Source organism: Marivita sp. NO-S04 (assembly GCF_059070475.1).
Genome location: NZ_CM180980.1, coordinates 1,995,380 through 2,893,198 on the forward strand (window position 1 = coordinate 1,995,380; position 897,819 = coordinate 2,893,198).

Annotated in this window: 878 protein-coding genes, 6 tRNA genes, 1 other RNA gene, 8 pseudogenes and 5 riboswitches (1 of these 898 running past the window's edge); of the genes and pseudogenes, 376 read left to right on the forward strand and 517 right to left on the reverse strand. The window is 59.9% G+C overall.

The window, feature by feature from the left end; translation table 11 throughout:
* Positions 1-25: 25 nt before the first annotated feature.
* Positions 26-295 (reverse strand): DksA/TraR family C4-type zinc finger protein, encoded by a 270-nt coding sequence (locus ACK3EW_RS10360; protein ID WP_439119591.1) that lies wholly within the window; start codon positions 293-295, stop codon positions 26-28.
* 121 nt (positions 296-416) lie between these two features.
* On the opposite strand from ACK3EW_RS10360, the gene ACK3EW_RS10365 reads away from it, so the two are divergent.
* Both ACK3EW_RS10365 and ACK3EW_RS10370 read left to right on the forward strand, forming a co-directional pair.
* Positions 417-1,037, forward strand: a complete 621-nt coding sequence (locus tag ACK3EW_RS10365) for a class I SAM-dependent DNA methyltransferase (protein ID WP_493809499.1) — start codon at positions 417-419, stop codon at positions 1,035-1,037.
* Positions 1,038-1,088: 51 nt separating this feature from the next.
* Positions 1,089-1,607: a glutathione peroxidase gene (locus tag ACK3EW_RS10370; RefSeq protein WP_493809500.1), complete on the forward strand. Its 519-nt coding sequence runs from the start codon at positions 1,089-1,091 to the stop codon at positions 1,605-1,607.
* On the opposite strand, the gene ACK3EW_RS10375 is transcribed toward ACK3EW_RS10370, so the two are convergent.
* The 4 genes from ACK3EW_RS10375 to ACK3EW_RS10390 all read right to left on the reverse strand — a co-directional run bounded on the left by ACK3EW_RS10375 (position 1,608) and on the right by ACK3EW_RS10390 (position 5,368).
* Positions 1,608-1,844, reverse strand: coding sequence for an HP1242/YdcH family protein (locus ACK3EW_RS10375; RefSeq protein WP_085632015.1), 237 nt, complete (start codon positions 1,842-1,844; stop codon positions 1,608-1,610). It lies immediately after the preceding gene.
* 81 nt (positions 1,845-1,925) lie between these two features.
* A complete protein-coding gene (locus tag ACK3EW_RS10380) occupies positions 1,926-2,663 on the reverse strand; it encodes a thermonuclease family protein (RefSeq protein ID WP_493809501.1) in 738 nt (245 codons plus the stop codon).
* 58 nt (positions 2,664-2,721) lie between these two features.
* Complete coding sequence (betC, locus tag ACK3EW_RS10385) at positions 2,722-4,230, reverse strand: choline-sulfatase (protein ID WP_493809720.1); 1,509 nt, start codon at positions 4,228-4,230, stop codon at positions 2,722-2,724.
* 190 nt (positions 4,231-4,420) lie between these two features.
* On the reverse strand, positions 4,421-5,368 hold the full coding sequence (locus ACK3EW_RS10390) for an MBL fold metallo-hydrolase (protein WP_493809502.1): 948 nt from the start codon (positions 5,366-5,368) through the stop codon (positions 4,421-4,423).
* Between the two features lie 126 nt (positions 5,369-5,494).
* Between ACK3EW_RS10390 and ACK3EW_RS10395 the strand changes: the two genes are divergently transcribed.
* The 3 genes from ACK3EW_RS10395 to kynU are packed head-to-tail and all read left to right on the forward strand — an operon-like array spanning position 5,495 to position 8,293.
* Entirely contained in the window at positions 5,495-6,250 is a 756-nt protein-coding gene (locus ACK3EW_RS10395; protein WP_493809503.1) for an SDR family NAD(P)-dependent oxidoreductase, read from the forward strand.
* Complete coding sequence (gene kynA / locus ACK3EW_RS10400; protein ID WP_493809504.1) at positions 6,247-7,080, forward strand: tryptophan 2,3-dioxygenase; 834 nt, start codon at positions 6,247-6,249, stop codon at positions 7,078-7,080. The genes ACK3EW_RS10395 and kynA overlap by 4 nt, the downstream gene beginning before the upstream one ends.
* A gap of 19 nt (positions 7,081-7,099) precedes the next feature.
* Positions 7,100-8,293: a kynureninase gene (gene kynU / locus ACK3EW_RS10405; protein ID WP_493809505.1), complete on the forward strand. Its 1,194-nt coding sequence runs from the start codon at positions 7,100-7,102 to the stop codon at positions 8,291-8,293.
* A 27-nt stretch (positions 8,294-8,320) separates the two neighbouring features.
* Here kynU and ACK3EW_RS10410 read toward each other — a convergent pair whose 3' ends face one another.
* The 13 genes from ACK3EW_RS10410 to iscR form a co-directional block, all read right to left on the reverse strand.
* Positions 8,321-9,103 (reverse strand): gamma-glutamyl-gamma-aminobutyrate hydrolase family protein, encoded by a 783-nt coding sequence (locus tag ACK3EW_RS10410; protein ID WP_493809506.1) that lies wholly within the window; start codon positions 9,101-9,103, stop codon positions 8,321-8,323.
* 12 nt (positions 9,104-9,115) lie between these two features.
* Complete coding sequence (locus ACK3EW_RS10415; protein WP_439119599.1) at positions 9,116-9,544, reverse strand: GlcG/HbpS family heme-binding protein; 429 nt, start codon at positions 9,542-9,544, stop codon at positions 9,116-9,118.
* A 14-nt stretch (positions 9,545-9,558) separates the two neighbouring features.
* The gene (locus ACK3EW_RS10420; RefSeq protein ID WP_493809507.1) at positions 9,559-10,779 is read right to left on the reverse strand and encodes a cysteine desulfurase; all 1,221 of its coding nucleotides are present in this window, start codon (positions 10,777-10,779) and stop codon (positions 9,559-9,561) included.
* Positions 10,772-11,362, reverse strand: a complete 591-nt coding sequence (locus ACK3EW_RS10425) for a YIP1 family protein (RefSeq protein ID WP_439119601.1) — start codon at positions 11,360-11,362, stop codon at positions 10,772-10,774. The genes ACK3EW_RS10420 and ACK3EW_RS10425 overlap by 8 nt, the downstream gene beginning before the upstream one ends.
* Positions 11,359-11,847, reverse strand: a complete 489-nt coding sequence (locus ACK3EW_RS10430; protein ID WP_439119602.1) for a YIP1 family protein — start codon at positions 11,845-11,847, stop codon at positions 11,359-11,361. The genes ACK3EW_RS10425 and ACK3EW_RS10430 overlap by 4 nt, the downstream gene beginning before the upstream one ends.
* 6 nt (positions 11,848-11,853) lie before the next feature.
* Positions 11,854-13,131, reverse strand: a complete 1,278-nt coding sequence (locus ACK3EW_RS10435; protein WP_493809508.1) for a SufB/SufD family protein — start codon at positions 13,129-13,131, stop codon at positions 11,854-11,856.
* Complete coding sequence (gene sufC, locus ACK3EW_RS10440; RefSeq protein WP_493809509.1) at positions 13,131-13,886, reverse strand: Fe-S cluster assembly ATPase SufC; 756 nt, start codon at positions 13,884-13,886, stop codon at positions 13,131-13,133. Before sufC ends, ACK3EW_RS10435 begins: the two co-directional genes overlap by 1 nt.
* A 42-nt stretch (positions 13,887-13,928) precedes the next feature.
* The gene (locus ACK3EW_RS10445) at positions 13,929-14,795 is read right to left on the reverse strand and encodes an FkbM family methyltransferase (RefSeq protein ID WP_493809510.1); all 867 of its coding nucleotides are present in this window, start codon (positions 14,793-14,795) and stop codon (positions 13,929-13,931) included.
* Between the two features lie 9 nt (positions 14,796-14,804).
* Positions 14,805-15,125: a heavy metal-binding domain-containing protein gene (locus tag ACK3EW_RS10450; RefSeq protein WP_085632003.1), complete on the reverse strand. Its 321-nt coding sequence runs from the start codon at positions 15,123-15,125 to the stop codon at positions 14,805-14,807.
* A complete protein-coding gene (locus ACK3EW_RS10455) occupies positions 15,122-15,301 on the reverse strand; it encodes a hypothetical protein (RefSeq protein ID WP_439119607.1) in 180 nt (59 codons plus the stop codon). The genes ACK3EW_RS10450 and ACK3EW_RS10455 overlap by 4 nt, the downstream gene beginning before the upstream one ends.
* A gap of 45 nt (positions 15,302-15,346) precedes the next feature.
* Positions 15,347-16,870 (reverse strand): Fe-S cluster assembly protein SufB, encoded by a 1,524-nt coding sequence (gene sufB, locus ACK3EW_RS10460; RefSeq protein ID WP_493809511.1) that lies wholly within the window; start codon positions 16,868-16,870, stop codon positions 15,347-15,349.
* A gap of 25 nt (positions 16,871-16,895) precedes the next feature.
* Entirely contained in the window at positions 16,896-17,939 is a 1,044-nt protein-coding gene (locus tag ACK3EW_RS10465; RefSeq protein ID WP_493809512.1) for a cysteine desulfurase family protein, read from the reverse strand.
* Positions 17,940-18,049: 110 nt separating this feature from the next.
* Positions 18,050-18,508: a Fe-S cluster assembly transcriptional regulator IscR gene (iscR, locus tag ACK3EW_RS10470; protein WP_439119609.1), complete on the reverse strand. Its 459-nt coding sequence runs from the start codon at positions 18,506-18,508 to the stop codon at positions 18,050-18,052.
* A gap of 174 nt (positions 18,509-18,682) precedes the next feature.
* Between iscR and ACK3EW_RS10475 the strand changes: the two genes are divergently transcribed.
* From ACK3EW_RS10475 to ACK3EW_RS10490, 4 genes are read left to right on the forward strand one after another with little or no spacing between them, the layout of a single operon-like run.
* Positions 18,683-19,336, forward strand: coding sequence for an alpha/beta hydrolase (locus tag ACK3EW_RS10475; protein ID WP_439119610.1), 654 nt, complete (start codon positions 18,683-18,685; stop codon positions 19,334-19,336).
* 12 nt (positions 19,337-19,348) lie between these two features.
* Positions 19,349-19,585, forward strand: coding sequence for a hypothetical protein (locus ACK3EW_RS10480; protein ID WP_493809513.1), 237 nt, complete (start codon positions 19,349-19,351; stop codon positions 19,583-19,585).
* A 32-nt stretch (positions 19,586-19,617) separates the two neighbouring features.
* Positions 19,618-20,196 (forward strand): HD domain-containing protein, encoded by a 579-nt coding sequence (locus tag ACK3EW_RS10485; RefSeq protein ID WP_493809514.1) that lies wholly within the window; start codon positions 19,618-19,620, stop codon positions 20,194-20,196.
* 48 nt (positions 20,197-20,244) lie between these two features.
* A complete protein-coding gene (locus ACK3EW_RS10490; RefSeq protein ID WP_493809515.1) occupies positions 20,245-20,988 on the forward strand; it encodes an SDR family NAD(P)-dependent oxidoreductase in 744 nt (247 codons plus the stop codon).
* A gap of 73 nt (positions 20,989-21,061) precedes the next feature.
* Here ACK3EW_RS10490 and lpdA read toward each other — a convergent pair whose 3' ends face one another.
* The 3 genes from lpdA to ACK3EW_RS10505 form a co-directional block, all read right to left on the reverse strand.
* Positions 21,062-22,453 carry a dihydrolipoyl dehydrogenase gene (gene lpdA / locus ACK3EW_RS10495; protein WP_493809516.1) on the reverse strand — a complete coding sequence of 464 codons (1,392 nt, stop codon included), beginning with the start codon at positions 22,451-22,453 and terminating at the stop codon, positions 21,062-21,064.
* Between the two features lie 166 nt (positions 22,454-22,619).
* Positions 22,620-23,078 carry a DNA polymerase III subunit chi gene (locus ACK3EW_RS10500; protein ID WP_493809517.1) on the reverse strand — a complete coding sequence of 153 codons (459 nt, stop codon included), beginning with the start codon at positions 23,076-23,078 and terminating at the stop codon, positions 22,620-22,622.
* A 4-nt stretch (positions 23,079-23,082) separates the two neighbouring features.
* Positions 23,083-24,558 (reverse strand): leucyl aminopeptidase, encoded by a 1,476-nt coding sequence (locus ACK3EW_RS10505; protein WP_493809518.1) that lies wholly within the window; start codon positions 24,556-24,558, stop codon positions 23,083-23,085.
* 131 nt (positions 24,559-24,689) lie between these two features.
* On the opposite strand from ACK3EW_RS10505, the gene lptF reads away from it, so the two are divergent.
* The 6 genes from lptF to rsmA all read left to right on the forward strand — a co-directional run bounded on the left by lptF (position 24,690) and on the right by rsmA (position 32,168).
* The gene (gene lptF, locus ACK3EW_RS10510; protein WP_493809519.1) at positions 24,690-25,823 is read left to right on the forward strand and encodes an LPS export ABC transporter permease LptF; all 1,134 of its coding nucleotides are present in this window, start codon (positions 24,690-24,692) and stop codon (positions 25,821-25,823) included.
* On the forward strand, positions 25,820-26,914 hold the full coding sequence (gene lptG, locus ACK3EW_RS10515) for an LPS export ABC transporter permease LptG (RefSeq protein ID WP_085631980.1): 1,095 nt from the start codon (positions 25,820-25,822) through the stop codon (positions 26,912-26,914). The genes lptF and lptG overlap by 4 nt, the downstream gene beginning before the upstream one ends.
* Positions 26,911-29,067: an LPS-assembly protein LptD gene (locus ACK3EW_RS10520; RefSeq protein ID WP_493809520.1), complete on the forward strand. Its 2,157-nt coding sequence runs from the start codon at positions 26,911-26,913 to the stop codon at positions 29,065-29,067. Before lptG ends, ACK3EW_RS10520 begins: the two co-directional genes overlap by 4 nt.
* Positions 29,055-30,284 (forward strand): peptidylprolyl isomerase, encoded by a 1,230-nt coding sequence (locus ACK3EW_RS10525; RefSeq protein ID WP_493809521.1) that lies wholly within the window; start codon positions 29,055-29,057, stop codon positions 30,282-30,284. Before ACK3EW_RS10520 ends, ACK3EW_RS10525 begins: the two co-directional genes overlap by 13 nt.
* On the forward strand, positions 30,281-31,249 hold the full coding sequence (gene pdxA, locus ACK3EW_RS10530; protein ID WP_493809522.1) for a 4-hydroxythreonine-4-phosphate dehydrogenase PdxA: 969 nt from the start codon (positions 30,281-30,283) through the stop codon (positions 31,247-31,249). The genes ACK3EW_RS10525 and pdxA overlap by 4 nt, the downstream gene beginning before the upstream one ends.
* Before the next feature lie 82 nt (positions 31,250-31,331).
* Complete coding sequence (gene rsmA / locus ACK3EW_RS10535) at positions 31,332-32,168, forward strand: 16S rRNA (adenine(1518)-N(6)/adenine(1519)-N(6))-dimethyltransferase RsmA (protein ID WP_493809523.1); 837 nt, start codon at positions 31,332-31,334, stop codon at positions 32,166-32,168.
* Between the two features lie 44 nt (positions 32,169-32,212).
* Here rsmA and ACK3EW_RS10540 read toward each other — a convergent pair whose 3' ends face one another.
* The 6 genes from ACK3EW_RS10540 to ACK3EW_RS10565 form a co-directional block, all read right to left on the reverse strand.
* The gene (locus ACK3EW_RS10540) at positions 32,213-32,779 is read right to left on the reverse strand and encodes a DUF4167 domain-containing protein (protein WP_493809524.1); all 567 of its coding nucleotides are present in this window, start codon (positions 32,777-32,779) and stop codon (positions 32,213-32,215) included.
* Positions 32,780-32,985: 206 nt separating this feature from the next.
* Complete coding sequence (gene prmC / locus ACK3EW_RS10545) at positions 32,986-33,834, reverse strand: peptide chain release factor N(5)-glutamine methyltransferase (protein ID WP_493809525.1); 849 nt, start codon at positions 33,832-33,834, stop codon at positions 32,986-32,988.
* Positions 33,831-34,880 carry a peptide chain release factor 1 gene (gene prfA / locus ACK3EW_RS10550; RefSeq protein WP_493809526.1) on the reverse strand — a complete coding sequence of 350 codons (1,050 nt, stop codon included), beginning with the start codon at positions 34,878-34,880 and terminating at the stop codon, positions 33,831-33,833. Before prfA ends, prmC begins: the two co-directional genes overlap by 4 nt.
* Before the next feature lie 37 nt (positions 34,881-34,917).
* Positions 34,918-35,316, reverse strand: coding sequence for a DUF1499 domain-containing protein (locus ACK3EW_RS10555; protein ID WP_493809721.1), 399 nt, complete (start codon positions 35,314-35,316; stop codon positions 34,918-34,920).
* A 63-nt stretch (positions 35,317-35,379) separates the two neighbouring features.
* Positions 35,380-36,342: an agmatinase gene (speB, locus tag ACK3EW_RS10560; protein ID WP_493809527.1), complete on the reverse strand. Its 963-nt coding sequence runs from the start codon at positions 36,340-36,342 to the stop codon at positions 35,380-35,382.
* A 3-nt stretch (positions 36,343-36,345) separates the two neighbouring features.
* Positions 36,346-37,506 (reverse strand): M20 aminoacylase family protein, encoded by a 1,161-nt coding sequence (locus ACK3EW_RS10565; protein ID WP_493809528.1) that lies wholly within the window; start codon positions 37,504-37,506, stop codon positions 36,346-36,348.
* 63 nt (positions 37,507-37,569) lie between these two features.
* Here ACK3EW_RS10565 and mazG point away from each other — a divergent pair, with 63 nt between their 5' ends.
* Both mazG and ACK3EW_RS10575 read left to right on the forward strand, forming a co-directional pair.
* Positions 37,570-38,400 (forward strand): nucleoside triphosphate pyrophosphohydrolase, encoded by an 831-nt coding sequence (mazG, locus tag ACK3EW_RS10570; protein WP_493809529.1) that lies wholly within the window; start codon positions 37,570-37,572, stop codon positions 38,398-38,400.
* 134 nt (positions 38,401-38,534) lie between these two features.
* Positions 38,535-40,067: a DUF1963 domain-containing protein gene (locus tag ACK3EW_RS10575; protein WP_493809530.1), complete on the forward strand. Its 1,533-nt coding sequence runs from the start codon at positions 38,535-38,537 to the stop codon at positions 40,065-40,067.
* Positions 40,068-40,171: 104 nt separating this feature from the next.
* On the opposite strand, the gene ACK3EW_RS10580 is transcribed toward ACK3EW_RS10575, so the two are convergent.
* The 3 genes from ACK3EW_RS10580 to fabD all read right to left on the reverse strand — a co-directional run bounded on the left by ACK3EW_RS10580 (position 40,172) and on the right by fabD (position 42,433).
* Entirely contained in the window at positions 40,172-40,405 is a 234-nt protein-coding gene (locus ACK3EW_RS10580) for an acyl carrier protein (protein WP_085631956.1), read from the reverse strand.
* Between the two features lie 269 nt (positions 40,406-40,674).
* Positions 40,675-41,412, reverse strand: coding sequence for a 3-oxoacyl-ACP reductase FabG (gene fabG / locus ACK3EW_RS10585; RefSeq protein ID WP_493809531.1), 738 nt, complete (start codon positions 41,410-41,412; stop codon positions 40,675-40,677).
* A gap of 85 nt (positions 41,413-41,497) precedes the next feature.
* Complete coding sequence (fabD, locus tag ACK3EW_RS10590) at positions 41,498-42,433, reverse strand: ACP S-malonyltransferase (RefSeq protein ID WP_493809532.1); 936 nt, start codon at positions 42,431-42,433, stop codon at positions 41,498-41,500.
* 148 nt (positions 42,434-42,581) lie between these two features.
* Between fabD and ACK3EW_RS10595 the strand changes: the two genes are divergently transcribed.
* Positions 42,582-43,799 (forward strand): cytochrome b/b6 domain-containing protein, encoded by a 1,218-nt coding sequence (locus ACK3EW_RS10595; RefSeq protein ID WP_493809533.1) that lies wholly within the window; start codon positions 42,582-42,584, stop codon positions 43,797-43,799.
* A gap of 75 nt (positions 43,800-43,874) precedes the next feature.
* Here ACK3EW_RS10595 and ACK3EW_RS10600 read toward each other — a convergent pair whose 3' ends face one another.
* Together ACK3EW_RS10600 and ACK3EW_RS10605 are read right to left on the reverse strand one after the other, a co-directional pair.
* Entirely contained in the window at positions 43,875-44,459 is a 585-nt protein-coding gene (locus ACK3EW_RS10600) for a YceI family protein (RefSeq protein ID WP_493809534.1), read from the reverse strand.
* A gap of 102 nt (positions 44,460-44,561) precedes the next feature.
* Positions 44,562-44,765 carry a hypothetical protein gene (locus ACK3EW_RS10605; protein WP_439121458.1) on the reverse strand — a complete coding sequence of 68 codons (204 nt, stop codon included), beginning with the start codon at positions 44,763-44,765 and terminating at the stop codon, positions 44,562-44,564.
* 296 nt (positions 44,766-45,061) lie between these two features.
* Between ACK3EW_RS10605 and rpsF the strand changes: the two genes are divergently transcribed.
* The 3 genes from rpsF to rplI are packed head-to-tail and all read left to right on the forward strand — an operon-like array spanning position 45,062 to position 46,349.
* Positions 45,062-45,463: a 30S ribosomal protein S6 gene (rpsF, locus tag ACK3EW_RS10610; protein WP_493809535.1), complete on the forward strand. Its 402-nt coding sequence runs from the start codon at positions 45,062-45,064 to the stop codon at positions 45,461-45,463.
* A 25-nt stretch (positions 45,464-45,488) separates the two neighbouring features.
* The gene (gene rpsR, locus ACK3EW_RS10615; protein WP_026756163.1) at positions 45,489-45,716 is read left to right on the forward strand and encodes a 30S ribosomal protein S18; all 228 of its coding nucleotides are present in this window, start codon (positions 45,489-45,491) and stop codon (positions 45,714-45,716) included.
* A 12-nt stretch (positions 45,717-45,728) separates the two neighbouring features.
* A complete protein-coding gene (gene rplI, locus ACK3EW_RS10620; RefSeq protein ID WP_439120724.1) occupies positions 45,729-46,349 on the forward strand; it encodes a 50S ribosomal protein L9 in 621 nt (206 codons plus the stop codon).
* Positions 46,350-46,476: 127 nt separating this feature from the next.
* On the opposite strand, the gene ACK3EW_RS10625 is transcribed toward rplI, so the two are convergent.
* On the reverse strand, positions 46,477-48,777 hold the full coding sequence (locus ACK3EW_RS10625; RefSeq protein WP_439120723.1) for an Orn/Lys/Arg family decarboxylase: 2,301 nt from the start codon (positions 48,775-48,777) through the stop codon (positions 46,477-46,479).
* Between the two features lie 360 nt (positions 48,778-49,137).
* Between ACK3EW_RS10625 and ACK3EW_RS10630 the strand changes: the two genes are divergently transcribed.
* Complete coding sequence (locus tag ACK3EW_RS10630) at positions 49,138-50,325, forward strand: mandelate racemase/muconate lactonizing enzyme family protein (protein WP_493809536.1); 1,188 nt, start codon at positions 49,138-49,140, stop codon at positions 50,323-50,325.
* A 113-nt stretch (positions 50,326-50,438) separates the two neighbouring features.
* Positions 50,439-52,394, forward strand: coding sequence for a bifunctional 2',3'-cyclic-nucleotide 2'-phosphodiesterase/3'-nucleotidase (locus ACK3EW_RS10635; protein WP_493809537.1), 1,956 nt, complete (start codon positions 50,439-50,441; stop codon positions 52,392-52,394).
* A gap of 163 nt (positions 52,395-52,557) precedes the next feature.
* Here ACK3EW_RS10635 and tig read toward each other — a convergent pair whose 3' ends face one another.
* Positions 52,558-53,889, reverse strand: a complete 1,332-nt coding sequence (gene tig / locus ACK3EW_RS10640) for a trigger factor (protein ID WP_439120725.1) — start codon at positions 53,887-53,889, stop codon at positions 52,558-52,560.
* Between the two features lie 300 nt (positions 53,890-54,189).
* On the opposite strand from tig, the gene ACK3EW_RS10645 reads away from it, so the two are divergent.
* A complete protein-coding gene (locus tag ACK3EW_RS10645; protein WP_493809538.1) occupies positions 54,190-55,278 on the forward strand; it encodes a hypothetical protein in 1,089 nt (362 codons plus the stop codon).
* A 58-nt stretch (positions 55,279-55,336) separates the two neighbouring features.
* On the opposite strand, the gene ACK3EW_RS10650 is transcribed toward ACK3EW_RS10645, so the two are convergent.
* The 3 genes from ACK3EW_RS10650 to ACK3EW_RS10660 form a co-directional block, all read right to left on the reverse strand.
* Positions 55,337-56,329, reverse strand: a complete 993-nt coding sequence (locus tag ACK3EW_RS10650) for a methyltransferase domain-containing protein (RefSeq protein WP_493809539.1) — start codon at positions 56,327-56,329, stop codon at positions 55,337-55,339.
* Between the two features lie 146 nt (positions 56,330-56,475).
* Positions 56,476-56,559, reverse strand: a tRNA-Leu gene (locus tag ACK3EW_RS10655).
* A gap of 92 nt (positions 56,560-56,651) precedes the next feature.
* Positions 56,652-58,292, reverse strand: coding sequence for an NAD(P)H-hydrate dehydratase (locus ACK3EW_RS10660; protein ID WP_493809540.1), 1,641 nt, complete (start codon positions 58,290-58,292; stop codon positions 56,652-56,654).
* 169 nt (positions 58,293-58,461) lie between these two features.
* Here ACK3EW_RS10660 and ACK3EW_RS10665 point away from each other — a divergent pair, with 169 nt between their 5' ends.
* The 5 genes from ACK3EW_RS10665 to ACK3EW_RS10685 all read left to right on the forward strand — a co-directional run bounded on the left by ACK3EW_RS10665 (position 58,462) and on the right by ACK3EW_RS10685 (position 62,822).
* Positions 58,462-58,800, forward strand: a complete 339-nt coding sequence (locus tag ACK3EW_RS10665) for a P-II family nitrogen regulator (protein WP_085631929.1) — start codon at positions 58,462-58,464, stop codon at positions 58,798-58,800.
* A gap of 55 nt (positions 58,801-58,855) precedes the next feature.
* Positions 58,856-60,262, forward strand: a complete 1,407-nt coding sequence (gene glnA / locus ACK3EW_RS10670; protein ID WP_439120717.1) for a type I glutamate--ammonia ligase — start codon at positions 58,856-58,858, stop codon at positions 60,260-60,262.
* Positions 60,263-60,465: 203 nt separating this feature from the next.
* Positions 60,466-60,978 (forward strand): hypothetical protein, encoded by a 513-nt coding sequence (locus ACK3EW_RS10675; protein ID WP_493809541.1) that lies wholly within the window; start codon positions 60,466-60,468, stop codon positions 60,976-60,978.
* Between the two features lie 157 nt (positions 60,979-61,135).
* Positions 61,136-61,897: a hypothetical protein gene (locus ACK3EW_RS10680; RefSeq protein ID WP_493809542.1), complete on the forward strand. Its 762-nt coding sequence runs from the start codon at positions 61,136-61,138 to the stop codon at positions 61,895-61,897.
* A 109-nt stretch (positions 61,898-62,006) separates the two neighbouring features.
* Positions 62,007-62,822, forward strand: a complete 816-nt coding sequence (locus ACK3EW_RS10685; RefSeq protein ID WP_493809543.1) for a lytic murein transglycosylase — start codon at positions 62,007-62,009, stop codon at positions 62,820-62,822.
* On the opposite strand, the gene ACK3EW_RS10690 is transcribed toward ACK3EW_RS10685, so the two are convergent.
* Positions 62,795-63,565 carry a heme-dependent oxidative N-demethylase family protein gene (locus ACK3EW_RS10690; RefSeq protein WP_493809544.1) on the reverse strand — a complete coding sequence of 257 codons (771 nt, stop codon included), beginning with the start codon at positions 63,563-63,565 and terminating at the stop codon, positions 62,795-62,797. The two genes, ACK3EW_RS10685 and ACK3EW_RS10690, sit on opposite strands and share 28 nt — an antisense overlap.
* 162 nt (positions 63,566-63,727) lie before the next feature.
* Between ACK3EW_RS10690 and dddP the strand changes: the two genes are divergently transcribed.
* Positions 63,728-65,074: a dimethylsulfonioproprionate lyase DddP gene (gene dddP / locus ACK3EW_RS10695; RefSeq protein ID WP_493809545.1), complete on the forward strand. Its 1,347-nt coding sequence runs from the start codon at positions 63,728-63,730 to the stop codon at positions 65,072-65,074.
* Here the strand turns inward: dddP and ACK3EW_RS10700 are convergent.
* Positions 65,071-65,919 (reverse strand): endonuclease/exonuclease/phosphatase family protein, encoded by an 849-nt coding sequence (locus ACK3EW_RS10700; RefSeq protein WP_493809546.1) that lies wholly within the window; start codon positions 65,917-65,919, stop codon positions 65,071-65,073. The genes dddP and ACK3EW_RS10700 overlap by 4 nt on opposite strands.
* Before the next feature lie 132 nt (positions 65,920-66,051).
* On the opposite strand from ACK3EW_RS10700, the gene ACK3EW_RS10705 reads away from it, so the two are divergent.
* The 3 genes from ACK3EW_RS10705 to ACK3EW_RS10715 all read left to right on the forward strand — a co-directional run bounded on the left by ACK3EW_RS10705 (position 66,052) and on the right by ACK3EW_RS10715 (position 68,731).
* The gene (locus ACK3EW_RS10705) at positions 66,052-67,260 is read left to right on the forward strand and encodes a bifunctional alpha/beta hydrolase/OsmC family protein (protein ID WP_493809547.1); all 1,209 of its coding nucleotides are present in this window, start codon (positions 66,052-66,054) and stop codon (positions 67,258-67,260) included.
* A gap of 146 nt (positions 67,261-67,406) precedes the next feature.
* Positions 67,407-68,423 carry a betaine--homocysteine S-methyltransferase gene (bmt, locus tag ACK3EW_RS10710; RefSeq protein ID WP_493809548.1) on the forward strand — a complete coding sequence of 339 codons (1,017 nt, stop codon included), beginning with the start codon at positions 67,407-67,409 and terminating at the stop codon, positions 68,421-68,423.
* A gap of 50 nt (positions 68,424-68,473) precedes the next feature.
* The gene (locus ACK3EW_RS10715; RefSeq protein ID WP_493809549.1) at positions 68,474-68,731 is read left to right on the forward strand and encodes an N-(5'-phosphoribosyl)anthranilate isomerase; all 258 of its coding nucleotides are present in this window, start codon (positions 68,474-68,476) and stop codon (positions 68,729-68,731) included.
* A 127-nt stretch (positions 68,732-68,858) separates the two neighbouring features.
* Here the strand turns inward: ACK3EW_RS10715 and ACK3EW_RS10720 are convergent.
* Positions 68,859-69,944 (reverse strand): annotated as a pseudogene (locus ACK3EW_RS10720) (PA0069 family radical SAM protein).
* A 183-nt stretch (positions 69,945-70,127) separates the two neighbouring features.
* On the opposite strand from ACK3EW_RS10720, the gene ACK3EW_RS10725 reads away from it, so the two are divergent.
* The 3 genes from ACK3EW_RS10725 to ACK3EW_RS10735 all read left to right on the forward strand — a co-directional run bounded on the left by ACK3EW_RS10725 (position 70,128) and on the right by ACK3EW_RS10735 (position 71,723).
* Positions 70,128-70,829, forward strand: a complete 702-nt coding sequence (locus ACK3EW_RS10725) for a corrinoid protein (RefSeq protein WP_085632112.1) — start codon at positions 70,128-70,130, stop codon at positions 70,827-70,829.
* A 95-nt stretch (positions 70,830-70,924) separates the two neighbouring features.
* Positions 70,925-71,098, forward strand: coding sequence for a hypothetical protein (locus ACK3EW_RS10730; protein WP_171046092.1), 174 nt, complete (start codon positions 70,925-70,927; stop codon positions 71,096-71,098).
* Positions 71,082-71,723, forward strand: a complete 642-nt coding sequence (locus ACK3EW_RS10735; RefSeq protein ID WP_493809550.1) for a DUF1638 domain-containing protein — start codon at positions 71,082-71,084, stop codon at positions 71,721-71,723. Before ACK3EW_RS10730 ends, ACK3EW_RS10735 begins: the two co-directional genes overlap by 17 nt.
* Positions 71,724-71,783: 60 nt before the next feature.
* Here ACK3EW_RS10735 and ACK3EW_RS10740 read toward each other — a convergent pair whose 3' ends face one another.
* A complete protein-coding gene (locus tag ACK3EW_RS10740; RefSeq protein ID WP_493809551.1) occupies positions 71,784-73,511 on the reverse strand; it encodes a divergent polysaccharide deacetylase family protein in 1,728 nt (575 codons plus the stop codon).
* A 152-nt stretch (positions 73,512-73,663) separates the two neighbouring features.
* Between ACK3EW_RS10740 and ACK3EW_RS10745 the strand changes: the two genes are divergently transcribed.
* The 7 genes from ACK3EW_RS10745 (at position 73,664) to lexA (ending at position 79,254) form a co-directional block, all read left to right on the forward strand.
* The gene (locus ACK3EW_RS10745; protein WP_085632120.1) at positions 73,664-74,245 is read left to right on the forward strand and encodes an anthranilate synthase component II; all 582 of its coding nucleotides are present in this window, start codon (positions 73,664-73,666) and stop codon (positions 74,243-74,245) included.
* The gene (gene trpD / locus ACK3EW_RS10750; RefSeq protein ID WP_493809552.1) at positions 74,242-75,258 is read left to right on the forward strand and encodes an anthranilate phosphoribosyltransferase; all 1,017 of its coding nucleotides are present in this window, start codon (positions 74,242-74,244) and stop codon (positions 75,256-75,258) included. The genes ACK3EW_RS10745 and trpD overlap by 4 nt, the downstream gene beginning before the upstream one ends.
* 124 nt (positions 75,259-75,382) lie before the next feature.
* A complete protein-coding gene (locus tag ACK3EW_RS10755) occupies positions 75,383-76,030 on the forward strand; it encodes a uracil-DNA glycosylase (RefSeq protein WP_493809553.1) in 648 nt (215 codons plus the stop codon).
* On the forward strand, positions 76,027-76,830 hold the full coding sequence (gene trpC, locus ACK3EW_RS10760) for an indole-3-glycerol phosphate synthase TrpC (protein ID WP_493809554.1): 804 nt from the start codon (positions 76,027-76,029) through the stop codon (positions 76,828-76,830). The genes ACK3EW_RS10755 and trpC overlap by 4 nt, the downstream gene beginning before the upstream one ends.
* Positions 76,827-77,303, forward strand: a complete 477-nt coding sequence (gene moaC / locus ACK3EW_RS10765; protein WP_493809555.1) for a cyclic pyranopterin monophosphate synthase MoaC — start codon at positions 76,827-76,829, stop codon at positions 77,301-77,303. Before trpC ends, moaC begins: the two co-directional genes overlap by 4 nt.
* Positions 77,300-78,469 (forward strand): molybdopterin molybdotransferase MoeA, encoded by a 1,170-nt coding sequence (locus tag ACK3EW_RS10770; RefSeq protein WP_493809556.1) that lies wholly within the window; start codon positions 77,300-77,302, stop codon positions 78,467-78,469. The genes moaC and ACK3EW_RS10770 overlap by 4 nt, the downstream gene beginning before the upstream one ends.
* An 86-nt stretch (positions 78,470-78,555) precedes the next feature.
* A complete protein-coding gene (gene lexA, locus ACK3EW_RS10775) occupies positions 78,556-79,254 on the forward strand; it encodes a transcriptional repressor LexA (RefSeq protein ID WP_493809557.1) in 699 nt (232 codons plus the stop codon).
* On the opposite strand, the gene ACK3EW_RS10780 is transcribed toward lexA, so the two are convergent.
* Positions 79,248-81,278: a ComEC/Rec2 family competence protein gene (locus tag ACK3EW_RS10780; RefSeq protein WP_493809558.1), complete on the reverse strand. Its 2,031-nt coding sequence runs from the start codon at positions 81,276-81,278 to the stop codon at positions 79,248-79,250. The genes lexA and ACK3EW_RS10780 overlap by 7 nt on opposite strands.
* A 78-nt stretch (positions 81,279-81,356) precedes the next feature.
* On the opposite strand from ACK3EW_RS10780, the gene gltX reads away from it, so the two are divergent.
* From gltX to ACK3EW_RS10795, 3 genes are all read left to right on the forward strand, one after another.
* On the forward strand, positions 81,357-82,769 hold the full coding sequence (gene gltX, locus ACK3EW_RS10785; RefSeq protein ID WP_493809559.1) for a glutamate--tRNA ligase: 1,413 nt from the start codon (positions 81,357-81,359) through the stop codon (positions 82,767-82,769).
* 84 nt (positions 82,770-82,853) lie between these two features.
* Positions 82,854-84,149 (forward strand): citrate synthase, encoded by a 1,296-nt coding sequence (gene gltA, locus ACK3EW_RS10790; protein ID WP_493809560.1) that lies wholly within the window; start codon positions 82,854-82,856, stop codon positions 84,147-84,149.
* Between the two features lie 38 nt (positions 84,150-84,187).
* Positions 84,188-84,697, forward strand: a complete 510-nt coding sequence (locus ACK3EW_RS10795) for a GNAT family N-acetyltransferase (protein WP_493809561.1) — start codon at positions 84,188-84,190, stop codon at positions 84,695-84,697.
* 35 nt (positions 84,698-84,732) lie between these two features.
* On the opposite strand, the gene ACK3EW_RS10800 is transcribed toward ACK3EW_RS10795, so the two are convergent.
* The 5 genes from ACK3EW_RS10800 to ACK3EW_RS10820 form a co-directional block, all read right to left on the reverse strand.
* Positions 84,733-85,509: an enoyl-CoA hydratase-related protein gene (locus ACK3EW_RS10800; RefSeq protein ID WP_493809562.1), complete on the reverse strand. Its 777-nt coding sequence runs from the start codon at positions 85,507-85,509 to the stop codon at positions 84,733-84,735.
* A 73-nt stretch (positions 85,510-85,582) separates the two neighbouring features.
* Positions 85,583-86,074 carry a cytochrome c-type biogenesis protein gene (locus ACK3EW_RS10805; RefSeq protein ID WP_493809563.1) on the reverse strand — a complete coding sequence of 164 codons (492 nt, stop codon included), beginning with the start codon at positions 86,072-86,074 and terminating at the stop codon, positions 85,583-85,585.
* Positions 86,071-88,038 (reverse strand): heme lyase CcmF/NrfE family subunit, encoded by a 1,968-nt coding sequence (locus tag ACK3EW_RS10810; RefSeq protein ID WP_439119996.1) that lies wholly within the window; start codon positions 88,036-88,038, stop codon positions 86,071-86,073. Before ACK3EW_RS10810 ends, ACK3EW_RS10805 begins: the two co-directional genes overlap by 4 nt.
* A 124-nt stretch (positions 88,039-88,162) precedes the next feature.
* Positions 88,163-88,687, reverse strand: a complete 525-nt coding sequence (locus tag ACK3EW_RS10815; RefSeq protein ID WP_493809564.1) for a holin family protein — start codon at positions 88,685-88,687, stop codon at positions 88,163-88,165.
* A complete protein-coding gene (locus tag ACK3EW_RS10820; RefSeq protein WP_493809565.1) occupies positions 88,678-89,301 on the reverse strand; it encodes a holin-associated N-acetylmuramidase in 624 nt (207 codons plus the stop codon). Before ACK3EW_RS10820 ends, ACK3EW_RS10815 begins: the two co-directional genes overlap by 10 nt.
* A gap of 88 nt (positions 89,302-89,389) precedes the next feature.
* Here ACK3EW_RS10820 and ACK3EW_RS10825 point away from each other — a divergent pair, with 88 nt between their 5' ends.
* Both ACK3EW_RS10825 and ACK3EW_RS10830 read left to right on the forward strand, forming a co-directional pair.
* Entirely contained in the window at positions 89,390-89,839 is a 450-nt protein-coding gene (locus ACK3EW_RS10825) for a cupin domain-containing protein (RefSeq protein WP_493809566.1), read from the forward strand.
* A 12-nt stretch (positions 89,840-89,851) separates the two neighbouring features.
* Positions 89,852-90,346, forward strand: coding sequence for an acyl-CoA thioesterase (locus ACK3EW_RS10830; RefSeq protein ID WP_493809567.1), 495 nt, complete (start codon positions 89,852-89,854; stop codon positions 90,344-90,346).
* Between the two features lie 76 nt (positions 90,347-90,422).
* On the opposite strand, the gene pgi is transcribed toward ACK3EW_RS10830, so the two are convergent.
* From pgi to zwf, 3 genes are read right to left on the reverse strand one after another with little or no spacing between them, the layout of a single operon-like run.
* Entirely contained in the window at positions 90,423-92,006 is a 1,584-nt protein-coding gene (gene pgi / locus ACK3EW_RS10835) for a glucose-6-phosphate isomerase (RefSeq protein ID WP_493809568.1), read from the reverse strand.
* Positions 92,007-92,011: 5 nt separating this feature from the next.
* The gene (gene pgl, locus ACK3EW_RS10840) at positions 92,012-92,689 is read right to left on the reverse strand and encodes a 6-phosphogluconolactonase (protein WP_493809569.1); all 678 of its coding nucleotides are present in this window, start codon (positions 92,687-92,689) and stop codon (positions 92,012-92,014) included.
* Positions 92,686-94,140 (reverse strand): glucose-6-phosphate dehydrogenase, encoded by a 1,455-nt coding sequence (gene zwf, locus ACK3EW_RS10845; RefSeq protein WP_493809570.1) that lies wholly within the window; start codon positions 94,138-94,140, stop codon positions 92,686-92,688. The genes pgl and zwf overlap by 4 nt, the downstream gene beginning before the upstream one ends.
* Positions 94,141-94,355: 215 nt before the next feature.
* Between zwf and ACK3EW_RS10850 the strand changes: the two genes are divergently transcribed.
* The 3 genes from ACK3EW_RS10850 to ACK3EW_RS10860 are packed head-to-tail and all read left to right on the forward strand — an operon-like array spanning position 94,356 to position 97,205.
* The gene (locus tag ACK3EW_RS10850; RefSeq protein ID WP_493809571.1) at positions 94,356-95,297 is read left to right on the forward strand and encodes a nucleoside hydrolase; all 942 of its coding nucleotides are present in this window, start codon (positions 94,356-94,358) and stop codon (positions 95,295-95,297) included.
* The gene (locus ACK3EW_RS10855; protein WP_493809572.1) at positions 95,294-95,740 is read left to right on the forward strand and encodes a GNAT family N-acetyltransferase; all 447 of its coding nucleotides are present in this window, start codon (positions 95,294-95,296) and stop codon (positions 95,738-95,740) included. Before ACK3EW_RS10850 ends, ACK3EW_RS10855 begins: the two co-directional genes overlap by 4 nt.
* Before the next feature lie 46 nt (positions 95,741-95,786).
* On the forward strand, positions 95,787-97,205 hold the full coding sequence (locus ACK3EW_RS10860) for a protein adenylyltransferase SelO (RefSeq protein WP_493809722.1): 1,419 nt from the start codon (positions 95,787-95,789) through the stop codon (positions 97,203-97,205).
* On the opposite strand, the gene ACK3EW_RS10865 is transcribed toward ACK3EW_RS10860, so the two are convergent.
* Positions 97,181-98,173, reverse strand: coding sequence for a DMT family transporter (locus ACK3EW_RS10865; protein WP_493809573.1), 993 nt, complete (start codon positions 98,171-98,173; stop codon positions 97,181-97,183). The two genes, ACK3EW_RS10860 and ACK3EW_RS10865, sit on opposite strands and share 25 nt — an antisense overlap.
* Positions 98,174-98,252: 79 nt before the next feature.
* On the opposite strand from ACK3EW_RS10865, the gene ACK3EW_RS10870 reads away from it, so the two are divergent.
* The 5 genes from ACK3EW_RS10870 (at position 98,253) to eno (ending at position 102,691) form a co-directional block, all read left to right on the forward strand.
* Entirely contained in the window at positions 98,253-99,038 is a 786-nt protein-coding gene (locus tag ACK3EW_RS10870) for a DUF533 domain-containing protein (RefSeq protein WP_493809574.1), read from the forward strand.
* A gap of 15 nt (positions 99,039-99,053) precedes the next feature.
* Positions 99,054-99,899, forward strand: coding sequence for a DMT family transporter (locus tag ACK3EW_RS10875; RefSeq protein ID WP_493809575.1), 846 nt, complete (start codon positions 99,054-99,056; stop codon positions 99,897-99,899).
* Positions 99,900-99,975: 76 nt separating this feature from the next.
* The gene (locus tag ACK3EW_RS10880) at positions 99,976-100,386 is read left to right on the forward strand and encodes a Fur family transcriptional regulator (RefSeq protein ID WP_493809576.1); all 411 of its coding nucleotides are present in this window, start codon (positions 99,976-99,978) and stop codon (positions 100,384-100,386) included.
* Between the two features lie 55 nt (positions 100,387-100,441).
* Positions 100,442-101,335 carry a DMT family transporter gene (locus ACK3EW_RS10885; protein ID WP_493809577.1) on the forward strand — a complete coding sequence of 298 codons (894 nt, stop codon included), beginning with the start codon at positions 100,442-100,444 and terminating at the stop codon, positions 101,333-101,335.
* 78 nt (positions 101,336-101,413) lie between these two features.
* Positions 101,414-102,691, forward strand: a complete 1,278-nt coding sequence (eno, locus tag ACK3EW_RS10890; protein ID WP_493809578.1) for a phosphopyruvate hydratase — start codon at positions 101,414-101,416, stop codon at positions 102,689-102,691.
* Between the two features lie 94 nt (positions 102,692-102,785).
* On the opposite strand, the gene ccmE is transcribed toward eno, so the two are convergent.
* The 5 genes from ccmE to ACK3EW_RS10915 all read right to left on the reverse strand — a co-directional run bounded on the left by ccmE (position 102,786) and on the right by ACK3EW_RS10915 (position 109,712).
* Positions 102,786-103,235 (reverse strand): cytochrome c maturation protein CcmE, encoded by a 450-nt coding sequence (gene ccmE / locus ACK3EW_RS10895; protein WP_439120014.1) that lies wholly within the window; start codon positions 103,233-103,235, stop codon positions 102,786-102,788.
* Positions 103,236-103,395: 160 nt separating this feature from the next.
* Positions 103,396-104,424, reverse strand: coding sequence for an N-acetyl-gamma-glutamyl-phosphate reductase (argC, locus tag ACK3EW_RS10900; RefSeq protein ID WP_493809579.1), 1,029 nt, complete (start codon positions 104,422-104,424; stop codon positions 103,396-103,398).
* A gap of 49 nt (positions 104,425-104,473) precedes the next feature.
* Positions 104,474-105,286 carry a glutamate racemase gene (gene murI, locus ACK3EW_RS10905; RefSeq protein WP_493809580.1) on the reverse strand — a complete coding sequence of 271 codons (813 nt, stop codon included), beginning with the start codon at positions 105,284-105,286 and terminating at the stop codon, positions 104,474-104,476.
* A gap of 31 nt (positions 105,287-105,317) precedes the next feature.
* A complete protein-coding gene (locus tag ACK3EW_RS10910) occupies positions 105,318-106,130 on the reverse strand; it encodes a lysophospholipid acyltransferase family protein (RefSeq protein ID WP_493809723.1) in 813 nt (270 codons plus the stop codon).
* A 159-nt stretch (positions 106,131-106,289) separates the two neighbouring features.
* Positions 106,290-109,712 carry an indolepyruvate ferredoxin oxidoreductase family protein gene (locus ACK3EW_RS10915; RefSeq protein ID WP_493809581.1) on the reverse strand — a complete coding sequence of 1,141 codons (3,423 nt, stop codon included), beginning with the start codon at positions 109,710-109,712 and terminating at the stop codon, positions 106,290-106,292.
* Between the two features lie 165 nt (positions 109,713-109,877).
* Here ACK3EW_RS10915 and ACK3EW_RS10920 point away from each other — a divergent pair, with 165 nt between their 5' ends.
* The 4 genes from ACK3EW_RS10920 (at position 109,878) to ACK3EW_RS10935 (ending at position 114,296) form a co-directional block, all read left to right on the forward strand.
* Positions 109,878-110,798 (forward strand): LysR family transcriptional regulator, encoded by a 921-nt coding sequence (locus ACK3EW_RS10920; protein ID WP_493809582.1) that lies wholly within the window; start codon positions 109,878-109,880, stop codon positions 110,796-110,798.
* A 193-nt stretch (positions 110,799-110,991) separates the two neighbouring features.
* Positions 110,992-111,561, forward strand: coding sequence for a DUF6151 family protein (locus ACK3EW_RS10925; RefSeq protein WP_493809583.1), 570 nt, complete (start codon positions 110,992-110,994; stop codon positions 111,559-111,561).
* Between the two features lie 134 nt (positions 111,562-111,695).
* A complete protein-coding gene (gene purL, locus ACK3EW_RS10930) occupies positions 111,696-113,855 on the forward strand; it encodes a phosphoribosylformylglycinamidine synthase subunit PurL (protein ID WP_493809584.1) in 2,160 nt (719 codons plus the stop codon).
* A 24-nt stretch (positions 113,856-113,879) separates the two neighbouring features.
* The gene (locus ACK3EW_RS10935; RefSeq protein WP_493809585.1) at positions 113,880-114,296 is read left to right on the forward strand and encodes a VOC family protein; all 417 of its coding nucleotides are present in this window, start codon (positions 113,880-113,882) and stop codon (positions 114,294-114,296) included.
* Between the two features lie 55 nt (positions 114,297-114,351).
* On the opposite strand, the gene ACK3EW_RS10940 is transcribed toward ACK3EW_RS10935, so the two are convergent.
* Together ACK3EW_RS10940 and ACK3EW_RS10945 are read right to left on the reverse strand one after the other, a co-directional pair.
* On the reverse strand, positions 114,352-115,602 hold the full coding sequence (locus tag ACK3EW_RS10940) for a vWA domain-containing protein (RefSeq protein ID WP_493809586.1): 1,251 nt from the start codon (positions 115,600-115,602) through the stop codon (positions 114,352-114,354).
* Between the two features lie 62 nt (positions 115,603-115,664).
* Entirely contained in the window at positions 115,665-116,573 is a 909-nt protein-coding gene (locus ACK3EW_RS10945) for an AAA family ATPase (protein WP_493809587.1), read from the reverse strand.
* Positions 116,574-116,725: 152 nt separating this feature from the next.
* Here ACK3EW_RS10945 and ACK3EW_RS10950 point away from each other — a divergent pair, with 152 nt between their 5' ends.
* The 9 genes from ACK3EW_RS10950 (at position 116,726) to ACK3EW_RS10990 (ending at position 124,883) form a co-directional block, all read left to right on the forward strand.
* A complete protein-coding gene (locus tag ACK3EW_RS10950; protein WP_493809588.1) occupies positions 116,726-117,781 on the forward strand; it encodes a glycosyltransferase family 2 protein in 1,056 nt (351 codons plus the stop codon).
* A 101-nt stretch (positions 117,782-117,882) separates the two neighbouring features.
* Positions 117,883-118,830 carry a phosphoadenosine phosphosulfate reductase gene (locus ACK3EW_RS10955; RefSeq protein WP_493809589.1) on the forward strand — a complete coding sequence of 316 codons (948 nt, stop codon included), beginning with the start codon at positions 117,883-117,885 and terminating at the stop codon, positions 118,828-118,830.
* Positions 118,831-118,876: 46 nt separating this feature from the next.
* Positions 118,877-119,917 carry a dihydroorotase gene (gene pyrC, locus ACK3EW_RS10960; protein WP_493809590.1) on the forward strand — a complete coding sequence of 347 codons (1,041 nt, stop codon included), beginning with the start codon at positions 118,877-118,879 and terminating at the stop codon, positions 119,915-119,917.
* Between the two features lie 309 nt (positions 119,918-120,226).
* A complete protein-coding gene (locus ACK3EW_RS10965; protein WP_493809591.1) occupies positions 120,227-120,631 on the forward strand; it encodes a DUF6647 family protein in 405 nt (134 codons plus the stop codon).
* Positions 120,632-121,020: 389 nt separating this feature from the next.
* Positions 121,021-121,179 carry a light-harvesting antenna LH1, beta subunit gene (gene pufB / locus ACK3EW_RS10970; RefSeq protein ID WP_085632201.1) on the forward strand — a complete coding sequence of 53 codons (159 nt, stop codon included), beginning with the start codon at positions 121,021-121,023 and terminating at the stop codon, positions 121,177-121,179.
* Between the two features lie 12 nt (positions 121,180-121,191).
* Complete coding sequence (locus tag ACK3EW_RS10975; RefSeq protein WP_085632203.1) at positions 121,192-121,512, forward strand: light-harvesting protein; 321 nt, start codon at positions 121,192-121,194, stop codon at positions 121,510-121,512.
* Positions 121,513-121,621: 109 nt separating this feature from the next.
* Positions 121,622-123,064, forward strand: a complete 1,443-nt coding sequence (locus ACK3EW_RS10980; RefSeq protein ID WP_493809592.1) for a PucC family protein — start codon at positions 121,622-121,624, stop codon at positions 123,062-123,064.
* Positions 123,061-124,098 (forward strand): PucR family transcriptional regulator, encoded by a 1,038-nt coding sequence (locus ACK3EW_RS10985; protein WP_493809593.1) that lies wholly within the window; start codon positions 123,061-123,063, stop codon positions 124,096-124,098. The genes ACK3EW_RS10980 and ACK3EW_RS10985 overlap by 4 nt, the downstream gene beginning before the upstream one ends.
* Before the next feature lie 110 nt (positions 124,099-124,208).
* Complete coding sequence (locus ACK3EW_RS10990) at positions 124,209-124,883, forward strand: orotate phosphoribosyltransferase (protein ID WP_493809594.1); 675 nt, start codon at positions 124,209-124,211, stop codon at positions 124,881-124,883.
* Here the strand turns inward: ACK3EW_RS10990 and ACK3EW_RS10995 are convergent.
* Positions 124,846-125,565 carry a vWA domain-containing protein gene (locus ACK3EW_RS10995; RefSeq protein ID WP_493809595.1) on the reverse strand — a complete coding sequence of 240 codons (720 nt, stop codon included), beginning with the start codon at positions 125,563-125,565 and terminating at the stop codon, positions 124,846-124,848. The genes ACK3EW_RS10990 and ACK3EW_RS10995 overlap by 38 nt on opposite strands.
* Positions 125,566-125,832: 267 nt before the next feature.
* Between ACK3EW_RS10995 and ACK3EW_RS11000 the strand changes: the two genes are divergently transcribed.
* From ACK3EW_RS11000 to ACK3EW_RS11040, 9 genes are all read left to right on the forward strand, one after another.
* On the forward strand, positions 125,833-127,323 hold the full coding sequence (locus ACK3EW_RS11000; RefSeq protein WP_439119965.1) for a replicative DNA helicase: 1,491 nt from the start codon (positions 125,833-125,835) through the stop codon (positions 127,321-127,323).
* A 115-nt stretch (positions 127,324-127,438) separates the two neighbouring features.
* Entirely contained in the window at positions 127,439-128,476 is a 1,038-nt protein-coding gene (alr, locus tag ACK3EW_RS11005; protein WP_493809596.1) for an alanine racemase, read from the forward strand.
* A 13-nt stretch (positions 128,477-128,489) separates the two neighbouring features.
* Positions 128,490-128,876, forward strand: a complete 387-nt coding sequence (locus ACK3EW_RS11010) for a hypothetical protein (protein WP_493809597.1) — start codon at positions 128,490-128,492, stop codon at positions 128,874-128,876.
* 3 nt (positions 128,877-128,879) lie between these two features.
* Positions 128,880-129,320, forward strand: coding sequence for a paraquat-inducible protein A (locus tag ACK3EW_RS11015; protein ID WP_493809598.1), 441 nt, complete (start codon positions 128,880-128,882; stop codon positions 129,318-129,320).
* Between the two features lie 152 nt (positions 129,321-129,472).
* Positions 129,473-130,318: a DNA repair protein gene (locus ACK3EW_RS11020; RefSeq protein WP_493809599.1), complete on the forward strand. Its 846-nt coding sequence runs from the start codon at positions 129,473-129,475 to the stop codon at positions 130,316-130,318.
* A 57-nt stretch (positions 130,319-130,375) separates the two neighbouring features.
* Positions 130,376-131,743 (forward strand): DNA repair protein RadA, encoded by a 1,368-nt coding sequence (gene radA / locus ACK3EW_RS11025; protein ID WP_085632221.1) that lies wholly within the window; start codon positions 130,376-130,378, stop codon positions 131,741-131,743.
* A 32-nt stretch (positions 131,744-131,775) separates the two neighbouring features.
* Positions 131,776-132,348, forward strand: a complete 573-nt coding sequence (locus ACK3EW_RS11030) for a CvpA family protein (protein WP_493809600.1) — start codon at positions 131,776-131,778, stop codon at positions 132,346-132,348.
* 120 nt (positions 132,349-132,468) lie between these two features.
* Positions 132,469-133,926, forward strand: a complete 1,458-nt coding sequence (gene purF / locus ACK3EW_RS11035) for an amidophosphoribosyltransferase (RefSeq protein ID WP_085632225.1) — start codon at positions 132,469-132,471, stop codon at positions 133,924-133,926.
* Between the two features lie 96 nt (positions 133,927-134,022).
* Positions 134,023-134,289 carry an amidophosphoribosyltransferase gene (locus ACK3EW_RS11040; RefSeq protein WP_493809601.1) on the forward strand — a complete coding sequence of 89 codons (267 nt, stop codon included), beginning with the start codon at positions 134,023-134,025 and terminating at the stop codon, positions 134,287-134,289.
* 133 nt (positions 134,290-134,422) lie between these two features.
* Here ACK3EW_RS11040 and ACK3EW_RS11045 read toward each other — a convergent pair whose 3' ends face one another.
* A complete protein-coding gene (locus tag ACK3EW_RS11045; RefSeq protein ID WP_493809602.1) occupies positions 134,423-134,980 on the reverse strand; it encodes a biotin transporter BioY in 558 nt (185 codons plus the stop codon).
* 111 nt (positions 134,981-135,091) lie between these two features.
* On the opposite strand from ACK3EW_RS11045, the gene ACK3EW_RS11050 reads away from it, so the two are divergent.
* The 4 genes from ACK3EW_RS11050 (at position 135,092) to ACK3EW_RS11065 (ending at position 138,556) form a co-directional block, all read left to right on the forward strand.
* Entirely contained in the window at positions 135,092-135,748 is a 657-nt protein-coding gene (locus ACK3EW_RS11050) for an SDR family oxidoreductase (protein ID WP_493809603.1), read from the forward strand.
* 129 nt (positions 135,749-135,877) lie between these two features.
* On the forward strand, positions 135,878-136,663 hold the full coding sequence (gene surE, locus ACK3EW_RS11055) for a 5'/3'-nucleotidase SurE (RefSeq protein WP_493809604.1): 786 nt from the start codon (positions 135,878-135,880) through the stop codon (positions 136,661-136,663).
* Positions 136,663-137,304, forward strand: coding sequence for a protein-L-isoaspartate(D-aspartate) O-methyltransferase (locus tag ACK3EW_RS11060; RefSeq protein WP_493809605.1), 642 nt, complete (start codon positions 136,663-136,665; stop codon positions 137,302-137,304). The genes surE and ACK3EW_RS11060 overlap by 1 nt, the downstream gene beginning before the upstream one ends.
* A 58-nt stretch (positions 137,305-137,362) precedes the next feature.
* The gene (locus ACK3EW_RS11065; protein WP_493809606.1) at positions 137,363-138,556 is read left to right on the forward strand and encodes a LysM peptidoglycan-binding domain-containing protein; all 1,194 of its coding nucleotides are present in this window, start codon (positions 137,363-137,365) and stop codon (positions 138,554-138,556) included.
* Positions 138,557-138,622: 66 nt separating this feature from the next.
* Here the strand turns inward: ACK3EW_RS11065 and ACK3EW_RS11070 are convergent, their stop codons facing one another.
* The 3 genes from ACK3EW_RS11070 to ACK3EW_RS11080 are packed head-to-tail and all read right to left on the reverse strand — an operon-like array spanning position 138,623 to position 141,042.
* Positions 138,623-139,159 (reverse strand): RSP_2648 family PIN domain-containing protein, encoded by a 537-nt coding sequence (locus tag ACK3EW_RS11070; protein WP_493809607.1) that lies wholly within the window; start codon positions 139,157-139,159, stop codon positions 138,623-138,625.
* Positions 139,156-140,352 carry an RSP_2647 family RNA methyltransferase gene (locus tag ACK3EW_RS11075; protein WP_493809608.1) on the reverse strand — a complete coding sequence of 399 codons (1,197 nt, stop codon included), beginning with the start codon at positions 140,350-140,352 and terminating at the stop codon, positions 139,156-139,158. Before ACK3EW_RS11075 ends, ACK3EW_RS11070 begins: the two co-directional genes overlap by 4 nt.
* 51 nt (positions 140,353-140,403) lie before the next feature.
* The gene (locus ACK3EW_RS11080; protein ID WP_493809609.1) at positions 140,404-141,042 is read right to left on the reverse strand and encodes a DUF6778 family protein; all 639 of its coding nucleotides are present in this window, start codon (positions 141,040-141,042) and stop codon (positions 140,404-140,406) included.
* 204 nt (positions 141,043-141,246) lie between these two features.
* Between ACK3EW_RS11080 and edd the strand changes: the two genes are divergently transcribed.
* A complete protein-coding gene (gene edd, locus ACK3EW_RS11085; RefSeq protein WP_493809610.1) occupies positions 141,247-143,058 on the forward strand; it encodes a phosphogluconate dehydratase in 1,812 nt (603 codons plus the stop codon).
* Between the two features lie 42 nt (positions 143,059-143,100).
* The gene (gene eda, locus ACK3EW_RS11090; RefSeq protein ID WP_493809611.1) at positions 143,101-143,745 is read left to right on the forward strand and encodes a bifunctional 4-hydroxy-2-oxoglutarate aldolase/2-dehydro-3-deoxy-phosphogluconate aldolase; all 645 of its coding nucleotides are present in this window, start codon (positions 143,101-143,103) and stop codon (positions 143,743-143,745) included.
* Positions 143,746-143,818: 73 nt separating this feature from the next.
* Here eda and ACK3EW_RS11095 read toward each other — a convergent pair whose 3' ends face one another.
* Entirely contained in the window at positions 143,819-144,403 is a 585-nt protein-coding gene (locus ACK3EW_RS11095) for an HNH endonuclease (protein ID WP_085632239.1), read from the reverse strand.
* Positions 144,404-144,570: 167 nt separating this feature from the next.
* A complete protein-coding gene (locus ACK3EW_RS11100) occupies positions 144,571-146,082 on the reverse strand; it encodes a LysM peptidoglycan-binding domain-containing protein (RefSeq protein WP_493809612.1) in 1,512 nt (503 codons plus the stop codon).
* Between the two features lie 112 nt (positions 146,083-146,194).
* Between ACK3EW_RS11100 and ACK3EW_RS11105 the strand changes: the two genes are divergently transcribed.
* A complete protein-coding gene (locus ACK3EW_RS11105; RefSeq protein WP_493809613.1) occupies positions 146,195-146,746 on the forward strand; it encodes an LOG family protein in 552 nt (183 codons plus the stop codon).
* On the opposite strand, the gene rarD is transcribed toward ACK3EW_RS11105, so the two are convergent.
* The 7 genes from rarD to ACK3EW_RS11140 all read right to left on the reverse strand — a co-directional run bounded on the left by rarD (position 146,653) and on the right by ACK3EW_RS11140 (position 154,362).
* Positions 146,653-147,603: an EamA family transporter RarD gene (rarD, locus tag ACK3EW_RS11110; protein WP_493809614.1), complete on the reverse strand. Its 951-nt coding sequence runs from the start codon at positions 147,601-147,603 to the stop codon at positions 146,653-146,655. The genes ACK3EW_RS11105 and rarD overlap by 94 nt on opposite strands.
* 74 nt (positions 147,604-147,677) lie before the next feature.
* On the reverse strand, positions 147,678-148,325 hold the full coding sequence (locus tag ACK3EW_RS11115; protein ID WP_493809615.1) for a glutathione S-transferase family protein: 648 nt from the start codon (positions 148,323-148,325) through the stop codon (positions 147,678-147,680).
* A 69-nt stretch (positions 148,326-148,394) separates the two neighbouring features.
* Positions 148,395-149,003, reverse strand: a complete 609-nt coding sequence (locus ACK3EW_RS11120; protein WP_085632247.1) for a superoxide dismutase — start codon at positions 149,001-149,003, stop codon at positions 148,395-148,397.
* A gap of 122 nt (positions 149,004-149,125) precedes the next feature.
* A complete protein-coding gene (locus ACK3EW_RS11125) occupies positions 149,126-149,698 on the reverse strand; it encodes a sarcosine oxidase subunit gamma (protein ID WP_493809616.1) in 573 nt (190 codons plus the stop codon).
* The gene (locus ACK3EW_RS11130; RefSeq protein ID WP_493809617.1) at positions 149,691-152,708 is read right to left on the reverse strand and encodes a sarcosine oxidase subunit alpha family protein; all 3,018 of its coding nucleotides are present in this window, start codon (positions 152,706-152,708) and stop codon (positions 149,691-149,693) included. The genes ACK3EW_RS11125 and ACK3EW_RS11130 overlap by 8 nt, the downstream gene beginning before the upstream one ends.
* A gap of 68 nt (positions 152,709-152,776) precedes the next feature.
* Positions 152,777-153,106 carry a sarcosine oxidase subunit delta gene (locus ACK3EW_RS11135; protein WP_493809618.1) on the reverse strand — a complete coding sequence of 110 codons (330 nt, stop codon included), beginning with the start codon at positions 153,104-153,106 and terminating at the stop codon, positions 152,777-152,779.
* 11 nt (positions 153,107-153,117) lie between these two features.
* Entirely contained in the window at positions 153,118-154,362 is a 1,245-nt protein-coding gene (locus tag ACK3EW_RS11140) for a sarcosine oxidase subunit beta family protein (protein WP_493809619.1), read from the reverse strand.
* Positions 154,363-154,547: 185 nt separating this feature from the next.
* On the opposite strand from ACK3EW_RS11140, the gene ccmI reads away from it, so the two are divergent.
* Genes ccmI through ACK3EW_RS11155 form a run of 3 tightly spaced genes read left to right on the forward strand, consistent with a single transcriptional unit; the run spans position 154,548 to position 156,503 of the window.
* Complete coding sequence (gene ccmI, locus ACK3EW_RS11145; protein ID WP_493809620.1) at positions 154,548-155,777, forward strand: c-type cytochrome biogenesis protein CcmI; 1,230 nt, start codon at positions 154,548-154,550, stop codon at positions 155,775-155,777.
* A 49-nt stretch (positions 155,778-155,826) separates the two neighbouring features.
* Entirely contained in the window at positions 155,827-156,258 is a 432-nt protein-coding gene (gene ruvX / locus ACK3EW_RS11150) for a Holliday junction resolvase RuvX (RefSeq protein WP_439120867.1), read from the forward strand.
* Between the two features lie 14 nt (positions 156,259-156,272).
* Complete coding sequence (locus tag ACK3EW_RS11155; protein ID WP_439120856.1) at positions 156,273-156,503, forward strand: DUF1289 domain-containing protein; 231 nt, start codon at positions 156,273-156,275, stop codon at positions 156,501-156,503.
* Positions 156,504-156,585: 82 nt separating this feature from the next.
* On the opposite strand, the gene ACK3EW_RS11160 is transcribed toward ACK3EW_RS11155, so the two are convergent.
* The 7 genes from ACK3EW_RS11160 to ACK3EW_RS11190 all read right to left on the reverse strand — a co-directional run bounded on the left by ACK3EW_RS11160 (position 156,586) and on the right by ACK3EW_RS11190 (position 163,509).
* Positions 156,586-156,816: a hypothetical protein gene (locus tag ACK3EW_RS11160; protein ID WP_439120855.1), complete on the reverse strand. Its 231-nt coding sequence runs from the start codon at positions 156,814-156,816 to the stop codon at positions 156,586-156,588.
* A 362-nt stretch (positions 156,817-157,178) separates the two neighbouring features.
* Complete coding sequence (locus ACK3EW_RS11165) at positions 157,179-158,261, reverse strand: calcium-binding protein (RefSeq protein ID WP_493809621.1); 1,083 nt, start codon at positions 158,259-158,261, stop codon at positions 157,179-157,181.
* A 203-nt stretch (positions 158,262-158,464) separates the two neighbouring features.
* A complete protein-coding gene (locus ACK3EW_RS11170; RefSeq protein ID WP_493809622.1) occupies positions 158,465-159,241 on the reverse strand; it encodes a hypothetical protein in 777 nt (258 codons plus the stop codon).
* A 3-nt stretch (positions 159,242-159,244) separates the two neighbouring features.
* Positions 159,245-160,255 (reverse strand): tRNA dihydrouridine(20/20a) synthase DusA, encoded by a 1,011-nt coding sequence (gene dusA, locus ACK3EW_RS11175; protein ID WP_493809623.1) that lies wholly within the window; start codon positions 160,253-160,255, stop codon positions 159,245-159,247.
* A gap of 700 nt (positions 160,256-160,955) precedes the next feature.
* A complete protein-coding gene (locus tag ACK3EW_RS11180; RefSeq protein WP_493809624.1) occupies positions 160,956-161,765 on the reverse strand; it encodes an inositol monophosphatase family protein in 810 nt (269 codons plus the stop codon).
* The gene (locus tag ACK3EW_RS11185) at positions 161,756-162,793 is read right to left on the reverse strand and encodes a sugar phosphate isomerase/epimerase family protein (protein WP_493809625.1); all 1,038 of its coding nucleotides are present in this window, start codon (positions 162,791-162,793) and stop codon (positions 161,756-161,758) included. The genes ACK3EW_RS11180 and ACK3EW_RS11185 overlap by 10 nt, the downstream gene beginning before the upstream one ends.
* Positions 162,790-163,509: a GntR family transcriptional regulator gene (locus tag ACK3EW_RS11190; protein WP_493809626.1), complete on the reverse strand. Its 720-nt coding sequence runs from the start codon at positions 163,507-163,509 to the stop codon at positions 162,790-162,792. The genes ACK3EW_RS11185 and ACK3EW_RS11190 overlap by 4 nt, the downstream gene beginning before the upstream one ends.
* A gap of 176 nt (positions 163,510-163,685) precedes the next feature.
* Here ACK3EW_RS11190 and ACK3EW_RS11195 point away from each other — a divergent pair, with 176 nt between their 5' ends.
* The 6 genes from ACK3EW_RS11195 to ACK3EW_RS11220 all read left to right on the forward strand — a co-directional run bounded on the left by ACK3EW_RS11195 (position 163,686) and on the right by ACK3EW_RS11220 (position 170,035).
* Positions 163,686-165,227 carry an ABC transporter substrate-binding protein gene (locus ACK3EW_RS11195; RefSeq protein WP_493809627.1) on the forward strand — a complete coding sequence of 514 codons (1,542 nt, stop codon included), beginning with the start codon at positions 163,686-163,688 and terminating at the stop codon, positions 165,225-165,227.
* A 63-nt stretch (positions 165,228-165,290) separates the two neighbouring features.
* Positions 165,291-166,280: an ABC transporter ATP-binding protein gene (locus tag ACK3EW_RS11200; RefSeq protein WP_493809628.1), complete on the forward strand. Its 990-nt coding sequence runs from the start codon at positions 165,291-165,293 to the stop codon at positions 166,278-166,280.
* Positions 166,277-167,293 carry an ABC transporter ATP-binding protein gene (locus ACK3EW_RS11205; protein ID WP_493809629.1) on the forward strand — a complete coding sequence of 339 codons (1,017 nt, stop codon included), beginning with the start codon at positions 166,277-166,279 and terminating at the stop codon, positions 167,291-167,293. The genes ACK3EW_RS11200 and ACK3EW_RS11205 overlap by 4 nt, the downstream gene beginning before the upstream one ends.
* Positions 167,290-168,222, forward strand: a complete 933-nt coding sequence (locus ACK3EW_RS11210; RefSeq protein WP_493809630.1) for an ABC transporter permease — start codon at positions 167,290-167,292, stop codon at positions 168,220-168,222. Before ACK3EW_RS11205 ends, ACK3EW_RS11210 begins: the two co-directional genes overlap by 4 nt.
* A gap of 3 nt (positions 168,223-168,225) precedes the next feature.
* Positions 168,226-169,083 carry an ABC transporter permease gene (locus tag ACK3EW_RS11215; protein WP_493809631.1) on the forward strand — a complete coding sequence of 286 codons (858 nt, stop codon included), beginning with the start codon at positions 168,226-168,228 and terminating at the stop codon, positions 169,081-169,083.
* A gap of 28 nt (positions 169,084-169,111) precedes the next feature.
* The gene (locus tag ACK3EW_RS11220; RefSeq protein ID WP_493809632.1) at positions 169,112-170,035 is read left to right on the forward strand and encodes a PHP domain-containing protein; all 924 of its coding nucleotides are present in this window, start codon (positions 169,112-169,114) and stop codon (positions 170,033-170,035) included.
* A gap of 49 nt (positions 170,036-170,084) precedes the next feature.
* Here the strand turns inward: ACK3EW_RS11220 and betA (ACK3EW_RS11225) are convergent, their stop codons facing one another.
* The 8 genes from betA (ACK3EW_RS11225) to speB (ACK3EW_RS11260) are packed head-to-tail and all read right to left on the reverse strand — an operon-like array spanning position 170,085 to position 177,762.
* Positions 170,085-171,770: a choline dehydrogenase gene (gene betA, locus ACK3EW_RS11225; protein ID WP_493809633.1), complete on the reverse strand. Its 1,686-nt coding sequence runs from the start codon at positions 171,768-171,770 to the stop codon at positions 170,085-170,087.
* Positions 171,771-171,773: 3 nt separating this feature from the next.
* Entirely contained in the window at positions 171,774-172,556 is a 783-nt protein-coding gene (locus ACK3EW_RS11230) for an ABC transporter ATP-binding protein (protein WP_493809634.1), read from the reverse strand.
* Between the two features lie 11 nt (positions 172,557-172,567).
* On the reverse strand, positions 172,568-173,377 hold the full coding sequence (locus ACK3EW_RS11235; RefSeq protein WP_493809635.1) for an ABC transporter permease: 810 nt from the start codon (positions 173,375-173,377) through the stop codon (positions 172,568-172,570).
* 18 nt (positions 173,378-173,395) lie between these two features.
* Positions 173,396-174,370 (reverse strand): ABC transporter substrate-binding protein, encoded by a 975-nt coding sequence (locus ACK3EW_RS11240; RefSeq protein ID WP_493809636.1) that lies wholly within the window; start codon positions 174,368-174,370, stop codon positions 173,396-173,398.
* Between the two features lie 25 nt (positions 174,371-174,395).
* Positions 174,396-175,286 carry a polysaccharide deacetylase family protein gene (locus ACK3EW_RS11245; protein WP_493809637.1) on the reverse strand — a complete coding sequence of 297 codons (891 nt, stop codon included), beginning with the start codon at positions 175,284-175,286 and terminating at the stop codon, positions 174,396-174,398.
* Positions 175,283-176,020, reverse strand: coding sequence for an SDR family NAD(P)-dependent oxidoreductase (locus ACK3EW_RS11250; protein ID WP_493809638.1), 738 nt, complete (start codon positions 176,018-176,020; stop codon positions 175,283-175,285). Before ACK3EW_RS11250 ends, ACK3EW_RS11245 begins: the two co-directional genes overlap by 4 nt.
* On the reverse strand, positions 176,017-176,790 hold the full coding sequence (locus tag ACK3EW_RS11255; protein ID WP_493809639.1) for an SDR family NAD(P)-dependent oxidoreductase: 774 nt from the start codon (positions 176,788-176,790) through the stop codon (positions 176,017-176,019). Before ACK3EW_RS11255 ends, ACK3EW_RS11250 begins: the two co-directional genes overlap by 4 nt.
* 3 nt (positions 176,791-176,793) lie before the next feature.
* Positions 176,794-177,762, reverse strand: coding sequence for an agmatinase (speB, locus tag ACK3EW_RS11260; protein WP_493809640.1), 969 nt, complete (start codon positions 177,760-177,762; stop codon positions 176,794-176,796).
* Between the two features lie 90 nt (positions 177,763-177,852).
* Between speB (ACK3EW_RS11260) and ACK3EW_RS11265 the strand changes: the two genes are divergently transcribed.
* The 3 genes and pseudogenes from ACK3EW_RS11265 to ACK3EW_RS11275 form a co-directional block, all read left to right on the forward strand.
* Positions 177,853-178,782, forward strand: a complete 930-nt coding sequence (locus ACK3EW_RS11265) for a LysR family transcriptional regulator (RefSeq protein ID WP_493809641.1) — start codon at positions 177,853-177,855, stop codon at positions 178,780-178,782.
* A 112-nt stretch (positions 178,783-178,894) separates the two neighbouring features.
* Positions 178,895-179,080, forward strand: a pseudogene (locus tag ACK3EW_RS11270) (integrase core domain-containing protein); the annotation flags it as partial.
* A gap of 85 nt (positions 179,081-179,165) precedes the next feature.
* Positions 179,166-179,846: pseudogene (locus tag ACK3EW_RS11275) on the forward strand (IS5 family transposase); the annotation flags it as partial.
* Positions 179,847-179,880: 34 nt separating this feature from the next.
* On the opposite strand, the gene ACK3EW_RS11280 reads toward ACK3EW_RS11275, so the two are convergent.
* Positions 179,881-181,128, reverse strand: coding sequence for an IS256 family transposase (locus ACK3EW_RS11280; RefSeq protein ID WP_493807118.1), 1,248 nt, complete (start codon positions 181,126-181,128; stop codon positions 179,881-179,883).
* Between the two features lie 105 nt (positions 181,129-181,233).
* Here ACK3EW_RS11280 and ACK3EW_RS11285 point away from each other — a divergent pair.
* Positions 181,234-181,491: pseudogene (locus ACK3EW_RS11285) on the forward strand (IS5/IS1182 family transposase); the annotation flags it as partial.
* Between the two features lie 345 nt (positions 181,492-181,836).
* On the opposite strand, the pseudogene ACK3EW_RS11290 reads toward ACK3EW_RS11285, so the two are convergent.
* The 5 genes and pseudogenes from ACK3EW_RS11290 to ACK3EW_RS11310 all read right to left on the reverse strand — a co-directional run.
* Positions 181,837-182,025: pseudogene (locus ACK3EW_RS11290) on the reverse strand (integrase core domain-containing protein); the annotation flags it as partial.
* Between the two features lie 23 nt (positions 182,026-182,048).
* On the reverse strand, positions 182,049-183,686 hold the full coding sequence (tnpC, locus tag ACK3EW_RS11295; RefSeq protein WP_493806894.1) for an IS66 family transposase: 1,638 nt from the start codon (positions 183,684-183,686) through the stop codon (positions 182,049-182,051).
* 62 nt (positions 183,687-183,748) lie between these two features.
* Positions 183,749-184,096: an IS66 family insertion sequence element accessory protein TnpB gene (tnpB, locus tag ACK3EW_RS11300; RefSeq protein WP_037967155.1), complete on the reverse strand. Its 348-nt coding sequence runs from the start codon at positions 184,094-184,096 to the stop codon at positions 183,749-183,751.
* Positions 184,093-184,473, reverse strand: coding sequence for an IS66-like element accessory protein TnpA (gene tnpA, locus ACK3EW_RS11305; protein ID WP_493806895.1), 381 nt, complete (start codon positions 184,471-184,473; stop codon positions 184,093-184,095). Before tnpA (ACK3EW_RS11305) ends, tnpB (ACK3EW_RS11300) begins: the two co-directional genes overlap by 4 nt.
* Positions 184,474-184,573: 100 nt before the next feature.
* Positions 184,574-185,558 (reverse strand): annotated as a pseudogene (locus tag ACK3EW_RS11310) (IS3 family transposase); the annotation flags it as partial.
* Positions 185,559-185,641: 83 nt separating this feature from the next.
* On the opposite strand from ACK3EW_RS11310, the gene ACK3EW_RS11315 reads away from it, so the two are divergent.
* From ACK3EW_RS11315 to ACK3EW_RS11330, 4 genes are all read left to right on the forward strand, one after another.
* Positions 185,642-186,049, forward strand: a complete 408-nt coding sequence (locus ACK3EW_RS11315) for a hypothetical protein (RefSeq protein WP_493809642.1) — start codon at positions 185,642-185,644, stop codon at positions 186,047-186,049.
* Between the two features lie 72 nt (positions 186,050-186,121).
* Positions 186,122-186,484 (forward strand): restriction endonuclease, encoded by a 363-nt coding sequence (locus tag ACK3EW_RS11320; protein WP_493809643.1) that lies wholly within the window; start codon positions 186,122-186,124, stop codon positions 186,482-186,484.
* Position 186,485: 1 nt separating this feature from the next.
* The gene (locus tag ACK3EW_RS11325; RefSeq protein ID WP_493809644.1) at positions 186,486-187,307 is read left to right on the forward strand and encodes a hypothetical protein; all 822 of its coding nucleotides are present in this window, start codon (positions 186,486-186,488) and stop codon (positions 187,305-187,307) included.
* A 159-nt stretch (positions 187,308-187,466) separates the two neighbouring features.
* On the forward strand, positions 187,467-187,949 hold the full coding sequence (locus tag ACK3EW_RS11330) for a hypothetical protein (RefSeq protein WP_493809645.1): 483 nt from the start codon (positions 187,467-187,469) through the stop codon (positions 187,947-187,949).
* Positions 187,950-188,065: 116 nt separating this feature from the next.
* Here the strand turns inward: ACK3EW_RS11330 and ACK3EW_RS11335 are convergent.
* From ACK3EW_RS11335 to ACK3EW_RS11350, 4 genes are all read right to left on the reverse strand, one after another.
* A tRNA-Arg gene (locus ACK3EW_RS11335) sits at positions 188,066-188,142 on the reverse strand.
* A 136-nt stretch (positions 188,143-188,278) separates the two neighbouring features.
* Positions 188,279-190,429, reverse strand: a complete 2,151-nt coding sequence (locus tag ACK3EW_RS11340; RefSeq protein WP_493809646.1) for a malate synthase G — start codon at positions 190,427-190,429, stop codon at positions 188,279-188,281.
* A 147-nt stretch (positions 190,430-190,576) separates the two neighbouring features.
* Positions 190,577-190,726, reverse strand: a complete 150-nt coding sequence (locus ACK3EW_RS11345; RefSeq protein ID WP_493809647.1) for a DUF2256 domain-containing protein — start codon at positions 190,724-190,726, stop codon at positions 190,577-190,579.
* Positions 190,726-192,243: an FAD-binding domain-containing protein gene (locus tag ACK3EW_RS11350; protein ID WP_493809648.1), complete on the reverse strand. Its 1,518-nt coding sequence runs from the start codon at positions 192,241-192,243 to the stop codon at positions 190,726-190,728. The genes ACK3EW_RS11345 and ACK3EW_RS11350 overlap by 1 nt, the downstream gene beginning before the upstream one ends.
* Before the next feature lie 122 nt (positions 192,244-192,365).
* Here ACK3EW_RS11350 and pepN point away from each other — a divergent pair, with 122 nt between their 5' ends.
* Together pepN and ACK3EW_RS11360 are read left to right on the forward strand one after the other, a co-directional pair.
* The gene (pepN, locus tag ACK3EW_RS11355; RefSeq protein WP_493809649.1) at positions 192,366-194,915 is read left to right on the forward strand and encodes an aminopeptidase N; all 2,550 of its coding nucleotides are present in this window, start codon (positions 192,366-192,368) and stop codon (positions 194,913-194,915) included.
* A 217-nt stretch (positions 194,916-195,132) separates the two neighbouring features.
* Positions 195,133-195,993, forward strand: a complete 861-nt coding sequence (locus ACK3EW_RS11360; RefSeq protein ID WP_493809650.1) for a 1-acyl-sn-glycerol-3-phosphate acyltransferase — start codon at positions 195,133-195,135, stop codon at positions 195,991-195,993.
* Here ACK3EW_RS11360 and ACK3EW_RS11365 read toward each other — a convergent pair.
* The gene (locus ACK3EW_RS11365) at positions 195,990-196,709 is read right to left on the reverse strand and encodes a transglycosylase SLT domain-containing protein (protein WP_493809724.1); all 720 of its coding nucleotides are present in this window, start codon (positions 196,707-196,709) and stop codon (positions 195,990-195,992) included. The genes ACK3EW_RS11360 and ACK3EW_RS11365 overlap by 4 nt on opposite strands.
* Positions 196,710-196,949: 240 nt before the next feature.
* On the opposite strand from ACK3EW_RS11365, the gene ACK3EW_RS11370 reads away from it, so the two are divergent.
* Both ACK3EW_RS11370 and gatB read left to right on the forward strand, forming a co-directional pair.
* Positions 196,950-198,152, forward strand: coding sequence for a hypothetical protein (locus tag ACK3EW_RS11370; protein WP_493809651.1), 1,203 nt, complete (start codon positions 196,950-196,952; stop codon positions 198,150-198,152).
* Positions 198,153-198,235: 83 nt separating this feature from the next.
* Entirely contained in the window at positions 198,236-199,750 is a 1,515-nt protein-coding gene (gene gatB, locus ACK3EW_RS11375; protein WP_493809652.1) for an Asp-tRNA(Asn)/Glu-tRNA(Gln) amidotransferase subunit GatB, read from the forward strand.
* Between the two features lie 157 nt (positions 199,751-199,907).
* On the opposite strand, the gene ACK3EW_RS11380 is transcribed toward gatB, so the two are convergent.
* On the reverse strand, positions 199,908-200,087 hold the full coding sequence (locus ACK3EW_RS11380; protein WP_493809653.1) for a hypothetical protein: 180 nt from the start codon (positions 200,085-200,087) through the stop codon (positions 199,908-199,910).
* Positions 200,088-200,267: 180 nt separating this feature from the next.
* Between ACK3EW_RS11380 and ACK3EW_RS11385 the strand changes: the two genes are divergently transcribed.
* Together ACK3EW_RS11385 and ACK3EW_RS11390 are read left to right on the forward strand one after the other, a co-directional pair.
* Positions 200,268-201,665, forward strand: coding sequence for a tetratricopeptide repeat protein (locus tag ACK3EW_RS11385; protein ID WP_493809654.1), 1,398 nt, complete (start codon positions 200,268-200,270; stop codon positions 201,663-201,665).
* Between the two features lie 213 nt (positions 201,666-201,878).
* The gene (locus ACK3EW_RS11390; RefSeq protein ID WP_493809655.1) at positions 201,879-202,280 is read left to right on the forward strand and encodes a DUF4177 domain-containing protein; all 402 of its coding nucleotides are present in this window, start codon (positions 201,879-201,881) and stop codon (positions 202,278-202,280) included.
* Between the two features lie 23 nt (positions 202,281-202,303).
* Here ACK3EW_RS11390 and ACK3EW_RS11395 read toward each other — a convergent pair whose 3' ends face one another.
* Positions 202,304-202,561 carry a BolA family protein gene (locus ACK3EW_RS11395; RefSeq protein WP_493809656.1) on the reverse strand — a complete coding sequence of 86 codons (258 nt, stop codon included), beginning with the start codon at positions 202,559-202,561 and terminating at the stop codon, positions 202,304-202,306.
* Positions 202,562-202,635: 74 nt separating this feature from the next.
* On the opposite strand from ACK3EW_RS11395, the gene ACK3EW_RS11400 reads away from it, so the two are divergent.
* Positions 202,636-203,268, forward strand: a complete 633-nt coding sequence (locus ACK3EW_RS11400) for a J domain-containing protein (protein WP_085629357.1) — start codon at positions 202,636-202,638, stop codon at positions 203,266-203,268.
* 210 nt (positions 203,269-203,478) lie between these two features.
* Here the strand turns inward: ACK3EW_RS11400 and ACK3EW_RS11405 are convergent, their stop codons facing one another.
* Positions 203,479-204,603, reverse strand: coding sequence for an aminotransferase class V-fold PLP-dependent enzyme (locus ACK3EW_RS11405; RefSeq protein WP_493809657.1), 1,125 nt, complete (start codon positions 204,601-204,603; stop codon positions 203,479-203,481).
* 259 nt (positions 204,604-204,862) lie between these two features.
* Here ACK3EW_RS11405 and ACK3EW_RS11410 point away from each other — a divergent pair, with 259 nt between their 5' ends.
* Positions 204,863-205,963: a Hint domain-containing protein gene (locus ACK3EW_RS11410; RefSeq protein ID WP_493809658.1), complete on the forward strand. Its 1,101-nt coding sequence runs from the start codon at positions 204,863-204,865 to the stop codon at positions 205,961-205,963.
* Positions 205,964-205,968: 5 nt separating this feature from the next.
* Here ACK3EW_RS11410 and ACK3EW_RS11415 read toward each other — a convergent pair whose 3' ends face one another.
* A complete protein-coding gene (locus ACK3EW_RS11415) occupies positions 205,969-206,427 on the reverse strand; it encodes an Lrp/AsnC family transcriptional regulator (RefSeq protein ID WP_493809659.1) in 459 nt (152 codons plus the stop codon).
* Complete coding sequence (locus ACK3EW_RS11420) at positions 206,424-206,879, reverse strand: Lrp/AsnC family transcriptional regulator (protein WP_493809660.1); 456 nt, start codon at positions 206,877-206,879, stop codon at positions 206,424-206,426. The genes ACK3EW_RS11415 and ACK3EW_RS11420 overlap by 4 nt, the downstream gene beginning before the upstream one ends.
* A gap of 132 nt (positions 206,880-207,011) precedes the next feature.
* Here ACK3EW_RS11420 and ilvC point away from each other — a divergent pair, with 132 nt between their 5' ends.
* Positions 207,012-208,034 (forward strand): ketol-acid reductoisomerase, encoded by a 1,023-nt coding sequence (ilvC, locus tag ACK3EW_RS11425; RefSeq protein ID WP_493809661.1) that lies wholly within the window; start codon positions 207,012-207,014, stop codon positions 208,032-208,034.
* Between the two features lie 144 nt (positions 208,035-208,178).
* Here ilvC and ACK3EW_RS11430 read toward each other — a convergent pair whose 3' ends face one another.
* Positions 208,179-208,334, reverse strand: a complete 156-nt coding sequence (locus tag ACK3EW_RS11430) for a hypothetical protein (protein WP_493809662.1) — start codon at positions 208,332-208,334, stop codon at positions 208,179-208,181.
* 71 nt (positions 208,335-208,405) lie between these two features.
* Here ACK3EW_RS11430 and ACK3EW_RS11435 point away from each other — a divergent pair, with 71 nt between their 5' ends.
* Complete coding sequence (locus ACK3EW_RS11435; RefSeq protein ID WP_493809663.1) at positions 208,406-209,335, forward strand: DMT family transporter; 930 nt, start codon at positions 208,406-208,408, stop codon at positions 209,333-209,335.
* On the opposite strand, the gene ACK3EW_RS11440 is transcribed toward ACK3EW_RS11435, so the two are convergent.
* On the reverse strand, positions 209,319-211,040 hold the full coding sequence (locus ACK3EW_RS11440; protein ID WP_493809664.1) for a trypsin-like peptidase domain-containing protein: 1,722 nt from the start codon (positions 211,038-211,040) through the stop codon (positions 209,319-209,321). The two genes, ACK3EW_RS11435 and ACK3EW_RS11440, sit on opposite strands and share 17 nt — an antisense overlap.
* Positions 211,041-211,193: 153 nt before the next feature.
* Here ACK3EW_RS11440 and ACK3EW_RS11445 point away from each other — a divergent pair, with 153 nt between their 5' ends.
* From ACK3EW_RS11445 to glmM, 9 genes are all read left to right on the forward strand, one after another.
* The gene (locus ACK3EW_RS11445; RefSeq protein WP_493809665.1) at positions 211,194-212,123 is read left to right on the forward strand and encodes a glycine--tRNA ligase subunit alpha; all 930 of its coding nucleotides are present in this window, start codon (positions 211,194-211,196) and stop codon (positions 212,121-212,123) included.
* Positions 212,123-212,824, forward strand: coding sequence for an FkbM family methyltransferase (locus ACK3EW_RS11450; protein WP_493809666.1), 702 nt, complete (start codon positions 212,123-212,125; stop codon positions 212,822-212,824). The genes ACK3EW_RS11445 and ACK3EW_RS11450 overlap by 1 nt, the downstream gene beginning before the upstream one ends.
* Before the next feature lie 3 nt (positions 212,825-212,827).
* Positions 212,828-213,355, forward strand: a complete 528-nt coding sequence (locus tag ACK3EW_RS11455) for a DUF6446 family protein (protein WP_493809667.1) — start codon at positions 212,828-212,830, stop codon at positions 213,353-213,355.
* The gene (gene glyS, locus ACK3EW_RS11460) at positions 213,355-215,808 is read left to right on the forward strand and encodes a glycine--tRNA ligase subunit beta (protein WP_493809668.1); all 2,454 of its coding nucleotides are present in this window, start codon (positions 213,355-213,357) and stop codon (positions 215,806-215,808) included. The genes ACK3EW_RS11455 and glyS overlap by 1 nt, the downstream gene beginning before the upstream one ends.
* A 44-nt stretch (positions 215,809-215,852) precedes the next feature.
* Complete coding sequence (locus ACK3EW_RS11465) at positions 215,853-218,432, forward strand: putative PEP-binding protein (protein WP_493809669.1); 2,580 nt, start codon at positions 215,853-215,855, stop codon at positions 218,430-218,432.
* 209 nt (positions 218,433-218,641) lie between these two features.
* On the forward strand, positions 218,642-219,250 hold the full coding sequence (locus ACK3EW_RS11470) for a cell wall hydrolase (RefSeq protein WP_139834094.1): 609 nt from the start codon (positions 218,642-218,644) through the stop codon (positions 219,248-219,250).
* Between the two features lie 118 nt (positions 219,251-219,368).
* On the forward strand, positions 219,369-220,295 hold the full coding sequence (locus ACK3EW_RS11475) for a dihydroneopterin aldolase (RefSeq protein ID WP_493809670.1): 927 nt from the start codon (positions 219,369-219,371) through the stop codon (positions 220,293-220,295).
* A 39-nt stretch (positions 220,296-220,334) separates the two neighbouring features.
* Complete coding sequence (gene folP / locus ACK3EW_RS11480; protein ID WP_493809671.1) at positions 220,335-221,354, forward strand: dihydropteroate synthase; 1,020 nt, start codon at positions 220,335-220,337, stop codon at positions 221,352-221,354.
* Positions 221,344-222,687: a phosphoglucosamine mutase gene (gene glmM / locus ACK3EW_RS11485; protein ID WP_493809672.1), complete on the forward strand. Its 1,344-nt coding sequence runs from the start codon at positions 221,344-221,346 to the stop codon at positions 222,685-222,687. The genes folP and glmM overlap by 11 nt, the downstream gene beginning before the upstream one ends.
* 146 nt (positions 222,688-222,833) lie before the next feature.
* Here the strand turns inward: glmM and proS are convergent, their stop codons facing one another.
* Positions 222,834-224,177 carry a proline--tRNA ligase gene (gene proS, locus ACK3EW_RS11490; RefSeq protein ID WP_493809673.1) on the reverse strand — a complete coding sequence of 448 codons (1,344 nt, stop codon included), beginning with the start codon at positions 224,175-224,177 and terminating at the stop codon, positions 222,834-222,836.
* Positions 224,178-224,317: 140 nt separating this feature from the next.
* On the opposite strand from proS, the gene ACK3EW_RS11495 reads away from it, so the two are divergent.
* The 6 genes from ACK3EW_RS11495 to ACK3EW_RS11520 all read left to right on the forward strand — a co-directional run bounded on the left by ACK3EW_RS11495 (position 224,318) and on the right by ACK3EW_RS11520 (position 232,665).
* The gene (locus tag ACK3EW_RS11495; protein ID WP_493809674.1) at positions 224,318-225,934 is read left to right on the forward strand and encodes a pentapeptide repeat-containing protein; all 1,617 of its coding nucleotides are present in this window, start codon (positions 224,318-224,320) and stop codon (positions 225,932-225,934) included.
* 143 nt (positions 225,935-226,077) lie between these two features.
* Positions 226,078-227,577, forward strand: coding sequence for a sensor histidine kinase (locus ACK3EW_RS11500; protein ID WP_493809675.1), 1,500 nt, complete (start codon positions 226,078-226,080; stop codon positions 227,575-227,577).
* Positions 227,574-228,521 carry an ADP-ribosylglycohydrolase family protein gene (locus ACK3EW_RS11505; protein WP_493809676.1) on the forward strand — a complete coding sequence of 316 codons (948 nt, stop codon included), beginning with the start codon at positions 227,574-227,576 and terminating at the stop codon, positions 228,519-228,521. Before ACK3EW_RS11500 ends, ACK3EW_RS11505 begins: the two co-directional genes overlap by 4 nt.
* Before the next feature lie 138 nt (positions 228,522-228,659).
* Positions 228,660-229,727 (forward strand): AI-2E family transporter, encoded by a 1,068-nt coding sequence (locus ACK3EW_RS11510; protein ID WP_439118841.1) that lies wholly within the window; start codon positions 228,660-228,662, stop codon positions 229,725-229,727.
* Complete coding sequence (locus ACK3EW_RS11515) at positions 229,728-230,423, forward strand: AAA family ATPase (RefSeq protein ID WP_493809677.1); 696 nt, start codon at positions 229,728-229,730, stop codon at positions 230,421-230,423.
* Between the two features lie 67 nt (positions 230,424-230,490).
* Positions 230,491-232,665 (forward strand): RNA degradosome polyphosphate kinase, encoded by a 2,175-nt coding sequence (locus ACK3EW_RS11520; RefSeq protein ID WP_493809678.1) that lies wholly within the window; start codon positions 230,491-230,493, stop codon positions 232,663-232,665.
* A gap of 50 nt (positions 232,666-232,715) precedes the next feature.
* Here ACK3EW_RS11520 and ACK3EW_RS11525 read toward each other — a convergent pair whose 3' ends face one another.
* Complete coding sequence (locus tag ACK3EW_RS11525; RefSeq protein ID WP_493809679.1) at positions 232,716-233,633, reverse strand: ketopantoate reductase family protein; 918 nt, start codon at positions 233,631-233,633, stop codon at positions 232,716-232,718.
* Between the two features lie 164 nt (positions 233,634-233,797).
* On the opposite strand from ACK3EW_RS11525, the gene ACK3EW_RS11530 reads away from it, so the two are divergent.
* Positions 233,798-235,345 (forward strand): Ppx/GppA family phosphatase, encoded by a 1,548-nt coding sequence (locus ACK3EW_RS11530; protein WP_493809680.1) that lies wholly within the window; start codon positions 233,798-233,800, stop codon positions 235,343-235,345.
* 70 nt (positions 235,346-235,415) lie between these two features.
* Here the strand turns inward: ACK3EW_RS11530 and ACK3EW_RS11535 are convergent, their stop codons facing one another.
* Positions 235,416-236,714, reverse strand: coding sequence for a DUF3422 family protein (locus ACK3EW_RS11535; protein ID WP_439118836.1), 1,299 nt, complete (start codon positions 236,712-236,714; stop codon positions 235,416-235,418).
* A gap of 287 nt (positions 236,715-237,001) precedes the next feature.
* Here ACK3EW_RS11535 and ACK3EW_RS11540 point away from each other — a divergent pair, with 287 nt between their 5' ends.
* Positions 237,002-237,538 carry a flavodoxin domain-containing protein gene (locus tag ACK3EW_RS11540; RefSeq protein WP_493806335.1) on the forward strand — a complete coding sequence of 179 codons (537 nt, stop codon included), beginning with the start codon at positions 237,002-237,004 and terminating at the stop codon, positions 237,536-237,538.
* A 54-nt stretch (positions 237,539-237,592) separates the two neighbouring features.
* Here the strand turns inward: ACK3EW_RS11540 and ACK3EW_RS11545 are convergent, their stop codons facing one another.
* From ACK3EW_RS11545 to purD, 7 genes are all read right to left on the reverse strand, one after another.
* Complete coding sequence (locus tag ACK3EW_RS11545) at positions 237,593-239,089, reverse strand: NAD(P)(+) transhydrogenase (Re/Si-specific) subunit beta (protein ID WP_493806336.1); 1,497 nt, start codon at positions 239,087-239,089, stop codon at positions 237,593-237,595.
* Positions 239,090-239,102: 13 nt separating this feature from the next.
* Positions 239,103-240,674 (reverse strand): Re/Si-specific NAD(P)(+) transhydrogenase subunit alpha, encoded by a 1,572-nt coding sequence (locus ACK3EW_RS11550; protein ID WP_439118833.1) that lies wholly within the window; start codon positions 240,672-240,674, stop codon positions 239,103-239,105.
* 137 nt (positions 240,675-240,811) lie between these two features.
* Positions 240,812-241,261 (reverse strand): methyltransferase family protein, encoded by a 450-nt coding sequence (locus ACK3EW_RS11555; RefSeq protein ID WP_493809725.1) that lies wholly within the window; start codon positions 241,259-241,261, stop codon positions 240,812-240,814.
* 85 nt (positions 241,262-241,346) lie between these two features.
* Positions 241,347-241,544: a hypothetical protein gene (locus ACK3EW_RS11560; RefSeq protein WP_085629322.1), complete on the reverse strand. Its 198-nt coding sequence runs from the start codon at positions 241,542-241,544 to the stop codon at positions 241,347-241,349.
* A 145-nt stretch (positions 241,545-241,689) separates the two neighbouring features.
* On the reverse strand, positions 241,690-242,550 hold the full coding sequence (locus tag ACK3EW_RS11565) for a DMT family transporter (RefSeq protein ID WP_493809726.1): 861 nt from the start codon (positions 242,548-242,550) through the stop codon (positions 241,690-241,692).
* Between the two features lie 143 nt (positions 242,551-242,693).
* Positions 242,694-243,287, reverse strand: coding sequence for a LysE/ArgO family amino acid transporter (locus tag ACK3EW_RS11570; RefSeq protein ID WP_493806337.1), 594 nt, complete (start codon positions 243,285-243,287; stop codon positions 242,694-242,696).
* A complete protein-coding gene (gene purD, locus ACK3EW_RS11575; protein WP_493806338.1) occupies positions 243,288-244,550 on the reverse strand; it encodes a phosphoribosylamine--glycine ligase in 1,263 nt (420 codons plus the stop codon). It abuts the gene before it with no gap.
* 73 nt (positions 244,551-244,623) lie between these two features.
* On the opposite strand from purD, the gene xseA reads away from it, so the two are divergent.
* The 4 genes from xseA (at position 244,624) to ACK3EW_RS11595 (ending at position 249,891) form a co-directional block, all read left to right on the forward strand.
* On the forward strand, positions 244,624-246,174 hold the full coding sequence (gene xseA, locus ACK3EW_RS11580; protein ID WP_493806339.1) for an exodeoxyribonuclease VII large subunit: 1,551 nt from the start codon (positions 244,624-244,626) through the stop codon (positions 246,172-246,174).
* A gap of 159 nt (positions 246,175-246,333) precedes the next feature.
* Positions 246,334-247,146 carry a TIGR00282 family metallophosphoesterase gene (locus tag ACK3EW_RS11585; RefSeq protein ID WP_085629317.1) on the forward strand — a complete coding sequence of 271 codons (813 nt, stop codon included), beginning with the start codon at positions 246,334-246,336 and terminating at the stop codon, positions 247,144-247,146.
* 10 nt (positions 247,147-247,156) lie between these two features.
* Positions 247,157-248,080 (forward strand): DMT family transporter, encoded by a 924-nt coding sequence (locus ACK3EW_RS11590; protein WP_493806340.1) that lies wholly within the window; start codon positions 247,157-247,159, stop codon positions 248,078-248,080.
* 68 nt (positions 248,081-248,148) lie between these two features.
* Entirely contained in the window at positions 248,149-249,891 is a 1,743-nt protein-coding gene (locus ACK3EW_RS11595; RefSeq protein ID WP_493809727.1) for an SLC13 family permease, read from the forward strand.
* Between the two features lie 46 nt (positions 249,892-249,937).
* On the opposite strand, the gene ACK3EW_RS11600 is transcribed toward ACK3EW_RS11595, so the two are convergent.
* The gene (locus tag ACK3EW_RS11600; protein WP_493806341.1) at positions 249,938-250,675 is read right to left on the reverse strand and encodes a glutamine amidotransferase; all 738 of its coding nucleotides are present in this window, start codon (positions 250,673-250,675) and stop codon (positions 249,938-249,940) included.
* A 123-nt stretch (positions 250,676-250,798) separates the two neighbouring features.
* Here ACK3EW_RS11600 and ACK3EW_RS11605 point away from each other — a divergent pair, with 123 nt between their 5' ends.
* Entirely contained in the window at positions 250,799-251,548 is a 750-nt protein-coding gene (locus ACK3EW_RS11605; RefSeq protein ID WP_439118826.1) for a YebC/PmpR family DNA-binding transcriptional regulator, read from the forward strand.
* Positions 251,549-251,623: 75 nt separating this feature from the next.
* On the opposite strand, the gene ACK3EW_RS11610 is transcribed toward ACK3EW_RS11605, so the two are convergent.
* Positions 251,624-252,379: an FG-GAP repeat domain-containing protein gene (locus ACK3EW_RS11610; RefSeq protein ID WP_493806342.1), complete on the reverse strand. Its 756-nt coding sequence runs from the start codon at positions 252,377-252,379 to the stop codon at positions 251,624-251,626.
* Between the two features lie 10 nt (positions 252,380-252,389).
* Complete coding sequence (locus tag ACK3EW_RS11615) at positions 252,390-252,713, reverse strand: 2Fe-2S iron-sulfur cluster-binding protein (protein WP_085629312.1); 324 nt, start codon at positions 252,711-252,713, stop codon at positions 252,390-252,392.
* A gap of 161 nt (positions 252,714-252,874) precedes the next feature.
* Between ACK3EW_RS11615 and ACK3EW_RS11620 the strand changes: the two genes are divergently transcribed.
* Entirely contained in the window at positions 252,875-253,822 is a 948-nt protein-coding gene (locus ACK3EW_RS11620) for a serine hydrolase domain-containing protein (protein ID WP_493806343.1), read from the forward strand.
* Here the strand turns inward: ACK3EW_RS11620 and ACK3EW_RS11625 are convergent.
* Complete coding sequence (locus ACK3EW_RS11625) at positions 253,807-254,850, reverse strand: helix-turn-helix transcriptional regulator (RefSeq protein ID WP_493806344.1); 1,044 nt, start codon at positions 254,848-254,850, stop codon at positions 253,807-253,809. The genes ACK3EW_RS11620 and ACK3EW_RS11625 overlap by 16 nt on opposite strands.
* Before the next feature lie 131 nt (positions 254,851-254,981).
* Between ACK3EW_RS11625 and ACK3EW_RS11630 the strand changes: the two genes are divergently transcribed.
* On the forward strand, positions 254,982-255,992 hold the full coding sequence (locus tag ACK3EW_RS11630; RefSeq protein WP_493806345.1) for an alpha/beta hydrolase family protein: 1,011 nt from the start codon (positions 254,982-254,984) through the stop codon (positions 255,990-255,992).
* An 86-nt stretch (positions 255,993-256,078) separates the two neighbouring features.
* A complete protein-coding gene (locus ACK3EW_RS11635; protein WP_493806346.1) occupies positions 256,079-257,599 on the forward strand; it encodes a winged helix-turn-helix domain-containing tetratricopeptide repeat protein in 1,521 nt (506 codons plus the stop codon).
* On the opposite strand, the gene ACK3EW_RS11640 is transcribed toward ACK3EW_RS11635, so the two are convergent.
* Positions 257,596-257,796 carry a hypothetical protein gene (locus ACK3EW_RS11640; protein ID WP_493806347.1) on the reverse strand — a complete coding sequence of 67 codons (201 nt, stop codon included), beginning with the start codon at positions 257,794-257,796 and terminating at the stop codon, positions 257,596-257,598. The genes ACK3EW_RS11635 and ACK3EW_RS11640 overlap by 4 nt on opposite strands.
* 153 nt (positions 257,797-257,949) lie before the next feature.
* Here ACK3EW_RS11640 and ACK3EW_RS11645 point away from each other — a divergent pair, with 153 nt between their 5' ends.
* The 3 genes from ACK3EW_RS11645 to prpE all read left to right on the forward strand — a co-directional run bounded on the left by ACK3EW_RS11645 (position 257,950) and on the right by prpE (position 261,040).
* Positions 257,950-258,357, forward strand: a complete 408-nt coding sequence (locus ACK3EW_RS11645; RefSeq protein WP_493806348.1) for an OB-fold nucleic acid binding domain-containing protein — start codon at positions 257,950-257,952, stop codon at positions 258,355-258,357.
* Positions 258,358-258,399: 42 nt separating this feature from the next.
* A complete protein-coding gene (locus ACK3EW_RS11650) occupies positions 258,400-258,915 on the forward strand; it encodes a peptidoglycan-binding domain-containing protein (protein ID WP_439118818.1) in 516 nt (171 codons plus the stop codon).
* Positions 258,916-259,147: 232 nt separating this feature from the next.
* Positions 259,148-261,040 (forward strand): propionate-CoA ligase PrpE, encoded by a 1,893-nt coding sequence (gene prpE / locus ACK3EW_RS11655; RefSeq protein ID WP_493806349.1) that lies wholly within the window; start codon positions 259,148-259,150, stop codon positions 261,038-261,040.
* Between the two features lie 104 nt (positions 261,041-261,144).
* On the opposite strand, the gene ACK3EW_RS11660 is transcribed toward prpE, so the two are convergent.
* From ACK3EW_RS11660 to gorA, 5 genes are all read right to left on the reverse strand, one after another.
* Positions 261,145-262,539 (reverse strand): Do family serine endopeptidase, encoded by a 1,395-nt coding sequence (locus tag ACK3EW_RS11660; RefSeq protein ID WP_493809728.1) that lies wholly within the window; start codon positions 262,537-262,539, stop codon positions 261,145-261,147.
* Positions 262,540-262,765: 226 nt separating this feature from the next.
* Positions 262,766-262,957 carry a DUF2065 domain-containing protein gene (locus tag ACK3EW_RS11665; protein ID WP_085629304.1) on the reverse strand — a complete coding sequence of 64 codons (192 nt, stop codon included), beginning with the start codon at positions 262,955-262,957 and terminating at the stop codon, positions 262,766-262,768.
* Positions 262,954-263,988, reverse strand: coding sequence for a protease modulator HflC (gene hflC, locus ACK3EW_RS11670; protein ID WP_439118816.1), 1,035 nt, complete (start codon positions 263,986-263,988; stop codon positions 262,954-262,956). Before hflC ends, ACK3EW_RS11665 begins: the two co-directional genes overlap by 4 nt.
* Entirely contained in the window at positions 263,988-265,163 is a 1,176-nt protein-coding gene (gene hflK / locus ACK3EW_RS11675) for an FtsH protease activity modulator HflK (protein ID WP_493806350.1), read from the reverse strand. The genes hflC and hflK overlap by 1 nt, the downstream gene beginning before the upstream one ends.
* 71 nt (positions 265,164-265,234) lie before the next feature.
* The gene (gorA, locus tag ACK3EW_RS11680; RefSeq protein WP_493806351.1) at positions 265,235-266,674 is read right to left on the reverse strand and encodes a glutathione-disulfide reductase; all 1,440 of its coding nucleotides are present in this window, start codon (positions 266,672-266,674) and stop codon (positions 265,235-265,237) included.
* Between the two features lie 139 nt (positions 266,675-266,813).
* Here gorA and ACK3EW_RS11685 point away from each other — a divergent pair, with 139 nt between their 5' ends.
* A complete protein-coding gene (locus ACK3EW_RS11685) occupies positions 266,814-268,097 on the forward strand; it encodes a tetratricopeptide repeat protein (RefSeq protein ID WP_493806352.1) in 1,284 nt (427 codons plus the stop codon).
* Between the two features lie 17 nt (positions 268,098-268,114).
* On the opposite strand, the gene rpiA is transcribed toward ACK3EW_RS11685, so the two are convergent.
* Entirely contained in the window at positions 268,115-268,897 is a 783-nt protein-coding gene (gene rpiA, locus ACK3EW_RS11690) for a ribose-5-phosphate isomerase RpiA (protein WP_493806353.1), read from the reverse strand.
* Positions 268,898-269,027: 130 nt separating this feature from the next.
* A complete protein-coding gene (locus tag ACK3EW_RS11695; RefSeq protein ID WP_493806354.1) occupies positions 269,028-269,204 on the reverse strand; it encodes a hypothetical protein in 177 nt (58 codons plus the stop codon).
* A gap of 157 nt (positions 269,205-269,361) precedes the next feature.
* Between ACK3EW_RS11695 and ACK3EW_RS11700 the strand changes: the two genes are divergently transcribed.
* From ACK3EW_RS11700 to ACK3EW_RS11710, 3 genes are all read left to right on the forward strand, one after another.
* On the forward strand, positions 269,362-270,057 hold the full coding sequence (locus ACK3EW_RS11700; RefSeq protein WP_493806355.1) for a glutathione S-transferase family protein: 696 nt from the start codon (positions 269,362-269,364) through the stop codon (positions 270,055-270,057).
* 2 nt (positions 270,058-270,059) lie between these two features.
* On the forward strand, positions 270,060-271,433 hold the full coding sequence (locus tag ACK3EW_RS11705; protein WP_493806356.1) for an L-serine ammonia-lyase: 1,374 nt from the start codon (positions 270,060-270,062) through the stop codon (positions 271,431-271,433).
* Positions 271,434-271,532: 99 nt separating this feature from the next.
* A complete protein-coding gene (locus tag ACK3EW_RS11710) occupies positions 271,533-272,477 on the forward strand; it encodes a DMT family transporter (RefSeq protein WP_493806357.1) in 945 nt (314 codons plus the stop codon).
* Here ACK3EW_RS11710 and ACK3EW_RS11715 read toward each other — a convergent pair.
* Positions 272,401-273,084 carry a thiamine diphosphokinase gene (locus ACK3EW_RS11715; protein WP_493806358.1) on the reverse strand — a complete coding sequence of 228 codons (684 nt, stop codon included), beginning with the start codon at positions 273,082-273,084 and terminating at the stop codon, positions 272,401-272,403. The two genes, ACK3EW_RS11710 and ACK3EW_RS11715, sit on opposite strands and share 77 nt — an antisense overlap.
* Before the next feature lie 139 nt (positions 273,085-273,223).
* Here ACK3EW_RS11715 and ACK3EW_RS11720 point away from each other — a divergent pair, with 139 nt between their 5' ends.
* Positions 273,224-275,632: a hypothetical protein gene (locus ACK3EW_RS11720; protein ID WP_493806359.1), complete on the forward strand. Its 2,409-nt coding sequence runs from the start codon at positions 273,224-273,226 to the stop codon at positions 275,630-275,632.
* Between the two features lie 72 nt (positions 275,633-275,704).
* Here the strand turns inward: ACK3EW_RS11720 and ACK3EW_RS11725 are convergent, their stop codons facing one another.
* Positions 275,705-275,926: a DUF2842 domain-containing protein gene (locus ACK3EW_RS11725; RefSeq protein WP_439118805.1), complete on the reverse strand. Its 222-nt coding sequence runs from the start codon at positions 275,924-275,926 to the stop codon at positions 275,705-275,707.
* A gap of 16 nt (positions 275,927-275,942) precedes the next feature.
* Positions 275,943-277,238, reverse strand: coding sequence for an adenylosuccinate synthase (locus tag ACK3EW_RS11730; protein ID WP_085629292.1), 1,296 nt, complete (start codon positions 277,236-277,238; stop codon positions 275,943-275,945).
* A 235-nt stretch (positions 277,239-277,473) separates the two neighbouring features.
* Between ACK3EW_RS11730 and ACK3EW_RS11735 the strand changes: the two genes are divergently transcribed.
* The 5 genes from ACK3EW_RS11735 (at position 277,474) to cutA (ending at position 281,356) form a co-directional block, all read left to right on the forward strand.
* Positions 277,474-277,869 (forward strand): DUF6524 family protein, encoded by a 396-nt coding sequence (locus ACK3EW_RS11735; RefSeq protein WP_085629446.1) that lies wholly within the window; start codon positions 277,474-277,476, stop codon positions 277,867-277,869.
* A gap of 141 nt (positions 277,870-278,010) precedes the next feature.
* A complete protein-coding gene (gene secG, locus ACK3EW_RS11740; protein WP_439118804.1) occupies positions 278,011-278,382 on the forward strand; it encodes a preprotein translocase subunit SecG in 372 nt (123 codons plus the stop codon).
* A 225-nt stretch (positions 278,383-278,607) separates the two neighbouring features.
* A complete protein-coding gene (gene pyrG, locus ACK3EW_RS11745) occupies positions 278,608-280,251 on the forward strand; it encodes a CTP synthase (RefSeq protein ID WP_493806360.1) in 1,644 nt (547 codons plus the stop codon).
* Positions 280,252-280,254: 3 nt separating this feature from the next.
* The gene (locus ACK3EW_RS11750; RefSeq protein ID WP_493806361.1) at positions 280,255-280,968 is read left to right on the forward strand and encodes a hypothetical protein; all 714 of its coding nucleotides are present in this window, start codon (positions 280,255-280,257) and stop codon (positions 280,966-280,968) included.
* Positions 280,969-281,200: 232 nt separating this feature from the next.
* Entirely contained in the window at positions 281,201-281,356 is a 156-nt protein-coding gene (gene cutA / locus ACK3EW_RS11755) for a divalent cation tolerance protein CutA (RefSeq protein WP_493806362.1), read from the forward strand.
* 6 nt (positions 281,357-281,362) lie between these two features.
* Here cutA and ACK3EW_RS11760 read toward each other — a convergent pair whose 3' ends face one another.
* Positions 281,363-282,403 (reverse strand): glycosyltransferase family 2 protein, encoded by a 1,041-nt coding sequence (locus ACK3EW_RS11760; protein WP_493806363.1) that lies wholly within the window; start codon positions 282,401-282,403, stop codon positions 281,363-281,365.
* Between the two features lie 121 nt (positions 282,404-282,524).
* On the opposite strand from ACK3EW_RS11760, the gene ACK3EW_RS11765 reads away from it, so the two are divergent.
* The 13 genes from ACK3EW_RS11765 to ACK3EW_RS11825 all read left to right on the forward strand — a co-directional run bounded on the left by ACK3EW_RS11765 (position 282,525) and on the right by ACK3EW_RS11825 (position 294,901).
* Complete coding sequence (locus tag ACK3EW_RS11765; protein WP_439118798.1) at positions 282,525-283,292, forward strand: 23S rRNA (adenine(2030)-N(6))-methyltransferase RlmJ; 768 nt, start codon at positions 282,525-282,527, stop codon at positions 283,290-283,292.
* Positions 283,293-283,318: 26 nt separating this feature from the next.
* The gene (locus ACK3EW_RS11770; RefSeq protein WP_493806364.1) at positions 283,319-283,960 is read left to right on the forward strand and encodes a hypothetical protein; all 642 of its coding nucleotides are present in this window, start codon (positions 283,319-283,321) and stop codon (positions 283,958-283,960) included.
* 50 nt (positions 283,961-284,010) lie between these two features.
* Positions 284,011-284,448 carry a tellurite resistance TerB family protein gene (locus tag ACK3EW_RS11775; protein ID WP_493806365.1) on the forward strand — a complete coding sequence of 146 codons (438 nt, stop codon included), beginning with the start codon at positions 284,011-284,013 and terminating at the stop codon, positions 284,446-284,448.
* On the forward strand, positions 284,445-285,185 hold the full coding sequence (locus tag ACK3EW_RS11780; protein WP_493806366.1) for a phosphate/phosphite/phosphonate ABC transporter substrate-binding protein: 741 nt from the start codon (positions 284,445-284,447) through the stop codon (positions 285,183-285,185). Before ACK3EW_RS11775 ends, ACK3EW_RS11780 begins: the two co-directional genes overlap by 4 nt.
* Before the next feature lie 112 nt (positions 285,186-285,297).
* Positions 285,298-286,071 (forward strand): ABC transporter ATP-binding protein, encoded by a 774-nt coding sequence (locus ACK3EW_RS11785; protein ID WP_085629282.1) that lies wholly within the window; start codon positions 285,298-285,300, stop codon positions 286,069-286,071.
* A 26-nt stretch (positions 286,072-286,097) separates the two neighbouring features.
* Entirely contained in the window at positions 286,098-286,823 is a 726-nt protein-coding gene (locus tag ACK3EW_RS11790) for a transporter substrate-binding domain-containing protein (RefSeq protein ID WP_493806367.1), read from the forward strand.
* A gap of 180 nt (positions 286,824-287,003) precedes the next feature.
* Complete coding sequence (locus tag ACK3EW_RS11795) at positions 287,004-287,885, forward strand: ABC transporter permease (protein ID WP_493806368.1); 882 nt, start codon at positions 287,004-287,006, stop codon at positions 287,883-287,885.
* Positions 287,882-288,688 (forward strand): ABC transporter permease, encoded by an 807-nt coding sequence (locus ACK3EW_RS11800; protein ID WP_439118791.1) that lies wholly within the window; start codon positions 287,882-287,884, stop codon positions 288,686-288,688. Before ACK3EW_RS11795 ends, ACK3EW_RS11800 begins: the two co-directional genes overlap by 4 nt.
* Before the next feature lie 83 nt (positions 288,689-288,771).
* Positions 288,772-290,106, forward strand: coding sequence for a glutamine synthetase family protein (locus tag ACK3EW_RS11805; RefSeq protein ID WP_085629444.1), 1,335 nt, complete (start codon positions 288,772-288,774; stop codon positions 290,104-290,106).
* A gap of 63 nt (positions 290,107-290,169) precedes the next feature.
* The gene (locus tag ACK3EW_RS11810) at positions 290,170-290,853 is read left to right on the forward strand and encodes a type 1 glutamine amidotransferase (protein ID WP_493806369.1); all 684 of its coding nucleotides are present in this window, start codon (positions 290,170-290,172) and stop codon (positions 290,851-290,853) included.
* On the forward strand, positions 290,850-292,214 hold the full coding sequence (locus ACK3EW_RS11815; RefSeq protein ID WP_439118789.1) for a glutamine synthetase family protein: 1,365 nt from the start codon (positions 290,850-290,852) through the stop codon (positions 292,212-292,214). The genes ACK3EW_RS11810 and ACK3EW_RS11815 overlap by 4 nt, the downstream gene beginning before the upstream one ends.
* A 103-nt stretch (positions 292,215-292,317) precedes the next feature.
* Complete coding sequence (locus ACK3EW_RS11820; protein WP_493806370.1) at positions 292,318-293,622, forward strand: NAD(P)/FAD-dependent oxidoreductase; 1,305 nt, start codon at positions 292,318-292,320, stop codon at positions 293,620-293,622.
* A gap of 88 nt (positions 293,623-293,710) precedes the next feature.
* Positions 293,711-294,901 carry a DegT/DnrJ/EryC1/StrS family aminotransferase gene (locus ACK3EW_RS11825; protein WP_493806371.1) on the forward strand — a complete coding sequence of 397 codons (1,191 nt, stop codon included), beginning with the start codon at positions 293,711-293,713 and terminating at the stop codon, positions 294,899-294,901.
* Here the strand turns inward: ACK3EW_RS11825 and phaR are convergent, their stop codons facing one another.
* From phaR to ACK3EW_RS11840, 3 genes are all read right to left on the reverse strand, one after another.
* On the reverse strand, positions 294,902-295,486 hold the full coding sequence (gene phaR, locus ACK3EW_RS11830) for a polyhydroxyalkanoate synthesis repressor PhaR (protein WP_493806372.1): 585 nt from the start codon (positions 295,484-295,486) through the stop codon (positions 294,902-294,904).
* A 166-nt stretch (positions 295,487-295,652) separates the two neighbouring features.
* Positions 295,653-296,102, reverse strand: coding sequence for a phasin family protein (locus ACK3EW_RS11835; protein ID WP_439118802.1), 450 nt, complete (start codon positions 296,100-296,102; stop codon positions 295,653-295,655).
* Between the two features lie 137 nt (positions 296,103-296,239).
* Positions 296,240-298,033 carry a PHA/PHB synthase family protein gene (locus ACK3EW_RS11840; protein ID WP_493806373.1) on the reverse strand — a complete coding sequence of 598 codons (1,794 nt, stop codon included), beginning with the start codon at positions 298,031-298,033 and terminating at the stop codon, positions 296,240-296,242.
* Positions 298,034-298,143: 110 nt separating this feature from the next.
* Here ACK3EW_RS11840 and phaZ point away from each other — a divergent pair, with 110 nt between their 5' ends.
* The gene (phaZ, locus tag ACK3EW_RS11845; protein WP_493806374.1) at positions 298,144-299,424 is read left to right on the forward strand and encodes a polyhydroxyalkanoate depolymerase; all 1,281 of its coding nucleotides are present in this window, start codon (positions 298,144-298,146) and stop codon (positions 299,422-299,424) included.
* Between the two features lie 60 nt (positions 299,425-299,484).
* Here the strand turns inward: phaZ and ACK3EW_RS11850 are convergent, their stop codons facing one another.
* From ACK3EW_RS11850 to ACK3EW_RS11860, 3 genes are all read right to left on the reverse strand, one after another.
* Positions 299,485-300,453, reverse strand: coding sequence for a Gfo/Idh/MocA family protein (locus ACK3EW_RS11850; protein WP_493806375.1), 969 nt, complete (start codon positions 300,451-300,453; stop codon positions 299,485-299,487).
* Between the two features lie 91 nt (positions 300,454-300,544).
* Positions 300,545-301,441 carry an RNA polymerase sigma factor RpoH gene (rpoH, locus tag ACK3EW_RS11855; RefSeq protein ID WP_085629270.1) on the reverse strand — a complete coding sequence of 299 codons (897 nt, stop codon included), beginning with the start codon at positions 301,439-301,441 and terminating at the stop codon, positions 300,545-300,547.
* 153 nt (positions 301,442-301,594) lie between these two features.
* Positions 301,595-302,620 carry an RluA family pseudouridine synthase gene (locus tag ACK3EW_RS11860; RefSeq protein ID WP_493806376.1) on the reverse strand — a complete coding sequence of 342 codons (1,026 nt, stop codon included), beginning with the start codon at positions 302,618-302,620 and terminating at the stop codon, positions 301,595-301,597.
* Here ACK3EW_RS11860 and ACK3EW_RS11865 point away from each other — a divergent pair.
* The gene (locus tag ACK3EW_RS11865) at positions 302,619-302,924 is read left to right on the forward strand and encodes a DUF6476 family protein (protein ID WP_493806377.1); all 306 of its coding nucleotides are present in this window, start codon (positions 302,619-302,621) and stop codon (positions 302,922-302,924) included. The genes ACK3EW_RS11860 and ACK3EW_RS11865 overlap by 2 nt on opposite strands.
* 3 nt (positions 302,925-302,927) lie before the next feature.
* Here ACK3EW_RS11865 and ACK3EW_RS11870 read toward each other — a convergent pair.
* Together ACK3EW_RS11870 and ACK3EW_RS11875 are read right to left on the reverse strand one after the other, a co-directional pair.
* Positions 302,928-303,004 (reverse strand) — tRNA-His (locus ACK3EW_RS11870).
* 52 nt (positions 303,005-303,056) lie between these two features.
* Positions 303,057-303,542, reverse strand: coding sequence for a GNAT family N-acetyltransferase (locus ACK3EW_RS11875; protein ID WP_493806378.1), 486 nt, complete (start codon positions 303,540-303,542; stop codon positions 303,057-303,059).
* 89 nt (positions 303,543-303,631) lie between these two features.
* On the opposite strand from ACK3EW_RS11875, the gene ACK3EW_RS11880 reads away from it, so the two are divergent.
* Positions 303,632-303,829 carry a DUF6324 family protein gene (locus ACK3EW_RS11880; protein WP_493806379.1) on the forward strand — a complete coding sequence of 66 codons (198 nt, stop codon included), beginning with the start codon at positions 303,632-303,634 and terminating at the stop codon, positions 303,827-303,829.
* Positions 303,830-303,844: 15 nt separating this feature from the next.
* On the opposite strand, the gene ACK3EW_RS11885 is transcribed toward ACK3EW_RS11880, so the two are convergent.
* The 7 genes from ACK3EW_RS11885 to rlmB all read right to left on the reverse strand — a co-directional run bounded on the left by ACK3EW_RS11885 (position 303,845) and on the right by rlmB (position 308,520).
* Entirely contained in the window at positions 303,845-304,324 is a 480-nt protein-coding gene (locus ACK3EW_RS11885; protein WP_439118801.1) for an MmcB family DNA repair protein, read from the reverse strand.
* Between the two features lie 265 nt (positions 304,325-304,589).
* A complete protein-coding gene (locus tag ACK3EW_RS11890) occupies positions 304,590-304,922 on the reverse strand; it encodes a hypothetical protein (protein ID WP_493806380.1) in 333 nt (110 codons plus the stop codon).
* Between the two features lie 77 nt (positions 304,923-304,999).
* Positions 305,000-305,488: a transcription antitermination factor NusB gene (gene nusB / locus ACK3EW_RS11895; RefSeq protein ID WP_493806381.1), complete on the reverse strand. Its 489-nt coding sequence runs from the start codon at positions 305,486-305,488 to the stop codon at positions 305,000-305,002.
* A complete protein-coding gene (locus ACK3EW_RS11900; protein ID WP_493806382.1) occupies positions 305,485-306,036 on the reverse strand; it encodes a 6,7-dimethyl-8-ribityllumazine synthase in 552 nt (183 codons plus the stop codon). Before ACK3EW_RS11900 ends, nusB begins: the two co-directional genes overlap by 4 nt.
* Positions 306,036-307,163 carry a 3,4-dihydroxy-2-butanone-4-phosphate synthase gene (gene ribB, locus ACK3EW_RS11905; protein ID WP_409645136.1) on the reverse strand — a complete coding sequence of 376 codons (1,128 nt, stop codon included), beginning with the start codon at positions 307,161-307,163 and terminating at the stop codon, positions 306,036-306,038. The genes ACK3EW_RS11900 and ribB overlap by 1 nt, the downstream gene beginning before the upstream one ends.
* Before the next feature lie 201 nt (positions 307,164-307,364).
* Positions 307,365-307,691, reverse strand: a complete 327-nt coding sequence (locus ACK3EW_RS11910; RefSeq protein WP_085629260.1) for a hypothetical protein — start codon at positions 307,689-307,691, stop codon at positions 307,365-307,367.
* Positions 307,692-307,740: 49 nt separating this feature from the next.
* Positions 307,741-308,520, reverse strand: coding sequence for a 23S rRNA (guanosine(2251)-2'-O)-methyltransferase RlmB (gene rlmB, locus ACK3EW_RS11915; protein ID WP_439118775.1), 780 nt, complete (start codon positions 308,518-308,520; stop codon positions 307,741-307,743).
* A gap of 120 nt (positions 308,521-308,640) precedes the next feature.
* Between rlmB and ACK3EW_RS11920 the strand changes: the two genes are divergently transcribed.
* Both ACK3EW_RS11920 and ACK3EW_RS11925 read left to right on the forward strand, forming a co-directional pair.
* Positions 308,641-308,724 (forward strand) — tRNA-Tyr (locus tag ACK3EW_RS11920).
* Between the two features lie 44 nt (positions 308,725-308,768).
* Positions 308,769-310,079, forward strand: coding sequence for a glycerate kinase type-2 family protein (locus ACK3EW_RS11925; RefSeq protein WP_493806383.1), 1,311 nt, complete (start codon positions 308,769-308,771; stop codon positions 310,077-310,079).
* Here the strand turns inward: ACK3EW_RS11925 and ACK3EW_RS11930 are convergent.
* The 20 genes from ACK3EW_RS11930 to mraZ all read right to left on the reverse strand — a co-directional run bounded on the left by ACK3EW_RS11930 (position 310,055) and on the right by mraZ (position 326,771).
* Positions 310,055-310,837 (reverse strand): LamB/YcsF family protein, encoded by a 783-nt coding sequence (locus ACK3EW_RS11930; protein WP_493806384.1) that lies wholly within the window; start codon positions 310,835-310,837, stop codon positions 310,055-310,057. The two genes, ACK3EW_RS11925 and ACK3EW_RS11930, sit on opposite strands and share 25 nt — an antisense overlap.
* A 3-nt stretch (positions 310,838-310,840) precedes the next feature.
* The gene (locus ACK3EW_RS11935) at positions 310,841-311,863 is read right to left on the reverse strand and encodes a 5-oxoprolinase subunit C family protein (protein WP_493806385.1); all 1,023 of its coding nucleotides are present in this window, start codon (positions 311,861-311,863) and stop codon (positions 310,841-310,843) included.
* Positions 311,860-312,606: a 5-oxoprolinase subunit B family protein gene (locus ACK3EW_RS11940; protein ID WP_493806386.1), complete on the reverse strand. Its 747-nt coding sequence runs from the start codon at positions 312,604-312,606 to the stop codon at positions 311,860-311,862. Before ACK3EW_RS11940 ends, ACK3EW_RS11935 begins: the two co-directional genes overlap by 4 nt.
* Before the next feature lie 38 nt (positions 312,607-312,644).
* Complete coding sequence (locus tag ACK3EW_RS11945; protein WP_439118770.1) at positions 312,645-312,836, reverse strand: DNA gyrase inhibitor YacG; 192 nt, start codon at positions 312,834-312,836, stop codon at positions 312,645-312,647.
* A complete protein-coding gene (locus tag ACK3EW_RS11950; protein ID WP_493806387.1) occupies positions 312,833-313,855 on the reverse strand; it encodes a ribonuclease E/G in 1,023 nt (340 codons plus the stop codon). The genes ACK3EW_RS11945 and ACK3EW_RS11950 overlap by 4 nt, the downstream gene beginning before the upstream one ends.
* Positions 313,852-314,430: a Maf family protein gene (locus ACK3EW_RS11955; RefSeq protein ID WP_493806388.1), complete on the reverse strand. Its 579-nt coding sequence runs from the start codon at positions 314,428-314,430 to the stop codon at positions 313,852-313,854. The genes ACK3EW_RS11950 and ACK3EW_RS11955 overlap by 4 nt, the downstream gene beginning before the upstream one ends.
* Positions 314,431-314,437: 7 nt before the next feature.
* Complete coding sequence (gene infA, locus ACK3EW_RS11960; protein WP_005978431.1) at positions 314,438-314,656, reverse strand: translation initiation factor IF-1; 219 nt, start codon at positions 314,654-314,656, stop codon at positions 314,438-314,440.
* An 80-nt stretch (positions 314,657-314,736) separates the two neighbouring features.
* Positions 314,737-315,621: a carbon-nitrogen hydrolase family protein gene (locus tag ACK3EW_RS11965; RefSeq protein WP_493806389.1), complete on the reverse strand. Its 885-nt coding sequence runs from the start codon at positions 315,619-315,621 to the stop codon at positions 314,737-314,739.
* Positions 315,618-316,214 (reverse strand): GNAT family N-acetyltransferase, encoded by a 597-nt coding sequence (locus ACK3EW_RS11970; RefSeq protein WP_493806390.1) that lies wholly within the window; start codon positions 316,212-316,214, stop codon positions 315,618-315,620. The genes ACK3EW_RS11965 and ACK3EW_RS11970 overlap by 4 nt, the downstream gene beginning before the upstream one ends.
* Positions 316,214-316,609 carry a ketosteroid isomerase-related protein gene (locus ACK3EW_RS11975; RefSeq protein ID WP_439118765.1) on the reverse strand — a complete coding sequence of 132 codons (396 nt, stop codon included), beginning with the start codon at positions 316,607-316,609 and terminating at the stop codon, positions 316,214-316,216. Before ACK3EW_RS11975 ends, ACK3EW_RS11970 begins: the two co-directional genes overlap by 1 nt.
* Positions 316,606-317,055 carry an arsenate-mycothiol transferase ArsC gene (locus ACK3EW_RS11980; RefSeq protein ID WP_085629249.1) on the reverse strand — a complete coding sequence of 150 codons (450 nt, stop codon included), beginning with the start codon at positions 317,053-317,055 and terminating at the stop codon, positions 316,606-316,608. The genes ACK3EW_RS11975 and ACK3EW_RS11980 overlap by 4 nt, the downstream gene beginning before the upstream one ends.
* A gap of 3 nt (positions 317,056-317,058) precedes the next feature.
* Positions 317,059-317,538 carry a UPF0262 family protein gene (locus ACK3EW_RS11985; RefSeq protein WP_493806391.1) on the reverse strand — a complete coding sequence of 160 codons (480 nt, stop codon included), beginning with the start codon at positions 317,536-317,538 and terminating at the stop codon, positions 317,059-317,061.
* 68 nt (positions 317,539-317,606) lie between these two features.
* Complete coding sequence (locus ACK3EW_RS11990; RefSeq protein WP_493806392.1) at positions 317,607-318,827, reverse strand: Coenzyme F420 hydrogenase/dehydrogenase, beta subunit C-terminal domain; 1,221 nt, start codon at positions 318,825-318,827, stop codon at positions 317,607-317,609.
* 241 nt (positions 318,828-319,068) lie between these two features.
* Positions 319,069-320,151: a phospho-N-acetylmuramoyl-pentapeptide-transferase gene (mraY, locus tag ACK3EW_RS11995; RefSeq protein ID WP_439118763.1), complete on the reverse strand. Its 1,083-nt coding sequence runs from the start codon at positions 320,149-320,151 to the stop codon at positions 319,069-319,071.
* 6 nt (positions 320,152-320,157) lie between these two features.
* Positions 320,158-321,600: a UDP-N-acetylmuramoyl-tripeptide--D-alanyl-D-alanine ligase gene (locus ACK3EW_RS12000; RefSeq protein ID WP_493806393.1), complete on the reverse strand. Its 1,443-nt coding sequence runs from the start codon at positions 321,598-321,600 to the stop codon at positions 320,158-320,160.
* Positions 321,597-323,081, reverse strand: a complete 1,485-nt coding sequence (locus ACK3EW_RS12005; protein ID WP_493806394.1) for a UDP-N-acetylmuramoyl-L-alanyl-D-glutamate--2,6-diaminopimelate ligase — start codon at positions 323,079-323,081, stop codon at positions 321,597-321,599. Before ACK3EW_RS12005 ends, ACK3EW_RS12000 begins: the two co-directional genes overlap by 4 nt.
* Positions 323,082-323,125: 44 nt before the next feature.
* Positions 323,126-324,913 (reverse strand): peptidoglycan D,D-transpeptidase FtsI family protein, encoded by a 1,788-nt coding sequence (locus ACK3EW_RS12010; RefSeq protein ID WP_493806395.1) that lies wholly within the window; start codon positions 324,911-324,913, stop codon positions 323,126-323,128.
* Positions 324,910-325,263: a cell division protein FtsL gene (gene ftsL, locus ACK3EW_RS12015; protein ID WP_439118760.1), complete on the reverse strand. Its 354-nt coding sequence runs from the start codon at positions 325,261-325,263 to the stop codon at positions 324,910-324,912. The genes ACK3EW_RS12010 and ftsL overlap by 4 nt, the downstream gene beginning before the upstream one ends.
* On the reverse strand, positions 325,263-326,255 hold the full coding sequence (rsmH, locus tag ACK3EW_RS12020; protein WP_493806396.1) for a 16S rRNA (cytosine(1402)-N(4))-methyltransferase RsmH: 993 nt from the start codon (positions 326,253-326,255) through the stop codon (positions 325,263-325,265). The genes ftsL and rsmH overlap by 1 nt, the downstream gene beginning before the upstream one ends.
* A gap of 6 nt (positions 326,256-326,261) precedes the next feature.
* Positions 326,262-326,771 (reverse strand): division/cell wall cluster transcriptional repressor MraZ, encoded by a 510-nt coding sequence (gene mraZ, locus ACK3EW_RS12025; RefSeq protein WP_439118758.1) that lies wholly within the window; start codon positions 326,769-326,771, stop codon positions 326,262-326,264.
* 700 nt (positions 326,772-327,471) lie between these two features.
* Positions 327,472-327,653: riboswitch (cobalamin riboswitch) on the forward strand.
* A 107-nt stretch (positions 327,654-327,760) separates the two neighbouring features.
* On the opposite strand from mraZ, the gene ACK3EW_RS12030 reads away from it, so the two are divergent.
* From ACK3EW_RS12030 to ACK3EW_RS12055, 6 genes are read left to right on the forward strand one after another with little or no spacing between them, the layout of a single operon-like run.
* On the forward strand, positions 327,761-328,741 hold the full coding sequence (locus tag ACK3EW_RS12030; protein ID WP_493806397.1) for a FecCD family ABC transporter permease: 981 nt from the start codon (positions 327,761-327,763) through the stop codon (positions 328,739-328,741).
* Entirely contained in the window at positions 328,738-329,496 is a 759-nt protein-coding gene (locus ACK3EW_RS12035; protein ID WP_493806398.1) for an ABC transporter ATP-binding protein, read from the forward strand. The genes ACK3EW_RS12030 and ACK3EW_RS12035 overlap by 4 nt, the downstream gene beginning before the upstream one ends.
* Positions 329,493-330,110, forward strand: a complete 618-nt coding sequence (locus tag ACK3EW_RS12040) for a MotA/TolQ/ExbB proton channel family protein (protein ID WP_493806399.1) — start codon at positions 329,493-329,495, stop codon at positions 330,108-330,110. The genes ACK3EW_RS12035 and ACK3EW_RS12040 overlap by 4 nt, the downstream gene beginning before the upstream one ends.
* 1 nt (position 330,111) lies before the next feature.
* The gene (locus tag ACK3EW_RS12045; RefSeq protein WP_493806400.1) at positions 330,112-330,486 is read left to right on the forward strand and encodes an ExbD/TolR family protein; all 375 of its coding nucleotides are present in this window, start codon (positions 330,112-330,114) and stop codon (positions 330,484-330,486) included.
* Positions 330,483-330,872, forward strand: coding sequence for an ExbD/TolR family protein (locus tag ACK3EW_RS12050; RefSeq protein ID WP_493806401.1), 390 nt, complete (start codon positions 330,483-330,485; stop codon positions 330,870-330,872). The genes ACK3EW_RS12045 and ACK3EW_RS12050 overlap by 4 nt, the downstream gene beginning before the upstream one ends.
* Entirely contained in the window at positions 330,872-331,840 is a 969-nt protein-coding gene (locus ACK3EW_RS12055; RefSeq protein WP_493806402.1) for an energy transducer TonB, read from the forward strand. The genes ACK3EW_RS12050 and ACK3EW_RS12055 overlap by 1 nt, the downstream gene beginning before the upstream one ends.
* 46 nt (positions 331,841-331,886) lie before the next feature.
* Here ACK3EW_RS12055 and ACK3EW_RS12060 read toward each other — a convergent pair whose 3' ends face one another.
* Complete coding sequence (locus ACK3EW_RS12060; RefSeq protein WP_493806403.1) at positions 331,887-332,954, reverse strand: Mrp/NBP35 family ATP-binding protein; 1,068 nt, start codon at positions 332,952-332,954, stop codon at positions 331,887-331,889.
* A 226-nt stretch (positions 332,955-333,180) separates the two neighbouring features.
* Here ACK3EW_RS12060 and ACK3EW_RS12065 point away from each other — a divergent pair, with 226 nt between their 5' ends.
* The 3 genes from ACK3EW_RS12065 (at position 333,181) to ACK3EW_RS12075 (ending at position 337,840) form a co-directional block, all read left to right on the forward strand.
* Positions 333,181-333,399, forward strand: coding sequence for a DUF1127 domain-containing protein (locus ACK3EW_RS12065; protein ID WP_439118750.1), 219 nt, complete (start codon positions 333,181-333,183; stop codon positions 333,397-333,399).
* Between the two features lie 526 nt (positions 333,400-333,925).
* Positions 333,926-334,540 (forward strand): dimethylsulfonioproprionate lyase family protein, encoded by a 615-nt coding sequence (locus tag ACK3EW_RS12070; protein WP_493806404.1) that lies wholly within the window; start codon positions 333,926-333,928, stop codon positions 334,538-334,540.
* Positions 334,541-334,750: 210 nt separating this feature from the next.
* The gene (locus ACK3EW_RS12075; protein ID WP_493806405.1) at positions 334,751-337,840 is read left to right on the forward strand and encodes a valine--tRNA ligase; all 3,090 of its coding nucleotides are present in this window, start codon (positions 334,751-334,753) and stop codon (positions 337,838-337,840) included.
* A gap of 443 nt (positions 337,841-338,283) precedes the next feature.
* Here ACK3EW_RS12075 and ACK3EW_RS12080 read toward each other — a convergent pair whose 3' ends face one another.
* The 6 genes from ACK3EW_RS12080 to ACK3EW_RS12105 all read right to left on the reverse strand — a co-directional run bounded on the left by ACK3EW_RS12080 (position 338,284) and on the right by ACK3EW_RS12105 (position 347,044).
* Positions 338,284-339,879, reverse strand: a complete 1,596-nt coding sequence (locus tag ACK3EW_RS12080) for a 5-guanidino-2-oxopentanoate decarboxylase (protein ID WP_493806406.1) — start codon at positions 339,877-339,879, stop codon at positions 338,284-338,286.
* Positions 339,879-341,327 (reverse strand): TrkH family potassium uptake protein, encoded by a 1,449-nt coding sequence (locus ACK3EW_RS12085; RefSeq protein ID WP_493806407.1) that lies wholly within the window; start codon positions 341,325-341,327, stop codon positions 339,879-339,881. The genes ACK3EW_RS12080 and ACK3EW_RS12085 overlap by 1 nt, the downstream gene beginning before the upstream one ends.
* 33 nt (positions 341,328-341,360) lie before the next feature.
* Positions 341,361-341,618 (reverse strand): hypothetical protein, encoded by a 258-nt coding sequence (locus ACK3EW_RS12090; protein ID WP_439118747.1) that lies wholly within the window; start codon positions 341,616-341,618, stop codon positions 341,361-341,363.
* A 264-nt stretch (positions 341,619-341,882) separates the two neighbouring features.
* Complete coding sequence (gene folE2, locus ACK3EW_RS12095; protein ID WP_493806408.1) at positions 341,883-342,980, reverse strand: GTP cyclohydrolase FolE2; 1,098 nt, start codon at positions 342,978-342,980, stop codon at positions 341,883-341,885.
* A gap of 131 nt (positions 342,981-343,111) precedes the next feature.
* Entirely contained in the window at positions 343,112-344,290 is a 1,179-nt protein-coding gene (metZ, locus tag ACK3EW_RS12100; protein ID WP_493806409.1) for an O-succinylhomoserine sulfhydrylase, read from the reverse strand.
* A gap of 56 nt (positions 344,291-344,346) precedes the next feature.
* A riboswitch (SAM riboswitch) is annotated at positions 344,347-344,423 on the reverse strand.
* A gap of 176 nt (positions 344,424-344,599) precedes the next feature.
* On the reverse strand, positions 344,600-347,044 hold the full coding sequence (locus ACK3EW_RS12105; RefSeq protein WP_493806410.1) for an ATP-dependent helicase: 2,445 nt from the start codon (positions 347,042-347,044) through the stop codon (positions 344,600-344,602).
* A 152-nt stretch (positions 347,045-347,196) separates the two neighbouring features.
* Here ACK3EW_RS12105 and ACK3EW_RS12110 point away from each other — a divergent pair, with 152 nt between their 5' ends.
* The 3 genes from ACK3EW_RS12110 (at position 347,197) to ACK3EW_RS12120 (ending at position 352,714) form a co-directional block, all read left to right on the forward strand.
* Positions 347,197-348,345 (forward strand): alpha-hydroxy acid oxidase, encoded by a 1,149-nt coding sequence (locus ACK3EW_RS12110; RefSeq protein ID WP_493806411.1) that lies wholly within the window; start codon positions 347,197-347,199, stop codon positions 348,343-348,345.
* Between the two features lie 80 nt (positions 348,346-348,425).
* Positions 348,426-351,869, forward strand: coding sequence for a pyruvate carboxylase (locus ACK3EW_RS12115; RefSeq protein ID WP_493806412.1), 3,444 nt, complete (start codon positions 348,426-348,428; stop codon positions 351,867-351,869).
* A gap of 392 nt (positions 351,870-352,261) precedes the next feature.
* Complete coding sequence (locus ACK3EW_RS12120; protein ID WP_493806413.1) at positions 352,262-352,714, forward strand: BLUF domain-containing protein; 453 nt, start codon at positions 352,262-352,264, stop codon at positions 352,712-352,714.
* A gap of 238 nt (positions 352,715-352,952) precedes the next feature.
* Here ACK3EW_RS12120 and ACK3EW_RS12125 read toward each other — a convergent pair whose 3' ends face one another.
* Positions 352,953-353,420: a hypothetical protein gene (locus ACK3EW_RS12125; RefSeq protein ID WP_493806414.1), complete on the reverse strand. Its 468-nt coding sequence runs from the start codon at positions 353,418-353,420 to the stop codon at positions 352,953-352,955.
* A gap of 66 nt (positions 353,421-353,486) precedes the next feature.
* Here ACK3EW_RS12125 and ACK3EW_RS12130 point away from each other — a divergent pair, with 66 nt between their 5' ends.
* Positions 353,487-354,419, forward strand: coding sequence for an IS5 family transposase (locus ACK3EW_RS12130; RefSeq protein ID WP_493806415.1), 933 nt, complete (start codon positions 353,487-353,489; stop codon positions 354,417-354,419).
* Positions 354,420-354,848: 429 nt separating this feature from the next.
* Here ACK3EW_RS12130 and ACK3EW_RS12135 read toward each other — a convergent pair whose 3' ends face one another.
* The 26 genes from ACK3EW_RS12135 to ACK3EW_RS12260 all read right to left on the reverse strand — a co-directional run bounded on the left by ACK3EW_RS12135 (position 354,849) and on the right by ACK3EW_RS12260 (position 376,974).
* Positions 354,849-354,971, reverse strand: coding sequence for a hypothetical protein (locus ACK3EW_RS12135; RefSeq protein WP_493806416.1), 123 nt, complete (start codon positions 354,969-354,971; stop codon positions 354,849-354,851).
* 130 nt (positions 354,972-355,101) lie between these two features.
* Positions 355,102-355,584: a hypothetical protein gene (locus ACK3EW_RS12140; RefSeq protein WP_493806417.1), complete on the reverse strand. Its 483-nt coding sequence runs from the start codon at positions 355,582-355,584 to the stop codon at positions 355,102-355,104.
* Entirely contained in the window at positions 355,581-356,135 is a 555-nt protein-coding gene (locus tag ACK3EW_RS12145; RefSeq protein ID WP_493806418.1) for a hypothetical protein, read from the reverse strand. The genes ACK3EW_RS12140 and ACK3EW_RS12145 overlap by 4 nt, the downstream gene beginning before the upstream one ends.
* Positions 356,116-356,745 (reverse strand): DapH/DapD/GlmU-related protein, encoded by a 630-nt coding sequence (locus tag ACK3EW_RS12150; protein WP_493806419.1) that lies wholly within the window; start codon positions 356,743-356,745, stop codon positions 356,116-356,118. The genes ACK3EW_RS12145 and ACK3EW_RS12150 overlap by 20 nt, the downstream gene beginning before the upstream one ends.
* Before the next feature lie 229 nt (positions 356,746-356,974).
* Positions 356,975-357,832: a phosphonate ABC transporter, permease protein PhnE gene (gene phnE, locus ACK3EW_RS12155; RefSeq protein ID WP_493806420.1), complete on the reverse strand. Its 858-nt coding sequence runs from the start codon at positions 357,830-357,832 to the stop codon at positions 356,975-356,977.
* A complete protein-coding gene (gene phnE / locus ACK3EW_RS12160) occupies positions 357,829-358,776 on the reverse strand; it encodes a phosphonate ABC transporter, permease protein PhnE (protein ID WP_493806421.1) in 948 nt (315 codons plus the stop codon). Before phnE (ACK3EW_RS12160) ends, phnE (ACK3EW_RS12155) begins: the two co-directional genes overlap by 4 nt.
* 122 nt (positions 358,777-358,898) lie before the next feature.
* Positions 358,899-359,819: a phosphate/phosphite/phosphonate ABC transporter substrate-binding protein gene (gene phnD, locus ACK3EW_RS12165; RefSeq protein ID WP_493806422.1), complete on the reverse strand. Its 921-nt coding sequence runs from the start codon at positions 359,817-359,819 to the stop codon at positions 358,899-358,901.
* Positions 359,820-359,855: 36 nt separating this feature from the next.
* A complete protein-coding gene (gene phnC / locus ACK3EW_RS12170; protein WP_493809729.1) occupies positions 359,856-360,656 on the reverse strand; it encodes a phosphonate ABC transporter ATP-binding protein in 801 nt (266 codons plus the stop codon).
* A gap of 101 nt (positions 360,657-360,757) precedes the next feature.
* On the reverse strand, positions 360,758-361,933 hold the full coding sequence (locus tag ACK3EW_RS12175) for an alpha-D-ribose 1-methylphosphonate 5-triphosphate diphosphatase (protein WP_493806423.1): 1,176 nt from the start codon (positions 361,931-361,933) through the stop codon (positions 360,758-360,760).
* Entirely contained in the window at positions 361,920-362,639 is a 720-nt protein-coding gene (locus ACK3EW_RS12180) for a phosphonate C-P lyase system protein PhnL (protein WP_493806424.1), read from the reverse strand. The genes ACK3EW_RS12175 and ACK3EW_RS12180 overlap by 14 nt, the downstream gene beginning before the upstream one ends.
* The gene (locus ACK3EW_RS12185) at positions 362,636-363,433 is read right to left on the reverse strand and encodes an ATP-binding cassette domain-containing protein (protein ID WP_493806425.1); all 798 of its coding nucleotides are present in this window, start codon (positions 363,431-363,433) and stop codon (positions 362,636-362,638) included. The genes ACK3EW_RS12180 and ACK3EW_RS12185 overlap by 4 nt, the downstream gene beginning before the upstream one ends.
* Positions 363,430-364,344, reverse strand: a complete 915-nt coding sequence (locus tag ACK3EW_RS12190) for an alpha-D-ribose 1-methylphosphonate 5-phosphate C-P-lyase PhnJ (protein WP_493806426.1) — start codon at positions 364,342-364,344, stop codon at positions 363,430-363,432. The genes ACK3EW_RS12185 and ACK3EW_RS12190 overlap by 4 nt, the downstream gene beginning before the upstream one ends.
* Positions 364,341-365,405: a carbon-phosphorus lyase complex subunit PhnI gene (locus ACK3EW_RS12195; protein WP_493806427.1), complete on the reverse strand. Its 1,065-nt coding sequence runs from the start codon at positions 365,403-365,405 to the stop codon at positions 364,341-364,343. The genes ACK3EW_RS12190 and ACK3EW_RS12195 overlap by 4 nt, the downstream gene beginning before the upstream one ends.
* A gap of 8 nt (positions 365,406-365,413) precedes the next feature.
* Positions 365,414-365,938 carry a phosphonate C-P lyase system protein PhnH gene (gene phnH, locus ACK3EW_RS12200; protein ID WP_493806428.1) on the reverse strand — a complete coding sequence of 175 codons (525 nt, stop codon included), beginning with the start codon at positions 365,936-365,938 and terminating at the stop codon, positions 365,414-365,416.
* Positions 365,938-366,381, reverse strand: coding sequence for a phosphonate C-P lyase system protein PhnG (locus ACK3EW_RS12205; protein WP_493806429.1), 444 nt, complete (start codon positions 366,379-366,381; stop codon positions 365,938-365,940). The genes phnH and ACK3EW_RS12205 overlap by 1 nt, the downstream gene beginning before the upstream one ends.
* On the reverse strand, positions 366,378-367,103 hold the full coding sequence (gene phnF, locus ACK3EW_RS12210; RefSeq protein ID WP_493806430.1) for a phosphonate metabolism transcriptional regulator PhnF: 726 nt from the start codon (positions 367,101-367,103) through the stop codon (positions 366,378-366,380). Before phnF ends, ACK3EW_RS12205 begins: the two co-directional genes overlap by 4 nt.
* 441 nt (positions 367,104-367,544) lie before the next feature.
* Entirely contained in the window at positions 367,545-368,543 is a 999-nt protein-coding gene (gene ugpC, locus ACK3EW_RS12215) for a sn-glycerol-3-phosphate ABC transporter ATP-binding protein UgpC (protein WP_493806431.1), read from the reverse strand.
* A 4-nt stretch (positions 368,544-368,547) separates the two neighbouring features.
* Positions 368,548-369,384, reverse strand: a complete 837-nt coding sequence (gene ugpE / locus ACK3EW_RS12220) for a sn-glycerol-3-phosphate ABC transporter permease UgpE (protein ID WP_493809730.1) — start codon at positions 369,382-369,384, stop codon at positions 368,548-368,550.
* A 17-nt stretch (positions 369,385-369,401) separates the two neighbouring features.
* Positions 369,402-370,283 carry a sn-glycerol-3-phosphate ABC transporter permease UgpA gene (gene ugpA, locus ACK3EW_RS12225; RefSeq protein WP_493806432.1) on the reverse strand — a complete coding sequence of 294 codons (882 nt, stop codon included), beginning with the start codon at positions 370,281-370,283 and terminating at the stop codon, positions 369,402-369,404.
* Between the two features lie 54 nt (positions 370,284-370,337).
* Positions 370,338-371,639 (reverse strand): sn-glycerol-3-phosphate ABC transporter substrate-binding protein UgpB, encoded by a 1,302-nt coding sequence (ugpB, locus tag ACK3EW_RS12230; protein WP_493806433.1) that lies wholly within the window; start codon positions 371,637-371,639, stop codon positions 370,338-370,340.
* 100 nt (positions 371,640-371,739) lie between these two features.
* The gene (locus ACK3EW_RS12235; protein ID WP_238939642.1) at positions 371,740-372,636 is read right to left on the reverse strand and encodes an HAD-IIA family hydrolase; all 897 of its coding nucleotides are present in this window, start codon (positions 372,634-372,636) and stop codon (positions 371,740-371,742) included.
* A 5-nt stretch (positions 372,637-372,641) separates the two neighbouring features.
* The gene (gene phnE / locus ACK3EW_RS12240; RefSeq protein ID WP_493806434.1) at positions 372,642-373,457 is read right to left on the reverse strand and encodes a phosphonate ABC transporter, permease protein PhnE; all 816 of its coding nucleotides are present in this window, start codon (positions 373,455-373,457) and stop codon (positions 372,642-372,644) included.
* On the reverse strand, positions 373,457-374,272 hold the full coding sequence (gene phnE, locus ACK3EW_RS12245; protein WP_493806435.1) for a phosphonate ABC transporter, permease protein PhnE: 816 nt from the start codon (positions 374,270-374,272) through the stop codon (positions 373,457-373,459). Before phnE (ACK3EW_RS12245) ends, phnE (ACK3EW_RS12240) begins: the two co-directional genes overlap by 1 nt.
* On the reverse strand, positions 374,269-375,063 hold the full coding sequence (phnC, locus tag ACK3EW_RS12250) for a phosphonate ABC transporter ATP-binding protein (protein ID WP_493806436.1): 795 nt from the start codon (positions 375,061-375,063) through the stop codon (positions 374,269-374,271). Before phnC (ACK3EW_RS12250) ends, phnE (ACK3EW_RS12245) begins: the two co-directional genes overlap by 4 nt.
* A gap of 66 nt (positions 375,064-375,129) precedes the next feature.
* Positions 375,130-376,104 (reverse strand): phosphate/phosphite/phosphonate ABC transporter substrate-binding protein, encoded by a 975-nt coding sequence (phnD, locus tag ACK3EW_RS12255; protein ID WP_493806437.1) that lies wholly within the window; start codon positions 376,102-376,104, stop codon positions 375,130-375,132.
* Positions 376,105-376,158: 54 nt separating this feature from the next.
* The gene (locus ACK3EW_RS12260; protein ID WP_493806438.1) at positions 376,159-376,974 is read right to left on the reverse strand and encodes a DeoR/GlpR family DNA-binding transcription regulator; all 816 of its coding nucleotides are present in this window, start codon (positions 376,972-376,974) and stop codon (positions 376,159-376,161) included.
* Between the two features lie 168 nt (positions 376,975-377,142).
* Here ACK3EW_RS12260 and ACK3EW_RS12265 point away from each other — a divergent pair, with 168 nt between their 5' ends.
* From ACK3EW_RS12265 to ACK3EW_RS12290, 6 genes are read left to right on the forward strand one after another with little or no spacing between them, the layout of a single operon-like run.
* Entirely contained in the window at positions 377,143-378,804 is a 1,662-nt protein-coding gene (locus tag ACK3EW_RS12265) for a Na/Pi cotransporter family protein (RefSeq protein WP_493806439.1), read from the forward strand.
* Complete coding sequence (locus ACK3EW_RS12270; protein WP_493806440.1) at positions 378,801-379,274, forward strand: NUDIX hydrolase; 474 nt, start codon at positions 378,801-378,803, stop codon at positions 379,272-379,274. The genes ACK3EW_RS12265 and ACK3EW_RS12270 overlap by 4 nt, the downstream gene beginning before the upstream one ends.
* A gap of 60 nt (positions 379,275-379,334) precedes the next feature.
* The gene (locus ACK3EW_RS12275) at positions 379,335-380,360 is read left to right on the forward strand and encodes an ABC transporter substrate-binding protein (RefSeq protein WP_493806441.1); all 1,026 of its coding nucleotides are present in this window, start codon (positions 379,335-379,337) and stop codon (positions 380,358-380,360) included.
* A complete protein-coding gene (locus tag ACK3EW_RS12280; RefSeq protein ID WP_493806442.1) occupies positions 380,361-382,592 on the forward strand; it encodes an ABC transporter permease in 2,232 nt (743 codons plus the stop codon).
* Positions 382,589-383,650, forward strand: a complete 1,062-nt coding sequence (locus ACK3EW_RS12285) for an ABC transporter ATP-binding protein (RefSeq protein WP_493806443.1) — start codon at positions 382,589-382,591, stop codon at positions 383,648-383,650. Before ACK3EW_RS12280 ends, ACK3EW_RS12285 begins: the two co-directional genes overlap by 4 nt.
* On the forward strand, positions 383,651-384,217 hold the full coding sequence (locus ACK3EW_RS12290; RefSeq protein ID WP_493806444.1) for a histidine phosphatase family protein: 567 nt from the start codon (positions 383,651-383,653) through the stop codon (positions 384,215-384,217).
* Positions 384,218-384,226: 9 nt separating this feature from the next.
* On the opposite strand, the gene ACK3EW_RS12295 is transcribed toward ACK3EW_RS12290, so the two are convergent.
* The 17 genes from ACK3EW_RS12295 to ACK3EW_RS12375 all read right to left on the reverse strand — a co-directional run bounded on the left by ACK3EW_RS12295 (position 384,227) and on the right by ACK3EW_RS12375 (position 400,635).
* Complete coding sequence (locus tag ACK3EW_RS12295; protein ID WP_493806445.1) at positions 384,227-385,018, reverse strand: inositol monophosphatase family protein; 792 nt, start codon at positions 385,016-385,018, stop codon at positions 384,227-384,229.
* Positions 385,019-385,115: 97 nt separating this feature from the next.
* Positions 385,116-386,510, reverse strand: coding sequence for an FAD/NAD(P)-dependent oxidoreductase (locus ACK3EW_RS12300; protein ID WP_493806446.1), 1,395 nt, complete (start codon positions 386,508-386,510; stop codon positions 385,116-385,118).
* Positions 386,497-386,805 (reverse strand): (2Fe-2S)-binding protein, encoded by a 309-nt coding sequence (locus ACK3EW_RS12305; RefSeq protein WP_493806447.1) that lies wholly within the window; start codon positions 386,803-386,805, stop codon positions 386,497-386,499. Before ACK3EW_RS12305 ends, ACK3EW_RS12300 begins: the two co-directional genes overlap by 14 nt.
* The gene (locus tag ACK3EW_RS12310) at positions 386,780-387,880 is read right to left on the reverse strand and encodes an NAD(P)/FAD-dependent oxidoreductase (protein ID WP_493806448.1); all 1,101 of its coding nucleotides are present in this window, start codon (positions 387,878-387,880) and stop codon (positions 386,780-386,782) included. Before ACK3EW_RS12310 ends, ACK3EW_RS12305 begins: the two co-directional genes overlap by 26 nt.
* Positions 387,881-387,932: 52 nt before the next feature.
* Positions 387,933-388,283, reverse strand: a complete 351-nt coding sequence (locus tag ACK3EW_RS12315; protein WP_493806449.1) for a hypothetical protein — start codon at positions 388,281-388,283, stop codon at positions 387,933-387,935.
* A 323-nt stretch (positions 388,284-388,606) separates the two neighbouring features.
* Positions 388,607-389,014 (reverse strand): SMU1112c/YaeR family gloxylase I-like metalloprotein, encoded by a 408-nt coding sequence (gloA2, locus tag ACK3EW_RS12320; RefSeq protein ID WP_493806450.1) that lies wholly within the window; start codon positions 389,012-389,014, stop codon positions 388,607-388,609.
* A gap of 41 nt (positions 389,015-389,055) precedes the next feature.
* A complete protein-coding gene (locus ACK3EW_RS12325; RefSeq protein WP_493806451.1) occupies positions 389,056-389,589 on the reverse strand; it encodes a peroxiredoxin in 534 nt (177 codons plus the stop codon).
* Positions 389,590-389,725: 136 nt separating this feature from the next.
* Positions 389,726-390,763 (reverse strand): extracellular solute-binding protein, encoded by a 1,038-nt coding sequence (locus tag ACK3EW_RS12330; protein WP_493806452.1) that lies wholly within the window; start codon positions 390,761-390,763, stop codon positions 389,726-389,728.
* A gap of 53 nt (positions 390,764-390,816) precedes the next feature.
* Complete coding sequence (locus ACK3EW_RS12335; protein ID WP_493806453.1) at positions 390,817-391,845, reverse strand: histone deacetylase family protein; 1,029 nt, start codon at positions 391,843-391,845, stop codon at positions 390,817-390,819.
* A complete protein-coding gene (locus tag ACK3EW_RS12340; protein WP_439119445.1) occupies positions 391,845-392,657 on the reverse strand; it encodes an ABC transporter permease in 813 nt (270 codons plus the stop codon). Before ACK3EW_RS12340 ends, ACK3EW_RS12335 begins: the two co-directional genes overlap by 1 nt.
* Positions 392,657-393,577 (reverse strand): ABC transporter permease, encoded by a 921-nt coding sequence (locus ACK3EW_RS12345; protein WP_493806454.1) that lies wholly within the window; start codon positions 393,575-393,577, stop codon positions 392,657-392,659. Before ACK3EW_RS12345 ends, ACK3EW_RS12340 begins: the two co-directional genes overlap by 1 nt.
* Positions 393,577-394,668, reverse strand: coding sequence for an ABC transporter ATP-binding protein (locus ACK3EW_RS12350; protein WP_493806455.1), 1,092 nt, complete (start codon positions 394,666-394,668; stop codon positions 393,577-393,579). The genes ACK3EW_RS12345 and ACK3EW_RS12350 overlap by 1 nt, the downstream gene beginning before the upstream one ends.
* Before the next feature lie 342 nt (positions 394,669-395,010).
* The gene (locus ACK3EW_RS12355) at positions 395,011-396,351 is read right to left on the reverse strand and encodes a pyridoxal phosphate-dependent decarboxylase family protein (protein WP_493806456.1); all 1,341 of its coding nucleotides are present in this window, start codon (positions 396,349-396,351) and stop codon (positions 395,011-395,013) included.
* On the reverse strand, positions 396,348-398,426 hold the full coding sequence (locus tag ACK3EW_RS12360; protein ID WP_493806457.1) for an oxidoreductase: 2,079 nt from the start codon (positions 398,424-398,426) through the stop codon (positions 396,348-396,350). The genes ACK3EW_RS12355 and ACK3EW_RS12360 overlap by 4 nt, the downstream gene beginning before the upstream one ends.
* A 92-nt stretch (positions 398,427-398,518) precedes the next feature.
* Entirely contained in the window at positions 398,519-399,454 is a 936-nt protein-coding gene (locus ACK3EW_RS12365) for a LysR substrate-binding domain-containing protein (protein WP_085628724.1), read from the reverse strand.
* Positions 399,455-399,535: 81 nt separating this feature from the next.
* Positions 399,536-400,210 (reverse strand): DUF1028 domain-containing protein, encoded by a 675-nt coding sequence (locus ACK3EW_RS12370; RefSeq protein ID WP_493806458.1) that lies wholly within the window; start codon positions 400,208-400,210, stop codon positions 399,536-399,538.
* Positions 400,207-400,635, reverse strand: a complete 429-nt coding sequence (locus ACK3EW_RS12375; protein WP_085628628.1) for a RidA family protein — start codon at positions 400,633-400,635, stop codon at positions 400,207-400,209. The genes ACK3EW_RS12370 and ACK3EW_RS12375 overlap by 4 nt, the downstream gene beginning before the upstream one ends.
* Before the next feature lie 194 nt (positions 400,636-400,829).
* Here ACK3EW_RS12375 and ACK3EW_RS12380 point away from each other — a divergent pair, with 194 nt between their 5' ends.
* Entirely contained in the window at positions 400,830-402,092 is a 1,263-nt protein-coding gene (locus ACK3EW_RS12380; RefSeq protein WP_493806459.1) for a flavin-containing monooxygenase, read from the forward strand.
* Positions 402,093-402,097: 5 nt separating this feature from the next.
* Here the strand turns inward: ACK3EW_RS12380 and ACK3EW_RS12385 are convergent, their stop codons facing one another.
* Positions 402,098-404,029 (reverse strand): 3-hydroxyacyl-CoA dehydrogenase NAD-binding domain-containing protein, encoded by a 1,932-nt coding sequence (locus ACK3EW_RS12385; RefSeq protein ID WP_493806460.1) that lies wholly within the window; start codon positions 404,027-404,029, stop codon positions 402,098-402,100.
* A 206-nt stretch (positions 404,030-404,235) separates the two neighbouring features.
* Here ACK3EW_RS12385 and ACK3EW_RS12390 point away from each other — a divergent pair, with 206 nt between their 5' ends.
* From ACK3EW_RS12390 to ACK3EW_RS12425, 8 genes are read left to right on the forward strand one after another with little or no spacing between them, the layout of a single operon-like run.
* Entirely contained in the window at positions 404,236-406,530 is a 2,295-nt protein-coding gene (locus tag ACK3EW_RS12390) for a bifunctional salicylyl-CoA 5-hydroxylase/oxidoreductase (protein WP_493806461.1), read from the forward strand.
* Positions 406,527-407,246: an SDR family NAD(P)-dependent oxidoreductase gene (locus ACK3EW_RS12395; RefSeq protein ID WP_493806462.1), complete on the forward strand. Its 720-nt coding sequence runs from the start codon at positions 406,527-406,529 to the stop codon at positions 407,244-407,246. Before ACK3EW_RS12390 ends, ACK3EW_RS12395 begins: the two co-directional genes overlap by 4 nt.
* Positions 407,243-407,719, forward strand: coding sequence for a MarR family winged helix-turn-helix transcriptional regulator (locus ACK3EW_RS12400; RefSeq protein ID WP_493806463.1), 477 nt, complete (start codon positions 407,243-407,245; stop codon positions 407,717-407,719). The genes ACK3EW_RS12395 and ACK3EW_RS12400 overlap by 4 nt, the downstream gene beginning before the upstream one ends.
* On the forward strand, positions 407,706-408,509 hold the full coding sequence (locus ACK3EW_RS12405) for an enoyl-CoA hydratase family protein (protein ID WP_493806464.1): 804 nt from the start codon (positions 407,706-407,708) through the stop codon (positions 408,507-408,509). Before ACK3EW_RS12400 ends, ACK3EW_RS12405 begins: the two co-directional genes overlap by 14 nt.
* Entirely contained in the window at positions 408,509-409,660 is a 1,152-nt protein-coding gene (locus ACK3EW_RS12410) for an acyl-CoA dehydrogenase family protein (RefSeq protein WP_493806465.1), read from the forward strand. The genes ACK3EW_RS12405 and ACK3EW_RS12410 overlap by 1 nt, the downstream gene beginning before the upstream one ends.
* Positions 409,660-411,276 (forward strand): AMP-binding protein, encoded by a 1,617-nt coding sequence (locus tag ACK3EW_RS12415; protein ID WP_493806466.1) that lies wholly within the window; start codon positions 409,660-409,662, stop codon positions 411,274-411,276. The genes ACK3EW_RS12410 and ACK3EW_RS12415 overlap by 1 nt, the downstream gene beginning before the upstream one ends.
* Complete coding sequence (locus ACK3EW_RS12420; protein ID WP_439119429.1) at positions 411,273-411,692, forward strand: acyl-CoA thioesterase; 420 nt, start codon at positions 411,273-411,275, stop codon at positions 411,690-411,692. The genes ACK3EW_RS12415 and ACK3EW_RS12420 overlap by 4 nt, the downstream gene beginning before the upstream one ends.
* Entirely contained in the window at positions 411,682-412,077 is a 396-nt protein-coding gene (locus ACK3EW_RS12425; RefSeq protein ID WP_439119428.1) for a RidA family protein, read from the forward strand. Before ACK3EW_RS12420 ends, ACK3EW_RS12425 begins: the two co-directional genes overlap by 11 nt.
* Positions 412,078-412,083: 6 nt before the next feature.
* On the opposite strand, the gene fahA is transcribed toward ACK3EW_RS12425, so the two are convergent.
* From fahA to ACK3EW_RS12450, 5 genes are read right to left on the reverse strand one after another with little or no spacing between them, the layout of a single operon-like run.
* On the reverse strand, positions 412,084-413,334 hold the full coding sequence (fahA, locus tag ACK3EW_RS12430) for a fumarylacetoacetase (protein ID WP_493806467.1): 1,251 nt from the start codon (positions 413,332-413,334) through the stop codon (positions 412,084-412,086).
* A gap of 3 nt (positions 413,335-413,337) precedes the next feature.
* A complete protein-coding gene (gene hmgA, locus ACK3EW_RS12435; RefSeq protein WP_493806468.1) occupies positions 413,338-414,687 on the reverse strand; it encodes a homogentisate 1,2-dioxygenase in 1,350 nt (449 codons plus the stop codon).
* The gene (locus tag ACK3EW_RS12440) at positions 414,684-414,881 is read right to left on the reverse strand and encodes a DUF2783 domain-containing protein (protein WP_493806469.1); all 198 of its coding nucleotides are present in this window, start codon (positions 414,879-414,881) and stop codon (positions 414,684-414,686) included. The genes hmgA and ACK3EW_RS12440 overlap by 4 nt, the downstream gene beginning before the upstream one ends.
* A gap of 4 nt (positions 414,882-414,885) precedes the next feature.
* A complete protein-coding gene (locus tag ACK3EW_RS12445) occupies positions 414,886-416,499 on the reverse strand; it encodes an FAD-dependent oxidoreductase (RefSeq protein ID WP_493806470.1) in 1,614 nt (537 codons plus the stop codon).
* Between the two features lie 28 nt (positions 416,500-416,527).
* Positions 416,528-417,472 carry an MBL fold metallo-hydrolase gene (locus tag ACK3EW_RS12450; protein ID WP_493806471.1) on the reverse strand — a complete coding sequence of 315 codons (945 nt, stop codon included), beginning with the start codon at positions 417,470-417,472 and terminating at the stop codon, positions 416,528-416,530.
* Between the two features lie 115 nt (positions 417,473-417,587).
* Between ACK3EW_RS12450 and ACK3EW_RS12455 the strand changes: the two genes are divergently transcribed.
* Positions 417,588-418,097, forward strand: coding sequence for a MarR family winged helix-turn-helix transcriptional regulator (locus ACK3EW_RS12455; protein ID WP_493806472.1), 510 nt, complete (start codon positions 417,588-417,590; stop codon positions 418,095-418,097).
* On the opposite strand, the gene ACK3EW_RS12460 is transcribed toward ACK3EW_RS12455, so the two are convergent.
* The 14 genes from ACK3EW_RS12460 to mtnK form a co-directional block, all read right to left on the reverse strand.
* Entirely contained in the window at positions 418,094-418,288 is a 195-nt protein-coding gene (locus tag ACK3EW_RS12460; protein ID WP_439119421.1) for a hypothetical protein, read from the reverse strand. The genes ACK3EW_RS12455 and ACK3EW_RS12460 overlap by 4 nt on opposite strands.
* Complete coding sequence (locus tag ACK3EW_RS12465; protein WP_439119420.1) at positions 418,285-418,713, reverse strand: hypothetical protein; 429 nt, start codon at positions 418,711-418,713, stop codon at positions 418,285-418,287. The genes ACK3EW_RS12460 and ACK3EW_RS12465 overlap by 4 nt, the downstream gene beginning before the upstream one ends.
* Positions 418,703-419,947, reverse strand: coding sequence for an agmatinase family protein (locus ACK3EW_RS12470; protein ID WP_493806473.1), 1,245 nt, complete (start codon positions 419,945-419,947; stop codon positions 418,703-418,705). The genes ACK3EW_RS12465 and ACK3EW_RS12470 overlap by 11 nt, the downstream gene beginning before the upstream one ends.
* Positions 419,928-420,695 carry an ATP-binding cassette domain-containing protein gene (locus ACK3EW_RS12475; protein WP_493806474.1) on the reverse strand — a complete coding sequence of 256 codons (768 nt, stop codon included), beginning with the start codon at positions 420,693-420,695 and terminating at the stop codon, positions 419,928-419,930. Before ACK3EW_RS12475 ends, ACK3EW_RS12470 begins: the two co-directional genes overlap by 20 nt.
* The gene (locus tag ACK3EW_RS12480) at positions 420,692-421,504 is read right to left on the reverse strand and encodes an ABC transporter permease (RefSeq protein WP_439119417.1); all 813 of its coding nucleotides are present in this window, start codon (positions 421,502-421,504) and stop codon (positions 420,692-420,694) included. The genes ACK3EW_RS12475 and ACK3EW_RS12480 overlap by 4 nt, the downstream gene beginning before the upstream one ends.
* A 39-nt stretch (positions 421,505-421,543) precedes the next feature.
* Positions 421,544-422,590, reverse strand: a complete 1,047-nt coding sequence (locus ACK3EW_RS12485; protein ID WP_493806475.1) for a putative urea ABC transporter substrate-binding protein — start codon at positions 422,588-422,590, stop codon at positions 421,544-421,546.
* 79 nt (positions 422,591-422,669) lie between these two features.
* Positions 422,670-422,774, reverse strand: a riboswitch (guanidine-I (ykkC/yxkD leader).
* A gap of 200 nt (positions 422,775-422,974) precedes the next feature.
* Positions 422,975-423,589 carry a response regulator gene (locus tag ACK3EW_RS12490; protein WP_493806476.1) on the reverse strand — a complete coding sequence of 205 codons (615 nt, stop codon included), beginning with the start codon at positions 423,587-423,589 and terminating at the stop codon, positions 422,975-422,977.
* A 3-nt stretch (positions 423,590-423,592) separates the two neighbouring features.
* Entirely contained in the window at positions 423,593-427,408 is a 3,816-nt protein-coding gene (locus ACK3EW_RS12495; RefSeq protein ID WP_493806477.1) for a hybrid sensor histidine kinase/response regulator, read from the reverse strand.
* Between the two features lie 9 nt (positions 427,409-427,417).
* Positions 427,418-427,555, reverse strand: a complete 138-nt coding sequence (locus ACK3EW_RS12500) for a hypothetical protein (RefSeq protein ID WP_493806478.1) — start codon at positions 427,553-427,555, stop codon at positions 427,418-427,420.
* A 148-nt stretch (positions 427,556-427,703) separates the two neighbouring features.
* Positions 427,704-428,894 (reverse strand): FIST signal transduction protein, encoded by a 1,191-nt coding sequence (locus ACK3EW_RS12505; RefSeq protein ID WP_493806479.1) that lies wholly within the window; start codon positions 428,892-428,894, stop codon positions 427,704-427,706.
* A 225-nt stretch (positions 428,895-429,119) separates the two neighbouring features.
* Positions 429,120-429,800 (reverse strand): class II aldolase/adducin family protein, encoded by a 681-nt coding sequence (locus ACK3EW_RS12510; protein ID WP_493806480.1) that lies wholly within the window; start codon positions 429,798-429,800, stop codon positions 429,120-429,122.
* Entirely contained in the window at positions 429,797-430,804 is a 1,008-nt protein-coding gene (locus ACK3EW_RS12515; RefSeq protein ID WP_493806481.1) for a sugar-binding transcriptional regulator, read from the reverse strand. The genes ACK3EW_RS12510 and ACK3EW_RS12515 overlap by 4 nt, the downstream gene beginning before the upstream one ends.
* 9 nt (positions 430,805-430,813) lie before the next feature.
* The gene (gene mtnA, locus ACK3EW_RS12520; protein WP_493806482.1) at positions 430,814-431,917 is read right to left on the reverse strand and encodes an S-methyl-5-thioribose-1-phosphate isomerase; all 1,104 of its coding nucleotides are present in this window, start codon (positions 431,915-431,917) and stop codon (positions 430,814-430,816) included.
* A complete protein-coding gene (mtnK, locus tag ACK3EW_RS12525; RefSeq protein ID WP_493806483.1) occupies positions 431,914-433,173 on the reverse strand; it encodes an S-methyl-5-thioribose kinase in 1,260 nt (419 codons plus the stop codon). Before mtnK ends, mtnA begins: the two co-directional genes overlap by 4 nt.
* A 128-nt stretch (positions 433,174-433,301) precedes the next feature.
* Here mtnK and ACK3EW_RS12530 point away from each other — a divergent pair, with 128 nt between their 5' ends.
* From ACK3EW_RS12530 to ACK3EW_RS12545, 4 genes are all read left to right on the forward strand, one after another.
* Positions 433,302-434,819 carry a sugar ABC transporter ATP-binding protein gene (locus ACK3EW_RS12530; protein WP_493806484.1) on the forward strand — a complete coding sequence of 506 codons (1,518 nt, stop codon included), beginning with the start codon at positions 433,302-433,304 and terminating at the stop codon, positions 434,817-434,819.
* Positions 434,816-435,826 carry an ABC transporter permease gene (locus ACK3EW_RS12535; protein ID WP_439119407.1) on the forward strand — a complete coding sequence of 337 codons (1,011 nt, stop codon included), beginning with the start codon at positions 434,816-434,818 and terminating at the stop codon, positions 435,824-435,826. The genes ACK3EW_RS12530 and ACK3EW_RS12535 overlap by 4 nt, the downstream gene beginning before the upstream one ends.
* Positions 435,827-435,852: 26 nt before the next feature.
* On the forward strand, positions 435,853-436,893 hold the full coding sequence (locus ACK3EW_RS12540) for a substrate-binding domain-containing protein (protein ID WP_493806485.1): 1,041 nt from the start codon (positions 435,853-435,855) through the stop codon (positions 436,891-436,893).
* Positions 436,894-436,959: 66 nt separating this feature from the next.
* Positions 436,960-437,403, forward strand: a complete 444-nt coding sequence (locus tag ACK3EW_RS12545) for an RbsD/FucU family protein (protein WP_493806486.1) — start codon at positions 436,960-436,962, stop codon at positions 437,401-437,403.
* A 61-nt stretch (positions 437,404-437,464) separates the two neighbouring features.
* Here the strand turns inward: ACK3EW_RS12545 and ACK3EW_RS12550 are convergent, their stop codons facing one another.
* The 14 genes from ACK3EW_RS12550 to uxaC all read right to left on the reverse strand — a co-directional run bounded on the left by ACK3EW_RS12550 (position 437,465) and on the right by uxaC (position 454,634).
* Positions 437,465-439,735 (reverse strand): TRAP transporter permease, encoded by a 2,271-nt coding sequence (locus ACK3EW_RS12550; protein ID WP_493806487.1) that lies wholly within the window; start codon positions 439,733-439,735, stop codon positions 437,465-437,467.
* 146 nt (positions 439,736-439,881) lie between these two features.
* The gene (locus ACK3EW_RS12555) at positions 439,882-440,871 is read right to left on the reverse strand and encodes a TAXI family TRAP transporter solute-binding subunit (protein WP_493806488.1); all 990 of its coding nucleotides are present in this window, start codon (positions 440,869-440,871) and stop codon (positions 439,882-439,884) included.
* A 227-nt stretch (positions 440,872-441,098) separates the two neighbouring features.
* Positions 441,099-442,442, reverse strand: a complete 1,344-nt coding sequence (locus ACK3EW_RS12560) for a sigma-54-dependent transcriptional regulator (RefSeq protein ID WP_493806489.1) — start codon at positions 442,440-442,442, stop codon at positions 441,099-441,101.
* A complete protein-coding gene (locus tag ACK3EW_RS12565; protein WP_493806490.1) occupies positions 442,439-444,307 on the reverse strand; it encodes a sensor histidine kinase in 1,869 nt (622 codons plus the stop codon). The genes ACK3EW_RS12560 and ACK3EW_RS12565 overlap by 4 nt, the downstream gene beginning before the upstream one ends.
* Positions 444,308-444,383: 76 nt before the next feature.
* Entirely contained in the window at positions 444,384-445,907 is a 1,524-nt protein-coding gene (locus ACK3EW_RS12570; RefSeq protein ID WP_493806491.1) for a UxaA family hydrolase, read from the reverse strand.
* Positions 445,900-447,072 carry a mannonate dehydratase gene (gene uxuA, locus ACK3EW_RS12575; RefSeq protein WP_493806492.1) on the reverse strand — a complete coding sequence of 391 codons (1,173 nt, stop codon included), beginning with the start codon at positions 447,070-447,072 and terminating at the stop codon, positions 445,900-445,902. Before uxuA ends, ACK3EW_RS12570 begins: the two co-directional genes overlap by 8 nt.
* Positions 447,069-448,481 carry a mannitol dehydrogenase family protein gene (locus ACK3EW_RS12580; RefSeq protein ID WP_493806493.1) on the reverse strand — a complete coding sequence of 471 codons (1,413 nt, stop codon included), beginning with the start codon at positions 448,479-448,481 and terminating at the stop codon, positions 447,069-447,071. Before ACK3EW_RS12580 ends, uxuA begins: the two co-directional genes overlap by 4 nt.
* Positions 448,471-449,211 carry a 2-dehydro-3-deoxy-D-gluconate 5-dehydrogenase KduD gene (kduD, locus tag ACK3EW_RS12585; protein WP_493806494.1) on the reverse strand — a complete coding sequence of 247 codons (741 nt, stop codon included), beginning with the start codon at positions 449,209-449,211 and terminating at the stop codon, positions 448,471-448,473. The genes ACK3EW_RS12580 and kduD overlap by 11 nt, the downstream gene beginning before the upstream one ends.
* Positions 449,208-450,032: a 5-dehydro-4-deoxy-D-glucuronate isomerase gene (gene kduI / locus ACK3EW_RS12590; protein ID WP_493806495.1), complete on the reverse strand. Its 825-nt coding sequence runs from the start codon at positions 450,030-450,032 to the stop codon at positions 449,208-449,210. Before kduI ends, kduD begins: the two co-directional genes overlap by 4 nt.
* 18 nt (positions 450,033-450,050) lie before the next feature.
* Positions 450,051-450,356 (reverse strand): cupin domain-containing protein, encoded by a 306-nt coding sequence (locus ACK3EW_RS12595; protein ID WP_493806496.1) that lies wholly within the window; start codon positions 450,354-450,356, stop codon positions 450,051-450,053.
* 8 nt (positions 450,357-450,364) lie between these two features.
* A complete protein-coding gene (locus ACK3EW_RS12600) occupies positions 450,365-451,645 on the reverse strand; it encodes a TRAP transporter large permease (RefSeq protein WP_439119194.1) in 1,281 nt (426 codons plus the stop codon).
* Positions 451,645-452,154 (reverse strand): TRAP transporter small permease, encoded by a 510-nt coding sequence (locus ACK3EW_RS12605; protein ID WP_439119204.1) that lies wholly within the window; start codon positions 452,152-452,154, stop codon positions 451,645-451,647. The genes ACK3EW_RS12600 and ACK3EW_RS12605 overlap by 1 nt, the downstream gene beginning before the upstream one ends.
* 69 nt (positions 452,155-452,223) lie before the next feature.
* Positions 452,224-453,204 (reverse strand): TRAP transporter substrate-binding protein, encoded by a 981-nt coding sequence (locus tag ACK3EW_RS12610; protein ID WP_493806497.1) that lies wholly within the window; start codon positions 453,202-453,204, stop codon positions 452,224-452,226.
* Between the two features lie 23 nt (positions 453,205-453,227).
* Positions 453,228-454,634, reverse strand: coding sequence for a glucuronate isomerase (uxaC, locus tag ACK3EW_RS12615; protein WP_493806498.1), 1,407 nt, complete (start codon positions 454,632-454,634; stop codon positions 453,228-453,230).
* 165 nt (positions 454,635-454,799) lie between these two features.
* Here uxaC and ACK3EW_RS12620 point away from each other — a divergent pair, with 165 nt between their 5' ends.
* The 23 genes from ACK3EW_RS12620 (at position 454,800) to ACK3EW_RS12730 (ending at position 477,463) form a co-directional block, all read left to right on the forward strand.
* Positions 454,800-455,525: a GntR family transcriptional regulator gene (locus ACK3EW_RS12620; protein WP_493806499.1), complete on the forward strand. Its 726-nt coding sequence runs from the start codon at positions 454,800-454,802 to the stop codon at positions 455,523-455,525.
* Positions 455,522-456,433, forward strand: coding sequence for a sugar kinase (locus ACK3EW_RS12625; protein WP_493806500.1), 912 nt, complete (start codon positions 455,522-455,524; stop codon positions 456,431-456,433). Before ACK3EW_RS12620 ends, ACK3EW_RS12625 begins: the two co-directional genes overlap by 4 nt.
* Positions 456,434-456,508: 75 nt before the next feature.
* Positions 456,509-457,354 (forward strand): MurR/RpiR family transcriptional regulator, encoded by an 846-nt coding sequence (locus tag ACK3EW_RS12630; protein ID WP_493806501.1) that lies wholly within the window; start codon positions 456,509-456,511, stop codon positions 457,352-457,354.
* Positions 457,355-457,546: 192 nt separating this feature from the next.
* Complete coding sequence (locus tag ACK3EW_RS12635; RefSeq protein WP_085628720.1) at positions 457,547-458,518, forward strand: TRAP transporter substrate-binding protein; 972 nt, start codon at positions 457,547-457,549, stop codon at positions 458,516-458,518.
* A gap of 23 nt (positions 458,519-458,541) precedes the next feature.
* Positions 458,542-459,051: a TRAP transporter small permease gene (locus tag ACK3EW_RS12640; protein ID WP_493806502.1), complete on the forward strand. Its 510-nt coding sequence runs from the start codon at positions 458,542-458,544 to the stop codon at positions 459,049-459,051.
* On the forward strand, positions 459,048-460,337 hold the full coding sequence (locus tag ACK3EW_RS12645) for a TRAP transporter large permease (RefSeq protein ID WP_238939651.1): 1,290 nt from the start codon (positions 459,048-459,050) through the stop codon (positions 460,335-460,337). Before ACK3EW_RS12640 ends, ACK3EW_RS12645 begins: the two co-directional genes overlap by 4 nt.
* Entirely contained in the window at positions 460,337-461,023 is a 687-nt protein-coding gene (locus ACK3EW_RS12650) for an aspartate/glutamate racemase family protein (protein WP_493806503.1), read from the forward strand. Before ACK3EW_RS12645 ends, ACK3EW_RS12650 begins: the two co-directional genes overlap by 1 nt.
* Positions 461,020-462,561 carry an amidohydrolase family protein gene (locus tag ACK3EW_RS12655; protein ID WP_493806504.1) on the forward strand — a complete coding sequence of 514 codons (1,542 nt, stop codon included), beginning with the start codon at positions 461,020-461,022 and terminating at the stop codon, positions 462,559-462,561. Before ACK3EW_RS12650 ends, ACK3EW_RS12655 begins: the two co-directional genes overlap by 4 nt.
* A gap of 100 nt (positions 462,562-462,661) precedes the next feature.
* Positions 462,662-463,339, forward strand: a complete 678-nt coding sequence (locus ACK3EW_RS12660) for a GntR family transcriptional regulator (RefSeq protein ID WP_493806505.1) — start codon at positions 462,662-462,664, stop codon at positions 463,337-463,339.
* Between the two features lie 156 nt (positions 463,340-463,495).
* Positions 463,496-464,551 (forward strand): extracellular solute-binding protein, encoded by a 1,056-nt coding sequence (locus tag ACK3EW_RS12665; protein ID WP_493806506.1) that lies wholly within the window; start codon positions 463,496-463,498, stop codon positions 464,549-464,551.
* Positions 464,552-464,554: 3 nt separating this feature from the next.
* A complete protein-coding gene (locus ACK3EW_RS12670) occupies positions 464,555-465,640 on the forward strand; it encodes an ABC transporter ATP-binding protein (RefSeq protein ID WP_493806507.1) in 1,086 nt (361 codons plus the stop codon).
* Entirely contained in the window at positions 465,640-466,467 is an 828-nt protein-coding gene (locus ACK3EW_RS12675) for an ABC transporter permease (protein WP_439119181.1), read from the forward strand. Before ACK3EW_RS12670 ends, ACK3EW_RS12675 begins: the two co-directional genes overlap by 1 nt.
* Entirely contained in the window at positions 466,464-467,264 is an 801-nt protein-coding gene (locus tag ACK3EW_RS12680; protein ID WP_085628574.1) for an ABC transporter permease, read from the forward strand. Before ACK3EW_RS12675 ends, ACK3EW_RS12680 begins: the two co-directional genes overlap by 4 nt.
* On the forward strand, positions 467,261-468,142 hold the full coding sequence (locus ACK3EW_RS12685; RefSeq protein WP_493806508.1) for a polysaccharide deacetylase family protein: 882 nt from the start codon (positions 467,261-467,263) through the stop codon (positions 468,140-468,142). Before ACK3EW_RS12680 ends, ACK3EW_RS12685 begins: the two co-directional genes overlap by 4 nt.
* On the forward strand, positions 468,139-469,473 hold the full coding sequence (locus ACK3EW_RS12690) for an amidase (protein WP_493806509.1): 1,335 nt from the start codon (positions 468,139-468,141) through the stop codon (positions 469,471-469,473). Before ACK3EW_RS12685 ends, ACK3EW_RS12690 begins: the two co-directional genes overlap by 4 nt.
* Positions 469,473-470,216 carry an aspartate/glutamate racemase family protein gene (locus ACK3EW_RS12695; protein ID WP_493806510.1) on the forward strand — a complete coding sequence of 248 codons (744 nt, stop codon included), beginning with the start codon at positions 469,473-469,475 and terminating at the stop codon, positions 470,214-470,216. The genes ACK3EW_RS12690 and ACK3EW_RS12695 overlap by 1 nt, the downstream gene beginning before the upstream one ends.
* Positions 470,213-471,610 carry a dihydropyrimidinase gene (hydA, locus tag ACK3EW_RS12700; protein ID WP_493806511.1) on the forward strand — a complete coding sequence of 466 codons (1,398 nt, stop codon included), beginning with the start codon at positions 470,213-470,215 and terminating at the stop codon, positions 471,608-471,610. The genes ACK3EW_RS12695 and hydA overlap by 4 nt, the downstream gene beginning before the upstream one ends.
* 36 nt (positions 471,611-471,646) lie before the next feature.
* A complete protein-coding gene (locus tag ACK3EW_RS12705; protein ID WP_493806512.1) occupies positions 471,647-472,378 on the forward strand; it encodes a maleate cis-trans isomerase family protein in 732 nt (243 codons plus the stop codon).
* Positions 472,371-473,297 (forward strand): polysaccharide deacetylase family protein, encoded by a 927-nt coding sequence (locus ACK3EW_RS12710; protein ID WP_493806513.1) that lies wholly within the window; start codon positions 472,371-472,373, stop codon positions 473,295-473,297. The genes ACK3EW_RS12705 and ACK3EW_RS12710 overlap by 8 nt, the downstream gene beginning before the upstream one ends.
* On the forward strand, positions 473,294-474,328 hold the full coding sequence (locus ACK3EW_RS12715; protein WP_493806514.1) for a TRAP transporter substrate-binding protein: 1,035 nt from the start codon (positions 473,294-473,296) through the stop codon (positions 474,326-474,328). The genes ACK3EW_RS12710 and ACK3EW_RS12715 overlap by 4 nt, the downstream gene beginning before the upstream one ends.
* Before the next feature lie 62 nt (positions 474,329-474,390).
* Positions 474,391-474,915 carry a TRAP transporter small permease subunit gene (locus ACK3EW_RS12720; protein WP_085628566.1) on the forward strand — a complete coding sequence of 175 codons (525 nt, stop codon included), beginning with the start codon at positions 474,391-474,393 and terminating at the stop codon, positions 474,913-474,915.
* Positions 474,912-476,213: a TRAP transporter large permease gene (locus ACK3EW_RS12725; RefSeq protein ID WP_493806515.1), complete on the forward strand. Its 1,302-nt coding sequence runs from the start codon at positions 474,912-474,914 to the stop codon at positions 476,211-476,213. The genes ACK3EW_RS12720 and ACK3EW_RS12725 overlap by 4 nt, the downstream gene beginning before the upstream one ends.
* Complete coding sequence (locus ACK3EW_RS12730) at positions 476,201-477,463, forward strand: hydantoinase/carbamoylase family amidase (RefSeq protein ID WP_493806516.1); 1,263 nt, start codon at positions 476,201-476,203, stop codon at positions 477,461-477,463. Before ACK3EW_RS12725 ends, ACK3EW_RS12730 begins: the two co-directional genes overlap by 13 nt.
* Positions 477,464-477,478: 15 nt before the next feature.
* Here the strand turns inward: ACK3EW_RS12730 and iolB are convergent, their stop codons facing one another.
* The 11 genes from iolB to ACK3EW_RS12785 all read right to left on the reverse strand — a co-directional run bounded on the left by iolB (position 477,479) and on the right by ACK3EW_RS12785 (position 490,394).
* Positions 477,479-478,285, reverse strand: a complete 807-nt coding sequence (gene iolB / locus ACK3EW_RS12735; RefSeq protein WP_493806517.1) for a 5-deoxy-glucuronate isomerase — start codon at positions 478,283-478,285, stop codon at positions 477,479-477,481.
* A 65-nt stretch (positions 478,286-478,350) separates the two neighbouring features.
* Complete coding sequence (locus tag ACK3EW_RS12740; RefSeq protein ID WP_493806518.1) at positions 478,351-479,550, reverse strand: phytanoyl-CoA dioxygenase family protein; 1,200 nt, start codon at positions 479,548-479,550, stop codon at positions 478,351-478,353.
* Between the two features lie 39 nt (positions 479,551-479,589).
* Positions 479,590-480,495 carry a myo-inosose-2 dehydratase gene (iolE, locus tag ACK3EW_RS12745; RefSeq protein ID WP_493806519.1) on the reverse strand — a complete coding sequence of 302 codons (906 nt, stop codon included), beginning with the start codon at positions 480,493-480,495 and terminating at the stop codon, positions 479,590-479,592.
* Complete coding sequence (iolD, locus tag ACK3EW_RS12750; RefSeq protein WP_493806520.1) at positions 480,495-482,324, reverse strand: 3D-(3,5/4)-trihydroxycyclohexane-1,2-dione acylhydrolase (decyclizing); 1,830 nt, start codon at positions 482,322-482,324, stop codon at positions 480,495-480,497. Before iolD ends, iolE begins: the two co-directional genes overlap by 1 nt.
* The gene (locus ACK3EW_RS12755; protein ID WP_493806521.1) at positions 482,321-484,234 is read right to left on the reverse strand and encodes a bifunctional 5-dehydro-2-deoxygluconokinase/5-dehydro-2-deoxyphosphogluconate aldolase; all 1,914 of its coding nucleotides are present in this window, start codon (positions 484,232-484,234) and stop codon (positions 482,321-482,323) included. Before ACK3EW_RS12755 ends, iolD begins: the two co-directional genes overlap by 4 nt.
* A 3-nt stretch (positions 484,235-484,237) precedes the next feature.
* On the reverse strand, positions 484,238-485,242 hold the full coding sequence (iolG, locus tag ACK3EW_RS12760; protein WP_493806522.1) for an inositol 2-dehydrogenase: 1,005 nt from the start codon (positions 485,240-485,242) through the stop codon (positions 484,238-484,240).
* Between the two features lie 165 nt (positions 485,243-485,407).
* Positions 485,408-486,187 (reverse strand): ATP-binding cassette domain-containing protein, encoded by a 780-nt coding sequence (locus tag ACK3EW_RS12765; RefSeq protein ID WP_493806523.1) that lies wholly within the window; start codon positions 486,185-486,187, stop codon positions 485,408-485,410.
* A 12-nt stretch (positions 486,188-486,199) separates the two neighbouring features.
* A complete protein-coding gene (locus ACK3EW_RS12770) occupies positions 486,200-487,282 on the reverse strand; it encodes an ABC transporter permease (RefSeq protein WP_439119163.1) in 1,083 nt (360 codons plus the stop codon).
* Positions 487,283-487,383: 101 nt separating this feature from the next.
* A complete protein-coding gene (locus ACK3EW_RS12775; RefSeq protein WP_493806524.1) occupies positions 487,384-488,328 on the reverse strand; it encodes a sugar ABC transporter substrate-binding protein in 945 nt (314 codons plus the stop codon).
* 77 nt (positions 488,329-488,405) lie between these two features.
* Positions 488,406-489,221 (reverse strand): TIM barrel protein, encoded by an 816-nt coding sequence (locus ACK3EW_RS12780; protein WP_493806525.1) that lies wholly within the window; start codon positions 489,219-489,221, stop codon positions 488,406-488,408.
* A gap of 144 nt (positions 489,222-489,365) precedes the next feature.
* Positions 489,366-490,394, reverse strand: coding sequence for a LacI family DNA-binding transcriptional regulator (locus tag ACK3EW_RS12785; protein ID WP_493806526.1), 1,029 nt, complete (start codon positions 490,392-490,394; stop codon positions 489,366-489,368).
* A 149-nt stretch (positions 490,395-490,543) separates the two neighbouring features.
* On the opposite strand from ACK3EW_RS12785, the gene ACK3EW_RS12790 reads away from it, so the two are divergent.
* Complete coding sequence (locus ACK3EW_RS12790; RefSeq protein WP_493806527.1) at positions 490,544-491,542, forward strand: LacI family DNA-binding transcriptional regulator; 999 nt, start codon at positions 490,544-490,546, stop codon at positions 491,540-491,542.
* A 14-nt stretch (positions 491,543-491,556) separates the two neighbouring features.
* On the opposite strand, the gene ACK3EW_RS12795 is transcribed toward ACK3EW_RS12790, so the two are convergent.
* Genes ACK3EW_RS12795 through ACK3EW_RS12805 form a run of 3 tightly spaced genes read right to left on the reverse strand, consistent with a single transcriptional unit; the run spans position 491,557 to position 494,765 of the window.
* Positions 491,557-492,717 carry a Gfo/Idh/MocA family protein gene (locus tag ACK3EW_RS12795; protein WP_493806528.1) on the reverse strand — a complete coding sequence of 387 codons (1,161 nt, stop codon included), beginning with the start codon at positions 492,715-492,717 and terminating at the stop codon, positions 491,557-491,559.
* Positions 492,718-492,759: 42 nt separating this feature from the next.
* The gene (locus ACK3EW_RS12800; protein WP_493806529.1) at positions 492,760-493,650 is read right to left on the reverse strand and encodes a TIM barrel protein; all 891 of its coding nucleotides are present in this window, start codon (positions 493,648-493,650) and stop codon (positions 492,760-492,762) included.
* Positions 493,647-494,765: a Gfo/Idh/MocA family protein gene (locus tag ACK3EW_RS12805; protein WP_493806530.1), complete on the reverse strand. Its 1,119-nt coding sequence runs from the start codon at positions 494,763-494,765 to the stop codon at positions 493,647-493,649. Before ACK3EW_RS12805 ends, ACK3EW_RS12800 begins: the two co-directional genes overlap by 4 nt.
* An 82-nt stretch (positions 494,766-494,847) precedes the next feature.
* On the opposite strand from ACK3EW_RS12805, the gene iolC reads away from it, so the two are divergent.
* From iolC to ACK3EW_RS12825, 4 genes are all read left to right on the forward strand, one after another.
* On the forward strand, positions 494,848-495,825 hold the full coding sequence (iolC, locus tag ACK3EW_RS12810; RefSeq protein WP_493806531.1) for a 5-dehydro-2-deoxygluconokinase: 978 nt from the start codon (positions 494,848-494,850) through the stop codon (positions 495,823-495,825).
* A gap of 11 nt (positions 495,826-495,836) precedes the next feature.
* On the forward strand, positions 495,837-496,676 hold the full coding sequence (locus ACK3EW_RS12815) for a 5-deoxy-glucuronate isomerase (protein ID WP_493806532.1): 840 nt from the start codon (positions 495,837-495,839) through the stop codon (positions 496,674-496,676).
* Complete coding sequence (locus ACK3EW_RS12820) at positions 496,673-497,497, forward strand: class II fructose-bisphosphate aldolase (RefSeq protein WP_493806533.1); 825 nt, start codon at positions 496,673-496,675, stop codon at positions 497,495-497,497. The genes ACK3EW_RS12815 and ACK3EW_RS12820 overlap by 4 nt, the downstream gene beginning before the upstream one ends.
* A gap of 205 nt (positions 497,498-497,702) precedes the next feature.
* Complete coding sequence (locus ACK3EW_RS12825; RefSeq protein WP_493806534.1) at positions 497,703-498,119, forward strand: VOC family protein; 417 nt, start codon at positions 497,703-497,705, stop codon at positions 498,117-498,119.
* 18 nt (positions 498,120-498,137) lie between these two features.
* On the opposite strand, the gene ACK3EW_RS12830 is transcribed toward ACK3EW_RS12825, so the two are convergent.
* The 3 genes from ACK3EW_RS12830 to ACK3EW_RS12840 are packed head-to-tail and all read right to left on the reverse strand — an operon-like array spanning position 498,138 to position 500,366.
* A complete protein-coding gene (locus ACK3EW_RS12830) occupies positions 498,138-498,947 on the reverse strand; it encodes a 3-methyl-2-oxobutanoate hydroxymethyltransferase (RefSeq protein ID WP_493806535.1) in 810 nt (269 codons plus the stop codon).
* Complete coding sequence (locus ACK3EW_RS12835) at positions 498,944-499,252, reverse strand: MocE family 2Fe-2S type ferredoxin (protein ID WP_439119150.1); 309 nt, start codon at positions 499,250-499,252, stop codon at positions 498,944-498,946. The genes ACK3EW_RS12830 and ACK3EW_RS12835 overlap by 4 nt, the downstream gene beginning before the upstream one ends.
* 34 nt (positions 499,253-499,286) lie before the next feature.
* Complete coding sequence (locus ACK3EW_RS12840; protein ID WP_493806536.1) at positions 499,287-500,366, reverse strand: fatty acid desaturase family protein; 1,080 nt, start codon at positions 500,364-500,366, stop codon at positions 499,287-499,289.
* Positions 500,367-500,495: 129 nt separating this feature from the next.
* On the opposite strand from ACK3EW_RS12840, the gene ACK3EW_RS12845 reads away from it, so the two are divergent.
* From ACK3EW_RS12845 to ACK3EW_RS12855, 3 genes are all read left to right on the forward strand, one after another.
* Complete coding sequence (locus ACK3EW_RS12845) at positions 500,496-501,527, forward strand: LacI family DNA-binding transcriptional regulator (protein WP_493806537.1); 1,032 nt, start codon at positions 500,496-500,498, stop codon at positions 501,525-501,527.
* Positions 501,528-501,787: 260 nt separating this feature from the next.
* Positions 501,788-505,981 carry a choice-of-anchor L domain-containing protein gene (locus tag ACK3EW_RS12850; RefSeq protein ID WP_493806538.1) on the forward strand — a complete coding sequence of 1,398 codons (4,194 nt, stop codon included), beginning with the start codon at positions 501,788-501,790 and terminating at the stop codon, positions 505,979-505,981.
* Positions 505,982-506,270: 289 nt separating this feature from the next.
* Complete coding sequence (locus tag ACK3EW_RS12855) at positions 506,271-513,131, forward strand: hypothetical protein (protein ID WP_493806539.1); 6,861 nt, start codon at positions 506,271-506,273, stop codon at positions 513,129-513,131.
* Between the two features lie 41 nt (positions 513,132-513,172).
* On the opposite strand, the gene istB (ACK3EW_RS12860) is transcribed toward ACK3EW_RS12855, so the two are convergent.
* Both istB (ACK3EW_RS12860) and istA (ACK3EW_RS12865) read right to left on the reverse strand, forming a co-directional pair.
* Positions 513,173-513,940, reverse strand: coding sequence for an IS21-like element helper ATPase IstB (istB, locus tag ACK3EW_RS12860; RefSeq protein WP_493806540.1), 768 nt, complete (start codon positions 513,938-513,940; stop codon positions 513,173-513,175).
* Positions 513,937-515,433 carry an IS21 family transposase gene (istA, locus tag ACK3EW_RS12865; RefSeq protein ID WP_493809682.1) on the reverse strand — a complete coding sequence of 499 codons (1,497 nt, stop codon included), beginning with the start codon at positions 515,431-515,433 and terminating at the stop codon, positions 513,937-513,939. The genes istB (ACK3EW_RS12860) and istA (ACK3EW_RS12865) overlap by 4 nt, the downstream gene beginning before the upstream one ends.
* A 97-nt stretch (positions 515,434-515,530) precedes the next feature.
* Between istA (ACK3EW_RS12865) and ACK3EW_RS12870 the strand changes: the two are divergent.
* Both ACK3EW_RS12870 and ACK3EW_RS12875 read left to right on the forward strand, forming a co-directional pair.
* Positions 515,531-515,710: pseudogene (locus ACK3EW_RS12870) on the forward strand (calcium-binding protein); the annotation flags it as partial.
* Between the two features lie 195 nt (positions 515,711-515,905).
* A complete protein-coding gene (locus ACK3EW_RS12875) occupies positions 515,906-517,864 on the forward strand; it encodes a Hint domain-containing protein (RefSeq protein WP_493806541.1) in 1,959 nt (652 codons plus the stop codon).
* Here the strand turns inward: ACK3EW_RS12875 and nagA are convergent.
* The 3 genes from nagA to ACK3EW_RS12890 all read right to left on the reverse strand — a co-directional run bounded on the left by nagA (position 517,839) and on the right by ACK3EW_RS12890 (position 522,003).
* On the reverse strand, positions 517,839-518,978 hold the full coding sequence (gene nagA / locus ACK3EW_RS12880) for an N-acetylglucosamine-6-phosphate deacetylase (RefSeq protein ID WP_493806542.1): 1,140 nt from the start codon (positions 518,976-518,978) through the stop codon (positions 517,839-517,841). The two genes, ACK3EW_RS12875 and nagA, sit on opposite strands and share 26 nt — an antisense overlap.
* Positions 518,978-520,009, reverse strand: a complete 1,032-nt coding sequence (locus tag ACK3EW_RS12885; RefSeq protein WP_493806543.1) for an SIS domain-containing protein — start codon at positions 520,007-520,009, stop codon at positions 518,978-518,980. Before ACK3EW_RS12885 ends, nagA begins: the two co-directional genes overlap by 1 nt.
* A 128-nt stretch (positions 520,010-520,137) precedes the next feature.
* Positions 520,138-522,003, reverse strand: coding sequence for a sigma 54-interacting transcriptional regulator (locus ACK3EW_RS12890; protein ID WP_493806544.1), 1,866 nt, complete (start codon positions 522,001-522,003; stop codon positions 520,138-520,140).
* A 216-nt stretch (positions 522,004-522,219) separates the two neighbouring features.
* Here ACK3EW_RS12890 and ACK3EW_RS12895 point away from each other — a divergent pair, with 216 nt between their 5' ends.
* The 5 genes from ACK3EW_RS12895 to cynS are packed head-to-tail and all read left to right on the forward strand — an operon-like array spanning position 522,220 to position 526,369.
* Positions 522,220-523,614 (forward strand): CmpA/NrtA family ABC transporter substrate-binding protein, encoded by a 1,395-nt coding sequence (locus ACK3EW_RS12895; RefSeq protein WP_493806545.1) that lies wholly within the window; start codon positions 522,220-522,222, stop codon positions 523,612-523,614.
* A gap of 3 nt (positions 523,615-523,617) precedes the next feature.
* Positions 523,618-524,454 carry a nitrate ABC transporter permease gene (gene ntrB, locus ACK3EW_RS12900; protein ID WP_171046082.1) on the forward strand — a complete coding sequence of 279 codons (837 nt, stop codon included), beginning with the start codon at positions 523,618-523,620 and terminating at the stop codon, positions 524,452-524,454.
* Between the two features lie 11 nt (positions 524,455-524,465).
* Positions 524,466-525,368, forward strand: coding sequence for an ABC transporter ATP-binding protein (locus ACK3EW_RS12905; protein WP_439119731.1), 903 nt, complete (start codon positions 524,466-524,468; stop codon positions 525,366-525,368).
* Between the two features lie 13 nt (positions 525,369-525,381).
* Positions 525,382-525,861: a nuclear transport factor 2 family protein gene (locus tag ACK3EW_RS12910; protein WP_493806546.1), complete on the forward strand. Its 480-nt coding sequence runs from the start codon at positions 525,382-525,384 to the stop codon at positions 525,859-525,861.
* 37 nt (positions 525,862-525,898) lie between these two features.
* Positions 525,899-526,369 (forward strand): cyanase, encoded by a 471-nt coding sequence (gene cynS, locus ACK3EW_RS12915; protein WP_238939779.1) that lies wholly within the window; start codon positions 525,899-525,901, stop codon positions 526,367-526,369.
* A gap of 48 nt (positions 526,370-526,417) precedes the next feature.
* Here the strand turns inward: cynS and ACK3EW_RS12920 are convergent, their stop codons facing one another.
* The 7 genes from ACK3EW_RS12920 to ACK3EW_RS12950 form a co-directional block, all read right to left on the reverse strand.
* Positions 526,418-527,131 carry a ThuA domain-containing protein gene (locus ACK3EW_RS12920; protein WP_493806547.1) on the reverse strand — a complete coding sequence of 238 codons (714 nt, stop codon included), beginning with the start codon at positions 527,129-527,131 and terminating at the stop codon, positions 526,418-526,420.
* Positions 527,128-527,997: an NAD(P)-dependent oxidoreductase gene (locus tag ACK3EW_RS12925; protein WP_493806548.1), complete on the reverse strand. Its 870-nt coding sequence runs from the start codon at positions 527,995-527,997 to the stop codon at positions 527,128-527,130. The genes ACK3EW_RS12920 and ACK3EW_RS12925 overlap by 4 nt, the downstream gene beginning before the upstream one ends.
* Position 527,998: 1 nt before the next feature.
* A complete protein-coding gene (locus ACK3EW_RS12930; protein ID WP_493806549.1) occupies positions 527,999-529,510 on the reverse strand; it encodes a sugar ABC transporter ATP-binding protein in 1,512 nt (503 codons plus the stop codon).
* A complete protein-coding gene (locus ACK3EW_RS12935) occupies positions 529,507-530,499 on the reverse strand; it encodes an ABC transporter permease (RefSeq protein ID WP_493806550.1) in 993 nt (330 codons plus the stop codon). The genes ACK3EW_RS12930 and ACK3EW_RS12935 overlap by 4 nt, the downstream gene beginning before the upstream one ends.
* Before the next feature lie 11 nt (positions 530,500-530,510).
* A complete protein-coding gene (locus ACK3EW_RS12940) occupies positions 530,511-531,485 on the reverse strand; it encodes an ABC transporter permease (protein WP_493806551.1) in 975 nt (324 codons plus the stop codon).
* 33 nt (positions 531,486-531,518) lie between these two features.
* A complete protein-coding gene (locus ACK3EW_RS12945; RefSeq protein ID WP_439119724.1) occupies positions 531,519-532,316 on the reverse strand; it encodes an SDR family oxidoreductase in 798 nt (265 codons plus the stop codon).
* Positions 532,317-532,395: 79 nt separating this feature from the next.
* Positions 532,396-533,355, reverse strand: coding sequence for a sugar ABC transporter substrate-binding protein (locus tag ACK3EW_RS12950; RefSeq protein WP_493806552.1), 960 nt, complete (start codon positions 533,353-533,355; stop codon positions 532,396-532,398).
* 256 nt (positions 533,356-533,611) lie between these two features.
* Here ACK3EW_RS12950 and ACK3EW_RS12955 point away from each other — a divergent pair, with 256 nt between their 5' ends.
* From ACK3EW_RS12955 to ACK3EW_RS12990, 8 genes are all read left to right on the forward strand, one after another.
* Positions 533,612-535,390 (forward strand): extracellular solute-binding protein, encoded by a 1,779-nt coding sequence (locus ACK3EW_RS12955; RefSeq protein WP_493809731.1) that lies wholly within the window; start codon positions 533,612-533,614, stop codon positions 535,388-535,390.
* Positions 535,391-535,400: 10 nt separating this feature from the next.
* Positions 535,401-536,210 carry an SDR family NAD(P)-dependent oxidoreductase gene (locus ACK3EW_RS12960; RefSeq protein WP_085628526.1) on the forward strand — a complete coding sequence of 270 codons (810 nt, stop codon included), beginning with the start codon at positions 535,401-535,403 and terminating at the stop codon, positions 536,208-536,210.
* 65 nt (positions 536,211-536,275) lie between these two features.
* Positions 536,276-537,574, forward strand: coding sequence for a M24 family metallopeptidase (locus ACK3EW_RS12965; RefSeq protein ID WP_085628525.1), 1,299 nt, complete (start codon positions 536,276-536,278; stop codon positions 537,572-537,574).
* 90 nt (positions 537,575-537,664) lie between these two features.
* Positions 537,665-538,642: a thiamine pyrophosphate-dependent dehydrogenase E1 component subunit alpha gene (locus tag ACK3EW_RS12970; protein WP_439119719.1), complete on the forward strand. Its 978-nt coding sequence runs from the start codon at positions 537,665-537,667 to the stop codon at positions 538,640-538,642.
* 12 nt (positions 538,643-538,654) lie between these two features.
* Positions 538,655-539,650: an alpha-ketoacid dehydrogenase subunit beta gene (locus tag ACK3EW_RS12975; RefSeq protein WP_493806553.1), complete on the forward strand. Its 996-nt coding sequence runs from the start codon at positions 538,655-538,657 to the stop codon at positions 539,648-539,650.
* Complete coding sequence (locus tag ACK3EW_RS12980) at positions 539,640-540,938, forward strand: biotin/lipoyl-containing protein (RefSeq protein WP_493806554.1); 1,299 nt, start codon at positions 539,640-539,642, stop codon at positions 540,936-540,938. The genes ACK3EW_RS12975 and ACK3EW_RS12980 overlap by 11 nt, the downstream gene beginning before the upstream one ends.
* Positions 540,939-540,955: 17 nt before the next feature.
* Entirely contained in the window at positions 540,956-542,380 is a 1,425-nt protein-coding gene (locus tag ACK3EW_RS12985) for an NAD-dependent succinate-semialdehyde dehydrogenase (protein ID WP_493806555.1), read from the forward strand.
* 10 nt (positions 542,381-542,390) lie between these two features.
* Complete coding sequence (locus ACK3EW_RS12990) at positions 542,391-543,272, forward strand: 2-oxo acid dehydrogenase subunit E2 (protein ID WP_493806556.1); 882 nt, start codon at positions 542,391-542,393, stop codon at positions 543,270-543,272.
* 19 nt (positions 543,273-543,291) lie between these two features.
* Here the strand turns inward: ACK3EW_RS12990 and pcaF are convergent, their stop codons facing one another.
* From pcaF to pcaD, 7 genes are all read right to left on the reverse strand, one after another.
* Entirely contained in the window at positions 543,292-544,494 is a 1,203-nt protein-coding gene (pcaF, locus tag ACK3EW_RS12995; protein WP_493806557.1) for a 3-oxoadipyl-CoA thiolase, read from the reverse strand.
* A gap of 66 nt (positions 544,495-544,560) precedes the next feature.
* Positions 544,561-545,838 carry a flavin-dependent oxidoreductase gene (locus tag ACK3EW_RS13000; protein WP_493806558.1) on the reverse strand — a complete coding sequence of 426 codons (1,278 nt, stop codon included), beginning with the start codon at positions 545,836-545,838 and terminating at the stop codon, positions 544,561-544,563.
* 45 nt (positions 545,839-545,883) lie between these two features.
* The gene (locus ACK3EW_RS13005; RefSeq protein WP_493806559.1) at positions 545,884-546,945 is read right to left on the reverse strand and encodes a 3-carboxy-cis,cis-muconate cycloisomerase; all 1,062 of its coding nucleotides are present in this window, start codon (positions 546,943-546,945) and stop codon (positions 545,884-545,886) included.
* Complete coding sequence (gene pcaG / locus ACK3EW_RS13010) at positions 546,945-547,544, reverse strand: protocatechuate 3,4-dioxygenase subunit alpha (RefSeq protein WP_493806560.1); 600 nt, start codon at positions 547,542-547,544, stop codon at positions 546,945-546,947. The genes ACK3EW_RS13005 and pcaG overlap by 1 nt, the downstream gene beginning before the upstream one ends.
* 3 nt (positions 547,545-547,547) lie before the next feature.
* A complete protein-coding gene (gene pcaH / locus ACK3EW_RS13015) occupies positions 547,548-548,276 on the reverse strand; it encodes a protocatechuate 3,4-dioxygenase subunit beta (protein ID WP_439119710.1) in 729 nt (242 codons plus the stop codon).
* Complete coding sequence (gene pcaC / locus ACK3EW_RS13020) at positions 548,269-548,652, reverse strand: 4-carboxymuconolactone decarboxylase (protein ID WP_493806561.1); 384 nt, start codon at positions 548,650-548,652, stop codon at positions 548,269-548,271. Before pcaC ends, pcaH begins: the two co-directional genes overlap by 8 nt.
* The gene (pcaD, locus tag ACK3EW_RS13025) at positions 548,645-549,433 is read right to left on the reverse strand and encodes a 3-oxoadipate enol-lactonase (RefSeq protein ID WP_493806562.1); all 789 of its coding nucleotides are present in this window, start codon (positions 549,431-549,433) and stop codon (positions 548,645-548,647) included. Before pcaD ends, pcaC begins: the two co-directional genes overlap by 8 nt.
* 90 nt (positions 549,434-549,523) lie before the next feature.
* On the opposite strand from pcaD, the gene pcaQ reads away from it, so the two are divergent.
* The gene (gene pcaQ, locus ACK3EW_RS13030; protein WP_493806563.1) at positions 549,524-550,456 is read left to right on the forward strand and encodes a pca operon transcription factor PcaQ; all 933 of its coding nucleotides are present in this window, start codon (positions 549,524-549,526) and stop codon (positions 550,454-550,456) included.
* Here the strand turns inward: pcaQ and pobA are convergent.
* Positions 550,453-551,622, reverse strand: coding sequence for a 4-hydroxybenzoate 3-monooxygenase (pobA, locus tag ACK3EW_RS13035; protein WP_493806564.1), 1,170 nt, complete (start codon positions 551,620-551,622; stop codon positions 550,453-550,455). The two genes, pcaQ and pobA, sit on opposite strands and share 4 nt — an antisense overlap.
* A gap of 92 nt (positions 551,623-551,714) precedes the next feature.
* Between pobA and ACK3EW_RS13040 the strand changes: the two genes are divergently transcribed.
* Positions 551,715-552,566: an AraC family transcriptional regulator gene (locus tag ACK3EW_RS13040; protein WP_493806565.1), complete on the forward strand. Its 852-nt coding sequence runs from the start codon at positions 551,715-551,717 to the stop codon at positions 552,564-552,566.
* Here the strand turns inward: ACK3EW_RS13040 and ACK3EW_RS13045 are convergent.
* Both ACK3EW_RS13045 and ACK3EW_RS13050 read right to left on the reverse strand, forming a co-directional pair.
* On the reverse strand, positions 552,556-554,085 hold the full coding sequence (locus tag ACK3EW_RS13045; RefSeq protein ID WP_493806566.1) for an acyl-CoA dehydrogenase family protein: 1,530 nt from the start codon (positions 554,083-554,085) through the stop codon (positions 552,556-552,558). The genes ACK3EW_RS13040 and ACK3EW_RS13045 overlap by 11 nt on opposite strands.
* A gap of 3 nt (positions 554,086-554,088) precedes the next feature.
* Positions 554,089-554,985: an amidohydrolase family protein gene (locus tag ACK3EW_RS13050; RefSeq protein ID WP_085628510.1), complete on the reverse strand. Its 897-nt coding sequence runs from the start codon at positions 554,983-554,985 to the stop codon at positions 554,089-554,091.
* A gap of 101 nt (positions 554,986-555,086) precedes the next feature.
* Here ACK3EW_RS13050 and ACK3EW_RS13055 point away from each other — a divergent pair, with 101 nt between their 5' ends.
* The 5 genes from ACK3EW_RS13055 (at position 555,087) to ACK3EW_RS13075 (ending at position 560,767) form a co-directional block, all read left to right on the forward strand.
* On the forward strand, positions 555,087-555,875 hold the full coding sequence (locus tag ACK3EW_RS13055; protein WP_493806567.1) for a crotonase/enoyl-CoA hydratase family protein: 789 nt from the start codon (positions 555,087-555,089) through the stop codon (positions 555,873-555,875).
* A 173-nt stretch (positions 555,876-556,048) separates the two neighbouring features.
* Positions 556,049-557,086, forward strand: a complete 1,038-nt coding sequence (locus ACK3EW_RS13060) for a TRAP transporter substrate-binding protein (RefSeq protein ID WP_493806568.1) — start codon at positions 556,049-556,051, stop codon at positions 557,084-557,086.
* Between the two features lie 64 nt (positions 557,087-557,150).
* Positions 557,151-557,663 (forward strand): TRAP transporter small permease, encoded by a 513-nt coding sequence (locus ACK3EW_RS13065; RefSeq protein WP_493806569.1) that lies wholly within the window; start codon positions 557,151-557,153, stop codon positions 557,661-557,663.
* Between the two features lie 12 nt (positions 557,664-557,675).
* Entirely contained in the window at positions 557,676-559,004 is a 1,329-nt protein-coding gene (locus ACK3EW_RS13070) for a TRAP transporter large permease (protein WP_493806570.1), read from the forward strand.
* A 104-nt stretch (positions 559,005-559,108) separates the two neighbouring features.
* On the forward strand, positions 559,109-560,767 hold the full coding sequence (locus ACK3EW_RS13075; RefSeq protein WP_493806571.1) for a sulfatase-like hydrolase/transferase: 1,659 nt from the start codon (positions 559,109-559,111) through the stop codon (positions 560,765-560,767).
* A 3-nt stretch (positions 560,768-560,770) separates the two neighbouring features.
* Here the strand turns inward: ACK3EW_RS13075 and ACK3EW_RS13080 are convergent, their stop codons facing one another.
* Together ACK3EW_RS13080 and ACK3EW_RS13085 are read right to left on the reverse strand one after the other, a co-directional pair.
* Positions 560,771-561,538 carry an SDR family NAD(P)-dependent oxidoreductase gene (locus ACK3EW_RS13080; protein ID WP_493806572.1) on the reverse strand — a complete coding sequence of 256 codons (768 nt, stop codon included), beginning with the start codon at positions 561,536-561,538 and terminating at the stop codon, positions 560,771-560,773.
* A 2-nt stretch (positions 561,539-561,540) separates the two neighbouring features.
* Positions 561,541-562,017: a MarR family winged helix-turn-helix transcriptional regulator gene (locus tag ACK3EW_RS13085; protein WP_493806573.1), complete on the reverse strand. Its 477-nt coding sequence runs from the start codon at positions 562,015-562,017 to the stop codon at positions 561,541-561,543.
* 78 nt (positions 562,018-562,095) lie between these two features.
* On the opposite strand from ACK3EW_RS13085, the gene ACK3EW_RS13090 reads away from it, so the two are divergent.
* Entirely contained in the window at positions 562,096-562,560 is a 465-nt protein-coding gene (locus tag ACK3EW_RS13090) for a DUF3237 domain-containing protein (RefSeq protein WP_493806574.1), read from the forward strand.
* On the opposite strand, the gene ACK3EW_RS13095 is transcribed toward ACK3EW_RS13090, so the two are convergent.
* Genes ACK3EW_RS13095 through ACK3EW_RS13115 form a run of 5 tightly spaced genes read right to left on the reverse strand, consistent with a single transcriptional unit; the run spans position 562,557 to position 567,781 of the window.
* Positions 562,557-563,486, reverse strand: coding sequence for an aminotransferase class IV (locus tag ACK3EW_RS13095; RefSeq protein WP_493806575.1), 930 nt, complete (start codon positions 563,484-563,486; stop codon positions 562,557-562,559). The two genes, ACK3EW_RS13090 and ACK3EW_RS13095, sit on opposite strands and share 4 nt — an antisense overlap.
* Positions 563,483-564,625 (reverse strand): iron-containing alcohol dehydrogenase, encoded by a 1,143-nt coding sequence (locus ACK3EW_RS13100; RefSeq protein ID WP_493806576.1) that lies wholly within the window; start codon positions 564,623-564,625, stop codon positions 563,483-563,485. The genes ACK3EW_RS13095 and ACK3EW_RS13100 overlap by 4 nt, the downstream gene beginning before the upstream one ends.
* 50 nt (positions 564,626-564,675) lie before the next feature.
* Positions 564,676-565,941, reverse strand: a complete 1,266-nt coding sequence (arsJ, locus tag ACK3EW_RS13105) for an organoarsenical effux MFS transporter ArsJ (protein ID WP_493806577.1) — start codon at positions 565,939-565,941, stop codon at positions 564,676-564,678.
* Complete coding sequence (locus ACK3EW_RS13110; protein ID WP_493806578.1) at positions 565,938-566,936, reverse strand: ArsJ-associated glyceraldehyde-3-phosphate dehydrogenase; 999 nt, start codon at positions 566,934-566,936, stop codon at positions 565,938-565,940. Before ACK3EW_RS13110 ends, arsJ begins: the two co-directional genes overlap by 4 nt.
* Complete coding sequence (locus tag ACK3EW_RS13115; RefSeq protein ID WP_493806579.1) at positions 566,933-567,781, reverse strand: arsenate reductase/protein-tyrosine-phosphatase family protein; 849 nt, start codon at positions 567,779-567,781, stop codon at positions 566,933-566,935. The genes ACK3EW_RS13110 and ACK3EW_RS13115 overlap by 4 nt, the downstream gene beginning before the upstream one ends.
* 138 nt (positions 567,782-567,919) lie before the next feature.
* Between ACK3EW_RS13115 and aroA the strand changes: the two genes are divergently transcribed.
* Positions 567,920-569,182: a 3-phosphoshikimate 1-carboxyvinyltransferase gene (gene aroA / locus ACK3EW_RS13120; protein ID WP_493806580.1), complete on the forward strand. Its 1,263-nt coding sequence runs from the start codon at positions 567,920-567,922 to the stop codon at positions 569,180-569,182.
* A 6-nt stretch (positions 569,183-569,188) separates the two neighbouring features.
* Here the strand turns inward: aroA and ACK3EW_RS13125 are convergent, their stop codons facing one another.
* Both ACK3EW_RS13125 and ACK3EW_RS13130 read right to left on the reverse strand, forming a co-directional pair.
* Positions 569,189-571,588, reverse strand: a complete 2,400-nt coding sequence (locus ACK3EW_RS13125; protein ID WP_493806581.1) for a YbcC family protein — start codon at positions 571,586-571,588, stop codon at positions 569,189-569,191.
* Positions 571,589-571,611: 23 nt separating this feature from the next.
* Positions 571,612-573,165 carry a proton-conducting transporter transmembrane domain-containing protein gene (locus ACK3EW_RS13130; RefSeq protein ID WP_493806582.1) on the reverse strand — a complete coding sequence of 518 codons (1,554 nt, stop codon included), beginning with the start codon at positions 573,163-573,165 and terminating at the stop codon, positions 571,612-571,614.
* A 105-nt stretch (positions 573,166-573,270) separates the two neighbouring features.
* On the opposite strand from ACK3EW_RS13130, the gene ACK3EW_RS13135 reads away from it, so the two are divergent.
* Positions 573,271-574,146, forward strand: a complete 876-nt coding sequence (locus ACK3EW_RS13135) for a LysR family transcriptional regulator (RefSeq protein ID WP_493806583.1) — start codon at positions 573,271-573,273, stop codon at positions 574,144-574,146.
* On the opposite strand, the gene ade is transcribed toward ACK3EW_RS13135, so the two are convergent.
* Positions 574,143-575,846, reverse strand: coding sequence for an adenine deaminase (gene ade / locus ACK3EW_RS13140; protein WP_493806584.1), 1,704 nt, complete (start codon positions 575,844-575,846; stop codon positions 574,143-574,145). The genes ACK3EW_RS13135 and ade overlap by 4 nt on opposite strands.
* A 472-nt stretch (positions 575,847-576,318) precedes the next feature.
* On the opposite strand from ade, the gene acs (ACK3EW_RS13145) reads away from it, so the two are divergent.
* The 7 genes from acs (ACK3EW_RS13145) to ACK3EW_RS13175 all read left to right on the forward strand — a co-directional run bounded on the left by acs (ACK3EW_RS13145) (position 576,319) and on the right by ACK3EW_RS13175 (position 585,024).
* Positions 576,319-578,292: an acetate--CoA ligase gene (acs, locus tag ACK3EW_RS13145; protein ID WP_493806585.1), complete on the forward strand. Its 1,974-nt coding sequence runs from the start codon at positions 576,319-576,321 to the stop codon at positions 578,290-578,292.
* A gap of 5 nt (positions 578,293-578,297) precedes the next feature.
* Positions 578,298-578,984, forward strand: a complete 687-nt coding sequence (locus tag ACK3EW_RS13150; RefSeq protein WP_493806586.1) for an adenylate kinase — start codon at positions 578,298-578,300, stop codon at positions 578,982-578,984.
* Positions 578,985-579,078: 94 nt separating this feature from the next.
* Positions 579,079-579,366, forward strand: coding sequence for a DUF4212 domain-containing protein (locus ACK3EW_RS13155; RefSeq protein ID WP_085629175.1), 288 nt, complete (start codon positions 579,079-579,081; stop codon positions 579,364-579,366).
* Between the two features lie 5 nt (positions 579,367-579,371).
* Positions 579,372-581,153 carry a sodium:solute symporter family protein gene (locus ACK3EW_RS13160; protein ID WP_493806587.1) on the forward strand — a complete coding sequence of 594 codons (1,782 nt, stop codon included), beginning with the start codon at positions 579,372-579,374 and terminating at the stop codon, positions 581,151-581,153.
* Positions 581,154-581,252: 99 nt separating this feature from the next.
* Positions 581,253-583,076 carry a DUF294 nucleotidyltransferase-like domain-containing protein gene (locus ACK3EW_RS13165; protein WP_493806588.1) on the forward strand — a complete coding sequence of 608 codons (1,824 nt, stop codon included), beginning with the start codon at positions 581,253-581,255 and terminating at the stop codon, positions 583,074-583,076.
* Between the two features lie 25 nt (positions 583,077-583,101).
* Positions 583,102-583,602, forward strand: a complete 501-nt coding sequence (locus ACK3EW_RS13170; RefSeq protein WP_439119768.1) for a hypothetical protein — start codon at positions 583,102-583,104, stop codon at positions 583,600-583,602.
* A gap of 3 nt (positions 583,603-583,605) precedes the next feature.
* Positions 583,606-585,024, forward strand: coding sequence for a 3'-5' exonuclease (locus tag ACK3EW_RS13175; RefSeq protein WP_493806589.1), 1,419 nt, complete (start codon positions 583,606-583,608; stop codon positions 585,022-585,024).
* On the opposite strand, the gene ACK3EW_RS13180 is transcribed toward ACK3EW_RS13175, so the two are convergent.
* The 3 genes from ACK3EW_RS13180 to ACK3EW_RS13190 form a co-directional block, all read right to left on the reverse strand.
* Complete coding sequence (locus ACK3EW_RS13180) at positions 585,017-586,507, reverse strand: tripartite tricarboxylate transporter permease (RefSeq protein WP_085629170.1); 1,491 nt, start codon at positions 586,505-586,507, stop codon at positions 585,017-585,019. The two genes, ACK3EW_RS13175 and ACK3EW_RS13180, sit on opposite strands and share 8 nt — an antisense overlap.
* Positions 586,504-587,001 carry a tripartite tricarboxylate transporter TctB family protein gene (locus ACK3EW_RS13185; protein ID WP_493806590.1) on the reverse strand — a complete coding sequence of 166 codons (498 nt, stop codon included), beginning with the start codon at positions 586,999-587,001 and terminating at the stop codon, positions 586,504-586,506. Before ACK3EW_RS13185 ends, ACK3EW_RS13180 begins: the two co-directional genes overlap by 4 nt.
* 81 nt (positions 587,002-587,082) lie before the next feature.
* Complete coding sequence (locus ACK3EW_RS13190; RefSeq protein ID WP_085629168.1) at positions 587,083-588,060, reverse strand: Bug family tripartite tricarboxylate transporter substrate binding protein; 978 nt, start codon at positions 588,058-588,060, stop codon at positions 587,083-587,085.
* Positions 588,061-588,186: 126 nt separating this feature from the next.
* Between ACK3EW_RS13190 and ACK3EW_RS13195 the strand changes: the two genes are divergently transcribed.
* From ACK3EW_RS13195 to ACK3EW_RS13205, 3 genes are read left to right on the forward strand one after another with little or no spacing between them, the layout of a single operon-like run.
* Positions 588,187-589,098 carry a LysR family transcriptional regulator gene (locus ACK3EW_RS13195; RefSeq protein ID WP_493806591.1) on the forward strand — a complete coding sequence of 304 codons (912 nt, stop codon included), beginning with the start codon at positions 588,187-588,189 and terminating at the stop codon, positions 589,096-589,098.
* Entirely contained in the window at positions 589,095-589,838 is a 744-nt protein-coding gene (locus tag ACK3EW_RS13200; RefSeq protein ID WP_493806592.1) for a sulfite exporter TauE/SafE family protein, read from the forward strand. Before ACK3EW_RS13195 ends, ACK3EW_RS13200 begins: the two co-directional genes overlap by 4 nt.
* Positions 589,839-589,864: 26 nt before the next feature.
* On the forward strand, positions 589,865-590,482 hold the full coding sequence (locus tag ACK3EW_RS13205; RefSeq protein ID WP_493806593.1) for a glutathione S-transferase family protein: 618 nt from the start codon (positions 589,865-589,867) through the stop codon (positions 590,480-590,482).
* A gap of 1 nt (position 590,483) precedes the next feature.
* On the opposite strand, the gene ACK3EW_RS13210 is transcribed toward ACK3EW_RS13205, so the two are convergent.
* The 17 genes from ACK3EW_RS13210 to ACK3EW_RS13290 all read right to left on the reverse strand — a co-directional run bounded on the left by ACK3EW_RS13210 (position 590,484) and on the right by ACK3EW_RS13290 (position 608,606).
* Complete coding sequence (locus tag ACK3EW_RS13210) at positions 590,484-592,049, reverse strand: thiamine pyrophosphate-binding protein (RefSeq protein WP_493806594.1); 1,566 nt, start codon at positions 592,047-592,049, stop codon at positions 590,484-590,486.
* Positions 592,046-593,152: a molybdopterin-dependent oxidoreductase gene (locus ACK3EW_RS13215; protein WP_493806595.1), complete on the reverse strand. Its 1,107-nt coding sequence runs from the start codon at positions 593,150-593,152 to the stop codon at positions 592,046-592,048. Before ACK3EW_RS13215 ends, ACK3EW_RS13210 begins: the two co-directional genes overlap by 4 nt.
* Positions 593,149-593,814: a fumarate hydratase C-terminal domain-containing protein gene (locus tag ACK3EW_RS13220; protein ID WP_493806596.1), complete on the reverse strand. Its 666-nt coding sequence runs from the start codon at positions 593,812-593,814 to the stop codon at positions 593,149-593,151. Before ACK3EW_RS13220 ends, ACK3EW_RS13215 begins: the two co-directional genes overlap by 4 nt.
* Positions 593,811-594,959: a CaiB/BaiF CoA transferase family protein gene (locus ACK3EW_RS13225; RefSeq protein WP_493806597.1), complete on the reverse strand. Its 1,149-nt coding sequence runs from the start codon at positions 594,957-594,959 to the stop codon at positions 593,811-593,813. The genes ACK3EW_RS13220 and ACK3EW_RS13225 overlap by 4 nt, the downstream gene beginning before the upstream one ends.
* Positions 594,956-595,912, reverse strand: a complete 957-nt coding sequence (locus ACK3EW_RS13230) for a fumarate hydratase (RefSeq protein WP_493806598.1) — start codon at positions 595,910-595,912, stop codon at positions 594,956-594,958. The genes ACK3EW_RS13225 and ACK3EW_RS13230 overlap by 4 nt, the downstream gene beginning before the upstream one ends.
* Before the next feature lie 154 nt (positions 595,913-596,066).
* Positions 596,067-597,830, reverse strand: a complete 1,764-nt coding sequence (locus tag ACK3EW_RS13235; RefSeq protein WP_493806599.1) for an L-aspartate oxidase — start codon at positions 597,828-597,830, stop codon at positions 596,067-596,069.
* A 1-nt stretch (position 597,831) separates the two neighbouring features.
* A complete protein-coding gene (gene sdhC / locus ACK3EW_RS13240; protein ID WP_439119756.1) occupies positions 597,832-598,170 on the reverse strand; it encodes a succinate dehydrogenase, cytochrome b556 subunit in 339 nt (112 codons plus the stop codon).
* Positions 598,167-598,496: a succinate dehydrogenase gene (locus ACK3EW_RS13245; protein WP_493806600.1), complete on the reverse strand. Its 330-nt coding sequence runs from the start codon at positions 598,494-598,496 to the stop codon at positions 598,167-598,169. Before ACK3EW_RS13245 ends, sdhC begins: the two co-directional genes overlap by 4 nt.
* Positions 598,493-599,203, reverse strand: a complete 711-nt coding sequence (locus tag ACK3EW_RS13250) for a succinate dehydrogenase/fumarate reductase iron-sulfur subunit (RefSeq protein ID WP_493809732.1) — start codon at positions 599,201-599,203, stop codon at positions 598,493-598,495. Before ACK3EW_RS13250 ends, ACK3EW_RS13245 begins: the two co-directional genes overlap by 4 nt.
* Before the next feature lie 174 nt (positions 599,204-599,377).
* Positions 599,378-601,624, reverse strand: coding sequence for a xanthine dehydrogenase family protein molybdopterin-binding subunit (locus ACK3EW_RS13255; RefSeq protein WP_493806601.1), 2,247 nt, complete (start codon positions 601,622-601,624; stop codon positions 599,378-599,380).
* Positions 601,625-601,626: 2 nt separating this feature from the next.
* Positions 601,627-602,088, reverse strand: coding sequence for a (2Fe-2S)-binding protein (locus ACK3EW_RS13260; protein WP_439119753.1), 462 nt, complete (start codon positions 602,086-602,088; stop codon positions 601,627-601,629).
* A 204-nt stretch (positions 602,089-602,292) separates the two neighbouring features.
* Positions 602,293-603,561 carry a DEAD/DEAH box helicase gene (locus ACK3EW_RS13265; protein ID WP_493806602.1) on the reverse strand — a complete coding sequence of 423 codons (1,269 nt, stop codon included), beginning with the start codon at positions 603,559-603,561 and terminating at the stop codon, positions 602,293-602,295.
* Between the two features lie 248 nt (positions 603,562-603,809).
* Positions 603,810-604,202, reverse strand: coding sequence for a DUF4149 domain-containing protein (locus ACK3EW_RS13270; RefSeq protein ID WP_493806603.1), 393 nt, complete (start codon positions 604,200-604,202; stop codon positions 603,810-603,812).
* 1 nt (position 604,203) lies between these two features.
* Positions 604,204-604,926 carry a bifunctional 2-polyprenyl-6-hydroxyphenol methylase/3-demethylubiquinol 3-O-methyltransferase UbiG gene (gene ubiG / locus ACK3EW_RS13275; RefSeq protein ID WP_493806604.1) on the reverse strand — a complete coding sequence of 241 codons (723 nt, stop codon included), beginning with the start codon at positions 604,924-604,926 and terminating at the stop codon, positions 604,204-604,206.
* Positions 604,898-605,737, reverse strand: coding sequence for an isoprenylcysteine carboxylmethyltransferase family protein (locus ACK3EW_RS13280; RefSeq protein ID WP_493806605.1), 840 nt, complete (start codon positions 605,735-605,737; stop codon positions 604,898-604,900). The genes ubiG and ACK3EW_RS13280 overlap by 29 nt, the downstream gene beginning before the upstream one ends.
* Positions 605,734-606,657, reverse strand: a complete 924-nt coding sequence (locus ACK3EW_RS13285) for an NAD(P)/FAD-dependent oxidoreductase (protein ID WP_493806606.1) — start codon at positions 606,655-606,657, stop codon at positions 605,734-605,736. Before ACK3EW_RS13285 ends, ACK3EW_RS13280 begins: the two co-directional genes overlap by 4 nt.
* A gap of 98 nt (positions 606,658-606,755) precedes the next feature.
* Positions 606,756-608,606 (reverse strand): DUF4214 domain-containing protein, encoded by a 1,851-nt coding sequence (locus tag ACK3EW_RS13290; protein WP_493806607.1) that lies wholly within the window; start codon positions 608,604-608,606, stop codon positions 606,756-606,758.
* 236 nt (positions 608,607-608,842) lie between these two features.
* On the opposite strand from ACK3EW_RS13290, the gene ACK3EW_RS13295 reads away from it, so the two are divergent.
* Positions 608,843-610,012, forward strand: coding sequence for a cation:proton antiporter (locus ACK3EW_RS13295; protein ID WP_493806608.1), 1,170 nt, complete (start codon positions 608,843-608,845; stop codon positions 610,010-610,012).
* 19 nt (positions 610,013-610,031) lie between these two features.
* Here the strand turns inward: ACK3EW_RS13295 and ACK3EW_RS13300 are convergent, their stop codons facing one another.
* Positions 610,032-611,132, reverse strand: coding sequence for a cytochrome c3 family protein (locus ACK3EW_RS13300; protein WP_493806609.1), 1,101 nt, complete (start codon positions 611,130-611,132; stop codon positions 610,032-610,034).
* A 197-nt stretch (positions 611,133-611,329) separates the two neighbouring features.
* Between ACK3EW_RS13300 and ACK3EW_RS13305 the strand changes: the two genes are divergently transcribed.
* Genes ACK3EW_RS13305 through ACK3EW_RS13350 form a run of 10 tightly spaced genes read left to right on the forward strand, consistent with a single transcriptional unit; the run spans position 611,330 to position 618,210 of the window.
* A complete protein-coding gene (locus tag ACK3EW_RS13305; protein WP_493806610.1) occupies positions 611,330-612,598 on the forward strand; it encodes a Na(+)-translocating NADH-quinone reductase subunit A in 1,269 nt (422 codons plus the stop codon).
* Positions 612,595-613,377, forward strand: a complete 783-nt coding sequence (locus ACK3EW_RS13310; protein ID WP_493806611.1) for an RnfABCDGE type electron transport complex subunit D — start codon at positions 612,595-612,597, stop codon at positions 613,375-613,377. The genes ACK3EW_RS13305 and ACK3EW_RS13310 overlap by 4 nt, the downstream gene beginning before the upstream one ends.
* A complete protein-coding gene (locus ACK3EW_RS13315; protein ID WP_493806612.1) occupies positions 613,364-614,158 on the forward strand; it encodes an FMN-binding protein in 795 nt (264 codons plus the stop codon). The genes ACK3EW_RS13310 and ACK3EW_RS13315 overlap by 14 nt, the downstream gene beginning before the upstream one ends.
* A gap of 1 nt (position 614,159) precedes the next feature.
* The gene (locus tag ACK3EW_RS13320; protein WP_493806613.1) at positions 614,160-614,825 is read left to right on the forward strand and encodes an NADH:ubiquinone reductase (Na(+)-transporting) subunit D; all 666 of its coding nucleotides are present in this window, start codon (positions 614,160-614,162) and stop codon (positions 614,823-614,825) included.
* On the forward strand, positions 614,822-615,436 hold the full coding sequence (gene nqrE, locus ACK3EW_RS13325) for an NADH:ubiquinone reductase (Na(+)-transporting) subunit E (RefSeq protein ID WP_493806614.1): 615 nt from the start codon (positions 614,822-614,824) through the stop codon (positions 615,434-615,436). The genes ACK3EW_RS13320 and nqrE overlap by 4 nt, the downstream gene beginning before the upstream one ends.
* Positions 615,433-615,879, forward strand: coding sequence for a 2Fe-2S iron-sulfur cluster-binding protein (locus ACK3EW_RS13330; RefSeq protein ID WP_493806615.1), 447 nt, complete (start codon positions 615,433-615,435; stop codon positions 615,877-615,879). Before nqrE ends, ACK3EW_RS13330 begins: the two co-directional genes overlap by 4 nt.
* A gap of 54 nt (positions 615,880-615,933) precedes the next feature.
* On the forward strand, positions 615,934-616,656 hold the full coding sequence (locus ACK3EW_RS13335; RefSeq protein ID WP_493806616.1) for an NADH:ubiquinone reductase (Na(+)-transporting) subunit F: 723 nt from the start codon (positions 615,934-615,936) through the stop codon (positions 616,654-616,656).
* Between the two features lie 3 nt (positions 616,657-616,659).
* Entirely contained in the window at positions 616,660-617,628 is a 969-nt protein-coding gene (locus ACK3EW_RS13340) for an FAD:protein FMN transferase (protein WP_493806617.1), read from the forward strand.
* 13 nt (positions 617,629-617,641) lie between these two features.
* Positions 617,642-617,821, forward strand: coding sequence for a hypothetical protein (locus ACK3EW_RS13345; RefSeq protein ID WP_493806618.1), 180 nt, complete (start codon positions 617,642-617,644; stop codon positions 617,819-617,821).
* Complete coding sequence (locus ACK3EW_RS13350) at positions 617,818-618,210, forward strand: CBS domain-containing protein (RefSeq protein ID WP_493806619.1); 393 nt, start codon at positions 617,818-617,820, stop codon at positions 618,208-618,210. The genes ACK3EW_RS13345 and ACK3EW_RS13350 overlap by 4 nt, the downstream gene beginning before the upstream one ends.
* Positions 618,211-618,469: 259 nt before the next feature.
* On the opposite strand, the gene ACK3EW_RS13355 is transcribed toward ACK3EW_RS13350, so the two are convergent.
* Positions 618,470-619,834 (reverse strand): tripartite tricarboxylate transporter permease, encoded by a 1,365-nt coding sequence (locus ACK3EW_RS13355; RefSeq protein ID WP_493806620.1) that lies wholly within the window; start codon positions 619,832-619,834, stop codon positions 618,470-618,472.
* 93 nt (positions 619,835-619,927) lie between these two features.
* Here ACK3EW_RS13355 and istA (ACK3EW_RS13360) point away from each other — a divergent pair, with 93 nt between their 5' ends.
* The 7 genes from istA (ACK3EW_RS13360) to ACK3EW_RS13390 all read left to right on the forward strand — a co-directional run bounded on the left by istA (ACK3EW_RS13360) (position 619,928) and on the right by ACK3EW_RS13390 (position 625,545).
* The gene (gene istA, locus ACK3EW_RS13360; protein ID WP_493809682.1) at positions 619,928-621,424 is read left to right on the forward strand and encodes an IS21 family transposase; all 1,497 of its coding nucleotides are present in this window, start codon (positions 619,928-619,930) and stop codon (positions 621,422-621,424) included.
* Complete coding sequence (gene istB, locus ACK3EW_RS13365; protein WP_493806540.1) at positions 621,421-622,188, forward strand: IS21-like element helper ATPase IstB; 768 nt, start codon at positions 621,421-621,423, stop codon at positions 622,186-622,188. Before istA (ACK3EW_RS13360) ends, istB (ACK3EW_RS13365) begins: the two co-directional genes overlap by 4 nt.
* A gap of 286 nt (positions 622,189-622,474) precedes the next feature.
* Complete coding sequence (locus ACK3EW_RS13370) at positions 622,475-622,759, forward strand: hypothetical protein (RefSeq protein WP_493806621.1); 285 nt, start codon at positions 622,475-622,477, stop codon at positions 622,757-622,759.
* Between the two features lie 53 nt (positions 622,760-622,812).
* Positions 622,813-623,217 carry an IS66-like element accessory protein TnpA gene (gene tnpA, locus ACK3EW_RS13375; RefSeq protein ID WP_301070753.1) on the forward strand — a complete coding sequence of 135 codons (405 nt, stop codon included), beginning with the start codon at positions 622,813-622,815 and terminating at the stop codon, positions 623,215-623,217.
* A complete protein-coding gene (gene tnpB / locus ACK3EW_RS13380) occupies positions 623,214-623,567 on the forward strand; it encodes an IS66 family insertion sequence element accessory protein TnpB (RefSeq protein ID WP_301070749.1) in 354 nt (117 codons plus the stop codon). Before tnpA (ACK3EW_RS13375) ends, tnpB (ACK3EW_RS13380) begins: the two co-directional genes overlap by 4 nt.
* 55 nt (positions 623,568-623,622) lie before the next feature.
* A complete protein-coding gene (gene tnpC / locus ACK3EW_RS13385; RefSeq protein WP_301070747.1) occupies positions 623,623-625,191 on the forward strand; it encodes an IS66 family transposase in 1,569 nt (522 codons plus the stop codon).
* A gap of 30 nt (positions 625,192-625,221) precedes the next feature.
* Complete coding sequence (locus ACK3EW_RS13390; RefSeq protein ID WP_493806622.1) at positions 625,222-625,545, forward strand: winged helix-turn-helix domain-containing protein; 324 nt, start codon at positions 625,222-625,224, stop codon at positions 625,543-625,545.
* Positions 625,546-625,577: 32 nt separating this feature from the next.
* On the opposite strand, the gene ACK3EW_RS13395 is transcribed toward ACK3EW_RS13390, so the two are convergent.
* From ACK3EW_RS13395 to ACK3EW_RS13425, 7 genes are all read right to left on the reverse strand, one after another.
* Entirely contained in the window at positions 625,578-628,604 is a 3,027-nt protein-coding gene (locus ACK3EW_RS13395; RefSeq protein ID WP_493806623.1) for an efflux RND transporter permease subunit, read from the reverse strand.
* A gap of 10 nt (positions 628,605-628,614) precedes the next feature.
* On the reverse strand, positions 628,615-629,646 hold the full coding sequence (locus ACK3EW_RS13400) for an efflux RND transporter periplasmic adaptor subunit (RefSeq protein ID WP_493806624.1): 1,032 nt from the start codon (positions 629,644-629,646) through the stop codon (positions 628,615-628,617).
* A 160-nt stretch (positions 629,647-629,806) separates the two neighbouring features.
* Positions 629,807-631,303: a TRAP transporter large permease gene (locus tag ACK3EW_RS13405; protein ID WP_493806625.1), complete on the reverse strand. Its 1,497-nt coding sequence runs from the start codon at positions 631,301-631,303 to the stop codon at positions 629,807-629,809.
* Positions 631,300-631,884, reverse strand: coding sequence for a TRAP transporter small permease (locus ACK3EW_RS13410; RefSeq protein ID WP_493806626.1), 585 nt, complete (start codon positions 631,882-631,884; stop codon positions 631,300-631,302). Before ACK3EW_RS13410 ends, ACK3EW_RS13405 begins: the two co-directional genes overlap by 4 nt.
* A 63-nt stretch (positions 631,885-631,947) precedes the next feature.
* Positions 631,948-632,982 (reverse strand): TRAP transporter substrate-binding protein, encoded by a 1,035-nt coding sequence (locus ACK3EW_RS13415; protein ID WP_493806627.1) that lies wholly within the window; start codon positions 632,980-632,982, stop codon positions 631,948-631,950.
* Between the two features lie 65 nt (positions 632,983-633,047).
* Positions 633,048-633,779 carry an SDR family oxidoreductase gene (locus ACK3EW_RS13420; protein WP_493806628.1) on the reverse strand — a complete coding sequence of 244 codons (732 nt, stop codon included), beginning with the start codon at positions 633,777-633,779 and terminating at the stop codon, positions 633,048-633,050.
* A gap of 82 nt (positions 633,780-633,861) precedes the next feature.
* Positions 633,862-635,643, reverse strand: a complete 1,782-nt coding sequence (locus ACK3EW_RS13425; protein ID WP_493806629.1) for an IlvD/Edd family dehydratase — start codon at positions 635,641-635,643, stop codon at positions 633,862-633,864.
* Between the two features lie 90 nt (positions 635,644-635,733).
* Between ACK3EW_RS13425 and ACK3EW_RS13430 the strand changes: the two genes are divergently transcribed.
* Positions 635,734-636,075, forward strand: coding sequence for a RidA family protein (locus ACK3EW_RS13430; RefSeq protein ID WP_493806630.1), 342 nt, complete (start codon positions 635,734-635,736; stop codon positions 636,073-636,075).
* On the opposite strand, the gene ACK3EW_RS13435 is transcribed toward ACK3EW_RS13430, so the two are convergent.
* From ACK3EW_RS13435 to ACK3EW_RS13460, 6 genes are all read right to left on the reverse strand, one after another.
* Positions 636,066-637,046 (reverse strand): 2-dehydropantoate 2-reductase, encoded by a 981-nt coding sequence (locus tag ACK3EW_RS13435; RefSeq protein ID WP_493806631.1) that lies wholly within the window; start codon positions 637,044-637,046, stop codon positions 636,066-636,068. The two genes, ACK3EW_RS13430 and ACK3EW_RS13435, sit on opposite strands and share 10 nt — an antisense overlap.
* A 117-nt stretch (positions 637,047-637,163) precedes the next feature.
* A complete protein-coding gene (locus ACK3EW_RS13440) occupies positions 637,164-638,693 on the reverse strand; it encodes an acyl--CoA ligase (protein WP_493806632.1) in 1,530 nt (509 codons plus the stop codon).
* A 165-nt stretch (positions 638,694-638,858) separates the two neighbouring features.
* Positions 638,859-640,370 (reverse strand): tripartite tricarboxylate transporter permease, encoded by a 1,512-nt coding sequence (locus tag ACK3EW_RS13445; RefSeq protein ID WP_439120288.1) that lies wholly within the window; start codon positions 640,368-640,370, stop codon positions 638,859-638,861.
* A 24-nt stretch (positions 640,371-640,394) separates the two neighbouring features.
* Positions 640,395-640,898 (reverse strand): tripartite tricarboxylate transporter TctB family protein, encoded by a 504-nt coding sequence (locus ACK3EW_RS13450; protein WP_439120289.1) that lies wholly within the window; start codon positions 640,896-640,898, stop codon positions 640,395-640,397.
* A gap of 26 nt (positions 640,899-640,924) precedes the next feature.
* Complete coding sequence (locus ACK3EW_RS13455) at positions 640,925-641,896, reverse strand: Bug family tripartite tricarboxylate transporter substrate binding protein (protein WP_439120290.1); 972 nt, start codon at positions 641,894-641,896, stop codon at positions 640,925-640,927.
* Between the two features lie 115 nt (positions 641,897-642,011).
* A complete protein-coding gene (locus ACK3EW_RS13460; RefSeq protein ID WP_493806633.1) occupies positions 642,012-642,863 on the reverse strand; it encodes a universal stress protein in 852 nt (283 codons plus the stop codon).
* Between the two features lie 462 nt (positions 642,864-643,325).
* Between ACK3EW_RS13460 and selD the strand changes: the two genes are divergently transcribed.
* Complete coding sequence (selD, locus tag ACK3EW_RS13465; protein ID WP_493806634.1) at positions 643,326-645,494, forward strand: selenide, water dikinase SelD; 2,169 nt, start codon at positions 643,326-643,328, stop codon at positions 645,492-645,494.
* Here the strand turns inward: selD and mnmH are convergent.
* The 8 genes from mnmH to betI all read right to left on the reverse strand — a co-directional run bounded on the left by mnmH (position 645,476) and on the right by betI (position 654,961).
* Positions 645,476-646,531 (reverse strand): tRNA 2-selenouridine(34) synthase MnmH, encoded by a 1,056-nt coding sequence (gene mnmH / locus ACK3EW_RS13470; RefSeq protein WP_493806635.1) that lies wholly within the window; start codon positions 646,529-646,531, stop codon positions 645,476-645,478. The two genes, selD and mnmH, sit on opposite strands and share 19 nt — an antisense overlap.
* A gap of 5 nt (positions 646,532-646,536) precedes the next feature.
* The gene (locus ACK3EW_RS13475) at positions 646,537-647,109 is read right to left on the reverse strand and encodes a PqiC family protein (RefSeq protein ID WP_493806636.1); all 573 of its coding nucleotides are present in this window, start codon (positions 647,107-647,109) and stop codon (positions 646,537-646,539) included.
* A gap of 15 nt (positions 647,110-647,124) precedes the next feature.
* Positions 647,125-649,578: a PqiB family protein gene (locus tag ACK3EW_RS13480; protein WP_493806637.1), complete on the reverse strand. Its 2,454-nt coding sequence runs from the start codon at positions 649,576-649,578 to the stop codon at positions 647,125-647,127.
* Complete coding sequence (locus ACK3EW_RS13485) at positions 649,575-650,207, reverse strand: paraquat-inducible protein A (RefSeq protein WP_493806638.1); 633 nt, start codon at positions 650,205-650,207, stop codon at positions 649,575-649,577. Before ACK3EW_RS13485 ends, ACK3EW_RS13480 begins: the two co-directional genes overlap by 4 nt.
* Positions 650,174-650,797, reverse strand: a complete 624-nt coding sequence (locus tag ACK3EW_RS13490) for a paraquat-inducible protein A (protein ID WP_439120296.1) — start codon at positions 650,795-650,797, stop codon at positions 650,174-650,176. The genes ACK3EW_RS13485 and ACK3EW_RS13490 overlap by 34 nt, the downstream gene beginning before the upstream one ends.
* Before the next feature lie 460 nt (positions 650,798-651,257).
* Positions 651,258-652,916: a choline dehydrogenase gene (betA, locus tag ACK3EW_RS13495; RefSeq protein ID WP_493806639.1), complete on the reverse strand. Its 1,659-nt coding sequence runs from the start codon at positions 652,914-652,916 to the stop codon at positions 651,258-651,260.
* A 9-nt stretch (positions 652,917-652,925) separates the two neighbouring features.
* Entirely contained in the window at positions 652,926-654,383 is a 1,458-nt protein-coding gene (gene betB / locus ACK3EW_RS13500; RefSeq protein ID WP_493806640.1) for a betaine-aldehyde dehydrogenase, read from the reverse strand.
* Positions 654,380-654,961: a choline-binding transcriptional repressor BetI gene (gene betI / locus ACK3EW_RS13505; RefSeq protein WP_439120301.1), complete on the reverse strand. Its 582-nt coding sequence runs from the start codon at positions 654,959-654,961 to the stop codon at positions 654,380-654,382. The genes betB and betI overlap by 4 nt, the downstream gene beginning before the upstream one ends.
* 122 nt (positions 654,962-655,083) lie before the next feature.
* Here betI and choX point away from each other — a divergent pair, with 122 nt between their 5' ends.
* The 7 genes from choX (at position 655,084) to ACK3EW_RS13540 (ending at position 660,214) form a co-directional block, all read left to right on the forward strand.
* On the forward strand, positions 655,084-655,998 hold the full coding sequence (gene choX / locus ACK3EW_RS13510) for a choline ABC transporter substrate-binding protein (RefSeq protein WP_493809733.1): 915 nt from the start codon (positions 655,084-655,086) through the stop codon (positions 655,996-655,998).
* Positions 655,999-656,052: 54 nt separating this feature from the next.
* Positions 656,053-656,889 (forward strand): choline ABC transporter permease subunit, encoded by an 837-nt coding sequence (choW, locus tag ACK3EW_RS13515; RefSeq protein WP_085631171.1) that lies wholly within the window; start codon positions 656,053-656,055, stop codon positions 656,887-656,889.
* The gene (gene choV / locus ACK3EW_RS13520) at positions 656,886-657,938 is read left to right on the forward strand and encodes a choline ABC transporter ATP-binding protein (protein WP_493806641.1); all 1,053 of its coding nucleotides are present in this window, start codon (positions 656,886-656,888) and stop codon (positions 657,936-657,938) included. The genes choW and choV overlap by 4 nt, the downstream gene beginning before the upstream one ends.
* Positions 657,939-658,045: 107 nt before the next feature.
* Positions 658,046-658,909 (forward strand): MBL fold metallo-hydrolase, encoded by an 864-nt coding sequence (locus ACK3EW_RS13525; RefSeq protein ID WP_085631167.1) that lies wholly within the window; start codon positions 658,046-658,048, stop codon positions 658,907-658,909.
* Between the two features lie 4 nt (positions 658,910-658,913).
* On the forward strand, positions 658,914-659,339 hold the full coding sequence (locus ACK3EW_RS13530) for a YeeE/YedE family protein (RefSeq protein WP_085631165.1): 426 nt from the start codon (positions 658,914-658,916) through the stop codon (positions 659,337-659,339).
* The gene (locus tag ACK3EW_RS13535) at positions 659,339-659,773 is read left to right on the forward strand and encodes a DUF6691 family protein (RefSeq protein ID WP_085631163.1); all 435 of its coding nucleotides are present in this window, start codon (positions 659,339-659,341) and stop codon (positions 659,771-659,773) included. The genes ACK3EW_RS13530 and ACK3EW_RS13535 overlap by 1 nt, the downstream gene beginning before the upstream one ends.
* A gap of 9 nt (positions 659,774-659,782) precedes the next feature.
* Positions 659,783-660,214, forward strand: a complete 432-nt coding sequence (locus ACK3EW_RS13540; RefSeq protein WP_493806642.1) for a protein tyrosine phosphatase family protein — start codon at positions 659,783-659,785, stop codon at positions 660,212-660,214.
* Here ACK3EW_RS13540 and ACK3EW_RS13545 read toward each other — a convergent pair.
* The 5 genes from ACK3EW_RS13545 to ACK3EW_RS13565 form a co-directional block, all read right to left on the reverse strand.
* Complete coding sequence (locus ACK3EW_RS13545) at positions 660,211-661,254, reverse strand: FliM/FliN family flagellar motor C-terminal domain-containing protein (RefSeq protein ID WP_493806643.1); 1,044 nt, start codon at positions 661,252-661,254, stop codon at positions 660,211-660,213. The two genes, ACK3EW_RS13540 and ACK3EW_RS13545, sit on opposite strands and share 4 nt — an antisense overlap.
* Positions 661,255-661,338: 84 nt before the next feature.
* Positions 661,339-664,026, reverse strand: a complete 2,688-nt coding sequence (locus tag ACK3EW_RS13550) for an ATP-binding protein (RefSeq protein WP_493806644.1) — start codon at positions 664,024-664,026, stop codon at positions 661,339-661,341.
* Positions 664,023-664,229 (reverse strand): hypothetical protein, encoded by a 207-nt coding sequence (locus ACK3EW_RS13555; RefSeq protein ID WP_439121130.1) that lies wholly within the window; start codon positions 664,227-664,229, stop codon positions 664,023-664,025. The genes ACK3EW_RS13550 and ACK3EW_RS13555 overlap by 4 nt, the downstream gene beginning before the upstream one ends.
* 71 nt (positions 664,230-664,300) lie before the next feature.
* Entirely contained in the window at positions 664,301-664,669 is a 369-nt protein-coding gene (locus ACK3EW_RS13560; protein ID WP_085631153.1) for a response regulator transcription factor, read from the reverse strand.
* A gap of 93 nt (positions 664,670-664,762) precedes the next feature.
* Complete coding sequence (locus tag ACK3EW_RS13565; protein ID WP_493806645.1) at positions 664,763-666,079, reverse strand: helix-turn-helix domain-containing protein; 1,317 nt, start codon at positions 666,077-666,079, stop codon at positions 664,763-664,765.
* A gap of 219 nt (positions 666,080-666,298) precedes the next feature.
* On the opposite strand from ACK3EW_RS13565, the gene ACK3EW_RS13570 reads away from it, so the two are divergent.
* From ACK3EW_RS13570 to aat, 10 genes are all read left to right on the forward strand, one after another.
* Positions 666,299-667,645 carry a substrate-binding protein gene (locus ACK3EW_RS13570; protein ID WP_493806646.1) on the forward strand — a complete coding sequence of 449 codons (1,347 nt, stop codon included), beginning with the start codon at positions 666,299-666,301 and terminating at the stop codon, positions 667,643-667,645.
* A 108-nt stretch (positions 667,646-667,753) separates the two neighbouring features.
* Positions 667,754-668,785 (forward strand): branched-chain amino acid ABC transporter permease, encoded by a 1,032-nt coding sequence (locus ACK3EW_RS13575; RefSeq protein WP_439121126.1) that lies wholly within the window; start codon positions 667,754-667,756, stop codon positions 668,783-668,785.
* A 3-nt stretch (positions 668,786-668,788) separates the two neighbouring features.
* Positions 668,789-669,988, forward strand: coding sequence for a branched-chain amino acid ABC transporter permease (locus tag ACK3EW_RS13580; protein ID WP_493806647.1), 1,200 nt, complete (start codon positions 668,789-668,791; stop codon positions 669,986-669,988).
* Positions 669,989-670,000: 12 nt separating this feature from the next.
* Entirely contained in the window at positions 670,001-670,756 is a 756-nt protein-coding gene (locus ACK3EW_RS13585; RefSeq protein WP_085631145.1) for an ABC transporter ATP-binding protein, read from the forward strand.
* A gap of 51 nt (positions 670,757-670,807) precedes the next feature.
* On the forward strand, positions 670,808-671,563 hold the full coding sequence (locus ACK3EW_RS13590; protein ID WP_439121124.1) for an ABC transporter ATP-binding protein: 756 nt from the start codon (positions 670,808-670,810) through the stop codon (positions 671,561-671,563).
* Positions 671,564-671,647: 84 nt separating this feature from the next.
* Positions 671,648-673,597: an acetate--CoA ligase gene (acs, locus tag ACK3EW_RS13595; protein ID WP_493806648.1), complete on the forward strand. Its 1,950-nt coding sequence runs from the start codon at positions 671,648-671,650 to the stop codon at positions 673,595-673,597.
* A 151-nt stretch (positions 673,598-673,748) separates the two neighbouring features.
* Positions 673,749-674,000: a hypothetical protein gene (locus ACK3EW_RS13600; protein ID WP_493806649.1), complete on the forward strand. Its 252-nt coding sequence runs from the start codon at positions 673,749-673,751 to the stop codon at positions 673,998-674,000.
* A 186-nt stretch (positions 674,001-674,186) separates the two neighbouring features.
* Positions 674,187-674,663, forward strand: a complete 477-nt coding sequence (gene accB / locus ACK3EW_RS13605; protein WP_439120487.1) for an acetyl-CoA carboxylase biotin carboxyl carrier protein — start codon at positions 674,187-674,189, stop codon at positions 674,661-674,663.
* 12 nt (positions 674,664-674,675) lie between these two features.
* Entirely contained in the window at positions 674,676-676,028 is a 1,353-nt protein-coding gene (gene accC, locus ACK3EW_RS13610) for an acetyl-CoA carboxylase biotin carboxylase subunit (protein WP_493806650.1), read from the forward strand.
* Between the two features lie 46 nt (positions 676,029-676,074).
* Entirely contained in the window at positions 676,075-676,710 is a 636-nt protein-coding gene (aat, locus tag ACK3EW_RS13615) for a leucyl/phenylalanyl-tRNA--protein transferase (protein WP_493806651.1), read from the forward strand.
* On the opposite strand, the gene ACK3EW_RS13620 is transcribed toward aat, so the two are convergent.
* The 5 genes from ACK3EW_RS13620 to ACK3EW_RS13640 all read right to left on the reverse strand — a co-directional run bounded on the left by ACK3EW_RS13620 (position 676,674) and on the right by ACK3EW_RS13640 (position 680,001).
* Entirely contained in the window at positions 676,674-677,036 is a 363-nt protein-coding gene (locus ACK3EW_RS13620; RefSeq protein ID WP_085628941.1) for a DUF2155 domain-containing protein, read from the reverse strand. The two genes, aat and ACK3EW_RS13620, sit on opposite strands and share 37 nt — an antisense overlap.
* Before the next feature lie 35 nt (positions 677,037-677,071).
* The gene (locus tag ACK3EW_RS13625) at positions 677,072-677,455 is read right to left on the reverse strand and encodes an NADH:ubiquinone oxidoreductase subunit NDUFA12 (protein WP_085628940.1); all 384 of its coding nucleotides are present in this window, start codon (positions 677,453-677,455) and stop codon (positions 677,072-677,074) included.
* A gap of 65 nt (positions 677,456-677,520) precedes the next feature.
* On the reverse strand, positions 677,521-677,889 hold the full coding sequence (locus tag ACK3EW_RS13630; RefSeq protein WP_493806652.1) for a RidA family protein: 369 nt from the start codon (positions 677,887-677,889) through the stop codon (positions 677,521-677,523).
* A 66-nt stretch (positions 677,890-677,955) separates the two neighbouring features.
* Positions 677,956-679,221, reverse strand: a complete 1,266-nt coding sequence (gene clpX, locus ACK3EW_RS13635) for an ATP-dependent Clp protease ATP-binding subunit ClpX (RefSeq protein ID WP_439120490.1) — start codon at positions 679,219-679,221, stop codon at positions 677,956-677,958.
* Between the two features lie 150 nt (positions 679,222-679,371).
* The gene (locus tag ACK3EW_RS13640; RefSeq protein WP_085628938.1) at positions 679,372-680,001 is read right to left on the reverse strand and encodes an ATP-dependent Clp protease proteolytic subunit; all 630 of its coding nucleotides are present in this window, start codon (positions 679,999-680,001) and stop codon (positions 679,372-679,374) included.
* 146 nt (positions 680,002-680,147) lie between these two features.
* Here ACK3EW_RS13640 and ACK3EW_RS13645 point away from each other — a divergent pair, with 146 nt between their 5' ends.
* Complete coding sequence (locus ACK3EW_RS13645; protein WP_493806653.1) at positions 680,148-681,353, forward strand: FAD-binding domain-containing protein; 1,206 nt, start codon at positions 680,148-680,150, stop codon at positions 681,351-681,353.
* Between the two features lie 140 nt (positions 681,354-681,493).
* Here the strand turns inward: ACK3EW_RS13645 and ACK3EW_RS13650 are convergent, their stop codons facing one another.
* The 11 genes from ACK3EW_RS13650 to ACK3EW_RS13700 all read right to left on the reverse strand — a co-directional run bounded on the left by ACK3EW_RS13650 (position 681,494) and on the right by ACK3EW_RS13700 (position 691,800).
* On the reverse strand, positions 681,494-682,759 hold the full coding sequence (locus ACK3EW_RS13650) for an FCSD flavin-binding domain-containing protein (RefSeq protein WP_493806654.1): 1,266 nt from the start codon (positions 682,757-682,759) through the stop codon (positions 681,494-681,496).
* Between the two features lie 54 nt (positions 682,760-682,813).
* Complete coding sequence (locus tag ACK3EW_RS13655) at positions 682,814-683,497, reverse strand: c-type cytochrome (RefSeq protein WP_439120509.1); 684 nt, start codon at positions 683,495-683,497, stop codon at positions 682,814-682,816.
* 386 nt (positions 683,498-683,883) lie between these two features.
* Positions 683,884-685,065: a c-type cytochrome gene (locus ACK3EW_RS13660; RefSeq protein WP_493806655.1), complete on the reverse strand. Its 1,182-nt coding sequence runs from the start codon at positions 685,063-685,065 to the stop codon at positions 683,884-683,886.
* Positions 685,049-686,323 (reverse strand): sulfite dehydrogenase, encoded by a 1,275-nt coding sequence (gene soxC / locus ACK3EW_RS13665; RefSeq protein ID WP_493806656.1) that lies wholly within the window; start codon positions 686,321-686,323, stop codon positions 685,049-685,051. The genes ACK3EW_RS13660 and soxC overlap by 17 nt, the downstream gene beginning before the upstream one ends.
* 20 nt (positions 686,324-686,343) lie before the next feature.
* Positions 686,344-688,041 carry a thiosulfohydrolase SoxB gene (soxB, locus tag ACK3EW_RS13670; RefSeq protein ID WP_493806657.1) on the reverse strand — a complete coding sequence of 566 codons (1,698 nt, stop codon included), beginning with the start codon at positions 688,039-688,041 and terminating at the stop codon, positions 686,344-686,346.
* A gap of 93 nt (positions 688,042-688,134) precedes the next feature.
* The gene (gene soxA, locus ACK3EW_RS13675) at positions 688,135-688,986 is read right to left on the reverse strand and encodes a sulfur oxidation c-type cytochrome SoxA (RefSeq protein WP_439120496.1); all 852 of its coding nucleotides are present in this window, start codon (positions 688,984-688,986) and stop codon (positions 688,135-688,137) included.
* Positions 688,987-689,045: 59 nt separating this feature from the next.
* Entirely contained in the window at positions 689,046-689,372 is a 327-nt protein-coding gene (soxZ, locus tag ACK3EW_RS13680; protein ID WP_439120497.1) for a thiosulfate oxidation carrier complex protein SoxZ, read from the reverse strand.
* Between the two features lie 31 nt (positions 689,373-689,403).
* A complete protein-coding gene (gene soxY, locus ACK3EW_RS13685) occupies positions 689,404-689,820 on the reverse strand; it encodes a thiosulfate oxidation carrier protein SoxY (RefSeq protein WP_085628929.1) in 417 nt (138 codons plus the stop codon).
* Between the two features lie 29 nt (positions 689,821-689,849).
* Positions 689,850-690,329: a sulfur oxidation c-type cytochrome SoxX gene (gene soxX, locus ACK3EW_RS13690; protein WP_439120498.1), complete on the reverse strand. Its 480-nt coding sequence runs from the start codon at positions 690,327-690,329 to the stop codon at positions 689,850-689,852.
* Between the two features lie 128 nt (positions 690,330-690,457).
* Positions 690,458-691,036 carry a thioredoxin family protein gene (locus ACK3EW_RS13695; protein WP_085628927.1) on the reverse strand — a complete coding sequence of 193 codons (579 nt, stop codon included), beginning with the start codon at positions 691,034-691,036 and terminating at the stop codon, positions 690,458-690,460.
* Between the two features lie 26 nt (positions 691,037-691,062).
* Entirely contained in the window at positions 691,063-691,800 is a 738-nt protein-coding gene (locus ACK3EW_RS13700; protein ID WP_493806658.1) for a cytochrome c biogenesis CcdA family protein, read from the reverse strand.
* 69 nt (positions 691,801-691,869) lie between these two features.
* On the opposite strand from ACK3EW_RS13700, the gene ACK3EW_RS13705 reads away from it, so the two are divergent.
* The 4 genes from ACK3EW_RS13705 to ACK3EW_RS13720 all read left to right on the forward strand — a co-directional run bounded on the left by ACK3EW_RS13705 (position 691,870) and on the right by ACK3EW_RS13720 (position 694,470).
* Positions 691,870-692,274 carry a thioredoxin fold domain-containing protein gene (locus tag ACK3EW_RS13705; protein WP_439120501.1) on the forward strand — a complete coding sequence of 135 codons (405 nt, stop codon included), beginning with the start codon at positions 691,870-691,872 and terminating at the stop codon, positions 692,272-692,274.
* A 9-nt stretch (positions 692,275-692,283) separates the two neighbouring features.
* Positions 692,284-692,619, forward strand: a complete 336-nt coding sequence (locus ACK3EW_RS13710) for an ArsR/SmtB family transcription factor (RefSeq protein WP_085628924.1) — start codon at positions 692,284-692,286, stop codon at positions 692,617-692,619.
* An 81-nt stretch (positions 692,620-692,700) separates the two neighbouring features.
* Positions 692,701-693,762 carry a YeeE/YedE family protein gene (locus tag ACK3EW_RS13715; protein ID WP_493806659.1) on the forward strand — a complete coding sequence of 354 codons (1,062 nt, stop codon included), beginning with the start codon at positions 692,701-692,703 and terminating at the stop codon, positions 693,760-693,762.
* 153 nt (positions 693,763-693,915) lie between these two features.
* Positions 693,916-694,470, forward strand: coding sequence for a hypothetical protein (locus ACK3EW_RS13720; protein ID WP_493806660.1), 555 nt, complete (start codon positions 693,916-693,918; stop codon positions 694,468-694,470).
* 105 nt (positions 694,471-694,575) lie between these two features.
* On the opposite strand, the gene istB (ACK3EW_RS13725) is transcribed toward ACK3EW_RS13720, so the two are convergent.
* Positions 694,576-695,340, reverse strand: a complete 765-nt coding sequence (gene istB / locus ACK3EW_RS13725) for an IS21-like element helper ATPase IstB (RefSeq protein WP_493806661.1) — start codon at positions 695,338-695,340, stop codon at positions 694,576-694,578.
* Positions 695,337-696,827 (reverse strand): IS21 family transposase, encoded by a 1,491-nt coding sequence (istA, locus tag ACK3EW_RS13730; protein WP_493806662.1) that lies wholly within the window; start codon positions 696,825-696,827, stop codon positions 695,337-695,339. The genes istB (ACK3EW_RS13725) and istA (ACK3EW_RS13730) overlap by 4 nt, the downstream gene beginning before the upstream one ends.
* 111 nt (positions 696,828-696,938) lie before the next feature.
* Between istA (ACK3EW_RS13730) and ACK3EW_RS13735 the strand changes: the two are divergent.
* Positions 696,939-697,526 (forward strand): annotated as a pseudogene (locus ACK3EW_RS13735) (Hint domain-containing protein); the annotation flags it as partial.
* A gap of 20 nt (positions 697,527-697,546) precedes the next feature.
* On the opposite strand, the gene ACK3EW_RS13740 reads toward ACK3EW_RS13735, so the two are convergent.
* On the reverse strand, positions 697,547-698,068 hold the full coding sequence (locus ACK3EW_RS13740) for an SH3 domain-containing protein (RefSeq protein WP_493806663.1): 522 nt from the start codon (positions 698,066-698,068) through the stop codon (positions 697,547-697,549).
* Between the two features lie 118 nt (positions 698,069-698,186).
* Between ACK3EW_RS13740 and ACK3EW_RS13745 the strand changes: the two genes are divergently transcribed.
* The 4 genes from ACK3EW_RS13745 to speB (ACK3EW_RS13760) are packed head-to-tail and all read left to right on the forward strand — an operon-like array spanning position 698,187 to position 701,301.
* Positions 698,187-699,173 (forward strand): 2-hydroxyacid dehydrogenase, encoded by a 987-nt coding sequence (locus tag ACK3EW_RS13745; RefSeq protein ID WP_085628921.1) that lies wholly within the window; start codon positions 698,187-698,189, stop codon positions 699,171-699,173.
* A 51-nt stretch (positions 699,174-699,224) separates the two neighbouring features.
* Positions 699,225-699,905, forward strand: coding sequence for a ligase-associated DNA damage response endonuclease PdeM (gene pdeM, locus ACK3EW_RS13750; protein WP_493806664.1), 681 nt, complete (start codon positions 699,225-699,227; stop codon positions 699,903-699,905).
* A 26-nt stretch (positions 699,906-699,931) separates the two neighbouring features.
* Complete coding sequence (locus tag ACK3EW_RS13755) at positions 699,932-700,345, forward strand: PaaI family thioesterase (RefSeq protein WP_493806665.1); 414 nt, start codon at positions 699,932-699,934, stop codon at positions 700,343-700,345.
* A gap of 11 nt (positions 700,346-700,356) precedes the next feature.
* Positions 700,357-701,301, forward strand: a complete 945-nt coding sequence (speB, locus tag ACK3EW_RS13760; RefSeq protein WP_493806666.1) for an agmatinase — start codon at positions 700,357-700,359, stop codon at positions 701,299-701,301.
* Positions 701,302-701,329: 28 nt separating this feature from the next.
* Here the strand turns inward: speB (ACK3EW_RS13760) and folD are convergent, their stop codons facing one another.
* From folD to ruvC, 16 genes are all read right to left on the reverse strand, one after another.
* On the reverse strand, positions 701,330-702,229 hold the full coding sequence (gene folD / locus ACK3EW_RS13765) for a bifunctional methylenetetrahydrofolate dehydrogenase/methenyltetrahydrofolate cyclohydrolase FolD (RefSeq protein ID WP_493806667.1): 900 nt from the start codon (positions 702,227-702,229) through the stop codon (positions 701,330-701,332).
* Between the two features lie 132 nt (positions 702,230-702,361).
* A complete protein-coding gene (locus ACK3EW_RS13770; protein ID WP_493806668.1) occupies positions 702,362-704,038 on the reverse strand; it encodes a formate--tetrahydrofolate ligase in 1,677 nt (558 codons plus the stop codon).
* A 136-nt stretch (positions 704,039-704,174) separates the two neighbouring features.
* Positions 704,175-704,783, reverse strand: coding sequence for an MOSC domain-containing protein (locus ACK3EW_RS13775; RefSeq protein ID WP_493806669.1), 609 nt, complete (start codon positions 704,781-704,783; stop codon positions 704,175-704,177).
* Positions 704,784-704,917: 134 nt separating this feature from the next.
* Positions 704,918-706,837, reverse strand: coding sequence for an ATP-dependent zinc metalloprotease FtsH (ftsH, locus tag ACK3EW_RS13780; protein ID WP_439119398.1), 1,920 nt, complete (start codon positions 706,835-706,837; stop codon positions 704,918-704,920).
* A gap of 78 nt (positions 706,838-706,915) precedes the next feature.
* Complete coding sequence (tilS, locus tag ACK3EW_RS13785) at positions 706,916-708,265, reverse strand: tRNA lysidine(34) synthetase TilS (protein WP_493806670.1); 1,350 nt, start codon at positions 708,263-708,265, stop codon at positions 706,916-706,918.
* Positions 708,262-709,083, reverse strand: coding sequence for a tetratricopeptide repeat protein (locus ACK3EW_RS13790; RefSeq protein ID WP_493806671.1), 822 nt, complete (start codon positions 709,081-709,083; stop codon positions 708,262-708,264). Before ACK3EW_RS13790 ends, tilS begins: the two co-directional genes overlap by 4 nt.
* Positions 709,084-709,094: 11 nt before the next feature.
* Positions 709,095-709,613 (reverse strand): peptidoglycan-associated lipoprotein Pal, encoded by a 519-nt coding sequence (gene pal / locus ACK3EW_RS13795; RefSeq protein ID WP_493806672.1) that lies wholly within the window; start codon positions 709,611-709,613, stop codon positions 709,095-709,097.
* Between the two features lie 135 nt (positions 709,614-709,748).
* The gene (gene tolB / locus ACK3EW_RS13800) at positions 709,749-711,074 is read right to left on the reverse strand and encodes a Tol-Pal system beta propeller repeat protein TolB (RefSeq protein ID WP_493806673.1); all 1,326 of its coding nucleotides are present in this window, start codon (positions 711,072-711,074) and stop codon (positions 709,749-709,751) included.
* Entirely contained in the window at positions 711,071-712,210 is a 1,140-nt protein-coding gene (locus ACK3EW_RS13805) for a cell envelope biogenesis protein TolA (RefSeq protein WP_493806674.1), read from the reverse strand. Before ACK3EW_RS13805 ends, tolB begins: the two co-directional genes overlap by 4 nt.
* Positions 712,211-712,218: 8 nt before the next feature.
* The gene (gene tolR, locus ACK3EW_RS13810; protein ID WP_085628909.1) at positions 712,219-712,689 is read right to left on the reverse strand and encodes a protein TolR; all 471 of its coding nucleotides are present in this window, start codon (positions 712,687-712,689) and stop codon (positions 712,219-712,221) included.
* A gap of 3 nt (positions 712,690-712,692) precedes the next feature.
* Positions 712,693-713,388, reverse strand: a complete 696-nt coding sequence (gene tolQ / locus ACK3EW_RS13815; protein WP_085628908.1) for a protein TolQ — start codon at positions 713,386-713,388, stop codon at positions 712,693-712,695.
* 117 nt (positions 713,389-713,505) lie between these two features.
* Entirely contained in the window at positions 713,506-713,895 is a 390-nt protein-coding gene (gene ybgC / locus ACK3EW_RS13820; protein ID WP_439119391.1) for a tol-pal system-associated acyl-CoA thioesterase, read from the reverse strand.
* Positions 713,895-714,533, reverse strand: a complete 639-nt coding sequence (locus ACK3EW_RS13825; protein ID WP_439119403.1) for a hypothetical protein — start codon at positions 714,531-714,533, stop codon at positions 713,895-713,897. The genes ybgC and ACK3EW_RS13825 overlap by 1 nt, the downstream gene beginning before the upstream one ends.
* Before the next feature lie 80 nt (positions 714,534-714,613).
* Positions 714,614-715,642 carry a Holliday junction branch migration DNA helicase RuvB gene (ruvB, locus tag ACK3EW_RS13830; protein ID WP_493806675.1) on the reverse strand — a complete coding sequence of 343 codons (1,029 nt, stop codon included), beginning with the start codon at positions 715,640-715,642 and terminating at the stop codon, positions 714,614-714,616.
* 53 nt (positions 715,643-715,695) lie between these two features.
* Positions 715,696-716,364, reverse strand: coding sequence for a Holliday junction branch migration protein RuvA (gene ruvA / locus ACK3EW_RS13835; protein WP_493806676.1), 669 nt, complete (start codon positions 716,362-716,364; stop codon positions 715,696-715,698).
* On the reverse strand, positions 716,361-716,849 hold the full coding sequence (gene ruvC, locus ACK3EW_RS13840; RefSeq protein WP_085628904.1) for a crossover junction endodeoxyribonuclease RuvC: 489 nt from the start codon (positions 716,847-716,849) through the stop codon (positions 716,361-716,363). Before ruvC ends, ruvA begins: the two co-directional genes overlap by 4 nt.
* A 314-nt stretch (positions 716,850-717,163) precedes the next feature.
* Between ruvC and ACK3EW_RS13845 the strand changes: the two genes are divergently transcribed.
* Positions 717,164-717,355, forward strand: coding sequence for a DUF1127 domain-containing protein (locus tag ACK3EW_RS13845; RefSeq protein ID WP_085628903.1), 192 nt, complete (start codon positions 717,164-717,166; stop codon positions 717,353-717,355).
* An 86-nt stretch (positions 717,356-717,441) separates the two neighbouring features.
* Here ACK3EW_RS13845 and ACK3EW_RS13850 read toward each other — a convergent pair whose 3' ends face one another.
* Together ACK3EW_RS13850 and ACK3EW_RS13855 are read right to left on the reverse strand one after the other, a co-directional pair.
* Complete coding sequence (locus tag ACK3EW_RS13850; RefSeq protein ID WP_439119389.1) at positions 717,442-717,789, reverse strand: hypothetical protein; 348 nt, start codon at positions 717,787-717,789, stop codon at positions 717,442-717,444.
* A 133-nt stretch (positions 717,790-717,922) separates the two neighbouring features.
* Positions 717,923-718,798: a 50S ribosomal protein L11 methyltransferase gene (locus ACK3EW_RS13855; protein WP_493806677.1), complete on the reverse strand. Its 876-nt coding sequence runs from the start codon at positions 718,796-718,798 to the stop codon at positions 717,923-717,925.
* Between the two features lie 148 nt (positions 718,799-718,946).
* Between ACK3EW_RS13855 and ACK3EW_RS13860 the strand changes: the two genes are divergently transcribed.
* A complete protein-coding gene (locus ACK3EW_RS13860) occupies positions 718,947-719,324 on the forward strand; it encodes a hypothetical protein (protein ID WP_493806678.1) in 378 nt (125 codons plus the stop codon).
* Positions 719,325-719,327: 3 nt separating this feature from the next.
* On the opposite strand, the gene ACK3EW_RS13865 is transcribed toward ACK3EW_RS13860, so the two are convergent.
* The gene (locus ACK3EW_RS13865; protein ID WP_439119386.1) at positions 719,328-720,560 is read right to left on the reverse strand and encodes an MFS transporter; all 1,233 of its coding nucleotides are present in this window, start codon (positions 720,558-720,560) and stop codon (positions 719,328-719,330) included.
* 236 nt (positions 720,561-720,796) lie between these two features.
* On the opposite strand from ACK3EW_RS13865, the gene ACK3EW_RS13870 reads away from it, so the two are divergent.
* Positions 720,797-721,858, forward strand: a complete 1,062-nt coding sequence (locus ACK3EW_RS13870; protein ID WP_493806679.1) for a YeeE/YedE family protein — start codon at positions 720,797-720,799, stop codon at positions 721,856-721,858.
* A 184-nt stretch (positions 721,859-722,042) separates the two neighbouring features.
* Positions 722,043-722,372, forward strand: coding sequence for a 5-aminolevulinate synthase (locus ACK3EW_RS13875; protein WP_493806680.1), 330 nt, complete (start codon positions 722,043-722,045; stop codon positions 722,370-722,372).
* A 52-nt stretch (positions 722,373-722,424) separates the two neighbouring features.
* Here ACK3EW_RS13875 and ACK3EW_RS13880 read toward each other — a convergent pair whose 3' ends face one another.
* Positions 722,425-723,186, reverse strand: coding sequence for an ABC transporter permease (locus ACK3EW_RS13880; protein WP_493806681.1), 762 nt, complete (start codon positions 723,184-723,186; stop codon positions 722,425-722,427).
* On the reverse strand, positions 723,183-724,115 hold the full coding sequence (locus ACK3EW_RS13885) for an ABC transporter ATP-binding protein (protein WP_493806682.1): 933 nt from the start codon (positions 724,113-724,115) through the stop codon (positions 723,183-723,185). Before ACK3EW_RS13885 ends, ACK3EW_RS13880 begins: the two co-directional genes overlap by 4 nt.
* Before the next feature lie 149 nt (positions 724,116-724,264).
* Between ACK3EW_RS13885 and ACK3EW_RS13890 the strand changes: the two genes are divergently transcribed.
* Entirely contained in the window at positions 724,265-725,245 is a 981-nt protein-coding gene (locus tag ACK3EW_RS13890) for a DMT family transporter (RefSeq protein WP_493806683.1), read from the forward strand.
* Positions 725,246-725,293: 48 nt separating this feature from the next.
* Here the strand turns inward: ACK3EW_RS13890 and hemE are convergent, their stop codons facing one another.
* Complete coding sequence (gene hemE / locus ACK3EW_RS13895; RefSeq protein WP_085628894.1) at positions 725,294-726,328, reverse strand: uroporphyrinogen decarboxylase; 1,035 nt, start codon at positions 726,326-726,328, stop codon at positions 725,294-725,296.
* Positions 726,329-726,429: 101 nt separating this feature from the next.
* Between hemE and hemC the strand changes: the two genes are divergently transcribed.
* Positions 726,430-727,392 carry a hydroxymethylbilane synthase gene (gene hemC, locus ACK3EW_RS13900; protein WP_493806684.1) on the forward strand — a complete coding sequence of 321 codons (963 nt, stop codon included), beginning with the start codon at positions 726,430-726,432 and terminating at the stop codon, positions 727,390-727,392.
* A 12-nt stretch (positions 727,393-727,404) separates the two neighbouring features.
* On the opposite strand, the gene ACK3EW_RS13905 is transcribed toward hemC, so the two are convergent.
* The 3 genes from ACK3EW_RS13905 to nudC are packed head-to-tail and all read right to left on the reverse strand — an operon-like array spanning position 727,405 to position 729,685.
* Positions 727,405-728,211, reverse strand: coding sequence for a DUF4198 domain-containing protein (locus tag ACK3EW_RS13905; RefSeq protein WP_493806685.1), 807 nt, complete (start codon positions 728,209-728,211; stop codon positions 727,405-727,407).
* Positions 728,208-728,675, reverse strand: coding sequence for an SRPBCC family protein (locus ACK3EW_RS13910; RefSeq protein ID WP_493806686.1), 468 nt, complete (start codon positions 728,673-728,675; stop codon positions 728,208-728,210). The genes ACK3EW_RS13905 and ACK3EW_RS13910 overlap by 4 nt, the downstream gene beginning before the upstream one ends.
* A gap of 41 nt (positions 728,676-728,716) precedes the next feature.
* Positions 728,717-729,685 (reverse strand): NAD(+) diphosphatase, encoded by a 969-nt coding sequence (gene nudC / locus ACK3EW_RS13915; protein WP_493806687.1) that lies wholly within the window; start codon positions 729,683-729,685, stop codon positions 728,717-728,719.
* A gap of 125 nt (positions 729,686-729,810) precedes the next feature.
* Here nudC and ffs point away from each other — a divergent pair.
* Positions 729,811-729,909: signal recognition particle sRNA small type (gene ffs, locus ACK3EW_RS13920), an RNA gene on the forward strand.
* 183 nt (positions 729,910-730,092) lie between these two features.
* Positions 730,093-731,100: an LLM class flavin-dependent oxidoreductase gene (locus ACK3EW_RS13925; RefSeq protein WP_493806688.1), complete on the forward strand. Its 1,008-nt coding sequence runs from the start codon at positions 730,093-730,095 to the stop codon at positions 731,098-731,100.
* Positions 731,101-731,145: 45 nt separating this feature from the next.
* Here the strand turns inward: ACK3EW_RS13925 and ACK3EW_RS13930 are convergent, their stop codons facing one another.
* Positions 731,146-731,943 (reverse strand): carbohydrate ABC transporter permease, encoded by a 798-nt coding sequence (locus ACK3EW_RS13930; protein ID WP_493806689.1) that lies wholly within the window; start codon positions 731,941-731,943, stop codon positions 731,146-731,148.
* Complete coding sequence (locus tag ACK3EW_RS13935) at positions 731,940-732,800, reverse strand: carbohydrate ABC transporter permease (protein WP_493806690.1); 861 nt, start codon at positions 732,798-732,800, stop codon at positions 731,940-731,942. The genes ACK3EW_RS13930 and ACK3EW_RS13935 overlap by 4 nt, the downstream gene beginning before the upstream one ends.
* Before the next feature lie 294 nt (positions 732,801-733,094).
* On the opposite strand from ACK3EW_RS13935, the gene ACK3EW_RS13940 reads away from it, so the two are divergent.
* Positions 733,095-735,605, forward strand: a complete 2,511-nt coding sequence (locus ACK3EW_RS13940; RefSeq protein ID WP_493806691.1) for a cation:proton antiporter — start codon at positions 733,095-733,097, stop codon at positions 735,603-735,605.
* Positions 735,606-735,634: 29 nt separating this feature from the next.
* On the opposite strand, the gene ACK3EW_RS13945 is transcribed toward ACK3EW_RS13940, so the two are convergent.
* The 3 genes from ACK3EW_RS13945 to ACK3EW_RS13955 form a co-directional block, all read right to left on the reverse strand.
* Complete coding sequence (locus tag ACK3EW_RS13945; protein WP_439119372.1) at positions 735,635-736,144, reverse strand: protein-tyrosine phosphatase family protein; 510 nt, start codon at positions 736,142-736,144, stop codon at positions 735,635-735,637.
* Between the two features lies 1 nt (position 736,145).
* Entirely contained in the window at positions 736,146-736,979 is an 834-nt protein-coding gene (gene ypfJ / locus ACK3EW_RS13950; RefSeq protein ID WP_493806692.1) for a KPN_02809 family neutral zinc metallopeptidase, read from the reverse strand.
* A 63-nt stretch (positions 736,980-737,042) separates the two neighbouring features.
* A complete protein-coding gene (locus ACK3EW_RS13955) occupies positions 737,043-737,834 on the reverse strand; it encodes an inositol monophosphatase family protein (protein ID WP_439119401.1) in 792 nt (263 codons plus the stop codon).
* A gap of 179 nt (positions 737,835-738,013) precedes the next feature.
* On the opposite strand from ACK3EW_RS13955, the gene ACK3EW_RS13960 reads away from it, so the two are divergent.
* Positions 738,014-738,460 carry a YHS domain-containing (seleno)protein gene (locus ACK3EW_RS13960; protein ID WP_493806693.1) on the forward strand — a complete coding sequence of 149 codons (447 nt, stop codon included), beginning with the start codon at positions 738,014-738,016 and terminating at the stop codon, positions 738,458-738,460.
* Positions 738,461-738,496: 36 nt separating this feature from the next.
* Here ACK3EW_RS13960 and ACK3EW_RS13965 read toward each other — a convergent pair whose 3' ends face one another.
* On the reverse strand, positions 738,497-739,516 hold the full coding sequence (locus ACK3EW_RS13965) for an SIR2 family protein (protein WP_493806694.1): 1,020 nt from the start codon (positions 739,514-739,516) through the stop codon (positions 738,497-738,499).
* A 7-nt stretch (positions 739,517-739,523) separates the two neighbouring features.
* Positions 739,524-740,429: an FAD-dependent thymidylate synthase gene (gene thyX / locus ACK3EW_RS13970; RefSeq protein ID WP_493806695.1), complete on the reverse strand. Its 906-nt coding sequence runs from the start codon at positions 740,427-740,429 to the stop codon at positions 739,524-739,526.
* Positions 740,430-740,643: 214 nt separating this feature from the next.
* Here thyX and ACK3EW_RS13975 point away from each other — a divergent pair, with 214 nt between their 5' ends.
* The 4 genes from ACK3EW_RS13975 (at position 740,644) to ACK3EW_RS13990 (ending at position 744,366) form a co-directional block, all read left to right on the forward strand.
* The gene (locus ACK3EW_RS13975) at positions 740,644-741,786 is read left to right on the forward strand and encodes a hypothetical protein (RefSeq protein WP_493806696.1); all 1,143 of its coding nucleotides are present in this window, start codon (positions 740,644-740,646) and stop codon (positions 741,784-741,786) included.
* Positions 741,786-743,150 (forward strand): hypothetical protein, encoded by a 1,365-nt coding sequence (locus ACK3EW_RS13980; protein WP_493806697.1) that lies wholly within the window; start codon positions 741,786-741,788, stop codon positions 743,148-743,150. Before ACK3EW_RS13975 ends, ACK3EW_RS13980 begins: the two co-directional genes overlap by 1 nt.
* 69 nt (positions 743,151-743,219) lie before the next feature.
* The gene (locus tag ACK3EW_RS13985; protein WP_085628877.1) at positions 743,220-743,648 is read left to right on the forward strand and encodes a VOC family protein; all 429 of its coding nucleotides are present in this window, start codon (positions 743,220-743,222) and stop codon (positions 743,646-743,648) included.
* Between the two features lie 4 nt (positions 743,649-743,652).
* The gene (locus ACK3EW_RS13990) at positions 743,653-744,366 is read left to right on the forward strand and encodes a DUF1194 domain-containing protein (RefSeq protein WP_493806698.1); all 714 of its coding nucleotides are present in this window, start codon (positions 743,653-743,655) and stop codon (positions 744,364-744,366) included.
* Here ACK3EW_RS13990 and ACK3EW_RS13995 read toward each other — a convergent pair.
* The 3 genes from ACK3EW_RS13995 to ACK3EW_RS14005 all read right to left on the reverse strand — a co-directional run bounded on the left by ACK3EW_RS13995 (position 744,363) and on the right by ACK3EW_RS14005 (position 745,591).
* Positions 744,363-744,860, reverse strand: a complete 498-nt coding sequence (locus ACK3EW_RS13995) for a MarR family winged helix-turn-helix transcriptional regulator (RefSeq protein WP_085628875.1) — start codon at positions 744,858-744,860, stop codon at positions 744,363-744,365. The two genes, ACK3EW_RS13990 and ACK3EW_RS13995, sit on opposite strands and share 4 nt — an antisense overlap.
* 81 nt (positions 744,861-744,941) lie before the next feature.
* Positions 744,942-745,202, reverse strand: coding sequence for a succinate dehydrogenase assembly factor 2 (locus ACK3EW_RS14000; protein WP_439119365.1), 261 nt, complete (start codon positions 745,200-745,202; stop codon positions 744,942-744,944).
* Positions 745,199-745,591, reverse strand: coding sequence for a helix-turn-helix domain-containing protein (locus tag ACK3EW_RS14005; protein ID WP_493806699.1), 393 nt, complete (start codon positions 745,589-745,591; stop codon positions 745,199-745,201). The genes ACK3EW_RS14000 and ACK3EW_RS14005 overlap by 4 nt, the downstream gene beginning before the upstream one ends.
* 85 nt (positions 745,592-745,676) lie before the next feature.
* On the opposite strand from ACK3EW_RS14005, the gene ACK3EW_RS14010 reads away from it, so the two are divergent.
* From ACK3EW_RS14010 to parE, 3 genes are all read left to right on the forward strand, one after another.
* Positions 745,677-746,879, forward strand: a complete 1,203-nt coding sequence (locus ACK3EW_RS14010; RefSeq protein ID WP_493806700.1) for a pyridoxal phosphate-dependent aminotransferase — start codon at positions 745,677-745,679, stop codon at positions 746,877-746,879.
* A gap of 110 nt (positions 746,880-746,989) precedes the next feature.
* Positions 746,990-747,403, forward strand: a complete 414-nt coding sequence (locus ACK3EW_RS14015; protein WP_085628871.1) for a hypothetical protein — start codon at positions 746,990-746,992, stop codon at positions 747,401-747,403.
* Between the two features lie 65 nt (positions 747,404-747,468).
* Positions 747,469-749,427 carry a DNA topoisomerase IV subunit B gene (gene parE / locus ACK3EW_RS14020; protein ID WP_493806701.1) on the forward strand — a complete coding sequence of 653 codons (1,959 nt, stop codon included), beginning with the start codon at positions 747,469-747,471 and terminating at the stop codon, positions 749,425-749,427.
* 135 nt (positions 749,428-749,562) lie between these two features.
* Here the strand turns inward: parE and rplQ are convergent, their stop codons facing one another.
* The 20 genes from rplQ to rpmC form a co-directional block, all read right to left on the reverse strand.
* Positions 749,563-749,985, reverse strand: coding sequence for a 50S ribosomal protein L17 (gene rplQ / locus ACK3EW_RS14025; protein ID WP_493806702.1), 423 nt, complete (start codon positions 749,983-749,985; stop codon positions 749,563-749,565).
* Between the two features lie 121 nt (positions 749,986-750,106).
* Entirely contained in the window at positions 750,107-751,123 is a 1,017-nt protein-coding gene (locus ACK3EW_RS14030) for a DNA-directed RNA polymerase subunit alpha (protein ID WP_085628868.1), read from the reverse strand.
* 115 nt (positions 751,124-751,238) lie between these two features.
* Positions 751,239-751,631, reverse strand: coding sequence for a 30S ribosomal protein S11 (gene rpsK / locus ACK3EW_RS14035; protein ID WP_072780049.1), 393 nt, complete (start codon positions 751,629-751,631; stop codon positions 751,239-751,241).
* A 15-nt stretch (positions 751,632-751,646) separates the two neighbouring features.
* Complete coding sequence (rpsM, locus tag ACK3EW_RS14040; protein WP_085628867.1) at positions 751,647-752,015, reverse strand: 30S ribosomal protein S13; 369 nt, start codon at positions 752,013-752,015, stop codon at positions 751,647-751,649.
* 241 nt (positions 752,016-752,256) lie between these two features.
* Positions 752,257-752,901: an adenylate kinase gene (locus ACK3EW_RS14045; RefSeq protein ID WP_493806703.1), complete on the reverse strand. Its 645-nt coding sequence runs from the start codon at positions 752,899-752,901 to the stop codon at positions 752,257-752,259.
* A complete protein-coding gene (gene secY / locus ACK3EW_RS14050) occupies positions 752,898-754,262 on the reverse strand; it encodes a preprotein translocase subunit SecY (protein WP_085628970.1) in 1,365 nt (454 codons plus the stop codon). Before secY ends, ACK3EW_RS14045 begins: the two co-directional genes overlap by 4 nt.
* Positions 754,263-754,366: 104 nt before the next feature.
* A complete protein-coding gene (rplO, locus tag ACK3EW_RS14055; protein WP_493806704.1) occupies positions 754,367-754,840 on the reverse strand; it encodes a 50S ribosomal protein L15 in 474 nt (157 codons plus the stop codon).
* A 172-nt stretch (positions 754,841-755,012) separates the two neighbouring features.
* Positions 755,013-755,636, reverse strand: coding sequence for a hypothetical protein (locus ACK3EW_RS14060; RefSeq protein WP_493806705.1), 624 nt, complete (start codon positions 755,634-755,636; stop codon positions 755,013-755,015).
* Positions 755,637-755,759 (reverse strand): hypothetical protein, encoded by a 123-nt coding sequence (locus ACK3EW_RS14065; RefSeq protein ID WP_493806706.1) that lies wholly within the window; start codon positions 755,757-755,759, stop codon positions 755,637-755,639.
* A gap of 216 nt (positions 755,760-755,975) precedes the next feature.
* Positions 755,976-756,164 (reverse strand): 50S ribosomal protein L30, encoded by a 189-nt coding sequence (gene rpmD / locus ACK3EW_RS14070; protein WP_085628863.1) that lies wholly within the window; start codon positions 756,162-756,164, stop codon positions 755,976-755,978.
* Between the two features lie 5 nt (positions 756,165-756,169).
* Complete coding sequence (gene rpsE / locus ACK3EW_RS14075; RefSeq protein ID WP_085628862.1) at positions 756,170-756,754, reverse strand: 30S ribosomal protein S5; 585 nt, start codon at positions 756,752-756,754, stop codon at positions 756,170-756,172.
* 168 nt (positions 756,755-756,922) lie between these two features.
* Complete coding sequence (gene rplR / locus ACK3EW_RS14080; protein WP_085628861.1) at positions 756,923-757,276, reverse strand: 50S ribosomal protein L18; 354 nt, start codon at positions 757,274-757,276, stop codon at positions 756,923-756,925.
* A gap of 12 nt (positions 757,277-757,288) precedes the next feature.
* Complete coding sequence (gene rplF, locus ACK3EW_RS14085) at positions 757,289-757,822, reverse strand: 50S ribosomal protein L6 (protein WP_493806707.1); 534 nt, start codon at positions 757,820-757,822, stop codon at positions 757,289-757,291.
* Positions 757,823-757,834: 12 nt separating this feature from the next.
* Complete coding sequence (gene rpsH, locus ACK3EW_RS14090) at positions 757,835-758,227, reverse strand: 30S ribosomal protein S8 (protein WP_085628859.1); 393 nt, start codon at positions 758,225-758,227, stop codon at positions 757,835-757,837.
* 12 nt (positions 758,228-758,239) lie between these two features.
* A complete protein-coding gene (rpsN, locus tag ACK3EW_RS14095) occupies positions 758,240-758,545 on the reverse strand; it encodes a 30S ribosomal protein S14 (RefSeq protein WP_085628858.1) in 306 nt (101 codons plus the stop codon).
* A gap of 13 nt (positions 758,546-758,558) precedes the next feature.
* Complete coding sequence (gene rplE / locus ACK3EW_RS14100; protein ID WP_085628857.1) at positions 758,559-759,119, reverse strand: 50S ribosomal protein L5; 561 nt, start codon at positions 759,117-759,119, stop codon at positions 758,559-758,561.
* Complete coding sequence (rplX, locus tag ACK3EW_RS14105) at positions 759,112-759,423, reverse strand: 50S ribosomal protein L24 (protein WP_085628856.1); 312 nt, start codon at positions 759,421-759,423, stop codon at positions 759,112-759,114. The genes rplE and rplX overlap by 8 nt, the downstream gene beginning before the upstream one ends.
* Entirely contained in the window at positions 759,423-759,791 is a 369-nt protein-coding gene (gene rplN / locus ACK3EW_RS14110) for a 50S ribosomal protein L14 (RefSeq protein WP_007427594.1), read from the reverse strand. Before rplN ends, rplX begins: the two co-directional genes overlap by 1 nt.
* 77 nt (positions 759,792-759,868) lie before the next feature.
* Positions 759,869-760,099: a 30S ribosomal protein S17 gene (rpsQ, locus tag ACK3EW_RS14115; protein WP_085628855.1), complete on the reverse strand. Its 231-nt coding sequence runs from the start codon at positions 760,097-760,099 to the stop codon at positions 759,869-759,871.
* A gap of 15 nt (positions 760,100-760,114) precedes the next feature.
* On the reverse strand, positions 760,115-760,321 hold the full coding sequence (gene rpmC / locus ACK3EW_RS14120; RefSeq protein ID WP_085628854.1) for a 50S ribosomal protein L29: 207 nt from the start codon (positions 760,319-760,321) through the stop codon (positions 760,115-760,117).
* Between the two features lie 183 nt (positions 760,322-760,504).
* On the opposite strand from rpmC, the gene ACK3EW_RS14125 reads away from it, so the two are divergent.
* Positions 760,505-761,125, forward strand: coding sequence for a 2OG-Fe(II) oxygenase family protein (locus ACK3EW_RS14125; protein WP_493806708.1), 621 nt, complete (start codon positions 760,505-760,507; stop codon positions 761,123-761,125).
* Positions 761,126-761,312: 187 nt separating this feature from the next.
* On the opposite strand, the gene rplP is transcribed toward ACK3EW_RS14125, so the two are convergent.
* The 14 genes from rplP to rpsL form a co-directional block, all read right to left on the reverse strand.
* A complete protein-coding gene (gene rplP / locus ACK3EW_RS14130) occupies positions 761,313-761,726 on the reverse strand; it encodes a 50S ribosomal protein L16 (RefSeq protein ID WP_085628853.1) in 414 nt (137 codons plus the stop codon).
* Positions 761,727-761,728: 2 nt separating this feature from the next.
* The gene (rpsC, locus tag ACK3EW_RS14135; protein ID WP_493806709.1) at positions 761,729-762,442 is read right to left on the reverse strand and encodes a 30S ribosomal protein S3; all 714 of its coding nucleotides are present in this window, start codon (positions 762,440-762,442) and stop codon (positions 761,729-761,731) included.
* Positions 762,442-762,822, reverse strand: coding sequence for a 50S ribosomal protein L22 (gene rplV / locus ACK3EW_RS14140; RefSeq protein WP_085628851.1), 381 nt, complete (start codon positions 762,820-762,822; stop codon positions 762,442-762,444). Before rplV ends, rpsC begins: the two co-directional genes overlap by 1 nt.
* A gap of 3 nt (positions 762,823-762,825) precedes the next feature.
* The gene (rpsS, locus tag ACK3EW_RS14145) at positions 762,826-763,104 is read right to left on the reverse strand and encodes a 30S ribosomal protein S19 (protein ID WP_085628850.1); all 279 of its coding nucleotides are present in this window, start codon (positions 763,102-763,104) and stop codon (positions 762,826-762,828) included.
* A gap of 3 nt (positions 763,105-763,107) precedes the next feature.
* A complete protein-coding gene (rplB, locus tag ACK3EW_RS14150) occupies positions 763,108-763,950 on the reverse strand; it encodes a 50S ribosomal protein L2 (protein WP_085628849.1) in 843 nt (280 codons plus the stop codon).
* Between the two features lie 196 nt (positions 763,951-764,146).
* A complete protein-coding gene (locus ACK3EW_RS14155; RefSeq protein ID WP_493806710.1) occupies positions 764,147-765,358 on the reverse strand; it encodes a lipase family protein in 1,212 nt (403 codons plus the stop codon).
* A 184-nt stretch (positions 765,359-765,542) separates the two neighbouring features.
* Positions 765,543-765,839 carry a 50S ribosomal protein L23 gene (locus ACK3EW_RS14160; protein ID WP_493806711.1) on the reverse strand — a complete coding sequence of 99 codons (297 nt, stop codon included), beginning with the start codon at positions 765,837-765,839 and terminating at the stop codon, positions 765,543-765,545.
* Complete coding sequence (rplD, locus tag ACK3EW_RS14165; RefSeq protein ID WP_493806712.1) at positions 765,836-766,453, reverse strand: 50S ribosomal protein L4; 618 nt, start codon at positions 766,451-766,453, stop codon at positions 765,836-765,838. The genes ACK3EW_RS14160 and rplD overlap by 4 nt, the downstream gene beginning before the upstream one ends.
* A complete protein-coding gene (gene rplC, locus ACK3EW_RS14170) occupies positions 766,450-767,292 on the reverse strand; it encodes a 50S ribosomal protein L3 (RefSeq protein WP_493806713.1) in 843 nt (280 codons plus the stop codon). The genes rplD and rplC overlap by 4 nt, the downstream gene beginning before the upstream one ends.
* A gap of 12 nt (positions 767,293-767,304) precedes the next feature.
* Positions 767,305-767,613, reverse strand: coding sequence for a 30S ribosomal protein S10 (gene rpsJ, locus ACK3EW_RS14175; protein WP_085628845.1), 309 nt, complete (start codon positions 767,611-767,613; stop codon positions 767,305-767,307).
* A gap of 119 nt (positions 767,614-767,732) precedes the next feature.
* A complete protein-coding gene (tuf, locus tag ACK3EW_RS14180) occupies positions 767,733-768,908 on the reverse strand; it encodes an elongation factor Tu (RefSeq protein ID WP_493806714.1) in 1,176 nt (391 codons plus the stop codon).
* 88 nt (positions 768,909-768,996) lie between these two features.
* Positions 768,997-771,114, reverse strand: a complete 2,118-nt coding sequence (gene fusA, locus ACK3EW_RS14185) for an elongation factor G (RefSeq protein ID WP_439121548.1) — start codon at positions 771,112-771,114, stop codon at positions 768,997-768,999.
* A 15-nt stretch (positions 771,115-771,129) separates the two neighbouring features.
* Positions 771,130-771,600, reverse strand: coding sequence for a 30S ribosomal protein S7 (gene rpsG / locus ACK3EW_RS14190; RefSeq protein ID WP_085628843.1), 471 nt, complete (start codon positions 771,598-771,600; stop codon positions 771,130-771,132).
* Between the two features lie 12 nt (positions 771,601-771,612).
* On the reverse strand, positions 771,613-771,984 hold the full coding sequence (gene rpsL, locus ACK3EW_RS14195) for a 30S ribosomal protein S12 (RefSeq protein WP_054000841.1): 372 nt from the start codon (positions 771,982-771,984) through the stop codon (positions 771,613-771,615).
* A gap of 372 nt (positions 771,985-772,356) precedes the next feature.
* On the opposite strand from rpsL, the gene ACK3EW_RS14200 reads away from it, so the two are divergent.
* Entirely contained in the window at positions 772,357-773,196 is an 840-nt protein-coding gene (locus ACK3EW_RS14200) for a putative rhamnosyl transferase (protein ID WP_493806715.1), read from the forward strand.
* Here the strand turns inward: ACK3EW_RS14200 and ACK3EW_RS14205 are convergent.
* Entirely contained in the window at positions 773,129-774,034 is a 906-nt protein-coding gene (locus tag ACK3EW_RS14205; RefSeq protein ID WP_493806716.1) for a DMT family transporter, read from the reverse strand. The genes ACK3EW_RS14200 and ACK3EW_RS14205 overlap by 68 nt on opposite strands.
* Positions 774,035-774,211: 177 nt before the next feature.
* Between ACK3EW_RS14205 and ACK3EW_RS14210 the strand changes: the two genes are divergently transcribed.
* Positions 774,212-775,549, forward strand: a complete 1,338-nt coding sequence (locus ACK3EW_RS14210; protein ID WP_493809734.1) for an MATE family efflux transporter — start codon at positions 774,212-774,214, stop codon at positions 775,547-775,549.
* Positions 775,550-775,585: 36 nt separating this feature from the next.
* On the opposite strand, the gene ACK3EW_RS14215 is transcribed toward ACK3EW_RS14210, so the two are convergent.
* From ACK3EW_RS14215 to secE, 10 genes are all read right to left on the reverse strand, one after another.
* A complete protein-coding gene (locus ACK3EW_RS14215) occupies positions 775,586-776,794 on the reverse strand; it encodes a PQQ-dependent sugar dehydrogenase (protein ID WP_493809735.1) in 1,209 nt (402 codons plus the stop codon).
* Positions 776,795-776,936: 142 nt separating this feature from the next.
* A complete protein-coding gene (gene rpoC, locus ACK3EW_RS14220; protein ID WP_493806717.1) occupies positions 776,937-781,184 on the reverse strand; it encodes a DNA-directed RNA polymerase subunit beta' in 4,248 nt (1,415 codons plus the stop codon).
* A gap of 110 nt (positions 781,185-781,294) precedes the next feature.
* Complete coding sequence (rpoB, locus tag ACK3EW_RS14225; protein WP_493806718.1) at positions 781,295-785,431, reverse strand: DNA-directed RNA polymerase subunit beta; 4,137 nt, start codon at positions 785,429-785,431, stop codon at positions 781,295-781,297.
* 282 nt (positions 785,432-785,713) lie between these two features.
* Entirely contained in the window at positions 785,714-786,097 is a 384-nt protein-coding gene (gene rplL / locus ACK3EW_RS14230; protein WP_085628838.1) for a 50S ribosomal protein L7/L12, read from the reverse strand.
* Between the two features lie 66 nt (positions 786,098-786,163).
* Positions 786,164-786,676, reverse strand: coding sequence for a 50S ribosomal protein L10 (gene rplJ, locus ACK3EW_RS14235; protein WP_493806719.1), 513 nt, complete (start codon positions 786,674-786,676; stop codon positions 786,164-786,166).
* Positions 786,677-787,079: 403 nt separating this feature from the next.
* Complete coding sequence (locus ACK3EW_RS14240) at positions 787,080-787,523, reverse strand: hypothetical protein (protein ID WP_493806720.1); 444 nt, start codon at positions 787,521-787,523, stop codon at positions 787,080-787,082.
* A 159-nt stretch (positions 787,524-787,682) separates the two neighbouring features.
* The gene (gene rplA / locus ACK3EW_RS14245; RefSeq protein ID WP_439120334.1) at positions 787,683-788,381 is read right to left on the reverse strand and encodes a 50S ribosomal protein L1; all 699 of its coding nucleotides are present in this window, start codon (positions 788,379-788,381) and stop codon (positions 787,683-787,685) included.
* 1 nt (position 788,382) lies between these two features.
* Positions 788,383-788,832, reverse strand: a complete 450-nt coding sequence (rplK, locus tag ACK3EW_RS14250; protein WP_085628834.1) for a 50S ribosomal protein L11 — start codon at positions 788,830-788,832, stop codon at positions 788,383-788,385.
* A gap of 131 nt (positions 788,833-788,963) precedes the next feature.
* The gene (gene nusG, locus ACK3EW_RS14255) at positions 788,964-789,494 is read right to left on the reverse strand and encodes a transcription termination/antitermination protein NusG (protein WP_085628966.1); all 531 of its coding nucleotides are present in this window, start codon (positions 789,492-789,494) and stop codon (positions 788,964-788,966) included.
* 180 nt (positions 789,495-789,674) lie between these two features.
* A complete protein-coding gene (gene secE / locus ACK3EW_RS14260; RefSeq protein ID WP_085628833.1) occupies positions 789,675-789,872 on the reverse strand; it encodes a preprotein translocase subunit SecE in 198 nt (65 codons plus the stop codon).
* 293 nt (positions 789,873-790,165) lie between these two features.
* On the opposite strand from secE, the gene ACK3EW_RS14265 reads away from it, so the two are divergent.
* Entirely contained in the window at positions 790,166-790,750 is a 585-nt protein-coding gene (locus ACK3EW_RS14265) for a hypothetical protein (protein WP_493806721.1), read from the forward strand.
* 117 nt (positions 790,751-790,867) lie between these two features.
* Here the strand turns inward: ACK3EW_RS14265 and ACK3EW_RS14270 are convergent.
* Together ACK3EW_RS14270 and ACK3EW_RS14275 are read right to left on the reverse strand one after the other, a co-directional pair.
* Positions 790,868-790,943: transfer RNA gene (locus ACK3EW_RS14270), tRNA-Trp, on the reverse strand.
* Positions 790,944-790,981: 38 nt separating this feature from the next.
* Positions 790,982-791,416: a hypothetical protein gene (locus tag ACK3EW_RS14275; protein WP_493806722.1), complete on the reverse strand. Its 435-nt coding sequence runs from the start codon at positions 791,414-791,416 to the stop codon at positions 790,982-790,984.
* Between the two features lie 267 nt (positions 791,417-791,683).
* On the opposite strand from ACK3EW_RS14275, the gene ACK3EW_RS14280 reads away from it, so the two are divergent.
* From ACK3EW_RS14280 to ACK3EW_RS14295, 4 genes are read left to right on the forward strand one after another with little or no spacing between them, the layout of a single operon-like run.
* On the forward strand, positions 791,684-791,890 hold the full coding sequence (locus ACK3EW_RS14280) for a hypothetical protein (protein WP_085627624.1): 207 nt from the start codon (positions 791,684-791,686) through the stop codon (positions 791,888-791,890).
* A gap of 30 nt (positions 791,891-791,920) precedes the next feature.
* On the forward strand, positions 791,921-792,127 hold the full coding sequence (locus ACK3EW_RS14285) for a hypothetical protein (protein WP_493806723.1): 207 nt from the start codon (positions 791,921-791,923) through the stop codon (positions 792,125-792,127).
* Positions 792,128-792,157: 30 nt separating this feature from the next.
* On the forward strand, positions 792,158-792,364 hold the full coding sequence (locus ACK3EW_RS14290; protein ID WP_493806724.1) for a hypothetical protein: 207 nt from the start codon (positions 792,158-792,160) through the stop codon (positions 792,362-792,364).
* A 30-nt stretch (positions 792,365-792,394) separates the two neighbouring features.
* A complete protein-coding gene (locus ACK3EW_RS14295) occupies positions 792,395-792,601 on the forward strand; it encodes a hypothetical protein (RefSeq protein ID WP_493806725.1) in 207 nt (68 codons plus the stop codon).
* A 110-nt stretch (positions 792,602-792,711) separates the two neighbouring features.
* Here ACK3EW_RS14295 and ACK3EW_RS14300 read toward each other — a convergent pair whose 3' ends face one another.
* The 3 genes from ACK3EW_RS14300 to ACK3EW_RS14310 all read right to left on the reverse strand — a co-directional run bounded on the left by ACK3EW_RS14300 (position 792,712) and on the right by ACK3EW_RS14310 (position 795,459).
* The gene (locus tag ACK3EW_RS14300) at positions 792,712-793,365 is read right to left on the reverse strand and encodes a CatB-related O-acetyltransferase (RefSeq protein ID WP_493806726.1); all 654 of its coding nucleotides are present in this window, start codon (positions 793,363-793,365) and stop codon (positions 792,712-792,714) included.
* A 160-nt stretch (positions 793,366-793,525) separates the two neighbouring features.
* Complete coding sequence (tuf, locus tag ACK3EW_RS14305; RefSeq protein ID WP_493806714.1) at positions 793,526-794,701, reverse strand: elongation factor Tu; 1,176 nt, start codon at positions 794,699-794,701, stop codon at positions 793,526-793,528.
* A gap of 140 nt (positions 794,702-794,841) precedes the next feature.
* A complete protein-coding gene (locus ACK3EW_RS14310) occupies positions 794,842-795,459 on the reverse strand; it encodes a hypothetical protein (protein WP_493806727.1) in 618 nt (205 codons plus the stop codon).
* A gap of 105 nt (positions 795,460-795,564) precedes the next feature.
* On the opposite strand from ACK3EW_RS14310, the gene ACK3EW_RS14315 reads away from it, so the two are divergent.
* Positions 795,565-796,947 (forward strand): cytochrome P450, encoded by a 1,383-nt coding sequence (locus ACK3EW_RS14315; protein ID WP_493806728.1) that lies wholly within the window; start codon positions 795,565-795,567, stop codon positions 796,945-796,947.
* Here the strand turns inward: ACK3EW_RS14315 and ACK3EW_RS14320 are convergent.
* The 3 genes from ACK3EW_RS14320 to ACK3EW_RS14330 are packed head-to-tail and all read right to left on the reverse strand — an operon-like array spanning position 796,944 to position 799,958.
* Complete coding sequence (locus ACK3EW_RS14320) at positions 796,944-798,143, reverse strand: NAD(P)/FAD-dependent oxidoreductase (RefSeq protein ID WP_493806729.1); 1,200 nt, start codon at positions 798,141-798,143, stop codon at positions 796,944-796,946. The genes ACK3EW_RS14315 and ACK3EW_RS14320 overlap by 4 nt on opposite strands.
* Before the next feature lie 3 nt (positions 798,144-798,146).
* Entirely contained in the window at positions 798,147-799,010 is an 864-nt protein-coding gene (locus ACK3EW_RS14325) for a D-amino-acid transaminase (RefSeq protein ID WP_439121073.1), read from the reverse strand.
* Between the two features lie 57 nt (positions 799,011-799,067).
* Positions 799,068-799,958 (reverse strand): homocysteine S-methyltransferase family protein, encoded by an 891-nt coding sequence (locus tag ACK3EW_RS14330; RefSeq protein ID WP_493806730.1) that lies wholly within the window; start codon positions 799,956-799,958, stop codon positions 799,068-799,070.
* A 190-nt stretch (positions 799,959-800,148) separates the two neighbouring features.
* Between ACK3EW_RS14330 and ACK3EW_RS14335 the strand changes: the two genes are divergently transcribed.
* Positions 800,149-801,156 carry a DUF5671 domain-containing protein gene (locus tag ACK3EW_RS14335; RefSeq protein WP_493806731.1) on the forward strand — a complete coding sequence of 336 codons (1,008 nt, stop codon included), beginning with the start codon at positions 800,149-800,151 and terminating at the stop codon, positions 801,154-801,156.
* 3 nt (positions 801,157-801,159) lie between these two features.
* Here ACK3EW_RS14335 and dgcA read toward each other — a convergent pair whose 3' ends face one another.
* Both dgcA and dgcN read right to left on the reverse strand, forming a co-directional pair.
* Entirely contained in the window at positions 801,160-802,122 is a 963-nt protein-coding gene (dgcA, locus tag ACK3EW_RS14340) for an N-acetyl-D-Glu racemase DgcA (protein WP_493806732.1), read from the reverse strand.
* Positions 802,123-802,195: 73 nt separating this feature from the next.
* Positions 802,196-803,197: an N-acetyltransferase DgcN gene (gene dgcN / locus ACK3EW_RS14345; RefSeq protein WP_493806733.1), complete on the reverse strand. Its 1,002-nt coding sequence runs from the start codon at positions 803,195-803,197 to the stop codon at positions 802,196-802,198.
* A 259-nt stretch (positions 803,198-803,456) separates the two neighbouring features.
* Between dgcN and ACK3EW_RS14350 the strand changes: the two genes are divergently transcribed.
* Positions 803,457-804,416, forward strand: a complete 960-nt coding sequence (locus ACK3EW_RS14350; RefSeq protein ID WP_493806734.1) for an L-malyl-CoA/beta-methylmalyl-CoA lyase — start codon at positions 803,457-803,459, stop codon at positions 804,414-804,416.
* A gap of 57 nt (positions 804,417-804,473) precedes the next feature.
* Here the strand turns inward: ACK3EW_RS14350 and ACK3EW_RS14355 are convergent, their stop codons facing one another.
* The 3 genes from ACK3EW_RS14355 to ACK3EW_RS14365 form a co-directional block, all read right to left on the reverse strand.
* Positions 804,474-804,968, reverse strand: coding sequence for a transglycosylase SLT domain-containing protein (locus tag ACK3EW_RS14355; protein ID WP_493806735.1), 495 nt, complete (start codon positions 804,966-804,968; stop codon positions 804,474-804,476).
* Between the two features lie 66 nt (positions 804,969-805,034).
* Positions 805,035-805,202 carry a hypothetical protein gene (locus ACK3EW_RS14360; protein WP_493806736.1) on the reverse strand — a complete coding sequence of 56 codons (168 nt, stop codon included), beginning with the start codon at positions 805,200-805,202 and terminating at the stop codon, positions 805,035-805,037.
* A gap of 108 nt (positions 805,203-805,310) precedes the next feature.
* Positions 805,311-805,763 (reverse strand): Lrp/AsnC family transcriptional regulator, encoded by a 453-nt coding sequence (locus ACK3EW_RS14365; RefSeq protein ID WP_439121065.1) that lies wholly within the window; start codon positions 805,761-805,763, stop codon positions 805,311-805,313.
* A gap of 73 nt (positions 805,764-805,836) precedes the next feature.
* Here ACK3EW_RS14365 and ACK3EW_RS14370 point away from each other — a divergent pair, with 73 nt between their 5' ends.
* From ACK3EW_RS14370 to dtd, 3 genes are all read left to right on the forward strand, one after another.
* The gene (locus tag ACK3EW_RS14370) at positions 805,837-806,433 is read left to right on the forward strand and encodes a LysE family translocator (RefSeq protein WP_439121064.1); all 597 of its coding nucleotides are present in this window, start codon (positions 805,837-805,839) and stop codon (positions 806,431-806,433) included.
* A gap of 76 nt (positions 806,434-806,509) precedes the next feature.
* Complete coding sequence (locus tag ACK3EW_RS14375; protein WP_085628816.1) at positions 806,510-807,472, forward strand: acetyl-CoA carboxylase carboxyltransferase subunit alpha; 963 nt, start codon at positions 806,510-806,512, stop codon at positions 807,470-807,472.
* Positions 807,473-807,916: a D-aminoacyl-tRNA deacylase gene (dtd, locus tag ACK3EW_RS14380; protein WP_493806737.1), complete on the forward strand. Its 444-nt coding sequence runs from the start codon at positions 807,473-807,475 to the stop codon at positions 807,914-807,916.
* Positions 807,917-808,269: 353 nt separating this feature from the next.
* Here dtd and ACK3EW_RS14385 read toward each other — a convergent pair whose 3' ends face one another.
* The 7 genes from ACK3EW_RS14385 to ACK3EW_RS14415 all read right to left on the reverse strand — a co-directional run bounded on the left by ACK3EW_RS14385 (position 808,270) and on the right by ACK3EW_RS14415 (position 818,247).
* Positions 808,270-809,451: a beta-barrel domain-containing protein gene (locus ACK3EW_RS14385; protein WP_493806738.1), complete on the reverse strand. Its 1,182-nt coding sequence runs from the start codon at positions 809,449-809,451 to the stop codon at positions 808,270-808,272.
* Between the two features lie 3 nt (positions 809,452-809,454).
* Positions 809,455-811,614 carry a type I secretion system permease/ATPase gene (locus tag ACK3EW_RS14390; protein WP_493809736.1) on the reverse strand — a complete coding sequence of 720 codons (2,160 nt, stop codon included), beginning with the start codon at positions 811,612-811,614 and terminating at the stop codon, positions 809,455-809,457.
* Between the two features lie 56 nt (positions 811,615-811,670).
* Positions 811,671-813,002: a TolC family protein gene (locus tag ACK3EW_RS14395; protein ID WP_493806739.1), complete on the reverse strand. Its 1,332-nt coding sequence runs from the start codon at positions 813,000-813,002 to the stop codon at positions 811,671-811,673.
* A gap of 82 nt (positions 813,003-813,084) precedes the next feature.
* A complete protein-coding gene (locus tag ACK3EW_RS14400; RefSeq protein ID WP_493806740.1) occupies positions 813,085-813,351 on the reverse strand; it encodes a hypothetical protein in 267 nt (88 codons plus the stop codon).
* On the reverse strand, positions 813,308-816,259 hold the full coding sequence (locus ACK3EW_RS14405; RefSeq protein ID WP_493806741.1) for an Ig-like domain-containing protein: 2,952 nt from the start codon (positions 816,257-816,259) through the stop codon (positions 813,308-813,310). The genes ACK3EW_RS14400 and ACK3EW_RS14405 overlap by 44 nt, the downstream gene beginning before the upstream one ends.
* Positions 816,260-816,444: 185 nt before the next feature.
* Positions 816,445-817,536 carry a Gfo/Idh/MocA family protein gene (locus ACK3EW_RS14410; protein ID WP_493806742.1) on the reverse strand — a complete coding sequence of 364 codons (1,092 nt, stop codon included), beginning with the start codon at positions 817,534-817,536 and terminating at the stop codon, positions 816,445-816,447.
* Between the two features lie 9 nt (positions 817,537-817,545).
* The gene (locus tag ACK3EW_RS14415) at positions 817,546-818,247 is read right to left on the reverse strand and encodes a GntR family transcriptional regulator (RefSeq protein ID WP_493806743.1); all 702 of its coding nucleotides are present in this window, start codon (positions 818,245-818,247) and stop codon (positions 817,546-817,548) included.
* A gap of 85 nt (positions 818,248-818,332) precedes the next feature.
* Between ACK3EW_RS14415 and ACK3EW_RS14420 the strand changes: the two genes are divergently transcribed.
* The 6 genes from ACK3EW_RS14420 (at position 818,333) to ACK3EW_RS14445 (ending at position 823,950) form a co-directional block, all read left to right on the forward strand.
* Positions 818,333-819,487, forward strand: a complete 1,155-nt coding sequence (locus tag ACK3EW_RS14420) for an LLM class flavin-dependent oxidoreductase (protein ID WP_493806744.1) — start codon at positions 818,333-818,335, stop codon at positions 819,485-819,487.
* A complete protein-coding gene (locus tag ACK3EW_RS14425) occupies positions 819,487-820,374 on the forward strand; it encodes an aldo/keto reductase (RefSeq protein ID WP_493806745.1) in 888 nt (295 codons plus the stop codon). Before ACK3EW_RS14420 ends, ACK3EW_RS14425 begins: the two co-directional genes overlap by 1 nt.
* Positions 820,375-820,382: 8 nt before the next feature.
* Complete coding sequence (locus tag ACK3EW_RS14430; RefSeq protein WP_493806746.1) at positions 820,383-820,889, forward strand: flavin reductase family protein; 507 nt, start codon at positions 820,383-820,385, stop codon at positions 820,887-820,889.
* 70 nt (positions 820,890-820,959) lie between these two features.
* A complete protein-coding gene (locus ACK3EW_RS14435; RefSeq protein ID WP_085628807.1) occupies positions 820,960-821,538 on the forward strand; it encodes a TRAP transporter small permease in 579 nt (192 codons plus the stop codon).
* Between the two features lie 4 nt (positions 821,539-821,542).
* Positions 821,543-822,832 carry a TRAP transporter large permease gene (locus ACK3EW_RS14440; RefSeq protein WP_439119257.1) on the forward strand — a complete coding sequence of 430 codons (1,290 nt, stop codon included), beginning with the start codon at positions 821,543-821,545 and terminating at the stop codon, positions 822,830-822,832.
* A 59-nt stretch (positions 822,833-822,891) separates the two neighbouring features.
* On the forward strand, positions 822,892-823,950 hold the full coding sequence (locus ACK3EW_RS14445; protein ID WP_493806747.1) for a TRAP transporter substrate-binding protein: 1,059 nt from the start codon (positions 822,892-822,894) through the stop codon (positions 823,948-823,950).
* A 405-nt stretch (positions 823,951-824,355) separates the two neighbouring features.
* Here ACK3EW_RS14445 and ACK3EW_RS14450 read toward each other — a convergent pair whose 3' ends face one another.
* Both ACK3EW_RS14450 and ACK3EW_RS14455 read right to left on the reverse strand, forming a co-directional pair.
* Positions 824,356-825,609 carry a hypothetical protein gene (locus ACK3EW_RS14450; RefSeq protein WP_493806748.1) on the reverse strand — a complete coding sequence of 418 codons (1,254 nt, stop codon included), beginning with the start codon at positions 825,607-825,609 and terminating at the stop codon, positions 824,356-824,358.
* 163 nt (positions 825,610-825,772) lie between these two features.
* On the reverse strand, positions 825,773-826,249 hold the full coding sequence (locus tag ACK3EW_RS14455; protein ID WP_493806749.1) for a tetratricopeptide repeat protein: 477 nt from the start codon (positions 826,247-826,249) through the stop codon (positions 825,773-825,775).
* Between the two features lie 39 nt (positions 826,250-826,288).
* Between ACK3EW_RS14455 and ACK3EW_RS14460 the strand changes: the two genes are divergently transcribed.
* A complete protein-coding gene (locus tag ACK3EW_RS14460) occupies positions 826,289-827,542 on the forward strand; it encodes a cytochrome-c peroxidase (protein WP_493806750.1) in 1,254 nt (417 codons plus the stop codon).
* Between the two features lie 54 nt (positions 827,543-827,596).
* Here ACK3EW_RS14460 and ACK3EW_RS14465 read toward each other — a convergent pair whose 3' ends face one another.
* The 12 genes from ACK3EW_RS14465 to ACK3EW_RS14520 all read right to left on the reverse strand — a co-directional run bounded on the left by ACK3EW_RS14465 (position 827,597) and on the right by ACK3EW_RS14520 (position 835,404).
* Positions 827,597-828,055, reverse strand: a complete 459-nt coding sequence (locus tag ACK3EW_RS14465; protein WP_439119262.1) for an NUDIX hydrolase — start codon at positions 828,053-828,055, stop codon at positions 827,597-827,599.
* A gap of 98 nt (positions 828,056-828,153) precedes the next feature.
* The gene (ureG, locus tag ACK3EW_RS14470) at positions 828,154-828,765 is read right to left on the reverse strand and encodes an urease accessory protein UreG (RefSeq protein ID WP_493806751.1); all 612 of its coding nucleotides are present in this window, start codon (positions 828,763-828,765) and stop codon (positions 828,154-828,156) included.
* Entirely contained in the window at positions 828,762-829,412 is a 651-nt protein-coding gene (locus ACK3EW_RS14475; protein ID WP_493806752.1) for an urease accessory protein UreF, read from the reverse strand. Before ACK3EW_RS14475 ends, ureG begins: the two co-directional genes overlap by 4 nt.
* The gene (locus ACK3EW_RS14480) at positions 829,384-829,824 is read right to left on the reverse strand and encodes an urease accessory protein UreE (RefSeq protein ID WP_493806753.1); all 441 of its coding nucleotides are present in this window, start codon (positions 829,822-829,824) and stop codon (positions 829,384-829,386) included. Before ACK3EW_RS14480 ends, ACK3EW_RS14475 begins: the two co-directional genes overlap by 29 nt.
* A 93-nt stretch (positions 829,825-829,917) precedes the next feature.
* Positions 829,918-831,678 (reverse strand): urease subunit alpha, encoded by a 1,761-nt coding sequence (gene ureC / locus ACK3EW_RS14485; RefSeq protein WP_439119266.1) that lies wholly within the window; start codon positions 831,676-831,678, stop codon positions 829,918-829,920.
* 1 nt (position 831,679) lies between these two features.
* A complete protein-coding gene (locus ACK3EW_RS14490; protein WP_292266954.1) occupies positions 831,680-831,994 on the reverse strand; it encodes an antifreeze protein in 315 nt (104 codons plus the stop codon).
* Entirely contained in the window at positions 831,994-832,299 is a 306-nt protein-coding gene (locus tag ACK3EW_RS14495) for an urease subunit beta (protein WP_085628797.1), read from the reverse strand. The genes ACK3EW_RS14490 and ACK3EW_RS14495 overlap by 1 nt, the downstream gene beginning before the upstream one ends.
* Positions 832,296-832,475, reverse strand: a complete 180-nt coding sequence (locus ACK3EW_RS14500; RefSeq protein WP_493806754.1) for a hypothetical protein — start codon at positions 832,473-832,475, stop codon at positions 832,296-832,298. Before ACK3EW_RS14500 ends, ACK3EW_RS14495 begins: the two co-directional genes overlap by 4 nt.
* 41 nt (positions 832,476-832,516) lie before the next feature.
* Complete coding sequence (locus ACK3EW_RS14505; RefSeq protein ID WP_188483957.1) at positions 832,517-832,819, reverse strand: urease subunit gamma; 303 nt, start codon at positions 832,817-832,819, stop codon at positions 832,517-832,519.
* A gap of 3 nt (positions 832,820-832,822) precedes the next feature.
* Entirely contained in the window at positions 832,823-833,647 is an 825-nt protein-coding gene (locus ACK3EW_RS14510) for an urease accessory protein UreD (RefSeq protein WP_493806755.1), read from the reverse strand.
* Between the two features lie 172 nt (positions 833,648-833,819).
* Entirely contained in the window at positions 833,820-834,233 is a 414-nt protein-coding gene (locus ACK3EW_RS14515) for a hypothetical protein (RefSeq protein ID WP_493806756.1), read from the reverse strand.
* Positions 834,234-834,273: 40 nt separating this feature from the next.
* The gene (locus ACK3EW_RS14520; RefSeq protein WP_493806757.1) at positions 834,274-835,404 is read right to left on the reverse strand and encodes a lytic murein transglycosylase; all 1,131 of its coding nucleotides are present in this window, start codon (positions 835,402-835,404) and stop codon (positions 834,274-834,276) included.
* Positions 835,405-835,607: 203 nt separating this feature from the next.
* Between ACK3EW_RS14520 and ACK3EW_RS14525 the strand changes: the two genes are divergently transcribed.
* The 3 genes from ACK3EW_RS14525 (at position 835,608) to ACK3EW_RS14535 (ending at position 838,343) form a co-directional block, all read left to right on the forward strand.
* Positions 835,608-836,591: a fatty acid desaturase gene (locus ACK3EW_RS14525; RefSeq protein WP_493806758.1), complete on the forward strand. Its 984-nt coding sequence runs from the start codon at positions 835,608-835,610 to the stop codon at positions 836,589-836,591.
* The gene (locus ACK3EW_RS14530; protein ID WP_493806759.1) at positions 836,588-837,430 is read left to right on the forward strand and encodes a sugar phosphate isomerase/epimerase family protein; all 843 of its coding nucleotides are present in this window, start codon (positions 836,588-836,590) and stop codon (positions 837,428-837,430) included. Before ACK3EW_RS14525 ends, ACK3EW_RS14530 begins: the two co-directional genes overlap by 4 nt.
* Positions 837,431-837,506: 76 nt before the next feature.
* The gene (locus ACK3EW_RS14535) at positions 837,507-838,343 is read left to right on the forward strand and encodes a 3-oxoadipate:acetyl-CoA acetyltransferase (protein ID WP_493806760.1); all 837 of its coding nucleotides are present in this window, start codon (positions 837,507-837,509) and stop codon (positions 838,341-838,343) included.
* Between the two features lie 255 nt (positions 838,344-838,598).
* On the opposite strand, the gene rpsA is transcribed toward ACK3EW_RS14535, so the two are convergent.
* From rpsA to miaB, 12 genes are all read right to left on the reverse strand, one after another.
* Positions 838,599-840,284, reverse strand: coding sequence for a 30S ribosomal protein S1 (rpsA, locus tag ACK3EW_RS14540; RefSeq protein WP_171046111.1), 1,686 nt, complete (start codon positions 840,282-840,284; stop codon positions 838,599-838,601).
* Positions 840,285-840,553: 269 nt separating this feature from the next.
* On the reverse strand, positions 840,554-841,168 hold the full coding sequence (gene cmk, locus ACK3EW_RS14545; protein ID WP_493806761.1) for a (d)CMP kinase: 615 nt from the start codon (positions 841,166-841,168) through the stop codon (positions 840,554-840,556).
* A complete protein-coding gene (trmB, locus tag ACK3EW_RS14550) occupies positions 841,168-841,884 on the reverse strand; it encodes a tRNA (guanine(46)-N(7))-methyltransferase TrmB (protein WP_493806762.1) in 717 nt (238 codons plus the stop codon). Before trmB ends, cmk begins: the two co-directional genes overlap by 1 nt.
* Before the next feature lie 60 nt (positions 841,885-841,944).
* Positions 841,945-842,484, reverse strand: coding sequence for a histidine phosphatase family protein (locus ACK3EW_RS14555; RefSeq protein WP_493806763.1), 540 nt, complete (start codon positions 842,482-842,484; stop codon positions 841,945-841,947).
* Between the two features lie 95 nt (positions 842,485-842,579).
* On the reverse strand, positions 842,580-843,761 hold the full coding sequence (metK, locus tag ACK3EW_RS14560; RefSeq protein WP_493806764.1) for a methionine adenosyltransferase: 1,182 nt from the start codon (positions 843,759-843,761) through the stop codon (positions 842,580-842,582).
* A 3-nt stretch (positions 843,762-843,764) separates the two neighbouring features.
* Positions 843,765-843,812, reverse strand: a riboswitch (SAM-SAH riboswitch).
* Positions 843,813-843,824: 12 nt separating this feature from the next.
* Entirely contained in the window at positions 843,825-845,312 is a 1,488-nt protein-coding gene (lnt, locus tag ACK3EW_RS14565) for an apolipoprotein N-acyltransferase (RefSeq protein WP_493806765.1), read from the reverse strand.
* Positions 845,313-845,315: 3 nt separating this feature from the next.
* The gene (locus tag ACK3EW_RS14570) at positions 845,316-846,083 is read right to left on the reverse strand and encodes a hemolysin family protein (protein ID WP_493809737.1); all 768 of its coding nucleotides are present in this window, start codon (positions 846,081-846,083) and stop codon (positions 845,316-845,318) included.
* A gap of 209 nt (positions 846,084-846,292) precedes the next feature.
* Complete coding sequence (gene ybeY / locus ACK3EW_RS14575) at positions 846,293-846,802, reverse strand: rRNA maturation RNase YbeY (RefSeq protein ID WP_493806766.1); 510 nt, start codon at positions 846,800-846,802, stop codon at positions 846,293-846,295.
* Positions 846,803-846,861: 59 nt separating this feature from the next.
* Positions 846,862-847,839 (reverse strand): PhoH family protein, encoded by a 978-nt coding sequence (locus ACK3EW_RS14580; RefSeq protein WP_493806767.1) that lies wholly within the window; start codon positions 847,837-847,839, stop codon positions 846,862-846,864.
* Between the two features lie 75 nt (positions 847,840-847,914).
* Entirely contained in the window at positions 847,915-848,211 is a 297-nt protein-coding gene (locus ACK3EW_RS14585) for a hypothetical protein (RefSeq protein ID WP_493806768.1), read from the reverse strand.
* Between the two features lie 11 nt (positions 848,212-848,222).
* Positions 848,223-848,753 carry an OmpA family protein gene (locus tag ACK3EW_RS14590; RefSeq protein ID WP_493806769.1) on the reverse strand — a complete coding sequence of 177 codons (531 nt, stop codon included), beginning with the start codon at positions 848,751-848,753 and terminating at the stop codon, positions 848,223-848,225.
* 130 nt (positions 848,754-848,883) lie between these two features.
* Positions 848,884-850,206: a tRNA (N6-isopentenyl adenosine(37)-C2)-methylthiotransferase MiaB gene (gene miaB / locus ACK3EW_RS14595; protein WP_493809738.1), complete on the reverse strand. Its 1,323-nt coding sequence runs from the start codon at positions 850,204-850,206 to the stop codon at positions 848,884-848,886.
* Positions 850,207-850,319: 113 nt separating this feature from the next.
* Between miaB and ACK3EW_RS14600 the strand changes: the two genes are divergently transcribed.
* Positions 850,320-851,186 carry a hypothetical protein gene (locus tag ACK3EW_RS14600; RefSeq protein WP_493806770.1) on the forward strand — a complete coding sequence of 289 codons (867 nt, stop codon included), beginning with the start codon at positions 850,320-850,322 and terminating at the stop codon, positions 851,184-851,186.
* Between the two features lie 6 nt (positions 851,187-851,192).
* Here the strand turns inward: ACK3EW_RS14600 and ACK3EW_RS14605 are convergent, their stop codons facing one another.
* From ACK3EW_RS14605 to ACK3EW_RS14620, 4 genes are all read right to left on the reverse strand, one after another.
* Positions 851,193-852,203 carry a PAS domain-containing protein gene (locus tag ACK3EW_RS14605; protein WP_493806771.1) on the reverse strand — a complete coding sequence of 337 codons (1,011 nt, stop codon included), beginning with the start codon at positions 852,201-852,203 and terminating at the stop codon, positions 851,193-851,195.
* A gap of 131 nt (positions 852,204-852,334) precedes the next feature.
* Entirely contained in the window at positions 852,335-853,009 is a 675-nt protein-coding gene (locus tag ACK3EW_RS14610) for a flavodoxin reductase (protein WP_493806772.1), read from the reverse strand.
* 58 nt (positions 853,010-853,067) lie between these two features.
* A complete protein-coding gene (locus tag ACK3EW_RS14615) occupies positions 853,068-853,859 on the reverse strand; it encodes an enoyl-ACP reductase FabI (RefSeq protein WP_493806773.1) in 792 nt (263 codons plus the stop codon).
* A 2-nt stretch (positions 853,860-853,861) separates the two neighbouring features.
* A complete protein-coding gene (locus ACK3EW_RS14620; protein ID WP_493806774.1) occupies positions 853,862-855,091 on the reverse strand; it encodes a beta-ketoacyl synthase N-terminal-like domain-containing protein in 1,230 nt (409 codons plus the stop codon).
* 273 nt (positions 855,092-855,364) lie between these two features.
* Between ACK3EW_RS14620 and ACK3EW_RS14625 the strand changes: the two genes are divergently transcribed.
* Positions 855,365-856,027: a dimethylsulfonioproprionate lyase family protein gene (locus ACK3EW_RS14625; RefSeq protein WP_493806775.1), complete on the forward strand. Its 663-nt coding sequence runs from the start codon at positions 855,365-855,367 to the stop codon at positions 856,025-856,027.
* A 10-nt stretch (positions 856,028-856,037) separates the two neighbouring features.
* On the opposite strand, the gene fabA is transcribed toward ACK3EW_RS14625, so the two are convergent.
* The gene (gene fabA, locus ACK3EW_RS14630) at positions 856,038-856,547 is read right to left on the reverse strand and encodes a bifunctional 3-hydroxydecanoyl-ACP dehydratase/trans-2-decenoyl-ACP isomerase (protein WP_493806776.1); all 510 of its coding nucleotides are present in this window, start codon (positions 856,545-856,547) and stop codon (positions 856,038-856,040) included.
* Between the two features lie 173 nt (positions 856,548-856,720).
* Here fabA and irrA point away from each other — a divergent pair, with 173 nt between their 5' ends.
* The 3 genes from irrA to ACK3EW_RS14645 all read left to right on the forward strand — a co-directional run bounded on the left by irrA (position 856,721) and on the right by ACK3EW_RS14645 (position 861,985).
* Entirely contained in the window at positions 856,721-857,137 is a 417-nt protein-coding gene (irrA, locus tag ACK3EW_RS14635) for an iron response transcriptional regulator IrrA (protein ID WP_439119293.1), read from the forward strand.
* Positions 857,138-857,461: 324 nt separating this feature from the next.
* Positions 857,462-861,169 carry a PA14 domain-containing protein gene (locus ACK3EW_RS14640; RefSeq protein WP_493806777.1) on the forward strand — a complete coding sequence of 1,236 codons (3,708 nt, stop codon included), beginning with the start codon at positions 857,462-857,464 and terminating at the stop codon, positions 861,167-861,169.
* A gap of 218 nt (positions 861,170-861,387) precedes the next feature.
* A riboswitch (cobalamin riboswitch) is annotated at positions 861,388-861,581 on the forward strand.
* Between the two features lie 101 nt (positions 861,582-861,682).
* A complete protein-coding gene (locus ACK3EW_RS14645) occupies positions 861,683-861,985 on the forward strand; it encodes a hypothetical protein (RefSeq protein ID WP_439119295.1) in 303 nt (100 codons plus the stop codon).
* Here ACK3EW_RS14645 and ACK3EW_RS14650 read toward each other — a convergent pair.
* The 12 genes from ACK3EW_RS14650 to ACK3EW_RS14705 form a co-directional block, all read right to left on the reverse strand.
* Positions 861,980-862,639 carry a transaldolase family protein gene (locus tag ACK3EW_RS14650; protein ID WP_493806778.1) on the reverse strand — a complete coding sequence of 220 codons (660 nt, stop codon included), beginning with the start codon at positions 862,637-862,639 and terminating at the stop codon, positions 861,980-861,982. The genes ACK3EW_RS14645 and ACK3EW_RS14650 overlap by 6 nt on opposite strands.
* Before the next feature lie 4 nt (positions 862,640-862,643).
* Positions 862,644-863,597: a carbohydrate kinase family protein gene (locus ACK3EW_RS14655; RefSeq protein WP_493806779.1), complete on the reverse strand. Its 954-nt coding sequence runs from the start codon at positions 863,595-863,597 to the stop codon at positions 862,644-862,646.
* A gap of 22 nt (positions 863,598-863,619) precedes the next feature.
* Positions 863,620-864,342: a proteasome-type protease gene (locus ACK3EW_RS14660; RefSeq protein WP_493809739.1), complete on the reverse strand. Its 723-nt coding sequence runs from the start codon at positions 864,340-864,342 to the stop codon at positions 863,620-863,622.
* 30 nt (positions 864,343-864,372) lie between these two features.
* The gene (locus ACK3EW_RS14665; protein ID WP_493806780.1) at positions 864,373-865,170 is read right to left on the reverse strand and encodes a transglutaminase family protein; all 798 of its coding nucleotides are present in this window, start codon (positions 865,168-865,170) and stop codon (positions 864,373-864,375) included.
* A 21-nt stretch (positions 865,171-865,191) separates the two neighbouring features.
* Entirely contained in the window at positions 865,192-866,133 is a 942-nt protein-coding gene (locus ACK3EW_RS14670) for an alpha-E domain-containing protein (RefSeq protein ID WP_493806781.1), read from the reverse strand.
* Positions 866,134-866,137: 4 nt separating this feature from the next.
* Positions 866,138-867,562, reverse strand: coding sequence for a circularly permuted type 2 ATP-grasp protein (locus ACK3EW_RS14675; protein ID WP_493806782.1), 1,425 nt, complete (start codon positions 867,560-867,562; stop codon positions 866,138-866,140).
* A gap of 227 nt (positions 867,563-867,789) precedes the next feature.
* Entirely contained in the window at positions 867,790-869,100 is a 1,311-nt protein-coding gene (locus tag ACK3EW_RS14680; RefSeq protein ID WP_493806783.1) for a TRAP transporter large permease, read from the reverse strand.
* Positions 869,100-869,606: a TRAP transporter small permease gene (locus ACK3EW_RS14685; protein WP_439119302.1), complete on the reverse strand. Its 507-nt coding sequence runs from the start codon at positions 869,604-869,606 to the stop codon at positions 869,100-869,102. Before ACK3EW_RS14685 ends, ACK3EW_RS14680 begins: the two co-directional genes overlap by 1 nt.
* 55 nt (positions 869,607-869,661) lie before the next feature.
* On the reverse strand, positions 869,662-870,675 hold the full coding sequence (gene dctP, locus ACK3EW_RS14690; protein ID WP_171046114.1) for a TRAP transporter substrate-binding protein DctP: 1,014 nt from the start codon (positions 870,673-870,675) through the stop codon (positions 869,662-869,664).
* A 40-nt stretch (positions 870,676-870,715) separates the two neighbouring features.
* On the reverse strand, positions 870,716-871,363 hold the full coding sequence (gene leuD, locus ACK3EW_RS14695) for a 3-isopropylmalate dehydratase small subunit (protein WP_493806784.1): 648 nt from the start codon (positions 871,361-871,363) through the stop codon (positions 870,716-870,718).
* The gene (gene leuC, locus ACK3EW_RS14700) at positions 871,360-872,760 is read right to left on the reverse strand and encodes a 3-isopropylmalate dehydratase large subunit (protein WP_493806785.1); all 1,401 of its coding nucleotides are present in this window, start codon (positions 872,758-872,760) and stop codon (positions 871,360-871,362) included. Before leuC ends, leuD begins: the two co-directional genes overlap by 4 nt.
* On the reverse strand, positions 872,757-873,545 hold the full coding sequence (locus ACK3EW_RS14705; protein ID WP_493809740.1) for a GntR family transcriptional regulator: 789 nt from the start codon (positions 873,543-873,545) through the stop codon (positions 872,757-872,759). The genes leuC and ACK3EW_RS14705 overlap by 4 nt, the downstream gene beginning before the upstream one ends.
* 136 nt (positions 873,546-873,681) lie before the next feature.
* Here ACK3EW_RS14705 and ACK3EW_RS14710 point away from each other — a divergent pair, with 136 nt between their 5' ends.
* From ACK3EW_RS14710 to ACK3EW_RS14745, 8 genes are read left to right on the forward strand one after another with little or no spacing between them, the layout of a single operon-like run.
* Positions 873,682-874,242, forward strand: a complete 561-nt coding sequence (locus ACK3EW_RS14710) for a tautomerase family protein (protein WP_493806786.1) — start codon at positions 873,682-873,684, stop codon at positions 874,240-874,242.
* Complete coding sequence (locus ACK3EW_RS14715) at positions 874,239-875,933, forward strand: hydantoinase B/oxoprolinase family protein (protein WP_493806787.1); 1,695 nt, start codon at positions 874,239-874,241, stop codon at positions 875,931-875,933. The genes ACK3EW_RS14710 and ACK3EW_RS14715 overlap by 4 nt, the downstream gene beginning before the upstream one ends.
* Positions 875,930-877,987, forward strand: coding sequence for a hydantoinase/oxoprolinase family protein (locus tag ACK3EW_RS14720; RefSeq protein ID WP_493806788.1), 2,058 nt, complete (start codon positions 875,930-875,932; stop codon positions 877,985-877,987). Before ACK3EW_RS14715 ends, ACK3EW_RS14720 begins: the two co-directional genes overlap by 4 nt.
* Before the next feature lie 3 nt (positions 877,988-877,990).
* Entirely contained in the window at positions 877,991-878,596 is a 606-nt protein-coding gene (locus ACK3EW_RS14725; RefSeq protein WP_493806789.1) for a cysteine hydrolase family protein, read from the forward strand.
* Positions 878,593-879,462, forward strand: a complete 870-nt coding sequence (locus tag ACK3EW_RS14730) for an isocitrate lyase/PEP mutase family protein (protein WP_493806790.1) — start codon at positions 878,593-878,595, stop codon at positions 879,460-879,462. The genes ACK3EW_RS14725 and ACK3EW_RS14730 overlap by 4 nt, the downstream gene beginning before the upstream one ends.
* 3 nt (positions 879,463-879,465) lie before the next feature.
* A complete protein-coding gene (locus ACK3EW_RS14735; protein WP_493806791.1) occupies positions 879,466-880,857 on the forward strand; it encodes an FAD-dependent oxidoreductase in 1,392 nt (463 codons plus the stop codon).
* Positions 880,850-882,064, forward strand: a complete 1,215-nt coding sequence (locus tag ACK3EW_RS14740; protein ID WP_493806792.1) for an acyl-CoA dehydrogenase — start codon at positions 880,850-880,852, stop codon at positions 882,062-882,064. Before ACK3EW_RS14735 ends, ACK3EW_RS14740 begins: the two co-directional genes overlap by 8 nt.
* The gene (locus ACK3EW_RS14745; protein ID WP_493806793.1) at positions 882,064-883,218 is read left to right on the forward strand and encodes a CaiB/BaiF CoA transferase family protein; all 1,155 of its coding nucleotides are present in this window, start codon (positions 882,064-882,066) and stop codon (positions 883,216-883,218) included. Before ACK3EW_RS14740 ends, ACK3EW_RS14745 begins: the two co-directional genes overlap by 1 nt.
* 15 nt (positions 883,219-883,233) lie before the next feature.
* Here ACK3EW_RS14745 and ACK3EW_RS14750 read toward each other — a convergent pair whose 3' ends face one another.
* From ACK3EW_RS14750 to ACK3EW_RS14765, 4 genes are read right to left on the reverse strand one after another with little or no spacing between them, the layout of a single operon-like run.
* The gene (locus ACK3EW_RS14750; protein WP_085628756.1) at positions 883,234-884,331 is read right to left on the reverse strand and encodes an ABC transporter ATP-binding protein; all 1,098 of its coding nucleotides are present in this window, start codon (positions 884,329-884,331) and stop codon (positions 883,234-883,236) included.
* Between the two features lie 4 nt (positions 884,332-884,335).
* Positions 884,336-885,229, reverse strand: coding sequence for a carbohydrate ABC transporter permease (locus tag ACK3EW_RS14755; RefSeq protein ID WP_085628755.1), 894 nt, complete (start codon positions 885,227-885,229; stop codon positions 884,336-884,338).
* Positions 885,222-886,094, reverse strand: coding sequence for a carbohydrate ABC transporter permease (locus tag ACK3EW_RS14760; RefSeq protein ID WP_085628754.1), 873 nt, complete (start codon positions 886,092-886,094; stop codon positions 885,222-885,224). Before ACK3EW_RS14760 ends, ACK3EW_RS14755 begins: the two co-directional genes overlap by 8 nt.
* A 57-nt stretch (positions 886,095-886,151) precedes the next feature.
* Positions 886,152-887,393, reverse strand: coding sequence for an ABC transporter substrate-binding protein (locus ACK3EW_RS14765; protein ID WP_439120681.1), 1,242 nt, complete (start codon positions 887,391-887,393; stop codon positions 886,152-886,154).
* Between the two features lie 225 nt (positions 887,394-887,618).
* On the opposite strand from ACK3EW_RS14765, the gene ACK3EW_RS14770 reads away from it, so the two are divergent.
* From ACK3EW_RS14770 to ACK3EW_RS14805, 8 genes are all read left to right on the forward strand, one after another.
* Positions 887,619-888,353 (forward strand): response regulator transcription factor, encoded by a 735-nt coding sequence (locus ACK3EW_RS14770; protein WP_439120680.1) that lies wholly within the window; start codon positions 887,619-887,621, stop codon positions 888,351-888,353.
* Positions 888,353-889,780, forward strand: a complete 1,428-nt coding sequence (locus tag ACK3EW_RS14775; RefSeq protein ID WP_493806794.1) for a sensor histidine kinase — start codon at positions 888,353-888,355, stop codon at positions 889,778-889,780. Before ACK3EW_RS14770 ends, ACK3EW_RS14775 begins: the two co-directional genes overlap by 1 nt.
* A 202-nt stretch (positions 889,781-889,982) precedes the next feature.
* On the forward strand, positions 889,983-891,113 hold the full coding sequence (locus ACK3EW_RS14780; protein WP_493806795.1) for an ABC transporter substrate-binding protein: 1,131 nt from the start codon (positions 889,983-889,985) through the stop codon (positions 891,111-891,113).
* A 54-nt stretch (positions 891,114-891,167) separates the two neighbouring features.
* Positions 891,168-892,088 (forward strand): branched-chain amino acid ABC transporter permease, encoded by a 921-nt coding sequence (locus ACK3EW_RS14785; protein WP_439120677.1) that lies wholly within the window; start codon positions 891,168-891,170, stop codon positions 892,086-892,088.
* On the forward strand, positions 892,085-893,068 hold the full coding sequence (locus ACK3EW_RS14790) for a branched-chain amino acid ABC transporter permease (protein WP_493806796.1): 984 nt from the start codon (positions 892,085-892,087) through the stop codon (positions 893,066-893,068). The genes ACK3EW_RS14785 and ACK3EW_RS14790 overlap by 4 nt, the downstream gene beginning before the upstream one ends.
* The gene (locus ACK3EW_RS14795) at positions 893,061-893,810 is read left to right on the forward strand and encodes an ABC transporter ATP-binding protein (RefSeq protein ID WP_493806797.1); all 750 of its coding nucleotides are present in this window, start codon (positions 893,061-893,063) and stop codon (positions 893,808-893,810) included. Before ACK3EW_RS14790 ends, ACK3EW_RS14795 begins: the two co-directional genes overlap by 8 nt.
* Positions 893,807-894,493: an ABC transporter ATP-binding protein gene (locus ACK3EW_RS14800; RefSeq protein ID WP_493806798.1), complete on the forward strand. Its 687-nt coding sequence runs from the start codon at positions 893,807-893,809 to the stop codon at positions 894,491-894,493. Before ACK3EW_RS14795 ends, ACK3EW_RS14800 begins: the two co-directional genes overlap by 4 nt.
* Positions 894,494-894,709: 216 nt before the next feature.
* Positions 894,710-895,642, forward strand: coding sequence for an IS5 family transposase (locus ACK3EW_RS14805; protein ID WP_493806415.1), 933 nt, complete (start codon positions 894,710-894,712; stop codon positions 895,640-895,642).
* A gap of 183 nt (positions 895,643-895,825) precedes the next feature.
* Here ACK3EW_RS14805 and ACK3EW_RS14810 read toward each other — a convergent pair.
* The 3 genes from ACK3EW_RS14810 to ACK3EW_RS14820 form a co-directional block, all read right to left on the reverse strand.
* A tRNA-Arg gene (locus ACK3EW_RS14810) sits at positions 895,826-895,902 on the reverse strand.
* 45 nt (positions 895,903-895,947) lie between these two features.
* Positions 895,948-896,427: a GNAT family N-acetyltransferase gene (locus tag ACK3EW_RS14815; protein WP_493806799.1), complete on the reverse strand. Its 480-nt coding sequence runs from the start codon at positions 896,425-896,427 to the stop codon at positions 895,948-895,950.
* Positions 896,428-896,652: 225 nt separating this feature from the next.
* On the reverse strand, positions 896,653-897,819 hold the 3' portion of the coding sequence (locus ACK3EW_RS14820; protein ID WP_493806800.1) for a DUF6880 family protein. Its footprint extends 264 nt past the window's final position; only the last 1,167 of its 1,431 coding nucleotides appear in the window; its start codon lies off the right edge, out of view; its stop codon occupies positions 896,653-896,655.

Consider the following 897,819-nt stretch of genomic DNA (forward strand, 5'->3'; position numbering starts at 1 on the left):
CTGCGCGGGCGTCTGCCCGCACATCTTACTTCAACTGGCTGTCCTTTGATCCGCGCCGGTTTATCCCGCCGCGTGTCTGATAGGTCTCGTCACGCTCATTCTGGCAATCGATGCAAAGCTTCACGCCGGGAATGGCGACTCGGCGCTTTTCAGGGATAGGTTCGTCGCATTCGGCACACTGGGTCAGGCTTTCGCCCTCCGGACCCTTGCGTGCTTTCAGACGCGCCAGCTCGTCATTGATCGACGCATCGATCTGCTCTTGTACTGCGCCGTCGCGTGCCCAACCACCAGCCATGGGGTGTTCTTCCGAAAACTTCTTAGGAAAAATATGGGACGCCGATCCGCGCGGTGCAAGACACTTGTCCGGCGCACCTGACACCGCCATCCTGCACCGGATCACAACACAGGAGGCCGACATGTCAGACCACAACCTTCAGCGGGCCTACAGCATTCGCGGTGCGTCGGATGCCAAGGCGCTCTATGACGATTGGGCTGCAAGCTATGACAACAGTTTCGGCGAAAGGCATGGCTATATCGCGCCACGGGAAATCGCTGAGGTGTTCCGCGCGCATGAGCAAAACAATACACCGGTGCTTGATATCGGAGCGGGAACCGGGCTTTTGGCGGAACATCTGCCCGGATACGCGGTCGACGGCATCGACATCTCGCAAGCCATGCTGGATCAGGCCGCGGCCAAGGGGCTATATCGCAACCGCATTTGCGCCGATCTTACGCAGATATTACCGATCGAGGATGAAAGCTATGGCGGTTTTGTCTCTAGCGGCACCTTCACCCATGGCCATGTCGGACCAGAGGTTTTTCCCGAACTGCTGCGTGTTGCGCGTCCGGGTGCGCTGTTTGTCTGCGGAGTGATCCCGCCTGTGTTCGATGGCGCGGGATTTGGGTCGCGGCTTGCGCTGTTTACGGCCCATGGGATGATAACTCCGGTCAGCTTCCATGACATTCCGATCTACGAAAACGCCGATCATGACCACGCGCAGGATCGCGGACTTGTCATGGTGTTCCGCACGCTCTGAACCTTTCTTTTGGCCTTCACGCGCCTAGTTTTTGCTGCAAGGAGATCTCTCATGCGTTTATTCCTCTCCGCCCTACTTGTGTGCTGCGCGACGCTGGCTCAGGCCGCAATGACAACCTTTAGCTTTCCGTCCATAGACGGTGGCGACATTGACCTTGCGCAATGGCGCGGGCAGCCGGTGCTGGTAGTGAACACCGCGTCGCGGTGTGGTTACACTTCGCAATATGATGGGCTGCAGGAACTCTACGACACATACCGCGGGCGCGGTCTTGTCGTACTGGCGATTCCGTCCAACGATTTCCGGCAGGAACTGGCCAGCGATGAAGAGGTCAAGGATTTCTGCGAAGTCAATTTCGGGTTGGATTTCCCGATGACCACCATCACCGCGATCCGCGGCGACGCCGCGCACCCGTTCTACAAGTGGCTTGAGGCAGAAGCCGGGTTCACCCCAAAGTGGAACTTCAACAAAGTTTTGATTGCGCCTGATGGCAGTGTGGCCGCAACGTTCGGGTCGAACGCGCGGCCCATGTCCCGGCCGGTGACCTCTGCGATCACCGCCCTTCTTGACTGATTATTTTTGCAGATAGCCCCAGATCTCGTCCTTGAGCGCGCCGCGTTTCTTGCGCAGCTCGGTCTCGGCAAGCCCGTCCATCGGCTCCACGTTGGTTTCGGCGCGGTGAACGCTGCGGTTGATCTCGTGATAGCTGTCGAACAGCTTGGCAAAATGCGCGTCCGATTGCTTCAAGGCGCTCATCTTTTCAATGTGCTCCGGGAATTCGTCGGCCAATTCATGCGGTGTATGTGACATGGAACCACTCCTCTCCTGATGTCTTTGGAGTGAAACTGTCAGAGATATGCATCTTTCGCTTTGACGCGGATCAAACCGCGATCAATTCCGCGCTTTTCTCCAGCCTGCGGAACGCGCTTCGGCTTCAGAGCAGAACCAGCGTTCGCCCTTGGTCGGCGAGATCCGTGTCTTTGCGTAATAGTCTTGCCCTGGAACGTGGTAAATCCGTTCGCCGCCCCGGCTGATATTGCCTTTGATCTTGCAATCCGGGTTCACAATGTTGGGCAGCCAGCTGCTTTTGGCAGGTGTGTCGCGAGTGACGGTGACAGTCTTGGCACCCGTGTTCTGTGCCACGGTCGAAGAGTTAGCCTGTGCACGTTGCGCGGACCTGAACGCCGCCGGAGACATGACGCCGGTCGCATGTAGCCCACGTCCGTTTACCGCTGCACCCTTTTCCGCAAGATCGTAATCCATCCCGTATTGGCGATAGGCAAAGGCCAGACCACTGCTGGCCAACTGTTTACCAACATCCCGTCCGTCAACGCTGCATTTGGCGACGGTGCGTCCATAGCGGTCAGTGTCGGTGGCGACGCAGCGGGCAATGCGGCCTTCGTACATCTCGCGCGTTTTGGTGCGCACCCAGTCACCACAGGCCCATGCGGGGCTGTTGGAATCGCCGCACATCTGATCGGTTTCCGGCGCGTCGATGGCGTGCAGGCGCACTGTCGTGCCATCGATCTTGAACGTGTCCCCATCCACAACGCGGATGGTGCCGTTCGGTCCGGCAGACAAAGGGGTGGCAAGAATCAGAGCGGCGGTCAGGAAAGCGAGTCTTAACATTCCGTTAATATGTGCAGCCAAACATGGCCAAACAATGGAAAGCGTTAAGAACGGTTAATCATTCCCCCCGCGGGAAACGCTGCCCCTCTTCAAGCACGTTCAGATCCATATGATTGCGCATGAATCGTTCGGACGCATCGCGCAACGGTTGATAATCCCACGGATAATACCCACCCTGCCGAAGGGCCTCGTAAACCACCCAGCGTTTGGCCTGTGACGCCCGCACATCTGCATCGAACCGCGCCAAATCCCAACGCGCTTCGGACTTCGCGCGCAACGTCTGCACCGTGCCTTGATGGTCAGGGTGACCCGCCAGATTGGTCAATTCATGCGGATCGGCCTCCAGATCGAAGAGCTGATCTGGGTCTAGAGCACAGCGGTTATACTTCCACTTGCCATAGCGCAGCGACACCAGCGGCGCATAAGACCCCTCGGCCGCATACTCCATCGCCACGGGGCTGGTGCGTGTGCCGCCCTGCCCCAGAGACACCAGCGATTCCCCCGTGGTCCACGGCATCACCTCCTCCATGCTCACCCCTGCAAGCGCGCAAAGCGTCGGGCAAACATCAATGGTCGAGACAGGATCGGCTACCAACCCCGGCTCCATTCCCGGCGCCGCGATCATCAGCGGCACCCGGGCCGAGCCTTCGTAAAAGCACATCTTGAACCACAACCCACGCTCACCCAGCATGTCGCCGTGATCCGACACGAAGAGGATGATCGCCTCCTGCCGCGTGTCTTCGAGCACTTGCAGGAATTCTCCGATCTTGTCGTCCAGATACGAGATATTGGCGAAATAGGCGCGGCGCGATTTTCTGATATCGTCCTCGGTGATATCGAAATTGCGCCAGTCATTGGCGTCAAAGATCCGTTTCGCATGTGGATCGTGGTCCGCGTAATCCATTGCCGGAATTTCTGGCAACAGGTGTTCACAGTCTTCGTAAAGGTCCCAATACTTCCGCCGCGCCACGTAGGGATCATGCGGATGGGTGAAACTGGCGGTCAGGCACCACGGGCGGTCGTCCTTTCCGCGCGCCAGATCGTAGAGCGCCAGCTTGGCTTGGTACGCGACCTCGTCATCATATTCGAGCTGGTTGGTGATCTCCGCGACACCCGCACCGGTGACCGACCCCATGTTGTGATACCACCAGTCAATCCGTTCACCGGGCTTGCGGTAATCCGGCGTCCAGCCGAAATCGGCGGGGTAGATGTCGGTGGTCAGCCGCGCTTCGAACCCGTGCAGCTGATCGGGGCCGACGAAATGCATCTTGCCAGACAGGGCTGTGTAATACCCGGCTCGGCGCAGGTGATGCGCATATGTGGGAATCGAGGACGGGAATTCAGCCGCGTTGTCATAGACACCTGTGGCCGAAGGCAATTGCCCAGACATGAACGCCGCCCGTCCCGGCGCACAAAGAGGGCTGGCGGTATAGGCGTTCTTGAACCGGGTCGATCGCGCCGCCAGTTTCTTGAGGTTCGGTGCGTGCAGCCAGTCGGCGGGGCCATCGGGAAACAGCGTTCCGTTCAACTGGTCCACCATCAGAATCAGGATGTTCGGCTGCATGATCGCTACCTCGCGCAGGATTTGGCGCGACACTGGTGGGATCATGCAGCCGCGTCAATCCGGGCTGGGCGAAGATGCGTCGACGCATCTTCGCATTTCCGTTGACGGAAATGCCGGGGGCCAGCCCCCGTCGCCTACGGCGCCTCCCCCGGCATATTTGGAAAAAGAAGAAGTGCAGGTCGCGGTCCCGCGTTCATTCCCACTCCATCTCCTCGAACACACGACCCGCATTCTTTGTCGCCAATTCCTCGAATGTATCCAGGTGTTCCCAGTTCGACTGATCCACATAATAGGCGCTGGCCAGATCGCCGCCCTCTTCGATATGCGCTCCGATCTTGGCCCTCAGATCCTTGATATACTCCGAGGTATACCGCGTCACCTGGGCCATATTGGTCGGGTGTCCGTGACCGGGGATCACATAAGTGGCTCCCAGGTCGGTGAACGGGCCTTCAAAAGTCTCAACCCACGCATCTGTATCAGTTTCCGGGAAAATCGGCGGCATCCGTTCATGAAACGCGATATCCCCCGCAATCACGATACCCCATTGAGGGATCCACACCTGCACATCGCCCGGATCATGCGCCGGACCAAGGTGCAGCACCTCAAGCGTCACGTCGCCCATCTCAACAATATGCTGGTCCGAGAAGCTCAGGTTGGGCACTACGACTTCGGTGCCTTCAGCTTTGTCTCGATTGTAGCGCTGCATACCCTGAAGAATGAAATCGCCGTTCTTCTCCACTTCGGCGATGGCATCCTCATGGGCAAGAATGTCGACACCCAGACCGGCCCAATAGGAATTGCCCAGCACCGCATGGCCTTGACCGTTTTCGTTGATCACCAGTTTCACCGGCTGGTCGGTGAGCATCTTGATCTCGTCATGCAGGGCCTTGGCCAGACGAGCCGATGCGCCGCCATTGATCACCACAACCCCATCACCGGTCAGCACAAAGCTCAGGTTGTTGTTGTGGCCAGAATTCTCATAGGTCGGCGGTGCAGTGGCCCCGATGGCCGAAAAGACGTGCGGAATCACTTCGACCGGTTTGTCATAGAGTTCCGACTGTGGATACTTGTCGGCAATGTCTTCGCTGGCCTGGGCAAGACTGGCGGTCAGTCCAGCGGCCACGATCAAGGTCAATCGCATAAGGGGCTCCTCCTGTTGAGGTCACATTCACGAACGTGAATGAGAAAAGCAAGCCCTCGCAGGTGGGCCATCTTGCCACTGGCGATCAGACCTATACGGTCGCGCGGAAAGGTTATGGGAGGCAACATGACATTCACCGGAAAACACGCCCTGATCACAGGCGGCGGCACGGGCATCGGCCTTGCCATTGCCACAGCCTTGCGTGGCGCGGGCGCCGAGGTGACGATCACAGGCCGCCGCGCCGATGTGCTTGAAGCCGCCGCCAGTGCCCACGGGTTGCATGCGCTGGTCATGGATGTGCAGGATGAAGCGTCGGTTGTGGAAGGCATCGCCGGAGCAGTTGCCGCACGGGGGCCCATCCAAATCTGTGTGCCCAATGCGGGCATCGCCGAAGGCCGGGCGCTGCACAAGATGGACATGGCGTTCTGGCGCAACATGATGGCGACCAACCTTGACGGCACCTTCCTGACGATCCGAGAAAGCCTGAAGTCGATGCACCAGACAGATTGGGGCCGTGTGATCGCCATCAGTTCCATCGCCGGGCTGCGCGGCCTAAAGGGCGCGCCCTGCTACACCGCGTCGAAACATGCGATGGTGGGGCTGATCCGCGGATTGGCCGCCGACTATCTTGGCAAGCCCTATACATTCAACGCGATCTGCCCAGCCTATGTGGACACCGAGATCGTGCCTCAGAACATCGACCGCATCATGGCACGCACGGGCATGAGCGAAGACGAAGCGCGCGCTGTTATGGTGGGCGCGAACCCGCATGGCCGCCTGATCGCACCCGGGGAAGTGGCCGAAGCGGTGCTGTGGCTCTGCGCCCCCCAGTCCGGCAGCGTCAATGGTCAGGCCATCCAGATCGCCGGAGGTGAGTTTTGACCGACGCTTACGATCCCGCAAAAGACGGCGCGCAGATGTCGTTTGACGGGCGCATGTCCTATACCGATTATCTTGGCCTCGATGCGGTTCTCGATGCCCAACACCCGCTCAGCAGCGCGCATGACGAATTGCTCTTTATCGTCCAGCACCAAACCTCGGAGCTCTGGATGCGGCTGGCGCTGCACGAGCTCCACGCAGCCCGCGCCACCCTTTCGGGGGCCGAGATCCGACCTGCGTTCAAAATGTTGGCGCGGGTCTCACGGATTTTCGAACAGCTCAATTCGGCATGGGACGTGCTGCGCACCATGACGCCCAGCGACTACACCACCTTCCGCGAAACCTTGGGCCAAAGCTCGGGGTTCCAGTCCGCCCAATACCGCGAGATCGAATTTCTGCTGGGCAACCGCAACCCTGCAATGGTCAAACCTCATGCGCACCGGCCCGATCTTATGGGGCGGCTTGAGGCCGAGATGGAGAAACCATCGCTTTATGACTGCGCGCTGATGCGGCTGGCGCAGGTTGTGGCCGTACCCGAAGACGCGCTGAGCCGCGACCGGACCAAGCCGCACCAGCCGGACGAAAAGGTGCAGGCCGCTTGGGTCGAAGTGTACCGCGATCCAAGTCGCTACTGGGATCTGTATGAACTCGCGGAAAAGCTGGTGGATCTGGAGGACTATTTCCGTCGCTGGCGCTTTAACCATGTGACCACCGTAGAACGGGTGATCGGGCTCAAACGCGGCACCGGGGGCACCGGCGGCGTGTCCTATCTCAAGCGCATGCTCGAGGTTGAGCTTTTCCCCGATCTCTGGCACCTGCGGACAAAACTCTAAGACCCCGGAAAGGGACGACATGACCGATTTCACCGCCACCCGTGCCGCGTTTCACCTGCCCGAGGGCATGATCTATCTCGACGGCAACTCTCTGGGTCCGCTGCCCAAGGCAGCCGCGGCGCGCGTTGCGCAAACTGTAACAGCCGAATGGGGCGATCACCTGATTACCGGCTGGAACGCCTGTGGCTGGATGGACATGCCCGCGCGGCTGGGCGACCGGATCGGACGGCTGATCGGCGCAGAACCGGGTCACGTGGTGGTCGGCGACACGCTGTCGATCAAGGTGTTTCAGGCGCTCGCCGCCGCGTTGAAGCTTAACCCGGACCGGCGCGTAATTCTATCCGACACCGGAAACTTCCCTTCAGACCTCTACATGGCCGAAGGGCTGATCTCACTGCTGGGCCCCGAGTATGAATTGCGCCTCGTCGCCCCTGAAGAGGTCGAGGCGGCCATCACCGGCGACATCGCCGTGACCCTCATCACTGAAGTGGATTACCGCACCGGGCGCAAACACGATATGGCGGCACTCACGGCCAAGGCACATGAACAAGGCGTTGTAACTGTCTGGGATCTGGCGCACTCCGCTGGCGCGCTGCCGGTTGATTTGGCCGGGGCCAAGGCCGATTTCGCGGTCGGCTGCACCTACAAGTACCTCAACGGCGGCCCCGGCGCGCCCGCCTTCATCTACGTCTCACCCCGCCACGCCGACACCGCGCTGCCCGCGCTTTCGGGCTGGCTGGGGCATGACAGCCCGTTTGCCTTCGATCTGGGCTACACACCCGGCGCAGGCATTGCCCGTATGCGGGTCGGCACGCCGCCCATTGTGCAGATGGCCGCGCTTGATGCGGCACTGGACGCGTGGGACGATGTAGACATGGCGGACCTGCGCGCGCGCTCCATCGAACTGTCCGACCGCTTCATCGACGGGGTCGAGGCGACCTGCCCCGATCTGATCCTCGCCAGCCCACGCGACGCGACACAGCGCGGTTCTCAGGTGAGTTTCCGCTTTGCCGATGGCTACGCCGCGATGCAGGCGCTGATTGCGCACAAGGTGATCGGGGATTTCCGCGCGCCGGACATCATGCGGTTCGGGTTCACACCGCTTTATCTGAGCCTTGAGGATGTGGATGAGGCGGTCGAGATCCTTGCGAAGATCATGCGCGATCGACTCTGGGACACACCTGAATTCAAACAGCGCAAAGCAGTAACCTGAAGCGCGGCGGTCTCCATCAACGGAGACTTACACCGCGTTGACGCGTTGTCCGCCTGTTACACGGCCCTGTACCCAGTCCCGCACCGCATCGCCAAACGCCTGAAACAGCGGCCGTGACACCGGGTCGTTCGAGGCATCCCATTCCGGGTGCCATTGGACCGACAGAGTAAAGCCCGGCGCATCCTTGATGAAGGTCGCCTCGGGTGTGCCATCGGGCGCATGGCCCTCGATCACGATACGGGCACCGGGGGTCTTGATCCCCTGCCCGTGCAGCGTGTTGGTCATCACCTCGGACGCGCCGAACAGGCGGTGGAACACACCACCCTCCCGCAGGGTCACGGCATGTCGCAGGGCGAACTTTTCCTCCAGCGTGCCATCGGGCGGCATCCGGTGGTTCATCCGCCCCGGCAGCTCGCGAATCTCGGGATGCAGCGTGCCGCCCATCGCCACGTTCACTTCCTGAAAACCACGACAAATGCCAAGAAACGGCTGCCCGCGTTCAACACAGGCCCGCACAAGCGGGAGAGTGATCGCGTCGCGGGCGCGGTCGAAGGCTCCATGCGCCTCGGTCTCGGCCTCGCCATATTCTTCGGGATGCACGTTGGGACGCCCGCCTGTCAGCAAGAACCCGTCGCACACCTCAAGCAGTTCGTTGACCGACAGGAATCGTGGATCGGCCGGCACCAGCAGCGGCATGCAGTCCGATACCTGCGCGATCGCCTCAGAGTTCATCGACCCGCCCGCATGCGCGGGGTACTGATCATTGATCAGATGCTGGTTGCCGATGATGCCGACGACGGGCCGCGCCATAATGAACTATCCTTATATTTCCGCAGTAAGACCCACGGATTCGATTCCCACTTTGGCAGCGGCCGCATCATTGTCTGATGTATCACCAGTCACGCCAACAGCACCCAAAACGACACCCTTGGCATCGCGCACAAGCACGCCACCCGGCACCGGGACCATCTGGCCGCCAAGAGCTGCGCCTGCAGCCGTGATGAAATAGCCCTGTTCTTCGGCCCGCTTTTTCTGAGCAGTTCCTGCCATACCCAGCATGACCGAGCCATAGGCTTTGGCATGCGCGATTTGGAACCGCCCAGGGCTTGCCCCGTCCTCACGCTCGAACGCCTGCACATTGCCGCCCGCATCCAGTACGATCACGGAAAGCGGTTTCATCTCTGCTGCGCGCCCTGCTTCAAGCGTCTTGCGGATGATGGTGCGCGCGCGGCGCAAGGATAGGTTTGCCATGCTGTCCCCCCAATTCAGGCAAAAAGATCATGCGCCAGTTCCAGCGCATCCACCAGTTTGTCCACTTCTTCTTCCGTATTGTACATCCCAAACGATGCACGGCACGTGGCGGTCAGGCCCAGATGATCCATCAACGGCCCCGTGCAATGCTGCCCCGCCCGCACCGCGACACCCTTTTTATCAAGGATGGTCGAGATGTCATGCGCATGGGCTGCGCCATCCAGAGTGAAACTGAAAATCGCCGCTTTGTCGGGCGTTGTCCCCTGCACTTGCAGCCAATTCAGGCCATCCAGACGCGTCCGGGCGTAATCCCGCAGCTTTTTCTCATGAGCGGCAATGTTCTCCATGCCGATCCCCATCATGTAATCCAGCGCCACGCCGAGGCCGATCTGCTGCACGATACCGGGCGTGCCCGCCTCGAACATCATCGGCGCGTCGTTCCACGTCACCTCGTCTTTGTGGACCTCGCGGATCATGTCGCCGCCGCCAAGGAACGGCTGCATCTCGGCCATCCGCGCCTTCTTCATGTAGATCGCACCAGACCCGGACGGACCGTATAGCTTGTGCCCGGTGATGGCGTAGAAATCACAACCGATGTCATCCACGTTGACCGGCATGTGCACGGCGGCCTGTGACCCGTCGATCAGAGTGGCAATCCCTCGCTCGCGCGCTGCGGCGCAGATGGTCTTCACATCCACCACAGTACCCAGCACATTCGACAGATGAGTGACCGCAACCAGCTTGGTCTTCGGCCCCATAGCGGCGATCACGGCCTCAGGGTCGAGATAGCCTGTGCTGTCCACATCGACCCATTTGATCACAATGCCCTGCCGTTCGCGTAGAAAATGCCAGGGCACGATGTTGGCATGATGCTCCATTACCGTCAGGATGATCTCATCTCCCGCCTGCAGGTTCGGCATACCCCAGCCATAGGCAACAGTGTTGATCCCCATGGTGGTGCCGGTGTTCATGACGATCTCGTCTTCGTCCTTCACACCAAGGAACTTGGCGATCACACCCCGTGTGCTTTCGTACTTTTCGGTCGCAAGGTTCGACAAGTAATGCAGCCCGCGATGCACATTCGCGTATTCTTCGGCATAGGCCCGAGTGATCGCGTCGATCACAACTTGCGGCTTCTGCGCACTGGCCCCGTTGTCCAGATAGACCAGTGGCTTGCCATTCACCTCGCGCGACAGGATCGGGAAATCGCGGCGAATTTCGGTGACGTCATACATATCCAGGAATCCCTCCGGTCGATACGCCAAGAAGGCTGAAAATCAGGCTCAGCCCCAGCATCATACCCACAACGGCCAGCAACAAGACCAAACCTGCGCGCAGCAGGCTCCCGGTCTCGTGGGCCACATCAATGAAGTTCACGAAGATCCAGATGCCCAGCACCGACCCGGCACTGATCAGGACCCCCGAAAGAAACAGGCTCATCGGCCCGACAATTGCCACAGCGCCTTGCAACAAAACCCGCAACGCCTGCATCCAGATCACGAGGATGGCAATCTGCGCATAGCTCGCGCGCCCCCCCAGTGGTCTGCCGCATAGCGTCACCGCCACGATCAGCGCAGCAACCGATACCGCCAGCATCGCGCCAAACACGGTTGGATTGGCCAGCACAGGGCCAAACATGTCGTCCGCAGGCACCAGCATCAGCGAGGCAGAGAACATCAGCGTGTTCAGAACGATCACCAGCGCAAAAGCCAGCCACAAGGCCTGCGACGGCAGATTCATCGCCATCAAAAGCCGCGCCACATCGCGCGGCGCAGTCACGGTGTTGACCGCAAGCCGAAGGAACCCAGCCAACGTCACGCGGCCGCCCCGCGATACGCCGCAAGCATGCCCGAGATCCAGAACCACATGAAAACACAGAACCAGATCAGGCCGACGATGGTCAACTGAATGCCCGCGCCGATATACCCCGCGACCAAACCATTCAGCAGGATCAGCGGCGACGACGCCAAAAGGCTCCAGAACAGGGCGATCCGCGCATTGTAGGACGGACCTTTGCCGCCGATCGCCCGCGCGATCAGGTGTGCAACAAAGGCCAGCACGTAAAACAACAACGGTGCCAGAAACAGCGTCGCCATCAGGGTGCCGCCCAACAGCATGTTCAACTCCAGGCCTTCAAGATGCGCCTGACGTGCCAGTGCGGGCCAGCGTGCGATGAACAGGATCGCACACGCCCCCATCAGGATGGCCAAGGCACGGTCCTCGCGCTGTCCGGCATTCACCAGACGACGCACCACCTTGCCCGGCCCCCGATATGTGGCCGCGATATCCTGCGTGAATGGCATCGCTGTTTAGCCGCGCCGCCGCGACAGCCACGCTTCGACGCGGCTGTTGATTTCGTCTTGAAGCGCCTCGTTCTCGATCTCCATCACCGCTTCGGCAAGGAAGGCGATGGTCAGAAGGTCCGTCGCTGGCCCCTCGTCGATCCCGCGCGAACGCAGATAGAACAAGCCTTCTTCGTCGATCGCACCTGACGTAGAGCCATGCGAACAGGCCACGTCATCGGCGTAGATCTCAAGCTCTGGCTTGGCAAGAAACTGACTGTCCTCGTCCAGAAGCAGCGATTGGCTGATCTGGTAGCCGTCCGTTTTTTGCGCGCCTTCCTTGACAAGGATCTTGCCCTGGAACACGCCCGTCGCGCCGTTGCGCAGCACCTTCTTGAACACCTGACGGCTTTCGCAATTCAGCGCATCATGGGTAATGAACACCGTGTCATCATGGTGGAAATCGCCATCGCCCACACAAGCACCCGCGATGTGCGCAACCGCATTGTCGCCGGTCAACTCGATCACGCATTCATTGCGCGTGAGCACGCCATTGGCCGTGAGGGTGAACGACTTGAAAACCGATTCCTCACCCAGACGGGTAAAGATCGCGGTTGCCGCACGACGTTCATGGTCACGGCCTTGTGCACGAACATGGTGGAACGTGCCGCCATCCGCGATCTCGACCTCCATGCACTTGTTGAACCGCGCCGCGGCCGGGCCGTTTTCCAACAGCGTCAGTTCGGCACCCGCATCAACCTTCACAATGTGGTGGAGGATCGCATCAGAAGTTTCTGATTCATGACGATAAATCAGACTGATTGGCCTGGGCGCCTTGCCTGTGACATGGATCAGAACGCCGTCGGTCGCAAAGGCCGTATTGAGCGCAGCCAAAGGCCGCTGAACAGGGGTCTGGCCCCGCGTTTCCAGCACGCCGTAGAGGTCTTTCGCCCAATGTATATCGGGCGCATCCGCGAGCCGATCAATGGTCACATGGTCCATCGCCAGATCATCAGAGTCCTCAGCACTGAACACACCGTCAACAAACACAATCTTGAGACGGTCAACCGCCCCAAAAATCGGCTCTTCATCGCCTTCCAGCAAGGCTGCGCTCGGCGCTTCCGGCTGCACCAGCGTGTCCGGGCGGGTATATTTCCAGTACTCATCGCGCCCACTTGGCAGACCCATGGCCTGCACACGCGCCAAAGCATCCTCGCGCGCTGCCTGCGACCAACCGCCTTGCGGCATGTCGAGCGCTGCAAGCCGCGCGTCGGTGGCATCCTGTTTGATCTGCGGCAACGCCATTACACTGCCTCCGCCAGAAGATCAGCATAGCCGTTGTTTTCCACCTCGAGCGCCAGCTCGGGACCACCGGTCTTGATGATCCGGCCGTCCGCCATGATGTGCACCACGTCCGGTTTGATATGGTCGAGCAGGCGCTGGTAGTGCGTGATGACAAGGAACCCACGGCCCTCGTCGCGAAGCGCGTTCACACCGTCGGCCACCAGTTTCATCGCGTCCACGTCCAGACCCGAGTCGGTCTCGTCAAGGATGCACATCTTCGGCTCAAGCATCGCCATCTGCAGGATTTCGTTGCGCTTTTTCTCACCACCCGAGAAGCCCACATTGACCGGACGCTTAAGCATGTCAGCGTCGATCTTGAGGTCCTTCGCCTTGGCGCGGATCACCTTGAGGAATTCGGTCGCCGACATTTCCTCTTCACCGCGCGCCTTACGCTGGGAATTCACCGCCGTGCGCAGGAAGGTCATGTTACCGACACCGGGAATTTCCACCGGATACTGGAACGCAAGGAATACGCCCGCCGCTGCGCGCTCTTCCGGCTCCATCTCAAGGATGTCCTCGCCGTCCAGCGTTGCCGATCCTTCGGTCACCTCATAGCCGTCCTTACCCGACAGCACATAGGACAGGGTCGATTTACCAGACCCGTTCGGGCCCATGATCGCATGCACCTTTCCAGCTTCGACAGTCAGGTTCACACCCTTGAGGATCTGCTTGTCTTCTTCCTCAAGTTGCACGTGCAAGTTTTTGATTTCCAGCATGTCTTTCCCCATTTTCCTTTGGCGTATCCGGTCGTTCCGGGATCACGCATGTTCCAATTCAGTTAGGTAGGCGGCACAATCCGCCTCAGCAATCGTGCCACGCTCCACCAGAAGCGACAGGCACCGCACCACCAGGTCCGGGCTGCGGAAACAGCCTTCAGCCAGCAGCGCGAGATGTTTCAGACGTTCGTCCGGCGCGTCACCCAGATCGAACAAATCCTTGATAAAAACCGCATCGCCGTCGATCAGCTGGTTGCGGGCCACCTTGTTCGGGATCGTGGCACCGGCCAGCTTGGACGAAATCGGGATCGATTTGACGAACATGAACTTGTGGAGTTGAAAACCCTGCTCCCGCATCACGGCCATCTGCGTGTCGACCAAGGGTTGGTCTTCGTAAAGCGGGACAAACGCCACTTCGGTCATCACCGCAGCACAACTCTTCAACGCCTCGCGCGCATGGTTGAAGACATCCACCTCACCGCCCTGAATGTCGATCTTCAGGAAGTCGACCTGCCCCAGCCCGTCGATATCATCCAGCCGCTTGGTTGGCATCTCAATCCGTTCCAGCACGCGCCCGGCACGGTGATAGCGCCCTAGAAAGTCGAAGGTCTTGATGTTCGGCTCCAGCAGCGACGTGAACCCGGATGTCTTGCAGACCTTGAGCTCCTTGTCGGTGCCATCGCCAACCGCAAACGGAAAGAACCGCGCAGTCTCCGATTGCATTGGCTCAAGCGCCTTGAACGCCGCCTCCTGAGGCTCAAACCCAGTGACCCGCGCAAGCCCTGCAGCAAACAAAGGCTGGTAGTCCGGCGCAGAAATCGGGTTTGCGCCGACATCTACAATCTCGATCAACCGCTCTGGCTGCAACAGATCATGCAAAAGCGTCAGCCGTGTATGCCCCTCAGCCAACATGGCGGCTCAGCCCCGGTCCGTCAGAACAGCGGTGCCGCTGGCCGACACCATCAACATTGAATTGCCAACGACTTCGTAATCCAGATCGACGCCGACCACGGCATTGGCGCCCAAGGCGACAGCACGCTGCTCCAACTCGCGCATCGCCACATCGCGCGCATCCTGCAACTTTGCCTCATAGGCACCGGATCGGCCGCCGACGATATCTGTGATCGATGCAAACACATCGCGCACCACATTGGCCCCCATGATCGCCTCACCAACCACGATCCCTTTGTAATCAAGGATCTTCTGGCCTTCGATATTATTGGTCGTCGTGATGATCATGTCTTCCTCTTCAATATCAGCTGCGCAAAAAGCGACCCCAGAAAACCGGATGCAAAAGCCAGCGCAATCGCCATCCACATCGCAAGGGCGTCCGTCACAACGTCCACCACCACTGCAAACCCCGCACAAAACAGTCCGGTCACAACCGAGGTGATCAGGATCGCAGACATCGGCATGGCACACAGTGCGGCGCGGACCGGTTTGGCCCGCTCCGGCTCTCCTTAACCCACGGACCCTTCAAGCGAGATCGCCACCAACTGCTGCGCTTCCATGGCAAACTCCATCGGCAGCGCCTGCAACACGTCGCGGCAGAACCCGTTCACCACCAATGCCACAGCCTCTTCTTCATCCATGCCGCGCTGGCGGCAGTAGAACAGCTGGTCGTCATCCACCTTGGAGGTGGTCGCCTCATGCTCGACGCGGCTCGAGTTGTTCTTGACCTCGATATACGGCACCGTATGCGCCCCGCACTGACTGCCAATCAGAAGGCTGTCGCACTGGGTGTAGTTGCGGCTGTTCTTGGCCTTGGGATGCATCGACACCAGACCGCGATAGGTGTTCTGCGCATGGCCCGCACTGATCCCTTTCGACACGACCCGGCTCTTGGTGTTCTTGCCCAGATGGATCATCTTCGTGCCGGTATCGGCCTGCTGATAGTTGTTGGCGATGGCGATGGAATAAAACTCGCCTTGGCTGTCGTCACCGCGCAGGATGCAGGAGGGGTATTTCCATGTCACTGCAGACCCGGTCTCGACCTGCGTCCACATCACCTTGGCGCGGTCGCCCCGGCAATCGGCGCGCTTGGTGACAAAGTTGTAGATGCCACCCTTGCCGTTCTCGTCGCCCGGATACCAGTTCTGCACGGTCGAGTATTTCACCTCGGCGTCTTCTTCGATGATGATCTCGACCACCGCCGCGTGCAGCTGCGCCACATCGCGCTGCGGTGCGGTACACCCTTCGAGATAGGACACATACGATCCCTTGTCGGCGATGATCAGCGTACGTTCGAACTGGCCGGTGTTTTCCGCATTGATCCGGAAATACGTGGACAGCTCCATCGGGCAGCGCACACCCGGCGGCACGTAGACGAACGACCCATCCGAGAAGACCGCGCTGTTTAGCGTCGCATAATAGTTGTCCGACACCGGCACGACCGACCCCAGATACTTCTTCACCAGCTCCGGGTGGTCCTTGATCGCTTCCGAGATCGAGCAGAAGATAACGCCAGCCTCTTTCAGTTCTTTCTGGAACGTCGTGCCCACAGAGACAGAATCGAACACGGCATCGACAGCAACCTTGCGGCCCTCTGCCGGCATGTCTTCGGCACCTTCAACCCCAGCCAGGATCAACTGTTCTTTCAGCGGAATACCCAGCTTTTCATAGGTCGCGAGCAGTTTGGGATCGACCTCGTCAAGCGACTTGGGCTTCACTTCCATGCTTTTCGGGCGCGCATAATAATACTGGTCCTGAAAGTCGATTTCCGGATAATCGACCATCGCCCATGTCGGCTCTTCCTTCTGGAGCCAGCGCTCATAGGCCGCCAGACGCCATTCGGTCATCCATTCAGGTTCTTCGTTCTTTTCCGAGATCAGCTTCACGATATCCGGGCTCAGGCCCTTCGGCGCGTATTCCATCTCGATGTCGGTGTTCCAGCCGTGCTTGTACTTGCCACCAACCTGGCGCACCGCATCGACGGTTTCCTGATCCACGCCTTCCTTGACGGTCACATTATCCAAAGCAGCCATGCTTGCACCCCTACAGTCTATTGTTTCACGCGGCCCGCGCGCGATGTTTCTTCCATTTGGCCAGCCACGTATCGGCAAACCGCATCACGTCGTCTTCGGTTGTCTGCGGCCCCAGCGAAACGCGGATCGCGCTGCTGGCCGTGGCCGTGTCGAACCCCATCGCAGTCAGAACCGCGCTGGCTTTCACCTTGCCGCTGGAACAGGCGGACCCGGCGCTGATCGCAAAACCGGCTAGGTCCATCTGCATCACCTGCGTCTCACCCTTCCAACCGGGTGCGGCGAAGCAGGTCGTGTTCGGCAGGCGCCTTACATCTTTCCCGACAAAAATAGTCTCTTTAGCGTCAGCCTCAATAGCTGAATCTAGAATGTTTCTAAGTTTTTCGATCCGGTCCCAGACACCGTCTTCCAGATCCCGTGCCGCAGCCTCTGCCGCCGCCCCGAACCCCGCGATGCCAATCACGTTCTCGGTCCCCGACCGACGCCCCATCTCCTGACCGCCACCGCGAATCTGCGCCGCAAGATCGGTCCCGCGCTTCATCACCAAGGCACCGATCCCCTTTGGACCGCCAAGCTTATGCGCAGAAATCAACGCCATCTCGCAGTCCAGCCAATTGAACGCCACCGGCAGTTTGCCAAAGGCCTGCGTCGCATCGATCACAGCAAGCCCCTGCGGCAAGTCCTGAACGATCCCGGTCTCCGAATTCGCCAATTGCACCGCGGATCGCTCCGGTTCGGTCACCGCCACCTGTCCCGCCGCATCAACACCCAGCACCGGATCAATCCACGCCCTGACCGCATCATGCTCGATCTCGGCCCCGAATAACCCGCGCCCCGCACAAGCCAGCGCCGCCGCCTCGGTAGCGCCCGAGACGAACACCACATCCGCCCCATCCGCACCAAAGGCCGTCGCCACCTGCGCCCGCGCCCGTTCGATCACGGCTTTGGCCGCACGCCCCTCTGCATGGACGGAAGACGGATTGCCCGACGCCTGCATCGCCGCGATCATCGCGTCACGCGCCTCGGCGCGCAGCGGTGTTGTCGCGTTATGATCCAGATACACCCGCTCCATTCAGCCCACCGCTTGCTTCTTTGGGCCCCAAATACCTCGGGGGAGTCGCGCATCGCGCGACGGGGGCAGCGCCCCCAACGGATCGGATTGGCGCAGCCAATTCGAAATCATCACTCATCCACCACGGCAAAGAGGTTCGGCACAGCAGGGCATGGCGCCAGAGTGTTGCCCACCACATCCGACAAGCGCGTCTGATGCAAGAACACATAAACATGCGCCGACAGGCCTTCCCACAACCGGTTGGTCATGGATTGCGCCCGACTGCCCGACAAACCGCCCGAGGCGCCCGCACCCTTGTGCATGGCGTCCACCGTCTCATCGACCGCACTTAGCACATCGACCACGCGAATGTCGCTTGGCGCCTTGGCCAGACGATAGCCGCCGCCCGGACCGCGCACCGACGTCACCAACCCGGCCCGGCGCAGCTTGACGAACAGCTGCTCCAGATACGGCAACGAAATATCCTGCCGCTGCGCGATGTCGCCAAGCGTCACCAAGGTGCCGTCCGGCTGCAGCGCGATATCCGCCAAAGCGACCATCGCATACCGACCTTTCGTGCTCAGTTTCATGGCCGACTCCCAAACGCCTGTGCGACACAATTGACCTTACATGGGCAATTGCCTATGTGCGGATAACCAATTCGGGGAACAATCCCGATTTAGAACCATTCTAAGAAGCCTGAGTGAAGCTGTCAAGATTTACGGACCGCTGCACCTGAGCCCAAGCAGGAGCCACCACCGCCTATGCCCGAGGTGATTTTTCCCGGACCCGAAGGCCGCCTCGAAGGCCGCTATCATCCCCAAAAAGAAAGCGATGCGCCGATCGCGATCATCCTGCATCCGCACCCGCAGTTCGGCGGGACGATGAACAACAAGGTGGTCTACAACCTGCATTACGCCTTCTACAACATGGGCTTCACCGTTCTGCGCTTCAACTTCCGCGGTGTCGGCCGCAGCCAGGGCGAATACGATCAGGGCATCGGCGAACTCAGCGATGCCGCCTCTGCACTCGACTATCTGCAGTCTATGAACAACAATTCCAAGCATTGCTGGGTTGCCGGCTTCAGCTTTGGTGCGTGGATCGGTATGCAGTTGTTGATGCGCCGCCCCGAGATCACCGGCTTCATCTCGGTCAGTCCTCCAGCCAACATGTACGACTTTTCGTTCCTCGCGCCCTGCCCGTCCTCTGGCCTGATCATCAACGGCACCGGAGACCGCGTTGCTCCACCTGCCGATACGACGACGCTTGTGAGCAAGCTGTCCGAGCAAAAAGGCATCACCGTCACCCATACTGAAATCGAAGGCGCCGACCACTTCTTTAAGGAACCGCACATGGACACGATGATCGACCATGTGACCGGCTATGTGAAGCGACGCCTCACCGAAAACAGCCGTTAAGGATTACCGTCCATGTCGATGGTGCAAGAGCTTGCTGAAAAGCTGGCCGACGACACTCTCAAGGCCATGAAACATCTCGACGACGACCGCTTCTTCATGGAAGTCGCGGCCGAACTCGGGGCCGTATCGACCACCTTGGAAGAGGCATTCCTGACCGCGATCCGCGTGCGGCTTGCCGAACGCAAGGCCCGCGCCTTTATCCGGGCGCGGATCGAAGGTCAGAAGAAAGACGAAAACTTCGGGCGCTGACCACAACCAATCCGCAAACGTGCAGAGGTGACATGTCCCGCTTGGACCAGCAAATGGCGTTCCTGACAGAAGCGGACCGCCTGAAAACCGTCCTGCGGGCCACCACGCTCTGTGATGGCTCGCGGATGGAAAACAGTGCAGAACATTCGTGGCACATCGCGCTTTATGCCTTGGTGCTGGCCGAACATTCGGACGAACAGCTTGATACTGGCAAGATCGTCAAGATGCTTTTGCTGCACGACATCGTCGAGATCGACGCAGGCGATGCTCCAGTGTTCGGCGATCACGATACCCAGGCGATGGCGATCCGGGAACAGGCTGCAGCAGACCGGCTCTTTGGCCTGCTGCCCGACGATCAGGCGCAGGAGTTTCGCGCGATCTGGGAAGAGTTCGAAGCCAACGCAACACCCGAAGCGCAGTTCGCCAAATCTATTGACCGGATGCAACCCCCGATGCAGAACCTTGCATCAGGCGGCGGATCGTGGATCGACTACGATGTGACCTATGACCGTTTTGCCGCCCAGATCGGCCCCAAGATCAATCACGGTGCGCCAAAAATCTGGGCATGGCTCCAGCCCAAAGTAGCGGCATTCTTTGCGGCAAAGGACTGACACGCTTTGGTCCTCGCACCGCAGCACAACATCCCCTAGAGTGACATCATGTCAGACACACCGCACCAACGCACCCTGCTGCTCACCGGCGCCAGCCGTGGCATCGGTCACGCCACTGTCAAGAAATTCGCAGCTGAAGGCTGGCGCGTGATCAGCTGCTCGCGGCAGGCTTTTTCGCCCGAATGCCCCTGGCCCGGCGGTGAACGCAACCACATCCAAGTCGACCTCGCAGACCCGCAACAGACGATGGAGGCGGTGCGCATTGTCAAGGAACGCCTTGATGGCGGACGGCTCGATGCTTTGGTGAACAATGCCGGGATTTCCCCGAAAGGCCCCGAGGGTGAACGCCTCAGCACATTGGACACCGACTTGCGCGATTGGGGCAAGGTGTTTCACGTCAACTTCTTCGCGTCTGTCGTGCTCGGGCGCGGGTTGAAGGACGAACTGGCCAAGGCACAGGGGTCCATCGTCAACGTCACCTCAATCGCTGGCGCGCGGGTACATCCGTTTGCCGGGGCGGCCTATGCGACGTCGAAAGCAGCGCTCGCTGCGTTAACGCGGGAAATGGCTCATGATTTCGGGCCTTTGGGCGTGCGCGTGAATGCCATTGCACCGGGCGAGGTCGAAACAAGTATCCTCAGCAAAGGCACCGACAAGATCGTCGAAAAACTGCCGATGCGGCGGCTGGGCCAGCCGTCCGAAGTGGCGGATGTAATCTATTTCCTGTGCTCGGGCCAAAGTGGGTATGTCACCGGCACCGAGATCGAAGTGAACGGCGGTCAGCACGTCTGACGGCATGTCAGATTATTCGTACGAATAATCTGCACCGGCAGGATTTTCGTACGAAAATCCTGTGAACCCCGCCCTAGTAGTGAATCGCCCGCCCCCAGGCATCCAGCACGGCCTCGTGCATCATCTCGGACAGGGTCGGATGCGGGAACACCGTCTGCATCAGGTCTTCCTCGGTGGTCTCCAACTGCCGCCCGACCACATAGCCTTGGATCAACTCGGTCACTTCTGCGCCCACCATATGCGCACCGAGTAGTGCACCGGTATTGCCATCGAATACCGTCTTGATCATCCCTTCCGGTTCCCCAAGCGCAATCGCCTTGCCATTGCCGATAAACGGGAAGCGCCCGATCTTGATATCAAAACCCTTCTCCTTTGCCTGCGCCTCGGTCAGGCCGACACTGGCCACCTGCGGCTGGCAGTAGGTGCACCCCGCGATGCTGTCCGGTTCAACCGCGTGAGGATGGCCGCCTGCGATCAGTTCCGCCACCATCACACCCTCATGGCTGGCTTTGTGTGCAAGCCAAGGCGCGCCGGCGATGTCGCCGATGGCATAGATGCCGTCGACGCCGGTGCGGCAGTGCGGGTCGGTCACGACATGGGTGCGGTCGACCTTTACCCCTAACGCCTCAAGCCCCAACCCTTCAGTGTTACCAACGATCCCAACGGCGGAAATGACGGTATCGAACTCCTCTTTCGTCACCTTACCGCCCTGTTCGATATGCGCAGTCACCTTGCCCTTACCGCGATCCAGTTGCTTCACCATCGCCTTTTCGCGGATCTTCATGCCCTGCTTTTCAAACTGTTTCTTTGCGAAACCGCTGATCTCGGCATCCTCAACCGGTAGGATGCGATCCATCACCTCGACCACCGTCGTGTCGGCGCCCAACGTGTTGTAGAAGCTGGCGAATTCGATGCCTATGGCGCCCGAGCCAATGACCAAAAGCTTCTTCGGCATCCGTGTTGGCACCAGCGCGTGTTTGTAGGTCCAGACCAGATCGCCATCCGCCTCCAAGCCCGGCAATTCCCGCGCACGGGCACCGGTGGCAATGACAGTGTTTTTCGCGGTCAGGTCCTCAACACCCTTGTCGGTCTTGACCTGCACCTTGCCCTTTGCGGGGATCGTGGCCTCGCCCATCACCACGGTGACCTTGTTCTTCTTGAGCAGATGCCCGACCCCGGAATTCAACTGTTTCGCAATCCCGCGTGAGCGTTTGACGACGGCATCGAGGTCATAGCCGATGCCCTCGGCCTTGAGCCCGAACTCCTTGGCGCGGTGCATGAGGTGGAAGACTTCAGAGGTGCGCAGCATGGCCTTGGTCGGGATACAGCCCCAATTGAGACAGATGCCACCCAGATGTTCGCGTTCGACAATCGCCACACTCAACCCAAGCTGCGCGCCGCGGATGGCAGCGACATAGCCGCCGGGGCCTGCGCCGATCACGATCATGTCGAAGCTCTTGCTCATGGCCTGCTTTCCTCCCTCAAGGTCAGGTTTGAGGCAAAGCGTAGGCCAAAGCGTCTGGGCTCACAATGGGGCACGGAGAATAGGACCGGATCGGCCCCAATGTTTCGCACGCGAAACAATGGGGCAAGAGAGTTGACCATTTAACAGTTTGTTAATAAATCGAAATTCAGGCCTCAGCCTTTTTTTCCCAACGGCCGGATTCCTCGGACCAATATTGTGCGGAACAGCCCGCACCGGTCAGGCTGCGCCATTGGCCACGTGCCACATCGACAGCAGTGGGATCATTGCCATCGAAAAGGATACAGACCCGTTCCAGCCGCTGCACCTCGTCCGGCGCAACCTCTGCGCCATCCACGATCATGACGCATTGCGGATTGTTTGCTGCCGCGGTCTCCAGTGTCAGCAAGACTGGCTGCGTGGCGTCATGCGGTCCACCCGCGATGCCGTGCGGCAGGAAGCCCTCTTCTGGCCCCAGCCATAGTTTCTGGTCCAGCCAGTCCATACGCGCGGCATCTGTTCCCCGCACCGCAACGCGCCAGCCCGCGCCAAGTGCCTTGCCCAGAAGCATGGGTAAGGTCGCCTCGAGCGGCTTTTGCGTCAGGTGGTAGAAATAGGCCGCGCCCATCGGATCAGTCTTTCACCTCGAACTTGTCTGCGATCAGACGGTCGAGTGCACGGACCCCCCATCCCGTTGCGCCCTTTGGTGACAGGTCCAGATCGGCCTTCACATGTGCAACACCCGCGATGTCGAGGTGAATCCATGGCATGTCGTCCTTGACGAACCGCTTGAGGAACTGCGCCGCCGTCACCGACCCGGCGGGACGACCGCCGATGTTCTTCATGTCGGCCACGGGCGATTTCAGCATGTCGTCATAGGCCTGACCCAAGGGCATACGCCACGCGCCTTCTTTCTCGGTCTCTGCGGATTTGAGGAACGCGTTGACCAGAGGTTCGTCGTTCGAATAGACGGCGGCGTTTTCATGCCCCAAGGCAATGATACAAGCCCCCGTGAGGGTGGCGAGGTCAATCATCGCGGCAGGTTTCTCGGTCTCTTGCGCATGCCACATGACATCGCACAGGACCAAGCGGCCTTCGGCATCGGTGTTCACCACTTCAATCGTGTCGCCTTTCATGGAGGCCACCACGTCACCCGGGCGCACCGCATTGCCCGAGGGCATGTTTTCCACAAGTCCAACCATGCCGACCACATTGGCCTTGGCCTTGCGTTTGGCGACTGCGTGCATGACGCCCGCAACCACACCCGCGCCGCCCATGTCCATGGTCATGTCTTCCATGCCAGCGGCAGGTTTGAGCGAGATGCCCCCCGTGTCGAACACGACACCCTTGCCGATCAGCGCCAGAGGTGCGTCGCCCTTGGCCCCGCCTTTCCAGCGCATGATGACCACTTTCGACGGGCTGTCAGACCCTTGTCCGACGCAAAGCAGTGCGCGCATGCCCAGCTTTTCCAGCGCCTTTTCTTCCAGCACCTCGACCTCGACACCCAGATCGCGCAGGGCTTCCAGCCGTTTGGCGAATTCGGTGGTGGTGAGCACGTTGGCGGGTTCATTCACAAGGTCACGGGTGAAATGCACGCCTTCGGCGACAGCAATGCGCGGAGCGGCGGCCACTTCGGCCTCTTCGGGTTTGGTACACATGAAAGTGGCCGGGCCGAATGGATCGCCTTTCTTGGTCTTGTGATCGTCAAAGCCATAGCCGCGCAATGCGACGCCCAAGGCGATCTCTTCGGGCCGCGCGGTGCCTTCGACCAGCACCGTCATCGCGGATGATCCGGCAGCGACCGCCAGAGCCGCCCCAGCCTTGCGCGCCAACTCCGGCGAAGGACGACGGGACAGTTTGACCAGATCGACCGCTTCAGCCTGAAGACCGACTGGCCATGCCAGCGTCATTGCCTTGCCTTCCGACATCTTGTCCCAAGCCTCTGATCCGGTTGCCCGTGCCAGCGCGCCCTTGGTGAGCCGATTCAACCGCCGGGCACCTGCGCTTAATTTGAGATCGGGCGTAATGAAGACCGCGATCCGGCCTTCTGCGGTCGCCAAAGCGTCGATATCGACCGGCACAAATGCGAGTGCGCGAAGTTCCGCCATGTTCTGCTCCGTATGTTGGTTTGGATATAGGGGTAGCGCCCGTGCACGCGGTTGACCAGAGGCTGGTTTTACCTCAAACCCTAGACCATGGGCCATCCCGGCCCACTCTATGTCGTGTGAAGGGGTCCGCTTTGCCAAGATTCGACAGATACGTGCTGTCGCAACTCATGGTCCTCTTTGGGTTCTTCGCGCTTGTGCTGGTCGCGGTCTACTGGGTGAACCGGGCTGTGGTGCTGTTTGACCGGCTGATCGCGGACGGTCATTCGGCGGGAGTGTTCCTTGAGTTTACCGCGCTCAGCCTGCCCGGCGTGATCGCGCTGGTGCTGCCAATGGCGTCATTTGCCGCTGCTGTCTACGTCACCAATCGGCTGATGGGCGACTCGGAACTGACGGTGGTGCAGGCCACCGGGTACAGCCCTTGGCGGTTGGCGCGACCCGTTGTAATGTTCGGTTTGATCGTGGCGCTGATGATGTCGGCGCTGACGCATGTTCTGGTGCCTGCGTCAATGGCGCAACTCAAGGAACGTGAGGTCGAGATTTCGGGGTCCGTCAGCGCACGGCTTTTGCGCGAGGGCGCCTTTCTGCATCCTGGACCCGGCGTGACCTTCTTTATTCGAGACATCACCCCAGAGGGCGAATTGCGCGATGTCTACCTGTCGGATCGTCGTCAGGACGACCGCGAGGTGACCTATACGGCCGAGCGCGCCTATGTGGTGCAGGCCGAGGAAGGTCCGCGTCTTGTCATGGTGAGCGGGCTGGCCCAGACGTTGCGGTCCGACACGCGCACCCTGTCGACGACGCTGTTTCAGGATTTCACTTACGATATCAGCACGCTGATCGTGCAAAACCAGAACCTCAGCCTGCGGCCACGGCACCTGCCGACATGGGATCTGCTAACGCGACCCGAAGCGATGGCCGCTTTGACCGATGTGCCGCTGGCGCGGATCAACGAGGAACTGCATGGCCGATTCCAGCAGGCCTTGCTGGGTCTGGTTGCCGCGCTGATCGGGTTCTCCACCTTGCTGACGGGCAGTTTCAGCCGCTTTGGCGTTGGGCGGCAGATCGTTGTGGCGATCTTTCTGCTGGTCCTCATCAAGCTGGTCGAAAGTGCGGTCACCGAGCCCACGCGAAACAACGCAGCCCTTTGGCCATTGATTTATCTGCCATCAGTGGTTGGCGTTGCCATGGCCGTCGGAGTGTTGCATCTGGCGGCGCGCCCGTTCCGCAAACCGCGCGGCGCTGCGATGACGGAGGTGTCGGCATGACGCTACATCTTTATTTCGCGCGCCGGTTTTTGTGGACGTTTCTTGCGATCTTTGGGATTTTCTTTTTGTTTCAGGTGCTTCTTGATCTGGTCGAACAAATCCGGCGGTTGGACAACTCGGTCAGTTTTCCCGAAGTGGTCAAGCTGACCCTGCTGAACACACCCGAGGGCATGTACCAGATCCTGCCCTTGGTGATGATCCTGTCCTCCATCGCGCTGTTCGTGGCATTGGCACGGTCGTCCGAACTGGTGGTGGCGCGTGCGGCGGGGCGGTCGGGCTTGACGGCGCTGGTGGGGCCGATTGTGGTGGCGGCGGTGATTGGCGGCTTGGCTGTGGCGATGGGCAACCCGATCGTGGCGGCAACGTCCAAGGCCTATTCTGACCTGCGCGAAACCTACCGCAATGGCGGCACCTCGGCGTTGTCTATCGGAGCCGAAGGGTTGTGGTTGCGCCAATCCGACCCACGCGGGCAAACGGTGATCCGGGCCGCGCGGGCGAACGCCAACGGAACCGTGCTTTATGACGTGATGTTCGTCGCCTATGCCGAAGGTGGCGGTCCAGTGCGCCGGATCGAGGCAGCAGAAGCTGAGCTGGCCAACGGGGCGTGGACCCTGCGGGAGGCCAAGGTCTGGCCGCTGGTGGCGGGGGTGAACCCGGAGACAAATTCGGTACTGCATGACGAATTGATCGTCGCCTCCACACTGACCGAGGACAGTATCAAGGATCGTTTTGGTCGGCCTTCGGCAATCTCGGTCTGGGAGCTGCAAGGGTTCATCACCGATCTTGAAGACGCGGGCTTTTCGGCGCGGCGTCATGCGGTGTGGCTGCAGATGGAACTCGCGCGGCCGGTATTTCTGATTTCGATGGTGCTGATCGGTGCGGCCTTCACGATGCGGCACAGCAGAATGGGCGGCACGGGGGTTGCGGTGTTGTCAGCGGTTCTTCTGGGCTTTTCATTGTATTACGTGCGAAACTTTGCGCAAATCCTAGGTGAAAACGGACAATTGAACGCATTGGCTGCAGCATGGGTGCCACCACTTGCGTCCGTGCTGTTGGCGCTGGGATTGATCCTGCACAGGGAGGACGGATGACTGTGCGATCCATTCTTGCCCTGATCGCCGTAGCGCTGCTGTGGTCTGCTCCCCTACACGCGCAATCCGGCGATGTGATGCTTTTGGCGGATCAGGTATTGGTCGAACAGGGCGGCGACACGCTTGTGGCGACGGGCAATGTCGAGGCGTTGCATGAAGGCACCCGACTGACTGCGTCATCCATCATCTACAACCGCGCCGCCAATACGCTTGAGATTCAAGGCCCGATCCGGATCACCCAACCCAATGGCGATGTGTTGACGGCAACGCAGGCGGAACTGGATCAGGGGTTTGAAAACGGGCTGCTGGAAAGCGCGCGCTTCGTTCTCGACGAACAGCTACAGATCGCCTCGGCCCGCGCGGCACGGGTGCAAGGGCGGTACACGGCGATGAGCCAAGTCGCCGCAACCTCGTGTCAGGTCTGCGGCAGTGACCGCCCCCCGCTTTGGGCGATCCGCGCCAGCCGCGTCGTGCACGACGCCGAAGAACGCCAAATCTATTTCGACAATGCACAGCTTCGGGTTCTTGGCGTGCCGGTGTTCTACATGCCCAGGATGCGCCTGCCTGACCCGACGCTGGAGCGGGCACGCGGGTTCATGATTCCCGAACTCAAGACAACGACTCTGCTGGGTTTCGGCATCAAGCTGCCGTACTTTATTCCGATTGGGGATCACGCCGATCTGACGCTGACCCCCTATGTGTCGCCCATCACACGGACGCTGGAGCTGCGCTACAGGCAGGCGTTCCGCACCGGCGACATCAAGGTGAACGGTGCGATCAGTCGCGACAATCTGGACAGCGGCGACTTGCGCGGTCTGTTCTTTGCGGAAGGCGCGTTCACCCTGCCCCGTAATTTCCGCCTGTCCTTCGACATCGAAGCCGTGAGCGACGACGCGTATCTTAACGACTACAACAGCGCCTTCAAAAAAGACCGACTGGACAGCGCTCTGACTTTGTCGCGCACCCAAAGGGACCGGTTCTTTTCGCTGGGCCTGATACATTACGAGAGCTTGACTGACGGCGAAAACAACGCGACCCAACCGACGATCATAGGCGATTTGCGGTACAATCGCCGGTACTTTCCCAAAGCAATCGGCGGCGAGGTGCGGCTTGGATTTCAAGTCCACGGCCACTACCGCTATTCGAACACAGATATCGACGGCAACGATGCCGACACAGTCGTCGACGGACGCGATGTGGGACGGGCCAATCTGGATCTGAGCTGGCGCGACCGCTGGACGCTTGCGGGTGGACTTCGTGCCGGTGCCGTGGCGCAGCTGTGGGTCGATCATTTCATCGTTGAACAAGATGCCGTGGCCGCTGGCGACTATACCGAGGTCACGCCTGCGGCATCGGTTGAGCTGCGCTGGCCCTTCGTCAAACAGACGGCAACGGGCGCACGCGTGCTGGTCGAACCCATTGCACAGGTCGGATGGATTGGCGGCGAACGGTCAGGTGTGCCGAATGACGAGAGCACGCGGGTCGAATTCGACGAAGGCAATCTGCTGTCGCTGTCGCGCTTTCCGGCACCCGACCGCCGCGAACGCGGTTTGATCGGCGCTGCCGGCTTGCGCTGGATGCGGCAGGACCCGGAAGGCTGGCGCGCTGCGCTGACATTGGGACGGGTCTGGCGCGACCAGGTGGACACGGCCTTTTCGCGGTCATCCGGGCAGGACAGCACCGCGTCCGATTGGCTGATTGCCGGACAATTCGCGCATCAGAACGGATTGCAGCTTTTGGCGCGCGGTCTGTATGACAGCGACCAAACCCGATTCACCAAGGCCGAGATGCGCGCGAATGTCACCCGTGACCGCTATACTTTGGGTGCGTCCTACATTCTGCTCACCACAGATCCGCTGGAAGACCGCGAAGACGCCCAGTCGCAATGGCGGGTCAATGGGCGCTACAATATCGACCGCAACTGGACTGCCACCGGCAGCACGCGATACGACATCGCCGAGGGGCAGTTCCTGAATGCAGGGGTTGGTGCGGAATACCGCAATGAATGTGTTGCGGTGGACTTTTCGGTCTCGCGCAGCTTTGCCTCTTCCACTAACCTTGAACCATCTACCGATTTCGGCCTGACCGTCGCGCTGACTGGCTTCAGCACTGGCGGCAGCGGCAAGGAGTACCGCCGTTCATGCAGCTACTGAACACGTCCATCCGCAAATTGAGCGCGCTTGCTCTTGGCATCACCTTGGCCTTTGGCCCTGTCTCGGCGCAGGCGCAAAACATGTTTGCCCCGGTCATCCGCATCAATGACAGCGTGGTCACCGCCTATGAACTCGAGCAGCGGCAACGGATGTTGACCGTGCTGAATGCGCCGGGCAACGCGGCAGAGCTGGCACGTGAACAGCTCATCGACGACCGTTTGCGGATACAAGCCGCCGAAGTCGCAGGCATTATCCCGTCGCCCGAAGAGGTGCTGGACGGGATGGAGGAATTTGCACAGCGCGCCAACCTCACCCGTGACGAGTTCATTCAGGCGCTTGAGGGCAACGGCGTGGCGGCACAGACCTTTCGCGACTTCGTCCGCGCGGGGCTAAGCTGGCGTCTGCTGGTTCAGGCGCGCTTTGCCGGGCGGGTGAATCTGTCGGAAGCGGAAATCGACCGCGCACTAGGAGCGTCGGGTAGATCGTCGGTGCGGGTTCTGTTGTCGGAAATCATCATGCCCGCCCCGCCGCAACAAGCCGAAGCGGTGCGCGCGCGCGCCGATCGGATCAGCCAGATCACGTCAGAGGCCGAATTCTCGGCCCAAGCCCGTCAGTTCTCGGCCACCGCCACACGCGGCGCCGGGGGCCGGTTGCCGTGGCAGAACCTTGAAGACCTGCCGCCTGTACTCCGCCCGCTTGTTCTGGCGCTGGCACCGGGCGAAGTGACCGATCCAATTCCAATCCCCAACGCCGTGGCCTTGTTCCAGCTGCGCGGTGTCGAGGAGACCGGCTTTACCGCGCCGACCTATTCGGCGATCGAATACGCAGCCTATTACCTGCCCGGAGGCCGGTCGGATGCGACGCTGGCGCAGGCGCGGGTGTTGGCCAGTCAGGTGGACCGCTGCGACGACCTTTACGGCATCGCCAAAGGCAAGCCCGAAGAAGCGCTGGAGCGTCAGGCGTTGCCACCCGCGGACATCCCCACAGACGTGGCATTCGAGCTGTCCAAACTTGATCCCGGCGAAGTGTCCACGGCGCTGACCCGGTCGAACGGCCAAACACTGATGTTCCTGATGCTCTGCGGGCGCACCGCCGAGGTCAATGACGACGTGGACCGCGACCAATTCGCTTTGGGACTCCGCAATCAGCGGCTCAATTCGCTTGCCGAAAGCTATCTGGCACAATTGCGTTCCGACGCCCGCATCGTCACGCAATGAGTGCAGCGCCGATTGCCCTGACCATCGGGGAACCTGCCGGGATCGGACCCGAGCTGGCAGAGATGGCATGGGAGGCGTTGCGCGGAGAGGTGCCGTTTTTCCTCATAGGCGACCCGGCGCATTTGCCCAACGGCACCGACTGGTCCGAGATTGCGGCCCCAGACGAAGTGACGCCCAAGACCAGCGTGCTTCCCGTGTTGGCGCATCGGTTCGAGGGGCCGCGCACCCCCGGCCAGCCGCAAGCGGAACAGGCCAAGGGCGTTGTGGCGGTGATCGAACGCGCCGTTGCACTGGCCGCGTCCGGCAAGGTGGGTGGTGTGTGCACCCTGCCAATCCACAAACAGGCGCTTCAGGAAGGGGCCGGGTTCGGGTTTCCCGGCCATACCGAGTTTCTGGCCCATCTGTGCGACACAAGCGACGTGGTGATGATGCTGGCCGGGCCACAACTGCGCGTGGTGCCGGTGACGATCCATATCCCGCTGTCAGAGGTCAAACTGGCGCTGACGGCTGATCTGCTGGAGACCCGCATTCGAATCACCCACACCGCGCTGGTGACGCAATTCGGGATCACACAGCCGCGGTTGGCGGTGGCGGGCCTCAACCCCCATGCGGGCGAAGGCGGGCGCATGGGGCGCGAAGAGATCGACGTGATTGCACCAGTGCTGGAGCGGTTGCGGGCGGAAGGCATGACGATTGCCGGGCCATTATCGGCGGACACGATGTTTCATGCCGCGGCTCGCACAGGGTATGACGCGGCGATCTGCATGTATCACGATCAGGCGCTGATCCCGATCAAAACGCTGGATTTCGACCGGGGAGTGAATGTGACGCTGGGCCTGCCGATCATCCGCACCTCGCCGGATCACGGCACCGCTTTTGACATTGCAGGCACCGGGCAGGCCAATCCGACTTCGACCATCGAGGCGCTGCGCATGGCGTGGCGGCTGGCGAATGCAGCGTCCTGACGACGGATCAGTTGGATGGGACAGAGTTTGCATATTTTGAAAAAGAAGAAGCAAGGGCCGCGCGCCTTGTGCGGAGGTTTCCATGCCCGCAATTGATTCCCTGCCGCCGCTGCGCGATGTGATCGCGACATATGAGTTGAGCGCGAAAAAGGCGTTGGGACAGAACTTTCTGCTCGACCTGAATCTGACCGCCAAGATCGCGCGTCAGGCGGGTGATTTGAGCGGGACAGATGTGCTTGAGGTCGGGCCTGGGCCGGGTGGACTGACACGCGGATTGCTCGTCGAGGGCGCGCGCAAGGTGCTGGCAGTGGAGAAAGACGCGCGGTGCTTGCCCGCACTGGCCGAGATTGCCGCGGTCTATCCGGGGCGGCTTGAGGTGATCGAGGGCGATGCGCTGCAGATCGACGCATTGGCGCATCTGACACCGCCGATCGCGATCTGTGCCAACCTGCCTTACAATGTCGGCACCGAATTGCTGGTGCGTTGGCTGACGCCTGCGGTTTGGCCGCCGGTGTGGTCAAGCCTGACGCTGATGTTTCAGAAAGAGGTTGCACAGCGGATTGTCGCCAAGCCGGGCGACAAGGCTTACGGTCGGCTGGCGGTGCTGGCGCAGTGGCGCGGTGACGCGCATATCGCGATGCATCTGCCGCCCGAGGCATTCAGCCCCCCGCCCAAGGTCAGTTCCGCCGTGGTGCATCTGCGCGCCCTGCCCGCGCCCCGGTTCGAAGCTGATGCCAAGGTGCTGGAGCGGGTTGTGGCGGCTGGGTTCAATCAACGGCGCAAAATGCTGCGCGCGTCGCTCAAGGGGCTGTCGCCGGATATCGAGGATCATCTGAACGCGGTCGGCATTCCCCCGACCGAGCGCGCCGAGCAGGTGTCAATCGAGGCGTTCTGCGCCTTGGCCCGACAATTGGCCTAACCGGCTGGAAACAGAAAAGCCGGGGAAAGCCCCGGCTTTTTCGTTTATTCAGCAGCGTCTGGCGTGCCCTGCTCTGCGGCGGGTTGTTCCGCCTTCGGCTCTGGCTTTTTGCGCGGCTTACGCGGCGCGCGGGGCTTCTTGGGCTTTTCCTCGGCCTTGGCTTCGGGAGTGTCCACAAGACCACTGTCAGTGCTGCTGTCGGATGCGTCAATCACATCAGGCTGCGGCGCATCGGCGGGGTCATTCACCGACTGAGCAGAATTTGAATTGTCCTGCTCCTGACGCTGCGGACGTTCGTTATCACGCTGCGTCTGGCGGTCGCGGTTTTCACGCTCTTGCTGTTCGCGGCGCGCATCTTGTTCACGCTGTGCTTCGCTGAGCAGACGCATGTAGTGTTCTGCGTGCTGTTGGAAGTTTTCCGCATTCACCCTGTCATTGCTGAGCTGGGCGTCGCGCGCGAGCTGGTTGTACTTGTCAATGATCTGTTGCGGCGTACCGCGCACCTTACCCTCGGGACCGGAGCTGTCGAACACACGGTTGACGACGTTTCCGACAGAATTCGGGCGGTTGCGGTTATTCTTATTCCGCGAACGTTTGTTTGAAGAACGCATCTGTAACTTTCCAGCCTTCTTTCAGCTGTTTTTGCGATTGCTGTGTGCGCTTTGTGCGCGGGTCCTGTGCAAAAGCATCCATGTTTGGGCTTACAATCGCGCGAGAGGGGTGCAAACCAGCCTCGACCGCTGCAATGACTCTGAGTAATCATGTCCGACCCCGGCTTACAAGTATAATTTGCGTCGAAAGGTTCGGATTTTCGATCTTAAAGGTCGGTTCGTGGCAGGTTTGCGCCGGAGACGACCCGATCCCTGCCATCAAGGTCGGGATGGATCGCCACTTTTGCAAGACCAGCCGCTTGAAACAGCTTGGCAACGGCTGCCCCTTGCGTCGGCCCTATTTCGACAATCAGGCGGCCGTGCGGAGTGAGATGCGCCCGGGCCCCGGCGGCAATGGCACGGTAGGCGGTCAGGCCGTCAGCTTCGTCTGTGAGCGCCATACGTGGCTCAAAGGCCAATTCTGGGGCGAGCCCCGGCATTTCGTTGGCCGCGATATAGGGCGGGTTGGACACGATCAGGTCAAAGTGCTGCCCCGCCGCCACCGCGTTAAACCACGCGCCATGCCCCCATGTCACCCGGTCCTGCACAGATACGCGCGCGGCGTTCTCTTGTGCAACCGACAGCGCATCTTCGCTCAGATCGGTGCCCGTACCTTGCGCAGTGGGACGTTCTGCCAGCAGGGTCAAGATAATGCAGCCTGATCCCGTTCCAAGATCGAGAACATGTGAAAAGTCGCCTGCAAGCCCTTGTTCAATCAAGATTTCTGTCTCGGGGCGCGGATCGAGCACTGCAGAATTCACGCGGAAATCGCGGCCGAAAAAGGCGCGCGTGCCAATCAGATGGGATACAGGTTCACGTCGGCCGCGTCTTTCGATCAGCGCACCTAGATTTTCAACTTGGGCCTCTGAGATCATGTCCGGCAGCACAAGGGTCAGCCGCCCCGGAGCAACGCCCAGCACATGCGCCATGATGCGTCGCGCATCGCGGGCCGGGTCGTCAATACCTGCCTCGCGCAGCCGTGCGACCGCAAGGGACAGCGCCTGGGTTCCAGTCATGCCCCCATCTCGGCCAGCAGTGTGGCCTGTGCATCGGCAGTGAGCGCGTCGATGATCTCATCGAGATCGCCCGCCATCACCGCATCAAGCTTGTAGAGCGTCAGGCCGATCCGATGGTCGGTCAGGCGCCCCTGCGGGAAGTTGTAGGTGCGGATGCGTTCGGAGCGATCACCAGAGCCGACCTGACTTTTGCGATTGGCCGAGCGTTCGGCATCGACCTTTTGCCGCTCCATATCGAAGAGGCGCGTGCGCAACACCTGCATCGCGATCTCGCGGTTGCGGTGCTGGGATTTTTCGGAACTGGTGACCACGATCCCACTGGGAATGTGGGTGATGCGCACCGCCGAATCGGTGGTGTTGACGTGCTGCCCACCTGCGCCGGAACTGCGCATGGTGTCGATGCGCAGGTCGTTTGTGTTGATCTGGATGTCCACATCCTCGGCCTCGGGCAGAACCGCCACAGTTGCGGCAGAGGTGTGGATGCGCCCGCCTGATTCCGTCTCGGGCACGCGCTGTACGCGGTGGACGCCGGATTCGTATTTCAGTCGGGCAAAGACATTGGTTCCCGTGATATGCGCCACGACTTCCTTGATGCCGCCGATCTCGGTTGATTGTTCCTCTATGATGTCGAACCGCCAGCCGCGCGCTTCGGAATAGCGCTGGTACATGCGCAACAGGTCACCGGCGAACAATGCTGCCTCTTCGCCGCCCGTTCCGGGGCGGATTTCAAGCATGGCAGGCCGCGCATCGGCCTTGTCGCGGGGCAAAAGCGCGAGCTGCAGCGCATGTTCGACCTTGGGCAAACGCGCCTTGAGGTCGGGCAGTTCTTCCTGAGCCAATTCCCGCATTTCGGGATCCGACAACATCGCTTCGGCATCAGAGATGTCGGCGCGCACCTGTTTCCATTCAGCGATCTGTTCAACCACTGGCCGCAGATCCGAGTATTCCTTGCCGATGGCTGCAATGTCGCCCGACCCTTCGGCCATCTGGGCCTCAAGGTATTCAAAACGCGATGTGATCTGGTGCAAGCGGTCTTCGGGGATCATGCGGTTCTGTCGGGCATCAACGCCTTGCGGTCAAGGCCTATCCGCCCAGCCGGTCCAGCCAGCCATCCACACGCGCCTTGTTCACGCCCATGTCGGATTGGCCGAACCGAAGGCGCGCGAACAGTTCCAGCACGGCCTCGTTCTCCATCACGGTGGTGTAATCGGGAAAGCCCATCCATTGGGACCGGGTGACATAGGTGACCTTGCCCTCTTCCACACTTCCCGTCAGCACTTCGGTGCGCGGGGTGGCCAGGATGATACGGTCAAGCGTGGCAAAGGTGCCGTCGGTTGCCGGGATGCGACGGCGCACGCCTCCGGCCAGATCCTGATCAGCCGTCACTTTGGGGTCCACATGCCAAGCGGCAGGGTCCGATGGCGCGAGCCTGATCCACGCCAGACCTGCAACCACAATGAGCACAACCGCCCAGAAGAACATTTTCACGACGTCCTTATCCTTGCCTCAATGGGGCACCGGCCCCTTGCTCACGCGCACTGAACTTCAGGCGCGGCGCGTCCACCCCCACAGCGACAGAATCTCTGTCGCGACATGGGCGCCCGCCACGGCTGTAATACCTGATGTATCGAAAGGCGGGCTGACTTCAACCACATCGCCCCCCATTAGTTCGATCCCGGCGATATTCCGCAGGATGACGGCAATATCTGCTGTTGACGGCCCTCCCCAGACGGGCGTGCCGGTGCCGGGGGCAAAGGCAGGGTCGAGGCAATCAATGTCGAAGGTGAGGTAGGTTGGGTAATCCTTTAGGATTTCACAGATTTGTTCCACGACGGCTTCGGGCCCGATACGGTGCATTTCGCGCGCGTCGATGATGTTGAAGCCCAGCGTGTCAGGGTTGTCGGTGCGGATGCCGACCTGAACCGACCGCGCCGGATCTACCAGACCCAGCTTGACCGCCTTGTAAAGGAACGTCCCGTGGTCGATCCGCTCCATATCGTCATCGGCCCAGGTGTCGGTGTGGGCGTCGAATTGCAGCAGGCTTAGGGGGCCGTATTTTTCGGCATAGGCCTCAAGGATCGGCAGGGTGATGTAGTGGTCGCCACCCAGCGTCACCGTCGCTGTGTCCTGTGCCAGAATGCCCGCGATATGGGATTTTAGCGTTTCGGGAAACTCTGACACTTTGGCATAGTCGAAGGCCAGATCGCCGTAATCGGCAATCGCGAAGTCTTCGAGCACATTGTAATCCCAACCGTATGGCTTGTCGTAGGGCTGAAGGCTGGAGGCCTCGCGGATGGCGCGGGGGCCAAAGCGTGTGCCGGTGCGGTGCGTTACGGCCTGATCAAAGGGCACGCCGGTGATGGCGATGTCCACATTGGTCAGGTCCTTGGTATAGCGCCGCCGCAGGAACGATGTGGCACCGGCAAAGGCGTTCTCGAAACTTGCCCCTTTGAGATCATCGCGGGTGAAGGCGTGGTCGATTTGGGTTTTGGCGTCTTCAAGGCCCATGGTTTACACTCCGTGACGGGTTTCGATCACTCGGGCGAAAAACGACGCGCCGATGGGTGCCACCTCGTCGTTGAAGTCAAACGCGGGATGGTGGCAGGACGGCCCAATCCCCTGCCCCAGCATCAGATAACTTCCGGGCCGCGCCTCGAGCATATAGGAAAAATCCTCAGCCCCCATTTCGGGCGCGCGGTCACTGATCACGTTGCTATCGCCCACCACCTCTTGGGCGACACGCACGGCAAAATCTGTCTGAGCATGGTGGTTGATGGTGGCGGGGTAATTGCGAACGTAGTCCAGCTTTGCCGTGACGCCGTAGCTGGCCGCCTGCCCCGCAACGATCTCTGCGAAGCGGCGTTCAACCATATCGCGCAGGTCGGGATCAAAGCTGCGCACTGTGCCTGCAAGACGCATGGTTTCCGGGATCACGTTGGTGGCGCTGCCGGTCTGCAAGATGGTCAGCGACACCACCAGCGGCAGGCGCGGATCGGCGTTGCGCGACGGGATTGTTTGCAACGCCTGCCCGATGGCAAGTCCGCAGGGCACCGGGTCTAACGTGGTGTGGGGAAACGCGCCGTGACCGCCCTTGCCGGTGATCGTGATCTCGAAATCATCCACCGCCGCCATGATCGGACCGGGACAGGTGTTGAACACGCCCACATCGCCGAATGGATCAGTGTGCAGCGCGAAGACCTCTTGGATGCCGAACCGATCCATGATGCCTTCTTCGACCATGATGCGGGCACCGCCCACGGTTTCTTCTGCTGGCTGAAAAATCAATGCGACGGTGCCTTTGAAGTTCCGGGTTTCCGCCAGATAGCGGGCAGCCCCCAAAAGCATCGTCGTGTGACCGTCATGGCCGCAGGCATGCATCTTGCCGGGAATGGTGGACGCATAATCAACGCCAGTGGTCTCTTCGATGGGCAGCGCGTCCATATCAGCCCGCAGGCCAGTCACCGGGCCGTCGCCCTGCCCCCGGATCAAAGCCACAACACCCGATTGTGCAATGCCTTCGTGGATTTCGTCGACACCAAACTCCTTGAGCCTTTCAACCACAAACGCCGCCGTTTCATGGCAGTCGAGGCTCAGTTCGGGATGCATGTGCAAGTGCCGACGCCATGTCTTCATGTCCTCGGCGTAATCGCCGATCCGGTTGATGATAGCCATGGGTGGACTCCCTCGCGCTGATACCGCATCCCTGCATCTAATCCCGAAGCACGGAGGCCTGCAATGTCCGATGACCTGATCCATGACCCCAAGGGGGGTATGCCCCGGCTTTTGGAAATCATGCGTCGCTTGCGCGATCCCGAAACAGGCTGTCCGTGGGACATCGAACAGAATTTCGCGTCCATCGCGCCCTACACGATCGAAGAGGCCTATGAGGTGGCAGACGCCATCGAACGCGAGGCGTGGGACGAGCTGAAAGGCGAGTTGGGCGATCTGCTGTTGCAGTCGGTCTATCACACGCAGATGGCCGAAGAGGCGGGCATGTTCAGCTTTGACGATGTGGCCAATGCGATCAGCGACAAGATGGTAGCGCGGCATCCGCATGTGTTCGGTGATGAAAGCCGGGACAAATCCGCCGAACAGCAGGTTCTGGACTGGGAAAAGATCAAGGCGGCGGAACGTGCGGGCAAGCAGGAAACCGGCGTGCTGGACGGGGTGGCCAAGGGTCTGCCTGCACTGACGCGGGCTTCGAAACTCCAGAACCGCGCTGCGCGGGTCGGGTTTGACTGGCCGTCGACGGACGAGGTCTTGGACAAGATCGTCGAGGAAGCACAGGAGTTGCGCGAGGTGCGAGACGATGCCGAGCGGTTCGAGGAGTTTGGAGACCTGCTGTTCGTGATGGTCAATCTGGGTCGCCATATGGGGCTTGACCCCGAAGCGGCGTTGCGCGCCACGAATGCCAAGTTCACCCGCCGCTTCGAAAGCATTGAAGCTGCGCTGGCCGCTGAAGGGCGGACGCCGAAGGACAGCAATCTGACCGAAATGGACGCGCTTTGGGATGCCGCAAAGGCGGTGGAGAAGGCGCAACGGATCACTTCGAAATCGTCCAGCTGACCCAAGTTCGAAAGCAGGACAAGCGCGCAGGTCTGACCGCCCTTAAATCACCAACGTGCCAACATAGTCTTACCACGTTGCGACACGATCAGGTTTGAACGGTAAGAGTTTGACTTTGTTGCGAGACGCATAAAATGGGACAGGATTTCCAAAAACGGATTGATCTGGCACCCGGCCTTTTCCTCAGGCCCCGGCCTTCGAACCTTGGCGGTTCTGGCGCATCGGTCACACTGGGCGGAAAGCCGCAGTTGCCCGAAGACTATGACTGGCCAGAAGGTCTAGTGTTTTACGCGCAGGTCAATCTCGATCTGGTGCCGCGTCGTTTCGAACACGATGGCAAAAGCTACACCCTCGACCAACTGCCGGAACACGGAACCCTGTTCTTCTTTCTCCCGCTCTTTGGCGATTTTGTCTATCAGGGCGACGCGCGGGTCATATATGTCCCCCACGACGTGTCACACCTGCCCGAACGGGAGCCGCCCGATAGCCTTGGCGATCTGCGCGAAGAGGAATTCAACTGGTCAGCCTATTGGATCGACACTGTGGGCCTCTCCCCATGTGGACGTCTGCTCTACCGCCAGTATGCCGATCTGATGCCCTTCCTGACGGTCCGATGGATTGACGGGCTGAGCGCGCACCTTGGCACTATCAGCAAAGAGGATCTGAGTGCCATCAACGCCTTGAGCAAGGACCTTGTCGCGCAGGCATTGGATCAGAGCCCTTTGCCCGAACCCATGGACAGGTACCATCTTTACGCGCCGCAAATGGACACGCGCTTCTGGTGGGACTTTCCGATCCTCGACAAGGGGCTTTTCGGGTGGCATTTCATCTTTGAATGGTCAAAGCAATTCCAGATCGAAAGTCTTGATCTCGGGCTGAAGCACGGAAAGCGCTATCTGGCCCAGGTCGGAGACAACGAACAGCTGCGCGTTTTGCTGGGCGTCTTCGAGGAAAACCGCAGAACCGTCAACGCTGCGGAATACAACAAGCCCGGGCTTGCGGGCTGGAAAACCAAGTTCGTCAAGCCGATGATCCCGGAAGGTGGGAAATTCGATGTTCGGGCAAAGAAATGGATGACCTACGCCCAATCCCGCACAGGGAGTGTTCCCGTCGAAACGGCACGGCGGTTCTTCGAATTCCTGAATGAGATCAACACGTTCCTCGCGGACGAAGGCGAACATATCGGCATCGATGCAATCGACAGCTGGATCATCGGCCACGACAAGGACAGCTTTACAACCAAAGAACTTGCAAAGACCGCCCTTCAGACGGCGATGAAACGCGTTGCCACACACAAGGATCGGGACCGGACAGCGGTCGCGCGGGTCCGGCGCATGAGCGAGGACAAGATGAAAGCCTGCCGGGACCCCGAACTGGTGGCCGCCTACTGGGACAGCAAGCTATACGCAGAGACGCAGGTTCTTGGTGAAGAGGTCGACCAGTTCTATCGCACACCGCTTGAGCCTCCACAGCTTCTGGGTGCCCCCGTCTGCATTCAACCCCAAGTCGACGACATCGCCGCGCAGAACGTGCTGCTTTTGCAGATCACTTACGGGTTCGGCACGCAGGTATGCAGCCCGGACGGGAGTATTCAGCTTTGGATCAAACCCGAGGATTTGGAAAACCGCAGTTTTGACCGCGTCGCGTATACGTATTTTTATTCGTGACGTCTGTCTTGCACCAACGCGCATGACCGCGATGCGCAGGCATGCAAAAGAAAAACGCGCCCTGAGCCAGAGCGCGCTTTTCGAAAATCACAAAGTTCCGACGCTTACTGAGCTTCGTTGATGAACTTCACCGCGTCGCCGAATGTCTGGATGGTTTCGGCTGCGTCATCCGGAATCTCGATGCCGAACTCTTCTTCGAAAGCCATAACCAGCTCAACGGTGTCGAGGCTGTCAGCGCCGAGGTCGTCGATGAACGACGCGTTCTCAACCACTTTGTCCTCTTCGACACCAAGGTGCTCGACAACAATTTTCTTAACGCGATCTGCGACGTCGCTCATGTTTTCTTCCTCACAGTTTCGTCGGCGCGGAGGCCGGGTTAGCCCGCGCCCGGGCGGAATTGATCGTGCCCTTACGGGCGGCGGTTTGTGTCCACATGGAACACCTAAGACCGACACTGCCCGAAAGTCACCGGGATGGTCCAAAACCTGCGCCGCTATAGCACATGGAATCGGGATGGCAAACGCTTTCAATGCAATCGCGTGCACGAAGAAATCTATGTGATTTCAGGGATTTCTGCACCTGCACAATCTCTCTTTCCCCTGTGAAATCAGAGCATTGCCATGCCGCCATTCACATGAAGCGTGGTTCCCGTGACATAAGCTGCCTCGGCACTGGCAAGATAAAGAACCGCCGCAGCGATCTCTTCCGGGGTGCCCATGCGGCCCGAGGGAATCTGTGTCAGGATAGTGGATTTCTGATCATCGGTCAGCTTGTCGGTCATCGCTGTTTGGATAAAGCCGGGTGCGACGGCGTTCACCGTGATGCCGCGCGAGGCGACCTCGTAGGCCAGCGATTTCGACATACCGACCATGCCCGCCTTGGCGGCGGCATAGTTGCCCTGCCCCGGATTGCCCGTGGCACCGACGACGGACGAGATGTTCACGATGCGGCCCCAACGCGCCTTCATCATGCCGCGCAATACGCCTTTGCAGAGCTTGAATGTGGCGGTCAGGTTAACATCGATGACCGACTGCCATTCATCATCTGACATCCGCATGAAGAGGTTGTCGCGGGTGATGCCGGCGTTGTTCACAAGGATGTCGACGCTGCCCATCGCATCGGCGGCCTGTTTCGGCAAGGCTGCCACGGCCTCGGGATCGCTGAGGTTGCAGGGCAGGACATGAGCGCGGTCGCCCAGTTCAGCCGCCAACGCCTCGAGCGGTTCGGTGCGGGTGCCGGACAGGCCAACCGTGGCCCCCGCATTGTGCAATGCGCGGGCGATTTCACCGCCTATGCCACCGGATGCGCCTGTGATCAACGCGGTTTTGCCTGTCAGATCGAACATGTCGTGGTCCTTTTCATATCGTTTTAGTCTTGGGCACACAGAAGCTTCGCTTAAAGATCCTGTAGCCGGCCATTAAATTCCGGGCTCAGCTCTCTTGCGTTGCGGCCTGCACGTCGGCAGCCGATCCAACGGCGCGCGTCGCCGCCGACCGTTCGATCCGGCGCACCATGCCGATCAGGGCTTTGCCTGCGCCGACTTCCCAGAAGTCGTCCACGCCCTGCCCGACCATCCAGTTCACGGATTCGCGCCAACGCACCGCACCGGTGATCTGCTCGACCAGCAGCGCGCGGATGGTTTCGGGATCGCTGACCGCCTCGGCGCGGACGTTCGCCACTACCGGCACCACCGGCGCGTTGATCGTCACACTACCCAAGGCATCGGCCATCGCCTCGGCTGCGGGGGCCATGAGGGCACAATGGAACGGGGCGCTGACAGGCAGCAGAACCGCGCGTTTCGCACCTGCCTCTTTCGCCAGATCGACCGCGCGTTCGACAGCCGCCTTGTGTCCAGAGACGACAACCTGCCCCGGATCGTTGTCATTGGCCGCCGCGCACACCTCGCCCTGCGCTGCGGCCTCAGCCACGCGGCGCACGTCCTCAAGGCCCAGCCCAAGCACTGCTGCCATAGCGCCAACACCCACGGGAACGGCGTCCTGCATCGCGGTGCCACGTGCCCGCAACAACCTTGCCGCGTCAGACACCGACAGCGCCCCGGCGGCGGTCAACGCGGAATATTCGCCAAGCGAATGACCAGCCACATACGCACCCGATCCTATAGCGATGCCCTCAGCCTCTAGTGCTCGCATCGCCGCGATTGAGGTGGCCATGAGCGCCGGTTGCGCATTGGCGGTCAGGGTCAGCGTTTCGATCTCGCCATCCCAAATCAGCGCCGACAACTTTTCCCCAAGCGCGTCGTCCACCTCTTCGAACACTGCGCGGGCGGTTGGATAGGCTTCGGCCAGATCCTTGCCCATCCCTATGGTTTGCGCCCCTTGTCCGGGAAATAGAAAAGCTCGGCTCACGGCATGCCTCCTTGATTGGTCCACATGCCATTACAACCCGTGCCGCAGCGACGCAACGTTGCTGCACTCATTCTGTGCATTGGCGAAGATTGCGCCCCGCGCATCCGGCGATAGCTGTGGGCTAACAGATTTACATTGGAGGCACCTTATGCCCGCCACGAACACCACCGCCCGCTATGGCTCTGTCGCCAAGACATTCCACTGGTTGACCGCGCTTGGCATCCTTGCCGTGATCCCGCTTGGGATCATCGCCAATGACCTGCCGTATGAGACGGCCGAGCAGCTTGCAGAAAAGGCGTGGCTTTTCTCGTTGCACAAGACGGTGGGGGTGACACTGTTTTTCGTCGCCCTTGCCCGTATCCTCTGGGCGCTGAGCCAACCGAAACCCGCGCCATTGCACCCAGACCGCAAGGCCGAGACGCTTTTGGCCGAGATCGTGCACTGGCTGCTGTATGGATCATTGGTGCTGGTGCCTTTGTCCGGCTGGGTTCATCACGCAGCGACGGAAGGCTTTGCACCGATCTGGTGGCCGTTCGGGCAAAATCTGCCGTTGGTTCCCGAAAGCCTGACCTTGTCGGAAACCGCAGCGGGCCTGCATATCGTGTTCGAACGAGTGCTGATCGTGTCCTTGATCTTGCACATCGCAGGCGCGGTCAAACATGCTGTGATAGACAAGGACGACACCCTTGCGCGTATGTTGCCGGGCCGCCGCGTTGCGGTCACACCGACATTGCACACACAGCGCAAAGTTTTGCCGCCGATGCTCGCCGTTGTTGTCTGGGCCGCCGCGATTGGCGTTGGGAGCGTTCTGGGGGTCTATCATAAAGGCACTGCCATAGCCGCCGAGGCACCCGCGCTGCAACAGGTCGAGAGCGATTGGGCGATGACCGACGGCACGTTGGGGATCACCGTGCAACAAATGGGCTCTGGCGTGTCGGGCCGTTTCACAGAGTGGACCGCAGCCATCACCTTTGACGAGACCGTCAGCACAGGTGTTGCCGGGTTCGTAGATGTCGAAATAGCGATCACGTCCCTCACGCTTGGGTCGGTCACACAGCAGGCGATGGGCTCAGACTATTTCGCCAGCGCCGAGTTTCCGACAGCCCGCTTCACGGCAGATCTTTTGTCAACCGAGACAGGCTATATCGCCGAAGGTACGCTGACCATGCGCGGGGTGGAGCAGCCAGTATCTCTGCCATTCGATCTGACTTTAGAGGACGATACCGCGCGGGTTCAGGGCAAAACCGAATTGGACCGACGCAGGTTCGACATCGGCGCGGGCATGATGGATGAGGGACAGCTTGGTTTTGCCGTCAGTGTTATGGTCGACCTCATGGCAGTGCGCGGCGGGGAAACCGCCAACTGACCAAAGGCCTCACACGGACAATAAAAAACCCCGGGCGATGCGCCCGGGGTTTTTTATTTCATCGGCGGTTAAGGATCAGGAATCCGTGCCGTCAACTTTCATTGCTTCGATAGAAATCTGCAATTGCACCTCGTCGCTCACGAAGGGGGCGAATGCGCCAACCTCGAAATCGCTGCGCAGCAGGGTCGCTGTGGCGTCGAAACCGGCCCACGGCTTGCCTTCCATCGGGTGATCGCCCGTCTGGTTTAGCGTTGCGGCCAGCGTGACTGGCTTGGTGATGCCGTTCAGGGTCAGGTCACCGATGATATTGGCGGTGCTGTCGCCAGTCACTTCGATGGACGTGGAGGCGAAGGTCACCATTTCGTCTTCTGTCGCACCGAAGAAATCAGCGGACATGAAGTGCTCGAAACGGCCTTCCCAACCTGTGAACATCGAACGCACGGGGAAAGATACGGTCACGGACGAATTGGCCGGCTCTTCCTGATCGAATTGGATGTCACCTTCGAAGCCCGAGAACATGCCCCAGGTCGTGGAATAGCCAAGGTGGTTGTAGGAGAAGAGGATTTGGCTGTGGCTTGCGTCCAGCGTGTAGGCTTCGGGTTCGGCCTGTGCAGCAAACGGCAGCGCGACCAGAGCGGCGGCGAGAAGTGTCTTTTTCATGGGTCAGTCCTGTTTACAAGATTACGATGACTGACAAATTGCTGCGATGCCGCGCAGTCTCAATTCGTTGAAACTCAACAGAGTCTGTGTCGCAATGAACAGTCAGCGTCCAAACAGGCACAGACCTGCAAATCCCATGACGATGACCGACAGGCCAAGCCCCATAATCCGCGCTTCGGGCAATGCGCCCTGCACCGCAATCCATATCCCCGGAACCGCGATCAGGCATGCAATCCCAAGAATGCGGCGCACCAGTGTGCCGACCGAGCTTTGGCTGCGGACATAGTTTTCATCATAATGTACCATCTTGTATCTCCCCGACCGGCTGTCACCCGGCCGTCAAACCGTTTACCATCTGGAAACAGTGTGTTGCGGAAATCGGCCGAATTCGGGGCGTGTGCCAGACCTTGAAAAGGCATGTTCAGGGCAGGATTGTGACGCCCTGCGCAAACTGCACCCTCGGCGCTTGATCCCCCACGCAATCCGTGTATACGGAGCGCTCCTTTCGCAGGACGATTTTTACCGCGCAGTCTCTCGTGGGCAGGAGCGAAAGGGTTCAGTCCCTGTCCTTTGAAATGCGCCAGAACAGAAACGGAGTGCACATGCCGCTTTACGAGCATGTTTTTATCTCGCGTCAGGATTTGTCCAACGCGCAGGCTGAAGGCCTCATCGAACATTTCGGCACAGTTCTTTCGGACAACGGCGGCAAGCTGGTTGATCACGAATACTGGGGCGTCAAGACGATGGCCTACAAGATCAACAAGAACCGCAAGGGCCACTACGCCTTCCTGCGCACCGACGCACCGTCGGAAGCGATCCAGGAAATGGAACGCCTGATGCGTCTGCATGACGACGTTATGCGTATTCTCACCATCAAGGTGGACGCGCATGAAGACGGCCCGTCGGTCCAGATGCAGAAGCGTGACGACCGTGGGGATCGCGGTGATCGTGGAGATCGCGGAGACCGTGGTGATCGTGGCGAACGCCGCGAACGTCGCAATTGATCGCCTGAAGAAAGGACGCTAATCCATGGCTACGAAACCATTTTTCCGCCGTCGTAAGGTGTGCCCCTTCTCGGGCGACAACGCACCCAAGATCGACTACAAAGACACCAAGCTGCTGCAGCGCTACATCTCTGAGCGTGGCAAGATCGTGCCCTCGCGCATCACAGCCGTGTCTGCAAAGAAACAGCGTGAGCTGGCTCGTGCAATCAAGCGCGCCCGCTTCCTCGCCCTGCTGCCCTACGCAGTGAAGTAAGGAGAGACTGACATGCAAGTTATCCTTCTGGAACGCGTGGCCAAGCTTGGCCAGATGGGCGACGTCGTTGACGTAAAGCCCGGTTTTGCGCGCAACTACCTGCTGCTGCAGGGCAAGGCGCTGACCGCCTCGAAAGAGAACATCGCGTCGTTCGAAACCCAGAAAGCCCAGCTCGAAGCACAGAACCTGGAAACCAAGAAAGAGGCCGAAGCAATGGCCGACCGTCTTGGCGGCCAGCAGTTCATCGTGATTCGTCAGGCTTCCGACGGTGGCAACCTTTACGGCTCCGTCACCACCCGCGACGCGGCTGAAGTGGCAACCGAAGAGGGTTTCACACTCGACCGCAAACAGATCATCATCCGTCAGCCGATCAAGGTTCTTGGTCTGCACGAGGTTGAAGTCCATCTGCACCCCGAGGTGATGGTCACCATCAGCCTGAACGTCGCACGTTCGCCCGAAGAAGCCGACCTTCAGGCCTCCGGCAAGTCCATTCAGGAACTGGCCGCCGAGGAAGAAGCACAGGCAGAGTTCGAGATTTCGGAACTCTTCGACGATATCGGCGGTGCGGCATCCGATGACGACGATGTGGCACCCGCCGCAGCTTCTGACGAAGAGACAAAGTCGGAAGACTGATCGTTTCTTTGATCAAGATTTCAAAGCCCCGCCTATTTGGCGGGGCTTTTTTATTGGGCGGGTCACGAAATCGACTTTGAACGCATCCTGTCGAACGCAAGACCGGCCGCGCCCGACATCAAGAAGGCTAAACCTCCTCGCTCTTGGCCACACAGTCAGCAAAATACTGCACCTGATTGTTCTCATCCACTTCCTGAACGAGCCCATGAATATCGATCTCGAACCCCGGGCATTCGCGCGCGAAGGTTCTGTTGAATTTCAGATATTCGACGATCTTCTTGTTGAAGACCTCCCCCGGGATCAAAAGCGGAATGCCGGGCGGGTAAGGCGTGACCAGACTTGTTGTTATGCGTCCCTCAAGTTCGTCGATAGGCACACGCTGAGTCGTACGGGCGGCGATGTGGGAAAACGCGTCGGTCGGCTTCATCGCAGGCACCAGATCGCTGAGGTACATATCCGTAGACAGAATGGCGACATCGGATTTGGCATAGAGCGAATGGACGTGCTGGCACATATCGCCCAGCCCCATCTTTTCGTATCGCGGCTGCTGGGCGCAGAATTTTGGCATGCAGCGCCACATCGGTACGTTCTTGTCATAATCGTCCTTGAACTGCTGCAACTCGGTCAAAAGCGAATTCCAACGCCCCTTGGTGATCCCGATCGTGAACATGATGAAGAAGCTGTAGAGACCGGTTTTCTCGACAACGACACCGTGCTCGGCCAAGTATTTCGTCACGATTGAAGCCGGTATGCCGGAATAGTCGAACTTCCCATCCAAATTCATGCCCGGCGTGATAACGGTGGCCTTGATCGGGTCCAGCATGTTGAAGCCGGGCGCCATATCGCCAAAGGCATGCCAGGATTCTTCGCCGTCAGACGGCTGAACGCCTTCGGCATTCGTCTTTTTCAGCACCCAGTTGTTCGGACTGTCGATGCCTTCTTCGTCCAGTTCTTCCGGACCCCAAACCTGAAACCACCAATCGTTGCCGTACTCTTCATCCACCTTTCGCATGGCGCGACGGAAATCGAGCGACTCCAGCAGGCTTTCTTCGACCAAGGCACGCCCCCCCGGAGGCTCCATCATGGCCGCGGCCACATCGCAACTGGCGATGATGCTGTATTGCGGGCTGGTCGAGGTGTGCATCAGATACGCCTCGTTGAAGAGATGTCGGTCAAGTTTGGTATTCTTGCTGTCCTGCACAAGCACATGACTCGCTTGCGAAATGCCGGCCAGAAGCTTGTGGATTGACTGGGTCGAATAGGTCACCGACTGGTTCGGTCGCTCGCGATTGCGCCCCATGGCGTGGAAGGTGCCATAAAAGGGGTGGAACGCGGCGTGCGGCAACCACGCCTCGTCGAAATGCAGGTTCTCGACATAGCCGTCGAGCATGTCCTTGATCGTCTCGGTGTTATAGAGGACGCCGTCATAGGTTGATTGCGTCAGGGTAATGATCCGAGGTTTGACCGTGTCTGCGTCCACATGCGACAGCAGCGGGTTTGACCGGATCTTTTCCTTAATCGCGTCGATCGTGAACTCGGACTTCGGAATGGGCCCGATGATGCCGTAGTGGTTGCGCGTCGGCTTCATGAAAACCGGGATCGCACCTGTCATGATGATGCTGTGCAGAATGGATTTATGGCAGTTCCGGTCGACGACCACCACATCGCCCGGGGCGACGGTATGGTGCCAGACCATCTTGTTCGATGTGCTTGTCCCGTTGGTCACAAAAAAGCAGTGGTCGGCGTTGAATATCCTTGCCGCATTGCGCTCGGACGCGCCGATGGCGCCGTCGTGATCAAGCAATTGGCCAAGTTCCTCAACCGAATTGCACACATCCGCCCGAAGCATGTTTTCACCGTAGAACTGGTGGTACATCTGGCCGATCGGGCTTTTCAGAAACGCCACACCGCCAGAATGCCCCGGGCAGTGCCAAGAGTAAGAACCGTCCTCGGCATAGTCGAGCAGCGCCTTGAAGAATGGCGGCTGGATCGCTTCGAGATAGGCTTTAGCGTCACGGACGATGTGCCGGGCGACGAATTCCGGTGTGTCTTCGAAAGTGTGAATGAACCCGTGCAGCTCGCGCAGAATATCGTTGGGCAGATGGCGGCTCGTCTTGGTTTCGCCGTAGATGTAAATCGGGACTTCGTTGTTCTTCCAACGCACTTCTTCGATAAAGGACCGAAGGTTCAGTACGGCGGGATCAAGATCGGGACCGGGTGTGAATTCCTCGTCATCAATGGACAACACAAACGCACTTGCGCGGGATTGCTGCTGTGCAAACTGCGACAGGTCCCCGTAGCTGGTCGTGCCCAACACCTCGAAGCCTTCGCTCTCGATGGCTGCAGCGATAGCCCGGATGCCCAAGCCAGAGGAGTTGTCTGAACGGAAGTCCTCGTCAATGATGACGATGGGAAAGCGAAATTTCATAGAAGGCTCCAATAGGGAAGGTCAGGCTTAGTTTTCTTCCTGGCGATGCGCTTTTCGACACCCGTCCGAGTTAACGACCTTGAGGTCATGCCTGCCGCGATATGACGTTTATCAAGGTCCAAGCGCAAGTTGCTTTCGGCAATTCTGCGCCAGTGCCCCTTTGGTTTACGCCCTCAATCGCAACCCCAACTTCACAAGGGGTGCGCAGCTGAACGCAAGTCGATCATGGTCGGATAGGCGGGCTGATTTCCGCACGCAACCAAGTCATTTTGCCCGCCCCATGATAACCGAAATTGCCTTACCTGCAACGCATCGCCCGGAACAGTCCGGTCCCTGACATTTTGATTTGCGAAACGCCCAATGCTCGCGCTTGCCTTTGCTGCCACATCCTGCTGTGCTGCGCTCATGGCCATCACCCTGTCCCGCATCACCGTCGCTGCCTACCGCGTTCCGATCTCGTCGCCGGTGGCCACGTCCTTTGGCGTGATGCACAACCGCCCCGCTGTGTTCGTGCGTCTCGAGGACGGTGACGGCGCGTTTGGCTGGGGTGAGGTCTTTGCCAACTGGCCCGCCGCGGGGGCCGAACACCGCGCGCGCCTTTTGGTCGAAGACATGGGCGACTTGCTTTTGGGCCAACCCTTTGATGACGCGTCGGAACTTTTCACCCAGCTCACCGAAAAGACCCACATCCGGGCCCTGCAATGTGGCGAATGGGGGCCGTTCCGCCAAGTGATCGCAGGGCTGGATACCGCAATGACCGATCTTGTCGCGCGGCGCGCAGGCCTGTCTGTGGCGCGATATCTGAACCCAAGGGCGGAACACACCGTCCCGTGCTACGCGAGTGGCATCGCAATCAGTCAAGCCGACCATCAGATCACCCAAAGCCAAGAGGCCGGCTTCTCCACCTACAAGGTCAAGGTCGGCTTCGACCTGACCCAAGACACCGCGCTTCTGACCGGGCTTTTCTCGACTCTCGGCGCCGGTGAAACCCTCTGCGCTGATGCCAATCAAGCGTGGGCGCTGCCCGAGGCTGAACGCTTTGTCGCTGCCTGTACCGACCTACCACTCGGCTGGCTTGAGGAACCCCTGCCCGCCGACGCTTCCCTGACCCATTGGCGTGCGCTGGCAGATCAAAGCCCGATCCCCTTGGCAGGAGGCGAAAACATCACCGGCACTGGCGGTTTTGCCGATGCCATCGCCACAGGCGTCTTTGGCGTGCTACAACCTGACATCGCCAAATGGGGCGGGTTCAGCGGTTGTTGGCCAGTGGCCCAAGCCATCTGCGCGGCGGGTCAACGCTATTGTCCACATTATCTTGGCGGCGGTATCGGCTTGATTGCCTCGGCGCATCTGCTTGCCGCGGCTGGTGGCGACGGGTTGCTCGAAGTGGATGTGAACCCGAACCCACTGCGCGACGCGTTCGACCCATGGCAGGGTGCCGCGCATCGCGGCACGCTCACCCTCTCGGACGCCCCGGGCCTCGGCATAACCCACCTGCCCGACGAGATCGCAGAATTCGTGACCTATTCGCGCGATCTGCACATCTGACGCGCACCGCCCCGCCCGGCGGCTTCATGCCGCTGCCATGAAACCGCTACCCGCTTGTGAGGTTTCCGGCTTAACCTGATCCCAGAACCAACACAGATCAGGGGGACACGATCATGGCTCTTCACCTCAACCGCCGTGGATTTCTGGCAAGCACTGCGGGCTTTCTGGCGCTGCATCCGTTCTCGGTGCGCGCCATGTCAAATCAGGCGCACTTGCGCATCATGGAAACCACCGACCTGCATGTACATGTGCATCCGTATGATTATTACGGCGACCGCCCGACCGACACGGTGGGTCTGAGCCGCGTTGCCACCATTGTTCAGAACATCCGGTCCGAAGCCACGAATTCATTGCTGCTCGACAATGGCGACTTCCTGCAGGGCAATCCGATGGGCGACTACATCGCCTATGAACGCGGGATGAAAGAAGGTGACATGCACCCGATCATCACCGCGATGAACGTGCTGGGTTTTGACGGCTCCACATTGGGCAATCACGAATTCAACTACGGTCTGGATTTCCTGATGAAGGCGCTGGCCGGTGCAGACTTCCCCGTCGTGTCGGCCAACGTGGTCAAGACCGCCGGCGCCTCCCCGCGCGAGGACACCACACTTGTGCCGCCCTATGTTATTCTCGACCGAGAAATCACCGACGGCGGAGGAAACACCCACCCGATCCGGATTGGCCTCATCGGCTTTGTGCCGCCGCAGATCATGACATGGGATCGCCGCCACCTAGAAGGCAACGTCACCGCCCGCGACATTCTTGAGGCGGCCCGCGCTTATGTCCCGCAGAGCCGCGAACAGGGCGCAGACATCGTGATCGCGCTGTCGCATTCCGGCATCGGCGCGCCCGAGGCTGCGGAAATGATGGAAAACGCCTCCATTCCCCTGGCAGGGATCGACGGCATCGACGTGATCCTGACGGGACATTCGCATCTCGTCTTCCCCTCCTCCACCTATGAAAATCTGCCGGGCCTTGATGCGGCCAAAGGCACGATCATGGGCAAACCCGGCGTCATGGCAGGCTTCTGGGGCAGCCATATGGGGCTGGTCGATCTGATGCTCGAACGCGATGGCAACGGCTGGCGCGTGCTCAACCACCAGTCCGAGGCGCGGCCCATCTCTCAGCGCAATGAGGACCGTTCGGTCACTGCATTGGTCAAGGATTACCAGCCGGTGATTGAGGCCACGATGGCAGATCACGAAGAAACGCTCGCCTATGTTCGCCGCGCCGTGGGTAAAACCGCCGCCCCTCTGCACAGCTATTTCGCACTGGTGGCGGACGATCCTTCGGTCCAGATCGTTTCCAACGCCCAGACCTGGTACATTGCACAGATGATGCAGGACACGCCGCATGAAGGCCTGCCGATCCTATCCGCCGCTGCCCCGTTTAAGGCAGGCGGTCGCGGTGGGCCGGAATACTATACCGACGTGCCGGTCGGGGATGTGGCAATCAAGAACGTGTCCGATCTCTACCTCTACCCCAACACGGTGCGCGCAGTGCGGGTGACCGGCGCGCAGGTCAAGGACTGGCTGGAACGCTCGGCGGGCATGTTCAATCAGGTCGAACCGGGGTCAACGGATGCGCCGCTGCTGAACCCCAACTTCCCCAGCTACAATTTCGACGTGATCGACGGGGTCAACTACCAGATCGACCTCAGCCAGCCGTCGAAATTCGACCGCGACGGCGCGGTTATCAACCCGGACGCCAACCGCATCGTGAACCTGACCCATGACGGGACACCCATTGACCCGGAAGCCGAGTTCATCATCGCCACCAACAATTACCGTGCAGGCGGCGGTGGCAGCTTTCCCGGAACCGGCGACACCATTGTCTTCGAAGGCCCCGACACCAACCGCGACGTGATCGTACGCTACATCGTGGAACAGGGCACCATCGACCCCAAGGCCGATTTCAACTGGCGCTTCGCCCCGATGGCGGGCACCAGCGTGATTTTCGAGACCGGTCCCGCAGGTGCGAAATACGCCAATACTCTAGACGGCATGACGCTTGAAGAGGCCGGCACAAACGCCGATGGGTTTGCCCTGTTCCGTATGACACTCTGAACCAACACGGTTTCTCTGTTTCACAAATACCTCAGGGGAGTACGCCAATGGCGGACGGGGGCCGAGCCCTCCATGGCGGTCAGAGTGCCGCGGTCGATCCGCTCCTCAAACAGAAAAGGCCGCCCAGTTGGGCGGCCTTTGCAATTCAAAACCTCGACAGGTCTTATTCGTCGTCAAGCGCCTCGACGGCCTTTTCCAGATCGTCCTTGGAGACCTCTTTCTCGGTCACGGTTGCCTGCTCGGCCACGTGATCGACAACCTTGTCTTCAAAGATCGGCGCGCGCAGCTGCTGCTGCATCTGCTGGTTCTGGCGCACGAAGTCGAAGAACGCACGTTCCTGACCCGGGTACTGGCGCGCCTGGTTCATGATCGCCTGCGTCATTTCCGCGTCGGTCACGGTGACCTCGGCTTTCTGCCCCAGCTCGGCCAGCAAGAGGCCCAGCTTCACGCGGCGCTCTGCCAGTTTGTTGTGCTCGGCTGTCGGTTCGACCTCGGGGTGGTCGTGGCCCTGCACGTCCGGGTTCTCTTCATGCCACAGCTGATGTGCGATCTGCTTGGCTTCTGCTTCGACCAGCGATGGCGGCAGATCGACCGACACTTTCTCGTCAAGTTGGTCAAGCAAGGCGCGCTTCATGACCTGACGTGCCGCACCGGCATATTCGACTTCCAGACGCTCCGAGATTTGTGCCTTCAAAGCAGCCAAGTCTTCAGCGCCGAACTTCGTGGCCAGTTCGTCGTTGATCTCGGCGGCAACCGGCTCTTTGACAGCTTTCACGGTGCATTCGAACACCGCGTCTTTGCCGGCAAGGTTTTCAGCGCCGTATTCCTCGGGGAATTTGACTTCGACGTTCTTCTCTTCGCCGACCTTCACGCCGACCAGCTGCTCTTCGAAACCGGGGATGAAGGAACCGGAGCCAAGCACGAGCGGGTAATCTTCGGCAGCACCACCGTCGAACGCTTCACCGTCGACCTTGCCAAGGAAGTCGATCACAATCTGATCCCCATCCTTGGCCTTGGAGCCTTTTTTGCGGTCCTTGAAGTCCTGCGCGGTCTCAGCAAGGTTCTTGAGCGCCTCGTCAACTTCAGCATCGCCTGCCTTCACGACCAGCTTTTCCAGCGTCAGCGACGACAGATCGACCTCGGGCATTTCGGGCAGTTTTTCGTAGGACATGTCGACCTGAATGTCGTCGCCCTCTTTCCAGTCGTCATTGGTCATCTTGACTTCGGGCTGAAGCGCCGGGCGGTCGCCGCTGTCTTCGAAATGCTTGGCCATCGCGCCGTCGATGGTTTCCTGCATGGCTTCGCCCAAAAGGCGCTGGCCAAACTGCTTCTTGAGAAGCGGCATCGGCACCTTGCCTTTGCGAAAGCCCTTCATTTCGATTTCGGGCTGCGCTTCTTTGAGCTTTTCATTGACCTTTGCATCCAACTCGCCCGCCGAAACGGTGATCGAGTAGCTGCGCTTGAGGCCTTCATTGAGGGTTTCGGTGACCTGCATGTCGTCCTTATCCATTGCATAGGGGCCGCGGAGGCGTCCGCGGCGGTCAAAATCCATCGCCTCTTAGAGGCGCGCTTGGTGCGGTGCAAGTGGGAAATGCGCCTCTGGTGGCTGCCGCCAAACTTGCATCGCAATAACAGGAGCCTTGCCCGAACAAGCAACCCGCCATAAGCTTGTAGGCGTTGTTTCAAGGTTTTTTTGGCAGGCCATATTTTTCGCCACAGGCCGAATGACTGAGAGAGTGTCGCGTGGCTCCGTGACTTGCCGGCCCCAATTGGAAAGGCTGTAAGCATGTCGAGAATGCCTGCGGGAACCTACGATTACTCCAAACCCTTACAAGGTCAGATGATTGCGCCGACCCTGTGCACCCACGCGCCCGATGCCGACCGAGTCATGCGGCGCCACGATCAACGGGCCTTTGCCTACACGGCGTGGTGGTTTCATGTGTTCATCTTGGTGCGGCGGTCCAATCCCGCGTCGATTCGCTATATCGGGCAGACGGGCTTCATTCCCAAAGGCCCGGATACCAAGGCAAAGACCGCGCAGAACAATGTGCATATCAAGGAAATCGGCTGGGTGTCGAACGTGGCCGGGGTGGTCTGCAACCCCCATGCACCCGGCATGTCATCCGCATATGCCACCCCGAAGAAACACGCGTCAGCCCTTAAGGAATGGACAAAATTCGAAGCGTCGGGTCGGCATTGCGATGATCTTACCTGGAGCGACGATAAAACGCCGTCGCGCTTCTACCTCCCCATGGGTCAGCCGTTCTTCACCGACACCCGCCCCGGAACCAAACGGTTTGGCGCACTGATGAAGGATACTGGCCGAGGCGTTCTGCACGCCTCTTACATTCACGGCGATTATGATCTTTTTGCCGTTGTCCCGGCGGACAATCCGGGGACGAATATCGTTGTTTCGGAACAGCATGCCAGCAGTCCTTGGTCGCATCTGCACCGCGCGGGCAAATCCCCGGCCGCTACTCATGATGCCGACAAGACCGACGCCCAAAAAACGCAGGAAGTTCCTAATTTTCGCGGTCAGAAATTCATCGACGTACAAAACATGCTCAACAGCCGCATGGGCGTGAACATGGTCCTGCATGGCAGTCAGGAAAAAGCGGTGAACTCCTTTGACGAAGAGGTCGACGTTTTCATGCCCAACGGCATGGACAGCTTTTCCCTGCTGACAGAGACAGACCTCAGGTCATTTTACGACACGGTTCTTCGGGGACGAAAACTGCACAACTTCATGGCCGGGGACGCAGCGGAACCGCGTCATGGGCATTTCGGGTCATGGCAAAAGGTCGGCGCCGAAAATGGGCCGGGCCTGGTTCATACCAGTCCGCGTGACATTGTCGGTGCCAATTTCGTACAGATCGCGAGGTAACATCTCGGGCGTGCAAATTGGATGTGAAAGCCAGGAGCCCAGCCCGGAACCAATGTTCCTAATCCGCGTCCACAACATCGAACTGCGCCTCACCATCGTCAAGACGTCGGCCTGTTACGGTCGGAGACTGCGCGACGATGCAAAGCCCTGTCACATTGTCTCCGCGATCCTTGCGCAACACCACATCGCGATTCTCGATTGTCGCAAATCCAGCGGTTTGCAACAGGTCGCTGACATAGGCGCGCCCATGGGCAAAACGCTGTGTCTTGCGCAGCGTAACGTCGCGACCTTGGGCCTGCTCCACGGTGAAAACAAGAACGCCACCAGGGGCGAGGCTGGCCGCGCACCAGCCGATGATGCGTTCGAGCGCACCAAGGTAGTTGAACACATCCGATGCAACGATGAGGCCAAAGGATTGGTCGGGAATCGGCATCGCCTGAATGTCAGCCTTGTCGAGCCTGTCGTAGACCGCCTTTGCAAACGCTTCGTCAAGCATGGCCTGTGACAGATCCACACCCGTCAGGTGACGGCAATAGGGCCGCAGCACCGGCCCGATCAGGCCGGTCCCACAGCCCAAATCAAGCGCCCGGTCCACCACGGGTTCGGTGCGCTGCGCCAGCGCGTCGGCAATGATCTGGGGCCCTTGATAGTCGAGATGATCCAGCAAAGACGTCTCAAAACGAGGCGCGTATTGATCGAACAACATTTCTACAAAAGCCGGAGGCATGGTGTCGCTCAAGGGCTGTTCGCGCAACAGGTCGCGGCGCAGCACCGCACCGAACGGGTCGTCCGGCTGCTCTTGGATCGCCCGACCCCACGCCTGCGCCGCGCCATCAAGATCGCCCACCCGCTCAAGGTATTCACCAAGGCGGAACCATCCCGCCCCCCATGTCGGCACAAGTTCCAACGCTCCCTGCAAGACATCCACCGCCGCATCGAGATCCCCCAGATGCGCCCATGTCTCGGCAAATTCGGCACGCCTGTCGGCATGCAGGTCACCGGACGCAAACAGCTTACCCACCATGATCGTCTGTCCAAAAGGCCCGCTCATTTGCCTGCTCGAACAGGCCACGCGACGGGCGACACGCGACACCTGATGATCAGTGTCGGAGCGCGCGATAGCGCCGAGGGGGTTGGTCTGTCAACGGGGATTGCGTGACGATGCCAATCTTCACAGAGGCCATCGGATCAGAAATGTGGTGCGGGTGAAGGGACTCGAACCCCCACGCCAAAGGCGCCAGAACCTAAATCTGGTGCGTCTACCAATTCCGCCACACCCGCACTGCGCTGCTGAGTAGCAAAGCTCTCGGGCTGATGCGAGCAGAATTTTCGTACGAAAATTCTGATGACTGAGAAACTTCGTACGAAGTTTCTTAGCGCGCAAGTGTTGCAAAGACCTTGGGCAAAATTTCGGGAAGGTCTTCGGCGATCAAACCGGGGCCGAATTGACGTGCAGCCTCGCAGTGCAACCAAACTGCCGCTTCGGTGACGCAATAGAGATCTGGCGCGGTCTCAGGCGCGGCCAACCCGGCAATCAACCCTGCCAGCACATCCCCCGCCCCAGCGGTCGCCAGCCACGGTACGGCACGCTCCCCACTGGCGCTGTGCACGCTGGCGCCGCCGCCGGGTCGTGCAATCACTGTGTCCTCACCTTTGAGCAACACGATACAGCCCGCCCGCTCGGCCGCTTTGCGCACCACGTCGATCTTGGACAGGTTCGCACGTGCCGACTGCGCCAAATCAGGGAAGAGACGCGCAAACTCGCCTTCATGCGGGGTCAGAACGGTCCGCGCGTGGGTTTGCGCGAACAGCCCGTCAGGGTCATTTTCGAACGACGTGAGCGCATCTGCATCCAGCACAACCGCTGGATCGCGCCATCCACGATCCCCCCGGCGATGCGCGAGTGCCACAGACACCAAGTCACGGGTCGCGGACCCGAGGCCAAGCCCGGGGCCAAGGCAAAGCGCAGACACTCGATCATCCAAGATTTGGCGGAAGGTCTCTGCAGTGGCGCAAGCGCGCAGCATGATGGCGTCCAGATGTGAGGCATTTTCCTGCAGCGCCTCTGGCGGGCAGAGCACGGTGACCAGCCCTGCCCCGCTGCGCAATGCCGTGCGTGCCGCCATGCGCGCTGCGCCGCCGCGGCCCGGACCACCGGCGCAGACCATCGCGTGGCCGTAGTCGTATTTATGCCCCTGCCCCCGCAGCTTGGCGATCATTGCACCTGGCCAGATGCGCAGCGGTAGCGGTCCTTGCGCAAATTTCGGCGCAACGAGCCGCACACGGTCTGCGTCTGGCGGGGTGCCGATCATCGCGCGCTCTGCCGCATCCGGCCCCGTCAGACCGATATCCACCACCTGAACCTCACCACAGAGCGTTGGACCAAGTCCCAGCCTGTGACCGGCCTTGAGACTGTGGAACGCGACAGTCAGATCAGCGGAATTGACCCTTGGCACCGCATCACTTTCAGATGCTGGAACCATCCCGGTGTCGAGGTTCAGACCCGACGGACAATCGGCCGCCAAGCGCTTAATCCCATGGCCACACGTCCAGTGACTCATCATGCGCACCTCAAGAGCGGTTGCCAGATCGTTGGGCAAGGGGCGTGTCAGTCCGGTCCCGAACACCGCATCGACAAACAGGTCCGGCCGATCACAATCGAACATCGCGGACAGGTCAAAAGCTCTGACCACGCCTCTTTCGGCCCACAGATCATGATTGACGCGTGCATCCGGTGGCAGTTTCGCTGCATCGCCATAAAGGAAAAGGTCCACATTCCAACCACGGTCGACCAACCGTCGCGCAATGACAAAACCGTCGCCACCGTTATTTCCCGGTCCACACAGCACCAGTGCACGATGACTGCCTTGCGCGAATTCCGGCCATTTCTCTATAGCAGCCGCGACGGCGCCACGCCCGGCGCGCTCCATCAACTGCAGCCCTGTGACAGTGCCCGACTCGATTTCGGCCTGCTCAATGGCGCGCATCTGGGCGGAGGTGAGCAATTCGGCCACGTCTGATCTTCCCTTTGATTCAGTTTTGCACGGTTTTTATGCAACTTGCATATTTTTTAAGCGACGGATTTCAATCCCTGCGCCCGATGCCCTGACATTTACCCTAGCTGATTGTGGCTCTCAAACAGAAGTGGTCTGACGACCGCAATGCAGGAGCGAGGGACCCGCCATGAAAAAGATTGAAGCCATCATCAAACCCTTCAAACTCGACGAGGTGAAGGAAGCCCTTCAAGACGCCGGCATTCAAGGCCTGAGCGTTGTGGAAGTCAAAGGCTTCGGCCGCCAGAAAGGCCATACGGAACTGTACCGTGGTGCCGAATACGTCGTCGACTTCCTGCCCAAAGTAAAAATCGAGGTCGTTCTGGATGACGACCAAGTCGATGGCGCAATTGCTGCCATTGTTGATGCCGCAAAGACCGACAAGATCGGCGACGGCAAAATTTTCGTATCGCCTGTCGAGCAGGCCATCCGAATTCGAACAGGTGAATCCGGATCGGACGCAATCTGATCCTGCACCAAGACTATACGAACAACGACCCAAACTCAGTGAAAGGGAAGAGAGAATGAGCACTGAAGCGCTTCTCAAGATGATCAAGGACGAAGATGTCGCGTATGTGGACATCCGGTTTACCGACCCGCGCGGTAAGCTCCAGCACGTAACAGTGATGTCCGACCAAGTGGACGAAGACTTCCTCGACGAAGGCTTTATGTTCGACGGGTCGTCCATCGCAGGCTGGAAGTCCATCGAAGCCTCCGACATGAAACTGATGCCCGACACTGACAGCGCATATATCGACCCGTTCTATGCTGAAAAGACCGTGTGTGTGCATTGCTCCGTTGTCGAACCCGACACAGGCGAAGCCTATAACCGCGATCCGCGCGGCACTGCAGCCAAAGCAGAAGCGTACCTGAAGTCCTCGGGCATAGGCGACGTCGCCTACTTCGGCCCGGAAGCTGAATTCTTCCTGTTCGACGATGTGCGTTACTCGGTTGCACCCAACAAGGTGTCCTACGAGGTCGATGCCGATCACGCAGCTTGGAACACCGACAGCGAATTCGAGATGGGCAACCTTGGTCACCGTCCGACCTACAAAGGCGGCTACTTCCCGGTGAACCCGTCTGACGATGGTCAGGACATCCGCTCCGAGATGCTGTCCACCATGAAGCGCATCGGTATGAAAGTCGACAAGCACCACCACGAAGTGGCGACCAGCCAGCACGAGCTGGGTCTGATCTTCGACTCGCTGGTCAAGCAAGCGGACGAGCTTCAGAAGTACAAGTACATCATCCACAACGTCGCGCAGTCCTATGGCCGCTCGGCCACCTTCATGCCGAAGCCGCTCAAGGGCGACAACGGCTCGGGCATGCACGTCAACATGTCGATCTGGAAAGACGGCAAGCCGATTTTCGCAGGCGACAAGTATGCCGATTTGAGCCAGGAAGCCCTGTACTTCATCGGCGGCATCCTGACCCACGCCAAGGCGCTCAACGCGTTCACCAACCCGTCGACCAACAGCTACAAGCGTCTGGTCCCGGGCTACGAGGCCCCCGTTCTGCGCGCCTATTCCGCACGCAACCGCTCGGGCTGCGTTCGTATTCCGTGGACCGAAAGCCCGAAGGCAAAGCGCGTCGAGGCCCGTTTCCCCGATCCCACCGCAAACCCCTATCTGTGCTTTGCGGCGCTGCTTATGGCCGGTCTTGACGGCATCACCAACAAGATCGATCCGGGCGAAGCCATGGACAAGAACCTGTATGACCTGCCTGCAGAAGAGCTGGCCGGCATCCCGACTGTCTGCGGCAGCCTGCGCGAAGCAATCACAGAACTTCAGGCAGATCACGAGTTCCTTCTGGCCGGTGACGTGTTCACCAAAGACCAGATCGACGGTTACATCGACCTGAAGATGGAAGAGATCGAGTCTTACGAAATGACACCACACCCGGTGGAATTCGCAATGTACTACAGCAGCTGATCTTTCCGATCAGACTGGATTTCTGGAAAAGGCGTCCTTCGGGGCGCCTTTTTCTTGCCTTGCGGCATCGAAAAATCTTGCGGGTGATTGCCCAACAATGGCCCCTCTTCGGTCGCAGACTGACCCAAACCGGATGTGAGTATGTTATCTGTTTCGACCTTTCGGCCGGATCAATTTGATGAACTTGCGTAAGGATTGCCCCGATGACTAGCGATTTTCAGGACCGGATAGCGCGGCTCAATGCCAAGAACGGTGCGCAACCATCCCAAACGCCGCCGCCTCCTCCGCCAAGTGGCGGCAGTGGCAACGGCCCCCAAGGCCCAAGAGACAAGGGCCCAAAGGGGTCGATGGTGAAATACATTCTTTTTGGAATTCTTATTCTTGTCGTGATGCCGATTGGTGCCGCGATGGGCACGATCTATTTTGCCCAGAACGAAGACCGCCTTGCCAGTACCTCCACCGCTTTGCAGGACACGGCAACTGGCATGTCTATGCTAAAGACCATGTATATCGACGGCAATGACGACCCCGAAGTCCGCGAAGCACGCAAATCGATTCACACGATGGGCCTTCGCCTGACCACGGGAAACGTGACGAAGGAAGAGGCCGAGTATTACAGCACCCTAGAGGGGCAAATGGAACTGGCCGAACAAGCGAAGACCGCTTACAACTTTGACAAGCTGCAAGACACGGCCAAGCAACATTACGGCAAGTGAACTGCCGGTGCGCAGCCGCCCCTGCCAAACAAACCCTCAGAAAAACCCGAAACCGGCCAAATTTCCAATTTGAGCCAGATTCACTGCGCATTTCGAACACAATCTCCGCCTTAAGTGTGACCGTGGGAGACTTCTACGGAACCTGAAAGGTACTGGGATGACAACGGATGTTACAGTGATCAGCATGGTCACAAACAAATCGCGCGACTCGATCTGCCAATCCGTCGTGCCAGCCATTCACGCTGCCTTGCAAAATCAGCGCATTAAATTCCAACGGCAGCCGGTCACGCGCGATTATATCGACTGGGTCGTCAATGAAACGGACACCGTGACGCTGGCCATCGACGAGGTCGGCCATAGCAGCGTGATCATGTTGGCAAGCCGGGGAACCGAAGCGCGCGCCGCTGCCGCACGTTTGGCCAATGTCGCAGCAGAGCTGTGCCGTGACTTCGACGCGCACACCGTATTCTGGAATGGCAGCACAAACCCTATTGCGGTTGCCGATTTCCTTGCCGCCGGTGACACCGTTGCCGATGACGGCTTTGCCAAGGCTCGCATCGTACCGCGCAAGGTTTCTGCCAATGCACGCATTCGGTCCACGCGGAGGCGCAAGGCCACGCAGATGGACAACTGGATGATGACCGCTGTACGAGCACAGATGAACGGTGTGACGCTGGAAGAGATCGAACGCATGGAACTGGAAGAGCGCCGGGCGAAATCGGCACAGATGCGCCTGTCCGCTTGGGCGATTTCCTTCACCACAGCATTGATCGCAGCACCGCTGGCCATACCGTTGATCGTTCACAACCTCGTGCGCGGTGAAGACGTCCGGTCTGGTGCAATGGCGCTGGGTGTTGCCGGTCTTTATGCGGTTTTGGCCCAGACAGGCATGGCTCCGAGCCTGCCCCAGATCCTCTGATCTTACGCTGGTTTCACGCGGCCCGAGAGTTCTGGCCGCGCGTTCACGCTTGCTCAGAACGACGCATTTGTTAACGTCTCCACAAACTAAATTTGTTGGAGTGTCGTTGATGCGTCGTTTTCTTGTTGCTGCCTGCCTGTCGCTTTGCGCAGCTCTTCCTGCCTATTCGGCTGAATGTATTACCAACAAAGGCGCATTTGCGCAGTACAAGCAAACGCTTGCTGGTCAGGCGGCAGCGGCCGGTGTCGGCCAACGTGGTTTGACGGCGTTGCAGAACGCCCGCCTGTCGGACATCACATGGCGCTTTGAATCCAACCCCGGCAACCAGACTGGCACGTTGCAGGGTGATCCGGCCAAGTTTCTGGCCAAGCGATCGGGAAGCACCGCCCAGAGCTTCATCAATCAGACCAGCGCCAAAATCGCGCGGAACCCAAATACGTTTGGGTCGATCGAACGCAACTACGGCGTTCCCGCATCGATCCTAGCCACCATCTGGGGGCTGGAAACCAGCTGGGGCGGCTATCTGGGCGGAACTTCCGTTGTTGACGGAGCTGTCACGCTCTCCTCCTATTGCCGCCGTCACCCACGGTTCGAGCCGCACGCGATTGCCGCGCTGAACATGGTGGACAGCGGTATCCTGTCACCGAGCACCAAGGGTGGCCCGTCGGGTGAATTAGGGCACATGCAATTTCTCGCCGGGAACTGGCTGAAATACCGTGTCGACGGCAACGGCGACGGCAGAGCCGATCCATACAATGCCGACGATGCGCTGGCCACAGCCGCCAACATGCTACGCCGCAATGGTTGGCAACCGGGTCAACCCTTCGGCGAAGGTACGCCGAATTTCAATGTCCTGTCGGTATGGAATGACAGCGGCAATTATCTGCGGGCAATCGTCTATTCTGCCGAGCGCGCGGGCGGCTGAGCGTCGTCTGCCGCGCCCGGAACATCGTTTCGGGCCAGCACGAAGGTATGGATCGTGAACAGCACGGCATCACTGTCGGGCAATCTCCAAAGCACCTGACGTTCGGTGCGCAGGTAGGGCGTTTTGCCGGCCTCGGTCAGCGGACGCGGCTCGGACACGGCGCGCGGCTGATAGAGGCTCGGGTCGTCGTACCAAAGCGCGTTGAACCGCCAGATCGGCATCCCGGGCCGCACCCCGTCAAACAGGCGCTGAACCCTGCGGGCGATATTATCGGTATAGGTTTTGACCGGGATGTGGATATGGGTCAGCGGATGACCGATCTTTTCGCGCAAACGCCAACTTGCCGGAAAACACAGCACCGCGCCCGTCAGCACGTGTTCGTCGCCACGCTTTTCCATCAGGCAGATGTCGTTCTGCACGATCTGGCCAAGGGTGCCGAACGGATCTAATGTACCGATATTCACAGCCCGTCCATCGGGGCATGTAACCTGATCGCCTTTCCTTGCGAAGCCCTTTGGCAGATGGTCCAACACCGCGTCCATCATCTTGGACAGGTTCGCCGGATCGGGTGCGGCGGTGGCGATCACATCATCCCGCCGTGACGCCATCAGATGCAATCGTTCCGCCATTTGCGGGGCGTATGCCTCGTCCACCAAAAACCAAGGATCGTCCCCCAAGGGCGCGATTCCCGGCAGCGGTCGGGGTATCATCACATCATAAGGCAAGGCGCGTTGCAGGATCATGCTGCAGGACTAACCCAGCCTCAGGAGAGAGAAAAGACACGGCGTTCGACCGAGCGCATGTGCAGCAAGATCAAAAGCGTCACGCCCCCCGCCGAACAAGGTCGCAAATCGGCGCGTTTGTGAGGCGCGTCCTGTTCAGCATCATGCGAAGGAGGCGCTGCCATGAACACCCATTTCCGCGACACACGTAAGATCGACCCGACCCGTGGCGCCACCACGGGCGACAACACGCCCAACGACCAAAACCGCGTCGAGATCGGCCCGACGCAACTTGCTTACGGCGAATGGGCGGCGGCGGGGTTGGACCTGCCCGACCTGCAAGAGATGCGCCGCTACCGCTGGGCGCGGCTGACGCAGCATATCGTCGAACGGGATTATGCGGGTCTGTTGATGTTTGACCCGTTGAACATCCGCTACGCGACGGACAGCACCAACATGCAGCTTTGGAACACCCACAACCCGTTCCGCGCCGTTTTGCTGTGTGCTGATGGGTACATGGTGATCTGGGACTACAAGAACTCGCCCTTCCTGTCGGCGTTCAACCCCTTGGTGCGCGAGGCCCGGTCGGGGGCGGACCTGTTCTACTTCGACCGGGGCGACAAGGTCGATTTGGCTGCGGACGTGTTCGCCAACGATGTCCGCACGTTGCTGGCCGAACACGCGCCGGGCAACAAACGCTTGGCGGTGGACAAAATCATGCTGCACGGCCTGCGCGCGCTTGAGGCGCAAGAGTTCGAGATCATGGAGGGCGAAGAGGTCACCGAGAAGTCTCGCGCTATCAAAGGCCCGGACGAGATCAAGGCGATGCGCTGTTCGGTGCATGCCTGCGAGGTTGCCATGGCCGAGATGGAACGCTTTGCCCGCGCCCATGTGCCGGGTGGCGGCGTGTCCGAAGACGACATCTGGGCGGTGCTGCACGCCGAGAACATCCGCCGCGGTGGTGAATGGATCGAAACCCGGCTTCTGACCTCTGGCCCGCGCACCAATCCGTGGTTTCAGGAATGCGGCGGACGGATCGTGCAGAACAACGAGATTGTCGCTTTTGATACCGACCTCATTGGCAGCTACGGCATTTGCACAGATATGAGCCGCACCTGGTGGATCGGTGACCGAGCCCCCCGCCCCGACATGATCGAGGCCATGAAACACGCGCATGAGCATGTGATGACCAATATGGAGATGCTCAAACCCGGCGTGACGATACCCGAACTGACCGCGCGCACCCATGTGCTGCACGAGAAATACCAAGCCCAAAAATACGGCTGCCTGATGCATGGCGTGGGCCTTTGTGACGAATGGCCCTTGGTGTCTTATCCCGATCATGCGGTTCCCGGCGCTTTCGACTACCCGCTTGAGCCGGGCATGACGCTCTGTGTCGAAGTGTTGGTGGGCGAGGTTGGGGGCGATTTCTCGATCAAGCTTGAGGATCAGGTGCTGATTACTGAGACTGGCTATGAGAACCTGTCGAAATACCCGTTTGATCCAGCGTTGATGGGAGTGGCGTTTTAAGGCTCGAACACGAAGACCTTGGCCAAGACCCCACTATGATCCGACCCCAGCAAGGGCCGTCGCACCGCCTGCCCGCCACCCGGCGCATAGACATGGTCGATGGGTAAAGGTGCACCGATCTTGATCAGGGTCGAGAACAGCGGCCCGGCCCGCGTGGCGCCAATGCTGCGTTCGATGGACCGCAAGGCATAAGACCACGGCACCATGTTGAAATCGCCTGCGATCACAACCGGTTCTTCCAGGTCGCGCAGCACCGGTAGAATGACGTCGAACTGATTGGCTTGACCATGCGGCCATGGCCAAAACGCATGCACGCTGAATGCCCAGAACAGCCCATTCGGCGACATCACCTGAATTCCGACCAGCCCCTGTCCTTCAACACAGATTTCGCCTTCGACCGGCCAGCGTGACAGGATCGCGACCCGCGCCCATTCCACCAGCGCACAACTGGCCTGATAAGGATACTCAGCCCGCAATTCGCGCACGAGGGCGGCGTTGCGCGAGGTAAGTTCCTGCAACGTCACAATGTCGGGGCGCGTGGTGCGGATGTCGGCGGCAAGCGCCGCGACTTGGTCGTTCTGGAACAGCAGGTTCTTCTGGTAGATCGTGATCGGTCCTTCGGGATGTGACACGTATTTCTGCGCCACGATCTGCCCCATCGCCGCAAGGCACATCACAGCGATGCTCCACCTGATCCACGCAGGCCACGGCGACCAGATCACCCAAAGCGCAAACACCACGGCGATAGGAATACGGAACACAACCAAACTATCGCCCAGCGGGTGCAGAGCGCCAGCGAACCCGCCAACAAAGGCCGCGCCCAGCAAGACTGCAACAATGCTCACCATCCCTTGTCCGGCTCTCACCATCCTGTGACGCTCCCGACACAATGCTTGCGCATGGGGGACACACCCCACACTCTTGGTTCATACGAAATGCCAAAGGGCTGCCCTGCCCCGGCCCCAAGGACCAAAACCATGACCACCGAACGCATCACATTTCCCGGCCATTCCGGAGACACCCTATCGGCGCGGCTTGACCTGCCTGATGGGCCTCATCTGGCCACCGCCCTTTTTGCGCATTGCTTCACCTGTTCCAAGGACATTCCGGCCGCCCGGCGGATCGCCGCGCGTCTGGCGGCGATGGGGATCGCAGTGCTGCGGTTCGACTTTACGGGGCTTGGCCACTCCAAGGGCGAATTCGCCAACACGACCTTTACGTCGAATGTCGGCGACCTGCATGCGGCTGCGGCGTATCTGGCCGGACGCGGCATGGCGCCGACGTTGATGATCGGTCATTCGCTGGGCGGGGCTGCGGTCTTGCGCGCCGCAGGCGACATGGCGGGCATCAAGGCAGTCGTCACCATCGGCGCCCCCTATGATCCTGAGCATGTCACGCATAACTTCTCGGATGCGCTTGAGGATATCTCGACCGTGGGCAGGGCAACAGTTGATCTGGGCGGACGCCCCTTCACCATCGGCAAAGGCTTTGTCGAAGACGTGAAGGCGCAGATGCTTGGACCGGTGATCAAGGAACTGAAGGCCGCGCTTTTGGTGATGCACGCGCCGCGCGACAGCGTGGTCGGGATCGAGAACGCCACCAACATCTTTGCCGCCGCACGACATCCAAAAAGCTTTGTCACATTGGACGATGCCGACCATCTGATCACGCAGGCGCGGGATGCAGAATACGCAGCGGATGTGATCGCGGCATGGGCGGGACGGTACTTGCACCTTACCCCGCCTGCCCCCCCCATCGGCGCACCCGAAGGCATCGTGCGCGTCTCAGAGGCCGATCCAACGGGGTTCTTGCAGGACGTTCAGGCAGGACCCCATCATCTGCTGGCGGATGAACCGCTGGCCTATGGTGGCACCAATCGGGGGCTGTCGCCTTACGGATTGCTCGCTGCTGGTCTGGGGGCTTGCACATCCATGACGCTGCGCATGTATGCCCGGCGCAAGGGCTGGCCGCTGAAAACCGTATCCGTGGATGTGAGCCACGACAAGGTGCATGCGCAAGATGCCCTGACACCGACAAATGCAAATATCGACCTTTTCCGCCGCAGGATCACCGTGACCGGCGATCTAAGTTCGGACCAGCGTCAGAAGCTATTGGAAATTGCCGATAAATGTCCGGTTCACAAAACCTTGGAAGCCTCCAGCCGGGTCGAAACCGAACTGGTCTGAGCGCGCTGAAACGCGTCGACGCGTTTCATGCGATCCGTCGACGGATCGCATCGCGCCCTGTTCATAATGGTCTTGAGAATTATGAATTTGTCTCAAGACGCCAAGTGTGACAGGCAGGGTCAAACTTTCTGACCGACAGGCCCGTCATGACAAACCCGCTGCACGATCTTCTGTCCACCCGCGACTGGCTTCTGGCCGATGGCGCGACCGGGACCAATCTGTTTAACATGGGTCTGGAAAGCGGCGATCCACCCGAGTTCTGGAACGAGACCAAGCCCGACAACATTCGCGCGCTTTATCGCGGCGCAGTCGACGCAGGCAGCGACCTGTTCCTGACCAACACCTTTGGCGGCAACGCCTCGCGTCTCAAGCTGCACAATGCCGGCCACCGCGCGCGCGAACTGTCGCGCATCGGGGCCGAGCTGGCCCGCGAGGTGGCCGACAGCGCCGGTCGTCAAGTGATTGTTGCCGGCTCGGTCGGGCCGACTGGCGAAATCATGGAACCCGTGGGCACGCTCTCCCATGCGAGCGCGGTTGAGATGTTCCACGAACAGGCTGAGGGGCTCAAGGAAGGCGGCGCCGACGTGATGTGGGTTGAGACCATCAGCGCCCCCGAAGAATTCCGTGCCGCCGCCGAGGCGTTTGCGTTGGCGGATGTTCCATGGTGCGGCACGATGAGTTTCGACACCGCAGGGCGCACGATGATGGGCATGACCTCGGAAGGTATGGCCGAGATGATCACGTCTCTGCCAAATCCGCCGCTGGCCTTTGGTGCCAATTGCGGCACCGGCGCGTCGGATCTTCTCCGAACGGTCCTGGGCTTTACCGCGACCGGAACCGAACGGGCGATCATCGCCAAGGGTAATGCGGGCATTCCGAAATATGTCGACGGTCACATCCATTATGACGGCGCACCGGAGTTGATGGCACGGTACGCGCTCCTTGCCCGGAATGCCGGGGCCAAGATCATCGGGGGGTGCTGCGGCACCATGCCCGAACACCTTCGCGCCATGCGCGAAGCCTTGGAGAGCACCCCAAAGGGCGACGCGCCAACGCTGGACCAGATCGTGGCCGAGATCGGCCCGTTCAGTTCGGACAGCGACGGCACCGGCGACCAGAGCGGTGCACCCAAGCGCGAACGGCGTGGACGCCGCCGCGCCTGATCCGCTTGTCCTTTACACCATGTTAACCACCAGTCTGACAGATAGGGGGTATGCGTGATATCTTTGCCCCATCCCCGTCCCGTCGCCCTCCTCCGGCCCTGTCGCCGGATCAGTGGATTACCCATGTTTTTTCCGCGCAGGCCGCAGCCAAGGGCGGTGTCGTGCGCCGACAAGCGCGCGATATCGAGCGCATTCTGGGCTGGGAGCGGTTCCGACGCGCGTTGCAGCGCCGCGGTTATCACGCTGTGGTCAATGGTGGACAGGTTGTTATCTTCTGCAACACCGAACCCGTGCACCTCTTCGAATAAGGCGGCCCCGTCTTTTCGAAAAGACGAGGCAAAGCCTTCGAAGGCTTTGCTGCGCAGCATTTGTAGTGCATTGGGGCAAGTCCTTCGAAGGACTTGGACAAACCCTTCGAAGGGTGTGCGATCCGCTTCAGAACAGGTTCAGCTGATCCCCGGCGCGGGCGGGCGGCTGAAAGATGGTGCAATCCAGGTCAGGCATGTCGCCATCCAGCCCCAATCTTTTGCGCGCTTTGGTAAACCGCTGCGCGATCAGGGCGGCATACGCCCCTTCGCCGCGCACCCGTTTGAAGAACTGCGCGTCGTAGACCTTGCCACCATGCATCTCTAGGAGTTTGGACATCACGCGGGATTTCCGGTCCGGATAATGCGCATCCATCCACGCCTCCCAAAGCGGCGCCACCTCCAGAGGCAAGCGCAGCATCGCCTATGTGGCGGCAGTTGCCCCCGCGTCGCGCGCGGCGGTCAAGATCGGTTCGATCTCGGAATCGGTCAGCCCCGGCACGATTGGCGACAGCATCACACGCACCGGGATGCCCGCCTCGGACAGGCGGCGGATCGTCGCCAGCCGCCGCACCGGGCTGGGCACACGCGGTTCCATCCGCCGGTTGAGGTCGGCGTCAAGCGTCGTGATCGTGATGCCGACGCGCACCAGATTTTGCGCCGCCATTTCGGACAGAATGTCGATATCCCGTTCGATCAAGGTGCCTTTGGTGGCGATCATCACCGGATGACGAGACGTCTGCAATATCTTCAGACAATCGCGCATGATCCTGCGATCCCGCTCAATCGGTTGGTAAGGGTCAGTGTTCGTTCCGATCGCGATCGGTGCCACGCGGTAGCGGCGGGCGCGCAATTCTTGGTCCAGCACCTCAGCCGCGTCCGGGCGCGCGACAAGCTTGGTCTCGAAATCAAGACCCGGCGACAGTCCGAGCCAAGCGTGGCTCGGACGGGCAAAGCAATAGATGCATCCGTGTTCGCATCCCCTGTAGGGATTGATGGTGCGGTCGAAAGACAGATCCGGCGAGGACACATAGTTGATCAGGCGTCTGGGGCGTTCCTCGGACACCTGCGTGCGCAAGGCCGGGTCGTCTTCGGGCATGTCCCAACCGTCGCCTTCGTCGACCCTGCGCAACCGCTCGAAGCGGCCGCAATCGCGGCTTTGGGCACCACGCCCACGTCGCAAATCGGGCGCGACATATCGGTCCGGTTGGGTCATGGCGCGAAGATAGAACGAAATAAGAACATTCGCAAGACACATGCCCTGACAGACCGCGTTGGCCCGGCCCGCGTCGGTTGCGTTCGCGCGCATGTCGGATTTCACCAAGTGGCAGCGTCGGAAAACGACGATTAGTCGACAAAACAATCACTGGCGGCCCCGCCAGCGTCTGGAGTGACATACATGGCTGACGAAGAAGATATCATCCTCGCGGATCTGAATGACGAGGAACTGGTCGAACAGATGTTCGACGATCTTTATGATGGTCTGAAGGAAGAGATCGAGGAATCGGTCAACATCCTGCTGGAACGCGGCTGGCAGCCCTACGACATCCTGACCAAGGCGCTGGTCGGCGGCATGACCATCGTCGGCAACGACTTCCGCGACGGCATCCTGTTTGTGCCCGAAGTGCTTTTGGCGGCCAACGCGATGAAGGGCGGCATGTTCATTCTCAAGCCGTTGCTGGCCGAAACCGGTGCGCCGCGAGTCGGCAAGATGGTGATCGGCACCGTCAAGGGTGACATCCACGACATCGGCAAGAACCTTGTCGGCATGATGATGGAAGGTGCTGGCTTTGAAGTGGTCGATCTGGGTATCAACAACGCCGTAGACGCGTATCTCGATGCGATCGAGGCAGAACAGCCCGACATCCTCGGAATGTCCGCCCTGCTGACCACAACCATGCCCTACATGAAAGTGGTGATCGACACGTTGGTCGAGAAAGGCATCCGCGATGATTATATCGTTCTGGTGGGCGGTGCGCCCCTGAACGAGGAATTCGGCAAGGCCATCGGCGCAGACGCCTATTGCCGTGACGCTGCCGTGGCAGTTGAAACCGCGAAAACCTTTGTCGGTCGCAAGCACAATCAGCTTGCCGCTGGGTAAGATCGGCGAAATGACACTTTTTTGGGCCTCGCCATGCGGCGGGGCCTTTTCATATGGATCAAACTGTCCCATATTTTCAGGACAAGGAGATCGACATGCCAGTGACGACATTCGCTTCGATGATCTTGGCCGTGATTGCGGCATCAGGGCTGACGGTCTTGGCCTTCGCCCAGTTCGGCATCCTCAAGGTGTTGCCCGCCCTGATTGCCGTGGCCCTTCTGGCGCGTTGGGGTCTGGCCCATGTGCCCGGTGATGACGAACCCGCCTGACGACCTGACGCTGACAAAGGCGGGACTTGACGCTCGGGGTGCCGGGCGAGTCCTTATTATCGCCTGTGGCGCGTTGGCCCGTGAAATCCTGGATCTGCGTGACGCCAATGGTTGGAGCCATCTGGACCTGACCTGTCTTCCGGCGATTTATCACAACACACCTGACAAGATTGTCCCTGCAATCCGCGACAGCGTTGCAGCGCATCGCGACTCCTACGAGGCGATCTATGTCGCCTATGCCGATTGCGGCACTGGAGGGCTGCTCGAGGCCGCCTGCCGCGATCTGGACGTCGAGATGATCGCCGGGCCCCATTGCTACAGTTTCTTCGAAGGCACCGAGACCTTTGCCGCGCGGGATGAAATCACGGCGTTCTACCTGACCGATTTCCTCGTCCGGCAATTCGATGCGTTTGTCTGGAAACCCCTCGGACTAGACCGCCACCCTGAGTTGCGGGACATGTATTTCGGACATTACGACCGGCTGGTCTATCAGGCCCAGACCAATGATCCGGCGCTGACGGTCCTGGCAGAAACCTGTGCCGACCGGCTGGGGTTGCGGTTCGAACGTCGGTTCACCGGGTATGGCGACTTGGCGACCCGTCTGGAGGGTTGGGCCAAGACCTGACCGTTGGCCGTGTTTTGCGTCGACGGAATCCCGGGACGCCTGAACGCGTTTATCCCGGTCTCAGTTCGATTGCCCAAGCAAAAGCGTCGAGACCGGCACCATGGAGACACTGGAGGCGCGGTCCTGCAGCCCCCACAACACCAGAGCCGAAAGTGTGTCGGGCGTCAGCCGTCCCAGCATGACCACCGCCCCATCCTGCCGCGCACGGAAAGCAGCCCCGTCCAGAAACCGCCGCTTGGTGCGTGCGTCCTGCCCTTCGCCGTCGAAGTCACGCAGGATGCTGAGAGCTGGCACAGCCTCGCGCTGCGCGATTGCCTGCGCGGTGTTGAGGCCATTGGGCAGGAACACCAAACCATGGCCACTATCTGCGGCAAAGCTGGCGGCCTGTTCGGTGACGGCGCGGTCGGCTTGCAACCCTCCGCCCGGTGCCTCGATCAGCGCTACGGCTTCTGGTACGGCAGCGACCGCACCGCCAAGGATCTGCTCTACATCGGTTGGTTGCGCCGCTGCAGGCAGCGCGACAAGCGCCGCCACCTCGTAGCCAAGCGCGCGATAGGCGGCCATGCGGTCGGTTGCTCCGGGCTGCGCTGGGTCGATCGCGAAGGTTACCGGAAAGGGAAACCCTTCGAGCGTGTCCGGCCCAAGCGGACCTGTTCCGTCGTCGATCATCACAATGGACATTTTCGGCAGGCTGGGGTCGCTGTCGACTTGAGCCGCGAAGCGCTGGAGCGGCGGCAGGCCAGAGGTATCGGCGCGGGCGGAAGGTGTGTCATCGGGTGCCGCGTCCTGCTCTGCGCCAATCGAGGGCAAGCGGCTTGAATTGCCGGGGCCGCGTTCGGTCAGGGACGCGGCCGGTGTGCCGATGGCAGGGCGCAGCGCGGCTGCAGATGTCTCAGTGTCGACCGGCGCGGGTTCAGGTACGGAAGGCACAAGGCGCCGCACGGCAGGTCGCTCGGACACAGTACTATCTTCCGTGGCGCTTTCTTCTGCGGGGCTTTCCTCTCCGGTCTCTGCAGTTTCAGATTCGGCGGGCTCTGTCTCGCTGGTGTCCGGCGCGGGTACAAGCGGTGCCTCTACAACCGGCACGGGCGGCACCGGGGGTTGGGCAGGTTCTGTGGAAACGCTCAGCCCGGCTTCGTTTTCCGGTACAGTCAGAACGGGCGCTTGCACACCACCCGGTGCGCCCTGATCCACAGCGACCGACGGCGCGACGGGCGCCGTGCTGGTTTCAGGCACGGCAAGCGCCGCGATGGTTTCACCAGTTTCCGGGGCCGGAACGGGGGCCGCTTCGGTTTCTGCGGGCATTGTATTCTGTTCAGCGATCGGTATGTCGAGGAGCGGCACGGAGGCATCCGGTGTCACGGCGGTCACGTCTTCAGGGCGCACGCCCGGTGCAGTCACAGCACTGCCCGACGTTCCCCCGGAGTCATCCGGCTGAGGCGCGGATTCCACGACAGGATCGGTGGTCTCAACGGCCTCCTCGGTCGGAGCCTCCGACGTTGCGTCTTCGGGTTCTGAAGTCTCTGCAGCAGTTTCAGGTTGCGCGGCATCTTGCGCTGGAAGTGTGGTCTCGGACGCAGCAGGTGGTGTCTCTGTCTCGCCTTGCGGCGCGGTCGCGACCTCAGCCGTTTCCCCCTCTGCAACGACAGGCACGTCGGCTGCAACGGGTGCTGCGACGTCCTCAACCGGTGTCACCACACGATCTGGAGCCATAACGGACAACGCCCCCAAGCCACCAATGGACAGCACCGCGCCCCAGATGGCTCCTGACAAAATCCCTCGTGACATGCTCTACGCCCTCGCCTTGCCCCACATGGCTGCCCCCGGCATCTCATCCGTGCCGGTTGACCCACCCGCGCCCTTGACGCGCCTTGGTCTGCCTGCGCATGTATACCGCGATTGGCCCCTACCCCGCCAGCCCCGAGATAGAAGAAAGACCCATGCTGCTGCTCATCGACAATTACGACAGTTTTACATACAATCTTGTGCATTATCTGGGTGAGCTTGGAACAGACGTAAAGGTGGTGCGCAACGATGCGCTCAGCGTGCAGGACGCAATGGGAATGAACCCTGCGGGCATCCTGCTGTCCCCCGGCCCCTGTGACCCGGATCAGGCTGGCATCTGCCTGCCTTTGACGCTGGCCGCTGCCGAAACCCGCACTCCGCTGATGGGTGTCTGCCTTGGACACCAGACCCTTGGACAGGCCTTTGGAGGCACCGTCGTGCGCCATTCCGAGATCGTGCATGGCAAGATGGGTGTAATGCATCACGCAGGAAAAGGTGTTTTCGCGGGACTGCCATCGCCCTTCGAGGCGACACGGTACCATTCGCTTGTGGTCGACAAAGACACCATTCCGGACTGCCTCGAGGTGACGGCATGGCTCGAAGATGGCACGGTGATGGGGCTGAGCCACCGCGAATTGCCGATACACGGGGTGCAGTTCCACCCCGAAAGCATCGCCTCGGAGCATGGGCATGCGCTGCTGCAGAACTTTGTGAACGATATGAAGGTGCCCGCATGAGCGACGCGATGAAGCCCCTGATCTACGCCGCCTCCGAAGGCCCTCTCAGCCGGTCGCAAGCGGAACAGGCCTTTGAAATCCTGTTCGACGGCGCAGCCACACCTGCGCAAATCGGCGGGTTCCTGATGGCCCTCCGCGCCCGTGGCGAAGCGGTTTCGGAATACACGGCGGCCGCAGGGGTCATGCGCGCCAAATGTACGGCGGTCAAAGCGCCCGAAGGTGCAATGGACATCGTCGGCACCGGTGGCGACGGGATGGGCACATTCAACATTTCGACCGCAACCGCCTTTGTGGTGGCTGGCGCAGGTGTGCCAGTGGCCAAGCACGGCAACCGCAATCTGTCGTCAAAATCGGGCGCGGCGGATGCGCTGACCGAAATGGGCATCAACGTCATGGTCGGCCCAGAGATCGTGGAGCGCGCCCTGATGGAAGCCGGGATCGGGTTCATGATGGCCCCGATGCATCACCCTGCGATGAAACACGTCATGCCGGTGCGACAGGAGCTTGGGTCCAAGACGATCTTCAACATCCTCGGCCCGCTGACCAACCCCGCGGGTGTGAAGCGGCAGCTGACCGGCGCGTTCACCATCGACCTGATCTTTCCCATGGCAGAAACACTCATGGAATTGGGGTCCGAAAAGGCGTGGCTGGTGCATGGCGGCGACGGCACCGACGAGATCTCGATCTCGGCCCCAACGCAGGTGGCGGTGCTGGAGAACGGCAAGATCCGTGGGCGTGAAGTGCATCCGGAGGATGCGGGCCTGCCGGTGCATCCGTTCCGAGACATCCTTGGTGGCACACCGGCAGAGAACGCCCAAGCCCTCCGCGATCTCTTGGATGGCGCAAAGAGCGCTTATCGCGATGCCGTGCTGCTCAATGCAGCGGCGGCGCTTGTGGTTGCAGACAAAGTGGCAGACCTCAAGGCCGGAGCCGAAATGGCGGCCGAGAGCATCGATAGCGGTGCAGCCAAGGCACGGGTCGAAGCTTTGGCCCGCGTCACCCAAAGCGCGTGACCTCAAGGTATGGGGCGACGAACGATGCGTCGACGCATCGTCGATTTTCCGTAGACGGAAAATCCTGGGGCTCTGCCCCAGACCCCGAGGTATTTCGAGCCCAAAGAAACCAAGGCGGTTCGGCATGTTGAGTGTGCCGCAGAGATGGCGGGATTTGCCTTTTTTCCGGGAGCTCCTGCCGGATATTTGCAGCGCGCTGACAGAGGACAGCCGTGTTATCCTGCCGCCCGAGGAACAGGTTTTTGCGGCGCTTGACGCCTGCGCACCTGAGGCGGTGCGCGTGGTGATCTTAGGGCAAGACCCTTATCCGACGCCAGGCCATGCGCATGGCCTGGCCTTTTCAGTTGCCCCGGATGTGCAACCCCTGCCCCGATCTTTGAGCAATATCTTCAAGGAGTTGCGCACGGACATCGGTCGTACGCCCCCCAATGGCGACCTGCGATTCTGGGCCAACCAAGGCGTGTTGCTGTTGAATGATGTGCTAACGGTTCCAGCCGCAGAGGCGCGGGGGCATCGACGGTTGGGATGGCAGAAACTGGTGCCGCAGGTGCTGGAGGCACTGTCCGACCGACCGCGCGCCTTTGTGCTATGGGGCAATGACGCACGGGCGCATGCTCCGCGCCTTGCAGCGCATGGGCATCTGGTTTTGGAAAGCGCTCATCCCTCTCCGCTTTCGGCCCGGCGCGGGTTTTTCGGCTCGCGCCCCTTTTCCACCGTGAACGCGTGGCTTAAAGAACAGGGTCAACAGCCGATCAATTGGACGGACCCATGAGCGCAACCATTCTCGACAAGATCAAAGCCTACAAGCTTGAAGAAGTGGCGGCCGACAAGGGCCGCGTGCCGCTGTCGGCTGTGGAAGACGCCGCGCGGGCGGCCGATCTGGTCCGACCGTTCGGGGCTGCATTGCGCATGGCACAAAGTACGGGCTACGGGCTGATTGCCGAGGTCAAGAAGGCATCGCCCTCCAAGGGATTGATCCGGGCGGATTTCGAACCTGCCAGTCTGGCGCAGGCCTATGAGGAAGGCGGCGCGACCTGTCTTTCGGTGTTGACAGACATTCCCAGTTTTCAAGGTGACAAGTCCTATCTGGTGGCAGCGCGTCAGGCCACGTCGCTGCCAGCGCTGCGCAAGGATTTCATGTACGACACCTATCAGGTGGCCGAGGCGCGCAGCCTGCACGCCGATTGCATTCTGATCATCATGGCCAGCGTGTCTGATGCGCAGGCAGCGGAATTGGAAGACGCCGCCTTTGCCTGGGGCATGGATGCCTTGATCGAGGTTCATGACCGCGAGGAGTTGGATCGGGCACTGAAATTGAAATCACCGCTGATCGGCGTAAACAATCGCAATCTCAATACCTTCGAGACCACTCTTGAGACAACACGTGAACTGTCAAAACATGTACCTGCCGACCGGATGCTGATCTCGGAATCGGGGCTGTTCACGCCGGCAGACCTTGCCGACATGGCCGCATGTGGCGCGCGCAGTTTCCTGATTGGTGAAAGCCTCATGCGGCAGGCGGATGTTGCGGCAGCCACGCGCATGCTGCTGGCTGATCCGGTGGCGGCATGAGCGGTCTTTCGCATTTCGACGCCAAGGGCGACGCGCATATGGTTGATGTGTCCGACAAGGCCGTCACATCGCGGGTTGCCGTGGCCGAGGGCTATATCCGCATGGCGCAAGAGACCTTTGACATTATCACCGAAGGCCGCGCCAAGAAAGGCGACGTGATCGGCGTGGCGCGGTTGGCGGGGATCATGGGAGCGAAGAAGACGCCCGAGTTGATCCCGCTATGTCACCCCCTACCCATCACCAAGGTCGCGGTAGAGCTGACCCCAGCGCCTGACCTGCCCGGCCTGCGGATTGAAGCGACGGTCAAGACCACCGGGCAGACCGGGGTCGAGATGGAGGCCCTTACCGCTGTGTCGACGGCGGCGCTGACGGTTTATGACATGGCCAAGGCGGTGGATAAGGCGATGGAGATCACCGGCATTCGCGTTGTGTTGAAAGATGGTGGAAAATCAGGGCGGTACGAGGCGTCATGATTTCTGTTGCGGAGGCGCTTGAGCAACTCTTCGCCTTAGCGCGGCCGCTTGGCATCGAAACTGTGCCGCTTTTGCAAGCGCATAGGCGTGTGTTGTCGCAAGATGTGGCGGCTACGCGGAACCAACCGCCTTTCGACGGATCCGCGATGGATGGCTATGCCGTGACCGAGGTTGCGCCAGGACTACGACTCAAGGTGGTCGGTGAATCCGCGGCCGGGCATGGATTTTACCAATCGGTAAAATCTGGCGAAGCAGTCCGAATTTTCACCGGTGCGCCGGTGCCCGAGGGCGCAAAAGCGGTTGTGATTCAAGAGGATGTCAGCCGCGACGGCGACTGGATCACTATTTGTGATAGCCCCGAGGACAATGACCACATCCGCCCTGCGGGTGGCGATTTCAAGATCGGCGATACGGTGCGCGCGGGGCGTGTGCTGGGCTCCAATGACATTGCCTTGTTGGCGTCGATGAACATCGCAGACGTGCCGGTGACACGGCGGCCCATCGTGGCGCTTATCTCGACCGGCGATGAGTTGGTGATGCCCGGTGAGACCCCCGGCCCCGATCAGATCATCGCGTCGAACACCTTTGGACTGCATGCCTTGATGCGTGATCTTGGCGCGGAGCCGCGACTGCTGCCGATTGCACGGGACAACGAAGCCTCTTTGCGGACGGCGTTCGAGCTGGCCAAAGGTGCGGACCTGATTGTGACAATCGGCGGCGCGTCGGTGGGCGACCATGACGTGGTGGCCAATCTTGCGCCGCAGCTTGGGTTTGATCAGAGCTTTTACAAGGTCGCCATGCGGCCCGGTAAACCGTTGATGGCTGGTCGTTTTGGCGATGCGATGATGATTGGCTTACCCGGCAATCCGGTATCGGCGATGGTCTGCGGGCATGTCTTTGTGGCCCCCGTCGTGCGTTCCATGCTGGGCTTGCCCGCGCAGCCTGCGCCGCGCCGCACGGGTGTGTTGGCGCAAGCGCTGCCCGCCAACGGCCCGCGCGAGCATTATATGCGGGCGCGGTTCGAGAAGGGCGGTTTGGTTGCGTTTGGATCGCAAGACAGCTCACTGCTCAGCATCCTTGGGCAAGCCGATGCGCTGATCCTCCGCAGCCCAAAGGTTGCACCACGGGCGGCAGGTGAGACTGTGGAATACCTGCCGCTGCGGTGACTTCTCGCGCTCGTTTACTGATTCTTGACACAAAACAAGAACAACAGTAGAACAAACGGTGAGGATCATGCGAGCGGAGGCAGACAATGCTGACCAAGAAACAACTCGACCTGCTGGAATTCATCAGCAAACGTGTGGCGCGTGACGGCGTGCCGCCAAGCTTTGACGAAATGAAAGTAGCGCTGGACTTGCGCTCCAAATCGGGAATTCACCGCCTGATCACCGCATTGGAGGAACGTGGGTTCATCCGGCGTCTTGCGCACAGGGCGCGCGCGATTGAGATCGTGAAATTGCCTGACACGCTGGCTGCAAACCAGCCGGGGTTCACGCCCAAGGTGATTGATGGCGATCTGCCAGATATGCCACAGCCCGCAAATGCGATGGCGGTCGAGAATGTTCATGCACTGGAACTGCCACTGATGGGCCGGATTGCTGCCGGTGTGCCGATCGAGTCAATCAATGACGTGCCCCCTTCAGTCGCGGTTCCCGGCGCGATGCTGTCGGGCAATGGCAAGCACTATGCGCTTGAAGTCAAAGGCGATTCGATGATCGAGGCGGGGATCAATGATGGCGATGTTGTCGTCATCCGCGAGACATCCAGTGCCGATAATGGCGACATCGTGGTGGCACAGGTCGAAGGCTATGAAGCAACGCTCAAGCGCTACAAGCGCAAAGGTGAGAGCATCATCCTCGAAGCTGCCAATCCGGCATATGAGCCGCGCATCCTGCCCGTGGGCGCGGTCAAGGTGCAGGGACGACTTGTCGGACTGATCCGCACTTACTGAGCCTGTCGCAAGGTTGCATCGTTCCAAAGGCGCGCGCCCGACCGGTCGCGCGCCTTTTTGATCTGCCATGTGCCGGTATCAGTGTAGGTGATGGACAAACTGCCCTGCCCTTTGAGCGCGGCGGCATCGAACACGGCGCAGTTTGCCGCTTTTGGCTTGTCCGGCAAATCTGCGCTGGCAATCACCAAGCTGCCATCCGTACAGCCCTGATAGCTCTCAGCGTTCCGCTTGCCGTGAATATGCCGGATTGGCATTTTCTGAGTATCCCAAAGCGCGGCAGCGGCGAGCTGATCCAAGCCTTGCCCGTCGTTTTCAAGCCAGACCTCGGCAATAAAGCCCGCCCCTTTGGACCGCGACAGCGCGCGACCCCGGTCTGTCATCACGCCCACCAGCGCACCGCCTTCGGCCACAAGGATTTCTGGGCGCTCTGCGTTGATCCAAAGCGCCACCGCGACGCACAAGGGCACAAGACCAAGCAGACGCGCGCGGCCTTGCCATAGCACAACAAATAACCCGCCAAGCGTGATGAGTGGCAAAACGACGGTTCCTGGCGTCATGACCGGCCGCACCGCGCCGTCCCAGAGCGCCAATGATTGCGCGATATGGAGAATCCACTCCAGACCCAGCCCCATTGGGATCAGTCCGAGCGCCTCCAGCCCGAAGGGCATGAGCAAGATGCCAAGAACCGCCGCCGGAATCACCAGAATTCCCATCAGTGGCACGGTCAAAAGGTTCGCCACCAACCCAAACTGCGCGATCTGATTGAAATGTGCCATGGCAAAGGGCGCGGTCGCCGCCCCGGCCACAGCCGATGACATGACCACCGACGCAACCCCGCGTAAGACACGGTGGCGCGGCAGGTCATGCCGACTGTCGCGGATCGCGCCAAACACGGCGACCAGCGCGGTTGTCGCGGCAAAAGACATCTGGAACCCCGGCCCGATCATTGCTTCAGGACGCAACGCCAGTACGATCAATGCTGCCAAGGCAACCGCCCGCAATGAGATCGCGCGACGGTCGACCATAATCGCAAGAAGCATGACGGCCACCATCACAAAGGCCCGTTCGGTCGCAACATTGCCGCCGGACAGTGCGAGGTAGACCGCTGCGACCACCAAAGCCCCTGCTGCCGCGATTTTTTTGATTGGCCAGCGCAGTCCGATGGGCGTCAGCAGCAATCCAAGGCGCAAGACGGCAAAGGCAAAGGCACTGACCAGGCCCATATGCAGGCCGGAGATTGCCAATAGATGCGCAAGGTTGGTGTCGCGCAGGGCTTGTAGCACGGGTTGGGGAATGGCGCTGCGGTCGCCTGTGATGATTGCAGTTGCAAAGGCGCCTGTTTCGCCAGGGAGTGCTGTCTGCACGCGGGCCGAGATCGCCATGCGGGCCTGAAAGATGAAACGGTCCTGCCCCGCCTCTTCCCATAGCACTAGAGGCACGCGGGTGTAGCCGACAGCGCCCAATCGCAAAAACCACGCGTGGCGTCGGAAGTCGAAGCCCCCGGGTTCTACCGCGCCGCCGGGCGGGCCAAGATGGGCAGTGGTGCTGATGGTCTGGCCGGGTTCCGGCGCAATGCCGGGAACCTTGGAGTGCAGCGACAGGCGCACCCGGGTCGGCGTTTCTGCCAGCGGCACATTGGTCAGCCAGACGCGGTCAAGCGTGATGCGCAGCGCGTCTGAGGCAGAGAGGTCGATGTCGACCACCCTGCCCGTCACCGGCCCATAGTAGCGCCAGTCGATCACCGGACCTGCCACCAGATTCGCCCGAACACCAGCAAGCGCCAGCCCCAGCGCCACCATAGCCACCGCGCAGATCAGCGGCGCAAGGGCCGACTGGCTGCGCAGATGCCAGACAAGAAGGCCAACACCAGCCAGCGCAAGACAGGCAAGCATCCAAACCGGTGGTTCGATGCGGAGCGCGAAATAGATGCCGATCCCGATGCCAAGGCACACCGGGACAAAGGGAAACAGCGTACCGCGCTGCGCCAAAAGCATGTTGGGGATCAGATCCCGGACCCGCGCCATACTTGCCCCCGTGGATGGTGCTGGTTAAGAGAGCCTTAAGCTATCCCCAAGACAGTTATCGAAAGGTAAATGCGCCCAATGTCCGGCCAGATCGTCACCCGTTTTGCCCCATCCCCCACCGGCTACCTGCATATCGGCGGGGCGCGCACGGCGCTGTTCAACTGGCTTTATGCACGCGGACGCGGCGGAAAGTTCCTGCTGCGGATTGAAGACACAGACAAGGCGCGATCAACACCCGAGGCAACAGCAGCGATTCTCAAGGGGCTGGACTGGCTAGGGTTGGACCATGACGGCGACGTGGTGAGCCAAGCCGCCGGTGCAGATCGCCATGCCGAAGTCGCGCATGAATTGCTGGCCAAGGGTTCGGCCTATAAGTGTTTCTCGACCCAAAACGAGATCGAGGCCTTCCGCGAGGCGGCACGGGCCGACGGCAAGTCAACTTTGTTCCAAAGCCCGTGGCGTGATGCAGACCCAAGCACGCACCCGGATGCGCCGTTTGTGGTCCGGCTGAAGACACCGATCGAGGGCACAACCGTGATCCGCGATGAAGTGCAAGGCGACGTCACCATCCGCAATGATCAGCTGGATGACATGGTTCTGTTACGCTCGGACGGCACACCGGTTTACATGCTGGCAGTTGTTGTCGATGACCATGATATGGGCGTGACCCATGTGATCCGGGGGGATGACCACCTGAACAACGCGGCGCGTCAGATGGGCATCTACACCGCGATGGGCTGGGACGTGCCGATCTGGGCGCATATTCCGTTGATCCACGGACCGGACGGCAAGAAGCTGTCCAAACGCCACGGCGCATTGGGCGTCGAGGAATATCAGGCGATGGGCTATCCGGCCGCAGGGATGCGCAATTACCTTGCCCGTCTGGGTTGGAGCCACGGCGATGACGAATTCTTTACGGATGATCAGGCAAAAGAGTGGTTCGACCTGAACGGCATCGGAAAATCTCCGGCGCGGTTCGATTTCAAGAAACTCGAGAATCTGAGCGGCCAGCATATTGCGGTCGCAGAGGATGCTGCACTGCTGCATGAATTGAAGGCATATCTGGAGGCCGCAGGGGAACCTGCCCTGACGGAAGCGCAATCCGATGGTATCTTTCGTGCGATGTATTGCCTCAAGGAGAGGGCACGCACGTTCCCGGAACTGGTTGAAAAAGCGCACTTTATTCTTACTACTCGACCTCTTGAGATCGAAGAGAAAGCTGCGAAGGCACTGGATACGGTATCCCGTGGTATACTGCAATCGTTGACGCCGCACTTGCAAAATGCTAGCTGGACGCGCGACGAGCTTGAAGCCGTCACATCCCGAATTGCAGAAGAGCACGGGACCAAATTCGGCAAGCTGGCGGGTCCCATGCGGGCGGCGCTTGCGGGCCGGGCCGTGACGCCGAGTGTGTTCGATATGATGCTGGTTCTTGGGCGTGACGAAACGGTCGCCCGCCTGATAGAAGCAGCTGCCGAAGGGACTGATTGACGCCAACTCGGCGACGCGGTTTCTAGGCTTGGGATAGCTGGCTCTGGGCGCTTTGCCCGGAGCATTGAGACGAAGGGACCACGTATGTCTGACACCTCTAAAACCGCGACGCTGACCATTGGCGACAGCTCTTACGAGCTGCCGATCTACACTCCCACTGCCGGACCGGATGTGATCGACATTCGCAAGCTTTATAGCCAAGCGGGCGTGTTCACCTACGATCCCGGCTTCACCTCGACAGCTGCATGCGACAGCACAATCACGTTCATCGACGGCGACAAGGGCGAATTGCTGCACCGGGGATACCCGATCGACCAGCTGGCCGAAAAATCGCATTACCTCGAAGTGTGTTTTCTATTGCTTTACGGATACTTGCCCAAGGCAAGCGAGCTGGAACAATTCGAGCGTACGATCACCCAGCACACAATGATCCACGAGCAGATGCACAACTTCTTCCGTGGGTTCCGTCGCGATGCACATCCGATGGCCACGATGGTGGGTGTGGTTGGCGCTATGTCGGCTTTCTATCACGACAGCACCGACATCAATAATCCGCTCGAACGCGAGATCGCGTCGCACCGCCTGATCGCCAAGATGCCCACCATCGCCGCGATGGCGTATAAGTACTCGATCGGTCAGCCCTTCGTCTATCCGCGCAACGATCTGGATTACGCCGCGAACTTCCTGCACATGTGCTTTGCTGTACCGGCCGAGCAGTATCAGGTTGATCCGATCCTTGCCCGCGCAATGGACCGCATCTTTACCCTGCATGCCGATCACGAACAGAACGCATCAACATCTACCGTGCGTCTGGCGTCGTCTTCGGGCGCAAACCCGTTTGCCTGTATCGCGGCTGGTATCGCCTGCCTCTGGGGGCCGGCGCATGGCGGTGCAAACCAGGCCTGCCTTGAGATGCTCAAGGAAATCGGCACGCCCGACCGTATTCCGGAATACATTGCCCGCGCCAAGGACAAGAACGATCCGCTCCGCCTGATGGGCTTTGGCCACCGCGTCTACAAGAACTTCGACCCGCGGGCGACCGTGATGAAGCAATCCGCAGACGAAGTGTTGGAGCTTATGGGGGTCGAGAACAACCCGATCCTAGCCACCGCAAAAGAGTTGGAACAGGCGGCTCTTGCTGATCCGTATTTTGCCGAGAAAAAGCTGTTCCCGAACGTGGACTTCTATTCGGGCATTATCCTTGAAGCGATGGGATTTCCGACATCCATGTTCACACCGGTCTTCGCACTGAGCCGAACGGTTGGCTGGATTTCCCAGTGGAAAGAACAGCTTGCTGATCCGCAGATGAAGATCGGACGCCCGCGCCAGCTTTACCAAGGCGAAACGATGCGCGACTATGTCGACATCGAAAAGCGCTAATTCTTAAGGAAAGGCCGCCTTCGGGCGGCCTTTTTCATATGACCCATTTGCAGACACAACGGCTGGTATTGCGGAAAGCCCGGATCGCAGATCTGGAAGATCTGCACGCGGTCTACAGCGACCCATTGGTGATGCGCTACTGGTCTACTCCGCCGCATGACGATATCGCCCTCACCCGTCGCAACCTGAAAAGACTGATCGCGTCCTCCGAGCCTGTGGTGACCTATTTCGTCATCGAACGTGCCGGCCGTGCCATTGGCTGCGCAGGCGTACATATGGGCGACGAGGTCGGGTTCCTGCTGCGGTCAGATCATTGGCAACAAGGGCTGATGTCCGAGGCGTTGGGGGCTTTGATCCCCTATTTCTTTGATGAGCTGCGCTATACGCAACTGACGGCAGATGCCGACCCGATGAACGCGGCTTCGGTGGCGACGCTTACATCTGCCGGGTTCGTCAAAACCGGCGAGGCGAAGAACACGTTTTGCGTCGATGGGGTCTGGTCTGACAGCGTATATTTTACGCTGAAGCCAAAGCATCGGGCGGCATAGGCCGAACCTTTTGGTCCGGCCTGCCGGGAGACGGTTTACCGGCCTTCATATTGCGCCGGGCGCTTTTCGAGGAACGCGATCACGCCCTCCTTGAAATCTCGGGTCTGGCCGCACTGGCCCTGTAGCTTGGCTTCCAGCGCAAGTTGCTGTTCCAAGTCGTTATCAAAGGATGCGCGGATGGATTGCTTGACGCGCTGGTAGGCGGCGGTCGGTCCCTTGGCAAGGTGCAGCGCACGGGATTTCCAGTGGTCGGGGAACCGCGCATCGGGCACCGCTTCGTAGATCATGCCCCAGTCATCCGCCTGACGCGCAGTGATCTTGTCGGCGAACAGTGCAGCGCCCATCGCCTTGGCCAGTCCCATCTGGCGCGGCAGGTAATAGGTGCCACCCGCGTCCGGGATCAGGCCGATCCGGGTGAAGGCTTGCAGGAAGAACGCGGATTCGGTGGCGATGACCACATCGGCTGCCAGCGCAAGGTTGGCCCCTGCCCCGGCTGCGGCCCCGTTGACGGCGCTGATGGTCGGCACCGGACAGTCGTAGATCGCGCGCAGCATCGGCACGTATTCGTCGCGCAGGGTGCGTTCCAGATCAAGATTGGCCGCATTGGCCCGGTCGCCCAGATCCTGCCCCGAGCAGAAGGATTTGCCCGCACCGGTCAGCACGACCACCCGCGCGGACTTACCGCCCTCAAGCACCGCATCAGTGATTTCGGCCCGCATCTGGGTATTCAGGGCGTTCATCACTTCGGGACGGTTCAAAGTGACCGTGGCAATGTCGTGGGTGATGTCAAAGGTGATGGTCTCGTAATTCATGCGCCGGGCACTCCTGCTTCTGCTTGCGGCATCAAACACACAAGCGCCCGGTTTGGCAAAGCCCAACGCGGCGTCACGAATTCTTGAGGATTTCCTTGAGCCGCGCCGCCTCATCATCGGACAACCCGACTTCGGTTGGTGCTGCGGCGGACGCGCGGCCCCGAACATAGACCACACCGACCCCAAGAGCGAGCAGGAACAGCGCCGGGCCAGACAGCCAGAGGATCATGTTCCAGCCATCGGTCCGGGGCTTGAGCAGCACGAATTCGCCATACCGCGCGACAAGATAGTCAAGCACCTGCTCATCACTATCGCCAACCACCAACCTTTCGCGCACCACGAGACGCAGTTCACGCGCAAGGTCGGCATTGGATTCGTCAATGCTTTCGTTTTGGCACACCACGCAACGCAGGCCTTTGGACAGCTCACGCGCACGGTTTTCAAGCGCGGGATCATCCAGCACTTCGTCCGGTTGGACGGCGAATGCGGGTGACGACATAGGCATCGCTACCGCAAGGCACAGGACCACGACCAGAAGCCGCAGCAAGTTCCGCAGACGTGTCATTCCGCCGGAACCCCCTGTGGTGTCGCCTGACGCCGCGCCCCAGCTGCCACGCGGTAGCGACGATCTGTGAGGGACAGGACGCCTCCGAGAGACATGAGCAATGCACCCGCCCAAATCCAGTTGGCAAGCGGTTTCACATAGGTGCGCATCACCCAGCCGCCGTCATCCTGCGGATCGCCGATCACCACATAGATGTCCCGCAAGAAGCGGTAGTCGATGGCGGCCTCGGTCGTGGGCATCTGGGCCACGGGGTAGTTGCGCTTTTCCGGGTTGAGGAAGGCGATCTGTTCACCATCGCTGCGGACGATCACATCACCCATGGTGGAGAAGTAGTTCGGCCCGCGCACTTGATTCACGGCTGTCAGTTCCAGTTCGAAATCGCCGACCTGGAACGGCTCGCCGATCTGCGCGACGCGAATGTCCTCTTCCTGCCATGCCATCAGCCCTGCGATACCAACCATTGTGATGCCGAACCCGATATGTGCAGTCGCCTTGCCCCAGTCAGAGCGCGGCAAGCGCAGCAGACGGGACAGGTCACGCGTCTGGCCGGTGCGGTTGATCAGATCAACCACAGCGCCCGAGATCACCCAAGCGGCAAGGAAGACGCCGACTGGGCCAAGCAGGCTGGTGCCGGTTTGCATGGTCCAGAACAGGCCAAGAAGCAGAACACTCAGGATAAACCCGGGCACAAGCTGCTTAATCGCACGATCCACCTTAGCCCGCTTCCAGCTGAGCATCGACCCAAGCGGCAAAAGAAGGCCAAGAACCACCATGAACGGGGTGAACGCCATGTTGAAGAACGGCGCGCCGACGCTCAGCTTGGTGTCAAAGAACATCTCGGCCACAACGGGCCACATGGTGCCGACAAAGACAACAAAGCAGCTTACGGCCAAGATCACGTTGTTTGCCACCAACGCGCTTTCACGGCTGGCCACGCCAAACACACCCTTTGCCTCCATTGCGGTGGCGCGGAACGCATAAAGCGTGAGCGCACCACCGGTGAAGAACACCATGATCATCAGAATGAACACGCCGCGTTCGGGGTCATTGGCGAACGCATGCACCGAGGTGAGCAGGCCCGAGCGAACGATAAATGTACCGATCAGCGAGAACCCAAAGGCAAGGATCGCCAGAAGGATAGTCCAGCTTTTGAGCGCCTCACGCTTTTCCACCACAATGGCCGAGTGCAAGAGCGCGGCGGCCAGCAACCATGGCATGAAAGATGCGTTCTCGACCGGGTCCCAGAACCAGAAGCCGCCCCAACCAAGCTCATAGTAAGCCCACCATGACCCCAGCGCGATGCCGATGGTCAGGAAGACCCACGCGGCCAGTGTCCACGGGCGCACCCAACGGCCCCATGCGGCATCAACGCGACCTTCGATCAGGGCAGCGACGGCAAAGCTGAAGCAGATGCTCAGGCCCACATAGCCGAGATAGAGAAACGGTGGGTGAAAGGCCAAGCCCGGGTCCTGAAGCAACGGGTTGAGATCCTGCCCATCAAAGGGCGGCACAACAAGGCGCAGGAACGGGTTGGATGTGAAGATGATAAAGGCAAAAAACGCAACGGCGACAGCGGATTGCACCGCCAGAACACGGGCCCGCAGGGTTGGCGGCAAACCTTTGCCGAACCACGCTGCCATCGCGCCGAAAAGCGTCAGAATCAGAACCCAAAGCAGCATCGACCCCTCGTGGTTGCCCCAGACACCGCTGATTTTGTAGATCATCGGTTTGGCCGAATGGCTGTTGAGCCAGACAAGCCGCAATGAGAAATCCGAAGTCACGAACGCATAGGTCAGCGCCGCAAAGGCAAAGGCCGTGAGCAGGAATTGCACCGTCGCAGCCGGTTCGGCCACAGCCATCCAGCCCGGCCAACGTTTATGCGCCCCGACGAGCGGAACGATAGATTGCACAATCGCGACAAGAAACGCGAGGATGAGGGCGAAGTGACCGAGTTCTGTAACCATGAGGCAGAGTATAGGCCCCACGGAGTTCACCGCCAATGTGTTTCGCACCTTCGGAGTGTTCACATTGTCGCAAGCGGGTCCCAAGCGTGGAAACCTTCAGACGCGTCGACGCGCCCGGACACCCTCAGGGGCGTTGTCGCACCCAGTCCTCAAGCGCTGCGTTGCCGTCAGGTTGTGGCTCTTGCGTCGGCGTTATGGTTTCTGGCGGCAAGGGTCGATCAAGTACGCGTCGCGCCATATGCTCGACAAGTTCGCGCTGGAATTCCTGCCCTTTGGCCTGATGACGTGCTCCAAAATAGAAGCTGACAATCGCTCCCAGCAGCCACCAGAGCGGTTCTGGCACCAGCGCGAGCCCGACCATGCGGGCGGAAAACCAATCCGGGTCCACCATCGCCGATACGAACAGCCCCAAAGTGCCCAAGGCCATCGCCGGACGCGGAACACGGTTGAGCGCGTCCATCAACCGGTCGAACCAGCCGCGCTGCGGCGCGTAGAACTCTGCCGCAAACTGCTTGAGAGATGCATTATACTGGTCATGGTCGCGCCGCGCCTGTGCTTCGGCATTTGGGCGGAACACTTCGACCGTGTCCCGCACCACGTTGCGCCCGGACCCGAAGACCAGAGAAAACACCTGTTCGATCAATCCCATGCCGAAACCCTTTGTTGAAACGAAGCCGATGAGAGGTGATACCGAGGGGCAATGAAGGCCTCGGCCCGCGTGATCCATCCCCCCTTCCCGCCTGCCCGGCTGCGCGCGTATTTGCGGCTGGCGGGGCGGCGGTCGGCCAGATCGAAATAATAATTACGCCGCTCGATCCCGTAGGCATCGATGATGTGGTCAGGTGCGCTGGCATGAGCCCGCGCTGTGGCGGTAATGGTCTTGGGGCCAATCACCCCATCGCCCCGCACCGCGTAGCCCATCTTGCCCAACAGACGTTGCAGGATCTTCACCGCGTTCGCACCAGCGTTCACATACATGTCGAAAACAGTTGCATGCAGCGGCTCGGGCAGCTCCGAAATGCGCGGATGCACAAAGTAATGATCAATGAAAATCTGGACCGCCTGCTCTTGAGTAAGCCGCCGAACATCGGCTTGCGTGACCTGCCCATCCCCCGTCAGGTCGATCCCAAGCCTGCGCATCGTATGGATCGTCACGCCATGTTTCGTAGCACCACCGGGATCATCGGGGTCATTCACATAGCCACCCTCGCGGGCCACGATCTCTTGTGCGATGGTCCGCACCTTGTGGTTCTGCCCGTCCATGCGTCACCCCTGATTGCTCCCTCGCGCAAAGACTGCAAAGCTATGGTTAACCAACTCGAAACGCGGCGCACGATGCAGGAGACGCGATGTGAAACAGACTGATCTGGCACAAAAATCAGCACAGGAGATCATCCACCTTCTGGAGCTAAGCCCGCATCCAGAAGGCGGGCATTACCGCCAGACATGGATCGCGGACGAGGCTGGTCGGCCTTCGGGCACCTGCATTTACTTCCTGCTGAGCGCGGAAGAGCACAGCCATTGGCACAAGGTGGATGCCGCCGAGATCTGGCACCACTATGCCGGTGCGCCGCTGATCCTGTCGCTGTCAGAGACCGATAAAGGACCAGCGAAAGATCATGTCCTTGGGCCAGACCTGTTCAATGGCCAGTCACCGCAGATCCTTGTGCCCCCGCACCATTGGCAGGCCGCGCGCACCACGGGCGATTGGACGCTTGTGGGGTGCACCGTCAGCCCAGCGTTTCAGTTCGAAGGGTTCACACTTGCGCCAACAGGGTTTGACATTCCCCGTGCCGATTGACACAGCGCAGCTATGACAGACATTCCTTTCCTGACCCCGCTTGACCTGGACCAGCAACGCGCCTTTGGCTTGCCAGACCCGTGGCCACTGGCCTTGGCCGATCGTGTGCGCTTTGCCGAGCTTGATCCTCTCAACCACGTGAACAACGTGGCCTATCTGATCTGGTTCGAAGGCGCGCGGGTGACGTATTTCAAGCATGTGGGTCTGTCGACGTATGACAAAGCCGAGATCGAGCCGCGCATTGTCATCCGCAGGGGTGAGATCGATTGGCTGCAGGAAATGCGCGCGGACGAAACCTATGTCGTCGTCACCCGGACCGTAGAGTACCGCACCACCAGTTTCACGCTTCGGCAGGAAATCTGGTCGGGAGGCACAGTGCGCGCGACCTTTACCTGCGTGATTGTGCTGTTGCAGCCCGATGGCAGCGGGCGGATGCCGATCCCGGCACCAGTGCGGGAACGGTTCCACAAGATCGATGGTGTCGCAAGGCGCGTCGACGCGCCTTGATCAAGCGCGTTCGAACGCGCTTGGCGACGCGGTTTCAAAACCGCGTGACAAGACGTTTCGAAACGTCTTGCCCTCCTTACGAATAGCGTTTCACGTAGCCGAGGAGTGCTTGCGTACTGCCGTCTTTGCCATCCGCCGGTGCGTCGCCGCTTACCAATGGGCCAAGCGATGTAGCCAATTCCTTGCCCAGCTCGACGCCCCATTGGTCGAAAGAGTTGATGCCAAGGATCACCCCTTCGACAAACACACGGTGTTCATAAAGCGCGATGATCTGGCCCAGCACTTCGGGCGTCAGTTTCGGCATCATCAGCGTTGTCGAAGGACGGTTGCCCGGGAACACCCGATGCCGCGCCTGACGTTCAAGCTCGTCTCCGGTCAGGCCTTTCTTGGCCATGATGGCCCGTGCCTCGTCCAGTGACCGACCGCGCATCAACGCCTCGGATTGTGCCAGACAATTGGCGATCAGCAATTCGTGGTGGTGCCGCAGATCGGTCTCGTGTCCTTCGGCAGCAACCATGAATTCGCAGGGAATGACCCGCGTGCCCTGATGGATCAGCTGGTAGAACGCATGCTGGCCATTGGTGCCTGGCTCGCCCCAGACCACAGGGCCGGAATTGACCGCCAAACTCGTACCATCCATCGCCACCGATTTGCCGTTACTCTCCATCTCAAGCTGTTGCAGATAAGCTGGCAGGCGCGACAGTCGATTGTCGTAGGGCAGAACTGCACGGGTGGCGTGGCCAAGACCCTGATTGTGCCAGATGCCGACCAGCGCCAGCAGCGCCGGCAGATTCTCGTGCAGAGCGGCAGAGCAGAAATGACGGTCCATCTCCTGACCGCCGCGCAGGAACGCTTTGAAACCGTCTGGCCCAATGGCGATCATCAGCGACAGACCAATCGGCCCCCACATGGAATAGCGCCCACCGACCCAATCCTCGAACCCTAAAACACGCTCGGACGGGATGCCCCATTCGCTTGCGGCTGCGGCATTGGACGATAGCGCAATGAAGCGACCATCAGTCGAGACATCGTGATCCTGCAACCACGCACGCGCTGTGCGGGCGTTGGTCATGGTCTCGATCGTGGTGAAGGTTTTGGAGGCGACGATGAACAGCGTCTTTTCCGGATCGCAGCCACGCAACGTATCGGCGATGTCGGCGGCGTCGACATTCGACACGAAATGACAGCGCGGCCCGTCGCAATAAGGCGCGAGCGCAAGATACGCCATTGCAGGCCCAAGGTCGGACCCGCCTATGCCGATGTTGACCACATCGGTGATACCAGAGCCACGGACCTCGGTCGCGACGGTTTCCATCCGCTTCAGCGTGTCCAGAACGTCGAGCATCACATCCTGACCGTCGACCATCACCGGATCGCCATCCAGATTGCGCAGCGCAGTGTGCAGCACCGCGCGGCCTTCGGTCTCGTTAATCTTGGCCCCCGCAAACATCGCATCGCGGCGCGCTTCGACGTCCGCCGCTCGCGCGAGACGGATCAGCACATCGCGGGTGTCCGCGTCAATTTGGGTCTTGGAATAGTCGAAAAGCAGGTCCAACGCGGTCACACTGAACGCGTCGGCGCGGTCTGTATCCGCCTCGAACAGGCCAAGAATCGAGCGGTCCCGACCCACGTCTGCCGCTGCTTTGAGATCATCCCACATTGCTGTCACTCCGCCCAATGAACCGTTGCGCCGTCGAGAACGGCATTAATCGGCGCGTCTTCCGGCAGTTTTCCGCGCGCGGCCTCGAGCGCGTCGCGCTTGTCCTGTCCGAAGATCAGCACATGCTTGCGCATTGCCTCGTTCAGAACCCGCGCACTGAGCGTGATGCGCGGCTCGGGCGCGCCCGGTGCCCGCATGGCCACAAGGATCGGCGCATGTGTATCAAGCGCCTTGTCCAACTGATCCGCACCGGGAAAGATCGACGCTGTGTGCATGTCGGTTCCCATGCCCAGCAGAACCACCGCCAAAGGCAGTTCGTCAACGATCTGCGATTCCAGTTCGGCCAGAACCTCTTCAGGTTCATGCGCAGGAACATAAAGCGGCAACAAGCGCGCCGCCGCCGCTCGGTCCACCAAAAGGCGCTCACGAAGCAGCCGCGTGTTCGAGCGTTCGCTGTCTTCGGAGACCCAGCGCTCATCGGTCAGCATCACGTCGACGCGGCTCCAGTCGAGATTGGCGGCGCAGAGGTCGTCGAACACCGGCCCTGGCGAGGTGCCACCCGGCACAGCCAGCACAACCCGCTCCTCATGAGTCAGGATTGTGCGCAAATCACCAGCCAGCTTATTGGCCAGATCCATCGCCAGCAATTCCCGATCTGGATAGGTCTGAAAGTCGTAACTCATGCCTTTACCTCGCGCCATTTCCGCCCGTCCCGGTGCATCAGCATCAACGCGTCTTCGGGACCAGAGCTTCCGGGGTCGTATGTCTTGGGCACATCGTTGCGCGCTTGCCAGCCTTCGATCAAGGGGTCGGTCCACGCCCATGCCGCCTCGACCTCGTCGCCGCGCATGAACAGCGTTTGATTGCCCCGGATCACGTCCATGATCAGGCGCTCGTAGGCGTCGGGCGCTTCCTCGGCATCCGGGCCCAGCGCTTCGGCAAAGCTCATATCGAGCGGTACGTCCAAAAGGCGCATGCCCCCCGGCCCCGGTTCCTTGATCGTCACGTCGAGCGTCATGCCTTCGTTCGGCTGCAAGCGGATCGCCAGCACATTGCGGTGCCGTCCAGCATCCGCACCAAAGATCGAATGGGGCGCGTCCTTGAACACGACAGCAATCTCCGACGCCCGCGCCTTAAGCCGTTTGCCGGTGCGCAGATAGAACGGAGTGCCAGCCCAGCGCCAGTTCGAGATGTGGCACTTCATGGCGATAAAGCTTTCGGTGCGCGACTTGGGATCCTCCACGTCGTCCCGGTAGCTTGGCCCGTTTTCGCCAGCGCCATACTGGCCCCGCACGATGTGGTGCCAGTCCACAGGTTCAAGCGCCCGGATCACCTTGAGCTTTTCGTCCCGCACGGCATCCGGATCGAACTTGGCGGGTGGTTCCATCGCGATCAGACACAAAAGCTGCATCAAGTGGTTCTGCACCATGTCCCGCATTGCGCCCGACTTGTCGTAATAGCCGCCGCGCCCACCGACCCCCACGGTCTCGGCCACGGTGATCTGAATGTGATCGACATATTGGGCATTCCACAGCGGCTCGAACAGCATGTTGCCGAACCGGACAGCCATAAGGTTTTGTACCGTTTCCTTACCAAGGTAATGGTCGATACGGTAAATCTGGGTTTCGTGAAAATGCTGCGCCAGCGTGGCGTTCAGCGCCCGCGCTGTTTCAAGGTCATGGCCAAACGGCTTTTCCACCACGATCCTGCTCTCGGGCGTCGCCATCCCGAAACGGTGCAAACGTTCGGCCAGATCACCGAACAGCGATGGCCCAACCGAAAAATAGAACGCACGCACAGTGTCATCGCGCATCTTGCCATTCAGCTCGACCCAGCCGCCATCGCCCTTGGCATCTGTCGTCACATAGGACACCGCGTTGAGGAATGCATCCAGCGTCCCTGCTTCGCAGGACAGGCCACCGCCGAATTCAGCCACCGCATCAGACACCATCTGGCGGTACTCATCCGTTGTCATCTCGGACCGTGCCGCACCGATAATCTGTGATCCTTCGGGCATTTGCCCTGCGCAGAAGCGCCGGAACAGGCCGGGCAGGATTTTGCGTCGTGCCAGATCTCCGGTGCCGCCAAAGATCACAAGGTCAAACGGGTCGACGGGAATAACGCGGGATACCATAGCCCGATCCTTCCGATTCTGCTTTGCTCAGCGCCTTGTTAGCGCTAACGAGGCGGATGTAAACTGATTTCGCATTAATGAACTTCAGTCTAACACCCCCAGAACGCGCTGCAATCACGTTGCCGAAAGAACGGGCAAAGCCCCGCTCGTGCGCATCAACACGCTTGATCCCGGACCCCCTGCATGTCACCACCGCCGCAAGCAAGGAGTCCCGGATGTCCCCCCGCAAAATCATCATCGACACAGACCCCGGTCAGGACGACGCAGTTGCGATCCTGCTGGCCCTCGCCTCTCCTGACGATCTGGAGATTCTGGGCATCACCGCCGTGGCCGGAAACGTGCCCCTGCCTCTGACAGAAAAGAACGCCCGCATCGTCTGCGAACTGGCAGGAAAGCCCGAGACCCTGGTCTTCGCGGGCTGCGATGCGCCCATAGCGCGAAAGCTGGTCACCGCAGAGCACGTGCACGGCAAGACAGGTCTAGACGGCCCGACCCTGCCAGATCCGACCATGCCTTTGCAGGACCAGCACGCAGTTGATTTCATCATCGAAACCCTCCGCGCCGAGGAAGAAGGCACGGTCACGCTCTGCCCACTGGGGCCGCTGACAAACATTGCCGTCGCGCTGAAACGCGCACCCGATATCGCGGATCGAATTCAGGAAATCGTGCTGATGGGTGGGGCCTATTTCGAAGTGGGCAACATCACCCCAGCTGCCGAGTTCAACATCTATGTCGACCCCGAAGCCGCCAAGGCCGTCTTTGCCTGCGGCGCACCAATCACCGTGATGCCTCTGGATGTCACCCATAAGGCTCTGGTCACGGCCGACCGCAACGCAGCTTTCCGCGCGCTGGGCACGCCCGTCGGCATCGCCGTTGCCGAGATGACGGATTTCTTCGAACGGTTCGACAAGGAAAAGTACGGCAGCACAGGCGCGCCGTTGCATGATCCATGCGTGACCGCCTACCTGATCCAGCCTGATCTGTTCACCGGTCGTCACATCAATGTTGAGATCGAAACCGGGTCCGACCTGACGCTGGGTATGACCGTTGCCGACTGGTGGGGCGTCACGGATCGCGCGCCGAATGCAACCTTCATGGGCGACATCAACGCTGACGGCTTTTTTGCTATGCTCACCGAACGTCTGGGCCGGCTATGAAGTCTTTGCATCTGGCCTCTCCCGAGGATCTGCCCAAGCTTCTGCCCTTGGTTGCCGCGTTCCACGAACATCAGGGCTTCGGCACATCCCCCGAGCATCAGCACGACGCCATTCTACCCCTTCTTGAAGGTAGTCCCCACGGCGCGATCTGGCTGATCGACCCCCGCCGTGCACCTGTGGGCTATGTCGTTGTCTCGTTCGGCTGGTCGGTCGAATACGGCGGCATGGATGCCATCGTGGATGAATTGTTCGTCCGCAGTGCGGTGCGTAAACGCGGTATGGGCTCGGACGCTCTGAATGGTCTGTCCAAGGCGCTGAAAGAGGGTGGCATCAAGGCGCTGCACCTCGAAGCGGATCAGGGCAACGAAACTTTGAAGCGGTTTTATCAGCGCTGCAAATTCGAGACCCGAGAAGGCTATGCCTATATGTCACGCGAGCTGTGATGCGCCGGGGCTGGTGAGACAGACCACAAGCGCTTATATCCGCACCATGACCCTGCACATTCCCTTTGACAACAGTTACGCCGCCCTGCCCGATAGCTTTTATGCGCGGGTGAAACCGGAACCGGTCAAAGCGCCCACGCTGATTGCAATCAACGAACCGCTTGCCCGCGATCTTGGCATCGACGGGCTGGACGATCCGAACCTCGCAGCGCTGTTTGCAGGCAACGCAATTCCCAACGGCGCATCACCCTTGGCGCAGCTTTATGCGGGTCACCAGTTCGGCCAATACAACCCGCAACTTGGCGATGGTCGGGCGGTCTTACTGGGCGAAACCATCGGCACCGACGGCATCCGCCGGGACATCCAGCTCAAAGGGTCAGGCCGCACGCCGTTTTCCCGCATGGGAGACGGTCGCGCGTGGCTGGGTCCGGTGCTCCGCGAATACGTGGTAAGCGAGGCGATGCATGCGCTGGGCGTGCCGACAACCCGCGCCTTGGCCGCAGTACGGACGGGCGAAGTCGTGGTGCGTGAACGCCCACTGCCCGGCGCCGTTCTAACCCGCGTGGCGCAAAGCCACCTGCGTGTCGGCACATTTCAGGTATTTGCCGCCCGTGGTGACACCAAGGCGTTGCAAACCCTCTTTGACTATGCCGTTGCCCGCCACTACCCCGACGCGCCCGACCCCGCCAGTTTCCTCAACGCAGTGATGCGCCGTCAGGCAGCTTTGGTGGCGCAATGGCTCAGCCTTGGTTTCATCCACGGCGTGATGAACACCGACAATTGCAGCATTTCAGGCGAAACTATCGACTATGGCCCCTGTGCATTTATGGACAGCTACCACCCGGAAACCGTCTATTCCTCGATCGACCGGTACGGGCGCTACAGCTATGCCGCACAGGCGGACATCATCGTGTGGAACATGGCGCAGCTTGCCACCGCTCTATTGCACCTGATGCCCGACCCCGAAGCATCGGTCGAACCGTTCACCGCGCAAATCCACACCATGCCTGACATGATCCGTGCCGAATGGCTGCGCAGTTTCGGCGCCAAGATCGGCATCGCTGAGCCAACACCAGAGGATGCCGCGCTGATCGGTGACCTGCTGACCCTGATGCAGAACGCCGAGACCGATTTCACCAATACGTTCCGCGGTCTCGTGGAAGGTACGGCGCGCGATCAGTTCATCGACCCGACCGGCTTCGATGCATGGGCGGCCAGATGGCAGGCGCGTATCGTCAGCGAAGACGACCCATTGGGCCGGATGAGTGCTGCCAACCCACTGCTGATCCCGCGCAACCACCAGATCGAAGCGATGATCGCCGCGGCAGTCAACGGCGACGATGCCCCCTTCGCGCGCCTGATGACAGCGTATGCGACGCCCTTTGCCGCAAATTCTGATGTCGACGATCTGCGTAGCCCGCCTGCCCCCGAAGAGGTGGTTCAAGCCACGTTCTGCGGCACTTGAGGCACAGGCTTGCGCCGCCGGTTGATCAGCACGATCCCCACCGCGACAAGGCACATCGCACCGATGAAGCCCGGCCCTACCGGCTCGTCCAGCAGCATCCAGCCCATGGCCACCGACAGAACCGGTGACAGGAAACTGAACGCCGCAATGTCCGACGCGGGGTAGATCGTCATCAGTCGCAGCCAGAACAGAAACCCGAGGCTCGCCACAAACACCGCCTGAAAGCCCAACCCGGCAATGTGCAACGCCGTCGGGTCGCGCAAGAGATCTCCAAACAATGGTGCGACTGCCAACAGTCCAACGACAGACACGGACAATTGCCAGAACAACTGGCTTTCGGGTGTCAGCTCCGACACCTTCGTCAACCGCACCGTCAGGGCAATTCCAGCCCATGCAAAGGCCGCCAGCAAAGCCAACCCATCACCCAAAAGACTGCCCGCCTGTCGCGACTGCGGGTCGAACAAGGCCCAGATCACCCCCGCCATGGCCAAGACCAATCCCAAGACGCGGCGCCAAGACAGGGTCTCTCCGGGCAAGGTGAAATGCGCGATCAGAGCCAACCAGACCGGCATCGAATAAAACACGATCGACACCCGAGACACGGTGGTCAGGTCCAACGCGATGAACAGGAAAATGAACTCGATGGTGAACAGACCACCCAGCAAAAGGCCCGGCCAGAATGTGCGCCGCAACCCTTCCAGCTTGCGCCCCCGCACCCAGAGCCACAGGGCCAGCACCAGCAGCGCGAAACCTGATCGCAACCCCGCGGCAAAGACCGGACCAAACCCATCATTGGTAACCTTGATGACCACTTGGTTGAACGCCAACACGGTTGCGAAGACCACAAGGCCCATCGCGCCGCCCAGATCAATTGCATCCTTGCGTTCCATCCGCGTCAGGGACACCCAGCAGCGCGCGGGGTCAAGCGGAAAACGCGCCAGCAGCTCACAGTCAAATCCGCACAGCACAAAGGTTTTTCCACATCTCGCTCGCGAATCGGGCATCTTGAAGACAGCACAGACAACCTGATTGCCGGGAGTAAGAATTATGAGTCTCATGGGAACATTGGCCAAAGTGGCCATCGGATATGCCACAGCGCGGGGCGTGGATCAGCTTTCGGGGGGCAAAGGCCTTGGCGGGCTGATGGGCGGCGCGCAGGTGTCCGGCGATAACCCGATGGCACAAATTCAGGCGCAGCTGGGCCAGATGATGGGCGGGGCCGGTGAATCGAACCCGCTGGCCGGGATGATGGAAAAGATGCAATCCGGCGGGCTTGACCTGTCTTCGATGATGGGCGGCGGGGCTGCCGGTCAGGACGCAGGCGACAAAGGTGGGCTGCTGTCTCAACTTGGTGGCGGCGGTGGTGCTGGTCTTGCCGGGCTTTTGGCGGCAGCCGGTGGCATGGCCGCAATGGGCGGCAAGAACATGGGCGGGATGCTTGACCAATTTGCAAAATCAGGCGCAGCCGCTCCGCAGGCCGAAGAAACCGCAGCTCTGATGCTGCGTGCAATGATTCAAGCAGCAAAGTGTGACGGCGGCATCGACGAGGCCGAACGCGCCAAGATTCTCGACACTGTGGGCGACGATGCTGATGCTGAAGACATCGCCTTCGTACAGGAACAACTGGCCGCGCCTGTAGATGTCGATGCGTTGGCCGCTGACACCCCTGCCCCGTTGCGCACGCAGGTCTATTCCGCGTCGTTGATGGCGATCCGGCTCGACACCCAACCCGAAGCTCAATACCTTGACGCGCTGGCGCGTGCGATGGAGTTGGATCAGCCGACGGTGAACGCGTTGCATATGCAGATGGGGATACAGCCGCTTTACAGCTGAACCTGACGCACATCCATGAAAGGCATTTTGCTGGCGTGCCTCGGTGTCCTGATTCTGACACCGGACGCTCTATTGATCCGTCTGTCCGGCCTCGAAGCGGCACCCCTCGTGGCGTGGCGCGGGCTGGCAATGGGATCGCTGTTCCTGATCGCAGCCTCGCTCACCGGCCAGTTGCAGCTGTTTCCCCGGCTGGCCTCTGGCGTCGGGATGACATTGGTACTGGCACAATGGGCGAATGCGTCGCTGTTTGCGCCCGCCATTTCGCTGGCACCTGTAGCCTTGGTGCTGATCGCGGTGGCGACAGTGCCGATTTGGGCTGCGATCCTGTCCCGCGTGCTTTACGGTCACCCCACGGGCACCGCGACATGGATCACCATCGCCGTGGTCAGCGTGGGCATCCTGATCGCAATGTCCGGCAAAAGCGATATCGCCTTCAGCGCAACCGCATTGATCGGTGTGGTCTGCGGGCTTGGCGTGGCGCTCAGCCTTGCGCTCAGCTTCACTCTGCTGCGCCACAACCCTGACATGCCGCTGCTAACCGCAGTGGGCACCGGATCGCTGCTTGCGGGAGTGACCGCCTTGGGGATCACCTCGCCGCAAGAGATGGCATCCGGCACCACATGGGCCATCGCGATCGCCAGCTTTATCGTGTTGCCCGCCTCGTTTTACCTGATGTCCGAGGCCTCACGGCACACGGCATCGGTCAATGTCAGCCTTGTGCTGCTGCTGGAGACCGTGCTCGGGCCGCTTTGGGTGTGGGTCGTGATCGACGAAGCCCCCACGACAACCATGCTGACAGGTGGGACTATTGTGGTTGCAACGCTGGCCACCTATCTCTGGCACCTCCGCCGCAGAGCGTGAAAAAGTCGACTTCGCGTTCTGGCATTGATCCGCGCAGTTCGGTAAACCAATGCGCAGCAAGACAAGAGGCCCGGCGATGTCCGAAACCATCCTTTCCCGATGCGAAGCGCAGGGCCTGCGCCTGACAGAACAACGGCGCACCATCGCACAGGTGCTTGAGGATGCGACCGACCACCCGGATGTGGAGGAACTCTACGCCCGTGCCTCGGGACGCGATCCGAATATCTCGATCGCGACAGTTTACCGGACGGTAAAATTGTTCGAAGAAGCGGGAATTCTCGAGAAGGTCGATTTCGGCGATGGCCGCGCGCGTTATGAAGACGCCGAGCGTGACCACCACGACCACCTGATTGACCTGCATACCGGCAAGGTCATCGAATTCGTCGACCCCGAGATCGAGGCGCTTCAGGAAAAGATCGCGGCCAAACTCGGCTACAAGCTGAAGGGCCACAAACTCGAACTTTACGGTGTGCCGATCAAGAAGTGACACACGCGCATAGCGGGCTCTGGCCTCTTATGAAAAAGAGGCGTAGCTGAACCGCATGCAAACCATGCGCGCCATCCTCCTGATGATCCTCGCAATGGCGCTTCTCGCGCTCAGCGATGTGTTTATCAAACTGTCTTCACAGGTTTTTTCTCCTGGCTACGTGATGTTTCTCCTCAGCCTCGGGGGCACACTCTGCTTTATGCTGATTGCCAAATGGCAAGGCGCAAACCTTCTCAGCCGCGATGCATTTCACCCTTGGGTTCTGGCTCGAAGCGGGCTCGAGATCATGGGCGGGCTTGGACTTGTTCTGTCCATCGGGGTGATCCCGCTGTCGCTGTTCGCAGCGATTATGCAGATGGCACCACTGGTCGTCACGCTGGGTGCAGCGGTCTTTCTCAAGGAACCCGTGGGGCTGCGCCGCTGGCTGGCCATTCTCGTGGGGATCATCGGGATGCTCCTGGTGATCAAACCGGGCACCGACGGGTTTGCACCTGCCGCCCTTTTTGCCGTGATGGGTGTCTGCGGATTGGGCTTGCGCGATCTGATCACACGGCTCTCGCCCTCACATATCCCGTCGATTTCCTTGGCGACATGGGGATTTACCGCCACCATCCCAATCGGCTTTGGCCTGATACTTGTGTCCGAAGCCCCAACCAATGTCACCGCGATCACGATGTGGCATATGGGCGCCGGGATAATCGTCACCGCGCTTGGCTATTACGCTGTCACACAAGCGATGCGCATGGCCCCTGCCGCCATCGTGTCACCCTTCCGCTACACAAGGCTGATCTTTACAATGAGCCTTGGCATCCTGATCTTCGGCGAACGCCCCGATGGCCTGACGCTCCTCGGCGCAGCCATTATTCTCAGCGCGGGGCTTTACGCGCTTTACCGTGAGCGCAAACTGGCGATGGAACAGGAACGGCTTAAAGCAGCCCCCTCCCGTTAGCGCTATCATACATAGTTTACTTTGCGTCCGTCCCTGTTATACCGCCGCTCAAATGCAGCTTTACTAGGACCAAGCGCAATGAGCACCATCATCGACATCCACGCCCGTGAAATCCTCGACAGCCGGGGCAACCCGACCGTCGAAGTCGACGTTACATTGGAAGACGGCACCATCGGCCGCGCCGCTGTGCCCTCGGGTGCGTCCACCGGCGCGTACGAAGCCGTGGAAAAGCGCGATGGCGATAAGAGCCGCTACATGGGCAAAGGCGTTCTCGAAGCGGTGGCCGCCGTGAATGGCGAGATCGCGGATGAGATCGTCGGACTCGACGCCACCGAACAGGTCGGCATCGACATGACGATGATCGAACTCGACGGCACCGACAACAAGGGCCGCCTTGGGGCCAACGCCATCCTTGGCGTCAGCCTTGCCGTGGCCAAAGCCGCTGCCGATTTCACCGCGCAGCCGCTTTTCCGATATGTCGGCGGCACCTCGGCGCGTCTGCTGCCTGTGCCGATGATGAATATCATCAATGGCGGCGAACATGCCGACAACCCAATCGACATTCAGGAATTCATGATCATGCCCGTGGCTGCGGAAAACATCCGCGACGCGGTGCGCATGGGGTCCGAAGTGTTCCATACGCTCAAGAAAGAGCTGTCGGCCAAAGGCTTGTCCACCGGACTTGGCGACGAAGGCGGCTTTGCGCCCGAACTGGGTTCCACCCGAGAGGCGCTTGATTTCATTCTGAAATCCATCGAAAAAGCAGGCTACACGCCGGGCGAAGACATCATGCTCGCTCTCGATTGCGCCGCGACCGAGTATTACAAAGACGGCAATTACGTCTATGCGGGCGAAGGCAAGACGCTGACCTCGGACGAGAACGTGGCCTACCTGCAGGCGCTGGTCAACGACTACCCGATCCTGTCCATCGAAGACGGCATGTCCGAAGACGACTGGGATGGCTGGGCGATGTTGACGGAAGTGCTGGGCGACAAGGTACAGCTGGTGGGGGACGACCTGTTTGTGACCAACCCGGTCCGTCTGGCAGACGGTATCGCACGGGGATGTGCGAACTCCATGTTGGTCAAAGTGAACCAAATCGGCACTCTGACCGAAACACTCAAGGCGGTCGATATGGCCCACCGCGCGCGCTACACCAACGTGATGTCGCACCGTTCGGGCGAGACCGAGGATGCGACGATTGCAGATCTCGCGGTGGCGACCAATTGCGGTCAGATCAAAACCGGATCGCTGGCGCGATCGGACCGGTTGGCCAAATACAACCAATTGATCCGCATCGAAGAAATGCTTGCGGAAACCGCGGAATATGCAGGTCGGTCTATTCTGCGCGGTTGATCTGTTTCGAATTTTCCTTTGGAAAATCCGACAGGCCGGGCGCTGCACGCCCGGCTTTTTTGCATATTTATAAAAAGAAGAAGATCAGGCCCGCTTAGCTGCCTGCGTTCGGATCTTTGTAGATGCCCTGCTCTTTCAAAGCGTCTACCACTTCGGCGGGCATGTATTCTTCGTCATGTTTGGCCAGAATCTCAGACGCCTCAAACACGCCATTGATATAACGCCCTGTGCCGACCATGCCTTCGTTTTCGGTGAAGAGGTCCGGCAGCACACCCGAATAGATTACGGGCACGGTCGCACCACCATCCGTGACGCTAAAGGACACCGTCGAGCCCTGCCCGCGGACAATGGAGCCTTCCGTGACAAGACCGCCGATGCGGAAGGTCTCGTTGGGTGCGGGCGGCTCTGCGATCACCTGGCTGGGCGACCGGAAAAAGTTGATGCCATCGCGCATCCCGTAACCGATCAGCGCCGTTGACAGGATCAAAGCGACCGTCGCCAATGCGATCACCTGAATCCGGCGTTGTTTCTTCAGCGATTTCAGGGCCATGGCATCCTCCCAACCGGCTTTGGCACTATATATACACCCAAAACCCATTCGCAAACTGCAGCAGATCAATTTGCCGCAGTTTGCTTTTGTTTTTACAAACCCAAACGGCTCCAAGTGTCTTCGAACGAAGGCACTCGAGGCGACCCAAATAATCTTAGGGGAAGCATGGCGCGAGCATCAGGCCCGCCGTTTCGTCCAGCCCCAGCATCAGGTTCGCGTTCTGCAACGCCTGTCCCGATGAGCCCTTGGTTAGGTTGTCGAGCGCCGCCACGATGATCGCACGTCCCTCGATCCGGTCACCTGTCACACCGATATGGCAGAAGTTCGATCCACGCACATCGTGGGTCGATGGGGTCTGACCAAAGGGGAGCACTTCGATAAAGGTTTCATCCGCGTAGGCTTTGACCAACGACGCATAAATTGCTTGTGCATCGCCACTGACATAGCAGGTGGCAAGGATGCCCCGGTTCGCCGGGATAAGGTGCGGCGTGAACTGAACGCACACCTCTTCACCCGCCAAGGCACTGAATTCCTGATCGAATTCCCCCAGATGCCGATGCGTGCCGCCAACCGCATAGGCATTGGTGCCCTCGGACAGTTCCGCATGCAGCAGGTTTTCCTTGAGCGACCGACCCGCACCGGAGACCGCGCATTTCAGGTCGAGGATGATGTCCTTGAAGCCAATCACCTTGTCCGAAATCAATGGCCGCAGGATGTATTGCCCCGTGGCTGCATTGCACCCGGTGCCCGCCACCAACCGCGCATCACGGATGGCATCACGGTAGAACTCGGTCAGGCCGTAGACGGCCTCTTTCTGCATGTCGGTTGCGGCATGCGGGTTGCCGTACCATTTTTCATACGCCGCAGGATCGCGCAGCCGGAAATCCGCCGATAGATCGACGATCTTGAGATGCGTCGGCAGCTTTGAAATTACCTCTTGGCTGGTCTTGTGCGGAAGCGCGCAAAAGCAAAGATCAATGCCCGAGAAATCAATCTCTTCCCATGTCACAAGCTTTGGCAGATCAAGGTGGCGCAAGAACGGAAACACCTGCGCGATGGTCTGGCCCGCCTTGGAATTCGCGGCCAAAGCGGCGATCTCCATATCAGGATGGGTGGCGATGAGGCGCAGCAGTTCAGCTCCGGTATAGCCGCTTGCGCCGATGATGGCGATTTTACAGGTCATTGGGTCACTCCCCGTGACGAATGGTAAGATAAAACGTGGGCAAAAAGGCTCAGGCGGCCTCGAACTGGATTCGTCGTCGCAGGAATTGCGTTGCGTGATCCGACACCCGCTTTGCATCGCCCGTGGTCAGAAACATCGACGCCTCGCCCTTCCCCATCATGTTGGGGTGCCGGACAAGGTAATCGGCGAGGGATTCCGCCACCAGATTGGCCTGACTGTAGACAGCGACCTCTGGCCCCAGCGCATCCTGAAAGATCTCCTGCATCAGCGGATAATGCGTACACCCCAAAATGGCCGCTTGCGGGGTCGGCATCTTGCGCTTGAGCGCATCCACATGGGACCGCACCAGCGCTTCGGCCAAAATCATATCGCCCTCTTCAATGGCATCCACCAGCCCACCGCAGGCCTGCGCCTCGACATCGACTCCGATGGCGCGGAACGCCAATTCCCGCTGGAAAGCGCGGCTACGTACTGTTGCGGGAGTGGCGAACAGCGCCACATGCTGCACCGCCACTTCGCGCGGCGGGGAATTGTCACCCCATTGCCGTTCGGTCAGCGCTTCGATCAGGGGCACAAACACACCCAACACGCGCTTTTCGCGCGGAATCCAGCTTTCCTGCATCCGCCGGAGCGCCGCCGCAGAGGCGGTGTTGCAGGCCAGAATCACCAAATCGCAGCCTGCGTCCCACAGCCGTTCGGTCGCAGCACAGGTCAGGGTGTAGACATCGTCGGCATCGCGCACGCCGTAAGGCGCGTGTTTGTTGTCACCCAGATACACGAACGGCACGTCAGGCAGCCGCTTGGACACTGCATCCAGCACCGTCAGCCCACCCAGACCGCTGTCAAATACGCCTACCGCCATGTCGCCCTCGCGCACTCGGCAAGGGGTGGCGTTAATCGCGCACCCGGTGCCGCTCTTCAAACTCAAAGCCGTAGTCGTAAGATGTATACGGCGTTGGAGACAGCTCATACGTGGCTTTGCGCAGAAAATCCATCAGCTCTCGCGCGTCTTTTTTGCGGCTGTCAATTTCATGCGCTGGGATCGGCGCCCCGATGACGATGCGGACAGGCGTGTCGACGCGTTTGCGGAATTCCTTGATCAACAATCCCATGCGCAGCGTGCTATGCAGATGACTGGCCATCTGGAAAAGGCGGCTGGTGTGACCGTCGAAATAGATTGGCACGACGGTGGCGTTGGATTTGGCAATCATGCGGGCAGTGAACCCACGCCAGCCGGGATCCATAGGTTTGGCAAAGGGTGTCACGGCGGTGGACACTGTGCCGCCGGGAAATACCCCAACGCAGCCATCCTCGCGCAAATAATCCAGCGCCACCTTGCGGGTATCGATGTTCTGCGCGATGGCTTCTTTGGTTTCGTCGAAATTGACCGGCAGAATGACGCGGTCAAGATCAGCCGCCTTGCGGAAAATCTTGTGCGCAAGAATGCGGAAATCGCCACGCGTGACTGACAGGATGTGGCCTAGGATCAGCCCGTCAAGAATGCCGTACGGATGGTTGGCGATCACCATCAGCGGACCGGTGCGCGGGATGTTGTCCAGCGACCCGCCTACCACATCAAGGCTGAGGCCATAGCGATCAACCATGACCTCCCAGAAATCGCGGCCTTGCGCGACTTCGTCCTGATAGCCTGCCGCACGTTTGATCAGCGTCAGGCGGCCTGTCGCGTTTTCCATCAGGCGGATCATCGCGCGTCCCGGTTTGGAGCGGGCGGAGTACGAGTAGGATATGTCGCGGGCGGCGGAAGACGTCACCAATCAAGCTCCGAATACGTTGGATCGCGCCCTGCTAGCGCGCTCTGATTTACCCGCAAAGATGTAACAGTTCCTTAACGGCCATATGACGCATCACTCGGCGGCCTGTTTGAGACCTGCCCCGCCAGACCGCAACACGGCCAGCAATTCTTCGCGGCGCTTCTCGGCTTTGGCGGCGTTGGCGTGTTTGACCGGGCCAAAGCCGCGGATCTGCAAGGGCAATTCGGCCAAAGCCACAAGCGCGTCCATCGTCTCGGGCTTGGCTTTGGGCAACCATTCGTTCATGTCAGCCTCGTATTGCTTGATCAGCGCGCGCTCCATGCGGCGTTCCTCGGTGCGCCCGAACGGGTCGAACGGCGTACCACGCAGCATCTTGAGTTTCGCCAGAAGGCCAAAGCCGCGCAGCATCCCCTCGCCATATTGCTTTTTCATGGGCCGTCCGTCAGGTCCGGTCTTGGTCAGCATTGGCGGAGCAAGGTGGAAGGACATCTTGAAATCTCCACCAAACTGCTCCTCCGCTTTGGCACGGGTTTCGAGGTGTAGGCGCGAGACTTCGTACTCGTCCTTATAAGCCAAAAGCTTGTGATAGCCCTTGGCCACCGCCTCTTTCAGTCGGGGGTCGGCAATACCGTACACCAGCTTACGGTAGCGTTTTGCATAGCGCGTGCTTTGGTATTTTACCAAATGGTCAAATCTATAGGCGATCTTTTCATCAAGCGTTTTTGGCAGCGCGATCACCTTGGGTTCGGCAACGCGTGCCGCTTCGTCTGGATGCAGCACCGCCCAGCGCCCAATGTCGAAGGCGCGGATGTTCTTTTCGGCGGCCGCGCCGTTCAATCCGATGGCTTGCACGATGGCGTCATAGGTCAGCGGCACCAGCCCGCGCTGCCATGCGGCACCGAGGATCATCATGTTTGAGAAGATCGAGTCCCCCAAGGTTGCTTTGGCCAATTCGGACGCATCGAAAAGGTCGAGCTTGTCCCGCAGCCGCGCCTGAAGCGAGACGGTCAACCGATCAGTCGGCAACGCAAATTCCGTATTGCGGGTAAAGTCCCCGGTGATGATCTCGTGGCTGTTCACCACACCACCCGTGCGGCCTGTGCGCATCAGACCCAGCGTCTTGGCCCCTGCGCTGACCACCAGATCACCGCCAATCAGGGCGTCAGCCTCACCTGTCGCCACGCGAATGGCACTGATGTCTTCGGGGGTGTTGGCAAGCCGCAGGTGGATGTGTACCGCGCCGCCCTTCTGAGCAAGGCCAGCCATCTCCATCATCCCGGCACCCTTGCCGTCGATCTGCGCCGCTTGCGCCAGCACTGCCCCGATGGTGACAACGCCTGTGCCGCCTACTCCGGTGACGACCACGTTCCATGTGCCGTCAATCTTTGGCAATTCGGGCTGCGGCAGGTCCGGCAAGTCAAGCGATGTGGTTGCTGCCTTTTTCACCTGCGCACCTTCAAGCGTCACGAAAGACGGGCAAAACCCTTTGACGCACGAAAAATCCTTGTTGCAGGACGACTGATCTATCGCCCGCTTGCGGCCCAATTCGGTTTCCTTGGGCACGATGGACACGCAATTCGACTGCACCCCACAATCGCCGCAGCCTTCGCAGACATCGGTGTTGATGAACACGCGCTTATCGGGGTCGGGAAACTGCCCGCGTTTACGGCGGCGGCGTTTCTCGGCGGCACAGGTTTGGACGTAGACAATGGCGCTGACGCCGGTCGTCTTTGCAAACTTTGCCTGTACGGTTTGCAAATCGGCGCGTTCTGCGAATTCAATGCCTTGCGGGAAGGATTTGAGGTCTACATCCTCTTTCTCGTCATAGACGACGGCCAGATGCTTGACCCCCATCGCGGTCAGTTCCGACGCGATCTGCTGGGGTGACAATCCGCCATCATTTTTCTGACCGCCCGTCATGGCAACGGCATCGTTGTAGAGGATTTTGTAGGTGATCGTGGTCCCCGCTGCGATGGCCGCGCGGATCGCCTGCACCCCTGAGTGGTTGTAGGTGCCATCGCCGATGTTCTGGAACACATGGGGAGTTTTGGAGAACAGCGATTCTCCGATCCAGTTCGCCCCCTCTGCCCCCATATGGGTGAAGCCCAAGGTTTCGCGGTCCATCCACTGAACCATGTAGTGACAGCCGATCCCGGCATAGGCGCGACTGCCCTCGGGCACCTTGGTAGAGGAGTTGTGCGGACAACCCGAACAGAAATACGGCAGACGCGCTGCGATTTCTTCCGCGTTATCCGCTTTCTTCGCCTCATCAATGGCTTGCATACCGGCCTTGATGCGGTCTGTGTCGCGCCCCTCGTCGATCAGGATCTCGCCCAGCTTTTCGGCAATCAGGATCGGGTCCAACGCCCCGCGTGTCGGGAAGAGTTCGGGTCCGTGCATCGACCCGGCCCCGCCGCCTTTGTGCCAGCCCCAGACGCGACGTCCATGCCGGTCATCAAAAATCGCCTCCTTGATCTGCACCTCGATCAACTTGCGCTTTTCCTCGACCACCACGATCAGGTCCAGCCCTTCGGCCCAGTCGTGGAAACCCCGCATGTCGAGCGGCCATGTCTGCCCCACCTTATAGGTGGTGATGCCCAGCCGTTCGGCCTCGTCCGCGTCGATGCCCAGCAGCGACAACGCATGCACCAGATCCAGCCAGTTCTTGCCCGCTGCCACGAACCCGATCTTTGCACCTGGTTTGCCCCAGACACGTTTGTCCATCTTGTTGGCATGTGAAAACGCCTCGGCCGCGAAGCGTTTGTGGTCGATCATCCGTGCTTCCTGCGCGTGGGGTGTGTCGACCAAGCGGATGTTCAGGCCACCATCAGGCATATCGAATTGCGGTGTGACGAAAGACAGCCGGTCGGGGCGGCCATCGACAACAGACGTCACTTCGACCGTGTCCTTCGTTGTCTTCAGACCCACCCACAGGCCGGAAAACCGTGACAGGGCAAACCCATAGAGACCGTAATCAAGGATTTCCTGCACACCCGCAGGCGACACCACGGGCATATAGGCGTCGATCATCGCCCATTCCGACTGGTGCAGAACGGTCGAAGATTCGCCTGTGTGGTCGTCGCCCATCGCCATCAGCACACCGCCATGAGGCGCAGTGCCCGCCATGTTGGCATGTTTCATCGCGTCGCCGGACCTGTCGACCCCTGGCCCCTTGCCGTACCAAAGGCCGAACACGCCGTCATAGCGCCCTTCGCCGCGCAACTCGGCCTGCTGGCTGCCCCAGAGTGCAGTTACAGCAAGGTCTTCGTTCAGACCCTCCTTGAACGTGACATCGGCGGATTTGAGGAACTTTTCTGCACGGTGCATCTGCATGTCCACAGCACCCAGCGGCGAACCGCGATAGCCTGTGACATAGCCCGCCGTGTTCAGCCCGGTCGCAACATCGCGCGCCTTCTGCATCAGCATCAAGCGCACAAGCGCCTGAGTGCCATTCAGAAGTACCGGCGATTTCGCCAAATCGAAGCGGTCGTTCAGAGTGATCTCGGCTTTGGTCATTTGACGCCTCCCTGCGTGAAATGTGCCCATATATTAGCACAAATTTAGGTCATAAATGCTGACCTTGCTAGAAAATTCTTCCGAAAATTCAGTGTCGGGGAAAGTTGTCGTTCATATATTGCATTGTGTCATGTAAACCACGTTTAACGATTGAAAGTGTATCTCATGGACTGGGACAAACTCAGAATATTTCACGCGGTGGCTGATGCAGGCAGTCTGACCCATGCGGGGGACACGCTGCACCTGTCGCAATCTGCGGTGTCCCGGCAGGTTCGGGCGCTTGAGGAATCGCTAAATACGGTGCTGTTTCATCGTCATGCACGGGGACTGATTCTTACCGAGCAGGGAGAATTGCTGTTCGACGCGACGCGCTCCATGAACAAACGGATCGAAGCCGCCACTGCACGCATCCGCGACAGCGAAGAAGAAGTGTTCGGCGAATTGCGGGTGACCACCACAATTGGCTTCGGGTCACTTTGGCTCGCTCCGCGCCTGCCCAAACTTTACGAGAAATACCCCGATCTGAACATCGACCTGATGCTGGAAGAGCGCGTTCTTGACCTGCCGATGCGCGAGGCGGATGTCGCTGTGCGCATGAAGGAACCAAGCCAGGCCGACCTGATCCGCAAGAAACTGATGTCGATCCGCATGCGGCTTTATGCGTCGCCTGAATATCTGGCCCAGAACGGGACCCCAGCAACAATCGAGGACATGGCCAAGCACCGGCTCATTTGCCAGAATCCCCGCGCCGCACAGGTGAGTGCGGGGATGATCATGGTGCAACAGTTGTTGGCCTATGACATCAAGTCGACCCTAACGGTGAACAACTACTTCGGCGTGCTGCAATCGGTCCTGTCGGGCTTGGGTATTGGCGTTTTGCCCGACTACATCATCGAGGACTTTCCAACCGTCAAACGCGTATTGGTTGACGTGGAATCGGCGGAAGTGCCTGTTTTCCTTGCTTATCCTGAGGAGCTTCGGCAGTCCAAACGGATCGCGGCCTTCCGGGATTTCGTGCAGGAAGAGATTTTCGCCCACCGCCAGACCCGCAAGGCACTGGAAGCTGGGGCATCCACTGAAGTGTGACCCATGCGCCTCACGCATAGCGGGAATGACATATGTTCTAGGCTATCCCTCTTGCCATGTAACGGAGCGCTGACATATTTAGCACATATGAGATGGAACGCTGAATTGCGCATCATCTTCATACCTCCCTGTTGGACTTCGGCCGAGCTTATGCTCGGTCTTTTTTTTGCAATTTTTCCGAGAGGTGGATCATATGACCGATGACAGAACGCACAGCTGTGTCTGCGGTAAGATGCGCTGGCGGATCGCACAAAAGGCTCACGGCACTCATCTGGTCTGCTATTGTGAAGACTGCCAGACCGCAGCTCGGTTTCTCAAACACCAGATCACCCGGCTTGATTCCGATGGCGGCACCGAGATCTTTCAAACCCTGCCTGCGCATTTCGAATTCCTTGAGGGGCGCGACCACCTTGCCGTTCTCAGGCTTGGACCCAAAGGACTGCTGCGCTGGCATGCCGGGTGCTGCGGGACACCGATCGCCAACACGCTCCCCACCCCGAGCCTGCCTTTTGTCGGTGCGATCCTGCCGCCCGGCGTCGACGGCTACGGGCCGATCAAGGCTCTTGTGAACACCGTGGGCAAAGCAAACCATATCAAGGAAACCGGCGTTCTTGCGGCGCACCTATCAATCATGGGCCGCATTCTCCGTGCCCGACTTCCCGGCGGCAATCGCACCTCTCCGTTCTTTGACAAGAACGGCACACCGATCATCGCGCCCCGCGTCCTGAGCAGTTACGAACGTAACGCTGCCCGACCGGACTAAGACACGGGCGGGGGCCGCCCCCCAACCTCGCTCGCAGAACTCGCACAACCGCGCCCGAATCCGCGCCGGGGCTTTTCACGCCGCACGGTTTCGCCTAAACCGCCGCCATCTGCGCAACCCACGGGGACATCCGCATGCAAGACCCAGCCATCACCGAAGACATCATCTCTGCCCACGGCATCAATGCCGACGAATACGCCGAGATTCTGCGGATCATGAACCGCGAACCCACATTCACGGAACTGGGCATCTTTTCCGCCATGTGGAACGAGCATTGTTCCTACAAGTCTTCGAAAAAATGGCTGCGCACCCTGCCCACCACCGGCCCACAGGTGATTTGCGGCCCCGGCGAAAACGCGGGTGTGGTGGATATTGGCGACGGTCAGGCGGTGGTCTTCAAGATGGAGAGCCACAACCACCCATCTTATATCGAACCGTACCAAGGGGCAGCGACCGGGGTTGGCGGTATCCTTCGTGACGTGTTCACCATGGGCGCGCGTCCCATTGCGGCGATGAACGCGCTGAGCTTTGGGGAAAGAGACCACCCCAAGACGCGCCAGCTGGTGCACGGTGTGGTCGAAGGCGTTGGCGGGTATGGCAACTGTTTCGGCGTCCCCACCGTGGGCGGCGAGGTACGATTTCACCGCGCCTATAATGGCAACTGCCTTGTGAACGCCTTTGCGGCGGGTCTCGCGGATGCCGACAAAATTTTCTATTCGACGGCCAGCGGCGTCGGCCGTCCAGTTGTCTATCTCGGTGCAAAAACCGGACGTGATGGTGTCGGCGGGGCGACCATGGCTTCGGCTGAATTCGACGACAGCATCGAAGAAAAGCGCCCCACCGTACAGGTTGGCGATCCGTTCACCGAAAAGCGCCTGATGGAGGCCTGCCTTGAGCTGATGCAAACAGGTGCGGTGATCTCGATTCAGGATATGGGGGCCGCAGGCCTCACCTGCTCTGCCGTTGAAATGGGCGACAAGGGCAAGCTGGGCATCCGACTTGATCTCGAAAAGGTGCCCCAGCGCGAGGCGAACATGACCGCCTACGAGATGATGCTGTCCGAATCGCAGGAACGGATGCTGATGGTCTTGGACCCGTCGAAAGAATCCGAGGCCCGTGCGGTATTCGAGAAATGGGATCTGGACTTTGCCATCGTTGGCGAAACCATCGCAGAAGACCGCTTCCTGATCGTACACAATGGCGAGGTCAAAGCCGATCTGCCGCTGTCGCGCCTGTCGTCCTCTGCCCCCGAATACGACCGTCCCTGGGTGCCTTCCGAGGCCCCTGCTGCGATGGAAGATGTGCCCGCTCTTGACCCCATCGACGCATTGAAGGCGTTGATTGGCAGCCCAAACTACTGCGCCCGCAATTGGGCGTTCGAACAATACGACAGTATGGTCATGGCCGACACGGTTGAAGGCCCAGGCTGGGGTGCAGGTGTGATCCGCGTACATGGCACGGACAAGATGCTGGCCTTCACCTCGGACGTGACCCCGCGCTACGTCAAAGCGAACCCGGTCGAAGGTGGCAAGCAGGCGGTGGCCGAAGCATTCAGAAACCTGTGCGCCGTAGGGGCCAAGCCACTGGCAACCACAGACAATCTGAATTTCGGAAACCCCGAAAAGCCCGAGATCATGGGCCAGTTTGTTGGAGCACTTCAAGGCATCGGCCGCGCCTGCGAAGCGCTGGACATGCCCATCGTGTCCGGAAACGTATCACTCTACAACGAAACCGATGGTCAGGGCATCCTCCCGACACCGACGATTGGAGCGGTGGGTTTGATCGCTGCCGGTGAAGAGCCGATTTTGGGCCGAGCGCGCGACGGACACGTCGCTTTGGTTGTGGGCGACACCCAAGGCCATCTGGGTCAGTCCGCGCTGCTTTGCGAAGTGTTCAACCGCGAAGATGGCGATGCGCCTGCGGTCGATCTGATTGCCGAGCGTCGCAACGGCGATTTCATCCGCGCAAACCGCGATTTGATCAAGGCCTGTACCGATCTGTCTGACGGTGGCCTTGCGCTCGCCGCCTTTGAGATGGCCAGCGGGTCGGGCGTGGGCGTGGTGATCGACGAGACCGATCAAGCAAAGCTCTTTGGTGAGGATCAGGGGCGTTACCTTGTCGCCTGCAATTTCGATCAGGCTGAAGCGCTGTTTGTCGCAGCAGGTCAGGCCGGTGTGCCCATTACAACTGTGGGTCGTTTCACCAGGGACACGGTGAAGTTGGGTGGATCGGATGCTGCTCTGGCTGAATTGAAGGCCCTGCATGCGGGCGCATTTGCCGGGCATTTCGCCTGACGCCATGGCAAGCCGGGAGGGGATATGAAGCTCGAATTCCATCACGTCAATTACGTCTCGAAAGACGTGGACAAGATGCACGACTTCTACACCCGCGTTCTGGGTCTGGGAGATGTTCCACAAGAAAATTTCCCGCGCACCGAAGCGACCGGGGATCGCGGGTTTGATGGCAAAATTCGCTTTGCCACGGATGGTCAGATGCAGTTCCATCTGGCAGAGCGGGACCTGACCGTGGCTTTCAAAAATGGTCAGGTCATCAACCCGATCGACCGGGGCCATATCGCGTTTCGCACCGATGATCTGGCGGCGTTTTTGGCCATTCTCGACGAACAGGGCATCCCTTATTCCGATTACGGCACTGCCTTTGCCAAGGAATGGCATCAGGTGTTCTTCCAAGACCCCGAAGGCAACGTGATCGAAGTGCACCAGCAGGTAGGTTAGGCGGCACACGCGTGAACGCGTGTGTGCTTTCCGTCGACGGAAAGCCGCCCTGCCCCTAAAGCATATTCATCAGACGGGCTTTTTCACCCGGATCGTCCGGGCGTGAAATCGCCGCCGCAAGTTCTTCTAGGGACTGGATCGAGTGACCCGCACGAAAGCTGTCCACATGCGGCAGCATCGCGCGAATTCCGGTAGCCCTGGGCGCAAACCCGTCCCAGCGCAAGAGCGGGTTCAGCCAGATCAGACGGCGCGAGGACAGGTGCAGGCGCTCCATCTCTTTCTCCAACGCTCCCGCATCGTCGCGGTCCAGACCGTCGGTGATGAGAAGCACCACCGCGCCCTGCCCCATCACCCGGCGCGACCAGTCGCGGTTGAAGGCGTGCAGGCACTGACCGATCCGCGTGCCGCCTTCCCAATCCTGCGCCTCGGCGCCGGCAGCATTGAGCGCTGCGTCTACATCGCGGGTCGCAAGGTGTCGGGAGATATTCGTCAGGCGGGTCCCGAAGGTGAAGGCATGCACCTTGGCCCAGCCTGCACCTTTCTCGTTGGCAACGGCGTGCAGGAAATGCAGCACCATGCGGGAATACTGGCTCATCGACCCGGAGATATCGCAGAGCACCACCAGATTGGGCCAGCGCGGGCGCGGTGTTTTGCGGGCGATGGTGCGGATCTCGCCGCCTTGCCGCATGGATTTCATCAAAGTACGCCGGTAGTCCGCCTGCTTGCCCAACACTGACGCCTTGCCGCGCCGCGACGGGATAGGCTTCACTGGTAGACTTAGGCGAGCCAGCATCCTTTTCGCCTCCGCCACTTCGGCAGTGCTCATCTGTTCGAAATCCAGCGTCCGCAGCTTTTCCTCAGCCGACATGGTGAGTGTTGACTTGATCTCGATCTCGGTGCCTTCTTCGGATTGTTCGTTTTCAGGCACGTCGGGCAAAAGATCATCCAACAGCGCTTGTGCCGCACGCTTTTCGCCTGAAGCGGCTGATTTTTCCTCCTGCACCCCCCGGATCGCGGGCAGCATGAAGGACATCATGTGTTCCAGATAGCGCGGGTCGCGCCAGTAAAGGCGGAAGACCTGCGCATAGATCACGCGATGTTCAGGGCGGTTCACGAAACAGGCGTGAAGGGTCCAGAAGAAGTCCATCCGTTCGGTGAAACCCGCCGCTTCGACAGCCCGTATCGCGTCGATCACCCGGCCCGGGCCGATGGGAAGCCCAGCGCGGCGCAGGGCACGGGCGAAATGGATGATGTTCTGCGCCAGACGCGGGTCGTCGGGCAGTTCGAGAGGGATGTATTCGGCCATTACGTGGCCGACCCGGGGGCGCTGCCCCCGGACCCCCGGCATATTTGGAAAAAGAAGAAGCATCATGCCGGTTCGAGAGACGCCTTAGCTTCATCAAGCAGGCGTTTGGCCTCGGAACCTTGCAGTTTCTGGATGTCGTCCTGATATTTTAGGATCGCACCCAGCGTATCCGAGATCACTTCTGGCGAGAGGTCGATCACGTCGAGCGCCAAGAGGCATTTGGCCCAGTCGATGGTTTCGGCCACGCCCGGTTTCTTGAAGATGTCCTCGGTGCGCAGGCGCTGGACAAAGGCGACGATTTCGCGACTGAGCGTGGCGGCAGCTTCTGGGGCGCGGGCGTTCAGGATTTCCAATTCTCGGTTGAAATCGGGATAGTCGACCCAGTGATAAAGGCAACGGCGCTTGAGAGCGTCGTGCACCTCGCGCGTGCGATTGGAAGTCAGGATCACGATCGGAGGCTCTGGCGCCTTGATTGTGCCGAGCTCCGGGATCGTGACCTGAAAGTCGGACAATGCTTCGAGCAGGAATGCCTCAAACGGCTCATCGGTGCGGTCCAGCTCGTCGATCAAGAGCACAGGCGCGCCGTTCTCATCCGGGCGCATCGCCTCGAGCAAGGGGCGTTCGACAAGGAAATCCGGGCTGAACAATTCTCGCTGCAGCATCTCGCGGTCCGCATTGCCCGATGCTTCGGCGGTGCGGATCGCGATCATCTGGGCAGGGAAGTTCCATTCGTAGACGGCGCTGGAGGCATCCAGCCCTTCGTAGCATTGCAGGCGGATCAGCTTGCGGCCCAGCGAGGCGGCCAGCGCCTTGGCGATCTCGGTCTTGCCGACGCCGGCCTCGCCTTCCAGAAACAAGGGGCGGCCCAGCTTAAGGGACAAAAACACCACCGTGGCCAGCGCCCGTCCGCAGACATAGCCGGTGTCGGCCAGCATGGTTTGAACGGCGTCGATACTTTCAGGTGTCTGCATGAGGTGCTCCTTTGTCACAGGTCTTGCTGCCCTGTGGGTGCCCCCGGGGTCAATAGCGCCAAGGTCGCACGTGACGGGCCGGAATTGACGCCTTCAGCGCGACCTGACACAGTTAGACGGTTGATTTTCCTAAGCCAAGGCCCCTGTTCCCCGTGTCCATCACCGCCGTTCTGTGTGTCCGCAACGAGGCGGCGTTTCTGCTCGATTGGCTGGCCTGGCACCGCAGCATCGGCATCACGGATTTCGTTGTCGTGTCGAACGACTGCGACGATGGCACCGACCTTGTGCTGGACCGGCTGGAGACGTTGGGGTGGCTGACCCACATCCGCAACGCGCCGCCCTTTGGCAAAGGGGGCATCCAATTCAGCGGATTGAAACTGGCCGGCAAGGCGGACGCGGTGAAGCGGGCCGACTGGCTGGTGGCGCTGGACATCGACGAATTCGTCACTGTGCATGTGGGCGACCGCACCCTGCCCGCGTTGATCAGCGCCCTTCCGGACGCCACGGCGATCACGCTGACCTGGCGCAATTTCGGCAATGCGGGAGTAGTGGACTACAAAGACCAACCGGTGCCTTTGCAATTCACCCACGCAGGCCCACGCCCGCTGCTTTGGCCGTGGCGAGCAGCAATGTTCAAGACGCTCTATCGCAATGACCGGACGTACCGAAACCTTGGGGTGCACCGCCCGCGCAATCCGGTGGAGGAACGGCTTGCCGAGGCGCGCTGGTTTGATGGGGACGGCCGTGCGCTGCCGCCCGAGATGGCGGCGGGGCGGATTTTCTCGGATTACCGGATGCCGCAACATGGGTTGGTGCAGCTCAATCATTATCCGCTTGGATCGGTGGAAAGCTATGTGCTCAAGGCTGATCGGGGCCGCGCCGTCCACAGTTCAGACCGACTTGGGCTGGATTACTGGGTGGAGCGGAACCTCAACACCGAAGAGGATCACTCGGCGATTGATCTATGGGATCGGGCCGCGCCCATTCGGGCCGACCTTGCGGCAGACCCGGTGCTTGCAGACTTGCATGACAGTGCCACAGCATGGCGCAAGGCGCGATTCGAACGGCTTTTGGAGCAGGACATATTCCGAGACCTATACGGGCGGTTGCTGATGACGCCACCGTCACAGCCATTGCCGGACACAATCGCACAGAACCTTGCACGGTTTGCCCAAGCCGGGGCCCTGGCGGATGAAGAAACTTCATAGTCTCCCCTGCATTTTGGCTCAATTCTGCCCAAATTCTTGATTAATCCCTAAGTCAAACACAGACCTGTCAACAGGCGCGCGACAATGAGGACATGTGGACCATGCAGGACGCAAGCGATCCGTATACACTTTCCCTAAGCGATCTGAGCCCGGCTCAGTGGCTGGAGGAGATGCGGGATATCGGCGAGACCTGTGGGTTTTTCGAACCTCTTGGCCCTCGTCACAACGCGGCCTTTATCGAAAAAGGCGACACGTTGCTGGTCACTTTTGAATCCCTGCCCGCGATTCAGTCGCTGTCCGAAGATGCGCGCCCAATCGGATTTGACTTGGCCAAGGCCAATGATTGGTCCTGCCTGACCGTGATCAGCAACCGCGATACATGGTTTCGCGAAGGCGAGATTTACGGGTTCTTCGACCAGATGACCGATGACGGGTTCTTCGACGATTTTGAACAGGTTATCTTTTTCGGCGCTGGACCCTGTGGCTATGCGGCCTGTGCCTTTTCCGTTGCCTCCCCCGGCGCCACAGTTTTCGCGCTGGAACCGCAGGCCACGCTGGACCCGCGTCTGACAGAATGGGATGACCGTTTTGTCCACATGCGTCGGAGCAACTTTACCGACCGCTACGGCTTTGCGCCGGATATGCTCGAAGCGGCCTCGGCCGCCTATGTCATTTACGATCCTGCCGACCGGCTGGGTGCGATGCATGCGGCGCTGTTTCAACGCTCGGGTGTCACCCGTTTCCGGGCGCGGCATCTGGGTGGCGGTATGCAGCAGAGCCTGACCCAGATGGGTGTGATCGAACCGCTTGTGACAGCGGCTGCGAACGGAACGCTCGACACTGCGCTTTTCGCCAAGCTTTACCGACACCGCCGGTCACATGCGCTGTATTGCAAGAAACTGTTTGCAACACTCGAATCTCAGGACCGCCCGCATCTGGCAGAGGCGGTCTGCGCCTATATCGTCAACCAGTTCGGTGCTCCACGATATCGTCGCAAGCTCAAGGCCTATCGCCAAGCCAACGCCACCGTGGAAGACGGGATCGACTAGGAACTGGACCCTAGAATAGACGCCTCGAGCGTGCTAGGCGACTGGCATGACAGACACGCTGACCCTTCGCACGCCCGATGACTGGCACCTGCACCTGCGCGATGGCGCAATGCTGCGTGCCGTGGCCCCTGAAACCGCACGCCATTTCGCCCGTGCGATCATCATGCCGAACCTTGTGCCACCTGTTGTCACGGCGGCAGATGCGGCCGCCTATCGCGACCGGATCATGGCAGCTTTGCCTGAAGGGTCACAGTTTACACCGCTGATGACGCTGTATCTGACCGAAGAGACCGACCCCGACGATTTGGCACGCGCCTATGCGAGCGGGCTGATCACAGCGGTCAAACTTTATCCGGCGGGCGCCACCACGAATTCAGCCTCAGGTGTGGCCAATTTCGACAAGGTTCGCCCGGTTCTGGAAAAGATGGCCGAGATCGGCTGTCCCCTTTGTGTGCATGGCGAGGTGGTGGACAGCGACATCGACATTTTCGATCGTGAGGCGGTGTTCATTGAACGGGTGCTTGATCCAATCCGCCGTGCAACGCCGGGCCTTAGGGTGGTGATGGAGCACATCACGACCATGCAGGGTGTCGAATATGCCGCCGAAGGTGGGCCGGAACTGGGCGCCACAATCACGACGCATCACCTTGTGATCAACCGCAACCATATCCTCGCCGGTGGGATCAAACCGCATTATTACTGCCTTCCCGTGGCCAAGCGCGAGGAACACCGCCTTGCCCTGCGCCGTGCCGCGACCAGTGGCGATCCGACCTTTTTCCTTGGCACAGACAGCGCGCCGCATACTGATGCGAACAAGCTGCTGCCCTGTGGTTGCGCGGGCTGCTTTACCGCGACCAACACGATGTCCATTCTGGCCGAGGTGTTCGAACAGGATGGGGCTTTGGACCGACTTGAGAGCTTTACCAGCCTGAATGGCCCAAAGTTCTATAGTCTGCCCGCGAATGAAAGCACGATCACTTTGACCAAAGGGGCTCCGGTCGCCTATCCCGATCACATCGACACCGGTGACGGCCCGGTCACGGTGTTTGACCCGATGATGCCGCTGCATTGGCAGGTTGCCGTTTAGGCATCCCTGCCAGCATGCCGTTGCCTTGGAGCTATTGTCGTGCCAGCCGCGAATGGCGCGCCGAGCCGCTGGGAACAGAAGTCCGTCTGAGCTGCCACCGCTCAGGACGCAGGCGTTTCGTCGCTCTTTGCCCGAAAAATCAGCAAGCTCATGGGTGGTGACAGGTTAGTCGCCACCAAGGTACGACTTTAGTCGCATGTGATCTAAAGTTGTCACGGGAGGATCAGAGCAAAAGGACCTCTCATGGAGCAGTTGATAGATGCCCTGCTGGAGTAGATTGATCACAACAGCAGCTATAACACAGGTCACGTGCCACACCCGATTGTGCTGCAACTGACGCCAGAGGCGTTGACGCGTGAATTCTATACCGGTGTTCCGCACCTGATGCCTGATGACGGCGTGGATGAACGGGTCAATGCGCTTTACGCAGCGGGTGACGGGCCGCACGGGACGATCTATCTGCTTGCTGCCGGCGTCTATCAGGATGCCGAGTTTTTTGATCAACCCACTGAAAACCCTCTTTGGCGCGAAGTCTTGCTGCATGAACTGGTGCATCACGTCCAATGGCAAAGCGGTGTGGCGGATACATGGCAGTGTCCGGCGCAAGGCGAAAGGGAGGCCTATAGCCTTGGGGGGCGTTACCTGACCCAATCAGCCGCCACCGACCCCATGCCCAACCGCAATTTCTGGGGCATGATCTACAGCCGCTGCTGATCGCCCCAACACATAGCGCCCCACTCACCCGTAACGCGCTTATTTAGACGGATTACTCCTCCGGCTTGGTGATTCTCGCCTGAATTTCCACCATATGCCGTCACTTTGTGCGTTTTCCGCAACCAAAGTTGCACTGCAGTGAACACCCGCAACCCCCTGATTATTCGAAATTTCCCCTGCGTCAGCTCAACTGCATTGGCACCCGCATGGTGTGTAAACTTAACATTACAATTGCTACTGTCAGTTTTTTATTACACACTTGGACAAAATGACGTCAAAAAGGTTCCAGATCGGCTTTCTTGGAGCGCAGGCCGATCGACACGGGCAGATCGCTCTTGTCCACAGCGCTCCGTAAACAACTCGAACCAACCCTTAAAAGGAGTTCAAAAATGTCTGCAGACGACGAAGGCAAGGTCTGGCCGACCGGTTTGACCTTGATGGAAGCTGAGGAAGTCCACAGCTACCTGATTGATGGCACACGCGTTTTCGGTGCGATTGCACTGCTGGCGCATTTTCTCGTTGCCGTGTCCACACCGTGGCTCGGATAAGGGAGACACAGAATGAATAATGCAAAAATGTGGCTCGTCGTCCCCCCAGCGGTGGGCGTTCCCGTGTTTCTCGGTGCGGTTGCCGTAGGCTCTTTCGCAGTGCACGTCGCAGTGCTCAGCAATACATCCTGGGTTGCGGACTTCCTGTCCGGCCAGGAACTGGGCTCCGGCGACATGGCCGCGGCAACGATGCTTGCTCCGGGCGCCAATACCGCGAAGGCCAGCTTTGTTGTGCCGCAAACGGATGGCAGCCTTGCTGTGACAATCATCCTGCCGGACGGCTCCTCGACGCAAGCGTTGATCCAGCCGTCGCAGTTGCAACCCGAGTTGTGACCAAAACCTAGCACTGTGGACCCGGCCGGTGTGCCGGGCCCGCATTTCCCGGATTTCATCCCTGCGTTGCGTACACTGGGCGCCGGGGCTTTGAAAAAGGTGCTCCGGAATGTTCGACTACCGTCGCATCGTTCTGCACAGATTGGCGACCATCGGCCCCCGCTATCTGCCGTTTGCAGATGTGGCGTCGGACCGCGTACCGCTATCGCGCCTGCTGCGGCTGTCCCTGTTCCAGGTGACCGTCGGGATGGCGCTGGTTCTGTTGGTCGGAACGTTGAACCGCGTGATGATCGTTGAATTGTCAGTACCGGCAAGCCTTGTCGGCACGATGCTAGCCCTTCCCATCATTTTCGCCCCCTTCCGCGCCTTGATCGGTTTCAAATCCGACACCTACAAATCCGCGCTGGGTCTGCGCCGCCTGCCCTATATCTGGAAAGGCACGCTGTACCAGTTCGGTGGCTTTGCCATAATGCCCTTCGCCCTGCTGGTCCTGTCCGGCTATGGCGAGGCCTTCGATGCCCCGCGCTGGATCGGGTATAGTTCCGCCGGACTGTCCTTCCTCCTGGTCGGCGCGGGCGTGCACATGGTGCAGACCGTAGGCCTCGCCTTGGCGACGGACCTTGTCGACGAAGCCGATCAGCCCAAAGTGGTGGGGCTGATGTACGTGATGCTTTTGTTCGGCATGGTCCTTAGCGCGATCATCTATGGCACAATGCTTGAAAGCTATTCGCCCGGCCGTCTGATCCAAGTGATCCAAGGGACAGCGGTTGTGACCGTCGCTCTCAACTTTCTTGCCATGTGGAAGCAAGAGGCACGCGACCGCGTTCGTGCCCAAGCCATGGCCAGCGCACCAGACACGTCTTTCCGCGATGCTTGGGCGCAGCTCATGCAGAACGCAGGTATGCTGCGGCTTTTGATCGTGATCGCTCTTGGCACCTTCGGCTTTGGCATGGCAGATGTCTTGCTCGAACCCTATGGTGGTGAGGCTCTTGGCCTCTCGGTCGCCAGCACGACCAAGCTCACGGCCCTTTTGGCAGGTGGCACGCTGCTTGGCTTCGGGATCGCGTCACGCACGCTGAGCAACGGCGGAATGCCGTCCGCAACCTCGATGACGGGCGCTTTGATCGGGATTCCCGGCTTTGCTGCAATCATCTTTTCAGCCTACGGCGGAGGCATCCCTGCCTTTCTCGCCGGGACACTCATGATTGGCATCGGCGCGGGCCTGTTCGGCCATTCTACCCTGACCGCCGCCATGCGCGCCGCCCCCAAGGACAAAGTTGGCCTTGCGCTGGGCGCGTGGGGCAGCGTGCAGGCGACTGCGGCAGGTATCGGCATGGCCTTGGCGGGTTGGGTCCGCGATCTGATTGTTGCCCTGCCCGCTGACGGCAATGGTCTTTCGGTCGAAACACCCTACAATGTAGTATTCTCAATGGAGATGGCGTTCCTTGTGATGGCCGTTCTCATTCTTTACCCGCTCGCGGGCCGGGGTGGCTTTTCAGAAGCCACACGCACTGCAGCACCAAAGCAATCCAACCCGGTGGAGGCTCCATGACGACGATTATCACACGGTACTTCGATAGCGCGGATCAGGCACAGTCCGCAAAACGCGAACTGGTCTATGCGCACAAGGTGTCCCCCGACATCATTCGGATCTTTGATGATCCCAAAGGCGTTGCCGATCGACTGCAGAAAGCAGATGTGCTGCCAGACACCGCCAAAGCCTATGCGTCGCGTATGTCATCGGGCGGTGCCGTTCTTATGGTGCGCGGCAAATACAAACCACTGGGTGTGGCCAAGATCACCCGCAACGTCGCCGCTGAATATGGCGCGGTCGATATGGGCGACCTCGATCAGGACGTCTTTGTCAAAGACCAGCACGGGCGTGGGCTGAGCGTTCTGAGCGATCACCCCTACATGTTGAGCCGCCGCAAAGACCCGTCAGACACCAATTACCACATGGCAGACTGGCCGATCCCGCTCATCAGCCGCCGCAAGCCTTATGATGACATGGCGATTGAGCGTCATGGTCGGATGGCGAACTGGCCGATCGGCTTGATCAGCAATCGCAAGCCCTACACCGGGTCGATCTTTCCGCGTCACGCGCGTATGGCATCGTTCCCGATTGGCCTGATCAGCCGCCGCAAACCATTCACCGGTTCCATCTTCCCGCGCCATGCGCGGATGGCGAACTTCCCGATCCCGCTGATCAGCCGTCGCAAGCCATGGGATCGCTTCGCCTTCCCGCGCCATATGCGGATGGCCAACTGGCCCTTCCCACATCTGATCAACGGTAAACAGGGCACGAACGCGCTGATGCCAGGTGGACCGCGAATGGCGAACTTCCCAATTCCGCTGCTCAGCGACCGGGAACCCTATGACAAGTCGATCTTCTCGCGGCATGCGCGGATGGCAAACTTCCCCATCGGCCTGATAAGCCGCCGCAAGCCCTACACTGGATCGGTAATTCCCAAACATGCGCATATGGCGAACATGATCCTGCCGCTTGTTGTGCGTCGGGAAGAAACCAAAGGTCAGGGCTGGACCTTCTCAAGGATGCTAGGGCTGCCGACCATCACTCGCCGTTAAGGCGCGTTACCCAAGACATCAGAAGGGCGGGCAACCATGACAGGCGCCCGCCCTTTTCCTCTGCGGCAAAACCCGCTAGAGCGGCGCAAACCCACCCGAGGACCCGCGCCATGATCCCCACATCCTACCCGTCCCCCGAAGAGATCGCCCGCCTGACCGCGCGGATGCTGCTGGAGATCGGCGCAGTCAACTTTCGACCCGAAGACCCGTTCATCCTCGCCTCCGGCTTGCCCTCGGCCACCTATATCGACTGCCGCAAGCTGATCTCGTTCCCACGCATCCGGTCGACACTCATGGACTTCCTCACCATCACGGTGATGCGCAACGCTGGTTTTGAGGCTTTCGACAACATTGCAGGCGGTGAAACAGCAGGCATTCCCTTTGCCGCACTGGTGGCCGAACGCATGGCGCTGCCCATGACCTATGTCCGCAAAAAGCCCAAGGGATACGGTCGCAACGCCCGCATCGAAGGTGCCATGACCGAAGGCCAGCGCGTTCTGCTCGTTGAAGACCTGACCACCGATGGTGGATCGAAACTCAGCTTTGTGGACGCGATCCGCGAAACCGGTGCCACCTGCGGCCACACGGCGGTGATCTTTTACTACGACATTTTCCCGGAAACGACCAAGACACTGGGAGACCACGGTGTAGAGCTGCACCACCTTTGCACATGGTGGGACGTGCTGGCAGAAGCCCGCGCTCAAGGCGCATTTGATGACAAGACCCTGACCGAGGTCGAAGCTTTCCTCAAAGCACCCCGCGCATGGCAGGACGCCCGGAAGTAACCTCGCTCAGAACCTGACAGCCCAGCGTTTGGCGCAAGGCACCAATGAGGTCGTCCAGCGTTTCGGCATTGACATACATGCCCCCTGTCCTGTCGGCGAGGCAGCGCGCGACGGGCTCGATAAAGCTGTCCTGTGGCTGGTCAGGCCAAGCAAAATGTTCCCCTCGCACGCGAAAGCCGATCACATGGACCGTCATGTCCGCCCCAGCCGCCAGATCAGCAGCCAACTGGCATGGTGATCCACCACAGGTTTCCTTGCCATCCGTCACCAGCACGATTTCGCCGGGTTTATTTTCGTAATCCAAAACCTCTGCCGCCGCTGCAATGGCCTCGGTCAGGGGCGTTTCGCCCGCAGGGTGCAACCGGTCGATTTCCGAGATGATCCGATCCGCCGCGTCGGGTTCCGGCGGGAACCGCACCACGACGCTGGCACAGCTTTCGCGCCGCCCGAACCCATAGGTCACCAACCCCAAGCGCCGCGCCGGGGCCACCTGCGGCATCACCGTGCGTACCGCCCGACGGGCGTCGAAGATGCGGGGCTCGTCCAACAGGTTGAAACCCATCTCGGCCATCGAGCCCGAGCCGTCGAACACCACCATAGCGTCGCGTGTGCAGGTCTCTTGTGCATGAGCCGGGACAAGTCCTGCGCCCAACACAACCAAAGCGGTTAGAATCGGTTTCATGTTCGCAGCACCTTTCTGAAGCGTCCTATCAAGGCTCGCACGCGCAATGCCCGTCTGTAAACGTTGTGTAACGCCATGCACCAGAAACTTGCTGCGTGTTTCCTTGGTCACAGCGAGTCGGCAACACCACCAGATGTTGACGCGCTAGGTGCGTATCGCGCAAGATAGGGCACACCCAGCCCGCACACAGCTTTTCCACAGGATATACATTTTGCCCTTCGCCGGACATATCGCTACCTCGGTCCCGGGTGCATTAGGGGGAACGACATGAACGAGATCACGACATTCAATCCGACCGGCGCCGAGATCCAGAACCCCGAAACGATGCCGCACTCGGTCGAGGCCGAACAGCAATTGCTTGGTGCGATCCTGACCAACAACGATGTGTTCGATCGCATTGCTTCGATCATCGGACCCCAGCATTTCTTTGACCCGGTTCACGCGCGCATCTTCGAGATCGCCTCTGCGCGGATTGCCAAAAACAACCTTGCATCGCCGGTGACGCTCAAGGCCTTCATGGAAGATGACGAAGGCCTGAAGGAACTGGGCGGCCCCACTTATCTTGCGCGCCTCGCAGGAGCGGCGATCAGCTCGTTCGCCGTGCGCGACTATGCGCAAATGATCTACGATCTCGCGGTACGCCGCGACCTCATCTCGCTGGGTCGCGATATCAGTGCCCGGGCCGCCAAGGTCGATATCACGTCGGGACCGCGTGAACAGATCGTCGAGGCCGAACAAGCACTCTACAAGATGGCCGAACAAGGGCGCAGCGAAAGCGGGTTTCAAAGTTTTCTAAAGGCCGTCACCGACGCAGTTAACGTGGCCAATGCTGCCTACCAGCGCGAAGGCGGGTTGGCCGGCGTGTCCACCGGACTGGTCGACATGGACCGCAAACTGGGTGGCTTGCACCGATCCGACCTTCTGATCCTTGCCGGACGCCCGTCGATGGGCAAAACCTCATTGGCCACCAACATCGCTTTCAACATCGCCAAGGCGTATCGCAAAGGCACCCGACCCGATGGCACCGAAGGCACGATCGAAGGTGGCGTTGTGGGGTTTTATTCTCTTGAAATGAGCGCCGAGCAGTTGGCCGCGCGTATTCTGTCAGAAGCCGCCGAAGTGCCCTCAGAGCAGATCCGCCGCGGCGACATGACGGAAACCGAATTCCGTCGCTTTGTAGACGCCGCGAAATCGCTTGAAGCCTGCCCGCTGTTCATCGACGACACACCCGCTTTGCCGATCAGCCAGTTGGCTGCCCGCGCCCGCCGTCTGAAGCGGACGCATGGGCTTGACGTGCTGATCATCGACTACCTTCAGCTGGTCAAAGGCACCGGCAAGGGTGACAACCGTGTGAACGAGATCTCCGAGATCTCACAGGGGCTCAAGGCCATCGCCAAAGAACTCGACATCCCTGTGATCGCGCTGTCGCAGTTGTCGCGACAGGTGGAAAGCCGCGAAGACAAACGCCCGCAATTGTCCGACCTTCGGGAATCGGGCTCGATCGAGCAGGACGCCGACGTCGTCATGTTCGTGTTTCGCGAAGAATACTACAAGGAACGCGAGAAACCCGGCGAGCACGATCTGGAAAAGATGGCCGCTTGGCAGGACGAGATGGAGCGCCTGCATGGTCGCGCCGAAGTAATCATCGGCAAGCAGCGTCACGGCCCTATCGGCACAGTTGAACTCAGCTTCGAAGGCCGCTTCACCCGCTTTGGAAACCTCATCAAGCCGTGGCAACAGGGCGCAGAAGACGTCTGACGCGGAGCCTTGGTCGGACTGCGGGCGTTGCCAATTCCGCCTCAGTTGACCGGCAAACGCCGCTATCGGATTTTTCACGCTTGACCCACCGCTGCGACACGCACAAACACCGCGCATGGCACAGTCTGTTCTAACGATTGATTTGGGTGCGATTTGCGCCAACTGGCGGGCATTGGCCGCGATGAACGCGGGCGAGACCGCGGCGGTGGTCAAGGCAAACGCTTATGGGCTTGGCGCGGCGCAAGTGGCGGCAGCGCTGGCAGATGCCGGGGCACGCACATTCTTTGTCGCGCAGGCCGAAGAAGGCGTCACCGTTCGAGAGGCGCTTGGGCCAGGCCCGACGATCTGCGTCTTCGGCGGACATATGCAGGGCGATGCGGCCCTGTTGCGTGATGCCAACCTTGTCCCGATGATCAATTCCATTGACCAAATGCTGCGCCATGTCGAGACGCTGCCAGGTCACCCGTTCGGCATCCAATTGGACAGCGGCATGAATCGTCTGGGGATGGAACCTGCCGAGTGGTCCGCTCTGCGAGACATCGCGCTTAGCCAGAAACCCGTGCTTGTAATGAGCCATCTGGCCTGCGCCGACGAGCCCAGCCGCGGCATGAACGAGTTTCAGCTTCAGACCTTCCGTCAGATGACCGACGGCATCGACGCACCACGCAGCCTGGCAGCGACAGGCGGTACGATCCTTGGTCCTGACTATCATTTCGACATGACCCGCCCCGGCATCGGTCTTTATGGTGGCCTGCCCTTTATCGATGCGCATCCCGTCGTGTCGCTGTCGATCCCGGTGATCCAGGTGCGTGACGTGAACCCGGGCGAATCCGTTGGCTACGGCAACAGCTGGGTCGCGCGGGTGCCCGGCAAAATTGCCACGATTTCCGCAGGCTATGCAGATGGCATCATCCGCGCGATGGGACCGAAGGCGCATGTTTGGGCGGCTGAGACCCGCTGCAAGATCGTTGGGCGCATTTCGATGGACCTGATCGGTGTCGACGTCGGCCCAGCCAAGGAAATTCCGGAAACGGTCGAACTCTTGGGTCGGCACCAATCTGTCGACACCTTGGCCGAGGCGGCAGGCACCATCGGCTACGAGATCCTCACCTCTTTGGGATCGCGTTACGCCCGCAAATATATCGCCGCATGACGGCGCTCTGGGTATGAGCTTTTTCGAACCCTCTCCCGTTCTGGTGGCTTTCATCTTCGTCCAGCGCTTCGTCTTCTTCGAAGTGCTCGGGCTTCTGGCCCTCCTGCGCATGATCGCAGGGCGCGGCATGGCGCGGGTGCCCGCAGCGATCGCTTTGATCATCAGCAGCGCCGCGATCTTTGCCAGTTTTGCCCCAGCCCTGAACCTACAATCCCTGCCCCTTTACGCGGACATCGCCCGTGTGCAGGCGTCTGGTGGTGGGATGATCTTGCCGCTTGTCGCCTCGGCAATCTTTGCGCTCAGCTTGGTGCTTCCGCAACGACGGTGGCGCTGGATCGACGTTCTGCACATTGTCGGCGTTCTGGCCTTTCTTGGCCTCTGGCTTGCGACCCGCGTCTGAGCGATGACAACGCTTAAGTGGATCAACCTTATGCTGCTGGTGCTTTACCCGGTGGCATGGGTGGCACCACTGATGCGCGCAGGTCTGCTGCCCTTGTTCGGCCTCAGCGAAATCAGCGTTCTGACCAGTCTGCAGGCGCTTTGGGGAACCGATATAGTTCTGGCCCTGATCGTCACTGGCTTTGCGCTGGTCGCCCCATATATGAAGACTGTTGGTCTGGCACTGGTTCAATTCCAACTGCTCAGCCGAAGCGTTCTACCCGCATTGGCGTTGATGGGTAAGCTGGCGATGGCCGATGTGTTCCTGATTGCCCTTTATATCACCATCGTCAAAGGCATCGGGATCGGCCGGATCGAAACAGCTTGGGGGCTGTACCTGTTCACCGCCTGCATTCTTGCGTCACTGCTGATCAGCATCGCAGAAACACGTCGCAGCGCAGATTGATCGCGTGCCGGAAACAATCCGGTAGATTGATGCCAATTGTTCACATCTGCGCGGCCAGTCGGAAAAATCGTTAAAAAACAGTATGTCCAGAACAGGGTTCGGCATAAAGTCGCCGATGTTGCCGATGTTTGGATGGTTACTGGGGGTATCTGATGCTTGGTGCGATGCGGTCGCTCGTTGTCTCAACGGGTTGGATGATGCAGCGTTTGATGTTTATGGCAGTGGCCCTGCTTGGACTTGGGGCATTGGGATACACACTTGCCTGCAGCTTTGGCTATGCGCCTTGGTTGGAAATGACCGCTACATTTGGGGGTGTCGACTACCCTCAGACCGGACAGGTTGTGCAAATCGGTCTTTCTGCGCTTTTGCTTGGATTGTGCGCTTTCCTGCCCGCCAACGCGCGGATCATGGCGCTTGAAACCTCGCATCGCCGGTTTCACATCGGCATGGAGGACGTCGCCCGCGCCTATCGTGTATCCCATGCCGCTGACCGCCAAGGCGTGTTCAAGCTGAAATCGGAATTCGATTCGGTCCGCGAGCGTATGGCCTATCTGCGCGACCATCCTGATCTGGCGGAACTGGAACCCTCGGTTCTTGAGATTGCCAGCCAGATGAGCCACATCTCCCGCGATCTCGCGACCACCTATTCCGACAGCAGCATCAACCGCGCCCGCGATTTTCTGATCCAGCGGCAGCAAGAGATCGAAGATTTCAACACAAGGCTCGACGCGGCCAAGGCCACTGCAGCCGAAATGCGGGTTTGGATCGATAAGGTCGAACTGGAGGAAGACGTCGCAAAGGCGCAACTGGATCGCCTGCAGTCAGAACTTACCGATATCCTGCCCGAACTCTTCAGCGCGGATGCGCCCCCAACGATGCCCGCCCGCACGGTCGCAAACCCGCCGGACATCTTGGACCAATGGGACGAACCGCCTGACTTCCCCGACAATGACGACAACCGGATCGTGGCCCTGCTCGCGCGGCGCGCTGCCGAATAACCAACGCGCTGCAGCCACCGCTTGCAGGCCCGCACGGCTTGGGTCACAAGCATCGTCATGGCGAAATCGAGCGCAACCTTTGTCTGCCAATCCTGTGGAAGCACGACCACAAAATGGTCGGGCCGATGTGATGCGTGCGGCGAATGGAATTCTATCGTCGAAGAAGTGCCTCTGGCCGCCGGTCCCGCATCCAAAACGCTGGGTGCTTCCAAAGGCCGGTCCTTGCCCCTGAGTGATCTGTCCGGCCATGAGGCCCCACCGCCCCGTACAATTTCAAAGCTGGATGAGCTTGACCGCGTTCTGGGCGGCGGACTTGTACCCGCGTCCGCGCTTCTGGTGGGTGGCGATCCCGGCATTGGCAAATCGACCCTCCTGTTGCAAGCGGCTGCGGCCTTTGCCAACGCAGGCCTCAAGGTTATCTACATCTCGGGCGAAGAGGCCAGCGCACAGGTGCGGATGCGCGCGGCCCGTCTTGGCCTGCGAGAAGCGCCAGTCAAACTGGCGACCGAAACCAACCTGCGCGACATCCTGACGACACTTGAAAACGAAAAGCCGGATCTGGCGATCATCGACTCGATCCAGACAATGTGGGCGGACAATGTCGCCTCTGCCCCAGGCAGCGTGTCGCAAGTACGCGCCTCGGCGCACGAACTGACCAGCTTTGCCAAGCGGCGTGGCACATCGGTGATCCTTGTCGGCCATGTCACAAAAGACGGTCAGATTGCAGGTCCCCGCGTGGTCGAACACATGGTTGATACCGTGCTTTATTTCGAAGGCGAACGCGGCCACCAGTTCCGCATCCTGCGCGCGGTCAAGAACCGCTTTGGTCCGGCGGACGAAATCGGCGTCTTTGAGATGACCGGCAGTGGATTGGCCGAGGTCGCGAATCCCTCGGCTCTGTTTCTCAGCGAACGCGGTGATCCATCCCCCGGATCTGCCGTTTTTGCCGGGATCGAAGGCACACGTCCGGTTTTGGTTGAATTTCAGGCGCTTGTGGCCCCCACGCCACACAGCCAACCGCGGCGGTCGGTCGTCGGTTGGGATGGTGGACGCCTTGCGATGATCCTTGCCGTGTTGGAGGCCCGCTGCGGCATTCCTTTCGCCGGATTGGATGTTTATCTCAACGTTGCAGGTGGCATGAAGGTCAGCGAACCTGCAGCCGACCTTGCTGTTGCCGCAGCTTTGCTCTCGGCCCGCGAGGACATTGCCCTGCCCGCCGAAACGGTGGTTTTCGGAGAAATCAGCCTGTCCGGCGCGCTGCGCCCTGTGGGACAAACTGAAAATCGGTTGAAAGAAGCACAAAAACTTGGTTTTACCGCCGCGATAGTGCCAAAGGGTGGAAAATCGGTGCCCCGCGATGGGATCGCGGCAACCGAGATTGACGCTTTGGCAAGCTTTGTTGGTGATGTGTTCGGCGCAGGGTAGCGCCATCCGTAGAAAAGAAGGGCAAGGGACCGATGGAAGGGTTCACCATTATTGACGGCGTGGTTGCCGTCGTCATCGTTCTGTCTGCGCTTCTGGCTTATTCGCGTGGTATCGTCCGCGAAGCCATGGCCATTCTCGGCTGGATTGCTGCGGCGATTCTTGGCTTCATGTTCGGTCCACAGGTCCGCCCCCTGATGACCGAGATCCCGGTACTCGGCGACTTTCTGACGGGCAGTTGCGAACTTAGCGTTATTGCGGGCTTTGCTGCCGTCTTTACTGTGGCGCTCGTGATCATGTCGTTCTTCACCCCGCTCTTTTCCACCATCGTGCAACGCTCGGCCTTGGGCGGCGTCGATCAGGCGCTTGGGTTCCTGTTCGGAGTGGCGCGTGGCATCCTGCTCGTGGCGGTGGCGTTCTTTGTCTATCAGGTCGTTGTGACCTCGCAGGACATCACGATGATCGACGACAGCCGGTCCGCCGTGGTGTTCAGCCGCTTCACCGGCCAGATCGAAGAGCAGAACCCCGAACAGGCTTTGGGCTGGATCACCGCGCAATACGAAGCACTGGTTGGCGTCTGCGATGCACCTTCCGACAGCGACACCTGAGAAACATCAGTCAACCTGTCGCGGAACCATGATAGTTTCGTGACACTGGCCTTCATGGCGCTTAAGAGGGGGCATCCTCTGTTGCCACGGATTCGGAGTACCGATTTGTCCGACACCCAGATGCCTCCCGCCCATCCCTTTGACGACGACAAGCTGAAAGAAGAATGCGGTATCTTCGGCGTGGTCGGTGTTACCGATGCGGCGAACTTTGTCGCCCTTGGTCTGCATGCGTTGCAACATCGCGGACAAGAAGCTGGCGGTATCGTCAGCCACCATCCAGACCACGGCTTCAACAGCGCCCGTCGCTTTGGCTATGTGCGTGACAACTTCACCAGCCAAAAGCTGATGGAGACCCTCCCCGGCGAACTGGCCATCGGCCATGTGCGCTATTCCACCGCCGGGTCCAAGGGGCAGACACAGATCCGCGATGTGCAGCCCTTCTTTGGTGAATTCTCAATGGGCGGCGCAGCAATCGCCCACAACGGCAACATCACCAATGCCATCGCCCTGCGCAAAGAACTGATCGAACGCGGTTCGATCTTCCAAAGCTCAAGCGACAGCGAATGCATCATCCACCTGATGGCCCGCTCGCTGCAACGCAATATCCCCGAACGGATGGAAGACGCGCTGCGTCGTGTCGAAGGTGCCTTCTCTGTTGTGGCGATGACCCGCACCAAGCTGATCGGCGTCCGCGACCCATTGGGTGTGCGCCCGCTGGTGCTGGGCAAAATCGGCGATGGCTGGGCACTCAGCTCGGAAACCTGTGCGCTCGACATCATCGGTGCGGAATATGTACGCGAGATCGACCCCGGTGAAATGGTCGTCATCACCGCCGAACACGGCGTCGAATCGATCCGCCCCTTCCGTCCACAGAAATCGCGCTTCTGCATCTTCGAGCATGTTTATTTCTCGCGCCCCGACAGCATTATCGGCGACCGCTCGGTCTATGAGACCCGCCGCCAGATCGGTGTGGAACTGGCCCGTGAAACACCCGTGGACGCCGATCTGGTCTGCCCGGTGCCCGACAGCGGCACCCCTGCTGCCATAGGCTATGCCCACGAGAGCGGCATTCCCTACGGTATGGGGATCATCCGCAACCAGTATATGGGCCGCACCTTCATTGAGCCGACAGAGCAGATCCGCAACATGGGTGTGCGCCTCAAGCTCAACGTCAACCGCGCCCTGATAAAGGGCAAGCGCGTGGTACTGGTCGACGACAGCGTGGTGCGCGGCACCACCAGCCGCAAGATCAAGGAAATGATCCTTGATGCCGGTGCCGCCGAGGTGCACTTCCGCATCGCCTCTCCCCCCACCGCATGGCCTTGCTTTTACGGTGTCGACACACCGCAACGCGAAAAGCTGCTGGCTGCAACCATGTCCGAAGACGAAATGCGCGATCACTTGGGCGTCGACAGCCTCAAGTTCATTTCGCTCGACGGGCTTTACCGCGCGGTGGGCGAAGCGTCTGGCCGTGACCCCAAATCGCCGCAATATTGCGACGCGTGTTTTTCGGGCGAGTACCCCGTGAAACCGTCCGACATGATGGAAAAAGGGTTTCAGATGAAGGCCGCCGAGTAACGCTCGGCAGCCTTCCGCGCAGGCACAAACTGCCCTCTGTTCTTCGCCCGCAAACCTGCCCATGTGGCGGGTGAGCGAAACAACAGACCGTGACCCATGGCACAAGAGACCACCCCACCACTCGTTGCCAAAGAGGCGACGCAGACCACCAACGATCTCGGTGGCGCGCTAACCCTGCTTGGCACATTCGGATCGGAAACCGATCTGCAAGCGCTGCTGAAACTGCGTGGCGGCACAACCGCCACCGTGTCACGCGGTGACTCGGTGAACGGCCAGACGGTTGTCGCCATCGAAGATGGCCGCGTGGCACTCGCCCGCAACGGGACCGCACACTGGCTTGAAATGCCTGCACCGACCTCCTGATCTTCTTCGTTTCGTGAATACCTCCGGGGAATCTCGCCTGCGCGACGGTGGCAGCGCTCCCAAATTCCTTCTCACAAAGAAAAACCCCCGCCGATTACTCGACGGGGGTTATTTTTTACCGGTTGGTAAAATCTCAGGCTTTGCGACCCGAAAGCCCTTTCCACGCGCCGGTTACAACCAGCGCAGCAATCACTGCCTTGATCGCGTCACCCAGCAGGAACGGTGCCATCCAGCTCGTCCAAAGCTCGGGCATCGTCTTGCCCAGCATCGCTGCAGGCCACGCAAGTCCCGGAAGGTAGATCAGTGCCGAAAGAGCAATGCCTACAAGCGCCGTCGAGACCACGCCGCGCGCGATGCCCTTTTCAACTGCCAGACCCGCCAGCCACGCCATCGCGACAAAACCGTAAAGGAAGCCCGCGGTTGGACCGACCAACGACGCCACCGAGCCGCCATTGGCAAACACCGGCAAGCCCATCGCGCCATAGCCAAGATAGGCAATCATTGTCACCAGTGCGAGGCGCGAGCCGAAGGTCAGGCCAACGATCAGGATTGCCAGCGTCTGCAAAGTGATCGGCACCGGCCAGCCGATGCTCACCTGCGCGGCAACCGCGATGAACGCAGCGCCGCCGAGCGCGAGCAGCGCCTGGCGGAAAAGAGTTGTCTTGCCCAAGGCAGCTTGCGTCAATGTCATGGCGAGTGTCCCTCATTTGTCTGTTTCTTGCCCTGTTAATTCTGCAAATGCAGCATCAAGTCAAGCACTGCCCTCTTGCGGGCGGGGCGGCAAAAAGGCATGTGACGGGACATGACGGACACATCACGCCCCCTTGCGCTGGTCACCGGCGCCTCACGCGGTCTTGGCTTTGCATTGGCAGAGGCGCTGGCCGACACCCATCACATCATCGCCGTCGCGCGCACCGTGGGCGGGCTCGAAGAGCTGGATGACCGCATCCAATCGAAAGGCGGCAGTGCAACACTGGCACCAATGGACATCACCAAGGCGGACGCGATGGCGCAGCTCTGCCGATCGGTACATGACCGCTGGGGTCAGATCGCACTGTGGGTGCATACGGCAATTCATGCTGGCCCGCTGTCCCCGGTCGATCATCTCGACCAGAAAGATTGGAAAAAATCGGTGTCGATCAATCTAGATGCGATGTCCCATCTGGTTCCTTATATCGCGCCACTGCTCAAACGCGACGGCAGTGCGGTGTTCTTCGACGACACCCATGGCGGAGAAAAATTCTTTGGCCATTACGGCACCACCAAAGCCGCGCAGATCAGTCTTGCCAAGTCGTGGCAGGCAGAAACCGCGTCGATCGGACCAAAGGTAAAGATTCTGACGCCGCAGCCGATGGTCACCCATCTGCGGGCACGTTTCTTTCCCGGCGAAGACCGCAGCGCGCTGGCTTTGCCGAAGGATGAAGCTGCGCGATTGTTGCCGGAAATTCTCGCCCGGTGATCCGGGAGCCGGATGCGTCACCACATCCGCGATTTTGCGTCAACGCGAAACCCGTGCCCCGACCAAAACGGCGGATGCTTGCCGCAGGGCAGGGCTTGGCCTATTCAGAACAAAAGCAAGGCAGAGCAGATGCGCATACTTATTACCAACGACGACGGGATCAATGCACCGGGGCTGAAAGTACTCGGCGAAATCGCCCATGAACTGGCTGGCCCCTCGGGCGAGGTCTGGACAGTCGCCCCAGCCTTTGAACAATCTGGCGTTGGGCATTGCATCAGCTACACCCACCCGATGATGGTCAGCGAAATGGGCGACCGCCGCTTTGCCGCCGAAGGCAGCCCGGCGGATTGCGTCTTGGCTGGCCTGCACGACGTGATGGTCGATTGCCCTCCCGATCTTGTGCTGTCCGGCGTCAACCGGGGCAACAACTCGGCCGAGAACGCGCTCTACTCCGGCACTCTGGGTGGCGCGATGGAAGCGGCGTTGCAGGGTATCCCGGCGATTGCGCTGTCGCAATATTACGGCCCAGACAACGCGCAGACCGATGACCCGTTCGAGGCCGCCCGCATCCATGGCGCCGAGGTGGTCCGGCGGATTCTTGCCCACGACCCTGAAGACCAGACCGGCTACCGCCTGTTCTACAACGTGAACTTCCCGCCCGTGCCTGCAGCGGACGTGAAAGGCACGCGGATCACGCCGCAAGGCATTCGCGCGGGTACGCGTTTTTCAGTGGAGCCGCACAATTCGCCGTCGGGCCGTCGCTTTCTCTGGATTAAGGGCGGAGACCAACGTGCCCCTACAGCGCCGGGCAGCGATGCGTCCGAAAACCTTGCGGGCTTTATCAGCGTTACTCCAATGCGTGCTGACCTCACCGCGTCCGATCAGCTGGGCGCGATGCAGGACGCCTTTCTTTGATGGAAGACGCGGAACTCAAGATGCAGTTCCTTTATGCGCTCCGGTCGCGCGGTGTGACCAACGCCGCTGTGTTGACGGCGATGGAGCAGGTCGACCGCGCGCCCTTCATTCGTGGCTATTTCGCTGAACGTGCTTACGAAGACATGCCCTTGCCCATTGCCTGCGGCCAGACCATCAGCCAGCCGTCAGTGGTGGGATTGATGACACAAGCGCTCGAGATCAGCCCGCGCGATACGGTGCTCGAAGTCGGCACAGGATCAGGCTACCAAGCTGCGATCCTGAGCCAGTTGGCGCGCCGGGTCTATACCGTGGACCGCCATCCCCGGCTTGTCCGCGACGCGCGCGAGGTGTTCGACAAGTTGGGCCTGACAAACGTCACTGCTTTTACAGCGGATGGCAGTTTCGGCCTGCCCGACCAAGCGCCATTTGATCGTATCCTTGTGACCGCCGCCGCTGAAGACCCGCCAGGGCCGCTTTTGGCGCAATTGAAAGTCGGCGGCATCATGGTGCTGCCTGTGGGGCAATCGGATGCCGTGCAGCATCTGATCCGGGTCAGGCGCACGCCGGAAGGGCTGGATTACGATGAATTGAGGCCTGTTCGCTTTGTGCCCTTGGTCGAAGGGGTAGCCCGCGACGGGTAATCAAGGCATAGTGGCGCATGACGACCGGGGCACAACCGGCGCATTTGAGGATATCGATATGGCTGTACGCAAAGTTTCCCTTCGTTCCGGTTTTCGAGTTGGCACCAGTCTCTCGGTCTTGGCGCTCTTGGCGGCCTGCTCCGAACCGCTTGATCTTGATATGCGCGGATTGATGAACAGCGGTTTCAACACTGCCGATGCCGCCCGTGCCGCAACGGCGCCTCGGCCCGCGCCCGACGATCGCGGCGTGATCTCCTATCCCAATTATCAGGTCGCGGTGGCACAGCGCGGCGACACGCTCGCACGGCTTGCCGCTCGGGTTGGTCTGCCCGCCGATGAACTGGCACGCTACAATGGCATCCAAACCGGCGATCCGCTGCGCGCCGGGGAAATCATCGCTCTGCCCCGCCGTGTCGCAGAACCCTCGCCCGAGACCGGCGCCATCAGCACCGGACCGATCCGCCCCAGGTCGGAAATCGACATCACGACACTGGCCAGCGATGCCATCGACCGCTCTGAACCCACACCGGCGGCGACACGTCCCGCACCACAGACTGGCACCGAGCCGATCCGTCACCAGGTCAAGCGTGGGGAAACGGCGTTCACAATTGCCCGTCTTTATAATGTTTCGGTGCGGTCGATCGCGGAATGGAACGGGCTCGACAGCAGTTTTTCCTTGCGCGAAGGCCAATACTTGCTGATCCCCGTGGTCACCGCAGCCGCCCAAATAGACGACGATACTCCGCCACCACCAGGCACCGGGTCCCGCACCCCAGAGCCTCCGTCAGCGTCACAACCTTTGCCTGACGCCCCCACCGCCGCGGCTGCCGCTGCAACAGCCACGGCCGCCGCAGCCGCGCCCGCCGCAAATGTCGGCGCACAAACCGCCGCCAGCGCGTCGACTGCTGCCATGGCCTTTCCGGTACAAGGCAGCATCATCCGCGAATATTCCAAGGGCCGGAACGATGGCATCGACATCGGCGCGGCCGTGGGCACGACGGTCAAAGCTGCCGCCAGCGGTCAGGTCGCGGCGATCACGCGCAACACCGACGGGATCAACATACTCGTGATCCGCCATCCGGACAACCTACTGACTGTGTACACGCATGTGGACGGGATTACTGTCGCCAAAGGCGACGCGGTCAGTCGCGGACAAGCGATCGCAAAGGTTGCCGATTTCGAACCGTCTCGGGTTCACTTCGAGGTGCGTAAGGGGTTCGACAGCGTCGATCCAATGGACTATTTGCGCTGACGGGGCAGAATTTTCGTACGAAAATTCATGTTGTTTAGATTATTCGTACGAATAATCTGAGCCCGACTACAGAGCTTTGCCCAAACGAGGCAAACGCGCTTTTTTCATCAGCTTGCGCAGATCCCACTGAGCATCTGACAAGCGGTTGGCCTCGGCATGCACCTTGGACACGGCCTGTGCAACGGCGTCGGGGGCGCTGGCATGCAGACCGACAAGGAAGGCGTCAGGATCAGCGCGTGACAGGCCTTCCTCGGCCAAAATATTGCGTGGGAAATCCTTGGCATTGACGGTTATGATCACATCCGCATGGCCCGCGATCGCGGCCGCCAGAACATGCACATCATTGGCATCGGGCAACCAAAGCCTATCCAGAAGACCTGCGGCCGGAGAAACCGCGGCGCGAGGCCAGCGCGCAGACACCATTGCAATCTCGGCATCCGCCTGCACCTGCCCGGCCGGACCCAGCTTGGCTGCGGCACGCGACCATTCCCCCAAAATCCGCTCGGACCAAAGTGGCTCGTACAGCCCTTGCGCTGCCACCCCTAGCAACACCTCGCGCATCACCGTGGGATACAGCACGCACGTGTCGAGGCAGACTTTCACAGCCGAAAGAACAACGCTTTGAGATATCCTGATTCCGCCAGTTGCGGCAGCAGCGGATGATCTGGTCCGGCTTGGCCCGTGTGGATCAGTTGCGCGCGACGGCCTGCCCGTCCAATGCCGCGCAGACATGCGCCAGTAAATGCTGTCAGATCAACGGCATGCGAACACGAACACAGGACCAGATAGCCGTCTTCGGCCACCAAAGGCGCAGACAATCGCGCCACCCGCTCGTAGGCACGCAAACCCGCCTCGCGCGCCTTATTCGACGGGGCAAACGCGGGAGGATCGCAGACGACCAGATCGAACTCTGCCTGTTCTTCTCCAAGCGTGGTCAAGACGGCAAATGCATCACCTTTGGTGATCGAGAAGCGCTCCGCGGCACCCATATGTTCAGCGCCTTGGGCGGCAAGTGCCAACGCCGGCTCAGAGCCGTCCACACACTGCGCCGACACTGCTCCACCGGCCAGAGCGGCAAGGCCGAACCCACCGACATGGGAGAACACGTCGAGGACACGCGCGTTTTGCGCCAATCCGGCAGCAAATGCTTGGTTGGGGCGTTGGTCGAAGAAGATTCCTGTCTTCTGCCCCCCCATCAAATCGGCCATGTAGGTGGCGCCATGCATGTGAACCGAAACCGGTGCATTGGGCGCATCGCCCATGAGGACCGCATCCACATCGTCCAGACCTTCAAGCGACCGTCCCCGACCGCCAGCATTCTTGAGGATCGTGGTCACACCCGTCACTTCGGCCAATGCCGCCGCCAGTTCGGGCAGCAGCACGTCGGCCCAAGCGGAATTGGGCTGCACCACGGCGGTGTCACCGAAGCGATCGATGATCACCCCGGGCAGGCCATCTGCTTCGGCGTGGATCAGACGGTAGAACGGCGCGTCGAACAGCCGTTCTCGCAACGACAGAGCTTTGTGAAGCCGCTTCGCGAACCAGTCCTGATCCGGGGCTGTGGCCTCTGGGCCATCAAGCACACGTCCGATAATCTTGGAATTCGGGTTCACCGCCACAAGGGCCAGCGGACTGCGTTCAGCATCTTCTAGAACGGCAATGGTACCGGGCGTCATCGCGCGGGTGCGGCGGTCGGTGACGACCTCGTTGGCATAGACCCAAGGATAGCCGCGCCGAATGGCTTGCGGTTTGGTTTTGGGCAACAGTCGGATCACAGGCAATGGGGATGTTGTCATACCGCCCCCTTTACGCCCCTCGCCTCACATGGGGAAGCCGTCTTTTTCGGCTCAGAGATCGTTGATCGCCTGCAAGAGGCCGAGCTTGGCGGTCACATGCCCTTCCGGCGTGGTCAGTTCTTCGACAATGACCCGCGACAGGTGAGCGATGATGCGCGCTTTCTGAGTCTCCCCGCGACCTTCAGCCTCGAGCGCGGCCTGCCCGCCCAAACCGTTCAGGTCAGCATTGACAAGCTTCGATGGTCCAAGCGCGATCCCGGTTTCGGCATCGACAAGGCGATATCGGAAATCGATGTCATGCACGCCACCTACCGTGTAGCGGGCTTTTTCGGACAGCGAATGGAAGCGGGTGACCTGGATGTCCAGCCGAACCGGGCGTGGGCCATCAACACGTTGCGCCGCATCGCGCAGTCCGGATTCGAACATTGCCTGCACCTGGGCATAGCGATCGCCGCGCGGTTCTCCGCGCCATACGATATCCCCGATCGGATAATAGAGATTGCGATCATTCACCTTGAGCGATCGTGGCACGTTCACCGTAAAGCTTTCGATCCGGACATCTGGTGGCAGCGCCGCCCCCAACATGGTGTCATCGGGCATCGCAGATCGTGTCGCCATTGGGGCGGCACCGCAGGCCGAAAGCGCCGCCAAGAGAATCACTGCCATCAGGGGTTTGAAAAATTTGCGCATGTCCGTGCCTCTTTTCCGGGGCTTGATCGTTTCTTTGCGGGCATACTGACGCGACATATGGACCTCATCACGGCAAAATCGGTACAATTTAAGGCAAATAGCAGCAGCGCGTGAGACTTGCAGCGTAGGCGATAGACCTTTACTGTTAGCGCTAACTTCACTACATGACCAACGAACCCAAGGCGGATTTTGCGCGGAGGCATCATGGCACACTCTCTGAATGACACGATCAAACGGGTGACGGAGCGCGTTCAGGAACGCTCTGAAACCACTCGCGATCGCTATATGGAGCGGATGCGGCAGGCCGCAGCCGAAGGGCCTCGGCGCGCTCATCTGAGCTGTGGCAACCAGGCCCACGCCTATGCGGCAATGGGACAGGACCAAGACACGCTCGCCACCGAGCGCAGCCCGAACATCGGTATCGTCACAGCCTATAACGACATGCTGTCAGCCCACCAACCCTTTGAAAGATATCCCGATATCATCCGCGACGCCGCCCGCGCCGCGGGTGGGACGGCGCAAGTCGCAGGCGGTGTACCCGCCATGTGTGACGGCGTCACTCAGGGACAGGTCGGAATGGAACTGTCGCTTTTCTCGCGCGATGTGATCGCTTTGGCCGCTGGTGTGGCGCTCAGCCATAACACGTTTGATTCTGCGCTTTACCTTGGTGTGTGTGACAAGATCGTGCCAGGACTTGTGATCGCCGCGGGAACCTTCGGCTATCTTCCGGGCATCTTTATCCCGGCCGGTCCCATGCCCTCGGGCCTGCCGAATGATGAAAAGGCCAAAGTGCGCCAGAAATTTGCAGCCGGTGAAGTGGGCCGCGACGAGTTGATGAAGGCAGAAATGGCCTCGTATCATAGTCCCGGCACCTGCACTTTCTACGGCACGGCCAATTCAAACCAGATGCTGATGGAGTTCATGGGGCTGCATTTACCCGGCAGCAGCTTTGTCAATCCGGGCACACCGCTGCGTGAAGCGCTGACGGTGGCTGGCACCGAACGCGCACTCGAGATCACGCAGCTGGGCAATGACTACCGCCCGGTCTGCGATGTGCTGGACGAAAAGGCCTTTGTGAATGGTATCGTGGGATTGATGGCGACGGGCGGCTCCACAAACCTTGTGCTGCACCTGCCCGCTATGGCACGCGCTGCGGGGGTTGAACTGCGGCTTGAGGACTTTGAGGATATCTCGTCTGTCACACCGCTGATGGCAAAGGTATATCCGAATGGATTGGCCGATGTGAACCACTTCCACGCGGCGGGCGGTCTGGGCTTCATGATCGGTGAACTGCTTAAGACAGGCCTGCTGCACGAAGATGTCAAAACCGTTGCCGGTGATGGCCTGCATCTTTATTCGCAAGAACCGAAAATTGCGGATGGGCGCGTGGTTTACGGCCCCGGCGCGGGCGAAACCCAGAACGACAGGATCCTGCGCCCGGCCAGCGATCCGTTCCAGCCGACCGGCGGTCTTAAGCAACTGGCGGGCAATCTTGGCAAAGGCATGATGAAAACCTCTGCCGTTGCACCGGAACGCCATGTGATCGAAGCGAAAGCCCGCGTATTCCACGATCAGGAAGACGTGAAAACCGCGTTCAAGAATGGCGAATTCACCGAGGACACCATTGTGGTTGTCCGCTTTCAGGGCCCAAGCTCGAATGGGATGCCGGAGTTGCACAGCCTGACCCCCACGCTATCCGTGCTTCAGGATCGCGGTCTAAAGGTGGCTCTGGTCACCGATGGGCGCATGTCCGGTGCCTCGGGTAAAGTGCCGTCGGCCATTCATGTGTCGCCGGAGGCGGCCAAGGGTGGCCCGCTGGCACGGGTGCGCGATGGCGACCTGTTGCGCGTCGATGCGGTCAACGGCAAGATTGACTGTCTGGCGGCCGACTTTGATCAGCGTGAACCAGTGACGGCGGACCTGAGCGGCAATGGTCATGGCGTCGGGCGCGAGCTATTTGCGGCGTTCCGCGCCAATGTGGGATTGGCCGAATACGGCGCGGGTGTCGTGGTTTAACGCATCACATTAAAATCCGGCCACAAGCTACGGGAATAAGATATGATTACGCCTCTTCAAGCCAGCGTCGAAAGCGAAAAGCTCTGCCGCCTTGCGCCGATCATACCGGTGCTGGTGGTGGACGATGCCAGCGTTGCACGCGCCTTGGCCGAAGCCCTTGTTGCGGGTGGATTGCCGGTGCTGGAAGTAACATTGCGCACGGACGCCGCTTTGGACGTGATCCGCGAGATGGCACAGGTCGAGGGTGGCGTTGTGGGTGCGGGCACCCTGCTCACCCCCGAGGACGTTCAGAACGCTGTAGAGGCAGGTGCGCGGTTCGGCGTCTCGCCAGGCGCTACGGACCGCCTACTGGACGCGTGCGAGGCGGCGGATCTGCCGCTTCTGCCAGGGGCTGCCACCGCGTCTGAGGCGATGGCGTTGCTCGAGCGCGGTTATACCGTTCAGAAATTCTTTCCAGCCGAAGCGAATGGCGGCGCGCCCGCGCTCAAGGCCATTGGCGCACCAATCCCGCAGGTACGGTTCTGTCCAACAGGGGGCGTTTCGCTCAAGAACGCGCCAGATTATTTGGGCCTGTCGAACGTGCTCTGCGCCGGGGGAAGCTGGGTGGCTCCGAAAGAGCTTGTCACCAAGGGCGACTGGAAGGCCATCGAAGAGCTGGCGCGCGAGGCTGCGCAGCTTTCGAGGTAAGCTCCTGGAAGCGCCTTGTAAGCCGCTTATCAAGGCGTTTAACCAAGCCTTGCCGCCCGCAGGCTCTATTGCGTCACGCCTGTAGCTCGGCGTCCCAGTACAGAAAGTCCATCCAGCTGTCATGCAAGTGGTTGGGCGGAAACTTACGCCCCATGTTCAACAACTCCTGAGCCCCCGGCTGTCGGGGCGGCTTGCGCAGCGCCAAACCCGCCTGACGAAGGCTTTTGGAGCCTTTGCGCAGGTTACACGGCGCACATGCCGCGACCACATTTTCCCAAGACGTAATACCTCCAGAGGCACGCGGCACGACGTGGTCAAAGGTCAGTTCACCCTTTGCTCCGCAATACTGGCACCGGAATTCATCCCGTAGAAAAAGATTAAAGCGCGTGAAGGCCACGCGCTTTTGCGGTTTGACATAATCTTTAAGCACCACAACGCTCGGTATTCGAAGCGTCATCGACGGGCTGCGGACCACCTCATCGTATTCTGCGACAATGTCGACCCTGTCGAGAAACGCCGCTTTCACCGCGTCCTGCCACGGCCAAAGTGACAGCGGATAATAGGACAAAGGCCTGTAATCCGCATTCAGCACAAGTGCCGGATGGTGTCGCAGCGCACCCGGTTCGCGTACAAAAGCCGTTCTGAAATTACCATCCATCGCGGGACTCGTCTCCTGCCCTGTCTGCCTGTTCCAGCCTCAGGACGGGAGCCCCGCCCCGATCTATAATCAATACTATATATCGCGGACGCCAACGGACAACCCCCGCAATATGCGGTATGGTCGCAGGGCTAACGCAATAAAATCACAGCTGCGTGACACCCACGTCAGTCAGGGATGGAAAAGACCTGTCCGGGGTAGATCAGATCAGGGTCGCGGATGCGGTCGCGGTTGGCCTCAAAGAGTTTGACATAGGCCGGGCCTTCACCGTAGCGGTCCCGCGCAATCGCCCAGAGCGTGTTGCCCGGCTGAACCGTCACGACCTTGATGACTGAAGGCCCACCAGCGCGGTCTGCCGCTTGCGCCAAAACGACCGGATCTTCGCGGCGGAACGGGCTTTCAACCCGTGATGTCACCTCACCCGTTGCATCCACAGCATCGACCCGCAATGTATAGGTGCCTGTGTCCACGTCAGGCAGTTCGGCGCGCCATTGGCCGTCGGATCCGATGTCAGTCGTCAGCACCGGCTGGTTGTCGAGGTAGACCCGTACGAATTCCTCTGCCGATCCACGCCCGGTGAGCGCCACTGCGCCAGCGTCTTCATAGGTGATTGCGTCAAGCGCAATCTGGTCGAGCCCTTCAGGTGCGCGACCACCGGTCTGAAGGATATTCACACCGGCTTCGGTCGACAGGATCACAGCTGGCGCGCTTGCCACCGGGAGCGTTTCTTCGCTGGTGGTAGGTGCCTCTGTTGGGGGTTCGACTGGGTCGTTGGTGGCTGTTGCAACCTGCTCTGACGCTGGCGCGTCCTCTACGGGGGGCGCCGGCACGTTGGCTACAGCGATTTCGGCCCCTTCTGCCATCTCGGTGACTTCGGTGCTCTCTGCGGTCTCGACCGGAGCCGTGGCGTCCTGCTGCGTGGGGTTGGGGGGTGCCTGTGTCTCGGAGACCTGTGCGCTTTCGTCGTCCGGCTGTTCCGACACCGCGGCGACTTCGACTTGCGCGCTTTCGGCCACTGGCTCTGGTTGTGCTTCCGGGGCTTCAGCGGTGCGCACTACGGGGGCCAAGATCACCTGATCCACGCTTTCTGCCTGACCCAGTTCGCCATCCGACAGCAAACTGACAACGCGTGGTGCGTCGTTGAGCGGGAGATCGAGGAATGCCACAAACTTGCCCGACCCATCCACCTCAGCCCGGCCGGCTTCAACTCCGTCGATCAGAACGGTTACATCGCGTGCGCCTGGTGCACGTCCTGCGACCAGCGTTTGCCCATCCGGGGCGACACGGACGATGTCAAAGGCTGGCGCCTCGGGCGTGGGCGTGGCTTGCGGCTCTGCTGCTGCGATTGTGACGTCTTCCGCCTCGTCCAAGACCGGTGAAGTGTCGTCTGCCGCACTCTCGGCGACATCGGTTGGCGCGTCGGGTTCGGGTGCTAACGCAGCGACATCATCGGTGTCGGATGTGTCTTGTTCAGACGCATCTTGTTGCGGTGCCACGACAGCTTGTGCAGGCGCCGGGGTGGTTTCGGGCGGAGGCGCGACTTGCGCGCTTGGGCCATCAGGTGTGGTTGAGGGAAACAACGAGCCACTGGCATAAATCGCCAATGCCACCGCACCCGCGGCGGCCACGCCACCAAGCACAAGCCCGGACCTGCCGTTTGCCAAAGCGAATTTGCTCATCTTACCCCAAGTGTCCGTGACAGAATGGCAATATGCCGATCCCGCAGTTGAGCGTGTCTATCAACACAGGTATCACGAGGCAACTTTCCGCCTAGTGTCAAGGACGCCGCTCATGATCTCGAAATCCATCTGTGTCTATTGCGGCTCACGTCCCGGCCAGAACCCGGCCTATGCCGATGCGGCAGATGCGCTTGGTCGCGCGATTGCGGGGGAACATTGGCGGCTGGTCTATGGCGCAGGGGATGTCGGGCTGATGGGCACCGTGGCACGTGCGGCGCAGGATGCAGGCGGCGACACATTCGGGGTGATCCCGACGCACCTGATGGATCTGGAGGTGGGCAAAACCGATCTCACCCGCTTTATCATCACTGAAACCATGCATGAGCGCAAAAAGGTGATGGTGATGAACGCGGACGCCATCGTCGTGCTACCGGGTGGCGCCGGATCGCTTGATGAGTTTTTCGAAGTGCTCACATGGCGGCAATTGGGCCTGCATGGCAAGCCTATCATATTGCTCAGTGTTGATGATTACTGGGCACCGCTTACCGCACTGCTGGATCATGTGGTCGATCAGGGTTTTGCCGATGCGTCGCTACTGGGGTTCGTAGAGACCACCACTTCGGCTTCGGACACCATCACCGCCCTGCGCCGCGCCCTGTCCTGAGTGAAGGCGCTGCTGGAATAGATCGCGAGCGCCGACCAGATCAGGGCAAAGGCGATCAGGTGGACCACGCCGAACGGTTCCCCGAAAATCAGCACGGCCACGAGGAACTGAAGCGTGGGATTGATGTATTGCACGATCCCGACCGTCGACATGGTCAGCCGTCGTGCACCAAAAGAAAACAGGATCAGCGGCATGGCGGTGATCGGACCGGATGCCATGAGCAGAAGCGATTGCGTCAGTTCTTGCCCAAATGCGCCGCCCTGCCCCATATGCAGGTAGATCAGCCATCCCAGTCCAAGCGGGCACAGGATCAGCACTTCGGCAGAGACCGAAATGACCGGCCCAAGATCAAGACGTTTCTTGAGTAACCCGTACAAGCCAAAGGTGCTTGCCAAAACAAGTGAGATCCACGGCAGGATGTGAAGACCGATTGTCAACGACATCACACCCGTTGCAGCCAGCGTGATGGCCACCCATTGGGTACGGCTCAGACGTTCGCCCAGCACCAAGCGGCCGATCAGAACGGCAACGAGCGGGAAGATATAGTAGCCCATGGAGGCTTCGGTCGCGCGTCCGGCGTGAATTGACCAGATGAATAGAAACCAGTTCACCGAGATCAGGAGCGCGGCAGCCACGATGACCTTGAGCGACGCAGGGTTCTGCACGGCACTCCAGAGAACATGAAGGCGGCCTTGCACGCCGATGACGATCCCGAAGAACACCAGCGACCAAACGGTGCGATGCGCCAGCACTTCGTGCGAGGGAACGTCGCTCAACGCCTTGTAGAACAAGCCGGACAGCCCCCAGATACAGCAGGCGGCGATCAGCGCGACAACGCCTTTCTGAGTGTCTGTCATGATGGGCCTCCACCGTCAGCGGTATCCGGCGGTAACGGGATGCGCAAGGGTCTGATGTGCCGGTCAAGATCTGCTCAGAGCGCGCCTTTTTCGTGCACGTAGCGCAGCATTTCGGGACGGTAGGCGGTCATTTCGTCCGCAACAGCGGGATGCGCCAGCATCTGCGCACGATAGGCGGTCACCGCTTTGGGCCAATCCAGCACGGGAATGACCGGGCCTTCGAACAGCGCGATCCATTCCAAAGTAACGATGGTGCCGCAATCCCCCATCCAAAGATGATCGCGGGGCAACTGCGACCGCTCGAGCATCACAGCCAGTGCGTTGAGACGTTTGGTGATCATCGCATGCGCTTCGGTGATGGCCTTTGGATCGCGGGTCGCGGGCGAGACATGGGGAAACGTCAATCGCAACGCCGGTTCCAGCCGCGTGTCAGAAAACCGCGACCGCTCGCGTGACAGAGCCCTGCCGATCATTGTGTTGGGCAGCATTGGGCGGTCGGGGTGCTTTTCTTCGAGGTATTCTGCAATCGCCTCGCTGTCGGTCAGCACCAAATCGCCATCCAACAGCGCCGGGATGTTCCCGGAAGGCACGATGGACACGTATTCCGACGACCCACCGCCACCGGGGGGCGGCATCTCTTCAAACGCGAGCCCCTTGTGCCGCAGCAGGATGCGGAGCTTGGCACAGTATAGCGAATGATCAGAGGTGATGACGCGCAGCATGATCAGGGTGTCCGAAATGCAAAAAGCCCTGCCAATCTGACAGGGCTTTTCAAGATCAATGTCAACTAATCAGGCGTTCGACAAACGCTCGGCCACGTTTTCCCAATTGACGAGATTGTCGAGGAAATTGGCCAGATACGCTGGACGCTTGTTGCGGAAGTCGATGTAATAGGAGTGCTCCCACACGTCGCAACCCAGCAGCGCTGTCTGGTCAAAGCAGACCGGATTCACGCCGTTCTCTGTCTTGGTGATCTTGAGCGTGCCGTCGGTGTCGACGACCAGCCAAGCCCAACCGGAGCCGAACTGGCCTGCACCAGCGGCTGAGAATTCTTCCTTGAACTTGTCGACTGTACCGAACGCATCAGCGATGCGGGATTCCAGATCGCCCGGCATTTTGTTGTCGCCGGGACCCATCATTTCCCAGAACTGGTTGTGGTTCCACAACTGGCTGATGTTGTTGAAGATCCCGTTCTGAGCGACGGCAGAGGCATTGTAAGTGCCCTTGATGATCTCTTCCATTGACTTGCCGTCCCATTCGGTGCCGGCGATCAGCTTGTTGCCGTTGTCGACATAAGCCTTGTGGTGAAGGTCGTGGTGGTACTCGAGTGTCTCTTTGGACATGCCCTTGCTGGCCAGCGCGTCGTGGGCGTAGGGCAGATCAGGAAGTTCGAAAGCCATGGTGGTGTCCCCTCGTTGGTGCGTCAAATTATACAGGCATACCTGATGTGACGCACCGCCAAGGTCAAGCCCTGCGGCTGCGCCAATCCGGGAATAATCCTGCTTCTCAAGGGATAAACGCGTCAGCGGGTGAAATGGTTCACCGCCGAAGACTCATCCGCTGACATCGACAGAATACCGAACATGTACGCGGCGACCGACCGGAAGCAGACCACACGTGCCGTGCGGGCATCGTCCATCCAGAAAGCGGCGGCGACCTGTGCCATGCGCGTGCGGCGGACCATACCAGGGGTGAATGCGTCCGCGCTCATGTCGACGGGGGCCAGTTTGGCGATCACTTCGCGCAACATTGTGCCTTTCAACTGGAACACGGCGCGGGCGTCAGAAACATTGACCACCAGCGCATGTGCGTCTGCCAGTTTGGCCGCCAAATCATCTGCAAGGTCTTGCGCCTTGTCATAGGAACACAGCAGCATCGCCTCGTCCGGAGACATCCAGAGCGCGCCAGTGTCCCCGGAAAACGCGGTTTCGCGCGTACCCGGCAGCGTGACACCGAAAACGTCCTTCACTGCGGTGACGATGGTGTTATCCGTCAGATCGCCGCGCAGGGTCACCATACCCTGCCCGGCCAATTCGGTGATTTCGACCAGACCATCAAAATTTGCGCCACCCAGCGCCAGAGCCACGTCAGACATTCTGCTTCTCCCCCTCGGGATCAAAGAACACCGGGTTCACAATCCGGGCTTTCTTGGGCGGGTTGCCACCATTGGTGAAGGTGATCACGTCGCCCATGCGGTCAGGCCCGTTCAGGACCAGCCCCATGGCGATGCCCTTGTTCAGCGTCGGGCTGTGATAGGTCGAAGTCACACGGCCTTCGGTATTGGTCTGGCCATTCTCGTTCACACCATCCGCGATGGCATAAGCGCCATCCTGAAGGACCGAGCCGTCCAGCGTTTCGAGACCCACCAGCTTCCAGCGCTTGGGATCGGTCATGTGCGACCGAGCCTGCGCGCGTTTGCCGATGTAGTCTTCCTTCTTCTTCGAGATCGCCCAATCGAGACCAAGGTCCTGAGGGATTACCGTGCCATCGGTTTCATCGCCGATCATGATGAAGCCCTTTTCGGCCCGCATGATGTGCAGCGCTTCGGTGCCGTAGGGCGTGATGTCCCACTCCTTACCGGCCTCGATCAGTTTGTCCCAAAAGGCGCGCCCCAGATTGGCAGGTACTGCGATTTCGTAGCTGAGTTCGCCCGAGAACGAGATGCGATAGGCTCGCACGGGGAAGCCCGCCAATTCGCCGTCTTTCCACTCCATGAAGGCCAGCGCCTCTTTGCTGACATCCATGCCACCCAGCTTTTCCAATAGCTTACGGGCATTGGGGCCAACCACAGCGACCTGTGCGAACTGCTCGGTGGCGTTGACGGTCCAGACCTTCCAGTCCCACCATTCGGTTTGCAGCCACTCTTCCATGTGGGCGTGGATGCGATCCGCGCCGCCGGTCGTGGTGTGGCAAAGGAACGTGTCCTCATCGATGCGCGCAACCACGCCATCATCCGACAGAAAGCCGTTTTCCGAACACATCAGGCCGTAGCGGCATTTGCCGGGTTTCAGCGTGCTCATCATGTTGGTGTAGAGCATGTCGAGGAAGCGGCCTGCATCCGGTCCTTTGACGATGATCTTGCCCAGTGTGGACGCGTCGAGCAAGCCGAGGCTGTTGCGGGTGGCCAGCACTTCGCGTTTGACCGCATCATGCACGCTTTCGCCCTTGCGCGGGAAAGCGTAGGCGCGGCGCCAATGGCCGACCGGTTCCCAATGCGCGCCGTTGGCTTCGTGCCGATCATGCATCGGCGTCTTGCGGATCGGCTGGAAGATGTCGCCCCGCGCCTCGCCTGCAATCGCGCCCATCGAAATGGGTGTATAGGGCGGGCGGAAGGTGGTGGTGCCGACCTGCGGGATATCTGCACCCAATGCATTCGCAAGGGTCGCAAGGCCGTTGATGTTGCTCAGTTTTCCCTGATCTGTGGCCATGCCTAGCGTGGTGTAGCGCTTGGTGTGTTCGACCGATTCAAAGCCTTCCTGCGCAGCCAGTTGCACGTCGGAGACTTTCACGTCGTTTTGATAGTCGAGCCACGCCTTCATGCGCAGTTGCTTTTTTGCACCTTGCGGCATCATCCAAACCGGAACCAACGGGGCTTCATCGGGCGCATCGCCGCTGGACGCGGCGGCGTCGCCCTTTTCAGCACCAACACGCGCGGCGGCGGTTTTGCCTGCACTTGCAGCGTTTTGCAGGACGTTGTTCAGGCGGAACGCGCCATCGGCGGCACCGGAGGCGATGACGAACGGGTTGCCGTCATGACTGGTAGGCGCGCGGTCGTGATCGGGGCGGAAGGCGGCCTGATCGGCATCCCATGTCAGCTTGCCGCCGCAATGGGACCAGAGATGCACCACCGGCGACCAGCCGCCAGACATCGCAACGGCATCGCAGAAGATCTCTTCCAGCACCTCGCCTTCGCCGGCTTGAACGCCGCGACACACCGCATGCACACGTTTCGCGCCTTTGACCTTGACTGCTGCCGCGCCGGTTTCGACGCGGATGCCAAGCTCCTTGGCCTCGATCATCAGAGCGCCGCCGCCCTCGGGACGGGCGTCGAGGATCGCGGGCACCTTGAGACCTGCCTGCACCAGCGCGATGGCGGTGCGGTAGGCGTCGTCGTTGTTGGTGACAACCACGGTGCGGTCGCCGGGGCTGACGCCGAAGTTCACGAGGTAGTCGCGCACGGCGGAGGCCAGCATCACACCGGGAATGTCGTTGCCCGCAAAGGACAGTGGTCGTTCGATAGCGCCCGTGGCAGTGATGATTTGTGCTGCACGGATGCGCCACAGCCGGTGGCGCGGACCCGGTGCTTCGGGCGCGTGATCAGTCAGGCGTTCATAGCCCAGCACGTAGCCGTGGTCATACACCCCTGCCCCCATGGTGCGGGTCCGGATTTGTGCGTTGGGCAGCGCATTGAGTTCCTCGCGGGCCTTGGCGATCCAGGCGTCGGGCTCCATCCCGTCGATTGTGCCGCCATCGACCGGCGCGCGCCCCCCAAGATGGGCGGTCTGTTCGAGCAGCAGCACCTTGGCCCCGGCACGGGCAGCGGTCAGTGCGGATTGCAGACCGGCCACACCGCCGCCGATCACCAGCACATCCGTGAAGGCGTAGAAATGCTCGTAGCGGTCGGCATCGCGCGACTCGGCGTCCGGGGCTTTGCCCAGACCGGCAGAGTGGCGGATGAAGGGTTCGTAGATGTGTTTCCAGAACGGGCGCGGATGGATGAACATCTTGTAGTAGAAGCCCGCGCTGAGGAAGCGCGACAGCAGGTTGTTCACGATGCCCACATCGTAGTTTAGCGACGGCCAGTGGTTCTGGCTGGTGGCGGTCAGTCCGTGGAAGATCTCGGTCGTGGTGGCGCGCTGGTTCGGCTCGAACCGGTTGCCCTCGCCCACACCGACGATCGCGTTGGGCTCTTCGGAACCGGAGGCCACAACGCCGCGCGGGCGGTGATATTTGAAGCTGCGGCCCATCAGCATCTGGTCATTGGCCAGAAGCGCGGAGGCGAGCGTGTCGCCCTGATAGCCGTTCAGGAGTGTGCCGTTGAACTTGAACGACACGGGGCGGTCGCGGTTGATCAGGCGGCCCTGGGTTTGAACGCGGGTGCTCATAAGTCAGACCTTGGCGCTGGCGGAGGTGTGGGAGCCTCCGGCGGGAGTTTTCTGGGCAAGATGAAGGATCACGCGATATCCCTCCATTTGAAACCGGGGCGCTTGGCGCGGATGGTGTCGAGGATTTCTTTCGGCGGTTCCGTCGTCTGGGCGCTGTAGGTGCCGAACACTTCCAGCGTGTTGGTGCAGCGCGCCGCGTGGAACCACTTGCCGCAGCCGTTCACATGCCGCCAGCGTTCGAAATGCACCCCTTTGGGGTTTTCGCGGTGGAAAAGGTAGCCGGTGAAATCCTCGTCCGAGCTGTCGGGACCGAAGCGTGTCAGGTGCGCTTCGCCGCCGCCATGCAGTTCGGTTTCTTCGGCAGCCACGCCGCAATAGGGGCAGTTGATCAAAAGCATCTAGTCTCTCCCTAGTGCGCGACGCCAGCGGCGACGGATTCATCAATGAACCGGCCTTCGCGGAAGCGGTTGAGGCCGAATTCGGCGGTCAGCGGCGAGTAGCCCTTGGCGATCAGCTCGGCCATGCCCCAGCCGGAGCCTGGGATCGCCTTGAAGCCGCCGGTGCCCCAGCCGCAGTTGATGAAGCAGCCGGCGAGCGGCGTCTTTGACAGGATGGGCGAGCGGTCGCCGGTCATGTCGACGATGCCACCCCACCAGCGCAGCATCTTGAGGCGCGAGATCATCGGGAAGGTCTCGACCAAGGCGCGTACGGTTTCCTCCACGTGGTGGAACGACCCGCGCTGGGTGTAGTTGTTGTAGCCGTCAGCGCCGCCGCCGATGACCATTTCGCCCTTGTCGGATTGCGACATGTAGCCGTGCACGGTGTTGGCCATGACGACCACGTCCATGCAGGGTTTGATCGGCTCGGAGACCAGCGCCTGAAGGGCCACGGATTCGATCGGCAGACGGAAGCCCGCCATTTCAGCCAGCACGCCGGAGTGACCGGCGACAACGATGCCAAGCTTGTCGCAGTCGACTTCGCCCTTGGTGGTGGTCACGCCTTTGACCTTACCGCCCTCTTGGCGCACAGCGGTGACTTCGCATTGCTGGATGATGTCCATACCCATGTCCGAACAGGCGCGGGCATAGCCCCAAGCGACCGCATCATGACGCGCGGTGCCGCCACGGGGCTGCCAGAGCGCACCGAGCACGGGATAGCGCGGGCCTTTGAGTTCGATGATCGGGCACAGTTCCTTGACCCGGGCGGGGCTGATGAACTGGGTCTCGACGCCTTGCAGGTTGTTGGCGTGTGCGGTGCGCTGGTAGCCGCGGATTTCGTGTTCGGTCTGGGCCAGCATCATCACGCCACGAGGCGAGAACATGATGTTGTAGTTCAGATCCTGCGACAGTGTCTCGTAGAGCGAGCGCGCCTTTTCGTAGATCGCGGCAGAGGGATCCTGCAGGTAGTTGGAGCGGATGATGGTGGTGTTCCGGCCCGTGTTGCCGCCGCCCAGCCAGCCCTTTTCGATCACCGCCACATTGGTGATGCCGAAATTCTTGCCGAGATAGTAGGCGGTTGCAAGGCCGTGGCCCCCTGCCCCCACGATGATCACATCGTATTTCTTTTTCGGCTCGGGCTTGCGCCATGCGCGTTCCCATCCGGTCTGGTAACGGAGGGCTTCACGGGCAACAGCAAAGGCGGAATAGCGTTTCATAGGGCGCGACTCGAAGCTTGATGTGATTTGACGGATATGTGGACCGAACAGAGCATAATGCGGATACTCACAGCGCCCTTTTGACGTGATTTTGCGACATGGCGCTTTGTCACGGGGTTTTGCCCTTTTTTCAAGCGGCCTCCGACTATAGATGTCCTTGAAACAGCTTGTGGATATTGCTCACGATGACGCTTTTCTGGACTGCGACCCTTCTTTTGGCCACAGCGATGGCGGGCCTTTTGGCGCTGGCCCTTTTGAGAGGACACCGGCACACGGGACCGGCGGAAGCCTTTGATTTGCAGGTGTATCGCGACCAGTTGACAGAAGTAGACCGGGATCTGGCACGGGGCGTGATCTCGGAGGAAGATGCCGAACGGCTGCGTACAGAGATTTCCCGGCGCATTCTGACAGCCGATGCCAAAGCGCAGTCACATGGTGATGCGGGCGCGCAATCGCCGGTTCTGGGCGTCGTCGTTGCTGCGACGATGGCTGCGGTTCTTGTTGGCGGAAGCTATTGGATTTACACGCAGATCGGCGCGCCCGGATACGGGGATCTGGGCCTGGCTGCACGTATGGAGATGGCAGAAACCGCGCGCGCGAACCGTCCGTCGCAGGCCGAAGCGGAAGCAGAAATGCCTGCCACCTCCGAGACCGAAATCCAGCCGGAATATGCAGCGCTTGTGCAACGGTTGCGCGGGGCGGTCGCAGAACGCCCCGGCGATCTTCAGGGCCATATCCTGCTGGCGCGATCCGAAGCGGCCATGGGCAATTACCTTGCCGCCTATGAGGCGCAGCAACAGGTTCTGTCGATCAAGGGGGATGATGCAAACGGCAAAGATTACGCCGATCTTGCCGATATGATGGTTTTGGCCGCTGGCGGCTACGTGTCCCCCGAAGCGGAACGCGTGCTGGAAGCGGCATTGACGCGAGATCCCGAAAACGGTGTGGCGTTGTACTATATGGGGTTGATGATGGCACAGACCGGACGCCCGGATGTCGCGTTCCGTCTCTGGGATCGTTTGCTGCGGCAAAGCCCCCCCAACGCGGCTTGGCTGCCGCCGATCCTGACACAGATCGAAGAGATGGCATTCCGCGCCGGGGTTGCGGATTATCAGGTGCCAGCGATCGCGGGCATACCCGGGCCGAGTGCGGAAGATGTGGAAGCTGCGGGCGAAATGAACGCCGAGGATCGGCAAGACATGATCCGGGGTATGGTTGCTCGTCTGTCAGACAGGCTTGCCACCGAAGGCGGCACCCCCGAGGAGTGGGCGCGTTTGATTTCTTCGCTTGCTGTGCTGGGCGACGAGGCGCAGGCGATTGCCATTTGGAACAACGCACAAGAGGTGTTCGCCGACAATCCGGACGCTCTTGAGATCGTCCGCGAAGGCGCTCGCGCCGCAGGTTTGGTGTTATAGACCATTGATTCTCGACGATATCTCCGAGTTCGCGGCAATCCTGCCCCCCATGCGCGCAATTGCGGGTCTGGACCTCGGCACCAAGACTATCGGGGTTTCAGTGTCAGACGGCATGCGCAGCGTTGCCACGCCCCTTGAGACCATCAAGCGCACAAAATTCGGCAAGGATGCCGAAGCTTTGCTGGCAATTCTTGCCAAACGGGACATTGCCGGTCTGGTGCTGGGGCTGCCTCGCAACATGGATGGGTCGGAAGGGCCGCGATGTCAGTCCACCCGTGCCTTTGCGCGGAACTTTTCGGCGCTTTGGGATCGTCCGATCACATTCTGGGACGAGCGGTTGTCGACCGTTGCGGCAGAAAGAGCACTGCTTGAGGCGGATACGACCCGAAAACGTCGCGCAGAGGTGATCGATCATGTCGCGGCAAGCTATATCCTGCAAGGAGCGCTGGACCGACTGCGCCATATCCAAGCCGAGGCATGAAGGAATCTGCGCCGATGAAAGATGACATCTGGGCCCGCGACGAGATTGAAAGCCCTTGCGTGAAGATCTGCGTGGTGCACCCTGAAAGCCGTCTGTGTACCGGCTGTCTGCGGACCATAGACGAAATCGGGGCATGGTCGAAAATGGCACCCGAGGTGCGGCGACAGGTGATGGCAGAGCTCCCGTCTCGCGCCGGTCAGTTGAGCAAACGGCGCGGCGGACGGGCGGCGCGGCTTAAACGCTGAGACACGTCTCGAACAACACGTCTGAGTAAAAAAACCGGAGCGTTAGCTCCGGTTTTTGGTTTTTTGGGTCGATACGTGAGGCTTAGTCGAGACCGAGCACGCAGATACAGAACTCTTTGGCCTTGCTGTGCGCCTTCGAGCTGACCTTCACGTTGTACTGGATCTGATATGTGTGATCAGGTTTCGCAAGGCAGCACGCCGTCACTTCAACATCCTTTGGCGCTGCGGCGCAGAAGTTGCGACCCAGATAGTACATATCCGGTTGTACATCGGCAGTGAACATCGCCCGACGGTGTCCATTTGCGTCCGTCACGCATTTCACCTTTGGACAGGACACTGGCGCGGGTTTGGGCGTACTCCTGACTTCACGCGGTTCGCGCGGCTCGTCCGGCGTCTGCGGCCTCTCCGGCGGTGTAGGCGGAGGCGGAGGCGGTGGCGGTGGCGGAGGATCTTCCGGCTTCTCCGGTTCTTCAACAGTCGGAGGCTCCGGTGCCGGATCACAATCTTCGCCAGGATCGCATGCGTTACGCAGGCGCGCTCAGCAAAGCCAAAAACAAAACGAGGGCAAGTCTCATATCTTTTCCCTTTAGAAACCGCTTACTTATGCGGCAATGGTTATCAGCTTTTTGTGCCCAAGCCCAATCACAGTTTCAGGCACAAACTCTTTCAAGTTACTCACGTCGCTTGTGCAAGCGCCGCAACCTCGACAACAAGGATCTGGTCGAGCGACACCGGACCGGACCCTGACGATACGGTAACCACGGTCTGACCATTGAACTGGACAATGCTGTCGCCCGTAAGTTCGTCAGTTTCGATGGTGACCGACGCGTCGGTCGATGTGCCAGCCGGTACGGAGACCAGGACGACTTCGCTCTCTTCAAGGTCGATGATTTCCGGGGCGTTCTCAGGGTCAACCCACGTTCCAGTGATGAAGAGGTCAGTCCCTTCTTCCCCAAAAGCAACATCGCCAGAGCCCATCTGGATCTCGTCATCTCCCTGCCCCCCCAACAGCACGTCGGGGTCATCTAGGTCACGGGCCGAAATCACATCGTCCGTATCACCGTCCCAAACACCAAAGATCCGGTCATCCCCTTCACCGCCATCAAGCGTGTCTGCCCCGGCACCCCCGAAAAGCGAGTCGTCACCAAGACCATCGAGGATGCTGTCATTCCCGTCGCCACCGAAAATAATGTCATTGCCTGGACCGCCAAACAGCGTGTCATTGCCTTCGCCACCATCGAGTTCGTCATCGTCTTCTTGACCATCCAGAAGATCGTCACCGGCATCGCCAAAGAGCGCATCGTTGCCAAGCCCGCCGGCGATGATGTCATTACCCGTGCCACCTGCAACGAGGTCATCACCAGAATTGCCATCAAGGGAGTCATTGCCCTCGCTGCCAAAAACCTGATCGGCACCGTCACCACCGAAGACGCTGTCGTCTCCAATCTGCCCATCAAGAATGTTATTGCTGGAATTTCCAGTGATCTGATCATCGCCACCAGCGCCAACTACGGTTTCGGCCCCTTCCGAAGCCGTAAGAGTATCGCCGGTTTCAGTTCCGAACGTCACGCCGTCCAATGTCGTACCACTATCTGATCCATTGGTGGTTACACTGGTGTCGGTGCCGGCAGAATCTGTGTCACCCGTAGTAGTTTCGGCAGTCTCGGTGTCGGTAGCACTGAGGTCGCTCCCAGCGTCTGCAGCGCTAGCCGCATCATCCTCGTCGTCTTCTAAATCAACAAAGATGCCAGCCGACAAGCCGATGAGCGTCAGTACAACAAGTGCTGCGTATTCGATGTTACGTTAATCCCAAGATTACCGATCGGCATTCAAACTACCCCTGACGCGGCGATGCCTCATAACAAAATCGACAATTTGAACGAAACTGTTAGGAAATTCGCAACAGTTTTGTCCGTGCGCCAGTCATTGTCGCAGGTCGGCCTGCTGAATGTGGCGGTGCCTTATTTTTGCCGCAACCAGGTTGGGCCTGATTCACACGATTCAGGGCGCAGATACGCGACCATCCTGCCGCCACCAGACGCCTGTGCCGTAGGCTGCCATGGCGCAACGCCATGCAGCATGAACGGATTGAGTAGAACGCCCTCTCCCGGTCGTGTAAAGAGCGGAGTGCGCGTGCATTCGGAAAACACCCGCTTACGGGCGGCTTGATAGACATCCGTCACGTCAACATCGGACCATTCTGCGTCTGGCACACCGCCAAGGGCGTCAATCATCGCCTGCTGCAAAATATGATGGCTTCCCGGCCAAACCACGAGCGGGCTGGCGCCAGATGTTGTTTCGGTCAACGGCAATCCCAAGATCCAGTCATGGCGCTCGCGTAGAAAGCGCCGCTTGGGTGTGCCTTCCGCGATCAACCCATCCATATGTGCCGCATCGCGGTATCGTCGGTAGCGGAATGCTGCCTCGCTTTCACCCGCGCGCGGACGCGGATACCCCGGATAAGTGATGGACAGCTGCGCTGGATGCAGGTCCACTCGTGCACCGATCCAAGACTTGACAGGTTCCGGCAACGGCACCGCGTTCACTGAACCGAACGGATCGCTGGGCAAGGCATCGACACCAACAAACCACGTGCCTTCGCATTGAAGCCACGTCGCCCGCATGGACAGGTCACTGGCCACACTGCGCCCAATGTCACGGGCCGCTTGCGCCCAGCGGAAGATTTCGGGATGCCACGCGAAACGAATAAATCCGCAGTCCGGCCAGTTGCCTATCATCGCTCAGCCTGTCACCGTATCCGGCTGCTGCATCCGCTCCAGAGCCTCATCCAAAAGCGAGATATCTGCGCCGGGCCGGTTCGCCTGTTCCGAAAGGACACGCCGCCACATCCGCGCGCCAGGCTGACCCGAGAAGAGCCCAAGCATGTGCCGCGTGATTTGGTGCAATTTCCCGCCATCTTCAAGATGCGCCGCAATATAGGGACGCATCTCATCTATCACCGCAACCCGCGTACGCACTGGCGGAGGCATATCGAAAATCCGGGCATCGACATCGGATAGAATGTCCCAAGGACGATGATAAGCGGCCCGCCCGATCATCACACCCGTCATGCCCCGCGCAATCAAATCCACTGCGTCATCAAGCGTTTCAACCCCGCCATTGATCGACATCGGCAAATCACCAAAACGCTCGGACATACGCAGCACGAGATCATAGTCGAGCGGCGGAATGTCCCGGTTCTCCTTTGGCGACAATCCCTGAAGCCAGGCCATGCGGGCATGAATGATCAGGTAATCGCACCCGGCATCTTGTACGCGCGAGATGAAATCGGGCAGCACGTGCTCCGGGTTCTGATCATCCACCCCGATCCGACATTTCACCGTCACCGGCACAGCGACAGCAGCTTTCATCGCCCGCACGCAGTCGGCGACAAGATCTGGCGTCTTCATCAGCACCGCACCAAACGTACCCGATTGCACACGGTCGGACGGACATCCCACATTCAGGTTGATCTCGTCATACCCCGCCGCAGCGCCCATCCGCGCCGCCTCAGCCAGTTCCTGCGGATCCGACCCACCCAATTGTAGCGCAACCGGATGCTCTGCGGCATTGTGATCAAGCAAGTGAACCGCCCCCCCACGTACCAACGCCGGAGCCGTCACCATCTCGGTATAGAGCAGCGCCTGCCGACTGATTTGCCGGTGGAAGTACCGGCAATGACGGTCAGTCCAATCCATCATAGGGGCGCAAGACATACGCCAAGATACGATATTCTGCGATTTTCTTTCCATACCGCGTACATATTGAGTCTTTCAGGCATACACCAGAAGGCGATTTGCGTCCGATTACATCCCCTCCACGCCCATTTTGACTTGGTGACAACCAATGTTGGGTCAGCATTCGGACGTTGTATCGCTCGACATCGATAGCCTTTTTTTCTTTCTGCGACATTCCTTTCAAACATGTGCAGGAAATTCACTTAGGATGGCTTGAGCCCATCCAAGCTACACGGGGTAGATTTCAGTTAATTGAAACCGAGCCGGCAAATCACCCGAGTTGGCCGAACCTGAACAGGGCGTTTCCGTCCGCTTGATCGGGTTGGCGCACCATCAAAAGCTGCGTGACCACTGCTGATCCGACGTTGTCACCGATCAGGATGGCGAGTCCGGCTGTCGTCGTCAGCCGGCCCTAATATTCAAAGTTGGACACCATAATAACGTCGGCTGTGAAGTACTGTAAGAACATCGTCGCACGCATTCCCGTTCCGGCCGCAAGCGACCGGTTCTTATCGGACTACCACAGCCAGATGCGCATGAGCGCTCCAAACCTATGCTCACCCCGGGTGCACAACAATCCCACAGCCCGGATCAAGCGCGCCGCTGCCCCGCGATATGGTTCAAGACTTTAAGGACGAGTAGTTCGTTGACGAGCATGCGTGCTTTCAGTTGCTGACCTTAGAAAGGAAGCGGGGCCAATGCCGCCCATACCGCGTCAGCTTGATGAAATGCCACGGAGGATCGCCAGTGCGCGTGCGTGCAGCTGCGACGTAGCTGCTGCAAGAAACTCTCCCTGATGTTCGAGCTGCGGGGGATTTCCGCTCCAATCGCTGACTATCCCGCCAGCGCCCTGAATAACAGGGATCTGTGCAGCGATGTCGTAGGCGTGAACGCCCGTCTCGACCAGCAGATCAATTTGACCGATGGCGAGCAAACCGGCAGCATAACAATCATGCGAATATCGTGTCAGCAAAACAGACCTGCGCAGGGTGGCGAATTTTTCGGCATTTTCATCAGAAAAGAGGTAGGGATCAGAGGTGTACATGACCGCATTCGCCAGGTCCTCGCAGGGGCTGGTTTTGGCGGTTTCATGATTGAGTCGCGTGGCGCGACCGTTTTCAGAGATCCAGCGCTCGCCAGTGATCGGCTGATCTATCAGGCCCAGAACCGGCCTGCCAAGATGGGTCAGCGCTATTTGCGTGCCAAAGCAAAGCGAGCCAGACAGGAACGACTTTGTGCCATCGATCGGATCAAGATGCCAACACCAGTCGGCCGATGGCTGATGGTTGGCATATTCCTCACCGCGGATGCCGTGGTCAGGAAAGGCCGCGCGTATTCTGTCGCGCAGGACCATCTCGATTTCGCGGTCCGCGATGGTGACCGGGCTCTCATCCTGTTTTCTGGCCACTTCCGGCCGAGTGCGAAAAAACCGTCTTGCGATGTGCCCCACTTCGTCAGCCATGCGCATCGCAAGCGCCAGAGCCGCCACGGGCGCATCGACAGGATTTTGGTTTTTCATATACATCGTGAGGTCGCCCCAAGGCTATCGGTTGCGTGGTCGCGCAACTGTTTCAAAAGCTTCAGAATGTGAGAACACAGATGTTCCGCGTCGGCCACTTCGCGTGCAAGGAGTTCTTGCAGGTTGGCCTCTGGGTCAAGCTTGGTTTCACTTAGGGCGCGGTGGGGAATGTATGGGTCTTGCTCCTCGCCCGGAAACCGATATGGGGGCGAGAAATAACCCACTTCCTCCTCAAGCCCGAAGGCACGCACCTGTGGCTCATCCTTACCCAGCAAGAGCAATTCCATCAAAAGCCGCGCCTGAGGAATTTCGCCCTCGCCACTGCGACAGCACCGTTGTCCCCAGCCGCCTTTGTCGTCGACGACCTTCGCGTCCTTGATATGCACCTCGGTGATATGCGCAGCCATCGCGCGCAGGGCGTCAAGCGGGTGCTCATAGGCATTGATCATATTGGTGAAATCGAACATCAGCGACAGATTGGGGTTGCCGACCGCCTCGACAATCCGGACCAGTTCCGCCCCGGTCAGATCCTCGTGCTGCTCCACTGTGAAGAGGAATTGTCCTCCCGGATCAAGCTCTTGCAGGTGGCGTAAATCCTCAATCGCCCGTGCGATAACGTCAGAGACCCGCCCTTCGTAACGGGGATAGCACCTGATCGAGGTGGCGCCGGTCTGATGGCCGACAAGAATGGCTTTGCGCAAGGATTGAACTTCGGTTTCGCTGATTTCCAGATGCACATCGAGACCCAGTTGCCTCGCCTTTTGCCCAAACCGCGCCAGACTGGCGCCATCCATGCGGCCAAGACTTGCCTCTTCGCCATCCTCAAGATGAATCTTCACCCCGTGGTGCCCGTGTTTCGCCGCGAAATCCAACAAATCGCAGGGAGTGAAACCGCCGTAGCGAAAATTCAGATGCAAGGAATAGGCATGTGTATATAGCGCAATCCCCTCTATCCGGCGGATCAAGGTTTCAGCGTCCTGTGCATAAAGTGGTGGAAGGGCTGCGTCCCTTATGGTTTCGGCGCGCGCGCTCATAGGCTGAACCTTATTTCAAGAGCCTCAAAACGCCAGAATTCGCGGTCGATCTGAATGACGCGACCCTGTGCATCCGATTTCACCCTGCGAATATAAAGACCGGGCGCACCGCTTGTGCAGCCCAACACCTGTTGAGGGTCACCCTCAAGGCGGACCGGACGGATCATCAGATCGCTCAGTTTGGGCTCAATCCCGTAGTCTTCGGTCCAGATGGCGGTAAAGGACCGATCGGCAAGTCGATCCGCATAGTCGGGGGCAAGAGCGCAATTGATACGCACGTCGTGCGCAAAGATCCGATGGCCGTTGAAAGCGCCCCACCCCTGAACCCTGAGAAGCCGCGCGCCCTCGGCAACGCCAAAGCGGGCGACATCTGCGCCAGCCGCTTTGATGTAGTCTTTGCTGGTATCAAGCCAATTGGCCGAGCCCTGAGCAGCTGCGGCCTGCTGAAAGCTGATGTGCTGTTGCGGATCATAGATGAACCGGGGTTGCGAGATGTACCAACCCCGGCGGTCAATGCGAAAGATCGAGCCGTCGTTTTCAAGCGCCAGCAAGGCCTGCCGCAAAGACATGCGTTTTACGCCCAGCATCTCGGCCAATTCGCGTTCGGTCGGGAGTTTTTCGCCCGGCTTCCAGCGTGATTCGTTCAGGGCGGCCTTAAGGTTTCGGAGCGCCTTCCCGGCCCAAGTTTCCTGATCAGCTCCCGAATCCACGTTCATAATTTAATCGAATTCCAATCCCGGGGCCGAATTTTTCGACCAGTGAAACGAAACTGTTGCATTGCCGTCGTATGTTACGCAAGCTATTCTTGGTTTAAACCAAAAATAGAAACGTTCAACCGTGACCTTTTTCGACTGAACATGAGAACACGATGGCAACTTGGAGGAACAAGAGGATGAACAAAGCGACTTGGCGTACCTGCGCCCTGTTTGGTGCTTTGGCAATCGGGGGATCGGCCGGCTGGGCGGATGAGCGCCCCGACCTAACTGTCGCGGTAACGCTCAACCCGCCGCGCCTTGACCCGATGGCAGAGAATTCCAACGTCAACGCCCGCGTCATGAAAAACGTGCTGGAGACTCTTATCCGGACGGATTCGCAAAACGACGGCGCACTCGTCCCCGGTCTGGCCGAAAGCTGGAGCCGCATTGACGGGCGCACGGTAGAATTCAAAATCCGTCCCGGCGTGACATGCCACAACGGCGAAGATTTCGATGCAAGTGATGTCGCTTTCAGCCTTGGGCCTACGCGTTTCATGGGCGAAGACGCCCCCGGCTGGGCAATTGCGCAACAATTCCTTGGCGGGCTTGAGTCGGTTGATGTCAAAGACAGCCACACCGTTCAAATCCGTTTCAAGGAGCGTGATCCGCTGATCGAGTTGCGCTTTGCCAACTGGATGACGGAAATGGTCTGCGAGGACGCCTATGAGGCGGCGGGCAGCTGGGAATCCTGGGTGCAGAGCCCTGTTGGAACAGGACCCTACAAGATCGGCGAAGTGGTGCATGGCGATTACATCCGCCTTGACGCAAATGACGCGTATTGGGGCGGCGCAGTCCCTGCTAGCAGCGTGACCTTCAAGATCGTTCCGGAAATGGCCTCGCGCATTGCCGGCCTTACGACGGGCGAATACGACTTCATCACCGAACTGACCGTTGATCAGTTCCCGGTGCTGGACGCGAATGATGAGCTGACCATCGCCGGCGGTCCGATCCGGAACATCCGTGTCATCATCTATGATGAGAAAAACCCGCAGCTGCAGGATGTTCGCATTCGTCAGGCACTAAGCCTTGCCATCGACCGCGATCTGATTGTTGACGCCATGTTCGGCGGCCGGGTGACAGTTCCCAATGGTTTGCAGATGAAAATCTTCGGCGATCTCTACATCGCGGATCATGAAGGCACAGGCTATGACCCAGAAAAGGCCAAAGCTCTTCTGAAAGAGGCAGGTTATAACGGCGAGGAAATATCGTACCGTTATCTTCAGGACTATTATACCGGCGAAGTCGACACCGCCCAGATTTTGGCCGAGATGTGGCGTCAGGTCGGACTCAACATCAAGCTGGAGCTGGTCGAGAACTGGGGTCAGATCGAAGATGTTGCCGAAGGCCGTGGCATCTTCAACTGGTCCAACAGTGCCGAATACCCCGATCCCCTCGGCCAGATCTATCGCCTTTACGGGCCAAACGGTTGGTTCCAGGTGAACGGCACCTACGAAAGCGCAGAGTTCAACGCCCTTGGAGCGGCGCTTCAGCTCGGGGAAACGCCGGAAAGAATCGAAGCCATGCGCGGCATGCTTGAGATTTACGAGCGCACCGATCCGCCGGGCACCTACCTGCACACGCTGCCGATGTTTTATGGCGTGCGCAACAACATCAACTGGGTGCCGACAGATACCGGCTTCATGGATTTCAGCGCAAATTCCCTGAGCTTTTCGAACTGATATATTGGCGGGGCGGCCTTTGATCGCCCCACCATCCTCCCCTGCCCTCAGGAGCGCGAGACCGTGACATCACTGCTGCAACTTGATGATCTCAGCCTGCGTTTCGTCATCGGCGATAACGAAGTGCCCGTGGTGCGGGGCGTCGATCTGTCCATTTCCAAGGGCGAAATCGTCGGGTTGGTCGGCGAAAGCGGCTGTGGCAAAAGCGTGACCTGCATGGCTGCGATGGGCCTTCTGGACGACACTTCCAAACTCGGCGGCGACGTGTTTTGGAAGGGCCAAAAGATCAAGCCCACCAACGACGCCGCCATGAGCACTCTGCGCGGCAATGAGATGGCGATGATCTTTCAGGATCCGATGAGCGCGCTTAACCCGGTGAAACGCATCGGCAAACAGCTGACCGAGGCCATTCGCATCAACAGCCCATCGCGCTTTGGCGGATCGGCGCTGCGCGACCGGGCGATCCAGTTGCTCCGCGATGTCGGCGTGCCCGAGCCAGAAAAGCGCCTGTCAAACTATCCGCATCAATTGTCCGGCGGGCTTAGCCAGCGTGTGATGATTGCCATGATGCTGGCAGGCGACCCGGACCTGCTGATCGCGGATGAGCCGACAACGGCGCTGGATGTGACGGTCCAGGCCCAGATCATGGACCTGCTGAAAACCCTTCGCGACAGGCGCGATATGTCAGTCATTCTGGTCACCCATGACCTTGGTGTGGTGGCAGAGGTTTGTGATCGGATTTACGTGATGTATTGCGGCCGCATCATCGAAAGCGGCCGCGTTCGCGATGTCTTTGCCAATCCGCGCCATCCCTACACACGCGGGCTTTTGGCGTCCTTGCCACGGGTGGATCAGGCCAAGGGCTATCTTTCACCGGTGCCAGGCGTTGTGCCCTTGCCGACCGAGCTGGGGTCGGGATGCGATTTTGCGGCGCGCTGCGCACGCAAGCTGCCCCGATGTGACAGCGAAACCCCTGCGTTGAGCGCCGCCTCAGGTGGAACCGCTTGCGCCTGTTTCAATCCCTGTGACAGATCGGGAGGCGCCGCGCAATGATCCACGCCCCCCAAACCGCCGACCCGATCGTGACCGTGAAAGACGCACATTGTGTGTTCAACACTTCTCAGAGAGAGACGCTTTTTGGACCACCAAAAAAACTGCAGGCTGTCAGTGGTGTCAGTTTCGACATCCTCCGGGGTGAGGTATTCGGCGTCGTCGGCGAAAGCGGCTGCGGCAAGAGCACGACCGCGAAACTGATCCTGAATATGGCGCGTGTCTCGCAGGGCGAGATTACCTTTGACGGACAGTCTCTGCTGGGGCTTTCCGATACCGAGTGGAAGCCTTTGAGGCGCCGCATCCAGTATGTTTTTCAGGACCCATTGGGCGCACTTGATCCACGGATGGTGGTGCTGGATCAGGTGGTCGAGCCGCTGACCATTCACGCCATCGGTGAGGCCAAAGACCGCAAGACCCGCGCCGGGGAGATCCTTGAACTGGTTGGGCTTAGGCCGCACCAGTTTTCCAAATACCCGCACGAGCTGAGCGGCGGCCAGAGGCAACGTGTCGTACTGGCCCGTGCACTGATCCTGGAGCCGGAACTGCTGGTCTGTGACGAGCCGATCTCGGCGCTGGATGTGTCCATTCAGGCCCAGATCATCAACCTGCTGCAAAAGCTGCGCCGCGAGATGGGCCTGACGATCCTGTTCATCAGCCATGACCTGTCGGTCGTGCGCCACCTCTGCGACCGTCTGGCCGTGATGTATCTGGGCAAGATCGTCGAGCAAGGACCGGCGGACGCCATTTTCGCAAATCCCCGCCACCCCTATACCCAGGCCCTGATTTCGGCGATCCCGGTCCCCGAACCGGGCGCCAAATCCAGCCGCATCATGCTGCAAGGTGAGCCGCCCAGCCCCATCGACCCGCCACCCGGCTGCCGGTTTCATCCCCGGTGTGCTTTGGCGGACGCGTCGTGCAAAGCTGCTGAGCCCGAGGAGCAGGCCATGGGCCCCGGCCACGTCGCGGCCTGTTTCAAGGCACTCCCCGACAGCGGTCCGGGGCTGGTGTCATGACTCTGCGCTTTGTGCTTCAGAAACTGGCCCGTGCCCTTTTGACGGTAATCCTTATCGTGACCACGGTCTTTGTGGTGCTGCGCCTGACGGGCGATCCAGCCATGTATGTGCTTGGGATCGAGGCCGATCCGCGCGCGCTTGAACAATTTCGCGAAAAATGGGGGCTGAACGATCCCATCTGGCAGCAATACCTGCAATTCCTATGGAATTGTCTGCGCGGCGATTTCGGCTATTCCTACTTCGAGGAACGCGATGCCATGACAGCCGTGATGGAGCGGGTTCCCAAGACTGTCCTGCTCATGGGCGTGACGGCCATTTTCACGCTGCTCGTCGGCATTCCAATGGGGGTTCTGGCGGCGATCCATCGCAACAGCTGGATCGACCGCTTGACGATGACAGCCTCTGTTGCAGGCTTCAGTTTGCCAAACTTTGTGCTGGGGATTTTCCTGATCCTGACATTCTCCGTCTTTCTCAGATGGCTGCCGACCGGCGGAAGCGGCACTTGGCAGCATCTTGTTCTGCCGGTTCTGACAATGGGGCTGGCCGAGGCCGCCGTCTTTGCCCGCTTCACCCGGTCGGCGATGCTGGAGGCCCTGTACCAGCCCTATATGCGCACAGCGCGCGCCAAGGGTCTGCGCCGGAATGCGACGGTCTGGAAACATGCGCTGCCCAATGCCGCGATCCCTCTGGTGACCATCACCGGGTTTTTCGTCGGCACGCTGATCGCGGGCGGCGTTGTCACGGAAACGGTGTTTTCCTGGCCCGGTCTTGGGCGCTTGCTGGTCACCTCGGTGTCCAATCGCGATCTGGCGGTGGTCCAGATCATCGTGATGTTCATCGCGGTCTCGATGGTTGTGACCAACCTGACCATTGATCTTCTTTATGGCTGGCTCGATCCGCGCGTAGGCAGTGCAAGGTCCGGAGAATAAGCCATGAGTGATCAAGATCTTACAGCACGGCCAAAGATCAAAGTTCCCGTCATCGTCGGTCTGTCCTTTGGCTGGCTGATTGCGATGGTTCTGATCGCGCTTACCCTTGACTTCTGGCAGCCGCACGACTTTCAGGCTATGAACCTGCGCGCCCGTTTTGCCCCACCGGTCTGGATGGAGGGCGGCAGCTGGAGCCATATCTTCGGCACCGACAACTTGGGTCGCGATGTTCTCAGCCGCCTTGTGGTGTCGATCCGCATCAGCCTTTTGGTGGCGCTGCTTGGCACGGTAATCGGGGCGGTTCTGGGAACGCTGATCGGCTTGCTGGCGGCCCGCTTTGGCGGCATCGTCGATGATCTGGTGATGGTCGGGATCGACTATCAGGCGGCTTTGCCCTTTATGATCCTCGCTCTGGCGGTCGTCGCCTTTGCAGGCAACAGCCTGACGTTGTTTATCCTGCTGATGGGGCTTTATGGCTGGGAGCGGTACGCTCGGATCGCCCGCGGCTTGGCTTTGTCGGCGATGACCCAGGGCTATGCCGTGGCCGTCAAGACATTGGGCGCCTCGCCGCTGCGCATCTATGGGCGCCACATCCTGCCCAATATCGCCAACGCCTTGATCGTGAACATGACGTTGAATTTCCCTCAGACAATCATGCTCGAGACCTCTCTCAGCTTTCTGGGGCTGGGCATTCAGCCGCCGATGACAAGTTTGGGCAACATGGTCGGCTTTGGGCGGGACTTCCTGCTGAATGCCTGGTGGCTCGCCACGATCCCGGCCTTGGTCATTTTTGTCACTACTTTGGCCTTCGCTCTGGTCGGCGACTGGGTGCGTGATCAGTTGGACCCAACCAGTCGATAACCCAAAATCCGATGAAGGAACGCCACAGTTGGGCACAGATCCGTTCAAACAGCCAGGCTCATTCTGGCGCGGCAACATCCATACCCATTCGACCCGCTCGGACGGTGTATTGGAGCCCGAAGAAGTCGTCCGACGATACAAGGCCGAAGGGTATGACTTTCTGGCCATGACCGATCATTTTGTCGGGCTGTTTGACTATCCGCTGACCGATATCAGCGCCTTTGCGGACAAGAGTTTCACAGCCATCCTTGGGGCAGAGCTGCATACCAGTGCGATGGAAAACGGCGAGATCTGGCACATTCTTGCCGTTGGGCTGCCAGCCGATTTCGCGCCGCCTGATGCCCCTGATTTCCAGCGCATCACGGCGCAGGAAAGCGCCCCCGCGCTTGCGCAGCGCGCCCGGGATGCGGGCGCTTTCGTGGCCATCGCGCATCCTGACTGGTCGCAAATGACGCTGGCGGATGCCGCATCCATTGAGGCGGCGCATGCCGTCGAAGTCTACAACCACGGCTGCTTTAACGGATGCGACCGAGGCTATGGGTTTCACATCTATGAGCGGCTTTTGGCGGCCGGGCGAAAACTGACGCTGTGCGCCACGGATGATGCTCATTTCTTCGAGCCAGACCATTTCGGCGGCTGGGTCATGGTCAAAGCGCGTGAAAACACTGCCCCTGCCCTTCTCTCTGCCTTGAAGGAGGGCGCCTATTACGCGTCCACCGGGCCGGAGTTTCACGATGTTGTCTGGGGGGACGATCACGTCGAGGTGTCAAGCTCTGCCGTCAGCGCGGTGATCCTTCAGGGCAAGAGCACCCGCACTGTTGTGCGCCATGGCCATTCGATGACACGCACTGTGCTGCCGTTCGACAAGCTGGCCCCCTCTCCATGGCTGAGGGTCACCATTGTGGATGCAGCCGGAAAACGCGCCTGGACGAACCCGATCTGGCGCGATTGACCTTTGGCAGGCTGCGCAGAGCGCGACAAGCGCTGCGCGCCTTGCTTTGTCAGCTTAAGGATCGCAGTGGCGCATTGGGGCGTTGGCTTTGGCCGATGCCTTCGGATGCGCCGACGGGTGCGTTTTCAGGTGCCAGAACAGGCCGCCCGGCGATCAGATCAGCAGCACGTTCGGCCAGCATCATCGTGGGGGCGTTCAGGTTGCCGTTCGGCTCTGACGGGAAGACAGAGCTGTCCACCACCCTCAGCCCGTCGATGCCATGAACCTTCAGTTCCGGATCAACCACCGCCATGTCATCCACCCCCATCCGGCAAGACCCGCAGGGATGATAGGTGCTTTCCAAATTGTCGCGTACAAAATCGTCCATTTGGTCATCGGTGCTAACCCCCGGACCGGGCGCGATCTCACCATCGTTGAAAGCATCCATGGCTGGTTGCGCCATGACCTCGCGGGTCAGTCGGATACAATCGCGAAAGCCTTTGCGGTCCTCTTCCCGGTCCAGATAGTTGAACAGGATATGCGGGTGGACATAGGGGTCAGACGAGGTCAGGCGCACATATCCCCGGCTTTTGGGTTTGTTTGGCCCAGTCAGGATCATGAAACCATGCCCCTTGACCGGCGAATGGCCGTCATATCGCACTGCTGCGGGCAGGAAGTGGTACTGGATATCCGGCCATTCCACATCTTTTGACGACCGGATGAAACCGCCCGCTTCAAAGTGGTTCGTGGCACCAAGACCTTGTTTGGTCAGCAACCACTGCAGTCCGATCAACCCTTTAGAGAACCAGTTCATCTTGGTGTTTAGCGTCAAAGGCTGTTTGCAGGCGAACTGGATGTAGATCTCGGCGTGATCCTGCAGGTTCTCGCCCACACCGGGCAGATTGTGCAGTACCTCAACCCCGGCCTTTTTCAGCACCGCCGCTGGACCAATGCCAGAGCGTTGCAGCAGATGCGGCGAACCGATGGGGCCGCTGGAAACGATCACCTCGCGCCGGGCACTGACCTGACGGGTGCTGCCACCCCGGTCGTATTCCACACCGATGGCGCGACCGTCTTTCAGCAGCACACGCCGGGTCATGGCCTTGGTGCGCACTTCAAGGTTGGGCCGCTCCATCGCCGGGCGCAGATAGGCCTTTGCCGCGGACCAGCGCACACCGTTCTTGACGGTCATATGCATCGGCCCAAAACCCTCTTGTAGATAGCCGTTAGGATCGTCTGTCTTGATATAGCCTGCCTCAACCCCAGCCTGCACAAAGGCGCCATAGAGCGGGTTTTTCATCCCGTTCCCGTTGTTGACGTTCAGCGGCCCGCTCTGCCCACGGTAGGTGCTATCGCCACCTTCCTGAAAGCTCTCGGATTTCTTGAAATAGGGAAGACAGCTGGCATGACCCCATCCAGCGGCGCCCATTGCCTCCCATTGGTCAAAGTCACGCGGATGACCGCGCACATAAACCAGCCCGTTGATCGACGACGACCCGCCAAGCACTTTGCCGCGTGGGCAATGAATGCGACGCCCCTTGAGGCCCGGTTCGGGCTGAGTTTCGTACTTCCAGTTATAGGTCTTGGTATTCATCGGCATCGAAAAAGCCGAGGGCATCTGGATGATCGGGTTGGTATCCGAGCCGCCAAATTCCAGCACCAGAACGCTGACCTTGGGGTCCTCGGTCAGCCGCGCTGCCAGAACGCAGCCTGCGGACCCGGCGCCAACGATCACATAGTCGAATTCTTCCGCCATCGTTCAGCTCATCTCCAGCGCTTTGCCAACTTCTGCGTGCAGGTTGGTCATGATGCGTTTTTTCAAGGTGATGAATTCCGGGCTGGTCAGCACCGTGTAGTCGCGCGGGCGCTCAATCTCGACCGGGATCGTGTCGATGATCCGGCCCGGGCGGGCTGACATCACGTAGACCACGTCGCCAAGAAACACCGCTTCATCAATGTCGTGGGTGATGAAAAGCACGGTCTTGCGCTCTTCCTGCCAGATCTTCAGCAGCAGTTCCTGCATGACCGAACGGGTCTGGCTGTCGAGCGCGCCAAAGGGTTCGTCCATCAACAGCACTTCGGGGTTCACTGCCAGCGCCCGTGCAATGGCCACCCGTTGTTTCATCCCGCCGGACAATTGCGAAGGGTAGCTGTCAGCAAAGCGGGTCAGGCCAACAGCATCGACATAGTGGCGCGCGCGCTCAACGCGTTCGGCGCTTGATGTGCCGTTAACGGAAAGGCCGAATTCCACATTCTTCTGAACCGTCAGCCACGGGAAAAGCGTATAGCTTTGCGGCACCATTCCCCTGTCAGCGCCGGGTTTTTCGATGGTCACACCGTCCACCAGCGTGCGCCCTTCCGTTGCCTGATTGAGCCCTGCAATCAGGTCTAGCGTGCTGGATTTCCCGCAGCCCGATGGACCGACGATGACCGCGAACTGCTGATCGGGGATCTCCAGCGTCAGGTTTTCCAGCGCCACAATCCAGTTTGCCGGGTCCGACCCAAATCGGACGTTTACGTTATCAAGCAAGACCTCACCCATATCCGTTCTCCTTATCGACCCAGGTTTTCCCAGGGCAGCGCCAGACGCTTGAGCCATTTGAAGATCAGATCCGTGCCCAACCCAAGAAAGCCGATCACGAAGATGCCCACGAAAATCCCAGCCGGATCAAAGCCGCGCATGGATTGCAGGATCATGTAGCCAAGCCCCGCGTTTGCAGCGACCAGTTCGGCCACCACAAGAAACGTCCAGGCCCACCCCATGGTCACCCGAAGCGTGTCGAAGATGCCCGGCAGCGTTGCCGGAAGCAGTACCCGCCGGACAATCTGCCCCCTGCTGGCCCCCAAGGTGTAAGAGACGTTGAACAAATCGCCATGCACACCGCGCGCCACGTCCGAAACCATGACGATCTGCTGAAAGAAGGTGCCAAGGAAAATCACGGCGATCTTCTGCTCAAGTCCGATCCCGATCCAGAGGATCAGCAGCGGGATCATCGAAGTGACCGGCAGGTAGCGCATGAAGTTGACCACCGGCTCGATCGCGGAGGCGACGATGCGAAAGCCGCCCATGAAAATTCCAACAGGGATGGCGATGATGGAGGACAGGAAAAAGCCCAGATAGATCTCTGTCAAAGACACCCCAATGTGCTTTTTCAGGCTGCCATCGCCAAGCTTTTCCAGGAATGACACCCAGACATCCCGCGGCGATGGCAGAAAATCACGACTGACAAAGCCCGTTGCCGTGGCCAGATACCATCCGATCAGGATCGCTGCCGCCACCACCAACCCTGTACTGATCTCGACAGGTTTCGGGATCGCACGTTTCGGCGTGAAGTATCGGTCAGTAAAGCTCAGCTTTGCCATGATTTCGGCACCCCTTGATCAGTTCAAGAACGACGTATCAACGAGGTCCTGTGACGACAGGCTGTCCAGCTTGATCCGACCCAAGTCACGCCAAATGGCGATGGCATCGTCGATGGTCTGGCTCAGCACACCCGGCGCGTCCGGGGTTCCAAACATCTCGGTGTTGCGCGCGATACTCAGGTATTCGATGCCGGTTGCGGCGGCCTTGAATTCATTGGGGTCCTCCAGCCAGCCGCCGACGCCGTCAGCCATGATCTGATAGGCCTCGTCCGGGTTGGATTCCAGAAAATCAAGCGACCGCTGCCAGGCGCGGACGAAGCCCTTCAATTCGGCCTCGTGCTCGGCTGCGGTACTGTCCAGAACGGCGACCACGTCGACGATTAGCCCGGGCGTTTCTGCACTGCTGACAAGTACCTTGCCATGGTCCATCGCGGCGCCCTGGCTCAGATGTGGCTCCCAAGTGACGGCGGCATCGACCCGCCCGGCGGTAAAGGCCAGCCCGGCATCGGTGGCAGTCATATTGATCATTTCGACGTCAGACTGGGTAAGACCCTCACGGCGCAGAAGCGCGTTGATGAAGAACTGCGACACCGACCCTTCCTCGAAGGCGACGGAGCGGCCCTTCAGATCGGCGACCGAGGCGATGTCCTTGTTAGCAACGACCCCGTCCCCGCCGCTGGAATTGTCCACCGCAAGGATGTATTTCAGCGGCTTGCCCTCGCGCATATAGGTCGGGAACTCATCGGCGGTCGAGGCCACGATATCCACTTGACCAGCCATAAATGCGCCCATTTTCAAGGGAGTGCTTTCCATGATCGTCAATTCGATCTCGACGCCCTCTTCGGCGAAGAACCCTTTTTCCTGTGCGATGTAGAACGGCCCGTATCCCACCCAGGTGGAATGAGCGAGCTTGAGCGCCTCGGCATGGGCTGCGAGCGCGGACACCGACGTGAGGGCACCGGCAATCAATAGGGTCTTGAGCTTGTTGGGCATTGTATTCTCTCCTGTTGGATTTGGCTTATTGCGCCCTGACCGGGGCGTCGTAGAACGGCACGGCGTCGATCCGCGGGGTCCAGCTTCCGTCGTTGACCACCTTGGTGACGTGGGCGGCGATCTCTTCCATTGGTGCGAACCAGACGTCACCGCGCGACAGCACTTGTTCGAGAAATTTGTGCACGACGATCCAGCGCGACAGGCGGCCCGTGGCAAAGGGATGCACAACCGGCACCCATAGCCCACCATAGGAGTAGGCGGCTTCGAATTCTTCGGCAAAGGCGCGCCAACCGTCAGACGGGGCGCGGATCGGCATCATGTAATCAAGGTCCATCGACTGGACATATTGCGGCCAGTCATCCAGCCCCCAGTGCGAGGGCAACTCTACAAGGCGCCCAGCGCCGGTCTCCAGCAGATAGGGCTGATCATCCCCCATAAGCGAAGCATCATAGGCAAAGCCCGCCTCGGCCATCAGCCGCCCGGTCCGGTGCGAAAAGTTGTAGAGCGGCGCGCGAAATCCGCGCGGTTTCTGCCCGGTGATCTGCTCCAAACTTTGGCGACTGCGGTGAAACCAGTGAGCCTCTTCGTCATCCCCCAGCTCGCTTGGATGTTCATGCAAATACCCGTGCTGGCCGATTTCATGGCCACCCTGCAGGATCGCCTCAACGGCTTTCGGATAATTCTCGGCGCACCATGCGGGAATAAAGAACGTCTGTTTGATACCAAGCGCCGCGTAGGTATCCACGATGCGCGGGATGGCCACCTCTGGTCCGTATTTCAGCATAGAGGTTGCCGACACACGGGCGTGCCCGTCGGTGGGATGGGCAATGTGGATCAGGCTGTCCGCATCCATGTCGAAGGTGATGCAAGCCGCACATTTCGCGCCGCCCGGCCAAGGAATTGGGTTCTTGATCATGGCATGACACTCCCACCGTTAACGCCGATGCCCTGTCCTGTGATGAAATCGGCATCCGGCCCCATCAGAAACGCAGCCATCGCCGCAATTTCCTGAGGCTTTCCAAATCTTTCAGCCGGAATAGCCAGCTCTCGCGCACGCCACTCGGGCGACATCTGCGCAGCCCCCAGCATGTCGGTATCAATCGGACCGGGGCACAGCGCGTTGACCTTGATGCGCGGGCCGAATTCCTTCGCCCAAGAGCGCATCAATCCCATGACCCCGTGCTTGGAGGCCACATAAGGCGAAAACGTTTCGCGCCCTGAAACACCCAAATCCGAGGCGGTCAGCAGGATGCGTCCTTCGCGCCCTTCGAGACGGCGAATGGCCTCTCTACCCACAAGGAACGTCCCGCGCAGGTTGATAGAGATGACCCGGTCAAAGTCCGCGATGTCCGTTTTCAGCAACGGCTTTTCATGGATGACACCTGCGCAATGCACCAACCCGGTAAGCATGGGCGCGAAGCGATCAATACGTTCAAACAGCGCGGCGACAGAAGTCTCGTCCGACACATCCGCTACAACCGAAAGATGCTCTTTGGGGTGCGCAGTCAGGGCCTCAAAGGTGGACTTTGGGTCTCGAATGTCAGTTATGATTAGTTGCGCGCCCAGTTCTGCAAGTTTCAATGCGCAGGCCGCGCCAATCCCGCCAAAGGCGCCGGTGACAAGCACGATCTGACCGGCAAGCAGGCTCATGCCATCACCTCGCCGCGATCCAACATGTAGGCCTGTCCGGTGATGTCGCGCGCGCCATCTGACGCGAGGAACAGGTAAAGCGCGGCCATATCGTCCGGCTCCAGCAATCCGCCCAAAACCTGCGCGCCGGTGATCTCGTCCAGAAGCTCTGCCTCGGGTTGGCCCGTGGCCTCGGACATCTTTGTCAGCGACAGCATCGCCGCCTCTGTCCGGACCCAACCGGGGCAAACGGCATTCACGGTAATCCCGCGCGGGCCCAGTTCGTGCGCGACGGAGCGCATGAAGCCCAGATTGGCGTGCTTGGAACAGACATAGGCCGAAAACTCGGGCACGGCAGTGCGGCTCCAGATTGAGGCAGTCAGGATGATGCGCCCCCCTGCCCCCATCTTGGGCAAGGCATGGCGGGTCATCAGAAAAGTGCCCTTGACGTTGATGTCGATGATCCGGGCAAAGGTGTCTTCCACGCCATCATCCGGGTCATCAATCGGCGTGATCCGTTCCAGACCGGCGTTGTTGACCAGCACGTCGATCTTCTCAACGCTGTCCAGCGCCGCGATGATCTGGTCCCGGTCGGTGATATCGGCCCGCAGCGCGCGCACGGAGCCAAAAGCCGACAGTGCCTTTGCCGCCTGATCGCCACTGCCGCTGGACAGGATCACCACTTCGGCGCCCGCCTTGGCAAAGCCCTTGGCCACGCCGTAGCCGATCCCGCGGCTGCCGCCCGTGACCAGAACGGTCTGCCCGGTGAAATCATAAGAGACCTTGCCCATGGGTTACCCTTCACGCGCATGCAGGATGCGCCCGATCAGGTTCATCAAGAGCTGCGCAGCCAGCGTGCTGGTTGAACTGGTTGGATCATAATCCGGCGCCACTTCGACCAGATCGACCCCGACGATCTTGCCCCGCTTGGCCAACCCCGCGATCAGCTCCAGCACCTCGTAATACATGAACCCGCCGTGGCTGGGAGTGCCGGTGCCGGGGGCGATTGAGGGATCAAATGCGTCAATATCAATGGTCAGGTAATAGCGCTTACCCTTGGGAATGCGCGCCAGCATGCCCTCGACGCCCATCGCGCGCACCTGCCGCACCGACTGGATGTCAGATCCCATGGCCCGCGCATCAACATAACCTTCCTTTGCGGTTGATGACACGTTGCGGATGCCGATCTGGCTCAGGCCAGTGACATAGGGTTTCTCGGCGGCGCGGCGCATCGGATTGCCGTGGCCGAAACGTACGCCATGGCGTTCATCGACAAAATCCAGATGGGCGTCGATCTGGACCACATGGATATCGCCCTGATCATCAAAAGCGTTGATGCAGGGGATGTTGATCGAATGATCACCGCCAATCACCACCGGCAAGGCCCCCGCCGCAAGGATCTTGCGCACGCCGAATTCGATATTGGCGTGGCTTTGCGTCGTGTCCGTATGCACGATGTCCGCGTCGCCAATATCCACGATCCGGGTCTTGTCGGCCTCAAGGTAGGTGACATCGTCCTCGTGGTCATAGGCGCCCGCGTGGCCAAAGGCGAACAGCGTCGAGGCCTCGCGCACGGCCCTTGGCCCCATCCGCGCACCGGATCGCCACTGGCAGCCAAAATCATAAGGCGCGCCCATGACGGCGACATCGGCATCGATGGCGTCCCAGTCACTGACATAGGGGAATTTGCCAAAGGTACAGATGCCCACGAAAGGCAGGTTCAGGCGGCCCGATTCATAGCTGTTGGTGGTCTTGGTCGACATGGCTTTTCCCTGTTTTGGGAAAGGCTATGCGGAAAATATTCTTCGATAATGATCATTGTTTGAAAATTTACTTTGAGATATATCAAAGTAATGAAGGCGGCTTTTCAATCCTTGCAGGATGTGGACCTGCGGTTGCTCCGGGTGTTTCAAAGCGTCGTGCGCCATGGCGGCTTCTCGGCTGCGCAGGATGAGCTGGGGCTGACTGTTTCCACAGTCTCGAACCATATTTCCGCTCTGGAACAACGGCTTGGTGTAAAGCTATGTCATCGCGGGCGGGGCGGCTTTCGACTGACCGAGCAGGGCAAGACCGTTCATGCGGCGATGCTGAATCTATTCGGTTCGATCCAGACGTTCCACAGCGCCGTTGGTGCCGCCAAAGCGACGATCACCGGTGTGGTAGAATTCGGTGCAGTGGACGCGCTGCACACCAACGAACAGGTTCCCCTGGCCAAAGCCATCGGCAGTTTTGTCAGGACAGCCCCGCAGGCCCGGATCAACCTGCATGTGGCTTCGCCGCAGGAACTGCTTCAGGGGCTGCTGACGGGTCGTTTCCATGTGATCCTGACGCCGACGTCAGCACCCGCCGCGCCCATTGAATCGCATCTTGTGTTTCGCGAATTCCAACAGCTTTATTGCGGCAGGGGCCACGCGCTGTTCGATCTGGAGGACCGGCAGATCACGCTCGAGATGCTGTCGCATTACCCTTTTGTCGGGCGCAGCTACGAGGGCACGCCCGCACATGCCGGGCTGAGCCTGCTAAAGCAGTCAGAAGTGTCCTATATGGAGAGCACCGCGCTAATGATCTTTTCCGGCGCGTTTCTTGGGTACTTGCCGGATCATTATGCAGAGCCTCATATCCGCGATGGGAAATTACGGGCCTTGAGTTCTGTAAACGCGGGGTTTCACAATGACTTCTTCATCTGCTCTCATAAATCACATCGCAACCGCGGGGCGGTTCATTTTATGCAGCAGGTCATCGAGAACTGCTTGAACTTGAATGAAATCGACAAAACAGGCTGACAGCACCGACCAACGATCGATCCTTCGACAATCTCCGACTGTGATAACACCAATCGTGGGTTTCGGCTAAGAACTGGGCCCGGTTCATGAGTTTGAGAAACTTTGCTCCGCTCTGGATTCTGAGCACCAACTAACTCCGCCGAAGTCACTGCAGACCAACGGCTTGGTTGAGCGGTTCACCCCCCGGTTCAAAAAGTTTTTGGAAAGCCATCACTTCCGATCAGGTGAAGAGCTTGAGACAACGTTACATTGCTACGTCTGGCTCTATAACCAGCTGCTCCAGCAATCAGCCTTATGCGGCAAGGCGCCCTTGCAGGGGCATTGTTGCAAAAGTCTGACGACGAAGGATTCACTTCGCGAATCCATGGCGTTAGACGCGGTGCATGAGCAAGCCATCTCCCGCCCGCTATCGCACGACGAACTGGTCCAGCTACAACGCGTCACTCAGGAAGCGGGGGTCTCTGCTCATCTGGGTCGACAAGGACATGACCTGGCGCGCGCCGCGTGACAGTCGACCCGGACGTCCGGCGGTGTTTTCCGATGCGGCCATACAGTTCTGCTTATCGATCAAAGTCCTGTTCAAGTTGCCGTTGCGCCAGACCGCCGGAATGGTGGCCAGCCTGCTGCGACTGGCCGGCCTGGACTGGCCCGTGCCGGACTTTTCCACGCTGTGCCGCAGGCAAAAGACCTTGGCCGTCCAGGTCCCGTATCGCCGTGCGGACGGCCCGCTGAACCTGCTGGTCGACAGCACCGGGATCAAGTTCCTCGGCGATGGCGAATGGCAGGCCCGCAAGCACGGGGTGCAAGGCCGACGCCAATGGCGCAAAGTCCATCTGGCCATGGACACCACCACCTCGGACATCCGGGCAGTCGAGTTCACCCCCAGCCGCGACGGCGACAGCCCCGTGCTGCCCGACCTGCTCGGCCAGATCCCGGCAGGTGAGCAGATAGGCACGGTCACCGCCGACGGCGCCTACGACACACGCCGCTGCCACAAGGCCATCATCGAACGCGACGCCGTTCCGATCATCCCGATCCGAAAGAACGGACGTCTCTGGAAAGAAGGAGTTATTGTCAAATCTGGTGCCCAAGCGATCATCATGCGGCGGTTAGCTGCTGGTTTATTGGCTTGATGCCGTTGACGAAATCGACGCCCTGGATGACGTCGGCGAGATGAACGAAGCCGCGCAGCTTGCGCCAGCTTTGCTCAGCGCATTGTCCGAGTTTGAACATCATGTGAAGCATGCCGTCCCGGCTGAGACAGCCTTTGGTGCGCTTGGTCCGGTGCCGGATCGTGGCGAACGCGCTTTCGATCGGGTTTGACGTCCGGATGCTCTGCCAATGCTGGGCTGGGAAGTCGTAGAATGTCAGCAGTTCATCCCGATCCTTGATCAGGCATTCGGTCGCCTTCGGATATTTCGCCTCGAAGGTTTCGATGAACAGATCGAACGCAGCATGGGCATCCTCGCGGGTCTCGGCCTGCCAGATGTCGTGAAGCATCTTCTTAGCCTTGGGCTGGGTGCGCTTGGGGAGGTAATTGAGCACATTGCCCGTTTTATGCATCCAGCAGCGCTGTTGGCGCGTGGTTGGAAGAACCTCTTCCAATGCCGCCCAGAACCCCATGGCCCCGTCACCGGTGGCCAGCTTCGGAGCAGCGAGCCCACGGGCTTTGAGGCCGAGAAGCACCTCGCGCCAGCTTTGCGTGCTTTCCCGGACGCCATCTTCAATGGCCAGAAAGTGCTTCTCGCCACGGGCGTTGACCCCGATCACAACGAGCACGCAGAGCCGATCATCAGTGTCACGGAGCCCGCTGTAGATGCCGTCCGCCCAGATATAGACCCACTCGTCACGGCTCAGATCGGCCTTGCGCCAATCATTGTATTCCGCCGCCCACTGGCCTTTCAAACGTGAAATTGTCTTGGCAGAGAAACCGGTTGCCTCCGGGCCCAAGAGCATCTTCAGAGCCGCGCCCATTTCGCCTGTCGAGATACCCTTGAGATAGAGCCAGGGCAGCGCGGCTTCGATAGTTTTGGCCTTTCGGACGTAGGGCGGCACAAGCGCCGAGCGGAATGTCACGGGCTTGCCGTCCTTCGCCCGTACCTTCGGCACTTTCACCGTGACCGGTCCGATCCCGGTCTGCACCGCGCGCTCTGGATGATATCCGCTGCGAACAACCGCAGCACGGCCTTCTGCTGTCCGGCGTTCAGCAAACGCGGCGAGAAAGGCGTCTCTCTCAGCTTCAACAGCGGCCTGAAGCAATTCCCGGGCTCCTTTTCGCAGAAGGTCTGTCAGCGGGTCCGTGATGGCGTCTCGACCCGCAAAATCGATGATGGTAGCGTCGTCCATGATGGTGGTGCTCCTTTGGATGGTGGCTTGTGTCGCAACAACAAACCAACCAGATGCACCGCCGTCATTCAAACCGCCCAGACACCAGATTCAGCCATAACTCGGAAAGAAGACTGCCCGGCTGCACGCGCCCGCAACGACACCCTGCGCGCGACGCGATACTACGGGCGGGCGTTCTGGAAACGCTGGACCGGATACCACGCCCGCAACCGGATCGAGGCGAAGATGCGCTGCCTGAAATCCTTCGGCGAGCGTATCATGGCAAGAGACCCCGACCGACAGACCGCCGAAATCCACATCCGCATCGCCCTCATGAACCGCTTCAACGCCCTCGGCACCGCCGAGATCGTCCGCGTGGCATAACGTCAGCGGGGTAAGGGGACGTCACGCCTCAGGCCGGGGTAATGCAACAACGCCCCTTGCAGGCGATAAAGGACTGGCACAAACTCAAAGCGGAGCTTTTCAAGAAACAGCCATATTACCTATTGGGATAGGACACCTAGACTGACGAAATCAATTCATCGAGTAGTTGCGAAAATAGCAAATGAAAGCAATGACTAAGATAAAACTGACGCATCCAAAACGCTACAGGCCAGAACGCTAGGCTTGAAGCTCGACGGTAGCACCGGGCAATAGAACTCGATAACCGATGTCGACGGTGTTTCGGTTGGGTATGGCGTGCCCCCATCGGGTGGTCCGGTTTAAATGTTAGTGCATCGTTGGCCTGAGGTCTATCGGGACGATGCTTTCCGGCGTTGGCGGCCGATATCCTAATGCGCTGTGCGGCCTGACCGTGTTGTAGTGGATGCGCCATTGCTCGATCAGGATTTGGGCTTCCTTCAAGCTGTAGAAGATTTCACCATTTAACAACTCGTCGCGGAACCTGCCGTTGAAGGTAACCACGCCATTGATACCGCAGCTTACGCGGCTTGACTGTTCTTCACGGATGCGATCGGCGCCCAGTTCCAAGGCAGCAATTCATCAAGCCGGTTGATCTTGTGATCGTGGATGCGGTCGAGGATGTCAGCAAGATAGGCCAGCGGGTCAAGACCGTTCAGCTTGGCCGTTTCAATGACCGTCATCGCGCGCGCGAGGGTTTCCGCGCCGGTATCTGCGCCCGCGAAGAGCCAGTTTTTACGTCCTATTCCAATCGGGCGCAGGGCGCGTTCGGCCGGATTGTTGTCGATGGCCACACGCCCGTCGTTCAGGAACAGGCTGAAGGCCTCCTTCCGCGCGAGGCCATAGCGGAACGCCTTGGCTAGATCGCTTTTGCCGGGGATGCGCAGAAGCTGCTGTTCAGACCAAGCAAAGAAAGCCTCGACCTTGGGCTTGGTAAGTTTTTGACGTGCCGCATAGCGGACGTTGGCGGGCTGACCGTTGATATCGCGCTCGATGTCGTAGAATTTTCCGATCCGGTCGAGCGCCTCGCGAGCGATCTCGGATTTGGTTGAGGTCCAAAAGTCATGGAAGTCGCGCCGCAGATGCGCCCAACAGGCGGCCTCCCGCAAACGGGCTGTGCCGTCAGGCTCTGGCGCGTAAAGCTTGGCATACCCTTTGTAGCCGTCGGCCTGAAGAATGCCCTGCGCTGCGGACAGATGACTGAGGACGTGCTCTTCCTTCCAGTCTGGCGCAAAGCGATAGACAGCACCCGGTGGTGATGCCCCGGCCCAGGGTCGCTGATCACGCACATAGGCCCAGATCCGGCCCTGCTTGACACCCTTGCCAAGCCCTCTGTTGCGCATGCTGCGATCAAGCACCCGGATGGGGGTGTCGTCCGCATGCAGCAGGTCGCTGGCCATGATGTCCGCCTCGATCCGTACAATGAGCGGCTGTAAGGTCTTCATGGCTCGCCCGCACCAGCCAACAAGCGTGCTTTCGGGAATGTCTGCTCCCATGCGGGCGAAGATCTCGTGCTGGCGATATAACGGAAGGTGGTCGTCGAACTTCGAGACCAGCACATGGGCCAGCAAGTTCGGCCCTGCAATACTGCCGGGGATCGGACGGCTGGGTGCTGGTTCCTGCACCATCCGCTCACACCGGCGGCAGGATTTCTTGATCCGGGCAATCTGGATCACCTTCATCTGAGCGGCGATCATGTCCAGCAGTTCGCTGACATCCTCACCCACCACACGCAGATCGCCGCCACAGTCGGGGCAGCAGGCACCGGGGTCCAGTTCACGGCGTTCGCGCGGGGTCGCATCCGAGACACGTGGCTTGCGGCGCAAAGTGGGCGCATCGGCAGCTTCCGCTGATGGCTCATCCGGCCCTTCGTCGATTGGCGCTTCATCGTCTTCGGCCACGGCAACCAGCAGGTCTTCAAGCGCCAGTTCCAGCTGTTCGATCTCGCGCTCAATCTTTTCCGAGGATTTGCTGAAGGCCAGTTTCTGAAGCTTGGCGATCCGTAGGCGCAGGGCTTGCACCAGCTGGTCGTGAACCCGTAGCGTGGCCGATATCTTGGCGTTCTCTGCCGCGATCCGCAGGTTTTCAGCCTGTAGAGCAGCGATCATAGCGCGCAATTCAGCGGGATCATCAGGCAGGTTTTCAGCAGGTTCAGACATGCGCTTGACTACCAAAAAACAGGCTCAAGCGCCATATAAATAACGATAATTCGTGCGCAGAATTACCCCACGCGCGCTGGCGGAGCGCCCCAATCCGGACGTCTCCAGTCGATCCCCTCCCACAGCATCGCGAGCTGTGCTGATGTTAGCCGCATCGACCCATCCGCAGCATTCGGCCAGGGGAAGCGGCCACGCTCCAAGACTTTGTAGTAGAGACAAAACCCCTGGCCATCCCAGAACAGAAGCTTGATACGATCCCCGCGTCGCCCACGAAACGCAAATACCGCACCATTGGCTGGTTTCTGACGCAACACATCCTGCGCCAAAGCGGCCAGCCCCGCGATTCCCTTTCGCATATCCGTGACACCACACGCCAGATACACACGCACACCAGTGCCGGGACCGATCATGCGGCGTCCACCGCGCGGATCAGCACCGACAGTGCAGTCGGATCAATCGTGCTTTCAAAATGTAAACTACGGCCGCCACGCAAACGCAATTCAACCGCAACCGGTGGCGACGTTTCAGCGGCCGTATCCTGCGCTGTCGGCACTCCAGCCGCCACTGGCATATCCAAAGGGTAGAAAAGCGCCCCGGCCTCCGGCGACCACAGACCCTTCTTCTTCAGGTCGTGCCGCCAAGCGTAAATCTGCTGCCGCGTCACTTCATGGCGCTGCGCCACCTGCGTCACCGTTGTGCCACCAACCCCGACCGACATGATGATCTCGAGCTTGTCCTCATCACGCCAGAAGCGCCGCCGCTCCATCCCAAGAATTTCACCACGCATCAGGGACCCCGCATAAGACACGTCGCTAACGACGTAGTTAAACACGTGTCTTAGATCACCGCACCAACCTCAGGCAGGCGGTGCCAATGGCGCGGTTACCGTTGAAGCTTTCGCAGTAGCCGTTTTCCCAGGGTGAACCCGGTTCGATATAAGCGGTCTTGGCACCAACCGCTGCGATCCAGTCCCGTACCTTCTGAGCGATAAATTCCGGGCCATTTTCGGATCTTATGTATTCTGGTGGGCCACGCAGGATGAACAGATCGGTCAACGCGTCCAGCACATCGGTTGAGTTAAGCTTGCGATCGACGCGGATCATCAGTGCCTCCCTAGTGTATTTGTCGATGATGTTCAGCGTCCGATAGACCCGGCCATCCGCCGTGCGATCCTGGACGAAGTCATAGGACCAAACGTGGTTCGGGCGCTCGGGTCGTAGACGCATGCAAGATCCGTCATTCAGCCAGAGCCGTCCCTTTTTCTTCTGTTTTTGAGGAACCTTTAGCCCTTCACGTCGCCATATCCGCTCCACGCGTTTGTGGTTCACATGCCAGCCCGCGTTGTTCAGCAGACCCGTCACCATGCGATATCCATAGCGGCCGTACTGGTCGGCCAACTCGATGATATCGTCGGTCAGCCGTTCTTCATCGGCTCGACCCTGCGGAGCCTTGCGCTGCGTGGACCGGTGCTGACCAAGTGTACGGCAGGCGCGGCGCTCGGATACGCCAAGTTCCTGCCGTACATGGTCGATGCATGTGCGGCGACGTGAAGGATGAGACCATTGTCCACCATTGGTCCGAGGACAATGGTCGAATGAAGTTTCCCTTTGCTGCCTCGGTCAGGATCAGCTTGTCCAGCGTGAGATCGGAGACCGCTCGCCGCAATCGCTGGTTCTCCTTCTCCAGCTCCTTCAGACGAGCGAGTTGAGGTCGCTGCATCCCACCATAGAGCTTCCGCCATCACTAGTACGTCTGCTGCGTCACGCCGATCTGGCGCACAGCCTCAGCTATCGTCGCGCCTTGTCCTTGCAGAACTTCAACCTGCCGAAGCTTCGATACAATCTCTTCGGGTTTATCTCGTTTTCCAGCCATCGCTGATCCTCCAATTGAGGGACAAATCTATCCCAGTTGGTCGACCACTTTCAGGGGGCTATTCCAGGTGGACCCGGTATTCCGTGCAAATCGATACCGCGAAGCTGGTTTCGGACACCGTCGCGGAGCTGGACGAGGCGACCATCAGTAAACCCCGTATCACGGTTTCCAAGGCCAACATTCGCGTCGATGAAGCCGAAGACTTCTTCGAACCAATCGTCTTGAGTGGCGCAAAGACCGCAGTAGACCTTGCTGGCCGTTATCCTCTCCCGAACTTGATAGAGGTGATGGAAAGCCTGATGGAGAATACTTCGCCTCCCATGCGTTTGTCGCGGCGCACCCTGCTAGAAGTGTTCCAGAAGACTACCAAGCGCGGCGAAGCCACCGAGAACCCACACGAATTTGCGGTCACCGCCGTCAATATCCTTAAAGCCAAACTTGCGGACCAAATGGTCAACGGGATCAAGTACGAGAAAGATGGCACTTGGTAAGAACAGACCCAGTTCGCTGAGGAAATTCAGACTTGGGAAGACTATCTCGTACCCAGCGACGAGATCGCAGGTGTGGGCGGAACGCATCTCTACGATGGAGTGAAATGGGACTCCCCAACCATCGAGAAACCGTTTGCCGAAAGCCTAGAGAAAATGGTGAACGTTAAACTCTACATCAAGCTGCCAGACTGGTTCACCATCGACACGCCTATTGGGCGCTACAATCCAGATTGGGCAATCGTCATGGATGATCCAGAGAACGATGAAGAACGGCTTTATTTGGTCCGAGAAACCAAAGGGTCAATCGACTTGAACGATCTGCGACCCGATGAGAAACGAAAGATAATCTGTGGCCGTAAGCATTTTGGTGACGCGCTTGGTGGGAACTACAAAGTCGTAACGCAAACCAGTCAACTGCCGGACGGTGGTGTGTAGAATGTCTAAGGAAGATATCGAACGGCTACCGATCAAGCAGAGCGTTTTAAAGAAGCTGTTTGCCTACAGCGGAAATCTCTGCGCAATGCCAGATTGTGACAACGCCTTGGTCACCAAAAAGGGTACGATGTTTGGCAAGATTGCACATATCCATGCGGCAAAGCTAGGGGGTGCCCGGTTCGACAAGACCATGACCGACGAAGACAGAAGAGATATTTTGAACCTGTTTATCGTCTGTGGAAATTGCCATGACGAGATCGATGACAAGGATAACGAAGCTGACTTCTTACCGGCGATGCTCAGAAAAATTAAGGCAGACCGCGAGGCAATTTTCCTCAAAGCAGAGGAAAAATTTGTTTCACGCTATTCGGATAGCACGAGGACAGTTGAGCCGAAGTTTCCTTCAAGTCTTCACGCGCTGGCCGATGCTTTCAAAGCTTCCGAGTTGGCTGACGCTGAGGAAGAAATTGCCGGTGTACGCGCCTTTATTGAGAAGCTTGTAGAAACGCCATTCCCGGAGCGCGACTTCGCTTTAAAACTCGCACAGAGAATGTACCGAAAGAATGTCGAGGAGCTGCCCGCCGAGGACGTAGTGTCAGCTTTCAACATGACACCGAACGAACTGAAGGAGGCCATGCGGGTCTTAGAGCACCACGGCCTTGCAGATATTGATGATAAATGGGGCGATGGTCGATATGTCGTAGAGTTTTGGCCTCGGGCCCCAGACGGGAACCCTTGGTTCGAATTAATTCAGTTCTGTGAGATAAAAGAGATCGACCCCAAAAAAACGATCAAAGACTTGGACTTTGGCATATACGACTGAGAACGGACCCTGCACTCTTGCTCACCAAGAAAAACCGCTTGTTTCCTTCGAAGCCACCTCCGCCGCGCGTGTGAAGGGCGCGAAGGCGGCTCCGGGGAAAACAAGCTCTCTTACAGGTATACCTATCTCTATCTATCTTAGGGGGCGGAACGGCAGCAGATGACCTACGAAGACGTCGAGCCATTGAGGGCAAGTTATCGGCCCGCGAAGATCAGGGTGCTTTTCGTCGGAGAAAGCGCGCCTGCCGGGGGCGCGTTCTTCTACAAGCAGACCGGTCAGGTTCACGGGCAGTTTCGCCAAGCCCTCGCGCCACACATCGGAGACAGCCCGTCTTTTGTCGATGCCTTCAAACAAGCAGGCTTCTATCTGGATGATCTGGTGCGGGAACCGGTGAATTGGCTTTCCCGGTCCGAGCGACAGGCGATCCATGCCACCAGCATTGCCCCACTGGCAAAGCGATTGAGGGACTACGACGCGCCGCTAGTTTTGGCCTTCATGAAAGGTATGGCGGCATCGGTCGATGCGGCGATTGCAGCGTCGGGAACAACCTCCACTTTGCACGTGGTCCCCTTTCCCCGGAACGGACGACAGGGTGAGTTTCAATTAAGCATGAAGTCGATCATGCCCGAACTGCTAGCCTAGGAAACATGGGTTAGGATTCGACCGAAAATGACCGCAGATTACCTACGCCGTGCTTCCTATGTGCTTCCTGCGCCACTGCGCAAAGCCGAACAAGATTTCTAAGCAATTGAAAATAATGGCGCACCCGAGAGGATTCGAACCTCTGGCCTCTGCCTTCGGAGGGCAGCGCTCTATCCAGCTGAGCTACGGGTGCCTGACGCCTCTATACGCAGAAGGCTTTGGGGGCGCAAATGCAAATCTTGCACTGCGCCCCGGTTTCTTGCGGCGGGTTTCCTAGGGCGACGATGCGTCAACGCATCGTCCGTTTCGGTTGACCGAAACGCGCCGCTTCAGCCTGCGGCTTTCAGTTCCAGACGGCGCTTGTGCAGCACCGGTTCGGTATAGCCAGACGGCTGCACGCGGCCTTCAAAGACCAGATCGCAGGCGGCTTTGAAGGCGATGGTCTCGAACCCCGGCGCCATCGGCTTGTAGGCTGGATCACCCGCGTTCTGGCTGTCCACGACAGCCGCCATGCGTTGTAGGATTTCCATCACATCGTCCTTTGACATCACGCCATGGTGCAGCCAATTGGCAATGTGCTGGGCGCTGATCCGGCAGGTGGCGCGGTCTTCCATAAGTCCCACGTTATTGATGTCCGGCACCTTTGAGCACCCCACACCTTGATCTACCCAGCGTACCACGTAGCCAAGGATGCCTTGGGCGTTGTTCTCGACCTCGCGGGTGATCTGCTCTTTCGACCATTTCTGGAACGCAGCCAACGGGATATCGAGGATCGTGTCCACATGCGCCCGGCGTCCACCCTTACGCAGCTTGGCCTGTACGGCGAACACATCGACTTTGTGATAGTGCAGCGCGTGCAGCGTCGCGGCTGTGGGCGACGGAACCCACGCACAATTGGCGCCCGATTTCGGGTGTTCGATCTTTTGTTCCAGCATCGCGGCCATCATGTCGGGCATGGCCCACATGCCTTTGCCGATCTGCGCCTTGCCGGACAGGCCGCACTCCAGACCGATATCCACATTGCGGTTCTCATACCCGCCGATCCAGGCCTTGCGCTTGATGAAATCCTTGCGGCTGAAGGGGCCCGCTTCCATTGAGGTGTGAATTTCGTCGCCGGTCCGGTCAAGGAAACCTGTGTTGATAAAGGCAACCCGGTGCTTAGCTGCGCGGATGCACTGCTTGAGGTTCACCGATGTGCGACGCTCTTCGTCCATGATGCCCAGCTTGACGGTGTTCTGCGGCAGGCCCAGCGCTTGTTCGACAAAAGTGAAGGTCTCGTCCGCAAAAGCCACCTCTTCGGGGCCGTGCATTTTGGGCTTCACCACGTAGACCGAGCCGTAATGGGAATTGCGCAAGCCTTCGGTCTTGCCCAAATCATGCTTGGCGATGAGCGCGGTGATCATTGCATCCATCAGACCCTCAAAGATCTCGGATCCGTCTTTGAGCAGGATCGCCGGGTTGGTCATCAGGTGGCCCACATTGCGCACCAGCATCAGCGCGCGACCCTTGATCGTCACCTCACTTTTTCCGTCCGGCGCGGAATAGACACGGTCCGCGTTCAGCGCCCGCGTGACGGTCTTGCCACCCTTCTCAAAACTGTCTTTCAGGTCGCCCTTCATCAGGCCAAGCCAGTTGGCGTAGGCGAGCGTCTTGTCCTCGGCATCGACACAGGCGACCGAGTCTTCGCAGTCCATGATCGCGCTGATGGCGCTTTCCAGACGGACATCCGCAAGGCCCGCCTGATCGCGGCTGCCAATGAAATGGGTCCGGTCGAAGACCAGTTCGACATGCAGCCCGTTGTTGCGCAGCAGAACCGCGTCAGGCGCTTTCGGATGGCCCGTGTAGCCGATGAACTTCTCAGGCTGCGCGAGCGGCATATCGTCGATCAACAGCGCGCCATTGTGAACATAGTAGCGGCGCACATCCGCATGGCTGCCACCGTCGATCGGAAAGGCCTCATCCAAGAACACGCGAGCACGTGCGACGACCCGGGCACCCCGACCCTTGTCATAGCCGCCCTTGGGCGCGGATGTGCCCATGGCGTCCGTGCCGTAGAACCCATCATACAGGCTGCCCCAGCGGGCGTTGGCTGCGTTCAGTGCGTAGCGTGCATTTGTGATCGGTACGACAAGCTGTGGACCGGGAACGCTGGCGATCTCTGGGTCGGTATTGGCGGTTTCGATCTCGAAATCATCACCTTCGTCAAGCAGGTAACCGATCTCGGTCAGGAAGGCCTTGTAGGCTTCGTGATCATGCGGCTGGTTGCGGTGGCGGATGTGCCATTCGTCGATCTGGGTCTGCAGATCTTCGCGTGTCTTGAGCAGCGCTGCGTTTTTCGGGCCGAACTCATGCGCCAGCGTCGACAGCGCAGTCCAAAACGCATCGGACTCGACACTGGTGCCAGGCAATGCCTGCCCTTCGATGAAGTTAAAAAGCGTCTGGTCGATCTGCAATCCGTGGCGGTCGATGCGCGTTCCCATGGCTGTTATCCCCTCGCTGTATACGGCGGTACTCAATTAGAAAGAAAGTTTCCGATCCGCAACTGGTTTGGTCAGGTTAACTGACCAAAAATAGTGCATTCGGGATTTCTTAAAAATCGGACAGACCTATTCGGGTTACCGTGAAACTCAAACCTTGCCCTTGGACCTCCGGCACCGATCCGAGCAGTATTTCACCTCGTCCCAGACCTTTTCCCACTTCTTGCGCCATGTGAACGGAAGGCCGCAGGTGGCGCACACCTTGGTCGGGAGGTCGGATTTTTTACGTTGCTTGGGCATCACAGGTCCAGCTTCAACTGCACGCTGTCGGCTTTGGCCCGGCGCGGTCGGCGCGGCGCGCGATCATTCACAAAATGCCCGGCGCTGTCCTTGCGGCTGGCATGTTTATGAACCACGCGCTGGGTCTCGGACCGATCGACACTGCGGCGCATCGCAAAGATGCGGTCGCGCGCGCTGCGGGCAGCGTCGGCCACCTTGATGATCGGCTCCGGATAGGTCTTTCCCAACACCTGTCCTGCCCCGTCCCAGGTCCACGGCATTTGCAGGTGTTGGTTCGGCACATCCGCCAGTTCCGGCAGCCAGCGGCGGGTGAACGCGCCGGTCGGATCCTGATCAGTGCCCTGTTTGATCGGATTGTAGATGCGGGGCGTGTTGATGCCCGTTGTGCCTGATTGCATCTGCATCTGGGACCAGTGAATGCCCGGTTCGTAATCGGTGAACATACGGGCGAGGTGTTGGCCCGTGCTGCGCCAATCAAGCCAAAGGTGATAGCTCGCCACACTGACCACCATCGCGCGCATCCGGAAATTGAGCCACCCCGTGGCGCGCAGCGACCGCATGCAGGCATCCAGGAACGGCAACCCGGTTTCGCCATTTTCCCATGCCTTCAGCCAGCTGCGATCCGGCTCCAACGGGCGCATCCCCTCATAAGCGCGGTGCAGGCAACGGTGTTCGAGCGCCGGTTCATCTTCCAGCTTCTGCATGAAATGATCACGCCATGCGAGGCGAGATTGAAACGATTTGAGGCTGCCTGCCCAGCCATCACGCGCACCACCTTTAACCTCGCGCTGGCGGGCAGCGGTGGCTTGAACCACCTCACGGACGGTGATCGTGCCCAGCGCCAGATGCGGGCTGAGACGGGAACAGGCAATGGCACCTTCCAGCGGAGAGGACATCGCTTTGCGATACGACTGACCCCGGTCGGCCAGGAACCCTCCCAGCAGGGACAGAGCGTGGTCTCGGCCCCCCGTTTGTCTGTCCAAACACGGATCGGATGCGCAAAGTGTCGGCACCGGGTCCGATGGCAGGTTGCAGGGCGGCAACACCTTTGGGGCCTCAACCTGACCGCGCGCAACAAATGCATTGCGCTGTCCACCCCAGCCATCGCGGCCGTGCAGGCGGCGGACAACGCCCGATTGCGGCAGTTCCGTCCAGCGGACGCCCTGCCCGCGCGCCCACGCGCCGACGCGTCTGTCGCGGGTGAAGGTCCAGGCGTTGCCGGTTTCTTCGTGGCTGACCATATGGTCGAATTTAATGGTTTGATACAATTCCTGAAATACTGCGACCGCGTCACCAGTTTGGATAACCAGATCGCTGCCCAAACCGCGCAGCGCGGTTTGCAAATCGGCAAGGCTTTCCTGCAAAAATGCGTACTGACGACCGGATGTGTCAGGCAATGTCCAGTAGTCCGGCTCAACGATGTAGAGCGGCACAACCTGTTCATCCCGCGCGGCCAGTGCCAATGCCGGGTGGTCATGAATTCGTAGATCGCGTTTAAACCACAGAATTGTCGTCATGCGATGCAAGTTAGGTGGGGGTGCGTGTTTGAACACCCCTGTCCGCGTAACCCGTTTCCCTTCTTTCAAAACGCGGCGTAGGTATTACCTCAACCCGCAATGACACAGTTCCGGAGCTTCCGATGAAAGACGCCGCACCCAAAACGATCTACCTCAAGGATTACACGCCATTCGGCTATGCGGTGGAGAGCGTATACCTGACCTTTCTATTAGCACCGACCTCAACGTGTGTGATCAGCCGGATCGCCTTTGCGCCAAATCCGGATGCAACGGACGATACGTTTTTTCTGCATGGCGAAGAGCTTTCCTTGATCTGGGCCAAGATCGACGGGAAAGACGTATCACCTGACGTGACCGACGACGGGCTGCGCTGCGCCGTGCCGGACACGCCGTTCATTTGGGAGGCGGAGGTCGAAATCAGCCCGCAAACCAATACCGCGCTGGAAGGGCTTTACATGTCGAACGGCATGTACTGCACCCAATGCGAGGCGGAAGGGTTCCGCAAGATCACCTACTATCCTGACCGCCCGGACGTGATGAGCACCTTCACTGTACGAATCGTGGGTGAAGAAAAGGTAAAGCTGTCCAATGGCAACCCGACGGGCAGTGGCGACGGCTGGGCGGAATGGCACGATCCGTGGCCCAAACCCGCTTATCTCTTTGCGCTGGTCGCCGGCGATTTGGTGAACCATCCCGACAGGTTCACGACCCTATCCGGCAAGGATGTGGAGTTGAACATCTGGGTCCGCCCCGGTGACGAAGACAAATGTGCATTTGGGATGGAAGCACTTAAGAAATCAATGACTTGGGACGAAGAGATCTACGGCCGCGAATACGATCTCGATATCTTCAACATCGTCGCGGTCGACGACTTCAACATGGGTGCGATGGAAAACAAGGGTTTGAACGTGTTCAATTCCTCCTGTGTTCTGGCGTCGCCCGAAACCTCGACCGATATGAATTTTGAGAGAATTGAAGCGATTATCGCGCATGAGTATTTCCACAATTGGACGGGCAACCGCATCACCTGCCGTGATTGGTTTCAGCTGTGTCTTAAAGAGGGTCTGACCGTCTTTCGCGACGCGCAATTTACAGCAGATATGCGGTCGGAGCCTGTGAAACGCATCAGCGATGTGATCGACCTGCGCGCGCGTCAATTCCCCGAAGATCAAGGCCCGCTAAGCCACCCTGTGCGGCCGGAGAGTTTTCAGGAAATTAACAATTTCTACACCGCCACGATCTATGAAAAGGGCGCCGAAGTGATCGGCATGCTCAAAACGCTGGTTGGTGATGATGCTTATTCACACGCTCTTGATCTCTATTTTGACCGCCATGATGGTCAGGCCTGCACAATCGAAGACTGGCTGCGTGTTTTCGAGGATGCCACGGGGCGCGACCTCGCGCAGTTCAAACTGTGGTACTCGCAATCCGGCACCCCGCGTGTGTCAGTGGCGGAGGATTGGAAGGACGGGGTCTATACCCTGACTTTCAAGCAGCACACACCGCCGACGCCCGGACAGGAAGTGAAAGACCCCAAGGTCATTCCGATTGCGGTGGGGCTTTTGAACCCGAATGGCGACGAAGTTGTGCCGACCTGCGTTTTGGAAATGACGCAAGCCAAGCAGAGCTTTTCCTTCGACGGTCTTGCCAGCAAACCAGTGCCGTCGATCCTGCGCTGGTTCTCAGCCCCGATTGTATTGGATCGGGAGGTGAGCCGCGAGGAGCGGGCATTCCTGCTGGCGCATGACACTGATGCCTTCAACCGCTGGGAGGCGAACCGCAACCTTGCCCGCGATTGTCTCGTTGCAATGATCCGCGACGGCGCAGGGCCGGATACCGCTTGGCTTGACGGATTGGAACGGGTGGTCCGGGACGACGCACTTGATCCTGCGTTCCGGGCGCTGATGTTGTCGCTGCCGGCGCACTCCGAGATGGCGCAGGTTTTGTTCGAGATGGGCACTGTGCCCGATCCCGACGCGATCTGGCAGGCGGCCGACGACCTGCGTGATCATATGGCGGAGGCGTGGAAAGACTTCCTGCCCGACTTGCGCGCCTCGGTTGCGGTTGACGCCCCCTACAAGCCGGATGCAGAGCAGACAGGCAAGCGGTCCTTGGGATCGGCCTTGCTGGCCTTGCAGACACGGCTCGATGGCGGGGCAGAAGCCCAGTCACAATACGACACGGCAGACAACATGACGCTGCAGCTTTCGGCGCTATCCCAGCTTATCTCGGCAGGTCAGGGCGATGCGGCGGTCAAAGCGTTCGAACAGCAATGGAAACAGGACCGACTGGTCATGGACAAGTGGTTCGGGCTTCAGGTTGGCATGGCAAAACCAGACGCTGCGGTGGATGTGGCCGAAGGACTGGTCGAACACCCGGCCTTTGACATGGGCAATCCAAACCGGTTCCGCGCGGTGATGGGCGGATTCGCCATGAACCATGCCGGGTTTCACCGAAAGGATGGTGCTGGCTATGCCTTTCTGGCCGATTGGCTGATCAAACTGGACGACAAAAACCCGCAAACCACAGCGCGCATGTGTTCGGTCTTCCAAACGTGGAAGCGCTATGATGCCGACCGGCAGGCGCTGATCCGTGCGCAATTGCAGCGGATCAAGGACAAACCCAAGCTGAGCCGCGACACCGACGAGATGGTCAGCCGAATTCTAGGCTGACCAAGCGTTCCGGCATGGCAAAGCTGCAGACCGCGCAGTCGTGGTCAACAAAAAATGTCACCCAGCGCGCGGAACCGGCAGCGCTTTGCCGACGTTTGCAAAGCAGTGGCATGACATCGCGCATTACACGATGCTCCGGAACAATGACTTGCCTCCCGGTGCCGAATGTCCTGCGCTTGTCATGCCATTGTCACGCTGCTCTGTCAGGAGGTGCCGCATGAAAGACCGCATCGACCCGTTGATCCAGGACCGCGCGCCTTGGTTGTTTCGCCCGACACTGGCAGCCTCACTGGCGCGGCCAGCTTTGCACCGGGTTTTGGGTTATGACCGAACGGTCTCATTGGGCGAAGCGGTCGAACATCTGAGTTCAAGCGACATCATGACAGTGATGGCCGATATGTTGGCCCGGGATGTGACGGTGTCCGGGTTGGGCCACCTGCCACGGCATGGGGCGGCGCTTGTCGTGGCGAACCATCCGACCGGGATTGCCGATGGCATCATCCTGCACTCGGCCCTTCGGCAGGTGCGCCAAGACGCATATTACTTTGCGAATCACGACATTCTGAAGGTGCTGCCGCAAATGGCCGACATGATTGCACCTGTTGAGTGGCGCAAGGAACGGCGCAGCCACGCCAAGACGCGGGGTACCATGGTTTTTACCCGCAAGGCGGTGACCGAAGGTCGGTTGGGCGTGACCTTCCCATCGGGGCGACTGGCAAAACGCCGCGGCGCACGTCTGCACGAGAGGCCGTGGATGGCCTCGGCGGCGATGCTGGCGCGCAAGTTTGATCTGCCGGTGATTCCGATTCACCTGCAGGCACGCAATTCTGCACTGTTCTATCTGTTTGACGCGATTCACCCGACGCTTCGCGACATCACCCTGTTCCATGAAACCCTGAACAAGGACCGCCAACCCTATGAAATCCGGGTCGGTGAGCCGATTTCGCCTAAAGCGCTGCCCGAGAACTCGGAAGATGGGATTGCGCTGCTCCGCCGTGCGACGCTGGCACTTGGCGAAGCAAGAAAACAAGGCGTGTCTTTGCTGGATGCAACGCGTTTTCCGGCACGTCGAGCTTAGTCTCCGCGGGTGGAGACAACGCCTTCCCACGGCGCGCGCACCGGGCGCGCGACCGGGCGCAGGGAGCGTGACAACCCGGCGCAATAGGGTTGCGAGCGGGTCCATTTCATCATGTCTGTGCGCTTGCTGCTGCTGTGAAACGGCCCCCAATCCGCGGCCACACCCCGCATGCCCCGCGACACGACCCCATCGCGCGGGACAGTGACAGCCATGATCCGCAGCGCGCATTGCAGATTGCCAGAAGCGCCCTTGAGCGCATCTCGCGAGGTGGCCTTGCAGCCATAGCCCCGCGCGGTGGCGGGCAGGATTTGTAGCAGACCGTACCATTTGCCGCCACCACCGACAGCGGTCGGGCGATAGGTGCTTTCGTGCTTGGCCAGCGTTGACAGCAGCCCGATCCAGAACGCCTCGCGGGCCGAAGTATCGTTGGTCACGTAGGCCGGGCACCAATCTGCGATATCTTTGGGAACGACACGCGGCAGGACGCTGGCATGGCTGCGCAACGCAGACAAAGCGGCGCGCGACCAGCGGTCGGCTTCGCTTCTGTGGCTCCAACGCATGTCGGGAAGAGGTGTATAATTCCGCGCAACGGGTCGTAGCGACACGGTCAGCGCGTTGGTTGACGCAATGTCAACAGATATGGCGGGATTGGCTTGTACTGCCCCGGCGAAACCAAGAACCAACACCGCCACGCGTATGATCCCCCAGCGTAGCATCACACTGCCTTTTCTTAATTCGCCCCAAAAATCAACCAAAACCGCCATCAGACGCCAAGACAGGCAAAGTTCTGCCAGCCGCAACACAAACCGGCGGTCTGTCGCAGATCATGTCGATGCGCCCCCGGAATTCCCCGTCGAATTCCCTTTGCCGCCTGATTTGCGACACGTTCTTGGGTGATCCTATCCTCAGATCGTCGCCTGTCCGGCCCCTGCCCGGCCCCAGAGAAAGCCTGACCGATGCCCGTTTTGCCCAACCTGACCAGCCTGATCCGCATCGCGCGTGGCGCGGCGTCGGACAGCGCGCCGCATCGCAGGACTGTCAACATAGATGCGCTTGGTGGGGCGCCGAAACGCGATCTCCCGGTGCGGTATTCCAGCCAGGAAGAAGACCATCACCACGCCCTGTTCGAAGCAGGGCTGTTTCTGGCTCGGCAAGATGCTTGGGCCACACTGGGCGAACGCATTCGCACTGCCGACAGCTCTCGCGCGTTGACGCCCGGCGGCGTTCCCGAAGCCGAAATTCTAGCCGAGGGCGCACGCGCCGATGCCGTGACCGCAGCCAGCCGAGCCGTCGGTCTGGGAGATGAACTTGCCGCAGCCTCGATCCTGAACGACATGCAGCTTGTGCTGGAAGAAACCGATCAGGACCACGGTGTCGCTTATGTCGTCGCGATGGCACATGTCGATATCGGCTGGGCGTGGCGCGGCGAAGGCTGGCGGCAGGATATTCCCGCCGCCCACCGTGCCGCATTCTTCCGCCATTTCCGGCGCGCCGCGACGCTGATCGACGACTATGATGCGTTTGAGCTGGATTCGCCCATGTTAGCCTCGGTCCGATGTGCGCTTCTTGCCGCCGAAACCCAGCCCCGCAGCCGTGCCAGCGATGATTACGAAGACCTGATCGACCTTGCCCCCGGTGTGGCGAAATACATGCGGGCGCTTGGCAATCATATGCTGCCACGCTGGTTTGGCAGCTATGAACGGCTTGATCACGAGGCCCGTCGCACGATGGAACGAACCGCCGATGTCTGGGGTGCAGGTGGTTACACTTGGACCTATTTCGATGCACTGACTGTGGATGGCGAAGCCTTTGCGTTGCTCGATGCCGACCTGTTTTGCCAAGGCATGCGAGACATCCTGATGCGGCGCAACGATCAGCACACGGTGAATAGCTTTGCTGCCTATACGGGCACAGCCCTGGACCCAAATGGTGTCAACCAAATCGCCCGGACCAAGATCGCCGATTGCTTTCACTGGATCGTGACCGAGCATCTGCGCGAAATCCACCCTCGGATCTGGTACGCGGCGAAAGCTGTGTGGGCCATGCGTTTGGAAGATCAGGACCGTCTTGCCAAGGGGCGACAACGCGCCATGGCCGCCCTTGATCGCCACGCGCGCGGGCTACCACCTGTGACGTCATCCCGGCATCCCGACGCCTGAAGACGGGAAACCCAGCACGGCCCCCTTGCCCCCTGCCCCCCTCTGGCGTATTCCACGCGGCGTTCACGCCAAGAGGATTTGCCATGCTGGACCTGACCTTCGAAGCCCCCAAACCCAAGGTGATTGCCGGCGCCAAGCATGACTGGGAACTGGTCATCGGGATGGAAGTGCACGCACAGATAGCCTCCAAGGCCAAGCTGTTCTCGGGCGCATCGACGCAATTTGGCGCAGAGCCGAACTCGAACGTGGCCTTCGTGGACGCCGCGATGCCGGGGATGCTTCCGGTGATCAACGAATTCTGCGTCGAACAGGCCGTGCGCACAGGGTTGGGCCTGAAGGCGCAGATCAACCTGACATCCGCGTTTGATCGCAAAAACTATTTCTACCCGGACCTGCCGCAGGGCTACCAGATCAGCCAGCTTTACCATCCCATCGTGGGCGAAGGCGAAGTGATCGTCGACATGGAACCGGGCATCGCGCGACGGGTGCGGATCGAGCGCATCCACATCGAGCAAGACGCGGGCAAGTCCATCCACGACATGGACCCGGCAATGTCTTTCGTGGACCTGAACCGGACGGGTGTGGCGCTGATGGAGATTGTCAGCCGTCCTGACATTCGCGGCCCCGAGGAGGCGGCGGCCTATGTCGTGAAGCTGCGGCAGATCCTGCGGTATCTGGGGACGTGCGACGGAAACATGCAGAACGGCAACCTGCGGGCGGATGTGAACGTATCTGTTTGCCGTCCCGGCCAGTACGAGAAGTATCAGGAAACGCAGGACTTTTCCCATCTCGGCACGCGCTGCGAAATCAAGAACATGAACTCCATGCGGTTCATCCAGATGGCGATTGATTACGAGGCAAAGCGCCAGATCGGGATTCTGGAAGCGGGTGGATCGATTGATCAGGAAACCCGCCTTTACGATCCGGACAAGAACGAAACACGCTCGATGCGGTCTAAGGAAGAGGCGCATGATTATCGCTACTTCCCCTGCCCGGATCTTATGCCGCTTGAGATTGAACAAGCTTGGGTGGACGATATCGCAGCCAACCTTCCAGAGCTGCCGGACGAGAAAAAAGCCCGCTTTGTCAAAGAGTTCGGCTTGTCCGAGTATGATGCCGACGTCTTGACCGCAGACACCGCGAACGCGGGCTACTTCGAAGAGGTGGTCGCGGGGTGTGGTGACGGCAAGCTGGCGGCGAATTGGGTGATCAACGAATTGTTCGGTCGTCTGAAAAAAGAAGACCACGATATCGGCGAAAGCCCCGTCTCACCCGCTCAACTGGCTGGAATCATTGCGCTTATCAAGAAGGGTGACATCTCGGGCAAGATCGCAAAGGACCTGTTCGAGATCGTCTATACCGAAGGCGGCAACCCGGCAGAGATCGTCGAAGCGCGCGGGATGAAGCAGGTCACCGACACGGGTGCCATTGAAAAAGCAGTGGATGAGATCATCGCAGCCAACCCGGCGCAGGTGGAAAAAGCTCAGCAAAATCCGAAGCTTGCAGGCTGGTTCGTGGGTCAGGTCATGAAAGCCACGGGCGGCAAGGCCAACCCGGCGGCGGTCAACCAGTTGGTGATGGCGAAGCTGGGGCTGTAAAGCGCCCTAAAAATGGGTATTTGTACGGTTCAAGGGGTCGAACCGTACGGCCCAGAGAGGAAAAACGGGCCATTTCGGCCCGTTTTTGCGTTTTCGGGGGGTCTTGGGGCTGAACCGTACGGAACCTGTGCGCGAAACGTAAGGTTGATCCGTACGGTCAGTGTTTTTGCGCCACCATCGTGCAGTAAAGGGCGGTCGCGACCTGAGCGACGGTGTCTTTGTCGATCATGCCGAGGCACCCTGCCCCATAGGCAAGCGCCAATCCGGCATAGGTGATGCGGTGGCACCAAAGGGTGCAGCCTAAGGTCTTCAAATTCGTCTTCAGTTGGTTCAGCATTTTCGTCACTCCACGAAAGGTTGAACCGGGCCCGGTGTCAGCTACAGTGCCGACAGGAACAGGATCGCAGAAGCCGACCGAAAAAGCGGTGACATCGGGTGGTCCTTGAGTGGGCAGGCAAGACGCAAAAAGTGACTTTGAGTGACATCTGACTGGCTTGAATTTGGAAATGCGGTTCGCTTGGCGCGGACTGCTAAGGGCATGACGCTGGAAATGCTGGCGCATGACGCGTTAGGGAATCAGGACCGCAAAAGCTATGTCAGCGCGGTTGAGAAGGGTCGCAAACGGCTTTCCGCGCTTACCGTTCAGAAATTCGCAACTTGTCTGGAGTTGGATGCAGACCTTGTTGCGCGGCTTGTGACCGGGGCCTCAGGTGAAGATGAGCCTGTCACGCAAACAGAGGTGAATGCAGATGCGATTTCGAAAGAACTGGAGGAACTGCGCAAGACCCTGAAACTGTCAGAAGCACTCGCGGTGTCGCTGGCCTATGAATTTGCCGAGGGCAATCCGACTGACCTGAAAAGCGCGCTGAACGAATTGCGGCGGGCGTTTGAGGTTGCTGCGAAAAAGCCAACAACCGGCAATCTGGATGCTGATTTAACTGCGGTTCTTGACGAGGTGCTACGGCTTAATGGTGACGACCGGATGCCGGATGCAAAGCTGGCTTTGCGGGAAGCTTTGGAGCGAAAGCGAGCACAGAAGGAACGTGTCGATGCCGAAGTGTCGGCACTGATCCAATCGAGCATCGACCAAGCCGTTCTGATGCGGGACGTCGATGAAGCGGCGAGGCTGACGGTCGAGAGGGTTGACGATGACACTCCCGATCCAACGCAGCAGTTTGACGCCCTCCGTGCAGCGCAGGAAGAATGGTATGTGCGCGGACGGGATCAGGGATTGGCGTTTGATCTGGAGGTCAGCATCGCGATTTCACAAATCTGTTTGGCTCCCGCGACAAGTGCTGACGAACGCGGATCAGCGTTTAACAATCTGGGCAATGCGCTGCAAACCCTCGGGGGACTCGAGAGCGGGACGGCGCGGTTGGAGGAAGCGGTAGCGGCCTATCGCGCGGCGTTGGAGGAATACACGCGGGAGCGGGTGCCGCTGGACTGGGCCATGACGCAGAACAATCGGGGCGGTGCGCTGTACTCCCTCGGGGAACGCGAAAGCGGGACCGCGCGGTTGGAGGACGCGGTGGCGGCCTATCGCGCGGCGTTGGAGGAGTACACGCGCGAGCGGGTGCCGCTGGACTGGGCCATGACGCAGAACAACCTGGGCGGTGCGCTGTGCGCTCTCGGGGCGCGTGAAAACGGGACGGCGCAGTTGGAGGAGGCGGTGGTGGCCTTTCGCGCGGCACTGGAGGAACGCACGCGGGAGCGGGTGCCGTTTCAGTGGGCCGCGACAACGGAGAACCTTGGGTTGGTGTATGAGGCGTTCTTCGACAAGACCGGGGAGCGGGCGCAGGTGGAGGAGGCGATTGCCTTGGTGCGGGCGGCGCGGGAGGTGTATGATGCCGCCGGGGCGTCGTATTACATCGAGAAATCGGATGGGATTTTGGCGGATATGCAAGCGAAGCTGTGAGGGTTCGGGCGGTTGGGTACGTCTGTTGGGGCTTGGTTTGAGGTGGGTGGCGGGCGGATGCCCGGCCTACGGGTTTGGGCCGAGGTGGTGCGTGTGAACACGCACCCTACGGGTGGGCTCTTACGCGGTGCGTGCGATCCCGCGTCCTACGGGGCTGGTCTCTGGCGACGGGCTTGGGTATGACAGCCGAGGGTCTGTAATGAGGCGGTGGGCATGTTCGAATACAAGGTGGTTCCGGCCCCTGTGAAGGGGGTTAAGGCCAAGGGGCTCAAGACGCCCGAGGCGCGGTTTGCGCTGGGGGTGGAGCAGGCGATCAACGCGTTGGCGGCGGAGGGCTGGGAGTATCAGCGCTCAGACGTTCTCCCATCACAGGAACGCGTGGGGCTGACCGGGTCGGAGACGCATTGGCGCACGCTGCTGGTGTTCAGGCGGGCTTTGGCCACACAGCCAGTATCAGACCCAGAGGTTAAACCCGCACGGGTCGAGCCGATCGTGACCAAAACTGCCGCGGTGTCTTCGGCGGTGCCCGAAGGCGACGGGGTGGCGGACGCCACACCCGAGCCTGCCACTGAGCCGACCTTTGAGGAAGGCAACGAAGAGACGCGGCCAGCCTGAGTGGCCGCGTGCAAGCATGTACCCTACGTGTCGAGATCCATAGATAGAGCATGAATGGCCGCGACGAGTTCGGCGCCAAGCGCGTTGTGCACCATGCGGTGGCGGGCAATGCGGGATTTGCCCTCGAAGGCTGCGGCACGGATGCGGACGTTGAAATGGCTCTCGCCACCTTCCTGGTAGCCACCATGGCCGCGGTGGCTTTCGCTGTCATCCTGTACCGTGAGTTCACGGGGAGAGAGCGCCTCGCGCAGTCGTGTTTCGATCTGTTCCGTTCGGGTCATTTTTTCGCCTCCAAGGGCTTACCTCTGCGTCGGTTTGGTCTACACTCACGCCTCCGAGTCGAAAAGGGCAGGTTATGAGCAAATCAGATCCATTCGGTTTCGATATGTCGATCAAATCGGCAAAAAAGAAGAACCCCCGCGGCCGACGGGGGATGTCAGGTGCGTCCGAAACCTCGGTGCGGATCTGTGACCATGAGGGCTGTGAAGAGGCTGGCAAATTCCGTGCGCCTAAAGCACCGGATGTGCTGGATGACTTCTTCTGGTTCTGTCAGGAGCACGTACGCGAGTACAACAACCGGTGGAACTTCTTCGACGGCAAGACCGAAGCCGAGATGAACGCACAGGCAAGTTCGGATAAGGTGTGGGAACGCCAAACCAAGGATTGGCGCGATCCTGAGGCCAAGGCCTGGGCGCGTTTGGGCATCGAAGACCCACATCAGGTGCTGGGCAACAATGCCACGCGGAACCCCGGCAAGGCTGGCTCGTCGGCGGGACACACAAAGCGCCTGCCACCCACCGAGCGACGCGCAATCGAGGTTCTCGAGGCGAAGGACACATGGTCAAAGGCCGAAGTGCGCAAGGCCTACAAAGCGCTGATCAAGGTGTTGCACCCGGACATGAATGGCGGCGACCGCAGCCAGGAAGAACAGTTGCAAGAGGTGGTCTGGGCGTGGGATCAGATCAAGGACAGCCGTAACTTCAAGTGATCCCCACAATGGGATGAAGATGCAAAAGGCCGCCAGAATGGGCGGCCTTTTTGCTGCCCGGTGCCAGCGCCCTTGCCATTCGTTGCGATATCTTCATGCGAGGTGATGGCATATTTAAGAAAAAGAGAAGCAAGGGACAGCGCGCGTCCCCTCACTTCTTCTTTTTTCAAATATGCATTTGGACCGGATCGGTCTGGGTGAGACGCGAGGTCAGAGAACCTCGTCCAGAACTCGGGCAAGCCGTCCGACGGTGCCGTCGACATCATAGAGTTTGTCGAGGCCAAAAAGACCGAGGCGGAACGTCGAGAACTCCGGCGGTTCGTCACATTGCAGTGGCACACCAGCGGCGATCTGCATGCCGCGGGCGGCGAAGGCACGGCCCGACTGGATTTCGGGATCACTGGTGTAGCTCACCACGACTCCGGGCGCACCGAAACCGTCTGCGGCGACAGAGCGGATGCCCTTTTTTGCCAGCATCGCACGGACCGCGTTGCCCAGCGCCCATTGCGCGTCCTTGAGTTTGCCGAAGCCGTAGTCACGGGTTTCCAGCATCGTGTCACGGAAAGCCTTGAGCCCGTCTGTGGGCATGGTGGCGTGATAGGCGTGACCACCATTTTCGTAGGCCTGCATGATCTGGTGCCATTTCTTGAGGTCCACGGCAAAGCTGTTCGACGCGGTCTCGTCCATTCGGGCCACGGCACGGTCGGACAGCATCACGAGACCGGCACTGGGTGTGGCGGACCAGCCCTTTTGCGGGGCCGAGATCAACACGTCGACGCCAGTGGCTTTCATATCGACCCAAGCACATCCCGAAGCAATGCAATCGAGAACCATCAGCGCACCGACCTCGTGTGCTGCCGCCGCCAATGCAGTCACATAGTCATCCGGCAGGATAATCCCGGCGCTGGTTTCGACATGGGGTGCAAAGACGACATCAGGTTTCTCTTCACGGATGCGGGCGGTGACCTCTTCGATCGGGGCGGGCGCGAATGAGGCGGTAGGTTCATTGCCTGTCTGGCGCGCCTTCATGACAACGGTGTCGCCACCAAACTGGCCGGTGTCGAAGATCTGCGTCCAGCGATACGAAAACCAACCGTTGCGCACGATCAGGGTCTTTGCCCCCTGCCCGAACTGGCGGGCGACCGCCTCCATCCCGTAGCTGCCGCTGCCGGGCACCAGCACAACCGCATCGGCGTGATAGACCTCTTTCAGCATGGACGAGATGTCGGTCATCACCTTTTGAAAGGTCGCGGACATATGATTGAGTGACCGGTCAGTGAAGACGACCGAGAATTCTTCGAGACCCGTGGGGTCAACCGTATCGAGCAGAGCCATTGCAAAGCCTCCCTGAGTTTCGTCTTGGGTAGCGGCGCGGCGCGCATTTGGCAAAGCCTTGTTGCGTGCAAAAAGTCGCGGCACCGGTGAACGGCCGTTTCTCAGCACCGCCTCAGCCTGCCCCAAGGTGCCCTAAGGTCACATTCAAAAGTCGATATTGTTTCCAAATTATGAACATTTGACCAGCGGCGCGACAGCGCGGTATCTTTCGATACATAACTATCAAAAGGGGCATCAGACCCCGAGAGGCAGAACAGGCATGGCAACAACCACGTTGTTGTTGAACGGATTCAGTGTCGTGGGTGACCCACAGACGACGAATGCGAACGCGTCAAACGGTGGAGAATACATGCTTCACAGCGCAACCGCGCTGTTTGAAGACAACGATATCATTGTTTATGTCGTAGACAATGCGACTGCCGATGGCGTTCTGACAGAAGCCTCTGTCGTCACGTCGATCATCGTCTATGACAACGCGTCGGACTATTACAACGACATTGCCAAATACACCTATACCGGCAGCGCTGATGTCGACTTGGGGCGCCGGACCATGGGCGACCGCTACCTGGAAATTGACGCCACGGGGCTGACATCAACGGACGCGGTTGCGCCGATACTGGGTGACGTGGCGGCGATTGCCGGGGTGAATATCCTTGAAACGCTCGCGACGCAGAACGGGCCTTTGCGTGTCGATACAAATGAAGACCTCGATCTCAATGGCGACGGGATCATCACACCGGACGAAGAAGCCGACGCCGCGTTTTCGTCAAATGCCGCCGACTTTCTGGTGGTCATCTGCTTTGCGTCGGGGACATTGATCGAAACCCCGGAGGGACCGCGTTTTGTTGAATCGCTTCGTGAGAGCGATGAGGTCAACACTCTGGATGCCGGGCCGCAGCCAATCCGCTGGGTCGGCCATGTGCGGGTGCCGGGAGACGGGGTCAACACCCCCATCCGCATCGCGCGCGGCGCGCTGGGGAATATTCGTGACCTTTGGGTGTCACCCAACCATCGGATGTTGTTGCGCGGATCCAAGGCCGAATTGATGTTCGGTGTGGACGAGGTCTTTGTGGCGGCCAAACATCTGGTGAACGGCACAACCATCGTCCCCGAGCCAAGGCCGGTGGTGGAGTATTGGCATTTCCTGTGTGACGCGCATCACGTGGTGTTTGCCGAAGGGTGCCCAGCGGAAACACTCTATCCCGGTAACATGGCGATAGAGAGCGTTGAAGACGATGCACGGGATGAAATCCTTGGTCTGCTTCGAAACACCGAAGCGTTGATCGTCGATGCACAGCAGATGGCGCGCTATACGCTTAAGCGGCACGAGGCGATCGCGCTTGTTGCGGACGTCGCCTGACCGTCTTAACCAATTGGCCCCGGCAGGCGTTCTTCGCTGAGCAGAACATTGGCGTCGATATTACCGACACCCGGCAGCGTCATGATCCGGCGGCGCAGCACGCGTTCGAAATCAGCGATGTCGCGGGCGATGACACGCAGGCGATAGTCATAGAGGCCCAACACGTGTTCGACAGTCTGCACTTCGGGGATCGCCGTCACGGCGCGTTCGAAGTCTTCAAGGCTGACGCGGCCTTTGGTGGCGAGTTTGACGCCAAGAAAGACGGTTACAGTGAAACCCAGCGCCTGTGCATCGAGATCAAGCCGTTGGCCCCGGAAGACGCCCGCTTCCTTAAGCCGCTTGAGACGGCGCCACGCGGCGGGTTGGCTGAGGCCGAGTTGGCGACCCAAAGCGCCAGCGCTGATCAGTGCATCTGCCGCCACGGCGCGGATCATGGCGCGGTCGATGTCGTCGAGGTCGATCATAGGGGAAGTGTTTCGTCGAATTTCACGCGGGCAACATGCATCAGGGCTTCGATATCGGCGATATGCGGCAGTGTCAGGAGTTTGTCGCGGTAGACCTGCTGGTAATGCGGCATGTCGCGGGCAATGACCGAGAGGCGCGCGTCCACCTGCCCCAGAAACGTCTGCGCCTCGATCACCTCGGGCACCTCGCGGGCGGCGGCGAGGAATTCGTCAAAGGCGCGGGGTTGGGTTTTGTCGAGCGTCACACGTAGGCTGACCTCGACTGTATAGCCAAGCGCAGGCCAGTTGATCACGGAGCGCACGGCACGAATGACGCCAGCCTCGCGCATCTTGTCGATGCGGCGCGCGAGCGTGGTGGGCGTGACCCCTGCCCTGTCTGCCAAATCGGCGGTGGGCAGATCAGGGGCGGCCTGAAACTGGCGTAGGATTCGGAGATCGGTGGCATCTAGCATGAAAAATCCGTATCATGTGATTTTAGAGAATGAAATTCCCGCTTATCTGTAAAGATGCGCGTAATTCGCCGCCTCTCTAAGCTGGAAATCCCTATTGTGCACTTCAATTGAAACGCAGACGAGGGAAAAACTATGCGCGTTTATTACGATCGCGATTGCGACATCAACCTGATCAAAGACATGAAAGTGGCCATTCTGGGCTATGGCAGCCAGGGCCACGCCCATGCGTTGAACCTGCGCGACAGCGGTGCGAAGAACGTTGTCGTCGCCCTGCGCGAAGGCTCGGCCTCGGCCAAGAAAGCCGAAGGCGAAGGCCTGAAGGTCATGGGCATCGCCGAAGCGGCGGCCTGGTGCGACTTGATCATGTTCACCATGCCCGACGAACTTCAGGCAGAGACCTACAAGAAATACGTACATGACAACCTGAAGGAAGGCGCGGCAATCGCGTTTGCCCACGGTCTCAACGTGCATTTCGGCCTGATCGAACCCAAGCCGGGTGTCGACGTCATCATGATGGCGCCCAAGGGTCCGGGCCATACGGTACGCGGCGAATACACCAAAGGCGGCGGCGTGCCGTGCCTTGTGGCGGTTCACAACGACGCCTCCGGCCGCGCGCTGGAAATCGGTCTGAGCTATTGCTCGGCCATCGGTGGCGGCCGCTCGGGCATCATCGAGACCAACTTCCGTGAAGAGTGCGAAACCGATCTGTTCGGTGAGCAGGCGGTTCTGTGTGGTGGTCTGGTCGAGCTGATCCGCATGGGTTTCGAGACCCTCGTGGAAGCAGGCTACGAGCCGGAGATGGCCTATTTCGAGTGCCTGCACGAAGTGAAGCTGATCGTGGATCTGATCTACGAAGGCGGTATCGCGAACATGAACTACTCGATCTCGAACACGGCCGAGTATGGCGAGTACGTGTCCGGCCCGCGCATCCTGCCCTATGACGAGACAAAGGCACGGATGAAAGCAGTTCTGACAGACATCCAGACCGGCAAGTTCGTGCGTGACTTCATGCTCGAGAATGCCGTTGGTCAGCCGTCGTTTAAAGCGACACGCAAGATCAACGACGAGCACCAGATCGAAGCCACCGGCGAAAAGCTGCGCGGCATGATGCCGTGGATTTCGGCGGGCAAAATGGTCGACAAAGCAAAGAACTGATCCAGGTTTCCGACGGGCTGCGCCCGTCGGACGCATGTGGGGGGACGCTGTCCCCCCACACCCCCCTGAGGTATTTCAGGCCCAAAGAAGCGCCCAGCTTGAGCTCAAGTGATACCCGGACGGCCCAATGCCGGGGCGGATTGCTTACAGGCCGTCCTTGAGTTGCAGAATGCACCAGGCCAGTAAGGCCAGAAGCAGGATGATCGGGATGATGAAAAACGCGTCCATATTGTCCTCCTGTTGGGATTTTTCTTTCACTCTAGGCCGTTGCTGATCGGCCTTAGCAGATTTACACAGCATCCCGATCCTCTGGCAGATGCAACCACCCCGGCTGCATTTGTCGGACAGACTGCTTTGGATGCCTCATTTCTATGCACACTCAACCCGAGATCACCCCAGCGAATTGGGGCATGGTCGCGACCCTTGGTCTAGTCTGGGGCGCAACCTTTCTGTTCATCGAGCTGGCGTTGAAGGGCATCACACCGTTCTGGCTGGCCGCAGGGCGCATCGGATTTGCGGCCCTGCTGGCGGTCGCCATTTGGCAATTGCGTGGCGGGCGGTTGTTTCTGACGCAAGACACAAGCTGGGGTGCGCTTGCGGTGTCGGGCCTGTTTAATTCGGCCGTGCCCTTCATGCTGCTTAGCTGGGGCCAGCAGACAGTGACCTCGGGATTTGCCGGTGTGTCGATGGCTTCTGGCGCGTTGATCATGCTGCCTTTGGCGCATCTCTTTGTGCCGGGCGAACGGATCACGACGCGCCGTCTGATCGGGATGCTGGTCGGCTTTGCCGGTGTGACGGTGCTGTTGGGTGGACAGGCCTTTACGTCGAGCGGTGATCCGATGGAACCTTTTGGTCGGCTGGCCTGCATCGGCGCAGCGAGTTGCTATGCCATAAGTTCCGTGCTGATGCGCCGCCTGCCGCCGGTTGATCCGTTTGGCTTGGCCGCGATGGCTCTGGTGTTCGGGTCGATGCTGGTCATTCCCGCGGCCCTTGTCGTTGAAGGCCCGCCGCCGCTGCCGGACACCCGCACCTTGTCGATCGTCGCCCTGCTGGGGCTGATCCCGACTGCGGGGGCGAACATGTTACGTATTCTGGTGATCCGCAGCGCTGGCCCGGTGTTTATGTCGCTGGTCAGCTATCAGGTGCCGATGTGGTCGGTGATCCTGGGCATCATCATTCTGGGCGAGCCATTCCGCCCCGCGTTGTTGCTGGCGATGGGGTTGATCCTGCTTGGTGTTCTGGTCAGCCAGTGGGGCGCGCTGTGCAGGTTGTTCGGGCGCGGGGTCACTCCCAACAGCTGACGAGCACTGTCATTGCCGTGGCTTTGGCGGTGAGGTCCACAGGGTCGAGCCGTGCAAGGCCGCTTGTGACCTGCGGCGAGACACCGGCGCTGGACAACACTTGCCGAAGTGCTGCGCTTTTGGTCGCGAAGTTCACATCACCTGGCAATTGGCGACCTCCAGCATCGTGCGGAACCAACATACCAATCACGGCACCGCCATCGTCAAGCACAGGACCACCCGCGTCGCCATCAAGCGTGCTGATGGCCAGACGGGACAGCGTGTCTTCACCGTTCAATCCGCTGAGGTCCGACAGACGGCCAAAGGTCATTGTTGCCGACGGCAGCACGCCACCAAACGAAAAGCCAGCAACGGCGATCTCGGATTGCAAACGCGGCGCGCCATCGCGGAATTGAGCGATGTCGTTCGGGGCCAAGGGCTGTGTCGCCCGCAGGACGGCGACGCCAAGCGATGGATCGGTCGTCATGACTTCGGCGTTGTAGTCACTGTTCAGCGTGATGCGGCCACAATTGGCGACGGCTGTGTCAGTGGTGACCACCCTGCCCTGGCGGTCGACAAAGAACCCTGACGCGGTGAGCTTTGGCTTGCGTATGGCAAGACCGGCCAACAGATCGACGCTCTGGCTATCCTCAGCGATCACGGCGGGGTCGAGCACGCCGTCGATGGGTGCGAAGCTTGATTGCATCGCGGCCAAAACACGGGTGCGGCGTTCTTCGTCGCCTGCAGGCCAGACCAGCGTAAAGCCCTTGATCGCGCCGCCTTCCAGCCGCGCTTCGGTGTGAGATACGATACGGCTGTTCTGACCGGTGAGGGTAAAGCTGTCACGGTTCCGGTCACGCGGACCATCCAGCGGCACGATGTCGAGCGTTTGCATGATCTCGTAAAGGCCAGCCAGACGGTCCTGATCGCCCGGCTGGCTGATCAGCAGGACGCGCGCACTATCAACGGCACCAGTCGGTTCAAAATGCGCAAATGGGCTGTCGTAACGGTCAAACGCCACAGCACCCAGCGGAAGGTCGATGGCGATGCCTGCTCTTGTCTCGCGGACGGATCGAATGTCCATGCCTTCCAACACAGCGTTGTACTGGCGGAACAGTTCGGCACGCTGGGCCGTGGTCAGGATGCCCGTGTCTTCGAAGCCGTTGAATTGCTGCCACGCGCTCATCGCAGACCGGGTGCCCCGGCCAAAAGCACCATCAATGCCGGAATTGTAGAATCCCGCCCAACGCAGCGCGATTTGCAGCGCTTCACGTTCTTCGCGGTTCAACAACGCTTCTGACGCGCGGGCTTCGCGTGGGGTCTCATCAGCGGCTTGCGGATCGGGTTCGGGCGCGATTGCGATCTCAGGCACAGTGATCGACGGGACCGTGGCGGGCCCTGCGCCGATTGGCCATATGCGCTGACCATAGCGGTCTGGCCCTTCCAGATAGCTGTCACTGGGGATCAAGCGCTGCGCGCGCAGGCTGCGCAATACGCGGCCTGCCTCATCACGTGGATAGGGCCCAAGAGCGATGCCATACCAACCCCGCCCCAGATCAAATCCGTTCACATCGGGCAGGATGGCGGCGTAATCGCGCAAACGGTCTTCGGCGGCGGACAGGCTGGGCTGCGCTTCGATCTGAACATAGACGGTGTCTTGCGCCAAGGCCGACTGCCCCCAAATCATCAGGGTCGCGATCATCGAAAACAAAAACTTGCGCACCATTCTTCTGCCACCTGCCGAAAAAACCTGTTTCAGGCACATGCTCTAACAAGATTGCGCCGCCACTGGAACGCGAAAATTAGACCCTCGCACGCAATTGACCCTTGGACCCCATGGCCCTAATCAGACGCCAGTGCAAACCGGGGTGACATCGCAATGGATCAGACCATCACGAAGCCGCGCAGTTTTCAGGAGATCATCCTGCGGCTGCAGTCCTATTGGGCCACCAAAGGCTGTGCCGTGATGCAGCCTTACGACATGGAGGTCGGTGCCGGTACGTTCCACCCCGCCACCACGCTTCGGTCATTGGGATCAAAGCCTTGGGCCGCCGCATATGTGCAGCCCTCGCGTCGACCGACCGACGGGCGCTACGGCGAAAACCCGAACCGCTTGCAGCACTATTACCAGTATCAGGTGCTGATCAAACCGTCGCCGCCCGACCTGCAGGAGCTGTATCTCGGGTCATTGCGGGCCATCGGGATCGATATGGCGCTGCATGACATCCGCTTTGTCGAGGACGACTGGGAAAGCCCGACGCTGGGCGCGTGGGGTCTGGGCTGGGAAGTCTGGTGCGACGGCATGGAAGTGTCGCAATTCACGTATTTTCAACAAGTTGGCGGGCATGACTGCCACCCGGTGTCGGGTGAGCTGACCTACGGGTTGGAACGGTTGGCGATGTATGTGCTGGGCGTCGATCATGTCATGGACATGCCCTACAACGATCCCGACGCGCCAATTGCGCTGTCTTATGGCGATGTGTTCCGCCAGACCGAGCAGGAATATTCGCGCTGGAATTTTGACGTGGCGGACACGGATGTGCTGCTGCGTCATTTCGAGGAAGCCGAGGCGGAATGCGCACGCATCTTGGAACAAGCCGAGGACGACCCCAAGACCGGCAAGCGCATCATCATGGCCCATCCGGCCTATGACCAGTGCATCAAGGCCAGCCACATCTTCAACCTGCTGGACGCACGCGGTGTGATCTCGGTCACGGAACGGCAAAGCTATATCGGCAGAGTGCGGGCGCTGACCAAGAGCTGCGCCGATGCGTTTGAGATGACCGAAGCTGGGGGATATGCCGCCTGATGGCACAGGCCAACCGAAATACGCCACTGCGCCGGGCCAAGTATAGCCTGATGCAGCACCTGCCGGGAGAGCTTGGGCTGAAATACCGCCGCAAGCTGCGCAAGCTGTTTGCGCCCGCGGCAGAGGCAGCGTTTCGAGAGGCGTTGACCGGGGCTGCGGGTAAAATCTGCGTCGACCTCGGGGCAAATCTGGGCCAGCATACCCGCACCATGGCGGCCAACGCGGCCAAGGTCTATGCGTTCGAGCCAGACCCGTGGACGGCCGCGGAACTGCGCACGCGGCTGGCGGATGTGCCCAATGTAGAGGTGATCGAGGCGGCTGCAGGGACAGAGGACGGGACCTTTCCGCTGTATCGCACGGCGTCGTTCGACGCTGACCCGGTTGAGCAATCGCAATCGTCGTCGCTCATGGCGCAAAAGCGCAATATCGACACGGACAGCGCCGTGGATGTCAAAGTGATCGATTTTCCCGCCTTTCTGGACGCGCTCGACGGTGAGATCGCGGTGATCAAAATGGACATTGAAGGGGCGGAGGTTCCGCTTCTGGAAGCGCTTTTTGAGCATCCAGTCAGAAAGCGGATCGGCTACCTGTTTGTCGAAACCCACGAGAGCCGCATCCCCGACCTTTTGGCGCGCACCGACGCGCTACGGGCGCGTGCAGAAGCAATGACGCAACCGCGCGTGAACATGGATTGGAAATAGGCAATGACCGGCAAGATCCTCACTATCGTCATAGCCGTCAGCGCGCTGATAGCGGGTGTGGCGATGTATTACCTGCAGGTGTACGCCTATTACGAAACAGTGACGCCCAACGGTGTCGATGATGTGCAGTTGACCACATTGGACGGCCGCAAAGAAACGATCCTTTACGAGGATTTTCAAGCGATTGACAGCGAAAGCTCGCCCATCAGGTTCAGAGCCTGCTTTACCACTCAAACACCGCTATCGACGCTGACATCCACCTATGAGCAATACATCGGATCGTCCCCGCGCAATGCCCCGGGATGGTTTGAATGTTTCGATGCCAATTCCATTGGCCAAGATATCGACAATGGCCGTGCTCAGGTGTTCACCAGCCAGCGCAACCTCGAATTTGGCATCGACCGCGTGGTCGCCATCACTGAAGACGGACGCGGCTATATCTGGCACGAAATCAACGAATGCGGGGACAAGGCCTATGATGGCAGCCCCTTGGGCGAAGACTGCCCAGAACGCGACAACGGAGGCAATTGATGCCCGACCTTCTGATCGAGCTTTTTTCCGAGGAAATCCCGGCGCGCATGCAGGCCAAGGCCGCTGACGACCTAAAGTCGCGCGTGACCAATGGCCTGGTCGAAGCGGGTCTGACATATGCCGGGGCTGCGGCCTATGCGACGCCGCGCCGTCTGGCGTTGCGGGTGGATGGGCTGACCGAACGGTCGCCGGATGTGAAGGAAGAGCGCAAGGGGCCACGCACCGACGCGCCCGAAAAGGCCATTGAGGGGTTCCTTCGTGGTGCGGGTGTGTCGCGCGAGGATCTGATCGAGCGGGACGAAAAGAAGGGTCGCGTGTTCTATGCCGTGATCGAAAAGCCGGGCCGCCCTGCCGCCGAGATCGTGGCAGATGTGCTTGAAGACACGATCCGCAACTTTCCATGGCCCAAGTCGATGCGCTGGGGTGCCGGGTCATTGCGTTGGGTGCGCCCTTTGCACCGGATCGTTTGCGTGCTGTCGCGCGAAGACGGGTCCGAAATTGTGCCGCTGGACGTGGGTGGGATCGTGTCGGGGCGCACGACCGAAGGCCATCGCTTCATGGCACCGGGCACAATCGACGTGTCGGGCTTTGACGACTATGAAGCCAAACTCAAGCGCGCGCATGTGGTGCTGGACGCGGGCGAACGCGCCGAGGCGATCTGGCAGGACGCCACCAATCAGGCATTCGCAAGCGGGCTTGAGGTGGTCGAAGACAAGGGGCTGCTGGCCGAGGTGGCAGGGCTTGTCGAATGGCCTGTGGTTCTGATGGGTGAGATCGGGGAGGATTTCCTTGGCCTGCCACCCGAGGTGCTTCAGACCTCGATGAAAGAGCATCAGAAGTTCTTCTCGGTGCGCAACCCAAAGACGGGCCGGATCGAGCGGTTCATCACCGTGGCGAACCGGGAAACCGCAGACCACGGCGCGACCATCCTTGCCGGCAACCAGAAGGTGCTGTCGGCGCGTCTGTCGGATGCGAAGTTCTTTTGGGAGAACGACCTGCGGGTGGCCAAAACGGATGGCCTGACCGCGTGGACGGACAGCCTGTCAAACGTGACGTTCCACAACAAGCTGGGATCGCAGCGCGACAGGATCGAGCGGATCGCCGCGTTGGCGCGGGAGCTTGCCCCCATGGTGGGCGCGGATGCGGATCTGGCGGAACAGGCGGCGCGTGTGGCGAAGGCCGATCTGGCGTCCGAGATGGTGTATGAATTCCCAGAACTTCAGGGGCTTATGGGGCGCTATTACAGCGATGCCGCAGGTTTGCCGCCCGAGGTGGGGGCTGCGTGCCAGGAGCATTATTCGCCGCTGGGCCCGTCTGACGATGTGCCCTCGGCCGCTGTTTCCGTCACCGTCGCGCTGGCCGACAAGATCGACACGCTGACCGGGTTCTGGGCGATTGACGAGAAGCCCACGGGGTCGAAAGACCCGTTTGCCCTGCGTCGTGCAGCGTTGGGGGTTATCCGGTTGGTGCTGGAGAATGAGCTTCAGTTTCGACTTCATGACGTACTGAAAGAAATGGTCTTCCGCCTATTCGATGCACACGACTACACATTGTTTGATCGACTAAGCGGCGCACTATCCGGCTTCGCAGAGCCTGAATTTCAAATTGAATTGGCCGAGAGCTTTCTTAGTGATCGCCTGCCACTCTCATTCAGTGAAGCAAATGGACATCAAGTCGTTGATGCACTCCAAGCATACATTGAATTCCTAAAGTCTGTTTACGGAAAAGAAGACCGCGAAAAGACACACTCCACAAACCGAGAAATCGAAGAAAAGCAGAGCGAAATCTCCGATAAGCTAAGCTTTGTATGGAATATGCATATTTTGCACCGTTACATCCCTAAAGCTAAGAGCGAGGGAGATGAAAAGCACGTCGCGGAACTATATGAGGCTTCAAGTGAGGTAAGTGAAGCTTACTCAAAGCTATGTTCTGACCTCCTCTCCTTCTTCCATGACCGGCTCAAGGTGTACCTGCGCGATCAGGGCGTGCGGCATGACGTGATTGACGCGTGTATCTCGATGCCCGGCAATGATGACCTCGCTCTTCTGGTCAAGCGGGCCAAGGCGTTGCAGGCAGTGCTTGAAACCGAGGACGGGGAGAACCTTGTTCAGGGGTTCAAGCGGGCCAACAACATTCTGACGCAGGCCGAGGACAAGGACGGGGTGGAATATTCGTTCGGGGCCGATCCGAAATTTGCGGAAGACCCGACCGAAAAAGCTCTGTTCGACGCGCTGGCGCAGGCGGAAGCCAAGATCGCCCCGGCGATGAAAGAGCAGAATTTCAGCGCGGCCATGGCGGCGATGGCAGATCTGCGAGGTCCGGTGGATGCGTTCTTTGAGGCGGTGCAGGTGAACGCGGAAAGCGAAGTGCTGCGGCGCAACCGTTTGAACCTTCTGAGCACGATCCGCAGCACCTGTTTGCAGGTAGCGGACCTGACCCGAATAGAAGGCTGACAGGAAGAGTGTAAACTTTACTTGTCAGCCCTACGATCCTTCGTATGCTGCGTGCACATTCAAGAGGTGCTGCGGTGCAGAAACCAAGTCCTGAAAACCCGGATGTGACGCTGATCACGCCGACATCGCCCATGTCCACGCCGACCCACGGCGGACGTGCGAAGTGTTTGCAGCGCCTTGTGAGACTTGACCTACCAGTGCCGCGCACTGTGGCGCTGTCTTTTACGTCGGTGCATCAGATCGCGTCAGGATATCGCCCGGATGTGACGGACATTCTTTCGGAATTCGACCCGAACGCCCTGCTCTGCGTGCGCCCGTCTTCTGAAGACCCCGATTGGGGCGGTCCGGGGGCGGTTCTGAATATCGGGATGAACGACGCACGCTATGTCGATCTGTGCGACCAGATCGGCACCCAAGCCGCGACCGAGATCTACCTGCGCTTTGTGATGAATTACGCGGTGGACGTGGCGCGTCTTGATGCCGAGGTGTTCGACGAGATCAATGGCGAAGGCCATGACGCGTTGACCGAGGCGTTGCAGCTTTACGAAGAAGAGGCGGAAGAGCCATTTCCACAAGACCCGGCGGTGCAACTGGCCGAAATCCTGCGGTCGATGGCGCGGGCTTGGGAAGGCACGACAGCGCGGCTCTTGCGTCAGGCTAAGGGCGCGCCAGTGGATGCAGGACTGGGCCTTGTGGTGCAGGAAATGGCGCTGGGTTTGGGCAGCGGAGAATGTGGATCTGGCGTGTTGCAGCTGGTCAATCCATTTACCGGGCTGCCTCAGGTTACAGGACGTTATCTGAGCCAAAGTCAGGGCCGCGAAGCACTGGATGGCGGGGCCGCATCGATTTTCCTCGAGAAAGACCCGCGTGGTCCGTCGCTGGAAGAATTGGCGCCCGAAGCATTTGTTGCTTTGAAGGAACACGCGGCGTTGATGCGTGCGCGACTGCGCGAAGAAATGCAGATCGAGTTCACCATCGAGAATGGCAATCTACACATTCTGGACGGGGTGCGCGTGGAGCGCAGCGCACGGGCGGCATTGCGGATCGTTGTGCGGTTAGCTGAAGACGAGATCATCACGCGGCAAGAAGCGGTGATGCGGATAGAACCGCGTGCGTTGTCGGAACTGTTGCACCGTCAGGTGGCGGCAACCGCAAAGCGCGACATTCTGGGGTCGGGCATTGCCGCCAGCCCGGGCGCTGCAACCGGCAGGATCGTGTTTTCTTCTGAAGCGGCACAGGCCGGGGCCGCACGCGGCGAACCCTGCGTTCTGGTGCGGCGCGAAACCAGCCCTGAAGACATTCGCGGCATGCATGTGGCCTGCGCCGTGCTCACGGAACGCGGCGGCATGACCAGCCACGCGGCGGTGATTGGACGAGGCCTGGGCCTTCCTTGTGTCGTAGGGGCCGCCAGTCTGCGGTTCCACGTCAAGCGCAAGCAGTTGGTGGCGACCGATGGTCGGGTGCTCAAGGAAGGTGACGAGATCACGGTAGACGGCACCAATGGTCAGGTGCTGGCCGGCTCGGTCGAAATGATCGAAGCGACGCTGGACGAGACCTTCCGCACCTTTATGAGCTGGGCCGATGCCGAACGCGATATCGGTGTGCGGGCCAATGCCGACACGCCAGCGGATGCCAAGACCGCGCTGCATTTCCGCGCGCAGGGCATTGGTCTTTGTCGGACCGAACACATGTTCTTCGAGGCCGAACGCCTGACCCCGATGCGCGAGATGATCTTTGCCGAGAACCCGCAGGATCGTCAGGCGGCACTGGAACTGGTGCTTCCGATGCAACGTGCGGACTTTCTGGAACTGTTCCGCATCATGCAGGGCCAGCCGGTATGTATCCGTCTGTTTGACCCACCCTTGCACGAATTCCTGCCTACCAGCCGCGCCGGACAACGGGAACTGGCCGAAGCGCTTGATATCCCGGTGAGTGATGTGACCCGGCGCATCGACAGCCTTTCGGAATACAACCCGATGCTGGGGATGCGAGGCGTGCGTTTGGGGATCACGGTGCCCGAAATCTACGACATGCAGGCCCGCGCGATCTTTGAAGCCACAGTTGAGGCGGCCAAGGAAGGCATCACCATTGTGCCCGAGATCATGGTTCCCCTGGTGTCGGCCAAGCGCGAGGTCGAACTTGTACGCGGCCGGGTCGAGGCGGTGGCGGCAGCGGTGCGGACCGAGAACAGCGCCGATTTCACCTACCGTTTGGGGGTCATGGTCGAGACCCCACGTGCTTGTCTGCGAGCGGGCGACATCGCCGAACACACACATTTCCTCAGCTTCGGCACCAATGACCTGACCCAGATGACCTATGGCTTGTCACGCGACGATGCGGGTCGGTTCATGTCGGAATATGTGCGTCAGGGCGTGTTCAGCGAAGACCCGTTCCACATTCTTGATACTGAAGGCGTCGGCGAATTGCTGCGCCTTGGTGTGGTGCGTGGCAGGGCTGCAAAACCCAATGTGGTGCTGTCGATTTGCGGCGAACATGCCGCGCATACCGAATCAATCGCTTTCTGTCGGGCAGCGGGATTCGACTATGTCAGTTGCTCTCCATTCAGGGTTCCCGTGGCGCGACTTGCCGCAGCACAGCTTGCGTTGGCCGACAAGATCGGGTAGCATTAGGCAAGTTTCGGCCTAAATCTTGCCGACATCCCCGAATGGGCACCGGCCATGCACATGATGCATGGCCGTTAAACTTGTTAAAATCCCAATAATTCTATAACAGCCCGTCGAATGCGCGGCGCTGCTACATTTTTATGCAACGCGTCGCCACCCACAACGCCGCGAGATCAACACTCGGTATGACGAGATTGTTTGCTTTAATTATGGCCGCCATCATTGCAGCCACACCGACATTGGCAGAGCGCACAAAAGAAGCCGCACAAGAGCTTCTGAACCAAGAAAAATCCGTTTTGGCGTCCGCAGGGCAATCGCACCTGACATCGCTGGTGACACCTGTGTCCCGCAACGCCGCAATTTACAATGCTTCATGGCTGAACGCCCAAGACGCCGCTGCCGGTGGCGCACAATGGGAATGTCTTGCCGAGGCGCTTTACTTCGAAGCGCGCGGCGAGACCATCAAGGGCCAGTTCGCTGTCGCCGAAGTGATCATGAACCGCGTCAAGAGCGGCCGCTTTCCCAACAGTGTCTGCGGCGTGATCAATCAGGGCACTGGCAAGAAATATCAGTGCCAATTCACCTATACCTGTGACGGTATCCCTGAACGTATCCGTGAGCCCAAGGCATGGGACCGGGTCGGCAAAGTCGCCCGCGCCATTCTTGATGGCCGCGCCCCGATGAACCTGACCGACGGGGCCACGCATTACCACACCACCGCCGTGCGTCCGCGCTGGTCGCGCACTTACACCAAAACGGCCTCCATCGGTGTGCATGTGTTTTACCGTCACACGTGGCGCGTCAGCTCGAACAGCTGACCTGCAACGGGGCTTTTGCCTTTGGGATGTCGCGAGCGGTGGCTAAAATGCCCCTTCGCGGCATTTTCGTTTGCGCTGTCCTCTGGTAGCCCGGACAAGACCAACAGAAGGATGCGCCATGAGCTCTGAAATTCGACTTGCCTTTGCGCACCCGTCAGAACGGGCCATCGCCACAGCCGATGACGGCCCAGTGGACCGCATTTCACTGCGCGACCATATCGTCGAGGTCGAGATCGGGGCGTTTCAGGCCGAACGCGGCACGCGCCAGCGGATCTGCTTTAACGTCGTGGTCGAAGTGCAACCTATCGTCGGCCATATCGATGACGATGTAGACCGTATCCTGTCTTACGACCGCGTGACCGAAGCGATTGCGACCGAGCTGGGTGCAGAACGGTTGAACCTTCTCGAAACGCTGGCGGAACGGATCGCCGAACGCATCCTGCTGGAGCCTCAGGCGTTGCGGGCCTTTGTACGGATCGAGAAGCTGGATCGCGGCCCCGGTGCGCTGGGTGTGGAAATCGTGCGGTCTCGCAGCGATCTGGGGGGTGCCGTGCCGGATACCAGCCAGGAACGCCCTCACCCTCGGGTTGTTTACCTGAGCAATGACGCGATGACATCGGACCATCTGGGCGCGTGGATTGACGCGCTTGCTGCAGAACGTGCGCCGCTGATCTTTTGCGTCGGCCTGCCCGACGAACCACGGGCTGACGTGGAACACCGCATGGCGCAGCGCCGCATCGACCTTTTGGCCATCGAACAGAATGGATGGGTTCTGGCCGCCCGCGATGCGCGGTGCAAGGTGGTGGCCACGCGCACCGAACTCGACTGGGCGATGAAGAACGGTCAGGTCTGCATCTGGGCCCCGTCGAAGATCGTGCTGGACGCAGTCGAAGGTCCGGACATGCCTGTGACCGACACCGTCGCGTTGACCGGCTGGTTTGCCAAGGAAATGGACGCAAGCGAGCTTTTGGTGATCGGAACCGATGCTCCACGTGTGGCGAATGTTTCAGTTCGCAACAGCCCCATCGGCGAAAGCGTGCTCTAGCCGCTTGTCAAAGCACGATTTGCGTTTCATGCACGCGCCATGACAGTCTATTTTTGCCCCCTGCCCCAAAGCTCTGACCCGCGCCCCAAAGAGGCGTTTGCGCTTGCTGGTGGCCCGCTTTGGTTCACCGACGCGGTGGCCTTGCGGCGCGATGGCACGCCAGAGATCATCCCGGCGAAGGCCATCCCCGAGGATGTGCTGTCGCGGCTGACCGGTCCGCGCGCGCCTGTCGCGGGCATGGATATGGGCGGTGTGACCCTGATGGGCATTCTCAACGTCACGCCAGACAGTTTCTCGGATGGCGGTCGTTACCTTGATCCGGAAGCGGCAGTGGCACAGGCGCGGCGCATGGCTACCGAGGGTGCGGGGATCATCGACATTGGCGGCGAAAGCACCCGTCCGGGAGCAGAAACCGTGCCGGTGGACGAGGAAATCCGACGCGTGGCAGGGCCGATTGCGGCGATCGCGGCAGAACTGGACGTGCCGATCTCGATCGATACGCGAAAAGCGCCTGTCGCAGAGGCGGCGTTGAATGCCGGGGCGGCGCTGGTCAATGACGTGGCCGGGTTCACCTATGACGCGGGTCTTGCGCCGCTTTGTGCAGCGCGACAGGTGCCCGTCTGCGTGATGCATGCGCAAGGCGATCCGCAAACCATGCAGGACGCGCCGCGCTATGACGACGTGCGCCTGGATGTCTATGACTTCCTGTCCGAGCGGGTGGAGGCGCTGGTGGCGCAAGGCATTGCCCGCGATCAGGTCCTTGTCGATCCGGGCATCGGGTTCGGCAAGACGCTGGATCACAACCTTGCCCTGCTGCGCGACATCTCACTGTTTCACGGTTTGGGCTGTCCGATCTTGCTGGGCGCGTCGCGCAAGAAGTTCATCGGGACGATTTCAGGGGCTGGCACAGCGGACACACGGGTTGCGGGATCGGTTTCGGTGGCCTTGCATGGTGCTAGCCAAGGTGTGCAAGTCATCCGGGTACATGATGTTGATGAAACACGTCAGGCGTTGGCGCTCTGGCGTGCAATCGAGTGGGGTTTCGAGAATGGGGCGTAAGCTTTTTGGCACGGATGGCGTGCGCGGCACAGCGAATGTGCATCCGATGACGGCGGATATGGCACTACGGATTGGCGCGGCTGTCGGTCGGCATTTTCGTCAGGATTCCAAGGGCGTCCACCGTGTGGTGATTGGCAAGGACACGCGCCAATCGGGTTACATGTTCGAGAATGCCCTGACCGCCGGGCTGACCTCTGCCGGGATGAACGTGCTCTTGCTTGGCCCGGTGCCAACCCCGGCAGTCGGCCTCTTGACCCCGTCGATGCGCGCCGATCTGGGGATCATGATCTCGGCCAGCCACAACCCGGCGGCCGATAACGGGATCAAGTTCTTCGGCCCCGATGGGTTCAAGCTGTCGGACGCGGATGAAGCCGAAATCGAAGCGCTGATCGAAACCGGCGTCGAGTCGGCGCAGGCCGAGAATATCGGGCGCGCGAAACGCATCGACGACGGACGGTTTCGCTATCAGGAGCGGGTGAAGTCGACCTTTCCCTCGAATTTGCGGCTGGACGGGCTCAAGGTGGTGATCGATTGCGCCAATGGCGCTGCTTACAAAGCGGCCCCAGAAGTGCTTTGGGAACTGGGCGCAGACGTGATCCCGCTGGGTGTTACCCCGAACGGGGCAAACATCAACGAAGGCTGCGGGTCGACCCATCCGCAACTGGCCGCTGCCGCTGTTGTCGCACATGGCGCGGATGTGGGGATCTGTCTGGATGGCGATGCCGACCGGGTGATCCTGATCGACGAGACCGGACAAGTCGCCGATGGGGACCAGATCATGGCGCTGATGGCCGCGCGTTGGGCAGAGGAACATCGCCTGCGCGATGGGGTTCTGGTGGCGACGGTGATGTCCAATCTTGGCCTTGAGCGCTTCCTGACCGGGCGCGGATTGCGGCTGGAACGCACCAGCGTCGGCGACCGCTACGTGGTCGAGGCGATGCGGCGCGGCGGCTGGAACCTGGGCGGGGAACAGTCCGGCCATATCGTGATGACCGATTACGCCACGACCGGCGACGGGTTGATGGCCGGGCTGCAGTTTCTGGGCGAGATGTGCCGCACCGGCAAACCTGCGAGCGCGCTTGCCCGCAGTTTCGATCCGGTGCCGCAACTGCTCAAGAACGTGCGCTATGATCCTTCGGTTACGCCGCTTGAGGTGGCGTCAGTCAAGGCCGCCATCGCAGATGCCGAAGCGCGGCTGAACGGCAGCGGGCGGCTCTTGATCCGCAAGTCTGGAACAGAACCGCTGATCCGGGTGATGGCGGAATGCGAGGACGAGGCGCTGTTGCTCGAGGTTGTTGACGGCATCGTGGCAGAGGTCGCCGCGTCGGTCTGAGGCGGGGCCGGATGGGTCGACCCATCCGGCGTTTGCGTTGACGCAAACGGGCCTAGGCTGTGAAACCCATGGCCCGATCCGGCAGCGCGAGGATGCGTTGACGCATCCCCTGTTTGCGTTGACGCAAACACGCCCGGAGTTCGGGATCAGGCGGTGGCCTTGCCGTAGATGGCGGCGATCCGCGCAATCGCCTGTTCGGGCGGCAGTTCCTCGCTCTCGCCTGTACGGCGTGAGGTCAGTTCCACAACCCCGTTCTTGAGCCCGCGCGGGCCGACGGTGATGCGCCATGGCAGGCCGATGAGGTCCATCGTGGCAAATTTGCCGCCTGCGCGTTCGTTGCGGTCATCGTAAAGCGGCTCAAGCCCAATCGCGGTGAGGCTGTTGTAGAGCGCGTCGCACGCGGCATCCGCCTCTTCATCGCCCTGCTTGAGGTTGACGATCCCGCAATGGAACGGGGTCACCCCTTCGGGCCAGATGATGCCATTGTCGTCGTGGCTGGCTTCGATGATCGCCCCCAGTAGACGGCTGACGCCGATGCCGTGGCTGCCCATATGAACCGGCACCTTGTTGCCTTCTGAATCCGCCACGGTCGCGCCCATGGCGTCGGAATACTTGGTGCCGAAGTAGAAGATCTGCCCCACTTCGATGCCGCGCGCGGTGCGGCGGCGCTCTTCGGGGACCTTGGCGAATTCGGCCTCGTCATGGGTTTCGTCGGTGCGGGCATAGCGCGAGGTGAACTCTTCCAGAACCGCCTGACACTGGGCCACGTCATCATAGTCGATGGCACGGTCGCCGAATTTCAGATCGGTGATCTGGCTGTCATAGAACACCTCAGACTCTCCGGTTTCGGCCAAAACGAGGAATTCATGCGTGTCGTCGCCCCCGATGGGACCAGAGTCCGCGCGCATCGGGATCGCCTGCAGGCCCATGCGTTCGTAGGTGCGCAGGTAGCTGACCAGATGGCGGTTGTAGGCGTGCAGCGCGTCTTCCTTGGTGAGGTCGAAATTGTAGCCGTCCTTCATCAGGAATTCGCGGCCCCGCATCACGCCAAAGCGTGGGCGGATCTCGTCGCGGAATTTCCATTGGATGTGGTAGAGCGTCAGCGGCAGGTCTTTGTAGCTGCCCACATGGGATCGGAAGATGTCGGTGATCATCTCTTCGTTGGTGGGACCATAGAGCATATCGCGGTCTTGCCGGTCGCGGATGCGCAGCATTTCGGGGCCGTAGGCATCGTAGCGGCCGGATTCTTTCCACAAGTCAGCGGATTGCAGCGTCGGCATCAGCATCGGTATATGGCCCGCGCGCACCTGTTCTTCGTGCACAATCTGTTCGATGTTGCGCAGCACCCTGTAGCCCAGCGGCAGCCACGAATAGATGCCGGCGCTGGCTTGCTTGATCATGCCGGCACGCAGCATCAGCCGGTGGCTGACGATCTGGGCCTCGGCGGGGGTTTCCTTGAGAACGGGCAGAAAATAGCGGGACAGGCGCATCTGGGACCTCGGATGGGTGGTTTGGCTCGTCCTAGCGGGTTGCAGCGGCACCGACAAGTGCCGGTGGCCTCCGACGCGCTTGGTATGGTCCTTGCAGACCCGGTCGGTTGGTGGCGGCGGCCTGAACGATCGGGATGTGAATGAACGAAAGCGTGACGATTGCTTTGCAGGTGCCGCAGCACATCATGCAGGCTGTCGGCGTTGTGGAAGGCATTGTTCTAGCTGCGATCGTTCTGGTCACGTCGTGGTGGCGCAAGCGTCACACTCAGATCACAAGTCACATCTTCGCATCGTACCGGTTGGAACGGCGTTTCGCCCGTGCCGCTGCGCGTTTGTCAGAAACGGCGACGGCAGATGGGTCTATTCCCGATACGCGGATCGACGCGCTGAGGTCTCTGGACGCAATATCGCAGGACGCGATGCGCCTTGGCGTGTGGCATCTCCATATCAAGGTAATGACCCGGTTGTGCGCCTATGTGCGGGATACGGCCCCGTCGCGGGACGCAGTCGATTTTCCCCTGCCACCGTGGCAAAGCCTGCATGACGCCGCAACCCATACCGAGAAAATAGCACATCTGGCATGGCGCGAGGTTCGGTTTGCCAACCGTGTCACTCCGAACGCCCGCGCCTGGGCAGCCTCTCTGCCCCGCCCCCCTGCCGATATCGCGCTGGCGCTTCGGATCATCGGGCGCGGCATGCCCAAAGATTGCGCGGCAGATCCTGGAGCCCTCGACCTTCGGGGGCGTGTTACACCTTGCCCGGCCTTGCCCGACCCCGGTGGCTCGGCCCCGTTGAGCGCAGAGGCGATCGAGCAGCACAAGACGGCGCTGCGTATATGGCGCGCGGCTCTTGCCACCCATGATGGCTACCGTCTGGATCTGAGGAACACCAACCTGCAAGCCGCCAACCTTTCGGGTCTTGTGCTGAGTGGCTGCCGTTTGGATGGCGCGCGGCTGGAAGGCGCACTGCTGGACGGAACACGGCTGGAAGGGGCGACCCTGAGGGATGCCCGGCTGGACGGGGCGGATCTTTGTGCGGCTCGATTGCAGGGGGCGGACCTGCGCCGGGCGCACCTTGAAGCGGCAGTTCTGCGCGGGGCGCATTTGCAGGGAGCAAACCTCAGAAGAACCCGAATGGAATGGGCGAACTGCAAAGACGCCCGGCTGGACGGCGCAGAGCTGCACGAGGCGCAGCTCGAAATTGTGTCCTTCTACAAGGCGTCGATGACGGGTGCGGTGTTTTACAAGGCAAGAATGGGTGGCGCGGTTCTCAGGCAGGCGCGGCTTGAGGGGGCCGATTTCACACGCGCCCGGATGCCTTGGGCCAACTTGCGTGAGGCCCGACTGGAACATGCAAATCTTGGCTGGGCACAGTTGGAGGACGCTGATCTTGCAGAGGCGGTGCTGACGGGTGCGGACCTGTTCAAGGCACGGCTTGAAAGGGTCGACCTCAGGCGGGCGCACATAATCGGGGTCAGTTTTTCAAAGGTTGGCGTATCGGGACCAATGTCGGTGACCGGCGCGATGTTCCAGAAAACTGTTTTGGATGATCTAGACCTTACGAACCTCGACATCACCCAGACGCAGATCGACCAATGCCACGGAAATGCCAGTGTTCTGTTGCCACACGGGATCACCGCCCCGGCTCATTGGCCAGCTCAGTTTGCCCAAGCAGCGCCCGCGGACGTGACACAGGATAAATGCTTGCAATGGCGTGATGTTCCGGAAAAACGCAGAGTGCCCACCAAACCTGCCTGAGCACCCATCGCATTGCCGCACCAGACCGGGCTGACCATATACTGCCCGCGCGTCACCTCACGGCATTGCGCCCTGACATGTGGACTCTGCCCGGAAAATCGACCAGCTTGGTTGCGGTAACAGTCGCAGAGAACGGGTTGAGAATGACGGGTGACATGCTTGTTCACGAGGAAACCAACCCTCTGACAGAAATTCTGGCCCTCGGTTTCGAGGCGGTGCCTTTTGCGGCGTTGTTCTATCAGCCAGACGACAACCTGACGCTCTTGTGGCGCAATTCGGCACATGCGGTGATGTCGGCCTCGGTTGGTGCCGATATCAGTGGCATGGGCATGTTCGAAGCCTTTCCGCCCAGCGCGGATGCTGCCGGATCGGATGCGGTGAATTTCATCCGCAACGCCACCGACGAAATCATGCGCACAGGCAAACCACAAGAGGTCGGTCCCGCCCGGTTTGATCTGCTGAGCGACGAGGGCCACTATGTCGAACACCATTGGCAAATGCATTTCGCGCCGATCCGAAAAGACGGCAAGATCATCGCTATCCTGCAAACCGCACGCGACGTGACCGAGGCGACATTGACCGCCCGACTGGCGCAAAGCCACCGGCGGGCCGCCATGTCGACGACGTCAGTCGCTTATTTCAGCTATGATCCCGAGACCGACCTGTTCCTGCGCAACGACGCCATCGACGCGATGTTCGGCTTTGCCCCCGAGGAGGCCGGTCCCTATGCGGCGCCATTCTTTGAACGGGTCCACAAGGACGACATCGGCGCGGTTCATGACGAAGTGGCTCGTGTGTTGGCGGCTCCGCACGGCGAGATCGCATCCTTCGACTACAGGGTGCCGCTGCCCTCGGGTGAGGAACGCTTTGTCCGTATCCGCGGCGAAATCGCGACCGACCCGGTTGACCGCCGCCCCAAGCTGGTGGGCACTTTTGTCGACTTGACCGATATCGAAACCGCCCGACGCGACCTCCAACAGGCGGTTCATGTCCGCGAAGCGCTGGTGATCGAGGCCAACCACCGGATCAAGAACAGCTTGCAGATCGCACTGTCACTGCTGCGCCTGCAATCCAGCAAACTGATGATGGCGGGCGGGCCCGCCGCCGACCGGGCGCGCGAAGCCTTGCGCGCGGTTGAATCGCGTGTCCGCGCGGTGGCGGATGTTCATGCGGCAATCCAGATAGACGATGATGTTGCCCAGATCGACCTTGTCACGCTGTTCAACCGATTGGTTCTCTCGACCCGCAAAAGCGCGGAACTGCCCGAAGGCGCGATGATCTTCACCTACCCGACCGAAGTGATCCGCCTCAAAAGCGATACAGCTATCGCATTGAGCCTGATGTTGAACGAATTGCTGACCAACGCGATCAAATACGGCGCGCCACGCGAACACGCTCCGGTCACGCTCGATCTGGTCATAGACGATGGCCGTGAATTGCAGATCACCGTGTCGAACGCGGATTTGAATGCCGGCGCATCGCAGCTTGATATCGACTCCACAGGGACCGGCGAACGTCTTGTCCAGCAATTCGCAGCCCAGATTGGCGCGGAAATCGAACGGACGAAAGATGGCAAACGGGTGGTTGCGAAAGTTACCATGCCGCTGGAACCATCGCCCATCGCTTTGGATCCGGCACAATGAGTGGCACACCCAAATCGGCCATGCTTCTGGGGGCGCTTGTGGCGGATGCAGCAAGCCTTGGGCTGCACTGGCTTTACGACCCGGACCGGATCGCCAGCATCACGGCACAGCGAGGCACCGCCAACTTTGCCCCGGTAGATGCGGCGTTTTTCGATGGCGTCCCCGGCTATTTTGCACATGCCGACCGGCATGCCGGAATGCTGACGCAATATGGCGAAGCCCTATACGTCGAGATGCGCTGCATGATCGCCAATGACGGAGCCTTCGACGACAACGCCCAGCGTGCTGCCTTTGCCGCATATTTCGGACCGGGCGGGGCCTACACGGGCTATATCGACCGCCCGACCCGGGGTGCGCTGGACAATATCGCCTTGGATCAGGTGCCGTCCGGGATCGACGATGACCAGAACCCCGCTCTCACCCGGTTGCCCGCCATCGTGGCGATGTATCATGACGCGCCCGATCTGACCGCGCGGGCGGACGCGGCGATGCAGATCACAAATGTGAACTCGGTTGCGGCGGCGTATAACGCGGTTTTTGCCGACCTGTTGCGCAGCGTTCTGAACGGCGCACCTATTGCCGAAGCGCTGCTCGCCGCAGCAAACGGAGCAACGGGCGAAGTTCAGGCTGCGTTGCGGGATGCGCTGACCACACCAGAGACAGACTCGACCGCCTATGCAGGACGTGTCGGGCGCGCCTGCCACCTGCCCACGGCCGGGCCTGTGATGTTCCATGTGCTGCGCCACGCAAGCAGTTATGCCAATGCCGTGGAACGCAACATTCTGGCCGGTGGCGACAGTGCAGGCCGGTCCTTGATGATCGGTGCAGCGATGGCGGCGGACCATGGGATCGCAACATCCAAAGGCATACCACTGGACTGGATGTTGCACCTGACCGACGGTGCAGCGATTTGGCAGGCGTGCCGCGCGCTGGGTCGCGACTGAGACCGAACGTGTGAGACGGGGCGGATTTGCGGCATCGCAAAAAAATCGATGCGTCGACGCATCGGGCACATCAAACCCACCTCTTGAAACCCTCCCCCGGACAGGCGATGTAGGAACAGGATCACAGGGGCAGATCGGATGGCACTTCCCGCGCGGGACCAGCTGAAATATTGGAGCATTGCTGCCATCGTTTTCGCGGTGGTGCTGTGGTTCCTTGGCGACGTGCTGCTGCCCTTCGTGCTGGGCGGCGCGATTGCCTATTTCCTTGATCCGGTGGCCGACCGTCTGGAACGCATGGGCTTTAGCCGCGTCATGGCAACCGCTATCATCACAGTGGTCGGGCTGTTGGCCTTTGTCCTGCTGTTGCTGTGGGTGATCCCGTCGCTGGTCAATCAGGCGCTGGACCTCTTTGATGTGGCACCCACATTGTTTGCAAACCTGCGCGATTTCCTGATCGAGCGTTTCCCGGACATCATGGACACCGAAAGCCCGCTGCGGCAATCACTGGTCTCGATCGGCGAAACCATCAAGGCACGTGGCGGCGAGTTGCTGAACACAGTGCTGAGTTCTGCGGCGGGGATCATCAATATCGTGATGCTCTTCGTGATCGTCCCGGTGGTTGCGGTCTATCTGCTGCTTGACTGGGACAATATGGTTGCCCGCATCGACCAATTGCTGCCACGAGATCACGCGCCGACCATTCGCAAACTGGCTAAGGATATCGACCGCACGCTGGCCAGCTTTATCCGCGGCATGGGCACGGTTTGCATCATTCTTGGCACCTATTACGCAGTGGCGCTGATGCTCATCGGGCTGCAATTCGGACTGGTTGTGGGGTTCGTCGCAGGTCTGGTGACCTTCATCCCCTATCTTGGCGCACTAATCGGCGGGGCTCTGGCGATTGGCCTCGCGCTGTTCCAGTTCTGGGGCGATTGGCTGTCCATCGGTCTTGTTGCAGGCGTGTTCGTGCTGGGACAGGTGATCGAAGGCAACGTCCTGACGCCCAAGCTGGTTGGCTCCTCCGTTGGGCTGCACCCGGTCTGGCTGATCCTTGCACTGTCGATCTTCGGCACGCTGTTCGGCTTTGTCGGCATGCTGGTCGCAGTGCCCGTCGCCGCCTCTATCGGTGTCATCACGCGCTTTGCCGCGAACCAATATCTTCAAAGCCGGCTGTATCGCGGGTTGAGTGATCAGGACCGGGAATAAATGGCCCTTCAGATGAAATTCGACATCCCAGCGCGCCCTGCGCTGGGGCGCGGCGACTTTTATGTCACCCACAGCAACGCGGTAGCGTTGGGGCTGGTGGACACGTGGCCAAACTGGCCCAATGGCAAGCTGGTGCTGGTCGGACCTTCTGGATCAGGCAAGACCCATCTGGCCCATGTCTGGTGCGCCGAAAGCGGTGCTCGGATGATTGCCGCACAGGATATCCGCACTGACGACGTCCCGAACCTTGCCGATGGACCGGTCTGTATCGAAGATGTTGAGGATATCGCAGGGAACACTGACGCCGAAGAAGCGCTCTTCCACCTGCACAATCTTGTTCTGGCCAATGGCCATTCCATGCTGTTGACCGCCACGCGGGCCCCGTCGGCATGGCCGATCCAGTTGCCCGATCTGGCCAGCCGCATGTCCGGCACCACTGTGGCCAAGCTGGCGACTCCGGACGATATTCTGCTCTCTGCCGTTCTGGCCAAGCTTTTTGCCGACCGTCAGATCGTACCGATGGCGGATGTGATCCCCTATCTGGTGCGCTGGATGCCCCGATCGTTCGAAGCCGCGGGTCAGGTTGTCGCACATCTGGACACCGAAGCCTTAGGCACCCCCAAGGGCGTGACCCGCAGCTTGGCGCGAACCGCGCTGGCCGAGCTTGAATTCCGCGAAGAAACAGCGTCAGACTAGGCGCTTAGGGTGATGTCCTCAGGCTCGGCGTCACCGAACTGTCACGCGCCACCGCTAAAGGACCGTCATGAACAGCGCAGACTTCCTGAACGCCCCCGCCCCCAATCCCGCCGAATTGCCGGATCTCGACATGACCGGTCCCGGTCGGTTCTTCAATCGCGAGATGTCGTGGCTGGGCTTCAACTGGCGTGTTCTTGAAGAAGCCGAAAACCCGCGTGTGCCCCTGCTGGAACGGCTACGCTTTCTGTCGATCTCGGCCACCAACCTTGACGAATTCTATACCGTGCGCGTGGCCGGTCTGCGCGAACTGGCACAGGCAGGCAATGTGACCCCTGCCGCCGACGGCCTGACCCCGGCGGAACAATTGGTGCTGATCAACGAAGACGCCCGCAAACTGATGGCGTCGCAGCAGCGCGTCCTTGCTGATCTGCGACAGCAGATGGAGGCCGAAGGCATCTCGATCCTGACGCGCGACGATCTGGACGACGCTGATCTGATCCATCTTGAAGACGTGTTCCTGAATCAGGTGTTCCCGGTGCTGTCGCCGCTGGCCATTGACCCGGCGCATCCTTTTCCATTCATTGCCAACAACGGATATTGTCTTGCGTTGCAACTTGAACGCCGCAAGGACAAGACCGGACTTCAGGCGCTCTTGCCGATACCGGCGCAGGTCGCGCGCTTTGTTTCTTTGCCGCCGCGCGATGGATCGGACCGGTTCATTTTCCTCGAAGACCTTCTGCTGCTGCATTTCGACCGGCTCTTTCCCGGCTACAAACTGCGTGACCATTTCGGGTTTCGGGTGCTGCGCGACAGCGATATCGAAGTTGAGGACGAGGCCGAGGACCTCGTGCGCGAATTCGAGGTCGCGCTGAAACGGCGGCGACGTGGCGAGGTGGTGCGTCTGACGGTCACCGCGGGCGCCCCGAAAACCCTGCGCGAAACGGTGATGCGCGAGTTGCGCGTGCGCGACGACGACGTAATTGAACTGACCGGCATGATCGGGGCTGCAGACCTCAAAGAGCTGGTGTTGGACAGTCGCCCTGACCTGTTGTGGCCTGTCTTTACACCGCGTGTGCCTGAACGGGTGCAGGATTTTGACGGCGACATGTTTGCAGCGATCAAGCAGAAGGACATGCTGCTGCACCACCCTTACGAGACCTTCGACATGGTGGTGCGGTTTCTGGCGCAAGCCGCACGCGATCCCGATGTTGTGGCGATCAAACAGACGCTCTACCGCACATCGCGCCAATCCCCCATTGTCGCCGCCCTGTGCGAAGCCGCAGAGGACGGAAAATCCGTCACCGCCCTTGTCGAGTTGAAGGCCCGCTTTGACGAGGCCGCCAATATCCGGCAGTCCCGCAGGTTGGAACGGTCCGGCGCGCATGTGGTATACGGCTTTCTCGACTGGAAGACCCATGCCAAGATCTCGATCGTGGTGCGCCGCGAAGGCGACCGTCTGGTCACTTACACCCATTATGGCACCGGAAATTATCATCCGATCACCGCGACGATCTACACCGATCTGAGCTTTTTCACTTGCGACGCGTCATTGGGGCGGGATGCCACCAAGGTGTTCAACTACCTGTCGGGCTATGCCCTGCCCGACGGTCTGGAAAACCTGAGCATCTCGCCGCATTCGCTCAAGCCCAAGATGCTGGAACTGATCGCCGCCGAAGCCGATCATGCCCGCGCAGGCAAGCCTGCCCAGATTTGGCTCAAGATGAATTCGTTGATCGAACCCGACATGATCGACGCGCTCTATGCCGCCAGCCAGGCCGGGGTGAAAATCGACTGCGTGATCCGTGGCATCTGCGGCCTGCGCCCGGGGGTCAAAGGGCTCAGTGAGAACATCCGTGTCAAATCCATTGTCGGGCGGTTTCTCGAACACTCGCGGATCATCTGTTTCGGCAATGGCTACGGCCTGCCGCACAAGAAAGCCCGCGTGTTCATGTCCTCTGCCGATTGGATGGGCCGAAATCTGACCCGCCGGGTGGAAACACTGGTCGAGATCGAAAACGTGACCGTCAAAGCGCAGATCGTCAGTCAGATCATGGCGGCGAACCTCGCGGATGTGGCGCAAAGCTGGATCATGCAGCCGGATGGTGCGTTTGTCCGCACAACATGGGACGAAGGGGCGTTTGCCTTCAACTGCCACCGGTTCTTCATGGAGAACCCGTCGTTGTCAGGCCGTGGATCGGCGGGCGCATCCGACGTGCCCAAACTGACCCACACCGAGGAATAGGGCGCAGGAAGACCTTTCGAAAGGTCTTGCCCGCTTTTCGAAAAGCGGGATCAGCGCCCATGTTTATGGGGCAAGAGGATCGCATAAAGCGCGGCGTTGACAGGTGCGTCGATCCCGGCTTTCGCCGCAAGGCGCGTGGCGGCACCTGACACCCACTCGATTTCAAGCGGTCGACCATGTTCAAGGTCGATGGCCGTCGACGCCCGCCCCTGCGCCGGAAACGACATCAAGGTCTCCCAGATCTGCGCTTCCAGTTCGGTATCCAGTGCGACACCCAAGGCACGACCGACCTGCGCGGTTTCCGACATGGCCCGTTTGAACAAGGCTTCAAGCTCCGGAGTGGTGCGCACATCGCCAATGGTGCAGCGCCCCGCCGCCGTGACCCCGGACAGCGCTGAGAACAGGACAAACTTGGACCAAAGTTCCTTGTCGATGTCGTCAGTCTCGGGCGCGGCCGATCCGGCTGCGTTGATCGCAGCGCGCAGGGCGTCGATGCGGGCGGACGGGCGACTGTCGCGCTCTGCAAAGATGAAGGAGTGGAATGCGCCGGTTTGGGTGATGACCCCCGGTGCGGAAATGGTGGTCGACACGCGCGCAACGCCATTGCCAACATTGCCTTCGGGCAAAATCGCCGACAGCCTGTCCGACGCTTCGACCCCATTCAGAAATGGCACCACCACTGTTTCGGGGCCGATCATCGGCAGACAGGCCCGAGCCGCGTCGTCAAGCGCGTCGCCCTTCACGCCAAAGATGATGGCGTCGACGACGCCCACCTCGTCTGGTCGATCAGTCGCGATCTCGGGACGTGCAATCTCGGTCCCCGATGAACTGTCCAATCGCAAACCGTTGGCCCGGATCGCGTCCAGATGCGCCCCGCGGGCAATGGTCGCAACGCTGTGCCCGGCATTGGCCAGTTTGACCGCCAGAAATCCACCAATTCCGCCTGTGGCCATGGTTGCAATCCGCATGATAGCCGCTCCTATGTGCTGCCTGTGATGCGGATCAGAATGACCGATTTTCCACCCATCGAAAAGGCGATACCGGACCGTACGTCACACAAAACCGCAGCCATGTTTTCTTGACCTTCGCGTTGCGCTTTGACACGGTGCGCGCAACTTGACCGGGAGGCCACATGGACGGAAACTCCGACGCCGAACACGATCCAATGGGCCTGTTCGGCCGCCCCCTGTTCAACGACCCCAAGGCTCGCGCGCTCAGCCGCGTGGGTGTTGTCGATATCGGCTCGAACTCGGTCCGCCTCGTCGTGTTCGACGGGGCGGCGCGATCCCCCGCGTATTTTTACAACGAAAAGCTCATGTGCGCCTTGGGTGCAGGCATGTCCGATACCGGGCGTCTGAACCCCGAAGGACGCGCGCGGGCACTGCAAGCCCTGAAACGGTTTCAGGCGCTGGCCGAAGGCATGAACCTTCCGCCGCTGACCGTGGTGGCCACCGCCGCTGTGCGCGAGGCCGAGGACGGCCCCGATTTCCGCGATGACGTGCTGCGCGAGACCGGCTTGCGCATTTGGGTTATCGGCGGCGAGGAGGAGGCGCGGCTGTCTGCGCAGGGCGTGCTTTTGGGGTGGCCCGGCAGCTATGGACTGGTCTGCGACATCGGCGGGTCGTCCATGGAGCTGGCCGAGATTTCCGATGGTCTTGTCGGACGCCGCATCAGTTCCAATCTCGGACCCCTGAAACTGCGCGATCTCAAGGGGGGTCAGAAAGGCCGGGACGACCACATCAAGGCCGTGATGGCCAAGCTGGCCGATCACATGGGGCCACAGCGGGACCGCCTGTTCCTTGTCGGTGGTTCATGGCGCGCCATTGCGCGGATCGACATGTATCGACGCGGCTATCCGCTGCACGTTTTGCATGAATACCGGATGGACAAGAAAGCGGTGAATCAGACTGTGAAGTTTATCAAGTCAAGCGACATCGAAGAGCTTCGGCAAGCCTGCGGCGTCTCCTCGGCGCGGATGGAACTGGTGCCCTACGCCGTCGATGTTCTCAAACGGTTGGTGCAGACGTTCAAGCCCAAGGATATCGCGATTTCGAGCTATGGCATCCGCGAAGGCCTGCTCTACGAACAAATGCCACAGGAATTGCGCGACCGGGACCCGCTGATCGAAGCCTGCCGCTTTGCCGAGGCCAAGGACGCGCGTCTGCCGGGATTTGGCAAAAAACTGTTCCGCTTTGTCACGCCACTGTTTTCAAATGCCGACGCCGCGCGGATGCGGCTGATCAAGGCCGCCTGCCTCTTGCACGACGTAAGCTGGCGCGCACATCCAGATTACCGCGCCGAGACCTGTTTCGACAACGCCACGCGGGCCAATCTTGGCGGCTTGAAACACTCGGAACGCGTGTTCCTGGGACTGGCACTGCTGCACCGCTACAAGAACAAGCGCGAAGGCACGCGTTTTGAAGAACTCGAAGGGCTGTTGTCCGAAAAAGCAACGCTGGAAGCCGAAGTGCTGGGCAAGGCGCTGCGCTTTGGCTCCATGCTGTGGATGTCCGATGCCAGTGCGGATGGCACCGCGCTTGAATGGCGGCCGCGCAAAAAGCTGTTGCGCCTCAAACTGACACCGGATTCCGTGCCGCTCTATGGCGAGGTGGCCGAGGCGCGCTTCCTGTCGCTGGCGGCGTCGCTTGGGGCTGGGACCGAAGTGGTGGTGCAACGCTAGAAGAAGCGTCGACCCGTCCAGCATTTACGTGGACGGAAACGTGCACCCAGCTTTCGCCAATTGGTAAAATTCAGAGCTCGGGACCACCCTGCTCTACCACCCGACGAATGCGGCGGATCGCGAACCACACCAGCAACACCACCGGAATGGTCGCCGCCGCCGTCACGGCCCCCTTGGAGATCCCCAACATGTCCGCAACCGGGTAGAGCAGATAGCCCGCCAAAGAGACCGCGTAATAGCTGATCGCCACCACCGACAGCCCTTCGACTGTCTTTTGCAACCGCAACTGCATATCGGCGCGCTGGTTCATGCTTTCGAGCAATTGCTGGTTCTGCGCCGACCGCGCCACTTCGACCCGCGTGCGCAGCAGATCCCCCGCCCGGACCGCCCGCGCGGCCATGGCTGACAGGCGGGTTTCGGCAGATTTGACCGTCCGCATTGCCGGATCGTAGCGGCGGGTCATGAATTCAGCAAAGGTCTGACGGCCTTGAAACCGCTCTTCCCGCAGGACCGACACCCGTTGTTCAACAATCGCCTCATAGGCTCCGGTCGCACCGAACCGAAAAGAGGTTTGCGCCGAGAGGCTTTCCAGCTCCGCAGAAACCGCCAGAAGCGATTTCAAACGATCTTCCTCTTGTCCATCGCCGTGGGTCATCGCGGCCATCAAGCGGTTCAATTCGTTGTCGATCTCGCCCATGCGGGGGCCCATTTCGCGGACACGGGTGAAGCCAAGCATGGACATTGTTTTATAGGTTTCGATCTCACACAGGCGCTGCACGATCCGGCCCACACGACGTCGGCCAATGCCGTCGCGCACGAAGCAGCCGAACCGTAAATGCCCCGCCGGGTCGATGCGGAAATCCCCAGCAACAATCGCGTCGTCATCCAGAACGCGGCTCACGGCAAGGCTTTCAGGCACAAACCAGTCCGAGAGATTCTGCGAGACCTTGGCTTCGTCGGGACGGTCTTCCACCCGGATCAACGCAGAGGTGATCCGCACACCGGGGGCCGAGGCAAGCCAGCTGTCAGGAAAGACGTCCATATCCGCCGGGTCGAACGCCCGGTCGGTCAAACCGTTCAAAAACACCGTATAGGTCACAAATTCCGTATGCTGTTCCCACTTCAGCGTGTGCTGCCCGATCTGGCCCGAGAAATGCGTGGCACCCGGTTGCGGATGTGTCGTGCCGTAGCGATCCAGCAGCGCCTTGAGGTGATCAAGGTCCAGCGTCTTGTCCCGCGCAGCCGCCGCCTTGGGCTTTTTCAGTGCGAGGTAGACAGCGCGACAGGGCGCTTCGAGTGACGGGAACGGCCGCGCGTGCAGTTCGTTCGATAGGGCGTAGCGCAGCGGGTGATCTTCGATAGGGGCCATGGGTCGATCTTTCAGATTTGGCCAAGACTTAGGCTCGCCAATTTCCCAAGTAAAGGAAATTTCCAGACTTTTCAGTATTTTACCAGTATTCAACTGTATGCATTGCACGCTTCGAAGCAGCCTTGCGCAAGACGCCCGAGGAAAAGGCAGGCGCAATATGGCCGACAGTTCAATGATCTCAAACGGTTTTTGCGGCAGGTCAACGCGTACAAACCACCGTTGCTTTAGGCCTGACCTTGTCCGGCAGGGTCGGCCTGCTGTGACACTTCGGCAGCAAGGGGTGTCTCATGAAACTGTTCATTGGCTACGCAAGCACGGAAGGGCAGACGCAAAAGATCGCCCGTCACCTGATGGACCGGCTGGTCGGTCAGGGCCACAGCGTTGAACTGTCCGCTCTTGATCAGGCCGGTCCGGTTGATCTCGCGCGGTTTGACGCAGCGGTTCTTGGCGCGTCGGTGCATGTCGGGCAGTATCAGTCGGTGCTGTCGGACTTTGCCGAGGCGCACGCGGATGCCCTAAACTCAATGCCCACGCTTTTGCTGTCAGTGTCGCTCGCAGCGACAGGGCACGACGCCGAGGATTGGCGCGGGCTTGACACCATCCTGACCGACTTGTCTCAGGCCACGGGCTGGGTACCCGGTCAGGTGCTGCAGGTCGCAGGCGCGTATGAGCCGTCGAAATATGACGTGTTCCGACGCTTCGTCATGCGTCGGATCATCGCTGCGAAAGACCCGGACGCAGATCTGGATTGGGACAAGGAATATACCGATTGGGATGATCTGGACGCGCAGGTGGACGTTTGGATCGTCAAAAACGCGGCATGAAAAAACCCCGCATCCTGCGATGCGGGGTTTCATGACTCAGGTCAGTGACCGGACTTAACTGATCTTGTTCAGAAGCGTATCCAAGCTGGCTTTCGCGTCGCCATAGAACATCCGCGTGTTGTCCTTGAAAAACAGCGGGTTTTCGATGCCCGAATAGCCAGTACCCTGTCCGCGCTTGGACACGAAGACCTGCTTGGCCTTCCAGCATTCCAGAACCGGCATGCCGGCGATGGGGCTGTTGGGGTCGTCCTGTGCAGCCGGGTTCACGATATCGTTCGAGCCGATGACGATGGCGACGTCCGTATCCGGGAAGTCGTCGTTGATCTCGTCCATTTCCAGAACGATGTCGTAGGGCACCTTGGCTTCGGCCAGAAGCACGTTCATGTGGCCAGGCAGACGGCCCGCGACCGGGTGGATCGCAAAGCGCACATTCTTGCCCTTGGCGCGCAGGCGACGGGTAAGCTCCGCCACGTTCTGCTGCGCCTGAGCCACCGCCATACCGTAGCCCGGAATGATGATGACGCTGTCCGCCTCGTCCAGCGCGTTGGCCACGCCGTCCGCGTCGATGGCGATCTGTTCGCCTTCAACGGCCATCTGTTCACCCGCCGGGCCACCAAAGCCGCCCAAGATCACGCTGATGAACGACCGGTTCATCGCCTTACACATGATGTAGGACAGGATCGCACCCGAAGAACCCACAAGCGCACCCACAACGATCAGCAGGTCGTTGCCAAGGCTGAAACCAATCGCGGCAGCCGCCCAGCCCGAGTAGGAGTTGAGCATCGAGACCACGACCGGCATGTCCGCGCCGCCGATGCCCATGATCAGGTGATAGCCGATGAAAAGCGCCAGCAGGGTCAGCAGGACAAGTGTCCAGCTGCCCGAGCCGCCTAGATACATGATCGCCAGCAACAGCGAAAGCGCCGCAGCACCGGCATTCAGCAGGTGACCGCCCGGCAGCTTTTTCGCGCCACTGTCGACTTTGCCCGCAAGTTTGCCATAGGCGATGACCGACCCGGTGAAGGTTACGGCACCGATCCAGATGCCCAGCACCAGTTCGACCTTCAGGATGTTGATCTCGACATTGGTCTTCTTGGCAATCAGCTGACCAAAGGACGACAGACCGTCATAAACCTCTTTCGGCAGGCCGATAGCGGTATAGCCGTCATCCGACACCGCGCCCATGACAAGGCCGTTTGCGTCGTAAAGATCACCGATGTTGTTGATCATGATGTCAGCGTTGAAGCCCACGAACACCGCTGCCAGACCGACAAGGCTGTGCATGATGGCGACAAGCTCGGGCATCTGGGTCATCTGAACGCGAGTGGCAAGCTGATAGCCGACACCCGCGCCAAGTGCGATCAGGACGATGGAGGCGACAAACAGCCCCTGCCCCGGCCCGATGAGCGTGGCAAGAATCGCGATGGCCATGCCAACGATGCCGTACCAAACGGCGCGTTTTGCGCTTTCCTGCCCGCTCAGGCCACCCAGCGACAGGATGAAGAGAACCGCTGCGACCGCATAGGCCGCGATGGTGAATCCGAATTCCATGGTGCCTGCCCCCTTAGGATTTCTGGAACATGGCGAGCATGCGCCGTGTCACGAGGAAGCCACCGAAAATATTGATCGAGGCCATGAAAATACCCAGCGCCGCCAGAAGCGTGATCAGCATTGAACTGGACCCGATCTGGATCAGCGCACCAAGGATCACGATGGACGAGATTGCGTTGGTAACGGCCATCAGCGGTGTGTGCAGCGAATGCGCAACGTTCCAGATCACCTGGAAGCCGATGAAGACCGACAAAACGAACACGATGAAATGCTGCATGAAGCTGGCCGGAGCGACCAGACCGACACCCAGAACAAGAGCGCCCCCAATGGCCAACAGGGTGACCTGCTGCTTGGTTTGCGCCTTGAACGCCGCCACTTCGTTGGCGCGCTTTTCTTCGGGCGTGAGTTCCTTGGCCTTTTCCTTGGGTTTGGCGGCAATCGCCTGAACCTTGGGAGGGGGCGGCGGGAAGGTCACTGCCTTTTCATGTGCGATGGTCGCACCACGGATCACGTCGTCTTCCATGTTGTGCACGACCTGCCCGTCTTTTTCCGGGGTGAGGTCTGTCATCATGTGACGGATGTTGGTGGCGTAAAGATTGGACGACTGTGTGGCCATACGTGACGGGAAGTCGGTATAGCCAATGATCGTCACACCGTTATCGGTGACGATCTTTTCGTCCATCACAGTCATCTTGCAGTTGCCGCCCTTTTCAGCGGCAAGGTCCACGATGACGGAACCGGGCTTCATCGCCGCAACCATGTCGGCGGTCCACAATTCGGGCGCTTCGCGGTTGGGGATCAGCGCGGTGGTGATCACGATGTCGATGTCGGGCGCCAGCTCACGGAACTTGGCAAGCTGGGCTGCTGCAAATTCCGGCGAGGAAACAGAAGCATAGCCGCCAGTGGCCGCCCCATCCTGCTGTTCTTCCTCGAAATCGAGGAAGACGAATTCCGCACCCATCGATTCAACCTGCTCTGCCACTTCGGGGCGCACGTCGAAGGCGTAGGTGATCGCCCCAAGCGAGGTCGATGTGCCAATGGCGGCAAGACCGGCAACACCGGCACCGACGACCAGAACCTTCGCCGGGGGCACCTTGCCCGCAGCAGTGATCTGACCGGTAAAGAAGCGGCCGAAATTGTTACCGGCTTCGATCACGGCACGGTAGCCCGCGATATTTGCCATCGAAGACAGCGCGTCCATCTTCTGCGCGCGGGAAATGCGCGGCACCATGTCCATCGCGATGACAGAGGTGCCCTGATTGGCCGCCTGCTGCATCAGCTTTTCGTTCTGAGCCGGATAGAAGAACGAGATCAGAAGCTGGCCTTCGCGCGACTTCTTGAGTTCGGCGTCGGTCGGCGGGCGCACCTTGGCGACCACATCGGCCTCTTTCCAAAGCGCTGCGGCGGTTTTGACAACCTCGACGCCAGCTTCTTTGTACGTGTCGTCATTGTAGCCCGCTGCGTCGCCTGCACCGCTTTCGATGATGCACTCATATCCCAGCTTTTGCAGCTGGCGGGCAGAATCCGGGGTCATGGCAACGCGTGCCTCACCCTTCATCACTTCCTTTGGCGTCCCGATTTTCACCTGAGCCGTCCCCCTTATGGTTCGTTGCGAAGTGCCGTAGCGGCATGTTTTCCGGCGATGGGTCTACATTGCTGACCTAAAGCGCACAATGCTGCCCAACCGCGAAACGCTCATCTAGAACAGATGTGCCCGGTCGGCTAGAGCCAACGTCGCGTTTGTTTCTCGTATCGTGCAAAATTCGCACGAAAATTTCGCCGCAACCGCTTTTCTTCCGCCAGGATGAAGTGTTTCTCGATCCACCAGACAAAGACCGGGATCAATGGGAGCGATAACACCGCGTCCCAATAGAGGATCATTCCGGTAAGGATCAGCGAATCAGCAAGATAGATGGGATTGCGCGAGCGCTTGAAGATGCCGCTGGTGACCAGCGCATCAGGGTCTCTGTGCGGGATGATCGTCGTACGATGGCGGCGCATTTCATAGGCGGCCAGCGCGATCAGAACGAGTCCACCGCCGACCAGAAGCCCGCCCAGCAAATCAGCCCAGACCGGGCCGAAACTCAGCCCGTAGTCGAGATGGGTCTTTTGGTTCCAAACCACAACGAGCGCCGCAGCAAGCCAGACCGGGGGAAGATCGACGTATTTCATCATGCACCGGACATAGCAAAGCCCGGAACAATGCGCGAGATGGATCAGATGAACAAAAGGCCGCCCGGTCAGGGCGACCTGTCGGTCACATCTTCACGCAGCCCAAAATCTCATTCTTGGGAATCCGCGCGACCATCACGCCACCATCGACGCGCTTGACGTGGAAGCCATAGCCACGCATGCGGAACTTCCATTCGGCATCCGACAGCGTTTTCTGACGTTCCGCCACAAGGAAGTGGCGCAGTTCGCCCAGATCAGGGCTGGAGAAGGTTTCAGCAAACATTTGGGTTGTTCCTCGTACATTACCTGACCCTTTTGTCGCCCTCGATTGTGTCCAATTTTGGAACCAAACCCGGTTTTTTGCGGAAATCGAAACAATGTGCCGTTTGGGGTATCAATAGGCTGACGCAAATGACCTTTACGTCACCTTAACCCTTTGTTTCATTGACCAAAGGCGTGCGATGCGACTTGCGCAACACGGCTTCACGCCATGTGATGAAGATCACCGATGCCATGATTATGCCACCACCAAGGATCACCCATGGGTCCACCGGTTCGGCGAAAAAGAGCGCCCCCACAAGCACCGACCACACCAGTTGCAGAAAGGTGACCGGCTGCGTGACGGTGACGGGGGCCGCGGCAAAAGCCAGCGTCATGGTATAGTGCCCCGCTGTAGCAAAACAGGCGATGGCCGCCAGCACCCCAAGATCGGCAAGGCTGGGCGTGACCCAGACTGCAAAGGCAAAGGGGGCAAGCCCGATCGTCACGGTGATCGACAAAAGCGCCACCACCAGACTTGCCGACAATTCGCCCGACACGATCTTGGCAATCAGGTAGCTGCCCGCAAACAAAAGCGCGGTGCCCAGCATCGCAATGTGACCGGGGTCGAGTTCGCGAAATCCAGGGCGCAGGATGATCAGTGACCCGATCAGCGCCGCGATCACCGCAAGCACCCGGCGCAAGGCCATCCGTTCGCCCAGAAGGAACACCGCAAGGATCGAGACATAGACGGGGTTGAGGTAATTCATCGCCGTGACCTCGGCGATGGGGATGCGCGTCATGGCGTAGAACCACAGGATCACCCCGAGGGTGTGGACAATGCCCCGTATCCCAAAAAGCTTTTTCTGCCGCGGCGTCAGCCGAATTGCCATCAATTCGCGCCAGACCGGGATCAGGAAAACCAGACCGATCACGTAGCGCAGAAAGGCCGACTCGGCCGCCGGGATGCGCCCACCCAACGTTTTGACCAGTGCGGTTACAGCAACAAAGCAAATACCGGTCATGACCATCCAGAAGATGCCTATGACGGGATTTCCGGCGCTGTTGGGTGGTGTCGTCGCGGTCATGCCGATACTGGAGCGGAAGGCGGGCCAATGTGCAAGAGGCTGTTATGCAATGGACGGCCAGCTTCCGCTGACTTGACCGTCATTGTCTACATCAACAGAAGTTTGGCCGCGATTGCCCACATCACGATGCCGATGATTACGTCAAGCAATTGCCACGCGCGCGGTTTAGCAAAGAGAGGTGCCAAGAGGCGCGCGCCGTAGCCAAGCGAAAAGAAGAACACGAAGCTGGCGGTCATCGCACCCAACGCGAAATTCAATCTGTCCTCGTATTGCGCGGCGACAGCGCCCAAAAGCACCACCGTGTCGAGATAGACATGTGGGTTCAGCCATGTCAGCGCGAGGCACGTCAGCAGGGCTTTGCGCAGCGATCCCGCCGCTTCGCCTGCCTGCATCGCTTGCCCGCCACGCCACGCGCTTTGGAACGTGCGCGCACCATACCAGATCAGAAACGCTGCCCCGAACAGGCGCATCGCCAGTTCAAGCCCGGGGACCGCTTGCGTCAACGCTCCAAACCCGGCCACCCCGGCAGCGATCAAAATCGCATCCGACAGGGCGCAGGTCAGACACACCGCAAACACATGGGATTTGAGCAACCCCTGCCGCAGAACAAAAGCGTTCTGCGCTCCGATGGCAAGGATCAGCGAAAAGCCAAGGGCAAATCCGGCCAGTGCCGTCGTCATTTAAAGCGCCCGCCAGCCGATATCGCGGCGGCAGAAGCCCTCGGGCCAGTTGACCTGATCGACCATGGCATAGGCCCGGTCGCGGGCTTCTTGCAGCGTGGCACCGCGTGCGGTGGCGTTCAGAACGCGCCCCCCGGTTGCGGTGATCTTGCCGTCCTTTTCCGTGGTGCCCGCGTGGAACATCATGTGGAAACTGTCTTCGGGCAGGCCATCGAGACCACCGATGACGCTGCCCTTTTCGTAGCTGCACGGATAGCCATTGGCCGCCAGCACCACGGTCATGGCGTGATCGTCGGCCCAGTTCACGCGTGCCTCGGACAGACGACCCTCGGCACAGGCATGCAACAGGTCAAAAGCCTGACCACCCAGCCGCATCATCAGAACCTGACATTCCGGATCGCCGAAGCGGACATTGTATTCCACCAGCCGTGGCTGACCATTTTCGATCATCAACCCGGCAAAGAGAATGCCCTGAAACGGCGTGCCGCGTTTGGCCATCTCGGCCATGGTGGGCTTCACGATCTCGTCCATCGCCTTTGCAATGACTGCGTCGGTCAGCACCGGTGCCGGGGAATAGGCCCCCATGCCGCCGGTGTTGAGACCGGTGTCGCCCTCACCCACGCGCTTGTGATCCTGCGCGGTGCCGATGGGCAGCACGTCCTTGCCGTCGCAGAGCACGAAGAACGACGCTTCCTCTCCTTGCATGAATTCCTCGATCACCACCTCGGCCCCGGCCCCGCCGAACGCACCGCCGAACATGTCGTCGATGGCGGCCTCCGCCTCGGCCACGGTTTCGGCGATGATCACGCCCTTGCCAGCGGCCAGACCATCCGCCTTGACCACGATGGGCGCGCCTTGGGTGCTGACATAGGCTTTGGCCGCCTCGGCATCGGTAAAGTGCCCATAGGCCGCGGTCGGCGCGTGGGCGGCGTCACAGATTTCCTTGGTAAAGCTCTTGGAGGCTTCCAGCCGCGCCGCCTCAGCCGATGGGCCGAAAACCAAGAGTCCTGCATCGCGCAAGCGATCCGCCACGCCAACAGCCAAGGGCGCTTCAGGGCCGACAATCACAAAATCGATGCTGTTTTCTTCGGCAAAGGTGACGACCGACCCGCCGTCTTCGATATCAAGCGCCGCGCAATCCGCGATCATCGCGATGCCGGCATTGCCGGGTGCCACGATCAGCTTGTCGCATTTGGGGTTCTGCATCACGGCCCAAGCCAGCGCATGTTCGCGCCCGCCACTTCCAAGGATGAGAATGTTCATGGCGCACGCTCCGTCTTCACCTTCGAATGCTGGCGTTCTAGGGTCAGGCCGAGATAAGCGCAAGCGAGGCCACATGTCCGATCTGATCGACGATCCGCGTCCGGGGCAGAACATGCCCGAATACACCGTGTCCGAAGTGTCTGGCGCGGTGAAGAAGACGCTGGAAGACCAGTTCGGCCGCATCCGCGTGCGCGGCGAAGTGGGGCGCGTGTTCACGGCACGGTCCGGGCATCTCTATTACGACGTCAAGGACGACCGCTCGGTTCTGGCTTGCACCACGTGGAAAGGTCAGGTTTCGCAGCTTTCGGTGGTGCCGGAAGAAGGGCTGGAGGTGATCGTCACCGGACGCATGACGGCGTTTGGGGGGCAATCAAAGTACAACCTCAACGTCGATGAAGTGACCGTCGCAGGCGAAGGCGCGCTGATGGCGATGCTGGAAAAGCGCAAAAAGGCACTGGCGGCGGAAGGCTTGTTCGATCCTTCGCGCAAGAAGGAACTGCCCTACCTGCCCGATATCATCGGCGTCATCACCTCGCCCTCTGGCGCGGTGATCCGGGACATTCTGCACCGCCTACGCGATCGCTTTCCGCGCAAGGTGCTGGTGTGGCCAGTGGCGGTTCAAGGTGCCGCCTGTGCGCCCGAGGTGGCCCGCGCCATCGCAGGCTTCAACGCATTGTCGCCGGGCGGTGCCCTGCCCCGGCCTGACCTGCTGATCGTCGCACGCGGCGGCGGCAGTATCGAAGACCTCTGGGGCTTCAACGAAGAGATCGTCGCGCGGGCAGCGGCAGCATCGGACATTCCTTTGATTTCAGCGGTAGGACACGAGACCGACACGACGCTGATTGACTTCGTGTCCGACCAGCGAGCACCGACCCCTACTGCAGCCGCGGAAATCGCGGTGCCGGTGCGACTCGAACTTCTGGGCTGGGTGGGCGACAGCCAAGCCCGCATGACCCGCGCGGTTTCGCAGCGGATGCAGACCCGCGACCAGCGCTTGCGCGATCTGACCCGCGCTTTGCCCCGACCCGAAAACCTGTTGTCGGGCCCAACCCAGCGGCTGGACCTGATGTCCGACCGTTTGCCAAGGGCGCTGACGCGGTCCGTGGATCTTCGGCGCGGGCGGCTGATCGAATCGGCGGCCTCTTTGCGCCCGTCGCTTTTGTCGCGCGCCTTGGCCGAACAGCGCCGCAGGTTCGACCAAAGCGCAACCCGGCTCGCGCCGGGTCTGTCCCGCGTGGTCGAGACCAAGCGCGAGGCGTTGGCCCGCCGCGCAGACCGGCTGACGCTGAAACCGATCGAACGCGATCTGGCGGTCAAGCAGGACCGGCTGGAAGCGCTGACCCGGCGGCTGTCGAACGCAGGTCAGGCGCAGGTGAAGGATTGGCGATCACGCCTGACGGCTTTGGACCGGCTGCGCGAAACCTTGGGGTATAAGGAAACGCTCAAGCGAGGCTATGCGGTCGTGCGGGGGGACGGGGCTGTGGTGACGACACAGAAAGCCGCGCAAGCCGCAACCGCGCTGGAGATCGAATTTGCCGATGGGCGCATGACGGTTGGTGCAGCTGGTGCGAAACCGGCGACGAAATCCAAGCCGAAGCCGCCTGAACAGGGCTCGCTGTTCTGAGGTGAGCGCCCAAGCAATTTCGAAATTGCTTTGAAGCGGCGTCAACGCCACTTCAAAGCCCATTCGAATGGGCTTTTCCCACCGCGTTTCGATACCTTGTATCACCGCCCCCCGGTTTGCCTCTTTGCTTTCCCGGAGCACCGCTCTAATCCTCTGAGCATGAGAACACTCTTTCTTGGCGATATCATGGGCCGTGCGGGCCGCACCGCAATCACCGAGCGGCTGCCCGCCCTGCGCGACCGTCTCAAAGTCGATTTTTGCGTTGTGAACGGCGAAAACGCATCCAGTGGCGTTGGCCTGTCCGGCCCTCATGCCGAGGCTTTGCTGAAATCCGGGGTCGATTGTCTCACGTTGGGCGATCACGCGTTCGACCAGAAGGACATGCTCTCATATATCGAAAACGAGCCGCGTATCCTCCGTCCGTTGAACTTTGCCAAGGTTGCCCCCGGACGCGGCCACCGACTGTTCACCGATGCCCGTGGGCGAAAGATCCTCGTCCTGCAAGTGCTGGGTCAGGTGTTCATGAAACGCGCCTTCGATGATCCCTTCTCGGCAGTCGATGCGATACTGCGTGCGCATCCTTTGGGCGGTCAGGCACAAATGATCCTCGTGGATGTGCATTGCGAAGCCACATCCGAAAAGATGGGCATGGGCCACTTTTGCGATGGCCGCGCAAGCCTTGTCGTCGGCACCCACACCCATGTGCCCACCGGGGATGCGCAGGTTCTCCCGGGCGGAACCGGCTACCTGACCGATGCCGGCATGTGCGGCGACTACAATTCGGTGATTGGCATGGAAAAAGCCGAGCCGATGCGTCGCTTCGTGACCGGCATGAGCAAGGGCCGCTTCCAGCCCGCCTTGGGCGAGGCGACACTGTCTGGCGTGTTGGTCGAAACAGACGACCGTACAGGAAAAGCCACCGCGATCCACATGATCCGCGACGGCGGACGGCTTCAGGCCAGCGCACCGTGAGACCCGAATCGTGACACGCGCCCTGCCGCTGATCGTCTTGATCCTTGCAGGTGCTGCCTGGGGGGCGACGCAGCCGCTGGCCAAAACCGCCGTCAGCGAAGGCTACCGCCATTTCGGCATCTTGTTCTGGCAAATGGGGATCGGCGCGGCTGTGCTTGGCCTGATTTGCATCCTGCGCGGCACAGGCATGCGGTTCACGCGACGTGATATGACGCTGTATCTGGTACTGGCGCTGATCGGGTCCGTTTTGCCCGGCATTGCCTCGTATTCGGCGGCGATTCATCTGCCCTCTGGCGTGCTGTCGATCCTTCTGAGCTCCATCCCGATGATCGCATTTCCCATTGCATTGCTGTTCGGGCTGGAGCGGTTCCGCTGGCGCAGACTGGCTGGGCTGAGTCTCGGCTTCACCGGCATCTGCCTGCTGATCCTGCCCGAAGCCAGCCTACCTGCCTCGGTGCCGGTGATCTGGGTCTTCATCGCGCTGATCTCCTCGTTCTTTTATGCGATGGAAAGCAGCGTGGTGGCACGCTGGGGGTTACGCGGGCTGGACCCTGTGCAAACGCTCTGTGGGGCATCGCTGGTCGGCACGTTGATCACCCTGCCGCTGGCGCTTGCAACCGGGCAGTTCATTGACCCGCGCGGACCGTGGGGCGCGCCAGATGCCGCCATCGTCGGCTCGTCCTTGCTGCACGCGGGGGCCTATGTCGCCTATGTCTGGCTGGTCGGACGTGCAGGCCCGGTTTTCACCGTGCAGATCAGCTATTTCGTGACCCTGTTCGGGGTGACTTGGGCGATGATCTTCCTCAACGAAAGCTACTCGCCCTATTTCTGGGCGGCGCTTGCTGTGATGCTGGCCGGTCTGGCGCTGGTCCAACCCCGACCGAAAGCGGTGCTTGTTCCGACGGCCCCACCCGGTCACACTGAACCCTCCTGACACTTCGCCATGAAGGACGCACCGACGTGCTCACCGCGCTGATCGATCTGGACCAGACCACACAGGCCATGCTTGCCCTTGGCACCGTCGTGGTCATGTTCGCGCTTTTCGTCCGCGAAACCTATCCGACCGAGGTGGTCGCCATCGGCGGTGTGGCATTCCTCTTGGCCACGGGCGTGCTGCCCTACAACGACGCGCTTGCAGTGTTGTCGAACCCCGCACCTTGGACCATTGCAGCAATGTTTCTGGTGATGGGGGCCTTGGTGCGCACCGGAGCACTGGCTGCCTTCACCACTGCGGCACAATCGGCGGTTCAGAAAAGTCCGAAACGCGCTATGGCGGGGATCATCGGCGTTGTCATCGTGGCTTCGGCTTTTATGAACAATACCCCCGTTGTGGTGGTCATGCTGCCGCTCTTTGTGCAACTGGCGAAAACGCTGGGTGTCGCGCCGTCGAAACTGCTGATCCCGCTCAGTTACGCCGCCATCCTCGGCGGCACGCTGACGCTGATCGGCACCTCCACGAACCTGCTGGTGGATGGCGTCGCCCGCGCGCAAGGGCTTGAGCCGTTTTCCATCTTCGAAGTCACGCCTCTGGCCGTGGTGCTGATCGCGTGGGGCATGTTCTATCTCTGGGTCTTCGGGCGGTTCCTGCTGCCAGATCGTACCAGCATGGCGGCGATGCTGTCGGATCGGTCAAAGATGAAGTTCTTCACCGAGGCAGTGATCCCCCCCGACAGCAACCTGATCGGACGCGAGGTGCAGGGCGTGCAGCTTTTCAAACGCGACGGGGTGCGCCTGATCGACGTGATCCGGGGCGACGCCTCGCTCCGGCGCAATCTGGATGACGTGACGCTCCAGGTCGGTGACCGTGTGGTGCTGCGCACACAGATGACCGAACTGCTGAGCCTGCAACGCAACAAAGAACTGCGCAGGGTGGATCAGGTCTCGGCGGTTGAGACCACCACGGTAGAGGTGCTGATCACGCCCGTTTGCAAGATGGTCGGCCGACGTTTGGGCGCAATGCGCCTGCGTCGGCGCTACGGCGTCTACCCGCTGGCGGTGCATCGGCGGAACCAGAATATCGGGCGGCAACTGGATGACTTGGTGGTACGCGTGGGCGACACGCTGCTGCTCGAAGGCGCGCCCGAGGACATTCAGCGCATGGCGGATGAACTGAACCTCGTGGACGTGGCCAAACCCTCGGCCCGCGCCTATCGCCGCAGCCACGCGCCCATCGCGATCGCGGCTCTCGCCGGGCTGGTGCTTTTGGCTGCTTTCGGTGTTGCTCCTATTCTCGCTTTGGCGATCATAGCGGTGGCTGTCGTTCTGTTGACGAAATGCGTGGATTCCGATGAAGCGTTTTCCTTTGTCGAAGGCCAGTTGCTTGCCCTGATCTTTGCCATGCTGGCCATCGGGGCGGCCTTGGAAGCATCAGGCGCTGTCTCGATGATCGTCGAAGGGCTGGCACCCTACCTGATGAACTTGCCGCCCTGGGCAATCGTCTGGGCGATTTACCTGCTCACCAGTTTGCTCACCGAACTGGTCAGCAACAACGCAGTGGCGGTGGTGGTCACGCCGATCGCAATCGGCCTTGCGCAGGTGATGGGACTGGACCCCCGCCCTCTGGTGGTGGCGGTGATGGTGGCGGCGTCCTGCGCCTTTGCGACACCTATCGGCTACCAGACCAACACACTGGTCTACGGGCCGGGTGGCTATTCCTTTTCGGATTTCCTCAAGGTAGGTGTCCCGCTGAACCTGACCGTGGGCATTCTTGCGTCAGCCCTCATTCCGTTGATCTGGCCACTCTAGGCGCGCCGATGCGTCGACGCATCGGGCGTTTCCGTCGACGGAAACGTCACCCGCCATACCGCGCCACGAAACGGCGCAGGATCTCTACAGGCACGGACACGTCGCTGGCGTGACACATCGCAATCAGGTCATCCGCAGTATCGGGATCAAAATACCCTTTGTGGCGGTAGATGCGTATCCGCTCTTCGAACACGCCCGCATCCGCCTCGGGATGGAATTGGGTGGCATAGACGTTCTGCCCGTAACGGATCATCTGGTACGGGCACGGGTCCGACGCCAGAAGATGCACACAGCCCTCAGGCAAATCCTGCACCGCCTCTTTGTGGCCGACAAAAGCATCGAACGCCCCCGGCAACCCAGCTACCAGCGGGTCTACCGCGCCCTCTACCGTCACCCGGCAAGTCACCGGCCCGACAGGTTCGCCGTATCGACGCTTAGACACCTCGGCCCCCAGATGGTGGCCCAGAATGCCGATGCCGTAACAGCAGCCCATAAAGGGCACATCCCGCGCCGTGATCTCGGGCATGAGTGACAGGATCTCGGCCTCGATCCGCGCCTCGACCGGGTCTTTGGTCGCCGGATCATCCGAAACACAGCCCGGCCCGCCCCCGACGATCACCCCAGCGTAATCAGATAGCTGCAATCCATCCGGCAGCGTCTCGCGGTCCAGACACACACGATGCGCCTGCGCTGCGGTCAAACCACCTTTTTCAAGGATTGCCACGTATTCGCCATCGCTGGCCTCAGCTTCGGGGCGCAATTGTAGGATCAGAAACGGTTTCATCCCGCTGTCATACCCAACCAGGCCCGAAGCGCAAATCCCGAAAACGCAACTTGTTCCCGCCCCGTCTTCTGCGCTAAAGACGCGCAAACCCCGCGACATTCGACAATCAAGGACACAGAAATCATGGCCGGCCATTCCAAATGGGCAAACATCCAGCACCGCAAGGGCCGTCAGGACAAGATGCGCGCCAAGCTGTTTTCAAAGTTCTCCAAGGAAATCACCGTCGCCGCCAAAATGGGCGATCCCGATCCTGACAAGAACCCGCGCCTGCGCCTGGCGATCAAAGAAGCCAAGTCCAACTCCATGCCCAAGGACAACATCGAACGCGCCATCAAAAAGGCCTCCGGTGGTGAGGGCGAGGATTACGAAGAAATCCGGTACGAGGGTTACGGCCCAAACGGTGTGGCCGTCATCGTCGAGGCGATGACCGACAACCGCAACCGCACCGCGTCGAATGTCCGCTCCACCTTCACCAAGAACGGCGGCAACCTTGGCGAAACCGGCTCCGTGGGCTTTATGTTCGACCGCAAGGGTGAAATCACATACGCCGCCAGCGTGGGCGACGCGGATACGGTGATGATGGCCGCAATCGAAGCAGGGGCCGAAGACGTCGAAAGCACCGAAGACGGCCATTTGATCTGGTGCGCCGACACCGATCTGAACGAGGTCGCCACAGCGCTTGAAGCAGAACTGGGAGAATCCGAGTCGACCAAGCTGGTGTGGAAGCCGACCACCACAACCGAGCTGGATCTCGACGGCATGACCTCACTCATGAAACTGGTGGATGCATTGGAAGACGATGACGATGTGCAGCGCGTCACCACCAATTTCGAAGCCTCAGACGAGGTCATGGCCCAGTTGGAAGAGGCCTGAGCGCCAAGGGCGTTCGAACGCCCTTGGCTGCATTTCCGAAAATGCAGGAAAGCGCCTTCGAAGGCGCTTTTTTCGTCAGCAGCCCAAAGCTCTTTCCAAAGCCTCGGCGGTATAGTCGCCGAGCTGACGGCGGCTCAGGGATGTCCCATCGAAAGTGACCGTCACAATCGAAGACCAGCCCGCGTCTGCAAGCACCATCTCGGGCCCCTGCCCGCAGTCTCGCAGGCCACCCGCGATATAATCCCAGCCGATCCGGTGGTTTGAGACCCCCTCCAGCGTCGCCACCTCGGTCAATGCGACCTGCCCGGAACGCAGCGGCTCATAGCGCCAAACGCGCAGCACCTTGGCCAGATGCGGACGGTCGACATAGGCCAGTTCAACCAGACCATCTCCGTCCAGATCGGCAACAGCCACAGGTGCCAACCAGCGAAACCGTGTGCCGATAAAGGGTGTGGCAGCCTTGGTGGCCAAATTGCCCCCGTCAGTCAGCCCCCAGATCGCAAGCCGTGCACCTTGGCTCTCGTGGCTTTCGACCACGACCACTTCGGGTGAACCGTCGCCATCCACATCCACAACGCGAGGGGCCAGATCTTCGAAAACAATGTCCCGCGCCCAGCGCGCGGATATCTCGCGCCCGTCACTTAGTCGGACAAGCAGGGTGTCATATTCGATGTCATCACCCAACACGCCATGGGGATAGCGTGTGGTCGGCCCGTCATATCGCGCCGACACGATCTCTTGCGCCACGGCCTGCGACGTTGTCACAAGCGCCAACGCCAACCCCGCGCCAAGGGCGATCCTGCCCCACACGCGCATCCGGTGACGCGGCATTCGCATCGGCTCAGATCTGCTTTTCGGGCATCTGGACGACAAGGCCGTCCAGCGCATCGGTCACTTTGAGCTGGCAGGTCAGGCGCGACCGCTCGGGATTCGGCTCATAGGCGAAATCGAGCATGTCTTCTTCCATGTCTTCCTTCGGCGGCAGTTTGCCCACCCAGTCGGGATGCACATAGACGTGACAGGTCGAGCAGGCGCACGCGCCGCCACAATCCGCCTCGATGCCCGGAATGCCGTTGTCGCGGGCGCCTTCCATCACGGTCAGACCGTTGGCCACGTCTACGACATGCTCTGTGCCGCCATGCTCAATATAGGTGATTTTTGCCATTACAGCGCTCTCCGTCTCAGAAATCGTGTCATACCTAGTCTGGCTGGATCGAACCCGCCAGCCCCTTTCGACCTCAAATCACCGTGCGGACTTTACCCGCGTCGCATCTCATGCATTCATGGCGCGTCGGGATGGTTCTTTGCGCGCAGGATGGGCACAGCATGTATGGGGCAGGACAGTTGATATACCGAGCCGTGATCTGTGTGGCGCTGGCTGGACCCGTCCACGCGTCGGACAGCCCAAGCGTCCGTTACCTTGACGGACCGGAAGGTGTGAATGTCACGGCCACGGCCGCCACAGCCGATGCGTCCTTTGCCATCGCCTCGGTTGGGAAAACCATGACATCCGTTGCCGTATTGCGACAGCTCGCCCGCGGCGACCTGCAACTCGACGATCCTGCGGCCGACTGGTTTGCGCCCGACATCGTTGACGGATTCCAAGGGCTCGAGGGCGTTACCCTGCGCCACCTGCTGACCATGACCTCGGGCCTGCCGGACTATTACACCGATGCATATGTGGAGGACGTGCTGGACGACTCCGACCTGCAAACCCCGACAACCGCGCTCAGCTATGCCTTTGACGACGAGCCACTCTTCGCGCCCGGCACCGAATTCGACTATTCCAACACCAATTACGTGCTGCTTGGCCTCGTTCTGGAACAGGTAACCGGCCTGACCTATGCGCAAGCCCTGCAACGCGAGGTGTTCAATCCCGCAGGTATGAGCGACAGCTTTGTCTTCGGCAGTCGCCCCCTACCCACCAGCTTTGCGGACACACCTCATGACGTGCGCGCCTATTACGCTGGCGCGGGCTTTGGCGATGGCGGCGTGATCGCAACCGCACAGGACGTGGCACGCTTCTATCAAGCGTTGTTCATCGAACAGACACTCTTGTCCCCCGACCTACTCTCCATCATGACCCAAGACCCGATGAACGAAGGTTACGGCATGGGGATCGAAATCGACGGCCCCATCGTCGGGCATTCGGGCGGCGATCTGGGCTTTTCCTCGGACGTGCGCCTCCACCGTACCTCGGGCACGATCGCGGTGATGGTGATTGCCGAGGAAGACGCCGACACCAGTTGGACCGACGATCAGATGCCGGACTGACCCGCCTTGGCTGCATCGCGATAAGCGGCGGGGGTCATACCGAAACGACGCTGGAATTCGCGATAGAAATTGGACCGGGTCAGGAAACCCGATTGGTCCAACACCTCGGCTACGCTGCCATCCCCTTCGGCCAGCAAGGCGGCAGCATGATCAAGCCGGAAATCATTGACGTATTGCGACACGTTCATACCCTTGGTCTGATTGATCGCCAGCGACAGCGCCCGAGACGGAACGGTCAGACGCTTGGCCAACCGATCCACCGTCAATTCGGTATCAAGATATAGCTTACTCTCAAGCAAAACCTGCCGGGCGCGTGCCTCCAAGGCGGCCCCGTCCCCATCGGGGGATATTTTGACAACCGTGACCTGCGACGTCATCCGCCCACCGCCCTTGGACACCGCGACAATCACAGCGATCAGTCCAAGCGCCATGACAACAGCCCCAGCCGACATCACCGCCATCGCGTCCCGGCTGCGCTGCGCCGCAAAGCTGAGCGCGATCACCGTGTCTGCCAGTGCAAAGACCACCAACAGCCCTGCCCCCGCCAGCATCCACCGCCGCAGAACAACGGCGTTTTCAATGCGCGCATGGGACAAATGGTTCACTCCGCGCGACCACATCCAAAGCAACCCGCCAGCATAGACGACGTAGCTGACCCCTACGATCAAATCGAGGTCCAGAAGATCGACAAACACCCATGGGGCCACTGCCAACAGCGCCACCGCAGTCCCCAGATGCCACAGCGCCAATCCAGCGATCCTGTCACGTGTGACACTTGCAAAACCCAACCACAAAAGCGGGCCCGCAAAAAGCGGCAACGCCCGCTGTACCGGAACCAACCGGTCCACCCCGTAGCCAAAGCGCAAGCCCACCATGAATGACCCAAGCGCCAGCACCAGAAAGAACGCCGCAAAGAATCGCGTGGCCACCACACGGCCCAGATCAGCCCGCAGAACCAGCCCTGCCGCCACCGCCGACAACAGGAATGTGAGCATTGGCACTGGGAAAACCGCCAGATCGGGCTGCATATCCTGTCCTCTTTTGCGTGTCCCCTGTCCTCTAACATGATCAAGGACACCCGGAGGGGGGCAAGCCATTGTTTTGCAACGGCCCCACGGTGATGTCTGCCCCATCACACACCCCCATGATGGAGACCGACATGACCTTGAAACCCACCCTCACCGCACTGCTGCTCAGCGCCAGCGCGCTTGCCGCACAGGACAGTACGACCGGGATGCAACAGTTGATGATCCTCGACACCCAGGACACGCGCCACCTCGAGGGGTTCCTGTGGTATCCCGCGCAGGCCAGCAGCACCGTGCAGGCTCATGGCAATGCCGTGTGGGAACCGATCAACGTGGCCCCTGATGCGCCTGCGATTTCGGGTCAGTTCCCACTTGTGGTGTTATCTCACGGCATGTTCGGCAATGCCCGCAATCAGGCATGGCTCGCGGAACGGCTGGTGGCCCAAGGCTATGCCGTGGCGGCCATCGACCATCCCGGCACATCGACCTTTCAGCGTGACTTGGATCACCAGCGCGAACTCTGGAACCGGCCGAAAGACATCTCGCGGCTGATTGACCACCTGTCTGCTGATCCGCGTATCGACGCAGGGCATATCTATATGGCCGGTCATTCACTGGGCGGGTTCACTGCAGTGGCATTGGCAGGTGGACGCTACGACCCCGACGGGTTCGACGCGTTCTGCGCCGCCATGCCTGACGATCTGGTCTGTGGTATCTTCAACCGCTGGAACGTCGCCAAATCGCCAGAGGACCGGATCGCTATGGCCCAAGACCTGTCCGACGACCGCATCCGCGCGTTCGCGGTGTTCGATCTGGGCGGCACGCAGACCTTTGCGGCAAAGAGCCTTGGGGCCATCGACAGCCCGATGCTGGTCTATGGTGCGCCAGTTGATCTTGAGGGGCTGAACCTTGACATCGAAAGCCGCGCCTTGGTCGCCGCTCTGCCTGCCGCAGTGACAACTTACTATGAGCCGGAAAGCCTCGCGCATTTCGACTTTTTAGGCGTCTGCACTGGAAACGGACTGGCCATCCTGAAGGACGAAGAACCCGACGATGCCTTCGTCTGCGCCGAGGGCCGCGAGGCACGGCGGGCCGAGCACGCCCAGATCGCGAGCGACGTGGCGGCGTTCTTTGCGCAGCACTAAGACCTTGCGCCAACGGAAATGTGCAAACCCGTTGGCGCGACCTTTAATCTGCCGTTAGGGTTTGCCAAACAGCATCGGACCCGCAGATGACCGCTTTGCAGATCAACGACTCCAGCCGCAGCGTGACGCTTGACGGCCAACCTGTGACGCTCGGCGCGCGGGCGTTTGATGTGTTGACCTATCTGGCAAACCACCCCGACCGCGTCATCACCAAGGAAGAATTGCTCAATCATGTCTGGGCCGGTGTGCTGGTCGAGGAAAGCAACCTCACCGTCCAGATCGCGGGGTTGCGCAAGGCTCTTGGGAAAGAGGCCATAAAAACGGTTCCCGGTGTTGGCTACAAGTTCACGCTGGAAGGGGACAGCGACCTTGGGCAAATGCCGCAAATGCCGCGAACGACGCAAACCGTTCCGGACATCCCGTCGCTGGCGGTCCTGCCCTTTGCCAACCTGACCGGGTCCGAGGACAACGGGTATCTCGTGGATGGGATCGTCAACGAGATCACTTCGGCCCTCGCACGGGTGTCGTCGTTCTTTGTCATCTCCAACACCTCGACCTTCACCTACCGCGGCAAAGCGGTGGATCTGGGGGAGGTCGGGCGCGATTTGGGGGTGCGTTACATCCTTGAAGGCAGCATCCAGAAGGCGGGCGACCGTCTGCGCATCTTTACCCAACTGGTCGAGGCCAAAACCGCGCGGATGATCTGGCACGACCGTTTCGATGGCAGCGCCGAGGATATCTTCGATCTGCAGGACAGGGTCGCCGAAAGCGTGGCAGCTGCGATCGAGCCAAAGCTGATCTGGGCCGAAGCGGCGCGGGCGCGGGCCAAGCCAACCGACAGCTTGAAAGCGTATGATTTGTGTATGAAGGCGGCACCGCTGGTCTACCGGCAAAACTCGCTGAGCGATCTTGAAGAGGGATTGTCGCTATTGCAGCAAGCTGTCGATCTGGACCCGAATTACATCCAGGCCAAGGGGTTGATCTGCTGTGCGCATACCGGCTCTTTCGCGACGCGCTGGTGGCCCTTCGAAAAGGCACAAGCCGCTCTGCCCGTCGCTAAAGAGGTTCTGGACCATGATCCGGACGATCCGGTCAGTCTGGCTTATGCAGGGCATTACATGGCCTACATCGGACGTGAAACCAAGGCGGGATTGACCGCGCTACAAAAGGCTAACACTCTCAATCCGAACTCTGCCACTATCGCAATGTTGCTGGGTTGGGTGCATATCTACCGAAACGAAAACGACGAAGCGATTGTGCATCTCCAACGCGCGCTGCGGATCAGCCCTCTTCATCCGCAAATCGGGATCTTCACCTCGGGCATCGGCAACGCGATGTTTCACAAAGGGGCGTTCGAAGAAGCGCGCGACTACTATGAACAAGCGTTGGCGCAATACCCCGAATTCGCTACTGCCCATATGGGATTGATGGCGATCTACTGGAAGCTCGGTGAGTTTGAGAAGTCTGCCAAGATGGCCGAGTTCTTTCGACGCAAGGTGCCGGACATGACCATTGCAACTTTTGTGCGCACGCGACCACAAGACAATCCAATCTATCGCGACACGGTCATTGCTGCTTTTCGCGCCAACGGCTTTCCCGAGGATTAACGCATCAGCTTGTCGACGGCGCGGCGGTGCGCTTCGGCGCGGTGCTGGGCGGCGACGATCTGATCGGGGGATGTGCCGGGACGTGTGGTGATGGCTGTCACGCGGGCTGCGATGAATTTTACCAAGCGGTCAACAATGCTTTTAGCATCGAATGCGGTGTTTGTGCCTGCAGTCTTGCGTGTGTCGAAATAAGCCATGATGCCCTCATTGGAATGTGTTGCTGTCTGACCCGACACTCTCACGCGGCAGGGCTTCACGTCCTTAAGGCAGGATTAAGCGTTCCAAAGCGATCCGAAATCTGCGGAAACTGCGGGCTTGCACGCTTTGGCAAATGTTCTATTTTTGTTCTTATGCGTGTTGTCACCCCCCGCCCCGCCCAAACCGACTGGCCGCGTCCACCGTCCTGCCTGCGGGCTGACCAGTTGCGCCTGCCGCCCGACAATGCGCGCATCACGGTGGCGGGGCTGGTGATCCTGCGGCAGCGGCCCGGCACCGCCAAGGGCGTGATCTTCCTCACGCTGGAAGACGAAACCGGAACGGTGAACATCATCGTCTGGCGCAAGCTTTACGAGCGCTACCGCCGCGCGGTGATCGCCGGGCGCATGCTGCGCGTCACCGGACGGCTGCAAAGCGAAGGCGACGTGATCCATGTGATCGCCGAAGTGATCGAGGATATCTCGCCCCTTCTGGATCAGCTTCTAGCCCCCGCGCCAGAGGATGCGCCAGAGGCGCTTTCGCCAGACACCCAAACAGGCTAGACTGCGGCAAAGCAGAAACAGGCAAACAGGCGCACATCCTCCGTGACCCCCCTCCCGCCAGCGATCCGGGCTCTGTGGGCCGTGGCCTTGGCCGCCCTTTCGGGATGTACGGGCGCGGGGGAGTACAGGGACGACGCTGTGAATGTGCCGGTGCCCGATTTCGCCTCGGCCCAGATCGACCCACCGCCGGGCGTTAACCCGGATGGGTGCTGGGTACGCGACGTGGCTCCCGCCGAACTGCAAACCGTGACCCGGCAGGTCGAAGTGGCTCCGACCCGGTTTCGCACGGAAACGGTTCAGGTGATCAAACGAGAACGACAAGAGCTGATCTTTGAGACCCCCTGCCCCGACAGGCTGACGCCCGAGCTGATCTCGACGCTGCAACGCGCGCTTGAGGCCCGTGGACTTTATCGCGGAGCGATCACCGGTGTGATGGACGTGTCCACCAGGTTGGCCGTGCGCCGCTACCAAAACGCCAACGGCCTGCCCAGCGGTCTGCTGTCGATCCAATCGGCCCGGGGCCTTGGCCTTCTGGCGACACCGCGCGACCAGTTGTGAGGTCCGCGACTCAGGTCACGCAAGTTTGCACACACGAGTTTGCAACTTTGCAAAATCGCTGATCGCGAACATCATCTCTGCATAATAGCGGTATGTTTGCAAAAGTTTGCAATTTGATAGCGCCGAAACTGCAAAGTTTTTGCGGCCTTCTGCCGCGCGGAGGATCGCGAGACTTGCCGCAACGGCCCGCGCGCCGTACCCAAATGCCAACACGTCACAGGAGGAGATCGGCATGGGCTACCAAGAGGTGTATGAGGGCTGGAAATCCGACCCCGAGGGGTTCTGGATGCAGGCCGCCGAAGCGATTGACTGGGACCAGAAACCCAGCAAGGCGCTTTTCGACAAGGGCAACGACCTCTATGAATGGTTTGCTGACGGCCTGACCAACACCTGCTGGAACGCCGTTGACCGCCATGTCGAAGCCGGGCGCGGCGGACAGGTGGCGATCATTCATGACAGCCCGATCACCGGGACCCTGCACAAGATCACCTATTCCGAACTGCGCAATCGCGTTGCCCGTCTGGCCGGGGCTCTGCGTGCCAAGGGCATCGAAAAGGGCGACCGCGTCATCATTTACATGCCGATGGTCCCCGAAGCGCTTGAGGCGATGCTTGCCTGTTCCCGTCTGGGCGCGATCCATTCTGTGGTGTTTGGTGGATTTGCCGCCAACGAATTGGCCGTTCGCATCGACGACGCCACACCCAAGGCGATCATCGCCGCCTCCTGCGGACTCGAGCCGGGGCGCGTGGTGCATTACAAACCGCTGCTGGATGGGGCCATCGAATTGGCCAAACACAAGCCCGATTTCACCGTCATCTTCCAACGCGAGCAGGAAGTTGCCAAGCTGAACGACGGGTATGATTTCGATTGGCACGGCTTCCAGTACGGTGTGGAGCCAGCAGATTGCGTGCCGGTCGAAGGCAATCACCCCGCCTACATCCTCTACACCTCTGGCACCACCGGCGCACCCAAGGGCGTGATCCGTCATACAGGCGGGCATCTGGTGGCGCTGAACTGGTCTATGAAGAACATCTACAATGTCGACCCCGGCGACACGTTCTGGGCCGCGTCCGACGTGGGCTGGGTCGTCGGCCACAGCTATATCTGCTATGCGCCACTGATCCACGGCAACACCACTATCGTGTTCGAAGGCAAGCCCGTGGGCACCCCCGATGCGGGCACCTTCTGGCGGGTGATTTCCGATCACAATGTGCGCAGCTTCTTCACCGCCCCCACCGCGTTCCGCGCCGTCAAACGCGATGATCCGAAGGGCGAATTCGTGGGCAAGTACGACATCTCTTGCCTGCGGGCGATCTACCTTGCGGGGGAACGGGCCGATCCCGACACCATCGAATGGGCGCAGAAGGTCACTGGCAAACCCATTTACGACCACTGGTGGCAGACGGAAACCGGCTGGACCATCGCGGGCATGCCTGCAGGGATCGAAGCACTGCCGGTCAAGATCGGGTCACCGTCGGTGCCAATGCCGGGCTATGATGTGCAGATCCTCGACGAGGCAGGTCATGCGATGAAGCCCGGCGAACTGGGCGCGATTGCCGTCAAGCTGCCGCTGCCCCCCGGCACGCTGCCGACGCTTTGGAACGCAGAGGACCGGTTCCGCAAATCCTACCTGTCGCACTTCCCCGGCTATTACGAGACCGGCGATGCAGGTATGATCGATGAGGATGGATACCTTTACATCATGGCGCGCACTGATGACGTGATCAACGTCGCAGGCCACCGCCTGTCCACCGGCGGCATGGAAGAGGTACTGGCGGCACACCCGGACGTGGCCGAATGCGCTGTGATCGGCGTGACGGATCAGCTCAAGGGTCAGTTGCCGATGGGCTTTGTCTGCCTGACCACAGGTGTGAACCGGCCGCATGACGAGATCGTCAAGGAATGCGTCAAGCTGGTGCGCGATAAGATCGGCCCAGTGGCGGCGTTCAAGCTGTGCGCCGTGGTCGACCGCTTGCCCAAGACCCGGTCGGGCAAGATCCTGCGGGCGACGATGGTCAAAATCGCGGATAGCGAAGAATTCAAGCTGCCCGCGACGATCGACGATCCGGCGATCCTCGACGAGATCAAGGTCGCGCTGCAGGGCATGGGCTACGCAAAGGGGTAAGGGCAGTGGATGCGTTGGCGCGTCCGTTGACGGAAAAAGACCTCTGACAAAAGCAAAAGGGCGCCGAAATCATCGGCGCCCTTTCGCATTTCCCGGCGGTGACCTTACTGGTCTTCCGCAATCGTCAGAGCCACAAAACGCGGGTCTCCGGCGCGGCGCACCAAAAGCAGGATCGACTTGCGGCCTGCCTCTTGTGCCTCGGCAATCCGCTCTTCCAGATCGGTGAGCGCCAGCACCTGAGCCTGACCGGCTTCGGTGATCACGTCACCCGCGCGCAGGCCTTTCTCGAAGGCTTCGGAAGTTTCATCAACATCCATAACTGCAAGACCCTTGGCGGTTTCGGGCAGTTCAAGCTGCTCGCGGATTTCGGCGGTCAACGGGCTGAGGGTCAGTCCCATCAGTTCCATCGACATCGGCGCCTCTTCCTCTTCTGGTCCAGGCTGTGATGCGGGTACAGCGCTTTCGGCTTCTTCACGGCGACCCAAGGTCACCAAAAGCGTTTGAGTGGCACCGTCGCGGTTGACGACGACGCGCACAGCTTTGCCGACCTCAGTGTTGCCCACCTGACGCACCAGACCGCGTGTGTCTTCGACTTCGCGGCCATCAAAGCTGACAATCACGTCGCCTGCCTGCATGCCCGCTTCCATTGCCGGACCTTCTGGCACATCAGAGACCAGAGCGCCCTTGGCAGATGCCAGACCCAACGCTTCGGCCACATCATCGGTCACATCCTGAATACGCACGCCCAACCATCCGCGGCGGGTTTCGCCAAATTCCTTGAGCTGGTCGACCACGCGGGTCACCACGTTGGAGGCCATCGAGAAACCGATCCCGATGGAACCGCCATTGGGCGACAGGATTGCGGTGTTCACGCCGATCACATCGCCGTTCATGTTGAAAAGCGGGCCACCGGAGTTGCCGCGGTTGATGGCGGCGTCGGTCTGAATGTAGTCGTCATAGGTGCCGCTGAGGGCACGGTTGCGGGCGGATACGATGCCAGCAGAAACCGAAAAGCCCTGTCCCAGCGGGTTGCCCATGGCCATCACCCAGTCACCGACACGGGCAGTGTCACTGTCGCCAAAGCTGACGAACTTCAGCGGCGTTTCGCTTTCGACCTTGAGCAGCGCGATATCGGTGTTCGGATCAGTACCAATGATGGTCGCGGGCAGCTCGAACCCTTCAAAGAATTCGATCAGCACCTCATCGGCGCCCTCGATCACGTGGTTGTTGGTGACGATAAACCCGTCTTCCGAGATCACGAACCCCGACCCCAGTGCGGAGGAGCGGCGCGGGCGATCGCCCTGACCGTTGCGGTCCTGAAATTCACGAAAGAAATCTTCGAACGGGGATCCCTCGGGCACGATGCCTTGGGGGCCAGTGCGCCCGGCGACCGTGGTCGAGGTTGTGATGTTCACGACCGAAGGGCTGATCTTTTCAGCAAGGTTCGCAAAACTTTCCTGCGCGTGACCCATCAGCGACTGCGCGACGATGAGGATCATGGACAACGAGGTCAGCCAGAACATGCGCAATGGCGTGCTCTGATCCCGTTGGATGGTTTTTGCCTGTGAGGTCAAGGGAAACTCCTTCGTCTTTGGTGCGGTGCGGCGACCGACACCAGCCTGTTATGCTTTCAATGTAGGTGCGCGGACGCAACACGCAAACAGGAAAGCGATGGTTCAAGCTTATGTGACTTGATCGTGACGAAGCCAAAAAGCGCAGGGCGGTTCAAAACGCCTGCAATATCCACAACATGGTGATGCCAGCGGCGATTGCGGACACGCCGATCAGGCGGCGCATATCAAGCGGCATGTCGCGCATCGCCTCGAGCATGCGTTCGATAAGCGAAGGGGCCAGCGCATAGGCCAGCCCCTCGATGATCAGCACAAGTGCAATCCCTTGGATTACAGTCTCGATCAATTGGTCGCATCCTCAACGGGTGCAGCCTGTTCTTCCAGTTGCTGTTCAAGCCGCTGACGTTCGGCTTCGGGCAGGTTGGGCGAAATCGTCGCCTCGGGGGCCATTTCGCGCAGGCTTTCGATGTCGAACTCCTGTACGGCGATCTGCCCCAGACCGTCGGCACGGATCGCACCGAACATCTGGCCGAGGAATTGGCTGTCCGGTGAGAACACGAGGGTCGACGTATCTTTGTTCAGCGACTGCTCCATTGCAGCCAGTGATCGGTAAAACGCAAAGAAATCCGGGTTGCTGCCATAGGCTTCGGCATAAATCCGGTTCCGTTCGGCGTCGGCCTCACCCTGTGTAATGCTGGCCTCCCGCTGGGCGTTCGACACCGTCTCTACCACCGTACGGTCAGCAGCAGCACGCACACGCTGCGCGGCTTCGTTACCACGGGCGATTTCGTCGGCAGCTTCGCGTTCACGTTCGGCGCGCATCCGAGCAAATGTTGCGGACAAGTTCTGTTCCGGCAAGTTGGTCTGCTTGAGACGCACATCCACTATCTCGAGCCCGAGGCCCGCCGCACTGGTGCGCGCCTGATCTCGAATACGCAACGCCAGATCGCGCCGCGCCGGGGACAGGATGGTGTCGGACGTGACCTGATCCGCACCCAGAACTTCTCGGATTTGAGCGTTCAGAACCGAGGACAGGCGGTCTTCGGCAACACGTGTGCCACCGATGCCTACGGCCTGACGGAACTGAACCACATCCGCGATCCGGTAGCGGGTGAAGGCGTCGACGACCAGACGACGGTCATCCGAGGGGGTGACTTCGATCGTGTCCGTGTCGAGCGACAGGATCCGCCCGTCATAGCGCACGACCTCTTGGATGATCGGAAGCTTGAAGTTGAGACCCGGCTCTTCGACAACCTTTTTGATCTGGCCGAATTGAAGGACCAACGCTTTTTCACGTTCGTCGACGATAAAGATCGACGACAGAACACCGACGAGCGCAAGAACGCCAATCGGCAGGAGGAAAGCAGATTTACGCATCAGTTCGACCCTCCAGTGGTGGATTGCCCGGAACGGCGCAGTTCATTGATCGGCAAGTAAGGCAATACGCCCTGCCCGTCCGAGCTTCCGGTTTCGTCGAGCAGAATTTTGTCCATATCCCCCAAGGTCCGTTCGATTGTCTCAAGATAGAGGCGACGCTGCGTGACTTCGGGCGCTTGATTGAATTCCTGCGCCACGGCGATAAAGCGGCTTGCCTCACCGATGGCTTCGTTCACGACACGTGCCCGGTAGCCTTCGGCCTCTTCGAGGATCTGGGCGGCCGAGCCGCGCGCTTCGGCGAGAACGCGGTTGGCGTAGGCGTCAGCCTGACGCTGCAAGCGGTCGCGTTCCTGTTCTGCGGCCTGAACTTCGCGGAAGGCGTCGATCACTTCGCTGGGCGGGTCGGCGGTATCAAGGTTCACACGTACGATGGTGATTCCGCTTTCGTATTCATCCAGCGTCGCCTGAATGTTCTCGCGGGCGGTGTCTGCGATCAGACCACGATCCCGGTTCAAGATCGGCGCAAGGTTCGTCGCGGCGATGATTTCGCGCATCACCGCTTCGGACACCGCCTGTACCGTCACCTGCGGGTCGCGCAGGTTGAACAGCAGTTTGGCCGGGTCATTGATGTTCCACACGACCTGAAAGTCGATATCCACGATATTCGCGTCCGTGGTCAGCATGAGGCCATCACCCCCGGCACCGCGACCGCCACCGATATTCTCGGTACGTTCAGACGTCACGTTGACGACTTCTGCGGTCACAAGGGGCCACGGCGCAAAGTTCAGACCGGGGTTGCCGGTCGAGTAATATTCACCAAGGAACAGCTCGACTGACTGTTCTTCCGGGCGCACGGTGTAAAAGCTGCTGAACGCCCAAAGCGCGATCGCGCCCAGCGCGGCAAGCCCAACGGTTCCACGTGTCAGCTTGAAGCCGTCGCCTCCGTCACCGCCGCCTGCGCCGTTTGTGCCACCATTGCCGCCGCGACCGCCCATAAGGACGCGCAGCCGTTCCTGGCCCTTTTTCATCAATTCGTCGATCTCGGGTATCTGTGGTTGGTTGCCATCGCCCGGACGACGCCCACCCCCATTGTTGCCACCGCGCGGGCGATCGTCGCCACGGTCTCCACCGTTGTTACCGCCGCCACCCCACGGGCCGCCACTGTTACCTGCCATCTGGTCTTTTCCCCTCTCGGAACATTCGGTCTTTCATGTCACGTTCTTACCTGTGGGCAAAGCTTGGAAATTCAAGCCGTGCGCATCGGTTTGCGCATTGTGACGATCTCTTCGGACATGGTTGGGTGGACTGCGACCGTGCGGTCGAAATCCTCTTTTGTAGCGCCCATCTTCACCGCAATGCCCGCCAACTGGATCATTTCGCCCGCGCCAGGCGCGACGATGTGACAGCCCAGAACCTTGCGGGTTTCCTGACTGACGATCAACTTCATCAACACCCGGCCGGGTTTGTCAGCAAACGCCGACTGCATTGGTCGGAACGACGCGCAATACACCTCGATCGGTTCTTGGTCGCGGGCCTGTTCTTCCGTCAGACCAACTGTGCCAAGCTCTGGCTGGGTGAACACCGCAGACGGGATCAGGTCGTGATCCACCTTGGTCGGGTTGCCGTTGAATACGGTTTCAACAAAGGCCATGCCTTCGCGGATCGCCACAGGCGTCAGGTTCACGCGGTCGGTGACATCGCCGATGGCGTAGACCGACGGAACCTTGGTCTGGCTGTAGTCGTCCACCTCGATGGCACCGCCACGTCCCAATGTCACACCGACCTCTTCGAGGCCCATGTCGTCGCTGTTGGGGCGACGACCGGTTGCAAAAAGCACCTGATCGAACACCTTGATATGGCCATTGGTGGATTTCACCTTGAGCGGCCCCTCTTGCGGCGCATCCTTGACGGGCATGGCGTATTGTGTCGCCTCGACAGGCGCATCCATGCCGTCGTCATCCCCTTCGCGATAACAATCCATTTCCACGATGTTGGTGCCGGTGTGCAGATCAACGCCCAGTTCGCGCATCGATTCCGCAATCAGGCCGCGCGCCTCGTCGTCAAAGCCGCGCAGGATTTGCGCGCCACGGTAATATTGCGTCACGTCCACACCCAACCCTGCAAGGATGCAGGCGAATTCGCAAGCGATGTAGCCGCCGCCGATGATAAGAATGGATTTCGGCAAGTTTTCGAGGTGGAAAATGTCGTCCGACACGATCCCCAGATGCGCGTTCGGCATGTCCGGGCGGACCGGACGCCCACCTGTCGCGACCAGGATGTGTTTGGCGGTAAAGGTTTCGCCCGTCGACAGTTCGACGGTGTGCGGGTCTTTCAGGCGTGCACGGGCATCATAGGTGGTCACACCAGACCCAGCGAGGAGTTTGCGATATACCCCTTCCAGCCGATCCAGCTCCTTGTTCAGATGGCCAGAGAAGGTCTGCCAGTCAAAACCTCGGTTGAGCATATCCCAACCGTAATGCGTGGCCTCTTCCACCATGCCGCCGTAACCGCTGGCGAATACCATCAGCTTCTTGGGCACACACCCTCTGATCACGCAGGTGCCGCCATAGCGGTCTTCTTCGGCCAGTGCTACCTTGGCCCCCGCCTCGCCCGCCGCGACACGTGCCGCGCGCACACCGCCAGAACCGCCACCAATCACAAAAAGATCGTAGTCGAATGTGGTCATGGTCGGCTCCTTCTAATTGCGCGCAAAGATATTTCACATGGCGACGGGGAAGGCCAGAGAGGGATGCTCACACATCGTCACGCCTACGTTGCCGGATCCGGGTTTTCCGCCTAAGCTGTCTTGGAACTGGGGGCTGGCAATGAAACAGGACAGATACGGCAACACGATCTCGACCCGGTCGGACGCCGCCCGCGATCACTACATAGCCGCGACCGACCAGCTTTTGGCGGGGCAGCCGGGCATCTCGGACCGGTTCCAAAGCGCTATCGACCATGATCCGGATTTTGCGCTGGCCCATGTCGGTCTGGCCCGTGGTCTGCAATATGAAAACAGACTGCCAGAGGCCAAGGTGGCGATGGCGGCGGCACGGGACGCGAAAGCTCCGCGCTCTGAGCGCGAGGCCAGCCATATCGCGGCGTTTGACCTGCTGCTGTCAGGCAAGACCGCACAGGCCTACCCGGCCATCCGCGCCCACGTGGACAACCATCCGCGCGATGCGCTGCTGGCGCAGACCTGTTCTTCGGTGTTCGGGCTGATCGGTTTTTCCGGCAAGCCGGGGCGCGAGGCGGAAACGCTGGCTTACATGGCCAAACTGCTACCTCATTACGGCGAGGATTGGTGGTGCCTGAGCCAGTATGCGTTTGCGCTCTGTGAAACCGGCAATCTTGACGCGGCGGATCATTACATCGAACGGTCACTTGCGCTGAACCCGCGCAATGCAAATGGTGCGCATGTGCGCAGCCACATTTATTACGAAACCGGCGATATCGACCTTGGGGTGTCGTACCTCACTGAATGGCTCGAACCCTATGACCGGGCGGGATATCTGCATGGTCACCTGTCGTGGCACGCCGCCCTTTGGGCACTGGAACAGGGCGACACGCAAACGATGTGGCACCGGCTTGAGACCGACATCCGGCCGGATGTGTCGCAGAGCATGCCGATCAATGTGCTGACCGATGCGGCGTCCTTGCTGTTTCGCGCGGAGCTTGCGGGAGTGGAGGTGCCACAGGACCGTTGGCACGAAATCAGCGCCTACGCGCAGCGCTTTTTCCCAAAGACCGGGATCGGATTTATCGACATCCATGCCGCATTGGCCCACGCGATGGCCGGGGATGGGGGCGCGCTGATGCAGATCATCGCTGCGCCCAACCCAAGCACGGGCGATGTGGTCACACCTTTGGCAGAAGCGTTTCGCGCGCTGGCACAACAGAACTGGGCCGAGGCGACGTCGTTGTTGATCGGTGCGATGAGCGATCATGCGCGCCTTGGTGGCAGTCGCGCCCAGCGCGATCTACTGGAATTCGCCCTGCTGGCCGCGTTGCTGAAACAGGGCAAGGACGGGGAAGCGAAGCACTTGCTTGCCCTGCGTCGGCCTGCATTGGTTGGCACACTATCTGTGCATGGGTTGTCTGTTCACTGACGCTTAGGCAACCGCGATCAGATGTCGGAAAAGAGGTTGTCGTTTTCCACAAGGTCGATGCGATCTTCGCTGACCGTACCCTCATTGATGTCACGGGTTTCGACACGGCCATCGCTGTAACCGATGATGACCTTGTCGCAGAGATCGACAAACAGTCCGTTCTCGACAACGCCGGGCATCTGGTTCAGCGCCATCGCCAGTTGTCGCGCATTGCCGATCCGGCTGAGGTGCAGATCGAGGATGTAATTGCCCTCATCCGTGAGAAACGGCTTGCCAGCGTTCATGCGTAAGGTGATCCGGCGACCCATCACATCGGCCGCGACCAGCAGTTCTTCCACCAGCATCTGGGTTGTGGTCCAGCCGAACGGGATCACTTCAATCGGCAATGGGAACGCACCGAGCGTGCCCACTTCCTTGGCGGCATCGGCAATGACAACGACTTCTTCGCTGGCTGCCGCCACGATCTTTTCATGCAGTAGCGCACCGCCGCCACCCTTGATCAGGTTAAGATCGCGGTCGAATTCGTCTGCGCCGTCGATAGTGATGTTGAGCGTGCCCGCCTCGTCCAGCGTGATCACTTCAATCCCGACCTGACCTGCCAGCTGTGCAGTGCGGGCCGAGGTCGGCACGCCCTTGATCCGCAGACCTTCGTCGCGGACCCGGTCACCCAGATGACGAACAAGCCAAGCCGCTGTCGAACCGGTGCCCAGACCGACGCGCATCCCGTCCTCGACCATGTCCGCCGCGCGTTTTGCAGCGACGAATTTGGCCTTGTCGATGGGCGACAACTCTCCGGGCATGGGCGGCTCCTTGGGCAGGTTTGTGCACCTTATAGGACGTCACATCGCGCGGGGCGAGACCGAATTCTTCGAATCCGTCGCGTGACATTGTCCTGTGCCCGTGTCTTGCGATCCACAAGACCTGTGCAGCCTACCGGTTGCGGTCGGGGGTATTGGTCGACGGAACCGGCGGTAAGGGCAGTGTGTCCACGGAAGGCACCGATGGAAACATCACCGGATAGGCCATCGCCGCGCGCGGCACAAAGGCCCAAGCGATGATGGTCAGCAAGGCGGCAAACCACGCAAGTCGGTTCAGATAGGTCGTCATCAGCATCCCTTTCGCATCATGTCTGCCGATCCCTTGCAGCATATGTGCCAACACTCTGGCCGACACCGGTAAAGACAGGGTTAAGCACATCGTTTTTTCGCTGCCACGCGCCGCTTTCGCATCCTCGACGCGACACGCTTCGCGCTACACCCGCGACATGAGCTATGTGTTGCATTACGCCCCTGACAACGCCTCTCTGGTCGTGCGACTGGTGCTGGAAGAAATGCGCCTGCCTTACCGCACGGCGCTGGTGGATCGCAGCCGATCGGCACAGCACGGGGCCGCGTACAAACGCCTGAACCCGGTGGGCCGTATCCCTGCTTTGGAAACGCCCCATGGTCCGGTTTTTGAAACAGCGGCGATTTGCCTTTGGCTGGCCGATCGTCACCGGGAAGTCGTGGCCTTGTCGCCTGATCTGACAGATCCAACGCGGGGACCGTTTCTCAGCTGGCTGTTCTACCTGTCAAACACCGTGCATGCCGAGATGCGCACACTGTTCTACCCGGCGCTGATCGCTGGGCCCGGCCCAAGGCAACAGGCCGTGGCCCGCCAGCAGGTGCAGACGTCGCTGGCCACGCATTTCGACCTGTTGAACAGTCACTACGCCCCGGCGAACAAAGCGCTGACGATCTGCGACCTTTATCTTGCGGTCTTGCTGCGTTGGCCTGCGCTTTATCCGGTCGACGCGGATCGAAGCTGGTTCGACGTGTCACTCTGGCCCAACCTGCATGCCCTTGCTCAACGGATCGAGGCGCGCGACAGTGTGCGGGCTGCGGCCACGGCCGAAGGGTTGGGGCCATCCCCTTTTTCCAATCCGCAACCCGCAACGCCACCTGAAGGGAGCGCGCTTTAACCATGTTTCTGTCTGTCTTCGACATGTTCAAGGTCGGGATCGGCCCGTCCTCTTCCCACACAATGGGTCCGATGGTCGCCGCCGCGCGGTTTCTTGACCGGTTGCGCAAAGCACCGTTTTCCGTGGCCGGCGTCAAGGCGTCCCTGCATGGCTCGCTGGCCTTTACCGGGGTCGGACATGCCACCGACCGCGCCACCATTCTTGGCCTCGCCGGGTTTGTTCCCGAAAGCTACGACCGTGACAAGGCGGATGCGACACTGGCCCAGATCAAGGCAACCAAGACTGTCACACCGGACGGGTTGCCCGCACTGCGGTTCGATCCCGAAACCGATTTGAATTTCGATTTCGGTCCCAACCTGCCCGGCCACGCCAATGGCATGATCCTGAGCGCGACCGACCCGCAAGGTGACGTGATCCTGCAAGAGACCTACTATTCCATCGGCGGCGGTTTCGTGATGACCCAAGCTGAACTGGACGCAGGCAAAGATTCGGACGACGGAACGCCGGTGCCCTACCCGTTCAAATCAGCAGCCGAGATGCTGGAGATGGCCGCAATATCTGGTCTTAGCATCGCAGAGATGAAACGCGCCAATGAACTGGCCCGCAGGTCCGTCACCGATCTTGATGCTGGCATGCGCCGACTTTGGCAGGTGATGAACGATTGCATCGACCGGGGTCTTGGGAATGACGGCATCCTGCCCGGCGGGCTGAACGTCAAACGCCGCGCCAAGGGCATCCACGAGAAACTGCTTGCCGAACGCGGCATGAACCTGACGGCACCGCACACGATCAACGACTGGATGAGCGTCTATGCTATGGCGGTGAACGAGGAAAACGCAGCCGGGGGTCAGGTTGTGACCGCACCGACCAATGGGGCCGCCGGGGTGGTGCCCGCCACGATCCGCTACTACCTTGACCATGTGCCGGGCGCGACATCCAGCCGTGTGCCCGAGTTTCTGCTGACCGCCGCCGCTATTGGGGGACTGGTCAAATTCAATGCGTCGATCAGCGGTGCCGAAGCCGGGTGTCAGGCCGAAGTGGGCAGTGCCAGCGCGATGGCCGCCGCAGGGCTCTGCGCTGTGCTGGGCGGCACGCCCATGCAGATCGAAAACGCCGCCGAGATTGCGCTGGAACATCACCTCGGGATGACCTGCGATCCGGTTAAGGGGCTGGTGCAGGTACCCTGCATCGAACGCAACGGGTTGGGGGCGATCAAGGCAGTCAGTGCGGCCAGCCTCGCCTTGCGTGGCGACGGCACTCATTTCGTCCCGCTTGATTCGGCGATTGAGACCATGCGACAGACCGGTGCGGACATGCATGAGAAGTACAAGGAAACCTCGTTGGGTGGGTTGGCGGTCAACATTCCAAACTGCTAAACCTTGCGGAATTCCCTGAAAACGGGCGCATTCCGGCTGCGACTTACGTAGCAAAAGGAGAGCGCTGACAGATCAACTCAACCAAGGGTAGCGTTCGACATGACACAAGACCGCCCCACCCTTGGAATCGCGCTCATGCTGGGTTTCTGCGTTGTCGCTCCGATGGGGGACGCGATCGCCAAGATCCTGTCGAACAAAGTGGCGCTTGGACAGTTGCTTCTTATCCGCTTCGGTGTTCAGGCTGTGGTGCTTATTCCAATCATTGCCGTGACGGGCCGCGTCTGGCGGATGTCGCAGCGGGTGTTTGTCCTGACCCTTCTGCGCACACTGATGCACATCGTTGGGATCGGGATGATGGTGTCCGCGCTCTATTACCTGCCGCTGGCCGACGCCATCGCCATCGCCTTCGTGATGCCGTTCATGATGCTTCTGCTGGGGCACTATGTTCTGGGAGAAGAGGTCGGGATGCGCCGCATGATCGCCTGTGCGGTCGGATTTCTGGGCACCCTTCTGGTCATTCAGCCCTCGTTTCAAGAAGTGGGTTGGCCCGCGCTGTTGCCGATGGGGGTTGCGGTCAACTTTGCCCTGTTCATGCTGGTCACTCGCAAGATCGCCAAGGAGACCGATCCCATCGGTCTGCAGGCCGTGTCCGGTGTGATCGCACTTGCTCTGATGGCGCCGATCCTGTTTCTGGTGCCCGACACGGTCGCACCGATCCTTGCATGGGACAGTCTTTTGCCCTCAAGCACATGGACGCTTCTGGTGGCCATTGGTCTGTCCGGCACGCTTGCGCATCTGCTCATGACATGGTCGCTGCGTTATGCACCGTCCACCACCTTGGCGCCGATGCAGTATCTTGAGATCCCCATCGCAACCATCATCGGCTTTGCGGTGTTCGGCGACTTGCCCAACATGATGGCATCGGTCGGCATTCTGATCGTGATGGCCGCGGGACTGTATATCGTGTTCAGAGAGCAGGCCATGAGCCGCCAGCCTGAACCAGTGCCTGTTGCAGAACGGACCGTTCAGACACCGGCAGAATGATCAGCAATCCCGGCGACTGCACGGTCAGTGTGACAGGGCCATCTGCCCGGTTCGATGTCCCGACGCGCCCACCCGGTGACAGCTCTAACCCGTCAATCGGCCACTTCAGGCCAGTGGATGCACCCATCACGGGACGCATTGGATAGAGCGACACACGGGTGCCTGCGGGCAGCGGCAGGTCGATGCGGGCGGGCAGATGTGCCACCACATCCTGTTCGCCGATCAGGACAATCGCCCGGTCCGGATAGCGCGCCATGACGGTCATGGCGGCCAGCAGGTGATCGACCTGCCCCCCAAGAAACCCGATGCCCAGCACAAGAGGCGCTTCGATGAAGCGGATCGCCTTGTCGAAATCTGTGCTGTCCTGCTCTGTGATAAGATGCACCGCCTCTGGGGGGATCGCGGCACGCGTGGCGGCAGACACCGAATCAAGGTCCCCGATCAACGCATCCGGAAGCCTTCCAACTTTGCGCAGCCAGTCTGCCCCGCTGTCAGCAGCGACCACCATGTTCACCTCGTCCAATACAGACATAAGCTGCGCATTGTCGCCATGCGCGCCACCGACAAGCAGGACTGGTTCCTGCGAGAAAACAATTGGATCGTTCATGGCTGATTAATGACGAAAGGCGAAACAGATCACAATCAGGACATGAAATGATACCGTAACGGGCACAGATTCGATGCGCTTTAGTCTTGGTAAAAATGTTAGCAAGACCATCGCAGAAGTTTGGAAAGCGGGTGATATTATGGTGAGTTCAAACAAGATACTCACGGTATCCTACGGGACTTTTTCATGTACGCTCGAAGGATTCGACAACTCCTTCGACACGATGAAGGCGATTGCGGAGTATTTCCGCGATCTTGCCCAGGATGACCGATATTTTGGTGCCGAACCACCGACACCGGATGCAGAAATGCTGGCCCGGATCGCAGAGCGTGAGATCGCGCGCCGTGTCGAAGCCCGCTTTGAGAAAGGTAATCTGGTTCTGCGTGCCTCTGAAGACGCCGAGACGCCGCATGGGGATGTCGCGCCGGAACAATCGAGGGACGCAGCCAAAGAGGACGCGACAGCTGGAGTGGCTGCCACTGCACTGGCTGTCGCGGCCCAATCGGCAGAGGCCGACGCCGCGATTGCAGACCCGTATGAAGGTACAGAGATCGCGACCACTGATGTTGACCTGTCCGACATTGATCTGTCCGATCTTGACCTATCCGACACGTCAGAGGGTCAGTCCGACACGTCAGAGGGTGCCGCCGAAGACGTGCTTGAGGACGTATCAGAGGATGTGGGCACCGATCTCACGGACCTGTCGATCGAAACCGAGGAAGATCACGCATTCAGCGCCGATGACATCCTTGATGCCGAAGAAACTGCGGGTGCGGAGACAAGCATCGAAGACCTGATCGCAGAACAAGGCGAAAAGGCCGAGCGTCGCGCCGAAGCCGACGCTTACGCAGCGCAGGAGGCCGCAGAGACGCCGGTCGTAACCGACAGCGTGGCCGAAAAGCTGCAACGCATCCGCGCCGTTGTTGCCTCAAAGGCGCAAGCGACCCCGGAATACATTGAAGACGAACACGCCATGTCCGGGCCGGACGGCGACGGCATCGACGAAAACGATGCAATCGACGCCACCGAGGTCTCGGCAATGGACGACAACCTCTTCACCGACACCATCGCGGCGGTTGTCTCTGACCAACTCGACATGGAGGCGGAAGACGAAGAAGATGCCCTTCTGCCCGAGATGTCTGATGACGACGAAGATGATTTTGAGGACGTGATCGCCCCGGTCGCCCATGACACGCCAAGCGAACTCGAGATCCTCCGCGCCAAGATCGCGGCACTTGAAGCCGCAGCCGCAGCGCAGTCAGAGGCCCCCACGGAACACACATCCGTCGAAACCGCAGACGACCTCGATCCGGTGATGAGCCTCGAGGATGAAGACGATCTTGGCGACGACGAAGACGACGCCCTTTTCCGAACCGAGGAAGACGAGAACGACACGCTCACCTTCGACGACGAAGATGAGGACGACGATGAAGACAACGCTCCGCTGGTGCTTGAAGACGCCGTGGCCGCTGATGACGATGCCGACGACCAAGACGACGCTCCCAAGCCGTTCGTTGCGCATGTCGCCAAGGCCAAGCGGGCCGATGTCAAAGCCGCGCTTGCTGCGGGCCGTCTGGAAGAATACGACGACGAAGACGAGGATGACGACGCCCCGATCGCGGCGGTCCGGCCCATCCCCGGCCTCGAAGACAGTTCTCTGACCCCCGAGCAAGAGGCAGAGCTGGCCCGCGAATTGGCCGACCTGCATGCCGAAATCGAAGAAGACGACGATTGGAATTTCGACGATGATGACGACGAAGATGACACCCAGTTCCTGACGGAAGCCGAGGAAGAATCTGCAAGCGCCAATATTCGCAAGGCCGTCAAGTTGACCAACCCGGCGCGTGCGATGTTGACAGACACCTCGATCGAGGAAGACGCCGGATCTGTCGAACGCTTGGTCGACAAGACCGACACCGAGATGGAAGAGCCCGAAGGCAACCGCCGCCGCAGTGCGATTGCGCATCTGCGCGCAGCCGCCGCCGCGACAAAGGCAGACCGCATTCTGGGCTTTGGCAAAAAGACCGTCGACGAAGAAGAACCCTATCGCGAAGACTTGGCCGATGCTGTGCGCCCGCGCCGTCCCAAGGTCACCGAAACGCGCTCTGCCCGCCCGGCACCTGTGCGCCCTGCGCCGCTCAAACTGGTTGCGGAACAGCGGATCGACGTCGAGACCGAAACCGACGCAGCCCCCATCCGCCCCCGCCGCGTGATGCGCAATGTCGAACCGGTCGAGGCTGCGGAAATGGGGTCAGGTACTGACGAAGGATTTGCCGAATTCGCCGAAAACCAAGGCGCGCACACACTGCCCGAATTGCTCGAAGCGGCAGCTGCGTACATGTCCTTTGTCGAAGGCCGCGACCAGTTCTCGCGTCCGCAACTGATGACCAAACTGCTTCAGGCAGAAGGCGAAGCCAGCTCGCGCGAGGAACGTCTGCGCAGCTTTGGTCAGCTTCTGCGCGACGGCAAGATCGAGAAAAAAGGCGGGGGCCGGTTTGCTGCCTCCGACAGCATCGGCTTCAAACCTGATGCGCGTGCCGCCGGCTGATCCAGATCATACCATACATGAAAAAGGCCGGACAGTCACGTCCGGCCTTTTTCATTGCGGCACCGCAAATGCCTAGTCCTTGGCGTCGGGATCAGGCTGGCCAATCCCCTTGAACACGAACTTGAACGGCACCGCCCAGAGAATTCCCAGCACGACATAGACCAGAAGCTCCACAAGGAAGGACGGCCGTTCCAACAAGTTGAGCACCGTCACACAGGCGATCACATAGGCGGGCATTCCTACCAGCAGGATCACCAGTGCCCACCGTTTCCGGGCCTTGAAGCTGAGCGCCATCCGCGCCTCCTTTCGATCAATCCGCGAACGGATCGGTCACGAGGATCGTGTCCTCCCGTTCGGGTGAGGTGGAAAGTAGGGCGACCGGGCACTCGATCAATTCCTCAATCCGGCGCACATACTTGATCGCCTCGGCGGGCAGATCGACCCAGGACCGGGCACCTTCGGTCGAATCCGACCAACCGGGCATTTCTTCGTAGATCGGCGTGCAGCGCGCCTGCTCTTCCGCTGCCGTGGGAAGGTAGTCATAACGCTGGCCGTCCAGTTCATAACCGACGCAGATCTTCAGCGTCTCGAACCCGTCGAGCACGTCCAGCTTGGTCAGGGAAATGCCATTCACGCCGCTGGTCGCGCAGGTCTGGCGCACAAGGCAGGCATCAAACCAACCGCAGCGTCGCTTGCGCCCGGTGGTGGTTCCGAACTCGTGCCCGCGTTCGCCAAGGCGCTGTCCGTCTTCATCTTCCAATTCGGTCGGGAACGGGCCCTCGCCCACGCGGGTCGTATAAGCTTTGACGATGCCCAGCACATAATCAATTGCGCCCGGGCCAAGCCCAACGCCAGTGGCCGCCTGTCCGGCGATGACGTTGGACGACGTCACAAACGGATAGGTGCCGAAGTCGATGTCGAGAAGCGCACCCTGCGCGCCTTCGAACAAGATCCGCTTGCCCGCCTTGCGCTTCTCGTTGAGCACTTTCCAGACGGGGGCAGCAAACGGCAGGATATGATCCGCGATCTCGATCAGTTGTGCCAGCAGCGCATCGCGGTCCACCGGTTCGAATCCCAGACCCTTGCGCAACGGATCATGGTGCTGCAACGCCCGGTCCACCCGCGCCTCCAACGTCGCACGGTCGGCCAGGTCAGCCACCCGAACAGAGCGACGGCCCACCTTGTCTTCATAGGCCGGGCCGATGCCGCGCCCGGTGGTGCCAATCTTGGTGCCCTTGCTGGCGGCTTCTTCGCGTGCCCGGTCCAGTTCGCCGTGAATCGGCAGGATCAGCGGCGTGTTTTCGGCAATCATCAGCGTCTCGGGCGTGATCTCCACCCCCTGAGCGCGGATCGTCGCGATCTCTTTCATCAGGTGCCACGGGTCCAACACGACGCCATTGCCGATCACCGAAAGCTTGCCCCCGCGCACCACGCCCGACGGCAGCGCGTGCAGCTTGTAGACCTTGCCGTCGATCACCAGCGTGTGACCGGCATTGTGCCCTCCTTGGAAACGGCAGATCACATCCGCCCGCTCCGAGAGCCAATCCACGATCTTACCTTTGCCCTCGTCGCCCCACTGGGCACCCACGACCACCACATTCGCCATGTCTTTAGACCTTTGCTGGAATTCCATCCGTCAAACCCGCGCCCGTATAGTGCGCAATCTTGGCGGGGGGAACCGGTTTTCCAATCCGGTTGCGTGACTTTTCATCTTGCACCAGCGCAAGTCCCTCAATTCTGCCCGATTGTCACAGGCACATCACCGTCTGGCATAGCCCTCTGGACAGCCCGCACCGCTTCGGGCCATCAATCGTCACCGTGTTGACGAAAGGCTGAAGTTGATGGGATTCCTGCTACGCTGGCTTTTTGCCTTCGTCCTTGTCGCGGTCACCTACAACCCGACGGATTACAATTTCGTCAGGTGGGCCGCGACCGAGGGGCAAAACCAGCTTTCTGTGACGGTACTTGCGGGGCTCGTGCTGTTGGTGGGGTATATCATCTATCTTCGCGCCACACTTCGCTCCATTGGGGCGTTTGGCATGCTGCTGATCCTCGCGCTTGTGGGGGCGCTCTTGTGGGTCGCCTATGATTTCGGCCTGCTCGACCTGCAAAACCGGGCGCTGACCATGTGGATCGGGATTTTCGCGCTGTCGCTGGTTCTGGGCATCGGACTGAGTTGGTCCATCGTTCGCCGCAAATTGTCGGGACAGGCGGATGTGGACGACGTTGAGGAGTAATCCCGGGCCGTTCTTCTTGTCTTTCCGAATACGCTGAAACACCGCTGACCAAAGACACGCGATCCGATCACCCATCACGGGTTGCACCATGCCGAACTTGGCCTTAGATACCCCCCATTCACGAAGAGGTCCGGGACAGCCATGGAAAACGTCGTTCTCATCATCCACCTCCTTCTTGCGCTCGCACTGATCGGCGTTGTGCTGCTGCAGCGCTCTGACGGCGGTGGGCTTGGCGCCATGGGCGGTGGTGGCGGAGGCGCAGTCAGCACGCGCAGCGCGGCCACGGGCCTTGGCAAACTGACATGGATCCTCGCTATCGCGTTTATCTGCACCTCGCTGACCCTGACCGTGATCGCGGCGCAGAATGCATCCGGCAGCTCTATTATGGATCGCCTGACCACAGGCGGCGGCACGTCCGAGGAAACCACCACAGACGGTCTTGACGCGGATGGCCTTCTGCCACCGCCATCGTCCATCGATCCGAACGCTCCGCTTCTGCCGCGCGCCGACTGATCAGGCACCGGCCCCGAACCAACGCGCGGCTCAAACCGGCCGCGCGTTTTTCTTTGCGCCACAGGCCCACCATCCCTTGAGGCACGGCAATCTGACGTAACATCATCTTGGGGTTCGGCCTTGCGTTTTGCCGGCGAATCCTCTACCGGTCAAATCCCGTGATGCTGTGCACCGAAGGCTGCGCAGATTGCATGATTTGCAGCACTTCGCGGGAGGTTTCCACACATGGCACGCTTTATCTTCATCACCGGCGGCGTGGTGTCCTCCCTCGGCAAAGGCCTCGCCTCCGCCGCCCTTGGCGCGCTCCTGCAAGCGCGTGGCTTTTCTGTTCGCCTGCGCAAGCTTGACCCATACCTGAACGTCGATCCCGGCACGATGTCACCGTTTGAACATGGCGAGGTGTTCGTGACCGACGATGGCGCGGAAACCGACCTTGATCTGGGCCATTACGAGCGCTTCACCGGCGTGCCCGCGCGCAAGACCGACTCCATCTCGTCAGGGCGCATCTACACCAACGTGCTCGAGAAGGAACGGCGCGGCGATTACTTGGGCAAAACGATTCAGGTGATCCCGCATGTCACCAATGAAATCAAAGACTTCATCTCGATTGGCGAGGATGAGGTGGATTTCATGCTCTGCGAAATCGGCGGCACGGTGGGCGATATCGAAGGCCTGCCGTTCTTCGAGGCGATCCGCCAGTTCAGCCAGGATAAACCGCGTGGCCAGTGTATCTTTATGCACCTCACCCTGCTGCCCTACATCAAAGCGTCGGGCGAGTTGAAAACCAAGCCGACACAGCACTCGGTCAAGGAACTTCGCTCTATCGGTCTGGCCCCCGACATCCTCGTCTGCCGCTCCGAAGGGCCGATCCCGGCCAAGGAACGCGAGAAGCTGGCGCTGTTCTGCAACGTGCGCCCCGACAGCGTGATCGCAGCACAAGACCTCAAGTCGATCTACGAAGCCCCCCTCGCCTATCACCGCGAAGGGCTGGATCAGGCGGTGCTCGACGCGTTCCAGATCACGCCCGCGCCCAAGCCCAACCTCAAGAAATGGGAAGACGTCGCCGACCGCATCTACAACCCCGAGGGCGAAGTGAAGGTCGCCATCGTGGGCAAGTACATCCAGCTTGAAGACGCCTACAAATCCATCGCAGAGGCGCTGACCCACGGCGGCATGGCCAACCGGGTCAAGGTCAACGTCGAATGGGTCGATGCCGAGATCTTTGAGCGTGAAGACCCCGCCCCCCATCTTGAAGGTTTCCACGCGATCCTCGTTCCCGGCGGCTTTGGCGAACGCGGCACCGAGGGCAAGATCAAGGCGGCGCAATTCGCCCGCGAACATAAAGTGCCCTATCTGGGCATCTGCCTTGGAATGCAGATGGCGGTGATCGAGGCCGCCCGCAACGTCGCCAAACTGCCCGATGCCGGGTCCGAGGAGTTCGACCACGAGGCCGGGAAAAAGCGTTTCACGCCCGTGGTGTACCACCTCAAGGAATGGGTGCAGGGCAACCAGACCGTCAACCGGAGCGTGGCCGACGACAAGGGCGGCACCATGCGCCTTGGCGCCTATGACGCGGTGCTGACGCCGGGGTCACATGTGGCCGAGATCTATGGCAGCACCACCATCACCGAACGCCACCGCCACCGCTACGAGGTCGACATCAAGTACCGTAAGGCGCTTGAGGAAGGCGGCCTCTGCTTCTCCGGCATGAGCCCCGACGGCCGCTTGCCCGAGATCGTCGAATGGCCCGACCACCCGTGGTTCATCGGCGTCCAGTTCCACCCTGAGCTGAAGTCGAAACCCTTTGACCCGCATCCGCTCTTCAAGGACTTTGTCCGGGCGGCGAAAGATGTGTCGAGGTTGGTGTAAGAAATGGTGGACAGGTATAGGCTTTTTCTTGAGAATGAAACTGTCACCCGCGCATTAAAAAACGATGAAGAACATGAATTACATGGCTTGGAGTTTGAGCACATCTACTCCTTACCAAGCAAGCACTACTCAAACAGCATTGATTTGATTATAGCCCTTGAAAATTCCACCGATAAAGACGAGGCACGAAACTTTGGAATGCTGGCGTTTTTATCGATGGTCATGGGACTTGAAGCGTTCATAAACACTTACTTCCTATACATCGCTGGCGATGGAGAAGTCGAGCAAGTCAGGTCAATAGTTCGCAATAGATCTGGCTCAATGAAAGATCGAACCAAAGAACTAATCAAAATCTGTGGATTAGAACTCCTCAATCACCAAGAAATCATTCTGGCAACAAAATACTTGAGTGAAAAGAGAAACGAGTTGGTTCACCCCAAACCTATTGAATCCAGCGTTGAACTGATAGGCGAAACTGTAAGAAAGCAGGAAAAACTTCATATCCCGCCTTGGCCGCGTTACGGGAAAAAAGAAACTTGTTTGCTAATGTTGGATTGGTGTCTTTTCCTTCCAGCTAGTTGTGCGCAGGTTCATCACACTGATACGAGAAAGTTCATGCTGCAATGGACCGGTTTGCCCACTTACGATCCACGTTCGATCATTGAAGACGTTTCCAAAGAAGTTCGTACAGCACAAAAAGACGGCGTACTCACATAGAATTCGAAGGTTGCGTGCTCGCATTGGCGATCTAAAATACAGAGCGCCATCGCCAGACCGCGGGATGGCGATCTTCCTGACGAACGACGGCGCTTTATTCCAGCCACTCCCGCGCGCAGAACGAACGCAGCGCCCAGCCGAACCAAATCGCCAGCCCGGGCGGCGGTCTGGCGATGGCGCGGCACCTTTGGTGCTATTCGCGCCGGGTTTAGCTCAACGGTCTGTAGGGTGCGTGCTCGCACGCACCGCCAAACCGTCGTATACGCCCGCGCTCAAGGCGCTGATCCTGCGCGATCATCCCTATGACGAACCGGCCCTCTGGGCGGTCGAGATGAAGGATGGCGCAGAGAGTTTCCTGAACTGGATCGACACCACCGCCACCGGCTGACCATTGTCAGGCCAGCATCTCGCGCGCGGCGTCGGTGATCTGCAACACATCCTGTGCAATCAGGCGCTCCACCGTCGGGCCCTGCGCATCGCAATAGTCCGCGAGGTTCAGATCGCCCTCCTGCGCAAGGCGCGACACCCGAAGGCGGGTCTCGTCATGCGCCACGCGGTTCTCGGCCAACAGCTTTTGTTCCCGCGCCACCACACCGCCCGCCAGTTTGTAATGCCGCAAGACGGCGGAAAAATCGGTGCAGACAACGCCGGTCGTCACATGCGGATGCGGCTGCGGGACCACGCCATCGCCCATGCGGAAAAGCGCGTGTTTGGTCAGACAGCATGGCTCGCCAAAAGCTGCGCGACGCAACCCGCCATAGAGCACGGGGATCGTCGGGTTGGTGACGCGGTTCTGGTCCAGAAACCACGCCCAGCTGAGATCCGATCCGTGATAGGAAAACCGTTCCAGATCCGCGATGTTGTATCGGTCAAAGCTGTGCGCCGCCTCGGAATAGGGCATCGCCCCGGCCACCGAAATCGGGCCATCAAACGCCATGTCCAGCATTTGCGCCACCAGCGCGGTATGCCCCCGCGCGGCCATGCGCCGTGCAAGCTCGGGCAAGGGGACGCGGTCGGCATTCGGATAGTCGAGCAATTCGTCCGGGTCGATGGCAAGACGCCACCCTCCTTCAAGGACCATGGTGTTCGCCTGAAACCGGATTTCGCGCTCGTGCTCGCGAAAATCCGCATCACAGGTCACGATTGTGATGTCCGGCCAACGCCGCGCAATGTCGATGGATCCGTCGGTCGAGCCATTGTCGACATAGACGATATGTGACACCCCCAGCTTGCGGTGATGGGCGATGTGATGGTCAAGGAAATAGGCAACATCGCGGCCCACAAGAACCAGCGCCACTTCGTGCTCTGCCAGCTTGGTCAGGTGCGGGCCATGCACGACCTGCATCCCCGTGCGCACCCGCTGTGCTGCGCGGCGCATGTAAAGGCGACCTCTGAGGTTTTGCCACGCGCGCTGTACGGGGGCGAAAATGCCCATGTCCCGGTCTCCCTGTGGCCCCTGTGCCAGCCCACTCTGAGCGATGGCGTCACGGGATCAAGTCCAAACATGCCCATCGCGACCACTATCGCAGCACCGCGAACTGGCCTATCACGGCCTCATGCTGTCCTATCAACATCTCTACCACGCAGGCAATGCCGCCGATGTCCACAAACACGCAGCCCTTGCGCTGGCGCTGGACCACATGGTGCAAAAGCCCAAGCCGCTCAGCTATATCGAAACCCATGCCGGGCGCGGGCGCTATGATCTGAGCGCGCCCGAGGCGGTCAAAACCGGCGAGGCAGCGCAAGGTATCGCGCGGCTGCGCGACGGGTTTGCCAAAGATCATCCCTATCTCAAAGCTCTTAAGGCCCAACCAGACGGCCTTTACCCCGGGTCGCCCGCCATCGCGCAAGCCGTGCTGCGCCCCGAGGACAGTCTGCATTTGGCCGAACTGCACCCGCAGGAACATGCAGCGCTGCGCGCGGCCTTGCGCGCGCCAAACACGCATATCTACCAGCAAGACGGTTTGGCGCTGGCGCAAAGCCTCTGCCCGCCCACGCCGCGCCGGGGGCTGATGCTGGTGGATCCCAGTTACGAGATCAAAGCAGATTACGCCCAGATCCCGAAATGGCTGGCGGCACTGATCCGCAAGTGGAATGTCGGCGTGGTGATGATCTGGTACCCGATCCTGACCTCCGGTGCCCACCGCCCCATGTTGCGCGCCCTGCAAGCCGACCACCCCGAGGCGCTGACGCATGAGGTTCGCTTCCCTCCGGCCCGCGACGGACATCGCATGGTCGGTTCTGGCCTTTTCGTGGTGAACCCGCCCTTTGGTCTGGAGGCCGGACTGAAACCGCTTGCCGCCGCGTTCCGCCGCCTGACATGATCCGGCTTTGCGCAGCCCTTCTCTGTATGCCCGGACTAGCATTTGCGGACGGGCTATGGCCCGTGCCCTATGACGACCTGAAGGCGCAACCACACCAGATCGAAACTTTCGACACCCTGCCCAGCGCCCCCGAGCCCGGCTACCGCATCGACCAGCACTGGCGCGCGCCGGGGCTGACCATCGGTGAACGGCTTGCAGGTCAAACCGCCCACGATTCCGCCGGCTTCGATCTTCTGACAGGAGTCCCCGCGCAGCCGCTCCGCGCGATCGCTGGCACGCAGGGCCAGACCTTTGCCATCGCGCATCACATGGGCTTTGGATCAAACGCGCTGTTTCCCGTTGGCCCGAAAGGCGCAGACCTGCCCGAAGGCCGGGGTGAAGGAAGCGCAGCCCTTGTCTTTGACACACCGCAAACCGCCATCGGTCTGCGTCTGCACGCCGAATACCCTGACCCCCTTGCACAGCGCCCCGCACCCGGAACCGCTGTGCTGACCTTTCACGACGCGTCCGGCCAGATCACCCAACTCACCCTGCCGCTGTCGCATGGCGTTATGTCTTTCGGCTGGCGCAGCAACTTGGGGATCACCGGCCTGACCATCCAAAACAGCGATCCGGGCGGCATCGCAATCGACGATATCCTCTACGATGTGACGGCGCTGGCCGGATAACCACTGGATACCCCATTGGCGAAGCGCACCGGGCGGCATATATCCTCGATATGTTTGCTGATTTCCTCAAGCGCCTCACTGCGCCCGACCCCGCCCCGCTGCCCGATGCCGATGCGCGTCTGGCCCTGACCGCCTTGCTTGTCCGCGTTGCCCGTACCGATGGCGATTACGACGAGAGCGAGAAAACCCGCATCGACCGGATCGCTGCCTCGCGCTACGGCCTGTCCCCGTTCGAGGCGACCAAACTGCGCAGCGACGCCGAAGGACTTGAGGCTGAAGCCCCCGACACGGTGCGTTTCACCTCGGCGATCAAGGCGGCTGTGCCCTATGAAGACCGCATCGCTGTGATTGAAGCATTGTGGCAAGTGGTGCTGGCAGATGGCGTCCGCGAGGCCGAGGAAGACGCGCTGCTGCGCCTTGTGGCCAAGCTACTGGGCGTTAATGATCGCGACAGCGCATTGGCCCGGCAACGCGTCGACACAGCATGACGATCGCCAGCCTGCCAATGTACTGGCGGGCCGAGAACGCGGAGATTTGGCGCGCCTTTTGGTCGGTTTTGCAGGATTGTGCGCAGGCCGAAGGGATCAAGTTGCCTGATCTCACACCGCCCGAAGATCTGCCCACCGACTGGTACGCACACTGGCTGTCCCCCGATCTTGCGCTGTCGATGACCTGCGGCTTGCCGTTTCGCACCGCACTCGCGGGCAAGGTGCAATATATCGGCACTCTGGATTTCGGCCTCGGCGGCCCGCCCGGACATTATCATTCCCAGATCGTCACCCGCGCCGATCTGTCCAACCCTCCGCAAAAGCTCGCCTTCAACAGCGCCGACAGCCAGTCAGGCTGGGCTGCAGCCCAAGACATACCGAACCGTGCAGCCCTTACCTCCTATGTGGCAACCGGAGGTCATTCCGCCTCGCTTGCCGCCGTGGCAGAGGCCCGCGCCGACATCGCCTGCCTTGACGCCGTCACATGGCGTATCCTGCAAGAGGTCGATCCCAACGCGGTCAAGGTTTTGCCCGCAGGCACCACCCGGCCAACCCCCGGCCTGCCTTTGATCACGGCGAACGGCACCGACCCCACAGCCCTGCGTCGTGCACTAACCAGGGCAGTCGCCGCGTACGCGCCCTCAGATCCCAACCGCATGGGCGGGCACATGACCTTCTGCGTCCTGGACGTCCAAAACTACCTGAAACAGCCCATTCCTGCGCCACCCCCTGCCTGACGCAGGGTTATCGTGCAGGTTCCAACCGATCCCGTCGCTTTCCGCATTGCATCGCGCCCAGTTTTGCAGTCATCCTGCGCTCCATCTTTGACCCAACCTGCCAGAGCGCTTTGTGACAGACACCCCAGTCCTGGAAATACGCAACCTGCACAAGCAGTACGGCAGCCTTGAAGTCATCAAGGGCGTCGACATCACTGCTCGTCGCGGCGACGTTGTCTCGTTGATCGGATCATCGGGTTCAGGCAAATCCACCATCCTGCGCTGTGCCAACCTGCTTGAGGACAGCCAGCAGGGCGACATCCTGTTCAAGGGTGAAGGTGTCCATTGGAAAGGCACAGGTCTTGGTCGGCACCCTGCCGACGCAAAACAAGTGCTGCGCATCCGCACGAATCTCAGCATGGTGTTCCAGCAGTTCAATCTCTGGTCCCACATGACGATCCTGCAAAACGTGATGGAAGCCCCCGTAACCGTGCTGGGCCGCGACAAGGCTGAAGCCGAAGACGCGGCACGCGGCTATCTCGACAAAGTGGGCATCGGCGACAAATGCGACGCCTACCCCGCGATGCTGTCGGGCGGCCAGCAACAACGCGCCGCCATAGCCCGCGCGCTGTGCATGGAGCCTGAGGCGCTTTTGTTCGATGAACCGACCTCGGCACTGGACCCGGAACTGGAACAGGAAGTCGTCAAAGTCATCAGGGATCTCGCCTCAGAAGGCCGAACGATGCTGATTGTCACCCATGACATGAAAATGGCCCGCGACGTGAGCAACCACGTCGTGTTCCTGCATCAGGGCCTGATCGAGGAAGAAGGTGCACCGGACAGCCTGTTCGGCGCACCGAAATCGGAACGGTTGCGGGGCTTCTTGTCCTCGACAATGGCCGATTAGCAACAATAAGAACGGGAGAAATAGACATGAAATCCATCCTTCTCGGCACAGCCGCACTGGCCATCACGGTCTCTGTTGCGTTCGCCGGCAGCCACTCCGTTGTCCGCATGGGCACCGAAGGCGCCTACCCTCCGTACAACTTCATCAACGATGCCGGCGAAGTTGACGGATTCGAGCGTGAGCTCGGCGACGAGCTTTGCAGCCGCGCTGAACTGACCTGTGAATGGGTCACCAACGAATGGGACAGCATCATCCCGAACCTCGTGTCGGGCAACTACGACGTAATCATCGCGGGCATGTCGATCACCGACGAACGCGACGAAGTGATCGACTTTACCCAGAACTACACCCAGCCTGATCCCTCCTCTTACCTCGCTCTTGACGGCGCGGACGTGGATTTTGACGGCGGCGTGATCGCGGCACAGGCCAACACCATTCAGGCGGCCTTCATCGCCTCCAGCGGTGCGACCCTCGTGGAATTCGCCACTCCGGACGAAACAGTCGCCGCCGTACGCAATGGCGAAGCCGACGCAGTACTGGCGGACGACGCTTATCTGCGCCCCATCGCAGAAGAAAACGCCGACCTCGTTCTGCTTGAGCGGCAGGAACTGATCGGCGGCGGCGTGGGCATGGGCATCCGCGAGTCCGACACCGAGTTGAAAGACAAGTTCAACGCGGCCATCACGTCCATGAAGGACGACGGCACCCTGAACGCGTTGCTTGCCAAGTGGGAAATCGGACCGGGCTTCTGATCCGACTGCACGCGAAAAACCAAAAGGGGTCGCTGGTGCGGCCCCTTCTTGTTTCTGCCCAAGACTGATGCGTTACGACGGTTTTCCTGAAATCGCTCAAGACGTTACACCACACGGGAATTGTCAAGCACAGCAGGGACGTGCAAGACTGATCCAACCCAAAGCCGATCAGGGGAACAGATGTTCAGTTTTTGTGTCGATCGCGCGTCGCTTGGCGACCTCGCATGGATGGCCTGCTACCTGACCACCGGGAAACACATGGCGATCTACACGTCGGTGTTCACCGTGCTGTTGCTTCTGGCGATCACCGCCCCAACAGCCTTGGCCTTTGGCTTTCTCGGAGCGTCCAGCGCCCGCTCGCATTTTGCACCGCTCAGCTGGATCGGCAAAGCCTATATCGCGATCGTGCGCGGCGTACCGGACATCGCGTTCTTTCTGTTTTTCGTGATCGCTCTCGACCAGTTGTTCGAATGGATACGCCACGAAATCAAATGCCCCGATTGGGAAGCCGACATCTGGCAGGGCAACGACTTTGTCGTTTGTGACATTGCCAAGCTTCCTTTGGGCAACTCCCCGCAATGGGTGCACGAAACCTATGGGTTTCTGCTGGCTGTCCTGACATTTGCCATCGTATTCGGTGCGTTTGCCGCCAACGTGCTATATGGCGCGATGCGGGCTGTGCCGCACAACCAGCTTGAAACAGCCGAATCCTATGGCATGACCCGCCGTCAGGTGTTCTGGCGCATCCTCGTGCCGCAAATGTGGGTGTTTGCCCTGCCCGGCCTGTCGAACTTGTGGATGGTGTTGATCAAGGCCACACCGCTGCTGTTTCTGTTGGGAGTCGAAGACATCGTCTATTGGGCGCGCGAATTGGGCGGCGCCAAGACCGCACGGTTTACCGACTATCCGCACGGGGATTGGCGGATGTGGTACTTCTTTGCGCTGCTGGTGTTTTACCTCCTCTTCACCCGAGTGTCGGAAATCGTACTCGACAAGGTCATGCAAAAGCTGACGCACGGCCAAGCCACCTTAGGCGGCGAAGCGCAAAGGAAAGCGGCATGAGTTGCTGGGAAACCATCGCCGATTACGGCCTGCGCTCCATCGGGATTGGCGAACGCGTGCTGCCCCGCGAAGGCTACACCTTGTGTCAGCAATTCACCCTGATCGGCTCGGGGATGATCTGGAACATCTATTTCGGCGTGCTGGCGCTGTGTTCAGGCTTCTTTCTTGCCACGGCCGTGGCCTTGGGCAAGGCGTCGAAGAACCGGTTGCTGCAAAAGGCCAGCGCGTGGTTCATCTTTCTCTTCCGGGGATCGCCGCTCTTTATCCAGTTCTTCTTCGCCTATTTCCTGTTCCTGTCGCTCAAGCCGATCTCACCGATCTTCGATCCGTTCACTTCGGCTTGGCTGGGGGCATTGATCGTGCTGTTCCTGAACACCGCCGCCTATTCAGGAGAGATCTTCTACGGCGCGCTGCAATCGGTCCCGCGCGGCGACATGGAGGCCGCCGATGCCTATGGCATGTCCGGCTGGTCGCGCTTCAAACGGGTGACATGGCCCACCATGCTGCGTCTTGCATGGCCTGCCTACACAAACGAGGCGATCTTTCTCTTCCACGCCACCACACTGGTCTACTTCTCGGGATTCCCGGCATGGCAGCAACGCGGCGACGCGCTCTACTACGCCAGTTTCTTTGCCGACAAGACGTTCAACCCGTTCATTCCCTACCCCATACTGGCCTTCTATTTCATCTTGCTGACGCTCTGCATCATCAGCCTGTTCGGTTTGATCAATCGCCGCCTCAACCGGCATCTACCGCAAGAGTCCCGCGCCAAGATGAAGCTTAAACTGAACATCATTCGCTGAATTTCGCTTGCTAAGTAAGGGTCACACCGCCTATTTCTAAATTTGATCAAATTATTGAAAACGGCACTTAAATGGACTCCCATATTCGAAACTGGCTCCGCAAGAACCCGCAGGTCCGTACGATCCGGGTTGCGGCATCGGACCTCAACGGTCAGGCCCGCGGCAAACGTGTGCCTGCGCGCTTTGCCGATAAGGTGCTTGATGGCGGCACGCGGTTTCCACTCTCGGTTCTCAACCTCGACATCTGGGGCGAAGACATCGACGACAGCCCGCTGGTGTTCGAAGCGGGCGATGCCGACGGGCTGCTCTGGCCCACCGATCGCGGCTTTGTCCCGATGCCGTGGCTCGAAGCACCTAGCGCCCTGCTGCCGCTTTGGATGTTCCGCGAAACCGGCGAACCCTACGAAGGCGATCCCCGCCACGCGCTCAACACAGTGGTGAAGCGCTACAAGGCACGCGGCCTGACGCCTGTGGTGGCAATGGAGCTCGAGTTTTTCTTGATCGACGACAGCACCCGCAACCTGCAAGTGCCTGCGTCCCCAAGGTCCGGCAAGCGCCGCAAGGCAGGCGAGATCCTGTCGATCCGCCTCATCGACCAGTTCGACCGCTTCTTCACCGATCTCTACGACGCCTGCGAAGCGATGGACATTCCCGCCGACACAGTGATTTCCGAGGCGGGTCTGGGCCAGTTCGAAATGAACCTGATGCATTGCGACGACGCCCTGCGCGCCGCCGACGATGCGTGGCTCTTCAAGATGCTGGTCAAAGGTCTGGCCCGCCGCCACGGCTTTGCAGCATCTTTCATGGCGAAACCCTATCCCGACTACGCCGGATCGGGCATGCACACGCATTTCTCGGTGCTGGACGAACAAGGGCGCAATGTCTTCGACAATGGCGGCCCCGAAGGCACGCCGATGCTGCACAATGCCATTGCAGGATGCCTGAACGGCATGAATGACAGCACCCTGCTCTTTGCCCCACACATGAACAGCTATGACCGTCTGGTCCCTGACGCACACGCCCCGACGGGCATCGCCTGGGCCTATGAAAACCGCACCGTGGCGATCCGCGTGCCCTCCGGCAGCCCCGCAGCGCGACGCGTTGAACACCGTGTGGCCGGTGGCGATGTGAACCCCTACCTGACGCTGGCCGCCATCCTTGGCGCTGCGCTGGTCGGAATCGAAGACGGCGCAACACCGCCCGCCCCGGTCAAAGGCAACGCCTACGCGCTTGATCTGCCACAGGTGCCAGCCGACTGGCCCACCGCAGTGGCCGCCTTTGAGAACAGCACGGTCATGCCGCGCATCTTCCATGACGAGTTGATCCGCAACCTTGTGCAGACCAAAAAACAGGAAATCCACTACATGGACGAACTGACACCTAACGAACGGGTGGAAATATACCTCGACACGGTCTAGGCGCGTCCCTTGCTGTGCGCCTACAGAACGCATAGCTTGATCCCACAAACACCTTGGTGCTTCATGAAAATCGGAATCTTGCAGACGGGTCTTGCACCGGACGAACTCAAAGGGTCGTTCGGCGAGTATCCCGGTTTCTTTGAGCGTATGCTCGCAGGCAAAGGCTTCACATTTCAAACCTGGTCGGTTGTAGAGAACGTGTTTCCCGACGGGCCAAAAGACGCAGATGGCTGGCTCATCACCGGATCCAAGCACGGCGCCTACGAAGATCACCCGTGGATCCCGCCACTGGAACAGCTCATCCGCGACATTGTTGCAGCAGGTCGCCCCCTGATCGGCGTGTGTTTCGGCCATCAGATCATCGCACAGGCACTGGGCGGAACGGTGGAAAAGTTCAAAGGCGGCTGGGCTGTGGGGCAGCAGGAATATGATTTCGGCGGCGACACAATGACCGTCAACGCGTGGCATCAGGATCAGGTCGTCAAAGCCCCAGAGGGCGCACAGGTTGTCGCCTCGAACGCCCACTGCGCCCATGCGGCGCTGCTGTATCCGGGCAAAGCCTACACCGTGCAACCACACCCGGAATACGGGGATGATTTCATCACGGGCCTGATCGACACACGCGGCAAAGGCGTGGTCCCTGACAACCTGATGCAGGACGCCCGCAGCCGCATGGGCCGACCGCTCGACAATGGGCGCATGGCCGACCAATTCGCCCAATTCTTCCGCGAAGGAACCATCGCATGACCGACTGGACAGACAGTCTCCCCGACTCCGCCCGCGCCTTTCTTGAAGGGCGACGGCTCGACGAGGTCGAATGTATCATCGCCGACCTGCCCGGCATCGCCCGCGGCAAAGCCGTACCCGCCTCGAAATTTGCCCGTCAGGAATATTTCCACCTGCCGGATTCGATCTTTTTCCAGACCATCACCGGCGATTGGGGCGAAGCGGCCGACGAAGACGATGGCGGTTTCATCGAACGCGACATGATCCTGCGCCCCGACATGAGCACCGCCACCGCAGCACCCTGGACAGGCGACTGGACGCTTCAGGTGATCCACGATGCTTATGACCGCAAGGGCAAGCCGGTGCCTTATGCCCCGCGCAACGTGCTCAAACGCGTGGTCGATCTGTATCGTCAGCAAGGCTGGGAACCGGTGGTCGCACCCGAGATGGAATTCTTCCTGACCGCGCGCAACCTCGATCCCGCGAAACCGATCGAGCCGATGATGGGCCGCTCGGGACGCCCGGCGGCCGCGCGTCAGGCCTATAGCATGACCGCCGTCGATGAATTCGGTCCCGTCATCGACGACATCTACGACTTTGCCGAAGCCCAAGGTTTCGAGATCGACGGCATCACGCAGGAAGGCGGTGCAGGCCAGCTTGAAATCAACCTGCGCCACGGCGATCCGGTCAAGCTGGCTGATGAGGTGTTCTACTTCAAACGCCTGATTCGTGAAGCCGCCCTGCGCCACGACTGCTTTGCCACCTTCATGGCGAAACCGATTGAGAACGAACCCGGCAGCGCCATGCATATCCACCATTCGATCATGGATATCGAAACCGGGCGTAACATCTTCTCCGGTCCTCAGGGCGGCGAAACCGACGCGTTCTTCCACTTCATCGGTGGCCTTCAGACCTATACGCCAGCCGCGATCGCTGTGCTCGCGCCTTACGTGAACAGCTACCGCCGCTACGTGAAAGAACACGCCGCCCCCATCAACCTTGCCTGGGGCCGCGACAACCGCACCACGGGCATCCGCATCCCCCTGTCGGGCCCAGCCAGCCGCCGGGTCGAAAATCGGCTCGCCGGGATGGACTGTAACCCCTATCTCGGGATCGCCGCGTCTTTGGCCTGTGGGTATCTTGGCCTGATGAACGAAAAATGGCCGTCCAAGCCACTTAAGAAAGACGCCTATGAGGGCGAAGCGGACATTCCGCAGGTTCTTGGACAGGCGCTTCAGGTGTTCGAAGAGGCGACGGAATTGCACGAGATCCTCGGCGAGGAGTTCTGCCGCGTTTATTCGATCGTCAAACGTACCGAGTACGAGGAATTCCTGCAGGTGATCAGCCCGTGGGAGCGCGAGCACCTGCTGCTCAACGTCTGACCCAAAGGGTTCGGACCGGCGCATCCGGTCCGACCGATGCGAGGGGCTCTGCCCCTCGCGCTCCCCGGCATATTTGGAAAAAGAAGAAGATCAGGACCACGCTGTGAACCTTTTGTTCAGCAATGACACCCGTGGGGCCTATCCCCAAAGCTGGTACGCCGCGACAGCGACCCCGCTTGCGCCGTTTGCCCCGTTGCAAGGCGAAACCCGCGCCGATGTCTGTATCGTTGGCGGTGGGTATACCGGCCTGTCGGCGGCACTGCATCTGGCCGAGATGGGCATGGATGTGGTGCTGCTTGATGCACACCGCGTGGGCTTTGGGGCGTCCGGACGCAATGGTGGACAGTTGGGGTCGGGGCAGCGGCAGGACCAAATCACGCTGGAAAAAATGGTTGGGTCGGACACCGCGCGCCTGCTGTGGGACTTGGGTGAGGACGCGAAAGCGCTGGTGCGCAGTTTGATCGCGAAACACGGCATCGATTGCTATCTCAAAGACGGCATCTCCTGGGCCGCGTCGCGCCCGGCGGATGTGACCGACCTGCACGACTATGCCGAACACCTGCAAAAGCGCTATGGCTACACCCAGATCAAATCGCTCGACCGTGATGCCTTCAATGCACTCTGTCCGTCGCCCGACTACATCGGCGGCACGCTTGATATGGGGGCGGCGCATCTGCACCCGCTGCGGCTGGCGCTTGGTCTGGCCGAGGCTGCCGCAAAGGCTGGCGCGCGCATTCACGAGCGCAGCCATGTGCATGACATCCGGCACGGGCCAAAGGTCACGGTGCGCACCGATGCAGGTCATGTGATCGCCGATCACGTTATCCTTGCCGGCAACGGGTATCTGGGCGGGCTTGATCGGCAGGTGACAGCACGGGTGATGCCAATCAACAACTATGTCGTGGCCACAGAACCCTTGGGCAACGACGCCGCAAAGGTGTTGACGCAGGACGTGGCCGTTGCAGATTCCCGCTTTGTCGTCAACTACTTCCGCGTGACTCACGACAACCGTCTGTTGTTCGGCGGCGGCGAAACCTACGGCTACCGCTTCCCGTCGGACATCCCCGCGCTTGTGCGCAAACCGATGTCGGTGATCTTTCCGCATCTGCGTGATGTGCCCATCGACTATGCTTGGGGCGGCACCTTGGCGATCACGATCAAGCGGATGCCCTACCTCGCGCGGGTGCGTCCCAACATCCTGTCGGCCTCGGGGTATTCCGGTCATGGCGTCGGCAACGCAATCCAAGCGGGCAAGCTGCTGGCCGAGGCCACGCGTGGTCCGTCCGAAGGCTTTGCCGCGTTCAACACGGTGCCGCACACGCCTTTCCCCGGAGGCGGCATCATGCGCACCCCCATCCTGAAACTCGCCATGTCGTGGTACGCGATGCGCGACCGTCTTGGCGTCTGACCCTCGACACGCGCATAACCTGTCATACCTCTGTCATACTGACGTGACAGCGCGTATGCTGGACACAGGACAAATAAGAGGCGCAGCCATGGCAGACCTTCCGAACATGCATGACGCAGAACCCATCCCCGAAGCCGCCCGGCACGAGATCGACCGCCTGCTGCAATCGGGTGACCTGTTCCGCTACACCGCCGCTGAAGGCGCGCCCGTATCTGTGCTCGAGGAAGAATTCGCCGCGATGATGGGCGCAAAATACGCGCTGGCGGTCAGCAGCTGTTCCGCCGCGTTGTTCCTGTCGCTCAAGGCGCTTGGCCTGCCACGCGACGCACGCGTCCTGATCCCGGCTTTCACCTTTGCCGCCGTGCCGTCCTCGATCGTACATGCCGATTGCGTGCCTGTGCTATGCGAAGTGGATGGCAGCTACCGCATCGACATTGCCGATTTCGAAGCCAAGATCGACGATGTCGAGGCCGTGATGATCAGCCACATGCGGGGACATACGTCAGATATGGACGCGATCCTGACGCTGGCCAACGACCGCGGCATTCCGGTGATCGAAGACGCAGCGCATTCGCTTGGCACCCGCTGGAACGGGCAACGGATCGGCACACTGGGGCATGTCGGCTGTTTCAGCTTTCAAAGCTACAAGATGCTCAACGCAGGCGAAGGGGGTATCCTTCTGACCGACGATGCCGACCTGATCGCCCGCGCGGTGATCCTGTCGGGCGCGTACGAACACAATTGGAAGAAACACCCTGTCCTGCACGACGCCTTTGCCAAGTGGCAGAATAAGCTGCCGCTTTATAACCTGCGCCTGTCGAACCTGTCGGCCGCGGTGATCCGTCCGCAACTGGCAGAACTGGACCGCCGAGTGCGCGATGGCCGCCGCAACCATGATCACGTGGCCGCCCGACTTGACCAGTCACCTTGGATCACCGTGCCGCCGTCGCTTCCGCAGGAAGACCGTGCGCCGGATTCGCTCCAGTTCACCCTGTGTGACATGACAGACGCCGATGTGGATGCCTTTGTCGAGACCGCCAAGGCGATGGGAGTGGCAATTCAGATCTTTGGGCGCAGCACCGACAATGCCCGCGCGTTCTGGAATTGGGAGTTCCTTGGACCCGCACCCGCCCTGCCCAAGACACGGATGATGTTGTCGCGCGCTTGCGATTGTCGCCTGCCAGCGCGGCTGACTGTGGCGGAATGTGATGCGGTGGCGGACGTCATATTGTCCGCCGTTGATCACGTCATGCGCCCGCCCGTGCAGGCGACAGCCTGATCACTTGTCGAGCTTCGACAGCTTTTTCTGAAGCTCGGCCAACTGGGTTTTGATTGCGTCCAGATCATCGGTCCCCGATGAAGCCTCTGCCGCTTTGGAAGGCGGCTTGGCACCACCATCGTCTTGCGACGGGCCGGACCAATTGCTCGACATGCCGCCGGTCATTGCCTTGAGAAACGCCTCTTGCTGCGCCTGAATGGCCTCAAAGCCCGGCACACCCGACATCGGGTTGGCCTTGCCCATGTTCTCCATCCACTTCGACTGACTGTCGCGGAACATCTCGAAACTGGCGGCAAGGAATTGCGGAACGGCACTGGTGGCGGTGGTGGTGTAGCTGCGCACCAGATCGTTGAGCACATTGGTCGGCAGCACGCTTTCGCCACGGCTTTCGTGCTCGGCGATGATCTGCAAAAGGTACTGACGCGTCAGGTCATCCCCAGACTTGAGATCCACGATCTTGACCTCGCGCCCGCCTCGGATAAAGCCAGCGATGTCTTCCAAGGTCACGTAATCGGATGTTTCGGTATTGTAGAGACGTCGGCTCGCGTAGCGCTTAATCAAAAGCGGATTTTGGTCTTCGGCCAAGGTGTCCCCTCCCCCGTTATCTTCGCTGCATTGTAGCCTAAGCATATGCAGCACAAAAAGAAAGCACTGGTGACAGGGCGTGGACACAAAAAAGGCCGGACTCACAAGGAGCCCGGCCAGAATATAGCGTTCCAATTTGGGAGGAGAGAACGCTAATCCCTAAAGCTTACTTCGCAGCAGCAGTTGCCTTCTTGGCAGCTGTTGTCACGTCAGCCGTTGCTTTCTTGACTGCGGCAGTTGCGTCCTCGGAGAGGTCCTTGCCTGCGGCCATCATCAGCTCAACTGTGTCCATCTGGACTTTCTTCGCGATCTCGGCGAATGCGGCCATGTTTTCGGCAGCAACTTCAGCCTGAGCGGAAGCGAAATCGGTCATCGCCTTGGCATAGTCTGCCGGCTCTGTTTTCGCCTTGGACATTTCGCCCAGCTTGGCGAGGGTGTCTTTGGTCCACTTTGCGGAAATCTCAGCCGACTTGTCAGCCGCTTCGATTGCAACGTGGGACAGCTTCTCGTTCAGAGTTGCTGTTGTTTTGAAAGCGTCTTCCATTGCTTTCGTGTCAACCGGGAACGCGCCCATCATTTCTTTCATGGTCGCTGTCATGTCGGGTGTCTTAGCCATTGTCTCAAATCCTTTCCTGCTCGGCGGGCCCACCCCGCTGTCTTGTGCAGATGACGAATATATACATGCTGCAGTGCAGCATTTCAAGTCTTTTTCTGCAGTGCAGCAAATTTCTTTGACCAAGCGTCAGCTACAGGTCAGGCGCGCGCCTTGGTCAACACATAAGTGCCGGGTGCGGGTGCCAAAGGCGGGTGGGATTTATCCCCTACTTCCCGCGCCTTAACCCATTTCCCCGCCCGTTTCGCCATCCACTTTTCCCAAACCGGCCACCATGATCCCTCGGTGTAATTCGCTGACGATTTCCAATCGTCCGATGGCAAGGACAGGTCATCATTCGTGTAACGACCGTACTTGTTTTTGGTCGGTGGGTTCACGATTCCCGCGATGTGACCCGACTCGGAGAGGATGAAATGCTTGGATTTCGACCCCATCGCCTGAACGCCGCGATAGCAATCCTTCCACGCCGCAATGTGATCGGTCTCGCAGGCAATCGAACACAGCGGAACGTCCACATCGCGCAGCGACAGTGTGTGCCCCATTAACTCGAAATCGCCTTCGGCAAACTTGTTGGACTGGCACAGCCCGCGCAGATACTGAATCGCCATCCGTCCCGGCAGGTTGGCTCCGTCGCCATTCCAGTAAAGCAAATCAAACGCTGGCGGTGTCTCTCCCATCATGTAGCTCTTGATGGCGGGACCGTAGATCAGGTCGTTCGACCGCAAAAAGCTGAACGTCCGCGCCATGATAAATGACTTGAGCATCCCGGTATCGCCGATCTCGGATTCGATCCCATCGATAAAATCGTTCTGCAGAAACGGTGTGAACTCTCCCTGATCCCCGAAATCGGTCAGGGTGGTAAAGAACGTGGCGGACTTGATCGAATTGTCGCCTCGCTGCTTCAGCAAAGAAAGCGTCAGGCTCAGCGTGGTGCCCGCGATGCAATAGCCGATGGTATTGACCTTATCGACATCGCAGATGGATTTCACCTCTTCGATCACCCGCAGATACCCGTCTTCGATATACGTATCAAGACCGACATCCTTGTAGGACTCGTCCGGGTTGATCCAGCTGACAACGAACAGTGTGTATCCCTGATCGACCACCCAACGGATGAACGAATTTTCCGGCTTCAGGTCCAGAATGTAGAACTTGTTGATCCAGGGCGGAAACAGGATGATGGGCGTCTCACGCACCTTTTCAGTGGTCGGTTTGTATTGGATCACTTCCATCATGTGATTGCGATAGATCACCTCGCCCTCGGCAGTGGCGATGTTGGTCCCGATCTCGAATGCGCCCTCATCGGCAAGACGCACGACCAGTTCGCCATTGTTCGCTTCCAGATCCGCGACAAGGTTCTCAAGCCCTTTGACAAGGCTCTCACCCTCGGTCTCAAGCGCCTTCTGCAAAGCATCGGGGTTGGTGGCAAAGAAGTTGGTAGGCGCGAACATGTCCACGATCTGATGCGCGAAAAACCGCAAGCGCTTCTTCTCGGTGCTGTCCATGTCCTCGATATCTTCTACCGCGTTGTGGATCGCTTCGGAGTTGATGAGGTATTGCTGCTTGATGAAGTTGAAATACGGATGTTCGTCCCAAAGCGGGTTCTTGAATCGGCGATCCTTGGGGCCGGGATCTTCGGGCGGCTGCAACTTGCCCTTGGCCAGCGCCTGCTGCGCCTCGACATAATGCGTGACCGACTTGCCCCAATACTCGATCTGATGTTCGAGGATCTTGGCAGGGTTGTGCATCCACTCCTGCCAGTAGCCCTGCAACGCCTTCCCGTACAGCATGGCGTCCGGCCCGTGCAGCGCCGGGTTGATCTGCTTTTTATGCGACAGGGCCGAAACGAGACGCTGTGACAGCGTTTCGATCTTTTGCAAATTGGCCTCAAGTTCCGCGCTCATTTCCGGTGCGGCAACGTCGTTAGTTGTCATGGCCAACTTTCCCCCCTATTCATGCTGCTATGCAGAATACAGTCGCCTGCGGTGGGAGGCAAAGCGACGAATTGGCCCGGTTGCCGGGTTAAGCTTAAGGAGACGCCTCTATGCGCTACATGATGACCTACGATCTCATGGAAACGTTTCGCAATACAAATCAATGGCTTGGCGCGACAGCGCGCACTATGGCGTCTTATCCCGCCTGGGCAATGCTTCCGAACCCCGGCATGCAATGGATGGCCGCTTGGGGTGAAGTGACCGAACGCACGTTCGAACGGATGGTCGCCAAACCTGACTGGGGGATTCGGACATTCACCCACGAAGACGGCAAGGATCACCTTGTCGACGTTAAGACTATAGTCGAACGTCCCTTCGGTGACCTGATCCATTTCGACGTTGTCGGCCGCGAGGAACAGCCCCGCAAAATCCTGCTGGTGGCGCCGATGTCCGGTCACTATGCAACGCTCCTCCGTTCGACCGTCAAATCCCTAATCGTGAACTGCGAAGTTTACGTGACAGATTGGCACAACGCCCGCGACATTCCCGTCAGCGCCGGCAAGTTCGATGTCGAGGATTACACCCTCTACCTGATGGAGTTCATGCGCGAGCTGGGCCCCGACACAAATGTCGTCGCCGTGTGCCAGCCGGTGCCGCTGACCCTTGCTGCCACGGCCTATCTGGCCGAACTGGACCCGGACGCGCAACCGCGCTCGCTGACCCTGATCGGCGGCCCGGTCGACCCCGATGCGACCCCGACAGACGTGACCGATTTTGGTGCACGGGTGACCATGGGCCAGCTCGAGGAAACGATGATCCAGCGTGTTGGCTTCAAGTACAAAGGCGTCGGCCGCATGGTCTATCCGGGCCTCTTGCAGTTGGCTTCGTTCATTTCGATGAACGGCGAACGTCATGCGAGCGCGTTTTCAGAGCAAATCCAGAATGTGATGCGCGGCGATGCGTCGGACCACGATCCGCACAACCGCTTCTACGACGAATATCTGGCTGTCATGGACATGCCCGCCGAATTCTACCTCTCCACCGTCGACCGCATCTTCAAGAAGCGCGAGATTGCGAAGAACGAATTTGTCGTCGCTGGACATAAGGTCGATTTCGGAGCGATCACCAAGGTCGCCGTCAAGACAGTCGAGGGCGAGAAAGACGACATCTCCGCGCCCGGCCAATGCCTTGCGGCCCTGAATCTCTGCACCAGCCTGCCCGATGACATGAAGGCAAGCCATGTCGAACCCGGTGCCGGTCACTACGGTATCTTCGCTGGCAAAAGCTGGCGAAACAACATCCGCCCCCTCGTGCTTGATTTCATCGACAGCAATGCTGGCGACCGCAACAAGGGCAAGAAATCCAAACCGGCGAACACCAACGCCGCTTAATGCAAAAGGGCTGATCTTCGGATCAGCCCTTTTTCGTTCCACCCCAAAAAACCCGCCCGGTCAGCGCTCCGCCTCCCAGATCATGTCGATCAAAGCTTGCGTGCCTTGGCTGAACTCCAACGGACAGGGATACTCCGCCTCTCCACGTACCGCAGCGCCAAAGGCCTCGACCTGCCGCACATACTGGTTCACCCCAGGATACCGGCACACCTCGACCGGACCGGATTTCCGCATCAGCCGCACCTCGGCATCGCCATAACCCAGCGGATTGAACGGCACCGGCACTTCGATCACCCCGTCCGTCCCCTGAAACGTCACTGACTGATAGCGCAGCATCCGCATCGAGGTGAGAGAAGTCAGCGTAAACCCGTCGAACTGAACCATCGCCTCGGCCCGAACCTCGACACCGCTCTCGCGCCGAATGTCGGCAAACAGCACCGCCTCAGGCTCTTGCCCGGTCACATACCGCGTGCAGCCCAGCGTATAGACCCCGATATCCGGCAAACTGCCACCACCGGTTTCAACCGCGTTGCGGATGTTCCCCGGATCACTGGAATTGTCATAGGTGAAGGTCGCATTGACCCGACGCAAGTCACCAATAGCCCCGCCCTTCACCCAGTCACGCACCTGCTGCCATTGCGGGTGATGCACAATCATATAAGCCTCTGCCGCCACCAACCCGGTCTGGTCCCGCAAGGCGATCAACCCGTCAATCTCATCCGCGCGCATCGCAATCGGCTTTTCGCACAACACATGCTTGCCCGCCTCAAGCGCCCGTCGTGTCCACTCCACATGCAGCGAATTGGGCAGCGGGATATAAACCGCATCGACATTTGGATCGGCCAGCACCGCCTCATAGCTGTCCACCACGCGCAAAGCGCCATCCATCTCCTGAAACGGCGCGGACTTCGCAGGATCAGATGTTGCCAGCACTGCCAAACGCGAGTGCCGCGCAGCATGTATCGCCGGGGCCATCTGCTCGCGGGCGAACTTCGCCGCCCCAAGAATACCCCATCGCACCTCTGTCATGCCAAAGCCCTCCTGTCTGTTTGCTTCGGCCTAACACGAAAAAACGCCGGGCACAGGCCCGGCGTTTCCATTCTTCAACCGCGTGGCTCGCTTAGATCGCAGCCAACAAACCCTGTTCCTTGGCCAGATCACGCATCCGCTTCTGCAATTTCTCGAACGCTCGGACTTCGATCTGACGAATCCGCTCGCGGCTCACGTCATACTGGCCCGACAGATCTTCAAGAGTGACCGGCTTCTCCGCCAGACGCCGTTGTGTCAGAATGTCCTTCTCGCGGTCATTCAACACATCCATGGCCTGCACCAGCATCGCCCGGCGCGCCTCAAGCTCGTCGCGCTCTTCATAGTCTCCAGCCTGATCGGCGCTCTCATCCTCGAGCCAATCCTGCCACTGCATCGTGCCTTCGCCTTCGGACCCGACCGTCGCATTCAACGAAGCATCACCGCCCGACAGACGCCGGTTCATCGAAATGACCTCGTCTTCGTTCACACCTAGATCGTGCGCGATCTTGGCCACGTGTTCGGGACGCAGATCACCGTCTTCCAGCGCACCAATGCGCGACTTCGCCTTGCGAAGGTTAAAAAACAGCTTTTTCTGCGCGCTTGTCGTGCCCAGCTTCACCAGCGACCACGACCGCAGGATGTATTCCTGAATCGAGGCGCGAATCCACCACATCGCATAGGTTGCCAGACGGAAACCCTTTTCAGGATCGAACCGTTTGACCGCCTGCATCAGTCCGACATTGGCTTCGGAAATCACCTCGGCCTGAGGCAACCCGTAACCGCGATAGCCCATCGCAATCTTCGCCGCGAGGCGCAGGTGGCTTGTGACCATCCGGTGCGCCGCTTGCGTGTCCTCCTGCTCAACCCAACGCTTGGCGAGCATGTACTCTTCTTCCGGTTCCAGAAGCGGAAACTTCCGGATCTCCTGCAAGTAGCGGCTCAGTCCAGCTTCCGGTGACGGGGCCGGGAGATTCGCATAATTGGCCATACCCTTGTCCCTCCAATGTTTACGGGCTTAACATCCAATTTGGGAAGCCGCCCGAAAATTTCAAGTATCTGCGTTTCGTTAAATCTAATTTAACGCACACAGACGCAGTTGTAAGCGCCATGTCAGTGCGCTCACGCACATGGGACGATTGTTTCAGCCACGCAAACTTGTGATCAGATCATCCATGTCCGTGGGTAACGCGGCCTCACAGCGGATGGTTTCACCGCTCACCGGGTGGTCAAATCCAAGAACAGCCGCGTGCAGCGCCTGACGGTCGAACCCGGCCAACAACGCCATCGCCGCATCCGGCAATGCCCCTTTGGCCACCTTGCGCCGCCCGCCATAGACCGGGTCGCCAATCAGCCCGTGTCCTGCATGCGCCATATGCACCCTGATCTGATGAGTGCGCCCGGTTTCAAGCCGACACTCCACCAACGACACCTGCGCCGGAACTCCATAGACCTCAAGCACCCGCGCCCGCGTAATTGCGTGCTTGCCGTGCCCAAAGAACACCGCCTGCTTTTGCCGGTCGGTCTTGTGCCGCGCCAGATCACTGGTGATCTTGATCACCGCCCCCGGTTCGATCGACACACCGCGCACGCCGCGCAATCTCGGATCACCCGGATCGGGATGCCCATGCACCAGCGCCTGATACAGCCGTTCGACACTATGCGCCGCAAACTGGTCCGCCAGCCCGTGATGCGCCCGGTCCGACTTGGCAATCACCAACAGACCGCTGGTGTCCTTGTCGATCCGGTGCACGATCCCCGGTCGCCCAACGCCGCCCACCCCGGACAGCTTGCCGCCGAAATGGTGCAACAGCGCATTGACCAGCGTGCCCGACGGCGTGCCAGGTGCGGGATGGACCACCATGCCCGCAGGTTTCATGACCACGATCAGATCGTCGTCCTCGTAACGCACGTCCAAAGGCAGATCTTCCGCCTCGATATGGCTTTCAGCCACTTCGGGCACCGCGATCTCGATCACGTCTCCTTCGGCCACACTGGCTTTGGGGTTGCTCACCACCTCACCCGAACGACGCACCGCGCCCTCGTCGATCAACTTGGAAAGCCGCGTGCGCGACAGCGCCGCCTCCTCTGGCACGTCACGCGCCAAGGCCTTATCAAGACGTGGCGGCGGCTCGGCCCCGATGGTCACACGCAAAATGGAGTCAGACATGGACAACGCCCCTCAAGATCAGGTCCCCGAACCGGCCAACCTGCGTTTCCTGCGGCGACTGGTGACGGTCCTGACCGCAACTATGATCGGGGGGGTCATACTCATCGTGGCGCTGATTGTCATCCGCTACAATCAAAGTGCCACACCCCTGCCCGATACGATCACCCTGCCGGGCGGCACCACCGCCACCGCCTTCACCCAAGCGCGCAACTGGTACGCCGTGGTGACCGATGACGACCAAATCCTGATCTTCGCCCGCGACACAGGCCGCCTGCTCCAGACCATCGATATCGAAACAAAGTGAGGATGGTACCGACACCCCGGCTCGAACGGGGGACCTCTTGATCCACAATCAAGCGCTCTAACCTACTGAGCTATGTCGGCACTGAGGGGCGAAATAACGGCAGGTTCCGGCCTTTGCAAGACCCATCTGCCGCTACAACGTGACTTCCCACGCCTGTTCCACCAGATCGACACCAAAGCTGTGCACCGGTTTGGACGATGTGCAGTGCCAGCCGTTCGCGCGGTACAGGGCACAGGCCGCTTCATGGCTTTCATGCGTCCAAAGTTGCATGCTTTCGTACCTGCACGCGCGCGCGAATCCCGTGCAGCTCTCCAGCATCCGCTTGCCCAAACCGATCCCCCGCGCCTCGGGGGCCAGAATGAACAGCCGCAGCTTGGCTGTCCGGTCATCCAGCTTTACGCAAAAGATGCTGCCCAACCGCGCCCCGTTTCGTTCTGCAACCCAGCCGCGCTCATAGGCCGGATCGTGCTGCGCTTCGAAATCCCGCAGAATCGAGGCGACCAGCGGCGCGAACGTGGCGTCAAATCCCTCTGCCTCGGCATAATGGCGGCCATGCAGGTCGACCAGCCAGTCGAAATCGCCGGGCCCATAGCAGCGCAGGATCACCTGGTCAGACATGGCTGCACTCTGCATCGGCACCACCTTGCAAAACAAGCCCCCCGGCGCTATGGCCCGTGTCTTGACCAGCAACCCGCCGGAGACCTGTCATGGGCATCAATACCGAACGCGACATCGAAGCCAATTTGCAAATCGGACCAACCGATCTCGGCATGGTGCGCCTGTTCATTCTGGCTGATGGGATTGAGATCCCAATGGATTTCTCGCCCGAAGAGGCCGACGAGATCGCCGAGGAAATCAAACTTGCCACCACCGCAGCTCGCAAGGTCAAGCCGAGCCGCAAGTAACCCGCTCAAACGCTCCTAAGCCCAGGCGCTTAATTGCGCCTCTGGGTCGCGCAGCGCATGCAGCCGTCGCGCCGCATGGGTCGCGAATTTACGGATCAGCGCGTTCCGTCTCGCACCGGCCAGTTTATCCTCAGGCGACATCCGCACGATTTCCGCATCATAGCCATCCGCGATGATCAGCCCGCTTTCCACCGGCAACAGCTCGGACGGGAAGTTCAGATCGACCGCCCAGAAATACCTGTCACACCAGTCCAGATAGCCCTCCCATTTCTGATCCGACTGAAAATCCGCCCGCGAGGATTTGCATTCGACGATCCAGATCTCGCCTTTCGGCCCCAACGCCATCACATCGACCCGCAGGCCACGCTCCGGCACGAATTCCTCGATCACCGAAAAGCCATGGCTGGCAAGGTGGCGGCACACCCCCCGCGCCAGAACTTGTCCGGGCTGTAAATCGGCACCTGTGCCGATACGCTGATCAGGTAAGAAGGTCATACCCAGCATACATGAACAAAGTGTGAACAAAAATCAAGAGATCTGCGCGTCTGACCCGAAATACCCCTTGTCAGAACCCTGTATCGCGCCTACCTGATTCACAGGCGGGTTTCTACGCTTCTCGTGACAGGTTGCATTCCGGTGGCCTTAAGCAATTCCGAGGGAGTTGGCTCTGTCTGGGCCCTGGTCCGGTTACCTGACGCCCACCTGTACATACAGGTCCTCGGGAATGAGAGAACCGCACGGTTGCCGTGGTTCCCGCCGCTTATCTTCTTTGAAAATTGCGAACATTGCCGCGCGAAGCCGTCGCTTCGACGCGGATCGGGGTCAGCCCGATCGGCATGCCGCGATGGTCGTCGTCATCGTCGTCTTCATCGTCATATTTCATCAGCATGATGCTGATGCCGAATTGCACACCGGCAAAGACGATTCCGTTGAACAGCCACAGCAGAAAAACCGCCAAAAACCCGACATCAGTATGCGTTACCAAATGCCAAAGATTGACCACGTTGAAATACAGCAAAAGCGTTACAAACACGGCGGACAGGGCAAACCCGACGGCCGTCTGGCGGATATACATCTTAATCAGGTCAGGCATAGTCCACCTCGCGTTTCTGATATTAAGGTAGGTCGCTTGGCAGACAGATCAAAGCGCTCAATCCGCGCACCCTTAGATCAGAACGCCTCTGGCCGTGCCTCGCGCGCCATGTGGTCCAGAACCGCATTCACGAATTGCGCTTCCTTGCCCTCGGGAAAAAACGCCCGCGCCACGTCCACGTATTCGTTGATTATCACTTTGGGCGGCGTTTCCGTCGCAACAAACTCGGCCCCTGCCGCGCGGAACAGTGCGCGCAACGTCGGGTCGATCCGCGCGATGGGCCATTTCGCCACCAGCCCCCTGTCGGTCATCTGGTCGATCTTGGCCTGCCAGTTCACCGCCTCGTCGGTGATCCGACGGAACAGATCCACGTCCCCCTCGACCAGTTCTTCGCCGTCTTCCTGCGCCAAACCAAACCGATGGTCGAGGAACTCCACCGCGACCTTGTCCACTGACTGACCGGACTGCTCCATCTGGAACAGAGCTTGCACGGCATAAAGCCGTGATGCAGATCGTTTCCGGCGTTTCTCATCCACCTTTTTAGGCGGCTTGGAAGCTTGGCTCATGCGATGTTCGGGTCCTTCGTGTCACCAGCAATCTGGTACTCGTCTTTTGCAGGAACAAATCCCACACCCTTACGGGCAGAGCCCCATTTACGGCTGAGAGCGATTAGGTGCAAGGCGGCAGCCGCAGCCCCGCCGCCTTTGTTTTGCCCATCCGCCTGCGCCCGCACTTCGGCCTGTGCCATGTTCTCGACCGTCAGGATGCCATTGCCGATGCACAGCCCCTGCAGCCCAAGCAGGGTCAACCCACGCGAGCTGTCATTGCAGACCGTATCGTAATGCGTGGTTTCACCACGAACGATACAGCCCAAGGCAACATAGCCATCGAAATTCGACATGCGTTCTGCAATGCTGATCGCCGTCGGGACCTCCAGCGCGCCGGGCACCTCGACCAGTTCATGTGTGCCGCCACATGCCTCGATCTCGGCCCGCGCCCCAGCGATCAACTGATCCGCGATATCCTTGTAATAGGGTGCAACCACTATCAAAAGCTTAACAGGCTTGTCGAATGCCGGTCTCGCCAGCGTGTAGTGTTCAACAGATGCCGCCATCAGCCCAACTCCGAAATTTTGCGTGTTCCAACGATTTCAAGGCCGTAAGCGTCCAAACCGACCACTTTCGGCGTCGGCGAATTCGTCAGCAGCGTCAGTTTCGACAACCCAAGCGATGACAGAATCTGTGCCCCCAGCCCGTATTGGCGCAGCGTCTTGGGCGACACCTCGTCCCCGACATCCAGCTTCATGGATGTGTCGCGCAGCAGCACGACAACGCCCCTGCCCTCAGCCGCAACCGCCTGCATTGCGTCTTGGAATTCGTCCGCACGCCCCTTGGGACCGGTGCCAACGACGTCCAACATCGGGTCCAGCGCGTGCATCCGCACCAGCACCGGATCATCGCCCGACAGATCGCCCTTGGTCAGCACGATATGCTCATCTCCATGGGTCTCGTCGGTGTAAATCCGCATCTGCCAGTCACCGCCGAATTCCGAGGTGATGGTCTCCTCTTTGCGCACCCGCACGAGATTATCGTTGCGGCGGCGATAGGCGATCAGGTCGCTGATTGTCCCGATCTTGAGGTTGTGCCGCTGCGCAAAAGCGACAAGTTCCGGCAAACGGGACATTGACCCGTCTTCGTTCATGATCTCGCAGATCACACCCGCCGCGTTCAGCCCTGCCAGACGCGACACATCCACCGCCGCCTCGGTATGGCCCGCCCGCACCAAAACACCGCCGTCTTTTGCCCGCAACGGGAACACATGCCCCGGCGTCGCGATGTCCTGCGCGCTCTTGGTGCCGTCGATGGCCACGGACACCGTCCGCGCCCGATCAGCCGCCGAAATACCAGTGGTCACCCCTTCACGCGCTTCGATGGACACGGTGAACGCCGTCTCGTGCCGCGACGAATTGTTGGTCGACATGAGCTGAAGCCCCAGCTCCTCGATCCGCTTCGAGGTCATCGCAAGACAGATCAGCCCGCGCCCGTGGGTCGCCATGAAGTTGATCACGTCCGGCGTCGCCCATTGCGCGGGAATCACCAGATCGCCTTCGTTCTCGCGATCTTCGTGATCGACAAGAATGAACATTTTACCGTTGCGCGCATCTTCGATGATCTCTTCGACCGAAGAAATGGCGTCTTTCCAGTTTTCCTCAACCGGACCCGGGGTTTCAAATGTCGTCACGCGGACCTCCGTCATTGCCCTTGGGCACTTAAAACACAGCGTCGGAATTGACCAGTGCAACGTCCCGTACGGATGACCCGTACGATGCGGTAGTGCTACCTGTACGGTTCACATCGAACTGCACTCAAATCGACGAAAAACCTTCGAAAACCGGATTCAAGCGTCATGAAGCGTACAGATCCGACTGTCCAAACGTACGGATCAGTCGAAAATGTCTTCGATCACGTCAAACGCTTCTTCGAAAAACCGCCGCGCCAGAGTCTTGCGCTTTTTCAGTTTTTTCTTCTTCGATCCTTTTGCATCACGATCCCACGCGGGAAACGGGGCCGGAGCGGTCTTCGGGCGGCTGGCGTGCCGATGCTGCCGTGCATCAGGCCTGTCCGACGCTTCGACGCGGAGCATCTTCATCTCATGCAACGGCGCACCGCAGGCCGAACAGCTTAGCTCATGCCGGGATTCCCCTTTTAGAACAAGGGCTGCGCGGGTTCCACAATAGCAGCAGGTCGCGATTTTCGTTCCATGGGGCATGGCGTCTCCTTCGTCAGGAATATTGGTGCGCAGCCCCCGGACCGCAAGTTCACGCCCGTGCGGCGTAAAGTGCCACAGCAGCTGCATTCGACACATTCAGGGATCCGAACCCCTGCGCAAACGGGATTTTCACCAGTGCGTCGCAGGTCTCTTTTGTTTTTGGCCGCAACCCCGGCCCTTCAGCCCCAAGCACCAACGCAATCGGTCTGTCACGGACCGGCGCGATCGCGTCATCAATTGTCTGTTCAGCCTCACCATCCAGCCCGAAAATCACGTAACCCATTGATCTCAAGCGCTCCATCGCATCCGCAAGGTTGCGCTCCCGCAGATAGGGCTGACGCTCCAACGCGCCGGATGCGGTTTTTGCCAAAGCGCCGGTTTCCGGTGCCGAGTGGTGTAAGGTTCCAACCACAGCCGATGCGCCGAACACTTCGGCCGACCGTAGAATCGCCCCAACATTGTGCGGATCAGTCACCCGGTCGAGCATAACAACACGCGGAGGGCCATCAGGCCCACCAAGCGCGACATCTTCCAACCGCCCCCAGTTCAGCGGCTTGACCTCAAGCGCGGCGCCCTGATGCACCGATTGCGGATCAATGGGCGCATCAAACCTGCGCGGATCGCTCATTTCTGGTTCGATTCCAGCGGCTTCGATGGCATCGGCCAACTTGTCCATCGCATTGCGCGTCACCACCAGCCGCAATCTGTCACGGTTTGGATTAACCAGCGCGTCGCGCACGGCATGCAAGCCGAACAGCCACACGGTTTCGGCCGCAGACGCCTTTTTGGACTGTTCCTTGGCCACCACCCATTTCGGTTTTTTGACCATGACAGCCCCCTTCTACATCGCCGATTTTGCACCTGACGCTTGATGGGATTTTCCTGTTGACGCCGCAAGGGGGCAATTGTAATCACCCGCTCACGCCAAGGACAGGGTCTTTGGTTAAGTGGGCGACAGGCCGCAAGGTGTGGCAGGGGACTGTAACTCCCTCGCGGAGACGCACGCCTGGTTCGATTCCAGGGTCGCCCACCACTTATCCACAAAAGTTAATTTGAAAGTGATGCTTGAGCATACCCATGCAAGCATTTGACTTTCATGGCATTTGCAGCCCTAATCTCGATATGATTGAGATCGACACGCTCCGCACCAAGGCCCGGCTCTTGTTCGATGCCGCCGTGACAGCCGCAGACCCAGCGCACGCTGTCAGGCGCGGATTGGGCCAATCACCCCTGCCTTCTCAAGACCCCGACGGCAGGACATTCCTGATCGCCATCGGCAAAGCTGCGCCCGCGATGTTGCGCGAAGCGTTGGCGGCGATGCCCAACCCCTATGCCGCTCTTGCGGTCACACATCACGAAAACGACGCCACCCTGCAAGGTGCGGAACTCCTCCGCGCAGGGCACCCTGTCCCGGACGAGGCTGGGGCACGTGCTGCGCAACGTGTGATGGAACTCTTGTCCGAGGCGACCGAGAAAGACCGGGTTGTCGCGCTGATCTCTGGCGGCGGCTCTGCGCTCTTGCCCGCCCCACCGCCGGGCGTCAGCCTGACCGACAAGGCGCGTCTAAACGATTTGTTGCTCTCGGCAGGGCTCGACATCGTAAAAATGAACCTTGTTCGTCAACAAGTTAGCTTGCTCAAAGGTGGGGGCTTCGTCCAACAGGCCGCGCCAGCCCCGGTCTATGCGTACCTGCTATCCGACGTGATCGGCGATGACCTGCGCGCGATTGCCTCAGGCCCCACAGTCAGCCCGATCGGAACAGCCAAAGATGCAATAGAAACACTCAAATCCGCCGGGATATGGGACGCAACACCTGTATCGATTCGCACCCATCTCAGCGAGGGGCAAGATAAGGCGTCAGCCCCCTTGCCCAAGGTCACCAACACGCTTGTCGGATCAAACCGATTGTCGCTCGAAGCCATGCTCGACGAAGCGCAGAGCATCGGCCTCAGTGCCCGGATCGTCAGCGATGCATTGGTCGGGGACGTCGGCGATGCCGCGCACAAGGTGCTGGCCGAATTGATCGCGCGCCCCGAGCCCACAGCGCTGCTCTTTGGTGGCGAAACGACGGTCAAACTCAGCGGCACAGGGCGCGGCGGGCGCAATCAGGAACTTGCCCTGCGCGTTGCAGCCCAAGCTCCTGACATTACAGCCAAATGGGTCTTCCTGTCGGGCGGCACCGATGGCCGCGATGGCCCAACCGACGCTGCAGGTGGCGTCGTCGACGCAGGCACTCTGCCCCGGATGAACGCCGCAGGTCAGGACGTGACCTCACTTTTGGCGAACAATGACAGCTATGCAGCGCTTGCCGCGGCAGGCGACCTGCTGATGACCCGCGCCACCGGCACCAATGTGGCAGATGTTCAGGTCTTGCTGATCGCGCCCTGACGCCCCTCGAACCGTTGTAAAGTCACGCCCGCATCGGCCAGAGCGCCGCGCACCGTGCGGGCAATTTGCACCGCCGTCGCGCCATCGCCATGCAGGCAGATGGTATCAACCGCCGCCGGTATGTGCTTGCCGCTTTCGGTGATGATCGCTCCGGCTTTCACCATGTCGACCATGCGCTGCCCGGCCACATCCGCGTCATGGATTACGGCCCCCGGCAGGCTTCGGTCCACCAAGGTCGCATCGTCATTATAGGCCCGATCCGCGAAAATCTCGCCCGCCCAGCGACATCCCAGCGCTTCGACCGCATCCTGTTGCTGAGTCGCCGCCAGCACCATGATGATGATCTCCGGGTCGACCGACAGCGCCCCTTCGTAACACGCCGTCGCCATCGCCACATCCTCGGATGCCATGTTGGCCAGTGCTCCGTGTAGTTTCAGATGCCGCACCTCGCCACCGACCGAGCCCGCCATCGCTTGCGCCGCACCTAATTGATATCGCACGAGATTTCGCAGATTGTCATGGCTCAGATGCATTCGTCGCCGCCCAAAGCCCTGCAAGTCGGGAAAGCCGGGATGCGCGCCTATGCCAACGTTATTGGCCACGGCCAAACCCATCGTCTTTGACATCACGTCGGGGTCACCCGCATGAAAGCCACACGCGACATTCGCCGAGGTGATCACCTCAAGCAGCGCAGCATCAGACCCCATGGGCCACGGTCCAAAGCTTTCGCCCATATCCGCGTTCAGATCGACATGCATGGCTCACTCCTGTTCGTCTTGGGACTCACCAGCCGTGACCCCACTGATCAATTGATACCTCAGCAGATCGCGGATCTGCGACGGGTCGCGCACCAATGGCGTGCGCAGTTTTGGCAAAGCACGCAGATGGTCGCGCAGCTTCCGCTCTGCCTCCAGCGCCTCGTCGCGGGTCACAAAGCGAAACCGCAGCACACCCCCTGCAGGGGTCTGCACCGCACGTGGCAGATCGGCGGGAATCACCGTCGCGATTCTAGGATAACCGCCGGTTGTCTGGCTTTCCCACAATAGAAGATAGGGCGTGCCGTCCCCTGTGATTTGAATATCGCCGGGCAGGATCGATTCCGACAGAATGTTCAGCCCCACACTGGTGGCAAATCCCTCACCTTCGGAATCAAGCCGCATGCCCATGCGGTTGGCGCGCGCATCGCGGCTAAATGGGGTGTCGGTAAACCGTTCGCGCGTTGCGGCATCAAACAATTCCGTCTGGAAACTCTGGATCAACCGCAGCATGCCACCGTCGAACCGATTGTCCAATGGCAAGCAAAACCCAACCGCATGGCCCCGGTCTTCGGCAATCGGCAAAGTATCTCCTGCCTGTACCACCGCACCGATACCCGCCGCCAAATGCGCCGACCGTGACCCAAGTTGCTGCGGCAGGTCAAACCCGCCCCCCACATGCAGATAGCCATAGCTGCCTGACGTGGCGCCACCGATCTCAAGCCGCGCCTCGGCGGGCATCGCATGCGACGCGTTCCAAACCAATGGCACACCGTCCAGCGCTGCCCGCATCGGAGCCCCCGTCAGCGCAATGCGCAAAGCGGCGGTCGCTTCGAACACGCCTCCCGATCCCGGCAGCTCCAAGGCGGCACAGTCAGTCGATTGCGCCAACAACGCCGCCCCTTCCGCCAGCGCCAATGGATCCGCCGCGCCACCGGTCGATACACCAAACGCGCGATATCCAACGCGCCCCCTGTCCTGCACACTGGCCCCCGGCGCAATGCGATGCAGTTTGAGCGCACGGATCATCGGATCGCCTCGATCACGGCACCACCATCAGGATCGTTTGCATTTCGCGCCAGCTCGTCCGGCGTGACTTGCACGAATTGCACCTCATCGCCGGGGCGCAGGAAAAACGGAGCATCGCTGGCGGGTCGAAACAGCTTCAGATGAGTCTGACCGATATGCCGCCACCCCGTTGGGCTCGACCCCGAAAAAAGCACGAACTGCCGGATCGCCACCACCAACGCCCCCCCGGGAACCGCCTTGGTCAACGCCGTCTGGCGCGGGATATCCCACGCGTCTGGCAACAATCCCAGATAGGGCTGACCGGGGGCGAACCCGATGGTCTGCACCCGAACCCGCGCGTCAGACAGTTGGGAAATGGCGTCCGAAACCGAAAGTCCAGCCGCCTGTGCTGCCTCTTCCAGTTGCGGCGCAAGATCGGTGCCATAGACCGTCGGCACACGGATGTACCGCCGCCCGTCGGGCATCGGAGCGGCGTACCAATCCCGCTCGGCCAACAGATCGGTCAGTCTGGCGGTCAACGCGCCCAACCCCAAATGTAATGGGTCGAACTGCACGAAGACGGACACCAACGACGGTGCACAATCCTCGACCCCGTCGATCCCGTCCCGCGCCACCGCCTCAGCAAAAGCCAAGGCCGCGCGATTGCCCGGCTCGGACAAGGCATCGCCGAAACTCACCAGCACGCCATTCAGGCCCGCCGGGCGGATCACAGGTTCAAAAAGTGAGGTCGTGTCGGCCGTCATGACCAAGCCGTATCACGACGACCGGTCGAGACAAGACGCTAGTGCAGCTTATCGGACGACGCCGCCGCCTGTTCAGCCGCTTCAATTGCCGCTTCGATGTCTTCGGGGTCGTCTGAAGGCACCGCGTAATTGCCGTTCAACCACCGTGCCAAATCCAGATCGGCACACCGCTTGGAACAGAATGGACGGGCTTTGGCGTCTGTTTCCTTGCCGCAGATGGGGCAGCTCATATCAGCACCTCGCTGAGGGACAGTCGGTCACGTTTGCGTTGTAACTCGATATGCCCCAGCGGAGTCCACCCCACGAAGACGGTTTCCACGCTGTCGCGTTTCAATGCGCCGCGCAGGGCGCTTTCGATCTGACGGCGGTCTTTCTTGGCCGTCGGGGCCGGGTCAATCACGATCTGCCCACCAAGCCCGCGCAGCCGCAACTGGCGTGGAAGGTCTTTGACCGCAGCGAGGTTCGCCTTAAGCCCTGCCGCAGGGCTGGTGTCCCCGCCAGTGTTCACATCCACTGCCACCAAGGCGCGCGTGGGCTCGATCGCCATTGACGCAGGACCGCCCAGCGGCACATCGCGGGCTTTCAAACCGTCAAGCACATCAAGAATGCCGTGCCTGTCGAAACTGCCATCGGTGCTGTCGATTTCGGCTTTGTCTGTCCATTCGCGCCATGCCAGCAGATGCGGCCCATCACCCAGGGTCAGCGTTTCCGCGTCGCCGGTGGCATCTGCCATCACCTTGGCAGCCAGATCGGCCATCGCCGCAATATCGTCTGCAATCTCGCCCGCGTCGGCCCCTTCGCACGAAGACCGCAGGATCAGACCAAAATCACCCTCGTCCATGATGTCATGCGCAACTGCCAACAGCTCTTCACGCGCATCTTCGTCCTTGATCCGGCGCGACACATTGATCCCCGGCGCATCAGGCGTGACGATGGCATAGCGGCTCTTGAACAGCACCTTATGTGTGACCGGGATCGCCTTACCTGGCTCGGCATAGCCGGTGACCTGAACCAGCAGCGTTTGCCCGGGGGACAGACCCTTGACCTGCCGCACAAACGCCGACCCGTCGGGCGTGCGTAGGAACATCCCGCCCTGTCCCTTCATCGGACGTTCGACAATGGCGCGATAAATCGTTCCGGGCGCAGGCTGGTCTGTGTCAAAGAACAGGTCTTCGACCACTCCATCCACCATCAGCGCCGCTGCTTCACGATCGTCAATGTGATCAAGCGCAATCAGACGACCCTTCATGCTTCACCCCCGTAAAGCGGATAGCCCGCTGCAACGAGCAGGTTCGCGGTCTCGGCCAATGGCAGACCCACAACCGCGCTGAAACTGCCGTTGATCCACGGCACGAACGCGCCTGCCGGGCCTTGGATGGCATAGCCGCCCGCCTTGCCGCGCCAGTCATCGCTGGCCAGATAGGCGTTCACCTCGGCATCGCTGAGTGACTTCATCTTCACCCGTGTGACCACGTCCCGTTCCCACAACTTGTCACCCCGGCGCACAGCCACCGCCGTTACAACGCGGTGGCGGCGTCCGGACAACGCATAAAGGAACTGCGCCGCTTCGGCAGCATTTTCGGGCTTACCCAGAATACGGCGGCCCAAGGCAACAGTGGTGTCCGCGGACAGGACAATCTCATCGTCACTGGCAGGAATCGCCAACGCCTTTTCGCGCGCAAGACGCACGCAGTAAGGGCGCGGCAATTCACCGGGACGAGGATCTTCGTTGATATCGGGCGGGCGGATATCATCCGCCTCCACCCCGATCTGAGCCAAAAGCTCCCGCCGCCGGGGGCTGCCGGAGCCAAGGATCAGCTTCATGAATCGCTTACTTGAAGCGGTAGTTGATCCGACCCTTGGTCAGATCGTAGGGCGTCATTTCGACTTGCACCTTGTCGCCTGCAAGAACCCGAATCCGGTTCTTACGCATCTTGCCTGCCGTATGCGCGATAATCTCATGGCCGTTTTCAAGCTCGACCCGAAATGTCGCGTTAGGCAGGAGTTCCTTGACGACACCGGGAAATTCGAGCGTGTCTTCCTTGGCCATGGTTTCTCCTAAGTTGATCGCCCCCTGAGTCTGAGGCGCGCTTCTAAATGGGGCCAATCGCCCAATTTATCAAGGCCTATTCAACCCAGTTTCCGCGTTGCGGCAATCACGTCACGTCCCATCTGATCGTCCCAATGCCGCCGGTTGAGAACAACGCCGTCCGCACGCACATGGGCAATCTGCTTCAGATCGATCTCGGCATAGGTCCAGCCGGGCTGGTTCAAAACCCCTTCCGCAATCACACCGGTGGGCGGAAACCCGGTGTCGGGCGGTCCGAAAATGCCGCCCATACCCGTGTTTTCGTCCACCGCCTCGGACCAATCACATGGCCCAACAGTTGAAGACATGACCGTAACGCACTGATTTTCCAGCGCACGTGCCATCGATCCGATCCGCACCCGCGAATAACCAGTCAGTGCTTCGGTGCAGGATGGTACAAGGATCAAATCGGCCTCTGCCATCGCCCGCCCAAGTAGTGGAAACTCGCTGTCATAACAGATCAGGATGCCGATCTTGCCCAGCGCCGTGTCGAAGATCTGCAACGGCCCACCAGCCACAACACCCCATTCCTCACGCTCGAACCGGGTCATGATCTGCTTGTCCTGATGGACCATACTGCCATCTGAAGCAAAGAATCGCGCCCGGTTCACCGGACGATCGCCCAAAGCCGGATCGAACACGGGGGCCGAAGCCGCCAGTATGTGCACGCCAAACTTCTGCGCCAACGTTGCGTGCAGTGCATCCGCCTCTGGGATCCGGTCAGACACCGCCCTGAGCGACGCCTCAAGGTCCCGCGCCACATCGCGCCCTGCAAGCGTGGCCAATTCCATCGCGCCGTATTCCGGGAACACCAAGAGATCCGCATCAGCGCCGACCGCCTCGCTCACCCAACGAGTCAACTTTTCCTCGTAAGCCTCGAAACTATCGAGAAAATCCATCGCGTACGCGGTTGCCGCAACTTTCATTCTTCATCCTTCCTCAAGGACCGTGCCCAAACCTGCAAAGGCTTCCGTGTCGCCTCGGTCTGGTCGATATCTTTCCACGAAAACCACGCCATGGCACCGTCCAACGGCGCATAGCCCCGCTTGCGCCAGAACGCATCCAAAGGCCGATAATCGTCTGGCCGCAACGGATGGTCCACAGGCCGAACCACCCCGCAAAACGCCGACACGGTTACCCTCAATGCCCGTCCATGTGCCTCGCGCAGATCGAAAAACCGATGCCCAATCCCACGCCCGCGATACTCCGGCAAAAGTACCGACTCTGCACAGTAGAAGATATCGTTCAGCGCCAATCCGGTCCCCTCGAAGGCTGCCGCGAAATCATCCGCGTGATCCGCCATAGGCGTGCCGGTCGCTGCTCCGACCAGCCGCGCCCCGTCAAACGCGCCCACAAGGATCGCCGCATCGGAGCTGCGATAGGTCTCCAGATACCGCCGTTCGTACTCCAGATCGCCGTCATAGAGATACGGCCAGTCCCGGAACACCCGAATGCGCAGCCCCGCCACATCACCCAGAGCCGCGTCCAGCGCCTCTCCAGTCAGCGCTTCGATCCGCATCACGAAACCTGTTGGGTCCAGTCGCTCAGATTGTAATAGGTCACCACGCGGCTGATCTTGCCATCCTGCAACGAAAAGAACGACCCAGCAGGCAGGCGATAGCCCTGCCCCTTGGCTTCGGGGAGCCCGGCATCGGTCGCCAGATAGGTGCCGTTCACCATGTATTCCGCAGCCCCGCGTGCGCCATCCTCGGCCACAAACACCACCAGTTCGGTCAATGTCTCGTCATAGCACCGCGCCATATGCGCACAGAATTCCTCGAACGCCGTGCGCCCGATCCGCACATTGCCCTCATTCACATGATGCGCCACATCCTCGGTCAGACAGTCCAGCATCCCTGCAATGTCCTTGCGATTAAACGCATCGAAATACCGCTCAAGTGTCGCCCGGCTCATAGCTGCCCTCCCCATTTCCGTTTCAAATGATCCACCAACTGGTCGCGCGTCTGCCGATAGGCGTTCAGCTTTTGCTCACGCGTTTCGCCAAGACCCGTCGGGTCCATGATCGGCCAGTATTCCACCGTCAGATGATAAAACCGCGTCAGGTCCAGCGCCCGCCGCTGCGACGCGGGAGATAACGCCACGACCAGATCGAACCCCGACAAGGCTTCACCATTCTCTTCCAACTCATCGAATGACCGCGACCGATGGCGGCTCATTTCGACACCGATCTCATTGCAGACCGAGATGGCGAACCCATCGATCTCAAGGTCATTCACAACGCCGACCGATTGCACATAGGTCTCAAAGCCATAGAGCTTCTTCATGATCCCCTCGGCCATCGGGGACCGCACAGCATTATGATCGCAGCAAAACAGAATCGACTGCGGCAGCGCTTTCAAACCTTAGCCCCCGAAATGCAGGACGCAGACCAAGGTGAACAAGCGCCGTGCGGTGTCGTCATCCACCGTCACCTTACCGTCAAGACGCTTCTGCAGGATGCGAGCGCCTTCGTTGTGAATACCGCGCCGCGCCATGTCGATGGTCTCGATCTGGCTCGGCGGCAGGGTTTTCACCGCATCGAAATAGGATTTGCAGATCTGAAAATAGTCCTTCACCACCTGCCGAAACGGCGACAGCGAAAGATGAAATTCCGCCGCCTTTTCATGGCTTTCTGTGGTCACATCAAAGACCAGCCGCTTATCTCGGATCGACAGCCCCACGTTATACGGCCCCTGTGGCACAGGTCGCCCGTCACGGTCAGGCAGTTCAAACGTGTTGTGCTCCATCAGATCAAACATCGCCACGCGGCGTTCCTGTTCGATCTCAGGTGTGGGCGGGGGCAGATTGCCGTCGTCCAGTTCGATATGGGCAATGCGTGTCATGGGCCGTCTTCCTTGATCTGCACCCCTCCCTAGCGCGCGTTGATATCTCGTGCAATCTGACCTTTGGCCTAACCGCGCGTCTCGTCTTTGTCCGGCAACAGACCATAGCGGGCGGCAACACGCCAGACATGCGGCGGCACCATGTTCTTGATCCGCGCGGGATGGGCCCGCCGCAGATGCAAAATCGTCTCAATCGCTTTCATTTCGACCCGCGCACGGGCGAACTCCAACCCCCGAGGCCCCGTGCGCGGTTGCAACCACGCCACAATGGGCCGCACCCAGTCGGGCATCCGCCGCAACGGCAACCCGCCTGCCGCGCGTTCAGTGTTGGCCATGAATCCTTTGACCGCCGCCTCGCGTTTGCCCTTGTCGGTCAGATCGCGCCGCACCACGCGGTCGCCCAACCGGTCCAGCACTGCCGCCCCCCGCGCGTTGCGCACGATCAGCCACTGGTCGCCATCGCCGCCCATATAACCCACGGTGATATCCGCCAGCCGGTTGGTATAGTCGACGCAGGTCTTGCAGGTCATCGGAAAGAAATCCGCCGGCAAGTCCGACAGCGGCAGCTTCAGAAACGGCACAAAGCGCGGCTTGCGCCCATCGTCAAACCGCAATTCCACACGATAATCCGCGCGAAACTCCAGATAGGATACCGTCTCCGGCTTGTCATCAAGCCGCGCCAGAAACGCGTGGAAATTCTCGGTTGTGGTATTGTCCGAACAGGGCGTGCCGATCACTGTGATCTCATCGAACCCCAGCTCAGCCTCCAGCGCCCGCAGCGCATAGATCTGACAAGGCAAACCAACCACTGCGATCCGCCGATGACCAGCCGCCAGCGCAGGCTCAAGCAGCGCCAGAAGCGGCCCATAGCCCACGCGCATGCCCCGGCACCGAGCCATGTCCTCGGCCTCAGTCACGATCACCGGCAGCGGCTTCCAACGGTCCAGCGGATCAGGCGCGGTCGCCAGTACCGCATCCACCGCCCCTGCACGCAAAAGCTCTGCCGCAAGCCCGGTGGTCAGCCCGGTCCACTGCGCCCCCTCGGCCGCAGGCTCCAGCCGCGCGCGGTACATGGCTTGCGACACACCAAAAAACGCCTCATCCCCGGCACCGGCGACCCGCCCATGCACAGCCTCCTCAAGGCTCTCGTAATCCGGCTGGATGAACTGGCAGGCTTTCCCGCACGCACGGCCATCGCCCATGCGCGACACGCCGCAATCGGTACAGAGTCCAGCCCGTGGGGCGCCACCTATCTCGGGCACCGTCAGGCCAACACGACCACCATCCATGCAGACTCTCCTTACCGCAACATGTCAACTTTAGTTGACACCTGCAGGAAAAGCGAGTCCACGCTTCTTCTTTTTCCAAATATGCAAACACGCCGCACACACAGGCGCACCACAAGGCTGAAGCGTCACATGCTCACGCGCCCGAGGACGTCGCCGAAGGCGGAAGAACGAGAAAACCTGAGCGCAATTCTATTGCGCTCAATTATCCCGAAAACCAGTTTCCACTTTCCGGGTTGAGCGCCTAGCGCACCTTCAGCGTCGCCAACCCGATCAGCGCCAGAATAAGCGAGATGATCCAGAACCGGATCACGATCTGCGGCTCGGCCCAGCCCTTTTTCTCGTAATGGTGATGGATCGGCGCCATCAGAAACACGCGTTTGCCCGTGCGTTTGAAGTACAGCACCTGGATGATCACAGACAGCGCCTCGACCACGAACAAACCGCCGACAATTGCCAGCACGATTTCGTGCTTGGTGGCAACCGCGATGGCCCCCAAGGCACCGCCAAGAGCCAGAGACCCGGTATCGCCCATAAACACAGCCGCAGGCGGCGCATTGTACCACAGGAACCCCAAACCACCGCCGAACAGACCCGCTGTAAAGATGAGGATCTCGCCGGTGCCCGGCACGTAATGCACGTCCAGATAATCGGTAAAGTCGACCCGCCCCACAGCATAGGCGATCACCCCCAACGTACCGGCTGCGATCATCACTGGCATGATGGCCAGCCCGTCCAACCCGTCCGTCAGGTTCACCGCATTTGCCGCGCCGACAATGACGATCACCGCAAAAGGCACAAACAGATAGCCAAGGTTCAAAAGCGTGTCCTTGAACACCGGAAACGCCAATTGGTTGGTCAGCTCTTCGGGATGGTATTGCGCAGCCCAGTAGCCCGCGATGGCTGCGATCAGAAAGCCCAGCAAAAGTCGCACCTTACCGGAAACACCTGCGGTGTTCTGCTTCTTCACCTTGGCATAATCATCGGCAAAGCCGATCAGCGCGAAACTCATGGTGACAAACAACACCATCCACACAAACGGGTTGTCCAGCCGCGCCCAAAGCAGCGTCGACGTCAGCAACGCGCCGACGATCAACAAACCACCCATGGTCGGTGTGCCAGCCTTGGAAAAGTGCCCCTCCGGCCCATCCGTGCGGATCGGCTGGCCCTTGCCCTGCCGTTTGCGCAGCACGTTGATCAGCGGCTTGCCGAACAAAAAGCCAAAGATCAGCGCGGTCAGAAACGCGCCACCGGCGCGGAACGTGATATAGCGAAAGAGGTTGAAGAAGTCCCCCCCGTCCGACAGTGCGGTCAACCAAAACAGCATGAACTCTTATCCCTCCGCGTCGTCGCGCGCGTTGCCTTGGCTCATATTGCGGATGGCGTCAACCACGCGGGCCAGCCGCATCGACAGCGATCCCTTCACCATCACCACGTCGCCTGCATCCAACTGGCGCGGCAACCGCGCGGCCATATCGTCCGATGTCTCGAACCACAGTCCCCGCCGTTCATCGGGCAGCGCATCGTAAAGGTTCCGCATCAACGGCCCGACGCAATGCACCTTGTCCAAAGCTTTGGTGGCATTCAGATCGGCCAACGCCGCGTGCAAATCCGGCCCGGTCGGCCCCAATTCCTTCATATCGCCCAGCACGGCGATCCGTCGCCCCTTGCTCACCCGTCCCACGTCATGCTGCACAGGGGCTGCGGCAAGAACCGCAAGCGACGCCGCAACCGAGGCCGGATTGGCATTATACGCGTCATCGAACAGCGCCAGCGTCGCATTCGGGTCCGCCTCATCCAATTGGATTGTCACATGCGCCCCGCGCCCCGCCCCCGGATGCCAGCGTCCCATCGCCGCCAGCGAAAGCGCCCGGTCCAGATCCAGCACTTCGCAGACCGCCAGAACCGCCGCCCCGTTGATGGCGAAATGCCGCCCCGGCGCGTCGATCTTGTAAAGAAGCTCGCCTCCGTCCAACACCGCCTGCGCCACGCTGTGCCCGTCGCTTTCCCGGACTGAGGTCACACGCATGTCGCAGCCTTCGCTTTCGCCGAACGACACGCTCACCTGTGCCATTTCAGCCGCCCGGGCCTGCAAGATCCCACTGGTCGGCAAGTCGCCGTTCCAGATCGCCACACCACCTGGCTCCAACCCATCAAAGATCGACGCCTTTTCATGCGCGATCCCGTCAATACTGTCGAACGCCTCAAGATGCGCTGGCGCCACGATGGTCACCATGGCCACATGCGGGCGCGCAATCCGGCTCAATGGCGCGATCTCACCGGGGTGGTTCATCCCAATTTCGATCACCGCGAATTCTGCATCGCGCGGCATCCGCGCCAGCGTCAAAGGGACACCCCAATGGTTGTTGTAGCTGGCCTCGGCTGCATGCACGCTGCCATGGGCGTTTAGAACAGTGCGCAACATCTCCTTGGTCGAGGTCTTGCCGACAGACCCGGTCACCCCCACCACCTTGGCCTGAGTCCGCGCCCGCGACGCACGCCCCAAAGCCTCAAGCCCGGCCTGCACGTCGTCCACGATCACCAGCGGCGCATCGTCTGCCACACCTTCAGGCACACGGGCCACCAAGGCCGCCGCAGCCCCCTTTTCCAATGCCTGTGCGACGAAGTCATGCCCGTCACGTGCCGCTGTCAAAGCGACGAATAAATCCCCCGGCTGGATCGTGCGCGTGTCGATGGACACGCCTATGGCGGCCCACTCTCCCGTCACGCGGCCGCCGGTCGCCTCTGCCGCCTCTGCGCTAGTCCAAAGGGTCATGCCAATTTCCCGTCCAAAGCTGCCACGGCCACGCTGGCCTGCTCCACATCGTCAAACGGATAAACCGTGTCACCGACGATTTGCCCGGTCTCGTGCCCCTTGCCGCAGATGAGCAAAGCATCGCCCGGACCCACCGCATCGACACCGCGCAGGATCGCCTCGGCACGATCACCTACCTCTGTTGCCTCGGGTGCGCCTTCCAGCACAGCCGCCCGGATCAAGGCCGGGTCTTCGCTGCGGGGGTTGTCGTCGGTGACAATCACCTGATCAGCAAATTCCGCAGCCGCCGCCCCCATCAGGGGCCGCTTACCAGGGTCACGGTCGCCCCCGGCACCGATGATCGCCACCAAACGGCCCATGACATGCGGCCGGATCGCCTGACAGGCGGTCGCCACCGCATCGGGCGTGTGTGCGTAATCCACGTAAATCGCAGCGCCAGTGTCGCGCGTCGCCGCCAGTTGCATCCGGCCACGTACGGTTTCCAATTCAGGCAAGACCGCAAAAACCCGGTCCGGTGTCACGCCGCTCGCGATCACCAAACCCACGGCGACCATGACGTTTTCCGCCTGAAATCCGCCAACAAGGTTCAGTCGGGACTGAAATGTCTCTCCGCCGAACTTGATCCGCACGTCCTGACCAGTGGCGTCAAAGCGCTGTCCCAGCAGCACCATATCAGCGCCGGTGTCACGGCCCACTGTCATGGTCTCCTGCCCCCGCGCCCGCGCGATGGCAAGCATGTCCACACCGCGTGCATCGTCGATATTGATCACGGCGATCCCGTCTTCGGGCAGGACACGGGCAAACAGCCCCGCCTTGGCATCGAAATACGCCTCAAAGCTGTCGTGGTAATCCAGATGGTCCTGCGTGAAATTCGTGAACCCCGCCGCGCGCAGGTTCACCCCGTCCAAACGCCTCTGCGCCAACCCATGCGAGGACGCCTCCATTGCGGCATGGTCGATCCCGGCCTCCGCCGCACCCGCCAAGGCGCGGTGCAGCGTGATCGGCTCCGGCGTGGTATGCATGAGGGGCGCCTGCCAGTCGCCCTCAACACCCGTGGTGCCAAGATTGACCGCAGGTATCCCCAGCAATTGCCAGATCCGCCGCACGAAACTGGCCACGCTCGTCTTGCCATTGGTCCCGGTGACCGCAACCATCGTGTCAGGCTGCTGTTCAAACCAAAGCGCCGCACAAAACGCCAAGGTCTGTCGCGGATCGGCAGCGATCACCACTGCTGCGGTCGAACCCGCAAGCTCGTCCTTGGCGATCTCGGCGCCTTCGACATCGGTCAGGATGGCCGCAGCCCCCATCCGCAGTGCGTATTGGATAAACTCGCCACCATGCATCTTTGTGCCCGGCAGCGCCGCAAACAGGTATCCCTCTTTGACATCCCGGCTGTCCACCGCAAGGCCGGTGACAATCGCATCCGCGCCGCCGCGCGCCGTCAGCCCCAGCGCGCTCAGGCTTTTGCCCTTTGCTGCCATGACGACCCCCTCGTGTTCTTGATCCCGATCAGGGGCGGATGCCCTCAGTTCGAGGTGTTGATGATGCCCGTCAATTGCCGCGTTTCGACCTCCGGACGCAAGCCCAGAAGCGGCGCAACACGGCGGATCATTTCTGCTGCGACAGGTACAGCCGTCCAGCCTGCGGTGCGTCGTGGCTTCGTGCCGCTGGTCTCAACCGGTTCGTCCAGTGTCACGATCAGCACGTATTTCGGGTCATTGGTCGGGAAGACCGACGCAAAGGTGTTGATCACCTTGTCATCGTAATACCCGCCACCGCGCGCCTTGGGTTTGTCAGCCGTTCCGGTTTTCCCACCAACGAAATACCCCGGCACCTCGCCAAAGCTGGCGGTGCCCTCGGTCACAACTTTCCGAAGCATATCAACCGATTGCCGTGCCGTGCGTTCCGACATCAAGCGCGGACCAAGCTTGGCCCCGCTCTGCTTGAGAAGCGTAGGCTCGACCTTGTATCCGCCATTTGCGATCGCGGCATAGCCAGCAGCCAGATGCAGCGGGCTCGACGACAGGCCGTGACCGTAAGAGATTGTCACGCTCGACAGGTCGGTCCAACGCTGCGGAAGCAACGGCTTGCCCCCTGCAGCTTCGACAATTTCCAAAGGCGTCGGCTCAAAGAACCCCAACCTTTTCAGGAACTCCTGCTGACGCTGCGCGCCAATCGCCAAGGCCAGACGCCCAGTGCCCCGGTTCGAACTTTTGACAATGATGTCCGAGACCGACAAAGGCCCATAATTCTTGTTGTTGAATTCACCAATCTTGAGCCCCCCAACCTTCATCGGGCCGGACGTATCGATGACGGTTTCCGGGTTCACCAACCCCAGATCAAGCGCCTGCGCAGACGCGAAAACCTTGAAGGTCGATCCCAGCTCGTACACGCCCTGCACCGCACGGTTGAACAGCGGGCTGTCCGCAGCCTCGCCTTGGGTCAGCGGGCGTGGGCGATCATTCGGATCGAAATCCGGCAGCGACGCAATCGCGATCACCTCACCTGTGTAGATATCCATCAACACGCTGGCAGCACCCTTGGCATTCATCAGGTTCATGCCACCCTGAAGCACACGTTCGGTCGCGGCCTGAATCGTCAGGTCCAAAGACAGCTCAAGTGGCGCACCCTCGCGCGCCGGGTCACGCAGATCATCATCAAAGAATTTCTCGATACCTGCGGTGCCAATTACTTCAGCGGAATGAACCCCTTCCCGGCCAAAGCTCGCTCCGCCAAGGATGTGTGATGCCAGCGCTCCATTGGGATAAAGCCGCATCTCACGTGGCCCGAACAACAAACCGGGCTCACCGATATCATGCACTTTCTGCTTTTGCTCGGGGCTCAGTTTTCGACGCACCCACATGAACTTACGGTTGCCAGTGAAATCTTTGCGCAAACGTTCTTCGTTAAGCTCAGGAAAAATCTTGACCAATTCCGATGCTGTACGGATTGGATCAACCATCTGCTGCGGATGCGCGTACAGCGAGAAGGTCTCCATGTTGGTCGCCAGAATACGGCCCTGACGGTCGACAATATCCGCCCGACTGGCGATGATCGAGGCACCCGTGGCCTGCGCGCGTGGCTCTTCCGGCTCGGATGCCGCCAATGTTCCCATCCGCGCCCCGATCACACCGAAGGCACAAAAGAACATCACCGCCATCACCAACAGCCGCCCCTCGGCCCGCGACCGCGCCTTATCGCGCATCTGTTCGTGGCGAATCCGCAGATTCTCGCGTTCGATGGCGTCGGGGTTTTCGCCCTTGCGGCGGGCATCCAGAATGCGCGCCAAAGGCCGAAGCGGCGTGCGGGTCATGGTTCTTGCTCCTGTGCGCCTGCGCTTGAGATCTCAACCGGGTCGGTGATCGGCAGCTCGGGTGGTTGCGGATAGGCGATCTGATCCACGCGCCCAAACTGATCCGGCTCAAGCGGCATCAGCCCCAGACGCTCAAAGTTCACCTCTGCCAGATCCCGCAGCCGGTCAGGGCGGTTCAGATAGGCCCACTCCGCCCGCAACACCGCCAAGCGCGCCCGCGCTTCGGCAATTTCACCGCGCACCGCTTGCGCCTCGCCCAGCGCCGCCTGAGTCTTGTAATTCTCGTGATACGCCCAGAACGCCGCCCCGATGACAGTCAGAAACGTCAGGACATACAACAGGGAACGCATCAGCGGTCCTCCTTCAGTTGAGGCAAGGCAATCTGTCCCGCGTCGATGTCTCCGGCGGGCGCATCGGTGCGCCGCGCAACACGCAGCTTGGCCGATCGCGATCTTGGATTGACCGCCAATTCGTCATCATCGGGACCGACCGCCTTGCGGGTCACGATCTTGAACGCGGGGGTTTCGACTTCGATTTCAGGCGCGTAGCGATTGGCGCGTCCCGATTGACCGCCGCGCGCCTGCAAGAACCGTTTGACCATCCGATCCTCGACCGAATGAAAGCTGACCACGGCCAGCAATCCGCCGGGCTTCAGCGCCCGTTCGGCAGCCATCAACCCCTGCATCAACGCGCCATATTCATCGTTCACCGCAATCCGCAGTGCCTGAAAACTGCGCGTCGCCGGGTGTGACTGCCCTGGCTTGGGGCGCGGCAGGCAGGATTCGACGATCCGGGTCAGTTCCAACGTCCGCGTGATCGGCGCCACTTTGCGCGCCGCGACAATCGCCTTGGCGATCCGGCGCGAGGCGCGTTCTTCCCCGTATGTATAAAGAATATCCGCAATATCGAACTCGTCCGCCGTATTCACGATATCCGCCGCCGAAGGTCCGTCCTGCCCCATCCGCATGTCCAACGGGCCGTCTCTCATGAAGGAAAACCCGCGCTCCGCCAAATCCAACTGCATCGACGACACACCAAGGTCCAACACAACCCCGTCCACACCAGACGCGATCTCGTCCATCTCGGCAAAATTCGCGCGGTGCAATTCGATCCGGCCCTCGAATTCGGGCAACCAAGACGCCGCCATCTCATGCGCCAGCGGATCGCGATCAATGCCAATGACTTTGCCGGCCCCGGCCTCGATCAGCCCGCGCGCATAGCCACCGGCACCAAAGGTGCCATCAACCCAAACACCCGCCACCGGCGCCACCGCCCGCAAGAGCGGAGCAAGAAGGACGGGAATGTGTGGGTCAGTCGAAGGGGAAGCAGCGGCAGCAGACATATCCGATCAGCCCCCCGGCTGCTGGTCCAGGAAGATGAGCGGATCGACATCGTCGGGCAGATCATCCAACCATTCGTCGGTTGCAGCCTGCTCCTCTGCCTCAAAGGTCTCGGGATCCCAGATCTGAAAAGTGTCGCCTGCACCGATGAAAAACGCCTCGGCACTCAGGCCAATCTTCTCGCGCAGCTTTGCCGGCAGCACAAGCCGCCCGGTCTCATCAACACTGGTCGCGTGGGATTGGCCGTTGAACAACCGTTGCAGCATCTTGCGCTCAACCGATCCCCGTGGGAGCGCTTCGATCTTTTCGTCCACCTCTTCGATGGCCTCGACCGTATAACATTCAAGATATTTGCGACGCTTGTCGCCGTAGACAATAACCAGCTCGGGGTTCAGGCCATCCATATACGCGGGATCGCCCGCTTCGAGGACACGACGAAACGAGGCCGGGATAGACACCCTGCCCTTGCCATCAACCTTGTGATGACTTTCGCCTCTGAACCTCAGTCTACGGGTCACTGCCCTACTGGTCCTTTCATGCCTCTTGTCCCTGGAAACGGAAACGGCGGGTTGATCTGCTGCCACTGATCAACCCGCCGTCCGTGTCCCGTCTCCGGGAAGTCCGACTGCGCGCGCCACCTGGGGGGATGTCTGCTCGCCCGCGCGCCGGATCTCTGTGTTCGATGAAAGCGGGTGCCTGTATGAAACCTGCTTTTTTTATTGTTTGGATACCGCGTCGAGGTCTGTGTCGCCTCGTTTGCTGTTCCTGCTCTCATCTCGTGCATTAGGGATGCCATGGGAAAACATGGGTCGCAACAGTTTTTTATGGGAATTTGCATCCATATGCTGTTTGTGGGCCCCTTCAGAAACCGCATCCGGTAGATAAGTGATCGATTTTTGGCAAAATACGCCACAAGGCATAGAAACAAACACTATATATAGACGCGTACAGCACGCAGGATTGTTGCCCATAATTTCCCACAACCGCAACAAACAAACCAAGAACATCGTCAAATCGCAATGGCTGGAAACTCTGAATCCGACGATTTTCTCCGAATTTCCACCCGAATCACCCCAATGATTCGACTTGTCGCACAGGGCTCGGGCAATCCGTCCCATCTTTTCCCATACCCAGTCCCACCTATTCCCATGCCAGCCCCACACGCGACCTATACGCACCCAAAAGATCACCAAAGCTTGCAATGCAAACAGCCCGGTTGTACGCCAAAGAGGTCATGGTCCGGGCAACCCCCGGTGAAAAGGGAACGTGGTGAAATCCCACGACTGCCCCCGCAACTGTAAGCGGCGAGCGTGTTCGGCATATGCCACTGGGAAACCGGGAAGGCCCGACACACGCCCCGACCCGCAAGTCAGGAGACCTGCCGTGACAGATCACCCTACACTCGCGCGGGGTGCGCGGGCTGTGACGGTACTCCGGTGTGGTGACAGTCACCGCCTTTGGGCATGTCCCGAAGGCTTGATATGTTCGATGCGCGGGAGGCAGAGCGGTGAAGCTCTTTAGTGCGCTGATGGTTTTGACAGTGGCGATGTTCCTCGCATCGCTCTTTGTCGGCTATGCGGCGATCTCTGTTCCCGAAGGCCTGGCAGCGCTGTTTGGCCGGGGCAACCCGCTTTACGTGACGATCATGCAAGACATCCGCCTGCCGCGCGCGCTGTTGGCGGCGATGGTTGGCGTGTCGCTCGGCCTTGCTGGTGCCGCGATGCAGGGGTTCTTGCGCAACCCTCTGGCCGAACCCGGTTTGATCGGCGTATCCGGTTCGGCCGCCCTGGGGGCGGTGATCGCTCTGCAAACCGGGCTGGCCGCCGCCTTTGCACTGGCGCTGCCGATCACGGCACTCAGCTTTGCCGCGTTGGCCGTTGGCCTGATCCTGCTGCTGGCGGGTCCGCGCGGGTCGTCGCTAACCCTGATCCTTGCAGGCATCGCCGTGTCGGCCTTTGCCGCCGCCCTGACATCCCTGACGCTGAACCTCTCCCCCAACCCCTATGCCGCGTCCGAGATCATGTTCTGGATGATGGGCTCGGTCGCCAATCGTGCCATGAGCCATGTATGGCTGGCGCTGCCGATCATGACGCTGGGCTGGATCGCACTGGCCGGACTGGGCCGCGGCCTTGACGCACTGACATTGGGCGAAGACGCAGCAGAAGCCTTGGGCATCTCGCTCTCTCGCCTGCGCCTGCAACTGCTGTTTGGCACCGCCGCCGCCGTGGGTGCGGCAACCGCAATGGCCGGAGCGGTGGGGTTTGTCGGTCTGGTCGTGCCGCACATCCTGCGCCGCTTTGCCCATGGTCGCCCATCGACCCTGCTCTGGGCCTCAGCGCTTGGTGGGGCCGCGATGGTGCTGGCCGCCGACCTGACAACACGGCTTGTTCTGCCGGACCGAGACCTGAAACTCGGCGTCGTCATGGCCCTGATCGGCGCACCGCTGTTTCTGCACCTAATATATAAGACACGGAAGGAAATCGCATGACCCTCCTTTCTGTGCAAAACCTCACCGTCCGGCGCGGCGAATGCCCGGTGGTCGATGCCGCATCTCTGGCGATAGGTCCCGGCGAATGTGTCGGCCTGATCGGCCCCAATGGCGCGGGCAAAACCTCGCTTCTGCGCGGTGCGCTGGGTCTCTTGACGTATGAGGGCACCAGCAGCCTGGCCGCTCTCTCCCCGAAACAGCGCGCCGCCCAAGCCGCATGGCTGCCCCAGACACGCGAAATCGCGTGGCCAATGAGCGTGGAGCGGATCGTGGCCCTTGGTCGTCTGCCCTATCTCGCGCGTGGCGCACGGCTCAGCTCAACCGACCAAACCGCCGTCGATGCCGCCCTGACCCGCATGGGCCTGCAAAACTACCGCACCCGTCTGGCCACCGCACTGTCTGGCGGCGAACAGGCCCGCGTGTTGATCGCGCGGACACTGGCACAGGACACGCCACTTCTGATGGCCGATGAACCCATCGCCGGGCTGGACCCAGCCGCACAGATCGCCACGCTTCAGGTGTTCAAGACATTGGCCCAAGAGGGGCGCGCCGTGCTCACGTCTCTACACGACTTGTCACTTGCGGGACGTTATTGCACCCGTCTCATTCTGCTCGACGCGGGCCGCATTATTGCCGACGGCGCGCCGCGCGATGTGCTGACGCCTGCCCTTTTGGCAGAGGTGTTTCGCCTTGAGGCAGAGGTCATCGACACACCACAAGGCCCAATCGTCCAGCCACTGGGGGTGCTGACATGACAGACATCATCGCGTTTCTGAACGTCGGCGGCCCCGCGCTTTGGGTGATCACGGGCCTCAGCGTGATCACCCTTGGCCTGATCCTGTGGAAGTTGTGGCGTTTGTCGCTCATGGGCGCATGGCGGCGTGACGCGACCGAAGCCGCTGTTGACCAATGGCAACGCGGCCAGCACGACAGCGCCCTGTCCAGCCTGCACCAGCGCACCGGCCTGCGCGCCCGCGTGGTCAAAGCAGCCATGCAAGCCAGCCAGACACTTCCTCCCGAAGACGCCCGCGACGAGACCACCCGCGTCGCCCGTGGCGCGCTGATGGATGCAGGCAGCGGCCTGCGCGCGCTGGACCTCATTGCAACCATTGCGCCGCTGGTGGGCCTTCTAGGCACCGTGCTGGGCATGATCGACGCGTTCCAAGCCTTGCAAGACAGTGGCGCCCGCGCCGACCCCTCGGCCCTTGCTGGCGGCATCTGGGAGGCGCTTTTGACCACCGCAGCCGGCATGGCCCTGGCGATCCCCGCGTCAATGGCGCTCAGCTGGTTCGACAGTATAAATGACCGTCTCGCCCATGATTTCGACGATCTCGCCACACGCGTACTGACCAAAGGCAAACAAGGCTGACATGTTGAACCTCGCGCATCAGACACGCCGCCGTCACATCGGGTTGACCCCGATGATCGACGTCGTGTTTCTGCTGCTGGTGTTCTTTATGCTGGCCGCCCGCTTCGGCATGACCGATGCCATCCCGGTCACGCTATCGGGTGGCGCAGCACAGCCCTATGACGGCCCGCCGCGCCTGATCACCGTTCTGCCCGATGCGCTGCGCGTAAACGGTATCGACACCACCGATCCGGTCGCCAGCCTGACACCCCTCATGGGCACGCAGACCGACATCATCCTGCTCCGCGCCCGCGACGGCGCCTCGGTCCAGCATCTGCTGGATGTCATGGGCACCCTTCGCGCAGCGGGCTGGACAAACCTTGTGGTGCTGGAATGAGACGCGCACAGCTCATTGCCCCGCGCCCAAGGCGCGCCTCGCGCGAACCGGTCGTACCGATGATCAACGTGGTCTTTCTGCTGCTCATCTTTTTCCTCATGACCGCGCAGATCGTGCCACCCGCACCCTTTGACCTGACCCTGCCGAACGCCAGCGGCGACGAAGACACGGGCCAGACCGCACTCTATATTAACGCGACCGGCGAAATCGCGTTTGCCACCGCGCGTGGCGATGCTGCTTTGGCTAGGGCGGTTGCTGCGACACAGGACACGCCGCTGCGCCTTTACACCGACGCAAGCCTTCCTGCCGCCACTCTGGCACAGGTGCTGACGCAGCTTGCACAACTTGGTGCCGAGCGGGTCGAGATCGTGACGGAGGGCGGCTGATGCGGATCATGGAGTTTACCGCCTTCATCGCCCTTTCAGGCGCATTGCACGCTGCAACTCTGGTCGTCGCCCCCTTCCCCGGTGGCGGCAGCAGCGGCGGCCAAGGCGGCACGGCCGATGTCACCCTGCAAGCCGCAACCCCGACGCTGGCCGCGATGGTACAAGACTGGGACCGGGCGCCCGAGGTGAGCGACGCGCCAGCTTTGGCCGTACCGGACGCGACAACAGCGCCGGTCCGCCCAGCGCAGGACATGGCCCCGGCTCCGCGCCCTCAGATCCCCGCCCTCGCGGCCCCAAACACAGCACGTGGTGTGCCGCGGATCGACACCCGCTTGCCCGCACCACCCGTGCCGTTCGCGGCTCCTCCCCCCGATGCACTGCCTTTGCCCAAGGCAAACGCAACAGCCATGCCGCACACCCCTCGCGCCGAAAGCGATGCGCGCCCGACACCGCCAGTGCAGCCGCGCGTCACCGACAGCGCGCCCACCATGCCAGAGGTGGACAGCACCCCCGCAGCACCGCGCATTGCGCCGCTGGCCTCACTGCGTCCAGAAAGCCGCCCCGAACTCCGGGTCGCTGCACCAAGCGCCGCGAGTCCGGCCCAAACGGCCAAAGGCAACGGCGCAAAACCCGTCACCGCCGCAGCACCAGCACGCGCGGCACCGGTGGCAAAAGGCCCGTCGGCTTCGCAACTCGCGCGTTTGGAGCAGCAATGGGGTGCACAGATCACATCGGCGCTCCGGCGCGCGCACAGGCCACCGCGCGGGGCCGCAGGAACGGTGAAACTGGTGATTGCCATAACGCCCGCAGGGCACGTGGCTGGCGTGTCTCTTGCTGGGTCCTCAGGCAACACTCGTCTGGATCAGGCGGCTTTGGCAGCGGTCAAACGCGCACGGTTTCCGCGGGCTCCCGAGGGTTTGAACAAATCCAGCTACCGTTTCAGCCAACGTCTGACCGTCTCGCGGTAGCGCTCCGTCGACGGAGCGCGGCGATGCGTCGACGCATCGCCCCGGCTCAGGCCATGCCGCCCTTGATCAACCCGTCGGCCAGCTTGGCATAGGCCTCGGCCATCGGCCCGTCCCCCGCCGCAACCGGCACACCGCCGTCTCCGGCCAGCCGAGTGTCCAGATCCAGCGGCAACTGCGCCAACAGGGGAACACCGCGTGCCGAGGCTTCGGCCACTGTGCCGCCCGATCCAAAGATGTGGCTTTGCCCACCGCAATGCGGGCACGTGAAAACGGCCATGTTCTCAATCAAGCCCAGCACCGGGGTCTTTAATGTCTCGAACATATCCAAAGCCTTGCGGGCATCCAGCAGCGCCACATCCTGCGGGGTCGAGACCACGATGGCCCCGGACACCTGCGCCTTTTGGCACAGCGTCATCGCCACGTCGCCCGTGCCGGGAGGCAAATCGACCAGCAAAACGTCGAGTTCGCCCCAAGCCACTTGGCTCAGCATCTGCTGTAGCGCGCCCATCAACATCGGCCCGCGCCAAACCACGGCCTTTTCTTCGGGCAGCATCAAACCAATAGACATGACGGTGACACCATGGGCGGTCAGGGGAATGATCGTCTGCCCATCCGGGCTGTGCGGCTTTTGCGACACGCCCATCATGCGCGGCTGGCTCGGGCCGTAGATATCAGCGTCAAGCAGCCCAACCCGGCGCCCCGCCCGCGCCAATGCAACGGCAAGGTTCGAGGACACGGTGGATTTGCCAACTCCCCCCTTCCCCGAGCCGATCGCCAAAATGCGCGCCACGCCCGACGGCTTCAAAGACCCAGCCTGCGGTTTCATGTGACCGCCGATCTTGAGTCCCGAAGGTGGTTTCGCAGCTGGACCATGCGCGGTCAGCGCCACTGTCACCTGTGAGACACCCGGCAATTCCCCGACAACAGCCTCGGCCGCCTTGCGCACGGGCTCCATCAGGCGGGCGATTTCGGGTGATGGGGCTTCGATGACAAAGCGGACGGCGGTCCCGTCGATCTGAATCGCCCGGACCAAATCAGCGGAAATCAGGTCTTTGCCATCTGGAATCGCGACACGGGCCAGCGCTGCGCGAATCTCTTCGGTCGTTACGGACATGCCCAACCTTTCATCTTTGTGTCACAGAGATGACAGTCTCATTGCCCAGCTTCAACCGCCTGCATGGGAATTAGGCCTGTTAGCGCAAAACGCACAAATTTGAACCATTTGCCCTATGCAATTGCTGCATAGCAGCATTGAAGCAAATTCGTATTGTGCAACCGCAGCATTCGCCTATCTTTGTCTCAAGCGGACGGAAACACAGAAATTCGAACAGAGCAGACATATGGCATACGAAACAAACAGTCTCGGCGCAGTCAGCAATGGTATCATGGATCGGGTGAACACCCTGATCGCAGACTATCGCGCCAAAGCGGCACGCCGCAAGATCTACCGCGACACCCTGCGCGAACTCAGCGCGTTGTCGCATCGCGAATTGTGCGATCTTGGTTTGAACCATTCCGAGATCAAGCGCGTTGCGTATCAGGCAGCTTACGAAAGCTGAACGACATTCGGTGAGCAAGCGCCCCCACGGGCCCCTCACCACACCGGCTCGGGCATCCTCTCCTCCTCCCTGGATGTTCCGGACTTGACGGTGGCGCCTCTCCTCCTCCCTGGCGTCACCGTCGCAAAGTTTCGGGCTTATGCCCACACGGTCTCGGCATCCTCTCCTCCTCCCTGGATGTCGTGAACTCGACGGTGGCACCTCTCCTCCTCCCTGGTGCCACCGTCACAAGTTTCGGGCTCACGCCCACACGAGCTCGGCATCCTCTCCTCCTCCCTGGTGCCACCGTCACAAGGTTTCGGGCTCACGCCCACACGATCTCGGCGTCCTCTCCTCCTCCCTGGATGCCGTGAACTGGAAACGGTGGTGCCTCTCCTCCCTTGGCACCACCGTTTTTTCTTGAGAGACGCATCCTGATCCGGGGTTTCGACACCCACCGAAGAAATGCGACCTCTACCGGTCGCCTTTCGATGCGCAGATTCCCAAGAGACGCCGCACCTTTGCCGAAACGGGCTCGGGAGCAGTCATGCCTTTACACACCCCTTTCCTTGATCTGCTCGACGCGCTTGCGACGATTTACGAGGCCGAGCCCGATCCGCAGGGCCCGTACACAGCGCAAACCCTGCGCGTGACGCCATCACCTGTTGCCTTCGACCGCCAACCACCCTGTTTGCTGGACACGGGCATCCGCAGCGTTCTGGAGAGCAGCCCGCATCCGGCAGCGCGTGCGACCCTTGCAGCGCAGGATGTGTTGCCCTGGGGGTCAAACCCGGTCGAAGACAACACCGAGGCCAGCATCGCGGCGATGATCAGTGTGGCCACCCTGATGGGGCCGGAAGGCCCTATTCCCGCGCCCGATGTGCGGTTGGGATTGGTCTATATGCGGCCGGACTGCTACTATCCTCTGCACATTCACGACGCGGACGAGACATATGTCGTTCTGGCCGGTCAAGCGCTCTGGACAGCCGGGGATGACATTCGGATGCGCGGCGCTGGCGACATGGTGCATCATCCCAGCCTGATGCCGCATGCCTTCCGCACAGGGCCCGAAGGGTTTGTCGCGCTCTGGCGTTGGAGCGGGGACATCAACCTGCACTCCTATGCCTTCATTGAGGACACACAGGTCGAACTTCCGGCCTAATCGCGCGAAAGCCGCCTCAAGATCGTTGGGACGTCACCATAGCGACGGGCATGTCTGACTGGGAACGCAGTATTGCGCCTGGTCACTTGCAGCGAGACGTCTACCATTTTCCCACATGCCTTGGGTTTTCCTTTCCCCGACCATTCGCTAGATGAGGCGCAACAGAACACTTGCGGCCTAGGATGGCTGCACAAAAGCGGGAACTGACCCATGGCGATGGAAAAGACATTCGACGCGAGCGAGGCCGAGGCGCGGCTTTACAAGGCGTGGGAAGACAGCGGTGCCTTCAAGGCGGGGGCCAATGCTTCGCGCGAGAACACGTTCTGCGTGATGATCCCGCCGCCCAACGTCACCGGCTCGCTGCACATGGGGCACGCCTTCAACAACACCCTGCAGGACATCCTTGTTCGCTGGCACCGGATGCGTGGCTTCGACACGCTCTGGCAGCCGGGCACGGACCATGCGGGCATCGCGACGCAGATGGTCACCGAACGTGAGATGGCGGCAAATGGTGAGCCAAGCCGTCGCGAGATGGGGCGCGAGGCGTTTCTGGACCGCGTCTGGCAGCAGAAGGTCAAATCGCGCGGGACGATCATCGGGCAGCTCAAGCGCCTTGGCGCATCCGCCGACTGGTCGCGCGAGGCGTTCACGATGGGCGGTGCTGCCGGGGACCCGGATCGCGGCAATGGGCCGAACTTCCACGACGCGGTGATCAAGGTCTTTGTCGACATGTACAACAAGGGCCTGATCTATCGCGGCAAGCGGTTGGTCAATTGGGACCCGCATTTCGAGACTGCGATTTCGGATCTCGAAGTCGAGAATATCGAGAACCCTGGCCATATGTGGCACTTCAAATACCCGCTCGCGGGGGGGGCCACCTATACCTATATCGAAAAGGACGAGGACGGAAACGTCGTGCTGGAGGAAGAGCGCGACTATATCTCCATCGCCACCACGCGTCCCGAGACCATGCTGGGCGACGGCGCTGTTGCGGTTCATCCGTCGGATGAGCGATATGCGCCAATCGTCGGAAAGCTTTGCGAGATTCCGGTTGGACCCAAGGAACATCGCCGCCTGATCCCGATCATCACTGATGAATACCCCGATCCCACATTTGGCTCGGGCGCGGTCAAGATCACCGGTGCGCATGACTTCAACGACTACGGTGTCGCCAAGCGCGGGAACATTCCGTGCTACCGGCTGATGGACACCAAGGCCCACATGCGCGACGACGGTGCGCCCTACGAAGAGGCGGCGGCTGTGGCCGGTGCCGTTGCACGTGGCGAACGCACGCTGACCGAGGCGGAAATCGACGCGCTGAACCTTGTCCCCGATCACCTGCGCGGGTTGGATCGGTTCGAGGCGCGCAAGGCCGTGATTGACGAGATCACCGAAGAAGGTCTGGCGGTGATGACCCGCGCCGACAACCCGGTTCTGGGCCGCAAGCTGAGCGAAGACGACGACCCGGCTGAACTGGTGCCGCTGATCGAAGCCAAGCCCATCATGCAGCCTTTCGGTGACCGCTCCAAGGTGGTGATCGAACCAATGCTGACGGATCAGTGGTTCGTGGACGCCGACAAAATCGTCGGCCCCGCGCTGGACGCGGTGCGCAATGGTGACGTCAAGATCGTGCCGGAGTCTGGCGAAAAGACCTACTTCCATTGGCTGGAGAATATCGAACCATGGTGCATCTCGCGTCAGTTGTGGTGGGGGCATCAGATCCCGGTTTGGTATGGGGTGAAATCTTGGGTGAATGATGAAGGAAATCGAGCATACGCTTTGGACTCGCGCATCTATCACTGCGCAGCTACTGAAGATGAGGCTATTGAATTCTTTTCAGAATATTATGGTCAGACGCCAAAGGTCGTGGCTTCGCCTCCAAGCGATGCCGAGTTGCGCGAACTCTGGGAGTCACGCTTTGCCACTGCAACACTGAACGAAGCAATTATTGCCGAAAACAAAGGTGACGAAGCACCGGTCGCAATTTACCGCGACCCCGACGTGCTCGACACATGGTTTTCCTCCGGCCTCTGGCCCATCGGCACGCTGGGCTGGCCCGAGCAGACGCCGGAGCTACAGAAATACTTCCCGACCAGCGTTCTGGTGACCGGGCAGGACATCCTGTTCTTCTGGGTCGCGCGGATGATGATGATGCAGCTCGCCGTGGTTGATCAGATCCCGTTCAAGGATGTCTATCTGCACGGCCTTGTCCGAGACGCCAAGGGTAAGAAGATGTCCAAGTCGCTGGGCAACGTCGTTGATCCGCTTGAGATCATTGACGAATACGGCGCGGACGCGCTGCGCTTTACGAATGCGGCGATGGCCTCGCTCGGGGGTGTGCTCAAGCTCGACATGGCTAGAATCGCGGGTTACCGGAACTTTGGCACGAAGCTTTGGAATGCGACGCGCTTTGCCGAAATGAACGGTGTGTTCGAAAACCGGACCCCCAGCGCCGACATCCCCAAGGCCACCGCAACAGTGAACCAGTGGATCATAGGTGAAACCGCCCGCGTACGCGGCGAGGTGGACGCGGCACTCGCCGCCTACCGCTTCGACGACGCAGCAGCGGCGCTGTATCGCTTTGTCTGGGGCAAGGTCTGCGACTGGTATGTGGAATTCTCCAAGCCGCTGCTGCTGGACGACGGCCCGCAAACAGCGGAGACGAAGGAAACAATGGCATGGGTCATCGACCAGTGTCTGATCCTGCTACACCCGATCATGCCCTTCATGACCGAAGAGCTTTGGGCGGTAACAGGTCAGCGCGACAAGATGCTGGTCCATGCCGACTGGCCGACTTATGGCGCGGACCTGATCGACGCAGAGGCCGACCGCGAGATGAACTGGGTGATCGGTCTGATCGAGGGCATCCGGTCCGCACGGCAGCAGATGCACGTGCCAGTGGGGCTGTATCTGCCTCTGGTGGTCAAGGACATGGGCGATGCCGCAAAAGCCGCATGGGACCGCAACGAGGTGCTGATCAAGCGTCTGGCGCGGATCGACGAGTTGACCGTGGTGGATGCCTTCCCCAAGGGATGCGCCACCGTGCCGATGGACGGCGCGACTTTTGGTCTACCGCTGGCGGATATCATCGACGTGGCCGAGGAAAAGGCCCGTTTGGAGAAGTCGCTGCAAAAGCTCGCCAAAGAGATCGGCGGCATGAAAGGGCGTTTGAGCAACCCGAAATTCGTTGAATCGGCCCCGGATGAGGTGGTCGAGGAAACCCGCGCCAACCTTGCAGCGCGTGAGGACGAAGCGGCCAAGTTGCAAGAGGCGGTGGACCGGCTGGCCGAGTTGGGATGATCCCACACACCACCCGATTCCAAACCTGAAAGGGTCGGACAGGGCGGCATGCCCTGCCCGACCCACGCCGGACGCCCGGTCGGGCAAAACCCACCGGGAGCGTTCGATCATGTGGGATATGTGTGATCCCTGTTCAAGTGGAAGAAGCGGCGCCGCCCTGAAGGTCTGACATGCTTTTCTCTGTCGGACGTCAGCCCGAACCCTGTGGCCCTGCGAAAGGCCCTTGTGACCGGTCTTTCACGGGTGTCCCCTTTCGAGGCGTGAAAGCAATCGTCAGATTGGTGTCGCGGTGTGGGAGTGACCCTCTCCGCTCGATGCGCATCGTGCGGGGGGTTTTGGCGGTTGGACGTTAAGACTTTGGTAAGGCACCGCGCGGTGGAAGGGCTTTGCAAAGCCCTTAAAGCCCGTTCGAACGGGCTTGCCCATTCCTTCGAAGGAATGGATCAGCCTGCGATATCGGGCGTGACGCGAATAAGTGTGGGAGCATCTGCCTTAAACGCGTCCAATACCGCCTGTTGCAGGTCTTGCAACGATCCCGGCTCAATCGCCCCCGCCCCATAGGCCTTGGCCAAAGCAAGAAAATCCGGGTTCCGCGCCACGACGGCATTGGGCGCGATCTGACTGCGGACCATGCTGTCCTCGATCTCGCCCAGCTTGCCATTGTCCCAAACCAGAATGGGCAGCGGCAGACCCAGTTCCACCGCTGTGCCCAGTTCCTGAATGGTGTATTGCAGCCCGTAATCGCCTGCGATGGCGAGTGTCGGTTGACCGTTACGGGCCACAGCGCCGCCAATTGCGGCAGGCAACGCGTAGCCCAAAGTGCCAAAGCCGTAGGGATGGTGCCAATGGCCGGGGCGCGGCATGTCCCAGATCTCTTTTGCGCCGTAGGCGAATTGGGTCATGTCGGAATAGATCATCGTGTCATTGGGCAGCACGGCGCGCAGCGCATCGCAGACCGCACCGATGCCCGGGCGTTCGGCATCGACCTCGGCCCGCCACGCGGCGCGTTTGCGGGCGACTGTGGCAGCGTCCCATTTGGGCGGCTGATCTGCGGTGCGGGCGGGAATGGCGATCGTCATCGCTTTGAGGAACGCGCCCGCGTCGGCAAGGATGGCACGATCCTGCGGCCCCATGCCGGTGAACACCTCTGGGTCGATATCCACCCGGATCATCGGCGCGGTGTGGCCCAGCGTTGGCCGCCAGAGATCAACCTCGGACAGCGTGGTGCCAACCGCAATCACCAGATCGGATTGGGCGGCGATTTCGGCGCTGTCGGGGCGCGCAAGGGTGCTGCCGAAATAAAGCGGTGCGTCTCCGGGCACGACGCCGCGTGCAGCATAGGTGACGATGGACGCAGCCCCGGTCTGGCGCAGCAGGTCGGGGATCGCCGCTGCGCCCGCAACAGCGCCGCCGCCGAACACGAAAAGCGGCCTTTCGGCGGCCAGTACGGCGGCGACCACATCGTACACATCGTCATGTGATGCCACTGGAAGGCCGGGTCGTGTGGCGGGTGGTTGCGGTGCCGCGTCTGCCACCGCGCCCAGCGTGTCGATGGAAACCTGGATGTGGCAGGGGCGCTTGCGGGCGCTGGCAAACTGGTCGAACGCGCGGTCGATGAGGGCATAGGCGGCGGAGGCCGTGCGGGCCTCTTCGGACCAGGCGCAGACGGTTTCGGCAGCCGCACGCTGGTCGCGCATCTGGTGAAGCTGACCCCGGCGGGCAGAGGTTTCGTCAAGGCAGGAGGAAATCGTCAGGATCGGCACCGAATCCGAATAGGTCTGACCCAATGGCGTCAGAATATTGGTCAGTCCCGGCCCGGTGATCACATACGCCACCCCCGGCTTGCCGGTTGCGCGGGCATAGCCGTCGGCCATGAACCCCGCGCCCTGTTCGTGGCGGGCGAGAACATGGGTGATCCCGGCCTGTTCGATGCCGCGATAGAGTTCAACATTGTGCACACCGGGGATGCCGAAGATCGTGTCGACGCCCCGATCCTTCAGCATTTGCGAGATTTGCGCACCGAGCGGCTGGCGGGACATCAGGCTCTCCAGAAATTGACAGTGAAGATGGCGTAGACCGCCAGAAGCTCGAGGCGGCCCAGCAACATGCCGATGGCGAGCATCCATTTGGCAGTGTCATTGAGGCCTGCGAAATTGCCTGCTGGGCCAATCTCTGGCCCAAGCCCCGGTCCGATATTGGCCAGCGCTGTTGCCGCCCCCGACACTGACGTGATGAGGTCGAGCCCGGTCATGCTCAAGGCCACCGACAACACACCCATCGAAATCACGAAAAACACGAAGAATGAGATCACCGAGTTGAGCACGTCGTCGCCCACCGGACGGCCCGCATAGCGCGGCATGAAGACCCCGTGCGGTGAGCGGATCTTGCGCAATTGTACCTTGATCGACGCAAACAGCAGTTGGTAGCGGAAGATCTTGACCGAACAGGACGTCGATCCGGCGCATCCCCCAATCAGACCGATAAAGAAGAAGACCGAGATCAGAAACGGCCCCCAGCCCATGTAATCGACGCTGGCATAGCCGGTGCCGGTCATGATCGACACGATGTTGAACAGCGCCTCACGGAACGCCTGTTCAGGATGGTGCGGAAAGATCTGCGTCAGAGTGAAGGCCGTAATGAACACCAGAACCGCAATCGTGGCCATGAACGCACGGATCTGGCTGTCTTTCCAGAACACTGTGTAATTGCCCTTGGTCATCTGGACAAAGCGCACGAAAGGCAGCGCAGCACAGATCATGAAAATCGACGCCACGTATTCCGCTGGTCCCTGGAACGTGCCAAAGGACGCGTCGTAGTTGGAGAACCCTCCGGTGGACACGGTGGTCAGCGCGTGCACCGTGGCGTCAAAGAAGTTCATGCCGACGATGTAATAACTTGTCGCGCAGGCGATGGTGATGGCGATGTAGATGGTCGAGATCGACGCCGAGATCTCGGTCGCACGGGGCAGGATTTTGCCCATTGTGTCAAAGGCTTCAGAGCGGAAAATCTGCATGCCGCCGACCCGCAGCTCAGGCAGGAAGACCATAGCCACAACAATGATGCCGATGCCGCCCAGCCATTGCAACAATCCGCGCCAGAGCAGAATGCCCTTGGGCAGGTCATCCAACCCGGTGAGCACCGTCGATCCGGTGGTTGTCAGACCTGACATCGCCTCAAAAAATGCGTCCACAAACCGCGCGTCGGTTTCGCCCAATACAAACGGGATCGCGCCGAAGATCGGTAGCGCCACCCAGACCCCCGTGGTGAGCAGGAAGGTCTGTTGAATCGACAGCCCTTCTTTCACGCCATTGGACGAGGCCAGCGCGATCAGGCCGCCGGAAAACATGGTAAGCACCGAGCTTTGCAGGAAAACATGCCATTCGCCGCGCCCTTCGGCCAAATCGACCAGCATCGGCAGAAGCATTGTCGCCCCGAGAACAGCGACCAAAAGGCCGATCACATAGGCTACGGGACGGATGTCGAACATGGCGCAAAGCGTTGGACGCAGAGCAGCGGGGTGTCAAGCCATAGGCCGCTGCTTTGCCCCCTCGGGATCAGCAAAACAATCCTCGAACACGAAGGGCAGAATGTCGTCCCGAGTAAGCCCGCACGCCGCCAAGTCTGCATCGCTCATGGCGTCGAGCCTAAGAATGCTGGGCAGCCGCGCCCGCACATAGCTGGCGGCGTTAAACCCTTGCCCCTTCTCGGCAAAGAAAAGGTCGATCCGGGCACGCAATCCGGGGCGCAGGAACTGAAGGTGAAGTGGTTCTATCGACATTGGAAACCTCGTTACGACAAAGGGTTTCCTCCCGGTGGTCAGTATAGTGCGGGCTTGATGGCGGTTTGTGAACAAGACCGTGCCCCAAGCGCTTCGCCGCTGATCTGTGGGTTTGCAACGACACCCCGTCGTGTGGCGTGCCTGATCGGCAGGCGAAACGGCGAGGAATTCATCATCCGGAGGATGTCTGAACGGCGAGTGTCATAATGGAAAACGGCGACCGAAGGGCCGCCGTTCTTTGACTTGATGTGCGATCAGCTTGCTTCAGCCCACGTGGAAGAGGGTCGAGAAGAGCTTGGGATCAAGGCTTTGCGCCTCGAAAAGATCGCCCTCGGTCAGGACGGACACAGCGTCATGGCTGTGAAGGCTTTCCTGGTGGCTGGCCAGCACGCGGTAATCCCCGATGCGCGCGTCCGCCTGCAGCTGCTCGGCAAACAAGCGCGCTGCGTCTTCGACAAAGATCGGGTTGGCGGCGTTGAGTTCTGCAAACGCCTGTTCGTCTTCACGCTTGACCATGACCTGTGTTTCCGTCGGCACGGCGCGGCGGCACATGTCGATCAGGTCTTCGAACCAGAGGCACTTGCCGTCCTTCACCTCGACCGAAATCCGCGCGACCGAGCGTTGTGAGTGCGGCGTCGCCAATTGGCCGCGCTCGCGCCGGGCATGTTCGCTAAGCTCAAGCGAACATGGGCAGGTCGAACTGTACACGTAGTCGAGATGCATGATCTTGCGACGCACCCCGTCAATTTCCACCAGTTCAAGCGCGATGTCGTAATACTGGTAGCCCGACAGGCCCGACCGCAGGCTGTTTACCTTCATCGGGAACGACAAACGCATGTTGATGCGCGCATCAAAAGATTCGAGATCGGATTTGTAATCATCCAGCGCGGCTTCGATCACGTTAAAGCTAAACGTCTTTTCCGCATGCACATAGAAAGACCGCATGATGCGGCTCATGTTGATGCCTTTCTTGTCGGAATCAAGGCTGACGGTGCCTGTCACGCTGGTCTCGAGCGTCAGATCGCCATTGTCGCGGGTGTGATAGCTGATCGGCAGGCGAAAATTGGAAATGCCGACATGCTGGATGCCCCGGTTTGCCCCACGGATGAGCGCAGAGGGGCCATTCTGCAAATCAGGCAGCGTGTCCTTGTAAGCCGCATCCACGGAAAACCCCTTGGGGTACTCACGCGACAAGACGGGATACGTGTCTGTCTCGCCCTCAACCAAACGCCGCAGAACGGGATCGACCAAGTCGATTTCGGCATCATGGGATTTGCCAGCCCATTGCTTGAGCAAAGCCAAGGCGGCCTCTGCCTCTTCACGACTGGGTTTGCGGTCAATCTCAGGTGTATGGATATTCATACGCAGGCCCCCTCGCCTGTTGGACATGCCCTAGAGATAGGCACCTATCCGTTCATTTCCACTCACCTTATATACGGTGCGCCCCCGCAAACGGTTCAATCTTGCGGGGAATTTTCTGTGTCATTTCGCAGTCATACCGCATCAAGTGCCGTCAGAATATCGTCGATCAGGTCGTCCGTATCCTCGATTCCGACCGAAAGCCGCACCAAACCGTCGGTAATGCCCAGTGTTTCGCGCTGCTCGGCGCTCAATCGCTGATGTGTTGTGGTTGCGGGATGGGTGACGATGCTTTTCGCATCACCAAGGTTGTTGGAGATCACAATCACGTCAAGCGCGTTCAGAAAGGCAAATGCCGCGTCTTTGCCACCTGCCAGTTCGATGGCGAGCATGGTGCCGCCCGATCCCATCTGCCTTTGCGCCAATGCGGCCTGTTTGTGTGACGGAAGGCCGGGATAAATCACCTGCTTCAGCTTGGTATGCCCTTCAAGCGCCTCGGCAATGGCCTGCCCCGATTGCGCCTGTGCACGGACGCGGAGGTCCAGCGTTTCAAGACCCTTGAGCTGCACCCAAGCCGTGAACGGAGACATCGAACCGCCGGTATGCTTCATATAAGGCTCGACCACCTTGCGGATATGATCCTGCGTGCCAAGGATCACGCCACCCAACGTGCGGCCTTGCCCGTCGATATGCTTTGTCGAGGAATAGATAATCACATCCGCACCTTGGCCCAGCGCGTCCGAGAACACGGGTGTGGAGAAAACATTGTCCACCACCACAAGCGCGCCCTGTGCATGGGCGATTTCGGACACCGCCTGAATATCAACCAGTTCCAGTGTCGGGTTCGACATCGACTCAAAGAACACCGCCTTGGTGTCCGCGCGTACCGCCGCGCGCCACTGGTCCAGATCGGCGCCATCCACCAGCGTCACCTCAACGCCAAAGCGCGGCAGGATATCCTCGACTATATAGAGACACGATCCGAACAACGCCCGCGCCGACACAAGGTGGTCGCCCGCCTTGAGCAGTGACATCAGCGCACCATTGACCGCTGCCATCCCGCTGGCCGTAGCAAACGCGTCCTCTGCCCCTTCAAGCATCGCGATGCGTTCTTCGAACATCGCCACTGTCGGGTTGCCATACCGGGCGTAGATGTATTCGTCGGGACTCGATTTGATGAACCGCTGTTCGGCCTGTTCGGCACTGTCATAGACAAAGCCCTGAGTGAGGAAGATCGCTTCGCTGACCTCACCCCACTGGCTGCGTTTGGTGCCACCATGCACCAGTTTCGTACGTGGTTTCTTGTCTTTCATGTCTTCACCTGTGTGGGCCGCAGCCCATCAAAAAAGCCCCGTTCCGGCCAAGCGAAAGGGGCTTTCGGCTGACCTTTTAGCGGCATGTTTAACGTGGCCCGCAATCCGGTAACAAATCGCCACACAGCCGCATTAGACCCAAGCACCCTAAAAATCAAGGCGCATGCAGGGACGAAACCCCACCCCTGCTTCTTCTTTTCACAAATATGCAAATTGCAACCGCGCCACGTGTGAGGCCGCCAGCCTCCCTTCTGCGCGTCGGCCAACAGCACCAGACTCCAGCCTCCACATCAGCGCAGACTGTCAGGTTTAGAATGGCACGTCATCCGCCGCACAGATGAACCGTGCAACCACTTTTTTCATCCCGGCTTTTTCGAACTCGATCTCAAGCTTGTCGCCCTCGATGCCCACAACAGCACCATAGCCGAATTTTTGGTGAAACACGCGTTCGCCCAACGCGTAGGAACTGATCGCGGTGGCGTCGATCACCGTATTGCGCGCCTCGGTGGGCTGACTGACCGGGCGCTGCTGGGACCGCGCCTGCAGGCGTCGCCATCCCGGCGAGTTATAGACGTTTGCATCCGCCGCCTTCTGGTGCAGGTCCGATCCGGCCATCATCTGCGTCGCGGGGGATGCCATGCCCGCCGCGCCATAACCGCCGCCGTACAGCCCCGGCGGGGTCAGCACCTCGACATGCTCTTCGGGCAGTTCATCGATGAACCGCGAGGGCAAGGCCGATTGCCATTGGCCGAAGACGCGGCGATTGGCGGCAAAGGAGATCGTGCAGATCTCTTCGGCGCGGGTGATGCCGACATAAGCCAGACGGCGTTCCTCTTCCAAACCCTTGAGGCCTGACTCGTCCATCGACCGCTGCGAGGGGAAAAGCCCATCCTCCCAGCCCGGCAGGAACACGGCCGGAAATTCCAGACCCTTGGCCGCGTGCAGGGTCATGATCGACACTTTCTCTCCATCGCCGCCTTTGTCATTGTCCATAATCAGGCTGACATGCTCAAGAAACCCTTGGAGATTTTCGAATTCTTCCAGTGCCTTGACCAGTTCCTTGAGGTTTTCAAGCCGCCCCGGCGCTTCTGGCGTTTTGTCGTTCTGCCACATCGTGGTGTAGCCGCTCTCGTCCAGAACGATTTGCGCCAGATCGACGTGAGATACCTCCGGTTCCGCAAACCTGACGCGATTTACTTCAAGTGCCCCATCGTCCAGCACTTCGTCACTGTCTTCAATGATTGCGCGGCCACGCGTCAGCCCGCTCCACCGGTCCAGATCGCGCACCAACTGGCCCAGCTCAGATCCGCCCTTGCCCTTGATCAGGCCCTGTTCCACCGCCAACCGCGCGCCTTCGACCAAGGACACGCCATTGGCACGGGCGACGGTCTGGATCGTCTGCTGGGCCTTGTCGCCCAAGCCGCGTTTAGGGGTGTTCACGATCCGCTCGAACGCCAGATCGTCATCGGGGCTGGTCACGACGCGGAAATAGGCCATGGCATCGCGGATCTCCATCCGCTCGTAGAAACGCGGGCCGCCAATGACGCGATAGGGCAAACCGATGGTCAGAAAGCGGTCCTCGAACGCGCGCATCTGGTGCGAGGCACGCACGAGAATTGCCATGTCATCCAGCGACACAGGCCGCATCCCACGGGTGCCGCGCTGCATCGCCTCGACCTCTTCACCGATCCAGCGGGCCTCTTCCTCACCATCCCAATGGCCGATCAATCGGACTTTCTCGCCCTCCTGCGCGTCGGTCCAAAGGGTCTTGCCCAAACGCCCCTGATTGCCCGAAATCACGCCCGAGGCGGCGGCAAGGATATGCGGCGTGGAGCGGTAGTTCTGTTCAAGCCGCACCACATGCGCGCCCTCGAAATCTTTCTCAAACCGTAGAATGTTGCCCACCTCGGCCCCGCGCCAACCATAGATCGACTGGTCGTCATCGCCCACGCAGCAGATGTTCTTATGGCCGGACGCCAAAAGCCGCAGCCACAGATACTGCGCCACGTTGGTATCCTGATATTCGTCGACGAGGATGTATTTGAACCAGCGCTGATACTGGTTCAGCACATCCGGGTGCGCCTGAAAGATCGTAACCACATGCAAGAGCAGATCGCCGAAATCGACCGCGTTCAGCTCCTTGAGCCGCGCTTGATAGAGCGCGTAGAGCTTTGGCCCCTGATGATTGTACGCGCCCGCATCGGCGGCGGGCACCTTGTCGGGTGTGATCGCGCGGTTCTTCCAGCCGTCGATGATCCCTGCCAATTGACGCGCGGGCCAGCGTTTGTCGTCGATCCCGGCGGCGGACACGAGTTGCTTCAAGAGCCGCAACTGATCGTCGGTGTCCAAAATCGTGAAGTTCGATTTCAGCCCCACCAGTTCCGCATGACGACGCAGCAGTTTCACGCAGATGGAATGGAACGTGCCCAGCCACGGCATGCCTTCGACCGTCTGGCCGAGCAAACGCCCCACCCGTTCCTCCATCTCGCGCGCGGCCTTGTTCGTGAAGGTCACGGCAAGAATTTCGTTTGGGCGGGCGCGGCCGGTGTTCAGCAGATGCACAATCCGGGTGGTCAGCGCCTTGGTCTTGCCGGTGCCTGCCCCGGCCAGCATCAGGACAGGACCATCCATCGTCTCAACCGCCTGGCGCTGCGCCGGGTTGAGATCATCCAGATAGGGCTGCGGGCGCGCGGCCATCGCGCGGGCGGACAGCGAGGCGTTTTCGAACGCCTCCATTTCATCGAAACTGCTCATGGGCGCCAAGATAGCGCCGCATCCACCAGAGATAAAGATGTTCTGATAATGTTCACATCGCCACGGGCAGATTTCCTTCGAAGGAAATCATCGGATTTTTCGAAAAATCCGCTTCTGGACAAATCCCGGGAACTGTCCACAAATGCGCCTCTATGGATCATCACGCAAAATACCCCGCCATTTCAGACCTCAAGGCGCGTGCGCGTCGGCGCATCCCCAAATTTGTCTGGGAATACCTTGATTCCGCCACCGGAAAAGAGGCCACGTTGCACCGCAATCGCGCGGCCCTTGACCGGGTGTTGTTCACACCGTCGATTCTGCATGGTGAATTGCCGGTTGACCTGAGCACATCGCTTTGCGGTCGCGACTATCCCCTGCCCTTTGGCATCAGCCCGGTCGGCATGTCCGGTCTGATCTGGCCGGACGCCGAACGCAAGCTGGCTCGTGCCGCGACAAAGGCAGGCATTCCCTACAGCATCTCGACTGTCGCCACCCGCACTCCCGAAGAGGTGGCCCCCCGTCTGGACGGCAATGGCTGGTTCCAGATGTACCCACCCCGCGACGAGGGTATTCGCACCGATATGCTCAAACGGGCCAAGGATGCCGGGTTCACCACGCTGATCCTGACGGTTGACGTGCCTGTACCGTCGCGCCGCGAACGGCAGGTGCGGTCGGGTCTGACCACACCGCCGAAGCTGACGCCGCGCTTGCTTGCGCAGGTTGCAATGTGTCCGACATGGGCGATGGCGACAGCGCAACTGGGGATGCCGCGCATGCGGTTAATCGATGACTACGCGGGCAAGGTGACGGGGCTCAGCTCGACCCAGCACGCAGGCTACCTTCTGCGCACGTCGCCCGATTGGGCCTATGTCGACTGGCTGCGCAACGCGTGGGACGGGGCGTTCTTTGTCAAAGGCGTGCTCAACCCAGACGATGCGCCACGATTGGAACAGGCCGGTGTCGACGCGATTTGGCTGTCGAACCATGCTGGACGGCAATTCGATGCCTCCCCTGCACCGATCGAAATCTTGCCCAAATTCCGGGCAGCGACCAACCTTCCGCTCATTTTCGACAGCGGCATCGAAGGTGGTCTCGATATCCTGCGGGCGATTGCTCTGGGGGCGGATTTCGTCATGTTGGGTCGGGCATGGCATTATGCGCTTGGGGCGCTGGATACCGACGGCCCCGCCCATCTGGTTGAAATCCTGCAAAAAGACATGGCCGCGAATTTGGGACAATTGGGTGCGATCAAACCCACCGACTTGCGCGGTAAAGCGTGGTTCGATGGGGTCACTCGGTAAGGTGCGCTGTTTCTAGCGGTTGAGAATGTAACGAATTCTTACTAAGCCTCGCGCAACGTCAAAACGTCAGGACTGCTGCCATGTCAGATTTCAAGAAAATCCTTGTCGCCAACCGCGGCGAAATCGCCATCCGCATCATGCGGGCCGCCAACGAGATGGGCAAGGCGACAGTCGCTGTCTATGCGGAAGAGGACAAGCTGGGGCTGCACCGTTTCAAGGCGGACGAAGCCTACCGGATTGGCGAGGGCATGGGGCCGGTTGCAGCCTATCTGAGCATTGACGAGATCATCCGCGTGGCCAAGCAATCGGGCGCAGACGCGATCCATCCGGGATACGGTCTGCTGTCCGAAAACCCCGATCTGGTGGATGCCTGCGTTGCCAACGGCATCACCTTCATCGGCCCACGCGCCGAAACCATGCGCGCCTTGGGCGACAAGGCCAGCGCGCGGCGGGTCGCGGTCGAGGCAGGCGTTCCGGTGATCCCAGCGACCGAAGTGCTGGGCGACGATTGGGACGCCATCAAGACAGAGGCTGAAACCATTGGCTATCCGCTAATGCTCAAGGCAAGCTGGGGTGGCGGCGGTCGGGGCATGCGCCCGGTGAACAACAGCAAAGAGCTTAAGGAAAAGGTGCTGGAAGGCCGCCGCGAGGCCGAAGCCGCATTTGGCAATGGCGAAGGTTATCTGGAAAAGATGATCATCCGCGCCCGCCACGTCGAAGTGCAAATCCTTGGCGACAAGCAGGGCAACATCTACCACCTCTACGAACGCGATTGCTCGGTCCAGCGCCGCAACCAGAAGGTCGTGGAGCGCGCCCCTGCCCCGTACCTGTCCGAGGCGCAGCGCGAAGAGCTGTGTGAATTGGGCCGCAAGATTTGCGCCCATGTGAATTACGAATGTGCAGGCACTGTCGAATTCCTGATGGATATGGATGACGGCAAATTCTATTTCATCGAAGTGAACCCGCGCGTTCAGGTCGAACACACGGTCACCGAAGAAGTGACCGGTATCGACATCGTGCAGGCGCAGATCATGATTGCCGAAGGCAAGTCGCTGGCCGAGGCGACCGGCAAAGCCTCGCAATACGATATCCGCCTGAATGGCCATGCGCTCCAGACCCGCGTGACGACTGAAGACCCGCAGAACAACTTTATCCCCGACTATGGCCGCATCACTGCGTATCGTTCGGCCACTGGCATGGGCATCCGTCTGGACGGTGGCACCGCTTACGCCGGCGGCGTGATCACGCGGTACTACGACTCGCTGCTGACAAAGGTCACCGCCTGGGCACCGACCCCCGAAAAGGCGATTGCCCGCATGGACCGGGCGCTGCGCGAATTCCGGGTGCGCGGGGTGTCCACCAACATCGCGTTTGTGGAAAACCTGCTCAAGCACCCGACGTTCCTGAACAACCAGTACACCACCAAATTCATCGACGAGACACCGGAGCTGTTCCACTTCAAGAAACGCCGTGACCGGGGCACCAAGGTGCTGACCTATATCGCGGATATCACCGTGAACGGACACCCCGAGGTGCAGGGTCGCGCGATGCCGCATCCCGATCTGAAGCCCGCCAAAGCACCAAAAACGCGGGTCGACACACCGCCCGCAGGTACCAAAACTCTGCTGGACGAAAAAGGCCCACAGGCCGTGGCCGATTGGATGGCGGCGCAGAAAGAGGTGCTGATCACCGACACCACGATGCGCGACGGGCACCAGTCGTTGCTCGCCACGCGGATGCGGTCGATCGACATGATCACCGTGGCGCCAGCCTATGCCGCCAACCTGCCGCAGCTCTTCAGCGTCGAATGCTGGGGTGGTGCGACCTTTGATGTGGCCTACCGGTTCCTGCAGGAATGCCCGTGGCAGCGCCTGCGCGACCTGCGCGCGCGGATGCCCAACATCATGACGCAGATGCTGCTGCGCGGGGCCAATGGGGTGGGCTACACCAACTATCCCGACAACGTGGTGCAGTTCTTCGTCAAACAGGCCGCAGAGACTGGCGTGGACGTGTTCCGCGTGTTCGACAGCCTCAACTGGGTCGAGAACATGCGCGTCGCGATGGATGCCGTGTTGGACACCGGCAAAGTGCTTGAAGGCACGATCTGCTACACTGGCGACCTGAATGATCCGGCGCGGTCCAAGTATGACCTCAAGTACTATGTCGCGATGGGCAAAGAGCTGAAGGCGGCGGGGTCGCATATCCTGGGCCTCAAGGACATGGCGGGGCTGCTGAAGCCCGCTGCCGCAGGGCCGCTCGTGAAGGCACTGAAGGAAGAGGTGGGTCTGCCGGTCCACTTCCACACGCATGACACGTCCGGGGCTGGCATCGCCACGATCATGGCTGCGGCGGCTGCGGGCGTCGATGCGGTTGATGCGGCGATGGATGCGCTGTCGGGGAACACGTCGCAGCCGACGCTGGGATCTGTGGTCGAGGCGCTGCGCCATACCGAACGGGAAACCGGGCTGGATATCAGCGCGATCCGCGAGATCTCCAACTACTGGGAAGCGGTGCGCGGACAGTATGCGGCGTTCGAGACCGGGCAGCAGGCCCCTGCGTCCGAGGTCTATCTGCACGAAATGCCCGGCGGGCAGTTCACCAACCTCAAGGCGCAGGCGCGCAGCCTTGGGCTTGAGGAGCGCTGGCACGAGGTGGCGCAGACCTATGCGGATGTGAACCAGATGTTCGGCGATATCGTCAAGGTCACGCCGTCCTCCAAAGTGGTGGGCGACATGGCGCTGATGATGGTGTCGCAGGGTCTGACCCGCGCAGATGTGGAGAACCCGGACACCGATGTGTCCTTCCCCGACAGCGTGATCGACATGATGCGCGGCTCATTGGGGCAGCCTCCGGGGGGGTGGCCTGCGGCGATCCAGAAGAAGATCCTCAAGGGTGAGGCAGCATTTACCGACCGCCCCGGCAAACACGCGGCCCCGGTGGATATCGAGGAAACCCGCGCCAAGGTGATCAAAGAACTCGAAGGCAAGGCGATCGACGACGAGGACCTGAACGGATATCTCATGTATCCCAAGGTCTTCCTTGATTACATGGGCCGCCACCGGACATATGGCCCGGTGCGGGTGCTGCCGACGCAGACGTTCTTTTATGGCATGGAACAGGGCGACCAGATCAGCGCCGAGATCGACCCCGGCAAGACGCTTGAAATCCGTCTGATCGCGGTGGGTGAAACGCAGGACGATGGCGAGGTGCGGGTGTTCTTTGAACTCAACGGCCAGCCGCGCACGATCCGTGTGCCCGACCGCAAGGCCAAGGCCACCACAGCGGCGCGGCCCAAGGCGGAGGTCGGCAACCCGAACCACATCGGCGCACCGATGCCGGGCGTCGTCGCCTCTATCGCGGTTCAGGCGGGATCAAAGATCAAGGAGGGCGACCTGCTGCTCACCATCGAAGCGATGAAGATGGAGACCGGCCTGCACACCGAGCGCGACGCCGTGGTGAAGGCCGTCCACGTGTCCCCTGCGGCGCAGATTGACGCGAAGGACCTGTTGATCGAGTTGGAGTGAGTTAGGCTTGGTGTGGGGCGGGCCTTTTGGCCTGCCAAGCTATTTGCCGGCATTTGGCCATATAACGGCGGCTCTATGATCCATCGAAGGCGTTTAAGGAAGGACGCCAGGGCATGGGCCAATTGTTCGAACCGACCAGCGGCCTCAGGAACGTCGCGATCGATTCCGATAGCGGGCACGCCCCCCGAGAAATCGATGCTCGGATCCGGGTGTTTGCCTCTTCCACAAAGCTGTCTCCGAGAGTCCAGCGTGGCCATGAGCAGGCAAGCTTAGACACCAGAGAACCACGGCAAATTATTTTGGCCACGCCTCTAAAACGTGGTGCTGTCAGCCGTTGCAAAGATTGAAGCCATATACGCTTCAAGTCCGAAAGCACACAGAAAGCTACAGAAATGCCGACCACAGAAATGTTGCATCAGATCGTCTATGTCAGCAAGCCGACCCGTTCCATGGAACTGAGCGAAGTACGCGAATTGCTTATCAAGGCGCAGATCAACAATCATTTCAAGGACGTGACCGGGATGCTCCTGTTTGACGGAGACACCTTTCTCCAGGTTCTCGAAGGGCCAGAGGATACCGTGATGACTCTCTTCGAGAAGATCGAGCGTGATCCGCGCCACACGCAGTTCACCTCTTTGGTGCAGAGAAAGATCCCGCAACGCGATTTCGGCGATTGGTCGATGGGGCTCGCTCATATCGAAAGCAAGCACATGAGGAGCCTTCCCGGTCTCATGGATATCCAAAGCGCCCACAGCATGCTGTCGAAAAGCGGAGCGGCTGAAAGCCTCGTATCGTCGATCAAGTTCCAATATGGCGACAGTGACAAGGATGCCGAGGTCGCCTAACGCTTTTGCCCGTTTTTCCAGCGCAGTTTGATCTGGCTGAAGGCCGTTCACGTGTCCCCTGCGGCACAGATCGACGCGAAGGACCTGTTGATCGAGTTGGAGTGAGGTGGGGTTGGTGTGGGGCGGGCCTTTGGGCCTGCTCTCGTTCTCAACGTTATAGTATTCAAACAAAAATTTATTTCTTGAGATTGACGTTACCAAGATGCGATAATAATCACCGATTAGAAAGCATGGTTGTTTAAGCGGCTTCACCCTCGGGACGGCGATCTACATTCTCGTGAAGCCGACAAAAGTGAACCGAAAGCTTGAACGCAAACAAATAGAATCCTGCCATACTCAGAGTAAACAACTTTTCTCCCTCTTCGTAAGCCGACATTGGCATTGAATGAAGGTCGTCAAGGAGGACATCATACTCTTCCTCAAGAGAACCGCCAGCGGGAAGGAAAAATATGTTTGTTACTGTTTGAGCTTTAATCGCAGCAACGCGAGAAGAGATGGCCTGCTCGGCCAAACCTCGTTCTTTCAGTCGCGCCTCGATCGCAGAAAGCCTCATAAGTGGTGCGAACACAATCTTCGGTGCGATGGGACGGTTGTTGTCTTTTGAAATGTCGCATGAATTAGAGAGAATAATCCCTCGTACCGAACGTTTCTCGCCTGTGTTAAAGGAAAACAGTTGAAAGCCCCGCCTACCATCACCCTGCAACATGGCATTGTTGCAAAAGTCTGACGACGAAGGATTCACTTCGCGAATCCATGGCGTTAGACGCGGTGCATGAGCAAGCCATCTCCCGCCCGCTATCGCACGACGAACTGGTCCAGCTACAACGCGTCACTCAGGAAGCGGGGGTCTCTGCTCATCTGGGTCGACAAGGACATGACCTGGCGCGCGCCGCGTGACAGTCGACCCGGACGTCCGGCGGTGTTTTCCGATGCGGCCATACAGTTCTGCTTATCGATCAAAGTCCTGTTCAAGTTGCCGTTGCGCCAGACCGCCGGAATGGTGGCCAGCCTGCTGCGACTGGCCGGCCTGGACTGGCCCGTGCCGGACTTTTCCACGCTGTGCCGCAGGCAAAAGACCTTGGCCGTCCAGGTCCCGTATCGCCGTGCGGACGGCCCGCTGAACCTGCTGGTCGACAGCACCGGGATCAAGTTCCTCGGCGATGGCGAATGGCAGGCCCGCAAGCACGGGGTGCAAGGCCGACGCCAATGGCGCAAAGTCCATCTGGCCATGGACACCACCACCTCGGACATCCGGGCAGTCGAGTTCACCCCCAGCCGCGACGGCGACAGCCCCGTGCTGCCCGACCTGCTCGGCCAGATCCCGGCAGGTGAGCAGATAGGCACGGTCACCGCCGACGGCGCCTACGACACACGCCGCTGCCACAAGGCCATCATCGAACGCGACGCCGTTCCGATCATCCCGATCCGAAAGAACGGACGTCTCTGGAAAGAAGACTGCCCGGCTGCACGCGCCCGCAACGACACCCTGCGCGCGACGCGATACTACGGGCGGGCGTTCTGGAAACGCTGGACCGGATACCACGCCCGCAACCGGATCGAGGCGAAGATGCGCTGCCTGAAATCCTTCGGCGAGCGTATCATGGCAAGAGACCCCGACCGACAGACCGCCGAAATCCACATCCGCATCGCCCTCATGAACCGCTTCAACGCCCTCGGCACCGCCGAGATCGTCCGCGTGGCATAACGTCAGCGGGGTAAGGGGACGTCACGCCTCAGGCCGGGGTAATGCAACAACGCCCATCAGAGGACCAGATTGAACCGGTCCTTGCGGCGGCCCTTTCACAACCCGGCGCGAATTTCATCGAAATGATGGTGCCAACACAGGATCAGATTGTGCCGTTTGTCCCGAATTGGGTGGATGCTGCACGTAGCAAAGGGCTGTCATATTTCCGCTAAGCGGTGCGCCGGATTTTCGAGGGCAAGCAACCTGACGCCTCGCCAGCACAGCTGCTCTGACCTTTTGAAGCCTGCGCAATCTTCGAGCCAATTACCATTCGACCGCGATTGAACCCGCTGCGGACACCGCAAACCAATCTTCAAAGTTTCTCTGAAACTTACAGTGTCATACGTGCAAACACCTGAGCTTTCTTCCGGATCACGCGGCAGTCGCGTCTTAGTCCTGTCGGCTTGGAACAGAACGCTTGGACATTGCCATCTCGGACAGGATGCAGATTGCAGCAAGGCCAAGTGTCACCCGGATGGCGACATCGCCCCCCGGCAGAGCCGGTTTTGGCACGATCGCTGGCGTCTCAAGGTAAACAGACGCTGCCTTGGCACCGAACTTGATACGTTTGTGTGTTACGTCCAGTGATCAATTTGGTGCGCGCGCGTGGGTGTTGGCCTACATTGGCCCAGCCTTAACCAAGTCAGACAACATGAGCGGCCCCGGCAATCAAGAAGGGCACGGGCAAGCACAGCAGCAACCGACGCAGCGCAAGCTGCCGCCCCATGAGCGGCAATTCATACGCCAGAAAACGGGATGCCGAAAAAAGTGACCAAGAGGTGACATAGGTCACAACGAGGCTGGATGTGGCTCCGGCCTTGAGTGCTGCAGCGCCGACCGCAAAGCTGACGAACGCGCCGCCCGGTGTGATCGGCCCCAATGCAATGGCCAAAAGGACACCCGACACTCCTGCCCCCTCTCCGAACAGGGCGCGCACCTGCTCGGGTGGCAGAAGTTCAGCAAAAAACCCCGCACCCAGAAGAGCGACGACGATCCGGGGTGCGGTGAACTGCGCCATACGCCAGGCATTCGCCATACCTGCGGCTCGCCATTCGCCGTTGGGAAGCTTCCAATAGAGCCACAGCGCGACGGCTCCCAGCAGAACCGTACCGATCAGGATGTTCACGCGTCCCGTCCTCCAAAGACCGCGCGGGCCGCCAGACCGATCAGGATCGGGAATGGCAAGCACAGCAGCACACGCCACCACACAAGGTCGACCGGCAGGAACGAAAACTCCCAAATCAGGGTGCGGTTGAGGCTCAGCAGCGCCCAGCTTGAGACAAAAGCCATGATGGCGCCAACATCCGCTCCCACAAGCCCGAAGCTTGCCGCCAGCGGAAAGGTCATTGCAGGGCCACCGGGTATGGCCGCCCCGGCAAACGCGGCCAGAAGCAACCCTCGCATTCCGCTTTCCCGCCCAATCCAGATCGCCACCTTATCGCGGGGCAGAAGAAGCGGCAGTGTGGCCGCGATGAACATGCCCGCCGCGATTTTTGGGGCCAGCACCGCCATGAACATCATTTCTTCTTGCGCGATCTCAAGCGCGCGCTCCGATCCCTTGAGCACCACCACAAGAACACCGGCGGCCAAGGCAGACAGCGCCAAAATGTAAAAACCAGTGTCGAAAACGGCGCGCGCCGGTTGTTCAGGCGGGGCCTCAGTCTTGATATTTTTCAATGAAGGCATCAATGTCCAACGCCCGAATGTCCGGCAATGCCGCGCGATATGTGTCTCGTGACCAATCCCAGACGGCTATGTTCTGAAGTGCCTCGGCCTGGGGTTCGGTGAAGCGGCGTTTGATCACCCGAGCGGGCACGCCTCCGACCACGGTATAGGGTGCGACATCCTTTGTCACCACTGCCCCTGCCCCGATTACAGCGCCGGTGCCAACGGTCACGCCTGCGGTGATCGTCACACCGTGCCCGATCCAGACATCGTGCCCGATGGTCACCCAATCCGCCTTGCGCCATTCGAAGAAGTCGTGGTCGTCCTCGCCAAGGCCATACGCCTCGGCCCGGTAAACGCTGTGGTGCTGCACCGCGCGCCATGTCGGGTGGTTGCCGGGATTGATCCGGGTCGAGTTCGCGATGGAGCACATCTTTCCGATGCTGGCCCAAACCACGTGGCAATGTTGCGTGATGTAGGACCAGTCACCCATTGACGCGGCGCGCATCGACGTACCTTTGCCCACCTCTGTCCATGCGCCCAAGTCGCAATCGACGACGCTGGCCTCGGGGTGTATGTTGGGCGCTTCGGTCAGTTGTTTCTTTGATCCGGCTCCGCTCATGTCAGGGTCTCCTTTGCGGCGTTCGCATCGTCCAAGCCGGTCACACGAACCTTCGGCAATGCGGACCTATGGAAAAATACGTGTTGATTGACGTGACCAGTTTTGCGGTCAACAGGATGAACCAAAGAACCCCTTGCACGATGCCCAACTGATCGAGGCACCCGTCAGCTATATCGGCCCATGCTTTGGGCTACTGCGCTACCGATGACCAAAATCCGCTTCGGTGGTGTCACTTCGCCAAATCCGTCTTGCCGATCAGGCGTTGACGCACAATGCCCGACAACCAGTCGATCACGTAGACCATGGCGATGATCAGAAAGATGATCGACCACGCCTCGCCCCATTTGTAAGCCGCAATACGGTCGGACAGCAGAAAGCCGATCCCGCCCGCACCGACGATCCCAAGAATGGTGCCGGAGCGGACGTTGGATTCGAAGTTGTAGAGCAGGATCGACATGATCACCGGATTGACCTGCGGGGCAATGCCATAGCGGATCTGCTGGAGGCGTGATCCACCCGAGGCCTTGACGCCTTCCACAGGTTTGTTCGACGTGTTCTCGATTGCCTCAGAGAACAGCTTTGCAAAAGTCCCGATCTCGCTCACCGCGATGGCGAGGATACCCGCCAGCGGTCCAAGGCCGAACGCACGTATAAAGATCAATGCTAGGATGAGCGTTTCAAAGGCGCGGATCACATCATAGCCGCGGCGCGTCGACAGGCGCAGCCAATTCAATTGGTTGATGTTCTTGGCCCCAAGGAAAGATAGCGGGAACGCAAAGACCGCACCGAGGACCGTACCCAGAAACGCGATGGCCAACGTTTCCCCCAAGCCATTCAGGATTTCCGAAAACTCAGCCCATGAGGTCCAGATGTAGGGCGGGAACATAAAGCTCGCGACGTTACCAAAGCGCCCCAGTCCTTCCCAGATGCGGACGGGCGAGATGTTGAAATCGTAAAGACACCAGCAGAACAATCCTATGAAGCAGACCCACAACACGTAGCGGCGCACGCGCACCTGCAACGGGGCTTGAAAGGCCAGCGGAACAAGGTCGCGCGCTTTGGCGATCTGGTCTTGAGTGATGTTCATGGCCGGTTCTCCTCAAGATGAATGATACGGTGGCGGAGTTTCTCGGAGCCGTAGTCGATGATCATCACGGTTACGAAGATGATCACGAAAAGCGCCGACAGATCGGTGTATTCCTGAAAGCTCATTGCAGTGCGGAATTCTTGCCCCAGCCCACCTGCGCCGACATAGCCAATAATTGACGAGGCGCGCACGTTGATCTCGAAGCGGAGCAGCGTGTAGCTGATGATGTTTGGCAGAACCTGAGGGACAGCACCGTAGCGGATTTGATCGAACCATGTTCCACCTGCGGCTTTCACACCCTCCAATGGGCGCATGTCGATGTTCTCGTTGACCTCGGAATAAAGCTTGCCCAACGCGCCCGCAGCGTGAAGCCCGATGGCCAAAACCCCGGCCATCGGACCGACGGAAAAGCAGAAGACAAAGATCAAAGCCCAAACCAGTTCCGGCACGGTGCGGGCGATCTCGAGATAACGGCGGGTGATCCATAGAACCCATGTGTTGGGCGACAGGTTCCGTGATGCGGGGAATGACAGCAAAAAGCCACCGATCACGCCGAATACGGTGGCCATGAACGCGATCAGGATGGTTTCGAACAACAGCTCCATCCAGATCTTCCAGCGCCAAAACCAATTGGCGAAATCAGCGCCAAGTGTGTCCCAGCGTAAAGTCGGGATTGTTTTTTCAATGTATTCGCCAAGACGCGGGATGCCTGCCGGGATGATCCAACGCCATTCGCGCGACCCGTCCGGCATCGTCACCTGGGTAACCTTGAAAAAGTCCCCAATCCAAGAGGTGAACGCGAAGGCTAGAATGAACAAAACCGTCCCGATGGCCCAGACCAACCGCGACCGTCTGCGTTGTTCGGCAAAGTCCGCCTCGAACTTTGAAAGCGCAGAAATGCTGTCATCCGGCGAGATATCGTTGAAATCAGCTGTTGCGGCCATGGTAATCCTCGCAGACGCAGCCGGCAGGACGCAGCGCTGCATATGTCATGATCGCACCCGAGGCAGCACGAAAGCGCCACGGGTGCTGGGCGGAGTGTCCTCCGCCCTGTCATGTCAAATACTCAGGAGCCAGATCGGCGCTGTTCCTTGATCCACGCGCGCATGTCGACGATCCAGTTGTATCGCTCGGCGTTGACCCGCACAAAGCCTGTGTCGGGGTTCGGATCTTCGGCTGTCCAGGACGAGTACAGCTTGTAGCCCTCAGGATCGGCGGTCGGGAACTCTTCGATGGCTGCTGTCACATCTTCGATCAGAGCTTCGGGCAGGTTCTTGCGGAAGGTCCACGGGCCAGACGTGATCTCGGGGCTTTCCCAGATGGTGCAGACTTGACCGGGTTCGATCATGCCCTTTTCTTCCATACGCTGGAAAATGCCATCTACTGCGTTGTTCTGATAGGTTGCCGCCGTGTCGAACGTGCCGTTCACAACGCCCGTCACACCTGCTTCGTGGCTGCCGGAAAAGGTCACGGTGCCGAAATAATCTTCGGGCTTGAAGCCTTCGCGCGTGACCATGTTGAAGTAGGGCACGGCATAGCCAGAGGTGCTGTCAGGGTCGGCAAATGCGTGTACCTTGCCCTTGGCGTCTTCGAGGTTGTTGATGCCGCTGTCGCAACGGGAAACGACGATCGAATAATACCCCGTGGTGCCGTCCATTTTCTGCGTTGTCAGCGTGGGAACAACGCCGCCGTCGGTTGCCGTAAACGCAGCAGCATAGGCCGACGACCCAAGGCGTGCGATTTCAATCTGGTTCGCCGACAGCGCTTGGATCACGCCGTCATAGTTGCCGGCAGTGAAGATTTCGACTTCGACACCAAGCGTTTCCTCAAGGTAACCGCGCAGCGGCTCATTGCGCATCAGGCGGTCTTTTTCATTCTCGCTCGACAGAATGCCGAACTTGAGAACCTGATAATCATCTTTCCAGCCTTCGGCTGCTGCGGCTGTAGCCGTGATGGCGACCAGTGCTGTGGTTGTGAGCAATTTCATGGGTCATCTCCCCTTGGTTTGAGTTTGGCAGTTGGGTCAGGCAGGCACCGCGATCCGTTGGGTCGAAGTCACAGCTTCGTTGAAATCACGCAGGCCTTCGGTTCCGTAGATGTCGCGAACCACATCATCGGTCAGCTGCGCGGCGGTTCCGTCAAAGAACACACGGCCCGCGCGCATCGCGATGATGCGGTCACAATAGGCCCGTGCGGTATCCAGCGTGTGCAGGTTGACCAGAACAGTCAGCCCATCTTCGGTGTTGATCTGTTTGAGACCATCCATCACGAGCGTTGCATTCGCCGGATCGAGCGAGGCGATGGGTTCATCCGCCAGCATGATTTTAGGCTGCTGCACCAATGCCTTGGCAATGGCGACGCGTTGTTGCTGACCACCAGACAGCGTACCCGCGCGTTGCAGTGCTTGTGGGACAAGGTCCAGACGGTCCAACGCCTGCAACACCATTGTGCGTTCCGCATCGGTAAACCGCATTGCCATTGAGCTGAGGAAACCATGTTCGGCGAGCCGACCGATCAAAACGTTGGTCAATACGTCCAGACGATCGACCAGATTAAACTGTTGAAAGATCATCGCGCAGTCGCGCCGCCATGCGCGCAGGGCCTTCCCCTTGAGCGTGGTGATTTCAGACCCATCAAACGAGATTGAGCCTTCGGACGGATCAATCAACCGATTGATCAGCCTCAACATCGTCGACTTGCCAGCGCCAGAGCGACCAATCACTCCGACAAACTGGCCCGGAGCGATATCGAGTGTGACCTGGTCAACGGCGCGCGTTTCGCCAAAAACACGGGACACGTTGGAGAGTGAAAGGGTGGCAGCAATGACGATTCATCCGAATGAATTTCCTTGGTCTGACCCTATGCTTGGAACGTAACAGTTACTGCACTGCCCAATGACAATTCATTGAACTTTGCACCCCGGATCTAAGCGAATGCCCTTGAACGAGACGAAAACATATCCACAGTTCCGTTGCTGTGAACGATCTCTCCTGCGCACAAGGTCAGAACCACGCGTCCCAGAGCATCGGCCAGGAAAAGGTCGGCCCGTTTGCCAACTGTCAACGCGCCCCGGTCAGACAGTCCCAAAGCCTGTGCCGGGTTGGCAGATGCCAATCGCACCGCACCGGCAAGCCCATCCGGATCGTTCGGCGCCAAAGCCTTAACAGCGGCAAGAATAGCACCGGGATGATAGTCTGATGCCAGAATGTGCAGCAGCCCCGCCGAGTGAAGATCGCGGGCGGACAGGTTGCCGGAATAGCTTTGCCCGCGCATGGCATTCGGCGCGCCCATCGCGGTCATCAGACCTTTTGCCACCGCAGCCTCGGCAGCCTCGATCGTCACGGGGAACTCCGCGATTTTTGCCCCCATGTCCGCCATCAAATGCGCCTTGGAAACGGTGTCATCGTCATGACTGGCAAGGCTCACGCCATGCGCGGCACACATCTGCGACACAGAACGGATATTCGCCATTAGGATTTCTTGCGGTCGAGATCGAACAGCAATGGCATTGGCCACCATCTGACGCGCTTCGGTTTCCGAAATCCCGTGATGCGCCGCTTTGTTTTTGACGTGCACCTCAAGGTTGCGGTACTGCCCTTGCCCTGGCGTGTGGTCCATGAGCGAGACAAGATCGACTTGACCATCAGCAAGCAATTGGCCCAGAACTCCCACCGCGTTGTCAAAGGTGATGTCAAACCGGGCATGAATACGGTGGTCGACGCGGCAGGTGGTGCGCATCGCATGAATCTGTCTGATGACCTGGCTGGTATGCGCATAGGATCGTCGTTCGCCATCACGCGCACCGCGCGAGAATGACACTGCGGCATAGGCTGTCGTAACACCAGCAGCCGCCAGCCGCGCGTCCAGAGACGCCAATGCAACCTCCATCGGGAAATCGACCCGCGCGCGCGGTTCAAGCTCCAGCTCGATCATGTCGCCATGCATGTCGATAAAACCGGGATAGACGGTCAGGTCTGGCCCAGTAATACCGCCCGCTACAGGGCGATCCACGATTTCAGCGATTTTGCCTTCCACAATCCGCAGTGACGCACAGGGCAAAACACGGTCGGGAAGGATCAGCGTAACGTCAGATATCCACATCCATCCGGTCCTCGCTTTGGGTGATCTCGGGTGTCAGATCGACAACACGGTCGATCAGTATTTCAACGTCTCCGGGGTGGTGAAACACCCCAATCAAAGCAGTTCCCGCGGCCTTCAATTCGGCCAAGCGAGACACCAGCGCCTTACGCGCATTCGCATCGAGCGATGCCGTCGGTTCATCCAGCAGCAACAATTTCTGTGGCAGGATCAAAGCGCGCGCAAGGTTGACCTTTTGCTGTTCACCGCCCGAAAAGGTGGTGGGATAGGCCTTCCACAAGTCCTGCTTGACCCCGAAGGTCGACAGCGCCGCGCGTGCGCGGGTCAAGGCCTCATCGGCAGGTACGCCGTGTAGGCGCAAAGGCTCTGCGACAATGGCCTCGGCACTGACACGCGGGCGGGCTTGCAGAAATTGGGTGACAAACCCTATCTCGGTCCGGCGCAAATGCGCGATATCGATATCTGCCGCACGCGCAAGGTCGATGGGGCCATGTACCGAATGAAACCGAATGACCCCCGCACGCGGCAGATAGGAGCGATACAGCGTCCGCAGCAATGTCGACTTACCTGCCCCGTTCGCTCCTTTCAGCAGAACGAACTCGCCAGCCGCTACCTTGAACGAGATATTGTCGAACGCCTCGATCTGATTGCCAAGGTGATGCAGGGTGAAGCCTTTGCTCAGGCCTTCGATGTCCAGAACCGGGGTCATAGCTTTGCGTGCACCAATTGTTGTGTGTAGGCGTGTTGCGGGTCTTGGAAGATCTGGTCGGCCAGCCCCGCCTCGACCACTTCACCACCCTTCATGACCATCACGCGATCCGCCAGCGTCTTGATGACACCAAGGTCGTGGCTGACGATCACCATGGTGATCCGCCGCTCTTGTTGTAGACGCTTCAGCGTGTCCAGAACCAGCGCTTGCACACTGACATCAAGACCTGTGGTCGGTTCATCCAGTAGAAGCAGCGCAGGTTCCAAAGCGATGGCCTTGGCCAATTGCACCCGCTGCTGCATCCCGCCAGACAGTTCAATGGGCGGCGCATCCAAGCGGTCAAGCGGAAACTCCGACGCTTCAAGCGCCGCCGTGGCCTTGGCGCGCAGTACGGCAAAGCTGCGTTCACCCGCCACCAAAAGCCGTTCGGCCACGTTGCCCGAGGACGAATGTTTCATCAGCAGGCCCAGATGCGGGTTCTGATAGACGATGCCGATCCGGGTCGCACAAAGCATCCGCCGGGCGAAGCGGTCGAGGTCAAAGAGATTGCCCGAAACATCCGGCAGGTCGAGCGTATAGCTCCCCGTGTCCGGTGTTTCCTCAAGGTTCATCATGCGCAACAGCGTAGACTTACCAGACCCACTTTCGCCCACGATCCCCAGCACCTCTCCGGGATAGGCCAAAGCCGATACATCCCGCAGTGCTTTTACCGAACCGTAGGATTTGGAAATATTACGCACCTGCAAAAGCGGGTGCGTGGTGACGATGCGTGGCGCGTCGAGTGTGAGAGTCATGACGACATCTTTCCGTTCTTGTACCACGTCTCGCCCAGCGCGACGTCTTCGCCATCACGGCGGCGAATGGCCTTCACTCCCCATTCGCTGTCCGAAACCTCAAAGGTCGAGGTTCCGTCGTCCTGCGGGATTTCATTCATAAAAAACCCGCGCGTGCCGGACCTGTGACAGGTCAGTTCTGCGTGCTCCTCGACCCTGTAAGGCACGTCAGAGAAAACAAGCGGTTCCACACGGGTAAAAGGCGGCACCGCAAAGATGCGCTTTTCGCGACCGGCCGATAGGATGGTGAGGTGTTTCGCCATGTGCAGTTTTGGCACATCCCAACGCGGGATCGGCGACGGAGTCATGACGTGACGCCCGTGAACGAGGCTTGGATAGCTTGCCCCCTGCATAACCCGACCCGATCGCACGATCTGTTCGTAAAGCTGCAACCACATCCGTCCGTAATCCGCATCCGCGTGCATCTGACGGGCAATGGACATGTTTGGCTGCACCGGGCGCAGTGGTTCCGGGTTGGGCACTTGCAACACCAACACTTGGTCTTCGCGCAGAACTTCCTCGGGGATGCGGTGGCGCGACTGGATCAGGTCTGCGTCAAGCGTGTCCATCGTGGTCGGCGTGCCCGCCACCCGCGCGATAAAGCGCCGGATCGACGCGGCATTGACGCTATCGTCAGCCCCTTGGTCGATCACCTTCACCCGCATAGACGGGTTCACCAGCGTCAGCGACACCTGAAGCCCCCCCGTGCCCCAGCCTCGCGCCATCGGTACTTCCCGGCTGGCATAGGGCATCTGGCAACCGGGTACGGCAATCGCCTTGATCATCTTGCGCCGGATCTCGCGCTTGGCAGACCCATCAAGAAAGCCATATGACATCGGCTCCCACGGTTTGGTCAGAGTTTGAAGTGTCATTCTGCGGGCTCCGGGCTTTTTTCTTTGGCGGTCTTCTTAGCCTTGGCGTCACGCATAGCATCGAGGCTGGATTGGAAGGTGACGTAATGCGGCAGTTTGAAGTGAATGCAGAAGCCAGAGCTTTCGACACCTTCAGTGTGGTAGAGGAAGAACTCCTCTTCCGTTGCCGATCCTTTGGGCGCACCTTTTGAGTTCAGGTCCAACGTGGCCGCCGCGATCACCTTGACCTCGTTCCAACCCAGCGTCGCCGAGAAACCAAGTTCAAGCTGTTCGCCTTTCTTGGAAACCACTTCGGCCTGACTTACCTTCACGCGCCCAGCGCTGAACTGCGTTCCTCGCGGATGGGTGACGACCACCTCGGCCTCGGCAAGGCGCAACTCGTTGACCGTTGGATGCGCCTGACCATAACCGCGCTGCGCGGCATAGCCAAAGGCCAGCACACCGCCGGTTTCAGCCCGCGCAAGGCTTTGCAGTGTGTGGGCGCGTTTGGCCGGGAACAAAAGCGGCTCGCGGGTGACATCTGGAATGTCGTTGCCGGTCAAGGTGTCCGACACCGCCCCATTCAGCAGACCGTTTTCAGCCTGCCATGCCGCGACTGAAGGTTGCTGTGCAGGCGACGGCTTGGCTGCCGCCTCTACCGGTTCCGGGATGTGCGTCTGACCGTCCAGCACTTCGGTCGCCAGAATGCGATGCGCATAGTCCAGCGTCGGGCCCAGCACCTGCCCGCCGGGAATATCCTTGAACGCGGCTGAGATGCGCCGATGCGTGAACAACGCGCCCTGCGTGACAGGTTCAGCCACAGCGATGCGCGGCTGTGTTGTCCGCCATGACCGCAGCAAAAGGACCGCCTCGTACAATTCGCCGCCGGTTTGCGCCAAGGCCAGCGCAGCGAGATCTTCATCGTAGAGCGACGCCTCCCCCATCACCCGGTCGATCAGATATGGCATGGCCGCGCGGATCTCGGCTACACGTTCCGGCGTAATCGATCCCATCTCGGCCTTGAACAGGCGCTGGGACTGCTCGATGGCGCGTTCGCCGCCACGTGTTGCCACATATGCCATCAGATCACCTACACAACCGTTGACCGAGGCACACCCAGAATGCGCGCTCCGTCGACCAGCAATATCTCGAACCCCATCGGATAACGCATGGCCCGCGCGCGGCGGTGCCAGAAATCGGCGGGCAATCCGCCGATCAACAGCTCTATCGTGCCATCGACGCCGGGGCCGGTCATCTGCACCCGCGATCCGCCAGAGAGTTCCGCGCAAGCGATCAAGGTTGCACCATCGTCAGGATGCAGATCAGACCCGCATCGCATCTGATCCAGCAAAGCCAAAGGTACATCTTCGACAAAGACATGATCCGCAGCATCAGGCGCCACCATCAAAGCACCTGCAGCCCGCGCGACGTTGGCCAATTCGGGGTTTGCGCAATGAACCGCACATTCCCGGTCGATCAACGCCTCGACGATCTGCGCCATACCCTCTTCAGGCAGGTCCCGGGTCATCCCCGGACGGGCAAAAGCCCACATGATGGCATCGAACGTGGCATTGCTGCGTATCTCGAAAGCCGACGGGACAGGAAGAACACTCATCAGAACGTCTCCATATCAACACGGGTCGCCTCGACCCGACGAAGGGTTTGAGTGTCGGCATCTGATTGCGCTTTGGCTTCGGCCTCGAGGAACACGCGGCATGCATCTTGCGCATGCCCCAATGCCACCGCCAGATCGACCACCGCCATCGCCATCGCCGCCTCAAGGTCGCGCCCGCGCCGCATCGCGTAGCCCTCTTGCCCACCGGCAGAAATCCGCGCCTCGCTCATCAGCACTTCGCCAAGGTGGAAATGTGTCCCCTGCGCCGTGTCACGCATTGGCAGCATCGCAAGACCGGTGCGGTTCTCAACGACCGAGATGTTGGGCAAATCGGTGATCAATGGATCGGCAAAGGCCTTGAGCCGGGCGGTGTCCGCTCGTGCGAGAACGGAAAGTTGCGCTTCATGCGTCCACCCTTTCAGGCTTTGCGGAAGTTGGGTCATGTCTCTGCATCTCCGGTTGTGTCTATGCTGAATCGCACTCGCGCGGCGGACCAGATCACTTCACTGAAGGCCAAGGGTGTGCCATCCATCTCTGCATCCACTGCAGAGATGACGATCACCGGCATATCGGAATGCTGGCGCAATTGACGCGCTTCTTGGTCAGTTGCAGCGCGGGCCAACATCTGCGTGCTGGCGCGGACGTAGTCCTGAATTCCGTAAGATGCATAGACCTGCGATACAGACCCAAGGGCTTCGCGCCGCTCTGCGTAAGACGAAAAGCGGCTAGCGTCGTGATAGATGGTTCCGAACGAAATCGGCACATCGTCAGCCATTGTTAGACGCCGGGTCGCGACCACGTCTGCGCCGATGTCGATCTTGAGCTGCGAAGCGACATGTGTGGACGCCTCGAGCCTTTCGACACCCAGCATCGCACCGGACACATCAACGCCCTGGGACGCCATATTGCGCCGAAGGCGTGTGCGCTGACCAATCGTGTATTCCAACTTGGGCCGCGATTGCACGAAAGTGCCGCGCCCTTGCTCAATGCTCAGGTGACCGGTCTTGGCCAGTTCCGCGATGGCCCGCCGAATGCTGTGCCGTCCGGCTTGGTGGATCTGCACCAGTTCCGGCTCGGTCGGGAGTTTTGCCCCGGGCTCGAGGATGCCGTCCATGATTTCTTTTTCCAAAGTCGCGCGGATTTCGCGCCAGCGGTCTCGTTTCATACTGATATTCATCCGAATGAATTATGTTTAGGCACGGGTTGTGACAGCTGTATGTCGCCCCGGACAAAGATTGATGACGTATTTATTGTAAACACATTCAGCACAGGCGTGCGCGCTCTGCTGCCAGATTGCCGATCTGACAAATAACCTATCGCTGCGTCAAGATTGGCCAATGGCCTTCGGGCGGCAGCCTGAAGGACCACCGAAGCCTTGCCATCACGGTGGTTGTAGTGCGCCACGTTTTTTGGTGACTTTCCAGCAATCACATCGCGGCTGGGAAGGACTATCGGGTAGCGATCCGACCGTTTTTGTTAGATGGCCGCCTGCCCTGAAGACCGGTCCCTGGCATCAGCTCCCAGAATGAGCCGGTCGCGCGGATGGCGTGCAATCGGGCTGTTTTTGACAGTGGCGCATGCCAACTTTCCGAAAGGGAAGCCCCCCTCAAATACGCTTACCAGTGGCGTCAAAATTCATTTCATTTGCATCTGCCCAAGTTAGTCCCACCTCGGTGCCTTCCTCGGGCAAGGGCAGGCTGGCATCCTGCCGCACGGTGACTTTCGACCCATCCGCGACCATCAAATGCACAAGCGTTTCCGCGCCAAGGGCCTCGCAATAGGTGACGCGCGCCTTCAACCTGTCAGCCTCCGAGATCGTGATGTGCTCAGGGCGCACGCCGATCTTGGTCTCTGCAGAACGACCCAACAAAGCACCGGTCATGAAATTCGTTGGCGGCGATCCGATAAAACCCGCCACGAATTCAGTTGCAGGATTGGCATACACCTCAAGCGGCTTGCCGATCTGATCCGCCACACCGCCATTCATCACGATCATCCGGTCGGCCATCGTCATCGCCTCGACCTGATCATGTGTTACGTAGAGCGCCGTCACGCCAAGTTCGCGTTGAAGCGCCCGGATCTCGAGCCGCATCTGCACGCGCAGCTTGGCGTCGAGGTTGGAGAGCGGTTCGTCGAACAGGAAAACCGCAGGTTTGCGCACGATAGCGCGACCCATAGCAACGCGTTGGCGTTGCCCACCGGACAACTCGCGTGGCTTTCGTTGAAGGTAAGGCTCAAGCTGCAAGAGCTTGGCCGCCTGCGCGACGCGATCTTCGATTTCAGGCCGGGGCACTTTGGCGATCTTTAGCCCGTAGGCCATGTTTTCGAATACCGACATATGCGGATAAAGCGCGTAGTTTTGAAACACCATCGCAATATCGCGCGCCATCGGCTCCTCTTCGTTGACGCGCCGTCCACCGATCTGAACCTCCCCATCGGTGATGGTCTCGAGCCCCGCCACCATGCGAAGCAACGTGGATTTACCACAGCCGGACGGCCCAACGATCACGATGAATTCGCCATCTTCCACGTCGATTGACACACCGTGAATAACGTCCGTTTTGCCAAAGGATTTCTTGACGTTGTTAAGGGTCAGCGTTGCCATTTTCTTATTTCTCGCTTTCCACAAGCCCACGGATGAACAGCTTTTGCATGCCAACGACCACAATCACCGGCGGCACCATCGCAAGGATTGACGTCGCCATGATGACCGGCCAGTCCGCAATGTCATCGCCCGAGGGGAACATCTGCTTGATCCCCATGACGATGGTGTTCATGTCCGGGTCGGTGGTGATCAGAAGCGGCCAAAGGTATTGGTTCCAGCCATAGATAAACAGGATGACGAAGAGTGCCGCGATATTTGTGCGGCTCATCGGCAGAAGGATATCGAAGAAGAACCGCATCGGCCCTGCCCCGTCGACCCGCGCGGCCTCGGCCAACTCGTCCGGCACCGTCATGAAGAACTGACGGAACAGGAACGTTGCAGTCGCCGACGCGATCAGCGGCAGGATCAGGCCCTGATAGCTGTTCAGCATCCCAAAATTTGCAATGACCTCGTAAGTCGGCACGATGCGCACTTCGACGGGCAACATCAGGGTGAGGAAGATCAGCCAGAAGAACAGCTTTTTGCCGGGAAACTTGAAGTAGACAATCGCGAAGGCCGACAGCAACGAAATCGCGATCTTGCCGATGGCGATACCCAACGCCATGAAAAGCGAGTTGCCCAGCATCAAGGCCACCGGGGCATTGACGCCAGCGGTCAAAGCTTTGGAATAGTTTTCGAAGAACTGATCACCCGGCCAAAGCGGCATCGGGGGGCGGACGATTTCGGGCTGGCTCACCGTCGAGGCGACAAAGGCCAGCCAGATCGGGAAGAAGATGAGGGCAACGCCAATGATCAGACCCAGATGGGTCAGCCACAACCCGGCGCCGCGCTTTTCAACCATACCAGTATGTTCAGCCATCAGTAATGCACCCTGCGTTCGATGAACTTGAACTGCACCACGGTCAGGATCGAAACGATGAACAAAAGGATCACGGACTGCGCCGCAGACGACCCCAAATCCTGACCGACAAACCCATCGGAATAGACCTTGTAGACCAAGATCGTCGTCGCCTGTTGCGGACCGCCGCTGGTGATCGTGTGGATCACGCCAAAGGTCTCGAAGAAGGCGTAGATAATGTTCACCACCAAAAGGAAGAACGTTGTCGGCGACAAAAGCGGCCAGACGATGGTGCGGAACCGTGTCCAGAAATGCGCGCCGTCAATCGCCGCGGCCTCGATCACCGATTTCGGGATCGCTTGCAGTCCTGCAAGGAAAAACAGGAAGTTGTAGCTGATGCGCCCCCAAGCGCTGGCCACGACAACAAGGCCCATCGCCTCGCCTTCGTTCAGGACGTGGTTCCAGTCATAGCCCAAAAGGCCCAGATACCACGTCACGACACCGACGCGGGTGTTGAACATGAACAGCCACAGCACCCCGGCCACCGCCGGTGCCACGGCATAGGGCCAGATCAACAGCGTGCGATACGTGCCTGACCCCTTGATCAGGCGATCGGCGAGGATAGCCAGATACAGCGCGACACCCATCGACACGACCGTAACAAGGATCGAGAATACAGCCGTCGTCGCAAAGGACGCGCGGTAATAGCGGTCCGACAACAGGTATTCGAAATTGCCGAGCCCAACCCATTGCATGGACAGGCCAAACGGATCGGGGATGAACAGCGATTGCCAGATCGCCTGCCCCGCCGGGTAGAAAAAGAAAATGGCGGTGATCAGGATTTGCGGCAGGACCAGCAGCAGCGGCAGCCATATGCCTTTGAACGTAACGCGCTTTTCCATAGGGCTAAAGACGGCTGCCCCGGTGGTCCTGGGCAGCCGCTCCTTTAAACGTTGTTAACGGGACGCCTGCTCGAAACGACGCAGCAAGGCATTGCCACGCTCAACCGCGCTATCGAGCGCTGCTTGCGCGTCCTTGTCACCAGCCCAGACGGCTTCGAGTTCTTCGTCGATGATGGTGCGGATCTGGTCAAAGGATCCAAGGCGCAGGCCTTTGGAATTCGCTGTCGGTTCCTTGGCTGTCATCTGGATCACTGCGATATCGGTGCCGGGGTTCGCGTCATAGAAGCCTTGGCTGCGGGTCAGATCGCCTGCCTCAGACGTGATTGGCAGGTAGCCGGTGTCCTGGTGCCACTTCGCCTGGATTTCGGGGCTGGAAAGGAAGTCGAGGAACGCAGCAACGCCCGCATATTCCTCGTCCGTCTGTCCTTCCATCACCCACAGCGACGCTCCACCGATAATGGTGTTCTGCGGCTCACTGGCGACAGCAGTCCAATAGGGCAACGGACGCACTTCGAAATCGAACTGGGCTTCGGACTTGATGCCCGCATAGCCCGCCGACGATTCCGTAAAGAGTGCACATTCGCCCGCGCGGAAGTTTGCACCGCCTTCGTTGCGACGACCGGCATAGATGAACTTGCCGTCCTTAGCCCATTCGCCCATCGCGCTGATATGCGCCACCTGTGCGGCGCTGTTGAACGCAAGCTCGGTATCGGTGCCGTCAAAGCCGTTGGACTTGGTTGCAAACGGGACGTCGTGATAGGCCGAGAAGTTCTCAAGGTGAATCCAGCTCTGCCACGCGGTCGTCATCGGGCAGCTCACGCCTGCCTCTTTCAACTGGTCCAGAACGGTGCCGACCTGTTCCCAAGTCGACAGATCGGTGTCGGGGTCGATGCCCGCTTCCTGCAGCTTGTTGCGGTTCACCCAAAGCACAGGCGTGGACGAGTTGTAGGGCAACGACAGCATGTCACCCTCGGGCGATGTATAGTAGCCCTTGACCGAACCGATGTATTTCGACTGGTCGAACCCGTCCCCCATCACTTCGTAGACCGGTTTGATGGCGCCCTTGGCCCCCATCATCGTGGCGGTGCCCACTTCGAACACCATCAGGATGTCAGGCTGTTCGCCCGCGCGGAACGCCGCGATCCCGGCATTGAGCGTCTCGGAATAGTTGCCCTTGTGTGTTGCGACGACAGTGTAATCGGACTGCGAGCTGTTGAAGCCTTCGACCTGCTCGGCCACCAGTTCGCCAAGGCGACCGGTGAAAGCATGCCAAAACTCGACTTCGGTCTGAGCCATTGCAGACTGGGCAGACCCCAGTACGGCCGCTGCGGCAAGAACGCTGATCGTATGTTTCATTTGTAGTTCCCTCTTTGGCTGGACGTCTTGGGCGGGCAAGCCGCCACAGTTTCGCGATTTGATATCGCGTTTGGTAGAACAGCCATGACACAGCTTTGTGTCATGGCCGCTCCACGATGAAATCGGGCACGATGCCAGTGGCCAAAACGGCCTTTTCGGCATCCTGTCCGGCAAAGAAACCGTATTGCGCAATCAGTGCGGAGGAGATCCCGATATTGCGTGCCCCAAGAATGTCGGTGTGAAGGCTATCCCCGACCATCAGAACACGAGACCGATCCACGTCCCCCAGACGTTTAAAGGCCAGATCGAAAATATCCGGAAAAGGCTTGCCATAGAATTCCGGCGTGATGCCGGTGCGATCGGCCAGACGATGGGCAAAGTGACCGGGTTCGACCGAGAACCCAGTTTCGCGCGGAGCCACGATATCGGGGTTACCAACAAGCACCGGACGCGGGCGCTTTCTCAAAGAGTCCTCCAAAAGCGCCTGACGCTCTTCCGTCCAAGCGGCGCTGCCAACCAGAAGAATACCCTCGACCGCGTCATAGGGCGCTGGATCTTCTTCCAAATATGTGAGGTTCAGATCTTCGAGATCGCGCAAGCCTGTGCTGCGCGTGGCCATCAGCCCCCAATGTAGGTTCTGTCGTCCATTCAACCCCGCCAACAAGGTCACGCGGCTGGTGATCACGTCATCCGGGGCAAAGTCATACCCAAGCCGCGTGTACTTTTCCATCAGCGCGGCATGAGGAAACCCTGCCGCGTTGGACACAACCAACACGCGCTTGCCAGCCGCCTTCAGGTTCCTGATCCGCTCCGGGGTTCCGGGGATGGCGGCCTCTCCGATGTTGAGCACACCAAAGGCGTCCAGAAGGAACACGTCGAACCCATCGGCGATATCCGCGAGCGTTGCCGCACGTCGGAACGCTGTGCCCGATGGCGCAACCAACGGCAGGCGATGCCGCACCGCCTCGTAGGCCTCAAAGGCTGTTTCGGTCGACATCACCGTCAAATGATCGCTCCTCGGACTTTTGCAGACACCCATTCGCTGATGACGACAGCCGCGAGGATGACAAGCAGGATCAGGCTGACCTGAGGCCACGCAAGCACGTTGAGCGACGACGACAGTTGCAGACCGATCCCGCCAGCACCAACCAAACCCAATACGGTGGATTCTCGAATGTTGATGTCCCAGCGAAATACGGCAACACCGGCAAAAGCAGGCATGATCTGTGGCACGATCCCATAGGCCATAACCTGCCAGCGCGACGCGCCTGTGGCTGTGATCGCTTCGACCTGTGCGTGGTCAATCTCTTCGATGGCTTCGTAAAGCAGTTTCGCACAAAACCCGATGGACCGGATCGCAATGGCGATGACACCTGCAAAGACACCGGGTCCGATGATTGCAATGAGCAGCAATGCCCAGATCAGTGAATTGATCGACCGCGTCGACACGATAATGAGCAACGCAATGGGCCGGATAAAAAGCGCAGAAGGTGTTGTGTTGCGCGCCGCAAGGAACGCGACCGGCACCGCAAGGAACAGGGCGATGATCGTGCCCAATGTCGCGATGTTCAACGTGTCCCAGATCGGGCGACCCAATTGGGTGATGTATTCCCAACGCGGCGGTGTCGCGCGGGTCCAGATGTCATTCGCGATGCGCGGTGCATCCCAGACGAAGAACCATGTGGTCGATTGCGAGATGATTTGCCAACAAATGGCGAACACGAGGAGCCCCAAAAGCCAGCCGAACCAGCGCACCAGCTTTTCGCGCAATGTGTGCCGACGCCAGATCTGTGCGCCGTCTTTCTCAAGCACAGGCATTACTGGACCCTCGCCCGAATGACGCCGGACAAGTATTCCAGCGCCATAACAATCCCGATGATCAGGATCAGGATAGCCGCTGCGGTGTCGTACTCGTACCGATCAAACGCCGTGTTAAGCGTTGCGCCAATACCGCCGGCGCCTACCAGTCCAAGGATGGCGCTTTCACGGAAATTGATGTCGACGCGGTATATGGACAATCCAACAAGTCGTGGCATGACTTGAGGTTGCACACCGTAATTGATCCATTGCATCCACTTTGCGCCTGACGCCTTGATCGCTTCTGCTTGAACCTTGTCCATCGATTCAATGTCTTCGGCCAAGAGCTTGGACAAAAAGCCAATCGTGGCAAATGACAGGGTCAGGAAGCCGGCCAAGGGACCAAATCCAAAGATTGCGACCAAAAGGATGGCCACGATGATTTCCTGCAAGGCGCGGCTGATCGCAACGATCCCTCGGCAGATCACATAGACAGGCAGCGGCGCAATGTTTCGGGCTGCACCCAGACCGATCGGAATCGAGATCAGGATACCCACGACCGATGCGGCAACGGTCATCACGATGCTTTCCAGCAAGCCTTCCCAGATATCGCTGGCACGGCTCACGAAGTCAGGCTTGGTGAAGGCCAACACGAATTGCCACCCGCGATCCAAACCTTCGTAGACGCGCCCCCAATCGACCTCGATCGTCATGAAGGCGGCGATCAGGTATGCGATGAAGCCGACGATCAGGCTCAATCGCAACGCAGGGTTCGTGACAAAGTGCGGCTTGCGCCACTTCGTACCCAGCATATCGTCCAATTCACGGAGGCTCATTGTGCCGCCTCGACTTCTTCGTCGTCCTCGACAGCTTCAATGGTCGCCTCCCAGTCTTCCTCTCCGTAAATTTCGGTCAGCTTTTCGGCAGTCAACGCCGCCGGCACACCGTCGAAGACAATCTCTCCGAAGCGCAGACCAACGATGCGCGGCACAAACATCTGCGCCAGCGCCACATCGTGAATGTTGATGATCGCCGCCAGACCGCGTTCACGACAAAGCTCTGTGATCAACCGCATGATCTGACGGCTGGTCTTGGGGTCAAGCGACGCGGTCGGCTCGTCCACCAGCAAGAGCTTGGGGTTTTGAATAAGCGCCCGGCAGATCCCGACACGCTGGCGCTGCCCTCCCGACAATTCGTCGGCGCGCTTGTCGGCCATATGCAAAAGCCCCACCCGGTCCAGCAAACGAAATGCCTCGTCCACATCCGCCTGCGGATAGCGCCGCAGAAAGCTGCGCCAGAAACCGACATAGCCCAGACGCCCCGAAAGCACGTTTTCCATCACCGTCAAGCGTTCGACCAGCGCGTATTCCTGAAAGATCATCCCCATCTCGCGCCGCGCCCGCCGCAAGGCGCCCGGGCCAAGTTTGGTCAGATCCGTGTTGTCCAGCATCACAGCACCGCTTGTCGGTTCGACCAACCGATTGATGCAGCGGATCATGGTGGATTTGCCAGCGCCAGACGGGCCGATCAAGGCCAGAACCTGACCTTTGGGCACTTCGAGATCAATTGCTTTCAGCGCTTGATCACCGGTCTTGTATGTTTTTGTAAGCTTTTGAAGACGCAGCATAAGAAGGCCCCTAACGCGGCAATGTGACAGGCCCATGACGGGCCTGCCTTTCGTCGAAAAGTTGGATTATTCGCAGGCGTAAGACACGCCGTTGGCTGCGTCGATCTTGCGGATCACATCCCAGAATTCCTTGTAGGTCATCGGCAGGAACTGACCCTCGTTCGACTTTTCGAACTCGGCCTTGAGCGTTGTGCCTTCCCATTCGAAATTGAAGAACGCGTTCTTGATCTTCTCTTTCAACTCCGGTGCCAGATTGTGCGCCGTGCCGAAACCAGTGGTCGGGAAGGTCTGCGACTTGTAGATCGAAGTGACCTGATCCGGCGAAATCACTTCGCGCTCGATCATCCGGCTCATGACCGAGTTGGCGATCGCGGCGGCCGGGTAATCCTTGTTGGCCACTCCGAGGATGGAGTTGTCATGCTTGCCCGAGAAAACCGGCTCGAAATCGCGTTCGGCTTCAAGGCCGAATTCCGCCTTCAGAATTGCAGACGGTGCTTTAAAACCCGAATTGGATGTGGGCGAGGTAAACGCCAACTGCGTGCCCTTGATGTCAGCGGGGGATGTGATCCCGGACCCGGGATACGTAATGATCTCCATCTCATAGCCGAAATTGCCGTCTTCCGACGCCATGATGGTGAACGGGTTGAAACCTGCGCAATTCACGGCCAGCGGGTTGGACCCGGTGTTGAAGCCGGCGATGTGCAGACGCCCCGAACGCATCGCCTCGATCTGAGCCGCGTTGTTCTGAACCGGGAAGAAAACAACCGACTTTCCGGTTTCAGCTTCCAAATGAGTCAGAAAATCCGACCACGCCTCTTTGTAGACCGCAGGGTCTTCCACCGGAGTGTACGCAAAAATGAGCGTGTCCGGGTCAACAAGATCTGCCGGGTCAGTCGGTGTATCGGCCAGCAGATCACCGTCGACGTCGCAGAAGCGCTGATCCAGATCGCCACGCGGGCAGTCTTGTGCAGACGCCGTCGTGCCGAACGACATCAAGGCAAGCGCCGATGCGCCCAACAAGAGTTTGATATCCAGTTTCATGTGTCTTTCCTCCCAAGAATGCGGCGTTTTTCGCCGTTTAACGTTGTCTTCTAGTCATGCGTCACGGGCGACGATCACCTCCACATCTGCCCCGTCCAGCGCCGCCAACAGCTCTCCTTTTGGGCGCGCGTCCACGACGATGGAATTGAGGTCGGCCATTTCTCCCACATGGGCCAACCCCTTGCGGCCAAATTTACGCGAGTCGATCAGCAGGTGCCGTTTGGCAGCCCGGCTGAGCATCATCCGCTTGACCGCAGCAAAGCCACGCACCGTCTCCGACGGACCTTCCGAGGACAGGCCGGATGCACCAATCATACAGCGATCCACGTTGAAGCGCGCCAGAAACTCGAGCGTTTCGGTCCCGATCACCGCCGATTCCGCAGCCAGATATTCGCCGGGACACAACAGCACTTCGGGTGCGCCATGGCCAATTGTCATGGCAATCGGGATCGAGTTCGTAATCACCGTGCATTGCGTGCCACGAAAGGCCAAAGCCCGTGCAAGCTGAATGGTGGTTGACCCGGAATCGATCATCACCGTCTCGCCATCCTGCACCAATTCGGCAGCTTTGAGGCCGATGCGTTCGCGTTCTTCGATATGTGCATTGGTGCGTTCATCTAGACCAGGATAATGCCCCTGCGAAGGGGCCGAAGCGCCCCCATGCGCCCGCGAGATAAGGCCATCATCGCAAAGCGCGTCAACATCGCGTCGCACGGTCTCAGTCGAGACGTTGAAACGGCGCGCCAGCTCGCTGATGCGCACGTGAGGACGCAACTTTAGCTCGAGTAGGATTTGACGACGGCGATCGGACTTCTTGAGCCGGACGGGTCCGGTCTCTGCATTGAAGTCCTGAGTTTCTGTGTTTGACATGTGTCGCCCCGACTCGAATGTCCTGTCAGTTTTGTGGTCTTTCCTTCATTTTGCAAATATTTTTGTTGCATAAGCCTCATCAGAGTGCTCAGATTTTTACAAACACCAAACCATGGAAGGTGCATCGCTCGATATGCTTCGGCACTACGCTGGTACGGACATTCCAAAATGATCGTCCTCGCAGCACAACTTGCAGCGGCGGTCGCGTTGCTGATGTGGTCAACGCGGCTGATCCGAACGGGTGTCGAACGCGCTTTCATGCCCGAGCTCAAATCAGGCCTGAAACGCCTTTCCGGGAATTCGGTATCCGCCGCGGCTGGTGGGAGCTTTGCCGCAATGATCATGCAAAGCGCCACGGCCGTCGCACTGATCAGCGCAGGCTTTGCGGTATCAGGAATGTTGGCCCCACATACTGCACTCGCCTTGGTTTTGGGCGCTGAATTGGGCTCTGCCCTGATGACCCGTGTGCTGATCCTGCCGGTCGACGCGGTTCTTCCCTTCGCGCTTCTGATCGGGGTCACAGCGTTCTTCAAGGCGCATTCCCGCAAGACCAAACAAGTCGGGCGCATCATCATCGGCCTTGCGCTTGTCTTCATCTCGCTGGGCATGATCCGCGAAGCAACGGCACCCATTGGCGACAACGCCATCATCCAAAGCATCGCAAGCTATTTCAGAGATGACCTGGTCAGCGCATATGTGCTTGGCGCGGTGCTGACTTGGGCGATGCATTCCAGCCTTGCCGCTGTTCTGACCTTTGCCACCTTCGCCGCGACCGGTCTGATTACCGCCCCCGTGGCTGCGGCGCTGGTCATTGGCGCAAACCTTGGCGGGGCTGCCATTCCGTTTGGATTGTTGTGGACAGCCGAGCGTCCCGCCCGGTTGATTGTGCTGGGAAATCTTGTGGCGCGCGGCAGCATGACATTGGTCTTTCTGATCGTTCTGATCAGCGGGTCGGTCGATTTGGGCATGCTGGGCGCTGGTGCAGCACAGCAGGTGGTGGCTCTGCACATCTTGCTGAACGGAACGCTGCTTCTGGTCGCACTCCCGCTTGTCACACCAATCACCCGCCTCGCCAACGCGACGCTCCCTCGCCACAGCATGCCAGAGTCGACCTCGCTCAGCGCGCTGGACCCGGATGCACTTGACCATCCGCCTTTGGCTTTGGCCTGTGCGCAGCGCGAACTGTTGCGCATGTCGGAAACCGTGCAGGCTATTCTGCTTTCAGTGATGCACCTTTTCCGCGACTGGGATCCGGAACAAGCGCGCATGATCGAACGCCGCGAAGACGAGATCGACCGCATGCATTTCGAGACCAAGATTTATGTCTCTCGCTTGCGCGAAACCAACATCAAACCGGAACAGGACAAGAAAACCCTGGAAATCGTGGCGATGGCCAACAGCCTTGAAGAAGCCGCTGACCGTATTGCGGTGAACCTTGTCGGATTGGCCAAGAAGATGTCGGATGAAGCCATCACCTTTTCCGATGAAGGTCTTGCGGACATCGCGCATTTTCACGACCAGATCGTCACCAATGGCCAACTTGCTCTCAGCGTTCTGACCACCGGAGATGCCGAAGCCGCGCGGCAGCTTGTGGCCGAAAAAGATCGCATCCGCATTGAGGAACAAAAGCTTCAGGAACGCCACCTAAAGCGCCTGCAACGCGGGGCCATCGCCAGTGTCGAAACGACCAATATCCATCAGGAAACACTGCGCGTGCTCAAACAGATCAATGCCGCGCTGACCTATGTTGCCTATCCCATCGCCGAAGAAACCGGCGACCTGCTTGAAAGCCGCCTTGCCCGCCCCCGCAGCGTTGGAGGTTCGGCATGAGCAAGGCCAAAGCGACACCGGTGACCGACCAGATCGCGGCGCTTCCAGTGCATTGGGACAAGAACGGCAAACTGCGCGTTCTCATGGTCACATCGCGGGACCGGGGACGCTGGGTGATGCCCAAAGGCTGGCAAATGGACGGCACCAAGCCGTGGCGCGCCGCCGAAATCGAAGCCTTGGAAGAGGCCGGGGCTACCGGATTTATCTCGGACACACCGATTGGCCACTATCATTACGACAAGCGTATGGACGACGGCACGAAAATTCCCTGCCGCGTGACACTCTATCCGATGGTTGTCGAAAAGCTGAAACGCCGATGGAAAGAAAGCAAACAAAGAAAGCGGCATTGGTTCTCGCCCAAGAAGGCCGCGAAACTGGTCGAAGAAAAAGAACTGGCGATGCTTCTTCGCAATGTCGCCGACAAGCGCACCACGATCGCCGCAATCGAGGACATGCGAAAATCGGCATAACGTCGAGCACATAAAACACCGGGAAACCCGGGCAAGCTGAACTCAATGGGAGGAAACGTAATGAAGAAATTAACCACAACAGCCCTCGGGACAGTCGTCGCACTGGCCGCGTCGATTTCCGCGGCGCAAGCCGAGAAACTGACGCTGTATTGTTCGGCGCAGGAAGAGTGGTGCCAGCTGATGGCGCGCGGCTTTGAGGACGCAACCGGCATCGACGTGAACATGACCCGCAAATCCTCGGGCGAAACCTTTGCGCAGATCCGCGCCGAAGCGTCCAACCCCAAGGGTGACGTCTGGTGGGGCGGCACGGGTGATCCGCATCTGCAGGCCGCCGAAGAAGGTCTGACGATGGAATACGTCTCACCGATGCGGGGGGAGTTGCATGACTGGGCCATTTCGCAGGCGGAAAGCGCAGGCAATCGGACCATCGGTATCTATTCCGGTGCGCTTGGCTACGGCTATAACACCGACCTTCTGGCCGCCAACAACCTGCCCGAGCCAGCGTGCTGGAAAGACCTTCTGAAGCCCGAATACAAGGGCCACGTTCAGATGGCGAACCCGAATTCGTCAGGCACTGCGTACACCACGCTCGCCTCCATGGTGCAGATCTTCGGCGAGGACGAAGGGTTCGATTTCATGAAAGGCCTGCACGCCAATATCAACCAGTACACCAAGTCGGGCTCTGCGCCGATCAAGGCGGCGGGCCGGGGCGAAAGCACCATCGGCATCGTCTTCATGCATGACGCCGTAGCACAGGCCGTCGCAGGTTTCCCGATCAAGGTCGTCGCCCCTTGCGAAGGCACAGGCTATGAAATCGGCTCCATGTCCATCATCGACGGTGCGCGCAACGAAGACGAAGCCAAGAAGTTCTACGACTGGGCACTGAGCGCCGAAGCGCAGAACCTTGCGCTTCAGGTCAATGCGTTCCAGGTTCCGTCCAACAAGGGCGCACAGACCTCGGACAGCGCGCCGGACATGTCGACGATCAAACTGATCAACTACGACTTCAAGAAGTACGGATCGTCCGACGAACGCAAGCGGCTCTTGCAGAAGTGGGACGAAGACGTCTCGACCCTGCCGCAGTAAGTGCGCGCTTCTACGACTGATAAGACCACCCACCCGGCATTGATCTTCTGGATCGTCGCCGGGTGGGTCGGCTACTGCCTTCTGCCTTGGTACATGGTGGAGGACGGCCTTTGGTCGTTCGAATGGCTGTTCGGTGGTTATCCCTTCGATACTGACTATGCACCAGCCGCCTTTCTGATTGGACAGGGCGAGAAAATCTGGCTTGCCCCACTTCTCATCCCACTGACCCTGCCCCTTCTGGTGCTGGGCCGCGTCAAGTCCGACCCTCTTTATTCCCGCATTTTGATCCTGTCCGGCGCTTTGGGCTTTGGCTGGTTGATCGCGCAGGGGTTCTCGATTGGTATCCGAGGCTTTAACTACGATTGGCTGGCGTCGCTCTTTGGCGACATCCGCCTGCGCCAATTCGGCATGGGCTACGGCGCGATGATCTGTGCCTCTGCCTTTCTGTTTCTTCTGACCCAAGGCATTGCCGCACGGGGTGCAATCAATGGTGACGTGTTCGTGGTCAGCGCCATTGGCGGCGTCATCACGATCGTGACCGCCTTCGTGTTCTTCCCCATCGCAAAAATGCTGTTCGCCGCGTTTGTGACAGAGGACGGCGCCTATTCCATTTCAGTCTTCTTTGCCAAGTTCTTCGACGACCGGCTGTGGGGTCTCGGATGCTTGTGGGGCGCGCGCTGTGGTGCCGCTTGGAACTCGCTCTTCCTTGCCATCATGGTAGGCTTCATCACAACAGCGCTTGGTCTTGCGTTTGCGCTGGTCGTCACCCGCTCTGGCTTTCGCTATAAGCGTGCGCTGCGCGCCCTGACAGTATTGCCGATCATCACGCCCCCCTTCGTGATCGGCCTCGCGCTGATCCTTCTGTTCGGATTGTCCGGGACCGTCACCCAGTACTTTGCAGAGCTGTTCGGGATGCAACCCACACGCTGGCTGTATGGTATGCCCGGCGTCCTGATCGCCCAGACCCTTGCCTTTACCCCCATCGCCTTTCTGGTGCTGATCGGGGTGGTCGAAGGGGTCTCGCCGTCAATGGAAGAAGCCGCGCAAACCTTGCGCGCAAACCGGTGGCAGACGTTCAAGACGGTTTCGCTTCCGCTGATGCGCCCCGGTCTGGCCAATGCTTTCCTGCTGGGCTTCATCGAAAGCATGGCGGATTTCGGCAACCCGCTGGTTCTGGGCGGCAATTTCGATGTTCTGTCGACCGAGATTTTCTTTGCCATCGTAGGTGCCCAGTATGACCAAGGGCGCGCCGCTGTGTTGGCGATCGTTCTGCTGTTCTTCACACTGTCCGCGTTTTACGCGCAGCGCATGTGGCTGGGGAAGAAAAGCTACACCACAGTGACCGGTAAAGGGGATTCAGGGGTGCATCCGCTGATGCCCAACGGCCTTGCCATTCCGGTGATGATTGTTGCCCTAGGCTGGGCACTGTTCACCGCTGCAGTCTATGCGATGATCATCTACGGCAGCGTGGTAGAGCTTTGGGGCGTCAACAATTCACTGACATTCAAGCACTACATCACCGCGTTCTCCGTACGTTTCGAAGAGGAAGGCATCCGCTGGACCGGGGCCGCTTGGGACAGTTTCTGGACGACGATCACCATCGCTGCGATTGCCGCACCGCTGACGGCCGCCGTCGGACTGGTGACGGCCTACCTGCTGACCCGCCAAAGCTTTGCGGGCAAGAACGCCTTTGAATTTGGCACGATGCTGTCCTTTGCCATCCCCGGCACGGTGATCGGCGTCAGCTATATCCTTGCCTTCAACGTACCGCCCATCGAGATCACCGGAACCGGTGTGATCCTTGTGATCAGTTTCATCTTCCGCAACATGCCGGTTGGCGTTCGGGCGGGGATTGCGTCCATGTCCCAACTCGACCGAAGCCTTGACGAGTCCTCGCTCACTCTGGGTGCGAACTCGTGGCAAACCTTCCGTCGGATCATTCTGCCGTTGCTGCGGCCAGCGATCCTTGCGGCGTTGGTCTACAGTTTCGTGCGGGCAATGACCGCGATCTCGGCGGTGATCTTTCTTGTTTCGGCCGAATACGACATGGCCACCAGCTATATCATCGGGCGGGTCGAGAATAACGACTATGGCCTCGCGATTGCCTATTCTACCACGCTGATTTTCGTGATGTTGGCAGCCGTTGGCTTGCTGCAATTGCTGGTGGGTCGGGTTCAGATCGGGCGACGAATGAGCCAGTCCCGGACCACGTCTCAGGAGAAGCCGACATGACGATTCAATCGAAAGCCGCACCTGTCCGCTTTGACGGCGTCTCAAAAGTCTTTGGTAAAGATGTCCGCGCCGTCGACAATATCGACCTGCATGTCGAAGCCGGGAAACTCGTGACGCTACTTGGCCCCTCCGGGTGCGGCAAGACAACGACATTGCGGATGATCGCAGGCCTTGAGATGGCGACTTCGGGCAAGATCCTGATTGGCGACCGCGACGTGACCAAACTGCCCGCAACGGACCGTGACGTATCAATGGTGTTTCAGTCCTACGCGTTGTTTCCGCATATGACGGTGTTGGAGAACGTCATGTACGGCCTCACCTTCTCGGGTTTTGCCAAGGATGAGGCCCGCAGCCGGGCGCTGACAGGGCTGGACCTCGTGGGCCTCAAGGGGTTTGACACCCGCCTGCCGTCTGAGTTGTCCGGCGGACAGCAACAGCGCGTGGCCGTTGCCCGCGCGCTGGTTCTCGAACCGCAGGTACTGCTCTTCGACGAACCACTGTCCAACCTCGACGCAAAACTGCGCCGTCAGGTCCGTGAAGACATCCGCGCGATCCAGAAAGACCTTGGCCTGACGGTGGTTTATGTGACCCACGATCAGGAAGAGGCGCTTGCCGTTTCGGACGAAATCGTCGTGATGCGCAATGCCGCCATTGCGCAAATGGGAACGCCCCGGCAGCTTTACGATGCGCCCAATGACCGGTTCGTTGCCGACTTCATTGGCGAGGCGAACCTGCTCGCCTGCAATATCATCTCAGTCGATGGCGATATAGCCACCATCGAGATCGAAGGCTATCGCCACACCCTGCCCTCACGCGGCCTGTCGCCCGGTGCGGCCACCATTGCCGTGCGACCGTCACGGCTGGTGATCGATGCAGGTGAAGGTGTGCCAGCCACCGTCGCCAAGGCAACCTATGTCGGTGTGCGCATGGAGTACACGCTCACTGGCAACTTCGGTCAGGTCTTCGCGGTGCATGACAATGTCGACACGCCGCTTGAACCCGGAACCGAAGTGCGGATGGGGTTTGCCGCAAAGGGCCCGGTCCTTTTGCCCGAATAGATGCCACGCCTTTTGATCATCACGCATCCAGAGGTCGCGATTGATCCAGAAGTGCCCGTTCATGATTGGGGGTTGAACGGAACAGGTCGACATCGCGCCGCTCTGTTTGCCGCGTCCGATCAGATGGCGGCAGTCACGCAGATCTGGTCCAGTGCCGAAACAAAGGCGCGCGACATGGCAGACATTCTTGCCAGACCTCGTGATCTGCCCATCGCCGTGGATGCACGCCTTGGCGAGAACGACCGACGCGCAACCGGCTTTCTTCCTCCGCCACAGTTCGAGGCTGCCGCCAATGCCTTTTTTGCCAACCCCAATACTAGCTTCAAAGGCTGGGAAACCGCCACTGACGCCCAAGCGCGGATCGTTCGCGCGGTGCAAGACATCACCACACAGCACACCGGCGGCGATCTGGCCATCGTCACACATGGCGCTGTCGGCACCCTGCTCTATTGCCACCTTCAAGGATTGGCTATCGACCGCGCCCACGATCAACCGGGACAGGGGCATTACTGGACCGCTGATCTGACGTCCCTTCGCCCAGATCGCGGCTGGAAACCGATTGCCTGACCTTTTCCGTCAGCCGTTCCAGGCGCGATCTGCGATGTTTACCAATGTGTCGAACACATCAGGCGTCCCCACCACCACGCGCCCACCATCACGGATCATCGCATTGGCATCTTGTAACTCGACCTGTCCGCCAGCCTCTTCGACCAAAAGCTGGCCCGCCAGACAATCCCACGCATTCATGTGCTCTTCCATGTAGCCCAAAAGTCGCCCCGCCGCGACATAGGCAATGGACAAGGCACCACTTGCATTGCGGTGATACATCGCCCCTTGGTCGATCAGGTCGGCGATCACTGGGATCACGTTTGTGGCCTCCACGCGGTTCGAATACCCCACAGAGACGGTTCCACTGGACAAAGGCGTGCCAGAAGCGACCTGCATCCGGACATCGTTCAACTGCGCGCCGTTACCGCGCAGAGCCTTATAGGTTTCGTCAACATTCGGGTCGTGAATAACCCCGAGCTCTGTTCGACCTTTGACCACACCAGCCAAGACGATTGTCCATGCCGGGATGCCGTTGACGAAATTCGTAGTGCCGTCGATGGGATCGATCACCCAGTCGAACCCGCTGGTTCCCGGCTTGGGATCATGTTCTTCGCCGTAAACCCCATCATCCGGCCAGGCCTCGGCCAACCGCGCGCGGATCAGCAGTTCGACATTTCGGTCCGCTTCGCTGACCCAATCCTGCGTGCCCTTTCGGTCGACGGCAAGATTGCCCCGATCCTTGAAGTACGAAAGCGCCTCATCCCCTGCGTCGTGACACAGGTTGATGGCAAAGAGGTATCGGTCTTGAAACTGGGTCATTCGGTCACTGTTCTATGAGAAATCGTGTTGGAAAGGCTAAAGCCCTGCCCCACACATCACAATCCTTAAACCGATAGCCACAGGGCTGATCCGTCGCCTATTCCGCTGCTTCCGGTGCAACGTGCTCCATCGACGCCAATTCACCCAGCGTTACGGGCTTTAAAGGTGGCCGGATACGGTAGTACCCGGTCGCGTCGGGCGTTTGTCCGTTGGCGTCAGCCAAAAGCGCTGTCACAGTCAACCCGCAGTAGCGGCCCTGACAAGGACCCATGCCGGCGCGGCCAAAGGCTTTGGTTTGGTTCGGACCAAGACACCCAAGTTTGGCGTAGTGGCGAATATCCCCGGCGGTGACCTCTTCGCATCGGCAGATCATAGTGCTGTCGGCGGGCAAGAGTGTCTCGGAACAGGGCGGGTAGGCCGCGTCCAGAAAGGGCCGCGCTGCCAATTCGCCGTACAAGGCCGATCGTATCGGTTCGGCCTTTCGATCACGCTCGGCACTGGACAGGCGTCCCAGTTCCTCGGCAACCTTCAATGCTGCCAACTGTCCCGCCAGTTCGGCGGCTTTCGCGCCGCCGATCCCAGCCCCGTCCCCTGCAATGAACAGACCAGCGACCGAGGTGCCGCCCCATTGTTCCAGCCGTGGCGCAAAACACGCCTGCCCGGCATCCCAGTCATGCACCACCCCAACAGATCGCGCCGCTTGCGTGTTAGGCACAACCCCGTGGTGCAGGAAGACCGTGTTACAAGCGATGCGATGTGACGTGCCACGCGCGGAAAAGGTCACGGCCTCTGCCCGATCGGTGCCTTCGATGCGCAGATTTTGCGCGCTCGCATAGCGCGGAACCCGTGCGCGTGTGATTTCAGCCAGCAGCCCAAGGCCTTTCAGCAGATACCGCCAGCCGCGCAGCGCGCCGCCAAGATGCCGCGCCGCACCGATCAGGTCGCGACGGGTCTGGGTCTCGACCATGGCCAAAGGCCGGGTGCCCGCCCGCACCATTTGCGCCGCCAAAAGATAAAGCAGCGGCCCCGACCCGACCAGCACCGCGTTGCGCGCGAGAACTCCCGATTGTTTGAGCAGGATCTGACCGGCACCGGCAGTCATGACACCGGGAAGGGTCCACCCCGGAATAGGCATTGGCCGTTCCAATGCGCCCGTGGCCAAAACAATGCGCTCGGCGGTGACCTGCGCACCGCGCCCGTCCTTGGTGTATGAAATGCAGAAGCCGTCTTCGATGGCCCAGACAACGGCGCCTGCGACGTGGTCGATCCCATCGTGGCGCAGTCCAGCAGTCAAAGACGCGCCGTCGGTATAGTCCTTTCCAAGGATTCGACCGCGCCTCTCGGGCACCCGGTCGACATCACGGTAAATCTGACCACCCGCACGGGGTTGCTCGTCCAGCACGGCCACCGTCAGACCAAGATCCGCTGCCATCGCAGCTGCCGCCATTCCCGCCGGACCCGCGCCAATCACCACCAGATCACGCTTGGACATCATCCGCCTCCTGCGCATGAGGCGTATGGATCTGCAAACCCGGCGAAACCTCGATCATACAGGCCTGACGCACGACGCCGTCGATCTCGACCAGACAATCGAAACACGCCCCCATCATGCAGAACGGCCCACGCGGCGCACCGGAAACGGGCGTGTTGCGGAAGACGTCGATCCCCGTAGCCAGAAGCGCCGCAGCGAGGTTTGCTCCCTCCGGTAGGCGCAGTGGCGCACCATCGAACGTCACCTCTGCACGTGGCGTGTTGTCCAACTCAAGAAACGGCGAAACGGGCTTCACTGAACACCTCCAGATCGGGCGCGGCATCGGTGCCCTCGAGCCAGTCGGGCAAGACGCGGGCATGCACCGCAGCAAGGGTGATGCCGCTGTGGCATGTGACAAGGAATGCCCCCGGCATTTCGGTGCTTTCCTGATAGATCGGCAACCCATCCGGCGACAACACGCGCAATGCGCCCCACGACCGGACAAGCTGCGCCTTTGCCAGCGCCGGATAGGCTGCGATGGCCTCAGCAGCGAGGCCCGAAAGCCCCGGCTGCGTTACACGGTCGTCAAGGCCAACCTCCTCGTTGGTCGCCCCGATCTGAATGCCGCCTTCGTCCACCTGTCTGGCGATCAGCGATGGGCGGTTGATCAGTTTGGGGAGTTTTTCGGTGATCAGAACCTGCCCGCGCTGCGGGCGGATCGGGGCCTTGAACCCTAGTTTCGGCCCAAGCTGCATGGCCCCCAATCCCGCAGACAGGATCACGCGGTCTGCATCGAGCGTCGTTCCGTCGGCACAGTCGATCCGGAACACATCGGGTTTGCCAACGTCGGTTACAGTCTTGCCCGTAAGGACACGCCCGCCCATGCGCCGCACATCCGCAGCCAACGCCATCAGCAGCTTAAGCGGATTCGCGTGACCATCCTGATGGTGCAAGATGGCACCCACAACCTTAGGTCCGATATGCGGCTCTTCCTTACGCAGAGCGTTGTGGCCCAAGACTTCGAAGGGATAGTCGCCATCCAGCTTCGCTTTCAGCGCCTCGTATTGTGCAACGGTCGCCTGCAGAGTTTCTTCTGAGAAATGCAGATCATACCCGCCCTTCTGCTCCAGCGGGACGGCGGTTCCGGTGTTGTCCCCAAGTTCGTTTGCGAAATCTGCCCAGATCGCTGCGGAGCGCTGGGACCATTGCGCATAGCGCGGCTGCTTCATGCCCTTGGATTGAACCCAGACCAGACCGAAATTGCCACGACTGGCGCGAAACGACCCGTCGTCACCATCAAGCACGGTGACGGTCCGTCCGCGCCGGAGCAAGCCCCACGCGACCGAAAGGCCGACAACGCCGCCTCCGATGATCGCATAATCTGTGTCCATGGATCCGCCTTGGTTGGATCGGGGCGGCGGCACCGCCCCGACATATGCCGTATCAGTTGCCCGCGGCTGCGATCTTGTCGAGGATCGACTGTCCCCAATCCGCACCCACGTCTTCAAGAACGACGGGCCATACATCAGAGCGCACTTTTGCGGCCATTGCGGCTAATTCGCCCTCGCTCAATGCAACCACAGTCGCGCCCAGTTCGTCGACCAACTTCTGTTCGTTGCGGCCCTGATCTGTTTCCGCCACTTCCCAGCGGGTCGCCTCAAAGGCCGCTGCCTGTTCTTTGAGTACTGCCTGATCTTCATCGGACAGTCCCGCAAGGCTCTCGTTCGAGATGATCAGGTACCAGACTTCGAAATGTGTGGATATAGGTCTTAGTGACATCTCGGAAAGACGCATAATAGCCTTCAGCACCCGATCCGATGACCCCGTCGACAACGCCGGCCTGCACAGCAGTGAATGCCTCGGAGAAAGGGATCGGCGACGGAATGTAACCCAGCTTTTCGCCTGTCAGAAAGAACAGCCCCCGCAGGCATCGGTCATGTGGACAGGAATGTTAGGGGGCGCGGCAAGTTGAACGGGCGCGCTGCGACCAAGGGACATCGTGGCCTCCGGCATGCAACGCATGTTGCAGGATCGCGACGCGGTTGTCCGGCCCGGCTGCAGCACAAACTGTGTCAAACGTCAGCGCTGGCACCGTCTAGCGATCAGGTCTTGTCCACTCAGGCAGTAGGCGGGCTTGCCTGTTGGTACAGTTCAAGTGGCAAGCCGTCAGGATCGGCAAAGAACGTGAACTTGCGATCAGTATAGGGATCGACCCGGATATCCTCGACAGCAACGCCACGCGCTTCGAGCATCCGCTTGACCGCAGCGACGTCGTCTACGGCAAAGGCAAGGTGGCGCAGGCCCTGTGCCTCGGGGCGCGATGGGCGCACAGGGGCGTCCGGAAATGAGAAGAGTTCGATCTGTGTGCCGTCCTGCAGCGCCAGATCAAGCTTCCACGACTGCCTGTCCGCTCTGAAGTTCTCGGCAAGCACGGTCAGTCCGAGCGTTTCGGTATAGAATGCCCGGGACCGTTGGTAGTCCGAACAGATAACGGCCACATGGTGTAATCCGCGAAAAGGCCCCATCGGTTGTGTTCCTTGGTAGCGGCTCAGGATGCGCAGACTTGTCAGTCCTGAAGGCTTTGCAAATGATCGAGCATCACCTCGGCGGACGACCGATCAAGTGGAACACCCGGCGGATTGTCCTTGAATCCCGGTTCCATAAAAAGTGCCTTGATCGTCTGGTTATCGACATACATGGAATAGCGCCAGCTGCGCAGCCCCATGCCATTGCTGCTCCGTTCGACAAGCATCCCCATCTTGCGCGTAAACTCGGCATTTCCGTCCGGCAGCATCCGCACCTTTTCGATCCCACGCGACAGCGCCCACTGGTGCATCACGAAAGAATCGTTGACCGACAAACAGAGCACATCGTCGATTCCCAGATCGCGAAAGCTATCATAGTGCGCCTCAAAGCCCGGAAGATGGCTTTCGGAACAGGCAGGCGTGAACGCCCCCGGCAGCCCGAACAAGACAATGCGCTTTCCGGCAAACACATCGTCGGAGGTCACTTGCTTCCATTCAAACGGATTGGGCCCGCCCAGCGCGTCATTCCGGATGCGGGTGTGAAACAGGGCGTCAGGGACGGTTTGAGGGTGCATCTTGCGCCTTTCCAGACTGAGTTCAGATGGCATTTAACGCATGAATGCAGATCGGTCGATCACCTCTTGGCCTTACACGCACCATTATCGACGCGGGTGTCCCCGGCGCGGAGTTTCGCGCCGGGGACAGGTTTCATCACTTCTTCAGATTGGTCCAGATCTGGTCATAGACCTCTTGCGTGGCTTGATCGCAGACCTCGATGAACACGCCCGCCCCGGCGCTTGCCGGCGGATTGCTTTCAGGCTGGGTGGCCAAGGTCGGATCAAGGAATGTCCCGACGCCTGTCAGCCCGGCATTATAGCGCGCGTAGTTGGTGACGGCCGCGATGTTTTCCGGCTCGAGCAGGAAATCCATGAACTTGATCGCATTGTCGCGGTTCGGCGCATCCTTAAGCAGGACGACGTTGTCCATCCAGACGATGTAGCCCTGCGACGGGAAGGCGTATTCGATATTGGCCCCCTCTTCGCGGCCCTTGGCGGCGAACCCGTCATAGATTTGGCCGACAGCGGCATCGCCCGACACAAGCACCTCTTTCGCGGTGTCCGAGTTGAACGAGGCCCAATGCGTCTTGGCCTCTTGCAGCATGTCGTTCAGCGCCTTGAGCTGATCGCGGTCGGTGGAACATTGCGGGATGCCCATATGCAGCGCCGCCATCGCCAGCACTTCACCCTGACTGTCGAGCATGTTGATTTTGCCCGAAAGCTCGGCTGGTGGGTTGAACAGGATGTCAGTCGTCCCGATGTCCCCGGAATAGACATCGCGGTTCACCGCAAACGAGGTCGAGCCCCACTGGTACGGGATCGAATGCATGCGGCCCGGATCGAAGGACGGATCGGCCCATTCAGGCGCGATGTTGCCTTTGTTGGCCAATTCTCCATCGGCGATCGTATCCAGGAGGCCTTCGCCTGCCATGATCTGCACCATGTAATCGCCCGGCACGGCCACGTCATAGGTGCCGATGGCCCCGGCCTTAAGCGAGGCCAATAGTGCCTCGTTGCTGTCATAGGTGTCCATAACCACCTCGACGCCGTATTCCGCGCTGAAGGTGTCCAGCAATTCCTGCGGGATGTATTCGAACCAGTGGTAGATCACCAGTTTGCCCTCGGCCATGGCGGCCCCGGCTGTCAGAGCAAGCGCGCTTGCCGCAACGGTGGTTTTCAGAATTGTTTTCATGGTCAGTCCCCTGTTGAATAACGCCCTCTTGGGCGGAGTTGATGCGGCCACGGTCAATGGCCTTGGAATCCTTCCAGCACGTTCACGGTGTTGATCCCGATTTCCGCGATGTCGTAACCGCCTTCCATCACGAACAGTGTCGGCAGGCCCGCCGCTGCGATATCCGCGCCCATGATGGTGAAATCCGGCGATGTGAGTTTGAAAAAGCTGATCGGGTCAGTCTCAAAACTGTCGACCCCCAGCGACACGATCAATGCGTCCGGCGCGTACTCGGCAACCCGCTCAAGCGCTGTGGCCAGCGCGGTGCGCCAGATGTCGAACCCCGTTCCGGGCGGCATTGGCAGGTTGAGAGTAAAGCCTTCACCGGCCCCGGTGCCAGTTTCATTGGCGTATCCGAGGAAATAGGGAAAGGCATGTTCCGGCGCGCCGTGCAGCGAGACGAACAGAACGTCCTCCCGGTCGTAGAAGATATCCTGTGTGCCATTGCCGTGGTGAAAATCCACGTCGAGGATGGCAACGCGCGCCATGCCGTTGTCGCGAAGGTGCTGGGCGGCAATGGCGGCGTTGTTCAAAAAGCAATAGCCGCCATACAGGTCCTTGGCCGCATGATGCCCCGGCGGACGACAGAGCGCAAAACAACTCTGCGCACCGGCCCGCACCCGCTCAGCCCCAGTCAGGGCGACATGGGCACTTGAGAGCGCAGCCTTCCACGTGCCCTGCGTGATGCTGGTCTCGGCAGCAAGAGCGTAATACCCCAACTGCCCGTCAATATGTGTAGGACAGGTCTGCACCATACGCCGCGCGGGCCATGCATTTGCGATCGCTTCGCCCTCGAAGCCAGCCGCCTGCCAGCGATCCCACGCAGATTGCAAGAATGCCACGTAAGCGGCGTCATGCACGGCAAGGATCGGCGCCATTCCAAAGCTGTCAGGGGCCGAGATCGGACCCAACCCCACATCGGTCAATCGTGCGTGGATATAGTCCAGCCGCGATGGGCGCTCGAACGGATAGACCAATTGCCCACCGTATAGTTCGGTCTGGGCGTCACGCAGCTTGTGGTTATCGGAGTAGATGGTTTCCATCAGCGTTCCTCTGCCGGATCCCGGCGACCGATGAACCATGACAACGCAACCATGACGATGGAGACCGCCAGAAGAAGCGTCGAAATGGCCATGATATTGGGCTTGATACCCTGTTTGACTGCGCCAAAGATTGCGGTGGGGAGGGTCTCAACCCCCGCACCCTTGACGAAATTCGTGATGATGAAATCATCCAGTGAGATAATGAAGGCGAGGATGAATCCCGAAACGATCCCCGGCATCATCAGCGGCAGCAGAATGCGCCTGAACGCCTGCCGCTTGGTGGCATAAAGGTCCATCGCCGCTTGTTCGTAGGTCGCCTCGATCCCCTGCATCCGCGCGGAAATCGGCATGTAGGCAAAGGGAATGCAGAACGCGATATGCGCGAGGAGGATTGTCATCACTCCCCGCTCGAATGCGATGGCGTTGAAAAAGATCAGCGTGGCCACCGCTGTCACAATTTCGGGCACCATCAGCGGCAGAGAGATCAGCCCGATGGAGACCGTGCGCAGACGGAACTTGCCCGCGCGCAAAACGGCGGTGGCCGCCAGCGTGGCAATTATCGTGGCCGTCGTGGCAGCCGTGATCGCGATGATTAAGCTGTTCCAGGCCGCGTCCTTGAACTTGCCGCTTTCTGGGCCGGTGAACACGTCAACATACCAACGAAACGAGAACCCTTCCCAGATCGTGATCGAGGGGGAGTCGTTGAAACTGTAGACCGCGACCACCACAAGCGGCGCGTATAGGATCACAAGACACAGCAGCGTAATGGCGAAAAAGCCTGGATAGCGGCGCAGGTCATAGGGTTTGGCCATCACGCCTCCTCCTTCTGGCTTTGACGGGCAAAGACCATCAGCAGGATCAGCACCATCGTCAGCAGGATCATCGACGCCGCCGCCCCGAACGGCCAATTGCCCGCGTTGCCTTTGAACTGCTCCTCGATCAGCGACCCGATCATGAAGGTCCGTGCCCCGCCCAGCAGGTCCGGTGCCAAAAACGACCCGAGCGAAGGTACGAAGACAAGGATACACCCGGCGATGATCCCCGGTTTGACCGAAGGGATTACGATCCGGCGCAGCACCGCCCAGCGCGGGGCGTAGAGGTCGGACGCCGCCTCGGAAAGCGCAAAATTGTACCGCTCGACCGCCGCGTAAATCGGCAGCACCATGAACGGCAGGTAGGAGTAGAACAACCCCAACTGCACGGCGAGGTTGGTGTTCACGATGCCCAAAGGTTCGGAGATTAAACCGATGCTCATCAGACCGTCATTCAACGGCCCTTCATCGCGCAACAGGAACTTCATCGACACGGTGCGGATGAGCAAATTCACCCAATAGGGAATCGTCACCAGAAACACCCAAAACGCCCGCTGCCCTTCGGGACGCGTGGCGATGAAATAGGCGGTTGGAAAGCCGATCAGCAGGCTGAGGATCGTCGCCGCCCCCGCCTGCCAGATCGACCGCCAGAAGATGCCGATATAGGTCCACTCGATCTTGGGTGGCTCGTCCCCGAAGAGGCCACGGTCAAAGAAGAACTGGTCATAGGCTTCAAGACTGAACTCCCAGATAACACCGCCGCGGAATTCCTTGGTCAAAAAGGAATAAACCAGCATGATCATCAGCGGCGCAAGCGTGAGCAGACCCAGCGTCACCCAAGCTGGCAGCAACAACAACGTGCGCGCCTCGCGATAGGTTTCGCTTTGCACAGACCCGCCTGTTGCGCCGTCCCCCGCCATCAGTCGATCAAGAGCCTTGCGGCCCCCTGCTCCATGTTGACGGCAACTTCAGTGCCCGGCTCGAACACGCGGGCATTGCCGCGCGACGAATTGGAGGAACGGACGGTGAATTGTGGCCCACCGTCGAGGTCAACGATTGTGGCGATGTCCGTGCCGATATAAATCATCTCGCGCACCCGGCCCTTCAGGCTATTGGCATCGACCGGCTCTGCAGACAGGAACAACCTTTCTGGCCGCAGCGACATATGCACCTTGGCACCTGCGCCGATCCCGCCCACCGCATCGCAGGTCAGCCTGTGGTCGCCCCCCAGATGACATTCAGCGCGGCCGTTTGCGACCGCATCCACCGTCACGTGCATCAGATTCGTATCACCGATGAAGTCGGCGACGAACACGTTTCGCGGCTGTTCATAGATCTCGCGGGCGTCACCCAGTTGCTGCAATTCGCCCGAGGACATGACCGCGATCCGGTCGGACATGGTCAGCGCCTCTTCCTGATCGTGGGTGACAAAGATGAAGGTGATACCGGTTTCACGTTGCAGATGCTTGAGCTCTACCTGCATCGCCTTGCGCAACTTGAGATCAAGCGCCGAGAGCGGTTCGTCCAAAAGCAACACCTTGGGGCGCGGTGCCAGCGCGCGCGCCAAGGAGACACGCTGCTGCTGACCGCCGGACAATTGCGACGGCTTGCGCGCCGCGAATTGCGATAGCTGCACCATCTCAAGCGCTTCTCCGGCGCGGGCACGAGCTTCGGACTTGGACTTTCCAAGCATTTCAAGGCCGAAGCCCACATTGTCGAGCACGTTCATGTGCGGGAATAGCGCGTAGTTCTGGAAAACTGTATTCACCGGGCGCTTGTGGGGCGGCAGCGCGTCGATCTCGTCGCCATAAAGATAGATCGCGCCTTCGGTTACGTCTTCGAATCCGGCGATCATCCGTAGCAGCGTGGTCTTGCCACAACCAGAAGGGCCAAGAAGCGTGAAAAACTCGTTATCGCGGATCGACAGGGAAATCGTCTTTAACGCGGTAAAGGTGCCATACCGCTTAACCGCGCCCTGCACGTCAATGGCAATGTCCGTGTCTTGCGGCATTGGTGCTGTCCCCGGGCGCTGGTGTTTCTGACCTTGACCCTAGAAACGAAGCAGCGTCTGCAGAAGACACGACTTCCTCAGCGCTTCTTAGCCTGCGCCTAATTTCTTTTTGCAAAACGCCCAATTCTTGGGCGGTTCTGGTTCGGTTTTGCCTTAGTCGATGGGTCGAAGTTCTTTGTGACATGGCTTGTTTCAGGGCCTAGGCGAAACGGATATTCGCTGTGGGCAAACAGCAGCACGCCTGCGCCGTCGGGTCCGATCTCGACATAGAGTCCCGATTTGACCGGGCGCTCACCGTGACGAAAGCAGTCAACGGCGCGAGGAAGTCTTCGGTCGGCGTGCTCATTTCAAGGTGTCCAGAACAGCCATGACGTGGTCCGGATCGGTCTGCGGATTGACGATGCAGAGGCGAAAGACCATCTCGCCGCGCCACCGGGTCGGCAAGCAAAGCAATGCCCCTGACCGCCGATGCTCCTCAGCCCAGCACACCATCTCGTCCTCGGTTTGGTTGCGCGGGCGGAAGAGGATGACGGTAAGGTTCGGCCCCAGCAGCAGCTCCAGCCACGGCGCCGCCGCGATGCGCTCTGCGAGGTCTTCTGCAATCGCGCGGGTGTTGGCTATCGCCAGCGCATAGGCTTTGGTGCCATGCGTCGCCAAAGAATACCAAAGCGGCAGTCCTCGCGCCCGGCGCGTCAGGTGCAACGCATAGTCCGACGGGTTCCATTCGCTTTTGTCCACAGTGTCGAGATAGACCGCCCGCTGACCATGTGCCGCCGCCCCATCGGCCGCATCCCGATACAGCAACGCGCAGCTATCATAAGGCGCAAACACCCATTTGTGTGGGTCGATGATCAAAGAATCCGCCTGTTCGATCCCCTCAAAGGTCGGACGCAGGGCCGGATCAGCCATTGCAGCCCCACCATATGCGCCATCGACATGCACCCAGACGCCACGCGCCTTGGCAAGCTGCGTCAGTCCCGCAATGTCATCCACTGCGCCGCAATTGGTCGCCCCGCCATTCGCGACAATCGCAAAGGTTTCCGGGGTCAGATTTGCAGCCGCTGCGTCCGCACTCATACGCCCGGATGCGTCGGAGGGAACGGTGATGAGGTCCGCATCCATAACCCGCGCGACAGCAGCGATTGAGGAATGCGCCTCGGACGAACACAGGATCGCCCCCCGCCCAGTCTTTGTCTCTTGGTTGCACATCCGATGCCAGTGCCGCGCAGCATGCAGCGCCGACAGGTTGCCCAATGTCCCACCCGCGACGAACACACCGCCTGCCGTGGCAGGCCAGCCTGCCAGATCGGACAGCCAACGCAAAGCCTGGTTCTCCGCATGGATCGCCCCGGCCCCACCGTCCCAGTTTCCGGCAAAGATACCTGCCGCCCCCAAGGCCGCATCGAAACTCAGCGCAGCGCGGGTGGGCGCAGCCGCGACAAAGGACAGCGAGGTAGGATGTCCGAAAGGTCGCGTCGCGGGTTGGATGACATCGGTGAACAGCGCAAATGCCGCTTCAGCCCCAAGCCCGTCCGGCGTGATCGCACCACCCATCTCGGGCTCCAACGCCGCAGCAGCCCGAGCGCCGTTCTTCGGGTCGGGACCAGCGGCGACATGGTCTGCAACCCAATCGAGAATGCGGCGGGTGTCGTCTGGCGCAAAGGGAAACGGATCGTGCCTCAATCGACCGCAAGCTCCGTGATCTCGCGTCGGAAGGGCAGCGCGTCGCCGATATCCTCGCCATCCAGTTCGCGTGCATAGCGATGCCCCGCATAGGTGGCCCAGGCAATCGGCCCCGGCGCTTCGGCATCGCCGATGATCCGAACGGACGCAATCCCGGCATCCGCCCAATCGGCCTCATGGGCGTTGAGATCGTGGAAAAGCTGGTTGTTCTCGCGCTTGGACGCCACGACCACGACCGCATCGCAGTCGATCTGGCGGGTTTGGTCGGTATAGGTGCAGTTCGACACCACATGCCCCATCCCGATTTTGGTCACACCGCGGTTCAGGACAATCTCGATCCCCATCTCGGCCAAACGCCTGTGGATCGTGTGCTGTTCCAGCGTGTTCACGGTCCAATCCGACAGATAGGCCGACGGCGTGACAATCGTTACGGCACAGCCCTCGGTACGCAGCAGCTCTGCCAAAACGCCGCCCATGTAGTAGTGATCGTCGTCATAGATCACCACGTGACCTGAGGGGCGTTGGCCGTCCATGATGTCGTCAGGAGTGAACACCGGCATCGCCGCATCCACCGGGAACGGCACGACATGCTGGCGGCTGACACCGTCCCTGCGCCATGTGGCCCCAGTGGCAATGCAGATGTTCTGAAATCCGAATTCAAGGATGGCGGCGGCATCAAGCGCGCTGTCGAAATAAGTCTCGACGTTGGGTTTCTGGCTGATCTGATAGGTCCGGTAATCCGCCACACGACCCCAAGCCGACAGACCGGGCAAGTGCCGTTCCCGCGCAACCCGTCCGCCCAGAACCCGACCGGCCTCGGCCAGTGCCACGTCATAGCCCCGTTCGGCCAAAGCGCGCGTCGCTTCCAACCCGGCCGGACCTGCGCCGACGACCAGCACAGTCTCGCTGCGCCCCTTGGGGTTCATCCGCTCGGGATGCCAACCCTTGCGCCACTCCTCCATAAAGGTGGGGTTCTGCGTACAACGGCTAATCGACATGGTCATGTCGCCGGTAATGCAAATGTTGCAGCCAATACATTCGCGAATGTCCTCGATCCGGCCTTCCTCGATCTTTTTGGGCAGGAAAGGATCGGCAATCGACGGTCGGGCGCAGCCGATGGCATCCAGCACGCCGCTGCGCACCATCTTGGCCATGACATCGGGCGAGGTGAAGCGCCCCACCCCAACCACCGGCTTCGATGACAACTCGCGAATGCCCCGCACAAGCGCTTCTTGGGCGCCCTCTTCCTTGAAACGCGACGGGCCGGAGCAATCTTCCCACGTACCATGCGCCAGGTCCCAAAGGTCCGGCAGGTCCTTGTTCATGTCGATGAACTCGCGCACCTCGGCATTCGAAAAGCCCAGATCACCGATGCTCTCGTCCAAGGACACTCGCAGCGTCAGGCCCATGCTGTCTCCCACCGCATCGCGCATGTCGGCGATCACCTCACGTGCGAACCGCGACCGGTTTTCCAGACTGCCGCCATATTCGTCGTCGCGCATGTTGGTGGCGCGGCTGAGGAAATGCTGAAAAATACCAAAGCCATGCGCGCCATAAAGGCAAATGAGGTCAAACCCGGCAATCTTCGCCCGTTTGGCGGCATTGACGAACCAGCGGCGCAGGTCTCGGATCTCGTCTTTCGACAGCGCCCGCGCTTGAACCGGATCGTTGGTGAAGGTGCGGATCGGTCCGGCAGAAACCGCAAGCGGCACTTCCTTGGTGTAAAGGTTCGGTCCGTTGATCCCGGAATAGGCCAGTTGGATACCTGCCAGCGCCCCGTGGTCCTTCATCTTGCCGGCCATCTTGGCCAGCATGGGAATGTCTTTGTCCTCCCACAGGCGCAGTTCGATGAAGGGCGTGATCTCGGACGTGTGGTGCATTTCGCATTGTTCGGTAAAGATCACCCCCCAACCGCCTTCGGATTTGATCCCGCGCATCGCGGCTGCCGCAGACGGGTCGCGATAGCCGCCGCCATTGCAATGCGGCACCTGATAAAAGCGGTTCTTGGCCGTCACCGGGCCAATGGCCAGCGGTTCGAATAGCACGTCATACCGGGGATCGCGTCCGTCGAGCATCAAGCCTCTCCTGTCGGGTTTCCGGCAGCTTACTATCTATGCTGCAGCGCAAAAGTCTTGGCCTTGGAACCGTTGCTTAGGCTGGCGCTAAGTCAGACCAAAGGTTCGCCACCGATCCGGTCCAGACGGCCTGTTCGCACCAGCGATGCAGCGTATTCGATAAACGCCCGCACCGCATTCGACCGATCCGCATCCTGCGCCGTAAGAAGCCCCATCCGCAGTGCGCGGACCTTGCCACCAATAGGGATCACCCGCACCGGGTTGCCATCCGGGGACGTGTCGCTAAGCGGGCGAACATTGGCGATGGAATAGCCGAAATCATTGCCTACCATCGACCGCATCACCGCCATGTCGCGCGTGCGTTCGGCAATCACCGGCTTGCCCCCCGCATGATCAAACAGCGACAGGAAGTAATCCGCGCTCAGCGGCAGATCGAGCAGAACCATCGGATGCGCGCTCAGATCCTCGACCGTAACCACGTCCCGATCGGCCAGGGGATGGGCAGTTCCCATCAGCGCGATGGGCGGTAGGCGCACCAGTGCGGTGAATTGCAAATCCGCAGGCAGATCAAGATCGTAGGTCAACGCCACGTCGATCTCAGACCGTCGCAAAGCGCTGAACAGTTCCACTTGGTTCAGTTCGTGCTGGCGCAGGCGCACTTCGGAAAATTCCGCCTCAAACCCACGGCGCAAGGTCGGCAGCACGAGCTGTGCAAAAGTTAACAGACACCCGATGCTCAACGGCCCCCGGACAGAGCCGGAAATGTCACCAGCGATGTCCATCATCGCGCCTGCCTCGCGCAGGACGGTCTTGGCCTGATCGAGCATCTGCCGCCCTGCCTGTGTGAGCGACAGGCCCTGCGCGTGCTGGCGCACAAACAGCGGCAGGCCAAACTCGGCCTCAAGCTGCGAAATGGCAGAAGAGATAGACGGCGAGGACACGTTGATCCTCTCAGACGCACGCGCGATGCTGCCCGTCTCACCTACGGCAACGAAGTATTCCAATTGCCGCAGCGTGTAACGCAGCATCCGTGCCCCCTGAACGAATGGTTCCGTCAAACTGTGGACGGGTTCGGGGGCGGCTTCAAGACTGACCAATGTCAAAGGGCGTCATTCATCCCCCGGCACGCCGTAGGATGGCGCCTGTGTTGGATCAAGCGCCCGCTGCACATAGGCATCAAGCTGCGGTTTGTAGACATCCCACGCGGTGGCGACCGCCTCGATCGGGCAATCTTCGGTCCAGTCACAGCGCAGATCGGCGACGGGCCAGTTGACCTTGTCCACCAGCATCATTCCTGCCGAATGCACCGGGCCCGCTTCGCCCCCTGCGGCCAGACCTGCACGCAAAGCCGCGATGAGCCTGTCGCCCAAATGTCCCTGCGCCGCCTCGAACCCGGCGACGATGGCTGCAGGCACGCCGTCATTGGCCAGAAGATTGCCCCCCGATGCTACATCCCGGCCTTCGGCCTGTGTCCAGATCCCCAGAGATTTCGGCCCGGAATGGATCGCCGTGCGGCCCTGCCGATCAATCGCCAAAACCTGACGATAGGCAATGTGCCGCCCCTGATCGCGTACGCCCGCAATAGCCTCTGCCGCCGACATGCCACCCTGCATCATGTCCAGCGCAAAAGGCCCGAGCGATGGATCGGTCACGTTCTGGCTGGCCACCGCACCTACTCCGGCACGGGCATAGGAACAGCGCGCTGCAACTGCAGGCGAAGACGAAGAAATCGCCACTCCGAACATCCCTGTTTCGGCACAGCGCGCGACCAGTGAAAACGTCATCGCTGATACCCGTCCGGGATCACGGCAGTGCCGTCGATCTCGACCAGCCACTCGGGGCGTGCCAGCGCGCTGACGACAAGGCCCGTGGACACGGGATGCACGCCTTTGATGTACTCGCCCATGGTGCGATAGACCGCCTCGCGGTGGCGCACATCGGTGATGTAGACCACCACCTTGACCAGATGCGCCATCTCGCCACCGGCCTCTTCGATCAGTTGGCGGATGTTCTGCATCACCTTGTGGGTTTGTTCCACTGGGTCATGACTGTCGATATTCTGGGCATCATCAAGGTTCTGCGGACACTGTCCCCGCAGCCAGACGGTCCGGCCCCCTTGGGTGACGACGGCCTGACATAAATCATTGTCGAGCTTCTGTTCGGGATAGGTGTCTGACGTGTTGAACGTACGAATTCGGGTATGGGCCATGCCTGTTGTCCTCATGAGGCGTACCGCTTGGTCTATCCTTTCGGCGGCCAAGGGCGGAACGACCCTTTCCCTCATCTGTGATTAGCCCACGCCTAATCCTGATTAGAAAGAACCCAAGCAAGGCTTTCGGAATCCGTTGTGTGCCGCGCATGGGGCCGCTGCCTATGCTCGGCCCCATCGTCAAGGAGGCACCCATGGAAGAATTCGATACGGTCGTCGTCGGCGCTGGTCAGGCCGGTGTTGCCATGAGCGAACATCTCACAACGCTCGGCATTCCCCATGTGGTTCTGGAACGCGCCCGGATCGCCGAGCGCTGGCGGACCGAGCGCTGGGATTCGCTGGTTGCGAATGGCCCCGCATGGCACGACCGGTTTCCCAACATGGCCTTTGCCTGCGACGACGATGCCTTCCCCGACAAGGAAAGCGTGGCCGCCTACTTCGAAACCTATGCCAAACGGTTCAATGCGCCCATCCACACTGGCGTCGATGTAACGACCGTGACACCCAAGGACGGCGGGTTTGTGGTCGAAACCTCGAAAGGCACGATCCGTGCCCGCCATGTTGTGGCGGCAACCGGGCCGTTCCAGAAACCAGCCATCCCGCCTGTAGTGCCCGCGGAGGCAGGCCCGCTTCAACTGCACTCGAACGCCTATCACAACCCGGATCAGTTGCCCCAAGGGGCAGTGCTGGTGGTGGGCGGCGGGTCGTCCGGTGTGCAGATTGCCGAAGAGCTGATGGCAGCGGGCCGCAAGGTCTATCTCTCCATCGGGCCTCATGACCGCCCGCCCCGGCGCTACCGCGGACGCGACAACGTCTGGTGGCTGGGGGTCTTGGGCAAGTGGAACGCCGACAGCCCCGGTCCCGGAACCGAGCATGTGACTATCGCAGTAAGCGGCGCTCATGGCGGCAAAACCATCGACTTCCGCGCGCTGGCGCATCGGGGCATGACGCTTTTGGGGATGACCGAGGGCTATCGGGACGGCGTGGTCAGCTTTGCCGACGATCTAAAGACCAATCTGCTGGCCGGGGATACCAATTACCTGTCCGTTCTGGACGAGGCGGATGCCTATGTCGCCAAGCATGGGCTGGATCTGCCGCTAGAGCCCGAGGCGCGGACCATCCCGGACGATCCCGCCTGCGTGACCGATCCGATCCGCAAGATCGATCTGGCCGAGGCCGGGATCGGCACGATCCTCTGGGCGACCGGCTATCAGTTCGATTTCAGCTGGATCAAGGCCGACACCTTTGACGACGCAGGGCGCCCCCAGCATCAGCGCGGCGTGTCGCGTGAACCGGGGCTCTATTTCGTGGGCCTTCCGTGGCAGACGCGGCGCGGGTCATCCTTTATCTGGGGGGTATGGCACGACGCCAAGTTCATCGCGGACCAGATCGCCATCCAGCGCGGGTACATGGCGTATCAGGGGTGCGCTGCGATCCGGGTGCCCGAGGACGCCTGAACGCTTCAGCGCCTCGCCGCAAACATCGGCCCGCCTTTCCAGCGCGGAAAGCTGTAACCATTGACCATGACCACGTCGATATCATCGGCAGATCGGGCGATCCCTTCGGCCAGCACGGCCTCCGCCTCGCGGGTCATCGCGCCCAGAATACGCGGCATCACGTCTGCATCGGCAAAGCCGCTGCCCGCCGCCCCCATCGCCTGACGCTCTTCGGCGATGATGGACATCACCACCTCAGACGGCTGTGCAGTGCCGTCGGCATGGTCATACCACCCCGCACCCATCTTGCGCCCGAAGCGACCGATCTCACACAACCGATCCGCGATCCTGATATATCCACCGCTGATCTTGCCCTCGGCCAACCGCCGCTTGCGCATGGCCCAGGCAATGTCGAGGCCCGCCAAATCCTGCATCTCAAAGACGCCGATCGGAAAGCCATAGTCCCGCATGGCGCAGTCCACCTGATCGGGGCTGGCCCCGTCGATCAGCAGCCGATCCGCCTCGGCCCGATAGGCCGACATGATGCGGTTGCCGATGAACCCATCGCAGACTCGGGACAAAACCCCGATCTTGCCCAGCGATTTGGACAGTTTCGCCGCCGTGGCGACCACATCCTCGGCCACCGCGTCGGGCAGGACGATCTCCAAGAGCTTCATGACATGTGCCGGAGAAAAGAAATGCAAGCCAACGGCGCGCGACGGATCGGACAGCACCGCTGCGATAGTATTCACGTCAAGATACGACGTATTGGTTGCCAAGATCGCGTCCGGCTTTGTCACCTGATCCAGTCGCGCAAAAACCTGTTTCTTGACCTCCATGTCCTCGAACACCGCTTCGATCACCAAATCCGCATCCGAAAGCGCGGCATAGTCGATAGCGGTGTCGAACCGCGCCGACACCACGTCCAGATCAGGAAGGAGGCCACGCTTGGCGCTACTCTCGAGCGTCGCTTGCACACGGTCGACACCAGCGTGCAGGCTGGCCTCATCCCGTTCGATCAGGGTCACCTGGAAGCCCCGCATCAGAAAGGCCGATACGATGCCTGCACCCATCGTTCCACCGCCGATCACACCGATCCGCCTTAAAGGGCGCGGGGTCTGTTTGGCTCTTGGATCGGCCAAGGTGGCGCGCTCGGCAAAGAAGATGTGCCGCAAGGCGCGGGCCTGATCACTGGACTTCAAGTCAAGGAATGTCGCGCGTTCCGCCGCCAAAGCCTCGTCAGCGGGCAAGCGCAAACCGCGCCCTACCGCGTCGATGGCCGCTCCAATCGACTCCTGCCCGCGCGCTTTGCGACGCAGGCCTGTTGCTGTCTTGTCGAAAGCCTCTGCATCAGAGGCACCCACAACCGCGTTTTCAAGCGTGCGTCGTGGCCCCGCTTGTTCGACCGCCAAAGCCACGGATTCGTCCAGCAGATCGCCCGTTGCAATCGCGTCGATCAGACCTGCGGTCAGCGCCACCTTGGCCAAGATCGGCTTGCCCCCCGCAATCATTGTCAGCGCCAGTTCTGCCTCGACCAGACGCGGCAATCGGACCGTCCCCCCGGCCCCCGGCACCAGACCAAGGGTCACTTCGGGCAGACCCATGCGCGCTTTGGGGTCCGCGATCCGGAAATGGCACCCCATTGCCAGTTCCAACCCCCCACCCAGAGCGGTGCCGTGGATTGCCGCGACCCACGGTTTCGATGCGGCCTCTATGGCAGCAATGACATCAGGCAAATGGGGCTCCATGGGCGGCAGGTCGAACTCGCGGACATCAGCTCCGGCGACAAAGGTGCGTCCTGCACAGGCGAGGACGACCGCGTCGACATCCGGGTCAGCCTCGGTCTTGGTCACAGCTTCCAACAGCCCCGCACGCACCGCCTGCGATGACGCGTTCACCGGCGGATTGTCGATTGTGACAACCGCCACGCGGCCTTGCCTGTCTATCGAAACGCTCATCGGATTGGGTCACCTTCGTCTTGGAGTGGTGGCACAACTGTCAAGTCACGGGCCAAGAATGGCAAGAGGACCTCGCCTATCGGATTGCAGCACCACAGGTTTGCTTCGGAACGCGACGATAATATTTCAAGTTTGAAATTTCAAACTTGAAATAAATTGCCGACTCGGGCAGCCTTTTGATCAAGCTGTTACAGAAAGAGGCCGAAATGCGTATTGCATGTCTGGGAGGCGGACCCGCAGGGCTTTACTTCGGGATCTCGATGAAGCTGCGTGACCCGTCGCATGACATCACCATCATCGAACGCAACAAGCCAGACGACACCTTTGGCTGGGGCGTCGTGCTGTCGGACGAAACGCTCGACAATCTTGCCGTGAACGACGCGACAAGCGCCGAGGCGATCCGCGCCCATTTCGCTTATTGGGATGACATTGCGCTACACTATCGCGGCGAACGGCTTGTGTCCTCCGGTCACGGGTTCTGCGGCATCGGGCGCAAACAGCTGTTGATCCTGCTGCAGGCACGGGCGCGGGAATTGGGCGTCGACCTGCGGTTCGAGACCGAAATCGGCAGCGCTGACGATTACCGTCAGGAGTACGACCTTGTGGTGGCCAGCGACGGTCTCAATTCCAAGACCCGCACGCTTTATGCCGACAGCTTCAAACCCGACATCGACCTGCGCCATTGCCAGTTTGTCTGGCTGGGCACACATCAGCGCTTTGATGACGCGTTCACGTTCATTTTCGAGGAAACCGACAAGGGCTGGGTCTGGGCGCACGCCTACCAGTTCGACGACAACACCGCGACCTTAATCGTGGAATGCACGCAAGAGACCTTTGACGCCTTTGGTTTTGCTGACATGACGCAGGACGAAAGCATCGCCACCTGCGAGGAAATCTTCAAAGACCACCTTGGCGGACACGCTCTGATGACCAACGCGCGGCATGTCCGGGGGTCGGCGTGGATCCGCTTCCCTCGCGTTCTATGCGAGACATGGAGCCATGAGAACGTTGTCCTACTGGGCGATGCCGCCGCGACCGCGCATTTCTCCATCGGATCAGGCACCAAGCTTGCGCTGGAATCCGCGATTGCTCTGGCTGAATACCTGCACACCGAACCGGACATGGCGCATGCCTTCCAGCGTTACGAAGACGAACGCCGCCTTGAAGTGCTGCGCCTGCAATCGGCGGCCCGCAATTCGATGGAATGGTTCGAAACGGTCGAGCGGTATCTGGGCCTCGATCCGGTTCAGCTCAATTACTCGATGCTCACCCGCAGCCAGCGGATCAGCCACGAGAACCTCCGCGCGCGCGACAAGGCGTGGCTCGAAGGCGCAGAACGCTGGTTCATGACGCAGGCCGGTGTGCCTGAGGACGCACCGCTGCGTGCACCGATGTTCACCCCGTTCCGTCTGCGGGACATGGACCTGAAGAACCGCATCGTGGTCTCACCCATGGCGCAGTACATGGCAGAGGACGGCTGCCCCACCGACTGGCACCTTGTCCATTACGGCGAACGTGCCAAGGGGGGTGCGGGTCTGGTCTTTACCGAAATGACCTGCGTGTCGCCCGAGGGGCGGATCACACCCGGCTGTCCGGGGCTTTACGCGCCCGAACACGAAGCGGCCTGGGCGCGGCTGACCAAATTCGTACACGGGGTAACGGATACGAAAATCTGCTGCCAAATCGGCCATTCCGGGCGCAAGGGATCGACGCAACTGGGATGGGAACGGATGGACGCCCCCCTGCCCGAGGGTAATTGGGACGTGGTCAGCGCCTCTGCCCTGCCGTGGTCAGACGAGAACGCGATCCCACGCGAGATCACCCGCAACGAGATGGACGAGATCACAGCGCAATTCGTGGCCTCTGCCGAAATGGCGGATCGCGCCGGGTTCGACATGATCGAACTGCACGCGGCACACGGGTATCTTCTGTCCTCCTTTATCTCGCCTGCGTCAAATATCCGTACAGATGATTACGGCGGCAGCCTGGAGAACCGTCTGCGCTATCCACTTGAGGTGTTCTCTGCGATGCGGGCTATCTGGCCTGAGGGGAAACCAATGTCGGTGCGTATTTCGGCGACTGATTGGCTGGACGAGGACGGCGTGACGCCGGACGAGGCGGTTCTGATCGCCAAAGCGTTTGCCGAGGCCGGAGCGGACCTGATCGACGTGTCCGCAGGCCAAACCTCGACCAAGGCAAAGCCGGTTTATGGCCGAATGTTTCAGACCCCGTTCTCGGACCGCATCCGCAACGAGGGCGGGCTATGTACGATGGCAGTCGGGAACATCTTTGAGGCCGATCACGCCAATTCGATCCTGGTGGCCGGACGCGCCGATCTGGTGGCGGTTGGCCGCCCGCATCTGGCCGATCCCTACTGGACCCTGCACGAAGCGACCAAGCTTGGCGACCGCGCGGCACAGGACTGGCCGTTGCCCTACCTTGCCGGGCGCGATCAGGCGTGGCGGTTGGCCGAGCACGAGGCCGAGGCGGTGCGCGCATGAGGCGGGTTCTGGTCACTGGTGGTGGCACGGGCATCGGTCGGGCGATTGCCCATGCCTTTGCCGACCACGGCGATGCGGTGACCATCGCAGGCCGCCGGATAGAGCCATTGCACGAGACCGCCGAGGGGCGCGAGATCACCTGCTGTCAGGCCGATGTTACCTCGGAGGCGGACATCGCGGCCCTGTTCGACAAACCGTTCGATGTTGTGATCGCAAATGCAGGATGGGGCGCATCCGGCAAAGTGTCGAAGCTGTCGCTTGACGATTGGAACGCCACGCTGGCCGTCAACCTCACCGGCACGTTCCTCACCTTCCGCGAGGCGTTGCGGACGGGGCCAGCGGATGCACGGCTGATCGCCATCGCCTCGACCGCGTCCTTGCAGGGCAACGCCTCTGTCCCGGCCTACACCGCGGCCAAGCATGGTGTTTTGGGGTTGGTCCGCTCGATTGCACTGGACGTTGCGAAGACAGCCGGCACCTGTAACGCAATCTGTCCGGGCTTCACCGATACCGATCTGGCGGAAGGCGCCATCACCGGATTGATGCAACGCTTCGATCTGGATCGCGCGGCAGCAACGGCGAAGATCGCCGCCGGCAACCCCCAAGGGCGGCTGATCACCCCGTCCGAGATTGCGGGAACTGCGCTCTTCCTCGCCTCGCCAGCCGCTGCCGCGATCAACGGTCATGCCCTGTCTGTATCCGGGGGCGAGATATGAAGCCCGAACAGACGAACATGACAGAGCCGATGTCCAAAGCACGCCTGCGTCTTTGGTTGCAGCTTTTGAAACTGTCCTCGGGTATCGAAGGCGAATTGCGCCGCCGGATGCGCGACAGGCATGACACCACCCTGCCCCGGTTCGATGTGATGGCAGCCCTCGCCCGCCACCGGGACGGGCTGAAGATGAGCGATCTGTCCCGCTACCTCAAAGTGTCAAACGGCAATGTGACCGGCATCGTCGACCGGCTGGTCGAAGAAAGTCTGGCGCTGCGTGTGGCCGTACCCGGCGACCGCCGTGCCAATCTGGCGCGACTGACCCCCAAGGGAGAGGCCGCCTTTGCGGACCTCGCTGCTCAGCACGAGGCGTGGATTGACGAGTTGCTCGCGCCGCTCACGGATACCGACACCCAGTCAATGATCGGCCTGCTGAAAAAGGCCATGACGCAGGAGGCCAGACATGGTTCTGAATAAACCGCAGCATTTCCGCTGCGAAATTGCAGGCGGTATCGCACGCATCGCCCATGACCGGCCCGAACGGAAAAACCCATTTACCTTCGACAGTTACGCCGAATTGCGCGACTGGTTTCGGGCGCTGGTCTATTCCGACGACATTCATGCTGTCGTGATCCTGCCCAATGGCGGCAACTTTTCCTCGGGCGGCGATGTGCACGATATCATCGGCCCGCTGACGCGGATGAGCATGAAGGAACTGCTGACCTTCACGCGGATGACCGGCGATCTGGTCAAGGCGATGATCGGCTGTGGTAAGCCTGTGATTGCCGCCGTTGATGGCGTCTGCGCGGGGGCTGGCGCGATCATGGCGATGGCGTCGGACCTGCGCTTGGCCACGCCCGAGGCAAAGACCGCGTTCCTGTTCAACCGCGTCGGGCTTGCGGGCTGCGATATGGGCGCATGCGCCATCCTGCCCCGGATCATCGGACAGGGCCGCGCGGCGGACCTGCTTTACACCGGACGCGCTATGAGCGCCGTTGAGGGCGAGGCGTGGGGCTTCTTCAACCGCGTTGTGGAAGCGGACGCACTGGAGGCCGAGGCGATCAAACTGGCCGAACGCATCGTGGCAGGTCCGACCTTCGCCAATTCCATGACCAAGACGATGCTGGCGCAGGAATGGTCGATGAGCCTTGAACAAGCGATTGAGGCCGAGGCCCAGGCGCAGGCGATCTGCATGCAGGGCAACGACTTCCGCCGCGCCTACGAGGCGTTCGTCGCCAAGGAAAAACCTGTGTTTGAGGGCGATTGATGGCGGACCAAAGCTACCTCCACTGGCCGTTTTTTGAGCCTGACCACCGCGACTGGGCCGCGCGTGTAGACGAGGTGGCGCAGGGGTTGGAGATCGACCACAGCGACACGGATGCGGCGTGCCGGGCGCTTGTCGCTCAATTGGGTGCGGCGGGTCTGTTGCAGCCGACATCAAGCGACGACGGAAAGTTTGATCTGCGCACGCTGTGCCTTGCACGGGAAACACTGGCGCGGCACGACGGTTTGGCCGATTTCGTGTTTGCAATGCAGGGATTAGGCACCGGTGCAATCACGCTGTTCGGGACCGAGGCGCAGAAAGCCCAGTGGTTGCCGAAAACCCGCGCGGGCCAGGCGATTGCCGCCTTTGCGCTGACCGAACCGGGGTCGGGATCGGATGTGGCCAACTCCACCATGACCGCCATGCGCGATGGCGACAGCTATGTGTTGAACGGCGAAAAGACGTGGATTTCGAATGGCGGCATCGCCGATGTCTACACGCTCTTTGCCCGCACCGGCGAAGCTCCGGGGGCCAAGGGCCTGTCCGCCTTCATCGTCACCCCTGACCAGCCGGGGTTCGAGATTGCAGAACGACTCGACACCATCGCGCCGCATCCGCTGGCCACGTTACGATTTACCGATTGCCGCATCCCCGCAAGTGCATTGCTGGGCGCACCCGGTCAGGGGTTCAAGGTCGCCATGTCGGTGCTCGACGTCTTCCGCACCACCGTGGCCGCCGCCGCGTTGGGGTTTGCCCGTCGAGCCTTGGACGAGGCGTTGGCGCGGGTAACAACGCGGCAAATCGCCGGGTCGCCGCTGGCCGATTTGCAGATGGTCCAAGGCCATATCGCGGATATGGCGGTGGATGTCGATGCAAGCGCCCTGCTCGTCTACCGCGCCGCGTGGACCCGCGACAGCGGTGCGCCCCGGATCACCCGCGAGGCGGCGATGGCCAAGCTGTTCGCAACCGATCAGGCCCAAACGGTTATCGATAAGGCGGTTCAACTCTTCGGCGGCGACGGCGTGCGGTCGGGCACGGCTGTCGAAACGCTCTACCGCGAGATCCGCGCGCTGCGCATCTACGAAGGCGCGTCGGATGTTCAGAAAGTCATCATCGCCCGTCAGACCCTTGCTGCCTTCGAAGGAGGAACGTGATGCTCGGACCCTCTGCCCATGTCGACACATTCGCCCGCGACAACCTTCCACCGCCTGACCTCTGGCCAGAATTCAATCTGGCCGGGTTCGATTATCCTGAACGGTTGAACGCCGGCTGGGAACTGACCGATGGCATGGTCGAGAAGGGTTTTGGCGACCATACCGCGCTGATCGGCAACGGGCGGTTGCGCACCTACAAGGAACCCAGCGATTGGACCAACCGTCTGGCCCATGTGCTGGTCGAGGATTTGGGCGTGAAACCGGGCAACCGCGTGCTGATCCGGTCGGCCAACAACCCTGCGATGGTGGCCTGTTGGTTGGCTGCAACCAAAGTGGGTGCGGTGGTGGTCAACACGATGCCGATGCTACGTGCGGCCGAGTTGCGGACCTATGTAGAACTGGCCGAGATCACGCACGCTTTGTGCGATACGCGGCTGATGGACGAGATGGTGGCCTGTGCCAAGGACAGCGCGACGTTGACATCCGTGGTCGGGTTCGATGGCACCTCGAACCACGATGCCGAACTTGACCGGCTGGCACTGGAAAAGCCGGTGCGCTTTACCTCCGTCCCCACGGGGCGGGACGATGTGGCGCTGCTGGGGTTCACATCGGGGTCTACCGGGGTGCCCAAAGCGACGATGCATTTCCACCGGGATTTGATGATCATCGCAGACGGTTATGCGCGCGAGGTGTTGGGTGTGACGCCGGACGATGTGTTTGTCGGCTCTCCGCCGCTGGCGTTTACATTTGGGCTGGGGGGGCTCGCGATCTTTCCGCTGCGGTTCGGGGCGGCGGCCACGCTGCTGGAACAGGCGACGCCGCCCAACATGATCGAGATCATCGAGAAATACAAAGCCACGGTCTGTTTCACCGCGCCGACCGCGTATCGCGTGATGCTGCGCGCGATGGAGGATGGCGCAGACCTGTCGTCCTTGCGCGCGGCGGTGTCTGCGGGAGAAACCCTGCCCGGCCCGGTCTATGACGAATGGATCGCCAAGACGGGCAAACCCATGCTCGACGGGATCGGGGCGACGGAGCTGCTGCACATCTTCATCTCCAACCGCTTTGACGACCACAAACCCGCCTGCACCGGCAAACCTGTGACGAGGTATGAGGCCAAGGTCATCAATGATGCAGGTGAGGTGGTGCCGGATGGCGAGGTCGGGCGGCTTGCGGTGCGTGGCCCGACGGGGTGCCGCTACCTCAAGGGGGACCGCCAGAGCACCTATGTGCAGGACGGCTGGAACATTACCGGCGACAGTTTCATACGCGACTCTGATGGCTATTTCCACTTCGCCGCGCGCAATGACGACATGATCGTCAGTTCCGGCTACAACATCGCCGGACCCGAGGTCGAAGCGGCGTTGCTTTCCCATTCTGCGGTGGCCGAATGCGCCGTGATCGGTGCGCCGGACGATGCGCGCGGCTACATTGTGGAGGCGCATGTTGTGCTGTCCAAGGGGCATTTGGGCGATGCCGAGATGGTCAAAGCCTTGCAGGACCACGTGAAGGCGGCCATCGCGCCCTACAAGTACCCACGGTCAGTGGTGTTCGCAGACAATCTGCCCAAGACCGCGACGGGAAAAATCCAGCGCTTCAGGTTGAAAGACCAATGACAGAACCCGCCTTTGCCAAGGACCAAAAGGTCCTTTTCCGCCATTGCGACCCGGCAGGGATCGTCTTTTTCCCGCGCTATTTCGAGATGATGAACGACCTCGTCGAAGCGTTCTTTGACGAAGCCTTGGACTACCCTTTCGAGCAAATCCTAAAGTCCGAAGGCATCCCCACGGCCCAGATAGAAACGCGGTTCGTGCGGCCCAGCTATCATGGTGACCGCCTGCGGCTGTCGCTTTGGGTGCTGCGGCTGGGCAATACGTCCCTGACCTACCGCATGACCGCCACCTGTGGCGACGAACTGCGCTTTGAAACCCGCGCGACCTTGGTGCATGTCGACGATGCGGGACGGTCCAGCCCGTGGCCAGAGGCACTCAGCACCCTTCTCAAGACCAAAGAGGCCCCAGATGACGCATAAAACGATCCAGCCCGAGGGATGGTTGCCCGCCAAGGGCTATGCCAACGGGATGCTGACCAAGGATGGCGTGCTGCATATCGGCGGACAGATCGGATGGGATGCCAACAAGGTCTTTGTCGCATCGGATTTCATCGGCCAGATGCGGCAGGCCCTGTCTAACATCCGCGCGATTGTCGAGGCGGCGGGCGGCACGGTGGAGGATGTCACCCGTCTGACATGGTTCGTCACCGACAAGGCCGAATACCTCGCGCACCAATCCGAAGTGGGCGCCGCCTATCGCGACGTGTTCGGCAAGCACTTCCCCGCGATGTCGATGGTGGTGGTCAGCGCGCTGATCGAAGACGCAGCCAAGGTCGAAATCGAAGCGACCGCGCATCTGGGTTGATAGCTCTCACCGTCGCGCAGGTCGCACCATGCCGACACAAGCACCAAAGCCGACGCGGTATCCGTCCCCTTGCGCATGGCCACGCAGAGCGAGCGTGTCGCCATCCTCGACAAAGGTTCGGGTTTCGCCGGTATCAAGCGTGATCGGTTCTTTCCCACCCCAACTCAGTTCGAGCAGCGCACCACGATTGTGCCGTTCCGGCCCTGAAATGGTGCCTGACCCCAGCAAGTCACCCACCCGCATCGGACAGCCTGAACTGGTGTGATGCGCGAGTTGCTGGGCGGCGGAATAGTACATTTCGTTGTAATTGGTGCGGGCGATCACGGTCTCTGTTCCCGCCTCTGGGGTTAGCCCGATCTCAAGCGCAATGTCATAAAGCATCGGCCCGGGCTCGGTCAGATAGTCAAGCAGCGGCGTCTCCCGCGCGGGCGTGCTGGTGCGGAACGGCTCCAACGCGGCGGCGGTCACGATCCATGGGCTGATCGTCGTGGCGGTGGCTTTGGACTGGAAAGGTCCAAGCGGCTGGTATTCCCACGCTTGGATATCGCGCGCGGACCAGTCGTTCAGGATCACGTAGCCGAAGATGTTGTCGAACGCCTTGGCCACGCTGATCGGCCCGTCGGACGCCTGCCCAACGATGGCGCCCATTTCGAGTTCGATATCGAACCGGTCGGAGGGCGCAAAGCGCGGTGTGGCGTCGTCCGGTCCTTTGATCTGACCATGCGGGCGCGTGACCGGCGTGCCTGAGACCACAACCGAAGACGCACGGCCGTTATAGCCGATGGGAATGTGCAGCCAGTTCGGCGGCAGTGCGTTTTCGGCCCCCCGGAACATCGTGCCCACATTGGTGGCGTGATGGCGGCTGGAATAGAAATCGGTGAACTCGCTGACGCGAAACGGCATATGCAGTACCGCGTCTTTCATCGGAACCGAGTGGGTGATGATCTGGTCCTGCACCGCCTCGTCGGCACTTTCGTCCAACATCGCGGTCAGCGACGTGCGGTAGTGAGACCACGCCTCGCGCCCAAGTTCCATGAAGTCGTTCCAATAAGGCGCGTCCAGCACATCCGCATCAGGATCGGCGCGCAGAAGCCCTGCCGCTTCCAATCCGGTGGCATCGACGATCCGGTCACCGATGGCCACGCCACAGCGCAGGTCGCCATCACCAACCGAGAACACGCCGTAAGGCAAGTTGTTCAGCGGGAAATCACAGCCCGGAGCGTTGGCGCTTTCCAGCCAGGACCGACGCAAAGCCATCGGTTATTTCTTCCCCGGCGTGCCGTCGAACTTCTTTTCCAAGCTGTCCCAGCAGTCGATGTAATCATCCTGCAATGGAGCTTCTTTACCTGCAAATTCAGTTAGATGCTGAGGGAACCTCGTCTCAAACATGAAGGACATGGTGCGGTCCAATTTGTCGGGGCCAAGGTTGGCATTCGACGCCTTCTCGAACGCCTCACGATCCGGGCCATGGGGCAGCATCATGTTGTGCAGGCTCATCCCGCCGGGGACAAAGCCCTGCGGTTTAGCGTCATATTGACCGTAGATGTTGCCCATGAGCTCGGACATGATGTTCTTGTGATACCACGGCGGACGGAAGGTGTTTTCGGCCACCAGCCAGCGTTCGCGGAACAGAACGAAGTCGATATTCGCCGTTCCCGGCACACCCGAAGGCGCGGTGAGGACGGTAAAGATCGACGGATCGGGATGGTCGAACAGGATCGCGCCAACTGGACAATAGGTCCGTAAATCATACTTGTAAGGCGCGTAGTTGCCGTGCCACGCCACCACGTCGAGCGGGCTTTGGCCGATCTGTGTCTCATGAAACTGTCCGGCCCATTTGACGGTCAGGGTCGATGGAACTTCGCGGTCCTCGAACGCAGCAACCGGCGCCTTGAAGTCACGGGGGTTCGCCATGCAGTTCGCGCCGATGGGGCCACGGCCCGGCAGCTCGAATTTCTGGCCGTAATTCTCGCAGACAAAACCCCGGCACGGGCCATCCAGCACTTCGACTCGGTAAACCAGACCGCGCGGGAGGATGGCGATTTCCTTGGGCTCGACATCAATGATACCCAGCTCGGTCGCAAAGCGCAGCCGACCTTCCTGAGGAACGACCAGCAACTCGCTGTCGGCACTGAAGAAATAGCTATCCTTCATGCTCTCGGTCACAAGGTAGATGTGGCTCGCCATGCCCGCTTGCGTGTTCACATCCCCCGCCGTGGTCATGGTGCGCATGCCCGTGAGCCAGGTCAGCGCCTCACCCGTATGCGGCACCGGGTCCCAGCGGTATTGACCAAGGCTGGTCACGTCTTCGGGAATGTGCGGCGCGCTTTTCCAATAGGGCAGATCAATCCGCGTGTAGCGGGCGGAATGTTTGACCGAAGGGCGAATGCGGTAGCACCACGTGCGTTCAGGGCGCTCTGCGGTAAAGGCCGTGCCGGAAAGCTGTTCGCCATAAAGCCCGTAGTTGCATTTCTGTGGGCTGTTCATGCCGCGCGGCAGCGCGTCGGGCAAGGCCTCGGTCTCGAAATCATTGCCCCAGCCGGGCATGTATCCCGGCTCTGTCAGGGTGCCTTTGGCCTGAACAAGACCGGATGTGTACGGAGCATTCATGACTTGTCTCCTTTCGATGCGGCAGCCAGCGCTTCGATCAGCACCGCGCGGTCGCCGATATGGTTGGCAAGGATCAGGATCAGACGGGCGTTGAACGCGATGCTGTCATCGTCGCTCAACCCGTCATGGGCGTTCAGCAACTCGGCATAGAACCCATCTGGATCGGGGATGTTGGGAGCGGTGTTGAGCGCCATCGCGTCAGTCCTTTCCGATAGCGCGGGCCAAAGCGGCCTGCACCAAAGCTTCGTCATAGGCGGGCCAGCGCGCCGCGACGTGCTGATCGGGGCGGATCAGGTAGACGGCGGCAGTTGTCTGGCCCAGATAGCGGTCCTTGATGTGGTCATCCACAGGCACCGAGACGCCGCGTACGGTCAGTCCGTGGGTCTCAAGCGCGGTTGGCACATCAACGCCAATACCCAGCAACACGAAATCTCCACCAAGATGATCCAGAAGAAACCCCTGCCCCAAAGGCGCGTCCGGGCACGGAGCGCCGGGACGGGTGCGGGCCGGGCCATCCGGCAGCGCGTCGGGCGTGTTCAGCGGAAGGCCGTCATAGACACAAGGCACCGACAGCCGTCCGGAATTGACCAATGGACGGGCAAAGGTGTGATGTTCCGCCAGATCCAGCACCGCGTTGCGGAACACATGGCTGATGCGGGATTTCGGCGTGATGAAATCGGTCGACCGCGACGAGTTGAGGATGTTTTCGTCCGCGCCGTGCCGACGCTCCAGATCGTAGCTGTCCAGCAGGGCCTCGGGTGCCGTACCGTTCAACACCAGACCCAGTTTCCAACCCAAATTGTCCACGTCCTGAATGCCAGAATTGGCCCCGCGCGCGCCAAAAGGCGAGACCTGATGCGCCGCATCGCCGGCAAAGATCACCCGGCCTTGGCGAAAGGTTTTCATCCGGCGACACTGGAACCGGTAGATCGAGGTCCAGACCAGTTCGTATTCCACATCCGGACCAAGCATCGCGTCCAGACGGCGGCGGACATTTTCCTCTTTCAACTCTTCGGTGCGGTCAATGTCCCAACCGAGCTGGAAGTCGATCCGCCAGACGCCATCGGGCTGCTTGTGCAAAAGCGCGCTGTCACCGGATTTGAAATGCGGCTCGAACCAGAACCAGCGTTCGGTCGGAAAATCTGCTTTCATGGTGATGTCGGCGATCAGGAAATTGTCCTCGAACACCCGGCCCTCGAAATCGAGCCCGAGCATCTTGCGCAGAGGGCTGGACGCACCGTCGCAGCCGATCAGCCAATCCGCCGTGATGCGGTAAGGACCGTCGGGTGTGGTGATGTCGAGAATGACATGGTCGTCTATGACCTCGACCGTGTCGACACGGTTCTTACCCCGCAGGTCAATTGGCGCGCCTTGAGCCTGCGCCTCGCGGACTCGGTCCACAAGGAAGCGTTCGAAATAGGGCTGTTGCAGGTTGATGAAGGCTGGATAGCGGTGGCCCTGCTCTGGCAGCAGGTTGAATTCGAACACCTGCCGATCATCATGGAACACCTTGCCGAGGTTCCAGATCACACCCTTGTCGAGCATCGGCTGACCGCACCCGTACCGATGGGCGATCTCAAGCGTACGTTTGGCGAAACAGATGGCGCGGCTTCCCTGCCCGACCCCTTCGTGATCATCAAGCAGGACCACCGGGATACCCTGCAAGCCCAGATCAAGCGCCGTGGCGATGCCGACCGGGCCACCGCCCATGACAACCACAGGGTGCCGCACCGGTGCGGATGCATCCTGTTCGGTGCTGCGCGCATAAGGATAGAGCGTGAACGCCAGTTGATAGCGGTCATCCAGCGGCATGATGGGTCTCCTCCCCAGTCACTCGGTTTCAGCCTTGCAGTTGCGCCCACATCTCGAGGTCGCGTTCCGCAGTCCAGATGCGGGGATGGGTGATCCCGCGCGCCTCGTCATAGGCGCGGGCGACGTTGAACGGCAGGCAGTGTTCGTAGATGGCGTAATCCTTGAATTTCGGGTCGCAGGCATCCCGCACCGCGTCCCATGCCTCTTTGAGGCTGCCGCCCTTCGCGGCAATCGGTTTGACCGCGTTGTAGGTGCTGTCGACAAAGTCGCGCGTGTTGGCGAGGGCTGCATCCACCATCTCGCGCCCGACCAGAGCGTCGCCACGGCCCGGCGCAATGCTTTGCGGATCATAGGCTTTGACCGCGTCCAGCGTCGCACCCCACTCTTCGAAATGGCCATCACCACAATAACAGGCCGAGTGGTATTCCACGATGTCACCGGTGAACATGGTCTGGCTGTCAGGCACCCAGATCACGCTGTCGCCTGCAGTATGCGCACGGCCGATCTGCTTGATCTCGACCTTCCGCTTGCCCAGATAGACCGTCATGCTGTCGCTGAAGGTGGTGGTGGGAAATGTTAGGCCGGGAATGCTCTCGTGGCCTTCGAAGAGGCGCGGAAAGCGTTGGAATTCACTGCCCCAGTCTTCTTGCCCCCGTTCCATAACCATGCCGCGCGCGGCGTCCGACATGATGATCTGATCGGCGTTGAACGCACTGGCCCCCAGCACCCGCACCGCATGGTAATGGGTAAGCACCACATGGGAAATCGGTTTGTCGGTCACGCTGCGCACGCAGTCGATGACCTTTTGCGCAAGGCGCGGTGTGGCCTGTGCTTCGACGATCATGACGCTGTCATCGCCAATGATGACGCCGGAATTCGGATCTCCTTCGGCGGTGAAGGCATAAAGACCATCGCCAATCTCGGTAAAGGAAATCTGCTTTTCTGCGGTGTCGCCCTGCGATGCAAAAGCCATGTGTGCGCGTCTCCCTATCGTGCATTAGCCCATGTCATCTCAGGGCACGTCATTCGTCGTTGCAAAAGCAACGAAAGTCAATATCATTTCAATTGCAACGAGTTTGGACCATTCCATGACGCCTGACGATTTTCACCTGTCTTCGTTCCTGCCCTACCGGCTGGCGGTCTTGTCGGAACGGGTCAGCCGACGGCTTTCAGTGGAATATGGGCGAACCCATGGACTGGCTGTCGCAGAATGGCGGGTGATGGTGCATCTTTTGCGCTGTGGCGCGGTGTCGGTGCGCGACATCCACAATTGCGTCAATCTGGAAAAGCCGCGGGTCAGCCGCGCAGTGTCACGGCTCGAAGCAGAGGGGCTGGTTCAAAAGACCCAAGGCGAAGGGGACGGTCGTCTTGTGGCAATCTCGTTAACCGATGCCGGGCGCAGGGCTTTGGCCGACATTATCCCAGCTGCCACGCAGATCGAAGGGCACCTGACTGGTGCGGTCAGCGCCGAAGACCTCGCCACGTTTTTCCGCGTGATGGAGCGTATGCACGCCGTTCTGGACGACGACCCAGAGGCCAAACCCAGAACGGTGATGGATCTTGATCGTGACGCCAAAATAATGCCGTCGCCGGTTTAACGCGCGTTTCGACGCCCCTTTGGTGCCCGATCCGCGCGTTTGCCCAGCTTTCCGCGCAAACCCAGCAGCATTGCGGACACGATAGCCGCCACGCCGCCCAACAAAGGCAGCGTAGAGGCAACCATAACCACATCGTGATGCGCGGCAGCCGGGGTGGCGACAAGCGCCAGAAAAACCGCCCAAGCCTTCATGTCACGTCCCGCGCGGCGGGATGGTGTTTGAGGAAGTCGCGTAGATCGTTAACCTGTTTTGCCCGTAGAGACACATAGACAAACCCCATATTCGTCCGCTCTGTTACCATGTCACCGGGATATGGCAGATAGGACAGTTCCTGCGATCCGAACGAGGGGGACGCCGTGCCGACTTGCCATTCAGTGGTCAGTTGGACATCCACCAGCTTCATCGAGGGCCCGCCATCTGGTGCCGCGATTTCCAACGGCACACCGGCCAGCCGCAGATACGACATCTTGTCCTTCGCGCTGACAAAGCCGTCGATGAATTGCGTGGTCAGCACCTGCAATTCCTCGGCCCGGTCGGCATCGGGCATGTGGCTGTGCAGGTGGTCGCCGTGGCTGTGGTTGTGGCCGATATGGCCGTTCACGATATCATGTGGCATTGGACCACCGCTTTCCTTCGAATTCGCCATGCGGGATCGTCACGGGCTTGTCGATATGGCGCTTGTGCTTGCCCATATTGCCTGATGCGACAAGGCTGCCCAGCACATCCACGATCACGCGGGTGCCCATCAGGGCAGTGATCTCTGATTGGTCGTAGGGCGGTGCCACCTCGACCAGTTCCATGCCGCAGATGCCCTCGGCCGCGACTTTGGAGGCCAGTGCCAGCGCCTCGCGCGGCAGGAAGCCACCCGGTTCGGGCCAGCCGGTGCCGGGCACGAACCCGCAATCGATGCTGTCGATGTCGAAGGACATGTAGACCATGTCCACCCCATCCCACGCCATTTCCAGCGCCATCTCGGCGGTGCGGTCGATGCCCATTTTCTCCATGTCGCCCATGGTGATGATGTTGGTCTCGCGCTCGCGCGCCACCTTTACCGCCTCGCGGGGAACCTGCCAGCCACCGATGCCGACCTGAACAAGGTTCTTGGCGGGCACGTTGGGCAGGTTCGTCGAATGGAACCACGGCGTTGTGTGCATCCGCTCATCGAGGTCTTTCTCCTGAATGTCGGCGTGGCGGTCAAAATGCACGATGCCGATCTTCTTGGAGGTGCACTCCGCAATGCCACGCACACAGGGAAAGCCAATGGAATGGTCGCCGCCGATCATGATGGGCAGGCTGCCAGACGAAGCCACATGGCTGACCGCGCGGCTGATCTGATCAAAGGTCTTTTCGATATTGGCCGGTATCGTGAACACGTCCCCCGCATCGCAGAGCGTCATCTGCTCGCGCAGATCAACGGCCATTTCATAATTGTAAGGCGTGTAAAGCGCGCTGATCTTGCGCACACCCTGCGGACCGAACCGGGTGCCCGCGCGATAGGTGGTGCCACCGTCAAAGGGAATACCCAGAACTGTGGCGTCGTAATCGCCCACCTCGGTCACATCCTCAGCGTATGGCGCCTTGAGAAAGGTGTTGATCCCCGCGTAATGCGGCAGTTCCCCGCGTGCAAAGGTGGGGATGGATTTGTCCTCGATGCTGTCGGCACCCGTCAGCCCCATGCGCAGCGCCCATTTGCGCTCCTGTTCCCAACCGCTGCCGGGGATGCCCGCCTCGTCATGCATCGCCTTCCAGCCGCGCAGCTTGGTCAGGTCTGGGTGGTGGTGGCGCGCCTCGGTGCGGCGGTGATCCGCCGGATGGTGCGACCGGGACCGGTCAGTGCGGCTCTGGAACATGGATGTTCTCCTTCAGGGTCTGAAACGGGATGCCGCCATCGCGGGCATCGAAATCGTAGGTGATGGTCGCGCCGTAGCGGGACGGATCGTGTGGATCCCAGCGCGGCTTGTCGAAAACCAGAACGCGGTCGCCCAGCTTGAACGCTTCTTCGAGGTCGTGGGTCACCATGAACACGGTCATGCCTGTTTCGGCGCGCAGGTCTTGCAGGAAGTCATGCATCGACACACGCGTGCCGGGGTCGAGCGCACCGAACGGTTCATCGAGCAGCAGGACACGGGGTTTCGCCGCAAGCGCCTGCGCAATGGCAAGACGCTGCTGCATGCCGCCCGACAGGGTGGCCGGGTAATTGTCAGCGACATGATCCAGACCGATCCGCGCCAGTGTCTGATCCGCACGGTCACGCGCCGCCTTGGCCGCATCGCCAAAGAACCGGCCCCAGCCGCTGCGAAAACTCTCGCCCGCCACGATATTGTCGCGCACGGTCATGTGCGGGAACACCGAATAGCGCTGGAACACGATGCTTCGGTCCAACCCCGGTTCGAGGGCAGGCTCTGCCCCGTCGATGCGGATCTCGCCACGGGTGGGCCGTTCCTGTGCCAACAGCAACCGCAGGAAGGTGGATTTGCCACAACCCGACGCACCAACGATCGAGATGAATTCCCCCTCGGTTACGTCAACGTTCACCCGTTCGATGATCGGGCGGTTGCCATAGGTCTGGAACAGGTCGCGAACGGTGACAAAGCTCACAAGCCCTCCTCCGCCCAGGGGTAAAAGCGGCGTGAGGCCCAGCGCAGCAGCCAGTCCATCGCAAAGGCGAGTATGGTGATCCAGATCACGTAGGTCAGGATCACATCCATCGCGAGGTAGCGGCGCACCAGAAAGATCCGGTAGCCCAGCCCGAGATCCGCCGCTATGGCCTCGGCGGCGATCAGGAACAGCCATGCCGGACCCAGCGACAGGCGCACAGCCTGAATGAGCCGCGGCATCACCTGCGGCAGCGCCACCCGGATCGCGATGACCCAGCTTGAGGCGCCCAATGTCTGCGCTTTGACCAGCAATTCCTGCGGGATCTCGTAGGTGCGCTGGCTCAGGTCACGGATGATGAACGGCAGGGTGCCCACCACGATCAGCACGACCTTGGATAGTTCGCCCAGCCCGAACACGATGAACAGGATCGGCAAAAGGGCCAGCGGCGGGATCATCGAAAGCACCGCCACGAATTGCGACAACAAACTTCGCACCAGCGGGAAAAGGCCAATCAGCAGTCCGAACACCAACCCGACGCTGGCCGAGATCGCGATGCCCAGCCACAGCCGTTGCAGGCTGGCCCATGTGTCATGCCAGAAAAGGATGCGGCCCGTGCGCCTGTCGCCTTCGGTGAGCAGCCGCATCATCGTGTCGCCCACCGTGCCCGGCGCAGGCAGCAACTTGTCGGACGGGTTTGCCGTCAGGCGGATGTCGGAGCCCACGGCATAAGCGACCAGCACCGCTGCAAAGGGCAGCAGGACAAGAAACAGCGCGAGCGCAGGGCCGGGTTTTATGTTGATCAGACGCATCGGAGAGATGCCGCCACGCGCAGGCGTGACGGCTTATCCTTAGAGGCTGCCGTCGGCAGCCATTTGCATGTAGGTCGTGTCAAAGCGGAAGCGCACATTGTTGGCGTCCCCCGTGACCGTCCCGTCCGGATAAGCGACGCCGACGAAATCCGCCGACGGTGCACCTTCTCCAAGGATTCCCTTGTCAAAGAGGAACTCTGCGACGTTGACCATCGTCTGCGGCAGCTCTGCGCTTTCGGTGAAGGCGACGGCGGCGGCGGGATTGTAGAACATCTCGGTGGAGTCCAGCTGCGCCTTGTAGCCTGCCAGATCAGTTCCCGATGCGTCCGCCATAGCGGTCAGGACAGCCTCGTCACCTGCAGCCATAAGGCCCATGACTTCGTACCATGCGCCGACAAGCGCCTTGCCGAAATCCGGGTTGGCCTCCAGCGTTTCTGTATTCACCACCATGAGGTCGATGATCTCGCCGGGAATGTCCGAACTGTCGAAGACCGCGTTGGCCCCCGGAGTTTCCAGAATGGACGACACCAGCGGGTTCCATGTGACCACCGCTTCGACATCGCTGGTGGCGAAGGCCGCGATCATGTCGGCATCCGAGGTGTTGATGACCCCGGCCAGATCGGCTTCGGACAGGCCCACGCTGTCCAGCCCCCGCGCCAGCAGGTAATGCGACACGGACAATTCCACGAGGTTCACCGGCTTGCCCGCAAGCGTGGTCAGATCGCCCTCGCCCTTGAGGATCACCGCATCATTGCCGTTGGAATAGTCGCCGACGATCAACGCGGTCGTATCGACACCCCCGCCCGACGGAATGGAAAGCGTGTCCATGTTGGTGGCGGACACGCCATCGAATTGACCGGCGGTGTATTGGTTGATCGACTCGATATAGTCGTTGATCTGCACGATCTCGACATCGATGCCGTATTTGTCGGCCCATTTGTCCATGATGCCGCTGTCTTCAAGATAGCCCCAAGGCATCCAGCCGACATAGATCGACCACGCGACGCGGAAATCGGTTTTCTCTTGCGCGACAGCACCGGTCGCAAGGCAAAGAGCAAGGGCAGTTGTGGTTACAAGCTTGTTCATTTTCGGTCCCCATCAGGTTTTCACAATGGATTGACCGCGTGGAGGGCATCGTCGGAGCGCGGGTCAAACCAGCGCAGTAGCCTCCCGGGATTTTGCCCCGCCGTGTACTGTTCGGGATTGACCGAACAGCGATATCTCTCGGACCAGACCGTGCGTGAAACGCGGAACCCTAGACATCCTGCAACTTCACCGAACCCCATGACGATTGGATCGGACAAGAACTGAAACAGATGCGCCACCGGAATGCAGCCCTCTGCCCATTGATTGAGCGCGCTGTTCAGTCCGTGATCATAAACACCGCAGACAAGGAAGATAATGGCGCATACGGGAAGATGGCCGCCGGTGTTGCCTTGCAGGTGTGAAGGGGGTCGGCTTCATGCTGACTTACAGCAAGCCGGCTTTTCTTGCATGGGCGACGGCGTCATCCGCGGTCGCGACATCGAATTTGCGGCACAGCGTTTTGACGACAAAATTCACGGTCACGCTTTTGAGGTCCATTTCCGCCGCTATTTCTGCCGCCGGCTTCCCGGTGGCAAGGTGTTTGAGCACCAGTGCTTCGCGAGAAGTCAAAACCTGACCTCCGGAGGCTGGTGGCACGGAGGCAGTGTCGCTGGGTCGGTCGTCCAGCAAGTTGACGGTTTGACCGGCTGCCATGGCGCGAATGGCCTCAAGATAACTTTTCGGCGGCAGCTTTTTGGGAAGGAAACCAACCGCTCCGGCTTGCAGCGCGTCATGCACGATATGTTGCGGCAGGTTGCCCGACATCAAAGCGACAGGCGCGCCTTTGCCTTGCTCGAGGGTCCGGCGGATGCCGTCCACCCCGTTCATGCCGGGCATATTGTAATCAAGAAGGATCAGATCGAACGCCGCGTTGTCCTCAACGATTGCCAGCGCAGCTTCGAGACAGTCGGCAAGCGACACCGCAACCCCATCGCGGGACAGCATCGCATCGAAAAGCTCGCGCAACATCTCTTGATCGTCTGCAATTAGAACCCGCATGCCTTACTCTTGCTGGCCGATGGAGGACATTAGAGCCAATTCACATTGCAGTACAAGCGAATGGCGATCGATCGGTTTGGGCAAGACATCGTCAAACAAGGCACCGGACCGTCCGGCTTCTCCCGCCAAGGCGGTAACAAGGACAATCGGCAATCCCGGCGCGATATCTTTCGCGGTTTCTGCCAGTTGCGCGCCGGTCATGGACGGCATGTCGAAATCCGTCACCAGCAAATCCCAAGTGCCCGGCTCTTCGCGCAACGCATCAAGAATATCGAACGGATCGGTTGTGGCGGCAACCTCGGCGCCCGCAGCTTCGAGATAGGCGGTGATGACATCCAGCACTTCTGGCTGATCGTCGACGACAAGGATCATCTGCCCATCAAGTCGACCAGTCGCATCTTTTGCCGAGACGGACGAGGTCTTGGCCGTGACCACTGCGTCCACTGGCCAATACACGTCGAACCTCGTGCCCTCGCCCGGCTTGGTGGTGAGCCGCATCGCACCGCCATTGTCCTCGATCACCGATGACACCACGGCCAGACCCAGCCCAGTACCCATGTCGCCTTTGGTGCTGAAATAGGGGGTGAGTATCCGCTCGGCGACATCGGGCGGCATGCCGGGGCCGTCATCTTCGACCATGAGGCACGCATAGCGTCGCGCCGGATCGATCCGGCCAACGGTCATCGGGACCGGGTTCGAACCGTGTTCTACAGGGGCAAGCCGGATGGCAATCGTGCCCGGAGCCCCGCCCAAAGCATCACGCGCATTGATCGCGAGATTGAGCAGCAGTTGCAGAACGTCCGTAGGATCGGCCAAGGCGTCGACAGGATCGGGCGGCACAGTCAAAGACAGACGCGCGGGCGCACGCAGGCTTGATCGCACCAGCTCCGCCGCTTCCTGAACCGGACGCCGAAGATCAAGATTGACGCGCTCGGATTGACGCGCGCCCAGCGTCAGCAGCCGCTTGACCAATCCCGCCGCCTGATCGGACGCCGCAAGAATCCGGGATGCACCGATTGCCGTCGGGCTGTCATCGTCGGTCGCTTCAATGATGAGCGACGCCCCTCCCGATATGATGGCAAGCAGGTTATTGAAATCATGCGCCAGTCCGGCCGCCATCTGGCCGATCATCTCGCGGCGTTGCGCCAGTTGCAATTCATTCAGAAGACGTTCCCGTTCGGCCCGTTCGAACCGCCGCGCAGAGATATCCCGCGTGATGCAAAGCAACCCGCCATCTTCGTTCACCGTCAATGACACGTCCTGATCGACGGGGCTTCCGTCTTTGGCCAAACCAAGGATTTCACCGGACCAGCCGCCATCCCGCTCAATGGCCGGCATGGCGTTGGCTTGTAACCATTCAACCTCGTCGGGACGATAGAGTTTGGACCAATGCTGCCCCACAAAATCGGCTTCGGTCGCGTAACCGAACATCTCGAAATGCGCGCGGTTGGTGTATGTGAAGATGCCATCGGCATCGGTGATGGCGATCCCGTCCAGACTGGCTTCCATGGCGGCGGCCCGATCCGCAAGGGCGCGCTGCTCGGACAGTTTGAGTTCGGTGATATCGACGCGCAGTTCCACACGGCCGCCGTCCGGCATGGCTTTTTCGAACACTCGCAGCCATGTTCCATCCGGCAGCAATTGTTCGAACTCGCGGTTCGGTTCGCTGTGCTGGGCCAAACGATCAGCAAGCCACTCCTCCTCGTGCCCGATGGCATCGGGGAATTGGCCGACCTCAAGACCGTATCGCATGATGCTTTCGAAACTTGCCCCGGCCACGATCGCAGGAGCGGAAAGCGCATAGATCTGGCGAAACCGGCTGTTGCAGATCACAAGCCGATCATCGGCGTCGTACAGCACAAACGCATCGCGCAAGGCTTCGACCGCCTTCTCAAGATTGGCGCGCGCCGCAGCAGCTTCTGCCGCGGCCCGACGCAGCGACTCGGCCTGTTCACGCCGGTGGGTGATATCGACCTCGACCGCCAGATATCGTTCAACCGCACCGCTTTCGTCATGCATTGGTTGAATGTCGAGCGACAGCCAGTATTCCCGACCGCTGCGTGATTTGTTCAGCAGTTCAACCTGAACCGGTTTGCCGTTGTTCAGGGCAGCGCGTATCTTTGCAACTGTCGCTTGGTCGGTGTTCTCGGATTGCAAGAACGTACCGGGGTTGCGACCCACGACATCTTGCAGCTTGTAACCCGTTGTTCGTTCAAACGCTGTGTTAACCCATTCAATCCGTCGGTTGGCATCAGTGACAACGACAAGGTTGGTCGTGCGACGCGCTATTTCCGACAAACGCTCGATTTGTGCAGCCTTCTGGCGATCTTCCGAGATGTCCCGCAAGGCCAGCAGGTAGCCCTGCTCTCCGATGGCCGACGCGGTCATTTGCCACCAACCCAACATGGGCAAGCCAGCTTTGATTTCGAATGTTTGGCTGACCATCCGAGCGCCCGCATCCAACTCTTCAAGTTTGGACCGTAGGCTGCGCGCCAATTCTGGCTCAAGTCGCTCTTCCAACGTGCGGTTGACGAAGGCGGCGAACATCTCGTCAGGGATCAGGATCGCACCTGAATGCCACGACACAAACCGTCCCTCGCGATCAAGCTCGACGATCAGGTCCGGCATCGCCGAAAGGACCGCTTCAAGTCGCGTGCGCTGCGACACCGTTTTAGCATGGGCCCTGACCAGCTTTTCCTCGGCATCCCGCCGGGCCAGAACCGACACGATCACTTTCGCGATGGATCGGATCAGGTATACCTCGCCCGGCAGGAAGGTGCGCAATGCACGGACCGCATCAAACCCGACAAAGCCGCGAAATATGCCGTGCTCGACCATCGGCACCGCAAGCAACGACCGGATGCCCTGCTCGGTCAACAATTCCTTTTCCGGCGCATCGTCGGGCATGGCCACAACATCCGGGATCAGAATATCGTCGCCAGCATCGAAGGCAGCACGCCTGTGGTCGATCATATCGGCCGGGATGTTCTGCAGAATATCCCGTGCCGGTTCGATCCCCGATGCGCACCATTCATGGGTGTTGTCGATGAAATCGCCCTCGGGCCTGAGGCAAAACACATACACTCTGTCGGTATCGGTCAGCGCGCCCATGCGCGCCAGCGCCTTGTCGATCGCGCTGTCGATCGCGTGCAAAGGTGACCCAAGCAAATCGTCAAGGATGCCGACCACCTGCCCCTGCATCTCTGTCAGGCGGGAAAAGGCATTATGTACCACTTCGAGTGGCGCATCGAGCACCGCCTCGGAATGTTCGAGCGGTTTGCCTTCGATCAGCGCCAGCAGCAATTCGTTGCGCCGTGCCGCGCGCAGTGCCAGCAGCGCTTGCGCGGCCAGTTTTGCCACCTGTTCCAGCGTTCTGAAATCGCCGGAAGAGTACCGGTTCGCAAGCTTGCACCCAAGAACAATTGCACCGGGCTTTTCGTCCCGAAGCTCAAGCGGCACGATCATCGTGGAGGCTGGCTCTTCCACACCGCCGGGCCAGCTAAAGCCGTCAATCAACGACGGCAACTTGGCGATCCGCCGCGGTCTGTCAATCAATGCAGCAGGCAAAGGCAAGGCATGCCCTTGATTGGTCCGGTCGGCACATACAGAAACGACCGTTTGGTCGCCTTCGGCCTGCACAAAAAAGCAGTCCCGTCCGCCGATGTCGCGTTTCAACACATCAAGCAGCGCCTGCATCGCCTCGTCCGCACCGGACTTACCCGTCAGCGCCTTGAGCGCTTCGGACAGGATCAGGCGTTCCTTGAGCGCCGCAGTCTCGCGCAGGCGCACCGCCTCTGTGTCGGCAAGGGCAGACCGCACCGCCTCGGCTTAGGCCATGAGGCGGTTGTTCATTTCCTGGATTTCTTGGTTCTTGGCCTCCAAGAGCTTTTCAGCGTCAAGCCGCGCCTGCTTTTCGCTCTCGTAGAGGTTTTTCGAAATCATGTGGTCTTGGGTTTCGCCACTCATGCCTCGGGTCCGTGTGTCACCGCATTAATTTTTTTCTCAACCACCCCACAAAACTCGAACACAAAGAGCAAGAATCTTCGATTCCGACTTGCACTATGAACATTCCCCGGCCATCGACATCGCGACCGCTCGGGGTTGTCATTGATTATCACACGTCATCGGCACTGAACACTGTACAGGAAATCATCAGATTGCCGTGTTTCGCGACGTCCCCAGCCGGTGCCCCCTGCTCACCGAACGTGAAAACGCCCAACCAAGGAATGTCACCCAGCTCGGCCTTGATCCCGGCCGAGACTTCTTCCATGCGGTCGCGGACCGCCAGCATGCAGCCGCCGCAATAGACCACAAGCGCCCCGGAAATCTGGTTTCCAGCATTCTGTCTGGATTGTGCCGCGACACGGCCCGCCCGTGCGACCAGACTGTCGGCAGACCCTTGCATCTGCCACAGGCGGTCACCTTCGAACACCGAGGCAAACAGATCAATCGCACCATCTGTATGGGCCACAGCGGGATGCGCCAGCAGGTGAAACGGAACCCCGGCAACCTTCCGGGTCACCCGACCAAGCGGCCAAAGCGTTGCCTCAGCCAAGATCGAATGCGGTTCTTCATCAGCCAGAGACACAGCGCCACCGCTCCAGTCGTGCAAAACCTCGGACGCAGGCCGATGGTCGATCTCGAACACGCGGCGCCCCTCAACGCGGGTGACAACACCGTTGGCCCCTGTCGGCGCATAGCCACTTTGATAGACCGACGCGACGGGAACAGACGGGAACAGAACCGTTATGACCAAGCCATTCGAGTGCAGCGCATCGGGGCCGAACTGCGCCCACTTTCCGCTCACGTCATTGTCTGCGGAACTGCCGCCAACGATCAGCGTGTCCGCACCGACAACAGATCGCAAGCCAGCGATCACCTGTTCTTCGCAGCCAGGCGCCACAGTGATCCAGACCATTTCCGGAATTTCTCCGGGACGACCGGCATGCTCCAACGCGGCAAGCCCTGCCCTTTGTGCTGCCGCTTCGGCGTTGTCGCCCAGATCGACCGAGCTGGTCCCAAAGCTGCCCTTGGCGTCCCAAATGGCAAAGGCCCCCAAACCGGACCCACCGATATCGACCCCGGCAGCCCCCATGATGCCCAGACATGACGATCCACCATGCAGCGCCGTGACACCAAATGCGGATCGCGCCGCATCGTGAAGCTCTGCCGCATCAAGACCTACACCAAAATGCAGGGCTACGAAATCAGGGGTTCCAAAACCGCAGCTTTCAATCTGTGCGGCAATCTCAGCGACCCCTCCGGACACGGTCCCGGCTGTCGACTGAGCAGAAAAAAAGTGCATTATCTCGTCCATTTGAGAGCATTTTTCGAAAGTGTGAATTCTAGCCAAATCCGGCAAAAGCACCATTGCACAAAAGCATAAGCCCAAAGTTCTAAATGCAGCGTCGAAATTATATAGAGAGCGTTAATAGGCCGCAAGCGTGGACGCAGGTGCGAAAGGGCATGCCCCTGTCCGAAAGGGGGTAACTCCGGGCAGCAGCACCATCCGAACGCGGCCTTGTTCCCGTCAGCCCTTTGTGTCCTCGACAGCGCGCGGTCCGTAACTCTGAAACGCAACAAGAACCTCGGCAATCTCGGCATCTGACAGGATATGCGGCGCGCCACCGATGCTGCTGAACAGGTAGGTCCGTGCAAGGGTTTCCAACTCCTCCAACCGCCACCGCGCCTTGTCGATGCTCTCGCCCAGAACCGTGGCACCGTGGTTTGCCATGAGACACCCATGCCGATCCGCCATGATCGTGGCCATGTTGGCACAGAGATCGGGGCTTCCGAACAGGGCGTAGTCGGCCAACGGCACGCTGTTTCCGCCAAAAGCAGCAATCATGTAGTGGCAGGCCGGGATGGCGCGGCGTTGCACGGCAAGAACACTGCAATAGGGCGGATGTGCATGCAGCACGACCGGCATATCCGGACGCGTTTGATGCAGGGCTTGGTGAAACGGCCATTCCGAAGACGGCTTCAACCCGGTCCCTGCGGGATGACCCTCTATGGGGATCGTCACCATCAGATCAGGTGTCAGGTCTTCGTATGGCACACCAGACGGCGTGATCAGGATACCAGCCTGGGTTCGGGCCGAGATATTGCCCGACGTGCCCTGATTGATATGCCGTTCGTTCATCCACAGGCACGCGTCGATCAACGCCTGTCGTGTTTCGGTGCTGTCCGGCAAGGGCGCGGCAGGCGTCATGAGGTCATCTCCAAAAGTTCTTCCGCAACCCGCGTGCTGGTCGCCAGATGGGTTACAAAACCACCCTTCATCGCGGCGCGCGCCGGAAGCGCCCGGCCGGGACCAGCAGCCACCAGCAAGGCCATGTCCTTGCCGCGCATCTGGTCAAGCGACACACCGATCATTCGCTCTTCCACCGCCGATACGACAGGTCTGCCCTGCCCGTCGATCAGTCGGCCACAGATCACGCCGACAGCCCCTTTGGCCCGATATTCCGCAATCTCTTCGGGTGAAAGAATACCGCTGCGCACGACATGAGCGTCAGCATCGCAGGTGCCACAGGCCAGCACCGTCTTGTTGCAGGTCGCCAGCGCATCAAGCTGGTCGCGCACCACCGGCTCATCACACAACGCGTCGCGCAGCGCCTTGTTCGACAAGACCAACGGCGCGTGGAAGTTGATGCATTCGCCACCCAAACGCTGCGCAAGGATCGCCGTACAGGCCTCGGCGGCAAAACCCAACGCGGCGGGCCGCGACCCCAAAAGCTGGATCACAGACAAGTCCGCCATTGGCGTGTTCGGCACTTGCTGTGCCATCTGGTAGACCGTAGCCCCCCAAGACACGCCCAGCCGGTCGCCAGGTTCCAAAAGGCGCGGCAACCAATCGGCCGCCGCCCGTGTGACGCGTGCGATGCTCGCAGCCGCGCCCACCGGGTCTACCGGGTCGTCCGGTACAACCATCGCTTCGGTCAGCCCGTAGGCGGCGCACAGTTCCTCGGCCAGCCGGTGCCCCTTGAACACATCGCTGTCCATATGCACCCGCACCCAGCCCCGGTTGCGCGCCTCGTTGAGGTAATTGACCACTGACGCGCGGCTGATCCGCATGCGTTCGGCGATGTCGTTCTGGTTCAGACCGTCGTGATAGTAAAGCCACGCCGCCTCGATATAGGGCGCGTCGTCCCGTGCCGGCATCCGTGCTGCATCCGCCGACGCAATGCGCATTTTGCCAAGCGGGGTTGCCGGCATCAGGGTGCCCTACTCTGCCGCGCGGGCGAATTCGGGGAAAAGCCCCGCAAGCCCATCGGCCGACGCATCGCAGACCCCACGTTCAGTAATCAGCCCGGTGACCAGACGGTTCGGCGTCACATCAAACGCGGGGTTGCCGCCGGGTGTGCCTTCGGGTGTGACCTGAACCGTACCGATCCCGCCACCGTCCAGAACACCCTGAACATGGGTCACCTCGTATGCATTGCGCTCTTCGATGGGAATTTCGGCGACACCATCCGTCACCGTCCAGTCAATCGTTGGTGACGGCAGCGCCACGTAGAACGGCACGTTGTTGTCCTTTGCCGCGAGCGCCTTGAGATAGGTGCCGATCTTGTTGCACACATCACCTTGCCGCGTTGTCCGGTCAGTGCCGGTGATGACCATGTCCACCATCCCGTGCTGCATCAGATGCCCGCCCGCATTGTCGGTGATATAGGTGTGCGGCACGCCGTGTTTGCCCAATTCCCACGAGGTCAGCGCGCCCTGATTACGGGGGCGGGTTTCATCGACCCAGACATGCAGGGCAATGCCCGCATCATGCGCCTGATACATCGGGCTGGTCGCCGTACCCCAGTCCACCGTCGCCAACCATCCCGCATTGCAATGGGTGAGCAGGCGCACCGGCTCACCAGCCGGTTTCTTGGCAGCGATTTCACGGATGATGGCCAGACCATTTTCCCCGATCCGGCGGTTGATCTCGACGTCCTCATCCGCAATCTCATGCGCCAGCGCCAAGGCTGCCGCAGCACGGTCGCCTTCCGCCAAAGGGCGCAGCGCCGCACGGCAGCGGTCCAACGCCCAACGCAGGTTGATCGCCGTGGGTCGGGTCTTTTCCAGAAACGTCCAAGCCGCATCCATGTTGGCATCGGACGCATCCTCTGCCATCGCGAGTGCCATTCCATAAGCCGCCGTGGCCCCGATCAATGGCGCGCCGCGAACGCGCATCTCGTAGATCGCATCGGCATAGTCCTGCATTGTCACCACCGGGATCACCCGGAACTCATGCGGCAACCAGCGTTGGTCGATGATCTCGAGAACGGACTTCTCGTGGTTCCACCACAGCGAGCGGTAATGTGTTCCGTCGATCTTCATAGGACGTCCTTTCCGTTGAAGTCCCGCGCGATGGCGCAGACCGCGCTGGCATTGGCCAGCCTGTCGGCCTCGTGGATCAGTTCCGCACCCATCAGCAGGTTGCGCGCTTCTAAAGGTGCCCGCACCGCCGGGTCGGCGATGTCTTCGAAATCGGCATTATGGGCCAGCGACAGGCAGCGGCGGTGCATTTCGATCCCGCAGACCGCCCATGCGTCGCGCCAGATGCCCGCGAGAACCGCATCGCAGGCGGGGGTGCTGTCGTGACCCTGATCCTCAAACAGGCTGGCGGGGTACAAGATGCCCGTCCGCTCAGTTGCCCAGAGGTGGCGGAACTCGGTCTCGAAGGTCGTGCAGACCTCTTCGATCACGCCCAGAATCCACTCTTGATAGTCGGCCAGATCCTCACCCCGGTGGGCGGGCTGACTGAAATAGGCCATCAGGAAATTCGCGCAGAGCATGCCAATATCGAACCCAATCGGCCCGTATTGGGCGAATTCCGGGTCGATCACCCGGCTTTCGCTGCCCGTCGACATGATCGACCCCGAATGCAGATCGCCATGCACCATGGTTTCGGTGTTGGACACAAACCGCTGCAACGCCTGCTGCACCTTCACCTTGAGCGCAACATCAGACCGGAGGCGTTTGACGACCGGGTCCAGACCCTCGGTGTGGTGGTTCATTTCGGCGCTGAAATAGGGATCGGTAAAGACCAGCGCTTCCGTGATCGCGGGGATGTCCACATTGCCCGCAAACAGCGCCACATCCGCTTTCTTGTCACCGCTTTTCATCGACAATTCAGACCCGCGAAATGCGGTGCGGGCGCAGAACTTGCCAAGGAAGTCCGCCAGCCCGTCGACCTGTTCACCCGCAATCAACTTGCGGCGCAGGATCAGGTGGGGTGACAGAAACTCCATCACGACCAGTGCCTGCGCCTCGTCGAAATAGAAAATTTCAGGCACCGAACCGGGATCACGTGCCGCCTGCCGGGTCAGCGCGTGGTATTCATAGAACGCACGGTAAAGCGGCAGCGGCCAGCTGTCCCCGACCAGTCGGACATAGGGCAGCGCTTGTTTCACGACGGCCTTGCCGAGCGGCCCGGTCACGATGAAGACGAGGTTCAGGTTGCCGTCTCCGACCTCTTGCACCTGCCAAGTCGCGTGGTCCGCACCCACCTTTGACGCCAACGCGGCGACGTCTTTTAGACGGTCCGGCAATGTCTCCACGCTCAGCGCTTCATACGTCGTGCTTGCGCTCATGGGTGGCCTCCCCGTTTCCTCCAATGCACATTCTCTCTGTGCGTAGCCTTCAATTTACACTTATGTCAAATCATTTGACAAATGTATTCTTCCGCGCCTACCGTCACCTCACCAAGGGGAGGAACCGAGTGTCCGTGGATGCGCTCAAAGTGAACGATTTGCAAAAATCGTTCGGAAAAAACTATGTATTGCGCGGGATTGATGTGACCTTGGAACCGGGGTCAGTGACCGTACTCATGGGGGCCAACGGTGCGGGCAAATCCACGCTGGTCAAGGTGATGTGCGGCCATCACCGCGCCGATGGCGGTAGCATGTCCCTTGCTGGTCAGCCCTTCGATCCTGCCGATGCAGCCGACGCAATCCGTCAGGGTGTGGTCACTGTTCATCAATCCATCGACGACGGCGTGATTCCCGATCTCGACGTGGCCAACAACCTGATGCTGGACCGTCTGGTCGAACGCAGCCACGGGCTTTTCGTGCGCGAACGTCACTTGCGCGCCGAGGCCGCCAAGGTCGCCGCCGAGATGGGAATCGACGTGAACCTGCGCGCCCGCGTATCGGACCTGTCGGTTGCGGATCGCCAGATGATCGCCATCGCCCGCGCCATGGCCCGCGCGCCGAAGGTGCTGATCCTCGATGAGCCAACATCCTCGCTCTCGGCCACCGAGGCGGACCGATTGTTCGCGCTGATCGACCGGCTGCGCGCGCAGGGGGTTGCGATCCTTTACATCTCGCACCGCATGTCCGACATTCGCCGAATTGCAGACCGGATCATCGTCATGCGTGATGGCGCAATCTCGGGCACGTTCGACACAGAACCCTTGGACTACGAAGCCGCCGTGACGGCCATGCTGGGGCACCGCATGACCGAGGTAGATGTGACCGTGCAAAGCGGCTCGGCGCCGGTTCTGGAGCTTGCGGATCTGCGGCTCACGCAAGGGGCCGCGCCCATCAACCTGCAGGCACGCGATGGCGAGGTGGTAGCACTGGTCGGCCTTCTGGGCAGCGGCAAAAGCCGGTTGGCGGAGATCCTCTTCGGCATGGCCCGCCCTGCCAGCGGCAGCGTTCGCATCAACGGCGCGGACTACGCGCCAAGCTCGGTCGAAGATGCGGTAGCACAGGGCGTGTTCATGTCGCCAAAGGATCGGGGCACCAACGCCGTGATCCCAGCCTTCGATATCGCTGACAACATGACCCTGCCCTTTCTCAAAGGTCTGAGCGTCGGATCGTTCCTCAGGGCAAGCCGCCAGAAAACCCGTGCGCAAGAGATGGTCAGCCAGCTTGGCATCGTCTGCCAATCGGTCACTGACGGGATCGGCACTCTGTCGGGCGGCAACCAGCAGAAGGTGATGATTGCCCGTTGGCTGCTGGAACCGGCAAAGGTGCTTCTTCTGGATGAACCGTTCCAAGGCGTCGACATCGGCGCGCGGCGCGACATCGGGCGGCACATCCGCGCCACGGCCAAAGGGAGGGCGACGCTCGTGTTTCTGGCCGAGATCGACGAGGCGCTCGAGATCGCGGATCGGATTGTCGTGATGAACGAAGGCGCCATCGTTGGCGAACACAAGAACCAGAATGTCGACCTCGGAGCACTCGTCGCGGATATCTCGGGGGCTCAATCGACCGATACGGGCACACATCCATGAACGACCGACTTCTCGACTTTGCCATTCGCTATGGCTTTCTGATCCTGCTTTTCGGGCTGATCGTCTATTTCAGCCTCGCAGCGCCCGGTTTCTTTGGCCCGCTATCGGCGGCTTTTGTCCTGCAATCCGTGGCGATCACCGGCATTCTGGCTTTGGGCGTGACCTGCACGCTTGTGGTGGGCGGGTTTGATCTGTCCATCGGCGCGGTAGCGACATCGGCGCTGATGTTATCGGCCTATTCGATGGTGATCCTTGAACACCCGACCATCGTGGCGGTGTTCCTGTGTCTGGCGATGGGCGCGTTGGTCGGGCTGATCAACGGGCTGTTGATCGTGAAATTCCGCGTGCCCGACCTGCTTGCCACTTTGGGCATGATGTTCCTGCTGATCGGCCTGCAGCGCATCCCGACGCAGGGCAATTCCATCGCCACGGGCATGACCCTCACCGATGGCACCGTGGCCGAAGGCACGTTTTCCGCCGCCTTCCTTTGGTTGGGCCGTCACCGGTTCGACGTGGTGATCGAACGTCTGTTGCCCATGCCCGTGGTGATCTTCATCGGCATTGCCGTTCTGATCTGGCTGTTCTTGGGCTTCACCCGCCACGGACGGCTGATGTATGCTATCGGGTCGAACGAACGCGCAGCCGCGCTAGTTGGCACACCGGTGAACCGCTACAAGATCGCCGCCTACATGATCTCGGGCGTGACCGCGTCCATCGGGGGTATTCTGCTGGCCGCCCGTCTGGGACGCGGAGATATCGCCAGTGGCAACAACCTGTTGCTGGACTCGGTCGCAGCGGCGCTGATCGGCTTTGCAGTTCTGGGCGCCGCCCGCCCCAACGCGTTTGGGACAGCCATCGGCGCGTTGTTCGTCGGCATCCTATTGCAAGGCATGACCATGATGAACGCGCCTTACTACACACAAGACTTCGTCAAGGGCGCGGTTCTGGTCGCAGCCCTTGTATTTACGTTCTACCTGTCGTCGCGTCGCAGCGGCGCAGGACACTGACAATCAGCGATAGGGAGGATATCATCATGCTGAGACGTCACTTCATGGCCCTTGCGAGCGCAGCCAGCCTCGCGCTTGGTGCGGGTGCCGCCACGGCGCAAAGCGCCCCCGCCCCACTGGACAACCCCGGCGATGTGACCATTGCGTTGGTGCGCTACCTGTCGACGGGTGACTTTTTCCAAGCCTACCTGTCGGGGGTTGAGTCCCAAGCCGCCGCGCTGGGGGTCAACCTGCGGGTGCTCGACAGCCGTCAGGACGCAGCACTTCAGGCCGACATGGTGGATCAGGCCATCGCCTTAGGCGTGGACGGGATCATCATCCAGCACGGTCTGACGGAATCCATGCGTGAGGCAGCACAGCGTGCTGTGGATGCCGGGATCAAAGTTGTCGCGTTCGACGTGAATGTCGAAAACGACGCCATTCCGCAAATCGAACAGTCCGACTACCTGCTGGGCAAATTGGCGCTGGAACAGGCGATTGCCGACAACGGTGACAGCTTTGCCGCCGGTTACGTCTACGTTCCCGGCATCGCCCCACTGGATCGCCGCCATGTCGCTTGGGAAGAGGTGAAAGCCGCCAATTCCGGTATCACCGAGGCCGCGCGTATCGGCACGCTTGATAACCCGATCGCAAACGCCAACGCCAACCAGGCGCGTGCAGCTTTGCAAGCAAACCCGAACATCTCGGTCTTCTTCGCGCCCTATAACGAGTTCGCCAAAGGCGTGAAGATCGCCGCAGACGAATTGGGCATCGGGGGCGATTTGAGCATCTATTCCGCCGACATCTCGACCGCCGACATCGCGCTGATGCGCGAGGCAGGCAGCGGCTGGAAAGCAACCGTGGCGACCAACCCGGCGGTTGTGGGTGAAGTCTCTGTGCGTGCATTGGCGCTCATGCTGACAGGTGAAAATCCGGGGGCGTCCGTGATTGTGCCGCCGACATTGATCACGCAGTCATTCCTGACCGACAACGACATTCGCAACATGGAAGACCTCGGCTCCAAGATGCCGCAATTCCAGCATGCGGATGTGGTGATGGCCGATTGGATGCCGCTGCCGCCGCGCTAAGACAACGAGGCCCGACCCCTGCCAGCCTGGGGTCGGGCTTTGCTTTTTTCGACCGGAGCACCTGCCATGTTGATCGGATTGGACCCGCGCCTGACACCCGACCTTCTTTATACGCTGGCTCGGATGGGGCATGGCGACGAAATCGCGGTGGTTGATCGCAATTACCCCTCGGCCACGTCCGCAGCGGGTTGTGCGGTGAAGGACGTGATCCACTATCCGGGCCACGACGCGGCAACAGTGGCCGACCTGATCACACAAGTGATGCCGCTTGACAGTTTCCACAGCTATTGCGCGCTTCGAATGGAGATCGACAACGCACCCGACACGGTATCCGACGTGCATCAGGCCGTGTGGGATGTGCTGACACCGCGTCTGCCGGACGGTGGTGTTCTGTCCAGCATGGGACGGCAGGAGTTCTACCGTCATGCCGCAACATGTTTTGCTGTGGTTCAATGCAGCGAAGACCGCCCATTCGGCTGTTTCATCCTGCGCAAGGGCGTTGTTTTCTGAGAGTTTCAGACCACGTCCCCGAGTGAAAAAGGGCCGCCCCATCAGGCGGCCCTTTTGTATGTCAATCCGCGCCACGCACCGGGATGCTGGCATTCGGATCAGGATGCAGGAAGCGCTGGATCAGCCAAGCCCCCGCTGTCACCCCGATACCGATAAGGTCGGTGATCAGACCACCCTCGATCATCAGCAGCGCCGCCGCGATCAGGCCGAGCCGGATGAACCATGCCGAGCGTTGGCCAAGGAACCACCCTTGCACACCGCCAGACAAAAGGAACACACCAAAGGTGGCCGTGATGCCCGCGCGGATCACTTCGAACCACGTGCCCTCCATCAACAGCGCGCTGTTATAGAAGAACATGAACGGGACGATGAATGCCGCGATACCGATCTTGAAGGACGCGACCGAGGTCTGCATCGGGTTTGCCCCGGAAATACCCGCCGCCGCATAGCTGGCCAACGCCACCGGAGGTGTGATGGCCGACAAAACCGCGAAGTAGAACACAAAGAAATGCGCGGTCAGTGTCGGGATACCCAATTGCACAAGGCCCGGAGCCACGACGGACGCCGCCACCGCATAAGCCGCAGTTGTCGGCATCCCCATTCCCAACAGGATTGCGATACACATGGCAAAGAACAGCGCCAGAAGCTGACTTACGCCAGCGAGGTCCAACAGAACCGCCGAGAAGCGTGCGCCGACGCCTGTGAGGCTGATCACACCGACGATAATCCCCGCGCAGGCACACACCGCGATGATCTGGATCGACATGATGCCCGCCAGTTCGAACGCTTTGACAATACCACGCCAAGTCATCGGGAACGGGGTCAACCAGCTGACCACAGCGGCGGCCATCGTCGCCAAAGTTCCGGCACGGATTACTGAATACCCCATGAACAATGCGGCGATCAGAATGATGATCGGGATGAACAAATAGACCTGCCGCACCATTTTGGCGAGCTTCGGCAACTCGTCATCGCGCATGCCGCGCATCCCCAATTTGGCCGCCTCGAAATCCACCATGAAGTAGACCGATACGAAATACAGGATCGCCGGGATGATCGCCGCGATGGCGATGTCCTGATAGGGGATGCCGGTGATCTCGGCCATGATAAAGGCCCCTGCCCCCATGATCGGCGGCATGATCTGCCCACCGGTCGAGGCGGCGGCTTCAACAGCACCAGCAGTCGTCGGACGGTAGCCCACCTTCTTCATCAGCGGGATGGTCAGTGATCCAGTGGCCACCACATTGCCCGCAGAAGTGCCGTTGATCATACCCATCAGGCCCGACGCGAAAATCGCGACCTTGGCAGGACCGCCACGCGCCCGACCGGCCGCTGCGAAAGCGAAGTTCACGAAGTAGTCGCCCACCTTGGAGGCCTGAAGGAAGGCCGCGAAGATGATGAACAGGATGATGTAGGTCGAGGAGACCGCTGTCGTTGGGCCGAGAATACCCGCATCCGAATAGACATGGCCAAAGAAGCGCTGCCAGCTATAGGCGCTTTGCACGGCCAGAATGCCCGGCAACAGGTGTGCCACGAAGGTATAGAGCAGGAAAACACCCGTAATGATCACAAGTGCCAGACCAGCCACCCGCCGTGTCAGTTCGAGGATCATCGCAGATCCGGCAGTGGCGGCAAAAGCCACGCCAATCGGCACAAACGGTGTGCCCACGGCGTTGCGGGCAGCGGTGCCGTAAATTGCGATCAGATAGGCCGCAACAGCGAAACCGCAGACACCCAGAAGGATGTCAGACACCCGGAACTCGTCGCGCGGCGCGGTTTCGAACCAACCCAGCACAATGCCACCGCCTGTTGCGATCAGCAAAGGAACCCCGAAATACCAAACCTCTTGCGCGTAGATCGGTGTTCCCGCGAAGGCAGGCCATGTGGTCAACCCGCCCATTTCTGGGAGGGTGCCCGATGCAATGGTCTGCGCAAACCAAAGGCTTGTTCCCACCGCAAGCAGCGCCGGGATAAAAAGGACATAGGCCAACTTTCCCCAGAGGCCGCTTCGGTCATCCTTGTCGCCATCATCGGAAAACATCATTGCGTTGTAGACCACAAAGCCCAGCGCCAAGGCGCCTGCTATGTGGAAGATGCGGAAATTCCATGTCTCCATCGGGAATTGCGGCAAGAGCGGCACGGTGATCCCGGTATAGGCCGAAATGGAAACACCATTGAGCGCCGCCATGTGGAACAGTGCATAAAGCGCCGCGGCCCCTGCCACGACCTGCATGCGCCAACCCGTAAACAGACGTCGGTTGGCTTCGACCGGCTCTTCGTCGACGCCTTCTGCGATCACAGCCTTGTCGGCCTGTGTGGACTCCTGAACCATTGCCACCTCCCTGGCAAAGCCGCCTTGGCTGTCGCGTCGGCGCTTCATGTCTTGAGAAAAAGGGGCACCCGACCAGGCGCATTTCAACGCGCGCGGGATGCCAAAACGTGGAGCGGCGCAGGTTGCCAGCGCCGCTCCGAAACGGCTTACATGCCGTGGATCATGCTATCGGGAATGTCCGCGCCAGCGTTGTCCTTGAACCACTGAGCCGCACCGGGGTGCCACTTGAGAACACCGTTCTTGTCCCAGTTCTCGGGCAGGGTCGACGTTGCCGCACGGTGGATGTTCACCATCCGCTCGTTGTCGGACATAACGACATCGACAGCCGCATTCACAAAGCTTGCCGGCAGATCGCAGTTCGCAATGGCGAAGTTCCACATGGAAACTGATCGCGCCGGTGCTTCCAGAGTGGTGTAGGCCTCGGCCGAGATCTCGAACGCAGAGACCGGGAAGGCTTCGATGATCTTGGCCTGCTCTTCTTCGGTGAACTCGATGATGTTCACATCGGTCTGAACCTCAAGCTGTGACACGGCCGGAACCGGAACGCCTGCAGCGAACGCGATCACGTCCAGCAAACCATCCTGAAGCTGACCGCCAAGGTCGGACCAGCCGCCATTGCGACGCTCAAAGTCGACACCCAGCGTTTCCATCATCCGCGGGAAATATGTGTCGGATGTCGACCCTGCCGGGCCAAAGCCGATACGCGCACCTGCCGGAATGTCGGCAATCGAAGTGATGCCCGAAGACGACAGTGCGGTGACCGAGAACGGTGTCTGGTACATCGGGAACATCGCGCAGGCGTTGGTCATCTGAAGACCGGGTGCAATCGGGTTGGTCCCCGCGAGGGATTCCGCTGCCGGACCCATCGTGGTCATGCCGAACTGAACATCACCGGTGTGCACCAGCGCCATGTTCTGCATCGGGCCACCCGTGACTTCGCCGCCACCGGAGACGCCCAGCTCTTCCGCGACAAGGTTCGCCCAACCCGAACCATAGGCAAAGAACGTGCCGCCCTGCGACGCGGTGCCCACGGTAAAGCTGTCCGGCCAACCGGTGCGGTCGGCATGGCTTTCGGCAAACGCCTGACCTGTGATGGCACAAGTGACGGCAAAGGTGAGTGCTGTGATTTTCTGCATTGGTTCCTCCCAAACGCATACAAAGAGTGTGTATAGCCCGGCCTGTGTCTCCTCGCCGGGTCGCCGCTCAGGAACCATGCGACCCCGCGCATCGCCTAGCGCCGTTACCGCCAACATTTTAGGCAAGTCACAGTTTTTCGTGGCGATGGGTCGGCGGGGGGACAAACGCCAGAATTTTTGGGTCGTGAACGACACATCGGGCCGCTGTTTGGGAAACACCCAGCGTATCAGTTGTCTGGTTCGACAAAGGACTCGCGGTCCAGACCGTAGCGCTGCATCTTTTCGTAAAGCGCTTTCCGCGAAATCCCAAGCGCCTCGTAGGTGTCTTTCAGCCGCCCCGCATTGGCCGCAAGACTGGCCGCGATCAACGCGCGCTCGTGTTCCGCCACCCGTTCAACAAGCGTTCCTGACGACGGTGTTGCCTGATCCGCCGCATCTGGTAGGCCCAGCACATAACGTTCGGCGGCATTGCGCAACTCGCGGGCATTGCCGGGCCAGTCCCGGGCCGCAAACGCATCCAGCACTGCACCCGGAACCTGTGGCACGGGTTGGTCATAACGGTCTGCCATCTGCGCGACGAAGGTCAAAAACAACATCGGAATGTCCTGACGCCGCGCTGCAAGCGACGGCATGCGGATTGTCACAACGTTGAGACGGTAGAGCAGATCACCGCGAAACGTGCCTTTGGCCGCCGCAGCCTCGAGATCGGATTTCGACGCCGCAATGAACCGGACATCAAGGTCGATCCGGTCATGTGATCCAAGACGGCTGATCGACCGGGTTTCAACGGCGTGCAGCAGTTTGGCCTGCAAGGCCAGCGGCAGGCTGTCGATCTCGTCCAGAAACACCGTGCCGCGACGAGCATGTTCGAACTTGCCAGCCCGCGCCCGTGCCGCTGCTGCAAAAGCTCCGGCTTCGTGACCGAACAATTCGCTTTCGATCATGTCCGACGGCAAAGCCGCACAGTTGATGGCCACAAAAGGCCGATCAGCGCGTTTGCTGGCCGCGTGCACAGCCTGCGCCGCCAGACCCTTGCCGGTACCGGTGTCACCCACGATCAGCACATCGGCATCGCTGGCGGCGACCGCGCAGATCTGTTTGCGAACGGTTTCCATCTCGGGGCTGAACCCGCGCAACCCGTCTTTTGCCCCAATCAACGGCGCCATTTCAGACCGCAGAGTACGGTTCTCGATGGTCAGGCGGCGCATCTCCAAGCCCCGCCGCACCGCATCGACCAGACGTTCCGGGGCATAGGGCTTTTCGATAAAATCATACGCCCCTTCCCGCATCATGCCGACAGCCAGATCCAGATCGCCATGACCGGTGACAAGGATCACCGGGAACTCCGGGTCTTTTTGCAGGGCGGCCCGCAAAAGTTCTGTCCCGTCCATGCCCGGCATCCGAATGTCTGTCACCAGAATGCCGGGGAATTCCGGCCCGATTACTGCCAAAGCAGAGGCCGCCCGGTCGAAACACGTACAGTCGAGATCAGCCAACTCCAAGGTCTGCTGTGCCGCAATGCGCAGCGGCTCTTCGTCATCGACAAACAGAACAGCGGGCGTCTTGGTCATTCGGCGGCAGCCATTGATGGCGCTTCGGCCAGCTTCAATGTCACGCTGAAGACAGCACCACCTTCGGGATGGTTGCGCCCTTCGAGCGTGCCGCCAAAGTCGCGCACGATGTTATAAGAAATCGAAAGTCCCAACCCCATGCCCTTGCCGGGCTCTTTGGTGGTGAAAAACGGATCGAACAGTTGCGCGATCTCAGCGTCGGTCATTCCGGTTCCACGGTCACGAACCCGTACATGAACCCCACCTCCGTCCATGTCGAGGGACAGATCAACAATAGGGTCCGGCACGTCGTTCATCGCATCCACCGCATTGCTGAGCAAATTGACGAAGACCTGCTGCAACCGCACCTGCCCGCCCAACACCCAGATGTCACCGTCGATCTGGTCACGGTTCACCCGGCAGCCAGAGGCCCGCATCTTGGGTTCGAGAATGACCAGCGCGCTGTCCAAAGCCCGGTTGAGCAAGACAGGTTCGGTTTTCTCACCGGGACGGCGGGCAAAGTTGCGCAAGTGAGTCGAGATGGCGGCCAGCCGGTCAACCATATCGTCGATCATTCCGACATTCTGGCGCACCTTGTCCGGCTCGCCGCGATCCAGATAGGCCCCGGCATTGCGGGCAAAGGATTTCACCGCCGCCAGCGGTTGGTTGAACTCGTGGCTCAAAGCAGCGGCCATCTGGCCCAAGGCCGCAAGTTTGCCAGCCTGAATGAGTTCCGTTTGCGTTTGCCGCAACAAGGTCTCGGCCGCGCGCCGTTCCTCGACCTCCTGCATGATGAGGGCGTTTGCGTCCTTAAGCTCTGCAGTGCGTTGGGTGACCCTGTGCTCCAGTTCTTCCTGCATCGACAGTGCCGCGCGGATCCGCTCCTGCAACTGAATGCGGCGCTGAATGACGACAGTGGCAATCAGTCCAACGAGCAACAGAAGAAGCGCCGAAAGCGCCACCGTTCCCATCGCGCGGGTCCAGGCCTGTTCGCTGGGCGTCAAAAGCGACACCTGCCAACCGGCCTCCGGGATCATTTGACTTTGCACCAAAAACTGCTCGGTCGCGCCAGAGTTGTCGGTGATCTCAACCTTCCGAAACCTGTCATCAAAGACCTCTTGCGAGGCTTGCAATGGCACAAGCTGATCCATCGGGTATTTCTTTGTGTCTTCTATGGCCGCCCGCGCCTCTGGGCTTAACGGCTCCAAAGACCGGAAATGCCAGTCGGGGCGGCTGGCCATGAAGATCACACCAGCCTCGTCCTGAACCAGAATGTCGTTCGTCCCATCGCGCCATGCATCTTCGAACGCATCGACAGTGAATTTGACCGCCAGCACACCCACGATCTCGGTCCCGTCGCGCACCGCTTCGGCAAAGAAGTAACCACGTTCCCCCGACGTCGTGCCCAGCGCGAAAAAGCGCCCCTGATCGCCAGAAAGGGCACGTGTGAAATAGGGCCGGTATGCAAAGTTCTGACCGACAAAGGACAGGTCTTTCCAGTGGTTGCTTGCCGCATGTGTCAGCCCGTTGCGGTCAATCAGAAAGATGTCAGAAAGCCCCACCTCTTCTGCGGTTTGATGCAACGCGTCGTTCACCCGGTCAATCAGTTCTGAGTTCGATGGATCCCGCAACACCTGCGCCAGATCGGGGCGTTCGGCGATCAATCCGGGCAAAGCCTCGAACCGGCGCAGCGATCCGTTCAGACCTTCGACAGCCAAGGTTAGAGTCGATGCTTCGCGCTTGCCCAACTGACTCAGGTAGACACGTTCAAGGGCGGGAAACAGCAAGACCAGCGACGCCAGCAAAAGCGCCACGCCGCCCACGATCAAGGCAACCGCCCAATTCCGCGTCCAAAGGCGATGCGTGTTTACTGTCGAACCGATCATGGCGCGAAGATGCGTCCATTCGCGAACCGAGACAAGCCGCTCGCGCGTGATCTGCGCATTTGCAGGGATAGGCGGCCTACATCACCGCCCCGATCTGCCACGGGACAAATTCGTGATCGCCCAGCCCAAGGGTCTCGGATTTGGTGGGCTGGCCAGACGCGGTGGCGCGGATGAGATCGAAAATCTCCCGACCTTTATCGGCAATCATAACCCCTTGCGACAGGACATCCCCGGTGTTCAGGTCCATATCATCCGGCATCTGCTGAAACAGCCGGTCCGAGGTGGCCAGCTTGATCGTCGGCGCTGGCTTTGACCCGAACGCCGATCCGCGCCCAGTGGTGAAAACCACGATCTGTGCGCCACCCGCGATCTGGCCGGTGACCGACACCGGGTCATAACCGGGCGTGTCCATGAACACGAGGCCGGGCGCGTCGACCTGTTCGGCATAGTCATACACGGCGGTCAGTGGCGTGGACCCACCTTTCGCCGCAGCGCCCAGCGATTTCTCCAAGATCGTCGTGATCCCCCCCAGCTTGTTGCCGGGGCTTGGGTTGTTGTCGAGCGACCCACCGTTCTGCGCGGTATAGCTTTCCCACCACTTGATCTGGCGGATCAGCTTGTCCGCGACCGCGTCAGACGCGGCCCTGCGGAGCAACAATTGCTCCGCGCCGTAAATTTCGGGCGTTTCCGACAGGATCGCGGTTCCGCCTTGCCCGATCAGCAGATCGCTCGCCACACCAAGAGCCGGGTTAGCGGTGATACCGGAAAACCCGTCCGACCCGCCGCATTGCAACGCCACCCGCAGCGCCGACATCGGTTGCGGGCTGCGCGATATGACGTTCACCTTTGGCAAAAGATCCACAACGTGGTCCTTGATCGCGTCGATTGTGGCGCGGGTTCCTCCGGTATCCTGAATGGTCAGCCCGTGGAAATGCGCCGTGCTCTCGGCGCCGAAATGTGATTGCATGCGTGCGATCTGCATCACTTCGCAGCCCAAGCCCACAAATACTGCAGCGCCGACGTTTGGATGGGTGGCATGTCCCCACAGCACGCGGTCGAGGATTTCAAATCCTGGTCCGCTGCCTGCCATACCGCAGCCCGTGCCATGGGCCAGCGCCACGATGCCGTCGATATCCGGATAGGCGTCGAGCATACCGCTCGCCTTGATCTCGGTCGCCGCACGGCGGATCACCGTGGCCGAACAGTTCACCGTCGCCAGCAGCGCGATGTAATTGCGCGTTCCAACGCGTCCATCAGGGCGCAAATAGCCTTGGAAGGTCAAAGGGGCTGACTGCGGGATGGCTGTCTGTGCAGCCTCCAGATCGGCCCCGACAGCATAGGTTTGCTCGGGGTTGTCGAAGATGCAGTTGAACGTATGCACATGGTCACCAGCGGCGATGTCGGCGGTCGCCTTGCCGATGAACTGGCCGAACTTGAGGATTGGAGCACCTGCCGGGATAGCCTGACGGGCAATCTTGTGCCCCGCTGACAAGGGCACTGGCAACGGCGCACTGACCCCAAGCGGGTCCGCGCCCGTTTGCGCCCGTACAGTCAGAACCGCGACGTTGTCAGATGGATGAAGCACCAGCGGTTCAGACATGCCCAATACCCCGGATCACGCCGCGCAATTCCGCAAGACCGCGCAGACGGCCAATCAGCGGATAACCCGGCACGAAATCACGATCATGATCGGTCAGCATGTGGTGGCCATGGTCAGGGCGGAATGGGATCACGTGATCCGCGCGCCCTTCAGCCCTGCGCCGCGCCTCTTCCCGCAAGAGAACACGCAGCAAAAGCACCATGTCGGTATCGCCATCCAGATGCGCCGCTTCTTCGAACGATCCGTCGGGCTCTTTACGCACGTTACGCAGATGGGCGAAGTGGATGCGGTCCGCCACCCGGGCAGCAATGGAAGGCACATCATTGCCCGGATGCGCCCCAAGCGAGCCGGAACAAAGCGTCACGCCATTGGCCGGACTGTCCTGCGTCGCCAGTACCCATTCCAGATCGTCACCCGTAGACACGATGCGCGGCAGTCCAAGAATATCGCGCGGCGGGTCGTCGGGGTGCACGCAAAGCCGGATGCCCAAGTCTTCAGCTGCCGGAATAACCTCTGCGAGGAACCGGGCGTAGTTGGCGCGCAACGCGTCACGGTCAATTTCGTCATACGCAGCAAGTGCGGTGCGCAGCCCCGGGATGTCGTAACGGTCAAACGCCCCCGGCATCCCGGCCATGATCGACGCCAGCAACGTGTCGCGCTCGGCTTCTGTCGCCTGCTGATACCACGCGGCTGCACGGACGCGCACCTCGTCGCTGTAATCGTCTTCGGCCGCCTGACGCCCCAACATGTGGATCTCGAACGCCACCATATGGGTCGCTTCGAACCGCAGGCAGGTGGCTCCGCCCGCGACAGGCGCCGCCAGATCGGTGCGTGTCCAGTCGAGAAGCGGCATGAAGTTGTAGCAGATCGTCTGTACGCCTTGCTCTGCCAGATTGGCCATAGACTGCCGGTAATTGGCAAAAAGCGCGGACAGATCGCCCTCGCCCTTCTTGATGCGCTCGTGCACCGGCAGGCTTTCGACGACAGACCACACGAACCCCGCCTCTTCGATGGCGCGTTTTCGCGCGGCGATCGCCTCATGCGGCCACACCTCGCCGTAAGGGATGGCGTGCAGCGCACTGACGATCCCAGCCGCACCTGTCTGCGCCACTTCGGCCAGCGTGATCGGGTCGAACTCACCGTACCAGCGCCACGTTTCGATCATAGCGCCCCCTCTTCAATTGCGGCGCGGGTGCCTTTGGTCCAAAGCTGGATTGCGGCTTTGGTGACGGGTCGGATCAATTGCTCGGCCAGCTCGGCAGGAAACACATCGCGCACACCGAGCAAAGCCGCGACCTTGCCCTCTGGTGTATCCGCACTGTCCGATGCATCGCGCAGCCGCCCCGCCAACGGGTCTCGCACGTCAATCACTTGCCCCAATTCATCCATCCCACCCACATACCGCATCCACGCCGCCACAGCGAGGCAGAGCGCAGGCGAGTCCCGCCCGGCAGACAGATTTGCCGCCAGACTGCCCAAAATGCGCTGCGGCAGTTTCTGGCTGCCATCCATCGCGATCTGCCACGTCTTGTGGCGGATACCGGGGTTGGCGTAGCGGTCGAACAGCGCATCAGCGTACTCGGTCAGGCTGACGCCATCGGGGGCCTGCACCGCCGGAATGATCTCGGACCAGAGCCGCCACACATAGGCGGAAAAGACGGGGTCCGCGACGGTTTCGGCAATGGTCTCGTGCCCGGCGAGATAGCCGGTATAGGCCAGCGCGGAATGGGTGCCATTCAGCATGCGCAGCTTCATATGCTCATGCGCGGTCACGTCTTGCACCATCTCGACACCGGCTGCGGCGAAATCCGGGCGGGCGTTCCCGACGAAATCGTCTTCGATCACCCATTGGGCAAAGGGCTCGTGCATCACCGGTGCCGCATCGACATTGCCTGTCAATTGGCCAACACGGGCGATGTCGGCCATGGTGGTGGCTGGTGTAATCCGGTCCACCATGGTGCAAGGAAACTTGCCTTCTGTGGCGATCCAGTCTGCCAGGTCCGGGTCCAGACGACGCGCGAAATCAAGCACGAGACCGCGCACCAGACGCCCGTTTTCCGGCAGGTTGTCACAGGTGAGAACAGTAAACGGCGCAACGCCTGCAGCCCGCCTGCGCTGCAAGGCGCGGACCAGAAAACCGGGGGCTGACTTAGGAAGATCATGGGCCAGATCGTGAATGATATCGGGATGATCAGCGTTCAGAGCGCCGGTGGCTGGGTTATGGCAGTAGCCCTTTTCCGTGACGGTCAATGTCACAATCCGTACATCTGGTTTCGCCATCGCGATCAGCACCGCTTGGGGGTCTTCAGGTGCAACCAGCACGTCGGTCAGAACGGTGATCCAACGCGTTTGTTCGCCTTCAGGCGCAAGCGTGACCGAAGTATAGCCCCAGCCCTGCCCCTGCAGCGCATCTCGCGTGTCGGGGCTACGCAGGGACACGCCGGTGATGCCCCAATCGCCACCCGAAGCCGCCATTGCATCGGCCACGAACACACAGCCGAAACCACGAAAGAACGCCCCAAGGCCCAGATGTACAATCCCCGTCTTGGGGCCCTGAGCGGTGTCAGCGGGCAAGCCAGCCTCCATCCACATTCAGAACCGCACCATGCACGTAGCGCGCTGCAGGCGTACACAGATATACGGCAGCGCCCGCGATGTCCTCGGCCTGCCCCCAGCGCCCTGCCGGAATACGGTCGAAGATCGCCTGATTGCGGTCGGGATCGTTGCGCAGCGCGTCGGTGTTGTTGGTCTCGATATAGCCGGGGGCAACCGCGTTCACGTTGATGCCCTTGGCGGCCCATTCGTTCGCCAAAAGCTTGGTCAGCCCTGCTACGCCATGTTTCGACGCGGTGTAGGACGGCACGCGGATGCCGCCCTGAAACGACAGCAGTGAGGCGATGTTGACCACCGCCCCGGTCCCGCCACGCTCAAGTACCGCCTTGGCAAAGGCTTGGGTGGTAAAGAACAGCGCCTTGAGGTTCACGTCCATCACTGCGTCCCAATCGGCCTCGGCGAAGTCGACCGCATCGGCGCGGCGGATGATGCCCGCGTTGTTGATAAGCAAGTCGATGGGTTGATCGTCGAACAGCCCCTGCCCCGCCATCGGATCGGCGAAATCGACCAGCACAGACAATGCGGTGCCTCCGGCCTTGGTGATCAACTCCACGGTCTCGTCACAGGTACGCCGTCCGGCACAGATCACCTCTGCCCCAGCTTCGGCCAGACCAACGGCGATGGCCTGCCCGATGCCGGTATTCGCACCTGTCACCAGTGCGCGTCGCCCGGTCAGGGAAAACATGCTCACCGCAAATCCTCCATCGCCACCATGTCCATATCGGTGAAATCGACATTATCGCCTGCCATCGCCCAGCAAAAGGTATAGGACGATGTCCCCGCTCCGGCATGGATCGACCAGGGCGGCGAGATCACCGCCTCTTCATTGGCCATGACGATGTGGCGCGTCTGCGACGGTTCGCCCATAAGGTGGAACACGCGCTGGTTTTCCGGCAGTTGGAAATAGAGATAGGCCTCCATCCGCCGATCATGCAGGTGGGCGGGCATGGTGTTCCAGACAGACCCTTCCGCGAATTGAGTGTAGCCCATCAGAAGCTGGCAGCTTTGGCACACTTCGGGGTGCAGGAACTGGATGATGACCCGCTCATTCGCCGTTTCGCGCGCACCCAGCTCGACGCGCCGTGCATCGGCCAGTGTGATGAGCCGCGTTGGATATGTCTGATGCGCCGGGGCGGACAACACGTAGAACCGCCCGTTGCCGCTAAATTTCACCGGGCCGGAGCCCATACCGATATAAAGCACCTCGCCGGTTCCAACCTCGTAGGTCGTTCCACCAACCGTCACAGAGCCGGCTGTTCCAATGTTCAGCACCCCCATCTCGCGACGGTCGAGAATGGACGGCGTGCCCGCCTCCTTGACCTGATCCAGCGCGAGTGTCCCGCCCGCAGGCACGGCAGAGCCAAGGATCAGGCGGTCATAATGGGTGTAGACAAGGTTGATCTCGCCTTCCTCAAACAGGCCACCAACATGGAAATGCGCCCGCAGCTGATCAGTATCCAGCGTCTTGGCGGTGGCCGGATCAATCGCGTGGCGGGTTTGGGTCTTGAGCATGGTGTCAGGCCTTTCGGGTCAAAGAAAATCGTCGCGGCGCGGGGTGAAGGTGTCGATGAGTGTGCCCGCCTCGCGGCAGCGGCATCCGTGTCGTGCCCCGGACGGGATGACAACGCTGTCACCGGGGCCGAGGTCGTGTTCGACATCACCCACGAAAAAAGTGAAGCGCCCTGCTTCGACATAGGTGGATTGCACATGCGGATGATCGTGCAGCTTGCCCTCGGCACCGTCTTCGAACCGGAACGCCACCACCATCAGGTCGGGGTTTTCCGCCAGCACTTGACGCGTCACACCCGGATCGGTCGGCACTACAGGATAAGTCATGTCTTTCCTCATCTGAAAAGCGACGGCAGCCAGAGCGACAGCGCCGGAATGTAGGTGACAAGCATCAGCGTCACCAACGCCGCACCGTAAAAGGGCCAGATCGTCCGCACCGCATCCCAGACCGGAATGCGACCGACCGCGCAGCCCACGAACAGCACCGCTCCCACCGGCGGCGTGCAAAGCCCGATGCCAAGGTTCAGGATCAGGATGACCCCAAAATGCACCGGATCGACACCAAAGGCCGTGGCCACCGGCAGGAAGATCGGCGTGGTGATGACGATCAATGGCGACATGTCCATGAAGGTGCCAAGGATCAGCAGCACGAGGTTCAGCAGCAGCAGGATGATGATCGGGTTGTCCGACACCCCCTGCAACAGCGCCACCATCGACGCGGGCACCCGCGTGTAGGCCAAGAGCCAGCCGAAGGCCGCCGCACATCCGATGACCATCAGCACCATCGCGGTGGTGCGGACCGCGGCAAATGTGGCTTCGATGAAGTCGCTCCAGCTCAGGCTGCGATAGACGAAGAACGTCACCAGCAGCGCATAAACCACCGCGATGTTCGAAGACTCGGACGCGGTAAACACCCCTGACCGCACACCGCCAAAGATGATCGCCACAAGGATCAGTCCAGGCGCTGCCGACACGAACAGCGTGCCGAGCATCCGCACGCCCTGAAAAGGCTGGGTCGGGTAGCCCTTGCGCACCGCCATCCACCACGCGGCCAGCATCAGAAGACCAGCCAGCAGAAAGCCCGGTATGATCCCTGCGGTGAAGAGATCGGCAATCGAAATGCGCCCGCCCGCTGCAATTGAATAGATGATCATGTTGTGGGACGGCGGCAGCAGCAGCGCGATGATCGAACTCACCACGGTGATGTTGACCGCGTAATCGGTATCATAGCCGCGCTCTTTCATCTGCGGGACCATCAGGCCACCCACCGCGCTGGCATCGGCCGCCGCCGAGCCGGACACACCGCCGAACATCACCGAAGACAGCACGTTGACCTGCCCCAGCCCACCGCGCAGGTGGCCGACAAACCCTCCGGCAAGCGCCACGAGCCGTCGTGCAATGTCGCCGCGCACCATCAAATCGCCCGCGTAGATGAAGAACGGGATAGCCATCAGCGCGAACACTGACACGCCTGAGTTCAAACGCTGAAAAACGACGACCGGCGGCAAGCCGAGATAGGCAATGGTGGCAAAGCTGGACACACCCAGACAGAACGCGACAGGCGTGCCGATCAGCAGCAGAAACGTGAAAGTTCCGAAGAGGACATAGAGTTCCATCAGTCGATCTCTGCCTCTTCGCCAAAGCGCGCGGTCGGAAGACCCGCGGCGCGGCGCGCGATCCGCTCGGTCGAGAAAAGGACGATCAGAACTCCGCCCGCGACAATCGGGGCAAAATCGAACGCGCCGGAAATTCCCAAGCCCGGCAGCTTGTTACCGGCCGTCTTTTCCGCCAGCTGCCAGCCGTACCAGATCATGCCGACGCCAAAGGACGCGACGGCCAGATCAGAAATCGAATGCAGCACCAGCTTGATTCGCTGCGGCACCACATACAGCAGAACATCGAAAGAAAGATGGTAGCCTTCGCGGATGCCAACGGCAGCACCCAGAAAGATGAACCAGCCCATGATCATCACCGATGCAGGTTCGGTCCAGATGATACTGTCGTTCAGCACATAGCGCCAGAACACCTGCGCCGCGATCAGCACCGTCATCAGGACCAGCCCGATCCCGGCAACCCACAAGGCGACACGCGCCAAACGCCCGGTCAAAAGCGCAATCGTTTTCATCATGTCAGGCCTGCCCACCCTCGCAAAGACACCCGCCCCATGACAGTCGGCCATGGGACGGGTCTTGGATTATTCAGTTGCCTGAATATCAGCGACCATCTGCTGAAGCTTGGGTGAGGTCACGTATTTTTGGTAGACGGGAACCATGGCTTCGATGAAGGGCGTCTTGTCGATATCGGTAATGATCTCGACACCCGCATCCCGCACGCGCTGCTCGGACACCTTTTCGCGCTCCTGCCACAGGTCACGCATCACCGGAACGGAATCGCGTGCTGCCTGACGGACGATTTCCTGCTCTTCAGCGGACAGCTTGTCGAAGCTGGTTTTGGACATCACCAGCACTTCGGGCACGATCAGGTGCTGGTTCAATGTGTAATACTGGGCGACCTCGAAATGGCCCGAGCTGTCATAAGACGGCCAGTTGTTTTCGGCTCCGTCGATCACGCCGGTCTGGATCGAGGAATAGACCTCGCCGTAAGGCATGGGCGTGGCGTTGGCGCCAAGGGCAGAGACCATGTCGACAAAGATGTCCGACTGCATGACGCGGAACTTCATCCCGGCAAGGTCTTCGATAGAACGGATCGGCCGCTGCGAGTTGTAGAAGCTGCGCGAGCCACCGTCGTAGAACGCCAGACCAACAAGGTCGTGATCGCTGAAAGCATCTAGGATCTGCTGTCCCACCGGGCCATCCATCACGCGGTGCATGTGGTCGGTTGACCGGAAGATAAACGGCAGCGACGGCACTTGAGTTTCTTCGATGATGTTGTTGAACGGCCCAAGCGAGACGCGGTTCATGTCAATCACACCGAACTGCGTCTGTTCGATCGTGTCCTTCTCCTGCCCCAGCTGGGCCGAGTGGAACACTTCGATGCAAAGCTTGCCGCCGGTGCGCTCTGCAAGCATCTCGCCCATCTTCTGTACCGCGACGACGGTCGGGTAGCCTTCGGGATGGGTGTCTGACGACCGCAGTGTCACTTCGCAGGCCGCAGCCGCCGAGACAAAGGCGACACTGGCCAGCAAGGCCGCCCCAAGTGTTTTGACGTAATTCATGGTTTCCTCCCAGAAAATGGCTCTCAGAGCCGGTAAGCCTGCTTTGCAAGCCGGTATGCGAGGTCATGTGCGACCTCGAATGCTTCGTCCTTTGCCAGCCGCCCTGTGGCGATCAGGTTGGCAAGGAACGCGCAATCAACCCGGCGCGCCACGTCGTGTCGCGCGGGGATGGAACAGAAGGCACGGGTGTCGTCGTTGAACCCGACGGTGTTATAGAACCCGGCGGTTTCCGTCGCCATTTCACGGAACCGCATCATGCCTTCGTAGCTGTCGTGGAACCACCAAGGCGGGCCGAGTTTCAGCGTCGGGTAGACGCCCGCGAGGGGTGCCAATTCGCGGGCGTAGGATGTCTCGTCCAGCGTGAAGAGGATGATGGTCAGATCGGACCGTTCGCCCACCGCGTTCAGCAGCGGGCGCAGGGCGTGCACGTAATCGGTGCGTGTGGGGATGTCATAGCCCTTGTCCCGCCCGAACCGCGCCATAATCGGATCGGAATGATTGCGCGCGGACCCGGGATGGATTTGCAGAACAAGACCATCCTCAAGGCTCATCCGCGCCATCTCGGTCAGCATGTGGCCTCGGAAGGCATCCGCCTCATCTGCGGTGCAAGCGCCTCGCAGCGCTTTGTCGAACAGCGCCGCAGCAACATCCTGCGGCAGGTCTTCGGTGCGGGCAGTTGGGTGGCCATGGTCCGAGGATGTCGCGCCGAATTCCTTGAAATAGGCGCGGCGGTTGCGGTGGGCCGCAAGGTAGCCCTGCCATGTCGTGGCATCCTCGCCCGCCATCTCGCCCAGCTTTTCGACATTGGCGGCGAACCCCTGAAATTCGGGATCGACCACGGCGTCTGGGCGGTAGGCGGTCACGACCTTGCCGCTCCATCCACTGTCACGGATCATCCGGTGCCATTTGAGATCGTCGATGGCGCTTTCGGTGGTCGAGATCGCCTCGATGTTGAACCGTTCGAACAAAGCACGGGGGCGAAACGCCTCCTGCTTCAGGCAATCGTCGATCCGGTCATAGATCGAATCCGCGGTCTCGGAGGACAGACGTTCGGTGACACCGAACACCTCTTGCAGCGCGTGGTCGACCCAAAGGCGGGTCGGTGTGCCTCGGAACAAATGGTAGCCCGACGCGAACAGCCGCCAGATGGTTCGCGGGTCTTGTTCGGTCTCGCCGCCATCTGCGCGGGGAACACCCATCGCTTCCAGCGGGACACCCTGTGAATGCAACATGCGGAAGACGTAGTGATCCGGGGTCACGAAAAGGCGCGCGGGATCGGGGAACGCGGCGTTCTCGGCAAACCATTGCGGATCGGTATGGCCATGCGGGCTGATGATCGGCAGATCACGGACCGAGTCGTAAAGCGTTCGGGACAGCCCGCGCAAAACAGGGTCAGGCGAAAACAGCCGATTCTCATCCAATAGCGCCATGTTTCCTCCCGTTTTTCCCCAGCGGAGCATGGCTTTTGAAAACCGCTGATGACTAATATCCTAGTTTGGCAATTTTTACGCGTCAACTAATATCCTAGTTGCAAAGTCTGGGGGTGCCTGTGCTATGAAGACGGCAAGGCAATACGCATGAGGAGGGCGAGACACGTGACGACATCGGTCCAGAAAAAATCAGCCCCCCTGCCCCTGCCCCAACTGCGCCAGCAGGTTCAGCCGACGATTGCGGATCAGGTCTTCAAGGTCTTGCACGACCGCATCCTGTCGCTTGAACTGCCACCAGAGACCAAGATTTCCGAGGCCGAGGTCTCCGCCAAGATGGGCGTGTCGCGCCAACCCGTGCGCGAAGCGTTCCGCCGACTGGCCAACCTTGGCTTCCTCCAAATCCGCCCCCAAAGCGGCACCACCGTCAGCCTGATTTCCGAAGAAGCCGTGCTGCGCGCGCGTTTCATCCGGCTGGCGCTTGAAATGCACACCTGCCGCACCGCCTGCCATGTGATTTCCGATGAGGGGCTTCATGCGCTGTCCAATCTGATTGACCAGCAAAAAGAGGCCATCTCCGAAAACAACCGATCGCGATTCCACGCGCTGGACGACGCCTTTCACCGAGAGATCTGTGTCCAATCCGGAGTGGGCTATGTCTGGGACGTGATCAGCGAAAACAAGGGCCATATGGACCGCGTGCGGATGCTGACGCTTGACAGATCGTCCCAGAACTATGCGCTGAACGAGCACATCGCCATTCTGGACGCCTTGAGCGCCCGAAGCCCGGACGCGGCGGCGGATGCTATCGACAAGCATCTGTCGCGCATTCTGGTGCAGATCGACGAGATCAAGGCCGAGAACCACAATTGGTTTACGGATATCGCGCCGTGACCCGGATCGTCTGCATCGGGGAATGCATGGTCGAGATGGCCCCGCTGGACACCGTTGGCACTTACCGTATGGGGTTCGCGGGCGACACTCTCAATACCGCGTGGTATCTGGCCAAGCTATTGGGCGACCGCGCGCAGATCGGGTATTTCACCGCCGTGGGCACGGACAGCCTGTCCGACCAGATGCTGGACTTTCTTGGGTCGGCCAAAATCGAGACCACCTTCATCCTGCGCCGGGCAGAGCAGACATTGGGTCTCTACATGATCCAGTTGCAGGACGGAGAGCGCAGCTTCAGCTATTGGCGCAGTCAAAGTGCGGCGCGCACACTGGCGCAATCGGGTAAAGACATCGCCAAACCGCTTGATGGTGCAGACATCGCCTATTTTTCGGGGATCACGCTTGCCATCCTGCCAGAGCAAGATCGCGACACGCTGCTGGAACAATTGCAGGATTTCGGCGCTCGCGGTGGACAGGTCGTGTTCGATCCAAATCTGAGACCAAAGCTTTGGCCCGACACAGCAACCATGACCTCGGCAATCACCAAGGCCGCACTATGCAGTCATGTCGTGTTGCCCTCGCACGAGGATGAAGCCACCTGGTTTGGCGACGCGACCCCAATAGATACCGCCAAGCGTTATACCGATCTTGGCGCGAGCATTGTCGTCGTGAAGAACGGTCCGGGCGAAATCATCCTTCACACGGAACGAGGAGCGCAGCACCTTGCCCCGACCCACGTAGTCAATGTGGTCGATACCACGGCTGCGGGGGATTCATTCAATGCTGGCTTTCTGGCCGCGCGCTGCACCGGGCTGTCGCCCGAGCACGCTGTGAGCACCGGAGCACAGCTTGCCGCGCGGGTCGTCACACATCGCGGCGCCTTGGTGCCTGAGGCCATCAACGCAAACTGACAAGCCGCAGCACGACGTGCGGCAAATCACAAGAACGCGCTTTACCTCGCCCACGAAGAAAAGCATTTTGCACGGATGAAACAGCGGACTCCCAAAACCTTCATGGCGCGGGTGCGGGCCATTTTGCCCGACCTTCACCCCACCGAACGTCGGCTTGCTGAGGCGGTGCTGGATTTTCCCGGCGACATGGCTGGGTATTCCGCCTCGGAGATCGCGGGATTGGCCGAAGTCTCGAATGCCACGGTTTCAAGGTTTGTGCGCAAACTGGGATACACGTCTTATGACGAGGCGCGAAAGGCCGTTCGGGAAGAGGGGCGCACCGGCTCTGCCCTCTTACGCTTTGGTACTGGGCAGAATGACACGATCAACACTGCCGGTCGACACCTAGACCAATCCCGCGCCAATCTCGACGCCACCTATGGCAGCCTCGCATCGGACGAGATCGACAGTCTTGCCCACGCCCTGCACAAAGCGCGGCGCGTCTGGCTGGCCGGGTTTCGCGCAGGTTACCCTTTGGCCAGCTACCTTGGCTGGCAAATCACGCAGGTCCTGCCATCAGTTTCGGTTGTGCCGCGCCCAGGCGAAACACTGGCCGAATCCGTGGCGACCCTATCCACCGACGACGTCGCCATCGTCCTATTGCTCCGTCGCAACCCCAAGATCGCGTGGAGCCTTGCGAAAGCCGCAGTGGACTCAGGGGCACAGGTTGCCCTGATCGGGGATGTCCCGTCGATGGAAGCCCTACCTGCACGCTGGCACATCACCTGTACGACAACTTCATCAGGGCCGCTTTTGAACCATGTCAGCGTGATGGCAGTCTGCAATCTTGTTGCAGCCCGCTGTCTTGAGGTGTCCGGGCCAGCCGGACGCAAGCGCATGGGCGATATCGAAGACATGCACGAGCGGCTTGCCGAACTCTGATCGGCGCAGCCTGCGACTCATCAACGGCCAAAATCCAACCGCACCCCCCTGCCAATCGCCCATTTCTTGAGCAGGACAGATGAAAACTGTCCGCACCTCCAAGAAAATACAATTTCTTATTTTGCCGTTGTAAGAAAAATTCCTTTCATATGGGCCAAGTTTCTTTCACGCCTTGAAAAGGAGAATCGCATCATGACAAAACATCTGATCCTAGCTGCCACACTTGCCGCGCTGCCTGCCGTTGCCTCGGCACAGACTGTCCTTCAGATCAACTCTTCGCTGCCCGAAGGCTCGTTCGCGCATGTCTTCCTGCAGGAATACGAAACCCGTCTGGAAGCGGCCGCGCCAGGCGCGGTCGATGTGCAGATTTTCATGTCGAACACCTTGGGCAAGGAAGAAGACGTGCTTCAGGGTCTGTCCCTTGGCACGCACCATGGGTCTTTGTCGGCTTCAGCCGTGTCGCAGATCAACACGCGCACTGCGATCTTCGATCTGCCCTACCTGTTCGAAGACCGCGCGGCAGTACAGACCTTTGCCTCCAGCCCCGCAGGCGAAATGCTTGCCGACGGGTTCGACGGCACCGGCATGGTTCTGGCCGCGATGTGGGACAATGGCTTCCGTCAGATCACCAACAAGGTGCGCCCGATCGTCGTGCCAGCTGACCTCGAGGGTCTGAAAATCCGGACACCGACCAACAAACAACGGGTCGAAATGTTCAACACGCTGGGGGCCAACGCCACGCCGCTGTCCTTTGGCGAGGTCTATTCGGCGCTTGATCAGGGTACAATCGACGGGCAGGAAAACCCCGCCAACGTCGTAGACACGGCCAAGCTCTTTGAAGTGCAGGGCTACATGTCGCTGTCGAACCATGTCTACCTTCCAACCTTCCTCGTCTTTGGTGAACCTTTCCTTGCCAGCCTCGACCCAGAGCTGAAGGACACTATCCTGAGCGTGGCGCAGGACGTTGCACCGTGGACCTTTGAATGGGGCGAGACGACCGACAGCGAAACCATCGCGGCATTGGCCGATAAGATGGAAATCAACGAGATCGACTTTGCCGCGTTCCAAGCCGCCGCAGCACCGCTTTACGAAAGCCCGACCTTTGTGGACGTGATCGGTGAAGACATGATCGCAGCCACCAAAGCTGCCCTTGGTATCGAGTGAGGCCAGCAGCGATGGACCGCCTGATGCAAATCACCGACACCCTCGACCGCTGGACGACAGCCGTGCTGGATGCGCTTGTGGTGGCCATGGCGGGCCTGCTTCTGATCCTGCTGAACTGGGCGGTCTTCGCCCGGTTCGTTCTGAACGACAGCGTGTCTTGGGGCGAAGAGCTTCCGGCGCATATCTTGTCTGCGCTGACTTTCATCGGCGCAGCTTATCTGACACGGACCAATGAACACCTCGGGTTTGACGCGGTGTTGCGGGTCATGTCCCCCACACTCAAGCGCATCGTCACCGGAATGAACCTGATCCTGATGGGCGGGTTCGGGGCGTTGTTGGCGTGGTATGGCGGCATTGCCGCACTCAGCTTTGGGTCGCGGACCCTGATTTCCGTTGAACTGCCGATGGTGCTGTTTCGCGGCACGATGGCCGTGGGCGGGGTGCTGATCCTGATCTTCTGCGCCGTCCGGCTGGTCGGCATTGCAACCGGGCGCGTCTCGCCCGATGACCTTCTTCCCGAAAGCGACGCATGATGTTTCTTGACCCCGGTTGGATGATCCTCATTCTGCTCGTCGCGCTGCTGATCGCAGGACTTCCTATAGCCTTTGTGCTGGGCGTCACGGCGGCTACGATGATCCTGCTCGACCCAGCTGTGGTGCCGCAGATCATCGGCTTGATCCCGTTTGGCGGGGCAAACAATTACCTGCTCGTGGCCGCCCTGCTGTTCATGATCGCAGGCGAAATCATGAACCAAGGCAAGATCGCTGAAAAGTTGATCGCCTTTGCATCGTCGCTGGTGGGGCACATCCGGGGTGGCCTCGCACATGTCAACATTCTGACATCCCTCTTCTTTTCCGAGATTTCGGGCACTGCCACTTCGGACGCCGCCGCAATCGGATCGGTGATGATCCCCCAGATGCGCAAGCGTGGCTATCCGGCGGCGTTTGCCGCAGCCGTCACATCGACCTCGGCCACGATGGCGATCATTGTGCCACCGTCGCTGAACCTGATCCTCTACGCCTATGTGGCCAACGCCTCGATCGCCGAGCTGTTCGCGGCAGGCATCCTGCCGGGCATCATGGTCTGTGCCCTTCTGATGGCGACAGCCTATTTCATCTCGGTCAAGCGCGGCTATCCGACCGAAGGGGAGTTCTCGCTCAAGCGGGTTGCCGAAACCGGCAAGGACGCAGCAATCCCGCTGACCCTGCCGATCCTGATCCTTGTCGGCATCCTTGGCGGTATCTTCACAGCGACAGAGGCAGGGGCCATCGCTGCCTTCTGGTCAATCGTCCTGGCCGCACTGGTTTACCGAACGGTCAAGCTGGGCACATTGATCGACACGTTGCGTGTCGCTGGCAAGCGGTCGGCGATGCTGATGTTCATCGTGGCGACCTCGACCCTGCTGGGCTGGTATCTGACCAACCAGCGCATTCCACAGGACATCGCACAGGCGATCCTTGGGATTTCAGACAATTACTGGGTGGTTTTGCTGGCGATCAACGTGTTCTTCCTGCTGGCGGGCACGATCATTCATGGCACACCGGCAATCCTGATGCTGGTGCCGATTTTCCTGCCGCTTGCGGATCAATTGGGCATCGACCGAGTGCATTTCGGTCTGATCCTGACGATCAATCTTGGCATCGGTCAGCAGACGCCTCCGGTTGCATCTGTGGTTCTCATCACCTGCGCCATCGCCAAGATCTCGATTGCCAAGATCATCCCGTCGATGCTGGCCTTTATCGGGGCCATGCTGATCGCGCTGATTCTCGTCAACCTGTTCCCGGCGATTTCGCTTTGGCTGCCATCGGTGCTAGTCTGATGCGCTTGCTTGTCGTCAATCCAAACACATCGCAGGGCATCACCGACCGCATCGCACAAGCGGCGCAAAGTGCCGCGCAACTCGGCGACCGGGTGACGACCCTTTCGGCGGCGTTCGGCCCCGAACTGATTGTGACGCCCGAGGACGGGGAAGAAGCCGCGCGCGGTGTGGTCGAGACCATTCGCAGCCAGCCTGACCTGCCGGACGCAATTGTTCTGGCTTCGTTTGGTGACACTGGCGCAGAGGCTGTCCGCGCGCTTTGGCCAGATATCCCCGTGATCGGGATCGCCGAGGCCGCATTCGAAACCGTGCGCGGGATCGGAGGGCCGTTCGCCATCGTGACTTTTGCGCCTGAAGTCGCGCCACCGCTTCGGGACAAGGCCATTGAGCATGGCGTCGGCGCCCAGTTGATCAGGGTTGCGGCGCACCCCGAAGCCATTGAGGGTGATCCCGCGGACGTGGCCGACGCCCTTTTCAAGGAGCTGGTCGATCTGTGCCACGCCTGCGAACGTGATGGCGCAAAGGCGATTGTCATGGGCGGTGGTCCATTGGCCGGTCTTGCTGCGCGGATTGCGCCGCTGTGCGACGTGCCGGTCATCGACGGCACAGTCGAGGCGCTTCGCCACATCCGCCTGCGCATCACTGCCGCCGCCCCGCTTTCAAAAACAGGCGGCGTGCTGCCGTGAGTGTGCGGGTCGTCACAGCCAGATGGGTCGTCACCGGCATCTCCGGAGATGGCGAGATCCAGATGATTGACGATGCCGCCATCGCGTTTGAAGACGGGGTGATCCACGCCGTTGCCCCAAAAGCTGAGATTGTGGCAGCCTATCCCGACGCGCGGGTGGAGGACTATTCCCATCACCTAATCATGCCCGGCCTGATCAACGCGCATCACCATGTCGGGCTGACACCCCTGCAACTGGGCGCCCCGGATTCCCCGCTTGAACTGTGGTTTGCAGCGCGGCTCGCCATCCGCAAGGTCGATCCCTATCTCGACACGCTTTATTCCGCATTCGAGATGATCTCATCCGGTGTGACCACGGTGCAGCATATTCAGGGCTGGGCCATGGGCGGGCTGGAGGGAGTCGTTGGTTCGGCCAGTCGCGTGATCGAGGCCTATGACGACATCGGGATGCGGGTGTCCTACTGCTACGGCGTGCGCGAACAGAACCGATTTGTCTACGAAGACGATGCCGCTTTCTGTGACCGCCTCCCGCCAGAAACTGGCAAAGCCATGGCGGCGCATCTGCAACGGCTGACGATGCCGTTCGAGGACTTCCTGACGCTGTTCGACCGGTTGACCGAAACCAAGACATCGCGGCGCGCGCGGGTGCAATTGGCCCCGGCCAACCTGCATTGGATGACCGATGACGGGTTGCTGGCGCTTCAGGAAAAATCCGTGGCCGCCAATGTGCCGATGCACATGCACCTGCTGGAAACCGCGTATCAGAAGGAATATGCTTTTCGCCGCACCGGCATGACCGCCGTTCGCCATCTGGAAAAGCTGGGATTGCTTGGCCCCCACATGACCCTTGGCCACGGGGTCTGGATGACCGAAGAAGACATCGAGATTTGCGCCGGGACCGGCACCTGTATCTGTCACAACTGCTCGTCCAACCTGCGGCTTAGGTCAGGCGCGTTACCGCTGATGGAACTGGTCAATCGCGGCATGACGGTGGGCATGGGCATCGACGAAGCCGGGATCAACGATGACCGCGACATGCTGCAAGAGATGCGCATGGTGCTGAACCTGCACCGCATCCCCGGCATCGACCCATCAGATGTGCCCTCGGCCGGTGACGTGCTGCGGATGGCAACCGAACACGGCGCGCGCACCACCGCGTTTGGAACTGAAATCGGTCGGTTGGAACCCGGCTGCCGGATGGATGCCGTTATCCTGGATTACGACAAGGCCACCTACCCCTACCAAGACCCCGATATTTCGCCGATGGTTGCATTGATCCACCGAGCGAAATCGAAAGACGTGGATACGGTGATCATCGAAGGTGAAGTGGTTTACCAAAACGGACGCTTCACGCGGGTGGACCGCGACGCGATCCTCGCTCAGATCGCCGAAGCGCTTGCGGCGCCACGTGACGCGGATGAACTGCACCGCCATGAATTACGCGAAGCCGTGTTTCCGACGGTTCGGGCGTTTTACGACGAGTATCTTCAGAACACTGCAGACCGGACACCCTTCTACAAAGCGTCATCCCGCCGATAACTCCAGTTCGTCACGGATGTAACGGCGATTGACCTTCCGCCGCGTTAGCGGCATGACCGAACGCACTCTTGCTCAACCAAAAGTGTACCGGCGCGCCAATATGCAAACCCTCTCGGAAACCTCTAAGGCCGCGGCGGAACGTGTCGCCTCAATCCTGCGAGACCGGATCGTCAAAGGCGACCTTGCGCCCTTGGATCGTTTGGTGGAACGGCGCTTATCGGCAGAGTTGGACGTTTCACGAACGCCAGTGCGCGAGGCGCTGAAGCTGCTGGAAGCGGATGGTTTGATCGAAATCACGCTGCATCGGGGCGCTTTGGTGTCGGTCTTTGGCCCCGATGAAGCGGTGCACCTGTTCGATGTGATCTCAAGTCTTGAAAGCCTCGCCGCCGAACGGCTTGCGGAAACCATCACACCCGACAGCCTGCAAAAGCTGGAAGACTTGCATGGCACCATGCTCGAACAGTTTCGGTCGGACCGGATCAGCGACTATTTCGATAGCAACACGCTAATCCATGATTTCATCGTGACGAGCTGCGGAAACCCCATTGTGATCGCGACGCATAACCGTCTGATCGCCCGCGCGCGGCGTGGCCGTTATATGGCAATCATGAACCCCGAACGGTTAGAACAAGCCGTCGGCGAACATGAAACTCTGATGCAGGCTTTTCGGTCGCGAGATCCTTTGGCAGCCGCCAAAATATGGAAGACTCACCTGTTGCATACGGGTGAAACGCTGGCCGAGGTTTTGGTCCGCCAGGGCGACCGGAACCCGGGTTGATTCCACCCAGCACAATTATTCCCCCTACTCTGCTCATTCGCTCAAACATGAGGCAAAGCTGAGATTTACCGCGCGATTTCCCCTTAAAATATGACTCTTCCGAAATGGCATGCCATTTTTATGGTGAAGTGAAACATCCTGATGGGGGATTTGAAGATGACGAGAAGAACCATGGGCGACCTATCCCGCCGGTCTGTCCTGAAAGGCTCTGCCTATGCCGCGCTCGGGACGCTGGCAACACCAGCTCTGCTGCGAGCGCAAAGCTCTGAACTTGTGATCGGATGCGCCGGATCGCACACCGCATGGATGGAAGAAATTGTCATCCCGCACATGAAGTCGACCATCGGTGCGGACATCCTGTTTGAAGGCACCAAGTCATCGGTGAACCTTGAAAAGATGTCGTCGAACAAGGACGCGCCCTATCTGTCGGTGGTCCAGATGGACGACCCGGTGATGATCCAAGCCGTTGAGGCTGATTTGCTGACACCGATCACTGCCGATGCGGTTCCGAACATGACCGACCTGCGCCCGGACGCAGTGCACATGGATGGCATGTGGTGCAACTACGTGCAGCCTTGGGCAGGTGTTGCCTACAACACCGAATTCGCGCCGGATGGCGTGCCGTCTTGGACCACGCTTTGGTCGCCCGAGGCAAAGGGACAGCTGATTATCCCGTCGCTGCAAAACACCGAAGGGATGTGGACGCTCTTCGCCGCTGCCATGCTCGGCTCTGGCAAACCGTTCTCGGAAGCGCAGTACGAAATCGACGCGGCCTTTGCCAAGCTGGAAGAGCTGAAACCCAACCTTCTGTCCGTCTACACAACGATGAGCCAAGCCTTCAACCTGCTTGAGCAGGGTGAAATCACCATGCTGGCAGGAAATTTCTCGTCCTACGCCCTGCCCCGCAAGAACGAAGGTGTGCCCGTCGACCTCGCCGCGCCATCCGAGGGAATTTTCGCAATGCCGTCAGGTATTTGCCTAGTCAAAGGCGGACCGAACCCTGAACTCGCACAGGCCTATGTCAACGAGATGCTTGGCCCGGACATGCAGTCGGCGATTGCCGATTTTGCATCCTCCGTCCCGGCCAACACGACTGTCACCGCCGGTGCCATCATCCCAGACGGTGTGCCGATTTATTCGCCAGACTGGGCCTTTGTCGCCGCCAACCGTCGAGACTGGATCGAGCGGTTCGACAAGCTGATGGCCCTCTGATCCATGCAGGGCTCCGCAGGGACGGAGCCGGACAAGCGCGCCTATCTCGACGTGGTCGGGGTGGGCAAGGCGTTCAAGGGAACCACCGTGATGTCCGACATGGACTTCCGCGTGGCGAGAGGAGAACTCGTGTCTCTTCTCGGCCCGTCCGGCTGTGGCAAAACCACATTGTTGCGCATCATCGCTGGGCTGACTTCAGCTGATGCGGGCGATATCCTTCTGGACGGGCGCGCGATCACGCGGGTGCCGGCACATCGCCGAAATATCTCGGTGGTGTTCCAAAGCTACGCGCTGTTCCCGCACCTGACCGTGGCAGAAAACGTCGCTTTCGGCTTGCGGGCGCGCAGCGCTCCCAAAGGCTACATCGCCCCAAAAGTCAGCGAGGCGCTGCAATTGGTGCGGATGAGCGACTTTGCAGACCGCCCCGTGGCTGCCCTATCCGGTGGTCAGCAACAACGTGTGGCGGTCGCCCGCGCGCTGGTGGTCGATCCGGTGCTGTTGCTCTTGGATGAACCGTTTTCCGCGCTCGACCGCAAGCTGCGCGAGACCATGCAGGTCGAACTCAAGTCACTGCTGCGCGACCGGAGAATGACAGCGATTTTTGTCACCCACGATCAGGAAGAGGCGATGGGCGTCTCGGATCGCATCGCAGTCATGAATTCGGGCCAGATCGAGCAATTCGCCACACCGTCTGAACTCTACGCCCGGCCACGTTCCTCCTTCGTGATGGACTTTGTCGGCCTGTCGACGCGCATGCGCGGGCGGGTCAGCAAGACCGATGGCCCGGTAATGCAAATCGACACTGCAAACGGGATGGTTCTGGCCCATGGGGATTACGGAGTCGGCACCAAGGTGACCGTCGGCGTCCGCCCGGAACTGATCACGCCCGTTGCCGGAGAAAACACAATCAAGGTTACGCTGGCTGATGCGATGGTGTTGGGTGCAAAGACCCAATTGCACGGCGCAAGCCACCCCGAGGATCGCCTTCTGTGCGAAGTGCCGGGCATCCAGACCAACCTGACCCGCGGAGAGGACGTGACCTTTGGCTGGTCGGTCAAAGACACTTTGGTCTACGAGGCACCACGCTGATGCGGCGGCTGGAACATATCGGGCTGCTGGCCCTGCCGGGGCTCACCTTTCTCGCGGTGATCTTTGCCCTGCCGCTGTTCATGCTGCTGCTCAAGTCGTTTCAGATCGACGGTCAGTTCTCGCTTGAGGAATACCGCCTGTTCTTCACCGACGAGTACAACATGTCAGTGCTTTGGCGGACATTGCGCGTCGCCGCTTTGACGACGATCCTTGCGCTGCTGATCGCCTACCCGACCGCGATCGCAATGTCGCGCGCCAACGGGATCTGGTTGTCGATCTTCCTTGTCGCCATGGTTCTACCGATGTCGGTCGGCGTTGTGGTCAAGGCCTTTGCGTGGTCGATCATCTTTCGCACGCGCGGGGTACTGAACGACATATTGCTGTCTCTGGGTATCGTCGACACGCCGATCCGCATGCTCTTCACAGAAACTGCGCTGATCATCGGGGCGGCCAATGTGTTCCTGCCCTTCATGGTGCTGCCGATCTATGCCGTCCTGCGCCAGATGGACACGCGCCTGCCCGAGGCCGCTGCATCCTTGGGCGCGACACCCGTATTCCGGTTCTTCAACGTCACCTTGCCGCTCAGCCTGCCGGGCGTAGTGGCGGGATGCGCCTTTGTCTTCTCGCTCGCCGTGTCGATGTACGTCATTCCATCGTTGATCGTGGGCGAACGGCAGCAAACGCTGTCGATGCTGACCGCGCGATCCTTCCTCTACCTTCGCAACGAAGCACTGGGTGCCACGATCTCGTCCATCCTGCTGATCATCGCGATCTCGGTCGTGCTGGGATCAAGCTGGCTCGCCAATCGTCTGGGGGCACGATCATGACTGGGACGGACCGCCTGTTTCTTGCGATCAGCTGGGCCATCGGGCTGTGCTGCGTGGTGTTCTTGATGCTGCCCATCGTGATCACGGTGGCCGCGTCGTTCACGTCGTCTTCGGTCTACACGCTTCCTCCACCCGAATGGTCGCTGCGCTGGTATCGGTCACTGCAGGAACGATCCGGCTTGTGGGAGGCGGTGACCCTATCGCTCAACCTCGCAGTGGTCTCGACGGCGATTTCGTTGGTGCTGGGCACGCTGGCGGCGGTTGCGGTCGCACGCGGCCGGTTTCGGGGACGCGAGGCAATCGCCACGTTCACCGTGTCCCCGCTGATGATGCCGGGGTTGGTCGTCGGCGTGGCGCTCTTGCAGTTCTTCCGCGAGATCGGCCTGCGCGATGCCTATTGGTCGCTGCTGCTGGGCCATATCGTGATCACCCTGCCTTTCGTGATGCGCACGCTTCTGGCCTCGATGTCGGCGTTCGATTTCTCACTTGTGGATGCGGCGCGCACGCTTGGGCTGTCTTACCCCAAGGCAATTCTCAAGGTGCTGGTGCCCAATCTGGCGCCTGCCTACCTGACCGGGGGGCTGTTCGCCTTTCTGGCATCAATGGACAATTACCCGATCTCGATCTTCCTGACGGACGCTCGCAACAAGACCCTGCCGATCAAGATGCTGCAGTATCTTGAGGAACAGCCTGACCCGTCCTTGGCAGCCATGTCGTCTGGCCTGATCCTGATGGCGGTGATCGCGCTGGTGGTCGGCGCACGGACTGTGGGCCTCAACCGGATGATTCAGGGATGAGGCGCGATCTGAAGGGATATTTCGGCGCAGAACCCGCGCCCTGCTGGCCGGATGAGGCGAGGCTTGCCGTGTCGTTTGTCGTCAATGTCGAAGAAGGCGCGGAACTTTCCATTGGTGACGGGGACGAGCGCAACGAGTCTCGCTACGAATCCGTCGAAGAGGTGAAAGGCGCGCCGGACCCCTGCATGGAAAGCCACTTCGGCTACGGCCCGCGCCAAGGCTACAAGCGAATTGCTGACGCGTTCGAAGCATATGGCGTCAAGGCCACCTTCTCGACTTGCGGACGCGCTGCCGAACGCACGCCATGGCTCATTCGCGATGCGGTGTCACGTGGGCACGAAGTGTCCTGCCACGGTTGGCGCTGGGAAACCCATGCTGGCTGGGACGCCGACAAGGAACGCGCTGTCATCGCCAAGACCCACGCCGCCCTGACCGACATTGCTGGCGTCGCTCCGGTTGGCTGGCACACCCGCTCGGCCACGTCGCCCCACACGCGTGCGCTGCTGATCGAACATGGCGGCTTTACCTATGACAGCAACGCCTATGACGACGACATCCCCTATATGGAGGGTAGCCATGTCGTGCTGCCTTATGCGTTTGACACCAATGACATGCGGTTCTCGCCGGGTGGCGGGTTCGTTCAGGCGCGGGACTTTTCCGACTACGTGATCGCCGGGTTTGACCGGCTGTATGCCGAGGGCGCAACGGCTGCGCGGATGATGTCCATCGGGCTGCATCTGCGCATCATCGGCCGCCCCGCGCGCATCGGCGGGCTTGAGACGGTTCTCGCCCATATTGCGGCCACACCCGGTGTCTGGATCGCGCCACGTCGCGACATTGCCCGCCATTGGGCCGAACAGCATGGAGAGATGACATGAGCGCACTTGACCTGACCGCCCGCGACCTTGCCGCTTCCGTGCGCCATGGGGATGTCACCCCGGCATCCATAGCCGCGGAAACACTGGCCCGCGCGGCAGAGCGCAATCCCGCGATCAACGCCATCTGTCACATGAACCCCGATTTCGAAGCCGAAGCAGAGCTTGTGACGCAGCGCCTTGCCGCCGGGGAACACCTGCCACTGGCCGGGGTGCCTGTGCTGATCAAGGACAACATCTGGGTCAAAGGCTTGCGGGTCTCGCAGGGATCACGGCTCTTTGCAGATCACATCGCGCCGGAAGACGCCGAAGCCGTGCGCCGCCTGCGCGCCGCCGGGGCGATGATACTGGGCATTGCGACCTGTTCTGAGTTCGGCTGCAAGGGCGCCACCAATTCCCCGCATCATGGCATCACGCGCAACCCGGTGGACCTTGCACTGGGTCCGGGCGGATCGTCAGGCGGGTCGGTCGCGGCGGTGGCGGCAGGCATCGTGCCGCTTGCCCTTGGCACCGATGCGGGCGGATCAAGCCGCCGCCCCCCGGCGCATACAGGTCTGTGCGGAATGAAGCCGACTTATGATCTGATCCCGTATGGTCCCAGCTTTCCCGAACCCGTCTGGGGCATTTCCGTGACCTGCCCCATTGCCCGCGACATGGGGGATATCGCACTGGCGATGGAAGTCATGGCGGGCGTTCGGGCTGAGGCACCGGCCACACTCCACATCGCCACCAGCCCCGATTTCGGCACGGGACAGGTGGTCGAACCGGATGTCGCCCAAAACTTTGCCGACGTGGTCAAGGTGATTGGCACAGCGGGCATCGCAATCCAGTCGGCAGAGATCGACTGGGGTGGACTAAAGGGACACGACATCCTGCCGCTGCAATTCGCAGGCCTTGCGCAGGCTTACGGCGATGTATGGCGCAAAACGCCCGAGATTTTCGATCCGATGATCGCCAAGCAGATCGAAACCGGGCTGTCTCTGACCGGCGTAGATGTCGCCGCCGCGCATCAGGTCTCGCACCGGATGCGTGCAAACCTTCGCGCGGCGCTGGACCACTACGGGATCATCGCGACTCCGACCACGCCCTGCCCAGCCTGGAGTGCGGAACTCTCTGCCCCCGAGACCATCGCAGGTCAGCCCGCTGGCCCCCGCGACCATGCTGCCTTCACCCCGCAAGTGAACCACGCGGGCGTGCCTGCCCTGTCCCTGCCCTGCGGCAAGGATCACCAAGGGTTGCCCCTGGGTTTGCAATTGATTGCCCCCGCGGGTCAGGACGGCGCGCTGATCGGCGCGGCACAGATGCTGGAACCTCTCTTGAAGGAACTCAACTGATGCGTCTGTTGATGATCAACCCGAACATGACCGAAGCGATGACGGGACCGATGGCACGGGTCGCCCAGGACCTCGCGGGGGATGCGGCCGAGATCGTGGCGCTGACCGCAGCGCAGGGCTTTCCCTACATTTCATCCCGCGCCGAAGCCCAGATCGCCGGGGCGCATGTGCTTGAGATGATTGCGGATCACCAAGACAGCGTTGACGCCGTCATCGTCGCAGCCTTTGGTGACCCCGGTCTGGTCGCTGCCCGCGAGTTATTCAACCTGCCCGTCGTGGGCATGGCCGAAGCGGCAATCATGACCGCCGCGATGCTGGGTGACCGTTTTTCGGTGGTGACGTTCTCGCCGCACATGGCGCGGTGGTATACCGATTGTGTCCGTCAGACGGGGTTAGAGGCGCGCTTTACAGGTGTGAGATGCCCCAAAATTGCGCCTGCCTCGGTCGACAACGTGGCAACCGCATTGCGGGGTGACCTGATCGACCTTGTCGGTCTGGCCACCTCAGCCGACGGCGCAGATGTGGTGATCCTTGGCGGCGCGCCGCTGGCAGGACTGGCCAAAGAGATGGCATCCGAGGTCGACGGGCTGCTGATCGACCCAATCGCCGCCGCCACGGCGCAGGCGATGAGCCTCGTGCGCCTTGCCCCGGCCTATGGCCAGCGCGTGGCAAGACCGGCTGCCAAGCCTTCCAAAGGACTTTCGCCCGCCCTTGCCAGCATCATCGCAGGAGAACGGGCATGATCCATGATCTGGTGATCAAAGGCGCGCGTGTGGTCACGGCCAGCGGCACAACGCAATGCGAGATCGGCATCAAGGACGGTGTAATCGCCACATTGGGCCATGACCTTGCCGGGGCCGAGGTGATCGACGCCACTGGTCTGATCGCCCTTCCCGGCGGGATCGACAGCCATGTTCATATCTCGCAACCCTCGGGTCCGGGGATCGAGATGGCGGATGATTTCACCACAGGCACCCGCGCAGCGGCTTGCGGCGGCAACACGACCGTCCTGCCCTTCTGCCTGCCAGAAGAGGGCCAGACCCTACGCGAGGCCGTCGCTGCCTATCGCGCCAAGGCCGATGGCAACTGTCTAACGGACGTGGCCTTTCACCTGATCGTCAAGGAAACTGATCCGGTCACCTTGGGGCAAGACCTGCCAGCATTGATCGAAGCGGGTTACACCAGTTTCAAGGTCTTCATGACCTATCAGGGCCTCGCCCTTTCGGACCGGCAAATCCTTGAAGTGATGTCAGTGGCGAAAGCCCATGGTGCCATGGTGATGGTCCATGCGGAAAACGAGGACGCCATCGAATTCCTGCGCGATCGCGCCGAACGCACTGGCGAAACGGCCCCCTATCACCATGCCACCACACGACCGGTGCCAGTGGAACGCGAAGCCACCCACCGCGCCATTTCACTGGCCGAGATCGCGGGCGTGCCGCTGACCATCGTGCATGTCTCAAACGGAGAGGCGACCGAGGAAATCATGCGCGCCCGACAGCGTGGGTTGACCGTCTTTGCCGAAACCTGCCCGCAATACATCACGCTGACAGCAGACGATCTGGACCGCGACGGGTTTGAAGGGGCGAAATATGTCTGCTCCCCGCCGCCCCGCACCCGGGATGAATGGGCCAATATCTGGCGCGGGATTGAAACCGGGGTGTTCGACCTTTTCTCCTCCGACCATTGCCCGTTCCGCTTTGTCGATACCGCAGGCAAGGACGCTCCCGGCGCGCGCCAAAGCTTTCGCAACATTCCCAACGGGATACCCGGCGTTGAGACCCGTCTGCCGATCCTGTTCTCCGAAGGCGTCGTAAAGGGCCGCATTTCGCTTGATCGCTTTGCGGCCCTAACGGCCACCAATCACGCGCGGCTGTACGGGCTGTTCCCACGCAAGGGGGCAATCATGGTCGGCGCCGATGCCGATATCGCGCTTTGGGACCCGTCGCTGACCAAACCGATCCGCCAGAGCGACCTGCATCACGGCAGCGACTACACCCCTTGGGAAGGCTTCACGGTCACCGGCTGGCCCGTGCGCACCCTTTTGCGCGGCGTAACGACGATGCGGGACGGAGCGCCGGTCGCGCCGCCAATGGGCCAACACCTGACGCGGGAGGCCCCTGATGTGCTGCGCTGACCTGACCCGCTGCCCTGCCTGCCAAAGACTATTCCAATGACCAAAGAACTCGCCACAACCCGGCTGGGCATGCTGACGCCCTCGTCCAACACAGTGCTGGAACCGATCACCGCCGCGATGCTGCACGACCTGCCGGACGTCACAGCCCATTTCGCGCGCTTTCGGGTCGTCAAAATCTCCATGGAAGACGACGCGCTGGGTCAATTCACCAACGAACCGATGCTCGCGGCGGCGGACCTGCTTGCAGATGCAAAGGTGCAGTCGATCTGCTGGAATGGCACCTCTTCGGGCTGGCTTGGGTTTGATACCGACCGAACGCTGATCGCAGAAATTGAGCAGCGCACCGGTGTTCCCGCCTGTTCGTCCGTGCTTGCGATGAACGAACTGTTCGAAAAACTGGGCGCGACCCGTGTCGGTCTCGTCACGCCGTATTTGCCAGAAATTCAAAAGCGGATCATTGCCAATTATGCGGGCCACGGGATTGACGTGGTTGCAGAACGACGTCTCAACGATCCCGGCAATTTCTCGTTCGCCACCTATAGCGAGGCGCATATCCTGCAGCTGTGTCGCGAAGTGGCCGCGGCAAAACCGCAGGCCATCGCGATTTACTGCACGAACTTCCGGGGCGCTTGGGTCGCCGAACTCATCGAATCCGAGACCGGTATTCCGGTACTCGACAGCGTGTCCACCGCGCTTTGGAAATCCATGCTGGTGGCGGGCGATGATCCGGCCCGCATTCGCGGCTGGGGACGTGTGTTTGATGTCTGACCGCGATCTCATCGGATACGGGGCGCAGCCGCCCAAAGTGATCTGGCCGAACGGGGCACGCGTTGCCGTTGCTGTGGCTGTCAACTTTGAGGAAGGGGCCGAGCTTCAGGTGGGCGATGGCGACCCTGTGTCCGAACGCGTGGGCGAGATCGTCAGCGTCGTCAAAGAGGGCAGCCGCGATAAGGGGCAAGAACAGCTTTTCGCCTATGGAACGCGGGTCGGGTTGTGGCGGTTTCTTGACGCCCTGCGCCGAACCGAAACGCCTGCCACATTCCTGATGTGCGGCCGCGCGGTTGAACGCAGCCCCATGCTTGCCCGCGCCATCACCGACGCCGGACACGAGGCGGCAAACCACGGCTGGACGTGGCGGCCACATTCGGATTACGCCGATGCCGCGACGGAACGACAGGATCTGCTTCGCGCGACCGACGTCATCGAACAGGCAACCGGACAGCGCCCACGAGGGTTCTTCTGCCGGGGATCAGAAAGCGCCTGGACGCGCACTTTGCTGGCCGAGGCGGGCTATCTCTATACCTCCAACGCCTTTGATGACGATCTGCCGTACAGCGATCCAAGCGGCCTGACCATCGTGCCGTACAACCTCGACACCAACGACATGAAATTCTTTCATCCCAATGGCTTCGTCCGCGCAGCTGAGATGGTGGATTATATCCGCGATGCGGTTGAGCAGCTGCTGATCGAAGCCGAGCGCGGCAGGTCCTCCACACTCTCTATCGGATTTCACCTACGCATCAGTGGCAGGCCCGCCCGGTTCCGGGCTGTGACTGAAATCCTCGAATATCTGGCCTCACTCGAAGACCAGATCTGGCGGGCGCAACGCATCGACATTGCCCGTCACTTTGCCGCGTCCTCCCCTGCGGCCAATACATCTCAGACCCGACAAGGAGACATGACATGAAGACGACGATCCTCGCCTCTGCACTGGCGCTGGCCACGGCGCTGCCTGCCATTGCCGAAACCGAAATCCGGGCCACTGGCCTTGTGTCGACGCACAAATTCCACACCGCGCTCGAACAGGAATTCTACGCCTCGCTGGCAGAAAAGACCGGCATTCCGCTGGCCATCAACTTCAACCCGCAGGACGTCATGGGCGTCGACATGCAGGACACGCTGCGCATGGTACGCACCGGCGCGTTCGACATCGTACAAAGCACCGTGGGCGCCGCCGCCCGCGATGATGCCTTTCTCGAAGGGATCGACCTGATCGGCGTATCAACGGACATGGATCAGTTGGCCGACGTGATCGAGGCCTTCCGCCCCGAACTGGAAAAGCGTGTTGCCGAGAAATTCAATGCAAAGCCATTGGCCGTCTGGCCCTATGGCCCGCAGGTGTTCTACTGCAACGCCGAAATTGCCTCGCTTGATGACTTCGAGGGCCTCAAGGTCCGCAGCTATACCGCGTCGATGTCCACACTGCTTGAAGCGCTGGGGGCAAGCCCGGTGACCATGAGCTTCAAGGAAGTCTACCCTGCCCTGCAACGCGGTGTGGTCGATTGTGCCATCACCTCGCCCACATCCGGCAACACCGGCAACTGGCCGGAAGTCACCACGCATTTCCTGCCCTTGGGCATTTCGTGGTCGGTAAATGCGCATTTCATCAATCTCGATAAATGGAACAGCTTCTCGGACGAGGAAAAAGCCAAGCTGGAAACCGAATTTGCTTCTTTCGAGCAAGCGTTCTGGGATCTGGCCCGTGAAAACAATGGCTGGGCCACTGCCTGCAACACCGGCGGCGAAGGCTGCGAGAATTTCACCCCATTCAACATGGTTCTGGTCGAACCCAGCGCCGAGGATCAGGCCAAGGTGACCGCCGCCACCATGGAAAAAGTGCTGCCGGGATGGGCAGAAAGCTGTGATGCCGGGTTCGCGGATTGCTCCAAGATCTGGAACGCCACTGTTGGTGCTGCACGCGGCATCTCGCTGAACTGAGCAAAGGCTGAACTGGGCACGCCATCGCGCGCCCAGTTCCGACAATAAGGAAATCGCCCGCAATGCGACTGATTGGAATTCTCGGTGGATATGCCTGTCTGGGCCTGTCCTTCCTGATCGTGTTCGAAATCCTCGCGCGCAAGCTGTTCAACTTCTCGCTTCAGGGTGTGGACGAAATCGGAGGCTATGTCGTCGCGGTTGCGGGCACCTTCGGCATGGCGCTGGCCGCGGTTGAACGCGCCCACACGCGCATTGACGTCCTGTTGCTGCGTCTACCGTTCAAGATGCAGGCCGCGCTCAACTTGCTGGCCTATGTGGCACTTGGACTGGGGGCTGCCTTCATGGCGTATATGAGCTGGCAAACCCTATCCGAAAGCCTTCTGTTCAACTCTGTCTCGTCCAGCCCGTTGCAGACACCGCTATGGATTCCGCAATCACTATGGGTGGCGGGTCTGGTCGTCTTCGCCATCGCCGCACTCTGGTCCGCCTGCCGGGGCGTCTTTGCCTTGCGAAATGGACTGGAGGCCGCAAGCCGGGCATTGGCCCCGCCCAGCATCGCAGAAGAAATCGAAGAGGCCCGCAAATGATCGACGTCACCGGCGCAACCATCGGGTTCGTGATCATGCTTGGCCTGATGTTCATCGGCCTGCATGTCGGCATTGCGATGCTGGCCACAGGTATTCTGGGTGCACTGGTCTATTTCGGCCCACCTGTTTTGATGTCCTTTGGCACGAACCTTTGGGCCACGATGAACGACTTTCTGCTGACCACGATCCCGTTATTCGTGCTGCTGGGTGAAATCCTGCTCCGAGCAGGGATCACCCGCAATATGTATGACAGCCTGTCGGATTGGCTCAGCCGCCTGCCCGGTGGGTTGCTGCACACCAATATCGGTGCGTGTGCGATGTTCTCGGCCGTGTCCGGATCTTCCGTCGCGACAGCCGCCACCATTGGCACCGTGGCCTTGGACGAATTCAAACGCCGCGCCTATCACGAACCCTTGGTGCTTGGCACCATCGCGGCGGGGGCAACGCTTGGCATTCTCATTCCGCCTTCGGTGAACCTGATCATCTATGGCGCGTTAACCAACACGTCGATCGGGCAGCTTTTTGCGGCGGGCATTCTGCCTGGGCTGATGCTGACGGCACTCTTTATGCTGATCATCGCACTGATCGTGTTGGTGCGTCCGTCATTGGCCGAACCCGTGCAACCCCCGGCCTCGCGCGCCGACCGGTTACGCCGTCTGCGTCACCTGCTGCCACCACTGGCGATCTTCGTGGTCGTTATGGGCGCCATCTATGGCGGCTGGGCCACCCCGACCGAAGCCGCCGCAATCGGCGTGGTCATGGCATTCGGGCTGGCATGGAGCAACAAGGCGCTTAGCTTTGCCATGCTGCACGCGGCCTTCATTGCCACGATCAAAACCTCCGCGATGCTGCTTTTCATCATCACAGCGGCGTTCTTTCTGAATTTCATCGTCGGATTGCTGGGCGTGCCCCAAGCGATGAGCCGGGTCGTCACCAACCTTGGCCTTTCGGCCACCGAGATGATCCTGATCCTTGTCCTGTTCTATCTGGTCATGGGGTGTTTTTTGGAAACCCTTTCGATGATGGTGGGCACGATCCCGGTCGTGATGCCGGTTATCCTGCATCTGGGCATTGACCCGGTCTGGTTCGGGATATTCCTTGTCATCATGATGGAACTGGCGTTGATCACGCCCCCGGTCGGCATGAACCTTTATGTTGTCCAAGGCGTGCGCGGACGCGGAGAGCTGGCGGATGTTTATCGCGGAATCCTGCCGTTTGTGTTCGCGATGCTTGTGATGATCGGCCTGATCATCATCTGGCCGCAGATCGTACTGGTGGTTCCGGAGTGGCTCTATTGACCCCGCTTGACCGTGCAGACCGGCTTTTCGCCGAATTGGCAACGCTCAGCGCCGATGTGCCGGGGGTGACCCGGGCCAGCTTTGGCCCGGTCGAAGACGCCGCCCATGCGATGATCACCCGCGAGGCCGTGGCGCTGGGGTTGGAAACCCGGACCGACGCGATCGGCAACCTCTACGTGACCTTGCCCGGAGCAGACCGCGACGCCCCCGCGCTTATGACCGGATCCCATCTCGACTCGGTCCCACATGGTGGGAATTTCGATGGCGCGGCCGGAGTCATAGCCGGATTGGTGCTGCTTGAGCGGTTGCGCGACGGGCCTCAGCCCCCGTGCGACGTGACGTTGATGGCCATTCGCGCGGAAGAAATGATCTGGTTCCCTGAACATTACCTTGGCAGCCGCGCCGCGTTTGGTGTGCTGCCCACAGACGCGCCGGACCGCGTGAAGCGCAGCGATACGGGCCGCAGTCTGGCAGAGCACATGATTGAAGCCGGGTTTGATCCGCAGACAATCCGCGACGGTCAGCCCCAGCTTGACCCCAATCACATCGCCGCCTTTGTCGAAGTGCATATCGAACAAGGCCCAGTGCTTGTCGAAGTCCAGCGCCCGGTGGGCATTGTCACGGCAATCAGGGGCAACATCCGGCACAGGTTCTGCCGGATTGAGGGTGAAACAACACATGCGGGCGGTGTTCCGCGCCAAAGCCGCAGGGATGCGGTTCTGGCTGGCGCGGAATTGGTCCACGCGATGGAGACCTATTGGCTCGAAGCCGAAGCCAAGGGCGATGACATGGTGCTGACCTTGGGGGAATTCACAACCGACCCCAAATTGCATGGCATCACCAAGGTGCCCGGTCTTCTGACCTTCACATTGGATGTGCGCAGTCAGGACGATACCGTTCTAAACCTCTTCGAACATTGGGTGCAGAAACAGGCCAGTGATATCGGCGAACGCCGTGGCGTACGGATTGATCTTGGGCCGTACACGCAAGCCGCCGCCGCACCGATGACTGCCAGCATCAGGCGTGGCCTCGTCATCGCGGCAGAGCAGTGTGCCATCGACATCCTCGAATTGCCGTCAGGCGGTGGGCATGATTGCGCGACCTTCGCAGACCAGGGAGTGCCATCAGCGATGGTTTTCATTCGGAACGAGAATGGCAGCCACAACCCCGCAGAGGCGATGGACCTCAGCGATTTCGGTCACGCCTGTGACGTGCTTTATGCTTGGGCGCGCAGTTACCTGAAGGTGTAAGCGGTTCGGGCCGTATCAGGCGTCCCGCTCCATAATCCACTCCACTTCGGGCGCAGCCACAAAACGCCACTTGCGCAGCGGACCGGCCATGACGTTGAGGTAATACATCTCAAACCCGTAAGGCGCGCCGCAAGGGTGATGCCCGCGTGGGACAAGCACCACGTCGCCATCGCTCACCGCCATGGTTTCATCCAACTGGCCGTCGTCAGTATAGACGCGCTGAATGCCGAACCCGTTGCCGGGGTTGAGGCGGTGATAATAGGTTTCTTCAAGATAGGTGATGCGCGGAAAATCGTCTTCGTCGTGGCGGTGGCTGGGGTAACTGGACCAATGGCCGTTCGGCGTAAAGACTTCGGTGACCAGCAGGCTGTCGGCGTAGTCTTCGTTCTCCATCGCGATGTTGTTGATGTAGCGGGTGTTCACGCCCTTACCCCGTTCCGTGAGCGTGATCCCATCCGGCCCGATCCGACGTGCCTCGTGCCCGCCCATACCGGGAGCCGAGCAAACCGCAACCGTACACGCGGTTACGGCTGTGGCATTCCAGTCCGATCCGTTGGGCAAGTAGAGGCAATGCGGCGGGGTTTTTTCGAACACATCCATCCGGTCGCCCAGAACGCCCCAATCCTGCCCGGCACCACTGATGCTGGCCTTGCCCTCGACCATGACAAGGATCACCTCGCGGTCGCCAGTGGCCTCGCTCACACTCTCCCCTTCACGCAGCCGGTAGAGGGAGAACCCGACATAGCGCCACCCCGCAGAGGCAGGCGTAATCTCGTGTACCTTTCCGTGTGTGCCAAAAGGTTTACGCAGAAGATCGGGCATATGTCTTGTCCTTCTAGGGCCTCGGGACGCCAAAGCGACGCCCCGAGACGGGGAGGTTTACTGGGTCACGCCGCCTGACGGGCGGACATCTGACCAAGGGCGTCGGACAGCTGATCCGTCGTCCAGCCTTCTGACACGGCACGGCGCATCAGGTCGGCCTGACTTTCGGGTGCAAGGCCACCCACCGGCGGGTCGGTGTCCAGATTGGTCGGAAAGCTGTAGCCTTCCGCACAGGCCGCTATCGCTGCATCCAGTTCCGGGGCCGTCAACCGCCCGCCCTGTTTCAACGCCACCAGCGCCGGGAACAGAGCGACCGTCATAGCGCGCCGGTCCACCGCTTCCATCGCGCGACCAAAGGCCGAGGACACCTGCAGCAGGTTCACCATCCGGTTGATGTCGGTACTTCGGTTATCACCCGCCGCGTGGAAAAGTGCGGGATTGAAGAACACCGCATCGCCCTTTTCAAGCGGCACCTGAACATGCGCCTCTTCAAAATGCTCCCGATGATCGGCCTCGTGGAACCCCAGATACCCCGCCGGATAGAGCTGCGAGAACGGCAAGAGCTTGGTCGGACCGCTTTCCAGTGGCATGTCACAATGCGCCACAGCGCCTTGCAAAGTCAGCGTTGCGGTCACCTCATGTGCGTGCGCCGGATAGCGCGCCGACTGATCGGCCGTCTGAAAGCCCAGATGGTAATCCCGATGCGCCGATTGCGCCTTGCCGCCAGGCCGGACCTGATTGACCTGCGCGGTTACTTGATAGTTCGGCCCCAGCCATGCCTCACACGCGGCTGCGATTGATGTGTTGCCGTAGTAGAGCGCAAAGCCTTCGGGGTCGCGAAGACATTGCTTTTGCAGGGAATTCCAGACCCGGTCGTTGGCCCCGGAGGCGGCAAAGTGATCGCCCTTGCCCGCAGCCCCAGCCTTTTCATCCGCGATGATGGCGTTGAACACGTCAGACGCGCGGTCAATCACCGACGTGTCGGCATAGGCATGCTTGAGCGCGATCACCCCTGCCGATGAGCGCAGCACCTGCGCCCATTCCGCCATCAGTGCGCGACGTTTGTCCGCGTCGTCCAAAGCTGGCCGCAGCGCCGCCATGTCGTAGAGCGGCACGTTCTTTTCGATGGCAGCGGCATGGGGCACATCCGCCGCCTCAAGTTGTTGCGAGGTCAGCACCTTGAATTCATCCAGATCGCAGGATTCCCGATCGAAATAACCGATATATCCGAATGTCTGATCAACCACGTCCTTCTCCTTTTGCATGGTCCTTGGTGCTGGCCCCAAACCGGGACCGGTGAAACCTTACGGCGCAATCTCCAAGCCAGAGGCGCTGGCGACAGCGCGAATGTGGTCGAAGCCCATTTTCGAGTAGTCGAAGGGTGGCGCCTTGGCGGGGTCCTGTTCGGCTTCGACGACAATCCAGCCGTCATAGCTCATCGCCTTGAGGCGGTCGGTGATGGCTTGGAAGTCTATGCAGCCTTCGGGATCGCCGGGTACGGAATAGACCCCTGCGGCGACGCCATCGAGGAAGCTGCGGTCTTCAGTATGGACCCAATCCAGAACCGGCTGACGCACGTCTTTGAAATGCACGTGGTGCACGCGGTGACCCCATTTATCCAGTACCGCCAAAGGATCGGCCCCTGCAAAGTGAAGATGGCCTGTGTCGTAGAGCAGCGCGAGGTCGTCGGTCGAGCCTTCCATCAGCCAGTCGATATCTTCGGCATCCTGCACCATCGCCCCCATGTGATGATGGTAGGACAACACGCAGCCTTGATCGGCAGACCACTTGGCCAGTTCAGACAGCTTCGCGCCATAGCCCATGACCTCCCCGCGTGAAAGTTTGGGGCGCTGGCTGACCGGGCGGTGAATGTCGCCCTGAATGGTGTTGGAGCACTCGGCATAGACGATGCACGGCGCGTTCAGAGCGGCAAATTGTTCGACCTGCTGGCGGATCGCGGCCTGTTCGGTGGCCAGATCGTTGACCATCAGGTTGCCGGAACACCAGCCGCCGCAGAGCACAACGCCGTAGCGGTCGAGATAGGCCCGCAGCCCGTCTGTGTCGGCGGGCATGCGCCGCCCACGTTCGACGCCTTGGTAGCCGATGCGACCTGCATCCTCCATCGCGCCTTCGGTGGTGAAGGCGGCGGTGAGGTCCGGCAGGTCGTCATTCTGCCATGCAATAAGGGAAATCCCCAGTTTGACAGCCATCAATCGGCCCTTTGCAGTTTCTTGTTGGTGACAGCTTTCTCATGTGCCGCGCGCACCTCGGCCCGCTCCGAAACCTCGGGCACGCCGACTTCCCACCATGTGCCGCCGTGCTCGGTCGACGGGTACGGGTCGGTGTCGATGACCACGACATAAGGCACGGTCTGATCGTGCCGCTTGGCTAGCGCCTCTTCCAGTTCGGCAATGGAGCCGACCTTGATGCTAACCGCGCCCATCGCCTCGGCATGTTTGGCAAAGTCGATGGCACTGGGGTTGGCGTGAACCGAATGGGCCAGAAGGTTGTTGAACTCGGCCCCGCCGGTGCCCATCTGCAGCCGGTTGATGCAGCCGAAACCCCGGTTGTCGGTGACAACAACAGTGAACGGAATGCCCATCATCGCGGCGGTCGCCATTTCCGAATTGGCCATCATGTAGGTGCCATCGCCGGTGAAGCAGATCACGTCGGCCTCTGGTTGAGCCATCTTGATGCCCATGGCCCCTGCGATCTCGTACCCCATGCAGCTAAAGCCGTATTCCATGTGGTAGCTGCCGGGCTTGCCCGCCTTCCAAAGCTTGTGCAATTCGCCCGGCATGGTGCCTGCCGCGCACATCACGACCGTGTTGTCAGCGGAGGCGCGTTGGACAGCGCCGACCACTTGCATGTCAGTGGGTAGTTGATTGCCGTCAGGAGCGTCAGTGAGCGGGTCGACCTTGGCGAACCAGCCCTCTTTGAGCGCGGCCGCAGGCGCATCGGGCGTGTAGCCCGCAAGTTCGATGGCCAGCTCGGTCAGGCCAGCCTTGGCATCCGCCTGCACAGGCATCGCGCTGTGTTTCATGGCATCATAGGCCTGCACATTCAGGCTTATGAGTGTGCGGTTCGGGTTGGCGAACAGCCCCCAAGACCCGGTGGTAAAATCCTGGAACCTCGTACCGATGCCGATCACCACATCCGCCTCGGCGCATGTGGTGTTGGCAGGCTCACCCCCCGTCACGCCGATGGGGCCTAGGTTCAGTGGGTGATCCCAAGGCAGCGCGGACTTACCCGCCTGCGTTTCGACCACGGGAATGTTGTGTGCCTCGACAAAGGTTTTCAGATCTGCGGTCGCGTCAGAATAATGCACCCCGCCCCCGGCCACGATCACCGGACGCTTGGCTTTGCGGATCACTTCGACCGCGCGGTGCAATTCGTGCGGATCGGGATGGATGCGGCGGCGGTGCCAGATGCGCGGCTCGAAAAAGCTGATCGGATAGTCATAGGCCTCGGCCTGCACGTCCTGACAGAAGGCCAACGTGACGGGGCCACACTCTGCCGGGTCGGTCATGGTGCGAAAGGCGCGCGGCAGGGCGGTGAGGATGTGCTCAGGCCGGGTGATGCGGTCGAAATAGCGGCTCACCGGGCGAAAGCAATCGTTCGCGCTGACCGTGCCATCGCTGAACACTTCGGGCTGTTGCAGCACCGGATCGGGGCCGCGATTGGCGAAGACATCGCCGGGCAGCAACAGCACCGGAAGGCGGTTCACATGCGCGAGGGCTGCGGCGGTAACCATGTTTGTGGCCCCCGGTCCGATGGAGGACGTGACCGCCATCGCACGGGTGCGGCGCAACTGCTTGGAGTACGCAATGGCCGCATGCGCCATCGTCTGCTCATTGTGCCCGCGATAGGTCGGGAGCGTGTCGCGCACGGTGTAGAGCGCCTCTCCCAAACCGGCGACATTGCCGTGGCCGAAGATCGCCCAGCAGCCCGCGATGAAGGTGTCGCCGTCTTCGTTCATCTGTGCGGTCAGGTAGCGCACAAGCGCCTGTGCGGCGGTCAGTCTGATGGTTTTGCTCATGCTGCGTCCTCTTTTGCGCCTGCTCGCGCGTCGTCCCATATCCGGCAGAGCCGGGTGTAGCGCTCGGCCATCTGTGCTACGGCTTCGGCGTCTGATATCTCACCCTTGAGCCACGCCCGTGCGGCATCGCCAAAAATCGTGCGTCCAACCGCAAACCCTTTGACCAAGGGCTGTTTCGCGGCCAGCGCAAAACTCGCGGCCAGTTCATCTTCGGGCGCGTCGAGGCCCAGCACGACAATGCCCCGTGTGCGCGGATCGTTGCGGGTGATTGCCTGCACGGCATTGACCCATGCTGCCTCGGTCTTGAATGGCTCAAGCTTCCACCAATCGGGATACACGCCCGCATCGTAAAAGCTCTGAATCAGCGTCGCGGTGGTTTCATCATCCACGGGTGCAACCTTGGACGGGATCACTTCGAGCAAGAATTCCAATCCGTTGCGCCGCGCGGCAGTGAAGAGCCTTTTGACCCGCGCGACCTGCATCTTGGCGGTCTTGTCGTCATCATCCGGGTGGCAGAAGACCAACAGCTTGACCACATTCTCGCGCGCCCATTCGCACAAACCGCCGAGATCTTCGCCAAGTTCGGGTTCAAACTCGATCGGCCGCGATCCGGGCAGTTCGGTGGGCCGCCCGATCCATAGGCCCGTACCGCTGGCGCGGTGCAAGGCCGACCGCCCGATCCGGTTGTCGCAAAGGATGCCATAGCCCCCCTGCCCGTTCGCCACCTTGAGCGCCGCGTCGAGGCAAAGCTCCTTAAAGGCCGCGCCTTTCTCGGGTGTGTAGCCGCCCATGTCTTCCAGTTGCGAGCGGTGGTCAAAGGCGAAGGTGCGCAGGGTGGGCCAGTCGCCCTTGCGGTTCGTGGCCCAATGGATCTGTTCAAGCTCCGCATCATTGCGCAGGTCAGGCCGTTTGATGCCTCGCTTGAAGAAGAATTGCAGTTCGTCCCAGCTTGGGTAAGCCGGTGTGCAGCCATGGCGGCTGACGGCAAAGGCACCGCAGGCATTGGCGCATTTAAGAGCGGTGGGCCAATCTTCGCCGTCCAGCCAGCCTTTCAGAAGGCCGGACATGAATCCGTCGCCTGCGCCCAAGACGTTGAACACTTCGATGGGAAAGCCCGGTCCGGTCTGGCCGTCGTCCAGAGAGTCCGGGATGTCGCCCTCAAACGCCACCGCACCTGCGGCCCCGCGTTTGCAGACCAAAGTCGCTCCGGACACCGCCCGCACAGCACGCAGGGCGGCAATCGTATCGGTCGATCCACCCACGATATGGAACTCTTCTTCGGTGCCAACGATCAGGTCGAAGAAATGCAGCGTCGACTGCAGCTTGGCCGTCACAGCAGCGCTTTCGACAAACCGGCTTTCGCCATCGCCATGACCCGCCACGCCCCAAAGGTTCGGGCGGTAGTCGATATCAAGCGCGGTCTGCATTCCCTCTGCCCGCGCAATCTCCAGCGCCTTGAGCGTCGCCGCTTCGACGCGAGGGTGGCTCAAATGCGTGCCGGTGGCCACCACCGCACGGGCGGAGCGGATGAACTCCGGGTCGATATCATCGACCGTCAGCCCCATATCAGCGCAGTTTTCGCGGTAGAAGATCAGCGGGAACTGCTCCTGATCACGGATGCCGAGTAACACCAGCGCGGTCAGGCGGTCGGGGTCAGTCTTGACCCCGGTCGTGTCCACGCCTTCTTTCTGCAACTGCTCGCGGATGAAGCGGCCCATATGTTCGTCGCCGACCCCAGTGATGACTGCCGACTTCATACCCAACCGCGCGGTTCCACAGGCAATATTGGTGGGCGAGCCGCCGATGTACTTGTCGAACGACCCCATATCCTCGAGCCGGCCGCCCACCTGTGCGCCATAGAGGTCCACCGATGATCGGCCAATGGTGATGAGGTCCAGTGTCTTGGTCATGGCTCAGCCCGTGATCTCGGAAACTTTGACCGCGCGGCCTTCTTTGACCGACAGCACCGCCGCATCGGCCAATGCGAGCGCCATCAGCCCGTCCTGCCCGGTGGTGGGCGTTGGTGCACCATCGGCGACCGAGGCGACAAAGGCCGCGATCTCGTTTTCATAGGCGGCCACGTACCGTGTCATGAAGAAGTTGAGCAGCGGCGGCGTGCCGAAGCCATCCTTGTTCGCCAGTTCGATATTGGCCTCGGCCATGTTCTTTGCGCTGACCATGCCTTCGGAACCCAGCACTTCGATCCGCTGGTCGTAGCCGTAGGTGGCGCGGCGGGAATTGGTGATGATGGCCTGTTTGCCGGATGCGGTGCGTAGCATCACGTTGACGCTGTCATAATCGCCCGCCTCGCCGATCTTGGGGTCGGTCAGGACCGACGCCTGTGCCATCACGGTTTCGACCTCTTCCCCCAAAAGCCAGCGGGCCATGTCGAAGTCGTGGATCGTCATGTCGCGGAAGATGCCGCCGGACACCTTGATATACTCGACCGGAGGTGCGCCCGGATCGCGCGAGGTGATGGTGACCATCTCGACCTCGCCGACGCGGCCTGCGTCGATGGCTGCCTTGACCGCCATGAAGTCGGGATCGAACCGGCGGTTGAAGCCGACCATCAGCGTAGCGCCTTCCGCCGCGACGGTGGCAAGGCAGTCCTGCACCCGCTTCAAACTCAGATCGACGGGTTTTTCGCAGAACATCGCCTTGCCCACCTTGGCGAACTGCTCGATCAGGTCCGCATGGGTGTTGGTCGGGGTGCAGATCAAGACCGCATCCACGTCATCGGACGCCGCGATCTCGTCGATGGTGCGAATGTCGCAGCCATATTTCTGGGCCACAGATGTGGCCGCCTCGGCCATGGGATCGGCAATGGCAACCAGTGTGGTACCGGGGGTGGCGGTGACCGCCTTGGCATGGACCTGGCCGATACGGCCTGCACCAAGGATCGCAAATCTGACAGTCATGGGTCTTCCTTTATCCTCCCAAAGCCTCTCGCTTGGGACGTTCTTGTTCTCATTGCACCAGCACTTCGGCCACATGCCTTGAGGCGGCATCCGGCGAGTCTTGGGCGTGCCAGACTTACGCGCGGCACGCCCGCACATCAAAGCCCCTTCGGAGTAGCCGCGCGGTCAAAGCGCCTCGGCCACCTCGTATTCCGGCTGCGTCTTGGCGCCGGTGATATAGGCCACCACATCCTGCCCGTCGGTCTCCTCCTTGCGAAGGTTTGCGCAGATCCGCCCCCGGCGGAAGACAACGATGCGGTCCACAAGATCCATCACCTGCCGCATGTTGTGGCTGATCAGGATCAGGGGTTCACCCTGCTCTTTCAACGTGCGGATGATGTTTTCCACCTGTGCGGTTTCCTGAACCCCCAAGGCCGCCGTCGGTTCGTCCATGATGGTCAGCTTGGAATGGAAGGTCGCCGTTCTGGCAATCGCCACACATTGGCGCTGACCGCCGGACATGTTCTGGATCGTGTTGCGGATGTTGGGGATCTTCACCGCTGTCTTCTCCAGCGCGGCAATCGTGTCTGCGCGCATCGCCTTGTAGTCAAGGAACCTGAACGGCCCCAGCCAATCGAACTTGGTCTTTTCGCGCCCCAGAAACAGGTTATCCGACACGTCCAGATCATCGGCCAAAGCCAGCGTCTGGAACACCGCTTCGATCCCCGCCTCGCGGGCGTCCAAAGGTCCAGCGAAATGCACGGGCTTGCCGCCAAAATGGATCTCTCCGCGTGTTGGCTGCTCCACCCCGGTGATCTGGCGCACGAAGGTCGATTTGCCTGCCCCGTTGTCACCCATGATGGCCACGTGTTCACCTTTGCGCAGGGTGAAAGTTGCATCCTGCAAGGCGTGCACACCGCCGTAATGTTTGGTCAGGTTGCGGGTCTCAAGGATAATATCTGACATTGTCTTTCCTCCCTAAAACCGCGCACTTGCGCGTTGTTGCCGCCATTTGTCGAGAACCACAGCGCCAATGATGATCGCGCCCATCGCCATGATCTGAAAGTATGCATCCAGCTTGATGTAAGTGAACCCGGACTGGATCACGCCGAACACCATGGCACCAAGAACCGTACCGATGATCGACCCACGACCACCCGTCAGGCTGACGCCGCCGATCACCGCCATGGCAATGGCGTAAAGCTCGTAGAACAGCCCCATTCCGGATTGCGCCGTCAGGTTTTTGGAGCTGAGGATAATGGCCGCAAAGGCCGCCAGCATCGACGCGATCATGTAGACCATGACCTTGTGCCGTCTGACGTTGATCCCCGACATGCGCGCCGCGTCTTCGTTCGATCCGATGGCATAGGTGTGCTTGCCGTAAACCGTATAGCGCAGCAGCACATGGCACAGGATCGCCAGCATTACGAACCAAACCACCGGCATCATTCCTGCTCCCAGACCAGCGTAGCTTTCGGTCGGGAACGACACGGGCTGACCACGGGTCCACCACTGCGCGATACCACGGCAGATCAGGAACATGCCCAGCGTCGCGATGAACGGCGGGATGCGCGTGAAGGCGATGAACATGCCATTGATCGCGCCGATGAAGGCTCCGAAGGCCAAACCGACGAGGATCGGGATGATGACGGGTAAGTCAAAGGCCCAAGAACCGAAAACCGCCTTGGGGTTGGGGTTGCCGTTAACCAGTTCAGTCTGGGCAAAAGACATCACGATCATCGCAGTCGCGGCCACAAGAGGGCCAGAGGACAGGTCGATCCCGCCCGAGATAATCACCTGCGTCACACCTAGCGAGATGATCCCGATAATCGCCACCTGCAGAATGATGATCTGCAACCGCGCTTCGTTGAAGATGGAATCGAACCGGTCGTTCGTGTCGAACAGAAAACTTTGGCCGTTCATGTAGGGCAGCACCTGCCCCAGCAGTTCAAAGATCGCGACAATGATCACAAGCGCGATGAAGATGTTGAATTCGTTGGGCCAGCTGCGCTTGGAACTGTCGTATTTCAGCCCGCCTGTCCCTTGCGTGGTCTCCGCCATGGATGACACTCCCGATGGATTTGCTCTGCGCCCAGATCGGGCTTTTCGAGTTAGGTGGACAGGGCGCCGGATGCGCCCTGTCGTATCGCGAAGTCAGCACATCAGTTCTTGCTGAGGAACTCGTCGACATTCGCCGGTGTCACCAGCTTGAACGGGATGTAGACCTTCTGGTCCACGGCCTCACCACGGGCCAGCGCCAGCGCCGCATCGACCGAACCTTCACCCTGACCAAACGCGTCCTGGAATACAGTGGCGTCCAGATCACCGGCCTGCATCGCAACCAGCGCGTCCTGTGTCGCGTCGACACCGACCACAACCACGTCTTCCATAGAAATACCGGAGGCTTTCATCGCCTGGATCGCACCGATGGCCATTTCGTCATTGTTTGCGAAGACGACTTGGAACTCTTCACCCGAGGACAGCCAGTTGGTCATCAAATCCTGCGCTTCGTCGCGCGACCAGTTGGCAGTCTGACGGTCGATGATCGAGATGAAGTTACACATGTCGATACCAAGAATATCGTCAACGTCCTTGGTCCGCTGAACAGCCGCCTGGTTCGACAGCTGACCCATCATCAGGTAACCCGATGCCCCACCGGCATAGCCCATACCACGCAGCAATTTGCACGCCTCGAACGCCGCCAATGTGCCGGATTCGATTTCGTTCGATGCCACAAAGGCCTGATTGTCCGGCAGGCTGTCCACGTTGATCGGCTGGCGGTTCACATAGACCAGCGGAATGCCGGCATTCGCTGCGGCCTGTGACATTGCCTCGGTTGCAGACGTGTCGACTGCGTTCACGATGATAGCATCCACACCGGACGCGATGAAGTTGTTGATCTGGTCCAGCTGCTTGGCCACATCGTCCTGCGCGTCTTCGACCTGCAAGTCGACGCCGTCGATGCCAGCTGCATAATCCACCATACCGTTGCGCATCACGGTCAGGAAGTTGTCATCGAACCGCGCAATCGACGCACCAATGGTTTCCGCCATCGCGGTGGTCGACATGAGGGCGGCAAGGCCCGCGGCAATAAGGGTTTTTTTCATCAGTCTAGTCCTCCCAAAGTGGTGCCGGCACACCATTTTTACACGCCGGAGCCCCATTCGGGGCAGTTTCCCTTCACTCAGGCGGCCTCTACCGCCAGCTGCGAAGAAATGAACTCGAACGATTTGCGGATCGCGCTTTCAGGATCACGCAGCGCATGTGTTTGCGGTGAAAAGCACTCGTAAGAAATCGGGCCGTCATATCCGGCATCCAGCAAAGCGCGGATCTGTGCGACGTTGCCCAGTCGGTCTTTTTCATCGACCAGAACACGGTGTTCGTCCTCCATCTGGTCGATACCCAATGTCGGATCGACGACCCCCGAGATATGCACGATGCCGGTTTGCGCTGAGAACAACGGGCCACCTTCGGCCAAGGTGTGATGGAACGTGTCATGCACGATCTTGAACACATGCGCGGCGTCCAGCGCCTCGATTGTCTCCACCAAGTCTTGCTTAGATCGCAGCGAAGAACGTGGAAAACCCAAAGGCTCGACCAACGCGATCAGCCCGGCATCTTCGACCATCGGTTTGATGTTCTTTAGAGCGATGCGCAGATTGGCGTGCCGTTCCCCGTTGCCGCATTCTGTTCCGTCATTTCGCGGGATCAGGCTGATGGTTTCCGCACCACAGGCGGTGGCGGTGGCGATCAGGTCGCGCACTTCGGTGGCAATCGCATCTGACCAACTGTTGAACGGATAGACCTGGCTCATACCAACCAAACGCAGACCTTTGTCGCGTGCCATCTTGCCAGCGGTTGCCGCATCGGTCCCGTCAAAAAGCGCGCGATCCAAATCGTTGCGTACCTCGACCCCGATGCAATCAAGCGATGCAGCAAGCGCAAGAAACGACTCGTATCCAAGTCGGGGAACCGTCATGTGATTGAGCGCACGCTTCATGTCGATCACATCCTCCCAAATGCTTCGGCCAGTTTGACGCAGGGTAAGCTGTGCGAAGGTTGGGCGATTCCGTCAATCTTTCGACAGTCGCTTTACATCAACTATGATGGATTTCTGCAGATGCAAAATGATGTTTTTACATCACTACAAGATCTCGGGAAGGATGATCCTGGGGTCCAGAAAATGCTGCTCGACCGAGGTTGAGTTCGGGTCGGAACAGGCTTTGATCGCCAAATCGATCATACTTTGACAGACATCCCGAAGCGGCGTTGAAATCGCCATTTGTACATATCCATCCAAAAGCCCTGCCCGGCTGTCAGCCGTCACTTCATTCACCACCAGACGCACCTTGCCCGGTGGCCGCACCTCGCGCAGGGCAGCAATCGCACCCTCCATCCCGCCACCCGCGACATAGATCCCGCGCAGGTCGGGGTGGCGTTCCAATAGGCTCAAGGTGGCCTCGTAGGTGACTTGCCGGGTTTCAAGATTGACCAGCGTTTCGAGCGTTTCGAAACTTGGTGCGTTTTCCCGCATGAAGGCACGGAACCCCACTTCGCGCAGGTCGTGGCCATGCCACCTGTTGCCGCCGACAAAGATGGCAACACGGCCCGGCGTGGCGGTTTGGGTCAACATCCAAGCGGCTTGCCGCCCCACCTTCATGTTGTTTAACCCTATGTAACTGCGTCTAATTCCCTGTGCAAAGTCATTCAGCAAGGAAAACACCGGTACGTCCTTGGCCTTGAGGTCAGACACCACCTTGTCCAAGCTCTGGTGGTTGACAGCAACCGCCGCCACAGCATCGCATTCGGCCCCAAGCTTTTGCAGAAGCTCTGCGAATTCGTTTGGGGACTGCGAATTCGAGAACCGGATGGCAACCTTTCCCCGGATGTCGGTCCGCTCTGAAACCGCCCGTTCGATCTCCGCACGGAACGCCTGATAGAAGTGCTGCTTTTCCTTGAGCAGTACCACACCGATCCGCAGTTCGGGAACAGTCGCATCCAGACGGTGATCCAAGACCCCCCGCGCGTGATACCCAACCTCTCGGGCCGCATCGGCGATCCGGCGAAGGGTCTCTTCACGGACTTTCACACGACCGTTCAACGCCCTGTCGATGGTCGCGGTACTAAGGCCGGACACACGGGCCACATCTTTGATGGTTGCTCTGCGTGCCATGCCCTGCCTCCGATCTGTAGAAGCCCCTACTCCATCACGAATGATGTCTTTTCGGCAAGAGTGCATTTTTGAGCCGGGATTTTTGCAACCTGTTGCAAAATCCTGCAACGCCCGTTCAAACTGGTGCAACGCGAAAGGAATCCGGACGCATGCCAATCACCCTACAAGACGTTGCACTGCGGGCGGGCGTTTCGAAATCCGCAGTCTCCCGAACCTTTACGCCCGGCGCATCGGTATCCGCCAAGACCCGCGCCAAGGTCGAAGCCGCCGCCAAAGAGCTGGGCTATATGCCCAACGTGCTGGCCTCGAGCCTGACAACCGGCCGCACCGCGCTGATCGGCCTGATCTCCAACAACTTCACCAACCCCTACTTTCTTGAGATCTTCGATCTGTTCACCCGTGCCCTGCAACAGGCGGAACTGCGCCCCCTGTTGATCAATCTCAGCGCCGAAGAAGACGCGAGCCGGTCGCTTTCGATGCTCCGCCAGTACAACGTCGACGGGGTGATCGTCGCGTCGTCAACCTTGCCACCCGATTTCGCCAAGGTGTTCCACGATGCTGGCATCCCCGTGGTCCACGCTTTTGGCTGGTCCTCCGAGGCGCCGCAAACCGGGCGGGTGAGCATCGACAATACCGAAGCCGGACACCTTGCCGCCGTGACATTGATCGAACGCGGCTATCGGCAGGTCGGGTTTCTGGGGGGGCCGCAAAACGCGGCCACAACCGCCGATCGGCTTCGCGGGTTTCAGACCGAGCTGCAGACACATGGCTTGGTCCCGGAGGTTGAGTTCGCCACCGCCTATTCCTACGAGGCAGGCCGCGTCGCCATGACCCGCGCGCTGGACTCCGTACCCGAGGTCGAAGCGTGGTTCTGCGGCGACGATGTGATCGCCATCGGCGCAATGGACGCTGCCACTGCTTTGGGCCGCCGCATTCCGTCAGACATCGGCTTTATCGGCCTCAACGATATGAACATGGCCGGTTGGGACCGCATTGCGCTGACAACGATCCGCCAACCGGCACAGCAGATCGTAGCCACATCGGTCGACCTGATCCGTCAAGGCATCGCTGACCCGGCGACCGAGCCACAGATGGTCCTGTTGCCTTGTACCTTGATCGACCGGAAAACGCTGCGCGCCAAACCCTGACGCGCAGCCTTTGTTTAAGTACGGAACATTGGCGGGCGGGCATCCACCCATGCGCCTTGGGCCTTGCCGCTTTGCGCCACAGCAAACACCGCCGCCATCGACCGCAGCCCGTCTTCTGCACGCGGATACAGGTTCGCCGCAGGGTCCATCGCGCGGCCCTCTTTCTCGGCCCGGATCGCCTCGGCCAGATCGGCGTAGATGTTGGCAAAGGCCAGCGGCATCCCTTCGGCATGGCCGATGGTGACGCGACTGGTGCGGTCAGCTTCGGGCGACAGGTTCGCCTCACCGCGTTCGATCACTTGCAGGCGTTCGCCAAGCGGCATGTAGTAAAGCTGGTTCGGCTGTTCCTGCGCCCAGCGCAATCCGCCCTTTTCGCCAAAGACCTGAATCGACAAACCGTGCTGATTGCCCAGCGCGATGGACGATGTCCAGAGCCGCCCCACCGTGCCGCCGTCAAAGCGCAGGTTCAGCATCGCGTCGTCTTCCAGCACACGGCTTTCGATGCAGCTCACCGTGTCGGCACTCAGCTGGTCCACCTCCTGCCCAATCACGAAGGACGCCATGTGCAGCGCGTGGATACCACAATCGGCAAACTGCGCGCTGACCCCAGCCTGCGCAGGATCATACCGCCAGCGCACACGCGGGTTGTCGGCATCGGCGGCATCGGCGTGATGGCCGTGGGCAAACTCGGCCTTTACCAGACGGATATGCCCCAGATCGCCCCGCGCCACCATCGCACGCATGTGGCGGACAAGGCTGTAGCCAGTATAGCCGTAGTTCACGGCGCAGATGCGCCCGGTGGAGTGCGACAGGCGCACGATCTCTTCGCCCTCTTCGACGGTCATGGTCATGGGCTTTTCGCAAAGAACATGAAACCCGGCCTCAAGGAACGCCTTGGTGATCTCGAAATGCGTGGCATTGGGGGTGGCGACCGTCACCAAATCGACGCGGTCATCACGGTCCTTTTCGCCCTGCAGCATTTCGCGCCAATCGCCATAGGCGCGGTCCTCGGCCAGACCCAGCCGTTTGCCATAATCGCGCCCGGCATCGGGCCGGTGATCCAGCGCACCTGCCGTAAACTCGAAATGCCCGTCAAGCCCCGCGCCCAAGCGATGCGCCGGGCCGATCTGGCTGCCTTCGCCGCCGCCGATCATGCCCCACCGAAGCTTTGCCATTCTGTTCGTCCTTTCGCAAAACGCCCTGACCCTGTGCCGGGATCAGAAGCCGATAGAAGTGAGATACTCGCGGTTCGCCCGCGCATCGTCGATGGGCCGCACGTCGAGCGTGGGGTCGCAATCCTGTTCGACCGTGCACCAGCCGTCGAAACCCGCGTCCAGCAACACGTTGCGCACCGCCGGGAAGTCAACGTCGCCCTGACCGAGGTTGCAGAAGATGCCTTGACCGCAAGCCTTATAGAAATCGGTGCGATTGGCCACGACATCCGCCTTCACCGCAGGATCGATGTCCTTGAAATGCATGTAGGATATCCGGCCGATATGGCGCTGCATAAACGCCACCGGATCGTACCCGGCATAGGAGTGGTGGCCGGTGTCAAAGCAGATCTTGAGTAGGCTTGGATCGACTTCATCCAACAGGCGTTCCAGTTCCGGTTCGAAGTCAATGAACCCGGCTGCGTGGGCATGGATCGAAGGGATCAGCCCATACTCCTCGGCCCCAATTTTGGCCGCTATTTCAATGCGCTGTACAAAGGCGCGCCATTCATCCGCGCCCATCTTCTCGGCCTCGTCGGCCCGGCCAGCGGTGGGCGCACGGCGGGCTGAGATCGAGTCGATCAGCACGAAATGTCGCGCCCCATGCGCGGCAAGAGCCTTGGCCGTGCGGTTCACACCGTCCAGCACATCGTCCCACTTGTTCGCATCGTGGAACGGGCGGAACACCACGCCACCGATCAGGTCCATCCCGAATTCGGACAGCGCCTCGCCCAGTTCCACCGGGTCTTCGGGCATGAAGCCCACCGGCCCCAGTTCGATGCCAGTGTAACCCGCCTCCGCGCAGTCTCTCAGCACCTGCCGCCAGGGCGGGTTTCGCGGATCGCCTGCGAATTCGACACCCCACGAACAGGGAGCGTTGCCGATGCGGATGGTCATGCTGTGGTCTCCTGAAAATCGCTGACGTTTTTCCATCCGCCCCCATTGGCAGAGGCGTGAATGGCTTCGATCACCTCGGCCACGGCCAGCCCATCGCGGAAGGTGGGCCAGACGGCCTTTCCAGTGTGGATGGCGGTAAGGAAATCTTTGGCTTCGATGATGATCTGATCCTGATAGCCGGTGCCGTGGCCCGGCCCAAGGCAGAACGGAAGGTAGTCGGGATGGGCCGGTCCGGTCAGGATTTTGCGGAACCCGCGCGTCGCCTCAGGCCCTTCGGCGAGGTACAGCCAAACGGCGTTCTGGTCTTCCTGATCAAACCGGATCGCGCCCTTGGTGCCTGTGATTTCATAGGCATAGCCCATCTTCCGACCCGTCGCGATGCGGCTGGAATAGATATGGCCCATCACGCCAGAGGCGAAGCGCACCATGATCTGCGCGTGGTCATCATTGTCGACGGTGCCGCCGGGACGGCTGGCGTGCACGGTTTCAAGATCGGCGCAGAGCTTGGTCACCGGCCCCATCAGCGCCAATGCGGCATTGATCGGATGCGGGGCAAGATCGCCCATATTTCCATTCGCCAGCCCCGTGCAGCGCCAGTTGAAGGGCGTTGACGGGTCGGACAGGAAATCCTCGGTATGTTCGCAGCGGAACCATGTGACATCGCCAATGGTGCCTTCGGCCAAGAGCTGGCGGACGAACTGGCTGGCCGGGGTGCGGATGTAGTTGAAGCCGATCATGTTCGGCACACCCGCCGCCTCGGCCGCTTGGACCATCGCGCGGGAGTCCTCCAGCGTATCTGCCAACGGCTTTTCGCACAGCACCGGCTTGCCTAGCGCGATGGCAGCTTCAGCGATGGCGCGGTGGGTGTCCTGTGGTGACGCGATCACCACGGCGTCGACCTTGGGGTCTGCGACCAGCGTTTGCCAATCAGGTGCAGCGCGGTTGAAGCCAAAAGAAGCGCGATACCGTTCTGCGCTGGCAAGGCTGGAGGCTGCGATCATCTCAAGTCGGGGACGCAAGGCTGTGTCGAACACGGCAGCAACAGACGCCATGGCAACGGCGTGCGCCTTGCCCATATAGCCCCCACCGATGATGCCGATTCCGATCTCGGACATGGCTTCCTCCCTGCATCTTGCAACCGGTTGCAAAATCTGTATCGTCCTGTTCAAACCCGTGCAACTCAAAACGAGTGTGACCATGAAAGATCTGGCCCGACTCCACGGCAAAGGCTTCCTCGTGATTGGACGCGCAGGAATGGACCTTTATGCCGATCCTCCCGGCACGGAAATCGAGGACGCCGTGCAATTCACCGCAGCACTTGGTGGATCGTCCGCCAACATCGCCGCTGGTTTGTGTCGAATGGGCTGCGACGCGACATTGGTCACCTGCGTGTCGGACGATGCGGTGGGGCGTTACTGCCTGAAACAACTGGACAATTATGGGATTGATCGTCGCTTCGTGCGGTCGGTCGCAGGTGAAGCGCGCAATTCGCTGGCGGTGGTGGAAACCCGATTGGAGAACACACAATCGGTAATCTACCGCAACAACGCGGCGGATTTCGCGATGACGATGCAGGATGTCGAGGCCCTGCCCTATGCCGGGTTTTCGGCGCTGATCACTACGGGCACGGTGCTCGCGGCAGAACCATCGCGCAGCGCCACGTTCCACGCGTTCGAGCGCGCAAATTCGGTCGGGCTGCCTGTGATTTTCGACGTGGATTACCGGCCCTATTCCTGGGCTTCGGCGCAGGAAGCGTCCGACGTCTATTCCCGTGCGGCCGCTCTCTGTGACATCGTTATCGGAAATGATGTGGAGTTCGACTTCATGGCCGGAACCGAAGGCCAAGGGCTTGAGAAAGCGCGGTCTTTGATCGGCGAAGGCGCGCAGATTGTCGTCTACAAGATGGGCGAGCTGGGCGCGATCACCATCACGCCCGAGGACGAGACCCGGACGGGTGTTTTCGGGACCCAAGCGCTGAAACCAACCGGCGCGGGCGACAGTTTCATGGCGGGTTTTCTGGCCGCTCTGTCGGATGGTCAGCCAATTGCCCAAGCGGTGCGCCAAGGCTCTGCCGCTGCTGCAATCGTGGTGGCACGCGTCGCCTGCGCGCCCGCGATGCCAACGCTTAACGAGATCACAGATTTCATGGCGCATGCCAATATGCGCCGCGCCTGACAGGAGGCCCTATGCACATCCCCCCCCATAACAATGGCAACAAACCGATCGTTGATGTTGATCACCCGCTGGTGCCGCTCAACTACTTCAACATCGTGAAGCTGAAGCCGGGTGAAACGTACGATTACCGTCTTGAAGCGTACGAGACTTGCATCGTGCCGGCGACCGGGACGGTGACCGTGGAAACGGCGGGTGAGACCTTTGCCGATATTGGTCATCGGGGCGAGGACGTTTGGGATGGCGACCCCGAAGGCGTCTATGTGCCGACCGGATCAGGGGCCCGGATCACCGCGCGGACAGAGACCGAGGTGTTCATCGCCGGTGCAAAATTTGCAACCGCCTTGCAACCCTTTGCAATCCGCAAGGATGACTTGGACCTCGTGCAATACGGCAGCGACGACACCAAGACCCATCGCAAGATCAAGCACATCCTCGGCGCGAACCACCATGATCGTGTCGGGCGCTTGCTGGTGTCCGAGCTTTTCACCGTAGGCGCGGGCGGCTGGTCTGGCTTCCCGTCGCACAAGCATGACACCGACCGCCTGCCGGACGAGACACGGCATGACGAGACATACAATTTCCGCTTCAAACCGGATTATGGCTCGGGCCTGCAGATGCTTCAGCGGGTCGATAATGAACCGGGGGATGCGTATCACATCATGAACGGATCAACCGTACTGATCGACAAGGGTTACCACCCCTGCTGCGCACTGCCGGGATACGAGATGTATTACTTCACTATCCTTGGTGGGCTATCTCAACGGTCGCTCAAACAGTATTTCCAGCCGACCCATGCCGAGCAACTGCACACCATCCCAGGCATCATGGATATGGTGGCCAAGTTCAAATGACCCGTGCGACGCTGGCCGAGGTGTTGCAGCCCGCGCTTCGGGATGGATACGCGGTGGCGGGGCTGGTCTGCCTTGGCTGGGAGGACGCCCGCGCCTATGTCGCTGCCGCTGAGGCCGAAGGCGCGCCGGTGATCCTTCAGGCTGGACCGGGCGCGCGGGCGCATATGCCCCTGTCCGTCTGGGCGGCGATGTTTCACGCCTTGGCGGATGGGGCTTCGGTGCCGGTCGTATCCCATCTGGACCACGGAACCAGCGTTACAGAATGCGCGGAGGCAATTGCGCTGGGGTTCACATCGGTGATGTTCGACGGCTCGCGCCTGCCCTTGGAGGAAAACATCGCGCAGACGAAGGCCATTGTGGAGATGGCCCATCAGGCCGGTGTGTCCTGCGAAGGTGAGATCGGGTTTGTGGGCTATGCGGACGGTGCGGAGTCGCACGGAACCGACCCGGACGAGGCAGCTCGTTTTGCCGACGAGACCGGCGTCGATGCGATCGCGGTGTCTATCGGAAATGTGCATCTTCAAACGGATCAGGTGGCGCAGATCGACCGCGACAGGCTGGCCCGGATCGAAGCTGTGACGGACATGCCATTGGTAATCCACGGGGGGTCCGGCTTGCCGCATGACCTCCGCCAAGACCTCGCGCGGACCAGTGCGATCTGCAAGTTCAACATCGGGACGGAGTTGCGGATGACCTTCGGCGGGGCACTGCGAGCGAACTTGGCAGCGCGGCCTGATGTGTTTGATCGGATCGCAATTTTGTCGGCGGTGGAGGAACCGTTGATAGAGAAAGCGCGTGAGGTGATCCGGGGGTTGCGTTGATCCTCCGACCTTCTTGTCTTTTCAGCTTCGAACCAGCGTCGCGCCCGAACCGAGGGGTGGGCGAGAAGCGCCCGCCCCGTGGGGGCGGTTCGGGCGCTGCCTGTGCATAGCACAGGCATGGCGCACTGGATTTAGAGAACAGTCCTTCAATCCTTTCGAAAAACTGTCATGCTGGCAGCACTCGACCCACCAAAGGACCACCCCTATGATCGCCTATGTCACCGTTGGTGCAGATGACATCGAACAGGCCAAGCGGTTCTATTCGGCGTTCCTCCCTGCCCTTGGCTATAGCATGACCCAAGGCTCCGAGGGGCTGAGTTTTGCTCTGCCGGTGCCGCCGGGAGAGGCCCCTGTTCACCCGGATTTTTATGTCAAACCCACGTTCAATGGGCAGCCCGCCTCGGCCGGGAACGGGACGATGGTGGCATTCGAGGCCACCGATCAGGCGCAGGTCCGCGAACTGCACGCCGCCGCTTTGGTGGCAGGTGGGTCGGATGAAGGGCAACCGGGTTTTCGCGCCTCTTACGGTCCGCGCTTTTACGTGAGCTACCTGCGCGACCCGCAGGGCAACAAGATCGCGCTGTTTTCGAGCAATCCGAACGATCCCAGCCGGGATGGCTGAGATCGGACGCAATCGGCGTCAGCCCTTAACCGCCGCACGGAAGGCATCGAACTCGCTGTCAGAGATCGGCACGCAATGCTCGGGCGCGGGATAGGTGCCGGTTTTCACATCCGCGATAAACTCTCCGAAGGCCGCGATGCGTTCGTCTTGCAGTCGGGCGAATTCCGCTGCGAAATTGCGGTAGCGTTTGGCATGACGCGGTTGTTTGTTGGTGCCGTGACCCAAAACATCCTCGGCAAAAAGGTATTGCGCATCTGCATGGCCGCCCGCCCCCATGCCCAGCATCAGAAGCGACGTGTTCCGCGAAATTAGTTCGGCCACGCGATCCGGCACCACTTCAAGCTCTGCGCCGAAACAGCCGATCTCTTCCAGCCGTTTGACATGATCCCAGACCGCCTTGGCGCTGTCTGCGGTTTTGCCCACCGCTTTGAAGCCACCAGTCCAGGTGCATTGCGACGGGATCAGCCCAACATGCGCGACGACGGGAATGCCGTTGTCACAAAGCAGTTTCTGGATGTCGAGAGAGGCCGAGCAGTAGACGCAATCGCCGCCGGTCTGCATCGCGGCATGGGCGGCGCGCAGGTAGTCTTCGCCGGTGCAAAGTTCACCGTAGAGCAAGCCGACCTGAACAAAGCAGTCGCCTGCCGCCGCGCGCATGTCGGGAGTCCAGCGGGGCGCGATGATCGACAGCATGTCGATGCCTGCCGCCGCCGCAGCGCGGGCCTCGTCCGGGGTTTCGACGAAGAGCATGGTCAGCTTGTCGCCGCGCGCCTTGCGTGCGCGCAGGTCAGCAACTGTGGGACGTTTGTGATAGAGACCCACGGTCACACCTCGATCAAAACACGGCCGCCTTCGACCTTGGTCTTGTAGGTGTTCAGGTTCACGCAAGCGGGGGCGCGTTTGGCCTCTCCGGTGCGGTAATCGAAGGTGGCGTTGTGCTTGGGGCACTCGATTTCATAGTCCATCACCAGCCCGTCTTCGAGATGCACGTGCTCGTGCGTACACAGGCCATCGGTGCAGAAATACTCGCCATCGGGGCTGTGGTAGATGGCAAATGTGCGATCCTCGTGATCGAAGCGGATCAGGTCTTCTTCGTCGATGTCATCGGTCGCACAGGCGTCGATCCAGGGCATGCTGGGTCCTTCCTTTTCGTTTTTTGGGCTTGGGTTATTCGGCAGCAGCGCCGAGGGCGGCTGCGTGAAAATCCTCGCGATAGGGTTTCGCGGTGGGCGGCAGATCGCGTTTCAGGAACACGTCCTCATAGGCCAGTTGGCGACGGAGGACGGGCAGGATTTCGGCGTAGGCTTGCCACATCGACGTGTTGGCCGCAGGCAAGTCGTGTTTGATTGCGTCGTGCAGATCGGGCAGCCGGTGATAAGGCACCATCGGAAACATGTGATGTTCGACGTGGTAGTTCATGTTCCAGTAGATGAAGCGCGACACCGGATTGATATAGACGGTGCGCGAATTCAGTCGGTGGTCGGTGACGTTGTCGGCCAATCCTGCGTGCTGCATGACGCCGGTCAGAACATGATGCCATGCGCCGTAGAGCCGGGGCAAACCGATCACCATAAGCGGTAGGATTGATCCCATCGCGAGCGCAAGCGCAATGGTCGCGACATAGATCGCGACCCAGATGCGGGCGATGCGGATCACCTTGGGCTGTTCCTGTTTGGGGATATAGTCGGCCTCTTCGGGGTGGATTCGGCCTGACGCGTTGTAGAGCATCCGTTTCCAGCCGCCATAAGCGTCTAAAATCCCTAGGAAATTCACTGCAATCCGGAACAGCGCAGGTGGACGCATGGCGACGATTTCGGGGTCGCGGCCCACGATGATCGTGTCGGTGTGATGGCGTGCATGGCTCCAACGCCAGGACACCGGGTTGCGGACCATGCAGAAGCTGGCGATCTGGTAGAGCCAGTCGTTGTAGTGGCGCGTCTTGAAGGCGGTGCCGTGAGAACATTCGTGCCAACGCGAGTCCATGGCCGAACCATAGAGCACGCCATACGCCAGCCAGAACGGCGCGCTCCACCATGACGGCCACAGCGCGATGCCGATGGCGGCGAAGATGATCATGCTGGCGAACAGGAGGATCGTGTCGCGGATAGCGGGCTGATCCGACCGCTGCATCAGCTCTTTCATCTGCTTGCGCGGGATGTCGGTGTGATACCACTCTGCCGCCGCAAGCCCGGTTTCGACAGCGTGACGGGCATTGGGCCCCAGCAGGGAATAATCGCGTTTTGCCATGATCCTCAGATCCGAATTTGGGTGTGTTGGCGATCACGTTACGGGGGAACACCGATCCGGCAAAGATTTTGCAAAGCGAAAGCCATCAGTTTACATCAGTTCAGACCTTTTCATTGATGGATTCACATCATGCCGAGACTCCCAACACTTCAGGATTTGGCCACAGCCGCCGGTGTCGGCGTGGCAACCGTGGATCGCGTTGTGAATGGGCGGGCCAATGTCTCCAAGCGCAGCATCGCGCGGGTTCTGGAGGCGGCCCGACAGATTGGCTATCCCCTGCCCGATCACGCATCGCATATGGGGTTGGCTGGGCAACCGAAGCTGACCCTTGGCTTTGTGCTGCACAAACCTTCGCAAGCGTTTTACCAGCAGTTTGCAACGGAGATCAGGGCGGCCTGTGACGCCCAGTCCGAGGCCAACGTCACGCCGCACATCCACTTCTCGCCGTCCCAAGCGCCCGATGATTTCGCAAAGGCCATCCGATCCGCCGCGGTGCAAAGCACAGCTGTCGCTGCCACAGCCATCAACCACCCCACGATGATCCGACTGGTGGAAGTGCTTGCCGATCAGAGTGTTCCGGTCTTTTCCCTGCTCAACGATTTTGCGGGCCGCGCGGGTGCGGGATATTTCGGGCTCGACAACATGAAGGTGGGGCGGCTGGCCGGATGGATGATGGCAACCCAGTTACAGCGCCCCTGCCGCGTTGCGGTGATGGTGGGCGGAGCAAGGTGGCACGGACAGGGGCTGCGCGAGACCGGCTTTCGTACCGCACTGCGCGAGCACTGTCCGCAGATCACGATCACCGACACGAGCGTCAATCTTGAGACGCGGCAAGTCACCTATGAAGCAACGCTCGACCTGTTGCAGCGCCATGGCGATCTTGCCGGGATTTACGTGGCCGGTGGCGGGATGGAAGGCGCAATTGCAGCACTGCGCGAGACGCGCCCTCCGGGCAAGGTGGCGTTGATCGTCAATGAACTGACCGAAGACAGCCGCGCGGCCTTGGCTGATGGCTATGTGACGATGGTGGTCGCGACGCCATTGCGGGCGCTGTGCACAATGTTGGTCGCAACGATGACCGAGACCGCGCTGCATGGCGGCGCAGCGGTGCAGAAACCAGCGCTGTTCGATCCGACAATCTATCTTCCCGAGTCCGTCTGACAGACCATCAAGCCAAGTGTCGATCTGTGGCCCTCGGACAATAACCTGTCCGATAGTTGATCGGTTTCGCCTAAAGCGCCGCCTGTCCTGTCCGTTGAAGTGTCTGAACGAGCCTCTTTCGAATGGGACCAGCGACAATGACACAGCCTGCCAGACTTTGCCAATCGCATCCCGATACACGAGGCACAGGCGCTCTGACGGTTTACCCCCTCAGAATTCAAAGCCGCTAAGCCGGTCGCAGATCCGGGAACCGACATCACATGCCCATTGCGACCGAACTCAATATCACGCAGACGCCTGATGCATCCCTGGTCGCTGATTCGATTTTCGGGCCCGGCATTACGGTTGTATCGTCCACCCTGACAGGCACGGCGGGCCAGACCGGCATTTACAGCGATGGCCTCACAACGTCGCCCGGCGTGGTTCCAAGCGACAGCGGTGTGATTTTTTCAACCGGTAATGTTGCGGATTTCACGAATTCCAGCGGCACCACAGACACAAATACGCAGGAAGAAACGAGTACCAGTTACGGCGGTGCGGGCGACCCAGACCTGACGACGATGTCTGGCAACGCAACGTTCGACGCTGTCATTTTCAATGCCGTCTTTATCCCGGACAATGACTTCCTGACGATGCAATTCGTCTTTTCGTCGGAAGAGTACCTCGAATACGTCAATGGCGGTTTCAATGACGTTATCGCCGTCATGATCAACGGGAGAGTTGTCGAGCTGACCCCGGCCGTTGACACGGTTTCGATCGACACAGTCAACACAACAGTCAATTCCAACCTCTACGTCGACAACTCTGCGGCATCCAATTTTTACAACACCGAGATGGATGGCTTCACCATCACGATGGCGTTGAAAGCCCCGGTCAATGCCGGGGTCGAAAATACGATCAAGATCGGTATCGCCGATGGTGGAGATGGCGCAGTCGATTCCAACTTCCTGATTGCCGCAAACAGTCTGCAAACCGTTGCTATCGCCTTCGCGGACGAAATCGAACTCGAGCCGAACAGCCCAGCGGTCCTCGACGTCCTTGCGAATGATACCGATTACTCGGGCCTAGGGCTGACCGTTACAAAGATCAACGGTGTTGATGTGGTGGCGGGCGACACAGTCACTTTCGGCACTGGCGAGGCTGTCACGCTCAATTCCGATGGCACCTTCTCGGTGGTGACGGATGGCGACCTGACCGCGTCGACATTTACATACGAGGTGACAGACGGAAACGGCATCACGGATGTCGGCTATGTCACCGTCACAACAGCAGCGGTGCCGGACCCAGATGGGTATGTAAACGGAACCCCCAGCGCTGATCTGATCGACGTGAATTACACAGGCGATCCTCAGGGAGACCGGGTCGACAACAACGATTCCCTTGGTGTGCTGGGCACAAGTGGCGACGGTGACGTCATCAATGGCTTTGCCGGTAATGACACCATCCTCGCGGGTGCCGGCGATGACATTGTCTTTGGTGGTGCCGACGCCGATGTCATAGTTGGCGGTAGCGGAAACGACACGCTTGACGGGGGCACCGGGTTTTCTCCGCTGAGCTTTGTCGATGTGGCGAATGGGCAATCTGCTGTCGGCACGTCGGGTAGCAACTATTTCCGATGGTTGGCAGAACCGTCTTCCAACAGCAGGATCTCGCTGGACGAAGGCCTGGACGGAGACCGCACAGGCGACGGTGTGGCGGACTACATTCTGGTCGCAACGACGAACACCACCAACACGCTGGCCATTCGCAGTTTCGACTACGGCTTGGACAGGATCGTCTTGTCGGAACCGTATACCGGGCTGAGGTTGGATACGACCTCAAGCGGAGGAAACCAATACACCGTTTCGGTCACGATCACTTACGCATCGGGCAACACACAATCCTTCAACATCGAAGGCGAAGGCGTCGTACCCACCTCAGGCAACATATTCTTCACCACTACTCTTCCTGAGAATGGATCAAGCGCCAATGACACCATTGCCGGGAGCGACGGCAATGACCTGATCACCGGCAACAACGGCGACGATGCGCTTTTTGGCGGAACAGGCGAAGACACGATCTTCGGCGGCACAGGGGCCGACACGGTCTATGGTGGCGGTGGCACCGACACGCTGGATGGCGGCGCGGGCAACGACCTGATCCATGGCGACAACGTTGACGCCTCGATCACCAATGGCGATTTCGGGGCGCGCTATGCCGGCTGGGGCGCTGGCGGGACAGAGCTTGGCACCGAGGACATCTACCTTGGCAATGGCTCCACCAATACAGTGCTCGAAATCGACGGGCCCAGCGGGTCGCTGGGTGTGCTGGAGCAGAATTTCACCATCACCGAGGCCGGTTCGACATCGGTCATATTCGACGTGGCGGCCCGCACCGGCGCTACCGCGGGCGTCGACGGGGTCACCGTTCAGGTTCTTGACGACACGGGCGCGGTGATCGCGACCGACACGATCGTGCCAACCAGTATTGGAAGCTGGGAAACCTACACGCTGGATGCGGCCTTGCCCACGGCGGGCACCTATACGCTGCGCTTTGTCGAGGTCGGCGATGACAACGGCATGGGCGTCATTCTGGACAATATCTCGCTGCATAACACCGTGGGCGCGGATGTGATCACGGATGGCGACGGCGCCGACACGATCTTTGGCGGAGGTGGCAACGATAGCATCACCGGGACGGGCACGGGCGCCAGCGATACCGACTACATCGAGGGCGGCGCAGGCAACGACACAATCACCGTACAGCAGAGTTATGACACTGTTTACGGCGGTGACGGCGATGATGTGATCAACTCCAGCGGTGAACTGGTGCAATACGGCGACCAGTTGCACGGCGATGCGGGCAACGACACGATCAACGCTGGCAACACTCATGACATGATCACCGGCGGGTCGGGCAATGACCTGATCGATGCCGGCGGTGGTGCTGATGTGATCGCGGGGGGCGGCGGTGCCGACACGATTTCGGGCGGTTTGGGCAACGACACCATCCATGGCGACACGCCGGTAGATGTGGCGATCTCTCTGACCGCGCCGGTCGTTGGCGCGGGCGTGCAGGACTTTGGCTCGGACAGCTATCACTTCGGGTTTGGCGCAACTGTCGGCGGAACGTTGACCTATACGCTGGAAACCGAGATCGGAGAGACCTACACACTCACCTTCGACCTGGAGCATATCGGTACCGAACAGGGCGCACATGTCCTGCAAATCGGTAATCAGACCATCACCATCCCAGCCGATATGGTGGGCGCGCAAAGCTATACCCACAGCTTTACCGCTACCGACACGACCACAACGATCGTCATCGAGGACGTCACGCCCAACGGCGATACAGTCAACGCCGGCTCTGACGTGGCTTTGACGAACCCTGTCCTGTCGATAGTTGACATGGGTGCGGATGGTGCCGACAGCATCGATGCAGGTGGCGGCGATGACCTTGTCTTTGGTGGTGCTGGCAACGACACCCTGACAGGCGGCGACGGTAACGACACCTTTGTCTATACGACCGGCGATGGCCTTGACACGATCAGCGACTTCAACGTCGGTAATACGGGCACGCTCACGGATGGAGATCGTGCAAACAATGACTTCGTCGACCTGTCGGCCTATTACGACGATATCTGGGAACTAACCGCCGACTACCGGGATGACGGCATCCTGAACCAATCCAATGACGGGATTGGTGGCGCGGATTACAGCGACAACACCCAATTTGGCGATGGCGGGTTGGTGTTCACCAACGAGACCGCAAGCACCAGCTTTTTCAATGTTGAAAACACTGGTGTGGTGTGTTTCGTGTCCGGTACACGTATCCTGACCGAAACCGGGGAGCGGCCGATTGATACGCTTCGGGTCGGTGACCGTATCATCACGCAAGACAATGGCGTACAGGTCTTGCGTTGGATCGGTCGGCGGTCCGTCAGTCAGCACGATCTAGCCCGAAACCCGAAACTGCTGCCGATCCAGCTTTCGCCAAAGCTGACTGGCGGCGAAAGCTGCCTTGCCGTTTCACCGCAGCACGGGATTTTGCTGCGGATCAATGGCGAAGAGCGGCTTGTCCGCGCCACTTGGCTTGCGGATATGCAAGGTGGTGCGGCGCGGATCATGAAAGGCTGCCGAGAGGTCACCTATCTGCACCTGATGTTTGACCAACATCAGATAGTGTTCGCGAACGGTGCAGCCTCAGAAAGCTTTTATCCCGGCAAGTTTGCCTTGGCCGCGGTTGCGCCCGCCGCGCGGCGCGAGATATTCGCCCTGTTCCCCCGCCTTGATGTCTCAGAAGCGCAGGCGAGCTATGGAGCATCGGCACGGGAGTTTGCGCCGCGCGATGACTTGTCCCGACACCTTCGAGATTTGAAAAGGCACAATCACCGACATCGCGCCTCGGTTCCGATCAAGATGCCGCCACGTGTTCGCACAGTGTTGCCGCAGCCAGTTCAGTCTTCGGTTTGCTGAGGCACTGTTTCCAAAATCGAATGAATAGAACACAGTCCTGCCCAAGTCGTTTAGAATTGTAGCCGCAATTTCCAGATACTGAAGGGTTTGGGGAGCGTCTAAATCGCTATCGCCAGCCGCCGCCCGGGCGCGCCCCAGACCCGAAGTTCAGTACTGGAGCGTACGAGTTGATGATCGGTGCACGGTGTCAGGCAGACAGAAGGCCAACAGGTTCGTTGCTGCCCTTAAAGCTGCGCGCATTGCCGTCGTTAACAAAAATGCGCAGTTTTTCGCCTGAGGTAGCAGAGTAATGGCCATCTATATTGTCACGACGTCGAATTGGAATTCGGCAGCGTTCTGGTCCGGTATCACCGAAACCGGAACAGGCCATACGCTCGATTTCTCGGCGCTGGACGCAACGTATTCGGTCACCGTCGACCAAACAACGGGCGTCGTTTCAATTGTCAATGGCGCGACCACATACACAATCGGCGAAGCTGGCGTCACCGGGGTGAACGCCAATTTCGGCGGCAGCACCCTGCTGGATTACTTCACCACCATTTCAGGTGCGCAAAGCGGCGACCGGGTGACCGGATCAGCAGAAGACGAACTGTTTGATGGCAATTCCGGCGATGACCGCATGGAAGGCATGGCCGGAAATGACACGTTCTACGGCAACGGCGGAGCCGACCAAATGGATGGCGGTGATGGGGCCGATATCCTTTATGGCGGAAGTGGCGGTGACGAACTGTACGGTGGTACAGGTGCAGACCAACTCTTTGGCGAGTCCGACAACGATACGATAGACGCAGGGTCGGGCGACGATTTCGCCAATGGCGGCGCAGGCGCCGACCTGATTTTTGGCGGCGACGGGGCCGACCATCTAGAGGGTGGTTATGAGGACGCCTCCGCCGATACGATCTACGCTGGCACCGGCAATGACCTTGTTTTTGGTGGTGGTGGTGACGACTCGATCTTCGGTGAGGCGGGCTTGGACTACCTCGATGGTCAGGCCGGAAACGACTATATTGACGGTGGCTCGGAGAACGACCGAATTCTCGGCGATCTGGGCAGCGATACGATTTTCGGTGGCGGAAACTACGACACCCTGACCGGTGGCGAGGGTGCTGACCTGATCAACGGCGGCAGCGACGGCGATCATATCTACGGCAATGCTGGCGATACCATCGATGGCGGCGAGACCGGAGATGATTTCGACACTCTGTATGTCTCGTATGTTGATTTCATCACCTACTCCACGGCTGAAAGCGGAACCGTCACCTTCAATTCCGGTGATACACTGACCTTCACGGGTATCGAACAAGTGGTCACCCTGTCGAATGACGGCATCGTGCAGGGTACGGCGGGCGGCGACCAGATCGGCCAGTTCTATTTCGACGCTGATGGGGACTGGGTCGACAATGGCGATGCCATCGGCGAGGGCGACGGCGATTCCATCCGCGCGGGCGATGGCAATGACACGGTCTGGTCGAATGACGGCAATGATACCGTGCACGGCGAAGGCGGAAACGACCAGATCAATCTGGGCGGCGGCAACAATGTCGCGTTCGGCGGAGCGGGCGCTGACACAATCAACGGCGAATGGCAGAACGACACGATCTCGGGCGACGATTTCATTGCCAGCGGGCCGAACCTGATCGTCAACGGGTCCTTCGAGGACACGACCGGAATGACGACAACAGGCTGGGGCTTTAGCGGTGCAGGAGCCGCACCAGGCTGGACCGATGCGAATGGCTTTCCGATCGAATTCCACAACGATGGGCGCGGCGGGCTGACCGCGACTGACGGGAGCAACTGGCTCGATCTCGAAGGCAATCCCGGGCAGCAGAGCACTGTCAGCCAGACTGTCGCAGGCGTGCAGGACGGGCAGGTCTATGTCCTGAGTTTCGACGCCGCGGACCTATCCAACATCAATGATGGGACAACGCAGGACAACCAGCTTCAGGTGATCTGGAATGGGGATGTCGTTGGCACCATCGATGCCAGCGACGGAAGTTGGAGAAACTATGAATTTCACCTGATCGGTGGCTCTGGAAATGGCAGTAACACGCTGGTGTTCCAGGGATTGGGCGATGTCAGCGGAATCGGTGCATCAATCGACAACGTGCAGTTGTACGAGGGGCTGGAGGCCGCGGGCGGCGCAGACAGCATCGTTGGCGGGGACGGCAACGACGATATCATGGGTGGCGCGGGGAACGACACGATCGACGCGGGGGCCGGCGCGGACGAAGTTGTCGGCGGTTCGGGCAATGACTACATTCTCGCGGGTGCTGGCAACGACAAGGTTTATGGCGGCATTGGCCAAGACACTATTCTTGACGGGGCTGGAGATGACCTTGTCTACGGTGGCGACGGCAACGACGTTGTCTACGGTGGCGATGGCGCCGACACCTTTAGCGGCAACTCTGGTGCTGACGAGATTCTAGGCGGCGACGGGGCCGATAACCTTCAAGGTGGACAGGGCAACGATACGCTTCAGGGCGGCAATGACAACGACCTGATCCTTGGCGATGGCCAATGGTACAACCTGTCGGATTACGCATCCGGCCCTGGCCTCACAGCGACCAATCTCACGGTCACCAACAGCGCTGATGGTCCGATTGAACTCTGGTGGATCGACGGATCTGGCACGGCGGCACCCTACGCCACGATCCAAGCTGGCGACACCCATGTCCAAGCGACCTTTACAGATCACAATTGGGTGCTCCGTGACACGGATGGCTACTGGCTGGAAGTCATCGCAGGTGCGCCGAACCAGACCGTGGTCTACGGTGCGGAAGGGCTGCGCGATCGTCTCGTAGGCGATGCCGGCAACGACACGATCCTTGGTCAGTTTGGCAGTGACACCCTCTATGGCGGGGACGGTAATGACAGTATGGTCGCGGGGACCGGAAATGATGTCCTTGACGGCGGCACTGGCAGCGACAGCCTGATCGGTGGCCTTGGTCAAGACACACTGATCGGTGGGGCCGGTGGAGACTTTCTGCAAGGCAACGAGGAGTCCGACCTTGCCGATTACAGCGCGTCGGATGCAGCGGTCACCATCGTTCTCGATGGCGGTGGTGCGGCTGGATTTGCGGCTGGCGGCCATGCCGAGAACGACACGATTGTCGGCATCGACGAAATCCTCGGATCCGCGTTCAACGACTCGCTGACCGGCTATGACGCCACCCATCACGGCACGCTCAGCAACATCATCGATGGTGGGGCGGGTGATGACACCATTGACGGGATGGGCGGAAACGACATCCTGTACGGTGGCACGGGCAATGACAGCATCCTGGGCGGTGCGGGTGACGACTCAATATTCGGTGGCGCGGGCGATGATCTGCTCGATGGCGGCGCGAATCAGGACACCCTGGACGGCGGCGCAGGCAACGACACTTTGATGGCCGGGTCAGGCGCCGACGTTTTCGACGGAGGCGACGGTGTCGACGTATATGACATCGGAAACTCGCTCGTCTCTGCTTTCGCTTTTGAGGTCAATCTGGGCGATGGGGTCGGCAGCTATGGTACAACCTTCAGCAACATCGAAAATGTCATCGGTGGATCGGGAGACGATACGCTTATTGGCAGCGCTGCAAACAATGCGCTGACAGGCGGTGCTGGCAATGACTCGATTGATGGCGGCGCTGGTAACGACCAGTTGGATGGTGGCGCGGATGCCGATACGTTCATCGTCAACAATGGCTTCGGCCAGGATACCATTGCGGGCGGCGAGACCACGACCTCTGGCAATGATTTCGACACCATCGATCTGAGCGCGGTCACCACAGCGGTGGCCGTTGATTTCGCGGGGAGCGAATTCGGTAGCATCGACGACAACGCCAGCACTGACACAATTACCTTTACGGAAATCGAACGGCTGATCCTGACCGATCAAGCCGACATCGTGAACGGTGGCGCTGGGAACGAGAATATCGACGCAGGAGGCGGCGACGACACTGTTACAACCGGAACCGGTGATGACAGCATTCTTGGCGGTGCGGGCAATGACAGCCTCGTTGGCGGCGATGGCAATGACACCGTCGATGGCGGCGCGGGCAACGACTATGTCGCGGCCTTTACCGGCAACGATCTGCTGCTTGGTGGCGATGGCAACGATACGATCTTCTCGGTGGGCGGCGGCAATGACACGCTGGATGGCGGGGCCGATGCCGACCTGATCTCGATCCAGACGCTCAGCGATGTCACAGTCACAGGTGGCGAGACAACCACAAGTGGGCAGGATCTGGACCGGCTGGAAGTCGGTGGCTCAACGCCGGTGACCCTGACCGTCGGCGGCGCAGAAAACGGAACGATCACGGGTGCGGGCAGCACCATCACCTATACCGAGATCGAACAGGTCTATCTTGGGTCAGGTGCGGACACGATCAACGCAGGAACCGAGAGCGCCGCACTCTATATCGACGGCCGCGAAGGTGACGATCTGTTCAATGCCTCGGCAACCACGGGCGACAACACGCTCGAAGGTCAGGCTGGCAACGACACGATCTTTGGCGGCAGCGGCAACGAAACCTTGGGCGGCGGGTCGGGCAATGACCAGATTTTCGGCGGCGCGGGCAACGATTCAATCCAGAGTGGCGGCGACGCGGACACCGTCGAGGGCGGGCTGGGGAACGACACCATCGACGGTGCGCAGGGCGACGACCTGCTGGACGGTGGTGACGGCGATGACCTGATCTTTGGCGGTGACGGTCAGGATACCATCATCGGCGGCGACGGCAATGACAGCCTGTCGGGTGGCTCGGATGCCGATACGTTTGTCTTAAACGACGGGTTCGGGACCGACACCATCGCGGGTGGTGAAACTGTCACCACTGGCACCGATTTCGACACGGTCGATCTGAGTGCTCTGACAACCGGTGCGACGGTTGACCTGTCCGGTGCCGAAGCCGGGACGATCACCCAGGGCACGAACGGCGTGACATTTACCGAGATCGAGAATGTCACACTAGGAGGCGGACGCGACACTGTCGTTTTGAGGGATGGATCAGGCAGCGATACTGTCACAGGGTTTGATCTGACCGATAGCGGCGATGGCACGACCAATGACCAATTGGACGTCTCTGGCCTGACCTCGGATGGTGGGACAACACCGGTCAGCACAAGCGATGTCACCGTCACAGACACCAACGGTGACGGAACAGGCGACGCGATCCTGACCTTCCCGGGCGGCGAGAGCATCACGCTTGTCGGAGTTCTGGCGAGCCAGGTGGATTCAGTCGACGAACTTGTCGCGCTTGGCATTCCGGATGGGCGCGATTTCATTGTCGAAGGGACTGCAGGCAACGATCTGATCAACGGCTCTTATACCGGTGACCCAGACGGCGACGTTGTCGATGGTGGCGACGGACCGGGAGGCACCGATGCGGACTCGATCCTTGCCGGTGACGGAGACGATACCATATTCGCAGGGCTTGGCGATGACACGCTATTCGGCGGCGCAGGTAACGACTCTGTTGAAGGTCAAGATGGCAACGACCTGCTGATCGGTGACGGTCCAGCCAGCACGACCGGCGGACAGTTCGGACTCTTTGCGCTGGAGAGCTCCGGCAACACAGGCATTCTCAACAATGGCACCTTTGTCTTTGACAGCAGTGCCGCCAGCACGAATGTGCAGGTCACGGATGATGAGACTGCCTTCGAGGACCTCAACTCAAGTGCCGGCAGCACGCAGGATGCCGGTGCGCCGCAGGTTCTGACGCAGGACATCACGATCGGCGCGACCACCTATCTGGCGGGCACCTCGATCCACGCGATTGCCCAGTCCGATATCGTGAACGAAACGACCGGCGAAACCGGCAATGCCTGGCTTGTCCAGCTGGGACCAACTCAGGTGGGCAACGTCTACTGGTCCTTCGACATCGCTGTGAACAATGGCGACCAGATCACCTGGACCTCGTCCAACACTCCGGGTGTTCAGAATCAAGTCTACGCCAACACCACGGGTCTTGAATATATTGACCTGGTTCAAGCCGACGGGCAGTTCCTGCCCTCCAACGACACGCTGGTCGGTGGGATCGGCAATGACACACTGATCGGCGGCGTGGGCGATGACAGCCTCGTGGCCGGTGACGGGTCCGACTCGATCTCGGGCGACGGCGGGTCGGACTGGATCGACGCGGGCACTGGTAACGACACCGTCGATGCGGGTGACGGCAACGACCAGGTCTTCGCCTGGACCGGCGATGACAGCGTGCTTGGTGGCGCGGGCAGCGATACGGTCTTCGGTCAGGATGGCAATGACACCATCTTCGGTGGCACCGGCAATGATTACCTCGATGGCGACGATGCGGTCGCAGGCGCGGATTCCATCTTTGGCGAAGATGGCGATGACACGATCATAGGCGACGGTGGCAATGACACACTGTCAGGTGGCAGCGGGAATGACCAGATCTTCGCTGGGGCAGACGATGACATTGTCGTGGGCGGCACAGGCAATGACCAGCTTTACGGCGAAGGCGGCAATGACAGCCTTGATGCAGGCGCGGGCAATGACACCGTCCTTGGCGGCGATGGCAATGACACCATCATCGGCTTTGAGGGCAATGACAGTGTGCTTGGCGGCGCAGGTGACGATGTCATCAACACGCGCACCTCGCTCGGCACCGGCCTGCCGGACGAAGGCTATGGCGCGCCCGGCAACCCGCTTTACTACCCGGCCGATCCGGATGCGTTCAACGACCGCGATACTGTTGATGGCGGCATCGGCAATGACAGCATCCTGATCGGCGATGACAACGATGTCATTCTGGGGGGTGACGGGGCCGATACGGTTGATGCGGGCTTTGACGACGACGAGGTGTATGGCGACGCCGGGGCGGATTCGCTCGAAGGCAACGAAGGCAACGATACGATCTCGGGCGGTGCCGACGGCGACGTGATCTATGGCGATGTGGCGCCCACCAACCCGGACTACCCCTTCTACACGCCCTATGAGTTGGCCAATGACGGCACGGACCTCGCGCCCAACAACAACGCCGACGTTCTGAGCGGCGATGGCGGCAACGACACGATCTACGGCTGTCAACGGCGGAGTAAAATTAGGCCACGGGGCGGCGCAAAACTGGGCCACTTTGGGTTTACGCGGGACGCGGGTGATGAGCGGCGGCCAGTCAGCCGCGCTCTCCATGTAGCTGGCGGGTGACTGGCCGCCTTGGACCGTCAGGTCCAAGTCTGGGCTTTGGATCAGTTGATGTTTTCGCCGGGCTTGCGTGCGCGGCTTTGCGCGAGGCGATAGCTTTCGCCGTTCATCTCGAGGATGTTGACGTGGTGGGTCAACCGGTCGAGGAGCGCGCCGGTCAGCCGCTCGGTGCCGAAGGTCTCGGTCCATTCATCGAAGGGCAGATTGCTGGTGATCAGCGTGGCGCCGCGCTCGTAGCGCTGGGAGATCATCTCAAAAAGCAGCTCGGCGCCGGTCTTGGACAGGGGCACGAATCCGAGCTCGTCGATGATCAGCAGCTTCACGGCAGCCATCTGCTTCTGGACGCGCAGCAGCCGACGTTCGTCTCGCGCCTCCATCAGCTCGTTGACCAGCGCGGCGGCGGTGGTGAAGCTGACAGACATGCCCTTCTGGCAGGCTGCCAGTCCCAAGCCCAGTGCAATGTGGGTTTTGCCGGTTCCGCTGGGCCCGAGGGCGATCACGTTCTCACGCCGGTCGATCCATTCGCAACGCCCCAGTTCCAGCACCTGCATCTTGTTCAGCTTCGGGATCGCCTTGAAGTCGAAGCTGTCGAGGCTTTTGGTGGCCGGGAACTTCGCGGCCTTGATGCGGCGCTCGACCATCCGCCGCTCGCGGTCAATGAGTTCCAGTTCCACGAGGCGCGACAGGAACTGGACATGGTCCAGTCCTTCGGCGGCGCATTGACGCGCAACCTTCTCGTGCTCCCGCAAGAATGTGGGCAGCTTCAGCGTCTTCAGATGGTGGGCAAGCAGGATCTTCGGGGCCTCGGTCATTCCGCCGCCTCCGACATCAAGGCCATGTAGCTGGCCGCCCGCGTCGTCTCGACATTCGCCCGCGGCAAGTAGGGGTAGACATCGAGATCAAGCCTCGGGGGGCGCTTCTCCACCTGACAAAGCACGAGGTGCTTCACGGCGTCGAAGCCGACCGCGCCCAGCTTCAGGGCCTTCTTCACGGCGGCATGCAGGTCATCCATCTCGAAGGTCTCGAGCAGACGCAGCACCTGCACATACTCGCGGCGCCCCATCTTGAGCATGCGCGCCTCCATCAGGCGGCGCAAAGTCTGGAACTCTTCGGGCAGGTCCCATTCCGCCAAGGGTGCGGCCTGGTCCAAGGCATTGATCTTGCGCTCGATCAGCGGGAGGTAGTGAACCGGATCAAAGATCATGTCCTCGCGATCGTAACAGCGCGGGTGTCGGGCGATCACCTCCCCGCGACAGCCGATCACGACCTCATCGACATAGCCGCGGATCCAGACATCCTGGTGGCCATAGGCGACCGGGACCGAGTAATCGTTGGTGTCATAGCGCACGAGAGACTGCGAGCTGACCCTGCCGCCCGCTTGGTCGCAGGCGTCGAACGGGGCGGCAGGCAGGGGGCGCATCGCGACCAGATCGCGCTGCAACCTCTCACCGATCGTCTCCTTGTGACCCCGAAGAATGCGCGTCAGGCGTGCGCGGCACTGCCCTTCAAGGTCTGCGTTGAAATCGTCCCAACTGGCAAAGTGGGGGATCGGCACCATGTGGTTGCGGCGGGCGTAGCCGACCATCCCCTCGACAGCGCCCTTGTCGTTCCCCTTCCCGGGCCGACCATAGCGATCCCGAAACAGGTAATGCGACTGCAAGCCGCTGAACAGCGCGGCGCGGATGCGCGTGCCGTCCGGTTGGATCTTCGACACCAGGCAGCGGTCGTTGTCGTAGAGCACCGACTGCGGCACCCCGCCGAAGAAGTCAAACGCGCGGACATGGCCGTCTATCCAGGCCTCCGCCGTCGCCGCTGGATAGGCCCGGACGAAATAGGCATCGCTGTGCGGCAGGTCCATGACGAAGAAGTGCGCCTTCTGCTCGACACCGCCGATGACGACAACCGCTTCGCCAAAATCGGCCTGAGCATGGCCCGGCGGATGAGCCAGCGGCACAAACATCTCCCGGGTCCGCCGCTCGCGATCACGCACGTAATCCTTGACGATCGTATAGCCTCCGGTGAAGCCGTGCTCGGCCTGAAGCCGTTCCCATATCCGCTTGGCCGTATGACGCTGCTTGCGATGCACGACCTTGTCGGCTTCAAGCCAGGCGTCAATGAACTCGGTGAACCCGTCCAGCTTCGGCCGCCTGATCGGCTTGTCCCGCCGGTAGCCAGGCGGCACCGAAAAGGCCAACATCTTATCAACCGTCCCACGCGAAATGTTGAAATGCTTCGCCGCCGCCCGCGCGCTCATGCCCTCGGAACACGCCAAGCGAACCTTCTTGTAAAGTTCCACGGTATAGATCTCCCCGCCCTCCCTGCCGATGCAAGAAGGGAAAAGTGGCAGGATTTTACTCCGCCCGCAGCGAGACTATCCCGCCGCTACCATGGCCTAATTTTGCATCGCCGTTTCCAACGGCCAAGACGACAACGATACGATCTCGGGTGGCCTTGGTGACGACGAGATTTACGGTGGCATAGACAACGACTCTCTGATCGGCGATGACGGCAGCGACACAATTGATGGTGGCGCTGGTAACGACTATATCGACGGTGGCACTGGGGCCGATGCTCTTTACGGTGGCACGGGTGACATTATCGGGCCCAACCTGATCGCTGACGGTTCGTTCGAGGGTGCAACGCCAACATCTTGGGGTCAGGTCAGCAACCTGCCTGACTGGTACAGCTGGAACACTGCGTCACCGGACCTGTCTGACGACACAGGGTATGAACCAACATATAGCACCAATGCGACCCCGACCGATGGCACCAATTACGTGTCGCTGGTCAACAACGGCTCAGGGTTTCAGGAGGGTATCTCTCAGGATTTGGCCACGCCGCTTGTCGCGGGCACCACGTACACCATCACGCTGGACGCAGCGGCAGGCGGATACAACAACACGTCGCCTCTTGGGGACAACCTGCAAATCTTGCTCTTTGGCAACGAGACAGCGGGACAAGTGGCTGACGATAATGGCCTTCCTCCCGGAGTGCAGTTGCTTGGCAGCGCGGATGTCACAACCGATTACAACACTGGCACTATGGGAACGATCACCATATCGTTCACGCCTACAACAGATATCGCCACGTTGTCGCTCTCGCTTGAAGACCCGGACTTCAGCGGGGGCTTTGCCGTCCTGACAATCGACAACGTCAGCTTGCAGGAAAACACGGCCCTGCCGGGTGACAACGATACGATCATTGGCGGTTCTGGCGATGACACAATCTTTGGGCAGGACGGCGACGACTCACTAAGTGGTGGAGCGGACAACGATATCGTCGATGGCGGCATTGGCGATGATTGGCTGTCGGGCAACTTGGGCAATGACACCGTGCGCGGTGGCGACGGCGCCGATAGCGTCTACGGTGCCGAAGGCGACGATGTCTTGTATGGCGATGCCGGCAATGACAGTATGGAAGGCTGGACCGGTAACGACACGATGTTCGGCGGCACCGGCGACGACTATATCGACGGGGCAATAGGCGCTGACTCTCTGGAGGGTGGCGACGGCAACGATACGCTTTTGGGCGGCAGTGACGTTGGAAACGATACCCTGCGCGGTGGTCTCGGAGATGACAGCCTCAGTGCAGGTGGCGGTGACGACGTTCTGGACGGTGGCGACGGTGCCGATATCCTTTTCGCGGCGGACGGCAATGACCAGCTTGACGGTGGCGCAGGCAACGACACGCTGGATGGCTGGACCGGCAACGACACGATCAATGCAGGCACCGGCGACGACCAGATCACCGGCGGCGATGGCAACGACACGTTTGTCTACGCTGCGGGTGACGGTGTAGACACGATCACCGACTTCAACTTCGGTAATACCGGCACGCTGAATGACGGTGACATCACCAACAATGACCGGATCGACCTGTCGGCCTTCTATGATGATATCTGGGAACTGACCGCCGACTTCAACGATGACGGCATCCTCAACCAGTCCAACAGCACCCTTCTTGGCGGGACTGTCGATTATTCAAACAACTCAAGTTTCGGCGGCGGCGGGCTGGTCTTCTCGGGCGCAACCGGCAATGCAAGCTCTTTCACGGTCGAAAACACCGGCGTGGTGTGCTTTGCCTCTGGCACACGCATCCTGACCACCGAGGGCGAACGGCTGATCGAAACACTGCGTGTCGGTGATCGGATCATCACCCGCGACAACGGTGTCCAGACCCTGCGCTGGATTGGAAAACGAGATCTGAGCCAGACGGATCTTGCCCGCAACCCCAAGCTGCACCCGATCCACCTGTCCCCCAAACTGACCGGTGGGGATCTGCCTCTGATCGTGTCACCACAGCACGGTGTGGTGTTCAATGTCGATGGCGAAGAGACCCTTGTTCGGGCGATCCATCTTGCCAGGCTGCAAGGTGGCGCTGCCCGTGTGATGCACGGCTGTCGCAAGGTGAGCTATTTCCACATCATGTTCGAGGATCACCAGATCGTCTTTGCCAATGGCGCGCCTTCTGAAAGCTTCTTTCCGGGGCACTTCGCTTTGGCGGCGCTGGAGAGCGACGTCCGCAGCGAAATCTATGAACTTTTCCCAGATTTGCAGCATCACGCGGCAGAACAGAGCTACGGCATGCAGGCCCGCAGATTTGCACGGTTCTCGCATCTGCCGGATCATTTGAACGCGCTTCGGGGGCGGTCGCGTCATAGAAGCGTTCCGAGCGGGGCTATTGCGGCACATGCCCATCGGTCAAACGCAGTCACCCAGCGTCAAGCCGCCTCGTAACGGTTTTGCCTGCTGGAAGATAGACGGCCCAGCGCGTCGATGCGCCAAGCGTACCTGCTCCGCCCGTGTCGCGCAAAAGCGCGGCAGGGGTCGAGGTGGCACGTCGCACCGCAGTCGCAATCCCGTCACCCACCTGATCAATCATGACCCGTAAAGCCTTGGCCATTTCAAGGTCCGCCCCCGCAAGTGTGCCGTCAGCAAGCGTCAATCGCTCTGCTTTGCGGAACACGTCCCGGCCGTTGAGGCGGAAGTGGTCAATGTCGGACCCGGCAGGCGCCATAGCATCCGTGACCAGAAAAATTCCTTCGGGTGCCCGGCTTGCAGCCAGCGCGATGCGGATGGTTGCCGGATGCACATGAACGCAGTCCGCAATTAGCCCGGCATGCACATCGTCACGTTCCAGCGTCGCCCCAACAAGACCGGGTTCACGACTGCCCAGTTGGCTCATCGCGTTGAACAGATGGGTGACGCACCGCACACCGGCATCGAATGCGGCGTGACAGGTGGCGTGATCGGCGTCCGTGTGGCCAAGGGACAGGATCACCCCTGCCTCGGACAATCGCCGCATCCGGTCCAGCGTCACGTTCTCTGGCGCGATGGTCACCTTCAGGTTCGGCAAACGCTCTGCAGCGCACACCAGCAGTTCCATATCCTCGTCCGTCATTGCCCGGATCAATGTGCCGTCATGTGCCCCCTTCCGCGACACAGACAAATGCGGCCCTTCCAGATGCAGCCCAACAATCCCCGGCACACGGTCGTCCAACGCCGATGCAACCGCGTCAATGGCGTCGCGGGTCCGGTCTGGCGTGTCGGTGATCAGCGTCGGCAAGAACGCCGCTGTGCCGAGCTGCGTATGGGCGTCGGCGATGGTGCGCAACGTGTCGACGGATGGATCGTCGTTGAAAAGAACGCCCCCACCCCCGTTGACCTGAAGATCGACAAAACCGGGTGTGATCAGGCCACCATCCAGCGCCTCAATCTCACAGCCCTCGGGCACATCAGTGATTGGAACGATCCGACAGCCCTCGGCTTGCGACACCATCAGCGCGTGGCCGGTGTGAACCCTGTGCCCGTCATGGATCAACGCGCCGGTGAATGCCTTGGTACGGGTCATCATCGGGTCTCCGTCACTTTCTTGAGGTGGCGCGGTGCGTCCGGGTCTATCCCACGCGAAGTCGCGACCTGCTCGACCGTTGCGTAGAAACTGGCGATGAGGGCAATCGGGTCGGTCAGCGGATGCCCCGTGCGTTCGGTTGGCAGCGATGTTGCGTGCTGCAATTTTGAGGTGGTGCCAAAGACGGTGGCCCCTTTTTGCGCGATCTCGTCGGCCACTTCGGCCAAGGCAGCTTCGGCCTCGTCTGCGGCGGCAAAGGCGATGACCGGAAAACCGCGGTCGACGATCGACACGGGGCCATGCAGTACCTCGGCCGAGGAATAGGACTCGGCGTGAATTTGGCAGGTTTCCTTGAACTTGAGCGCCGCCTCGTTCGAGATCGCATAGGCTGGGCCGCGACCCAGACAGAAGATCGAATTTCGCTCCCCTAAAGCGTCTTGTGCAGCTGACCAATCCATACCGATAGCGGCCTCCAGCCGGTTTGGCAGGTCTTGGATTGCCGCGCACAGGGTGGCATCCTCGGCCCATTCGGCCAGCAACCAGACACCGGCAACGGCCGAATTGACGAAGGTCTTGGTCGCGGCAACGCTGAGTTCGGGACCGGCGTGCAACGCCAGTGTATGATCAGAAACGCCTGCCAAGGGACTGGCCGGATTGTTGGTCATCGCCACCGTCAACGCTCCGCCGTCACGCGCCATCCGCGTCATGTCGACGATGTCGGGGCTTTTGCCCGACTGCGACACCGACAGGCAGACACCTCCGGTCAATCGCAACTGACGTTTGTAGATCGAGGCAATAGAGGGTCCAACCGACGCGATAGGTGTTCCGGTCAAGAGTTCAGCCGCATATTTGAGATAGGTCGCGACATGGTCGGACGACCCACGCGCAACGCTGATCATAAACGCCGGATCGCGGGCGCGGATTGCCGATGCGGCGCGTCGAATGTCCGCACTGCCGTGATCAAGCAAGCGCTGGACGGCAACCGGGATTTCCCGCACCTCGCGCCGCATTTGGGTTTCGACAGGTGACATTGTAAAGGCCTTTTGTGTCTTTGGGGTCGCGCTAGCGTCCGTACGGATGGCGTGTTCCTTCTGTACGGATCAGTTAGGCCGCAAGCGGCAGCGAACCGCAAGCCGATGGTCTTTCAAGAGGTTCGTGCTCAGGGCTGGATGGCCGAACGGTCGATTCCAAGTGCCTTGATCCGGGAATAAAGCGTGGTTGGCTGGACATCCAACAGCGCTGCCGCGCCCGACGCGCCGGACACCCGCCCCCCGGTTTCGCGCAGTGCGGCAATGATGTTGCGGCGCATCATCTCTTGCATTTCGGCTTCGGTGCGGACGGACGCATTGGTGGGCGACGCCACCTGTCCGCCCCCGCCCAGTTCCAGAACCAGCTTGCGGTCCCGCGAGACGATGGCGGCGCGTTCGATGACATTGTGCAATTCGCGCACATTGCCCGGCCAGTGATACGCCTGCATCTGCTTGACCACGCGCTCGGTCAGTACGGGCACTGGACGACCGTGCCGACGGCAAGCGAGTTTCAGCAGATGTGCGGCAAGCAACGGGATGTCTTCCAAACGATCCCTAAGCGGCATGCAGGAAATCGGAAAGACATTGAGGAAAAGATACAGGTCTTCGCGGATGCGATTGCCGGACCGTGTGTCCGTCGGTGCATGGGTGGTGGCTGCAATCACCCGGATATCCAGCGGCTTTTCCCGCGTATCCCCAACGCGTGTAACCGTGCTTTTCTGAAGCGCGTGCAGAAGCTTGCCCTGTATTTCGAACGGTAGTTCTTCGACATCGTCCAGAAACAGCGACCCGCCATGCGCCAGTTCGAGTTTGCCCGGCTTGTCCCGCGCGGCGTTGGGCCCTGCCCCACGCACATGGCCGAAAAGCGCAGCCTCTACATCTTCCGGCGCAACAGATCCGCATTTGAAGTGGATCAGGGGTCTGCGGGACCGGGGGCTGGCCTTGTGGATCTCGGTGGCGACCAGCGCCTTGCCGGTGCCCGCTTCGCCGGTGATCAGAACGGTGGCGTCGGTGCCTGCCACAAGGTCAATGCGGGTCACGACCTGACGGATCGCGGGCGAGCTGCCGATGATGTCATGGTGTGCCCGTTCTGAGCTGATTGCCTCTTGCAGGTATTCGTTTTCCTGCTCCAGCCGATCACGCAGCGCCGCCACTTCGTCCAGCGCCTCGCGCAGCTTGCGTTCGCCTTCCTTGCGTTCGGTGATGTCGCGAAAGATGACCACCGCCCCGGCGAGCACCTTTTGATCGTAGATCGGTGTCGAAACATATTCTACACGGATCGGCTTGCCGTCCTTTCGCCAGAACACCTCGTCCTCGATCCGGTGGACCTGTTCAAAGCGGAAAGATCGGTAGATCGGGCATTGCTGCGACGGGTAGATTTCGCCGTTCAGGTGGTGGTGGTGGATCATCGAATGGATGTCTTTGCCCAACAGATCCTGCGTCGTCCAACCCAGCATTTCCTGCGCCGCGCGGTTGACGAAAGTGGTTTTGCCATCGGCATTCACGCCATAAATCCCCTCGCCCGCCGCGTTCAGGATCAATTGGTTCTGGCGTTCCAGTTCGGCAAAGAAGGTCTCGGCCCGTTTCCATTCAAGAAGCCCTGCGCGGTGCAGTTCAGCGGCTTCCGCGATCTGGGTGCGTTTGTCGAATGCATCCAGGTCGGTGAAACTGAGAAGCAGGCACCCCGCCACATCGGGCACGCCTCTTGCTCGGATTTCGCACCGCAGCGGCAGCCCGTCCAGCGTGGTCAGCGGCACATCCCGGGTCCAGCATTCGCCCCGGTGGTCGACCTCTTCGACAAAGACCACGAACTTTGCCAGTGCCGCGCCAAGAAAGCCAGAAAAGCGCAGTGCCCTGTCTGACGCCATGTCCACACCGAACAATGTGGCTGCAGCCGCATTAAGCGCGACCACCTTGTCCTGAGTGGTGTCAAGAACCAGCGCAGCGTCGGGAAATGCCGCAAGCAGGGAATCAGATTGGTGTCGTTCGTCAAGCATGAGTGCATGATTGCCGCTGCACTGCAGAACAGTCTAACGAAATTTCGTAATTTACGAATTATCGTAAAATATTGTTATCGCTAAATCCCATCAACACTCTGAAATAGCTTCATATTTTCACTTTGAACAAATATGTGGCACTCGGTTTTTCTACCCGAGTCCTGCTGTCAAGATGTCGTCAATCCTTAGGAACTTCCACCAGACAGGGGACTGCACATGACGATCAAGAGCCTTGGAAATCCGTTTTCCGCAGATACCGACCTGCGTCACGGCGCCGATTGCGGCTGCGACAGCTGCGCCTCGGGTCACACTCATTCGCACAGCGCGAAAGACCTCGATCCCACACGTATGTCATCCGAACAAATGCTCGAACGGGCGGTTGAAAGTGCCATCGTTCGATCGGTCTTTGGTCAGAGCGATATTGGCCGCCGGTCCTTCATGGGCATGATGGGCGGCAGCACCGTTGCAGCGGCACTTGCTTCGGTTTTCCCGATGAACGAAGCCAAGGCGGCGATCCTCGACAATCTGGGCACGCCGGAAAAGACTGACCTCAACATCGGCTTTGTGCCGATCACCTGCGCCACACCGATCATCATGGCACAGCCCTTGGGCTTTTATGAACGCTACGGACTGAACGCGCAGGTCATCAAAACAGCAGGCTGGGCCGTGGCCCGCGACAAGTCGCTGTCGGGTGAATACGACGCGTCCCACATGCTGACGCCGATGCCTTTGGCCATGACGCTGGGCGCGGGCTCTATTGCAACCCCGTACATCATGCCAGCGGTCGAGAACATCAACGGTCAGGCGATTGTTCTGTCCAATGAGCACCTCGACAAGCGTGATCCGAAACAGTGGAAGGGCTTCACCTTTGGCGTGCCGTTCGAATATTCGATGCACAACTTCCTGCTGCGCTACTACGTTGCGGAATTCGGTCTGGATCCGGATGTCGACATTCAGATCCGCGTGGTCCCACCGCCCGAAATGGTTGCGAACCTGCGCGCCGGTAACCTTGACGGCTACCTGTCGCCCGACCCGTTCAACCAGCGCGCCGTCTGGGAAGGCATCGGCTTTATCCACATGCTGACCAAAGACATCTGGGAAGGTCACCCGTGCTGTGCCTTTGCCGCACCGCTGTCCTTTGCGACCGAACTGCCTAACACCTACGGCGCTCTTTTGAAGTCGATCATCGACGCGACACAATATGCGTCAAACCCCGACAACCGCAAAGAAATCTCGGCTGCGATTGCGCCGACCAACTACCTCAACCAACCCGTCCCGGTGATTGAGCAGGTTCTGACCGGCACGTTCGCGGATGGTCTTGGCGAGGTGCAGGTCGTGCCCGACCGGATCGATTTCGACCCGTTCCCGTGGCACTCGATGGGTGTGTGGATCCTGACCCAGATGAAGCGTTGGGGTTACATCGAAGGCGACATCGACTACAGGGCCGTGGCCGAGCAGGTCTACCTAGCCGCCGACGCGAAGAAAGTGATGGAAGACCTCGGCTATGAGGCACCGGACATCACTTACAAGTCGCACACGATTATGGGCAAAACCTTCGATCCGGCAGAACCCGAAGCCTATGTCGCCAGCTTCCCGATCGGAAAGGGCTGATCCATGTTGGACAGTCTTTCAATCAACAAGCGCGCCGCGATATTGTCGATTGCCATGCTGGTGGTGGGCCTCCTGATCTGGGAGGCCGCCATTCCGGCGCAAAAGGCAGTGGGCGAGCTTACCGAATATGAGCGCCTTACAGGTGGGGGCGCGCAAAAAGCGGGTGTTCCCCCGCCCAGTCAGGTTATCGCCAAAGCGTGGGCGGAACTGTCCAACCCGTTTTATGACGCAGGCCCGAACGACAAGGGGATCGGTATCCAGATCGGGTATTCGATCTACCGTGTTCTGACCGGGTATTTCCTTGCGGCGCTGGTCGCCATTCCCTTGGGATTCCTCATCGGCATGAGCCAGATCGCGTACAAAGCGTTCAACCCATTCATTCAGGTGCTTCGGCCCATCTCGCCGCTGGCATGGATGCCACTTGCCCTGTTCATCATTCAGGATTCAGAGGCGTCAGCGATCTTTGTCATCTTCGTCTGCTCGATCTGGCCGATGCTGCTGAACACTGCGTTTGGTGTCGCTGGGGTGCGCAAGGACTGGGTGAACGTGGCACGCACACATGAACTTGGCCCACTCAAGACCGCATTCACCGTGATCCTGCCCGCCGCTGCCCCGACCATCGTTACGGGCATGCGGATCTCCATCGGCATCGCGTGGCTGGTTATCGTCGCGGCTGAGATGCTCGTGGGCGGAACAGGCATTGGTTACTACGTTTGGAACGAGTGGAACAATCTCGACCTGACTTCAGTCATCTTTTCAATCCTCATGATCGGCGTTGTCGGCATGTTGCTGGACTCGGCCTTTGGCGTCCTGCAGCGCGCTGTCGCCTATGCCGAATAAGGAGACACCTCATGGCGAAACCTTTTCTTAGTATCGAGCGATTGACCCAGCACTACCCGGATGGCCAGGGCGGCACGATGACCGTCTTCGAAAACGCCAGCTTCGGGATCGAAAAAGGCGAGTTCGTTTGCATCCTTGGTCATTCCGGCTGTGGCAAGTCGACGATCATGAACATCCTTGCCGGATTGGCCGAACCGTCTTCTGGCGTGGTCAAGATGGACGGGTTCGAAGTATCCGGCCCGTCGCTGGACCGCGGCGTTGTGTTCCAGAACTACTCGCTTTTGCCGTGGTTGTCGGCGCTCAAGAACGTGACCTTTGGCGTCAAGGCCCGCCACCCGGACTGGTCTGCCGAGCAAGTCGAGGCGCATGCCCGCGACTACCTTGCCAAGGTCGGTCTTGAAGGTGACGTGGTGCACCGCAAACCCAGCCAGTTGTCTGGCGGGATGCGCCAGCGTGTGTCCATCGCACGCGCCTTTGCCAACCAGCCGAAGCTGCTGCTTCTGGATGAACCGTTCGGCGCGTTGGACGCGCTGACACGGGGGACGATTCAGGAAGAGCTAATCAAGGTCTGGGCGGGTACGGAACAGACGGTGTTCATGATCACCCATGACATCGACGAGGCGATTTTGCTCGCGGATCGCATCCTGCTGATGACCAATGGGCCGTTTGCGCGCGTGGCGGAATCAGTCGAGATCACCATACCGCGTCCGCGCACCCGAACCGAGATCGTGGAACATCCGAACTACTACGCGATCCGCAACCATCTGGTGCATTTCCTTGGTCAGCGGTCCAAGGAACTGGCGGGCAAGCAAAGTGACGATGCCGATCAGCGCCCGGAAACCGTGCGGATCGACAAGACAACCGCCGAAGACGAATCCAGCGCCCCGCCGCCCTTGCGGGCGGTAAACACTTAATCGAGCCAGCGCGATGACACATCAGGACACCCCACGCGCCCCCCTGCCCCCGTTCACCTATAAGGACGCGGTGCAGAAGGTGCGAATGGCCGAGGATGCGTGGAACAGCCGTGATCCCGCAAAGGTCGCGCTGGCCTACACGCGGGACACGATGTGGCGCAACAGGGACGTTTTTCTGAATGGTCGGGCCGAAGTCGAAGCGTTCCTGACCGACAAATGGGCCAAGGAAAACGGCTACCGCCTGATCAAGGAAATCTGGGCGCATGACGGCAACCGGATTGCCGTGCGCTTTTGCTACGAATGGCATGACGAAAGTGACCAGTGGTTCCGTGCCTACGGCAACGAGAACTGGGAGTTCGATGCACTTGGCTACATGGCAGTGCGCCACGCCTCGATCAACGACGTGCTCATCGCGGAGACCGATCGCCTGTTTCACTGGCCGCAAGGCAGCCGCCCTGACGACCATCCGGGCCTGACGGATCTCGGGCTCTGAAACGCAAGATTTAACATACGACCAAGGAGGAACCCCAATGAAAGACAATTACGAGGTGCCAGTCATGATGACCAAGGAAGACGTGACGATGATGATCCTGTCTGCCAAGAAGCAAGCGGGCATGACATGGGAGGGCATCGCCGAGAAGATCGACATGTCTCCGATCTGGACACATTCGGCCTGTATGGGGATGAACGCCTTTCCCAAGGACAAGGCAGAAGCGCTGGTTTCAGTGATGGGCCTCCCGCAAGAGGCCGCCAGCGTGCTGGAAGAGCCGCCCACCAAGGTCTGGGAACAGTCGGTTCCGACCGATCCCTGCATCTACCGCCTCTATGAGATCGTCGGCGTCTACGGCCCAACCATCAAGGCGCTGATCGAGGAAAAGTTCGGCACCGGCATCATGTCGGCCATCGACTTTGACATGCAGCTGACGCGCGTGCCGCATGAAAAAGGCGACCGGGTGAAGCTCGAGATGTCCGGTAAATATCTGGCTTATAATTCCTGGTAAGCCAGCCTGCGCTGCCCGGTTCTTGCGGATCGGGCGGCGCTCTTTGGGTCAGGCGATCGCCTTGCCCTCTGCCGCCCAGATGGCACCCCGCCGGATCATCTCGGTCACTGGCGGCACTTTCAGATCGTCCAGTTCGTGACCGATCGAGCAATAGAACACCCGCCCTTTGTCCCAGCGCCGGGTCCACGTGACAGGGATCACCGTGCCTTCGATCCACCACAGGTGATCGCCGGAAAAGGTGGTTTTAGCGAGCACATTGTTCGACGGATCTGTCAGCATGTAATACTGCTCTGACGTGATGCGGAAACTGCGGATGCCTTCGACCAGCGGGTGATCCGGCTGGCAGATGGTCACGTCATAGTCGATGTAATCCTCGCGCGGTTGCAGGTTGTCGGGCCATCCCGGCGGGTGCGCTACGAACTGCCCACCGATGAGAAAGTGATATGTAGGCCGGTCGCGGAACGCATCGCCCATATGTCCGTGCCACCCTGCCAGCCCGCAGCCATTGCCGATGAGCTTGAGCAATCCGTCTTCCTGCGGTTTGGTCATGTTGCCAAACTCTTCCTGATGGCCCGACCTTGCAGAAGACCAGATCGGAGTGATCAGATCGAGGTCGGCCAGATCGTTGGGGCGTTCCAGTGGTTCGAGCGTGTCGTAAACGTCAACCTCGAACCCGTTGGTCTTCAACAGTTCTTCATACCAATCGGCGAAATGTGTGGGCGTGTGGCCTTCCCAGCCACCGACAAAAAGCGCGGCTTTCATTCAGAGTCCTTTCGCATGAAGTTCAACATCGCCGCCATGTCGCGTGCGCCGAAACCGGCTTGCTCTGCCCGGCGCAGCGTATCGAGCGTTACTGCGCCTTGCGGCATAAGAGTGCCAAGAGATGCGGCCAGTGAGGCGGTGACCTCCATGTCCTTGCGGGCAAGGGACACAGTGAAGGTCACGTCGTGATCGGCTTCGTTCAAGTAAAGCGGTTTGCGGTATGTGAGCATCGGGGCCGCCGCCGCGCTGTTTTCGATAACTTCGAACGCGATTGCGGGCGCGATCCCAGCGGCCTCGCTCAGGGTCAGAGCCTCGGCCAAGGTCTGGTTCAGTCCGTGGATCAGCGAATTGACCGCCAGTTTCATCACAACGCCTATGCCTGTCTGGCCAAGACAGATCGTCTTGCGCCCCAGCGCATCGAAGATTGGGCGCAGAGGCTCTGCGGTGTCTTCCGAACATCCCGCCATGATCAAGAGCTGCGCATCCGCCGCCGCTTGTGTGGCTCCGGATACTGGCGCGTCGATCACCGTGCAGCCCTCGGGTGCAGCCTTGGCCAGCGATTGGATGTGATCGGGCGACATCGTGCCCATTTCGACAAAGACCCGTGCGCCCTGCCCAGCGAACAATCCATCCCGACCCAGATGCACCACCTCTGAGGACGGGTCATCGGCCAGCATGGTTACCACGACATCGGACGCATTTGTGAGAGCCGCTGGAGTCTGCGCAACGGCGCAACCTGTTGTGTCTGCCAGCGTCCGCGCTTTGTCGGGCGACCTGTTCCAAACGGTGACCACATGTCCTGCGGCCACAAGATTCGCGGCCATATGCGATCCCATACGGCCCAGCCCCGCGAATCCGACGCGCATCTCAGGCGACCTTGTCAGCAGTGATCCCGGAGATGGCTTGGATAAGGCTGTCTTCGGTCACCTCATCCGAGGTGAATTCGCGCATGACCTTGCCGGAATACATGGCGACGATCCGGTCGGACACATGCAGCACTTCGGGCATTTCCGAGCTGATCACGATCACCGCATAGCCCTGCGCCGCCAGATCGCGGATCAGGTTGTGGATCTCGGATTTGGAGCCAACGTCGATACCGCGTGTGGGTTCATCCACGATCAGCACTTCGGGACGCATCGACAGCCACTTACCAATAACGATCTTCTGCTGGTTGCCACCCGAGAGGTTGCCGACGGTCTGCCGCCAACCGGGTGTGCGGATGTCCAGCTTGTCGCGGTATTGATCAAAAATGGCAATCTCGGCCCCGTCGCTGACAAACGGACCCGCTGTCAGATCATCGACCTGCGGCAAGGTCATGTTGTCCCGGCAGTTCATGCCAAGAACAAGCCCCTGCCCCTTGCGGTCCTCGGGAACAAGGGAAATGCCATTGGCAATCGCGTCGATGGGCGATTTGATCCGCACCTCTTGGCCGTTCAGCAGGATTTGACCAGCTGAGGGATCGCGAAGCCCAAATAGGGTCTCGGCAATCTCTGTCCGGCCTGCGCCGACCAGACCGTAAAAACCCAGAACCTCGCCTTTGCGGACGTTAAAGCTCACATCCTGATAAAGCTTGCCGCAGCTTAGCCCGCGCACTTCAAGAGCCACATCGCCCATTTCGTGATGGCTTTCGTTGCGCGACAGATCAAGGCTGCGCCCGATCATCAGTTTTGTGACTTCTTCTTCATCGGTCTCGCGGGTGTTCAGAGTGCCGCGATACTGACCGTCGCGCAGAACGCTGATCCGGTCGGTGATCTTGAAGATCTCTTCCATCCGGTGCGAGATATAGATGATGCCGACTCCTTTGGATTGCAGGTCCGAAATCACATCGAACAAGACCACCTTTTCGGCATCTGTCAGAGACGCGGTCGGCTCATCAAAGATCACCGCCTTTGGATCGACCGTCAGGGCGCGGGCAATCTCGACCATTTGCTGGTTGGCGATTGAGAGGTCCCCAACCCGCGTTTTCGCGTCAAACCCGACGTTGAGCGTTTTGAGGATGGCATTTGTGTCTTCGTAAAGCTTTGCCCAGTTGACACGACCAAAGGATTTTAGCGGCAATTCCCCAAGCCAGATGTTTTCGGCCACAGTCAGTTCATCGGCAAGGCTGAGTTCCTGATGGATAAACACCACGCCTTTGGCCTTGGCCTGCACCGGAGTGGTCATCACCGTTGGTTCTTCTTCAATGAAGATGCGACCTTCGTTGGGTTGCAGGATACCGCCCAAAACCTTCATCAGCGTGGACTTGCCCGCGCCGTTTTCGCCCATCAGCGCGTGCACCTCGCCGGGAAGGACGCTAAACGACACGCCGTTCAAGGCGCGGACACCGGGGAAAGTCTTGACGATGTCTTCAAGCCGCAGAACCGGGGTTTGATCGGTCATGTCTTCAACTCCTCTTTGCCCTTGCGGTTCAACTGGCGGTCCAGGAACAAGACGGCGATCAGGATCAGCCCGATGACAAGGTTCACGGTTTCCGTGTCGGCTCCGATATGGCCCAGACCTTTGCGCAAAAGCTGGATCGCGATGACGCCGCCAAGGGTGGAAATGATCGACCCGTAGCCGCCGGTGAGCTTGGTTCCACCCAGCACAACCGCCGTGATTGCCCAGAGTTCATAGAGCATCCCGTCATTCGGGTTCACCGAGCCGGATTCCGAGTAGAACACCACCGCAGACAAAGACGCGAGAAACCCGATCAGCATGAAGTTCCAGAGGAAATGCGGGCCGACGCGGATACCGGCGTTCACGGCTGCTTCGCGATTGTTGCCGATGGCATAGGCGTTGCGGCCATGTACCGTCTTGGTCATCAAGAGCCATAGCAGCAAAGCCGCGCCCATCAGGAACCATGTCGCGGTGTGCAGGCCCAGAAACTGAGCTTCGGCAAAATCGACGAGCGTCCAGTTCAGGTGGCTGGTGGGTTGTTCACCATTATACATGAAGACCAAGCCGCGATAGCCGAGCATGGACCCTAGTGTCACGATGAAAGCATCGACGCCGGTCTTCCAAACAATCAGACCGTTGATCGCGCCCAGAATGGTTCCTGTCAGCAGGGCAAACACCCAGGCCAGTGGGATTGCCCAATCGCCCATTGCCTGCATGAACGGCCATGTCATGCTGTCCAGAAGGATGATGGCCGACAAGGCATAGGTGGCACCGACCGACAGGTCGATATTGCCGTTGATCATGATGATCGTCATGCCCAACGCGATGATCCCGATGGGTGCAGATTGCTTGAGCAGCAACAGCATGTTGTCGAAATCCATGAAGGCGCTGTCCGAGACCGAGAGGTACGAGCCCGCAACCGAGAAGAAGATCAACTCGACCACGATGAAGGCCCAAATAGCGCCTTGCTTGAGAAGGGTGTCCTTGTTCATCACTCTGCTCCCTACGCGATCTGCGACAACAGACGGCCGCGCTTGGCCGCGATATCCAGCCAGACCGCAAGGATGATGATCACCCATGTGACGACGTACTGGACGTAAAACGCAAGTCCCATGAGCAGAAGTCCATTCTGGATAAAGCCAAGGATCAGAACGCCGATCACGGTCTTGAAGATGGTCCCCGACCCACCCAGCAGCGACGCGCCACCAAGAATGACCGCCGCGAGCACCTCAAGTTCCAGCCCCTGCCCCACAGTATTCTGGCTGCCAAGGCTTCGGCTGGCCTGCAAGAGACCGGCACAGGCCACGCAAAAGGACGAGATCAGGTAGGTCAGAAACACGATGCGCGCACGCGGGATACCCGAGAACGTCGCCGCCTTGCCGTTGCCACCGACCGCATAGACCTTACGTCCAAAGGGGGTCTTGGACAGAACGAGGCTCAGAACGATCGCAAGTCCGGCGAAGATCAGGATCGGCACCGGCACACCTGCGATGTTGCCTTGTCCAAAGACAGAGAACCATGTGCCGCTTTTGTCGGCGATATCCATGTTTTGACCGCCGGACCACGTCAACGTCAGCCCGTGGATGGCCGAGAGCATGCCAAGCGTAACGATCAGTGAATTGAGTTTGAGATACCCGACAAGAAACCCGATGAAGGCCCCCAACCCAAGGGTCAGACCAAACATCGCCGGGATCGCCAGTGTCGGCCCGATCTTGTCGTGCAGATCCAGCACCACAATGGTTGAGAAAGACATCATCGATCCGACGGACAGATCAAGATTTCCACCGATCACCACAAATGTGACCCCCAGGGCCATCACGCCAAGAATGGCTGAAGAGCGGATCACGCCCGAGATATTGTCCACCGCGATAAAGCGCGGATTGGCCAACGCAAAGCCGATCATGAAAACGACAAAGGCAATCAGGATGCCCTGTTTGGCAAGGACTCTTCCGATGCCCTGTTTCGTCAGTTCTGCCATGTGTTCCTCCCAAAGGTGCGGGCGGGATCGCCGTCACACCAAAGTCATTCCACCGTCGATCATCACGATCTGGCCGGTCATGTAGTCACTGGCGGAAGAAGCCAGAAACGTCGTCGTTCCGGTTATGTCTTCAGGACGTGCAACGCGTCCTTTCAAAATCTCGGACGAGAACTCTTCCATCGCCTGACCGGGGCGTTCTGCGGCCCCTATTGCCATCAGATCCTGATCGACCTGTTCCCACATCTCGGTTGCAACGACACCGGGGGCGAACCCCGTCACGGTGATATTATGTTTGGCCAAATCGCGCGCACCGGACTGCGTCAGCGATACGACGGCCCATTTGCTTGCGCAATACGGTGCGACGTTGTCGAACCCTTGGCGGCTGGCGATGCTCGCTGTGTTGATGATCTTGCCACCACCACCTTGGGCGATCATCTGCCGGGCGGCCTCCTGCATGCCGATCATGCAGCCCAACCCGTTGATCCCCATGATGAAATTCCAGTTATCCTCGGTCACATCGAGGAAATTCATCGGCTTGTTCACACCTGCATTGTTGAACTTGACGTCGAGCCGTCCAAAGGTATCGACCGCATGGGCGATCATCGCCTTGACCTGATCTCGGTCTGTCACATCAACGGATGCATGCGTCACCTTGCAACCGGCTTGCGCAGCCCGTTCCGCGTTTGCATCAGCGACTTCGGATACTTTTCCCGCGTTGATATCCGCAAAACAGACATTCGCGCCTTCGACCAAAAGCGCTTCACCAATCGCGCGGCCAATGCCTTGCGCTGCACCGGTCACAATACACGACCGACCCGAGACTCCTGCCATCTCGCCCATCCCTATTTTTCTTTTGATACGTACAAAACGCGCGAGGCGGACGTGCCACCCCGCGCATTCAGGGAGGAGATCAGAAGACAGGCTTGGTGTAATCGCCCATGTTGTCCTGAGTGATCTTCGGCGTGTCAAAGTAGTTAAGGAACGGTACTTCTTCCCCATTCAGCACATCGATGGCGGTCTTCAGCGCGGCTTCAGCATCATCAACCGGGGACTGGTAGATCGACCCCCAGTATTCGCCCGCGGCCATCGCTTCGTAGCCCACGGCAAAGTTTGTGGCACCCACAAAGATGATACCCTCACGGCCAGCGGCCTTGGCTGCGTTCAATGCGCCTACGCCCATGTTGTCATCGCCGGAATAAACGCCGTCGATGTCGTCATACTTGACGAGGAACGCTTCCATAACCTGCTGCGATTTTTCGCGGTTCCAATCGCCCGGCTGCGTTTCCACAAGCGTTACGTTCGGGCAGACTTCTGGCAGACGGTCGTCAAAGCCCTTTTGACGTTCGATTGCGGTTGTGTAACCGGGCTGACCCGAAATTTGCACAACGCGCGCTTCGTTTTCGATGCCCATGTCCTTGAACTTATCACACATGATCTCGGCAGAGCGCGAACCTTGAGTGATGTTGTCCGGACCCGAGAAGCTGGCGACGAAGTCAAAACCTTGCTCGGCGATGTTGGAGTTTGTCACGATGACCGGGATGCCTGCGCTGTGCGCCTTGCGCACGGCCGGGATCACCGCTTCGCCGTTGGTCGGCCAAATAATGATCGCGTCGACTTCTTGCTGGATCAGGTCTTCCATCTGCGCGATCTGACGCGCCACGTCGCCGCCGGCATCCAGAACAACCGCTTCAACCATGTCATTGGCTTCGGTCGCTGCGATGAAGGCCTTTTCGTATGTGGTCTGGTAGCTGTCGACGCCCACGTTGTTTTGCGTGATGCCAATGGTCATCTTGCCGCCATGAGACTCGGCCATTGCCGTGCCAACAAGTGCGGTCGATGCAACCAAAGCTGCTGTAAGGGTCGTTTTCATAGTCGTTTCCTCCCTAGGGGTGTTATTCGCACAATTGCAGCTGTCCTCCCAGCCCGGGCGTTCCCGATGCAACCTGTCCCGTATCCAGCGATATTTAGCGAACGGACGAACGCACCATTTTATTCATTATGAATATTTTTTTGTTCATTATGGATTTTTATCCGATATTCGGAAACCGCCATATTGAACAATTTTAGGAGACGCGATCGTGAGCGACTCGCCCAAGCCCTGCAATCCTTCACTCGAAAAAGCGAAAATGTCCGAAGCCCTCCACAGCGATATCCATTTTGGACAGCGCCCCTTGCAGCGGTCCAGCGCCGTCGCTGCGTCGGTGGCGACTCCAGAATTGGCGCGCGTGGTCGAGTTCCTGACATCGCTTTGCATGGAGCTTGACGCGTCGATCGAACCGAACACGCCCAACCCGCACCTCAACATGATCCTGCATCTTTTGCACAGTCATTCCGAGGGGCGTCTTGTGTCGCCATCTTCAATGGTTGCGGCGGCTGGCGTGCCTTATGCCACCGCGACACGCAAACTGGCGGAACTGAAAGACTCGGGCCTGCTGGAACAGCGCCCCCGCACCAAAAGCGGCAAGAGCTTTTCGCTACACCCCAGCCCACGTCTGCTGGACCGGTTCAGCCAGGTTGCCGACCGGATCGAGCGGCTGGCGCGGGTGTCTTTCGGCACTGCGTCCGAAACCGAGGAAACAGAACACTACTATTATGGCGGCTCGTATCAGGCGACACGCGCCACCATCGCCCCACCCCGCGCGCTTCCACAGCCTCTGAAACTGCCAGGCGGATTGCGCATTCTGGTACATGGCGATCCGACCTTCATGGTAATGGACAACCTCAAGCGTCAGTTCGAACAACTGGTCGGCACCAATATCCATCAGCGTGCCTTCTCTATCGACCGGCTGCGAGAAGAGGCGTTGCGCAACAGCGACCGCAGCAAGAGCCGCTATGACCTGATCGCGGTTGATCTTCCTTGGTTGGGCGAGTTCATCAAAAAAGGCGTTATTCGCCCCCTGACTGATGTGATGGACGTATCCCGGCTTGATCCGGCTGATTTCCACACCGCAGGCTGGCGCGCGGCACATTGGGATGGGACGCCCTATGGCGTGCCCAGCCAGACTACACCAGAATTGATGTTTTACCGCAAAGACTGGTTCGCATCCGAAGGTCTGGAACCACCGGTCACGACAGATGCGGTGATCGACGCCGCACGTCATTTCCACGACCCACGCCGTGGACGCTATGGCGTGGCATGGAACGCAGCGCGGGGAACGGCCCTCGGGCACACATTCATGATGACCTGTGCCGCCTTTGGGCAGCCGATCATCGACCTGCCCGAAATCGCGGGCGGCTATGATGCGGATCATCTGGGATCGCGCGAGTTCCGCCCGGCACTAAACACCGACCGCGCCCTTGCGGCGGCGGATTACCTGATGCAGTTGCTGGAGTTCTCTCCACCCGACATCCTGTCAATGTCGTGGTACGAACGGGTCCGCCCCTATGCCTCTGGCAAGGTGGCGATGGCCTACGGGTACACCTTGCTGGCACCATATTTCGAACTGGACGAAAGCTGTTCAGCGCACGGCAACACGGGCTATCTGCCCCACCCGCATGGTCCCGAAGGCGCGCCGATAGCGCCGGTCGGAGGCTATGTCTTCTGCGTGCCGTCGAATCTGGCCGAGGACCGGCTTGAGGACACGGTCGAAGCGCTGGTCGCCTTCACATCGCCGGGCGCGCAAAAGCTGTACGCGCAAAGCGGCAGCCGCACCGCGCCACGCTATTCCGTGGGCGCTGACCCAGAAGTGCGGCGCCTGTCGCCGATTTTTGAACTTGTTGACCAGATGTCGTGGCGCGACGAGCTGCAATTCTGGCCGCGCCCGCCGATCCCGCAAATCTCGGACATCATCCGCATCTGCGGCCACGAACTTCACGACATGCTGCGCGGGATCGTCTCCCCGCGCGAGGCGCTCGACCGCGCACAGGCGCGCGCTGAAGACTTCATGAGACAACAGGTCACTTAGGGAGGAAACCATGGACCCCAATCGCCTCAAAGGTAAGAATATCCTGATCACTGGTGCCGCACGCGGCATGGGCGCTGCCAATGCGGAGAGCTTTGCGGCACAGGGCGCCAACGTGTGTCTCGGTGATCTTGACGTAGCCGAAGCGCAAAAGGTTGCCGATGGGATCAATGCGGCCGGAAACGGCAAGGCGGTCGCCGTCAAAATGGACGTGACCAAGCGCGAAGACAATGCCGCTGCGGTGGCTGCCACCGTCGAGGCGTTCGGGTCGATCAATGTGGGTCTTTTCAATGCAGGTCTGAACAAACCCCGGTTCTTCATGGATATTGATGAAGACAACTGGGACATGATCATGAACGTCAACACCAAGGCGATGTGGCTCGGCATGCAGGAAACCGCACGCCAGATGATCAAACAGGGCCCGATGGAAGATCACCCCTACAAGCTGATCAACGTGGGCTCTATCGCGTCGCGCAAGCCGCTGGTCGACGTGACCGTCTACTGTACATCGAAATACGGCTGCCTTGCCTTGACCGAATGCGGCGCGCTTGGGCTGGCAGAGCACAACATCACCGTTAACGGATATGCACCCGGTGTCGTGGTGACGCCACTTTGGGAACAGCTGGACAAAGATCTTGTCGAGATCGGCTTCAAGGAGCGCGAAGGTCAGGCCTACGACGATATCGTCGCCAACAATTTGGTGATCAAACGGGTCTCATATCCGAATGACATCACCGGAACAGCGTCGTTCCTTGCCTCTGACGACAGCGACTACATGACCGGTCAGATGATCTCCATCGACGGCGGCTGGGTCACGAAGTAACCCAACAACCCTCTGATTTATTGAACAAACCGGGTCCGCCATGCGGCACCCGAAAGGAGCTACTCATGTCTCGCGCACTCATGCCCAACTTGCTCACGCCGCAGGATCTCGAACCCAACTGGGAATGGCGGGAACGCCTGCCCGCGTGGGGTCACACCTCGGTTGATTTTGAACGCCGCGTCGATCACGACCGTCTGCGCCGCTACCGTCTGTCGCGTACCAGGCAGTCTTTGCAGAACTCCAATGCCGGATCGCTGCTGTTGTTTGATGTGAACAACATCCGCTATGTGACAGCCACCAAGATCGGCGAATGGGAACGGGACAAGATGTGCCGCTTCTGCCTGCTGACCGGCGACGACAGCCCTTATGTCTGGGATTTCGGGTCGGCTGCGGTGCATCACAAGCGCCATTCCGACTGGCTGGAGCCGGACCACTGCCTTGCCGGTGTGGTCGGCATGCGCGGGACCATTCCGCCCGAATTCGGCCTTATGCAGAAATATGCCAAGATGATCGCGCAGCTGATCAAGGATGCAGGCATGGCCGACATGCCGGTGGGTGTGGACTACGCTGAAACCGCCATGTTCCACGCGCTGAAGGCCGAGGGCATCAATGTCGTCGACGGTCAGCAGATCATGCTGGCGGCGCGCGAGATCAAGAACTGGGACGAGATCCAGCTACTCACGCAGGCCGCCGCGATGGTCGATGGCGTCTACCACATGATCTACGAAGAGCTGAAACCCGGCGTGCGCGAGAACGACATCGTCGCGATGTCCAATAAGCTGCTCTACGAGATGGGATCGGACGATGTCGAGGCGATCAACGCCATTTCCGGCGAACGCTGTAACCCGCACCCGCACAACTTTACCGACAGACTGATCCGCCCTGGCGATCAGGCGTTCTTTGACATTCTGCAAAGCTATCAGGGCTACCGGACGTGTTACTACCGCACGTTCAACGTGGGTCGGGCGACACCGTCGCAGAATGATGCGTACAAGAAAGCACGCGAATGGATCGACGCGTCGATTGCGATGATCAAGCCGGGTGTCTCGACCGACAAGGTGGCCGAGGTCTGGCCGACAGCGCAATCGCTTGGGTTCGACAACGAGGATCAGGCCTTCGGACTGCAATTCGGCCACGGGCTGGGGCTGGCCCTGCACGAGCGCCCGATTATCAGCCGCGCGGTCAGCCTCGATCACCCGATGGAAATCCAGACCGGAATGGTCTTCGCGCTCGAAACCTATTGCCCGGCCACCGACGGCTATTCCGCCGCCCGGATCGAGGAAGAGGTCGTTGTGACGGAAACCGGCTGCGAGGTGATCAGTCTCTTCCCCGCAGAAGAGCTACCCATCGCCAACCGGTATTGAACAGCCCCGCCGGGGGACGCCTCCGGCGGGAGTTTATTGGGCAAGATGAAGCAGGGGCCGCGCGCCCTTGCCCCCTTTGGGAGGGAACCGATGGCCAAGGCCAAGACAAACACCGAAGACTATCTGCGTATGTATCGCCAGATGATGCGCATCCGCACCTTCGAGGACAACGCAAACCAGCTTTACCTTTCGGCCAAGATGCCGGGCTTGACGCATATGTATTCCGGCGAAGAGGCCGTGGCAGTAGGCATCTGCGAGGCGCTGACCGATGACGACCGCATCACATCGACCCACCGGGGCCACGGGCATTGCGTGGCCAAGGGTGCGAATTTCAAAGAGATGTTCTGCGAATTGCTAGGCAAGGAAGAAGGCTATTGCCGCGGCAAGGGCGGGTCGATGCACATCGCCGATCAGAGCCACGGCAACCTTGGGGCCAACGCCATCGTGGGCGGGTCCATGGGGATTGCGACAGGCTCTGCCCTGCGCGCCAAGCTGCTGGGCAAGGACGATGTCACCGTCTGTTTCTTTGGCGACGGGGCCACGGCACAAGGGCTTCTTTACGAGGTCATGAACATGGCCGCACTTTGGAACCTCCCGGTCATTTATGCCTGCGAGAACAATGGCTATTCCGAATACACCAAAACCGAGGAAATCGCCGCCGGATCGATCACCGCAAGGGCTGAAGCTTTCGGGATCGAGGCGTTCAAGGTCGACGGGCAAGACGTGCTGGCGGTCAATGAATTGACGCAAAAGCTGGTGGCACGCTGTCGCAAGGGCGAAGGCCCGTTCTTCATCGAATTGGAGACCTACCGCTATCACGGTCACCACGTGGGCGACATCAACCGCGAATACTACCGCTCCAAGGACGAAGAGAAGGACTGGAAAGAAAATCGCGATCCGATCATCCGCTTCCGGTCCTATCTGGTGGCCGAAGGCATCGCCACCGAAGACGAGATCGAAGCGATGAATGCCGAGATCGAAAAGGATGCCGCCGAGGCCGTCGCTTATGCCGAGGCTGCCAAATATCCCGACGTGTCCGAAGTGGACATGCATGTCTACGCGGACTGAGGAGAGACCGAAATGAGAGAGATCACCCTGTCCCAGGCCGTCAACGAGGCCATCGCCGAGGAAATGCGCCGCGATCCCACGGTGTTCCTGTTGGGCGAAGACGTGGCCGAGGCCGGAACGCCCTTCAAGGTGCTGTCCGGTCTGGTCGAGGAATTCGGCACCGAGCGCGTCATCGACACCCCCATCGCCGAACCCGGCTTCATGGGCATCGCTGTTGGTGCCGCCATGACCGGCTCGCGTCCGATCGTCGATCTGATGTTTGGCGATTTTATCTTCCTGATCATGGACCAGCTCTGCAATCAGGCGGCCAAAACGCACTATATGTCTGGTGGCAAGCTTAGCGTGCCGCTGGTCCTGCGCACGAACATGGGGGCAACCCGGCGCTCTGCCGCGCAGCACTCGCAATCCCTGCAGGCGCTTGTTGCCCATATTCCGGGACTGAAGGTCGCCATGCCGTCCTCCGCCTACGAAGCCAAAGGCTTGATGAAGACTGCGATCCGCGACAACAACCCGGTTGTGATCTTCGAAGACAAGCTGATGTACCAAGACAAGGCCCCGGTGCCGGAAGAGGAATATCTGATCCCCTTCGGCGAAGCGAACATCAAGCGCGAAGGCAGCGACATCACCCTGATCGCCACGTCTTCGATGGTGCAGGTGGCCGAGAAAGCCGCCGCAATTCTGTCGAAAGAAGGCATCGAGGCCGAGGTGATCGACCCGCGCACCATCGTGCCGCTGGATGAGGCCACGCTGATCAAAAGCGTGAAGAAAACCAGCCGCGCCATCGTGATCGACGAAGGCCACCAAAGCTACGGCGTCACATCGGAAATCGCGTCGCGTCTGAACGAAAAGGCGTTCTATCACCTCGACACACCCGTGGTGCGGATGGGGGCTATGGATGTGCCGATCCCGTTTTCGCCCGCGCTTGAAGACATCACTGTTCCGACACCCGAACGCGTTGTCGAGATGGCGCGCAAGCTGTGTTCCGGGGAGATGATTCATGCCGCATGATGTGACAATGCCTCAACTGGGCATGGCACAGGACGCGGGCAAGATCGTGTCGTGGCTCAAGGCCCCCGGTGAGCCGGTGACCAAGGGCGATGCCTTGTTCGAGGTGGAAACCGACAAGGCCACAATGGAGGTCGAGGCGCAGGCCAGCGGCTTTCTGACCGGTGTATCTGCATCTGAGGGTGAAGACGTCAAAGTCGGAGCTGTAATCGCGCGCATTTCGGACAGTGCCGATGATGAGGGCCCCGCGCCCGAGGCCTCTGGCCCCGCCGCGCCCGAAGACACATCCGACGCGCTGCCCGAAGGTAAGTCCGTGACCATGCCGCAACTGGGCATGGCGCAGGACAGCGGCCTGTTGGTCAGCTGGCAAAAGGCCCCCGGCGATGTGCTCAAGGCCGACGATGTGCTCTTCGAAGTGGAGACCGACAAGAGCACGATGGAGGTCGAGGCGGGAACTGACGGCTATCTTGCCGCCACTCTGGCCGAGGCCGGAGAGAATGTTCCCGTGGGGCAAGCAGTCGCGATCATCAGCGCCGACAAACCCGATGCTCCGGTACGTCGTTCTGTTGCGTCGGGTGGTGGTGCAGCCAAAGCAGCCCCTGCTGCCGAACCCGAACCGGCTAAGGTTCAACCGGCAGCACCAAAACCCACAGCCAATACACCCACCATTCCATCGAATAATGGACGTATCCTCGCCTCTCCGAAACTGCGCAGGTTGGCACAAGAGCAGGGTCTCGACCTGTCGCGACTGGTCGAGGCCGGGCATCCGCAACCCTACCACGTACGAGACCTGGAAGTGTTGAAGGCGCTGCCGCAGAAATCGGCCCAAGCGACGGCCACAGCCGCCGCAGCAGCGCATCACCTTGTGGCCAAAACCTCGGGCGATGCCCTGCCCGGTTTTGCACGTTGGGCGGCTGATACACATGGGCTGGCCGATGCCGACGCCCTTATCGCAGCGCTGGCGGGCGCATCGTTGCCAAATATCCAGACCGTAGCCATTGAGCGGCTCGGCACGTTCACCACTTATACGACGCCAGACGGATGCACGCTCTCTGAAGTGACACAAACCGACGACGCGCCTGATCTGATCCTGCGCGATCTGCGCGGTACAACGATCCGAAGCGCAGGCATGGGCACCGACATAGTGCCCATCATCACCATAACGCAGCGCCGCAAAGGGGTGAAATTGACGCTCGACTGTGCGGCTGACCAGTTGGACGCGCAGGCCGCAATCCAGCTTCTGACCAATTTCGCAGGCCGGGTGGAGCAACCGCTCCGCCACCTGCTTTGACTTTCCGGGGGACCGACATGGACTACACCGATCTTTATATTGACGGCGGCTGGCACAAGACAGACGACCGCTTTGACGTCATAAACCCCGCCACCGAAGAGGTGATTGCCTCGGTCGCCTCTGCAGACATTTCGGACGCCGACAAAGCGCTGGACGCCGCCGAAAAGGCGATGGCCGATTGGGCTGCCCGTACACCGCGGGAACGGTCCGAAGTGCTGCGCAAGGCGTGGGAATTGATGACTGCGCGGCTGGATCATTTCGCCCATCTCATCACGTTGGAGAACGGCAAGGCCGGTGCAGATGCCAAGGGTGAGGCCACCTATGCCGCCGAATTTTTCCGCTGGTTCGCCGAAGAGGCCGTGCGCGCGGATGGGATGATCACCCATGCCCCGGCCTCTGGTGCCCGAATCCTTGTGCAGCACAAACCGGCGGGTCTGGCCGTTCTGATCACACCCTGGAACTACCCCGCCGCGATGGGCACCCGCAAGATAGCGCCCGCGCTCGCTGCAGGTTGCGGCGTCATCATCAAACCCGCGTCAGAAACGCCGCTGACTATGCTGGCGCTGATGCCGCTCCTGGAAGAAGCAGGTGTGCCGCCGGGTCTGGTCAATGTGCTGCCCTCGCGCAGGACCGGCGCTTTGGTGGATCACATGCTGCACGATCCGCGCGTGCGCGTGGTCAGCTTTACCGGCTCTACAGGTGTGGGTCGCAAGCTTTTGAAATCGGCTGCGGATCAGGTTTTGAAACCCGCGATGGAGCTGGGTGGAAACGCGCCCGTCGTGGTGCTGGAAGACGCCGACATGGACACTGCCATCGAAGGCACAATGCTCGCCAAGATGCGCAATCTGGGCGAGGCGTGTACGGCGGCGAACCGCATCTACGTGCATGAAAACATCGCGGCAGAGTTCACCAAACGCCTGACCGAGCGCATGTCAGCGCTCAAGGTGGGCGATGGCACGGACCCGTCGGTCGATGTCGGCCCGCTGGTCAATGCCGACACCCGCGACAAGGTTGCGGCGTTTGTCGCCGATGCCGTGGCGAAGGGTGCAAAGATCGAATGCGGCGGAACAACGCCCGAAGGCAAGGGCTTCTACTACCCGCCGACGGTGCTGTCGAACGTGTCCGAGGACGCCGATTGCGTGCAGGACGAGATCTTTGGTCCCGTCGCCGCGATCCAGACCTTCAGTGACCAGGAAGAGGTCATCCGACGCGCAAACAACACCGAATACGGCCTTGTCGCTTATGTGTTTTCCGCCGACTTCAAACGCGCACTTCAGGTCTGCGAACGGCTTGATTACGGCATGGTCGGCCTGAACCGTGGATTGGTCAGCGATCCGGCCGCGCCGTTTGGTGGCACCAAGCAATCGGGTCTTGGCCGCGAAGGTGGGCATGAGGGCATGTTGGAATTCATGGAAACACAATACATCTCGGCAAGCTGGTAAGGGGGGTAGTATGGCAGACTTTATCGCAAGCCCCGCCACACGACGCCTTGCCCGTGAAAAAGGCGTCGAGATCGAAGCTTTGGCCAAGAAGCTTGGCCGCAAAACCATCGGCCCCGAGGATCTTGATGGCGGTGCAACGCCCGTTGCGGCAACGGCAGGTGATACCTCTTATTGGGATGTGGACCATAGCCAGTATGGCCCCGTGACCGAAGAGCCGATGAGCCGCTTTGCCCAAGTCGCAGCCCGCAATCTGGCGGCAGCGCAGTCGTTGATCCCGGCAGTGACACATCACGACCGCGCCGATGTCAGCGCGATAGAGGCGTTCCGCCAAAGCCTGAAAGCCGAAGCACAGGCGCGGGGTGTCAAGCTCACGGCGCTTGCCTTTCACGTCGCAGCTCTTGCCCGCAGCCTCAAGGCGTTTCCCCGGTTCAACGCGTCTTTGTCAGTCGATGGCGAGACGCTTTATCTGAAGAACTACGTCCATATCGGCATTGCCGTCGATACGCCCCACGGCCTCATGGTGCCGGTCATTCGCGATGCAGACCGCAAGGGTCTGTGGCAGATCGGAGCCGAGATTGCGGATCTCGCGGCAAAGGCGCAGGCGCGCAAGGTCAAACCCGACGAAATGGGTGGCGCGTCTATGACGATCACCAATCTGGGTGGCATCGGTGGCACGGCCTTCACGCCCATCGTCAACCCGCCCGAAGTGGCGATCCTAGGCATCACGCGGACCGAAACCATCACAGTCTGGGACGGCGACACGCCGCGCCCGGTGCCGATGGTGCCGCTGGACCTGTCCTATGATCACCGCGTGATCAACGGGGCAGATGCGGCGCGATTCCTGTCGCATTACGCCAAACTGATCGGCGATCCGCGCAATATGCTGATCTGAAAACCGACTGGCGGGCGCGTCAGCCCGCCGCCTCGATCGCAATAGCAATCCCCTGCCCGACACCGATGCACATCGTGGCCAGCGCCTTTTGACCGGACCGCAGGTCAAGGGCCGCGGAACCAGTGATCCGTGCGCCTGACATACCCAAGGGATGGCCAAGCGCGATGGCCCCGCCGTTGCGATTCACGCGCGGATCGTCATCGGCAATGCCCAACCGCCTCAGCGTTGCCAAGCCCTGCGAGGCAAACGCCTCGTTCAGTTCGATCACATCGAAATCGGACTGCAACAGCCCCAGCCGCGCCATCAGCTTTTCCGAGGCGGGCGCAGGCCCAATCCCCATAATGCGCGGCGCAACGCCGACGGACGCACCGCCCAAGACCCGCGCGATGGGAGTCAATCCGTGCTGCTTGATCGCTGCTTCTGATGCGATGATCAGCGCCGCCGACCCGTCATTCACGCCAGACGCATTGCCTGCCGTGATCGTGCCGCCTTCGCGAACGAACGGTCTGAGCCGCGCCAGATCGTCGGCGGTTGTTTCCGGGCGCGGATGTTCGTCGATTTCAACGATTACCGGATCGCCCTTGCGACGCGGGAGTGTCACCGGCGTGATCTCAAGCGCCAGACGCCCGCTTTGCTGGGCGGCCCCTGCCCGCTGCTGGCTGCGCAAAGCAAACGCGTCTTGATCCTCACGCGACACGTGAAAATCTTCTGCCACATTCTCAGCCGTCTCAGGCATGGAATCAACGCCGTATTGCGCCTTGAGCACCGGGTTCACGAAGCGCCAGCCGATGGTGGTGTCGTAAACCTCGGTCTGGCGTGCAAACGCCTGCTGCGCCTTGGGCATGACGAACGGCGCGCGGGTCATGCTTTCGACGCCACCTGCGATGACCAAATCCGCCTCGCCTGCCTTGATCGCAAGGGCGGCAGCCAGAACCGCATCCATTCCTGATCCACAGAGCCGGTTCATCGCGGTGCCAGGCACTGTCTCGGGGTAGCCTGCCAGCAAAACTGCCATGCGCGCCACATTGCGGTTGTCCTCGCCTGCCTGATTGGCACAACCAAGGATCACCTCGTCGATGGCCGAGAGGTCAAGCGACGGATTTCGCGCCGCCAAAGCCGCCATGGGCACTGCTGCCAGATCATCAGCGCGGATCGACGCCAAAGCCCCGCCATAGCGACCAATGGGCGTACGGATGTAGTCACAGATAAAGGCGTCGGGCATGAAGGTGGCTCCGGCTGGAGGGGTATGTTTGGTGCATAAGGCCGTGGAACCCGCCCCGAATGCAAGTCAGCCGTTCAATCGGGCCCCTTGCGGGATCGTCGGCGCAGCAGCGTTCAGCGTTTCTATGGCGAACCCTGCAGCAGCTTTGTATTTCGCCATGAAATCCGCGCGTTCCGCAGCCGGGATCACGTCTTCGATGTCGTCGAACACACCGCCGCAGCGTTCATCGAGCAGGTTGAGCAGTCCAAACGGGCCGGCCCCGCGATTGCGCAGCACCAGCTCCGACACCGGCGCGCATAACTGCGCATCGTATGCGGCAAGCGCCGCTTCGGTCACACCATGCTCCAGCATTTTCACCCCAATCACGCGAGCATCGACAATCGCCTGGCTCGCGCCGTTCGACCCTGTCGGATACATCGCGTGCGCCGCATCACCCATCAGCGCCACCGCGCCATCGACCCAACTTGGCACCGGGTCACGGTCGATCATCGGGTTCACATAAGCGCAATCGGCGTCGCGCAGCATCGCGGGCACATCAAGCCAATCATAGCGGAAGTCTTCGAAGTGATGGATGAATTCGTCAATTGCGACCGGTTTGAACCAACCGTCCTGCTGCCATGCACCCGCCTCGTCCATCGTGACTTCAGCGATCCAGTTGATGAGCGCGGTGCCGGTCTCATCGGTCTTCGAAATCGGATAGATCACCATGCGATGCCGGTGCGTTCCCAAGCCGACAAACGACGATTGCGTACGCAACGGCTTGGCCCGCACGGTGCCCCGCCACATGACAGCACCGCCCCAATGGATCGGCGGCTGATCGGGATACATCTGCGCCCGGATCGCGGAATGGATGCCATCAGCGGCGACCAATACTGACCCAATCTCGGTGCGGCTTTCGTCTGCAACCTGAACGGTGGCGACGACCCCGGCACTGTCCTTGGCATACCCAGTGACCTTGGCCCCAAGCTGAACCGCATCTGCGCCTACCCGGTTGATCAGCGTTTCATACAGAAGCATATGAAGCTGCCCACGATGCACGGCATATTGCGGCCAGTTATAGCCTGCGCTCAACCCCCGCGGTTCAGAATAGACCTCACGCCCGTTCAGACCGACCAGCGCCCATTCTTCGGCGGGCAGTCCCACTTTGTCCAAATCATCGGCTGTGATCCCAAGATCAAACAGTTCGCGCACGGCATTGGGCTGCAGGTTGATGCCCACACCCAGCGGTTTCATCTCGCGTGCGGATTCGAACACGGTGAACGGCACACCGATCTGGTGCAGCGTCAGCCCAAGCGTCAATCCCGCGATGCCACCGCGGGCGATGATAACCCTGCTGTCGGACATAGTTGAGTTCCCCATGGTTTTAGCGGGTTTACGGCGTGGCGTAGGTCAGGACAACAGGTCGGGTGTCCCAATCGAGGTGATTTGCGACGTCACATCTGACGCCACGACCAAAGCGCGCCCGGTGGCCTGAACCATCTGGGGCAACAGCATCCATTCCAGTGCCCAAGCCGCACCCGATCTTTCCTGTTCGTGAACCATGGCATGGTGAACGCCGGACAATTGCACGGCATTGTAGCGTGCCAAAGTGACCAACAGTTCGGCCATCACCGGGTTCTGCTTGTGTGGCATGGCCGACGACCCGCCACCGCCCTCCATCTTGATTTCATCGATCCCTTGCTGCGCCATCAGGCAGATATCCTGCCCCATTTTGCCCAGTGTCCCTGTGATCAAAGCAAGGACTGACGCTGCTTCACCGATGCCATCGCGCATTGCGTGCCAGCATTGCGGTGTCGCAGACAGGCCAAGTTCACCAGCCACAGCTTCACACACGGCGTCTTCATCAGCGCCAAGCGCCGCGCGATCTCCGGCGGCACCGCCGATCTGCACCAGCGCGACGCGCGGGCGCAACTGCGCCAACCTGTCCCGATGCGTGTCCAGCGGCAGACGCCAGGTTTGCACCCGGTCGGCCACAGTGATCGGCATCGCCGCCTGCATGCGCGTCCGTCCCATCAGGGGGGATGTCCCGAACCGATCCTCCAAAGCGTTTAGCTCCGAGGCCAATTGCGCCAGCCGTAGGTCGATCAGGTCAAGGCTTTGGACCAAAGACAACACTGTCGCCGTGTCGACCAAATCCTGCGAGGTTGCGCCCTTGTGGATCGCAATTGCCCCTGTCCGCTCTTTCAGCAGGCGCACTAAGACCGGAACACAAACCCCGTCCTTCGCTGTCCCGTCGCGCAGTTCTTCCGGCGCAAGGGTCACACCTTCAATGGCAGATGCCGCCGCCGCTCCGTCGTCCTTCGCCCAAAGCCCCGCCAAGTGACCATGCCTCGACCATGCCGCCTCGAAGGCGAGCATGTGGTAAAGCTGCGCCTCGGCAGACCAAAGGGCCGCGACTTCGGTATCGGCAAACAGACCGGACAGCCAAGGATGGTCAAAGACGCCTGTCATCACAGGTCAAGAAACACCGTTTCGCCTTCACCCTGAAGCCGGATATCGAAACGATAGGTGCCATCCCCAGTTTTCTTTGCGATCAGCGTGTCCACGCGCGGGCGCTGTTCGATACGGGCGAGCAGCGGATCGGCACTGTTGTCTTCGTCGTCGAAATAGATGCGCGTGTTCAGACCAATGTTGATCCCCCGCGCCACGATCCAGATCGAGATATGCGGCGCGAAGACCTGACCATTCCGGCCCTTCACCGCCCCCGGCTTGATGGTACGCAGCGTATATTCACCCGTGTCTTTGTCGGCGGCAAAGCGGCAAAAGCCCGAGACCTTGGGATCGGCCCCATCCTGCCCCGGATAGACACCCGCCGCATCGGCCTGCCAGCTTTCGAACATCGCGTCGCGCATCGCCCAGCCGGTGCCGTCATAGATCGACCCGACGATGGTGATCACCTCGCCTTTTGCACCGTCTTCGATCGGGCTCAGGCCTAGGTCTTCGGGATAAACGCCTTCGACCCCGGCGAAGGTGGGGATGCAGCCGATATGGACATAGGGACCAGCAGTCTGGCTGGGTGTTTCGACCAGAATATCAAGCAGTTGTGTCATGGCTTACATCCCTTCCGGCTTGTTTTCGAACATGGTCTGACGACGACCGCGCAGCACGATGTCAAACTTGTAGGCAAGGTAATCCATGCCCCGCGAATTCTGCATGTCGAGTGGTGCCACGAGGCGGTCCAACTGGCTCCGGTCCCGCACAGTGGCGGCAATCGGGCAAAGGTCGATCAGCGGATCGCCCTGAAAATACATCTGGCTGATGAGCCGCTGGCCAAAGGCATGGCCGAAGATTGAAAAGTGAATATGCATCGGCCGCCAATCATTGGCACGGTTTGGCCACGGGTATGCCCCCGGACGGATCGTCATGAATTCGTAGTACCCGTTCTCATCCGTGATTGTCCGTCCGCACCCTCCGAAATTCGGATCAAGCGGCGCGAAATACGTGTCCTTGATGTGCCGATACCTCCCTCCGGCATTGGCCTGCCAGATCTCAACCAGCGTGTGCGGCACAGGACGGGCCAACTCATCCAACACCCGACCGTGCACACGGATACGTTCACCCACGGCCAGCGCCTTGCCCTGAGTATAGTTGCTGATCAGGTTGTTATCGAGCGCTCCCAGCATGTTGTGACCGAAACGGGGACCGGTTTCTTCGCTCGGCGTGGATTCCATCGACAAAAGAGGCAGGTAGGGCGACCGTGTGATCGACGTCTTGTAATCCGTGTAATACGGGTCCGGATGCACCTCGCGGCGGCGCGGCATTAGGGCTGCGGTGTCAGTCATCGGACTTCTCCATTTCTGCGTAAGTCTGTTTGGCCAGCTTGATGGCGTGGTTGGCTTTGGGCACGCCAGCATAGATCGCGACATGCTGGAACGCCTCCATCACGTCCTGTTTGCTGGCTCCGGTCCGTGCGGTGGCGCGTATGTGCATCGGGATTTCCTCAAAGTTTCCAGTGGCCGCCAACAGCGCCAGCGTGAGCATCGACCGTTCCCGACGGCTGATCCCATCAGACGACCAGACGGTGCCCCAAGCGCCTTCGGTGATCAGCGTCTGAAATGGCAGATCGAAGTCGGTTTTGGCCGCTTCGGCGCGGTCGACATGGGCATCACCCAAGACCTCGCGACGGGTTTTCATCCCTTGGTCGAACCGGTCAGACATGACCCACCTCCTTGAGGAACTCCGAGATCAGCGCACCCACCTGTTTGGGCGCTTCGACACAGGGCAGATGGCCTGCGTCCGGGATCACATAAAAGGTCGCGTTGCAGAGCTTTGCAGTCGCCTGCACCATCTCGGGAGTGGTTGATCCATCCTCGGACCCAGCCATCGCCATCACTGGAAGGGTCAAATCAGAGGCCGATTGCGTAAAATCCGCACCGGCAATTGCAGCGCAGCATCCGATATACCCTTTGATCGGGGTTCGGGTCAGCATATTGCGCCACGGGGCAAGCCGCGCGGCATCATTGCGCATCTCGGGCGCAAACCAACGATCAAGAATGGCATCGGCCATTGAACTGATGCCACCAGCCCGCAATCCTGCGATCCGATCCTGCCACATCTCGGGCGATCCAATCTTGGCAGCGGTGTCCATCAGCACCAGAGCTCGCAAAACGTCAGGGCGGCGCGCAGCCAGCCCCTGCCCGATCAAACCACCGATAGACAGGCCGACAAAAGCGATGTCCCGCAGGCCGAGCGTGTCGATCACCGCCTCGGCGTCCGACACAAGCGTGTCCATGTCATAAGGCGCATCAGGGCAATCCGACAGCCCGTGTCCGCGTTTGTCAAAACGGACAATCCGCACCCCTGTTGGCAGGAACGGCAAAAGCGGATCCCAGACGCGCATATCCGTGCCAAGCGAATTGGCCAACATGACAACTGGTCCGCTGTCAGGCCCATCCACCTGCACGTGCAACGTGACGCCCTGCGATGTGACTGTTCTCATATTTGCAAATCTCCCCATCCCTTCTTTCGCATTTCTTTTGCTGCCTGAAAATTATAATCTTGCACCGTTTAGTTAACCCATGAGTTATATATGATCGACCCCCGCATCCGTCTGCGCCACTTGCGATGCTTTCTTGAAACCGCGCGATTGGGGTCATTGTCTGCCGCCGCCAATGCACTGAACGTGTCGCAGCCTGCGGTATCCAAAACCATCCGCGAGTTGGAAGAGGTGTTGGGCAAACCACTGTTCGACCGTTCGAACCGCCGTCTAAGTCTGACCACGGTTGGCCGCGTCTTTCAGCAGCACAGCGGGGCTGCAATGGCAGAAATCTCGCGGGCCCAATCGCTGGTCAAAGACACCCCGTCCCAGATCACCCGCCTGTCTGTCGGGGTTCTGCCCACCGCTGCGACGTCCCTTATGCCGCGTGCCGCTTTGGCGTTCCGAGACACCCATCCGAATTGCCTATTGCGCGTCAGCACGGGGCCGAACTGGCTTTTGATGTCTCAACTTCGGGAAAGCAGCCTCGATCTTGTCGTCGGTCGCATGGGCACGACCGAAGTGATGCAGCACCTGTCATTCCATCATCTCTACTCTGAAGACATCGCAGCGGTCGTGCGTCCGGATCATCCGCTCATCGAACAGGCCCAGCCATTAGACGCGCTCGAGGGCTTTCCGCTTCTACTGCCGCCACCGGGTGCGGTGATTGCCCCACTGGTTCGGGCGCTGCTGTCGCGGCACGGCATCGCTGCGCAAACTGCGGCGTTCGAGTCGGTCTCGCTCGCCTTTGGGCGGCGTGTGGTGCAATCATCCGATGCGGTTTGGTTCATCTCGCGCGGGGTTGTGGAAGACGAGCTTGACGCAGGCACGCTGACCGCCCTGCCCCTTGGCAATGACCTGCGCGGCGGTCCCATTGGCATTTCGATGCGGGCAGATGGCGTTTTGACCGAGGAACAAACTGGTCTGATCCGGGCACTGGAAGACGCCCGGACCGAATTGCGCCCCTTGGGACAAAGCTCCGCCTAGAACGGCAAACCGATATAATTCTCGGCCAGATCGCGCCGGGCGGTTTCCGATTGCGACAAGTGGCGCAACGTGGATTTGCGCATCTGCGCGGCAAAGCTGTCTTCGCCGTCAAAATGGTGCAGCATCGTTGTCATTTGCCAGCTGAACCGCATTGCCTTCCAAATCCGCAAGAGCGCCCGTTCCGAATAAGCGTCGATACCAGCAGTATCACCCTTTTTCACCGCGTCGATCAGCGCTTGGTAAAGGTAATGCACGTCCGATACGGCAAGGTTCAGCCCCTTGGCTCCAGTCGGCGGTACAATATGCGCGGCATCACCCACAAGGAACAACCGTCCCCAGCGCAGCGGTTCGCTGACGAAGGACCGCAACGGCGCGATGGATTTCTCGATCGACGGTCCGGTCTGCATTGTGTCAGCCACCCCGGACGGCAGGCATGACTTTAACGTAGCCCAGAAGCGCTCATCGCTCCACTCTTCGACTTTATCGGTTAACGGAACCTGAACGTAATACCGGCTGAGCGTTTCGCTGCGCATCGATGCCAGCGCAAACCCGTTTGAGGAATTGGCGTAGATCAGCTCTTCATGCGCGGGCTTCGTGCGTGAAAGAACCCCCAGCCATCCAAAGGGATAGACGCGTTCAAATTCGCGGCGCTTGTCTGCGGGGATAGTCTTGCGGCTGACCCCGTGGAACCCGTCACATCCCGCCACATAGGCGCAGTCCAACCGAGTGCGCGCGCCGTCCAAAGTGTATTCGACATAAGGCGCGTTGCTGTCGGCATCTTGGATCACGACATCCTCGACCCCGTGGATGATCGTCGCCCCTATTGCATCCTGCGCCTTGTAAAGGTCCGTCGTGACCTCGGTCTGGCCATAGACCATGACGGACGTGCCGGTGAGCTCTTCGAAATTGATCCGCACCATCAGATCGTCATCGGTCAGGTAGCACCCTTCATGCGGAATGCCTTCGCGTGCCATCCGCTCACCCACACCCGCCTCGCGCAGCATGTCCACCGTTCCGGCCTCCAACACCCCTGCCCGGATGCGTGACAAAACGTGATCCCGCGACGAACGCTCCAACACCACCGTCGCCACACCAGCTTGGTTCAGCAATTGCGACAACAACAGGCCCGAAGGCCCTCCGCCGATAATCGCGACTTCGGTTTTCATGGCACCACTCCTCCAAAAGCTGACGGCCTTAATAGGCCGCAAAGCAGCAACAGATAATGGCACCAAAGAGCGAGCTATGGTAACAATCGAACATGTCTGTGCAAAACACCATTCCCGCCTTTGGACTTTACGGCGAACAAGGCCCCTTCCCGGATGTGATCCATTTTGAGGATTTCTCTGTTCGTGCACCGATCAATGATTGGCGGATCATGCCGCACCGCCACAGCCAGATGTCACAGTTATTCATGGTCGAACACGGCTGGATCAACGCGACTGTCGACGGCGAGAAACACCAAGTATCCAAGTCAGAATTTCTCTATATTCCAGAGCACTGCGTTCACGAATTCACATTCAAACCCGGTTCTGAAGGCAAGATTTTCTCCTATCCGATCAGCATTGTGCGCACGATCTCACCGGCGACGGATCAAATCCTGACCGCCCTGTCCAAACCTTTTGTCGGGCGCGTCGAACACCACTTGGAACGGGTGACCCAACTGCTGCGCGAGACTGTCGGCGGCACCAGCCTGTTTCGCGCACAGCAAGTTGTCGGATTGGCACATTCCGTGCTCGCCAATCTAGCCGAAACGCGGCTTGCAGAACGCGCGTCCGAACAGAGAACCAAACATGCCCGCCTCTTTGCGCTGGATGATCTGATCTCGAAACACATGCCCGATGGCTGGACCGCATCGGATTTCGCAAATGCGCTGTCAATCAGCACCGGACATCTAAGCCGCCTGTGCCGCGACGCGACGGGGATGGGCGCCACCGCCTATATCGAACAACACCAGATGCAAGAGGCCTGTCGCTTGCTGGCCTTTACGCAATTGCCCGTGTCCGAAATCGGCTACCGGCTTGGGTTCATCGACCCGTCTTATTTTTCCAAGCGATTCCGCGCGGCACGAGGCCAGACCCCCTCAGAGTACCGCGCGCTGTTCACGAACTAAGTACCCGGTCCGCCAACGCTTTGATCTGCGCGGGCTCAGGATGGAAATCCGCGACCGCGGCGCATTTGGCCCAGCACGCCCGGAAGAACAGGCCTGCTGTCGCCTGCGCGAAATCATGCGCCTCACGTTCGGCATCGTCAGTTCCACGCATCCGGTCGCGCCATGTGATCCACGCCGCAAGGTCGGCCAGTACCCGGTCCGACGCACCGCCAAGTTCACGGATCAAATCGGCAAACTGGTCGGCACCCGGCCCCTTTAGACCACGCGTGGCGATGCCACGTTCATGAATACCATTGGCCCCTTCGTAGATCGAGGTGATGCGGGCATCGCGCCATACCTGCCCTAGCTGGTATTCATTCAAATACCCGTAACCCCCGAGGATCTGTATTCCCAGATCCGCCGCCTTGATCCCGGCTTCCGAGCTGAACACCTTGCAGAGCGGGGTCAAGAACGCCACGAGATCGGCGCGGTCGCCACGCTCCATCTCAACAAAAGCGACATGGCACATCGCCCGCGCGCCCATCGCCAAAGCCGCTTGCTCGGCCAGCATCCGCTGCACATCGGCATGATCGGCCAACTGCGCCGGGCTGCCATCCTTGCGGCGCCCCTGCACGCGATCTTGTGCATAGGCCGTGGCGATCTGAGACGCGCGCGCCGCGTGCGCGACACCCTGCAACGCCACATCAAGACGCGCGTGGTTCATCACCGTAAACATGGCCCTTAACCCATCGCCCTCAGCCCCGATCAATTCGGCACGGGCATGGCTGAAGGCCAACTGACAGGTCGGTGAAGCATGCAGTCCCAGCTTTTCCTCGATCCGCGTGACGGTCACACCGTCACCAGCCGAACACAGGAACAATGACAAACCCTTCAGCCCGTCCTCCACCGATCCACTGCGGGCAAGAACCAGATGCAGAATGCCCGAAGACATGTTCTGGTCGCCCCCCGAGATAAAAATCTTTTCTCCATCAAGCCACCAGTCCGCCCCACCTCGCGTCGCCTTGCACCGGATACCCGACAAGTCCGACCCGGCCCCGGCCTCGGTCAGACACATTGTCGAGAGCACTTCGCCCGCCGCCAGAGGGGGAATCCATGTTTCTTGTTGTTCCGGCGTTCCGAAATGCAGCAAGGTCTCAACAGCACCGGGTACCAGCCCGCAAACCATCTGCATGGCATGATTGGCTCCGGTAAAGACCTCCGACACACCCGCAGCGACCAACGCCGGTTGTTCCATTCCACCGAACTGTTCGGGTGCCCGTAGCCCCTGCCATCCGCCTTCCGCCAGTTGCGCATACGCCTCGACAAACCCGTCTGGCATCAAGACACGCCCATCGACAAGTCGCGCGCCCTGCGCGTCGCCAATCGCGTTTAACGATGCAAGCACACCCTCTGCGAATTGTGCGAAATGTCCAAGGATGTCAGCAGCAAGCGCATCATCCCAACCCTCGACACGGTGCGCATCTGCAACGTGCCGTAGGCAAAACAGGATATCATCCGTCGGCGCAACGAAGTCGGTCATGCATCAAGCGCCCTTGTCCGTCACACCCAGCAGACGCATCGCGTTTTCCTTGAGGATCAGTGGCCGCACCTCGTCCTTGAAGGGCGCATCCGCAAAGTCCTTGAGCCATCGGTCGGGCGTGATGGCCGGCCAATCGGACCCGAACAGCATCTTCTTCTTCAGGATCGAGTTGGCGTATTTGATAAAGATCTCAGGAAAATATTTCGGCGACCAGCCCGACATGTCGAAATAGACATTCGGCTTGTGCTGCGCGACCGCCAGACCTTCCTCAGTCCAGGGAAAACTCGGATGCGCAAGAATGATCGGCATATCAGGGAAATCCACTGCCACATCATCCAAATGCATCGGGTTCGAATACTTGAGCCGCATGCCCATGCCACCACGCATACCAGACCCGACCCCTGTCTGTCCGGTGTGGAACAAGGTGATCACCCCCTCTTCAGCACAGGCTTCGAGCACCGTGTAACAGGCTTCCCGGTCATTCGGGAAAAACCCCTGCATCGTCGGATGGAACTTGAAACCACGCACGCCGAAATCGCGAACGAGTCGTCGTACTTCTCGCGCACCCGCCTTGCCCTTATGCGGATCGATCGACGCGAACGGGATCAGAATATCGTCATTCTGAGCGCACAGCTGTGCAACCTCTTCGTTGGAATAGCGTCGAAACCCGGTTTCGCGTTCGGCATCGACAGGAAAGATGACTGCCGCGATATTACGTTCGCGGTAGTAGTCTGCGGTGTCCTGAACCGTCGGCAACATGCCTTCGGCACCAGCGGGATTCTTGAAATACGCCGCCATGCCGGACTGAAATTCATTATAGCCGTCATCCCGTCCATGATTACAGGGCTCTTCTGCATGCGTATGGAAATCAATGGCTTGCACCTTTGAAAAATCGACCATGTCTGCCCTCCCACGGCAAGAAATCAGCGCCTTCAAAAATTGCTATACAGCAAAACCGTTTACATATACAACAAAACTAATCGAAGGATCGGGAGGATCACATGCACGATGGCTCAACACGTTCGGGTGACGTCACACGCGTTGAAATCGAAGGTGATATCGCCATGCTGATTTTCGACCGCCCCGAAAAGCGCAACGCCATGAACGACGCGTTGGTCGACGACCTGGACCAGTTCTTCTCGCATCCGCCCGAAGGTGTGAACGCGGTGATCCTGCGTGGCGAAGGCGGGCATTTCTGTTCGGGCCTTGATCTGGCCGAGCATGAACATCGCCCCCCGATCGACGGCGTCTACCATTCCCGCAACTGGCACCGTGTGTCCGAATTGATCGAATTCGGCGGTCTGCCGGTGATTTCAGTTCTGACCGGTGCAGTGATCGGCGGCGGGCTGGAAATCGCGGCCTCGACCCATGTGCGGATCGCCGAACCCACGGCGCGCTTCCAGCTGCCCGAGGGCCGTCGCGGCATCTTCGTGGGTGGCGGCGCAACGGTGCGCGTGGGCCGCATCATCGGCGCTGACCGTATGCGCGAGATGATGCTGACCGGGCGCAATTATGGTGCGGAAGATGCGTTGTCTTTGGGTCTTGCGCATTATTCCGTTGGCGAAGGCGAAGGTCTTGCCCTTGCGCTCAAGCTGGCCCGCAAGATCGCGGACAATGCGCCCTTCTCCAACTATCTGATGATCAATGCATTGGCGCGGATCGGCGACATGTCGCGCTCGGATGGGCTGTTCACCGAAAGCCTTGCCGCGGCGATGTGCCAGACATCTGAGGGCGCGAAAGAAGGCCTGCGGGCTTTTCTCGAGAAGCGCGAACCCGTTTTCAGAAAGTAACACGAAAGGGCTTGGTCAATCTTTGAACCGTGACATGAGGGACTTGGGAAATGCACGTTTCTTACCACCACCTGACCAGTGGAGACATTCCGTTCCGCAGCGGAAAGCATCTAATGCTGCGGAGTGTTCTTGAAGAAACACTGAAATAAGCAACAAATCTGGGAGGATTTACCATGAAAAGAAGAAGCTTCGTAAAAAGCACGCTGCTGGGCGCAGTCGCTGCACTCGCCGTGTCAAGCGCGGCCTATGCACAGGAAGTCACCCTGCGCTTGCACCAGTTCCTGCCGCCACCCGCACCGGTGCCCGCACAGATTCTCAAGCCTTGGGCCGCACAGGTCGAAGAAGCCTCTGGTGGGCGCATCAAGATCGAACATTTCGACGCCATGTCGCTGGGTGGCCGCCCGCCCGAGCTGATGGACCAGGCGCGCGATGGCGTGGTCGATCTGTCCATGACCGTCGTGGGCTATACCCCCGGGCGCTTCCCGCGTACCGAGGTGTTCGAACTGCCGTTCATGATGACGAACCCAGTTGCCACTGCCAAAGCCTATTGGGAGATGGTGGAAACCGATTTCCAGAACAACGAATACAGCGATGTGAAGGTTCTGGGCGCATGGGTGCACGGTCCCGGCCTGATCCACTCTGCCGATGGCGTGACCAGCCTTGAAGATATGAAAGGCCTCACCCTGCGCGGCCCGACCCGGATCATCAACGATCTGATGGCCGAACTGGGTGCCGAGCCTGTGGGCATGCCACTGCCCGCGATCCCCGAAGCGCTGTCCAAGGGCGTTGTGAAGGCAACCGTGATCCCGTGGGAAGTGACCACCGCGATCCGCCTGTCGGAACTGGTGAGCAACCACACCGAATTCTCGGGTGATGAGTCGCTTTACACCGCCGCGATCGTTCTGGTGATGAACAAGGCCAAGTACGAAGCCCTACCAGACGATCTTCGTGCAATCCTTGACGCGGAATCCGGTGCCAAGCTGTCGTCCTTCGCCACTCAGGTCATGTGGGACATGGACGCCCCGGCACGCGAGATTGCGGCAAACGCAGGCAACACCATCGTTCAGTTGGACGAAGCCGAAGTCGCCCGTTGGAAAGAAGCGTCACAGCCGGTGATCGAGCGCTGGATTGCCGATATGGACGCCAAAGGCATCGACGGCGCGGCGCTTATCGAACAGGCCAAATCCCTGATCGCCAAGCACGGCGGCTGATCGGTCCGAGCAGTAAACGCGGTGGGCTGATTGCAATGGCCCACCGCACCTTGGGGAGGGTGGCATGTACCGGCGACTTCAGATCATTGTCGAACTCATTGCACGTGTGCTGGCTCTTGTGGGTGGCGCGGTGCTGTTGTGCATCATCGTCCTGACCTGTGTGTCGATCATCGGCCGCGCGCTCGTACCCTTCGATATTGGCGTAGGCCCGATCCGCGGCATCTATGACATGACCGAAATTGGCATGGCTGCAGCGATCTTTGCCTTTCTGCCCTGGGCCCAATTCAACGAAGCGCATGCGCGGGTGGATCTGTTTCAACCCGTCATGCCCAAGCCGATGGACCGGTTTTTGGACCTCGCTTTCAACCTTGCCATGCTGGTGGTCGCGGCTGTCGGGACATGGCGGCTGTATCTTGGCATGCAGGACAAACTGTCTTTCGGCGAAACCACTCTGATCGCGCAAATCCCTGTCTGGCAGGGTTATGCCGCCAGCCTCTTGGGCGCGGTCGGCTTCATCATGGTCGCGGCATTCTGCGTGCTGCGCTCTGGGCGGCGCATGGCCGGACTTCCGGACTAGGAACCACATGACATGACCAATATCGAACTGGCTCTCTGGTCCTTCCCGATCCTTCTCGCGCTGGTCTTTCTGCGCGCCCCCATCGCGCTGGCGATGATCGGGGTCGGCGTCGCCGGAACCTACCTGGTGATCGGGTCATCCATGATGACCCTGAACCAATTGAAAACACTGACCTACGGCACGTTTTCAAACTACTCCTTCTCGATCATCCCGCTGTTTCTGCTTATGGGCCAATTCGCCACCCTGTCCGGCATGTCGGCCGCCCTGTTCCGCGCAGCCGAAAGCTTTTTGGGTCACCGCAAGGGTGGTGTGGCCATGTCCGCCGTTGGGGCCTGCGCCGGGTTTGGCGCGATCTGTGGATCGTCATTGGCGACGGCAGCCACGATGGGACAGGTGGCCCTTCCCGAACTGCGCCGCTATGGCTATCCGGGATCCCTTGCCACCGGAGCGCTCGCCGCAGGCGGTACTTTGGGCATCCTGATCCCGCCGTCGGTGATCCTTGTGATCTACGCGATCCTTGCTGAGCAGAACATTGAAAAGCTGTTTGTTGCTGCCCTGATCCCCGGCATCCTTGCCGCGATCGGCTACATGATCGCCATATCCGTCTGGGTCCACTGGTCGCCCAACAGCGCCGCCGTCAAAGACCGGGTGCCGTGGGGACAGCGAATGAAGGCGCTGGGGCAAGTCTGGCCCGTAATCCTGATCTTCGTTTCCGTCGTCGGCGGCATCTACGCAGGCATTTTCACCCCAACCGAGGCCGCCGCCGTGGGCGCCGCAGGCACAGGGCTGGTCGCGTTGGCGTCGGGTCAAATGAGCTGGGGCAAGCTCAATCAAGCGATCCTGTCGACTGCCGCGTCGTCCGCGATGATCTTCCTGATTATCCTTGGCGCGGGCATCTACAACAACTTCCTGTCGCTTACCCAATTGCCGCAAACCGCTTCTGTCTGGGTCGGAGATCAAGGCTTCTCGCCGTGGTTTGTGCTGACCATCGTGCTGCTGATGTACCTTGTCTTCGGCTGTGTCATGGACAGCCTGTCCATGGTCCTGCTGACCGTGCCGATCATCTTCCCGATCATGTCCGTCCTCGATTTCGGGATGAGCGCGAATGACTTTGGCCTTTGGTTCGGCATCCTTGTCCTGATCGTGGTCGAGGTCGGGTTGATCACTCCACCGGTAGGGATGAACCTGTTCATCATTAACTCGATGGCCAAGGAAACGCCCATTGGCCAGACCTACAAGGGCGCCCTGCCCTTCGTACTGACCGACATGGTGCGCGTGGTGATCCTTGCAGCCTTCCCTCCAATCACGCTCTGGCTGGTTTGGGTAATCGACGCGCTGTGACATCGTCTTGCGCCACCCAACGGCGCAAGACATCCCCGATGCTGGACAGCGTGACACCTCTGCGGCACATCTAGGCTCCCGAACCCCAAGTGAGCGAGCCCAGTATGTCAGACCGTCCCAACGTTCTTTGGATCATGGCCGACCAGTTGCGCTTTGATTACCTGAGCTGCTACGGCCACCCGCACCTGCACACACCGCATATCGACGCCCTCGCCCAGCGCGGGGTGCGCTTTACCAATGTCTATGTGCAATCACCCGTCTGCGGTCCGTCGCGCATGTCGGCCTATACCGGGCGGTATGTGCGCAGCCACGGATCAACTTGGAACGGCATGCCTCTGCGGATCGGTGAACCGACACTTGGCGATCATCTGCGCGAAGTCGGGTCGCGTGCGGTGCTGGTGGGCAAGACGCACATGATCGCTGACGCCGAAGGCATGGCATGGCTGGGCATCGACCCCAAAAGCGAAATCGGCGTGCGCCGCGCGGAATGCGGCTTCGACATATTTGAACGCGACGACGGGTTGCACCCTGACAGCGCCCGACAGAACTGGTCAGCCTATGACGACTACCTTGTCGCGCATGGCTATTCCTCGGACAACCCGTGGGAGGATTTCGCCAACTCCGGAGTAGTTCCCGATGGCGAACTGCTTTCGGCATGGCTGCTCAAGAACTCGCGCCTGCCCGCCAACGTGCCCGAGGAACATTCTGAGACCGCCTATATGACGAACCGCGCGATGGACTTCATGCAAGCCGCGCAAAATGACGACCGCCCGTGGGTCTGCCATCTCAGCTATATCAAACCGCACTGGCCCTATATCGTGCCCGCGCCCTACCATGATATGTATGACGAACGGCACATCCTCGATCCGATCCGATCTGATGCGGAACGCACCACGGACCATCCGCTCATGCAGGCCTACCTGAACGCCCGCGTCTGTCGCAGCTTTTCGCGTGACCACGTGCGCGAGCACGTCATCCCCGCCTATATGGGTCTGATCAAGCAGCTCGACGACAATCTGGGACGCCTGTTCAAATGGATGGAGGACACTGGCCTATCCCAGAACACCATCATCGCGTTCACCTCGGATCACGGCGATTACATGGGCGACCACTGGATGGGCGACAAGGATTTTTATCACGATGTCGCGGTCAAAGTGCCACTTATTCTGTATGATCCCCGCCCCGACGCCGACGCAACGCGCGGGCTGGTCTCTGATGCGCTGGTCGAGATGATCGACCTCGCGCCGACCTTCCTCTCTGTGGTTGGCGGGACACCAAAACCGAATATCCTCGAAGGCCGCGACCTCACGCCAATCTTGCACGGCACAGAGGGCTTTTCCCGCCGCTACGCGATCAGCGAACATGACTACCACTCGTCCGAAATGGCGCAGGCGCTTGGCGTGCCGCAGGAACACGCGCACACCAAGATGATCTTTGATGGCCGATGGAAATACATCCGCTGTGAGACGTTCCGACCGATCCTCTTCGACCTGCAATCCGACCCGCAGGAACTGACCGACCTCGGCGCGTCAGACCTCCTCGAACATCAGGAGGTCCGCGCCCGGATGGAGGCAGCCCTTCTGGACTGGGCGACACGGCATCACACCCGCGTCACCGCAACGCCGAAGGTTCTGGAAGGCCAGAAGATTGCAGCCGAGGTTGGCATCCTCATCGGTTTCTGGGACGAACAGGAATACGAGGCCATCACCGGCAAGCCGTTTGACAGCCTGAAACCCGTGGGCCGCCCCAACCGCAAGACCTGATCCTTAGCGCGGCGCCATGCGGATTGCCCCGTCCAGACGGATCACTTCGCCATTCAACATCGGGTTCTGCGTGATATGGGACACAAGCGCTGCGTATTCCGCCGGATCGCCCAAACGCGACGGGAACGGCACCTGCGCGCCCAGTGACGTCTGAACCTCCTCGGGCAATTCGTGCAGCAACGGCGTCAGGAACAACCCCGGTGCCACGGTGCACACCCGCACGCCCTTGTCCGCCAGATCGCGCGCCATCGGCAGGGTCATCGCAACGATCCCGCCTTTGGATGCCGAATAGGCCAATTGGCCAACCTGCCCATCGAACGCTGCAACAGACGCGGTGTTGACGATCACCCCGCGCGCGCCATCCGCATCCACTGGATCAGCAGCCACCATCCGTGCCGCCGCCTGACTTGCACAGTTGAAGCTGCCCATCAGGTTGACGCGAATTGTACGCTCGAAAAGGTCGGGATCATGCGGCGCACCGCGCGAAACAGTCTTCGCGGCACCGCCAATACCCGCACAGTTGATCAGGATACGCGGCACGCCATGCGCCGCGCAAGCCACTTCCAGACCAGCCGCAACCGAGGCCGGATCGCCTACATCGACTTGGGCAAAAGCGCCTCCGATGGCAGTTGCATGCGCTTCGGCCAATTCGGCGTTGCGGTCGAAAAGTGTAACCTTGAGACCATCTTCGGCCAGACGCTGCGCTGTCGCCGCACCAAGCCCCGACGCCCCACCGGTGACGATGGCGCCATATCCAGCCCAATCCTGCATGATCAATCCTCGTGTGACCGTATCTTACCCAGCAACGTCAGAAGAGTTGCCTTTTCTTCGGTGCTCAGGTTCGACAGCAACCGATCTTCATGCGCACGCACAACAGCCCGCGCCTCGGCATAGGACGTCTTGCCTTTGGCTGTAAGCACCAACGCCTGCACCCGGCGATCTCCGGGCACATTGGTTCGCTTGATCAAGCCGCGCCCTTCCAATTCGTCGACGATGGCCACCAGACCCGACCGCTCGATCCCAAGCATCCGTGCCAATCCGCTTTGCGTCACGTTCGGGTATTGCACCACCAGAGACAGGGCCGAAAACACGCGCGGCGCGAATCCGTCTTCGCCCAGCGCCCGCCGGAAATCCGCCTGCACGATCACATACGCGCGCTTCAGGTTGTAGCCGATGAATTCTTCCAGATCCGGCGCTTCGATATGCGCCTCATCCTCGGTCCGCCTGTCAGTCTTGCGCAGCGATGCCATACGTCATCTCCTGTTGTTCAAAGGAAAAATATATCATATCGTTAAGTTAGTAAACAATTTCCGTCGGAAAGGGTCTTGATGAAACTGCCACAGCCCAAACTAGACCATGTCTGCACGCTGCAGGTCACGTTGGATCCGATCCGCGAGATGGGCACAGGCCGCGCCGGGGCAAGGCGCATCATCCCGATTGTCGGCGGCACAGTAAGCGGACCGCGCCTCAGCGGGCGCATCCTGAACGTCGGCGCAGATTGGCAAACGCTGTTTGCCGACGGTCTGGCAGAACTCGACACGCGCTACGCGATGGAGACCGACGACGGTGCCACCATCGAGATCATCAATTACGGCTACCGCCACGGCCCGAAAGAGGTGCTCGACGCCGTCGCACGCGGCGAAGCCGTGGACCCCGGTTCCTATTACATGCGCACCCATGCACGCTTGGAGACCGGCGACGCACGCTATGATTGGGTCAATCGCACGTTGTTCCTCGGCGTCGGCGCCCGCAATCAAGGCAGCGTTCAAGTCGAGCTTTACGCTATCACCTAATCCGCATTACGCGCCGCGATGTCCTTTGCAATCGCCTCTTTATAAAGTGTGCGGATACGATGCGTCAGCGGGCGCTCACCCGAGCCAATCGTCTTCCCGTCAATCGACGCCACGGGCGTCTGCGCCCCGAACGTGCCGGTCAGAAACGCCTCGTCCGCTGAATACGCCTCGTAGAGCGAGTAGTTCTTCTCGAACACTGGAATCCCGTTTTCCCGGCACAGATCGATCACCTTGGCCCGCGTGACCCCGTTCATGCAATAATCCCCGGTCGAGGTCCAAACCTCGCCCTTGCGGATGATGAAGAAATTGCAGGCATTGGTGGTGTTCACAAACCCATGCGGGTCCAGCATCAGCGCCTCATCCGCCCCCGCCGCTTCGGCCTGAAGGCAGGCGATCACGCAGTTCAGCTTGGAATGGCTGTTGAACTTGGCGTCCTGACTGTGCGGCAATCCCCGCACCTGCGGGACCGAGGCCAGCCGAATGCCTTGCGCTTGCAACGCCTGCGCGGGTTTCGAATGCTCCATGATGATGACCAGCGTCGGCCCGGACCGCGACAGGCTCGGATGCTGAAATGGCTTCACCTTGGTCCCGCGCGTCAGCATCAACCGGCAATGCACATCGCTGGTCATGCCATTGGCCTCGGCGGTCAGGCGCAGCGCCTCCGCGATCCCGGCGCGATCCATACCCACATCAAGGCCCACCGCGTAGCAGCTGTCGAAAAACCGATCCATGTGTTCGTCAAAGAATGCCCAAACGCCATCATAAAGGCGCATCCCTTCCCACATACCATCGCCCAGCAGGAAGCCGGAATCGTAGACTGACACCTTGGCCTCCTCCCGCGGGTAAAGCGTTCCATTGATGTAGATAAGAATATCGCGGTTGCGCGCGTCCTCTTCCGCATCATGGGTCGTCGTATGATCCGTCATCGCGCCCGCTCCATCAGGTCCACTAGCTGGTCTTCGGTCAACGCCACCGGGTTCGCCTTCATCGACGATGAACTCACTGCGTCCTTGGCCGCCTTGGCCCGCGCCGCGTCCGTGATCCCTTGCGCATCCAGACCAGGCAAACCCGCTTCCTGCGACCAGTTGTGCAACGTATCGAATGCCGCATCCGGCGCTCCGCCAAAGGCCCGCGCAATCCAGCCCTGCACCTCGGCAATCCGTGCCTGCAAGTCGGGATCATCCCCCGCCTCGCCATTCGCCCTTAATCCATGCGGCAAGAGCGCGCCACAGATCGCCCCATGCGCCGCGTTGGACAAGCCACCCAGCGGCCCGGCCAAGCCGTGCACAACGCCCAGACCGGCATTAGCCAACGCCAACCCACCGCACAGGCTGACCCATGCCAGCGCATCGCGTGCATCGGGGTCTTCGCCCGCCATGATCTGCCGGATCGCCACCAACCCTTTGGGCATCGCATCGCGGCAGATGGCATCGGTCAGCGGATTGGCCTTGGACGACAAATACGGCTCGATCACCTGCGTGACCGCGTCCAGCCCCGAGGCCAAAGTGACCCCACGCGGGCAATTGTCCGTCAGTGCTGGATCGACGATCGCCAGTGTTGGCAACATGCGCGGATCGCGCAGGCTCACCTTGCGCTGGGCCTCGGGCACTGAAATCACAGCATTCTTGGTCACCTCAGCGCCCGTTCCGGCAGTTGTCGGCAAAGCGGCAAAGGGCAATGGAGCGGCATCCAGCGGCAAGCCCTTGCCGACCACTTCCAGATGGTCAAGCATCGGCCGCCTGGCCGGGGCCAGTGCCGCAATCGCCTTGCCCGCATCGACCACGGCGCCGCCACCAATCGCGATGACCGCCTGAACTTGTGCATCTCGTGCCAAGGCCAACCCTGCCTCGACCAGCGCAACATCCGGCTCTTTGCCGACAGAAAAGACCGTGACAGCCACCCCTTCAGCCTCAAGCGCATCCTTAAGCCACCCCGCACGCGCCGGGGTCGCGCCTGCGACAAGCAACACCCGAGCACCTAACGCCGCCAACGCAGGCACTGCCTGCTTCGCCTCGCCGCGTCCGAAACGGATCATATCTGCTGTGGCAAAGGCAAAGGCGGTCATGGGCACTCCTATGGTCAGAACTTGCCCGAAGATGTGCCTGTCTTTGCACCTCATGTCGAGGCTTGCAGCACCCCGTCACTGCGCAACCGTCCCGAGGCGAGCGCCGCCAGTGCCACCATCACCGATGCCGTGCCCAGCACCAGTGGCAACCCGCCGACCTGATAGCTGAGACCAGACAGAACCGTCCCCAACAGCCGCCCGCCGGCATTGGCCATGTAATAGAACCCCACATCCATCGTGACCCGCTCACTTTGGGTGAAGGCCAAAATCAGATAGGAATGCAGCGCCGAATTGATCGCGAACAGCGCGCCGAACACCAGCAACCCAATGACCAATGTCACAGTCAGCCACGTCTGCGGCTCCGGCGACAGCACCGCCGCCACGGTCAACGCCACGGGCACAAGCAGCAAAATAAACGCCCATTTCCGCGCATCCGCGATCAGCGCGTCTTCACTCCGCTCTGCCGCCTTCAAGAGCTTCGGCGTATTCGCCTGCACGATCCCGTAAAGAATGATCCATACCGCCATGAACGTCCCAATCAGGAAAAACGTTGCGCGATTGCCCGCCTCGGTCCCGTCCGACAGCACCGCATAGAAATAGATCGGGATGCCCACGACAAACCACACATCCCGCGCCCCGAACAGAAACACCCGCGCTGCGGACAGCCAGTTCACATTGGCGGATTTCGAAAACACCTCGGAAAACTTCGCGCCCTTACGCCCTTTCGGCAGGCCCGACGGCATGAAAAAGATGATCGCCAGCAAGATCACCGCCAGCACAGCCGCCATCGCGTAGATCGCCGCGACAAATCCCAGCGTCGCCAAGAGCGCGGCCCCCAACAGAAACCCAACCCCCTTCACCGCATTCTTCGATCCAGTCAGGATGGCCACCCAGCGGAACAGACCTCCGCCTTCGGTTGGCGCCAGCAGCTTGACCGCCGATTTGGACGACATCTTGGCAAGGTCTTTGGCCACACCCGATGCACCCTGCACACACATGACAAACGCGACCGAGGCGGTAATGGCCCATGTCGGGTCCAGCTGAGCCAACGCCAGCAAAGCCACCACCTGCAACCCAAGCCCGACATACAGCGTCGAGGTCAGGCCAAACCGTGCCGCGATCCATCCTGCGGACAGGTTCGTGACCATCCCCGCGATCTCGTAGAGCACAAACAGATAGGCCAGCTGGATCGGCGAAAACCCCAGCGTGTGAAAGTGCAAGAGCACCAACATCCGCAGCGCGCCATCGGTCAGCATGAACGCCCAATACGCCGCCGTGACGGCGATATAGGCGGAAAGACCCTCGGGTTTACTCACAACCGACCGCCCACCATCAGCGCTACGTCCACCAACCGATGCGCATAGCCCATCTCGTTGTCGTACCACGCGTAGACCTTAACTTGCGTCCCGTTCACCACCATCGTGGACAGCGCATCGATAATGCTCGACCGCGTGTCATTGGTGTAATCTGTCGACACAAGCGGGCGCTCTTCGTAGCCCAGAATGTCTTTCAACGGCCCCTCTGATGCCGCCTTGAACAGCGTGTTGACCTCTTCCACAGAGGTCGCACGTTCCATCTCGAACACGCAATCGGTCAGTGATGCATTCAGCAGCGGCACGCGAACCGCGTGACCGTTCAACCGCCCCTTGAGTTCGGGATAAATCAGCGTGATCGCTGTCGCACTTCCCGTCGTTGTGGGGATCAAGGAGTTCAACGCCGACCGCGCGCGGCGTAGGTCTTTGGCGGGGCGATCCACGATGGTTTGCGTGTTGGTCACGTCATGAATCGTCGTTATTGATCCGTGACTTATACCAATACTCTCGTGCAAAACTTTCACGACAGGCGCCAAGCAATTGGTTGTGCAACTGGCGGCTGTCACGATGTTATGGTTTTCAGCATCATAGATGTCGTCGTTCACACCAAAAACGATATTCGCTGTCGGCCCGTCCTTGACCGGGGCCGACACCACAACTTTCTTCGCTCCCATTTGAAAATAGGGCGCGATCTTCGCCTCAGTTTTGAAAACACCGGTGCAGTCGATCACCACATCCACACCGTCCATCGGCAGTTTGGACAGATCGGATGTGCCGACAAAAGGCAACCGCACTCCGTCAACGGTAATGCTGTCCGCGTCATGCGCGAACTCGGCTTGCCAGCGCCCATGCACAGTGTCGAACTCGAACAGATGCGCGTGCATCTCTGGATCGCCCACCGCGTCATTGATCCACGCGATCTTTGCGCCCTTCTCCAACAGGGGTTTCAGGGCAAGCTTGCCAATGCGGCCAAGCCCGTTCAGCGCGTAGGTTGTCATGCAGAGGCATCCTCTTCGGTCATTTGTCCAATATCATCGACCGCTTTCTGCAATGAAATCCGGTCAAGCGTGTTCATGGGCAGAGCTGTGAAAACGCCAATCCGATTGCGCAGCGCTCCGTAGGCCACTTGAAAGGCAAGACTGCGTTCAGCCTCTGACCCACTAGCCTTGACCGGATCGACCATGCCCCAATGCGCGCTGATCGGCTGGCCCGACCACGCCGGGCAATCCTCGTTCGCGGCCTGATCACAGACCGTGAACACGAAATCGAACTTCGGCGCATCTTGGGCTATGAATTCCTGCACGTTTTTGGCACGCAAGCCGGAGACGTCGTGCCCCTTTTGGCGCAGCACATCGACCGCCATCGGGTTCAATACGGAATAGGGTTTGGTGCCTGCGGAATAGACATCGAACCGATCTCCGGCCATGTCCCGCAGGATTGTTTCAGCAAAGATCGACCGCGCCGAATTGCCGGTGCAGATAAAGAGAACACTGAACTTTTTGAAAGACATATCCGTCATTCCCTGTCCAAAGCCCGCGGCCAGCGGGCTGCACATATCCGGTCTGCCCCGACAGCAATCGAGCAGCAGGAAATCCAGCATTCCCTGCATATTTGTTACATCCACACTGTAACGAAGCGATGTCCCAACCCGCGTCTGGCTCAGCAATCCAGCGTCCAGCAGGTTTGACAGATACGCCGACAGAGTGGACGGCTTGATGCCCAAGGCGTCTGCGATTTCACCCGCCGGCACCTTGTCCGGCATCCGCCGCATGAGCATGCGAAAAATGGCCAATCTTTGCGGATGACCGAGTGTCGAGAGTTGTGAGGCGATTCTTATTTCCATATTTCGTGAATAATGGAAATAATGTGCCAGTCAATGAATCGTTTGACCATGTGCCTGCGCCATGCACTGCGACTTTCGGATTGCGACGCGCGGCAAAACCCGTAAACCCGCATCTGACGTTCCGACCGGAGATCCGCCATGTCGCTGCCCATCGCCAGCATCACCCCCGTGACCCAGCCCCTGGTGGGCCATGTGACCCTGCCCGGCTCCAAATCCGTGACCAACCGCGCGCTTCTGGTGGCGGCACTGGCCCGCGGCACCAGCCGCCTGACAGGCATCCTGCGCAGCGACGATACGCATTACATGATGACCGCCCTTCGCGCGATGGGTGTGGGGATCACTGAGGTTGATGAAACCACGGTTGAAGTAACCGGCTCGGGCACCCTTCACCCGGCAGACGAACCGCTGTTCTTAGGCAATGCAGGCACCGCGACGCGCTTTCTGACCGCCGCTGTCGCTTTGGTAAACGGCACCACCATCGTCACCGGTGACGAACACATGCAGAAACGCCCCATCGCGCCACTGCTCGATACGCTCCGCGCAATGGGCGTCGATGCCACGTCCGAAACCGGCTGCCCGCCCGTCACCATCAAAGGCAATGGCACCTTCCAAAGCGGCGACATCGAGGTCAGCGGCAAGCTGTCCAGCCAGTATATTTCGGCCATAATGATGCTTGCGGCAATGGGCAAAGGTGAGACCCGCATCACCATCGGTGGCGGCAAGATTGGCGCGGTGGGATACCTGCACATTACAGCCGCTGTCATGCGCGCCTTTGGTGCGACCGTCAGCTTTCCGTCCGAGAACCAGATCGTTGTGGCACCGGGCGGCTACACCGCTGCCGACTACCACGTCGAACCTGACGCAAGTGCGGCGACGTATCTCTGGGCGGCGGAAAAGCTTACCGGGGGGAGCATAGATATCGGCACCGCCCCGGGTGACATGAACCAACCCGACGCCAAAGCCCATGATATGATCGCCGCCTTCCCGCACATGCCGGCCGAAATCAACGGATCTCAGATGCAGGACGCCATCCCGACCCTTGCGGTGCTGGCCGCATTCAACAACACACCCGTGCGCTTTACCGGCATCGAAAACCTTCGCGTTAAGGAATGCGACAGGATCGACGCCGTACATAAAGGGTTGGAACAGGTGCGCCCTGGTCTGGCCTCGGTCGAAGGCGATGACCTGATCGTGCATGCTGATCCTGCACTGGCCAACCATGTCAGCGACGGCCTGATCGACAGCCATGCGGACCACCGCATCGCCATGTGCTTCGCTTTGGCCGCCATGAAAGTCAAAGGCTTGCGGATCGAAGACCCCTATTGCGTGTCCAAGACCTTCCCGAATTACTGGGATGTCCTGCGCGGACTGGGCGTGTCGGTCGACATCACCCAGCCCTGACGCTGGTCACTCCGCCGCGATCAGCGGTGCGTCTTTATCGCCGCGCAGCGACACCCATTCGCCACTGCCAGTATACCGCCAGCCAAGCCGCCCTTCGTCGTCCATCGCAAAGAGCTTGAGCCAGCCGTTGTCAAACAGCGCCGCCACACCTGCGTGGCGGTTGAGGATGTCGGTGATCGCTTCACGCGGAGCTTCGATCGCCACCGACAGCCGCAGGGGATCATGCATGAAGTTTTCGCCGTCATGCACCGACTGCCACGGCAGACCACCGCGCAGCACGCTGCCATTGCCTTCGACCACACCGATGCCACCGGTCACGTTGTGGAGCAGCTTGTTCCCAGCCCCAAACGCATCCGGTGCGACGGAGGAGCCGTAGTATTGCAGGCTGATCCAGCTTGCCACGACGACCGGAGCGGTCAGGATCAGTTCCAGAACCTGGAAGTTGGTGTCCTGCCGCCAGTCATAGCTGTGCAGGAAAGACCGCCCATCAAGGCTCCGCCCCATGGTCCGCGAACGGGGTGCTGCGATGAAAGCCGAACACCCTGCGAGACCCCATTCAGGCCGGGTTTCCGACCAGTTCTTGGCCCGTTCCATGACCGCCGCCTGATCTGTGGCCCGAGGCAACCGAGCGGACCGCTCCGTGCGGGTTACCTTGGCTGCCATCGACAGTGCCTGCTTGAGTGACGCAATCGTTGCCACCTGCGTGTGCCCTGCAGGAAGATCGTCCTCGTACAGCCGGACCTCATCGGTCACCGTGTCGTGCAGACCAGCAAGGAACACAGTCTCCGCAGGCACTTCAATCCCCTTTTCCACCAGCCCGGTCCGCACGTCTGCATCGTTCAGCAGCAGCGCCACCAGCCGCGCGTTCACGTCGCCCGCATGGCCGCCACAAGCACCACATTGCAGCGCACTCGCATGGGGGTTGTTCACCACACCCGCGCCATGGCCTGCCAGCAGCACCACCTTGGCAAAGCCAGATTTCATCGACATTGCCGACAGAATGGTCGCCGCCATGCCAATCCGATCCTCAAGCGTGATGCTGTCAGACAAGGCAGGCGCCGGACCGACGCCAAGGCTCGGATGCTTCTGCGCGAGCGAATCCCGCACCAGTTTGCCAAGGTACAAAGGCCCCGTGGCCTCAACGAAGGCAAAGCTAGACACCGCAGCCAGCCGGAACCGGCCCCACGCCCGTGTCACCCGCTTTGCCACACGGGTCAGCATGTCGCTGTCCTGCGGGTCGGTCGCAGCCGAGGTCGCACCGGGGTTGATCAGAACCGGACCGCGCGTCTCAAGCACGTCCGATGCAAACCCGTGATGTGCCGCCGCGATGCCGAAGAAGCCCGCAAAACCGATTGTCTCGATCCCGTCGCCCGAGGCCTCCAGCGCCCGCCGAAACACTTCGGACCGCACGTCGATGCAAAACGCCGCCTGCACGTTCGGCAGGTCGTCCTTGGCTGTAACCGGCTGCGCCAATGTCTGGTCCAGCACCCGCGCCGCAGCGTGGTCCGCCGCCGCCTGCAGAGCCGCGTCGATCAGATCGTCCTCACTCGGAACAATGGGTTGCGCGTGCTCTTGAAGCACCCTTTCCCACGCACACCCGATCTTGTCCTTGTACCGCGCTAGCAGCGCCGCTTCGAAGACCAGTTTCGCGGTCAAAAGGTCAGTGATGTCATTATTGCCGTCGCCTTTCAGGTTCGCGCGGAACGCTTCACCCGAGGCCAGTTGCGCCCAGCCACCCAAGCGCATCAGCAGCGTATGGAAATAGCTTTCGCAGGCATCGGCCGTGATCCCCATATCCTCGGCACATTTGGTCAACGCCCCCCGAGCCGACATCGACATCGACGCCACGCGCGACGCAAACCCGGTGAGGCCAAAAATCTCTGGCGTCAGATCACGCTGCGCAAAAGACCGCCACGACAGCCACGCCCGTTCCTTGGGTGCAGGCCAAAGCGCTTGCCCGGTGTCATAATGCCCGCCCGCCCAATGCCCAATGCGCTCGGCCACGAAGTCGGGCCAGTTGATGTCCGACACCTCTTCGGCCAGATCAGCCAGCGTCGGCAAGGTTTCGGGCGCCACAACTGTTTTGTCCATCGCTGCAATCAGGTCGTCGACCGTCGCTGCCAGTTCCGGCACTTCGGCCAGACCGGCCTCTAGGTCGGCCACACTCAGCTCGTTCGCCACGAATTTTGCCTTGAAATGTGCCCGCTCCGGCACCGTCCGCACCCCTGCGACCCGCGCCAGTCGCGCGGCGGCAACCTGCAAAGGCTCGCCCGCCTGCCCAACGTAAGGGTTCACAGCAACCGTCGCCTCAAGCGACCAGAGCGGCGGGATGTGGGCGGCGGCATTCTTGGCACCAGCCATGATCTCAAGGGCCGGACCCGAGAACCGTTCAACCATTGTCAGCATGTCTTGATCTCCTGTCCTGTCCATTACCGTGACCGTGCGGCCCAGCCGCCTGTCAGCCGGTCAAACACCGCGTTGAGGTAAAATCCGTTAGAAAGATGCACCCGAAGTCCCTGTGCCGCAGGATGGCTGGCCCAATTCGGGAAGGTCGCCTGCGCAAGCGCCACTGTGCCAAAGCTGAGGATGGTCAGCACCATCAGTGCCCATTGCAGCGGGCCGGGGGCCGGGGTTGCGGGCAGCGCGCCTGTGGTCAGCCAGATCGCGATGGATTGCAGCGCGAAGTAACTGACTGTGGTCGCCACCGAATAGGCCGCCATACGCCGGGTCAGAACCTCGGGCGCGTGATCCGCCAGACCTTGTGCCAGCAGATAGGCTACCCCCATCACCAGCACCGCCCCCAGTGCAATCGCCTGTGCCGACTTGCCGTCGATGCCCAGAAGCAGACCCAGCGTTCCGTAGATTGCCAGCGCAATCGCAAACGCCTTGAGCACCGCGCGGCCATTCGGGATCGCCACTGGACCGGGCCGCCGGATCGACGCCACCTGTGCCACGGCACCGCCAGAGGCAAGGAACGCATGCGCTTTGTAAAGCGAGTGCGCCACGATGTGCAGCAGCGCCAGTGGGAAGAGTGCCAAACCACACTGAAGGATCATGAAGCCCATCTGCGCAACGGTAGACCACGCGAGTGAAGTCTTGACCGACGGTTGGGTCAGCATGACCAACCCGCCGAACAGCGCCGAGAACCCGCCGAGGATCACCAGGACCGACAGCACACCGGGGGCAAGCAGCATTACATCGGCAAACCGGATCAGCAGGAAGCCGCCCGCGTTCACCACACCCGCGTGCAGCAGGGCCGACACCGGCGTCGGCGCTTCCATCACTTCGGTCAGCCAGCCATGGGTCGGAACCTGTGCCGACTTGAACAGCGCCGAGATCGCCAGCAGCCCAGCCGCAAGGATCGCCGCCCCGCCGCCCTCACCTGCCCGTGCGGCCTCGATGATCGTGGCGATATCCGCAGTGCCATAAGCCGCCGCCAGCGCAAATGCGCCAAGGATGAGACCACCGTCAGACGCCATCGAACACAACGCTTTCTTGCGTGCCGCCCGCTGTGCTGCCGCCCGTTCAGGATAGGTCAGCAGCAGCCGGTTCACACAAAGGCCTACCGCGCCCCAGCCGATAATCAACTGGATCAGGTTGCCCGCCGTCACCAGCAGAAGAACGGACGCCAGACCAAGGCTCAGCCAGCCCAAAAACCGCGTCTGGTTCGCCTCACCATCTGTGTAGGTTACAGCAAACCGCATCACGACCCAGCCGATGAAACTCACCAGCATCAGCATGGTCACACTCACCGCGTCGATCCGGGCGGCAAAGCCCATCTCGGCCGCACCGATCAGCGGGCTGGTGGCCGATCCATTGGCGATCAGCAGAGCCAAAGTGCCCAGCGACACGACCATCGCAGCCAGTCCGGCATATTCGCCCAGACGCAGCAGGGCCGACCCGCGCGGCATTTCGCTACGCATATAGACGAACCCGATGATCGCGAAAAAGACGGGGGCCAAAAGCGGCAAAGCGGTGATCATGATACGGTCTCCTGTAAGGGCGTGATCTTGTAGGGGGACCTAGCCCGCGCCTTTGGTGAATAAAAATACATTGTTTATCAATTATCGTTCACTTAAACAGAACGAATGTCAGACTTGAATTATCATCACCTTCGCTATTTCTGGGCCGTGGCCCATGACGGCAACCTCACCCGAACGGCCGAGCGGCTGAACCTGTCACAATCGGCTTTGTCGTCGCAAATCAAACAGTTGGAGGAACGCCTCGGTCAAACGCTGTTTGAGCGCCGAGGCCGCGCCCTGCATCTGACCGAGGCGGGCCGCATCGCGCTCGATCACGCAGACACGATTTTCACCGCTGGCGAAGAACTGCTCGACACTCTGCGCGAAACCGCGCGCCCTGCCCGCGCCTTGCGGGTCGGTGCGCTGTCCACCCTGTCGCGCAACTTTCAGATCACCTTTCTGGAACCCGTCCTTGGCCGACCCGATGTGGAAGTCATCCTGCGTTCGGGCAGCGCATCCGAGCTTTACGCTGCGCTTGATGCGCTCAACCTCGATGTGGTTCTCACCAACACGCCCCCTGCCCGCGACGCGATCAGCCCATACCTGACGCAAAAACTCGCCGACCAGACTGTGGGCCTGTTCGGAACGCCCGACCGGGTGCGCGGCAACCGCCCCTTTGAAGACCTCGTCGCGGATCACCCCCTGATCCTGCCCACCCGCGACACCCAGATCCGCAACGCCTTTGATACGTTGCTGTCGCGCGTGCAGGCCAAGCCCACCATTGCGGCTGAGGTTGATGATATGGCCATGATCCGCCTTCTGGCCTTGCGCGGCACAGGCTTGGCCGTGGTGCCGCCGATCGTCGTGCAGGACGAACTGGCACGTGGCGATCTGGTGCAAGCAGCGATGCTGGACCTGCACGAACTGTTCTACGCGGTCACGCTGGACCGCCGCTACCCCAACCCACTGTTGACCGAATTGCTGGAAGCGGCAGCGCGCTAGGCGATAATCTCGAACTTGGTCACATCGACCATCCCCCGGTCGGTGATCTTGAGCGCCGGAATGACCGGCAGCGCGAGAAATGCCAGTTGCAGGAATGGCTCGTTGAGCGTCACACCAAGGCTCTTCGCCGCCGCGCGCAGGTCGACCAACCGGTCATGCACCTCTTCAAACGGCTCAAGGCTCATCAACCCGGCAACGGGCAAGGCCAGCTCGGCCAACACCTCACCCCCGGCCGCCACGACGAACCCGCCTTCGATCTCGGACAGCCGGTTCGCGGCCAGCGCCATGTCGGCGTAATCTACCCCCACGCAAGCGATGTTGTGGTGATCATGACAGACGGTCGACGCAATCGCCCCGCGCTGCAACCCGAACCCACGCACAAACCCGGTGGCAATGTTGCCATTCTTGCCATGCCGTTCGACCACCGCGATGCGAATGAGGTCGCGCGTCGGGTCGGGGTGTTTGTCGCCGTCCTCGACCGCAATGGTCTCGTGTAGATGTTCTGTGATGATCTTGCCTTCCACAATGCCGATGACGTCGGTCTCTGCGCGGTTGGCTTTGGTGCGGAAATCCTCGGCCTTCAGATGCGGCGCGTGGACCGAACCGATGCCAACCGGGTCTATTCTTGACCGTTTGGTAAAATTCTCTGCCGTGGCCTCTATCCCGCCACAGAACACCATCTGCACATCACACGCGTCAAGCGACCGAACCGCCACGATATCAGCCCGCTTGCCCGGCGCGATCAATCCGCGATCCTTGAGCCCAAACGCCTCGGCCCCCGACAGCGACGCCGCGCGATAAGCGGCCAGCGGTGGCGTGCCCAAGGCGATCAGCGTGCGGATCATGTAATCAAGATGCCCCTCCTCAGCGATGTCGAGCGGGTTCCGGTCATCGGTACACAGGCACATATAGGGAGCCGTGCGTTCGGTCAGCAGCGGTTGCAGCGCGTGAAGGTCTTTTGACACGGACCCCTCACGGATCAGCACGCGCATGCCCTTTTGCAGCTTTTCGCGAGCCTCCTCGGCGGTGGTCGCTTCGTGTTCCGTGGAAATCCCGGCGGCGATATAGGCGTTCAGGTCCATGCCGCGAAGTTGCGGGCAGTGGCCGTCGATATGGCCGCCTTCAAACAGATGCAGTTTTTCCATCACCTGAGGATCGCGGTGGATCACGCCGGGATAGTTCATGAATTCCGCCAGACCGATGCCTGACGGATGCCCCATGAGCGGCGCAAGATCGGCTGCCAGCAACTGGGCCCCGGCGGTTTCCATATGCGTGGAGGGCACGCAAGAGGACAGCTGAACCCGGATGTCCATGAGCGTGTGGCGGCTCGCCTCTTGGAAATAACGGATGCCCGCCGCGCCGATCACGTTGGCAATCTCGTGCGGGTCGCAAATGGCGGTGGTGATCCCGTGCGGGGCGACACAGCGGTCGAATTCATAGGGCGTAACCAGCGAGCTTTCGATGTGCAGGTGGGTGTCGATGAAACCCGGCACAAGGATCAGGCCTGCCATGTCCCGGATTTCGGCCCCCTCATAGGTGCCGCAGGTGCCCGCGATCATGCCATCACAGATGGCGATATCGCCGTCGAGCAGGTCACCGGTCACCAGGTCGAGCATCTTGGCGCCGCGCAACACCAAATCGGCAGGCATATCCCCGCGTCCAACGGCGATCCGGCGATCCAAAGGGCTGAAATCAGGCATGGGGTGTGGCGCTCCTGTGTTTTTTTCCAAGTCTACCCGAAGCGCGCTCCGGCAACCAAGCCTCGTGTGTTTCTGACGGGCGACTCAGTGCCGAGTTTTTCGGCGGTCCGTTGGGGCGTGACGAAAAATAAGGCACATGAAATTCGGCATACAGCGGCATACCGGATCAATATGTCACACCCGGAGCGCGAATGTGCGCCCTGCTACAGCGTGTCACGGTTACCGCAAACAGCCCGAAATCCACCAATTCAAACTTGCCTTGTTTTAGAGGGCTTTACGTAGCGTCGGGTAAATTTATTTACGTATTTTCCTTTCGTGATGAAAAATATTTACACGTAACTTACTGTTTTTTATTTGCTTATTTAATTGTTTTCACTGTCGCGTATGATCCAGCCAAGCCGCGATAACACATCTGTGATCGCAGTCTGAAGCGCCCGAAGGGGATCGGGCGGCGCGAGGGGAGACCAAGACCATGAACGATCAAACCACCACCAACGATGGAACGGCCGTGTACCCGCCATCCTCCGAAACTGTGTCGCAGGCGCATATTGATGCGTCTCGATACGAGGAGATGTATGCGCGGTCGGTGTCTGATCCTGAGGGGTTTTGGGCGGAGGCGGCGCAGCGTCTGGACTGGATGAAGGCACCGACGCAGATCAAGGATGTGGATTTCACACTGGGTCGGGTCAAGATCAACTGGTTCGCCGATGGCACGCTGAACGTGGCGGCCAACTGTGTCGACCGGCATCTGGCGACCCGCGGTGATCAGACCGCGATCATCTTCGAACCCGATGATCCCAACGAGCCTGCCAAGCACATCACCTACAAAGACCTGCACCGCAGCGTCTGCAAGATGGCCAACATCCTTGAGACCATGGGCGTGCGCAAAGGGGACCGCGTGGTGATCTACATGCCGATGATCCCCGAGGCGGCCTATGCCATGCTGGCCTGCGCGCGCATTGGTGCCATCCACTCCATCGTCTTTGCCGGCTTCTCGCCCGACGCGCTGGCGGCACGGGTGAACGGGTCGGACGCCAAGGTCGTCATCACCTCTGACGAGGCCCCGCGCGGTGGCCGCAAGACACCGCTCAAGTCCAATGCCGATGCGGCGCTGCTGCACTGCAAGGATACGGTCAAGTGTCTGGTGGTCAAGCGCACGGGCGGGCAGACCACATGGGTCGACGGGCGCGACTTTGACTACAATGAAATGGCGCTGGAGGCGTCGGACGTCAGCCAGCCTGCTGAAATGAATGCCGAAGATCCCCTTTTCATTCTCTATACATCAGGCTCCACCGGGCAGCCCAAGGGGGTTGTGCACTCAACTGGTGGATATTTGGTTTACGCCGCTCTGACGCATGAAATTACCTTCGATTACCACGCCGGCGACGTTTATTGGTGTACCGCCGATGTCGGCTGGGTCACCGGGCATTCCTACATTGTTTACGGGCCCTTGGCGAACGGCGCGACCACGCTGATGTTCGAAGGTGTGCCGACCTATCCGGACGCTTCGCGCTTCTGGCAGGTCTGCGAGAAACATTCCGTTAACCAGTTCTACACGGCACCGACTGCGATCCGCGCGTTGATGGGTCAGGGTAACGAATTCGTAACGAAATGCGATCTATCCTCGCTCAAGCTTTTGGGCACGGTGGGCGAACCGATCAACCCCGAAGCGTGGAACTGGTACAATGACGTGGTGGGCGGCGGCCGCTGCCCGATCGTCGACACGTGGTGGCAAACTGAAACCGGCGGGCATCTGCTCACGCCGCTGCCGGGCGCGCATGCGACCAAGCCGGGGGCGGCGATGAAGCCGTTCTTCGGCGTCCAACCCGTGGTTCTCGACCCGCAATCGGGTGAGGAAATCCATGCCAGCCCGACCGAAGGCGTGCTGGCGATCAAGGACAGCTGGCCGGGGCAGATGCGCACCGTCTGGGGCGATCACGAGCGGTTCGAGAAGACGTACTTCTCGGACTACAAGGGCTATTACTTCTCGGGCGACGGCTGCAAGCGCGACGCTGACGGGGATTACTGGATCACCGGCCGCGTGGACGACGTGATCAACGTGTCGGGCCACCGGATGGGCACGGCCGAGGTGGAATCGGCACTGGTCGCACATGCCAAGGTGGCCGAGGCTGCTGTGGTGGGCTACCCGCACGCCATCAAGGGTCAGGGCATCTACTGCTACGTCACCCTGATGAACGGTGTTGAGCCCTCGGACGAGCTCACCAAAGAGCTGCGCACCTGGGTCCGCACCGAGATCGGCCCCATCGCATCGCCCGACCTCATCCAATGGGCCCCCGGCCTGCCGAAAACCCGATCGGGCAAGATCATGCGCCGCATCCTGCGCAAGATCGCCGAAAACGACTACGGCGCACTGGGAGACACTTCCACTCTCGCAGACCCCTCCGTCGTCGATGACCTCATCGAAAACCGGATGAATAAGGGGTGATGGTGATGGACGGAAGCACAACACCCACAACCGCCCCGGTTCTGATCCTGCTTGGCCCTCCGGGTGCTGGCAAAGGCACACAGGCCCGCATGCTGGAAGACCAGTTCGGCCTTGTCCAACTCAGCACAGGCGACCTGCTGCGTGCGGCTGTGGCCGCTGGCACCGACGCCGGCAAGCAGGCCAAAGCCGTGATGGAAGCGGGAGACTTGGTGAGCGACGCCATCGTCATCGCCATCCTGCGCGACCGGTTGGCGGATGCCGACTGCGCCAAAGGCGTGATCCTTGACGGCTTTCCGCGCACAACCGTGCAAGCAGAGGCGTTGGACACGCTGCTGGCCGAAAATGGCCAAAAGATCGACGCCGCCATCAGCCTCGATGTCGATGATGCCGCGATGGTCGACCGGATTTCCGGGCGTTTCACCTGTGATGGCTGCGGCGAAGGCTATCACGACACGTTCAAGGCACCTGCGACCCAAGGCCAATGCGACAAGTGCCAAGGCACTGATTTCAAACGCCGCGCCGATGACAATGCGGAAACCGTCGCAGCCCGGCTTGATGCATATCATGCACAGACAGCCCCCTTGATTGCATTTTACGACGCACAGGGCGCGCTTGCCCGTGTGGATGCAAGGGGAGCCATTGACGACATCGCCAAACAGCTTGGCGCGATCGTCGGAAAGGCCACCGCCTAAGCGGTTGCCACACGCGGCCTTGGTGCCGCGACACATGGGATACGTTTCCCCGCGCTTGCGGGGCACGTTCAACGAGGGAAGAGGAGGAGCCGCCATGGCGGACCACACATCACAACCGGCACAGGCAGGTCAGAAGTCCGACGCGGGCTACTGGTCGGCCAATGTGCGCATCATCCTGGTGAGCCTGGTGATCTGGGCCATCTGTTCGTTCGGGTTCGGCATTCTGCTGCGCCCAATGCTTGCCGGTATCGAGATCGGCGGCACCGATCTTGGCTTCTGGTTCGCCCAGCAAGGGTCGATCCTCGTCTTTTTGGCGCTGATCTTCTTCTACGCGTGGCGGATGAACAAGCTCGATAAAGAATACGGCGTCGAGGAGGAATAAGAGCCATGGATCAGTTTACCATCAACCTGCTCTTTGTGGGCGCGTCCTTCGCGCTTTACATCGGCATCGCGATCTGGGCCCGCGCGGGATCCACATCGGAATTCTATGCCGCCGGTCGCGGCATTCACCCGGTCACCAACGGTATGGCGACAGCGGCGGACTGGATGTCTGCGGCATCGTTCATCTCGATGGCGGGTCTGATTGCCTTTACCGGCTATGACAACTCGACCTACCTTATGGGTTGGACAGGCGGTTACGTGCTTCTGGCACTGCTGCTGGCCCCTTATCTGCGCAAATTCGGCAAATACACCGTGTCCGAATTTATCGGTGATCGCTTCTACAGCCCGACAGCCCGCCTTGTGGCTGTGATTTCGCTCCTGGTGGCCTCATTGACCTACGTGATTGGTCAGATGACCGGTGTTGGCGTGGCCTTTGGCCGCTTCCTTGAGGTGAGCAACACCGCCGGCCTTTTGATCGGCGCCTGTGTGGTGTTCGCCTACGCGGTGTTCGGCGGCATGAAAGGTGTGACCTACACGCAGGTTGCGCAGTATGTCGTGTTGATCATGGCCTACACCATTCCGGCGGTCTTTATTTCGCTGCAACTGACCGGCAACCCGATCCCGGGTCTTGGCCTGTTCGGCGAACACCAGGCCAGCGGAGAACCGCTGCTTGCGAAGCTGGACCAGATCGTGGCCGAGCTTGGCTTTAACGAATACACGGCCCACCACGGCGACACGTTCAACATGGTGCTCTTTACCCTGTCGCTGATGATCGGGACGGCAGGTCTGCCGCACGTGATCATGCGCTTCTTCACTGTTCCCAAGGTTGCTGACGCACGTTGGTCCGCAGGCTGGGCGCTGGTCTTCATTGCGCTGCTGTACCTCACCGCTCCGGCTGTTGGTGCAATGGCCCGTCTGAACATCACCGAGCAGTTCTGGCCGAATGGCACGAGCGGCGAAGCGGTGTCGGTGGAACAGATCGAAACCGATCCGGCCTATGACTGGATGGCGACATGGCAGCAGACCGGCCTTCTGGGCTGGGAAGACAAGAACGGCGACGGCCGCATCCAGTATTACAACGATGCAAGCCCCGCGATGCAGGAACGTGCCGCAACCGAAGGCTGGGCTGGCAACGAGCTGACCAACTTCAACCGTGACATCCTTGTTCTGGCCAACCCCGAGATTGCCAACCTTCCCGGTTGGGTGATCGGTCTGGTGGCGGCGGGCGGCCTTGCGGCAGCCTTGTCGACAGCGGCGGGTCTCTTGCTGGCGATCTCGTCGGCGGTGTCTCACGACCTGATCAAGGGTCAGCTGAACCCAAGCATCTCGGAAAAGGGTGAACTTCTGTCCGCCCGGATCGCGATGGCGGTGGCGATTGCTGTTGCAACCTATCTGGGTCTCAATCCTCCGGGATTTGCGGCGCAAACCGTGGCTCTGGCCTTTGGTCTGGCAGCGGCGTCGATCTTCCCGGCACTGATGATGGGCATCTTCACGAAGGTGAACAACAAAGGTGCGGTTGCGGGTATGCTGACAGGTCTGATTGTGACCGTGATCTACATCTTTCTGCACAAGGGTTGGTTCTTCATCCCTGACACCAACAGCTTTACCGATGCTGATCCGCTGCTTGGCACGATCAAATCGACAAGCTTTGGCGCGGTTGGTGCCGTCATCAACTTCGCGGTGGCCTTCACCGTGTCCAAGATGACAGGTCCGATCCCGAAAGAGATCGAAGAGCTGGTCGAAAGCGTGCGGGTGCCCCGTGGCGCAGGCGCGGCTCAGGAACACTAAGCCAACAGGAGGCGTCGCCCTGGCGACGCCCCCCTGACAACGCGGTCCCGCGCCGGTATTCCGGGGCGGGACTTTTTACATAGGACGACAGGTCTTTTCATGACGCTTGATCCGCTTTCGATTGCCCAATTCTTGTCCGCAATCCATCCCTATGACGCGATGGAACCCGCGGCGCTGCAGACGTTGATCGACGCCTTGACCGTCAAAACCGTGACGGCTGGGGGTGAAATCTACGCGCTGAATGCGCCTTTGGACGGGTTGTATGTCGTGTATCGCGGCGACGTGGAGATCCGCGATGAACATGACGTGCCCATCTCGTTGCTGGGGCCACGCAATTCCTTTGGCGAACGCGGGCTGCTGCGCGACGGGGCCAGCCTGACTTCAGCCCGCGCAGTGAGCGATACAACCGTTCTTCTGCTTCCTGCCAAGCGGTTTCATCAGGCGATGAGCGAAGACCCGGCGTTCCGTCGATTCTTTGATCGCAGCCGGACCGAAAAGCCGAACACCGCCAATCTGGCGACCACGCGGGTCGAGGTGTTGATGGCGACCACCCCTCTCACCTGTCCGCCTGCCACCGATGTCCAGACCGCGGCCCGCCTGATGCGCGATGCACGCGTGTCGTCGATCTGCGTGGCCGACGGAGAAACGCTTACGGGCATCGCAACGATCCGCGATCTGTCGGGAAAGGTGGTCGGTGAAGGACTGCCGTTCGACACGCCGATCTCCACCATAATGACCCCAGACCCAGTCACCCTGCCCCCATCGGCCATCGGGTCAGACGTGCTGCACATGATGATGGAGCGGCGTATTGGGCATATCCCGGTCTGTCAGGCAGGCAAGCTGGTGGGCATTGTCACCCAAACCGATCTGACGCGGTTTCAGGCGGTCAGCTCCGCCGAGCTTGTGTCCGAGATTGCCCATTCCGACAGCGCCGAAGACATGGCCAAGGTCACCAAACGCATTCCGCAATTGCTGGCTCAGCTTGTGGCGGGCGGCAACCGTCACGAGGTCATCACCCGGCTGATCACTGACGTCGCCGACACGGTCACGCGCCGACTTTTGGCCTTGGCCGAAGAAAAGCTGGGCGCGCCGCCGGTGCCCTATCTCTGGCTCGCCTGCGGATCGCAGGGGCGCCAAGAGCAGACGGGCGTCAGCGATCAGGACAATTGTCTGTTTCTGGACGACAGCGTGACCGACGCCGACATGCCCTATTTCGAAGCGCTGGCTCGGTTCGTCTGCGACGGGCTGGACACCTGCGGTTATGTCTATTGTCCCGGCGACATGATGGCGACCAATCCGCGCTGGCGGCAGCCGGTGCGCGTCTGGCGCGACTATTTCGCGGGATGGATCAAGACACCCTCACCCGAGGCGCAGATGCTGGCCAGTGTCATGTTCGACCTTCGGCCCATTGGCGGAGCCACGCGGCTCTTCGAGGATTTGCAGGCCGAGACCCTGCGCAAAGCCTCAGCGAATTCGATCTTTGTGGCGCATATGGTGTCGAACTCGCTCAAACATACACCGCCGCTGGGGCTGTTGCGCGGCTTCGCGACGATCCGGTCCGGCGAGCACAAGAACATGATCGACCTCAAGCACAACGGCGTGGTGCCGGTGGTGGACCTGGGGCGCATCTACGCCTTGCAAGGCAAACTGACTGCGGTGAACACCGCCGCCCGGCTTGAGGCTGCGATTGCCGCCGGGGTGCTGAGCGCGTCTGGCGGGCAGGATCTGCGCGACGCCTATGACCTGATTGCCGAAACACGGCTTGAACATCAGGCAGAGCAGGTTCGCACTGGCATCATGCCAGACAATTTTCTAAGCCCGACAGATCTGTCGGACTTTGAGCGAAGTCATCTTCGGGATGCTTTCGTGGTGATAAAGTCGCTGCAATCGGCAGTTGGTCACGGGCGCGGCATGCTAAGCTGACGCGCATCGTTTGGGAGGACGATCTATGTTTCTGGAACTGATTGCGGTGATCGTGGCCGGCATTGCCGGGGCCGGTGTGATGATGCTCATCGCCCGCACACTGGGGGACCGGGTGCCAAATTGGTTGATCCCTGTGGCCGCAGGCGTGGCGATGCTGGGCACGACGATCAGCAGCGAATACAGCTGGTACAGCCGCACAGCCGAAGCCTTGCCCGAAGGCGTGGAGGTCGTCCAGACCGCTGAGAGTACGGCGTTCTACAGGCCCTGGACCTATCTTGCGCCCTACACCGATCGATTCATCGCACTGGATACGGGAAATGTGCGTACAAACACCGAAGATGCGGCGCTCTTCATGGCGGATGTCTATTTCTTTCGTCGGTGGAGCACAGTGCAAGCGGTGGAGCTTATGGTAAATTGCTCTACCGGTCAGCGCGCCGATCCGGCTTTTGGTGATGGTGGCGATCCGGTTTGGCGCGATGCGGTTGCGGATGATCCTATCATCAGTGGCGTCTGTGACAGGGGATAGTGCATGCTCTCGAGCCTCAGCCTGCGGGTCCGTATATTTCTGTTCTTTTGCCTTTTGGGATTTGGAGGTCTGGCCTCGGTCGGGGTGGCGCTGTGGTTCGGTTATAGCCGCGCGATCGAGACAACGGTCGCAAACGGATTTACCTTCGCTGCGATCCTTGCCGCGTTTCTGATCCTTGGGCTGACAGTGTCCATCTGGCTGCTTTTTGACGAAAACGTCGCCAAGCCCATCGAACGGTTGGCGGCGCAGATGCGCACCCGCGCGCATGCGGGTGTGGATGGTGCATTGGATATGCAAGCCGCTCGTTACCTTGGAGATCTGGCCCCGGCAGCGTCCGCGGTGGCACAACAGCTGACCGACACCGCATTGACCACAGCACAGGCAATCGCTTCGGAAACCGCAAGGCTGACTGCGGAAAAGGCCCGGCTGACCGCACTTTTGACCGAAATCCCGGTGGCCACCATCCTTGTCGGACCCAGCGGACAGATCGTGCTTTATGACGGACAGGGCGCAGAAGTGCTGGCGCAGTTGGGTGTGCCGCGCCTGAATGCCCAGATCACCGATTATTTCGACCCCAGTAGCCTTGGGGCCGCGGTCAGCAAACTAGGTCGCACCGGCATGGACGTGACGTTCACGGCGCAATCGCAAGATGCGACGCAAAGCTTTGACACAAAGCTGAAACCGATGGACGGCGGCGGATACCTGATGGTGATCGACAGCCAGACATTGGACATCTCGCCCGATGCAGCACGCCCGTTGGTCTATGATTTCGACCTGCTGGAACAGCGCAAGGGCGCCGCAGAGATGGACATCCTAGACCGTCCGCTGCGCAGCCTGTGTTATTCGGTGTTCGACACCGAGACCACTGGCCTTTTGCCACACAAGGACGATGTGGTGCAGCTGGGCGCGGTTCGGGTGCTGAATGGGCGCATCATCGAAGGTGAACAAATCAACCAGTTGGTCGATCCCGGTCGCCCGATCCCGCCCGGATCAACCAAGGTTCACAAGGTGACCGATGCGATGGTGCGTGGCCAGCCCGACATCCGCAAGGTCGGCAAGCGGTTCCACGATTTTTCCCGCGACGCGGTGATCGTCGCGCATAACGCGCCCTTCGACATGGCATTCCTGCACCGTCAGGCCAAAGACACCGGGGTCACGTGGGATCATCCAATCCTTGATACGGTTCTTTTGTCTGCTGTCCTGTTCGGAGCTAGCGAACGGCACACGCTGGATGCGCTCTGCGAAAGGCTTAACGTCACCATCCCGACAGAGCTGCGCCACACCGCGCTTGGCGATGCGCGTGCAACCGCTGAAGTGTTGGTGAAAATGCTACCGATGCTCGAGGCCCGCGGGCTGATCACCTTCGGTCAGGTGATCGAGGAGACGCGCCGGCATGGACGTCTCCTCGAAGATCTTAACTAAGCGGCACCTTCTTGCGTAGGGTGCTGCGGGTGATGGCGAACACCGTCACAAATGTCAGGAACCAGAAGAACCAGGTGATCGGCCCCCGGAACAGGATGCTGGGATCACTGCCTGACATCAGCATCGACTGGCGGAAATTGTCCTCAAGCAACGGCCCAAGGATGAACGCGATCAGGAACGGGGCTGCCGGGATGCGGTTGCGCATCATGATATAGCCAACCCAGCCCATGACGAACATCACACCCACGTCGAAGATGTTGTTGTTCACTGCAAAGACGCCGTAGATGCACAGGATCAACACACCGGGCATCAGGATGCGCTTGGGCACGTCGGCCACGAAGCGGAACCCCCGGATCGCGACTGAGCCGACAAGGAGCAGGAAGACGGAACTGACGATCAGGCCAATGAAAAGACCGTAGATGATGTCCACGTTCAGGATGAACATCATAGGGCCAGGTTGCAGCCCGTGTACCATGAAGGCACCGATGATGATCGCGGTGATCACGTCACCTGGAACACCCAGCGCCAGAAGCGGGATCAGTGTTGCGCCGGCAACGCCGTTATTGCCTGCCTCTGAGGCTGCAACCCCCTCAATCTCGCCCTTGCCGAAATTGTCCTTGTTCTTGGAGGTACGCCGCGCTTCGGAATAGCTGAGAAAGGCCGAAGGGGCGGCCCCGATGCCGGGGATGGAGCCAAGGAACACGCCGATCATGCTGCCCCGGATGATGCTTTTGAAGCTGTTCTTGTAGTCCGCCCAAGTGCAGCGCGATTTGCCCAGAGCACGGGTCTTTCCCAGATGCGCCACCGGATTCCACGCCATCGAGATGATCTCGGGGATGGCAAAAAGACCGATCAGCACCGCGATGAAGTTCAGCCCCCCCATCATGTTCGGATTGCCCAGCGTGAAGCGGTTGGTGCCATAGACCAGATCAAGACCGATGGTCGCAAGAAGCAGCCCCGCCAAAGCTGACAGCGCCCCGCGCAGCAGGCTTTCGCCCGACACGCCCGCGATGATGGTCAGCGAGAACAGGATCAGCGCAAAGAACTCGGGCGGGCCGAAGTTGAGCGCGAATGACGCAAGCCACCCTGCAAAGAGGATCAGCGCGAGGTTCGAAACTGCGTCCGCCGTACAGGACGCGTAAAGCGCCATGCCCAGCGCGCGCCCCGCCTCGCCGCGTTCAGCCATCGGGTGGCCGTCAAGGATCGTCGCAGACGATGCCGGTGTGCCCGGTGTTTTGATCAGGATGGCGGGGATCGAGCCGCCAAAGATGCCGCCCTTGTAGACCCCCAGCAAAAGCAGGATCGCGTTGATCGGCGTCATCGCAAAGGTGAAGGGCAAGGTCAGCGCCACAGCCATCGTCGCGGACAATCCGGGGATTGCCCCGGCAATGACCCCGACCGTAAGGCCGATGAATAGCATCAGGAAGGCTTCGATATTTCCGACCAGCGCAAAGCCGGCGGCGAGGGAGTCCATCAGGCTCATGGCAGCCTCACGAATTCACCCTGCGGGATCGCCACACCGGCGACATGCGCAAAGAACGCGTAAAGCAGCAGCGGCACAATCACCGCGCAGACAACGGCCGCCACCGGGTGCCGCGTGCGGAACAGAAAAGCACAGGCCGCAAAGGCCAGCATCGCTGTCCAGACCATGCCCAGAAGCGGCAGACCGACCATGACAAGCACCATGATCACCCCCAAGGCACCAAGCCGCATCCACGGTGCCGAGCCTTCGGGATGGCCGGTTTCCTCGTCCTCGAACGGGGTGTCTGTCGCCGAGGTGACTGCGTTGAACAGCAGACCAAGTCCAATAATTGCAGTGAACCCGGCCAGAACATAGGGCCAGAATTTCGGCGACAAAATAATGTTGCCGACATTGGATGGCGAGAAGACATAGGTGGGAATGGCGTAGAACACGAGGAAAAGCGCGAACAGGGATGCAACGATCCCCAGGCGCAGGTGCAGCGATTTCTGGGACATTGGCAAGTGGGCTCCGCAGGTGGAAACGCCGAGGCCAAACGGCCCCGGCGCAAGTCAGGTCTGGGTCATCGGGTCAGGGCCTCAGCCTTCGATCCGCATTCCCAACTCGTCGACCAGTGCCTTGAACACCGTGTACTGACCATTGATGAAGTCGATGGCCTCTTCCGGGTTCATCACATCGATGACCGAGCCCATGGAGCCCATGGTTTCGGCGAACTTGGCATCCTGTGCAGCTTCGGTGATCCAGTTGCCCCATTTGGCACTGACATCATCCGGCAGCCCGGCAGGTCCGGCAATCCCGGTCCAGCCAACCAACGCGTTCAGGCGCGGCTTGCCCAGGTCGTTCGCGGTGGGAGCATCAAAGCCGACAACCGGCTCTTCGGTGGTGACCATCAGCGCCTTGAGCTGGTTGTTCGCCACGAAATTCGCCAGAGCGGATGTGTTGGTGCAAATAAAGGTCGCGGTACCGTTCAGAACTGCTGTTGCAGCCGCGCCGCCCCCCTGCTGGGGAATGTGCGTGGCCTCGGTCAGCGGGTTTTCGACGCCGAATTCCTTGAGCACCATCGCGCCCGCCAGATGCAGCAACGATCCAACGCCGGACGAGCTGTAGCTCACACCACCCTCGGCCACTTTCGCAACCAGATCATCCATCGATTCGATGCCGCTGTCCGGGCGCACCGCGCAGGCCACCGGGTTGATCTCGTAGACAGTTACAAACCGGAAATCGTCCAGCGTATAGGGCAATGTCGCCTTCATCGCCGGGTTCACCGAATGCGATCCGACACGTGCGAAAAGCATCGTGTAGCCATCTGGCTTGGCGTTCTGCACCGCGACCGATCCAGTCGCGCCGCCTGCCCCGGTGACGTTCGCCATGATAAGCGGCTTGCCCGCCGCAGTGCCCAATGCTTCGGCAATGGTACGTGCGGAAATGTCCGTGGCGCCACCGGCGCCGTAAGGAATGATCATGTTGATCGGGCGTTCAGGGTATTCCGCCATTGCCGTTCCAGCAATGAGGCCCACCCCGAGCGCCAATGCCGACCCTAGAGTCCGTAGTTTCATAGTCTCCTCCCAAATTGAAATTTTGGCCCTATTGCGGGCTCTTGACTTACGTTAACCTTAAGTAGAGCTTTGACGAAGAAATAAAAAATTACAAGTTCTGTAAGCAAAACGAACAAAAACACCTCTATGTCCATCCGATTGCTAAAAACGCTGGTCGCCGTTGCCGACCACAAGACCTTCAGCGCGGCAGCGGATGCGGTGTTCATCACCCATGCAGCCGTCAGTCAGCAGATGCGGACGCTTGAGACCGATCTCGGCATCTCCCTGTTCGACCGCAGCCACCGGACCCCGGAATTGACACCGTTGGGCCGTGCGGTGGTTGCCCGTGCCCGCAAGCTTGTACTGGACTACGACAACCTTGTGCCTTCGGTGCTGGGCGATGACGGGCTGACCGGCGACGTTGTTTTGGGGGCGGTGCCAACGACGCTGATTGGTCTTGCTCCGCTGTCGATGTCGATCCTGCGGGCAAAGTTCCCTGACCTTCGAGTGCGGATCACACCAGCTTTAACGGCCGCCTTGTTGTCGGGCCTCGACCGTGGACATTACGATGTCGCCATTGTCACCAAGCCTGTACTGATGCCACTTGGCCTTGTCTTTCTGGAAATCGCGGAAGAGCCGCTGCACCTGATCACAGGGGCGGAGGTCACTGAAACAAACCCTGCCAAGATCCTCGAAACACAGCCCTTTATCCGCTTCAACCGCGACGCGGTTGTCGGCACGCTGATTGAAACATGGTTGCAGGAAAACGGCATCCGCGTCAGCGAAGCGATGGAGCTTGAGAACCTCGAGGCGATTTCGAGCATGGTGCATGCGAACCTTGGTGTCTCGATTGTGCCACGCCCCTGCGTGACCAGCGCCTACACGATTCCGCTGAACCGGGTCACGCTGGGGCCCAAGCCACCATCCCGGGTTCTGGGTCTGGCCTATCGCAAGGAACACCCCAAACTGCGCGTGATCGAGGAAATCCATGCAGCTCTGTTGCGCGCGGTTGAAGTGCAAGCTGCGGGATCGACACCCACATTACTGGAGGCGCCATGACGACCACGGCGATCCTTTTCATCACTCTTGGCGCTTTTGCCGGGGGGTTCGTCAACGGATTGGCAGGCACTGGGACCGCGCTTTTCGCGCTGGGTTTCCTCCTTGTTGCGCTGGACCCGATCAGTGCCGTGGCTGTCGTGTCGCTGATGTCCGTGGTCACTGGAATTCAGGGCCTGTGGGTGGTGCGCGAGGCACTGACCCGCAATGTTCCGCGACTGATGCGCTTTATCATCCCTGGCCTCTTGGGTGTGCCTGTGGGTATCTCACTGCTCAGCTTCATCGACGCGGATACGCTCAAACTGATTATTGGTGTGCTCTTGCTGGTTTACGGCGGCTTCTTCAGTTTTCGCGCCAACCTGCCCAAATTCGAACGACGCACGCCGGTGCTCGATTCCCTGATCGGGCTGAGCGGCGGGGTGCTGGGCGGTATGGCCTCGCTCTCTGGTGCTCTGCCCGTCATCTGGTGTTCGATGCGCCCTTGGCCCAAGGCCGAAACCCGCGCCGTGCTGCAACCCTTTAACATGAGCGTTCTGTTTACCACGACCGTCATGCTGTGGTGGCGTGGCGCATATACTGCGCCCACGGTCACTGCCTTCCTGATCGCCCTGCCCACATCACTGGTGGCTGCACAGATCGGCATTGCGGTTTTCCGGCGCATCTCGGACAACATCTTCAGACGGCTGCTGATCGGGCTGTCCCTGCTTTTGGGGCTGGGCATCCTGATCCGTGCGCTGGTTTGACCTTAACCTGAACCGGAGGACACCACGTGCTGACACTCTACTACGCCAAGGGATCATCCGCCCTCGCCCCACATATACTGCTGGAAGAGGTCGGTGCAGAATACGCGGTGCACGAGGTGCCGATTGCCAAAGGGGCGAACACGGAACCCGCTTATCTTGAAATCAACCCCAAGGCCCGGGTGCCCGCGCTGATGACTCCAAATGGCGTGATCACCGAAAATCCAGCCATTCTGACCTATATCGCAGCAACTCATCCGCAAGCGCATATGCTGCCCGACACGCCATTCGAGCGCGCCGAGGCCGATGCGCTGTGTGCCTATCTCTGTGCCACCGCGCATGTGGCCTTTGCCCATATGCAACGCGGCGCCCGTTGGGCTGACAGTGCCGAAGCCCACGCATCAATGAAAGCCAAGGTCGCCAGCAACCTGCGCGACTGCGCCAAAGTGGTCGAAACCCACCACCTCAAGGGGCCGTGGGCGATGGGGGACCGCTATACGTTCTGCGATGCCTACCTGTTTCTGATGCCACGTTGGATGGAAAAGGCTGGGGTCGATCTGTCAGACTATCCCAAACTGGCCGCGCATCACGACGCGATGCTGCACCGCCCGGCAACATTGGCCGTGATGGCGGTGCACGGGATCTAGATCAGGTCACAACCGGAGCCGGCGTGCCGTCGATGATCACATTGACACAGGCCGGCTTGCCCGACGCGATGGCCGCGTGCAGCGCAGCAGGCACTTCGGCAAGGTCGGTCACATAGGCTCCGAACCCGCCCAGCGCCGTCACCACCTCATCATAGCGCGCACCGCTAAGATCGCAGCCATGCACCCTTTCCTCTCCAAACTCGCGGATCTGGATCTGGTGTTCGGCGTTCCAACGCAGGTCATTGCCGATCACCGCCACAAAAGGCAGGTTTTCGCGTACTGCCGTTTCAAACTCGGGCAGATGGAACCCTGCCGTGCCGTCCCCCATGAGAGCGACCACCGTCGCCTCGGGGTCTGCCGCACGGGCCGCCATCGCATAGCAGATGCCTCCACCAATGGACCCGGACACACCGTTGATGATCCGCCGCGGGGCTGAAGCGGACGCCTGCGCCCATTGACCGAATTCGCCGCCATCGCAGACCAGAACCGGGTTCGGCGCGTCTTGCAGCACCGCATGAACGGCGGTGCATAAAGCGTTGGATGTCAACGCACCCCCTGCCCCAGCCTCGCTTCGCCGCGTGCAGGCAGCACGTACTTTCTCAAGCCAGTCACCCTTGCTCTCCGAGGCTGACCCAAAGGCCAGCCCCCGCGCCACATCGACTGGATCAGCCTTAACGCTGCGTGTCAGACGTTCCGCGCAATTGCGCCGCGCGCGGGACAGCTCCTCTGGATCGGCATGAACCACAGCCCAGCCCGCCTTGGGGGCCGCGGCCCCGAATTGCAGTGTGAAATCCAAGGGCTTGCCCAACAAGAGCACACGGTCCGCCTGGGCAAACACCTGCGCCACCGCACCCAACGAAGGATCGTTGAGCCCGCGCGGGCTTTCCATCACCACCACCGGTGCTCCAGTGGCCAATTCCAGCTTGCCCGCCAATCCCGGTTGCCGGGTTGCATTCAGGGACGGGCCAAAGACGACCATCGGTCGCTGGGCCGCGCCAAGCCAATCGCGCAGGTCTGCGACGTTCGTCGGCTCAGGCGGCGAGATTGAGATCGTTGTCGCGGTCTCGGCCGCCGCCAGCACCACATCGGCGGGCAAAGACACATGAACCGGGCCCGGCCGCCCCTGCATCGCCACGCGCACCGCTTTGTCGATCACCTTGGCCAGATCAGCAGCCCGCGTCACCCGCACCGACCACTTGGTCAACGACTGGGTTAGCGCAACCTGATCCATCTCCTGAAACGCGCCCAGCCCGTCTTTGCCGACGGGGCTGTCGCCACTTAGCAGAAGCACCGGCGTGTCCGACGCCCGCGCCGTCAGAAGCGGCCCCAACGCATTGCCCAGCCCTGCACCGGCGGTCACCAGTGCCACACCCAGACCGCGTGACAGCTGCGCATAGCCTTCGGCCATATAGACAGTCGCCGCCTCGTGCCGGGTGTGATACAGCCGGATGCCCGCATCAAGGCTCGCATCGAAGAGCGGCATGATCTGGTTACCCGACAGCGCGAAGACGTCTTTGACCCCATGCGCGGCAAGGGTCTGCATCACCACATCTGCACCACGCATCATGTTGTGGCCTCGGCCACATGCACCCGCACACGGTGCACGGAATTGTTGGCAAAACCTGCCATGTCGAACGGCGCTTCAAGCGGTTGCGTGTTCCCGTTGGCATCCGTCGCGCTACAGGCGAGGTCGTAAACGCCCGGCGTCGCATCCCAGTCAATGCGCCACCCCGTCCAGGCGTAAGTGTCAGGACGACCCGACAACTCGGCCTCGTGCCATGTGTCGCCCAGTAGCACCTCGACCTTTGTGATCGGCACCCCACCCCCGGACCATGCGCGCCCTTCCAACGTCACAAGTCCCGCCTTCAGCCAGCGCTGGCGTGTGACCCAATCCGGCACGCCCGGCGGTTTCATCAGCGATTTGACACGGATCGTGGTGATTGGCGTGCCGGGATCGTTGTCGTCCTTGCGCAGGCGGTAAGTCTGCACCTGCTGGAACCCCTGATAGCGCTCTGTCAGCGCCTCGATCCCGGTCAGCCATTTGACCGACGCCATCCCGTACCACCCCGGCACGATGATCCGCAAAGGTGCGCCGTGTTGCGGCAAAAGCGGGTGTCCGTTCATGCCCCAGACCAGCATAATGTCCAATTCAGCAATCTGATCCGGTGTTAGGCTGCGGCCAAAGCAATGCGGCTGGCCTTTGTCGAAGCCATAGTCCGCACCAAGGAACGCGAAATCCTGCACGCCGCTCTGCGGTTTAGCCCGTTCCAAAAGTGGCGCAAGCGGCGTTCCGGTCCATTCGGACGTTCCCACCGCCTCGTACATCCATGGCATCGAAAAACAGCGCGGGCTGACCCCGGCCCGACCATTGCCGGCACATTCCAGCGTCACAGGCCGCGTGACCTGCGGCAGCGCGCGGATCTCGTCCATTGTGATGGAATAAGGCGCATCGAACGCGCCCTCGAAGGCCAGCACGTGGTTGGCCTCTGACAACACCGGCACATCGAAATGGTTGAGCAGATAATGCGTGCCCGTGGGTGTGATCTCGAGCCCCAATGTCTCCAGCAACGCGCCCGAATTGCGGTTCGCAAGTGCCACTTCCTCGGGCGAGAACACGCCTTCGGTCACCTCCGGGCGCTTGGCCCCCGGCGCAAATGGGTTGTGGATCATATCACCTCGTCCGACCGGTCGTCGCTTTCGCCATAGCGCTTGAGCACGGCGGGTTTCGTGTCTTCATACACCCGCGCGATGTTCTGCGCGATCTTGGCATTCTCCCGTTCGAACAGGCAATCGCCATTCATGTCCGAGGCCACGATAAACGGCCCCATCTTGTTGCACTTTATGACCCACATGGCCTGCGCGAGACCAAGCTCTTCGTTCCAATGCACCGCTTCGACGTTTTCGACCCCGCGACCAAGCAAAGCCCCCGTGCCATAGCCCACGGTCGAAAGGTACACCGCGCCATTGGGCACGAAGTAGGATTTGTAATCCTTGGAGGTCATGCCCCCCTTGCCGATGATCAGCTTGGCACCGGTTTTCTCCATCCATTCCGGCAGCCATTTGGCAAAACGGAAGGACGCTGTGGCGGTCACCGCCCCCATATCGAACGACCCATCCGCGTTGATCCGCGCGGCGGGCGAACAGTGGAAATTCGCTGCACTTTCCGACGGCAATTCCATGGGGATATTGGCTTTTTCCTCGAGCGCCCGCATATAGACGCCTTCGCGCGCCGTATACATCAGGCCGTCTAGGTACACGATGTCCCCCAACCGAAGCTCCGCAATCGCTTCGGGTGTGGGTGTGGTGGACAAACGTATCTCGCGCGGTTTCATGGCGTGACCTTTTCTAGCGAATTGGCAACGATATCAGCGGTGTGCTGACCCAGTGTCGGCACGGGCTCAAGGCGATCCGGCCCCCAAGGCGCGCTAAAGGGCAACGCTGGCGCGCGAACAGTTATGCCAAGCTGCGGCACCTCCAGCGGCAACCATGCGCAGCTGGTCTTCATCTGGGAATGGTCCAGCGCCTCGGCCAACGTCCGCACCTTGGCCGCAGGCACGTTGGCGGCGGATAACCGGTCTTCCCAAGTTTGCGCATCGTCGCTGAGAAAGACCTGTCTCAGCGTGTCAGCGATCCGGTTGTTGTCCGGCTGGTCTGCCGAAGCGGGCCGACCGATAGCTACGCAAAGTCGCGTGGCCTGCGCGGGCGTGTTGGCGGTGATGACAAGTAAGCCCTCGGCGGTGTCGAACCGGCCCGAAAACGGCGTATCGGCAAAGGCGCGGTTGCCTTCCAGCCCGCGCAGCTTGCCTGTCGTTTCGTGATGGATCGCGTACGCCCCCATGAAGGTCGTCATGGCGTCCAGCATCGACACGGACAGGCGCTGCGCCTCACCCGGCTTGCGCGCCTTTTGCAAGAGCGCGGCAAGCAGCGCCGCCACCAGCGCCTGCCCTGCCACGTAATCGACAATGGGCAAGCCCACCCGCATCGGCCCGCTGCCCGGCTCTCCGGTCATCGCCATTAGGCCGCTGATGCCTTGAAGAATGTGATCATAGGCCGGGCGATTGGACAATGGCCCATCTGCGCCATACCCATTGAGGCTGGCATAGATGATATCGGGCCGAACACCCCGGATATCGTCGTACCCGACGCCCAGCTTTTCCACGATTCCGGGGCGGAAATTCTCGACCATCACATCAGCAGTCTTGGCCAGTTCCAGAAGTTGCGCGCGTTGGTCGGGGTCTTTGAGGTTTAGAACAATGGATCGCTTGCCACTGTTCTGGCTCAGGAACGACGCACCCAACCCCGCGTCCTTCATCGCCTGAGTGCCACCGTGGCGGCGCACGAAGTCGTCACTGTTCGGGCGTTCCACCCGGATCACTTCAGCCCCCATGAGGGCCAGTTGACCGGTCGCATATGGCCCGGCAAGAACATGGGTCAGATCGAGGACCCGTACACCTGTAAGAGGACCATCACTGGTCATTCCGCCGCCTCTTGCATCGGCTCCCACTCGACGGTCTCGCGCCGTTGGTAGGGGGTAAACCAATCCGGGTCGGTGCGGTGTTCCACCCGGCCATCGGGATAAATCCGCGCCACCGCACGCCGCGAGGACAGACAAAACGCGTGCACCGACATGGGCATCCCGCCAGTGTGGCAGTACCCAACTTCAATGTTGCAGTCGATGACCATGTTCTTACCGACAAACCCCATCGCGCCCATGCCGATGGAGTTGCCCAGTTCCTTGAACTCGTCCTCCATCTCTGCGATGCGCGGATCAGAATTGCGGCTGCCGACGGTGCGCAGCACGGAGGCCCGTTTGCCAAGCGTCATGCAGATGTCTTTTGACCCGCCCAGCCCGATCCCAATGATCGCAGGCTGACAGGCCAGACCCCGCTTGCCAAAGGCCATCAGACTGTCGAGGTAGAAGCGCTTGATCCCCTGAATGCCATCGGACGGGAACAGCATCCGGTAATCGGTGCCAAACAGTCCGCCCTTATGCACGGTGATCAGGTCGATCCAATCGCCTTCGGGTTCGAACCCGAATTCGATCTCGGGCGCGCCGATCCCTACGTTGTTGTTGTGATCCGTCCGCCACAGCGGATGCACCCGGTTGGGCCGCAACGGCACGCCATTGGTGGCGATGGCCGTGGCCCGCCGCAGCGCGGTCTCCAAAGCGCACATGCCGCCTTCGACCTTGGCGTCATTGCCCAGCTTAACGAACCAGCGCGGCACACCCGTGTCACCACACATGGCACGGCGGTCTTCCTTGGCCGCCTCGTAATTGTCGAGCATCGCCTTGAGCACGAAGGACGACAAATCCCCGTCCTCAGTCTCGGCAGCCTTCTGCAACCCATCAAGGTAATCCTCGGGGATCTCGATGGCGGCTTTATCCATCAGGGTTTCGGCGGTTTTCTGGATCAGATCTATCGGGATCATGCTGTGCCTCGCTTGTGAGCGTTGCTTCGTCCGGCGCAAGCCGGACAGCCCCCGACCGCCCCCTCGGGCGGGGGCTTCACCCCCACCCGCGGTCGCGGGCTGTCCGGCACCAAATGCTGCTTCGGGCGGTCCATATCTTTCACGGCTGGTTTCATCATTGCGCTGCCACCAATGTCTCTGGCTCCCCCTCGGGAAGCACGGTTTCGCCCGGGCGCACAATAGTGAACTGCACGTCCTCGCGCCCCACCTCGACCGCGTCACCCACTTGTCGGGCGACGGTGAAGTAGCTGTCCTCCATGGCACCCGGATCAGGGAAATCCTCGCGGTAATGCGCCCCGCGCGAGTTCTCTCGGGCGAGCGCCGCCTTGGTGATCACCTCGGAAATATCGCAAAGCGACCGCAGGTTCAGCCAGTCGTGCCAGGTCAGGTTGAACGCCAGATTGTCGGCGGCAACGCCGACATCGCCCAGCGCGTCCGAGATTTCTGCAATCCGCCCCAATCCACGCTTAAGCCCGGCTTCGGTACGCATCACGCCCACCTCGTCCCACATCGCCTCTTGCAACTGCTTGCGCAGCGGCAGCACCAGCTCCGGCTTGCGTGTCAGCGGATGGCAGGCGCGCAGCAGCTCCGCTTCCAACACACTCTCATCCGGATCGCGCAGCGCACCCATGCCGCGAATATCGGCACCCATCACGTCGCCCGCAATGCCGCCATAAACGGTCGAGTTCGCAACCCCGTTGCCACCCAACCGGTTTGATCCGTGCGCGCCGCCCGCGTCCTCCCCGGCGACATACAAGCCTTCCATCGCCGTGCGCGTGTCCACATCGACCACGACACCGCCCATAAAGTAATGCGCCGTTGGAACCACCTCGACCTTGCCGGCAGCCAGATCGAAGCCGCTGTCGGCGCAGCGTTTCACCATGCCTTTGAACTTCTCGCGTACGAAATCCGGCCCGAGATGGGACATAGAGATAAACACCCCCTCCTGCTCAGGATTGTTGTTCTTGCGCATCTCGGAATAGATGCCGCGACTGACCACATCGCGGGTCGCGCGTTCGCCTTTGCCGTCATAGTCGAACATGAACCGTTGGCCCGCGTGGTTGACCAACTGCCCACCTGCCCCGCGCAAACCTTCCTCCAGCACCGTCCCGGTCATCCGCGTGTGATCGCCCGCCAAGAGCCCGGTGGGATGGAACTGCACCATCTCCATATCGCGGAGCGGCAGTCCGACGCGCATGGCCATAGCAAGCCCATCCATCGTCTTGTCACCGGACGGCGTGTGATACTTGTACATGGTCGGGCCACCACCCGTTGCCATCAGCACGGTCTTGGCACGCACGAACCGGAACCGCCCGGTGCGCATGTCGATCATCAACACACCCGCCAAAGCCGATCCATCTTTCGTCGGGATCAGGCCAATCGCGCGGTGTTCCTGCAGCTTCTCCACCGGGCGCGACAGAACCTGCTCCATCAGGCGGTTGATGATCTCGATACCTGTCAGGTCGCCCTTGTGCACCGTCCGGTCCGCCGTTTGCCCGGCGAAAGCCTTCTGGTGCAGTGACCCATCCGCGTTGCGATCAAAGAAGCATCCGATCTCGTTCTCAAGCTCGCGGATGCGCACCACGGCCTGTTCGCACAACCGCCACGCCATGTCCTGATTGGGCAGCCACTTGCCGCCCTCGATCGTGTCCATGAAATGCCGCTCGACGCTGTCGCCACCGCCCAGCGCCACGTTGTAGCCGCCCTGCACCATCCGCGTGCAGCCGCATTTGCCGATCAGGCCTTTGACTGCAATGGTCACCTTGGTGCCTTCGGGTGCGCTCTGCATCGCGTGCAGCGCGGCAAACATCCCCGCACCACCTGTGCCAAGGATCAAAATATCGGTGTCGTGCCGGTCGATGTCTTTTGTCGAGAACATATCAAATCGCCTGCAAAAGGAAGGTTGTAGAGACAAGGAACGACCCGGCCACCGCCGCCGCCGCCCATGTCTTTTGCGGCGCAGACCATGGCAGCCATTCCAGCGCCAAGAGCCGCAGCCCGCCAAAGAGGTGCACCGCAAGAAGGAACACCAGACCGAATTCGGCCATCTTGACCAGCGGCATCTCGGTCAGCGTCAGGAACGCATCCAGCTTGGCCGCGTCGTTGAGCGCATAGGACAGCACCCAGAAATGCAGCGGCAGGAACAGGGCAAGGCCCAAACCCGACAGACGGTGCAGAATATAGGCCAGCCAGAGCGGATGGGCGCGCGCGACCTTCATGCCGTCACCGCCCAGACCGCTTGTGCGCCCAGCGCAAAAAGGCCCAGCCCAATAAGCGCCGACACCGCATCGCGCATCCCGCCTCGCAGACCGGCCCATTCGCCAAGAATGGTACGCAGCCCGATGGCCGCGTGGATCGACACGGCGACCACGAACATGCCGTAGAACACGAACCAAAAGGCCGATCCTTGGGTCCGCCCAAGGATTTCCGCCGCCGACAGCCCGCCTTGGATCGCGTAGATCATCACACCGATATGGACGATCACGAAGGGCGCCATCACCAATGCCGACAAGCGCTGCGCCATGTAGAGGTGAAATTCGCTCATTTGCGCCCCCCGAAAAACCGCTTGGCCGTGGCCCGCTTGAGTCCAAGAATGGCCGACAGCGGGTCCAATTCATTTGGGCAATAGGTCGTACAGGACCCCATCGAATGGCAGGAATGACAACCACCCTTGCCCGACACTGCATCAAGGATCGCATCTTTGTTCGCGTCTTTGGCGTCGTTGTACAAAGTCCACGCCCGTTGCAGCGCGGCAGGGCCAAGGTAATCGGGATTGCCCGCCACCGTGTCACAGGCCGAATAGCAGACCGAACAGTTGATACACTCGATCCCCGCATTCGCCTCCTGCCGCTCCATTGTCACTGGATCAATCGGCTCAATAGCGTCGTCCCGTGTGCGTGTTGGATGGTGCATCCCTTCGGCAGACACCCATTTCTCAAAGAACGGGTCCATGTCGGCTGCCAGGTCCTTGATCACCGGCAAATTGCGCAGCGGGCCGACTTCGATCGCGTTGCCGTCCAGAACCTTGCTTACATGGGTGCGGCAGGTCCAGCGCGGCACACCGTTGACCATCATTGCGCAGCTTCCGCACATGCCGACGCGGCAGGCGAACCGATAGGTCAGGGTCGGATCGGCGTTCTGCTGGATCCACGAGACGACATCCAGAACGGTCTGGTTGTCATAGGCCGGAACCTCAAACGTCTGAGGACGCATTGGCGCATCCGGACCACCGCGTTGCACCGTCACAGTCAAGTGGTCTCGCTCTGGCACGTGAGAGCCCGCCTCTTCTTGTTCCCAATGATTGGAGAACAGAATAACGGTCAGCTACGGTAACGAAAAGGCAAATAATTTAATCGTATCTGTAACTGATGCTTACACAAACGCTCAAGATCAGAATTCGACCAACTGGTAAAATTCCGCCTCAGATCAAACGAAACCCACGGACCTGCTGAACGGCATCTCGCGCAGACGTGTGCCCGTCACTGCCCAGATCGCCCCCGCCAAAGCAGGCGCGGCAGGCGGTACGGGTGGTTCTCCAATGCCCAAAACCCGGTCGCCGTTTTCAAGCCCGCGCACAAAGATGTTCGGGCATTGGTGCAACCGCATGCCGGGGTTGAGGTCAAAATTCGACTGCTCCGCCACGCCACCCGCATAAGTGATCTCGGAATTCATCGCGTGACCAAGGGCATAGATCACCCCGCCTTGAACGAGGTTCTCGAAATTCACCGGATCGACAACGCGGCCCACCTCGGCAGCGACCCAGACGTTGTCGATGCGGAGGCCGCTGTCGGTGTCCGTAACCTCGATCACCTGTGCGCAGTGGACGCCGAATGACTTGGTCAGCGCCACACCGCGCCCGGTCTTCGACCCGTTTGCGATGCCACCGATACCGGACCAGCCCGACATCTCGGCAACCGCCTCCAATGTCTGCCGGGCGAGCGGGTCGCTGCACAGGCGCAGGCGTTCTTCGAGAGGATCGGCCCCCGCCGCTTCGATCAACTCATCCAAAGCGGCGTTGTAGAAGAATCCGTTGGACGACGCGCCGACGGAGCGCCACGAACTGATGGGCGCCAGTTGCTGCGCACGATACCCAGTGACGCGCTGGTGCGGGATGGCAAAGGGCTGCTCCCACGCGCCCGCAACGATCTGGCTGTCCGGTCCGGGCGCGGACTGGTTCTGTCGGGACAGCTGTGAGGCCATGACCGAGGGCATCGCGATGCCAAGATCCAGCGCCTCGACCTGCCCGTTCGCCACCTTGCCCCGCATCCGCGCCATCGCGATCTGCCGGGGGAAGTCGTGGAGCATGTCCTCTTCGCGCGAGAGGGTCAGCTTGACCGGCGTGCCCTTCATCTGCATCGCAATCTCGGTCGCCTGTTTGACAACTTCGTCTTCCAGACGGTGCCCGAAACTGCCGCCCATCATCAGGGCATGCACGGTGACTTGATCGGCGGGGATACCGGTGATCCGGCTGACATTGGCCTGAATGAAGCGCGGGATTTGAGTGCCGGTCCAGACCTCGGCGCGGTCATCGTCAACGCGGACGATTGCGTTGATCGGCTCCAGCGGCGCATGGGCCAGATAAGGCGCGCGGTATTCGGCGGTGAGGAACTCCCCATCGCTGAGGGCGGTTTCGACGTCACCGTCATTGCGTTTCTGACTGTCCTGCGCGTCGGGGGTGAACGCAGCCTCAAGTGCCGCCCAATGATCGGCTTGGTCGAGCGGGAAGCTTGGCGCTTCCCAAGTGACACTGATCGCCTGCGCGGCGCGGAACGCACGCCATGTGTTATCGGCGACAATGCCGAGGCCGCCCGTGATCGGGACCACGGCCTTGATGCCCCGCATGGAAAGCGCCTCGGAGGCGTCGTAGTCCGTCATCCCGCCACCCTGCGCGGGGTTCATCAGGACGGTGGCGTGGACCATGCCGTCGACCGATGCGTCGATGCCGTAATCCTGTGTACCCGTACTTTTCGCCAGCATGTCGATCCGCTGCATCGGCTTGCCGATGTATCGCCATTCCGACGGATCACGCAGGGGAACGTCCTGAACCACCTCGGCCCCTGCCAGATCTGCGGCGAGGCTGGTGTAGGGAATTTTTTGACCATCTGGTAAAATCACGTTCCCGGATGCGGTTGTCAGGTCCGCAACGGCCAGACCTTCGCGCTCTGCCACCAGCGCTTTGATGGTTTCGCGCGCCGCAGCGCCTGCGAGACGCAGCTTTTCGAATTGGTCGGGCACGGTTGTCGATCCACCAGTGATCTGGAGGCCGATCACCTTCATCACGCTGTTCACAGCACCTTCCGCCATGTTCTGCATCATGCCAGCAGCGGGCACGATGAATTCGGACGCTTCCGCCGCAAGCGCGGTGTTCCAGTAGGCGGGGCTGGGCGGGCCGGGATCGGTTTTGATCTGGTCGAGGTCCACATCCAGCTCCTCGGCAATCAGCGCGGCCTGCACGTGGTAAACCCCCTGCCCCGAATCCGCGCGCGGGGTGATAAGGGTGATGCCGTCAGCAGCAATCTTGACGTACGGCGTCAGAACCGCCTCACCGGCATCAGCCGTCAGCGGGTTCTCGTGCGGTTTGCGCACCGTGTAGACGCCGAACGCGACACCGCCCACAACGGCAGCAGAGCCAATCAGAAAGGTGCGTCGGGCGATGGTTTTCAGACGTCCCATGATCAACCCTCCTGCATCAGATTAGCGGCGCGCTTCACAGCGGCGCGGATGCGGGGATAGGTGCCACAGCGGCAGAGATTGCCGGACATGGCGTCGTCGATTTCTTGATCGGAGGGTTGCGGGTTCTCCGCCAGAAGCGAGGCGGCCTGCATCATCTGGCCAGACTGACAGTAGCCACATTGCGCAACCTGTTCGGTCAGCCACGCAGCTTGAACGGCATTCAGCGCGTCAGGAGAGCCAAGCCCTTCGATAGTGGTGATTTCGGAACCGATCGCGTCGATCGCCCAAGTCTGGCAAGACCGTACGGCCACGCCGTCGAGATGTACGGTACAGGCCCCACATTGCGCGATGCCGCAACCGAACTTGGTGCCGGTCAGGCCGAGTTCATCGCGCAAGACCCAGAGAAGTGGCATGTCGTCTTCGACATCGACCTCGTGCAGGGTTCCATTGATCCTGAGTTGCATCGCGGCGTGCTCCATCTGTCGGCGGCTGTCACCTTAACATAGGATCGTCACTGCCAGACGGGAGACTTGACTTAGGGGAAATCTCGCACCGTTTTGCGAATTGGGGTCGGAGCGGCAGGGCCGCTCCGACAGGTGGGGGGACGCTGTCCCCCCACACCCCCCTGAGGTATTTGAAGCCCAAAGAAACCTATGGGCGTTCCGAGATCAGGCGGCTTTGCTTGACCGGTTGCGGCGGCGGCGATTGCCGTTCGGCTTTGCGGCGGCACCGGCAGGGCGGCTCTGGCCACCTTTGCCACCACGGCCCTGACCGCGTGTTTGCGGCTTGCGGGCGACCGGGTCTTTCGGCGCAGAACCGCTAGCGACGGGCACTTCGATCTTCATCAGCTTTTCGATCTGGCGCAGCAGATCGGCCTCATCCGGGGCGCAGAAGGCAATCGCTTCGCCTTCGCGGCCCGCACGGGCGGTGCGGCCGATGCGGTGGACATAGTTGTCCGGCACGTCCGGCAGATCGTAGTTGATGACATAGGCCACGCCCGGAATGTCGATCCCGCGCGCTGCCACATCGGTGGCCACTAGCACCTTGATATCGCCATCGCGGAATGCCTTGATCGCGCGGTCGCGCTGGCCCTGGCTTTTGTTGCCGTGGATGGACGCGGCGTTGTAGCCATCAGCCACGAGACCTTTCATCAGCTTCTCCGCACCGTGTTTGGTGCGCGAGAAGACCAGCGTCAGGGCCTCCATGTCACGCGACAGGATTTCGCGCAACTTGCCGGGCTTTTCGCCTTTGCCGGACAGGTGATGCACCGATTGGGTGACCTTGTCGGCGGCTTTGCCCGGAGGGGCAACCTGCACGCGTTGCGGGTTGGTGAGGTAGGCTTTGCTCAGATCTTCCATCTGTTTCGGCATCGTGGCCGAGAACAACATGGTCTGGCGCGGCGTGCCGAGTTTCGGCGCGATCCGGCGCAGCGCATGGATGAACCCCATGTCGAGCATCTGGTCGGCTTCGTCCAGCACAAGGTGCTTAACCGTGCGTAGATCGACGGCCTTGCGGTCCATCAAGTCGATCAGACGACCCGGTGTGGCGACCAGTATGTCGGTGCCTTTGAGCAGGTGGTGGATCTGCTTGTTGATGGACTGACCGCCGACGACCACATTCACTTTGAGATGGGTCTTCTTGGTCAGGGTGCGCAGCGCTTCGGCAATCTGGTTGACCAGTTCGCGGGTCGGCGCGAGGATCAGCGATTTCGCGGTTTTCGCGGCGGGGCGTTCGGGCATATCCATCAGGTGGCTAACGAGCGGGATGCCGAAAGCCATTGTCTTGCCGGTGCCGGTCTGGGCGAGGCCCAGAACGTCGTTGCCCGCCATTGCAAGCGGAATCGCTTTGTCCTGGATCGGGGTTGGGGTGGTGAGGCCTGCGTCTTTGAGAGCGGCGAGGAGAACGGGCTTGAGGCCCAGAGTGTCAAAATCAGACAAAAGGTATCCTTTGCGACCGCATGCGATTGCGCACACGGAGGGTATGGTGCCGCATCATCGCGGCAAACGAGGGTGTCGCAGGACCTTAAGACATCACGGGACCGTCCCGAACCGTCTGGTTCTGCGTCAGGGACCCTGCGTGATGGGGAACCGAATTGCGTATCGCCGGTGCGCCCAAGATGACGGGCGCGGCAAGCTCACGCGGCTGCGCGGCGATGGAGTGCACATGGGGCCTTAGGCGCAGCAAGTCAACCGATAAAGCGATGCAACACGTAAGCTGCGGCAACAATGTGGATCAAAGTGGTCACAACCGAGAGGCCATGCAACATCCCAAAGCGGCGTTTGTTGCCTGTATCGGTGGCCGCGTTGATGGCGGGCATCAGGATTTGGCGAGTGGGAATAGTGGTAAGCGCAATGGCAGCCATGATCGCGGCACCTAGCGGGTCGGACAGTGCGAGGAACACAGCCGACAGCCCTGCCCCACCTATCACGAAGAGATAGAAAAGCGGAAAGGCGCGTCGGATGGTCGGGCCAGCGGTCTCGGCCGGCAGGGCAGTGAACAGAAACGCCGCGAAGCCGAAGGAGTAGAGAACCATGCCGCCGAAAAGGAGCGCGGTCGAGAGCAAGGCAAGGGTGATCATATCAGGCTCCTGTCTGGTCTGTTTTACGGGCGGTGCCCATGTAGATGATCATCGTGCCGGGCACCCGACCGAAGGTGAAATCGCCTCTGCCATTGATTCCGCGTGGCCCAAGGCCGACCATTTCGCCCACGGCAAAGCCAGCCGTTTCCAGTTCGATGCGCAGCTCTGACGGTTTGATGAACATGTCAGGGTCATGGGTGCCCTTGGGCAGCAGCTTGAGCACGTCCTCGGCCATGGTGATGGTGGCCAAGCGCGCAATTGGGTTGCGGTTGATCGTGTCGAACAAAAAGCACCCTCCCGGACGCAACACGCGCGCGGTTTCCGAGAGCACCTTGGGCAGGCTTTGGACATGTTCCAGCACATCAACGCAGACCACAGCGTCAAAGCTTGCATCGGCATAGGGCAACGCCTCTCCGACGCCGACGTCATATCGGATCGATTTGCCTTCGGACTGCGCATGGGCGCGCGCAGCGGCGACGGCTTCGGCTGCGGGGTCGATGCCGGTGACGCGCGCGCCACGGTCATCCAGTGCCTCGGCCATGAAGCCGCCCGCACAGCCCAGATCAAGCACGTCTTTGCCCGGCCAGTCGAACTGCTTGTCGAACCAACTTAGACGACCCGGCACCATGTTCTTGAGCGTGCGAACCCAGCGGATGTCGTCTGACCACCAGCGGTCGGCCACATCGTCGTAAATATCAAGGTTGTTGCGCTGGGTTTGCGCCATCTTTCCGCTCCTTGGTGGTAAGTTTCGGGACGACATAGGGCACGTTGGACCGATAGCGATCAAATGCGACCCCGTAGCGTTGTTCGAACCGTTTTTCCTTGAGCCGCGGGGCAAACAGGCAATAGGCGGTGTAGCTTATCGCGAGGGCCAGCTGGTCGGGCGTCCACACCGGCACGGCCCACAGGGTCAACGCGAAGGCCACATAGATCGGCTGCCGGATCAGGCGGAACAGGCCTTGGGTCGGCATGTCCGGGAACACCGGTTTGATCTTTCCCAGCAGCGACATCCAGCCCAGCGCGCCGGATTGAACCTCGGCGCCCGCGTCGAAGCTGGCTTTGAGCAGCAGGAGCCAAGTTGCGGCGTAAGCGGCGCAGATCAGGGCGAATGCCGTCCCTTCGGCGCGATACCAGATGATGCCGCTGGGTGTCCAAAGCAGAAATAGGGCGGCCAGTTGCAGCGAGGCGATGATGGCGTAGGTGGTGGTTGAAAGTGTTGCACCATGCGGTCCGGGGATCAGCCGTGACACGATGCCGGTGCCACGTTTCGAAAGTAGGAACGAGTGCAGAAGCGGGAATTGTACGATCAGTGCGGCATTGGCGAGGATTGCCCACGGCCAAGGGACAGTACCGAAGCTTTCGCTCATGCCAAAGAACATGGCGACGATCATCGACAGGACGGCGATTGCAAAGATCAGGTGACAGAGCGCACCCATCGTCAGGGCAAGTATGATACGCCCCTTACCCGAAGGCGGGGTCAGCACGGCTTCGATCAGCGTGATCAGCCGTTTGATGCGGGGGTCTTTCAGGGTCATGCGGCGCGCAAGATGTCCTCGGCAATGGCGGTGCCGCTTTGCCATGCGTGTTCGATATGGGGGCCAAGACACCAGTCACCACCGGCATAGAGCGTCTCGTCGGAGGACGTGACAAAGGGTTGGCCGAACGGTTGGGTGACCAGCGCATAGCGCCAGCGGTGCGCGGTGGCATAAGCGACGTCCGTCGCATCCAGGGCATGATGCGTCAGGAAGAGGTCGAGCATCAGCGTCGCAATTTCGTCTTTGGTCAGCTCCAGATGAGTGGCGCTCCAGTCGGCGCTGGCCTGCGCGACCCAGCAATTTTGCGTCGAACGATCCGGTTTGGCGCTGTCATGGGCGATCCATGCCAAAGCATCCGTCGGATTGGTCTGCGTGTCCGGCGCATCCAACGGACGGTTGAGCGCGACCATGAGCGTCAGGCTTGGCGCATAGGCCACTAGGTCAAGAGGGGAGCTTAGGGCAGTCCCCACCAATTTGATCGCCTGAGGGACCGGTGCGGTGCAGACAACACGGTCGAAGGTGCCAAGCGGTTGGTCTGCGGTCAGTTCCCACCCGGCGTCGGTCTGTGTCACCGATGCAATCTCGGTTTGCTGATGCAGGTCGAGACCGTGCGCGAGGTACTTGCAGAGCGCCGTCATGCCGGGCGTGCCGACCATGTGCCCCTCACTCTTGCCCGTGTGCCACTTGGCAACATGACCCGCACTTTTGGCCGCATCGAGCATGGACCGGAAAGCCTTGTCCTTGGCAGGGATCATCTGCGCGCCATGGTCAAACTGATATCCACCCTCAGCACGACGCGTCGCCATGCGACCGCCTATGCCCCTGCCCTTGTCGAACAAAGTTGGTGCCACGCCAGCCTTTGACAATCGGGTCGCACAGGCGAGACCGGACATTCCCGACCCAATGATCGCGATCTTCATATAGCTTTGCCTCGTCGCCGTTGCGTTATGAGGCGGTAGCTAAAACGAACAGCGCGCCCGTCGAGGGGCGCGCTGTCGCAGAGGTTGGAAAGGGTGGATCAGATCGCGAAAGGATCATCCACGATGCCAACAAGCTGGATCAGGAAGTCACCCCCATCCGCCGCAAGGGCTGCGTTGTAGATCGTGTTGGTTGCTTCGAACGCATCGTTGATCGAGCTTTCGTCGCCCCGGATGAAGAGATCCATCACAGAGTCAGCTTCGTTCAAGTCGGAAAGTCCACGGATCACGGCGAAATAGGTACCAATATCCGTCTTGTCGGCCAAGTATTGGACATCTCCCAAACGCAGGGCAATCTCTTCCGGCGTCGATCCCTCCGGCGCGGGCACTTTGGCACCGCGCAGGGCTTCGAGGATAAATTGGTCGCGTGTCACGCCGCCACCATCGAGCAAATTGACCCAGAACTCGAGACCACCCTGATCAGGGTCCCGACCCAGCACGTTGTTGTAGACCTGCGTTGCGAAATCGAGGTTGCTAAGCGTATCGGGATACGTTTGTTGGGTCTCGGTCTGGCCGAGGAACAAGGTCGCGATCTCTTCGAGCGAAAACCCATTGGCAAAGGCCGAGCCCCAGAAATTAAGACCTTCAGCGTCAGGCGCGCGGTTGAAGTACGCGATGTAAAGCTCAACAAAGGTGGCGATCTCTTCGGCGCTGAGCGATGCAATACCAACTTGATTGGCAAGGTTGAAATCAACCGCGTCACCGAAGGACAGGAATTCGACCTCGCTCAACTGATCGGTGCCCTCTGCACCCGAGCGGTCGATCACGGTGACGCCATCGCGTTCGATCTGGACAGTATAGTTCGCCTGCGGGCCGCTATAGACAGCAGTGTCGCCCGCCCCGTCGCCACCGAACAAAGTATCGTCATCCGCGCCGCCGGTGAAGCGATCATTGCCGCCAAAGCCGAACAGGATGTCCTGACCCAGACCACCGTCGAAGGTGTTGGCCAGATCGTTGAGATAGAACCAGTCGCCTTCTGCCGAACCTTCCACATTGCCCTCAAGATTGACAACGAAGGTCGGGGCCGAGTTGCGCGACCCGACAATTAGATCAGTCAGTGCGGATGCGACTCCCGGCAGAATGGTCGTCACTGCGCCGATGATGGTCTGGTACTGCGCCAGTGCCAGCGCTTCGAAAGCGGTCAGGTCGACGTCATCCGACGTGGTCAAGGTGGTGCCAAAGCCCTGCAATGCCTCGAACGCATCAGCAGCCGCAGACTGCGCCGCCGCTTCGGCCTGCGCCAATTCAACCGCGGTGATGCCGTTGCTGAAGAGGCTGTTCACCAGGGTGTTTTGCGAGTTGAAATAGGAGAGCATCGCCTGGCTGGCAGCCTCACCCACAAGGGTCCAAAGCTCCAAAAGAGTCCCGCCCGAGAACGCAGCGCCGGGGACAAACCAGCTCCCGGTATCGGGATCAATGGTAAAGGTGGGCGACGTGAAGAGACCGTTGAAATCGTTCCATAACAGGTTCGCCAGATTGGCTTCCGCTTCATCAAAAGCCAATTGGAAATCGTCTTCCAAAGTACCACCGTCGCCGTCAAAACCCTCGACATTGATCAGAAGCGTTTCGCGCGGCACTCCGGACAGTTCTGCGCGGGCTTCGTCTAGGGCGGACGTGATGAAACTATAGTCGCCAGCGGCCCAATCCTGTAAGAATGCGCGGGTTTCGGCATCCAGATCGGCTGTGAACATCGGGTTGCTTAACAACGCCTGGATCTGCGGCTGGTTTGCGCGCAGCGCCTCTTCGGCAAACCCCAGCAAGTCAAGGAATTCACCAACCGTCAATTGCAAAAGATCTGCGTCAGATGTCGGAAGGGTCAGTCCTCCAAACCCTGCGATAGATGTAAGCGATGCGAAAGTTTCAGCAAGAGCTAGTTCAAATTCGTTTTCCATAAACTCGGCAATGTCCCCAGTGAGTTACGATGCCGAGAACCATCCGGGTTTCGCGGACCAAGTCAATTGAGTCTGTGCGCAAAGTCGTGAATTCCTTACCTCTACGTCAATCGACACAAGCATTGCTGCGTGTTCTAGGCCATTCGGGCGACTGCGTGATCTGGTGTTTGGCGGGACAGGCGATACACTCTCCTACGAAACCCGGCGAAAAGTCTGGAGATGATGCAGGAAACCGAATGGAATATGGACTGTTCATAACCACGCTCGGTGCCCTGTTCCTTGCGGGGCTCATTGCGGATCAAATTGGCCACGCCACGCGGCTGCCCCGAGTCACGATGTTGTTGTTGCTGGGGTTTCTGGTTGGACCGTCCGCTCTTGGCTTGCTGCCGGATACGGCGGTCAACTGGTTCGAGCCGTTGTCCTATATCGCGCTGACGATGGTAGCCTTTCTGCTGGGCGGTGAATTGACCCGTGAAAACCTGACGCAACACGGGCGGGCAATTTTCGCGATCTCGCTGTCGGTGGTTGCAGGCACCACGGTGATCGTAGGCGGTGGACTTGCGCTGATGGGTCTGGACCCCGGATTGGCACTTTTGCTGGGGGCCATTGCCACGGCGACCGCACCGGCGGCCATTGCTGACGTCATCCACCAATCGGGCATCAAGAACGGGTTTTCTGAAACTCTGAGCGGGATCGTGGCCATCGACGACGTCTGGGGCCTTATGGTGTTCAGCCTGTGCCTTGCGCTGGTGCATCCGTTCGACGGGTGGAGCGAACCGCTGATGGCTGTGGTGATGGATATCGGTGGGGCCATCCTGCTGGGTCTGGTCATCGGACTGCCCGCAGCCTTTCTCACTGGGCGGCTCAAACCCGGTGAACCAATGCTGACCGAAGCGATTGGCGTTGTGTTCATCACGGCTGGTGTGTCGATCTGGCTGGAGGTCTCTTTTCTCGTGGCGGGAATGACCGCGGGGGCGGTGATCGCGAACCTTGCGCAACACCACGAACGCGCGTTCCACGAGATCGAACATATCGAATGGCCGTTCATTCTGTTGTTCTTTTTACTGGCGGGGGCGTCGCTCGAACTTGATGCGCTGCATGCCTTGGGATGGCTGACGGCGGCTTATGTGGGACTGCGTGTCATCTCTCGCCTTGTTGCGGGCGAAATCGGTGCACGACTGGGGCGGGTGCCGCGGGTCGAGCACCATGCCTACGGTCCTGCCCTTTTGCCACAGGCGGGGGTGGCGGTGGGCATGGCGCTGGTCGCTGCCGAAGCAATCCCGGACTGGGGACCGACCATCATGACACTGACCGTGGCCGCCACGGTCATCTTCGAGATCATCGGCCCACCCTGCACCTATTGGGCACTGCGCTATGTCGAGGCGAAATCGCCGCCCGAACCGTGACGGGCGGCGATGTGGGCCTCTAACGCAGCACGCCAAGCGCCTGCATGTCAATGCCCAGCGGCACACTCAGATCTTCCATGGAATCGTAAAGCAGTTCGAGCATGTAAGGCGGATTGTGCGCGTAGTTGCCCGGATCGGCCGTCACCAATTTCCAGTTATAGGCCGCGCGCAGGCTACGCGGTGTCCATGATGTGTACGCCGCGGGACGCCCTTCGCTTTCGTCGATGACACCATCGCCATTCGCATCCGCAAAGAAATAGGGATAGCGGGTTCCGTCATAGATCATCGGAGCGTCGGCCACGTCGTCAGCATACGCTTTGACCATCTCCATCAACGTCGCGGCATTGGCCTGAATGTCTGCGCGAATGCCTTTGTTTGTATCGCCGCTGCCATCATAGCTTTGGCGGGTGATGCGGATCTCTTCGGGTGTGTTCGCCTGATGGCAGGTCAGACAAGGCTCGAACGCGACCTCGAGCGTATGCGGTTCATGGCAGGACACGCAGCTAGACACTGGACGGGCGTGAAAGAAGCGGCCGGAATAGTCCTTGTCGTCATAGTGATAGCCCGATCCGCCATAGCCTCCAAGCCACGTGGCAGCGGCAGTGGCGTAATGCGGATTGATAAAGCGCAGCTCAGGATTTGGGGTGTCGATGTCGAGTTCCCCAATCGCCTTGGACACGGTTATGCCCGCCGTGCGGCCTTGGTGGCAGGTCATGCACGAAGCCTCTACGCCCTGAACTGGATGCAGCAGTCCGCTTGGGAACGCCACCTCTTTGATTTCGGACAGGCCCGCATTGTGACAGGTGCCACAATCGACCACGCCGCCGGTATTGATCGGCCCTTCGACACTGCCCGCGGTTGTTCCGTCAAGACCATGGAAATCGCGGAAGCCTTCGCCGGAATGGCAGGTCGCGCAGACTGCGTTGATTTCCTCTTCCCCGTCCCAATGGCTGAAAGCCCGCGCCGCAGCATCCGCATGCGCCGACCGAAACCAGTCAGTGATGGACTGATCGTTCTTGATCTCGATATCGGACGGGGTGAATGGCCCGGATTTCGGCAAGGCGAATGGCACGGTGGCCTCAGCCGGGTCAGCATCGACCGCTTGATTCTGACCAGACACCGAATGGGCCTCGATCAGCAGTAAGACACAGGACAAAAGAGCTACGACTGGTAAAGAACTTCTTTGATTTAAAAGCATCGCGACTACTCCGGTGTTTGCGACAACGGGGAATTCACCGACCAGCCTAACACGCGACATCGCCATGCGGTTTGCGACAGATCAAACGACGCTCTGCATTCCCGTGTTAACAAACATGCATGTCTCAGCTTGGTTTTCGATCCGGCCTCATGGTTCCTGCGTATCCGGCGCTCGACGATGCGCAGGATGTCGAGGATATTATCACCGACGAGGCCGGTCTCCGACCGCCGCACGGTACGGCGCCGCGTGTTTCGATTGTTGTGGAGGATGGTGCGTTTGTGGCCCAGGGCGCGCCGGTCGCCTGCCACAGCACCCAGACTGACATCTGTTTTGTCGCCCCGATGGCGGGACGTGTGGCACGAACAGAGCTGTTAAGCGGACACCGGCTTTCTGAGATCGTGCTCTTTCGCGAAGGTGGTGGCGACAGCATCACCCACGATACCACGGACGCGCAAACCGAAGCAGGGCTGCGCCGCCTGATGCAGCGCGCCGGGTTCTGGCCACGGATCGGACGGCGCCCCTTTGGCGGTATGCCCAATGCGGCAGAGCGGCCCGCCGCGATCTTCATCTTGGCCGCAGACACGCGCCCCCATGCGCCTGATCCCAGACGGGCACTGGAAGGCCATGAAGACGCCTTTCGCCGCGGGTGCCGTGCGCTGTCGCGGTTGACGGAAGGGCGCGTGCTTTTGTGCCAAGCCCCGGGTCCGGCACTTGCCGATACAGACGACGCGCCCCGCCTGCAGGTGGTCATAACGGGCCCGCGACACCCGCAAGCGTCTGCAGGGCTGCTTGTCCATGCAGAATACCCGGCCGGGATTGCCACTCCGGTTTGGGATGTGAACGCCGAAGACGTGGCCGCCTTGGGCGATTTGCTCCATACCGGAGCCCTGCCCCAGACACGGCTGGTGCATGTCGGTGGATCGGCCTTGAAAACAGGGCGTATGGTGCGGACCCAAATCGGTGCGGACTTGCGCGCGTTGACATTCCGCCATGTCAGACCGGGGCCACACAGGCTTTGGTCCGGTTCATCGCTGGATGGGCACGCGGCACGCTGGTTGGCACCGCGCCATCGGCAGGTCACAGCCTTTACACCCGAAGCTTCAGATGGCGCACCGCATTGGCTTGTTGCAGCACTCACCCGCTCGGCCCGCCCCAAACCAATGATCCCAACGGCTGCGCTTGATCAGGCCTTCGCCGGCCGTCTTCCGGCCGCCGTATTTCTGCGCGCCCTAAGCGCAGGCGATGACGAAACTGCGCTCAAGATGGGTGTGCTGTCGCTGTTGGAAGAAGATGTCGCCCTTGCGGATTACGTTCTGGGCGCAGAGGCGCATCTGGCAGTTTTGCTGCGGGGCATGCTCGAGCGGATCAAGACGGAGTTTGCCGCATGAACCGAGGGCTCTGGACACGTGAGACAGTGGTTGTGCTCCTACTTGCGGCCTACCTGCCATTGGCCCTGTTCTGGCTCTGGTTCGGCGGCATCAACGATCTGCAACGGTTTGCACTTGCCCTGCTGGTGATCGCGGTATGGCAGCTTGTGTTCCTGCTGGCGCGGGCGCAGCCGATTTCGCTGTCTGCAGCAATCACCGCCTTGAGCGTCGCCATGCTGGCCCCCGAAGAGCTGGGCGCGGTCCGGCTAATCCTTGGCATAAGCTTTGGCACAGTGATGGGCGAACTGGTCTTTGGTGGTTGGGGGCGCAATGTGGTGAACCCGGCGACCGTGACGCTGGCCTTTCTGGGCTTTGGCTTTCCGGCTTATGCTTGGCCCGAGATCCTTGTTCCGGTGGCGTGGGCCGCCATCCCGGCGGCAGTGATCGGCGTGATGGCCGGTGTCATGCCAGCAGGTCTTGTTCTTGGCGCGACCATCGGCGCGGCGGTGTCTTTCGGGTTCGGCGTCTTGCCAGCGACGGTCTTGCCGGCGGCGGGCGTTGTGTTGGTGCTGCTGGTCGCCGATCCGGTCACGAGCGCGTCCACCGCCTTGGGCCGCTGGTTGAACGGGCTGCTGTTCATCGCGCTAGTGGTCCTTTTCGCAACAGGTTGGCAGGGGGCCGCCCCTGTTCAGATTGCTGTTGCGGCGGCACTTCTGGCGTCACTGGCAGCACCGCTGCTGGACGAATTGGCACTGGCACACTGGTATGCCCAAAGACGGAGGCGACATGGCCGATACTGATCGCAACCCCTGGCGGCGGTTCCTTGCCCTGCCCAACGAAAGCCGCTCCAAGACGCTTGCCATGGCGTTTCTGGTCTCGGCGGTGTGTGCGCTGATGGTCAGCGGCGCAACCGTGCTGCTGCGGCCGATTCAGGCTGCCAACCGCGCCGCCGAGGAACAGGCCAGGATCGAGTCGCTGGTGCGCGGTGTGCCGGGCATGGCTGACCTTCTCGAACAATCGGGGGGCAGCCTGTCGACCGTGGTGATCGCGCTTGAAGACGGGCGCGCAGCGGAAGATGTAACGGCGGCGACACTGGACGCAACTTTGGCGGACACGCAGAACTGGACGACGTTGGAGCAAGGTGCGGATCTGGCGGGGCTTGGTCAGCGACCGGATTACGCGCAGATCTTTTTGCTGCGTCAGGGCGAGGCGATTTCGCTCGTGCTCCTGCCGATGACCGGACAGGGCTATGGTGGGCGGATCGACGCGATCCTTGCCATCGAAGGCGACATGAACACTGTCGCAGGCATTGCGATCACCCAGCATTCCGAAACCCCCGGCCTTGGCGGGCGGATCGAAGACCCCTCATGGCAGGCAAGCTTTCCTGGCACTCAACTGCATGATGACGCTGGAAACCTGCGGTTTGCCACCGCCCGTGGCGAAGCGTCAGGCATCCATCAGGTCGATGGCATCACCGGAGCGACACGCACCACGCGCGGCATCTCGAACATGGTCAATTTTTGGCTTGGCCCCGATGGCTACGGCCCGCTTTTGCGCGCCATAGAGCGCGGTGAGTTCTGACATGGCCAAACGCGCTGATATCCTTGGCACTCTGACCGCACCGCTCATCCGGCAAAACCCGGTCACGCTGCAAATCTTAGGGATCTGTTCGGCGCTGGCGGTGACCACGTCTCTGGCGACGGCGGTGACCATGTCCGTGTCGCTGACGGTGGTGTTGACCCTGTCTGCCGTGATCATCAGCCTGATCCGCCGCCACCTGCCAGACACGATCCGCCTGATCGTGCAGATCGTCATCGTCGCATCGCTGGTGATCGTCATTGACCAGATACTGCAGGCCTATCTGGCAGAGATCAGCCGCGCCTTGTCGATCTATGTCAGCCTGATCACCACAAATTGCCTTGTTCTGGGCCGGACCGAAGCGTTCGCCCGCCACAACCCGCCCCTGCCCGCCGCTGTGGATGCCTTTGGCAATGGGGTGGGATACTCCGTTATCTTGATCGTCCTTGGCGGCATTCGCGAACTGTTCGGACGCGGGCAATTGTTTGGCTGGCAGGTGCTGCCGCTTGCCGATGCGGGTGGTTGGTTCACCCCACTGAGCCTTATGCTACTGGCCCCGTCCGCCTTTTTCCTGCTGGGCGGTGTCGTCTGGGCCGTGCGGTCCCTGCTGCCCGAACAGGCCGAAGCCCCCGAACATGTGCCCCCCGCCACGGTGAGGGCTGCTGAATGACCGAACTTTGGACGCTCTTCCTGTCCGCGGCTTTTGTCGACAACATGCCGCTCACGCTGTTTCTTGGGCTGTGTACCTTTCTTGCACTGTCAAAACGTCCCGAAAGCGCCATCGGTCTTGGCTTTGCGATGATCGGGGTTCTGGGTGTGACCGTGCCGCTCAATTGGCTGATCTATCATGGCGTGCTGGCACCGGGCGCATGGGCCTGGGCCGGGCGCCCTGAGCTTGACCTATCCTACCTGTCGCTGATCGCATTCATCGGAGTGATCGCCGCAACAGTGCAATTGCTCGAAATGCTGTTGGACCGCTTTTTCCCGACAATCCACGCCGCGTTCGGGTCGTTCCTGCCATTGCTTACCGTGCAATGCGCGATCCTCGCGGGCAGCCTTTTCATGGTGGACCGATCTTATACGCTGGCGGAATCGGCGATGTTTGGTGTGGGGAGCGGGCTTGGCTTTGCTTTGGCGGTCGCGATGTTGGGCGCAGTGCGGTCCCGTCTGGCCTATGCGGATCTGCCGAACGGGTTGCGAGGCTTGGGCATCGCATTTGTCCTGACCGGGCTGATGTCACTGGGCTTTGCCTCCTTTGCGCAAATGGCGGTGTCGCCATGACCGAGATTGCCTTCGCCAGTGGTGTGATCGTTCTGCTTGTCCTTGGCCTTGCCACCGCTTTGCTGATCCTGAGAAACCGGCTGATCCCTGCCGAAGCGCTGGATGTGCAGGTGAATGGCAACCGTCATGTGCCCGCAAAGCGTGGCGAAAAACTGCTGGATGCATTGCACGCAGCCGACATTCCCGTTCCGGCGGCCTGCGGTGGCAAAGGCACCTGCGGCATGTGCCGCGTGACGGTCACCGGAGATGGCGCAGGAACAGCTCAGGCGACCGAGCGGGGCGTCTTGTCGCCAAAGGAACGACGGGACCATGTGCGATTGGCCTGCCAGACCAATCTGCGCGGCAATTGCGCCGTCGACGTTCCCGACAGCATCCTGAGCGCCGGGGGCGGGTTTGCCTGTTCGGTCGTCTCGACCCGCATGCTCGCTCCGTTGATCCGTTAGATCGTGCTGGATCTGCCAAACGATCGTCCGACCGCGTTTCACGCTGGCGATTTCATGCAGATCACCGCCCCACCCTTCAATCTAGACTTTTCCACCCTCGATGTACCGGAACCCTTCCACGAGACATGGAAGATCGCAGGCTGGCGCGCACTCGGAGTCGCCTCGGACATCTCCACGACACGGGCCTATTCCCTGGCCAGCCGCCCCGAAGACGCAGGCACAGCAGTCTTCAACATCCGGCTCGCCGTGCCCCCCGCTGGACGCGAAACCGATGTACCGCCCGGCCTTGTGTCGTCATGGCTGTTCAGCCTGGAGCCCGGCGATGTCGTGATGACATCGGGCCCGTTCGGCGAGTTCCACGTCAAGCCGACCACCCGCGAAATGGTCTATATCGGCGGAGGCGTGGGCATGGCCCCGCTGCGTGCGATGATCCATCAGGAACTGGGGCACGGCACAAACAGACGGATTCGCTATTTCTACGGCGCACGAACTGCCGCCGACCTTTTCTATACCGACGAATTCCAAACGCTCGCCGCTGGACACCAGAATTTCAGCTGGACCCCGGCCCTGTCCGACCCCGCGCCGGGCGACCGTTGGTCAGGTGCCACTGGCTTTATCCATGAAATCCTGCGCGCAGAACTCGCCGATCACCCGGCGCCTGAAGAGTGCGAATATTACCTTTGCGGTCCACCTGTGATGATCTCGGCCGTTCTGGCGACACTGGACCGGCTGGGCGTCGATCCCGACAGTATCTTCTACGATGATTTCGGAGCCTGAGACATGAACAGACACCTTCCATCGCGCCGAACATTCCTTGCTGGACTGACTGCCTCCTTGGCAACACCGGCTCTTTTGCAGGCATCAGGCCTGCACCATGCTTCAGGCCAAGCTTTTGGCACGTCCTGGGGAATCAGTGGCGATGATCCTGCCGCTCTCAAAGGTCTGGGTCCTGAGATCACGGCTCTGTTTGACAAGATCGACAAGGACTTGTCCCCGTGGCGCGCCGACAGTGCGATTTCACGCTTCAACAGTGACCCTAAAGGTGTTGATGCCAGCCCCGAGTTGTCCCGCGTAACGCAGGCCGGACTGGACTTGGCCGCATCCAGTGACGGGGCCTTCGATCCGACGGTTGGCCCTCTGGTAGCGCGCTGGGGATTCGGCCCGATCACGCACGGCGCCACTCCGAATTGGCGCGGCCTTTCGCTCAGGCAGGGAAGGCTCTCCAAGACCGACCCCGATCTCACGCTCGACCTGTGTGGCATTGCCAAGGGGCGCGCATTGGACCGCGCAGCGCATCTTGCCCGCGCGCATGGCATCGGTTCCGCGTTGCTTGACCTCGGAGGCGAATTATACGCACTCGGTCAACACCCCGAAGGTCGCGACTGGCGCGTGGCCATCGAAAATCCTCTGACCGGCCAGCCAACCGACACAGTTCTGCATCTTCCTGCAGGTCTGTCCGTGGCAACCTCCGGGCTTGGCGCGCAGGGCTATGGCCGAAACGGACAGGTGTGGGGACACATCATGGACCCGGCGACAGCCCATCCGGTCGCCGGCAAATTGCGGTCTGTCACGGTGATGGCCACGGATGCGATGATGGCCGATGGCTGGGCGACGGCGCTCTTCGCAGCAGGCGACGCTGCAGGGCCAGAGATCGCACGCACTCAGGACATCCCGGCGGTTTTCCTTTTCGACACCGGCACCGGTCTGCGGCAGGTCGAAACCGGCGGGATCGCTGCGGTGCTGTCATGAGAAAGGCAGAAACATGCTGGAAGTGATCCTTGCCCTTGCCATCATCAGCTTGGCCGCAGGCGGGCTGAGCCTTGGTCTCATGCTTGGTCGCGGACCTGCCCTGACCCCATGCAGCGCGGCCGACAAAAACCCCGAGACGCGATGCGCAGACTGCCCGCTGCGCCGTCGCAAGGCAGGAGGCCCCGCTGAATGACACTGACGCACATCACCGCGGTCATGCGGCCCGAGTTTCCGCTGCTGCAACCCGATACATCCATCCGAAGCGCCGCCGCAGCGTTGGTGAAAGCTCGCACAGCCGCCGCTCCGGTCGTTGGTGAAGATGGTCGGCTTGTTGGCTTACTGACACAGAAGGACTGTTTTCGTTCGGCGCTACACGCCAGCTACTACCGGGAATGGACAGGCCGTGTCGAAGACCACATGAGTCGGGACATCATCACACTTCATCCCCAAGACGACCTGATCCGCGCCGCCGAGATGTTCCTGCTGCACCCACATCGAGTGTTTCCCGTCTGCGACGCTGGAACGGTGCTTGGCATGGTCCACCGCTCGGACGTTCTATCAGAACTGATCCGCTTGGGCTGAGCAACGCATTCAATCACGGGTGCTCCGCTCCATGACCATTTCCGTTCAGGCCGTGCTTGCCGCCCACTGGCAGCAAGTAAACGTATCACTGCCTGACTTGGAAAATCCCGTTTTGGTTCCAACCCGATCCGCCTTTGGATGCAGAAGACTAATGCGGAGGTCGAGCCAGTCCTCAGTGTTTCGGATGTGCTGGTCCCGTTAATGCGTCGCGCTCAATCCACATTCTGAATTCTACATCGTCACGTGCCGCCACGCGGGGTCACTCGGAGACTTCCGATGCGCGTGCCCATGGCAGGAGCCGACGCGGGATCGCCGTTGCCAGCAACAACAGCAGCGCGATCCCCAAAAGAACAGCGCTGCCGGGGCGTTCAAGAAAGACCATCGGGTCACCGCGCGACAACAGCATGGCACGGCGGAAGAACTCTTCCATCATCGGCCCAAGAACGAACCCGATAAGCAGTGGCGCAGGCTCGAAGCGGAAAAGCCGCAGCACATAGCCCAGCACACCGAACGCGAGGGTCATCCAAATGTCGAAGATCGAATTGTCGATGCTGTAAACGCCCACGCAGATCAGGACGACGACGGTCGGATACAGGTAATAATGCGGCACCCGCAGCAAGCGGACCCAAAGACCGATCAGCGGGATGTTCAGGATCAGCAGAAACAAGTTGCCGAACAGAAAGCTCACGATCAGGCCCCAGAACAGCTCTGGATGCTCTGAGATAAGACGCGGTCCCGGCGTGATCCCGTGAATCATCAAGGCGCCCAGCATCAGCGCCATCGTTGTCGATCCGGGGATGCCCAGCGTCAGCGTCGGGATAAAAGCTGTTTGCGCCGCAGCGTTGTTGGCCGCCTCAGGCACGACCACGCCTTCGATCTGGCCTGTGCCGAACTTGTCCCCCCGAGGCGAGATGCGTTTTTCCAAGGCATAGCCAACGAACGACGCGACTGTCTGCCCGGTGCCCGGCAGCGTGCCGAAGAATGATCCGACGGCTGATCCACGAATTGCGGGACCGACGCTGCGCAGCCATTCCGCCCGTGTCGGTAGGAACTTGCTCATGGAAATCCGCTCGGTCGCGTAGGAACGCGTGGCACCACGCGCCGACACCATGACCTCGGAAATCCCGAAAAGCCCCATGGCCACCACAACAAGGCTGACCCCGTCGCGCAGCTCGGGCATCCCCACGACAAACCGCGTTTCGCCGGAATTGATGTCGACGCCCACTGTGCCCAACAAAATGCCAAGACAGACCATCATCACGCCGCGCAGCGCACCGGAAGTGCTCACCACTGACGCAGCAACAAGCCCCAGCACCATGACCGCGAAATATTCTGCAGGCCCGAACAACAGGGCAAACTCAGCCAACGCCGGCGACAGGAGAACCATCACCACAACTCCGAAAATGGCCCCGAAGAACGACGCGATCGCGGTCGAAAACAAGGCAACACCAGCACGGCCATCGCGTGCCATCGGATATCCGTCAAGGCAGGTCACCGACGCAGACGGCGTGCCGGGGATGTTCAACAGGATCGACGCGATCGACCCGCCATATTCCGCGCCGTAATAGACGCCTGCCAGCATCACAAGCGCAGTTTCGGGCGGCAGATGGAAACGGCGATGCAAAATTAGGCCATGGTAGCGGCGGGATAGTCTCGCTGCGGGCGGAGTAAAATCCTGCCACTTTTCCCTTCTTGCATCGGCAGGGAGGGCGGGGAGATCTATACCGTGGAACTTTACAAGAAGGTTCGCTTGGCGTGTTCCGAGGGCATGAGCGCGCGGGCGGCGGCGAAGCATTTCAACATTTCGCGTGGGACGGTTGATAAGATGTTGGCCTTTTCGGTGCCGCCTGGCTACCGGCGGGACAAGCCGATCAGGCGGCCGAAGCTGGACGGGTTCACCGAGTTCATTGACGCCTGGCTTGAAGCCGACAAGGTCGTGCATCGCAAGCAGCGTCATACGGCCAAGCGGATATGGGAACGGCTTCAGGCCGAGCACGGCTTCACCGGAGGCTATACGATCGTCAAGGATTACGTGCGTGATCGCGAGCGGCGGACCCGGGAGATGTTTGTGCCGCTGGCTCATCCGCCGGGCCATGCTCAGGCCGATTTTGGCGAAGCGGTTGTCGTCATCGGCGGTGTCGAGCAGAAGGCGCACTTCTTCGTCATGGACCTGCCGCACAGCGATGCCTATTTCGTCCGGGCCTATCCAGCGGCGACGGCGGAGGCCTGGATAGACGGCCATGTCCGCGCGTTTGACTTCTTCGGCGGGGTGCCGCAGTCGGTGCTCTACGACAACGACCGCTGCCTGGTGTCGAAGATCCAACCGGACGGCACGCGCATCCGCGCCGCGCTGTTCAGCGGCTTGCAGTCGCATTACCTGTTTCGGGATCGCTATGGTCGGCCCGGGAAGGGGAACGACAAGGGCGCTGTCGAGGGGATGGTCGGCTACGCCCGCCGCAACCACATGGTGCCGATCCCCCACTTTGCCAGTTGGGACGATTTCAACGCAGACCTTGAAGGGCAGTGCCGCGCACGCCTGACGCGCATTCTTCGGGGTCACAAGGAGACGATCGGTGAGAGGTTGCAGCGCGATCTGGTCGCGATGCGCCCCCTGCCTGCCGCCCCGTTCGACGCCTGCGACCAAGCGGGCGGCAGGGTCAGCTCGCAGTCTCTCGTGCGCTATGACACCAACGATTACTCGGTCCCGGTCGCCTATGGCCACCAGGATGTCTGGATCCGCGGCTATGTCGATGAGGTCGTGATCGGCTGTCGCGGGGAGGTGATCGCCCGACACCCGCGCTGTTACGATCGCGAGGACATGATCTTTGATCCGGTTCACTACCTCCCGCTGATCGAGCGCAAGATCAATGCCTTGGACCAGGCCGCACCCTTGGCGGAATGGGACCTGCCCGAAGAGTTCCAGACTTTGCGCCGCCTGATGGAGGCGCGCATGCTCAAGATGGGGCGCCGCGAGTATGTGCAGGTGCTGCGTCTGCTCGAGACCTTCGAGATGGATGACCTGCATGCCGCCGTGAAGAAGGCCCTGAAGCTGGGCGCGGTCGGCTTCGACGCCGTGAAGCACCTCGTGCTTTGTCAGGTGGAGAAGCGCCCCCCGAGGCTTGATCTCGATGTCTACCCCTACTTGCCGCGGGCGAATGTCGAGACGACGCGGGCGGCCAGCTACATGGCCTTGATGTCGGAGGCGGCGGAATGACCGAGGCCCCGAAGATCCTGCTTGCCCACCATCTGAAGACGCTGAAGCTGCCCACATTCTTGCGGGAGCACGAGAAGGTTGCGCGTCAATGCGCCGCCGAAGGACTGGACCATGTCCAGTTCCTGTCGCGCCTCGTGGAACTGGAACTCATTGACCGCGAGCGGCGGATGGTCGAGCGCCGCATCAAGGCCGCGAAGTTCCCGGCCACCAAAAGCCTCGACAGCTTCGACTTCAAGGCGATCCCGAAGCTGAACAAGATGCAGGTGCTGGAACTGGGGCGTTGCGAATGGATCGACCGGCGTGAGAACGTGATCGCCCTCGGGCCCAGCGGAACCGGCAAAACCCACATTGCACTGGGCTTGGGACTGGCAGCCTGCCAGAAGGGCATGTCTGTCAGCTTCACCACCGCCGCCGCGCTGGTCAACGAGCTGATGGAGGCGCGAGACGAACGTCGGCTGCTGCGCGTCCAGAAGCAGATGGCTGCCGTGAAGCTGCTGATCATCGACGAGCTCGGATTCGTGCCCCTGTCCAAGACCGGCGCCGAGCTGCTTTTTGAGATGATCTCCCAGCGCTACGAGCGCGGCGCCACGCTGATCACCAGCAATCTGCCCTTCGATGAATGGACCGAGACCTTCGGCACCGAGCGGCTGACCGGCGCGCTCCTCGACCGGTTGACCCACCACGTCAACATCCTCGAGATGAACGGCGAAAGCTATCGCCTCGCGCAAAGCCGCGCACGCAAGCCCGGCGAAAACATCAACTGATCCAAAGCCCAGACTTGGACCTGACGGTCCAAGGCGGCCAGTCACCCGCCAGCTACATGGAGAGCGCGGCTGACTGGCCGCCGCTCATCACCCGCGTCCCGCGTAAACCCAAAGTGGCCCAGTTTTGCGCCGCCCCGTGGCCTAATTTTACTCCGCCGTTGACAGGCAGCAAAGGTTTCTCCAATCTTTGTCGAACGTAAAGGTCCAACACGAACTACTTCCCTCAGCCGCAGCCGTGCGGGGATTGGCCGGCCTAAGCACAGAAGCCTCACGCTGCATACCCGTAGTGTTGGGGTATCAGGACAGCACGCTCGATCTGGTGATCGCGCTGCGTCGGACCGGGTGCGAGAATCCCATTCTCATTCTCGTCGAAGGACGCGCCCCTGAAAGAGATGCAGCCCTGCTTGATGCTGGTGCCTGTGACATCCTGGCGGAGCCGTTTCATGAGGTTGAGATCGCCGCCCACCTGAGAACCATTTTCCGGCGGCGCAACAACCTGGCCCGCAATGACATCACAATCGGAGATCTGGTGGTGTATCGTAAGCGCTGTGTGGCGCCCACCTTCTCTTGATCCTTGTGATTTGAGACTCACGCCCTGTTGGATAACAGGAGGTGAGTTTCGCCATGGAGACTACGAACGAGTTTCTCACGCGTTTGGGCGTTGAGGTCTCACGGACCGGGAGCCGACGGTGGCCAGATCGTGTGAAAGCGCGGATCGTGGCAGAAACGCTGGTGCCTGGAGCAACGGTGAATGACGTTGCGCGCAAGTATAACCTTCGCCCGAACCACCTGTCGGGATGGCGGCGGCTGGCCAAGGATGGTGAACTTGTTTTGCCCGCGCCAGAGGCTGACACGGACTTCGCCCCGTTGGTGATGTTCGATGTCGAAAGTTCGCCATCGGCGGAAGATACGGGTTCGGCGAGTAGGGCAATCGAGATCGTAGCTGGATCGGTTTCTGTCCGGCTGGACGGTGCCACGCCTGCAGCCCGGATTGGGGACATCGTGCGTGCGCTTGGGGGTGGCGCATGATCTTCCCTTCGAACCGTGTGCGCATTTTGGTGGCAACGCAGCCGGTTGACTTCAGAAAAGGACACGACGGGCTGACAGCCATGGTGCAGACCGTGCTCCGCAAAGATCCGTTCACCGGGACAGTGTTCCTGTTTCGGGCCAAGCGCTTGGACCGGCTGAAGCTTCTCTATTGGGACGGCAGCGGTCTGGTCATGGCCTACAAACGGCTCGAGGACACGACCTTCACCTGGCCCACGATCAAGGACGGAATGATGGCGCTGAACCACGCACAGTTCGAGGCGCTTTTTTCCGGGCTGGACTGGCGCAAGGTCAAGGCGCTGGAGACCCGCCCACCAGCTGCGGCGGAGTGACTCGGGGCGACGAATGCAGGGATCATGGCTTTGATCCCAGTGTATAATACTGATCATGAGCGCCGCTGCCAAAGACCTCGATCTGTCCGTCCTGCCACCGGAATACCGCGTAGCTTTTGAGGCCTTGAAGGCAAAAGCTGCGCGGGCCGCGGAGCTGGAGGACATCGTCAAACGTCTTGAGCATCTGGTGGCCGAGCTGAACCAGGTGGTCCACGGCAAGAAGTCCGAGAAGCTCAGCGAAGATGATCGCCAGCTGACCTTCGAGGATCTTGAAGCTGCCGTCGCCGAGGCCCGTGAACAAAAGAAGGTGCAGACGCCCGGAGACGACAAGCCCAAGCGAAAGCGAGTGGCCAGGCGCAACCGCGGCAACCTGCCCGCCGGTTTGCCACGCATCGAGCAGGTAGTCGAACCCGACAGCCTGATGTGCCCCTGTGGTTGCGGGCAGATGCACAGGATCGGCGAGGACCGCAACGAGCGGCTCGACATCGTCCCGGCACAGTGCCGTGTGATCGTGACGGTCCGCCCAAAATATGCCTGCCGCACCTGCACCGATGGGGTCACACAAGCACCGACGCCCGCATGGCTGATCGAGGGCGGGCTCCCAACCGAAGGCGCCATCGCGCATGTTCTGGTCAGCAAATATGCGGACCATGCCCCGCTCTACCGACAATCACAGATCCTCGCCCGCTCTGGCATCGACATTCACCGCTCGACGCTGGCTGATTGGGTCGGTGTGGCAGCTTTCCACCTTGGACCCATCGTGGACCGGCTGGCCGAGCACCTGAAGACATCCACGAAGCTGTTCATGGACGAAACCACGGCGCCGGTCCTCGATCCGGGCCGCGGGCGGACAAAAACAGGCTACCTCTGGGCTCTGGCGCGCGATGATCGGTCATGGGGCGGCGATGATCCCCCCGGGGTCGTCTTTTTCTATGCTCCCGATCGCCGCGGGGAGAATGCCGAGAAATTCCTGACCGGCTTCAACGGCACGCTGCAACTCGATGGCTACCAGGGCTACAACCGGCTGACGCGCCCTGACCGCAAGGGCGGTGATCCGATCGTTGTCGCCCATTGCTGGGCGCATGCGCGTCGCAAGCTCAAGGAAATCTTCGATCGCGATGGTTCCGAGATCGCCGCCGAGGGCCTGCGCCAGATCGCAGGAATCTATGCCGTCGAGAAAGACATCCGCGACACGTCCCCGGGCCAGCGCCTGTCAGCGCGCCAGGCACGATCCGCGCCACTGGTCGAAGCCTTCGGCATCTGGCTACAAGCGCAGCGCCTGCGCATCTCGGCCAAATCGCGCCTCGGAGAGAAGCTTGCCTACATCCACCGACACTGGGATGGTTTGCAGACCTTCCTGACGGACGGACGCGTCGAGATCGACTCCAACAAGGTCGAAAATCTGGTCAGGCCGATTGCTTTGAACAGGAAAAACGCATTGTTCGCCGGTCATGACGAGGGGGGCAAGGCATGGGGCCGCATCGCATCCCTGATCGAGACCGCCAAGATCAACGCCATCGAGCCTTTCGCCTATCTCAAGGCTACGCTCGAAGCCATTGCGGCCGGACATCCGCAACACCGCATCGACGAGTTGCTTCCTTGGAACTTCCAGCCGTCAAGCTGAAACCCAAGTGCCCTTCAGACACCGCTTACGGTGTATCTCGACGGGCGCGATCCGGAGTTTATGTCGCTGCCGGTTAAGCTGTCAGCCAAGGAACATGCGGTGCTCTGCCTTCTCGCCTCCAATCAGGGACGCGTCCTGCCCCGCACCGCGATCTTTGAATTGCTCTACGGCCTTGCGGAATACCAACCGTTCGATAAGGCAGTGGATATTCACATCTGCCGCATCCGCCGAAAGTTCGCTTCCGTCACCCCCGAGGCCAGCAACGTGATCGAAACATTTCCCCGGCGCGGCTATGCACTACGCGCCAGCCAAGGCGCCGCTCTCGAACGTGCCTGCGCCCAAAGCAAGAGTTAGATCCGAGACGCGATCAGCTACACACTCTCAACTCAGCCACCCTCTGCCCGCTTGAAGAACGCATAGTAGAACACCGGGGCTGCCACGAGCGTCAGCACGGATGCGAAGGCAAGACCGCCCATGATCGTCACCGCCATCGACCGGAAAAACGCGTCCCAGATCAGCGGCAGCATCCCCAGAATGGTCGTGGCCGCTGCGAGAACGACGGGGCGCAGACGCGAGGTTGAGGCCTCTACGATGGACGTTTGCAAGTCCTGATCCGGCTTTTCGGCGCGCACGATGTCGATCTCTTCCACCAGAACGATGCCGTTCTTGATCAGCATCCCAGACAGCGACAGCAGCCCCAGCAATGCGGTGAAGGTGAACGGAAACCCGGTGCCCAACAGCGCCAGACTGACGCCGTTCACGGACATGGGCACCAAAAGCCAGATGATCAGCGGTTGCCGCAGCGCGTTGAACAGCAGCACGGAAATCACCACCATGATGATCAGGCTCATCGGCAATTGCCGCCCAAGGCTGGCCTGCGCGTCGGACGAGCTTTCCAGCTCTCCGCCCCATTCCATCTTGTAGCCGGGTGGCATCTCCATGGCCTCGATGGCGTCGGTCACCTCGGCCTGCACCTGTGCCGCGGTCAACCCTTTGACGACATCGGCGCCCACGGTGATCGTCAAAAGCCGGTCGCGCCGCATCAGGAGCGTGTTCTGCGCTTCGAATGAAAGACCGTCTGTCACCTGTTCCAGCGGCACAAAGCTTTGGGCGTTCTGCGAATAGACCACGTGATCGGTCAGCGCGAGCTCCACCTCGGGATCGGCCCGCAACACGATGGGGATCTGACGGTCGCCCTCGCGGTAGACACCAGCGTCGATACCCGTTGTCGCAAAGCGCAGGATGGTCGTGATGTCGTCGCGGGTGACCCCAGCCTCCTGCGCGCGGTCAGTCGCATAAACCGGCTTGAGCACCAGCTCTTGTTCGCGCCAGTCAATGCGCGGCGCGACGATGTTATCCGACGCCGCCGTGAACCGCGCCATCGCTTCATCCGCCAGATCGCGCAGGACCACCGCATCCGGCCCAGAGAACCGCACTTGAATTGGATCACCACCACCGGGGCCAAAGGCCAGACGCTTGGCGCGGAACTCACCCTGCGGCAGGTTTTCGGCCGCGAACATCTCAAGCTCGTCGATCAGCGGCGCGATCTCTTCGATGGAGTTGGTCCGCACGATGATGTGGCCATAGCTCGGGTTCGGATCTTCGGCCTGATAGGTCAGCATAAACCGATCCGCACCGCGCCCGACAAAGGCAGAGGCCGACACCACGTCGTCCTGCAAGGCCAGCCAATCTTCAAATACCATCAGATCACGCGAGGTCTCGTGGATCGACGCGCCCTGCTCCAGCTTGTAATGCACGAAGAACAGTGGCGTGTTGCTGTCAGGAAAGAACTGCTGTTTGATCTGGCCGAACAGCATGAAGCAGACAACCGTGATCCCTATCAGACCGACGATCACCAGCCACCACGCCCGCAGCGCGCCGCGCAGGACCGACCCGTAAAGACGGAACATCAGGCCGCCATAGGCATCATCATCTCCCGCAGCACCGCGTTTGAAGAAATAGTGCCCCAACAGCGGTGTCGCCGTCAGTGCCAGCACCCACGACAGCAGCAGGGAAATCCCGATCACTGCGAACAACGAGAACAGGAATTCTCCCGTCGCGTCGGGACTGAGACCGATGCCCGCAAAGGCCATGATCCCAATCACGGTCGCCCCAAGCAATGGGATCTGCGTCTTGCTTGCCGCTTCATCCGCCGCCGCGCGGCTGTCTTTGCCCCGGCGCATGGCGATCTGCATCCCCTCGGCCACAACGATGGCGTTGTCCACCAGCATCCCCATTGCGATGATCAGCGCACCCAAGGAAATGCGTTCCATCTCGATCGAAAAGAGCGCCATGAAGAACAGCGTGCCCACAACCGTCAAAAGCAGAGTCACGCCGACAACAACCGCAGCCCGCCACCCCATGAACAAAGCCAGCACGATCACAACGATGGTGACCGACATGGCAAGGTTGATCAAAAACGCGTTCGACGCTTCCTCGACTACCACGTGTTGCTGATAGATCGGCTCCAGCGCGACCCCCACGGGAATTTGCGGCGCCAACTCGGCCAGCTTGGCATCGGCGCGCTTGCCCACATCGACGATATTCTCTGAACCGATTCCGGCGATCCCAAGCGTGAACGCCTCGACCTCGTTGTGACGGATGATCAGGTCCGGCGTGTCCTCGCGGGCGCGACGCACATCGGCAAAGTCGAAAAGGTTAAGAACCTCACCACCGACGCCAACGGTCAGACCGGCAATCTCTTGCACCGTATCATACCCATCCGGCCCTTGGATCAGCGTGCGCCCATCCACATCTTGAATCGAGCCGCCATCTACAACCGAATTGGCAGTTGTGAGCGCGCTTTGAATGGCCGTGGGCGGGATGTTGAGGTTGGTGCTTAGAACAAGGTCCGGTTCGACATAGATCACCTCGTTCGGCACACCCGACAGCGCCACATCCGCCACACCCTCGACGGTCAACAATTCGCGCCGCAGGAATGTGGACAGCTCGTAAATCTCGGCATCGGTAAACCCCGGCGCGGTCACCGCATAATAGATGCCGAACACATCCCCGAATCCGTCATTCACAAATGGCCGCCCCGTTCCCGAAGGAAGGCGCGCCGCAGTCACCCGGTTGCGAAGCTTGGTCCAGATCTCGGGCAGTTCTTCGCCGTCATACTGGTCTTTCATATCAACGCTGATGCGTGACAGACCGGGCTGGTTCACCGACCGGACTTCTTTGACCTCCGACATCTTCTGGATCTCGGATTCCAGAGGCTCCGTCACCTCTCGCGCCACCTGCTGCGCACTGGCACCGGGGTATTCCGTGACCACGACGGCGGTCTTGATGGTAAAAGCCGGATCTTCCAAACGGCCCAAAGCAAAAAAGCCCCAGATACCCCCCAGCAGGGCAGCCAGCATGATGAGCCACGTGATGATCGGGCGGTCAATCGAGGATTTCGCGATATTCATGGCCCAGCACTCAGTTCGAGAACCCGGTGAACCGCTTTACGCGATCCCCGTCGGTCAATTGGCTGGCCCCGCTGGCAACGATCTCTTCCCCCGGCTCCAACCCGTCTGTCACGCGCACATCCCCGCGAATGGTCGGCTCGACCGTCACGGGGTGTCGGGCCACTGTGCCCTCGTCCGCACCTGTCGGCGTAAACACCATCACGGTTGTACCGCCGTCATTCGTCGTGCTGACCGCCGACGCAGGAATGATGATGTCCGGCGATCCACCGTTCAGCGTGGCATACACTGTCACTGACGATCCCGGCAGGATAGTCTGCCCCTCGGGCGGCGTCATGCCCAAGGTGATCTGATAGGTCTGACCGACCTGCGAGGTCTCGGCGTTGAACTCGCGCGGCGTTACGGGATAGCGGGTATCCTGCGTGGGAAACTGCGCCCACAGTTCTATGCTGGGGTCGGTACCTGCGCGCTGAAACAGCACTTCAGGGACCTCGATTTCGATCCGAAGATCGGACATGTCGTGCAACCGTGCAACGGGTGTCCCTGCCGCAATAGTTGAATAATTCGCCACATTCCGTGCCGCGACCAACGCGTCAAATGGCGCCAGCAGCGTCGCGTTGTTCAACTCACGCTCGGCATTGCGAACCGCGATATCAGCCAGTTGCAACGAGGTTTCGGCATCGTCCACCGACACTTGGCTCACGGTACTGCCCTGCAATTTCTGCAAGCGCTCCACCGTCCGGTTGGCCTGATCCTTCTGCACCCGCGCCTGATCCAATGCCAGCTCGAACGGCTCAAGATCAAGCTGCGCCACCACCGTGCCCTTTTCAATCCGCGCGCCTTCGATCAATGGCAACTTGACGATCTGCCCGCCGACCTGAAACGCCAGATCGACAGTCTCCCGCGCCACCACATGGCCGAAGAACTGCCGCGTTACGGCACCATCGGCCGATTGCACTTCGATGATCTTTGCAAGCCGCATGTCCTGCGCCGTAACCGCAAGAGGGCTGAGAATGAGGATCAGAAAGACGAACAAGCGGCCCATGAGAGAACTCCACGAATGGCGCATCAGCACAAGGAGAACGACCTATGTCCTATGACGTTCCCTTTAATCTTGCCTCTATCTAAACTGATCGGTTCAGTTTGCCAGATCTATTCCTGCGCGAATCCATGAAATATCTGTGCGCAGATGCGCAGGTGTCTGGTCAGTACAGCCAGAAAAGCGTGATCGCCGGGAACAAAACCAGCAGGATGACCCGCACCAGATCCGACGCGACAAACCAGATCACCGCCTTGTAGGTCTCCATCATCGGGGTGTTGCGATCCATCGAATTGATGATGAACAGGTTCATCCCTACCGGCGGCGTGATCAGCCCCACTTCGACAACGATCAGGACGAGGATACCAAACCAGATCGCCACCCATTCGGCCTCGATCCGGTTCGCCATGCCTTGGGTGACGCGAATATCCAAGGCCTGCATCTGCTCGCGGGTCAGCTCAACCCCGCCCGCGATTGCCGCATTGATCGACCCCAGCATATCTTGCGTCATCCCCTCGGGGACACCCGCCGCCAACACCTCGCGCGCCGCATCCGCCTGCATCACTCCCAGATCGACAAAGCCGAAATCCATGACCGAGATCACCGGGAAGAAGATCGGAATGGTCAGCAGGATCATCGACAGGCTGTCCATCAGGCAGCCAAAGACAAGATAGAACAGAAGGATCAGCGACAGCACCATGAATGGGCTGAGTCCCATCTCAACCACCCAGTTCGACAATTCCTGCGGCACCTGCGTCAGCGCCAGAAACCCGTTGTAGAACGCCGCCCCCAGCACGATGAAAAAGATCATCGCGGTGCTAACAGCGGACTGGATGATGCTCTGCTTGAACACGTCCCAGCTCAGGTTGCCCGATAGCAGCGCAATCAGCCCTGTGCCCGCAGCCCCCACAGCCGCGCCTTCGGTCGGCGTGAACCAACCAAGGTAAATCCCGCCGACCACCAGCCCGAACACCAGCAAGACAGGCCACACGTCGATCAACGCCCGCATCCGCGCGCCATAATGCACAGGGTCACGATGCCCCGCTGCTTCGGGGTGCCGACGCACATACAGCGAAATCGTGATCATATAGCCGATGGCGGCCAAAACGCCGGGAATGAACGCCGCCAGAAACAGCTTGGCAATGTTCTGTTCGGTCAGGATCGCATAGATCACGAGGATCACCGACGGCGGGATCAGGATGCCCAGCGTGCCACCCGCCGCCAAAGTCGCGGTCGAGAACCCGCCGGAATAGCCATTGCGCCGCAACTCCGGCAGCGCCACCCGGCTCATTGTGGCCGCGGTCGCCAGCGACGACCCGCAGATCGCGCCGAACCCCGCACAGGCCCCGACCGAGGCCATCGCAACGCCCCCTCTGCGATGGCCCAGCCATGACTCCGCCGCCTTGAACAAGGCCTGCGACATGCCTGACAGCGTCGCGAACTGCCCCATTAACAAGAAAATCGGAATAATCGACAGCGAATAGCTGGAAAACGTAGAATATGTCTCCGACTTCAACCGCCCCAGAACCACGTCGGGACTGCCCAACGCCAGCCACAACCCGCCAATCCCGCACAGCATCATCGCCAGCCCAATGGGCGCGCGCAGAAAGATCAGCACCAGCAGCACCGGAAAAGACCAGATACCCAGCTCGAGCATGCTCATGTCGCGTCCGCCCCCGATTCCGGCAGGATCGACCGCCCTGTCGCCGCATAGGTCACACGCCCCACCGAGCAGTAAAGCGCAGTAACCGACGCCACTGCGGCGGCCACGAAACTGGCCCCATAGGCCCACCAGATCGGAAATTGCAGCAGGAAAGTGGTCTCGCCATTGCCCATCTTATCCAGCAAGCCGGCGCAGAGCCGCCACGTGATCAGCCAGATCACCAGGGTCAGCACCACGTCCCAGAACGCGATCAACCACGCATTGGCCTTACCGGAAAGCCGCGACGTGAACACATCCACCGTCGCGTGGCCCGCATAAAGCTGGCAAATCGGCAGAAAGGCAAAGATCGAAAACGCGATTCCCGCTTCGACCAGTTCGAAATCCCCGGTCACCGGCCCAACGCCGCTGGCGATCAAACCATCGGCAAAGCTTTGGGACAACGATGTCAGCCAGCCGGAATGACCCATAGAGTTCAGACCACGCCCAAACACGGACACGCAGGTCAGCAGAACAAGCGCCACCATGACGATACCACCAAGGATCGCCATGGCCCGCGCGAGGCGTTCGATCGCCGTCTTCATGCCGCTCTGCCCCTCGCCGTCTTGCGCGCCGCCCAACCCTTTGGCCGGGCGACGCTGCACGCTTTACTGCGTGTTGTGCTTGTCCAAAAGCTCATTCGCCCGCGCGATCAAGGCATTTCCGTCGATCCCCTTTTCATCCATCTCGGCGATCCACTCGGCAGTTGTTGCCGCCGCAGCATCGCGCCACGGACCCGCATCCGCTTCAGAGATAGAGATCAGGTTATTGCCCATATCCAAAGCCGCCTCGCGGCTCGGGCCATCATCCAACTGCATCTGCGTGCCTGCCATGCGGCTGAAGTCGGCCCCCGACTGGGAATCGATCGCCGCCTTTAGGTCATCCGGCAGGCTCTCGTACTTTTCCTTGTTCATAGCGAAGATAAACGTGGTGGTGTAGATCGCGTTGCCTTCAAACTCGGTGTGGTTCTCCACCAGTTCCGCAACCTTCAAAGCGCCGGTCACTTCCCACGGGATCACGGTCGCATCGACCACCCCTTTGGACAGCGCCTCGGGAATGGCTGGCACCGGCATACCCACAGTGGTCGCGCCCAGATTGGTGAACAGCTTGTTCGTCACCCGCGTCGGCGCACGCAGCTTCACCCCGTTCAGATCCCCCGGCACCTCAATCGGATCGGCAGAATGGATCACGCCGGGGCCATGTACCCACACGCCCAGCACTTTGAAATCGGCAAAGTCCTGATCCATCATCTGCTCTTCAGCCAGTTCCCAATAGGCCGCCGACATGTCGCCCGCATCGGTCATGGTGAACGGCAACTCGAACACTTCGGCCCGCGGGAAACGCCCCGGCGTATAACCCGCCACGGTCCAGATGATATCGGCCACACCGTCAATCGCCTGGTCGATCAGCTGCGGCGGTGTGCCGCCCAATTGCATCGACGGAAAATGCTGGATCTCGATCCGCCCACCTGATGCTTCCATCACCCGGTCTGCCCAGGGCACCAACACGTTCTTTGGCACATTGGCTTGCGCCGGCAAGAACTGGTGCATCCGCAACGTGACCTCTTGGGCAAATGCCCCCGTGCCCAGCGTCAGCGCCAGTGCCGTTGTCCCAGCGAGCTTGAGAAATGCGCGCTTGATCATGGTAATCTCCTCCCTTGTCTCTGAGGGCATAAACGCACGAAGCTCACGCAGATTCCAAGGGAAATCTAGCCGCGACCGATATAGGGCATGGTGGTCGCCATCACGGTCATGAACTGCACATTGGCATCCAGCGGCAGGCTGGCCATATGCAGCACCGACGACGCCACATGCGCCACATCCATCACCGGCTCTACCGGCTTGCCCGCCGCTTCGGCCTGCGTCCGCAGCCCGTGCACGATCTCGGTCTCGGCATTGCCGATGTCGATCTGCCCGCAGGCGATGTTGAACGCCCGCCCGTCCAGCGACAGCGTCCGCGTGAGCCCGGTTACGCCATGTTTGGTCGCCGTATAAGGCACTGACCCCCAGCGCGGCACATGGGCCGAGATTGACCCATTGTTGATGATCCGCCCCCCTTGCGGGTCCTGCATCCGCATCCGCGCAAACGCCGCCCGCGCACACAGGAAACTGCCCGTCAGGTTCACGTCGATACAGCGCTTCCAATCCTCCAGCGGGATCTCGTCAATGGTCGCGCCAAACACACCCGTGCCTGCATTGTTGAAGAGTGCATCAAGCCGCCCCCAACGCTCCATCACCTTGGTAAAGGCGGCATCCACCGCCGCCTCGTCGGTCACGTCGCAGGGCAGCGCCAGAGCCGCCTCCGACCCCGCCGCGATCTCCTCCAACGGTGCCGCCCGTCGCCCGACCAGCCCGACCTTCCAGCCCGCTTCAAGAAACGCTTCGGCACAGGCACAGCCAATCCCGCTGCCCGCACCCGTGATAATGATCGTCTGTCCCATAACACAGCCCCTGCTTCATCTTGCCCATAAACTCCGGGGGAGTCGCCCATCGGGCGACGGGGGCAGCGCCCCCATACCCCGCTCAGTGATTGTCGCGTGGCAAATCCTTGGCAATCCGCTGATACGCCGTCGCCAATTCAAGGCACCCACCTTCCGCCAACTGCCCGACATGACGGCGATAGATCTCCTGCCACGGCGTCTGGTTGACGATCTCCGGAGCCTCCCAAATCGCTTTGCGCGCCTCCCACTCGGCCTCATCCACCAGTGCGTTCAGGGTCGAGGTATTCAGATCCAGCCGCACCCGGTCCCCTGTCTGCAAATAGGCCAGGCCGCCGCCCACCACCGCTTCAGGAGACGCGTTCAGGATCGAGGGGCTTTCCGATGTCCCGGACTGCCGTCCATCGCCCACGGTGGGCAAATGGTTGATCCCCGCCTTTACCAGCGCATCCGGCGGCTGCATGTTCACCACCTCGGCAGACCCGGGATATCCGACACACCCCACATTGCGAATGAAAAGAATACACTCTTCATCAATCGCCAAACCCGGATCATTGATCCGGTCGTGATAATCCTCCGGCCCCTCAAACACGATGGCCCGCGCCTCGAACACACCCTCGGCGCCAGGCGTCGACAGGAACCGCTTGCGGAAATCCGGCGAAATCACCGAGGTTTTCATCAATGCTGACTCAAACAGGTTCCCCGACAGCACCTTGAACCCCGCCTTGTCCCGCAGCGGCGCGTCGTAGGTGGTGATCACGTCCCGGTCCAAACTCTCCCAAGACGCCAGCACATCCCCCAACTGCTGCCCCGAGGCCGTCATCACCCCCTCATGCAATCGCCCGGCTTTTCGCAATTCGCCCATCACCGCGGGCACCCCGCCCGCACGATAGAAACTCTCACCAAGATATTCGCCCGCAGGCTGCATGTTCACCATCAAAGGCACATCGAACCCGATCTTCTCCCAATCGGTCACGTCCAATTCGACCCCAGCATGCCGCGCAATCGCCTGCAAATGCGGCGGCGCGTTGGTCGATCCCCCAATGGCGGCATTGACCACAATCGCATTCTCGAACGCCTCGCGCGTCAGGATGTCCGACGGCTTCAGATCCTCCAGCACCATCTGCACACAGCGCTTGCCAGTTTCATAGGCCATCGCCATCCGTTCCCGGAACGGGGCCGGGATCGCTGAATTGCCCGGCAACGACATGCCCAGCGCCTCGGCCATCGCGTTCATCGTGCTCGCCGTGCCCATCGTGTTGCAATGCCCCAAGGATGGAGACGACGCACAGGCCAGTTCCATGAACTCATCATACCCGATCTCGCCCCGCGCCATCAGCCGCCGCCCTTCCCAGATCGTCGTGCCAGAGCCTGCGCGCTTGCCCTTGTACCAACCGTCCAGCATCGGCCCACCATTCAGCGCAATCGCCGGAATATCCATCGTCGCCGCGCCCATGAGCTGCGCAGGCGTGGTCTTGTCACAGCCCGTGGTCAGAACAACCCCGTCGATCGGATAGCCATGCAGCACTTCGACAAGGCTCAGATAGGCAAGGTTCCGGTCCAACGCCGCCGTCGGGCGCTTGCCAGTCTCCTGAATCGGATGCACCGGGAATTCCATTGGAATGCCCCCACCATCGCGAATCCCCGCCTTGATCCGGTCCATCAGGAACACGTGGATCTTGTTGCACGGCGCCAAATCAGACCCGGTATTGGCAATCCCGATGATCGGCTTTTCGGCCTGCAACTCCCCTTGGGTAAAGCTCTGGTTCTGATAGCGCTCCAGATAAAGCGCGGTCATGCCCGGATTGTTGGGATTGTCGAACCATTCCTGCGACCGGAACCGTTTGCGCGCGCGCGTGTCGGACATCTGATCTCTCCCCTCATCTGTCCCAAGCGTTCTGGACAATCCGCGCGCCAACAGCAAGTGTCAGCGCAAACATCAAACAGGAGAAGACCCATGATCGAACGCCAAGAGATCGGCCAACGGATGAGCAAGATCGTCAAACACAACGGCACCGTCTATCTCTGCGGTCAGGTGGGTGCAGGCGACAGCGTCACCGAGCAGACACAGGATTGCCTCGCCCGCGTAGATGCCCTGCTGAAACAGGCCGGATCGTCCCGTGAACAGATCCTGCAAGCCATCATCTGGGTGGCCGACATGGCCGATTTCGCCGAAATGAACGCCGTCTGGGATGCATGGGTGCCCGAAGGCAACGCCCCCGCCCGCGCCTGCGGGGAGGCCAAACTGGCCCGCCCCGAACTTAAAGTCGAAGTGATCGTGACCGCCGCTTACGAATAAAGCCCGGCCGTCCGCGCCCGCAACTGCACCAGCGCCAGCACCGTGTCGATTGTCGGTGTTGGCACACCCACCACGCGGCCCAGCTCCTGCACCGATCCGACCAGCGCGTCGATCTCCATCGGGCGTCCCTGATCCAGATCCTGCAGCATCGACGTGCGGTGCGCGCCGACAGCCGCACCGCCATCAATGCGCCGTTCCACATCAATCGGGAACTTCACACCCAGCGCCTCGGCAATCTCCTGCGCCTCGAGCATCATGCCCTTGGCCACCGCCCGCGTGCCGGGATCGGTACAAAGAACATCCAGCGTCGCATGGGTCAACGCCGAGATCGGATTGAAGGACAGGTTCCCCCAAAGCTTCACCCAGATCTCGTCCCGCAACCGGGGCCGCACCGGTGCCTTGAGCCCCGCCGAAGACAGCGCCTGCGACAGCGCTACAGCGCGCTCCGACTTCGATCCGTCCGGCTCCCCAAGCGAAAAGCGGTTGCCCTCGATATGCTTTACCACACCGGGCTCGATCACCTCTGCTGCCGGATAGACAACGCAACCCAGCACCTGGTCCGGCCCGAACCCGTCCCATTGCGCATTGCCGGGGTCCACGCTCTCTAGCCGTGTGCCCTCATGCTCCCCACCGATCTTGTGGAAATACCACCACGGCACGCCATTCACACCGGACACGATTGTGGTGTTCGGCCCGATCAGCGGCTTCATCTTGTCGACAATCGGCGGCACCGAATGCGCCTTGAGCGTGACGATGATGTAATCCTGAACACCGAGATCCGCCGGGTTGTCCGACGCGGTCACGGACACAACCGTTTCCTCACCACCCTCTTCGATCAATTTCAACCCATTGGACTTCATCGCCGCCAAATGCGGACCGCGCGCCACAAGGCTCACATCTGCCCCGGCCTGCGCCAGCTTCACACCCATGTAGCCGCCAATGGCGCCCGCTCCGAATACGCAAATCTTCATCGCTCACCCAGAAGCGATCCGCTGGTTTTCCGCGAACCGCTCCTCCTTCATCTTGCCAAGTAAACTCCCGCCGGAGGCTCCCACAGGGGCCACCCGGCGCATTCTCACAGCTTCAGATCACGCCGTCTCAACCAGCCCAAGCTTCTCCGCCAGACCGATCCGCTGCATCTTGCCGGTGGCCCCTTTCGGAATCTCGTCAAGAATGATCACCTTACGCGGCACTTTGAAATCGGCCATACGGCTGGCTGCGAAGTCGCGGATCTCCCGCTCTGTCGCCTCAACCCCGTCTTTCAGAACGACGGCTGCGGCCACCTCTTCTCCCAACTTGGGATGCGGCAAAGCAAAGGTCACCACCTGCGCAATCGCCGGGTGATCCAGAAGCACGCCATCCACCTCGAGCGGCGAGACCTTCTCGCCGCCGCGATTGATGATTTCCTTCAATCGCCCGGTGAGATGCAGGAAGCCGTCTTCGTCAAACGCCCCCTGATCGCCTGTGCGGAACCAGCGCTTGCCATCGGCTTCAAAGAAGTTCTTGGCGTTTGCATCCGGGTTGCTCTCATAGCCGGGTGTCACGTTCGGGCCGGAAATCACCACCTCACCCGTCCCGTCGATCAGCCGGTTCTCGGTCTCATGCGCCACGCGCACTTCGGGGCCAGCAGCCACCCCCACGGCACCGGGTTTCTGCCGGTCGAACGGATTGCAGCACATCTGATGCGCGGCTTCGGTCATGCCGTAAGCCTCGATCACCGGCGCGTTGAAGGTCTCGCGCAGCTGCTCCATCACCTGCGCGGGCAAAGACGCCGAGGACGACCGCAGAAACCGCAGCGGCACCTCCGCGATCACATCCGCGTTGCGGCCTGCGCGGGTCAGGATGGCCTGATGCATGGTCGGCACGGCGGTGTACCATGTGGGCGTCGCATCACGCATCCAGCCAAAGAATCGCAGCGCGTCAAAGCCCGGCGCGCACCAGATCGACGCGCCCACGGACAAAGATGCTGACACCGCAGCGATCAAGCCATGGATGTGGAACAACGGCATCACGTTCAGGCAACGGTCATCCGACGTCAGGTTCAAAGACGCCGCAATGTTGTGCGCCGATGCGGCCACGTTCGATTGCAAGAGCGGTACGATCTTCGGCCGCGACGTGGTGCCCGATGTGTGCAGGATCAGCGCAACGTCGTCATCGCTCGGATCGCTGGCTGGCAACGCATCCCCGGTGGCTCCATCGGCTGCCAAGGTGAACGATCCAGCAGGCGAGCCTTCTGCCACAACAGTGCGCAGCACCATCAGACCCAAAGACTTGGCCGCACCAAGTGCCGGGCCGTCATAGCCGTCAGCCAGGACAATCGCCTTGGCCCCAAGGTCTTCAATGTAGAACTTGTACTCGTCCTCGCGGTAGGCCGGGTTCAGCGGAGCCGTGGTCGCCGCCTGTGCAATGGTGACAAACGCCGAAGCCATTTCCGGCCCGTTCGGCAGCACGATCGCCACCCGGTCGCTCGGTCCGATCCCGAAGCCGCGCAAGCTCGCGCTCACTTCCGCCGACAAATCCCGCAGCCCACCATAGCTGAGCCAGTCCCGCCCCGGTGCGCCCAAGGCCTTCGATCCGGCATCATGTCCCTCAAGCAGTGCTTTGACGTTGGTAGCCATAGTCCTGTCCCCTTTTAGTCAGTCGGTCTTGTTTCGTTATTCCATCGGAGCTGCGCCCCGTGATCCACCCTTGCCCCTATTTAACGAGGCAGAGCGCAAAGAAAAGCACTTCGATGGCAATTTACATCTGCGACACCAGTTCCGCGATCACGGCTAGCACATGGATCAGGCCATTTTTTCCGACCGTTTGCGGCGCAGAAGCTTGATTGCAGGCAACAGGATCAGGATGATTGCGACCACTGTGATAGGCCCTGCGATCGGCCGGGTGAAGAAGATCATCGGATCACCCGAGGACAAAAGCAGGGATTGGCGCATGGTCGGTTCGGCAATTGGACCAAGCACAATCGCCAGAACAGCCGGTGCCAGCGGGTAGTCGAACTTGCGCAAGAAAAACGCCGACAGCCCGAAAATAACGATCAGCCAGAGGTCATGCATGCTGCGCGACGCGGCAAAGCCACCGACGATGGACAGCACGAAGATCAGCGGCGCAAGGATGGTGAACGGCATCCGCAGCATCCAGACAAACAGCGGGATGAACGCGAGATTGATGAACAGCGCCGCGATGTTCGAGATGTAGAAAGATCCGATAAGACCCCAGACAAACTCGCTTTGATCGACAAAAAGGCGTGGACCCGGTGTCAGCCCCCAGATGACCATGCCCCCCAGCAGGATCGCCGTGGTCGGAGACCCTGGAATACCAAGTGTCAGCATCGGCAACATAGACCCTGTGGACGCAGAGTTGTTGGCCGCCTCCGGGGCCGCGACCCCATCGGGTGTCCCCTTCCCGTATTCCTCGGGATTCTTTGACACCATCTTGGCAACACCGTAGGACATCAGTGACCCCGGCGTGGCACCTGCGGCTGGCAAAACACCGACGAAAAACCCAAGGATCGAACCGATCCAGGTCCCTTTCCAGCCTCTGCGCACCGCTTCCTTGGTATCAGCCACCATGCCTTTGAAGGTCATCTTGGGGTTTGTCGTCGTCACTTCGCCGCGCGTTTGCTCGATGGTCCAAAGCATCTCGCCGATGCCGTAAACCCCAATGGCCAGCACGATAAAGCCGATCCCCCGCAGGAAGCCTTCGATCTCGAACAGCACGAGGCGCGGTTCGCCTGAGATGGTGTCAAACCCGACGGTCGCAAGCACCAGACCAAGACAGATCGAAAAGATCGTCTTCGGGATATCGTCCCCGCCAAGCCCAACAAAGGTCGCAAAGGCCAACAGCATCAGTGCAAAAATTTCGGGGGGCCCAAACGACAGCGCCATGGTCGCGAGCAGCGGGGCAAAGAGGGTGAACAGAATATTGGCAACCGTGCCCCCCACGAAAGAGGCAATCGCCGCAGTCACCAATGCCAGACTGGCCCGCCCCTGAAGCGCCAATGGTCGCCCATCAAACGTCGTGGCCACAGCGGTCGAGGCGCCGGGTATCCCCATGGTGACCGATGAAATCGCCCCTCCATACATGGCTCCATAGTAAATGGCCGCCAGAAAGATGATGGCAGAGCCCGGAGGCACCAGAAACGTGATCGGCAAAAGGATCGCCACACCGTTCACAGACCCCAAGCCCGGCATCGCCCCAATGAACAGGCCAACCGTGACACCAATCAGAATGAGAACGAGATTGAGCGGCTCAAGCGCAACAAGCACGCCATCGGCCAGAAAAGATAAAGCTTCCATGATGGTCCTTGGATCCCGGGGGCGTCAGTAAATGATGTCGTACATCACATCGAAGAAGGGCTGCGTGAATGGCAGGCCTTGCGGCATCGAAATCTGCATCGCCCCTTCGAAAAAGAAGAACAGGCCGATGGGCAGGATAATCGCAATGGCCAGTGTCAGCGCCCAGGAATGTCTGCCCAGAAACCGCAGGTAGTAGACGAAGAACAGCGCAACCGCGCCGTACATCGAAACCACCGAAATCAATGCGACAAACGCAGTGACCCCACCGCCAACATGCAGCACCGTGCGCCAGCCAAATGAATCCATAAGCGGTTCATCCGACACCGATGCCGGGGTCTTGCCGCGCCACCAATTCCAGGCGATGGCAACACAGCTCAGCAGCATGCCGGCCGACAGCCAGAACGGCCAAAAGCCACCACCCGGTCCCTGGCCGCGAATGTACCCGATGGGAAGCTCGGTGCTCTTCCACATCAGATACAGGGAAAAGAGGGCAAGGAGCCCTGCAAGTGATATTTCACCTTGGCGCATCTCTGCCCCCTTTCCTGATTTATGGCTTAGCCGCCGATTTCGGACAGAAGCTTGCGGTGCGTTGCAACCTGAGTTGCCCAATATGCACGCGTTTGCGCCTCATCCATCGGCAGGGGCGACAGGCTTTCGGACACGAGGTAGTCCTGCCATGCGTCACTGTCGTACACCTTGCCGAACACCTCACGGTAATAGGCTGCAGCCTCGTCCGACATGCCCGGCGCACCGACGATGGCACGCTGGTTGTAATACGAGAAATCGTGGCCTTTTTCCTTCATGGTCGGCACGTCCGGATAGGCATCCATACGCTCGTCCGAGAAGGCCAGAAGCGGCACGAAGTCACCCGCTTCGTAAAAGCCCTTGGCTTCGGCGGGGTTGTTGACAGTGGCCATGATCTGTTGACCTGCAAGGTCCTTGGCCACGGCGCCGCCGCCGTCATACGGGATGTACTTGATCTTCAGATCATAAGCCCCGGCCATGTAGGCGATCACGATCGAGTCTTCCTGACCGGTCCCGGTTCCACCCATGACGTACTCACCGTCCATTTCTTTGACCTTCGCGATGTACTCTTCAAAGGTCGTGATGCCAGAATCCTTGTGGACCCAAAGCACGAAAGGATCGACGCCCATCATGGTGATCGGGGTGAAGGTCTCGATATCGACGCCCAGACCCTCTTGGCGGATCGGCGTTGTGTAGAACGAATTGAGCGTGACCATCAGCGTATGGTCCGGGTCACGCGCGTCCTTGAGATGCAAAAGGGACTCTGCGCCAGAGCCGCCACCGCGGTTGGTGGGGATCAGGGGCCGGTTGGTCATGTCATTCGCCTCGACCACGGATTGCACGAACCGCGCGATCTGGTCTGCGCCACCACCCGGACCCGCCATGATCGTGAAATCGATCGGTCGCTTCGGCTGCCAATCTTGCGCCAAAGCTGCAATCGGCAAAGTTGCCAGGGCGGTGCCTGCGGCCAGTCCCAGGAAAAGTCTTTTGGTCAGTTTCATAGTGTATTCCTCCCTAAAATGCCCGGTTTCCCGGACCAGTCGTTTCCGCGTCATGTGCGGGCTTCAGATTTGGGGCGTGCCCCGTCGTCGGCCTTGGTTCGGCCAAAGAGGTGGTTCAATGCGCCATCAGGATGGGCATCTCTGTTTTGTCCACGATACGCTCGGTGTTGCCTCCAAACAGCATCTCGGTCTCGTGGCTGTGGCTGTAAGCTCCGATAACCAGCAGGCTGGCTCCGATGCTTTTGCTCGTCTTGAGAAGCTCCGTGGCGGCATCTTTTCCGGTAAAGCGCACAACTTCGGCGGTGATGCCGCGCAGCGCGTAATAGTCCACCAACTCATCAACACTGGGCCCATGAGATTGCACCTTCCCACCCGTCAGAATGCTGACGCGCTTGGCGGCATGGACGATGTCCAATGACGATGCGACGGCGCGCGCTGCAGGCAGTGATCCATTCCAGCCGATCGCCACGTGCTGGGCGAATGTGGCATCGGGCTGCAATTGTCCCGGACAGATCAACACAGGCCGTCCAGCGCCATAAAGCGCTGCTTTCAACGAGCTCTGGCCGAGGTTGCGTTCCCGCTGGGGCTTTGGAAGTACGATGAGGTCAGACAACCGACCCGCATGCTTGACAACATCGGCCATGCGGCCGGGCTCTTCCGCAAAGGTACAGACCGCAACATCGGGTGTGCTCGCGTTTTCCTCGAGCCCAAAGTCGCGCGCCAGACGGTGCAAAATCTTGCGCAGGTGATCTTCCTGACGGTTCGCAAGCTCAACCGCCTGTTCCATCATCACCTTGCGGGCAAAGTCATTCATGACGATGCCCTGCGGCAGCAAATCATTGGCCTGAGCCCGACAGTGCACAACATTGACCTGCGCTTGGTGTTGCTTGGCAAGTTCGGCTGCATGGGCAAGCACGGTTGCGACCATGCCGTCGCCACGCACTGGGACCAAAATGGATTTCAACATTGGCGACGATCTCTCCTGCCCTTTAGCGTGGTCGCAATGTCGCGTCCCTCCCGAGCGAAGGCCGCCATCCGAGCCAGCGCTCCTCGCAATTCTTGGCTGTTCATCTAGGCGCAGGATTGTTTCGTCAAGCGTTAAGATTTTGAAATTTACTTACTCATCGGTTTTTCCCAAGTTTTTAAGCCTTTGTTAATTAAATATTTTTCTGTATCCCAAAGTATACTGCGCTTTTGACGGGTCTCAGCGGCGCTTGCAAAGGCCACAGCAGGCAGACTGCCTCGGTGATCCAAATCGAATCGCGCAAAGGTGGCACCCGCGAACCCGCGCGCAACACGCTCTTCACGTCACCCCTTTCGTTAGCGCAAACGCCCACGGACAGACACGTTACGAAAGTTGATCACCCGTCGCATAGGCGCGGAGACACCACCGTGATAAGCCGTGCCTGACCATCAAAGGACCGCCCTCATGCACCAGCCGCCCCTGCCGCTCACTCAGGACCTCGTTCTCATCGGCGGCGGACACACCCATGCGCTGGTGCTGCGTAAATGGTCGATGAAGCCGCTTCCCGGGGCGCGCCTCACGCTTATCAACCCGGGGCCGACCGCGCCCTATTCCGGTATGCTGCCGGGCTTCGTTGCCGGACACTACACCCGCGATCAGCTTGACATCGACCTCGTCCGCCTCGCGCAGGCCGCGAATGCGCGGCTCATCCTTGGGTCGGTTACTGGCATCGACCCTGACAGCGGCACAATCCAGATCGACACGCACCCGCACGTTGGATTCGACGTTCTAGCGGTCGATGTTGGCATTACCTCTGACATGCCCGCCCTGCCCGGTTTCACCGAACACGCCGTACCCGCGAAACCACTTGGCCCGTTCGCCGCCAAATGGGACAGTTTCCGCAAAGGCACCGGCCCGGCCACAGTCGCAATCATCGGTGGCGGCGTGGCAGGTGCGGAACTGGCCATGGCAATGGCCCACGCTTTGAAACTGCGCAAACGCCCTGCCACGATCCACCTGATCGACAACGCAACCGCACTGTCGGCCCTGCCGGCAAAAAGCGCAACTCAACTGCGCGCAGCGATCAAAGCGCTCAACATCGTACTGCATGAAAACGTCCAGATCACGCATCTTGGCAAACACACGATCTCCCTTGACGACGGGAGCAGCATCACCGCCCAGTTCATCACCGGTGCCGCAGGCGCACGCCCCTATCAGTGGATGGCCCAGACCGGCCTGACCACGCATGACGGCTTTCTGACGGTCAATGACCGCCTGCAAACCAGCGATCCGCGCATCTTTGCTGTCGGCGACTGCGCACACATGTCCCACGCCCCCCGGCCCAAGGCGGGCGTCTATGCCGTGCGGCAAGCCCCTGTTCTATTCCATAATCTCGCCTCCTCTCTCTCAGGTGGTCCGCTGAAAACCTATGTCCCACAGAAAGATTACCTGAAGCTTATCTCGCTCGGGAAAAAGTCGGCACTTGGTGATCGCTTCGGCGTCACCTTCACCGGGCCCTGGGTCTGGGATTGGAAAGACCGCATCGACCGCAAATTCATGGACCAGTTCGACCAACTGCCCAAGATGCCCACACCTCCCTTACCCTATCCTCGCGCCAAAGGCGTGCAGCAGGCCATGGGCCCCAAACCACTCTGTGGCGGCTGCGGTGCAAAACTGGGCCGTGATGCGCTGTCAAAATCGCTGGCCACGCTGAAACCGGCACAGCGCGCCGACATCACGCCCCTGCCCGGCGACGATGCAGCGCTCCTGAATACGGGCGGTGCGCGGCAGGTCTTCACCACCGACCATCTGCGCAGCTTCTGGCCCGATCCCGCGGTCATGGCTCGTATCGCCACCCATCACGCCTTGGGCGATATCTGGGCGATGGGCGCCAATCCACAGGCCGCAACACTGTCGATTACCCTGCCCCGCCAGTCGGAACCCTTGGCCGAACGCACCCTGACCGAGATCCTGACCTCGGCCCAGACCATCCTGCAGGACGCAGGCGCAGACATTGTCGGCGGTCACAGCACTTTTGGCGATGACCTCAGCATCGGCCTCGCGGTCACGGGCCTGCTCGACCGCGAGGCCATCACCTTGGGCGGCGCACAGGACGGGGCGATCCTGATCCTGACCAAACCCATCGGCACCGGCGTAATCATGGCGGCGTTGATGTCGGGCAAGGCACGCGGTGCCGACGTCGCGGGCGCGTTGGACGCGATGCAGCAGGGCCAGAAATCCGCAGCCCAAATCTTGCGGGACGCGGCACAGGCGATGACCGATCTCACCGGGTTCGGCCTCGCTGGGCACACGCAGAACATCTGCATTGCTTCTGGCCTAGCCGCCACCCTGACACCGGACACGATCCCGCTTCTGCCCGGCGCGCTGGACCTCTCCGAACGGGGCGAACATTCTTCGCTTTATGCAAACAATCGCGCTGGATTTTCAAACATTCCCGACAATCCGCACACCCGCCTTCTGTTCGATCCGCAAACAGGCGGCGGACTGCTGGCCGCAGTCCCAGCGGGTCAGGCAGACACTTTGATCAAAGAACTGCACCAAAACGGACACCCCGACAGCGCCATCATAGGCCACTTGCACAATGGCCCTATAGGTCAGGTCTCCATCGCCTGAAGCGCCACCGCGACCTTTGCCGCCACTTGCTCCAGATGCGCGGGCGTCAGACCCTCTGCCGCAACCTGCGCAATCACGTTGGGAGCCATCGCCTTCATCGACTTGGCGTAGGCCAGATCATAATGGTCTTCCATAAGCGACCGCGTCAGCGCCCGCTTATCGCCCGCCACGCTCAATCCGACCCACCGCGCAACCAAAGCCTCGCCCCGATGCGCCTTGAGCGGCGCCAACTGTGCATGGAGCGTGGCCTTGTCCGACAGGATATCGTCATAGGCCCGCAACAAATACTCGGTCCGCGCCTCCAAGGGCGCAGTCACTTCAATCCAGGGCGCTACCTTCATAGCGTCCCATAGGGACGGCGGCAGAAGGATCTGCCCTATCTTGCTGCTCTCAGCCTCCACCAGCACGGGCCGCGCCGGATCAAGGCGGCATAATTCCCCTGCCAACGCGCTCTCAAACGCCTTTTGTGAGGGCTGATCCCCCATCGCCCCCAAAAGCGACCCTCGATGGTTCGCCAGCTGTTCAAGGTCGATCACCTGCACGCCTTGTGCTGCCAAAAGCGGCAAAAGCTCTGTCTTGGCCGTGCCCGTGTAGCCGCCCAACTGGACGAACCGATAAGGCAACGCCCGGTTATGCAGCATGTCCACAACCAACCGCCGATACGTCTTGTACCCGCCCTGAACCACATCAGACCGCCAGCCGATTTCCCGAAGCAGCCACGCAAACGACCCCGACCGTTGCCCGCCGCGCCAGCAATAGACCAGAGGCCGCCACGCTCCGTCATGGTGAGACAAAGACGTTTCGATATGGTTAGCGGCATTGCGAAACACCAAAGCCGCCCCGATCTTGCGCGCATCAAACGGGCTGACCTGCTTATAGATCGTGCCCACCCGCGCCCGTTCGTCGTTGTCGAGAACGGGCAGGTTGATGGCACCGGGCACATGATCCTCGGCAAATTCGGCAGGGCTGCGCACATCGATCACGGTATCGAAGCCGTGGTCGAGTAATTCAGTCAGGCTGGACGGGATCAGCGGCATGAATTCTAGCGCAACAGCCCGATCAGTTCGTCCGACAACGCCACCAACGCCCGACCCTGCGCTTCGGTCACAGCGGCTGCCGAAATCTCGGCAATCGGCACCGAGATGGCAAAGCGTTCGACCCGTTCACGCAGGCGTCCGTCCACAGCACTGACGGCGGCTTGCCCGGTGATCTCGAACACACCTGAAACGCTGGCCAACATCTTGTCGATCCGCACATCCAACCGCGCTGACGGCCCATCCAACAAGGGCCACGGCTCTGCCGAAACAGTTGCCGTGCTGCCGTCATCCAGCAATTGCGCCAGCGTGCCCGTGACTGCGCGTTCGGGGTCATCCGCCCAAACCGCATCACCCAAGGGCCGCAACGCCCCACCCTCCTCGCGCACAAGGATCTCCGCCCCAGACGCATGGCTGGGCAACGACACATCGCGCAATTCGACGCTGCGCACCGACACCCGCGTTTCCGCACCCGTAGGCGCAGGCGCGTCGATCAGATAACGCGCGCTGTCCGCCGACCCGCAGGCCGCCAATGGCAGCGCTATCGCAACGGCCAAAGCGCGCATGTTCATATGGATCATCCTACTCGTCCTTCCTCAGCGCCCGAAGATCAGCGAATTGGGGCTGCGCTCGATCGCGCGCGCCAGTTCCGAGATCGACTTCGCTGCATTCTGCACCTCGCGCAGCGCCGAAAGCGTCTGCGTATTGAAATCCGACCGCGCGCCGTAGGACGAAACCACCGCCTCGGTCTCGGCCACCAGCCGCTCCAGCCGCGCTGTCAACTGCGGCAGGTCTTCCACCGACTCCGCCACCGATCCGGCCGCATCCGACGCCGATTGCAGCGTCGCGTTCAGGTTCTCAACCACGCCACCGTCACGCAACTCCGCCAAGGCCAGCCGCATCTCGGTCAGCGCATCGTTGATCGTGCCAGGCAGTTCCAGCGTGTCCTGCGACCCCACCAGCGCGTCCACCCGGTTAAGCGTGCTCGTCGCGCTGTCAACAAGCGCCTGCAATTCCAGCTCTTTCGCCGTGGTCGCCACAGCCTCAAGCTCGGTCAGCAATTCGGGAATGTCAGTCTCGGTAATCTGCCGCAGGTTCGCCGTGAGCGCAGGTGCATCCTGCGACGCCACGCTGATATCCGCCATCGCCCTGTCCAGATTGCGCATCGATGACCCAAGCGCCTGCACCGCGCCCTCGGCCTGCACATCCGCCACGATGGTCCGCACGTCTTCGATTGCCGCTGTCACCGCTGCAGGAATGCCCTGCACCGCCTCTTGCGCGATCAATGCGTCGACCCGGTTCAACGTCGCCGTGGCGCTGGCCACCAATTCGTCCAACTTCAGCTCTTGCGCGGTCTGCGCAACGCCCTGCAACTCGGCCAGCACCGCCGGAATGTTCTCTTCCGTCAGCTTGGCAAGGTTCTCGGCCAAAGCCGGGGCTGATTGCGACGCCGTGTTGATCCCGGCCATCGCTTCATCCAGCTGCGCCAACGCACTGTTGAGAGACTCCACCGCGCCGCCTTCGCGGATCTCGGCCACCAGCGCCGTAAGGTCATTGACCGCCGCTTCGATCTGCGACGGGATCGCCTGAATCGCCTCGTTGCCGACCAAGGCACGGGTGTCATCCAGCAGCGCCACCGCAGATCCCGGCACACGTTGCAAATCCTCATTGCGCGCCAATTGCTCGAACGCCTCCATCAGGCTGATCGCCTGCTGCATCACTTCTTCAATCGGCAGCGCGTTGATCCGCTCCAGCACACCTTCGGCGGTCGCTGTGAAATCCGAAAGGTTTGATTCGACACTGGGCAAACGCGGCGCTTCGCCGTCGATCTCGCGCAATCGCGCAGTTGGAGCGCTGTCCAGAACCACCAATTCAACCCGCAGATCGCTGCTCAAAAGGCTTTCCGTCGCCAATCGCGCGCGCATACCCGTTTCCACAGCGAAACGGAAGAAATCGATGGTTTCCGGGCCAGCCGCCTCGGGCGGAAGCCCCATGCGCTGCGGATCGATCGCCACATCGACGATCAGCGACAGCTCAGGCCCAAACGCCCCCTCAAGCACCTGAGACCGCAACCCTGTCACAACCCCCACATCAAGGCCCTGATAGGTCACATCGTCCCCCGCCTCGAGCCCGTTGACCGACTCGTCGAACAAAATGGAAAACGCCACGCCCCGTGCAGGCCCCCGAACCAGCCGATTGCGCCGCGCTTCTTCCTCGTCTTCATAAAGCGTGAAAACATAGCCCGGGGTCAGAGGTTCGCCGTCATCATAGAGGTTGTCGAAAACCACCCCGCCGGTGACCAGCGACGCGAGGCTGTCAAAATCCACTGAAAATCCCGACGCCCCAAACGAAAGCTCGAACCCCGATGTGTCCCAGAAACGCGTCGCTTGGCTCAGCCGTTGGTCATGCGGCGCGTCGATGAACGCGTCCACGAGAACCGTCCGGCCATCAGCCGAAAGGCGCGGTGTTTCCAACCGCCCCACTTCAACTCCGCGGAACAGCACTGGCGAGCCGTAAGAGATCGTTGTTCCGTCATCCGTGGCCAACGTGATCCGTTGCCCCGGTCGCCCCGGCTGGTTCAACGGCGGCGTGTCGGCACCCTCGAACTGCTGGGTCACGGCGCCCGGTGCATTGTCCCACGCGCCCTCGATGTAGACGCCTGACAGCACCGTCGACAGGCCGCTGATTCCGCGTGCCGACACTTCGGGGCGCACCACCCAGAACACCGCCTCATCGTCGATGAACGGTGCAACATCGTTGTCCACCCGCACGTCAACCAGAACGCGGCTCAGATCGTCGGTGAAGCGAACATCCTCTGCAGTGCCCACCACCACATCGCGATAGCGCAGCGTTGTTTCGCCGGCGACCACGCCTGATGCATTGCCGAACGAAATCTCGATCAGCGTGCCACGGTCCGAGAAATTTTGCCAAGCAATCCCAAGCGACACCGCGAGCGCGAGGATCGGCACGAGCCAGACAAACGACAGGTTTCTCAGGATCGACTTGCGCGGTTGGGAAACGGTCATGTCTGCGGGTGTTGGATCGCTCAAACCTTCTGTCCTTCAGGTGCGTCCCAGATCAGTCTGGGATCGAAGCTATTGGCCGAAACCATGGTGAATGCAACCGAAAGCGCGAAACTAACTGCCGCGATTCCGGGATGGATCGACGCCACAAAATTCATCTGCACCAGCGCTGAAAGGATGGCCACGACAAACACGTCGATCATCGACCAGCGGCCGATGAATTCGACCACCTCATAAAGGTGGAAATGGCTCGACGTGCCCGGTTTTCCACGTTGAACCCTCCAAGCAAGATACGCAATCGCAATGAATTTGCTGACCGGTATGATGACAGAGGCAAAAAAGACGATGAAGGCAATGCCATAGGATCCATGCTCCATCAGTTCGAACACGCCGCCGACGATGGTGCTTTCGGACGTCTTGCCGAATGTGGTGGTGCGCAGCATCGGATACACATTGGCTGGGATGTAGACGACCATCCCCGCAAACAGCCAAGCCCAAACCCGTTGCAGGCTTGCCGCATCGCGGCTGACAAGCCGCGACCCGCAAACCGTGCAGGACTTCGTACTCAACGGGTAAACATGGCCGCATTCCGCACAGCCCACCAACCCGGCACCACGCGCCGTCAGGACGGGCTGCGTGCGTTCAGCGTTTGCCATACTGTTACCCGACACATGAAATTGTCTTTAAGAACCGTGATGATCACCAGCCCCACGAATGCCCAGAACGCCGGACCAAGCGTCACCTGCGCCAACCCCGCAACCTTGACCAGCGCAACCGCCACGCCAATGATGAACACCTCCGCCATCGCCCACGGGCGGATATGTTCCGCAAGTTTGAACACTGACCGTGCGTGTTTTGCGGGTGCCCATCCCAACGCCATCGGTGCAAACACGTAAATCAACGCCAGAAATCGTGTGATGGGTAACACGACAATCAAAGCTGCCACAGCAAAGGAAAGCGGCAACATCAAACCGTCCGAGAACGCAAGAACGGCATCAAAAACCGAACTTTTGCGCCCCAGCCCCTGAACGCTAAGCTCAAGAAACGGAAAGAACACTGCAGCGACCATCAGGATCAGCGCCGTCATGGACAACATGACGATCCGCGTCATTGCTCCTTCGCGCGGGGCCATCAAGACCGTGCCGCACCGTACACATCGCGCTTGCTCACCCATCTCAACCTGCGGCACGCGATGCAACGCGTCGCATTTCGGGCAGGCGATCATGTCTGAGAGCGAGTCGGTCATACCGGTGTGATACGCCATCCATCAAGTAGGTTACAGGAGGTTACACGACGAACGCTCTGCTTGTCCTTTGGTTCCCAAGCCTTGATCAAGGTTTGAGCACAACAATCATGAACCACCGCGTGCGCTGCTCACCAATTTCGACATCGCCCCAAGCCGGACAGAAACTCTCTACTGATCTGCGCTCGGCTCCAAAATACACGGCATCGCCAAAAATTTTGTTGAAAGATGGCAATTCAAACGACCCAAACCGTGTCTGAAAAAATGATCCATCGCCACAATTCCCTTTCGCGTCACCGGTAAATTTCGATGTCGCGACATTGGACGAAAGACGTTAAAAAACGCTTGCCACAACCGATACACAAAACAGAACCAAACCAACTTTTCGATCCATTTTAACGAACAACGCCGCGCTTGCTTCCTTAAACTCCAGCGTACGGTTCGCACCAGTCTCCTGTACGGTTCAGCGCTGTGCAGTTTTCCAGTTCGGGTGAATCCACGGCTCACGATTGTCCGACGGCAAGGGCGATTTCCCCAGGATATGATCCGACGCCTTTTCTCCCACAAGGATCGACGGCGCATTGAGGTTGCCATTGGTGATGCGTGGAAAGATAGAACTGTCCGCAACCCTCAGATTTTCCGCACCAATTACGCGTGTCTCATGATCGACAACCGCCATCGGATCAGTGCGTGACCCCATCTTGCATGTACCACATGGATGATAAGCACTTTCCGCATGCTCCCGGATGAAATCATCAATACTTTCATCACTTTGCGCGGCATCTCCGGGCTGAATTTCATGCTTGAAATAGGGCTTGAACGCATCCTGTCCGAAAATATCCCGCACCAGCCGGATTCCTTGTCGGAAATCCTCCCAATCTTCCTTATGACTCATATAGTTAAAGAGAATTCGGGGATCATCTTTGGGGTTGCCTGACCGCAAGGTGACCTCTCCCCGTGAAGGCGATCGCATCGGCCCGATATGGGCCTGAAACCCGTGCCCCTCGGCAGCCGCTTGCCCGTCATACCGCACAGCGATCGGCAGAAAATGGATTTGCAGATCAGGATAATCGACACCCGGCTTTGAGCGAATAAATCCAGCACTTTCAAACTGGTTAGACGCACCCGGCCCGGTTTTCGTAAGCATCCAGCGCGCGCCCACATAGGCTTTGCCCAAGAGGTTCCAGTACTTGAAAAGGCTCACTGGCTGACTTGACGCCGCTTGTACGTAGACCTCCAGATGGTCCTGCAAGTTTTGCCCCACACCCGGCCGATCCGCGACCACTTCAATCCCGTTTTCACTAAGGTGCTTCGCCGGACCGATCCCCGAAAGCATAAGCAATTTCGGTGAGTTAATGGCTGAAGCTGCAAGGATCACCTCAACATCGGCGCGGACCACTTTGATCTGCCCACCTTGTTCGATTTCAACGCCAACAGCACGTCCGTCCTCGATCACAACCTTACGCGCGAAGCCTCTGACAATACTGCAATTCTCGCGCCTCAACGCAGGTCGCAAATAGGCCTTGGCCGCAGACCAGCGTGCGCCTTGCCATACCGTCATATCAAACGGACCAACGCCTTCCTGGCGGTGCCCGTTGTAATCGCCGGTCACCTCGTACCCGGCTTGCGCTCCGGCTTCGACAAAGGCACGGGTCAAAGGATTGTCGCGCGCGCCACGGGTCACATGCAGCGGACCATCTGTTCCGCGCCAGTCAGGATCCCCCCCATGCCCGCCTGAATGCCAGTTCTCAAGCCTCTGGAAATACGGCAGAACATCCGCATATCCCCAACCCGTTGCGCCCTGATCGCGCCAATGGTCGTAGTCACGCGCATGGCCGCGTACATAGATCATGCCGTTGATTGACGACGATCCACCAATCACCTTGCCCCTTGGACAGGCAAGCCGCCGCCCACCCAAATGTGGTTCGGGTTCGGTCTTATACCCCCAATCATACCGCTTCATGTTCATCGGAAAGCTTAGCGCGCCGGGCATCTGAATGAACGGCCCGGCATCCGACCCGCCATGTTCGATAACGATCACCGATCGACCGGCTTCGGACAAACGGTAGGCCATCGCGCAGCCCGCAGAGCCTGCGCCAACTATGACGTAATCAGCATTCATATCAGTGCCTTAGAAAGGAGCCTCAACGTCACCCATGCGGACGTAGACAGATTTCAGTTCGCTGTAATGATTGATCGCAGCCTTGGAGTTCTCGCGTCCGACGCCCGACATCTTGGTGCCGCCAAAAGGTGCTTCAACAGGCGCGTCGTTATACGAGTTGATGAAACAAGACCCTGCTTCGAGCGCAGCAATGACGCGATGCGCGCGCGACAGGTCACGGGTGAATACCCCTGCCGAGAGACCGAATTCCGTGGCATTGGCGCGGCTTATCGCTTCGTCTTCGGTCGTGAAATCAAGCACCGCCATCACCGGGCCGAAAATTTCTTCGCGAGCGATGGTCATGTCATCGGTAACATCGGCAAAAACAGTGGGTTGGAGGTAGAAGCCGTCTCGGTCAAGGCGTTTGCCACCGGTCACCAGACGCGCCCCTTCATTTTCGCCTTTTTCGATATAATCCATGACGATTTTCATCTGCTTTTCGGAAACCATCGGACCGAAATTGGTCGCCTCATCCATCGGGTCACCGATCACGGCAGTGGAAAGGCGTTCAGAAAGCCTTTTCAGAAACGCTTCCTTAATCCCTTTCTGCACAAATACCCGTGTCCCGTTCGAACACACCTGACCAGAAGAATAGAAATTGCCAAGGATCGCACCGCCCACCGCGTTTTCCAGATCGGCATCGTCAAAGATCAGCAAAGGAGATTTTCCACCCAGTTCCATGGTGACGTGCTTCATTTGCGCGGCAGCGGCGGCGTAAACTTTTTTGCCCGTTGGTACAGATCCCGTCAGCGAGACCTTTGCCACACGAGGGTCAGTGACCAAGGATGCGCCAACGTCGCCAAGCCCTTGGATCACGTTATAAATCCCTGCAGGCAACCCCGCCTCATGCAGGATTTCCGCCACCTTCAAGGCGCAAAGCGGCGTCATCTCGGACGGCTTGAACACCATTGCATTGCCGCAGGCCAGCGCAGGCGCGCCTTTCCAGCACGCGATCTGGGTCGGGTAGTTCCAAGCGCCGATGCCAACGCACACGCCCAGCGGCTCGCGGCGGGTGTAGACCCAGTCTTCGCCAAGCTGGATATGTTCACCAGTCAGGCTACCGGCCAGACCGCCGAAATACTCCAATGCATCAGCGCCACTGGTGGCATCGACTGCGATGGTTTCCTGATAGGGTTTGCCGGTATCAAAGGTCTCGAGCACCGACAGGTCATGGTTGCGCTCGCGCATCATATCGGCGGCCCGGCGCAGGATGCGGCCCCGTTCGGTCCCTGTCATATCGCCCCACGCCTTTTGCGCGCGATGCGCGGCGGCCAGCGCCTGATCGACAATGGCCGGAGTTGCCGCATAAACGGTGGCGATCTGTTTGCCCGTCGCAGGATAAATAACCGGAATCGGCGTGCCGCTGGTGTCTTCGACATAGGCACCGTCAATGAAATGGCTGGCTTTGGGCTGTGTGTCGTAGCTCATACAAGGGGCTCCCTGTCCGCTTGGGTGATTTCATGTGAAAGCGCAGTCAGCACCTGTCGCGTCGCCTCGTCGCCCGATGGCACCTCTTTGCTGAGCGCCTCGCGAAGATAAAGACCGTCGATCAGCCCCGCGATGCGTAAGGCGACTTCGGCAGAGCGCACGCCGACAAGCGGCCGTAGATTGAAGACAAGGTTCGAGTGCAATCGGCGCTGGTACACCGCCAGCAAGCGGCGCGCCTGATCGTCGGATTGGGCCAGAACGTAGAAATTCAACCACGCAGCAACAACTTCGCGCCGAAAGTTCGAATGGGTAAAGCCTGCGCGGATGATCGCCTCTACACGCGCCTTTGGCCCGTGGGCCATCGCGAGGGCACCGCGCACCTCGGCGCCATACAGGCTTAACGTGTGGCGCATGGCGGCCAGAAATATCTGATCCTTGCCACCGAAATAGTGATGCGCGAGTGCCGAAGACATGCCCGCGCGTCGCGCAATCTGGGCCACAGTTACGTCCAAAGACCCCGCTTGCCCGATCTCGGCAATCGTTGCTTTTACCAACGCCTCGCGGCGTATAGGCTCCATTCCGAGCTTCGGCACGTTCGACTCCGAAAAAATTAAGTGTTTGACGTGCGGGACCGTATGGCGTTTTTAATTGACTCGTCAATCAACAAAAACCGACCTCTGTCAGGGAGACCAACAAAATGATGAAATCTTCACTCTCAATCCTCGCGATCTGTGCTGCAGGCGCGGTCGCTGCTGATTGTGACTCAGTCACGTTCTCGGACGTTGGCTGGACCGACATCACAGCAACAACCGCAGCAACCACTGTCGTGCTCGATGCGCTCGGCTATGAGACCGACATCAAAGTGTTGTCTGTGCCTGTGACTTACACCGCGCTGGCTGAAGGCGACGTCGATGTATTCCTTGGCAACTGGATGCCGACGATGGAAGCCGACATCGCCCCCTACCGGGACGCGGGCACTGTCGACACGGTCCGCGCGAACCTTGAAGGTGCAAAATACACGCTGGCCACAAACAAGGCCGGGGCCGATCTGGGCATCACCAGCTTTGCAGCCATTGCCGCGCAACGCGATGCGCTGGAAGGTGAGATCTACGGGATCGAGCCGGGTAATGACGGTAACCGCCTGATCATGGACATGATCGATGCCAATGCGTTCGACCTCGAAGGCTTCGACGTGGTCGAAAGCTCGGAACAGGGGATGCTGGCGCAGGTTGCCCGCGCGGATGATCGTGGCGAACCGGTGGTGTTTCTTGGCTGGGAACCGCACCCGATGAACGCAAATTTCGACATGACCTATCTTGAAGGTGGCGACGACTGGTTCGGCCCGAATCTTGGCGGTGCAACCGTCTATACCAATACCTCGGCGGGGTACGTCGATGCTTGCCCGAACGTGGGTAAGCTGCTGACGAACCTCGAATTCACACTTGCCATGGAAAACGAAATCATGGGCGCGATCCTGAATGATGGTGCCGAGGCGCGCGATGCGGCGACCGCTTGGCTGCAGGCGAACCCCGACGCTTATATGAGCTGGCTGGATGGCGTGACCACCAAAGATGGCGGCGATGCCGTGGCAGCCGTGAAGGCCGCGCTTCAATAAACTGGACAGGGCGGCATCGCGCCGCCCTTCCCTTTCAGACCATAGGACCCTTGCATGGACTGGTTGACAGAGAACAAGATCCCGGTGGGGAAAGTCGCCGGGACCGCCTTTGACTGGCTGGAAAGCAACGGCGCGTTTTTCTTTGACGCGTTGTCGGATGCGCTCGAGGCGATGATCGACGGCTTTTTGTGGCTGCTGCAAACGCCCCATCCGTTGGTCATCATCGCGCTGTTTGTGGCGCTGACCTATTACCTGCAACGCAGTTGGAAGGTCGCGCTCTTCGTGGCGCTTGGGTTTCTGTTCATCATCAACCAAGGCTATTGGGAGGAAACGACCGAGAGCCTGACTCTGGTCCTGTCGGCCTGCGTTGTCTGCATGGGCGTCGGCGTACCCATTGGCATCGCGGTGGCGCACAGGCCCCGGCTTTATGCGTGGATGCGACCGGTTCTGGATCTGATGCAGACCTTGCCGACTTTCGTCTATCTTATTCCCGCGATTGTATTTTTCGGCATCGGCATGGTGCCGGGTCTGATCGCAACGGTGATCTTTGTTCTCCCTGCACCAATCCGCTTGACCCACCTTGGGGTCAGCTCCACCCCTACTCCGCTGATCGAAGCAGCAGAAGCGTTCGGGGCAACCAAGTCACAGTTGCTGTGGAAGGTCGAATTGCCGTCGGCCCTGCCGCAGATCATGGCGGGGCTGAACCAGACGATCATGCTGTCACTATCGATGGTGGTGATCGCCGCACTGGTCGGCGCAGACGGATTGGGTGTGCCAGTGGTGCGGGCCTTGAACCAGGTGAACACGGCGCGCGGATTTGAGAGCGGCTTTGTGATCGTCGTGGTCGCGATCATCCTTGACCGCATGCTGCGGATGGAGCGCCAGAAATGAACGACACCCGCGTGGAATTCGACAATGTCTCCATCGTGTTCGGAGACAAACCGCAGGCCGCCTTACCGCTGATGGACGCCGGGCAGGACCGCGGGCAGATCCAGCGCGAGACCGGGCAGGTCTTGGGCGTGCATGACTGTTCTTTGGACGTGACTGAGGGCGAGATCCTTGTCCTTATGGGTTTGTCTGGATCGGGCAAATCAACGCTGTTGCGGGCGGTGAACGGGCTGAACCCCGTCGCACGGGGCTGTGTGCGGGTGCATGATGGCCAAGGGCTGGTAGATGTCACCAACGCCAGCGCAGAGGTGCTGCGAACGATCCGGTTGCGCCATGTGGCGATGGTGTTTCAGCAGTTCGGTCTTTTGCCTTGGCGGTCAGTGCGCGAGAATGTCGGGCTGGGGCTGGAACTGGGCGGACAACCGAAGGCCGAGCGTAACGCGCAGGTCGAGAAACAACTGGCCTTGGTGGGCCTCACCGATTGGGCCGACCGCAAGGTCGCGGAATTGTCGGGAGGGATGCAGCAGCGCGTCGGACTGGCTCGTGCTTTTGCAACGGATGCACCGATCCTGCTCATGGACGAACCGTTTTCGGCGCTTGATCCGCTGATCCGCACCAAGTTGCAGGATGAACTACTGGACTTGCAGCAAAGGCTGAAGCGCACGATCATCTTTGTCAGCCACGATCTGGACGAAGCGTTCAAGATCGGCAATCGCATCGCCATCATGGAAGGCGGGCGGATCGTGCAATGCGGGACGCCACAAGAGATCTTCCGCAATCCGTCAAACGCCTATGTGGCTGATTTCGTTAAACATATGAACCCATTGGGCGTTCTGCGCGCACGCGACGTAATGCGCACCGGGACCGCTTCAGCCGAGGCGGTGGCGGTCGACGCGGATGCGCGGGTACAAGAAGTGATGACCACGCTGGTCAGCAGCGAGGTCGATCTGTCCGTTGTCGAGAGCGGCACGCCGATCGGGGTGATCGGCAAGAACGATGTTCTGGTCTATCTGTCCGATCCCACCGGTGCGGGCGCTACACCTTCGGCATAGTCCCAAGAGCGCCTGAAAACGTGTGTGTGCCGTACATTTTTTTGCGGCACCCCCTTGCTACGTATTCAATTTTCTTTATATGTTAATCAAGCAAGGAGGGCTCAGACATGACACCCAAGGTCACAGGTTTTTTTGACGACGCCACCAACACCATTTCCTACGTGGTTCAGGACCCGCAAGGCAGCGCCTGCGCGATTGTCGATAGCGTTCTGGATTTTGACTATGCGTCGGGCCGTACCGACACGAAATCTGCCGATGCCGTAATCGCGTTTGTGAAGGAAAACGGTCTCGAAGTGCAATGGTTGCTTGAAAGCCATGTCCACGCTGATCACCTGAGCGCGGCACCCTATCTTCAGGACGCGCTTGGCGGCAAAATCGGGATTGGCGACCGCATTCAGGTCGTACAGGACACCTTCGGCAAGGTGTTCAACGAAGGCACCGAATTCCAGCGCGATGGCAGCCAGTTCGACAAGCTGTTTGTCGAAGGCGACAGTTTTCACATCGGCCAGATGCGCGCGGATGTGTTGCACACGCCGGGCCACACGCCAGCCTGCCTGACCTATGTGGTCGGGGATGCAGCATTTGTCGGCGACACATTGTTTATGCCGGATTTCGGTACGGCGCGCTGTGACTTTCCGGGTGGCTCGTCCGAACAGCTTTACGACTCGGTGCAAAAGATCCTCGCCTTGCCGGACGAAACCCGCATCTTCGTGGGCCACGACTACAAGGCTCCGGGCCGTGACGACTATGCGTGGGAGACCACAGTAGGTGAACAAAAGGCCAAGAACGTACATGTCGGCGGCGATGCCACCAAGGACAGCTTTGTAGAGATGCGCAACGCTCGCGACGCGACGCTGGCCATGCCGAAACTGATCATCCCGTCGCTGCAAGTGAACATGCGCGCCGGGCAAATGCCGCCTGCGGACAAGGACGGCAAAGTCTTCCTCAAGATTCCTGTAAACGGATTGTAAAGAAATGAACCCGGATTGGATTTACGGGCTGGTCGGCGGAATGCTGATCGGCACTGGCGGCGCGGTATACCTGCTCGCCAATGGGCGCATCATGGGTGCAAGCGGCATTATCGGCGGTCTGGTCGATGGCAGTGGGCGCAGCACGATGTTGGAACGGATCAGCTTTCTTGCGGGGTTGGCACTGATCCCTGTGGTGCTGCTATACTTTCTTGGCCCAAAGGAAACCCATGCAACAAGCAACTTTGCGCTGTTGATCGCCGCCGGGCTTTTGGTGGGCGTCGGCACACGTCTGGCCAATGGTTGCACCTCGGGCCATGGCGTCTGCGGGATCTCTCGGATGTCCCTGCGCGGCATGGTTGCGACGGTCTTCTACATCCTTGCCGGCGGTCTGACCGTCGTTCTGTTTCGCCATTTGCTGGGGATCATCTGATGCGCAACTATTTCGCTTTTCTGGCTGGTGGTCTGTTTGGGGCCGGGCTGTTCATTTCGGGCATGACTGACACCCGCAAGGTGCAGGGGTGGCTGGATATTTTCGGCAATTGGGATCCGACACTGGCCTTTGTGATGGGCGGCGCGATTATCCCGATGGCGATTGCGTGGCGGGTTGCCGCAAAGCGGCGCTTTGCCCTAACTGGCGACGCCATGCCGCCACCGCCCGAACCGAAACTGGGCCGCAACCTTGTGATGGGATCGGTTCTGTTCGGGATGGGTTGGGGCTTGGTTGGCCTGTGCCCCGGTCCGGCGATTGCTTCGCTCAGCTATGGCGGGATCGAAGGGCTGGTATTTCTTGGAGCGATGGTCGCCGGGATGAGCGCCATGCCAAGTCTGCGGGCATGGCTGGACAGGCCCGCGACAGCGCAGTAGGTCTTAACGATGGATATACGCCCCATTACAGACCGCTATGCCGTGTCGCCGCAGATCGACCCGGAAGATGCCGCCGCCATCAAGGCGGCGGGCATCACCACCGTGATCTGCAACCGCCCGGATGCCGAAGTGCCGCCGTCGCATCAATCAGACGCGATGCGTATGGCGATCGAGGCTGCCGGGCTCCGGTTCGAGGTGTTGCCGATCACGCACCAGACCATGACCCCCGACCGGGTGGCCCAGCAGTTTGCGATGGTCGATGCGTCGGGCGGCCCGGTTCTGGCCTACTGCGCATCGGGCACACGCTGTTCGATCCTTTGGGCGCTCAGCCAAGCTGGTCAGAAAAGCGCCGACGAGATCTTGGGCGCAGTGGCACAAGCAGGGTACGACCTGTCGATGCTGCGCCCCACGCTTGACGCGGCGGCAGACGCACAGCGTTAAAGCGCGTCGAGGTTCGGTGTCGAGGAGCTGTCCAAGACACCGTCCTTACCGTCAATCGCAAGCGATCCCGTCGTCTCAAGCGAGGCCGCGCCCAGTGTGGCAGGAAGAGACACAGTGGGTGCTGGGGTTTCGTTCACAGGTTGAACAGATAACGAGATCTGCGGGTCGCGTGAGTGCATAGCGGTCGTTTCGGTTCCGATACGAATGGCGCGAAAGCCATTCATTTGCCCCAGCTTTCCGCGTGCCACCTCGTGTCCCCCGGACAGAACCAGAGCCGCGGATGTCGTTGCACCCGCCGCGAGCGGCAGCCTGTCCCCCGGCCGCAACGCCTGCGCCTTGTCGAGAGAAAGATGGATGCGGGTCAACACCGCCTGCATGCGGACAGGCGCAAGCTTGAGCACAGCTTCATGTTTCCCCGGACCGGGTACCCCACCCGTTCCCCCCGCCTTCTTGGGTTCGGGAAACATAAAGACAACGCCGCCGCTCCGCGTATCCTGTGCAAGTGCGGTGTCAAATTCGATCACATGATACATGTCCGCATCCAGCACCAGCCCCGCCGTTTGCGCATCTTCGACCAAAGCGCCAAAGCGATAGTCCTGCAGATGTGCCATTTCGGGCTGGGTCGACAACATGGAAGCAAACCGGGGCAGCGCGGCATCAATCACAGGGGCAGTCATCGCCGCATCGGTCGGCGTGTAGGCGCGCGCATCGGCTGGAAAACGTGTCACCCTGCCCAAGGTCTGCACGTCGATGAACCCGGTGACGATATCGCGATCAAAGGTGGCAAGCGCACGCGCACCAGAATCGTTTTCAAGCACGACAATCAAGTGATCCGGCGCCAACCGCGACATTGCCAGATCGACAGGCATGGTATCATCACAGGTGATGCGGGGAACCAGACCAAGCCCCCAAAGCGCATCCGCCGCAATCGACAGCGCGCGGCCCAAGGCACGCGACACCGACCATGCACCGCCGCCCAGCGCCTTGCGTTGTGCCTGCGCCTTGCGCTGTAAAACCGAGTCTGTGACGGTGTCGGTCATGTTTGTGCCACGTGCCCCCTTGGCCTTTTGTCCGTTTATCGCCGGAATTGGTTACCAAGGGTTTAGCAAATCTGCACAGAGCGCCTATTGCGCGGCCAATGCGATGCGGTAGGGCAAGACAACGCGGAACGTCGCACCACGCGCAGAGGGCACATAATCGACCGATCCCCCCAAGCGCGTCATGACCTGGCGGCAGATGGCCAGCCCAAGCCCTGCGCCACCCGCTTTTTGGTCACTGACACGGGCGAATTTTTCAAAGATCATGTCTACGGCTTCGGGTGCAATGCCCGAGCCGTTGTCGTGAAAATCAATCACCACGCGGTCGGTTTCCTGCATCACACGGATCACCAGACGAGGCGTTTGAGCATCACAATATTTGCGCGCATTGGCGATCAGGTTGATGAAAACCTGACTAAGCCTGTCCAGATCGGTGTGCAGCACGATGTCTTCCCGACGCATGTCGCGTTCGATGGCCATTTGGACACCGTCTTCACCGATAGCCGCCGCAGATACGGCCCGGTCAAGCGCATCGCGCAAGCTTCCTTCGCGCAGATTCAGGTTCACCTGTCCGTTCTCGACCACACTCAGGTCCAGCAAATCGTCAAGCAGTCGCGTCAGACGCTGCGCTTCGTCGTGGATGATCGACGCATAGCGTGACTGGTCGTTTGGATTCATCTGGTCAGTGTCGCGCAGGATCTCGGAAAATGCCCGGATTGAGGTCATCGGCGTGCGCAATTCGTGGCTGATTTGGCTCAGGAAGGCGTCTTTCTGGATCGAAAGGCGGGTGAGTTTTTGGTTGGCGTTGCGCAATTCCAAAGCGGTGCGGCTGAGTTCTTCGGACTGTTCCTTGAGCCGTGCCGAGTATTCCAGCATCTGCGCCGTTTCATCCGCCACCGCCATCAGGTCTTCGACCGAAATCGCCATGCCACCCGTGATCTGCCCAACCATCGCATGGGCGGTTGCCGCTCCGACAGAGCTTCCCAATTCGCGCTCCAAAGCCTCAAGAAAATCAGGTGTGGGTGCCGGCAAATTCCCACGCGCGCCCTGGCGCCGTGCGTGACGCAAGAACAGCGCCTGCGCCTCTCTTGCACCCAGAATGCGTTGTGCCATCACCATCAGGTCTTCGGTTTGTGCCGTTCCGCCAGACCAGCTTCGAGCATTGGTCGAATGTTCGAAAATGTTGACGAATTGTGCCGCCTGAAGCCGCTCCAGCGGTGACGGGAAGGTGACAAGCGACACCCCGACAAAGGCCACAACGTTGAACAACATGCTCCAAAGCAGCGCATGCATGAGTTGGTCCATACCCTCGATGCCAAACAATGCGTCGGGCTTCAGCCAAACCAAACCAAACAGCCCGTTGTCGATGATTGCCACAGGCAGGATCGTTCCGACACCAAAGCTGGGCAGGTAGAGCGTATAGAGCCAGATCGCAAAGCCCGCGGTGAGTCCGGCGAACGCCCCCATCCGTGTGGCTCCGCGCCAGAACATGCCACCCAGCATCGCGGGCAAGACCTGCGCGAGACCACAAAACGCCACAAGGCCGATGGAGGCCAGCGCTTCGCCTCCACTGGACAGTCGGAAATAGAGATAGCCCAGCATTACCACGCCAACGATGGAGATCCGTCTCGCCATGAGAACGGCAGCCCGAACGTCGCCAGAAACGCTGGCCCCGCTTGGGCGCAATTGCAGCCAGATGGGCATCACGATGTGGTTCGACACCATGGTCGACAATGCAATTGCCGCGACGATCACCATCGAAGTGGCGGAACTGAACCCACCAAGGAAGGACAGCATCGCCAACCCGTTTTCGCCCAGCGCAAGCGGGATTGTCAGAACGAACAGGTCGGGGTTGGATCCATCGGGCATGATGTCGAGTCCCACCACCGCGATAGGCACAACAAACAAGCTGATAAGGCAGAGATAGAGCGGAAACGCCCAGCTTGCGGTCCGCAGGTGGCTTTCGTCGTCGTTCTCCACCACCAGCACCTGAAAGGTTCGGGGCAAGCACAGGAAAGCAGCCGCAGACAGAAAGATCAGCCCGGCCCAGCGGCTGCGATCGGTGTGCCATTCGCCGAACTCGGACGCGTCAATCCGGTTGAGCGCCTCGGTCAATCCGCCCGACACCCCCCAGACCACGAAAATGCCAACCGACAGCAATGCCACAAGCTTGACGACAGCTTCCACCGCAATGGCCATGACCACCCCGTCATGCCGCTCTTTGGCGTCAAGGTTGCGCGTGCCGAACAGCACTGTGAACACTGCCAATCCCAATGACAGCCACAACGCCACGCGGGCCTGATCCTGTGCCGCAAGACCATCGGATTGCGCGGCGAAAACCGAAAAGGACAACGTCACGGACTGCAATTGCAGCGCAATATAGGGTGTCGTGCCGATCACCGCGAGGATCGTGACGCCTGCTGCCAGCAGGCTGGATTTGCCATAGCGGGATGAGATCAGGTCAGCGATGGAAGTGATTTTCTGCGTCCGACCGATCCGGATCAATTTGCGCAAGAGCCACCACCAGCTGACCATCACGATCGTCGGTCCAAGATAGATGGTCAGGTATTCAAAGCCGTTGCGCGCCGCAGACCCGACCGCGCCGTAGAACGTCCAAGCCGTACAATAGATCGATAGCGACAGCGTGTAGATCAACGGCGAACGCAACCACGCCTTCTTGCCCTGCAGCGCCAGCCTGTCGGCTGCGAAGGCGACGAAGAACAGGAAAAACACATAGGCCGTACAGACTGCGACCAGCAGGTTGAGCGTGCTCATGTCTCGGTGTCCGGCGGTTCGTCCACCTCATCGGCCAACAGGCGTGACAACCCCCACGTCAAAAGGATCACCCCGCCCCAGACCGCAAAGATGTAGATCAGAGCCGTTGCGCTGCTGACGGTGCCCTCACCTGTTTGCGGCCAGATCAACGGCACGCTCCAGAGGATCAGTGCAAGAATGGGGGCGACACGCGCGGCGTCCATGACCCGGCGTCTGCGATAGGTGCGTCTTTCGTGAAAGACAGTCGGCGATCCGGGCCTGTCCGTCTCGCGCTTCATTTGGCAGCAAGGGCTCTCACGGTTTCGAGCACATCCGCATTCGAGAATGGTTTTGTCATGAAGGCGTCACAGCCCGCACGTTCCGCGATCTCGCGATCCTTGGTCTGCCCCCGCGCAGTCAGCATAAGCACCGGCAGGCCATTGATCTCGGGGTCGTCCCGCAATTCGCGCAGGATGTCATAGCCGCTTTTTCCCGGCAGCATCACATCGAGGATCACCACGTCCGGCCTCCTCTCTTTCACCATTTCGACAGCATCCGCCCCGTTGGAGTGGGTTTTGACCGTCCATCCATCCCGAGACAGGATGAAGCTTATCGCCTCAATGATGTTGGGTTCATCTTCAATCAACAGAACCTGTTTGGACATGCGCGCCCTCCCCCGTGCCGCAAGCTGCTGGTCGGCTTTTTGCCGTTATTTTGGGCCAGCTTGCATAAACTATTACGAAGTGCAGGCAATGTGTCAAAGCTTCCGCGGTGCCGACGCGACCATGATTGACGGTTCACGTCGTGCTTCGCAGGTTGGGTGAGGGCAAATCCGGCACGTAAGGCCAACATGGCGGATGTGTTCCGATACGTCGCGCTTGGGTTCTGGCACGATCAGCATATGACTCTCGAACAGAACGTCCTCGCCCGATCGGGCCGGACCGGTGGGTTGGGAAATGGCGTAGCCGCGATGACGGGCTGCGGCGCGGGCGGATTGCTCCATCACTTCGACATGCACCATCATCGGCCGCGCCAGCGCCCTGTATAACGGCCAGAGCGCACAACCAGCGCCAAGTCGCGGCAAGGGAAATTCCGGCAGTGGCTTACGGAAGGTCGTCACACCAGACCCGTCGCAAATCGCCAACCCCACAGGTTCGGGCAAGATGTCCTCGGGCAGATGCGCCAGACGGCGCATGGCGCTGGCCAGATCGCACCCGAACCGCGCTGCAAAGGCAAAGGGATCGTTGCCGGATACCGCCACCGTATCGGCACACTCGCCCAGCGGCATCCGTTCAGCGTCTGCACGATACCGCGTAATGGCACGCCGCAAAAGCCATCGCGCGGCTTGCGAAACACCCTGCCCCAACTCTGTAGCCACCGCATCGACATCCACGTTCGATGTTTCCAGCGCCGGAAAATGGAACCCAAATTTCTGAAATACCCCGTCAAGTTCATCCTGCGGAGCATTGGTTTCAGACGCCTCAGAATCCGCCTCTTCAAGATATTGCGCCAAGCTGCGGCTCGTGTCGGCAAGCCGGGCACTGTCTTCATAGATGTTGCGATTGAATCGGCGTTGCCATTCCGGTTCGATATCGCCCGGTTCGGCAAGGATCGACGCCGCAGAGCGGATCGCGGTCACGGTCGACAACATCTCGTGCAGGGATGCCGCCAGATGCGGGTCATGGGTCAAACGGTCGGTGAGCGCCTCGACACTGCGTTGGAGCGTTTCGACCTTGCGCTGGTTGTCAGCCAAAAGAGCCGCCCAGCCGGGAAACCGCCCGGCGAATTCCTCTACCCGAACGAACTCGGCCTCGGACATGTCGATACCGCTGGCCGCCTCGCGCAAGGTGGCCAACAGCGTCGTCTCGGCACCTTCGGTCAAAGACCCCGGCTCAACTCCCAGCGCATGCGCGATATCGACAAGCAATTTCCCGCCGATTCTGCGCCGGTTGTGTTCGATCAGATTCAGGTAGGATGGCGAGATGTCCGCGCGTTTGGCCAATTCGGACTGCTTCAACCCGGCCATCACGCGCCGCTCGCGAATGCGGCTTCCTGTCAGAGTGTCGCGAGGCATCTCAAATTCCCGTGATGAATCAATCCGTTTCTGCGCTGCAGAAGAAAGAAATTTACAGGTTTCTGCAATGCGATGTAGATTTTTTGACAGAAAAACTGTTTGAAGCAAAGCGCTTATTGCTATGTTTTCCATGCATAGCCGATAATCAATTTGCACATATGTGCGGTGCTGGCGGACGGAGGAACGCCGCCGGACCCTTAAAGACATTGGGAGGATTATATGTCCAAAGGCAACCTGACACGTCGCGGCGTGCTCAAGACAGGTGCTGTAGCAGGTGCGGGTCTCGCTCTGCCCACGTATCTGTCCGCAGCCGGCCATGAAGGCTTTACAAACGCACCGACAGGCTCGACCGTCACGCTGGGTTTCAACGTACCCCAGTCCGGTCCCTACGCAGACGAGGGTGCAGACGAACTCCGCGCCTACGAACTCGCTGTCGAACACCTGAACGGTGAAGGCGACGGCGGTATGCTGAACACCTTCTCGTCGAAGGCATTGGACGGCACCGGTATTCTTGGCAAGAAAGTCGAATACGTCACGGGCGACACGCAGACAAAGTCTGACGCAGCGCGCGCATCGGCAAAGTCGATGATCGAAAAAGACGGCGCTGTGATGATCACTGGCGGCTCGTCCTCGGGTGTGGCTGTTGCCGTTCAGGCACTTTGCCAGGAAGCTGGCATCATCTTCATGGCGGGCCTCACACACTCCAACGACACCACGGGTAAAGACAAGCGGGCCAACGGCTTCCGCCACTTCTTCAACTCGTACATGTCCGGTGCAGCTCTGGCCCCCGTGCTTGCAGCCAACTACGGCACCGACCGTAAGGCATACCACCTGACAGCCGACTACAACTGGGGTTACACCACAGAAGAAGCAGTTAAGTCCTCGACCGAAGCGATGGGCTGGGAAACTGTCGGCACGGTTTTGACACCGCTGACACAGACCGACTTCTCGTCCTATATCACACCGGTTCTGCAATCTGACGCAGACGTTCTGGTTCTGAACCACTACGGCGGAAACATGGTGAACTCGCTGACCAACGCGGTTCAGTTCGGTCTGCGTGACCGGCTCGTGAACGGCAAGCAGTTCGAAATCGTTGTTCCGCTCTACTCGCGCCTCATGGCGAAGGGTGCTGGTGCCAACGTTAAGGGCATCTTCGGTTCGACAAACTGGCACTGGTCGCTGCAGGACGAAGGCTCCAAAGCATTCGTTCAGTCCTTCGGCACCAAATACGGCTTCCCGCCGTCGCAGGCCGCACACACCTGCTATGTTCAGGCCCTGCTCTATGCAGACGCTGTTCAGCGTGCAGGCTCGTTTGCACCATGCGCGGTTGTCGAAGCGCTCGAAGGCTTCGAGTTCGACGGCATGGGCAACGGCCCGACCCTCTACCGTGCGGAAGACCACCAGTGCTTCAAGGACGTTCTGGTTGTGAAGGGTAAAGAAAACCCGTCCTCCGAGTTCGACCTCCTCGAAATCGTGGAAGTCACACCGGTCGATCAGGTTACGTACGCACCCGATCACCCGCAGTTCGCCGGCGGCGCGCTCGGTACCTGCAACAACGGCGCGTAAGCCCTTGTTTGTTGAGGTGGGCCAAACGGCCCGCCTCATCTCTTATTCAGCCCGTTGCTGTTACGGGCTGCCTGCACTTCCACACTTCTGACCGCAAAGGGTGGGGCAATGGACGCCATAATCCTGCAAATTCTCAACGGGCTCGACAAGGGCTCGGCCTACGCGCTGATCGCGTTGGGCCTGACACTCATCTTCGGCACGCTGGGCGTGGTGAACTTCGCGCATGGTGCGCTGTTCATGATCGGCGCGTTCTGCGCCGTCACGCTGTCGCGCCTGCTCAGCCTGAGCCACAAGGTCGAGGTTCCCGGAGCCGTCGACTTCCTTGGCAATCCGCAGATGCGCGATGTACCATATATCTACGACATTTTCGGAGAAAGCCTTGGGGCCGGGATCATTGACTGGGCAGTTCCCCTGTCGATCCTGTTCGCCATTCCGGTGATGATCGCGATTGGTGTGATCATGGAACGCGGGCTGATCAAACACTTCTACAAGCGCCCCCACGCGGACCAGATCCTTGTGACTTTCGGTCTTGCGATCGTGCTTCAAGAGATCATCAAGTACTACTATGGGGCAAACCCGATCCCAACGCCCGCGCCCTCGGCCTTTGTTGGGTCGTTCGATTTCGGCGCGGTGATCGGGTTCGAGCCCGGCACGATCATCTACCCCTACTGGCGACTGGTCTACTTTGCGTTTGCAGCCGTCATCATCGGCGCTGTATTTGCGTTCCTGCAGTTTACCACCTTCGGCATGGTCGTACGTGCCGGGATGGCAGATCGCGAAACCGTGGGTTTGCTGGGCATCAATATCGACAAGCGGTTCACCATCATGTTCGGGCTGGCCGCTGCGGTCGCGGGCCTTGCTGGCGTGATGTACACCCCGATAAACTCGCCCAACTACCACATGGGGATGGACTTTCTTGTTCTGAGCTTTGTTGTGGTGGTTGTCGGCGGCATGGGATCGCTTCCAGGTGCGGTGCTTGCGGGCTTCCTGCTGGGTATCCTCGAAAGCTTTGCCTCGATGCGCGAAGTCATCGCCATCATCCCCGGCATCAACCAGGTGATCATCTACCTTGTTGCCATCATTATTCTACTGACGCGTCCGCGTGGCCTGATGGGTCGCAAGGGCGTGATGGAGGACTGATCCATGTTCGGACTGGACAAAAAAGACGCATCCCTCCTGCTGATCGTGGCAGTGCTGGTGGCCTTCGCCCCTTTCTTCCTGAATCCCTTCCCCGAGGGGTCGGCGATGGCACAGTTCAACGCGGGCTACCCTGATTTGATGCAGCGCTTCGTGATCTTCGGGATCTTTGCTATCGGCTTTAACATTCTGTTCGGCCTGACCGGCTATCTCAGCTTCGGTCACGCGGCCTTCCTCGGTGTCGGGTCCTACGCAGCGGTGTGGATGTTCAAGCTGCTCAGCATGAACGTGATCCCGGCCATCATCCTGGCGGTCATCGTCGCGGGGGTCTTTGCCCTGATCATCGGCTATGTCAGCCTGCGTCGCTCGGGCATCTACTTCTCGATCCTGACGCTGGCCTTTGCGCAGATGTCCTTTGCCTTGGCATACTCGGTTCTGACCCCGATCACTGGTGGTGAAACCGGCCTGCAACTGGCGTTGGACGATCCGCGCATCTTTGGCGCGGCCACCACGGCAGAAGGCAACATTCCGGTTCCTGGCTTTTTCGGCCTTGAGATGCGCGACAGCACCGAACTGGTGTTCGGCAACTGGGTGTTCACCTTCAATGTCGGCTACTACTTTGCCGCCATTATCATGCTGATCTCGTTCTACCTGTCGATCCGCATCTTCCGCTCGCCGTTCGGCATGATGCTGCGCGCTATCAAATCGAACCAGCAGCGCCTGAACTACACCGGCCTCAACCCGCGTCCCTATACGCTGGCGGCCTTCGTGATCTCGGGTATGTATGCCGGTCTCGCCGGTGGCATGATGGCGTCGATGGACCCTTTGGCAGGTGCCGAACGTATGTTCTGGACCGCGTCGGGTGAGGTTGTCCTGATGACCATTCTTGGTGGTGTCGGCACGCTCATCGGTCCGGTTCTGGGGGCTGGCCTGATCAAGTACATGGAAAACATCATTTCCAAGATCAACTCGGACATCCTGCACAGCTGGTTCGCCTTCCTGCCCGACGGGCTCGAAGATGTGGTCGTCACCCTGATCTACCCGTTTATCGGCAAGGGCTGGCACCTGACACTGGGGATTGTGTTCATGCTTGTCGTGATCTTCCTGCCCGGTGGACTTGTTCAGGGTGGCCAAAAGATCGCTGCACTCTTTGGTCGCAAAAAGGCCGAAGAACCCAAGAACGCAACCACCGAACCTGCGGAATAAGGAGACGGACAGATGGGAATTCTCGAAGTCAAAGACGTGAACAAAAGGTTCGGTGGCCTGCAAGCGCTTGGCAATGTGAACCTCAGCGTGGCGGAGAACACCTGCCACGCGATCATCGGACCCAACGGTGCGGGCAAGTCTACCTTGCTCAACTGTCTGGTGGGCAAGCTGATCCCGGATACTGGGTCGGTCATGTTCGACGGACAGAGCGTGCTGGGCCGTACCCCGTTTGAAATCAACCAGATGGGCATTTCTCGCGTGTTCCAGACGCCCGAGATCTTCGGCGATCTGACGGTGATGGAAAACATGCTGATCCCGTGCTTTGCGCGGCGTGACGGCTCCTTCGCCCTGCACGGCATCCGGTCGGTCTTTAGCGAAGGCGAACTGCGCGACCAAGCCGAACAGATGCTGGAAGAGGTCAACATGCTCGACAAGCGGAACATGCACTCCGCATCCATGTCGCGCGGGGACAAACGTCGGCTTGAGATGGCAATGTGCCTTGTTCAAAATCCCAAACTGCTGCTGCTGGACGAACCTACAGCGGGCATGGCGCGGGCCGACACGAACAACACGATCGACCTGCTCAAAGAGATCAAGGAAAAACGCAACATCACCATCGCGATCATCGAACATGACATGCATGTGGTGTTCTCACTGGCGGAACGGATCACCGTTCTGGCGCAGGGCACGCCTTTGGTCGAGGACACTCCCGAGAACATCAAAGGGCATCCGAAAGTCAAGGAAGCCTATCTCGGCGAAGCCGCGTAACCCCATTTGGCGGGGCCTTCCCGCCACCCCTCCCACAGCGAGGACAGAATTATGAACGTCAAACCCGACTTTTCGAAAAATGCCAATCACGCACAAACAGCCCCGGCTTTCCTGTCCGTCTGGGACATGCATGCCTACTACGGCGAAAGCTATATCGTGCAGGGCATCTCGTTCAACGTCCACGAAGGCGAGATCCTCGCTCTTTTGGGCCGTAACGGTGCAGGCAAGACCACCACGCTGCGCGCCATCGCGCGGATGGACAGCCCGCAGGTCAATCACGGTGAAATCTGGCTTGATCATCAACCGTTGCACAAGATGTCTTCGTACGAAGCCGCGTCAGTCGGTCTGGGTCTTGTACCCGAAGACCGCCGGATCATCCCCGGCCTTACAGTCGAGGAGAACCTGCAACTGGCGCAAATCGCACCGCCCATCGGCTGGTCGATCGAACGCATTTACGACCTCTTCCCGCGATTGGGAGAACGCCGCAGTCAGGAAGGCGTGACCCTGTCGGGCGGCGAACAGCAAATGCTGTCGATTGCCCGCGCCCTCGCCCGTGACCTCAAGGTGCTGCTGCTGGACGAGCCCTACGAAGGTTTGGCGCCGGTGATCGTTGACGAGATCGAAAAGACCCTGCGCGTGATCAAGGAACAGGGGATGACGACGATCCTTGTCGAACAGAACGCGGTACGCGCGCTGCAATTGGCGGATCGGGCAATCATCCTCGACACTGGCTCTATCGTGTTTGATGGCTCGGCGGCAGAGGTTCTGGAAAATGCCCAACTGCGGGCCGAATACCTCGCGATCTGAGCAAGGCAAAGCCGTCTGCGACTTTTGCCGCCCTTGCCATTTCCCGGCGGGGGCGGTTTTGTTTGACCAAAGAGGAGGACACCCATGACTGATACAACCTATCCCCCGTCCAAAGAGATGGTCGAAAATGCGCATATTGATGCGTCTCGATACGAGGAGATGTATGCGCGGTCGGTGTCTGATCCTGAGGGGTTTTGGGCGGAGGCGGCGCAGCGTCTGGACTGGATGAAGGCACCGACGCAGATCAAGGACGTGGATTTCACGCTGGGTCAGGTCAAGATCAACTGGTTCGCCGATGGCACGCTGAACGTGGCGGCCAACTGTGTCGACCGGCATCTGGCGACCCGCGGTGATCAGACCGCGATCATCTTCGAACCCGATGATCCCAACGAGCCTGCCAAGCACATCACCTACAAAGACCTGCACCGCAGCGTCTGCAAGATGGCCAACATCCTTGAGACCATGGGCGTGCGCAAAGGGGACCGCGTGGTGATCTACATGCCGATGATCCCCGAGGCGGCCTATGCCATGCTGGCCTGCGCGCGCATTGGTGCCATCCACTCCATCGTCTTTGCCGGCTTCTCGCCCGACGCGCTGGCGGCACGGGTGAACGGGTCGGACGCCAAGGTCGTCATCACCTCTGACGAGGCCCCGCGCGGTGGCCGCAAGACACCGCTCAAGTCCAATGCCGATGCGGCGCTGCTGCACTGCAAGGATACGGTCAAGTGTCTGGTGGTCAAGCGCACGGGCGGGCAGACCACATGGGTCGACGGGCGCGACTTTGACTACAATGAAATGGCGCTGGAGGCGTCGGACGTCAGCCAGCCTGCTGAAATGAATGCCGAAGATCCCCTTTTCATTCTCTATACATCAGGCTCCACCGGGCAGCCCAAGGGGGTTGTGCACTCAACTGGTGGATATTTGGTTTACGCCGCTCTGACGCATGAAATTACCTTCGATTACCACGCCGGCGACGTTTATTGGTGTACCGCCGATGTCGGCTGGGTCACCGGGCATTCCTACATTGTTTACGGGCCCTTGGCGAACGGCGCGACCACGCTGATGTTCGAAGGTGTGCCGACCTATCCGGACGCTTCGCGCTTCTGGCAGGTCTGCGAGAAACATTCCGTTAACCAGTTCTACACGGCACCGACTGCGATCCGCGCGTTGATGGGTCAGGGTAACGAATTCGTAACGAAATGCGATCTATCCTCGCTCAAGCTTTTGGGCACGGTGGGCGAACCGATCAACCCCGAAGCGTGGAACTGGTACAATGACGTGGTGGGCGGCGGCCGCTGCCCGATCGTCGACACGTGGTGGCAAACTGAAACCGGCGGGCATCTGCTCACGCCGCTGCCGGGCGCGCATGCGACCAAGCCGGGGGCGGCGATGAAGCCGTTCTTCGGCGTCCAACCCGTGGTTCTCGACCCGCAATCGGGTGAGGAAATCCATGCCAGCCCGACCGAAGGCGTGCTGGCGATCAAGGACAGCTGGCCGGGGCAGATGCGCACCGTCTGGGGCGATCACGAGCGGTTCGAGAAGACGTACTTCTCGGACTACAAGGGCTATTACTTCTCGGGCGACGGCTGCAAGCGCGACGCTGACGGGGATTACTGGATCACCGGCCGCGTGGACGACGTGATCAACGTGTCGGGCCACCGGATGGGCACGGCCGAGGTGGAATCGGCACTGGTCGCACATGCCAAGGTGGCCGAGGCTGCTGTGGTGGGCTACCCGCACGCCATCAAGGGTCAGGGCATCTACTGCTACGTCACCCTGATGAACGGTGTTGAGCCCTCGGACAAGCTCACCAAAGAGCTGCGCACCTGGGTCCGCACCGAGATCGGCCCCATCGCATCGCCCGACCTCATCCAATGGGCCCCCGGCCTGCCGAAAACCCGATCGGGCAAGATCATGCGCCGCATCCTGCGCAAGATCGCCGAAAACGACTACGGCGCACTGGGAGACACTTCCACTCTCGCAGACCCCTCCGTCGTCGATGACCTCATCGAAAATCGGATGAATAAAAGTTAATCTTTTGGAAAAACCAAATGATCATGGGTGGCCTCAGGGCCGCCCTTTTTCGTTCACTGCCCATTAACCGTTTCTCAACTTTCTGCGCGCGCCACTCCAAAAAATCAGCTAAGCTTGTGACGTGGGGGCTCTGACACGACGGAGCCTAAAAATGCCTGTGTTTCACCCAACCATGCCCAGCATGACTCTCAAACCGCTGCACCGCCCAGACCTCACTGCCAAGGCGGCACCTCCGGTTTTCGCCTCGGTCACGGCACCTGCCCCTCTGCCCGGCACCATCAGCAAGGATACCAGCGTCACACCCGCCGCCCCGCCTTCGGCGGTACAGATGCAGATCAAGGCGCTTCTTTCCGAACAGGCGTTGTCACTCGAGGCGGACAAACAAGACCGGTCTGACACATGACGCATTCCCCGCAGACGCTCTGAACCGTGCACCAGAACCGAGATTGATCGTACCTGCCCCTTGCTCCTGAACGGTAATCGGTGCAAGGAAAGGCATGCAATGCGGGTGGTGCCCGTAGGGAAAGCGAGCCTCCGATCCAATCACCGACGGGGCCGCGTGAAGAGCAAGAAGCGGGCGAGGGACAGCATGACCAAGACCAACCATGAAGCGGACGTGGCGTTTATCGAAGCATTGGCGAAGCTCTTGCGGGAAAACGACCTGACCGAATTGCAGGTCAAGCGCGAATACGGCGAGGATGACAGCCTCAACGTGCGCGTCAGTCGTGTCACCCAAGTTGCGCCTGCCGTGCAAACCACGGTTGCGGCAGCGCCCGCAATGGCACCGGCAGCGCCCGCCGCCCCCAGCGCACCGGAAGACCCGGCATCTCATCCTGGCGCGGTGACCTCGCCGATGGTTGGAACGGTCTATATGCAGGCAGAGCCGGGCGCACCGTCCTTCATTTCGGTTGGACAGCAGATCAACGAAGGCGACACTCTCTTGATCGTGGAAGCGATGAAGACGATGAACCACATCCCCGCCCCGCGCAGCGGCACGGTGAAACGCATTCTGGTCGAAGACGGAGCCCCCGTCGAATACGGCGCACCGCTCGTGATCCTCGAATAAACGGGCTCTGGCATGTTTGACAAAATCCTGATTGCCAACCGGGGCGAGATTGCCCTCCGCGTGATCCGCGCCTGCCGCGAAATGGGTGTGGCCAGCGTGGCGGTGCATTCGACAGCTGATTCAGATGCGATGCATGTGCGCATGGCCGACGAGGCGATCTGCATCGGCCCGCCCTCTTCGACAGACAGCTATCTGTCCATTCCAGCGATCATTTCGGCCTGCGAAATCTCGGGCGCGCAGGCGATCCATCCCGGCTATGGCTTCTTGTCCGAAAACGCGCGGTTTGTGCAGATTGTCGAAGATCACGGGCTGATCTTTATCGGTCCAACTGCGGAACATATCCGTGTGATGGGCGACAAGATCACAGCCAAAGACACGATCAAAGCGCTTGGCGTGCCGTGCGTGCCGGGTTCAGACGGTGGCGTTGCCGATCTTGCCGAGGCCAAGAAGGTCGGTGAAGAGGTTGGCTATCCAGTGATCGTTAAGGCGACGGCAGGTGGCGGTGGGCGTGGCATGAAAGTGGCGCAAACGGCCGCCGACATGGAGCGCGCCTTTCAGACAGCACGGTCCGAAGCAAAGGCCGCCTTTGGCAATGACGAAGTCTATATCGAGAAATACCTGACCACCCCCCGTCATATCGAAGTGCAGGTGTTCGGTGACGGCAAAGGCAAGGCGGTGCATCTGGGTGAACGCGATTGTTCATTGCAGCGTCGCCACCAAAAGGTGCTCGAAGAGGCCCCCGGCCCCTGCATCACGGAAGAAGAGCGCGCCCGGATTGGCAAGATCTGTTCCGACGCCGTGTCAAAGATCAACTATGCGGGCGCGGGCACCATCGAATTTCTGTATGAAAACGGCGAGTTCTATTTCATCGAGATGAACACCCGCCTTCAGGTCGAACATCCCGTGACCGAGGCGATCTTTGGCGTCGATCTTGTGCGCGAACAGATCCGCGTAGCCTCTGGCCTGCCGCTGTCTTTCCAACAGGACGAACTGGTCATCAACGGCCATGCCATCGAAGCGCGGATCAATGCCGAGAAGCTGCCGAACTTCTCTCCCTCGCCCGGTCGGATCACACAGTACCACGTGCCCGGCGGTCTCGGCGTGCGCATGGACAGCGCGCTTTATGATGGCTACAAAATCCCGCCCTATTACGACAGTTTGATCGCCAAGCTGATCGTGCATGGTCGTGACCGGGATGAAGCCTTGGCGCGGATGTCGCGGGCGTTGGGTGAATTGATCGTCGATGGTGTGGACAGCACAGTGCCGCTGTTCCGTGATCTTCTGGAAGACCCGGACGTGCGCAGCGGTGACTATAACATTCACTGGCTCGAGCATTGGCTGGAGCGCACCTACGCGAAGCCTTGAGGCCTGTCGCACACCTGCCCCCTTCTGACCGGCGGGGCGACGCGCGATGACCGTCACGCCCGAGCTTTTGCTTCAAGCCTATCGCGTCGGCGTCTTCCCGATGGCGGAACACCGCGACGACCCGGAGATGTTCTGGGTCGATCCGCGCAAGCGTGGTGTGTTTCCACTGGACGGGTTCCGCATTTCCCGCAGCCTGTCCAGGACATTGAAGCGGAACGACTATTACGTGACGCTGAACACAGCATTTGATGACGTGATCGACGCCTGCGCAGATCGCAGCGAGACATGGATCAATCAGGAAATTCGCGCGCTGTACAATGAGCTCCATCATCAAGGACATGCCCATTCACTGGAGGTCTGGGCCGACAGCCGTCTGATCGGTGGCGTCTACGGCGTGGCAGTTGGCGGTGCATTCTGTGGAGAAAGCATGTTTTCCCGTCAGCGGGACGCGTCGAAAGTCGCGTTGGCTTGGTTGATCGATCTGTTGCGACGGACGGGATTTGTCTTGTTCGACACGCAATTCCTGACCCACCATCTTGCCTCCTTGGGCGCGATCGAAATCACACGGGCGGAATATCGGGCGTATCTGGCACAAGCACTGCGGATCTCGGCCGATCTCAGCAGCGCACCATTGGCCGCGTCAGGTCAGGACGTGGTGCAGCGCAATACCCAGACGTCGTAGCGCTGGTGATCCATCGGGTTGAGCGCGGGTGACGAAGCGATCATCCAGCCCTGATACACCGGTGCGTCCTTGCCGATTTCGGTGATGGTCAATGAGGCGTAGGCTTCGCCTGCCGCGTTACCATCGGGATAGCGGCACTCATTGGCTGTCACCGTAATGCGGCCAACCGTGGCTGATTGGCGCGTTCCAATCTGAAGGTCCGAGACCTTGCCGGTCAATTTGTCCAAGGCACGCACGGTCACGCCAGTGCCGTTGGTTGTGGCAAGCTGCGCAATGCTGGCAGAAGCCAACACCAGCGATAGGAAAAAGACCATCACACGCAGCATCGCATCTCTGCCTTCTTGATGCGCGCAGAGCCGGGTTATTCCGGGCTCCACGCCTCATAATCCTGCCGAGGCTTTGGCTCGGGACGCCGGATCGACCCTTCAGGCGCATAGGCCAGAGCCGTGCCGGTCAGGTTTTCCTGATGCGGCTTGACCCAAGCCTTTTTCGGCAGCGGGCGGTCTGTCGGCAATTCCTTGAACGTGTGGTGCAGCCACCCGTGCCAATCGGGATCAACGCGGCTTGCCTCAGCTTCGCCATTGTAGATCACCCAACGCTTCTTGGCGTCACGCGATTGATAAAAGATGTTGCCTTGGGTGTCCTCACCGACCTTTTCGCCTTTGCGCCACGTATAGAATTGTGTGCCAAGTGTCTGCCCGTTCCACCAGGTGACAGCGCGAAGTAGGGTATTCAGAATGCCCATGGACGACTCCTCGGGGTTGGTTCAGCGCCGTTATAGGGCGCTTTGCGGGCCAAGGTCCAGCGCAGCTATGACGCAGCCGGAGCCAGAGCCGTGACTTCGATCTCGATCCGGTATTTCGGGTCGATCAGGCCACATTCGATCATCGTGGCCGCAGGCGGGTTGTCGCCGAACGTGCTGGCAAGGATGTCATAGCAGGCTTCGAATTCATGCCGGTCCGGCAGATAATACGTCACCCGGACCACATCCGCCATCGACGCACCGGCCTTGTCCAAAGCCCCCGCGATCACATCCAGAGCGCTTTGGCATTGCTCGGCCACGGTATCTCCTTGCCCGACTGTGCCAGCAACATGGACAAAGCCCCCGGCCACAACGGCCCGGCAGTAGCCGATTTTGGCCTCAAAGGGGCTGCAACTGTGAATTCTCTTGATCGTCATCGTTTCCGTCCCAAAAAGAAAGGCGGGCAAAATGCCCACCTTTTTACGTTTCCACCGATGGCTGGTTCAGCCCGCCTCGGCAGGTTCCTTTTTCTGATCCGCATAGATCATCAAAGGTTTGGCGTCCGAGGTAACCGCCTCTTCATTGACCACAACCTCTGTCACGTCATCCATGCCGGGCAGTTCGAACATCGTATCAAGCAGGATGTCCTCGAGGATCGACCGCAGGCCACGTGCACCGGTCTTGCGCTGGATCGCCCGCTTGGCAATGGCGCTCAGTGCGTCATCGGTAAAGCTGAGCGTGGTGTTCTCCAACTCGAACAGACGCTGATACTGCTTGACCAGCGCGTTTTTCGGCTGCGTCAGGATGATGATCAGCGCGTCTTCGTCCAGATCTTCGAGCGTCGCAATAACCGGCAGACGACCGACGAATTCCGGGATCAGGCCGAACTTGAGGAGATCCTCGGGTTCCAACGATTTGAAGGTCTCACCGATGCCCTGTTCGCTATCGTCGCGCACATCTGCACCAAAGCCCATAGCCGAACCTTTGCCACGCTGCTTGATGATCCGGTCGAGACCGGCAAATGCGCCACCGCAAATGAACAGGATGTTGGTCGTATCAACTTGCAGGAATTCCTGCTGCGGATGCTTGCGCCCACCTTGCGGCGGCACCGACGCAACTGTGCCTTCCATCAACTTGAGCAGCGCCTGCTGCACACCTTCGCCCGACACGTCGCGGGTGATGGATGGGTTTTCAGACTTGCGGGTGATCTTGTCGACCTCGTCGATATAGACGATGCCACGCTGCGCGCGTTCTACGTTGTATTCAGAGGACTGCAGCAGCTTGAGGATGATGTTCTCTACATCCTCACCCACATACCCGGCTTCTGTAAGAGTGGTTGCATCCGCCATCGTGAACGGCACATCCAAAATCCGTGCCAGCGTCTGAGCCAGCAATGTCTTGCCGCACCCGGTCGGGCCAATCAGCAGGATGTTCGATTTCGCAAGTTCGATATCGGATGATTTCTGCGAATGATTCAGACGCTTGTAGTGGTTGTGCACCGCCACAGACAGCACGCGTTTTGCCACTGCCTGACCGATCACGTAATCATCCAGCACGTCGCAAATCTCGCGCGGGGTGGGCACGCCATCCGTCGACTTCAGGCCACCGCCCTTGGTCTCTTCACGGATGATATCCATGCACAGTTCGACGCATTCGTCACAGATGAAGACGGTCGGCCCTGCGATCAGCTTTCGCACTTCATGTTGGCTCTTGCCGCAGAAGCTGCAGTAAAGAGTGTTCTTGCTGTCGCCGCCAGAATTCGTCGCCATGTCTTTACCTTTCCTGACTCACGTAAAGGTTTTGCATCTACTTTCTGCTAACCTTAAGCGTGTGCCATGTTTTCTTCCAAGAACCTTAGGACAGCAAAACTTGGGCCACAATGTCAAAAACACATTCAGGACGTCGTGACCCAATCACGATTATTCGTCGTCAGACCCCTTGACGCGGCTCTCGACGATTTCGTCGATCAGGCCCCATTCCTTGGCCTCTTCCGGCGACATGAAGTTGTCGCGTTCCAACGCCGCCTCGACTTTCTTCAGCGTCTGGCCGGTGTGCTTGACGTAGATCTCGTTAAGACGTGTCTTCAGCTTCTGAGTTTCCTGCGCGTGGATCATGATATCCGTTGCCTGACCCTGATACCCGCCAGAGGGCTGGTGCACCATAACGCGGCTGTTGGGCAGCGAAAAGCGCATCCCGGCCTCACCTGCTGTCAGCAGCAACGACCCCATAGAAGCCGCCTGCCCGATCACCAGCGTGCTGACCTTCGGCTTGATGTACTGCATCGTGTCATAGATCGACAGACCGCTGGTCACCACGCCACCCGGGCTGTTGATGTACATGCTGATTTCCTTGGACGGGTTCTCGGCCTCAAGGTGCAAAAGCTGTGCCACGATCAGCGACGACATGCCGTCATGCACCGGACCGCTCAGGAAAATGATCCTTTCCTTGAGCAGGCGCGAGAAAATGTCATAGGCCCGTTCGCCACGGCTGGTCTGCTCGACCACCATTGGAACGAGGGTGTTCATATAGGTATCAAAGGGATCTTTCATCTGTGCCTGCCTGGATGATGCGCCCGCCGGATGCCGAGCTTGGTTGCGAGTTGTCCTGAGACTAGTGTCCGGCTCTGGGGGCTGCAAGGGGCAGCGGTTCGACGACCGGCCTTGACCAGGCTCCGCGCGGGCTTAACTCGCGCTGCATGACAGACCTGTTTCCCCCGACCCGCACGGCCGCTTTAGAAAAGCTGTCGGCGTTTGTGCCAAAGGCAGCGCGCAATTACGCGTCCCAAAGAAACTATGACCTTGGGCCGGGGCAGCATGACAATGTTTCGACTTTGTCGCCCTATATCCGCCATCGCCTGATGACAGAACCCGAGGTGATTGCAGCCGTTCTGGGCCGCCATGCGCTCAGCAGCTCTGAAAAATTTGTGCAGGAGGTGTTCTGGCGCACTTACTGGAAAGGCTGGCTGGAAATGCGCCCGGCGGTCTGGGGGGGCTACCAGCAAGGACTTGCGCGGGCATGGGATCAGGTGCAAACGCAATCCGGCCGGCGCGGCGAATGGGAAGCCGCCTGCAAAGGCGAGACAGAGATCGCATGCTTCAACCATTGGGCACACGAACTGGTAAACACCGGCTACCTGCACAACCACGCACGCATGTGGTTCGCTTCGATCTGGATTTTCACACTGCGTCTACCATGGGAGCTGGGGGCGGATTTCTTCCTGCGCCACCTCTATGACGGCGATCCTGCCTCGAACACGCTCAGCTGGCGCTGGGTCGCGGGTGTGCAGACACAGGGCAAAAACTATGTCGCACGGGCATCGAACATTTCGAAATACACCGAAGGCCGGTTCTCGCCGCTCTACCAATTGACCTCCAACCCCGAACCGCTGGATGGCCCCCCCCATCCGCCTCGGATGGACGCGCCAGAGGGTGATCGGCTCGATCCGTCAAAGCCATCGGTTCTGGTGCTGCACGAAGACGACATGAGCCCCGGCTGGCTGTTCGAGCAGGGTCTCAAACCGCGGGCGACCGCCACGCTGGAGGCGACTGCCCAAATCAGTCCGTTGCATGTCGCGCCCAATGTCACGTCGTTCAAATCGGCACTGATGGACGACTGTACGACGCGCTGGTCGGCCTCGCTTGGCCCGCTCACCACCGGCCTGACAACAGCGCAAGCGATCGAAGACTGGGCGCGCAGCATTGGCGCCGAACAGATCGTCACACCCTACGCCCCTGTCGGTCCCGCGGCCACGATCCTGAACAACATCCGCGCACTGCCTGTCATTCGACCGCTGCGCGACTTTGACCGTCGCGCCTGGCCGCATGCGACAGCCGGGTTTTTCAAGTTCAAGAAAAAAATCCCCGAACTCGTCGGCGCCATGAAGGGCCTTCAGCCCGTCTGATCTTCATCTTGCCCCTAAACTCCGGGAGGTTTGGAGGGCTGGCCCTCCAATCGGTCGGATCGCCCAGCGGTCCGACACAGTTCCAAACGAAAAAGGCCGGGACAGATGCCCGACCTTCCCCAAAGACCTGAACAAAAAGATCAGCCGAACATGTCCGACGTGATTCCTTCGTACCAGCCGATGCTTTCTTCATAAGTCGCCTTACGCAGAGCCGCGTCTTCGCCGGTTTGGCTGACAAAGCTAGACACGCTGGCGATCTTCTCATCGTTCGGCTCATAGGCCGCGCCAACCTTCACACCATCATCCGTCGCGATCAGCGACCAGCAGGTGTTCGAGAATTTCGCCGGGAACACGCGGCTGCCGGTCAGCGCGCCGCGCACCGCCATCGCAGCCACCTTGGCTTGGCTGTTAGCTGAGTAGCCGGATTTCGGCATGTCGCCCTGATTGGTGGCATCGCCCAGAATGTGGATGTTCTCGTCCAGACGCGACACCATGGTGTGTCCGTCGACAGGCGCCCAGTTGCCTTCGGTCAGACCAGCGGCGTCACAAATGAGACCCGCTTTCTGCGCCGGGATCACGTTGACCACATCAGCTTTGATCAATTCACCATCCACATCCACGGTCATCGCCGCCGGATCGACAGTAACGTTCTCGCCACCGAAATCCGGGCCGATGCGGGTGATCATGCCCGGATAATGCTTCTGCCAGCCTTCCTCGAACAGACCCTGCTTGGAGAACTTTTCCTTTGGGTCGGCAATGATGATCTTGGCGGTCGGATTGTTCGCTTTGAGCACATGCGCCACCATCGAAATCCGCTCGTACGGTCCGGGCGGGCAACGGTACGGGTTGGGCGGGGCCACCATCACATAGGTGCCGCCTTCGGGCATCGCCATGATCTGCGCCTTGAGCAACTCGGTCTGGCTGCCACCCTTATAGGCATGCGGCATCGCGTTCTGCGCCGACATATCCCATCCGGGCACCGAGCCTTCTACAAAGTCGATACCGGGGCTGAGGATCAGACGGTCATAGGGCACAGATCCGCCCCCGGCGAGCGACACAGTCTTGGCGTCGCGATCCACGCCCGTGGCCCAGTCATGCACGACGTTGATGCCGTAATCTGACGCCAGCTTGCCGTAAGAATGCGACAGGTTCTCCAGATCCCAGAACCCACCAAGATAGAGGTTCGAGAAAAAGCAGGTGTAATAGCTCCGCGTCGGTTCGATCAGGGTCACGTCGATCTCGCCTGCGCTGTCCTTGGCGATATAGCGCGCGGCAGTTGCGCCACCTGCACCACCGCCCACAACAACCACCTTGGGTTTGCCGTGTGACGCTGCATGCACCATCGGGGCGCTGAGCGTTGCCGCTGCCATCCCGGTGCCCACAAAAGCACGTCTGTTGAGTTTCATAACTTTCCTCCCATTTGCAACACGCGCCTTGGCTGAACTGGTCTCTTCCGGACTTTATTCGGCTTTGGCAAAATATGCCGCCAGCGCGGCAATCTCTTCGTCCGACAACCGGGATGCCATCATCTGCATCACCGGGTGCGGTCTGATCTGTCTTTTATATGCATGCATGGCGACGACGAAATCTTCGGTCGGCCATTGCGTGATCGACGGGATACCCCGGTCTGATCCATCCTGCTGGTGGCAAGTCTTGCATTCGCTGGCGAGGTATTCGCCGTAATCCGTATCACCCACAATCGCCAGAACCTCGGGCGCAAGTTCGACCTCGCGCGCCTGTGCTGTGGGTGCGGCTTCGGGAATGTTCTGGGGGCTGGCCGAGAACTGACGCAGATAGGCCAGAATATCAGAGCGGTCCTGTGAGTCTTTCAGACCCGCGAAATTCATCCGGGTGCGCGACACCAGTGCTTTGGGGTTCTCGAGATAGGCTTCGAGGGTTTCGATCTCCCACGTGAGGCCATCCGCGCCCATCATCTGCATGTCGTCGGAATAGCGGAACCCGTCATGCGCCCCGGCGCGGCGGCCGAAAATGCCGTTAAGATGCGGTCCGATCCGGTCAGTCGCGCCTTGTCCAATCTGGTGGCAGGACCGGCACTGCGCAAACACCTCTTCGCCACGCGCGGGATCGCCAAACTCGAGTCCAGTGGCATCGGCTATGACAGGCTCTGGTGCAGGCTGTTGCACCGCGTCTGCAACGGTTGCAACGGGTTGCAAAGCGGCTTGTTTCGCATCTTCGGCGGCTTGTACTGCAGCGGCAAGCTCGGTTTCCAACTCGGACAGCCTGGCTTCGAGAGCCGATGCCTGATCGGCCTTTGCCGCCCAGTCTGAATTGCTGCGTTCCAACTGCCCAAGGCGGTCCGTCAAAGCGTCCAGTTCGGACGCGCGGTAGTCGCGTGCAGTCCAACCATAGGCAACGCCAAGCACAAGCGCTGCACCTCCGATAACGGATAAGAACAGACCGGAAGAATGCGCCATGAGACCTCGTGTGTTAAGATGTCATAAAGCTTTATCTAAAGCTCATCTTAATGGAATTTGCGCGGCAGGATACAATCTTGCCGCGCAAACCCTAATTATTCGAAAGTGGACAGGTAGGCGGTGACCGCCGCGATATCCTCTTCCTTTTTCAACCCGGCAAAACTCATCTTTGTGCCTTTGGCAAAGCCACGAGGATCGGCGAGGAACGCCGCGAGCGTTTCCGGTGTCCAAGCGCCGTCCATCTCGGCCAAGGTGTTGGAGTACTTGAACCCATCAACCGCTGCGATATCCGCACCAACGATGCCATTGAGCGCGGGGCCAGAGCGGTTCTTGGCACCGTCACCGACCTGATGGCAGGCCTTGCATTTGCCAAAGACCTTTTCACCGGCAGCGACCAATTCGGGGTCCGGACCCGCAGCCGCAGCAACAGCAACCGCTTCAGGTTCAGCCGTTTCGGCAACCGCTTCTGTGACGGCCGCGGTCTCTACAACTGGTGCTTCTTCTGAGGCCGCCTCGGCGCCTTCTTCTTCCGGGGTCACGTCCAGCACGGTTGCCCGCATGGTGATCTCGACGCTGTCCTTGCAGTTCTCCATGCAAGGCTCGGTCCGCCAGATGGTGTATTCGGTCTCTGGACGGTCATCGATGATGAACCCGTCTGCGTTGGGCATCTCGACCTCGAGGAAGTTCTCGTTCGACAAAACGAAATCGTCCTCAACAAGGAAGTTCGAATAGAGCATATACGCGACAATGGCGTAGACCTCGTCATCGGACAGTGTTTGGGCGTTGCCGTATGGCATGGAGCGGTGGACATAATCCCAAGCCGTCGAAAGGTAGGGCCAATAGCTGCCAACAGTTTTCAAAGGATCGTCGTCAGCAAGCGTGTCTTCGCCGCCGGCCAGCTTGGGCCAGTTATCGACACCTTCGGCAAATTCACCGTGACATACGGCGCAATTCTCCGAAAAGATCATCTCGCCATCTTCGACTGAACCGGACCCAACAGGCAGGCCAGTTCCATCCGGACTGACATCCAGATCCCAAGCCGCCACTTCTTCCGGCAGTGCAGGACGGCCCAGACCATACCTGCCTTCGCTGGCCCCGGTCGAGGCGTTTGCCGCGCTGACCATTCCGCTTGACACGACAGGAGCCGCGATTGCGGTCATGACTGCCGGGTTCTCAGGGAACCCCGCAACATTGCGATCGGCAAAATTCACGGCCATTGTCAGCACAGCGATTGTGCCAAGTGCGGTGCCGCCGAATAAATTAAGAGACTTCGACATTTTCTGCCTCCCCGTTGGGCTTTACGTGCCACGTCTGGATACAGTTGTTGTGATAGATTGAGTTATAGCCGCGCACATCGCGCAACTGCGCTTTGGTCGGCTGAACGTATCCGGTTTCGTCCATCGCCCGCGACTGGAGCAGCATGTCTTCGCCGTTCCATTCAGTGTCGAGGTAGAAGCGGGTCAGCGCCATCTTCTCGCCCGGCTTTGCAAGACGGGCGGTTTCCCACGTCTTGCCACCGTCCTTTGACACGTCAACACGGGTGATTGCACCGTGACCGGACCACGCCAGACCGGTGATGACGAGCGGACCCGCGCCATGAGTGATCGGCGCTTGCGGGCTGGGCGAGGTGACGACGGATTTCGCATCCATCACCCACGTCCATTTACGGCTTGTGCCATCGGCAAGCGTGTCGGTGTATTTCGACGTTTCCTCGCGGCTTTCGACCGCGTTCGCCTTCACTTCGATGCGGCGGATCCACTTGACCCACATGTTGCCTTCCCACCCGGGAACGACAAGACGCACAGGGTAGCCGTGTTCCTTGCGCAGCGCTTCGCCGTTGGCTTTGAACGCCACCAGCACGTCGTCCAGCGCCTTCTCCATCGGGATCGACCGGCCGTTCGACGATGCATCCGCACCTTCGACATAGACCCATTTATCGGACAGGTCGCCTGCCGCCTCAAGCCCAGCTTCGTTCAGAAGGGTGCGCAGCGACACGCCGGTATATTCCATGTTGTGGATCATACCGTGGGTGAACTGTGCGCCATTGAGCTGTGCGCCCGCCCATTCCATGCCAGTGTTGGCGGCACATTCGCAGAAATACACATGGTTTTCGCGCGGGAAGCGTTCGAGATCGGCATAGGTGAACACCAGAGGCGTATCCACCAAGCCATTGATCATCAGACGATAATCTTCCTTGCGCAGCTCAATCGCACCGGAATGGTGGCGTTCAAACGCGCAACCCTGTGGCGTGATTGTGCCGTCCAGCGCGTGGATCGGCGTAAAGTTGATCGAGCTGGTGGTGTCGGCGGTCAGCCATTCGACGTTGCGGCGCACCACGTCGCTTTCGTACTGGATCGGCAGACCGTACGGCGTGGCATCAACGCCATCGCCGAAGGTCATGGCCCAGTCCTGCACCTCGGTGATCAGCGGATCGGGGCCATTGGCCCGCGCAGCGCCCGCAGCGGTCAGACCCGCCGCAGCCGCAGCAGACCCCCGCAGAAACGCACGGCGGGAGGGTTTGAGCATATCAGACATATCTCATACTCCGGTTTAAGTTACGCGCCCACGACCGTGACGCTGTCATTGGGTTGAACGGTGACGGTGCCAAGCTTTTTGATATGCGCTTCGACCACGTCCCAGATTTGCGGACCTTCGGTGTTCTCATTCACGGACGCCCAGCCCGCGACGACATAATTCTTCGCAGGATCAATAGCTTCGCCTGTCCTGAGCAGGGTCATATCAGTGATGCGTTCGCCCTGTGGCTTCTGCACATCAATGCGGTAGCCCATGCCCCCAATGCGCACCATATCGCCGCCCTGCTGGTAGTAGGGGTCCGCGTTGAAGATATTGTCGGCCACGTCTTCGAGGATGATCTTGATGAACTCGCCGGTCATTTCAGACCGGTACGCTTTGCCATAGCTCATGGAGGTGACGTTCCAGAGATCCTCGCGCGTGATGTCGTCGCCGGGGATCAGGCTTGGGCCCCAACGCACGCCGGGCGACATGGCGATGTCAGCCTCGCGTTCGCTCATCAGTGCATCACAGATCAGGTCGTCCCACGTGCCGTTAAAGTTACCACGACGGTAGAGCAGGCTGTCGGTCTGGCCGATCACCTCTTCCAGCTCGGCCTTGTAGGGCGCCCGCTGTTCGTCGATGACAGCCGTCATTTCCGCGTCGGGTTCGATGACGTCCGAGAAGATTGGGATCAGCTTGTGACGGAAGCCCATCATGCGACCGTTCTGAATGTCCAGATCGACGCGGCTGACGAATTTGCCATTGGAACCGGACGCGATCAGAATGGTGTCTCCCACCAGCACAGGTTCCGGCAGCGCGTCATGGGTGTGACCCGTCAAGATAACATCGATTCCAGTGACCTTGCTGGCCATGCTCTTGTCGACGTCGAACCCATTGTGGCTCAGGCAGACAACGCATTCGGCGCCTTGTGCGCGCACTTCATCCACCATCGCCTGCATGTTTTCGTCACGGATGCCGAAGGAGTATTCCGGGAACATCCAGCCGGGGTTGGCAATCGGCATGTAGGGGAAGGCTTGGCCGATAACCGCGATTTTCACACCACCGCGTTCAAAGAACTGGTAGGGCGGGAACAATTCGGCCGGTTCATCCCATTCCGCGTCAAAGATGTTTTGGCCCAGCGCAGCGAAGGGCAAACCTTCGACGATTTCCCGCACACGTTCAGAGCCGAGTGTGAATTCCCAGTGGAAGGTCATTGCGTCAGGACGCAGTTGGTTCATGGCATTGACCATGTCCTGCCCTTCGGTGTGGTAGCAGGTGTAGGACCCGTGCCACGTATCACCACCATCGAGCAAAAGAGCGTCAGGGCGATCGGCCCGGATCGCGTTGACCACAGTGGCCACGCGATCCAGTCCGCCGACGCGCCCATAAGCCTTGGCCAGGGAGGAGAAATCGCCAGAGCTGAGCGCGTAATGGGAAGGGCTGCCGTCGTCGATGCCGTAAAGCTTGCGGAAATCGGCCCCGGTGACGTGCGGCACCGCACCACGATTGTCACCCACACCGATATTCACCGACGGCTCGCGGAAGTAGATCGGCTTGAGCTGGGCGTGAATGTCGGTGACGTGGATCAACGAAACATTGCCGAACGTGTCGAACTGCAAAAGCTGGTCTTGGGTCAACGCCTGTTGCGCGGCGAGACGGGACCAGTTGCCAAAGCCTGACGCGCCCACCAAAGCGGACGCAGCCATCGACACCTGAAGGAAATCGCGACGTGAAATCATGGGAGGGCCTTCTTGGATTTCCGGACACACATTCGCATGTGTGAATGAGTTGGGTGGAAAAAACCCGCACCAGTGGTGGCGCGGGCCTTGGGATTATTGACGGACCGACGGACCTTCGACGCTCAGGCCATTGCCGCGCGATGCGACATACAGCTCGAGTGCCACGAATTCCGGCGAACCGACAGCATATGTCTCGGCGCGCGTGTCACGGATACAGCCACGGAAGCGGTTGTGCGTCTGAACCAGGCCCGCGTTCTTGAGGCGGTAGGTCGGGAAACCGTTGATCTGACCCTGAGACAAGTGGTCGGCACGGATGTAGTTGCCGTAATTGTCTTCATGGCAGTTCGCGCAGGACAGTTCGAGCTGACCGTAGCGGGTGTAATAGATTTCCTTGCCCTTCTCGTAGTATTCTGCGGCAGGGCCGTCGATTGCCACGTCCACAGGCATGCCACGCGATTGCACGGTGATCAGTGCTTCCATCGCTGTCATTTCGGCCTTGTCGTACTTGTACGCTTCGGCGCCCATCTGTTCGGTGCGGCAGTTGTTGATCTGCATCGCAAGCGTCCGCATCTCACCCGCTTCGGCGTTCCACTTTGGGTATACCGCACGAACGCCGGCCATGCTTTCGGGGCCTTCGTGGCAAGACGCACAAGACTTTTCAGCTGTGCCATCCACTGTGTTCCACGCGTCCGTCGCCTGATCCACAGCGATCATGCCGGGATTGTCGAAGGTGTCCATCTGCATGGCTTGCGTGTCGTCTTCACGAAAGTGCCAGCCCGACATGATGGTGTCGATGCCGGTTTCTGCCATGTGTGCAGGTGCAGCCGTTTTCGAGATCATTTCCTGACCGTCGATCGTGAGCGTGTCGTCATCCGCGCCACCCGCAAACACCATCGGGGCCGAAATCGCCAGCGCGGCGAACGCTGTCAATGCCTTATATTTCATTCTGTTCCCTCCCAAAATTACCCCTGCTCCGAAAGTCCGGAACAGGGAGGAGCTTCTGCTCAGACCGTGATGGCTTTGTTGTCGTTGTAGACGGACCCGTCATCGTCATACCAAGTGAACGCAAATTCACCTGCTTCGGGCACTGTGGCCTCGAATTCGAAATACGGGTTGGTCGAAATCGCCGGCTCCATTGTGATGTCAATCACAGCCTGGCCGTTGAATTCGCAAGTGAAGCGATTGATGATCGAGCGCGGGATCGGGTTTCCGTCGCCGTCTTTGCGCTGGCCCGACTCCATCGGGTGGCTGATCAACGTCTTAATGACGATCGCTTCGCCAGCAGAGGCGGACTTGGGAACCTTGACGCGGGGTTTTACACCGGATGCCATGTTTTATCTCCTGAAATCTGTCTGTTGACCGTTAGCCGCCGCAGCCGCCGATGGTGACCTTCACGGTCTTCGAGCTGCGAGCAAAGCTGCCATCTGCCAGTTTGGCGATGGCGATGACGTCCTGCGTACCGGCAAGACGCATACGCGTGCTGGCGGTTTGGGACGCGGCGAGCGGGCCAAAGTTGAACGTTGCAACGCCGGGTGTCGGGTTGCCTGCGGCCAGAACCAAAACCGAGGTTGCGCCCGGAGCGGAAACCGCGATCGGCACGGTGTTACCGTTTTCGGCAATCTCGGGTGCGGTCAGTTCCACACCTGCGTCGCCCACTGCGGCGCCGCCCGTGAATTCTGCGATCACATCGTCAACCGCTGCATTGGCGCGGAACGGCAGGACGAAGGTCAGCGCCGCTGCCCCACCCAGTGCCAAGGTTTCGCGTCTTGTGAAATCCATGTCTTATCTCCTAATCCAGTGACGGCAGATCAGCTGCCCTTGAGCGTCATGAGAAACGCCACCACATCTTCGATTTCCTGCGCCGTAAGGATGGGCGTCAGGTCTTCTTCCTTTGCACCTTTTCCGGTGTAACCATCACCGGGCCGGATGAATCCGCTGGTCTTGTAGAAGGCTGGCATCACGCTGCCTTCGAACGTCATCTTGGCGTTGGCAATAATGCCACGCAGCTCTTCCGCGCTGCGATAGTCCGCGATGCCGTCGAGTGTCGGACCAACTTCGCCGTGGAACGGCGCATCATTCAGCGCGGTCACAGCATGACATGCAACACAGTTACCTTTGCCACGGTTGGTCATGATTTTGGCGCCGTTGGCGGCGTCACCGTCCGAACCGGACAGAGATGCCTGGATCGCACCGTATTCGTCGAATTGAACCTCGCCCGGAGTGATGGGGTTGGCGATGGCTGCGGTCGCAAAAATCACGACAGCTGCGGAAATACCTGTTAGCTTCATTGTCCCTCCCTTACCGCCCGATACGTTGACCGAGCTGACATATGGCTTTGTATACCGTAGGCCACAGACGTTGATTCACGCAACAACAAATTCACAGAAGTGAATAATTGAGTATGAATGTCGCAGGATCAGTCCGTGCTTCCGTTGCTTCTTTCCTGGATCATGCGCGCATGGTATCTCTGAAAATCCTCTTCACCTTCAAGTAGATACCGTTTTTCGGCAACCCAGGTGAACATGTCCAGTGTTGTCCCTTTGCCAAAGGCTCCGGGCATGACCGCGACGGACGCTTCAAGCGCGTTTTCGCCCTCTGGCACCTCTTCGGGAAGGAAAACGATGTTCGGCGTGAACAGCACCCGCCACTTTCGGGCCATGTCTTTTTCGGACATGACTTCGCCGTCGAAATCGGTGACTTCGATGTCACCATGCAGGTTCAACTGCACGACAAAATAGGTCTCTGCGATGAAGTCGCTGACCGTCGCGTCCGAAAACACCTCTTCATGCATCTTCGAGCAGTAGATGCAGCCGCGCTGTTCAAAAAACAGGACCAGCCGTTTGCCTTCGGCGTTGGCCTCCTCAAGGTCTTCCCGCAGATCCTTGAAGGTGTCACGCATCCACGGCTGCTTGTGTAGACCGTCATCTCCAAGCTCTGCCGCCGCCACCGGAAGCGCCATCAGAAGCGCCAGTGCGCCGCCCAGAAAATGTTTCATCTTCCCTCCTCCTCCTCAGTTGGCGGTCATCCCAGCGATGACCAATTCGGAAACCACCGTAGCATGGCATCCGCAATCAGGTTCACAGTATCGGTCGCGATTAGAACCGCGAACAGAATCAACATGCCGCCCATGACCTTTTCGGCATAGCCCAGGAAACTGCGGTTGCGGGCCGTCCAGCGCAGGAACGGCCCGGAAAACAAGGCCGCGACCACAAAGGGTGCGGTCATGCCGACACCATATACGAATAAGAGCAATCCGCCTTGGAAGATATCCCCCATCCCCCCGGCGATCATAAGGATCGACGCCAATGCCGGGCCGACGCAGGGCGTCCAGCCGAACCCAAAGGCCAAGCCCATCACGTACGCTCCGACCAGCGTGGTGGGTTCGGTTTTCGCCTCGACCCGCGCTTCGCGGTAGAGGATCGGGATTCGCACAACGCCAAGAAAGTGCAGACCAAACCCGAGCAACACCGCCGCCGCTACATAGCGCAAAGGTTCGCGGAAATCGGCAAAGGCCTGGCCAACTGCTGTTGCGCCCATGCCAAGCAATACGAAAATCGTGGTAACGCCGAGCGCGAACAAACACGCTGACAGAACGAGGTTCCATGCGATCCCTTGCGGTACGTCTTCTTCGCCCTTGAGCTCATTCATGGAAATCCCGGCCATGTAGCACAGGTAGAACGGCACCATCGGCAGGATGCAGGGCGTAAAGAAGCTCAGGATCCCCGCAAGAGCCGCGCCCGCGAAAGAAATATCGAACATGGACGGAGATTCCTTGAATTATTCACATATTCAAATTAAGTGTTTTGTTATGACGCCGTCAATTGGTGAATGATGAATGCCCTGAACGCTCTTGCGCTTGCCGCTGCTGTCTTGGTTGGACCGACATGGCCCGCGACGGCCGTGGCCGAGCCGTATCTGGTGATGGTCGAACAGCCGGGCTGCATCTATTGCGAACGGTGGGATGCGGAAATCGGTCCGGCTTATCCCAAGACAGATGAAGGCAAATTTGCGCCTCTTATTCGGGCAGATTTGCGTCAGGGCCCACCCGAAGGCATCACTTATGCGCGCCGCGTGCTTTTCACACCGACATTTGTTCTGATAGACAACGGCCAAGAACAGGCACGTATCGAAGGGTATCCCGGCGAAGACTTCTTCTGGCCGCTGCTGACAAAGCTGCTGGAGGACAATACGGATTTCGCAACGTCCACCGGGGCTGAAACGGTCAGGAACTAGAGGCACGGCATGGCACTTCCCCAGCTCAGTCCAGATCTGAACGAAGACGAACTCGACCGTATCGTCGACAAGGCCACAACTGCGTCGAACTTCCTGAAGGCGATCAGCCACGAAGGTCGGCTGATGATCCTGTGCCACCTCGTGACCGGTGAAAAATCCGTGACCGAGCTTGAAGAGCTTCTGGCAGCCCGTCAGGCTGCGGTGTCGCAACAACTTTCCCGGTTGCGGCTTGAAGGTCTGGTCATCCCCAGACGCGACGGCAAAACCATCTACTATCGCCTTGCTGACGACCGACCACGCAAGATGCTGGAATGCGTCTACGATCTTTTCTGCAAAGACGACTGAGTTCGCGCCCCACTCTTTCCTTGCTCTCACATCGCGCTGATCGCATACTTGCCAAGGGAGCCTGTCTTGGGAGGACAGCACATGCTAGAGAGCGTTCCGGAGCACATTCTTGTGGCCGCTGTAGGATTATTTGGCGGCGTCCTTCTGGGGCTGGCCGCCAGACTAGGCCGTTTCTGCACTTTGGGCGCGATCGAAGACCTGCTTTACGGCGGCTCAGACACACGCATCCGGATGTGGGGCATCGCCATCGGCACAGCGATTATCGGCAGTTTCAGCCTGATGGGCGCGGGAATCGTCGAGGCTGGAACAACCTATTACCTCTCGATCAACTGGCTGCCGTGGGCCTCTGTCATCGGCGGATTGATGTTCGGCTATGGCATGGCGCTTGCGGGCAATTGTGGCTACGGCGCGGTTGCTCGATTGGGCGGTGGTGACCTGCGCAGCTTTGTCATCGTGTTGGTCATGGGCGTGTCGACCTATGTCGTCCTCAGTGGCCCTTTGGCCCCTCTGCGTGATTTACTTTTCCCACAAAGCCCAGTCCTTCCGGGCGATGTTCCACCGGGAATCGCCCACGCGACCGCCAAATGGACCGGTATGTCCTCGACCGCCATTGGGCTGACCATCGGGCTTGTTTTGCTGGTCCTCTCGATCAGTTCACGCGCCTTTGCGGAAAGCCCCAAGTCAGCTCTTTGGGCTGGTGTCGTCGGCATTGCCATCATCAGTGGCTGGGCAGGCACATCGTGGATCGCAAACACAGGGTTCGAAGCGCTTCCAGTGGTCTCACACAGCTTTGCCGCACCATTGGGTGAAAGCATCATGTGGTGGATGATCGGGTCGGCGCAACCTATCAGCTTTGCTGTTGGGTCTGTCGCAGGCGTCTGGTTCGGCGCATTCATCGGGTCTCTGATCAAAGGTCATTTTCGTTGGGAAGCCTGCGAAGACCCACGCGAATTGCGCCGTCAAATCTTTGGCGCGGCACTCATGGGCGCTGGGGCGGTGATCGCATTGGGCTGCACAGTCGGCCAAGGGATCAGCGCGTTTTCGATGCTCGCCTTCAGCGCGCCAGTGACGTTTCTTGCCATTTTCGCAGGCGCTGCCCTAGGACTTCGCCAACTGATCGTCGGTTTCAACCCTGCAGAATAACGCCTCCGCAACGTAATCCGTTGCTCAAGAATCACGGTGCTCAACTAATTTACCGCCCTGCTGCGGCACGGCGAATTTTTGCCTGCAAACGTTTTCAACGACAGTTAATCTTTAGATAAAAAATAAAACTAAAGAGAGCAGGCACACAGGAATATGGGAACGGCTTACAATGGCACGTTCGTCATCTCCTGGTCGCAGACAACTATAGACACGCTTCAGTCGGCTCCGGTCGATTTCTTGAAGGTCGGTGTAACATGGGGTTGGGAAGGTGAGGCCGTCCGCGTCGATGGCCCCAACGATCTGCTGCGACTGGACGATGCAGAGGGTGAGGCAGACAGACGCAAACGTGCCGCGCGCATGGTGCGGCGGCTGGTTGGTGCGGCCATCGAACAGACCAATGATCTGACATCCGTCTCGATTGACCATCCGGTTGCTGACAAGTGTTTCGTGCTGACCGATGGTCACAGCACATATACCGCCACGATGATCGAGTCCGGGACTCGCAAACCGCCTTTGTTGATGTTCTTCAACGCGCTGCCACCCCGCAATTGTGATTTGTGGGTTGTGCACGCGTCCCTGACCAACGTTATCACCCAAAGCGAGGCAGAACACCAAGGTGCGGTGATCTGCTTTACCCCCGGTGTCAACGGCAGAGTAAAAGTGAGCCAAAGGGCAGCGCAAAATGTTGCCACTTTGGGTTTGGGATAATCAGCGTGAAGACGAGCGCCAGCATCCGGGCAGCCGCGCTTGTTATATAGCGGGCGGTTGTCCGGATGCTTTGGACCGTCAGGGCCAATCTGTGCTGATTGAGGTTTAGGTTTTGGGCGCTGCTTGACGCGCCTTGCTCTGGCCAAGGCGGTAGCTTTCGCCATTCATCTCCAGGATGTTGACGTGGTGGGTCAGGCGATCGAGCAGTGCGCCTGTCAGGCGTTCTGACCCAAATGTTTCTGTCCATTCGTCGAATGGCAGGTTGCTTGTGATCAGCGTGGAGCCGCGCTCGTAGCGTTGGGAGATCAATTCAAACAGCAGCTCAGCCCCGGTTTTGCTCAGTGGCACAAAGCCCAGCTCGTCGATGATCAGCAGCTTGTAACCAACCATCTGTTTTTGAAGCCGCAGGAGCCTGCGTTCGTCTCTGGCCTCCATCAGTTCATGAACAAGCGCTGCGGCGGTGACAAAACCGACAGACAGGCCTTTCTGGCATGCCGACAACCCGAGGCCGAGGGCAATGTGGGTTTTGCCGGTGCCGGAAGGCCCAAGCGCGATGACATTCTCGCGCCGTTCGATCCATTCGCAACGCGCCAACTCCAGCACCTGCATCTTGTTCAGGGCGGGGATCGCCTTGAAGTCGAAGCTATCCAGGCTTTTGACGGCTGGGAACTTTGCGGCTTTGATCCTGCGCTCGATCATCCTGCGTTCCCGGTCAATCATCTCCAGTTCGATCAGACGTGCAAGAAATTGTACATGGTCCAGTCCCTCGGCTGCGGCCTGCTTGGCCAGTTTGCTGTATTCCCGCAGAACGGTCGGCAGCCGCAGCGATTTGAGGCGGTAGTTCAGCAGGATTTGGGGAGCGTCGCTCATGCTGCCTGCCCCCGCTTCATCAGGGACATATAACTGGCCGCCGACGTCGTGCCGACATTGGCCTTTGGCAGATACGGATAGACATCCAGATCCAGCTTGGGCGGCCGCTTCTCGACCTGGCACAGCACGAGGTGTTTCACGGCGTCAAACCCAATGGCACCCATGCGAAGTGCGTTTTTGACGGCAACCTGCAGGTCTGCCATCTCGAATGTCTCCAAGAGCCGCAAGACCTGCACATACTCACGCCGCCCCGCCTTGATCATGCGGGCTTCCATCAAGCGGCGCAGGGTCACAAATTCCTCTGGCAGCTCCCATTCCACCAATGGGGCCGCCTGATCCAGCGCGCCGGTCTTTTGCTCCAGCAGCGGCAGATAGTGAACGGGATCAAAGACCATATCCTCCCGGTCCCAGCACCGGCTGTGGCGGGCAATCACCTCTCCACCACAGCCAATGACCACCTGATCGACATAGCCACGAAGCCAGACATCGCGGTGCCCGTAGGCGACAGGAACCGAATAATCGTTGGTTTTGTAGCGCACCAGGGATTGTGAGTTCACCTGACCATTGGCCTGGTCACAGGCATCAAACGGTGACGCCGGCAAATCCATCATCGCATCAAGATCGCGGACCAGTCGTTGCCCGATGCTGTCGCTGTGACCGCGCAAGACATCGCTCTGGCGCTTGCGGCATTGTTCTTCCAGCCAGGTATTGAACGCCTCCCATGTCGCAAAATGTGGGATAGGCACCATGAAGTTGCGCCGGGCATATCCGACCAGACCCTCAACAGCGCCTTTATCGTTGCCCTTACCCGGTCGGCCATAACGATCTTGGATGAAGTAATGCGACAGGAACCCACTGAACAGCTTGGTCCGCTTGCGCGAGCCGTCCGGCAGGATCTTCGCGACCAGGCATCGATCGTTGTCATAAAGAACCGACTGCGGAACCCGGCCGAAGAATGCAAAAGCATGAACATGGCCATCAACCCAAGCCTCGGAGACCGCCGCAGGATAAGCACGCACAAAGCAGGCATCGCTGTAGGGCAGATCCAGTGCAAAGAAATATGCCTTCTGCTCGACCCCGCCAATCACGACCATCGCCTCGCCAAAATCCGCTTGGGCATGGCCGGGGGCATGTGCCAGAGGGACAAACATCTCTCGGCTGCGCCGCCCTTGTTCCCGGACATAGTTCTTGACCGTCGTATAGCCGCCTTGAAACTGGTGCTCGTCGCAAAGCCGTTCAAAAATGCGCTTGGCGGTGTGGCGCTGTTTACGGGGACGGTTCAGATCGTCTTGCATCCATTCGTCGATGAAGCCGGTGAACCCGTCCAGCTTGGGCCGCTTGATCTGCGCCGTTCGCTGATAACCCGGCGGGACCGAAAACATCATCATCTTCTTCACGCTCGCACGCGAGATCCCGAAATGGCCGGCGGCCTCCCGTTCGCTCATACCGCCCCGACGCGCGAGGCGGACCTTCAAATATAAATCCACGACTAAAATCTCCCGCCCTCCCTGCAAACAGAAAGGGCCAAAGTGGCAACATTTTACGCTGCCCGCAGCGAGATTATCACGCCACTTCCGTGGCCAACTTTTGCACTGCCGTTCTCACCCGGCACCCGCATACTCACACCGGATGGCATCAAGCTGATCGAAGACCTGCGCGAAGGTGACTATGTCCAAACCAAGGACAATGGCGCACAGCCGATCCAATGGATGGGTCAACGCCGGATGAGCGGAGCCCGGCTCTTTGCGATGCCGAAACTACGCCCGATCCGTATCCGCGCCGGGCTGTTTGGGCTTGATGAACCTGACGAAGATCTCTTGGTCGCTCCGGAACACCGCATGCTGATCAAGGGCCGCGTCGCAATGGACCTTTTCAACACGCCCGAGGTTCTGGTGGCCGCGCGAGATCTTGTGGACCACGACCGAGTGTCAGTCGACCTGACCGTGCGCGAGATCACCTATGTCCACATGCTCTTGCCGCAACATGAGATCCTGTTTGCAAACGGTGTTGAATCAGAGAGCTTCCACCCCGCGAATGCCGCCCTATCCACGCTCGACGCGTCCGACCGGGTACGTCTGCAAGAGATGCTGCCTGAAGTTGAATACAATCCGCAAGGCTATGGCACTTATGCCCGCCGAAACCTGTCGTCATCCGAAGCCGCGATCCTGATTCATCGGGCAGCCTGATCCGCACGAGCGCATGCTGCCTATTCGAACACGTCGTTCGGCTGGACCCCCCAATAGGCGCCTTTCCGCGCCCAGCCCCGGTAACCACCGGCCGAGAGTTCACACCATTCGGATTGGCATTGGCGCAGTTCGGCCACAACACCCAAGGACAGCTGCGCGTTGACAGGCGATGCCGGGTCCGGCCGTGCATGAAGGTTGAGAAAGTCAACTTCGACAATCGCAGTGCGGACACCCGAAAGCAGCGAGTAATGCACCCAGCCGCCCGCGCCATCGCGGTCTTGCACCCGCCGCCAATGGCCGTGTTCGGCTGTGATCTGCAATGGCATGTTGCGGCGCTTGTAGACCCAGTCGATTCGATGGGACAGCGAAGGCCCGCGGCGCACATTGCCTTCGCTGGCCTTCATTGAAACAAAGCGCGGCAGCGGCAGATTGGTCACCGATCCACGTTCTGCAGCGACCGCAGGCGCAGCACTTAGCATCCCCACGATCAATGCAACGGCCACGGATTTGCCCGTCAACGTCCGGAACGAAAGCCAGCTCATGTGATGCGCCTCAATTTACTTGGTTTTTTGGTTTTTCACGGCAGGTTCTTGTGCCTGCCGCGGCTTTGGGACACTGTGCCAAAACCTGACACGCCGGGGAAGTAGTGGGAGCGAAAGCATGTCATCAAAACGTCTGAGTGTTGTCGTCACGCGACGTTTGCCGGACGCCGTCGAAACGCGCCTGAAAGAACTGTTCGACGTCCGTCTTCGCGACAGTGACGCGCCGATGACACAAGCCGAACTGATAGAGGCGGTGAAAGAGGCGGATGTTCTGGTTCCAACTGTCACAGACCGGATCGACGCAGGCCTGATCGGCCAAGCCGGAGAGCGTCTGCGCCTGATCGCTAATTTCGGCGCTGGCGTTGATCACATCGACGTCGACACCGCCCGCAGCCGTGGCATTCTTGTATCGAACACGCCCGGTGTCGTCACTGAAGACACAGCCGACATGGTGCTTGCCCTGATGCTGAGCGTCACGCGTCGCCTTCAGGAAGGCCTCAGCGTCATGCAGACCGGCGATTGGCAAGGCTGGGCCCCGACCGCATTCCTTGGCGGTCGTCTGGGTGGACGCCGTTTGGGCATCCTTGGCATGGGACGCATCGGGCAGGCCGTTGCCCGCCGCGCCAAGGCGTTTGGCATGCAAATCCACTATCACAACCGGCGCCGCCTGCGCCCAGAAATAGAGGACGCGCTTGAAGCGACCTATTGGGAAAGCCTCGACCAGATGGTCGCACGCATGGACGTTCTGTCCGTCAATTGCCCGCACACACCGTCGACCTTCCACCTGCTTAACGCGCGGCGGTTGAAACTGCTCAAACCCAGCGCAGTTATCGTGAACACCTCGCGCGGAGAGGTGATCGACGAAAATGCCCTGACCCGCATGCTCAAGACAGGCGAATTGGCGGGCGCAGGCCTCGACGTCTATGAACACGGCCATCGCGGCAATCCCGAACTGCGCAACATGCCGAATGTTGTCATGCTCCCCCACATGGGATCGGCCACGCAGGAGGGCCGTCTGGAAATGGGCGAGAAAGTCATCATAAACGTCAAGACATTTGCCGACGGACACCGCCCGCCTGATCAAGTTGTGCCCGCCATGTTGTGACAGGGGCCATTGGCCCTTGCCAACCGTCTAAAGTCGGGCAATGAACAAATCATGAACAACCTTGAGTTTTCCTTTCGTTCCGAAACCTTGCATGCCCTGCCCTCGGGCGCGCTTTATTGGCCTTCGCAAACCCTGCTTGTCGTATCCGACTTGCACTTGGGAAAATCCGCGCGTGCCGCCCGCTTTGGTGGCGCGCAACTGCCGCCCTATGAAACAACCGAAACACTCACGCGTCTGTTCAACGATCTTGATACCACCAATGCGCGCCGCGTGATCTGTCTTGGCGACAGCTTTGATGCGCCGACGCTTCAAACAGCCCTGCCCGACTCCGACCTCCTGACCCTGACAAGGCTGCAAGCGGGTGTTGATTGGGTTTGGATCGAAGGCAACCACGACCCCGATCCCGTTCAGCTTGGCGGCACACACCGGCACAGCCTCATGGTCGGCCCACTCACCTTTCGCCATATCGCAGAAGCCACCCCAACACCGGGCGAAGTCACCGGGCATTACCACCCCAAAGCCACGCTTTCGCTAAGAGGCCGAGCTCTGACGCGCCCGTGTTTCCTGTTTGATGCAACCCGTTTGATCCTTCCCGCCTATGGTGCCTTCACCGGTGGGTTACACAGCCACGACCCTGCCCTGACACGCCTGATGTCCCCCACGGCTGAGGCCATCCTGACCGGGCCGACGCCGTGCAAGATCCCTATGCCGGGCCGCGCCCCCTTGTCTTGACCTGCGCGGCATGCTCACTGTTTCGCATGACTACGAACCCCCGCATTCAAGCCAGCTTTGACAGTCAATCCATGATGGCCACCTTGGGCGCCCAACTGATCGAAACCGGCCAAGGCACCGTGACAATCACTGCCCCGATTCTGCCAGGCTCTCGCCAGCAGCAGGGCTTTGGTCATGCCGGCCTGACCTTTTCCATCGGCGACAGCGCAGCAGGCTATGCCGCCCTGACCCTGATCCCCGACCATCAGGAAGTTGTCACTGCAGAGATTAAAATCAACTTGCTGGCCCCGGCCATTGGCGATCGTCTGATCGCCCGTGGCCGGGTGATCAAACCCGGACGCCGTTTGATCGTCGTGGCCTCTGATGTCTATGCCGAAACCGATGGCACCGAACGCCATATCGCCTGTCTCATCGGCACCATGATGCCTGTCGACCTTTGAAGGAACAGTAAATGCCGACATACAATCAGCCCTTAGGCGGCAACGACTCCCCCCGGTTTTCTGGCCCAAACACAATGATGCGCCTGCCCGCGCAACCCACGGCTGAAGGGCTCGACGCCTGTTTTGTCGGCATCCCGATGGATCACGGCACATCGAACCGCCCCGGCACCCGCTTAGGCCCACGCCAGATCCGCGAAGAAAGCCGCATGATCCGCCCGTATAACATGGCGACCGGCGCGGCACCGTTCGAATGTATGCAGGTGGCGGACATTGGCGATGTCGCGGTCAACACCTTCGATCTGAAAAAAACCATCGGCATCATCACCGACAAATACCGCGAGATTCTGAAACACGACACGATCCCCCTGACACTCGGCGGCGATCACACTCTGACATGGCCGATCCTGCGCGCGATCAAGGAAAAGCACGGGCCTGTCGCGTTGATCCATATCGACGCTCATGCCGATACAAGCGACGAGATGTTCGGCGAGAAAGAAGCCCACGGCACCCCCTTCCGCCGCGCATGGGAGGAAGGCTGCCTGCAAAACGACAAGGTCTGGCAGATCGGCCTGCGCGGATCAGGATATTCACCGGACGACTGGAACTGGGCGCGCGATCAGGGCTGGACGGTGATCCCTGCCGAACAATGCTGGTACAAATCGCTGGCCCCGCTCATGGCAGACATCCGCGAAAAGATCGGCGATGCGTCAGTCTATCTCAGCTATGACATCGACAGTCTCGATCCCGCCTTCGCCCCCGGCACTGGCACGGTCGAGATGGGCGGTCTCAGCACGTGGCAGGCGTTGGAAATCGTGCGGGGCTGCGCAGGGTTAAACCTTGTCGGCGGGGACTTGGTCGAAGTGTCGCCACCGTTCGACACCACGGGCAACACTGCCTTGATCGCATCGAACCTGCTGTTTGAAATGCTCTGCGCACTGCCCAAGGCCCAGAAATAGCAAAGCCGGGCAAGCGCCCGGCGTCTCCCTATGCTGTAAGGCCTTCGGGCTCTGCCACCCCAAGCGCCCTGCAGCATGCGGTCAGGGTATTGGCCAGCAGACAGGCGATCGTCATCGGCCCCACCCCGCCCGGCACCGGAGTGATCGCACCGGCGACCTTGGACACCTGCGCAAAATCAACATCACCCAATAGCTTGGTCGCGCCCGGTTTATCGGGATGCGGAATGCGGGTGATGCCCACGTCGATCACCGTCGCGCCGGGCTTGACCCAGTCGGCTTTGACCATCTCGGCCCGGCCCACCGCTGCAACAAGAATATCCGCACGACGGCAGACAGCCGCCAGATCCTTGGTGCGCGAATGTGCGATGGTCACGGTGCAGTTTTCCTGCAGCAGCAATTGCGCCATCGGCTTGCCGAACAGGTTTGACCGCCCGATTACAACTGCGTCCAGCCCCGACATGGCATCGATCTGGTCGCGAAGCAGCATAAGACACCCCAGCGGCGTACAGGACACCAGCCCCTTTTCGCCACTGGCCAGAAGACCGGCATTGACCACACTCAACCCGTCCACATCCTTGGCCGGATCAATCCGCGCGACAACAGCACGTTCATCCAGATGATCCGGCACCGGGAACTGGCACAGGATGCCATGCACATTGGGATCTGCGTTCAACTGGTCGATCAGGGCAAATAGATCAGCCTCGGACACGTCCGCAGGCAGCTTGTGCTCAAACGATGCCATGCCAACCTCGACCGTCTGTTTATGCTTGGCCGCGACATAGACCTCGCTTGCCGGGTCTTCACCCACGAGCACAACCGCCAATCCCGGCGTGATGCCGTGATCGGATTTCAACCGGGCCACGTGGTCTGCCACCTTCCCGCGCACTGTCGCGGCAAAAGCCTTTCCGTCGATAATCCGAGCGCTCATGGTCTGTCCTTCTTCTTTTTCCAAATATGCAAACGCGCCTGAACCCATCCGCGAACAGGCGGCCGTCAGATGCACCTTGCGGGATGGCGGGTGGGGCGATGGGCAAAGCCCGAGAGCCCACCCGCCATCAGCTTAAAACAGCCCTTCGATCTGGCCTGCATCGTTCAGGTGGATGTTCTCCGCTGATGGCACGCGCGGCAGGCCCGGCATGGTCATGATCTCACCGCAGACCACCACGACAAACCCGGCACCGGCCGACAGGCGCACTTCGCGCACCGGCACCGAATGGCCGGTCGGCGCACCGCGCCGGTTCGGGTCGGTTGTGAACGAATACTGTGTCTTCGCCATGCAGACGGGCAAATGGCCGTAGCCCTGATCTTCCCAAAGCTTGAGCTGGTCGCGGATCTTCTGATCCATCAGCGCTTCGTCCGCGCGGTAGATGCGCTTGGCGATGGTCTGGATCTTGTCGGCCAGGGACATCTCGTCCGGGTAGATCGGCGCAAAGTTCGCCTGCCCCGCATCCGCCACCTCGGCGACTTTACGCGCCAGATCGGCAGAGCCTGCGGACCCAAGCTCCCAATGGCGCGACAGCACCGCCTCTGCACCATGCTCTTTCACATAGGCCTTGATCGCCTCAACTTCGGCGTCGGTGTCAGTGACAAAGTGGTTGATCGCCACAACCACCGGCACGCCGAACGACTTGAGGTTCTCGATGTGACGGCCCAGGTTCGGGCAGCCCTTCTTGACCGCCTCCACATTCTCGGCCCCCAGATCAGCCTTGGCGACGCCGCCGTTCATCTTCATCGCGCGAACTGTGGCGACGCAAACCACCACCGACGGCGCAATGCCCGCCTTGCGGCACTTGATGTTCATGAACTTCTCGGCGCCCAGATCGGCCCCGAATCCGGCTTCAGTCACCACGTAATCCGCCAGCTTCAGCGCCGTTGTCGTCGCGATCACCGAGTTGCATCCATGTGCGATATTGGCAAACGGGCCGCCATGCACAAAGGCCGGGTTGTTTTCCAAGGTCTGCACGAGGTTCGGCTGCATCGCGTCCTTGAGCAGCACCGTCATCGCGCCTGCAGCTTTGATGTCACGGCAGAACACCGGGCTGCGATCGCGCCGGTAGGCCACGATCATGTCGCCCAGACGCTTTTCCAAATCCTTCAGATCATTTGCGAGACAGAGGATGGCCATAACTTCGGACGCCACGGTGATGTCAAATCCAGCCTCACGCGGGAAGCCGTTTGCCACACCGCCGAGCGAGCAAGTGATCTGTCGCAACGCCCGGTCGTTCATGTCGACGACACGACGCCAGACAACGCGGCGGGTGTCGATATCCTGCTCGTTGCCCCAGTAGATATGGTTGTCGAGCATCGCCGAAAGCAGACTGTGCGCACTGGTGATGGCGTGGAAATCGCCAGTGAAGTGCAGGTTCATGTCCTCCATCGGAACCACCTGCGCATAGCCGCCACCAGCAGCCCCGCCCTTCATGCCGAAGTTCGGCCCAAGCGAGGCTTCGCGAATGCAGATCATGGCTTTCTTGCCAATGTGGTTCAGACCATCCCCAAGACCGACCGTTGTTGTGGTCTTGCCTTCACCCGCAGGTGTCGGGTTGATCGCGGTGACAAGGATCAGCTTGCCATTTGGGCGATCCTGCACCGAGTTGATGAAGGACTGGCTGACCTTGGCCTTGTCGTGGCCATAGGGCAGCAGGTCGTCCGACCCAATCCCGATTTTCTCCCCGATCTCCATGATGGGGCGCTTTTGCGCCTCGCGGGCGATCTCGATATCCGATTTGTACGACATGAAAGGGCTCCCCTGTTCGGAACGTCATTTGCCCAACGCATACCTTTGTGCACCAGAGCCATGGCACGGTGAAACCGACACTTCCCGGCGAAACTGCGGCGGGATTGACACCGCGGCGTCGCCAATCGGAAACATCTCAGCGTTTCAGTGACGCGCGGGCCTTGTCCAGATGCGGCCAGACCGGTTGATCCGGCACGTGCAGGCGTAAATTTTGCCCCAAAACCAGCATTCCCGGTCGTTCGACCCACGCTGTCACACCTCGGCGATTCTGCGCCGCAGCCTTGAATGCCTTTCCCTTGCCGGGATGCAGCGCCTCGATCTCGCGGGCTGGAAGATGGCATGGGCGGTTTTCCATGTCGATGATCAGAGTGACCCCGTCCGGCCCCTGCAGGCGCGACGACGGTGGGACGAGGGTGAAATCCGGGATTCCCTTGATCACGAGCGACGCACCCAGCCAGACGGGATCGATCGCCTCTAATCCCATTTCCATTGCAATGGCGGTCAGGTCTTCCGCCGACAGAACCGACAATTGCCGCACATTCGCAATCTCGGTGCCTCGGGGATATTGAGTTGTGACACGGCTGCAGGACGGTCGCGTGCGCCCGGAATGCCGCTCGCCCTCCGGGCCGTCAAAGCCCAGCTCCAAACGGTCTGTCTGCGCGGACAGAATGCTCTCGCCTTGCACGGGCACACGGCCAATCCAACAGACCTCCGCGATGAATTCGGTAGGTTTCAATGCTGGCATGGGATCACCTCCGGTTCAGTTGGCAGCTAGAGACCCTGCTCTACCCAAAAGAACAACCCGAAAGGTGCACGTTCAGAAAACAAAACCCCGGCGCCACGCAGACGCCGGGGTTTCGAATGTCAAAGTTTTATCGATCAGACAGTGGGTTCCGGCTCCAGATCGCCATCATCCTTACGAGCTTTCGACTTTGGTTTGGTCTTGGGAATCGCCGTAATGCTCGGCGTTTCAGGTGCACCGCCCGACTCATCACCATCGCCCGAATGCGGCGACTCGCCCCGCATGACGCGTTTGATTTCCTCACCGGTCAGCGTTTCGTATTCCAACAAGCCCTGCGCCAGTCGATCCCACTCATCCTTACGCTCTGTAAGGATGGCAAAGGCGCGATCGTACGCATCCTGAATGAAGCGTTTGACCTCTTGCTCGATCATCTCTTTCGTATTTGCCGAAACCGAGAAGCCAGCCGTGTTGCCGCTATAGCCTTCGGCGGCTTCGCGGTAGTCGATATTTCCTACCTTGTCCGACATGCCCCACTGAAGCACCATCGCACGAGCCAAAGCCGACGCCTGCTGGATGTCACCCGCAGGTCCGTTCGACACGTTCTCGGGGCCGTATTTGATGATCTCAGCCGCCTTGCCTGCCATTGTCATGGCCAGCTTTTCCTCGCACTCGGATTTGTGCCAGTTCAGACGGTCGATTTCCGGCAACGACACCACCATACCCAATGCACCGCCACGCGGGATGATCGTGGCTTTGTAGACCGGATCACACTGAGGCAACGCCAAACCGACAACGGCATGGCCCGCTTCGTGATAGGCAGTTTTCTCTTTCTGGTCGGGCGTCAGCACCATAGAACGGCGCTCCGCCCCCATCATGACCTTATCCTTGGCGTTCTCGAAATCTTCCATCGTCACAAAACGACGTCCGACACGTGCCGCCATAAGGGCCGCTTCGTTCACGAGGTTGGCCAGATCGGCACCCGAGAAACCGGGTGTGCCGCGCGCGATGATACGCAGGTCCACATCCGGACCAAGCGGTGTCTTCCGCGCATGCACGCCAAGGATTTTCTCGCGGCCTTTGATGTCAGGGTTCGGCACCGTGACCTGGCGGTCAAAACGGCCCGGACGCAGAAGGGCGGGGTCAAGCACGTCACGACGGTTGGTCGCCGCAACGATGATCACACCTTCATTCGCCTCGAACCCATCCATTTCGACCAGAAGCTGGTTCAGGGTCTGTTCGCGTTCATCATTGCCACCGCCATAGCCAGCGCCTCGGGCACGGCCCACAGCATCGATTTCGTCGATGAACACGATGCAAGGCGCGTTTTTCTTGGCTTGTTCGAACATGTCACGGACGCGGCTTGCACCGACACCGACGAACATTTCCACAAAGTCCGAACCAGAGATGGTGAAGAACGGTACGCCCGCTTCGCCCGCGATTGCACGTGCAAGCAGCGTTTTACCGGTTCCGGGAGGTCCGACAAGCAGCGCGCCCTTGGGAATTTTACCACCAAGACGAGAAAATTTCTGTGGGTTGCGCAGGAACTCTACGATCTCACCAAGTTCTTCCTTGGCTTCGTCGATCCCTGCCACATCGTCAAAGGTCACACGACCATGTTTCTCGGTGAGCAACTTGGCTTTGGACTTGCCAAAGCCCATCGCGCCACCTTTGCCGCCACCTTGCATACGATTCATGAAGTAGATCCACACACCGATAAGCAGCAGGAAGGGAAGCAAACTCAGCAAGAAGGACTGGAAGCCGGATTGTTGCTGTTGCTCAGCCCGGATCGGGACGTTGTTGTCGATCAAAAGATCGGTCACTGTCGCGTCTTCCGGTTTGATCGTGATGTAGTCCGACCCATCAGTGCTGCGGAAGCGAAGCTGTTCGCCATCCAGCGTGACCGAGCTGACCGTATTATTCTCAACTGCCGAAACGAAGTCGGAATAGCTGATTTCGCGACTCTGCAATGTGTTTCCACCACCAGAGAAGATGTTGAAAAGAGCAAGGATCAGCAGGAATAGGACGACCCAAAAGGCGATATTGCGTGCGTTGCCCAAGGAAAATTCTCCTGAAATTGACAGGGGCGGGACGGCCCGCGTCTCTTGCCCCTTAACATAGACATGCGCAGCCCGGGTTCAATGCGAAAGACAAAATGCCTCAAAACCTGTGTCGGGCCGCCCAAGCACATGGCGACTGACACACATTTCAGGCCCAAGCCCAAGAACGGGACAGGCCAAGAGCGTTGACCCCAACCAGACCGAAGGCGCCGAAAGAGCCCCGCGAAACGGCACCGTCAAACCGGCTCTGTCTTCGATCTGACACCACCCATCTTCGCCTAAAGCACGAACCACCGCGGTCTTGGGCAGAGGTTCAACGGAACCTTCCAGATGCCACTGGTTGTCCCAAAAGCCTCCCAACGGGGCAACATCACCCGAAACAGCGGCAACCTCGCGCAGGATCCGGAGGTTTGTCTTCTCCACGAGCACTTCTGCACCATGTAGCGTTCCGCCGCCGCCAGACAGAATCTGCTGCAACAAAGCCTCGCTTGACGCAGCGCGGGGCCGATATTCAGAACCCGAGACATACCGCAACGCGGCAGTCAGCAACCGCAAGCGTGTCTCATCGTCAAGCGCGGCAAAGCCATCGCGATCAACAATCACCTGCCCCAGTGGTGCATCTGAGCACAGCAACCGCACCGCTTCGACCAAACGGGCCGTCAAACCGTCACGCGCACGGGACATGCGGCGCGCGGTATCCGACAGCACACCCGTCGCAAAGCCTTCTTGCTGCAAAAGTGCTAAGAACTTGCGAATGCGCACGCGCTCGAAATCGGTGTTCTCATTGCTTGGGTCATCCACGCAACGCCCTTTGAGCACAGTCAGGTAATGCCTGAGTTCTGCCCGTCCCAGATCGAGACAGGGGCGCAGCACCTGATACCCCGGCTGAACCTCATTGCGCGGTGGCGCATCGCCGCTCATATCCTGTGACGTCAGTTCCAGAACGTTGCGCGCGTGCGGTGCTATCTCTCGCGCCGCGCGCATCCCAGCCAATCCGTCAACGCCCGATCCGCGCGCCAAACGCATCAATACCGTTTCAGCCTGATCATCGCGGGTGTGAGCAAACAGAACGTGCCGCACGTTCCCGCGCCACCGGTCGATCAAAGCCAAGCGCGCACGCCGCGCGGCATCCTGCACATTGCCTGATCCATCCCAGTGCCAACGCAGTGTCGCGTGTGGCCAGCCCAAAGTGGCACATTCCTCTGCCACCATGGCGGCTTCTGCCGCACTTTCTGCCCGCAAACCGTGGTCAACAGTGACACCCCACAGCCGAACCCCGTATTCGCGGGTCCAATTGTGGGTGAGGTAAAGCATCGCCATGCTGTCGCCTCCGCCAGAAATGGCCAAGCCGAGATCGGTGGGAAAATCAGGGCCAAGCAGCTGGCCCATGGCATCGGCAAACCGCTGCGACAGCGGTGCATCAGTCACTGGCAATTGTACCGGGCTTTTGCCGCCTCCGCCTGAGCGATGGCATCACTGCTCCCGGGATATCGCCCGGACACCTCGTTCAAGGTCACACAGGCCTCGGCCAGATTGCCAAGCGCGCCCAAAGCAGCCCCGAGCCGCCACAAAGCTTCGGGCCCTGCCGTATCGTCTGGATACCCTGCATATGCGTCCAGATATCTGCGCGCCGCATCGCGGGTATTGCCCAACCCCTCAAGGGAGCGTCCTTCTGCGACCAGCGCCTGCGCTTCTAGCGGTCCGCCCGGATAGGTCTGGCGAAAGGCCGCAAACTGGTCAGCGGCGGATTGAAAGTCACCGCTGGCGAGCGCCTCCCCGGCTCGCCGAAAGTCTGTTTCTTCGCCAACAGCCAGTTGTGTTCCTCCGGTCTGCGGGTTTGCAATAGGGGCGGTCGGCGCGGACGGCGTGTCAGACGCCCCCCCCAGAGTAGGAACCTGCCCTAAGCTGCCGATGTCGCAACCAGTCTCTAATTCGCAGAGGCGAAATTCCAAATCGCCCAGCCGCCGTGCGCCATCCTCGGCAACGCGACCGACGCGAAACTCAAGCTCTTCAGTCTTGGCTGTCAGACGTTGTAGTTCGCTCTCGATTGCGTTTATGCGATCCAGAGCGCCGGAAGGCAGTGCCACCGAAGTGCCACCGGTGGTGCTCAGCTCGCGTTTGAGCTTTTGGATCTCGACGAACAGCACCGACATGTCCTGCCGGATATCCGCAAGTGTTTCCTGCGCTTGCCCGGCAAATGGAGCAAGCGCCAAAACACAACTCAGAAGAACCCCACCCAAACGCATCGCAGTCTCCGTCAGCCGGTCAATCCAGCGGAAATGATTGTCACAGCCCGCCGGTTCTTGGCATAGCACGACTCGTCCGAGCAGATTTCAATCGGACGTTCCTTGCCGTAGCTGACAAAGCGCAGACGGTTGGTCGGAATACCCTGCGCGACAAGATACTCCATGACCGAATTCGCCCGTCGCGCGCCCAAGGCAAGGTTGTAGGCGCGTGTGCCCTGCTCGTCGGCATGACCTTCGATCACGGCGTTATAATCGGAATTTGTCAGCAGCCACTGAACCTGTCCGTCCAGCGTTGCACGCGCTTCGGGGCTGAGCGTCGACTGGTCGACCGCAAAAAGAACCCGATCCCCAACTGTTTGTTGGAAATAGGCAGGCGACCTTGGATCGCTGGCACTGCCCGGAAGGATGCCGCCGGCGCTGCCCGTGGCAGCGTTCAGATCGACGGCGTCATTGTCAAAGCGGTTGGCATTGGTACAGGCCGATACAGCCAGAACGGCCATCAGCATCGTGAGTTTGGCGGTAAGTCGCATGGGAGATCCTGCTCTCTTATGTTTTGTCGGAAACTATCACAGCCGCATCGCTGCGCCTAGCCATCTGCCGTGTCTCAAAATTCTCATATGAAAATTCTGATGTCTGCTCAGTAAGGTCTGATGCCATCTTCCCGTTCACTGTAGCGGCCCCCAGCTTGGGTCTGACGCGCCTTCGGGAGTACGTACCCGCTTGAGATTTCGACCCGAGATATCGACCGTATAAAGCGAAGATGACCCCTGTGCGCCCTGTGTTTCTCGCGCAAACATGATCACGCGCCCATTCGGGGCCCAAGTCGGACCCTCATCCAGAAAAGACGCGGTCAGCAGCCGCTCTTCAGAGCCATCCGTGCGCATCACGCCGATATGAAAACGACCCGCGTTCTGCTTGGTAAAGGCAATCATGTCGCCACGTGGTGACCACACCGGTGTTGAATATCGGCCTTGGCCAAAGCTGATCCGACGCGCCTCGCCACCAGAGGCAGACATGACATACAATTGTTGGGTGCCCGACCGGTCACTTTCGAACACGATCTGACTGCCATCGGGGGAATAGCTCGGCGCGGTTTCAATCGACGGAGCGCTGGTCAACTGGCGCGAGCCACCACTGGCGATATCCATGGCCCAGATATCTGTATTCGATCCTTGCGTCAGCGAATAGACCACCGTCTGACCATTCGGCGCAAAACGCGGCGCAAAGCTCATGACGCCGTCTTGGCCTTGCAGAATGCGGCTTTGCACAGTTCCAACCTCAAGCACATGAACGCGCGGCATTCCGGTTTCGTAGCTGGTATAAAGCACCCTCTGACCGTCCTCCGAAAAGCGCGGCGCAAGAACAAGCGCGTTGCCACCCGTCAGGTATTGCACATTCGCGCCGTCGTAATCCATCACCGCCAAACGCTTGGCGCGCTGGTCCTTTGGACCGCTTTCCGACACGAAGACCACTCGACTGTCGAAATAACCCGACTCGCCGGTAATCCGGCTGTAGACTTGGTCCGCCACCTTATGCGCCATCCGGCGCCAGCCATCCGCGGTGCCCGCGAACTGCATGCCCTGCCCCAGCTCGGTGCCTGCAAACACGTCCCACACCCGGAACTTGACCACAACACGGCCCCCTTCCGAACTCACCGCCCCGGTGATCAGCGCCTGCGCATTGATCGCCTTCCAATCGGCAAACTGCACTGGGCTGCCAAAACTGGTGATCTGACTGATATGCGCCTCACGCGGGACTTCGCGGAAAAGACCTGTTCCTGTCAGGTCTTCGGCCACCACTCGCGCAATCTGCTGTGCAAGCTGCTGCCCCCCCGCGCTTTCTGCGACGAAATCGGGCACGGCATAAGGCAAAGGTTCAATCACCCCTTCGGTGATCTCGATGCGCAGTGGCCCGCTTTGCGCCAGAGCCACACCCGGCGCGCTGACCGCCGTTAGAAATACAGCCAACAGTGACGCGATGATCTGTTTCATCGGATCCTCATACTCTCGGGGTTGAACGTCATCTCGACGGCCTTCCACTGGTCAAATTTCTCTGGCGGCAGACTATACCCATCGCCCTGACACCGCAAAATCGCGCGGCGCGCCGCTTGGAACGCCGTGTCGACGGCCGTTCCGCTGCCGCCGTCCGACGACAGCAGTCTCAGACTTGAACTCACAACGCGCCCGGAACGATCCATTTCGAATCCAACCGTCACTGTCACGTCCGCAGCCTGCGATCCAACATCCACGACCCAGCAATCCTGCACCGCGATGCGAAAGCCGTCTGTTTCGCCCTGCGTCAGCGGAGGCCCGCTTGTCGTACCGGTGCTTGCTCCGGACAAAGCCTCCTCAAGCGCGCCAGCGATAGCCGATGCTGTTGCATCTGCAGCGGCGGTATCTTGCTGCGGTTCAGCCTCGGCAGGAGGCGTCGAAGCAGGTTCGGATGGAGCCTCGGCTGTCTGCGGCGGCGTTGGCGCAGGACGGCTGGGTCGGACCTGCGGGCGCACAGATGCGCTTGGCGCGCGCGCAGGCTCTTCGGCTTCGGTTACGATCTCGGTCGCTGCCGCCTCGGGCGCCGTTGCCTGTTGCTCCTCACTCTCGGTCACGTCCGGGGTTTCCGACTGCTCGACAGTCTCTTGAACGTCGGGGGCTACATCTGTTTCGGGTGCGGGTTCCGGCACGGCTTCAGGCGCGACACGCGGGGCCGGTCGCGGGATCGGACGCAGCGCCACTTCGGGCGCGTCGACCTCGGGCACTGGTTCAGGTGCGGGCGGCTGCGGCAAGGTTTCGACCACCTCAGGCTCTGGTGTTGGCGTCACGGGCTGCGGCACCGGGTCAGGTTCTGACACCTCGGGCTCCACCGGCTCTGGCGTCGGGACAGGCTGGACCTCTGCAGCGGGCGGTTCGGGGGGCTGCTCTTCGATGTCGGGTTGCGGCAACGCGGTTGGCTCAGAACCAAGCGTTGGTGCCGCTTGAGGCTGCATCATCGCGGCGAATTGCGCCTCGGAAATGACCGACACATCGGCCACCTGAACTTCTGGCGGATCACTGCGCAACATGCCGCCGACCAGTGCCCAGAGGATCAAAATCCCATGGGCACCTCCCGAGATATAATGGCCCGTATGCACTGCGCGCCTCAGCCATCCGACCCGTCAAGCGCGGGACCCCCGATATCCGTCACCAACCCGATCGAACTGAATCCACCGGCATTCAGCGCGCCCATGATCTGCGCCACGACCTCATAGGTCACGGTGCCATCAGCCCGCAGGAACACCCGGTCATCGGCGCGTTCTGCCGCAATCGCCCGCAACCGCGGAACAAGGTCTTCGCGCGGCACTTCGGTGTTCTGGATAGATACGATCCCGTCGGCAGAGATGGTCACCGTCAATGGCTCTTCTGTCTCGGACGGTAACGCTGAAGCTGCCGTTTTCGGCAACTCGACCGGCACACCGACCGTCAGCAAGGGCGCCGCCACCATGAAGATGATCAAAAGCACCATCATCACGTCGACAAAGGGCGTGACGTTAATCTCCGACATCGGCATGGCGCGGCCTTTGCGCCGCCTGCGCCCGCCGCCTCCGCCTGATTTGACGACGCCACCCCCCATCGCTCAGCTGTCCAACTGGCGGCTGAGTATGGTAGAAAATTCATCGGCAAAGGATTCGTAGCCCGCAAGGATACGGTCGCTGTCAGCTGAAAGCTTGTTATAAAAAACCACTGCCGGGATCGCGGCCAACAGGCCCAGGCCCGTCGCCAGAAGCGCCTCTGCAATACCCGGCGCCACAACAACCAGCGATGTGTTCTGCTGCTGCGCAATCTCAACGAAGGCGTGCATGATGCCCCAAACCGTGCCGAACAGACCAACGAAGGGCGCGACCGATCCAACGGTCGCGAGAACAGCGAGGTTCTTCTGCAAATCCTCGGCCTCTTTCTGGATCGCCACATCCATCGACCGGTCGATCCGCGCATGCGCACCTGCGATCAACCCACCATCATCCCGGTGTGACCGTCGCCATTCCGTCATGCCCGCCGCAAAGACCTTTTTCGCGCGCCCATCCGGTTCCGGACCAATCTGGTCGAACAATTCATCGAGCGGCTCGCCTGACCAGAAGGCCCGGTCAAACTCTGCCGCCTCGGCCCGCGCTTTGCGATACGAGATGATTTTTTCAAAGATGATTGCCCACGCCCAGAAGGACGCGATCATCAACATCACCATCACGAGTTTGACCGTCAATGTCGCGCGCGCAAAAAGGCCCCACATGGAGAAATCAATCTCCTGCGCCAGCGCAAGTGTTTCTGCTTCCATCTGCCTGCTCTTTAGCCGGTTGGCCCCTATTGGTCGGGCTCTGATTACCAGCATCATTACCGCAATTGCAGGGGAAACGCCAACACATTGGCGTCATAACGTACGGTTTCCGGCTGGCTAGTGAATACGACGGCGGATATTCGCCGGAAGCCGCGCCGGCGCACCGCCCTCGCCGACGCAGACAACCGTCACCTCGGCCTGAAATAGCAAATCGTCGCCGCGAATGACCTCTTGGGACATGATTAAGCGCACCCCCGTGACCGCCTTGACCACTGTTCGAACAAGCAGCTCATCGTCGAATTTCGCAGGCTTCAGGTAATCCGCTTCAACCCGCCGAACCACAAAAACCACGCCGTCTTTTTCCCGCATCGCGTTCTGATCAACGCCCAAGGACCGCACCCAATCTGACCGCGCCCGTTCGATATACCGCAGATAATTGGCGTAATAGACGATCCCGCCCATATCAGTGTCTTCGTAATACACACGGATTGGCAATTCATGGACCATCAGTTCGCACCTCCGTGTGCCACCTGCATCCGCGCTGACAGACGCAGCGCATGGGCCGGATCATCTGCCATGGCAGGCATCACCGGATCATAAGCCGCCCGGATCAGCGCGCCGATCTCGGGCCGCAACACCACTCGACCGTCTTCCAACTGTCCCAAAGGAGAACGATCAGTAAAGGCCGTATCCGACCAGAGCACCACAGACTGAACCACCTGGCTCAACGCCAGTGTCTCGGCGGGTTGCGACGACATCACGTCATCCATGCGCAGAAACACGAAACAGGCCTTGATCGCGCCAGCCGCGTCAAAGCGGAACACCCGATACTGGTTTGCTTCCGCCGCCGAAAGCTTGGCCACCAATGGCGCCAAACCGTCGATCAGCCGGTCCAGATCCGGCACATCCAGCAACTCGTTCCAGTCGCGGAAGAAGAACATCATCACGTTGGTGCCCAGTTCGGGATCGGTCTCGGCCATGTGGTGCCCAGCCATCGCGCAAACCGCCTCCAGAGCGCCCTTCACAACGGCCAAGGTCGCATCCTCGACCCCGAAGACGATCGGCGCAATCGGCCGCCCCCAACGGGCGAACAGGTAACTTCCATCAGAGCGCGTGAAAAACCGCTCCACCTCGGCTGCGTCCATCATGAGGCACCGACCCCCTGCTTCTTCTTTTTCCAAATATGCAAGTCCGACCTCTGGCACAGGGTGCTGCGCCGGGCAAGTCAGGCCTGACCGAATAGGTCGCTTTGCCCCGGCACCTTGGGAGCCGCCATGCCCAAATGCGTCCACGCCTTCTGCGCCAGCATCCGCCCGCGCGGCGTTCGTTGAATCAAGCCCTGTTGAAGCAGGTAAGGCTCGATCACCTCTTCCAATGCATCGCGACTTTCCGACAGCGCTGCAGACAGGGTCTCTATCCCCACCGGACCGCCTGCATAGTTTTCTGCGATCAGCTGCAGATATCGCCGGTCCGCGCCGTCGAGGCCCAGCCGGTCCACCCCAAGACGCGTCAGCGCACCATCAGCCAATTCCTTGGTCACCACGCCATCGCCCTCGACCACCGCGAAATCCACCACCCGGCGCAACAGACGCCCGGCGATCCGCGGCGTGCCGCGTGACCGGCGTGCGATCTCACGCGCGCCTTCAGCGGCCGCCTCAACGCCCAGTTTCACCGCGTTGCGCGCAACAATCAGGTTCAGCTCATCCTCGGTGTAGAAATTAAGCCGCGTCGGAATCCCGAAACGGTCGCGAAGGGGCGTCGTCAATAGCCCCAATCGTGTCGTCGCACCGACCAAGGTGAACGGCTGCAATTCGATCCGCACGGTGCGGGCAGCGGGCCCCTCACCGATTACGAGGTCCAGTTCGTAATCTTCAAGCGCCGGGTACAGCACCTCTTCCACCGCCGGGTTCAAGCGGTGGATTTCGTCAATGAACAGCACATCCCGCGCTTCGAGATTGGTCAGAATTGCCGCCAAATCGCCAGCCTTGGCCAGAACCGGCCCCGAAGTCATGCGAAACCCGACACCAAGTTCGCGCGCTATGATCTGCGCCAGCGTCGTCTTACCCAATCCTGGCGGGCCGTGAAAAAGGGTGTGGTCCATCGCCTCACCGCGTTGCCGGGCCGATTGGATGAACACACGCAGGTTGGCGCGCGCCTCGGCCTGCCCCACGAAATCGTCCAGCATCTGCGGCCGCAAGGCGCGGTCACGATCCTCGGGCAAGGGCTCGGGCCGCATGATCGGATCAGTGGACATGGCCGCTCCTCACCCAGTGTCGGGCATTGATCGCAATAAGCATGCCCATCGACCTATCCTTTCGGTGCCAACAGCTTCAACGCGGCGCGGATCAAAGCAGGCGTCTCGGCTCCAGGCGCTTCTCCGGCCGCCTGCGCCACGGCACTTGCTGCCTCGCCGGGCGCGTAGCCCAGATTGCCCAACGCCGACAGCGCCTCGGCTTGTGCCGACGCGGTGGGAACCGCGATAGGCGCCGACGGCGCAGTCGCTATGGGTTCAATAACAGCATCGTCATCGGACGCCACAGCCGCAACCGACGCGGACCCAGCCATCGCCATCACCGAATGCGCCTTGTCTTTCAATTCGTTGACCACGCGTTGCGCTGTTTTTGGGCCAATCCCCTTGGCCGCCTTGACTGAATTCCAATCGCCCAGCGCAATCGCGCGGCTCACGCCGTCCGGCCCCAAGGCCCCGAGGATCGCCAGCGACGCCTTGGCACCGACGCCCTGCACGGACATCAGCAACCTGTGCCATTCCTTTTCCACCAGTGTCGGGAAGCCGAAAAGCTGGAGGATATCCTCGCGCACAAGCAAATCCGTGTAGAGCGCAGCCGCCTCTCCCGTTCGCCCGATCTGCGACAGAACCCGATCCGAGCAATAGACGACATACCCCACACCGCGCACGTCGATCAGCACGTGGTCGTCGGCCTTGTATTCGATCCGTCCTGCAATCCGCCCGATCATGCGCGCATCCTCATTCCCGGCCCTGTCATGTGATGCGCATGGCAAATCGCAATGGCCAGCGCGTCCGCCGCGTCCGAGCCGTGAATCTCGGCACCGGGCAGTTGCATCTTGACCATGTGTTCAACCTGCCGCTTGTCCGCATGACCAACACCCACAACCGTTTTCTTGACCGAGTTCGGAGAATACTCCCCGATCTCAAGCCCGAACTGCGCCGGGACCAGCAAGGCCACGCCCCGCGCTTGTCCAAGCTTGAGCGTACCGACCGCGTCCTTGTTCACAAATGTCTTTTCGATGGCAACCGTCTCGGGCTGATACCGATGGAACACGTCCGTCAACGCCGTGTGCAAGGCCAAAAGGCGCATCGCCAATTCTCCTGTCCCAGACAGGCAAACACCGTTCGCGACATGGCGCAAACGACTTCCTTCGGCCTCTATCACGCCCCAACCAAGGAAACGCAGACCCGGATCGATCCCCAAAACACGCATGCTGCTCGCGCCTTTGTTGCTTTTGTATCACGGCTAGCACGAAACGCGAACAAACGCCAAGCGTTCAAAACAAATGCCATCACGCAAACGAGATGTCGAAAACGAATGATAGGTGGTCGACTCTGACTCCGGAAATCCAGAAACGACTTCAAAAGTGTCGTATTTTTCTCATTTCGCAGGCGCAGAAATTTCATGCCATGAGCCATGCACAAACCGCATAAAAACTATGCGCAAACGACAATTGAAGGCGCGTATTTCCGCAACTACATGCCCGTCAGACGAAATTCTCCCCCATTTACCCAAGGAACATGGCCATGGCCGCTTTTGACACATCCCGCCCGACCTATGCTGCAAGCTCCAAAGGCTTCGGCGCATTCGCAACATCCCTGATCGCAGTGTTCAGCGCGTGGAACGATTCCCGCCAGACACGCAACGCGCTCAGCCAGCTCAGCGATCACGAACTGGAAGACATCGGTCTCACACGCGGCGACATCAACTCGTTCTGAACCGATCCACCGACCAAAAAAAAAGCCGTGTCAGTATCCCTGACACGGCTTTTTTCATGAGCAATAGAGAGAGAAGGTCGGAGAGATCAGCCGATAATGTAAGCCAGCATCCGCGACAGGGGTGCCGTGATCGGGTCGATCTGCATGAATACGGCCCCCATCTGTTCGATGAACCCGCCTTCGCGAAGAAGATCGACTTGCTGGCGATATCCGTCCTCGCCCAGCACAGTTACGATCGCCGCTTTCAGAAAAAACAAAATACCGAAGGGCAACAACAAAGCCGAGAAAGACATCAGCTCGCGAGCCTGCCGCATGGGCTTGTGCACAATCACACCGGTCTTTTCGAGTTTTGTGACATAGCCACGCGACAATTGGCGGTGGCGCTTGAGTACCTTGCGGTACCGTTCGTCAAACATGTCCTGCTGTTTGGTCATGTGAAGCAGCCTTTGTTCCGGCCCCTACCGGATTTGACCGAGATAGGTGCAGAATGTGGCAAGAATGGGGCAAACGTGGCAAATTCGCTTGAATTGCGGCGAAAACCCGCAAAAAAAGGTAAATGAGGCGCGTTTAAGGCCGTGCTTTTTGCAGCGTTAGCGTTGTCCAGTCACCAATCTCTTCGCGATGCCAGGTATTGATGCCATTTCGTGCATATACCTCTGCCACTTCATCGCCTTGTTCGTTCAGGATGCCCGACAGGATAACGAATCCCTCTGATGTCAGATGGCTGGCCATGTGCGGTGCAAGGTCGATCAAAGGCTGTTTGAGGATATTGGCGAAGACCAGATCGAACGGCGCAGCTTCATGCAGCTGCGGATGCTCGAAACCCATTGCCTCAAGACAAACGACATGCCCGGTCAGCGCATTCGCCGCTACATTCGCCTCAGCCACGTCCACCGCGACCTGATCCATGTCACTTGCATAGACAGTTTCGGGCCATGTCCGTGCCGCAGCCATCGCAAGTACCGCAGTGCCGCAACCGATATCCGCAACATTGTGACAGGTGACACCCGCATCGATTAACCGATCCAAAGCGCGCAAACAGCCCTGCGTGGTGCCGTGATGCCCGGTACCAAAGGCCATCGCCGCTTCGATCAGCAAAGGCTCCACCCCCTCGGGTACGGTGTCTGCATCGTGGCTGCCATAGACATAGAACCGTCCGGCATGCACCGGCACCAGCTCGCGCCGCACCTTGGCGACCCAATCGGTTTCAGGAAGTTCCGACACCACGAACGGCTTGGCCCCATGCGCCGCCGCCAGCAGGGCAAGCGCCACCTCGTCCGGTGCATCCATGAAGTATCCGCCGACTTCCCACATTCCGCTTCCGTCTTCGATCTCGAACACACCAACGCCGTAGGGCTCTGTGCTCATCTCTTCCAACGCTTCGCCCAGCGCCTCGGCCGAGTCCTTGTCAGGCAGGGTGGTGAATGCAGTGAACGTGGTCATGGCCATCCCCAATTGCTTTGGCGCGGGGCTTACTCGCCTTTGCCGATCCTGACCAGCCCGAAAGGCTGCCACCACAAAAAAGTGGACCCATCAGATGTAGTCACTTAATCTCCACAACCATTCTAGGTTCTATTATTCGAGATATATCATGAAAAAATTTCTTAAAATCATCGGCGTGGTCGCCGCAATTGCTGTGCTCGGCTATGCCGCCATAATGTATTTCAGTTCGGGTGCTCGCACGGTCGCGCGCGATTTCCTGATGCTCAGCAGCACCGGAAACCATGAACAAGCCAGAGCGTTCCTTCACCAATCCCTACAGACCGAAGAAAATTCTCAGAAAATCGTCGCGATTTTTGACGGTGTTAAGCCTTATACCGAAATCTCGTTTTCAGGCGTGAGCATGTCAGGTGGATCAACAACACTTGAAGGCACCGCGTTGACCGACAGTGGGTGTGCATCAAAAGTTAAAATGGAGATGATCGAAGAACAGATCACCTTCTTCAATATTTCACCGTTGTGTCGATGAAGATCACTCGGCCGGCGCAGTGACGAGCGCCGAGAACACGGTTTCGTTTCCCGGTTCCGGATGGCGCGGAATCATCAGCGCCAGCACCAACGACACACACGCCATGCCCGCCGCCAACGCAAACACCGCGCCGGGTGAGATCAGCCACAAGTACCCCAGAAGTGCAGGCAAAAAGACCGCCGCGATGTGGTTGATGGTGAACGCCACGGCTGCAGTCGGGGCGATGTCCCCCGGATCGGCGATCTTCTGGAAATAGGTCTTCAACGCCAAGGCCAGCGCGAAGAAGATGTTGTTCACGATATACAGCACCGTGGCCAGCATGACGCCCCAGCCAAACCAGTAGATTCCGCCATAAAGCACAAATACGATAACCAGCCCCGCATATTCCACAACCATCGCATTGCGTTCGCCAAACCGGTGCACAACCTGACCCAGCATAGGTGCGAGCACCATGTTTGCCACAAGCGTCACCAGCATCAACTTGGTGATCTGGTCCACGTCCAGCCCGAATCGTTCCACCATCATGAAGGCCGCGAAGACGACAAAGATCTGCCGACGCGCGCCCGACATGAATTGCAGCGCGTAATAAAGCCAGTAGCGTTTGCGTAGAATGAACTTCTTGACCTGCGGATTAGGCGCCTCGAAATGCGGCATCATCAGCACGCAATAGGCCACGATGATCAGCGTCAACGCCCCGGATACCATGTAGACGAAATTGTAGCTCAGGTCATAGGCGCGCCATGTAACCACGATCACACCGTAAGCCACCAGCGTTGCCGCCGATGCCGCCGACACCAAGAGCCCAAGCATTTGCGGCGCGCGGTCTTTGGGCAGCCATTGAAGCTGCAACGACTGGTTCACCGTTTCATAATAATGAAACCCGATCGAACTGATCAGCGTGACGAACAGCAGCCCTCCCATTGAAGGGAAATAAGCGGTCATCGCTGTCGCGACGCCTAACATGGCAAGCGAGATCATCGCGAGCGTTTGTTCCCGGATGAATATGATCACCGCGATCACGCCAACAGCAAGAAACCCCGGGATCTCGCGTACAGTATGTAGCCAGCCAATATCCGCACCGTCGAACTGCGCCACCTCGATGACAAAGTTATTCAGCAGCGCCGACCATGTCGCAAAGGACAGGGGCATGGCGATCGCCATCAGGAACAGCAGCGTGATGGGCCTTCGATGAATTGGCAGGTCACGCGCGTCTGCAAGGGGAACAATGCGCTTCATGCCGTTCCTTTACGCCCGCTTTACCCGCTTGGCGAGGGCCATGCTGCCCCAGAACATCCTCTGTGCAGAAATTCACATCATAGCCATGCCCCTTATTATTCCATGAAATAGCATCCATGAGAAAGGATTGCGTCCAAACCCTGAGATTTCGTTAAAGTCGCCCCGCCATCTGATCCAAATCAAAGCCCACACATTCATTGCTGCGCATACATGGCCAACTCAGGACGGAGACCGCCATGGACCTTGTCACCCTTGTGGACCAAATCGGCGAAGCACCCACTGCCGCGTTGTTTGGCCTGATCACCGGCATCACCTTTGGTGTGGCCGCCCAGCGCTCGCGCTTTTGTCTGCGAGCGGCAACGGTCGAATTCGCCCGAGGCATGATGCAGGACAAGGTCGCGGTCTGGCTTCTGACCTTCTCAACAGCCGTGGTCTGGGTTCAGGCGGCACAGATGTTTGGCCTGATCGACACCACCGAGGCCCGCATGATGGCCGTTCCCGGAAGCTGGTCAGGCGCGATCATCGGCGGGCTGATGTTCGGCGCGGGTATGGTTCTCGCGCGTGGATGCTCAGGACGGCTCTTGGTGCTTGCCGCAACGGGTAACCTGCGTTCCGTAGTCTCGGGCCTGATTTTTGCTGTCGTCGCTCAGATGAGCCTGACGGGCTGGCTCGCTCCGGTCCGAGATCAATTGGCAGCCATGTGGATCACCTCTGGCGGACGGAACATGGACCTGCTGACAACGCTGCATCTGCCTGACGGATCCGGGCTTGCTTTCGGCCTCGCTACGGCCCTTCTTGCGCTGGAACTGTCACGGCGCAACCAGATCGGATGGCAGCGCCTGGTCTTTGCATCAGGCGTCGGCTTCGCCGTTGCGATGGGGTGGGTCTTCACCTACGCGCTCAGTCTTGTGGCTTTTGAGCCTGTGCAGATCGAAAGCGCGACCTTCACCGGTCCCTCGGCCAACACGTTGATGTTCTTCCTCGACCGTTCTTCGGTTCTAGAATTCGACATCGGACTGGTGCCGGGCGTGGTCATCGGGTCGTTCCTCGCCGCCCTCTTTTCCGGTGAATTGAAGTTCCAGGGCTTCGAAGGCCCCACCCCCATGCGCAACGCCATGGTCGGTGCAGCGCTCATGGGGTTTGGCGGGATGCTCGCTGGTGGGTGTGCTATTGGTGCAGGTGTCACCGGCGGGTCGATCTTTGCCGGTACGGCTTGGCTCGCGCTCTTCTGCATGTGGATCGGCGGGATGAGTATGGACTTGGTGATGGGTGGACGAGGCCAGCCTGCCGCGATTTGAACCACGCCGTTCTTTGCGAAATTGCACCGTTCAAATCAAAGATCACGTCAGTACTGCAAAATCACACGCATTTTTCGAAATTTTAGCCCGAGGTACGGATTTCCTGTCTTTGCAGAGGTCCGAACCATGCTAACCTGCGGCATAAACTATTTTTTCGACCAACCCTTTTTCAAATGGTAAACCCATGCTTGTTCTCGATTTATTTTCGAACAAGGCCTTTTTGGCCATCGCAGCCGGAGTCGGCTACGCCATCGCAACCATTCTCATGAAGATCGCCTCCGAAGACACCACCACGGTTGTCATTGGTGCGATTGCCCTGATGCTCGCCGCCGTGGTGACGGCCGAGATCCTGCTCTTGCGGCAGGTCGATCTGGGCATCGCCTATATCGCCATCATGGCAACCGAGACCCTTCTCGTCTTATGCGCCACCTTTTTCGTGGGACAACCCCTTACTTTCCGCGAACTTGCCGGTGGTGCGTTGGTATTGGTGGGTGTGATGATCGTCAGCTTCTGACGCGTTGCAGTTTGGCTTGGGCCGAGACTGCGGCCCCGGCCCGCCTGCCCGTTTATTGCCGGATGCGCCAGCCTGTCTTGAAGATCCACCAGATGATCGCAAGGCACAGCGTCGTAAAGCCACCAATCGCCAGCAAGCTTAGCCCGATGGGCACATCGGCCAGCCCGAAGAACGACCAGCGGAACCCCGACACGAGGTATACCACCGGGTTGAAGAACGAGATCGTCTGCCAGACCGGTGGCAACATCGAGATCGAATAAAATGATCCCCCAAGGAACACCAAAGGCGTTACGATCAAGAGCGGGATCAACTGCAACTGTTCGAAGTTCCCAGCCCAGATACCGATGATGAATCCGAAAAGCGCGAAACTCAGACAGGTGAGCACCATGAAAGCCAGCATCGCAATAGGGTGCTGGATCGTCAGGTCTACAAACAGCGCCGAGGTGCCAAGGATCACGATCCCGATGAACAGCGCCTTTGTCGCCGCGGCGCCGACATAGCCCAAGACGATCTCAAGGAAGTTGATCGGCGCAGACAACAACTCGTAGATCGTGCCGATGAATTTCGGGAAATAGATGCCGAAAGAGGCGTTGGAAATTGCCTGCGTCATCACCGACAACATGATCAACCCCGGAACGATGAAGGCACCATAAGACACGCCTTCGACTTGGTCGATACGGCTGCCGATGGCGGCTCCGAACACGACAAAATACAGCGAGGTTGAAATCACCGGAGAGACAAAGCTCTGCAACAGAGTGCGAAAAAACCGCGACGTCTCGAAGACATAGATCGCGCGGATCGCCTGCCAGCTCATGCCGCATCCTCCTGTTTCGAGACCAGTCCGACGAAAATATCCTCAAGCGAGTTTTGCCGGGTCTGCAGGTCGCGCAGCACCAGTCCAGCGTCGCTGATCTCTCGGATCAGAGTTGCGATCCCGGTTCGGTCCTGTGCGGTGTCGTAGGTGTAAACCAACACGTGCCCGCCTTCTTCGATCTGCAAACCGCGCTCCACGAGCGCCGCAGGCAACGCCGTTACCGGTTCATGCAATTCGATCCGCAGTTCTTTCTGCCCCAAGCGGGTCATCAGCGCTGTCTTTTCCTCGACCAGCAGAATCTCTCCCTCGTTGATGACACCGATCCTGTCGGCAATCGCCTCGGCTTCTTCGATGTAATGGGTCGTGAGGATGATCGTCACACCGGCCTCTTTCAGCCCTGCCACGATGTCCCACATATCCCGGCGCAATTCGACATCGACCCCGGCAGTCGGCTCATCCAGAAACAGCACACGCGGATCGTGCGCCAACGCCTTGGCGATCAGAACCCGTCGTTTCATGCCGCCCGACAGTTCCATGATCCGATTGTCGCGCTTGTCCCAAAGTGAGAGCTGCCGCAAGACACGTTCCAACAGCGCATCATCCTTCGGTTTACCGAACAACCCGCGCGAAAAGCGCACCGTGTTGATCACCCGCTCGAACGGTTCGAGATTGATTTCCTGCGGCACCAATCCTACCAAAGACCGCGCGCCGCGATAGTCGGTCACAACATCATGCCCGCCCACGGTAATCGTGCCTGACGTGGGCTGGGTGATCCCGCAGATCGTGGAGATCAGAGTTGTCTTGCCCGCCCCATTCGGTCCAAGCAGCGCAAGGATTTCGCCCTCGTGAATATCGAGTGATGCGCCCTTGAGCGCTTCGAACCCACCAGCATAGGCTTTTCGGACATTGGTGATCTGAACCATTGGCATTGTGGGGGTCCTCCTGTTCAATCGGACAGAGCGCATACCTAATACGACCCATCGCAGACGCAATGGCGAAAGACGTGCGCCAGAACGCAAGCCGTGTGCATGTCGTTTTCAGAAGTGACCTACGCCGCGGAACGGCCTAAGCCATTCCCATGACCTCCCAATCCGACTCGAATATCGCGCGTGGCATCACGCTTGTCTGCATCGGTGTCTTTGCCATCTCGATCAATGACATGCTGATCAAAACATTGTCGGGCGGCTATCCTTTGCATCAGATTGTGTTCACCCGTACCGCCATCGGGATCATTCTGTCCTTCGTGATGCTGCATCTTGAAGGTGGTCTGTCGCTGTTGCGGACAAACAGACCCGGTCTGCACATCTTGCGCGGGCTTACGTTGGTCGCCGCCAACATGACCTTCTTTGCGTCGCTTGCGGTTCTGCCACTCGGGCTGACCACGGCGCTGTTCTTTGTCGGACCGCTTTTTATCACGCTGTTCAGCTTTCTCTTCCTGGGGGAAAAAGTCGGACCGCTGCGGCTCGGCGCGATTGTCTTCGGTTTCATGGGCGTGGTGGTTATGCAGGAACCCTGGGGCGAAGGATCGGTCTATGGCCCACCCTGGCTTTTTGCGCTGCCTGTGATCGCGGCCTCACTATACGCGGCAATGGCAGTGATGACACGCGCACTGGGGGTCAAAAGCACGGCAGCCGCGCTGACAATCTACAATCAGCTGATGTTCCTTGTGGTCTCGACCCTGTTTTTTCTGGTCGTCGGTCAGGGGCAAGCTGATCCCGGCCCCGACGCGCCCAGCCTGCATTTTCTACTCAGGGCATGGACATGGCCAACCGATCAAGATTGGCCGCTATTCATCCTGACGGGTGTCTGCAACGGCATCATCGCCTATTGCATCACTGCTGCCTACCGCATGGCCCCTTCGGCCAGCATCGCACCGTTCGAGTATATCGGCCTGCCGCTGGCGATCTTCTGGGGCTGGCTGTTCTTTGCAGAATGGCCCACCCCCGCGATCTGGGCGGGCTGCGCCATGATCCTTGGCGCAGGCCTGTTCGTATTCCTGCGCGAGCGTCAAAAGGGCAAAGTGATCGTGCCCAAGCGCACTGGAAGCCACACGCGCTGACACCTCCGGTGCCGGAGGTGCGAAAACCCGTTGTCGGGTTTTCGTGGCTTACGCGCCGCGCACCGTGTCGATCATCAGCTTGACGTTTTCGGGGTCCGCATCCGGCGTGATCCCGTGACCAAGGTTGAAGATATGCGGCCCGTTCTTGAGCGCATCCACCACCTTGCGGGTCTCATCTACCAAGTCCTGACCACCGGTCACCATGTGACGCGACGCCAAGTTGCCCTGTACACAGCCACCGGGCTGCACATGCTCGGCCACCCATTCGGGGCTCACACTGTCGTCAACGGCGACACAATCAGCCCCGGTTGCAGCATGGAAGCCAATGTAGTTGTCGCCCGCCTGTCGTGGGAACGCGATCACGGGGATACCGGGATGACGGCGCTTGATTTCTTCGGTGATGACCTTTGCAGGATATAGCGCATACCGCTGGAAATCCTCGCCCTTGAGAGACCCTGCCCAACTGTCGAAAATCTTGACCACTTCGGCCCCGGCATCGATCTGAGCTGACAGGTAATCGATGGTGCTTTCCGTCAGCCGTTCCAGAATCGCCTCGAACAGCGGACGGTTCTCTTCCTTTAGAGCATGGGCGGGCCCCTGATCCGGCGTGCCCTTGCCGGCGATCATGTAGGTGGCCACCGTCCACGGCGCGCCGGCAAACCCGATCAACGTGGTTTCTTCCGGCAATTCACGGCGCAGGATGCGCACGGTCTCGTAGACCGGGTTCAGCGTATCGTGGATCATCTCGCCTTTGCCCAGCTTGTCGAACTCGGCCTGCGTGGTGATCGTGGAGAGCCGTGGCCCTTCGCCCGTCACGAACCAAAGGTCCGCGCCCAGCGCCTGCGGCAAAAGCAGAATGTCGGCGAACAGGATGGCCGCATCAAAGCCGTAACGGCGGATGGGCTGCAAGGTCACCTCGGCGGCCAGCTCTGAATTATAGCACAAAGACAGAAAATCCCCGGCCTGCGCACGGGTCGCCTTGTATTCCGGCAGGTATCGTCCAGCCTGACGCATCATCCAGATCGGCGGGGTCGGAAGGGTTTCGCCCGCAAGGGCACGGAGGATGGTTTTTGTCTGGCTCATCAGGTCTTTCCTTGTCTATGCCCCTCGGATCAACCGTAGAAAAGCATATGTCAAGACAAGCATGGTTGTCAGGACAAGTTTACACGCATAAAGATCGATTCATGACGATTGACTTGCCCACACCCGACCAGCCCCTGAACATCGGCACCCGCGGTTCCCCGCTCGCTTTGGCTCAGGCTTATGAAACCCGCGAACGCCTGTCCAAGGCGTTTGGCCTGCCGTTCGAGGCGTTCAACATTGTGGTCATCAAGACCACAGGCGACGACCGCACTCTGATCGACGCGGACCGCCCTCTGAAAGAGATCGGCAACAAGGGTCTGTTCACCAAGGAAATCGAAGAGGCGATGCTCGAAGGCCGTATCGACATCGCTGTGCATTCGATGAAGGACATGCCCGTGGCACAGCCTGAGGGGTTGATGCTTGACTGCTACCTTCCCCGCGAAGACGTGCGCGATGCGTTCATATCACCGGATGTGACCCGCATTGCAGACCTGCCCTCTGGTGCCATCGTGGGCACCTCGTCCTTGCGGCGCCGCGCACAGCTCATGAACCGCCGCCCCGACCTCAACGTGGTCGAATTCCGCGGCAACCTGCAAACCCGCCTCAAGAAACTGCATGACGGCGTGGCCTCCTGCACCTTCCTCGCCATGGCGGGCCTGAACCGTCTCAAGATGGACGAAGTTCCCAAGACTGCCATCGAGACCACCGATATGTTGCCAGCCGTGGCGCAGGGTGCCATCGGCATCGAACGTCGCGTCGATGACACACGGGCCGCAGATATGCTGGCCGCGATCCACGACACGCCGACAGGTCAACGTCTGGCCGCCGAACGCGCTTTCCTCGCTGCACTTGACGGCTCGTGTGAAACGCCCATCGCTGGTCTGGCAGAACTCAACGGTGACACGCTTCGTCTGCGCGGCGAAGTGTTGCGGCCGGATGGGTCAGAGGCACATGCGGACGAAATCAGTGGTCCGATTGCAGACGGAGTGGCGATGGGCCAAGCTCTGGCTCGCACGTTGCTTGATCGCGCAGGCCCCGGCTTTTTCGACTGGCACGATAAGTAAGATCTGTGCCGGTCACTCCGGCACAGCAAAGGTCAGTGACGCCCAAAGGCTTTCCCATACAGGGTCTTTCTTTGCCTGCGTCTCAAGCGGTCGCAACACAACCGCATCGGCCAAGTAAGAATAGCCGGGCTGAACGGGCAAGGTGACACGCCCTTCCGCATCTGTACGGTGCAAAGTCACCTCGACCTTGCCCTCGGGCGGGCGGGCAAACAACTCGACCTGCGCATCGGCGCGCGGCGCACCATCATAAAATACGCGAATCGGCAACCCATCGGTCATGTCGTCGGTATAGGGATTGGCCTCTGCCACGATTTCCGTCACAAGTCCGACCTCGGCATCGGCACCCGCACCATCGCCCACCGCAATCAGGCTTTTGGCGTAACGGCTGTAGAGTTCGACGAATTCGCTTTCCGGCAAACCACGTGCGGCATGTTCAGCCAAGACACCTTCGAAATCCTTGTGCTCAACGAAATTCACGAATTTCTGCCATTCGCGATAGGTCAGCGTGTAGTCCCGTGTCTGGTGGATGATCACGCACAGCCCGTCTCGCGGCGCCGCAACATTCAGCGCTGGGCGATCCCCGGCCCGCCCCGGCACAGCCTCTAGCGTCCCGCCACATTGCATGTCGAAGCGCACGAAGTTTCGCTCCAAGTAGGATTGTTCCGCACCAGCAAAGGTTTCTCCGACGCGCAGCGTTGCGACAAGCGCGCCCTTCGATGGCACAACATAGTCCACCGGGTCGATCCAGAACTCGTGCGCAGTCGCGAGAACCGGCAGCAGTGAAAGCGCTATGGCGCCAATGAAAGTTCGACGGATCATGCGGTCTTGACCACCTTATTCTCGATGTCGCGGGCATATTGCGCCATGCGCGCCTTGAAACGTTTGTTGATGCTGGACCGTGCCAACTTGAACGATTGCACAAGCAACCTCGCCGAAAGCGTTTTCGGCATCATTTTGAACACGACGGACACGCGCGTGCGATTAGGCGACAATGGCACGAGTTCGATCACCGTACTTGTCTCAAGACCTCCCGAGACGCCGCCGAATTGAACCATGTTAGGTGCGTCATAAGCATCAAGTGTAACCTTTGCCTGACGCTCCTTACCGCGAAATTTGAACTTTGCATCCCAGCTGTCACCGATGTCAGGAGCTGATCCGCGAAACTGTCGACGTACGTCGATGCCGCGCCGCATCGCTTGCCGCTCGACATAGTCGAACGCAGTCAATTCAGCGAAAACAAGGTCAATCGGCGCTGCGACATCCTCTGTACCAGTTACTTGCATCGGCTCGCCCCTGCTTCGATACGTTTTCAATTAAACTTGCGTCATTCCAGCGTATCGGCAAGCCAGTGACGCAATAAAAAATGCGCGATCGCGCCTTTCCGTGCCGGCAACAACCCCTCTCGGAGGCCTGCCAACGCGTCCATCACCTCTTCGCGACTGACCCAAAGCGCGTCCTCGATCTCATTGGGATCAACCGTGATGTCTTCGCTGGTCGCGATCCCTTGGCACCCGAACATCAACGACGCTGGAAAGGGCCAAGGCTGGCTGGACAGATAGCGCACCTCGCCAACGCGCACTCCCGCCTCTTCCCAAACCTCGCGGCGCACGGCGGCTTCGATGGTCTCTCCTGGCTCCACGAACCCGGCAAGACAGGAATACATCCCTTCCGGCCATCCCGGAGACCGCCCCAGCAAAACCTTGTTGCCGCGTGTGATCAGCATGATCACGACGGGGTCCGTCCGAGGGAAGTGGCTGCCTCCACAGGATTGGCACACTCGCTGCCACCCCGCCTGCGTTACATCACTGGGCGCACCGCACCGGGCGCAAAACCCATGCGTTTCATGCCAGCCAAAGATTGCTTTCGCAGTGGCGGCCAATTCCGCATCGCGCGAACTCAGCGCCGTCATGATATTGCGCAGTTCGGCAAACCCATGATCGTCAGGCAGCGTGGGGTGGGTTTGCACGGACCTGTCGACAAATGCGCCGACATCGCTCAGGTCGGCATCGGGCGTCCACTCAGAGATATCATGGGCGAACCGCGCCGCGCCGTCTTCCCGCCCCAACAGAATCGGCGCACTGCGCGCTTCTTTCAAAACCGGATGCGTCAAAGGCAACCGCGCGAGACTGCACCCATTTTCTGACCGAACGACCAGAGGTTTGCCCTTCCACAACAAGATGGTTCGTGTGCTGACATCCTGCATGAGCGCAGCCAAAGCCGGGATATCGCTGCGCAATTCTGCCGCGCGATCCAGCCCTGAGCCGCCAAAAGTCACCTGTTCCGCGCTCTGCATCGCGTCTTACCCCGCTCATTCCGTCCATAGCGCTTGCCATGCGACAGCAAAAAGAACAATGCACCGGGCATCTTTTGCCAGCATGAGCGGGTTGCAATCCGCCGAGTCCTCGCCTATCTGAGCGTTGAGAGGTTGGCGCGGGCGAGCACCTCGCCAACCCGGTCAGGTCCGGAAGGAAGCAGCCGTAACGAGCCACGCTTGGGTCGTTGTCCAGCCTCTCACCTTACACCCCCTTAGATTTTGTTTGAGAACCGCGCCCTATCTCCTGTAAGTCTTTCGGCCCGGTTCTGAAGGACCACTTCGGTTTAGTGGAAACATCAAACGTGATGCGTATTTCGAACCTGCGGTCAAACTGCGCCTTGGTCTGAACGCTTGGGATGATTAGCTGTTGGGTATCGGAGGCACGCATGCAGAGATTCTCGCTACTCGACCTGTCACCCATCCCAGAGGGCAAAACGGCCGCGGATGCCTTATCCGCGACGGTCGATCTTGCCCGGGCGGCCGAGCGGTTCGGCTATCACCGTTACTGGTTGGCCGAGCATCACAACATGCCGGGTATCGCCAGTGCAGCCACCGCGCTGGTGATCGGGCATGTCGCTGCGGCGACCAATACGATGCGCATTGGTGCCGGAGGGATCATGTTGCCCAACCATGCACCACTTATTGTAGCCGAGCAGTTCGGAACCCTCGCGACACTTTATCCGGGTCGGATCGACCTTGGGCTGGGCCGTGCGCCGGGCAGCGACATGGCCACAGCCCGTGCACTGCGGCGGCATATGGCACCCGAAGACAGCTTCCCGCAGGATGTGCAGGAACTGATCGGCTATTTCGATGACACACCGGCAGACGCGTTGGTGCGTGCCATTCCCGGCAGCGGGACGCATGTTCCAGTCTGGATTCTCGGCTCAAGCCTCTACGGCGCGCAATTGGCTGCCTGGTTGGGTTTGCCTTATGCTTTTGCGTCACATTTTGCGCCAGCCATGCTGGCCCAAGCATTGTCGATCTATCGAAGCACCTTCCAACCATCAGAACAGCTCGACAAACCCTATGTGATGATGGCCGCCGGCGTTTGCGCGGCACCGACAGATGACGAAGCCGCCTTTCTGCGATCCTCACAGCTTTTGGCCTTTGCCCGGCTGCGCACCGGCAAACCGGGTAAGCTGCCGCATCCGACGCATGATCTCGAGGCAGAGATCCCGGCTCCGATCATGGCACAGGTGCAGCAGGCTCTGTCCTGTTCGGCAACAGGATCGGCAGCAACGGTCCGGACGCAGCTTCGGTCACTGATCGGCACGTTTCAGCCCGACGAGCTGATCGTCACCGGCATGATCCATGATCACGCAGCACGGGTGCGGTCATTCGAGATAGTTGCAAGCGTCCTTTCCGACTTGAAAGAGGATGCTGTCGCGGCTTGACGCAGGCTGTCAGTCCCATGGCGACCCGGCTTTCGCACGCGGCGCTCAAGTCCGTATGACAAAACCGCGCGCGATGTGGTTGCGGACAAACCAGATCATTGCCAAACCGGGGATCAGCGACACCACGGTCATCGCCATAACCAGACCGATATCGGTCTGAAACCCATATAAAGCGTTGATCGCCATGGTGATCGGCTTCCCGGATGTCACCGTCAAGATCCGCGCAAGTACGACCTCGACCCACGAAAAGATGAAGCAAAAAAACACCGTCACACCGATCCCCGGGGCGATCGCCGGGATCAAACGGCGAAAGAAAAAGCTCGGGGTCGAATGCCCATCGATGAAACAGGTCTCATCGTATTCGCGCGGCACGGCCGAGATGAAACTTTCGAGTATCCAGATCGCAATCGGCAGATTGAAGGCGCAATGGACCAAAGCAATGCCGACAGGGTTATTGATCAGCCCAAAATGCGCAAACAGGAAAAAGACCGGAAGCGACAGCACCACGGGCGGTGTCAGCCGGAACGCCAGCAGGGCAAATAGCATGTGCCGGTCACCGGTGAACCTGTAGCGTGCAAAGGCATAGGCAGCAGGTAATCCGGCAGCAAGGCACAGCACGATGTTCAGCGCCACATAGGTCAGCGAATTACCAATCGATGCACGCAGATCGGGGCGTTTGAAAACCTCGATGAAGTTCAGCAGTGTCAAACTGCCGGTCTCGTACCCGTCCCGAGGCAGCGTCAGCGTCACACTCAGAAGAACGGTCTGCGCAAAGGGCAGCAGAATGAACATCGCGAGCAGGGAAAAGACCACGATCCGAAGCGTGACATCACGAATGCTCATCGAACGCGCTCCGACGACCTGATGCGCACAAAGACCCATGCAACGGTGAGCACGATCAGAACACTCAGCATCGCACGCGCAGCGGCACGGCCATAGGTGAAGCTGCCGATATCTGCCGCCAATTCCAGCGAAAGGAAGCTTGTAGCATCCTGCGGACCACCAGCGTTGATCGAGAACGCCTCGGTGTAAATCATGAAACTATCGACAAATCGCAGTAGGATCACGATGGAAAGCGCGCCGCTGATGCGCGGCAACTCGATATGGCGAAAAACGGCAAAGCGCGAGGCCCCGTCAATGGCTGCAGCTTGCCGATAAGGCTCGGGAATGGCGGACAGCCCGGCGTAGGACAGGATCACGACAAGCCCGATCCAATGCCATGTGTCGGCAAGTACGATCAATAGCCACGTATGCAGGGCGGTGAACTTGTAGTCGAAGGTGATTCCAAGCGCCGTCATGGTTTTCCCGGCCAGCCCGATCTCGGGGTTGATCAATGTCAGCCACATTCCTGCGATCATGTTCCATGGCACGACCAGCGGCAAAGCCACCAGCATCAGCACGGGCACTGCAAAACGGTGCATTTTGAGCAAGAGCAACGCCAACCAAATGCCAAGCGGCACCTGCACACCCAAAGCGATGGCCGAAAACAACGCGCTTCGCCCGAAACTCGCCCAGAAAGACGGATCGCGAATGATCTCGGCATACCATTCGAGACCAATCCAATAGGCATCGTTCACGGTGAATACGTCGTGAAACGAATAGTTCAGCACCGCCATAAGTGGGATCACGGCGACAAAACCCATGAGCGCCAAAGACGGCAGCAACAGCCACCACGCACGATTGGAGTATGGATTGTTCATGCTTCTCCCGGGCTGAAGGCGCGTCCTCAGCCAGATGCAGCAAGTCGCGAGGGGGCCGGGTTGTCAAGACACGAGGACGATGGTCTTTGGTCTGCTCGTTGCGCATCATGAGTTCAGGGGCCCATCCGATTTCCAAGGATAAGACGGCGGAGCAGGTGCGCAAATCAACACACGGCAACTCTGCCTGTTTTTTTGCACAGTTATTCCCAATCCAACTGGGCAAACCCGCACCGAGCTACACAGACCCGCACGTTTTTGAAGTGCAGTTGTCGGGCGATTTGATATCTCGTGAAGATGGACATCGTTCTCATCACGACCGTTATTGCATCCCTGTTCATTGTCATCGGTCTGGCAGAACCGTTGGCCGAACGTCTGCGTTTGCCCTACAGCGTGATCCTGGCGGTGATCGGCATCCTGATCGGCATGGGTGCGATTTTCTTTCTGCGCACCGACCTGACCGACGCGCTCAACCCCGTGGCCGAAGCCATCCTTGGCCTTCCGATCCGGTCTAACGTCTTTCTCTACGTGTTCCTGCCAACACTGCTGTTTCAGGCCACTTTGGGCATGAATCTGCGCCGCATGCTGGATGATTGGGTTCCGATTCTCGTTCTTGCGGTGGTTGCGGTCGTCGTGGCGACCCTGAGCGTCGGTTACGCCTTGTTCTGGGCAAGTGCACTGCCGCTTGCGGCTTGCCTTCTGATTGGTTCGATCGTGTCGACAACCGACCCCTCGGCTGTTGTATCGATTTTCCGCTCGATCTCAGCACCGCGCCGTTTGGCCCGAATCATCGAGGGCGAAAGCCTGCTTAACGACGCCGCCGCAATCGCACTTTTCGGCCTCTTCATGGGTTTCGTGATGCTGGGTGTGCCCGATCCGAAGCTTGGTGATGCGATTGCGCAGTTCCCGGTTCTGATCCTTGGTGGCGCGCTGTCGGGATGGTTCGCAGCCCGGGTGGCGCTGTGGATCATGGGAAATATCGGTCGCCATGAACTTGCCCAGCTTTCGATCTCGGTTGCGCTCCCGTATCTGGCCTATATCGGCTCGGAGCAATTGGTCGGTGCATCGGGTGTGGTTGCAGTGGTCACGGCCGGGCTGACCCTCAATCTGGTGGGTCCCGGACGTCTTCAACCTCAGGCGTGGGCAAAGCTGCGCGAGCTGTGGGATATTCTGGCGCATTGGGCCGGGGCGCTGATCTTTATCCTCGCGGCACTGCTCATTCCACGCCTGCTTGAAGAGGTGCGTCTTGGGGATTTTGCACTCGTCGGCGTGGTGATCCTCGCAGCCATCGCGGCCCGTGTCGTCATTCTATTCGGCCTGCTGCCGCTGCTGACAGCACTGCGATTGTCGCCGCCGGTCGAACGCCCCTACCGCGTGGCGATCCTTTGGGGTGGATTGCGCGGCGCAGTCACTCTGGCACTGGCGCTCGCCGTCACCGAAAGCTTCCGCGTGCCAGATGGGATTCAGCGCGTGGTCGGCATTCTTGCCACCGGATTCACCTTATTCACCCTCATAGCTCAGGGCACCAGTCTGCGCTGGATCATTGGGCGACTGGGGTTGGACCGTCTGTCTCCGATCGACGATGCCCTATCACGGCAGGTGGTCGCCGTTGCCTTGCAGACGGTGCGCGAGGATGTGTCCCGGACAACAGAGAATTACGAACTCAGCCACGACATCGTCCGGTCCGAAGCCAAACGCTTTGGCGAACGGCTGGACGATGCCGTGAAAACCGCCGAGGACAATGCCGACATACTGGATCGCGACAGGATTACGCTGGGCCTCATCGCCCTTGCCGGTCATGAACGAGACACCATTCTTGCCCGGATGCGGGAACGTACGATCTCGGCGCGTATGGCGGAACAGGTGCTGTCAGATGCCGAACGCCTCATTGAAGGGGCACGGTCGGATGGCCGCAGCGGCTACAATCGCGCTGCCCGTCAAAGCCTCTCATACGGTCGCGCTTTCCGCATCTCGAACCTGTTGCACACTTGGCTGAGCTTGTCGGCCCCACTGGCGCGAATCACGGCAGACCGGTTTGAATTACTGCTGTCTCAACGTCTCGTTCTTCGGGATCTGGGCACCTTCATTGACGGTCGCATCCGGCGGATTCATGGACGTCGAGTCGCCGTCCTGCTCCACGAGTTGCTGACCCGTCGGATTGACGCTGTTGAAACCGCTCTTGAGGGGCTGCGCCTGCAATATCCCGGCTATGCCGAAGAACTGGAACGGCGGTTCATCCGTCGCACAGCACTTCGCCTGGAGGAACGCGAATACGCCACCATGCGAGAAGACGGGCTGATTGGTGCAGAAGTCTACACCAAGCTCATGGAAGACCTTGTGGCACGGCGTAGTGCGGTCGACGATCGCCCCCAGCTTGACATCGCTTTGCAGCGCATCGAACTGCTGCGCCAGTTCCCGCTGTTTTCAACGCTCGACACACCAGACCTGAAACGCCTGAGCCGGGTGCTTAGAACCCGCAATGTAGACGCGGGCGACATCTTTCTTCGCAAGGACGGTATTGCGAAAAGCGTTTATTTCATTGGCTCTGGCGCGGTGGAAATGGAGACCGCAGGGCAATCTTGGCGCTTGGGCCGGGGCGACATGTTCGGCCAACTTGCCATCCTGATGAAAAAGGCGCGCAAGACCGAAGTTCGGGCAATCGCGCCGACAACCGTGCTTGAACTCGGCGAAGACCGGTTCCGCCGCCTGCTGCGCCGCAATCCCGCTTTGAAGGACACCGTCCGGGAAAGCGCCGAAAAGCGCGGGATCGCGTCCGAAGACGTCTTCGACGAAATTGACGCTGCGTGATCCACCCCAAGCTATAGCGCACGCACCCGTCAATCTTCGTGGCGCAGAAACACAGCCGGAGCACGTTTAGCGGCTCGCGCCCATGCCATCTGTTCCGGCGTCTCGATCGCACAGGCGCGGACAGCACGCAGCCGATCAAGCGCATCATCCGGAGCCTCGCCCAATTCGACCATCAGGCGCAACGCCACCATGCCTGACCGCCCGCATCCGCCGCGGCAATGCACCAGGATGCGCCCACCGCCAGTGAGCGCGCGCCGTGCGTTGGCGCTGACCTCGGGCCAGGCCTCTTCAAACGTGTCATCCGGGACGCCGAAATCAGTGATCGGCAGATGTTCCCAACGGCAACCAGCATCGACCAGATCGTGCCACAGCCCGGCTGCGCCCGCCGCCACCAGTTCAACCTCACTCACCAACGAAATGACGATGGCCGGCTTCCATTCGATCAGGTGCTGTACATCGCCCGCATAATCGCCCTCGGCCCCCGGGATGGGCGAAATGGCAAGGATTCCCTGACCGACGGACAATGCGTAGACGATCATCTCAAAGCCTTTGCGCCCGGAACGTATCGCAACTGCGGATGTCGCCACTCTGGTAACCGGTGGCGAACCAACGGGATCTCTGTTCGGACGTGCCATGCGTGAATGTATGCGGCTGCGGCACGCGGCCCGCGCGTTCCTGCAAGTGATCGTCCCCGATCATCCGCGCCGCGTTCAACGCCTCTTCCAGATCACCGGGTTCAAGCAAACCATCGACTGATCGCGCCCAAACGCCTGATAGGCAATCCGCCTGCAACTCCAGCCGCACTGTCAGTGCATTGGCCTGCGTCTCACCCACCACCTGACGGCGTTCATTGACTTGCCCCAAGATGCCCAACTCGTTTTGGACATGATGCGCCACCTCATGGGCTATCACGTAGGCCGCTGCAAAATCTCCGCGGGCGCCCAGTTGCCGGGACAGGGTCGCAAAGAACGCGGTGTCAAGATAGGCCTTTTCATCCGCCGGGCAGTAAAAGGGCCCGGTGGCCCCACTGGCATTGCCGCAGGGCGAGGCTGTCACCCCTGAACAAAGCACCAGAACCGGCGGCTCATAGGGTCGCCCTACCTGCGCCGGAAAGATGTCGCTCCACACTGTTTCTGTTGTGGCCAGTACCCGCGACGTGAACTCTGCCGCGCGCTCTTCTTCAGCGCTCAGTTCTCTGGAGGCAGGGGCGGGTTGGGTCGCCTGTTGCAACAGAGGCGTGACGTCTATTCCCGCGAAATAGCCGATGGCGAGGACCACCAAAAGGCCGACCCCACCAATTCCGGCCCGACCGCCCCCACCACTGCGGCGACGATCTTCGATATTGCGGCTGCCGCGAACTCCTTTCAGGCGCATATGATCCCCCAATCACATTTTGGGGGTATGATACACAAGCCGTCGAGGCAGGGTAGCCCTTCGTCAGTCAGTGGTGCGGATCACCTTGGCCAAGGCCGAGAAAATCTGGTTGTTGGCGCATAAAACTGCGCCGTCTTCCAAGGGCACCTGCCCAGGGCGCACACCTTCGACCAACGCGCCGGCTTCCGACGCAATCAAAAGACCCGCCGCAAGATCGGCAACCGCGCCTTCGCGTTGCCAAAACCCGTCAAACCGACCGGCAGCCACATAGGCCAGATCCAAGGCCGAAGATCCCGAGGCACGCATGCCCGAACATTCCGGCATCACGCGCGCCAGATCCTTGAGCGTTGCCGGCAAGGTTCGCTTCACGCTGAACGGCACCGCATGACCCAGCACTGCTTCGACCAGCTTGGTCCGGCTCGAAACCCGAACGCGCTTGTTGTCGTTTAGCCAAGCACCCTGCCCTTTTTCGGCATAGAACATTTCGTCTTTGGCTGGATCGAACACCACCGCCGACACGATCTGTCCTTTGTGCTCCAGCGCAATCGACACTGAAAAATGAGGCTGCCCGTGCAGGTAATTCGCGCGCCCCTCAAGCGGGTTCACGATCCAGCGGCGTGTTGGGTCTTCACCTTCGGTCTCGCCCTCCGGAGTGAGATACCCATAGGTGCCACGGGCGCCTGTCAGGTCATCGCGCAACAAAGCCCCTGCCGCCGCCGCCGCACGGGCGACAAACTCACCGGCATTCGCGGCCGAGGTCTGAAGGTTCTCGACCTCGCGGAAGTCCTTGTTAAGCGACCGACCCGCCTTGCGGGCGGCTTTGATCATGATGTTGAGATTGGCGCTGCCCTGCATCATGGGCCTCCGGCTGTTCGGGATCAGACCGGGCGTATAAGCGGGACATCGGCCAATGCCAAGGGGGCGCGGGGTAATGACGGCATTTCACGACCCTGCGAGTTGTGTATCAATCTCCTTCTTTCCGTGGCGTTACCCCCCAACTCTGACGCAGACTTGTTGAAAAAGGATGAACGCCCATGCACCGCCGCACATTTTCCGCCATTGCCCTCGCCACACCCGCACTTTTGCTCGCCCGCCCCGCGTTCGCCCGCGAACCAGAGATTTATCAAGAAGCTGGCATCGCCATCGACGGCTCTGACCCCGTTGGCTATTTCACCACAAACGGCCCGGTGCCGGGCGGCGAGGTGACCGCTCAATACAAAGGTGCCACCTGGCGATTTGCCGACCAAGCCTCCGCCGACGCCTTCGCAGCCAACCCCACCGCTTACGCGCCCGCGTTCGGAGGCTACTGCGCCTTCGCCGCCTCCCGCGGCTACCTCGCCCCGACAACCCCCGAAGCCTGGACAATCTACGAGGACCGCCTCTACCTCAACGCCAACCTCCGCGCCCGCGAATTGTGGCTACAGGACGTGCCGGGTAACATCGCCAAGGGTGAGGCCAACTGGCCCGGGATTTTGGGGTAAAATATAGACGGGTGCGTAGTTCCACGCATCCGGCTTTCAACTACTCCATATATGCTCGTACGACCAATTGTTAAAATCTAAAATATTATCTCTCCAAAAGCAGACCTTTTTTGCCCTCCCAATCCTCTTTTCCCAGAAACTGAATCTCTCATTCTTTCCAACTTCAGTCTCGTACTCGACATGCTTTCGCTCTACAATTTGCACATCCTTATCAGAAAAATGGCGTTCAATAAGTCCGTTTAAGTGTACGTCAGCCCCACTATACCCAAAAAGAATAAGACACTCGACCTCACTCATCGCCTCTTCCAGTCTTGCCCAATACCCTTTAAGTATTGGCGATGCAGCGATAACACTCATTTTATGTTTGACGTGCGTGAGAACCAAGTGGAGGGAAGCATGTCCTTCCAATTGCTTTATCGAGCTAAGAGAACCTTTGTTGAGAGAACCATCAATACCTGTGTAGTAAAGTGGGCTACCGTGCAGGTGTAAGTAAAATGACTGCCGGCTCTTGGCTCGACGGTCTAAATTACTGGTATCGAATTGTCGCGAAAATCCATCGATCAGGCAATCGTAGCCATTGAAGACTTTTGTTCCGACAAAAGACCGATACAACAACTCATCATAGTTGAGCGTGGCAACGTGGCTTTTGCTGTCATAAATCCAATCAACAAGAGGAGTTACAAAGTCTTGCGGCAGCACATGAGGAAGTTGATGAAAATGACTTGCTGCACAGTGGACAAAGCTTCTTATCGCATAAGGAAATTGCCGTCCGTGATCCGTTAGCCATCGCTCACCATCAGGGTTCTCATTCTTTGCAATTTCGTCGCACGCAGCGAGTACTCGCTGAAGTTTGTCAAGTTGCTCCTCGCTTCTTGGCGGCTCTGACAAAGAACTCTCAATAACGTCTTCTGGCAAACACTGCTTAATAAGTTGGCGCTGAGTATCAGACAAAACTGAATTGTTGACCCAGGCTGCGCTTAGTGCGGCCTCAAGGTTATAGTCTTCGTTGGAGATCGCTCGACCGAGCCCATTTCCAAAGATCACTAACTTCCGCATGTCACAATTACTTCAACAGCCCCTCAAACTCCCGCCATTCCCCCTTGGACATGCCGGAGTTTTCCTGCGTCACGGTCTCGCCCTTGAGCATCCGCCGCACGCAGTCCAGCGCGGTCGAGGACAGCGTCGCGCCCCCCATGCGGTAGTCCTCGAAGGCGCGGTAGGCGAAGGGAACCCAGTCGGCGACAACTTTGCAAATCTCTTCGGCGTAAACCCTTATTTCATACTGCGCATGCGAATCTGCCCGGAGTCGGAGGAAATGGAGCAGGTTGTGCAGATCGACCTTCCAGTACCATTGCGTGTAGATGTTCGCGGGCAGGTTCATCCGGGCCAATTCGCGGGCCAATCCCTGCTGACCGTCCTGGCTGATCATCTCTTCGTAGTGATCATAGCAGCGCATCGCATCCTCGCGCAGGTAACGCAGCACGCGATCGGCTTCTTCGCCCTCCAACGCTTCGCCGCGCCCTTGGTTGTTGATCACCGACTGCGCGTTCAGGTGGTCAGGCGCAGGGATGTAGAACTCCCGATCCAGAATCGAATACCGCGCGGAATATTCGTTGACGTTGGCGGTGCGGTGCCTGATCCACTGCCGCGCAACGAACACCGGCAATTTGACGTGCAGCTTGATCTCGCACATCTCGAAAGGGGTCGAATGCCAGTGCCGCATCAGATACCGGATCAGCCCCTCGTCGTTTTGTACGGATTTCGTGCCCTTGCCGTAGGATACGCGCGCCGCCTGACAGATCGCGGCGTCGTCGCCCATGTAATCCACCACACGGATGAACCCGTGATCCAACACCGGATAGGCAGTATAAAGATGCCCCTCCATGCCCTCGCTGACGGCGCGCAGCGTCTGCTGCGGCGCGCTGCGCTGTTCGGTAATTTCGGCTTCTTGTTCCGGCGACAGGGGCATGGCGAATCCTTTCCCACTAGGATGAGTCGGCTTCGACTATATCTCGGGGGTATGCCCGTAGGAACCACCAAGGATGGTATCTTGCAGCAAGGCCGCAGTCAGGGCCTTTTTCACATGCCAAGTGGTGCTTTGCGTTGACTTTCACCCCCGCCTGCCGGATTTTCTTCACCGAGTGGTCGCGAAGAGGACCAGAACAATCTGGGGCAGTACACCAATGACGCGCATTCTCCTTCTCATCCTCTGTCTGGGTTTCGTGGCCGCCTGCGAAAGCGGCGGTGGTGACGTTCTGCAAAGCCCCGGCACCGGCGACGGTACGGGTGGTGGCACCGATGGCGACGGCACAACCGACGAAACCCCGATCGAAAGCACTCGTGGCACGCCTGAATTGCCGCCCGGCACCACTGACCCAACACCGAATTCACAGATCGTTCGCCGTGAAGAGCAGGACGAGGAATCTGGTGGCGGCTACGCAACAAACATTCGCTACCTGAACGATGAAGGTCAGGATGAATTTTTCGTCGACAACATCGCGTTCGATGGCAACAACATTTACACCCGTGGCGACCCCGTAACGGGTGTTGCACAGTTAGGGTCATTCGCCGTTTACGAAGGCGCGGAAACCACCGAAGATCCTGTCACCGGTACGACACTGCGCACCTTCACCTATCGCGCGATTTACGGGAGCAGCATCAACGGCGAAACCGAATTCGCCATTGTGAGGTCGGGATCGTATGTCGATTTCGGCTTTGGCGGATTTGTCTATCAGCGCAACGGTTTTGACGATGACGGCAACGCAGTCACGCTCGTTCTTCCTGAAGACGGCGATGCCCGCTACACAGGTGATTACGCTGGCATCCGTGTTTTCTCTGGGCGTGGTGGGCTTGAATATGTCGATGGCGACGCCGAAATGTTCATCGATTTCAAAGACTTTAACGACGGCAATCGCGGTGTCGCACTCTTTGTGAACAACCGCCGCCTCTATGACATCAACGGAACAGAAGTCACCGGCGAATACATTGACGCGCTAGCACGCGGTGATGAGTCAGAGGACGGCACAACAACCCGGTCACTGGTTACGGATACAGATGCCGACGGTAACCCGGTTCTGCCGCGTATCCGGCCTGTCATTTCTCCGGATGATGCCGATGCGAATGGCGAAGTCGCCGGCGAAGTGTTTGAAATCGCGGAATTCGACAATGGTGAAGTGTCCGAAAGCGGCGAAGGCACGTACTACGCCATTATATCTGGCGAGGGTGCGGGCGAAGTCGTCGGCGTTCTGGTAATGACGGGCAACGATCCACGCTTTGCGGGCGGCACCTACCAGGAAACCGGTGGGTTCATCGTCTACCGCCAGTGATGCCACTTTGGCGCCGTAAGATCGGCCTTGCTCTGGGCGCACTCGCCTTCGCTGCGGCTCAAGCCTCGGCGCAGGCGGTTTTAACGCCCGGACAGATGCGCGATCTCGCCGGGCAAGCAGTTCTACAGGGGCAAGCTGGGCTGGCTTTTGACCTTACAGGTGCCTTGATCGCGCGGGACGACACTGATCTTGACGCTCATTTGATCCGATCTCGCGCAGCCCGCAATCTTGGGCGCAATGACGACGCTCTGACCCATGCGCGCCGTTCCTGGTCGTTGGCTGACGGCGAAGAGGCGCGCTATGCAGCTGCACTTGCTATGGCGCAGGCGCTTTCGTCCTCCGGTCGGCGCACAGCCGCACAGCTCTGGCTGCGCCGAGCAATACAGATCGCACCTGACGAGGCACACAAGGCGCGTGCGACCGAGGATTTCCGCTATGTGCGCCGCCAGAATCCATGGTCGACCGCGCTGCGGTTCTCGGTCACGCCCAGTTCCAACATCAATAATGGCAGCCGGAACGAAACCTCTGAGCTTTTCGGTCTCCCTTTCGAATTTGCATTGGAAGGCGAAGCGCGTGCCTTGTCTGGCGTCGAGATCTCGGGCGGCTTGAGCACTCGCTACCGGATCATTGACAGCGCGCGCAAACGCACGGACCTGCTTTTCGGAGCCTCCCATCGGACTTATGTGCTGTCGGACGAGGCCAAAGAACTTGCGCCCGACGCCGACGGCGCAGATTTCGCGACTAGCTCCGTATTTTTGGGGGTACAAGAGGATTACGCGTTACCCGGCGGCCGCGCACGCCTTGGTTGGGACGCCCGGCTGGGTCGCACGTGGTATGGCGGCGACCCGCTTTTGACCTACACCCGGATTGGCGGGAATTATCGCCGCGCAACCGCAAACAACGGAATGTTGAGCCTGTCGGTCAACCACGAAGGCCAAGCCGGCGAAGGCAACCGAGAGGACGCTACGATCTGGAGCGCCCATCTTGGCTACGGTCTGTCCTTGGCAAGCGGGAACACAATTTCTGTGTCTACCAGCTTTGTGAGATCCGAAAGCGATGCAGATTTTCTGGATTACACCCAGCGCGCGGTTTCGGCGCGGTACGGTTTGGGCTCGCCCATTGGCCCGGCGCAGTTGGACTTCGGTCTGACGCTTTCGGAAAAACGACATGACCGGTCAAGCCTGACGACCAACGGGCGCGACGAACGCAGCATAGAAGCCCGTGTGACAGCCGCTTTCCCCGAGATGGATTTCTACGGTTTCATTCCGACCGTCACGCTGAATGCAGAACGCACGCACGCAAATATCGACCTTTACGAGACCGAGAACTTTGGCATTCAGGTGGGCATCCGGTCTGCGTTCTAAGACTGCTTTCCCACTCGACATCCGATTGAATTGGCCTAGCCTCTCTGGGAACCAACTCAAGAGGACATTATGCCCCTTCGCTACCTGCACACCATGGTCCGCGTGAAAGACCTAGACGCTTCAATGAAATTCTATGGATTGCTCGGCCTGAAAGAGACCAGGCGCACGGACAATGAAAAGGGCCGCTTCACGCTGATCTTCATGGCACCCGAAGGGCAGGAAGAATGCCCAGTCGAACTGACCTATAACTGGGACGGGGATGACGGGTTGCCGTCCGACAGCCGGCATTTTGGACACCTCGCCTACCGCGTCGACAATATTTACGAGACATGCCAGCATCTTATGGACAATGGCGTCACGATCAATCGTCCGCCGCGCGACGGGCATATGGCCTTTGTCCGGTCTCCTGACAATATTTCGATCGAATTGCTGCAATTGGGTGACGCGCTGCCGCCGCAAGAGCCTTGGGCCAGCATGGAAAACACGGGTCACTGGTAATGTAATGCGGCGCTGGCTGTCCGCATTTGTTTGCACTGTCTCTGCGTGGTTTTGGGTCCCGGCCCACGCGCAGCCAGAGCATTGTCGGCTGGCGCTGCTTCTTGCACTGGACGTGTCTTCTTCGGTCGATGCCGAGGAATACATCCTTCAACGTGATGGTCTTGCAGCAGCGCTGTCCGACCCGGCCATCCGTAGCGCCATTCTAGAGGGCAACGGCCATGTGTCGTTGGCGATTTATGAATGGAGCGGACGTCGTCAAAGTGCGATGGTCAGCAACTGGACCGCACTGACCGACAACGCCGCGATTGACAGCGTGATCAAGAACCTGATGTCAGCGCCTCGCAGCCACACCCGGTTTCCGACCGCCATGGGCTATGCGCTCGGGTATGGCGCAATGCTTTTGGCGCGCGGACCCGAATGTGACCGACAGGTGATAGATTTGTCAGGCGACGGAGAAAACAACGACGGCTTTCCGCCACATCTCGCCTACAAGAACTTCCCCTTTTCCAATGTCACAGTGAATGGTTTGGCCGTATTAGGAGGATCGGATGACGTTTTGGATTATTTCCATCGCGAAGTCCGCTTCGGCTTTGGGGCGTTTGTCGAGACGTCCGAAGGATACCAAGGGTATCGCGAGGCAATGACCCGAAAACTGTTCCGCGAATTGAATGACATGATCCTTGGAGCCAATCCCATTCAGGGCCCGCGACCCGGCTAGTAGATATATCGGATCTGGTCGGTCCAATAGCGTTCCATGCGGCGCAGTGTGCTGCTCATGTCTTCCAACGTGTTAAAGTCGATTACGTTCTTTGAGATCAGCCCATCAGCGTGGCGGGCGAACAGCGCGGAAATCAAGTCGCGGATTTCGCGTCCTCGTGGGGTCAGCCGAACCCGAACAGACCGCCGGTCGATTTCGCACCGCTGGTGGTGCATGTATCCCATGTCCACCAATTTCTTGAGATTGTAACTGACATTGCTGCCCTGGTAATATCCACGGGTTTTCAATTCGCCCGCCGTCACTTCATTATCACCGATGTTGAACAGAAGCAGGGCTTGAACAGCATTGATTTCGATGATGCCGACGCGTTCAAATTCATCCTTGATCACATCCAGAAGCAATCGGTGGAGACGCTCCACCAGTGCAAGCGCTTCGAGATAGCCGTCCAGCATGCCGCCGGCACCACCCTTGTTCACTGCTGCATGAATGCTCATTCTTGTCTCCGCCTTGTCAGTCAGGCAGGAGAATCACCGATAATCCCCAATAATCGGTTAAGCGAAACGAATTCGTTCGATTCAGCGCTGAAACGCGACTTCCGAAATATCCGCGATCATGTCACGTAAGCTGTCAGGAGCCGGTTTCTGGCCACTGACCCATTGATACAAATCCTGATCGTTCTCGGACAACAAGGTATCGTAGCGATCCAGCATCGCGTCATCAAAGCCTTCAAGCCGCTGTTCGGCATAGCGCGAGAGAATGATGTCCATCTCCTTGATCCCTCGGCGCATCGACCGCATGGAAAGGCGCTTCAGACGATGTTCGCGAGGTTCGCTCATGTCGGCTGCACCATCAAGTTGCGCAGGCGTTTTTCAAGCCGTGCCAACTGCTCGGCCTTGTAGTGCAGTTCGGATTTCATTTCACGGATTTCAAGGATGATTTCTGTAAGGTCAGACGGCACGGTCTCGGCATCGGGGCCGTCGATGCCTTCGCCTTCTCCGTTGATGAGCCACATCATCGAAACATTCAACAACCCGGCAAGCATCGAAAGGCGGTTCGCACGCGGTTCGGCCACATCGTTTTCCCAATTGCGCAGCGTGCTTTTCTTGACACCCAACCGCTTGGCCAACGCCTCCTGCGTCATACCGGCTGCCTCGCGAGCGGCAGTCATGCGGTCGCCGAAGGTTGCGATTTCAGGGGCATACCAGTTCTGGTCGCTTTCGGTCATTGGTTCTCCTTTCGCGATCGTCGCTTGATCGTGTTTCTTGCGCACCCTAAGACAGTCGCGGTGCAATCACAAACAGGGGCCGACCATGCCATTCCTTTCCGACACTCTTGCCCGCGTCAGCCCTTCGCCCACAGTTGCCGTTTCGCAAAAGGCGATGGAGCTGAAGGCAGCAGGGCACGATGTCATCGGTCTGGGTGCCGGTGAGCCTGACTTTGACACACCCGACAACATCAAAGCCGCTGCAATTGCGGCGATCGAAGCGGGAAAAACGAAGTACACCGCTGTTGATGGCATTCCCGAGGTCAAACAGGCGATCTGCGCCAAGTTCAAGCGAGAGAACGGGTTGGACTATTCCCCGTCGCAAGTGGCAGTTTCGACGGGTGGCAAGCAGGTGCTATACAACGCGCTGCTGGCAACTCTGAACCCCGGCGACGAGGTGATCATCCCGGCCCCCTACTGGGTCAGCTACCCAGACATGGTGCGCCTGGGCGGCGGTGAGCCAGTGATTGTCGAAACGACGATCGAGGATGGATTCCGTATTTCCCCCGAAGCGCTTGAGGCAGCCATCACTCCCAAAACCAAATGGTTTATCTTCAATTCTCCGTCGAACCCGACCGGCGCGGGTTATGGTCACAACCAGTTGAAAGCGTTGACAGATGTGTTGATGCGCCACCCACATGTCTGGGTGATGACCGACGACATGTACGAACATCTGGCCTATGACGGGTTCCAGTTCTGCACCCCTGCACAGGTCGAACCGGGGCTTTATGATCGCACGCTAACGGTGAACGGTGTGTCCAAATCCTATGCCATGACGGGCTGGCGTATCGGCTATGCAGCAGGGCCCGAACACCTGATCACAGCGATGCGCAAGCTGCAGTCGCAATCCACAACCAACCCCTGCTCAATCAGCCAATGGGCGACGGTCGAAGCATTGAACGGCCCGCAGGAATTTCTGGCCGAGCGCAACGAGGCGTTCCGCAAGCGGCGGGATCTGGTGGTTTCGGGGTTGAACGCCTGCGAGGGCATCACTTGCGCCGTTCCGGAAGGCGCGTTCTATGTCTATCCATCCATTGCGGGCTGCATCGGCAAGACCAGCGCAGAGGGCACTTTGATCGACACGGACGAGGCATTTGCAACAGCGCTTCTGGAAGAACACGGCGTTGCGGTCGTCTTTGGCGCAGCGTTTGGCCTAAGTCCTTATTTTCGCGTCAGCTATGCGACATCGGATGAAGCTTTGTCCGAAGCATGCCGCCGCATTCAAACCTTTTGCGCCGGTCTGTCCTAATTCAGGACTGCGGTCAGGCCGTGAAAATTCCCCCGGTCATCCGGTCGCCCCAAGGCTGGCTTACCGAAACGTAAGTTGTTAGCCTGTTTCAACACGGGCGTGAGGCAGATATGGCTGGAGACCTTCCTGATTATTATTTCAGGGTTCGCGAGAACGGAGCTCTTGTTTTTCGGGTGGATACCGAAAACCCGCAGCGGCGGATCGAGATGGACCAGATCGCCGTGGTCAACATTCGCAATGGCGAGATCAAACCTCACGGCGACCGCACGCTCAGCGACGAGGATGTCACAGTCATCCGTGACTGGATGCAGGACCGGCAGGTGATTCTGGCTGATCGCGAAGTGGACGACATTCTGCGCACAGTGGATCATCTCAACCTCACGACCCAATGGGCTCAATCCCGCGCCACCGAGGACCAGCTGGAAATCGTCACGGATACGCTACTGCTGGCAATGCACGATCTGCGGGGCGTTTTGGTACGGCGCAAGGCCGAGCGCTTGATGAAGGGTGACACGGCACGCTGACGCTTCCCCCTTGCCGCACGCTCTGCCATACTGGCGCGCAAAGCAACAAACACAGAGCAGCTGCCATGGCCGAAGACCTCCTCTCCGGACACGAACCGACCGACTATGATGCGTCCTCGATCGAGGTACTGGAAGGGCTGGAACCCGTCCGCAAGCGCCCCGGCATGTATATCGGCGGCACCGATGAACGGGCCTTGCATCACCTTGTTGCCGAAGTTCTCGACAACTCGATGGACGAAGCGGTGGCGGGGCACGCCAACCGGATCGAGGTGGAACTGCACGAAGATTACGCCGTCACCATCCGCGACAACGGGCGCGGCATTCCGATTGATCCACACCCCAAGTTTCCAGGCAAATCCGCGCTCGAGGTGATCCTGTGTACGTTGCACGCGGGTGGCAAGTTTTCGGGTGATGCCTACGAGACATCCGGCGGTCTGCACGGGGTTGGCGCGTCGGTGGTGAACGCTTTGTCAGATTCAATGGTGGTGCAGGTTGCGCGGAACAAGGAAGTCTACGAACAGCGCTTCTCGCGCGGCGTGCCGCTTGGCCCGGTAGCCAAGGTCGGTGCAGCGCCGAACCGTCGAGGGACCACAGTCACCTTCCACGCGGACGAGCAGATCTTCGGCTCGCACCGATTCAAACCCGCGCGTCTGCTCAAAATGGTGCGGTCCAAGGCCTATCTGTTTTCCGGCGTCGAGATTCGTTGGAAATCAGCGATCAACGACGGCGAAACGCCGACCGAAGCCACGTTCCATTTTCCCGGTGGTCTGAGCGATTATCTGACCGAAACACTGGGAAGCGCCTCGACCTATGCGGACAAGCCGTTCGCCGGAACGGTCGAGTTTCGCGAAAAGTTCAACGCGCCGGGCAAGGTGGAATGGGCGATCAACTGGACGCCATCGCGCGACGGGTTCATTCAATCCTACTGTAACACCGTCCCCACACCCGAGGGCGGCACGCACGAAGCCGGGTTTTGGGCCGCGATCCTCAAGGGCATCCGCGCCTATGGCGAATTGTCGAACAACAAGAAAGCCGCGCAGATCACCCGCGACGACCTGATCACAGGCGGCTGCGCGCTTGTGTCCTGTTTCATCCGTGAGCCGGAATTCGTGGGCCAGACCAAAGACCGCCTTGCCACCACTGAAGCACAGCGTCTGGTCGAAGGGGCGGTGCGCGACCATTTTGACAACTGGTTGGCGGCGGATACGAAATCCGCAGGTGCAATCCTCGACTTTCTGGTGCTGCGTGCTGAGGAGCGGTTGCGGCGGCGGCAGGAGAAAGAGACCCAGCGCAAGTCGGCGACGAAAAAACTGCGGTTACCGGGCAAGCTTGTCGATTGTTCCTCGTCAACCCGCGAGGGCACGGAATTGTTCATCGTCGAGGGCGACTCGGCTGGTGGATCGGCCAAAATGGCGCGGGACCGCAAGACACAGGCGCTGTTGCCGCTGCGGGGAAAAATCCTGAACGTTCTGGGGGCTGCCTCCTCTAAACTGGGGACCAATGCCGAAATCAGCGATCTGACACAGGCGTTGGGTGTGGGGCTCGGGACCAAGTTCAACGTGGACGACCTTCGTTACGATAAGATTATCATCATGACGGATGCGGACGTGGACGGCGCCCATATTGCCGCGCTTTTGATGACATTTTTCTTCACCCAGATGCGACCTATGATCGACACCGGACATCTGTATTTGGCCTGCCCACCGCTTTACCGGCTGACGCAGGGCGCTAAGCGGCTTTACGTGTCGGACGATGCCGAAAAAGATCTGATGATGGAAAAGGGCCTTGGCGGCAAAGGCAAGATCGACGTCCAGCGCTTTAAGGGTCTGGGGGAGATGGACGCGAAGGACCTCAAAGAAACCACGATGGACCCGGCCTCGCGCAAGCTGATCCGTGTGACCATCGACGAGGACGAACCGGGCGAAACCGGCGATCTGGTGGAACGGCTGATGGGCAAGAAGCCGGAGCTGCGGTTCCAGTATATCCAGGAAAACGCGCGGTTTGTTGAGGAGTTGGATGTTTAACTAGCGTGCGTGATGGCACGCGCCGGGGCGTTCACAATGGTGCGTGAAATTACGCACACCCTACGGATAGCCGTCCCAAAACAAAAAAGCCCCGCCACATGGGCGGGGCTGTGATCGTGCCAATGGGGCGTGATCTTATTCTTCGTCTGCCGCTTCGAATTCGGCAATGCGCGCCTTGTCGGCAGCGCCTTTGGCATCGACGTCACGGTCAACGAATTCGATGATCGCCATCGGTGCCATGTCGCCATAGCGGAAGCCGGCCTTCAGGATGCGGACATAGCCGCCCTGACGCTCGGCGTAACGCGGGCCAAGGATGTCGAACAGCTTGGTGACCAGCATGTCCTGCTTGAGAGCGGCGCGCGCCTGACGGCGGGCGTGCAGATCGCCGCGCTTGCCCAGCGTGATCAGCTTTTCAACGATCGGGCGCAGTTCCTTGGCTTTCGGCAGGGTGGTCTTGATCTGCTCATGTTCGATGAGCGAGCCAGCCATGTTTGCAAAGAGCGCCTTGCGGTGCTCATGGGTGCGGTTCAGGCGGCGGTAGCCTCGTGCGTGACGCATGTGTCTTCTCCTAATGTGCCCTCTACGGGCGTTTTTGCTTTGTCCGGCCACCGATGCGTGTCAGCGGCTCTCCTTGGGGCGGGTGCCCGATTGGGTGAAGGTTTCCCCTCACCCAAATGTCTTAAAAGTTGTCTTCCAGTTTTTTCGCCAGGTCTTCGATGTTGTCTGGCGGCCAATCTTCGACGTCCATACCAAGGTGCAAACCCATACCCGACAGCACTTCCTTGATCTCGTTCAAGGACTTGCGGCCAAAGTTCGGGGTGCGGAGCATCTCGGCTTCGGTTTTCTGGATCAGGTCGCCGATATAGACGATGTTGTCGTTCTTCAGGCAGTTCGCCGAACGGACAGACAGTTCCAGTTCGTCCACTTTCTTGAGCAGAAGCGGGTTGAACTCGAGACCATCGTCGTCGTCCTGCGGGCGGGCCGATTCCGGCTCGTCGAAGTTGACGAAGATCGACAGCTGGTCCTGAACAATGCGCGCGGCGTAAGCGACGGCATCTTCCGGGGTCAGAGACCCATCGGTTTCGATTTTCATGGTCAGCTTGTCGTAGTCTAGAACCTGACCTTCGCGAGTCGGTTGCACGTCATAGGCGACCTTTTTGACCGGCGAATAGATCGCGTCGATCGGCATCAGGCCGATGGGCGCGTCTTCGGGGCGGTTCTTGTCAGCCGAAACATAGCCCTTGCCGGTGTTGACCGTCAGTTCCATGTAAAGGTCTGCGCCGTCGTCGAGGTGGCAAATCACGTGGTCGCGGTTCAGCACTTCGATGCCGTTGGTTTCCGAGATGTCACCGGCAGTGACGACACCCGGACCCTTGGCGTTGATCGACACGCGCTTGGGGCCTTCGACTTCCATGCGGAGCGAGACACCCTTGAGGTTCAAAACGATGTCGGTCACGTCTTCGCGAACGCCAGCAACGCTGGAGAACTCGTGCAGCACGTTGTCGATCTGTACGGAGGTGATTGCGGCACCCTGAAGCGACGACAGCAGAACGCGACGCAGCGCGTTGCCCAGCGTGAGACCAAAGCCGCGCTCAAGCGGTTCGGCGACAACGGTCGCGACACGCGACGGATCAGCGCCCGGCTTGACTTCAAGCTGTGTCGGCTTGATCAGTTCTGCCCAGTTTTTGTGGATCATGCGTCCCTCCATTCTTGTTTCTGCCCCATGTCCGAAAGGCAAAAACGCCCGAGGTTAAAATGACGAAAGCACGACCCCACCAAAGGGTGGGGCCATGCCAATAAAGTGTTCGCTTTTAGACGCGACGGCGCTTCGGCGGACGGCAGCCATTGTGTGCGATCGGGGTCACATCACGGATCGAAGTGATGTTGAAACCGACAGCAGCCAGCGCGCGCAGAGCCGATTCACGACCCGAACCGGGGCCCTGAACTTCGACTTCGAGCGTCTTGACGCCATGTTCCTGCGCCTTGCGGCCCGCATCTTCGGCAGCCAGCTGGGCCGCATAAGGTGTGGATTTCCGCGAGCCTTTGAAGCCCATGGTGCCGGCAGACGACCACGAAATGGCGTTGCCCTGCACGTCGGAGATCAGGATCTTGGTGTTGTTGAAGCTGGAGTTCACATGTGCGACGCCAGCTGCGATGTTCTTGGAGACCTTCTTCTTGCCTCCACGACGGGTATCACGTGCCATTGGTTCGGACCTCCCTTATTTCTTCTTACCAGCAATAGCCTTTGCGGGGCCTTTGCGAGTACGAGCGTTGGTGTGGGTCCGCTGACCGCGTACGGGCAGGTTGCGACGATGACGCAGGCCACGGTAGCAGCCAAGGTCCATCAGACGCTTGATATTCATCTGTGTCTCGCGGCGCAGATCGCCTTCGACAGTGAAGTTGGCGTCGATATGTTCACGCACGGCGAGCACTTCAGCGTCGCTCAGTTCGTTCACACGACGAGTCGGATCGATGTTGACCGCTTCGCAAATCGCTTTTGCGGAGGTATGGCCAATACCGGTGATATAGGTGAGGGCGATTGGAACACGCTTCCCTGTGGGAATGTTCACGCCAGCAATACGTGCCACGTAGGACTTCCTTTTCGTTGCGGGTCCGTAACGCCAGACCCTTTTTTCACAACATAAGGCCCGTCGGTTTTACCCTTGGGGCCCCTAGCTGATCAGGTGATCCGCATGTGGGTGCGACCCAACATGCGATGGTGATTCTCAGTTAAGAGATGGCGGTAGATAGGAGCGTTTTTCACCCGCGTCAAGGGCATGGCAGACCTCATTGCGCGCGCGCCAGGTCTGCCAAGCTTTCCTACGTCGTTCAGGCGTCCAACACCTTGGCGATGTCCGCTTTCACCGCTGCCATCTCGCCAAGACCGTCGACCGAGGACAGTTGCCCCTTGGCATAGTAATAGCCGATCAAAGGCGAGGTCTTTTTGTAATACTCCATCAGACGCTGCTTGAGGCTGTCCTCGTTGTCGTCCGCGCGGCGCTTGAATTCAGTACCGCCGCAATTGGTGCATTTGCCATCCGCCGGGATTGGCTTAGTATGGTCATTGTAGACCTCACCGCAGGATCCGCAGGTGGAACGTGCCGTGATGCGGGCGACAAGCGCATTGTCGTCGACCTGCATCTCAATCACCGCGTCGAGTGTCTCGCCTTCTTCGGCAAGCAGTTCGCCCAATGCATCCGCTTGGGCCAGAGTGCGCGGGAAGCCGTCAAAGATGAAGCCACCCTTTTTGTCGCCCTCTAGCTTTTCGCGGATCAGGCCAATGACGATCTCGTCCGTCACCAACTCACCACGCGCCATCACGTCAGCAACGACCTTGCCCATCTCTGTGCCACTGTCCTTGGCTTCGCGCAGCATGTCGCCGGTCGAAAGCTGGATCATGTCACGTTCGTCACAGAGGAACCGCGCCTGAGTGCCTTTGCCCGCACCCGGCGGGCCCAAAAGTATGATATTCATCGGCGCGCCGGGCTCCGTCTTTTGCCTTTGGACTTACCCTTGCCGCGAAGCTGCGACTTTTGAATAAGACCTTCGTATTGATGCGCCAGAAGATGGCTTTGCACCTGTTGGATCGTGTCCATCGTTACCGACACGACGATCAGTACAGATGTGCCACCAAAATAGAATGGGATCGCAAATTGACCGCGCAGAACTTCGGGCAACAGACAGACCGCAGTCAGATAGGCAGACCCCAGAACCAGCACGCGGTTCACCACGTATTCAAGATATTCCGCGGTTTTCTTGCCCGGACGGATACCCGGTACAAAGCCGTTCTGGTTTTTCAGGTTGTCGGCCACGTCATCGACTTTGAACGACACGTTGAAGGTGTAGAAATAGGCGAAGAAGACGATCATCGCCCCGAAGAACAAAAGGTAAAGCGGCTGTCCTGGCCCGAAATAGGCAAGGATCGTCGACATCACCGGACCGGAATTCTGACCGCTGAAGGTGCTGATCGTTGTCGGCAGCAGCAGCAGCGAGCTGGCGAAGATCGCCGGGATCACGCCCGACGGGTTGACCTTGACCGGCAGGTGGCTGTTCTGCGCTTCTGCGATTTTCATGCCCATCTGGCGACGGGGATACTGGATGGTGATCTTTCGGAGCGCACGCTCCATGAAGACCACGAACATGATCACCAGAATGACCATGAGGATCACCCCCACGATCACCGCAGGGCTGATGGCACCCGAACGACCTGAGGCAAAGAACTGCGCCAGAGCGGCGGGAACTTCGGCGATGATGCCGACAAAGATGATGAGCGAAATGCCGTTGCCGACGCCGCGTGCGGTAATCTGTTCACCCAGCCACATCAGGAACATTGTGCCACCCACAAGGGTGATCACGCAGGACGCTCGGAAGAACCAGCCCGGATCGGTGACAAGATCACCCGCCTCAAGGCTGACCGCAAGGCCATACGCCTGAAACGTTGCTAGGAACACCGTGCCGTAGCGGGTGTACTGAGCAATCTTCTTGCGGCCCGCTTCGCCCTCTTTTTTCAACTGTTCCAGCGACGGCACCATGGAAGCCAAAAGCTGAACGATGATCGAGGCCGAAATATAAGGCATGATGCCAAGGGCAAAGATGCCCATGCGACCCAAGGCACCGCCGGTGAACATCGTCAGGATGCCCCCGATGCCCTGCTGCGCCTGCTCCATGAATTCGCGCAGGGCGATGCCATCAATCCCGGGAACGGGGATGAAAGTGCCGATGCGGTAAACGATCAGAAGGCCAAGCGTAAACAGGATGCGGTTGCGCAAATCGGTCGCTTTGCCGAGCGCAGCCCAGCTTGTATTCGCGGCCATTTGTTCTGCTGCTGATACCATGCGGGTCTCTTTTATAATGAACGCCGCCATGAGCGGTCCGGCTCAGGCGGCGTTTGGAAAGCTCTGGAGGGTATGTAAGCGGCGCAGAGGCCGCTCACAACCTCTTATTCGGCAGCCTGCGCGGTTGTGACCGTCAGAGAGCCGCCAGCCTTCTCCACCGCATCGATTGCGGATTTCGAAGCGCCGGTGACTGCCAGTGTCACTTTCGCAGTGATATCGCCCTTGGCAAGAACGCGGATGCCGTCCAGCTTGCGGCGGACCAGACCGGATGCGACCAGTGCGTCCTCGTCGATGGTGCCTTTCGCATCGAGCTTGCCAGCGTCGACGAATTTCTGGATCAGGCCAAGGTTGACCACGGCAAACGCCTTGCGGTTCGGCTTGTTGAAGCCACGCTTGGGAAGACGCTGGTAGAGCGGCATCTGGCCACCCTCGTAGCCCTTGATGGCCACACCCGAACGGGATTTCTGACCTTTGATACCACGGCCACCCATTTTACCCAGGCCGGAGCCCGGACCACGGCCAACGCGCTTTTTGCGCTTGGTTGCGCCGGGATTGTCGTGCAGTTCGTGCAGTTTCATATCGCTTCTCCTTTGCCGGAAACGCCCCCGAAGCGATGTGGGACGAACGCGGCTTTTCTTGGTTTTAGACTCAGGACCCCTTCGGGCCACCGGGGGCGTATAGAGGGTTGCCGATGCCGGATCAAGGGGCAGAGTAGCACTTGTGACGCAAACAGCAGCGTCTGTTTCTAAGTTACGAAACCCTGTCGTGAATGTCGTCACCCTCCCAAGGCGGTAATACCTTGGACACGCTACTTTCATCCATGAAATACCGTTCCCTGGGCACTGGACCGGAAAGTTTCTGTGCGACAAGCGATACAAGGGGCGCGACGCCTAGCTTATGAAGAATGGCGACAGCGACAGCATTCTGACAGGCAGGATGGTCCGACATCGCAGATAGACATTCATAGGTGCTTGCAACATCGCTATTCATTGCACCTGCCAATTGCAGCCACATTTCCTGATCCGTATTGCGGTGAATGAGATCTTCGAACTCCCCAACCTCTGCAACGTTTTCAAGGTGCCAAGGCAAGCTGTGCTCCAAGATATAGTTGATCACCGCATTCACATCCTCTGGCAGTCGGTCTGCCGCGTACATAGGCCGTTCCTGCACAGTTCGCGCCTTTTTACGCTGCAGATTGACGACCTCTGTTTGCGGAACACTTGTGGGCGGTGTGTTGACGGATTGTGTCTGCGGTTTTGACCTTGCGGTGACCACTTCTTGATCAGAAGTCGACTGTTCTGCCGATCTAGTTCGATCGAACACGATGATCATTAATGCGAAGAAGAAGAGCAATCCAACTGCCGCGATCGCCATTTAGACATTCAGAGGCAAGGTGCGGACCGTATCTTCCAACATTGGTTTGAGCATAGTCGCCCCGACCACAGCACTGATGGAGACGCTCAGAACAATGATCCCCGGAATGACTTTCTTAATCATGCGATACCCAATTCAACCAAGACAACTTGGTATCGGATTTAGGGGCGTATTCCGGCAGACATTCGGCGACAAAGTGGGGAAAAGGAATTTGCGACTTCAGATATCGTTTTTGCTGAAACACAAAAAGCCCCCCGGAAAACCGAAGGGCTTTGTGTCTTGTCGGCCATCACTTTGTTGCGATGGGGCTATCCTTACCGGATAGGCAGAGCCGATAAATCAGCCGCGCTCTTCAATGATCTCGACCATGTGAGACACTTTGCGGACCATGCCACGGATGGCAGGTGTGTCCTCAAGCTCACGGGTCTTGTGCATCTTGTTCAGACCCAAACCGATCAGCGTCTGGCGCTGGATGGCGGGGCGGCGGATCGGGGAGCCGATCTGCTTTACAACAATTGTCTTAGCCATAGTGATCAGGCCTCCTCAGCGACTTGGGCACTTTCCTGCGGCGCGTCTTCACGCTTGGGCAGGATGTCAGCCACTTTCTTACCACGACGTTGCGCAACGGAGCGCGGGCTGGACTCTTTGGAGAGGCCATCAAGCGTGGCGCGGATCATGTTGTAGGGGTTCTGCGAACCGATCGATTTTGCAACCACGTCCTGAACACCCAGCATTTCAAATACGGCACGCATCGGACCACCGGCAATGATACCAGTACCTTGCGGAGCTGTACGCATCACGACGCGACCTGCACCATGACGGCCTTCCATGTCGTGGTGCAACGTGCGGCCTTCGCGCAGCGGAACGCGCATCATCTTGCGCTTGGCTTGCTCGGTCGCCTTACGGATGGCCTCGGGGACCTCCTTGGCTTTACCTTTACCAAAGCCAACGCGGCCTTTCTGGTCGCCCACAACGACAAGTGCGGCAAAGCCGAAACGCTTACCACCCTTCACGGTCTTGGACACCCGGTTGATTGCGACCAGACGATCGGCAAATTCCGGCGCCTGTTCTTCACGGTCGCGACGATTGCCACGACGATTGTTTTCACGTTCTGCCATCTAGGCATCCTTTGTTCTGTGGGCTGATGCCCGTTGTCCAATCCAGGTGAGCCTTTCGGTGCTCCCGGATCATCGGGAAGGGATAAGCCTTCCGCAAAGCAAGGTGCGTGTCAGCACGCACCTTGCGAAATCAGTTGGTAGGGTGCGTAATGCCACGCACCGCCACCCTTAGATCTTCAGTCCACCTTCGCGGGCTGCGTCAGCCAAAGCCTTGACGCGACCGTGAAAGAGGAAACCGCCACGATCAAAATAAGCCTCGGTCACGCCTGCTTTTTTGGCCCGCTCGGCAATTGCCGCGCCAACCTTTGCAGCCGAAGCGACATCATTCTTGCCGCCAAGCTCTTTTTCCATCGTCGAAGCCGCTGCCAGTGTCACGCCCTGAACGTCGTCGATCAGCTGAACGCTGATGTTCTTGTTCGAGCGATGAACGCTGAGGCGCACGCGCCCTGCATTGACCTTGCGAAGTTTGTTCCGAACGCGCAGACGGCGCTTTTGGAACAGATCACGTTTACTGTTTGCCATGTCCTTGCGTCCTTACTTCTTCTTGCCTTCCTTACGGAAGATGAATTCGCCCTTATAGCGAATGCCTTTGCCTTTGTAGGGCTCAGGACGACGCCAGTCGCGAATGTTCGCAGCCACCTGACCCACCAGCTGAGCGTCCTGACCTTCGATCACGATCTCTGTTTGCTTGGGGCATGTGACGGTCACACCGTCAGGAATTTGGAAATCAACGTCATGCGACAGGCCAAGGTTCAGTTTCAGGACATTGCCCTGAAGCTGAGCACGGTAACCAACACCCTGAATTTCAAGCTCTTTCTTGAAAGTGTTGGTTACACCATGCACCAAGTTCGCAACCATCGTGCGGGACATGCCCCACTGCTGGCGTGCGCGCTTGGACTTGCCACGCGGCGTGACGGTGATCACGTTATCTTCAACCGAGATGGTCACATCATCGGTCGCGGTGAAGCTCTTGGCGCCTTTCGGGCCTTTCACTTCGACGGTCTGGCCAGACACGGACGCAGAGACACCCGAGGGCAGCTCGACCGGCTGTTTACCAATACGAGACATTACCAGACCTCCTTAGAAGACAGTGCAAAGTACTTCGCCGCCAACATTGTGGCTGCGGGCACTTGCATCGGTCATGACGCCTTTGGACGTGGACACGATCGACACACCCAGACCCTGACGGACCTGCGGGATGTCTTCCACACCCAGATACACACGACGGCCCGGCTTGGACACGCGCTTGAGCTCGCGGATCACAGGGGTGCCATCGTAGTACTTGAGGCTGATTTCATATGCGGGGTGGCCATTCACATCTTTGGTTTCTTCGAAACCGCGGATGTAGCCTTCGTCCGCCATCACCGCGAGAACGCGGCCACGCAGCTTGGAAGCCGGTGTCATGGTTGTGGACTTGCCGCGCATCTGTGCGTTGCGGATACGGGTGAGCATATCGCCGATAGGATCGTTCATTCTATGCCCTCCTTACCAGCTCGACTTGACCATACCGGGGGCTTGTCCATTGCTGGCAAGTTCACGAAGCATGATCCGGCTGACCTTGAGTTTACGATAATAGGCGTGCGGACGCCCGGTGAGCTGGCAGCGGTTGTGCAGGCGCGAGGGCGCGCTGTTCCGCGGCAGTTTTGCAAGCTTGAGGCGCGCCTTGAAGCGCTCTTCCATCGGCTTGCTTTCGTCGTTCGCGATTGTCTTCAGCTCAGCGCGCTTGGCGGCGTACTTTTCCACCAGCTTCTGACGCTTCTTTTCGCGTTCAATCATTGCTTTCTTCGCCATGGTATCAGTCCCCTCAGGCGTTGAACGGCATGTTGAAATGCTTCAACAGCGCCTTGGCTTCCGCGTCGGTCTTTGCGGTCGTCGTGATGATGATATCCATGCCCCAGACTTCGTCGACCTTATCAAAGTCGATTTCGGGGAACACGATGTGCTCTTTCATGCCCATGGCAAAGTTGCCACGACCATCAAAGGACGGCTTCACGCCGCGGAAGTCCCGAATACGGGGCATCGCGATGGTGATCAAACGATCGAGGAAGTCGTACATCCGGTCGCCACGCAGGGTCACCTTGGCACCAAGCGGCATTTCTTCGCGAACGCGGAAGCCCGCGATGGATTTCTTTGCCTTGGTGGTCACGGCCTGCTGACCCGCGATCTTTGTCAGATCCTCAACAGCGGATTTTGCTTTCTTGCTGTCACGGACAGCTTCGGCACCGCAGCCGATGTTCAGCACGATCTTGTCGAGGCGCGGAATCATCATGTCGTTCGAATAACCGAACTCTTCTTTCATCGCGGCCTTGATTTGCTCGCGGAAAGCGGCCTTCAGACGCGGGGTGTAGGTTGCAGTATCAAGCATCGATTACATCCCCTGTTGTCTTGGCGTAACGGACCTTTTTGTCGCCTTCGATCTTGAAGCCAACGCGGGTCGGTTTGCCGTTTGCATCAACGATAGCCAGGTTCGACAGGTCGATCGGCATCGCTTTGGGAGTGCGACCGCCCTGGGTTGTCTGGGACTGGCGCACGTGGCGGATTGCGACGTTCACACCATCGACGATGGCCTTACCGGCCTTCGGATCGACGGATGCGATTGTGCCCGACTTGCCTTTGTCTTTACCGGCAAGCACGACCACCTTGTCACCTTTACGGAGTTTAGCAGCCATTACAGCACCTCCGGAGCAAGCGAGATGATTTTCATGAAGTTCTTGGCGCGGAGTTCACGCACAACCGGGCCGAAGATACGCGTACCGACCGGCTCACCTGCGTTGTTCAGGATCACGGCAGCATTGCGGTCAAAACGGATGGCTGTGCCGTCTTCGCGACGGACTTCTTTGGCGGTGCGTACGACGACGGCCTTGCGGACGTCACCTTTTTTCACGCGACCGCGCGGGATGGCTTCCTTCACGGATACGACGATGATGTCACCCACCGACGCGTATTTCCGCTTGGACCCACCCAGAACCTTGATGCACTGAACTCGGCGTGCGCCGGAGTTGTCAGCAACATCCAGATTGGTCTGCATCTGGATCATAATTTGTCTCCCGACGTCCCGGACCGCTCAGACGAGGCATTGGCCCGGGGGTTTCGTAAATGCCAAAAAGCTATCGCTTACTCAGCGATAACCTCCCAACGTTTGGTCTTCGACTTGGGGGCGCATTCCTGAATGCGGACAACGTCCCCAACAACGAATTTCTCGGCCTCATCATGGGCGCGATATTTCTTCGACTTCCGGATCGTCTTTTGAAGAACCGGGTGCTTGAAGCGGCGCTCGACGGACACGGTCACAGTTTGTGTATTGGCGGTCGATGTAACGGTGCCGGAAAGGATACGTTTGGGCATCTGTTCAGGCTCCTCTTACGCGTCGCTGGCGGCAGCAGCCGCTTTTTGGTTCAGCACGGTGTTCACACGTGCCACGTTGCGGCGCACTTCACGAATGCGCGCGGTGTTCTCAAGCTGGCTGGTGGCCGCCTGAAAGCGGAGGTTGAAGGCCTCTTTCTTCAGGGACACAAGCTCATCCCGGAGCTGATCCGGTGTCTTGTCATGCAGTTCCTTGGCGTTCATGCGCCGTTCCTTTCTATCAACATCACCGGAGAGCCCCATCATTGATGTGGGTCACCCTGATTCCCGGTGGAGGTGGATGAAGTGGCGCGTATAGGCGGGATGCCAGAGTCGCGCAACCCCTTTGTTTACATGTCGCTTCAATGTCCTCTCGCCATTGGTGCGACCGCATATTATGACGGGGTCATGAGCACAATATCTTCCCTCTTCGTGACCCGCCTCTACCACGCGCCCCTGTCCGATCACGCACCGAACATCGACGCCGAGGAAATGGAAAACTCCTGTTTCGCCATCGCGGAGGATGACGAGGCTGGCCAGCAATGGTGCGAGGACAATGCCTATCCCGGCTATACGTCCTACGCGTCCCTGTCAGACCTGCCCTGGCGCTTTCCGATCTTTGCCGATTTGGTTAAGTCGCTCGACGCCCATGTCGCAGCCTTTGCTGTAGATCTGGAATTCGATCTGGATGGTCGGAAGCTGGTGCTCGAAGACCTCTGGATCAACATCCTGCCCGAAGGCGGGTTTCACGCAGCGCACATCCACCCACATTCCGTGATTTCGGGAACCACCTACGTGTCGATGCCCGAAGGCGCGTCGGCGCTAAAATTGGAAGACCCGCGCCACGCCATGATGATGGCCGCCCCACCCCGCCGCACAGACGCACGCGAAGAAATGCGGAACTTCATTTACGTAAAACCTTCGGTCGGGGACGTGCTGCTGTGGGAAAGCTGGCTGCGCCACGAGGTGGTGATGAACCAGTCCGAAGATGAACGGCTGTCGGTGAGTTTCAACTATCGGTGGGAGTGAGGAAAGCGTTTCGAAACGCTTTCTAAAGCCATTCGAATGGCTTTGATCCGCGCCTCAATCTTAGTCACCAAACGCTTAGAAGCGTTTGGTGACATCATTCAAATGATTGCCAAAGAAAAACCCCCGGCGCTTTCACACCAGGGGTTTCTAAATCTTGTAGGGTGCGTGCTTGCACGCACCGAACCGCTTACCAGTCCTCGCGAACCACGACGCGGGTCTTGATCGGCAGCTTCATCGCGGCCAGACGCAGCGCTTCGCGGGCAATGTCCTCACCGACGCCGTCGATTTCGAACATCACGCGACCCGGCTTTACCTTGGCGGCCCAATAATCGACCGAACCCTTACCTTTACCCATACGGACTTCGGTCGGCTTCGACGTGACCGGGGTATCCGGGAAAATCCGGATCCAGACACGGCCCTGACGCTTCATGTGACGCGTCATGGCACGACGGGCTGCTTCGATCTGACGTGCAGTCACACGCTCAGGCTGAAGCGCCTTGAGGCCGAAGGTGCCAAAGTTCAGATCGGAGCCGCCCTTGGCTTCGCCCTTGATCCGGCCTTTGAACATCTTACGGAATTTTGTACGCTTTGGTTGAAGCATGATTAGTTCCTCCGACCGCCGCCAGCACCACGCGGTGCGGGACCGTCTTGCAGTTCCTGTGCCTTACGATCCCGTGCAGACGGATCATGATCCATGATCTCGCCTTTGAAGATCCAGACCTTGATGCCGATGATGCCGTAAGGCGTTGTTGCCTCCACATTGGCATAATCGATGTCGGCGCGCAGCGTGTGCAGCGGCACACGGCCTTCGCGGTACCATTCGGTCCGTGCGATTTCCGCGCCACCCAGACGGCCTGCAACGTTCACGCGGATGCCGAGGGCACCCATACGCATGGCGTTCTGCACAGCACGCTTCATGGCACGACGGAAGGACACACGACGCTCGAGCTGCTGGGCGATGCTTTCGCCAACCAGCTGCGCATCAAGTTCCGGCTTACGCACTTCAACGATGTTGAGGTGCAGTTCGCTGTCAGTCATCGCGGCGAGCTTCTTGCGGAGCGTTTCGATGTCCGCGCCTTTCTTGCCGATGATGACGCCGGGACGTGCTGTGTGAATGGTCACGCGGCACTTCTTGTGCGGGCGTTCGATGATGACGCGTGCCACACCGGCCTGCTTGCACTCTTTTGCAATGAACTCGCGCATCGCGATGTCCTCGAGCAGAAGATTGCCATAGTCCTTAGTGTCTGCGTACCAGCGGCTGTCCCAGGTGCGGTTCACCTGAAGGCGCATGCCGATCGGATTGGTCTTGTTACCCATTAGGCCTGCTCCTCAACTTGACGCACCTTGATGGTGATCTCCGAAAACGGCTTCATGATCTTGCCGAAACGGCCACGTGCCCGCGGACGGCCACGCTTCATCACGAGGTTCTTGCCAACATAGGCTTCGGCGACGATCAGTTCGTCCACGTCGAGGCCGTGATTGTTTTCGGCATTGGCGATGGCCGACTGAAGGCATTTCTTCACGTCCGCCGCGATCCGCTTCTTCGAGAAGGTCAGATCAGTCAACGCGCGATCCACTTTCTTGCCGCGGATGAGACCGGCGACGAGGTTGAGTTTCTGCGGGCTGGTGCGCAGCATCCGCAGCTTCGCCATGGCTTCGTTGTCAGCCACGCGGCGGGGGTTCTTTTCCTTGCCCATGACTTACTTCCGCTTCGCTTTTTTGTCAGCCGCGTGACCGTAATAGGTCCGTGTCGGCGAATATTCACCAAACTTCTGACCGATCATGTCTTCGGTGACGTTCACAGGAACATGCTTCTGGCCGTTGTATACGCCAAACGTCAGGCCCACGAACTGGGGCAGGATCGTCGAGCGGCGCGACCAGATTTTGATAACTTCGTTGCGACCCGACTCACGCGACGCTTCCGCCTTTTTCAAGACATAGGCATCGACGAATGGGCCCTTCCATACAGAGCGCGACATGGTTTACCGCCCCTTCTTCTTGGCGTGACGCGAGCGGATGATCAGCTTCTGCGACGCCTTGTTTCTGTTGCGGGTCTTCTTGCCCTTGGTCGGCTTGCCCCACGGGGTCACCGGGTGACGACCACCCGAGGTCCGGCCTTCACCACCACCGTGCGGGTGGTCGATCGGGTTCATGACGACACCACGGACGCTTGGGCGAATACCCTTGTGGCGCATGCGGCCCGCTTTACCGAAGTTCTGGTTCGAGTTGTCCGGGTTGGACACGGCACCGACGGTGGCCATACATTCCTGACGGACCATGCGAAGCTCACCCGAGCTCAGACGGATCTGCGCGTAACCACCGTCACGACCCACGAACTGAGCGTAGGTCCCGGCGGCACGGGCGATCTGACCACCCTTGCCGGGCTTCAGTTCGATGTTGTGAACGATTGTCCCGATGGGCAGCCCCGAGAAGGGCATCGCGTTGCCTGGCTTCACGTCAGCTTTTTGCGACGCAACCACGCGGTCGCCAATGGCGAGACGCTGGGGCGCGAGGATATAGGCCTGTTCGCCATCGTCATACTGGACGAGCGCGATAAAGGCGGTGCGGTTGGGGTCATATTCGATACGCGCGACGGTCGCGCCCACGTCAAACTTGTTCCGCTTGAAATCAACGATACGGTAAAGGCGTTTCGCCCCACCACCGCGACGACGGGATGTGATACGTCCGGTGTTGTTCCGGCCACCCGATTTGGTCAAACCCTCAGTAAGGGCTTTGACCGGACGGCCTTTCCACAGCTCCGAACGGTCGATCAGCACCAGCCCGCGCTGGCCCGGCGTCGTCGGCTTATACGACTTGAGTGCCATGCTTTCTGTCTTCCGTTAGCAAGTGCAGGTCTTTGACGACCCGCTATGTTGGGCGGACGTATCCGCCATGGGTATAGGGCCCCGAAGGTCCCCGGTTAACGTAACAACGAAGCCCCGGACGAATCCGGGGCTGCGCGGTTGGTGCCGTTTAAGGGATACCGCTAGGGGCGTCAAGCATCCCGACCGGTTCAGGGTGTCACATGGTCTTGGTAAACTGCGTGCGAAGCTGGTCGCGGATCCAATTGGGCTTGTGGTTCAGAACTTGGCCCTTGCCCTCGGCGAACCATACCCCAGGCAGGATCTTCAAACACTGGGGATGGAAATAAGTCTGCAAGCCCTCGCCCCCGTAACTCTTTTCCTTTCGCTCGGCGGCCAAACCCCCGCGAATAATGCCGCGACCTGCCCATTTGCGAAGGCTTTCCTCTCCGCCCCTTGGGTCTTGCAGACTCTTGAAGGCATAGGCCTGTTCCATGTTGAAAGATACTGGATCATGCCCGCGCACCAAGAACATCGCGCCCAGCGACGCCTCGGCGTCGTGGGGCAGGATCGGCGTGCGCGCGACAATCTTTGCGGTAAAGTCGTTGGCGAAGCGAATGTCTCCTACTCGCGGCGGCGAGATCGGAATACAGAAAAGCGACGGAAGAATGTCAGGCTCCTGATGGATCAACCAGTGCGTGAACAGAACGCAATGCCCTGCCCCTTGGCTGTGTCCCGTCGTCACGATGTTCGCCCCTGGAAAGAGCCGGCGTGCCCGGGACAAGACACGAAACACATCGTCGCGGTACGAGCCCAGCACACTTTTGTAGCCACCGTGAATCATTAAGCCGCCGCCGCCCCAGTCAGCCTCTTCCTGCACATTGTCGAAATTCGCACGCCAGTCGATGTTGACCTTCTGCGTGCTCTTGCTCTGGCCGGTTCCGACACTGCCGCCCATCCAGCCCGACCCGCCCTTGCTCTTGTCACCAGCCGAGCCCCGAAACACGACGTAAATCGTATAAGGGGGCATCTCGCCGGGGTTCGCAAATACGATCACCATGGCGGTAAGTGAGTTGTCCTTTAGCCCGCGCCAAGAGCGACCAAAGATTGGAAACTGCGCTACGATTTCGTCGGAATCCGAATCCTTCTTGAGCGCCTTCATGGTCGTCTTGGACAGCTGTATGGGCTGATATTGCGCGCCCGCTGCACAGTCGTAGATTTTGTAGGACAGGGCGGAGGCGCGGAGGCTAGTGACTCTAGGAAGGTGAAAGGATACCGGCGCCTCCAAGACCGACCGCATCCTCTGGGCATAGCCCGTGACCGACGGGTCGCAAAGATTGCTGCACTGATAAAAGAAGCGTTCGTGTTGCGGCGCCAAGTCGAGCCAAGCAACATTTTCCTGATGATTACAGTGATTGCATTTCACGAGCATAGGATGACTTTACTCCGAGCTATGAGACGGGACCGCCTCTGCAGGATGTCGCTAAGTCCGTTCACAAGACAACTACTTTTTCGCAGCGGGAAGAACTTAGGGCTGAACCTCAAACGCAAAAAAGACCCCCGAATTGCTGCGGGAGCCTTTCTAATTTCAGCAAGCAACAGCTAAATACGCTGCGTCAAAGACCCGTGGTCACGTCGATCGTATTGCCTACGGCAAGGGTCACGTAGGCCTTCTTCACGTCTTTCCGACGACCCATGGTCCCACGAAAACGCTTGGTTTTGCCCTTCGTGATCGTCGTGTTGACCGCCTTGACCGACACACCAAACAGCGCTTCTACGGCTGCTTTGATCTGCGGTTTGTTGGCGTCGATCGCCACTTCGAACACAACGGCACCGTTCTCGGACGCCATCGTGGTTTTCTCGGTGATGATCGGCTTGCGGATCACATCGTAATGTTCAGCTTTCGCGCTCATTTCAGACGAGCCTCCAGTGCTTCGACACCCGCCTTCGTGAGCACCAGAGTGTCACGCTTGAGGATGTCATAGACGTTTGCCCCCATCGACGGCAGAACATCGAGACCGTCGATGTTGGCTGCGGCGCGGATGAAGTTTTCGTTCACCTCTGCCCCGTCGATGATCAGCGCGCGCTTCCAGCCCAGGTTTGCAACCTGCTTGGCCAGAACGGATGTTTTGCCGTCAGAATCGATGTTCTCGATGATGACAAGCGAGCCGTCTTTGACCTTGGCGGACAGAGCGTGCATGAGACCAAGCTTACGCACCTTCTTGGGAAGGTCGTGCGCGTGGCTGCGTGGTGTCGGGCCCTTGTAAATACCACCCTTGCGGAAGATCGGCGCCTTGCGGGAGCCGTGACGTGCGCCACCGGTGCCCTTCTGGCGATAGATCTTCTTGGTCGAGTAGCTGACTTCGGACCGTGTTTTCACCTTGTGTGTACCGGCTTGCGCTTTGTTGCGCTGCCAGCGAACGACACGGTGCAGAATGTCGGCGCGCGGCTCGAGACCAAAGATCTCGTCGCCCAGCTCGACCGACCCGGCGGTTCCGCCGTCCAGTTTGATCACGTCGAGTTTCATTCGTCGCCTTCCTTCTTCTCAGCCTGAATTTCCGCCTCGGCTTCTTTCAGAGCGGCTTCTTCGGCTGCTGCTGCCTCTGCTGCTGCAGTTTCTGCTGCGGCGGCTTCTTCAGCGGCGGCCTGAGCGGCGGCTTCTTCGGCCAGACGCTTGGCTTCTTCACCAGCCGACCGCAGAGCGGCGGGCAGGATCACGTTTTCCGGCGTCGGCTTCTTCATGGCGTCCTTGACGGTCACCCAACCACCTTTGGAGCCGGGAACGGCGCCTTTGATCATGATGATGCCGCGTTCCGCGTCCGTCTTCACAACCTGGAGGTTTTGGGTCGTCACTTTGACAGCGCCCATGTGACCGGCCATCTTCTTACCTTTGAAGACCTTGCCCGGATCCTGACACTGGCCGGTGGAGCCGTGCGAACGGTGCGAAATCGAAACACCGTGCGAGGCACGCAGACCACCAAAGTTGTGACGCTTCATGGCACCGGCAAAACCCTTACCGATCGACGTGCCGGAGACATCCACAAACTGACCTTCGAAGTAATGGTCAGCAGTGATCTCTTCGCCGACGTTGATCAGGTTCTCGGGTGCGACGCGGAATTCCGCGACCTTCCGCTTGGGTTCCACATTCGCCTTGGCAAAGTGACCGCGCATCGCCTTGGATACGCGCTTTGCCTTGATCGAACCGGTGCCCAGCTGAACAGCCGAATAGCCATGCTCATCAGATGTGCGCTGCGCGACCACCTGAAGATTGTCGAGTTGGAGGACGGTCACGGGAATCTGCTTTCCGTCTTCCATGAAAAGCCGGGTCATGCCGACTTTCTTAGCGATGATACCAGAGCGCATCATGGGATACTCTCCTTAAACCTTGATCTCGACATCCACGCCAGCGGCGAGGTCGAGCTTCATCAGGGCATCAACAGTTTGCGGGGTCGGGTCAACGATGTCGAGCATACGCTTGTGGGTACGGATTTCCCACTGATCGCGTGACTTCTTGTTGACGTGCGGACCGCGCAGAACGGTGAATTTCTCAATCTTGTTCGGCAGCGGAATCGGGCCGCGCACTTGCGCGCCGGTCCGCTTGGCAGTGTTGACGATTTCCTGTGTCGACGCGTCGAGCACACGATAGTCAAACGCCTTGAGCCGAATGCGAATAGTCTGGCTTTGCATTGGTCTTAGCCTTTATTGGCGTTGCGGTTGAGAGGATGAGGCAAGACCACCCTGCCCCTTCATCGAACCGAATACGGGACGGCATGACGCCGCCCCGCGCAATTTGGTATCGTTGAGGTTTACTCGACGATTTTGGACACGACGCCGGAGCCGACGGTGCGGCCGCCTTCGCGGATGGCGAAGCGGAGGCCGTCTTCCATGGCGATCGGCGCGATCAGTTCAACGTCGAACTTCAGGTTGTCGCCCGGCATCACCATTTCGGTGCCTTCCGGCAGCGTCACGGTGCCCGTCACGTCTGTGGTCCGGAAGTAGAACTGCGGACGGTAGTTCGCAAAGAACGGTGTGTGACGACCGCCTTCTTCCTTGGTCAGAATGTAGACCTCGGCTTCGAACTTCGTGTGCGGGTTCACCGACTTCGGCTTGCACAAAACCTGGCCACGCTCAACGCCCTCACGGTCGATGCCGCGCAGCAGAACGCCCACGTTGTCCCCTGCTTCACCACGATCCAGCAGCTTGCGGAACATTTCAACGCCGGTACAGGTCGTCGATTTGGTGTCCTTGATGCCAACGATTTCGATGGTGTCGCCAACGTTGATCACGCCACGCTCGATACGACCGGTCACAACCGTACCACGACCCGAGATCGAGAACACGTCTTCGATCGGCATCAGGAACGGCTGGTCGATCGCACGGGCCGGCTGCGGGATGTAGTCGTCAACAGCCTGCATCAGTTCGCGGATCTTGTTCTCGCCGATTTCCGGCTGCGTGCCGTTCATGGCGTGCAGAGCGGAGCCCGCGATGATCGGAATGTCGTCGCCCGGGAAGTCGTAGGTCGACAGCAATTCGCGGATTTCCATCTCGACGAGTTCCAGAAGTTCCGGATCGTCAACCTGGTCAACCTTGTTCATGAACACGACCATGGCGGGGATACCCACCTGGCGGCCCAGCAGGATGTGCTCGCGGGTCTGCGGCATCGGGCCGTCAGCGGCGTTCACAACCAGGATCGCGCCGTCCATCTGGGCAGCACCGGTGATCATGTTTTTCACGTAGTCCGCGTGGCCGGGGCAGTCGACATGTGCGTAGTGACGCGCGTCGGTTTCGTATTCCACGTGCGCGGTCGAGATCGTGATACCACGTGCCTTCTCTTCCGGCGCGCCGTCGATCTGGTCATACGCTTTGAAGTCACCAAAGTACTTCGTGATCGCCGCCGTCAGCGTCGTCTTGCCGTGGTCAACGTGACCAATCGTGCCAATGTTGCAGTGCGGCTTACCGCGCTCAAACTTTTCCTTGCCCATTGCAAAGCTCCTTTTCATTTCTCACGGTGCGTGTTGCGCACACATCCTACAGGGTTGGTAGGGTGCGTGGTTGCCCACGCACCGCGGGTTATGCGTATTTTGACTGGATCTCTTCAGAGATGTTCTGCGGGACCGGATCGTAGTGATCGAACTGCATCGTGAACTGCGCACGGCCCGAGGACATGGAACGCAGCGTGTTGATGTAGCCGAACATGTTGGCGAGCGGTACCATCGCAGCAATCGCAACAGCGTTGCCGCGCGGTTCCTGCCCAGTCACCTGACCCCGACGGGATGTCAGGTCACCGATGATCCCACCGGTATAGTCTTCCGGCGTCACAACTTCGACCTTCATGATCGGCTCAAGCAGCTTCGCTCCGGCTTTCTTCATGCCTTCGCGCATGCCCATCCGAGCGGCGATTTCAAATGCCAGAACGCTGGAGTCCACATCGTGGAACTTGCCGTCGATCAGAGCCACTTTGAAGTCGATCACGGGGAAGCCTGCCAACGGACCAGAGTCCATAACCGACTTGATGCCCTTTTCGACGCCTGGGATGTATTCCTTGGGAACCGCGCCACCGACAATCTTGGATTCGAAGGAGTAACCTTCGCCCGGCTCTGTTGGTGTGATCACCAGCTTCACTTCGGCGAACTGACCCGAACCACCCGACTGTTTCTTGTGGGTGTAGGTGTGCTCGACCTCGTGACCGATGGTTTCGCGATACGCCACCTGAGGTGCACCGATGTTGGCTTCAACCTTGAATTCACGCTTCAGGCGATCAACGAGGATATCGAGGTGAAGTTCGCCCATGCCCTTCATGATGGTCTGACCGGACTCAATGTCGGTTTCCACACGGAAGGAGGGGTCTTCAGCCGCCAGACGCGCAAGGCCCTGGGACATCTTTTCCTGGTCGCCCTTGGTTTTCGGCTCGACCGCAATCTCGATGACCGGATCCGGGAACGTCATCGTTTCCAGAACCACCGGATCAGCTTTGTCACAAAGCGTGTCACCAGTTGTCGTGTTCTTGAGACCACCCAGAGCAATGATGTCACCAGCATACGCTTCGGTGATTTCATCACGGTTGTTGGAGTGCATCATCATCATACGGCCCACGCGCTCACCATGACCTTTGGTCGAGTTGAGCATGGAGTCGCCCTTCATGAGCTTACCAGAGTAGATCCGCACGAAAGTCAGCGAGCCAACAAACGGGTCGTTCATGATTTTGAACGCAAGGCCGGAGAACGCCATATCGTCATCCGCGCGACGCGGGATATTGCGTGTTTCGGTCTCATCACCCGGCTTGAAGCCCATGTAGTCAACCACGTCGAGCGGGCTCGGCAGGTAGTCAATCACAGCGTTGAGCAGCGGCTGAACACCCTTGTTTTTGAACGCGGAACCGCCCAGAACCGGTACGAACGACAGCGACAGCGTGCCCTTACGAAGCAGAGCGCGCAGTGTCGGAACGTCAGGCTCGTTGCCTTCAAGGTATTCCATCATCGCGTCGTCGTCCATGTCGACGGCCGCTTCGATCATCTTACCGCGCCACTCTTCAGCCATGTCCTTGAGGCTGTCACGGATCGGAGCTTTGATCCAGGACGCACCAAGATCCTCGCCCTGCCAGAGCCACTCTTCCATGGTCACAAGGTCAATCAGACCTTCGAGTTCAGTTTCTGCACCGATCGGAATGCCAACCGGCACAGCCTTCGCGCCTGTACGGTCTTCGATCATCGCAACGCAGTTGAAGAAGTCAGCACCGATCTTGTCCATCTTGTTGACGAACACCATGCGCGGAACCTTGTAGCGGTCAGCCTGACGCCAAACGGTTTCGGTCTGCGGCTCAACACCAGCGTTGGCGTCAAGAACACAGACTGCGCCGTCGAGAACCGCCAGCGAACGTTCGACTTCAATGGTGAAGTCCACGTGACCGGGGGTGTCGATGATGTTCAGACGGTGCTTCGGGCTATCCGGCTCAACACCGTTTTCCGTGCGTTCCCAAAACGTCGTGGTCGCAGCGGACGTGATCGTGATGCCACGTTCCTGTTCCTGCTCCATCCAGTCCATGGTTGCAGCACCATCGTGCACTTCGCCGATGTTGTGCGACTTGCCGGTGTAAAACAGGATGCGCTCGGAGCAGGTGGTTTTACCTGCGTCGATGTGCGCCATGATACCGAAGTTGCGGTAGCGCTCGAGAGGATAATCGCGTGCCATTGTGTTTGGCTCCTATTACCAGCGGTAGTGGCTGAACGCTTTGTTCGCGTCGGCCATCTTGTGAGTGTCTTCACGCTTCTTCACGGCCGAACCACGGGAGTTCACGGCATCCAGAAGTTCAGCGGCAAGACGCTCTTCCATGGTGTTTTCGTTGCGGGCGCGGCTCGCGTTGATCAACCAGCGGATCGCAAGCGCTTCGCGGCGCTCGGGACGCACTTCGACGGGCACCTGGTAGGTTGCACCACCAACCCGGCGGGAGCGAACCTCGACCGACGGCTTGATGTTGTCCAACGCCTCGTGGAAGATTTCCACTGGCGCGCGCTTTACCTTGCCTTCGACGCGATCCAGCGCGCTGTAGACGATGCGTTCCGCGACCGACTTTTTACCATCGATCATCAGGTTGTTCATGAACTTGGTCAGAACCCGGTCGCCATACTTGGCGTCGGGCAGGACTTCGCGTTTTTCTGCGGCGTGACGACGAGACATCTGTAATTCCTCTTACTTCGGACGCTTCGCGCCATATTTCGAACGGCGCTGTTTCCGGTCCTTGACGCCCTGGGTATCCAGAACACCACGCAGGATGTGATAGCGCACACCGGGAAGGTCTTTTACACGACCGCCACGGATCAGAACCACAGAGTGCTCCTGAAGGTTGTGGCTTTCACCCGGGATGTAGCTGATGACTTCGTAACCGTTGGTCAAACGGACCTTGGCCACTTTACGCATCGCCGAGTTCGGCTTCTTCGGTGTGGTTGTGTAGACACGTGTGCATACGCCACGTTTCTGCGGGCACTGCTCAAGGTGCTGCGACTTCGAGCGCTTGATTTTAGGCTGCCGCGGCTTGCGGATCAGCTGTTGGATCGTTGGCATTCCGGTTCTTTCCCCGTGTAGCTCACATATGTGGTGCACGGGGTGTCCCGTGCGGGTTTCGTATGAAGGCCATGCGCGTCCGCTTGACCCTGTTCAATTCTCGCCGTTTTCCTACAAAAACGACGCAAAGAACCGCATCCGCCTCCTTAGTGGAAGCGATACGGTGCATTTCCAGAGGATCGGGGCTTGCGCCCGGATCTTGACCGCTCCAGTCCTGTAAATCGGCAAAACGGGTATCCACCCTGCCGAATTAGACGCGCGTATATGGAGAGTCGGATAGCTTGTCAACAGCGCCCCGGCGCTTGTGTGCACCGCGTTGCCAAGGCACAGTTACGTAACACAAGCCGTCGCCGTTACACAGGGCCAATCGCCATGCAGACCATCGTTTTCTGTCGGTTTTCCTACCCCGCCGAGGGCGGTTTCCAAGTAGAACACGACAGCATCGCTGACCGCCGCGCCTTTCTCTATGCGCCTGACCGAATGGAGCAGCGGTTTGCTCTGTTCGAGCACCTGTGCCTACCCGGCCTCAAGGCGCAAACCGATCCCGATTTCGACTTTGTCGTTTTGGTCGGCAGCTGTCTGCCCGCCCCCTATCTTGCCCGACTGAAAGCCCTGATGGCCGATTTGCCCCAAGCGCGCATCATTGCGCGCGATCCCGCACCGCACCGGCAGATCTGTCAGTCTGTTCTGAATGCAGCCCGTAAGCATATCAATCAGCCCTGCCTGCAAGTTCGCCATGATGACGATGACGCGCTCTCGGTCGATTTCATTGCCCGCCTGCGAAAGGCAGCCACCGATTGCGCCGCTTTGGTTCTTGGCAACAAGCTGGTTGGGTTCGATTGGAACAGGGGCTACACCATCTGCCGCTCTGACCTTCATCCGTTCGAAATCACCGAGACGGTCAATCCCTATCTCGGCGTGGCGCAAGCACTGGCGGTTCAAGGCGGCGTCCGGCAAAGCCTGATGAATTTCGCGCACAGCCGCATCAACCGTTTCATGCCGACCGTCACATTTACCGACGCACCGATGTATCTTCGCTCACACCACGGGAGCAACGATTCCCGTCAAAAGCCCAAGGTTGATCACCCGGATTTTCACGCTCCCACAGTCGAGCATATCGAGACATTGAACCGGCGGTTTGCCCTCACGGCTGACGCGGTAGAATCGGCTTTCGCGCCCGCCGCTTCAACTGCGCCTCACGCAGCAAGCTGAACACCCCTGTCGCCACGATGATCGTCGCTCCAATCAAGGTCAGAGGCTCTGGCCATTCGCCAAAAACAAGAAACCCCAGGATCAACGCCCAGACCAGCCCAGTATAGCGAAACGGTGCGACAAAGCTAACTTCGCCAACACGCATCACCATGACGCTGCACAGATAGGCGCAGATAACAAAGGTGGTCGCCATCAGAACCAGCATCGTCAGCCGCGGTGTCATCGCGACCCAGTCCTGTTCAATCGACCAGAGCCCCGCAAACAGCGTCACGATCACCGACGAAAACACCGTTACCGTCAGCGACGGCACCACTTTGGACACCCGCCGCGTCACCAGATCGCGCACCGTGACCGCCGCGACAGCGCACAGCGCATAGACCGAAGCCGAGGTGAACCCGTCCGTTCCCGGCCGCACAATCAGCAGCATGCCAACAAACCCGATGATGATCGCCGACCAGCGCCGCCAGCCCACCGCCTCGCGGAACACCAGCGCGCCACCCAAGGTGACGGTCAATGGCAACATCTGCAAAAGCGCGGTCACATTGGCCAAAGGCATCGCCAAAAGCGCAGTCAAAAAGAAATACGCCGCTGTCGCTTCGGCCAGCCCGCGCCCAAGGATCAGTGCCCAGTCTTGGGCCGGAAGTCGCAGCTTCAACCCGTTGAAATAGACCGCCATCGCGATCAATGCTGCCGAGGCCAGAGCCCCGCGGATCACCAGCAATTGCGACAGCGGCAGATCCCCGCCGGTCGCCTTGATTGACGCGTCCCCAAAGGTGAACGCGGCCATCGAGACACACATCAAAAGCGCACCGCGCATATTGTCGGAGAGTTGTATCATGCTGCTCGGATTAGCAGGCCGTCTGTGCCGCCTCCATGCCAAAAGCGACACGCGATAGGTCTTTGGCTTTCAGGGCCATTCAGTATATCGCAGCAAGGGGGTGACACCTCCCCCAGTCGCTATGAGACAGGAACGCCCGTGGCATTAGCCCTTAACGACGATCTAACCACCGGGCCAATGCTGACCCACTACAAGAACCTCGCCATCCCGGCAGCTTTGGGGATGCTGTTCTCCACACTCTATAATGTTGTGGACGTTTACTTTGCCGGCAAACTCTCGACCGAGGCGCAGGCGGGTCTGGCCATTGGCTATCAAGCATTCTTCATAATGATGGCTGTCGGCTTTGGCCTTGGGTCCGCCCTCAGCGCACTGGTCAGCAATGCCAAGGGCGAAAAGAACACCACGGCCAGCCGCAGTCTCGCGGCACAAGGCCTTAGCTTTGGTGTCATCGCCACCGCGCTGCTGATGGTCGGCGGCTGGTTCGCGGGGCCACACCTGATCGCGCTGGTATCCGAACCGGGTGGCTATCGCGACGCCGCGTTGGGCTATTTCCGCCTGCTGATCCTCGCCCTGCCCGGCTTTCTGTTGGCCTATGGAGGCAATGGCATCCTGCAAGCGCATGGCGACACGCGGTCGATGCAACGTGCTATGATGGTCGCCTTCTTTGCCAATATCGGCCTCAACCCGCTGATGATGTTCGGCATTCCCGGTATCTGGGGCGGCATGGGCTTCAATGGCATCGCCGCCGCCACCGTCATCAGCCAGACAGGCGTAATGCTGTTCATCCTGTCCCGCGTGTTCAACCTGAACATGATGGAGCGGGTAAAACGGGCCGAATTCGTCCCCGATCCCGCGTGTTACAAGGCCATCTTCGAACAGATGCTGCCCGCCACAACGGCAATGGTGGTGATGTTCGTCTCCGGCTTTGTCGTCCAATTTGCGCTCAAGAACTTCGGCGAAGATGCCATCGCCGCTTATGGCGTCGCACTCAGGATCGAACAGATCCTTTTGCTGCCGGTTCTCGGCATGACAAGCGCGCTGCTGCCCATTGCGGGGCAGAATTTCGGGGCCAAGGAATATGACCGCGTGCGCGATGCCGTGTTCTTTTGCTGGAAACTCGGCTTTGCGTTGTCGCTAATCGCTATGCCCGCCCTGTGGTTTGGCGGAGCTTGGGCCATGCGGCCCTTCACGTCAGACGCAGACGTGATTGAGATCGGCGCAAGTTACCTGTTGGTCGATGGGTTTCTTTTTCCGATCTACATGATGCTCTTCTCCATCAACTCGCTGCTGCAAGCGATGAAGCGCCCAATCTACACGCTTTGGATCAGCGTCTACCGCCAAGGCTTTGGCGTCGCCTTCTTTATCTGGGTGTTTATTGCGCTCTTGGGTTTTGATGTCTGGGGGGTCTGGCTGGGCATCGCAACCGCAGTCTCAACCGGCTGGGTCATGGCCCTAATCGTCGCCATCCGTGTGTCGCAAACCACAATGGGTGGTCTTCGCGCCAAACCTGCATAAAAAAACGGAGCGCATTTTGCGCTCCGTTTGCTTTGCTCAGGAACCCGACCCACCAATTGTCACATGGATCAGCCTACCGTTTTCGTAATCAGTGGTGAGGATCAAACTACCGTCGCTCAATTCTTCGATATCGCGCACGCGGCCGTATTCGGTGAACAGACGCTCCTCGGCGCTGACGCGGTCTCCGTCCCACTCAAGCCGCACAATACCCGGCGCCACCAGTCCCGCAACAAGGCTGTCGCCTTGCCATCCGGACATGAGGTTACCTTCGTAAAACAGCATATCCCCCGGTGCGATGACCGGGTCCCAGTAATATGCAGGCTCTGCCATGCCCTCGGCTTGTGCTCCGCCTGTTCCGATGTCCTCACCGTCATAGCGCACGCCGTAGGATACCACCGGCCAGCCGTAGTTCAGCCCCGCTTGTGGGATGTTGATCTCGTCTCCTCCAGCCGGGCCGTGTTCAACAATAAATAGTTGCTCGCCGCGCATGGCCGCACCTTGGATGTTGCGATGTCCGTAGGACCAAATCGATGCCTCTGCACCCTCCTGACCGACGAACGGGTTGTCTTCTGGAATCGATCCGTCAAGACCCACGCGCACGACTTTGCCATACGTATTGTCCAACCCTTGCGCCTTTTCACGCTCTTCGTCGGTAAAGTGTTCGCCCGTGGTGATGAAGGCGTGACCTTTGCCGTCAAACACGATCCGGCTGCCATAATGCATCGCGGCTGGTGAGGGCGGGGTTTGTTCGAAGATATCCATAACATCTGTCAGGGCCGTCATGTCCTCGGACAAGACACCGCGTCCGGCAGCCGTTACCGAAATGCTGTCGCCTTTTCCCTTGGCGTAGGTAAAATAAATCATTCGATCTTCGGCAAAGTTCGGTCCAACTTTTACATCCAGCAAACCGGCTTGCGTGCTGTTGCCGGCCGATTGGTTGAAAATCTCAGGAAGGCCGGAAATCGGCTCCGACACGTCCCCATCCAGTGACACATGCACAAGACGCCCGGGGCGCTCGGTCACCAGAAGCCCTGCCCCATCGGGCAGTTCGGCCACTGCCCATGGGTGTTCCAGCCCTTCGGTGATCTCGCGATACTCGAATGTCAGATCGGACTGCGCCAATTCGGCACGGGTCTGGTTTTCAAACGCGGGTTCGAAATCGGCATTCTTTGCACCCCAGCTGTGGGTCTCCTGTGCGGCCACAGGGGCGGCAAGGCATATGGCCAGAGCAGTGGTCGTTGTCATTGAGCGGATCATGAAACTCTCCTTTTACGCTGTTGCTGGATCAACGTTCGTTGAGAGTTTCCGTTCCTGTTTTTACCAGAGTTCAAACAAAAACCCCCGCGACAAGCGCGGGGGTTTTTTATCATTTGGTAAAAAGTCGCGCTTATTCGCGGCTTTCCGGGGTGTCGACAATGATGTTGTCGAACTCGTCGCCACCCACCACATCGTCCATCGGCGCAGGAGCTGCCAGCGCAGCCGCCGCCTCGGCCTCTTCGCGGCGTGCTTCGATTACGACATTGTCGCGATCTTGCGCCACGCGACGCATTTTCTGGGTCGCCCCTCCGGTGCCCGCCGGGATCAGACGGCCCACGATGACGTTCTCTTTCAGGCCAACAAGCTTGTCTTTCTTGCCCTGAACCGATGCTTCGGTAAGAACGCGCGTGGTTTCCTGGAACGACGCCGCCGAGATGAAGCTGCGCGTTTGCAGCGACGCCTTGGTGATGCCCAGCAGGATCGGTTCGCCTTGGGCAGCACGGCCACCCTTCTTTTCGGCCTTTTCATTGGCAAGGTCGAATTCGGCTTTGTCCACATGTTCTCCTTTCAGAAGCGTGGTGTCACCAGAATCCTGGATTTCCCACTTCTGAAGCATCTGGCGCACGATCACTTCGACATGCTTGTCGTTGATCTTCACACCTTGCAGGCGATAGACGTCCTGAACTTCGTCGATCATGTAGTTCGCCAGCGCTTCGACACCCATGATGGACAGGATGTCATGCGGCGCAGGGTTGCCGTCCATGATGTATTCACCCTTCTGGATGAAGTCGTTCTCCTGAACAGGAATGTGCTTGCCCTTGGGGACCATGTATTCCACGGGCTCCATCGTGTCATCCGCCGGTTCGATGGTGATACGACGCTTGTTCTTGTAGTCTTTGCCAAAGCGGACGTAGCCGTCGATTTCCGCGATGATGGCGTGGTCCTTGGGTCGACGTGCCTCAAAGAGTTCAGCCACTCGCGGCAGACCACCGGTGATGTCCTTGGTCTTGGCGCCTTCGCGCGGAATACGTGCAACCACGTCCCCGGCCTTGACGTCCTGACCATCTTCGACGGACAGAATGGCATCCACCGACATCGGATAGGTGATCGGATTGCCCGCATCGTTGCGCAGCGGCTCGCCGTCTTCACCCATCAGGATGATTTCCGGCTTGAGCTCATTGCCCTTGGGTGCAGCACGCCAGTCGATGACGATCTTCTGGGTCATGCCTGTCGCATCGTCGGTTTCGTCACGTACTGCTACACCAGCGGTAAGGTCCACGTGCTTGGCGATACCGTCCTTTTCGGCGATGATCGGCAGGGTATAGGGATCCCATTCGAATAGCTTGTCGCCGCGCTTGACCATGTTGCCTTCATTGACGAACACCTTGGTGCCGTAGCCCAGCTTGTGGCTGGCCCGTTCGACGCCATGCTCGTCCATGATGCGCAGCTTCATGTTACGGCCCATGACAAGCGTGTCACCCACCGAGTTTTCCAGCGTAGACGCGTTCTCGAACACGACCTTGCCTTCTTGGCTCGCTTCTTGGAACGACTGCTGACCACCCTGAGCAACACCGCCGATGTGGAACGTCCGCATCGTCAGCTGTGTACCCGGCTCGCCAATCGACTGTGCCGCGATGATACCCACCGCTTCGCCGTTATTGACCAATGTGCCGCGTGCAAGGTCACGACCATAGCACATGGCACAAACGCCCTCTTCGGCCTCGCAGGTCAGCGGCGAACGGATACGCATGGTGGCAACGCCCGACTCTTCGATCATGTCGGACATGCGTTCGTCGATCAGTTGACCGGCGCGCACCAGCACCTCGTCCGTTCCCGGCTTGAGGATGTCATCGGCGTTCACACGACCGAGGATACGCTCGGCCAGCGATGCGACGACTTCACCATCATTGACTGCCGCTTGCGCGGTGATCGCACGATCGGTGCCGCAATCATGCAAACGCACGATGCAGTCCTGCGCCACGTCCACCAGACGACGGGTCAGGTAACCCGAGTTCGCCGTCTTCAGAGCGGTGTCCGACAGACCCTTACGAGCGCCGTGGGTCGAGTTGAAGTATTCAAGAACGGTCAGACCTTCCTTGAAGTTCGAGATGATCGGCGTTTCGATGATGTCGCCATTCGGCTTCGCCATCAGGCCGCGCATCCCGCCCAGCTGCTTCATCTGCGTGACCGAGCCACGGGCACCGGAGTGGGCCATCATGTAGACCGAGTTCGGCTCCATAGTCGCGCCGTTCTCGTCGGTTTTTTCTGCCGAGATGGTGGACATCATGGCTTCGGTGACCTTGTCGTTACACTTCGACCAAGCATCGACAACTTTGTTGTACTTTTCACCCTGAGTGATCAGGCCGTCCATGTACTGCTGTTCAAAATCCTTAACCTGATCGCGTGTTTCTTCAACGATCGGCCACTTGGTTTCCGGGATCACCATGTCGTCCTTGCCGAACGAAATGCCCGCCTTGAACGCTTCTTTGAAGCCCATGGTCATGATCTGGTCACAGAAGATAACCGACTCTTTCTGGCCGCAATAACGGTAGACAGTATCGATGACTTTCTGAACGTCTTTCTTACGCAGAAGCGTGTTGACGAGATCAAACGGCGCTTTCGCGTTCAACGGCAGTAGCGCACCAAGACGCACACGACCCGGTGTGGAATCGTACAGCTTGGTGATCTCGTTGCCTTCGTCGTCGATCTGCTTGACCCGGCATTTGATGTGGGCATGCAAATGCACTTCGCCAGCATTCAACGCGTGTTCGACTTCTTCGATCGACGCGAATGTCATGCCTTCGCCCTTCATCCCGTTGCGGGCGATGGACACGTAGTACAGGCCAAGGATCATATCCTGCGACGGAACGATGATCGGCGCGCCGTTGGCGGGCGACAGGACGTTGTTCGTCGACATCATCAGAACACGGGCTTCCAACTGCGCCTCAAGGCTCAGCGGGACGTGAACAGCCATCTGGTCACCGTCGAAGTCGGCGTTGAAAGCCGAACAGACCAGTGGGTGAAGCTGGATCGCCTTACCTTCGATCAGAACCGGCTCGAACGCCTGAATGCCCAGACGGTGCAGCGTCGGCGCACGGTTCAGCAGAACCGGGTGTTCGCGGATCACTTCGTCAAGAATATCCCAAACTTCGGGACGTTCCTTTTCGACCAATTTCTTGGCTTGTTTGACGGTCGACGACAGGCCCTTGGCTTCAAGCCGCGAATAGATGAAGGGCTTGAACAGTTCGAGCGCCATCTTCTTCGGCAATCCGCACTGGTGCAGTTTGAGTTCCGGACCCGTCACGATGACCGAACGACCCGAGAAATCGACGCGCTTGCCCAGAAGGTTCTGACGGAAGCGGCCCTGCTTGCCCTTGAGCATGTCGGACAGTGACTTGAGCGGGCGCTTGTTGGCTCCGGTGATGACACGACCACGACGGCCGTTGTCGAACAGAGCGTCCACGGATTCCTGCAACATCCGCTTTTCGTTGCGGACGATGATGTCAGGCGCGCGCAATTCGATCAGGCGCTTGAGACGGTTGTTCCGGTTGATCACGCGGCGATAGAGATCGTTGAGGTCAGAGGTCGCGAAACGGCCCCCATCCAGAGGAACCAGCGGACGCAGTTCTGGGGGGATCACGGGGATCACTGTCAGAACCATCCATTCCGGACGGTTGCCGGACTCGAGGAAGGATTCAACCACCTTGAGGCGCTTGATGATCTTCTTGGGCTTCAGTTCACCTGTCGCTTCCTTGAGGTCGGCACGCAGCGTGTCGGCCTCGGATTCCAGATCGATATTGGCGAGCATCTCACGGATCGCTTCAGCACCGATATTGGCAGTGAACGCGTCCATGCCGTAGGCATCCTGCGCGTCCATGAACTCTTCTTCGGTCATCAACTGGCCGTAGGTCAGGTCGGTCAGACCCGGCTCGATCACAACGTAGTTTTCAAAGTAGAGGATGCGTTCCAGATCGCGCAGCGTCATGTCCAGCATCAGGCCGATGCGCGACGGCAGCGACTTGAGGAACCAGATGTGGGCGCAGGGCGCGGCCAGTTCGATATGGCCCATCCGCTCGCGGCGGACCTTCTGCAGGGTGACTTCCACACCGCATTTTTCGCAGACAACGCCGCGATACTTCATACGCTTGTATTTGCCGCACAGACATTCGTAGTCTTTGATCGGGCCGAAGATGCGCGCGCAGAACAGGCCGTCACGCTCGGGCTTGAACGTCCGGTAGTTGATGGTTTCGGGCTTTTTGATCTCACCGAAGGACCACGACAAAATCCGCTCGGGCGATGCGAGCGAGACTTTGATCTCGTCGAACACCTTGGCCGGTGCGACGGGGTTGAACGGGTTGTTGGTCAGTTCCTGGTTCATAGAGTTACCTCAAAATAAGGGCGTGGGGGATGAGCCGGGCGCCAATTCCTTCGAAGGAATTGGCCAGACTTTTCGAAAAGTCTGGCCGCGCCCAGGGCGAACGGTGTCGCTTATTCCTCATCCTCCGCATCCAGGAGTTCCATATTCAGGCCGAGGCCGCGCACTTCCTTGACGAGAACATTAAAGCTCTCGGGAATGCCCGCTTCGAAATTGTCCTCGCCCTTAACGATGCTTTCATAGACCTTGGTCCGGCCCGCGACGTCATCCGACTTTACGGTCAGCATTTCCTGCAGAGTATAGGCCGCGCCATAAGCTTCCAAAGCCCAGACTTCCATTTCCCCGAAACGCTGACCACCGAACTGTGCCTTACCACCGAGCGGCTGCTGGGTCACAAGGCTGTACGGTCCGGTTGAACGCGCGTGGATCTTGTCGTCGACCAAGTGGTGCAGTTTGAGCAGGTACTTCACACCCACGGTCACTGACCGCGAGAACTGCTCACCCGAGCGACCATCAAACAGGATAGACTGACCGGAAGTGTCGAAACCAGCGCGGATCAACGAGTCGTTGACGTCAGCTTCTTTCGCACCGTCAAAGACCGGTGTCGCAATCGGCACACCGTTGGTGGCATTGCCCGCGGCTGTGATCAGCTGTGCTTCGTCCATGTCCTTGATGCCTTCTTCGTAGACATCATCACCATAGGCGATCCGCATCGCTTCGCGCACCGGGGTCAGGTCGCCGGAGCGACGGTAGTCCTGCAACGCTTCGTCAATCTTGATACCGAGACCGCGTGCGGCCCAACCCATGTGGGTTTCAAGAATCTGACCGACGTTCATGCGCGACGGCACGCCCAGCGGGTTGAGACAGAAATCGACCGGAGTACCATCTGCGAGGAACGGCATGTCCTCCATCGGCACCACTTTCGAGATCACACCTTTGTTGCCATGACGACCGGCCATCTTGTCGCCCGGCTGCAGCTTGCGCTTCACCGCGACGAATACCTTGACCATCTTCATCACGCCCGGAGGCAGATCGTCACCACGACGGACCTTTTCAACCTTGTCTTCGAACCGCGCATCAAGAGCACGCTTTTGCGCCTCGTACTGCTCGTTCAGGGCTTCCATGATCTTGGCGTCGTCTTCGTCTTCCAGCGCCAGCTGCCACCACTGACCACGGGTCAGCGATTCAAGCAGCTCTTCGGTGATCTGGCTGTTGGACTTGACGCCTTTCGGACCTTTGACAGCCATCTTGCCAAGGATCAGGTCTTTCAGACGCGCGTAGATGTTACGGTCAAGGATCGCCAGCTCGTCGTCCCGGTCACGGGCCAGACGTTCGACTTCCTCCCGCTCGATCTGCAACGCACGTTCGTCTTTTTCGACGCCGTGACGGTTGAACACACGAACTTCCACAACGGTACCGAAATCGCCCGGTTTCACACGCAGCGATGTATCCCGCACGTCGGACGCTTTCTCACCAAAGATAGCGCGGAGGAGCTTCTCTTCCGGCGTCATCGGGCTTTCGCCCTTCGGTGTGATCTTGCCGACCAGAATATCGCCCGGCTCCACGTCGGCACCGATATAAACGATACCCGCCTCGTCGAGGTTGCGCAGCGCTTCTTCACCGACGTTCGGAATATCGCGTGTGATCTCTTCCGGCCCAAGCTTCGTGTCACGCGCGGCGACTTCGAATTCCTCGATGTGGATCGAAGTAAACACGTCGTCCCGTGCAATCCGCTCGGAGATGAGGATCGAGTCTTCGTAGTTATAGCCGTTCCACGGCATGAACGCGACGACCACGTTCTTGCCCAGAGCCAGTTCGCCCAGATCGGTGGACGGGCCATCGGCGATGACTTCGCCCTTGCCTACGGTGTCACCCACATTCACCAGCGGACGCTGGTTGATACAGGTGTTCTGGTTCGAGCGCTGGAACTTGCGCAGACGGTAAATGTCCACACCCGCATCCCCCAGCTCGAGGTCTTCGGTCGCCCGCACAACGATACGGGTCGCATCGACCTGGTCGATGATCCCGGCACGTTTCGCCATGATCGCCGCACCCGAGTCGCGTGCAACCACACCTTCGATCCCGGTACCGACCAGCGGTGCCTCGGAACGCAGGGTGGGAACCGCCTGACGCTGCATGTTCGAGCCCATGAGAGCACGGTTCGCGTCGTCATTTTCAAGGAACGGAATGAGCGAGGCCGCAACAGACACAAGCTGCTTCGGCGACACGTCGATCAGATCAACGGACTCGTTCGGCGCAAGCGTGTATTCACCCGACTGGCGGGTGTTGACGAACTCGTTCACGAACTTGCCGTTCTCGTCCAGCGTTGCGTTGGCCTGAGCCACGGTGTGACGCTGTTCCTCGGTCGCGGACATGTACTGAACTTCGTCTGTGACATGCCCATCCTTGACCCGGCGATACGGCGTTTCGATGAAGCCGTACTTGTTCACGCGGGCAAAGGTGGCCAGCGAGTTGATCAGACCGATGTTCGGACCTTCCGGCGTTTCAATCGGGCACATGCGACCGTAGTGGGTCGCATGCACGTCGCGCACCTCAAAGCCAGCACGTTCGCGGGTCAGACCGCCCGGTCCAAGCGCCGACAGACGACGCTTGTGCGTCACTTCAGACAGCGGGTTGGTCTGGTCCATGAACTGCGACAGCTGCGAAGAGCCGAAGAATTCACGCACCGCGGCAGCAGCAGGTTTTGCGTTGATCAGGTCCTGCGGCATCACCGTGTCGATCTCGACCGAGGACATACGTTCCTTGATCGCCCGCTCCATCCGGAGCAGACCGACGCGGTATTGGTTTTCCATCAGTTCGCCAACCGAACGGACCCGGCGGTTGCCGAGGTGGTCGATGTCGTCGATGTCGCCCTTACCATCGCGCAGCTCCACCAGCGCCTTGACGCAGGCGACGATGTCCTGACGGTCCAGCGTGCGCTGACTGTCCGGCTTGTCGAGCGCGAGACGCATGTTCATCTTAACGCGGCCAACAGCGGACAGATCATAGCGTTCGCTGTCGAAGAACAGCGTTTCGAACAGCGCAGACGCCGCTTCGACGGTCGGCGGTTCGCCCGGACGCATGACGCGGTAAATGTCCATGAGCGCAGTTTCGCGGTTCATGTTCTTGTCGGCCGCCATCGTGTTGCGCATGTACGGGCCGACGGTGATGTTGTCGATGTCGAGCACTGGGATCTCGGTGATACCCGCATCCACCAGCTCTTTCAGCGAACCGCCAGTCACGGCACCGTCCTTGTCGACGGTCCATGTCAGTTCGTCCCCGGCTTCGACATAGATCGCACCGGTGTCTTCGTTAATCATGTCCTTGGCCACGAACTTGCCAACGATCTGTTCGAACGGCAGCAAAAGATCAGTGATCTTGCCATCGTCAATGATCTTCTTGACGGCACGCGGCGTGATTTTCTTGCCAGCTTCGGCAAAGACTTCGCCGGTTGCGGCATCCACGAGATCATAGGTCGGACGGGTCCCGCGCACGCGCTCGGGGAAGAACTTGGTCTCCCAGCCTTCGCCTTTGCGCAGTGTGTAGGACACGGTGTTGTAATACGCGTCCATGATGTCTTCCTGGTCGAGGCCCAAGGAATACAACAGGGTCGTCACCGGAAGTTTACGGCGGCGGTCGATGCGCGCGAAAACAAGGTCTTTGGCGTCGAATTCAAAGTCCAGCCACGAGCCACGATAGGGAATGATGCGGCAGGCGAAGAGCAGCTTGCCCGAGCTGTGCGTCTTGCCTTTGTCGTGATCGAAAAACACGCCCGGCGAACGGTGCATCTGGGACACGATCACGCGTTCCGTTCCGTTCACGACGAATGTGCCGTTCGGCGTCATCAGGGGCATATCGCCCATGAAAACGTCTTGTTCTTTGATGTCCTTGACCGACTTGGCCCCAGTGTCTTCGTCCATATCGAACACGATAAGACGCAGCTTGACCTTCAGCGGCGCACTGTAGGTCATGTCACGCTGCTGACATTCCTCGACGTCGTATTTCGGCTTTTCCAGCTCGTAGCTGACGAATTCCAGCACGCTGGTTTCGTTGAAATCCTTGATCGGAAAAACCGATTGGAAGACACCCTTGATGCCTTCGCCGTCAAGCGGCTGAGGCTGGTCGCCGGATTTCAGGAAGAGGTCGTAAGAGGATTTCTGAACCTCGATGAGGTTCGGCATCTCCAGAACCTCGCGGATTTTTCCGTAGTATTTACGAAGACGTTTCTGGCCAAGGTAGCTTTGCGCCATGGTCGATATCACCTTTTCATTCTCAGCTGAGCATTCCACCGTCGGGCCCCGGCGGTCTGCCCAATAGAGACGACACGAACCCGATCAATTCCCGGCACACGTCCCACCGCGCGCCTCCCGATCTTTGGATCCTGTCCAAGAAAACCCCCTTGTCTTGCAGGGCCTTTCTAAGACGGGAGCGGCTGGGCATGGAAATCCATACCCAGCCTCTGATTTTGGATCGGTGCGTGAAGAGCGTGCACCCTACATCTTGCAGGGTGTGTGCTCTCACGCACCTGCCAATTACTTGAGCTCGACTTCCGCGCCAGCTGCTTCCAGCTTCGCTTTGATGTCTTCGGCTTCGTCCTTGGAAACCTGCTCTTTGACAGCTTTGCCGCCTGCTTCGACCAGATCCTTGGCTTCTTTGAGGCCCAGACCGGTGATGCCGCGAACTTCCTTGATCACGTTGATCTTGGATGCGCCTGCCGACTTCAGGATGACGTCGAATTCGGTCTGCTCTTCAGCAGCCGCGCCACCGGCGTCGCCACCAGCCGGACCCGCCATCATGACCGCGCCACCAGCGGCGGGCTCGATGCCGTACTCATCCTTGAGGATTGTTTTCAGTTCTTGTGCTTCAAGCAGCGTCAGACCAACGATCTCTTCTGCCAGTTTTTTCAGATCAGCCATTGTGACTTTCCTATCTAAATGTGTTCCAACGTCGAGGTTTCAACCCCGCGAAGATTTCCAGATGCCTTACGCCGCTTTCTCTTCGATGGTCGAGAGAATGGAGGCGATGTTCGATGCAGGTGCGCCAATCGCGCCAGCGATGTTGGACGCCGGTGCGCCAATGCAGCCGACGATGGAAGCAATAAGCTCCTCGCGCGACGGCATCTTGGACACGGCTTCAACACCGGCCCGGTCAAGTGCGGTCTCGCCCATGGCCCCACCAAGGATTTCGAACTTTTTGTTCTCCTTGGCGAAGTCCTCGACCACTTTGGCGGCTGCCACAGGGTCTTCGGAATAGGTGAGAACCGTCATGCCTGTCAGGAAGTTAGCAATGCTTGCGCACGGCTTTCCATCAAGGGCAATCTTGGCCAGACGGTTTTTGGCGACACGTACGGAAGTTCCAGCGGCGCGGGCGCGCCCCCGGAGATCCTGCATCTCGGCAACTGTGAGACCTTCGTAGTGGGCTACCACAACGACGCCAGAGCTTTCGAAGATCTGGCCGAGTTCGTCGACCACTTTCTCTTTTTGGGCTCTATCCACAGGTGTACTCCAGTTTGGAGGGCGGACCCCCCGGCTCAGTGGTACCGGATCGCTCCGGCGGTTTGGTCCGCTGTTTGCGGTCCCAAACCCGCCCAGCGCTCAACGGGTGAGCCTTGGCATGTCGGTCTGTTCCCGCCTCGGGCAGGATTTATTGCGGCACATGCCCCAACCCACCGTCTCGGACGTAATACAAAAGACCGCGGGACGAATCGCGCGGCCTGATGCAAATGTGGGCATAGTACGCGTTGAAGGATTTGCCAAGCCCTCGGGCCTGCAAATCTTCTGCGAATTTTCACTTTTTCACGGGAAGACGGTATCACAGCCTGAAGAGATCGCAAAAGCGATATTTTCCATCACGGTGAGCCTACCTGCGCAAACTACCGCAAACTGCGAAGGGAGGGCCTTAGCCGCCAAGGATGTCGCCGATATTCGATACGATCGCCACCAGAAGAACAGTTCCGCAGATCAGCATCGCCATCCAAAACGCGTATTGCATCACAAACGCAGAAATGCCCAAACCAATCGCCAATTTCGGAAGTGAGGTTGGTTCGTGTCGGAACAGGCTTATCCCGCCCAGCACGGCTGCAATTACCGCAAGAACCGGCGTCAGCACGGCCAAAAGCGCATCCAGATCCATGCTTGGATTCTCAACCGGCGCACTGGCGACACCAGTCGCGGCATTGCGGATGTCGCGTGCAATTTCTCCAATCAACGTTCCAACAGATTGCTCTGGCACAGGCGCCAACATCCCAGAAGTCAAAACCACCGCCGCACAAAGTGCTGCCACGCCGAACACAAACCCGATCAGCCCCCAATGGGCCGGCGTGACGTCAATGGAAGTGGACATGCGCTGAACTCCAAACTTTAAGATCAGCATGTTCATAGCTCAGGAATCGGTCAATTCTAAGTTGCACAAACGGTGATTGTTGGGCCTGCGACACGCCCCAATCCGGCAACAAAAAACGGCGCCCCGAAGGACGCCGTTTTCATGAATATGCAAACTGGCTTAGTGACCAGCAGCGTCATCCACAGAGATCGACACGCCCGGACCCATGGTCGAGGATAGCGCGATCTTTTTCATGTAGGTGCCCTTTGCGCCTGTCGGCTTGGCTTTGGCCACAGCGTCAACGAACGCCTTGACGTTCTCGACCAACTTGGCATCGTCAAACGAGATCTTGCCGATCCCGGCATGAACAACGCCAGCCTTCTCGGCCTTGAACTGAACCTGGCCGCCTTTCGCCGCTTCCACGGCTTCCTTGACGTCCATGGTCACAGTGCCAACCTTGGGGTTCGGCATCAGGTTGCGCGGGCCAAGCACCTTACCCAGACGGCCGACGATCGGCATCATGTCCGGGGTTGCGATGCAGCGGTCAAAGTCGATGGTGCCGCCCTGGACGGTTTCCATCAGATCTTCTGCGCCAACGATATCTGCGCCAGCGGCCTTGGCTTCGTCAGCCTTCGGACCACGTGCGAACACGGCAACGCGAACAGTCTTGCCAGTGCCGTTCGGCAGTCCGACAACGCCACGAACCATCTGGTCCGCGTGACGCGGATCAACACCGAGGTTCATCGCGATTTCCAGCGTTTCGTCGAACTTTGCGTTTGCGTTTGCCTTGATCAGAGCAACCGCTTCAGCAACGGTCACATCGTCTTTGCCAACAAAGGCTTCGCGGGCGGCGCGGGTGCGTTTTCCAAGCTTAGCCATCTTACTTCACCTCGATGCCCATGGACTTCGCAGAGCCCAGGATAATCTGCATTGCACCTTCAACGTCGTTTGCGTTGAGGTCTTTCATCTTGGCTTCCGCGATCTCGCGCACTTGAGCGACAGTCACGGTTGCGATGGTCTCGCGGCCGGGATTTTCGGCACCACGCGGACGGTTCCGCTTGCCAACCGGCTTCAGACCGGCGGCCTTCTTCAGATAATAAGACGCGGGCGGCGTCTTGATGTTCATGGTGAAGGATTTATCCTGGTAATAGATAATCTCTGTCGGGCAGGGTGCGCCCTCTTCCATGTCCTGCGTCTTGGCGTTGAACGCCTTGCAGAATTCCATGATATTGATGCCGCGCTGACCCAGCGCAGGGCCCACGGGCGGGCTTGGGTTGGCTTTGCCTGCAGGGATCTGCAGCTTCATCTTGCCAGCAAGTTTCTTGGCCATCTGGCCTCTCCTTTTCCAACGACCCGGGAACGCGTTCCAAGGTCACTCATGTTGTGTGGTCCGGTCCACGATACGCGTGCCGCTCGCCTCCCACGCTCTTTCGGCAGGTTTCCCTGCCCGCACTCAGATCACTATTGCTTCGTGACCTGCGTGTATTCCAGTTCGACCGGCGTTTCCCGGCCAAAAATCACAACCGACACCTTCAGGCGCTGGTTGTCGTCGTCCACCTCTTCGATCATGCCATCGAAATCCTCGAACGGACCGTCGTTGACCTTGACCTTCTCACCAATCTCGAAATGGATCAGCGTACGCGGCGTTTCTTCACCTTCGGCGACACGGCCCAAGATGGCCTGCACTTCTGCGTCGCGCATCGGCATCGGGCGGCCCTGCGGACCAAGGAATCCGGTGACGCGGTTGATCGAGTTGATCAGGTGATAGCCCTGATCCGACATCTCCATCCGCACCAGCACATAACCCGGCATGAAGCGACGCTCTGCCGTGACCTTCTTGCCGCGACGGATTTCAATCACTTCCTCAGTCGGCACCATCACTTCTTCGATCTGGTCCTGAAGCCCCTGCTCCTCGACCGCTTGCAGGATCTGTTCCGCGATTTTCTTTTCGAAATTCGACAGAACACTGACCGAGTACCACCGCTTCGCCATCTGGTCGCAAACCTTCTTGTCCATGCGGCTAAGACGCCGTCTGTTGTTTTGTGGCCGACGCGCACGCGCATCCGCTCCGGAACAAAAAATCGGCGTGCAACTCGAATCGATGCACGCCTCATTCCGTCTTGTCGGGTCAGTTACCGCCTTAGCCCGCCCTTTTCAAGAGCAGACCCGATCTTACCCGAAGAGGTTCAGAAGGCCCTGAAGCCCGCTGCGGATCAAAATATCCACCAACGCAAAGAACACAGCCGTCAATGCGGCCATGATAAAGACCATCACGGTGGTCAAAAGGACCTCGCGCCGCGTCGGCCAGACGATCTTCGACACCTCAGCACGAACCTGCTGAATGAACTGAAGTGGGTTGGTCGTAGCCATGATAATGGTCTCGCTCTGCGTTTGCTCACTCCGCACTTAGCGAAGACGCAACCCGAATTCAAGCAAGCCGCGACCGATAAGACGCATCATGTGTCCCGCCATTTAAGAGGAACGCGCGTAAAGCCGTCAGCGTAGAAAAGTTCCAACCGGCACCGTCACAAAGATGTGTCCGTTTTTCCAACGACTTGCAGGAACGTTTCCCGCCTTGATCCGGTTTGTCCACCAGAGCCGACGGGCACTGCACCGCCGGCACTAAGACCAAAGACGACGTATAGTAACGAAAGGACATCACAATGACACGCATGATGATTGCAACCGCACTCGCAACGACACTCGGCACCGCAGCGTTTGCCGCGACCGAAGCCCAGATCCAACAGGTGCAGACCTTTAACACAGGCATCGACACCTCGACGTTCACGGATACTGATTACGATATTGCCTATGGCATCGTGACGTCTGGCATGTCCAACGGCGAGAAGACCGCCAAATTGCGTGCACTTGGCACGGACGACAATGTCGATATGGGCATCGCGATGATCAGCGAAGCTGAGATGGCGCGTCTGCTCGATTACGCACCCAACACTGACTTTGGAGCGATTACCCAGTCGCAAGCCGAAGCAGCACTGGCCGTGACCTATGGTGGCGAGTCTCGCGCCACAATCACCAGCCGCGTTGAATCCATCCTCGGCGGCGCGGAAATGGATGCTGATACGCTGACAATCGTCAGCGAAGGTCAAGCCGCCATGTTGCGCAGCTACGTCCCAGAAGCGGACATCACCGTATTGACGCAAGAGGAATTGGCCCTCGCGATGAGCTATGTGCACAGCGGCATGTCGCGCAATGAGAAGGCCGCACAGATCGAAGCGCTGATCAACTGATCCTGCTGGATCACGATCATAGGGCCGTCCCATCGGGGCGGCCTTTTTTGTTGCTCGGGCCTTTGAATGCCTTGCGTTCCCGCGAGACAGCGATCCGGAATATTCGTTTTTTGGAAGTGGCAGGGGCAGCAGGGTTCGAACCCGCGACCTACGGTTTTGGAGACCGTCGCTCTACCAGCTGAGCTATACCCCTAAGGCCGAGATGACGGGTATTCCAAGGCCACACTGAAATCAAGGCCCAGAACGCCAAAGCACGGACAAAAAGTTCTCGAGCTCAAGAGCCCCCCATCTGCTTTCGTAAAAATGAGTGTTTGTCAGTGTAAATCCGTTTGAGCGGGTTTTCAGACCACGTTTGAAATGCGGTGCGCAAGCGGTTTCAAAACCGCTTGAACCAAGCTGCGTCGAAGCTGCTTGCCTCGCAGCGCGCGCCACCGTTCCCGCTTTTGAACTGCACAGTGAACCTTCCGCACTCCAATAATCAGCAAAATACGCCCTTAACGACTCATCCAGCCACAGGAAACCCGCACTGCCCTCTGACACATGGATCACGGCCGTGGTCTCGGCTGCTCGCACTCCGGTGTTCCCATTGAAACATATCGGCTTTTCCGGACCGTCACGTTTTCTTGATACGTCATAGGACATCACCGAACCCGTGATCTCCGTCACGCAGCAGTGTCAAATCCTGCCATCCGAACACTGCCAAAACCCCAACAAATCCTGATCCGCACCAAGCCTGTGCAGCCGCGCGCAGGGGGTGATCGCCCGCCCCTCGCGTCAAGGCCACTTTTGCGAGAGCCGCTGTGCACGAGCTGTGAATTCAAAGCCCGCCGCACCAACCCTAACTTGATTGGTGTCGGACAGACAAACCGACGACAGACACAACCGAAACCGCGCCACACGGCGCATCGCAACACAAACCAAAGGACCAAACATATGAAAACTCTGATCGCAGCAACCGCCCTCGCCCTCACCGCATTCTCGGCATCCGCCATGGTCGACACATCGGGCATCTCGCAATTCGCACCCAACGTCGATGTCTCCACACTGACTGAAGCCGAGGTCAACACCATCCTGTCCGTCATCCATTCCGGTGACAGCAACGGCGAAAAGCGCGCCGTCATTCAGGCCCTCGTCAAGTAAACCAACCCTCACACGAAAGGACTTAAGAAAATGAAAACTCTCATCGCAGCAACTGCTCTCGCCCTCACCGCATTCTCGGCATCCGCAATGGTCGACACCTCGGGCATCTCGCAATTCGCACCCAACGTCGATGTCTCCACGCTGACCGAAGCCGAGGTCAACACCATCCTGTCCGTCATCCATTCCGGTGACAGCAACAGCGAAAAGCGCGCCGTCATTCAGGCCCTCGTCCAGTAAACCAACCCTCACACAAAAGGACTTAAGAAAATGAAAACTCTGATCGCAGCAACCGCCCTCGCCCTCACCGCATTCTCGGCATCCGCCATGGTCGACACATCGGGCATCTCGCAATTCGCACCCAACGTCGATGTCTCCACGCTGACCGAAGCCGAGGTCAACACCATCCTGTCCATCATCCATTCCGGTGACAGCAACGGCGAAAAGCGCGCCATCATTCAGGCCCTCGTCAAGTAAACCAACCCTCACACAAAAGGACTTAAGAAAATGAAAACTCTGATCGCAGCAACCGCTCTCACCCTCACCGCATTCTCGGCATCCGCAATGGTCGACACCTCGGGCATCTCGCAATTCGCACCCAACGTCGATGTTTCCACGCTGACCGAAGCCGAGGTCAACACCATCCTGTCCGTCATTCACTCCGGCGACAGCAACAGCGAAAAGCGCGCCATCATCCAAGCTCTGGTCAAGTGATCCAGACACGGCCCATGACGGTCGCACATCACTCTCCGCGACGCAGCCTCTGACACACGCTCCGTCGCGGACGATGAAAAGGCCGCCCCAAACGGGCGGCCTTCAATCGTTTAGGGAGCCCTGCGCTCCAACGCGCCAATGTCGCCTCCGCAGATGTCGGCCTCGGCTGCAAGGATGTCGTCGATTGGCCAATCCCACCACGCAAGCTGCTCCAAGCGCGCCACCGTATGCGCATCGTACCGCGCGCGAAGAATGCGGGCTGGATTGCCCGCGACCACCGAATACGATGGCACCTGACCCGACACGACCGCGCCAGCTCCGATGATCACTCCATTCCCGATCCGCGCGCCCGGCAGGATCGTCGCACCGCTGCCGATCCAGACATCATGCCCAATAGTGGTGTCCCGCCCCGGCGCAGGCATACTGGGTCGCCCTGCCGGGTCCCCCCCACCAAAGATCATGAAGGGAAAGGTCGATATCCCGTCATGCCGGTGATTGGCCGAAGAGGTGATGATCTGCACACCGCTGGCGATCTGGCAGAATTTTCCGATTATGAGCCGCTCGGGCGAAAATGGGTAGAGATATGGCGCAAGACAAGCTGCCCAATCCTCGGGGGGATGATGCGCGCTGGCATAGCTGTAATCACCCACCTCTATACGCGGATGGGATAGGGCCGGCTTCAGGAACACGGTGCCCGTGTGCGGCGTACCATCGGGCAGCACAACGGGATGCAGGGCGTTGGGGTCAGCGAAAACTTCCGGCATGACATACCTCTGAATCTGGTTTCAAAAAAATTCTGGATCAGATCAGGGAAATGGTCACGTCGCCCTCCATCGGTTGCACTGAAATCATACCCGAAAAGGTCGCAAAACAAAAGGGCCACCCGATTGGGTGGCCCTCTGTCATTCAAAGGATCGTTGAGGTTTACTCGACGATTTTGGACACGACGCCGGAGCCGACGGTGCGGCCGCCTTCGCGGATGGCGAAGCGGAGGCCGTCTTCCATGGCGATCGGCGCGATCAGTTCAACGTCGAACTTCAGGTTGTCGCCCGGCATCACCATTTCGGTGCCTTCCGGCAGCGTCACGGTGCCCGTCACGTCTGTGGTCCGGAAGTAGAACTGCGGACGGTAGTTCGCAAAGAACGGTGTGTGACGACCGCCTTCTTCCTTGGTCAGAATGTAGACCTCGGCTTCGAACTTCGTGTGCGGGTTCACCGACTTCGGCTTGCACAAAACCTGGCCACGCTCAACGCCCTCACGGTCGATGCCGCGCAGCAGAACGCCCACGTTGTCCCCTGCTTCACCACGATCCAGCAGCTTGCGGAACATTTCAACGCCGGTACAGGTCGTCGATTTGGTGTCCTTGATGCCAACGATTTCGATGGTGTCGCCAACGTTGATCACGCCACGCTCGATACGACCGGTCACAACCGTACCACGACCCGAGATCGAGAACACGTCTTCGATCGGCATCAGGAACGGCTGGTCGATCGCACGGGCCGGCTGCGGGATGTAGTCGTCAACAGCCTGCATCAGTTCGCGGATCTTGTTCTCGCCGATTTCCGGCTGCGTGCCGTTCATGGCGTGCAGAGCGGAGCCCGCGATGATCGGAATGTCGTCGCCCGGGAAGTCGTAGGTCGACAGCAATTCGCGGATTTCCATCTCGACGAGTTCCAGAAGTTCCGGATCGTCAACCTGGTCAACCTTGTTCATGAACACGACCATGGCGGGGATACCCACCTGGCGGCCCAGCAGGATGTGCTCGCGGGTCTGCGGCATCGGGCCGTCAGCGGCGTTCACAACCAGGATCGCGCCGTCCATCTGGGCAGCACCGGTGATCATGTTTTTCACGTAGTCCGCGTGGCCGGGGCAGTCGACATGTGCGTAGTGACGCGCGTCGGTTTCGTATTCCACGTGCGCGGTCGAGATCGTGATACCACGTGCCTTCTCTTCCGGCGCGCCGTCGATCTGGTCATACGCTTTGAAGTCACCAAAGTACTTCGTGATCGCCGCCGTCAGCGTCGTCTTGCCGTGGTCAACGTGACCAATCGTGCCAATGTTGCAGTGCGGCTTACCGCGCTCAAACTTTTCCTTGCCCATCTCTACAGACGCCTCGTGAATTGGGGGGTCCACCCGACCCGGTTTTCATCGCGGGCGATCTATGCGTAGAAAACCGGAAAATCAAGCCCAAACGCACCAAGTGGTCCGGTAGCAATACCGCAAGATCGGGACGACTTTGTTCAGCGGGTGACTGAGAGCGGTGCGCCTGCAGATTCCTGATCCGTCGCGGCGGCTGGAAGCGCCCCTCCGGACACTGTCGGAGCGGCAGGCAAGGTGGCGTCGGCGCTGCCCATGAACCATCCATCACTCTCTTGCATTTCACGCATCCAGACCTCAACGAGGCGAGCCGCTTCTTCAGCCAAGCCTGTCAATTGCTGATCCCGGTTCTTGGAAATACGCGACTCGAACACCTTGATCACTTGGATCTGTTTCGGCTCGGCGTTCATCTTGGCCTGTGCGGCATCGTCCCACACTGTCACGTTCAAGGCGACAGCGGACTTGCCGGGAATGATGGGCGGCGGCAGGGAATAGGCTTCGACGCTGACGCCAAGATGGTAGTATTTATCGCCTTCAAAACGGCTGAACCGGTCGCCCAGCGCGGTGGTCACCGCTGCGATCCATTCCTCTTCGGTTGCGTCGCGCGACACCAAAAGCTTTTGCAGATTGGGTGCGACGACACCGATATGGCCGATGCGAAAATCGGCCATCGGTTCTGTGGGTTCTTCAAGATCTCGGGTGGAACTGCCGCAGGCGGCGAGTGCCACAAGCAATGGCAAGACAACAAAAAAGCGGCGCATCACGTCCCCCCGGAATATCATCCGGTTCTGTCTAACCCAGCGTTGCAGGCGGCGCAACGCAGCGCCACTGGCAGCCCGCGTTTAGCGGCCTAACTTCTTGGTGAGATGCAAACCATGTCAAAGCTCCAGAACACCGTTCCCACCGAACGCCTGCCAGTGCGCGCGGACCTTGTGCGCGAACCGCTCAATCTACTGCAAAGTTGGCAGGCCTCTCGCCAGAATTTGCTCAACATCATCCCCGAGGTGTCGACCCGAATGCCGATCGTGTCGGGCCAGACCGGAACGCCGTGGCATATGTTGACCGATCCATTGGCAATCCGGCGTGTGCTTTTGGAAAATGTCGACAACTATCCGAAATCCAATGTTACCAAGAACCTGTTGCGCCCCGCGATTGGCGAGTCGCTGTTTATCGCTGAGGGCAAGCACTGGCGCTGGCAGCGCCGTACGGCCGCACCAGCATTTTCCCACCGCAACGTCGCCGCCTTGGCCCCGGTTATGACACGCGCTGCAGAACGGTCGGCAGAGCGCATCGCGAAGGTCGGCAACCGCGCGGTGAACATGCTGGACGAAATGGTCACCGCGACCTTTGACGTGATTTCCGACGTAACCTTTTCGGGCGAAAGCGGGTTTGACCGCGCCGCCGTGCACCGGGCGATCGATATCTACATTTCGGACGCGGGCAAGGTGTCGCTCTTTGATGTGCTTGGCCTGCCCGATTGGATTCCGCGCCCCGGTCGCAACCTAGCAGCCAATGGCATGGGCGACATGAAAGACGCCGCCGACCGGGTGATCAACGCGCGTCAGGCAGAGCGGTCACAGGGCGTGCCAGACCTGCTTGATCTGCTGCTTGATGGCGAAGATCCAAAATCCGGCCGTCGCATGACAACGGAAGAAATTCGCGACAACCTGCTGACCTTCATCGTGGCCGGGCACGAGACCACCGCTTTGACACTGGCATGGTCTCTGTACCTTTGTGCCTTTGACCCTTTGGTACAGGCTCAGGCCCGCGATGAGGCGCAATCCGTTCTGCAAGGTCGCGCAGCCACCGCCGATGACGTGCCCAACCTGCCCTATATCCGGCAGATCATCGACGAGGCGCTGCGCCTTTATCCGCCAGCCGCCATCGTGTCACGCACCGCGCTTGCCCAAGACACGCTTTGCGACACGCCGATCAACCCCGGCGACACCGTGATCATCCCGATCTACGCACTGCACCGTTCACACCTGCTTTGGGACGAACCCGACCGTTTTGCCCCCGACCGTTGGGCCAATGGCACAAAGCCCGACCGATACGCCTATTTGCCCTTTGGGGATGGTCCCCGCATCTGCATCGGTGCCAGCTTTGCGGTGCAGGAGGCGGTGATCATCCTTGCGACATTGCTAGGGCGATTCCGTTTCAAATCGGTTAAGGGCGTCGATCCTGATCCGGTGATGATCATCACCTTGCGCCCCGAAGGCGGCGTCTGGCTCGAGGCGGAACCGGTTTAGATTACAGCTTTTTCGACCTGCGGCACACCACTCAGCAAACGGTCGAAATGGAACTCGCTCAGGTCAAGTGTCTGGTAGCTGCCAAAGCACAGCCATTCCGCCAGCCCCCGCCCCATCGCTGGTGCCTGCTGCAATCCATGACCGGAAAAGCCATTGATGAACAGAAAGTTAGAAACTTCGGGATGCGCCCCCAACACTGCGTTGTGGTCAAAGGTGTTCATCTCATAATGACCAACCCAGCTATGGGTCAGCTTAATCGTCTCGAACTGCGGAATACGCGCGGCCAAAAGTGGCCAGACCTCGGCCTCCCATAACCCGTGATCCATTGCGAAATCATCAAAGCCCACCGCAGGATCATCGCCGAAATGTCCCCCCGCCTGATACGTCCCGCCGCCGTTTTCACGCACGTGCAGGCCTGAGGGATCAATCGTCAGAGGCAAATCCCGATCCAGCGGCTGTTCGGCCTTGAACACCCACGAATAGCGCTTGCGCGGCTCGACCGGCAGGTCGATCCCCGCCAGCCCCGCCACATGCCCGGCACGCGGACCGGCGGCGTTGATCACCTGCCCGCAGGCAACCTGCGCCCCATCACCCAATGTGACCGACTGCACGTGCGCGCCTGAGACATCCATCCCGACCACCTCAGCCTCAAGGTATTCGACACCGCGTTCCTGTGCCTGTCTGCGCAGCCACTCAAAGACGGCCATGCTGTCAAAATACCCCTCGCCCCGCGTGTTGATCGACCCCAGAACGATGTCGTCCAACGCGTAGAACGGATACAGCCGCGCGATCTGGTCACGTGACAGCAAACGTGTTGCCGCCCCGGCCCCCTGCTGCACCACAGCCCGCCCGCGCAGATCATCGGCAAACGCATTCGTGTCCGCCAGATAGAGATAGCCGAAATTGCGGATACCCAATTGCGGCACACGCGGATCGCCCCCCATGAAGCCGCGCAGGTCAGTGATGAAGTCTGCCCCGAACTGGCTGATCCGCACATTCAGCTCGGTCGAGAACTGCTGCCGGATACACGATGTCGAGGTCGCCGTCGCAGTCTTCGCGAAACTCATATCCCGGTCCACGACCAGAATGCGACCATCAAAGCCCAGATCTGTCAGGAACCACGCAGCCGCCGACCCCATGATCGCCCCACCGACGATCACCACATCATAGCTGTCTCGCGCGGGCTGCGTGCCCATGTATCAGATCGCGGCCTTGCGGCTCTCATCAAGGTAGATTTCGCGCAGACGCGCCGTCCGTGCGCCCGGCGTGCCATCGCCAAGCGAAACACCGTCGATCTCGATCACTGGCATAACAAAGGCCGAGGCCGAGGTGATGAAGGCTTCATCCGCCTCTTTCGCCTCGTCGATGGTGAAATTGCGTTCTTCCACCTGCATCTGCGCTTCTTTGGCGAACCGCAGCACGGCAGCGCGAGTGATCCCATGCAAAATGTCATTCGACAAGGCACGGGTGACGATCGTGTTGCCCTTGATGATATAGGCATTGTTGCTCGTGCCCTCGGTCACCGCACCATCCTGCACCATCCACGCATCATCGGCGCCAGCCTTTTTGGCCATCATCTTGCCCATCGACGGGTAGAGCAATTGCACCGTCTTGATGTCCCGACGCCCCCAGCGCACGTCTTCGATGGAAATGATCTTCATCCCCGTCTTGGCCGCCGGGCTATCCGCCAGACCGGGCTTATTCTGGGTGAACAGCACCACGGTCGGCTCTGTCGTTTCCGGATCAGGGAACACGAAATCCCGGTCCCCCGGGGCGCCGCGCGTGATCTGCAAATAGACCAACCCATCCTCGATCCCGTTCACCCGCACCAATTCGCGGTGGATCTCCAGCAGATCGTCGAACACCGCCGGTTTCTTGATGTCGAGCTCGTTCAACGACCGCTCCAACCGCTTTGCATGGCCTGCGAAATCAATCAGCTTTCCACCCAGAACGGATGTCACCTCATAAACCCCGTCCGCCATCAGGAACGCCCGATCAAAAATCGAAACTTTCGCTTCATACTCGGGCAGATAGTCTCCGTTCACAAATACGGTGCGGGTCATGGGCGATCTCCTTTTGCTAAGTGTGGGATGGCGCGAGAGACGCGGGTCGTCAAGCTGTCATCCATGCACCCCGCGCCCAATCGCGCGCAGATGGCGCATATCTGTGCCGCAACACCCGCCAAAAACGCGCATCTGAGGGTATTTTTTGGCCAAGTCACCCATCTGTCGACCCAACTCATCCGGGTTGCCATCATCCAGTTCCTCTGCCTCGTCCAATTCAGCATGACTAAGCCGCGAGGCATTGACGACCAACCCATTCAGCCGCGCCCCAGCCTCCTCAAGCACGAGATGGTCAGGATGCGCGCAGTTCACCAGATAGCCGCTCACACCGTCAGAGGTTGCAGCGTCGATGCGCGAGATGGCATCGCTCAGGATTGTACCATCCGGCAATCGCCCATCCGTCTCGACCGTCAACGCTATGGAAATTGGGACACCCAAGACCGCAGCCGCACGCACCATGCCAATCGCTTCGTCCACCGTTCCGATGGTAAAGGCCGAAATCATGTCACAGCCAGCCTCCGCCAAGACCGCGATCTGGGGGGCGTGATACGCCTGCGCGGCGTCGGAGGTCATTGCCCCTGCCTCATAGCCATCACCACGCGGGCCGATTTGCGCCGAAATACACACCGGAATCTCGGCCTCAAGTTCTTTGAGAAATCCGATTGCCTCCCGATTGATCCGCTTCAAGTCCCCCGCATCATATCCCAAAGCCGCCGCTCGATCCGCATTGGCCATCCAGGTCACACTCTCAAGACAGGCACCACAGCCCGTTTCCTGCGCAACGGCGATTTGGTCGCGGTAGAGCTTTCGCAGGAGCGCACGCCCCTGTTCGGTTTCCAGCAACGGAAAAGACGCAAAACCGGGCAAATCCATGCCGAGATTAAAGATCATATGAGTTTCCATACCTGTCCAACTCAGCCACCGGATGTCGTTATCTTGATCAATCACAGCTTTGACCCCTTGGATGGTATCAGTCGCGACAAGCATATCAGTGCAGCCTGAAAAAGCAGCCGAAAACGCTGGGGCTGGTGTGTGACCAAAATCGTCTTTGCCTCCGCAACGTGTGGCAAAACAAAATCATTGACCGCGCAGCACTGCCGCCGTCCCATAGACGTTGCAGCACATTCAAAGGCCGAGAATGCAAATACCATCAGAGCTTTCCCACTATATCCGCGACGCCTTGCAATCGGGTCAGTCGCAAGAAGACATCGCCAAAAGCCTGCGCGCCGCCAACTGGACAGACACCGAGATAGGCGCTGCCCTTGCAGGCTGGATCCACCAAGACGGAGCCGGTGCCGTGCCACGCCCGATGCGATCTACCGCAGCGCGTGACGCGTTGTTCTACAGCCTGCTCTTTGTGGTGTTCGGTATGGTGGTCGGCAGCACGCTCACCCTCCTTTTTGCACAGATCAACATCTGGCTGCCCGAACCGGACGAAACTGCGGCCTACGGGCGGCTGTCCGGTCTGCGGTGGTCAATGGCGGCACTCATCGTCTTTGTGCCGGTGTTCTGGGCGCTTGATCGCAAAGACCGACAGGCCTCCACCGCTGATCCCGCACGCAAGCACGGCACAGTGCGCCGCTGGCTGTCTGCGCTGGCAATGCTTGTGGCAACGATCACGCTCTTGGGTGACGCGCTCTACCTGATCTACAGCTGGCTCGACGGCCAGATCACCCTGCGCTTTCTGATCAAATCCGCGACCGTGGCGCTGATTGCGGCGGTGGTGCTCGCCTATTTCGGCGAAACCCGCAAAATCCCGAACATGGCGATCCCGGTCCCGGCGGGCTGGATTCTGATCGGCTTGGCGATCTTGTCGCTCGTACTGACGTTTTGGCAGGTCGGCGGCCCAGCGCAGGGCCAGATCGAACAGCGCGACCAGTGGCGGATATCTGACCTTCGCACGCTCGCCAACGACGTGGCCCAATGCACAGCCATCGACCGCGCCGCATTGCCAGCCACATTCGACCCGATGACCTGCGCCAGAAATCCTGCGCGGCTCACCGGCTTTGCCAGCGACATCACCTATGACAGAACATCGGCCTCCGCGTTTTCGCTGTGTGTCCAGGTCGAATACCCTGCCGCAGTGGATGGCTACGATGTGCGACTGGATGGCAATACCGCCTGCATTGACAGGCGCACCGACTAGGCCTCACCCCCAAAGCGACGGGTCGGACGGATGCACCCCTGCCTCGTCGAAACGCAGCCCATGCGCACGATCCTCGGCCAGCAAAAGCGGCCCGTCCAGATCGGTGATCGCAGCCCCCTGCGCCACCAGAACCGCCGGCGCCATTGCCAGCGACGATCCGACCATGCAGCCCACCATCACATCGTACCCCTCGGCTCTTGCCGCATCGCGCAGCGCCAGCGCCTCGGTCAGCCCGCCGGTTTTGTCGAGTTTGATATTTGCCATGTCATACTTGCCCTTGAGCTTGGGCAACGACGCCCGGTCGTGGCAGCTCTCATCGGCACAAAGCGGAACAGGGCGGTCCACCCCTAACAGCGCATCATCCTCACCCGCAGGCAAAGGCTGCTCGACCAGCGCCACGCCCAGCCGCAAAAGATGCGGCGCGAGATCCGCGTAGACCTCTGCCGACCAGCCTTCATTGGCATCGACGATGATCCGCGCCTCGGGCGCACCAGCGCGTACCGCCTCGAGACGCGGCATGTCATCCGGCGTGCCCAGCTTAATCTTGAGCAAGGGCCGATGCGCGTTCTTCGCCGCCTGCGCCTGCATCACCTCGGGCGTATCCAGCGACAGCGTATACGCGGTCACTTCCGGCCGCGGGGCGGTCAATCCGGCAAGCTCCCACACCCGGCACCCGGCCTGTTTCGCCTCCAGATCCCAAAGCGCGCAATCCATGGCATTCCGCGCGGCACCAGCAGGCAAGGCCTCCTGCAACGCTGCGCGGTCAATCCCGTCAGGCAACGATCTGATCTGTGCCTCCACACTCTCTAGGGTCTCGGCATAACGCGCATAGGGCACACATTCGCCCCAGCCGGTTACACCGTCCCGCGTCACCCGCACCGTCAAAACTTTCGCCTCGGTCCGGCTGCCGCGCGAGATCGTAAAGACCTGCGCCAACCGAAACACATCGCGCGTCACCTCGATCATGGGCCCGCCCCCTGCTTCTTCTTTTTTCAAATATGCAACCGCGACGCCAACACAGGCGCCGCGCCAAAGATCATTACAAGGCGGCCAATGCCTCGGCCAACCGATCTGCCCCATGCCGGTAGGGATCGACTGCAGGAAGACCCATCCGATCCTCCAAAGCCTCAAGATACGCCACAGCTTCTGCCTCCCCCATGTGCTGGGTGTTGATCGAAATCCCGGCCACGACGCATGCAGGATTGGCAATCCGCGCCAACGGCAACGCCATATCGCGCAACGCTTCCAATGAAGGCAGATCATAACCCGGAAGTCCGCGCATATGGGTGCGCGTCGGCTCGTGGCACAGGATCAACGCATCCGGCTGACCTCCATGGATCAGCGCCAAAGTGACCCCCGAGAACGACACGTGGAACAAGCTGCCCTGCCCTTCGATCACATCCCAGTGGTCGGAGTCGTTGTCAGGCGTCAGCCATTCGATGGACCCGGCCATGAAATCCGCCACAACCGCATCCAAAGGCACGCCGTCGCCGGTGATCAGGATGCCCGTCTGGCCAGTGGCACGGAAGGTGCTTTTCATCCCCATCGCGCGCATGGATTTATCCAGCGCCAGCCCGGTATACATCTTGCCCACCGAACAATCAGTGCCGACACCCAGCACCCGCTTGCCCGACCGCTTTACCCCGTCCGCGATGGGATACTCGACCTCGGGCACCCGCACATCGTGCAGCGCGCGCCCCGTCGCCTCGGCCACCGCCACAAGATCGGGTTCATCCCGCAGCAAGTTATGCAGCCCGGACGCCAGATCGAACCCTTCCTCCAGCGCCATGACAAGCACCTTCTTCCAAGCCTGGCTGATCTTGCCCCCCCGGTTTGCCACACCCACCACAAGCGTTTTGGCCCCGGCATCCTTGGCCTCGCCAAGGGTCATATCGGTCAGGCCAAGATCCGCCTTGCACCCTTCCATCCGGAACTGCCCCACGCAATTTTCGGGACGCCAATCCTTGATCCCTTGCGCCACCTTGGCGGCCAGCCCATCCGGTGCGTCGCCCAAAAACAAAAGATACGGTGTTTTGATCATTGAAGTCCCCTGTAAAGCAGCGTGTTTGGTAGAAGAATGGCAGGCCATGACATGAATTGCATTGCCTCCACCTTTGCATTCCCCGTCAAATGCACAAAATTTCTTCGATTTTGGTCCAAATTCCGGGAGAATCTTGCGCCCAGAAAACTCGCTGCAGAGCAGCGACGATTCCGCAGGTGCAAAATGCACTTGCAGAAACTTGCGCAATTTCATAACCCAACGGCGACACTAAACGAAATATCCTTACCAAGAGGCCACAATGTCGTTCCGCATCCAGCCCACTCCGCCTGCCCGCCCGAACCGCTGCCAACTCTTTGGCCCCGGCTCGCGACCGGCAATCTTTGAAAAGATGGCCAACTCGGATGCGGATGTGATCAATCTCGATCTCGAAGACAGCGTCGCCCCCACCGACAAGGACAGCGCCCGCGAGAACATCATTCAGGCGATCGGTGATATCGACTGGGGCAACAAGACCCTCAGCGTGCGGATCAACAGCCTCGACACGCCGTTCTGGTATCGCGATGTCGTCGATCTGCTCGAACGTGCCCCCGAACGGCTTGACCAGATCATGATCCCCAAAGTGGGCTGCGCCGAAGACCTTTACGCTGTTGACGCGCTGGTCAGCGCCGTCGAAGCCGCCAAGGGTCGAAGCAAGCGCCTTGCCTTCGAGGTCATCATCGAATCCGCCGCAGGGATCGCACATGTCGAAGCCATCGCGGCCGCTTCGCCCCGCCTCGAAGCAATGAGCCTTGGCGCTGCCGATTTCGCAGCCTCCATGGGTATGCAGACAACTGGCATTGGCGGCACGCAGGCCAATTACTACATGCTGCACGAAGGCGCGAAATACTGGTCCGATCCGTGGCATTGGGCGCAAACCGCCATCGTCGCCGCCTGCCGCACCCATGGTGTACTGCCGGTCGATGGCCCGTTTGGCGATTTCTCCGATGATGAAGGTTTCTGCGCGCAGGCACTGCGCTCGGCCACACTTGGCATGGTGGGGAAATGGGCGATCCACCCGAAACAGGTGGCGCTGGCGAACGAGGTGTTCACCCCGACCGAGGAAGCCGTGACCGAAGCCCGCGAGATCCTTGCTGCGATGGAAGAGGCCAAAGCCAAAGGCGAAGGCGCGACCGTCTACAAAGGCCGCCTTGTCGACATCGCGTCAATCAAACAGGCCGAGGTGATCGTCCGTCAGTCAGAAATGATCACCGCGCCGTAAGAATTTTCGTACGAAAATTCTCAAGATCAGAGTCTTCGTACGAAGACTCTGATCCTCTCAGTCAGGCCAATCCTTGCGCCCATGCACACCGGTTTCATCCAGTAGCCCAAGGCGCTTGGCCTCGAAATAATATCCGCGCGCATACCACCCAACCGCCTCGGCCTCGTCGCCACCGGATACAAGCCATGCCCCGCGCAAATAGCGCACCGCGTATCTCAGGTTGGTCTGTGCATCCAAAAGGTCAGATGGCGCGCCGCGAAACCCCATCGACCGCGCTGTCGCGGGCAGGATTTGCATCAGCCCGAAATACGGCCCATTGCGCGCGTCGGGCCGGTGGGTGCTTTCCCGGATCACGACCCTCTGCACCAAGGAGACCGGGACATCGTTCTCCTGCGCCGCTGCAACGATCAGCGTCCGCAACTCCGGTGTTTCATTCGGGTACAAGTTCCGGGTCGAAACGGTTTCCACCGCCGGCTCGGACGGGGTGGTCGAACAGGCGGCGACGAGAACCGCAACGCACAACGCAGATGAGACAAGACGCAAGTGTTTCATGCGCCAGCCTTGCGACGAAGCACGCCGCAAGGCAATCCTGTCTTCCATCCATAGGCAAAGCTTTGCTCAGGCCGCGTAATACTCCTCGAACACCGGCGAGGCCTGGCTGGACTGCTCGGTCACCAAGCTGGGAAGCGGCGTGTAATACGCCCAAGCTTCGGTCAGAAGGCGCAGCGCATCTTCGGCGGCGATCCGGTTGGGCTGGCTGGTGTGGTTGAATACGTGGCGTGACATGGGACTCTCCGATCTGTGTGTCCCTCCCTTACCCTTCAACCTATGACCGAAGAGCTTTGACACCAGAGCCAAAGACACAGCCGCGACATGCAAATGGTGCATGGCTGTTCAGGCCCGCTCATCCTTGGGAGACCCCATCACCACGTAGGATGTGATCGCATTGACCTGAGGCAAGACCCCCAGCACTTCCGTGTGGAAATGCTTGTACGCTGCCAGATCCGCCGCCTCGACACGCAAGAGATACTCGACCGACCCGGTGATATTGTGACACTCTCGCACCTCGGGGCTGCGCGAAATGGCGCGCTCGAACGCCTCTTGTGCCGCTTTGGTGTGCTGGCTCAATCCTACAGTGACATAGGCCACGAACCCGATCCCGGTTTTCTCGGGGCTGAGCACCGCCCGATAACCCGCGATGACGCCGGACCTCTCCAACGCACTGACCCGTCGCAGACAGGCCGACGGCGAAAGTCCAACCTGTTCGGCAAGGGCCAGATTGCTGATACGGCCATCACGGGATAGCACACGCAATATCTGACGATCTATTTGGTCACTATCACTCATTAGTTGCGAAAATTACACCACGGCGGCATAAAAAAGCAATCTCTGCGCAGCCCATTCGTCACATATTGCCGGGATGACACCCGATCTCTTCCTCGCCCTCGCAGGCTTCGCTCTTGTCACAGTCATCACACCGGGCCCAAACAACCTCATGTTGATGACATCCGGGGCGAATTTCGGCTTCCGCCGCTCGATCCCGCATATGCTGGGCGTGGGCCTCGGCTTTCCGATGATGATCGTGCCCGTGGGCCTTGGCGTGATGCAGGTCTTCGACCTGTGGCCGCTCTCCTACACCATCCTCAAAGTGCTGTCGGTGCTCTACATGCTCTATCTCGCATGGCGCATCGCAAATGCCGCCCCGCCCGATGGCGCGCCCAAAACGGGAAGCAAACCCCTGTCCTTCGTGCAGGCAGCCGCCTTCCAGTGGGTCAACCCCAAAGCCTGGTCGATGGCCCTTGGCGCGATCACCCTCTACGCCACCGGACGCGATATCGCCGCCGTGCTCTGGGTCGCGGGCACCTATGTCGCGATGGGCTGCATATCAACGACAACATGGACTGTCATCGGCCAGCAGTTGCGCCGCCTGCTCAACCGTCCGACACGGTTGCGGATCTTCAACTGGGCGATGGCGGCATTGCTTGTGGCGTCTCTCGTTCCGGTTCTGTGGACCTGACCGGGTTCCGATTGCAAATCCCCGCCCGGACGGTCATATAAACCGCCAGCCGCAGGCAACAGGGCAACAACTGACCATGACCAACTATCTCGATTTTGAAAAACCGCTGGCCGAAATCGAAGGCAAAGCCGAAGAACTGCGTGCAATGGCCCGCAAAAATGACGAGATGGACATCGAAGACGAGGCCCGCGCACTTGATGCCAAGGCGCAAGCGCTGCTCAAGGACCTCTACAAGAAACTCACTCCGTGGCGGAAATGCCAAATCGCCCGACACCCCGAACGCCCGCATTGCAAAGATTACATCGACGCGCTCTTTTCCGAATACACACCGCTCGCCGGCGATCGAAACTTTGCCGACGACGATGCGGTCATGGGTGGCCTTGCGCGGTTCGACGATCAGCCGGTGGTCATCATCGGTCATGAAAAGGGCCATGACACCGAAAGCCGCCTCAAGCGAAATTTCGGAATGGCTCGCCCCGAAGGATATCGAAAGGCCGTGCGCCTGATGGATCTCGCAGACCGTTTTCGCATCCCGGTACTGACCCTCGTCGACACCCCCGGCGCCTATCCCGGGAAAGGCGCCGAGGAACGCGGCCAGTCCGAAGCAATTGCCCGCTCGACCGAAAAATGTCTGCAAATCGGTGTGCCGGTGATCTCTGTTGTCATCGGCGAAGGCGGGTCCGGTGGGGCGGTGGCGTTTGCCACGGCCAACCGCGTGGCAATGCTCGAACACTCGGTCTACTCGGTGATCTCACCCGAAGGCTGCGCCTCGATCCTCTGGAAAGACGCTGAAAAAATGCGCGAAGCCGCCGAGGCCCTGCGCCTGACTGCGCAAGACTTGCTGAACCTTGGCGTGGCTGACCAAGTGATTTCCGAACCTTTGGGCGGCGCACATCGCGGCCGCGAGCAGACAATCCAATCGGTGGGCAAAGCACTGCGCGGTATGCTGAACGACCTGTCCGATCTCTCACCCAAGAAGCTGGTGACAGACCGGCGTCGCAAGTTCCTCGACATCGGCACCAAGGGGCTGGCCGCCTGAATGCGCGCGCTGATCCAAAGGGTCTCCGAAGCCTCCGTCACCGTTGACGGTGAGGTGCTGGGCGAGATCAACGAAGGCCTGCTGATCCTGATCTGCGCCATGCAGGGCGACACCGAGGCGCAAGCCGACAAACTGGCAGCGAAGATTGCCAAGCTGCGCATCTTCAAAGACGACGAAGGACGCATGAATCGCTCGCTACGCGACATCGAGGGCAGCGCGTTGGTGGTGAGCCAGTTCACCCTCGCCGCCGACACCTCCCGCGGCAACCGCCCCGGTTTTTCCACCGCTGCGTCGCCCGAGGACGGAAATCGCCTCTATGAGTACTTCGCCTCTCAGGTGGCAGCGCAAGGCATCCCTGTCGCCGAAGGGCGCTTCGGCGCAGATATGAAAGTACGGCTGCTGAATGACGGACCGGTCACGATCTGGATGGACACCGCGGACTGACCACAACCGGTTTGGCATTTTTCACCCGTGCTTTTGCATATTTGGAAAAAGAAGAAGCAGAGCATGGCGCATGCGCCTTCACTCTCAATTAACCTTGACCGGATATTGATGGCCTTACGGTACAGGCAGGCATGCCGATGACCGTAAAAGGAGAAGCCACAACCCGAGGTCGACCAAGAGCCTCGCTCGAACACGGTGCCTTGGGTGGGGTGGACCACCCCCGTCTTCTTCTTTTTTCAAATATGCAAACACACCAAGGGCCAAAATCCCGACGCCGTCTTGAGCGTCACAGCCCCACACGCCCGAGCCGCAGGCGAGACAACCTGCCATGGCGGGCGCAGTCCGGCATGTCCTCAGGGTTCGCGCAGCGCCTCGCGGGTTTTGTAAAGTGGTTTCAAGAGGTATTGCAGCACCGTCTTCTCGCCGGTGTGCAACTCGACCGTCGCCTGCATGCCGGGGCGGATTTCCAATTGCCGCTGCCGGTCAGACAATGATGTCTTGTCGACCCGCACCGTCACCTTGTAATGCGCAGGGGCTTCTGGCCGGCGTTCGTCTTTGAACGTGTCGGCCGAGATCACGTCGACCCGACCCTTAAGCGAGCCGAAGATAGTGAAGTCATAGGCCGAAAGCTTGATCGTCGCTTCCTGCCCGGGCCGAATGCCCGCGATGTTCTCAGGCGCGACTTTGGCCTCGACATAGAGCTCTTCACCCAGCGGGATGATCTGCAGGATTTCCTCGCCCGGACGCACGACGCCACCAATCGTTGTCACACCCAGCTTGTTGACGACCCCATGCATCGGGCTCACCAGCACCGTGCGGTTCAACTGGTCCTGCGAGGACCGCAAATTCTGACGCAATGTCGCCAGTTCCTTGAGCGTCTCGGAATATTCCTGTGCGCGGGTCAATTCGGTGTGCGTGATGATCTCGTCCATCTTGATCTGCGCATCCGCATGCGCCTTGCGGGCACGGGTCACTTCGATCAAGGCAACCACCTTCTTGTCCAGAAGGTTCTCCATCAAGGTCTTTTCCTGCGTTGCCTGTTCCAGCACGCGGCGCGCGCCGTCATAGCGCGAGTTGAAATCCAGCTGCCGCGCTGCCAGAAGCGCCTGTTCTGAGGCGGCCATTTCGGGGCTGCGTTCCCGCAGTTCCCACGGGATTTCGAATTGCACCAGACCGGCCATTTCGGCCTCGATCCGCAAACGGCGGATGTCCAGCGCGGTGATCTGGTCTTCAAGGTCATCGACGGAGGACCGGAACTGCGTCCCGTACAAGCGGGCAAGCACGTCGCCGCGCATCACCTCGTCGCCTTCTTTGACCAGCAGTTCGGCCAGAATACCGCCTTCGAGGTTCTGGATGATCTGCGGCCGCGAGGTCGAGATAAACTCACCATCGGCACGCACGATCTCGTCAATCCATGCATAAGCGGCCCAGACGATGAACAGCCACACCGCCGCGCCCGACAGCCAGATCACCATCGACGGTCCCCGCAGGCGGCGGCCAAGCTGGGCGTTCAGATCGGTTGTGCTGACAGCCATCGCTTACGCCCCCTGTGCCGTGCGCAGGTGATCGAGCACCTGATCGCGTGGGCCATCGACCACCAGTCGTCCCGAGGCCAGCACACTTGTGCGGTCGGCAAGGGCAAGGATCGGCACGCGGTGGGTGGCGACAATTGCAGTGCGGTCGGCAAGCCATGTCTCGAGCCGCGAGATGAGCGTCTTTTCCAGCGTCTGGTCGAGCGCCGCCGTCGGCTCGTCCCGCAGGCACACATCGGGGTCCTGCAGCCACAGCCGCGCCCAGCCGATGGATTGACGTTGTCCAACGGACAGGCCTTCGCCACCATCGCGAATGGGCAGGTCGAGGCCCTGCGGATGACCTTTGACGAACTGGCCCAGCCCGGCGAAATCCAGCGCCTCGAACAGGCGGTCGTCATCGCGCTCCATCATATTGAGGTTCAGGTTGTCTCGCAGATTGCCGTGGAACAGCCGAACGTCCTGCCCCAGATACCCCAGCGACCGGCGAACATCGCGCATGTCGATCTGGTTCATATCGGTGCCATCAATCAAGATCGACCCCGAGGTGGGCGCGTAAAGACCCGACAGCATCTTGAGCAGGGTGGACTTACCAGACCCGTTTGTTCCAAGGATTGCCAGGGTTTGACCCGGTTGAATCACCAGGCTCGGGATATCCAGAACCGACGGGCTTTCGTCGTCATAGCGGAAGGTGACTTCGCGCAGTTCGAACCGCCCTTCCAGCTTTTCGCGACGCAGGTACTTGCGGTTCTCGGCCCGGTCCTGCGGCAGCCCTGCAATCCCGTCCAGCGCATCGAGCGCCGCTTTGACGTTGCCCCAACGCGCCATGATGCCCGACAATTGCGTCAGTGGAGCCAGCGTGCGCGAGGTCAGGATGCCCACGGCGATGATCGATCCGACGGTGAACTCGCCGGCAAAGACCAGATAGGTGCCCGCGATCACGGCACCCACATAGGTGGCCTGCTGGACGCCCTGACTCCAGAACGTCAGAGCGGCGGCAAGACGGCGTTGTTCGGAGGATTTCAGCGCCTGCACCGAGGTCAGCTCTTCCCACTGGCGGGCAAAGCGGTCTTCGGCGCGCTGGGTCTTGATCGTGTCAAGTTCGGTCACGGTCTCGTTCAGCAAACGCGATTGCTTGGTCGACGCGCCCTGCATTTCGCGGGTGATGCGGATCATCTTCTTTTGCAGGAAGAAGCCCGGGATCACCATCAGCACGGCACCGGCGACCAGCACCCAAACGACGCTGCCCGCGATGGACCAGACCATCAGCAGGAACAGCACGATGAACGGGATGTCCGCCAGCGCGCCCACGGTGCTTGCAGTGAAGAATTCACGCACCGAGGAAAACTCTCGCATTGATGCAAAAAGCTGCGAGGGCGACCGCCCCGCCGCATCCGATCGCATGCCCAAAAGCCGGTTCAAAAGCGTCTGCTGCACACCGGTTTCGATCTGCCGTCCTGCGCCATCCAGAAGTGTAGACCGCGCGACCTTGAGAAACGCCTCAAGCATCAGCGCCATTGCGGCACCGATGGCCAGCACCCAAAGGGTGGCCGAAGATTGGTGGGGGATCACACGGTCATAGACCTGCAACGAAAACAGCGCGACCGACAGCGCGAGAATGTTGGCGACAAAAGAACCGACGGCAACTTCGCCGAACTGACGGGTGTAGTTGCTGAAACTGCCCCAGAACCAATGGCTCTTGCGCCCGTCATCCGTGTGGGTGTCGACAAGCGTCTGCACAGGCGCCTCGCCACGCACCAGAACACCGCTGTAGAAGGGTGCGAATTCGGCCACGTCGACGCGTTCAGTCTTGTCCTTCGCGGACGGATCCCAAATCGAAAGTGTCATGCGGTCCTGAGACAGCACGAGGACCGCCTGACCGTTGGTCATAAGCGCAATCGCCGGCCAATGGTCGGGCGTCGGGCGTGGCACATGCAGCCCTTGGGCCAACATGCCAGCCGCTTTGGCGCCAGCGATCAGCGCTGCTTCGCCCACAAGCCCATGCTTGTCCTGATGCAGGCTGATGGCCTCGGTGATGTCGGACGCCACCGTGGTCAGGCCCAGACGGCCCGCATAGGTGCGGATCAGTTCGGTTCGGGCGCGAACACGGTCGGAATAGCGCGGCGCACGTTTGGGTTCGTTGGCCGGTTTGATCCCTTGCGGGACCATGCGCAGAACAGCGTTCTTGGCGCGCCCCGACAACAAGGTGATGTTACTAACGCCGCTCAAATCTTTGCTCCATCGGCAAGAACGCCCAGCCGCTTGGCGGCGTCCAGTTCGGCACGTGCGGCCTGAAACTTAAGGTCGAGTTGTTTTTCCAGCGCCCGCAGAAAGGTCTCGTAGACGCTGACCACATCCATCACCTGACGCGTGCCCGCATCGTATTGGCGCTGGAACAGGTCGAGATTGGTCTTGGCTTGTGACGTCAGGCCTTCGGCCTCGGCGGCCTGCCGTTTCAGCGCGGCGATGGTGCGCTGGTCGGCTTCGATGGCCCGGCGCGAGATATCTTCGGCCTCGGTCACCTTACGATCTGCTGTGATCTTGGTGGCCTCAATCGCTTGCAGCGATGCGCCCGTGCCGATGCCCAACATCTGTTCAGTGCTGGCGCTCAAAGACAGACCTTCGCCGCCATTGCGCAGACTGCCGCCTGCCGACAGGCCCGGCAGATGCGCGGCACGGGCGATCTTGGCTTGTGCCAATTGCCGGTCGCGTTCGACTTTGGCACGCAGCACGTCCAGCGACTGATCCGACGGCGTACTGCCCATGCCACGCAAGCCGCGCTGACCGGCAAGCGACACCGCAGACATTGCGTTCAGCTCTGCCACCGCGCGGGTCGTTTTTTCGCGGGCCGCCGCATCGCGGGCACGCAGATCCGCCAGTTTCTGTTTCAACACGTTGAGATCCGAAAAATCCGACACGCCGCCTTTGACGCGTTCGTTCATCACCCATTCAAAATGGCTCATGTCCTTGAGCGCCTGGCCATAAAGGTCGGCTGCCGCACGGCCCTCTTCGGCCTGAAGAAAGAGAACCAGACCGTCATACACGCGATCATTGCTGCTTTCCGACAGGGCGACGGCCGCCAGTTCGACATCCGCTTTCGCCAGATCGCGCTCGGCCTTCTTGCGGCCATTGTCGAACAACACCTGATTGATGACCAGATCGGCGACAAGATCACCCAACGAAGTCAACGAGACGCGCGGGGAAATCGTCGGCCACCAGTTCTTGGAGGCCGCTTCGGCGCGCAGTTGCGCAACCTGCAATTCCGCTTCGGCCACACGGGCATCTGCGGCCAAGACGCCTGCTGCCACTTCGGCATAGGGGCTGCCAGGCGTCAGAACGCTTTGCCGCGCCGCAAGCTCTGCAATAACGGGGGATACATCCTGCACCGCTTCCGCTTTCGGAGCGGCGGTCTTGGTCTCACCTGAGATGTCTGCGCGCGCGTCCGGCTGTGCGGACAAGAACCGTGATACGGTCCCCTCGCCCATATCCTTCATACATCCCGAAAGAGCCGTTACGGCAAGCACCGCCCCTGCCATGACCCTTGTATTCTGCCTCATGTCGATCGAGCCCCCGCCTTTGGCTTTTTTTGTTTCGGGGCCCGGGCCATCGCTGAATGGCCCGAACAGTCTATCCTCTTGCTCAGATTGTGACTTTGTTGATGTCGTCGTCGATCAGAACCGTGGCATCGCCCAGTTCGTAGACGTCGAAGTTCTTTCCATCCTCGAACCGCGCGCCTGTGCGGGTCGCTCCGGTGATGCGCACCGTTTCGTCCGAGTTGCCCAACACGCGAACGGTGTGGTCCTCGCCTGTCATGGCATCAATCTGCGCCTCGGTGATGGTCAGTGTCGCCTCTTCAGTGAACTCAAGGTCGATCGTAGATCTCGCGCCCGCCGATATTGCTTGCAAGGCTCACGTTGCTGCGGCTGACATCCGGGTCACCAAGCACCACGTAGGTGCCAGTGCTGTTGCCCGCGCTGTCGGTTGCGGTGACCACAAGGTGCGATCCGTCCGGCACAACATTGTTGAACGCGTAGTTGGTTTCGTTGCCACCGTTCAAATCCTGTTCGTTGAACCCAACTGTCTGCGTACCGCCTGCGCCAACCCGCACGATGGACACGTCATGATCAGAGGTTTCAAGGATAATGCCACGCGGGGCCTGCGACTGATCCCACAAGATCGCCGTCATGTCGGGCGCGTCGGGCGCCACGTTGTCCACCACCATCGTTTCGGTGATCGACTTGGTGTTGCCTGCGCGGTCGGTTGCCGCGATCTGGATCGACACGTTGTCACCATCTGCGGTCGGGATCACGCTTGCAGGAACCGCCACGGACCATGTGCTGCCACTGACCTGTGCGGTCATGCGCTGACCACCAATTGTTACTTCGACGGCCGAACCCTGTTCGACCTGACCGGTCAGGGTAAAGCCCTGCGCCGCCTCGGCCTCGCTCACCACACCGTCACTGCCGCCGGGCTGGCTTGTCGAGGTTAGCGGCACCACTTCAGTGTCCACTTGGAAGGTCTTGGAGGTCGTCGCAGTGTTGCCCGCCCGATCTTCGGTGCTGATCTGCGCCGTTGTCTGATAGGTGCCATCCGGCAGATCAAAACCCGAGAACCGCGCAGTCCAGTTGCCTGCTGCATCCACGGTGGCCGCACGGCTGACGCCTTCGACCACTACGGTCACGGACGCGCCCGGCTCTGTTGTGCCACTCAGCGTGACGCCTTGGCCTTGTTCGGCATTGTTGACGATGTTGTCGGCCGTCACCGGGTTCGTGCTGACCGCAAAGTTGCGCACAAAGGTGTCGACCATCACGCTGTCAATCCGCTCCAGCTCGTTGCCCGCCGCATCCACTGTATATGCGGTAATCTTGGCCTCGTATTCGCCAGGACGGACTTCGCCAGCTGCATAATTCGCGCGCCAAATGCCGGAGCTGTCGGTCTGCACGGTCTTTTTGACACCATCGAGAGTCACATCAACCATCGCAAACGGTGTGGATGTGCCTGTGAGCACTACACCGTCCGCGGCTTCATCTTTGTTCACGATGTCGTCGGTTTCCACCGGTGCCGGGCTGATCGTCAGAAGGCCGGCGTCAGTGTCGAAGATCACGTCGCGTGTCTCGACCGCCGTGTTGCCCGCCAAGTCGGTTGAGCTGGCGGTCAGTGTCACAGTCTGTTCGCCGCTCGGCATTTCGTTGGCTGAGAAGCTTACTGTCCAATTGCCGTTAGAATCGACGCTAGCAGTCCGCGATACACCATCCAAAGCCACCAGAACGCTGGCTCCCGGCTCGGTCGTGCCGGTCACGATCATGCCCTGCATCGCTTCTTCGGCGTTCACGATGCCATCCGTACCACCCGCTTGGCTGGTGATGTCAAAGTTGCGGACCCATGTATCCAGACGCACCTCACCCGAGACGTTGCTCTCGTTGCCCACTTCGTCAGTCGCAGTGGCATTGATGGTCATGTTGCGTTCGCCAACCGGGATCTCGATAGCACTAAAGGTCACCGACCAGTTGCCTTCTGAATCCACAAAAGCGGTCCGCGTGTAGCCGTTCATTTCCACCAATACGGACGAACCTACATCTGTGGTGCCCGTGATCTGCACCCCATCGGTCCGCTCTTCGGCATTGATGATGCCATCGGTTTCGATCGTGGTCGTGTTGATGGTCACGCCGGACACGGTGTCGATCTCGACGCCATCGTTTATCGTGGTCGAGTTGTTGAAGCTGTCGGTTGCGATGACGCGAATGGACTCAACATATTCGCCACGCTCAAAGGTCGAACTGGTGAGCGTCACGCTCCAGTTGCCCTGTGCGTCCACCTCAGCGACATGGCTCACGCCACCTGCGATCAGAACAACCGAAGCGCCGATTTCTGTTGTGCCGGTGATGGTTGCGCCACCGTCGAATTCACTGTCGGTGATGATGTCACCCGTCGCAGTGGTGCCGCTGGTGATCGCCACCGGCGGGGGTGTGGTGTCGATGATCACCGTAGGGCCGTCCAGATCGGTTTCGCCGTCTGTGCCCGTGACCTTTACATCCACCTCGTATTCGCCATCAGGCGGGAAGTTCGGTCCTTCGAAGACCACTTCCCATGTCCCGTCGGACCCAGTGGTCGTGGTTTCTGTATTATCGCCGATGGAGACGACAACCGTGTCACCTTCGTTTGCGGTGCCGCTCACCAGAACTGTGCGGTCTTCTTCGGTCAGGCCATCGCCGCCGATTACGTACTCGCCGTCATTCACGGTCGGAGCGCGGGGGCCGCCGCTTTCGCCATTGTTGCCGACAAGTCCGCCACCGTCTCCGCCGCCTTCACCGCTGCCGCCGATCACAGCGGCACCTGTAGCAACCGCCGCGCCGCCTGCCAGCCACGGCAGCATGCCGCTGCCAGCCAACAGGCCTGCTGCCAACATCGAAACGCCACCTTCGTCTTCGGCGGCAACGTAATCCGCTGCGACCACTTCGGCACGGTCAAAGAAGATCAGGCTGTCATCCGGGCTCCATTTGCCCCAGGCCGCGACATCGGCATATTGCGCGAACAGCGCCCCACCGTCGCCCTCGGCAAAGGCCACTTCGCTCAAAACGCCATCGGTGCTGAGGAAAAGACGACTTCCGCCTGACGCGAAATAGTCTTCCAAGACAATCACCCGGCCATCCGCAAGCAGGATATGCAGATCGTTTTCCGCGCGATCATAGCTGCGCAAATCAGATCGATGCAGATTGAGGGAGATTTCGCGGCCACCGGAAGCGTCGATCAGGTATCCCAGATCGCTTGCACCAACCACACCGAGTTCGATCGCGCCCGCACTCGTACGGACCACGAAATTAATCGCATTCATAACCACACCGCTCTACCTCAACGCCGCCCGTTTTCGGGTTCGGCTTATTTTTGCTCTATCTTTTGATAGATTAAAAAACATTCTGATCAAAGCAGAGATTATGGCGAAATTTCGTTTTTTTCCCCTTTCCTATAGAGTGTTGCGCGAAAAACCCGCTTGGTATGCGGTCAGATCCTGTCGATAACGCTATGAGATTGGGCGGAATTCTGCGCAGCGATGCCCATCCTGACAGCCCAAGCGCCGTCCGCTATTGACACCTCCGGCGCACCCCCGTTTCGCACCAGATCAAGGAAGCGGGCGTGCTGATAGAAGGTCGATCCATTGTGATCTCCCGCATCAAGGATCGTCGGATCGACCGGAATATCGACCGCCTGCGGCCCCTTGGGATGACGCGGAGAGATGATCACCTGCGCCACCGGCGGCGCGCCCAGATGCGTCGGCCAGAACCGCCCTGGACCGGGAACAAAGGCCTCGATCTTGCCGTTCGGGCCAACCGCGCTGATCTCTTCCTGATAGCGCGAGCCTTCGGCATACATGCACAATTCCAGCATCGCCCGCGCGCCATTGGCGAAATCGACAATCACATAGGCGCTGTCCCAGATGTCCGGCACCTCGCCATCATAAGTCTCGTCCAAGTGGTTCACCTCTTGCCCGGCACTTGCCGTCACGCGGACCGGATCGGAGCCAAGGATCAAGCGCATCAAGTCAAAGAAGTGGCAGCACTTCTCGACCAGAGTGCCCCCGGTATTGCGATTGAAGCGGTTCCAGTCGCCCACCTTGTGTAGAAAGGGAAAACGATGCTCGCGGATGGTGAGCATCTTGACCCCACCCGTGGCGCGCTGCACTTCCTCGGCAAAGGTCTGGACCGGCGGCATATAGCGGTATTCCATCGCCACCCAGATCGGTGCGGGATAGCTGGCCGCAATCGCCTCGACCCGCGCGATGTCGGCGGGATCGGTGTAAAGCGGCTTTTCCATCAACAGCGGCAGCGGGTTCAGTTCCGCGATCCGCTCCAGCGCATCAATGTGACGGTGGTTTGGGCTCGCGACCAGCAGACAGTCCAGATCATCGCGCCCGAGCAGGTCTTCGACCGACGCCTCAAGTTTAGCATTGGGCGCAATCGCCTTGGCGGCAGCCGCCATGATCTCGTCCGGCTCAAAGATCGCCGCCACCCGTGCGCCGTCCAGCAGGGCGATATTGCGCAGGTGTTCCTGCCCCATCATGCCACATCCGATGATGCCGTAATTGATGATTTTCATGGTGGTCCTTCAGGTGATGCGCGCGACATAGCGCGCGGCGTCTGTGTTGATCCAGTTCCACGAGGCCTCCGCCGCCTCGCCCTCCGGGCCATAGCTGACCCGTGTCGCCCGCATGCAGGGTTGCCCGGCGGGCAGACCAAAGCTGGCAGGGGCCCAATCCGGCACCGCCGCAAGATCAAGCCTGTCCACCGCCTTTGTGATCCACAGCCCCAGCGATTCCCGGTAATAAAGGTACAGCGACTCGCGCAGCGCGACGGCATCGATCTGATCGACATAACTGCCATCAAGCCAGATCTCTTCAAGCACGGCAGGCACACCATTGAGGCGCCGCAACCGGCGGATCCGGTGACCGTCGGAGGAGGCGCCAAACCCCGGCAAAGCTTCGGGCTTGGGCAGACGATCTACCGAAAGCAACTCTGCCGTTGGCAAGCCACCTCCTTCGATCAGTTCGACCCGGAAAAAGGCGTAGACCGACTGCGTATCTTCTTGTGCACAAACGTAATTGCCCGACCCTTGAACCCGCTCCAGCAAGCCCAGCGCGGTCAATTCATCCAACGATTTGCGCAGCGTCCCCACGGAAATGCCAAGCCGCGCTGCCATGTCCCGTTCGGGTGGCAGGCGTTCACCATCGACCAACCGGCCAGCCTGAATATCCCGGATCAGCAGCTCGCTGATCTGGACATATTTCGGCAAGGCGTGGGTGTCTGACATTTCTCGCACCAAAAATTGATGCACTATTGATCTACATTTTTAGCGGTGCTACGCAAGTGGAAATGATGCCTCACGGAGACACCTTATGACCATCGTGCCGATCACCTCTCCCGACCTCGACGCGGTAGAGGTTTCGTGGTTCGCGGCGCTGTGTTCAGACGATTACGAATTCCTTGGCGTGCCGGATGGCAATCTGCGGTCAAGCTTTGCGCATTGCTCCTCCATTGTGAAAGAGGCCGAAGCACAGGGGTTCCGCAACATCCTATGCCCGTCGTCTTATCAGGTCGGCCAGGACACTTTGTCTTTTGTCGCAGGCTGCGCGCCGATCACCGACAAGATCAACATGCTCGCCGCCGTGCGCTGTGGTGAGTTGCAGCCAATCATGCTGGCCCGCACGATTGCCACGCTGGACCACATGCTCGAAGGGCGGCTGACGGTGAACATCATCTCGTCCGATTTTCCGGGCGAAAAAGAGGACAGCAAACTGCGCTATCAGCGGTCACGCGAGGTGGTCGAGATCCTGAAACAGGCGTGGACGCAGGGCGAAATCACCTACAAAGGCGATGTCTACAACTTCGAAGGCCTGACCACCGATCCGGCGGTCCCCTACCAAACGAACGGCCCACTGCTCTATTTCGGCGGCTATTCCCCCGATGCGCGCGAACTCTGCGGTCAGCATTGCGACGTCTACCTGATGTGGCCCGAGCCGAAAGATGCGCTGGCCCAGCGCATGAAAGATGTGAATGCCGTGGCCGAACGCTATGGCCGTACACTGGATTACGGTCTGCGCGTGCATGTCATCGTGCGCGACACCGAGGCCGAAGCCCGCGAATACGCGCAACACATCGTCAGCAAACTGGACGACGAACACGGCAAGACGATCCGCGACCGTGCGTTGGACGCCACCTCGCTTGGCGTATCGCATCAGGCCAAGAACCGCGAACTCGCCGATATGGAAGGGTTCGTTGAACCGCATCTTTGGACCGGTGTGGGCCGGGCGCGCTCGGGCTGTGGGGCTGCACTGGTCGGATCGACCGATCAGGTCCTCAGCGAGCTTGAGCAATACCAGAAGATGGGCATCCGCGCCTTTATCCTGTCGGGCTATCCGCATCTGGACGAATGCCGCCATTTCGGCAGCCGGGTCTTGCCGCATCTGAAGACCGTACAACTGAACGAAGCTTATGGGCGCGTGCCGAACGGCAGCCCCGCAACCCCTCTTGGAAACGGAGTCCGCCGCTAATGGATCGTGTTAAGTTCAACGACGCCCTTGAAATGAGCCGCCTTGTCTATGGCATGTGGCGGCTGGGTGACGATGCCGACACCAGCGTGGACCACATCCGCAACAAGATCAGCGCGTGCCTTGATCAGGGTATCACGACGATGGATCAGGCGGATATCTACGGTGGCTATGAAGCCGAAGAAATCCTCGGCACCGCGCTTACGCCCGAGCTGCGCAATCAGATCGAAATCGTGACCAAATGCGATATCGTGGCCCCGGCGGGCCGCTATGCCGATGCGAAGGTCAAGCACTACGACACCTCGCGCGCGCATATCCTGTCTTCGGTCGACCACTCTTTGCGTCTGATGAAGATCGACCACATCGACCTTCTGCTGATCCACCGCCCCGACCCGCTGATGGAGCATCACGAGACCGGTGCTGCGCTGGACGAAGTTGTGGCAAGCGGCAAGGTCCGCGCGGTAGGTGTGTCGAACTTCCGCCCGTGGGATTGGGAGTTGCTGCAATCCGGGATGAAGACGCAACTGGTGACCAACCAGATCGAAATCAGCCTTTTGCACCACACGCCATTCACCAATGGCGACATCGCATTCCATCAGAAGAACGGCCAGCCCCCGATGGCGTGGTCGCCTTTGGGCGGTGGCGCTTTGTTCGACACCAAACTGTCCGGCCTGCATGGCGCGCTGCAAAACATCGCGACAGAGCATGACGTTGAAATCGCAGCGGTGGCGATTGCGTGGCTCTTGGCGCATCCCGCCCGCATTCTACCTGTCCTCGGCACCAACAATCTGGACCGCATCGCCCGCATCGGCGATGCTGCCAAGATACAGATCGACCGGGAGACATGGTTTGACCTTTACACCCACGCCCTTGGCCATGAAGTGGCCTGAGACACGCGATGAACGCCTTGACGCATAGTTTTGACCCCGCACAGGACAACAGCCGCGAGTTTCGCGCGGCCCTTGGCCGTTTTGGAACCGGAGTCACCGTCATCACCTGCGATGCAGGCGACGGACCGCTGGGCATCACCGCGAACAGCTTTGCCAGCGTATCGCTTGACCCGCCTTTGGTGCTGTGGTCGCCAGCCAAATCTTCGAGCCGCTATCCGTTTTTCATGGCCGCTGATCATTTCGCGATCCACGTCGTGGGCGCCGAACAGGCCGACCTGTGCACCGCGTTCGCGCGCAACGGCAATCCCTTTGACGACTTCGATTGGGAAATGGGCGATCACAACGTGCCGCTGCTCAACAACTGCCTGAGCCGGTTCGAATGCACCAAAGTCGCCGAGCATTATGGCGGCGACCATTCTATCGTTATCGCGCGGGTGCGCCGGGTGACCACACGAGAAGGAGACCCGCTTTTGTTTTTCAGCGGGCGCTACGGAGGATTTACTGAAGCGACATAAATCGCCCCGATAAGACAGAACAAACGGGGCCACCGGCGGGGAGGCCGGTGTGGGACTGGGAGGAGGCCTGATGGCCATTTTGCTCTGGCTGTTGAAGCCATTGGAAGTTGTGCTCGACATTGTTTTGCGTTTTGGGCGCTGGATCGCGGTTGCGGCGATCGGCCTGATGGTTTGTGCGATCCTTCTTCAGGTCTTTTGCCGCTATGTTCTGGGCAACGCTCTGCCTTGGCCGGAAGAACTGGCGATCTTCCTCATGCTTTGGATGACCGCCGCGATCGCGCCCTCGGCCTATCGGCGCGGTGGGTTTGTGGCGCTTGAAATCCTGTCCTCTGCCCTGCCCAAGCGAGGCGCCGCCGTACTGGCGCTGGTGCTGCTGCTGATCTCGGGAATGGTCCTTTATATCGGAGCGCAGATGGGGCTGAGCGAAATGTCGGGCCTTGCCGGCAAATTCAAGAGCGCCTCGCTCAAGTACCCGACACCGGACGGCTGGGTGAAGATGCCGAATTCGTGGCAGATCGGGTCACTTGTTGTTGGCCTTTGGATGCTCTTCATCGTCAATATCGAATTGATCCTGCGCAATTTCATCACATTGGCCGGAGGGGAAGACCGCTTGCGGCCTGCTTTCGATGCCGAATTGACGGCGGAGTAAGCTGATGCTGGTCTGGTTCCTTCCCCTGTTCCTGCTGTTCCTGATGATCGGCTTGCCTGTCTTTTTCGGCATGCTGGCCGCCCCCGGCATCCTCTTGTGGCTCAACGGTCAGGAGCGCGATCTGATCCTGCTGTATCGCAACGTCTATAACGGCATGGCCAGCTTTCCGCTGATGGCGATCCCGTTCTTCATGCTGGCGGGCGAATTGATGAACCGCGGCGGCATCACCATGCGGCTGGTGGAGTTCAGCCAGGCGATGATGGGCCATTTCCGGGGCGGTCTGGCGCATGTGAACGTGTTGTCGTCAATGCTGTTCGCTGGGCTGTCCGGCTCGGCTGTGGCCGACACTTCCGCGCTGGGGTCCATGCTGATCCCGGCGATGGAGAAAGAGGGCTATACCCGCAAATTCGCCGCCGCGATCACCGCCGCCAGTTCGGTCATCGGCCCGATCATCCCGCCTTCGGGCATCATGATCATCTATGCGTACGTCATGGGCGAAAGCGTGGCCGCACTGTTCCTTGCGGGCATCATTCCCGGCATCCTCGTTGGCGTTGGCCTGATGATCATGGTCAAGTTCATGGCCGACAAATACGACTTTCCCGCCTCACGTACCAAGGCAAGCTGGGGCGAACGAGGCAATGCCTCGCTCAAGGCGTTCTTTCCACTGATGACCCCGGTCATCATCCTTGGCGGCATTCTTGGCGGTGTCTTTACCCCGACCGAGGCCGCCGCGGTTGCGGTGGGCTATGCGATCCTCATCGGGATGTTCGTTCTCAACACGCTCAAGATCAAAGACTTGCCCGACGTGTTCATGCGGGCGGCCATGACATCGGCGACCGTGTTGCTGCTTGTGGGCGCGGCTATGGCGTTCAAGACAGTGGTGTCGCTGTCGCACACGCCTGAAATCCTCGCCGAGTTCGTGTTGGGGCTGAGCGAGAACCCGTTGATCCTGCTGTTCCTGATCAACCTTCTGCTGTTTGTCGTGGGCATGTTCCTTGATGCAGGGCCCGCGATTATCATCCTCGGGCCGATCTTGGGGCCGATCTTTGTCGACCTTGGCGTGGACCCTATTCACTTTGCCATCATCATGTCGGTGAACCTGACAGTGGGTCTGGCAACACCCCCCATGGGCCTTGTGCTGTTCGTCGCATCAAGCGTATCGGGCGAACGGGTCGAAACCATTTCCAAAGCGATCCTGCCCTTCCTTGCGGTAGAGATCGTGGTGATCTTCCTGATCACCTTCATTCCCGAAATATCCATGACCATTCCGCGCCTCACCGGGTTTGCGGACTGACATCTGCGGGTCACATGGCCCGTGTAACCGACCAAGAGAAAGCAACAGGGAGAACACTTATGCTCAAAGGTCTTACCACAGCGGCCCTGACCGCAGCACTGCTCGCAGGCAGCGCCATCACCGCAGCCGCGCAGGACTTCACCATCCGCGCCACGGCGAACTCGAACGAGAACGACGAAGACTACGACGGTCTCGTGGTGTTCAAGAACCATGTCGAGAACGCCTCGAACGGCCGCATTGCCGTCGAGCTGTTCATCGGCACACAGCTGTGTTCTGGCGGTGCGGAATGCCTGCAGGGTGTGTCTGACGGGTCCATCGACGTGTTCGTGACCACCTCGGGCGGTGCGGCGGGCATCTTCCCTTATGTTCAGGTGCTCGACCTGCCGTATCTCATGTCGGATGACCGCGTGGCGGAACACGTGCTGTCGGGCGATTTCACCCGCACCATGCGCAACATGGCGCTGGAGGACAGCGGCGACACGATCCGTATCATGACCATCGGCAACACCGGCGGCTGGCGCAACTTTGCCAACACGCAACGCCGGGTGGCCCAGCCGTCCGACCTCGAAGGGTTGAAGATCCGCACCGTGGTCGCCGACCTGCCACAGGAACTGGTCAAGGTTCTGGGCGCAGCCCCGACCCCGATCAGCTGGCCCGAGCTGTTCACCTCGCTGCAGACCGGTGTCGTCGACGGATCGAAGAACGGCATCACCGACATCATGGGCATGAAATTCCCGGATGCCGGCGTGCAGTACCTGACGCTTGATGGTCATGCTTACATGGGCGCGATCTGGGTGATGAACAACGCCAAGTTCATGGACATGCCCGAAGACATGCGCCGCGTCGTGGTCGACGGCTTTGCAGCACTTCAGCAGGCGACATTCGCGTCGCCGAAGCGCAAGTCGATCCAGGCCTATGAGGATTTCGTCGCAGGCGGCGGTGACCTTTACGTGCCGACACCCGAAGAGAAAGCGGCCTTCCGTGATGCAGCGGCGCCTGTATTCGACTGGTTCCAGGAGAACGTGGACGGTGGCCCGGAGATCTTTGAGGCGCTGACCAAGGCTGTGGCCGAGGCAGAGGCTGATCTGGCGGCAGAGTACGAAGCCGATCTGAACTGATCCGGTTCGAATTGCACAATGGGGCCTCGGAGGACACTCCGGGGCCTTTTTTGTGTGCCTATGGGACCGGTCAGGAGATATCCCACCGGTTGGTCGCTTACCAAGCGTTGGCTTGGCATATTTATAAAAAAGAGAAGAAGCGGCGCCGCCCTTATGGGCCTGACTGTTCTCTCAACATCCCCGATTTAACGGGCGACCTGTACTCTGGTGTTGCCAGAGCCTGTACGGAAACCGGTCTCTCATGGTCAGCCTTCCGGCGTGTGAGAGGGTGTCAGTTCTGTGTGTCGCGGCATGGGAGTGACCCTACCCGCTCAAAGCGCTTTGTGGGTGGGGGTATGGGGGAAGGTTGGTTAACGGGTTGGAAATGGGGCGTGCGGTAAAAACCGATCTACAGAGCGTGTCCTGTTACAATTCATTGCACCCTTGCTTTGGCTTTTCAGCAAGAGACAAACGACGAAGTGAGTTGCAAAGAGTTTCCCACCACAAAGGACCTTGAGACATAACTGTGCCAATGTACTGACCTATAGCTGCATCATTGTTTACAATAAACACAACCAAGTAATGGCCCGCAATCGTTTGAGTTACAAATCCTCCCGGAGGATTTTTCGAAAGATTCCATGCTTTTCTCGTAACACCTGCGACAAAATTCCACGCCCATTCTTCAAGTTCTCCATATGCGGCTATTCCTGCTGGTGTATCAAGCTTCGATGTCTCGATGTTCTCTCGAGCTATTGCAGTAGCTCGGTCATCAACATCAGATGATGCTTCAGCGGCTTCAACTATAGCAATTGCCGCTAATCGCCTCTCTTTGTGTAATTCAGGCCTCCTATGCCTGATTACGCGATCCTCGACCAACCGGGCACCGGGGTGTCCCAAGAACCATACTCTGTGAGTTTCAATTAAATCCTTTAGCTTAGATGAAACATTTGACGGTAATTCTTCCGACGGGCGGTCGAGCTCTAAGGCCCTCTGATGGACTTCAAGAACCGCTTCCAAACTGTTAGCTATTGACCAGATGTGCCTAGCGCCAATATTTTCTGGCTCCCGCTCAATTACACTAACATAACGATCAACTATCTTTGGCAAACTTGGAAAAACGTTCGCTGCAAGCCCAGCGACACTTTGCAATTCAGAAGCCTTTATTTTGCATTCCTTCTGAATCTCCATTTGATCAAAATCATCACTTTCTCCAAGATTTTCTTCGATTAAGCGAATTGGCGCGTCGTCGCCCACATTAAATTTTGGCCCACCCTCTTTTTCCTGTGGCGGGTCTGAGATCTTATTCTTCTCGAGCCATAATTTAAAGCTCGTAACTTTCTCCTCATCGTTTTCTAAATTAGAAATACGTCGAATTTCTTCATCCACATCCGCTGCAGGAATGCCACTGAAATTCACCAAACCAAGATTTTCGATATGAGCAAGTGGTCGCAAATCGTTGACTTTCGTTGCCCTCAATTCAATTTGGACACCAGAAGGCAAGTCTCGCACTTCTTCTGGCAAACAGGTTAAATTCTTGAACAATCCAAACGATACTCGGGATTCACCTACTCCTTTGTGCAATGGGCTAAGTGATACATAATCCCATTTTTCGCGAGCAGCCTGCTGCACTACGTGCCGGGCTAAGGCGAATGCTTCACTTGAGTCGTCATCTTGATCCAAGAAAAAGCTCCGGTAGAACTTCAGAATGGCTCAGCCTCAGAAAAATTCTGAACAGGCAATAGTTTGTTAGTACAGAGTATACTTCGCATGCCGTGATTACCAGCCCAGCATGTCGCACCGCCACACTCCTGCCACTTGCCCCTGTTAACCCAATCCGCAAAACTCACCGAAACGGGTAAAGCCAGACCCTGTAGTCATCCACGAGCTGTTGCGCATGTTCGATTTGTTCCGGCGTCATTTTCTTGACCACCTCCTCGACCGAGATCGCCGCATCCGGGTCTCCGCCGATGGTGCTGAGCTGGTACCACAGGAACGCGCGGACGAGGTCGGGGGCGGGCAACCCGAGGCCGGTTTCATAGTACCAGCCAACACCCGATTGCGCGCCCGCATGACCCTTCATGGCGGACCGCAGATACCAGTCGAAGGCGCGGACATAGTCCTGATCGACGCCCAGACCCAGCGCGTACATGACGCCGATCAGTTCCTCGGCCTCGGCATTGCCGGACCGTGCGGCGGGCCAGAGGGCGGTATACGCCTCTTCAAAGCGGCCCTCCTCCATCAGGTCGCGCGCGTCTTCGATATCGGCCAGCACAGGGCTGGCCAGAAACACACACAGGGCAAACAGGCGAAGGCGGGACATATCAGTCTGCTCCTTGCGTTGTGGGCCGCACCTGCGGCCGTGGCGCAACCGATAACAGCCGAGGATTTCATCGCCTTTGACGCAAATCAGGCGCGGCTGGGTCAATTGCTGTTTTACGACAAGATCCTGAGTGGAAACAGGAATATTTCCTGCGGAACCTGTCATCATCATGACCTTGGTGGAAGCGACGGGTTGTCGCTGGGCATCGGAGAAGGCGGCACAGGACTTGGACCAAAGCGCACCCCCGGTGACGGGCCGGACCGGATCGCCAAACGTATCCCGCGCAATGCACCTGCGCTTTGGAACTTAGGGCACAAGGATGTGCGGGTGCTGTTCCATGACGGGCGGCTTGAGATCTCGGACATCTACGGCAACGGGTTTGACAGCCCCGCCGAGGAATGGCTGCCACAGGGATTGCAGAGCATTTTAGCCGCGCAGGCCCTGTTCCCGATGACCGCACAGTTCGAGATGGCAGGGAATACCGGCGAGAACGAAATCATCGGTGCGGTGAAAGATCGGATCGACCTGGGCTGGCCGATCCTGGCCAAGCGGGTGCGGACGATCCCGGACTACGGCCAGATGTTCGTCGATGCGTTCGACCATATCGACCGGCCCGAGGATGTGACCATCGTCGAGATCGGCAATGCGCTGGCCGCCTTTATCGGGACGGAATGGGCCAATTATGACAGCCCCTATGATGCGTTTCTGACCAACGGCACGCCCCTGCCCGAGGATGCCGAACGTGGTCGACAGTTGTTCTTTGGGGAAGCGCGTTGTGCGCAATGCCACAATGGACCACTTCTGAGCGATCAGGACTTCCACGCGATGGCCCTGCCCCCCTTTGGCCCCGGACGCACCCGCCAATGGGATCCGATCCCACGTGATGTGGGGCGGATGGGGGCGACCGATGATCTGGAGGATGCCTACCGCTTTCGCACGCCGCCGCTGCGCAACGTGGCCCTGACTGCGCCTTACGGGCACAATGGGGCCTATACGCACCTGCGGGACATGGTGCGGCACATGGCAGATCCGGTCACAATGCGCGCCGAATGGACACCTGCGCTGGCCGCGCTGCCGCAAGTGCCGTGGCTGCAAGAGATCGACTTCGTGATCCAATCGGACCGGCTGGAAATGGAACGCAGCTCTGCAACGCTGGACGTGCGCCCGGTGTCGCTGAGCGAAGCGCAGGTGGACGATTTGGTGGCATTTCTCGAGAGTTTAACGGGGGTCTCGGCATTGGAACGCCCCTTGGGCCGTCCGGCCTCTGTTCCAAGCGGACTGCCAGTCGATTGACGCGCCAAAACGCGATGACGTGTTTTCGCTAAATCCTTTACAGGATTTGCCCTATCACGAGGCCTTGAGGAATTCCCGGATCACTGGCTGCTGTGACGGCTTTTTGGCGAGGCTCTTGAGCAGCTTGGCCAATTTCGGCTCGCTCACCCGTTTGGCCGCACTTTTGGGGCTGAACCACCGACGTTTGCGCTGATGCCGCTCTTTCCAGGTGCGTTTGAGCGTTTCGACCACCATCGGATAGACATCCACTTCACATTTCAGCGATGTGCCATCCGCCAGTTTTTTCTTGTAGGTGTAGGTGCCGATCACTTCCTGACCGACATAGCCAATCGCGCCAGCCTCTTCCAAAGCTTCGATCTCGGCTGCGGCCCACGGCTTTTTACCGTCCATTGTCCAGCCTTTCGGCATGATCCAACGGCGCGTTTCCCGCGAAGTGACCATCAGGACCTGAAAGGTTCCGTCCTTTTTCCACCGCATCGGCAGAGCTGCGATTTGTTTTCCGACTTCGGGCATATCAGCACCCACAATTTATAGTTATTATTGCTGCTATACACACAACATACGCCAGAACCATAAATTTTGCAAATCCACTTAGGCTGAGATTATCACACTCAAAGGCCTGAAACACGCTTAAGGTGTCCCAAAACTTCATCCACGCCTTGATCGTGGCGGATGGCGGCGAACACAAACGGACGGCCTTCGCGCATCTTGGTCGCGTCCCGGTCCATCACCTCGAGCGAGGCGCCCACATGCGGCGCGAGGTCGGTTTTGTTGATCACCAGAATATCCGACCGTGTCAGCGCGGGACCGCCCTTGCGCGGGATTTCTTCGCCCGCAGCCACGTCGATCACATAAAGCGTCACGTCAGCCAGTTCCGGGCTGAATGTGGCGGACAGGTTGTCGCCACCAGATTCGATCAACACCACTTCGACATCGGGGTGACGGCGGACCATCTCGGCCACTGCAGCCAGATTGATCGACGCGTCTTCGCGGATCGCGGTGTGTGGGCAACCACCGGTTTCAACCCCGATGACCCTGTCCTGCGGCAGGATCTGCATGCGCATCAGCGCCTCGGCGTCTTCCTGCGTGTAGATGTCATTTGTGATCACCCCCACCGAATGCGTGTCCTTGAGCCGCTTCGCCAGCGCTGCGGTGAGCGAGGTCTTTCCGGCTCCAACTGGGCCACCGATGCCGACACGAAGGGGTCCATTGCGGGTGCTCATGTGCGGAAGATCCTTGGGCTGAGGGTTTCGTGACGCATCGCGGCGATATCGGCAGCAAAGCTCTGGCTGGTCAGATCGTCAAGCGTTTGGGTTTCGGTCTGCACAGCAATTTCAGAGCAGAGCGGGGCCAATGCAGCGACGATCCGCTGCGCCTCGGTCTGGCCCAGCGCCATCAGGCGTTGACAGGCGGCGACCACTGCTGCGACCCAGGCGTGCAGGTACATCTGCACTGCCATGGTGAGGGGCAGATCAAGGTGCCTGATCCCGACGCCAAGTGCCACAGGGTAGGTGAGGTTTGTAACGTCGATCCCCCAGTTGGAACGGAGCTGGTCGCAGAAGGCTGCACCCTGTGCGTCGATCTCCAACAACCGCTCACGGCTGGGACAGAAGGCGCGCGCGGTCTGGTCCACCTCCACCAGGTCGATTCCGCTGGCAACCGCGCGGATCAAGATGGCGTCACTTGCGCCGTTGCCGTCGCGCAGCATATCCGACAGCCAGTCCTCGACCGTCGAAGGTGTCACCACCTTGTCGGCAATCGCCTGCTCCAACCCGCTGGAATAGGCAAATGCGCCGATGGGAAAGCCCGGCGACAGCCATTGCGCCAGCGTCAGGATCGGGTCAGTGGGCGTGCGAATGGGTCCGTCCATGGCCGTAGGCTCCTCCCTCCGGGGTGAAAGGTTCGACACGTTCAGTGACCGTCGCGCCCAGCTTGCCCAGCATGTCGCGGATCACGTGATCGGGCTGGATCAGCAGGCGCGTTGCTTCGACCTGACAGGGGGTGTGTCGGTTGCCGATATGCCAAGCAAGGCGCACGAGGTTCTCCCCCGTAATTTCCAAGAGCGGTTCAGGGGCCGCGACCACCTCGACCTCGCGCCCATCGTTGAGTTTGATCGCACCGCCATGGTCAAGCGAAGTGGTCTGTTCAAGGTCGAGCAGGAACTCGAGTCCGCCATCGGTTGTTAGGACACGCCGCCGCAAGAAGCGGGACTCGTAGCTGAGCGAAATACGGTCAGCGGGCGTGCCGTGGGTGTGGTTGTGGTAGTGTGAGGCAGTGAGCATGTGGTTGGTCCTTATGAGGTCAGCGCCCAGCACGGGCAGCCCCCGACTGCCCCCGCGGTCGGTCGCTGCCCTCGGTTCGTGTGGCGTTTGTGGTCAAAACAGGAAATACCGCTGCGCCATCGGCAGAACCTCTGCCGGCTCACAAACCAGCAACTCCCCATCCGCACGCACCTCGTAGGTTTCGGGGTTCACCTCGACTTTCGGTGTTGCGGTGTTCAGCTTGAGATCCGACTTGCCGATTCCGCGCGTGTTCTGCACCGCGAGCGTTTTCTTGGCGAGGCCGAGCTTTTCGCCAATGCCATCGGCCTGCGCCGCCTCGGATACAAAGACCACAGCCGAGTTTTCCACGCTGCGCCCGTAAGCCCCCCACATGGGCCGCGTGTAGACCGGCTGCGGGGTCGGGATCGACGCGTTTGGATCGCCCATCTGGGCGCAAGCAATCGTGCCACCGATCAGCACCATTTCGGGCTTCACACCAAAGAACGCCGGATGCCAGAGCACGAGATCGGCGCGTTTGCCTTCCTCGATGCTGCCGATCTCGCGGCTGATGCCATGCGCGATCGCCGGATTGATGGTGTATTTCGCCACGTAGCGGCGCACGCGCATGTTGTCGTTGTCGCCGGTTTCTTCGGCCAGCGCGCCGCGCTGTTTCTTCATCTTGTCGGCGGTTTGCCATGTGCGGATGATCACCTCGCCCACGCGCCCCATCGCCTGACTGTCCGACGCGATGATGCTAAACGCGCCCATGTCGTGCAGGATATCCTCGGCCGCGATGGTCTCGCGCCGAATGCGGCTTTCGGCAAAGGCAATGTCCTCGGGAATGGATTTGTCGAGGTGGTGGCACACCATGAGCATGTCGAGATGCTCTTCCAGCGTGTTCACCGTGAAGGGGCGCGTTGGGTTGGTCGAAGACGGCAACACGTGTTCTTCGCCGCAGATTTTGATGATGTCCGGCGCGTGCCCGCCACCAGCACCTTCGGTGTGGAAGGCGTGGATCGTGCGGCCCTTCATGGCTTTGACGGTGTGTTCGACAAAACCAGACTCGTTCAGAGTGTCGGTGTGGATCATGACCTGCACGTCCATCGCATCGGCCACCGTCAGACAGCAATCGATGGCACCGGGGGTGGTGCCCCAATCTTCGTGCAGTTTCAACGCACAAGCGCCTGCCTTGACCTGCTCTTCCAAAGCGGCAGGCAGGGAGGCATTGCCTTTACCCGCGAAGGCAAGGTTCATCGGGAACGCATCGGCGGCCTGTAGCATGCGCCCGATATGCCAGGGGCCGGGCGTACAGGTGGTGGCCAATGTGCCATGCGCGGGGCCGGTGCCACCGCCCAGCATGGTCGTCAGGCCAGAGTGCAGCGCGTCCTCGATCTGTTGCGGACAGATGAAGTGGATGTGGCTGTCGAAGCCACCCGCAGTCAGGATGCGGCCCTCACCGGCAATCGCCTCGGTCCCCGGTCCAACGATAATATTCACCCCCGGCTGAGTGTCCGGATTGCCCGCCTTGCCGATCTTGTAGATGCGCCCGTCGCGCAGGCCGACATCAGCCTTGTAGATGCCGGTATAATCCACGATCAGCGCATTGGTGATCACAGTATCCACCGCGCCCTCGGCCCGCGTGGCCTGCGACTGGCCCATGCCGTCGCGGATCACCTTTCCACCGCCGAACTTGACCTCTTCCCCATAAACCAGCGCATTCGCGCCGCTGCCACCGGCTGTCGCCGCGCCAACGGCTTCGGCGGTCAGGTCGCGTTCAACCTCGATGATCAGGTCGGTATCGGCCAACCGCAACTTGTCGCCCACGGTGGGGCCGAACATGGCGGCGTAATCGGCGCGTTTGATCTGTGCTGGCATATCAGGCCCTCTTCAATCCACGTTTCGTCAGGCGTTTGTGATTGGCACGCGTTGCCTGCCGGATCGGTTTGATCGCCAGCGCGGCGACCACGTCCGGGCTTTTGCCAGTCATCGCGGCAAGTGACGCATCGGTCGAGCCTTTGACAAAGGCAAAGACCTTTTCGTTGAGCATCCGGCTGTTCTCGGTCTTGGGGACCGACCAAAAGCCCAGTGCCCCCATCACCCGCATGGCAATAACGCCCTGCGCTTCGGCCATGACCCAGCCCATTTGCATGGCGTTGGCCCAGTAATCCATCGGGGTGACGATGCGTGGCATCAGAGGTCTCCCATGACCTTTTGGTTAAAACCGATGACCCGGCGTGCGCCCCCCAGCGGGATCAATTGAACTTCGCGTCGCTGGCCCGGTTCGAACCGCACCGCAGTGCCCGGCGCAATATCGAGCCTGTGGCCGCGCGCAGCGTCACGATCAAAATCCAAAGCCGGGTTGGTTTCGGCAAAATGGTAGTGGCTGCCCACCTGAACCGGCCTGTCGCCCGTGTTCGCCACCATCAAAGTGATGGCAGGGCGGTCAGGGTTCAGCGTCAGCGATCCGTCCGCAGGAAACAGCTCTCCGGGGATCATTTGCGTCTCCGGATTTTGCCGAAGGCCAACCCGCTTGCCACAGCGATCAGACCCAGCGCACTGACGATCGCCAACCAATGCGCACCATCATGCGGATGCACATGAGCGCCGGGATGCGCCAACGCAGAGGACGCCCAAACCAAAGACGCAGCAGCCAAAGCAAGACCGTTTTTCATTTAGTAACCCTTTCGCTTCTTCTTTTTACAAATATGCAAACTCAACGGATCGGATTGTGCACCGTGACCAGTTTGGTGCCGTCCGGAAATGTCGCCTCGACCTGCACCTCGTGGATCATTTCAGGCACGCCCTCCATGCACTGATCGCGGGTGATCACCTGCGCACCGGCCTGCATCATATCCGCGACCGACCGCCCGTCGCGCGCGCCTTCGACCACCGCGTCGGTGATCAGCGCAATCGCTTCGGGGTGGTTGAGCTTCACGCCCCGTTCAAGGCGTTTGCGCGCCACGATGGCGGCCATGGCGACCAACAGCTTGTCTTTTTCGCGGGGGGTGAGGTTCATGTCTTAAAGTCTCCAGGATCGCGGCAGGGCGTCACCGCTCAGCCGATCAAGAACAGGAATGAGGGTGCGGCGCAGCGCGTACCCGTCTTCCGCCAATGCACGAAGGACCAGCACACCCGCCCGCACAAGCGACACACCAGCCGTGGGCGGCAGCATCGCGCGGATCGGGTCAAGATGTGCCTCGGCTTCCGGCGCTGCAAAAACCACCAGCGCCATGGCACGGGCACCGCCGCCCAGCGCGGATTTGTCGAGGAGGGCTGTGATGTTACCGTTCAATGTGCTGGCATCGCGAAACACCTGCTCTCCATCACGTTCCAAAGTCAGGCTGTCGGCAAAGCGGGCTTGCGTGACCACCTCACCCATGGCCAGACGGCCAAAGAGCACAGGTTCCACCACCAGCAGGCGGGCGTCGGCCGCCATCTTGATGGTCAATGACCTGCGCAACGCCCCGTTCTGGAACAGGATGGTTTCCTGCGGCAGCCAATCGACACGCGCTCCGGACTCAACTGTCACGAGGTTGCGTACCCGCGCAGTGGTTTCGTCGGCGGTGCGGTAAACACGTTCGGCGGCCTGCGTCGTCAGGCGCAATCGCGAACCCGTCTGTGCAGTGGCGGCAATGGATAATGTATCGCCACCCGTCAGCCCACCGGAGGTGTTCAGGATCACGCCTTCAACCGCATCCCGCGCCGGGGTCATCAGTATCTTGGCGGACCCGGTCTGGTGCAGATCGGCCAATGCCGACACCCCATCCGCCCGCGCTTTGGCGGCGATGTGCAGCTTGCCATGGGATCGCGGCGGCAAGTTGGTGAGGGCGGTCAGATGAGTCATGTTGACGGCACGCTAACAATCCGTCGCGTCCGAGTTCCAACGCATTTCGCGGAGCGACCTCAAAACAGGCGTATTGCGCCACCAATCGTGGGGGCCTTCAAAGCCAAACGCCCGCAAATTGGGCGGGCATTTCAATTTCGCACATTATTCAATCAAAAATGAAACTGCCGCATCACGACTCTGGCGCGCATTCGGGCAGTTGGTTCAGCATCATGTCGCGGGACGGGCGAAATCCATCCGGCAAGTCCTGCAACACCTCATCCACCACTTCGGCGCTCAGCGCGGCCACCTCGCAGGAATAGTCGCCAAACGTGCCATCGGGGTTTTCGGCCTGCCAGTCGCGGAAATCTTGGGTCTCGAAGGCAACAGCGGCACCGGCACCGACCACCGGGATCGCCACCAGCGCGCGACGCAGCCGCGCCTTGGCTTTTGTCCTGGCCACGACGCGGGCGAGTTCCTTGCGATGCGCCAAAGCGGCGGCTGATGCGCTAGCCGTTGCGGACGCAACTTGTGCCGACAGCGTCAGCGCCTGCACCCCCAGCGCCAGCGCACTGACCGCCAAGGCACCGCAAAGCCATATCAACACAACCGTGTTGCGCAGCCATCTGAAAACGCGAAACACCGGGCTAGCGCAGGCTTTGCAACAAGGCTTGCGACGGCGTACCGGTGACAGGCAATCCACGGCTGGTCTGATAGGCACGGATCGCGCTTTCGGTGTTAGACCCGATCACGCCATCTGCCCCCTGAGTGTCAAAGCCCCGTGCGGTCAAGCGTTGTTGCAAGGTGATCCGGTCCGATTTGGTCAGCCCATTTGCGTCGGGTGGAAATTCCATCCGCAAAGGCCCTGCCCCGCCGATCCGGTCGGACAGGTGACCCACCCCGATCGCGTAGGCGTCGGAGTTGTTGTATCGCTTGATGACCCGAAAATTCGCAGTTGTGGCAAAGCGCGGCCCGCCCGGCTGCGGCTGCAGAGACCCATTGGGCGATTCACTCCCCCAAGAGACACCCCGCTGCCATCCATTGCGTTGCAGGTAAGCGGCGGCAGAGGCCAAGGCATCAGTCGGATCATCCGACCAGATGTCGCGCCGCCCGTCGCCGGTATAATCCACAGCGAATTGCAGGAACGAGGTGGGGATGAACTGCGTATGCCCCATCGCGCCTGCCCAGCTTCCGGTCATTTGAGAGGCCGGGATATCGCCGTTCTGGATGATCCGCAGCGCCGCGATAAGCTGTTGTTCAAAGAACCGACCGCGCCGCCCGTCAAAGGCCAAGGTCGAGGTGGCCGAGATCACAGGGACTTCGCCCCGCCGTTCGCCATAAAAGCTTTCCAGCCCCCAAATGGCGCAGATGATTCTCGCATCGACGCCGTAACGGCTTTCCAATGCGTTCAATGTCCCGCGATGACGGGCAAACGCAGCGCGACCCTTTTGCACCCTCTCTTCAGACGCGGCGATGGCCAGATAGTCTTCGAGACTGCGCTTGAACTCCGTCTGATTGCGGTCGCGTGTGACCACGCCCGGCAAGTAACCGGTGCCCCGGAACGCCGCGTCCAGCGTGGATTGCGAAATGCCCTGCGCTGCCGCCCTGCCCCGGAACGATGCAACCCACGCGTCATAGGCCGCGTTCGGCACGGGGCGCAGATCGGCAGGAAGGCCTGTAGGGGCTTGAGTGCTCACACGGGTTGGTACGGCACGCGAACACGCTGAAAGGCCAAGGCCCAAAAGCCCCAGCCCGAATAGGCGTCGATTGATCTGCATCGGTCTGCTCACCTCTTGATGCGTTTTGCTTGTATTGTGAGGCCAAGTCGCCTGTCACACAATGGCTGGCTTGAACAGCAGGGGTTTTGCGCGGATGCCCGCAAATCCGGCACCCCTCAACAGAGCATTGGTCCAGCCCATCACCACACTTTTCTTTTGCACGAATCCCAGCCAGTCTGACGCAAACCCTTCAGGAGGACCCGATGGAGGCCAGCTTCTCACGCCGTAAACTGCTGACGCCCACTGAACTGCGCAGTCTGACGGAACGTTCGGACATGCAGGGCGCGATCCAGATGGGAAGCCATCTGGGTGCGATCCTGATCGTCGGCGTGCTGCATGCTCAGGCGATGGGCACGGGGTGGGTCTGGGTTACAGGTTTTGCCCTAGGTGTGCTGATCAACTTCCTCTACGCCGCACAGCACGAGTTGAGCCATGCCACTGTGTTCAAGACACGCAGCCTCAACGAGATATTTGGCAGGATCATCGGGTTCGTCCAAATCTTCCCGCGTGACTATGACCAAGTCATGCATTTCGCGCATCACCAGTACACGCAGGATTGGGAACGGGATGGCGAACTGGTGCGCGAACCCTACACGCTGACCACCTACCTGCTCTGGCTTTCGGGCATCACCTATTGGCGCAACCGGGTGTTCGGCGTGGTGCGCCGGGCGCGCGGGGTGATCGTGGAGCCGTTCATCCGGCCCGAGGAAGAAGCCAAGGTGATCCGCGAAAGCCGTATCCATCTTGGGCTCTATGTCGCGATCTCAGTGGTTTCGCTGCTGACGGGAAGCTGGGCCGCGCTGACCTTTTGGCTGATCCCGATGGTGCTGACCAAGCCCGTGCACCAGTTGCAGAACACCATCGAACATCTGGGCCTTTCCCACGAGAATGACATTCTGGAAAACACGCGCTCGACCCGCACCAACGCGTTCTTCCGCTGGCTCTGCTGGCAGATGCCCTACCACACCGCGCATCACACATTCCCCGCCGTGCCGTTCTGGAAGCTGCGGGAGTTGAACGACAAGATCGAAGGAGCCGCGGGTGAGGTGCACCGCATGGGCTGGATCGAGTTCCAGATCGAAGTCATCAAGAAACTGATGGCCAAGGACGAAAGCCAGTACCCGATGAACGAGGTCTGGATCGTACCCATGTCAGGCGGCCGCACCCGCCGGGTGCCTGCGGAGTGAGGCGGCTTCAGGTCTACACCTCACTTTGGGCGATGCAACCGCATGACCAGAGCGGGGTGAAGCTGCCCTTTGATCAGGTCTGCGAGATGGTCGCCGAGGCCGGTTTTGACGGGATGGCGATTGATCTGGGCGCGTCGGATGTAGAGGTCGCCCACGCGGTGCGCCCGCATATGGAGGCCAACGGCCTGACGCCGCTGATTGTGGCCTTCCCCAAGACGATTGAAAGCCTTGAAGATACGCTGCACATGGCCGTCGATTTTGGCGCGCCGTTTGTCGATGTGATCGGTCAAGTGATGCCGATCGCGCTCGACGATATGATTCCGGTGATCGAGACATGGATGACGATGTCCGACCGCATCGGTATGCCGATCCAGTTCGAGACCCACCGCAACTGTATCACCAATGACCTTTACACGACCTTGCAACTGCTCGACCGTATTCCGGACATGCGCATTTGCGCCGACCTGTCGCACTACGTTGTGGACCGGGAATTCTGGTTTCCCCTGTCGGATCATGATCTGGGGCTGATCAGCCGCGTGCTGAAACGGTCAGACAGCTTTCAGGGCCGCGTTGCAAGCCGCCAGCAGATCCAGCTGCAACTAGATTTCCCGCAGCATCAAAAATGGGTCGACCTTTTCAAGGGGTGGTGGCGCGAAGGCATGGCGGATTGGCACAGCCGAAACGCCTCTGGCGATTGCATCTTCGTCTGCGAGCTTGGCCCACCCGAATATGCGATGACAGGCCCGGACGGGCGCGAGATGTCGAACCGCTGGGACGAGGCACAGGTGATCCAACGCTGGGTGCGGGAGATCTGGACAGATTTGGGCGGCAACACCTGACCAGGTGAACAGATTTGACACCCCGGCATTTCCTGCCAAAGTGCGCGCCAATGCGTTCCAAGGACAGCTCGATCATATGACCAACCCCTGTATCATCTGCGTCGCCATCACAGGATCATTGCCGACAAAGGCCGACAATCCCGCGGTTCCAACCTCTGTCACGGAACAGATCGAAAGCACGCATGAAGCCTTTGAGGCAGGGGCCACCATCATGCACGCCCATGTGCGTAATGAGGATGAGACGCCAAGCTCTGATCCGGAAAAATTCGCTCGTCTCAAGGAAGGTGTCGAAAAGCACTGCCCCGGCATGATCGTGCAATTGTCCACCGGGGGTCGCTCTGGCGCCGGACAGACCCGAGGAGGCATGCTGCCGCTGCGGCCGGATATGGCGTCATTGTCGGTCGGGTCGAACAACTTTCCGACCCGTGTTTATGAGAATCCGCCTGATCTGGTTGCGTGGCTGGCCTCGGAGATGCAGGCGTACGACATCAAGCCCGAGATCGAGGCCTTTGATCTGTCGCACATCTTCCGCGCCGCGGCGATGTTCGATGCCGGAGAGATCAAGGGCACACCCTATGTGCAGTTTGTCATGGGTGTGAGGAACGCAATGCCCGTGGATCGCGAAGTGTTCGATTTCTACATCCACACGGTTAAGCGGCTGTTCGGTGAAACGACGCCTTGGTGTGCCGCAGGGATCGGGCCGAACCAGATCGTGCTGAACGAATGGGCGATCTCGTCTGGTGGCCATGCGCGGACCGGCCTCGAGGACAATATCCGTCTCGATCGCAACACGCTTGCGCCCTCGAACGCCGCTTTGGTCAAACGGGCGGTGGATCTCTGTGAGAAATATGAACGCCCAGTCGCCACATGGCAGCAGGCGCGTGAGATGCTTGGGTTGCGCAAGGTCGCCTGACGGGGGCCGGACCTTCGTTATTTCACGAATATTTTGGGGATTGGCCGCCGGTGGCGGACGGGGCGCAGCCGCCACTTTCCGTCAATGGAAACAGCCGATGCATCAATGCACAGACCGGACAATAAGCGCGACGGTGTTCCGTTGACGGTACGCGCAATATGCGCCGACGTACCTTGTACCCAGCCACCAACCGACAAAAGAAAAACCCCCGCATTCGGGATGCGGGGGTTCAATTGTCTCAGCTGATCAGATGGATCAGTTGTCGTCGCCCGACTTGAGCGCCGCACCAAGGATGTCACCCAGCGATGCACCGGAATCGGAGGAACCGTACTGCTGTACCGCCTCTTTCTCTTCCGCGATCTCAAGTGCCTTGATCGACAGACCCAAGCGACGGGTCTTGCTGTCCACGTTGGTCACGCGCACATCGACCTTGTCACCCACCGAGAAACGCTCAGGGCGCTGGTCCGCACGGTCACGCGACAGGTCGGAGCGGCGAATGAAGGACTTCATGCCTTCGAATTCCACTTCGATACCGCCTTCTTCGATGGCAGTGACCTGAACGGTGATAACCGAGCCACGCTTGGTGCCGCCAACCGCTTCGGCGAACTTGTCACCACCCAGCGCTTTGACAGAGAGCGAGATGCGCTCTTTCTCGACGTCCACTTCGGTGACAACGGCCTGAACCATGTCGCCCTTGCGGTAGTTCTGGATCGCGTCTTCGCCACGCTCGTCCCACGACAGGTCGGAGAGGTGAACCATGCCGTCGATGTCGCCGTCGAGGCCAACGAACAGACCGAATTCGGTGATGTTCTTGACTTCGCCTTCGACCTCGGTGCCCTCGGGGTGTGTTTCTGCAAACACTTCCCACGGGTTGCGCATGGTCTGCTTGAGGCCCAGAGACACGCGGCGCTTGGCACCGTCGATTTCCAGAACCATGACTTCGACTTCCTGCGAGGTCGACACGATCTTGCCCGGATGGACGTTTTTCTTGGTCCAGGACATTTCAGACACGTGCACGAGACCTTCAACACCCGGCTCCAGCTCAACAAATGCGCCGTAATCGGTGATGTTGGTCACGCGGCCCATGTGTACGGACTCAAGCGGATACTTGGCAGCAACCAGATCCCACGGATCTTCCTGCAGCTGCTTCATGCCGAGGCTGATGCGGTGCGTGTCTTTGTTGATCTTGATGACCTGAACCTTGACGGTCTCCCCGATTGTGAGGATTTCCGACGGGTGGTTCACACGGCGCCATGCCATGTCGGTCACGTGCAGCAGGCCGTCTACGCCGCCAAGGTCCACGAACGCACCGTATTCGGTGATGTTCTTGACCACACCATCGACTGCCTGACCTTCGGTGAGGTTGCCAATGACTTCGGCGCGCTGTTCCGCGCGGGACTCTTCGAGGATCGCACGGCGCGACACAACGATGTTGCCACGGCGACGGTCCATCTTGAGGATCTGGAACGGCTGCTTGAGACCCATGAGCGGGCCCGCGTCGCGCACGGGGCGCACATCGACCTGCGAGCCGGGAAGGAACGCAACAGCGCCGCCGAGATCGACAGTAAAGCCGCCTTTGACACGACCGAAGATCGCGCCTTCGACGCGGGCGTCGTCGGCATAGGCCTTTTCAAGGCGATCCCATGCTTCTTCACGGCGCGCCATTTCGCGGGAGATAACCGCTTCGCCGCGCGCGTTCTCTGCGGAGCGCAGAAATACCTCGACTTCGTCGCCGACAGACAGGTCAGGCGCTTCGCCGGGGTTTGCAAATTCTTTAAGATCAACGCGGCCTTCCATCTTGTAGCCTACGTCGATGATGGCCTGGCCCGCTTCGATTGCGATGACCTTGCCTTTGACAACGGACCCTTCGTCCGGTGTGTCCATTTCGAGGCTTTCATTCAAAAGCGCTTCGAATTCTTCCATAGATGCGTTCATAGCCATGTGGCGTCAGTTTCCTTTACGTATCATTTATCTGGCCGTGCGGTTGTCTCCGCCGGTCTGGGATGGTGTCCGCGCTTGCGGCGAACGGGATTGGTCAAGGCATCCGCAAAACAAAGAGGGCCGGTGATTGCCGACCCCTGCTCGATCTTCGTTCGCGGCGTTGTTTGCCTTTTAGCGACGCGCGGGCCATAGCAGAGCGCGTGGTACTGCGCAAGTGTGCGGCGCGCGCTTGGCTGATATTGGCGACCTTCGGCGCAATTTTAAGCGATTCAACCCGTGCGGCGCGCCTCAACCGCTGCGATGGCGGCCGCAATGGCGGCATCCACGTCCAGCTTGGAGGTGTCGATCATCACCGCATCATCAGCCGGGCGCAGAGGTGCATCAGCGCGGTTCATATCGCGGTCATCTCGGGCTTGGACATCAGCCAGAACAGTATCGAAATCGGTATCGAAGCCGCGTTCGGCCAATTCCGCCAATCGCCGCTTCGCGCGCACTTCGGCGCTGGCGGTGACAAAGAGTTTGACCTCAGCCCGCGGGCAGATGACCGTGCCGATGTCGCGCCCGTCCATGACTGCGCCGCCTGATCGACGGGCAAAGGCGCGCTGAAAATCAAGAAGGGCTGCACGGACCTCGGGGATCACCGCCACTTTTGACGCCGCCTGTGCCACGTCGGCGGTGCGCAGATCGGGGTTTTCAAGATCCCCCGCCGCAAGGCTTTGCGCGGCTGCAATCGGGTCTTCGCCCAGCAACATCCGCGCACCGACAGCGCGGTAGAGCAGCCCGGTGTCAAGATGAGCGAGGTCGAAATGCGCCGCGACCGCTTTGCTGATCGTGCCTTTACCAGCAGCGGCGGGGCCATCAATTGCGACTGTGAACGGGGACATCATGCCGGTTTCCGAAAGGTCATGTAATGCGGCATCCGCTTTTCCCGCAGCGCCTTCATTTCGTACCGGGTCGAGTACCAGTCCTCCCACGGGTGCCGCCAATCACTTGGCCCCTCGGCCAACCAGTCGAACCCGGCCTTTGGCACTTCGATCAGGGTTTGACGGACATAATCGGGAATGTCGGTGGCGACGCGGAACTCGGCACCCGGCTTGAGAACCTGAAACAGCGGCGCAAGATGCTCTTGCGTCACAAAGCGGCGACGGTGGTGACGTTTCTTGGGCCACGGGTCGGGATACAAAAGGAACGCTTTTTCCACTGATCCTGCGGGTAGAACGTCGAACAGATCACGCGCATCACCGGGATGAACCCGTAGGTTGGTTACACCCGCATCGCGGACCTTGCCCAAGAGCATCGCCACGCCGTTGATGAACGGCTCACACCCGATGATGCCCACCTCCGGATATGTCTGCGCCTGATGGACAAGGTGTTCGCCGCCACCGAATCCGATTTCGAGCCAAAGCGGCTTGTCCCCGAAGATCGCGGTCATATCGAGCGGCGTTCGCTCCGGGTTATCCTCCCAAGACACGGCACCGGGGCTGAGCGCGTCAAGATCGCTTTCGAGGTAGTCCTTTTGGTTCGGGCGCAGGGTCTTGCCCTTGAACCGGCCATAGAAGTTGCGCCACGGCGCGCCTGAGGGGTGTTTGGTCTCTGTCATGGCGCGCGGTTTAGCGATTGCAACACGCTCTCGCAACGGAGCTCTGCGTTTTTGTCGGCATCACGGGTCGATCAGGATCGAACCCAGCACTTCAAGACTGTCCTCTGCGTGGCGCACCACAAGCACTTCGCCGGATCGGGTCGTCTGGCCTGATAGAGCGCGGATATTGACCTGATGGGTGACGATGAAGGGGCGGTCCGTGCGATCAGCAAGAACGGTGAGCGCCTCGGCTGTTTGACTGTCGCGAGTCGAGAAATCCTGAAAGAAGGAATTGAACGCGGGCACCTCTTGAACCGGGCCAAGGTTCAAAAGGTCAGCAGTGTCCCGGCAGCGGCACCACTGGCTGGTCAGCACGACATCAAAACCATGCCCACGGTCGCGGAACGCCTGACCGATGCGGGTGGCCTGATCCCTGCCCTGCTGGCTGAGGTTGCGCTGGGTGCTGCAATCACCCACCGTCAGGTTGGCGGGGTCGCCAGTGCCGGGGGCCAGAGCGTGGCGCATGATCGCAAAGGCGCCGGGGGTATTGAGCGCGTCCCAATCATTGGCAAGCGCGACCCCCGGAAGCATCAAGATCAGAAAGATCAGGTGTTTCAGCATATCCTGCCCCTATTGGTGATTTCACCCCGGGACATAGTGTTCTGTCGCAAAAGGAAAATCGGGCCGGGCATATGTGCCCGACCCGGTTTGATGTTTCAGACAGACGCCTTGAGCGCGTCCACAAGATCAGTGCGTTCCCAGCTGAAGCCGCCATCCGCTTCGGGCGCACGGCCGAAATGGCCATAGGCTGCGGTGCGTTCGTAGATCGGCTTGTTCAGCTCCAGATGCGTGCGAATGCCGCGCGGGGTGAGGTCCATCACCTTGGGGATTGCCAATTCGATTGCCGCTGCTTCGACATCACCCGTGCCATGAGTATCGGCGTAGATTGACAGCGGCTTTGACACACCGATGGCATAGGAGAGCTGAATCGTGCAGCGTTCGGCCATGCCGGCGGCAACCACGTTCTTGGCGAGATAACGCGCGGCGTAAGCGGCGGAACGGTCCACCTTGGTCGGGTCTTTGCCCGAAAAGGCACCGCCGCCATGCGGGGCCGCACCACCATAGGTGTCGACGATGATCTTACGGCCCGTGAGGCCAGCGTCCCCGTCAGGGCCACCGATCACGAAAGTACCGGTCGGGTTGACCCACCATTCAGTGGCATCGGTGATCCAGCCATCCGGCAGAACTTCACGGATATAGGGTTCGACAATCGCACGGATGTCGGCAGAGCTTTGGCTTTCATCGGCGTGCTGTGTCGACAGAACGATCGAGGTCACGCCCATCGGCTTGCCGTTTTCATAACGAACCGAGATCTGCGACTTGGCATCTGGGCGCAGCAGAGGCTCGGCCCCGGATTTGCGCACCTCGGCTAAGCGGCGCAGAATTGCATGGCTGAACTGGATCGGCGCGGGCATGAGCGCGTCCGTTTCGTTGGTGGCATAGCCAAACATGATGCCCTGATCGCCAGCACCTTCGTCCTTGTCACCGCTGGCATTGACGCCCTGCGCGATATGCGCGGATTGCTGGTGCAGCAGGTTGGTGATCTCGCAGGTGGCGTGGTGAAACTCGTCCTGCTCGTAACCTATGTCCTTGATACAGGCGCGGGCGATATCCGGGATACGCTCCATATAGGTTTGCAGGCGGGTCTGATCCGACAGACCCACCTCTCCACCGATGACGACACGGTTGGTCGTCGCGAAGGTTTCGCAGGCCACCCGGGCTTCGGGTTCTTCGGAAAGAAAGGCATCAAGGATCGCGTCCGAGATACGGTCACAGACCTTATCCGGGTGGCCCTCGGAGACGGATTCCGAGGTGAAGATATAATTCTGTCGGGACATAAGTGCTCCATTGGGGTCTGCCGTCACGTCAGGAAGCCGTTGTGACGGGAATGATGATCTGCGTTACGCGTCAGGCTCTGCCGGGTCAATGGGGTTGCGCCGTTTCCATAGAAGCAGAGTCGCAAATGCCACGATCAGAGCGGTCAGAGCGAGCCAATCGCCAGTACGGCTGTACAGCGTCGGCGCGCGTTTGGACGGTAGAGGCACATCAAGGAACCCTGCCCGACCAAGCGGGATTGCGCCAACAGTCCGGCCCGCCGGGTCGATCATCGCCGAGATGCCGGTATTCGCCACACGGATCATCGGCAGTCCCTGTTCAATGGCGCGCAGGCGGGCTTGGACTAGGTGCTGTTGTGGGCCAGCGTTGATGCCGAACCATGCATCGTTGGTGATCTGAAGCAGCATGTCCGGACGCGTCGGCGCACCGTTGACGTCCTGCGGGAACACGGCTTCGTAGCAGATGAGCGGCAACGCTGTGCCCAAAGGCCCAAGGTCTATCAGCGCAGGGCCTGGGCCGGCGGAGTATCCTGCTTCGGCGCGTGTTGCGAGACCGAGGATGTTGAACCGAGCAAACAGCGCTGCTGCTGGCATGTATTCCCCAAAGGGCACAAGATGGTGCTTGTCGTACAGTTCAGTCACCTGTCCCGTACCGTCCAGCGTGACGAGGGAATTGAAGTAGCGCCCTTGCTCTTCGCGCTGGATGCCTAGAACGACCGGTGTGCCAGCGGCGGCGTCTGCAATCACTTCGAGCGCCGGACCTGCATTGTCGAGCAGGTTCGGCACAGCTGTTTCCGGCCAGACAATAAGATCGGGTTTGGGCCGTTGCGCGGTGAAATCCACCTGACGGTTAAAGAACATCGGGATGAAATCGCGGTCCCATTTCTGGTGCTGCGGCGCGTTGGGCTGGATCAGGCGCACGATTGGGCGACCGTCCAAATCCTGCACTGGTGGGGCAATGATGGTGCCACCAGCCCACAGGAGGATGATCCCCCCCAGAGCGATTAGACCGAATTTCACGGTTCGCGCAGTGGTGACACATGCCACCATTGCGGCGAGCGCCAAGGTCAGCAGTGTCATCCCGTGCGGACCAATGACAGAGTGCCATTGCGCCACTGGCGTCGGCGCCCAAACATAACCAACAAGCCCCCACGGAAAGCCCGTCAGGATATAGGCACGTGCCAGTTCGATGGTGGCCCAGCACAGCACGATACCGAACATGCCGTGGTGCAACCGACGCCCTACCCAGAACGCAGCTGCCCAGAGAAGCGCCAGGCCCGCCGCCAATCCGACCAGCGCAAAGGGCGCCATCCAGCCCGTGGCGGCTGCATCCACAGCAAAGGGTTCGACGATCCAATGCATCGAAAGGGCAAAATACCCGGTTCCGAACAACCATCCTGTCCAGCCCGCAGATCGTGCGCTTGTGTCACGCCGGGCGAGATACAGAAGTCCGACCAGAGCGGCCAGCGCCAACGCCCATAGGTCAAACGGGGCCTGACCCAAGGCAAAGACGCCACCAAGACACACTGCGCCAAGGCGGCGAAAGACACGCATGGATCAGGCGGAGCGCGCGGTGGCTGCAGCAGGCTCGGCAAGCTCGCGAGCGCGGGCCGTGTCGCTGGCGGCCGTTGTCTTGAGGCGCACCCGCATCCGTTTGATCCGGCGCGGATCTGCATCGATGACCTCGAATTCGGGGCCTTCGGGATGCGGCACCACTTCTCCGCGCGCGGGGACATGACCGGCCAGCATGAAGACAAGACCACCCAGCGTATCAATCTCTTCGCCGTCGATATCATCGTGATCGGTCAGGTTCAGCCCAATCTCGGCTTCGAACTCTTCCAGCGGTGTTCGGGCAAAGGCCAAGTACACCCCCGGTTTCTCGCGCGAGAAATTGGTGGCTTCATCAAGGTCGTGTTCGTCTTCGATTTCGCCGATCACCTGTTCGATCAGGTCTTCAATGGTCACCAAACCGTCAACACCACCATATTCGTCGATCACCAGCGCCATATGTCTCCGCTCGGTCTGCATCTTGGCCAGCAAGACGCCAATCGGCATTGACGGCGGTACAAACAGCAAGGGTCGGAGCATCTGTTTGAGATCGAATTCGCTGCTCTTGCCATTAAAGCCGTATTTGAGCGCGAGGTCCTTGAGATGGGCCATGCCCACGGGTGTGTCGAGCGTGCCACTATAGACCGGCAAACGGGTCAGGCCGCTTTCGCGGAACACATCCACAAGTTCGGATTTGGTGATGGTGTCTGCGACAGACACGATGTCCGCGCGGGGGACCGCGACGTCTTCGACCCGCATACGGCGCAGGTTCATCATGCCATCAATCGGAGACAGTGATCGGGATATTTCCGGCGCCGGAACGGTGTCGGTCACTTCAGCCGTGCCGCCCATCCAATTGCGCAGACGTGAAAAAAGCCCACGTCCCGGTTGTGTTTCAGTCATCTCGTGCGCGCGATGCGCTGCGTTAGACGAGTCGTCGTTGTCGCCCATTTTTTCCTGTTCCGGTGGTGGCCTATTGGCCCGTACTATCCCCTATATGGGTCCGCAATACCCATTTTGCCAAGTATCTTAGTCTCCAACCCTTCCATCAGCGTGGCATCACGGTCACGAACATGATCATAGCCCAGAAGATGTAACACGCCGTGAACAATCAAATGGGTGACATGATCGGCTATATCTTTGCCCACAGCGTCCGCCTCGCGCAGGCAGGTATCATAGGCGATGGCAATATCACCGAGGCTTTCGCCCATCATGGGATCAGGCGGTGGTGGCGGGTGTGGCGTGACGCCGTCTTCGTCGGGGGCTAGATCGTAACTTGGCCAACTGAGCACATTGGTCGGCGTCGGTTTGTCGCGGAATTCGGCATTCAGATCGGCGATCCGCGCATCGTCACAGGCGAGGATCGCGATTTCGTAGCCTTCAACTGAAAACCCGAGATATTCCAGCGCCTTGAGCGCAGCATCCTCGGCCAGAGCGTCAAGCCCCACCTCTTCCCAGCGGGGGTCTTCGATCACAATGTCGGTCAGTGTGGTCACTGCTTATGTCTTGGGGGCTCTGCCCCCAAACCCCCGGAGTTTATTTGGCAAGATGAAGATCAGGGCGCTTCCGCGTCTTTCTCGTAAGCCTCGATGATCGCGGCCACAAGCGGGTGGCGCACCACGTCCTTAGATGTGAAGTAATTGAAACTGATCTTCGGGATCGTCTTGAGCAGCCTTTCCGCATCGGCAAGGCCCGAGGCAACGCCACGCGGCAGGTCGATCTGGGTGCGGTCACCGGTGATCACCATGCGCGAACCTTCGCCGAGACGGGTCAGGAACATCTTCATCTGCATCGACGTGGCGTTCTGCGCCTCGTCCAGAACCACGAAGGCATTGGACAGCGTCCGACCGCGCATGAACGCGAGCGGCGCGATTTCGACAGTCTTTTCCTCGATCATCTTTGCGAGTTGTTTGCCCGGCAGAAAATCGTTCAGCGCGTCGTAGAGCGGCTGCATGTAGGGATCGACCTTGTCCTTCATGTCGCCCGGCAGATAACCCAGCTTTTCGCCCGCCTCGACCGCCGGGCGGCTGAGGATGATCTTGTCGACTTGCCCCGTTGTGAACATGTTCACGCCCACCGCGACCGCAAGATAGGTTTTGCCGGTGCCTGCCGGGCCGATGCCGAAAGCCAGTTCATTTTCGAACAGCGACCGGACATAGGCCTTTTGCGCGTCGGTGCGTGGCTCTACCAGTTTCTTGCGAGTCTTGATTTCGACCGGACCACCTTCGAACATTTCGATCTGTCGGTCAGGGCCGGTGTCTTCGGGGGCCATACGGAATTCGCGGTCGATGTCGCCGGGTGACACGGTGCGCCCTTGTTCGAGCCGCTGGTAGAGCGCCATCAGTACATCGCGCGCTTCGGACTGTGCCTCGGGTTCGCCGTGAATGGCCAACTGATTCCCTCGGCGTAGGATCTGAACCCCGAGACGAGTTTCGATCTCGGTCAGATTGCGGTCATATTCGCCGCAAAGGTCGATGAGCAAACGGTTATCTGGAAATTCTACAAGCGCTTCTGACAAGGTGTCTGTGGTCACGCGGGTCTCCGGTGCAAGGGTGTCAAGAACAGGGTGTCAAGTTCCATCACGCAGTGCAAGCGGTCACCCTTTCCGTCACAATACGTCCCCAAACGAGGAGCCACCTTTGAAGTCACCTATCGCGGTATTCCGCTCATCTGCATTGCCGGAGCAGACAGGCGTCCCATCCGTGTTCAGTCGCGGCGAGAGATAGCCTTCGACGCCATCGTCGATGATCCAGTGATCGCAGCCATTGGGATCAATCCAGATGCCTGCCTGAAGCTGGCTGAGCGGTTTGCTGTCAATGCCGCGGTCAAAGCTTTTGTCGTCGCCGACGGCTTCGCATCCGGCAAGCGCGACGCAGAGTCCGGCAAGAGCAACAACACGGATCATGACGGGTCTCCTCAGCGCAGGCACAGGATTTCCACCCGGCGATTTTCAGCCATTCCGGCGGCGGTTGTGTTGGTCGCGACAGGTCGGCTTTCGCCGAAACCCCGCACCGAATAAATGCGCGCGCCGGCTTGCTGGGCGATTTGAGTGACCGCGCGGGCACGCCGTTCGCTCAGCGCCATGTTCGATGCATCTGAGGCACGGCTGTCGGTGTGGCCTTCGATCACGAACCCATTGGCGCGGTTGAACGCGAAGAAACTGCGCAGGCTGTCGGCGCCTCCCGGCGCGATCGTGGCGCTGCCGGTGGCGAACATCGTATCGGTCGGCACAATCGCACAACGGCTGATCTTGTGGCACACGGGTGTGCCGTTGCGACGCAGATGTGGGCTCATGAAGCCTTCGACGCCATCATCCATGACCCAGTGTTCGCAGCCATCGGGATCAATCCATATGCCGGGGACGTAGCGTTCGCCCTGCTGCGCGGGCGCAATCTGGGGCACGGCCAGCGCGATACTCAATACCAATGCGGACAACCGCCCTATCATTCCCGCATCTCCCGGCTGTGGCGACGCCCCATTCCAGGAAAGGGCGTCTGATTCATCCTCATACTACCAAAGACAGCGGTTCAGGGAAGAGCGAACCTCTATATATCGCGGCGCACCCTTAGATGATGTGTCATTTGGCCAACGCCCCCTTGAGCGAGTTGCGCCCCGAGTCGATGATCTTCACACGGCGCAGGTCACCGGGGTTGAGCCCGTCTGCTTCGACATGGACGGCATGAAGGTGGTCGGATTTGCCGACCATCTGGCCCGGCAAGCGGCCCGGCTTTTCAAAAAGCACACCAACTTCTTTGCCGACCATCGCGTCCTGTGCCGCCTTCTGCTGTTCGGTGATGAGCGCTTGAAGGCGTTGCAGGCGGTCATCCTTGACGTCTTCGGGAAGCTGGTCGCGTTCCGCCGCCGGGGTGCCGGGGCGTGTGGAATATTTGAAGCTGTAGGCATAGCCGTAATTCGACGCGCGGATGATGTCCAAGGTCGCCTGGAAATCCTCTTCGGTCTCTTCCGGGAAACCGACGATGAAATCGCCCGACAACAGAAGGTCTGGGCGTGCCTTACGCAGCTTGTCGATGATTACAAGGTAGCTTTCGGCGGTGTGCTGTCGATTCATCCGCTTGAGGATGCGATCAGAACCGGACTGCACAGGGAGATGGAGGTATGGCATCAGTTTCGGGCAGGTGCCATGTGCCTCGATCAATTCATCGGTCATGTCGTTGGGATGGCTGGTGGTGAAGCGGATACGCTCCAATCCGTCGATGTCGTTGAGTGCCCAGATCAGGCGAGCAAGCGACCAGTCGCCGCCCTCACCCGCGCCGTGATAAGCGTTGACGTTTTGACCCAACAGAGTGATCTCGCGCACGCCGCGCTCCACCAGATCGCGGGCCTCATGCAGGATGCGGTCGGCGGGGCGGCTGACTTCGGCACCGCGCGTGTAAGGCACAACGCAGAAGGCGCAGAATTTATCGCAGCCTTCCTGCACGGTGAGGAATGCCGTCGGGCCGCGCTTGGCTTTGGGGCGGTTTTTCAGAACCTCGAATTTGTCTTCTTCGGGGAAATCGGTGTCGAGCGCCTTTTCGCCGTTCTGAACTTTAGCCTCCAACTCAGGCAGGCGGTGATAGCTTTGCGGGCCAACGACAAGATCGACCATCGGCTGGCGGCGCATGATTTCCTGCCCCTCGGCCTGTGCGACGCAGCCCGCCACACCGATTTTGAGATCGGGCTTTTCAGCTTTGAGGCCCTTGTAGCGCCCCAGTTCGGAATAGACCTTCTCCGCCGCCTTTTCCCGGATGTGGCAGGTGTTGAGCAGGATCATATCCGCATCGTCGGGCGTCTGCGTTTCGACATACCCCTGCCCGCCCAGCGCTTCGGCCATGCGTTCGCTGTCATAGACGTTCATCTGACAGCCATAGGTCTTGATATAAAGCTTCTTCGGTTCGGACACGGGCCAATCCTCCGGGGCAAGGTTCAGGGCGTCGCGATACCGCATGTCACCCCTGTCTTGCAATGCACGCTTTTTTCATCGACTCTGTGCAAAACCCCGGCAAAGGGCCCCTCATGCGTTACGGCAGCGTCACTGAATTGGTATCCCAGAACCCCGGCGCATTCGCCAAGGGGCCGATTGCATTGGTTTTTGCCGAAGACGCGGTAGAGATCGACACAACGGTGCGCCACAATCTGGACCTTGGGTTCAAATCCAATATCCTTTTCATGCCTGCCGAATTCGACCTTGCAAAAGACACGGCGGAACACGTCATTCGCGTCGACAACGACATCACTCGCCGAGGCAACCGCGAAGAGATCGTGAACACCATAATCGACAAAGCGCCGGGCGTGTGGATGTATGTCTGCTACAATGCAGAATACCTGTTCTTCCCTTTTTGCGAGACACGCACCATCGGGGAGTTGCTGGCCTTTCACACCGAAGAACGCCGCGATGCGATGCTGTGTTATGCCATAGACCTGTACGCCGGTGACCTTGATGCCCATCCAGACGCGGTGGATATCGACAACGCCTATATCGACCGGTCCGGATATTACGCCTTGGGACGTACCGACCCGGCCACAACCTATCCCAAGGAGCGGCAGCTTGATTTCTTTGGCGGCCTGCGGTGGCGATACGAGGAACACGTGCCACCAGAGCGGCGCAAGATTGACCGGATCGCGCTGTTCCGGACGAAACCCGGGCTGCAGCTTCGGGCTGACCACACATTCAACGATGAAGAATACAACACTTATGCCTGTCCATGGCACCACAACCTGACAGCGGCGGTGGCGACATTCAGGACGGCGAAGGCGCTGAAGCGCAATCCGGGTTCGGCCTACGAGATCGAAACATTCCGGTGGCACAATTCGGTGCCCTTCGAATGGCATTCGCGGCAATTGCTGGATTTGGGGCTGATGGAGTCAGGCCAATGGTTCTAGACCTCGCTATTCGGCGCCCGGCACATCCAAAGTGACTATCGTGCCCACCGCGCCGCGCGTCACCTGCAGCGACGCCTGCAAGCCGTCGCACAGCCCCTGAACGATACGCCCGCCCAACCCGTCAGAATTGGGCCATGTCACATCTTCCGGCAAGCCAACCCCGTCATCGGTCACCATTGCGCGCATCCCGCCATTGTCGGTGCGCATGACGCGCAATTCGACCAGCCCCGATTTCTGCTCACGGAACGCATGTTGCATGGCGTTGGTCAAAACTTCGGACAGGATCAACCCGATGCGCACGGCGGTTTCCGTGTCGACCATCAGCGGTTCGACATGGATGTTCATGCGCACTCCGGGACGACTGTCGAGATAGGCAATCGCGTTGGCCACCCGGCCCAGATACGCGCCCAGTTTGATTTTGCCGTCATTGCGCTCCAACGTGGCCGCCGACATTTCCTCGTAAAGCAATTGCAGGCTTTCGATTCGGCGCGACAGATCTTTGTATTCCTCTGGCGCCTTGCTGTTGCGGGCTTTCATGCGGATCAGGCCAAGGATCATCGACAGATGGTTTTTCACCCGATGTTGGATCTCTGCCATGACGGTTTCGAATTGCCTGAGCCGTTCAGCTTGTTTGTCGTTCTCGACCTCGCTTTGAAGGCCGACGAAATACACAAGCTCTTCGTTCTCGTCCATGACCGGCGAAATCAGGAGCGCGTTCAGAAACGCTTCGCCATTGGCGCGCACGTTCGTCAACACGGTCGAAACTTCTTCGCGGTGTTCAATGGCTTTGCGCAGGTCTTCAACAGCCGAAGACGAGGTTTGTTCGCCCTGCAAGAATCGGCAATTGCGGCCCAAAGCCATTTCGGACGTGTACCCGGTCAGCCTTTCAAAGGCGCGGTTGACGTAGACAATCGGATTGTCTGGCAAACGCGGATTGGTCAAAACCATAGCAACGGTCGACGCACTGAAGATCGCAGTTGCGTCTTGTTCGCTGATATCTCCGGGTTGAAAAGACACTTTTCTGTCCATTGTCACGTACCTCGTTCGGCAATCGGCCTCGTCCCACTCTGCGTGCGCCCACACCTTGCGCCGCACACGTCGTGCAGCAGTATGTGTGGGCGGCTTTGCACCACGTTCGACTGACTAAATCAGTCCAAGTCTTCGGTGACGATCCGCTCGTCCGAAACGTTCAAATCCTTCAGCGCCTTGGAGATATCGTCGATCATCGGTTCCGGTCCGCAGATGTAGATTGGGCCGTCCGTCTGAGAGACAATCGGGGCAAGGTACTCCTTGTCGATCTGATCCCGCGCAAGCTCACTTTCAGGATCATCTGTCACAACAAAATGGCAGTTCAAGCCGGGCATTGACGTGAAGGCATCGCGCAGGATGATGTCGTCCTCGGTCTTGTTGGAAAAGACGAGGTGACAATCCTTCAACGTGCCATGCGTTTGCAATCGACGTTTCAGCACGGCGATGAAGGGTGTGATCCCGGCTCCACCCGCGATGAACACTCCCGGACCCTTGTCTTCGATAGCGCCCCACGGATCGCTGACTTCGACCTGATCGGTCATCTGCATCTTAGCGATCTGTTCGGTTACACCGTCATGGTCAGGATAGGACTTGATGACGAATTCCAGCGTCACATCGGTAGGTAGGCCGGTAAAGGTGAACGGGCGCTGCTCGTCGCGCCATCCGTCCTTGGCAAGCGCAAAATCGCAGGCCTGGCCGGGCGTGTAGACGTAACCATCGGGTTTGTTGAACACCAGATGGTGGGTGTCATGCGTCACAGGTTCGATGCTTTGCAGCGTCAGCGTATATGTCATTTGACGTGTCTCCTTTGCAGAAGACAACGATCAACTCAGGGCAGAGTTCCCAACTACGTCAAAGATGCTCGAATTGCGGCATACCCAGAACATGGAACCCACCATCGACGCGAATGATCTCGCCCGTGGTGCAAGCACCGGCATCCGACGCAAGATACACCGCTGTCCCGCCCACAGCTTCGAGAGTGGCGTTGGAGCGAAGCGGAGCATTCTGATCGGTGTGCTTGTAAGTCTTGCGCGCACCACCGATCGCCGCCCCGGCAAGTGTCTTCATCGGACCGGGGCTGATCGCATTGACGCGGATGCCTTCGGGACCAAGATCGTTCGCCAGATAGCGCACAGAGGCCTCCAACGCGGCCTTGGCCACGCCCATGACGTTGTAACTGGGTGTTACACGGGTGGAACCCATATAGGTCAGCGTCAGCAGCGTACCGCCGTTCTCCACCATGAGCGGGTGCGCCCGACGCGCCACGTCGATGAAGCTGTAGGCCGAAATATCGAGCGACGTCTTAAAGTTGGCGCGGCTGGTGTTCAGGATCCGCCCCTGCAATTCCGACTTGTCGGAAAACGCGATGGCATGGACAAGGAAATCAATCGTCGGCCAGCGCGCGGCCAGTTGTTCGAACGCCGTGTCGAGCGAGCCATCGTCGGTTACATCCACATCGACCATGAAATCCGACCCGACATTGGCCGCCAGCGGCTCAAGACGTTTGCCAAAGGCTTCGCCCTGATAGGTGAAGGCAAGCTCGGCCCCGGCCTCGGCCATCGCCTTTGCGATCCCCCACGCGATGGACCGCTCGTTGGCGACGCCCATGATCAGGCCGCGCTTGCCCTTCAATTGTCCTGTCATTTTCAATCCATGTACTTCGACAACAACATCGACCCGTTGGTGCCGCCAAACCCGAAGGAATTGGTCATCACCGTATCAAGACCCGCATTTTCCACCAGTGCCGTGGCGATCTCTTCCGGTTTCAGTGCCGGATCGAGTGTTTCCACGTTGATCGATGGAATGATGAAATCGTCCCGCAACGCGAGCAGGCAGTAGATCGCCTCTTGCGCGCCGGTGGCGCCTTGGCTGTGACCCGTCATCGACTTGGTAGAACTCACCGGCGGTGTCGATCCATCGCCAAAGACACGCCGCACCGCTTCGATTTCACCCACATCGCCCACAGGCGTCGAAGTGCCATGGGCATTGATATAGCTGACTTTGCGGCCCTCCGGCAGCGTCTTGAGCGCGCCGCGCATCGCGCGCTTACCACCCTCTCCGGACGGGGCGACCATGTCAGCACCGTCGGAGGTGGCCGAAAACCCGGTGACCTCGGCATAGATCGTAGCGCCCCGTGCCAGCGCGCGCTCCAGCGGTTCAAGCACCACAATCGCGCCACCGCCCGAGATCACGAACCCGTCGCGCCCCGCATCAAAGGCCCGCGACGCTTTGTCCGGCGTGTCGTTGTATTTCGACGACATCGCGCCCATCGCGTCGAACAGACAGGACAGCGTCCAGTCCAGTTCCTCGCCACCGCCTGCGAACATCACATCCTGCATGCCCAAAGCCACCTGCTGCGCCGCCATGCCGATGCAATGGAGCGACGTCGAACAGGCCGAGGTGATCGAAAAATTCATACCCTTGATCTGATATGCCGTCGCGAGGTTGGCGCTGACCGTCGACGACATGGTTTTGGGCACCGCGAACGGCCCGATCCGTTTTGTTGCACCTGTGCTCAGCACGGATTGATGCGCAGTCAACATGGCGCTGGTCGACGGTCCGCCCGATCCGGCGATCAGACCGGTCATCGGGTTCACCACCTCATCCGGTGTCAGCCCAGCATCGGCAATCGCCTGTCCCATCGCGATATGCGCATAGGCAGCCCCCGGCCCCATGAAACGGAGCGTGCGCTTGTCCACATGCGCGGACACATCAAGGTCGATGGCACCGGCCACCTGCGACCGGAACCCATGTTCAGCCATATCGGCATTCGCGGTGATCCCGGACCGGCCTGCTTTCAGGCTCGCGGCCACCTCTTCGGGATTGTTCCCAATAGATGAAACAATTCCCAATCCTGTCACGACAACACGGCGCATCACGGCTCCTTACAATTGTTGCATGCGTGTGTAGGAGAAGGTGGGGGGAAGGAGCAAGCAGATTGGACGCAACTGGGCGATCCTGAATATCGAGGAACATGCTGACAGTGTATGCCTTTATACGCAGCACTCCGGCGCGGATCGGGGACAAATCGCGAAAGTGCCTGCGATATTCTGGCCCGATGCCCCGTTTACAGTGCTCTGACGCCTTGCGCCTCGCCCTGGGAATCACGACACAGCATGCACCCGACACCCGTCAGACAGGGATGAGACATGACAGAACACCCCCGCCTTCAGGACCGTCCCGACTGGCTGTATCTCTTGCGTGACTATTACGAACTCTATCGACGCTTGTCTGCAGGCGGCAGCGCCAAGATCCGCAGCCACCAGAAAACCGTCCGCGATGGCATCAGCCGGGTCATCAAGGCGAATGCCGAAGTGCAGGAACACGCACCTTTGGATAAACCGGTGACAGCGCATTGGCGGCGTGCGCTGGACAATGGCCGGATGGAGCGGCACGCACCCTTTATCCGGGCTCTGGAAAGCATACAGGGGCATCTGGTCTGGCAGTACGGCTACGAAAAAGTGCCCCGCGGCTTGGAACGGAAATACGCCTATGCCGAACTGGTCGGCCCTACAGGACCAGTGATCACCGACGAGGTGATCCTTGGTCTCGTTCTATTCGCGCCGGGATGCACCTATCCCGCGCATGCACACGACGGGATTTCCGAAAGCTACATCTGCCTGTCAGGCGCTGTGTCCGAGAACGATCAGGGTGTTTATGCGCCGGGATCGCTGATCTTCAATCCACCTGAACAGCGCCACCGCATCACCGTCGCGGAGCAAAACCCGGCGCTCTTGTGCTACGCGTGGACAGGTGCACGGGAAAAATTGGCGAACCAGAAAATGGTGTTCAGCCGGGGACCAAGGAAATGAACCTGATAGCTTAGCTCTCGGACAGAGCGACTTTCATATCCTTGACCTGATAGATGACTTCACCGTCGGCCTCGACACGGCCGTCGGCAACCCCCATGGTCAGACGGCGCGTCTGGATGGCCTTGGTGAAGTCGACGTAATAGGTCAGCATCTTGCGATCCGGGCGAACCATACCGGTCAGCTTGACCTCACCTACACCCAGCGCATAGCCGCGCCCTTGCCAGCCCCGCCAACCAAGGTTGAAGCCGGTCAATTGCCACAGGCCATCCAACCCCAAGCACCCCGGCATGATCGGGTTGCCCGGAAAGTGACAATCAAAAAACCAAAGGTCAGGGGTGATGTCGAACTCAGCCACGACATGGCCTTTGCCATGCGCCCCGCCATCGCCCGAGATATCTGTGATCCGGTCCATCATCAGCATGGGTGGCTCGGGAAGCTGCGCATTGCCCGGCCCGAAAAGCTCTCCGCGCGCGCATTTCAAAAGATCGTCACGGTCGAAGCTGCGAGGAAATTCGGTCATGTTCGACAAGGCTCCCGGATTGATTGGCGAAATCCCGCTCCCTCTATCACCCAGGCCGATGCGCGTGCAAGCCCACCACTCGACGCGGCATGAGACAAGTTGTTGCAAGAAATTTATTTGAACTGCGAGCCATTCGCACCCTATATACTTAAGTGACAAGGAGCAGAGCCGGTATGTCTTCACGATCCATCGACCGCGGAACCGATTGGCTGTCCAAAGGCGGCGTGCGCCCGACGCGGCAGCGCGTGGCCCTCGCATCTCTGCTTGTTGGGGATGGTAAGAACCGCCACGTCACCGCCGAAAGCCTGTTCGCGGCCGCGCAGGATACCGGCGAACAAGTGTCGCTGGCCACAGTGTACAACACGTTGCGCGCCTTCTGCGATGCAGGGCTGATGCAGGAAGTGACAGTCGACGGCGCGCGCAGCTATTTCGATACCAACACTCACGATCATCCGCATTTCTACTGGGAAGACGAAGGTCGTTTGACAGACGCACCTGCGGACGAGCTCGAAATCGCCCGTATCCCAGGTCCACCAGAAGGTGCAGAGATTTCCAGCGTCAACGTGGTGATCAAACTTCGCCGAACCTGACAAAGGCCGTGGCTCGTATTGCCATGGCATAAGCTGTCATCAGCGACCAAAGATGAGATCACATTGGCCGCATTTGATGTAGGCCGCAGAATAGATCAAATTCTCTTCATTTCCCCAAGTCCCCACTTTGTTGCCGCAAAGCTGCGTCGACAAGGGTAATCCCCTTGTTTCAAAGCTCGTTCCAAATGCGGTGCACTCGAAATACCGCGCTGGAACAGGTCCGCAGACAGTCCGGATTTTCAGTAAATTCGCTCTTTAACACCCCGTTCACTCCTCATTCCGCATCACCCGTTGTGGGGGCGTTTTGAATGAGGGGTGTGGGGTATGGAACCCTTGACCGATGTATTTGGAACGCAGACGTCTGCGGCGGGACTTTCTTTTGGATTGCGGGGGGTTGTTGACTGGAGTGTTCAGCAACCGTTTCTGGATGTGTTCAAGACGGCACGGCCGTGGTTGGGGCACAGCGAGAACCAGTGGGGGGCCTATGGCTCGGAGGATCTTGGGGCGATGGGGGTGCTGGATGCCAATGGCTGGATCACCGATCTGCCGTCGGGTGTCGACCGGGTCGAGACCTTCATTCTGACCGAGATGCCGGTCGAGGCGCAGTATACGGCGGGCAGCTACCGACTGAGCTATGACGGCGCAGGCGAGCTCCATGTGCACGGCGCCGAGATCATATCGCAGGCCAATGGCGAGATCTGGTTCAACTACACGCCCACCGGCGAAGGCATGGTCACCATTTCGATCACCGGGACCGACCCGCAGAACACCGGCAACTACCTGCGCAATATCGAGGTGGTCAAACAGGAATACATCCCCGCCTTCGAGGCCGGCGCGCTGTTCAACCCGCTCTGGCTCGACATGATCAACGACGCGCAAGGGCTGCGCTTCATGGATTGGCAGGAAACCAACAATTCCCAAATCCAAAGCTGGTCCGACCGCCCCACCGTGGGCACCTACAGCTATGCCGAAGGTGTGCCCCTTGAGGTGATGGTGGCGCTGGCCAATGCCACTGGCACCGAGCCGTGGTTCAACATGCCGTGGAACGCCGACGAGGCCTATATCCGCAACTTCGCCACCTATGTGCGTGACAATCTCGACCCCGATCTGCGGGCCCATATCGAGATGTCCAACGAGGTGTGGAACTGGATGTTCGAACAGGCCCGCGAAGCCTCTGCCGATGCGCAGGAGCGCTTCGGCCAGGACCTTGGCGATGGCTGGATGCAGGAATACGGCGCCCGTGCCGCCGAGATGGCCCGTGTGCTGGACAGCGTTTATGCCGGGTCCGAGGACCAGTTGGTCAAGGTCATCGCCACCCATACCGGCTGGCCGGGGCTGGAGGAATCGATCCTGCAGGCCCCCAACTGGCAGGCGCTCAGCCCGGCCAATACCGCGCCCTATCTTTCCTTCGACACCTACGCCATCACCGGCTATTTCAGCGGCGGTCTCGGCACCGATGCCAAAGCGCCTCTGGTGCTCGACTGGATTGCCCAGAGTGAGGCGCAGGCCCGTCAGGATGCCGCGGCCCTCGGGCTGAGCGGTTCTGCCGCCAATGCTTATTTTGCCGAGCACCGCTTCGATCAGGCGGTGGCCCTTGCCGTGCGCGAACTGCGCGACGGCTCCGTCACCGGGGATGCCGAGGATTCCCTGGTCAGCCTGTTCGAGTTGTTCGCCTATCACAAATCCGTCGCTGATGCGCACGGTCTCGATCTGGTGATGTACGAGGGTGGCACCCATGTGGCCGGCAGCGGCCAGTGGATCAACAATGACCTGCTCACCGAGTTCTTCACCCACCTGAACTACTCCGACGGCATGGGCCAGCTCTACACCGAGCTGCTTGCCGGGTGGGAAGCAGCCGGTGGCACGCTCTTCAATGCCTTCGTCGATGTCTCCGAGCCCAGCCAGTGGGGCAGCTGGGGATCGCTGCGCCATCTGCAGGACAGCACCGCACGTCATGATGCGGTGGTGGAGTTTATGGAAAGCCACCCCGCTCCGGCCACGATGAAGGACGGAATTGTCGGCAACGCCACGTTCGACTTCGGCCCCGTGCCGGAGCCCACCCCGCAGGACGAGGACGACACACCGGTCGTCACCCCCCAGCCGCGTCCCGAACCCCAACCGCAACCGCAGCCGGAGCCCACACCCGAGCTGACGCCAGAAGAGCTGGTCCAGGTTGGCTTCAATGTCGACTTCTACGCTGTAGAAGAGGGCACAGAGCGGCTGAGCCAGATCAATTTCGAGACCCCCATCCACAGCATGGTTGTGAACAGCATCAACGAGACTGATGAGGATGGATCGTTCTGGGATGGAGGCCCGGCGGATTTCTTTGCCGGTCGCTACACAGGTGTTCTCAACGTCCAGGAAGCGGGTGTCTATACTTTTGCAACCCTGTCCGATGACGGCACCATTCTTTATGTGAATGGTCAAAGTGTCGTCGATAATGACGGGCTGCATGCCGAGGTCCTCATGCAGAACGAGATCTACCTTGAGGCGGGTCAGCACGATATCCGGCTTGATTACTTCGAGCATGAAGGCGGGGCGTCTGTGACATTGGGCTATGGTGGTCCAGACACGGGCGGCGAGTTGGTCATCATGGACGGGACCGTCGTCACCCCACTGCCGCGCCCCGAATCCCAACCGCAGCCGAGGCCGGAGCCCACACCCGAGCCGACGCCTGAACAGCCGGTCCAGGGTGGCTTCAATGTCGACTTCTACGCTGTGGAAGAGGGCACAGAGCGGCTGAGCCAGATCAATTTCGAGACCCCCATCCACAGCATGGTTGTGAACAGCATCAACGAGACTGATGACGATGGATCGTTCTGGGATGGTGGCCCGGCGGATTTCTTTGCCGGTCGCTACACAGGTGTTCTCAACGTCCAGGAAGCGGGTGTCTATACTTTTGCAACCCTGTCCGATGACGGAACCATTCTTTATGTGAATGGTCAAAGTGTCGTCGATAATGACGGGCTGCATGCCGAGGTCCTCATGCAGAACGAGGTCTACCTTGAGGCGGGTCAGCACGATATCCAGCTTGATTACTTCGAGCATGAAGGCGGGGCGTCTGTGACATTGGGCTATGGTGGTCCAGACACGGGCGGCGAGTTGGTCATCATGGACGGGACCGTCGTCACCCCACTGCCACGTCCGCAACCGCAACCGCAGACCAACCTCGCGCCTGCGGCGGCTTTCACCGAGCGCGCGGGCGACACAGCTCAGAGCGCCAGCCGGGTCGAGCAGGACGAAGCTGCCTCGGAGATCGAACTGAGCGGATCGCAGTCGAGCTACACGCTGCGGATCGCCGATGACACCATCGTCATCGAAGACCGTCGTGCGGGTGGCGAGGCGCCGCGCGTTCTGAGTTCGGAAGATCGCGTCGATTTCACCGAGACCCTTCCGGTCTTCGGCGAAGCCGGGATCGACCTTGATCTCTTCGACGGGATGGCGCGTCTGACCGACGACGCGATGGGCACGCTGACCGAGCTTTATATCGCCTATTTCAACCGGGCGCCCGATGCGGTTGGGCTGTTCTTCTGGGGCAACCAGCTTGCTGATGGCATGAGCCTGCGCGAGATCGCCGGGTATTTCTTCGACCAACCTGAAACCCGCGCGCTTTATGGCGATGTGGCGGACCTGTCGGAATTCGTCTCGACCGTCTATCAGAACGTGCTGGGGCGCGCGCCCGATGCGTCGGGTCTCGAGTTCTGGCTTGATCTGCTGGAAAGCAATGCTGCGGTAACGCCGTCGACCTTCATCATGGAGATCCTTGCCGGAGCCAAGGCTGCAACCGGCAGCGCCGCCGATGCCGCCTATCTTGAGAACAAGGTCGCTTTGGGCAGCCATTTTGCCATTACGCGCGGCATGTCCGATGTGGAGGAAGCCCGCATGGTGATGTCCGAGTTCGACGGATCCCAGATCAGCCTTGAGGAGGGTCTTGCCCGCAGCGATGCTTTCTACGAAGAAGCGCTTTCCGCCACGAATGGCGACTTCCTCATCCAACTTGTCGGCTTTGCCGATGCGCCCTTCGCGATGTGATCCACGATGGAAGATGGTGTGAACCCAAAGGCAGGCGCCCAGCCACAGTGGCAGGTAGAAGACAGACATTCGAAAAGCCTTTTGCAACGACTTGAACCGTGTCGCCCAAGTGCTGCCCGGTTTTGGCACCGTTGTCTTAACAAGCCGTGAGCAACCGTACGATCTGCGTCGAATTGGACGCATTGGCACAATGCCAATTGAATGGAATCGCCGCTTCTGTGACAGTAGATAGCGATGGTGGGCAGTGTTCGAAGCGCTGCCCGAATAGGGAATACGGTGCAATTCCGTGACTGCCCCCGCAACTGTGAGCGGTGAGTGCTTCGCGCAAAACCACTGGGCCGACTGGTCTGGGAAGGTGCGAGCTTCACGATGACCCGCGAGTCAGGAGACCTGCCATCACATGTGAACTGAACCCGGGCGGGGTGCACCGGAGGTCGATATGGCTTGCGCCGCTGTGGTGCGGTACATGAATACGACCTCTGTGCGACCCGTTCCTGCGCGGAGGGCGCTGATATGTCGATCGAACGAACCCTGACCCAGTTACAGGTCAATCCTCGCACAGCCGAACGTGCGCGGGAGATTGGGCAATTGGGCTATATGCAATGGCTTGGCGGGCTGCCTGCCAAAGCCTGTTACCTGACCGAGGCCACCTGCGCCTATATGGCAGCAGCACCGTTTCGGGACACCGATCCGGCGGTTGCGGAATTCTGCAAGCTGTTGAAGGCGTCTTTGGATGCTCCGCTTACGCCTCTTGATCTTGCGCTGCCCAAACCACGCCGGCGCGGCGGTGCGAAGGAGCGGCGGCTGTCACTATGACTTTAGGCCAGAGGCGGCGGCTTCGAACGCGGCCGCTGCCTCTTGAGTCATGGGATCACTGAACAAACTGCGGGCAAGGTCTGGGGAAAGGGTGAAACAATCCAGCCCCCGGGCGGCAAGCGCCACCATTTGATCGGCGGTCCGCAGCGATGCCACAAGGATGCGCGGCTTGCCACCAGAGATGGCTTGCATGTTCGAGAGGTGATTCAAGGCTGGCAATCCCGCCTCGTCCATGCGCCCAAAATAGGGGGCCACGAAATCGGCATCTAATGCCTTGGCCACGATCACCTGTTTGGGGTCGTAGACGGCAGTGAGCAGGATTGGGCCACCGAGTGCCTTGATTGACGGGACAGCGCGCAAGGCATCCGGTGTCATCGGGATTTTGACGACCGTGCGCAGACTGGCCGCTGCGCCGGCATCGTAGAGTTTTTTGGCCCAGTCGACATAGGTCTCGACCGGGCCAAACACCTGACCATGCAGTTCCTGTGCACCCAGGTCATGCGCGCGCTTTGCCATCTCGATCCAGTTGATCGCCGGGTACTCCAACCCCGCGCGCTGCGCCAGAAGCGGGTTGGTGGTAATGCCCCGAAAGAGGCCCGTCGGCATGAGTTCTGTCCATGCCGCGCGGTCCGCCGTGTCGAGATAGAGGTCCAAAATATCAGCCGACCGCGGCCATAGCGGTGTCGAGCTCTGACAACGTCGGAGGATTGCACCCCGCGCGGCTGCAATTTATGGCGGCTGCCATACCTGCACGGCGGATCAGGGCTTCGACCTGCGCAGCGTCAAGACCGTCAAGTGCAGCAGGTGCCAGCACGTCGGTCCGAGCCAAACCGGCCAACAGGGTTGCCATGAACGTGTCACCTGCGCCCACGGTGTCGACAAGTCCGGGCACAGGCGGTGCGGGAATGTTCACCGTGTTGTCGCCGCGCATGGCAATTGCGCCGTCGGGGCCTTTGGTCATGACCACCAGTGACGCCGATGTCTGGCTGCGCACATGCGCTAAGGCAGCATCTTGCGGCATATCCGGGCAAAGACCTTCGAGGTCTTCGTCACTGAGCTTCAGGACATGCGCGGCCTGCATCATGCGGAAGATTCGCGCGCGGTAGGCGTCGATATCGGTGATCACCGACAGGCGGACATTCGGATCAAGCGACACAAGTGTCCCCGACGTATAGGCTATTTTGCAGGTCTCTTCCCAAGCGTCGGCATCTGCGCCATCGGTCAACGCCAGTGACCCGGTGTGCAAAACGGTTGTTCCCGCTGGCATTGCAGCGGCCAGTGAAGCAGCGGTGACGCTGCGTTCAGCTGTTCCATCGCGTTCAAAGATATAGGACGGGATGCCCTTGGTGACGGTCACGCGGGCAATGGTCGTCGGTGCATCGACGCGCCCGCCAGCAAGCGCCACCCCGGATGCGACCAGCGTGTCGGCCAGTGTGTCGCCCCATGTGTCGGTCGAGATCGGCGTCAGGTAGTGCACATCCGCCTGTTGCCGCCCAAGTGCCATTGCGACATTGAAGGGCGATCCACCGGCCAGGGCAGAGATCTCGCCATCGCGGGTGACGTGATCAATGAGGTTTTCACCACCGACGCAGATAACGGGGCTTGCAGACATGACAGGACTTTCGGCTATTCGTTCAGGTTGTGTTCAAATGCACGTCGGGCAACGTATCAAGTGCTTGCTTAAGGGCATTGCCCCATTGAGTCGAGATCGCCTGAAACTCGGCATTGTCCACCTCGACACGACCCACGTGCTTTTTCTCGAGGCTGTCGGTCGTGTAGCAGAAGTAATCGAGCGGTGCGCCGACCGACAAATTCGCTTTGAGCGTGGAGTCAAAACTCACCAGCAGCAGCTTCAAGGCCTCTGCGAAACTGAGATCGGGATCGTAGGCGCGGACAAGAATGGGGCGCCCATATTTGATCTCACCAATCTGGAAAAAGGGCGTGTCGTCCCCCGCCTCGATGAAGTTTCCCTGCGGATAGATGAGGAACAGGCGCGGCGGACTACCTGCGATCTGTCCACCAAGAATCAGGGTCGCATCGAACGCGCTATCAGCGCGTTGACCGCCTTCTCGCAGCCCCTTGATGACTTCGCGCAGCGTATCACCCACCATACATGCGGCTTGGAACATTGACGGCGCTTTCATCAGCGACGGCGTCCGGTCTTCGGGCAGTTTACTGCGTTCGTCCAAAAGGCTGACGACTGCCTGGGTGGTCGCCAAGTTGCCGGCGGACATCAGCGTCAGCACCCGCTCACCCGGTTCTTCCCAAATTGTCATCTTCTTGAAGGTTGAAATATTGTCTAACCCGGCATTGGTGCGGGTGTCCGACATGAAGACCAAGCCGCTGCTCAGCATCATTCCAACGCAATATGTCACTTGGTTGTGCCTTTACTGCTGAACCACTTGGATGCTGACCTGCAGTTCTTCGTTGATTCCACCAATCCGGGTACCAGATATCGGTGCTGCTTCGGAATAGTCCAGTCCTGTCGCAACGCGCACGTAGCGTGTGTCGGGCGAAACTCCATTCGACACATCGAACCCGACCCACCCGAGACCTTCGACATGCACCTCGGCCCAAGCATGCATCGCGTCTTGTGTCGTGGTTTCGTTCAACATGAGATAGCCGCTTGCATATCGCGCGGGCAGTTTCATCGCCCGTGCACACGCGATCATGATGTGGGTGTGGTCCTGACAAACGCCTTGCCCTGCTTCAATTGCGTCTTCGGCGCTCCAATCAGGGGCGGATGAACCCAGCGTATACGGCACCTGAGTGCGGATGCGTTCAGACAGATCATGCAGCTCGGGGATACCCGGTTGAGCATCCATCCCTTTGATAAACGCCCGTGTGCCCGGTCCGACTTCGGTACGCGGGGTCGTCATGGCATAGAGCCATAGCGGCGTCATTCCATGATGCGCACCAAGAATGCCTGCGTTTTCAGTAATCTCTACAGCCCCTGAACTCGACACCGACAATTCGGTGACGTTCGGGTCAAAGCTGATCAACTCAGTCGTGTTGTGGTGGTGATCTTCGAATGAGACTTCCTTGCGACCGCCAACAATGTCGATCTCCCACGAAATGACTGACTGGTTGTACGACGATTTCGGCGTCTTGCGCAGCTGCTGCAATCCGTAAACGACTGGCGTTTCGAATCGATACACCGTGGTGTGTTCGATCTTCAGGCGCATGCAGACTGGTCTTGCTGAAGCCTAGGCATAAAAACGGAAATCCTGTTCGATTTGGCGCGAAATCATCGAAAGCTCTTGAAGCGTTTTCTGAAGAAATTCGTGCAATCCATAATCGAGGATATCATCAATGCTCTTGGACAACAGCCCGTTTCGCAGCATTCCGACCTTTTCGCGCGACGCGGCTCCAGCATTTTCCTCGGTCGCCAGATAATCCAGGTTGTCGCACAGTTTACTTACGCAGAACGCAAGCGAGCGCGGCATCCTTTTGTCGAGAATCAGGAAATCTGCGATTTCACGGGGGCCGCCGCCGGCTCCGTATTCCATGCGGAACCCGCCCCGCGCCGAGACCGACCGCAGGATTGATTCCCACTGCACATTGTCGATGGACGTACCCACAGATCGCGCTGAAGGCAGAAGGACATAGTATTTAACATCCAAGATGCGCGCTGTGTTGTCTGCCCGTTCGAGGAATGTGCCAAGTCGCGCGAAATCGTAAATGTCATTGCGCAGCATCGTGCCATGCGTGACGCCGCGCACCAAGGCTGCGTGATGCCGGATCAGGCGAAGCACACTCGGCAGATCACGTTCCGACACCTTTCGCGACAACGCCTTTTTCAACGCCATATAAGCCGAGTTTACGGCTTCCCAGACTTCGCCAGTGATGGCGGTGCGGACCAGCCGCGCGTTTTGCCGCGCGGCGTTGACGCTCGAGACCACCGACGACGAATTGTCCTTGCTGCGCAGCATCCAGTCGACAGCCAGATCGCGTGAGATCTCGTCATGCGTGGCATTGAATCCCTCAAGGCAATCGGCGGACTGCAACACAGACAGCCATTCCTCGTCGGTCTGGTTCAATCGCGTCAAAGCGATGCGCTGGCCTGTTTCGATCAGACGTGCGGTGTTTTCGGCCCTCTCCATGTAGCGATACATCCAGAAGAGGCCATTGGCGGTTTTTCCCAACATGGCGCTATTCCTCCAGAACCCAGGTGTCCTTTGTGCCCCCACCTTGTGATGAGTTCACGACCAGTGACCCTTTCTTGAGCGCCACCCGTGTCAAACCGCCGGGCGTGATCTTGATCCCATCTGGGCTGACAAGCACGTATGGCCGCAGATCCACATGGCGCGGCGTCAACCCGGCTTTTGCAAAGATCGGAACGGTGGACAGGCTGAGCGTCGGCTGGGCGATATAGTTCTTGGGTCGCGCCTTGAGCTTTTTGCGGAAGGCGGCAATGTCTTTTTTGGTGGCAGTCGGACCAATCAGCATGCCGTAGCCACCCGACCCATGCACTTCTTTCACGACAAGGTCTTCCAGATTGTCCAGCACATAGGCGAGCGACTCTGGCTCTGAACAGCGCCATGTCGGGACGTTTTGAAGCAAAGGCCGTTCGCCAGTGTAGAACTCCACGATTTCCGACATGTAGGAATAGATAGCCTTGTCGTCGGAAATGCCTGTACCAGGCGCATTGGCGATGGTGATACCGCCCGCCCGGTAGACATCCATGATGCCCGGCACGCCTAATTGGCTGTCCGGGTTGAAGTTCAGCGGGTCGAGGAAGTCATCGTCGACCCGACGGTAAAGCACGTCGATGGGCTTGTATCCGTGGGTGGTGCGCATGGCGACACGCCCGTCGATCACCCGAAGATCATGTCCTTCAACAAGCTCGACACCCATCTGGTCAGCAAGGAATGCATGTTCGAAATAGGCCGAGTTGTAGATCCCCGGCGTCAACACCGCGACCGTGGGATCGGATTGCGACATGCTGGGCGCGCACGCCGCTAGCGACCGGCGCAGGTCGATCGGGTATTGCTGCACGGGTTGCACCCGGTTCTTGGAGAAAAGCTCCGGGAACATCTGCAACATCGTTTCCCGATTTTCGAGCATATAGCTCACCCCCGAAGGGGTGCGCGCATTGTCTTCCAAAACGTAAAATTCGCCCGGCCCGGTGCAAACAAGGTCGATGCCGACAATATGGGTATACACGCCGCCTGGCACATCGACGCCGATCATCTTGGGTTGGAAAGCTTCGTTCTGGGATATCATCTCACGCGGGATGCGCCCGGCTTTCAGGATTTCCTGCGTGTGATAAATGTCATGAAGAAACGCGTTGATCGCGCGCACACGCTGTTCGATGCCTCGAGACAGCTTGGCCCATTCCGACCCAGAAATGATCCTGGGAATGATATCGAAGGGGATCAGGCGTTCTTCCGCCTCAGAGCGCCCGTAAACGTTGAAGGTGATCCCGGTCAGACGGAAAAGTTCTTCCGCCTCACGGTTCTTGGCCCTAAGACGCTTTGGGTCTTCCTTATCGAACCAGTCAAAAAAATTCTGATAAGGGGCGCGGATTTGCGCATCACGACCCATCATTTCATCGAAGACAGAGTGTTCAGACATAGCGCAAGCTTGCGCAGCAACGTGGCGAAGTGCAAGGCGATCACGCATGCAGCGGGCGGGTGGGCCCCAGAATCTTTGCTTAATGCTTAAAAATAAGGCGTCATTTATCCTTTGGGATTATGAGGTTCCCACTTCAGACGCGCCGATCACCTCAGGATAGAGTAAATTATGTGCGCTTCTTGCGAGGCTGTTCCGGCGCCAGCCGAGCAGACGAGACTAAGGCAGCCTTATCCAAGACCGGGCAACCACGTCGCCAGCGGCGGAAACAGGATCAAAAGTGCGACAACCAGCAACGAACAGAGGATGAACGGAAACGCGGCCCGATAAATCTCGCGCATGGTTGTATTCGGCGGTGCAACGCCTTTCATCACGAACAAAAGCAGGCCAAAGGGCGGTGTTGTAAAGCTGATTTCCAATGCGAGCAGCATGATCAGGCCAAACCAGATCGGGTCGAACCCAAGCGTTGCCGCCAGAGGAAAGAAGATCGGGACGGTCAGAAGCATGATCGAAATCTGCTCCATGAACATACCCAAGACCAGCAGCACGCCGAACATCACCAAAAGCATCAGTGTCGGGTCCAGATCAAACCCCGTGGCCCAGTTGATGAGTCCGCGCGATGCCCCAGAGAAGGCCAAGAGCTGGCTGAACGTCGCCGAGCCGAAGACAATCAGGTAGGCCATAAGTGTCACGCGCAGCGCACCACGGACGGATTTCTTGACCGAGTCCCATGTCAGACAACGGTAGAACGCGGCAAGGATCAACACGCCCAGCGCGCCGAATGCTGCAGCTTCGGACGGGGTAACGATACCATTGATCATCATGATAACGATGGCGACCATCAGACCGATCATTGGGACCACGTCGCGCATCAGGATGCCGATCTTTTCGCCCGCCGTCATCGGCTCCACATCATAGGCTGGTGCGGCGTCCGGGTCGATCCGGGTCTGGATATAGATCGTGGCGACATAGAACCCGGCGAGGATCAGTCCGGGGATCACACCCGCAATCAGCAGCGCACCCACGTCGATCTTAGCCAAGGTCGCCAGAAGTACCGCAAGCGCCGAGGGCGGGATGATGATCGCCAATCCACCCGTTCCAAGGATCGGACCGATGGACATGTGGCTCTTGTAGCCACGCCGGTTCATCTCGGGCACCATGAGCGAGCCCAAGAGCGCGGTTGATCCCATCGAAGACCCCGACAGGGTCGAAAAGCCGGTGCCGCCCAAAACGGTCACATAGCTCAGACGCCCCGGCAGCCGACCCAACAGCTTGTCGATGGCCGAAAACATGCGGCTTCCCAGCCCAGTCTGGAAGAATATCTCACCCATCAGCAGGAACAGCGGAATCGGCACCAGCGCAAAAATCGTCAGCGCGCCCCACCCGTTGTTCAGCAGCGCGACCACCCCACGGTCGCCACCCATGAACACCCAGGCGCCGATGATATTGGCGGCAAGGAAAGCCAGCGCGACGGGCATGCCGATCGCCATGAGGAGCATGATGCTGCCGACCAGCAAACCCAAGGCTTCGAACCATTCCATTATTCGTGAATCCCCGCTTCACCCGAGTGCATCAATTCAGACCCGAACACGAACCGCGAGAACTCGATAGCCATCACCGAAAAGGCGATGGGAAACGTCACGGTCAAAAGCCAGCGGGGATAGTAATAGGCGCGGACATCGTAGTTGTTGCGCTCGATATTGGTCAGGAAAAGCTGCAGCCCGTACCACGCAAGGATGATACAGACGAGCACGCACAGCGCAGCCACCAAGCGGCTCACGAAACGCCGCAAGGTGGGCGGCAGCGCGGCAGTGACCAGTTCGATATGCACATGGCCCTTTTCACGCACAAGCCACGGTGCGCCAAGCATGGTCATGTACAGAATGCCGTATTCGGCTGAGGTAAACAGCCACGCGAAGGGTTGCAGACCCAGATTGCGCATCACGACGGACAGGACCACAGACACCATCAGCCAGACCAAGGTCACGGCTGCGATGAAAGCCATCGTGTAAAGCAGGGCGTCATAGACGCGGATCACGGCGCGCATGGGGAGTTCCGTTCGCTGAAAGGTGGGCCGGGACACATGCCCCGGCCCGTTGGTCTTAGTTGTCCGCGGCCGGATCGTAGAACTTGGCGATCAGGTCGTCATAGCTCGCAACCGACTGCGGCTCTGCTTCCATCAACTCTTTCATCCGCGCCCACGTGGTTTCGCGCGCGGCGGCAAGGTAGTTGGCTTTCGCCTCACCTTCGAGTTCGACCACCTTCATGCCAGCAGCATCAAGCGCAGCGAAATCTTCGTCCCGCTTGGTGCGCAGCGCGTTCACGCTGTCGATCTCGTGCTGGATTGCTGTGTCCTGAAGGATGGTCTTGGCTTCATCGCTTAGACCGTCCCATGTTTCCTGGTTCACGATCACCCCAAGGTCGGTCGAGAAGAAGCAGGGTTCAATCCGGTAGTTCAGGAACTCGTTCCACTTGAGGTCGATGAGGCCGATCTGGGTCCAGCCGGTTGCGTCCACTACACCGTTCTGCAGCGCGGAATACACCTCACCCGTCGGCAGGTCGATCACCTGAGCCTGAAGGTAGTTGGTGAAAAACGCGTTATAAACGGCGTTGCCGCGCAGGCGCAGACCGTCCACTTCGAGGTTGCCATCCGCGTCAAACGACGGCTCGTCACGGGTCCAGAGATTGTAGCATACACCGCTGTCGAACCAGCCCAGATACTTGAGACCCATGCGTTCCTGATGGATTTGGTCGATCAGCTCGATTCCGCCGTTTTCACGGGTCTCGACCGCCGTCAGGTTCGACGCGACCAGCGCGTCTTTCTCGGGCAGCGCGCCGCCGTAGAACGATCCGGGCGTGTAGACCATGTCCACGATCCCGTCGCGCACGGCGTCAGGCTGCTGGAACATGCCGATGGCTTCCGGGCCACCGCGCACTTCGATCTGGATCACGCCTTCACCCGCCGCGTTCACCTTGTCCACGAAGGACAAAAAGCTTTGCGTGTAGATCAGCGTCTCGGGAAACGCGTGGACCGCCGTGATGGTCTCTTGCGCCTGGGCCACTGTGCCCAGCATGACGCCACCGGCGACGCAGCCTTTCAAAAGGTTCATGTTCATAGATAGTTCCTCCTACACCCTTCGGCCATCATGGCCTGTGTTACTGCGAGACGGTGTCCCGCCCCGCGCTCCTGAAGTCGTTCTGTTGGACTGGTATGGCCCACGGCATCCGCTGCACGTGCTGCGCCCGGAATGCCGCGATGGCTTGTTTATGGTTCTGGGTCAGGTCGATATCGTCCCACCCGTTGATAAGTTTCTGCTGCCAGACATCGTCTAGCGTGAACTCAAGCGTGGTGTTGCCCAGCCGAATTGTCTTGTCGGTCAGGTCAACCGTCACCTCTGTTGCGCCGCCTTCCAGTGCCGCGATTGCCGCGTTAGCCTCTGGCTCCGACACGCGCGCGGGCAGAAGGCCGTTGTTTACCGAATTGCTGGCAAAGATATCGCCAAAGCTGGGCGCGATCACGACGCGGATGCCGAAATCGACGAGCGCATAAACCGCCGCCTCGCGCGACGATCCGCTGCCGAAATTCCGGCGCGATATCACGATGCTGGCGTTCGGGGCAGCGTTCAGCGGGAAGTCGGGCACAGGTGTGCCATTGCTGTCTATGCGCATGTCGTGCAGCAGGAAATCGCCATAGCCTGCAGACCGGGGCGTCGACATGAACCGCGCCGGGATCAACTGGTCAGTGTCCACGTTCTCGCGGTCCAGCGCGACGGCCAGCCCGGTATGTGCGCTCCATCCGCTCATGCGACCTCCCGCTCTTCCAGAAGTTCGCGCACGTCAGTCAAATGCCCTGTCACAGCCGCAGCCGCGACCATTGCAGGTGACATCAAATGCGTCCGCGACCCGCGACCCTGACGACCCCGGAAGTTGCGATTGGTGGTCGAAGCACAGCGCTTGCCCGGCTCCACATGATCGCCGTTCATCGCGACGCACATCGAACAGCCCGATCCGACCCAATCAAGACCCGCTTCGGTAAAGATACGGTCAAGTCCTTCGGCCTCTGCCTGTGCCTTTATCAGTTGCGATCCCGGCGACACGATCCCCGGAACCTTGGCCCGCCGACCTGCCAGAACTGCCGCTGCCGCGCGCAGATCTTCGATGCGTGCATTGGTGCAGGATCCGATGAACACTTGATCCACGACAATCTCGGTCAGCGCGCGACCGGCGGTCAGGCCCATGTAGTCCAGCGCATTACGCGCGCGCTCTGCGGCGCTACCGGTCATGCGGGCGGGGTCAGGCACGGTGGCTGTCACAGGCAAGGCATCTTCGGGCGTCGTCCCCCATGTCACGATGGGCGCGATCTCGGAGGCATCCAATGTCACGCTGGCTTCAAATTCGGCGTCTGCATCGGATGGCAGCGACGACCACACCTCAACCGCGCGGTCCCAATCCTCCGCGTTCGGTGCAAACGGTCGCCCTTTGACATAAGCAAATGTGGTCTCGTCTGGTGCGACCATCCCGAACCGCCCACCGCCCTCAATGGACAGGTTGCACAATGTCATACGCCCTTCCATCGACAACGATCGGACCGCAGGCCCGGTATATTCAATGGCATGTCCGCGCGCGCCATCTGCTCCAAGTTTGGCGATCCAAGCGAGCGCGAGATCCTTGGCACCCACACCCGGCCCAAGCGCACCAGTCACATCAATGCGCATCGCCTTGGGCTTCTTCTGCCAAACCGTCTGCGTCGCCAGCACATGCGCCACTTCGGTCGCGCCGATACCAAAAGCCAAGGCACCGAAGGCACCGTGGGTCGAGGTATGGCTGTCCCCACAATTGATCAGCAGCCCCGGCAGGGTCAGCCCTTGTTCTGGCCCGATCACATGCACGATGCCCTTACGCGGGTCGTCAAGGCCGAAACAGGGGATACCGTGTTTCGCTGTATTCGCCTCGAGCGTCGCAATCATCCGGGCAATCGCGTCAGTCGCGGGACCGCCGCGCGTCGGCGCGTAGTGATCCGCCACACCAAAGGTCAGACCGGGTTCAGCCACGGGCACCCCGCGCTCTGCGATCTTTGCGAACGCGTGGTGCGACCCTTCGTGAACCAGATGGCGATCCACCCACAACAGGCTTGTCCCGTCTTCGCGGCGCAGGATTTCGTGCGCATCCCACAGCTTGTCTAGAAGACGACGACCGGTCATCTGGAGCCTCCTCCGATCACCGGTTCCCAGTGCCGCGATTCACCAGCGCCGACACGGGCAAGGCTCATTTCAAGCCGGAACAGATCGGGTCGGTAGAGGGCTGACAAATGCTCAACCCCCTGTCCGTTTGCATCCCGCACGACCCGCTGCACGAACAAGAGTGGCGATCCGACCGACACCTCCAAGGCGTCAGCGACATCGGGCGTCGCCAAGGCCGCGGTCACGGTCTGATGCGCGCTTTCCACGCTCACGCCGCTGCGCTCTAGCAAACGGAACAACGGCTGCGTCGCCAGATCAGCCTCGTCATAGCTGACGGCTATGTCTTTTGGCACATAGGTTGTGAGGTGCGAAAACGGCTGACCACCAGACGACCGTACTCGCACGGCCTTTTGCACATCCGCGCCTTCGGGAATGCCCAACGCGTCGGCCACCGCCACAGGCGCGTTGTCATAGGAAAAGGACAACAGCCGCGCCGTTGTTGTTCGGTCCATTTCAACCAGATGCGGGATCAGCGTTGCGAAATCAGCAGACATGCGTTGGCCAGTCTGCTCTTGCGCCCGCACGACCGACCCGGCGCCTATCTTTTTCTCGATCCAGCCATCGGCGGCTAGTGCCTCCAACGCGCGCCGGATCGTGATGCGAGAGACATCGAACTGTTCGGCAAGCTTATGCTCTCCAGGCAGGCGCGCGCCGTCCTTAAAAACGCCATTTGATATTTCGTCGCGCAGCAACAGGTAAACCCGACGGGCCTTACCGCCTTCTGGAAGTCCGGAATGCGCGTTTATCGACACGATAGCGCGGCTCCTGTTGGTTGGCGATCCCCGTGGTCAGTTGAAAGATCCAACGAAGATTCTTCATTTGTTGGTCTTTCAATATACCAAAACCTGTTATATGAAAAGTGCAGATTTTGGGGAGGGTCATATGCCAATCGTCGAAGCGCACGTCCTTGAAGGATACAGCCCTACCGAGAAATCCCGCCTTACCTCGGCCCTCACAGACGCGATTCGATTTGTCGTTCCGGCTCCCGATGAGGCGATCACAGTGATGCTGCACGAATACCCGTCTGAGGCATATGCCCGTGGCGGCCAGCACCGCAAACCGGCCCTGGCGCTACCGGATCCCGCCCAGATCGTGCGCGATTATCTTGCCGCGATGGAAGCCCGCGATCTGGATGCCGCGCAGGATATTCTGGGCGACGGATTCCAGATGGTGTTCCCCGCGACCCAGCCGATGACGCAGCTTTCGGAACTGATCGAATGGTCCAAGGGTCGCTATCGGTACGTGAAAAAGACTTATGACGGATTCGACGCGATGCACAGCGGCGGCGTCGCCGTCGTTTATGCGCGCGGCACGCTTTACGGCGAATGGATGGATGGCACTTCGTTTGACGGCATCCGCTTTATCGACCGTTTCGAAATCACCGGAGGCAAGATCGTGCGACAGGACGTCTGGAACGACATGGCAGAGGTGCGCGCGAAATGAGTGCGGCGATTGACCCGATCACTCTGGCTGTTCTTGCTGGCCGGATGGAACAAATCGCCGACGAGATGGATGCGACCCTGTTCCGCGCGGCCTTCAACCCGATCATTGCAGAAGCGCATGACGCGTCGCACGGGTTCTACCACGCGGGCACCGGCGACACGCTGGTGCAGGGCAAATCCGGCCTGCCGATCTTTGTCGGCGTCATGGCCTTTGCCGTCAAAGCGGTGATCGACAAGGCGGCAGAGGCCGGTGATCTGGCGGACGGTGACATCTACATTTTCAACGACGCGCACATGGGCGGCACGCACCTGTCCGACATGCGGCTGGTACGCCCCTATTTCCGGGACGGCGAACTGTTCTGCTACCTTGCCAGCGTCGGCCACTGGCACGATGTGGGTGGCGCGGTGCCGGGCAACTACAACCCCTCTGCCACCGAAGCCTTTCAAGAGGCGTTCATCCTACCGCCGGTCAAACTGGCCCGCGCAGGTGTGATCCAGCAGGACATCATCGACATTCTTCTGCGCAACACCCGCCTCCCACAATCGGCGATGGGCGATCTAAACGGCCAGTTGGGTGCCTTGGATCTGGGTGTGAAGCGGCTTGACGAATTGCTGGACGAGTACGGAGCCGAGACAGTTTCAGCCGCACTTGATGCGTTGGGCGACCGGGCCGAGACGCTTATGCGATCTGAGCTGTCCAGTCTGCCAGATGGGCGCTGGGAAGCGGTGGATTACCTCGACAATGACGGGATCACCGATGTTGCCCTGCCGATCAAAGTGGCGCTTGAGATCAAGGGCGACCGGATGGTTCTTGATTTCGAGGGCACCGCACCGGTCACTGCTGGCCCTGTGAACATCGCCTACCCGACCGCCGTGGCCACCGCCTATGTGGCGATCAAGCACATCTTCCCCGACCTGCCCGCCAACGCAGGCGTGATGCGCCCTATTGACGTCCGCGTGCCGGATGGGTCGCTGCTCTCTGCCGAATTCCCGGCCCCTGTGGGCGGTTATACCGAAACCATCCTGCGCATGATCGACGTGATCTTCAGCGCCGCGTCACAAGCCGCGCCCGAGCGCGTCGTCGCCAACGCCTATGGCACGATCAACGCGCTTTCCATCGCTGGGAAGCGAGCGAATGGTCAGCGCTGGGTGATGTTCAGCTTCTATGGCGGTGGACATGGCGGCAGCAGCGAGTCGGACGGCCTCAACCACGGCAACGCGCCGATCTCTACCGCGACGATCCCGCCGATGGAGATCCTTGAGGCGGCTTACCCCGTAATGTTCCGCCAATGGGCGCTCCGCCCTGACAGTGCGGGCGCGGGTGCCCATCGCGGCGGATTGGGCGCGACCTATGAGATCGAAGTGCTGGAGGAAAACGCCGAGGCGTTCCTCTTTGGCGAACGCGGTCGGTTCGCGCCGCAGGGTGTGCAAGGCGGCGGCACTGGGGCGATGAACGTGTTTCACTATGAACAGGCGGATGGTTGGAAGACCCCGCCTCTGGCGTCGAAGATGCTCGGAATCAAGCTGACCAAGGGACAGGCCGTGCGCCTCGACACCCCCGGTGGTGGCGGCTACGGGCCTGCGACCAGCCGCGATGCACAGGCCGTCGCGCGGGATGTGGCGCTGGGATACCTGACGCCGGACAAAGCGACCGATCTTTACGGCCCCGCATGGAAAGAGGTCGCAGCATGACCAAGATGATCGGCGTCGATGTCGGCGGCACCTTTACCGATGTATTCGTTCTGGACGAGGCCACCGGCACTGCAGAGGTGGCCAAGGTGCCCACCACCCGGCCCGACCAGTCGGGCGGCTTTCTCGACGGGATCGGCCAGCAGGTAGACGACCTCTCTACCGTCGCGGCGGTTGTGCATGGCACCACCGCCGGAACCAATGCTCTGCTCGAGCGCAAAGGCGCAAAGATCGGCGTGATCACCACTCACGGACTCCGCGACGTTCTGGAAATGCGCCGCCGCGACAGGCCCCGCACCTGGGGCCTGCGCGGCGATTTCGAGCCTGTTGTGCCGCGCAATCTGCGCCTCGAAGTGCCGGAACGGACGCTGGCCGATGGCACGATCCGCACGCCCGTCGATCTGGACGAGGTCAGGGCCGCCGCCCAACAGTTGGTCGACGAAGGCTGTCTTGCCGTCGCGATCCTTTTCGCCAACGCCTATGCCAATGCCGAGAACGAGGCCAAGGCTGTCGAGGTGGTCCGCGCCATGTGGCCCAATGATCATGTGAGCTGTTCGTCAGAAATCCTGCCGGAAATCCGCGAGTTCGAGCGCTTTTCGACCACCGCGCTGAACGCCTATCTGCAACCCGAAGTGTCAGGCTATATCAACCGTCTGGATCAGGCCCTGACCAAGGGCGGGTTCGGTGGCGAGTTCATGATCGTGCAGTCCAACGGCGGCGTCATGGGCACCGACACTGCCTGCCGCCTGCCGATCCGCACAGCTCTGTCTGGTCCCGCTGCTGGGGTAATCGCCGCGGGCCATATCGCGACGACAGCGGGTTTTGAGAACGTCATAACCGGTGACATGGGTGGCACCAGCTTTGACGTGGCGCTGATCGCCAAGGGGCAGTCCATGCTGTCGCCGCAGACCTCCATCGATTTCGGGATGGTGGTGCGCAACCCGATGATCGAGATCACGACGATTGGTGCCGGGGGCGGCTCCATCGCGTGGGTCGACAAGGGCGGTTTGCTGAACATCGGCCCGGAAAGCGCCGGATCGACCCCCGGCCCGGTGGCCTATGGTCAGGGAAATGACCGCCCCACTGTGACCGATGCCAATGTCGTGTTGGGCCGGATCGACCCCGACAACCCCATTGGCGGCAAGCTGGACCGGCTGGATGTGGACGCCGCCGCCCGTGCCATCGACATTCATGTCGGATCGAAGCTGGGCCTGAGCACGCTAGAAGCTGCCGAGGCGATCCTGCGTGTCGCCAATTCACGTATGGCAGGCGCGATCCGGCTGGTCAGCATCGAACGGGGGTTCGATCCCAAGCGGTTCGCTTTCATGCCCTTCGGCGGTGGTGGCGCACTGCACACCGGCGCGATCCTGAAAGAAGTCGGCATCGGCAGCGCGATTGTGCCGCGCTATCCGGGTGTGACCAGCGCGATGGGCTGTGTGATTGCCGACATGCGGCAGGACTTCGTGCAGACGATCAACTCGCTGACTGCGACGCTGGACACGGACGCGCTGCGCGAGGTGATGCAAAAGCATATCGACGGTGGCATGGCCCTTTTGGATGCCGCGCGGTCCCGGTTCGAGGCGCGTGATATCGTGGTCGAGCTCGACATGGCCTATGTCGGGCAAACCCACACAGTTGCCGTTCCCCTTCCGGTTACGGTTAAAGGCTCCACCGTCACAGCGCCAACAATTGCCGAGGTCGAAGCGGCCTTTGATGCTGCCTACCAAGCCACCTACGGGCGCTTGCTCAAGAACGGCACACGCCGGGTGATGAACCTGCGCACTGCGGTGATCGGGCGTCGCCCCAAGTTCGACCTCAAAACGCTGGCCCCAAAGGGCGGCACGGTCGAGGCAGCGCATACAGGAACCCGCAAGGTGCATTTCGGCAATGCGTGGTTCGAGACCACAATCTACAACCGTTTGTCCCTGCCCGTGGGTGCCGAAATCAAAGGCCCTGCGATCCTTGTGCAGCCGGACACCACCGTTCTGGTCGATCCCGGGCTGACCGCAACGGTCGATGCCTGCGGTAACACAATCATCACACGGGATGAGGACTGAGACATGGCCCACACCATCGACCCAAAGCGCACGGCCCTTCTGACCATCGACCTGCAGAATGACTTTCTGCATCCCGAAGGCGCCTATGGCCGTGCCGGTCAAGGCGCCGAGGCGATCACCGCCCTGCCCGCCCGGATCAAGCCTGTTGTGGATGCGCTGCGCGCCAAAGGCGGCACCTATATCAGCGCGCAGTTCACGCTGGTGCCGGGTCCGAATGATGAACCGCTCATCGCACCGCACCTCAAAGAGTTACGGCCGTTCCTTGGCAAGGGCGACTTTGCTCCCGGCAAGTTCGGGCACAACTTGGTCGACGCTTTGGCGCCGGCGGATTACACCATTGAAAAGGTGGCCTATTCCGCGCTGTACCAGACGCGGCTGGAATACATCCTTCGGGCGCTGAACATCGACACGCTGATCATCGGCGGGATCGTCACCAATGGCGGTGTCGCCAGCACGGTGCGGGATGCGCATTTACGGAACCTGCACACGATCCTGCTGTCCGATGGGTGCGCTGCGTTCAAACAAGAGGTGCACGACGCCACGCTGTTGTCGCTTGCGTCGGTCTGCCCGAATGTGACCTGCGCCGAGATGCTGGAAACCCTGACATGAGCCTGAAAACCCGCCTTGCCTCTGACGAGATTCTTGTCGCTCCGGGTGTCTACGACGCCCTGACGGCGGCGCTTGCGGCACAAGCCGGGTTTGAGGCGCTGTATCTCAGCGGCGCGGCGGTGGCCTATACGCGGCTGGGTCGACCAGACATTGGCCTCACTTCGGTCAGCGAGATGACGGACACGATGGCCCTGATCCGCGACCGCGTGGACATCCCTGTGATCATTGACGCCGACACAGGGTTCGGCAACGCGCTGAACGCGCAGCGGACGATGCGGCTCTATGAACGCGCCGGGGCCAATGCGTTGCAGGTCGAGGATCAGACCTATCCGAAGCGCTGCGGGCATCTGGCCGAGAAGTCCATCATCCCGACGACGGAAATGGTCGGCAAGATCGCCGCGATGGCGGATGCGCGGGCCAGCGATGAGACCCTGATCATTGCCCGGACCGATGCTGTCGCCGTCGAAGGCTTTGACGCCGCCATCGACCGGGCCGAAGCATATGTCGAAGCAGGGGCCGATGCGCTGTTCATCGAAGCGCTGCGGTCGGTGGACGAGATGAAAACCGTGACAGAGCGGTTCAAGGATCGTGTGCCGTTGCTGGTGAACATGGTCGAAGGCGGCGCGACACCGATCCAGAACGCGGCTTTCCTGAACGACCTTGGGTTCTCAATCGTGATCTTCCCCGGCGGCATCGTCCGCGCCTTGGCGCATACGGCGGAAAGCTATTACCAGAGCCTGATGACCACCGGCAGCAACCGCGCCTTTGCCGACCGGATGTTCGATTTCGGCGGGCTGAATGACCGCCTTGGCACGGACGAGATCCTGGCCCTCGGCAAACATTACGAGTCCGGCGGGCGCAACTGAGCCATGTCGATATTGCCGCCCCCCGACACCGGGTTCGATCTGGACGTGCCGATCCTGGTCGTCGGCGCGGGGGCGTGTGGTCTGATTGCGGCCCTGACAGCCCATGATGCCGGGGCATCGGTTCTGGTGGTTGAGGCAGATGCCGCACCCTCGGGCTCTACCGCTCTGTCTGCCGGTTTGATCCCTGCAGCGGGCACGCGGTTTCAGCGGGAGGCTGGGATCGAGGACACTCCGGAGTTGTTCGCACAGGACATCCAGAAGAAGGCAAAGGGCGAGAACCCGCAGGATCTTGTCGATCTGCTGGCGGGGAACTCGGGCAAAGTGATCGAATGGCTGGCGGACAAGTTCGACCTTCCCTTCTCGGTCGTCACCGATTTCGACTATCCCGGCCATTCGCGCAGACGCATGCACGGGCTTCCCACGCGCGCAGGGCGGGAATTGATCGACCGGTTGCGCACCGCCTGTGAGGCGCAGGGGATCGACATAATCTGCAACCGCCGCGCGACATCTCTCTTTGCGGAGGGTGACATCGTCAAAGGCGTACGGTTGGAAGGGCCGAACGGTACGGAAGATGTGGGCTGCGGCGCGCTGATCCTTGCCTGCAACGGCTATGGCGGCAACCGTGCCATGGTGCGCCAGTTCATGCCAGAGATCGAAAACGCGGTCTGGTTCGGGCATGACTACAATCAGGGCGATGCCGTGACCTGGGGCGAGGCGCTTGGGGCGGAAACCCTGCATCTCGGTGCCTATCAAGGCCACGGGAATGTCGCGTATCCGCAGGGCATACTGATCACGTGGGCGGTGATCACCCAAGGCGGCGTGCAGGTGAACCTGAACGGCGCGCGGTTTTGGGACGAAAGCCAGGGCTATTCCGAGGCCGCTCGCGCCGTGCTGGCCCAACCCGAGGGCATTGCCTGGACAATCTTTGACAGCCGCATCGCAGGAATCGCGCGGCAGTTTCAGGACTTCAAGGATGCCGAGGCCATCGGCGCAATCCGCACCGCCGACACTTTGACCGAACTGGCTGAGATCACGAGCCTTCCTGAAGACGCACTGACCCAGACGATCACCAGCATTCCCACGGACGGGCCTGACGCTTTTGGACGCAGCTTCCTTGGCGAACCGCTCAAACCGCCGTACTGTGCGGTGAAGGTGACCGGAGCCTTGTTCCACACGCAGGGTGGTTTGCGCGTCGATCAAGACGCCCGCGTCTGCAAAACCGACGGTGGCGTCTTGAAATACCTCTTTGCGGCGGGAGGTGCTGCGGTGGGTGTTTCAGGTTCCGGTGATAGCGGTTATCTATCCGGCAATGGGCTGCTGGCAGCGACGGTTCTGGGGCACATCGCCGGATCGGCTGCCGCCAATGACATGAAAGAGGAGCATGGACATGCTTGATGCGTCACACGCGGGTCACGGACCCTCACTCGCCAAATTCGACTGGCAGGACCCTCTGGGTCTGAGCGCGGCTCTGTCCGAGGAAGAGCGCATGATCGCGGACAGCGCTGCGGCCTACGCAAAGGACAAGCTGCTGCCGCGCGTGTCGGACATGTATCTGAACGAAGGTGTCGCGCCCGAGATTTTCGCAGAGATGGGCGAGATGGGCCTGTTGGGCGTGACCATCCCCGAAGAGTTCGGCGGTCTGGGTGCGGGTTATGTGAGCTATGGTCTTGTCGCCCGCGAAGTCGAACGCATCGACAGCGGCTATCGGTCGATGATGAGCGTCCAAAGCTCTTTGGTCATGTACCCGATCCACGCCTATGGCACCGATGAGCAGCGTAAGAAATACCTGCCGGGTCTCGCCGCAGGCACGTTGATCGGCTGTTTTGGCCTGACCGAACCTGATGCGGGGTCGGACCCTGCTGGCATGAAAACCGTCGCCAAGAAAACCGACGGCGGTTATGTCATCAACGGTGCCAAGATGTGGATCTCGAACAGCCCGATTGCGGATGTGTTCGTGGTCTGGGCCAAGTCCGAAGCACATGGTGGCAAGATCCGCGGCTTTGTTCTCGAAAAAAGCATGAAGGGTCTGTCTGCCCCCAAGATCAATGGAAAGCTGTCGTTGCGCGCGTCGATCACCGGCGAGATTGTAATGAAGGACGTTGAGGTAGGTGAAGATTCGTTGCTGCCGGGTGTCGAGGGTCTCAAAGGTCCGTTCGGCTGTCTGAACCGTGCACGCTTCGGCATCGCTTGGGGCGTGATGGGGGCTGCTGAGGACAGCTGGCACCGCGCACGTCAGTACGGTTTGGACCGGACGCAATTTGGAAAGCCGCTGGCACAGACGCAGCTGTTCCAGAAGAAACTCGCCGACATGCAGACCGAGATCACGCTGGGCCTACATGCGGCCTTGCAGGTAGGCCGGATGCTCGACGCTGGCACCGCAGCGCCCGAGGCGATCAGCCTGATCAAGCGCAACAACTGCGGCAAGGCCTTGGACATCGCACGCAATGCCCGCGACATGCATGGCGGTAACGGTATCATGGCGGAATACCACGTCATGCGTCACGCACAGAACCTTGAAACGGTCAACACCTACGAGGGCACGCATGACGTACACGCCCTCATCCTTGGCCGGGCACAGACAGGGTTGCAGGCGTTCTTCTGATGTCAGCACCGCTGGAAGGTTTGAAAGTTCTTGAATTGGCCCGCATCCTTGCCGGGCCAATTGTCGGTCAGACTTTGGCCGATCTTGGCGCAACCGTGATAAAGGTGGAAAGCCCCAAGGGCGACGACACCCGCACGTGGGGCCCGCCCTTTATCGAGCGTGAAGGCGAGGATACGCCGTCAGCCGCCTATTTCTACAGCTGCAACCGGGGGAAATACTCGGTCACGGCGGATCTGACGACCGAAGAAGGCCGCGCTTTTGTGCAAGACCTTGCCCGCGAGGCGGATGTGCTGATCGAGAACTTCAAGGTTGGCGGACTGACAAAATATGGCTTGGATTATGCCAGCCTGTCGGCAGCCAATCCCGGCTTGATCTACTGTTCGATCACGGGCTTTGGCCAAACCGGCCCCTATGCCGAACGCGCAGGCTATGACTACCTTGTTCAGGGGCTTTCAGGGCTGATGTCGATCACGGGTGATCCGGCAGGTGAACCGCAAAAGGTGGGTGTCGCGGTCACCGACATCTACACCGGCCTATACGCCGTGATCGGAATTCAGGCGGCCCTGCGGGAACGCGACGAAAGCGGCCAAGGTCAACACATCGACATGAGCCTGCTGGATGCGGGCACCGGGTGTCTTGTCAATCAGGCGATGAATTTCCTTGTGACTGGCGAGTCGCCCAATCGGATGGGGAACCAGCACCCTAACATCGTGCCTTATGAGGTCTTCCCGGCCTCAGATGGCGATATCATCATCGCCTCGGGCAATGATCGCCAATTCCAAGGCCTGTGCGAGATTGTGGGACGACCTGACATTGGCGAGAACCCTGAGTACCGGACCAACGCCCAGCGGGTGCAGCACCGCGACGAACTGATCGCGATGCTCAAAGCCGAAACGGCGAAGATGACCAAGGCCGATTTGCTTGAGGCGTTGAAGGCCAAGCAAGTGGCGTCATCCCCGATCAATACGGTTGGAGAAGTGTTCGACGATCCGCAGATCATTCACCGTGGGATGAAGATCATGCCCGAGGGTGTACCGGGTGTGCGTACGCCGATCACCTTCAGCACGTCGAGCCTTGCGCTGGACCGGACGGCGCCCACGTTGGGCGCGCATACGGATCAGGTGAAAGCTTCCGGGTGGTCTTTCAAAGACTGACCACCCGGTCTTTTCTCAGTTCAGCCGCAGCCCGGTTTCAGGCGCAAAATACGACACCTTGCCCAGATCAAAGGACAGCCGCTTTGGCTGACCGGGCTTGGCCGTCGTTTCTGCGTGCAGACGCGCGGTGACGTGTTTTCCACCCAGTTGCATCACAGCGAATGTGTCCGCCCCCGCCGGTTCGACAATGTCGATCAGGCATTCAGCCGCCTGCGTCGACTCGGACCCGCGCAGATCGGGATCGGCGATGTCTTCGGGACGCACGCCAAGGATCACGTCTTCGGGCAGATCTCGGTTCTTGGTGTCGGTCAGGACAATCGGCTCGCCAGATTTACGAGTGATCTCGATCCGTGTGCCTTCGTCGGCGCGATGCGCTTTGGCCGGGATCAGATTCATCGCGGGGCTGCCCATGAAGTCGGCCACAAAGAGGTTGGCCGGGCGATTGTAGATTTCTGCTGGAGATCCGATCTGCTGGATCACGCCGCCTTTCATCACGACGATCTTGGTGGCCAGCGTCATCGCTTCGATCTGGTCATGGGTGACGTAGACCATCGACGCGCCAAGGTTCTGGTGCAGCGCCTTGATCTCGGTCCGCATCTCGACCCGCAACTTGGCGTCGAGGTTGGACAGCGGTTCGTCAAAGAGGAACAGCTTGGGATCGCGCACCAGTGCCCGCCCCATCGCAACACGCTGTCGCTGACCACCCGAAAGCTGACCGGGCCTGCGATTGAGTAGCGGTTCGATCTGCAGCTGCGCCGCCACCTGAGCCAATTTCTTGTCCTGCGTGGCCTGATCAACACCGCGCACCTTCATGCCAAATGTGATGTTCTTGGCGACAGTCATGGTCGGATAAAGCGCGTAGGACTGAAACACCATTGCGATGTCGCGGTCCTTGGGGCTGACATGGGTCATGTCCTTACCGCCGATGCTGATGGCCCCGCCGGAAATCGGTTCGAGCCCGGCGATACAGTTCAGCAGCGTGGACTTGCCGCAGCCCGAAGGGCCGACCAGCACAAGGAAATCGCCCGGTTCGATCGACACGTTGATGTCCTTGAGGATCTCCGTCGTGCCGTAGCTTTTGTAGAGGTTGTTGATGTCCAGGATCGGAGACATGGGTTTATCCTTTCACGGATCCGGCGGTCAGACCGCGGATGAAATACTTGCCGGCGACGACATAGACGAACAGCGTCGGCAGCGCGGCAATGATCGCAGCAGCCATGTCAACGTTGTATTCTTTGACGCCAGTGGTCGAGTTGACGATGTTGTTCAGGGCGACGGTCACCGGCTGGGTGCCCGCTTGGCTAAAGGACACGCCGAACAGGAAGTCGTTCCAGATCTGGGTGAACTGCCAGATAACGGTCACGACAATGATCGGCAAAGACAGCGGCAGGAAGATCGACCAGAAAATCCGGAAGAACCCTGCCCCGTCCACCTTGGCCGCCTTGGTCAGCTCCGACGGGATCGACACATAATAATTGCGGAAAAACAGCGTGGTGAAGCCAAGCCCATAGATCACGTGAACGAAGATCAGCCCTGGAATGGTGCCTGCGATGCCGATGATCCCCAAGGTTCGCGCCATCGGCAGCAGCACCACCTGAAACGGGATGAAGCAGCCGAACAGCATCAGCGAGAAGATGATGTTGGCGCCGCGAAACCGCCACTGCGCTACGACATAACCGTTCATCGCGCCCAGCAGGGTCGAGATCGCGACCGCCGGGATGGCGATCAGGATCGAATTCCAAAAATATGGGCGCACGCCTTCGCATTGGATGCCGGTACACGCCCCCGACCATGCAGTGCGCCACGCGTCGAACGTGACGTCCCGTGGCAGGGCGATCAGGTCGCCCGTGCGGATTTCGTCAAGGCTTTTCAGCGACGTGGTGATCATCACGAAAAGCGGCATAAGGTAGAACAGGGCAAACAGACCCAGCGCGAGATACAAAACCCAGCGCAGGATGATCTTGCCTGTCCGGTTTTGGCCCGTGGCCTGAGACATGGACAGATCAGTCATCTTTGGTCCTCAGTTCCGAATAGAGGTACGGGACGACGATTGCGAAGACGACCATCATCATAATCATGGCAGAGCTTGCCGCCTGACCGATGTCGCCGCGCGAAAAGGCCATCGCGTACATGTAAGTTGCAGGCAGATCCGTCGCATAGCCGGGACCACCGCCGGTGAGCGCGATGACAAGGTCAAAGCTTTTGATGGCGAGGTGCGACAGCACGATGAATGCCGAGAGAAAGATCGGGGCCATCGATGGAATGATGATGGCGGTGTAGATGCGCCATGTCGGGATACCATCGACCTGTGCGGCCTTGATGATCTCGCCATCCACCGACCGCAGACCGGCCAGAAACAGCGCCATCACGAAGCCCGAGCTTTGCCAGATCGCGGCGATTACGATGGTGTAGATCGCCATATCCGGGTTCACCAGCCAGTCGAAGGTGAAGTCTTCGAACCCCCAACCTCGGACCATGGCCTGAATGCCCAGACCGGGGTTCAGAATCCACTTCCAAGCCGTACCGGTGACGATCATCGACAGCGCCATCGGGTAGAGATAGATCGTGCGGAGCGCGCCTTCGGTGCGGATGTTCTGATCCAGCAGGATCGCCAGAACCAGCCCGAGCACCATCGCGATCACGATGAACAGAAAGCCGAAAACGAACAGGTTGTTCAGCGCAGTGTCCCAGCGGGGCGATGCGAACAGGCGTTCGTACTGGATGAAGCCTTCGATATCATAGCGTGGCAGCAGGCGCGATCGCGTGAACGAGACCCAAGCGGTCCAGGCTATGAAGCCATAGACAAAGATCAGAACTGCGATGAACGAGGGCGCCAGTACCAATTTGGGCGTGTTTTCTTCAAGCCACTTGGTCATTGGATCTGTCCCTGAAAGTCCCGCCCCAAGCGGGTGCTTTGGGGCGGGAGATTGCGTTTACATGCTGTTGGCGACCGCGTCGGCCAGCATGTTGACGGCTTCATCCGAGGACATGTCGGAGTTGAAGTGCGCAGTCACAACGTCAGTGATCGCACCGGACTGCGCACCGCGCAGCGCCATGCCGTGGGCATAGCTGGGCAGGAGCGATCCGTTGTCGGAGCTTTCGCCCATGTCCTTGGCGGACAGGTGCGCACAGCTGTCGAACTCTTCCAGAGACACGTCAACGCGTGCCGGGATCGACCCTTTGTTCAAGTTGAACACCTTCTGGAAGTTCTGACCGACAATCAGCTCCGCCAGCAGTTCTTGACCGGCTTTCTTGTCGTCGCCGTCCACGTCGAACATCGCAAAGCTGTCCACGTTGTAGAGGAAGCCGTCACCCGGAACGGACGCGCAGAGGAAGTCTTCGCCCGGCACTTTGCCAGCCGCCATGAATTCGCCCTTGGCCCAGTCGCCCATGATCTGGAACGCCGCTTCGCCGTTCATGACCATTGCTGTGGCAAGGTTCCAGTCACGACCCGAGAAGTTGTCGTCGACATAGCCGCGCATGGTGCGCATCTGGTCAAAGACAGCCTTCATCTCGTCGGACTTCAGAGTGTCCATGTCGAGATCGACAAACGCCTTGCGGAAACCATCGGCACCGAGAACGCCCAACGCGACTGCTTCGAACACGGTTGCGTCCTGCCAAGCCTGACCGCCATGCGCCAGCGGGATGATACCAGCCGCCTGCAGCTTTTCTGCCGCTGCGTTGAACTCGTCCCATGTGGTCGGCATTTCGATGCCATTGGCTTCGAGAACATCTGCGTTCGCCCAGATCCAGTCAACGCGGTGTACGTTTACGGGTGCCGCGCACCACGTGCCTTCGCACTTCATGTGACCAGCGATGGACGCCGGCAGAACGTCTGCCCAGCCCTGCGCTTCGGCAACGGACGAAATGTCGGCCAAAACGCCTTCTTCGTACCATTCCTGGATTGCCGGGCCCTTAAGCTGAACGGCGGTCGGAGCGTTGCCGGACAGAACGCGTGCGCGCAAAGCGGTCATTGCAGCGTCACCGCCGCCACCTGCGACGGGCATGTCGGTCCACTGGCCACCCTTCGAGGCAAATTCTTCCTGCAGCACTGCGACGGATTTCGCTTCGCCGCCCGATGTCCACCAGTGCAGAACTTCTGCCTGGGGTTCGGCATATACTGCGGATGCGATCAGAGCGGTGGCGGAGACAGCGCCGAAAAATACGGATTTCATGTGTGTAGTCCTCCCAAAATCTGTGCCAGTTCTGGCATCAGGTGCTTATGTTTGGCGAAATCACCCCTAGCATTGCAATCTCGTCATGGCGGGTTTTCAGTTACGGCGTGCAGATTTTTACAGCTCTCGTTACACGCTGTTACACTGGACGAGATTTCGTTTCCTGTTGTTACATAACAGAGGGCGCCGCGGTGCAGACGTGCCGTGCAGGGAGGAGAACGGCAGATGGCGATTCCACGACTTCTTGTCGTCGATGACGATCCGGACATGCGCCAGATGATGTGCCAGTATCTGCGTCAGCACGGGTGCATCGCCTTGCCTGCCGCAACCGAAGCCGACGTACATCGCCATCTCGATGACGGGCGGATAGACCTTGTTTTACTGGATGTGATGCTGGGCGATGAAAGCGGGCTGGAGATCTGCCAAGGCTTGCGGCGCGATCATGATGTTCCGATCATCATGGTCTCCGCCCTCTCTGCCGATCACCAGCGCATGGCGGGGTATGAGACCGGCGCGGACGATTACATCGCCAAACCCTTTAACCCGGAATTGCTGCTTGCGCGGGTGCGAGCTGTGCTCTCACGGGCACGCCGGTCGTCATCGCTGATCTACAGGAGGCGCATCCAGACGTTCCGCTTTGGCGGCTGGGTCTATGACGGCAAGCAGGATGAAGTCCGGTCGCCCGACGGGTATCAGGTCACGCTGTCACGTCGTGAAACCGCGCTTCTTAAGGTGCTGCTTGCCAATCCGCATATCCCACTGACGCGGCAGGAAATCGCAACAGCGCTGGATGTGACCGGCGATCAGGACCAACCCGAAGCCACCGGACGTGCTATCGATGTGCTTGTCGGTCGCCTGCGCTCCAAGATCGAAACCGATCCCAAGGCACCGGATATGATCCGCACGGAACGCGGGACGGGCTATGTCTTTGCCGTCGATGTAGCCGCCGAGTCCGACTGATGAAGCGCGGGGTCCGGCTGCGCAGCCTCGCGCTGATATGGGTCGCGATCGCGATGGTGTCGGGGTCGGTTGCAACACTGTTGTGGCTCAGGTCGACACAATCGTGGACAGACCATCTTGCCTCGGCGCAAACCGCCGGGCTGCTGACCTACGAGGCGTTGCGCACCGGACAGGACACACACCCCAACCTGAACGTCGCGCTTTTGTCTGCGGCGGATGCGGTGCTTGCGGAAACGGGCAAGTTCGAACGCATTTCAGGCATGCCGCAGCCCGCCTATGTCACGGTTTTGTCGCTGCAAAACAACGAGGGTGGATTGCAGATTGGCGCTATTTCGGACGTTTTGCGCTATCCGGTTGCGGACATTCAAGCGGACGCTGTGCCCAGCGCCTCGGCACAGTTGGCAGCACTGACCCGCCTCTTTGCGACCTATTGCAGCGATCCGATCCTGTTGGCGCGATATGGTAACGGGCCATGGCACCGGGTGGACGGCAGCGCAATCTGGGGCTGCGACGCCGCTCCGCGCGACATGCGTCTTATGGCGGTTCTGGTTGCGCTTTTAGCAGTGGCGGCATTGGTCACGCTGATCGGGAACACGACACAGACCTTCGACGCCTTTGCTCAGGCCTTCCGCAATCGGCGCTTTGGCGGACCGGATAGTTACGAAACGACGGGTCCAAGCGAATTGCGGGATATCGTGGATTCCCTGAACTCGTTTCTCGAAGCCGAGCGCAAACAGCTTGCCAATCGCGCTGCAGTTCTCTCAAGCGTCAGTCATGATCTGGGCACGCCTGCCACGCGTCTGCGATTGCGGACAGCCCTGATTACGGACACCGAATTGCGCCGCAAGCTAGAGTCGGACATCGACTCGATGACGGGAATCATCGAAAGCGCCCTGACCTACACCCGCGCAGAGATGAATGCCGAAGCGCCACGCAAGCTGTCGCTGAACGCGCTCGTTGAAACCATTGTGTCTGACTATCAAGACGTGGGCGAGCCGGTGACCCTTGTTCCCCCACGCGATGTGGTGGTTCAGGGGGGCAGGTCGCTGTTCATGTCGCGGCAGGGGCAAAGCGTCGTCACGACTGGGCGGCAGGTCATCATAAGCGGTCGTCCCGTGGCATTGGAACGGGCGATCACCAACCTGATCGACAACGCCCTGAAATACGGGCGAAGCGCCAGTGTCGCCATCGAAACCGATGCACAGACTGCCACCATCGTGATTGAAGACGAAGGGTCCGACACGCTGGCCAAGGATGTTCAAGACCTGATCGGCCCGTTTGAGCGCGGCGAGAATACCGATTACATTGCGGGACACGGGCTGGGCCTGTCCATCGTTGCTACTATCGCGGCACTGCACAACGGAGCACTGTCCTTTGAGAACTCGACCACCGGCCTACAGGCGCGGTTGAGCATCCAGCGCGCCTGAACCGATTTTATCAAGCGGGAATTTTCGCAATCCCAGCAGCAAAGCACCGGTCATGGCACAAGTTAATCGCAGCAATGCCTTGTTTTTCGGTCCGCTTTGTTCAACACATTTACAGATAAAACGTCCCAGATCAGACCCGCGCCGACAGACCGGCTGTAGCAACGGCGCGATCATAAGGGACGATCACAACGGGGAGAACCAGATGAAAAAGCTATTGATGGCCACTGCGGCCTTGGCAATCGGCGCGACATCCGCCTTTGCCGAAACCAAGATCGGCATGATCACAACCTTGTCTGGCGGCGGTGCCGGGCTTGGCATCGACGTGCGCGACGGGTTCATGCTGGCCATCGGCCAGTCGGGGCGGGATGATATCGAAGTCGTGATCGAGGACGACCAACAAAAGCCTGACATCGCTGTGCAACTGGCCGACAAAATGGTGCAGTCCGAACGGGTCGACATCCTGACCGGGATTATCTGGTCAAATCTTGCCATGGCCGTGATCCCGAGCGTGACCGCGCAGGGCAAGTTCTACCTGTCGCCAAACGCAGGCCCATCTGCACTGGCCGGTCAGGGGTGCCACCAGAACTATTTCAACGTGGCATGGCAGAACGACAACCTACACGAAGCGGCTGGCGCTTATGCGACGTCCGCAGGCTATTCCAACAGCTTCATCCTTGCGCCCAACTATCCGGCGGGTCAGGACGCGCTGACCGGGTTCAAGCGCTTGTTCAAAGGTGAGCTGGCAGGCGAGGTCTACACCCAGTTGGGCCAGACCGATTACGCCGCCGAGATCGCGCAGATCCGGGCGTCTGGCGCAGACAGCGTGTTCTTTTTCCTGCCCGGTGGGATGGGGATTTCCTTCCTCAAGCAATATGCCGACAGCGGCGTCGATCTGCCTGTCGTCGGACCGGCCTTCAGCTTTGATCAGGGTATCCTGCAAGCGGTGGGCGACGCGGCTCTTGGTGTTGTAAACACCAGCCAATGGAACAAAGACATCGACAATCCGACCAACGCGGCCTTTGTCGAAAGCTTCCAAGCTGAATACGGCCGTCTGCCGTCGCTTTATGCAAGCCAAGGGTTTGATACCGCGAACCTGATCCTGTCCGCGCTGGACACGGCCGAAGTGTCGGACGCCGATGCCTTCCGCGAGGCGCTGCGTGCCGCCGATTTCGACAGCACCCGTGGAGATTTCACGTTCGGGCCGAACCACCACCCGATCCAGACGATCTATGCACGTGAAGTCATCAAGGAAGGCGATGTCTTCACCAACAAGATCATCGGTGTTGCGCTTGAGAACCACGCCGACGTCTACGCCGCTGATTGCAAGATGTAAGACGCAATAAGGTGTGCCGGGGGTGAACCTTGGCACACCGAAGCGCGCGAAGGCATGTCGACACTTCTGATCATCGAACAAGTCCTGAACGGGCTTCAATTCGGCGTTATGCTGTTCTTGATGGCGGCTGGTCTGACGCTGATCTTTGGCGTCATGGGGCTTATCAACCTCGCGCACGGGTCGCTTTACATGATCGGTGCGTTCGCCGCAGCCGCGGTGGCAGGGGCGACGGGATCGTTCATACTGGCGTTGGGCGCCGCATTGGCAGTCGCCGCAATCGCCGGCGCGCTGATAGAAATGACAGTGATCCGACGGCTTTACGGCAAAGCGCATCTTGATCAGGTCTTGGCGACCTTTGCGCTGATCCTTGTCTTCTCGGAAGGCACGCGGTGGCTGTTTGGGTCTTTCCCACTTTTCCTTGATATACCCGACTACCTGTCCGGCCCGGTCACCCTTCCCGGTGGGATACAATATCCGCTGTATCGCCTGACACTGATCGCCGTCGGGCTGTTGGTCGGGCTTGGGCTGTGGGCCCTGATTGAACGCACGCGCATCGGCATCCAGATCCGCGCGGGCGAGAATGACCGCGAAATGATCGCGGCATTGGGTGTGGATATCCGGCTGCTTTATACGCTTGTCTTTGCCATCGGCGCTGCGCTCGCCGGTTTGGCGGGTGCACTGGTGGGCGCGATCCAGTCGGTGCAGGTGGGCATGGGAGAACCCGTGTTGATCCTTGCCTTCGTGGTGATCGTGATTGGTGGCATCGGGTCGATCAAAGGCGCGTTCATCGGGGCGCTTCTAGTCGGGCTGACCGACACACTGGGCGGGATCTTCTTGCCGGAGCTGTTTAAGCTGTTCATGGAGCCGGGTGCTGCCACGCAGACCGGATCGGCATTGGCCTCCATGGCGATCTACATTCTGATGAGCCTTGTGCTGATCTGGCGACCCACTGGATTGTTCGGAGCGCGCGCATGATCCCGGAACGCCTGCTGAACTGGGTTGTCTTCGCGGGTCTTCTGGTGGTGCCGCTCTGGGCCATCGTTGCAGACGAGCCTTTCACCATCACCCTTGTGACCCGCGCGGTGATCCTTGCGATTGCCGCTGTCGGACTGAACATCGCCCTTGGCATTGGCGGCCTTGTGAGCCTTGGACATGCGGTGTTCTTCGGCTTGGGCGGTTATGCGATGGGCATTCTTGCCTACCATGCGCAGACTTATACCTCGCTTGATCTGTTCGGGCTAAGCCTTGCCGGAACCAAGTCCATGCCGATCATCTGGCTCGTGGCGGTTATCGTGTCCGCCCTTGCCGCTTGGATCATCGGCCTGCTCAGCCTGCGCACCTCTGGTGTGTATTTCATCATGATCACCCTCGCCTTTGGGCAGATGTTCTACTACTTCGCCATTTCCTGGAGCACGTATGGCGGCGAAGACGGGCTATCAATCTACGTGCGCAACGGCTTTCCCGGCTTGAACACGTTAGTGCCAGTCCAGTTCTTCGGCCTGTGCTTTGCCCTGCTTTGCATTGTCCTGTTCCTGAACGCACGGCTCCAGAACGCGCCCTTCGGTCTGGCACTGAACGCAGCGCGTCAGGTGCCCGCACGGGTCGAAACGGTGGGCCTGAACCCGATGCGGCTCAAGCTGGTGGCGTTTGTCATATCGGGCGCGATCACCGGGCTAGCGGGGGCGCTCTTTGCCGATCTCAACCGGTTTGTGTCGCCGACCATGTTCAGTTGGCAATTGTCCGGTGAGCTTATCGTTCTCATCATCATCGGGGGTGTCGGGCGGCTTTATGGTCCTGTCATCGGTGCTTGCCTGTTTGTAGCATTGGAGCATTGGTTGGGGGCGCTCACTGAGTTCTGGCACGTTTATCTGGGCCTTATTCTTCTGGCGATCGTTCTTTTCGCGCGTGGCGGTCTCATCGGTCTGCTGACCGGTAAGGAGGGCGCCCATGTCTGAGGCGATCCTCGCCACGCGGAACCTGTGTAAAAGCTTCGGCGCGCTGACGGCGACCGATAACGTGTCCATCGACCTGAAGGCAGGGGAAATCCACGCCATCATCGGACCGAACGGGGCGGGCAAATCGACGTTGATCGCACAGATTTGTGGCGGGTTGCGACCGGACTCTGGGTCGGTGCACCTGTTGGGGCGGGATGTCACTTCGGACAGCACACAGGCGCGCGCGCAAGCTGGGCTGGGACGCACGTTCCAGATCTCGGCGCTGGCGATGGAAGACAGCGTTCTCGAAAACGTCGTGCTTGGGGCGCTGGGAAGTTCGGGCAATCCGTGGCGGTTCTGGTCGCGGGCGCTGTCGGACACATCGCTGACCGCCAAGGCCGAAGCTGCGTTGGAACGTGTCGGGCTGATCGAACATCGGCACACCCGATGTGCCGAGCTATCGCATGGTCAGCGCCGTCAGCTTGAGGTCGCCGTAGCGCTGACCTTGTCGCCCAAAGCCTTTGTCATGGACGAACCGATGGCGGGACTGGGGGCCGAGGGATCAAAACTGCTGACCGCGTTCCTTGACCAATTGCGGTCTGAGGCTCCGATCCTGTTGGTCGAACACGACATGGACGCCGTTTTTGCCCTTGCCGACCGGATCAGCGTGCTGGTCTACGGTCAGGTGATCGCCTCGGGGACAGTTGACGAGATCAGGCAAAGCCGCGCCGTGCGTGAAGCCTATCTGGGGGAAGAGGCGTGACGCTGCTTTCGGTCGATAACCTGACCGCGCGCTATGGCGTGGCGCAGGTACTGTTCGGTGTCACGCTGGATGTGGCGGAAGGTGAAGTCGTCGCACTCATGGGGCGCAATGGCATGGGCAAGACGACGACCGTCAAAGCGATCTGCCGCATGATCGCGTCGGAGGGGGGACTGAACTTTGCCGGACACTCCTTGCACGACCTGCCCAGCCACAAAGTGGCGCGGTTGGGCGTCGGCCTCGCCCCCGAGGGACGGCGTTGTTTCCGCGATCTGACGGTCGAAGAAAACCTGATTGCGGCGGCGCAGCCAGGCGATTGGACCTTGCGCTCCATCGCCGACCTGTTCCCGCGACTGGGCGAACGCCATACCCAGCGCGCCGCTTCTCTTTCCGGCGGTGAACAGCAGATGCTGGCTATTGGACGTGCCCTGATGACAAACCCACGTTTGCTGATCCTTGACGAGGCGACCGAAGGCCTTGCCCCGATCATCCGACAGGAAATCTGGGCCGCCATCGCGCGGCTGAAACAAGAAACAGGAACCGCGATCCTGCTGATTGACAAATCGGTGCGGGAGTTGGCGCAGGTGTCAGACCGCGCGGTGATCCTCGGACGGGGTGAAACGGTATGGTCGGGTGCTTTTGCGGACATCACGCCCGAGGTGTCAGAAACCTATGTGGGCGTCTAAGATCGCTCTCTTAGCGACCGTGATACCGGGATAGCAGCGCATCCGTGGCCATGTCTTGAGGACGATGGTTGACCAAAAGAACACGCAGTCCAGAGTTTTGAAATACTGTCAGAGCCCTGAGAATCGCGTGATCAATCCAAGCATTTGCATGGCATTGTTGCAAAAGTCTGACGACGAAGGATTCACTTCGCGAATCCATGGCGTTAGACGCGGTGCATGAGCAAGCCATCTCCCGCCCGCTATCGCACGACGAACTGGTCCAGCTACAACGCGTCACTCAGGAAGCGGGGGTCTCTGCTCATCTGGGTCGACAAGGACATGACCTGGCGCGCGCCGCGTGACAGTCGACCCGGACGTCCGGCGGTGTTTTCCGATGCGGCCATACAGTTCTGCTTATCGATCAAAGTCCTGTTCAAGTTGCCGTTGCGCCAGACCGCCGGAATGGTGGCCAGCCTGCTGCGACTGGCCGGCCTGGACTGGCCCGTGCCGGACTTTTCCACGCTGTGCCGCAGGCAAAAGACCTTGGCCGTCCAGGTCCCGTATCGCCGTGCGGACGGCCCGCTGAACCTGCTGGTCGACAGCACCGGGATCAAGTTCCTCGGCGATGGCGAATGGCAGGCCCGCAAGCACGGGGTGCAAGGCCGACGCCAATGGCGCAAAGTCCATCTGGCCATGGACACCACCACCTCGGACATCCGGGCAGTCGAGTTCACCCCCAGCCGCGACGGCGACAGCCCCGTGCTGCCCGACCTGCTCGGCCAGATCCCGGCAGGTGAGCAGATAGGCACGGTCACCGCCGACGGCGCCTACGACACACGCCGCTGCCACAAGGCCATCATCGAACGCGACGCCGTTCCGATCATCCCGATCCGAAAGAACGGACGTCTCTGGAAAGAAGACTGCCCGGCTGCACGCGCCCGCAACGACACCCTGCGCGCGACGCGATACTACGGGCGGGCGTTCTGGAAACGCTGGACCGGATACCACGCCCGCAACCGGATCGAGGCGAAGATGCGCTGCCTGAAATCCTTCGGCGAGCGTATCATGGCAAGAGACCCCGACCGACAGACCGCCGAAATCCACATCCGCATCGCCCTCATGAACCGCTTCAACGCCCTCGGCACCGCCGAGATCGTCCGCGTGGCATAACGTCAGCGGGGTAAGGGGACGTCACGCCTCAGGCCGGGGTAATGCAACAACGCCGGTGCCGATGGCGCCGCCCATTTTTGTTCATTTAGCCTCAGTATAGAGGCAAGAATCGATCAGCTTCAAAAATGGGTCTTTTGTCGCAAAACCCCAATCTTTGCGTCGGACGATAGAGAAAAAGGTGTCTGGCGATCCCTGAAGGACTCGAACCCTCAACCTGCTGATTAGAAGTCAGCTGCTCTATCCAGTTGAGCTAAGGGACCGCTGCGCGTTATTTGCAGGTTTTGTCCTTGCGGAGCAAGAGAGGGTCATAGAGTTCGTGTCATAAAAACGCTGAGCGGGTCTTCCGCGTAGTCGCCAAAAGGGCGGCAGTAGGTGAACCCATGGCGTTCGTAAAGCCGCCGCGCCGCCGCGAACGGTGCTTCAGAGCCTGTCTCCAGACTGATACGGGACATTCCAAACTCAGTTGCTTCCGTCAGCATTTTTTGCATCAACGCGGCACCAACGCCCCTGCCCCGCGCTTCGGCACGGGTGTGCATGGACTTCAACTCACCATGGTGCGAGTCCAGCGGCTTGAGCGCGGCGATGCCAAGAATGGACGCGTCATCACGCAAAGCGTATACTCTCGCGCCGGCGGCAAATAAATCGTCGGCGCTCATGACATGGCAGCTTTCGGACGGCGTCTGTGCGCGCATCAGGTCGAGATGCCGATGGACAAGTTCTGCAACATCCCAAGTCAGCGCGACGACCGGCTCAATCCGAAAACCCGAGGTCGCGTAGCTGGGCAAAGTCGTCTCCAGACACCTGAATTTCAAATTCCAAAACCAGAACACACAGCTATCGCAGGTTGGTTTCGGAGTAAAGGCAAGGCGACAGCCGGGACAGGTTTCGCCCTTTCAGGGAAAACATTTGTGCCCGCCCAATGGCCGTCTGGCGTAAGTCGTCAATGGTCACACCATCAGAGCCAACCGTAATTTCCAGCCATGGCTCAATTACCAGTGCGTGCAGCTTTCTCACCCAAGATCCGCGACGCGCTCCCAGAACGACGCTTTGCGGGCGTGATTTGTCTTTAGGCCGTTGAGATATTCCACGTGTGTCGGGTGCCTGTCATAGGCCGGTATCGCCATGTCCGCTGTGGCGCAGGACGCGAGGTGGCGGGCGGCGTGGCCGTAGCGGCCTGAGCGGGCCTTGGTCAGGGCGAAGTCGATCATTGACCGCCATAGCAGGACGGCGGCCAGGGGGTGCGTGGCCATCAGCGCATCGGCAAGCGGGGTCAGGATGTCGTAGGCATCGCCGTCGATCTCGGCATGGCGGGACAGGACCAGTTGCGACGCGAGGGACATGTCCTGAACTTGCAGGCAGTAGGCCAAGGCTGCGTCGATGACTGGAAATTTGAGCACATGCTGACGGGCGGCATCTTCGGCTTCGATGTCCTCGAAATCCGGCAAGAGCCTGAGGTGTCGGCGCAGGGCATCCGGGCAGAGGCGCTTTTCGAACCGCGCCCACAGGGCTGCGCGAAGGTCGTCTTTGCGTCCCAGCGCCTCAAGGCAGGCGAAATGCGCCTCATCAAGATCGGGGGTGTCGAACCAATGGTCGTTCGGCAAGGCACCTTCGACAAGCTTCAGCGCCTCTTCGGCGCGACCAGCGGCCAGCAGGCGTGTCGCGGCCTCGGGCGCGATGGTGTGGAAGGTCAGTTGCTCGGGCGTGTACCGGGCCAGCCATGCGTCCACGTCCCCTTGCAGATCGGCGACATCCTGCAGGATCATCTCGACGGTCCGGTCGCGGGCGACCCGCGCGCGGTCCTCGCGTTGTACTGGATCGGTGATGAACTCGTAGAGCACCAGATCAGCCTCGGTCAGCGGGGCAGCACGCGCAGCTTCCGCCAGCTCCTTGAGATGTGCCAGACCGGTGTCACCCAACGCCTCGGCCAAGGCGTGGGCGGCGTGATCAAACGCGCCGTAGCCATCGACCGAGACCGCTTCGAAGACGTCTTCCGCGAGACCTTTCGGGTCTTTCGTCATGGGTGGAGCAACACGGGAGATTGCGTCCATCGCGTCGCGCATGACGTCGCCAATTGTGCCCCAGCTGTCATCCGTGCGCTCGTGGATGCCCGCCGCGAGATGAAGTTGTGCCCAAAGCAGGTCGAACGCAAGGTCCGGCGCGTTGGGCGCAATGCCCGT

What these genes read in the sequence shown, in the direction of transcription:
- ACK3EW_RS14535 (WP_493806760.1), top strand. Translation starts at nt 837,507, where the DNA reads ATGACCAACCCCTGTATCATCTGCGTCGCCATCACAGGATCATTGCCG.
- ACK3EW_RS13990 (WP_493806698.1), top strand. Translation starts at nt 743,653, where the DNA reads ATGCGGCGCTGGCTGTCCGCATTTGTTTGCACTGTCTCTGCGTGGTTT.
- gltX (WP_493809559.1), top strand. Translation starts at nt 81,357, where the DNA reads ATGTCCGGCCAGATCGTCACCCGTTTTGCCCCATCCCCCACCGGCTAC.
- pepN (WP_493809649.1), top strand. Translation starts at nt 192,366, where the DNA reads ATGAAAGACGCCGCACCCAAAACGATCTACCTCAAGGATTACACGCCA.
- rarD (WP_493809614.1), bottom strand. Translation starts at nt 147,603, where the DNA reads ATGACAGACACTCAGAAAGGCGTTGTCGCGCTGATCGCCGCCTGCTGT.
- ACK3EW_RS13450 (WP_439120289.1), bottom strand. Translation starts at nt 640,898, where the DNA reads ATGCGCCAAGGTGAAATATCACTTGCAGGGCTCCTTGCCCTCTTTTCC.
- ACK3EW_RS13955 (WP_439119401.1), bottom strand. Translation starts at nt 737,834, where the DNA reads ATGCAGGGCAGCGCCAATCTCAACATCATGATCAAAGCCGCCCGCAAG.
- ACK3EW_RS12790 (WP_493806527.1), top strand. Translation starts at nt 490,544, where the DNA reads ATGCCAATCACCCTACAAGACGTTGCACTGCGGGCGGGCGTTTCGAAA.
- ACK3EW_RS11880 (WP_493806379.1), top strand. Translation starts at nt 303,632, where the DNA reads ATGGGCATCAATACCGAACGCGACATCGAAGCCAATTTGCAAATCGGA.
- ACK3EW_RS13940 (WP_493806691.1), top strand. Translation starts at nt 733,095, where the DNA reads ATGGACATCGTTCTCATCACGACCGTTATTGCATCCCTGTTCATTGTC.
- folD (WP_493806667.1), bottom strand. Translation starts at nt 702,229, where the DNA reads ATGAGCGCTCGGATTATCGACGGAAAGGCTTTTGCCGCGACAGTGCGC.
- ACK3EW_RS13545 (WP_493806643.1), bottom strand. Translation starts at nt 661,254, where the DNA reads ATGACCGACACCGTCACAGACTCGGTTTTACAGCGCAAGGCGCAGGCA.
- ACK3EW_RS12840 (WP_493806536.1), bottom strand. Translation starts at nt 500,366, where the DNA reads ATGGCAAAACGCGATTATTCCCTGCTGGGGCCCAATGCCCGTCACGCT.
- ACK3EW_RS13490 (WP_439120296.1), bottom strand. Translation starts at nt 650,797, where the DNA reads ATGACCGACTCGCTCTCAGACATGATCGCCTGCCCGAAATGCGACGCG.
- ACK3EW_RS12465 (WP_439119420.1), bottom strand. Translation starts at nt 418,713, where the DNA reads ATGCCACATGATATCGTGAACGGCCATATCGGCCACAACCACAGCCAC.
- ACK3EW_RS14510 (WP_493806755.1), bottom strand. Translation starts at nt 833,647, where the DNA reads ATGACTCATCTGACCGCCCTCACCAACTTGCCGCCGCGATCCCATGGC.
- ACK3EW_RS13305 (WP_493806610.1), top strand. Translation starts at nt 611,330, where the DNA reads ATGTCTCAGCTTGGTTTTCGATCCGGCCTCATGGTTCCTGCGTATCCG.
- ACK3EW_RS10630 (WP_493809536.1), top strand. Translation starts at nt 49,138, where the DNA reads ATGCTCGCGCTTGCCTTTGCTGCCACATCCTGCTGTGCTGCGCTCATG.
- ACK3EW_RS13160 (WP_493806587.1), top strand. Translation starts at nt 579,372, where the DNA reads ATGGATCAGTTTACCATCAACCTGCTCTTTGTGGGCGCGTCCTTCGCG.
- dusA (WP_493809623.1), bottom strand. Translation starts at nt 160,255, where the DNA reads ATGGAAAGAAAATCGCAGAATATCGTATCTTGGCGTATGTCTTGCGCC.
- rplX (WP_085628856.1), bottom strand. Translation starts at nt 759,423, where the DNA reads ATGGCTGCTAAACTCCGTAAAGGTGACAAGGTGGTCGTGCTTGCCGGT.
- ACK3EW_RS14360 (WP_493806736.1), bottom strand. Translation starts at nt 805,202, where the DNA reads ATGTCACGCCACGTATTCAACCACACCAGCCAGCCCAACCGGATCGCC.
- ACK3EW_RS14640 (WP_493806777.1), top strand. Translation starts at nt 857,462, where the DNA reads ATGGAACCCTTGACCGATGTATTTGGAACGCAGACGTCTGCGGCGGGA.
- ACK3EW_RS13825 (WP_439119403.1), bottom strand. Translation starts at nt 714,533, where the DNA reads ATGGACGCAGCCGAGGTGGAGCGGTTTTTCACGCGCTCTGATGGAAGT.
- ACK3EW_RS11155 (WP_439120856.1), top strand. Translation starts at nt 156,273, where the DNA reads ATGAAAGATGACATCTGGGCCCGCGACGAGATTGAAAGCCCTTGCGTG.
- ACK3EW_RS11790 (WP_493806367.1), top strand. Translation starts at nt 286,098, where the DNA reads ATGAAATCCATCCTTCTCGGCACAGCCGCACTGGCCATCACGGTCTCT.
- ACK3EW_RS12065 (WP_439118750.1), top strand. Translation starts at nt 333,181, where the DNA reads ATGGCATACGAAACAAACAGTCTCGGCGCAGTCAGCAATGGTATCATG.
- ACK3EW_RS11455 (WP_493809667.1), top strand. Translation starts at nt 212,828, where the DNA reads ATGACCGGCAAGATCCTCACTATCGTCATAGCCGTCAGCGCGCTGATA.
- ACK3EW_RS11630 (WP_493806345.1), top strand. Translation starts at nt 254,982, where the DNA reads ATGACCTTGAAACCCACCCTCACCGCACTGCTGCTCAGCGCCAGCGCG.
- ACK3EW_RS11750 (WP_493806361.1), top strand. Translation starts at nt 280,255, where the DNA reads ATGGTGGACAGGTATAGGCTTTTTCTTGAGAATGAAACTGTCACCCGC.
- ACK3EW_RS13855 (WP_493806677.1), bottom strand. Translation starts at nt 718,798, where the DNA reads ATGACCACGTTCACTGCATTCACCACCCTGCCTGACAAGGACTCGGCC.
- ACK3EW_RS10395 (WP_493809503.1), top strand. Translation starts at nt 5,495, where the DNA reads ATGACATTCACCGGAAAACACGCCCTGATCACAGGCGGCGGCACGGGC.
- ACK3EW_RS13000 (WP_493806558.1), bottom strand. Translation starts at nt 545,838, where the DNA reads ATGTCCGACAGCAGGGTTATCATCGCCCGCGGTGGCATCGCGGGATTG.
- ruvA (WP_493806676.1), bottom strand. Translation starts at nt 716,364, where the DNA reads ATGATCGGGCGGATTGCAGGACGGATCGAATACAAGGCCGACGACCAC.
- ACK3EW_RS14215 (WP_493809735.1), bottom strand. Translation starts at nt 776,794, where the DNA reads ATGACAACGACCACTGCTCTGGCCATATGCCTTGCCGCCCCTGTGGCC.
- ACK3EW_RS13430 (WP_493806630.1), top strand. Translation starts at nt 635,734, where the DNA reads ATGATCGAACGCCAAGAGATCGGCCAACGGATGAGCAAGATCGTCAAA.
- ACK3EW_RS14210 (WP_493809734.1), top strand. Translation starts at nt 774,212, where the DNA reads ATGCTGACCCACTACAAGAACCTCGCCATCCCGGCAGCTTTGGGGATG.
- ACK3EW_RS12370 (WP_493806458.1), bottom strand. Translation starts at nt 400,210, where the DNA reads ATGACGTTTTCACTGGTCGCGCGCTGTGCCGAAACAGGGATGTTCGGA.
- ACK3EW_RS11435 (WP_493809663.1), top strand. Translation starts at nt 208,406, where the DNA reads ATGCACACTCAACCCGAGATCACCCCAGCGAATTGGGGCATGGTCGCG.
- tnpA (WP_493806895.1), bottom strand. Translation starts at nt 184,473, where the DNA reads ATGCGTGGTGAAATTCTTGGGATGGAGCGGCGGCGCTTCTGGCGTGAT.
- hydA (WP_493806511.1), top strand. Translation starts at nt 470,213, where the DNA reads ATGATCCATGATCTGGTGATCAAAGGCGCGCGTGTGGTCACGGCCAGC.
- ACK3EW_RS12850 (WP_493806538.1), top strand. Translation starts at nt 501,788, where the DNA reads ATGCCCATTGCGACCGAACTCAATATCACGCAGACGCCTGATGCATCC.
- ACK3EW_RS13065 (WP_493806569.1), top strand. Translation starts at nt 557,151, where the DNA reads ATGTACCGGCGACTTCAGATCATTGTCGAACTCATTGCACGTGTGCTG.
- ACK3EW_RS13335 (WP_493806616.1), top strand. Translation starts at nt 615,934, where the DNA reads ATGCAGATCACCGCCCCACCCTTCAATCTAGACTTTTCCACCCTCGAT.
- ACK3EW_RS11280 (WP_493807118.1), bottom strand. Translation starts at nt 181,128, where the DNA reads ATGGACGACGCTACCATCATCGATTTTGCGGGTCGAGACGCCATCACG.
- ACK3EW_RS13290 (WP_493806607.1), bottom strand. Translation starts at nt 608,606, where the DNA reads ATGGAAAACGAATTTGAACTAGCTCTTGCTGAAACTTTCGCATCGCTT.
- iolE (WP_493806519.1), bottom strand. Translation starts at nt 480,495, where the DNA reads ATGGCTGTCAAACTGGGGATTTCCCTTATTGCATGGCAGAATGACGAC.
- ACK3EW_RS11130 (WP_493809617.1), bottom strand. Translation starts at nt 152,708, where the DNA reads ATGAGCACCCGCGTTCAAACCCAGGGCCGCCTGATCAACCGCGACCGC.
- ACK3EW_RS14680 (WP_493806783.1), bottom strand. Translation starts at nt 869,100, where the DNA reads ATGGAATGGTTCGAAGCCTTGGGTTTGCTGGTCGGCAGCATCATGCTC.
- ACK3EW_RS11640 (WP_493806347.1), bottom strand. Translation starts at nt 257,796, where the DNA reads ATGGCTTATTTCGACACACGCAAGACTGCAGGCACAAACACCGCATTC.
- rplA (WP_439120334.1), bottom strand. Translation starts at nt 788,381, where the DNA reads ATGGCTAAGCTTGGAAAACGCACCCGCGCCGCCCGCGAAGCCTTTGTT.
- ACK3EW_RS13640 (WP_085628938.1), bottom strand. Translation starts at nt 680,001, where the DNA reads ATGAAAGATCCCTTTGATACCTATATGAACACCCTCGTTCCAATGGTG.
- ACK3EW_RS12975 (WP_493806553.1), top strand. Translation starts at nt 538,655, where the DNA reads ATGAGAGAGATCACCCTGTCCCAGGCCGTCAACGAGGCCATCGCCGAG.
- alr (WP_493809596.1), top strand. Translation starts at nt 127,439, where the DNA reads ATGGCACAGTCTGTTCTAACGATTGATTTGGGTGCGATTTGCGCCAAC.
- ACK3EW_RS10885 (WP_493809577.1), top strand. Translation starts at nt 100,442, where the DNA reads ATGCAAACCATGCGCGCCATCCTCCTGATGATCCTCGCAATGGCGCTT.
- speB (WP_493809640.1), bottom strand. Translation starts at nt 177,762, where the DNA reads ATGTCGACCAAGACCACCAACAGCTATGAATCGGGCCGCCTGAACCTG.
- iolB (WP_493806517.1), bottom strand. Translation starts at nt 478,285, where the DNA reads ATGCCCGATCTTCTGCGTAAACCTTTTGGCACACACGGAAAGGTACAC.
- ACK3EW_RS12110 (WP_493806411.1), top strand. Translation starts at nt 347,197, where the DNA reads ATGGATCATCACGCAAAATACCCCGCCATTTCAGACCTCAAGGCGCGT.
- ACK3EW_RS11430 (WP_493809662.1), bottom strand. Translation starts at nt 208,334, where the DNA reads ATGCTGTGTAAATCTGCTAAGGCCGATCAGCAACGGCCTAGAGTGAAA.
- ACK3EW_RS14000 (WP_439119365.1), bottom strand. Translation starts at nt 745,202, where the DNA reads ATGAGCGAACCTCGCGAACATCGTCTGAAGCGCCTTTCCATGCGGTCG.
- ACK3EW_RS12540 (WP_493806485.1), top strand. Translation starts at nt 435,853, where the DNA reads ATGCTGAGACGTCACTTCATGGCCCTTGCGAGCGCAGCCAGCCTCGCG.
- ACK3EW_RS11780 (WP_493806366.1), top strand. Translation starts at nt 284,445, where the DNA reads ATGACGATCGCCAGCCTGCCAATGTACTGGCGGGCCGAGAACGCGGAG.
- ACK3EW_RS10500 (WP_493809517.1), bottom strand. Translation starts at nt 23,078, where the DNA reads ATGGGCGCGGCCTATTTCTACCACCTGACGCAAAAGCCGCTCGAGGCG.
- argC (WP_493809579.1), bottom strand. Translation starts at nt 104,424, where the DNA reads ATGACCTGTAAAATCGCCATCATCGGCGCAAGCGGCTATACCGGAGCT.
- ACK3EW_RS11555 (WP_493809725.1), bottom strand. Translation starts at nt 241,261, where the DNA reads ATGAAATACGTCGATCTTCCCCCGGTCTGGCTTGCTGCGGCGCTCGTT.
- ACK3EW_RS13530 (WP_085631165.1), top strand. Translation starts at nt 658,914, where the DNA reads ATGAACCCGGATTGGATTTACGGGCTGGTCGGCGGAATGCTGATCGGC.
- ACK3EW_RS14320 (WP_493806729.1), bottom strand. Translation starts at nt 798,143, where the DNA reads ATGGGCACGCAGCCCGCGCGAGACAGCTATGATGTGGTGATCGTCGGT.
- ACK3EW_RS10605 (WP_439121458.1), bottom strand. Translation starts at nt 44,765, where the DNA reads ATGGTACATTATGATGAAAACTATGTCCGCAGCCAAAGCTCGGTCGGC.
- ACK3EW_RS13345 (WP_493806618.1), top strand. Translation starts at nt 617,642, where the DNA reads ATGCTGGAAGTGATCCTTGCCCTTGCCATCATCAGCTTGGCCGCAGGC.
- ACK3EW_RS12640 (WP_493806502.1), top strand. Translation starts at nt 458,542, where the DNA reads ATGCAAATCACCGACACCCTCGACCGCTGGACGACAGCCGTGCTGGAT.
- ACK3EW_RS11975 (WP_439118765.1), bottom strand. Translation starts at nt 316,609, where the DNA reads ATGAGCCGGGCGACACTTGAGCGGTATTTCGATGCGTTTAATCGCAAG.
- ACK3EW_RS11900 (WP_493806382.1), bottom strand. Translation starts at nt 306,036, where the DNA reads ATGGCGGCATCTGTTGAACACTACACGCTGGCGAGACCGGCATTCGAC.
- ACK3EW_RS13650 (WP_493806654.1), bottom strand. Translation starts at nt 682,759, where the DNA reads ATGAAACTCAACAGACGTGCTTTTGTGGGCACCGGGATGGCAGCGGCA.
- ACK3EW_RS14445 (WP_493806747.1), top strand. Translation starts at nt 822,892, where the DNA reads ATGCTCAAAGGTCTTACCACAGCGGCCCTGACCGCAGCACTGCTCGCA.
- ACK3EW_RS10850 (WP_493809571.1), top strand. Translation starts at nt 94,356, where the DNA reads ATGTCCCCCCGCAAAATCATCATCGACACAGACCCCGGTCAGGACGAC.
- tnpB (WP_037967155.1), bottom strand. Translation starts at nt 184,096, where the DNA reads ATGATCGGTCCCGGCACTGGTGTGCGTGTGTATCTGGCGTGTGGTGTC.
- rpsS (WP_085628850.1), bottom strand. Translation starts at nt 763,104, where the DNA reads ATGTCGCGCTCTGTATGGAAGGGCCCATTCGTCGATGCCTATGTCTTG.
- ACK3EW_RS11760 (WP_493806363.1), bottom strand. Translation starts at nt 282,403, where the DNA reads ATGGGCATTTTCGCCCCCGTACAGCGCGCGTGGCAAAACCTCAGAGGT.
- ACK3EW_RS13965 (WP_493806694.1), bottom strand. Translation starts at nt 739,516, where the DNA reads ATGCGGAAGTTAGTGATCTTTGGAAATGGGCTCGGTCGAGCGATCTCC.
- gltA (WP_493809560.1), top strand. Translation starts at nt 82,854, where the DNA reads ATGTCTGACACCTCTAAAACCGCGACGCTGACCATTGGCGACAGCTCT.
- hmgA (WP_493806468.1), bottom strand. Translation starts at nt 414,687, where the DNA reads ATGAATGCTCCGTACACATCCGGTCTTGTTCAGGCCAAAGGCACCCTG.
- ACK3EW_RS12770 (WP_439119163.1), bottom strand. Translation starts at nt 487,282, where the DNA reads ATGGCGGAGACCACGCAAGGGACAGGCGGGCTGAAATACGACAGTTCC.
- parE (WP_493806701.1), top strand. Translation starts at nt 747,469, where the DNA reads ATGGCCGAAGACCTCCTCTCCGGACACGAACCGACCGACTATGATGCG.
- ACK3EW_RS10390 (WP_493809502.1), bottom strand. Translation starts at nt 5,368, where the DNA reads ATGCGATTGACCTTGATCGTGGCCGCTGGACTGACCGCCAGTCTTGCC.
- ACK3EW_RS13700 (WP_493806658.1), bottom strand. Translation starts at nt 691,800, where the DNA reads ATGTTCGATATTTCTTTCGCGGGCGCGGCTCTTGCGGGGATCCTGAGC.
- ACK3EW_RS11115 (WP_493809615.1), bottom strand. Translation starts at nt 148,325, where the DNA reads ATGCTGCGCGTCATCACCTCTGATCATTCGCTATACTGTGCCAAGCTC.
- ACK3EW_RS14615 (WP_493806773.1), bottom strand. Translation starts at nt 853,859, where the DNA reads ATGACAGGACAATTGAAGGGCAAGCGCGGCCTGATCATGGGCGTCGCC.
- ACK3EW_RS11775 (WP_493806365.1), top strand. Translation starts at nt 284,011, where the DNA reads ATGTTTGCTGATTTCCTCAAGCGCCTCACTGCGCCCGACCCCGCCCCG.
- ACK3EW_RS13440 (WP_493806632.1), bottom strand. Translation starts at nt 638,693, where the DNA reads ATGGCTACCAACGTCAAAGCACTGCTTGAGGGACATGATGCCGGATCG.
- ACK3EW_RS14740 (WP_493806792.1), top strand. Translation starts at nt 880,850, where the DNA reads ATGCTTGATGCGTCACACGCGGGTCACGGACCCTCACTCGCCAAATTC.
- rpsC (WP_493806709.1), bottom strand. Translation starts at nt 762,442, where the DNA reads ATGGGTAACAAGACCAATCCGATCGGCATGCGCCTTCAGGTGAACCGC.
- ACK3EW_RS13285 (WP_493806606.1), bottom strand. Translation starts at nt 606,657, where the DNA reads ATGAAGATCGCGATCATTGGGTCGGGAATGTCCGGTCTCGCCTGTGCG.
- ACK3EW_RS12965 (WP_085628525.1), top strand. Translation starts at nt 536,276, where the DNA reads ATGTCTCGCGCACTCATGCCCAACTTGCTCACGCCGCAGGATCTCGAA.
- choX (WP_493809733.1), top strand. Translation starts at nt 655,084, where the DNA reads ATGAAATCTTCACTCTCAATCCTCGCGATCTGTGCTGCAGGCGCGGTC.
- ACK3EW_RS13260 (WP_439119753.1), bottom strand. Translation starts at nt 602,088, where the DNA reads ATGCAACTCAGGATCAATGGAACCCTGCACGAGGTCGATGTCGAAGAC.
- ACK3EW_RS14285 (WP_493806723.1), top strand. Translation starts at nt 791,921, where the DNA reads ATGAAAACTCTCATCGCAGCAACTGCTCTCGCCCTCACCGCATTCTCG.
- ACK3EW_RS12090 (WP_439118747.1), bottom strand. Translation starts at nt 341,618, where the DNA reads ATGTCGATAGAACCACTTCACCTTCAGTTCCTGCGCCCCGGATTGCGT.
- ACK3EW_RS13055 (WP_493806567.1), top strand. Translation starts at nt 555,087, where the DNA reads ATGCACGATGGCTCAACACGTTCGGGTGACGTCACACGCGTTGAAATC.
- ACK3EW_RS12345 (WP_493806454.1), bottom strand. Translation starts at nt 393,577, where the DNA reads ATGGCGGGGGACGGCGCAACAGGCGGGTCTGTGCAAAGCGAAACCTAT.
- ACK3EW_RS12665 (WP_493806506.1), top strand. Translation starts at nt 463,496, where the DNA reads ATGACGAGAAGAACCATGGGCGACCTATCCCGCCGGTCTGTCCTGAAA.
- ACK3EW_RS11125 (WP_493809616.1), bottom strand. Translation starts at nt 149,698, where the DNA reads ATGTCTGACGTGGCTCTGGCGCTGGGTGGCGCAAATTTTGATGGTCTG.
- ACK3EW_RS13455 (WP_439120290.1), bottom strand. Translation starts at nt 641,896, where the DNA reads ATGAAACTGACCAAAAGACTTTTCCTGGGACTGGCCGCAGGCACCGCC.
- ACK3EW_RS12410 (WP_493806465.1), top strand. Translation starts at nt 408,509, where the DNA reads ATGGCGGACCAAAGCTACCTCCACTGGCCGTTTTTTGAGCCTGACCAC.
- nqrE (WP_493806614.1), top strand. Translation starts at nt 614,822, where the DNA reads ATGACCGAACTTTGGACGCTCTTCCTGTCCGCGGCTTTTGTCGACAAC.
- rplR (WP_085628861.1), bottom strand. Translation starts at nt 757,276, where the DNA reads ATGGCAAACAGTAAACGTGATCTGTTCCAAAAGCGCCGTCTGCGCGTT.
- ruvB (WP_493806675.1), bottom strand. Translation starts at nt 715,642, where the DNA reads ATGTCCACTGATCCGATCATGCGGCCCGAGCCCTTGCCCGAGGATCGT.
- tnpB (WP_301070749.1), top strand. Translation starts at nt 623,214, where the DNA reads ATGATCTTCCCTTCGAACCGTGTGCGCATTTTGGTGGCAACGCAGCCG.
- ACK3EW_RS14745 (WP_493806793.1), top strand. Translation starts at nt 882,064, where the DNA reads ATGTCAGCACCGCTGGAAGGTTTGAAAGTTCTTGAATTGGCCCGCATC.
- rpsE (WP_085628862.1), bottom strand. Translation starts at nt 756,754, where the DNA reads ATGGCAGAACGTGAAAACAATCGTCGTGGCAATCGTCGCGACCGTGAA.
- ACK3EW_RS11360 (WP_493809650.1), top strand. Translation starts at nt 195,133, where the DNA reads ATGAAAGACCGCATCGACCCGTTGATCCAGGACCGCGCGCCTTGGTTG.
- ACK3EW_RS11120 (WP_085632247.1), bottom strand. Translation starts at nt 149,003, where the DNA reads ATGGCTTTCGAACTTCCTGATCTGCCCTACGCCCACGACGCGCTGGCC.
- ACK3EW_RS12715 (WP_493806514.1), top strand. Translation starts at nt 473,294, where the DNA reads ATGAAGACGACGATCCTCGCCTCTGCACTGGCGCTGGCCACGGCGCTG.
- pgl (WP_493809569.1), bottom strand. Translation starts at nt 92,689, where the DNA reads ATGAGTTACGACTTTCAGACCTATCCAGATCGGGAATTGCTGGCGATG.
- ACK3EW_RS11185 (WP_493809625.1), bottom strand. Translation starts at nt 162,793, where the DNA reads ATGAGCGCGCGCGCCGAAACCATAAGGGACGCAGCCCTTCCACCACTT.
- trmB (WP_493806762.1), bottom strand. Translation starts at nt 841,884, where the DNA reads ATGACAGAGACCAAACACCCCTCAGGCGCGCCGTGGCGCAACTTCTAT.
- ACK3EW_RS14585 (WP_493806768.1), bottom strand. Translation starts at nt 848,211, where the DNA reads ATGATCCGTGTTGTTGCTCTTGCCGGACTCTGCGTCGCGCTTGCCGGA.
- ACK3EW_RS13235 (WP_493806599.1), bottom strand. Translation starts at nt 597,830, where the DNA reads ATGTTCTCGACAAAAGACATCGACCGGCACGACACCGATATTTTGATC.
- ACK3EW_RS11100 (WP_493809612.1), bottom strand. Translation starts at nt 146,082, where the DNA reads ATGAGCAAATTCGCTTTGGCAAACGGCAGGTCCGGGCTTGTGCTTGGT.
- ACK3EW_RS10675 (WP_493809541.1), top strand. Translation starts at nt 60,466, where the DNA reads ATGACTAGCGATTTTCAGGACCGGATAGCGCGGCTCAATGCCAAGAAC.
- ACK3EW_RS13005 (WP_493806559.1), bottom strand. Translation starts at nt 546,945, where the DNA reads ATGACAGGCGTCTTTGACCATCCTTGGCTGTCCGGTCTGTTTGCCGAT.
- ACK3EW_RS10430 (WP_439119602.1), bottom strand. Translation starts at nt 11,847, where the DNA reads ATGCCATTCACGCAGGATATCGCGGCCACATATCGGGGGCCGGGCAAG.
- ACK3EW_RS12205 (WP_493806429.1), bottom strand. Translation starts at nt 366,381, where the DNA reads ATGACCCAACTTCCGCAAAGCCTGAAAGGGTGGACGCATGAAGCGCAA.
- betI (WP_439120301.1), bottom strand. Translation starts at nt 654,961, where the DNA reads ATGGAGCCTATACGCCGCGAGGCGTTGGTAAAAGCAACGATTGCCGAG.
- betA (WP_493809633.1), bottom strand. Translation starts at nt 171,770, where the DNA reads ATGGCGGAAGAATTCGACTATGTGATCGTTGGCGCCGGGTCCGCAGGC.
- rplO (WP_493806704.1), bottom strand. Translation starts at nt 754,840, where the DNA reads ATGAAACTGCACGAACTGCACGACAATCCCGGCGCAACCAAGCGCAAA.
- ACK3EW_RS14495 (WP_085628797.1), bottom strand. Translation starts at nt 832,299, where the DNA reads ATGATCCCCGGAGAGCTGTTTCCTGCGGACGGATCGCTGACGCTGAAC.
- ACK3EW_RS14505 (WP_188483957.1), bottom strand. Translation starts at nt 832,819, where the DNA reads ATGAACCTCACCCCCCGCGAAAAAGACAAGCTGTTGGTCGCCATGGCC.
- ACK3EW_RS13415 (WP_493806627.1), bottom strand. Translation starts at nt 632,982, where the DNA reads ATGATCAAGCGCGCATTTCTCAAGCTCGCTGGGACAACGGCACTGGCG.
- dddP (WP_493809545.1), top strand. Translation starts at nt 63,728, where the DNA reads ATGAACACCCATTTCCGCGACACACGTAAGATCGACCCGACCCGTGGC.
- ACK3EW_RS14805 (WP_493806415.1), top strand. Translation starts at nt 894,710, where the DNA reads ATGAGCAAGCCATCTCCCGCCCGCTATCGCACGACGAACTGGTCCAGC.
- ACK3EW_RS13995 (WP_085628875.1), bottom strand. Translation starts at nt 744,860, where the DNA reads ATGAGCATTCATGCAGCAGTGAACAAGGGTGGTGCCGGCGGCATGCTG.
- pcaF (WP_493806557.1), bottom strand. Translation starts at nt 544,494, where the DNA reads ATGCCCGACGCCTTTATCTGTGACTACATCCGTACGCCCATTGGTCGC.
- ACK3EW_RS12905 (WP_439119731.1), top strand. Translation starts at nt 524,466, where the DNA reads ATGGCGAAACCTTTTCTTAGTATCGAGCGATTGACCCAGCACTACCCG.
- ACK3EW_RS14375 (WP_085628816.1), top strand. Translation starts at nt 806,510, where the DNA reads ATGACCAACTATCTCGATTTTGAAAAACCGCTGGCCGAAATCGAAGGC.
- leuC (WP_493806785.1), bottom strand. Translation starts at nt 872,760, where the DNA reads ATGACCGGTCGTCGTCTTCTAGACAAGCTGTGGGATGCGCACGAAATC.
- mazG (WP_493809529.1), top strand. Translation starts at nt 37,570, where the DNA reads ATGTCCGATGACCTGATCCATGACCCCAAGGGGGGTATGCCCCGGCTT.
- ACK3EW_RS10920 (WP_493809582.1), top strand. Translation starts at nt 109,878, where the DNA reads ATGGACTGGGACAAACTCAGAATATTTCACGCGGTGGCTGATGCAGGC.
- ACK3EW_RS12555 (WP_493806488.1), bottom strand. Translation starts at nt 440,871, where the DNA reads ATGCAGAAAATCACAGCACTCACCTTTGCCGTCACTTGTGCCATCACA.
- phnE (WP_493806435.1), bottom strand. Translation starts at nt 374,272, where the DNA reads ATGAGCCTCCGTGAATTGGACGATATGCTGGGTACGAAGTGGCGCAAG.
- ACK3EW_RS14685 (WP_439119302.1), bottom strand. Translation starts at nt 869,606, where the DNA reads ATGCGCGCCGTGATCCGCGTCTATGACGCCCTGCTTTACACGATGGCT.
- ACK3EW_RS12720 (WP_085628566.1), top strand. Translation starts at nt 474,391, where the DNA reads ATGCGACTGATTGGAATTCTCGGTGGATATGCCTGTCTGGGCCTGTCC.
- ACK3EW_RS10475 (WP_439119610.1), top strand. Translation starts at nt 18,683, where the DNA reads ATGCCCGAGGTGATTTTTCCCGGACCCGAAGGCCGCCTCGAAGGCCGC.
- pdxA (WP_493809522.1), top strand. Translation starts at nt 30,281, where the DNA reads ATGAGTGCAGCGCCGATTGCCCTGACCATCGGGGAACCTGCCGGGATC.
- ACK3EW_RS11860 (WP_493806376.1), bottom strand. Translation starts at nt 302,620, where the DNA reads ATGTCTGACTCCATTTTGCGTGTGACCATCGGGGCCGAGCCGCCGCCA.
- lnt (WP_493806765.1), bottom strand. Translation starts at nt 845,312, where the DNA reads ATGCGTGTCTTTCGCCGCCTTGGCGCAGTGTGTCTTGGTGGCGTCTTT.
- mtnA (WP_493806482.1), bottom strand. Translation starts at nt 431,917, where the DNA reads ATGAAGATCGACGGAACACATTACCGCTCGCTGTGGTGGAACCACGAG.
- ACK3EW_RS12815 (WP_493806532.1), top strand. Translation starts at nt 495,837, where the DNA reads ATGCACATCCCCCCCCATAACAATGGCAACAAACCGATCGTTGATGTT.
- ACK3EW_RS14065 (WP_493806706.1), bottom strand. Translation starts at nt 755,759, where the DNA reads ATGATTAAGAAAGTCATTCCGGGGATCATTGTTCTGAGCGTCTCCATC.
- selD (WP_493806634.1), top strand. Translation starts at nt 643,326, where the DNA reads ATGCACCAGCCGCCCCTGCCGCTCACTCAGGACCTCGTTCTCATCGGC.
- tnpC (WP_493806894.1), bottom strand. Translation starts at nt 183,686, where the DNA reads ATGTCTGAACCTGCTGAAAACCTGCCTGATGATCCCGCTGAATTGCGC.
- ACK3EW_RS10955 (WP_493809589.1), top strand. Translation starts at nt 117,883, where the DNA reads ATGCAGGACGCAAGCGATCCGTATACACTTTCCCTAAGCGATCTGAGC.
- ACK3EW_RS14465 (WP_439119262.1), bottom strand. Translation starts at nt 828,055, where the DNA reads ATGCCCGAAGTCGGAAAACAAATCGCAGCTCTGCCGATGCGGTGGAAA.
- ACK3EW_RS12925 (WP_493806548.1), bottom strand. Translation starts at nt 527,997, where the DNA reads ATGCGCGTCGGATTCGCGGGGCTGGGCCGTATGGGATCGCATATGGCC.
- ACK3EW_RS14760 (WP_085628754.1), bottom strand. Translation starts at nt 886,094, where the DNA reads ATGACCAAGTGGCTTGAAGAAAACACGCCCAAATTGGTACTGGCGCCC.
- ACK3EW_RS10690 (WP_493809544.1), bottom strand. Translation starts at nt 63,565, where the DNA reads ATGATCCTGCAACGCGCCTTGCCTTATGATGTGATGATACCCCGACCG.
- ACK3EW_RS10645 (WP_493809538.1), top strand. Translation starts at nt 54,190, where the DNA reads ATGCCTGCGGGAACCTACGATTACTCCAAACCCTTACAAGGTCAGATG.
- purL (WP_493809584.1), top strand. Translation starts at nt 111,696, where the DNA reads ATGCAAGACCCAGCCATCACCGAAGACATCATCTCTGCCCACGGCATC.
- ACK3EW_RS14010 (WP_493806700.1), top strand. Translation starts at nt 745,677, where the DNA reads ATGCCATTCCTTTCCGACACTCTTGCCCGCGTCAGCCCTTCGCCCACA.
- phnH (WP_493806428.1), bottom strand. Translation starts at nt 365,938, where the DNA reads ATGAGTGTTCTTCCTGTCCCGTCGGCTTTCGAGATACGCAGCAATGCC.
- ACK3EW_RS12270 (WP_493806440.1), top strand. Translation starts at nt 378,801, where the DNA reads ATGAGCAAGGCCAAAGCGACACCGGTGACCGACCAGATCGCGGCGCTT.
- iolD (WP_493806520.1), bottom strand. Translation starts at nt 482,324, where the DNA reads ATGAGCAAAACCATCAGACTGACCGCCGCACAGGCGCTTGTGCGCTAC.
- ACK3EW_RS13420 (WP_493806628.1), bottom strand. Translation starts at nt 633,779, where the DNA reads ATGGGACAGACGATCATTATCACGGGTGCGGGCAGCGGGATTGGCTGT.
- ACK3EW_RS12990 (WP_493806556.1), top strand. Translation starts at nt 542,391, where the DNA reads ATGGCAGACTTTATCGCAAGCCCCGCCACACGACGCCTTGCCCGTGAA.
- ACK3EW_RS12080 (WP_493806406.1), bottom strand. Translation starts at nt 339,879, where the DNA reads ATGTCCCGCCAGCCGCTCGGTGCGCAAATCTCGCAAATGCTGAAGGAT.
- ACK3EW_RS13625 (WP_085628940.1), bottom strand. Translation starts at nt 677,455, where the DNA reads ATGGGCATTCTGAATACCCTACTTCGCGCTGTCACCTGGTGGAACGGG.
- pufB (WP_085632201.1), top strand. Translation starts at nt 121,021, where the DNA reads ATGTCTGCAGACGACGAAGGCAAGGTCTGGCCGACCGGTTTGACCTTG.
- ACK3EW_RS12895 (WP_493806545.1), top strand. Translation starts at nt 522,220, where the DNA reads ATGACGATCAAGAGCCTTGGAAATCCGTTTTCCGCAGATACCGACCTG.
- phaZ (WP_493806374.1), top strand. Translation starts at nt 298,144, where the DNA reads ATGCGCTACATGATGACCTACGATCTCATGGAAACGTTTCGCAATACA.
- ACK3EW_RS13280 (WP_493806605.1), bottom strand. Translation starts at nt 605,737, where the DNA reads ATGACCCTGAAAGACCCCCGCATCAAACGGCTGATCACGCTGATCGAA.
- ACK3EW_RS13755 (WP_493806665.1), top strand. Translation starts at nt 699,932, where the DNA reads ATGACTACGAACCCCCGCATTCAAGCCAGCTTTGACAGTCAATCCATG.
- ACK3EW_RS14300 (WP_493806726.1), bottom strand. Translation starts at nt 793,365, where the DNA reads ATGCCGGAAGTTTTCGCTGACCCCAACGCCCTGCATCCCGTTGTGCTG.
- ACK3EW_RS10980 (WP_493809592.1), top strand. Translation starts at nt 121,622, where the DNA reads ATGTTCGACTACCGTCGCATCGTTCTGCACAGATTGGCGACCATCGGC.
- ACK3EW_RS10360 (WP_439119591.1), bottom strand. Translation starts at nt 295, where the DNA reads ATGGCTGGTGGTTGGGCACGCGACGGCGCAGTACAAGAGCAGATCGAT.
- ACK3EW_RS13705 (WP_439120501.1), top strand. Translation starts at nt 691,870, where the DNA reads ATGATGAATGCCCTGAACGCTCTTGCGCTTGCCGCTGCTGTCTTGGTT.
- ACK3EW_RS11180 (WP_493809624.1), bottom strand. Translation starts at nt 161,765, where the DNA reads ATGTATATGAAAAACCAAAATCCTGTCGATGCGCCCGTGGCGGCTCTG.
- phnF (WP_493806430.1), bottom strand. Translation starts at nt 367,103, where the DNA reads ATGAAACGAGACCGCTGGCGCGAAATCCGCGCGACTTTGGAAAAAGAA.
- ACK3EW_RS11710 (WP_493806357.1), top strand. Translation starts at nt 271,533, where the DNA reads ATGACACAAGACCGCCCCACCCTTGGAATCGCGCTCATGCTGGGTTTC.
- ACK3EW_RS12595 (WP_493806496.1), bottom strand. Translation starts at nt 450,356, where the DNA reads ATGACTTATCCTGTAGTGCCGACCGATCCGGGTGTGACGCGTCAAGTG.
- glnA (WP_439120717.1), top strand. Translation starts at nt 58,856, where the DNA reads ATGAGCACTGAAGCGCTTCTCAAGATGATCAAGGACGAAGATGTCGCG.
- tnpA (WP_301070753.1), top strand. Translation starts at nt 622,813, where the DNA reads ATGGAGACTACGAACGAGTTTCTCACGCGTTTGGGCGTTGAGGTCTCA.
- ACK3EW_RS10635 (WP_493809537.1), top strand. Translation starts at nt 50,439, where the DNA reads ATGGCTCTTCACCTCAACCGCCGTGGATTTCTGGCAAGCACTGCGGGC.
- ACK3EW_RS10770 (WP_493809556.1), top strand. Translation starts at nt 77,300, where the DNA reads ATGATTTCTGTTGCGGAGGCGCTTGAGCAACTCTTCGCCTTAGCGCGG.
- ACK3EW_RS13565 (WP_493806645.1), bottom strand. Translation starts at nt 666,079, where the DNA reads ATGCCTCGCGACACTCTGACAGGAAGCCGCATTCGCGAGCGGCGCGTG.
- rpsA (WP_171046111.1), bottom strand. Translation starts at nt 840,284, where the DNA reads ATGGCTATGAACGCATCTATGGAAGAATTCGAAGCGCTTTTGAATGAA.
- ACK3EW_RS13890 (WP_493806683.1), top strand. Translation starts at nt 724,265, where the DNA reads ATGACCTCCCAATCCGACTCGAATATCGCGCGTGGCATCACGCTTGTC.
- ACK3EW_RS13585 (WP_085631145.1), top strand. Translation starts at nt 670,001, where the DNA reads ATGGGAATTCTCGAAGTCAAAGACGTGAACAAAAGGTTCGGTGGCCTG.
- rpsF (WP_493809535.1), top strand. Translation starts at nt 45,062, where the DNA reads ATGCCGCTTTACGAGCATGTTTTTATCTCGCGTCAGGATTTGTCCAAC.
- ACK3EW_RS11080 (WP_493809609.1), bottom strand. Translation starts at nt 141,042, where the DNA reads ATGCGCAAATTTTTCAAACCCCTGATGGCAGTGATTCTCTTGGCGGCG.
- ACK3EW_RS13560 (WP_085631153.1), bottom strand. Translation starts at nt 664,669, where the DNA reads ATGTCCAAACAGGTTCTGTTGATTGAAGATGAACCCAACATCATTGAG.
- ACK3EW_RS11565 (WP_493809726.1), bottom strand. Translation starts at nt 242,550, where the DNA reads ATGGTCATGACCGGTATTTGCTTTGTTGCTGTAACCGCACTGGTCAAA.
- ACK3EW_RS13195 (WP_493806591.1), top strand. Translation starts at nt 588,187, where the DNA reads ATGTCCATCCGATTGCTAAAAACGCTGGTCGCCGTTGCCGACCACAAG.
- ACK3EW_RS14725 (WP_493806789.1), top strand. Translation starts at nt 877,991, where the DNA reads ATGGCCCACACCATCGACCCAAAGCGCACGGCCCTTCTGACCATCGAC.
- pcaG (WP_493806560.1), bottom strand. Translation starts at nt 547,544, where the DNA reads ATGACACAACTGCTTGATATTCTGGTCGAAACACCCAGCCAGACTGCT.
- phnD (WP_493806422.1), bottom strand. Translation starts at nt 359,819, where the DNA reads ATGAAATTGCTCACAACCACAGCACTGGTCGCCATCACGGCTACAGCC.
- ACK3EW_RS14480 (WP_493806753.1), bottom strand. Translation starts at nt 829,824, where the DNA reads ATGCTCACTGCCTCACACTACCACAACCACACCCACGGCACGCCCGCT.
- ACK3EW_RS11440 (WP_493809664.1), bottom strand. Translation starts at nt 211,040, where the DNA reads ATGGTGCGCAAGTTTTTGTTTTCGATGATCGCGACCCTGATGATTTGG.
- pcaC (WP_493806561.1), bottom strand. Translation starts at nt 548,652, where the DNA reads ATGTCTGACCGGTTCGACCAAGGGATGAAAACCCGTCGCGAGGTCTTG.
- pyrG (WP_493806360.1), top strand. Translation starts at nt 278,608, where the DNA reads ATGGCACGCTTTATCTTCATCACCGGCGGCGTGGTGTCCTCCCTCGGC.
- ACK3EW_RS13090 (WP_493806574.1), top strand. Translation starts at nt 562,096, where the DNA reads ATGAAACTGCCACAGCCCAAACTAGACCATGTCTGCACGCTGCAGGTC.
- ACK3EW_RS10810 (WP_439119996.1), bottom strand. Translation starts at nt 88,038, where the DNA reads ATGGTTACAGAACTCGGTCACTTCGCCCTCATCCTCGCGTTTCTTGTC.
- ACK3EW_RS10455 (WP_439119607.1), bottom strand. Translation starts at nt 15,301, where the DNA reads ATGCCGATGTCTGCGATCCTGATCACCTCGGTTGTGACCGGACTGTTT.
- ACK3EW_RS12340 (WP_439119445.1), bottom strand. Translation starts at nt 392,657, where the DNA reads ATGGCCAAACCCTATGACCTGCGCCGCTATCCAGGCTTTTTCGCCATT.
- ACK3EW_RS12950 (WP_493806552.1), bottom strand. Translation starts at nt 533,355, where the DNA reads ATGAAAACGACCCTTACAGCAGCTTTGGTTGCATCGACCGCACTTGTT.
- rpsK (WP_072780049.1), bottom strand. Translation starts at nt 751,631, where the DNA reads ATGGCACGTGATACCCGTCGTGGAGGCAAGAAGAAGGTCTCCAAGAAC.
- ACK3EW_RS11885 (WP_439118801.1), bottom strand. Translation starts at nt 304,324, where the DNA reads ATGACCTTCTTACCTGATCAGCGTATCGGCACAGGTGCCGATTTACAG.
- ACK3EW_RS14785 (WP_439120677.1), top strand. Translation starts at nt 891,168, where the DNA reads ATGTCGACACTTCTGATCATCGAACAAGTCCTGAACGGGCTTCAATTC.
- ACK3EW_RS14755 (WP_085628755.1), bottom strand. Translation starts at nt 885,229, where the DNA reads ATGACTGATCTGTCCATGTCTCAGGCCACGGGCCAAAACCGGACAGGC.
- ACK3EW_RS14675 (WP_493806782.1), bottom strand. Translation starts at nt 867,562, where the DNA reads ATGTCTGAACACTCTGTCTTCGATGAAATGATGGGTCGTGATGCGCAA.
- ACK3EW_RS13425 (WP_493806629.1), bottom strand. Translation starts at nt 635,643, where the DNA reads ATGTCCGACACGCGCGCGCGCAAACGGTTCCGGTCGCAGGAATGGTTC.
- ACK3EW_RS11020 (WP_493809599.1), top strand. Translation starts at nt 129,473, where the DNA reads ATGCTTGGTGCGATGCGGTCGCTCGTTGTCTCAACGGGTTGGATGATG.
- ACK3EW_RS13085 (WP_493806573.1), bottom strand. Translation starts at nt 562,017, where the DNA reads ATGGCATCGCTGCGCAAGACTGACAGGCGGACCGAGGATGAGGCGCAT.
- ACK3EW_RS12490 (WP_493806476.1), bottom strand. Translation starts at nt 423,589, where the DNA reads ATGCGGGTTCTAATTGCAGACGATCAAGAGATGTTGCGCGAGCTTTTC.
- ACK3EW_RS10945 (WP_493809587.1), bottom strand. Translation starts at nt 116,573, where the DNA reads ATGCAGACACCTGAAAGTATCGACGCCGTTCAAACCATGCTGGCCGAC.
- acs (WP_493806585.1), top strand. Translation starts at nt 576,319, where the DNA reads ATGAACGATCAAACCACCACCAACGATGGAACGGCCGTGTACCCGCCA.
- ACK3EW_RS13695 (WP_085628927.1), bottom strand. Translation starts at nt 691,036, where the DNA reads ATGAAACATTTTCTGGGCGGCGCACTGGCGCTTCTGATGGCGCTTCCG.
- ACK3EW_RS14280 (WP_085627624.1), top strand. Translation starts at nt 791,684, where the DNA reads ATGAAAACTCTGATCGCAGCAACCGCCCTCGCCCTCACCGCATTCTCG.
- ade (WP_493806584.1), bottom strand. Translation starts at nt 575,846, where the DNA reads ATGCCTGATTTCAGCCCTTTGGATCGCCGGATCGCCGTTGGACGCGGG.
- soxZ (WP_439120497.1), bottom strand. Translation starts at nt 689,372, where the DNA reads ATGGCATCCGGTGTAAAACCCCGCGTCAAGGTTCCCAAGTCCGCCTCT.
- ACK3EW_RS14710 (WP_493806786.1), top strand. Translation starts at nt 873,682, where the DNA reads ATGCCAATCGTCGAAGCGCACGTCCTTGAAGGATACAGCCCTACCGAG.
- ACK3EW_RS11000 (WP_439119965.1), top strand. Translation starts at nt 125,833, where the DNA reads ATGAACGAGATCACGACATTCAATCCGACCGGCGCCGAGATCCAGAAC.
- ACK3EW_RS10800 (WP_493809562.1), bottom strand. Translation starts at nt 85,509, where the DNA reads ATGAATTACGAGACCATCACCTTTGACATCACCCACGACATTGCCACG.
- ACK3EW_RS11365 (WP_493809724.1), bottom strand. Translation starts at nt 196,709, where the DNA reads ATGCTACGCTGGGGGATCATACGCGTGGCGGTGTTGGTTCTTGGTTTC.
- ACK3EW_RS12955 (WP_493809731.1), top strand. Translation starts at nt 533,612, where the DNA reads ATGTCCGAAGCCCTCCACAGCGATATCCATTTTGGACAGCGCCCCTTG.
- ACK3EW_RS12605 (WP_439119204.1), bottom strand. Translation starts at nt 452,154, where the DNA reads ATGAAAACGATTGCGCTTTTGACCGGGCGTTTGGCGCGTGTCGCCTTG.
- ACK3EW_RS12765 (WP_493806523.1), bottom strand. Translation starts at nt 486,187, where the DNA reads ATGTCAGATATTATCCTTGAGACCCGCAACCTGACCAAACATTACGGC.
- ACK3EW_RS11735 (WP_085629446.1), top strand. Translation starts at nt 277,474, where the DNA reads ATGGGATTCCTGCTACGCTGGCTTTTTGCCTTCGTCCTTGTCGCGGTC.
- phnD (WP_493806437.1), bottom strand. Translation starts at nt 376,104, where the DNA reads ATGAAACTGGATATCAAACTCTTGTTGGGCGCATCGGCGCTTGCCTTG.
- ACK3EW_RS12545 (WP_493806486.1), top strand. Translation starts at nt 436,960, where the DNA reads ATGTTGATCGGATTGGACCCGCGCCTGACACCCGACCTTCTTTATACG.
- ACK3EW_RS11210 (WP_493809630.1), top strand. Translation starts at nt 167,290, where the DNA reads ATGACTCTGCGCTTTGTGCTTCAGAAACTGGCCCGTGCCCTTTTGACG.
- ACK3EW_RS12710 (WP_493806513.1), top strand. Translation starts at nt 472,371, where the DNA reads ATGTCTGACCGCGATCTCATCGGATACGGGGCGCAGCCGCCCAAAGTG.
- ACK3EW_RS10815 (WP_493809564.1), bottom strand. Translation starts at nt 88,687, where the DNA reads ATGGGATTGATCGAACAGGTGTTTTCTCTGGTCTTCGGGTCCGGGCGC.
- ACK3EW_RS12115 (WP_493806412.1), top strand. Translation starts at nt 348,426, where the DNA reads ATGTCAGATTTCAAGAAAATCCTTGTCGCCAACCGCGGCGAAATCGCC.
- ACK3EW_RS11700 (WP_493806355.1), top strand. Translation starts at nt 269,362, where the DNA reads ATGAGCTATGTGTTGCATTACGCCCCTGACAACGCCTCTCTGGTCGTG.
- ACK3EW_RS12400 (WP_493806463.1), top strand. Translation starts at nt 407,243, where the DNA reads ATGAAGCCCGAACAGACGAACATGACAGAGCCGATGTCCAAAGCACGC.
- ACK3EW_RS11230 (WP_493809634.1), bottom strand. Translation starts at nt 172,556, where the DNA reads ATGGGTGAGGTCTTGCTTGATAACGTAAACGTCCGATTTGGGTCGGAC.
- ACK3EW_RS11345 (WP_493809647.1), bottom strand. Translation starts at nt 190,726, where the DNA reads ATGCCCAAGCAACGTAAAAAATCCGACCTCCCGACCAAGGTGTGCGCC.
- ACK3EW_RS10880 (WP_493809576.1), top strand. Translation starts at nt 99,976, where the DNA reads ATGTCCGAAACCATCCTTTCCCGATGCGAAGCGCAGGGCCTGCGCCTG.
- ACK3EW_RS10415 (WP_439119599.1), bottom strand. Translation starts at nt 9,544, where the DNA reads ATGGCAAACCTATCCTTGCGCCGCGCGCGCACCATCATCCGCAAGACG.
- rsmH (WP_493806396.1), bottom strand. Translation starts at nt 326,255, where the DNA reads ATGTCTGCTGCCGCTGCTTCCCCTTCGACTGACCCACACATTCCCGTC.
- ACK3EW_RS12805 (WP_493806530.1), bottom strand. Translation starts at nt 494,765, where the DNA reads ATGTCCGAGATCGGAATCGGCATCATCGGTGGGGGCTATATGGGCAAG.
- ACK3EW_RS11350 (WP_493809648.1), bottom strand. Translation starts at nt 192,243, where the DNA reads ATGACGACAATTCTGTGGTTTAAACGCGATCTACGAATTCATGACCAC.
- ACK3EW_RS13070 (WP_493806570.1), top strand. Translation starts at nt 557,676, where the DNA reads ATGACCAATATCGAACTGGCTCTCTGGTCCTTCCCGATCCTTCTCGCG.
- ACK3EW_RS12695 (WP_493806510.1), top strand. Translation starts at nt 469,473, where the DNA reads ATGCGTCTGTTGATGATCAACCCGAACATGACCGAAGCGATGACGGGA.
- ACK3EW_RS14350 (WP_493806734.1), top strand. Translation starts at nt 803,457, where the DNA reads ATGTCGTTCCGCATCCAGCCCACTCCGCCTGCCCGCCCGAACCGCTGC.
- ACK3EW_RS12795 (WP_493806528.1), bottom strand. Translation starts at nt 492,717, where the DNA reads ATGGCAAAGCTTCGGTGGGGCATGATCGGCGGCGGCGAAGGCAGCCAG.
- ACK3EW_RS11605 (WP_439118826.1), top strand. Translation starts at nt 250,799, where the DNA reads ATGGCCGGCCATTCCAAATGGGCAAACATCCAGCACCGCAAGGGCCGT.
- ACK3EW_RS13770 (WP_493806668.1), bottom strand. Translation starts at nt 704,038, where the DNA reads ATGTCGTACAAATCGGATATCGAGATCGCCCGCGAGGCGCAAAAGCGC.
- ACK3EW_RS14525 (WP_493806758.1), top strand. Translation starts at nt 835,608, where the DNA reads ATGGAGGCCAGCTTCTCACGCCGTAAACTGCTGACGCCCACTGAACTG.
- ACK3EW_RS13330 (WP_493806615.1), top strand. Translation starts at nt 615,433, where the DNA reads ATGACCGAGATTGCCTTCGCCAGTGGTGTGATCGTTCTGCTTGTCCTT.
- prmC (WP_493809525.1), bottom strand. Translation starts at nt 33,834, where the DNA reads ATGACTGGAACCCAGGCGCTGTCCCTTGCGGTCGCACGGCTGCGCGAG.
- ACK3EW_RS13535 (WP_085631163.1), top strand. Translation starts at nt 659,339, where the DNA reads ATGCGCAACTATTTCGCTTTTCTGGCTGGTGGTCTGTTTGGGGCCGGG.
- ACK3EW_RS11615 (WP_085629312.1), bottom strand. Translation starts at nt 252,713, where the DNA reads ATGGCAAAAATCACCTATATTGAGCATGGCGGCACAGAGCATGTCGTA.
- ACK3EW_RS11600 (WP_493806341.1), bottom strand. Translation starts at nt 250,675, where the DNA reads ATGAAACCGTTTCTGATCCTACAATTGCGCCCCGAAGCTGAGGCCAGC.
- ACK3EW_RS12600 (WP_439119194.1), bottom strand. Translation starts at nt 451,645, where the DNA reads ATGGAACTCTATGTCCTCTTCGGAACTTTCACGTTTCTGCTGCTGATC.
- ACK3EW_RS11730 (WP_085629292.1), bottom strand. Translation starts at nt 277,238, where the DNA reads ATGGCGAATGTGGTGGTCGTGGGTGCCCAGTGGGGCGACGAGGGCAAA.
- ACK3EW_RS11075 (WP_493809608.1), bottom strand. Translation starts at nt 140,352, where the DNA reads ATGACAACATCCCCATTGCCTGTGATCCGACTGTTGCCCAAAACCAAA.
- pyrC (WP_493809590.1), top strand. Translation starts at nt 118,877, where the DNA reads ATGACAGACACGCTGACCCTTCGCACGCCCGATGACTGGCACCTGCAC.
- ACK3EW_RS12610 (WP_493806497.1), bottom strand. Translation starts at nt 453,204, where the DNA reads ATGAATTACGTCAAAACACTTGGGGCGGCCTTGCTGGCCAGTGTCGCC.
- ACK3EW_RS13460 (WP_493806633.1), bottom strand. Translation starts at nt 642,863, where the DNA reads ATGTTGAAATCCATTTTGGTCCCAGTGCGTGGCGACGGCATGGTCGCA.
- secG (WP_439118804.1), top strand. Translation starts at nt 278,011, where the DNA reads ATGGAAAACGTCGTTCTCATCATCCACCTCCTTCTTGCGCTCGCACTG.
- ACK3EW_RS12690 (WP_493806509.1), top strand. Translation starts at nt 468,139, where the DNA reads ATGAGCGCACTTGACCTGACCGCCCGCGACCTTGCCGCTTCCGTGCGC.
- ACK3EW_RS12800 (WP_493806529.1), bottom strand. Translation starts at nt 493,650, where the DNA reads ATGACCATCCGCATCGGCAACGCTCCCTGTTCGTGGGGTGTCGAATTC.
- ACK3EW_RS11695 (WP_493806354.1), bottom strand. Translation starts at nt 269,204, where the DNA reads ATGACGACCTATCTGAACCGACTTGCGTGGTTTGCCGCCTTGCTGACC.
- rpsJ (WP_085628845.1), bottom strand. Translation starts at nt 767,613, where the DNA reads ATGCAAAGCCAGACTATTCGCATTCGGCTCAAGGCGTTTGACTATCGT.
- ACK3EW_RS14660 (WP_493809739.1), bottom strand. Translation starts at nt 864,342, where the DNA reads ATGATGCTGAGCAGCGGCTTGGTCTTCATGTCGGACACCCGCACCAAT.
- ACK3EW_RS10990 (WP_493809594.1), top strand. Translation starts at nt 124,209, where the DNA reads ATGATCCCCACATCCTACCCGTCCCCCGAAGAGATCGCCCGCCTGACC.
- phnE (WP_493806420.1), bottom strand. Translation starts at nt 357,832, where the DNA reads ATGAACATCACTCAAGACCAGATCGCCAAAGCGCGCGACCTTGTTCCG.
- soxB (WP_493806657.1), bottom strand. Translation starts at nt 688,041, where the DNA reads ATGATTTCACGTCGCGATTTCCTTCAGGTGTCGATGGCTGCGTCCGCT.
- ACK3EW_RS11720 (WP_493806359.1), top strand. Translation starts at nt 273,224, where the DNA reads ATGGTGAGTTCAAACAAGATACTCACGGTATCCTACGGGACTTTTTCA.
- eda (WP_493809611.1), top strand. Translation starts at nt 143,101, where the DNA reads ATGATTACGCCTCTTCAAGCCAGCGTCGAAAGCGAAAAGCTCTGCCGC.
- ACK3EW_RS13395 (WP_493806623.1), bottom strand. Translation starts at nt 628,604, where the DNA reads ATGAATATCGCGAAATCCTCGATTGACCGCCCGATCATCACGTGGCTC.
- ACK3EW_RS13180 (WP_085629170.1), bottom strand. Translation starts at nt 586,507, where the DNA reads ATGAGCCTGATGGACTCCCTCGCCGCCGGCTTTGCGCTGGTCGGAAAT.
- ACK3EW_RS10855 (WP_493809572.1), top strand. Translation starts at nt 95,294, where the DNA reads ATGAAGTCTTTGCATCTGGCCTCTCCCGAGGATCTGCCCAAGCTTCTG.
- folP (WP_493809671.1), top strand. Translation starts at nt 220,335, where the DNA reads ATGACAGTCTATTTTTGCCCCCTGCCCCAAAGCTCTGACCCGCGCCCC.
- rpmD (WP_085628863.1), bottom strand. Translation starts at nt 756,164, where the DNA reads ATGGCTAAGACAATTGTTGTAAAGCAGATCGGCTCCCCGATCCGCCGC.
- ACK3EW_RS13905 (WP_493806685.1), bottom strand. Translation starts at nt 728,211, where the DNA reads ATGATCCGTCGAACTTTCATTGGCGCCATAGCGCTTTCACTGCTGCCG.
- ACK3EW_RS14715 (WP_493806787.1), top strand. Translation starts at nt 874,239, where the DNA reads ATGAGTGCGGCGATTGACCCGATCACTCTGGCTGTTCTTGCTGGCCGG.
- ACK3EW_RS11415 (WP_493809659.1), bottom strand. Translation starts at nt 206,427, where the DNA reads ATGATCGACCTCGACGACATCGACCGCGCCATGATCCGCGCCGTGGCG.
- ruvC (WP_085628904.1), bottom strand. Translation starts at nt 716,849, where the DNA reads ATGCGTGTTTTGGGGATCGATCCGGGTCTGCGTTTCCTTGGTTGGGGC.
- mnmH (WP_493806635.1), bottom strand. Translation starts at nt 646,531, where the DNA reads ATGCCGCTGATCCCGTCCAGCCTGACTGAATTACTCGACCACGGCTTC.
- ACK3EW_RS14670 (WP_493806781.1), bottom strand. Translation starts at nt 866,133, where the DNA reads ATGTTGGGAAAAACCGCCAATGGCCTCTTCTGGATGTATCGCTACATG.
- ACK3EW_RS13215 (WP_493806595.1), bottom strand. Translation starts at nt 593,152, where the DNA reads ATGATCCACAACCCATTTGCGCCGGGGGCCAAGCGCCCGGAGGTGACC.
- ACK3EW_RS13050 (WP_085628510.1), bottom strand. Translation starts at nt 554,985, where the DNA reads ATGGTCGATTTTTCAAAGGTGCAAGCCATTGATTTCCATACGCATGCA.
- ACK3EW_RS13845 (WP_085628903.1), top strand. Translation starts at nt 717,164, where the DNA reads ATGGCCGCTTTTGACACATCCCGCCCGACCTATGCTGCAAGCTCCAAA.
- ACK3EW_RS12570 (WP_493806491.1), bottom strand. Translation starts at nt 445,907, where the DNA reads ATGTCTGAACCGCTGGTGCTTCATCCATCTGACAACGTCGCGGTTCTG.
- ACK3EW_RS11835 (WP_439118802.1), bottom strand. Translation starts at nt 296,102, where the DNA reads ATGGCTAAGACACCCGACATGACAGCGACCATGAAAGAAATGATGGGC.
- ugpB (WP_493806433.1), bottom strand. Translation starts at nt 371,639, where the DNA reads ATGAAACATACGATCAGCGTTCTTGCCGCAGCGGCCGTACTGGGGTCT.
- metK (WP_493806764.1), bottom strand. Translation starts at nt 843,761, where the DNA reads ATGTCCCGACAGAATTATATCTTCACCTCGGAATCCGTCTCCGAGGGC.
- ACK3EW_RS10740 (WP_493809551.1), bottom strand. Translation starts at nt 73,511, where the DNA reads ATGTCACGAGGGATTTTGTCAGGAGCCATCTGGGGCGCGGTGCTGTCC.
- ACK3EW_RS13715 (WP_493806659.1), top strand. Translation starts at nt 692,701, where the DNA reads ATGCTAGAGAGCGTTCCGGAGCACATTCTTGTGGCCGCTGTAGGATTA.
- ACK3EW_RS13245 (WP_493806600.1), bottom strand. Translation starts at nt 598,496, where the DNA reads ATGAGCGAATTTCACCTCTACATGGCGCAGCGCTTGTCGGCATTGGTG.
- ACK3EW_RS10525 (WP_493809521.1), top strand. Translation starts at nt 29,055, where the DNA reads ATGCAGCTACTGAACACGTCCATCCGCAAATTGAGCGCGCTTGCTCTT.
- ACK3EW_RS10450 (WP_085632003.1), bottom strand. Translation starts at nt 15,125, where the DNA reads ATGATCATCACGACGACCAATAATATCGAAGGCCAGAAGATCCTTGAT.
- ACK3EW_RS13190 (WP_085629168.1), bottom strand. Translation starts at nt 588,060, where the DNA reads ATGAAACTACGGACTCTAGGGTCGGCATTGGCGCTCGGGGTGGGCCTC.
- iscR (WP_439119609.1), bottom strand. Translation starts at nt 18,508, where the DNA reads ATGAAACTGAGCACGAAAGGTCGGTATGCGATGGTCGCTTTGGCGGAT.
- ACK3EW_RS12940 (WP_493806551.1), bottom strand. Translation starts at nt 531,485, where the DNA reads ATGGCAGAACTGACGAAACAGGGCATCGGAAGAGTCCTTGCCAAACAG.
- ACK3EW_RS12380 (WP_493806459.1), top strand. Translation starts at nt 400,830, where the DNA reads ATGGAAGAATTCGATACGGTCGTCGTCGGCGCTGGTCAGGCCGGTGTT.
- ACK3EW_RS10595 (WP_493809533.1), top strand. Translation starts at nt 42,582, where the DNA reads ATGCCCGCCACGAACACCACCGCCCGCTATGGCTCTGTCGCCAAGACA.
- ACK3EW_RS12785 (WP_493806526.1), bottom strand. Translation starts at nt 490,394, where the DNA reads ATGGCACGCAGAGCAACCATCAAAGATGTGGCCCGTGTGTCCGGCCTT.
- ACK3EW_RS13850 (WP_439119389.1), bottom strand. Translation starts at nt 717,789, where the DNA reads ATGACCAAACAGCAGGACATGTTTGACGAACGGTACCGCAAGGTACTC.
- thyX (WP_493806695.1), bottom strand. Translation starts at nt 740,429, where the DNA reads ATGCCCCTGTCGCCGGAACAAGAAGCCGAAATTACCGAACAGCGCAGC.
- ACK3EW_RS11520 (WP_493809678.1), top strand. Translation starts at nt 230,491, where the DNA reads ATGAACAGCGCAGACTTCCTGAACGCCCCCGCCCCCAATCCCGCCGAA.
- ACK3EW_RS13550 (WP_493806644.1), bottom strand. Translation starts at nt 664,026, where the DNA reads ATGAGCACGCTCAACCTGCTGGTCGCAGTCTGTACGGCCTATGTGTTT.
- ACK3EW_RS11950 (WP_493806387.1), bottom strand. Translation starts at nt 313,855, where the DNA reads ATGAAGGGTCGTCTGATTGCGCTTGATCACATTGACGATCGTGAAGCA.
- ubiG (WP_493806604.1), bottom strand. Translation starts at nt 604,926, where the DNA reads ATGGCGCAAACCCAGCGCAACAACCTTGATATTTACGACGATGTGGCC.
- pdeM (WP_493806664.1), top strand. Translation starts at nt 699,225, where the DNA reads ATGAACAACCTTGAGTTTTCCTTTCGTTCCGAAACCTTGCATGCCCTG.
- proS (WP_493809673.1), bottom strand. Translation starts at nt 224,177, where the DNA reads ATGCGCCTGTCCCGCTATTTTCTGCCCGTTCTCAAGGAAACCCCCGCC.
- secY (WP_085628970.1), bottom strand. Translation starts at nt 754,262, where the DNA reads ATGGTATCAGCAGCAGAACAAATGGCCGCGAATACAAGCTGGGCTGCG.
- ACK3EW_RS14425 (WP_493806745.1), top strand. Translation starts at nt 819,487, where the DNA reads ATGGATCGTGTTAAGTTCAACGACGCCCTTGAAATGAGCCGCCTTGTC.
- fabG (WP_493809531.1), bottom strand. Translation starts at nt 41,412, where the DNA reads ATGTTCGATCTGACAGGCAAAACCGCGTTGATCACAGGCGCATCCGGT.
- ACK3EW_RS13720 (WP_493806660.1), top strand. Translation starts at nt 693,916, where the DNA reads ATGGGAACGGCTTACAATGGCACGTTCGTCATCTCCTGGTCGCAGACA.
- ACK3EW_RS10745 (WP_085632120.1), top strand. Translation starts at nt 73,664, where the DNA reads ATGCTGCTGCTCATCGACAATTACGACAGTTTTACATACAATCTTGTG.
- ACK3EW_RS13445 (WP_439120288.1), bottom strand. Translation starts at nt 640,370, where the DNA reads ATGGAAGCTTTATCTTTTCTGGCCGATGGCGTGCTTGTTGCGCTTGAG.
- ACK3EW_RS13400 (WP_493806624.1), bottom strand. Translation starts at nt 629,646, where the DNA reads ATGGGCCGCTTGTTCGTCTTTCTGATCCTCATTCTCAGCCCTCTTGCG.
- ACK3EW_RS12630 (WP_493806501.1), top strand. Translation starts at nt 456,509, where the DNA reads ATGAAACAGCGGACTCCCAAAACCTTCATGGCGCGGGTGCGGGCCATT.
- ACK3EW_RS13935 (WP_493806690.1), bottom strand. Translation starts at nt 732,800, where the DNA reads ATGAACAATCCATACTCCAATCGTGCGTGGTGGCTGTTGCTGCCGTCT.
- glmM (WP_493809672.1), top strand. Translation starts at nt 221,344, where the DNA reads ATGGGGCGTAAGCTTTTTGGCACGGATGGCGTGCGCGGCACAGCGAAT.
- ACK3EW_RS14665 (WP_493806780.1), bottom strand. Translation starts at nt 865,170, where the DNA reads ATGCGCCTGAAGATCGAACACACCACGGTGTATCGATTCGAAACGCCA.
- ACK3EW_RS11205 (WP_493809629.1), top strand. Translation starts at nt 166,277, where the DNA reads ATGATCCACGCCCCCCAAACCGCCGACCCGATCGTGACCGTGAAAGAC.
- ACK3EW_RS11770 (WP_493806364.1), top strand. Translation starts at nt 283,319, where the DNA reads ATGCCCGGACTAGCATTTGCGGACGGGCTATGGCCCGTGCCCTATGAC.
- ACK3EW_RS11610 (WP_493806342.1), bottom strand. Translation starts at nt 252,379, where the DNA reads ATGCCGCGTCACCGGATGCGCGTGTGGGGCAGGATCGCCCTTGGCGCG.
- ACK3EW_RS10680 (WP_493809542.1), top strand. Translation starts at nt 61,136, where the DNA reads ATGACAACGGATGTTACAGTGATCAGCATGGTCACAAACAAATCGCGC.
- accC (WP_493806650.1), top strand. Translation starts at nt 674,676, where the DNA reads ATGTTTGACAAAATCCTGATTGCCAACCGGGGCGAGATTGCCCTCCGC.
- ACK3EW_RS12775 (WP_493806524.1), bottom strand. Translation starts at nt 488,328, where the DNA reads ATGAAAAAAACCCTTATTGCCGCGGGCCTTGCCGCCCTCATGTCGACC.
- ACK3EW_RS12500 (WP_493806478.1), bottom strand. Translation starts at nt 427,555, where the DNA reads ATGAGTGGCGAAACCCAAGACCACATGATTTCGAAAAACCTCTACGAG.
- ACK3EW_RS14385 (WP_493806738.1), bottom strand. Translation starts at nt 809,451, where the DNA reads ATGGCTGTCAGCACAACCGATCTGAACGCCCAGCTTGGCCGCCGCCTG.
- ACK3EW_RS13860 (WP_493806678.1), top strand. Translation starts at nt 718,947, where the DNA reads ATGAAAAAATTTCTTAAAATCATCGGCGTGGTCGCCGCAATTGCTGTG.
- ACK3EW_RS12045 (WP_493806400.1), top strand. Translation starts at nt 330,112, where the DNA reads ATGTTGAACCTCGCGCATCAGACACGCCGCCGTCACATCGGGTTGACC.
- ruvX (WP_439120867.1), top strand. Translation starts at nt 155,827, where the DNA reads ATGCGCGCAATTGCGGGTCTGGACCTCGGCACCAAGACTATCGGGGTT.
- rplN (WP_007427594.1), bottom strand. Translation starts at nt 759,791, where the DNA reads ATGATCCAGATGCAGACCAATCTGGATGTTGCTGACAACTCCGGCGCA.
- ACK3EW_RS12130 (WP_493806415.1), top strand. Translation starts at nt 353,487, where the DNA reads ATGAGCAAGCCATCTCCCGCCCGCTATCGCACGACGAACTGGTCCAGC.
- ACK3EW_RS12190 (WP_493806426.1), bottom strand. Translation starts at nt 364,344, where the DNA reads ATGACACTTCAAACTCTGACCAAACCGTGGGAGCCGATGTCATATGGC.
- ureC (WP_439119266.1), bottom strand. Translation starts at nt 831,678, where the DNA reads ATGCCAGCACAGATCAAACGCGCCGATTACGCCGCCATGTTCGGCCCC.
- ACK3EW_RS12910 (WP_493806546.1), top strand. Translation starts at nt 525,382, where the DNA reads ATGACACATCAGGACACCCCACGCGCCCCCCTGCCCCCGTTCACCTAT.
- ACK3EW_RS13340 (WP_493806617.1), top strand. Translation starts at nt 616,660, where the DNA reads ATGAACAGACACCTTCCATCGCGCCGAACATTCCTTGCTGGACTGACT.
- ACK3EW_RS12680 (WP_085628574.1), top strand. Translation starts at nt 466,464, where the DNA reads ATGACTGGGACGGACCGCCTGTTTCTTGCGATCAGCTGGGCCATCGGG.
- ACK3EW_RS12350 (WP_493806455.1), bottom strand. Translation starts at nt 394,668, where the DNA reads ATGCCGCAAGACACGGACATTGCCATTGACGTGCAGGGCGCGGTTAAG.
- ilvC (WP_493809661.1), top strand. Translation starts at nt 207,012, where the DNA reads ATGCGCGTTTATTACGATCGCGATTGCGACATCAACCTGATCAAAGAC.
- cynS (WP_238939779.1), top strand. Translation starts at nt 525,899, where the DNA reads ATGAAAGACAATTACGAGGTGCCAGTCATGATGACCAAGGAAGACGTG.
- ACK3EW_RS13045 (WP_493806566.1), bottom strand. Translation starts at nt 554,085, where the DNA reads ATGACCGACTTCGTTGCGCCGACGGATGATATCCTGTTTTGCCTACGG.
- ACK3EW_RS11105 (WP_493809613.1), top strand. Translation starts at nt 146,195, where the DNA reads ATGATCTCGAAATCCATCTGTGTCTATTGCGGCTCACGTCCCGGCCAG.
- ACK3EW_RS11515 (WP_493809677.1), top strand. Translation starts at nt 229,728, where the DNA reads ATGGCCCTTCAGATGAAATTCGACATCCCAGCGCGCCCTGCGCTGGGG.
- ACK3EW_RS13135 (WP_493806583.1), top strand. Translation starts at nt 573,271, where the DNA reads ATGTCAGACTTGAATTATCATCACCTTCGCTATTTCTGGGCCGTGGCC.
- ACK3EW_RS13315 (WP_493806612.1), top strand. Translation starts at nt 613,364, where the DNA reads ATGGCCGATACTGATCGCAACCCCTGGCGGCGGTTCCTTGCCCTGCCC.
- ACK3EW_RS13875 (WP_493806680.1), top strand. Translation starts at nt 722,043, where the DNA reads ATGCTTGTTCTCGATTTATTTTCGAACAAGGCCTTTTTGGCCATCGCA.
- ACK3EW_RS14520 (WP_493806757.1), bottom strand. Translation starts at nt 835,404, where the DNA reads ATGCAGATCAATCGACGCCTATTCGGGCTGGGGCTTTTGGGCCTTGGC.
- ACK3EW_RS13270 (WP_493806603.1), bottom strand. Translation starts at nt 604,202, where the DNA reads ATGATCACCCTTGCCTTGCTCTCGACCGCGCTCCTTTTCGGCGGCATG.
- ACK3EW_RS11685 (WP_493806352.1), top strand. Translation starts at nt 266,814, where the DNA reads ATGAAACAGGACAGATACGGCAACACGATCTCGACCCGGTCGGACGCC.
- ACK3EW_RS10715 (WP_493809549.1), top strand. Translation starts at nt 68,474, where the DNA reads ATGCGTGATATCTTTGCCCCATCCCCGTCCCGTCGCCCTCCTCCGGCC.
- rplC (WP_493806713.1), bottom strand. Translation starts at nt 767,292, where the DNA reads ATGATGCGCTCTGGTATCATCGCTAAGAAAGTCGGCATGACCCGGCTT.
- ACK3EW_RS11420 (WP_493809660.1), bottom strand. Translation starts at nt 206,879, where the DNA reads ATGCTAGATGCCACCGATCTCCGAATCCTACGCCAGTTTCAGGCCGCC.
- istB (WP_493806661.1), bottom strand. Translation starts at nt 695,340, where the DNA reads ATGAGCGACGCTCCCCAAATCCTGCTGAACTACCGCCTCAAATCGCTG.
- ACK3EW_RS14160 (WP_493806711.1), bottom strand. Translation starts at nt 765,839, where the DNA reads ATGAGCGCGAAAGCTGAACATTACGATGTGATCCGCAAGCCGATCATC.
- ACK3EW_RS11045 (WP_493809602.1), bottom strand. Translation starts at nt 134,980, where the DNA reads ATGACATTGACGCAAGCTGCCTTGGGCAAGACAACTCTTTTCCGCCAG.
- ACK3EW_RS12075 (WP_493806405.1), top strand. Translation starts at nt 334,751, where the DNA reads ATGGCGATGGAAAAGACATTCGACGCGAGCGAGGCCGAGGCGCGGCTT.
- tuf (WP_493806714.1), bottom strand. Translation starts at nt 794,701, where the DNA reads ATGGGCAAGGAAAAGTTTGAGCGCGGTAAGCCGCACTGCAACATTGGC.
- ACK3EW_RS14125 (WP_493806708.1), top strand. Translation starts at nt 760,505, where the DNA reads ATGAGCACAATATCTTCCCTCTTCGTGACCCGCCTCTACCACGCGCCC.
- ACK3EW_RS12005 (WP_493806394.1), bottom strand. Translation starts at nt 323,081, where the DNA reads ATGGCAGCAAAGGGCAAAAGCCTGAGCGCGCTGGGGCTGACGGCGCGC.
- ACK3EW_RS14555 (WP_493806763.1), bottom strand. Translation starts at nt 842,484, where the DNA reads ATGCTGAAACACCTGATCTTTCTGATCTTGATGCTTCCGGGGGTCGCG.
- ACK3EW_RS11250 (WP_493809638.1), bottom strand. Translation starts at nt 176,020, where the DNA reads ATGAGCCTGCTTGCCGGTCAGATCGTGCTTGTCACCGGCGCCTTTGGC.
- ACK3EW_RS14795 (WP_493806797.1), top strand. Translation starts at nt 893,061, where the DNA reads ATGTCTGAGGCGATCCTCGCCACGCGGAACCTGTGTAAAAGCTTCGGC.
- ACK3EW_RS11800 (WP_439118791.1), top strand. Translation starts at nt 287,882, where the DNA reads ATGAGTTGCTGGGAAACCATCGCCGATTACGGCCTGCGCTCCATCGGG.
- ACK3EW_RS11945 (WP_439118770.1), bottom strand. Translation starts at nt 312,836, where the DNA reads ATGAGCTGCCCCATCTGCGGCAAGGAAACAGACGCCAAAGCCCGTCCA.
- gatB (WP_493809652.1), top strand. Translation starts at nt 198,236, where the DNA reads ATGCTGGACCTGACCTTCGAAGCCCCCAAACCCAAGGTGATTGCCGGC.
- ACK3EW_RS11850 (WP_493806375.1), bottom strand. Translation starts at nt 300,453, where the DNA reads ATGACAGAGGTGCGATGGGGTATTCTTGGGGCGGCGAAGTTCGCCCGC.
- ugpE (WP_493809730.1), bottom strand. Translation starts at nt 369,384, where the DNA reads ATGGTTGAAAAGCGCGGCGCCGGGTTGTGGCTGACCCATCTGGGTCTG.
- ACK3EW_RS11050 (WP_493809603.1), top strand. Translation starts at nt 135,092, where the DNA reads ATGACGGACACATCACGCCCCCTTGCGCTGGTCACCGGCGCCTCACGC.
- ACK3EW_RS11525 (WP_493809679.1), bottom strand. Translation starts at nt 233,633, where the DNA reads ATGCGGATTGCAACCATGGCCACAGGCGGAATTGGTGGATTTCTGGCG.
- ACK3EW_RS12660 (WP_493806505.1), top strand. Translation starts at nt 462,662, where the DNA reads ATGCAAACCCTCTCGGAAACCTCTAAGGCCGCGGCGGAACGTGTCGCC.
- rplV (WP_085628851.1), bottom strand. Translation starts at nt 762,822, where the DNA reads ATGGGCAAGGAAAAGAACCCCCGCCGCGTGGCTGACAACGAAGCCATG.
- metZ (WP_493806409.1), bottom strand. Translation starts at nt 344,290, where the DNA reads ATGAAAGACAAGAAACCACGTACGAAACTGGTGCATGGTGGCACCAAA.
- ACK3EW_RS12040 (WP_493806399.1), top strand. Translation starts at nt 329,493, where the DNA reads ATGACAGACATCATCGCGTTTCTGAACGTCGGCGGCCCCGCGCTTTGG.
- ACK3EW_RS14730 (WP_493806790.1), top strand. Translation starts at nt 878,593, where the DNA reads ATGAGCCTGAAAACCCGCCTTGCCTCTGACGAGATTCTTGTCGCTCCG.
- ACK3EW_RS10540 (WP_493809524.1), bottom strand. Translation starts at nt 32,779, where the DNA reads ATGCGTTCTTCAAACAAACGTTCGCGGAATAAGAATAACCGCAACCGC.
- pal (WP_493806672.1), bottom strand. Translation starts at nt 709,613, where the DNA reads ATGCGACTTACCGCCAAACTCACGATGCTGATGGCCGTTCTGGCTGTA.
- lexA (WP_493809557.1), top strand. Translation starts at nt 78,556, where the DNA reads ATGCTGACCAAGAAACAACTCGACCTGCTGGAATTCATCAGCAAACGT.
- soxA (WP_439120496.1), bottom strand. Translation starts at nt 688,986, where the DNA reads ATGAAATATAAGGCATTGACAGCGTTCGCCGCGCTGGCGATTTCGGCC.
- ACK3EW_RS10435 (WP_493809508.1), bottom strand. Translation starts at nt 13,131, where the DNA reads ATGGCGTTGCCGCAGATCAAACAGGATGCCACCGACGCGCGGCTTGCA.
- ACK3EW_RS11810 (WP_493806369.1), top strand. Translation starts at nt 290,170, where the DNA reads ATGAAAATCGGAATCTTGCAGACGGGTCTTGCACCGGACGAACTCAAA.
- ACK3EW_RS13925 (WP_493806688.1), top strand. Translation starts at nt 730,093, where the DNA reads ATGCAGAGATTCTCGCTACTCGACCTGTCACCCATCCCAGAGGGCAAA.
- rpiA (WP_493806353.1), bottom strand. Translation starts at nt 268,897, where the DNA reads ATGCCCGGAGAGTTGTCGCCCATCGACAAGGCCAAATTCGTCGCTGCA.
- rplL (WP_085628838.1), bottom strand. Translation starts at nt 786,097, where the DNA reads ATGGCTGATCTGAAAAAACTGGCAGAAGAGATCGTTGGTCTGACGCTG.
- ACK3EW_RS11095 (WP_085632239.1), bottom strand. Translation starts at nt 144,403, where the DNA reads ATGGATGGTAATTTCAGAACGGCTTTTGTACGCGAACCGGGTGCGCTG.
- ACK3EW_RS12450 (WP_493806471.1), bottom strand. Translation starts at nt 417,472, where the DNA reads ATGGCTTTTGCATCGCAGGGCGACACCGCAGAAAAGCAGATTTCCTTT.
- ACK3EW_RS13975 (WP_493806696.1), top strand. Translation starts at nt 740,644, where the DNA reads ATGACGCGCATTCTCCTTCTCATCCTCTGTCTGGGTTTCGTGGCCGCC.
- ACK3EW_RS13575 (WP_439121126.1), top strand. Translation starts at nt 667,754, where the DNA reads ATGGACGCCATAATCCTGCAAATTCTCAACGGGCTCGACAAGGGCTCG.
- rpsQ (WP_085628855.1), bottom strand. Translation starts at nt 760,099, where the DNA reads ATGCCCAAACGTATCCTTTCCGGCACCGTTACATCGACCGCCAATACA.
- ACK3EW_RS12705 (WP_493806512.1), top strand. Translation starts at nt 471,647, where the DNA reads ATGACCAAAGAACTCGCCACAACCCGGCTGGGCATGCTGACGCCCTCG.
- ACK3EW_RS10830 (WP_493809567.1), top strand. Translation starts at nt 89,852, where the DNA reads ATGACAGACATTCCTTTCCTGACCCCGCTTGACCTGGACCAGCAACGC.
- rpsL (WP_054000841.1), bottom strand. Translation starts at nt 771,984, where the DNA reads ATGCCAACGATCCAACAGCTGATCCGCAAGCCGCGGCAGCCTAAAATC.
- ACK3EW_RS12425 (WP_439119428.1), top strand. Translation starts at nt 411,682, where the DNA reads ATGACGCATAAAACGATCCAGCCCGAGGGATGGTTGCCCGCCAAGGGC.
- ACK3EW_RS11890 (WP_493806380.1), bottom strand. Translation starts at nt 304,922, where the DNA reads ATGCCTGACCTGATTAAGATGTATATCCGCCAGACGGCCGTCGGGTTT.
- speB (WP_493806666.1), top strand. Translation starts at nt 700,357, where the DNA reads ATGCCGACATACAATCAGCCCTTAGGCGGCAACGACTCCCCCCGGTTT.
- ACK3EW_RS13220 (WP_493806596.1), bottom strand. Translation starts at nt 593,814, where the DNA reads ATGAAACCGCGCGAGATACGTTTGTCCACCACACCCACACCCGAAGCG.
- rpoH (WP_085629270.1), bottom strand. Translation starts at nt 301,441, where the DNA reads ATGGCCAATTATGCGAATCTCCCGGCCCCGTCACCGGAAGCTGGACTG.
- xseA (WP_493806339.1), top strand. Translation starts at nt 244,624, where the DNA reads ATGTCCGATCTGATCGACGATCCGCGTCCGGGGCAGAACATGCCCGAA.
- ACK3EW_RS12365 (WP_085628724.1), bottom strand. Translation starts at nt 399,454, where the DNA reads ATGCTGCGTTACACGCTGCGGCAATTGGAATACTTCGTTGCCGTAGGT.
- ACK3EW_RS14590 (WP_493806769.1), bottom strand. Translation starts at nt 848,753, where the DNA reads ATGATAGGGCGGTTGTCCGCATTGGTATTGAGTATCGCGCTGGCCGTG.
- ACK3EW_RS14770 (WP_439120680.1), top strand. Translation starts at nt 887,619, where the DNA reads ATGGCGATTCCACGACTTCTTGTCGTCGATGACGATCCGGACATGCGC.
- gloA2 (WP_493806450.1), bottom strand. Translation starts at nt 389,014, where the DNA reads ATGGGGCCTTTTCGCGGATTACACCATGTGGCCGTTATCTGTTCGGAC.
- ACK3EW_RS14420 (WP_493806744.1), top strand. Translation starts at nt 818,333, where the DNA reads ATGACCATCGTGCCGATCACCTCTCCCGACCTCGACGCGGTAGAGGTT.
- ACK3EW_RS11535 (WP_439118836.1), bottom strand. Translation starts at nt 236,714, where the DNA reads ATGGCCCCTATCGAAGATCACCCGCTGCGCTACGCCCTATCGAACGAA.
- ACK3EW_RS13110 (WP_493806578.1), bottom strand. Translation starts at nt 566,936, where the DNA reads ATGACAACCTACGCGCTGAACGGGCTTGGCCGCATTGGCAAGCTTGCC.
- ACK3EW_RS11410 (WP_493809658.1), top strand. Translation starts at nt 204,863, where the DNA reads ATGGCAACAACCACGTTGTTGTTGAACGGATTCAGTGTCGTGGGTGAC.
- cmk (WP_493806761.1), bottom strand. Translation starts at nt 841,168, where the DNA reads ATGTCCCCGTTCACAGTCGCAATTGATGGCCCCGCCGCTGCTGGTAAA.
- zwf (WP_493809570.1), bottom strand. Translation starts at nt 94,140, where the DNA reads ATGGTATCCCGCGTTATTCCCGTCGACCCGTTTGACCTTGTGATCTTT.
- rplD (WP_493806712.1), bottom strand. Translation starts at nt 766,453, where the DNA reads ATGAAACTCGACGTGATCAAACTGGACGGCGGAACCGCCGGGTCGGTC.
- ACK3EW_RS11585 (WP_085629317.1), top strand. Translation starts at nt 246,334, where the DNA reads ATGAGAACACTCTTTCTTGGCGATATCATGGGCCGTGCGGGCCGCACC.
- ACK3EW_RS14005 (WP_493806699.1), bottom strand. Translation starts at nt 745,591, where the DNA reads ATGACCGAAAGCGACCAGAACTGGTATGCCCCTGAAATCGCAACCTTC.
- ACK3EW_RS13740 (WP_493806663.1), bottom strand. Translation starts at nt 698,068, where the DNA reads ATGAGCTGGCTTTCGTTCCGGACGTTGACGGGCAAATCCGTGGCCGTT.
- rplB (WP_085628849.1), bottom strand. Translation starts at nt 763,950, where the DNA reads ATGGCACTCAAGTCGTATAAGCCGACGACGCCGGGCCAGCGCGGGCTG.
- ACK3EW_RS12675 (WP_439119181.1), top strand. Translation starts at nt 465,640, where the DNA reads ATGCGGCGGCTGGAACATATCGGGCTGCTGGCCCTGCCGGGGCTCACC.
- ACK3EW_RS11625 (WP_493806344.1), bottom strand. Translation starts at nt 254,850, where the DNA reads ATGCAGCCCGATCTGGCGGTTTTCCCAGTGCCAATGCTCACATTCCTG.
- ACK3EW_RS10730 (WP_171046092.1), top strand. Translation starts at nt 70,925, where the DNA reads ATGCCAGTGACGACATTCGCTTCGATGATCTTGGCCGTGATTGCGGCA.
- ACK3EW_RS13095 (WP_493806575.1), bottom strand. Translation starts at nt 563,486, where the DNA reads ATGACGGATCATACGACGACCCATGATGCGGAAGAGGACGCGCGCAAC.
- ACK3EW_RS12310 (WP_493806448.1), bottom strand. Translation starts at nt 387,880, where the DNA reads ATGGACACAGATTATGCGATCATCGGAGGCGGCGTTGTCGGCCTTTCG.
- ACK3EW_RS12150 (WP_493806419.1), bottom strand. Translation starts at nt 356,745, where the DNA reads ATGAGCGGAGCCGGATCAAAGAAACAACTGACCGAAGCGCCCAACATA.
- ACK3EW_RS10370 (WP_493809500.1), top strand. Translation starts at nt 1,089, where the DNA reads ATGCGTTTATTCCTCTCCGCCCTACTTGTGTGCTGCGCGACGCTGGCT.
- rplQ (WP_493806702.1), bottom strand. Translation starts at nt 749,985, where the DNA reads ATGCGTCACGCACGAGGCTACCGCCGCCTGAACCGCACCCATGAGCAC.
- ACK3EW_RS11390 (WP_493809655.1), top strand. Translation starts at nt 201,879, where the DNA reads ATGTTCGAATACAAGGTGGTTCCGGCCCCTGTGAAGGGGGTTAAGGCC.
- ACK3EW_RS12835 (WP_439119150.1), bottom strand. Translation starts at nt 499,252, where the DNA reads ATGCCCTGGATCGACGCCTGTGCGACCGATGACATCGACGAAGAAGAC.
- ACK3EW_RS11840 (WP_493806373.1), bottom strand. Translation starts at nt 298,033, where the DNA reads ATGACAACTAACGACGTTGCCGCACCGGAAATGAGCGCGGAACTTGAG.
- ACK3EW_RS12120 (WP_493806413.1), top strand. Translation starts at nt 352,262, where the DNA reads ATGCCGACCACAGAAATGTTGCATCAGATCGTCTATGTCAGCAAGCCG.
- ACK3EW_RS12565 (WP_493806490.1), bottom strand. Translation starts at nt 444,307, where the DNA reads ATGATCGGTTCGACAGTAAACACGCATCGCCTTTGGACGCGGAATTGG.
- ACK3EW_RS10870 (WP_493809574.1), top strand. Translation starts at nt 98,253, where the DNA reads ATGAGTCTCATGGGAACATTGGCCAAAGTGGCCATCGGATATGCCACA.
- ACK3EW_RS14390 (WP_493809736.1), bottom strand. Translation starts at nt 811,614, where the DNA reads ATGGTCCCGCAAGGGATCAAACCGGCCAACGAACCCAAACGTGCGCCG.
- rpsR (WP_026756163.1), top strand. Translation starts at nt 45,489, where the DNA reads ATGGCTACGAAACCATTTTTCCGCCGTCGTAAGGTGTGCCCCTTCTCG.
- ACK3EW_RS13225 (WP_493806597.1), bottom strand. Translation starts at nt 594,959, where the DNA reads ATGACCAGTGATGGTCCTCTTACAGGTGTACGGGTCCTCGATCTGACC.
- ACK3EW_RS12415 (WP_493806466.1), top strand. Translation starts at nt 409,660, where the DNA reads ATGCTCGGACCCTCTGCCCATGTCGACACATTCGCCCGCGACAACCTT.
- ACK3EW_RS14600 (WP_493806770.1), top strand. Translation starts at nt 850,320, where the DNA reads ATGCGTTACGGCAGCGTCACTGAATTGGTATCCCAGAACCCCGGCGCA.
- ugpC (WP_493806431.1), bottom strand. Translation starts at nt 368,543, where the DNA reads ATGGCAACGCTGACCCTTAACAACGTCAAGAAATCCTTTGGCAAAACG.
- dgcA (WP_493806732.1), bottom strand. Translation starts at nt 802,122, where the DNA reads ATGATCGAGGTGACGCGCGATGTGTTTCGGTTGGCGCAGGTCTTTACG.
- ACK3EW_RS13405 (WP_493806625.1), bottom strand. Translation starts at nt 631,303, where the DNA reads ATGAGCATGCTCGAGCTGGGTATCTGGTCTTTTCCGGTGCTGCTGGTG.
- ACK3EW_RS12825 (WP_493806534.1), top strand. Translation starts at nt 497,703, where the DNA reads ATGATCGCCTATGTCACCGTTGGTGCAGATGACATCGAACAGGCCAAG.
- ACK3EW_RS14200 (WP_493806715.1), top strand. Translation starts at nt 772,357, where the DNA reads ATGCAGACCATCGTTTTCTGTCGGTTTTCCTACCCCGCCGAGGGCGGT.
- tnpC (WP_301070747.1), top strand. Translation starts at nt 623,623, where the DNA reads ATGAGCGCCGCTGCCAAAGACCTCGATCTGTCCGTCCTGCCACCGGAA.
- ACK3EW_RS12000 (WP_493806393.1), bottom strand. Translation starts at nt 321,600, where the DNA reads ATGACCCTTTGGACTAGCGCAGAGGCGGCAGAGGCGACCGGCGGCCGC.
- ACK3EW_RS11030 (WP_493809600.1), top strand. Translation starts at nt 131,776, where the DNA reads ATGGAAGGGTTCACCATTATTGACGGCGTGGTTGCCGTCGTCATCGTT.
- dtd (WP_493806737.1), top strand. Translation starts at nt 807,473, where the DNA reads ATGCGCGCGCTGATCCAAAGGGTCTCCGAAGCCTCCGTCACCGTTGAC.
- ACK3EW_RS11595 (WP_493809727.1), top strand. Translation starts at nt 248,149, where the DNA reads ATGCTTGCCCTTGGCACCGTCGTGGTCATGTTCGCGCTTTTCGTCCGC.
- ACK3EW_RS12845 (WP_493806537.1), top strand. Translation starts at nt 500,496, where the DNA reads ATGCCGAGACTCCCAACACTTCAGGATTTGGCCACAGCCGCCGGTGTC.
- ACK3EW_RS10875 (WP_493809575.1), top strand. Translation starts at nt 99,054, where the DNA reads ATGAAAGGCATTTTGCTGGCGTGCCTCGGTGTCCTGATTCTGACACCG.
- ACK3EW_RS11010 (WP_493809597.1), top strand. Translation starts at nt 128,490, where the DNA reads ATGAGCTTTTTCGAACCCTCTCCCGTTCTGGTGGCTTTCATCTTCGTC.
- gorA (WP_493806351.1), bottom strand. Translation starts at nt 266,674, where the DNA reads ATGACCACATTCGACTACGATCTTTTTGTGATTGGTGGCGGTTCTGGC.
- ACK3EW_RS12235 (WP_238939642.1), bottom strand. Translation starts at nt 372,636, where the DNA reads ATGTCGACCGAAACAGCCTTTGAGGCCTACGAGGCGGTGCGGCATCGC.
- ACK3EW_RS11825 (WP_493806371.1), top strand. Translation starts at nt 293,711, where the DNA reads ATGGCAGACCTTCCGAACATGCATGACGCAGAACCCATCCCCGAAGCC.
- ntrB (WP_171046082.1), top strand. Translation starts at nt 523,618, where the DNA reads ATGTTGGACAGTCTTTCAATCAACAAGCGCGCCGCGATATTGTCGATT.
- ACK3EW_RS11795 (WP_493806368.1), top strand. Translation starts at nt 287,004, where the DNA reads ATGTTCAGTTTTTGTGTCGATCGCGCGTCGCTTGGCGACCTCGCATGG.
- rplP (WP_085628853.1), bottom strand. Translation starts at nt 761,726, where the DNA reads ATGCTTCAACCAAAGCGTACAAAATTCCGTAAGATGTTCAAAGGCCGG.
- ACK3EW_RS12445 (WP_493806470.1), bottom strand. Translation starts at nt 416,499, where the DNA reads ATGCCGCTGGATGACCGCTATCAACTGGCGTTCACGCTCTATCCTTAT.
- leuD (WP_493806784.1), bottom strand. Translation starts at nt 871,363, where the DNA reads ATGAGCGGATGGAGCGCACATACCGGGCTGGCCGTCGCGCTGGACCGC.
- ACK3EW_RS14335 (WP_493806731.1), top strand. Translation starts at nt 800,149, where the DNA reads ATGCAAATACCATCAGAGCTTTCCCACTATATCCGCGACGCCTTGCAA.
- aat (WP_493806651.1), top strand. Translation starts at nt 676,075, where the DNA reads ATGACCGTCACGCCCGAGCTTTTGCTTCAAGCCTATCGCGTCGGCGTC.
- ACK3EW_RS11500 (WP_493809675.1), top strand. Translation starts at nt 226,078, where the DNA reads ATGACGGGTGACATGCTTGTTCACGAGGAAACCAACCCTCTGACAGAA.
- ACK3EW_RS14030 (WP_085628868.1), bottom strand. Translation starts at nt 751,123, where the DNA reads ATGATCCACAAAAACTGGGCAGAACTGATCAAGCCGACACAGCTTGAA.
- ACK3EW_RS14315 (WP_493806728.1), top strand. Translation starts at nt 795,565, where the DNA reads ATGCAAACCATGTCAAAGCTCCAGAACACCGTTCCCACCGAACGCCTG.
- infA (WP_005978431.1), bottom strand. Translation starts at nt 314,656, where the DNA reads ATGGCCAAGGAAGACACGCTCGAATTTCCCGGTGTCGTCAAGGAACTC.
- ACK3EW_RS14625 (WP_493806775.1), top strand. Translation starts at nt 855,365, where the DNA reads ATGACAGAACACCCCCGCCTTCAGGACCGTCCCGACTGGCTGTATCTC.
- istB (WP_493806540.1), top strand. Translation starts at nt 621,421, where the DNA reads ATGACCGAGGCCCCGAAGATCCTGCTTGCCCACCATCTGAAGACGCTG.
- ACK3EW_RS11475 (WP_493809670.1), top strand. Translation starts at nt 219,369, where the DNA reads ATGAGCTCTGAAATTCGACTTGCCTTTGCGCACCCGTCAGAACGGGCC.
- ACK3EW_RS14430 (WP_493806746.1), top strand. Translation starts at nt 820,383, where the DNA reads ATGAACGCCTTGACGCATAGTTTTGACCCCGCACAGGACAACAGCCGC.
- ACK3EW_RS13570 (WP_493806646.1), top strand. Translation starts at nt 666,299, where the DNA reads ATGTCCAAAGGCAACCTGACACGTCGCGGCGTGCTCAAGACAGGTGCT.
- nusG (WP_085628966.1), bottom strand. Translation starts at nt 789,494, where the DNA reads ATGGCGAAGCGGTGGTACTCGGTCAGTGTTCTGTCGAATTTCGAAAAG.
- rpsG (WP_085628843.1), bottom strand. Translation starts at nt 771,600, where the DNA reads ATGTCTCGTCGTCACGCCGCAGAAAAACGCGAAGTCCTGCCCGACGCC.
- ACK3EW_RS14060 (WP_493806705.1), bottom strand. Translation starts at nt 755,636, where the DNA reads ATGGCGATCGCGGCAGTTGGATTGCTCTTCTTCTTCGCATTAATGATC.
- iolC (WP_493806531.1), top strand. Translation starts at nt 494,848, where the DNA reads ATGAAAGATCTGGCCCGACTCCACGGCAAAGGCTTCCTCGTGATTGGA.
- ACK3EW_RS11970 (WP_493806390.1), bottom strand. Translation starts at nt 316,214, where the DNA reads ATGCGGATCGAAGCGCTGACTGGAGAGGCGCTGGACGCGGCTCTGGGT.
- ACK3EW_RS12535 (WP_439119407.1), top strand. Translation starts at nt 434,816, where the DNA reads ATGAACGACCGACTTCTCGACTTTGCCATTCGCTATGGCTTTCTGATC.
- ACK3EW_RS11990 (WP_493806392.1), bottom strand. Translation starts at nt 318,827, where the DNA reads ATGGATGGTGGTCGTGTTGGCCTGACGGTGCCCGAGATAGGTGGCGCC.
- ACK3EW_RS11570 (WP_493806337.1), bottom strand. Translation starts at nt 243,287, where the DNA reads ATGACGACGGCACTGGCCGGATTTGCCCTTGGCTTTTCGCTGATCCTT.
- pcaD (WP_493806562.1), bottom strand. Translation starts at nt 549,433, where the DNA reads ATGAGAACAGTCACATCGCAGGGCGTCACGTTGCACGTGCAGGTGGAT.
- ACK3EW_RS14570 (WP_493809737.1), bottom strand. Translation starts at nt 846,083, where the DNA reads ATGATGAACCTGCGCCGTATGCGGGTCGAAGACGTCGCGGTCCCCCGC.
- betB (WP_493806640.1), bottom strand. Translation starts at nt 654,383, where the DNA reads ATGAGCTACGACACACAGCCCAAAGCCAGCCATTTCATTGACGGTGCC.
- ACK3EW_RS13175 (WP_493806589.1), top strand. Translation starts at nt 583,606, where the DNA reads ATGCTCTCGAGCCTCAGCCTGCGGGTCCGTATATTTCTGTTCTTTTGC.
- ACK3EW_RS11620 (WP_493806343.1), top strand. Translation starts at nt 252,875, where the DNA reads ATGTATGGGGCAGGACAGTTGATATACCGAGCCGTGATCTGTGTGGCG.
- ACK3EW_RS12480 (WP_439119417.1), bottom strand. Translation starts at nt 421,504, where the DNA reads ATGCGTCTGATCAACATAAAACCCGGCCCTGCGCTCGCGCTGTTTCTT.
- ACK3EW_RS13100 (WP_493806576.1), bottom strand. Translation starts at nt 564,625, where the DNA reads ATGACCGCCTTTGCCTTTGCCACAGCAGATATGATCCGTTTCGGACGC.
- ACK3EW_RS10910 (WP_493809723.1), bottom strand. Translation starts at nt 106,130, where the DNA reads ATGATCCGCCTGATGGAAAACGCGACAGGCCGCCTGACGCTGATCAAA.
- ACK3EW_RS13870 (WP_493806679.1), top strand. Translation starts at nt 720,797, where the DNA reads ATGGACCTTGTCACCCTTGTGGACCAAATCGGCGAAGCACCCACTGCC.
- ACK3EW_RS13645 (WP_493806653.1), top strand. Translation starts at nt 680,148, where the DNA reads ATGACAGACCTGTTTCCCCCGACCCGCACGGCCGCTTTAGAAAAGCTG.
- ACK3EW_RS11660 (WP_493809728.1), bottom strand. Translation starts at nt 262,539, where the DNA reads ATGATCCTCATCGTCGCGCAGTCGCTGATGGGTCACGCGCAGGAAAGT.
- irrA (WP_439119293.1), top strand. Translation starts at nt 856,721, where the DNA reads ATGTCTTCACGATCCATCGACCGCGGAACCGATTGGCTGTCCAAAGGC.
- phnE (WP_493806434.1), bottom strand. Translation starts at nt 373,457, where the DNA reads ATGCCTGTGCTTGAGAAAGACGGCGCACAGATCTGGCGTCGGCACACA.
- ACK3EW_RS11450 (WP_493809666.1), top strand. Translation starts at nt 212,123, where the DNA reads ATGGCACAGGCCAACCGAAATACGCCACTGCGCCGGGCCAAGTATAGC.
- ACK3EW_RS14655 (WP_493806779.1), bottom strand. Translation starts at nt 863,597, where the DNA reads ATGTCTGCAAGCCCCGTTATCTGCGTCGGTGGTGAAAACCTCATTGAT.
- ACK3EW_RS12390 (WP_493806461.1), top strand. Translation starts at nt 404,236, where the DNA reads ATGCGTATTGCATGTCTGGGAGGCGGACCCGCAGGGCTTTACTTCGGG.
- ACK3EW_RS11215 (WP_493809631.1), top strand. Translation starts at nt 168,226, where the DNA reads ATGAGTGATCAAGATCTTACAGCACGGCCAAAGATCAAAGTTCCCGTC.
- purF (WP_085632225.1), top strand. Translation starts at nt 132,469, where the DNA reads ATGCCTCCCGCCCATCCCTTTGACGACGACAAGCTGAAAGAAGAATGC.
- ACK3EW_RS13200 (WP_493806592.1), top strand. Translation starts at nt 589,095, where the DNA reads ATGACGACCACGGCGATCCTTTTCATCACTCTTGGCGCTTTTGCCGGG.
- ACK3EW_RS12330 (WP_493806452.1), bottom strand. Translation starts at nt 390,763, where the DNA reads ATGAAAACAATTCTGAAAACCACCGTTGCGGCAAGCGCGCTTGCTCTG.
- ACK3EW_RS13295 (WP_493806608.1), top strand. Translation starts at nt 608,843, where the DNA reads ATGGAATATGGACTGTTCATAACCACGCTCGGTGCCCTGTTCCTTGCG.
- ACK3EW_RS13620 (WP_085628941.1), bottom strand. Translation starts at nt 677,036, where the DNA reads ATGCTGCGTGTGATGGTCTTTTTCCTATCGCTGGTGTTGGCTTCTGCC.
- ACK3EW_RS11135 (WP_493809618.1), bottom strand. Translation starts at nt 153,106, where the DNA reads ATGCTTTTGATCAACTGCCCCTATTGCGGCGTGGCTGCCGAAGAAACC.
- ccmI (WP_493809620.1), top strand. Translation starts at nt 154,548, where the DNA reads ATGACGCTTTTCTGGACTGCGACCCTTCTTTTGGCCACAGCGATGGCG.
- ACK3EW_RS10480 (WP_493809513.1), top strand. Translation starts at nt 19,349, where the DNA reads ATGTCGATGGTGCAAGAGCTTGCTGAAAAGCTGGCCGACGACACTCTC.
- ACK3EW_RS10490 (WP_493809515.1), top strand. Translation starts at nt 20,245, where the DNA reads ATGTCAGACACACCGCACCAACGCACCCTGCTGCTCACCGGCGCCAGC.
- ACK3EW_RS10520 (WP_493809520.1), top strand. Translation starts at nt 26,911, where the DNA reads ATGACTGTGCGATCCATTCTTGCCCTGATCGCCGTAGCGCTGCTGTGG.
- ACK3EW_RS12315 (WP_493806449.1), bottom strand. Translation starts at nt 388,283, where the DNA reads ATGCGTCTTTCCGAGATGTCACTAAGACCTATATCCACACATTTCGAA.
- choV (WP_493806641.1), top strand. Translation starts at nt 656,886, where the DNA reads ATGAACGACACCCGCGTGGAATTCGACAATGTCTCCATCGTGTTCGGA.
- ybgC (WP_439119391.1), bottom strand. Translation starts at nt 713,895, where the DNA reads ATGGTCCATGAATTGCCAATCCGTGTGTATTACGAAGACACTGATATG.
- eno (WP_493809578.1), top strand. Translation starts at nt 101,414, where the DNA reads ATGAGCACCATCATCGACATCCACGCCCGTGAAATCCTCGACAGCCGG.
- ACK3EW_RS12780 (WP_493806525.1), bottom strand. Translation starts at nt 489,221, where the DNA reads ATGAAGCGTGCGCTCAATCACATGACGGTTCCCCGACTTGGATACGAG.
- ACK3EW_RS11240 (WP_493809636.1), bottom strand. Translation starts at nt 174,370, where the DNA reads ATGCCCAACAAGCTCAAGACCCTATTGATTGCCGGTGCCCTCACGTCG.
- murI (WP_493809580.1), bottom strand. Translation starts at nt 105,286, where the DNA reads ATGGCGGTAGGCGTATTTGACAGCGGTCTGGGTGGGCTGACGGTGCTG.
- ACK3EW_RS13580 (WP_493806647.1), top strand. Translation starts at nt 668,789, where the DNA reads ATGTTCGGACTGGACAAAAAAGACGCATCCCTCCTGCTGATCGTGGCA.
- ACK3EW_RS11170 (WP_493809622.1), bottom strand. Translation starts at nt 159,241, where the DNA reads ATGATAGGCAACTGGCCGGACTGCGGATTTATTCGTTTCGCGTGGCAT.
- kynU (WP_493809505.1), top strand. Translation starts at nt 7,100, where the DNA reads ATGACCGATTTCACCGCCACCCGTGCCGCGTTTCACCTGCCCGAGGGC.
- ACK3EW_RS10580 (WP_085631956.1), bottom strand. Translation starts at nt 40,405, where the DNA reads ATGAGCGACGTCGCAGATCGCGTTAAGAAAATTGTTGTCGAGCACCTT.
- ACK3EW_RS10725 (WP_085632112.1), top strand. Translation starts at nt 70,128, where the DNA reads ATGGCTGACGAAGAAGATATCATCCTCGCGGATCTGAATGACGAGGAA.
- ACK3EW_RS10410 (WP_493809506.1), bottom strand. Translation starts at nt 9,103, where the DNA reads ATGGCGCGGCCCGTCGTCGGCATCATCGGCAACCAGCATCTGATCAAT.
- ACK3EW_RS12920 (WP_493806547.1), bottom strand. Translation starts at nt 527,131, where the DNA reads ATGAAAGCCGCGCTTTTTGTCGGTGGCTGGGAAGGCCACACGCCCACA.
- ACK3EW_RS12635 (WP_085628720.1), top strand. Translation starts at nt 457,547, where the DNA reads ATGACAAAACATCTGATCCTAGCTGCCACACTTGCCGCGCTGCCTGCC.
- ACK3EW_RS11330 (WP_493809645.1), top strand. Translation starts at nt 187,467, where the DNA reads ATGACCTACGAAGACGTCGAGCCATTGAGGGCAAGTTATCGGCCCGCG.
- ACK3EW_RS14500 (WP_493806754.1), bottom strand. Translation starts at nt 832,475, where the DNA reads ATGAAAAACGGTCTTGCTTTGGCTGCTGCGTCTTTGGTTTGGGCGTCC.
- ACK3EW_RS13165 (WP_493806588.1), top strand. Translation starts at nt 581,253, where the DNA reads ATGACGCTTGATCCGCTTTCGATTGCCCAATTCTTGTCCGCAATCCAT.
- ACK3EW_RS12175 (WP_493806423.1), bottom strand. Translation starts at nt 361,933, where the DNA reads ATGTGGATATCTGACGTTACGCTGATCCTTCCCGACCGTGTTTTGCCC.
- ACK3EW_RS11400 (WP_085629357.1), top strand. Translation starts at nt 202,636, where the DNA reads ATGAGCAAATCAGATCCATTCGGTTTCGATATGTCGATCAAATCGGCA.
- ACK3EW_RS10380 (WP_493809501.1), bottom strand. Translation starts at nt 2,663, where the DNA reads ATGTTAAGACTCGCTTTCCTGACCGCCGCTCTGATTCTTGCCACCCCT.
- ACK3EW_RS12890 (WP_493806544.1), bottom strand. Translation starts at nt 522,003, where the DNA reads ATGCTTGACGAACGACACCAATCTGATTCCCTGCTTGCGGCATTTCCC.
- ACK3EW_RS14455 (WP_493806749.1), bottom strand. Translation starts at nt 826,249, where the DNA reads ATGTCCCGCCTTCGCCTGTTTGCCCTGTGTGTGTTTCTGGCCAGCCCT.
- ACK3EW_RS13880 (WP_493806681.1), bottom strand. Translation starts at nt 723,186, where the DNA reads ATGAGCTGGCAGGCGATCCGCGCGATCTATGTCTTCGAGACGTCGCGG.
- ACK3EW_RS12385 (WP_493806460.1), bottom strand. Translation starts at nt 404,029, where the DNA reads ATGAGCGTTTCGATAGACAGGCAAGGCCGCGTGGCGGTTGTCACAATC.
- ACK3EW_RS11065 (WP_493809606.1), top strand. Translation starts at nt 137,363, where the DNA reads ATGGCTGTACGCAAAGTTTCCCTTCGTTCCGGTTTTCGAGTTGGCACC.
- prpE (WP_493806349.1), top strand. Translation starts at nt 259,148, where the DNA reads ATGGGCTACCAAGAGGTGTATGAGGGCTGGAAATCCGACCCCGAGGGG.
- ACK3EW_RS11865 (WP_493806377.1), top strand. Translation starts at nt 302,619, where the DNA reads ATGGACAACGCCCCTCAAGATCAGGTCCCCGAACCGGCCAACCTGCGT.
- ACK3EW_RS12650 (WP_493806503.1), top strand. Translation starts at nt 460,337, where the DNA reads ATGCGCTTGCTTGTCGTCAATCCAAACACATCGCAGGGCATCACCGAC.
- ACK3EW_RS11195 (WP_493809627.1), top strand. Translation starts at nt 163,686, where the DNA reads ATGAACAAAGCGACTTGGCGTACCTGCGCCCTGTTTGGTGCTTTGGCA.
- ACK3EW_RS13660 (WP_493806655.1), bottom strand. Translation starts at nt 685,065, where the DNA reads ATGTCGAAGTCTCTTAATTTATTCGGCGGCACCGCACTTGGCACAATC.
- ACK3EW_RS12510 (WP_493806480.1), bottom strand. Translation starts at nt 429,800, where the DNA reads ATGACGCCTGCCGCGCCCTTGCCGGACAGCACCGAAACACGACAGGCG.
- ACK3EW_RS14355 (WP_493806735.1), bottom strand. Translation starts at nt 804,968, where the DNA reads ATGAAACACTTGCGTCTTGTCTCATCTGCGTTGTGCGTTGCGGTTCTC.
- ACK3EW_RS12265 (WP_493806439.1), top strand. Translation starts at nt 377,143, where the DNA reads ATGATCGTCCTCGCAGCACAACTTGCAGCGGCGGTCGCGTTGCTGATG.
- ACK3EW_RS13130 (WP_493806582.1), bottom strand. Translation starts at nt 573,165, where the DNA reads ATGATCACCGCTTTGCCGCTTTTGGCCCCCGTCTTTTTCGCGATCATC.
- ACK3EW_RS13710 (WP_085628924.1), top strand. Translation starts at nt 692,284, where the DNA reads ATGGCACTTCCCCAGCTCAGTCCAGATCTGAACGAAGACGAACTCGAC.
- ACK3EW_RS14475 (WP_493806752.1), bottom strand. Translation starts at nt 829,412, where the DNA reads ATGGACGGACCCATTCGCACGCCCACTGACCCGATCCTGACGCTGGCG.
- ACK3EW_RS13910 (WP_493806686.1), bottom strand. Translation starts at nt 728,675, where the DNA reads ATGCAAGTAACTGGTACAGAGGATGTCGCAGCGCCGATTGACCTTGTT.
- ypfJ (WP_493806692.1), bottom strand. Translation starts at nt 736,979, where the DNA reads ATGCGCCTGAAAGGAGTTCGCGGCAGCCGCAATATCGAAGATCGTCGC.
- ACK3EW_RS14620 (WP_493806774.1), bottom strand. Translation starts at nt 855,091, where the DNA reads ATGCGCCGTGTTGTCGTGACAGGATTGGGAATTGTTTCATCTATTGGG.
- ACK3EW_RS12945 (WP_439119724.1), bottom strand. Translation starts at nt 532,316, where the DNA reads ATGGCAGGAGTCTCGGGTCGGTCGTGTATTGTGACCGGTGCAGCGCAA.
- accB (WP_439120487.1), top strand. Translation starts at nt 674,187, where the DNA reads ATGACCAAGACCAACCATGAAGCGGACGTGGCGTTTATCGAAGCATTG.
- ACK3EW_RS14370 (WP_439121064.1), top strand. Translation starts at nt 805,837, where the DNA reads ATGACACCCGATCTCTTCCTCGCCCTCGCAGGCTTCGCTCTTGTCACA.
- ACK3EW_RS11340 (WP_493809646.1), bottom strand. Translation starts at nt 190,429, where the DNA reads ATGGGAACGCGCATCGACCGCCACGGATTGCAGATCGACCAGACGCTT.
- ACK3EW_RS10940 (WP_493809586.1), bottom strand. Translation starts at nt 115,602, where the DNA reads ATGGCCGAATACATCCCTCTCGAACTGCCCGACGACCCGCGTCTGGCG.
- ACK3EW_RS11510 (WP_439118841.1), top strand. Translation starts at nt 228,660, where the DNA reads ATGGCACTTCCCGCGCGGGACCAGCTGAAATATTGGAGCATTGCTGCC.
- ACK3EW_RS14045 (WP_493806703.1), bottom strand. Translation starts at nt 752,901, where the DNA reads ATGAATATCATACTTTTGGGCCCGCCGGGTGCGGGCAAAGGCACTCAG.
- ACK3EW_RS13945 (WP_439119372.1), bottom strand. Translation starts at nt 736,144, where the DNA reads ATGATCGTCTACGCATTGTCCGTCGGTCAGGGAATCCTTGCCATTTCG.
- ACK3EW_RS12295 (WP_493806445.1), bottom strand. Translation starts at nt 385,018, where the DNA reads ATGACCCAGTTTCAAGACCGATACCTCTTTGCCATCAACCTGTGTCAC.
- ACK3EW_RS13210 (WP_493806594.1), bottom strand. Translation starts at nt 592,049, where the DNA reads ATGATGCGTGGTGCAGATGTGGTGATGCAGACCCTTGCCGCGCATGGG.
- rlmB (WP_439118775.1), bottom strand. Translation starts at nt 308,520, where the DNA reads ATGGTCAAAAAACCGAAATGGGTGGTGGCCAAGGAACAGTCCAAAAAG.
- ACK3EW_RS11235 (WP_493809635.1), bottom strand. Translation starts at nt 173,377, where the DNA reads ATGGCAAAGCTGAGCTTTACTGACCGATACTTCACGCCGAAACGTGCG.
- ACK3EW_RS11445 (WP_493809665.1), top strand. Translation starts at nt 211,194, where the DNA reads ATGGATCAGACCATCACGAAGCCGCGCAGTTTTCAGGAGATCATCCTG.
- rplF (WP_493806707.1), bottom strand. Translation starts at nt 757,822, where the DNA reads ATGTCTCGTATTGGTAAACAGCCGGTCGAGCTGCCCTCGGGTGTCTCT.
- fusA (WP_439121548.1), bottom strand. Translation starts at nt 771,114, where the DNA reads ATGGCACGCGATTATCCTCTCGAGCGCTACCGCAACTTCGGTATCATG.
- ACK3EW_RS14295 (WP_493806725.1), top strand. Translation starts at nt 792,395, where the DNA reads ATGAAAACTCTGATCGCAGCAACCGCTCTCACCCTCACCGCATTCTCG.
- ACK3EW_RS12375 (WP_085628628.1), bottom strand. Translation starts at nt 400,635, where the DNA reads ATGGCCCATACCCGAATTCGTACGTTCAACACGTCAGACACCTATCCC.
- ACK3EW_RS11015 (WP_493809598.1), top strand. Translation starts at nt 128,880, where the DNA reads ATGACAACGCTTAAGTGGATCAACCTTATGCTGCTGGTGCTTTACCCG.
- betA (WP_493806639.1), bottom strand. Translation starts at nt 652,916, where the DNA reads ATGAATGCTGATTACGTCATAGTTGGCGCAGGCTCTGCGGGCTGCGCG.
- tig (WP_439120725.1), bottom strand. Translation starts at nt 53,889, where the DNA reads ATGCAGGTCACCGAAACCCTCAATGAAGGCCTCAAGCGCAGCTACTCG.
- ACK3EW_RS11910 (WP_085629260.1), bottom strand. Translation starts at nt 307,691, where the DNA reads ATGCCCCATGGAACGAAAATCGCGACCTGCTGCTATTGTGGAACCCGC.
- ACK3EW_RS10985 (WP_493809593.1), top strand. Translation starts at nt 123,061, where the DNA reads ATGACGACGATTATCACACGGTACTTCGATAGCGCGGATCAGGCACAG.
- ACK3EW_RS11370 (WP_493809651.1), top strand. Translation starts at nt 196,950, where the DNA reads ATGCCCGTTTTGCCCAACCTGACCAGCCTGATCCGCATCGCGCGTGGC.
- ACK3EW_RS13985 (WP_085628877.1), top strand. Translation starts at nt 743,220, where the DNA reads ATGCCCCTTCGCTACCTGCACACCATGGTCCGCGTGAAAGACCTAGAC.
- ACK3EW_RS12180 (WP_493806424.1), bottom strand. Translation starts at nt 362,639, where the DNA reads ATGACCCCGGTTCTGGACATCGAAGGCCTGAGCAAAGGCTTCACCCTG.
- ACK3EW_RS13590 (WP_439121124.1), top strand. Translation starts at nt 670,808, where the DNA reads ATGAACGTCAAACCCGACTTTTCGAAAAATGCCAATCACGCACAAACA.
- ACK3EW_RS12855 (WP_493806539.1), top strand. Translation starts at nt 506,271, where the DNA reads ATGGCCATCTATATTGTCACGACGTCGAATTGGAATTCGGCAGCGTTC.
- fahA (WP_493806467.1), bottom strand. Translation starts at nt 413,334, where the DNA reads ATGGCTTTGCGTCGGTCCTGGCTGGAAAGCGCCAACGCTCCGGGCTGT.
- ftsL (WP_439118760.1), bottom strand. Translation starts at nt 325,263, where the DNA reads ATGCGTTCCCTGTTGTATGTCCTGACGTTTCTGACTGTCATCGGGGCG.
- ACK3EW_RS10485 (WP_493809514.1), top strand. Translation starts at nt 19,618, where the DNA reads ATGTCCCGCTTGGACCAGCAAATGGCGTTCCTGACAGAAGCGGACCGC.
- ACK3EW_RS13185 (WP_493806590.1), bottom strand. Translation starts at nt 587,001, where the DNA reads ATGTCCCAGAAATCGCTGCACCTGCGCCTGGGGATCGTTGCATCCCTG.
- ACK3EW_RS13155 (WP_085629175.1), top strand. Translation starts at nt 579,079, where the DNA reads ATGGCGGACCACACATCACAACCGGCACAGGCAGGTCAGAAGTCCGAC.
- ACK3EW_RS10600 (WP_493809534.1), bottom strand. Translation starts at nt 44,459, where the DNA reads ATGAAAAAGACACTTCTCGCCGCCGCTCTGGTCGCGCTGCCGTTTGCT.
- tolR (WP_085628909.1), bottom strand. Translation starts at nt 712,689, where the DNA reads ATGGGGGGTGGCGTCGTCAAATCAGGCGGAGGCGGCGGGCGCAGGCGG.
- ACK3EW_RS11470 (WP_139834094.1), top strand. Translation starts at nt 218,642, where the DNA reads ATGGCCGCCATCATTGCAGCCACACCGACATTGGCAGAGCGCACAAAA.
- ACK3EW_RS13960 (WP_493806693.1), top strand. Translation starts at nt 738,014, where the DNA reads ATGCACCGCCGCACATTTTCCGCCATTGCCCTCGCCACACCCGCACTT.
- trpD (WP_493809552.1), top strand. Translation starts at nt 74,242, where the DNA reads ATGAGCGACGCGATGAAGCCCCTGATCTACGCCGCCTCCGAAGGCCCT.
- ACK3EW_RS13745 (WP_085628921.1), top strand. Translation starts at nt 698,187, where the DNA reads ATGTCATCAAAACGTCTGAGTGTTGTCGTCACGCGACGTTTGCCGGAC.
- ACK3EW_RS12935 (WP_493806550.1), bottom strand. Translation starts at nt 530,499, where the DNA reads ATGAACAAGGACACCCTTCTCAAGCAAGGCGCTATTTGGGCCTTCATC.
- ACK3EW_RS12070 (WP_493806404.1), top strand. Translation starts at nt 333,926, where the DNA reads ATGCCTTTACACACCCCTTTCCTTGATCTGCTCGACGCGCTTGCGACG.
- ACK3EW_RS13125 (WP_493806581.1), bottom strand. Translation starts at nt 571,588, where the DNA reads ATGCTGACAATGGTTGAACGGTTCTCGGGTCCGGCCCTTGAGATCATG.
- lpdA (WP_493809516.1), bottom strand. Translation starts at nt 22,453, where the DNA reads ATGAGCAAGAGCTTCGACATGATCGTGATCGGCGCAGGCCCCGGCGGC.
- ACK3EW_RS11940 (WP_493806386.1), bottom strand. Translation starts at nt 312,606, where the DNA reads ATGACGGCCGACACGACCTCACTTTTTGAACCTGTGATCCGCCCGGCG.
- ACK3EW_RS12455 (WP_493806472.1), top strand. Translation starts at nt 417,588, where the DNA reads ATGACGCCTGACGATTTTCACCTGTCTTCGTTCCTGCCCTACCGGCTG.
- ACK3EW_RS11985 (WP_493806391.1), bottom strand. Translation starts at nt 317,538, where the DNA reads ATGACACGCATTGCCCATATCGAACTGGACGACGGCAATCTGCCCCCG.
- ACK3EW_RS12035 (WP_493806398.1), top strand. Translation starts at nt 328,738, where the DNA reads ATGACCCTCCTTTCTGTGCAAAACCTCACCGTCCGGCGCGGCGAATGC.
- ACK3EW_RS12290 (WP_493806444.1), top strand. Translation starts at nt 383,651, where the DNA reads ATGCCACGCCTTTTGATCATCACGCATCCAGAGGTCGCGATTGATCCA.
- ACK3EW_RS12055 (WP_493806402.1), top strand. Translation starts at nt 330,872, where the DNA reads ATGCGGATCATGGAGTTTACCGCCTTCATCGCCCTTTCAGGCGCATTG.
- ACK3EW_RS11560 (WP_085629322.1), bottom strand. Translation starts at nt 241,544, where the DNA reads ATGTTTGCTGAAACCTTCTCCAGCCCTGATCTGGGCGAACTGCGCCAC.
- ACK3EW_RS14415 (WP_493806743.1), bottom strand. Translation starts at nt 818,247, where the DNA reads ATGTCAGACACCCACGCCTTGCCGAAATATGTCCAGATCAGCGAGCTG.
- ACK3EW_RS12550 (WP_493806487.1), bottom strand. Translation starts at nt 439,735, where the DNA reads ATGGTTCAGGAGTCCACACAGGCCGACAAGGCTGTGATCGCAGAAGGC.
- ACK3EW_RS12335 (WP_493806453.1), bottom strand. Translation starts at nt 391,845, where the DNA reads ATGGAAACCATCTACTCCGATAACCACAAGCTGCGTGACGCCCAGACC.
- ACK3EW_RS12740 (WP_493806518.1), bottom strand. Translation starts at nt 479,550, where the DNA reads ATGCAAAAGGAGAAGGACGTGGTTGATCAGACATTCGGATATATCGGT.
- ACK3EW_RS12285 (WP_493806443.1), top strand. Translation starts at nt 382,589, where the DNA reads ATGACGATTCAATCGAAAGCCGCACCTGTCCGCTTTGACGGCGTCTCA.
- tolQ (WP_085628908.1), bottom strand. Translation starts at nt 713,388, where the DNA reads ATGGAAGCAGAAACACTTGCGCTGGCGCAGGAGATTGATTTCTCCATG.
- ACK3EW_RS13170 (WP_439119768.1), top strand. Translation starts at nt 583,102, where the DNA reads ATGTTTCTGGAACTGATTGCGGTGATCGTGGCCGGCATTGCCGGGGCC.
- ACK3EW_RS12560 (WP_493806489.1), bottom strand. Translation starts at nt 442,442, where the DNA reads ATGACCAAGACGCCCGCTGTTCTGTTTGTCGATGACGAAGAGCCGCTG.
- ACK3EW_RS10705 (WP_493809547.1), top strand. Translation starts at nt 66,052, where the DNA reads ATGACCACCGAACGCATCACATTTCCCGGCCATTCCGGAGACACCCTA.
- ACK3EW_RS13410 (WP_493806626.1), bottom strand. Translation starts at nt 631,884, where the DNA reads ATGAAGACGGCGATCGAACGCCTCGCGCGGGCCATGGCGATCCTTGGT.
- ACK3EW_RS13775 (WP_493806669.1), bottom strand. Translation starts at nt 704,783, where the DNA reads ATGCCAGCATTGAAACCTACCGAATTCATCGCGGAGGTCTGTTGGATT.
- rpoB (WP_493806718.1), bottom strand. Translation starts at nt 785,431, where the DNA reads ATGGCGCAAAGCTACCTTGGCCAGAAACGTCTTCGTAAATACTACGGA.
- ACK3EW_RS13115 (WP_493806579.1), bottom strand. Translation starts at nt 567,781, where the DNA reads ATGGAAATAAGAATCGCCTCACAACTCTCGACACTCGGTCATCCGCAA.
- ACK3EW_RS13150 (WP_493806586.1), top strand. Translation starts at nt 578,298, where the DNA reads ATGGACGGAAGCACAACACCCACAACCGCCCCGGTTCTGATCCTGCTT.
- ACK3EW_RS12885 (WP_493806543.1), bottom strand. Translation starts at nt 520,009, where the DNA reads ATGTCACCTGTCGAAACCCAAATGCGGCGCGAGGTGCGGGAAATCCCG.
- phnC (WP_493806436.1), bottom strand. Translation starts at nt 375,063, where the DNA reads ATGCTGCGTCTTCAAAAGCTTACAAAAACATACAAGACCGGTGATCAA.
- ACK3EW_RS11545 (WP_493806336.1), bottom strand. Translation starts at nt 239,089, where the DNA reads ATGGAATTCGGATTCACCATCGCGGCCTATGCGGTCGCAGCGGTTCTC.
- ACK3EW_RS14365 (WP_439121065.1), bottom strand. Translation starts at nt 805,763, where the DNA reads ATGAGTGATAGTGACCAAATAGATCGTCAGATATTGCGTGTGCTATCC.
- ACK3EW_RS14310 (WP_493806727.1), bottom strand. Translation starts at nt 795,459, where the DNA reads ATGCGCCGCTTTTTTGTTGTCTTGCCATTGCTTGTGGCACTCGCCGCC.
- ACK3EW_RS14735 (WP_493806791.1), top strand. Translation starts at nt 879,466, where the DNA reads ATGTCGATATTGCCGCCCCCCGACACCGGGTTCGATCTGGACGTGCCG.
- surE (WP_493809604.1), top strand. Translation starts at nt 135,878, where the DNA reads ATGCGCATACTTATTACCAACGACGACGGGATCAATGCACCGGGGCTG.
- ACK3EW_RS10685 (WP_493809543.1), top strand. Translation starts at nt 62,007, where the DNA reads ATGCGTCGTTTTCTTGTTGCTGCCTGCCTGTCGCTTTGCGCAGCTCTT.
- pgi (WP_493809568.1), bottom strand. Translation starts at nt 92,006, where the DNA reads ATGTGGGATGATCTCAAAGCAGCGGCAGACGTGGGTCGGGACCGCTCG.
- ACK3EW_RS14155 (WP_493806710.1), bottom strand. Translation starts at nt 765,358, where the DNA reads ATGCTCGTGAAATGCAATCACTGTAATCATCAGGAAAATGTTGCTTGG.
- ACK3EW_RS12195 (WP_493806427.1), bottom strand. Translation starts at nt 365,405, where the DNA reads ATGGCATATGTGGCAACACGTGGCGGCGAACGCGCCATCGAGCAGTCC.
- ACK3EW_RS12685 (WP_493806508.1), top strand. Translation starts at nt 467,261, where the DNA reads ATGAGGCGCGATCTGAAGGGATATTTCGGCGCAGAACCCGCGCCCTGC.
- rplK (WP_085628834.1), bottom strand. Translation starts at nt 788,832, where the DNA reads ATGGCCAAGAAACTTGCTGGCAAGATGAAGCTGCAGATCCCTGCAGGC.
- ACK3EW_RS12515 (WP_493806481.1), bottom strand. Translation starts at nt 430,804, where the DNA reads ATGCCGGCAACCCCGCTTGGCAAAATGCGCATTGCGTCGGCGGATGCA.
- ACK3EW_RS14290 (WP_493806724.1), top strand. Translation starts at nt 792,158, where the DNA reads ATGAAAACTCTGATCGCAGCAACCGCCCTCGCCCTCACCGCATTCTCG.
- lptG (WP_085631980.1), top strand. Translation starts at nt 25,820, where the DNA reads ATGACGCTACATCTTTATTTCGCGCGCCGGTTTTTGTGGACGTTTCTT.
- dctP (WP_171046114.1), bottom strand. Translation starts at nt 870,675, where the DNA reads ATGAACATGAACCTTTTGAAAGGCTGCGTCGCCGGTGGCGTCATGCTG.
- ACK3EW_RS12085 (WP_493806407.1), bottom strand. Translation starts at nt 341,327, where the DNA reads ATGTTCGACATCCGTCCCGTAGCCTATGTGATCGGCCTTTTGGTCGCT.
- secE (WP_085628833.1), bottom strand. Translation starts at nt 789,872, where the DNA reads ATGGCTACGACCAACCCACTTCAGTTCATTCAGCAGGTTCGTGCTGAG.
- ACK3EW_RS12260 (WP_493806438.1), bottom strand. Translation starts at nt 376,974, where the DNA reads ATGTCAAACACAGAAACTCAGGACTTCAATGCAGAGACCGGACCCGTC.
- rpmC (WP_085628854.1), bottom strand. Translation starts at nt 760,321, where the DNA reads ATGAACGCCAAGGAACTGCATGACAAGACACCGGATCAGCTCCGGGAT.
- fabA (WP_493806776.1), bottom strand. Translation starts at nt 856,547, where the DNA reads ATGACCGAATTTCCTCGCAGCTTCGACCGTGACGATCTTTTGAAATGC.
- ACK3EW_RS14240 (WP_493806720.1), bottom strand. Translation starts at nt 787,523, where the DNA reads ATGTCCACTTCCATTGACGTCACGCCGGCCCATTGGGGGCTGATCGGG.
- ACK3EW_RS10420 (WP_493809507.1), bottom strand. Translation starts at nt 10,779, where the DNA reads ATGTATGACGTCACCGAAATTCGCCGCGATTTCCCGATCCTGTCGCGC.
- ACK3EW_RS11325 (WP_493809644.1), top strand. Translation starts at nt 186,486, where the DNA reads ATGTCTAAGGAAGATATCGAACGGCTACCGATCAAGCAGAGCGTTTTA.
- nusB (WP_493806381.1), bottom strand. Translation starts at nt 305,488, where the DNA reads ATGAGCCAAGCTTCCAAGCCGCCTAAAAAGGTGGATGAGAAACGCCGG.
- ACK3EW_RS11140 (WP_493809619.1), bottom strand. Translation starts at nt 154,362, where the DNA reads ATGAAACGCTATTCCGCCTTTGCTGTTGCCCGTGAAGCCCTCCGTTAC.
- ACK3EW_RS10735 (WP_493809550.1), top strand. Translation starts at nt 71,082, where the DNA reads ATGACGAACCCGCCTGACGACCTGACGCTGACAAAGGCGGGACTTGAC.
- ACK3EW_RS11255 (WP_493809639.1), bottom strand. Translation starts at nt 176,790, where the DNA reads ATGGGCAAGGTCTCTTATGATTTCACCGGGCAGACCGTTCTGGTCACG.
- uxaC (WP_493806498.1), bottom strand. Translation starts at nt 454,634, where the DNA reads ATGGCGCTATTGGATGAGAATCGGCTGTTTTCGCCTGACCCTGTTTTG.
- ACK3EW_RS13980 (WP_493806697.1), top strand. Translation starts at nt 741,786, where the DNA reads ATGCCACTTTGGCGCCGTAAGATCGGCCTTGCTCTGGGCGCACTCGCC.
- pcaH (WP_439119710.1), bottom strand. Translation starts at nt 548,276, where the DNA reads ATGACTGACACCGCAGCCCTAATGCCGCGCCGCCGCGAGGTGCATCCG.
- ACK3EW_RS14015 (WP_085628871.1), top strand. Translation starts at nt 746,990, where the DNA reads ATGGCTGGAGACCTTCCTGATTATTATTTCAGGGTTCGCGAGAACGGA.
- ACK3EW_RS12670 (WP_493806507.1), top strand. Translation starts at nt 464,555, where the DNA reads ATGCAGGGCTCCGCAGGGACGGAGCCGGACAAGCGCGCCTATCTCGAC.
- kduI (WP_493806495.1), bottom strand. Translation starts at nt 450,032, where the DNA reads ATGCTCAAGACCCAAACCCGCCACGCGATTGATCCGGCCACCGCCAAG.
- ACK3EW_RS13435 (WP_493806631.1), bottom strand. Translation starts at nt 637,046, where the DNA reads ATGAAGATTTGCGTATTCGGAGCGGGCGCCATTGGCGGCTACATGGGT.
- ACK3EW_RS13540 (WP_493806642.1), top strand. Translation starts at nt 659,783, where the DNA reads ATGGATATACGCCCCATTACAGACCGCTATGCCGTGTCGCCGCAGATC.
- ACK3EW_RS12440 (WP_493806469.1), bottom strand. Translation starts at nt 414,881, where the DNA reads ATGGCGCTCAACACCGCTCCCAACATCCCCGATCCAGATGGGTTCTAT.
- ACK3EW_RS11965 (WP_493806389.1), bottom strand. Translation starts at nt 315,621, where the DNA reads ATGAAAGTTGCGGCAACCGCGTACGCGATGGATTTTCTCGATAGTTTC.
- ACK3EW_RS14490 (WP_292266954.1), bottom strand. Translation starts at nt 831,994, where the DNA reads ATGCCACGCATCGTCACCCCGATGGATTACTGGGCCAACGCCATGCAA.
- ACK3EW_RS12300 (WP_493806446.1), bottom strand. Translation starts at nt 386,510, where the DNA reads ATGTCCAAGCGTGATCTGGTGGTGATTGGCGCGGGTCCGGCGGGAATG.
- ACK3EW_RS12060 (WP_493806403.1), bottom strand. Translation starts at nt 332,954, where the DNA reads ATGTCCGTAACGACCGAAGAGATTCGCGCAGCGCTGGCCCGTGTCGCG.
- ACK3EW_RS12930 (WP_493806549.1), bottom strand. Translation starts at nt 529,510, where the DNA reads ATGACCGATCAAACCCCGGTTCTGCGGCTTGAAGACATCGTCAAGACT.
- ACK3EW_RS10795 (WP_493809561.1), top strand. Translation starts at nt 84,188, where the DNA reads ATGACCCATTTGCAGACACAACGGCTGGTATTGCGGAAAGCCCGGATC.
- ACK3EW_RS10575 (WP_493809530.1), top strand. Translation starts at nt 38,535, where the DNA reads ATGGGACAGGATTTCCAAAAACGGATTGATCTGGCACCCGGCCTTTTC.
- ACK3EW_RS13885 (WP_493806682.1), bottom strand. Translation starts at nt 724,115, where the DNA reads ATGCCAATGGTTCAGATCACCAATGTCCGAAAAGCCTATGCTGGTGGG.
- soxY (WP_085628929.1), bottom strand. Translation starts at nt 689,820, where the DNA reads ATGGATTTCACAAGACGCGAAACCTTGGCACTGGGTGGGGCAGCGGCG.
- ACK3EW_RS11040 (WP_493809601.1), top strand. Translation starts at nt 134,023, where the DNA reads ATGGCACAAGAGACCACCCCACCACTCGTTGCCAAAGAGGCGACGCAG.
- rplE (WP_085628857.1), bottom strand. Translation starts at nt 759,119, where the DNA reads ATGCTTGATACTGCAACCTACACCCCGCGTCTGAAGGCCGCTTTCCGC.
- sufC (WP_493809509.1), bottom strand. Translation starts at nt 13,886, where the DNA reads ATGCTGGAAATCAAAAACTTGCACGTGCAACTTGAGGAAGAAGACAAG.
- ACK3EW_RS11495 (WP_493809674.1), top strand. Translation starts at nt 224,318, where the DNA reads ATGAACGAAAGCGTGACGATTGCTTTGCAGGTGCCGCAGCACATCATG.
- mraY (WP_439118763.1), bottom strand. Translation starts at nt 320,151, where the DNA reads ATGCTGTTTTGGTTGACCGCACTGTCGGACGGGGGGGACTTCTTCAAC.
- ACK3EW_RS12460 (WP_439119421.1), bottom strand. Translation starts at nt 418,288, where the DNA reads ATGAAGGCTTGGGCGGTTTTTCTGGCGCTTGTCGCCACCCCGGCTGCC.
- ACK3EW_RS14435 (WP_085628807.1), top strand. Translation starts at nt 820,960, where the DNA reads ATGGCCATTTTGCTCTGGCTGTTGAAGCCATTGGAAGTTGTGCTCGAC.
- ACK3EW_RS12820 (WP_493806533.1), top strand. Translation starts at nt 496,673, where the DNA reads ATGACCCGTGCGACGCTGGCCGAGGTGTTGCAGCCCGCGCTTCGGGAT.
- ACK3EW_RS12485 (WP_493806475.1), bottom strand. Translation starts at nt 422,590, where the DNA reads ATGAACAAGCTTGTAACCACAACTGCCCTTGCTCTTTGCCTTGCGACC.
- ACK3EW_RS12275 (WP_493806441.1), top strand. Translation starts at nt 379,335, where the DNA reads ATGAAGAAATTAACCACAACAGCCCTCGGGACAGTCGTCGCACTGGCC.
- clpX (WP_439120490.1), bottom strand. Translation starts at nt 679,221, where the DNA reads ATGGCGACGAATTCTGGCGGCGACAGCAAGAACACTCTTTACTGCAGC.
- ACK3EW_RS10565 (WP_493809528.1), bottom strand. Translation starts at nt 37,506, where the DNA reads ATGGCTATCATCAACCGGATCGGCGATTACGCCGAGGACATGAAGACA.
- ACK3EW_RS12050 (WP_493806401.1), top strand. Translation starts at nt 330,483, where the DNA reads ATGAGACGCGCACAGCTCATTGCCCCGCGCCCAAGGCGCGCCTCGCGC.
- ACK3EW_RS11465 (WP_493809669.1), top strand. Translation starts at nt 215,853, where the DNA reads ATGCTGCGTGCACATTCAAGAGGTGCTGCGGTGCAGAAACCAAGTCCT.
- trpC (WP_493809554.1), top strand. Translation starts at nt 76,027, where the DNA reads ATGAGCGCAACCATTCTCGACAAGATCAAAGCCTACAAGCTTGAAGAA.
- ACK3EW_RS12325 (WP_493806451.1), bottom strand. Translation starts at nt 389,589, where the DNA reads ATGCACCCTCAAACCGTCCCTGACGCCCTGTTTCACACCCGCATCCGG.
- ACK3EW_RS11190 (WP_493809626.1), bottom strand. Translation starts at nt 163,509, where the DNA reads ATGAACGTGGATTCGGGAGCTGATCAGGAAACTTGGGCCGGGAAGGCG.
- ACK3EW_RS11380 (WP_493809653.1), bottom strand. Translation starts at nt 200,087, where the DNA reads ATGCTGAACCAACTGAAGACGAATTTGAAGACCTTAGGCTGCACCCTT.
- ACK3EW_RS10805 (WP_493809563.1), bottom strand. Translation starts at nt 86,074, where the DNA reads ATGACACGTCTGCGGAACTTGCTGCGGCTTCTGGTCGTGGTCCTGTGC.
- soxC (WP_493806656.1), bottom strand. Translation starts at nt 686,323, where the DNA reads ATGTCTGATATGCTCAAACCCTCCCGCCGTGCGTTTCTGCGGGGGTCT.
- ACK3EW_RS10820 (WP_493809565.1), bottom strand. Translation starts at nt 89,301, where the DNA reads ATGGACGGGCAGAACCACAAGGTGCGGACCATCGCACAAGAGATCGTG.
- ACK3EW_RS12645 (WP_238939651.1), top strand. Translation starts at nt 459,048, where the DNA reads ATGATGTTTCTTGACCCCGGTTGGATGATCCTCATTCTGCTCGTCGCG.
- ACK3EW_RS12725 (WP_493806515.1), top strand. Translation starts at nt 474,912, where the DNA reads ATGATCGACGTCACCGGCGCAACCATCGGGTTCGTGATCATGCTTGGC.
- aroA (WP_493806580.1), top strand. Translation starts at nt 567,920, where the DNA reads ATGTCGCTGCCCATCGCCAGCATCACCCCCGTGACCCAGCCCCTGGTG.
- ACK3EW_RS14645 (WP_439119295.1), top strand. Translation starts at nt 861,683, where the DNA reads ATGTCGATCGAACGAACCCTGACCCAGTTACAGGTCAATCCTCGCACA.
- pobA (WP_493806564.1), bottom strand. Translation starts at nt 551,622, where the DNA reads ATGAAAACCGAAGTCGCGATTATCGGCGGAGGGCCTTCGGGCCTGTTG.
- ACK3EW_RS13525 (WP_085631167.1), top strand. Translation starts at nt 658,046, where the DNA reads ATGACACCCAAGGTCACAGGTTTTTTTGACGACGCCACCAACACCATT.
- nagA (WP_493806542.1), bottom strand. Translation starts at nt 518,978, where the DNA reads ATGACCCGTACCAAGGCATTCACCGGCGCGTTGATCCATGACGGGCAC.
- ACK3EW_RS13060 (WP_493806568.1), top strand. Translation starts at nt 556,049, where the DNA reads ATGAAAAGAAGAAGCTTCGTAAAAAGCACGCTGCTGGGCGCAGTCGCT.
- ACK3EW_RS13350 (WP_493806619.1), top strand. Translation starts at nt 617,818, where the DNA reads ATGACACTGACGCACATCACCGCGGTCATGCGGCCCGAGTTTCCGCTG.
- tolB (WP_493806673.1), bottom strand. Translation starts at nt 711,074, where the DNA reads ATGAAACAGATCATCGCGTCACTGTTGGCTGTATTTCTAACGGCGGTC.
- ACK3EW_RS10375 (WP_085632015.1), bottom strand. Translation starts at nt 1,844, where the DNA reads ATGTCACATACACCGCATGAATTGGCCGACGAATTCCCGGAGCACATT.
- ACK3EW_RS10925 (WP_493809583.1), top strand. Translation starts at nt 110,992, where the DNA reads ATGACCGATGACAGAACGCACAGCTGTGTCTGCGGTAAGATGCGCTGG.
- rpsN (WP_085628858.1), bottom strand. Translation starts at nt 758,545, where the DNA reads ATGGCGAAGAAAGCAATGATTGAACGCGAAAAGAAGCGTCAGAAGCTG.
- ACK3EW_RS12405 (WP_493806464.1), top strand. Translation starts at nt 407,706, where the DNA reads ATGGTTCTGAATAAACCGCAGCATTTCCGCTGCGAAATTGCAGGCGGT.
- phnE (WP_493806421.1), bottom strand. Translation starts at nt 358,776, where the DNA reads ATGGCCGCAACAGCTGATTTCAACGATATCTCGCCGGATGACAGCATT.
- ACK3EW_RS11265 (WP_493809641.1), top strand. Translation starts at nt 177,853, where the DNA reads ATGAAGGCGGCTTTTCAATCCTTGCAGGATGTGGACCTGCGGTTGCTC.
- ACK3EW_RS11875 (WP_493806378.1), bottom strand. Translation starts at nt 303,542, where the DNA reads ATGTCTGACCAGGTGATCCTGCGCTGCTATGGGCCCGGCGATTTCGAC.
- ACK3EW_RS14325 (WP_439121073.1), bottom strand. Translation starts at nt 799,010, where the DNA reads ATGACCCGCACCGTATTTGTGAACGGAGACTATCTGCCCGAGTATGAA.
- prfA (WP_493809526.1), bottom strand. Translation starts at nt 34,880, where the DNA reads ATGATCCCCGAAGACCGCTTGCACCAGATCACATCGCGTTTTGAATAC.
- rpsH (WP_085628859.1), bottom strand. Translation starts at nt 758,227, where the DNA reads ATGAACGATCCTATCGGCGATATGCTCACCCGTATCCGCAACGCACAG.
- ACK3EW_RS10625 (WP_439120723.1), bottom strand. Translation starts at nt 48,777, where the DNA reads ATGAAATTTCGCTTTCCCATCGTCATCATTGACGAGGACTTCCGTTCA.
- rsmA (WP_493809523.1), top strand. Translation starts at nt 31,332, where the DNA reads ATGCCCGCAATTGATTCCCTGCCGCCGCTGCGCGATGTGATCGCGACA.
- ACK3EW_RS13320 (WP_493806613.1), top strand. Translation starts at nt 614,160, where the DNA reads ATGGCCAAACGCGCTGATATCCTTGGCACTCTGACCGCACCGCTCATC.
- ACK3EW_RS14395 (WP_493806739.1), bottom strand. Translation starts at nt 813,002, where the DNA reads ATGAGGCAGAATACAAGGGTCATGGCAGGGGCGGTGCTTGCCGTAACG.
- ACK3EW_RS11955 (WP_493806388.1), bottom strand. Translation starts at nt 314,430, where the DNA reads ATGAAGCTGATCCTTGGCTCCGGCAGCCCCCGGCGGCGGGAGCTTTTG.
- ACK3EW_RS14775 (WP_493806794.1), top strand. Translation starts at nt 888,353, where the DNA reads ATGAAGCGCGGGGTCCGGCTGCGCAGCCTCGCGCTGATATGGGTCGCG.
- ACK3EW_RS11925 (WP_493806383.1), top strand. Translation starts at nt 308,769, where the DNA reads ATGCAAGCATTTGACTTTCATGGCATTTGCAGCCCTAATCTCGATATG.
- radA (WP_085632221.1), top strand. Translation starts at nt 130,376, where the DNA reads ATGGCGAAATCGAGCGCAACCTTTGTCTGCCAATCCTGTGGAAGCACG.
- ACK3EW_RS11930 (WP_493806384.1), bottom strand. Translation starts at nt 310,837, where the DNA reads ATGCATGTCGATCTGAACGCGGATATGGGCGAAAGCTTTGGACCGTGG.
- hemC (WP_493806684.1), top strand. Translation starts at nt 726,430, where the DNA reads ATGACGATTGACTTGCCCACACCCGACCAGCCCCTGAACATCGGCACC.
- istB (WP_493806540.1), bottom strand. Translation starts at nt 513,940, where the DNA reads ATGACCGAGGCCCCGAAGATCCTGCTTGCCCACCATCTGAAGACGCTG.
- edd (WP_493809610.1), top strand. Translation starts at nt 141,247, where the DNA reads ATGGCACACTCTCTGAATGACACGATCAAACGGGTGACGGAGCGCGTT.
- ACK3EW_RS14780 (WP_493806795.1), top strand. Translation starts at nt 889,983, where the DNA reads ATGAAAAAGCTATTGATGGCCACTGCGGCCTTGGCAATCGGCGCGACA.
- ACK3EW_RS10755 (WP_493809553.1), top strand. Translation starts at nt 75,383, where the DNA reads ATGTTGAGTGTGCCGCAGAGATGGCGGGATTTGCCTTTTTTCCGGGAG.
- iolG (WP_493806522.1), bottom strand. Translation starts at nt 485,242, where the DNA reads ATGACTGTCAGATTTGCGATCCTTGGTGCAGGCCGTATCGGCCAGGTC.
- ACK3EW_RS11540 (WP_493806335.1), top strand. Translation starts at nt 237,002, where the DNA reads ATGAAACTGTTCATTGGCTACGCAAGCACGGAAGGGCAGACGCAAAAG.
- ACK3EW_RS13485 (WP_493806638.1), bottom strand. Translation starts at nt 650,207, where the DNA reads ATGGCAAACGCTGAACGCACGCAGCCCGTCCTGACGGCGCGTGGTGCC.
- ACK3EW_RS12505 (WP_493806479.1), bottom strand. Translation starts at nt 428,894, where the DNA reads ATGCACTTTTTTTCTGCTCAGTCGACAGCCGGGACCGTGTCCGGAGGG.
- folE2 (WP_493806408.1), bottom strand. Translation starts at nt 342,980, where the DNA reads ATGAATATCCATACACCTGAGATTGACCGCAAACCCAGTCGTGAAGAG.
- ACK3EW_RS13790 (WP_493806671.1), bottom strand. Translation starts at nt 709,083, where the DNA reads ATGCGTTTGGGTGGGGTTCTTCTGAGTTGTGTTTTGGCGCTTGCTCCA.
- ureG (WP_493806751.1), bottom strand. Translation starts at nt 828,765, where the DNA reads ATGAGCACCCGCAATGGACCCCTTCGTGTCGGCATCGGTGGCCCAGTT.
- ACK3EW_RS13630 (WP_493806652.1), bottom strand. Translation starts at nt 677,889, where the DNA reads ATGACGATCAAGAGAATTCACAGTTGCAGCCCCTTTGAGGCCAAAATC.
- tuf (WP_493806714.1), bottom strand. Translation starts at nt 768,908, where the DNA reads ATGGGCAAGGAAAAGTTTGAGCGCGGTAAGCCGCACTGCAACATTGGC.
- ACK3EW_RS10915 (WP_493809581.1), bottom strand. Translation starts at nt 109,712, where the DNA reads ATGACCAAAGCCGAGATCACTCTGAACGACCGCTTCGATTTGGCGAAA.
- ACK3EW_RS10505 (WP_493809518.1), bottom strand. Translation starts at nt 24,558, where the DNA reads ATGGCGGAACTTCGCGCACTCGCATTTGTGCCGGTCGATATCGACGCT.
- ACK3EW_RS13310 (WP_493806611.1), top strand. Translation starts at nt 612,595, where the DNA reads ATGAACCGAGGGCTCTGGACACGTGAGACAGTGGTTGTGCTCCTACTT.
- ACK3EW_RS14720 (WP_493806788.1), top strand. Translation starts at nt 875,930, where the DNA reads ATGACCAAGATGATCGGCGTCGATGTCGGCGGCACCTTTACCGATGTA.
- dgcN (WP_493806733.1), bottom strand. Translation starts at nt 803,197, where the DNA reads ATGATCAAAACACCGTATCTTTTGTTTTTGGGCGACGCACCGGATGGG.
- ACK3EW_RS12985 (WP_493806555.1), top strand. Translation starts at nt 540,956, where the DNA reads ATGGACTACACCGATCTTTATATTGACGGCGGCTGGCACAAGACAGAC.
- sufB (WP_493809511.1), bottom strand. Translation starts at nt 16,870, where the DNA reads ATGGCTGCTTTGGATAATGTGACCGTCAAGGAAGGCGTGGATCAGGAA.
- ACK3EW_RS13075 (WP_493806571.1), top strand. Translation starts at nt 559,109, where the DNA reads ATGTCAGACCGTCCCAACGTTCTTTGGATCATGGCCGACCAGTTGCGC.
- ACK3EW_RS12360 (WP_493806457.1), bottom strand. Translation starts at nt 398,426, where the DNA reads ATGCTCGACGGACGCGATCCCCGGTATGACGTGCTATTCGAACCGCTG.
- ugpA (WP_493806432.1), bottom strand. Translation starts at nt 370,283, where the DNA reads ATGGAAAAGCGCGTTACGTTCAAAGGCATATGGCTGCCGCTGCTGCTG.
- ACK3EW_RS12970 (WP_439119719.1), top strand. Translation starts at nt 537,665, where the DNA reads ATGGCCAAGGCCAAGACAAACACCGAAGACTATCTGCGTATGTATCGC.
- ACK3EW_RS10860 (WP_493809722.1), top strand. Translation starts at nt 95,787, where the DNA reads ATGACCCTGCACATTCCCTTTGACAACAGTTACGCCGCCCTGCCCGAT.
- ACK3EW_RS11765 (WP_439118798.1), top strand. Translation starts at nt 282,525, where the DNA reads ATGCTGTCCTATCAACATCTCTACCACGCAGGCAATGCCGCCGATGTC.
- ACK3EW_RS12980 (WP_493806554.1), top strand. Translation starts at nt 539,640, where the DNA reads ATGCCGCATGATGTGACAATGCCTCAACTGGGCATGGCACAGGACGCG.
- ACK3EW_RS10650 (WP_493809539.1), bottom strand. Translation starts at nt 56,329, where the DNA reads ATGAGCGGGCCTTTTGGACAGACGATCATGGTGGGTAAGCTGTTTGCG.
- purD (WP_493806338.1), bottom strand. Translation starts at nt 244,550, where the DNA reads ATGAACATTCTCATCCTTGGAAGTGGCGGGCGCGAACATGCGCTGGCT.
- ACK3EW_RS13040 (WP_493806565.1), top strand. Translation starts at nt 551,715, where the DNA reads ATGTCTGTGCAAAACACCATTCCCGCCTTTGGACTTTACGGCGAACAA.
- ACK3EW_RS13080 (WP_493806572.1), bottom strand. Translation starts at nt 561,538, where the DNA reads ATGCAGGATTGGGCTGGATATGGCGCCATCGTCACCGGTGGGGCGTCG.
- ACK3EW_RS10555 (WP_493809721.1), bottom strand. Translation starts at nt 35,316, where the DNA reads ATGTTCTTCTGGGCGGTTGTGCTCATTGTGGTTGCAGGTCTGGCGTGG.
- ACK3EW_RS11725 (WP_439118805.1), bottom strand. Translation starts at nt 275,926, where the DNA reads ATGGCGCTCAGCTTCAAGGCCCGGAAACGGTGGGCACTGGTGATCCTG.
- ACK3EW_RS11815 (WP_439118789.1), top strand. Translation starts at nt 290,850, where the DNA reads ATGACCGACTGGACAGACAGTCTCCCCGACTCCGCCCGCGCCTTTCTT.
- hflK (WP_493806350.1), bottom strand. Translation starts at nt 265,163, where the DNA reads ATGGCAGGTAACAGTGGCGGCCCGTGGGGTGGCGGCGGTAACAACGGT.
- uxuA (WP_493806492.1), bottom strand. Translation starts at nt 447,072, where the DNA reads ATGATCGAAACGTGGCGCTGGTACGGTGAGTTCGACCCGATCACGCTG.
- ACK3EW_RS13255 (WP_493806601.1), bottom strand. Translation starts at nt 601,624, where the DNA reads ATGGGACGTCTGAAAACCATCGCCCGACGCACCTTTCTGATTGGCTCT.
- ACK3EW_RS11505 (WP_493809676.1), top strand. Translation starts at nt 227,574, where the DNA reads ATGAGTGGCACACCCAAATCGGCCATGCTTCTGGGGGCGCTTGTGGCG.
- rpoC (WP_493806717.1), bottom strand. Translation starts at nt 781,184, where the DNA reads ATGAACCAGGAACTGACCAACAACCCGTTCAACCCCGTCGCACCGGCC.
- ACK3EW_RS13930 (WP_493806689.1), bottom strand. Translation starts at nt 731,943, where the DNA reads ATGAGCATTCGTGATGTCACGCTTCGGATCGTGGTCTTTTCCCTGCTC.
- ACK3EW_RS11705 (WP_493806356.1), top strand. Translation starts at nt 270,060, where the DNA reads ATGTTTCTGTCTGTCTTCGACATGTTCAAGGTCGGGATCGGCCCGTCC.
- ACK3EW_RS11395 (WP_493809656.1), bottom strand. Translation starts at nt 202,561, where the DNA reads ATGACCCGAACGGAACAGATCGAAACACGACTGCGCGAGGCGCTCTCT.
- ACK3EW_RS13600 (WP_493806649.1), top strand. Translation starts at nt 673,749, where the DNA reads ATGCCTGTGTTTCACCCAACCATGCCCAGCATGACTCTCAAACCGCTG.
- soxX (WP_439120498.1), bottom strand. Translation starts at nt 690,329, where the DNA reads ATGAAGCTAACAGGTATTTCCGCAGCTGTCGTGATTTTTGCGACCGCA.
- ACK3EW_RS10935 (WP_493809585.1), top strand. Translation starts at nt 113,880, where the DNA reads ATGAAGCTCGAATTCCATCACGTCAATTACGTCTCGAAAGACGTGGAC.
- ACK3EW_RS14765 (WP_439120681.1), bottom strand. Translation starts at nt 887,393, where the DNA reads ATGAAATCCGTATTTTTCGGCGCTGTCTCCGCCACCGCTCTGATCGCA.
- ACK3EW_RS10665 (WP_085631929.1), top strand. Translation starts at nt 58,462, where the DNA reads ATGAAAAAGATTGAAGCCATCATCAAACCCTTCAAACTCGACGAGGTG.
- ACK3EW_RS14610 (WP_493806772.1), bottom strand. Translation starts at nt 853,009, where the DNA reads ATGACATATACGCTGACGCTGCAAAGCATCGAACCTGTGACGCATGAC.
- ACK3EW_RS12105 (WP_493806410.1), bottom strand. Translation starts at nt 347,044, where the DNA reads ATGAGCAGTTTCGATGAAATGGAGGCGTTCGAAAACGCCTCGCTGTCC.
- ACK3EW_RS12755 (WP_493806521.1), bottom strand. Translation starts at nt 484,234, where the DNA reads ATGACCAAGACACTGGACCTCATCACCATTGGCCGATCATCGGTGGAC.
- ACK3EW_RS14205 (WP_493806716.1), bottom strand. Translation starts at nt 774,034, where the DNA reads ATGATACAACTCTCCGACAATATGCGCGGTGCGCTTTTGATGTGTGTC.
- ACK3EW_RS13555 (WP_439121130.1), bottom strand. Translation starts at nt 664,229, where the DNA reads ATGGACGCCGCGCGTGTCGCCCCCATTCTTGCACTGATCCTCTGGAGC.
- ACK3EW_RS12960 (WP_085628526.1), top strand. Translation starts at nt 535,401, where the DNA reads ATGGACCCCAATCGCCTCAAAGGTAAGAATATCCTGATCACTGGTGCC.
- ACK3EW_RS10995 (WP_493809595.1), bottom strand. Translation starts at nt 125,565, where the DNA reads ATGAAACCGATTCTAACCGCTTTGGTTGTGTTGGGCGCAGGACTTGTC.
- ACK3EW_RS11635 (WP_493806346.1), top strand. Translation starts at nt 256,079, where the DNA reads ATGACCGCTTTGCAGATCAACGACTCCAGCCGCAGCGTGACGCTTGAC.
- ACK3EW_RS10365 (WP_493809499.1), top strand. Translation starts at nt 417, where the DNA reads ATGTCAGACCACAACCTTCAGCGGGCCTACAGCATTCGCGGTGCGTCG.
- bmt (WP_493809548.1), top strand. Translation starts at nt 67,407, where the DNA reads ATGACAAACCCGCTGCACGATCTTCTGTCCACCCGCGACTGGCTTCTG.
- ACK3EW_RS13865 (WP_439119386.1), bottom strand. Translation starts at nt 720,560, where the DNA reads ATGAAGCGCATTGTTCCCCTTGCAGACGCGCGTGACCTGCCAATTCAT.
- speB (WP_493809527.1), bottom strand. Translation starts at nt 36,342, where the DNA reads ATGGGCCTTGAAGACGCCAAAACCCAAATCGACCACGCCTTCACCCGC.
- ACK3EW_RS14790 (WP_493806796.1), top strand. Translation starts at nt 892,085, where the DNA reads ATGATCCCGGAACGCCTGCTGAACTGGGTTGTCTTCGCGGGTCTTCTG.
- ACK3EW_RS14265 (WP_493806721.1), top strand. Translation starts at nt 790,166, where the DNA reads ATGACACGCATGATGATTGCAACCGCACTCGCAACGACACTCGGCACC.
- acs (WP_493806648.1), top strand. Translation starts at nt 671,648, where the DNA reads ATGACTGATACAACCTATCCCCCGTCCAAAGAGATGGTCGAAAATGCG.
- ACK3EW_RS12395 (WP_493806462.1), top strand. Translation starts at nt 406,527, where the DNA reads ATGAGGCGGGTTCTGGTCACTGGTGGTGGCACGGGCATCGGTCGGGCG.
- glyS (WP_493809668.1), top strand. Translation starts at nt 213,355, where the DNA reads ATGCCCGACCTTCTGATCGAGCTTTTTTCCGAGGAAATCCCGGCGCGC.
- ACK3EW_RS11715 (WP_493806358.1), bottom strand. Translation starts at nt 273,084, where the DNA reads ATGAACGATCCAATTGTTTTCTCGCAGGAACCAGTCCTGCTTGTCGGT.
- ACK3EW_RS13230 (WP_493806598.1), bottom strand. Translation starts at nt 595,912, where the DNA reads ATGATCCCGATAGATCTGATCCAGAAAACCGCCGAAACCCTGATGGAT.
- mtnK (WP_493806483.1), bottom strand. Translation starts at nt 433,173, where the DNA reads ATGAGCGCAAGCACGACGTATGAAGCGCTGAGCGTGGAGACATTGCCG.
- ACK3EW_RS12470 (WP_493806473.1), bottom strand. Translation starts at nt 419,947, where the DNA reads ATGTTCCAGAGCCGCACTGACCGGTCCCGGTCGCACCATCCGGCGGAT.
- ACK3EW_RS12420 (WP_439119429.1), top strand. Translation starts at nt 411,273, where the DNA reads ATGACAGAACCCGCCTTTGCCAAGGACCAAAAGGTCCTTTTCCGCCAT.
- ACK3EW_RS11530 (WP_493809680.1), top strand. Translation starts at nt 233,798, where the DNA reads ATGGACGGAAACTCCGACGCCGAACACGATCCAATGGGCCTGTTCGGC.
- ACK3EW_RS14750 (WP_085628756.1), bottom strand. Translation starts at nt 884,331, where the DNA reads ATGTCTCCGATCCTGGACATCAACAACCTCTACAAAAGCTACGGCACG.
- sdhC (WP_439119756.1), bottom strand. Translation starts at nt 598,170, where the DNA reads ATGAAGGTCGCGCGCGCCCATCCGCTCTGGCTGGCCTATATTCTGCAC.
- ACK3EW_RS11935 (WP_493806385.1), bottom strand. Translation starts at nt 311,863, where the DNA reads ATGATCCGTGCGCTCAAACTGCATCGCATTGCGCCGGGGGCCAGTGTG.
- ACK3EW_RS10465 (WP_493809512.1), bottom strand. Translation starts at nt 17,939, where the DNA reads ATGGAGCGGGTGTATCTGGATCATAACGCGACAACACCGCTGCGCGCC.
- ACK3EW_RS10975 (WP_085632203.1), top strand. Translation starts at nt 121,192, where the DNA reads ATGAATAATGCAAAAATGTGGCTCGTCGTCCCCCCAGCGGTGGGCGTT.
- ACK3EW_RS11405 (WP_493809657.1), bottom strand. Translation starts at nt 204,603, where the DNA reads ATGGCTCTGCTCGATACGGTTGACCCCACGGGTCTCGAAGAATTCTCG.
- ACK3EW_RS11645 (WP_493806348.1), top strand. Translation starts at nt 257,950, where the DNA reads ATGCGTGTTGTCACCCCCCGCCCCGCCCAAACCGACTGGCCGCGTCCA.
- ACK3EW_RS12010 (WP_493806395.1), bottom strand. Translation starts at nt 324,913, where the DNA reads ATGACCCGCACGCCGCTTCGGCCTTTGGCGCGCATTCTGGATGCCCGC.
- ACK3EW_RS13475 (WP_493806636.1), bottom strand. Translation starts at nt 647,109, where the DNA reads ATGATCCATATGAACATGCGCGCTTTGGCCGTTGCGATAGCGCTGCCA.
- ACK3EW_RS12125 (WP_493806414.1), bottom strand. Translation starts at nt 353,420, where the DNA reads ATGTTGCAGGGTGATGGTAGGCGGGGCTTTCAACTGTTTTCCTTTAAC.
- ACK3EW_RS12185 (WP_493806425.1), bottom strand. Translation starts at nt 363,433, where the DNA reads ATGACTCTCACACTCGACGCGCCACGCATCGTCACCACGCACCCGCTT.
- moaC (WP_493809555.1), top strand. Translation starts at nt 76,827, where the DNA reads ATGAGCGGTCTTTCGCATTTCGACGCCAAGGGCGACGCGCATATGGTT.
- ACK3EW_RS10780 (WP_493809558.1), bottom strand. Translation starts at nt 81,278, where the DNA reads ATGGCGCGGGTCCGGGATCTGATCCCCAACATGCTTTTGGCGCAGCGC.
- hflC (WP_439118816.1), bottom strand. Translation starts at nt 263,988, where the DNA reads ATGCGTAAATCTGCTTTCCTCCTGCCGATTGGCGTTCTTGCGCTCGTC.
- rplI (WP_439120724.1), top strand. Translation starts at nt 45,729, where the DNA reads ATGCAAGTTATCCTTCTGGAACGCGTGGCCAAGCTTGGCCAGATGGGC.
- hemE (WP_085628894.1), bottom strand. Translation starts at nt 726,328, where the DNA reads ATGAGCCAGACAAAAACCATCCTCCGTGCCCTTGCGGGCGAAACCCTT.
- ACK3EW_RS11060 (WP_493809605.1), top strand. Translation starts at nt 136,663, where the DNA reads ATGGAAGACGCGGAACTCAAGATGCAGTTCCTTTATGCGCTCCGGTCG.
- nudC (WP_493806687.1), bottom strand. Translation starts at nt 729,685, where the DNA reads ATGCAGAGCGCGGAACAGGTGACTTTTGGCGGCTCAGGGCTGGATCGC.
- ACK3EW_RS14410 (WP_493806742.1), bottom strand. Translation starts at nt 817,536, where the DNA reads ATGAAAATCATCAATTACGGCATCATCGGATGTGGCATGATGGGGCAG.
- choW (WP_085631171.1), top strand. Translation starts at nt 656,053, where the DNA reads ATGGACTGGTTGACAGAGAACAAGATCCCGGTGGGGAAAGTCGCCGGG.
- ACK3EW_RS14440 (WP_439119257.1), top strand. Translation starts at nt 821,543, where the DNA reads ATGCTGGTCTGGTTCCTTCCCCTGTTCCTGCTGTTCCTGATGATCGGC.
- pcaQ (WP_493806563.1), top strand. Translation starts at nt 549,524, where the DNA reads ATGATCGACCCCCGCATCCGTCTGCGCCACTTGCGATGCTTTCTTGAA.
- ACK3EW_RS11245 (WP_493809637.1), bottom strand. Translation starts at nt 175,286, where the DNA reads ATGATCAAGAACCCAATTCCTTGGCCGGGCGGCGCGAAATGTGCGGCT.